Source organism: Dyella sp. 01L423 (assembly GCF_056399945.1).
In genome coordinates, this window is sequence record NZ_JBFTSI010000001.1 from 1 (window position 1) to 922746 (window position 922746).

Genomic DNA, 922746 nt, shown 5'->3' on the forward strand with positions numbered 1-922746 from the left:
GCGCTGTGGCGCGCTGTGGCCCCACCCGATCCCATCCCGAACTCGGAAGTGAAACGCAGCTGCGCCGATGGTAGTGTGAATTCTCATGCAAGAGTAGGTCACCGCCAGGGGCTTTATCCCTCAAACGCCTTCCCATCCGGGAAGGCGTTTGTCTTTGTGCGTTTTGAAAACAATTCGTGCTGAAAAGCCCATAAAAACAGCTGTTTTTTGCCCGGCGAGTCGGCTTCTTGGCAGAGGATTTGGCCGGCATCGGCATTCCGCTCCCTGCCGGTGGGCGTTCGAATGGACGTCCAAACGCTGCTGGGCAGCAGTTGGCGCGTGGATCACGCGGCCATGGCGCGATCGTCTTGCCTGCGCCTGAATGAGTACGCGAAGTGGGATGCCGCCTGGCGCACGAATTTGCGATGATCAGAGATCCCCTACCGATCATGTGACGCGTATGACGACTCCCCAGCAGAGCCGCCTTGGTCCGCTTTCCTATCTGATTTTCTCTTCCCGCTGGCTGCAGTTGCCGCTGTATCTGGGCTTGATTGCCGCCCAGGCGATCTACGTGGTGCAGTTCATACGCGAGCTGTGGCATCTCATCGACACCACGTTGCTCGGTCACGTTGCCGAAGGTGCCGGTGCGGAGAGCGCCGAGACGACCATCATGCTGACTGTGCTCGGCCTGATTGATGTGGTGATGATTTCCAACTTGCTGGTGATGGTGATCGTCGGCGGCTACGAGACCTTCGTGTCGCGCCTGAAGCTGGAAGGTCATCCCGATCAGCCGGAATGGCTTTCGCATGTGAATGCGACGGTGCTGAAAGTGAAGTTGGCGATGGCCATCATCGGCATCTCGTCGATCCACTTGCTAGCGACCTTCATCAAGGCCGATACGCTCAATGCCGAGACCATCAAGTGGCAGGTGCTGTTGCACCTGGCGTTCGTGGTGTCTGCGCTGGCCCTGGCCTTCATCGATCGCATCATGCAGCCGGGCGACAAGGCCGCCGCGCACTGACGTCGTCGCGGATCGAACTGCTACGCTTGGCCTATCAGCCAAGCGCAGCAGGGGCCGGCAGACGTGGAAAAGCGCTACATCCTTGCCCTTGATCAGGGAACGACGAGCTCGCGGGCGATCCTGTTCGATCATTCGGGATCGGTCGTCGGCGTCGCGCAGCGCGAATTCGCCCAGATCTTTCCGCAGCCGGGCTGGGTCGAGCACAACCCACGCGAGATCCTCACCAGCGTCTTGGTCACCGTGACGGAGCTGCTTGCGAATACACAGGTGGATCTCGGCGAGGTGGCCGCGATCGGCATCACCAATCAGCGCGAAACCACTGTGGTGTGGGACCGGGCGACCGGCCAGCCCATTCATAACGCGATCGTCTGGCAATCGCGCCAAAGCCTGGATATCTGCGAGCAGCTGCAACAGGCCGGGCACGAAGAACTCGTCCGCGAGCGCACAGGCCTGTTGATTGATGCCTATTTCTCGGCGACCAAGCTCCGCTGGATCCTCGATCACGTGGAGGGTGCGCAGCAGCACGCGGAAAACGGCGAGCTGCTGTTTGGCACCATCGACAGCTGGCTGATCTGGAATCTCAGTGGTGGTACCACGCACGTCACCGACGTAAGCAACGCCGCCCGCACGCTGCTGTACGACATCCATCGTCGCTGCTGGGACGACGACCTGCTCGCCATGCTCAATATCCCCCGTGCAATGTTGCCCGAGGTGCGATCGAGCAGCGAGGTCTACGCCCATACGGCGCCTGCCCAGTTCTTCGGTGCGAGCGTACCGATCGCCGGAGTAGCGGGTGACCAGCAGGCGGCGCTGTTCGGGCAAGCCTGCTTCAGTCCCGGCATGGCCAAGAACACCTATGGCACCGGCTGCTTCATGCTGATGAATACGGGTGAGCAAGCCGTATCGTCGACGCACGGTCTGCTCACCACCATTGCCTGGCAGCTGGGCGAGCGGGTGGACTATGCGCTGGAAGGCAGCATCTTCGTCGCCGGCTCGGTGATCCAGTGGCTGCGCGACGGCCTGCGCATGCTGGGCAAGGCATCCGACTCACAGGCCTATGCGGAGCGCGTAGCCTCAAGCGATGGTGTTTACATGGTGCCGGCCTTTGTGGGCCTCGGCGCGCCCTATTGGCGCAGCGACGTGCGCGGAGCGGTATTCGGCTTGAGCCGCGGCACCACCAAGGAGCACTTTGTGCGCGCCGCGCTGGAATCGATGGCCTACCAGTCGCGTGACGTGCTCACGGCGATGGAAGCGGATGCGGGCATCTTGTTGAAGGAACTGCGCGCCGACGGCGGCGCCATCTCCAACGATTTCATGGCGCAGTTCCAGAGCGACATGCTCGGCGTGCCGGTGCTGCGCCCGCGCGTGCAGGAAACCACGGCGCTCGGCGCTGCGTATCTGGCGGGCTTGGCCATCGGCTTCTGGCAGAGCTGCGAGGAGATCGCCAGCTTGTGGCAGGTGGATCGCCGCTTCGAACCGCAGATGCGCGAACCCGAACGGGACGGCCTCTATCGCGGCTGGCAGGAGGCCGTGAACGCCACCATGGGATTTCGCGTGGGCTGAAAACAGACGAGGCCTCCATGGTGGAGGCCTCGCTGTTGGTTCGCATCGGAACGACGAGCGGTCAGCCGATCGCGTAGCCGAACTGCTCTTCGAATTCCTTGGAGAACGACGCGTAGTCGAAGTGCTGATTCTGCGTGCCCGGATGCTCTACCTTCAGCGCACCCATTAGCGAAGCCATGCGGCCCACTGTCGGCCAGTCCTTGCCCTTCATGATGCCGAAGATCAGGCCGGCGCGATAAGCGTCGCCACAGCCCGTCGGATCGATTACCTGGCGTTCGCGTGCCGGCGGGATCTCGTGGATGGTGCCGTCGGTATAGATCTGCGAGCCGCGCGGACCGAGCGTGACGATATAGGCCTTCACGCGCGAGGCGATCTCCTGCGCGCTCCAGCCGGTGCGCTGCTGCAGCAGCTGCGATTCGTAATCGTTGACGATCACGTAGGTGGCTTTCTCGATCATCGCGCGGAACTCGGCGCCGTCGAACAGCGGCATGGCCTGGCCCGGGTCGAAGATGAACGGCACGCCGCGCGCGGAGAATTCGTCCACATGCTGCAGCATGGCGTCGCGGCTGTCAGGAGCCACGATGGCGAAGCTGATGTCAGGGATGTCGCGCACGTGGTTGGTGTGCGCGCTCAGCATGGCGCCTGGATGGAAGGCGGTGATCTGGTTGTTGTCCAGATCGGTGGTGATGAAGCACTGCGGCGTGAACTGGTCATCGAACACGCGCACGTAATCCATGCGGATGCCGCACTTTTCCATATGGACCTGGTACGGACCGAAATCCTGGCCCACCGTGGCCACCGGCAGCGGGTCGGCGCCCAGCAGCTTCAGGTTATAGGCGATGTTGCCCGCACAACCGCCGAATTCGCGGCGCATGCGCGGCACCAGGAACGACACGTTCAGGATGTGAACCTGATCGGGCAGGATGTGATTCTTGAACTGATCCTGGAACACCATGATGGTGTCGTAGGCAAGCGATCCACAAATGACGGCTGACATGATGCGAGGATGGTCCCTGGCAGATGAAGTGGCAGTCCGGGCGGCGCTTGCGCCTGCCTGGCTCAAAGTTCCCGATCATACCGGTAACTTGACTCAACCGCGATGTTCCTGCGCCTGACGGCGTGCTCGACCGGTTCCGTAAAGTCAGACAAAAGACACGTAAAAGTCTCATATCACAGCGTAAACAAAGGCTTTCTTAACGAGAATGTCCTTGCGGTCCTGGTGCATGCTGACTAGACTGGCCCGCTTACTTTTTAGCCACAGCCGGACTACGGCGGACCCATGTTCAAGAAGTTTCGCGGCTTTTTCTCCAACGATATTTCGATCGACCTAGGCACGGCCAACACCCTTATTTATGTAAGGGGACAGGGCATCGTCCTGAACGAACCATCGGTGGTCGCGATCCGTCAGGACCGTGGCCCGGGTGGTCCGCGCGCGGTCGCCGCAGTGGGCAGCGACGCCAAGAAGATGCTGGGCCGAACCCCAGGCAACATCGCCACGGTGCGTCCGATGAAGGATGGCGTGATCGCCAACTTCTCGATGACCGAGGCCATGCTGCAGCACTTCATCAAGCAGGTGCACAAGTCGCGCATGCTCCGTCCGAGCCCGCGCGTGCTGGTCTGCGTACCCTGCGGCTCCACCCAGGTGGAGCGCCGCGCGATCAAGGAATCGGCCGAAGGCGCCGGCGCGCGCGACGTGTTCCTGATCGAAGAACCCATGGCTGCGGCGATCGGCGCCGGTATCCCGGTGCATGAGGCGCGCGGCTCGATGGTGCTGGACATCGGTGGCGGCACCTCCGAAGTGGCGGTGATCTCGCTCAACGGCATCGTCTACTCGCAGTCCGTGCGCGTGGGCGGCGACCGTTTCGACGAGGCCATCATCAACTACGTGCGCCGCAACCACGGCACGCTGATCGGTGAGTCCACGGCCGAGCGCATCAAGCTGGAAATCGGCTGCGCGTTCCCGCAGACGCATGTGAAGGAAATCGAGATCTCGGGCCGTAACCTGGCCGAGGGCGTGCCGCGCATGTTCACCATCAACTCCAACGAGGTGCTGGAAGCGCTGCACGAGCCGCTGTCTGGCATCGTGGCGGCGGTGAAGTCGGCCCTCGAGCAGACCCCGCCGGAACTGTGCTCCGACGTGGCCGAGCGCGGCATCGTGCTCACCGGCGGTGGCGCACTGCTGCGCGACCTGGATCGCCTCATTTCCGAGGAAACCGGCCTGCACGTGCAGGTGGCCGATGAGCCGCTGACCTGTGTGGCCCGTGGCGGTGGCAAGGCGCTGGAGCTGATCGATCAGCACGGCAGCGACTTCTTCGCTCCCGAGTAACCCACACGACAGGGGCGGGTTAGGCCATGGCGCTTGCGCGCGAGGAATCCTCGCCCCTGTTTGCCGGTACCGTTGCCGGTACCCTCAGGCTCATTCTCTATTTAGCGCTGGCCATGGTGCTGATGGTGCTCGACCATCGCAACGGCTGGATCTGGCGGCTGCGCTATGCCACCTCGGTGTTGGTCGAGCCGGTGTACCGGTTGGCCAGCCTGCCGGCGTCCGGCATGCATACGCTCAGCGTGGCCTTTTCCGACCGCAAGATGCTCACCGAGCAGAACCAGCGTCTGCGCGAAGACCTGCTGCTGGCAAACGCCAAGCTCAACCGCATGGCGGCCGTGGCCGAGCAGAACGAGCGCCTCAAGCAATTGCTCGATACCCAGCACAGCCTTGACCTCAACGTGCAGCTGGCCCGCGTGATCAACGTGGACCTGGGCGCCTACCGCCATCGCATGCTGGTCAACGTGGGTTCGCATGACGACGTGAAGCCGGGCCAGGTGGTGATCGACGCTCACGGCGTGATGGGGCAGGTGGTGGAAGTGATGCCGCGCACCTCGCTGGTGATGCTGGTGACCGATCCCGATAGCGCCATTCCAGTGGTGATCGAACGCACCGGCCTGCGCACCGTGGCTTACGGCACGCGCGACGGCGACCTGTTGAGTCTGCCGAATATTTCGATGGCATCGGACGTGCATCCGGGTGACAAGCTGCTCTCGTCCGGCTTGGGCGGTCGCTTCCCGCCAGGCTTCCCGGTCGGCGAAATCCGCAGCGTGGAACCGGCCGCATCGGGCCTGTTCCTGGAAGGTCGCGCCCGTCCTGCGGCGGATCTGGATCGCAGCGACAACGTTTTGATCCTGCACGATCTTGCCGAGCCCGCCGGACCGCCGGCGCCCGCGGCAGAGGTCGGGCCGCCTGCTGACCTGGCTCCAGCACCGGCACCCGCTGCCAGTGCGGCAGCTCCGCCGCGTGCCAGCGTCACGCCGGCGCAGACTCAGCCTTCAACGACGAATCCGCCGGTGCAGCCATGAGCAAACCACGCGTCAGTCTGCTGTGGTTCGTGGGCACCCTGGTGTTCGCCGTGCTCTCCATGCTGATTCCGCTGCCGGCGCCGCTGCAGCCGTTCAAGCCGTATTGGCCGGCCTTGTTCCTGCTGTACTGGGCGCTGGAATCGGGCGACCGGGTGACGCTGGGCATGGCCTTCATCATCGGCCTGTGCGCGGATCTGCTCGACGGCGTGCTACTGGGTGAGCAGGCCATGCGCCTGTGCGCGCTGGTGTTCATTGCGCTGCGCTTCCGTTCGCGCCTGCGTTTCTTCCCCATGTGGCAGCAGACGCTGGCCGTGCTGGCCTTGCTGCTGAACGACCGCATCTTGCTGCTGATCGTGCGCACCTTCGCCGGCGATGCATTGCCGCCGATGACGTGGTGGATTTCGCCGTTTGTCGGCGCAGCGTTGTGGCCGTTCCTGTTCCTGCTCATGGACGACCTGCGCATGCGCCTGCGCATCCAGTAACGCCATGGCCATACGGCGACGCTCCATCAAGGACACGCGTGGCGAAGCCGCGCTGTTCCGCGTGCGCGCCATGGTCGGCTTTGCGCTGATTCTGATCGGCCTGGGCACGCTGGTGGCGCGCTACCAGTACCTGCAGGTGCAGCGTCACGACGAATTTGCGCTGCGTTCGGAAAACAACCGCGTGAAGCCGCGCGCGATTCCGCCGGCGCGTGGCCTGATCTTTGACCGCTCCGGCGTGCTGCTTGCCGACAACGTGCCCGCATTCCGCCTGGAAGTGGTGCCCGAGCAAGTGAAGGACCTGCCAGCGATGCTGGCCGCCGTGCGCGAGGTCGTGCCGCTGGACGATGGCGACATCGACGCGTTCAAGAAGCAGCTCAAGCAGAATCGCCGCTTCGACAGCGTGCCGTTGAAATTGCACCTCACCGAAGATGAGATTGCCCGTTTCGCCATCAATCGCTGGCGTTTCCCGGGGCTCGACGTGGTGCCGTACCTGACTCGCCGCTACCCGTACGGTCCGTTGTTCGCCCATGTGGTGGGCTACGTGAGCCGCATCGACACCGACGACATGAACCGGCTCGATGCCGATCGCTACAAGGGCACCAGCCACGTCGGACGCAGCGGGCTGGAGCGTTCGTATGAAGACATGCTGCATGGCGAGCCCGGTTACGAGCTGGTCGAAGTCAACGCCGACGGTCGCGTGCAGCGTGTGCTGGAAACCCATGCGCCCATCCCGGGCAAAAATCTTTACCTGAGCATCGACGCGCGAGTGCAGAAGGCGGCCACCGATGCGTTCCAGGGGCGGCCGGGCTCGGCCGTGGCGATCGATCCGCGCAATGGCCAGGTGTTGGCCATGGCCAGCGTGCCGAGTTTCGATCCGAACCTGTTCGTCAACGGCATCAGCAAGGCCGACTACACCGGCTACATGAACGCCGAAGACAAACCGTTGCTCAATCGCGCGCTGAAGAGTGCGTATCCGCCGGGCTCGACCGTGAAGCCGTTTCTGGCGTTGGGTGGATTGGAGCTTGGCGTTCGCCGTCCGGAAGATACGGTGCTGTCGACGGGTGAGTTCTGCATACCAGGGCAGCAGCGCTGCTATCGCGATGACACGCGTGGCGGCGATGGCACGGTGAATATGGTGCGGGCCATCGAGAAGTCGACGAACACGTATTTCTATCGACTCGCCCTGGACATGGGCATCGATCGACTGGCGAGCTGGATGGGTAGCTTGGGTTTCGGCAAGAAGACCGGCATCGATCTGCTTGGTGAATCTGAAGGTATTTTGCCGTCGCGCGAATGGAAGGCGACACGCAGCAAATTTCCATGGTTCCAAGGCGAAACCATCATCGCGGGCATTGGCCAGGGCTACTGGACTGTCACTGCGCTGCAGTTGGCGCATGCCACGGCCACGTTTGCGGGACACGGCACGCCTTACGCGCCACGTCTGGTCATGGCGACCTCCGCTGTGAAGGAGCACCCGATCCCCTTGCCGAATCCGCCGTCCGGACCCTCGCTGATCCGCAAGCCCCAGGACTGGGATGTGGTGAACCAGGGCATGGAGGCCGTCGTGTATGGCCAGGGCGGAACGGCTCAACAGGCCGGCGTATTCAAGGGATTTCCGCTCAGGGTGGCAGGCAAGAGCGGTACGGCGGAACGCTTCTCCCGTCGCAGCAACGAGTACGACACCAACAAGAACTTGGCCTATCTGGCAACGCGACATCGTGCTTGGTTCATCGCCTACACACCCACGGAAGCGCCACGAATCGCCGTCGTGGCGATGCTCGAATCCGGCGCCTGGGGCGCGGCAGACGCTGGCCCCATCGTGCGCAAGGTGATGGAGGCATGGCTTGCCTCCACCGGTGGCCCGGTGCCGCCGTCGAATACGCCAGAAGGTGGCCCAGCCTCGCCGTCGAGCGCTGCGGAACTACCTGAAGACACGCCGGTGGCAACGCCTGCCGACTTGTCCGCCATGCCCGCCGAAAGCGCCAGCTCAGCGGCACCCGACGACGGAGGCAACCCGTGATCGACGAATTGCAGGTACGCCTGGTGAACCTCGTGCGCCGTGTGATGAAGCGGCCGCGCATGGACATCCCGCTTGCCCTGGGCCTGATCACGCTGGCCTGCGTGGGTCTGGTCACGCTGTATAGCGCCAGTGGCGGCAATATGGCGATGATCGGTGGGCAGGCGGCGCGCTTTGTGATGGGTGGCGTGCTGGTGATGCTGATCTCGCGCATTCCGCCGCAGACCTTGCGCACCTGGACGCCGTGGCTGTTCGCCGGGAGCGTATTCCTGCTGCTGGTGGTCGCCGGTATCGGCGAGGTCCGCAGCGGATCCAAGCGCTGGTTGAACCTTGGCGTGATGTCGTTCCAGCCATCGGAACTGCTCAAGCTCACCATGCCGATGATGGTGGCCTGGTACCTGCATCCGCGGCAGCTGCCGCCGAGCTGGAAGGACATCGTGGTGGTCGGCATCCTGATCGCGATACCGGCCGGATTGATTGCGGAACAGCCCGATCTCGGCACTGCCTTGCTGGTCTCCGCCGCCGGTGCGTTCGCGCTGTTCCTGTCGGGCATGCGCTGGTGGAAGATCGGCAGCCTGCTCGCCGTGGTCGGCGGCATGATTCCGGTGGCCTGGCATTTCCTGCACGAATACCAGCGCAATCGTGTGCGCACGCTGCTCGATCCCGAATCCGATCCGCTGGGCAACGGCTGGCACATCATTCAGTCGCAGATTGCGGTGGGTTCGGGCGGTCTGGTCGGCAAGGGCTGGCAGCATGGCACGCAGTCGCGCCTGGACTTCCTGCCCGAGCACACCACCGACTTCATTTTCGCCGTGTTCTCCGAAGAATTCGGCCTGGCTGGCGTGATCGGCGTGATGCTGCTCTATGCCTTCATCATCGGCCGCTGCCTGTGGATTGCGATGGAAGCGCGCGATACCTATTCGCGACTGCTGGCCGGCGCCATCGGCATGAGCTTCTTCGTGTATGTGTTCGTCAACGGCGGCATGGTGGCCGGCATGTTGCCGGTGGTGGGTGTGCCGATGCCGCTGATCAGTTACGGCGGTACGTCGGCGGTGTCGCTGCTGACGGGCTTTGGCGTGCTGATGTCGATTTATGCGAATCGGAAGATTCACAGGTAGCGGCACATCCAGTCGCGCACAGGGTGCGCTCCCACAGTGTCGGCCCCCTTTGTGGGAGCGCACCCTGTGCGCGACTGGTTGTCGCGAAAACGCCTGTTTTCTCCGCATCGCATGCTAGGCTTCGCCCGTAGCCGTTTACGACAGCGAAGTCATTCATGCCCTCGATTCCCGCGTCGCTCCCGACTCGTCGCCTTATCGCCGCGCTGGGCCTATTCGTCGCCGCGGCATGCATGCCGGTCTTCGCGCAAACCCATCCCGGACAGGATCAGCTGGTCAGCGAAGTGGCCCGCGATACCGGCAAAAGCAGCGCCTCGCTCAATGCCTTGCTGGATGGCGCGAAGAAGCAGCAGAGCATCCTCGATGCGATCAGCCGTCCGGCCGAGGCCAAGCCGTGGAAAGATTACCGGCCGATCTTCCTCACCCCCCAGCGCATCAATGACGGCATCGCGTTCTATCGCGAGCATCGCGCCCTGCTGGACAGTATCGGCAAGCAGTACGGCGTGCCGCCCGAGTACATCGTGGCCATCGTCGGCGTGGAAACCTCTTATGGCCGCATCACCGGCAAGTACAAGGTGCTCGATGCGCTGGTGACGCTGGGGCTGTATTACCCGCCGCGCGCCACCTATTTCCGCCAGCAGCTGAAGGTATTGCTGGAATTGCCGGAGAACCATCTGGCCGGTCCCGTCGACACGCTTACCGGTTCGTACGCGGGCGCGCAGGGCTGGGGGCAATTCATGCCTGAAAGCATCCGCGACTTTGGCGTGGACGCCGATGGCGATGGCCGCATCGACCTGAAGAACTCGTTGCCCGATATCTTCGCCAGCGTCGCCAATTACTTTGCCAAGCACGGCTGGCAGACCGGTGGCCTGGTGGCCGCGCCTGCCCGTGCCGACAGCGCCGCCAAGCCCATTTCCGTCAAGGACTCCAAACCGCAATGGCCGCTCGAGCAGCTCGAAGCGTGGGGCTACGCGCCCGTGCAGTCGCTCAATCCCGGGCAGCCCACCAGCCTGCAGTCGCTGCAGGGCGCCGATGGCATGGAGTACTGGTACACCTTCCAGAATTTCTACGTGATCACCACGTACAACCGCAGTCCGCTCTACGCGCTGGCGGTGCACCAGCTGGCGCAGGCGATTGCCCAAGGGGCCAACGGCCAGGGGAACACCGGGATGGATACCACGCAATGACCTGGCGGCTTGCGCTGCCACTTTTGTTGATGGCGCTGCTGGCCGGTTGCAGTGGCGGCAAGACCCGTCCCTCCTCAAGTCACGCCAGTGGCTCGTCGCGCGGGCCTTACTCGTCGGGTAGCAGCGGCGGCTCGTCCTCGTCCTCGCGCGGCGGCGTCAATGACGACACCAGCCGCCCGCAGAGCAGCCGTTATCGCGACGACAACGACAGCGTGCCCGTGGGCCCGCCGCCGGAAGTCATCGCCAAGCTGCCCGAGCCGGTGCCGAAAATCGAGCCGCGCGCGCTGTACGGCAACAAGTCGCCCTACACCGTGCTGGGCCAGAGCTACAACGTGCTGGCTTCGCCCAACGGCTATGTGGAACGCGGCATTGCCTCGTTCTACGGCAATAAATTCCACGGGTACAAGACGTCCAGTCTCGAGGACTACGACATGTACCAGTTCAGCGCTGCGCACAAGACGCTGCCGATCCCCAGCTATGCGCGCGTGACCAACCTGGAAAACGGCAAGAGCGTGATCGTGCGCATCAACGATCGCGGCCCGTTCCACGAGAACCGCGTGATCGATCTGTCCTATGCCGCCGCCGTGCGCATCGGCGTATGGCCCAAGGGTACGGGGCTGGTGGAAGTGCGCGCGATCGATCCGTCGCAGCCGTTGACTGCCCAGACCCTGCCGCCGCCACCGCCGCCGCCCAAACCTGCCAGTCCCGGGCCAGGTATTTTTCTGCAGGTGGGCGCATTCTCCGACACGGTCAACGCCGAGCGCGTCGCGCAGCAACTGCGATCGGCGAATTTTGCGCCGGTACAGGTGGTGGATGCGCAAATCAACGGCCGCAGTATCCGGCGCGTGCGGGTGGGCCCGCTCGCCAGCGTCGACCAGGCCGACGATGTGACCACGCGAATCGAAGGCATGGGGCTGCCCCGGCCGCAGGTCGCGGTAGACTGATGTATTGAAATTCTTGCGGCGCCTTGGCGTCGCGATAGCCATTGGACCGAATCGAACGATGAACCTGATCCGCCGTACCCTCTCCTCGCTTGCCGTGGCCGCCCTGGTCGTCGGCACGGCCGTTGCCCAGCAGACCCCGCCCAAGCCCGTTCCGGTGCCGCGTCCGGTGACGCCCGAGGCCCCGGTGCCGCCGCCGCCGGATGTGGACGGCAAGAGCTGGGTGCTGATGGATTACGCCACCGGCCAGGTGCTCGCGTCGAAAGAACCCGATATGCGCGTGGAGCCGGCCTCGCTCACCAAGATCATGACCGACTACGTGGTCTCGGCCGAGGTGGCCAACGGCAAGATCCACATGGCCGACCCGGTCACCATCAGCGAGAACGCGTGGCGCGGCGGCGGTGCCGGCACCGACGGTTCCACCAGCTTCCTCAAGCTCAACAGCCAGGTGCCGCTGAAGGATCTGCTGTACGGCCTGATCATCCAGTCCGGCAACGACGCCGCCATTGCGCTGGCCGAGCACACCGCCGGTTCGGAGCAGGCCTTCACCGGCCTGATGAACGGTTATGCCAAGCAGCTGGGCATGACCAATTCGAATTTCCAGAATTCGTCGGGTTATCCGATCGCCAATCACTACTCGACCGCACGCGACATCGCGCTGCTGTCGCGCGCGCTGATCCACGATTTCCCCGAGGACTATGCGATCTCGGCGATCAAGGATTTCGAGTGGAACGGCATCAAGCAGCACAATCGCAACTTGCTGCTGTGGCGCGATCCCACCGTCGATGGCATCAAGACCGGCCACACGGCCGCCGCGGGTTTCTGCCTGGCTGCCTCGGCCAAGCAGGGCGATTCGCGCATGATCGCCATCGTGATGGGCTCGACCAACGAGAAGACGCGTGCGGACGCCGCCATGGCGCTGCTGAGCTACGGTTTCCGTTTCTATGAGACGCACAAGCTGTATGACGGCGGCAAGCCGCTGGCCACGCCGCGCCTGTGGAAGGGTCAGTCCAACCAGCTGCCGCTGGGCGTGAGCGACAACGTGCTGGTCACCGTCAAACGCGGCGACTACGACAAGCTGCAGGCCACGCTGGACGTCCCGGCAACGCTGGTGGCGCCGTTCACCAAGGGCCAGCAGGTCGGCACGCTGCGCGTCACGCTGGACGGCCAGCCGGTGCAGAACGTTCCGCTGGTGGCGCTGGCCGATGCGCCGCAGGCCGGCTTCTTCGGCCGCCTGTGGGACAGCATCATGCTGTGGTTCCATAGCGACAAGAAGCCTGACGAAAAGAAGTGAGGGAGGTGGCACTGATGCGCGATATCGACTCCATCGAGGCCCAAGAGGGCCAGGGCTTCCAGTTCCCCGGCGAATTCGAGATCACCGCCATGGGCAACGCCAGCGCGGATCTGCAGGCCCGCGTGCCGCAGATCCTCGAAGGCATCGGCGTGCACGTGCTGCATGAGACGGTCAAGCACCGCCATTCGCGCGAAGGCAACTTCATCTCGGTGACGGTGAGCTTCCGCGCCGAGTCGCGCGAGCAGTACGACGAGGCGCATGCCTCGCTGCGGGCCGACCCGGATATCCGCTACACGCTGTAACGCCGGTGGCGAGACGCCCAGGCCTGGCGGGCCACCGTGCCCGCCGGCCTTTCAGTGACTTCCAGCCCTTGCAAGGGTGGTCTCACGACCGCAGATAATCACTTCCGTCCCCAGGCCATTCCCCATGTCCTTGCCGCTCAAAGTTCGTCGTCTCGGTCGCCAGCCCTACGAGGCGACCTGGGAGGCGATGAGCCAATTCACCAATAACCGGGGGCCTGACACCCCGGACGAACTGTGGCTGCTGGAACACGATCCGGTGTTCACGCTCGGCCAGGCCGGCAAGACCGAACACGTGCTGGCGCCGGGCGATATCCCGGTCATCCATGTCGATCGCGGCGGCCAGGTGACCTATCACGGCCCGGGCCAGATCGTGGCTTATCCGATGATCGACTTGCGTCGCGTCGGAGTCAGCGTGCGCGAGCTGGTCAACAAGATCGAGCAGGCCATCATCGACACGATGGGCCACTGGAACATCGGCGCCGAGCGCATCGAGGGCGCCCCCGGCGTCTACGTGGCGGGCGCCAAGGTGGCGGCGTTGGGCCTGCGCGTGCGGCGGGGCTGCAGCTTCCACGGCCTGGCCTTCAACGTAAACATGGATCTCGAGCCGTATCACCGCATCAATCCGTGCGGTTACAAGGACTTGGCGGTCACGCAAGTGCTAGACTTGGGTGGTCCGTCGCGCCTTTCGGACGTCGAGGACGCCCTGGTGGAGGAGTTCTGCCACCAGTTCGGATTCGTCGCCGAGGCGGCGCCCCCCATACTCCCTGAACTACCCGCTCGCGTAGCGGTCTGAGCTGGCCTACATGAGCGAAATCTCCACTTCCAAAGTCATCCCGATCAGCGTCGTCGGCACCACCGGTGTCGAGAAGCAATTGGGCAACGACAAGATCGGGCTCAACCGAGCCGGCTTCGACACGACCGTGCCGACGCTGCGCAAGCCGAGCTGGATCCGCGTGCGCCTGCCGCAGGGCAACGCCGTGCAGCAGCTGAAATCGCGCCTGCGCGAGAACTCGCTGGTGACGGTGTGCGAGGAAGCCTCGTGCCCGAACATCCACGAGTGCTTCAGCAAGGGCACCGCCACCTTCATGATCCTCGGCGAGGTCTGCACCCGCCGTTGCTCGTTCTGCGACGTGGCCCATGGCCGCCCGGCCGCGCCCGATCCGCTGGAACCGGCGCGCCTGGCCGAGACCATCCGCGACATGCGCTTGAAGTACGTGGTGATCACCTCGGTGGATCGCGACGACCTGCGCGACGGCGGCGCCGAGCATTTCGCTGCGTGCATCCGTGCCACGCGTCATGCCGCGCCGGACATCAAGATCGAAATCCTCACGCCCGACTTCCGCGGCAAGGGCCGCATGGAGCGCGCGCTGGAAGTGTTGAAGGACTTCCCGCCGGACGTGTTCAACCACAACCTGGAAACCGTGCCGCACCTCTATCGCGAAGTGCGTCCGGGCGCCGATTACCAGTGGTCGCTGGACTTGCTCAAGCGCTTCAAGGCGCAGCATCCGGACGTGCCGACCAAGTCCGGCATCATGCTGGGCCTGGGCGAGACGATGGAGCAGGTGCTGGAGACCATGCGCGATCTGCGTGCGCACGATGTGGACATGATTACCATCGGCCAGTATCTGCAGCCCACGCCGCATCACCACCCGGTGGTCCGCTACTGGACGCCGGACGAGTTCAACGAACTGCGCGAAGCCGGCGAAGCGATGGGTTTCCATCACGTCGCGTCCGGTCCGCTGGTGCGTTCGTCCTACCACGCTGACCTGCAGGCTCACGCCGCAGGTGTCACCGAGCACGCCTGAGAGCTTCCCGAGACCCTATGAAACTGCGCCCCTCGCTTGCCCTGTTGCTTGCCCTTGCCGTCACCGGCGTCGGTGTCCACGCGCAGTCCGCTGCCGATCTCGCCGGTGACAACGCACCGCGCAAGTTCTCCACGCTGCCGCTCAAGCCCTCCGTCACGCAGGCACAGGCGGCGCAGCTTTCCGCTCGCTTCCTCACGCGCTTCCATTACGACGCGAAGCCGCTCGACGATGCGATGTCGCAGAAGATCTACAAGGCCTACGTCGACAGCCTCGACGGCGAGAAGGTGTTCTTCACGCAGGCCGACCTGGCCAAGTTCGCGCCGCTGAAGACGCAGATGGACGATGCCATCTGGAACCAGGACCTGACCGGTCCGTTCTCGATGTTCAACCTGTACATCACGCGTGCGATCGAGCGCATGACCTATGCGCGCAGCCTGCTCAAGCAGGGCTTCGATCTGAACACCAACGAGAGCTACAACTACGACCGCAAGAAGGCCGAGTGGCCCAAGGATCAGGCCGAGCTCGACACCTTGTGGCGCGAGCGCACCATGAACGACTGGCTGCGCCTGAAGCTCGCCGGCAAGACCGATGACGACATCCGCAAGACGCTGGACAAGCGCTACGCCGGCTACATCGACCGCGTGAAGCAGCTCGACGGCGAGGATGCGTTCCAGTCCTTCATGAACTCCTATGCCGAGTCCACCGATCCGCACACCGATTACCTCGGCCCCCGTGCGGCGGAAAACTTCGACATCTCGATGAAGCTGTCGCTGGAAGGCATCGGCGCGGTGCTGCAGACGCGCGACGAGTACACCGCGATCCGCGAAATCGTGCCGGCCGGCCCGGCCGCCAAGTCGGGCAAGGTGCACGTGGGCGACCGCGTGGTTGCCGTCGGCGAAGGCACCAGCGGCCCGATGGTCGACGTGATCGGCTGGCGCGTGGATGACGTGGTCAAGCGCATCCGCGGCAAGAAGGACACCACCGTTCGCCTGGAAATCCTCCCGGCCGATGCGGGCGTGGACGGCAAGCACGAGCTGGTCAGCATGGTGCGCCAGAAGGTCAGCATCGAAGAGCAGGCCGCCAAAAAGAAGGTCATCGAGATCAAGGACGCTGGCGTCACGCGCAAGATCGGCGTGATCGATCTGCCGAGCTTCTATTCCGATTTCGGCGCGCGCCGCGAAGGCGACAAGGATTTCAAGAGCGCCACCCGCGACGTGGCCAAGCTGCTCGGCGAGCTGAAGGCTGAGAACGTGGAAGGCGTGGTGATCGATCTGCGCAACAACGGCGGCGGTTCGCTGGCCGAAGCCAACGAGCTCACCGGTCTGTTCATCGACCAGGGCCCGGTGGTGCAGGTGCGCGATGCGCGCGGCGAAGTGCAGGTGCAGGGCGACGACGAGCCGGGCATGTCCTGGAGCGGTCCGATGGCTGTGCTGGTCAATCGTGGTTCGGCTTCGGCCTCGGAGATTTTTGCCGCGGCGATCCAGGACTACGGCCGTGGTCTGATCATCGGCCAGCCGACCTTCGGCAAGGGCACCGTGCAGAACCTGGTGGACCTTGACCGCTTCACCCGCAACAACAGCGAGAAGCCGCAGTACGGCGAGCTGAAGATGACCATCCAGGAATTCTTCCGCATCAATGGCGGTTCCACCCAGCTGAAGGGCGTGACGCCGGATATCCAGTTCCCCAAGAACGGCGACGAGAAGGACTTCGGCGAGTCGACGTACGACAACGCGCTGCCGTGGACGCAGATCGCGCCGGCTGACTACAAGCCGGTGGCCGACCTCAAGGCGTACTTGAACCAGCTGCAGACCAGGCACGACGCGCGCACCGCGAAGTCGCCGGGCTGGAAGCTGATGCTCGACGAGCTGGCGCAGTACCGCAAGATGCGCGACAAGACCACCATCTCGCTCAACTTCGCCCAGCGCGAAACCGAGCGCAAGGATCTGGACGCCATCCAGGCTGATTTCCGCGCCCGCCACAAGGCGATCGACGGCAATGCAGTGGACGACGATGACAACCTCGCCGTGGACGATGGCCTCAACGCCAACGAGCGCAGCCTCAAGAGCGAGCTGAAGCAGGAGAAGGACGCCAAGAAGGCGGCCGATCCGCAGCTCGACGAAACCGCGCACATCCTGTTCGACGCGGCCGGCCTGATCAAGGGCGATGCGAAGCTGGCGGCGGAAGTGCTGCCGTATGGTGGCAAGTACTCGAACATCAGCGCCAACACTGCCGCGGCGGCGCCTGAGAAGGCACAGCCGCAGAGTCCAGCGGCGCACTGACGGGGTTGGGTTTGACGAAGAAAAGGCGGCCGATGGCCGCCTTTTCTTTTTGAAGTTTCAGCAACCTCAGTCGCGCTTTTCTGTGGGAGCGCACCCTGTGCGCGACAAACCTACGGAGCGGAACATCGCGGCGTGGCCGTCGCGCACAGGGTGCGCTCCCACAGGGTTGGGCTCCGCAGGGACCTATTTCGCCGCCTTCGCCTTCTTCTCCGCCTGCTCTTTCTTCCACTGCTGGTAATCCGCAAAATGCGGCATCTCGCGCAGCAGCTTGCTGCGGGGATCAATGATCACCAGCGCCCCGGCGGGCGCCGCGATGCTGGCGTTGCCGCCATTCATGGGAACGGTCAGCAGCTTGTCGCCCACCTGCACCTCCACCGGCATCGGAAAAGGCTTGTCGTGCGGCACCTGCCAGTGCAGCGTGAGCAGGTTGCCTTCCTGGCGCGTCTCCAGTTTCGGCAGGGCGGCTTCGCGCAGATACACATCGAAGAACCAGTTGAGATCACGGCCGCTCACCTGGTTCACGATCTCGATGTAGTCGTGCGTGGTCGCGTAGTGCGGCGTGAAGTTGCCGGGCTTGGGATCGGGGCGGCCATACACCAGGCGCCGGATACTTTCGAAGAAGGCCTCGTCGCCGATCATCTGCCGCAACGTATGCAGCATCAGCGAGCCCTTGTTGTAGATGTCGTTGCCGGGGCCACGCTTGGCGTCGTAGACGTCTTCCTCGTACTGGCTGTGCCCTGCCACGATGGGATAGGCGTTCTTCACCAGGCTCCGTTCGTTCTGCAGCATCGAGAAATACGGCATGTCGCCGTAGAGATACTGGCCGTACAGCGGCTGCATATAGGTGCCGAAGCCTTCGTGCAGCCACATGTCGTCCCAGTCGGCGTTGGTCAGCTGGTTGCCGAACCACTCGTGCGAGAACTCGTGCTGCAGCAGCCAGTCGAAGCCATATTCGCCGCGCGGATAACCGTTGCCATAGGCGTTGATGGTCTGGTGTTCCATGCCCAGGTGCGGTGTTTCCACCACGCCCATCTTCTCGTCGCCAAACGGGTAGGGACCAATCTCGCGCTCGAAGAAGTCGAGCATGCGCGGGAATTCGGCGAACAGCTGCTTGGCCTGTGCCTCGTGGCCGCGCAAATACCACATCTGCATCAGGATGGTGTTGCCGTAGCGGCTGCGGTAGTCGCCCTTCAACACGTCGAACGGACCGATGTTCAGTGAGATGGCATAAGTAGTCGGGTGTTTCGCACGCCAGTGATACGTGTGCGTGTCGCCATGTTCCTTGAGGTCGACCAGCACGCCATTGCCTGGCGCTGCCAGCGTTTTGGGTACGGTGACATAGGTATCGACCAGATCGGGCTTGCCTTGCGGATGATCGATGCACGGCCAGAACAGATCGCAGCCTTCGCCTTCCACCGCCGTGGCGATCCACGGTTGGCCGTCGTCGGTGTGGCTCCATACAAAGCCGCCATCCCACGGTGCCTTCTTGGCTACATGCGGCTTGCCGCCATAGCGGATATCGACGAGGACCTTTTCGCCCTTGGCGAGTGGCTTGGGCAGTGCGATGCGCAGGCGGCCATCGGGATTGCTCCACTTGTCATTGGCCAGCGTCTTGCCGTTGATGGAGAGCTGCGAGATGGCGAGGTTCGGATCGAGATCGAGCAGCAAGGTGTCGGTTGCTTCGCGCGCGCTGAAGCTCAGGCGCGCGTCGGCATCGATGCTTTGCTGCGCGATATCCACAGTGAAATGCAACTCGGCGTGATCGAAGTTCACGCGCTGCTGTTCGGCGGGCATTTGGCCGCCGGAGCGGAGCGTTTGTTCGGTCAGTGCTGATTGTGCGGATGGCTGGGCGTCTTCAGCGTGGGTCGCGGCGCAAAGCGCGAGACAAAGGGCGAGTGTGAGTGGGCGCAGACGCGTCATGGGAAGGCCTTGTGGTGAACACGCGGAGGATGCCAGTCGATCGAAGCGCTGTCACCGAGCTGCATCAGGACGCAGGTGGCAGACCCTGCGGGAGCCCCCTGTGGGAGCGCACCCTGTGCGCGACGCGGCGGTGATGTTGTCTGTGCAGTCGGTCATCGCCCCGCAAAAATCCTGGCATGAGAGACCGATGGTGCGCCGCGTCGCGCACAGGGTGCGCTCCCACAGGGGTTTGCTACAGGGGTATCCCAGAGGGGCGCACAAAAAAGGCGACGCAGTGCGTCGCCTTCTTCATGCCGATGTCGGTAACGACTCAGCGCTTGTAACGCTGCTGCAGGAACGCAAAGAACGCCCTCAGTCCGAGCGCCTCACCACCACGCGGCCGGCCGGGGCGGTCGGCATCGTTCCACGCGTAGGTATCCAGATGCAGCCAGGGCGTGGTCTCGGGAACGAAGCGCTCCAGATAAAGTGCCGCGGTGATGGCGCCGGCGTGGCGCGACGCACCGGAGTTGGCGATGTCGGCCAGATACGATTCCAGCATCTTGCGATACGGGCGCCACAGCGGCAGGCGCCACAGCGGATCGTTTACCGCGCGGCCGGCGGCGATCACGCCGTCGGCCGCGTCATCGTTGTTGGCGAACAGCGCAGGCACGTCGGGGCCGAGCGCAATGCGCGCCGCGCCGGTGAGAGTGGCGTAGTCGATGATCAGGTCCGGCTTCTGCTCGCCTGCATAGGTGAGCGCGTCGCACAGCACCAGGCGACCTTCGGCGTCGGTGTTGTCCACTTCCACCGTGATGCCGGCGCGCGTGGTGATGACTTCTCCCGGGCGCATTGCCGCGCCCGACACCGCGTTCTCCACGGCGGGGATCAGCAGCTGCAGGCGCACCGGCAGCTTGGCCTGCATGATCAGGCCGGCCAGCGCGATCGCGTGGGCGGCGCCGCCCATGTCCTTTTTCATCCAGCGCATGCCGTCGGCGGGCTTCAGATCCAGGCCGCCGGTATCGAAGCACACGCCCTTGCCGACCACGGCGATCTTCGGATCGCTGCTCTTGCCCCAGTTCAGTTCGATCAGTCGCGGCGAGCGATGGCTGGCGCGGCCCACGGCGTGGATGGTGGGGAAGTTGGCGGAGAGCAGTTCATCGCCCACCCATTCGCGCACCTTGGCCTTGTGCGTCTTGCCCAGCTGCTTGACCGCGTCGGCGAGGTGCTTGGGGCCCATGTCCTCGGTCGGTGTGTTGACCAGGTCGCGCACCAGGGTGGTGGCCTCCGCGAGCGGCAGCAGCGTCGCGAGGTCCGCGGCGGCGATGGCGAGCTTGGCCGGCGCGCGGCGCGCCTTGCGGTAGCGGGTGAATTCGTAGGCGCCCATCGCCCAGCCCAGCGCGGCCTGCAGCTTGTCCTTCAACACGCCCTCGTCGGCGAGGTGATAGGTGGCCTCCGGCAGCGTGCGCGGCAGCGCGCCCAGCGCACTCAGTGCATCGCTGGCATCGACGCCGACCAGCACGCGCACCAGTTTGCCGCTCTCATCCGCAATCAGCGCGAACGTGCCGGGCGCGGCCTCGAACCCTGAGTCGGCTACCCAGCGGCGCTGCGCGGCGGTGAGGCGGCGTTTGGTGGCGGCTAGGTGCTGGGTGTCGGTGGTCTCGAGGGCGATGCTCTGGCGCTCGCCGGCTTTGCGTTCGATCAGGACGGACATGGAATTCCTTGCGCGGCGGCTATGCGGGCGCGGTGGGCTTTTGGTGATGCTCAATGATGCGCGCTTTTGGAGGCGGGGGCGAGACGGTATTTGGGTGGGAGCCTGGTTTCCCCGCGTGGCGCTGACCTCTGTGGGAGCGCACCCTGTGCGCGACGGCCACGCAGGGGTGTGCCGCTCCGTAGGTTTGTCGCGCACAGGGTGCGCTCCCACAGAAAAAGCGGGTCTGCGTGTTCCCTTGTAGGAGCGCACCTTGTGCACGACCGCGGGGTTGGGGTGTACCGCTCCGTAGGTTGGTCGCGCACAGAGTGCGCTCCTACAGTGGGGTCTATCAGCCCTGTGCCTCCAACCAATCCACCAGCGCACTCATATCGCGCAGGTCGAGGTCAGGGGCGGTGCCGAGGAGGCCGGGCCAGGGGTGCCCGTGGCGATTGATCCAGGCGGTGCGCAGGCCCGCATCGCGGGCGCCGACGACGTCCAGTTCCGGATCGTCGCCAACGTGGAGGATTTCTTCAGGCCGCAGCCCGAGGTGCTCGGCGGCGGCAACAAAAATGCGTGCATCGGGTTTGGCGATGCCGGTGTCGCGGGCGCAGATGTGGTGCGCGAAGTGTTCGCGGATGCCGATGCGATCGAGGTCGGCATTGCCGTTGGTGAGGCTGACCACCGGCCAGCGTCCAGCGAGGCGCTGGAGGGCGGGCAGGCTGTCGGGATAGAGCTCGACGCTGTTGCGCGCCGAGAAGTAGACCTCCCACAACGTTTCCAGCGGCGCCTCGTCGATGCCGCAGGCAGTGAAGGCCCGTTGCATGGTGATATGGCGTTGCGCGGTGAAGTCGTGGGCCAGGTCGGTGCGCTCGGCAGCGACCTCGGCACGCAGCGCGCGCATGGCCGGGATGGGCCATGCGCGCGCGACGTTCGGATAGTGCTGGCGCAGGTACGCATCCAGATCGCGGTCGGCACGCTCCAGGGCCGGCAGTACCGGCCACAAGGTGTCGTCCAGGTCGAGCGTCAGGGCGCGGATGCGCACGTGCGTTGCGATCAGTTGCCGCTGACCTTCAGCACCTGGTCGATCTTCACGTTGTCGCTGGACAGGTTGTTCCACTGCTTCAGCTGCGCCGTCGACACCGAGTACTTCTTGGCGATGACGCCGAGCGTGTCGCCCTTGGCCACGGTGTAGGTCTGGCCGGAAGCAGCGCCAGCCTTTTCAGCCGACGGGGTCGCTTCGGCAGCAGCCGTCGGTGCGGTCGGCATGGAAACCGGCGTTGCCGTCGGGATCGGATCGGCGACCACGTCCATCTTGATGCCGTTCTCGGCGAGCAGCTTCTCGCGGCGGGCCTTGTCGTTCTGGGCCAGCTGCGGTGCATCGGTGTACGGCACTAGCTGATGGGCGCGGGCCAGCGAACGCACTTCGTCGGTGTGCAGGAATTCCATGAAGGCGGTGATCTGCGCGGCCTTCGGGCTTTCCTTGTTGGTGACGAGGTACAGCGGGGTGTACAGCACGTAGCTGCCATCGGTGACGGTGGCCACGCTAGGACGCACGCCGTCCACGCTGACCATCTTCACCTTGCTGTTGCTGGCCACGCCCGACAGGGTGGTCACGCCCAGCGCGTTCGGATCGAGCGTAACCGCTTCTTCCAGCTTGGCCGTGTTGACGTACAGACGCGGTGCGGCGACCGGCTGGTTGCCGCGACCGAAGATCAGGCGACGCAGGCTGTATTCCACGCCGTCACCCGGGCTGGCCACGGCATACAGGTTGATCGGCGCGTCCTTGCCGCCGACGTCCTTCCAGTTGGTGATCTTGCCGAAGTAGATGTCGTGCAGCTGCTTGACGGTGAGGTTGCCGGTGCCGTTGGACGGATGCGTGATCATCACCAGCGCGTCGAATGCGACCGGCGTGAACACCAGGTCGGTCTCGGTGCCGCCGGCGCTGTTGCGCGCGCTGCCGGCGATGTCGGCCAGGCCGTGCGCCACGGCGTCCAGGCCCGAGGCGGTGTTGAACGGCTGGATCTCGATGCGGCCCTTGCCGCTCTTTTCCCAGGCCTTGCTCACGTCTTCCACCACGCCACGGGCGGTGGCGTAGTCGCCGCGCCACACGAGTGCCGGCGGCGGCGGGGTGGTGGGCTTCTTGGTCGACTTGGTGGTTTTGCCAGCGGCGAGAGCGCCGGTGGCTGCGCATGCGGTAAGCAGCGCAACGATGAGCAGGCGGGAAATGCGTGATGACATGGCGGTGGGGAACCTCGAATGATGATGATGGTTCGCAGGCCGCCTTAGCTGGGCGTGCGTGCAAGAAAGGTGTAACTCGGCTATTTCAGCCAGCCTGCACGCAAACCGCAAGCGAATTCATGCCCTTGCATCGTGAAAAAACGCGACGACGGACACGCATCGCAAGCCGCGTTTATCCCCCGTTCCCGCATGTCACGACAAAGCGGCCTGTCGCAGCTCGGTTGCGACATGAGCCGCCTTGTCGCGGCGGGAATGACATCAGCGGATATCCACGTAGCGCACGCCATCGTCGCCAGACACCACCAGCACCAGCTGGCGAGGATTCACACCGGCGAGCTGCTGCAACGTGCGCAGGTCGGGAATGCGCAGGTTGCCGATGCCGATCACCATGTCGTTCGCCTGCAAACCCGCCTGCGCCGCGCGACTGCCTGCACGCACGCCGCTCACGGCCACACCACCCAAGCCCTGCGAGCGCAGGTTCTGCGGAAGCTCGCTGAAGGTCACGCCGGCCAATCGCGCATCGAGTTTGGCGCCATCCACCGTGGCGAGCTTCTCGGGAACCAGCTTGGCGCTGACGTTGCGCGCGGCGCCATTGCGCTGCACCGCCAGCGTCACCGTGCTGCCCAGCGGCAGCAGGCCTTCGGCATTTCGCAGGTCCTGCGCGTTGCGCAGCGGCTTGCCGTCGAGCGCTGTGATGACGTCGCCCACCTGGATATCCGCACTGTCTGCCGCCGAGCCCGAGTTGACGCGCGTGACCACCGCGCCGTTGCTGTCCTTGAGCCCCAGCACCTTGGCGATACGCGGGGTGATGTCCTGCGTCTCCACGCCCAGATTGCCGCGATTGACCTTACCGTGGGCAATCAGCTGCTTCATCACCTCCGTGCTGAGATTGGTGGGAATGGCAAAGCCAATGCCCACGTTGCCGCCCGACGGCGAGAAGATCATGGTGTTAATGCCGACCAGTTCGCCGCGCAGATTCACCAGCGCGCCACCGGAGTTGCCTGGGTTGATCGAGGCATCGGTCTGGATGAAGTTCTGATAGCCCGTGCCGCCCAGGCCCGAACGGCCCAGCGCCGACACGATGCCCGAGGTCACCGTCTGCCCGAGCCCGAACGGATCACCCACCGCCACCACGAAGTCGCCCACGCGCAGCTGCGCGGAATCGGCCATCGGCAGCGCCTGCAGATTCGTGCCCTGGATCTGCACCACGGCCACGTCGGTATCCGGATCGGTGCCCACCAGCTTGCCCTTGAAGTCGCGGCCGTCCTGCAGCGTCACCGTGATGTCGTCGGCGCCGCCCACCACATGGTTGTTGGTGAGGATGTAGCCCTTGGCCGCATCCACGATCACGCCCGAACCCAGGCTCTGCTCCACCCGCGAACGCGGCGAACCCTGCAGGCCGAAGAACTGCCGGAACAGCGGATCGTCGAAGTACGGATCGCGCACCTGCACCCGCGTCTTGGTGGAAATGTTCACTACGGCCGGCGTCACCTTCTCCAGCATCGGCGCCAGCGAAGGCAGCGGTTGTCCATCGATCGACACGGGAAGCGCGGCGTGACTGGCGAAGGGTGTCGCGGCAATCAATACCAAAACCGCGGCGGCCAGTCGGCGGACGAAACGAAGAAACATGGGGACTCCTTGTGCGTGGGTCGAATCGTTGGTCATTCGACTCGGCGCGGCGTCGGCGGTTCCACCGTTTGGTATTGACGAATTTACTTTACAAGGCGAAAGGGCAGCAGTAACTTTCCCTCGTTCGCGACCACAACATCTTGTGTGACCAGGCCGGGCCTAAACCCAAGAGCTGGTGTCACAGGGCACTCTCAGGGGGGAGTTGCCGAAGGGTCGGGCAGGGAACGCAAGGATCGGGCGCCAAGCGCGGCTTTTGCTTTTCAGGCGCGACTCGATACGAGCGGCTTAGCCGAATAGAACAACACCAATACGGGGCCGTGAGGCCAAACCGAGAGGTCAGGAAGCCGATGAGCACCGCGCGTGCACCAGCCGTAACCCGCGATACCGTCATTCCGCTGCAGCCTGCGTCCTACGATATCTGGGACAAGAAGTACCGCCTGAAGGCGAAGTCCGGCGCGCCGGTCGATGGCAGCGTGGACGAAACCTACCAGCGCGTCGCCCGCGCCCTGTCCGATGTGGAAGCCACCCCGGAGCTGCGCGAACACTGGTTCGAGCGCTTCCTGTGGGCGCTGCGCCGTGGCGCGATCCCCGCCGGCCGCATCACCTCCAACGCCGGCGCGCTGGAACACAAGCCCGCCACGTCCACCATCAACTGCACCGTGTCCGGCACTATCCGCGACTCCATGGACGACATCCTGGAGAAGGTGCACGAGGCCGGTCTCACGCTGAAGGCCGGCTGCGGCATCGGCTACGAGTTTTCCACGCTGCGTCCGCGCGGCGCGTACGTGTCGGGCGCCGGTGCGTACACCTCCGGCCCGCTGTCCTTCATGGATATCTACGACAAGATGTGCTTCACCGTCTCCTCGGCCGGTGGCCGTCGTGGCGCGCAGATGGGCACGTTCGACGTCAGCCATCCGGACGTGAAGGAATTCATCCGCGCCAAGCGCGAAGACGGTCGCCTGCGCCAGTTCAACCTCTCGCTGCTGATCACCGACGGCTTCATGCAGGCGGTGGAGCACGATCACGACTGGCCGCTCGTCTTCCCGGTGCACGTCAAGGAAAAGGACGAAGTCGACCTCACCGACGCCGAGAAGATCGTGTGGCGCGAGTGGCCCACCCACGAGAACTATGTGGGCCGCGACGATGGCCTGGTGGCCTGCAAGGTGTACGGGCACATTCGTGCGCGCCACCTGTGGGACATGATCATGGTGTCCACCTATGACTTTGCCGAGCCGGGTTTCATCCTGATCGACAAGGTCAACGAGATGAACAACAACTGGTGGTGCGAGCACATCCGCGCCACCAACCCCTGCGGCGAGCAGCCGCTGCCGCCGTACGGCTCGTGCCTGCTGGGCTCGGTGAACCTCACCACCTTCGTGCGCGACCCGTTCGGCCCCAAGGCCCGCTTCGACTGGGACGAATACCGCGAAGTGGTGAAGATCTTCACCCGCATGCTCGACAACGTGGTGGAGATCAACGGCCTGCCGCTGGAACAGCAGCGCCACGAGATCCTCTCCAAGCGTCGCCACGGCATGGGCTTCCTCGGCCTTGGCACCACGCTCACCATGCTCAAGATGCGCTACGGCACCTCCGAGTCGGTGGCCTTCACCGAAGAAGTCTCCCGCGAGATGGCCGTCGCCGGCTGGGAAGTGGCACTGGACCTGGCCAAGGAAAAGGGCCCCGCGCCCGTGCTCACCCGTGACTACACCGTCACCGGCGAGATGCTGCGCAAGCGTCCGGAAATGGCCACCGACGGCTACAAGGTCGGCGACTCCATCCCGGGTCGCGTGCTGCACGCCAAGTACAGCCGCTACATGCAGCGCATCGCCAGCGTGGCGCCCAACCTGGTGGCCGAGCTCGCCGAAACCGGCGCGCGCTTCACCCACCACAGCTCGATCGCGCCCACCGGCACCATCTCCCTGTCGCTGGCCAACAACGCCAGCAACGGCATCGAGCCGAGCTTTGCGCACCACTATTCGCGCAACGTGATCCGCGAAGGCCGCAAGACCAAAGAGAAGGTCGAAGTCTTCAGCTACGAGCTGCTGGCCTACCGCGCGCTGATCAACGCCGATGCCTTGCCCTACTCGGAAGACGCCAAGTCCAAGCTGCCCGAGTACTTCGTTTCGGCCGACGACATCTCGCCCAAGGAGCATGTCGACATCCAGGCGGCGGCGCAGCTGTGGGTGGATTCGTCCATCTCCAAGACGGCGAACGTCCCCACCGACTACCCGTACGAAGATTTCAAAGACATCTATTTTTACGCGTATAAGCAGGGTTTGAAGGGATGCACCACGTTCCGTTTCAACCCCGCGGCGTTCCAGGGTGTGCTGGTTAAAGAAGCCGACCTTGAGAGCACCCTCTACCGCTTCGAATTGGAGGACGGTAGTGTTGTCGAACTGAAAGGCAACGAAGAAGTGGAATACGACGGCGAAATGCATACCGCCGCCAACCTGTTCGATGCCTTGAAGGAAGGGTATTACGGAAAGTTCTAAACTATCCGCGATACCTGATCTCGGGTGTCAGCCCACTGCCAAGAGCAATACCGTAAATACCTTGCGGCAAGGCTCAACATAAAGTCCAGAATCCACGTCGGAGGGGATAACACGCATGTCCATCGATACCGAGTTTGATGTGAAAGAAGTAACCGCCCAGGTCGTAGACGCGCCGGTCGAGGTTCCCGTGGTCGAAGTGACCCCGGCAGCCAAGCCCAAGAAGGCTCGCGCCAAGAAGAAGGTGGCCGCGGCCAAGAAGGCTGCTCCGGCCAAGAAGGCTGCTGCAAAGAAGGCTGTGAAGAAGGCTGCCGGCAAGAAGACCGCCAAGAAGGCAGTCAAGAAGGCCGTCAAAAAGGCAGCTGCCAAGAAGACCGTGAAGAAGGCCGTCAAGAAGGCAGCCGTCAAGAAGGTCGCCAAGAAGGCTGTGAAGAAGGCAGCTGCCAAGAAGGTCGCCAAGAAGGCGGTCAAGAAGGCAGCCGCCAAGAAGGTCGCCAAGAAGGCCGTGAAGAAGGCAGTGCGCAAGTCCGCTGCCAAGAAGGCCGTCAAGAAGGTCATCAAAAAGACGGCCAAGAAGGCCGCCGTTAAGAAGGCGGTCCGCAAGGTCGCCGGTAAGAAGGCCGCCAAGGCGGTCAAGAGGTCCACTGCCAGCAAGAAGGCGAGCGTGAAGAAGGCCGTCCGCAAGGTCGCCAAGAAAGCCGCACGCCGTAAGTAAGCCGTAACGCGACCCGGCCCGGCGTTGAACACGCCGGGCCGGATCGTTCTAAAAAGCTCGTCATTGTTTTTTAGCTCGTCATTCCAGCGAAAGCTGGAATCCAGCGCCTCCAGCGCGAAAAAACGCGACCACCTCCAAGACGCCGGTCTGTAGCACCACGAACCGCCGCGCCGCCAAAACCGTCGGAAGAACACACCATGGCGATCAAGATCGAAAAGAAGATCAAGGGCTACAACGTCGTAAAGCCCGAGGACAAGGCCGCGTCCGCCGCTGCGCCCGCCGTTGCACCGGCAGCTTCCAAGGAAACGCCCAAGGCGGAAATCATCCAGATGCACGAGAGCCTGGAGCGTCCCGAGACGCTGGTCGGCTCCACCTACAAGATCAAATCGCCGCTGTTCGAGCACGCGTTGTACGTCACCATCAACGACATCGTGCTCAACGTCGGCACCCCGTACGAACAGCGCCGCCCCTTCGAGATCTTCATCAACTCGAAGAACATGGACCACTTCCAGTGGATCGTGGCGCTCACCCGCATCCTCTCCGCCGTGTTCCGCAAAGGCGGCGACGTCACCTTCCTGGTCGAAGAAATGAAGGCCGTCTTCGACCCCCGCGGCGGCTACTTCAAGGCCGGCGGCGTCTACATGCCCTCCATCGTCGCCGAGATCGGCGCGGTCATCGAGCAGCACATGAAGATGATCGGCCTGATCCACGACCCGGAAATGGACGAATCCACCCGCAAGCTGGTCGCCGAGAAGCGCGCCGCCTATGAGGCGGTGACGAACGGCAAGAAGGCTGCCGCTGCCACCACTGAAACGGCTGCCACCGAATCCTCCACCGGCTTCCCGCCGGGCGCCACCCTTTGCGCCAAGTGCAATACGCAGGCGCTGGTGCTGATGGATGGGTGCCAGACTTGTTTGAATTGTGGGTATAGCAAGTGCGGTTAGTAAAGTTTGGCTGCTAATTGCCGTAATAGACGAAGAGGGCGGCAGCAATGCCGCCCTTTTTACTTTTAGCGGTCCGACTCAAATGGCCGGGAATATTCGGGCGAGATTTCAGCGCTGCCAGTGGTACCCGATGTCCATGGCCGATCTAGAGCGTCAGGGAGAAGACGATGATTACGTCAATTGGTCACCCGCAGTGCCACTTCTCCCGCGATGCGGCGGCGGCTATCGAAGCCGATTCCCGTCTGAGCGCCATTTTCGCCAGCCACGCCCATTGGCTGATGCCCCAGGACGGTCGCATGCGACCTCGCAGCGTCGCGTCCTGGAACGCAACGCATCCGGTGGCCCGCATGAACTACATCTATCGGCAAAGTGATTGGGCGACCATCGACACGTGGTCAACGCCGACCTTCTACTTCTTCAGGGACGGGAGACAGGTGGGCAAGCTCGTGGGGTGGGGACCCGGCGACGAAGGCGAGCGGGCGTTGCGCAAGGAGCTGGAGAAGCTGGGGCTGCAGTGACCGACAAGGTGGTTTGGCCCGTGCGTGACGCCAGGGCGTTCAAGTCGCAGAAATAAAACTAGGGGTCTGAGTGCCGTTCGCTTCCGCGGAGGATCTTATGCGTCGTTATCTGATTTTTCTGATGCTACTTATGAGTGCTGCCGTTCACGCCGGGACATCACTCCGCGTCGGCAACAAAGTGCTGTCCGTCGGCGACAGCGCTGCGCGGGTGCTTGAGTTGATGGGCGAGCCGCGGGTGCGCGCATTCAAGCAATGGCAGGGAGGGGCCATGCCAGGCAACCAGCTGGCGGTCGGCGAGGAATGGCAGTACCCGCAAGACGGAAGGACGATCGTCATCACCGTGGTGGGCGGCCGGGTCGTGAGCTTTGAGGCGGTTCACGATTGATTGCCCGGTAAGCTGGCAACGCAGGGCTTGAGCCGGCACCAAAAAAGGAAATGGGCGGCGCAAACGCGACCGCCCATCAGTCCAGCCAGTCCCGTCGCTCGACGGGCCGTTGGTGCTCCGCCAGTAGGGCGGTCGCATGCTTGGCCGGGTTGTCCTGCCAACTCGGGAGCAGTTCCAGATTAAGCGACCGATTGTTGCGCCACCATCAGAAGAGTCTTAGTAAGTCGTAAAAACACGACGCATATCGAACGAAATATCGATCGGCGTGCACTTTCAGAAGATTCGCTGTAGGTCGCAGCGCAATCGAGGGCTCCGCGCAGTTGAAACGTACGCGACGGTACGTTTCTTCGCGCATCAAAACCATTCGAATGTCTTCCGCGAGCCCTTATCCCGTTATGCCTTGCCCGCCGGCTGGCGCGCAATCGTCGGATCGACCAAATCGATCGTCCGATTGGGTGCGAACCCGAATACGGCCTCGAACTCCGCGCTGGTCAGCAACGCTGCCGCGCGCTGGAAATAGGCCTGGTTGCGCGCATTCAGGGCTTCCGCCGACGGCATGACCGCTCCTTTGAGAACGGCATCCCGCTGGGCCAGCTGCTCCTCCCGCACGCTGTCGCGCAACGCCAGCAGGGGCGCGAGCTTGTCCGACGCATTGAGCGCGGACAGCGCCCGCTGGGCGTGGATGGCGAAGTCGTCGTTGGCGTCCATGGTGGTGACCGCGCTTGGAGACGAGGGAGGAGGTGGGACAACCGCGCAGCGCGAGATATTGGCGTTCCAGTCGTGATGCAGGATGCCGTACGTCCCATAGATAAAGCTGCTGGCACGGTAGCCCCGCGCCAACGCCACCGTCAACGGCGTCGTGCTCGTGCCACCCGTGGCCCATAGCACCTGATTGGCAAGCTGATGGCAGACCCCGTCCAGGCCGTAGTAGTAAATCGTGCCGCAGGCATTGGGTCGGGTATGCGGAGGGATGCTGTCCGACTCTTTGTTGGGAAGGCACAGGCACTGCGCCAACGCAAAGTCGCCGCTGGCGCTGCCGAGATATCCCTGGGGTTGCTCTGAGCTCTCGCCCTCGCTGTGAAAATCGCCCCAGCAATACCAATAGTTCGCCTGGGCTTTTTCTACAGCCTTGATGCTTTTGTACGGATCGATCCGGTTGTCGTAATCAGTGACAAACGTGTGGTCGACCGGCGAGTCGCTCGAGAAAGCCGGCGTGGCCCAAGCGTAAAGGGTCGTCATGCCCCGTCTCCAATCAAGTGGGAATGCGGTGCGCTGGTGTGGCGCGCAACGCTAGCACCCGGTGTTGGAGGGGAACGATAGGTCCTAAGTTGTAAGTACGTTGAGGCGCGTCCACCGCCGAGAAGACATGCCGAAAGTTGTCTGGGTCATTCTCAAGAAACGGAGTGCGTTTCTCGGAAGGTGAGCTCTGGGCGCGCAGCGGAGGTAGGAAGAGATTTCGCTAGACGATAGCTAGCTCACTCATCGATGAGTATTCGGCCACCGAATCAGGTTGATTGGCTGTGCTCGCGGCCTCTGCTGCTTGGGTCAGCAACACGCTAAGCAATTGAGCACGAAAGCGCACACTCGCGAGCAGCAAGCTGCCCCAGTAGAGCGAGATCAGGGCAGAACCGAGAACGAGTTCTAGCCAAGTCGGGTGAGGTGGCCATTGGAGGTCTTTGAACTGCAGGTAGAGTGCTGCTAAGACCGGAAGGGCGCCTAGCTTCTCAAGTCCGCCAGCAATGAGCGGGTACTTGTCCTTCAGTCGCTCGTGACGCTGTGCTGCGTACTTCGCCATGGCCTCTAGCCGCTCTTTGGGGAACGTGCCTAGCCACTCAACAAGCTCCTCATGGTGGCCCTGGTCAAAGTCCAGTTGCTCCGCAAAGTCGCGCCGCTCCGAAGCGAAGGTGGGAAATCGCCAAGGTCGTCGAGGGAGAAGCGCCATAGCCAGTGCGACGACTTCGACGACCAGCATGCTCGCAGTGAAGACGACCGTCGTCATGGTACTTGGAAGCACCTTGGCGGCGACTAGGCCAATGAACCAGGCGCCGAATCCAATAACGTAACCCCAAAGTTCACGTTTTTTCGGAGCAGTTGCCAGGCTCTCGTGGCCAGGCAACGCGTCAATGCGCTCGTTCAAAGCAGAAAAAGTCAGCGTCGCCGAATCCATAGCTCCCCCTCTGGTCCCTGAAGCATATGCCACGTCCTGCATGTCGTGGAGCTACCAAAAGGCTTACGTCTGCCAGTTCTCGGCAGCCTGGTTGAGTGAGATGATGCCCTCCTGACCTTGGAAGGCACCGCCATGAACTCCTCCGACGACGATTTCGACACCACCCAGCCCTTCGACGATGACGACGACTCGCTCGACGCGCGCGTCTGGCAATTTCTCCTGTTGATCAATCCCGGCGATGACGACGCGGCGTTCCAGCAGTTCGCGGGGTATCGCGAAGCGGTGGCTGAGTTGGCGGAGGATGAGATCGACGTGGCGCAGGTGGTGGGGCAGGTGGCGGATTGGCGGGCCACGTTCCATGTGGATGAAGGCGACACGCGGGCGCTGGTGCAGGCGATTGAAGAATTGGCCGCACGCTGGAATCTGACCATCGATTGGGATGGCGATACGGATGAGGACGAGTTCCATGCCGATATCGACACTGCGGATCTGCTTGGCGTCGCTTACGACAATCTCGCGCCGCATGGTTACACGCTATGGGTGCGCGATACGGACGATGACAGCGTGGCAGGGTGGATGTCGTTGAGTCGGGATATTGAGCCGATGCGGGAGTTGGCGCCGGAGTTGGGGATTCACTTGCATCGCGGTAACGAGATCGGTTGAGGGCGGTTTGCTCGCGCGGTATTCCTGGTGGGGTGGTTGAGTCGTGACGGAGAGCGTCGCGCACAGGGTGCGCTCCCACAACGGATCGGCAGCCCCAACATGAGATATTGTGGGAGCGCACCCTGTGCGCGACTGACGTGCCTCACCCTGTACGCCCGCCTCCGTCGCAGTTCACGCCGCAAGCGCGTATCGTGCGAGGCCATCTGCATCCGGCCATCCCCATGACCCCGTCCGCCCCTTTCCCGTACGCCGCTTTCCTTGCAGACCTGCAGGGAGCCGGCGGCTCCGCCGCGCTCGCTCGCGTGCTGCCGAAGCAAGGCGATGCTGATGACCTCACGGGCGCGCTGATTGCACTCCTTCAGGGTCGCAAGGCCACGCTGCAGGCGGCATTCGATACCACGCTGGCCGCCGACGAATTGCGCCGCTATCAGAAGTACGCCAAGCCGGGGAAACCCTCGCCGCATATCGTGCAATTGCGCCAGAAGCAGGCGGCTGCGCGCCAGGCCAGCAGTCTTTCGCGCCAGTCGCTGATCAAGGCGGCGGCCGCGTTCGTGCGCGAGGCAGGTATCGAGGTCCCTGAGCGGGTAGCGCTCGATGAGTTCATCATCCACTGGATCGACGCGAACGTGCCCAAGGACAGCGGCGCCGACGCTACTCAGTCTTGAGCAACGCCAGCGCCTGATGCCGCGCCGATGCACGCAGCGACGTGCGCAACTGCGGATCATTGGTAGTGCGCGCCAACACCATGCCGCCTACGCAAAGCGAGACCATGGCGTCGGCGCGCCGGTCTGCATCGCGCACGCCGTTGAGCGCCACGCGATAGATGTGCCGCATGCCGCGGATCAGATCGGTATAAGCCTGCTGCGGCTCCAGTCCGGCGCGCGCCACGTCGGAAGGCAGCGCATAGAGCGGGCAGTGCATGTCGATGTTTTCCAGCACTTCGTCGCTCAGATAGAGATCGATCAACATCCGCGCCATCTGCTTCGGATCGTCGAGAGCTTCCGCCGATTGCGCCGTTTTCACGGCGAACGGATTGCAGGTGGTGAAGCTGGCGACGGCGGCGGCGTAGAGTTCGTCCTTGCTCTCGAAATGGTGATAGAAAGCGCCGCGGGTAAGTCCGGCGGAGGCCATCACCTGATCAATGGTGACCTGTTCGAAGCCGTGGCGATTGAACAGGCGCCGCGCGGATTCGACCACGCGTGCCCGCGTCTGCACCTTGTGTTCGGGACTGTAAGGCATGGCTGCAACCTCCGTGGGACAGGTATAGCAGGCGCTCAAATTGTGTTCTTTAACATATTTTGCGGCGGGGTAAGGTGGGCGCCGGTTAGGCAACCAAGCAGCGGAGGAAGGCATGGAGATCTACTGGATCAAGGCCCAGGCGCCACGCCGCGTGCTGGCGCTCATCAAGCATCTGGGCATCGAGGCGCAGTGCATCGAGCTCGACCTGATGGGCGGCGGGCTGAAGACGCCGGCTTATACGGCCCTCAATCCCAATCGCAAGGTGCCCACCCTGGTCGATGGCGATACGGTGTTGTGGGAGTCGTCCGCGATCATGGCGTATCTGTGCATCAAGCATGGCTCGGACATGTGGCCGGCGCACGAGCCCGCCGAACAGGTGGAGGTGCTGCGCTGGCTCTCGTGGAACGACCAGCATTGGGCGAGTGCGGTGGCGCCGTTCTATTTCGAGCATGTGGTGAAGGCGACGTTCCATATCGGCGAGCCAGACGAGACGGAGATCGCGGCGGTGATTCCCGAGCTGAAGAGGTTCGCCGCCGTGTTGGACCAGCACCTGGAGGGCCGCGAATTTGTCGCCTGCAATCGCCTCACCATCGCCGACTTCCAGCTCGCTTCGATGGCCTGCGAGTGGCGGCATTCGCAAATGCCGCTCGGTGATTATCCGAGCGTGGTGCGCTGGCTCGATGGCCTGATGCGCTTGCCAGCCTGGGCCGATCCGTGGCCCGTCTCAGCCGCGAAGAAAGTAGGCGCATTGGCGTAGTACTGAAACGCGATCTTGGCACCATCCGTCCATCACACAGGAGGCAACCATGAAACAGTTTCTCGCGGTCTATATCGGCTCGGAAGCGGCACACAAGGCATCGGGCTGGGACGAGCTCAACGAAGCGGAGCGGCAAACGCGGACGCAGCAGGGCATCCAGGCCTGGGGCGGCTGGGTGCAGGCGCATAAGGACGCCATCGTCGACGTCGGCGCGCCGCTCGGCAAAACATTGCGTGTATCCAGGGCCGGCACCGAAAGCATCCGTAATCAGATGACGGGATACACCGTGGTGCGAGCCGAATCGCAAGAGGCGGCAGCCAAGCTGTTCGAGGGCCACCCGCATTTTTCGATCTTCCCGGGCGATTCGGTGGAAATCATGGAGTGCCTGCCGCTGCCAGGCTAAGCCAGGACGGGGGTTGTCCGTTCGCTCAGCCAGTTGGCAGCCGCAGGCCGCATAATCCCCACGGGACTAACCAGTGGGGTGTGAGATGGACGAGCAGCGTAAGCCGTGTCCGGCCTGTGGCGAGATGATCATGGCCACGGCGCACAAGTGCCGGTTCTGCGGTACGGATATCGATGCCTATGTGGCGGCGCGCGAGGCAACGACGGAGCGGACGCTTTTCGAAGGGCATCCAGCCGTGGTGTATTCGGCGGGGCAGTACGTGCTGATCGTCATCACCCTCGGCATCGCCTTGCTGGTGTACTGGATCCGCAGTCTCTCCACGCGCTTCACCATCACCACCCAGCGCGTTCGCATCGAGCGCGGGTTGTTTTCCAAGATGCAGGACAACCTGGAATTGTTCCGCGTGGACCATATCGACCTGCACAAGCCGCTGGGGCAGCGCATGCTCGGCTATAGCACGGTGCACCTGCATTCGTCCGATGCGGGCATGACGTCCGTGTACTTGTATGGCATCCCGGATCTGGAAGCGATGGCCGATACGCTGCGCGACTGTTCGCTGCGCGAGCGCTCGCGGCGCCGGGTGTTGCCGGTGGAGCAGATGTAAAGACGGAACGGGCGGGCAGGCGCTGCTTGCCCTCCGATACGACCGACAATGCAGGCAGGGAGCTGGCGGATATGGGCGACGCGTGGGCCATCTTTTTTTTCGCGCTGTTCGCAATCGCGATGCCCGTGGCCGGTTACTACCTGCCCTCGCGGGGACTGGACGATGGCATGGAAGCATCCTTTGCCGAACAGATGATTCCCATCGACGAGGAGAAAGTGCCTGCCGGCAAGCTCACCGTGCTTTATCGCTCGCGCACCATTCGTGAGAAGTACGGTTGTAACGCGTCCTGGATTTGCCGCGGTCCGCACAATGCCTACTTGCTGGCGATCGTGCAGGGAGAGCGTGAGAGCGGTCGCGGACCCATGGAGTACACGTGGACATGGCGCCGCCTCACCGAGGAGCGTGCGCGCCACGCGTTGATCGTCGACAAGGCGGCCTACAAGGCGGCTTTCGGAGACTAGCTGCGTTTCGGATGTGTAACACCTAACGAATTAAATACTTGCAAGCCATGCGTAGCGTGGCTACTCTGCGCCTCCCGTCAACCCAGCCTTAGGAGGAAATAACAATGAATGTTGTCGCTGCAGCCTCTGCCGGGTCGACGCGCTTCTGATGTTTCCGCCAGCCCTCGGCTGGCATGCGCTTCATTCCTCGTTTCGCACCCCGGCACTTCGTTCGGCCCCTCTCGCGTGGCCGTCGTTTTCCTTGTCTCCAGGGTGTTTCCATGTCTTTACAGACGTTTTCGCTGCTCCAGCTCGGCTGGCGTGCTGAGTACGCACAATCCTTGACCTTGGCCGATTTCGAGGCCGGTTATCCCGCGCGTGTACTGGCGGTCCATCGCAGCGGGCTGACGGTGTTGTCTTCGCGTGGGCAAGCGTCCGTGGTGCTGCCGCACCATCTCGCAGAAAGCGATGCCGGCGTAGCGGTAGGTGATTGGGTATGGCTCGCGCAAGACGTGGATCGCGTGGTGCGGGTGCTGGATCGCCAGTCGCTGATCGAGCGTATCGCCGCCGGTGGCGATCACCAGCGCCAGTCGATCGCTGCCAATCTCGATGTGCTGTTCGTGGTGTCTTCGTGCAATGACGACTTCAACCCGTCGCGTCTGGAGCGCTATCTCACGCTCGCGCTCAATGCGGGCGTGACGCCGGTGATCGTGCTGACCAAGGCGGATATCGGCGAAGGTGTGGCTGGCTACGTGACTGAAGCGGAGCAGTTGATGCCTGGTGTGACCGTCGTTGCGGTGAATGCCCTGGACGATGCCTCGGTGTCGCAACTGGCACCGTGGTTGGCGTCGGGCAAGACGGTGGCGTTTGTTGGTTCGTCCGGCGTGGGCAAATCTACGCTCACCAACCGGGTGATCGGCGAGGCATCGCAACGCACATCCGGCATACGCGAAGACGATGCCCGCGGCCGTCATACCACTACGGCGCGGGAAATGTTCCCGACCGCATCCGCTGCTTGGGTCATCGATACGCCCGGCATGCGCGAGTTGCGTCTTGCCACCGCGCATCCGAAATTGGATGCGGTGTTCGAAGACATCGCGGCGCTTGCCTCGCAGTGTCGCTTTGGTGATTGCCATCACGATGGCGACGCGGGATGTGCGATCGAAGCGTCAATCGCCGAAGGCACGCTGGACCCGCGACGTGTCGCCAACTATCGCAAGCTGCAGCGCGAGGCGATGCGCGCCAAGCAGACCTTGCGCGAGCAGCGCGAGCAGGGGCGTCAGTTTGGCGCGATGGCCAAGCAAGTGATGAAGGCGAAGCGGGAGAGGTTGGGGCGGTGATGGATCGCCTCGGCGTTCACCGGTCTTATGTGGGAGCGCACCCTGTGCGCGACAGGCCACCTGCGGCGCACCGCAGTCGGGCACAGGGTGCCCTCCCACAAGGACTTCTCAGACTGGGTGTTTGGGGCTGCTTCCGCCGCAGGTCACCGGAAACGATCGGAAGGAAATCATCCATCGGCCGGACGATCCCCTTGTGGGAGCGCACCCTGTGCGCGACAAGCCACCTATGGCACACCGCAGTCGGGCACAGGGTGCCCTCCCATAAGGACTTCTCAGACTGGGTGGCTTGGGGGTGGTTTCGCCGCAGGTCACCGGAAACGATCGGAAGGAAATCATCCATCGGCCGGACGATCCCTTGTGGGAGCGCACCCTGTGCGCGACAAGCCACCTATGGCGCACCGCAGTCGGGCACAGGGTGCCCTCCCACAAGGACTTCTCAGACTGGTGGCTTGGGAGTAGCTCCGCCGCAGGTCACCGGAAACGATCGGAAGGAAATCATCCATCGGCCTGACGATCCCCGTGTGGGAGCGCACCCTGTGCGCGACAAGCCACCTGCGGCGCACCGCAGTCGGGCACAGGGTGTCCTCCCACAAGGTGCGAGCCACCGGCTGGCTCGAAGCTATTTCCAGCTCAAATCCGCCACCACCGGAAAATGATCCGACGGATAGCGACCATCCTTTTGCATGGTCAGGGTCGCAAAACGTGTCGGCTTGAATCCCCGCGCAAGGATGAAATCGATACGTTCTGTCGGATTGCCGGTGAAGTTATGAAAGGTCTTCTCAGGCCCTTCGACTTTGGCGGCGACAGCGCGCGTGTCTACCAACGCCTTGGTCAGCAACGCATACGTAGGGCTGCTGGCGTCGGTGTTGAGATCGCCGGTCAGAATGAAGGGCGCATTCGCCGGTAGCGCGGCCAGACGGCCAAGGATTTCCTTGGCGCCTTTGACGCGTGCCGGTTCATCCTGCTCCTGATAGGGCAGGTGGGTGTTGTAGTAGTAGAAGTTGCGATGCGTGGCTTTGTCCTCGAACAAAGCCCACGTCACCATGCGCGGATATGGGTGTCCCCAGGTGATGCTGCCGGGTACATCGGGCGTATCCGATAACCAGAAGTTTCCCGAGTCCTTCAGCACGAGCCTGTCCTTGCGATAGAACACACCCATGTGCTCGTCGCTGTGGCCGCCGTGGCGGTCGATGCCGAACCAGGTGTATTCGGGCAGTTTGGAAACGATGTAGTCGCCCTGTTCCTGATGCAATTCCTGCGTGCCGAGCACATCCGGGTGTTGCTCGCGGATGGTGCTTACCATCAGGTCGCGTCGCGCCTCCCATCGGTTGGGGCCGTCGGCCGCCACCGGTACACGCACGTTGAAGCTCATCACGCGCAGGCTTTGCGCGGCGAGCGGCAGGCTGGCGATGGTGGACAGGATGGCGAAAGTGGCAACTAGCCAGGCACGGGACGGGGACATGGAGGGGCTCCGCGGGTAGTGTGCCGACCGTAGCATGAGCCTTCGTTGGCAGGGCAGCCCGGACTCACCGGTCCGCGTATAGTGCGCGCGTCCATTTGGATATTCTTGCGCCCGCAAAGAGCCCGCCATGCTACAGCGCGTTGCCACCTGCAGTTGCCGCCAGCTGATGCTCCGGGCCACCGAAGAGCCCCTGCGTGTCTCGATCTGCCACTGCAACGCCTGCCAGCGGCGCACCGGCAGCGTGTTCGGCGTGCAGGCGCGTTTTCGTGAAAGCGCCGTGGTGATACGCGGCAACGCGACAGCGTATGTGCGGCATGGTGAAACGGGCGGTTCGGCCACGTTCTACTTCTGCCCGCAATGCGGCGCCACCGTGTACTACCGCCTGGACTCCGTCGAGGGCCTGGTCGGCGTACCGGTGGGCGCGTTTTCCAATCCCGAATTTCCTGCGCCCACCATCTCGGTGTTCGAGGAATGCATGCATCCGTGGGTCACGCTGCCGGACGGTGTCGAACACATGGCGTGACGCTAGCCTGAAATCCGCAGCGCGCTGAGTCGGCAAATGCCTACCCATCCGCGCAACAAAGCTCCCATCAAGGATGGCGCTTGCTGCGCCGATCTCCCCTACAGGGTGAGTCATCCATCGGGGAGTCGGCAGCATGCGTGTCACCATTCGTTTGAGAATCATTGCGACCATGGGCCTTGCTCTAGTGCTCGCGATCGTCGTCGGCGTGGTTGGCCTGGTTGGTGTGCGCAAGACACATGCCATGGTTGACGACATGTATCAGAACAACGTGCTGGCGATCGTCACGGTCAGTGCCATGCGCGCGGCGATCGTGGATGATCGCCAGGCGCTCAACCAATCGCTGATCGGTCCCGCGCGTCGCGACGCGGCCACGCGTATCAAGCTCGGTCGCGAGCGCCTGGCGGGTGCTTGGAAAAGCTATTACCCAGCCATGGTCTCGAGCGGCGAGGAGGCTACGGTAGCCAGGGAGTTCGCCAGCTTGATGGCGCAAGTCGGTCCCGAGGTCAGTCGCGAGGCCGAGTTGCTCGACGCGGGCAAGAGCGACGAGGCACGCCAGCTGCATCTGGCCAAGGTAGCCGACGCCATGGGCCGCGCCACGGCACTCATTGATCGCCTGCGGACCATCAACGCGAAGCAGGCGGCTGGCTCCAAGCAGGCCGCTGCGGCAAGCTTCACTAAGACCTGGCAGCTGGCGCTGGCCGTGCTGGTGATCGCCCTGGCTTTGCTGGCTACTGCGGCCATCGCGCTGATACGCGCAGTCACACGCCCACTCGAGCAGGCTCGCAAGCTGGCCAGTGCGATTGAGCAAGGCAAGCTCAATAACGCCACGGTGATCGCGGGCGGCGATGAATTCAGCGACACGCTACGCTCGCTCGACGCGATGGACCGCCAGCTCGCCAGCATCGTCACGCAAGTGCGCGATGTGGCCGAGCAGGTGACGTCCGCCGCGCGCGACCTGTCGCAGGGCAACGACGATCTGTCGCAGCGTACGCAGGAGCAGGCGAGCTCGCTGGAAGAAACCGCCGCTTCCATGGAAGAACTGTCGAGCACGGTCAAGCAGAACGCCGAAGGTGCGAGGCATGCGCGCGACATGGCCACGCGCATGCGCCAGCGTGCGAATGAGGGGCGCGAGATCGCAGGTGCTGCCGTGGATGCGATGAACGCCATTACGCAGGTGAGCAAGCAAGTGGGCGAAATCGTGGTGCTGATCGACGAGATCGCATTCCAGACCAACCTGCTGGCGCTCAACGCGGCGGTAGAGGCGGCGCGCGCGGGTGAGCAGGGGCGTGGCTTCGCGGTGGTCGCCACGGAAGTACGTACACTCGCGCAGCGCAGCGGTGCCGCGGCAAAGAACATCAAGTCGCTGATCCAGGATGTCACCGACAAGGTCGCCCAGGGCGCCCGGCTGGTACAGCACACAGGCAACGCGCTGAATGACATCGCGAGCGACGTGCGCGAGGTGAGCACGATCGTCGAGGTGATCGCCGCGGCTTCGGAAGAGCAGGCAGCCGGCATCGCGCAGGTGAACAACGCCGTGCTCGCTCTGGACGAGGTCACCCAGCAGAACGCCGCCCTGGTGGAGGAGGCCAGCGCGGCCAGCCGCAACACGCTGGACCTGTCCCAGGTGCTGATGCATCAGGTGGCTTACTTCACGCTGCAAGGTGGGGCCCCACGGGAGCCGTTGGCACGCCTGTCTGGGTCAGCGGGGGCAGGGGCAACGACGCTTTCGCGGTCCCCAAGCCCGGCGCCGGCCCTTGCCACAGCCGACCAGCGGTGGACCGAGTTCTGAACGGATCTGATCAAGGGATTCAACCCATGGATCGCTCGCGCGTTCCAAGCATCGTTCTACTTTCAGAGCGAGGCTTTCGGGGGCACGCATGCAAACCAGGGAATTCGATCGTTGGGCCAGGATCCGTGCGCAGGGACGGCTGCGCTATGTGCTCTTGAATGGGGTGCTGTCCTATGGCCTCCCCATGTTTCTGATCATGACGTTCGTGATCCCGCACCCGCGTTTGACGGTTGCGGAGTCCGCCCTGCTGTGGGGCGCGCTGGCGGGCGCCGGCTACGGCCTGGGCATGTGGATCGTGCAGGAGCGCCGCTTCCGCAAGGCGGCAGGGCGGTCCTGAGCCCCGTGGGCGCCCATTCTGGCGCCCGTATTCACGCGGTGTTTTGGATTTTTGGCGCATGGTGAGATGGACTGCGGCCATGAAAGACCTGGCTGCGGTCTTAGCGCGCCCCGGTTCTGTGAATAGACGTCCAAACCGGTGATTTCGCGCATTGGCGTCAGCTTGACGCCTGCCGTGCATACTCCTTAGGCGAATGCGCTCGCCGTCAACGCGGCGAGTGTTTGCGCACCGCTAACGAGAGGAGAACCCCATGGCAAGTACCAGCGCTCGTATCGGTCGTGGCCTGGTCGGACTGTTCGTGGTCGCGCTTTGCGGCTGCACCGGCTATGTCAAGAAAACCGACTTTGATGCCACCGTGGCAGAACTGCGCAGCAACGATCAGAAGCAACAGCAGGAGATCGATGCGATCACGCAGGAGATGCATACCAAGTTTGCGCAATACGACACCCAGATCACGGCCATGGCAGGCCGCATCAGCGTGGATACCATTGCGCACTTCGATACCAATCAGAGCACGTTGCGCGACGAGGACAAGCAACGGCTCGACGACTTTGCGAAGGTGATGCGCGATCACCACGCCAACGCGGTGATTACCGCCGAAGGCTTCGCCGACCCCGCTGGTTCTGCCGGCTACAACCAGCAGCTGGCGCTCAAGCGCGCGCAAGCCGTGCGCGACTACCTTGTACAGACCGGCGGTCTCAATGCCGACCAGGTGCGTGCGGTGAGCTACGGCAAGGCGAAAAACCGCCAGGTGGTGAAGGGCGCGACAGGCGACCAGGGCATGCCCAATCGTCGCGTGTCGTTGGTGACGGACTTTGCAGGCAGCGCGGGGGATGCGGGAAGCACGGCGGGTACGGGGAGCAGCTAAGCCACGCGCCTGTGCGTTTCGCGCACGCCAACACAACAAAGGCCGCCCTTGAGCGGCCTTTGTTTTTGCCGATTGGACGTCAGGCTGCTTATTTGCCGGGCGCTTTGTAGCTCAAGTCGGTGTTGTAGCTGTCGACATGCGAGTTCTGTTCCTGCAAGGCATCGTTGAACGACTTGCGCATGGCCTGTGCCTCGGGCTTGCCGTAGACGCTCTCGACCATGGCCCACAGCGGCGTCGCGGGTTCCTTGCCGATTTCCTCCCAGGACTTGGCGGGAATCAGCACCTGGAAGTCGGGAGCGTCGCCGCCGGCGTCGCGAATTTCGCCCATGGCATAGTAGTTCGGCCACTTCGATTTCTCTGCCGCCGCGGTGATCTTTTTCACCACGTCGAGGAAGGCTTCGCGCGCCTCGTGTCCCTGCTTCAACTTGAAGCTGATCACTTCGATATAGGGCTGGTTGATGGTCTGCCCATTGGCCATGTGACTCAGTTCCGGATGTATCTCCATGAAGGCGCTGATCTCGCTCTTCAGATGCGGATTGACGCCTGTACGGATGGCGCCGTCGCACGCCTTGCCCGCCGTGCGCATCGCGTCGAACGCGGACCACGGCAGCGGGTCGGTGACATAGGAGTAGGAGTACGTATCGCCTGTTTCATGCACCCAGGCGCCCCAGTTGTATTTGAAACCGTGCTGGCCGAGGCACTGGTTGAAGGCCTTGATGCCGGCCTCGTAGGCTTCCTGATCAGCCGGCGCCACCGTGTCGGTGTAGTCGCGCACGACCAGGGTTTTTGCGTTGTCGGCAGCGAGCGCGGCCGTGGTGCATGAAAACAGCAGCGTCAGTGCCAGCCCGAGCGTGGTGTGCTTCATCGCGTGCTCCTGTGGGGAAATCCCCGGTGGGTGTTGGGACGATCAATCGATAGACGGCACGGCCATGTCATGGCGGCATGGCGATGCGCGCGCGGGACATCCATGGGGAAGGGGAGTGACGCGGGGGAGGAGATGAGCCACGCGTGCCTTGGAGCAGGCTCCAGCTGACGTCGGGCAAGAACACATCGTTGGCCGGCTCCGCAATGTGGCCCAGCAGATTCGGGCATCGCGTGCAGCGGCTGGAGCCGGCTCTACATCACGTTGCATCTGCTTGGGTAACGCCGGGCGGCCGGTTCATGTTGGCGCGTCTGCGTGGCGCGAAAATAGGTCAAACAGCCTAGGCCGCGGTTACCCGAATGGTTTGCCGCGACCGCGGCGCCGATCGCGTGAGGGCGTTGCGCATGCCATGGATGACATGTGTCGGTGAGTACGCCGGCGACAAACCGTCACGCCTGGCCGGTTTGTCGGGATCTATTCGTGGATCGCCGCACGAGGCTTGCCCCAGCGGACGCAAGCCTCGTTGCTGTGCAACCTCGGCGCGCAGCAACGTCACCCACTGGTGTAGCGCTTCCATCGCTGCGTTGGTTTCATGTATCGGAGAGGCCGGTCTATGGCGGAATACAGTCTGCTGGTGTGGATCATCCTCGGTGCGTTGGCCGGCTGTCTCGCGAGCGTCCTGGTGAAGGGCGATGGATACGGTTTGTTCATCGACATCCTGATCGGCGTGCTGGGCGGATGCCTTGGCGGCTGGCTCGCCCGGCTCGCCGGCATCAGCGTGGGCGATGGGTACATCGCGTCGGTGGTGACCGCCATCTTGGGGGCCGTCGCCCTGCTCTTGATGCTGCGTGTATTCAAACAGTGGATGCGTTGACGGCGCCGTGCGCTGGATGCGGCGAAGTTCGCCATACGGTATGCGTGCATTCTCCACGCCCGTAAACGACAAAGGCCGCCCGAAGGCGGCCTTTGCGTAGAGCTATCGACGAGCGATCAACGCTTCATCGAATTGAAGAACTCGTCGTTGGACTTGGTGTTCTTCATCTTGTCGAGCATGAACTCCATCGCGGCCAGCTCGTCCATCGGATGCAGCAGCTTGCGCAGGATCCAGATCTTGGAAAGCATGTCCGGTTCGATCAGCAGGTCCTCGCGGCGGGTGCCGGAGCGGTTGATGTCGATGGCCGGGTACACGCGCTTCTCGGAGATGCGGCGGCTCAGGTGCACTTCCATGTTGCCGGTGCCCTTGAACTCTTCGTAGATCACCTCGTCCATCTTGCTGCCGGTGTCGGTCAGCGCGGTGGCGATGATGGTCAGGCTGCCGCCTTCTTCCACGTTGCGCGCGGCGCCGAAGAAGCGCTTGGGACGCTGCAGGGCGTTGGCGTCCACACCACCGGTGAGCACCTTGCCGGAGCTGGGCACCACGGTGTTGTAGGCACGGGCGAGACGCGTGATCGAGTCGAGCAGGATCACCACGTCCTTCTTGTGCTCGACCAGGCGCTTGGCGCGCTCGATCACCATTTCGGCCACCTGCACGTGGCGCACGGCCGGCTCGTCGAAGGTGGAGGAGATCACTTCGGCACGCACAGTGCGGGCGATTTCCGTCACTTCTTCCGGACGCTCGTCGATCAACAGCATGATCAGGTGCGCGTCGGGATGGTTGTACGTGATGGCCTGCGCGATGTTCTGCAGCATCATCGTTTTACCGGACTTGGGCTGCGAGACGATCAGGCCACGCTGGCCGCGGCCGATCGGCGCGACCAGGTCCAGGATGCGGCCGGTGATGTCCTCACTGGAACCGTTGCCGCGCTCAAGCTTGAAAGCCTTGCGCGGGAACAGCGGGGTGAGGTTCTCGAACAGCATCTTGTTCTTCGACGCCTCCGGCGGATCGCCGTTGATGTCGTCGACCTTGAGCATGGCGAAGTAACGCTCGCCTTCCTTCGGATGACGCACGCGACCGGTGATGTAGTCGCCGGTGCGCAGGTTGAAGCGGCGGATCTGGCTGGGCGACACATAGATGTCGTCCGGGCCGGCCAGGTAGGACTCGTCGGCCGAGCGCAGGAAGCCGAAGCCGTCCTGCAGGATTTCCAGCACACCCTCGGCCCAGATGCCGCCGCCGGAGCGGGCGTGCGCCTTGAGGATGTTGAACACCACGTCCTGCTTGCGAGCACGCGCCACGCCTTCCTGCACGCCGAGCGACTCGGCGAATTCCAGCAGCTGCAGCGCATTCTTGCGCTTGAGCTCGGTCAGGTTGATCAGGCGGTCGTTGCTGCCCGCATCGGCGTACTCGTCGTCCACCGGCAGGCCATTGTTGTTGCGCGCATGCTGCTGACCACCACCACCACCACCACCGCCCTGGCCGCCGGGGCCGCGCGGTTGGTTGCGCTCGTGCCGGCGGCGACGGCCACGACCGTCACGGTCGTTGCGGTCATTGCGGTTGTTGAAATTCGGGTTGCCACCCTGCTGCTGACCACCTTGCTGCTGGCCGCCCTCGCGGGCTTCCTGCGGCTGGCGCTGGCCATTGCCGTCGCTCGGCGCCGAATCGGCGGCGGGTGCGGGAGCCGGCGGGGCATAGGCTTCGACGGCTGGCGGTGCGGCTCGCTCGATCGGCGGCAGCGGCGGCATGTCCAGCTGGGCCTGCTTCTCCGCCTTTTGGGCAGCAGCAGCGGCAGCGGACTTGCGCGGTGCACGCGGACGAGGTTCGGCCACAGGCTTGGCGTCGGCGCTCTTGGCGTCGTTGGAATCTTTGCTTTCGATATCGGACACGGGCAAACCTCTGCGGGGCGCCGTTGAAAAAAGGAGGGAGGGTTGCGTCGCGCGGATGGCGCGGGGGACAGGACAGTCCCGACGAACGTGGATCGAATCTAGCACCCGGTCCGCGGCGGCGTAAAGCGCCGCGGCCGGTAAAGTTCAGAAAAGTTTTCTGAGTTGGCCTTATTGGCCTTGGACAAGCAGGCTTTAGACGGCCTTGGCAGTCGGGGCCACGATGGCCTTGTCGATCAGCTGGGTCAGCGCGCCCTTGCTGACGGCGCCGATCTGGGTGGCTTCGACCTTGCCGTTCTTGAACACCATCAGCGTCGGGATGCCGCGGACGCCGTAGTTGCGGGGCGTCTTCTGGTTGTGATCGATGTTGATCTTGGCGATGCGCAGCTTGCCTTCGTACTGTTTGGCCAGCTCGTCCAGGATCGGCGCGATCGCCTTGCACGGACCACACCATTCGGCCCAGAAGTCGAGCAGGACAGGGGTATCGGAATTGAGCACTTCCTGCTCGAAGGCATCATCGCTTACATGGGTAATCAGGTCGCTCACCGGGGTCTCCGAAGGCTGCGGGTAGGGGCTTCACGACCGCGTGCCCAGCATCGGCTACACTGGGGTGCCCATGAAGCGCGGGGTCGTACCGTAAGGAAGTCTGGTGCCGTTGCGGCAGGCCTCCATTCCAACGTAACTCGGGGCACGATTCAAGCGATTCAAGGGAGTCTGTAGGCCTGTTCGGTATGCTGAACGGGCTGTCCCCTCGCGGTGGGCAAGGATGGCTCCGTTGACATAGGTGAGAGAGATTCCTATGGCTGTCAGTGGTTTAAGCCGCTCAGCCCTCTGACCTATGGCAGCGGAGCCGTCGAATACCACCGCTCCCGACGGTGTCCAGCCAGGGATACGTGTCGCCGGCACGCGCCATCCGAACGGATCGCGCCTGTCGCCACGTCCCGGTCGCGCCGACCATCCACCTTCCTTGTTGCGTCTCACCGGCAAGGATCCAGGCGGCTGCCCCCGGGCGCTGCCTCACTCGAGCTCCCTTTACGATGTCTCAAACTGTACTCACCGATACCTTTTTCACTAATTTCGATCTCCATCCGCTGCTCCAGCAAGGCCTCGACGAGGCGGGCTTCACCCGCTGCACGCCGATCCAGGCGCTGACCCTCCCGGTCGCGCTGACGGGTCGCGATGTCGCCGGCCAGGCGCAGACGGGCACGGGCAAGACCTGCGCATTCCTGGTGGCGATGATGAATCGCCTGCTGACCACGCCGGCCGTGGCCGAGCGCAAGGACAGCGACCCGCGCGCCCTGGTGATCGCCCCGACCCGCGAGCTGGCCATCCAGATCGAGAAGGACGCCAAGTCGATCGGCCGCTACACCGGCCTGCGCACCGCGCTGATCTACGGCGGCGTGGATTACGACAAGCAGCGCCAGCAGCTCAAGGATGGCTGCGACATCATCATCGCCACGCCGGGCCGTCTGCTGGACTACTTCAAGCAGCACGTGTTCAGCCTCGACGCCGTCGAAGTGATGGTGATCGACGAGGCCGACCGCATGTTCGACCTGGGCTTCATCAAGGACGTGCGCTTCATCTTCCGCCGCCTGCCGGCGCGCGAGCAGCGCCAGGTGCTGTTGTTCTCCGCCACGCTCAGCCATCGCGTGCTGGAGCTGGCCTACGAGCACATGCACAACGCCGAAAAGCTGGAAGTGGAGACGGAAAACGTCACCGCCGACCGCGTGCGCCAGCTGGTCTACTTCCCCGCCAAGGAAGAGAAGATGCCGCTGCTGCTCAACCTGCTCGAGCGCACCAAGGCCGAGCGCAGCATCATCTTCGTCAACACCAAGGCCGCTGCCGAGAAGATCACCGATCGTCTCAAGCGCTATGGCTACCGCGTCGGCGCGCTGTCGGGCGACGTGCCCCAGCTCAAGCGCCAGAAGCTGCTGCAGCGTTTCCAGGAAGGCCAGCTCGACATCCTGGTGTGCACCGACGTCGCCGCGCGCGGCCTGCACATCCCGGCAGTCAGCCACGTCTTCAACTACGACCTGCCGCAGGACGCCGAAGACTACGTCCACCGCATCGGCCGTACCGCGCGCCTGGGCGCCGAAGGTGATGCGATCAGCTTCGCCTGCGATCTCTACGCGATGAGCCTGCCGGACATCGAAACCTATATCGGCCAGCGCATCCCGGTGGCGAACATCGAGCCGGAGCTGCTGGTGATGCCCAAGCCGCGCGAGCAGGACGCGCAGTACATGGCGGAAGTGGCTGCCGACAGCGCCGCGTTCGGCGACAAGGTTGAGCAGCGCGAGAAGGACGGTTCGCCCCGCAAGGGTTCGCGCAGCGGCGGTGGCCGCGGTAGCGATCGCCCGCGCAGCGACAAACCGCGTGAGCCGCGCAAGCCGCGCGTCGAGGCCGCCGCCGGCGAAAGCGCCGAGGTTGTGGTGACCAAGCCAGCCGCGCCGGCCCCGGCCGAGGCGGAAACGGGCGAAGCCGCCGAGCGCAAGCGTCGTCGCCGTCGTGGCGGCCGCAACCGTCGTCGCGAAGGTGACGCGGTGGCCGTCGAGGGCGGCGCCAACACAGCCGCCGAAGGCTCGCGCGCACCGCGTGGCGAGCGTCGTCCGCCGCGTGAGCGCAGCAACGGCGACAACAACCACTCGCGTCCGTCGCGCCACGTGGCCATCACGCCGAGCAAGACGGGTGATGCGCAGGAAGCGCCGAAGAAGCAGGGCTTCTTCCGCCGCCTGAGCCGCTTCTTCATCGGTCACTAAGCAGTTCGCTTGCCGAGGGCTGTCGCGGGCTGAACCCGCGACAGCATCGGCGCACAAAGCCACTGACCTTCACGCGTGCATCCCTTATCCTTGCCGCATTCGGGATTGGGGACACGCGGTGATCCGCTTCGACCAAGTCAGCAAACGCTATGAAGGCGGCCACGAGGCCTTGTCGCAGCTCTCCTTCGAGGTGGCGACAGGCGAGATGGCCTTTATCACCGGCCATTCCGGCGCCGGCAAAAGCACCTTGCTCAAATTGCTCGGCCTGATCGAGCGGCCGTCGCACGGCGTGGTCACCCTCGACGGGCAGAACCTGGCCAAGGTCGGCCGCGCCGGCATTCCCAAATTGCGCCGTCGCCTGGGCATGGTGTTCCAGGACCATCGCCTGCTGATGGATCGCACCGTCTTCGCCAATGTCGAGCTGCCGCTGATGATCGGCGGCATGGCGCCCCACGAACGCGGCAAGCGCGTGCGCGCCGCCCTGGAAAAGGTCGGCCTGCTCGCCTATGAGCGGCAGCTGCCGGCAACGCTTTCGGCGGGCGAGCAGCAGCGCGTCGGCATCGCCCGCGCCATCGTCGCCAAGCCCACCCTGCTGATCGCGGACGAACCCACCGGCAACCTCGATCCCACCCTGGCGGTGGAAATCATGGGCTTGTTCGCCGAGTTCCAGAACGTCGGCACCACCGTCGTGATCGCCAGCCACGATCTGCCGCTGATCAAGCGCATGAAGAAGCGCGTGGTCGTGCTCGACCACGGTCGCCTGGTGGCCGATGTGGCCGCACAGGAGGTGCTATGAGCAACCAGTCCGAATTTCCGATGGAAAGCCCGCTGCTTTCCGACCAGAGCCGCGGCATCCGCACCAAGGCGCGGCCGGTGGCGAGCTGGCGCGAACACCATGGCTGGAGCGCGGCGGCCAGTTTGCGTCGGCTGATGTCGCGCCCGGTTGGCACCTTGCTCACCGTCGCGGTGATGGCCATCGCGCTGGCGCTGCCGCTCACTTTCTATTTGCTGCTGGGCAACCTGCAGAAAATGGGCGATGCGCTGGGCCAGAACCAGACCATCAGCGTGTTCCTGCAGCCGGGGCAGAGCGTGTCTTCCGCTGACATGATGGCGAAGAAGCTGCGCGAGCGCAGCGAAGTCGCCGGCGTGAAGCTGAAGTCGCCCGACCAGGGCATGGATGAGTTGGCCAAGATGCAGGGCTTCTCCGGCGCGCTGCATGCGCTGGACGTCAATCCGCTGCCATTCGTGCTGGAAGTGCAGCCAAAACCGGACGTGAGCGCAGACAGCGTGGATCACCTCGTTGCCGACATGCGCGGCATGTCGGGCGTGGATCAGGTGCAGGACGGCGGCACGTGGCGGCAGCGCCTCGAAGCGCTGCTGGGCGTTGGCGAACGCATCGTGCTGATACTTGCCGGACTGCTGGCGGTGGCCGTACTGCTGGTGGTGGGCAACACGGTGCGCGTGGATATCGCCAGCCGGCACGAGGAAATCGGTGTGCTGATGCTGGTGGGCGCGAGCCGCGCCTTCGTGCGTCGTCCGTATTTGTATGCGGGCATCTGGTACGGGCTGTTCGCCGGCGTGCTGGCGGTGGGCTTCGCCGTGCTGGTGGAGTTTGCGCTCGCCGAGCCGGTGCAGCGCCTGGGTCAGGTGTATGCCGGCAAGCTGCAGGTCGACGTGCTGCCGCTGTGGCTGCTGGGCGCCGTACCGGTGGCCGCCGCCGTACTCGGCTGGCTGGGCGCCCGCCTGGTCAGCGCCTGGCAATTGCGCAAGGCGGCATGAAGCGTGCGCCGGCTCACGCCCGCAGCAATGTTGTCATGCAAGCTTGGTGAGGATGGTGCAGCATGCCCGCTCGGTGACCGGGTGCTCGGAGGAAGCACCGGTATGACGCCGGCAGACAACGCTGGCTACTACGTGGGTGATTGGGGATGAGCGGAAGTTTCAGCAGTCGAGTGGTGGGAACAGCGCCCAGGGTGCTGGTGGTCGATGGCTCCAAGGTGGTGCGCCAGCTGATCTCCCGCGTGCTCAAGACCGAACTGCCCGACAGCGACGTGGTGGGCGCCGGCAGCGGCGCCGAAGCCAAGGAGCTGCTGGAGGCCGGTGCTTTCGACTTCATCACCATCGCGTTGCGCCTGCCCGACATGGACGGGCTGGAACTCGCCCGCCACGTGCGCGAATCCGCCGCCCAGGCTTATGTGCCCATCGTGGTCGTTTCAGGCGACGTCGACGGCCGCCTGCACAGCCGCACGCTGGGCGAGCACGTCACCGATTATTTCGACAAGTCGCTGGGTTTCCAGGCGCTGGCTGAATTCATCCGTGGCTACGTGAAGCCCGTCGATTCGGCCGAAGGCGAGGTGCTGTACGTGGAAGACAGCCGCGTGGTCGCGCTGGCGACCCGCCGCATCCTCGAGAAACACGGCCTGACCGTCTACCACGTGGTCAGCGTCGAAGACGCCCTGGTGTTGCTCGACAAGGCGAAGGCGCAGGACAAGATCGGCGCGGACATCGTGCTCACCGACGTCAGCCTCAAGGGCGAACTCACCGGCGGCGACCTGCTCGAGCGTATCCGCCGCGAGTACCTCTACAGCAAGGGCAGGCTGCCCGTGCTGGTGATGACCGGCGATGAGAATCCGGCCAACCAGGCTGCGCTGCTGCGCGCCGGCGCCAACGATCTGGTCGAAAAGCCGATCGAGGAAAAACTGCTGATGACCAAGGTGTTGTTCCAGCTGCGCGTATCCCAGCACCTGCGCGAGCGGGGCGAGGCGGCGTGACGGATCACCCGGTAAGGCTGGAGCCGTCCTGGAAGGACCGCATCGGCGAGTATCTGGCGCGACCGGACATGCGCACGCTGTCCGACTTCCTGCGCACCGAAAAGCAGGCCGGCAAGGTGATCTATCCGCCGGGTCCGGAGATTTTCGCCGCCTTCGACCACACCCCGTTCGATAACGTGCGGGTGGTGATCCTGGGGCAGGACCCCTACCACGGTCCGAACCAGGCGCATGGCCTGTGCTTCTCGGTGCGGCCGGGCGTGGCCACGCCGCCGTCGCTGCTCAACATCTTCAAGGAAATCCAGCGCGACCTGGGTCTGCGGGCGCCGGACCACGGCTGCCTCACCCCCTGGGCCGACCGCGGCGTGCTGCTGCTCAATGCCACGCTTACCGTGCAGCAGGCCACCGCCGGCTCGCACCAAGGCAAGGGCTGGGAAGGCTTTACCGACGCGGCGATCGACGCGCTCAACCGCGAGCGGGAAGGGCTGGTCTTCATGCTGTGGGGCTCGCATGCCCAGAAGAAGGGACAGCTGATCGACGGCACCCGTCATTGCATTTTGCGCTCGGTGCACCCATCTCCTTTATCGGCGCATCGCGGTTTCATCGGCTGCGGGCACTTCTCGGCGGCCAACCAGTACCTGGAAAGCCGCGGCGAGCCGCCCATCGACTGGTCTTTGCCGATGCGGGCCGAACTAGCCTGAAACAGGCATTTCACGGCTGCTGAACCGCCCGATACGCATAGTGGAGCCTCCCCGGGGGTGCCTGCTGGACAGGTGCCTCAAATTCCTGTACTATTGAGTACATCAAAGGTCCCGGAACCTTTCGGGGCCTTTAGCACTCGTACTACTCGAGTGCTAAGCTGATTCCCTCACAGGAGGTTCCGTCCATGTCTCAAGCTTTGGTGACCGCCAACCTGCCGGTGCCGAGTGTCGTCGGCAGCCTGGATGCCTATATCTCGGCGGTCCATCGGATTCCGGTACTCAGCCAGGACGAGGAACAGGCGCTGTCGCGCCGTTACAACGAACAGGAAGACCTCGAGTCCGCCCGCAAACTGGTGATGTCGCACCTGCGTTTCGTGGTGCACGTGGCGCGTGGTTACAGCGGCTATGGTCTGCAGATCGCCGACCTGATCCAGGAAGGCAATATCGGCCTGATGAAGGCCGTCAAGCGCTTCGACCCGGATCAGGGCGTGCGCCTGGTGAGCTTTGCCGTGCACTGGATCCGTGCCGAAATGCACGAGTTCATCCTGCGCAACTGGCGCATCGTCAAGGTCGCCACGACCAAGGCGCAGCGCAAGCTGTTCTTCAACCTGCGCAAGAGCAAGAAGCGCCTGGGCTGGATGAACGCCGAAGAAGTGCGCACGGTGGCCAAGGATCTGGGCGTGCCCGAAGCGACGGTACGCGAGATGGAATCGCGTCTGTCAGGTCGTGACATTGGCTTCGAAGCCCCGGCGGATGCCGAGGACGATGCCAAGCCGGCACCGGAAGCGTTCCTGATCGACGATGGCGCCGACCCGTACGACAACGTGGCCGATGCCGACCAGGCCGACAACCAGCTCGACACCTTGTCGGCGGCGTTGAAGAACCTGGACGAGCGCTCGCGCGACATCATCCAGCGCCGCTGGTTGAACGAAGACAAGGCCACGCTGCAGGATCTTGCGGACGAGTACGGCGTGTCTGCCGAACGCATCCGCCAGGTCGAGGCCAATGCCATGAAGAAGATGCGCGGCCTGTTCGCTGCCTGATCCTGGCCGCAGGCGTAAGATGACCAACGGCCCCTCGCGGGGCCGTTTGGCTTTGCGAGCACACGGCTGTACTCGCTTTCCCACCACCGGATCTGAGTTTGTAGTGCCCCCATGCCCCGAGTGCTGGTCATCGAAGACGACGAAACTACCGCGCGAGAAATCATCGCGGAGTTGAGTGCGCACGGCATGTTCGCGGAATGGGTGGCCAACGGCCGCGATGGCCTGGCGAATGCGCTTCAAGGCGGCTACGACCTGATCACGCTGGACCGCATGCTGCCCGGCATGGACGGCATCGACGTGGTGGCCGAATTGCGCCGCGCCGGCAGCGATGCGCCGGTGCTGATGATCAGCGCGTTGAGCGACGTCGACGAGCGCGTGCGCGGCCTGCGCGCCGGCGGCGACGACTACCTCACCAAGCCCTTCGCGCCGGATGAAATGTCGGCGCGCGCGGAAGTACTGCTGCGCCGCCGCCAGCCGCAGTCGGTGCAGCGCCTGCGCGTGGCCGACCTGGAGCTGGATCTGGTGAGCCACGTGGCGTATCGCGCCGGCCAGCCGCTGACCCTGCTGCCCACCGAATATCGCCTGCTCGAGTTCCTCATGCGCAATTCCGGGCAGGTGCTGACCCGCACGATGATCTTCGAGACGGTGTGGGGCTTCCATTTCGATCCCGGCACCAATGTGATCGACGTGCATATCGCGCGCTTGCGGCGCAAGATCGACGGCGCCGGACAACCGGCGTTGATCCACACTGTGCGCGGCACCGGCTATATGCTCGCCGCCGCCAATGAAACTGCTCCGGTGGTGTCATGAAAGCACGTCCGAACAGCTGGCATTCGACCACCTCGAGGTTGATCCTCATCTACGGCGCTTTGTTCGTCGTGTGGGGCGCGGTGCTGGTCGGCGCAATCCAGTGGGAAACCACGCGCTATCTCAACAGCGTCATCGACCAGATGCTGCAGCAGCGCATGCATTACATCGCCTCGACCGATCCCTCGCGCCTCACCACCACGGTGGATGCGGCTGCCGCGATCGATCCGCACGGCATCATGTCGGTGGGCCTGTTCGACAAGGACCACCAGCCGATAGCAGGCAATATCGACCATCTGCCGACGTCGCTGCTGCGCGATGGGCAGGTGCATCTGCTCAAGCATGGCTTGCCGCGTTCCGACCGCGATGCGGAGCGTGTGCGCGCACGCGGCCTGGCCTCGACGCTGCCCAATGGCGACATCCTGGTCATCGCCAAGGACATCAGCACCATCGACGGCATCGGCGCGATCGTCCGCCGCGCGCTGCTGTGGGGCATCTCGCTTACCATCATTCCTGGTCTGCTCGGCGGATTCCTGTTGCGTCGCGGTCCGGAGAAGCGCATTCGCGCGCTGCAGGACGCGACCGATCCCATCCGGCAAGGCGATCTATCCAAGCGCCTGCCGATCAGTCGCCGCGGCGACGAACTCGATCAGCTGGCCGGCATCGTCAACACCATGCTGGGCGAAATCGAGCGGCTGATGAACGAAGTGAAGGGCGTGTGCGACAACATCGCGCACGACCTGCGTACGCCGCTGACGCGCTTGCGCGCACGCCTTTATCGCACGCAGCAGCAACTCGATGGCGAGCCCGAATCGGCGCTGGTGGAATCGTGCATCGTCGACATCGACGAAGTGCTGACGCGTTTCCGCGCGCTGCTGCGTGTGTCCGAACTCGAAGATCGCCATCGCGCCGCCTGCTTCGACGAAGTGGACGTGGGGCAGGTGTTGCGCCAGGTGCACGAGTTCTACGCTCCCGTCGCCGAAGATCGCGGCCAGACCTTCGACGTCGACATCCAGTCGCTGCAGCCCGTGCGCGCCGATGCGCATCTGCTGTTCGAAGCGCTGGCGAACCTGGTGGGCAATGCCATCAAGTTCACGCCGACGGGCGGCAAGGTGAGCCTGCGCGCCAGCATGGACAAGCGCGGCCCGCGCGTGGATGTGATCGACAGCGGCCCGGGTATTCCGGCCGACGAGCGCGACGCAGTGACGCGCCGCTTCTACCGCGGCGACAACAGCCGCACTACCGGCGGCTCAGGCCTGGGGCTCAGTATCGTCAGCGCCATCGTGCGCCTGCACGGCTATGCGCTCGACATCGGCGATGCCAGCAGCAACGGCGCGCGGCTGACCTTGTATTGCTACGCACTCGCGCCGGATGAAAAACTGGGCACCTGCCTGTCCCGCTCCGTGCCGGAAGCCACGCCGATGACGGTCTGAGGGCCGATCGGCAAGATGAAGATAGTTTCATCTGCGTGCGCAATGCAGGCGCCACGTAGAACATGAAATTATCTTCATCCTCCAAGCCCTATGGAGAGTTTTCGCCGCATGCGAAAATTTGTCGCGACGCATCATTTCGCGCACGGAAATCCCCCGCATGCTTGGCATCGTCCGGATCGCGCTTACGCGGCCCTATACATTCATCGTTTTCGCCCTGACCATTCTCATCTTTGGTGTGATGTCAGCGGCACGAACGCCCACCGACATCTTTCCGGAAATCAATATTCCGGTGATCGCCGTGTCCTGGCAGTTCACCGGCATGACGCCCGACCAGATGTCCGGCCGCATGAACACGCCGTTCGAACGCGTGCTCACCACGACCGTCAACGATATCGAGCACATCGAGTCGGAGTCGATCAATGGCATGGGCATCACCAAGATCTTCTTCCAGCCGGGCGTGAACATCGCCACGGCGAATGCGCAGGTCACCGCGATTGCGCAGACGATCCTGAAGCAGATGCCGGCCGGCGCCACGCCGCCGCTGATCGTGAACTACAACGCGTCCACCGTGCCGATCCTGCAGGTGGCGCTGTCGGGCAAGGGCCTCTCCGAGCAGCAGCTGGGTGACCTTGGCCTCAACCAGTTGCGTCCGCAGCTGGTGACGGTGCCGGGCGCGGCCATCCCCTATCCGTTCGGCGGCAAGACGCGCCAGGTGCAGCTGGACGTGGATCCGGCGGCGCTGCAGGCGCGCGGCCTGTCCACCCAGGACGTGGCGAACGCGCTGGCCAACCAGCAGCAGATCAGCCCGATCGGCACGCAGAAGATCGGCAAGTACGAATACGTGATGGAGCTGAACAACGCTGCCACCCACGTGGACGAACTGGAAGACCTGCCGGTCAAGATGGTCAACGGCACGACGATCTATGTGCGCGATGTCGCCCACGTGCGCGACGGCGCACCGCCGCAGACCAATATCGTGCACGTGGATGGCGTGCGCTCGACCATGCTGTCGATCCTGAAGAACGGCTCCACCTCCACCCTCGCCATCGTGGCGGGCGCGCGCCAGAAGCTGGTGGAGATGAAGGATTCGCTGCCGGACAACCTGACCATCAAGCCGATCGGCGACCAGTCGGTGTTCGTGCGCGCCTCCATCGACGGCGTGATCCGCGAAGGCATCATTGCCGCGGCGCTGACCAGCCTGATGATCCTGTTGTTCCTGGGCAGCTGGCGCTCGACGCTGATCATCACCACGTCGATCCCGCTGGCGGTGCTGGGCTCGGTGTTCACGCTGTCGGCCATCGGCCAGACGCTCAACATCATGACGCTGGGTGGCCTGGCGCTGGCGGTGGGCATCCTGGTGGACGAAGCCACGGTGACCATCGAGAACATCAACTGGCATCTGGAGCAGGGCAAGGACGTCATCACGGCCATCGTGGATGGCTCGGCGCAGATCATCGTGCCGGCGTTCGTGTCGCTGTGCTGCATCTGCATCGTGTTCGTGCCGATGTTCTTCCTGCCCGGCGTGGCGCGCTACCTGTTCGTGCCGATGGCGGAGGCGGTGATCTTTGCGATGATCTTCTCCTTCATCCTGTCGCGTACGCTCGTGCTGACCATGGCGAAGTACCTGTTGCAGGCGCATCCGGCGACGGTGGACGAGCACGGCCAGCATATCGAGCAGCCGGCGCCGAAGACGATGCTGGGCCGCTTCCAGCAGGGCTTCGTGAATCGCTTCGAGACGTTCCGCGCGGGCTATAGCGGCGTGCTGCATCTGGCGCTGGAAAACCGCAAGGTGTTCGTGATCGGCTTCCTCAGCTTCGTAGTGTTGTCGTTTGCGCTGTTGCCGGGCCTTGGCAGCAACTTCTTCCCTGATGTCGACGGCGGCCAGATCCTGGTGCACGCACGCGTCCCGGTGGGCACGCGCGTGGAGACCACGGCGGCGGAGTTTGCGGACATCCAGAAGTCCATCCGTCAGGTGATACCGCCGGACGAACTCGATGCCATGATCGACAACATCGGCCAGTATTCGAGCTCGATCAACACGATCTACAACAACACCGGCGAAGTGGGCGAGTCCGACGGCGATATCCAGATCTCGCTGAAAGAAGGTCATCACCCGAGCGCGGAATACGTGAAGATCCTGCGCGAAAGGCTGCCGCGGCTGTTCCCGGGCACGACGTTCTCGTTCCCGCCGGCAGACATCGTCAGCCAGATCCTGAACTTCGGTTCGCCCGCGCCGATCGATCTGCAGATCCGCGGCAGGAGCCTGGAGAAGGACTTCGCGTACGCCAACATCTTGCTCAACAAGCTGCGCCAGATTCCCGGCGTGGTCGATGCACGCTTGCAGCAGTCGCAGGCGCAGCCGGCCTTCCGCATCGACGTGGACCGCACGCGTGCGCAGTTGCTGGGGCTGACCGAAGGCGACGTGACCAACAGCCTGATCGCCGACCTTTCCGGTACCGCCCAGGTGGCACCGACCTATTGGTTGAACCCGGACAACAACGTCACCTATCCGATCTCCGCGCAGGTGCCGCAGTACCAGCTGGACTCGCTGGCGCAGCTGAGCAATCTGCCGATCACCGCCAAGAGCGGCGGCAATGCACAGGTGCTGGGCGCGTTGGCCGACATCACGCGCACGCATCGCAATACCATCGTGAGCCAGTACAACATCCAGTCGATGGTGGAGATTTACACCGCCATCCAGGGACGTGATCTGGGCGCCGTGGCCGGCGACATCCAAAAGGTGCTGGATGACACCAAGAAAGACCTGCCCAAGGGCGCAAACGTGGCGCTGCTCGGCCAGGTGCAGACCATGCACGATGCCTACTTTGGCCTGCTGTTCGGCCTGCTGGGTTCGGCGGTGCTGGTGTATCTGCTGATCGTGGTGAACTTCCAGTCCTGGACCGATCCGTTCGTGATCATCACCGCGCTGCCCGCAGCGCTCGCCGGCATCCTATGGATGTTGTTCGTCACGCACACCACGCTGTCGGTGCCGGCACTCACGGGCGCCATCATGTGCATGGGTGTGGCGACCGCCAACTCGGTGCTGGTGGTGAGTTTCTGCCGCGAGCGCCTGGCTATCCACGGCGACGCCACGCTGGCGGCGCGCGAGGCAGGCTTCGTACGCTTCCGTCCGGTGCTGATGACCGCGCTGGCCATGATCATCGGCATGGTGCCGATGGCCCTGGGCCTGGGCGACGGCGGTGAGCAGAACGCACCGCTGGGTCGCGCCGTGATCGGTGGCCTGTTGTTTGCCACCACCGCCACGCTGATCTTCGTTCCCGTCGTTTTCTCCATTGTGCATGCGCGTTACAAGCACGCGCCTGACGCTGATTCGGCTGACCATGCCGGAGTACCCGCCCATGTCTGAACATACCCAGCTTCCTGAGGTCCACTTGTCGCCGCGTCGTCTGCGACTGGCCGCCGTGATCGCTGCCGTCGTCTTCGGCTCGATCGTGGTGATCGGCGTCACCACCCGCATCGTGCAGGCGCGCAACCTGCACCAGTGGACTGACGAACAGGCCATTCCTACGGTCGTCATCTCCGAACCCGAATCCGCCAACGGCTCCTCGCCGCTGGAACTGCCGGCGCAGATGGATGCGTTCACCAACGCACCGATCTTCGCGCGCACCAGCGGCTACCTGAAGTCGTGGGACAAGGACATCGGCGCGCAGGTGAAGGCGGGCGATGTGCTCGGCGTCATCGATACGCCCGATCTTGACCAGCAACTGCTGCAGGGTCTGGCCGACCTGGCCAGCGCCAAGGCCAATGCCGCGCTCGCTGGCACCACGGCGAAACGCTGGCAGGTACTGCGCCAGACCGATCCCGATTCGGTCTCGCAGCAGTCGGTCGACCAGTTCAACGGCGATCTCGCCGCCAAGCAGGCACTGGCCAATTCGGCGCAGGCCAATGTCGATCGCCTGAAGGCGCTGAAGTCGTACGCCAAGCTGGTGGCTCCGTTTGATGGCCGCGTGACCGCGCGCAACACCGACGTGGGCGCGCTGATCACCGCCGACACCAGCGGTACCGGCACACCGCTGTTCACTGTCTCCGACACCAGCAAGCTGCGCGTGTATGTGCGCGTGCCGCAGGTGTATGCGCCGGCCATTCATCGCGGCGACGAAGCCACGCTGAGCGTGCCGGAGTATCCGGGCAAGTCGTTCACCGCCAAGGTGGAAGCGGACGCCCGCTCGATCACGCCGACCTCGGGCACCACCCTGGTGCAGCTGTTGGTCGACAATCCCGATGGCAAGCTGCTGCCGAGCAGCTACGCGAGCGTGAGCTTCAAGATCGGTTCGGGCGCGCTGGGCCTGCGCGTGCCGGCCGAGGCGCTGATCTTCGACGACAAGGGTCTGCATGTCGCCACGCTGGATGCGAGCGACCATGTGCACTTCAAGAAGGTGACGATCCGCCGCGACTTCGGCAAGACCATCGAAGTGGGTTCGGGCCTGGTCGGGAATGATCGCGTGATCATCAACCCGCCGGACGGCCTGGCCGATGGCGACGAAGTGCGCATTGCGAAGAACCCGCAGGCGGGCAAGCCTCATGACAAAGCGTAAGTTCGTCGCCACGAAACTCGCCGTGACGGTGGCGGCCACCTTGGCGCTGGGCGCCTGTTCGATGGCGCCGACGTACAAGACGCCGGACGCACCGGTGGCCGAGCAGTATCAGCAGCAAAGCGGACCCTGGACGCCGGCGCAGCCCGCCGACCAGTTGCCGCGCGAAGGCTGGTGGAAGCTGTACGGCGACGATCGCCTCAATGGGCTCGAGGACCAGCTGATCGCGCACAACGCCGATCTCGCCGCCGCGCTTGCCAGCTATCGGCAGTCGCGCGACGTGCTGGCCCAGGTTCGCGCTGACCTGTTCCCGCAGATTTCGGCGGGCGCGGGCGCGACCCGCAATCGCCAGTCGCTGAACTCGCCGCTGCATGGTTCGACTTCGCCTGAGTACTACAACCTGTATTCGGCCCAGCTGCAGGCCTCGTACGAAGTGGACCTGTGGGGCCGCGTACGCGACAACGTGGCAGCCGGACGTGCGGAAGTGCAGGCATCGGCAGCCGATCTCGCTTCGACACGCCTCAGCCTGGAAGCGACGCTGGCTGATACCTATCTGCAGCTGTTGGGCGCTGACCGCCAGATCGACTTGTTGCAGAGTACGGTGGACGCGTATCAACGCGCGCTGCAGCTCACCACCACGCTGCATGCCGGTGGCGCGGTGTCCGGGTTGGACGTGGACCGCGCGCAGACGCAGCTCTCGTCGACCAAATCCGCGCTCTCGCAGGCCAAGGCGCAGCGCGAAGTGTTGCAGCATGCGATAGCCGTGCTGGTTGGGCAGTCGGCTTCCACGTTTGCGATCGATGCGAAGACCGATCTGCCGGCTCTGCCGACGGTTCCGGTGGGCATACCGTCGACGCTGTTGCAGCGTCGTCCGGATATCGCCGCGGCCGAACGCCGTACGGCGGAGGCGAACTCGCAGATCGGCGTGGCGCGCTCGGCGTTCTTCCCGTCGCTGACTTTGAGCGCGGCGGGCGGCGTGTCCAGCGGCGCGTGGGGCAATCTGCTCAATGCGCCAAGCCAGATGTGGGCGTTGGGCCCGAGTCTGCTGATGAGCGTGTTCGATGGTGGCCTCCGTCGCGCCAAGGTGGCGCAGGCGCACGCGGCCTTCGACGAAGCCAGTGCGCAATATCGCGGCACCGTGCTCACCGCCTTCCAGCAGGTGGAAGACAACCAGTCGCTGATCAATAACTTTGGCAATGCCTTGGTGGATCAGAACGATGCCACCAATGCTGCGGACAAGACGCTGAAGCTTTCCACCGCGCTGTACAAGCAGGGAGCCAACAGCTATCTCGACGTGGTGACGGCGCAGGTGGATGCGCTCAATGCGCATTTGAGTTTGCTGTCGCTGCAGACTAATCAGCTGCGGGCTAGTGTGCAGTTGGTGAGGGCGTTGGGTGGTGGGTGGACGGGTGATGACATCGCGCCGGATCATCTGACGGCGGATGCGAAGGCGCAGGGCATCAAATAACTGTGGGAGCGCACCCTGTGCGCGACTCAATCGGGGCGTACGAGGCAAGATTGCGTCGCGCACAGGGTGCGCTCCCACCTAAGGTATCGAACAAAAAAGCCCCGGTTTGCGCCGGGGCTTTTTCTTATCGAAGCAGCGCGTCGATCAGCCGCCCAGTTTCTCGGCCAACAACTTCTCCAGCTTGCGCTGGTCCACGGCAAACTTGCGGATGCCGTCGGCAAGCTTGTCGGTGGCCATGGCGTCTTCGTTGTGGCCCCAGCGAAATTGCGCTTCGGTGATCGGCTTGGGAGCCGCCTGGGTCGCGCCGTTGTCGTTGAGGGCGCGCTGCAGGGGCGTGCTGTCCTGGTCGAGCTTTTCCAGCAGGTCGGGGCTGATGGTGAGGCGGTCGCAGCCGGCGAGGGCCTGGATCTGGCCGATGTTGCGGAAGCTGGCGCCCATCACCACGGTCTTGAAGCCGTGCTGCTTGTACCAGGCGTAGATGCGGCGCACCGATTGCACGCCCGGGTCTTCTTCCGGCGCGTAGGTCTTGGTGGCGGTGTTGGCGACGTACCAGTCCATGATGCGGCCGACGAAGGGCGAGATCAGGAACACGCCGGCTTCGGCGCAGGCCACCGCCTGTTCGAATGAGAACAGCAGGGTGAGGTTGCAGTTGATGCCGCGCTTTTCCAGCTGCTCCGCGGCGCGGATGCCTTCCCAGGTGGAGGCCAGCTTGATCAGGATGCGGTCGCGCTGCACGCCGTGCTCCGCGTACATGCCGACCAGGCGCTCGGCCTTGGCGATGGAGGCATCCACGTCGAACGACAGGCGCGCGTCCACTTCGGTGGAAACGCGGCCCGGCACGATATCGACAATCTTGCGACCCACGGCCACGGCGAGGTGATCGCTCGCATCCACCAGCTGCTGTTCGCGCGAATTGCTCTGGCCCTTGGCCCATGCCACCGACTCTTCGATCAGCGGTGCGAACTTCGGGTTCTCGATGGCCTTGAGCAGCAGCGACGGGTTGGTGGTGGCATCCACCGGGCGCCAGCGGGCGATGGCTTCGATATCACCGGTGTCGGCGACCACGGTGGTGTACTGGCGCAGTTGTTCGAGTTGGGAAGACACGGCGATATCCGGCTTGGAAAACGCTGATTGTCCACCCTAAGCGTCGCGCGGCAAAGTCGATTCTGAAGTGGTCCGCTCATCGATCCCGGTGACGATGCGGGCATGGCGCTGGTAGGTCCAATACGCCCAGGCCCAGTCCAGCATCACCACCAGTCGGTTGCGGAAACCGATCAGGAACGCGATGTGGGCGATCAGCCAGACCCACCAGGCCAACAGCCCGGATAGTTTCACGCGGCCAAACTGGGCCACGGCGGCCATGCGCCCGATGGTGGCGAGCGAGCCGTCGTCGCGATAGCGGAAGGGTTTGGTGGCGGTCTCGCCGCGCCAGCGGGCCTTGAGCGCGGCCGCGGCATGGTGGCCCATCTGCTTGGCGGCCGGCGCCACGCCCGGCACGGGCTTGCCGTCGGCCTGGGTCACGCTCGCCAGGTCGCCGATCACGAAGACTTCCGGATGACCTGGCAGGCTGAGATCTGCTTCCACCAGCACGCGTCCCGCGCGATCCACCGGCGCGCCCAGGCGGGCACCCAGCGGCGACGCGGCGACGCCAGCCGCCCACAGCACCGTGCGCGCGGGATACGGCGCTTCGCCGAGCATCACGCCGTGCTCGTCGATGGCGGTGACGGACGTGTTCAAGCGTACTTCGACGCCCAGTTTTTCCAGCTGGCGCCGCGCTTTTTCAGTGAGATCAGGGGCGAAGGCCGGCAACAGTTTTGGGCCGGCTTCAACGAGCAGCACGTTTGCCATGCGCGGATCGGCGCGACGAAATTCGCGCGGCAAGGTATGGCGTGCGATTTCCGCCAGCGTGCCGGCCAGTTCCACACCAGTGGCTCCGCCGCCGACCACCACGAAATTGAGCCACGCCTGTCGCTTCGCGGGATCCTCTTCGCGCTCGGCGCGTTCGAACGCGATCAGTACGCGACGGCGGATGGTGAAGGCGTCTTCCAGCGTCTTCAGTCCCGGTGCATAGCGTTCCCACTCGTCATGCCCGAAATAGGCATGCGTGGCGCCGGTGGCGACGATCAAGGCGTCATAGGGAAGCTCGCCCTGCGCGAGATGCACGATGCGGCGTTCGAGGTCGACATCGAGCGCTTCGTCCATCAGCACCGTCACGTGCTTGTCCTTCTGAAGAATCTGCCGCAGCGGCGCGGCGATCGACGGCGCGGAGAGGCCGGCCGTGGCGACCTGGTAGAGCAGCGGCTGGAAGAGATGATGATTGCGGCGGTCGATCAGAGTGACGCGAACATTGGCATCGGCCAGTTCGCGCGCGGCGGCGAGGCCGCCGAAACCGCCGCCGAGGATGACGACATGGGGGCGAGGGTCGGACGCTGCGTTGCCTTCCATCGGATGCTCCTTTCAAGGTGAGTATCGTGAAGGTCGCGCCGTCGTCGCCCGGTCAATAGAGATCGATCGGGTCCACGTCGAGCGACCAACGCACGCGACGCGCCGTAGGCAGCGTCGACAATGCGGGATACCAGGGGCGCAGCGCGCCATGCAGGGCGCCGCGCGTCTCCGCTTCGATCAGCAGCTGGCCACGATGGCGGCCGGCGCGCAGCGGCATCGGCGCGGGCATGGGGCCGGCGAGCTGGAGCGGCAGGCCGGCGAGTGCCTGCGCTGCTTCGGCGAGGAAGGCATCCACGTGCTCGCGCTGGTGCGCGTCGGCACGCAGCAGCACCTGATGCCCGTACGGTGGCAACTGCACAGTGCGCCGTTCCTCGAGCAGGCTCTGCGCCGACGCGGCATAGCCTTGCGAGAGCAGCTGGCGCAGCAGCGGGTGATCCGGGTGATGGGTTTGCAGCAGCACGCGGCCCGGCTTTTTCGCGCGGCCCGCGCGACCGGCCACTTGCACGACGAGTTGTGCGAGACGCTCGCTGGCGCGGAAGTCCACGCTGAGCAGGCCCTCGTCCACGCCGACGATGGCGACCAGGGTGAGGTTCGGCAGGTCGTGGCCCTTGGCCAGCATTTGCGTGCCGACCAGGATGGCGGGCTTGTCTTCGTGCAAGCCTTCCAGCAGTTGTTCGAACGAATCGCGGCGACGCGTGGTCTCGCGATCGATGCGCAGCACGGGCACCTCCGGGAACTGCGCCGTCAACGCTTCTTCCAGGCGTTCGGTGCCCTGGCCCTGGGGCTTGAGATCAGGCGCCGCGCATGAAGGGCATTGCGCCGGCGGTCGCGCGGTGTAATCGCAGTGATGGCAGATAAGCGCGCGACGCCCGGCGTGGAAGGTCATCGGATGTTCGCAGCGCGGACATTCCGCGTGCCAGCCGCAGCTGTAGCACAGCAGCACCGGCGCATAGCCGCGGCGATTGCGGAACACCAGCACTTGTTCGCCGCGCGCTACGGTATCGCGAACCGCGATGAGCAGGGCGGGCGAAAGACCGTGGTCGAGGCGTTGCGCGCGCATGTCCACGATCTGCACTTGCGGCGCGCGCACGGCGCCTGGTCGCGCGCGCAGATGCAGCGCGCGATAGCGGCCCGCCTGCACATTGGCCAGCGATTCGAGCGAGGGCGTGGCGGAGCCGAGCACCACCGGGATATTCAGCGCGCGCCCGCGCAATATCGCCAGATCGCGTGCGTGATAGCGAAAACCTTCCTGCTGCTTATAGGCGCTGTCGTGTTCTTCATCCACCACGATCAGACCGGCATGCGGCAACGGCGTGAAGATCGCCGAACGCGTGCCCAGGATCACCTTCGCCTCGCCCGATCGCGCGCGCAGCCACGCGCGTGCGCGATCGCCTTCGGCCAGATTGGAATGCAGCACCTGCACGGCGACGCCCAGGCGATCGCGCAGGCGGCGCACGGTCTGCGGCGCGAGGCCGATCTCCGGTACAAGCAGCAACGCCTGCTTGCCTTGCGCGATCACGTTTTCGATCAGGGCGAGATACACCTCGGTCTTGCCGCTGCCGGTGACGCCGTCGAGCAGAAAGGGCTGAAAGCGGCCAAGTGCTTCGCCGATCGTCTCCACGGCCTGCTCTTGCTCGTCGCTCAGCGAGGGCGCCTCGGTGAGCCGCGGCGGTTCGGCGGCGTGGGACTGGGTGCGTTCGATCAAGCCGGCCTGCTCGAGCCGTCGCGCGGCGTCGCGCCAGCCGGGCAGCATCTCGTGCAGCAGCTCGGCGGTCTGCGGTCCGCGTGAGAGGGCGTCGAGCAAGGCGCGACTGCCGCCGCGCCGGCTTCCCGCGTCCAGCGCGCTGCGTCCGCTCTCGGTCAGAGCCCAGGCTTCGTCATGCAGGTCGGGGAGCGCGCGATCCTCGCGCAAGGCCAGGGGCAGGGCGTTGGCATAGGCCTCGCCGGGCGCACCCAGCCAGTAGTCGGCGGCGCGGGCGAGCGTGGCCATCAATTCGGCGTCGAGCAACGGGGCGTCGTCGAGCACGCGCAGCACGCGCTTGAGCCGGCCCTGGCTCACGGCCGACTCCACGTTGGCCTCCACCACCACACCTACCGATTTGCCCTTGCCGAACGGCACCAGCACACGGCTGCCCGCGACCGCCTCACCGCTGGCCGGCGGCAGGTAGTCGAACAAGGTGGGCAGGGGTACCGGCAGGGCGACGCGGAGAACGGCGGGCATGAATACCTCTCGGCACAACAGTGTAACCGGGCCGTTTCACCCCGTGAGATATCAGCCGGATGAAACCCATTCAAAACCTGTTTGAGGGTCCGGCCGCAGCTTGCAGGTTCTTGCTGCCCCGTCATCTAGGAAAGAGAGCTAAGTGACTATTGGCAGGGGTCTTTTGAGCTTATCCACAAGGTCTGTGGATAACTCTGTGGATGGTGCGTTGAGGGAGGCCTCTAAGGCGCATGAAAACGCCCTTCCGTACGCGCTGTTCAAGTTTTAGCCAGCAACTAAAACCAATAAAAAACAGTCACTTAAAATTATCGCTACGCTGGGGTTCATCTAACTGCCACAGGCATGGGACTTGCCTTGACAGCCGTGTGACGCTGTGCAAAACCCCGCTTGAAAGCGCTTTTGGGGTGCCGCGAAACCGCGCCGCTGCGCGATTTGTGTGTGATTTGTGTCACAAAAGTTCGCGAAGCCGCGCCCTAGTTGGCGATACCCAGAACCGCGGCAAAGGTGAGCGCAAAAATGGCCATGAAGGTGTAGCACCAGCCGACGAACAGGTATTTTAGGATGGTCACGAACCAGCCCTGCCGGTAGACCCGCTTTTGCATGAGCAACAGATAGGCCAGCGCCCACGCTCCGAGCCCCCAGGCTGCCAGAACAAGAGGCGTGCCCAGCCAGTGGGCGTGAGGCACCAGCCAGGCATAGAGCAGGTATACGCCCATGCCCAGCATCAGGGTCAGGAATAGGAAGGCGTGGCTGTGCAGGGCCACGATCAAGTGCTCCATATAGAGCCGCCGCTTGAAGATATAGGTGAACTTCAGCAGCAGGGCGAACAGCGGCATCAGCACGAACAGGGTCTGCGGCAAGACGTGGAACACCGCGGCGGTGATGCGTTCCTGCGCCTCCGCGGCGCGCTCGCCGCCGGCCTGGATGTCGCGGACGTTGGCCCCGGCGCGTGCCACTGAGCGGTCGAGACTGTGGTTGAGCGCGTCAGGCAGCCAGGGGATATGGATGGGCGTGGACTCCAGAGGAATCGATTCAAACTTGCTTTCTTTTACGCCCGTATCCGTCAACGGCGACGCGCCCAGCTGGGTCAGGCGATGGTTGGCATGGTCGCGCTCGATGACGAGCGGGCGATTGTAGTTTTTGCTGTCTTTCTCGTCGGTCTGGCCGGCGGCCGCCTCGAGATCCTTGCGCACTTGCGCGTAGTGCGTGCGAACCGCCGTGGGCGTGAGATCGTGGGCAAATTGGCCGGTGCCTTCGCTCGCTTCGCTGTGCACCTGCAGGATGTCCATATTGCCCACCACCAGGTGGCACATGAAAAACGCCAGCAGCGACAGCACGAACATCAAGCGAAACGGCGCCACATAGCGCTGCCGGCGGCCGGAGAAATATTCCAGGGTGAGGAATCCCGGGCGCAGGAACAGCGGGGGCAGGGTGTGGATCACGCGACCATCCACATGCAGCACCAGGTCCAGCGTGTCTTCCACCATGTGGTGCATGGGGCGCAGCACGGTGTGGATGGACTGCCCGCATTCGTGGCAGAACTCCCCCTGCATCGGCGCACTGCAATTGGCGCAATGCACGCCCTCGAACGACACGATTTCCTTCTTCATGCGCCTCCCCCGGATGAATCAGCGGGCGATCTTGGCACAAGCAGGCAACGCAGACAGCTGCCGTGGGCTCTTATCCACTGTCGTTGCGGGAAGGCACGCGGCGGGGCTGCGCTAGAATGTGCGGCCAAGGAGTCTCTTTATGCTGTCTTTCCGCCCCGATCGCGCCAGGGTGGCGCGCGAGGTCGGCGCCACGGTGCGTCTCGCCCTTCCCCTGATCGCCGCGCAGCTTGCCGCGGTGGGTCCGAACTTCGTCGATGCCGTGCTTGCGGGGCATTTGAGTGCGCACGTGCAGGCGGCCGTCACCACGGCGGTCAGCATCTGGGCGCTGGCCCTGGTCACCGGCTTGGGGATGATGATGGCGGTGCCGCCCTCGGTGGCTCAGCTCGATGGCGCCGGCCGTCGCCACGAAGTGGGCGCGGTGTTCGTGCAGGCCATGTGGCTGGCCTGGGCGATGGGCATCGTGCTGTGGTTCCTGGTGCGCCATGCGACGCCCTTGCTCGACTGGATCGGCGTGGTGCCCACGCTGCGTGCCGACGTCATGCACTTCCTGCATGCGATCAGTTGGGCGGCGCCTGCGATGACCAGCTACTTCGCCATCCGAGGCCTGTCCGAAGGCTTGTCGATGACGCGGCCGTCGATGTATTTCGGTTTCGGCGGCCTGCTGGTGCTGGCTCCGCTGGGTTATGTGCTGATGTACGGCAAGTTCGGCCTGCCGGCGCTGGGTTCATTGGGCAGCGGCATCGCCACCGCCACGGTGCTGTGGCTGGAGATGCTTGCCTTCCTGTGGTTCGTGGTCAAACACCCCGCCTATGCCGATGCGCACCTGCGCGCCGGCCTGGCGTGGCCGAAGCCGAAAATGATCCTCGACCTGGTCAAGATCGGCGGCCCGATGGCAGTCACGCTGCTGGCCGAAGGCGGCTTGTTCGTGGCCGTGGCGCTGGCCATCGCAACCCTGGGCGAAACCGTGGTGGCCAGCCATCAGGTGGCGTTGAGCGTGGCGACCGTCGCCTTCATGGTGCCGCTGGGCCTGTCGATGGCGATCACCGTGCGCGTGGGCAATGCGGTGGGACGCGGCGATGCCAAGGGCGTGCGCTATGCCGCGCTGAGCGGCGTGGCGCTGGCGTTGTTGGTGCAGACCGTCTCTTCGTCGCTGATGCTGGGCCTGCCGCACTTCCTTGCGCGCATGTATACGCACGATGCCGGTGTCATCGCACTGGCCGCGCAACTGATGGTGCTGGCCGGCTTGTTCCAGTTTTCCGATGGCATCCAGGTCACTTCCAACGGCGCGCTGCGCGGACTCAAGGACACCCGCGTGCCGATGGTGATCACTTTGTTCGCCTACTGGGGCGTGGGCATGCCGGTGGGCTGGTGGCTGGCGTTCCGTCATGGCATGGGTGCGCGCGGCATGTGGATCGGCCTGATCGCCGGGCTCACCATGGCGGCCATCCTGTTGTTCACCCGGCTCTGCCGCAGCGCCTTCCACGATCGCTGGCAACGTCCCGCCTGAGTTCTCCGGCGGGCGTTGTCCCGCCGTTCGATGGGACGCGCCTGCGGCGCCCGCCATGTGCCGTTTGCCCCACATGACCTGCGCCCCGCGAACAGCTACGCTGTGATGGTCATCCTGAGGAACCAAGCAATGACGGAGCGCCGCCCCAACGGTTTTTGGGCCTTTCTCTGCGTCCTCGGGCGCGGCATCAACATCGTCAGGCTGACCATCCTCAACCTGGTGTTCTTTGCGCTGCTGTTGATCGTGCTGCTGATCCTGCTGGTCGGCTTTGCCGGCGCGCGCACCGAGCACTTCATCCAGAACGACAGCGTGCTGGTCATCCAGCCCAAGGGCGAACTGGTCGAGCAGTACAGCATCGAGCCGATGCAGCGCGCGCTGGCCAGCCTGTCGGGCAATCCGCCCAAGCAGATCCAGCTGCGCGACCTGATCGGCTCGATCGACGCTGCCGCCAAGGACTCGCGCATCACCCGCATCCTGCTTGAGCCGAGCGAGCTGCAGGGCGGCGGCTTTGCCGCGCTGCGCGAAGTGGGCGCCGCGCTTGATCGATTCCGCGCGGCCGGCAAGCCGGTGATCGTGTGGTCGCCGAGCCTGGACCAGGGCCAGTACTACCTCGCCGCCCATGCCGACCGTGTGCTGGTCGATCCGCAAGGTGGCGTGATGATCACGGGCCTGGCCAACTACCGGCTGTTCTACAAGGACCTGCTCGACAAGCTGGGCGTGGACGTGCACCTGTTCCGCGTCGGCCAGTTCAAGAGCGCGGCAGAGCCTTACATCCTCGACCATGCGTCGCCCGAATCGAAGGAAGCGGACAGCTTCTGGATGGGCGGTCTGTGGGATACCTACATCAACGAAGTGGCCAAGCTGCGCAAGCTCGATCCGGCCACGTTGCGCCTGGACATCGACACGCTGCCCGAGAAGATCGCCAGCGCCAAGGGTGACCTGGGCCAGCTCTCGCTCGATCAGCATCTGGTCGACGGCGTGGCTACGCCCGCCGAAGTGATCGCCATGATGCGCAAGGAAGGCGTACCCGCCGGCAAGAAGGGCGAGGGTTTCCGCCAGGTCTCGCTGCAGCGTTACGCCGACACCATTTCCGAAGACGGCTCGACCACGCCTGGCGTGTCGGTGGTGGTGGCCGAAGGCGAGATTTCAGGCGGCAAGCAGCCGCAGGGCACCGTCGGCGGCGACTCCACCGCTGCCTTGATCCGTGCCGCCCGCGAGGACAAGCGCACCAAGGCGCTGGTGTTGCGCGTGAACTCGCCAGGCGGCGAAGTCTATGCCGCCGAGCAGATTCGTCGCGAAGTGGCGTTGACGCGCGAAGCCGGCATTCCGGTCGTGGTGTCGATGGGCAACGTGGCCGCCAGCGGTGGCTACTGGATCTCGATGAATGCCGATCGCATCTACGCCGAGCCCAATACCATCACCGGCTCCATCGGCATCTTCGGCATGGTGCTCACCGTGCCCGGTACCTTGGACAAGCTGGGCGTGAAGAGCGACGGCGTGGGCACCAGTCCGCTGGCCGGCGCATTCGACATCACCCGTCCGCTGGATCCGAAAGTGGGCACGGTGATCCAGGCCACCATCGAAAAGGGCTACCGCGATTTCGTCGGCCAGGTGGCCAAGGCGCGCGGCAAACCGTATGACGCCATCGATACGATTGCGCAGGGCCGCGTGTGGACCGGTCAGCAGGCGCTGGATCGCGGCCTGATCGATCAACTCGGCGGCTTGGGCGATGCCGTTGCCGACGCACAGCAACGCGCCAAGCTCGGCAAGGGCGCGCCGGTGCGTTATGTCGAGGAACCGCTCGGAGGCTTCGAGCAGTTCGTGATCAGCCTCAATGAAAACGCGATGGTGCAGATGGTGCAGTCGTACGGCGTGCAGCTGCCGTCGTGGGTGGCGCATGTCGACGCGTTCGCACCGGAGCTCAAGCTGTTGCGCACGGCGCAGTCCGGCCGGCCGAACGTGTACGCGTATTGCTTCTGCACACCGCGCTGAGTCAATCGTTCTGATAGTCGAGCCGCCACCGGATTCCGGTGGCGGCTTTTTTATTGGCGGCGAGAATGCAGTGCGGCCTGGATATGCCCGCCTGGTAGATGGACGGCTAAACGTCTACTCGATGGCGGCGCTGAAATAGTCGCCGTGGCGTTCGACGCATACGGGCATGCCGAAGGTGTCCGAAAGCAGGGCGTCGGTGAGCACTTCGGCCTTGGTGCCCTGCTTGAGCAGGCAACCGTCGCGAAGCAGCACCACGTGCTGGATCTCGGGAAGGATTTCCTCCACGTGATGCGTCACCAGCAACAGCGTTGTGCCGTTGCGTGCGAGGCCGCGCAAGTTCTCAAGGAAGCGCCGGCGGCTTGCCATGTCCAAACCCGCGCAGGGCTCGTCGAGCAGCAGCGCCCTGGGCTGGTGCACCAAGGCACGCGCTATCAATACGCGCCGTGCTTCGCCGGTCGAAAGACTGGCCATGGCGCGGCCGAGCAGATGCGTGGCGCCGGCCTGTTCCAGTGCTTCGCCGGCGCGTTCGCGCATGGACGGCGTGACGCGATGATTCAGGCCCAATCGTTGCGCGGCGAAGAAGCTCGACAGCACCGCCTCGGACACTTCCAGCGTGGCATCGCTGGTGCAGTCGTGCTGCAGCGAGGGCGAGACGATGCCAAGCAGTCCACGCAGGTCGGAGACATGCCAGCGGTCACGTCCGAACACGCGCATGGCAGCCTGGCCGTCGCCGCGTGCAAGCGGATAGAACTCGCGTGTGATCAGGCGCACCAGGGTGGACTTGCCTGCGCCGTTCGCACCGAGGATGGCGGTGTGTTCGCCCGCACCGATGCGCAAGCTGAAACGATCGAGGATCAGCCGCTCGCCGCGCATCACGCTGGCATCATTGATCTCCAGCAGCGGCTCGGCAGAGATTTCATCATGTTGGGCTTTCATGCCGGACACCATGCACGTCCAGACGTCCATTGCCAAGTCCGGCGGCGACAGCCAGCTTATTGCTCGGCGGCATCCAGTTGTTGCTGCTGCTTCTTCGCTTGCTCGTCGACTGTTTTCTGCACATCCACGGCGCGCTGCTTGGCCTTCTCCATGTCGTCCCACGGCGTGGCCACGCGCGCGGTGCTGGCGGCGGCTGGGGCGGAGACCGGTGCCGGCGGCTTGCCAGAGCAGGCGGCCAGGGAGAGCAGGCATAGCAGGGCAGCGAGCTGTTTCATGCGGGAGCCTTGAAGATGGTCGGGGTCGGTGTCGCGCCCATGGTAGCGGGCAGCGCTTGGCGGGAAACGTGGTCGCGTTCTAAGCTCGGCCCATGAACGCACGCATCGACGCCTGGCAGTTGCAGGGACACACCGCCTTGATCACCGGCGCCAGCAAGGGCATCGGCTACGCCACCGCCCGCGAACTGGCCGCGCTGGGCGCCAACCTGCTGCTGGTGGCGCGCGACGCCGACTACCTGGAGCAGGTGCGCGTGGAGCTGGTGGACGATTTCCCCGGCATCGACGTGCTGGCCTTTGGCGCCGATCTTGGCGAACAGGAAGAGCGCCTCGCGGTGTTCGACTGGATTGCTGATCTCGGCGCACCGCTGTCCCTGCTGGTCAACAACGCTGGTGGCAATCAGCCTGCGCCGACCCTGGCCTATCGCGAGGACGACTACCGCGCGATCTTTGAGCAGAACCTGTTCTCCGCCTTCGAGATGTGCCGTCTCGCCCATCCGCAACTGGTACAGCACGCGAACGCAGCGATCGTGAACGTGGGCTCTGTTTCCGGCATAACGCATGTGCGTACTGGCTCGGCCTATGGCATGTCGAAGGCGGCGCTGCATCAGCTTACGCGCAATCTGGCGGCGGAATGGGCGGCCGATGGCATCCGCGTCAACGCGGTGGCGCCCTGGTATATCCGCACGCAGCGCTCCGAGCCTGCACTGGCGAATGACGAGTATCTGGACGAGGTGCTCGATCGCACGCCGCTGCGGCGGATTGGGGAGCCGGAGGAGGTGGCGGCGGCGATCGCCTTTCTGTGCCTTCCGGCTGCCAGTTATGTCACGGGGCAGGTGTTGGCGGTGGATGGGGGGTTTTTGAATTATGGGTTTTAGCTATTCGGTGTGGTGAGCTTGCGAGCTGCACGCTTAGACCCGCCATGCCTCTTGCTCGTCATCCCGGCGTAGGCGGGAAGCGCTCTTCAACAGGCGAAGGCTAGTCATCCAGTTTCGCCGGTCTCCGGTTGTCGCCTTATCGCGACCTGGTTCGCCTGCCGCGGGCTTTCGTGTCGCTGCCGCGGCCCGAGTTACTTTTCTTTGCTTGCCCAAAGAAAAGTAACCAAAAGAAAGGGCCCCCCGGATGACGCGCCTTGCGGGCCTTCGGCCCTTCAGGTGCGCGTGCGGGTTACGGGGTTTTTCGACAGGACATCCCTGTCCTGTCGAAAAACTGGCCGCATCCCTGCGTCCACCCTTCGGGCTTTCCTCCACCCGCCCGCCGCGTCATACGGGGACCCCAAAGGGCAAGAGCCATATCAAGAGCCAAAAGCCCGTCGCGCCGGGCCGCTCTTTGTAGGAGCGCACCCTGTGCGCGAACGCCGCCCCCAGGGCGGCCTGTTAGGCCGCGTTCGCGCACAAGGTGCGCTCCTACAAGGGGTGACGCAGGTATGGGATGGCGGATCAATCTTGCCGGTCGGCTCTTCTGTGGGAGCGCACCCTGTGCGCGACAAACCTACGGAGCAGTACACCCCAGCGTGGCTGTCGCGCACAGGGTGCGCTCCCACAGACAAGCGGCAGGCGCGGCAAAGGACGGAGCGATGCCCGAAGCCGAAGCGCAGCGAGGCTCCGCTTTAAGTCCTCAGCGATTCGGGCGCGTTGCGCAGCGCTTTGAACTACCCGCTGTGTACCCTCGGAGGTTGTCCCACAACAACGCGCCTCGAACGTTCGGGCTTATCCCAGCACAATGCTGCGGGCGTTATCAGGCCATTCTCTTTGGGTTACTTTTCTCTTGGGCCAGCAAGAGAAAAGTGACTCGAGCGGCGGCAGCCGTTCGAAACGCCCGCCGCGTAGGCGGCACGCTGGCGGAGACGCGACAATCGCAGCGCACCGCACCTGGATCCCGGCCTGCGCCGGGATGACGAGCAAAGAAGTCACGCTGCGCACCCGCGCAAACGCGCGCCGCGAAACACTCCCCAACCCTATCCACAGCCCATGTGGATCACCACCCCACAACCCTGTGGATAGATCACCCAAGCTCCCGCCACCACACAAGTTTCAGCATCCTGCGCAAACATTCACCAGCCGCGCGCCGCGTTTTCCACAGCACTTGGGGAAACCCTGGTAGCAACCCTGTGGACAACTCGCCACGCGCGTTGCGTGGCGCGCACTTGCATGACATTGCGCAAATTCTGCCCAGCGTACTCAGCAGTTCTGCAGTTGCTCGTGCAGTTCCTGGTCGCGCCGTTCCAGCGGTGGTTGATCGCTCTTGAAGGCGCGGCGCAGTTTGTCGGCGTTGTCGTCGTAGGCATCTCGCAGGGCGTGGCAGGTTTCTGCGCGCGTGAGTTCGCGGCATTGGTCCTGCACCCAGACGTAGCGATTGGCGATCAGGCCGGGTGTGATGCGTCCGCGATTGAGTTCGGGGGCGGAGGCGCCGGCGGCGTTGGGGCCGCCGTAGACCTGCGACAGCGGCAACGACCCCGCACCGAGGATGCCGTAGGGCACCTGATAGGGCTGTGGATCGCCGTGATCGCTCATGTAGGGCTTGCCATCGGTGGCGCGCACGCAACCGTACATGAGGGGAAGCGCCGCCATCGGCTGCGGCGGCGGCGGGGGCGGCGGCACGGGTTCGAAGGTGGGTGTGTCGGTCGCTGCGGGCGGCGGTGGCGTGACCGGCTGGGAGTCGTCCAACTGCAGCACTTGCTGGCGCTGATTGCCGCTGCAGGGCTTGTCCTGGAAGGTCAGCTTGCCGCTCGCGTCGGTGCATTGATACGCCGTGCCCGCCATGGCCGGCAGGCCAAGCAGCAGGAGTGAAGCGAGGATGCACAGTCGGATCACGCAAAACCTCCTGAGGCGTGGCCGCTCAGAATTCGGCGACGTGTTCCTCGGCGGCGAAGCCGAGCGTCACCGCGCCTTCGCCGACGTTGACCATGCCGGTGATGCTCATCGGTGCTTCCATCAGTTCCACGCCGCATTCCTCGCAGGCGGTGCGCAGCGCGGCATAGCCGGGCAGCTTGCCCAACTCGGACAGATCGCCGCCATAGCTTACGCACACTGCGGGCACCAACAGACCGGCATGGATGCGCTTGGCCGTGTAATTGAACAAGGTTTCCGCGCCGTGCTCGAACCCGCGCACCTTGCCGACCGGACTGGTTTCGCCGCGGTAACCACGCAGCAGCGGCTTGATGTCCAATGCCGAGCCGAGCATGGCGCTGACCAGTCCCACGCTGCGGTCGCCCTTCTTCTTGGCGCGCGCCCGCAGGTAGTACAGGTCGCGCGGCAGCATGTAGCCGTACGAGTTGTTCGCGATATAGGTGAGGCGTTCGCGAATTGCCGCGGGTACTTCGCCTGCGCCAATCAGTCGCGTAGCCTCGACGATGGCGGGGCCCGAACCGGCGAACAGCGTGCGTGTGTCGATCACGCGCATCAGGAACGGACCGGTGAGGCCGTTCTTCTCGCGCACCTCGCGGTAATGCTTGAGCACCGCGAAGCTGGCCTTGATCACGTGATCGTTGATGGCGCTGCGCGTGGCGGTGATGGTGAGGCAGAACACGCAGTCCCGCTCCAGCACCAGCTTGTCGAGGAACAGCTGCTGCACGTCTTCGACGGAGCAGGGAATGGTCTCGGCCGAGTGGCTGCGACTGCCCAGCTTGCGATCCAGGAAGCGATGCAGCTCCACCTGGTTGCGGTTATCCATGAAGATTTCATCGTCGATGCGGATGGTGATGGGCATCACTGCGATGTTGTGCTTCTGCAGAAATGCCTGCGGCAGATCGCAGGCGGCATCGATCGCTATACCCATCCGCATAATGTGACTCCCCTATGACAAGCGCGGCCAACATAGCACGCACCTTCGGATGTGCCGACCCTGACCGTTGGGACATAGGCCCGGGCGTTTCCCATTCGCTGGATCGAACGCGGCCCGCATGGTCAACGCAGCTGCCGGTAGGTTTCGGGGTCGAAGGCATCCACTTGCACGACGGCGTCGCGGGCCTCGTCGGCCTCGCTGAGCGCGTCGAACTCCGCCTGCGTGATGATGCCGGCGGCCAGCGCGTGGTGGGCGAGCTCGTCGCCGGCGGCGCGGTCCAGCGTGCCAGCGCGAATCGCGTCGCGCAGTTTGGTCTCCACCGGCAGGGCGCGCACGGCCTTGTCCAGCGCGGCTTCCAGCTGCCCTAGTCCGGGCTCCTGTGGGCCCGGCACGTGAATGTCGCCGGTGAGGTGGATGCGCGCTTCGCGATCTTCCAGGATGGCCCGCGCGGCGCGCTGGCCCAATCGATCGGACGGCGGCTGGAAGCGCGCGCCCAGTGGGAACACCAGCAGCCGGGCGACGCTGGCCGCCAGCTCGGAGGGCAGGTTGTCCAGCACGCCGCGCAATGCCTCCTGCGTGCGATACAGCGCCAAGGCCACGCCCCATCGCGCCAGGTCGTAGTGGGAGGCGAGCTTGGGTCCGTCGTGGTAGCGCTTGAGCGTGGCGGCGGCGAGGTATTGCCAGGCCAGTGCGTCGGCGAGGCGTCCGGAAATCTTCTCGCGGCGTTTGAGCGTGCCGCCCAGCGTGGCCATGCAAGTGTCCGACACCAAGGCGAACGCCGAGGCGAAACGCGTGAGGTGCTGGTACTGGCGAGCGAGTTCGCTGTCCGGCGCCTTGGCCAGACGAGATCCGCTCAAGCCGAGCAACAAGGCACGCACCCCGCGGGTAAACACAAAATTGATGTAGCCGAAGGCGCTGCTGTCGACCGCCTTGAGGTCCTTGGCGGCAATCGCATCGATCAGCTTCTGCACCCAGGGATGGCAACGAATGGCGCCCTGGCCGTAGATGATCATCGAGCGGGTGAGAATGTTGGCGCCTTCCACGGTGATGCCGATCGGCACGGACATCCACATATGCGAGAGCGCATTGCGCGGGCCGCGCTGGATCGCGGCGCCCGCGCGGATATCCATGGCGTCGCTCACCACGACGCGCATCGCATCGGTGAGATAGGCCTTGGCGATCGAACCGAGCACCGCCGGTTTTTCGCCGGCATCGAGCGCGCCGCAAGTGAGTGTGCGCGTGGCCGTCATCAGATAGGTGAGTCCGGCAATGCGCGCCAGCGGTTCTTCGATGCCTTCGAAGCGGCCGATCGGCGTGTCGAACTGCTCGCGCACCGTGGCATAGGCCCCGCAGATGCGCGTCGCCATCTGTGCGGCTCCGACGGCAAGCGCAGGCAGCGAAATGGAACGACCCGCCGCCAGACTTTCCATCAACATGCGCCAACCGTGGCCGGCTTGCGCCACGCCGCCAATGATGGCGTCAAGCGGAACGAATACGTCGTGGCCGACGATCGGGCCATTGGCGAACGGCACGCCCATCGGATCGTGATGCTGCCCGATCTCCACACCGGGCAAGTCGCGGGAGATCAGTGCGCAGGTGATGCCGCGATCCACTGCGCCGCCCAGCAGGCCATCGGGATCTTTCAGGCGGAACGCCAGGCCGATCAGTGTGGCGACGGGAGCCAGCGTGATGTATCGCTTGTTCCAGTTAAGGCGCAGGCCGATGACCTCTTCGCCATTCCACTGTCCCCGCTCCACCACGCCTTCGGACTGCGTGGCCGCCGCATCGGAACCGGCCTCCGGTCCGGTGAGCGCAAAGCAGGGCACTTCGCGGCCGTCGGCGAGGCGGGGCAGGTAGTGGCGCTTCTGTTCTTCGGTGCCGTAGTGCAGCAGCAGTTCGCCCGGGCCCAGCGAGTTGGGCACCATCACCGTCACGGCCGCCGCGACCGAGCGCGTGGCGATGCGCGTGACCACGCGGGAATGGCCGATTTCGGACATGCCAAGACCGCCATAGGTCTCGGGCAACACCATGCCGAAGAAACGCTCGCGCTTGATGAAGTCCCATACCTCGGGCGGCAGGTCGCGTTGCTGCTCGATCTGCCAGTCGTCGAGCATCGCGCATAGCTGGGTGACCGGGCCGTCCATGAACGCCTGTTCGCGTGCGCTCAGCGGCTTGCACTGGAAACGCAGCAGCGCATCCCAATCGGGCATGCCGGAGAAGATCTGCGCGTCCCACCACACCGTGCCTGCTTCAAGCGCGATGCGTTCGGTCTCGCCCAGGCGCGGCATTACCTTGCCGAGCATCGGCAGCAGGCTGCGGGCGAACAGGATGCGGCGCAGCGGCGCGAAACCGGTTACCAATGCAACTATGACGGCTGCAAATAGCAGTCCATATAAAAGGAGTGGCGATTGAACGCCGCGTACAATCCAGGTGAGGAACAGCACGGCCAGCGCCAGCACCCAGGCCAGCCATCCACGCCCCACGAATGCAAAGCCGAGGAACACGGCGAGGGCGACGATCCAACCGATCAGCAGCATGGTGTTCTCCTTGGGATGGGGCCCATCGTGGGCGGGGCCGGTTCAAGGAAATGACAACAAAGCGCCCGGCGGCGGCCGTCACCCGCTAAGATGCACGCACTGATCTGGCATCTTGCCGGCGTGGCGTCGCCGGTAACGCGCAACGGAACCTACGTTGCGCCGACCTCAAGGGGTCTCAATGAAAGACAAGCAGGAGATCGTCTCCAACTGGCTGCCGCGCTATACCGGCACGCCTTTGGAGGAGTTTGGCCAGCACATACTGCTGACCAATTTTGGCCACTACGTAGACCTCTTTGCCGAATGGCACGGCGTGGAAGTACGCGGGCGCGACCGGCCCATGCCCAATGCCACCGCCGACGGCATCACCCTGATCAACTTCGGCATGGGCAGCCCCAACGCCGCCACCGTGATGGATCTGCTCAGCGCCGTCCATCCCAAGGCTGCTTTGTTCCTGGGCAAGTGCGGCGGCCTCAAGAAGAAGAACGCCATCGGCGACCTGGTCCTACCCATCGCGGCGATCCGTGGCGAAGGCACGTCCAATGACTATCTGTTGCCGGAGGTGCCGGCCCTGCCAGCCTTCCAGCTGCAACGCGGTGTCTCCACCATGATCCGCGACCTTGGCTACGACTACTGGACCGGCACGGTGTACACCACCAACCGCCGCGTCTGGGAGCACGACGACGCCTTCAAGGATTACCTGCGTCGCACACGCTGCATGGCCATCGATATGGAGACCGCCACCATCTTCGCGGCAGGCTTCGCCAACAAGATTCCGTGCGGAGCGCTTCTGCTGGTCTCCGACCAGCCCATGATCCCCGAGGGCGTTAAGACGGAATTAAGCGACCGCAGCGTGACCACGCAATTTGTTGAACGCCACATACGCATCGGTATAGAAGCCTTGAAACTGGTGCGCCGCAAGGGACGCAGTGTCAAACACCTGCGCTTCGAGGCCGACACCGGCACGGAGTGAACCCCTGCCAAATCAGATGCCTGGCGAGGCCCATGGCGGCCTGCCAGGCTTTTTTCACCGTGGCTTCACCCCGTTGCAACGATGTTCCTCGCAGCGCAGCAACCCGTTGCAGGGCGGTTGGCGGCGCGGATTTAATGCCGAATTCGCAAAAAATTGCGATAGTTGTCACGGCACTTTGTTTTCTTGCCGTATAGATTTTATTGACTATCTGTAAGTAAAGCGTGATAAATGCCGAGCGCTGTAGACCGCACTTTTGTCGGTCTACGCCTGAATTGTTTGGGTAATCGGGCGCGGGTTTGAGGCGGGGAAAGTCTGTCAAACCCAGTCAATATAAATAACGGGAGGGTGTTCTCATGAAGTTCGGGGAAAATAAACTGTGCACGTCGGTGCGTCTGGCTTTGTCGCTGGGCATGCTCGCAGCAAGCGCCTACGGCACTACCGCTTTCGCGCAGGACGCGCAGTCCACTACGCCGGCGCCGGCCGCTGATCAGGCCAAGAGCAAGACTCTCGAAACGGTCACCGTGACCGGTTCGCTGATTCGCCGCGTAGACGTCGAGACGGCCAGTCCCGTCGTAACCATCGATCGCGCTCAGATCCAGGCCACCGGCAAGCAGACGCTTGGCGACCTGGTGCAGCAGCTGCCGGCCATGACCGGTGGCGCCGTCAACCCGCAGACCAATAACGGTGGCGGTACCGGCGTTTCGTCCATCAACCTTCGCGGCCTGGGTTCGCGCCGTACGTTGATCCTGATCGACGGTCAGCGCCTGCTGAGCAAGGATCCGAACGCCATTCCGGTTGATGCCATCGAGCGCATCGAAGTGCTGCCGACCGGTGCGTCGGCCACCTACGGTTCGGATGCGATCGGCGGCGTGGTGAACTTCATCACGCGCAAGAACTACCAGGGTGCCACCTTCACCGCGAACGTCGGCCAGTCCGATCGTAACGACGGTGAGCAGAGCGGCTACACCTTCACGTTCGGCCAGACGTCCGATAAGGGCAGCCTGATGGCCGGCATCAGCTACAACAAGCAGGATGGCGTGCTGGCTGCCAACCGCGACTTCTCCAAGAACGCGCTCAGCCTCGTCGGCAACCAGGTTCTCGTCGGCGGTTCGCCGTCCTCGGGCGTGGGCCGCATCCAGCTGCCGCCGGGCCTTGCCGCCAACTTCCCGGGCTGCGCCTCGGGCCAGGTCGCGCTGAGCGCCGGTGGCAACAGCCAGGTCGTGACCCCGGCCAACTACCACTGCTTCGGTACGTCGGACCGTTACAACTACGCCGGCATCAACCTTGACATGACCCCGCAGGAGCGCACTGGCGGCTTCCTGAATGGTGAGTACCACCTGGCTGACCACGTCACGGCCTATGTCGATGCGGTCTACCAGAAGACCTCGTCCAGCTTCCAGTTGGCACCGGCCGTGTACGGCTCTGCCTCCACTGGCGCTGTGATCACCAAGGGCAATGCGTTCAACCCGTTCGGCGTGAACTTCAGCTCGTCGGGCAACCTGTTCGCTTCGCGCCTGGTCACCAACGGTGTCCGTACTGCTTCCTCGGGTCGTACCGATGCGCAGATCAACACGGGCTTCAAGGGCGACTTCACCGTTCTGGACAAGAACTGGAACTGGGACGTCGGCTTCAACTACGGCCACCAGAGCGTCGTCACCACGACCGGCGGCCTGGTTGACCAGACCAAGCTCTACACCGGCGACTCGACCATCGGTCCGGACGGTCTGGCGACCAGCCCGAACTGCGCGAACGTCACGGCTTGCCAGTTCAACCCGTTCGACATGAACGCACCCGGTACCATCGCGGCCCTCAAGCAGGCCAACGTGGTGGCGCCGTCGAACCTGTACATCCTCGAGAAGACCTGGCACGCCGGCCTCAGCGGCGAGCTGTTCAGCCTGCCGGCAGGCGCCGTGCAGCTGGCAGGTGGCTTCGAGTGGCGTAAGGACTACGAGCACGCCATCCCGGCTCCGCAGCTGGTGATCGATCCGACCACCGGTACCTGCGACCTGGGCAGCCAGTGCCTTAGCGCCGTGCAGGGTGGCTACACCACCAAGGATCTGTACGCCGAAACGTTCATCCCGATCCTCGCCGGCCTGCCGGGCATCCAGTCGCTGAACCTGACCATTGGCGACCGTTACTCGCGCATCGGTTCCTTCGGCAGCACGAACAACTTCAAGTTCGCGCTCGAATACAAGCCGTTCGACGACCTGCTGCTCCGTGGCACGATGGAAGACGTGTTCCGCGCCCCGTCGCTGGCCGAGCTCTACAACTCGGGCTCCGATGCGCCGAACATCCACAGCGATCCTTGCACGGGCTACACCGGCGCGCCGGCTGGCTCCCCGCTGGCGCTCGCTTGCGCGAACGTGCCGACCGATGGCTCGTTCGTCAACGAGAACGTCAAGAACAACGTGCAGGCAACCACCGTGCTGCAGGGTGCGCGCGTGGCGGGCTTCCCGGTCAAGCCGGAGCACGGCAAGTCGTATGACTTCGGCTTCGTGTACAGCCCGTCGTATGTGCCGGGCCTGTCCACCACCGTCGACTTCTGGCGCGTGAACCTCAAGGACACGATCGCTTCGGTTGGCTTGCAGAGCCTGCTCGACCTGTGCGCAAACGGTTCGACGGTCTATTGCCAGTACATCCATCGCGTGGCCTCGGGCGTCAACGCAGGTCAGATCGCCGCTTCCACGGTCGAGCCGACGGGCAACCTCGGCGCGATCAACACCAGCGGTGTCGACTGGTCGGCGAACTACAAGCTGCCGCAGTTCTCGTTCGGTCAGATCAACGTTGGCGTCAACGCGACCTACCTGAAGTACTACGACCTGGAAACGGCGCCGGGTACCGAAGGCAACGTGACCTACAAGAACGCTGGTCACTTCCTGCCGTTCGGTTCGGCTGCTGCTGCAGCCTGCCCGGATAACGTGGGCGTCTGCCTGTTCCCGCGCTGGCGCGCACAGGGCTTCGTGGATTGGCAGTCGGGTGGCTGGAGTGCCCAGTGGCGCATGCGCTACATCGGTCGCTTCCAGAACGGCGCTGCCACGGGTTCGCCGCAGGACAGCTTCCCGAACGGCGAGTCGGGCACGATCCTGAAGTACGGTGCGACGGTCTACAACGACGTGTCGATCGGCTACAACCTGGCCATGATCAACACCCGTCTGGACTTCGGCGTGAACAACCTGTTCGACAAGCAGCCGCCCATGCTGTACGCGAACAACACGCTCAACGCCAACACCGATCCGAGCGACTTCGACCTGATGGGCCGCTACTGGTGGGCTCGCGTCACGGTCAAGTTCTAAGTCGTTGATATAAGCGTTAACCTTGAGGGCCGCGTGAACGTTCACGCGGCCCTTCTCTTTTGTGAAGACATGGCCACTTACGACATTTCATTTATCGCCGCAGCTATCAGCGCCGGCGAGTCGGTTCGAGCAGAGGCGTTGTGCCGCGAAGCGCTGACGCAGTCTCCAGACAACGAGGACCTGTTGCTGTTGCTGGCCATCAGCTTGCAACTCCAGCATCGATCGCAGGACGCGCTGCTGATCTACGGTCGCCTTACCCAGTTGAATCCGGGCAGCAGTGGCAACTGGAGCAATTACGCGACGGCCTTGGTGGAGCTGGGATTCCAGAAAGAGGCTGTCGCCGCCTATTCGCAGGCGATCGAACGCGATGCGCAAAATGTGCTGCCCAAGAGCCAGCTGGGACTGCTGCTGATCCAGATGCAGGACTATCTGTCGGCGCGGAGTGTGTTGCTGGATGCGGTTGAGCTGCGGCCCGATGCCATCGAATTGCGCATTGATGCCGCGCGCGCCTGCTGCCTCAGCCAGGACCAGGAAGGCGCATCGGATCTCCTGCGACACTGGCCGCGTTGGCTTCCCCTCAACGACGATAACCTTCAGCTTGAGCTGGCCCAAGTCTTGACGATAAAGGGCGATATCCCCGATGCAGCTGCATTGCTCGAGGATCTGCTGACCCGCCAGTCACGCAACTTTGATGTGCGCCTTCTTCTGGCCAATCTTTATGAACGCCTGAATAGGCTGTCGGACGCCGAGACGGTGTTGCAGCCGGTCATGCAGGTGGGCGCGGACGTGTCGGAAGTTCAACGCAAAGAGGCCAACCATGTGTTGGCGACTTTGGCGGCGCGCCGCCAGGATCTGCAAGCCGCGAGGGATCTGCTGGAATCGACGGGACCTGAAGCCCCCAACAGCTTTGGTCACTACTTTCTTCTGGGCTCGGTCTGCGACAAGTTGGGCGACACCCAAGCTGCGATGAGTGCGCTGCATGTCGCGCACGAGCTGGAGGCCAACGAACGCCGCATTGACTCGCCCGAATACTTCGTGCCCGGCGCGCCAGCCATGCCTGTGGCAGGGCCGCGCGTATCCGCCGAGCAGTACGCACGATGGCCGCGCCTGATCGCGCCGGAAATGCGCGACTCTCCCATCTTCGTGGTGGGTTTCCCGCGATCGGGAACGACGCTGCTCGAACAGATGCTGGATGCCCATCCGGGCCTGCAGTCCATGGACGAGAATCCGTTCTTCAATCGCCTTGCCGGTTTGCTGGGCAATCATGATCGGCGCATTCTCGATGACCTGAGTGTTTTGCGGCAGTACGACTGCGACGAATTGCGCAAGCGTTACCACACGATGGTCGGCCAGCGCATCCAGCGTAACTGGGACACGCGGCTGGTCGACAAGAACCCGCTGAACATGACTTGGCTGCCGGTGATCCAGCGCCTTTTCCCGGAAGCAAAGTTCATCCTCGCCGTACGCCATCCCTGCGACGTGATCCTCAGCTGCTACATGCAGAGTTTCCGCTCAAGCGGTCTTGCGGCTGCGTGCAGCACCATGGACCGCCTGGCGCGAGCCTATGTGCAGACCATGGAGCGCTGGCTGGAGGATGTAAGCATCTTCAAGCCAGACGTGATGGTGTCTCGCTACGAAGACCTGGTGGACGACTTCGCCCCGCAAGTGGAACGCATCGCGCAGTTCCTTGAACTGCAGGATGCATCGCCGATGCTGCAATTCGATCGTCACGCGCGTGGCAAGACGTTTATCGGCACGCCCAGCTATTCGCAGGTGATCGAGCCGGTCAACCGCAAGGGGCTGGGGCGCTGGCAGCGCTACCGCGACCAATTCGAGCCACTGCTGCCGATACTCGAGCCGGTGCTTAGCCATTGGGGCTATGGAGTTGCTGCCGGCTGAAGCGCTGATCCGGACATGGCGGTGATCAATGCAGGTCGATCGCCTCCAAATCCGGCAAGTGCTGTAGATAGCGCTGCCAACGTCCCGTCGAGCTGGTGTAGATCGCCTGCCGTGCCTGCCATACGCTGGCGGTGGCAATGCTGTCGTGTGTTCTTTGGAGGACAGGCACCGCATCGCCCGGCATGCCCAGCCACTGCGCGATCGTGTCCAGCGTGTCTGCTGGAGAGCTGACGAACTCCTCGTAGCTCACGGTGGTGAACGAGGCGGGGTACCGTTTGCGCCAATGCGCGGCCAGCCGCTGGCAGTCGCTGATGACCGTAGCGATGTCGCCAAGGTCGTAGGCGTAGTCGTGGGCGGGGTCGTGAAACGATTGCGACCATAGCGACAAGGCGATATCGCGTGGGTCGCGCTCGCAATAAATGATGCGCGCGTTCGGCCACAAGCTCATCGCCAGGTCAATGCGAAGCAGGTTCAGCGGCTGCTTGTCGACATACCAGCGCGCCGGCTCGTCGTCCTGAAGCAACTGCTTCGAGTACTGCGCCGCGGCCTCCTCTAGCTGTGCGCGAGTAGGAGACGTGGAAAGAAACCGCTGCTCCCAGAACTCAAGCCAGCCAAGTTCGCCACGATTCCTGACGTCCGGATAGCGGGCCAGGTGCTGCGCCAGCAACGTGGTACCCGAACGTGGGACGCCCACGATGAAGACTGGCGTCCAGTCCTGCGCTGCGGATAGCGTCACCGAAGGGACGGGGGCATCGAGGCGTGCCTTGATCGCTCGCTTCCACTGCTTGCGCGACCAGCGGCTGTCTGCATGGGCCATCGCGTTGGCTCGGCCCAAATAGTCCGCCGCTGCGGCGACGTCGCCTAGGTCATCGTGCGCCTTGCCAAGCGCGAACAGTATTCCCCGCCGCGTCTCGTTGATGAGGTCAGGGCGCTGCAGTACGGCCCGGAAAAAAGCGAAATCGGGGTGGTCGGCCTTGTCGTAGCGCTGCAGTCCTGCCAGTCCCAGCGGGATATTCCAGTTCACTGCGTCCGGCGTCAGCTCCAGCGCCCGACGGTAATGCTCGCGTGTCTGCGCAAAGTGCCCGAGCTGAATGCCAAGCATGCCGGCGTAGGCATGCAGGCGTGGATCGTCGATGCCCGAAGCGATCGCGTTTTCGCAGATCGTAAAGGCCTCTGCAGGGCGTCCATAATCGTTGAGCATTTCGACGGCTTGAAGGACCGCTTCAACATCTTGCCGGTTATGTTTGAACAACGAGAGCAGTGTGTCGCCGACGGCAGTGAGTCGCCCCTGCTCACGCAGCAGGGATGACAGCAGGAAGGACGCACCGACATCGCCCGGATGGGTGCCCAGCCACGCATGGAGCAACTGTTCTGCCTGCTCGGATTGCCCGTTTTGCCAGAGCAGCCCCGCCAGGCCGAGCAGGGCGTCCGCCGAATCGGGAAAGCGCGATGCGGCGGCCTCGAAAACGGCTAGCGCGGCGGAAATGTCCGAGCGCAGCGCGAGCGCGCGTCCTTGTGCGAGCCACGCATGTTCCGGTTGCGAGGCAAGCGCGGCGAGCAAGGCGGACGCGCTTCCAGCGGAGGTCATGGCGATGCTTGTTCGCTGTACGCCGGCAAACCCAGCGCAGTACGCAACGGATTCAGAAGGCTGCCGTATCGCTCCGCACGCGCAGTGTCGCTGCGCATCGGCTGGCGCACCTGCGTCGCGCTCGGCGAACGCACCACGCGCCGGTTTTCGTGGAAATTGAGGCAGGCCTCTTCAAAGGGCAAGCCGCAGAAGGCGAGCAAGTCGCGGATCTGTGCATCCGGGTTGGCCACCATGGCTTCGTAGCTGTGCTCGCGGATGTGGCCTGGATGAAGGGCTGCACTGCGAGACACGTTGCGGTCGAAATCGCGCCAGAAGGTTGCCAGATCTTCGAAACTCTGGCTGTAGCCACTGTTGGCCGCCAACGGCTGGCGATAGCAGGAGAAGCACGTCTCAAGGGGATCGCGTCGCACCACCACGATGCGCGCGTTTGGAAGCATGGCGCGAATGGCGCCGATGTATATCCAGTTGCTCGGCAACTTGTCGGTAAACATAGGGCGTTCGCCGCGCCAGCGCGAGGTACGGTCGAGGTAGCGCTGTCCCAGGCGCCGCCAGTCGGCGGGCGTTGCCTCGCGCGCCCACTGCGGGATCGGTTTGCCGCCCAGCCTTTGGGTTTCCTCACCGAGCACCTGCGAAAGATCCGGCAGTTCGCCGGCGCCTTCTACCATCGAATGCGAGGCGAGGATTTGTTCGACGAGTGTTGAGCCCGAGCGCGGCAGGCTCACGATAAAGATGGCTTCGCCACCCAGCGCGTCAGGGCTGCCTGCGGGCGGCGGGACAAACGCATCGGCGACGGCGGCGACACCAGAGGAAAAGCGAACGGCATCCCAAGCCTGGTGGCGACGTGCCGTTGCATTGGCGCGTGCCAGCGAGTCGAGTGATTCCGCGTAACGTCCTTCGTCGTCGAAAGCCTTGGCGAGCGCGAAGCCTATCGTGATGCGGTCCTGTTCCGTTGCATCGGGCCGTTGCAGCGCCGATTGCATTTGGGCAATGTCTTTTGCGTCGAACCGTTGGGTGCGCAAATCGGCCAATCCCCACCACGCCAGTCCAAAGGTGGGACGTACCGCGAGCAGGCGACGGTATTCGGCCGCTGCCTCGTCGACCTGCCCGCGGGTGCGCAGCAAATCAGCCAGCAAGGCGCGGGCGCCTGCATGATCGGGTGCTAGCGACACGGCGCGCTTCAGGGCGTCGGCGGCCTCTTCGTTGCGGACAGACTTGGTCAGCATGACGCCCAGGTTGTACCAGGCAATGGCAAGACCGGGTTCGAGTTCGCACGTTCGCTTCAGCGCGCGAATAGCACCTTGATAATCGCCAGCGGCGCCGAACAGGGAGCCCATGGTGTTGTGGTAGAGCGCGTCGTGGGGGCGCAGCGCCAGCGCGCGTTGCATGAGACTCACCGCGTCGTTGTGCTGGCCGCGCAGGCTGTGGATGCCCGCCTTCATGCGGAGTACTTCGGGGTGGTCCGGATAGGCCGAGAGCACGCGTTCGAGCTGGCGGTCGGCCTCGTCGGGTCGCCCGGCATCCAGCGCCTGGGCGGCGATCATCACTTGTTGGGTGGCCGTTGGTCCCAGCCCTTGCAGTCGTAAATTCATCAGTGGCCCAATCCAGGAAAGGACTACCGCGACGCAGCTTTCTGCTCACGAAAAAGCGCGTGCGGCCCGTCGAAACGCGTCTATTATGCCCATATGCACCGGGGTGGGGACTGCGGTGCTCAATTGCATTAGTGATGTCGCAAGCGGCGGGAGCAATGATGAATAGCGGAGTGGGAGTGGCAGTGCCGGCGCTGCGAGAGATGGCGCTCAACGGATTGCGGCAGGGCGATGCGGCGCTGGCCGAGCAGTATTTCGCGCGCCTGCTGGAGCAGGCGCCCGACGATGCCGAGGCGTTGCAATTCGTGGCCAGCCGGCATCTGGCGCGGGGAGACGCCAGTCGCGCGCTGGCCATGCTGGCGGCCGCCGTGAAGGCGCACCCGGAACATCCGGATCTGCTGCACCAGTTTGGCGTGGTGCAGACGGTCGCGGGCGACCTGCGAGGGGCTGCGGAAAGTCTGCGCCGGTGCGTGGACATCGCACCCAATATGTTCGTGGCGCGCCTGCGCCTGGGCATTGCCCTGGAGCAGTTGGGCGAGATGCAGCGTGCACTGCTGGCCTATTTCGGCGCGGTCAATGCGGCCCAGGCCGAGGGGCGCTGGATGAGCGACGCCTCCACGGCGCCAGGGCTGCGCCAGGCCGTGCAGCACGCGATGCGTTTCATCGACGCGGGCCGCCGCCGTACCTTTGACGCGGTGCTCGAGCCGATGCGCGCGCGCTATGGCCGCGACGCCCTGTCCCGCGTGGAGGCCTGCCTGGCGATCTACCTGGGCGAGCGTCGGGCGGAACTTCCCGACCCCCGGCAAAAACCGAAATTCCTATATTTCCCCGGCGTACCCAGCCAGGCCTACTACGCTGCCGAACGCTTCCCCTGGCAGGCCGAACTGCAGGACGCCACCGGGGTGATCCGCGAAGAACTGCAGTCCGTGCTCGCTGAAAACCGTCCGTTCGAGCCGTTCCTCGGCGAGCAGACCGAAGAATCACTCAAGGGACACCTGCGTTCATCGGGCGAGCAGCCCGCCGCATGGGATGCCTTCTTCTTCTATCGCCACGGCGATCGCTTCGACGAGAACCATGCGCGCTGCCCGCGCACCTCGGCCGTGCTCGAGCATATTCCGCTGGTGCGCATCCGCGATCACGCGCCGGAGACCCTGTTCTCCGTGCTGCGGCCGGGCACGCACATCCTGCCGCACCGTGGCGTGACCAACACGCGATTGGTCACGCATCTGCCCTTGATCGTGCCGCGCGACTGCGCGATCAACGTGGGGGGCGAACTGCACGAGTGGAAGGAAGGCCGCTGCGTCACCTTTGACGACACCTTCGAGCACGAGGCGTGGAATCGCAGCGACAGCACCCGCGTGGTGGTGATCCTCGATAGCTGGAATCCCGACCTCACCGAGGTCGAACGCATGGCCGTGACCGACCTGGTCGAGACCATCGGGGATTTCAACCGCGCCAGCGAAGTCGCCGTACCAGGGGGATAAAGGACGCGGCTTGGCTGGGCTCAGCCGACGCCGGCTGCCTGGGCGTCGTACGCCTTGCGCACGCGTGCGGCGGGACGCGCACGTACCGCCTGGCACTGCGCGCGCAGGTCCTCGTAAGAGGCGAGGCGGCCTTGCAGCCAGCGCTGCATCCTGGGGCCAAACAGGCCGTCCACCTTGGGATCGGCTTCGCGCACTTGGCCTTCGATGGCCGAGATCTTCCACGGCTCGTCGTTGAGGTTGGCGATGGATTGCTGGCAGGCGTTGTCCAGCGGAGCATCCGGCGGCAGGTCGAGGAAGGCGCACAGGCGCGCCCATTCGATATCCGGCTGACGCACCAGATCCTCGAGGAAGATGAAGTGATGGTTGGCCCGGCCGACGTGCTGGCTGTGGATGTCCATGGCCCGATTCCAGCGGCGCGCCCAGTGCACGGTGCCGCCGCCGAACGCGTCGTCGTTTTCGAAGCGCAGATAGACGTCGGCCAGCGAGGCCAGTACGTCCATGCCGCGGCGTACCACGTGGACAAAGCGCGCGTCCGGCGCCAGCGTTTCGATCTCGGGGATGTAAAGCAGGTGATTGGGCGTCTTTTCCAGCCACATCGATCGCCCGGCCATCCCGGCCGAGCGATCGAGCAGTGCAAGAAACTGCCCGGAAAGAGTGCGCCAGTGGTAGGCGGAGGGTATCGCCGGGCGCGCGCCGGCCAGCTGGACGTGCAGGGCGACAAAGGTCTCGCGGATATGCCGGCGGGTCAGGCCCAGCGATTGGCGCCAGCGGCGGCGACGCGGCTGCACGCGGGCATCGCCCCAGCGCCAGGCCAGGTCACCGTGCAGTTGTTCGAAAAACGCCGTTTCCGGCAGCGTATAGATCGCAGGGTGGCGCGCCAGCAAAGCCTGGACAATAGTGGTCCCGGAACGTGGGCAACCCACGACAAAGGTTCGCCGCATGGCGCTGTCTCCCTGAACAGTGGCCGTGACCTGCCGGCCAATGACGGTGAATAACGCGTGATTTCTCATTGCGTTGACCAAAAATACAGCTTCCCGTAAGGAAAAAGCGACTGTTTTTTCACTCTTCTCTGTTGGAGAGCTCCGTCGCAGGGCAAACTTGCCAACCACGGCCGCTTTGGATCAGGACCTCGTCCATGTACGCACTGACTTTTGATCGCTTCGGCCCCGCCCAGGTTTTGCGCTGGACCGAGCGCCCGGACCCCACGCCAGGCCCCGATCAGGTACTGGTCCGCATGCACAGCGTTGGCCTCAATTTCGCCGACGTTTACCGCCGCAACGGCAATTACCACCTCAGCGGCTCGGCGCCCTGGGTGCTGGGATACGAGGGTGCGGGCGTGGTCGAAATCCCGATGCCGGGCGATACCCAGTTCGCCGCGGGCACGCGGGTGGGCTTTGCAGACATGCCGCACTCGAACGCCGAGCTGGTGGCGGTGGATCGCGATCGCTTGATCCCTTTGCCGGACGATATCGATTTCGATACGGCCGCCGCCGTGCTGCTGCAGGGACTGACCGCGCAATACCTGGTCACGGACAGCTTTGTGGTGCGCCCCGGCGATGTGGCCGTGGTGCACGCGGCCGCCGGTGGCGTTGGCCTGCTGCTGGTGCAGATGCTCAAGGCGCTCGGCGCGGTGGTGCTGGGCATCGCGTCCAGCGAGTCCAAGCGCGACGCCGTGATCGGTGCAGGCGCCGATGTAGCCGTGGGCTACGACGATTGGGTGGATGCCACCCGTTCGCTCACCGGCGGACACGGCGCCAACGTGGTCTACGATTCGGTGGGCCGCACGCTGTCGGACAGCATGGCAGTGGCCCGCATCGGTGGCACCGTGGTGTTCTACGGCATGGCGGCGGGCGATCCGGATCCGGTCGATCCGCGCCTGTTGATGGACCGCTCGCTCACCCTGACGGGCGGCGACCTTTGGAACGTGCTGACTGGCCCGGCTGAGCGTCGCCAGCGCGCCGCGGCGCTGTTTCAACAGATCAGGCAGGGCAGCGTGAGGCCGCAGATTGCCGCACGCATCCCGCTACGCGACGGCGCCCGCGCGCATGAATTCCTGGAAAGCCGCGCCGCCATCGGCAAGGTGCTGCTGACGCTTTGAGGGTGGCTCAAAAACGATCGGTGTTCTCGTTCTCTTCCACCGGCAGCACATGGTGGAACACGCCGTAGTCGATGTGGCTGATGCCTTGATCGTCGTCGTGCACCAGGTCGATGTAGCGATGATTCCAGCGCCACTCGCGATAGCTCCACTGGTGGCGGGCAAGCATCGATTGCGCGGTGGTTTCGTCGATGCCCTCGATGCACAGCATCAGGGTGGCTTCGGTGGTCGCCAGTTCCTCCTGGCTCATGCCGTACAACGGGCTGCTCTCGTCGATCACGTGCATCAGGCTCCAGCTCAGCGTGAACACCGGGTGGCGGTCGCGCAGGAGCTTGAGGTCATGAATGCGGCGCAGGCGGAAGCCCTCGGGCGAGGTTTCGCGCAGCAGCAGATGCAGTTTCGCCGAGGCTTCGGCGATCACGTTTTGGCGTGCGTTTGCCGCACGTATCATCAACGTGCTCTGCCCATGCACCTGGCGGATCACCGGATGATCGGCGAACAGCATCTTGGCGCGCGGTCGCGAGAAGCGCGAAAACACGATACCGGTGACCAAGGCGATGCTCAACATGCCGGCAAAGATCTCCACCGTCGCCACGATGTGGGCATACATCGTTTGCGGATGCATGTCGCCGTAGCCCACCGTCGCCAGCGTTTCCACGCTGAAGAAGAACGCGCCGGCGAAGTTGCGCGGAAACTGGTTGGCGATGGCGTGATCGCCCAGCTGGTACAGCGCGGCGAACGCCGTGTTGAGCGCCAGGAATCCCGCTGCCGCCAGCGCGAAAAACGTGGGCCAGCGGATATTGAGGGCGAAATGGTAGATGTCGTCCCAGATGCGCTGGGTCAGACCTTCACTGACGAACGGCCGTCCGCCGATCTGGATCGTGCGTGGACGATTGAGCCATTGCCGAAACCAAACGAACATGGGGCCATACCTGGCGGTGAGGGGCGTGGCAATTCTATCGCGGCGTGCGCGCATCGAGCGCATCGCGCCAGGTCAGAAACAGGCGCAGGTCCAGTTCCTGCTGGTGATAGTCCGGCTGCATGTATTCGCACAGCTGGTAGAACGCCTTGTTGTGCTCGGTTTCCTTCAGGTGCGCCAGTTCGTGCACCACGATCATTTTCAGGAACTCCGGCGGCGTGTCGCGAAACAGCGAGGCAATGCGGATTTCCTTGCGCGCCTTCATGCGGCTGCCGTGCACATGCGAAATCGCCGTGTGCATGCCCAGTGCCTTGCTGATCACATCCAGCTTGCTGTCGTACCACACGCGGTCGATGCCGGGCGCGTTGCGCAGGTGTTCCTGGCGCAGGGCATTGGTATAGGCATACAGCGCCTTGTCGCTCTGCACCTCGTGGCGGCCCGGATGGCGCTGCTCCAGATACGTGCCGAGCTCATCGCGGTCGATCAGCTGGCGCACTTTGTCCAGCAGTGCCGGCGGATAGCCGCCGAGGTACTTCAGCGCCGTCATGCCGCGGGCGGTTCGTCGTCGAAGCCGGTGTAGCCTTCCGGGAACACCGGCGTGCCGTCCTCTTCCAGCGATTCGATGGCGGCAAGCGCCTTGTCGGCGGCCGCTTCTGCCAGCGCCTGTTCACGGAAACTGCGGTTCTCGCAGATGGCGAAATACACCGGAAAACCGCTGCGTTCGCGCGGCGTGACGACGATGCAGGCGGTGAAACGCGAGCCCTCGGCAACCGCCGTGGTGTGGACCGCGTAGTGGTCGAAGAGGCGTTCGGTCATGTCGGTATTCCACCAGGTAGGACGCTCATTTTAACCGGGTGGCTGTGCCACCATGCGCGCCATGTCCAAATCCGTGCCCCGACTCGTCCTCGACACCAATGTCGCGCTCGATCTATTCGTGTTCCGCGATCCCGCCTGCGAGCGCCTCAGGGCCGCGCTGGAGCAAGGTCTGGTGGCCGCGGTGGTGGATGAGCCTTGCCGCGAGGAATGGCTGGCCGTGCTGGCCTATCCGCAGTTCGGTCTCACTGAGGCGGCGCGCGAGCAGGCCGTGGCGGCGTTTGATCAGACGGTGTCGCTGCTGTCGCCGGGCGCCATGACGGCCCGTCCGGAGGTGAAGCTGCCCCGCTGCGCCGATCCGGATGACCAGAAATTCCTCGAACTGGCGCTGGCGGCCGGTGCGCAGTGGCTGCTCAGCAAGGACAAGGCCGTGCTCCAGCTTGCACGGCGCACAGCGCGCGAAGGCTGGTTCCTCATTCTGTGTCCTTCGGCATGGGAACCACCTGCGTCCTGAGCGTACGCTTCACAACCGATTGATCGCGTGTTCGCGATGCTAACTATCCAAGATGGAGTCCGGCGATGAAGATCAGGCAGAACGCAGCAGCGGCAGTGTGGGTGGCCTTGGGCCTGGTGGCCCTGACCGGCTGCGGTGTAACCAACGACCACGACAAGGTCATCAAGGACGTGGTGTCCAATCGCCAGTTCATCTACCAGTCGCCAGGCGATGGCAATGCCACGCTGCAGATCGTGCGCAGCAACGGTTACTTCGGCGGCGGCTGTTCCAGCCAGATCATGGTTGACGACAAGTTTGCCGCGCAGCTGGAAACCGGCGAGCAGGCCACTTTCTATCTGCCCAGCGGCGCCCACACCGTATCGCTGCGCAACTCCGGCGCGTGTCACAAGGCGGGCGACAATGCGCACGTCGACACCAACCTGGCCCCCGGCGAAACTGCCCTGGTGGAAGTGAACAAGTGGGGTTCGTCGCTGTCGCTGGCCAAGCGCTGAGCGATGCTTTGAACAGGGGAGTCGAGGAGGGCGCCATGCTCGATCAAGTCTTCATCCACTGCCCCTACTGCGGCGAAGCCATCGAGATTCTTGTCGATGGCTCCGTCGACAGCCAGCATTACATCGAGGACTGCCAGGTCTGCTGCCGTCCCATCAACATCAGCGTGAGCGTTGACGACGACGGCGAGCCGCATGTCAGCGTGGCCTCCGAAAACGAAGGCTAAAGCGCTCAGGCCAGCGCGGTCGAGTCGATCACATCCACGCCCATGTTCTCGAAACGCAGGCGCGTGGGGATATCCGTCTCCGGCGACACCGGTCGGGTGAGATCCCACAGCACGTGCGTGCGATAGCCCAGCTCCACGGCATCTTGCGCCGTCCATAGCACGCACACGTCGCGTGCCAGGCCGCAGACATACACCTCGTCCACCCCTTGCTCGCGCAGCCAGCCATGCAATGCGGTGGAAGGGCGCTTGCCGTGCGGCCCATGGTTTTCGCGAAAACCGCTATACGAATCCACGCGCGGATCGTCGCCCTTGCGGATCACCGTATCCACCGGCGACCAGTCGATCGACGGGTGCAGCGCCGCGCCAGGCGTTTCCTGCACGCAGTGCGGCGGCCAAAGCGTCTGCGCATGGCCATAAAGCGGAATGCGGTCGAACGGCGCGCGCCCGGGATGCGAACTGGCGAACGAGACGTGGCCCTTGGGATGCCAGTCCTGGGTGGCGACGACATGCTCGAAGACATCCCGCTTCAGCAGCTGGTCGATGCCCGGAACGATGGCGTCCCCCTCGTGGCAGGCGAGCGCGCCGCCGGGCATGAAGTCCGGTTGCACGTCGACCAGGATCAGGGCGGCGCGCCGGCTGATGGCTGGGCTCATAGGGATGGGCTCATGGTCGCGTCGAGTCTCGCAAAAGGTTGCGCCGGAAAGTCTAGTGGGCCGGAGGGGAGCATGGTGTGACGCGTTCGACGGGTGATTTGTCATCCCTAGGGTGCGTTCAGGCTGGGAACCTGCCACCCCAGACGATGGTATGGCCCCGGCCGGCCCTTCGTCGCAGGCATAATGAGCCCACGGCAACCGATAGGAACCAGAGGCATGTTTTTCGACCAGTCGTGGATGGGCTACGGAATCGTGGGTGCGCTGGAGGCCGGTGCGATTGCCTTGGTCATCGGGCTGCTCGTCTACGTTGGCTTGCATTTGTTCGGCCGCAGCCAGGGCTGGAGTCTCGGGCTCGAGGTCGGCTGGGCGAGCGTGATCGGCGTGATCCTCGCCGGTGGCAGCGATATGTGGAACCTCGTCTATTTCAACTACGGCCGCGTGCAGTCGCTGCAGCTGCTGAAAGTGCGACTGGCCGAAGTGCACGACCCGGATAATCTCGGCGCACGCGTGTTCTTCGAGTTCGTCGGCGTTGCCGTCGGTGTTTTCATTGGCTGGCTGTTGTTCGCACGTCGTCGCACGTCCGTGTAACGCGCGTACTCGGCGATTCCCCCATTGCGCCGATGACGCCGCTGTTTTCTCCCTCAAAGCAGTACTCATGAATACTCACGTTGAAGCGGGCGCCAACGGCTTGCCGCTGACCCGACGGATCGTCCAGATCGTTCTTTTCACTTTTCTGGCCTATCTGGTGATCGGCATGCAGTTGGCGGTGTTGCCGCCGTTCGTGCACACCGAGCTTGGCTTTGGCGCCGTGCTGGCCGGCCTGGTGATCAGCACGCAATACGTGGCGACCTTGCTCAGTCGCGGTTTTGCAGGACGCACTTCCGACACCGCCGGCCCCAAGCGTGCGGCACTGATCGGTCTGGTGGCGTGCGCGATCAGCGGCTTGCTGATGATCGCGGCGGCCTTGTTGCGCGCATGGCCGGTGGCGTCGGTGGGCGTGATGCTGGTCGCGCGACTGGCCTTGGGCATGGGCGAGAGCTGCGTGGCCACCGGCTGCATCATGTGGGGCATCGGCCGGGTCGGTGCGGAACACACCGCCAAAGTCATTTCCTGGAATGGCATCGCCACCTATGGCGCACTGGCGGTCGGTGCGCCGCTGGGCGTGGTGCTGACCCATGCCGCGGGCTTTGCCAGCATCGGCATCGCGGCCGTGGTGTTGATGGTGCTGGGCCTGTTGCTGGCGTGGCGTCGCCCCGCCGTGCACGTCGAGGCCGGCGAGCGCCTGCCGATGCACCACGTATTCGGCCGGGTGGCGCCTTACGGCATGGGCCTGGCGCTGGCGTCGGTGGGCTTCGGCGTGATCGCCACCTTCATCACGCTGTACTACGCGCGAGAGGGTTGGGCCGGCGCCGCGCCCACGTTGAGCGTGTTCGGTGTCTGTTTCGTGGGTGTGCGCCTGGTGCTGGGCTGGACCATCGCGTACTTCGGCGGTTATCGCACCGCGCTCGTCTCGTTGCTGGTGGAATGCGTGGGCCTGATCGTGCTGGCCATGGCGAACCATCCGGCGATGGCCATGCTCGGCGCTGCATTGAGCGGTATCGGTTTTTCGCTGATCTTTCCCGCGCTGGGCGTGGTGGCGGTGGAGCGCGTGAGCGGAAGCAATCGTGGCGCGGCGCTGGCGTCGTATTCGGTGTTTATCGATGTGGCGCTGGGCGTGACCGGTCCATTGGGTGGCTGGATCGCCTCCAGTGGACGCTACGGGCCGATGTTCGTGGTGGCCGCGATGTTGTCGCTGGCGGCAGCCGTGCTCACGGGTTGCCTCTATCTGCTTCACGGCAACAAGGCGACCGGTTGATTGCGACCGCAAGACCCCGGCGCACTTGTAGGAGCGCACTTGTGCGCGACCGCAAGGTCTCGGCGTGCCTCAAAGCACCGGATCGAACAATCGCGCCACGTGCATCGCCAGTCGCCGCAGATACGGCGCCTTTTCGTATTCCGCGGCAGTGACTTCATGCGCGTGCGCGAAGTCATCGCACAGCATGGCTTCCACTTCGGCTGCGAATTCGGCATCCACGTTCAGGGCGCCGATCTCGAAGTTGAGACGGAACGAACGGTTGTCCAGATTCATGCTGCCCACCGACGCTGTGTCGTCATCGACCAGCAGCACTTTCTCGTGCACAAAGCCCGGCTGATAGCGGAACACGCGGATACCGGCGAGCACGGCTTCGTGGGCGTACAGGCTGGTGGCGAGAAATACGGTGCGATGATCGGGGCGGCAGGGAATGAGCACGCGCACGTCCACACCGCGGAACACCGCCAACCGCAGCGCCGACATCACCGCCTGATCGGGTACGAAGTAAGGCGTGGTGATCCATAGCCGGTGACGCGCGGCATGGATCAGCGAGACAAAGAACAGCGAACAAGTTTCCTGTCGATCGGCCGGTCCGGTGGCGGCGATGAGCGTATGCGCGCTGCCGAGTCCTTGCTGCGGTTTGAGCAGCGGCGGCAGTTCACCGGTGACCCAGTGCCAATCTTCGGCGAAGCTGCGCTGCAGGTCGGCTACCGCAGGGCCTTCGATTTCCAGATGCGTATCGCGCCAAGGCGCCAGCGGCGGCTTGAGGCCGAGATATTCATCGCCCACGTTGAGGCCGCCGACATAACCGCGCACGCCGTCGACCACCACAATCTTTCGATGATTGCGGAAGTTGAGCTGGAAGCGGTTGCTGCGCCGCTGCGTGGCGAACGGATGGATGATCACGCCCGCTTCCTGCAGCGTCTCCACATATTCGTTCGGCAGCGCGTGACTGCCGATGCCGTCGTAGAGCACACAGACATCTACACCGGCGCGCACGCGATCGATCAGCGCCTGCTGCATGCGCTTGCCGAGCATGTCGTCATGGAAGATGAAGAACTGCACGAGTACGCAGCGCTTGGCCTCGTTGATGGCGGCAAAAATCGCCTCGAACGTGGCGTCGCCGTTGATCAGCAGTCGCAGCCGTTGCCCGGGATGGAAACGCGCGCCGAGCATGTGCGCGATTTCACCGTAGCGTTCGTTGACCTCGGGTGCGCTCGATCCATTGGCCAGTTGGGCATCCGCGAGCGCCTGCATCTGGTCGCGTCGTGCGCGGTGCAGGTCCACGTAGCCGTGAAAATGGCTGCGCCCCAGATACAGATACGGGATGAGCGTGGCGTAGGGCAGCAAGACCAGGCCCAGCGCCCACGCAAACGCGCCTTGCGGCGTGCGCGTATTGATCACGGCGTGCATGGCGGCCAGCACACCGGCAATGTGCAGCACCAGCAGCAGGCTGCCGACGATGGTGGTCAACATGCCATGCCACCGGCGAGATGAGTGAGGCGATCCTTATCCAGCATGGGTTCCCCGCATCAACGCATGGCGTCGCGCACAGTATCGAGCACATCGCGTTCGCGTGCCTGCAGTTCCTGCTGCAGATGGTCCACGAACAGGCGAATGCGCGCCGGCAGGTAGGCACGACTGGGGTAGATGGCGTAGGTGTGGGCGTCGGGCAGGAACACTTCGTTCTTCAGTGGCACCAGGCGACCTGCGCGCACATCGTCGGCGATGTCCCAGGCGGACTTGAACGCGATGCCGTGGCCGGCGACAGCCAGGCTGCGCATCAGGTCGCCGTTGTCGCAGGTCATCGCTGCTTCCACGCGCAATGGTCGTGGGCCATCCGGCGTCTGCACGATCCACGGCAGCACGCCATGGCCTGGACGGTGGAGCATCAGGCAGCGGTGCTGCTGCAGTTCGTCGGCATGGCGCGGATGGCCGTGCCGCTCCAGATAGTCCGGCGAGGCGCACAGCACGCGGAAGTTATTGGTCAGCAGGCGCGACACCAGTCGGGAGTCGGCCATGGTGCCGCCCCGCACGGCGACGTCCACGCCGTATTCGAACAGGTCGAGCATGGCGTCGGAATTGGTGATGCGCAGATGCAGCTGCGGATGCTGCTCGGCGAAACCGGCCGCGATGGGGCCCACGTACTGACGCCCCATATCCACCGAGGCGGAGATGTGCAGCTGCCCGCGCACCTCCAGCTGGCGCAGCCCGACAGCCGAGTTGGCGTCGTCCACGTCGGCGATGATCGCCTGGCAGCGCTCGAAATAGAGTGTGCCTTCCTCGGTGAGCACCAGCCGGCGCGAGCTGCGCTGGAGCAGCCGCACGCCCAGCGCGGTCTCCAGCCGGGTCAGCCGCTTGCTGGCGGCGGCCGGTGACAAGCCCAGTTCGCGACCGGCCGCCGACAGGCTGCCTTCGGTCACGGCGCGGACGAACAGGCGCATATCTTCGAAATCGACCATGTTCCAGAGACCTTGGCGAGCAGGCTTGTGCGGCCTGGGGACGAGCCATCTTTAACTTTCAGGAAAAGATGCCTCTCTAGTTTGCTCAATTCCCGCAAAGATCTACAAGGCGCACAGTGGCGGCCGTTTCCTTCAGGGATCCCCTCCCATGAACTCCCCACGTTCCTCCGACAAGGCCGAGGCGGCCGCAGCCGGTTCGTCGCGGCTGGCCCTGCTGGCCTTGTCGGTCGCCGCATTCGCCATCGGCACCACCGAATTCGTGATCATGGGCCTGCTGCCCGAAGTGGCCACGGACCTGCACGTGAGCATCCCTTCCGCCGGACTGCTGGTGTCTGGCTATGCGCTCGGCGTGGCGGCCGGCGCACCGCTGCTGGCCGCCCTCACGGCCCGCATGGAGCGCCGCAACGCCCTCCTGCTGTTGCTGGGCCTATTTATCCTCGGCAACGCGCTGTGCGCGGTGGCGCCCAACTACGGCGTGCTGATGGTGGCGCGCGTGGTGGCGGCGTTCTGTCATGGCTCGTTCTTCGGCATCGGTGCCGTGGTGGCCTCGCACGTGGTGCCGCGTGGCCAGGCCGCGCGCGCCATCGCCTTGATGTTCACCGGGCTGACCTTGGCCAATGTGTTGGGCGTGCCGTTCGGCACCTTCCTTGGCCAATGGGCGGGCTGGCGCTCGACCTTCATGGCCGTCACCGGCCTGGGGCTGATCGCAGCGATCGCCGTGTGGCGCCTGGTGCCGGCCTTGCCAGATCTGCCGTCGCCGAACATGAAGCGCGAGCTTGGCGTACTGCGTCAGCCGCAGGTGCTGCTGGCCTTGCTGATGACGGTGCTGGGCTTTGGTGGCGTGTTCACCGTATTCACCTATATCGCGCCGATCCTGCAACAGGTAGCGCATGTGAGTGTGGGCGCCACCGGTTGGGTGCTGATCCTGTTTGGCGTGGGCACCACCATCGGCAACATGCTTGGCGGTCGCCTTGCCGACTGGCGCCTGATGCCGTCGCTGGTGGGCGTGTTGATCGCGCTGTCGCTGATCATGCTGGCGTTCGCCTGGACCATGCACAACACCGTCGCGGCTATCGTCACTGTGTTCGTGTGGGGCATCGCTGCGTTTGCCACCGTGCCGCCACTGCAGATGCGCGTGGTGCAACAGGCGAGCGACGGTCCGCATCTGGCTTCGACGCTGAACATCGCGGCCTTCAATCTAGGCAATGCCATCGGCGCCTTCATCGGCGGTTCGATGATCGGCATGGGCCTGGGGCTGCCCTCGGTGAGCGTGGCCGGCGCGGTGGTCGCCTTGCTCGGCCTGCTGGTGACCTTGATCAGTGCGGCGCTCGAACGACGCCGCGGCGCGATCGCGGCGGCCTGCGCCGTGGGGGCCTGATCCGCCATCATCTGTTCTATCGTCGGTAGCCAAGCTTCGCGCCACTGTTTGATGACTTTCGCCGGCGCAAAATCATTCCCTGACTTTTCGTATTCGCAAGGAGAGCTGCATGAAAGCCGTCGCATACCGACAGATCCTGCCCATCACCGATCCGCACAGCCTGCTCGACGTCGAGTTGGCGAAGCCATCGCCGCAAGGGCGCGATCTGCTGGTGCAGGTCGAGGCCATCTCGGTCAATCCGGTAGATACCAAGGTGCGCCAGCGCGCCAACCCCGACGGTGCCGACAAGGTGCTGGGCTGGGATGCCTCGGGCACCGTGGTAGCGGTGGGTGCCGACGTTACGCTGTTCAAGCCCGGTGACGCGGTGTACTACGCCGGCGCGATCGATCGTTCCGGCAGCAATGCGCAGTTCCAGTTGGTGGATGAGCGCATCGTGGGACGCAAGCCAGGCACACTCGATTTCGCGCAGGCCGCGGCCATGCCGCTCACCACGATCACTGCGTGGGAACTGCTGTTCGATCGGCTCAACCTGCCGCGCGGCGCCACGGCGCGCCCTCGCGTCATCCTGGTGGTGGGTGGAGCGGGCGGCGTGGGTTCGATGGCAATCCAGTTGGCGCGCACGCTCACCAATGCCACCGTGATCGCGACGGCGTCGCGCGAAGACAGCCAGGCATGGGTGAAGGCCCTGGGCGCGCATCACGTGGTCGATCACCATGGCGATCTGGTCGCCGCGGTGAAGGCCGTGGCGCCGCAAGGCGTGGACGACGTGCTCAGCCTCACGCATACCGAGCAGCACTTTGCCAAGCTGGTGGAACTGCTCAAGCCGCAAGGCAAGCTGGCCTTGATCGATGATCCGGCCAAGCCGCTGGAGATCAACCTGCTCAAGCAGAAAAGCATCTCGCTGCACTGGGAGCTCATGTTCACGCGCTCGCTGTTCCACACCGAGGACATGCAGGCGCAGCATCGTCTGCTCAACGAAGTGGCTGACCTGGTCGACGCCGGTGTATTGCGCACGACGCTGCGCGAAAATCTGGGTGCGATCAATGCGGAGAATTTGCGCCGCGCACATCAGCAAGTGGAAAGCGCGAGCTCGATCGGCAAGCTGGTTTTAAGCGGCTGGTAATCGCTGGCACGCCAAAAAAAGGAGCGCCAAGCGCTCCTTTTTTCTTAGCCGCCCTTCAACAACCGGTCGGCGAGATTGCGCGCCTGCTGGCGTATCTCAGGCATGGCCGTGGATTCCCATAGCGTGCCGCGCAGCAGGGTGCCGATGGCGTAGAAATGCGGCCACGGCTGATTGCCGTGCGCCACGCGGCCTTCCGCGGTGGCGGTGACGCCCAGGCCGAGCGGGTCGGCGGCGACATGGCCGTTGGTCGACAGCTGGCGGATCAACGGATGATGCGTGCGCCGCACATCCGTATTGAGTCCCACCGTCTGGATGACCAGATCCGCATCCATCGTTTCGATGCCCTTGCCGTGCGGACGGCGGATTTCCAGATGCAGTTTGTCGCCGACCACATCGACCGTCTGCAGGCGACCGCGGCGACGATGCAGGCGATCGCCATCCTCGAGCGCCTTCATGGCGGTCATGACCTGCGGCGGCATGCGATGGCGCACGCGTTCCCAGGCCCAGCGAGCGTGACGCAAGAAGCGCGAGCGTTCGGCATCCGGCAGCAGCGCCCATAGCGAAGGCGTATGCGGGCGCAGGCTGTCGACCACGGTGCGCCAGTCGGCGCTTTGCGACATGGCTTCGCGCAGCAGTCGTATCCACGTACGGATATAGGGCTCGTCGCGCATCGCCTCGATCAGTTCGCCGCTGTCGTCCGCCGGCGCCGAGGCGTGCTGCAGATGAGGCTCCGGCAACAGGCCGTGGCGCGAGATGGCTTCGAAGGTGGCGTTCGGCCACAGCGCCGATAGCTCCAGCAGCACGTCGACAGCGGTGAGGCCCAGGCCGATCAGCACCACTTTGCGCGGACGTGTGTCCGGCTTGGCCTGCGCAAGAAAGCCCCAGGGTTCGGTCACGTACTGGCCGCTGTCGAGCGCGGCATCGCTGACGCCATTCAACGGCAGCGGCGGCAATGAACCGATGGCGAGCACAGCGGCATCGACACGTGCGCTGTCCTCGCCATGGATGACATTGACGCCGTCGTGCTCCGGCACGATGGCATCCACCTCGAACGGCAGCACGCGCACATCGTGGCCCGCCGCGCGTGCGCGTTCGAGCGCGCGCTCCACCTGGGCTTCGAGATAATCGCCATAGAGGCGGCGCGGCAGGAAATCGGTGCCGGCGATGGTGCTGTCGCCGCGCTGGGCGTATTCCAGGAACCCGTGCGGCCGGGCAGCAAACATGCTCATCGAGGCCGCACGAACGTTCAACAAATGCTTGTCGGACCGCGTGCCATACGCGACACCACGCGGCGAGTTACCGCCGCCGGTATACCAGTCCAGATGCAACGGCTGCGGCAGCTGGCGTTCCAGCAACTCGCTCAGCAGCGCTGCCGCTGCAGCACCGCCGCCGATGATGGCGACCCGTCGATACATGCCACTCCCTCAAAAAAAGCGTCTTCACGTGTGTGGCTTCAAGCATACAGGCGGCCGGCCAAGGCGCTGCGCTGCTGGCTTGCTGTCCACTGGCCAGCTTCGCCAGCTTCTTGGTATGTAAAGTACTGTGCCAGATCGCCACCGTACACGTGAAGCGTCAAGGCGGTGTCGTGCCGGGAGAGGTTGCGGCAACGGTGGACATGGCGGTCGTCGGCGTCGAACCAGGTGACGTCGCCGGGGCCCAGCCAGTCGCGGCCGGTCAATCGCAGGTTCTTTCCGTTCGGATCGCGGTCCCAGGATTCCACCTCGAGCGCCCCATGCAAGGCCATCTCCAGGCCCCACAGGCCATCGTGATCGTGGATCGGGGTAGCGTAGTTGGCCGGCCATGCCATCACCAGCACGCTGATATCGGGCTTGTTGCGCTGCGCCACCAGCCAGCGTTCAAAGCCGCGGTTGCGCTCGCGCAGGTCGGCCAGATCGCCGATCAAGGCCTGTTTGTTCTGATAGACCGTGCGGCTCAGTTCCCTTGCCATCGAAGCAAGGTCAGGGTGCTCGCCCACCCCATAATCAAATGCGATTTCACGCAGCGCCTTGAGGTGTTGCATGTGTTTGGCCATGCGAAGTCACTCATGGAAACCGGCGCGCAGTGGAGCATGCGTATCGTTAAAGTCCCGTAACACCGGGGCGAGATCGGCATGGCGCGGGACATGACTTTCGCGACATGCGTGACATGCCGCAAAAGCGCACGATGCTTTCCAGGCAGGCCTTGAAACTTGTATCGATTGCCACAACTGCTCGATGCGCAACGGTCGCCGGCAGTTACGCCGGGAGGAGCTACATCATGTTTGCGATAAGCGTGCTCTTGATGTTGATAGTTGGCGTTTGGCTTGGGGTCGCATTGATCGGCCTGGTGTTCAAGCTCGCCTTCGCCTTGATCGGCGGCCTTTTCAGCCTGGTCGGCGCCGTGCTCGGCCTGGTGTTCGGCGGTCTCGCCTTGTTGATCGCCGCACCCATTGTGGCGCTCGCTCTGCTGCCCTTGTGCCTGCCAATGATTGTGCTGGTGGCCATGGTGTGGGCCATCGTGCGCCTGGCGCGCGGACCGACGCCAGCGGCGCCCGTCAACGCGCACTAGAACTTCGCTTGCCGTGGAAGGGCCCGGCCTGCCACTGGATGCAGGTCGGGCCTTCCGCTTCAGATCGTTCTAAAGCGCGGTGTAGCCGCTCAAATCTCGTTCAAATTGAAGGTGACCGGCACGCGTGCCCACGCACGCACGGCCCGACCATTCACCATCGCCGGTTCGAACCTCCAACCCTTCAACACCTGCTCGCGTGCGCTGCGATCGAGCAGGCTGTAGCCGCTGCTTTGTTCGACAGCGACCTCTTGCGGAACACCGTTCTCGTCCACCAGCACCTTCAGGATCACTTGCCCCTGCAGGCGTGAATGCAGCGCCTGCGCGGGATATTTCAGCGGCGTCGCGCGATAGGCGAGGGTGGCTTCGACGGGAGCGCTGGTTACGTCCGCAGGAGGGGCGATGGTTGGCGGGGCTATCGGTGCGGCCACCGTGCCTTCGTCGGTGGTGTTCACCACCGGCGGAGCCACCGGCAGGGGATGCGTTAGCGCTTGCGGATGTGGGGCGGTCTTCGGTTGCACCAGCTTTTTGATGTCGATCGGCGGTGGCGGGGGTACCTCTTTCTCCGGGGTGATCCAGCTGATCGGCGTGGCGGCGATGCGTTGTACCTGCTCGGCCAATTGCGGCGCCATCGGACGCATGAGGGCAAGCAATGCAGCGAGGTTGAGGGTGATCGCCACGCTCATCGCGGCGATGCGGACATGGTCGGGATGGGCATGACGGGGTGCAGCCAGGCTTGCGGACGACATAGGCGACCTCCTGACGTATCGATGTGAGTTTTGACGCCTGTAGCAACAGGCGGATGGCCCGTGCACGCCGCGCGGGGACGCGGAGGGATCGTGTCGGTGCGCTTGCAGCCTAAGCCTGAAAAAAAGACTTGCGCAAGTAGCCGTATGGAAGGCTATTCTGGCGGGCGGAAGCCCGACGGCCCAAAGCGGGGTTTTTCAGTGCGCCACCAGCATCGGCACATCGCCGTGCATGAACAGGTGGCGGGTGGTGCCGCCGAGCACCATTTGCGCGAGGCGCGAGCGGCTCCAGGCACCCATCACGATCAGGTCGGCCCCCTGGCTATGCGCAGCCTCCAGCACGGCAGGCCCCGCGGCGTGACTGGGGCCGCTATCGAGTGTATCGATGCGGGCGTTGATGCCGTGGCGCTGCAGCCAGTCGGCCAGGCCCGGCGGCGGCAGCACCGGCAGCATGTCCGCGTTCATTTCGCTGCCGTCGAGCACGCGCACCAGGTCGGCCTTCTGCAGCAGCGGCACGGCCGCCGCAAGCGCGAGCGCGGATTCGCGGCTGCCGTTCCATGCCACCAGCACATTGGCGCCGACGCTGGGCACGGGTGCCACATCGGGCACCACCAATACCGGTCGTCCACTGGCGAACACACAGCGCGATACCGATCCAAAACCTACGGGTGCATCGCTGCGTTTCTGGCTGCGTTCCATCACCAGCATGTCGTAACCGGAGGCCGCCTGGCTCACCGCCTGGACGGTGTCGCCCTGGGTGACCCGCCAGCTGCCATTGAGCGCACGGGCGGCCAATGTCTGCTGCCACTGGTGGTCATGGGTCCGCGCTTCGGCCACACGGCGCTGCGTTTCTTCCAACTGCACGGGTACGGCTTCGGGAAGGCTGAAGGCGGTGGCCGGTAGATCGGCCACGTAGAGCGCATCCAGCCGCGCGCCCAGTCGTTGCGCCAAGGCCAGGGCGGCGCGCGGAGCGGCAACGCCGAGGTCGAGATGGTCCAGATGCAACAGCAGGTCGATCGCGGACATGGCGGCTCTCCTGATTCCCAATCCGATATCAGCATAGAGCCTGCCAACGGTGGCCGTGTAGCGCGCGAAGTCGCAGGACAAAAAAAGCCCCGCACAGGATGGCGGGGCGGTAAGGCCGGGCATCGGGGGAGAGAGAGGGGATGCCCGGTTATGGCATTGTTTCCCCTTGCGGCTTGCTATGGCGTACATCCTGGGTGAATGGCCTGTTCACGCCGCAGCGGACAGGCGATTGCCAGAATCGCGCGCTTGCTGCCTACTGGCGGCGCGTAACCAGGGAGAACCGCAATGAGCATGTCCAAGTGGATGGCTGCCACCGTGCTGGCCGTGGCCGGCTGGGCGGCATCGGTGCCGGCGCATGCCGGCGATATCGAATGCAAGATGAGTTTCAACCTCGCGGGCTGGTCGGTGTTCTATCAGACCGCCACCGGCAACGGCACCGTCCATTGCAACAACGGCCAGAGCATGTCGGTGCATCTGCGCGTCAAGGGTGGCGGACTCACCTTCGGCAAGAGCCAGATCACCAATGGCGTGGGCAAGTTCTCCGGTGTCGGCAGCATCGGCGAGATCAAGGGCCATTACGCCGATGCAGGCGTGCATGCCGGCGCGGCCAACTCGGCTGGTGCGCGGGTGATGACCAAGGGCAATGTCTCGCTCGCGCTCAGCGGTACGGGCAAGGGCTGGGATCTGGGCGTGGCCTTCGGCGCCTTCATCATCGAATGATCGAACCGGCATGGCGCGCCTGCGCCGTGCGGTCTTGCGTCGCGGGTATGCCTGCTGGCTGCCCGCTTCCGCTCTTGTTGAATCGGATCGGGCGTCCTAAGGTGGCGGGGCCGTACGCTCCAGTACGTTCCGTTTGAGGAATCCCCATGTCCGCCACCTCCGGCACGGCTCTCCCCCGCTATGCCTTCGGCGACGAACTCGCCAGCAGTGTGATCCACGGCATCGGCATCCTGCTGAGCATTGCCGGCCTGGTGACCCTGGTGACGTTTGCAGCGCTCTATGGCGACACCCGGGCCGTAGTGGCCAGTGCGGTATTCGGCACCACCTTGATCCTCTGCTACACCGCCTCGACGCTGTATCACTCCATTCCCGGCGCGCTGGCCAAGCGCGTGCTGCGCACGCTCGATCACATCGCGATCTTCCTGCTGATCGCCGGCACCTATACGCCGTTCACCCTGATCGCCTTGCCGGGCGCCTGGGGCTGGAGCCTGTTTGCCACGGTGTGGACGCTGGCGCTGATGGGCAGCGCGCTCGAACTGGGCCTGCTGAAGAAGTACCGCAAACTCGCGGTGCTGATGTACATCGGCATGGGCTGGGTGGGCGTGATTGCGTTCAAGCCCTTGCTGGCGCATCTGCAGACGGGCGGCATGGTGTTGCTGCTCGCCGGCGGCGTGGCTTACACGCTCGGCGTGCCGTTCTACCTGTGGCGCAAACTCCCTTATCACCACTCGGTATGGCACTTCTTCGTGCTGGCCGGCAGCGTGCTGCACTATCTCGCCGTGCTGCTCTACGTGTTGCCCGACGCGCCGATGTGAATCCCGAGATCGAGCTACTTCGTCGGGAACTGGAAGACGCCGCCACCCATCTGGGACGTCCGCACGATCTTCGCTTCAAGCCGATGTTCGGCGGACTGATGGCCTGGGTCGATGAAAAGCCGTGCGCGTGGTTGTCGACACAAGGCCTGGCGTTGCGCCTGGCTGAAGCCGACCAAGCTGATTTGCTCGCTCACGAGGGCGCGGATCGCTTTCGACATCGAGCGGACGAGCCGCCCAGTCGCGACTACATCCTGGTTCCTCCCGCGCTACGCAGCGACACGGCACGCTTTGCGCAGTGGCTGGAACGCAGCAGTCACGCGCCCGCGCCGGCAAAGAAAAGGCCGCGCCCGAAAGCGCGGCCTCGTCAGTACTAAACAGGCGCTTTTACTTCGCCTGCTTCTTCTGCGACGGAATGAACTGCGTGCGCACCGCCTCGGCGAGCTGCTCGGGCGGCAACAGGCCCTGGCCGATCACGAAGTCGTTGAAGGCCTGGCGGTTGAAGTCCTTGCCCAGCGCCAGTTCGGTGTTCAGGCGCGTCTGCTGCAAGCGCATGTAACCGTAGAAATACGCAGTGGCTTGGCCCGGGCTGTTGAAGGTGTAGCGGTCCAGTTCCTGCTGCGTCATCGCTTCGGACAGGCCCACGTCGTAACGCAGCACATCGTGCGCCCGTTCCTTGGTGATCAGGCCGAGGTTGAGCATCGGATCGAGATAGGCACGCGCCGCGCGCTGCAGGCGCGCCTGCAAGGCCACGAACTGGCCCGACGGCGGCTCGTACGGCAGCATTTCCGACTCGGCATACAGCGCCCAGCCTTCCACGTTGACGCTGTTGAAGGCGAACAGGCTGCGTGCCAGCGACACGCCGCGCTCCACCATCGCCGCAAACTGCAGCTCGTGGCCCGGGCGGCCTTCGTGCGCGGTAAGCGTCCAGGCGGCCGCCTTATAGGTGAAGTCGTCATACGAATCGGACTTGCCGCCGCTGGGGTTGCCCATGGTCAGCACGAAGGTGCCCTGTTCGCCGTGGTTGTTGATGAACGGCGGCGGGTCCATGTGCGGTGCCGGCACGGCCGCGGTTTCCGCTTCCGAGGCCAGGCGCATCTGCATCTTGCGCTGGGGCAGGGTGATGATGTGTTCGCGGCGGATGGTGTCTTCGATCTTGCCGATGATCTCGTGGTACCAGGGCACCACGTCATCCTTGCCCAGCTGCTGTTTTTTCAGCGCCTTCAGCACATCGCGATAGTCGGTGGCCTGGATGCCTTCTTCTTTCGCCACCACCGGCGCCATCATCTGCATCATCGAACGCAGCTCGGTGAACTCGAACTGTGCTTCCTTGATCAGTTGTTCCGGCGGGATATCGATGCCGACCTGCTTGAGGTTGTACGCATACAGCGGCTCGGGCAGGCGGAAATCGGTGCGCTCGCGCGGCACGATGGTGGTACGCACCCACTCGTCGTATTCCTTGAGCTGGCTGTCCAGCGCATCGAGCGCGGCCTTGCCCTGGGCGTCATCGAGCTTGTACTTGGCGAACAGCTGGCGGATGCCCTGGGTGTAGCGCGGCGTATTGCTGAGCTTCTGCTCCACTTCGTTCTTGTACGGGCCGATCAGGTCTTTCTCGCCCAGGCGCGCGGTGGTCTGCGCCTTGGCCAGCTCGACCAGCGGCGTGCAGCCTGCGGTCTTGCCCACGTAGCATTCCAGACGCTTGAGCGCGGCGGGGCGACGGTTGGCGGCCACGTCATCCTTCAGCAAGACGAACTCGCCCTGGAAGATCAGCTGGCCCACGTCCTGATACGGCAGCATGTACTTGTGATTGAGATCGATGCCTTCGATCTGCTGATCGACCGCCTTGATCATGATCTGCAGATCCTGGCGGACGTTTTCGTCCTTCTCGCTGGCCAGCATCTTTTCTAGCTTGGCCTTGGCGTCGACGAAAGCAGCGCGCGAGCGGGCGTCGACATCGGGCTTCATGTCGACGACCTTGTCGTCGAAGCCGGGCACGCCGACCTGCGATGCAAATTCCGGGTTGAACTTCGCCATCACATCGAGCAGCACCTTGGCATCGGTGTTGCTGCGTTCGATCCAGGCGGGCGACTTGGTTTCCGCTTGGGCGGAACCGACGGCGACCAGCGAAACCGCCAGTGCCAAGGCGAGACGTTTGGACATGAGCACTTCCCTGATGGTGGAGTGCCCCCGAGCCTATAGGGCGGCGCCCAGGCTGCGCCATGTGCCGAAGGTCGCGCTAGCCGAACGGCCAGCCCGGGCGCCGGGCTCAGCCGAACAGCAGGGCAAACGCGAACAAGCCGATCATCACGAAGGAAAGCACCAGCTTCACGACGGTGCCAAACAACAGGCCCAGCCAGGTGGCCACGCCCACATGGGCCGAGCGCAGCACGCTGGTGCCCGAGGTCAGCTCACCCAGAAGGGCGCCCAGGAAGGGGCCGGCGATGAGGCCGGCGAGGCCGAAGAACATGCCCACCACGGTGCCGATGCCGGCGCCCCAGATCGCCCGCCGACTGGCGCCCACCCGCTTGGCGCCCAATGAGGCCGCGACGAAGTCCAGCGCGACGCCGATGACGCCCAGGACGCCGATGACCGCCAGCCACCACGTGCCCAGGTGCCGGTACTGGTCCACCGCCGCCGCCAGCCAGATGCCGCCGAAGATCATCGGTATGCCGGGCAAGGCAGGCAGGATGTTGCCGGCCAGGCCGCCGATCATCAGCAGGGCGGCCAGCACATACAGTGCAATCTCCAGCATGAGGTTCTCCGTGTCCGAGGGAGCCAGCATATCGGCATGGCGCGATTGGGTGACAATGAAGCACGGCCACCGCACGGAGCATCTGTGGATACCCCAGGCGACACGCTGCTCAAGTCCGATGAACTGGGTCGCATCGCAGTGACTGAGCGATACGGTGTGCGCATGATCCGCCGCGACGTCGACGCCGCCTGCTGGTGGGCACGCGCGTTCGCGCGCCGCGCCGCCGCGCGCGAAGCACGTGCGCTGAGCAAGCTCGATGGCGTGGACGGGGTGCCTGCGCTGCTGGGCTGGAACGGGCGCGAACTGCTGCGCAGCTATATCGCCGGCGCACCGATGCAACAGGCGCAACCCTGCGACCGCGCGTACTACCGCGATGCACTGCGCTTGCTGGCACGCCTGCACCGGCGAGGCATCGTGCACAACGATGCCGCCAAGGAACCGAACTGGCTGGTGGGTCTGGACGGGCGCCCTGCGCTGGTGGATTTCCAGCTCGCGTGGACGCGCGGCAGGCGCGGGGCGTTGTTCCGCGCGTTGGCGCGCGAAGACCTGCGTCACCTGCTTAAGCACAAGCGCACGTATTGCGCGCAAGCGTTGACCGCACGGCAGCTGCTGATCCTGCAAACACCTGCCCCGCATGCGCTGCTATGGCGCGCCACAGGCAAGCGCCTCTACAAACTGATCGCGCGACGCGTGTTCGGTTACTGGGACAACGAAGGCCAGGGCCGCGTGCGCCAGTGATGGTGCGTCGCCCCTTGTAGGAGCGCACCCTGTGCGCGAACGGCGCATCGCGCCGGCACTGCGTGCCGGTCGCGCACAAGTGCGCTCCTACAAGGTAGCGTCGGCCCCAAATCGCTCCAACAAAAACTCAATCATGCTGCGCAACTTCGCCGTAGGCCGGCGATCCTGCGCATACAGCAGATGCATCGGGGTCGACGGCGGCGCCCACTCGGGCAGCACCGCCATCAGGCGACCTTCGGCCAGATCCTCCGCCAGCAACACCTCCGGCTGCAGCACGATGCCGGCGCCGTGCAAGGCCGCGACACGCAAGGCATCGCCATGATCGACCGATAGCCGCCCCTGCACCGGCACGTCGCACTCCGCGCCGTCGGGGCCAAGCAAACGCCACTGATCGCGGCGACGCCAGTTGGTGAGGCCCAGGCAGGTGTGCTTGGAGAGCTCCTCGGGACGCGACGGATTTCCGTGCTTGGCGAGGTAATGGGGCGACGCGGCCAGCAGCATGCGATAGGGCTGCAGCGGGCGCGCGACCAGCTGGGGATCATCGACGGCGCCAATGCGAATGCCCAGCTCGTAGCCTTCGCTGACCAGGTCAAACACGCGATTGTCCAGCGACAGCTCCACGCTGACATCGGGAAAACGTTGCAGATAGTCGGTGAGTGCCGGTGTGAGTCGCCGGCTGCCGAAACTCATCGGCGCGGTGATGCGCAGCCGGCCGCGCGGCGTGGCCTGCAATTCGTGGGCGCTGCGCTCGGCCAGTTCCACATCGGCCAGTACCAGTTTGCAGCGCTCGTAATAGAGCCGGCCCACCTCGGTGAGCTGTTGCCGGCGCGTAGTGCGATGGAGCAGGCGCGCGCCCAACCGTTGCTCGATCGCGCGGATATGTTTGCCGGCCATGGTCGGCGACACCCCGCTGGCTTCCGCGGCCGCCGCGAAACTGCCGGTATCCACCACCCGCACGAACATCGCCATGCTTGCCAAGGTATCCATGATTGAAAACCCATGGTTTGGAATGCCTCGCATCATGGCACGTTTATTGTTACCGCCGCTCAGCGGACACTGAGGGCTTGGCGACCCATGCCGGGGCGCATCCACGAGGCTTCAGATGCGAATTCTTCTAGTCGGTGCCAGCGGCATCGTCGGCCAGGCAGTGGCGGGGGCGCTGGCGCCCCATCACGAACTCATTCTTGCCGGGCGTCACTCAGGCGATGCACGTGTCGATCTCACCGACATGGCGAGCGTCGAGCGCATGTACGCCGAAGTAGGTCAGCTCGACGCCGTGGTCACTGCCGCGGGCAGCGTGCATTTTGGCGAGCTGGTCAACACCACGCCCGGGCAATTCATGTCCGGGCTGCAGGACAAGCTGATGGGGCAGGTGAATGCCGTGATCGCCGGCATCGCGCACCTGCGTGATGGTGGTTCTTTCACGCTGACCAGCGGCATCACGGCGGAAGAGCCGATCAAGTTGGGGACGAATGCGACCACGGTGAATGCAGCGATTGAAGGCTTCGTGCGTTCGGCGGCTACGGAATTGCCGCGCGGTCTGCGCATCAATGCGGTGAGCGCCACCTTGCTCACCGAGGCGCTCGAGGCCTATGGGCCGTATTTCCCGGGTTTCGAAGCCGTGCCTGGCGCGCGCGTGGGCCAGGTGTATCGACGCAGCGTGGAAGGTGTGTTGACCGGCCGCGTCTACAAGATCTGGGAATAAGCGCGGCACCCAGAGAGAAAAGAACTGTGGGAGCGCACCCTGTGTGCGACAGACGCTGCGTTGTACCTCGACGCAAGGTCCGTCGCGCACAGGGTGCGCTCCCACAACAAGAGGTTCCGCGAAAATTCGGAAACGCGCTTATTTCTCGACGAACGCCCGCTCAATCACATAATCACCCGGTTCACGCGTACGCGGCGACACCTGAAAACCGCGCGTATCAAGCAGCGCACAGGTGTCGTCGAGCATCGAGGGGCTTCCGCACAGCATTACGCGGTCAATGGCCGGGTCGAGCGGCGGCAAGCCAATCGCGTTGCTCATCGCGCCATCGACGATGTTGTCAGTGATGCGCCCCTGGTTGCGGAACGCTTCGCGCGTCACCGTGGGGTAATAGATCAATTTGTCGCGCACCAGCTCGCCGAGGTACTCGTGCTGCGGCAGCTCGTTTTCGAGATAGTCCTGGTAGGCAAGATCGTTGACGTTGCGCACGCCGTGCGCGATCACGATCTTCTCGTAGCGATCATAGGTCTCCGGATCGCGCACCAGGCTCATGAACGGCGCCAGCCCCGTGCCCGTGCCCAGCAGATACAGATGCCTGCCCGGCTTGAGGTCGTTGAGCACCAGCGTGCCGGTGGGCTTGCGGCTGACGATCAGCGGGTCGCCCGGCTTGAGGTGCTGCAGGCGCGAGGTCAGCGGGCCGTTGGCCACCTTGATGCTGAAGAACTCCAGGTGTTCCTCGTAGTTGGCGCTGGCGATCGAATACGCGCGCATCAACGGACGGCCATCCACTTCCAGGCCGATCATCACGAACTGTCCGCTGTCGAAGCGGAAGCCCGGATCGCGCGTGGTGCGAAAGCTGAAGAGACTGTCGTTCCAGTGGTGCACGTCGATCACGTGCTCCGTCGCCAATGCCACCATTGCCGGTACCGTCCTAAAAATCTTGGGGAAGCTGCAGGCAGGGCACCGGCCAGGCCGGTACCGGACTCGTATGGGGAAGGCGGAACCCGCTGCGCCTGACGAGTGCTGCCCTGGGGGTGCAGCGAAGCCCGCATTATGCCATGGAGGCTTCGCAGCCCAGGACGCCGAACGTCGTGAGACCCGGTTTATTGCGTCAACCTGCCGCAGCGAAGGGACCGCGGGGAAACCAGGCGCCCGCGACCCACCGGGCCAAGCAAGTACAATAGGCCCCATGTCAGCCCTGATTTCCCCCTTGCGGCAGCCGATCCAGAAGGACGACTGGCGCCTCACCGTCGCGCCCATGATGGACTGGACGGACCGCCACTGCCGGTATTTCCACCGGCTGCTGTCGCCGCATGCGCGCCTGTATACCGAAATGGTGACCAGCGCCGCGCTCGTGCGTGGCAAGCAGCTGCGCCTGCTCGAACACAGCCAGCAGGAACACCCCGTGGCCCTGCAGCTGGGCGGCAGCGATCCGGCCGAGCTGGCCGTCGCTGCGCGATATGGCGCGGAGGCGGGCTACGACGAGATCAACCTCAACGTGGGTTGCCCGTCGGACCGCGTGCAATCGGGCCGCTTCGGCGCCTGCCTGATGCGCGAGCCGGCCCTGGTGGGCGATTGCGTGAAGGCCATGCGCGATGCGGTCGATATCGCGGTCACGGTCAAATGCCGCATTGGCGTGGACGACCAGGACGACTACGCCGACCTGCAGCACTTCACCGAGACGATGATCGCCGCCGGCGTGGAAGTGCTGGTGGTGCATGCGCGCAAGGCCTGGCTGCAAGGCCTGAGCCCCAAGGAAAACCGCGAGATCCCGCCACTGGACTACGAGCGCGTGTATCGCCTCAAGCGTGAATTTCCCGGCCTCGTGGTGGTCATCAACGGCGGTATCACCTCGGTGGAGCAGGTGCAGGCGCACCTGCAGCAGGTCGATGGCGTGATGCTGGGGCGCGCGGCGTATCACGACCCCTACCTGCTCGCCCAGGTCGAGGCCGCGCTCTACGACGAGCCGATGCCGACCCGGGAAGACGTGCTGCTGCGCCTGCGACCCTACGTCGAGGCCGAGCTGGCCCGTGGCACGGCGCTCAAGCACATCAGCCGCCATCTGCTGGGGCTGTACCAGGGCGAGCCCGGGGCTCGCGGCTTCCGTCGCCGGCTCAGCGAAGGCGCCCATCTGCCGGGGGCCGATTGGTCGCTAATGGAGCAGGCCATCGCACAACCGCGCATCGCCGCGTGACCGTTCAGGTTCGTCCGGCCTATATTCAGCCGCGATTCCATAGTCTGAACGCCGATGGATACCGTCCCCCTGCCGTTACCCCGGGCTTGTTTAACAAAATGAAAACAATCCTGCGTCCCCTGGCATGGCTGCTGGCACTGTCGACAGGCACCGCTGCCTGGGCGGCACAGTCCAACGAGCCATCCATGTCGCTGGAGCAGGCGGTAACCCAGGTGCAGCATGAAACCGGCGGCAAAGTACTGTCCGCCAGTACCGTACGGCGGGGCCGCAGTTCCTTCGAACACCGCGTGAAAGTGTTGACGCCCACCGGGCATGTACGCGTGGTGACCGTGACCACGGAGGCCAGCAAGGCGCCGGCTTCCAGTGATTCGACCAAGAACCCGTCCAGTGACGGTGGAAGCAACAAGGAGAAACACTGATGCGCATTCTTTTGGTTGAGGACGAGGCTCCCCTGCGCGAGACCCTCGCCGCCCGCCTGAAGCGCGATGGTTTTGCCGTCGATGCGGCCCAGGACGGTGAAGAGGGCATGTATCTCGGACGCGAAGTGCCCTTCGATCTGGCCATCATCGACTTGGGCCTGCCCAAGATGTCGGGCATGGACCTGATCAAGTCGCTGCGTGAAGCCGGCCAGCGTTACCCCATCCTGATCCTCACCGCCCGTGGCGGCTGGCAGGACAAGGTCGAAGGCCTCAAGCATGGCGCCGACGACTACCTGGTCAAGCCGTTCCACGTCGAAGAGTTGCTGGCGCGCATCAACGCGCTGGTGCGCCGCGCCAGCGGCTGGTCCAAGCCCATCCTGGCCTGCGGCCCGATCAAGCTGGACACCACCGCGCAGACTGTGACGGTGGAAGGCAAACCGGTCGACCTGACCAGCTATGAATACAAGGTGCTCGAATACCTGATGCTGCACGCCGGCGAGCTGGTCTCCAAGGCCGACCTCACCGAGCACATCTACCAGCAGGATTTCGATCGCGACTCCAACGTGCTGGAGGTCTTCATCGGCCGCCTGCGCAGGAAGCTGGACCCGGAAGGCAACCTCAAGCCCATCGAGACGGTACGTGGACGCGGATACCGCTTTGCCATCCCTCGCAGCGAAAGCGAAGACGAATGATCCATCGCCGCCGCGCCGCCCGCTGTCACTGGCGGGTCGTGCGGCGTTGGCGACGGGTTTTGTGCTGGCTGCGTTCCTGGGCGTGGTCGGTCTTACGCTCACCCGTACGGCAGCCGACAGCTCGCTGAAGGGGCTGCAGGATCGCCTGCAGAATTTTGTCGTGGCTTATCTCGCGGGCACCGAAGTCGGTCGCTCCGGCAAGGTGCTGCTGCCCGATACGCCGCCCGATCCGAGTTTCTCGCGGCCGGGCTCGGGCCTTTACGCCGTTGCCATCGGCGACAACGGCTTCAAGTGGGAGTCGCCGTCGGCGATTGGCCGCGACTTCGGCTTCCTGCATCCGCTCGCGCCCGGCGAAGAGCACTTCGTGGGCCCGGTCGATACGCGCATGGGGCGCTTGTACTACTACATCTACGGCGTGGCGCTCGACACCGCCGAGAAGAAATCGGTGCACCTCACCTTCATGGTGGCGCAGACCGAGGACCAGCTCGAAGGGAGCAGCGCAGTATTCCGGCGCAGCCTCGTATTCTGGCTGGCGTCGTTAGGTGTGATGCTGATCCTGCTACAGATGTTGTTGCTGCGCTGGAGCCTCACGCCGCTGCGCAAGGTCGCCAACGAAATGTCGCGCGTGGAGCGCGGCGAACGCGAACACCTGGGCGATCAGTACCCGCTCGAACTCACCGGCTTGACCGAACGCATCAATGCCTTCATCGACAGCGAACGCGAACAACGAGTGCGCACGCGCAATACGCTGGCCGATCTTGCGCACAGCCTGAAGACGCCGCTGGCGGTGATCCGCTCCAGTCTGGAAAGCGCCATCGCCCAATCGGCGCTGCGTGATCCGGTGCTCGAGCAAGTGCGCCGCATGGATGAGCTGGTGGCTTACCAGCTTGCGCGGGCCGCTACCTCCGGGCGCCAGACTTTCGCGACCACTGCGATTCCCATCGCCGGTCACGCCGAAGATCTGGTGCAGAGTCTGGAGAAGGTCTATGCCGCCAAGAACGTGTTGTGCGAATTCGATATCGACGACAACGCGGCGTTCTACGGCGAGCAGGGCGATCTGCTCGAACTGATGGGCAACCTGCTGGAGAACGCCTTCAAGTGGGCGCGCCACCAGGTGCTGCTGGTGGTGAAGATGCGCCCCGTCGCGGGCCGCCAGCGTCCGGGCTTGTGGTTGAGCGTCGAGGACGATGGTCCGGGCATCAACGACGACAAGATCGAGGCGGTGCTGCAGCGTGGCGTGCGCGGTGATGAGCGCGTGCAGGGGCACGGGATCGGTTTGTCGATCGTGCAGGACATTATTCGCGCTTATGGCGGCGAGTTGGTGGTGGATCGCTCGCCGGAGTTCAATGGGGCGCGGTTTAGTGTGACGTTTCCGCCGGGTTGAGTTTGGTCTTGATCTGTTCGGGTTTTTTTTTATCGTCATTCCTGCGAAGGCAGGAACCCAGCGACTGTTCGCTCGGTTGTCGCGATACCGCCAGCGTGCCGCCTACACGGCGGGCGTTTCGAACGGCTGCCGCCGCTCGAGTCACTTTTCTCTTGCTGGCCCAAGAGAAAAGTAACCCAAAGAGAATGGCCTCAAGGGCTGGCAGCATTACGTTGGGATAAGCCCGAACGCCTGAGGCAGGTCGTTGCTTGGCAACCTCCGCCGCTACATAGCGGGTAGTTCAAAGCGCTTCGGAACGCGCCATGGCGCTGAGGACTTAGAGCGACGCCTCGCTGCGCATCGGCCTCAGCCAGTCCCCTCTGTCGTGACGGCGCTTGTCTGTGGGAGCGCACCCTGTGCGCGACAGCCACGCCTGGGTGTACCGCTCCGTAGGTTTGTCGCGCACAGGGTGCGCTCCCACAAATAGCGTCGCGCAATCTTCAATCCGCAATCCACGGCGAGCGTCCCCTTGTAGGGGCGCACCATGTGCGCGACCGCAGCGCTGCGATGTACCGCTCCGTAGGCTTGTCGCGCACAGGGTGCGCTCACACAGTTGCCTGCTGTGGATGGCCGCGTTTACGCAGTATCAAACCAGCGCAGGCGACGGTCCGTAATACGCCTCGAGCAATCCCGCGACGGCAGCGTCCGCGCGACGCAGCACTGAGGGTTGCGACCAATGCAGCTCACTCACCACGGCAAAAAATTCGTCGGGACTCTCTGCAGCGTACGGATCGATCAACGTGTCCCGTCCACGCGCCACATCATTCGACAACAGATCAAACGCGCGCTGGAACGCGACAATCCATTGGCGCCGAGGAATGTTGGCCGGCAGCAGCGGCACGCCATCAGGCGGCCCGTCGAGCATGTCGAGTTTGTGGGCGATCTCGTGCACGACCACGTTGTAGCCGTCCCACGGATGGGCAAGGTCGAGTTGCACGTCGGCAAGCGACAACACCAGCGGGCCGTGTTCCCACGCTTCACCGATCAGCACATCTTCGCTTTCAGTCACCACGCCGCTGCGGTCATCGTGATGGCTGCGTTTCACCCGGAACTCGCCGGGATACACCAGGATGTCGCGCCAGCCGCGCAAGTTGCGCGGGCCTTGGCGCAGCACGGGCAGGCAAGCCTGCATGGCGATCAGGGCGCAGTCGGCATTGGACAGATCGACGCCGCCCAGCGGATGGAAGCGCTTGCGTGCCAGAAACACACCTACAAGCCGACGCAGCTCGTTCTGACGGGAGTGGTCGAGACGTTGCGCCAGCGGACAACCATCCAGCGCAATGCGCCAGGGTTCGTCAGCAAGCGGGGGAGGCGTGACATAGGCGCGTAAGCGCCGCCACCAGGCAGCCGACACGGGTTGGTGTCGTTACTGGATGGAGCCCGGCAACAAGGACTGCCAGCCGATATGGTTCTGGCGGCTGCGCGGCGCGCGAGCCGGGGCCGTGGTGGGGCAGTTGTCGCTGGACGAAGAAGAGGCGGCAGGGGCGGTGTTGGCCTCGCGCGACAGACCCAGGGCATCGCCCCCGCTGCCGCTGGCGCCGTCGTGGCTGCCGGAGCCCGTGTCCACGGTGCGCTGCATGGAGCTCAGATCCTGGCCGTCCGCATCCATGGCCGATGCAGCGCTGACGCTGCCGACGCATAAAATACAGCCAAGTAAGAACTTCCCGACGCCCATGGCGGCTCAACCCCTTGATCCGCAATCGAAGAGCCCGATGCTGGCAGAAAAACCGCGGTGATACCAGTGCCTGCGTAACCCTCATGCAAGGCTTGCGAGTCCCAGAAGTCATGGAGTTCGAACGGCGCCGCGACCGGCTTCGAACTCCCTCGGCAGGCTAGAATCGTTGAATGTCACGCTCTCTGATCCTGTCCCCAGCTCGCCACGGACGCCGCCAACGCGGTCGACCGGCGCGGAATGCCGCCTGATGCAGGCGCAAGACTTGCTCGTGGCGCTGGCAAATGGCGGCATGGTGTCGGGCGCCCAACTGGCCGAACGCGCGGGCGTAACCCGTGCGGCCATCTGGAAGCAGGTCGAGGCGCTGCGCGCTCGCGGCGTACCGGTGGAATCGCGCGGCACGGCCGGCTACTGCCTGCCTTGGCCGGTACAGTTGCTGCACCTGCCCACGCTGCGCGACTTGCTGCCTGGCGCGCTCGGCAAACGCCTGGGCACGCTGGAGCTGCATTGGGAGATCGACTCGACTTCCAGTGAGATCCAGCGCCGCCAGGGCGATCTGCCCGACCTGAGCATGGTGCTGGCGGAAACCCAGACCGCGGGGCGCGGCCGTCGCGGCCGTTCGTGGCTGTCGCCGCCGGGCCTCAATGTGTACCTGTCATGCCTCAAGCGTTTCGATGGCGGCTTTGCCGCGCTGTCGGGACTGTCGCTGGCCGTCGGTGTGATCGTGATGCGCACGCTCGCTGCCTTGGGCATCGAGGGTGCCGGTTTGAAATGGCCCAACGATGTGCTGAGCGACGGCGGCAAGCTCGCTGGCATCCTGGTCGAACTCGGCGGCGAATATCAGGGACCTTGCGCAGCGATTATCGGCGTGGGTTTGAACGTCCGTCTCACCGCGGCCCTGCACGAACAGGCAGGCCAGCCGGTGAACGATCTCGCCACGCTGGCGGGCCGGGCGCCCGATCGCAATCGCGTGGCGGCTGCATTGATGGCGGCTTTGGCAGAAGGGCTCGAACAGTTCGAGCGCGACGGCTTCGCGGCCTTCGTCGATGAATACGCACGCTATGACCTGCTGCGCGGCAAACCGCTGCGCGTGCAGGGTCCACAGGCCATGCTGGAAGGCGTGGGCGCGGGCGTGGATGCGCGCGGCGCCTTGCTGCTGCAGGCTGCGGATGGCCTGCATCGCATCGACAGCGCCGACGTCACGGTGCGTCGCGCATGAGACTCCTGCTCGATCTCGGCAACACGCGTCTGAAGTGGGCGCTGCGCGAGGGCACGCAGTGGCGCGAGCAAGGCGCTGTTGCTTGGAACGAGGACGTTGCGCTGGTGCTGCATGAAGCGTGGCGGCAGCTGCCGATACCCATCGATGTGTTTGGTGCGTCGGTGGTGGATGGCACCCGCGAAGCGCAGATCGCCGCCGTGGTGTCGACCTGTTTTGCGCGAACCACTACCTGGCTGCGCACACCGGGGGAAGCCTGTGGCGTACGCAACGCCTATGCCGAACCGGGCCGTCTGGGCGTGGATCGTTTTCTCGGCATGGTGGCAGCTCGCGCCGAAGGGCTGTCCCCCTGTGTGCTGGCCGGCGTGGGCACCGCGCTCACCCTCGACGCGCTCGACGCACATGGCCGCCATCTTGGCGGCTTGATCGCACCGGGACCGCAGTTGATGCAGCAGGCGCTGCTGGGCGCGACCGCGCGCGTGCTGGTCGACCGCCCCGGCGAGGTGCTGGACGTGGCCGATAACACGCCAGATGCCGTGGCATCGGGTTGCTGGCAGGCGGCGGCGGCGCTGGTGGAACGCTTTGTCGCGCACATGTCCGCACCGCTGGGCGGTTCGCCGCAGCTGATTCTGGGCGGTGGCGATGCCGAGGCGCTGGCGCCGTTGATCGCCCATCCGGCACGACTGAGCCAGGACAGCGTGCTGCGCGGATTGTCCGTGTGGTCCGACGCACATTCACCCACCGGGCAGGCTCCCTAAAATGCCCGCTCTCCCGCCGCTTGCCTGACGGATCCCCGATGTTCCTGCGCCTGCTCTTTGTCCTGCTGATCGCGCTCAATATTGCGGTAGGCGCGTGGCTGCTGCTCGGCCAGGACGACGCGCACGGCCGCAGCGCGACCGATGCCGGCGTACCCGAACTGCACCTGCTGAGCGAGCGCCCTCCGGCCCCCTCGAGCGTACCCACGCCGGCCTCGCCTGCGACGAGCATCGGCGCAGCGGCGGCGGCTACCGCAGCAGGCCCGGCCTCCAATGCAGCGCCGGTGGCGCAGGCCGTCGCTCCCGCGCCAGTGCCGCCACCGCCACCGTCGCGACCCAACACCTATACCTGCATGGCCCTGGGTCCATTTGCCACGCAAGTCGACATGCGCAACGCGCGCAGTGCCCTGACCAGTCAGGCCGCACGCATGCGTCAGCGCCAGGAGCAGACCACGCAGACCACCGGGTGGTGGGTCTACCTGCCGGGTGGCGGTAGCCGCGACAAGGCGCTGGAGCTGGGCCGTCGTCTGGCCGCCGCCAATGTCGGCGAATACTTCGTGGTCAGCTCGGGCGATCAGTCCAACACCATTTCGCTGGGCCTGTTCAAGGATCCCGCCAACGCGCGCCGCCGCCGCGAGCAGGTGGTCGCCGCCGGCTTCCCCGCCCAGATGACCGAGCGCACCGAAAGCGTGGCCGAGTACTGGCTGGACGTGGTGATCGCCGACAACGGCCACACCGACTGGCGCAACCGTGTGCGCGGCGTGGGTTCGCATAGCACGGGCTGCTTCTGAGGCCTTTGGCGTTGCACCGTGGGGGCCTGTTAGACTTCGCTACTTCGCCGGCATAGCTCAGTTGGTAGAGCAACTGATTTGTAATCAGTAGGTCGCGGGTTCGACTCCTGCTGCCGGCACCAGATCGAGGGTTTCCCGCATGCTCAAGGCCCATCTGGCCGCATTGCTGATGCTGGCGGGCATGGGTACTGCCACGGCGGCAGATGCGCCATACGACGCCTCGCAACTGCTGCAGCGCCAGCAGGCCGGGCAGGCGCCCGTGCTGCTTGATGTGCGCGAGTCCGACGAATACCTCGACGGCCACATTGCAGGCGCCCTCAATATCCCCGTCGACCAGCTGGCGAGCCGCGCCGGCGTTCTCGGCGTGCCCCGCGACAGCGAGATCGTGGTGTATTGCGTCTCCGGAAAGCGCGCCGCCAGGGCGCAGGAAACGCTTACATCGCTGGGCTATACCCATGTGCGCCAGTTGGATGGCAGTTTGAACACATGGCGGCACCGTCGTCTGCCTCTGGCACACTAGGACGACTCGTATTCCGCTTTGACACTGCAGGTTTTCATGGTCAACAAGGCACTCTCCCTGATCGGCGTTCCCACGGACATTGGCGCGGGACATCGCGGCGCGTCCATGGGTCCGGAAGCACTGCGCGTAGCGAACCTCGCCGCTCGGCTCGCCAAGCGCGGGCTGGAGGTGGTCGATCGCGGCAACCTGCAGGGACCGCTCAATCCGTGGCAGCCGCCGGTGAACGGCTATCGCCACCTGCCCGAAGTGGTGGCGTGGAACCAGGCCGTGCATGAGGCGATCTATGCCGAACTCACCGCCGGTCGCGTGCCGGTGATGCTGGGTGGCGATCATTGTCTGGCGATCGGTTCGATCAGCGCCATCGCGCGCCATTGCCGCGAGACGGGCAAGACGCTGCGCGTGCTGTGGCTGGACGCCCACGCCGATTTCAACACGGCCGATGCCACGCCCTCGGGCAATATCCACGGCATGCCGGTGGCGTGCCTGTGCGGCAATGGGCCGAAGGAATTGGTCGAGATGGGCGGCCATGTGCCGGCTACTTCTCCGGCGGCGTTCCGCCAGATCGGCATCCGTTCGGTGGATGAAGGCGAAAAGCGCCTCGTGCGCGAGTCGCAGGTGAGCATCTTCGACATGCGCCACATCGACGAAGTGGGCATGAAGCGCACCATGGAAGAAGCCCTCGCCGGCGTGGACGAGAACACACATCTGCATGTCAGCTTCGACGTGGACTTCCTCGACCCGACCATCGCGCCGGGCGTGGGCACCACCGTGCGCGGCGGCCCGAACTATCGCGAGGCACAGCTGTGCATGGAGATGATCGCGGACAGTGGCCGCGTCAGTTCTCTGGACATCGTCGAACTCAATCCCGCCTTCGACAAGAAGAACCAGACCGCGCGCCTGGCCGTGGACCTGGTGGAATCGCTGTTCGGCAAGTCCACCCTGATCCGCTGATCGCCAACACCAAACAATACGAAGAAACCAGCACATGAAGACCCGCGTACTTACCGGCATCACCACCACCGGCACGCCACACCTGGGCAATTACGTCGGCGCGATCCGCCCGGCCGTCGCCGCGAGCAAGCGCGACGACGTGGATGCGTTCTACTTCATGGCCGACTACCACGCGCTGATCAAGAGCGACGATCCCGCGCGCATCGAACGTTCGCGGCTGGAGATTGCCGCCACGTGGCTAGCCGCCGGCCTGGATCCGCAGAAGGTCACGTTTTATCGCCAGTCCGATATTCCGGAAATCCCCGAGCTGACCTGGTTCCTCACCTGTGTCACCGCGAAGGGCTTGCTCAATCGCGCGCATGCGTACAAGGCGTCCGTGGACAAGAACACGGAAACCGGCGAGGACGCGGATGCCGGTATCACCGCGGGCCTGTACATGTATCCGGTGCTGATGGCCGCCGACATTCTCGCGTTCAACGCGAACAAAGTGCCGGTGGGTCGCGATCAGATCCAGCACATCGAGATGGCGCGCGATATCGCGCAGCGCTTCAACCATATCTACGGCCGCGAATTCTTTGCGTTGCCCGAAGTGGTGATCGAGGAACAGGTGGCGACCTTGCCTGGACTCGATGGCCGCAAGATGTCCAAGAGCTACGACAACACCATTCCGCTGTTCGCGGGTGGGCAGAAGCATCTGCGCGATTCCATCATGCGCATCGTCACCGATTCGCGCCTGCCGGGCGAAGCGAAGGATCCGGACAGCTCCTCGCTGTTCACCATCTTCCGCGCGTTCGCCAGCGAGGCCGAATCCACTGCGTTCCGCCAGGCGCTGGTGGACGGACTGGGTTGGGGCGAGGCCAAGCAGGTGTTGTTCGAGCGCCTGGAAGTGGATGTCGCGCCGATGCGCGAAAGCTACAACGCCTTGATGGCGCGCCCCGCCGTGATCGAGGAGATCCTGCAGGAAGGCGCCAAGAAGGCACGCGCGATTGCCGCGCCCAAGATTGCCGAGCTTCGCGATGCGATTGGCCTGCGTTCGGGCGCGTCGGTGGCGTCGGGCTCGGGCGATGCCAAGGCCGCCGCCGCGAAGGGCGCCAAGTCGGCGCGTTTCGCCAGCTTCCGCGATGCCGATGGCAGTTTCCGTTTCCGCCTGTTCTCCGCCGATGGCGAAGAGCTGTTGCTGTCGCGTTCGTTTGCCGATCCGAAGGCCGCCGGCGCCATGCAGAAGCGCATCAAGGAACTGGGCAGCGTATCGGCCGTACTGCAGGTGCAGCCGCAGGCCTTGGTGCTTGAGATCGACGGCGACGAGGTCGGCGCCACGCCGGCTTACGACGGCGAGCAGGCCCGCGACGAAGCGCTCGGCCGCCTGCGCGGCGCGCTCGATCAACTGGCTGCGCAGGAATAACGCGCCCCCGGCTTTCAAGGAGAGAACTGACGTATGCGTTATCTGGCCATCCTTATGCTCGCGCCCTGGTTGCTGATCTTGGGCTGGGCGTTCTGGTCCTATCCCAAGAGCCTGCCGCGCACGCGCCTGCGCCGCTACTTCGACGTGGCGGCCTTGCTGCTCGCTGCGTTCGCCGCGGTGGAGTGTGCAAGCACGGCGTTCGACACCGCCACGGTGCCCACGGTGGGCCAGTACGGGCCATCCAGCGGCGCCATCTGGCAGCAGGTGCTGCCGGCGCTCTACGGTTACGGCGCATGCGTCGTGGTATTGGTGCTGGCGCTGATCGTGCGCCAGCTCGTATGGCGCCCTCACGCGCACTGAAGCAGGAAACGACCATGCAAGACGCCGATCTCCAGCGATACCTCCTGCGCCTGTTCGAACGTCATGACGTCGAACTGGAACCGGACGAAGAGTGGCTGATGACGGACGGCGATTTTCCCGCCGTGCGCGCCAGCTGGTTTGAAGGCGCCGCTGGCGAACCCGGTCGCCTCGATATCGACGTGGTGATCAGCGAGGATCGCCATATCGAAGAGAGTTTCGCCGGCGTCGGCGGTAGCGAAGCCGGTTGCCTGGATGCCTTGCGCGCGTTCGAACACGGCGTGTTCCATGTACTGCTGGCGGCATGCTGGTATGTCACTGACGTTCGCCGCATGCAGCTGCAGAGCTGGGATTTTGGCATCCGCACATGGGATGTCTTCGTCGCGCCATGGCTGTCGAGTCAGGATGGTGTTGAACCGCCTGCCGGATTGGTAGCCCAGCTGCGCACGGCGCTGCAGAACGAGTCGTTGAATCCGGAGCTGCATTGGGTGCGGCTGTTTTATCGTCGTGGCGACGATGGCGCCGTCACTGCCGAAGCCTTGCTCGACAATGCTGCGTGGCCGGCCGGTGATCGGCTGTTGGCGTCGCTGTCGTGGCCTGCGGCGGAGAAGGGTTACAGCGTTCGCGGGTTTGTGGCGCTGGATATTCGCGATTACTGAGGCGGCATAGTTGATCTCCTGTGGGAGCGCACCCTGTGCGCGACAAGCCTACGGAGCGGTAACGACATGGCGCCGCGGTCGCGCACAGGGTGCGCTTCCACAGGTGTGGCATGGCGCTCTAGGTCGCACTAACCCCACCGATTGAGATGCGGCCCGAATTCCTCGCGCTGAGGGCGAACCACGCAGAATCGATGGCCGCTCGGCGCCTGCATCACCCACCATCGGTCGGGCACGTGATGGACGCGCGTGGCGCCGAGTTTTTCCATGCGTTGCACTTCGGCCTCGATATCGTCCGTTTCAATATCCAGATGCACGCGGCTGTCGTGCGCAACGCGTTGCAACAGGATGATGGGCTCGTCATCGGCGCTCGCGAGGCGGGCGTACTTGCCATCGCCATCCTCGTCCAGCGTGACGATGGATTTGCCCAGCGCGTGGCTCCAGAAGGTGGCGGCGTCGGCGAGGTTGTCCGTCTTGCAGTCGATCACGATCGTGCACAGTCGGCTGTGATGCATGGCGGTAGTCCCGTGATGAGCGGCCATCGATCGTAGTGCGAGGCCGGGTGCAGGGACCGTCAACGATTCGCGCATAAAAAAAGCCCCGGCATGACCGGGGCTCTTCGTACGCTTGAAGTGCCTTAGTTCGGCAGCGCCAAATCGTCCAGCAACGCCTTGAGGAAGCGCGCCGCTTCACCGCCGGTGGCGGCGCGGTGATCGAAGGTGATCGAGATCGGCATGCGGCGATGCACTTCGATGCCGCCCATCACGGCCACCACGTCGTGGCTCAGCTTGCCCGCGCCGATGATGGCGACGCACGGCGGCACCACGACCGGCGTGGCGTAGCGACCGGCGAACATGCCGAAGTTCGACAGGCTGATGGTGTAGCCCGACAGCTCCGAGGCCGGAATGCTGCGGTCTTCCACGGCGGTACGCAGACGCTTGATCGCAGCGCGCACACCGGCGCCATCGAGCACGTCGGCATTGCGCAGGGCCGGCACGAACAGGCCGTCGTCGGTGTCCACGGCGATGCCGATGTCCACGTGCGGGTGCAGCGTGCGGGTGAGGTTCTTGCCGTCGAACCAGGCGTTGAGCGCCGGCACGGTCTTGCAGGCCACCACGATGGAGCGGATCAGACGGGCGGTGATGTCCTGCTTGCCGATCCAGGCGTGCAGGTCGGCGTCGTCGACCAGCGTGGTGGGCACCACGTTGGCGTGGGCTTCGGACATCACGCGGGCCATATTGCGGCGCACGCCCTTGAGCTGTTCCGGCTGGCCGCTGGCCTGCACGCTCGGCGGCGCCGTGCGCACGGGCTTGCCGGCGAGCGAGGTAGCGGTGCGCGGGGCGTCCGGTTCCGGCAGCTGCGGGGCGAGGTGACGGCCGGCGGAAGCGGGCACGCTGCTGCGGGCCGGTGCGGCGCCGAGCGCGGCGCTGCCGTTGGCGGCTGCGTTCTTCACGTCCTGCATGGTCACCACGCCGTCGGCGCCCGAGGGCTGCACGCGGGTGAGGTCGACCTTGAGCTTCTTGGCCAGTGCACGCACCGCCGGCACGGCCTTGACGCCGCCGACGCTGCTGGCCTGTTCCACATGCACATGGCTGCCGGAGACCATCGCGCCGACCACGGTGCCTTCGTCTTCACGCTCAGACTTGCCATTGCCGCTGTCGATCTCGCCGCCTTCATCGGAGGCAACGACCTTGTGCGTGTCGGCGGTGGCGCTGCCGGTGCCTTTCTTGGGGCCGTGGTGGTGGCCGGTGGATTCGGCTTCGGCGCGCTGCTTGGCGTTCGGATCGGGCTCGAACTCGGCCAGCGCGGAGCCGGTCTCGATGATGTCGCCCGCGGCGCCGTGCAGCTTGGTGACCTTGCCGGTATACGGCGAAGGCACGTCGACGACGGCTTTTGCGGTTTCCATCGAGCACAACGGCGCGTCGAGCTTGATGGTGTCGCCTTCCTTCACGTGCCACTCGACGATGGTGGCGTCGGGCAGGCCTTCGCCGAGGTCGGGCAGGTAGAAAGTCTTGATGTCGGCCATGATGATTCTCGCGAATTTTGTTTGGTCGTCATCCCTGCGAAGGCAGGGATCCAGTGTCTTTGCTTTTAGGCGCTGGGTCCCAGCATTCGCTGGGACGACGAGCGCAGAAGGATTTTAGCTGGCAGCCAAGGCGCGCTTGGCGGCTTCCACCACGCGTTCGGCACTCGGCATGTACTTCATTTCCAGGCGGAACAGCGGGATGTGCGTGTCGTAGCCGCTGACGCGTTCGACCGGCGCGAGCAGGTCGTACATGCATTCCTCGGCCAGGCGCGCGGCGATTTCGGCGCCGAAACCCGCGGTCTTGGGGGCTTCATGCACGATGACGCAGCGGCCGGTCTTCTGCACCGATTCGGCGATGGTGTCGAAGTCGAGCGGGGTCAGGGTGGCCACGTCGATGACTTCGGCGCTGATGCCTTCCTCGGCGAGAGCATCGGCCGCTTCCAGCGCTTCCTTCACCTGCGCGCCCCACGAGACGAGGGTGACGTCGGTGCCGTCGCGCAGCACGAAGCACACGTCCAGCGGCAGCGCCTCGCCGTCATCGGGCACTTCTTCCTTGTACTGGCGGTAGATGCGCTTGGGCTCGAAGAACATCACCGGATCCGGATCGCGGATCGCAGCGAGCAGCAGGCCGTAGGCACGCGCCGGCGACGACGGCATCACCACGCGCAGGCCCGGGATATTGGTGAACAGGTGCTCGTTCGCTTCCGAGTGATGCTCCGGTGCGCGAATACCGCCGCCCCACGGGGCGCGCCACACGGCCGGCACGGTGATGCGGCCGCGCGTACGGTTGCGCATGCGCGCGGCGTGGCAGGCGATCTGCTCCATCATCGGGTAGATGAAGCCTTCGAACTGCGCTTCGGCCACCGGCTTCATGCCCTGGGCGGCGAGGCCCACGGTGACGCCGGCAATGGTGGTTTCGTCGAGCGGCGTGTCGAGCACGCGCAGCTCGCCGAATTTTTCCTGCAGGCCTTGGGTGGCGCGGAACACGCCGCCGTTCACGCCAACGTCTTCGCCCAGCACCATGACGCTCTCGTCGTGGGCCATTTCATAGGCGAGTGCCTGGGTGACGGCTTCGATAAGGGTGATCTGTGCCATGACTTAATGGGCCTTCTTGTCGAGCTGGATGGCGAGATCGCGCTGCTTGGCGAGATCGGCGGGGACTTCGGCGAAGGTGTAGTCGAACATCGCCGTGACCGGCTGGGTCTTGGTCTCGAGGTAAGCGTTCACCTCGTTGTCCATCCAGTCGTCGCACTCCGCCTTCCAGGCTTCTTCCTTGGCGTCGTCCCACACGCCCTTGGCTACCAGCCAGTTGCGCAGGCGCTTCATCGGCTCCTTCGCCCAGGCGTCCTTCACTTCCTGCTCGCCGCGGTAACGGCGCGCATCGTCGGCGGTGGTGTGATCGGACAGGCGATAGGTCACCGCCTCGATCACGCTGCCGCCCTGGCCGTTGCGTGCACGGTCCAGCGCGTCTTCCATCGCCTTGCGCACCGCGATGATGTCGTTGCCGTCCACCTGGATGGAGAACAGGCCCGCGGCGATGCCCTTCTGCGCCAGCGTCGGTGCGCCGGACTGGATCTTGCGCGGCACCGAAATGGCCCACTGGTTGTTCACGATCACCGCCACCATCGGCAGGTTCTGCGCGCCGGTGATATTGATGGCGCCGTAGAAGTCACCCTTGGACGAACCACCGTCACCGATGGTGCACACGGCCACGCGCTTTTCGTTGCGGATCTTGAACGCCAGCGCGGAACCGGCGGCGTGCAGGCACTGCGTGGCAATCGGCACCGACCAGGCGAAGTCATGGCGCGCCGGTTCTTTCTGGTAGTCGTTGCCGCGCTCGTCGCCGCCCCAGTACATGTACACCTCGCGCGGCTGCACGCCGCGGTACAGCTGCGCGCCGTATTCGCGGTAGCTGGGAGCGAGCACGTCTTCCGGCTTCATTGCGCTGCCAATGCCCACGTGCGCCGCTTCATGGCCCAGGCAGCTGGCGTAGGTGCCGAGCTTGCCGGTGCGCTGCAGGGCGACCGACTTGGCGTCGAACACGCGCGTCGACAGCATCAGCTTGTACAGCTCGACCATATGGTCGAGATCCTTGGCGAATTCAGGCAGATCGTCACGGACCTGCTTGCCTTCAGCATCGAGATACTGGAGGTATTCGATTTCAAACTTGGCGGCGATAGACACGACTCGCTCCCGGAGTGAGTAATGAGAAAGTGGGGTGCTGGGCGTCGGCGGCCCATCCAGTGGGGCCAGCAGCGGACGTAAAGCCCTGAGCAAGACCGAAATGATTACAGGCGGGCATGTTGCGCTGCAAGGCACGGTGCAGCATGCGGGGTGGTACGGGGAGGGCCCGAACACCGGTTACCATGGCGCTTTTCCGCTACTGGGAAGGCCATGACCGAGAATCAGCGCGACCTCGAGGCCGGTATCGAACTCGACCTGAATGGTCGACTGACCTACGGTGGTTACCTGCGGCTGGATACGCTGCTGTCGGCCCAGCAACCGCTGAGCCAGCCGCCGCACCACGACGAAATGCTGTTCATCGTGCAACACCAGGTGGCCGAGCTGTGGATGAAGCTGATCATCCACGAGCTGAAGGCGGCCGTGGTGCATCTGCGCCGCGATGAGATCGATCCATGCCTGAAGATCCTGGCGCGCGTGAAACAGGTGCAGCGCCAGCTGTTCGAACAATGGGGTGTGCTGGAAACGCTTACCCCCGCCGAATACCTGGAATTTCGTGGCGTGCTCGGGCCTTCCTCGGGTTTCCAGTCGCTGCAATACCGGCAGATCGAATTCCTGCTCGGCAACAAGAACGCGCAGATGCTGCAGGTCTTTGCGTACGATCCTGCGGCGCAGGCCACGCTGCGCGCCGTGCTCGAAGCGCCCAGCCTGTACGACGAATTCCTCGGCTATCTGGCGCGACGCGGCCACGACGTGCCGGGCGAGCTGACGCAACGCGACTGGTCCCAGCCTTATCAGCGGCATGACGGCTTGCTGCCCGTGCTCAAGCGCATTTATGAAAACCGTGCAACGTTCTGGCCCGAATACCACATGTGCGAACAGCTGGTGGATGTGGAGGAGAGTTTCCAGCTTTGGCGTTTCCGCCATATGAAAACGGTAGAGCGGATCATCGGACACCGGCGTGGCACCGGTGGTTCCTCCGGCGTGTCCTTCCTGAAAAAGGCGCTGGACCTGGAGTTTTTCCCGGAACTGCTGGACGTGCGCACCGAACTGGGCACTTGATCGTGCGTGTCATTTTCGAAATTCATCATTCGACAACTACTGACGGCGCGCGCAGCGCCGTTTCGCTTGCAAAGGGGCATGCATGAGCAACACCACTGAGACAGCGCACGCGTCGGCGCCTGATTTTCCGCAGACGCTGGGGCATCCGCGTCCGCTATGGATGTTGTTCATGACGGAGTTCTGGGAGCGCTTCGCGTTTTACAGCGTCAGCTGGGCCCTGGCCTTGTACATCGTGGCGCATTTTTATCACGGCGATGCGTCCGGCGAAGCGTGGGCCAGCAAAATTTACGGAGCTTATACGGCGCTGATTTACGCCTCGAGCATTTTCGGCGGCTACGTGGCGGACAAGATCATTGGCTACCAGCGCTCGATCCTGATCGGCGCGTTGGTGATGGCACTTGGTTTGTTCGTGGTGATGCTGCCCAGCAAGGAGCTGTTCCTGTTCGGCCTGGCGATGGTGGTGGTGGGCAACGGCCTGTTCAAGCCGAATATTTCCTCGATGGTCGGCCAGCTCTATGGCCCCAAGGACGAACGCCGCGATCGCGGGTTCACCCTGTTCTACATGGGCATCAACGGCGGCGCGTTGCTGGCGCCGTTGCTCACCGGCTGGCTGGCGAGCTATTTCACCGATACGCCGACGCAGGAGAACTACCGCATCGTGTTCGGCGCGGCCGGCGTGGGCATGCTGTTGAGCCTGTTCTGGTTCTGGTTCGGTCGTCGCGGCCTGCATGGCGTGGGGCGTCCGGCGCCGGAAGCGGCCAGCCGCATGCGCGTCGTGTGGGTGCTTCTGGGCATCGTGGTGGCGGTGCCGCTGGTCTACCTGCTGCTGGCCTTCGTGGGCGCCAATGGCCTGCAATGGCTGCTGGGCCTGCTGTTTATCGGCGTGGCGGCGATGTTGATCGTGGAAGCGCTGCGCCACGACCGCGTGCAGCTGCATCGCGTATTCGCGATGCTGATCATCTTTGCGTTCAACATCTTGTTCTGGATGTTCTATTTCCAGCTGGGCTCTTCGTTCAACTTCCTCGCGGCCAACATGGTGGATCGCGAAATGTTCGGCGGCTGGGTATTCCCGGTGGGCTGGTTCCAGTCGGTGAGTCCGTTGGCCATCATCGTGCTGGCGCCGCTGGTGACCCAGGTGTGGTCGTTGCTGGCGCGCCGCCACAAGGAGCCGTCGATTCCGCGCAAATTCGGCCTCGGCCTGCTGTTCAACGGCCTGGGCTTCACCGCGCTGATGTACGCGCTGACCTATTCGGTCAACAGCCATGGGCTGATCCCGTTCTGGCCGCTGACGGCCTGCTATGTGCTGCAGACCATCGGCGAGCTGTGCCTGTCGCCGATCGGCCTGTCGATGGTGACCAAGCTGGCGCCGCCGCGCCTGGTGGGCCTGGCCATGGGCGGCTGGTTCCTCTCGCTGGCGGTGGGCGGCAACTTGTCGGGCCTGCTGGCAGGGCGCATCAGCGGCGAAAGCGGTATGACGACGGCGTCCGCGCTGGCGGGCTTCACCTTCAGCTTCTGGCTGCTGGCGGGCGCTGGCGTATTCCTCTTGCTGATCTCGCCCCTGATTAATCGGCTGATGCACGGAGTGCGATAAAAGGGCGGCTCGAAGTTTAGTCTGGAGCTCCAATTTCTCTCACCGTCATTCCGGCGAAAGCCGGAATCCAGCACCTTTTTCCCCTCAGGCTCTCAAACCCAAAGGCACTGGATTCCGGCTTTCGCCGGAATGACGGTGGGGGAGACCCGAGCCTGAGGCATGGTGCAGCGCATTTGACGCACATGACGTGTCCCGGTTAGAAGTCGATGCCGCAAGAAGTTACGACGGACGACGAGCAGGACATGAGTACGACTACGACGACCGCACCGACGGTGCCGAACTACCCCCAGACCCTCGGTCATCCACGCCCGCTGTGGATGCTGTTCATGACGGAGTTCTGGGAGCGCTTCGCGTTCTATGGGATCCGCTGGGCGCTCACGCTGTACATCGTGGCGGCGTTCTTCAACGGCGATGCTGCCGGCCAGGCGTTCGCCAGCCGCACCTACGGCGCTTATCTGGCGCTGGTCTATGCCACCGCCGTATTCGGCGGCTACGTGGCGGACAAGATCATCGGCTACCAGCGTTCCATCCTGCTGGGGGCCAGCGTCATGGCGGTGGGCTTGTTCATGATCATGCTGCCAAACGAGCAGATCTTCCTGCTCGGCCTGGCCACGATCATTGTCGGCAACGGCCTGTTCAAGCCGAACATTTCCTCGATGGTCGGGCAGCTTTACGCGCAGGGCGATTCGCGGCGTGACCGCGGTTTCACGCTGTTCTACATGGGCATCAACGGCGGTGCGCTGATCGCGCCGTTGCTCACGGGCTGGCTGGCCAGTCATTTCACCGATACCCCGATGCAGCAGAACTACAAGCTGGTGTTCGGCGCCTCCGGCGTGGGCATGCTGATCAGCCTGCTGTGGTTCTGGATCGGTCGCCGTCAATTGAAGGGCGTAGGCCGTCCCTCGCCCGATCAGGCCAACCGCATGCGCGTGGTCTATGTGCTGCTCGGCATGCTGGTGGCGATCCCGGTGTTCTATCTGCTGATGGCCAAGGCCGGCGCCGTGGTGCTGCAGTGGCTGCTCACCGCGCTGTTTGTCGGCGTGGGCGTGATGCTGGTGATCGAGGCGGTGCGCAACAGCCGAGTGCAGGTGCATCGCGTGATCGCCATGCTCATCATCTTTGCCTTCAACGTGCTGTTCTGGATGTTCTTCGAACAGGCCGGCAGCTCGTTCAACTTCCTCGCGCAGAACATCGTGGATCGCAACATGTTCGGCGGCTGGGAATTCCCGGTGGGCTGGTTCCAGTCGGTCAATCCGGTGGCCATCGTGGTGCTGGCGCCGATCGTGTCGCTGGGCTGGGGCTTTCTCGATAAGCGGCGCATGGAGCCCTCGATTCCGCGCAAATTCGGCCTGGGCCTGCTCGGCAACGCGCTGGGCTTCGTGGTGCTGATGTATGCGCTGGACGAGCTGGTCAGCAGCGACGGCTTGATTCCGTTCTGGCCGCTGGCGCTTTGCTATGTGCTGCAGACCGCAGGCGAGCTATGCCTGTCGCCGATCGGCCTGTCGATGACCACCAAGCTGGCTCCGACGCGCCTGGTGGGTCTGGCGATGGGGGGATGGTTTCTCTCCACCGCCATCGGCAACAACCTCTCGGGTCTGTTCGCCGGCCATATCAGCGGCGAAAGCGGCATGACCGTCGCCTCGGCGCTCAGCGGCTTCACTTTCAGCTTCTACCTGCTCGCTGGAGCGGGCGTGCTGCTGTTTGTGATCGCGCCGTTGATCAATCGGCTGATGCATGGGGTGAAGTGAGGGCAGGGAAGCGCATCACCCTGGCTCGTCATTCCCGCGAAAGCGGGAATCCAGTGTCTTTCAACGTGCGAAAGAGCCAAGGCACTGGATTCCCGCTTTCGCGGGAATGACGGGCAAAGAATTGGGTAATTCTGATGTGCTCCGGCCCGATTTACTTCGGCTCGATCGCCTGCAGCTTGTCCAGGATGCGCACCAGCCAGCTGCGTTCCTCGTCGTCCAGCTTGGACAGCAGGTTGCGCTCGTGTTCGCGGGCCATCGGCGCCACCACTTCGTGGATGGCCCAGCCGGCCTCGCTCAGGCCCAGCACGGAACGCCGCTTGTCGCCGTCGTGGATGGCGCGGGTGACCCAGCCTGTCTCGACCAGCTTTGAGAGGGCCCGGCTCACGGCCACCTTGTCCATGAGGGTGCGTTCGGCCACCTCGCGGGCGGACAAGCCGTCGAAACGGGCCAGCACCGCCATCACGCGCCATTCCGTCATGCTCAGGTCGAAGCGGCGCTGATAGTCGTCGGCAATGGCCTGGCTGACCGCGTTGGACAGGATGGAGAGCCGGTAGGGCAGGAAATTTTCCAGCTCCAGCGGTGCGTGGTCGGGGTGATGTTCGTCGGGCACTGCTGCGGCGCTCCTTGCAAATGGTTTCATATGTAACTATAACGTAGGGCTTATGAGAATGGTCGCACGCTTGGACGTAGGCCATTGAGCAGCCATCCACCCGGAGAGCCCCATGAGCGCGCAGCCCAATCTTGGCATGCAGGTAACCACCTTCGAAAACCCCATGGGCATCGATGGGTTTGAATTCGTCGAATTCGCCGCGCCAGCCGGTCGCGGCCACGAGCTGCACACCCTGTTCAAGAAGATGGGTTTCAGCGCCGTGCTCAAGCACAAGTCGCGCCCGATCACGGTCTACCGCCAGGGCGGCGTGAACCTGCTGGTCAACGAAGACCCCGAATCCTATGCCGCCGAATTCGCCCAGGCCCATGGCCCGTGCGCGGCCGGCTTCGCCATCCGCTTCCAGAAGCCGTCTAACGACGTGCTCGGCGTCGTGCTCGGCAACGGCGGCGAAGCGGTGAACCAGAAAGCCGAAGCCACCAAGGCCGTCAACGCGCCGGCCGTGAAAGGCATTGGCGATTGCATGCTGTATCTGATCGACCGTTACGGCGACAAGGGCAGCATCTACGACGGCGACTACGAGCCGATCGCCGGCGCCGAGCAGCACCCGAAGGGTTTTGGCCTCACCTTCATCGATCACCTCACGCACAACCTCTACTTCGGCAACATGCAGAAGTGGTCCGATTACTACGAGCGCCTGTTCAACTTCCGCGAGATCCGCTACTTCGACATCAAGGGTGCCAAGACGGGCCTGGTGTCCAAGGCGATGACGGCGCCGGACGGCATCGTGCGCATTCCGCTCAATGAGTCGAGCGATCCCAAGTCGCAGATCAACGAGTACCTCGATGCCTACCACGGCGAGGGTATCCAGCACATCGCGCTGTTTACCGACAACATCTACGAGACGGTGGAAGCGATGCGCGCGACGGGCGTGGAATTCCTCGACACGCCGGACACGTATTTCGACGTGATCGACATGCGCATCCCCAACCATGGCGAAGACGTGCCGCGCCTGGCCAAGAACAAGATCCTGATCGATGCCGACGTGGAGACCAAGCAGCGCAAGCTGCTGCAGATCTTCACGCAGAACAACATCGGCCCGATCTTTTTCGAGATCATCCAGCGCAAGGGCAACGAGGGCTTCGGCGAAGGCAACTTCCAGGCGCTGTTCGAGTCGATCGAGCGCGACCAGATGAAGCGCGGCTTCCTGTGAACCTTGGTGACATGGCCGCCCAGGGAGGGCGGCCATGATGCGCCGGGTTCAGCGCCAGGAGCCGCCGTTGTGCAGCATGGCGAGGAATACGGCGCCGTAGAAGAACAAGCCAAGTACCCACAGGGCGATGCCGACGAGTATCAGCACGCCCTGGATCACGAAGTAGGTACGCAGCTTGGCAAGTGCTTCTTTCAGGGCGACGGCATCGCCGCTGAGCTGGGCGCGCTCGATGGCGCTGGCCGATTGCATCACCAGCACGCCGATCCAGATCGGCAGCCAGGCGATGATGATGCCGACGAGCGTGATGGCGGTAAGAGCACCCTGGATGATGAACACGATGCCGACGAACTTCATCCACCCCTTGCCTGAAGCAAGCGGTTGGCTGAGGTCCTGGATCGAGGGATTCCCGGTAGCTTGGCCCAGCGAGGAGTACGAGTCGGACATGCGGTTTCCTTGAGTGTCATTGCAGTGAATGAACGTCGCCTCTTCCCTAGCGCGAGGCGGTGCCAACAGTCGTAAGCCAAGAGTAATAGGATCGCGTGGGTCGTGTTGTGACCTCTCGCCTCGGCAGATTGCGGAGCTTTCATGTCAGCCAGCCACCAGCAATACCAATCAGGGTTTGCCAACGAATTCGCCACCGAGGCCTTGCCCGGCGCACTGCCCGACGGGCAGAACTCGCCGCAGAGCGCGCCCCATGGCCTTTACGCGGAACAGATTTCCGGTACGGCCTTCACGGCTCCGCGCCATAGCAATCGCCGCAGCTGGCTCTATCGCATCCGCCCCGCGGCCATGCATCACCCGTTCGGGGCGATGCCCGATGGCCGCTTCCACAACCGCTTCAACGAAGTGCCGGCGAACCCCAACCAGCTGCGCTGGAGTCCGTTCCCGTTGCCGAGCGAACCCACCGATTTCCTCGACGGCCTGTTCACCGTGGCCGGCAACGGCGGCGCGGCGGACCAGACCGGCGTGGGCATCCACGTCTATGCCGCCAATCGTTCGATGCAGGGCCGCTATTTCTACAACGCCGACGGCGAGCTGCTGATCGTGCCGCAACAAGGGCGCCTGAAACTGGCGACCGAGATGGGAGTGATCGAACTCGAGCCGCTGGAGATCGCCGTCATTCCGCGCGGCGTGCGTTTCCGCGTTGAACTGCTGGACGACACCGCGCGCGGCTACATCGCCGAGAATTTCGGCGCGATGCTGCGCCTGCCCGATCTGGGTCCGATCGGCAGCAACGGCCTGGCCAACCCGCGCGATTTCCTCACGCCGATGGCGGCGTTTGAAGATGTGGAAGGCAAGTTCGAACTCGTCGCCAAGTTCCAGGGCAAGCTGTGGAGCGCGGCGATCGATCATTCGCCGCTGGACGTGGTGGCCTGGCACGGCAACTACGCGCCGTACAAATACGATCTGCGACGCTTCAACACCATTGGCTCGATCAGCTTCGATCATCCTGACCCGAGCATCTTCCTGGTGCTGCATTCGGCCAGCGACAGCGAAGGCGTAAGCAATATGGACTTCGTGATCTTCCCGCCGCGCTGGCTGGTGGCGCAGCACACCTTCCGCCCGCCCTGGTTCCATCGCAATATCGCCAGCGAGTTCATGGGTTTGATCACCGGCGAGTACGATGCCAAGGCCGAAGGCTTTTCGCCGGGCGGCGCCTCGCTGCACAATTCCATGAGCGGGCACGGTCCCGATGCGGCCACCTACGAGAAGGCGTCGACGCGCGATCTGTCGCAGGCCGATGTCATCACGGGGACCATGGCCTTCATGTTCGAGACGCGCCGCGTGATTCATCCGACCAGGCAGGCGCTGGAATCGCCGGAACTGCAGGGCAATTACTACGAATGCTGGCAGGGCATCCAAAAGCATTTCAGCGGAGCTTGAGGCGATGACGCTGCGCCGGTTCTGTCTGTTGTGGCTATGCGTGATGCTGGCGTCGTGCCAGTCGCACGACGAGGCACCGGCACACGCTCCTGCGTCGACCGCGACGGCATCCGCTGATCGCGACACGCTGAGCCAGGCCCGCTGGCAGGGCTTCGGCGACATGCGATTTGGCATGGACGAGGCATCGTTCCGCCAAGCTTGGAGTGGCGAGTTGAAGGGTGGGGCGGAGGTGGGCTCCGATTGCGCGATGTACGCTCCGGTGTGGGCGAAGCCGCCCTTCGAACTCACCTTCATGCTCGAGCACGGTCGCTTCGTTCGTTACGATGTGCGTGGCGACAAAGAGACGGCGCCAGGCGGTGGCAAGGTCGGCATGGCAAAGGCGGACGTGACGGCGCTCTATGCGGACAAGGTCAAGCCATCGGCGAACAAGTACGACCCGGCTGCCAGCGTGTTCCGTGTAGATGGTGAGAGCGGTGCCGTGCTGATTTTCGACATCGGCGCCGACGGCAAGGTAAAGGCGTGGCGCGTGGGCATACCGCCGCAAATCGATTACGTGGAAGGGTGCAGCTGAGTGCTGCCCGTTGGAGCGATAGCATGAAATTGGGTTCATTGAAGGAAGGCGGTCGCGACGGCACCCTGATCGTCGTCAATCGCGCGCTGACCCAGGCGGTCAAGGCCACCGGCATCGCGCCGACGCTGCAGGCTGCGCTGGACGACTGGTCGAGCGCCGCGCCGCGTCTGAATGCGCTGTACGAAGCATTGAATGCAGGCAGCGCGAAGGATGCCTTTGCACTCGACATGCAGGTGCTCGCTTCGCCGCTGCCGCGTGCCTATGAATTCGTCGACGGTAGCGCCTATCTGCCCCACGTCGAGCGCGTGCGTCGCGCACGTGGCGCCGAGGTGCCCGAGTCGTTCTACACCGATCCGTTGATGTATCAGGCCACCAGCGCTGGGTTCCTCGGGCCGCGCGATCCGGTGGTGGTGCCTAGTGAGGATTACGGCATCGACCTGGAAGCGGAAGTGGTCGTGGTTACCGACGATGTGCCGATGGCGGTGACGCCTGCGCAGGCGGCAGTCCACATCCAACTTATTGGCCTGGTCAACGATGTGTCGCTGCGCGGCCTGATTCCTGGCGAACTCGCCAAGGGTTTTGGCTTCCTCCAGTCCAAGCCGCGCTCGGCTCTGTCGCCGGTATTGGTGACGCCGGACGAACTGGGCGATGCCTGGCAGGACGAAAAGCTGCACCTGCCGATGCGCACCTGGCTCAACGGCAAGTGGTTCGGCGAAGCCGAGTGCGGCGTCGACATGCAGTTCAATTTCGCGCAGCTGGTGGCTCACGCGGCCAAGACGCGTCCGCTCACCGCGGGCACCATCGTCGGCTCCGGCACCATCGCCAACGAAGACACCGGCAAGGGCGCCTCGTGCCTGGCCGAGCAGCGCACCGTGGAAACGCTGCGTGACGGCAAGCCGAGCACGCCGTTCCTGAGCTTCGGCGACACGCTGCGCATCGATGTGACCGATGCCGAGGGGGTGTCGATCTTCGGCTCGATCGAGCAAACCATCGCGCCGCTCAAGAAGTAAGCGCAGTGTCGATCCGTGGGGCTTCCTTGTGGATGCCCTGCGGGATCGAGCAGATTGTCGCAGGCTACTGACGGGCGTCAGGTCGGCGATTCGGCGGCGCGGGGATACTGCCGCGCATGCGCACGAACACCATCGTTCCGGAATTCGACCCTGCCCTGGTTGCCCGGTACGACGTACCGGGCCCGCGGTATACGAGCTATCCGACGGCCCCCCAATTTCACGCTGGCTTCGATGAGGCAGCGTTTCGCGATGTCGCTCGTGGGTCCAATGCGAGGGCCTCTTCCCGACCGCTGTCGCTCTACGTGCACGTGCCGTTCTGCTTCAGCCCCTGCTTCTACTGTGGCTGCACCCGCGTCATCACGCGCGACGTCACCCGGGCCGATCACTATCTCGATAGCCTGCGCCGAGAAATCGCACTGACCGGCGCGCTGTTCGATCGCGATCGACCGGTCCTGCAGCTGCATCTCGGCGGCGGCACGCCCAACTTCCTTGATGCGGCACGCATGGCCCTCTTGGTGGAAGCGCTGGAAGCCAACTTCTCCTATCGCCGCGACGGCGCGCGCGAGTACGGCATCGAGATCGATCCGCGCTATGCCGATGGCCGGTATGTACGCGAGCTGGCCACGATGGGCTTCAACCGCTTGTCGGTAGGCATCCAGGATTTCGATCCGGTGGTGCAGGAGGCGGTCAATCGTATCCAGAGCGTGGCGCAGACGCGCGAGGTAATGGATGCCGCGCGCGATGCACGCTATGGCTCGGTGAGCGTGGACCTGATCTATGGTCTTCCCCGCCAGACGCTTGCGGGCTTCGAGCGCACGCTTGCGCAGGTGATCGCGCTGGCGCCCGATCGCATCGCGGTCTATGGCTACGCGCACCTGCCGCATCTGTTCAAGGCGCAGCAGCAGATCGAAGCGGCCGAGCTGCCAGGCGCAGCCACGCGCCTTGCATTGTTCGGTACAGCGTTTCGCGTGTTGTGCGAGGCGGGCTACGTCTATGTCGGCATGGATCATTTCGCGCGCGCCGACGACGAGTTGGTGCGGGCGCAGCGGGCCGGTACGCTGCAACGCAATTTCCAGGGCTATTCCACCCATGGCGACTGCGACATCATCGGGCTCGGCGTCAGTTCGATCAGCCGCGTCGGCGATAGCTATAGTCAGAACGCGCGCGACCTCGTGGGCTACGAAGCTGCGCTGGCGGCCGAACGGTTGCCGGTAGTCCGGGGTATTCGCCTGACCCACGACGATACGGTGCGGCGCGCCGCCATTGGCGAACTCATGTGCCACGGCGAAATCGACACGGCACGTTTCGGCGCCCAACACGGTCTGCCATTCGAAGAGGTGTTCGCGCCCGAGCTCGATCGCCTGGTGGCATGCGCAGATGACGGGCTGGTCGAATTGGACGCCAACCTCATCCGCGTCACGCCGCGAGGGCGCCTCCTGCTGCGCAATATCGCCATGTGTTTCGACGCCTATCTCAACCAGCCTTCCGACGCGCCACGTTATTCGCGCACGATCTGATGCCGTTCGCCCATGGATGTTGCGAGCGTGGCACGTTAACGCATTTGGCCATCCGTGCCGAATCGATTGATGTTGGTCAAAGGGATGGCGCAGGCATTCTCTAGGCTGGTGTGGCCGTTACAGGGAGAGAGCCACATGTCACGCTTGTTTTCCACCTTGGCGCTGGCCGCCAGTTTGTTGCCGGGCATGCTCTGGGCTGCCGATGGCCCGGGCGCGTCGGTGCGCGTCGCCGCCGGCGCGGGTGCCACTGCGATTTCCCAGGCCTCGCGCTATCTGGGCCCGCCGCAGGGCGAGCCGATTCACGCCGTGCTTGGTATTCCACCGAACGTGCCGCCACCGCTTCATCGCAACCATCCCGCGAAGGTGATCGTCGAGCTGGAGGTGATTGAGAAGGACATGCCGATCTCCGAAGGCGTGACCTACACGTACTGGACCTTTGGCGGCACTGTGCCTGGCAGCTTCATCCGCGTGCGCCAGGGCGACACGGTTGAATTCCATCTCAAGAACGCCCCCGACAACAAGATGCCGCACAACATCGACTTGCACGGCGTGACCGGTCCGGGCGGCGGCGCCGCATCGAGCTTCACGGCACCGGGCCATGAATCGCAGTTCACCTTCAAGGCGCTCAATGCCGGGCTCTACGTCTATCACTGCGCCACCGCGCCGGTGGGCATGCATGTAGCCAATGGCATGTATGGGCTGATCCTGATCGAGCCGCCGGAGGGTTTGCCCAAAGTCGATCACGAGTACTACGTGATGCAGGGTGACTTCTACACCACCGGCAAGTATCGCGAGAAGGGGCATCAGCCGTTCGACATGGATGCGGCGATTGCCGAGCATCCCACCTATGTCCTGTTCAATGGTCGCGAGGGTTCGCTCACCGGCGATCAGGCACTGACCGCCAAGGTGGGCGAGACGGTGCGCCTGTTTGTGGGCAATGGCGGGCCGAACCTGGTGTCGAGCTTCCACGTGATCGGCGAGATCTTCGACAAGGTGTACTACGAAGGCGGCACGCACGCCCAGGAGAATGTGCAGACCACGCTCATCCCTGCCGGCGGCGCGATGATGGCTGACTTCCGGGTGGAAGTACCGGGTACCTATGTATTGGTGGATCACTCCATCTTCCGCGCGTTCAACAAGGGCGCGCTCGGCATGCTCAAGGTCGATGGTTCGCAAGACAAGTCGATCTATTCCGGCAAGGAAGTGGATTCGGTGTACCTGGGCGACCGCGCCGGCGACAACCTGCACGCGGTTTCCGTGGCGGCCAGGGCCAATGCGGCGGGCACGCTCGGCAAGGATGATCAGATCAAGGCCGGGCAGCAGTTGTTCGCCGGCACCTGCTCGGTCTGCCATCAGGCCAATGGCGAAGGCATGTCTGGCGTGTTTCCGCCTTTGGCCAAGTCCGACTATCTGGCGAAGATGGCCAAGGAAAAGCTTATCTCGATCCCCTTGCATGGTCTGTCCGGCGCGGTCACCGTCAATGGCAAGGAGTACAACTCCGTGATGCCGCCGATGTCGCAGCTCACGGACGACGAAGTGGCGAACATCCTCACCTATGTGCTGAACAGCTGGGGTAATCCAGGCGGACAGGTGAGCAAGGAAGAGGTGGGCAAGGTCCGCGCGCAGCCGGCGACAGCGGCGGACAGCCACTGAGGCCTGCATCATGCGCGCATTCCTCGTGCTTGCCGGTTTGCTTGCGAGTTTCTCCGCCGCGGGCGCGGAGTATGCCCCGCTGCCGACAGCCGTGTTCAACAGTGTGTTGCCGGCGGACGGAAAAGCCGCGCTGGCACGCATCGCGCCGTTCGCCATGCGCGTCGAGCCCGTGACGAACGGCGATTACCTGGCCTTTGTGCAAGCTCACCCTGCATGGCGCAAGGGCAACGTGCCATCCGTGCTGGCTGACGAAGGCTATTTGTCGCAGTGGGAGAGTGCATCGGCACTGGGTGATCAGGCGTTGCCGGAGCAGCCGGTGACGCGGGTGAGCTGGTTCGCCGCGACGGCCTATTGCGAAAGCGAGCGCGCACGCTTGCCGACTTGGTGCGAATGGGAATACGCCGCCGCCGCGGACGCGCAGCGTGCCGACGCGCGCTCGGATCCACAATGGCGCGAACGCGTGCTCAGCTGGTATGGACGGCCATCCAACACCGCGCTGGCCAACGTCGGCGGTGCTGCCGATGTCCATGGCATACGGGATCTCAATGGCCTCGTATGGGAATGGGTCGATGACTTCAACGCTTTGTTGGTGAGCGCGGACAGCCGCGACCAGAACGGCGCCGACACCATGAAGTTCTGCGGCGCAGGCGCCGTCACCATGCAGCAGAAGGAAAACTACGCGACGCTGATGCGTGTCGCGATGCAGTCCGCGCTTAAGGCGCCAGACACCACGCGAACGCTGGGCTTTCGCTGCGTCCGCTCACTTTGAGAGAGCTTATGAAACGACTTCTATTGGGGATGCTTTTGCTCTTGGTTGCAGGCCATGCGGTGGCTGAAGCGCCCTTGCCGGGTGCCTCGGTGTATCAGCTCGATGTCCGCCTGATCGATCAGGCGGGGCACGACTGGCACTGGGCGGACAGGCGTGGACACGTGCAGGTCGTGTCGATGTTCTACACCTCGTGCAGCATGGTCTGTCCGATGATCGTCGACACCATGAAGCTCACGGCGCAGGCAGTGCATGCGCCTGGCCGTGTCCCGTTGAATCTTATGCTGGTGAGCTTCGATTCTGCGCGCGATACGGTGCCCGTATTGCATGAGTATTCGCAGCGGCGTCAGTTGCCGGCTCCGTCATGGACCCTCGCCACGACGGACAGCCCGAGTGCTGCGCGGCAGCTCGCTGCGGTGCTTGGCCTCCAGTATCGCCAGCTTCCGGATGGCGACTTCAATCACTCCAGTGAGCTGATCCTGCTGGATGGCGAGGGGCGCATCGTGGCTCGCACCGATGTGATCGGCCGCGTGGACCCCTCATTCGTTCGCGCAATCGAGCAGACGCTCGCCGGCCATTGAGCGTCGGCTATCGTTCTTTGGGACGGCGGCATGGTTTACTTGTAGGCCCCATCCAACGAGGTGTCCCATGTCCCAAGTCACGCTCAAAGGCAATCCGGTCCAGGTCGACGGCCATTTCCCCGCGAAGGGCGAGGCTGCGCCCGCGTTCTCGCTGGTCGGCAAGGATCTGGCCGACGTCACGCTCGCCAGCTTCGAGGGCAAGCGCAAGGTCTTGAACATTTTCCCCAGTGTCGACACGCCGACCTGCGCCATGTCGGTGCGTCACTTCAACCAGGATGCCAGCCAGCTCGACAACGCGGTGGTGCTGTGCATTTCCGCCGACCTGCCGTTCGCGCAGGCGCGCTTCTGCGGTGCGGAAGGCCTGAGCAACGTGGTGACGCTGTCGACGCTGCGCGGTCATGATTTTCTGCAGAACTACGGCGTATCGATCGCATCCGGTCCTCTTGCCGGTTTGGCTGCGCGCGCCGTGGTGGTGCTCGATGCCCAGAACAAAGTCGTGCATAGCGAACTCGTCGGCGAGATCGCCCATGAGCCGAATTACGACGCAGCGCTTGCCGCGCTGGCCTGAGTCGTCGAGTCATCTGAGAAAAAGGCCGGAGATCTTCCGGCCTTTTTTTCGCCCTATTTCTGCAGGTTGAGCGTGCCCTTCATCAGTGCAGCGTGACCCGGAAACGTGCAGAAGTAAGCATAGGTTGCGCCCGCCTTGAGCTTGGACACGAGGAAGGTGGCGCTGTCCGACTCGCCGCCGCCAATCAGCTTGGTATGCGCGATGACGCGTGCATCGTCGGGCTTGATGTAGTTGTCCGCGGCACCGGCCTTCATGCCATCGGCGATGATGCCTTGCTCATCGGCAGGCGTACCTAGCGCCCAGTTATGGCCCATGGCGGCCTTGGGCAGCTTGCCAGTGTGCTTGAGCGTCACCGTGAACTGCTTGCAGGCCTTGGGGACCGTGATGTCTTTCTGGTTGTACTGCATGGCGTCGTTGCCCTCGATGGTGGCGGCGCAATCGGCGGCCCACAGGGGCGTAGCGGACAGGCCGAGCAGGGCGAGCAACAGGGCTTGGCGAATCATCGGGAATCTCCGGGCTGTAGGTAAGGAAACCCGAACGATTGCTCTGGCGCAGGCGTACCGCCTTGACCTGGATCAGGCCGGCATCGCGAATCGGCGCAGTGCGACGGCGTGTCGCGCGCGGAGGCCGGAAAAAACAAAAGCCGGGCAGAGCCCGGCTTTTGCATTCACTACGTGGCGCCAGGCTTACTTGGCAGCCATCATCGCAATCGTCATGTCGAGCATGCGGTTGGAGAAGCCCCACTCGTTGTCGTACCACGACAGCACTTTGACCAGCGTGCCTTCCATGACGCGCGTCTGGGTGGCGTCATAGGTGGACGAAGCCGGGTTGTGGTTGAAGTCGATCGACACCAGCGGCTTGGTGTTGACGGCCAGGATGCCCTTCAGCGCGCCGTTGGCGGCTTCGTTGATCACCTGGTCGATCTCTTCCTTGGTGGTCGGACGCGCCGCGTCAAACACCAGGTCGACCACCGACACGTTGATGGTCGGCACGCGGATGGCGAAACCGTCGAGCTTGCCGTTGAGCTCCGGCAGCACCAGGCCTACCGCAGCAGCGGCGCCGGTCTTGGCGGGGATCTGCGAGTGCGTGGCCGAACGGGCGCGGCGCAGGTCCGAGTGATAGACGTCCGTCAGCACCTGGTCGTTGGTGTAGGCGTGGATGGTCGTCATCAGGCCGCGCTGGATGCCGATCTTCTCGTGCAGCACCTTGGCCAGCGGAGCGAGGCAGTTGGTGGTGCACGACGCGTTGGAGATCACTTCCAGCTTGGAGGTGAGCTTGTCGTCGTTGACGCCGATGACGAAGGTGCCGTCCACGTCCTTGTCGCCCGGGGCGGAGATGATCACCTTCTTGGCGCCGGCGGCGAGATGCGCGCTGGCCTTGGCCTTGGAGGTGAACAGGCCGGTGCATTCCAGTACCACGTCGACGCCCAGGGCGCCCCACGGCAGCTTGGACGGGTCACGCTCGGCGCAGACCTTGATGCGGTCGCCGTTGACGATCAGATCGCCGCCGTCCACCGTCGCGGTGCCCGGGAACTTGCCGTGGGCGGTGTCGTACTGGGTCAGGTGCGCATTGGTCTCGGCGTCGCCGAGGTCATTGATCGCAACGATCTGGATCTCGTTGGTGCGACCCGCTTCGTACAGCGCGCGCAGGATGTTGCGGCCAATGCGACCGTAACCGTTGATGGCGACCTTAATTGCCATGGGACAGCGTCCTCCGGTGAGATGACGAAAATGGCGGCTGTGGGACCGCCGTAAAACCGTCATTTTAGCCTGAACCGGCCGGGCGGTCCCATCCGGGCCGCGGTTTCCCCCGGAAGGGGCTGTTCAGGGGAGGCCAGAAGCGCTTGAATCGGCTACTTTCGGGCAGCGGCCCGAGCAGGAGAGTGGCATGAGCGAGGCAGAACAGAGCTTTGGGATCACCCTGGAGCAGGTGTCGGACTATGAATTCCGCGTCCGTTTCGACGGCACGGCGATTCCCGACCTCATCACCGACGAAACCTCGCCGCTGGGCGGCGACGCGGGGCCCAATCCCACCCACCTGATCGCCACCGCCGTGGCTAACTGCCTGGCGGCCAGCCTGTTGTTCGCACTGCGCAAGTACAAGAACTCACCCGGCAAGATCGGCGCCAAGGCCAAGCTCACCATGGCCCGCAACGAGCACGGCCGGCTGCGCGTCACCCACATCGGCGTGGATCTGCAGCTGGCGGACAAGGCGGAAGTGCTCGCGCATCTGGACCGCGCGCTGGCGCAGTTCGAGGACTTCTGCATCGCCACGCAGAGCGTGCGCCAGGGCATCAAGGTGGACGTGAGCGTGCACGACGGAGAAGGAAAGCTGCTCCCGCTGCCGGACGCAGTCTGATCGACGCTGGCGCGGAGCTGTCACGAGGCTGTGGCAGACTTCGCTTTTTCCCCTGCCAAGACTCAACGCACCATGCCACTCCTGCGCCGAACTGCCGCTGCCGCTTTCATCTGTCTCGCCCTCACTCCCGCCGTCCACGCATGGGGTCAGCTTGGTCACAGCGTGGTGGCCGATCTGGCCCAGCGTCACCTGAGCCCGACCGCGGAAGCGGCAGTGGAGCGTCTGCTGGCGCCGGAGCACACCAAGTCGCTGGCCGATATCGCCAGCTGGCCGGACGAGATCCGCAACGACCCGACCAAGGATGCGCTGTGGAAGCAGACGCGCGCACTGCACTACGTCGACTTCACCTCCGGCGACTGCAATTACACGCCGCCGCGCGACTGCAAGGATGGCCAGTGCGTGGTCGAGGGCATCGACCATTACGTCAAGGTGCTCGGTGACAAGAGCCAGTCGGATGCGACGCGCCTGGAAGCGCTGAAGTTCGTGGTGCACTTCATCGGCGACGAGCATCAGCCGCTGCACGGCGGTTCGCGTGACGACAAGGGCGGCAACGCTTACCAGGTACAGTTCCAGGACAAAGGCACCAACCTGCACAGCGTGTGGGACTCTGGCCTGCTCAAGACCCGTGGCCTGGAATACAAAGCCTACGCGGACAAGCTGGAAGCCGAAGGCACGGTCACTCTGCCCAAGCCGATCGCGCCGTTCGACAACGCTTACGCGCAGTGGGCCGAAGAGTCGTGCACGATCTCGCGCGACATCTATCCCGATGGCCACAAGATCGACCAGGCCTACGTGGACAAGGAGCTGCCAGTGGCCGAAATGCGCCTGCGCGAAGCGGGCCGTCGCCTTGCCGAAGTGCTCAACCTGAGCCTGGCCAACGGCTAAAGCATGGGATGGCGGCTGGTCCGGCCTCATGCCGGACCGGCCGCCCCTTCATTCAATGCGTGCCGGCAACGCCCGCGCCTGTCGCACCGTCACTTGCTGCCGTCGCCGCGCTCGGGCCGATATTGCGATCCAGGAACTCCAGCAGCTTGTCGTAGGCCGCCTCGCGATGGGCGGGTACGAAGAAGCCATGACCTTCCATCGGTTCGACCAGTGCCTCGTAGTGCTTGCCGTTTTGGTCTAGCGTCTTGGTGAATTCGTCGAAGTTCTTGATCGGCACGCGCTCATCGGCGCCGCCATGCATCAGCAGGATGTCGGCCTGGATCTTGCCGACCCCGCTCAGCGGCGAACGGTTGAGCAGATCGTCGCGATCGGTGCCCAGCACCAGGTGCAGATAGGCTTCGCCTGAGTCGCTGCGCCGCGTGTCGCTCTTGTCCATTTGCACGCGCAGATCGTAGACGCCGGCATAGCCTGCGGCGCACTTGTAAAGAGCCGGCTCGCGCACGGCTCCTTCCAGTGCCGCGTAGCCACCATAGCTGGCGCCGTAGATGCAGACGCGGCTTGCGTTGGCAAAGCCCTGAGTGATGGCCCAGCGCGTCGCGTCAGTGACATCGTCCTGCATGGACAGGCCCCATTGGCGATAACCGAGTTTCTGGAACCGGGCACCGTAGCCGCCCGAGCCGCGGTAGTTCACCTGCAGCACGGCATAGCCGCGACTGGCCAGCAACTGTGCCTCATTGTCGAACGACCACTCATCGCGGACGCCGTGGGGACCGCCATGGGGCAGCACCACCAGCGGGTACGGCTTTGGACCAGTTGGCAGGGTAAGAAAGCCACGCAGCGTGAGGCCATCGCGTGCCTGGATATCCACCGGCTCCATCGGGTGCATGGCGGCGGGATTGACCCAGGGGCGTGCGTGGGCCAGCAACTGCGCGTTGCGCGTCGCCAGATCGAACAGGTAGTAGTCGCCCGGGTTGCGGTCGCTCCGAACGTGCACGATGGCTCGCTTGCCGTCGCGCGTGAAGCTTGACGCATAGGCAAATTGACCCGGGAAACTCTTCGCCAGCGCCGCATCGAGTTGGGCTTCGATACCGTCTTCGTCGAAGTAGTGCAGCCCAGGACGGCCGTCCTGCGTTTCCACCGCGTAGTAGTCCTGCTCGTCGGCGGTGCTCAGTAATTTGCCTGGATCGGCAAACTTTCCCTGGTACAGGCGCGTGCGTTGCCGCGTCTGCACGTCCATCAACTCGACAGCATCGGGCTGCGAGCCCTGCGCCACGCGCACGTAAAGCTTGCTGTTGTCGCGATTGAAGCCCACCGGGGTGATCTCGATATGCGACTGGGTCGGGTCGTTGACCAGTTCCCACGGCGAGTCATTGTCCTTGCGCAGCCACAGGCGTTCGCCCTGAAAGTCGTTGTCGGCGTAGGCGGCGCGCACCTGGCCGGTGTGGTCCACGATCATCCAGGCATTGCGCGCCGGCGAGGTGCCAACGGATGCCGTCTTGCCGGTGCGTACGTTGATGCGTTCGATGTCCACGAACCGGCCGCTGCTGGCCGATCCGAATTCGTAGACGGCGATCAGCAACTGGTCCGGCGCGATGTAGTGATAGCTGAGCGGATAGCCTGCCGCGTAACGGCGCGATGCGCCGCCGATCAGCGAGCTGCTGCCGGACGTGCCGGCGCCTCCGCGCATGCCGAATAGACTTATCTGGTGTGTGCCGTCGGGGTCGATCGCAAAGAGCTCGCCGGTGCGCGTGGGTGTATCCAGTCCATTCCAGCGCACGCCCAGCGTGGCGATGAGACGGTCGTCGTCGCCCCAGAAGTACTGGTCCACGATGGCGCCGCGTCCCGAAGGGATGGCTTGCAGAACGTGACCGGTTTTGCCGTCCAGTATCGTCAGGATATTTTCGTGCGGATCATCGAGCTTGGGCACGATGGCCGCGATGTATTTGCCATCCGGCGAAATGCTGACCTGAGAAAAATCGGTCGGGCGTACAAAATCCTTCACTGGCGGCAAGCCGGCGGCAGGCGCGAGGGCCTTGCTTGGCTCGACGCCGATGGCGCCGCCCGACAGACATGCAAAAGAAAGCGCGACCGCAACGGCCGCACGACGAAGACGTGACATACGTTCCCCCCAATCCTTGGCTATGGATCCCCCGATCCACCCATCGCGATGCTAGCGCGTTGCCAGTCGGCGGGCCACGTCTTCAAAACGCCGAGCCCGGCATGCTGCATGCAGCTGTTGGCCGTCTAATTTGCTGTGTCGCAACACGACTTGAAGTCAGTCTTGCGTGCGGCCGCAACGTGACCCACTGCAAATTTTTTGACCAGCGCGGCGAGGCCTGCGAGTGGATTCGTTTCTGCGGGGTAACCACACCAGTGGCGTATGGCATCTGATCGGACAAAACATACCACTTAGGTGTCGCGAACAGAGTGTGCTTGGTCGAGGTGCCATACCAGTGATGCCAGGTGGTCCGCATGCCAGAAGCAGTCCACTTGGTGTGTCGCAGGGACACTCAAAAACCGCTCGAAAACCCTCTGGCGCGCTCCGACAGTTCTGCTAGTTTTAAACTATGACTACCGATAATCCGCTGCGACGCACAAAAATTGTTGCCACCCTCGGTCCTGCGACCGACGCGCCTGGCATGCTCGAAAAAATCATCGCCGAAGGCGTGGATGTGGTTCGCTTGAACCTCTCCCATGGCCAGCCGGACGATCACCGCGCTCGCGCGGTAGCCGTGCGCGACGCGGCGACCAAGCTGGGCCGCGAGGTAGGCGTGCTCGCCGACCTGCAGGGTCCCAAGATCCGCGTCGAGCGTTTCGCCAACGGCCCGATCGAACTCAAAGTGGGCGACACCTTCGTACTCGATTGCAGCCCGGGCGCGCCGCTGGGTGATACCTCCCGCGTCGGCGTCAGCTATTACGACCTGCCCAAGGACGTGTCCGCTGGCGACGTGCTGTTGCTCGACGACGGCCTCGTCGCCCTCACCGTCGAGGCGGTGGTCAGCCAGGAAATCCGCTGCCGCGTACTGATCGGCGGCAAGTTGTCCGATCGCAAGGGCCTCAATCGCCAGGGCGGTGGCCTCTCGGTGACCGCACTGTCGGAGAAGGACAAGTCGGACATCAAGCTCGCCGCCGAAATCGGCTGCGACTTCCTCGCCGTGTCCTTCGTGCGTTCCGCCGACGACATGCACGAGGCACGTCGCCTGCTTGAAGAAGCCGGCGGCAAGGCCTCGCTGGTGGCCAAGATCGAACGCGCCGATGCCATTCCGGTGCTAGGCGAAATCATCGACGCCTCGGATGTGGTGATGGTGGCGCGCGGCGACCTGGGCGTGGAAATCGGCGACGCCGAGCTGCCGGGCCTGCAGAAGAAGATCATCCGCGAGTCGGTGCAGCGCAATCGCGCCGTCATCACCGCCACGCAGATGCTGCAGTCGATGGTGCGCTCGCCCATCCCGACCCGCGCCGAAGTGATGGACGTGGCCAATGCCGTCATCGACGGCACCGACGCGGTCATGCTGTCGGAGGAATCCGCCGCCGGCGCGCATCCGGACAAGGCCGTGGCCGCGCTCCGCCGCATCTGCCTGGGCGCCGAACGCCAGTTCGAGCCGAAGGAAGATCCCGCCACGCAAGGTCATCTGTTGGATCGTACCGACCAGGCCATTGCGCTCGCCGCGATGGTGCTGGCCAGCCAGCTCGGCGTGCGCGCCATCGTCGCGTTGACCGAGTCGGGCGCCACGGCGCAGTGGCTGTCGCGTTACCGCAGCGCGGTGCCGATCTATGCGCTGTCGCCGTTCGACGATGCGCGCCGCCGCATGTCCATCTTCCGCGACGTCACCGCGGTGAAGTTCACGCATATCTCGCAAACGCCGGCCGGTTCGGCGCGCGACGCGGTGCGCCAGCTGTTCGTTGCGGGCAAGCTCACCGAGGGCGATCGCGTGGTGCTGACCCATGGCGATCACATCGGCCAGGGCGGCGGCACGAACACCCTCAAGCTGCTCTCGGTGGGTGCGGAAGGCGTGGTGGAGTGCCTGCGCGACCTCTAAGCGATCGTTGAGATGCCTCGTCCGCCGACCGGGTGTGGGCCTGGTCGGCGGACGATGGCGCTCCGTCGAGAGGTCCTCTCGAATCGAATCTTCTGCTTCACGCCGTCATCGCCGAGGCCGCGCATAGTGCCAACAGGCCCTAGAATCGCCGCATCGTCCCCGACCCTGAGCAGGAGGTTTTCCATGAACACGAAGTCACGTCGCATGACCCGGGCGTTGGTGCTGGCACTGGCCATGACTGGCGCTGCGCCGCTGCTCGCGCAATCGCAGGCCCGCATGGTCGGCCCTGAGCACATCCAGGCCTACTGGCTGATGCTCAACACCAAGGTGGACGCGGATATCCCCAATAGCGGCCGCAATATGGACAAGCCCGGCTGCGTCGCGGTGAGCTTCATGATCGGCACCGACGGCGTCCCGCAGAACGTCACCGTGCGCAAAGTGGTGCCGCAGAGCGACCTCGATGCGGTGGCCAAGAGCGTGGTGACCAATCTTCGCTATGGTCCGTCGCTCAAGAACAGCACCCACGAGCCGGTCAACACCTACTACATCGTGCCGTTCAACCTGCCGGCCGACGCCGCGCAGAAGCAGGCCATCATCGACGCCTGCAAGCTGCCCAACTTCGACCAGGCCTGAGGGTCGCGCAGCCCAGCGCTGGCGCCGTTCAGGGCTTTTCCAGGCCCTGGGCGGGCTTATGACCTATAATCGCGGCCTTTCACGACCTTGCCGCCTCAGGGCGGCATCACCTTGTGCGGCCCACACCGCCTAAGTATCCGGAGTTGTCATGAGCATCGAAGATCTCGAAAGCGTTGCCCTCGCAATGGTTGCGCCCGGCAAGGGCATCATCGCCATCGATGAGTCGACCAACACCATCAAGAAGCGTTTCGAGGCCGTTGGCATCGACAACACCGAAGAGAACCGTCGTGCCTACCGCGAGCTGCTGCTCACGGCGCCAAATCTCAGCGAGCACATCTCCGGCGCGATCCTGTACGACGAAACCATCCGCCAGTCGACCAAGGACGGCGTGCCGTTCACCCAGGTGATGAAGAAGAACGGCATCATCCCGGGCATCAAGGTCGACAAGGGCCCGGTGCCGCTGGCCGGTTTCCCGGGCGACGTGATCACGGAAGGCCTCGATGGCCTGCGTGAGCGTCTCGCCGAGTACGTGAAGCTGGGTGCGCAGTTCGCCAAGTGGCGCGCCGTGATCAACATCAGCGAAGACAACCCGTCCTCCACCGCGATCGAAGCGAACTGCCACGCGCTGGCCCGTTACGCCGCGCTGTGCCAGGAAGCCGGTCTGGTGCCGATGGTCGAGCCGGAAGTGATCATGGACGGCGACCACAGCATCGAAGTCAGCTACGAAGTGCACGAAGCCGTGCTGCGCAGCCTGTTCAATGCGCTGTACGAGCAGAACGTGATGCTGGAAGGCACCATCCTGAAGGTCAGCATGGTCATTCCGGGCAAGGATTCGGACGAGCAGGCCGAAGTGGAAGAAGTCGCCGAAGCCACCGTGCGCGTGCTCAAGACCACCGTGCCGGCCACGCTGCCGGGCATCGTGTTCCTCTCGGGCGGCCAGACCGACGAGCAGTCCACCGCCCACCTCAATGCGATGAACCGCATGGGCCCGCACCCCTGGCCGCTGAGCTTCTCCTACGGCCGCGCCATGCAGCAGGCCGCGCTGAAGCTGTGGTCCAAGGACATGAAGGCGAACTACGCCGACGCGCAGAAGACGGTCCTGGCTCGCGCCAAGGACAACGGCCTGGCCGCGCTGGGTCAGTGGAACGCCAAGTAAGCGATCGCTTTTCGTCGCTGCAAAAGAAAACGGGCGCCTCGCGGCGCCCGTTTTTGTTTTGCAGTACCTGACAGATTAGAAGCGGTATTCCGCGCTGACGCTGTACAGGTTGGTCGGCAGGTGGATGTTCTTGTCGCTCTGGCTGCCGTCGTAGTAGTCCCAGTTGAGACCCACGCTGATGTTCTTGTTGATGTTGTAGCCCGCACCCAGGCCAGCGTAGTAGCGGGTGCTGTTGAAGTTGACCATCTCAGGGTTGGTCTTGTCGTTGGTCAGGCCCGAGCCCTTGGCGAAGAAGGCGCCGCCACGGACTTCGCCGTACCAGCTCGGGCTGAAGCTGTAACGCAGATTCAGGCCGGCAGTCGCGCCCTGCAGCTTGGACTTGCCGTTGTCGCCGTTGTAGTTGGCGTAGTTCTGGGTGTACTGGCCACGCGCGTCAGCGCGGCCCAGGTAGACGTAACCCACTTCCGCACCCAGCGAAGTGTCGGGGTTGAGGGCGAAGCGGTAACCACCCTTCACGCCACCGGCAAAATTGCCGTTGTCATAAGGACCCTTCTGCGTCTGGGCGTAGCCGGCATTGGCGCCAACGTACCAGCCCTGTTGGGCGTTGCCTTGAGCGGCATCCTGGGCGAAAGCCGCCGGGACGACCGCGAGACCGGCCGTAGCCAGGGCGAGAGCAAGAATGGTGTTCTTCATGGGGGACTCCTCATCATCTTATTGGGCCAGTCCGCGGCGCCGGGGGTTCGGTGGAGCGCGGCTGGGTACCTTGTGGACCCGGTACTTTTACTTAGATGGTAGGTGTGCCCATTAGTTTCAATACTGGTTAGTTCATTATTAAGGTCGAGTTAATTTTCTTAACAATTGGGCAAGCGGGCACGAGTGACGACAGGGGTAAGCAGGATCGGCGACAATAGGCACTTTTATGGCCGCCTTCCCCGGAGACCCCTAGATGACAACCCGTCGCGAACTTGCCAATGCCGTACGCGCCCTCGCCATGGACGCTGTGGAGAAGGCCAATTCCGGCCACCCGGGCATGCCCATGGGCATGGCGGATATCGCCGAAGTGCTGTGGAACGACTTCCTCCAGCACAACCCGACCAACCCGAAGTGGTTCAATCGCGACCGATTCGTGCTCTCCAACGGCCACGGCTCGATGCTGCAGTACGCGCTGCTGCACCTGACCGGCTACGACCTGCCGATGGATCAGCTCAAGCGCTTCCGCCAGCTGCATTCCAAGACTGCCGGCCATCCTGAAGCCAGCGAAACCCCGGGCGTGGAGACCACCACCGGTCCGCTCGGCCAGGGTCTGGCCAATGCGGTCGGCTTTGCGCTGGCCGAGAAGGTGCTTGCTGCGCACTTCAACCGCCCGGGCCACGAGATCGTCAACCATCACACCTATGTGTTCCTGGGCGATGGTTGCCTGATGGAAGGCATCTCGCATGAAGTCGCCTCGCTGGCCGGTACCTGGAAGCTGGGCAAGCTGGTCGCGGTGTACGACGACAACGGCATTTCCATCGACGGCGAAGTGCACGGCTGGTTTACCGACAACACCCCGGAGCGTTTCGAGGCTTACGGCTGGAACGTGATCCGCGGCGTCGACGGCCATGACGCCGATGCCATCAAGAAGGCCATTGCCGCCGCCACCAGCCAGTCGGACAAGCCGACGCTGATCTGCGCCAAGACCATCATCGGCTTCGGCGCGCCGCACAAGCAGGGCAAAGAAGAAAGCCACGGCGCCGCGCTGGGCAAGGACGAAGTAGCCGGCGCACGCGATGCGCTGGACTGGCGTTACGCGCCGTTCGAGATCCCGGCCGATATCTACGCCGGCTGGGATCACAAGACCTCGGGCGCCGAGCGTGAGCAGAAGTGGCATGACGCGGTGGCCAAGTATTCGGCCGCCTTCCCGGAGCTGGCGGCGGAATTCAATCGTCGCGTGTCGGGTGAACTGCCTTCTGATTGGGCCGCCAAGTCGCAGGCCTTCGTCGACAAGCTGCAGGCCGACGGTCCGGAGATTGCCTCGCGCAAGGCCTCGCAGATGACCATCGACGCGTTCGCGCCGCTGCTGCCCGAACTGATCGGCGGCTCGGCCGACCTGGCCGGCTCCAACCTCACCAAGTGGAAGGGCAGCGTCGATGCCGGCAACGGCTTCGACCCCAAGGGCAACTACGTGTATTACGGCGTGCGCGAGTTCGGCATGACCGCGATCGCCAACGGCCTGGCGCTGCACGGCGGCTTCATTCCGTACGACGCCACCTTCCTGGTGTTTTCCGACTATGCGCGCAATGCGGTGCGCATGAGTGCGCTGATTCCGGCGCACGCCATCCACGTCTACACGCACGACTCGATCGGCCTGGGCGAAGACGGCCCGACCCATCAGCCGGTTGAGCACCTCGCCTCGCTGCGCTACATCCCGAACAACCAGGTGTGGCGTCCGTGCGATGCGGTGGAATCGGCGATGTCGTGGAAGCTCGCGATCGAGCGCAAGGGCAACCCGGCATGCCTGGTGTTCTCGCGCCAGAACCTCAAGCACCAGCAGCGCAGCGCGCAGCAGGTGGCCGATATCGCGCGCGGCGCGTACGTGCTGTCCGATCCGCAGGACACCAAGTTCAAGGCCATCCTGATCGCCACCGGTTCGGAAGTGGAACTGGCGATGGAAGCGGCCCGCACGCTGGCGCAGCAGAATGTGCCGGTGCGCGTGGTGTCGATGCCTTGCACGGAAGTGTTCGATGCGCAGCCGCTGGAATACCGCGAAGCGATCCTGCCGGGCTGGTGCCGCGCACGTGTTGCGGTGGAAGCGGGCACCGCCGACTTCTGGCGCAAGTACGTGGGCCTGGACGGCGATGTGGTCGGCATGACCAGCTTCGGTGCCTCGGCACCGGCACCGCAGCTGTTTGAGCACTTCGGTTTCACCGTGGCCCATGTGGTCGACGCGGTGAAGCGCGTGATCGGCTGAGTCGATTGCGTTGAATGAAAAAAAGCCGCGGCATGCCGCGGCTTTTTTTATGGCATAGATCCCACGTGGGAGCGCACCCTGTGCGCGACGGCCGACCGGAGCGGAAACCTGTCAGGTTGCGGTCGCGCACAGGGTGCGCTCCCACAGGTGAGCGACCGGTTTAACTCGCCAGCAACTGCGCCAGGTGTTCCGGGTCCCGCGCCAACGCATGCGCACCGGCTTTCTCGAGCTCCTCGCGGCTGCCAAACCCCCACAGCACACCCAGACCACGAACGCGATTGGCCACGGCGCCGTCGATATCGAAATGACGGTCGCCGATCATCACGGCCTGTTCCGGCGAGGCGCCGAAATCGGCCAGCGCCGCCGCGATCATGCTCGCTTTCTCACTATGCGGGCTGGACGGATCAGGGCCGTATAGACGGCTGAATGATCCGCCAAACGGCAGGTGCTCGATGATGGGGCGCGCATGCCGCTCTGGTTTGCTGGTGACGACCGCGAGCGTATGCCCTGCCGCCTGGACGCGATTGATCATCGCCTCGATGCCGGGATAAACCGAGTGCTCCTGCCAGCCGATCACATGGAAGCGCTCGTGGTAGAACTCCACCGCTTGTTCGATGCGATCGTGGTCGTGGTCGAGCAGCGGGGCGAAGCTGTGCCGCAGCGGCGGACCGATCCAGTGGCGCATCTGTGCTGGATGCGCTACGCCCAGCTGCGTCAGCGCATGGCGGACGCAGCCCAGGATGCCAATCTCCGAATCGATCAGCGTGCCATCAAGATCAAACAGACAAAGCATTACTTGCCCGCACGCGCCTTGAGCGCGGCCACGGCCGGCAGCTCCTTGCCTTCGAGGAATTCGAGGAAGGCGCCGCCGCCGGTGGAGATGTACGACACATCTTTTTCGATGCCGTACTTGTCCACTGCAGCCAGCGTATCGCCGCCACCGGCGATCGAGAATGCCGGCGAAGCAGCCACGGCGCGGGCCAGCGTTTCGGTGCCATGGCCGAAGGCGTCGAACTCGAACACGCCGACCGGACCATTCCACACCACCGTGCCGGCCTTGGCGATCATCTCGGCATAACGGCGCGCGGTCTCCGGCCCGATGTCGAGGATCAGCTCGCCTTCCTTCACCGCGTCCACCGGCTTCACCGTGGCGGGCGCATGCGCCGAGAACTCCGGCGCAACGACCACGTCCACCGGCAGCGGCACATCGGCGTTGCGGCGCTTGGCATCGGCGATGACCTTTTTGGCTGCGCCGATGAGGTCGGGCTCATACAGCGAATTGCCCACGGAATGGCCCATGGCCGCGATAAAAGTGTTGGCGATGCCGCCACCCACGATCAGCTGATCAACTTTGCCGATGAGATTTTCCAGCAAGGTGAGTTTGGTCGAGACCTTGGAGCCGGCGACGATCGCCAGCAGCGGGCGGGCGGGGTGCTCCAGCGCCTTGCCCAGCGCATCCAGTTCGGCCGACAGCAGCGGACCGGCCGCAGCGATGGGGGCGAACTTGATCACGCCATGGGTCGAAGCCTGCGCGCGATGCGCGGTGCCGAAGGCGTCCATCACGAAGATGTCGCACAACGCAGCGTACTTCTTCGCCAGCGCGTCGTCGTCCTTGCCCTCGCCGACGTTCATGCGGCAATTCTCGAGCACCACCACTTCGCCTTCGGCGACGTCGACGCCGTCGAGATAGTCGGCGACCAGGCGCACCGGCTGGCCCAGCTTGTCGCTCAGCCACTTGGCGACCGGCGCGAGCGAGGACTCGGCGTCGAACTGGCCTTCCTTCGGGCGGCCCAGGTGCGACAGCACCATCACCTTGGCGCCAGCGTCGCGCGCGGCCTTGAGGGTCGGCAGCGCCGCATCGAGGCGCTGGGTGGAGGTAATCCGGCCGTTCTCGATCGGTACGTTCAGATCTTCGCGAATCAGCACGCGCTTGCCGCGCAGATCAAGATCGCTCATGCGGGTAACGGACACGGCGGAACTCCCTGGTTGGATTCATGAATGCGGCGCCGTTGGGCGCGAACCGCCTATTGTCCCGCCCGGTTCGCAGTGATGCAAACCGTATGGCAGGTATCCTATGAATCTCACTTTGGCCGGAGGAATAGCTATGGGGCAGGATCTGGTGCTGTACGGCTACTGGCGCTCAAGCGCCGCCTACCGCGTGCGGATCGCCTTGAACCTCAAGGGCTTGCCGTACGAGTCCGAGGCCGTGCACCTGGTCAACCATGGCGGCGAGCAGCATCTGCCGGACTTCCAGGCCTTGAACCCGCAGGAGCTGGTGCCAGCCCTGGTCGATGGCGGACGGGTCTTCACCCAGTCCATGGCCATCATGGAATACCTGGACGAGACCCGTCCCGAGCCGCCGCTGCTGCCTTCAGACCCGGTCGGGCGGGCACGCGTGCGCGCGCTGTCACAGGTGATCGCGTGCGACCTGCATCCGCTGGGCAACCTTCGGGTGCTCCAGTACCTGACCTCGCAACTCGGCGTGGACGATGCCACCAAGGGCGTATGGTCGCGCCACTGGATCAGCCTGGGCCTGCAGGCGATGGAAACGATGCTGGCGGGCAATGTGGCGACGGGCCGGTTCTGCCATGGCGATACGCCCGGCATGGCCGATGCGTGCCTGGTGCCCCAGGTCTATAACGCGGTGCGCTGGAAGCTGCCGATGGATGATTACCCGACCATCCGTCGCATCCATGCCGCTTGCGAGGAATTGCCAGCGTTCCAGCGGGCGGCACCGGAAGCACAGCCGGACGCGCCGGCGGCGGCCTGATAACCCCTCACCGTCATTCCGGCGGAAGCCGGAATCCAGTGCCTTTAGGCTTTTCACCATCCGTGCAAAGGCCCTGGATTCCGGCTTTCGCCGGAATGACGGTGAGGGAGGCCTGCTTGTGTCGAGCGGCGGGCTTTTAGAAACCCAGCCCGTACGGGTCGTTGCCGACCAGCTCAGTGCTTTCGGTATTGCCGCCGCTGTCGGACAGACGCACCTTGAGCGCCAGGCCATCGCGCGAGTCGGCCTTGTTGAGCGCTTCTTCGAGCTCGATGCGGCCTTCCTTGTAGAGGCGATACAGCGACTGGTCGAAGGTACGCATGCCTTCCTGCAGGCTGCGATCCATCGCTTCCTTCACGTCATGCACCTGGCCACGGCGAATCATGTCGCGGATCAGCGGCGTGTTGAGCAGCACTTCGGTGGCCGGCAGGCGGCGACCGTCCTTGCCGATCACCAGGCGTTGGCTGATCACCGCGCGCAGGTTGAGCGCCAGGTTCATCAGCACGTTCTTGTGCGCCGATTCCGGGAAGAAGTTGAGGATGCGCTCCAGCGTCTGGTCGGCGTTGTTGGAGTGCAGCGTGGCCAGGCACAAATGACCGGTTTCGGAGAACGCGATGGCCGCTTCCATGGTGTCGGTATCGCGGATTTCGCCGATCATGATCACGTCCGGCGCTTCGCGCATCGCGTTGCGCAGGGCCTCGTGATAGCTGTGCGTGTCCAGGCCGACTTCGCGCTGGTTGACGATGGATTTCTTGTGGCGGTGCAGGTATTCGATCGGATCCTCGATGGTGAGGATGTGGCCCGAGGAATTCTGGTTGCGGTGATCGATCATCGCCGCCAGCGTGGTCGACTTGCCCGAGCCGGTGGCGCCCACCACCAGGATCAGCCCGCGCGGCTCCATGATCAGCTCACGGAAGATGCTCGGCAGCTGCAGCTGGTCGATGCTGGGGATTTCGCTCTTGATGGCACGGATGACCATGCCCACTTCGCCGCGCTGCTTGAACACGTTGATGCGGAAGCGGCCGGCTTCTTTCACCGCCAGCGCCATGTTCAGCTCCAGGTCGCGCTCGAACTGCGGTACCTGGCCCTCATCCATCAGCGAATAGGCGATTTTCTTGACCATGCCGCTCGGCAGGCCGGTATTGCCCAGCGGGTAAAGCTTGCCCTCCACCTTGATGTTCACAGGGGCGCCCGTCGTCAGGAACATATCCGACGCGCCCTTGTCAACCATTAGCTTGAGGAAATAACCGATGTCCACTCGAATCCCCTAGTTCCGTGCGCATTGCTAAAGTGGATTATGCCCGCCCACAATACGCTGTGACACTCTGAGAGGACTGAGTGATGGTGCACATCTTTTCCCCGCCACGGCAGCGACCCCAGATCGCTCGCCTGACGGCTTCAACCCTGGCGCTGGCCATGACGCTGGCGCTGGCGGGCTGCGCGTCCGCGCCGCCGCCGGACGGGGTCATGAATCAGGCGCAGATGCAGCTGCAGGCGGCACGGGATGCCGACGCGGCGGTCTACGACCCGATTGACCTGGGCAACGCCCAGGACAAGTTCCAGCAGGCCCAGAACGCAATAGCCAAGCGCGATTACGACGTCGCCGCCCAACTGGCCGACGAGGCCAGGGCTAGCGCCGAACTGGCCCGGACCAAGGCCCGCCTGGGCGCCGCCCGGTCGCAGATCCAGAACAAGACGTCGGCGAACCAGCAGCTGCGCGAGCAGATCGAACAGTCCCTGGCCGACCAGCAACAGCAGAACCAGAGCCAGGCTTCCGGCCTGCCGCAACAGCAGCAGACCGGCGATATGCCGGCGCCGGCGAGTTCCGCGCTGGGCGAGCCTGTGCCGCAGGGGCAGGGCTTCCAGACCTACCCGCAAAATCCCAATCCCGACCAGCCGGCGCCCCCGTCGAGCACTGACCAGGGAGGCCATCTATGAAACATCTGACCCTCCGCCTTTCGACGCTGCTGCTCGCAGTGGCCGCCGTGGGCAGCGTCCATGCGGCCAAGGACGATATGGACGTCGCCCGGCTCACCAACAGCCTCGACCAGCTCTCCAGCGATCCGTCCATCGGCACCTATGCCCAGGCTGAGCAGGCGCGTGCCCGTGATGCCGTGAACCAGTTGGCCCAGGCCCGCTCGCGCGACCGCGTGCATGCGCTGTACATCGCCGAGCGCCGCGTCGATCTGGCCCGCGCCACGGCCCAGCTGCAGGATGCGCAGCTGCAGATCGGCAAGCTTGATCGCGAACACGACCAGATCCAGCTCGACGGCAGCCGCCGCGAGACGGAAATGGCGCGCCGCGAACTGGAACGCCAGCGCCTGCAATACCTGGCCGCCCAGGAAGAGTCGGCCCGCCAGCTTGCTGCGGGTGCCGAAGCCGCCGCGCAGGCCCAGGCCCAGGCCGACCAGGCCAAGAAGCTGGCCGCCGCCCAGGCCAAGGTCGCCAATGCCGCCAAGAAGCAGGCGGACCTGGCCGCGCAGGCCGCGCGCGCCATGCGCCAGCAGATGCAGGGCGACAGCACGACCAACAAGGATCAGGGCAAGTAAATCTTGCGGGGTTCGGTTGCTACGAAGGCCGGCGGGCCAACTCGCCGGCCTTTGTTTTTGTCCGCCGGTGGTTGAGACATTGCCGGTGGCGACGGGCTCTGTTCAAATTTCGCGACGCCAGCGTTCGACTTCCGCAAAAGACTGTTCTGGCAGCCTTTTTTAGGAAAGTTCCGCTATTTCTGGCGGCTCATATGACGCTTGCATGACCCCAGATCGGGGAGTAGGGTCAAGTTCCCAGGGGCATCTCCGCGCCTGGGTCACCGACGTGAGTCATGCGCCCAACCTTCCTCCTTCATCGATCTCCATGGACCGGACAACCGGCATGGATGGCGGGTGCGTGTGCGTGATTCCTCGTCAGCGGGTGCCCCCAAGGTGTCCGCCGTACTCTCAAGAGGAGGTTCCATCATGTTTGAAAACCAGCAGCGTGATGATGTCGAAGCTTTGATGAAGGCCGATGCCGAATTCCGTCGGCTTTACCAGCATCACAAAGAACTCGACAGCAAGGTGCACGACGCCGAAATCGGCGTGCTTCCCATCGATGACATGACGTTATCGGGCATGAAGAAGGAGAAACTCCACGCGAAGGAGCGACTCCAGCGCATGTGGGATAGCCGAGCGCACCACATCAACTGAATCTGCGACGTTTTCGCATGAACGCGGCCCCGGCGCCTGACGGCTCCGGGGCCGCGCTGTTTCTGGGGTCGGCGAAGGCTGAGAGCCGCTCGGTTATCATCGTCCTCCCGAGCGGTCGCCAAGAAGCAGCCGCTGCCTACAGGAAGGAGTTTTTATGTCGGTCCACAACAGTGTCCTTGAACTGATCGGACGTACCCCGATGGTACGCGCGCAGCGCCTGGACGTTGGACCGTGCGAGCTCTTCCTGAAGCTGGAAAGCGCCAATCCCGGCGGCTCGGTCAAGGACCGCATCGGCCTGTCGATGATCGAAGGCGCCGAGCGGGCCGGCCGGATCCGCCCGGGCGACACCCTGGTGGAAGGCACGGCCGGCAACACCGGCCTGGGCCTGGCCCTGGTCGCGCAGCAGAAGGGCTATCGCCTGATCCTAGTGGTGCCCGACAAGATGAGCCGCGAGAAGATCTTCAACCTCAAGGCGATGGGCGCCGAAGTGGTGCTCACGCGCTCGGACGTGGCCAAAGGCCATCCGGAGTACTACCAGGACATGGCCGAGCGCATCGCGCGCGAAACGCCAGGCGCCTACTTCATCAACCAGTTCGGCAACCCGGACAACCCGGCCGCGCATATCGCCACCACCGGCCCGGAAATCCTCGAACAGCTCGATGGCAAGGTGGATGCCATCGTGGTCGGCTGCGGCTCCTCGGGCACGCTCAGCGGCCTGTCCAAATTCTTCGCCGAGCATTCGCCGAACACCGACTTCGTGCTGGCCGATCCGGTCGGCTCCATCCTGGCGCAGTACATCAACGAAGGCGTGCTCTCGACCAAGTCGGGCAGCTGGATGGTCGAAGGCATCGGCGAGGACTTCCTGCCGAGCATCAGCGACTTCACGCGGGTGAAGAAGGCCTATGCCATCCCCGACAAGGAAAGCTTCCTGGCCGCGCGCGAGCTGCTGGCGAAGGAGGGCATCCTCGGCGGCTCGTCCACCGGCACGCTGCTGGCCGCTGCCTTGCGCTATTGCCGCGAGCAGACCAGCCCTAAGCGCGTGGTCACGCTGGTATGCGACACCGGCAACAAGTACCTGTCGAAGATGTACAACGACTACTGGATGCTCGACAACGGCTTCATCGAACGCGAGCAGCATGGCGACCTGCGCGATCTGCTGCTGCGTCCCTTTGCCCAGCGCGACACCGTGGTGATCGGCCCGAACGAGCTGTTGATGACGGCGTACACGCGCATGAAGCTGTACGACGTCTCGCAGTTGCCGGTGATGGACGGCAGCCGGCTGGTCGGCATCCTTGATGAATCGGACGTGCTGATGCACGTGCATGTGGACGAAGCCAGATTCCGCGACCCGGTGTCCACCGCCATGATCACCAGCCTGCACATGCTGGATGTGCGCTCGCCGATCGAATCCTTGCTGCCGGTGTTCGACCGCGGCCACGTGGCCATCGTGGTGGACGGCGAGCAGTTCCTGGGCCTGATCACCCGCATTGATCTGCTGAACTATCTACGCCGCAAGGTGCATTGAAGACCATGTAAGCGTGCGTCCAGCATAGGCCATCGGATCAACCGCCCATGGCCCCGAAAGTTTGCTGAAATCGGCTGCGGCCAAAGTCGCGGTTTCGCGATCGTGACTGGCCGCGTTCGTTCTAAGGAGTAACAGCTCATGTGTGGAATCGTTGCCGCCGCCGCCCAGCGTGACGTGGCCCCCTTGCTCATTGCCGGCCTCAAGGCGCTCGAATACCGCGGCTACGATTCGGCGGGCCTGGCCGTTTTGGATCGAGGCGAAGTCCAGCGCGTGCGAGCCAAGGGCAAGGTCCGCGAGATGGAAGCGCTGTACCTGGCCGATCCGTTTCCCGGCGGCACCGGCATCGCGCATACGCGCTGGGCGACGCACGGCGTGCCCAACGAGGCGAATGCGCATCCGCACATGGCCGGCAGCGTGGCACTGGTGCACAACGGCATCATCGAGAACTACGCCACGCTGCGCGCGGACTTGCAGGCGCGCGGGCATGTATTCACCTCGGAAACCGATACCGAGGTGATGGCTGCTCTGATCAACGAACACGTGCAGTCCGGCGTGAGCCTGCGCGCAGCGGTGCTTGCCACCGTGCGCGAGCTGGAGGGCGCCTATGCGATCGCCGTGATCAGCAGCACGGAGCCGGGCCGCGTGGTCGGCGCGCGCCACGGTGCGCCGCTGCTGGTAGGCGTGGGTATTGGCGAGCACTTCCTGGGTTCGGACGCGCAGGCGCTGATCCAGGTCACCAACAAGATCATCTATCTCGACGAAGACGACGTCGCCGAGATCACCCGCGACCAGGTGGAGATCTTCAATCTCGACGGCCAGCGGGTCGAGCGTTCCATGCACGAGAGCGAACTCTCGGCCGACGCGGTGGAACGCGGCGAGTATCGCCATTACATGCAGAAGGAAATCTTCGAGCAGCCCCACGCGGTGGCCGCGACGCTGGAAGCGCGCATCGGTCCGCATGGTGTGTTGCCGAATATCTTCGGCGTGGACGGCGACGAATTGCTCGCCAAGGTGCGCGGCCTGCACATCATCGCCTGCGGCACCAGCTATCACGCGGGCCTGGTGGCCAAGTACTGGATCGAGGAACACGCACGCCTGCCGGTAAGCGTGGAAGTGGCCAGCGAATATCGCTATCGCGAAGCGGTGGTGCCCGAAGGCACGCTGTTCGTGGCGATTTCGCAGTCCGGCGAAACGGCCGACACCCTGGCGGCGATGCGCGAGTCTCGTCGTCGCGGCTACCTGGGTACGCTGGCGATCTGCAACGTGCCCGAATCCTCCGTGGTGCGCGAAGCCGACCTCAAGCTGATGACGCGTGCCGGCCCTGAAATCGGCGTGGCTTCCACCAAGGCCTTCACCACGCAGCTCGCCGCGCTCGCCCTGCTGACGCTGCATCTGGCGCATCAGCGCGGCATGGACAACGCGCGCTATATCGATCTCTGCGCCCAGCTGCAGCATTTGCCGCGTGCGCTAGAAGATGCGCTCAAGCTGGAGCCGCAGGTGATCGACCTGGCCGCGCATCTGATCCATCGCCAGCATGCGCTGTTCCTGGGGCGCGGTGCGCAATACCCCGTGGCGCTGGAAGGCTCGCTCAAGCTCAAGGAGATCTCGTACATCCACGCCGAGGCGTACCCGGCAGGCGAGCTCAAGCACGGCCCGCTGGCGCTGGTTGATGAAGACATGCCCGTGATCGCCGTGGCCCCCAACGGCCCGCTGCTGGACAAACTCAAATCCAACCTGCAGGAAGTACGCGCCCGCGGCGGTGAGCTGCTGGTGTTCGCCGACGGCGAAGCCAGCCTCGAAGGCAACGGCGCCCGCGGCGTCACGCTGCGCATCAACGGCGGCGGCGATTTCATCGCCCCCGCCGTGTTCACCGTACCCCTGCAGCTGCTCGCCTATCACGTGGCCGTGCTGCGCGGTACCGACGTGGACCAGCCGCGTAATTTGGCGAAGTCGGTGACGGTGGAGTAGGGCAGTATTCTGCAACAACAAAAAAGCCGCGCTTCTGCGCGGCTTTTTTGTTTCAGGCGACTTCTGTACTCAAGATCGGCCGTAGACGTCTTCGAGTCGGACGATATCGTCTTCGCCCAGATAGCTGCCTGATTGCACCTCGATGAGTTCGAGGGCTACCTTTCCGGGATTGCGCAGGCGATGGACGCTGCCCAACGGAATATACGTGCTCTGATTCTCACTGAGCAGGAATACCCGGTCGTCGCAGGTCACCTCGGCCGTGCCGGAGACGACAATCCAGTGCTCGGCGCGGTGATGATGCTTCTGCAAACTCAGCGCGGCGCCAGGTTTGACGACGATACGTTTGACCTGGAATCGGTCGCCGGCCTCGATCGAATCGTAACTACCCCATGGGCGCCGTACCGCGCGATGTAGTGAGTGCTCGCTACGACCCGAGGCCTTCAACTCATCCACGACGCGCTTGACGTCCTGGGCTGAGTCGCGATGAGCCACGAGGGTCGCATCGGGGGTGGTTACCACGATCATGTCGTCAAGACCCACCGTGGCTACAAGGTGGCGATCATGCGAGCGAACCAGTGTATTGCGCGAATTGATGGCGATCGTATCGCCCTCGCGCAAGTTTCCTTGGGCGTCCTTGTTGCCGGCAAGCCACAGCGCCGACCAGGAGCCAATATCGCTCCACTCGCAGCTGACCGGCACCACTGCGGCCCGCTTGGTTTTCTCCATGACGGCGTAGTCGATCGAGTCGTCTGGAACGTCTGCGAACAGTTCTTTGTCGAGGCGAATGAAGTCGAGATCGCTCTTGGCCGAAGCGAAGACCGCGCGCACCGCTTCAAGCATCTTGGGCGCGTGGAGGGCGAGCTCCTCGAGATAGCGGCCGGCTTTGAACAGGAACATGCCCGAGTTCCAGTCATAGCCCCCGTCGGCTACGTACGATTCGGCCGTCTCCTGGTTGGGTTTTTCGACAAACCGTTCAATACGGTAAGCGGACGTATTGATGGACTCCGCACGGCGGATGTAGCCAAAGCCGGTCTCTGGGCGGCTGGGGCGGATGCCGAATGTCACCAGCCAACCGTCCTGGGCTGCCGGCAACGCGCTTCGTACGGCGGAGACAAAGCTCTCCGTATCTCCGATCAAATGATCGGCCGGAAGCACTAGCAATACTGCTTCGGGATCGCGAGCTGCGGCCTGCATGGCGCCCAGGGCAATGGCAGGGGCCGTATTTCGCGCGACAGGCTCCAAAATAATGGTCGCGCCGTCGACGAGGGACTCAAGCAACTGATCGGCAACCAAAAAACGATGGTCGTCACTGGCCACGACAATGGGCGCGCCCACATCGGGGAGTTGCTCGGTACGGGCTACCGTCTGCTGAAACAGCGTTCCGTCACCGCTGAGCGGAAGAAACTGCTTTGGCAGGTTTTTGCGGGATATCGGCCATAGCCGGGTGCCGCTGCCGCCGCTGAGAATAAGGGGAATCAGCATGATGGTCCGTTTGCCTCTACATAGAGCTCATTAATAACTTCATCCAGGCCAACTTGCCAATCAGGCAATGCGAAGCCAAAACGCTGGCTAAAGGCCGAATTGTCCAGTACTGACCAGGCGGGCCGCCTTGCCGGCGTCGGATAGCCGTCAGTTCCGATGGGCACGATTTTAGGCGCACATGGAAGCAATCCGGCACTTATAGCTTGATGGAAAATCAAGGTAGCGAAATCATGCCATGTCGCCATCCCGCTGGAGACGACATGATACGTTCCCACCAGGGTGTTTCGCACGGTGGGCGTAGCGCCAACCCAGTAGTCCAGCGCCGCAAGGGTTGCCTCGACAATCAGGTTTGTACTTGTTGGCGTACCAACTTGGTCGCTGACAATCGACAGTTCGGCGCGCTCGCGACCCAATCGGAGCATGCTTCTCAGAAAGTTGTGTCCGTGGGCTGCATAGACCCAGGCAGTGCGGAAGATGAAATGCCTTGCCCCGCTTGCCTGCAATGCGTGTTCGCCGGACAGCTTGCTTCGTCCGTACGCGTTGATCGGGGCGGTCGCGTCATTGACGGCATATGGTTCGCGCTTGTTGCCGTCGAACACGTAATCCGTTGAGTAGTGGACAACCAGCGCATCGTTGGCCGCCGCCCATTCGCCGATCACTCGAAGGGCACTTCCATTGATGCGCGTGGCGAGCGACTCCTCTTTTTCGGCCAGATCCACTGCGGTATAGGCCGCAGCATTGACGATCAGGCCTGGCTTGATGCGTTCCAGCAATTGCGTCAGCGCAGCGGGTTCGGAGAGGTCGGCTGCGTTGACGCTGGAGGCTGACTCACATAAGCCATCGCGTGTTGCCAGAGCAACCTCTCCAAAGCGGGCCAGTCCGCCGTTTTTCACAAACGAGCGCCCAAGCTGACCGTTGGCTCCGAGTAGCAATACTTTCACAACGAAAGAGCCGGGAGCCGATCTTTCGCAATGTCTTGCAGCAGCGGTGCCCGCAGATCCTTGGCAGATAGAACGGGCATGCTGATTGGCCAGTCGATGGCTACATCTGCGTCATTCCAGCGAATGGCACAATCTGCAAGCGGGTCATACAGGCGGCTGCATTGGTAATTGAAAGTCGCGGTCTCGGATAGAACGCAAAATCCGTGGGCGAATCCTTCAGGAATCCATAGCTGCCTATGATTTTCTGCACTCAGGATGATTCCCGCCCACTGACCGAAGGTCGGCGAGCCACTACGAATATCCACCGCAACGTCATAGACCTCACCTTCAAGTACGCCGACCAGCTTTGCCTGTGGGTTTGGCCATTGGTAGTGGAGCCCGCGGAGCACGCCGCGCGTCGAACGGGATACGTTGTTCTGTACGAAACTTACATTGATGCCTGCCTCACGAAAGCGGGCATCGTTGTAACTTTCGTAAAAGTAGCCACGCTCATCTTTGAAAACACGAGGCTCTAGAATTAACACCCCCGGAAGGGAGGTCTCGATGACCCTCATTGATCGCGTTCCTGCTCGAGCAGCGACGATAGATATTTGCCGTAGCCGGTTTTGGCCAAGGCCGCGGCTTGCTGTCTCAGCTGGTCGGCGTCAATCCAACCGTTTACAAACGCAATCTCTTCCGGGCAGCAAACTTTGAGGCCCTGCCTGTTTTCTATCGTCTGAATGTAATTGCTGGCTTCGATCAGCGAATCGTGGGTACCGGTGTCCAGCCAAGCGAATCCGCGGCCCAGCTGTTCAAGCCGTAGCGAGCCGTCTTCCAGGTAGCGGCGATTCAAGTCGGTGATTTCGAGCTCACCGCGTGCTGACGGTGCCAATCCTGCGGCGAGATCACAGACCCGGCCGTCATAGAAATACAGCCCGGTCACAGCGTATTGGGATTTGGGGGACGCCGGCTTTTCCTCGATATTGATCACCTGGCCGTTCTTGTCGAATTCGGCGACGCCATAGCGTTCCGGATCCTTGACCCAGTAGCCAAAGACAGTCGCCCCGTGCTGTTGCATTGATGCACGCTTGAGTCGCTCGGTCAGGCCGACGCCATAGAAAATGTTGTCACCCAGGACCAGGCAGCTTGGTGACCCGTCGAGGAAATCCTTGCCGATGATGAATGCCTGGGCCAGGCCATCGGGTTCGGGCTGCACTGCGTACTCAATTTTTATGCCCCATTGCGAGCCGTCCTTTAGAAGACGCTGGAACAATGACTGTTCATGGGGGGTATTGATTACCAGGACCTCACGAATACCTGCCAGCATCAGGGTGGCGAGCGGGTAATAGATCATTGGCTTGTCGTACACGGGCAGCAGCTGCTTGCTAATCGCCTGCGTGATGGGATGCAGCCGCGTACCCGCGCCACCCGCCAGAATGATGCCCTTTCGGGTAGTCATGCGCCGATCCTTTCCAGTCGGTAGCTGCCATCCAGCACATGCTGAACCCAGGTCTGATGAGACAAATACCAATCCACGGTTTTCGCGATGCCCGTCTCGAAGGTTTCAGAGGGACGCCAGCCCAATTCATTCTGTAGCTTGCTCGAGTCGATGGCATAGCGACGATCGTGACCAGGGCGATCTTTAACGTGAGTGATGAGAAGCTCTCGTTTCGTTGCATTGGGCAAAGGCGTTCGCTGGTCCAGCAGCGCACAGATGGTTCGCACGACACTTATATTTTCGCGTTCTGCATTGCCCCCGACGTTATAGGTTTCGCCTACACGCCCAGCTTCGAGAACACGGCGAATGGCCGTGCAGTGGTCCCCGACGAACAGCCAGTCCCGGACGTTCAAACCATCGCCGTAGACCGGCAATGGAGCGCCCTCAAGCGCCTTCTGAACGATCAGTGGAATGAGCTTTTCGGGGAACTGATAGGGCCCGTAATTATTTGAACAATTCGTCGTAAGAGTGGGCAGGCCATAGGTGTGGTGGAACGCCCGAACCAGATGATCGGAGGCAGCCTTCGAGGCGGAATAGGGCGAGTTGGGCGCATAGGCCGTCGCTTCAGTGAACTTGCCTTCGGCCCCAAGGGAGCCGTAGACCTCGTCAGTCGACACGTGAAGGAAGCGGAACGCCTCCCTTGGGGCGCCCTCCAGGCTGCGCCAGTAGTCGCGGGCGCATTCCAATAGGCCAAGCGTGCCAACCACATTGGTTTCGATGAAGGCGGCGGGGCCATCGATCGAGCGATCGACGTGCGATTCCGCCGCGAAATTGACAATGGCGTCCGGCTGAAATTCTCTCAGCAGCTCTGCAACCAGAGTTCGATTGCCAATGTCTCCATGGAAAAAGCGGTGGCCATCATTGCTTTGCAGAGGCTCCAGGGTCTCCATGTTCCCGGCGTATGTCAGCTTGTCGAGATTGATGACACGAAAGCCGTCAGCAACTGCGCCTAATACGAAGTTAGCCCCGATAAAGCCGGCGCCGCCGGTGACTAGCACAGTTTTTGTAAAATTTCTGTGGTGGCTCATGGATTATTGGGGATCCTATTCACGGCATGACGAGCACGGCGCGGGGCAACGGTTAGTGAAAATTATCCGCAATGATGCCTGTAGTTGATAAACCGACCAAGCCAGTCGATTCGTCTTTCCTCCTGACCCGCACTCCAGGAAGCTTTGTGAACAGGCAGTCATAGTCTGATCGGCAATTGAGCAGGCTAAGGGTAAGATGTCCGCCTTTAATAACCTTTGTAAGGCCCCGCCGGGGCCACGAGCGGACCTGATGAAAACTGGTGGAAAGCGACAGAAGTTGGGTTTGGGCACCTTGGCCATCCATGCTGGGCAGCAACCTGACCCCTCAACAGGGGCCATCATGACGCCGATCTACGCCACATCCACCTATGTCCAGGCCAGTCCCGGCAAGCACAAGGGGTTTGAATACTCGCGAACGCAAAATCCTACACGCATGGCCTATGAACGTTGCGTGGCCGAGCTGGAAGGGGGCAAGGCCGGCTTTGCCTTTGCTTCAGGCCTGGCAGCCGCGGCTACCGTTCTCGATCTGCTCGACTCGGGTAGCCATGTGATCGCGATGGATGACCTGTACGGTGGCAGTTACCGCCTGTTCGAGCGCGTCCGTCGCCGGTCTGCGGGTTTGGATTTCACCTTTATCGATCTCAATGACATGCAAGCGCTCAAGGCAGCGCTCAAGCCCAACACCCGGATGATTTGGGCAGAAACACCGACCAATCCCATGTTGAAGCTGGTCGACCTTGGCAAGATAGCGGCGTTCGCGAAGAAGCACGGGCTGATTCTGGTAGTCGACAATACGTTCTGCTCGCCCATGCTTCAGCGTCCGCTTGAGCATGGAGCGGATCTCGTGTTGCACTCGGCCACCAAGTACTTGAACGGCCATTCGGACATGGTCGGTGGCATTGTCGTCGCCGGCAGCAACGAGTTGGCCGAGCAGATGGCATTTCTGCAGAACTCAGTCGGCGCAGTCTCCGGTCCGTTCGACAGTTTCCTCGCCATGCGCGGGCTAAAGACCCTTCACCTGCGTATGAAGGCACACTGCGAAAGTGCGCTCGAGCTTGCCAAGTGGCTGGAAACGCATCCTCAGATCGAGCGCGTCATCTATCCCGGCCTCAAGAGCCATCCGCAGCACGCGCTGGCCCGCCGGCAGATGGACGGCTTCGGCGGCATCATCAGCGTTGAAGTGAAGGGCGGGCTGAAGAAGGCTCGCCGCGCGCTTGAGCGCTGCCAGTTGTTTGCGCTGGCCGAATCGCTGGGCGGTGTGGAGAGCCTGATCGAGCACCCGGCGATTATGACTCACGCTTCGGTTCCCGCGGCCAATCGCAAACGGTTGGGCATCAGCGACGGCCTGATCAGGCTGTCGGTTGGCGTTGAAGATATCCGCGACTTGCGCAACGAACTCGAATTCGCGCTCGCATAAACGCTGGGCTGTTATTGAACAAGGGGGCCGGTGCCGTGGGGGCCGGCGACGCGATCCACGGCCGTAGGCATGTGGGTCGCGTTGGGAAGGGAATTCCTTCGGTCCAATCCTGCTGTGGCGACCATTGGGTGTCGCGTTGTCAACGGAAGAACTATGACTGAGATGCTGGCTGCCATCTGGCGCTACCGGTTTTTCATCTTCTCATCGGTGAGAAACGATTTTCGCGCACGCTTCGCACGGAGCAGCCTTGGCGCGATCTGGATGATCCTCCAGCCGCTCGCGCAAGTGGCTATCTACGCGTTGGTCCTGTCCCGCGTGCTCGGCTCTCGCCTGCCCGGTACGGACAACAAATATGCGTATGTCATCTATCTGACTTCGGGAATCCTGGCCTGGTCGTTGTTCGTGGAGCTGTTGTCGCGTTGCCTTACCATCTTCGTGGACAACGGCAATCTGCTGAAGAAAGTGGTCTTTCCCCGCATCTGTCTGCCGTTGATTCTCGCCGGCTCGGCGCTGATCAACAACATGCTCCTTCTCGCGGCAACGCTGGGCGTGTTCGTATTGGTAGGTCATCCCATCGACGCTACTGCGCTTTGGCTGCTTGTGCTCGTACCGTTGACGCTGGCGTTTGCACTGGGTCTGGGGCTCGTCCTGGGAACGCTGAACGTCTTTGTCCGCGATGTGGCGCAGGTAATGAACGTCGTACTGCAATTGTGGTTCTGGCTGACTCCTGTGGTGTACATGCCCACCATCGTGCCCGATCAATTTCGCTCGGTGCTGAATGCCAACCCCATGTACTGGATCGTGAGTTCGTACCAAAACGTACTCCTGTTCCATAAGGCGCCGGATCTCCATCGCCTTGGCCTTGCGGTCATCATTTCGCTGGGCCTGCTCGCCATCGCATTGATGCTCTTCCGTCGTTCTTCAGCCGAAATGGCGGACGTGCTATGAGCGGTGATGTGTTGATTGTCAGGAACGTCGGTAAAGCGTTTCGCGAATATCCCACGCAGATCCTGCGTTTCTTGACGTGGATGGGCATCAAGGTCCGCAGCGTCAACGAGCATTGGGTATTGCGTAACGTGTCGTTTCGCCTGGGCCGCGGCGAGGCCGTTGGCATCGTGGGTCAGAACGGGGCCGGCAAGAGCACGCTTCTCAAGCTGATCACCGGAACGTTGAGACAGACTACCGGCGACATCATCGTCAATGGCCGCATCGCCGCCATTCTTGAGTTGGGAATGGGTTTTAACGCGGACTTGACCGGGCGGCAGAATGCTGTCCACACCGCTGGACTGATGGGCTTTAGCCAAGCCGATATCGCTCGCGTGATGCCCGAGATCGAAGCCTTTGCGGAAATCGGCGAATACTTTGACGAACCCGTACGCACCTACTCCAGTGGCATGCAAATGCGCGTTGCATTTAGCGTGGCCACGGCCTTCCGGCCGGAAGTGCTGATCGTCGATGAAGCGCTCTCGGTGGGCGACGCGTACTTCCAGCACAAGAGCATGGGTCGGATCCGCGAGTTCCGCAAGCAAGGCACCACGTTGCTTATCGTGTCGCACGATCGCACTGCTGTGCAGGCACTGTGTGATCGCGCCGTTTTGCTCGAGAAGGGCGAGCAGCGCATGGATGGGGATCCGCAGGCAGTAATGGACTATTACAACGCGATGATCGCCGAGAAAGAGAACAGCGCGATTACTGCAGTGCAATTGCAGTCGGGCAAGATGCAGACGATTTCGGGGACGGGCGAGGCGATCATCGAATCGATTGCCTTGTTCAACGCAGCCGGCGAGCAGGTCGAATTCATCAATGTGGGCGAAGCCGTTGACTTGCGCATACGTGTGGAGGTCAAGCGCGATCTTCCGCGCCTCGTGCTTGGCTATCTGATCAAGGATCGGCTCGGCCAGGACGTGTTTGGGACCAACACCCATCACACCGCTCAGGTCCTTCATGACGTCAAGGTCGGCGAAATCTTCGACTTCGACATTCGGTTTGAGGCGAATATGGGGGCGGGTGCATATTCAGTCTCCACGGCACTCGTCAGTACGGACACGCACCTGGTGAACAACTACGAATGGCGTGACCTTGCCTTGGTTTTCACCGTAATGAATGTGGATCGCACTTATTTTGTGGGCGCCACATGGATCCCGCCTCTGATTTCGGTCAAACAGTCATGACTATCGTTTCCTACGCACAGAATCAGGAAGACGTCATGCTTCATCGCGTACTGCGCGATGTGAGCCATGGTTTTTACATCGATGTCGGTGCCCAGCAGCCGGTAGTCGACTCGGTCACCAAGCTCTTCTACGAATTGGGCTGGCGCGGTATCAATATTGATCCGCTTCCTCAGTGGCATCGGATGCTTGAGGCTGATCGTCCGCATGATGTGAATCTTCAGCTGGCCGTGGGCGACACGGTCGGACGATTGTCGATTTTCGCGATTCCGGATACGGGCCTGTCGACGGCGGATCCGGAATTTGCCAAGCGCCATGCACAGGCAGGCTTTGACGCTGAAGAGATCGTTGTTGGCGTCCGGACGCTTGACGATATCTGTTCGCAATATGCTCCGCGCGAAGTGCATTTTCTCAAGGTCGACGTCGAGGGCGCCGAGGAAGGGGTTCTGCGCGGGTTTTCCTTTGACCGCATCCGTCCGTGGGTGGTTGTGGTCGAAGCAGTGGAGCCGGTCGCACAGAAGGAAGGAGACGGAGCGAGTGAGGCGGTGACTACGCATGAGGCGTGGGAACACCTCTTGCTGGATCGTGGCTATGAATTTGCCTATTGGGACGGGCTCAACCGTTTCTATCTTGCTGCGGAACGTTCCGAACTTCGTCCACGTTTCGACGCGCCGCCCAATCCGCTCGATGCCTTCGTGCGCTACAACGACCTGGCCAAGCACGAGCGGATTCTCCAACTGGAAGCAGAGCGTCGCGGCCTGGTAGATGCGGCGGAGATGGCATCGCTTCGCCAACGTCTGGGCGACTATCAGGGACTGGCCGAGAGTGCGCAGAACCGCCTCTACCGGATCGGAGAACTCGAACAAGAGAACGCGCGACTAATCGGCCGGATCGCTGCACATGACGAGCAGCAGGCAACGACCCAATCGATCATCGAACTGCTTCGCGAGGACATCGAGCGCGTTGGCAGATGGAGTACGGAGCGTGATCAGCTGCGCGCCGACCGCGAGCGCCTGCTCGAGGAAAACGGTCATTTGAAGGGAGAGCTGGAGCGCCGTCTGCAGGAGCTCAACCAGCGATCATCAGAGCTCGCGCAACGGACTGGCGAACTGGACGGCCTCCGCGTCGCCTTTGGCCAGAACGAAGCCAAACTCGACATTATCATTGGCAGCCGGTCATGGCGCCTGACCAAGCCTTTGCGCTGGTTGGGCCGTGCTATTCGCGGAGACAGCCGAAAGCGGTCGGCGGCGGACTCGGCTGGCCGGAGCCTGCCTAAGCGCGCTATGCGACGCCTGCTCTTCGTGGGAGCGAGGTTTCTGCGGCAAAACGAATCCGCGCGACGCATCGCGGAGAAAATGCTGGTCAATGCCCCGGGCCTGCGCGCCCACCTTGCTGCTTTTTCAAGGCACAACGCTCCCTACATCAATCCAGGAGCCGCCTCCTCAAGAATGACTCTTGCTTCCAGCTACGCATCGCCGGGCCGATCGCCTGATGTATCAGCCATTTATGCCAGGATGCGTGGCGTGACTTCATCGACAAAAGACCCTCGCCCATGATCCGGTCGATGAGGAAGTCCTTGCCATGAAGATTGTCATCGATTTGCAGGGCGCACAGAGCGAAAGCCGTCACCGAGGTATTGGTCGCCATACGGCTGCCCTCGTGAAGGCGTTTGCGCGCGAGGCGGCGGGCAAGCACGAACTCTGGATTGCTGCCAACGGGGCTTTGGGACACATCGAGGCCGTGCGGGAGGCATTCAAGGAATACGTCCCGCAGGAGCGCATCGTTTCGTTCTCCATCCCAGGCCCAGTGGCGGCAATGGATGCATCGCATGCGCCGATGACCGACGTCGCTGAACTGTTACGGGAAGATTTCCTGCGCGGACTGGAGGCAGACATCGTCTGGTGCAGCAGCCTGTTCGAAGGCTGGGTAGATGACAGTGTGACGTCCATCGGCCGTCTGCCCACCACGGCGGCGGGAGCGGTAACGCTGTACGACCTGATTCCGCTCTCGGATAAGGTCAAGCATCTCGCCAACCCGGCGGTTCGTACATGGTATTACCGCAAACTAAGCCAACTTCAGCGCGCAGATATCTTGCTGGCCATTTCGGACTATGCAAGAGAGGAGGCGATCGAACTTCTCAACATCGCGCCTGATCGTGTCCACACCATCTCGAGTGCTGCCGACGATTGCTTCCGTCGAATGACCGATGAAGAAAAGGAATGTTCAAATCGCCGCCTCGGCATCGACAAGCCGTTCGTCCTCTATATGGGCGGATACGACAGTCGCAAGAACGTCGAGCTGTTGATAAGGGCGTTTGCCGCGCTACCCAAGGAACAGCGCAGCAGCCGAACGCTCTTGCTTGCCGGCAAGATAGCAAGCGCTCAGGAAGCCGCATTGCGTGCGCTCGCTTCTCGTCTCGGAATGGGATCGAAGGATGTCGTGTTTACGCGCGATGTGACTGACGAAGACTTGGCCGCGCTCTACAACCTTTGCTCGCTCTTCGTCTTTCCCTCTTTGCAGGAGGGTTTTGGCCTGCCGGTACTGGAAGCGATGGCATGCGGTGCTCCGGTGCTTGCTGCGAACGCGACCAGCTTGCCTGAGGTCATCGGGCGCGAAGAGATGCTGTTCGACCCGGTGGATGCCACGGCGCTCGCGGGCAAGATGTCGGCGATCTTGGCAGATGAAAGTCTCGCCCAGGCTTATCGTGCCCATGGGCTGGCCCAGGCACGGAAATTCTCGTGGGAAGCCAGTGCAAAGCGCGTGCTGCAGGCCTTCGAATCTAAGATTCCCGCGCCTGCGCGACCCGCCGCTACGAGCCATGCGGCGAACGCAAAGCCCCGCCTGGCCTTCATCTCTCCTTTGCCGCCTGAGCGCACCGGCATCGCCGATTACAGCGCAGAGTTGCTACCCAGCCTCGAGCGCTACTACGACATCGAGGTCATTGTCGACCAGAGCGCTGTCGACGATCCGTGGGTTGCGGCGAACTATCCAGTTCGCGATGCCGCCTGGTTCCGAAACCATGCGCAGTCGTTCGACCGCGTGCTGTATCAGTTCGGAAATTCTACATTCCACCTTTATCAGCTGGATCTGCTCAAGGAATTTCCAGGTGTAGTCGTTCTGCATGACTCTTTCGTCGGCGCATTGAGCCAATGGCGTGCCGTACATGCCGGTGGCGATCATGAATATCTTCAACGACTGTATCGATCGCACGGTTACGGTGCGCTCGTGGCCGATCGCGACCAAGGGCGCGCATGGACGATCAAGAATTTCCCAAGCAGTTGGGAAGTGATTGAAAACGCTTCTGGTGTTCTTGTTCATTCGAAGTACGCCATCGACCAGGCACAGCACGCCTACGGAAGCGACGTGGCGCGAGAGATGCGCCGGATCGCATTTCCCAAGCATCGCAGGGCGAGTGCGCGGGAAGAGTCGCGCCGCGCGCTTGGGCTAAGTTCAGAAGATTTCGTGGTGTGTAGCTTCGGAATGGTCGCGCCAACCAAGCTCAACCATCAGCTCCTTGCCTCTTGGCTAAAGAGCACGCTGGCGAGTGACGTGCGTTGTCATCTGGTATTCGTCGGGGAAAATCACGGCGGGGACTACGGCAGCGAGCTGCTCGCCACGCTTGGTGCAAGCGGCGCGTCGGATCGAATCCGAATTACAGGTTTCGTCGATCACGCGCAATATCACGCGTGGCTGGAGGCATCGGATGTCGCCGTTCAATTACGTACCGAGTCCCGAGGCGAGACCTCCGCTGCGGTATTTGACTGCATGGCGCAAGGGCTTCCCATCATCGTCAATGCACACGCGACGTTCGCTGAGCTAGATCCTGAGGCGGTGTGGATGCTGCCCGATCTTTTCGAATGCAGCGAGTTGGTTTCTGCCCTGGAAACCTTGTATGCCGATCCGGCGCGCCGCCTGGCGCTTTCTGCGCATAGCCGCCGCGCTATCGATACACGTCACCATCCTTCTGTTGTCGCGGCTGAGTATCGCCATGCCATGGAAGAGTTCGCCTCGCGCCATTTTCTGGCGCGCGAAGGCGAGCTGTACCGGAGATTCTTGGGCGTCGCTGATTTGGGCGATAACCAACTTTGGGACGTCGCCGCAACCATGCAGGCGAATCGTCCGAAGCGCGGCAAGTCCAAGCTTTTCGTTGATGTGACTGCGGTCGCCAGAAATGATCTGAAGACCGGAATTGAAAGAGTGACGCGCAACATCGCCCGAGAGCTGCTCAATGCAGACTGCGGCGACATGCGCGTTGAGCTTGTTCGCTTTCAGGACGGCCACTACGTCTACTGTCGCGACTATGCATGCCAATTGCTTGGGCTGGCTGACCTGCGCTTGCCGGCTGAAGTGATCGATGTGTCGCCTGGCGATATTTTCTTTGGCCTCGACTGGGTAGCCGATGTGGTGCCTAGCAATCGGGCGCTATACCAAACTTGGCGAGATCGTGGGGCATCGGTTTATTTCCTTGTATATGACCTGTTGCCCGTCCTCCGTCCGGAGTTCTTTCCTGCTGGCATCGACAAGATGCATGGCGCCTGGCTGACGGGTATCGCTGCTTGCGCTGATGGCCTCATTTGCATCTCCAAAACGGTGGCCGATGAGCTGCGTAGATGGCTAGACAAGCGCGGTGTCGTACGGAGCCGTGCGCTCAGCATCGGCTATGCCTACTTGGGCGCCGACTTGGATGCTCGCGCACCCTCGTCGGCCCCTGCTCTGGCATCCGAGCAGGTGCTGGCCGTGCTCGATGGCATTCAATCAACGCCGACCGTGCTAATGGTGAGTACGATTGAGCCGCGCAAGGGGCACCGCCTTGCCCTGGAGGCCTTTGAGGAGCTGTGGGCCGATGGTCGGGACATCAACCTGATCATTGTGGGCAAGCTAGGCTGGATGATGGACGACGTCGGCAAGCAGATACGAACGCATGCTATGTATAAGCACCGGCTTCACTGGCTGGCAGGAATTACCGATCAGGAACTGCAAACGCTCTATCAGTCTGCAGAGGTGTTATTGGTGGCCTCTGAGGGCGAGGGATTTGGCCTCCCGATCATCGAGGCCGCATTGAATGGCGTGCCCGTGATAGCGCGCGACCTTCCGGTATTCCGGGAAGTTGCCGGCAATGCAGCGCATTATTTCAAAGGCGACAAAGCCAAGGACTTGGCGCAGTCGATTCTTGACTGGTTCCAATTGAAGAAGGACGACCTTGCGCCCATGCCGATGGCCATTCCGCAGCTCTCCTGGCAGGAGAGTGCGCAGAGCATGAAGGGAATGATGAGCGCAGGCGAGCATGCGAACTGGCTTTATCGGTGGCGGCCTGACGAAATGTCCACTCCGATGGTCGGGTCGTCCGGTTTCGTGCTTGATATGTCTCAAGCTTCGCCGGAACTACTGCGGCAAGGCTGGTCGGCCCCCGAGTCGTGGGGACGCTGGGCAGTGGGCAGCACGTCGGTGCTCAATGTAGACGTAGAAGCGCAAGAGCGGTCCGAACTGCAGTTGGGCATGGTGGCGCGGGCATTTGTTTCGGCCTCCCACCCGCAGCAGTCCTTCGAACTGAGGATCAACGGCACGTTCGTGGGTTCATGGGACCACGCATATGGCGAAGACTTCAAGGAGCAGTGCTGGACGCTGCCCGCGCTTCCTGCAGGGCACTCCACGCTAGAGCTCGCCTTGGTACAGAAGAATGCCGTCTCGCCCCAGGCGCTTGGCGAGTCGTCAGACACCCGCCAGCTCGGCCTGGCGGTCAAGGAAATCGCGTTCAATTGGGTAAAGAGTTAGTGCCCAAGTCTGTGATAATTTTGAGCATTGAGGCTTAATTTAGGGAATCTTTGACAAGGGCCTCGGGGAGGGCTGGACCATGATCCACCTTGCCTGCGTCGAAGATCGTGTCAGCAAATTAGAGAGTTGAAAAGCATGAAATCTGCACTGATCACCGGAATTACCGGCCAAGACGGCGCTTACCTGGCAGAGCTGCTGCTGCAGAAGGGCTACAAGGTCTACGGTACATATCGCCGCACTAGCTCGGTCAACTTCTGGCGACTCGAGGAACTGGGAGTCGCCGAGCACCCGAATCTTTCGCTGGTCGAATTTGACCTGACGGATCTGGGTTCGGCCATCCGCCTGCTCCAAACCAGCGGCGTGACCGAGATATACAATCTCGCTGCGCAGAGCTTCGTGGGCGTTTCGTTCGACCAGCCCGGCACGACAGCGCAGATCACGGGTGTCGGTGCGCTTCATCTTTTGGAAGCCATCCGCATAGTCAATCCAAGTATCCGGTTCTACCAGGCGTCGACGTCGGAGATGTTCGGCAAGGTGCAGGCCGTGCCGCAAAAGGAAGACACGCCGTTCTATCCGCGCAGTCCTTATGGCGTCGCCAAGCTGTACGCCCACTGGATCACGGTGAACTACCGCGAGTCGTACGGCATCTTCGGTTGCAGCGGCATCTTGTTCAACCACGAATCGCCGTTGCGGGGTCGTGAGTTTGTAACCCGCAAGATCACGGATACCGTAGCCAAGATCAAGCTCGGCAAGGCAGATCTGCTTGAGTTGGGCAACCTCGACGCCAAGCGTGACTGGGGTTTTGCCAAGGAATACGTCGAAGGCATGTGGCGTATGCTGCAGGCTGACGAACCAGACACCTTCGTTCTGGCGACCAATCGTACGGTGACCGTGCGCGACTTTGTCGCTTTGGCCTTCGAAGCGGCGGGCATCAAGATCCGATGGCAGGGTGAGGCCGAGCAGGAAGTGGGCATCGACGAGGCCAGCGGCAAGACGCTCGTCTGCATCAACCCCAAGTTCTATCGTCCGGCCGAAGTGGATCTGCTCATCGGCGATCCGGCTAAGGCAACCAGCAAGCTTGGTTGGAAACCGGAAACCAAGCTCGAAGATTTGTGTCGCATGATGGTTGAAGCCGATATTCGCCGGAATGAACGTGGCCAATCCTTCTGATGTGAAGAAACCGATTGCCCTGGTTACCGGTATCGATGGGTTCACCGGGCAGTACGTCCGGGCCGAGCTGATCGAGGCCGGCTTCGATGTGGTTGGCCTTTCGCACGAAGCGGGCCCAGGCGTGCACGCGGCCAATCTATGTGATCGAGAGGCCGTGGCCGCGGCAGTTCGAAAGGTGCAACCCAGTGTGGTCGTGCACCTGGCGGCTATAGCCTTCGTGGCGCATGGTGATGCGGACGCGATCTATCGCACGAATGTATCGGGTACGCGCAACCTACTCGAGGCCCTCGCCGCGTTGCCGCAAACACCGCAGGCGGTTCTGCTGGCCAGCAGCGCGAATGTCTACGGCAACAGCGAGATAGAGCTGTTGACCGAAGAAACCGCCGTGGCTCCCGCAAACGACTATGCGGTCAGCAAGTTGGCCATGGAATACATGGCCAGGCTTTGGATGGATAAGCTGCCCATCATCCTGGCCAGGCCCTTCAACTACACGGGCGTAGGGCAGAGTGAGAAGTTTCTCTTGCCTAAGATCGTCAATCACTTCCGGCGGCAGGAGCGCACCATCGAGCTGGGCAATATCCAGGTGGCACGCGACTTTCAGGATGTGCGGTTCGTGGCCAACGCCTATCGGCGCCTAATCGAGTCGCAGGCCGTCGGCGAGATCGTCAATATCTGTTCGGGCGTTGCACATTCGCTCACGGACGTTGTTCGCATGCTTGAGGATATGGCTGGTTATCGGATTGATATCCGTGTCAACCCAGCCTTCGTGCGTGCCAATGATGTTCTCAGGCTGCGCGGCTCCAATGTGAAACTGGAAAAGCTGATCGGATCGCTCGACATCATACCGCTCGATCGGACGCTTGCCTGGATGTACAGCGCCTAATGCGGCGTCCAACGAAGTCGGGAGAGCACCATCCATGACCCTTAAATGTTTCAAGGCTTACGACATCCGCGGGCGACTTCCCGACGAGCTAAACGAAGAGATGGCACAACGTATCGGCCACGCTTACGCCGAAGTTGTAGGGAAAGGTGAAGTCGTCGTCGGCTATGACGTGAGACTTAGCAGCCCTTCCTTGGCCAAGGCTTTGTCGGCGGGTTTGACTCAAGCCGGTTGTGACGTGATTGATATCGGCCTGTGCGGTACCGAGGAAGTTTATTTCCAGACGGCCAATCGCGGCGTGGCTGGCGGCATCATGGTGACGGCTAGCCATAATCCGATCGATTACAACGGCATGAAGCTGGTGCGCGAAGGTGCGCGTCCTATCAGCGGAGATACGGGGCTGAGGGATATCGAGCAGCTCGTCGAGGAAGGACGGTTTGCCAGCGCTTCCAGACTGGGCGGCATCCGGCAGGATGTGGATAAAAGTGCCTATATTGCCCATCTTTTGAGCTATGTGAACGTTTCCAGCCTTAAGCCGCTGCGTATCGTTGTCAACGCTGGAAACGGCGGCGCGGGCTTGATCGTGGATGAGTTGGCGAAGCAGCTCCCGTTTGAATTTGTTCGCATTTGCCATGAACCTGACGGTTCGTTCCCCAATGGGATTCCCAATCCGCTACTGCCCGAAAACCGACAGGCGACGACGGACGCGGTCGTGGCGGCAAGGGCTGATTTTGGCATCGCCTGGGATGGGGATTTCGATCGCTGCTTCTTCTTCGACGGCGACGGTAGTTTTATCGAGGGTTACTACCTTGTTGGCCTGCTGGCTGCGCAGCTGCTTGAGAAGCATCCTGGGGAAAAGATCATCTACGACCCGCGCCTGACATGGAACACGATCGACATGGTCCAGGGCAGCGCAGGCATCGCCATCGAAAGCAAGACCGGACATGCCTTCATCAAGGAACGCATGAGGTCGGAAGATGCGATCTATGGCGGCGAGATGAGTGCACACCACTATTTTCGCGATTTCGCCTATTGCGACTCGGGGATGATTCCTTGGTTGCTCATTGCCGAGAGAATCAGCAAGACGGGCTTGTCGTTGAAGGAGATGCTGAGCGAGCGTATCGCTGCTTTTCCCTGCAGTGGCGAAATTAATTTCCGCGTCGATGACGCGGCAGCTACCGTGGCGCGCGTGGTGGCTCACTACGCCGAGGCTGGCGCTCAGATCAGTCGCATCGATGGCGTGAGCATGGCGTTTGACCACTGGCGCTTCAATCTTCGGTCTTCAAACACTGAGCCGTTACTTCGACTCAATGTGGAATCCAAAGGCGACCTGCGCCTGATGCAGGCCAAGACAGAAGAGCTGCGTCAGTTGATCGAGACGCCATGACTGCTTCCAGGGGCCAGTCCGTAGAACTGGTCCCTGATTCGGCTCTTAGGAATCGTGGCGTATTTCAATCGGCAAGATGAAGCCTGATCCGGCATCGTGATCCACAAACCACGCGTTTTGCTCCTGCACCAACGATGCCTGGAGCAGATAGCTGCCTGGCGTCGAGGGCGATCGAATATGCATGGGTACGATCGCCGCTAATGAAGGTTGGAGATCCTCAGGTAAAGCTGTTCGGAGTCCGTCGGCGACCTCCATACGGCCCTCGGAAGATAGCCACCGATAGGACACGTTCACGGGGTTCCGCCCGGTGGAGGGCCATTGGGCAACCCCTCGATTGATAGCCCAAACCTGCAATAGTGTGTCTACTCCGGGTTTTAGCGAAGACACGGGGGCCATCGGCTGCATCGAGGCGCGGAAATCAGTCAGTGTTTCGTTGAGAGTGCCAAACGAGCCCGCGACGCCGGTGGGCGCAATCGACGCATCGGCGGTCCACGCGGAATCGGGTGTCAGGCCGGCTAAATCAACCGAGGCATCCATCATCACTCGGCCGATGAAATGCCCCACGGCGGTGCTGGGTACCTCAAGCGCGCCCGCCCGTTCCAACCAGTGATAACACCCATCAAGGTGGGTCGATCCGCGTACGAGCGCCGCATCGAGTCGGTAGTGGCCGCATCCGAGTCGATTAAGCAAGCTGAACGTCACCTCATAGCTGCCCGGCTGAACCGAATAACGCTGACCCAGCTGCAAAGAATTTGTCCCATAGACCAAACCGCCACGTTCATCTTTGATGGCGATGCCAATGTTGAGCTCATCGACGGCCTCATGAGCTAGAAAGCGTACTTTGATGGTCAAACGCTCCCCAGCCATCGCGGCGTGTGCGCCAAGCATGGCGCCGCAGGTATCGATTCCCAAAATTTCGCAGCGGCGATCACCGAATTCCAGCGGCGTGTCCGCTTCCCTGGCGGCAATCCCGGCAAATGGCGAGGGTGATGCGCATTGCTCCTTCATGGCCGTGTCGGTGGAGGCGGCGCACCCAATTGCTTGCCCCAGATACCTTCGGCGATCCTTGCGGAATCGCATAAGCGCGTACTGATAAAGATCCAGCTCAGGTTCGAGAAGTCGGCGTAGCGTATCGCGTTGCCGGGAATTGAGCTCTTCCAATGCAAGACGTTGGGATGTCGAGTTGGAGCGCGGAAGCGATTTTGGGGGCCAGCCGAATTCTGCACAGAGCATCAAGGCAAAGTCCTCGAGCTCTTCTTGGATTCCCACTGCGCTGAATTCGTCGATGGCGGTGCGGGCGGCCTGCAAGTGTTCCTCAGTCGTTGGACTGGCGGCGCGGTCCAGGCCCAACGGGCTCAACATATCCAATTGAACCAAGGCGCCTGTGCTGGCGGAATCTCTACATTGGTTCAGCACATCGTCAAAATTGGAGAGCTGCAGCGCGGTGTCAATTACACGACTGGCATTGTCGTGTTTCTTGAAGAAATGCTCCGACAAGAATCGATCGAGGGGATTGCGTAGCACGGTCACGCAATAGCGATCATTGGGCAGTCGGTCGCCTTGAAAGGCAGCGAAGTGTCCGCTGATCACCGGCATGTGCTCCCACTGCAAAAGCGCATCGCGGAGCTTCAGGCCGGTTATGGGCTTGGAGACCAGGCCCTCGCCAACTTGGGCGACAAAAAAGTGGCGAAGTGCCGTACCGCCCGTCCTTGGAAGATGGAAATGTAGGATGTCTCTCATGGTCGGCCGCAAATTCTTGCTGGGTCGCAATGACATTTCTATGAATAAAATATGACAGAAACGTAGGGAAAAAACCCACTATGGAGCGTGGCTTTCGCGTATTCGCGGAATCGACCAGCGCTTCGGCTAAATAGAGAAAAACCTGAGGCTATCCGGGTTGTGCCCTCGACGGGCGGCCGGACCCATGGGGAGGCAGGGCTCTGAGCCGAGCCACATTCACCTGAGAGGATGCGGTCCAGCCCAAGAGCAAGGCCCTAGACCGTGGAATTCGCCGTATAGAGACGGGCAGAAGCTCAAAAGGTTGACACCTTCCGCAGAAGACAAGAATCGCGCGGCCTAGAACGAGAGGGCTGTCACAATCATTTGGCTGACACAGGCACCAGTCCGAACCGCGGGAGGTCTTACGGCGCGGAAAATCTGAACGTTCGGCAGACAAGGCCCTGGCACAGCGCAGAGGCAGCCGCAGCCACTAGTGGCGGATCGGAAAGCACGGTGAGTGAGCGAACTGGCATTCGGCACGGCCGCGCGCAGCCGGGTACCGAGCGACCATTGACGAGTGACGGTGGCGCGCGCTGCCCTCTGAAGCCGATTGGGCTCTAGTCGCTATCACATCAGGGCGGCGGCCAGTTGAGGCCGGACTTCAACCTTCGGGAAGGCGATGTATCACCCTGTGCCTAGCCGCAGGCGCCAAGTCTTTGCCGGTCAACCCGCAGGACTCGATCTCGTGCGATCGCAGCGCCAGCCAACGCCCTCCTGGATCACACACAGCTCATACTTGTCGACGGCACCCTCGGAGTAGGGGAGGTTGAAGCGTATGGTCTGAGTGCTGCCAGGCTTTAACGGGATAGGAAAATCGATTCGGCCAGCATCGTTTTCAATTAGCTGAGAATCACGGTCCAATCCGTGGATTCCCAATCGTACCGGTAGGCTGCCAAAGGAACTCAGCGCAGCACTGCCTAGGTTCGTTACCGAAACTTCCTCGCTACATCCGGACTTGGCCAGACAACGGTCAAAGCGCGCTTTGGACAGGCTCACTAGGATCGATTCCTTCGGCACGCTCGAATCAACCAGCATGGCGAGCATGTCCTTGTCTCGGAGTAATTGGGCATAGATATCTTTGTCGAAGATCATCACCTGGTACTCTCCTATCCTGAGCTCCGACACATTCTTGCCAAACTGAAGCTGGATCATCTCGCGAAGCGCGGGCGTTGACTCCGAGTCTGTCAGCAGCAAAGCCGAGCGCTCGCATGCGCTCAACGCTGGTCCGCGATAACTATGATGCGGTTGGGCGCGAACGAAACCAGAAACCTCGACCGGATAGAACATCACTCCGAAGTTGCCAGCTACTGTATTGACATAAGCGCGCCAATACGAGGCAAGGGCAACACAAACGCCGTTGCTCTTGAGCGTATCGACCATCTCGATGCGCTGCTTATATGCTGCGCTCTGCACGGCTTCCACGGTTCGTCCTGGCCAAGCCCACAGGCTTGAAATCGTCAGCGCGTAGACTAGAAAGACAAATGCTGTGCTTCGAAGCACATGGAGTTGCTGCGCCAGCCGGCCGGCGGCCTCCAGGAAGAACGGAATGAAGCACAGCATTCCAATCGTTAGATAGCGCATCTCTCCGTAACCGATGAATAAATTCTGCTTCGTCACCATTGCGCTCATCGAGATCGCGCACTGAATCAGGCCAAATGCCAATATGAAGCACTTGCCGGTCGACATCTTTCGAAGTCCGAGAAGAGCCGCTAGTGGACCGATCACAAGGCCAATGGCTATGAGGCCCGCCGCATATTTGACGGCGATCTGCAAGCCAATGAACTGGCGCGAATCCACCTGTGGCTGCAAGTACTCAATCCATGCCTTGGGCATGACAAGCATTCGCCTGATCGATTCCATCGGCGACAGAGATGCCATGTTCACTGCTGAGTCAAAGTTCATGACTTTGGGAAGCAGAAAAACATAAAAAAACACACTGCCAACGATGTATCCCACCAAGACGTATGAAACCGGGCCGAGAAATAGCGTGCGAGCGACGGATTTGACCGATCTGGCTTGACCTTTGACTACCGCGGTAAAGACCCATGCAATGAGCAAGGGAAGCACGAACTGGACAAGCGTACGCTTAGGATTTGATATGGCTAATATCGCCGCCAGAACCACGCAAGAGGCAAGCGCAAGCTTGGTCACTCTCGTGAGTGTTGGTCGAGTGATCAGCAGGCTTGCCGCGAGCAACGCAAAGCCCGAGTACGTTGAATAGATCCCCTGGGCTATTGAGAATTCCAGGTTTGCGGCGGAAATGCCCGATGCTAGGAACACCGTGCTGAGTAGCGGGATCTCAGGATATTTCCACTCGACGCTGGTGCAAAACTTATAGAAACACCCGAGTAGAAATAGATAGCCAATGAAGCTCGATATCGCGTTGGCAAGAAAACTGTCTTGGACAAAATGGCTGACAATCAAGTTGACCGAGTATGGCGTTGCAAGAAATAAGTCGCCATTGGCGTACACCCAGTCCGTCACCATGAACCGATGTCTCGCGTTCGCGATCTCGACAAGGACTGATCTGATGGCGTCATCGCTGCTGAAGGCGTAGCGGAACTGGGTCACCAGATAGGTGGCAATCAGGCCGATGCAGGCGAGTAGTGCGATGAAAAGGGCGGCCCGACTAATTTTATTCATATTTTTTAGTCCCTCGATGGCTTTCACGCTCTGTCGTGGACTCTACACCTGGAACAAGCGAACCCGTTCGGTGATGCTTGAGCCGATGTTCCCCGACGGCACCTCACTCCCGGCATAGTCTTCAGGATAGGCCTAAGAATGTCGACTCCTTCTTTCGCGCCGGGCTCAACGACGCGGGCGGGCAGGCTAGGCTCGAGGGGATCCCGGGAAAGGGGGGGGGCTGAGAAGGCTAAATCGGCGAGTTGCCGGAGCAGCTTGGCTTGGGAATAGTTGACACGTCAAAGATTGTGTGTCGCGAGCTGCGCATTGAGGAGACGTGCCGGGGATGGAGCCGAGGCGGAGTACTCAGTTCTCTCCGCGAAGCCCATGAGCACGCTCAGCGATGGCCCGCCGACCACAACGGCGCGCTCTCCGAAATAGTCTCGACAGACTGGTATTTGCCAAACCCCAACTGCGAATCCAACAAGACGAACTGGAAGCCTCTTGTTCTGCCAGACACGAATTTATGTGAGGTTGACGCGTGCGCAAGAATGCGGCGCACGTCTAACTCACTCCATAAGGAAGTCGCTAACCATGCAACCGAATTTGCGTTCGTCGGTTGGCACGGTATAGAGCAAAGGCGCAGTCAAGGTGATCACTGACGTGACATCACGAGGGATGGTAACGGCTATTTTATGCCAGCCATCTTCGCTAGCGCCTTGCGTAGCGGCTTGAATCTCTATGCCGGTGATGCTCAGCTCTCCATAGGGACACCTGTAGCTGAAGATCACTCGGTTCGGATGATCCGAGCTTCCTGGCGTCGCCAAGATCAATGAAGTAGTTCCGGCCATCCATCGAAAGGGTGTCTTTCCGGCATATGCCTCGCGCGAGTACCAACCGAACATCTCCTCGACGCCGGGAGGCGGTACGGCTTCAGAGCCGCCTGAAGTCAAAGAAGCGTTGTGGCGAATGGCATCCACGTAGTTTTGGCTGTCGAAATGTTCGGGCGCCAACGCGGGATCGACGATTTCATACAGCACGACGCCGGAGTCTTCGCGCAGACGGCGTAGCGCGGGATTTGCGTTCAGCATGGCGATCACAGATATTGAAACTTTTGGCTCATACGCGGTGTTATGAGCCAATAAGTAACGTACGCCACGACGACGAAGATCGGCTAGAAAGCTGCTGGAGGCTTCGCCGTAATTCAAGGGACGCGCACCCGAATAGAATTCGGCCCAATCCGAAGGAAAGGTCGAGCTGTGGCCGTTGATCATTCGCAGGTCATTGGTCAAAGCAAAATACTGGAAAGTGGTGCCGGCGTAGTTGTCTGCCTCGCGCCGGAATGGGATGCCAAGGGCCGATTCGCTGGCGCCTTTTATGGCTGCGTAAGATTGATTATCGGTTTCAAGCGTGGTCATCGACACTGCTGAAAATTTGTAGTCAACAGCGATCAGTAAGGTCAAGAGTACCGCTAGTAGCAGGCGTCCACGCTTGCCACGAATTCGCGCGAACATTGCACTTGCAAATAATGCCGACAATACGGCCGCGCAGACCCCGACGATGGGCATAAGGCGTCCCGGAGTTCGGGACGCGTTTGCAAAAGGTACATACTTGAATAGGGCTTCGTACAGCGGGATGCCGGTGGCGCTGTCAAAGCTCAGTCCAAAGGCGAGAGCGTACGAAACGACAAACAGCCCGGCGGCGTATATGGCAGCATAGTAGATAACGGCATCAGACCGATGTTTTCGCATCCACGCTATATGGATGATGCCACCTGCCGCGAAAAGGCCCGCTAAACCGGAGTAGACGGTTTTCTCGATCCCATTCCACCGGGTGAACAAGTTGGCAAACTCGGGGCTATACAAGCGGAGTTGGTCCCATTTCTGGCCCGAGGCCAGTCCGCTGGCATGGAGTACCCCTTTGACGTGGAATACATATAGCGCCGTTAACAGGAGCGGCAGAGCAGCAGCGGCCGCCATCCCGCAGAGTTTGCGCCAATCAGGCCAAGTGAGGCGCACTACATACAGGGTACCAACCAGGAAGGACGGGCCGAATAGCAGTAGCGTCCAGTACAGCATCGCGAAGTTGGCCGTGGCCAATAGCAGGATTACGCTCGCGAATGACCCGGCGTACCACCAACTGCCTGCTCTTAACAGCCGAATGAAGAGGAAAAGCGCCAATGGCAACAATGCCATATCGGTGGCATAGAACATTTCGCCGAATAGAAATCCTACCCGAAAGGGGAGGAGGGAGATAATCGCGGCAGCGATTAATCCGGCTAGTCTTGAACCGCTTACTTCGCGTCCAAGCAAGTATCCGAACATGCCGCACAGCGCGAAACTAAGTATCGCCATGGCGTTGAAAGCCGCGATGGGACCGATGGCCAGAGCCAAGAGCGAGACTAGTGTCGCAAACGGCAGATATATCATGCCGTCCACGAAAACCTGACGCTGACTTAATGCGTATTGATAACCGGAATAGAGCAGTGGTTTGCCGCGCTCGAAATTATAAAACGGGAGCGTGTGCCGGTAATACGCCTCATACTGATCTCCAGGCGCCATATGCCCCACAATGTTTCCACCAACGCCCGCCGGTATGCCGTCGAAGAAGTGTTGCAGGAAGATTGGACCTGCATACCAAAGGCCAATGGCCATAAAGAGCAGGGCAATCCAGAACATGTCGGCCGCTGTCGTCATGCGGCTCCAGGTGACGCCCGCTGCGGCTGACGTGGTCGAATGCGGCTTCATGGAGTTCGGTCCTTCGTTCTCAAACGGAATTGCCTGGTCTTTTTTTCACGGATTATCGGCCGGGCCCATAGCGAAGCAAGCAGGGCGTGGTCCCTGACTACCGAGCGCGGGACGCTCTGTGTCACGTGTATAAGCGCGGGACCGGCGGGCGGGGCATCTGATTTGCAGGCCCGCTATGGCACGAAGCAAATGATCCAAAACCAAGTTAAGTACAGCCTAGGCAGCGCGCTCGAATTCTTGTCGCCGTCGGCATTGGAATGTTCTACTTGCTTTCGGCTTAGGAAAGCGCTTTTTCACTTACCATGACGGCTAACGAATAGGGGACTCTTAGCAGGTCATGTCGCACGCTAACTTTCTTGTCGGCGTAGCTGGCCGGTACAAGGCTGAGATAGCCATCGGCGGTACGAACATGCTGGCCACGATCGCGTCGTATCAGCTCTCGCGCAATCATCGCCTGGCCGGGCGCGAACACGGGATCAACGGTGATTACACGCCCGCCAGGTGCTAGGCGCTCATGAATTCCTGCCAGAACGCGTTTGGCGACTTCGTCGTTAAGGTGGTGCAGCACGCCGTAGGCGATCGCGTGCTCACACGGAGGCAGGTCGTCGGCAGACACTGTACTGAGGTCGGCGCATTGAAAGCTGCAATTGCCGCGTCCGGCATAGCGCCGCTTTGCCGCCGCTATATATGCCTCAGATAGGTCAAACCCGTAGTAGGTGACGGTCGCAGGCAGGTAGTGGAGCAATTCCGCAGTACCACAGCCAACATCCAGGATGGATTCGCCGTCCTTGGCGCCGATGACTTCTTCACAGATATATCGGCGAGCGCCATTTACACCCAGAAGGGACTGAAGTCCGTCGTAGATCCTCGGGTCGGAGAGTACGCGTCGCACTCCCGTGAGTACCTGATCCACACTTGCTGCCTTTGTGTTCATAGAAGCTCAGTCATTTGGGTTGCGACGATCGGTCCTTTCCTTTGCTTTGGAGCTAGCCGGCTCGCATGATCCAGCGGGAAAGGGAAAAAGTAAGAGGAATAGTGACAGCGACAGCAATGGCGTATGCGATCGATGGCGGGATATGGATCCACTGCACTGTTATACGTAGAAGGACAAAGGATATGACGAACTGAACCAGATACACGAGCGGAAACCGAATGGCCGATCGTGGGCTCATGGCCACCTGAAAGACGAAGCGCGAACTCACGAAATAAGCGAGGGCGATGCCCGCTACGTAGGACGCTACATAAGCGATCTCGTAGCTAACAATGAGTAAAAGCGCCAGATAGAGGCCATAGCTGAAGATGGCGCAGACACCTCGGGAAATCACGAAGCGCAGAAATTCGCTCTTGTGAAAACCCGGGGAGCGCCACGGAAGCCTCCGCTCCATAGCCAGGCGGCATTGCGTCCAGTTCATGCGGACAACTCACTGGACGGATCGTGCCCTGCGGGAGCTCGTGCTACCTCCAGGACTACATAGCCAGGACGTTTATAGGCCGCGTTCATTAGTTTGCCGACATATTCCCCCAGCACGCCGAGAATGATGAGCTGGATCCCGCAGGCAAACAGAACAACTGACATCAGCGATGTATAACCCGGGTTTTGAACTGCACCGGTCAATTTTCCATACACAAAGTAAATGATGGATAGGAAGCTGATGCCGGCGAGTCCCAAGCCTCCATAGGTGGCCATACGAAGCGGTATAAGCGAAAACGTGACGAAGATATTCGCCGCATGGGCCATCAACTTCTTGAAGGTATATGCACTCTCGCCGTGCTGGCGCTCACCGTGGGGGACTTCTACCGATCGTGCATTGGCAGTGACCCACGAAAGCATGCCGTCAATATAGGGTTTGCTCAAATCAAAATTGTTTAGCTGTCGCGCTATCGAATGATGGATGGCGCGGAACGAGCAGTAATTCTCGTTTAGGTCAGGGAAAGCGCGCTTTAAAGTCCAGCGCATGAGTTCAGACGACCAATTGCGGTAAGCCGCATGGGTGCGCTGGACAAAGGCTCCATAGACCAGCGGATAGTCGGCATCCCCTGCCTCGATCAGCGTCGGTATCGATTCGGGTGGGTGCTCAAGGTCATCATCCATGGTGATGATCCATTCCCCGCGCGCACGCGCGATGCCACACATGGTGGCGGCGTGCTGGCCAAAGTTTTTGCTCAGCCGAACACCGAAGACATGCGGATTGTTTCGTGCGAGGTCCCTGATGACGGGCCACGCCTCAGTTGGTCCGTTGTCATCGACGAGTATGATTTCGTAGTTGTCCTTGAGAGTTGCGCCCACTCGTTGGCAAAGTTCAGGGAGCGCCTTTGTACCTCCGTACACGGGCACGACAACGGAGACGCTTGGTGTCGTGCCACTGTTTGCTTTACTTGTGCTCAAAGCTTCACCTGAAACGATCATGATCTATCCACAGAACATCGGAAGCGCCACAGCAATGAGTGGCCGGTACGGTCATAACCTGGGCCAGCCTAAGGCTGGCCATTTGCCCGCGCCTTGATGCCGGGTGCGTAGTATTTGGAGATGACGCGCTCCAAGTACCCCTCGCCAAGGTCAATCCCCAGCCGACGGGCCGCTTCGTTTGCCAGGTCGGTATTCAATCTCAGTGGCGCTCCCTTCGGCTCAAGCGTGTAGTTTCCTTGCTTGCCGATTGCGAACTCCACAATCTTTACGATTTGCGGCATGGGTGAGGAATGGTTGGCTGCAATATTAACGATACGGGCGCTAGGCTTGGTGTGCCGCAAAAGCTCTTGTGCAATGGCAGCAACATCATCGATATCGATGATGTTGCGCTCGGCGTTTTGCCAGACGGTGAAATGCTCTCCACTCATGATCCGATCGCGCAAATAGTTGATCAAAGTGTGGTGGTTATGGCTGCTACCAACCACTTGCGGCAAGCGAAGCACGACAGAGTTTGGCGTGGCGAGTACAAGCGACTCCATTTTTCTCTTGTGACTCATATACGGAGTGTCCGCTGTGTCTCCCTCGATCAGTCCGCAGCTGCTGAAATACACTATCGTCCCGCAATCGCGATCGATGCAGGACGTCAGTAGGCTTTCCTCGCGAAGGAACTCGCTCTGCTCGCTTTCCTGTGAATTTGAAACGCCGGAAGCAAAGATTAGCCAATCTTTGTTAACTTCAAAGGCGGGCGCAAACGCCCGTGCCAGCAGGCCTCGCCCAACGATCACGACCACCCTCTCGACGCTTGAAGGGCGCCTGCATGCATCGCAAACACTCGCTCAAGTGGAGCGAACGCCCGGCTATGTCGATGACAGATGTCCCTACGCAAGTTATTCTCCCGACCCCTCAGTTAACGCAAGTTTTCAGATGTTCGCCCAACATCCTCTCGCGTCTCACAAGAGGAAGCAAGTTCATGCTGGGGCGCTAAAACATGACTTGTGAGGCTGATAGCGATTCCAGGACCAGGAAAAACCTGGTGCGGAATCCTTCGAATACCGGCAACAGCCTCAGATAAAGAGGGCGGGCCCAACTTTGTAATGGCGCCAGAGGAGCGGCTCAGGCGGCTGCACGAGTCTGCGGGCCTTTCTGGACAAATGCGCGCGCTCGCGAAGGAGCGTACGCAGATCACCGCCGGATCAGGTGGATCAGGGGCCCGCGGCCAGGTGCTTCCTGTGACCTATTTGAGTGGCGACCGGTTGACGCCATTCGGCTCAAGCTCACGGCCCTTTCGGGGCGGCGAGCGGCCTTCTCATAATGGTGATGTTGTGAAGTTTGATTTTAAGCCATATCGCGCCGGCATCGGATGCCTGGCTCAATGTGACGTTGCAACAGGTGCCACGCCTTGGTGGCACCTGTCGCAATGAGCGATTAGCGTTACAGGCTCGCTTCCAGCTCCGGAATGATCTTGAACAAATCCCCCACCAGGCCAATGTCCGCAATCTCAAAGATCGGCGCCTCGCCGTCCTTGTTGATCGCGACGATGGTGCCGGCGTCCTTGATGCCGGTAAGGTGCTGGATCGCGCCGGAGATACCGATGGCCATGTACAGCTCCGGCGCGATGATCTTGCCGGTCTGGCCTACCTGCAGGTCGCTCGGCACGTAGCCGGCGTCGACGGCGGCGCGCGAGGCACCCACGCCGGCGCCGATCTTGTCGGCGAATTTGTAGATGATGTCGAAGTTTTCCTTCGAGCCCACGCCGCGGCCGCCGGAGACCACCTTGCTGGCGCTCTGCAGGTCCGGGCGATCGCTCTTGCCCGATTGCAGTTCGACGAAGCGGGTATGCGAGGGCAGGGCGGCGTCGACGTTCAATGCCTCGACCGGTGCGCTGTTCGTGCCGCTCGCTGCCGCAGCCCACGAGGCCGTGCGAATCGTGGCGACCACGATGCTGCCCGCGTCGGCTTCCACCGTGATGATGGCGTTGCCGGCATAGATCGGGCGCTTGAAGGTGTGGCTGCTTTCCACGCTCATCACGTCGCTCACCTGGGCGACCCCGAGCAGGGCGGCGACGCGGGGCAGCACGTCCTTGCCGAAGGTCGTGGAAGGGGCAAACACGTGGCTGTAACCGGTGGCGGCCTTGGCGATCTGCGGCGCCAGCACGGCGGCGAGCGGGTGGGCGTTCTCGGCGCGGGCGATGGTGAGCACGCGACTGACGCCATCGATCTTGGCGGCCTCGGCAGCGATGGCGTCGGCGTTGTCGGCCAGCACCAGCACGTCGATGGCTTCGGGCTTGATCGCCGCAGCGGCGCTCACGGCGCGCGCGGTGGAGGAATTCAGCTTGCCGTTCAGATGTTCGGCGATGACGAGGATCTTGGACATGTGGTTATCTCCCAAGGCTGCTTAAAGCAGGCCCTTTTGCTTAAGGGCCGCGACCAGTTCGGCCGCATCCTTGACCATCACGCCCTTGCTGCGCTTGGCTGGCGCGGCGTAGTGCGTGGTCTTCAGATGATCGTTGGTTTCCACGCCGAGCGAGGCGAACTCGATGCTGTCGATCGGCTTGGACTTGGCCTTCATGATGTCCGGCAGCTTGATGAAGCGCGGCTCGTTGAGGCGCAAGTCGGTTGTGATCACAGCGGGCAGCTCCGCTTCGATCACTTCGAGGCCCGCATCCACTTCGCGGGTCACCGTGACCTTGCCATCGGCGATCTCGACCTTGCTGGCAAACGTAGCCTGCGGGCGATCCCACAGCGCGGCCAGCATCTGGCCCGTCTGGTTGGCGTCGTCGTCGATGGCCTGCTTGCCCAGGATCACCAGTCCCGGCTGTTCCTTTTCGATCAGCTTCTGGAAGATGCGGGCGGCGGTGAGCGGCTGCACGGCATCGGTCGTGACCACATGGATGGCACGGTTGGCGCCCATGGCCAGGCCGTTGCGCAGGTGGGCGGTGAGGTCGGCCGGACCGATGCCCACCACGATCACTTCTTCGGCGACGCCTTTTTCGCGCAGACGCAGCGCTTCTTCCAGCGCGATATCGTCGAAGGGGTTGGCGGAGAGCTTCACGCCATCCGTCACCACGCCCGTACCATCGGGCTTGACCTGAATGCGGACGTTGTAGTCCACGACGCGCTTGTAGCCGACCAATATCTTCATGTGCGGGTCCTTGGAGTTTCTTCCCGCCTGGGGCGGGGACAGCCGAAAGATCAATTATGCATTGTAACCAGGTTCAAACGATCGTTTGAACCCCGTCGTGCCCGGATCCCTTCAGGATGGCGGCCGCCAGCGCCGTTGCGCTTTGGCGCCAAGTGGGCCAAGACCGGGGCAGACACGGCGTGTGCGGCTCGCGGAGCCACGTGTCGAGGGCTAGGGCCAGCTCGGCGCTGTCCGCGGCGCGGAAATAACTGGCGTAGTCACCCATGGTCTCGCGGAAAACGGGCAAGTCGCGGGCAATGACGGGAAGACCGCGATGGCCGGCCTCCACCAACGGCAGGCCATAGCCCTCGCCGAAAGAGGGGGCCAGCAGCGCCGTGGACGAGCGGTAGATGCTTTCGAGCAACTGATCATCGGCGTTCTGAAACCAAAATAGGCGCCGATCCAGCTCCTCGTGTTGTTCGATACGCCGGACCAAAGCTTCAACCATCCAACCGGCGTGGCCGACGATGACGAAATTCAGCTCGCGCCCACTGGACCATAGCCGCTCAAAGGCATCCAGCGCCTGCACGTGCCCCTTGCGCGGCTCCAGCGTGCCCACCATCAGAATCGTGGCGCGCTGTAGATTGGCCTGGGCCAGCGACTGCGGTAGCGCGGAGACGGCAGTGTCCACCAAGGCTTCGGACCCGAGGGGAAAGTTGTCAACGAGAGGTTTCTGCGCAAACTGATAGGGCACGTTGCTTTGATCCAGCCAACTTGACAGTTCGCCGGCTGTGGCCGCCGAGACGCAGTGGAGGCCGTCGGCAAGGCAACTGACATGACGGAGCCAGCGGTTGAACAGGTTACGTGCAAACGGATGAAAGGCCTTGGGCAGCGTGATCGGCAGCAGGTCGTGCACGACGAAATGCATGCCTACACCGCGGCGATGCCAATCGCGCAGCAGCGATTCGGCCGAGCTCATGGCTTCGGCGGACCAGTCAAGGCCGATGTAGGTGTCATGAGCAGCGACCTGGACAAAATCGTCGTCCAGCGCGGTGTCATCCAGGCCCAGCAATCGCAAGGCATAGCGCCGGGCATAGCGGAAGCGGCCATTGACCAGGGCAATGGGCTCGATACGAACGCCAGGGGGCGGCGAGCGCAGCCATTGAGTGAGAATGGAGCGAACCACCCGCTGGATGCCGGTGCCTATATCGCGCTGAACGATCTGAGTGACGTCGACCAGCCACTGCGATGTGGCGCCTTGCGGACGCAGGGTGACCACCGCATCGCTGATTCTCGCCAAGTCGTCATCGTCCAGCGTGGCACCAACTCGACCAAGCTCATCAAGCAGCGCGGCTTCGCCACCTGCGTCGGCGGTGCCGAACCACGACTCGAGCTGGGGCGCCACCATGTTGGTCGAGCCCTCCTGCCATTCGGCCACGGCAATGCCCGAGGCGTCGATCGATGGCGGAATGGAAGAGCCGGCAGCCACCAGAATGCCCAGGCAATTCACTGGCGGGCTGCTGAGTGCGGACGTCGACTCGAAGCAGGCCGCATAGCCGCCCGATGCGTAGCGCACCGTCGGCGAGGCTGCCGGCGTGGCAGACGTGGTTGGTGGCGCCAGAAGCCACACGCCTGGCCATCGTTGGGTCAGCGCCGCTGTCTGCCACAAGTATTCGAGTGTCGTGACGTAGACGATGCGGTCAGCCGAATCGAGCAACGCAGAAAAGTCGGCCGGGGGGCGCATCGCATCAACCGGCATGGGCGTGGTTGACGTCGCATAGTGATTGCGCAGGGATTCGATCGATATGGCCTGGGCCGTGGCATCCACACAGAGCAGCAATGGTGAGCTTGGCTGCGTCGCTGCAACCAACGGCCGGCGCGTTGATCGTGCCGCGAGCGCTTCCATCGCGTGCATCGCGCGCATGGCGACGGCTTCCCACGTGAAACGCGAGGCCTGTTGCTTAGCGTGCTGACGGAGCATGTCGGACCGCTCCGGCTGGCCGAGCGCATCGGCCATGGCAGACGCGATGGCATCGGTGCGTGTCGGATCGAACGTGGCGTCGGGCCTGCCGATGACTTCCGGCAGGCTAGTCGTGTTGCTTGCCAGAACCGGCGCACCGCATGACATGGCTTCCAACGGCGGCAGCCCAAACCCTTCCAAGGTAGATGGGAAGACGAATAGAGCGCATGACGCGTATAGGTCGACCAACGCCTCATCCGAGACGAAACCCGTGAAGATCACGGAACTCGGCGCAACGTGGGCAGCGCGCATTGCCGACTTCAAGCCGGACATCTGTTCGGTCGATGTGCGCCCGACGATGACGAGCTGGTGTGTATCGCGCAGGCCGGGCGGCAATGAGGCGAAGGCCTGGATCAGGCGCGCAACGTTCTTGCGCGGATCGAAGCCGCCGTTGTACAGCACATATGGGCGCGTGATGCCATGCGCTGACTGCACACGTTGCAGCGTGGCCATCGCATCGTCGGGGGGGCGGAAGCGCGGTTCCACGCCACCGCCAATGGTGACGATGCGAGCAGGGTCTAGTCCCAGCCGCGCCAGTGCGTCATCACGCACCCATTCGGAAATGGATAGCAGCAGGTCGCATTGCGAAAGCGCTTCGATTTTTCCTTCGTACCATGCCTTTACACGGGGATGGCCGAGATACGCTTCAGGCTCGTGCAGAGGAATCAGGTCGTAGAGCGTGGCAACCGTATGAGTACCGGGGACGCCCCCTTCGGGAATGAGTGCGTCGTCCACGTAGCCTTCAATCATGCTGCTGAACCACACGACGTCCGCACGTGCCTGGGTCAAGCCATGGCGCGTCAAGAGCTCGCCGGCGCGTCGGCGCGTTTCGTTCCCGGCGTATTGGGCCGCGACGTCTCCAAGCGCAGGGATAACCAGTCGGCGATTCACGTCCGCATGTGGCTGCAGCGTGGCGATGATGCTGTCGGTTGCTTCGTCCAGTTGCGCGTTGAAGGCAAACTGCACGTCGTGCCGTTTTGCAGCCACCTGGGCAAAGGCCTTGGCCAGATCCAGGCTATAACGGCCGATGCCGCGATGGCGGCTCTGGCACTGCGCACCTTGCATGTCCAGCAGGATCTTCATGAGCGCGAGATCCGCGCCTTGAGGCGCTGCATGACGTCGCGAGCGGGCCGGGAGAGGTGAACGCTGTCCACGTCCAGGGCCGCTTCGCGGCGTTGGTGACTATGCAATAGGCCACGCAGGCGCATGTCCAGCGCCGGAAATCGATAGATGATGAGGGTGAGCTTGCGGCGCAGCTGCGGTCGGCTGGCCAGCCATTGCCTGAGTGGCGCGAACAATCGCCTCACTTCAAATACCTTCCGGCGCACTTGGCCGCGAGAACACCCGTAACAGGGTATTTCGAGCCTGTTCGATCGAGAAGTGATGGCGAACATTCTCAAGCGCGCCATCGGACAACTGCATCCATAGGTCGCGGTCGCGGCAAAGCCGAAGAATGGCCCGGGCGAAGCCATTCGCATCGTCCGCGATCAGGGCGTTGGATTCGTCTACAAGAAACATGCCTTCCGCCGCGACCGATGTGACAACCACCGGCAGTCCGTAGCTCATGGCAAGGTTGACCTTTCCCTTCACGCCGGCACCGAAACGCAGCGGCGCTACCGACACCCGGCAGCTGTGCATCAGCGGCTCGATGTCGTCAACGCGTCCGTGAATAACCAGGCCGTCTCGCGTCAACGCGCGGCGCGATGCCTCGTCGATATCGCCCACAACATGCAGCACCAACGAAGGCTCGCTTGCCCGCAGCAATGGCAGGATCTCCTGCGCGAACCATTGCATGGCGTCAGCGTTGGGTGGGTGTCCGAAGCCACCAATGAAAAGGAGGTCTCGACGCGCTTCAAAACCCTTGCCCCTGCCGTGGATCGCATGGATATTGCTCAGTAATTCCACGCGTGTGTTCGGCAGTTCACGTGCCAAGGTCAGTCGTTCCTCCTGGCTGACCACGAGTGTCGCGTCGCTGCGTGAAATAGCGTCCAGCTCGCGGCGGCGCGACTGTGCCGCGTGGCGATAAAGACGCTTATTGCCTGTTAGCGCCGCGGCGCGTTGCTCGCGCACGTAATGCAGGTCGACCGTGTCGAACACGACTTTGGCCTGCGGACTACTTTGGCGGATGACGCCCAAGTACTGGCTCGCCACAGGCAGACGGCACAGCAGCACAGCGTCGAGTTCTTGGCCTTCCTGACGCAGCCAGCGAAACGGATTTCCGTGTTGGTAACGCACGCCGATATTGGCGAGCCTTGCGATATCGGCGGGCGTGGCGAAGCCATCGGCGGCCACGAAATCGATGCGCCATCCTTGTTCGTGCAGCAACTGCATCATCTGCGTCAATCGCATTGAGCCCGAATCGCGAATGGGATCGGGCACCATGCTGTCAACGACCAATATGCGCCGAGTCCCGTTGCCGTCGTGCCCGGGCATCCGTACGTCGACCCCGGTTGCTGCGGCGGTACCCAGCATCGACCGGAAACCCACCCCCTGCTGCAGCAGGCGGTGGAACGCGCCGCGCACGCCACGCTGCGCGATACTGCCTTTGATGCGCCTGGCGAAGTACAGGAGGCGGCTGATCCGCCAAGTGAATGCGTTGTTCACAAATTCTGGTAATTCGGACCCGAACCACCTTCCGGGGTGACCCAGTTGATGATCTGGTAGGGGTCCTTGATGTCGCAGGTCTTGCAGTGGACGCAGTTGGCGGCGTTGATCTGCAGGCGTTTGCCAGCGTCGTCGCTGACGATTTCATAGACGCCCGCGGGGCAGAAGCGCGTGCACGGGTTGCCGTATTCCACCGCGCACTGGGTCACGCACACATTGGTGTCGGCGACGTGCAGGTGGATGGGCTGGTCTTCGTCGTGCTCGGTGGCGGCGAAGTAGACGCCGGCGAGGCGGTCGCGCGGCGGGAGCTCGCGCGGCTGCACGTAGTCGCGTTTGGGCTCTTCGCACTCGCCCAGCTTGTGCAGCGAGGACCAGTCCGCCTTGTTCTTGAGCGTCCACGGCGAGGCGCCGCGCAGCACGGTTTCCCATGCCGCGTTCAGCATGCCGAACCACAGGCCCTTCTTGAAGGCGGGTTTGATATTGCGGACCGATTTGAGCTCGGCCATCACGTCCGAAGCGCGCAGCTTGGCGTCAAAGCCGGCCGGGTTGAGCTGGTTGGCGACCAGGTGTTCGGCGGCGAGCATGCCGCTCTTGATCGCCTGGTGGGTGCCCTTGATCTTGGGCACGTTGAGCAGGCCGGCGGTATCGCCGATCAGCAGGGCGCCAGGCATTTCCACTTTGGGCAGCGACTGGTAGCCACCGGTGACGATGGCACGCGCGCCGGCGGAAAGAATGCTGCCGCCTTCGAGCAAGGACTTCACCGACGGATGGTTCTTCCACTGCTGGAAGGCTTCCCACGGCTGGTAGTTGGGATCGCTGTAATCGAGGCCGCTGACGTAGCCCAGCGCGATGCGATCCTTGTCCAGGTGATAGAGGAAGCTGCCGCCATAAGTGTGATTGTCGGCCGGCCAGCCAAAGCTGTGCACGATCTTGCCCGGCTGCACGCGGCCCGGAGGCAGCTGCCACAGTTCCTTGATGCCGATGGAGTAGCCCTGCGGGTCGCTGTCCTTGTCCAGCGCAAAGCGCTTGATCAGCTGCTTGGTCAGGCTGCCACGGGCGCCTTCGGCCAACACGGTGACCTTGGCCTTGATGTCGATGCCCTGCGTATAGCCGGCCTTGTGCGATCCGTCCTTGGCCACGCCCATGTCGCCGATGCGCACGCCGGAGACGGAGCCGTCGTCGTTGTGGACGGTGTCGGCCGCGGCAAAACCGGGGAATACATCCACGCCCAGCGCTTCGGCCTGCGGCGCCAGCCAGGCGCACATGGCGCCCAGCGACACGATGAAATTGCCGTGGTTGTTCATGCCCGGCGGCACCGGCAGCTTGCGGCCGCCGGTCTTGCTCAGCAGCCAGAATTCATCCTCGGTGGCCGGCACGCAGATGGGCGGCGGATTGTCGCGCCAGCCCGGCAGCAGCGCATCCAGAGGCTGCGGCTCGATCACGGCGCCGGAGAGGATCTGCGCGCCGATGGTCGAGGCCTTCTCGATCACGCACACGCTCGTTTCCGGCTGCAACTGCTTGAGACGGATGGCGAACGCGAGGCCGGACGGGCCTGCGCCAACGACGACGACGTCGTATTCCATGATTTCGCGGTCGCTCACGGCTCACTCCAGCTGATCTTGTACGGCATGCCTACCGTTCTCTGACGTACGGTACGGGTAATCCGGCATTGTCCGGGTTCGGGCCATTGGGGGCAACGGTGGCCGAATCCTTGCAAACCCTTCATGTGTGATGGCGATAATCCCCCCAAAAGCGACCCAGGGAAGAAAGTAATGAATGTGCAGCCCCCGATCAGCGAACTCGACCTGCGTCGCGCCACCATGTGCCAGCTCTTGCACTGGCTGGCGGTGGAGCGCGTGCAGCCGCAGGGGCTGGCCGAGACCTATCTGGAGGCCATCGAGCGCGTCAATCCACAGCTCAATGCCTATGTGAGTCTCAGCTCGGCCATGCTGCAGGAGCAGGCGTTGGCCGCCCAGCATCGCCGCCGCGACGGCGTGATCGGGCGGCTCGACGGTATTCCCATCGCGCTCAAGGACAATTTCGACGTCGCCGGCTGGCCCACCAGCGCCGGCCTTGCGGGGCGGCACCAGCCGGTCGCCGACGATGCCCACGTGGTGTCGCGCTTGCGCGCCTCGGGTGCGGTGTTAATCGGCAAGACCAATATGGACGAGGGTGCGCTGGGCGCGGTGACCAATAATCCGCATTTCGGTGCAACGCACAATCCGCATCGCCATGGCTACACCGCCGGGGGCTCGTCGGGCGGTGCGGCGGCGGCCGTGGCGGCGGGACTCGCGGTGGCTGCCGTGGGTTCGGACAGCCTGGGCTCGATTCGCATCCCGGCCAGCTATTGCGGCGTCTACGCGCTCAAGCCTACCCATGGTGAGATTTCGGCGCGCGGCATGGTGCCGGCGGCGCGACGCCTCGATACGGTGGGCCTGATCGCGCGCAGCGCCGATGACCTGACCGTGTTGCTGCAGGTGCTGGCCGGTTACGACGCCGACGATGCGCGTTCGCGCCGTCGACGCGTTGCCTTGTCGCCGCCGGATTGGGAGCCGGGTCGCCTGCGCGCGGGCTTTCTGCCCAATCTGAGCGCCGTCGGTGTGCACCCGGATGTGATCGAGGTGTTCGAGGCAGCGCTGGCGAAATGGCCGCGCGAGCTCGGCGAACGCCGCACGGTGGATTTCGCCGACTGGGATTTTGCCCGCACGCGTCGCGCCGGCCTGCTGCTGATGGAGGCCGAGATGCTCGGCACCTTCGCCGCCGATCTGGCCAACACGGACGAACGCGCGTCGGAGCATTTCCGTCGGCTGCTGAGTTACGCCGCCGGCAAGAGCGCCGCCGACTACGCGACCGCCGATCGCGTGCTCGATGCCGCCACCTTGAAGATGCGCCGCCTGTTTGCGCAGATCGACGTGCTGGTGCTGCCGACCACGCCGCAGGGTGCATTCCCGCTCGATGGCCCGGTGCCCGATTCGCAGGCGGACCTCACCAGCTTCGCCAGCCTGGCCGGTTGCCCGGCGGTGAACATACCGATGGGCTATCTGCCCGACGGCATGCCGATCGGCCTGCAACTGGTGGGCGCGCGCGGCTCGGACCTGCGGCTGCTGGAGCTGGCTTCCGTGTGCGCCGCGACGCTCGACGTGGAACCGGGATTCCCGGCGATTCGTTGAGGCGAGGCAGGGTGATGGCGTGAGCCTGTTCGATCAGACGACGCCCGTTGGCTGGCAACCCTTGCCGCTGCCGGGCGCTGCGCTTTCGCTGTGGCCGCAGTGGCTGGGCAGTGGCGAAGCCGAAGCGCTGTTTGCCGAACTGCAGTCCACCATTGCGTGGGAAGTTCACCGCATCCGCATCTTCGGGCGCGAAGTGGATTCGCCGCGCCTCAGCTGCTGGATCGGCGACGAAGACGCCAGTTACGTTTATTCGCGCACGCGCTTCGCGCCGCATCCGTGGACGCCGGCCTTGCGCGCCCTACGCGACCGCGTGGCCGCTGCCTGCGATGCGCGCTTCAACAGCGTGCTCGCCAATCTCTACCGCAACGGCCAGGACTCCATGGGCTGGCATAGCGACAACGAGCCGGAGCTGGGGCGCCAACCGGTGATCGCGTCCTTGAGCCTGGGCGCGGCGAGACGCTTTCGCCTGAAGCCGCGCGGCGAGGCGGCGCGTGGCGACGTGCTGGCGATCGAGCTGGAGCACGGCAGCCTGTTGCGCATGGCGGGCGATACGCAGCAACGCTATGTGCATGACCTGCCGAAGACGAGCGCGGCGGTCGGGCCGCGCATCAACCTCACTTTCCGCTGGGTGGATGCCTCGCGGCGCCAGGCCGCGTAGCCTCAGTTCGTCCGCACGTCATGGCCATCGAGTGGCTGCTGCAACGTCCAGTTCACCAGTTGCGAGGCGAGCGCGTCGCTGGCCTGTCCAAACGCTGCAACGACCTGCGGTACCGTCGTGCCGCCCACCGGTTGGGTGATGTCGAAGCGATGCGTGGCCACGATGCGCAGACCGCTGTTCTTCACCAGTCGGGCATCGAAGCGGATCACCACGACGGGCTGTCCGTTCTCATAGACGGACTGGAACGAGCGCAGGTCGCCAGCGAGCGAGTAGTCCGCCTGCAGGCTGGTCTCGTCGCTGCTCAGGCCGGCGATGCGTCCGTTGTCGCGGAAGGCATCCATGATGCGGTTGCGCAGCAAGGTCGTCGCGTTGTCAGCCCAGCGCGCGCCCTGGTACACGCTGACCACATTGCCTTGAGGCAGCACCGCGATGCGCGAGCTGTCGATCATGCGCTCGGCGTTGGGCGTATCCACCCGCAACGACCAGTTCACCGCAGACGCGCCGTCGCGTGGCAGCGGCGTGGACGGCAGTCGGTAGACATCGGGTGATTCCGCCTTGGGCAGGATCGTACAGGCGCCGAGCAGCGCGATCGCTGCACAGACACTCAGGCGCAGGTGCAACCTCATGGCACAAACTCCTTGCTACGGTCGCGGCCGAGCAGGAAGCCCGCCGGGTTTTCGTCGAGGCGGCGTGACACGCCGCGCAGCGAGCCGGCCGCATCGCGCAATTCGCGCACGGCCGGGCCCAGTTCACTGAAGCCCTGCAGGCCGCCGTTGATGGCGGCACGGTTGTCGCTGAGCAGACGGTCGATATCCGCGGCGGAATGGTCGAGCGAGGCCATGGCGTTGCGCGCGCTTTCCAGCGCGGCGCGCGCCTGGTTGTCCACCAGGCCGTTCGCATTGCGTACCAGCTGGTTGGTCTGCGCCAAGGTCTCATTGGCCTGCTTGCTCGCCTGCGCCAGCTGCTGAAGCAACTGGTGAATGTCCTCGCGCTGATCGGCGACGGTGCCGGTGATCTGGTCCAGGTGCTGCAGCGTGCGGCTGATGCGATCGGCGTTTTCCGGCGAGAGCAGCATGTTCGCCTTCGCCACCACTTCATTGATGTTGGTCACCAGGTCTTCGCCGTTGGCCAGAATCTGGCTGAGCGGGGAAGGGTCGGCCACGATCACCGGCAACTGGTCGTCCTTCGACACTAGTGGCGGGCTGTTGGGCGAACCGCCGCTGAGCTGGATGACGGACAAGCCGGTCACGCCGGTCAGGGTGAGCTTGGCATGCGTGTCCTGCTTCACCGGAACGTCGCCGCCAAGACGAATGCGCGCCAGCACTTTGCGCGGATCCTGCGGGTCCAGCTTGAGCTGGGTGACGGCGCCTACCTTGATGCCGTTGTACTGCACCGCGCTGCCCTGCGAGAGGCCGCTGACCGCTTCGTTGAACACGATCTGATAATCGGTGAACTGGCGGTCCGAACTGGACTTGGCCAGCCACAGCGCGAACAGCAGCGCGGCGGCGACCACGATCACCGTGAACAGGCCTATGAGTACGTGATGGGCACGCGTTTCCATGTCATTTCACCTCGGAATTCGAATCGCGTTCGTGCGCCTCTTCGGCGGCGCGGCCACGCGGGCCGTGGAAATAGGCTTGCACCCATGGATCGGGGTAGCGAGCAACCTCGTCGAGTGGGCCTACCACCAGCACCTTCTTCTGCGAGAGCACCGCCACGCGATCGCAGATGGTGTAGAGCGTGTCCAGATCGTGGGTGACCAGGAATACGGTGAGGCCCAATGCATCGCGCAGGGTGAGGATCAACTGATCGAACGCCGCCGCGCTGATCGGATCCAGGCCTGCCGTAGGTTCGTCCAGGAACAGGATTTCCGGATCCAACGCCAGCGCACGCGCCAGCGCCGCGCGCTTCACCATGCCACCGGAAAGCTCGGATGGAAATTTGGTTTCCGTGCCCATCGGCAGGCCGGCGAGCGCCAGTTTCACGCCGCCCAGGTGCTGCGCATCGGGGCGGGTGAGCCCGGCGTGTTCGATCAGCGGCATCGCCACGTTCTCCACGATATTGAGTGAGGAGAACAGTGCGCCATTCTGGAACAGCACCCCGAAGCGCCGCTCCACGCGGGAGCGCTGCTCGGGCGACAGGCTCAGCAGGTCCTGGCCGAACACGTGCACGTGTCCGGAGGTCGGGCGTTGCAGCCCCACGATGCTGCGCAGGAGCACGGACTTGCCCGTACCCGAGCCGCCGACTACGCCAAGGATTTCGCCGCGGCGCACATCCAGGTCCAGGTGCTCGTGCACGATCTGCGTGCCGAAGCGGTTCACCAGGTGACGAACCTCGATCACGTTCTCGGCGGTTTGCGGTTTGGCGACGGCGTTCACCAGCCCATCTCCATATAGAAGAGTGCGGCCAGCGCATCGATCAGGATCACCACGAAGATCGACTGCACCACGCTGGAGGTGGTGTGTTCGCCCACCGATTCGGCACTGCCGCTGACCTTGAAACCTTCCAGGCAACCGATCACCGCAATCAGGAAGGCGAACACCGGCGCCTTGGCGATGCCAACCAGGAAGTTCTTCACCCCGATATCCGACTTCACCAGGTTGATGAACATCACCGGCGGTATGTCGAGCACCATGGCGCAGACCAGCCCGCCGCCGATCAGGCCGGCAATCATCGCCAGAAAGGTGAGCATCGGCAGCGAGGCAAGCATGGCCAGCACCCGTGGCAGCACCAGCAGTTCCATCGGGTCGAGGCCGAGCGCGCGGATCGCGTCGATCTCCTCGTTCGCCTTCATCGAGCCGATCTGCGCGGTGAACGCGCTGGCGGTGCGACCGGCCAGCAGGATGGCAGTGAGCAGCACGGCGAACTCGCGCAGGAACGAAAACGCCACCAGATCCACGGTGTAGATGGTGGCGCCAAAGTCCGCCAGCACGGTCGACCCCAGGAAGGCCACCACCGCGCCCACCATGAAGGTGAGCAGCATCACGATGGGCACGGCATCCAGGCCGGTCTGCTCGATATGCGCCACCAGGGAGGTGACGCGCCAGCGACGCGGGCGCCAGACGGTCTGCACAAAGGTCTGCAGAGTGAGACCGATGAAGCCCAGCAGCTGCACCTGTTGGTGCCAGACGTTGTCCATCGCCGCGCCGATACGCGCCAGCAGCTCGCTCACGGTGTTGTGGCGGCGCCTGGATTTGGGCTTGACGTAGCTGGCCATCGCCTTGCCGACGGTCTGCAGCAACGCGCGCTGGGCGGCGGGCAGGGTCGGATCCTGGGTGGCCAGGTCGCCCAGCCGTTCGGCGCCCAACAGGCCGGCCAGCAGCGCGGCGCCGGCCGTATCCAGCGCACCCAGGGCGCTCAAATCGATCGGCGTGTTGTGATGGAGGTGGCGCTTGAGCGCATCGACCGCGCGCTCCAGCACGGCGTAGTGGGCCAGGGTCCAGTCGCCTGCCACACGCAGGCGTGGGGGCGTGGCCGTGGCATCGAGTTGTGCGCTTCCTGTCGCCATCGATGTACTCATGAAGCTCGATCTTAGTGGAGTGTGGCCTAGATCAGGTGACGAAACGATGGTGAGGTCATCGCCGATGGACCTGATGCGTTTTGGTACGTCCTGTCGATGCCGTGCCTGTCACGGCGCCCATTTTCCGCTAGATTCCTCCCTTGACCGCGCGCCCCCAGGCGCTATCGGACCCAGGAAACAGTGACGCCACGCATGCCTTCCATGTCCCATCTGGACGCCCTCGAAGCCGAGAGCATCCACATCTTTCGCGAAACGGCGGCCGCTTTCGAGCGCCCCGTGATGTTGTATTCGATCGGCAAGGATTCGTCCGTCCTGTTGCATCTGTTGCGCAAGGCGTTTTATCCGGCCCGGCCGCCGATGCCCTTGCTGCATGTGGATACGACCTGGAAGTTCCGCGAGATGATCGCCTTCCGTGACCAGGTGGCCGCCGAGGGTGATGTGCAGGTGCTGGTGCATATCAACCAGGACGGCGTGCGCCAGGGCATCTCGCCGCTGACCCACGGCTCGGCAGTACACACCGACGTGATGAAGACGGTCGCCCTCAAGCAGGCGCTGGATCAGTACGGCTTCGATGCCGCCATTGGCGGCGCGCGGCGCGACGAGGAAAAATCCCGCGCCAAGGAGCGCGTGTTCTCCTTCCGCAATGCGCAGCATCACTGGGACCCCAAGCATCAGCGGCCCGAGTTGTGGCACACCTTCAATACGCGCATCCACAAGGGCGAAAGCGTGCGCGTGTTCCCGCTGTCCAACTGGACCGAGATGGATGTGTGGCACTACATCCGTCGCGAGAACATTCCGGTGGTGCCGCTGTACTTCGCCAAGCCGCGCCCAGTGGTGGCCCGTGATGGCGCGCTGATCATGGTCGATGACGAGCGCTTCACCCTGCGCGATGGCGAAACGGTCGAGCTGCGCGAGGTGCGCTTCCGCACCCTGGGCTGCTATCCGCTGACCGGTGCGGTGGAGTCGTCGGCCGACACGCTGGACAAGATCATTGACGAGATGGCCGCGTCCCGCACCTCGGAACGCCAGGGCCGGGTAATCGACAACGACGGCAGCGCCTCGATGGAACGCAAGAAGCAGGAGGGGTATTTCTGATGGCTACGCTGGACGCCACCCCGACCCTCATTGAGGACACCAACCTGCTGCGCTTCATCACCTGCGGCAGCGTCGACGACGGCAAGAGCACGCTGCTCGGCCGGTTGCTCTACGACGCCGGCATGGTGCCGGACGACCAGCTCGCCGCGCTCGCCCGCGACAGCCGCAAGCTGCATGCGGAGGCTGCGGACGCGTTGGATTTTTCGCTGCTCACCGATGGCCTGGACGCCGAGCGCCAGCAGGGCATCACCATCGACGTCGCCTACCGCTACTTCCACACGCCGCGGCGCAGCTTCATCGTGGCCGACTGCCCCGGGCACGAGCAGTACACCCGCAACATGGCCACCGGCGCCTCCAACGCCCAACTGGCGGTGGTGCTGGTCGATGCGCGCAAGGGGCTGCTGCCGCAGACGCGCCGGCACAGCTATATCTGCGCCCTGATGGGCATCCGCCAGGTGGTGCTGGCGGTGAACAAGATGGACCTGGTGGATTGCCGCGAGGACATCTACGCCGCCATCGCCCATGAGTACCGCGAGCTTGCCACCCAATTGGGTATCACCACGGTGCATTGCCTGCCGGTGGTGGCGCCGGGCGGCGACAACGTGGGTCATCGCTCGACGCGCATGCCCTGGTATCAGGGTCCCAGTTTGCTCGAGCTGCTGGAGTCGGCCGACATGACCGCCACGCAGGCGCAGGACTTCCGCATGCCGGTGCAATGGGTCAATCGCCCCGATGCATCGTTCCGCGGCTATGCCGGCACGGTGTGCGGTGGTCGTCTGACCGTGGGTTCGGAGATCGTGGTGCAGCCGGCGATGCGCCGCGCACGCGTGGAACGCATCGTGACGGCCGACGGCGATCTGTCCGAAGCCGTGGCTGGCCAGGCGGTGACGCTCACGCTCGACCGCGAGGTCGATGTGAGCCGCGGCGACGTGATCGCCGACGCCGCGTGCCCCGCGCCGGTGGCCGACCAGTTCGCCGCCCACGTGCTGTGGATGGGCGACGAATCGCTGCTGCCCAACCGTGCCTATTGGATGAAGATCGGCACCCGCACGGTCAACGCGCGGGTCACCTCGATCAAGCACAAGGTGGACGTCAACACCCAGGCGGAACTTGCCGCCCGCCGCCTGGAGCTCAACGAGGTCGGTTACTGCAACATCGACCTGGACCACGCCATCGCGTTCGAGTCCTACCGGGACAACCGCACGCTGGGCAGTTTCATCCTGATCGATCGCACCACCAACGCTACGGTGGCCTGCGGCATGCTGGACTTCGCGCTGCGCCGCGCCTCCAACGTGCACTGGCAGCACACCGACCTGGACCAGGAAGCGCGCAGCCTCAGCAAGGGTCAGCAGGCGCGCTGCCTGTGGTTCACCGGTTTGTCCGGCGCGGGCAAGTCGACCGTGGCCAACCTGGTCGAGCGCCGCCTGCATGCGCTCGGTTACCACACCTATATGTTGGACGGCGACAACCTGCGCCATGGCCTCAACAAGGACCTGGGCTTCACCGCCGAGGCGCGCGTCGAAAACGTGCGCCGCGTCGCCGAGGTGGCACATCTGATGGTCGATGCCGGGCTGATCGTGCTGGTCTGCGTAATCTCGCCGTTCCAGAGCGAGCGCCGCTTCGCCCGCGGTTTGTTTGGCGAAGGTGAATTCCTCGAGGTGTTCGTCGACACCACGCTGGAAGAATGCGAGCGCCGCGATCCCAAGGGGCTCTACCGCAAGGCGCGAGCCGGCGAGATCTTCAACTTCACCGGCATCGACTCGCCGTACGAAGCCCCGGAGCATGCCGAGCTGCATCTGCTCACGGCGGGCCTGCGCGCGGAGCAGCTCGCCGAGCAGGTGGTGGAGCAGTTGCTTGCCGGGCAAGGTCACGCGCCGCGCTGAGCCAGCCGCGACATGCCAAGCTCGTCATCCCGGCGCAGGCCGGAATCCAGTTGCGACGCGATGGGTCGTCGCCGCAGCTTCCAACGCAGGCTGGCGTGAGGCGATAGCCGGACGCTCGGCAACTGGATTCCGGCCTGCGCCGGAATGACGGCTAGGAAAGGTCTCAGCACTTTGCCGTCGATCCGCCTGGATGCTGCGTCGCAAGATGTTCAGCGATACGCCCCCGCACGGCGCTCGGCTTGGAATGTATCCGTGCGCCCGGCGATAATGTTTCTTTCCCCAGAGCACGACTGCGATGACCGACAAGACCGTACTCAATGACACCCATCGTGCGCTCGGCGCGCGCATGGTCGATTTCGGCGGCTGGGACATGCCGATCAACTACGGCTCGCAGATCGAGGAACACCATGTCGTGCGCCGTGACGCCGGCATGTTCGACGTCTCCCACATGACCGTGGTCGACCTGCACGGCGCACGCACGCGCGAGTTCCTGCGCCACTTGCTGGCCAACAGCGTGGACAAGCTGAAGGTGCAGGGAAAGGCGCTGTACTCCTGCATGCTCAACGAGCAGGGCGGCGTGATCGACGACCTGATCGTCTACTTCCTGGGCGAGGAGTTCTTCCGCCTGGTGGTGAACGCGGCCACCCGTGAGAAGGATCTCGCCTGGATCGCCAAGCAGGCCAAGGCGTTCGACGTGGAGGTCAAGGAGCGTCCGGACTACGCCATGATCGCCGTGCAGGGTCCGAACGCCCGCGCCAAGGTGATCGGCCTGCTGGCCGAGGTGGATCACGAGCGCATGAAGAAGCTCGGCAAGTTCGCCGCCGCCGCTGCCCAAGGGCCGCATGGCATGCCGCTGTTCGTGGCCCGTACCGGCTACACCGGCGAAGACGGTTTCGAAATCATCGTGCCGCAGGAGCACGCCGTCGCCTTGTGGCAGGCGCTCGCCGCCGCCGGTGTCGCGCCAGCCGGCCTGGGTGCGCGCGACACGCTGCGTCTTGAGGCAGGCATGAACCTCTATGGCCAGGACATGGACGACACCGTGTCGCCGTGGGAAGCGAACCTGGGCTGGACCATCGCACTGGACGAAGGGCGAGACTTCATCGGCCGCCAGGCGCTCGAAGCGCAGAAGGCGGCAGGTGTAAAGCGCGTGATGGTCGGCCTCGTGCTCGACGACAAAGGTGTGCTGCGTCACGGTCAGGCCGTGCTCACCGCCAACGGCGCCGGCGAGATCCTGTCCGGCAGCTTTGCGCCGACGCTCAACAAGGCGGTGGCGTTTGCACGCATTCCGGTCGGCGAGCCGGGCGAGGTGCGCGTGGATATCCGCGGCCGCGAAGTGCCGGTACGCATCGTCAAATACCCCTTCGTGCGCGACGGCCAACCCTGCGAAGGCATCTGACTTCAGGCCTCAACGCGGCACGGGCGCAGCCCGTGTTGCCCATCGGGTGAAGGCGGCTAGAATTGGCGCTCCACCCACGACCCATACCAACGACTGGATCCGATCATGAGCGAGATTCCCGGCGATCTGAAATTTCTCAAGTCCCACGAATGGGCCCGCGTCGAAGACGACGGCCTGGTACGCGTGGGTATCTCCGACCACGCCCAGGGCCAGCTCGGTGACCTGGTGTACGTCGAGCTGCCGGAGATCGGCGCGAGCGTGCAGGCCGGTCACGGCGTTGCCGTGGTCGAGTCGGTCAAGGCCGCTTCCGACATCTACAGCCCGGTCTCCGGCGAGATCGTGGCGGTCAACGAAGAGCTCAACGACAAGCCTGAAACGATCAACGAAGACGCCTTCGGCAACGGCTGGATCTTCCTGGTCCGCGCCAGCGACCGCGGCGAACTCGATGAGCTGCTCGATGCCGACGCCTATGCCGAACTGGTCGAAAACGAAGACCACTAAGCCCTGACGTTCGATGCTGCACCCGATGCCGGCCGCCTCAAGCGGCCGGCTTCTTTTTGACTCGCGGACAGGTTTTTTTCGAGACGCAAAGAACCGATTCGGTAGGGTTCGGACGCATCGATTTTTACGTTGAAGTTATCGCCGTCCATGCCGATAGAAGTCCAACACGGCGATCCGGTGAGCCGGGGTCGCGTCGCGAGTCGACCCTCTTCGACGCCTCCGAGCTCGTCCAAGACGGTCCGGAACGACCCTCCGGGCCGGCCTCTGAAAAAATAAATTCAGTCGCCTTTCGTTCATCAAAAGGGGTATGCCGGGGAGGGCTCCGGCATGTCGTTGATGTGTCTCGACTTGTGAGACGCACGGCTGTTAGGCGCCTGCGCATGGAAAAGACAAAATGGCTTGTTTTAAGCGGTTTTGTCGGGGTCCAGGTAATCAAACAGGCATTAACATCTGGAGGTATGGACGTCCAAATGAAAATGCCTTCAAACCCCCGTAAGGCCTTGTCTGGCGGGGGTTTGGACCCTCCCGGGGGTAGATGAAACGGATTGATTTAATGGTTAAAATCAATTGACAGCTGAAATCTTCAGGAATAGCTTTCGCATCGGAACACGGAGAACGGGTGCCATGGCAACATCGAAATTCATCAAGCCTTATGTCGATCATGGAGAGAAGGCCGGCGCAGTACGCAAGATCACGGTCTCGATCCCATTGCACATCTTGAGGCCCTTGTCTGACGAACGCACCCGTCGTCAGGTGAACAATCTTCGGCACGCCACGAACAGCGATCTGCTGGTTGAGGCGTTCCTGCACGCTTTTACTGGGCAACCACTGCCAACTGATGAGGAGCTGAGACGAACTATGGCCACTGCCAAGAAAGCCACCGCAAAGAAGGCCGCCAAGAAGGCGTCCAAGAAGACCGCCGTGAAGAAGACCGCTGCCAAGAAGCCGGTCGCCCGCAAGCCGGCCGCCAAGAAGGCTGCCAAGAAGGTCGCCAAGAAGGCTGTTGCTAAGAAGCGCCCGGCCGCTGCCAAGAAGGCTGCCGTGAAGAAGGTCGCGACCAAGAAGGTTGCGAAGAAGGCTGTTGCTAAGAAGCGCACCGTGAAGAAGGCTGCCGCTGCCAAGGTCGTCAAGGCGACCAAGGCTGCGAAGGCCCCCAAGGCTACCAAGGCCCCCAAGGCCAAGAAGTAAGCTTTAAGCTTTACTCTTAATAACAAGCAAGAACGACTTTTCTCCCCGCGGTGCCCAGCGCGGGGAGAGTCCTTCGAAAGAGCGACTCGTCCCGGCCCTTGCCGGGACGCTTCGTTTCCGGGGTAAGAAAATCCGGGGTAAGAAAATTCAGGGTAGGAAAATTTCCTAACCGCGACGGTCAGGCGTCAGCGACGCCCGAGCCAGCCCAATACGACGCGATGTGCGGCTAGTCGCCGACACGACGAACGATTTGCCGTAGTGCTGCATTACGGTTACCTTTCACACATCCGCGCCGCGGTGGCCTGGGGAGGCTGCCGCTCCTGGATTCACAGGGGGAAAAAGCGCGGGTATCTGATGCCACTCGGTGAGAGATCATGGATACCCGAAACAAACGTCATGCGCGTCATTACGCGCGTGGGGCCATTCGGCCCGCTGCCATTGCCATTGTTGCTGTCGTTGCCGTACTTGCCGCAGCTTCATGGTTCCTCATCATCAAACCGCACCAGGACCTGGTCGACGCCGACGTCGGTGCGCATCCGTCCACGCCGGTAAAGGCGGGCGCCGAAGCACCGCCGCCGCCCGTCAACGTGGCCGCCATGAGCATGAACCAGCTGCTCTCGGAAGCCCGCAAGGCAGTCAACGAACAACGTCTGCTGGCACCGGCCGGCAACAACGCGTTCGAGTTCTATCTGAAGGTGCTGGAGAAGCAACCCGGCAACCAGGTGGCCACCGATGCGCTGCGCGAGACCTTTCCGGTGGGCGCGAGCGTGGCCGAACAGGCGATCAACCAGCGCGACTTCAACGAAGCCCAGCGACAGATCGATCTGTTGACCAAGGCCGACCCGGCGAACTACACGCTGACCATCCTGCGCTCCAAGCTCGATGCCCAGCGCAAGTTGCTCGATCGCGAGCAGCAGCTGGCCTCGGACAAGGAGAAGCAACAGCAGCTGGCCACGCAGAAGGCTGCATCGGACAAGGCCGATGCCGATCGCCTTGCCGCGGAGGCCCAGCAGAAGGCGGTAGCCGACCAGCGTGCGGCACAGGCACGCGCAGCTCAGCAGCAACAGGCGGCGGAAGCCGCTCGCCAGCAGCAGAACTCGTCCGCGACCGCCAGCACCGGCAACACGGCGTCCGCGAGCGCCGGCGGTACGCATCCGGCCGTGCTGTTGCGTAATGTGCCGCCGCGTTATCCGACCACCGCTGTTCGCGCGAACCAGGAAGGCTGGGTGGAAGTAGCCTTCACCATCACGCCGGAAGGCACGGTGGACGATGTGAAGGTGGTGGATGCCGAGCCGCGTCACGTGTTCGATCGCGCAGCTACCGAGGCGGTGAGCCGCTGGAAGTTCCAGCCGGCCACCCAGGACGGCAGTCCGGTGCCGTCGCAGGACAAACGCCGCATCGTGTTCAAGCTCAACTGACGGACGGGCCGCGCCCGCGGCCCGTACCCGCCAACGCAAAGCGCCGCATGGAAACATGCGGCGCTTTTTTTATGGACCGGTGGCTAGCGCTTGCTGCCGTGTGCCGTGGCCGCGCTCTTGCTCTTCTTGCGTGTCTTGCCCTTGGCCGTGTTGGCGGCGGGTGCGTCGCTTTCGATGCCCGCCCAGTCCACGTGCGGGAGACCGAGCAGGCTGTCGAACACCATCGGCAGCAGGCCGGCGGGCAGCGGATCGGCGGAGTTCCACATCATCACCAGGCCTACGTGCTGCCTGGGCAGGAAGCCGATCATGGTGCGATAGCCTTCGACCGCGCCGGCGTGGAAGATCATCGTTTCGCCTTCATAGTCGAACACGCGCCAACCCAGCGCATAGGAGGCATCCTCCAGCCGCGCGCGACGCCAGGGCGCCGAATGCATTTCGACCGGCGTGGACACTTCCGGTGCGTGCAGCGTCTTGAGCAGCGCCGTCGGCAGCACATCCGGGCGACCGCCCATCTGTGCGATCAACCACTGCTCCATGTCCTTCAGGCTCGCATTGACGCCCGCCGCGGGAGCCACGCGGTAATAGGCATCCTTCGGCTCGAACGGAATCCAGCCGTTGCTGCTGGGGCGATGCGGGCGCGCCCAGCTCTTGCTTGCTTCCAGTGCTTCGCGACCGTAGCTCGCGGTTTTCATGCCCAGCGGGAAGAAGATGTTCTTGTCGACTTGGCGGGTGAAGAAGTCGCCGGTCTGCGCATACACCACGTCGCCGATCAGGCTGAAGGCGATGTTTTGATAGCCATAGCACTGACCCACATCGCAGGTAAGCGAGACCTCGTCGAGCCGGCGCACCAGCTCTTCGTAGGGCACGTTGTCCTCGAGCATGCTGTCGTAGGTGTTCTTGGGCAGGCCCAGGCGTTGGCCGAGAATGTCGCGCACCGTTGCCTGCTGCGCAGCGCTGTCGCTCTTGAGCCGGAAGAACGGCAGCACATTGACGAGCTTGGTATCCCAGGACAGCTTGCCATCGCTCACCAGGACGCCCGTGAGGGCCGTGGCGAACGCCTTGGATAGCGATGCCAGCCGGAACACCGTCGCGGGCGTCACCGGCTCGCGCGTGGCGGCGTTGGCGTAGCCGATGGTGTCCTCGAATACGACTTTGTTGTCGGCCACCACCGCGGTCGCCAGGCCTGCCACGACGTTGCGCTGATCCACTTGCTCCAGCCACTGCTGATAGGCGCCCAGCGTGTCCTTCATGCGATCGGCAGGCACGCCCGGCGATGGCGCGGAAACATTGGCGTCGTTCGCCGGCGTCGCCGCGTGTGCGGCGGGCAGGGCGGCGGCCCATCCCAGGGCGGCGGCAATGAGCAGTGGAAGCGTGCGTAACGTCATGCTGTTCGAATGGCTGGGCGTCGCGTGACGCGGGTCGAAGGACAGCTCGGAGCGAGCTGGGCGTTGAGCCAGGTCGATCCATGACGGCCGCCGGAGAGTAGCGCAGGAAACGGGGAAAATCCTCTGCCCATACGGCTGATGGATCTACTGGGACAACGCCGCGGCCTGCTTGGTTTCATTCAGGATCAGCGCGCTGGCGCGCTCGGCGATCATGATCACCGGTGCGTTGGTGTTGCCGCTGGGCAGGCTGGGCATCGCCGACGCATCGACTACGCGCAGGTTCTGCACGCCACGTACACGCAGCTCGCTGTCCAGCGGTGCGTCGCTGTCGCTGCCCATGCGGCAGGTCCCTACCGGGTGATAGATGGTCTCAGCCTTGCGCCGGATGAAGTCGGTGTACTCGGCATGGCTGGCGATTGCCCGCTCCGGAAAAACTGGCGCGCCTCGAAATGGGTTGAACGCCGGCTGGGAGAGGATCTCGCGCGACAGACGGGCGCCTTCGATCATGCGCTCAAGGTCGTGCCCCTCGCCATCGCCCAGGTAATTGGCATGGATGGCGATTGGTTCGGCGGGATCTGCCGAGCGCAGGCGCAGTGTGCCGCGACTGCGCGGATGCAGGTAGCAGGCATGCACCGTATAGCCGTAACCGGGCAGTCGATGGCGGCCGTGGTCATCCAGCAGCGCCGGCACAAAATGGAACTGCAGGTCGCAGCGCTCGTCCGTGGCCAGTCGGCTGCGCACGAAGCCGCCGGCCTCGGCGATGTTGGAGGTGCCCGGCCCGTCGCGATGACGCAGGAAGCGCCAGCCCGCCGCCAGTTCGTTGAGATGGTCGTAGGTGATCTTCCGCGTGCTGCCGTCGAGCGTGCAGATGTCCAGGTGATCCTGCAGGTTCGCGCCCACGCCGGGCTGATCGGCCTGCACGGCAAGGCCGTGTTCGCGTAAATGATCGGCTGGCCCTATGCCGGAGAGCATCAGCAGCTGCGGCGTGTTCACCGCGCCGCCGGCAAGGATCACCTCGCCGCCTTCAATCAGCGCATCGCTGCCTTGCAGTTGCACCCCGACAGCGCACCCTTGGGCAATCACCACGCGCGCCACCAGGGCGCCAGTACGCACCTCGAGATTTGGGCGCTCCTTCGCCGGTCGCAGATAAGCCACTGCGGTGGAGCAGCGTGCGCCGTTGCGCTGGGTCACCTGATACAGGCCAAAGCCGTCCTGCCTCGGACCATTGAAGTCGTCGTTGCGTGCGTAGCCGGCGCTCACGGCGCTGTTGATGAATACCTCGGATAACCCATTGCGATAACGGAGGTCGCTGACGCCGAGCGGGCCGCCGCTGCCGTGCAGGCTGCTCGCACCGCGCGTGTTGTCTTCGCTGCGCAGGAACCACGGCAGCACCTGCTCCCATGACCAGCGCGCGTCACCGGTGGCCTGTGCCCAGCGATCGTAGTCACCCGGCACGCCGCGGGCATAGCACATGGCGTTGATCGAACTGGAGCCGCCCAACGTCTTGCCGCGGGGCCACCACAGCGTGCGGCCCTGCAGCTGCTCTTGCGGTTCGGTGCGGTAGTTCCAGTTTAGGCGCCGGTTGTTGGCCAGGCGCGCGATGCCTGCCGGCATATGGATGAGCGGATGCCAGTCCGAAGGCCCGGCTTCGAGCAGCAGCACGCGCTTGCTACCGTTGGCGCTCAGGCGGTTGGCCAAGACGCAACCGGCTGAGCCGGCGCCGACGATGATGATGTCGTATGTCATCCTGATCCCCCGGTCCTTGTCGGTGTTCGCTAGGCCGCATGCTAGTCTGTGACGGACCCCCGCTGGAAACGCCGGTGAATACCCCCCGACCTGCCGCAGCGAACGAAGGCCTCGCGTCGATCCTCTCGGCAGTGGCCTTCTTCTTCGTGATGACGGCTTACTACATCATCCGGCCTGTGCGCGACCAGCTCAGCGGCGCCGTCGGATCCCAATCGCTACCCCTGTTCTACGCCAGCACCTTCGGCGTGATGCTGTTGCTGACGCCGGTGTTCGGCGCGCTGGTCTCGCATTTTTCGCGCAAGCGGCTGCTCGGCTGGAGCTACAGTTTCTTCGTCGCCTGCCTGCTCGCCTTCGTGCCGGCCTTCATGGCGCAGGATCGTATCGGCGCGCGCACGCTCGGCGTGGGCTTCTTCATCTGGGTCAGCGTGTTCAACCTGTTCGTGGTGTCGCTGTTCTGGAGCTTCATGGCGGACATCTTCAAGAGCGTGCAGGCGCGGCGCGTGTTCCCGCTGATCGCGCTGGGAGGGATGGCCGGTGCGATCTTCGGGCCGCTGGTGACCAAGTTTCTGGTGCAGATCATCGGCGTGGCCTCGCTGCTGGTGGTGTCGGCGGTGGCGCTGATGATTGCGCTGACGTTGTTGGTGACCCTGTCGTCGCGACACGATTGCCGCGATGAGGCACGCAACGATGAGCCCATCGGCGGTTCGCTGTGGGCCGGCATCAAGGAATTGTGGACGCGCCCGTTCCTGCGCTACATGGCGGTGCTGATGGTGCTGGGCGATGGCATCGGCACGCTGGCTTACGCGCTGATGGCCGACTACACCAAGGCGCACCTGCCGGATCGGGTGGCGCGCACTTCGTTCTACAACGACCTGGATCTCTACGCGAACCTGCTCGGCGCGGTGCTGCAACTGACACTGACGCGCTGGCTGCTGGTGCGCAAGGGAGCGGGTCCGGGCCTGGTGCTGCCTTCGCTGGTGAATTTCGTGCTGCTGGTGCTGCTGGTGATCGTGGGTATTGGCAACGTCAGCTTGTTCGGTGCGATGGTGCCCATGCTCTCGATCATGCTGGTCGGCTCGCGCGGCTTCGCCTATGGCATGACCAAGCCGGCAGTCGACGCGCTATACACCCGTGTGCCGCGCGAGACGCGCTACAAGGGCAAGAACTTCGTGGAGACGGCGATCTGGCGATTCGGCGATGTGCTGGTCACCAGTGGCGTGAGCGTGCTGGGCACGCTGGGCATGGCAGCCACCGGCATGGCCGGCATCGGTGCGGGCGTCGCGGTAGTGGCCACCTGGGTGGCCGCGCGCGCCGGTCATTCTCCCGACCTGCTGCCGGAGCAGCGGGTCGGAGAGGACGCGGCCGCGGAGGCCGAAGCCGCCAAAGCCTGAGCAAGACTCAGCTGGTGATGTAGCGCTGCAGTTGTTCGATCTGTTCGGCCTGGGCGTCGATCACTTCCTTCACCAGGTCGCCGATGGAAATCACACCCACGACCCGTTCGCCGGTCACCACGGGCAGGTGGCGGATGCGGCTGTCGGTGCACAGGCGCATGCAGTCGAACACGTCGGTATCGGGTCCCACCGTCAGCGGCGGGCTGCTCATGATTTCCGAAACCGCGGTCTGCGCGGAGGAGCGGCCCTGCAGGATCACCTTACGCGCGTAGTCACGTTCGGAGACGATGCCTACCAGCCGGTCCTCGCGCATCACCAGCAGCGCGCCGACGCGGCGCTCGGCCATGTGCTTGATCGCTTCAAGCACGGGCGCGTCCGGTGCAATGCTGAAAATGTCGGTGCCCTTGCCTTCCAGCAAATGCTTGACTTGTCGCATGCTTGAACCTCCCAGGAGGCCGCCGATCGGCCGCATGCAGGGAGTCTAGCGCCGCCGCGTAGACGTGGTGTTGGCCCGATGTGAAGCGCGCAGCGAAAGCCGCTCAGGACTTGGGACGCGCGCCGTAGCGCTCTTCGATGAAGTACAGCGGACGCTGTTTGCTCTCGGCGTAGTTGCGCCCCAGGTACTCGCCGATCACGCCCAGTGCGAGCAGCTGCACGCCACCCATGAAGAGGATCACCACCATCAGCGACGGGTAGCCGCGCACCGGATCGCCAAGCAGCAGGGCCTTGCCGAACACCCACAGGCCGAAGCCAAAGGCGAGTAGCGAGGCGAGCACGCCTGTCCAGGTGGCCAGCCGCAGGGGCGCGGTGGAGAACGAGGTAAAGCCTTCAATGGCCAGCTGCAGCAGACGCCAATAATTCCATTTGCTGGCGCCAGCCTGGCGTGGCTCGCGCAGGTAATGGACGGCTGTCTGCCGGTAGCCGATCCAGGTGAACAACCCCTTCATGAAGCGCTGGCGTTCGTGCAGCTGGCGCAAGGCGTCCAGCGCGCGGCGCGACAGCAGGCGGAAATCGCCCGTGTCACGCGGCACCTTGATATCGGAAACCTGCTCCATGCTGCGATAGAACAGGGCCGAGGTGAAACGCTTGAAGCCGGTTTCGCCCTGGCGCGCGCTACGCTTGGCATAGACCACATCGAAACCCTCGTGCCAGCGTTCCACCAGCGAGGGAATCAGCTCCGGCGGGTCCTGCAGGTCGGCATCGATCACGATGGCGGCATCGGCATCGACCTGGTCCAGGCCGGCGGTCAGCGCCGCTTCCTTGCCGAAGTTGCGCGAGAGTTTGATCGCGCCGACGCGGGCGTCGCCGGTGGCCAGGTTGCTGATCAGTTCCCAGGTGGCGTCGGTGCTGCCGTCATCGACGTAAAGCACGTCGCATGAGAACGGCAGTTCGTCCAGCACCCGGCTCAGCCGGAGATGGAAGCTCGGCAGCACGGCCGCCTCGTTATAGGCAGGCACGACAACGGTTAGGCGTGACATGGCAGGCGCGACGATTCCCCAGAGAGTGGGCGCATGCTAGTGCACTGCCTGGTCGCGGAGCGAGCCTCAGTGTCGCCGCGTGTCGCGCGGGGCCTGTCGGCTCTGCAGGTAACCCGGGCCGCCCAGTTGCCCCATCTGCTGCTGGATCCAGTTCGCACGGCTCTGCACGTAAGGCGTGGGGCGATCCGCGTGGAAGCGGCGAGGGCTGGGCAGCACCGCGGCGAGACGGGCCGCCTGTGCCGCGCCAAGGCGCGACGGGGCCATATGGAAGTACGCGTCGCTGGCCGCGCCCACGCCGTAGATGCCATCGCCCAGCTCGGCGATGTTCATGTACACCTCGAGGATGCGCTGCTTTGGCCAGGTCAGTTCGATCAGCACGGTGAAATACGCTTCCAGCCCTTTGCGGATGAAACTGCGTCCGTTCCACAGGAACAGGTTCTTGGCCGTCTGCTGGCTGATCGTGCTGGCGCCGCGCAGGCGACGGCCTTCGTCGGCGGCATCGACGGCGGTCTGGATAGAGTCGAAATCAAAGCCGTGGTGGTAGGGGAACTTCTGGTCCTCGCCGGCCACCATCGCTAGAGGCACATACGGTGAGACCTGACTCCAAGGCACCCAGCGATGCTGCAGGCGAAAGTCTTTCTCGCCGTGGATGAGCGCGCCCAGCTGGCGCTCGATCATCACTGCCGAGGTCAGGGGCGGCACGAAGCGCAGCACCAGCACCACCAGCCAGCTCAGCGCCAGCCAGGAGATCGCAAGCAGCATCAGGGTGCGGAGCAGACGGGCGGCGAACGGGCGTCGTGGATTCATGGCGGCGCTTGGACGGAATTGGCGGCAGTATAGGAGGCGCCAGCCCCTTCCCCGACAGCCTGTTCGAAGGTCGTTGTGCCGCGATGCAGGCGCCCCCATCTAGGGGGATTGCTCTTGAGAGGTCGATCCCGTGGAAACCGTGCTAGTCGAAGATGTACTGCATCGCTTCATGCTTGAGCGCGCAGGCGTGCGCGGCGTGCTCGTCCGTCTCGGCCCGGCCTGGCGCGAAGTTGCCGGCCGCGCCCATTATCCCGCCGCACTGCGCTCGGTGCTCGGCCAGACCCTGGCCGCCAGCGCGCTGCTGACCGGCAACATCAAGCTCGATGGCGCACTCTCGGTGGAACTCAAGAGCAGCGGCCCGCTGCGCCTATTGTTCGCCGAGTGCACCGATCACGGCCGCCTGCGCGGCCTTGCGCGCTGGAACGATCCGCTGCCCGAGACGCTGGATCTGGCAGCGATGCCGGACGCCATCATGGCCATCACCATCGGCAATGCCGAGCGCGGCCAGCGCTACCAGGGCCTGGTCGACCTGCAGCATCCGGAGCTGGCCTCGGCGTTGGAGAATTATTTCAGCCAGTCCGAACAGCTGCCGGCACGCATCGTGCTGGCGGCCGATGGCGAGCATGCCGTGGGCCTGATGCTGCAGAAACTGCCGGACGAAGGCGGCCACGACGCGGTGGAAGATGAAGACGCCTGGACGCGCATCCAGCATCTCACCGCCACGCTGGGCCAGCAGGAGCTGCTGTCCACGCCGCCGGAGCAGCTGTTGTATCGCCTCTACCACGAAGAGTCCGTGCGCCTGTTCGACCCACGCCCGCTGGCCTTCGGCTGCAGCTGCACGCGCGAGCGCGTGGAAGCCGTGCTGCGCTCGCTGGGCCGCGATGAAGTGGAGGCGGCGCTGGAAGCCCGTGAAGGCGAGATCGAAGTGATCTGCGAGTTCTGCGCGCAGCGCTATACCTTCGATCGCGTGGATGCGGAGCATCTGCTTAGCGTGACGCCGGCGGCGAGTGCGCCGCATACGGCGCAGTAAATCCTGTGATGTGACAAAGGCCGGCCACCGCAAGGTGCCGGCCTTTTCTTTTGCCCGTCATTCCGGCGCAGGCCGAAATCCAGTGGCGTCGGTTCTGGGTTGTCGCGATCTGACAGCCTGCGCTGGAGGTTCGGCAACAATCCACTGCATCGCTACTGGATTCCGCCCTGCGCCGGAATGACGGTCAGGAGGAACTGAGGGACCGAAAGAAAGTGCTCTGCGCCCTACGGCAACGCGAAATGATGCTCGCGCTGCAGCCACACCTCGGCCATCTTCGGCGTGGCGAACAGGAAACCCTGGCCGAAGCGGCAGCCGATGCGCAGCAGCGCCTCGCGCTGGTCCTCTTCCTCGATGCCTTCGGCGATCACCTGCATCTGCAGCGAATTGGCCAGCGCCTGGATGGCGCGCACCACGGCAGCGCCGTGACCGCCTTCGCGCGGCAGTTCGACGATGAAGGAGCGATCGATCTTCAGTGTCTCGATCGGGTACTGGTGCAGGTAACTCAGCGACGAGTAGCCGGTGCCGAAGTCATCCAGCGCGATGCTCACGCCATGGCCGCGCAGATTGTCGAGCATGCGCTTCACCTGGACGGCGTTCTCCAGCAGCGCGCGCTCAGTCACCTCTACGCGCAGGCAGCGCGGCGGCAGGTGATGCGACTCGATCAGGTCGAGCAGGCGCTTGTCCAGGTCGAGCGAACGGAAGTGGCGGCCGGACACGTTGATGCTGACGAAGCCATCGCTGCCCGCCAGCGCTTCGGCCTGGGCGCAGACCTGCTCGAAGATCTGCCAGTCGATGGCTTCCGAGCAGCCGCTTTCTTCGGCTACGGCGAGGAAGTCGCCGGGCGTCAGCAGCCCGCGATCCGGGTGGCGCCAGCGCAGCAAGGCTTCGTAGCCCACGGTGCGGCCCGTCTGCAGTGCCACGATGGGTTGGTAGAACGGCACGAACTCGTTGCGGCTCAGCGCACGGCGCAGGTCGCCTTCCATTTCCAGCAGCGACAATGCTTCGCGGCGCAGGCGATCGTCGAATACCGCGGCGCGGTGGCGACCTTCGTCCTTGGCGCGATACATCGCGGCGTCGGCGTCGCGCAGCAATTCTTCCGGGCGCTGGTAATGCGGGCTGGGCAGGGCGATGCCTATCGATGCCGAGGTAAAGATTTCCTTGGCGCCAAGGCGGAACGGCGTCTGCAACTCATCGATGATGCGCTCGGCGATGAGCATCGCCATCTTCGGATCGGTGATGCCTTCGGCCAGCACGGCGAACTCGTCGCCGCCCAGGCGCGCCACCACGTCGCGCGTCTTGAGGCAGGCGCGGATGCGGCCGCCCACCTGGAACAACAGATCGTCGCCGACCAGGTGGCCGACGGAATCGTTGATGACCTTGAAGCGATCCAGGTCGATGAACAGCACCGCGAACAATTCCTGCGTGTCGCCGTGATAGCGCTGCAGCGCCTGCTCGAGACGCTGCAGCAGCAGCGTGCGATTGGGCAGGCCGGTCAGCGAATCGTGCAGGGTTTCGTACTTGAGGCGGCGCTCCACGCGCTCGCGCTCGGCAATCTGTTCGCGCAGGTCGCGGTTGGCCAGGGCGAGGGCGCGCGTGCGTTCGGTGACGCGGCGCTCCAGGCTCGCATAGGCCTGCTTAAGCGATTCGGTGGTGTGCTTGCGTTGCAGCGCGTTGGCGACGTGGTAGCCCACGAACGTGAGCAGCTCCTGGTCACGCACGTCGTAGGTGTGCTCCGGCGAGTAGCTCTGCACGGCCAGCACACCCATCGCGCGATCGCCCCAGACCAGCGGCACGCCAAGCCAGCACACCGAGCGCGAACCACGATGGGTGATTTCACCGCTCTGCTGCAGGCGATCGAATTCCGCCGGATCGGCCAGCAGCGGCTTGGCATGGCGCAGCACGAATTCGGTGACACCGCGGCCATGCGCACGCGGCAGGCGCACGGTGTCGAACTCGTCGACCGAGTAGGGGAAGCTGAGGGTTTTCTGCTCTTCGTCCAGCAACGCGATATAGAAGTTGCGCGCGTAGAGCAGGCCGCCGATCACGCGATGGACGGCGGCATAGAAGTTGTCGATGCTTTCGGAAGCATTGGCCAGCTCCGCGATGCGGAACAGCGCCGCCTGCAGGCGCTCGCCGCGCTGGCGCTGCAGCACTTGCTGGCGCAGCACGCGGTTGGCTTCGCGCAATGCCGCCGTACGGCTGGAGACGCGGCGTTCAAGCTCCTCATGGGCTTCGCGTCGTTCAAGCGCGGTCTGCACATGTTTGGCGACGTAGCTGAGCAGTTCGCGGTCATGCTCGCTGTAATGGGTGTCCTCGCGATAGCTCTGCATCACGATGCCGCCGACCACGCGGCCGTCGCGCAGCAGGGGCACGCCGAGCCAGTGCTCGCACACCGGGCCAAGCAGCACGAAGCGTCCCTTGAACTGTTCGGTCAACTCGGCCACCGAACCCATGATCGCCTGGCCGCCCTGCAGCAGATTCCAGGTGAGGCTGTAACGCATCTCCTGCAGCGGCACCGATTCGTCGGGCGAGGGCGGCTCCTTGTCCATCGTGTCGACGTAATACGGGAAGCGCACCGTGTCGGTGGCGGCGTCGTACAAGGAGATGTAGAAATTTTCCGCGTACATCAGGCTGCCGAGGATGGCGTGCAGCGAGTGCATCATCTCGGTCATGTTGTGCTCTGCGCCTGCCTGATCGGCAATGGCGTAGAGCGCACGCTGCAGTCGCTCGGCGAGCGCCAACCGCGAGATGGCTTCGTAAAGGCGCGAGGTTTCCGCCAGTTGGCGCAGGCGACAGGCCACCAGCCGGCCGATCCACGCGAGGTTCTCTCTCATCGGGTCCGAGATCGAACCCGTGGGCAGAGCCAGCACCAGCGAACGCAGGCCCTGCGGATCCTCCGCCAGGTCCAGCTGGGTGATCTGCTCGTTCGGCGGCTCCGTGTCGCCCAGTAGGCGCCAATGCAGGCGGCCTTCGATGCCCAGATCGCGCAGCATGACCTCGCAGATTTCCGCCACGCTCGCAGCATCAGCCGCGCGGAAGAGTCGCTCCACCGCGGCATGCATGGCTGCGACAGCGCTGTCTGCAGGCCATGTGGGGATCGTGCTGGAAGGGGCGGACGTCATCAGTCGTGGGACGATTCCGGGCATTGTCGACAGGAGACGACTATATATCGCCTCCATTCAGCTTTGTCGCCGGGTCTGTGAACCGGGAACCTATTGGGGTTCCGGATGTCAAAAATTTGTGAGTCGAGGCCATACGGACTTGGTTCACAAACTGGGAATCTAGGTGTTAGCAAAAAGTAAAATGTGGTATCGTTAGGCCTAACTCGTCTCTGGGAGGGGGCGAATCCGTTCCTGCCTATCTGTATCGCGGGGGTTTCGCGTTTCATGCGTCGTCTGTTCTTGTCATTGCCACTGCTGTTGATGCCGCTGATCGCGGCAGGACAGACTGCGGCCAATGATTCGTACAGCGCGGCCGGGCGCCTGCTCTCGCAGACGCCGGATCAGACCTCCCAGGCCGCCGCCAACGGCGTGCCGCTGTGGCGCGGCTCCGATGGCCGCTGGCTGGCGCTGCAGTCGAGCAGCGATACGCTCGGTTCCTCCCAGTTGGCCGATACGCCGCTGCAGTTCCGCGCGGTGGATTCGGCGACCGTGCAGTCCAACGAATTCCGTTATGGCATCGCTCCCAACGTGCAGGCGCACGTGGGCGTGAGCGAGCACAACTGGGCGAACAACCAGGCGCCGCGCATCATCGGCAGCGAAGTGGGCGCTACTTATAACGACGGTCGCTATACGCTCGGCCTGAGCGTGGGTACCGACAATGTGCAGGGCGCTGCCACGCTGCCGCGTCTGCTTCCCGGCGCCTTGCCGGGCGTCAACGGGCTGTCCGCCTTTGACAGCAGCACCCAGGTCAACGCGCGCGGCCGCTTCGCCCTGGATGGCAAGAGCGGCATCGATCTGGGCGCCAGCGTGGGTCGTGTCCGTCTGTTGCCGGGCAATGTGATGGGCGTGAATGCGCTCGACCAGAAAGCGGTGAGCTTCGGCGTCGATCGCGGTCCGCTGAGCGGCAGCATCGTGGGTCGTACGATGGCGCCGGAAGCGGGTGTGCCCGGTGGCGCCGGCTATAACCCGGATCGTCGCTGGAACAGCATCGACCTGGGCGTGACCTGGCGTCTGCCGTGGCAGGGCCAATTGAGCATCGGCGCGCAGAATCTGTGGTCGTCGGGCAATGCCATCAATACGCCGGCGGGCCCGGAGCCCGATCAGTCGCGCACGCCGTACGTGCAGTACCACCAGGATCTCTGATTCAAGCCGTCGACCATCGGTTGGACGCGCAAAGAAAACGCCGGGCTTGCCCGGCGTTTTTCGTTAGTGCCTGTCGAAGATCAATCCTGCCGGCGGATACGGAGGTCACCGCTGAAGGTTTCGACATTCATCTTGGCGCCGCCGGCACCCGCCGTGGCCTCCAACTCGCTGCCGGGACCGTGTTCGGGCTTCTTCACCGTGCCGAAGTCGCTGCGCAGGTCGCCGCTGAAGGTGGAGGCCTTGATGATCGCCGACAGATTGGACGGCACCTGGATCTGCACGTCGCCGCTCATGCTGTCGACGTCGTAGCTGCCATTCGGTGCGACGCCGCCGGCCAGCTGCACATCACCCGAGACGGTGCTCAGGTTGAGCTTGCGCCACGGACCTCCGCTGACATGGATGCGACCGGAGACCGTCTGCAGGTTGGCCTCGGCGCCCACGTTCGGCGCGAGGATGTCGCCGCTCACCGTCTGCAAGGCCACTTTGTCCGCGCTACCTGCCAGCTCAAGGCTGCCGCTGACGGCGTCGGCATCGACGCTGGGCGAGCGGGCATTGATGCGTGCCTTGCCGCTGACCGTGTTGACCTTGATGCTGCCGCCGTCGATGCCGTCGATATTCATCGGCGCGCTCACCACGTCGACATCGATCGAGGCGCCCTTGGGCACGCGCACGTCCAGCGTAGTCGAGCCCATCGAGCTGTCGCTGCCCCAGCTGAACAAACCGGACTTGCCCTGCGATTCGACCTTGATGCTCAGGCTGCTGTTGCTGCCTTCGATGGCCAGCGGCTTGGCGCCGTCGCCGAGACGGCCGGTGACCTGCACCTGGTTGCGATCCCAGGCGCTCACGGTCACTGCGCCCTTGACGTTGCTGATGCTCACGTGCGCGTTGGGCAACGCGTCGTGGCTGAGGTTGATGGGCGTGTCGGCCAGGGCCTGGCCGATCGACAGGCTGAGCAGGAGTGGGATGACGCGTGCGGTTTTCATGGTGAAGGCTCCGCTGGACTCAACCAGCCTGGTGTTCCATCTGTCGCAGCTGCGACTGTTGTTTCTGGGTGCGCATAAGCAGTCGCTGCAGCGCCGGCGAGTCGGGCGCCTGCTCGATGGCCTGGCGCAGTTCCATGTTGGCGGCATCCAGTTCCACCGCCGCGCCGGCAAGGCGCGGATCGTTCGGGCGCCAGCGGCTCACATCCGGCGTGCTGGCGGCCGTGGCGTTGGCCAGGGTGCGATCGCGCAAGTGCACCGCGAGACTGCCCGCAAACAGCGACAATCCGACGAAGCTGGCGGCGATCAGCCAGTTGTGCGGCTGCCGCCATGCGCGTCGCGCGATGGGCATGACCGTGCTGGTGTCGGCTGCATCCAGTGCAGCTTCGATCCCAGGCCACAGATCGCGGTGTGGCGTTACCGGTTCGCGCAGGGCGCGTGTCTGGCGCAGCCATTCAAATTCGTTCATGAGCGTTCTCCCAAAACTTTCCGCAGCAGGCCGCGTGCGCGATGCAATTGCGCCTTGGACGAACCCACTGCCATGCCGAGTTCGGCACCGATCTCCTCGTGTCGCCAACCTTCCACGTCGTGCAGCACCAGCACCGCGCGCGCCCGTGGCGGCAGTTTGCCAATCGCACGTTCCAGTTCTTCGCGTTCGGCGGCGCAGAACGGCGTTTCACCGTGATCGGGGAGGAGTTCCTCGTCCATCATGGTGACCGGGTCCGAGCCGCGCGACCTGATATCCATCAACGCGACATTGACTGCCAGGCGATACAGCCAGGTACTGAACGCACTATCGCCGCGAAAGCCGGACAGCTTCTGCCAGGCGCGGATGAAGGCCTCTTGCGTGAGATCTTCCGCGCGGGCGTGGTCGTAGCCGGCCAGGCGAAGAATGGCGCCGTAGATGCGGTCCACATGCGCCCGATAGAGCCGCTGGAAAGCCGCGCGATCGCCGCTCGCCGCCGCCTGGACGTCGTCCATGTCGTGGGGATCCGCGGCGGGCGCTGGCGGCGGCATCGTGGTTCCGGTGGCGGGGCAGGCAGCAATCATCTTGCCAGCTTGGATGCACCGGCGCGCTGCAGGGTTTAGAGCCGGCGACCGAGGAAGGAGTCAGCGGCAGGAGATCCTCGCCGGCCGCGTCGGGCCGGCGAGGGGGAGGGCGTCAGGAGGCGACGGCCGCGCGCGGCGAGACAGCCGCATCGTTGAGCGCCTTGGCGACACGCTGCTGCTCGGCATGCAGCTCGTGCGGCATGCGCTGGCCGAAGCTCTCGAGGTATTCGCCGATGGCGGCGAGCTCGGCGGTCCAGCCGGCCTGGTCCACTTCGAACAAGGTGTCGACCGTGGCGCGGTCGAGCTGCAGATCATCGAGCTTGATCTCGCCGGCCTTCGGCAGCGTGCCGATGGCCGTATGGTTGCCCGCGGCGCGGCCTTCCACGCGGTCGATCATCCACTGCAGCACGCGCAGGTTGTCGCCGAAGCCCGGCCACAGGAAGCGGCCGTCGTCGCCCTTGCGGAACCAGTTGACGTGGAAAATCTTCGGCAGCTTGGCGCCCGGCTGGTCGAACGACAGCCAGTGACGGAAGTAGTCGCCATAGTGATAGCCGGCGAACGGCTTCATGGCCATCGAGTCGCGACGCAGCACGCCCACGGCGCCGGTGGCGGCGGCGGTGGTTTCCGAGCCCATGGCGGCGCCGACGAGGACGCCGTGCTTCCAGTCCTTCGCCTCGAACACCAGCGGAATCAGCGAGGGACGGCGACCGCCGAACACGATGGCGCTGATCGGCACGCCCTGCGCATCTTCGGCGCGCGGCGACCAGGTCGGGCACTGCTTGGCGCTCACCGTGAAGCGCGAGTTTGGATGCGCGGCCGGACCGTTCGCCGGGTCATAGGGGCGACCCTGCCAGTCGGTGACCGGCGTACCCGGCAGGCCTTCCCACCACGGCTGGTTGTCGGCGGTGACGGCGACGTTGGTGAAGATGGTGTCGCGCGCAATGGTCGACAGCGCGTTCGGATTGGTGGCGTCGCTGGTACCCGGCGCCACGCCGAAATAACCGGCTTCCGGATTGATCGCGTACAGACGGCCATCCGCACCCGGGCGCATCCAGCAGATGTCGTCGCCCACTGTCCACACTTTCCAACCGTCCTGGCGGTAAGCCTCCGGCGGAATGAGCATGGCCAGGTTGGTCTTGCCGCAGGCGGACGGGAAGGCAGCGGCGATGTAATGCGTTTCGCCCTGCGGGTTCTCGATGCCCACGATCAGCATGTGTTCGGCCAGCCAGCCCTCGGACTTGGCCTGGTAGCTGGCGATGCGCAGCGCGTGGCACTTCTTGCCCAGCAGCGCGTTGCCGCCGTAGCCCGAGCCATACGACTTGATGGTCAGCTCGTCAGGGAAATGCATGATGAAGCGGCGCTCGGGGTCGAGCTCGCCGGTGGAGTGCAGGCCTTTGACGAAGGTCCCCTCGCGCTCGATGCGCGCCTGTGCGGCGGCGCCCATGCGCGTCATGGTGCGCATGTTGGCAACCACGTACGGGCTATCGGTGATCTCCACGCCGCAGCGAGCGAGCGGGGAATCAATCGGGCCCATGCAATAGGGGATCACATACATGGTGCGGCCTTCCATGCAGCCGTCGAACAGCGCATCCATCTTGGCGTGCGCTTCGGCTGGGGCCATCCAATGGTTGTTCGGGCCAGCGTCGTCCTGGGTGTCGGTGCACACGAAAGTGAGGTGCTCGACGCGCGCCACGTCGGAGGGGCTCGAGCGATGCAGGTAGCAGCCCGGATGGGTCTCCTGGTTCAACTCGATCAGGTCGCCGGTGCCCAGCATGTGCTGCACCAGCTGCTGGTACTCGGAGTCCGAGCCGTCGCACCAATGGATCTTTGCGGGACGGGTCAGCGCCGCGACCTCATCAACCCAGCGCTGCAGCGCAGCCAGCTTGCTCGACATCGTTTCCTCACTCTGGTCTTGAGCTAAAAAAGAACAGAAACGGTAACTTACGTGCACTGGCATGGCAAGGTATGGCGCAGCAAAAGCAAACTGGGCGCACCCCAATTTCGTTGCCCGACCCGATAGTTACAGGTGTAACTGCAGACCAATTCGGCAGCTGGACTACCAGTGGTTGGGGTGGTCTTGTCCATGCGACCGGCCGGCCCTGCGCCCATAAAAAAAGCCGCCCGAGGGCGGCTTTCGTGCATCGATGGTGCCTGGCCGAGGATCAGGCCGGCGTGAGGGTGCGGATCATGTGCTCCACGTAGGCATCGAACTCGTCATGGCTGATGCGCGGCAGGCCCAGTGTGAAATTGAGCTGCAGGAAGCCGACGTAGGCGGCATACGTCAGCCGCGCGCGATTGAGCGCTTCTTCCGGCACCAGGCCGGCTTCGCTGTAGATGGTGGTGAGAAATTCCATGCGGCGCTGCGAAACGCGCGCCATCACCGGCACTACTTGCGGATGGTCCAGCGCCTTCAGCAGCGCGGCATACACGCGGTGCGGGGCGATTTCGTGTGCCACGCGACGGAACAATTCGGGTAGGCGCGCGCGCGGATCGGGCATGGCCTCGATCTGGCTGATCACCTCTTTCTCGCCGTATTGCTCCCAGCGTTCCAGCGCCGCCTGCAGTAGCGCTTCGCGCGTACGGAAATGCCAGTAGAAGCTGCCCTTGGTCACGCCCAGCTGGCGGGCCAGCGCCTCAACGGCGAGTGCGCCAACGCCTTGGTCGGCGATCAGCCTGAGGGCGGCGTCTTCCCAATCCTCGGCGGAAAGGCGGGTGCGTTCGGGTTTGGCGCTTGCATTCATACGCGTATGGTAGCCCCTGCGGGCCGCTTTGCAATTGGCGTCCCGGCAAGTCGTTGAATCGGCGGAAACTCCGAGTTGCCGCAGCGCATATTGACGCAGCTCTTTGTTGCAATCCATACTCATGCGTATGGTATCGACAGCCCCTACCCAGAAATCCACCAGCTACGTCACGGCGGTCGACGGCCTGACACTGGCAAGCGAAGTCCGCCAGCCGTCCGGTCACCCGACCCTGCTGTTCGCGCACGGCTTCGGCCAGACGCGCGGTGCTTGGCGCGCTACCGCCGAGGCGCTGGCCGATGAAGGCTTCCGCTGCGTCACCTTCGATGCGCGCGGCCATGGCGAGAGCGGTCACGTGGCGGGCGGCGATTACCACATGGAGCAATTCATCGGCGACCTGCGCCTGCTGGCGCACGCTGAGCTGAGCAAGCCGATCCTGGTCGGGGCGTCGATGGGTGGTCTGCTCGGGTTGGTGATTGCAGGCGAAATCGATCCGGAGGCGTTTCGCGCGCTCGTGCTGGTCGACATCACGCCGCGTTGGGAAACCAAGGGCGTGGAGCGCATCCTGGCCTTCATGCAGGCCCATCCCGACGGCTTCGAAAACTACGCGCAGGCGGCCGACGAAATCGCCAGATACATGCCGCATCGCGCCGAACGCAAGACCGAAGACCAATTACGCCCACTCCTGCGCGAAGGCGACGACGGCCGTCTGCGCTGGCATTGGGATCCGGCCCTGCTCAACGGGCTGGTGAGCGAGAGCGAGCGTTACCAGCCGCGCCTGATGTCGGCAGCGGCGAAGGTGCGCGTGCCGGTGTTGCTGTTGTCGGGCGGACGCAGCGATGTCGTCTCGCGCGACACCGTCGACGAATTCCTGCAGTTGGTGCCGCATGCCGAGCATGTGGAGTTGCCGCGCGCCACGCATATGGTCGCCGGCGACGCCAACGACGCATTCACCCGCGAGATCGCACGATTCGTGGGCCAGCTTTCCTCTACCGACCGCAGCGATGCGGTCACGGCCTGAATCCATAGTTCCACCAAGACGTCATGCGTAACGAGGTGTTTGAATGTCCGTGATACTGACTTTGCTGGCGGCGCTGATTGCCACTGGCGCCTGTGCCTACCACCGCAGCAGTCTGCGCACGTGGGCGATCGCTACGGTAATCGCTACCGTCGTGGTCGGCCTGGTCGCCGGCGCGCCGTGGACGACTTTCATCCTGGTGGTGATCGAACTGGCGATCGCCGTGCCGCTGCTGATGGACGGTTTCCGTCGCAAGCAGATCAGCGCGCCGCTGCTGAAGATGTTCGCCAAGGTCACGCCCAAGCTTTCCGAAACCGAACAGACCGCGCTGGAAGCAGGCACGGTCGGCTTCGAAGGCGAGCTGTTCTCCGGCAAGCCCGACTGGCACGAGCTGCTCAAGCAGCCCAAGCCGGAATTGAGCGTGGAAGAGCAGGCCTATCTCGATGGCCCCGTGGAAGAACTCTGCGGCATGATCGATGACTGGCAGATCACCCACGAGCTGGCCGATCTGCCGCCGGACGTCTGGGCTTACATCAAGAAGCACAAGTTCTTCGGCATGATCATCCCCAAGCAGTACGGCGGCCTGGGCTTCTCGGCGCTGGCGCATTCGGCGGTGCTGCAGAAGCTGGCGACCATGTCGGCCACGGTGGCCTCGACGGTGGCCGTGCCCAATTCGCTGGGTCCGGCGGAACTGCTGCTGCACTACGGCAGCGACGAGCAGAAGAATCACTATCTGCCGCGCCTTGCAGTGGGTGAAGAAATTCCGTGCTTCGCGCTCACCGGTCCGTACGCCGGTTCCGATGCCACGTCGATCACCGACTTCGGCGTGGTCTGCAAGCAGGTGGTCGACGGCGTCGAAACGCTGGGCATGAAGCTCACCTTCGACAAGCGATATATCACGCTCGCGCCGATCGCCACCGTGGTGGGTTTGGCCTTCCGTCTGTACGACCCGGAGAAACTGCTGGGCGAGAAGGAAGACCTGGGCATCACGCTGGCACTCCTGCCGCGTTCCACGCCGGGTCTGGAAATCGGTCGTCGTCATTTCCCGCTGAACGTGCCGTTCCAGAATGGTCCGCTGCACGGCAAGGACGTGTTCGTGCCGATGTCGGTGCTGATCGGTGGCCCGCATATGGCCGGCCATGGCTGGCGCATGCTGGTGGAATGTCTCTCGGTGGGTCGCGCCATTTCGCTGCCGTCCAACGCCACGGGCGGCGTGCGCGCTGCCGTGGCGGCGACGGGTGCGTATGCGCGCATGCGCAAGCAGTTTGGTCTTTCGATTGCCCGCTTCGAGGGCGTGGAAGAAGCACTCGCCCGTATCGGCGGCCTGACCTACGCCACGGCCGCACTGTCGCGCGCGACGGCGGCCGCGGTGGATCGCGGCGAGAAGCCGGCGGTGCCGTCGGCCATCGCCAAGTACCACGCTACCGAGTGGGGCCGCACTATCGCGGGTGATGCGATGGACGTGCACGGCGGCAAGGCCGTGCAGCTGGGTCCGAAGAACTACGCTGGCCGCGCCTGGCAGGGTGTGCCTATCGCCATCACGGTGGAAGGCGCCAACATCATGACGCGCAGCCTGATGATCTTCGGTCAGGGCGCCATCCGCTGCCATCCTTATGTGTTGAAGGAAATGCAGGCGCTGGCGATTCCGGATTACGGCGATCGCCTCAGGGCGTTCGATCGCGCGTTGTTCGGCCATATCGGTTTTGGCATCTCCAACGCCGTACGCTCGCTCACGCTGGGTCTTACCGGTTCGCGCATTGGCGACACCGCGGGCGATGCCTATGTGCGCCGCTACTACCGCAAGCTCAACCGCTACTCGGCGGCGCTCGCGCTGTGTGCCGATACCTTCATGGGCGTGCTCGGAGGCAAGCTGAAGTTCAAGGAGAAGCTGTCCGCCCGCCTGGGCGACGTGCTGAGCTATCTCTATATCGCCAGCGCCATGCTCAAGCGCTACGAGGACACCGGCCGTCCGGAAGCCGATCGTCCGCTGCTGGCATGGGCGTTCCATGAGTGCATGTGGCGTATCCAGACCTCGCTCGACGGCGCTATCCGCAACTTCCCGGTGCGCCCGGTTTCGTGGCTGCTGCGCGCGCTGGTGTTCCCGTGGGGCCGCCGCGAAGTGCCGCCGTCTGATCGCCTGGGTCGTCGCGTTGCCGCGATCATCACGGCGCCGGGCGAAGCACGTGATCGCCTGCTCGAGTGGACCTACCTCACGCCGACCGCCAACAACACCATCGGTCGCATGAACGCGCTGTTGCCGGACGTGATCGCAGCCGAGCCGGTGGAGCGCAAGTTCGGCAAGGCGCAGAAGGCCGGCCAGTTCAAGTCGCACGACTACGTGGGTCAGCTGGTCGAAGCCATGCAGGCGGGCGTGATCAATGCCGCCGAATTCGAACTGCTCAAGCGTGTGCGCGAGGGCGTGTTCGAGTTCATTTCGGTGGATGACTTCGATCCGTCTGAACTGCGTGCCGCGGTGACGCGCGCCGATCGCAACAAGAAGCTGGCTGACGCGGCTTGATGAATAGCGGGGTTTTGTAGTCGACGAGACCTCGCTTTTCGCTGTGCGCTGAAGGCACTGGATCCCAGCCTTCGCTGGGATGACGGTGAGGGTCAACGATTCACTCTTGCTCGTCATCCCAGCGAAAGCTGGGATCCAGCGCCTTCGGCCTGACGGCGAATCGTGGCCCTACCCAAGCGCGCAACTCAAAGGAATGCCACGATGAATCAAGCGCTGTCCCTCTATCGCCGTCTTGTGTCTCTCCCCGGCGGTCGCTGGCTCTACGGCCGCCTGATCTGCTTCAAGGCGCCTTACTTCGCCACCATTTCGCCGCAGTTCCGCGCACTGGAACCTGGCCGCTGCGACGTGGCCATTCGCGATCGCCGCCGCGTGCACAACCATATCGGCACCGTGCACGCCATTGCGCTGTGCAATGCCGCCGAACTCACCGCCGGCATGATGACCGACGTTACCATCCCCTCGAGCATGCGCTGGATTCCCAAGGGCATGACGGTGGAATACCTAGCCAAGGCCACGGGCACCTTGGTGGCGCAGGCCAGGCCGGAATCGCCGGCGCGGGAGGCGACCAGCGGCTACGCGTGGCCAGTGCTGGTGAGTGTGCGCAACGAAGCCGCTGAAGAGGTATTCCGTGCGCGTATCGACATGTGGGTGTCGCCGCGCAAGGCGTGATTCAGGGCGACATCACGCAGCAGTTCTTGCCGCTGTCCTTGGCCTGATAGAGCGCGCGATCGGCGGACTGGATCAGATCCTCGTCGGCCTGGCCGTCACCTTTCCAAAGCGTCACGCCGATGCTCGCGCTGACCTGGGCTTCGAACGGGCCATGGCGTCCTTCGAGCGGGTAGGGTGCGGCCAGCGCGTTGCCGATGTCCTGACAGCGGCGCATGAGCAACTCCACGTCCGCCACGTCTTCCAGGATCAACGCGAACTCATCGCCGCCGAGGCGAGCGACCGTGTCATTGCTGCGCACCTGGTCGCTTAGTCGTTCCGCGATGGCTTTCAGCAAGGCGTCGCCTGCCGGATGGCCATGGTTGTCGTTGACGCCCTTGAAGCCATCGATATCGAGCATGGCCAGTGCGAAGCCCGGCCCATGGCGAGGCACGCGCTGCATCGCGGTCAGCAAGCGGTCGTGGAACAGCGTGCGATTGGGCAGGCCGGTGAGCGTGTCGTGGGTGGCCTGGTGCCGGATCTGTGCCTCGATGCGTCGGCGCTCGGCGATTTCCGCGTTGAGCTGATCGTTGCGCTCTTCCAGTTCGGCGAGCGTCGACTTCAGCGCGGCGCGTGCGCGGTACAGCTCGAGGAACACCCGCACCTTCGATTGCAGGATCATGTCGTTGATCGGTTTAGCGATGTAATCCACCGCACCGAAGTGATAGCCGCGCACGCGGTTGATGTCGTCGGCGTAGGCGGCCGTGACGAAGATGATCGGCGTCTCGCGCAGCCGTTCATCCTCGCCGATCAGGAAGGCCACTTCGAAGCCGTCCATCTCGGGCATGTTCACGTCGAGCAGGATCAGCGCGAATTCGTGGTCCAGGCACAGTGCCAGCGCTGCGTTGCCGTTATCGGCCTCGTACAGTTCCGCGCCGCTGTCGGCGAGCAGGTGGCGCATGGCGACGAGGTTGGCCGGGGTGTCGTCGACGACGAGAATCTTGGGGGCGGGCAGGTTCATGGCAGGCACAGACGGTTGAGCAGCGGCGCGATCGCCGCCAGTGGTAGGCAATGGTCCGCACCGGCGCGTTCGAGCGCGGCGGCGGGCATGGTCGCAACTTCGGCGTCGGTTGGATCCTGCACCACGGCAAGCCCCCCCGCTTGCCGTACATGCACGAGTCCATCGGCGCCATCGCTGTTGGCGCCGGTGAGTACGATGCCGATCAGCGTGTCGCGATACGCCTCGGCGGCCGATTCGAACAGCACATCGATGGAAGGACGCGCGAAGCTCACGCGCTGATCCACCGACAGCGAGAAGCGTCGACTGGCTTCGACCAGCAGGTGGTAGCCGCTGGGCGCCACGTGGATCACGCCGCCGCGCATGGGCGCGCGCTCGCGGGCTTCCTCCACCGGCAGGGTGGCGTGCTTGGCCAGCAACTCGCACAACAGGTCCACGGTGGGAGAGCCGGTATGGCAGCACACGGCAATCGGTTGAGGCAGGGCCGGATCGATCCTCGCAAACAGCTGCTCCAGCGCAGTGAGGCCGCCCGCCGAACAACCGATCACGATGGCCTGTGGGACGGCCATGTCATTCCTTACCTGCGCCGCGCGACCCCAGGCGGTAGATGCGGCGTGCCGCATCTACCGGCGTGAAGTCGGCGGCCGCGGGCGCGAAATCCAGGCTTTCGCGCGTGCCCAGGCAGAGGAAGCCGCCGCGCACCAGGCTGTCGCGGAACAGCGCAAGCGTCCTGTCCTGCAGCGGGTCTGAAAAGTAGATCAGCACGTTGCGGCACAGCACCAGATGCGCTTCGCAGAACACTTCGTCAGTGACCAGGTTGTGGTTGGCAAACGTCACATTGCGGCGCAGACGCTGATCCAGCTTGATCAGCTCGTAGCGTGCGCTGTAGTAGTCGGCCAGCGTGTGGCTGCCGCCGGCCGCCAGATAATTGCGCGACCACAGCTGCGCCTCTCGCGACGGGTAGATGCCTTCCTGCGCGTGCCTGAGCGCGGCCTCGTTGAAATCCGTCGCGTAGATCTGCGTGCGATCGTACAGGCCGGCTTCTTCCAGCAGGATGGCCAGTGAGTAGACTTCCTGCCCATGCGCGCAGCCAGCCTGCCAGATGTTGATCTGCGGATAGGAGGCAAGCACGGGAAACACCTGCTCGCGTAGCGCGAGGAAGACATCCGGGTCGCGGAACATCTCCGAAACCGGCACCGACAGTCCTTCTAGCACAGCGGGCAGGAAATCCTTCTCATGCAGCACGCGGGTGGTCAGCGCGCTCACCGTATCGGCGTGTTGCGCATGCGCCAGCTGGATCACGCGCCGCTTCAGCGAGGCGGGCGCGTACTGGGTGAAGTCGTAGCCATGACGCAGCTTGAGCGCCCGCACGAACAGCTCGATCTCGATGTCTTCGAGCGCTGTATCGACCACTTTCGCCTTGTCGGCCCGCTTGCTCATCGATGCAGCCACACGTGCATCATCGACGACAGTTTGTCGATGTCGATCGGCTTGGACAGGTAATCGTTGGCGCCCGCTTCGAGGCATTTCTCGCGATCGCCGCGCATGGCTTTCGCCGTGAGCGCAATGATCGGCAGCTTGGCCAGCTGCGGCTGTGCGCGGATTTCGCGGATGGTGTCATAGCCGTCCATCACCGGCATCATCACGTCCATCAGCACCAGCTCGATGTCGCTGTTGTCGGCCAAGGCCTTGAGTGCCTTCAGGCCGTCCTGCGCCATCGTCACATGCATGCCCCAGCCGCGTAGCACCTTGGACAGCGCAAACAAGTTGCGCATGTCGTCATCGACCAGCAGTACTTTGCGATGGACGAGTTCGTGGGCATCGGTTATCGAAGGCGCGGGCGATGCCGCAGTCGCCTTGGCGCCAACGGCGGCCTGGCGCGCGCGGCCGCCCTGGATGCTGTGCAGGAAGAGGCTCACTTCATCCAGCAGGCGCTCTGGCGAGCGTGCGCCCTTGATGACGATGCTGTCGGTGTACTGGCGCAGCTTGAGGCTCTCTTCGCGGCTCAGCTCGCGGCCGGAATAGACCACCACCGGCGGAATGCTGCCGGCGGCGGAGAGCTGTTCGAGAAGCTCGATGCCCGAGATGCCCGGCAGGCCCAGGTCCAGCACAATGCAGTCGTACGTCGTGCCGCGCATGCGCTCAAGCGCTTCTTCGGCGCTGCCGGCTTCCTCAATGGTGACATCGTCGTTGCGCAGCAGGGTGCGCATGGCGGCGCGCGAGTCGGCATCGTCGTCGACGATCAGCAGATGTCGCATGCGGCCTTCGGCAAAATGCAGGAGGCGATCGAACGCATCGCCGATCGCTTCGCGGCTGACCGGCTTGGTGAGGAAGCCGACGGCGCCAAGATCGCGACCGCGGTTCGCTTCATCGACAGCGGAGATGAAATGCACGGGGACATGACGCGTGGACGCGTTTTCCTTCAAGCGCTCGATCACCGTCCAGCCATCCATACCCGGCAGCATCACGTCGAGCAGGATACCGGTGGGGCTGTGCTTCGCCGCCAGTTGCAGGCCCGATTCGCCATCGGCGGCGGCCAGCACGCGATAACCCTTGCGGCGCACCATGTCGGCGAGGATGCGCGCAAACACCGGATCGTCCTCGATGATCAGGATCACGGTGTCGCCTGGTGTCACGCTGGCGCGATCGTCTTCGATCGTTTCCGGCAATAGCGCCTGCGTCATCGTGGGCCGGGTCGTGGCGGGCGCCGTGATCCCGTTGGAGGGTGCCGTGATGGGGACGCCGGAGGGGCCCGCCAGCGGCAGCAGGATGGTGAAGGTGCTGCCGTGCCCGACCTCGCTGTGCAGCACGATGTCGCCATCAAGCAGTTCGGCGATGCGCTTGGAAATGGTCAGGCCCAGGCCGGTGCCGCCGTATTGGCGGCTGGTGCTGGCGTCGACCTGTTCGAACGCCTGGAAAATCTTCTGCGCCTTGTCCGGCGGGATGCCGATGCCGGTGTCGGTCACCGCGATGGCGATCACGTCCTTGCCCTGCATGCCCGGCGGCAAACTGATCGCTGCTGAAGGGCGCCCGATATGCGCGGTCACCGAACCATGGTGGGTGAACTTGAAGGCATTGCCGATCAGGTTGTTGGCGATCTGCTCGAGTTTGGTGGCGTCGGTGCGCAGCGTGCCCGGCAGGCCGGCGTCGATCTTCACGATGAAGTCGATCTGCTTGTCCTGCGCCACATGGTTGAAGGTGCGCTTGAGTGCGCGCTCCAGGTCGGCCAGCGGGAAGTCGTCCAGCACCACGTCCATCTTGCCGGCCTCGACCTTGGACAGATCGAGGATGTCGTTGATCAGGCGCAGCAGGTTGCTGCCCGAGTCGTGGATGATGCGCGCCGACTCCACCTGTTCGCCATCGAGGTTGCCTTCGCGGTTGTCGGCGAGGCTGCGAGAGAGAATCAGCAGGCTGTTGAGCGGCGTGCGCAGCTCGTGCGACATGTTGGCGAGGAACTCGGACTTGTACTGGCTGGCGCGCGCCAGCTCTTCGGCCTTTTCCTGTGTCTCTCGCTGCAGGGTTTCCAGCACGTGTTTCTGCTGGTTGAGCGTGTCGGTCTTCTGGCGCAGTTCTTCGTTGGAGGCCTGCAGTTCTTCGGTCTGCACGCGCAGCTCTTCTTCCGAGGCGAGCAGGCGCTGGGATTGCTCCTGCAGCTCGTGGGTCTTGGCGTTGAGTTCTTCGTTGGTGACCTGAAGATCCTGCTGCTGGCGGCGCAGGGTTTCTTCCGAAACGCGCAGCTCGTCGGCCTGCTCGCTGGTGCGCTTGAGCAGATCCTGCGTGCGGATGGCGCGACCCAGGTTTTCCAGCGACAGCGAGGCAATCGGCAACAGCTCGTTCAACAGGCGTTGCTGGGGCTCGGTGAAATGGTGGAAGCTGGCCAGTTCCAGCACGCCCAGCAGCTTGTCGCGCAGGATCAGCGGCAGCACGGTGATGGTGTTCGGCGATGCTTCCCCGCTGCCAGAGTGGATACGCACGTAATCGTCCGGCACATCCTGCAGCGTGATCGGCTTGCGTTCCAGCGCGCTCTGGCCGACCAGTCCTTCACCCAGCGCGTACTCGGTGCTCAAGTGGCGACGCTGCTGGTAGCCGTAGCTGCCTTGCAGGCGCAGTCGCTGGTCCTGCTCGTCAAAGCGATAGAACACGCCGACACCGCATTCGAGCAGCGGCCCCAGCGTGCCGGTCAGCTGCTCGGCGAACTCGCGTTCGGTTTCCACTTTCTGCAAGTCGCTGGCGATCTGCGAAACCTGCGTCTTCACCCATGTCTGCGCCGCGGTTTCGATGGCCATCTGCTTGAATACCTGCAGGGCCCGGGCGATCTCGCCGATTTCGTCGCGGCGTTCCAGTTGGCGGATTTCAACACTGTGATCGTGCCCGGCCAGGCGCGTCATCAGGTCGGTCATGCGGCGAATCGGGCGCGTGATCAGGCGGAAGGTCATGTACACCACCGAGCCGCCGAGCAGCAGGCTGAGCAGCATGGTGATCCAGGTAACGGCGCGTACTTCCCTCACGTCGCGCTGTTGCGTGGCTTCGCGCTGGTCCAGCAGCGCGGCCTCGGTATCGTCCATCTGCTTGAGTACGCCGAGAATGTCGGCCACGAAGACGGTGCGGTGCGCGAGGTAACTGGTCTGCACGCGTATGCGTTCCATCGCCGATTCGGCGGCGTCGTTGGCGCGGATGGCCTGCATGGGCTCGATGCCGTTCTGCATCGCGTCCTTCTGCCATTGGTCCGCCATCGATTCGATACGGTCGATGCGGCCCTGCTGCAGCGGGTTGTCAGTCGTCAGGGCGCGCAGCTCGCTGAGGTCCCGGGCGAGCGCCGCGTCGGCTTGCTGGTGCGCCGCCAGCTCAGGACCTTGCGGGTTGAGCAGGAAGCCGCGCAACGCCATCTGGCTGGCCTGCAGATGTTCGGTGACGTCGTCGATCTTGGAGCGCACGTCGTAGGTATGCCGCGACCAGTGCGTACTGATGTCCTGCCGCGACAACGACTGCAAGCTGACCACGCTGCAGATCACGAACAGCAACACGAGGGTGCCGATCGCGACCAGGATTTTCTGCTGCATCGGCTGGTGGGCCAGCCAGGAATAGCGGTTTTTCGGGGCGGCCATACGTCTTCACAGTGGCAAGACCTGGCAATCCTGCCAGGCCGGGGCGGTTCCCCTCAGGGTATCCGCAGATTTGTGAAGACGATAGCTGGCCTCAGACCGTGTTGGCGGTTCGACGCCAGGACGGCGGCACGATGCTGCCGCGACGTACGGCCACGATCAGCAGCAGTGCCGAGCACGCCGAACACACGATCAGCGCGACCACCGAGGCCTCAGCGCCGAACACGCCGCCGCTCAGCCAGTCCGGGCCAGTGCAGTTGGATACCAGCCAGCCATGCGCGGCCGTGCCCGACACCGGTATGCCGTAGACCGTGCCCTGCATCACGTTCCACGCCGCATGCAGGCCGATGCAAGGCCACAGCGAACGGGTCACGTGATAGAGCAAGGCCAGCAGGATGCCGGCCTCGATGGCGATGGCGAGCGAGCTCCACAGCGTGGCGCCGGGATTGAAGATATGCGCCGCGCCAAAGAACAGCGCGGCGATGGCCAGCGCCCACCAGGTGCCGAGGCCTTCTTCCAGCGTGCGGAAGAGGATGCCGCGAGTAAGGATTTCCTCGAACACGCCGGCGCCGATGCCGGTCAGCAGCACGGCCGGTAGCCAATTCACTTCGGGATCCGTGCCGGTGACGTGATAGCTGCCGGCGAGCCAAAGCACGAACACGACAAGGCTGATCAGCAAGGCGCCGGCAAGCAGCCCGGCGAGGCCGAGCGTGAACATGTCGCGCAGGGCAAGTTCTCGCAGGGGGCGGCGTTCGATGGCTTTTACCAGTACGGCGTACGCCACCAACGATGAGATCAACTCCATCGCAAGAATGCCGACGGCGCGCGACAACGGCGACACGCCCGGTCCCACCAGACCCATGGCCCCAACGCCCACGGAGACGAGCTTGAACAGCACAAAGCACAATGCGCCGAAAAAGAAGATGCGGCCCATCGGCGAGAACACCATCCAGCGTTGCCAAGGCGTGGCGGTGGCGGGCGTGGTGAAGGCGAGCTGTCCTGCTGGCATGTGTGTCATCCCCCTGATGGTGGGGGGAGGGTAGCAGCCGGGCGAGTGCTTGTTACAGGGGCATGGGTTGTCGCGCACGTCTGCGCTCACACAAAAACGGTCAGCTGCAAGGAGCCGTCACCCTTGTGGGAGCGCACATATGCGCGACGGCAGTTTGAGCGGGCTGACGGGTTTCCGCTAGATTCATTCCTCTCACCGTCATTCCCGCTTTCGCGGGAATGACGATGAGGGGGAGCCGGATACCAGGAGTTCGTCAACGCGCTCTTAGAGGTCCAGCGACGTCGCGTGCTCGCGCGTCGCCGAGAAACGCACGCCCGGCGAACGCTCCTGCGCCAGTTGCAGGTTCACCCGCGACGGCGCGAGATAGACCAGTTCGCCTGCGGCATCGATGGCCAGGTTGTTGGCGTTCTTCTCGCGGAATTCCTCGAGCTTCTTGGCGTCGTCGCAGTGGATCCAGCGCGCGGTAGCCACGGTGACCTGCTCGAAGCTGGCATCCACGCCGTATTCGTCTTTGAGGCGATAAGCCACCACGTCGAACTGCAGAACGCCGACCGCGCCGAGGATCAGGTCGTTGCTCATCAGCGGGCGGAAGAACTGCGTGGCGCCTTCTTCGGACAGCTGCGCCAGGCCCTTCTGCAGCGCCTTCATCTTCAGTGGATCGCGCAGGCGAGCGCGTCGGAACAGTTCCGGCGCGAAGTTGGGGATGCCGGTGAAGCTCACCATCTCGCCCTCGGAGAAGGTGTCGCCGATGCCGATGGTGCCGTGGTTGTGCAGGCCGATCACGTCGCCGGGGTACGCACTTTCGACGATTTCGCGATCGCTCGCCATGAAGGTCAGCGCGTTGGCGATGCGCACGTCCTTGCCGGTGCGCGTCTGCATCATCTTCATGCCGGCGCTATAGGTGCCCGAGCACACGCGCATGAACGCGATGCGGTCGCGGTGCGCGGGATCCATATTGGCCTGGATCTTGAACACGAAGCCGGTGAGGGCTTCCTCTTCCGGTTTCACTTCGCGCGACAGCGTGGCGCGCGAACGCGGCGATGGCGCGTGCTCGACGAAGAAATCCAGCAGCAGCTGCACGCCGAAGTTGTTCACCGCCGAGCCGAAGAACACCGGCGTGAGTTTGCCGGCGAGGTACTGCTCGATATCGAACGGATGCGAGGCGCCCTGCACCAGTTCCAGCTCGTCGCGCAGTTCGGACAGCGCCTCGGCGCCGATCATCGCTTCGAGGCCCGGTGCATCCAGGCCCTTGAAGATGGTCGAATCCTGGCGGGTGAAGTTCTTGCCCTGCTCGAACACGTGCACTTCATCGAGCAGCAGGTGGTACACGCCCTTGAGGCGCTTGCCCATGCCGATCGGCCAGGTCAGCGGCGCGCAGGCGATGCCGAGCACCGATTCCACTTCGTCGAGCAGTTCGATCGGCGAGCGACCTTCGCGGTCGAGCTTGTTGATGAAGGTCATGATGGGCGTGTCGCGCAGGCGGCACACCTCCATCAGCTTGATCGTGCGTTCTTCCACGCCCTTGGCGCAGTCGATCACCATCAGCGCCGAGTCCACCGCGGTGAGCACGCGGTAAGTGTCTTCGGAGAAGTCCGCGTGGCCCGGGGTGTCGAGCAGGTTGACGATGCGGCCCTCGTACGGGAACTGCATCACCGACGAGGTCACCGAGATGCCGCGCTCCTTTTCCAGCGCCATCCAGTCGGAGGTGGCGTGGCGGGCAGCCTTGCGGCCCTTCACTGAGCCGGCCATCTGGATCGCGCCGCCGAACAGCAGCAGCTTTTCGGTCAGCGTGGTCTTGCCCGCGTCAGGATGGCTGACGATGGCGAAGGTGCGGCGGCGGCGGGTTTCGGCGAGGTGGGCAGACATGGAGGTGGGTCGGCAGGAAGGCTAGCCGCCAATGATAGCGTGGAACGGCCGGCCAGCCGGCCTCAGGGCTCTGGCCCGCTACCTGATAGCCGGCAGGCGCCCGCTGCCGACAAAGCTGTTCAGCTTTGCGGGACCGGCTCCAGGACCACCGTTGCAGCGACAGCGTCCGGCCGGCCCATGCGCCTCAGCCATCGATAGTGCGAGGCCAGGCCCGCGCCAAACGAGGCATTCGCGTGATACGGCACGCCGTATTCGCGGCAGGTCGCTTCGACCACCCGTGAGATGGCCGGATAGTGCACGTGGCAGATGCGGGGAAACAGGTGGTGCTCGACCTGGAAATTCAGGCCGCCGACCAGCCAGGTGACCAGCCGGTTGTCGCGCGAGAAATTCGCCGTGGTTTGCAGCTGATGGATCGCCCACGGCGTGTCCATGTGGCCCGATTCGCTGGGCTCGGGAAACGCGGCTTCTTCCACCGCATGCGCGAGCTGGAACACCAGGGCCAGCTGCAGACCCGCCACCACGGCGACCAGGCCGTAGCAAAGCAGCACGGCGCTCACCGCATGGAAGATCAGCGGCAGGCCCAGGGCAAGCGTGAAGAACACCAGCTTGCCGATGATGAAGACCGCCAGATCCTTGCCTTTGGGGCGCGGGAAGCGGCGCTTGCCGATCGTGCCCATCATCACGTCGCGAAAATCGTCATGCAGATGCCAGCTCACGACCGTCAGGCCGTACAACACCCACAGATAGATGTGCTGCCAGCGATGATGCCAGTAGTGCTTCTGTTGCGGCGCGAAGCGCGCCAGCGCACCCAGGTTGATGTCGCTGTCGTAGCCGTCGATATTGGTATGGGTGTGGTGAAAATGCGCGTGCTTCCAATGCCACACATACGAGCTGCCGCCGACCAGGTCCAGCGTCATGGCCATCCATTTGTTGACGCGGCGGTGCTCGGAAAAGGCCTGATGGCCGGCATCGTGCATGATGTTGAAGCCGATCTGCGCGGTCGCCACGCCCAGTGCGACACTGAGCAGCACGCCTTGCCACCAGGTGGCCGCGAAAAACACCAGCAACACGTATGACGCCGCGAAGGCCGCGAGAATGAGCGCTGTCTTCAGGTAAATCTTCGCGCCATCCCGCTGCGTTTGCCCGCTTTGCTTGAAATAGGCCTCGACCCGCCGCCGCAACTCGCGCTGGAACGTGTTGTCGCCGTTGAACTTGAGCCGATCCGAGGAGGCAGCCGCATGCGACGTTCGAACGGCCTCGGCCGTTCGATGGGGTGAAGCAGGGGACATGCAGGGCACTCTGGGCGGGCGGGGAGTGAGTGCATGCTAGCCGATGCACCGATAACGGTTTGTTCGGCGGCTACTCGCGGGTCAGCAGATCTTCGTAGAACGCGCCGTAGGGCTCAGTCGGGTGCGCGATCTGAATCTCCAGGATCCACAACCCGCTGGACGGTGGTTCGCCGTATTCGCCCAGATCGCCCGCCTTATGCACCGAGTGCGGGAAGTCGCTGACGCGATGACCCTTGATCTCATGGTTGAGGCGCCAGCCCATGGCCTGCGCCTGCTGCTCGGCAAACGCGTACAGCGCTTCGCCGCTGAGACCTTGGCTGCGCCATGCATCGGCGGTGACCTGGAACAACTCGCGGGCGGCGTCCGCGCAGGCCTGCAGCTCCGGCGCGTTGCCCACCACGAAGGTGTCGCCCACATCGCCCTCATGGCCTTCGAACACCAGGCCCAGATCGATGAAATAGATGTCGTTCTCACCCAGGCGCACCGGCTCGGAGCGCTCGCGGTAGGTCTTGGTGGTATTGCTGCCGATGCGGATGATCGCCGGATGCCATAGCCGCTCCATGCCCAGTGCGCGGAACACATCGGCGGCTTCGGCCTTCGCTTCATCTTCGGATATGCCCGGACGCATGCGCTCGCGGATGCCATGCAGCGCCGCCCAGGTGCGTTCGCGGGCATGCAGCATCTGTTGCGGGTCGAAGCGGTCGCCGACCGCTTCCTGAGGCACGAGTGTCATGACAGGCCGGTGATGGCGGGGAAGGAGAAAAGCATCGCACAGAGGAGTCCGCGATGCAGGTCACGCCGCACGGAAACGCTCAGGACAGCACCACCAGCACGATGCCGATCAGCGCTGGCAGGGCCTGAATCCACAGCACTTTGCGACTGGCGGTGAAGCCGCCATAGATGCCGGCCACCAGTACGCACCCCAGGAAGAACAGCGTGATCGACCGGCCGGCATCGCCCAGCCACAGGCCCCAGCCCAGGCCGGCGGCCAGGAAACCGTTGTACAGGCCCTGATTCGCTGCCAGCACCTTGGACTGCTCGGCGAACTCCTTGCTCAGGCCAAACGCGCGCCGACCGGCGGGGCGGGTCCACAGGAACATCTCCAGCACCAGGAACCACACGTGGAGCAGGGCGACGAGGGCAACGACGAGATGGGCGACGAGAGACATCGGTGTCCATGGGCAAGAAGGCGAGGGGCGCAGTGTTGCAGCCCGCGTAGGGCGTCGCAAACCCGCTGCCACTAACTCTTCCGGCCAGTGGTTGCTCCCATGGCGCCAGCGTAGGTTGACCAGGCTGGGTCTCGCAAGGAGTGGCGCCCGAAGGACAAGGACGTGGCACCTGGGGGCAAGGGGCATGGCCTGGCCATTCCACACTCCGGGGAGTCACCGCCATGAACAAGTCAGTATCGCTAGGCCTGTGCCTGCTTCTGCTGTTTCCCCTTGCCGCGATGGCCGATGGGCCGTTCGACGGCACCTGGAAGGTCGACATGAGCAAGGTGCAGATGCCCAAGAAGCCCGATGTCTTCGTGCTCAAGGACGGCATGTACGACTGCAAGACCTGCGTGCCGCCGGTGAGCATCAAGGCGGACGGACAGGATCATGCGGTCAGCGGCCATCCGTATCTCGATTCGATGGCCGTGCAGGTAGTGGATGCTCACACCATCAAGGAAACCGACAAGAAGGGCGGCAAGGTCGTTGCCACCACGACGATTACCGTGGCACCCGACGGCAAGGCCGCGCATTTCGAGTTCAGCGACAGCAGCAACAGCAGCGGAGCGCCGGTCACCGGCAACGGCGAGATGAAACAAGTGGCGGCAGGCCCGGCCGGCTCGCATGCGGTATCCGGCTCATGGGTCACGGCCAGTATCGCCAACATGTCGGAGAACGCCACCGAAATCACCTTCAAGGAAGAGGGCGGCATGCTCAACATGAGCGCGCCGACGGGCCAGTCCTATCAGGCGAAACTGGACGGCACTGAGGCGCCATACAAGGGCGATCCAGGCATCAACAGCGTGACCGTGAAGAAGACCGGCAAGATGTCGATGGTGGAAACCGACAAGCGCGATGGCAAGGTCGTGAGCGTACTTACCTCCACCGTGTCCGCCGACGGCAAGACCATGAAGGTTCAGATGGACGACAAATTGCACGATCGCAGCATGGCATTCGTTGCAGTGAAGCAGTGATGAGCGCCTCGCCCGGCCTCCACGCAGGCCGGGCGAGGCCCCGATGTGGTTGCAGCTGTAACCGTCACATCCATAAAAAACTGTCGATGGCTAGATGCATAGACGTTTAGACGTCTATTGACACAGCCTCTCATGGTCGTTAGATTCCACCTTACTCATCGAGACCGGCGGAGGGACAGGCCCTTTGAAGCCGGGGCAACCTGCGGAACTTTTCCGCGACGGTGCCAATTCCTGCGGCAGCGCTTCGGGCGCAAGCCGCGAGATGAGGGCAAGCCAGCACCACCGCGCTTCGGCCGGTCGTGCCTTGCTCTCCTCTCCGGTCCGCAGGTCGATGCCGACCGGAGAAGAGCCCCATGTCCAGCCAGCCGCAACCCATCCCGTCCGTCGCCACCGCTCCCGCCGCGGTTGCTGGCGGCATGCGGCCGGATCTGACCACCCAGCGCTGCAGCCGTCGTATCGTCATCACGCCAAAGTACGGCAGTGCGCCGTGCGAGCTGGAAGTGAGCTACCTGTGGTGCGGCGCGCCCGATGCGCCCACGGTGATCGTGCAGGGCGGCATCTCGGCCTCGCGTGATGTGGTGGCGCTGGACGGCGAGACCCCGCCGGGCTGGTGGCAGTCCCAGGTAGGCGCCGGCCAGCCGCTGGATCTGGACCGCTATCGCGTCCTCTCGATCGACTGGATCACCCCGGCCGATCTCGACAGCGCGCAGGCCGTGTCCAGCGAGGACCAGGCCGACGTGCTCGCCGCGCTGGTGGAGGAGCTTGGCATTGGCCGCGTGCACGCCTTCATTGGTTCGTCCTATGGCGCCATGGTGGCGCTGGCCTTTGCCGCGCGTCACCCGTATGCCCTGGGCCGGCTGGTGCTGCTGGCCGGTGCGCATCGTCCGCATCCGCTGGCCACGGCGCAGCGCTCGGTGCAGCGTGGCATCGTGCGGCTGGGGCTGGCCAGCGGGCAGTCCGACGAGGCCTTGTCGCTGGCGCGCCAGCTGGCCATGACCACCTATCGCGGCAGCGAAGAGTTCGCACGGCGTTTCAGCGCCGCGCCGGAGTTTCGCGATGGCCGTTTCCATTTCCCGGTCGAGGACTATCTCGAACACGCGGGCCGCCGCTTCGTCGAGCGCTTCGATGTCGAGCGCTTCCTGGCCCTGTCCGAATCCATCGACCTGCACGACGTGACGCCTGAGCAGGTGGCCGCACCGGCGACCCTGATCGGCTTCCCGTCCGATCGTCTGGTGCCTCTGGCCGACCTATGCGAGCTGCAGCGCCGCCTGCATGGCCCGGCCACGCTCGAAGTGGTCGAGTCGCCCTACGGCCACGACGCCTTCCTCAAGGAAACCGACCGCCTCGCGCCGCTGCTGCGCGACGCGCTGGCCGGTTGTTGACCCGAACTTAGAACGCATCACGCACGGAGATTCACCATGAGCGACACCCCCAGCCTGTTCACCCGCGCCGTGCGCGCCGGCATCGAGTCAGACACCCAGCACGGCGCCGTGGTGCCGCCGTTGCATCTGTCGACCAACTACGCCTTCGAAGGCTTCGGCAAGAAACGCGCCTACGACTATTCGCGCAGCGGCAATCCGACCCGCGATTTGCTGGCCGAGGCACTGGCCGAACTGGAGCAGGGCGCGGCCGCCGTGGTGACGGCCAGCGGCATGGCGGCGGTGGCGCTGGCGCTGGAACTGGTGCCTGCCGGTTCGCTGGTACTCGCTGCGCACGACTGCTACGGCGGTACCTGGCGACTGCTGGACGCCTGGGCCAAGAAGGGCCGCTTCCAGGTCCGCTTCGTCGATCTCACCAACGCACACTCGCTGGCCGAAGGTCTCGCTGCGAAGCCGTCGCTGGTGTGGGTGGAAACGCCGTCGAACCCGCTGCTGCGCATCACCGATATCCGCCACGTGGCGCAGGCGGCGCATGCCGTGGGCGCGCTGGTGGTGGTGGACAACACCTTCCTCTCGCCAGCCCTGCAGCAACCGCTGACCTTGGGTGCCGACGTGGTGGTGCATTCCACCACCAAGTACATCAACGGTCACAGCGATGTGGTGGGCGGCGCCGTGGTGGCGCGCGACGCCGCGGTTGCCGAGCAGCTGAAGTGGTGGGGCAACTGCAACGGCCTCACCGGTGCGCCGTTCGATAGCTTTCTTACCTTGCGTGGCCTGCGCACCTTGAATGTGCGTCTGCGCCAGCACCAGGAAAATGCCGTGCGCATCGCCGAGCGTCTGGACGGCCATGCGGCCGTACGCAAGACCTATTACCCCGGCCTCTCGAGCCACGTTGGCCATGCGCTCGCCGCGCGCCAGCAACAGGGCTTCGGCGCGATGCTCAGTTTTGAACTGGAGGGCGGCGAGGAGCAAGTCGCTGCGTTCGTCGAAGGCCTGCACTTCCACTCGCTGGCCGAGTCGCTGGGTGGCGTGGAAAGTCTGGTGGCGCATCCCGCCTCGATGACGCACGCCTCGATGGCGCCGGAAGCGCGCCGCGCCGCCGGCATTGCCGATACGCTGCTGCGCCTGTCGGTAGGCATCGAAGATGGCGACGATCTGCTGCGCGATCTCGACGCTGCGCTGCTGCGTGCCGAAGCGGTGAGCCAGGCCAAACGTCGGGTGATCGCGTGAGTGCGGTGCTGAGCGAGCCTGTACAGGCATCGAAAGCGCAGGTGTCGCCGGCCATCGCCGCCGTGCTGCTTGGCACCGGCGTGGTCGGCGGCGCCTTCCTGAAGTTGCTCAACACGCCAGCGGCGTCGTCGATCCGCCTGGTAGGCGCCGCCAATTCGCGCCGCCAACAGACGCAAGTGGAGCAACTGGCCGACCGCGCCCTGCGCGAAAAACTCAAGACCCACGGTGATGTGCGCAATGACGCGCTGTTGCTCGAAGCGCTTGAGACGAACGCTGCGGCGGTCAAGGTGATCATCGACGCCACCGCCTGCGGCACGCTCGCGTCGCGGCATGCCGAGTGGCTGGCGCGTGGCTATCACGTGGTGACGGCGAACAAATCGCTTGCCGGTGGCGACCTGCCGGGATGGCGCGCGCTGCAGGCCGCGCTGGCACAGGGCGGCCGCTACGGCGATTCGGCCACCGTCGGTGCGGGCTTGCCGGTCATCTCGACCTTGCGCCGACTGCGTCATTGCGGCGATGCGCTGCTCACGCTGGAAGGCGTGTTCTCCGGCTCGCTGTCCTACCTGTTCAACCAATACGACGGCAGCCAGCCGTTCTCCGCGCTGCTGCGTCGCGCTCGCGAGCTCGGATATACCGAGCCCGATCCGCGCAGCGATCTTTCCGGCGAGGACGTGGCGCGCAAGCTGCTCATCCTCGCGCGCTGTGCGGGTTTTGCCTTGCGTCCCGATGAAGTGGAAGTGGAAAGCCTGGTGCCGGAAAGCCTGCGCCAGCTCGATGTCGAGAGCTTTCTGTCGCGCCTGGAAGAACTCGACGAGCCGCTTGCCACGCGCTACACCGAAGCGAAGGCGCGTGGCGGTGCATTGCGCTTCCTGGCCCGCCTCAACCAGCGTGGCCGCGCGCGCGTCGGTTTGGTCGAAGTGCCGGCAAACCATCCTGCCACGCGCCTGTACGGCACCGACAATCAGTTCGCGCTCAGCACCACACGCTACAACTCACAGCCGCTGGTGATCCAGGGGCCTGGAGCGGGGCCGGAAGTGACGGCTCAGGCTTTGTTGGGGGACGTGCTGGCGTTGGTGTGAAGCCTGAGGGTTCGTGAGTCGCGCACAGGGTGCGCTCCCACAGAGTTTCGAGTGACCTGTGGGAGCGCACCCTGTGCGCGACTGGCCTCCGGGAACCGGTCACCCCCAAAAGAAAAACGCGCGGTGATCAGCCGCGCGTTTTTCCATGGCATACCGGTAACGATCAATCGTGCACGTGCGGATTCGCCTCAGCCTCTTCCACCGACGGCGTGCGCCAGCCGGACTTCACGCCCCACACGTAGAACACCAATCCAATGAAGGCGACGACGGCCAGGTCCCAGCCATAGCTGAGGTAGCCGATGCCGCCGAAGTCAGTGCTGCCCACGTGCGAGACCAGCGCCAGCGTCGGCAGATAGAAGATCAGCCACCAGGCGCCCTTCAGCTGGCGGCCGAAGTCGTGCCACTTCACCTTCGCCTGGTAATACAGGTAGACCGGCAGCGCCACGACCATCAGCAGGATGATCTCGCCGGTGAGCGGCCAGCGCGCCCAGTACAGCAGCTCGGTCGCCATGATGAAGGCGACGCCGGCAAGGATCGGCAAGCCAGTGATGCGCAGCGGGCGGTGCAGGTTCGGCGCGGTACGGCGCAGCGTCATCGCGCTCACCGGGCCGGTGAGATACGAAATGATCGTGGCCACCGAAATCACCGCCGCCAGCGTGCCCCAGCCGCGGAACTTGAACAGGAACAGATACGAGACGGCAAGGTTGAACCACATCGCCGGACGCGGCACGCCCCACTTGGGGTGCACACGGCCGAGCACTTTCGGCAAGGTGCCGTTGCGCTCCATGCCGTAGATCATGCGCGCCGTGGTGGCGGTATACGTCATGCCGGTGCCGCTGGGGCTGATGAACGCATCCACGTACAGCAGCATGGCCAGCCAGTGCAGGTTGACGATGATGGCGAGCTCGGCGAACGGCGAGCGGAAATCGATGCCGTGCCAGCCAGCCTTGGCCAGCATGTCCGGCGGCACCGAACCCAGGTAGGCGACCTGCAGGATGATGTAGACGACAGTGGCCAGCAGGATCGAGCCGATCACCGCGAACGGGATGCTCTTGCCCGGGTTGCGCGCTTCGCCGGCCAGATTCACCGGGCTCTGGAAGCCGTTGAAGCTGAATACGATGCCGGCCGTGGCAACTGCCGTGAGCACGGCGGCAAAGTCGATGGCATGCGCGTCGCCATTGACGCCCACCGAGAAGTTCTCGGTGTGGAAGCCGCTGGCGATCAAGGCCAGGCCGGTAGCGGCCGGCACCACCAGCTTGAACACGGTGATCAGCGTATTGGAGCGCGCGAACAGCTTGACGCTCCAGAAGTTGACCAGGAAGTAGATCAACACCAGCACCGCGGCGATATACAGGCCCGGCAGGCTCAGTTCGCCATGCCCGTCGGGCATGTGGATGTACAGATCCTGCGCCCACTTCCACGGCCAAGAGGCCATGTATTGCACCGATGCTTCGGCTTCCACCGGGATCACCGAGACGATCGCGATCCAGTTGGCCCACGCGCCGATAAAGCCGACCAGCGAACCGTGCGAATAGTGGCTGTAGCGCACCATGCCGCCGGACTCGGGGAACATCGCGCCCAGCTCCGCATAGGTCAGGGCGATGGTCATGATGATGGCGGCGCCGAGCACCCAGGCCCACACCGCGCCCGGACCGGCGAGGCCGGCCGCGCGCCAGGCGCCAAACAGCCAGCCGGAGCCGATGATCGAGCCCAGGCCGGTAAGCATCAGGGCGAACGGGCCGACATCGCGGCGCATTGAAGATTGAGACATGCAGGTCCCCAGGGACAGTGGATCGACGGGCCGCCTCCCGGGCGACACAAGGGGCCGATGATGACAGACCGGTCAGGGAACTGTCAGCCCGCTTGACGTCGCCAACCGTGGCGCAACGCAACACCCAGGTCATTGAATCGACGGCTGAAACAACTCGAAAGCCGATCGAAGGAAGCGATCCTGGAACGGATCGGGGGCCTTCTTGGCATCCCGGAAATTGGCGTAGGCGGGGCGGACGGCTAGTATCGGGACTTCCCCCTCGAGGTCGGCGAACCATGATCCGTGCGACGTGGTTGGTGGTGATGGCCGCGGCGGTTGCCGCGCTTTCGATGCCGGCGAGCGCGGGCGACGCAGCCCGCGATGCGCTGACCAAGCGCGCCCAGGCTGGCGACACCCAGGCGCAAGTCGCGCTGGGGCGCTCCCTGCAAGACGACGGGGTGGCAGCCGACAAGGCCGCCGGCACCGAGTGGTATCGCAAGGCCGCCTTGGCCGGCAGTGCGGAGGGCGCATGGATGCTTGGCTCGGCCACCATGGCTGGGGTAGGCGTCGCCCGCGATGTACCCGCCGCCATCGACTGGATGCGCAAGAGCGTCGCCATCGATCAGAACCCCGACCATATGGCTGTGCTCGCCGTGGCGCTGTTGTCCACCGGTGGCATGCCCGAAGCCCTGCAATGGGCTCAGAAGGCCGCCGACAAGGGATCGTCCAAGGGCATGGAAGTGTTGGCGATGGCGCGCCTGTCGGGCGAGATGGGCCTGCCCAAGGACATCGCGCTCGCCGAGAAACTATTGAACGCGGCGGCGCAGAAGGGCGATGTCGATGCCGAACTGTCGCTGGGCCAGTTCTATATCACCGGTCTGTTCGGTCGGCAGGACGTAGCTGCGGGCGTGCGCTGGCTGCAAGCGGCCGCCGACGCCGGCAGCGCGAAAGCCGCAGGCACGCTGGCGTACTTTCTGATCACCGGCAAGCAAGGCGTGCCCACCGATGCGGCGCGTGGCGTGGCACTGGCGCGCAAGGCGATGGCCGCCAACGAGATGCTCGGCCACTACGCGATGGGTGTGGCCTATGTCACCGGCACCGGCATTGCGGAAAATCCCGCCGAAGGCTGGTACCAGATCTCGCTGGCGCAGCGCATGGACAATCAGCAGCAGTTGAAGAGTGCGGCCGATTATCTGGCCAAGGCATCGGCCAAGCTGACGCCGGCACAGCTAGCGCAGTTGAAAGCGCGTGTGGATGCGGATGCAGGAGCTGCCAACGCACCTTCGGGTTGACGACGCATTGCAATCGTCACGATTTTCACCGTCATCCCAGCGAAAGCTGGAAGCGCTATTCAACAGCCGAATGGCTGGTCATCCAGTGACTTGCTTTGACGCACACGAAAGTCACTGGGTCCCAGCTTTCGCTGGGACGACGGGCTGATCGATGCAGGATCGTCGATCAAGCCCTAGCATCAACACTCGATAACGTTCACCGCCAAGCCGCCGCGCGAGGTTTCCTTGTACTTGTCCTTCATGTCGCGACCCGTGTCGCGCATGGTGGCGATCACCTTGTCCAGCGACACGCGATGCTTGCCGTCGCTCTTGAGCGACATGCGGCTGGCGTTGATCGCCTTGACCGAGCCCATCGCATTGCGCTCGATGCAGGGAATCTGCACCAGGCCGCCGATCGGATCGCAGGTTAGGCCAAGGTTGTGTTCCATGCCGATTTCGGCGGCGTTTTCCACCTGCAGCACGTTGCCGCCGAGTGCAGCGGTGAGGCCGCCGGCAGCCATCGAACAGGCCACGCCGACTTCACCCTGGCAGCCCACTTCGGCGCCGGAAATCGAGGCGTTCTCCTTGTAGAGAATGCCGATGGCCCCGGCGGTGAGCAGGAAATCGATGATGCCGTTCTCGTCCGCTTTCGGAATGAAGCGGTGGTAGTAGTGCAGCACGGCCGGCACGATGCCGGCGGCGCCGTTGGTCGGCGCCGTGACGACGCGGCCGCCGGCGGCGTTTTCTTCGTTGACTGCAAGCGCGTAGAGGTTGACCCAGTCGAGAATGGTCAACGGATCTTTGAGCGCCGCTTCCGGCTGGCTGCGCAATTCCTCGGCCATGGCCGGTGCGCGACGCACCACCTTCAGGCCGCCCGGCAGCACGCCGGGCGAGCGCAGGCCGCGATTGACGCAATCCTGCATGGCCTTCCAGATCACCAGCAGGCCGGCGCGGGTTTCCGCTTCGCTGCGCCACACTTTCTCGTTTTCCAGCATCAGCTGGGCAATCGTGAGCTGGTGCTTCTCGCAAAGCGCCAGCAGCTCGTCGCCGGTGGAGAACGCGTAGGGCTGCTCGGTGGTGTCGGCGACGATGCGGTCTTCGGCCGCTTCATCGTGGTTCACCACGAAACCGCCGCCCACCGAGTAGTAATCGCGCGTGGCCAGCTCGTGGCCTTCGGCGTCATAGGCGGAGAAACGCATGCCATTGGTGTGGAACGGCAGCTTCTGGCGCTTGTTGAAGACCAGGTCGCGTTTTTCTTCGAATTCGATCTCGTGCTTGCCCAGCACGCGCAGGCGATGGCTGGTGCGGATGCGCTGCAGCGTCTCGGGAATATGGTCGGGGTCGACCGTATCCGGATGCGCGCCTTCGAAGCCCAGCAGCACGGCCTTGTCCGTGCCATGGCCGCGACCGGTCATGGCCAGCGAGCCGTACAGCTCGGCGCGCACGCGCACCACGCGATCGAGCACGCCCTTTTCCTCCAGCCAGCGCTCGGCAAAGCGCGCCGCGGCACGCATCGGGCCGACGGTATGCGAAGAGGACGGACCGATGCCGATCTTGAACAGGTCAAATACGCTGACAGCCATGGAGACACGCGAAGTGGGCGGGGAGAATTACCCATTGTACGCGGGTGGCCCGGGTGGCGGTTGTCGCGGCGCAGCGTCGTGCTCGGTGCGCCGGCGTATGGGGCGCTACGGCTGACGCCGCCTGGCGCCCGTCACGCCAGCAAAGAGCGGGAATGACGGGTCAGCCGGTCATGCTCAGAACGAATACTGCACATTCACCATGTAGCTGCGTGGTGCCGCGTAGAAGCCCTGGTCCCAGTACAGGCTGGGGATGTACTTGCGGTTGGTCACGTTGTCGAGGTTGAGCGTGGTGCTCCAGTGCTGGCCGAAGTCGTAGCCCGCCATCAGTCCGAGCACGGCATAGGAACCCTGGGTCGTGAAGATCTCGCTGCCATCCAGTGCCACCGCCTGCTGGTCGCGGTAGATGCGATCCTGCCAGCGCAGCGTGCCGCCCACCTTGAAGCCGGGCAGGGCGTCGAAGCGGTAGCTGGTGGCGAGACGGAACATGCGGCGCGGCACATAGGTGCGCACGTTGTTGCCTTGCGGATCGACCAGGCCCAGCTGCGTGTAGCCGCCGCTGAGCTGCCAGTTGTCGGTGAGCTGGCCGCTCACATCGAACTCATAGCCCTTCGAGGTCGCATCAATGCCGGTGTAGTAATCCTGGTTGGTCGCCAGGTTGTGGCCGGCATACTCGGCCAGGCCGTCCTGGCGCGAGCGGAACAAGGCGAACGTCCCGTTTAGACGTCCGTCGTACCACTCGCCCTTCAAACCCACTTCCAGGTTTGCACCGGTGACCGGATCGAGCACCTTGTTGTTGATGTCGAGCGAAGTCTGCGGATTGAACAGTTGCGCATAGCTCACGTAGGCCGAGTAGTGCTGCGCGAAGTCGTAAACCAAGCCGACAAACGGCGTGGCCTGGGTCTTTTCAAAATTGCTCGGCACGCCGTAGTTGGCGCCGTATTGCTCGACGTGCACGAGGCCGGTGCCAGTGATCAACGTGACCGGATCGGCCAGGCTCCAGCGCGCAGTGGCGTACATGGTCTTGCGCTTGATGTGAAAGTCGCCATTGCCATAGGACGCATCGAACGGCGGTTGCGGATAATCGCCCGTCCACTCGTTGAGCGGCGGCAGCGGCGTGCCGATGCCTTCCCCATAGCTGGACAGCTGATGCACGTTGTCCTCGGCCCAGTTGGCGCCGAGCACCAGCTCGTGCTTGCGGCCCAACAGTTCGAACGGACCGGTGGCGTAGAGGTCGGCCACGTACTGGCGTTCCTTGCTGGTGTACGCGGACGGGTAGGAATACAGCCCCAGGCCGGTCTGCGCATCCGGCGTGCCGTACACGTAGAACAGGTTGCTGTTCTCCGCGATGCGGCGATAGTTGAGCGATCCCTTGATGCTCCAGTCGTTGCCCAGCTGCTGGGTGAGTTCGACGAAGGCGCGCGTATCGGCGACATTCCAGCGCGACCAGTCGGCCGACGTGCTGGTGCTGCGGTCGTAATCGGTCGGCGTGCCGTCAGTGTTGTACAGCGGCAGCGCGCCCCACATGCCGCCGTGGGTTTTGTTCTTCTGATAAGTGACGCCTGCAGTGAGCAGGGTGCTGCTGCTCAGGTCGGCTTCGACGATGCCGCCCAGCACTTGCTTGCGCAGGTTGTAGCGGTCCAGGTAGCTGTCGGTGTCCTGGCCGGCGGCGATCAGGCGGCCGCGCACGCTGTGCGAGTCGTTGAGCGGACCGGACAGATCCACATCCAGGCGGCGATTGTCCCAGCTGCCCACGGTCACGCCGACGCTGCCCTGGAAATCGGCCGTCGGACGCTTGCGTACGAAGTTGATCGTGGCCGACGGGTTGCCGGTGAAGGACAGCAGGCCGTTTGCGCCGCGCAGCACTTCGACACTTTGGTACAGGGCCGTATCCAGATCGCCTTCCTGCTCGCCGTTGGCGAACGGCAGGCCCACGCCGTCGACGAGGAAGTTGGTGATGTCGAAACCGCGCGCGCTGTAATAGGTGCGGTCGGTTTCCACGCGTTCCACGTTTACGCCGGTGGTGGTGTCGAGCACCGCGTTGACGTTGGTGAGGCCGAAGTCCTTCATTTGCTGCTCGGTCACCACGCTGACCGACTGCGGCGTCTCGCGCAGCGACAGCGGCAGGCGCGTGGCGCCCGAGGCCGCCTTGGTGGTGTAGGAGTCGCCGTCGCCGGTCACCGTGGCGGTGGTCTGCACGCCTTCCAGATTCTTGACCTTGGTGCTGTCGGGTGAATCGGGCACGTCTTCCGCGTGCAGCAGAGGTGCGGACAGAACTAGCGACAGCGCGAGGAACAGGGCGCGGTACGGCAACGGGCATCGCGCGGGCGAGGCGAGGGAGGGCATGGGCTGGCCTTGGGTCTTGTTGGTATCGGGAACCCGGGGCGGCGGCAACCCGGTGGGCTCGAGCGGCCCTTGGTGCAAATGATAGGCATTATCATTTACGTTTGCCAGTCTCGACCTAGGTCGAGATGACGCAGCGGCCCTGCGCTGCGGTCTGCCGGGCAAGCGGGCATCGCGAAAACGCCAGGCGCCGGTTATTGTCCCGCCCCTATGCCGATGCGATATGTGCTTTACCAGCGGGACTACTGTCACCTGTGCGATCAGGCGCTGGCCGTGATGGCCGAGGCGCGTGCGCCGGACTTCGACAGCCTATGGGTGGATGACGACGAGGCGCTGGAACAGCGCTACGGCACGCGCGTGCCGGTGTTGCGTGACAGCCACGATGGGCGGGAGCTGGATTGGCCGTTTGATGCGGCGGCGGTCAGGGCCTTCGTTGCCATGCCCGTGTTGTAGGAGCGCACCCTGTGCGCGACCGCGGCCTCTGGCGTTGCGGCATCGTGTGAGGTGGCGGTCGCGCACAGGGTGCGCTCCTACAACGGAGAGAACGGGTGTGTTGCTTATTTGGCCGTCAACGCCAGATGCGCATTGATCTTCACATCGTTCGCGATCACCGAGGTATCGGCGTAATCGCCGGTGCCCACACCGAAATCAAGACGCTTTACCGTACCGGTGACGTCCATGGTGGCGCCGGTGCCCTGCGGCTTGAACACCACGGTGAGGCTCACCGGCTTGGTCAGGCCACGCAAGGTCAGGTTGCCATCGGCAATCACCTGCGCGCCGTTCTGGCGGAAACCGGTGGTGACGAAATGCGCCTTGGGGAATTTGGCCACGTTGAAGAAATCCGATCCGGGCAGGGCGCCGTCGCGATCCTTGTCGCCCGTCTTCACGCTGGCCAGGTCCACTTCCACGTCGAACTTCGACGCGGCGAGCTTGGCCGGGTCGTAGCTGATCGCGGCGGTCCACTGGCCAAACGTGCCGTCGAACGACTGGCCCTGGAAGTTGCCGCTGAAGGCGAGCTTGCTGCCTGCGGGCTGCACGGCGTAATCGGCGGCGCTGGCCAGGCCGGGCAGGGCGAGAGCAAGCAGCAGCGGTGCGAGCTTGAGCGCGAAGCGGTTCATCAGCGTTCTCCTTGAGAGTTACGGCGCGCACGGGCAAAGGGGAGCATGCGCCGCAGGGTGTTGTCGCGATCGATCAGGTGATGCTTGAGCGCGCCGGCGATGTGCAGCACGAGCAGCAAGACCAGAAACCAGAACATGTATTCGTGCACGCCATGCCAGAAGCGTCGCGTGTCGGGATTGGCGTCGGTGAGCGAGGGCAGGTTGAACATCTTGAAATACTGCAGCGGCTTGCCGGCGATGGAGTTGAACCACCAGCCACTGAGCGGCAGCAGCGCAACCAGCGCGTAAAGCGTCGTATGCACGCCATGCGCCACATAGTGCTGCAGGCGTGAAGTCGGTTCGTCCCGCGGCGGGCGATTGGCCAGGCGCCAAAGCACGCGCAACAGGAACAGCGCCAGCACGGTCAGGCCGATCGACTTGTGCAGGGCGAGCCAATTGATTTTCTGCATGGGGCCATGGGCGAGATCCATGCAAAGGCCGAAGATGCCGTTGCCAAGGATCAGCAGCGCGATGGTCCAGTGAAAGAATTTGGCGACCGATCCCCATTGATGGTCGGTGTTGCGAAAACTCATGGTGATTCCTTGCTATGGGCCTGGTCTTCCTGGATGGCTTCCAGTTCCAGCCACACGCTCACGCCGTGGCCGATGGAATTGGGCGTCGCGGTGATGCCGTAATCGTCTCGATTGAGCATCGCCGTGCCAGAGAAGCCTGCGATCGTATGCATGCCGTAGATCGTGGTGCCGTGCCGGTTGAAGGTGAACGGAATATCCACGGTATGTGTCACGCCACGCAGGGTTAGGTTGCCATGCAGGACTCCGTGCGTGTCGTCCTTGCGCTCCACGGAAGTACTTGCGAAATGCGCATAACGGGCCTTCTCCGCATCCAGATAAGCCGGCTTGAGCACCGCCGCGTTCCATTCGGCGTCGCCCATGTCCAGGCTGGCCAGATCGATGTCCAGCTCGGTGGCCGATTGGGTCCAGTCATCGGGATCAAAACGCAACCAGCCTTTCGCTATATGCAGCCGCCCGAACGGTCGCGAAAACCCGTTGTGGTCGATGCTGAAAAGGATCTGGCTGTGCGTGGTGTCGTAGCTGTACGTGGTCGCTGCGGCCTGCACGGAGGCAAGCGGAGCGGAGGCGCACAGGAGGGCGAGCAGCAGGCGGCTGGGGAGGCGTGACCTTGGCATGCAGCGGAGTCTGGACGATCCGTCGCGGTGGCGCCAGCCGTCGCCCCGGAACGGATCGTTTCCCCACGGCAACGTCGCCCGGGCAGCGGGTCGCGTCGGCCAAAAGCCATGCTCGTTCCTGCGCGGCAGGTCTGGCAAAATCGAAAGATTCCGGGGGAAGTGCATGCTGCCGTCCTTGCTGCTTCGCGTTGTCCTGATCATGGGCGCGTCCACGCTAGTGGCCATGTGCGTGCCCGCTGCCGCGCAAACCGCGTCGGCGGCACCCTCGCCTGAGCATGTCAATGCAGCGTTGGCGACGCCGCAGTTCCGTCGTTTCGGCACCGCCGATGGCTTGCCGAGCAGCAGCGTCTATACCGTGGTGCAGGCGCCGGATGGTTCGATGTGGTTCGGCACCAAGAGCGGCATCGCGCGCTACGACGGCGTCAACTTCAAGGTGTTCCGCCATGTGGCGGGCGATAGCCAATCCTTGTTCAACAATGGCATCTCGGCGCTGATCTTCGATCGCGCGGGTGGCTTGTGGGCTGCTGGCCTGGAAGCAGGCCTCAACCGCTACGACGATCGCTCGGGCACGTTCCATCACTGGGGTCATGACGCCAACGATCCGGCAAGCCTGGGCAGCGACAAGGCCTGGTCCATCGCCCAGACCGGCGACGGCTCGATCTGGGTGGGCACCGCGCTGGGTCTGGACTGCATGCGCCGCGACGGCCGCGGCTTTGACCATGTGCTGGTGACGGGCAGTGCACCGGAAGCCTTGGGCACGGTTGGCGCACTGTTCGTTGACGGCCGCGGCCAGCTTTGGGTGGGTAGCGACAACGGCGTGTTCCGTCGCGATCCGGACGGCGAGTTTCATCCCATCGCCATGGCGTCGCCGGAGAGGTCGCTCGATGCATGGCGCATCGAGGGCGATGGCGAAGAGATCCGCGTAGCCTCCTCGCACGGCCTGTTCATCATCGGGCCCGACGATGTGGCGCGACAGGTCGGCAGCAACGAGTTGCCCGACACCAACATCCTGAGCAGTGTGCGCGACCGCAGCGGGCGACTGTGGGTGGGCACGCAGCACGGTCTTTTCCTCAAGCAGGCACGCGACGCGAGGATCGAGGCGGTCACCAATCAGCCAGTGCTCTACGGCAACCTGCCGGGCACGTGGGTGTGGCAGATCCGTCCCGACAGCGAAGGCGGTTTGTGGATCGCCTTGTTCGATGGCGGCGTGGCCTACCTGGCGCCCGGCTGGGACAGCGTCAGTCGTTTCACGCATATCCCGGATGACGACAACAGCCTGCGCGATTCCGTCGCTTACGCCGTCGCGCGCGGACGCGATGGTGCGATCTGGGTCGGTGAGCGCGGTGGCCGCGTCGATCGCCTATGGCCGTACACCGGCAAAGTCGAGCACGTGATTTCGGGCCTGCGCGGCGACGTGCTCGGTCTCACCGAAGATGCGCAGTCGCGTTTGTGGGTGACTGTGCAGGGCGCTTTGTTCCGCTACGCCAACGGCAAGCTCGATGCCGTCGATGGTTCTGCGCACGGACTCAAGCATCCGCTCGAAGTGGAAGTGGGTCCCGACGGCAAACTGTATGCGCGCAGCTTCGGCGAAGGGCTGTTCCGCGTCGACCAGGACACACTGGCCGTGACCCCGGTGCCGGTGCAACCCGCGCAGGAAAAAGCACGCTGGGGCAGCCAGCTCACCCTGAAGAACGGCACGTTCTGGTACGCCAGCGACGGCGGCATGCTGCGCCTGGATCGCAGCCACGATCATTTCGAACCGGTGCCCGGCGTCGACAATCGCCAGGCGGTGGATGCCTTCGACTTCACCGACGACGGCCTGTGGATGGCTCGCCCCGATGGCCTGGAGCATTACCACTACGACGGCGATGGCCTGGTGCTCGATCGCAAGATCGACGCCACGCGTGGATGGCCTTCGGTCAACGTGGTCGATCTGGCCGTCGACGAACACCAGCGCGTGTGGGTGTTCGGGCGCGACGGCCTGTGGCGTTTCGATCCTGCCACGGCACAGTTTCGCGAGCTCGGATTGCAGGACGGCCTGAGCAACGGCGAATTTCTCCGCGGCTTCAGCCGCATGCCCGACGGCATGATTTACTCGCCCACCCTGGGTGGCGTGATGGGCTTCAATCCCAATCGCGCGACGCGTAGCACCGAGCCGCCGCGCCTGGCGCTCACCCGCATCAGCGTGCGCCGCGAAGGCGCCGTGCGCGAGCTTCCCGTGCCGGAGTCCGGTCACCTTTCCATCGGTTGGCGCGACTCGGGCTTGATCGTGGATACGCGCGTGTTTTCCTATGTGGACCCCGCGGCGAATCGCTACCGGTTCCGCCTCGCCGGCCTCGACAACACCTGGGTAGATACTGGCGGCCATGGCGAGCGCGACCTCACCGGCTTGCCGCGCGGCGATTACACGCTGGAGGTGATGGCTGCTGGCGCGGACGGCGTTTGGACGCAGCTCGCGCAGCCGTTGCAGATCCACGTGCAGGCGCCGCCGTGGACGCGCTGGTGGGCGTGGTGTGCCTATGTGTTGCTGGCGGCGCTGTTGGCCTGGCTGGCCTTGCAGGCGTGGCGCCGTCGCCTGGCCGAGCGCCATCAGATGCAGCTGGCCGAGCAGCGCAGCCGCTTGGCCGAGCAGGCCAGCGCCGCGAAAACGCAATTCCTCGCCACGCTCAGTCACGAGATCCGCACGCCGATGACGGGGGTGATGGGCATGGCGGAGCTATTGCTGACCACCACGCTCAGTCGCACGCAGCGCGACTACGCCGAAGCCATGCAGCGTTCGGGCGGCATGCTGCTCAAGCTGGTCAATGACGCGCTCGACCTTGCACGCATCGAAGCGGGCAAGCTGGAGCTGGACAACGCACCGTTCGACCCGCGCACGCTGATCGAAGACGTGGCAAAACTGGAGCTCGGCCAGGCGCGCGCCAAGGGCCTGCGTTTCGATCTGGACATGCCCACCGACCTGCCGCCGCGCATGATTGGCGATGCGCTTCGCATCAAGCAGGTGCTGCTCAATCTCGCCAACAACGCTTTGAAGTTCACCGAGCGCGGGGGCGTGACCTTGCGCGTGCGTCGCACCGACAATGGCCTGCGCTTCAGTGTGATCGATACCGGCCCTGGCATTCCCGAGGCGAGCCAGGCGCGGTTGTTCGAGCGCTTCGAGCAGGTCATCGGTCCGCAGCGTCGCGCGGGCAGCGGCCTGGGTCTGGCCATCTGTCGCGAGTTGGTGGCGATGATGGGCGGGAGCGTGGAACTGGAATCGAAGGTCGCGTTCGGCAGCACCTTCCACGTGCGCCTGCCGCTGCTGGTGACGCAGGAACCACTCGCCGCGGCGACGCAGCGCGGCGATGGCGTCGAGGCGTCACCGCTGCGCATCCTGCTGGTGGAAGACGACGTGATCGTGGCTGCCGTGATACGCGGACTGCTTGAACGTGCCGGGCATGAAGTGCGCTATGTCGGCAATGGTTTGGCCGCGTTGGCGGAACTCGCGCAGGCACCGTGCGATGTGATCCTGCTGGATCTCGACTTGCCGGGCATCGATGGTTTCCAGATCGCCCGTCTGATCCGGCAGCGCGAAATATCAGGGCAGCGCATCCCGATCGTGGCGATCACGGCGCGTTCGGGTGGCGATGAGGAAGCGCGGGCGCGCGAGGCAGGCATGGATGGTTTCCTGCGCAAGCCGCTGACCGGCGAACAGCTGCAGGATGCGATCCATCTGCAGATGGTGGTGCACGCGTCCGTCGACGACTAAGGCAACTGCTCTTCTGTGGGAGCGCACCCTGTGCGCGACAGCCTCCGATGGTGAGGCAACGCTACGTAGCTGCCGTCGCGCACAGGGTGCGCTCCCACAGGTGAGGCCGTGGCGCGGCCTCACATATCGTGCTTGCTCACCTCAAACTGGCGCCGCTTGTATTCGCTCCAGCGCGTGCGCGAACCCTCGCGCTCGGCGGGATCGGCGGCCACTACTTCCAGCACGCGGTCGTAGCGGCCGGGGGCGCATTCTTCACGCAGGTTGATCAGCATCGGGCGATCGGGTGTTTCGATACCGGGCGGCACGATCAACACGGCGGTCGTGTGATCGTCATCGTCGCCGGCGATCTGGTGCGTGATGAAGCCGTCCGGATCGAAATCCCACAGCAACTCGTCGATCGCCTCGGCTTGCGCAAAGTCGCGCGCAAGCACCAGGGTGGGCTGCTGGGCGGCGTGCGCACGCTTGGCCAACTCGCAGACGAGTAGCAGCGGTTGCTCGCGAAAGCGCGGCTTGTCGATCAGGTAGAAGTCGGCGCGAGCCATAGCGAAGCCTTTCAAATTTCGTCATTCCGGCGCAGGCCGGAATCCAGTGACGGAAGCGTACGATTTTCGCGATGCAAAGACATACTGCGAAAACCGACTTGTGTCGCTACTGGATTCCGGCCTGCGCCGGAATGACGGCTTGGACAGGGTGCGATTTATCGTTTACGCGGCGCGATCAATCAACCACTGCACCAGCAACGACACCGGGCGGCCCGTGGCCAGACCCTTGCGGCCTTCGTCCCACGCGGTGCCGGCGATGTCCAGGTGCGCCCAGCGCTGGCCTTCGGTGAAGCGCGCCAGGAAGCAGCCCGCGGTGATCGCGCCTGCGTTCTTGCCGCCGATATTGGCGACGTCGGCAAAGCCCGATTCCAGCTGCACCTGGTAGTCGTCCCACAGCGGCAGGCGCCATGCGCGATCCAGCGTGGTTTCGCCGGCGGCGATCAGTTCGGCGGCGAGGTCGTCATGCTTGCTCATCAAACCGCTGGCGTGCTTGCCCAGCGCGATGACGCAGGCGCCGGTCAGGGTGGCGGCGTCGATCAGCACCTTGGGATGGAAGGTCTGCGCGGTATAGGTCAGCGCATCGCACAGGATCAGGCGGCCTTCGGCGTCGGTGTTGAGCACTTCGATGGTCAGGCCCGAGAGGCTGGTCAGCACGTCGCTGGGGCGGTAGCTGTCGCCATCGGGCATGTTTTCCACGGCCGGCACCACGCACACCAGGTTCACCGGCACGCCGAGCTTCACCGCAGCGACGAAGCTGCCGAGCACGCCGGCGGCGCCGCCCATGTCGAACTTCATTTCTTCCATGCCCGGGCCGGGCTTGAGGCTGATGCCGCCGGTGTCGAAGGTGATGCCCTTGCCGACGAAGGCGTACGGCTTGTCGCCTTCCACGCCGCCCTTGTATTCGAGGACGACGAGCTTGGGCTTGTTGGCCGAGCCGCGGCCCACGGCGAGCAGCGAGCCGAAGCCCAGCTCGCCCATCTTCTCGTGGTCGAGCACGTTGCAGCTCACCTTGTCGTGCTGCGCGGCGAACTGTTCGGCCTGCGCGGCGATATAGGCGGGGTTGCAGATATTGGGCGGCAGGTTGGCCAGCTCACGAGCGAAGCGCACGCCCTCAGCGATGGCCTCGGCCTGGGCCAGGCCCGGCTTGGCATCGTCGGCGCCGGCAAAGACGATGGCGGTCAGCTCGGCCTGTGCGGACTTCTCGCGTGGCTTGAACGTGGCGGTATAGCGGTAGGCGGCGTAGTCGGCGGCCAGGGCGGCCACGCGCACGCGCCAGGAGGCGTCGTGTCCGGGCACGTCCACCTCGGTGAGGTAGGACACGGCGCTGTCCAGCGGCAGGCGGCCCAGGGCGCGCGCGGCTTCGATGTTTATCTTCTGATAGCGTGCACCGTCGAAGGTCTTCTGCGTTCCCAGACCCACCACCAGCACGCGCTTGGCTGCCACGCCCTCCGGCGCGAACAGTACGGCCGTAGTGCCAGCCTTGCCGTTGATGTCCCCGCTCTCCACCTGGCGCTTGATGGCGCCGTGCGCAGCGGTGTCCACACGGGCGGCGGCACTGGTGAGCAAACCGTTCTCATAGACGCCGACCACCACGCAGGGGGTTTCGACGGATTCGGGAGCGGCGGAGCCAAGGCTGAACTGGAGAGTCATGGAAAAGTCCTACGGAAAGGTCCGGCAAGGCCCGGACAGGCTAGACTTGGGGATTGCCGCGCCCGGGGCGGGCCGGCGCCAAGCCCTTCATCTTATCGCATGTCGAGAAACTGTCCCTCCAACCCGTACACTCCGCAGTCGTTTCTCCTCCCGTGCGAGACGCGCGGGTTCGACCCTGCCTGAGGACCGGTTCTGAGCATCCTCGATCGTTATTTCCTGCGTGAGCTGGCACAAACCGTGGCCGCTACCGCCATCGTGCTGCTGGCCGTCATGGCCGGCACCTCGTTTGCGCACGTCTTGCAGCAGGTGGCGAACGGCAGCTTCCCGGCCAGCGTGATGTTCCAGGTATTGGGCCTGAACATGCTCGACGGCCTGTCGACCCTGCTGCCGCTGGCGGCCTTCCTGGGCATCCTCAACGGCCTGGGCCGCATGTATCGCGAGAGTGAGATGCATGTGCTTGCGTCGTCCGGCATGGGTCCCGACGGCTTGCTTCGTCCGGTGTCCATCCTTGCCGTGATTCTGGCCATCCTGGTGGGCATCGTGGCTTTGTGGCTGGGCCCCTGGGCCGCTCGTACGTCCGACCAACTGGTGGCAGCCGCCAACCGCTCGGTGATTGCCGCGGGCCTGGACGCCGGGCGATTCACCCCGCTGCCGGGCAAGGGCGGCATCATCTTCGTCGATGAGCTCAGCCGCGACGGCAGCACGCTGGGCAATACCTTCATCGCCACCGAGCGCATGGGCCACGACAATGTGCCGCACCTCAAGCTAGTCACCGGCAAGCACGGCCAGCTGTATCAGGAAACCGATGGCAGCGGCCGCTTCCTCGCCTTGTGGAATGGTTTCCAGTACGACATCCCGCTGGGCGCGGACAACTGGCGCAAGATGAAATACGAGCGCAACGATGCCTCGCTGGACAGCATCCAGTCCGATGAAGATGCCGAAGATCCCGCCCACTCGATGACGCTGGCGCAGTTGCTGCGCACCGACAATCCGGACACGCGCGCCGAATTCGCCTGGCGCAGCATCGCGCCGGCGATGACCCTGGTGTTGCTGGCGCTGGCCTTGCCGCTGTCGCGCCAGAGTCCGCGCGAGCCGCGTTTTGGCCGCATGTTCCTGGCCATCCTCACGTTCTACTTCTACTACCTGCTGCTGGCGATCTGTCGCGGCCAGATCATCAAGGGCCACTGGCACCACTCGTTCCCGATGTGGATGGTGACCCTGATCGTGTTTGCCGTGGCGGCGCGCATGTTCCAGAACCAATACTCGCCGCGTAAACCGCGCAAGGCAGGTGCCTGATGGCTGCATTGCGCATTCGTCGCGTCGACTGGCTGGTCGGCACGACAGTCCTGGGCGCCATGCTCACCGTGTGGCTGGTGATCACCGGTCTCGATGCGGTATTCCAGTTCCTGCGCCAGCTCGGCAACGTGGGCAAGAACGGCTATACGGTGACCAATGCCGTGGTGTACGTGCTGGTCACCTTCCCGCGCCGACTGTACGAGATGTTCGGCAACGCCGCGCTGATCGGCGGCCTGCTTGGCCTAGGTGGCCTGGCTGCCACCAACGAGCTCACCGCGTTGCGCGCCTGTGGTCTGTCCAAGCTGCGCATTGCCGCGTCTGCCGTGGGCGTGGTGGCCATCCTCGTGGTCGGCGTGGTGATCCTTGGCGAAACCGCGGCACCCTGGGGCGACCAGCAGGCGCAGGCCATGCAGTTGCGCCTGAAATCCAACAACGTGGGCCTGGGCGGTGAGTCTGGCCTGTGGGCGCGCGATGGCGATCGCATCATCAATGCCAAGGGATGGATGGCCAAACACACCGCGACGCACAGCACCGTGCAGTTGCATGACGTGCGCGTTTTCACGCTCACGCCGGACGGCCAGGTCAAGCGCTTCGACTGGGCGCAGACGGCCGAACACGACGGCCACCAGTGGGTGATGAGCAAGGTGCGCAGCACCACTCTCGATGAAGCCGGCACGCACTCCACCACGGCAGACAGCCAGACCTGGGATTCCAAGCTCAATCCGCAGGTGCTGGAGCAGTCGGTGATCCAGCCGCAATACCTGCCGATGCGCGACCTGCGCCGCAATATCACCTACCTCGAGCAGAACGGCCAGAATCCGGGCGTGTATGCCTCCGCGTTCTGGACGCGTGCGCTGTATCCGCTGAACGTGCTGGTGCTGGTCCTGCTGGCGATGCCGTTCTCATTTGGCACCTTGCGCTCGGGCGGCCTGGGCAAGCGCATGTTCATCGGCATGCTGCTCGCCATCGGCTGGTACTTCCTGCAGAAGGCGATGGTGAACTTCGGCACCGTCTACGGCGTGCCGCCGCTGGTGGCGAACGTGCTGCCCGCCTTGATCCTGGCGGTGATTGCCTGGGTGTATTTCCGAAAACACGGCTGACGTGGCGCCGCCCGGCATGGGCGGCGGATCACGCCCTGTCTTGGCTATGGCCATCACGCATGGCTAAGCGCCGGTGACCGATGAATCGTCCGGTGCATCCGGCGCGAACTGGCCTTCCTGCGCGAGGCGGGCGAATAGTCCGCCCTGGGCGATCAGCTCGGCAAAGCGTCCCTGTTCCACCAGCCGCCCCTGATCCAATACGAGGATGAGGTCGGCATTGCGTACGGTCGAGAGCCGATGCGCGATCACGAACGTGGTGCGGCCGATGGTCAGCCGATCCAGGGCGCGCTGGATGCGTGCCTCGGTGGCGTTGTCGAGCGCGCTGGTGGCTTCGTCGAGTATCAGGATCGGCGCGTCCTTCAACATCGCGCGGGCAATCGCCAGGCGCTGGCGCTCGCCGCCCGAGAGTGAGCGGCCGCGTTCGGCGACCAGCGTTTCCAGCCCCGCCGGCTTGCGCGCGATGAATGCTGCCGCTTCGGCCGCGGCAACCGCCGCGTCGATCTGGCCAGGCTCCGCGTCCGGGTTGCCCACGCGCAGATTGTCCAGGATCGAGCGATAGAACATGCCGGCATCCTGGAACACCACGCCGATGTTCTGCCGCAGCGATTCCAGCGTGACATCGCGGACATCGTTCCCGTCGACCGTCACCCGCCCGGCGCTGGGATCGTAAGCGCGATACAGCAGGCTCAACGCGGTGCTCTTGCCCGCGCCGGTCGGGCCGACCAGGGCAATGGTGCTGCCGGGCGGCGCGCGGAAATTCAGGTCATGCAGCGCCGGCTGCACCGGGTCGTAGCCAAAACTCACCTGCTCGAACACGACCTCGCCACGCACGCGTGGCAGTGCAACGGCGCCCGGGCGATCCGCAATTTCTGACTTGCGATCGAGCACGGTGAAGAAATCGCGCAGCGATTGCGACTGAAAGAACAGGTTCGACAGGAAGGTGGCGAATTGCTCCAGCCTGCCGATCAGCAGCATGGAGAAACCCACAAAACTGACGATGCCGCCCACGCTGATCTCGCCACGCGAATGCAGCGCCGCACCTACCGCAAAGATCGCCACGATGGTGAGCGTGCTTGCCGCGCGATTGAGCACGGAGAGGATCGCCCAGCCGCGCAGCACCGGATACTGCGCGTTGAGCGTGCGCGTCATCAGCTCGTGCAGTGCGCGCGATTCGGCCGCCAGACGCGTAAAACTTTGCACGACCGTTACATTGCCGAACACATCGCCGGCGCGCGTAGCGATCTCGTGGTGCAATTCCTCCACTTCACCCTGCGCCTTGTGCGTCCGCTGCACGGCGATGGCGTTGAAGATGGAGAAACACAACAGCAGCGCAATCATCAGCAGCGCCAGCTTCCAGTTGATCCACAGCGCGACGGGCACCATCACGAAGATGGACAACAACGTGGCGAGATGCTCGCGGAAAAAACTCAGCCAGAGATTGAACAGGTTGCTGACGCCAACGTTCATGATGCGCGAAAGCCGGCCCGTGTGATATTCGCCGTGGAATGACATCGGCATCGCCGCGGCGTGCTCGAAGAACAAGGCGATGGCGGCGAGGCGCCGGCGATGCGCGAGCCGGTCCGCATGCAGCGACACCCACACATTGGCCAGGACGCCGGCAAAGCCCACGCCGGCCCAAAGCGCGATCAGGCGCGGCGCATCGCCGCCATGCGTGCTGCCCAGCGCATCCACCACGCGGCCAAACAGCACCGGTTCGAGGAAGAACACGCCGGCCAGCGCCAGGTTGGCGAGCGCCAGCGTGATCGCCAGCTTCTTTTCCGGCGCCAGCAGGGCAATCACACGAAGATACAGACGCAGGAACGACATGCCGTCGCCTCGATCGGCTCGCGTCTCCACCTCATGCGGAGACCCGGTGACAAGGCTAGCCCAAGCCGCTATGGCCCGTCAGGCCCGCGGCCTTTGATTCTGCCAAAGCGAGCGTTCAAACTCGGGGTCTGATCCAGCTACCGGAAGTCCATCGTGGAACTCATCGACCTGCGCAGCGATACCGTCACCCGTCCCACCCCGGCCATGCGTGCGGCCATGCTGGACGCCGCCGTGGGCGACGACGTCTACGGCGAAGATCCCACGGTGAACGCGTTGCAGCAGCGGCTTGCGGCGGATCTCGGCTTCGAGGCGGCGCTGTTCGTGCCCACCGGTACGCAATCGAACCTGGTCGCGTTGATGTCGCATTGCGAGCGCGGCGACGAGTACCTGGTCGGTGCCGATGCGCATACCTACAAATTCGAGGGCGGTGGGGCCGCGGTGCTCGGCTCGATCCAGCCGCAACCGATTCCGCACGACGTGGATGGCAGCCTGCCGCTGGACAAACTCGCCGCAGCGATCAAGCCGGTCGATCCGCATTTCGCGCGCACGCGTCTGCTGGCGCTGGAAAATACCTGGCATGGACGCGCCTTGCCGCTGGATTACCTGAAGGCCGCGCGTGATTTTGCGCGCGAACGTGGCCTGGGCTTTCACCTGGACGGTGCCCGTTTGTTCAACGCCGCCGTTGCGAGCGGCGTTCCGGCTCGCGAGATTGCCGGTTTGTTCGACAGCGTGTCGGTCTGCTTGTCGAAGGGCCTGGGCGCGCCGGTCGGCTCAGTGCTGGTTGGCTCTGCAGCGCTGATCGACAAGGCTCGGCGGTGGAAGAAGGTGACCGGCGGCGGTTGGCGTCAGGCAGGCATGCTCGCTGCTGCTGCGCAGTACGCGTTGGACCATCACGTGGAGCGTCTCGCGGACGATCACGCTCGTGCGGTGATGTTGGCGGCGGGGCTGGGCGAGCTTCCGGGCGTGAAGCTGCTTGGCCAGCATACCAACATGGTATTCATCGATGTGCCCGCTGATCGTCTGCGTGAATTGGACGTCCATTTGCGGCAGGCGGGCATCCGCATCAGCATCGGCTATCTTCCGACGCTGCGGTTGGTGACGCATCTGGATATTGACGATGAGGGTGTGGCGCGGACGGTGGCGGCGTTCCGGCAGTTTTTTGGGTGATGCTGAGGGCACGTTTCTCTCCCTCTCCCCGGCGGGGAGAGGGTTGGGGTGAGGGGCGGGTGCTCGCGGGAACGTTCCTACTTCGTCATCCCGGCGGAGGCCGGGATCCAGAGCCTCGGTCTTCGGTTGCCGCGCTACCGCGACCTGGCTCGCCTGCCGCGGGCTTCCGTCCTCCTGCCGGAGGCCGGGCTACTTTTCTTTGCTTGCCCACGCACGCGCAGGAGCGCGTGTGAACGGCGAAGCCGGCCCGAAGGGCGGAGGGCAGGATGCCCGGAGTAAAGAAAAGTAACCAAAAGAAAGGGCCCCCGGATGACGCGCCTTCCGGGCCTTCGGCCCTCCAGGTGCGCGGGCGGGCTCCGGAGTTTTTCGACAGGACATCCCTGTCCTGTCGAAAAACTGGCCGCATCCATGCGGCCACCCTGCGGGCTTTCCTCCACCCGCCCGCCGCGTCATACGGGGACCCCGGGAGCAGAGCCAGAGCCACATCAAAAGCCGCAGAACGCCCGGCGTTGCCGGGCCCTCTTCTGTAGGAGCGCACCCTGTGCGCGAACGCCGACCGCAGGGCAGCCTGTTAGGCCGCGGTCGCGCACAAGGTGCGCTCCTACAAGGGTTTCGTACGCTCGTGGATTGCTGATCAATCTTGCTGGTCGGCTCTTTGTGGGAGCGCACCCTGTGCGCGACACCTACGGAGCGATACACCCAGGCGTGGCTGTCGCGCACAGGGTGCGCTCCCACAGACACGCAGAGCCCTCTCCCAGGTCGGGAGAGAGGCATAAAGCAGGCTTAGGCAGCCCGCTTATCAAACTTGCGAATAAACTCCCGCACCTGCGGATACACCGTCTGGCGCCAACGCCGCCCGCTGAAAATGCCGTAGTGGCCAGCGCCTTCCACCACGCGGTGCTCGCGTCGGTCGGCGGGAATTCCGCTGCACAGGTCATGCGCCGCTTCGGTCTGGCCGAGGCCGGCGATGTCGTCCAGTTCGCCTTCGACGGTGAACAGCGCGGTCTTGGTGATCGCTGCGGGCTTCACGCGTTCGCCGGAGACATCCCACAGCCCGCGCGGCAGCAGGAACTGCTGGAACACAGTGGCGATGGTGTCGAGGTAATACTCGGCCGGCATGTCGAGCACGGCGTTGTATTCGTCGTAGAACTTGCGGTGCGCTTCGGCGTCATCCTGATCGCCGCGACGCAAGTTCTCGTAGAAGTCCCAATGCGAATTGAGGTGGCGGCCCGGGTTCATCGCGATGAACCCGGCGTGCTGCAGGAAGCCGGGGTAAACCTCGCGGCCGGTGCCCGGATAGTTCGGCGGCACGGTGTGGATCAGGTTGCCGCGGAACCAGCTGAGCGGTCGCGTGGTGGCGAGGTTGTTGACGCCGGTCGGATTGCTGCGCGGCTCGATCGGGCCGCCCATCATGGTCATGCTCAGCGGCGTGGCTTCGCCGCGCGCCGCCATCAGGGAGACCGCGGCAAGCACCGGCACGGTCGGCTGGCATACCGAAATGACGTGCACGCGCTCGGCGCCGATATGCCGGATGAATTCCTCGATGTACGCCACGTAGTCGTCGAGATGGAACGGCCCTGCGCTGGTCGGCACCATGCGTGCGTCGACCCAGTCGGTGATGTACACCTTGTGGTCCTGCAGCAGGGTCTTCACCGTATCGCGCAGCAGCGTGGCGTGGTGGCCGGAGAGCGGCGCCACGACCAGCACGGTCGGGTCGTTCTTCAATTTCTCGATGGTTTCCGGATCGTCGCTGAAGCGCTTGAAGCGCTTGAGCTGGCAGAACGGCTTGTCCAGCATCACGCGCTCGATCACGGCAATTTCCTGACCGTGCGCCGTCACCTGCGGGATGTTGAACGCGGGCTTCTCGTATTCCTTGCCCAGACGGTGCAGCAGCTCGTAGCCGGCCGCCATGCGCGGCGCTCCCGGGAGGTGCGAGAACGGGCTGGTGATGTCGCTCAGCAGCTTGGCGCTGGCCTCGGCGTAGTGGCTCAGCGGGCCAAGGAAAGCGCGCTGCCACTCATGGATCTGATAAAGCATCGGGGTGGAACCGGGAAGCGTCAGAGAAAACCATCTTACCCGGTTTGGCGCAGTCGTGCTGCGCCGCCGCATTGTCTCAATCCTGGTGAATCAGGTGCTTACGCGCGGCGGCAAAGCAGCAGTAATTCGTCCACGCCGTCGCAGTCGGGCATGCCGCGCTGCCAGCGCAGCGGCTTCTGCATGCGCAGGCCCAGCGGCATGATCACGCGGTTGTACCACCACAGCGCGCGCTCGCGCTGGTGCGTGAGGTACCACTGGCCCAGGCCCAGCAAGGTTTTGGAAGTGGGCTGCATGCCGTAGATGGCGCTTTGCTCGATGGTCCAGCCGTGCGACTCGAGCTTGCGCAGGATCTGGGCCGGCTCGTAGCGACGGTAGTGGCCGACGAACTCGTCGAACTCGGTCCAGGCCGATTCGTGCAGCGGTACCGACAGCAGCATGCGGGCGTCGGGTGCTGCAACGCGGGAAAGCTCGCGCAGCGCCTTGTCGTCGTCCAGCACGTGCTCAAGGATGTCCAGCGCACAGACCAGGTCGAAGCTGGCGTCGGCGCAGGGCAGGGCGCTGATGTTGGCGCGCGCGGCGCTGGCACCGTGCGAGCGCAGTTCGCCCAGCGCGGCCGTGCTGATGTCGACGAAATAGCTGCCATCGATCGGCAGGCGCGGGCGCAGGCCCGGTGCCACTTCCAGCCGGCGCGGCAGCGCCATGGCCAGCTCGCGCACCATCGGCCAGGTATTGAAGCGGCTGGGATCGACCAGTCGCGAGCCCGACCACAGCGAGTCGTAGAACGCCTGATTGATGCGTTTTAGCTCAGTGGCGTCGCGACGGGGTAAGGCAAGCGAGGGCATGTAACAGTGTTGCCCGAAACTACTTCACTTTCATGTGAAGCTTTCCTTACCTGCGCAAAACCGTGCGCGCGATCACATCGTGGAAAGCTCGTCGACGCGGATCGAAAATAGCTACGCCAAACCACACCAACCATGCGATAGCCATTGCCCACAGTGCCGCCTTGGTGCCGATCCACGGCGCCAGCACGAGCAAGCTCATGGGCGCTGCCGCCACGAGCAAGCGAACAAGTGCCTGGGGCAGCGTGATGCCAAGACCTTGCTCGTTACTGACGCGGATACGCCACGGACGCATACCCAACGTGCGTCCGCCACGCAGCCACGACGCGATGAAATAAGCCGACACCACCAGCGCCTGCAGCGGCTGATACCACCACGCGATATGAGCGTGTCCATCGGTGCTGATCAAGGTGCCGCCGGTGACGCGCTGGCACACATAGCCCACCACCATCACGATCGCCACCACCGCCAGCAGGTCGTAGAGCAGGGCGAACAGGCGGCGCCACAGCGGGCAATAGATATCGGTGGCGGTGCTGGAAGTCATCGAAACGGCAGCCTGCATAAGGAACGCTTGCACGTGGCGAGGCGGGCAGCCAGCATCGCGTCCATGCAGCAAGAAGAACCCAGTATCGCCGAAGCCGACCGCCGCAGCATCGATGCCTTCATCGAGCGCGTGTGGTCCGAAGATGGACTGTCCGACCGCACGCTGGAGGCGTACCGCAGTGATCTGGAGAGTCTCGCGCGCTGGCTGGGCACGCAGGGCCAGAGCTTGCGCAGTGCGCAGCGTCATCACCTGTCCGCCTATCACGGCAGCCAGCCGGTGGCGGTACGTTCGCTGGCACGTCGGCAGTCGGCGTTTCGTCGCTACTACGCTCATATCGTGCGCACCGAACCGGGTTTCGACGATCCCACGCTGTTGATCGAGCGTCCCAAGATGCCGCGCAGCCTGCCCAAGGCCTTGGCCGAGCGCGAGATCGAGGGTTTGCTGGATGCGCCGGATCTGGACACGACCCTGGGTTTGCGCGATCGGGCGATGCTGGAACTGATGTATGCCTCGGGCTTGCGCGTGTCCGAACTGGTGGAGTTGCCGCTGGCTTCGCTCAACCTGCGCCAGGGCGTGGTGCGGGTGACCGGCAAGGGCGGCAAGGATCGCCTGGTGCCCATCGGTGAAGTGGCGGCGGAGCGCATCGAGGCCTACCTGGCAACGGCGCGCCCCACGCTGGCACGCGGACGCCAGCCGGTTGCGCTGTTTCTCAGCAACCGCGGCGAGGGCATGACGCGGCAGATGTTCTGGACCCTGGTGAAGCGCTACGCCGTGCAGGTGGGCATCGTCTCCAAGCGCATTTCGCCGCATGTGCTGCGGCATTCCTTCGCCACCCACCTGCTCAATCACGGCGCCGACTTGCGCGCGCTGCAGATGCTGCTGGGCCATAGCGCGCTGAGCACGACGCAGATTTATACGCTGGTCGCCAAGGAAGGTCTCAAGCGGCTGCACGCCCAGCACCATCCGCGCGGCTGACCGAGCCGCGGCAGTGCCAAACGGCCCGCATCCGCGTTCAGGCGCCTGTGCGAGAATGGCTCTCCCCCACGTTTCCCCCACGGGGAAATGCATGTCCACGAGGTCTGCGATGTTCAAGAAATGGTTGCTGGCGCTGTGCGTCGGTGGATTGGCACTCAACGCCTGCGCCGCGCCGGACGGCACGAATGGCGCGGCCGGTGCGACCACCGCTGTCGCCGCTGGATCGGATGCCGCCATCCGCCGTGCCGTGCAAGGGCTGGTGCCCAACGCGAGCATCGACTCGATTCGCCCGGCGCCGATGCAGGGCTTTTATCAGGTCATCGCCTCGGGGCATCTGGTCTATGTGTCCAGCGACGGCAAATACATGCTCAATGGCGACCTGATCGACCTGGGCAGGAAAAAGAACATCACTGAGGATGGCTGGTCCGAGTTCCGCAAGGCCGAGCTGGCCAAGGTGCCCGAGGCCGACCGCATCGTGTTCGCGCCGGAAAATCCGCGCTATCGCGTCACCGTGTTCACCGACGTCAATTGCGCTTATTGCCGCCAGCTGCATGAACACATGGCCGATTTCAACAAGGCCGGCATCGCGGTGGAGTACGTTGCCTGGCCGCGCGAAGGCGTCATCAACGAGGCAGGCCGTACCACGCCCACCTATAACGAGATGGTCTCGGTGTGGTGCGCCAGCGACCGCAAGGCCGCGTTCACCTCAGCCAAGCAGGGCAAGGCGCCCAAGGCCACCAACTGTCCGAACCCGGTGAAGGACGAGTTCGAGCTGGGCGTGAAGCTCGGCGTGTCCGGCACGCCCACCATCATTGCGGCCGATGGCTCGATGATCGGGGGCTATGTGACGCCCGAGCAGCTGCTGCAGGCGCTTAAGTCCGGCGGTTGATGTCCGGCGACCGGTGCGGCTTTACGCCCCCGGCATGCGTCAATTGGCAGTAGATTCATTGAGTTAGCATGACTGGGCGGCGTTGGAGTGCCAGCGTCGCCCGAACAGTCGCGATGCTGCGTCGCGGCAGTGTTGATGCGCGATGAGGTACAATCAGCGTTTTCGCCTACCTCCTGTCCCCGCATGATCGCACTCGACGGGCAGAGCGCCCTCTCCCCTTTTCGCCTTGAACGTCTGAACGCACGCCTGGAAGCCATTCACCGTGGCACCCGTGTGCAGGCGTCGTGGTTCATTTATTTCATCGACGCCGACCGCGCGCCAGAGGGCGAGCAGCATCGCCGCCTGCTGGAAGTGCTGGAGGCCAAGGAAGGCAAGCCCGAACACGCCTCGCTATGGGTGGTTCCGCGCCTGGGCACGATCTCGCCGTGGTCCAGCAAGGCCACCGATATCCTGCATGGCGCTGGCTTCGATGTGCGCCGCGTCGAGCGTGGCGTCGCATGGCAGGTTGCCAGTCTGCCGGCCATTGGCAGCGCGCAGTACGACGCCGTCGTTGCCGTGTTGCATGACGCCATGACGCAGTCGGTGCTGACCGATCTGAGCCAGGCGCACAGCCTGTTCCTCGGCGGCCAGCCCGGTCCGGTGGTCTACATCGAGTTGGGCGGCGAACCCAAGGCCGCGCTGGACGTGGCCAACCGGGAACTGGGCCTGGCGCTGGCCGACGACGAGATCGAATACCTGGTCGCGCGCTACGCCGAACTGGGCCGCAACCCGACTGACGCCGAACTCTTCATGTTCGCGCAGGCCAATTCCGAGCACTGCCGCCACAAGGTGTTCAACGCCAGTTGGACGCTCGATGGCGAGGCTCAGGACAAGAGCCTGTTCGGCATGATCAAGAACACCCACCAGCATTCGCCGGCTCATACGCTGTCTGCCTATAAGGACAACGCGGCGGTGATCGAAGGCTCCGAAGGCAAGCGCTTCTTCACCGATCAGGATGGTGTGTGGCGCGCGCATCCGGAACGCATCGACTACGCAATCAAGGTGGAAACGCACAACCATCCCACGGCCATTGCGCCGTGGCCGGGTGCGGCTACCGGCGCCGGCGGCGAAATCCGCGATGAAGGCGCTACCGGCCGTGGCGCCAAGCCCAAGGCTGGCCTGACCGGTTTCTCCGTCTCCGACCTGCGCATTCCCGGCTTGCCGCGACCGTGGGAAGTGGATCGCCCGCTGCCGCCGCATATGGCGACCGCCTTCGAAATCATGCGCGACGGCCCGCTGGGCGCTGCTGCATTCAACAACGAATTCGGCCGTCCGGCGCTGGGCGGTTACTTCCGCACGTACGAGCACGAAACCGGTGAAGCGGGCGTGCGTCGCGGCTACGACAAGCCGATCATGATCGCCGGCGGTCTGGCCAATATCCGAGCCGACCACGTGCAGAAGCGCGACGTGCAGCCGGGCAACAAGGTGATCGTGCTCGGTGGCCCGGCCATGCTGATCGGCCTGGGCGGCGGCGCTGCCTCGTCGGTGGCTTCGGGCACGTCGAGCAAGGAGCTGGATTTCGCTTCCGTGCAGCGCGACAACGCCGAGATGGAGCGTCGCGCGCAGCAGGTGATCGACAGCTGCTGGGCGCGTGGCGACAAGAACCCCATCGTCAGCGTGCACGACGTAGGCGCAGGCGGTCTTTCGAACGCCATTCCCGAGTTGCTCAACGACGCGGGCGTGGGCGGTCGCATCGACCTTTCCACGATTCCGTGCGACGACCCGTCGCTGTCGCCGATGCAGGTGTGGAGCAACGAGTCGCAGGAGCGCTACGTGCTCGCGATCGGGCCGGAAGATCTCGCCGAATTCGAGGCCTACTGCAAGCGCGAGCGTTGCCCCTATGCGGTGGTCGGCGATGCCACGGCTGAGCGTCGCCTGGTGGTGCACGATCCGCGCACCGACACGCTGGTGATCGACCTGCCGATGGATGTGCTGTTCGGCAAGCCGCCGCGCATGCATCGCGATGCCAAGCGTCTGAAGCCGCGCGTGGATCTGCTGCCCGATCTGGCCGGCATCAGCATGGACGAAGCGCTGATGCGCGTGCTGCGCCTGCCCACGGTGGGCAGCAAGAGCTTCCTCATCACCATTGGCGACCGCACCGTCGGTGGCCTCAATGTGCGCGATCCGATGGTCGGTCCCTGGCAGGTGCCGGTGGCCGATTGCGCGGTCACTGTCACCGATTTCGACAGCTACACCGGTGAGGCGATGGCGATGGCCGAGCGCGCACCCGTGGCGTTGCTGAGCAGCCCGGACGCCGCCCGCCTTGCCGTGGGCGAAGCGATCACCAATCTCGCCGCCGCACCGATCGCCTCGCTGGGCGAAATCCGTTTGTCGGCCAACTGGCAGGCGGCGGTGAACTTCCCCGGCGAAGATGCGGCACTGTTTGACGCGGTGAAGGCCGTGGGCATGGAATTGTGCCCGGAGCTCGACATCTCGATCCCGGTCGGCAAGGACTCGCTGTCCATGCAGACGATCTGGAAGGATGGCGACACCATGCAGTCCACCGTGTCGCCGGTGTCGCTGGTCATCACCGGCTTCGCGCGCGTCACCGACGTGCGCCGCACGCTCACGCCGCAGCTGCGGCTGGATCGCGGCGATTCCGAACTCTGGCTGCTGGATCTCGGCGCCTGCCGCGATCGCCTCGGCGGTTCCGCGCTGACCCAGGTGTTCAATCGCGGCGGCGGCGTGCCGCCGGATCTGGACGATGCCAAGCGCCTGAAGTCGTTGTTCGACCTAGTGCAGGAAGCGAACGCCAACGGCCTGTTGCTGGCCTATCACGACCGTTCCGACGGCGGCGTCATCGTGACCTTGCTGGAGATGGCGTTCGCCGGTCACTGCGGTCTGGAGATTCAGCTGGACGGCTGGGCGGAAGCGACGCTGCGCGCGCTGTTCAACGAGGAGCTGGGCGCGGTCATGCAGGTGGCCTCGGCCAATCGCGAAGCCTTCGAGGCGCTGCTGGTCAAGCATGGCCTGACCAGCATGGCGTACCGCATTGGCCGTCCTAAGGAAAAGCTCGGCATCAAGCTGTTCCACAACGGCGATACCATGTTCAAGTGGAACTGGCGCACGCTGTTCGAAGCGTGGAACGAAACCAGCTACGCCATGCAGCGCCTGCGCGACAACCCGGCTTCGGCCGATGCTGAAAACGCCTGGCGCCTGGACGACTCCGATCCGGGCATCCACCCGAAGCTGAGCTTCGAGCCGTCCGACGACATCGCTGCGCCGTACATCGCCAAGGGCGCACGCCCGCGCGTGGCCGTGCTGCGCGAGCAGGGCGTCAATGGCCAGGTCGAAATGGCGGCGGCGTTTACGCGTGCGGGCTTCGATGCGGTGGACGTCCATATGTCCGACCTTGCGAGCGGCCGCATCAAGCTGGCCGACTTCCGCGGCTTTGCGGCATGCGGCGGTTTCTCGTATGGCGACGTGCTGGGTGCGGGCCGCGGCTGGGCCACGTCCATTCTCTACAACGAATACCTGCGCGCGGAATTCAGCACGTTCTTTGCCGATACCTCGCGTTTCGCGCTCGGCGTCTGCAACGGCTGCCAGATGATGGGCCAGCTCAAGGACATCATCCCCGGTGCGCAGCACTGGCCGAAGTTCCTGCGCAACGCGTCGGAGCAGTACGAGGCTCGTCTGGCCACCGTGGAAGTGCTCGATTCGCCGAGCATCTTCTTCAAGGGCATGGCCGGCTCGCGCATCCCGGTGGCGGTGGCGCACGGCGAAGGCCGCGTGAGCTTCCCGTATAGCTGCAGTCCGTCCAAGGCCGGCGCGGCGCTGCGTTATGTGGATAACCGCGGCAAGCCGACCGAAGACTATCCGCTGAACCCGAACGGTTCGCCGGGCGGTCTCACCGGTTTCACGGCTGCCGAGGGACGCGTGACGATCATGATGCCGCATCCGGAACGCGTGTTCCGCAGCGTGCTGATGAGCTGGCATCCGGAAAAGTGGGGCGAGGATTCGCCGTGGATGCGCATGTTCCGCAACGCACGGGTGTGGTGCGGCTGATGTGTTCCGGCCGCGCTAGACCTGCGTTGAGGGTCTAGCGTGGCTGCCGTCGACCGTTGGTTGTCGAGGGTACTTCCGGGGCTCGCCTGGGCAGGCGTGATGGCGCTGTTGCCCTGGTGGTTGGGCTTGCCGCTGCTGTTGTTGTCTGTGCTCGGCGCGGTGTGGTTCGACCGGCGCGTTGCGCGCTCTGCCGAGTTGTGCCGACGTGCCTTGCGCTGGGGTTTGCCAGGCTTGTTGTTCGCGGTGCAGCGCGCCTTGGGCGGCGATCTGATGGCCTGGGGCGCGGCCCTGCTTGGCGCCCTGGTGGGCTTCTCGCTGGTGGTGCTGATGGAGTCGCTGCTCGACCATCGCGTGCAACGCACGCCGACGGCGAAGGCGTCGCCTGAGTGGAGCGAGCTGGCGATGGCGCCCGTGGGTCCGCCCGCGCACATCATCGAATTGACCCGGGCGGACTGGCAGCTGGCGGCGGCGGAATTCGTTGATGCCAGCGGCACCGTGCGATTCGAAGCGACCGGCGAGGGACGAGGGCGCTACGTGTTCGCCCAGGGCCAGGTGATCGACAAGGCGAGCCCGCGCTACTGCAGTAGTCCCGGCGGCCGCTGGTTTGCGGCCAACCTGCCGGGCGGCCGCGGCGAGATCCTGTGGGACCGGCAAAGCCAGCGCACGCACCGGCTGAGCGGCTGGCAACTGAGCGGCTGGGAGGGCGACCAGCCTTGGCTGGCCGCAGGCAGCGACGCTGCACCGGCGCCCCTGCATGAAGTGCTGGGGCAGCTGCCGCGACCGTAGTCATTCCGTTTCATCTGCCGGCCCGTCTCGACATACACTTCACAGTTGCTCCGGAGTAAGCGCGCCCACCGCGGCCTGCGTGAACCTTCGGAACACTTTCAGTCACTCAATCTAGCTCCGGACAACGCATACTTGTGACTGTGACTACCGACGCACCTTCTTCCTTGTCCTCCGTGTTGCCGGTCAGTGTGATCGTGGTGGCCGCCGACAGTGGTCCCAGCCTGCGCGATTGCGTGCGGCGCGTGCTGGCGTGCGAGTTGCCGCTGGAATTGGTGCTGGTGGACAACGCCTCCTCCGACGGCATTCCGCAGGCGATTGCGCGCGCGCACGAGAGCGATGCGCGGCTGCGCGTGGTCTACAACCATGCCAACCTGGGTTTCGGCCCGGCGGTAAACCGCGGTGCGGCGCAGTCGCACGGCAAGTCGCTGCTGGTGCTCAATCCCGATTGCCTGATCGACAACGAGACGCTGCAGCGCCTGGTCGAGATGCTGGCCTCGCATCCGCGCGCGGGCGTGATCGGCGCGGTGGTATGCGACGAAAACGGTACGCCCGATCCGGCCTCCTATCGTCGCGATCCACTGCTGCGTCGTGCGTTGAATACGCTGTTCCACCGCGCCGGCGAAGGCATCAACATCGAAGGCCCAATGCCGGATAGCCTGGTCGAGGCCGAGGCGGTATCGGGTGCGTTGATGCTGATGCCGCGGCGCGTGTTCAACTATCTCGCCGGTTTCGACGAGGCCTATTTCCTGCATTGCGAAGACCTGGACCTGTGCCGCCGCGTGCGCGATGCCGGTTATCACGTGATGCTGGCGGGCGACGTGCACGTGCTGCACGGCAAAGGCAGCTCGAGCCGTCACCGCCCGGTGTTCGTGAGCAAGTACAAGCATCGCGGCATGTGGCGCTGGTTCCGCAAGTTCGATCCGGACGCGCGCAAGCCGTGGATTGCCGGCGTGGTCTGGCTAGGCATCTGGACGCACTTCCTGCTGCAGATTCCCGGGCAGCTGTGGCGACTGGCGCGGCGCAAGCGATCGCAGGAAGCCGCGTGACGGCGCGCGCATCGCGAACCGCGACCTGGGCCACGCTGGGTCTGGTTTCAGTCACCGCCATCTGGGGTTCCACCTTTTTCCTGATCAAGGATCTGGTGGCGCGCATGCCGGTGGCCGATTTCCTGGCCGTGCGCTTTCTGATGGCGGCGCTGGCCATGGCTGCGTTGTTTCACCGCCCGTTGCTGCGGCTCAGTCGGCGCGAGTGGTGGCAGGGCAGCGCGCTCGGCGCAATCTATGGCATTGCGCAGCTATTGCAGACCTCAGGCCTCGAACACACGTCGGCGAGCATCAGCGGCTTCGTCACCGGCATGTATGTGGTGTTCACGCCCTTGCTCGGCACGGTGCTGCTGCGCCAGCGCTTGCCCTCGGTCACCTGGATTGCCGTGCTGCTTTCAGTCGGCGGTCTGGGACTGCTCGCCCTGCATGGCTTGAGCGTCGGTTACGGTGTGTGGCTCACGCTCGCTTCGGCGGCGCTGTATGGCCTGCACATCGTGGGCCTGGGAACGTGGTCGCGCCCCGGCAGCGCGTTCGCCTTGTCGACCGTGCAGATGATCGTGATTGCCCTGATCTGCCTGCTGGCGACCTTGCCCTCCGGTCCATCGCTGCCGCCCGACCTCGGTGCGTGGGCCGCTGTGGTCTACATGGCGCTGGCGGCCGGCGCGGGCGCCATGCTGGTGCAGACCTGGGCGCAGGCGCATCTCTCGCCAACGCGTGCGGCCATCGTGATGACGCTGGAACCGGTGTTTGCGGCGGGCTTTGCAGTCACCTTCGGCCATGACGCGCTGACCTGGCGGATGCTTGCTGGCGGTGCGCTGGTGCTGGCGGCGATGTACCTGGTGGAGCTGGCGCCGCGGAGCAGTGCGGTTAAGGCGGAAGGGTTGCACCACGAGGTTTGAGCGCCCTCAGTTCTGTGGGAGCGCACCCTGTGCGCGACTGCGGCGCTGGGACGTTATCGCTTCGTAGGTTTGTCGCGCACAGGGTGCGCTCCCACCGGTGTCGCCCTTTTAGTCCTTGCGCTTCGCCGGATGCGGCTGCAGCGCAAGTCGCACCAGATAGATCACGATGGCGATATTGGCGATCAGTGCACCCAGCTTGAGCCAGCCAAACTTGTGGATCGTCTCGTACAGCTCCAGTGGAATCAGCGAGCCGGTGGCGATCACCGTGAACCATTCGGCCCAGTGCTTGCGCAGCCATAGGCCGGTGCCTTCGGTGGCGAAGATGGCGGCATAGGCGAGCGCCACCAGGCCAATGGCGACAAACTTGCTCGGCCCCAGCGATTGCAGCAGCTCCACCAAGCGCCAGCGCAGGCCGTTGCTGTCAGTCAGCGACAGGTGCTCCAGCCAGTGCACCAGTTTTTCGAAGTTCTGCTCGCGATCCAGGTGAAACGCGAAAATCGCCACGAGGATCAGGCACACCGTCTTCACGCCCTTGTAGATGGCGATGATGCGCAGGCCGAGGCTGTGTTGGGCCTCGATCTCCGACGAAGGTTGCAGACGGGGGTGGTGGTGTTTGGTCATCGGGAGTCGTGCAGTGGCAAGCGGCCAGGATCTGTGCGGGATGATGAAGGCTAGGGCACCGGATGCCCAGCCCCGTTCAGAGACGAGAAAGGCCATGCCCCGGCGGGGCACGGCCTTTGGGAGGCTCCGACCGCTCTCAGCCTAGCAGCAGCGCCCGCCGGTTCCCTTGTAGCGGGCAATTTGCCGCTCCCTGAAAAACTCCTTGTAGCTGGGCACGGCGCGATCCGGGTGATGCTCGCGCAGATGCTTCACGTACACGTCGTAGTCGGGAACGCCGCAGCAGAGGCGGGCAGTTTGCACCGCCCACTTCCGGATCGCCTGCAGATCCATTTTCATGATGGCAGCCCTCAACGGCTGGGCACGGTACCCAGCGCGACGTACGGCTCTTCGTGCGCGGTGGGATGGTTGATGCCCCAGGCCCTGACCATGGCCCGGATGGTGAAGGCGACCATGGTCAGGATCAGCAGCATGAAGATGCCGGTGAGCGCGGCGTCGACATAGTTGTTGGTGACGATGCGCTGCATTTCCTCCGCCGTTTTGGCCGGCGCCAGGAGTTTGCCGTCGGTGATGGCCTGAGCGTATTTCTGCGCCGCCGCCGTGAAGCTGATCGGACCGCTGAGTTTCTCCCAACCCGCGGTGAGCGTGCACACCACCAGCCAGATCGCCGGAATGCCCGGCACCAGCACGTAGCGTTCGCGCTTGAGCTTCACCGTCACCACCGTGGCGAGCATCAATGCCACTGCCGCCAGCATCTGGTTCGCGATGCCGAACAACGGCCATAGTGTGTTGATGCCGCCCAGTGGATCGACCGCGCCCTGGTACAGAAAGTAGCCCCACAAGCCCACGCAGATGGCGGTGGCGAGCAGGTTGCCGGTCCACGATTCGGTGTGTTGCAGCGGTTTGTAGATGAGGCCGGCGATCTCCTGGATCATGAAGCGGCCCACACGCGTACCCGCATCCACGGTGGTCAGGATGAACAGCGCTTCGAACAGAATGGCGTAGTGGTACCAGAACGCCATCATGCCTTCGCCCGGGACGATGCCGTGCAGCAGCTGGGCCATGCCCACCGCCAGCGTCGGTGCTCCACCGGCGCGGCTGAGGATGGTCGTCTCGCCGATGTTCTTGGCGGTGTTGAGCAGCTCGTCCGGCGTCACCACGAAGCCCCACTGGCTGATCGCGGTGGCGGCTGACTGCGCGGTGGTGCCGATCAACGCGGCTGGCGAGTTCATCGCGAAGTACACGCCCGGATGCAGCGAAGCGGCTGCGATGAGCGCCATGATGGCCACGAAGGCCTCCATCAACATGCCGCCGTAGCCGATCATGCGCGCCTGGCCTTCATTGGCGATCAGCTTGGGCGTGGTGCCCGAGGCAATGATCGAATGCCAGCCCGACACCGCGCCGCAGGCGATGGTGATGAACAGGAACGGGAACAGGTTGCCCTGGAACACCGGGCCGGTGCCGTCGATGAACTTGGTCACGGCCGGCATCTGCAGCGTGGGCGCAGCCAGGAAGATGGCCAGCGCCAGCAGCATGATGGTGCCGATCTTGAGGAAGGTGGAGAGGTAGTCGCGCGGCGCCAGCAACAGCCACACCGGCAACACCGAGGCGCAGAAGCCGTAGGCGATCAGCAGCCAGGCCAGCGACTTGGCATCGAAATCGAACACCGCCGACCAGGTCGGCGAGGCCGCCACGTGTGCACCGAACCAGATCGAAGTCAGCAGCAGGATCAGGCCGATGATCGACACTTCGAGAATCTTGCCCGGCCGCAGCCAGCGCAGATAGATGCCCATCAGCAAGGCGATCGGAATGGTCGCCGCCACGGTAAACGTGCCCCAGGGACTGTGCGTCAGCGCCTTGACCACCACCAGCGCCAGCACCGCCAGCACGATCATCATCAGCACCAGCACGCCGAACATGGCAACTACGCCGGCAGTTGGCCCGAGTTCGTCGCGCAGCATATTGCCCAGCGAGCGGCCATCGCGTCTCACCGACAGGCCCAGGATCATGAAGTCCTGCACGGCGCCGGCGAACACCACGCCGAACAGGATCCACAGCGTGCCGGGCAAATACCCCATCTGCGCCGCCAGCACCGGGCCAACCAGTGGACCTGCGCCAGCGATCGCCGCGAAGTGGTGTCCGAACACAACCCACTTGTCGGTGGGCACATAGTCGAGGCCATCGTTGCGCAGCACGGCGGGCGTGGCCCGGCTCGGGTCCATGCGCAGCACTTTGTCGTTGATGAACTTGCTGTAGAAGCGGTAGCCGATCACGAACACGGCAATCGCCGCGGCCACCAGCCAGATGGCGTTGATCGGTTCGCCGCGGCGCAGCGCGACCACCCCCAGGCACCAGGCGCCGACGATGGCGATGGCGGCCCACAGGATCTTCCCTGCAGGACTTGGTTTGACGGCGACGGTCGACATTCGCGTTGGCTCCTGGGAAGTCCCCCGCAAGGTTCGTCCCGGGGGAGGCGGGGGTCAACAACATATTGCGTCGCCCCGCATTAGCCATTGGTCGAATGGGCGCAGGGGATCGTGGATGCGCGAGCATCCTGGCCGGCGCGTACACTGGCGGTCTGCCAGCCGCCGCGCGCGGCCTTGCTGAATTGATGACGAGGCGAGGTTTTTTCCATGATCCGCGAGATCCTGAAGATGGGCGACCCACGGCTGTTGCGGGTGGCCCCGCCGGTGCCCGACGGCATGATCGGCAGCGCGGAGCTCGATGCGCTGATCGCCGACATGTTCGACACCATGCACGATGCCGGCGGCGTGGGTCTTGCTGCACCGCAAATCGGGGTGGACCTGCAGTTGGTGATTTTCGGCTTCGACCAGTCGGAGCGCTATCCCGATGCCCCGGCGGTACCGCGCACCATCTTGCTCAATCCGGTGATCACGCCGCTGTCGCATGACATGGAGGAGGGCTGGGAGGGTTGTCTGTCGGTTCCCGGCCTGCGCGGTGCGGTGAGCCGGTATTCGTTGATCCGTTATCAAGGGATCGATCCGTACGGTGTGCAGATTGATCGCAACGCCGAAGGGTTTCATGCGCGCGTGGTGCAGCATGAGTGCGATCACCTGATCGGGCGGTTGTATCCCTCGCGGATCACGGATTTCAGCAAGTTTGGGTATACCGAGGTGTTGTTTCCGGGGATGGATCCGGGGGCGGATGAGTGAGGCCCAGCTTTTTTCTCCCTCTCCCCTGCGGTTAGAGGGTTGGGGTGAGGGGTCAGCCTAGCCTCATCGCGTGGCAGCGCCACTGTCTGTTTTTGCTCGTCATTCCTGCGAAGGCAGGAGGCGCCTTTCAACAGCCGAATGGCTGGTCATCCAGTGACTTTGCGCTGGATCGTCGCCATACGGCGACCTGGCCGCCTGCCGCGGGCTTCGTCCTCCTGCCGGCGACGCGAAGCTAGTCCCCTCTCGGGGAAGGCCGGGCCACTTTCTCTTGCTTGCCCAAGAGAAAACAACCCAAGAGCAGGGCCCCCCGGGGATCAAGAGCCACATCAAGAACTAAAGCCGAGCCTGTCCTCGCGGTCGTAATGATTCGGCGCGGAGCGGCTTTCTGTGGGAGCGCACCCTGTGCGCGACAAACCTACGGAGCGATACACCTAGCGTGGCTGTCGCGCACAGGGTGCGCTCCCACAGACAATCGGCAAGCGCGGAATCCGATGGGCCATGTGCGGCCATGGGGCGCCATGGGGTCGGCTGACGGGGCATAGGCGGCAGGGCCATTCTCTGCCCAAGGCCAGCAAAACCCATCAACCCGTTGCGTATCCCCCCAAATCCGGCAACCCTACGCGCTGACCCGCCTCCTGGCGGGCCGTCTATTCACGCCACGCCGCCTCAGGTGGCCATCAGGGGACCCATCACATGACCGGACGACTTTCGTGAGCGGCAATCTTTCCCAAACCGAAAATCGCAAAGAGCTGACCGTTCGCGGTCTCATCCTGGGCGTGATCATCACGGTGGTGTTCACTGCCGCCAACGTCTTCTTTGGCCTCAAGGCTGGCCTCACGTTCGCCACCTCGATTCCCGCGGCGGTGATTTCCATGGCCCTGTTGCGCGGGTTCAAGGATTCCACCATCCAGGAAAACAACATCGTGCAGACCATCGCTTCGGCGGCGGGCACGTTGTCTTCGATCATCTTCGTGCTCCCGGGCATGATCATGATCGGCTGGTGGACCGGCTTTCCGTTCTGGACCTCGTTCGCCGTGTGCGCCTTGGGCGGCATCCTGGGCGTGATGTATTCGATCCCGCTGCGCCGCGCGCTGGTGACGACCTCCGACCTGCCGTATCCAGAAGGCCTGGCTTGCGCCGAGGTGCTGAAGGTCGGCAGTGGCGATGATGCTGACGCCGGCAGCGTGGAAGAAGGCCGTGCGGGTCTGCTCGCCGTGCTTTGGGGCTCCATCGTTTCCGCAGTGTTTGCGGTGATCGTGGCCACGCAGGTGTTCGCCAGCGATTTCGTGCGCTATTTCCGCGTGGGCGACAAGGGTTCGGTCAGCGGCTTCGACTTCAATCTTTCCTTCGCGCTGTTCGCCATCGGCCACCTGGTGGGCCTGTCGGTGGGTATCGCGATGCTGATCGGCGCGATCATCGGCTGGGGCTGGGGTGTGCCGCATTACTCGCTGCTGGGCGACATGAGTGCGTCGGTGGCGGATCTGGCCAATGGCACCTGGAGCCACAAGGTCCGTTTCGTCGGCGCGGGCGCCATCGGCGTGTCGGCCATCTGGACGCTGGCCAAACTGGTGAAGCCGGTGATCAGCGGCCTGACCTCGGCCGTAGCCGCCTCCAAAGTGCGCAAGGCCGGCAATGCCGACTCGCTGCCGCGCACCGAGCGCGACATCCCGATCGGCATCGTGGGCCTGATCACGCTGGCCTGTTTCGTTCCGATCGCCTGGCTGCTCGGTTATTTCGGTGAGATCAGCGGCCTGGGTGCCCATGTCGGCGTGCTCGCCATCGGCGGCGTGGCCTTCGTGGTGCTGATGGGCTTCTTCGTTTCGACCGTGTGCGGCTACATGGCTGGCCTGATCGGTTCGTCCAACAGCCCGCTGTCGGGCGTGGGCATCCTGGTGGTGATCGCGGCCGCCTTGCTGCTGGTGGCGTTCGTGAAGCCATACGTGGGTCCTGAAGAGGGCAAGGCGCTGGTGGCGTTTGCGCTGTTCATCACCGCGGTGGTGTTCACCGTGGCGGCCATCGCCAACAACAACCTGCAGGATCTCAAGACCGGCCAGCTGGTGGATGCCACGCCGTGGCGCCAGCAGGTTGCGCTGGTGATCGGCGTCATTGCGGGCGCAGCGGTGATTCCGCCGGTGCTCGACATGCTCAATAAAGCTTACGGATTCGTGGGCGTGGCGGGCGTCGGTGCGCATGCGCTGCCGGCGCCGCAGGCCGGTCTTATCTCGGCCCTGGCGAACGGTGTGATCACCGGCAATATCGACTGGAGCCTGATCATCACCGGCATCTGGATCGGCGTGGCGATCATCATCGTCGACGAGATCCTGGCGCGTACCACCAAGCACATGCGCATACCGCCGCTGGCGGTGGGCCTGGGCATCTACCTTCCCACGGTCAGCACGCTGATGGTGGTGGTGGGTTCGGTGGTCGGCTGGTATTTCGACCGTCGCGCCGATCGTTCGAAGAGGCCCGAAACCACCAAGCAGCTCGGTGTGTTGCTCGCCTCCGGCCTGATCGTGGGCGAGAGCGTGATCGGCGTGGTGATCGCCTTCATCGTCGGTCTTTCGGGTAAGGGCGCGCCGCTGGCGCTGGTGGGCGAGGACTTCGGCAATGCGGCCCAGTGGATCGGCGGCATCGCCTTCGCGCTGATCGTGCTGGTGCTATACCGCTGGATCGCCCGCATGGCCAATGGGTTGGCCAGCAACAAGTCCTGAAATCACACGGTCGCGACCTGCCTGAAGCGGGCGCGACCGAATGTCATGCCTGCATGCCACGATCGAACAGAAGTGCACGTTGACCGGCTATCCTAGACGGTCGCGAATATCTTGCGCGATGGTCATGTGGAGGCGGTAAACGCGTGGTGGAGCAGACAGGGGCACAAGCCCCGATTTCCGGTGAAATGCTTGCACGCCCTGGCCTGATGGCCAGGCTGCGCAGGCTTGCCGGTCCGCTGCTTTCGGTGGCCATGCTGTGCCTGGCGCTTTGGGCGCTGCACCGCCTGGCCAGCGAGGTGAGCTACCGCGAGGTGGCACGCTACGTCCACGGACTGGAGAACTACCGCGTCGCCCTGGCCGTGCTGCTCACCGCCGGCAGCTACGGCGTGATGATTCTCTACGACTGGTTCGGGCTGAAGTACATCGGCAAGCGATTGCCGGGCCCGCAGGTCAGCCTGATCTCCTTCATCAGCTACGCCTTCAGCAATGCGCTGGGCATGGCCCTGCTGATCTCCGGTTCCATCCGCTACCGCTTCTACATCCAGGCCGGCCTTTCCACCGCCGAGGTGGCGAAGGTCGTGGTGTATTGCACGCTCAGTTTCTGGCTGGGGCTGTGCGCGCTCACCGGCGTCACCTTGCTGCTGGTGCCGATTCCACCGTCATTGCCGCTGGCCAGTTGGCGCATTCCGGTGGCCGCGGTGCTCACCCTGATCCCGTTGCTGTGGATCGTGGGCAATCGCCTGCTTGGACGTCCATTGCGTATTTGGCGATGGCGCCTGAGCCTGCCGACTACCTTGGTCGCCACGCGGCAGGTGCTGGTGGGCGCGGTGGATTGGGGTCTGGCCGCCTACGTGCTGTATCTGCTGATGCCCAATCAAGTGGACACGGGCTTCGGGCATTTCCTTGCGATCTTCGTGCTGGCGCAGATCGCCGGCCTGATCAGTCATGTGCCCGGCGGCCTGGGCGTGTTCGAGGCGGTGATGCTGGCCGGCTTCGGCGCCGAAGGAAACCAGGGCCTGGAAGCGCCCATCCTCGGCGCGCTGGCGGCGTATCGCCTTATCTATTATTTCCTGCCGCTGTTCGCGGCGACCGTGGTCGTGCTGTGGCGCGAGGCGCGTGGCCTGCGCCAAAAGACCTTGCTGGCGCCGTGGTTCACCGGCTTGCTGCCGCCGTTCTTCGCGGGTCTGACGCTGGTGTCGGGTGCGGTGTTGCTGTTCTCGGGTGCGACCTCGGCGCTGCCGACGCGCATGGCCATCTTGCGCGACGTGTTGCCGCTGGCCGTGCTGGAAGTGTCCCACTTCCTTTCCAGCGTCGTCGGCATGATGTTGCTGATTCTTGCGCGCGGTCTGCAGCGGCGTCTCGATGCGGCCTATGTGCTCACGCTGATCCTGCTGGTGCTGGGCGCGGTGCTGTCCCTGCTCAAGGGCATCGACTACGAAGAAGCCACGCTGCTGTCGGTGCTGGCGCTCGCGCTGGCGCCGGCGCATAAGTTGTTCTATCGCCGCGCGTCCATGTTCAGCGCGAGCTTCTCGTGGGGCTGGATCATCGCCATCGTGGCCGTGCTCGGCTGTGCCGGCTGGCTGGTCGGCTTCAGCTACAAGCACGTCGAATACAGCAACAACCTGTGGTGGGAATTCAGCTTCTATCACGGCGGTGCGCCGCGCGCGCTGCGCGCGCTGGTGGGTGCCACCACCGCGGGCCTGTTGTTTGCACTGGCCAACCTGATACGCCCGGTGCGGCCGGATCTGCATCTTCCCAATGAAGACGACCTGCAGCGCGCGCTGCCGCTGATCAAGAACTACAACTCCGCCCAGGCGCATCTCGCCCTCATGGCGGACAAGACCCTACTGTTCGATGCCGACAACCGCGCCTTCATCATGTACGACGTGGAAGGCCGTAGCTGGGTGGCCATGGGCGACCCGGTGGGCGAGGATGAAGAGGCACGCCGCGAACTGGTGTGGACCTTCCGCGACCAGTGCGAGCGCGCCGGCGGCTGGCCGCTGTTCTACCAGGTGCGGCAGGACGATCTGGACCTGTACCTGGAAGTGGGCATGAACTTCCTCAAGATCGGTGAAGAGGCCCGCGTCGAACTGGCCGGCTTCAACCTCGACGGCAAGTCCAAGAAGGTGCTGCGCAACACCGTCAACAAGCTCACGCGCGAGGGCATGCGCATGGAGATCGTGCCGGCCGACGCGGTGGCCGCGCTGATCCCGCAGCTTAAAAAGATCTCCGATGCGTGGATGCGCGACAAGGGCGTGCGCGAGAAGGGTTTCTCGCTGGGTACGTTCGATGCGCGCTATCTCGAGCGCACGCCGATGGCACTGGTGTGGCAGGGCGAGGAACTGGTGGCCTTTGCGAATCTATTCCTCACCGACAACAAGGAAGAGGCCTCGCTCGACCTGATGCGCCATCTACCTGACGGCACCGCCGGCATCATGGACTTCCTGTTCATCAGCCTGATGCAGTGGTCCAAGCAGGAAGGCTACCGCTGGTTCAACCTCGGCATGGCGCCGTTTTCCGGCCTGCAGAATCGCCGCAGCGCGCCGCTGTGGAGCCGCCTGGGCGCGATGCTGTTTGGTCGCGGCGAGCGCTTCTACAACTTCCGCGGTCTGCACAAGTACAAAGACAAATTCGATCCCGTGTGGGAGCCTCGTTATCTTGCGGTGCCCAACGGCATCGCCCTCCCGCTGGTGTTTGCCAATGTGGCGAGCCTCATTTCGGGTGGACTGTCAGGCATGGTGCGCCGTTGAAACGACTCTGGAAGTGGTTCGCTCTCGTTGTGTTGATTGCCGCGGGCGCAGGCCTGTGGGCCTGGCAGCCGTGGCATCACGCCAGCATGCAGGAGTCGCTGGTGCAGGTGCCCGCGCAGGCCGGCGTCACGCCGCTGGCCGGGCGCGAGGACGTGGTGGCGATCTTCTATTCCGGCGACGGCGGCTGGCGCGATCTGGACCAGTCGCTGGGCAAGATCATCGCCTCGCACGGCATCCCTGTGCAGGGGGTGAGCCTGCTGCAGTACTACTGGCGCAATCGCCCGGCGAAGGAGTCGGCCGTCGATCTGGATGCCTTGATTGCGCATGCAGTGTCGCAGCCCGGCAAGAAGCGCGTATGGCTGATCGGCTTCTCGTTCGGCGCCGACGTGCTGCCTTCGGTGATCGACCAGTTGAGCCCTGAAGGCCGCGCACGCATCGCCCAGGTGGTTTTGCTGTCGCCCAGTCACGACGTCAACTTCGAAATCGAAATGGAAGGCTATATGAAGGAGGGCTGGTGGAAGACGCACACCCAGGACTTCTTCCAGTGGCTCAATCCCGTGCAGCACTACGACGCCCTGCCGCCGCTTGAAGCATTGAATGATCACCCGCCGGTGGTTTGCTACTACGGCGTCAAGGACAAGGACGACGCGCTGTGCGCCGACCCGAAGTTGCCTAGCTGGATCAAGGTCTATGAAAAGACCGGTGACCATCACTTCGATTACAACTATGAGGGCCTGGCGCAGCAGATGATTCACGATCTGCCGGCGGCACAGTAAACGCCTCTCACCTTGTGGGAGCGCACCCTGTGCGCGACGGCTTGGCGAAGCGAAGGCGCTGCCGCGCCTTGTTCGCGCACAGGGTGCGCTCCTACAAGCAAGGGTTCGGGGTTGATGGACGCAACGACTGGCCCGCAGGTTCAACGCAATACTGGCATCGACCTGCTGCGTGGCTTCTCCATCCTGCTGGTGGTGCTGCACCACATCGGCCTGCGCATTCCGCTGCGCAAGACGGCCTTGCTCGACGTGCTGCCGAAGAAGTTGCTGACTGCGCTCAATTTCAACGGCTACGAAGCGGTCTTCATCTTCTTCGTCATCTCGGGCTTTCTCATCACCAGCAATGCGCTGCGCCGCAGTGGTTCGCTGGCCGGCATCGACCTGCGTGCATTCTATGCCCGGCGTTTTTCGCGCATCGCGCCCTGCTTGTTGTTGCTGGTGGCCGTGCTCAGCCTGCTGCATTTGGTGGGCGCTCCGGATTACGTGATCGATCGCGAAGGGCAGTCGTTGCCGCGCGCCATCGTGTCGGCGCTTGGCTTCCATCTGAATTGGTACGAAGGCATGACCGGCTATCTGCCGGGCAACTGGGACGTGCTGTGGTCACTGTCGATCGAGGAAGTCTTCTATATCGGATTTCCACTCGTCTGCCTGCTGACGCGGCGCACCTGGGTGTTGGTGCCGATGCTGATCGCACTGGCGGTGTCGCTACCATGGACACACGCCGCGTTGGCCGGCAATGAGATCTGGCAGGAGAAGGCTTATCTGCCGGGTATGGCGGCGATTGCCGCCGGCGTGCTTGGTGCGCTGATTGTGCAACGTTGGCGCAGCCTGTCGCGCGCTGCGGTCTGGATGCTGGCCATTGCGGGCGCCGTAGGTCTGTACCTGGTGATGTTCGAAGGCAGGCTGTTATGGCAGACGATGCACGACAGCTACATGCTCGTGCTCACCGGTTCCGCGTTGTGCCTGGTATTGGCCAGTGCATGGTCACGTGGTGGCGCGTGGCGCGGTTTGGGCTGGCTGCGTTCCTGGGGACGTCTGAGCTACGAGATCTACCTCACTCACATGTTCGTGGTGTACGGCGTGGTGCGGATCTACAAGGCGATGGGCGGGGCCATCGCCTATGGCTTTCTCTGGTATCTGCCGGCGCTGCCGCTGTGCTGGCTGTTGGGCAAGTGCATGGAGCGTTGGGTATCGACGCCCGCGGAGCGATGGTTGCGTGAGCGGATGTTGCCTGAGGGTGGATCGTCTGCCCTAGTGCAGGGCGCACCCTTGTAGGAGCGCACCTTGTGCGCGACCGCGGCGTCATGTCGTTCCCACTTCGTAGGCTGGTCGCGCACAGGGTGCGCTCCTACAAAAGGCAAGCGGCGTCGGTCAGCGGAAACGATTGATCGTATCGCGCAGCTCGATGGCGGCAGCGCGCGCTGCCTGGGCGAAATCCTCGCCATTGCCCGCGTAGAGAATCGCACGCGAAGAACTGATCATCAGCCCGCGGCCGTTGGCGCTGCGTCCATGCTTGAGCACGGCTTCCACATCGCCACCCTGTGCACCGATACCCGGCACCAACAGCGGCATGTCGCCCACGATGCTACGCACCTTGCCCAGCTCTTCCGGCCAGGTGGCGCCGGTGACCAGCGCGCAGTTGCCGTTGCCGTTCCAGTCGCGCGCAATGGTTTCGGCCACGCGCAGATAGAGCGGCTGGCCGCCGCAGTCGAGCGCCTGGAAATCCGCGCCACCCGGATTGGACGTACGGCACAGCAGGATCACGCCCTTGTCGGCACGATCGAGAAACGGCTGGGCGGAATCGCGGCCCATATAGGGGTTGAGCGTCACGGCGTCGGCGCGATAGCGATCGAATGCCTCGGTGGCGTAGTGCTGCGCTGTGCTGCCGATGTCGCCACGCTTGGCGTCGAGGATCACCGGTACGCCGGGGTGTTTGTCGTGGATGTGCGCGATCAGGCGCTCCAGCGCGTCTTCGGCACGCAGCGCGGCGAAGTGCGCGATCTGCGGCTTGTACGTGCAGACGAGATCCGCGGTGGCATCGATGATGTCGCGGCAGAATTCGAACACCGCGTCCGGGCGACCCTTGAGGTGCGCGGGAAATTTCGCGGGCTCGGGATCGAGGCCGACGCAGACGAGGGAGTCATGGTCCGCCCATGCCTGTTGCAGGGATTGCATGAAGTGCATCGGAATCTCCTCGCTGCAGCCTTTCACTCCCTCTCCCCTCCGGGGAGAGGGTAGGGGTGAGGGGACAATCTTGCGGTATCGCTGATTTGAAATCGGGTTCTTTTGAGGATCGTGGCAAGCCGTGGCCCCTCACCCCAACCCTCTCCCCAAAGGGGAGAGGGAGCCAAAGCTCGCTTACGCCAGCTTCTTGTACTTCACGCGATGCGGGCCGGCTGCTTCGTCGCCGAGGCGGCGCTTCTTGTCGGCTTCGTACTCGTTGTAGTTGCCGGGGAAGAACTCGACGTGCGAGTCGCCTTCGAACGCGATGATGTGCGTGGCGATACGGTCGAGGAACCAGCGGTCATGTGAGATCACCATCGCGCAGCCCGGGAATTCCAGCATCGCGTCTTCCAGTGCGCGCAGCGTTTCGACGTCCAGATCGTTCGACGGTTCGTCGAGCAGCAGCACGTTGCCGCCCTGCATCAGGGTCTTGGCCAGGTGCAGGCGACCGCGCTCACCGCCGGACAGGCTGCCGACCATCTTCTGCTGGTCGGTGCCCTTGAAGTTGAAGCGGCCGATATAGGCGCGCGACTGCAGCTCGTAGCGGCCGATGGTGATGATGTCGGCGCCGTCGGAGACTTCCTGCCACACGTTCTTGTTCGGATCGAGGCTGTCGCGCGACTGGTCCACATAGGCCAGCTGCACGGTGTGGCCAAGCTTCACTTCGCCGCTATCAGGCGTTTCCTGGCCGGTGATCAGCTTGAACAGGGTCGACTTGCCGGCGCCGTTCGGGCCGATCACGCCGACGATGGCGCCCGGCGGAATCTTCATCGACAAGTCGTCGATCAGCAGGCGATCGCCGAAGGACTTGGACACGTTCTTGAACTCGATCACTTCCTGGCCCAGGCGTTCGCCCGGCGGGATGTAGAGCTCGTTGGTTTCGTTGCGCTTCTGGTACTCGACCGAGTTCAGCTCTTCGAAGCGGTTGATACGCGCCTTGCCCTTGGACTGACGGCCCTTGGCCGCTGAACGCACCCACTCCAGCTCGCGTGCAAGCGCCTTCTGGCGACCCTTTTCGGCGGCTTCTTCGCGGGCGAGACGCTCGCTCTTCTGTTCCAGCCAATCGGTGTAGTTGCCCTTCCACGGAATGCCGCGGCCGCGATCGAGTTCGAGAATCCACTCGGCCGCGTGCTCGAGGAAGTAGCGATCATGGGTGACCGCCACCACGGTGCCCGGATAGTTCTGCAGGAACTGCTCCAGCCAATCCACCGACTCGGCGTCCAAATGGTTGGTAGGCTCGTCGAGCAGCAGCATGTCCGGCTTGGACAGCAGCAGGCGGCACAGCGCCACGCGGCGCTTCTCGCCACCGGACAGCGGCCCGATCTTGGCATCCCACGGCGGCAGGCGCAGCGCGTCGGCGGCCACTTCGAGCTGGCGCTCCAGGGCGTGCGCGTCGTTCACGGCCAGGATGTTTTCCAGCTCCTGCTGTTCCTTGGCCAGCTTGTCGAAATCTGCGCCTTCTTCGGCGTAAGCGGCGTAGACCTCGTCGAGGCGCTTCTGCGCATCGAGGATCACCGACACGCCTTCCTCGACCGCTTCGCGCACGGTCTTCTCGGGATCGAGCTGCGGTTCCTGCGCCAGATAGCCGACCTTGATACCCGGCTGTGGGCGGGCTTCGCCCTGGAAGTCCGTGTCCACGCCGGCCATGATCTTCAGCACCGTCGACTTGCCCGCGCCGTTCAAGCCCAGCAGGCCGATCTTGGCGCCGGGGAAGAAGCTGAGCGAGATGTCCTTGATGATCTGGCGCTTCGGGGGAACGATCTTGCTGACCCCGTTCATGGTGTAGATGTATTGCATGGAACCTCCGGCGACGTGCACCCAGCCGGCCGAGAGGGCAGGCAGTGCGATCAGAGTGGGTGTAAACCACTCATTATAGCGGGTTTAGAGGGCGTCTCGGTGACGGCTCCGCTGCTCCCTTTGGGTCCGGCCGGGGGCAGGGGCAGCGCCAGGCAACCGCACACCTGTGGGAGCGCACCCTGTGCGCGACGGCCACGCCGGGTGTACCGCTCCGTAGGTGTCGCGCACAGGGTGCGCTCCCACAGAAGTCTTCAGTGCACTGGTTTGGCAGCGTCAAACACCGCGCTGACCGTGCGCGTGTGCAATGAGGCCGCGTCGTAGCCCGGGGGCAGCATGCCTGCGATCTCCAGCATGACCGCGCCATGCAGTGAGGCCCAGATCTGGTGGCCGATGATGGGGGCATCGGCGTCTGCTGCAATGGTTCCCTCGGCAATCATGACGTCCACATGCGCGGCAATGGTGCCCCACATGCGCTCATGCGCCTGGCGATAGCCGGGATCGTCCCGCCGCGTCTCGGGGTACTCGAACATCAGCCGGTAGGTGGCGGTGTTCTCGCGGGCAAAGGCGATATAGGCGTCGCGCACGGCGCGGCTGCGGGTGCGGCCGTCGCCGGGCGATGCCAGTGCGCGTTCCAGTGCCTCGGAAAAACGGTTCAGGCCGCGCGCCCGCACGGCGGTGATGATTTCTTCCTTGTTGTCGAAGTAGCGATACGGCGTCATCGTGCCCACGCCCAGCTCGCCGGCCAGGCGCCGCATGGTGACCGCGGCCGGGCCTTCTTCCACGTAGATCTTCGCCGCCGCCTCGCACAGGCGTGCGCGGAAGGCCTCGGTTTCCTGCTCGCTCAGCGCCTTGGGCACGTCAGGGTGCCTTTACGTCCAAGGTCTTGCGGAAGAAGGCCAGCGCATCGGCATTGACCTGCTCATGCACCTTGACGCGGTCCACGCCGACCGGATCGGCGCACATCGGCGCGATCTCCTTGGCCAGCTCAGCGGAGCAGGGCGGCAGGAACACCCAGTGATCGGCGTGCGGCACGACCTTCACCCCCGCCAGCGTCTTGATCAGCGGCTGGATATGCCTGGCGTTGGCCTCGGGCGGCAGCACCTTGTCGTTCTGGCCGTAGTAGAGAAAGACCGGAATATGCACCTGGTCGAAGCTGTGCTCGTCGAAGATCAGGCTCATCGGGGCCATCGCAAAAGCGGCCTTCACCCGCGGATCGGCAGTATCGCCGTACTTGCCCAGCTGGCCCTGCATGTCCTCGAGCACCTGCTCCATGGTCTTGCCTTGTTTGGCGGCAGCGGCCTTGAACTCCGCGGCGTGGCCGCAGACATCCTTATCGTTCGGATAGCGCTGGCAGAAGGCCACGAAGCGAACGAAGCGCGGCTGGGCGCCGGCCAGCATCAAGGCCGTGTACCCGCCCGCGGAGAAGCCGGCCACGCCGATGCGGCTGGGATCGATCAGGGGCTTCCAGCGCGGATCAGCGAGCAGGGTGGTGATGGCGGACTTCACCTGCACCGGCCGCCCGGCCAGCACTTCGATATGGCCGACCTGGCTGGTATCGCGAAAGTAGTCGCCCAGGTGATTGAGCGTGGCGACCACGAAGCCGTGGCTGGCGAGGTAAGCGGCCAGGTCGTGATGGCCCAGGTTGCTGCCGCCATTGCCGTGGGAAAGGATCACCAGCGGCTTGGCGCCGGGGATGGCAGGCGCGTCCGGCGTGGCCGCGACATCGTAGGGCCCGATCGCCGTGGTGCCATGCGTCGGCTGCGACGAGGGATAGAAGACATAGCCTTCGGTCGGCTTGCCGCTGACCGGGTCGGGGATCTGGATGGCGGTGATGCCCACGCCGGCGATGTCGGACGCCAGGGCGGCCAGCGGCAGCAGCAGAAAGATCAGGGCGAACGCGGCGAGCTTGCGCAGCGGGTATACCGGGGCGCGGGACGGCTGGATCGGCATGGCGAGGTCCGTAGGCTGGATTGCGTGCAGCGTACGGTACGATGTACGCAACTAGACCGCAAGTGACCCCAAGGTGGCCGCAATAGCACATCACGGCTACAATTTCGCGTTCTAGCCCTGCTTGCCACCCCCACGAGGTCAGGATGTTCCCGAAGCACGAGACGATCGCCGGTTACGACAACGAACTGGCCCAGGCTATGGCCGACGAAGCCCGCCGTCAGGAGGACCACGTCGAACTGATCGCTTCGGAGAACTACGCCAGCCCCCGCGTGATGGAAGCGCAGGGCAGCGTGCTCACCAACAAGTACGCCGAGGGTTACCCGGGCAAGCGCTACTACGGCGGCTGCGAATACGTGGACGTGGCTGAACGCCTCGCCATCGATCGCCTGAAGCAGCTGTTCGGCGCCAACTACGCCAATGTGCAGCCGCATTCGGGTTCGCAGGCCAACCAGGCCGTGTACCTGGCGCTGCTCAATCCGGGCGACACCATTCTCGGCATGTCGCTGGCGCACGGTGGCCATCTCACGCACGGCGCCAAGGTGAACGTTTCGGGCAAGCTGTTCCATGCCGTGCAGTACGGCGTGAACGAGCAGGGCTTGGTTGACTACGACGAAGTCGAGCGCCTCGCTCTCGAGCACAAGCCGAAGATGATCGTGGCCGGCTTCAGTGCCTATTCGCAGGTGATGGACTGGGCGCGCTTCCGCGCCATCGCCGACAAGATCGGTGCCTATCTGTTCGTGGACATGGCGCACGTTGCCGGTCTGGTCGCCGCGGGCGTCTATCCGAACCCGCTGCCGCATGCGCACGTCGTCACCTCCACCACGCACAAGACGCTGCGCGGTCCGCGCGGCGGCATCATCGTGGCGAAGGACGCTGGCGAAGAGATCGAAAAGAAGCTGCAGTCGATCGTGTTCCCGGGCATCCAGGGCGGTCCGCTGATGCACGTGATCGCCGCCAAGGCGGTGGCCTTCAAGGAAGCGCTGGAGCCGGAGTTCAAGACCTACCAGACCCAGGTGGTGAAGAACGCCAAGGCGATGGCCAAGACCTTTATCGAGCGCGGCTACAAGATCGTTTCCGGCGGTACCGAAAACCATCTGATGCTGGTCGACTTGATCGGTCGCGACGTGACTGGCAAGGACGCCGAAGAAGCGCTGGGCAAGGCGCACATCACGGTCAACAAGAACGCCGTGCCGAACGACCCGCGCAAGCCGTTCGTGACCTCGGGCCTGCGTGTGGGTACGCCGGCCGTCACCACCCGCGGCTATCTGGAAGCGGATGTGGTCGAACTCACGCAGTGGATTTGCGACGTGCTCGATGCGCCGAACGATGACGCCGTCATTGCCAAGGTGCGCGACAAGGTCACGGCGCAGTGCCACAAGTTCCCTGTCTACGGCTGAGCCGTCACGAAGGATGAGGGCCGATAAGAAACGAGAAGTGAGCAGGGGCGCCTTTTCTCGTTTCTTCCTCCCTTCCAGGAATCGATGAACCTATGCATTGCCCTTACTGCCAGCACGAAGACACTCGCGTGATCGACTCGCGCCTCGCCGAAGACGGCGCCACCGTGCGCCGTCGTCGCGAGTGTCCCAAATGCAGTGAACGCTTCAATACCTTCGAAACAGCCGAGCTCAAGCTTCCTTCCATCGTGAAGAGCGGCGAACGCCGCGAGCCGTTCGACGAACACAAGCTGCGCGTGAGCTTCGAACGCGCCCTGCAGAAACGCCCCGTGCCTACCGATTCGGTAGACACCGCCGTGCGCGAAATCATCAACGACCTGCGCCGGTGTGGCGAACGTGAAGTGCCTTCGCGGCAGGTCGGTGAGCTGGTGATGCGTGAGCTGAAGAAGCTCGATCAAGTGGCGTATGTGCGCTTTGCTTCCGTCTATCGGAAGTTTGAGGATGTGCAGGCGTTTCGCGAGGAAATCGAGAAGTTGGAGCGCGATTTGCCGGAGCTCGAGGCGTTGCAGTTGTCGCTGCTGGGTGAGCAGGTGGCGCGCAGGAAGAAGTCCTGAAGGGACTCCATTGGGAGTCATGATGCTTCCAGGTTTTCGCTTCTAGGTTTTCGCTCCTAGCTCCTAGCTCTTATCTCTTTGCTCCTGACTCTCAGCTCGTCATCCCGGCGCAGGCCGGGATCCAGTGACTGTGCGCTCGGTTGTCGCGTCGTCGCGACCTGGCTCGCCTGCCGCGGGCTTCCGACCTCCTGCCGGCGACGCGAAGCTAGTCCCCTCTTTGGGAAGGCCGAGTTACTTTTCTTTGCTTGCCCAAAAAAAAGTAACCAAAAGAATAAGGCCCCCCGGATGACGCGCCTTCCGGGCCTTCGGCCCTCCAGGTGCGCGGACGGGCTCCGGGGTTTTTCGACAGGACATCCCTGTCCTGTCGAAAAGCTGGCCGCGTCCCTGCGGCCACCCTGCGGGCTTTCCTCCACCCGCCCGCCGCGTCATACGGGGCCCCGGGGGCGCAGAACCAGATCAAGATCAAGCGCAGGCCCGGCGCTGCCGGACCTCCCTTGTAGGAGCGCACCCCGTGCGCGATCACCTACGGAGCGGTACCCCCCAGCGCTGCGGTCGCGCACAAGGTGCGCTCCTACAAGGGTTTCGCACGCTGTAGCGCCAATTCAATCTCGCGATCGCTCTTTGTGGGAGCGCACCCTGTGCGCGACAAACCTACGGAGCGGAACACCCCAGCGTGGCTGTCGCGCACAGGGTGCGCTCCCACAGACAAGCGGGCGCGGCAGGGGATGGAGCGAGGCCCCGCTTTAAGTCCTCAGCGATTCGGCCGCGTTGCGGAGCGCTTTGAACTACCCGCTGTGTACCCTCGGAGGTTGTCCCACAACGACGCGCCTCGAGCGTTCGGGCTTATCCCAACACCACGCTGCGGGCGTTATCAGGCCATTCTCTTTGGGTACTTTTCTCTTACTCCGGGCATCCTGCCCTCCGCCCTTCGGGCCGGCTTCGCCGTTCGCATGCGCTCCTGCGCATGCGTGGGCCAGCAAAAGAAAAGTGACTCGAGCGGCGGCAGCCGTTCGAAACGCCCGCCGCGCAGGCGGCACCCTGGCCTCAAGGCGACAAGGAAACACCGAATTTCTGGATGACCTGTCATTCGACTGCCGGGGCCAAATCCCCAAAGAAAATCCCAGAGTCACAAGATCCCCCACCACTTCACCTAAACTCCCCCCACTGCACCGCGAAGCGACCCCGCATGGCCTCCCCATTCACCGCCATCGACCACCTGCACATGGCGCACGCCTTGCGTCTCGCCGAGCGGGGTCTCTACACCACCCATCCCAATCCTCGCGTCGGCTGTGTCATTGCACATGGCGAGCAGGTGGTGGGGACGGGTTATCACGTGCGGGCGGGTGAGCCTCATGCCGAGGTGCACGCGTTGCGCGAGGCGGGTGAGCAAGCGCGTGGCGCGACGGCGTACGTCACGCTGGAGCCCTGCGCCCATCATGGCCGCACGCCGCCGTGCGCGGACGCGCTGATCGCTGCCGGTGTATCGCGCGTGGTCATCGCCGCAGAAGATCCCTTTCCCCAGGTCGCCGGCCGCGGCATCGGCAAGCTGCGCGATGCAGGCATCACGGTGGCAACCGGCCTGATGCGTGAGCCGGCTCGCGAACTCAACATCGGTTTTTTCAGCCGCATCGAACGCGGACGCCCCTGGGTGCGCGTGAAGCTCGCCATGAGCCTGGATGGCCGCACGGCACTGGCCAATGGCGAATCGAAGTGGATCACCGGCGAAGCGGCGCGCGCAGACGTGCAGCGCTGGCGTGCCCGCAGCTCGGCGATACTCACCGGATCGGGCACCGTGCTGGCGGATAACCCGCGACTCACCCTGCGCCTGCCTGAAGGCGAGGCATTTACGTCTCCGTGGCGCGTAGTGCTCGACAATCGCCTGCGGACCCCGTCGAACAGCCACGTGCTCGACGGCTCGATGCCGACCTTGGTGATGCACAACGAACAATACGCGCCGGTCGATCCGCGCTTCCAGGCGACCGAGCTGGCGGTGGTGGCGGAGCAGGGCGGTGCGATGGATCTGCATGCCGTGATGGGCGAGCTCGCGCGTCGCCATATCAGCGAAGTCCACGTCGAAGCCGGCCCCAATCTGTGCGGCTCGTTGTTCGCTGCGGGACTTGTCGACGAACTATTGCTGTACATCGCACCTGTGTTGCTCGGCGACAACGCACAAGCGCTGTTGGGATTGCCGTCGCTGACCGATATGGCGTCACGCTGGAAACTGCGCACGCTTGATCGGCGCGTGCTGGGCGAGGACATGCGGTTGCTGCTGCGTCCCGTTGCGTGAGCGACGGATTCACGTTCGAGTTTGATGGCTATCACCGGCCATGCCGCAAGCGGGAGTTCAAGCACACATGACGAAGGCAGCGATACGTTGGGGCATCATCGGTTGCGGCAACGTCACCGAGGTGAAGAGCGGTCCGGGTTTCAGCAAGACGCCGAACTCCGCCTTGATAGCGGTCATGCGCCGCGATGGCGAAAAGGCCCGCGACTATGCCGAGCGCCATGGCGTGCCGCGCTGGTACGACGATGCGGCCAAGCTGATCGACGATGCCGACGTCAACGCCGTCTACGTCGCCACACCGCCATCGACGCACAAGCAATACGCCTTGATGAGCATCGCCGCCGGCAAGCCCGTCTACATCGAAAAACCGATGGCGATGGATCATGCCGAGTGCGAAGCCATCATCCATGCGGGACAGCAGGCGAAGGTGCCGGTGTTCGTTGCCTATTACCGCCGCAGCCTGCCGCGTTTCCAGAAAGTGCGTGAGCTGATCTTCGGTCAGCTGGCGATCGGCAAGCCGCGCATCGTCAATACGGTGCTGTACGAACCGCATCATCCGCGCTATCAGGACCCGAGCAATCTGCCCTGGCATGTGCGTCCGGAGATTTCCGGCGGCGGTGTGTTCATGGATCTGGGCTGCCACACGCTCGATATCCTCGACTGGCTGTTCGGCCCCATCGTTTCGGTGAGCGGGCAGGCGAGCAATCAGTTGGGCGCGTATCCGGTCGAAGACGGCGTCGCCATGTCGTTCCAGTTCGGCAACGGCATGCTTGGCACCGGCCTGTGGAATTTCGACAGCTTCAAGCGCCACGACCAGATCGAAGTGATCGGCGACAAGGGCCGTATGGCCTTCGCCACCTTCGGCGACGGGCCGATCCACGTGGAAAACATGGAAGGCTCGCACGACTACCGCGTGGCCAATCCCTTGCACATCCAGCAGCCACTGATCGAAACCATCGTGGCGGAACTGACTGGGCAGAAGGGCGCCTGTCCGTCCACCGCCGAAAGCGGCGCGCGTACCAGCTGGGTGATGGACCAGGTGCTGCGCGACTATCGCCAGGAAAACGGTCAGATCGTGAATCCGTAACCTTGCGGCCCGCGGACGGCACTCACTCCCAGGCGACACATTGTTCCCCGGTGCGGACGCTGCAGCGGCGGCCGTTCCCCGGGATGGTGTTAAACTGCGCCAGCCGGTTCGCCGGCAAACTACAAACGACGTCTTCAGGGCGGGGTGCGATTCCCCACCGGCGGTAGGTGCCGTAGGGCACGAGCCCGCGAGCGCTTCCAGGTCATCGGAAGGTCAGCAGATCCGGTCCAATGCCGGAGCCGACGGTTGGCAGCCAGCGATGGCGGCCAGAAAGTCCGGATGAGAGAAGACGGTATGGCGCATGCCTTCGCGGGCGTGCACCTGCCTGACGCCTTGGGGCGTTTTTCGCACTTTTGACGCGGGAAACGTTTCATGTCCAAGCATCGTTGCCAGTCCTTCGCCGCCTCCGTTCCGGAGGTGCGCTGATGTTCACCGGCATCATCCAGAGCCTGGGCCGCATCGCGCGGCTGGAACCACGCGGCGGCGACGTACGCCTATACGTCGACACGGCCGATCTCGACCTCTCCGATGTGCAACTGGGCGACAGCATCGCTGTGTCCGGCGTATGCCTGACCGCGGTGACGCTGGAGTCGCGCGGTTTCAGCGCGGACGTCTCCAACGAAACGCTGTCGCTCACGACGCTTGGCAAGCATCGCGCGGGCGATCCGGTGAATCTGGAAAAGGCTCTGCGCCTGGCCGATCGTCTGGGCGGCCATCTGGTGTCCGGTCATGTCGATGGCGTGGGCAAGGTGGTGTCGATCACGCCCGATGGCCGCTCACTTCGCTGGGTTTTCGAGGCGCCTGCATCGCTGTCGCGCTATATCGCCGCCAAGGGCTCGATCTGCATCGACGGCACTAGCCTTACCGTGAACGAGGTAAACGGCCATCGCTTCGGGGTCAACCTTATTCCGCATACGGTGGAACACACGGCGTTCAACGCGCGTCGCGCGGGCGATGCGGTGAATCTCGAAGTGGACGTGGTAGCGCGTTACATCGAGCGGCTGATCGCCAGTGGCGATGCGCCGAGGATCGATGAAGCGTTTCTCAAGCAGAACGGTTTTGCTTAAGGCTCGTCATCCCAGCGAAAGCTGGGATCCAGTGCCTCCTGATCTGCGCAACAAAGTCGCTGGATTCCAGCTTGACCAGCTCTTCAGCTGTTGAAGAGCGCCTCGCTGGGATGACGAGCAAAACAACAACAGCTTTCCATTGGAACCACCCCATGAGCTTCAACACCATCCCCGAAATCCTCGAAGACATCCGCGCCGGCCGCATGGTCGTGATCCTCGACGATGAAGATCGCGAGAACGAAGGCGACCTCATCATGGCCGCGCAGATGGTGCGGCCGGAGGACATCAACTTCATGGTGCGCGAGGCGCGCGGCCTGGTGTGCCTCACGCTGACCGAGCAGCGCACACGCCAGCTGGGTCTGCGGCCGATGGTGGTGGACAACACCTCGCCGTATCAGACCAACTTCACTGTCTCGATCGAGGCGGCCGAAGGCGTCACCACCGGCATTTCCGCGCACGATCGCGCGCGCACCATCCAGGTTGCCGTGAAGTCCGATGCCAAGCCGCAGGATCTGTCCCAGCCGGGTCATATCTTCCCGCTGACGGCGCAGCCGGGCGGCGTGTTGACGCGTGCGGGTCATACGGAGGCTGGCTGCGATCTGGCCGCGCTGGCAGGGCTTGAGCCCTCGGCGGTCTTGATCGAAATCCTGCATGAAGACGGCTCGATGGCACGCCGTCCGGAGCTGGAAATCTTCGCGAAGAAGCATGGCCTGAAGATCGGCTCCATCGCCGACCTGATCCGCTATCGCCTGGAAACCGAGAAGACCGTACAGCGCGTCTACGAGGGCGACGTCGATACCGAATTCGGTGCGTTCAAGCTGGTGGCTTATCGCGATGCCATTCGCCACGGCCTGCATTTCGCCCTGGTGCGTGGCCCCGTGGACGATGGCGAGCCCGTGCTCACCCGGGTGCACGTGCGCAACACGCTGTCGGACGTGCTGCATCTGCATCGCGACGACCTGGGCCTGACGGTGACCTCGGCCTTGCGCCGCATTGCCGATGATGGCCGCGGCGCGCTGCTCGTGCTGTCGGGCGAAGACACCGCCGACGCCTTGCTGCGTCGCCTCAATCGCCAGCCCTCGGCGCAGGCGCCGGAAGAAGCGCAGCAGCAGGAATGGCGACAGCTCGGCCTGGGCGCGCAGATCCTCGCGGACCTGGGCATCCGCCAGCTACGCGTGCTGGGTACGCCGCGCAAGATGGTGGGGCTGGGTGGCTTCGGGCTGGAAGTGACCGAGTACGTCTAACCCGACCGCGACCCTGTGGGAGCGCACCCTGTGCGCGACTGGCGAGTTGCGTCGTTCCGCTCCGTCAGGTTGTCGCGCACAGGGTGCGCTCCCACAGTAGGTTTTGCTCCACCTCGCCACTTCCGCGCCATATCGCTACCGGCATACTCAGGTTTTCATCACGCACCTCCGCCATGACCTCTCCGACCATCCGCCTCATCGCACCTTCCGGCTATCCGCACGACCGCGACGCCATGGCGCGCGGCATCGCGCGTCTGCAGGCAGCCGGTTGCACCGTGGATGGTTTGGACGTGCTCGATCGCGTCGAACATCGTTTTGCCGGCCCCGATGCCTCACGCGCGGCGGACCTCAACACGCTGGCGACGATGCAACAGCTGCCGGATGTCGCACTCTCCATCCGCGGCGGCTACGGCGCCACCCGCCTGCTCGAACACCTGCACTACGACGCGTTGCGCGAACGGTTGGCCGGTTCGAACACTTTGCTGGTCGGTCACAGCGATTTCACCGCCATCCAGATGGCGCTGTACGCCAAGAGCGGCCTGGTCACCTTCGGTGGCCCCATGCTGGGTCCCGATTTTGGTGCGCCCGAGCTCAACGCCCTGATGTGGGAACACTTCTGGCGCGCCGTGGGCGAGCCGCAAGCCACTGCCAGTTGGACCACCTCCAGCACCGCCGAGCTGGATGTCGAAGGCCCGCTCTGGGGCGGCAACCTGGCCATGCTGTGCAGCCTGCTGGGTACACCATATTTCCCGGTGATTGATGACGGCATCCTGTTCGTGGAGGACATCGGCGAGCCGCCGTTCCGCCTCGAGCGGCTGCTGTACCAGTTGCAGCTCGCCGGGGTGCTGGATCGCCAGCGCGCCCTGGTCCTGGGCCATTTCACGCAGTGCCGCCCGCATACCTACGACAACGGCTACGACACCGATGCCGCGTTCGAGCAACTGGCCCGGGTGGCGCGGATTCCCATCGTCCGCGACCTGCCGTTTGGCCATGAGCCGGACAAGTTCACCCTCCCATTCGGCGTGCCGGCCCGCCTGACGGTGGCGGCAGGCCAGGCCAGCCTGAGCTTTCACGGCCATCCGACCCTCGCGGGGACGGTTTCCCGCCCCGATCCGGGCACGCCGCCCTTGCATCCCGTAAAATAGACGGCCCCTCCGGGCCCGGAACCCAGGAAACGCATACCCCATGAAGACCATCGAAGGCGATTTCGCCACGCCCAAGGGCCGTTTTGCCATCGTCGCCGGCCGTTTCAACGGCTTTGTCGTCGAGCCGCTGGTGGCCGGCGCACGTGACGTGCTGGTGCGCCATGGCGTGAAGGACGACGCGATCGAGCTGATCCGCGTGCCGGGCGCCTGGGAAATCGCGCTGGCCGCCAACAAGGTCGCAAGCTCCGGCAAGTACGCCGCGGTGATCGCGCTGGGCGCGGTGATCCGCGGTTCCACGCCGCATTTCGACTTCGTCGCCGGCGAATGCGCCAAGGGCCTGGCCCAGGCGGCCTATGCCTCCGGTGTGCCGGTGGCGTTTGGCGTGCTGACCACCGACACCATCGAACAAGCCATCGAGCGTTCCGGCACCAAGGCCGGCAACAAGGGCGCCGATGCCGCCCTGGCCGCGCTCGAGATGGTCAATCTGTACGGAAAGCTGTGATGAACTCTCGCCCCGAAGGCATCGATCTGGCTGCACGCTCGCGCGCCCGTCGCCGTGCGCTGCAGGCGCTGTACGCCTGGCAGATCGGCGGCAGCCGCATGAATGCCGTGATCGAGCAGTTCCGCCACGAGCAGGACATGGAAGTGGCGGATCTCGAGTATTTCGAGGATCTGCTCAACGGTGTCGAGCGCAACGTCAAAACCATCGACGAGGCGATCAAGCCTTACGTGGACCGCGACGTGGAGCAGATCGACCCGATCGAGCGCGCCGCCCTGCGCCTGGCCACCTATGAACTCAAGTACCGCCCCGACGTGCCGTACCGCGTGATCATCAACGAGGCGATTGAAGTGACCAAGCGCTTCGGCGCGGATCACGGCCACAGCTACGTCAACGGCGTGCTCGACAAGCTCGCCGGCGTGCTGCGCACCACGGAGAAGCGTCACTGATGGACGGGGCCGCAGAGCGTTCGTCCGTGATTCCCGTGATCGAGACGGCGCGCCTGCGACTGCGTGCGCACCGCGTTGACGATCATGCCGAACGAGTGGCCTTGTGGTCCGACCCTGAGGTGACCCGCTTTATCGGCGGGCGTCCCTTCGGCGCCGAAGAAGTCTGGCGGCGCTTTTTGCAGTACATCGGGCTGTGGCACACGCTTGGTTACGGCTACTGGGCTGTCGAAGAGAAAGCCACGGGTCGCTTCATCGGCGACGTCGGGTTTGCCGACGTCAGGCGCGAGATGGAGCCATCGCTCCAGGACATGCTCGAATTCGGCTGGGCGCTGGCGCCGCACGCGCAAGGCAAAGGCTATGCGAGCGAAGCCGTCGCCGCCGCCATTGCCTGGGGCGAGAGGAGCTTCGCCGATCGCCGGCAGGTGTGCATCATCTCGCCGGACAACCTGCCTTCGATCCGCGTGGCGGAGAAGGCGGGTTTCAAGTTGTGGCAGGAATCCACCTATCACGACGCTCCCACCCTGGTCTTCAGCCGCTGACTTTCTGGCTGGACCGACTGATCAGCGCAGGTCGCAAGCCATGGAATTCCGACTGATCGACCGCATCCGCGAACGCACCGCGCAAGGCCGCGAAGACGTGAAGCTCGGCATCGGCGACGATGCTGCCGTGGTCGCGCCACCGGCAGGGCAGGAGCTTGCCATCGCGATCGACACCATGGTCGAAGGCGTGCATTTCCCGCATGGCACGGCGGCGGCGGATATCGGATGGAAATCGCTCGCGGTGAATCTTTCCGATCTCGCTGCCATGGGCGCGAGCCCTGCATGGGCTTTGCTGGCGCTGACCCTGCCGACGCAACCCGCAGAGCAGCTGAGCGCCTTCATTGATGGCTACGCCGAAGGGTTTGCCCAGTTGGCGCAGCCGCATCGGCTGGCCCTGATCGGTGGCGACACCACGCGTGGCGCCTTGACCATCAGCGTTGCCGTGCATGGCTTCGTCCCGCCCGGTAAAGCGCTGACGCGTGCAGGCGCGCGCGCAGGCGACGTGGTGCTGGTTACCGGCACGCTGGGTGACGCCGCTGCTGGTTTGCATCTGCTACAGCGCGGCGCGCGTGTGGATGAGGGCGATGGGCGCGCGGCCTATCTGATCGAACGACTGCATCGGCCCACGCCACGCCTGTCGGTTGGCCTGGCCTTGCGCGACCGGGCGAGCGCCTGCATCGATATCTCCGATGGCTTGCTGGCCGACCTTGGACATATCTGCGAGGAAAGCGCCGTGGGCGCAGAAATCGAAGCGCCGCTCCTGCCGTGCTCGCCGATGCTGATGGCCAGCTTCGACGACCTGGCCGTGCGCGACTTCGCGCTGGCAGGTGGCGACGATTACGAACTGTGTTTCACCGTGCCACCGGCGCTGGTGGCCGATGTGCAGACCGATCTGGCACGCCTTGGCTGCGGCGCCACGCGGATCGGGCGCATAATCGAAGGCGCCGGCGTGCGCGTGCGCGACGCCCAGGGACAATGGCTGGAACCCTCGCAACGCGGCTGGGACCATTTCGCATGAGCGACAAGACGATCCTCACCCCGGAACAACGACGTGTACTGCTCGCTACGCCGGCGGGCTGGCTGGCCTGTGGGTTTGGCTCGGGCCTCGCGCCAGTGGCGCAGGGCACGTTCGGCTCACTGGCGGCGTTGCTGCCGTGGCTGTTGCTGCGCAGTTTGCCGGTGCAGCTCTATGTGTTTGCGATTACGGTGGGCTTCGTCATCGGCGTGTGGGCCTGCGGGGTGGCGGGGCGCCTGATCGGTGTCGACGATCATCGCAGCATCGTGTGGGATGAGTTTGTCGGGTTGTGGATTGCGCTGATTCCGGCGGTGATGGGGCCGTGGTGGAGCGTGGTGCTCGGGTTTGCGTTGTTTCGGTTGTTTGATGTGTGGAAGCCTTGGCCGATTGGCTGGTTGGATCGTCGGCTGAAGGGTGGGGTGGGGGTAATGGTGGATGATGTGGTGGCGGGGGTGTTTGCGGCTGTTGTGCTCGCCTGTGTGATGGCGGCGCTGCGCTGACCGCTCGTCATCCCGCCGCAGGTCGGAGGAGTTCTTCGACCGCCGAATGGCTGGTCATCCAGCTTTTGACCGTCATTCCTGCGAAGGCAGGAGGCGCCTTTCAACAGCCGAAGGCTGGTCATCCAGTGACTTTACGCTGCGATCGTCGCCATAAGGCCAGCGTGCCGCCTACGCGGCGGGCGTTTCGAACGGCTGCCGCCGCTCGAGTCACTTTTCTTTTGCTGGCCCAAAAGATCCCACGGGACTAGCTTCGCGTCGAAAGTAACCCAAAGAAAATGGCCTGATGACGCCCGCAGCATTGTGTTGGGATAAGCCCGAACGTTCGAGGCGCGTCGTTATGGGACAACCTCCGAGGGTACACAGCGGGTACTGCCAAGCGCTGCGCAACGCGCCCGAATCGCTGAGGACTTAAAGCCGAGCCTCGCTGCGCATCGGCTTTAGACATCCCTTCTTCCGTCTGCCGCGCCTGCTTGTCTGTGGGAGCGCACCCTGTGCGCGACAGCCACGCCGCGGTGTACGGCTCCGTAGGGTTGTCGCGCACAGGGTGCGCTCCCACAAAGAGCCGATCGGTACAGGCCTGCGTACCCCTTGTAGGAGCGCACCTTGTGCGCGACCGCGGCGCTGGGGTGTATCGCCCCGTAGGTTTGTCGCGCACAGGGTGCGCTCCCACATGACTAGGTGGGCGCTGGGCTGAGGGTCGGGGCATTGGCATCTTTACGGAGGTGCTTCCATGCGGCAGCTGAATCGGGCCAAGCCCCGCTTTTGCCACAAACCCAACACCGCCCCGCCTGCGCACCGCGATATATTTTGCGGTCGCGATTCCGTTCGATGTGTACGCGTCGGATGCCGCAGGGATGCCAAGGGGATAGGACGTGAATCGATTGCCAGGTCTGGACCTGCTGCGCGCGATAGCGATCGTGTGGGTGATGATCTTCCACTCGTACATCATCGATGGCTGGGGGCACTTTGGCGGGATCGAGAAGAACGGCTGGATGGGCGTGGACCTGTTCTTCGTCCTCAGCGGCTTTCTGATCGGCTCGCAGGTGCTCAAGCCGCTGGCGGAGGGGCGGGGATTCTCGTTCGCGGATTTCTACCAGCGCCGCGCCTTTCGCATCCTTCCGGCGTACCTCGTGGTGGTGGCGGCGTACTTCATTTGGCCGTCCGTGCGCGAGCAGGGGGAGCTGCAGCCGCTGTGGCAGTTCCTTACCTTTACGGTGAACCTGCTGATCGATGCCAAGGATCACCTGGCCTTCTCGCACGTATGGTCGTTGTGCGTGGAGGAGCATTTCTACCTGCTGTTCCCGCTACTGGCATGGTGGCTGGCGCGGCGTCCGTCCGTGCGTCGGTTCGTGCTGGTATGCATGGCGGTGGTGCTGGCGGGGATGGCAGTGCGGGGTGTGATGTGGGCCTGGGAACTGGCGCCGTTGACCGGTCTTGACCAAAATTCCTATGGAAAAACCTTCCTGGAGCGCATTTACTATCCCACGTGGTCCCGTCTGGACGGCCTTTTGATGGGCGTGATGCTGGCTACGGCCAGGGTCTACAGGCCCATCCTCTGGTCCCGATGGGGACGCCATGCCAACGGCTTTCTGCTCGCAGGGGTAGCGGTAGTCGGCGGTGCGATCATGTTGTTCCGCGATCGGACCGGCTTCATTCCCACCGTGGTGGGGTATCCGTTGCTTTCCTTCGGCCTGGGGTTGCTGGTGTTGGCCGGCGCTCAAACGTCGGGCGTGCTTGCGCGCCTGCGCGTACCGGGTGCTGGCTGGTTGGCGGCGGTGTCCTATAGCCTGTATCTGTCGCACAAGGCGGTGTTCCATCTGGTGGAATCCGCGGCGGGGGAAAAGCTGGACGGTCATGGCCTGCTGACTTTTGCAGCTTATGCGTCAGCGGTGTTGGGGGTCGGAGCGTTGCTTCACTACGGGGTGGAGCGCCCATTCCTGAAACTGCGGATGCGGGTTTTACATCAGGCGCCGGCTGCAGCGCACGCGTCTGGCGTGATTGCCGGAGCCGGAACGGATGCGGCCTGATGTGGGTTAGGGGATTCACTCTAAGGGGAGGGTGTCATGTGCAAGCTCATGCGCATTGTGTGTTTCATGCTGTTGTTGTCGGTCGTGCCTTGTTCCGTGTTTGCCGCCACCGCGGCGCCGGCGGGCCCTTGCCGAACGATTGACCCGTCGACCTGCGCGAACGCCAACCAGCTCTCGCGGGCAAGCGGCTTCGTGACGGCGCTGGGGCATTTCGCCGGCGACAGCAAGGTCAACTATTTCCGCGGCAGTCGCTCGGTGAGCGAGCAGGCCTTGTCGGCGCTGGGCGGCTCATCGCCGTCGGTGCAGGTGCTGGCCGACAAGCGGTTCCTGTTCACGGCCTGCCCGGCGCGTGAGTGCGGCGGCAGTGCGGCTGCGGTGATCCTCAACGAGTACGGCCAGATCGAGGCGCTGGGCTTTTCCAGCTACCACTGCGATACCGCCTGCGACGATTTCCGTCACCTGGATTTCTACGTCCGCAAGGACGGCGACAAAGAGGCGCTGATCACCGAGTTGAAGGCATGGGGCCTGGGCGATCCGCTCAAGAGCACGCTGTGGCGTCCCGAGGCCGACCAGGGCATCGAGAACCGTGTAGACGTCCATACGCTGCCGTAAGCGCAGCGTTTCTCATCGACGGTCGCCGGGTCGGGCGACCGTCGATGCTGCTTCTGGCGCCTAGGCCTGGAGCACGATGCGATAGCGCGCCTTGCCCTCCTCGAGGTGCTTGAGCGCGGCATTCACGTCCGACATGGGGAACATTTCCACCTGTGGGCGGATGTCATGGCGCGTGGCGTAGTCGAGCAGGGTAGCGATATCCACCGGTGCACCGGTGGGTGAGCCGGAAACCTCCCGCTCCGTCAGGATCAACGCGAACGCCGAGACGGGAATGGGCTCAAGCACGCCGCCCACCACATGCATGCGACCGCGCGGCGCCAATGTGCCGAGCAGCGCCGCCCAGTCCAGCGAGACATTCACCGTCACCAGCAGCAGGTCCAGTGAGCCGGCGATGCCTGCAATGGCGTTGGCGTCGCGACTGGAAACGACGTTGTGCGCACCGAAGCTGCGCGCCTCGTCCGCCTTCGACGCGTTGGAGGTGAAGGCGGTGACCTCGCAACCCCAGGCGCGGGCAAACTTCACCGCCATATGCCCCAGGCCGCCGATACCCACCACGCCCACGCGGGCGGTCGGGCTGATGTTGTAAGCCAGAAACGGCTTAAGCACCGTGATGCCGCCACACAACAGCGGACCCGCGCTCGGCAGGTCGATGCCATCGGGCAGAGGAATGGCCCAGGCCCAATGGGCGCGCACCTTGTCGGCAAAGCCGCCGTGATGGCCGCCGATGGTCGGCTGCACTTCGGGACACAGATTGTGGTGCCCCGACAGGCATTGATGGCAATGCATGCAACTGCCTGCGGTCCAGCCGATGCCCACGCGCTGGCCGACCTTGAGCCCTTTGGCCTGGGCGCCAAGGGCCGTGATGCGCCCGACCACCTCATGACCGGGTACGAAGGGAAACCGCGACATGCCCCACTCGTTGCTGATCATCGAAAGATCGGAGTGGCAGACGCCGCAATAATCCACCGCCACTTCCACTTCTTCGGCGCCCAGCGGGCCGAGATCGAACTCGGTAAGCACCAGCGGCTTGCCCGCTTCCTGGACAGCCCAGCCTTGCATCGTTGACATGGCGTTGCTCCGATCGGGGAGGGTGGCGTATGGCGAAACGCGCAGTCTAGGGCGCACCGTGTCGGTGCCACGTGTAAAGCGCAACGATGGACGAATGACGCGCGCTGTTGGCATGCTGTTCCATCCCCCACAAGCGGAGCGCTCCCATGCAATACCGTCGCCTTGGCTCATCCGGCCTGCAGCTTTCTGCGCTTTCCTTCGGCGCGTGGGTCACCTTCGGCACGCAAGTGGGGCGTTCGCTGGCGCGCGATCTGCTCGCGATGGCCCACGATCACGGCATCAATTTTTTCGACAACGCCGAGGTCTACAACCACGGCGTCGCCGAGACACTGATGGGCGACGTGCTCGCCGATCTGCGCTTTCCGCGCGACAGTTATTGCGTGTCGAGCAAGGTTTATTTCGGTGCGGTCGACAATCCGCTGCCCACGCAACGCGGGCTTTCGCGCAAGCACGTGATCGAGGCCTGCCATCAGGCGCTGCAACGTTTGCGCGTCGAGCATCTCGATCTTTACTTCTGCCATCGCCCCGATCCAGACACGCCGATTGTCGAAACCGTGGCGGCGATGGATACGCTGGTGCGCCAGGGCAAGGTGCTCTATTGGGGCACCAGCGAATGGCCGGCGGAGGCCATCATCGAAGCCCATCGGGCGGCGCGCGACAACCACATGTTCGCGCCGACCATGGAACAGCCGCAGTACAACCTGTTGCATCGCGAGCGCGTGGAGCAGGAATACGCGCCGCTGTACGACACTTACGGCATGGGCACCACGATCTGGTCGCCGCTGGCCTCGGGTCTGTTGAGCGGTAAGTACAACCATGGCGTGCCATCCGAATCGCGTCTTGCGCAGCCCGGCTATGAGTGGCTGCGCGAAGCGGTGCTGGAGAACGATGGTTCGCGACTTGAGAAGGTGCGACGCCTGGCGCCGATTGCCGATGAACTGGGAGTCTCCATGGCGCAGCTTGCGATTGCCTGGTGCCTGGCCAACCCGCATGTTTCAACGGTGATGCTGGGTGCGAGCAAGCTCGAGCAGTTGGAGCAGAATCTTGGAGCGTTGGCGTTGTTGCCGAAGTTGGATGGGGATGTGTTGAAGCGCGTTGCGGCAGCGGTGGCGTGACGTGATTTTCTGTGGGAGCGCACCCTGTGCGCGACCGCCACGCTTGGGTGTATCGCTCCGTTGGTTTGTCGCGCACAGGGTGCGCTCCCACACACAGCGAATGTCCATTGCCCGCGGTTTGCCACAACTGGCCTCCGAGTCGCCCGCGCGCGGCCCGGCGCATTCGCAAAGGCGCGACATGCTGCCCCGACTTTCCATCACGGATGTTGGTCCATGAAACTTTCCCGCATCGCGTTAGGCGCATGCCTGGCGCTCGCCGCAGTGACCATCGCGCACGCCGAGAAGGCCGCCTGGTCGCAGCCGCAGCAGCCGTTTCGCATCTACGGCAACACCTACTACGTCGGCACGCACGGGCTCACCGCCATCCTCATCGCATCATCCGATGGCCTGGTGCTACTCGATGGCACGTTGCCGCAGAACGCGGCGTTAGTAGAAGCAAACATCAAGGCGTTGGGCTTTCAACTTCGTGATGTGAAGCGCATCCTCAATTCGCACGCGCATTCGGATCATGCCGGCGGCATCGCCGCGATCGCGCACGACAGCGGTGCGCGCGTGATGGCCAGCGAAGTGGGTGCGAAGGAGCTAAAGCTGGGCGGCCGCTATCCCGAGGACCCGCAATTTGGCGACGCGCCCGCGTATCCGCCGGTGAGTTCGGTGGAGGTCGTTGCGGACAATGGCGTGGTCCGAGTGGGCGACGTGGCGGTGACCGCCCACTACACGCCTGGGCACACGCCCGGCAGCACCACCTGGACGTGGCAGTCGTGCGAGGGCAAGCGCTGCCTCAACATGGTTTACGCCGATAGCATCAGCGCGCTGACGGCCGGCAGTTTCCGCTACAGCGATCCGGCCCATCCGGAGCGCGTGAGCAACTACCGGCGCGGCCTGGCCGTGATCGCCAGCTTGCCCTGCGACATCCTGATGGTGCCGCATCCCGATCAGATCGATTTCCTCGAGAAGGCGGGTCGCCGCAGCGCCGGGTCGTCCGATCCCGTGGTGGACCCCGCCGCCTGTAAGGTCTACGCGCAGATGGGAACTCGCAGCCTGGATGACAGGCTGGCCAAGGAACGCGTAGGGAAATAGAGCTACGTAAAACAGGGTGTTGACACGGTAATGAGAATTATTATCATCTGACGTGCCACCACTCTCCTGCGGAGCTCCACCATGACCACGACGGTTTTGTCCCTCCCCCAGGGTGCCGACGCCCTGGCGCGCCCGTTCCGCCTGCTCAGCCTGAAGCCATCGGCGCCCTCGCCGGACGCCGCCACGCGCCGTGTCTCCAGCCAGATGCTGCTCAAGGGCGAGCGTGAACTGGTGATCCAGCACCAGGGCAACGAGTACCACCTGCGCCTGACCCGCAACGACAAGTTGATTCTCACCAAGTGAGGTTCGCCTCGGCCCACGCTTCGGCGCGGGCCGGCGGCGGGCATGCCGTCCCCCCGAGGGAGCTTCATGGGCAAGGACGCCTTCAACCGGTCATGGCGCCGGGACACCTCTCCAAGACCATTAGCCACGCGGTTCTCCCCGAACGCCAGCCAGGTCGCTTCCTGCCAAGGAGTACTGACGATGTTTGGCTGGCTTGCACATGCCTTCGCTACGGTCCGTTCCGGTGCTGACACGGCGGCATGGACCATCAGCCGCAGCTCGGTTCGGATCGATGGCACGACGCTCGCTGCACGCCTGCCGTTGCTGGGTGGCGTGCTGTATCTGCCGGCTTGCGCCTCCTCGCGCCCTGCGCGCGAGCTCGCCCCGGGCTGGCTGGTGACGCGGCAGGATCTGGCGCCGCTGCTGCAGACGGAAGAACTGCGCGCATCAAGCATGATCGGCGCCGACGGCCCGCGCGAATGGATCGACTGCTTCGACGCGTCCGGCGCGTTCTGCGCCCGCCTGCACTTGCTGCCGGATACCGACTACCTCGCGTGGGATGCCTTGCTCGCCGGCGGCACACCGCTGCCGGCTGTACCGGTATGTCCCGGCGAAGTGGCTTGCAAGGCGGCGATGGCGGAATTGCTGTGCTTCCACACCACGCGGATCGCGTCGCTGGACGTACTCGACACGTTGCCGCTGGGGCAACTTTCCTCGCTGGGTCGGGGCATTGCCCGCGACGTGGCGAGGGCGGCAGCGGTGTCGCTGGCGCCGGCGTTCGACTAGTCGGGTGGCGCCAGCACGTCCGCGGACGCTTGTCCGCCTGTCCGTGCAGGTGTCCGCGGACAGCTGTCCGCGCCGGCGTCGCGATTTCAACTCACTGAAAAATAGCGAATAAATCGACGCTTTGGACTTGGCACGCGGATTGCTGACTAGGGTCAGGGGCCGCATTGTCAGCGGCCAGGGACCCATCGATGATTCGCGATACCTCCGCACAAGACCGACTGGTCGAGGTCAAATCCAATCCCAAGCGCCGCATGGTGCTGATCGGCATCGGCGTTGCCGTGCTGGCCTTGCTGGCCTTGTTCGGTCCGCGCATTGGCCGCCTGTTCTCGGCCGACGCCTCGGTCAGCAGCTCGCGCCTGGCGTTTGCCACGGTGGAGCGCGGTCCGTTCGTGCGCGACATCGCGGCCGAAGGCAAGGTGGTGGCAGCCGTCAGCCCGACGCTTTATGCCACCTACGGCGGCGCGGTCACGCTCAAGGTGCATGCCGGCGACGCGGTGAAGAAGGGCCAGATACTGGCCGTCATCGACAGCCCGGAACTGACCAACAAGCTTGCGCAGGAAATGAGCGCCGCCGACGCCATGCAGGTCGATTACCTGCGTGCCCAGATCGACGCGCGCAAGACGCGCGGCGAACTGCAGAAGGCGTACGACAACGCCAACATCGACGATCAGGGCGCGCAGCGCGACCTGGCGCGTTACCAGAAGGCGTTCACCCTCGGCGCCGTGCCCAGCATGGACGTGGACAAGTCCAAGGACGCGCTGCAGAAGGCGAACATCACGCTGGCGCACGCCAAGACCGATCTGGCCACCAATACCGACAGTCTCAACTTCGACATCCAGTCCAAGAAGCTCGCGCACGATCGCCAGCTGCTGATGGTGAAAGACCTGCAGCGCCAGGTGGAAGATCTCAACGTGAAGTCGCCGGTGGACGGCCAGGTCGGCCAGCTGTTCATCGCTGAGCGTGCCACGGTGGCCAAGGATGCCCAGTTGGTCAGCGTGATCGACCTCTCCGCGCTCGAAGTGGAAATGAAGGTGCCGGAAAGCTTCGCGCGTGATCTGGGCATCGGCATGACCGGCGAGATCAGCGGCAACGGCGTCACCTGGAAGGGCCTGGTCAGCGCCATTTCGCCGGAAGTCGTGAACGGCGAAGTCGCCGCCCGCCTGCGCTTCGACGGCCAGACGCCCAAGCAGCTGCGCCAGAACCAGCGCCTGTCCGTGCGCATCCTGCTGGACAAGCGCGACAACGTGCTCACCGTGCAGCGCGGCTCCTTCGTCGACGAATCGGGTGGCAGCTATGCCTACCTCGTGCGCGACGGCGTGGCGGAAAAGCATCCGATCCGCGTGGGTGCCAGCAGCATCGACAAAGTGGAAATCCTCGATGGCCTGAAGGAAGGCGACAACATCGTGATCTCCGGTACCGACAGCTTCAAGGGCGCCCAGCGCGTCGCCATCTCCAACTAACCACCACTCGAAGGACAACACCATGCTCAAGATGACTCATCTGTCCAAGGTCTACCGCACCGAAGTGGTGGAGACCTATGCGCTGCGCGACTTCAACATCAACGTGAACGAAGGCGAGTTCGTCGCCGTGACCGGTCCGTCCGGTTCGGGCAAGACCACCTTCCTCACTATTGCCGGTTTGCTGGAAACCTTCACCGGTGGCCAGTACCACCTCGACGGCGTTGAAGTGAGCAACCTCAACGACAACGAGCGCTCGCGCATCCGCAACGAGAAGATCGGTTTCATCTTCCAGGCGTTCAACCTGATCCCCGACCTCAACGTGTTCGACAACGTGGAAGTGCCGTTGCGCTATCGCGGCATGAAGGCGGCCGAACGCAAGGAGCGCATCATGGATGCGCTCGAGCGCGTGGGCCTGGCCTCGCGTGCCAAGCACTATCCGGCCGAACTCTCCGGCGGTCAGCAGCAACGTGTGGCTATTGCGCGTGCGCTCGCCGGTTCGCCGCGCCTGCTGCTGGCGGACGAACCGACCGGCAACCTCGATACGCAGATGGCGCGTGGCGTGATGGAGCTGCTGGAAGAGATCCATCGCGAAGGCGCCACCATCGTGATGGTGACGCACGATCCGGAACTGGCCGCCCGCGCGCAGCGCAATGTGCACATCATCGACGGTCAGGTGGTCGACCTGGCGGAAGATCCGCGCTTCCACCACGCCGTGCACGCCGCCCGCAACAACGCTCCGGCCTGATAACCGGCCGCCGATGCCTCCTGCTTCGGCAGGAGGCGGTTTGAAGCCCCGTAAAGGACGACCATGTTCGCCTACTACCTCCAGCTTGGCTTGCGCAGCCTCCGCAAAAACCCGCTGTTGACCCTGCTGATGGTGTTGGCGATCGGTTGCGGCGTGGCTGCGTCGATGACCACCTACTCGGTGTTCCGCGCGACCTCCAACAACCCCATCCCGCAGAAGTCCTCGCAGCTGTACGTGCCGCAGATCGACAACTGGGGGCCGGAGGCGCAGCAGGACAACAAGGGCGAGCCGCCCAACGCGATCACCTATACCGACGCCATCAACCTGATGCGCGACAAGCGGGCGACGCGGCAGACGGCCTTGTTCCCCGCGGCGGTGTCGATTGTGCCGGCGGACCCGTCCATGCTGCCGTTTCGCGAAACAAGCTACGCCTGGTATGCCGACGCGTTCCCGATGTTCGACATTCCCTTCCTCTATGGCCATGGCTGGACTGCCGACGAAGACGCGTCGCATGCGGCGGTGGCCGTGATCGGCAAGGAACTCAATGAAAAGCTGTTCAACGGCGGCAACAGCGTAGGCAAGAACATCAACCTCAATGGCCGCGATTACCGCATCGTCGGCGTGGCGGCCAAGTGGAACCCCGAGCCGGTGTTCTACGACGTGATCAACACCAATGGCTTCGATGACCCGATCGAGGTGTTCATTCCCTTCACGCGTGCCGTGGAAGTACAGACGACGACCAACGGCAACAATAACTGCAGCAAGGACCCGGGCAAGGGTTGGGATGCGTGGATCAAGTCCGAGTGCGTGTGGCTGGGCTATTGGGCAGAACTGCCGACGACGGCGCAGGCGGATGCCTATCGCCAGTACCTCAATGGTTATGCCGCCGAACAGCAGCGTTCAGGCCGCTTCCATTGGGCACCCAATACGCGCCTGCGCAATGTGACGGAATGGCTCGAATACCAAAAGGTGGTGCCGCAGGAGGCCAAGGTCTCGCTGCTGGTGTCGCTGGGCTTCCTGCTGATCTGCCTGGTGAACACGGTTGGCTTGCTGCTCGCCAAGTTCATGAAGCGTTCGTCGGAAATCGGCGTGCGCCGTGCGCTGGGCGCTACGCGCAAGGAGATTTACCTGCAATTCCTGATCGAGGCAGCCGCGATCGGCCTGGCCGGTGGTGTGGTTGGCCTGGTGCTTACGGGTCTGGGCGTGATGGGTATCTCGCTGGTGTTTGAACCGGACATCGCCAAGCTAGCCACGCTCGACGGATCGCTGGTGCTGCTCACCATGCTGCTGGCAATTCTGGCGACCGTGCTGGCGGCCTTTTATCCCACGTGGCGTGCTGCGCAGGTGCAGCCGGCGTGGCAGCTGAAATCCAACTGAGGCGACGACCATGCTGCAGATCAAGCCCATACTCGCCGCGCTCAAGCGTCACAAGGCAGGCACGGTTCTCATCGCCATGCAGATCGCCCTGACCCTGGCGATCGTCTGCAATGCGATCTTCATCATCCACCAGCGACTGGATCGCGTGCAGCGTCCCACCGGCATGGTGGAAAGCGACCTGATGGCCATCCAGACGCGGTTCGTCGGCACCGAGGAAACCAAGGCGGGTCCTCTGGTCAAGTCGGATCTGGTCGCGCTGCGCCAGCTTCCAGGCGTGCAGGACGCCGTGGCCCTGAACTCCTATCCGCTGCGCGGCGGTGGCTGGTCCACCGGTGTGCGCACCGATCCGGATGCCAAGAATTCCAAGGCGCACACCACGCAGTATTTTGGTGACGAGCACGCCTTACCCACGATGGCGCTCAAACTGATCGCGGGGCGCAACTTCCGTCCGGACGAAATCGTGGAAGCCGATCCGCAGGCCATACCCGATCCGGCCGTGATCATCGTGAGCAAGGCGTTGGCCGACAAGATGTATCCGGAAGGTTCGGCGCTGGGCAAGACCATCTACATCGGCGACTCCAAGTCGCCCAGCACCATCGTAGGCATCGTTGAGCGCCTGCAGGTGCCGTGGAATGGCACGTGGTCCGATTCGTTCTACGAGAACTCGCTGATCCAGCCGGTGCAGCTCACCAGTGCGTTCACCAACTACCTGATCCGCACCAAGCCCGGCCAGCTGGCCGATGTGCTGAAGGCCGCGCCGGCAGCGCTGGTGAAAGCCAACCGCATGCGCGTGATTCCGTCAGAGCGCGGCGTCCGCAGCTTCGCCCAGGTGCGCGAGTACGCATACAAGGGCGACCGCGGCATGGCCATCCTGATGGGCGTGGTGTGCCTGGTGCTGTTGGGCATCACGGCGGCGGGCATCGTCGGCCTGACCAGCTTCTGGGTCGGCCAGCGACGCAAGCAGATTGGCGTGCGGCGCGCACTGGGCGCGACCAAGCACGACATTCTCAGCTACTTCCTCACCGAGAACCTGCTGATCGGTATTGCCGGCGTCCTGATTGGCGCCTTGCTCGCGGTCGGCATGAACCTGTGGCTGGTGACGCAGTTCGAGATGGCGCGGTTGTCGGTGGTCTATGTGTTGGTGGGCGTGGTGACTCTGTTGCTGCTGGGGCAGGGTGCCACGCTGGCGCCGGCCATGCGCGCTTCGCGGGTGTCGCCGGTGGAAGCCACGCGCTCGGTCTGACCGGCGCGTGGTGAGGCAAGACAACGATCGCAAGACCTGTTGGGAAACATGAGGTAACGATGAGCGGCATGTTTGTACACAACTTGCGACTGGGCGCGGCAAGCCTTCGGCGCAACGTCTTGCTGACGACATTGATGATCATGTCGATCGGTTTTGGCGTGGCGGCGTCGATGGTCACCTTTGCCGTGTTCCGTGCGGTATCGGGCGATCCGATCCCGCAGAAGTCGCCGCAATTGTTCGTGCCGCTGATCGACAACCGTGGACCGCAATACAACCGCCGTGGCGAGCCGCCCTCGGCGCTCAACTATGTGGACGCCGTGGCCTTGATGCGGGCGCACAAGGCGGTGCGCCAGACCATGCTGTACCCGGTGGGTCTTTCGGTGATGCCGGATGATCCGCAGCGGATGCCGTTCAAGGCGCCAGGCTATGCCACGTATGGCGACTTCTTCAGCATGTTCGACGTGCCGTTCCTGTATGGCAGCGCCTGGAGCGATGCGGAGGACGAGGCGCGCGACCCAGTCATCGTGATCAGCCGCGACCTCAACCAGAAGCTGTTCGGCGGCAGCAACAGCGTGGGTCAGCGGCTGGTGCTTGACGACAAGCAGTACCGCATCGTCGGCGTCACCAACAAGTGGGATCCCAAGCCGCGCTTCTTCGACACCTTCAGCGGCAACGCCTATGCCGATCCGGCACAGATCTATATCCCCTTTACCTATGCCATCGCACAGCACATCGACACGCGCGGCAACAACAATTGCGGCAGCGACGGCAAGCGCGGGGATACCTGGGATAGCTGGTTGCAAGGCGAATGCGTTTGGATCAATCCCTGGGTCGAGTTGAACAATGCCGAGCAGGTGCGGGCCTATCGACAATTCCTGGACGGCTACGCGCGTCAGCAGCGTGAGGCGGGGCGCTTCAATTGGGCTCCGAACAACCGGCTGCGCAATGTGCGCGAGTGGTTGGACTACCAGCATGCCGTGCCGCCGGAAAGCCGCATCTCGATGACGCTGGCGTTCGGCTTCTTGCTGATCTGCCTGGTCAACACGATTGGTTTGCTGCTTGCTAAATTCATGCGCCGCGCCCCCGAGATCGGCGTGCGCCGTGCACTGGGTGCGTCGCGCGGCGACATCTACCGCCAGTTCCTGGCCGAGGCGGCCATGGTTGGACTGGCAGGCGGTGCGCTTGGCCTCTTGTTCACCGCGATCGGGATGCTTGGCCTGGGCATGGTGTTCGAGCCGCAGATCGCGCGGCTTGCGCACCTGGACGCATCGCTGATGCTGTTGACCTTGCTGGTGGCCATCACGGCGACCGTGGTTGCGGCGTTCTATCCCACCTGGCGGGCGGCGCAAGTGCAGCCGGCCTGGCAGCTCAAGTCCAACTGAGGGGGAGACGAGCCATGCAGATCAAACCGATACTCTCCGCGTTGCGCCGCCACAAGGCCGGTACCTTCCTGATCGCTGCGCAGATCGCGCTGACGCTTGCCATCGTGTGCAATGCGCTATTCATCATCCAGCAGCGCGTGGCGCATCTGTCCGAGCCGAGCGGCATTGATGAAGCCAACACGTTCGTGATCAAGAGCGAGTGGGTGGGTGCGCCCGGTCCTGACCAGGCCGACGCGCAGATGCGCGAGGACCTGCAAGTGCTGCGCCAGGTGCCGGGCGTGCAAAACGTGACGCCGAGCAATTCCTATCCGTTGCGCGGCGACGGCTGGGATGACGCCATCAGGCTCAAACCCGACCAGATCCAGGACACGTCCGGCGCCACCATCTATTTCGCCGACGAGAACTTCATCGATACGCTCGACCTCAAACTCATCGCCGGACGCAACTTCCGGGCTGAGGAAATTGGGCACATGGACCTGCGTTACAAGCTCGCGCCGCCGGTGGTCATCATCACCAAGGCACTGGCTGAAAAACTCTTCCCGGGCGACACCGCGGTGGGCAAGACGATCTACCTGATCGGCGGTCCGGCGACGGTGGTGGGCGAAGTGGAACTGCTGCAGGCGCAAAGCGTGGAGCATTGGGCCTCCGAATTTGCCTATCGCTCGGTGATCATTCCGGAGCGATTGAATGTGTCGCTGGGTGCGTTCTACATCGTGCGTACCCGGCCGGGGCAGCTCGATACAGCCATGCCCGCAGCGATAAAAGCGCTGTTCGCGCACAACCCGCGCCGCGTGATCAACGAGGACGACGGTGTGCTTCCTTTCAGCGAAGTGCGCTCGCGCGCCTACGAGAGCGATCGCGGCATGGCCATCCTGATGGGTGTGATCTGCGCGGTGCTGCTCGCGGTGACCGCGGCCGGCATCGTGGGCCTTACCAGTTTCTGGGTGGGCCAGCGCCGCAAGCAGATCGGCGTGCGGCGCGCATTGGGCGCGACCCGGCGCGACATACTCAATTACTTCATGACCGAGAACCTGCTGATCAGCGTGGGCGGCGTGTTGTTCGGGGCGGTGCTCGCGATTGCGATCAATTTGTGGATGGTCACGCGCTTTGAGATGCATCACCTGTCGATGGTGTATCTGATGGCAGGCGTGGCGATGCTGTTGTTGCTGGGGCAGGGTGCGGTACTGGCGCCGGCGCTTCGTGCGTCGCGCGTGCCGCCGGTGGAGGCCACGCGATCGGTGTGATCGCGTGGATAGTGCTGAGGAGAGGAAACCACATGTTCGGCTATTACCTTGACCTGGCGCTACGCAGCCTCAGGCGCAACAAGATCCTCACCGCGCTGATGGTGGTGGCCATCGCCCTGGGCATCGGGGCGAGCATGACTACGCTCACGGTGTTGCACGTGCTGTCGGGCGATCCTTTGCCCGGCACCAGCGCCACCTTGTTCTACCCGCAGGTCGACCCACGCGATATGGACGGCTATGAGGAAGGCAAGCGCCCGCCGGAACAGGTGACTTGGGTCGACGGCATGAACCTGCTGCACGCCAAGCGCGCCGACCGCCAGGCCTTGATGACGGGCGGCGCAGTGCCGGTGCAGCCGGCGCAGGCCAACATCGATCCATTTTTTAGCGACGCGCGATATACCAGCAGCGACTTCTTTCCGATGTTCAAGTTGCCGTTTCTCTACGGTCGCCCTTGGAGCGAATCCGAAGACAACGCCAAGGCGCGCGTGGTGGTGATCAGCCGCACACTCAATGAGAAGCTGTTTGGCGGCAAGAACAGCGTCGGCCAGACGCTGCGCATGAAGGACAGCGCGTTCCAGGTGGTGGGTGTCCTCGACACCTGGCGCCCGACACCGCGCTTCTACGACTTGAACATGGAAAGCTACGGCTCGGTGGAAGACGTCTTCGTGCCGCTGACCACGGCACGCGACGTCCACTTCGGACACAGCGGTTCCACCGATTGCTGGGGTACCGGCGGCGGCGACGACGAGCACGCCGAGACATCGCCGTGCGTGTGGCTGCAGTTCTGGGTGCAGATCAACGGTACGGACAAGGTCGCCGCCTATCGCGACTATCTGGTGCATTACTCGCAGGAGCAGAAAACGCTTGGTCGTTTCCAGCGCCCGCCGAATGCGCAGCTTCCCAGCCTGATGGAATGGCTGGACATCAACAAGGTCGTGCCAGGCGATGTGCGCCTGCAGACCTGGCTGGCGCTGGGCTTCTTGCTGGTGTGCCTGGTCAACACGGTGGGCCTGATGTTGGCGAAGTTCCTGCGCAAGTCCGGCGAGCTCGGTGTACGCCGCGCGCTGGGCGCATCGAAGCGCGAGGTATTTGCACAGCTGCTGATCGAGTCTGGCGTCATCGGCCTTGCCGGCGGCATGGTCGGCCTGCTGCTGGCCTTCTTCGGCCTGTGGCTGGTGCGCAAGCAGCCGTCCAGCTATGCGGCACTCGCGCATATGAGCATGGGCATGTTGTTGGTGACCTTCCTGCTGGCGGTTGGCGCCACCTTGCTGGCCGGCCTGCTGCCGGCCTGGCGCGCCTGCCAGATCACTCCCGCACTGCAACTGAAGAGCCAGTGACCATGGACATTCTTCCGATTCTCTCCACACTGCGCCGCCACAAGACCACCGCCTTCCTGGTGATCGTGGAAATCGCGTTGACTTGCGCCATCGTTTGCAACGCGGTGTTCATCATCAACCAGCGCATCGAGCGCATCCACATGCAGAGCGGTGTGGATGAGCAGCACTTGCTGCATATCGCACTCACCAACATCGGCGTGACCAAGGACGACAAAGCGCGCCGCGCGGAAGACCTGGCCGCGCTGCAGCAGGTGCCGGGCGTGGTGTCGGTGGCCTCGGTCAACCAGGTGCCGTTCGGCAATTCATCGTCCAACGGCAGCATCAAGCTCGATCCCAAGCAGCGCCTCGCAACGCTCAATGCCACCGACTATTTCGGCGAGAACGTGACCCAGACGCTGGGCACCCAACTGATTGCGGGTCGTGAGCTGCACGCCGATGACTATATGGATATGGACCAAGTGGTCAGCGCGGCGGCGGCAAAGGATGCCAAGGGCATTCCGCACGTCACGGTGATCACGCAGAAGATGGCCAATCGCCTGTGGCCGGGACAGTCGGCGCTGGGCAAACAGGTCTACATGTCCGACTACGCATTTACCGTGGTGGGCGTCGTGAAGGAGCTGATCCGGCCGTCGATCTGGGACGATTCGGCGGCTAGCTACTCGATGGTTTTGCCGATACGCGTGGCGAACAACGAGTACATCGTGCGGGTGGATGATCCGAAGAACCGCGAGCGAGTGCTGAAGGCGGCGGTGGCCAAGCTCAAGGAGATCAATCCGCATCGCATCGTGCTCAAGCAGCACCTGGTGTCGAACATGCGCGAGGATTTCTTCCAGAACGATCGTGCGATGACGGGACTGCTGGTGGCCGTGTGTACGGCGTTGCTGGTGGTGACTGCACTGGGCATCGTCGGCCTGGGCAGTTTCTGGGTGGCGCAGCGCCGTCGGCAGATTGGCGTGCGGCGTGCGCTGGGTGCCACGCGCAGGAATATCCTGCATTACTTCCAGACCGAGAACTTCCTGCTCGCCACCATTGGCATTGGCGTGGGCATGGTGCTGGCCTACGGCATCAACCTGCTCTTGATGGTGCACTACGAGCTGCCGCGACTGCCGGCGATCTATTTCCCGGTGGGCGCCTTGCTGCTGTGGACGATCGGGCAGCTGGCCGTGCTGGGGCCGGCGATGCGTGCAGCAGCGGTGCCACCGGTGGTTGCCACGCGTTCGGTCTGAGTCAGGGAGGGACAAGGGAATGTTCGGTTATTACTTCGATCTGGCGCTGCGCAGCCTTGGCCGCAACAAGGTACTTACCGCACTGATGGTGCTGGCCATCGCGGTGGGTATCGGCGCGAGCATGACGACGCTCACGGTCGTTCACCTGCTGTCCGGCGATCCGTTGCCGGGACGCAGCCAGGCGATCTTTTATCCGCAGGTGGACCCCTACCCGACGAACAAAGACAGCAGTGAACCGCTCGACATGTTGGACTACCGCTCGGCGCTTGATCTGTGGAGCGCACGGCGAGCCGATCGGCAGGCGCTGCTCGTGCAAAGCACGGTACGACTGAATACGGCGGATGCCGGTAAGCCCGCCGTGATGCTGCCGATGCTCTCGGCTACGGCGGACTTCTTCAGCATGTTCAATGTGCCGTTCCGCTACGGCGGACCCTGGAGCAAACAGGATGACGCCGCGCGTGCGCGGGTGGCCGTGATTACCGACGACCTCAACCAGAAGCTGTTCGCCGGCGAAAACAGCGTGGGGCGCTTCCTGCGCCTGCGCAACAGCGATGTGCGCATCGTTGGTGTGCTCAAGCCATGGCGGCCGTCGCCAAGGTTCTACGCCGTACACGGCGGCCGTTTCGCCGCGGGCGATACCAGCGACTTCTACGCCAAGCCGGAAGATGTGATCACGCCGTTCTTCACCGGGTTGGACGTCAACGACGGCAATTTCCAACAGTTCACCTGCTGGCAAATGCCTCCCCATCCGGGACATCTGCAGGATTCCCCCTGCGCATGGGTCGCGTTGTGGGTACAAATCAACGATGCCACCCATGTCGCCGCTTATCGACGCTTCGTGGCTGACTACGCGGCACAGCAGCAGGCGATCGGTCGATTTACGCATGCGGGCAACACGCGCCTGCGCAGCCTGATGGGTTGGCTGGATTTCAACGGTGTGCTTCCCAGCAATGTGCGCCTGCAAGCCTGGCTGGCGATGGCCTTCCTGACGATTTGCCTGGTCAACATGGTGGGTCTGCTATTGGCCAAGTTCCTGCGCCGAAGTGGTGAAATCGGTCTGCGCCGCGCATTGGGCGCCAGTCGTTCCGCGGTGTTCGCGCAGTACATGGTGGAGTCGGGTCTGATCGGCTTGATCGGCGGGGTATGCGGCTGGTTGCTGACCATGGCGGGGCTCTGGTTTATCCGGCAGCAACCAGTGGCTTATGCGGATATGGCACGCCTGGATGTGCCGATGTTCCTGCTCACCTTTGTCGCCGCGATTGGCGCCAGCCTGCTGGCCGGCGCGCTTCCGGCAGTGCGTGCGTGCCGCGTGGTGCCGGCATGGCAACTGAAGTCCCTGTGAGGCACGCCATGACGCAATTCGCTCCCATTCTTTCGTCCTTGCGCCGTCACCGTCTCGCCACGGCGCTTATCGCGCTGGAAATCGCGCTCGCCTGCGCGGTGTTGTGCAACGCCTGCTTTCTCATCGTGGGACAGTTGCGTGCGCTGCATATCGAGAGCGGTGTGACCGAATCTTCGCTGGCGGTGATCAATCTCGGTTGCGACGGATGCAAGGGCGCCGACCTCAATGCCAGGGTGACAACCGCCTTGCGCGCCGTGCCCGGCGTCCAGTCGGTCGCGGTGGTCAATGCCGTGCCGTTCGCGCAACCCGCCAACTACGCCGGTATCAGCCTGGATCGCGAACATTTCATCGCCGTGCCGCATTTCTACACGGGAGGTCCTGGCGCCGTGGAGACGCTGGGGCTGCAGCTGGTGGCGGGACGCGCTTTCCAGGCTGAGGATTTTCAGACGTCCGAACTGTGGCTGCCACAGAACCCCTCGGTGTGGGTCACGCGCGCCTTCGCCGAGCGGCTGTGGCCGGGACAGGATCCGCTGGGCAAGGAGTTTTGGTCGGACAAGATCCACTTCCGCGTGATCGGCGTGATGGCGCACCTGACGCCCCCCGACCCGGGCGGCGGCCACGGCGACAGTGCGGGCGAGTGGTCCGTGTTCGTGCCGGTGATACCCGGTGGGCCGCTCAACGGCGTTTACGCCGTGCGCGCGAATCCTGCCGATCTTCCGCGCGTGCTGCGCGACGCTCGCGATGCGGCGCAGAAAGCTGCCCCGGAGGGGGTGCTCGATTTGCAGCAAAGCCGTACGGTGCCTGAGCTGCGCTCGGAATTTTTCCGGCAGACAAGAATCATGGTCGGCACGCTGGCCGGCGTCATCGTGGCGTTGTTGCTGGTAACCGCGCTGGGCATCGTAGGCCTGGCCAGTTTCTGGGTACAGCAGCGGCGCAAACAGATCGGCATACGGCGCGCCATCGGGGCCACCCGCGGCGACATCCTGCATTACTTCCAGGCGGAGAATTTCCTGATCGTGACGGTGGGCATCGCCATCGGCATGGTGCTGACCTTCGCACTCAATCTGGTGTTGATGAAATTCTACGAAGTGCCGCGCCTGCCGGTGTACTACTTGCCCATGGGTGCGTTGGTATTGTGGGGGCTCGGGCAGTTGTCGGTGCTGGCGCCGGCATTGCGGGCGTCGCAGGTACCGCCGATGGTGGCGACGCGATCGGTGTGATGTCGTGCAGGGGCGGCATGGCCGGCGCCGCGCCGGTTGATGTCACAGGGGAGCAGCGCGCCAAGAGCGCTGCGTTCAACGGGTAAATCAGGCAACAGGGAAGCAACGGATGCGTTACAACCTGATGTTGGCGTGGCACGGACTCAAGCGATTTCCACGCAGCACGATACTCGCCGTGCTCACGGTGGCGATGGGGCTGGCCGCCACCATGACGACCCTGGCCTTGCTGCATCAGCTCACGGCCGACCCGTTGCCTGGGCGCAGTGGCCATCTGTATCTGGCGTGGGTGGATACGGTGAGGGCGAAGGCGGGCCAAACCACATCGCTCAACGGCGTGGCGATCAACGCGAACCACCGGATCAAACTGGACGATGCGAAAGAGCTGTTGCACGACCATCGAGCCCGCTGGCAGGCCGCCATGGCCAGCACCTCCGTGGAGATGACCGGCAGCGGGCACAATGCGCGCAGCAAACATGACTACGTCATGGCCACGACCAGCGAGGCGATTCCAATGTTTGGCATTGCGCTGCGCAGCGGGCGCAGCTGGACGGCTGGCGAGGACGACCAGCGCGCACGCGTTGTCGTGGTCGACAGCGAGCTTGCGCAATCGATCTACGGGACGGTCGACGTTCTGGGCCGTGAGCTGAACATCGGGAAGGGCGTGTTCCGCATTATCGGTGTAAGCGCTGTTTTCGCGCCTCAGCCGCATTTCTACGATTTATCGGCATTCGCATTCAGTGGCACGCGGCGGGACCGAGCTTTCGTTCCTGTATCTTCACTGCTTGATGCCGGCGGCGAACTGACCGGCAACGATGGTTGCGACGAAGACGCGCCCGCAAAAAAAACCACGCTCTTTGGCACCGACGTCGCGCATTGCGCCACCTTGAGCTATTGGGTGGATCTCACCTCCAAAGCCCAGGTCGATGATTTCCGTTCTTATCTTCAGCACTACGCCGAAGAGCAGAAATCACTGGCAGGTTACGGCAAGCCCGCACGCTCCGATCTCACTGGAGTGGGCGCTTGGCTGAGCCGGCAGAACGTGGTGCCGGACAACGCCCGCTTGAACGCGTGGCTGGCGGGATCGTTCTTGCTCCTATGCATGGCCAATGTCGCCGGCCTGCTCGCGGCGCGCTTCCTGCGTCGTGGCGCGGAAATCGGCATTCGTCGTGCGTTGGGTGCGCCGCGGCTTGCGATCTTCCAGCAGCACGTTTTCGAGGCTGCATTGATCTGTCTGGTCGGTGGCCTGCTGGCGCTTCCGCTGACTTTGTTCGGGCTGTGGACTTTGCGCCTGCAGGACAGCGGATTCACCGATCTGGCCCGATTGGACCCGGCGATGTTCGGGGCACTGTTGCTGCTTTCGCTGGGCGTTGGTGTGCTTACGGGGTGGTTGCCCGCCTGGCGTGCCTCACGCGTCGAGCCGGGCCTGCAGGTCAAGAGCGCATAAGGGGAGGCGCGATGTCACTTCGGATCATGCTCAAGGTTTTGCGACGCCATGCGCTGATGCCTGCGCTCGTCTTGCTGCAGGTGGCGTTGGCATGCGCCATTCTGTGCAATGTCCTGTTCCTCGTCTGGCAACGCGTGCAGCCGATGGTCGCTCCCAGCGGTCTTGCCGAGGACGAACTCGTGCTGGTCGATCAGATCGCCTCACACGTACGGCCATGGACCGCTGCCGAGGCGCGCGAAGGACAACTGGCACTGAGCCATCTCCCAGGAGTTCGTTCGGCGTCGAGTGCGTTGGGCCTGCCCATGATCGGCCAGGTGACGGTCGATTACGCGCTCAAATCGCCGGCAGGTGTGTCCGTTGGTGTGAACGGCTATTTCGGCGACGGCCTGGTCAAGACACTGGGTCTCGAGTTGGTCGAGGGTCGCGACTTCCTGCCCGGCGAGTACGGTGACATTGGCGTCAGCCAGGGCTCCAATGGCGTGCCCACGGCCAAATCAGCCCAGTCGATCATCATCACGCAGTCGCTTGAACGGCAGTTGTTCAAGGGTGGGTCTGCGGTGGGCAAGCTGCTGGCTGTGCCCGATGATCCCAGTGACCCGGGTTATCGGGTGGTGGGCGTGGTGCGCCACCTGATGCGCAACCAGGTCGATCTGGCAACAGATGGGCGCGCCGACAACACCATACTGGCGGCCCTGCGCGTCGGCGATACGGCCATCCTCAGTTACGCGGTTCGGATCGATCCGGCCATGCGCGAGGTGGCCATGCGTGGCATAGGCGACACTATCAAGCGTGAGTTTGGCCCCCTGATGGGCGGGGAATCCTTCGTGCGCATCGGCACCTATGCCGAGCGCCGCAGTGACGCCTTGAAGAGCGCTCGCGCCGCGCTATGGCTTTTCGCGGGCGTCACCGCCGCCGTGATCGTCGTCACCGCCATCGGCATCATGGGCCTCACCGGCTTCTGGGTGCAGCGCCGCACGCGCCAGATCGGCATCCAGCGTGCGCTGGGCGCGCGACGTTCGCAGGTGCTGCGCTATTTCATGCTGGAGAACCTGCTGATCGCCGGCGCTGGCGTGCTGGTCGGCATGGCGCTGGCTTATGTGGCCAATGGGCTGCTGATGCACTACTACGAACTGCCGCATCTGCCCTGGAATTACCTCCCCATCGGCGGTGCGGTGGTGCTGCTGCTGGGCCAATTGGCCGTGCTGGCACCCGCCAGGCGGGCGGCCGAGGTGCCCCCGGTGGTGGCCACGCGGGCAATCTGAACGAGTGGCCGTGCAGTTCGGCACGGGCAGCCAGGCGCGCGGTGTGCAGAATAGGCCTTATCTCAACCCGAGGATGTACCCATGAAGATTGGACCACGCATGCTCCTGGTCAGCCTGGCACTGTCTGCGGCCTGTGCCGCCTCAGTGCAGGCCGCCACGGCGGATGTCTCCACGCGCGAAAAGGCGTTGAACGATCTGCTGGCCGAGCAGTGGCAGCACAATCTGGAGAACTCGCCGGAGTTCGCCACCATCCTCGGCGATCTGCGCTACAACGACCGCTGGACCGACGCCTCGCTGGCGCACCAGCAGGCCGAAGTGGCCAAGGCCCAGGATTTCCTCAAGCGCTTCCAGGCGATCGACACCACCGGCTTCTCCGCCGATGACAAGCTCAACCAGCAGCTGATGGTTCGCCAGCTGCAGGATGCGCTCAAGTCGCATCAGCTGAAGCTCGACGAGATGCCGCTGGACCAGATGAGCGGCGCGCACCTGCAGCTCGCCGGCTTCATCAGCTCCATCCCGTTCGACAACACCAAGGAATACGACGACTACCTCGCGCGCCTGAAGGCCGTGCCGGCCCTGTTCGACCAGGTCACCGCGGTGGCGCAGCAGGGCCTGAAAGACGGCATGATGCCGCCGAAATACCTGCTCGAAAAAGTCGTCACCCAGATCGACAGCATCGGCAAGCCGGCCGGCATGGACAGCGTGTTTGCCGAGCCGCTGAAGCACTTCCCCAAGTCGGTCTCTGCCGCTGACCAGAAGCGCCTGCACGACGCCATCCTCGCCGCCATCGACCAGCAGGTGCGTCCGGCCTACCAGAAGCTCGGCGCGTTCGTGAAGAACGATTACGCCCCGCATGGCCGCAGCGAGCCGGGCGTGTGGCAGCTGCCCAACGGCGCGGCCATCTATGCGTTCCAGGTGGAGCAGATGACCACCACCAAGGAAAGCCCGGAGCGCATCCACGAAATCGGCCTGTCCGAAGTGAAGCGCATCGAAGGCGAGATGACCGAGATCGCCAAGCAGCAGGGCTTCAAGGACCTGCCGAGCTTCCGCGAATCGCTCAAGACCAACCCGAAGGTGCATGCGACCTCGCGTGAGGACATCCTCAACCGCTATCGCGGTTATCTCGCCGGCATGCAGCCGGAACTGCCCAAGCTGTTCGGCCTGCTGCCCAAGACCAAGGTGGAAGTGGTGCCGGTGGAAGCCTTCCGCGAGAAGGAAGCTGCCGCGGCTGAATATCACCAGGGCACGCCGGATGGTTCGCGTCCGGGCCAGATCTTCGTCAACACCGGCGACTACCAGAACCGCAGCGTGCTGAGCATCGAGTCGACCGCCTATCACGAAGGCATCCCGGGCCATCACATGCAGATCTCGATCGCGCAGACCCTGCCCAAGCTGCCGCCGTTCCGCCAGCAGGCGGGCTATACCGCCTATATCGAAGGCTGGGCGCTGTATGCCGAGCAGCTCGGCAAGGAAGTGGGTTTCTACAAGGATCCGCTCTCCTACTACGGTCATCTGTCCGATGAACTGCTGCGCGCCGACCGTCTCGTGCTCGATACGGGCGTGCATTACAAGCACTGGTCGCGCCAGCAGATGGTCGACTTCTTCCATGCCCATTCCAGCGAGGATGAGCCGGATGTGCAGGCCGAGACCGACCGCTACATCACCTGGCCGGGTCAGGCGCTGGCGTACAAGATGGGCCAGCTGAAGATCCTCGAGCTGCGTGCGCGCGCCAAGAAGGAGCTGGGCGACAAGTTCGACATCCGCTCGTTCCACGACGAAGTGCTGGGCGGCGGCGCGCTGCCGCTGGACGTGCTGGAATCGCGTACGGATGCCTGGATCGCCGCGGTGAAGGCGGGCAAGGCGCCGGTGCATCCGGCCAACAACTAAGCACTGAAAGTTCAGGACCGTCATTCCAGCGAAAGCTGGAATCCAGCGCCTTCAAGGCCTTGGGCAGGCACTGGATCCCAGCTTTCGCTGGGATGACGGTTAATTTAGGGGATCACCGGCGACGAATTCGACCGGACGTGTCAACCTTTTGGCGTGGAGATGCATCCACGTCTACATGTGCAAGCGACGAATGCGAACCGTACTGATCATCGACGACAACCCGGCCGTGGGTGAGGCGCTGTCCTTGGCGCTCTCCCTGCATGAGATCCGCCCGCTGATCGCGCTCACGCCGGAGCAAGGCCTGGCCATGCTCGAGACCGAGCGGGTAGACGTGGTGATCCAGGACATGAATTTCACCGCCGACACCACCTCGGGCGAGGAGGGCATCGCGCTGTTCCGCGAGCTGCGCCAGCGCCATACGGACATGCCGGTGATCCTGCTCACCGCCTGGACCCATCTGGAAACGGCGGTGGAGCTGGTCAAGGCCGGGGCGGCGGACTATCTCGCCAAGCCGTGGGACGACGCCAAGCTGCTCGCCACGGTGGAAAACCTGCTGGAGCTTTCCGAATCGACCCGTGAAGTCACCCGCGCGCGCAACGAGCGCCGCAAGCGCCGTGAAGACCTGCAGCGCCGCTACGACCTCGACGGCATCGTGTTCGCCTCCGAAGCCATGGCGCGCACGCTCGACCTGGCCTGCCAGGTGGCACGTTCGGACGTGCCTGTGTTGATCACCGGCCCCAACGGCGCCGGCAAGGAACGCATCGCTGCGATCGTGCACGCGAATTCGGCGGTCAAGCGCGGCCAGTTCATCGCCGTGAACTGCGGTGCACTGCCGGGTGAATTGATCGAAGCGGAATTATTCGGCGCGGAAGCCGGCGCTTACACCGGCGCCAACAAGGCGCGCGAAGGGCGCTTTGAAATGGCCGACGGCGGCACGCTCTTCCTCGACGAAATCGGCAACCTGTCGTTGTCCGGACAAGTAAAACTGCTGCGCGTACTGGAAACCGGCCAGTTCGAGCGCCTGGGCTCAGGCCGCACGCGCCAGGTGAAGGTGCGCGTCCTGAGCGCCACCAATGCCGATCTCAAGGCGATGATCCGCGCGGGCACGTTCCGCGAAGATTTGTATTACCGCCTCAACGTGATCGAAGTGAACCTGCCGCCGCTGGCTGATCGCGTCGATGACATCCTGCCGCTGGCCGAATTCTTCCTCGGCGGCCGCGCCGAACTGACCGATGCCGCGCGCGATTCGATGCTGAGCTATCCGTGGCCGGGCAACGTGCGCGAATTGAAGAACTCCATCGAGCGCGCCGCCCTGCTGGTGAGCGATGGCCGCATCACCCCCGAACAGCTCAATCTGCCGCAGATCGCCGTGGCGGGAGCGCGGAATCTGGATGAACCCAGCCGCGAGTCGGTCGAGGCCGCGCTGGACAAAGCTGGCGGCGTCGTCAGCCGCGCGGCCCAGACGCTGGGCCTGTCGCGGCAGGCTTTGTATCGCCGCATGGAACGCTACGGCCTGGCCCAGGCGTGATCCCGGTAGGAGCGGCAGCAAACACCGGTGGGAGCGCACCCTGTGCGCGACAGGGGGTCGCGAAAAGCTGTCGCGCACAGGGTGCGCTCCCACAGGTGCAAGACCGCTCGGCGATTGCCCACGCTCCAAAGCCCGAGGATGATGTTGACCGTGCAGAAGGAGTCCGCCATGCGACACCGCACCCTGCTACTCATCATCGGCTTGTGCTGCCTGTACCCCGGGGCCTGGGCGCAGGGCAGCGCGCCCTCCAAAACCCCCAATCTCACGCTACCCACGATGCCGCCTGCCCCGGCGAGTACCGTGGCAGACGGCTATCGCGACACCTTGAGCAGCGCGACCAACGATGCGCAACGCTTCAACTTCAGCGCCAACCCCGCCAAGGACAAGGCGCCGCCCGATCAGTCGCCGATCCGCGTGATCATCAACAACGGTCACGGGCCGAACGTAAACTGCGTACCCATGGGACCCGGTGCGGGATGCCACTGATGCCGATCTCTCACGGAGGAGACCTTTAATGCGGCTGGGCTTGCGTTCGCTCGAGTCGCGCATGGTGATGCTGCTGGGCTTTGCTGGCCTGGCGGGTGCACTCATCTATGCCGGCGTCACCCAATGGCCGCTGCCGCAGATCCTGGTGTGGATGCGGCACGATCTGGGCATCGACCTGGGCGCACCGGCGCGCTTTGGCTTCTATGGCGGCCTCGTCGTCTCGCTCGCGTTCCTGCTGCCGCTGTCGTTGTGGCTGGGCCACCGCGTGATGTCGCCGATCACCAAGCTGCTGCGCGCGCTCGAAGGCGCCGTGGCCAGTTACCGCGACGGCGACTTCAGCTTTTCCATCGCCGCCACGCGTCGCGACGAACTGGGCGAACTCATCCGCATGCACAACGCGCTGGGCCAGACCTTGCGCGAGCAGCGGCAGAACCTGGCCCAGCGTGAATTGCTGCTCGATACCGTGGTGCAGAACACGCCGGTGGCGCTGGTGCTTACGGACGCGAGCAACCGCGTCACCTACGCCAATATTGCCGCGCGCCATCTGTTCAATGAGGGCCGCACGCTGCATGGCCTGAGTTTCGCCGAGCTGATCAGCGACAGCCCCGAAGGGCTGCGGCGTGCGGTGGAGGGCGGTGAGGATGCGTTGCTCACGGTCGAAATGGATGGCGGCGAAGAAACCTTCCATCTCTCGCAACGCAGCTTCCGCCTGCATGGCAGGCCGCATCGCCTGCAACTGTTTCGCCGCATGACGCGCGAGTTGTCCCGCCAGGAAGTAGCGACGTGGAAGCGCGTGATACGCGTGATCAGCCATGAGCTCAATAATTCGCTGGCGCCGATTTCCTCGCTGGCGCATTCGGGCGCGGAACTGGCGCGTCGCGGCGACACCGCACGCCTGCCGGGCGTGTTTGCCACCATCGGCGAGCGCGCGCGCCATCTGCATGGATTTATCGCCGGCTATGCCAGCTTCGCCAAGCTGCCCGCGCCGCAGCCGGTGGCGATCGACTGGAAGCCGTTCCTCGATGGTCTGTCGCTGCACTGCAAGTTCCAGCTGCGGGGTTCGGTTCCCGAACAGGCCGGCTGGTTCGACGCCGCGCAGATCGAGCAGGTGCTGATCAACCTGGTCAAGAACGCGCACGAGTCCGGCAGTGCTGATGACGAGGTTTCGCTGTCGCTCGGAGTCATCGGTCGCGACGTGCGCATCGAAGTGGCCGACCGCGGTCCCGGCATGAGCGAAACCGTGCTGGCCCAGGCGCTGCTACCGTTTTATTCGACCAAGCGCTCAGGCACGGGCCTGGGCCTGGCCCTGGCGCGCGAGATCGCGGAAGCCCATGGCGGCCGCATCGCGCTGGCCAACCGGGAGGAGGGCGGCCTGCGAGTCAGCCTGCTCCTGCCGCTGGGGGCGCGCTGAGTCCCTGATCGCTTCTCTCCGCGCTCGCCTATACTCGGGGGCAACCTTCATGGAACGGAGATGTGGCAATGGGACAGCTGTTTGCTTTAGTGATCATCGTGGTCGCGGTCATCGTGCTCGCCAAACTGGTGCGCATCGTGCCGCAGGGTTACGAATGGACGGTGGAGCGCTTCGGCCGCTACACGCGGACACTTTCCCCCGGCCTGCATTTCCTGGCGCCCTTCATTTACAACATCGGGCGCAAGATGAACATGATGGAGCAGGTGCTCGATGTTCCTTCGCAGGACGTCATCACCAAGGACAACGCCGTAGTGCGCGTGGACGGCGTGGTGTTCTACCAGGTGCTGGATGCGTCCAAGGCCGCCTATGAAGTGGCCAATCTGGAGCAGGCCGCGCTCGCCCTGATCATGACCAATATCCGCACCGTGCTCGGTTCGATGGACCTGGACGAATCGCTCAGCCAGCGCGACGCCATCAATGCCAAGCTGCTGAAGGTGGTCGACGAAGCCACCCATCCGTGGGGCGTCAAGGTCAACCGCATCGAGATCAAGGACATTGCGCCGCCGCGCGACCTGGTCGATTCGATGGCCCGCCAGATGAAGGCCGAGCGTGAGAAGCGCGCCAATATTCTCGATGCGGAAGGCTTCCGTCAGGCGGCCATCCTCAAGGCCGAAGGTGAAAAGCAGTCGGTGATTCTGGCCGCCGAAGGCGAGAAGGAAGCCGCCTTCCGCGCTGCGGAGGCACGCGAACGTTCGGCCGAGGCCGAAGCGAAAGCGACGGCGATGGTGTCGGAGGCGATCGCCAACGGCAACGTCAACGCGCTGAACTACTTCGTCGCCACCAAGTACGTTGAAGCGCTGAAGGAAATGGCCAACTCGCCCAATCAGAAGATGCTGCTGCTGCCGATGGAGTCGACCGGCATCCTCGGTTCGCTGGCAGGTATTGCCGAGCTCGCCAAGGATTCGCTCAGCCAGCAGCAGGCCAGTACCACGGTCCGCCGCACACCGCCATCGATCAGCTGAGACCAGGGACGCGACGACGATGGAACAGATTGCCCTTCACTACCTGTGGTGGATTCTTGCGCTGGTGCTGATCGCCATCGAGGTGATCCTGCCGGGCTATTTCATGTTGTGGATCGGCATTGCCGCAGGCATCACCGGCGTGGTGGTGCTGGTGGCGCCCGACTTGTCGATGCTGGCGCAGGCGGTGGTGTTCGTGGTGCTCGCGTTTCTGTCTTGCGCGGTCTATTGGTATGGCTTGCGTCCCCGCCTGATGCGCGATGAGCCCGGCGATGCGCTACTCAATCGCCGCGGCGAACAGAAGATCGGACAGCGCTATGTGCTGGTGGAGCCGATTGTGCATGGGCGAGGCAAGGCGAAGGTGGGCGACGGCATGTGGCTGGTGAGTGGGCCGGATCTGCCGGCGGGCGCGATGGTGGAGGTGGTTGGGGTGGATGGGACGACGTTGTTGGTGAAGGTGGCGGAATAGTTTGTAGAGGGTTTGGCGGTTTTTTCCGGGCGGCATCCCAACGCAGGCTCGCCTTACTCGTCATCCCGGCGCAGGCCGGGATCCGGTGACTTTGCGCTTCGATTGTCGCGTTACCGCCAGCGTGCCGCCTACGCGGCGGCCGTTTCGACCGGCTGCCGCCGCTCGAGTCACTTTTCTCTTGCTGGCCCACGCATGCGCAGGAGCGCATGCGAACGGCAAAGCCGGCCCGAAGGGCGGAGGGCAGGATGCCCGGAGTAAGAGAAAAGTAACCCAAAGAGAATGGCCTGAAGAGCTCGCAGCATTACGTTGGGATAAGCCCGAACGCTCGAGGTGTGTCATTGCTTGGCAACCTCCGCCGCTACACAGCGGGTACCTCCAAGCGCTTCTCAACGCGCGATGGCGCTGAGGACTTAAAGCGGAGCTTCGCTGCGCATCGGCTTTTGCCCACTCCTTTCGAATTTGCTACCGCACCTGGCGCTTGTCTGTGGGAGCGCACCCTGTGCGCGACAGCCACGCCTGGGTGTACCGCTCCGTAGGTTGGTCGCGCACAGGGTGCGCTCCCACAAATAACCGAGCGGCGACTTTGATCCAGCATCCACGGGCCCGCGTCCCCCTTGTAGGAGCGCACTTGTGCGCGACCGCAGCGCTGGGGTGTACCGCTCCGCCGGCTGGTCGCGCACAACTGCGCTCCTATAAAAAGCCATCCAAATCAGTTTTACTACGGTCATGCCCATGACCCAGCCACCATCATCCGCGACCAACGTCGCCCCCACGGTCACGCGATGAACCCTCCCGCCGTGCTCACCCCGCTGGCCCTCGCGCCGCTCAATACGCGCATCGCATTCCTGCTGGAGCTGGCGCGGCGGCTGCATCAGTACGGTACGGCGGCGCCGCGTCTGGAGGGGGCGATCTGGGGTGCGGCCCAGCGGTTGGGGCTGGTGGCGGACGTGTGGTCCAGCCCCACGGCCATCATCATTTCGTTCACCGACCTGTCCCAGGGCGAGGACGAGGTGGCGCAGGTGACACAGGTGATGCGCCTGGCGCCTGGCGATGTGAACCTCGGCCGCCTGAGCGATGCCGACGCCATTGCCGACAAGGTGATCGCCGGCGACATCGAATTGCGCGAAGGTTTTCGCCTGCTGCGCGAGCTGGGCAGGCCGGATACGCGGCGTGCGCAAGCCGGCGTGATTGCCAGTTATGGCCTCGCCGCCGCGAGCGTGGTGGCGCTGCTGTTGCACAGCTCGTGGGCCGACCTGGTCACGGCCGCGTTGATCGGCCTGATCATCGGCACCATCACCGTGCTGTCGGCCACGCGTCCGCGCCTGGCGGTGGCGAGCGAGGCGATCAGTGCCCTGGTAGCGACGACCATCGCCATCGTGGTCAGCCAATTCGTGGTGCCGCTGGCAATCAAGTCGGTGATTCTGGCGGGACTGATCGTCCTCATGCCCGGCATGGCCCTTACGACGGCGGTGCGCGAGATTTCCAGCCAACATCTGGTAGCCGGCGTGGCGCGCATGGGCGGCGCAATCGCCACGCTGATCAAGCTGACCTTCGGTACGGTCGCTGCCACTCAGCTATGCAGTGCCTTTGGTGTGGAAGGGCGTGATTACGCGCTGCCGCCGCTGCCGGCTTGGACAGACTATCCGGCCTTGATCGTGGGCGCCTTTGCCTTTGCGATTTCGTTCAGGGCGGCGAGACGCGATTGGCTGGTGGTGATGGCCGCGGTCGTGCTCGGTTATTTGTCCACGCGCTGGGGCGGCGCTTTGGCCGGCCGATTGCCGGCGGCGCCTTTCGGCGTGTTCCTGGGAGGCTTGATCCTCAGCAGTGTCGCCAATTTGTATGCGCGTTTCGTGCATCGGCCGGGTGCGATGATCCGTGAGCCCGGGATCATCTTGCTGGTACCGGGTAGTGTGGGATTTCGCAGCGTGTCGTATATGTTGGAGCGCGATACGACGCTGGGCATGGACAGCACCATGCTGCTGATCACGTTGCTTATCGCGTTGGTGGCGGGGTTGCTGTTTGGCGACCTGTTGATCGCGCCGCGCCGCTCCCTTTGAAGCTTACCGGCGAAGCGTCGGTGTTCGCTGACAGGACAACCCGAAAATAGCGGGTACGTCGTGGCGTAGTATGTTTCTGACGAAGCACCATCCGGCTTTCTTTGTTTGGGCTGCGACGACCACTCTGCCGAACGGGGAAAAGATTGCAGCCGAAATCGATGGTTGAAGGGCGGCCGCGTAGCGTTCTGATTGCCGATGATCATCCGATGTTCCGGTTGGCCTTGCGCTATGTGCTGGCCGCGCGCGATGCGCACGCGAACATCGTCGAAGTGGCGAGCCAGGCGGCGCTGGAGGCGGCCGTCATGTCGGAAGCGTTCGATCTCGCCCTGCTCGATCTTGCCATGCCCGGCGTCAACGGTTTTTCCTCTTTGGTGTATCTGCGCTGCGTGCGTCCGGATATGCCAGTGATCGTGATCTCTTCCTACGATGATCCGTATACGGTGGACCGCGCCAAGCAATTTGATGCGGCCGCTTTCGTGCCGAAGTCAGCCGCGGCGAAGGACATCGGCCATGCGATCGAGATCGTGCTCGCCGGCGGCACCTGGTTCCCGGCCGGCAAAGTCGATGCTGGCAGTGCGGATGCCAGGACCCGGCGGCGCCTCACCTCCCTGACCGCGCAACAACTGCGAGTGTTGCTTTGCGTTGGCGAGGGTCGGCTCAACAAGCAGATCGCCGACGAACTGCGTTTGGCGGAAAACACCGTCAAGGTCCATGTCAGCACGATCCTTAAAAAGCTCCAGTGCAGTACGCGCACGCAGGCAGCGGTAGTGATACGCAGCCTCCTGCTTGACTCGACGCATGCACCATTGCAGGTTCGCGATGAAGGCATCAGCTGACGACGCCTCGCTATGGCGCACGCCCATGCCGGCCGGATTGATCGCCTTAGGTCCGGGCCCCGATGAGCGACCCGTGATCATCAAAGAGGTCGATGGAACGATCGAGCGTACGCCCCGTTGTGCGGGTTGCTTGAAACGGTGATCTATGCCCGTTCTTAAGACTCGGATATGGATGGCCAAATCAAATGTGCATGCCGGCGTGACATCGCTCGACCTTCGTTTATGTTGCGGTGCGTTAGTACCAATTAGCTATTTGTCGCCCCAGCATGCGTCCCTAGGATGGATGAACGCCACGCGGCTACCACGGGGAAGTCGCTTCGCGCGCAACGCGTGATCAAGCAAGGGGAGACGCAATGAGGGGCAAGGAAGGGGAATTTCCTGGCATCGATGCCATGCAGTCGCTGTCGTCCATGCAACGACTGAAGTCGATCATGGGTGGCTCGATCGGCAACCTGGTCGAGTACTACGACTGGTATGTCTATACCTCGTTCTCGCTGTACTTCGCCAAGGCGTTCTTTCCGCAAGGCGATGCCGTATCGCAAGCGCTAAACGCCGCGGCCATCTTCGCGGTCGGCTTTCTCATGCGACCCATCGGTGGCTGGTATTTCGGCCGGTACGCCGACCGCCACGGACGCCGCGCGGCGCTCATGCGTTCGATCGTACTGATGTGCGCAGGTTCGCTGCTGATTGCGCTTTGTCCGACCTATGGGACCATCGGTATCGCCGCGCCCGTGTTGCTGGTCTTTGCGCGCTTGATGCAAGGCCTGAGTCTTGGCGGCGAGTACGGCAGTTCGGCGACGTATCTGTCCGAAATGGCCGCCGGCAAACGACGGGGCTTCTGGTCCAGCTTCCTCTACGTCACGCTGATCGCAGGCCAGTTGCTGGCGCTTGGTGTGCTGATCGTTCTGCAGCAATGGGTTTTCACCGAGACGCAGCTCAAGGCCTGGGGATGGCGTGTTCCGTTCGCGATTGGCGCCGCCGTGGCTGTCGTCGCGCTGTTCCTGCGCCGGAACATGGCCGAGACCGCGGCGTTCGTAAGCAACCAGGCCAAGGCAGTGACTGTCCGCCGGGAGAGTTCGCTGGGCTTGTTGGTCAAGCACTGGCGTCCGGCGCTGATCGTGGTCGGCTTGACCATGGGCGGCACGCTGGCCTTCTACACCTATACCACCTACATGTCGAAGTTCCTGGTGCTCAGTGTCGGCCTGAGCAAGGAGACGGCTACTCTGGTAAACGCCGCCACGTTGTTGGTCTACATGGTGTTGCAGCCGCTGGTGGGTGGCCTGTCCGATGTCATCGGCAGGCGTCCGATCCTGATTTCGTTCGGCGTGCTGGGCGTGCTCTTGACGGTGCCGGTACTCAGCACGTTGCGAGGCGTCACGGGTCCCTACGAGGCCTCTGCACTGATCATGCTGATGCTGGTGGTCGTGTCGGGTTACACCTCGATCAACGCGGTCGTGAAGGCTGAGCTGTTTCCCGTCGAGATACGTGCCCTCGGCGTGGGTCTTCCCTATGCATTGGCTGTCGCGATTTTCGGCGGCAGCGCGGAGACGGTCGCGCTGTGGTTTAAGCAGAGCGGCCACGAGAGCGGGTTCTACTGGTACGTCACGGCGTGCATCGGCTGCTCGTTGCTGGTTTACCTCTTCCTCCCCGATACCAAGAAAACCTCGTTGATCGAGGACTAAGCAGCACCTTTCCCTTCCGCATCTTCCGGTCCGCGCAAGCGGGCCTTGGGAAAGTGCGGGCTTTTTTCCTGCGAAAAGTCGAGGAGCTGGTTGATGAAGAGAAGAATGCGCAATGCCTTATCGCTGGCCGCGTTGCTCAGTGCGGCCGGCGCCACGACCACGGCACAGGCTGCCGATGAACTGACCTGGCATGGCATCACCCTGTATGGAACCTACGACATCGGCATCGTGCACCAGACACACGGCGCGCCACTGAGCAAGGACTGGGGCGTTGGCGTGGCCTACCTGATTGCAAAGAACAGCGACAAGGCGCAGACGACGATAGCGCCGAACGGACTTTCGCAATCGCGCATCGGCCTCAAAGGCAAGGAGGATCTGGGCGGCGGCGTGGCCTTCGTCTTCAACTTCGAGGTTGGCTTCAATCCGCAGTCGGGTCGACTTTCCGATAGCCTTGCCTCGCTTACCTACAATAACGGTCGCGCGCTGGACACGCAGAAGTCGGCAGGCGATTCGTCGCGTGCGGGCCAGGTGTTCAACGGCCCGGCATTCGTCGGTCTGAGTTCGAAGGAGCTGGGAACGCTGACGGCCGGACGCAACAATACAGTGCTGCTCGACAATATCGGTCGCTACGATCCGATGAACGGCTCGTATGCGTTCTCGGTGATCGGCCTTCAGGGCACCACCTCGGGTGGTGGCTATACACAGGATGCGCGCGCCGACAATTCGCTCAAGTACAACGGGAAATGGGACAGCTTGCGGCTGGCCGCCTTGTACCAGGTTGACAGCGGACATGGCGGCCAGGGCACGGGCTGGCAACTCAACGCAGGCTTCGATGGGCAGGATTTCTCGATGGAAGCGGTCTACGCCAGCAAGAAGGATGGCGTGTCCGCCGCCTCGCTCAATGCCGTACAAGCCAAGACGATGCCGCACGATTCGCTTGCCGCCGTTGTTTCGGACAACACCTCGTGGACGCTAGACGGAAGCTATACACACGGCCCTTTCAAGCTGTATGCGGGCTTCGAGCGCATCGAATTCGAAAATCCTTCGCGCCCGCTCAAGCCGGGCTTCACCGGCCTCGGGGGTTACACCTTCAGCGTGGTCAACAATGAGGCATTCCCGCACACCAAGCGCCTCGGCGTATCGTGGTTTGGCGTGAAGTACGCCATCAACAAGGATTTCGACCTTACCGGCGCCTACTATCACTACAACCAGAACGCCTATGGCAAAACGATTTGTCATGAACGCAGCGCGGCCAATTGCAGCGGTCAGCTCGATGCCTATTCGGTGCGTCTGGTCTGGCACAACTTTGCCAAGGGATTTGACGCTTATACGGGTGCCATGTTCTCGCGTGTTTCGGACGGTCTCGCCGCGGGTTACCTGCACAGGTCGACGATTGATCCGATGGTGGGCGTGCGTTTTCAGTTCTAAGCGCGCCGAAAACCAACGCGAAAAAAAAAGCCGGCCAATGGCCGGCTTTCTTATCACTGCGGATTAGCGATCAGATCGCCAGATCCTTTTCTTTTTTGCCTGCCTTCAGCGCATCGTTGAACCAGCGCGGACGCTTGCCGCGGCCGGACCATACCTGTTCGGGGTCGGCGGGATTGCGATACTTGGGCGCCACCGTGCCGCCGCTGCGGCGCGTTTTGCCGCCACGAGCATTGCCGAAGATATCTTCGAAGGAATAACCCTCGGCCTTGATCAGTGCGTGGATTTTCTCGCGCAGCTTGCCGACTTTTTCCTTGCGCAACTCCTGCTGGCGAACCTGCGCTTTATTGATCAGGTCATTGAGCTGGTTATGGTTGAGACTCTTGAGATCAACTGCCATGCGTAACTCCCGGGGTGAGTGTGACTGCCTGACTTGGGTACTGCGACTTAAGCAGTACCTCTTTTGGATTATTGATTTTTACCGATTAACTGAACTGTTGCAAAGCAAATAGTACTGATTGGGGAAAAATTCTTAGCGATCGGTCGCGAAAATAATGCCAATAGGGGCCAAAGGCCGTATCGGGTTTGAGGGGGTAGAGGGACCTCGGCGCTGGCCTTGCGAGCTCCGAAGGTGCCCATGCTGCCCACAAGCGTCCAGGGGAATGGAGTGATGCGAATAAAAAAAAGCGGCCGCTAGGCGACCGCTTTTTGAGGCTTTCCGGGGCGATTAGCCCAGCAGCGCAAACAGCTCGTCCTGGCTGATGGCCCGCGCTTCGGCTTCGTTGCGCGCCCGGTATTCCAGCGTGCCGGCCGCCAGGCCGCGTTCGCTGACCACCACGCGATGCGGAATGCCGATGAGTTCCATATCCGCAAACATGGCGCCCGGACGCAGGCCGCGATCGTCCAGCACCACGTCGATGCCGCGGCCCTGCAGGGCCTGGTAGAGCGCATCGGCTGCCTGCGCGATCTCCGGCGTGTTCTTGGGATTGATCACGCACACAGCCACACGCCACGGCGCCATGGGCTCGGGCCAGATGGCGCCGGCGTCGTCATGGCGCTGTTCGATGGCGGCCGCCACGATGCGGCTGACGCCGATGCCGTAGCAGCCCATCATCATCACCTGGGCCTTGCCGTTCTCATCCAATACCGTGGCCTTGAGCGCCTCGGCGTACTTGGTGCCGAGCTGGAACACGTGGCCCACTTCGATGCCGCGGGCCATGTGCAGCGTGCCCTTGCCGTCCGGCGAGGCATCGCCAGCCACGACCTTGCGGATGTCCTCCACCCGGGTCACGCGCGCGTCGCGATCCCAGTTGGCGCCGGTGTAGTGGGTGCCGTCCTGGTTGCCGCCGCAGACGAAATCAGCGAGCACAGCGGCGTCGCGGTCGACGATGACCGGGATTTCCGCAGGCAGCTGCACCGGGCCGATGAAACCCGGGCGGGCGCCGGTGATGGCGAGGATTTCCTCTTCCGTGGCCAGCACGGATTCGCCCGGCATTTCGGCCAGCTTGCCGGCCTTCACTTCATTGACTTCGTGGTCGCCACGCACGCATAGCGCGACCAGGCCATCGGTGCCGCGCACCACGATGGTCTTCACGCATTGTTGCGGCGACACCTCGAGGAAGCTGGCGACGTCTTCGATGGTCTTCTGCGTGGGCGTAGCCACCCGCGTGAGTTCGGCGGCCGGGGCAGGGCGCGCCGTGGTGGGCGCGAGCGCTTCGGCCTTCTCGATGTTGGCTGCGTAGTCGGAAGCATCGGAGAACGCGATGGCGTCTTCGCCCGAATCGGCCAGCACCTGGAACTCGTGGCTGGCATTGCCGCCGATGGCGCCGGTATCGGCCTGCACGGCGCGGAACTTCAGGCCCAGGCGCGTGAAGATGCGCGAGTAGGCTTGGTACATCGCGTCATAGGTCTGCTGCAGCGAGTCCTGCGTGAGATGGAAGGAATAGGAGTCCTTCATCAGGAACTCGCGGGCACGCATCACGCCGAAGCGCGGGCGGATCTCGTCGCGGAATTTGGTCTGGATCTGATAGAAGTTGACCGGCAGCTGCTTATAGCTCTTGAGCTCGTTGCGCGCGTAATCGGTGATCACTTCCTCGGCGGTCGGCGCATAGCAGAACTCCTGCTCCTTGCGATCCTTGACCTTCAGCAGCTGCGGGCCGAACTTGGACCAGCGGCCGCTTTCTTCCCACAGCTCCTTGGGCTGGATGGTCGGCATCAACAGCTCGACCGCGCCGGCGCGATCCATTTCCTCGCGTACCACAGCCTCCACCTTGCGCAGCACGCGCAGGCCCAGTGGCGACCAGGTATACAGGCCGGCGGCCAGTTTGCGGATCATGCCGGCGCGCAGCATCAGGCGATGACTGGCGATTTCGGCGTCGGCAGGGACTTCCTTGACGGTGGCCAGGTGGAATTGGCTGAGGCGCATGCGAGCGGATCCGGCGGAGAAAGAGGCCGATTATAGCGGCCCGCGACGCTCAAACTCGCGGGCCGCGGCAGCTTCTTCCCGCTGAGGCAGGCTCAGTTGCCGGAGCAATACTGCTGATATTGAGCTTCGGCGGCGGCCTGTTGCTGCTTGCGCTGGTCGGTGTTCATGACCTTCTGCTGGTCGCCTTCCTGCATCACCACCGGTCCGCTGCTCTTGAGCATCTCCATGTTGTTCTTGAGATTGGCGCAGAGTTTGGTGCGGTTTTCGGGCGTATCGGCCATGGGTTGCTGGGCGGCCTGCGGCTGGTTGTGGCCGGCCGTTTCGGGATTGCTGGTTGCTTCAGGCGCAGCCAACGGCTCGACCGAGCCCGAGGTGGTGACCTTGTTGTACTTGGTGCCCTGCGGCGGCGGCGCGTCGGAGTAGTGCACGGTGCCGCCGGCATCAGTCCACTTGTAGGCCTGGGCGAGGGCCAGGGGGGCGACGAGCAGCAGCGCGGTGGCGATCAACAGTCGACGCATAGTGGGCTCCGGGACCTTGGGCTGTGTGCAGGTTTGTTAAGGAAAGCGTAGTCGTTCCGGGCGGACTTGCCGGGCCTGGCCCGGTGCGCCGGCGAGGCCGGCCGCGTCCCCCTGCGACGCCGTAGCATCCTTGCACCCCGTCCAGCCGGACTCAAGCGGGGGATGGTTTACACTGCGCGCATTCCGTCACGGATTGATTCATGAGCGACAGTACGCCCGTCCGCCCCCCGCGCCACCGGGGCATTTATCTGCTGCCGAACCTGTTTACCACCGGCGCGATGTTTGCGGGCTTCTACGCGATCGTGACGAGCATCGCCGGCGATTTCAGTTCGGCTGCCATTGCCGTGTTCGTGGCGGCGTTGCTGGACGGCATGGACGGCCGCGTGGCCCGTCTGACCAACACCCAGACCGAGTTCGGCGTGCAGTACGACTCGCTGTCGGACCTGGTCAGCTTTGGCCTGGCGCCGGCGTTGGTGATGTACACCTGGTCGCTGTCCACCTTGAAGGACTATGGCCCGACCTGGGGCAAGATCGGCTGGGCCGGCGCCTTCATCTACGCGGCCTGTGCCGCGCTGCGCCTGGCGCGCTTCAATACGCAGGTGGGCGTGGTCGACAAGCGCTATTTCCAGGGCCTGGCCAGTCCGGCAGCGGCAGCGGTCTGCATGTCGTTCGTCTGGAGCATGGACAAGTTCGGTGTGCTGGGTGCCGAGGTACCTTTTCTCACGCTGGTGATGGCGGTGCTGGTGGGTCTGCTGATGGTGAGCAATTTTCGCTACTACAGCTTCAAATCGCTGCCGATGGGCGATCGCGTGCCGTTCCTGTGGGTGTTGATCGGCGTGCTCGTGCTGGTGCCGTTCTTCATTGATCCGCCGCGCGTGTTGTTCGTGGTGTTCACCCTTTACTTGCTGTCCGGTCCGGTGATGACCCTGTGGGGACGCGCCACGCGTCGCCGTCGCCGGGGAGTGGCCTGATGACCGGACTCGCGCGGGCCACGTCCCATCGCGAGCGCGTACTGCGCGCGCTCGGCGTCACGCCCTGGGTGCGGCGCAGCGTGGTGGCGGGGCCTGTTGCGAGCGAGGCGCCGGTGGTCGATGCCTTGGCCGAGGTCGTGTCCGGCGATTGCATCGTGGTGCTGCCTGCAGGCTGCTCGCCGCGTGAGCTCGATCTGGTGGGCCGCGCCCTGATGGCCTGCGGCGCCGCCATCGCGCGCGCGCCGCGCATTGAAGTGAGCAATGGCCAGTTGCCGGCTGCACCGGTAGCCCGTGCCTATCTGGTCTTCGGCGAAGCGCAGGCGCATGCGCTGGGTCGCGAACTGCCGGCGGCGGCGCTGAGTCGCGCCCACATCGTGCTGGCCGACGAACCGGCGAGCGTGCTCGCCTCGGGTGCAGGCAAGCGTCGCCTGTGGAATGCGCTGCGCAGTCTGCGCCGCGCACTGGTCGCTACCGCGGAGTAATCCCTGCATGGTCGCCGTGGCCCGCCCTCACGCCGAAATCCGCGCCATGCGCCGCGACGACGTGCCCATGGTGGCAGCGCTGGAGGCCGCGTCGTACGACTTTCCCTGGACGGCTGGCATCTTCAGCGACTGCCTCAAGGCGGGGCATCCGTGCTGGGTGATGTGGGTGGATGGGGTGATCGCTGGCTATGGCGTGTTGTCCGTGGCCGCGGGCGAGGCGCACGTCCTCAATGTGTGTGTCGGCCCGGATTATCGTGGACTCGGCCTGGGGCGCTTCCTGTTTCGTCGGCTGCTGGATATCGCGCGATGGAATGGGGCGGGGCGGGTGTTCCTCGAGGTGCGGCCGTCCAACCCCTCGGCGCAGAATCTCTATCGTTCGCTGGGGTTTGAGGAGATCGGCCGGCGGCCGAAGTATTACCCGGCGAAGGATGGGCGGGAGGATGCGATTGTGATGGCGCTGGATTTGGTGGCGGGGTAGAGGACGCCGGACGGCTGTTTGTGTAGGAGCGCACTTGTGCGCGACCAGCCGACGGAGCGGTACACCCACGCGCTGCGGTCGCGAACAAGTGCGCTCCTACAAGGGAGCACGCAGGCCCGAGGTGGTGGATCAGGCTTGGCGGGCGGCTCTTTGTGGGAGCACACCCTGTGCGCGACAAACCTACGGAGCGGAACACCCAGGCGTGGCCGTCGCGCACAGGGGGCGCTCCCACAGACAAGCGGGCAGGCCAATAGTTGAAGAGCTAGTGCGGATGCACCTGAGACTTCGCTTTAAGGCCTCCCCGCTACGGCCCGTTGCGGCGTAGCGGGAAGACCGAAGAGGCGATCGAATCGCCTCAGCCCAGCTTTTGCGCCTGCTCGCGCAGCGCCGTCAGCTGCACACCCCAATCGGCGATGCGCTGGCGCTCCTGCGCCACCACTTCCGCCGGTGCGTTGGCGACGAAGTTGGCGTTCCCCAGTTTGCCTTCGCACTTCTTGATCTCGACTTCGATGCGGCCGATTTCCTTGGAAAGGCGAGTCTTCTCCGCGCCCAGATCTATCAGGCCGGCAAGCGGAATCAGCACGCGCATCGAACCCACCACGGCGGCTGCGGCGGCTGGTTCGTTGGCGCCCGATTCAATCCACTGCGGCGCGTCCACGCGGGCAAGGAAGCTGATCTGTGCGGCGAATTTGGCGGCGCGTGCGCGATCGCTCGCGTCGCCGTCGGCGAGCAGCAGAGGGATGGTCTTGCCGGGGGCGATATTCATTTCCGCGCGGATGCGGCGGATGCCGCTCAGCACGTTCTTGAACCATTCGACTTCTGCCGTAGCTGCATCGTCGGCGACGATGTCGCCGGCCTTCGGCCACGGGCGCTCCAGCAGGAACTTCGCGTCGAGGTCGAGCTTCGGTGCGACCGAATGCCAGATCTCCTCGCTGATGAACGGGATGATGGGATGCAGCGCGCGCAGGATGGTTTCCAGCACGACCACCAGCGTGTGGCGCGTGGACGCCGCAGCCGCGGCATCGTCGCCATTCAAAGCCGGCTTGGACAGCTCCAGGAACCAGTCGCAGAACTCGTTCCAGGTGAACTCGTACAACTCCTGAGCGAGCAGGTCGAAGCGATAGCTGGCGAAGTGCTGTTCGACGTCGGTCAGCGTCTGCTTGAGGCGCGTGAGGATCCAGCGCTCGGCCTCGGTGACCGGTGCACCGCCCGGTGCGGGCAGCTGTCCTTCAGGCAGGTTCATCAGCACGAAGCGCGCGGCGTTCCACAGCTTGTTGCAGAACGCCTTGTAGCCTTCGGCGCGCTTGATGTCGAAGTTGATCGTGCGGCTATAGCTGGCAAGCGCGGCGAAGGTGAAGCGCAGCGCGTCGGTGCCGATGGCGGGAATGCCGGTCGGGTAATCCTTGCGGATGCGCTTTTCCACCTTGTCGCGCACCTGCGGGATCAGCAGCGACTTGGTGGACTTGGCCACCAGCGGCTCCAGCTCGATGCCGTCGATCAAGTCCAGCGGATCGAGCGTATTGCCCTTGGACTTGGACATCTTCTGGCCTTCCGCATCACGCACGATGGCGTTGATGTAGACGTGGCGGAACGGCACGCGACCGGTGAAGTACTTGGTCGCCATCACCATACGCGCGACCCAGAAGAAAATGATGTCGAAGCCGGTGACCAGCACGGCGCTGGGCAGGAACACGTTGTCGTTGGCCCAATCGGCCACGACGTTGCCGTGCTCGTCCTTCACCGGGCCGTCCATCGGCCAGCCGAGCGTGGAGAACGGCCACAGCGCGGAGCTGAACCACGTGTCGAGCACGTCGTCGTCCTGGCGCAGCGCGCCCACCGGCGTCGTGCTGGCGTGCGCACGCGCGTCGGCTTCGTCTTCGCCCACGAAAATATTGCCGGCTTCGTCGTACCACGCCGGGATGCGGTGGCCCCACCACAGCTGGCGGCTGATGCACCAGTCCTGGATGTTCTCCAGCCACTGCGTGTAGGTGGTGCTCCAGTTCTCCGGCACGAACTTGATTTCGCCCCCGCGCACGGCTTCCAACGCCGGCTCGGTGATTTCCTTGCGGCCTTTCTCGCTGGTGAGGTCGAGGAACCACTGATCGGTGAGCATCGGCTCGATCACGGCATCCGAACGCTGGCTCACCGGCACCTGCAGCTTGTGCGGTTTGGTTTCGACGAGCAGGCCTTCGGCTTCCAGATCCGCGAGCACGGCCTTGCGTGCTTCGTAGCGGTCCATGCCGCGGTATTTTTCCGGCGCGTTCTCGTTGACCTTCGCGTCCAGGGTGAAGATGTTGATCGGCGCCAGCTGGTGACGCTGGCCGATGGCGTAGTCGTTGAAGTCGTGCGCGGGCGTGATCTTCACGCAGCCGGTGCCGAATTCGCGATCGACGTAATCGTCGGCGATCACCGGAATCTCGCGGCCGCTCAGCGGCAGGCGCAGCGTCTTGCCGATCAGGTGCGTGTAGCGCTCGTCTTCCGGATTCACCGCCACGGCGACGTCGCCGAGCATGGTTTCCGGACGCGTGGTGGCCACCACCACGCTGTCCTTGCCGTCGGCCGTGTTGTAGCGGATCGACCACATGTGGCCGTCGCGCTCGACGTTGTTCACTTCCAGGTCGGAGACCGCCGTACCCAGCAGCGGATCCCAGTTCACCAGGCGATTGCCGCGATAGATCAGGCCGGCGCGGAACCACTCGACGAACACCTTGCGCACGGCCTCCGAAAGGCCTTCGTCCATGGTGAAGCGTTCGCGCGACCAGTCGGCGGCGGCGCCGATGCGGCGCATCTGGTTGGTGATGGTGGAACCGGATTCTTCCTTCCACTTCCATACGCGTTCCACGAACGCTTCGCGACCCAGGTCATGGCGCGTCTTGTCGTCCAGGGCGAGCTGGTTCTCGACGATCTTCTGCGTGGCGATGCCTGCGTGATCGGTGCCCACCTGCCACAACGTGTTCATGCCGCGCATGCGCTGGTAGCGGATCAGCATGTCCATCACGGTCTGCTGGAAGGCATGGCCCATGTGCAGCGTGCCGGTGACGTTCGGCGGCGGCAGCAGGATGCAGTAGGGCTCGCCCTGGCCGGACGGCTTGAAGTCGCCGCTGGCTTCCCAGGCGGCATACCACTTCGATTCGATCTGGCCGGGCTCGAAACTCTTGTCCATCAGGGGCTCGCGATTGCGCGCCGGGGCGGGCGCGTGGGGATAGTCGGTAAAGGGTCGATTGTACGGGCGGGGCGGCTGGGGTGCCAAAAGCCCGCTTCTAGCTCCTACTCCCCTGCGGGGAGAGGGCTGGGATGAGGGGGCGGGGCTGGCCCGAACGCTTGGTTGGAATATGGGGGCTTTTTCTGTGGGGTAGGTGCGCTTCCCGCGAGCACCCGCCCCTCACCCCAGCCCTCTCCCCAAAGGGGAGAGGGGGTTAAGAGCTGCGCAGCTGGCGGCCGTACGCGTGCACCTCATCCACCAGCACCTTCACATGCTCCGGATTCACCTCCGGCGTAATGCCATGCCCCAGGTTGAACACATGGCCCGGATGGTTGCCGTAGCTGTCCATCACCCGGCGCACTTCGCGGCGAATGACCTCGGGGCTGGCCTGCAGGATCGCCGGGTCCAGGTTGCCCTGCAGGGCGACACGGCCAGCCACAGCCTGGCGGGCGTCGGCAAGATCCACGGTCCAGTCCACGCCCAGCGCGGTGCAGCCGGTGTCGGCCATGGTGGCCAGGTGCTGGCCGGCGCCCTTGGAGAACAAGGTGACGGGCAGGTCGCGGCTTGCGGGGTGGGCCTTCAGCGCCTCGACCACCTGGGCCATATGGCGCAGCGAGAACTCGCGGAACGGCGCGGGGCCAAGCAGGCCGCCCCAGGTGTCGAAGATCATCAGCGCTTGGGCGCCGGCGGCAGCCTGGGCGATCAGATAGGCCGCCACGGCCTGGGCCAGCGTGTCGAGCAACTGGTGGGCGAGCGCGGGCTCGCTCCAGCACATGGCTTTGAGGCGGGCGAAGTCGCGCGAGCCCTGGCCTTCCACCATGTAGCAGGCCAGCGTCCACGGGCTGCCGGAGAAACCGATCAGCGGCACGCGACCGTCCAGCTCTTTTCGGATCACGCGCACCGCATCCATCACGTAGCGCAGCTCGGTTTCCATATCCGGCACGCCGAGCTTTTCGATGTCGCCGCGCGTGCGCACGGGATGCGCGAATTGCGGGCCCTCGCCCTGCGCAAAGCTCAGTCCCAGCCCCATCGCATCGGGAATGGTGAGGATGTCGGAGAACAGGATGGCCGCGTCCAGCTCGAAGCGCTCCAGCGGCTGCAGTGTCACTTCGCAGGCCAGCTCAGGGCTTTGCGCCAACGCCATGAAGCTGCCGGCGCGGGCGCGGGTGGCGCGATATTCCGGCAGGTAGCGGCCGGCCTGACGCATGACCCATACGGGCGTGGTATCGGTGGCCTCCCGGCGCAGGGCGCGCAGGAAGCGGTCGTTCTTCAATGCTTGGGTCATCTTAAGGTCCGTACGGGCCATCCAGGCCTTGGCTGAACATCACGCGGAAGCCGCGCTTGATCTGCGCGTCGCGTGCTTTTTCGAAGGCGGCGAGCGCGTCGTCACGCTCGAGAAACTGCTCGCGCTTGAGGGTGGCCTTGCCACCCTGCACACCCGATTCGCGATAAAGCGTCCAGCCACCCAGCAAGTCCTGCTCCAGCGTGATCTGGGCATAGCGCGGCGCCTCGGCGGTGGCGGTCATGGCTTGCAGGTAGAGGCGCATGGAATCCGGTTCGAAGATAAGGGCGGTCAACCGCAGACCCGCATTCTAGAAGGCTTCGCCCCTGGGGGGCGAGTGCGGCGGCGTGTCGCGTTGGGGCAAATGCGAGTCTCTCGGCGTGCCGCGTCGCGCACAGGGTGCGCTCCCACAGGTGTCAGCGGCTCGTGTGGGAGCGCACCCTGTGCGCGACAACGACGAAGCCAAGCCAATCAGCGTGCCGCTTGCTCCAGCACCGCCAAAACATCCTTCTCATCCACGCCGCTGACGATTTCCGCGCGTCCAATACCCCGCCACAGGATCAGCCGCAGCGTGCCCGCCAGATTCTTCTTGTCCAGCCGCATCAGCGCGAGCAGCTGTTCGGGATCCATGCCGGAAGGAATCGTCCTCGGCAGGCCCATCGCAGCCAGCAGTCGATGCAGACGTGCAGTATCTGCCGCCTCGCTCATGCCCATGCGTTCGGACAATTGCGCGGCCAACAGCATGCCCACGGCGACACCTTCGCCATGCAGCAGCACCTGGTATTTGCCGGCGGTTTCAAGCGCGTGGCCGAAGGTGTGACCGAGGTTGAGCAGGGCGCGTTCGCCTTGTTCGGTTTCGTCGCGCGCAACCACGCCAGCCTTGTACTGCACCTTGCGTGCGATCGCTTCGATCAGCGGTGCGCTCTCGCGTGCGTTCAACGCAGCGGCGTTGTTTTCCAGCCACGCAAAGAACGCCGGGTCACCAATCGCCGCGCCTTTCACCACTTCGGCGAGACCTGCGCGGTATTCGCGTTCGGGCAACGAGGCGAGCGTGTCGGTATCGGCAATCACCGCGCGAGGCTGGTGGAAGGCGCCCACCAGGTTCTTGCCCGCGGGCAGATTCACGCCGGTCTTGCCGCCGACGGACGAATCCACCATCGACAGCAGGGTGGTCGGCATCTGGATGAAGTCGATGCCACGCATCCAGCAGGCTGCACTGAAGCCCGCCAGATCGCCCACTACGCCACCACCCAGGGCGACCACGCAGGCATCGCGCGTGGCGCCCAGCTGAGCCAGTGCTTCCAGTGCGCGACCGACGTTGGCGAATGTTTTGTGCGCCTCTCCATCGTCGAGCAGGAAGCTCGACCAGTGCAGGCCGTCCAGTCCCGCGGCCACGCGTTCCAGATAGAGCGGCGCCACCGTGGTGTTGCTGATCACCAGCGCATGGCGGCCGCGCAGGGCGCTGCGCCACCGGGCGCTATCGGCAAGCAGGCCGGGGCCGATCCACACGGGATAGCTGCGATCGCCGAGGGCAACGTCGATGGTGCGGGGCTGGGCGTGCGTGGTCGTGGTCATGCGGCTCGTTGCCAATGCTGATCGATCAGGAGAATGCTCCGTGCGCTGGCGGCATGCACGGTTTCGTGGGCGCCGGGGATCGCCAGGTCAGCCAGTTCCTCGTAGAGCGAGGTGCGACTCTTCGCCATGGCGGTAAGGCGTTCTGCGCGGTCCACCCCGGCAAGCAGCGGTCGCTGGCGATCCTGCGCCAGGCGCTCAAGCTGCTGTTCCAGCGTGGCCTGCAGCCACAGCACGTAGCCGCGCTCGGCGAGCAGGCGCCGGTTGGCTGGATCGAGCACGGCGCCGGCGCCGGTGGCCATCACCACGCCGCTGCGGAGGCTGGTTTCCTCCAGCAGCGCGCTCTCGCGCTGGCGAAAGCCGGCCTCGCCCTCGATCTCGAACACGGTGCCGACCGGCACGCCGCAAATCCGTTCGATTTCCTGGTCGATATCGATGAAGCTCAGCCCATAATGGTCAGCCAGCCGACGCCCGATGGACGTCTTGCCGGCGCCGGTAGGGCCGACGATGAACAGGTTGCACGATGGATTCATGGGTAAATGCTAGCAGGCGCGAAAGCGCGCGGTGGCGGCCAGGGCAGGAGAGCATGCCATGAGCGCGCGCGTCCTGATTGCCGGTGCGGGCGATGTCGGCCTGCGCGTGGCGCGCCTCCTGCGGGGGCGTGGTCACGAGGTCTGGGCATTGCGGCGTGGCGTTGCCGCCGACGAGCACGATATCCACTGGATACAGGGCGACCTGACCAAGCCGGAAACCATGCGCGCGCTGCCTGATGGCATCACGCATATCGTCTACCTGCCGACGCCCGATGCGCGCGACGAGACGCTGTATCGCGCGGTGTTCGTGGATGGCTTGCGACACCTGCTGGACGCCCTCGACACGCGAGCGCTGCAGCGGTTGCTGTTCGTGTCCTCCAGTGCGGTCTATGGCGAACATGGCGATGCATGGGTGGACGAAGAAACGCCACCAGCGCCGCCCGGGTTCAACGGACGCGTGTTGCTGGAAGCCGAGCACTATGCCGCGGCGCGCGCGCCCGCCGTGACATTGCGTCTGGCAGGGCTCTACGGGCCGGGGCGCATGCAGCTGATCGAACGCCTGCGCAACGGCACCGTGCGCGTGCCGCGCGCGACACCGCACTGGGCCAATCGCATCCATGTCGATGACGCCGCAGCGGCCATCGTGCATCTGCTGTTCGCACACGACCCGTTGCCGCTCTACCTTGGCGTCGACAACACGCCGCTGCCGCTGGACGCGCTCTATGACGAGCTTGCGCGACGCGTGCACGCGCCGCTTCCCGCCGAGGGCGAGGCGCCAGCGGGCGTCGGCAGCAAACGCTTGAGCAATGCACGACTGCGAGCCAGCGGCTTCGTGCCGCAATGGCCCGATGCGCGCGAGGGCTACGCTGCGTTGCTGGCCGGCGATGCTTGAGTCACGATCAGGGCCCGCCGTCGTCCAGCCAAGATCAGCTGTGATACTTCACTCACTTCGGAGAGTTCCATGCCCAGCAATGTGTCGCTCCATATGATCACCACCGGCAACGAGCTGCCGGGTTATCGCATCGTCCGCCCGATGGGCATCGTGCGCGGCATCACCGTGCGTTCGCGCAGCGTGGTGGGCAATCTCGGCGCCGCCTTGCAGACGCTGGTGGGCGGCAATATCACCATCTACACGGAACTGTGCGAAAAGGCCCGCGAAGAGGCCTTCGAGCTGATGATGCGCCATGCGGCGGAGCGTGGCGCCAATGCCGTGATCGGCATGCGCTACGACGCCAACGACGTGGCCGAAGGCGTGACCGAAGTGCTGGCCTACGGTACGGCGGTGGTGGTCGAGCCGGTCGCCTGATCAGCTGTGGTTGAGCGCGATGACGTGACGGTCATCGTCGTATTCCACCGAGGTATCGGCCTGTTCCTTCAAAGTGGCGAGCGCGTGGCGGCTCAGTCGCTCGTAGTGGGCGAGAAAGCGCAGCATCGTGTCGGCGTCCATCGCCAGCGGCGCATGGCGGGCCAATAGGTCTTCTTCCTGTTGGCTGCGCCAGCGGCGCACGATTTCCCAGTTGGGCGCCTGCAGCACGATCAAGGCATCAAGCTTGCGCCACAGCGGCTGGTAGGCGCGCAGCTGCTTGTTGACCCAGTGGCGCCAGATGCCTTCGGGGTCTTCGTCGCGTTCCAGCGAATTGACCGGTTCTTCCAGCGCTGCCTGCAACTGCGGGCGCAGGCCCAGCGCCCAGCCTTCGAGGATCACCAGCTTGGGCGGCCGGATCACCTTGGGCCATTTCGATGGTGCCACGCGCGTGTCGCGGCCCTTGTCGAAGCGCGGGTAACTCACCGGCAACTTGTCAGAAGCCTGCGGCAATGCGGCCAGCACCGACAGCAACAGCTCGATTTCGTGGGTGCCCGGCACGCCGCGGGTGCGAAGTAGCGGGTGGATCTGGTGAGCAAGGACTTCACGTTCGCTTCGCGAATAATAGAAGTCGTCCAGCGACAGCACCTCGCAAGGCCAGCCGCGGGTTTCGGCCTGGGCCTTCATTTCCCGCGCCAGGGTGCTCTTGCCGCTGCCTTGCAGGCCGGAAAGCCCCAGTACGTAAGGGCGGCGGGCGCGGGCAATGCGTCCGGCATATTGGTCGAGCAGGTGCCCGGCCAGGGTCGAATTCTGCGTGCTAGCATCTGGAGACATGCCGGCCATGATGGCGCGCGCGAGCCACGATTCAAGACCCCCATGCTGAAACCAGAAATTCTTGACACTTTCGCGCAACTGCTGGACGAGGCCACGGCAACGGGGGAACCCGAACCCACGGCCATGAGTCTGGCCACCGTCGACGCAGCCGGGCGGGTGAGTTCGCGCATCGTCTTGCTCAAGGGCGCGGACGAGCGCGGGTTCCGCTTCTACACCAACTACGAAAGCGACAAGGGCAGCCAGCTCGAGGCGCATCCCCAGGTGGCGCTGTGTTTCCACTGGAAGCAACTGCGCAATGCCGTGCAGGTGCGCGTGGAAGGCCTGGCGCGCAAAGTGCAGCCGGAAGAATCGGACGCGTACTTCGCCACGCGTGCACGCGAGAGCCAGCTCGGCGCCTGGGCGTCGCTGCAGTCGCAGACGCTGCCCGATCGCGAAACATTCGAGCAGCGCTACGCGCGCTACGAACACGAGTTCGAAGGTCGCCCGGTGACGCGTCCGCCGCATTGGGGCGGTTACGTGGTGGAGCCGGACATGGTGGAGTTCTGGTACGGCGCCGACTATCGGTTGCACGAGCGCGTGCGCTGGAGCCGCCACGGCCAGACCTGGACGAGCCGTCTGCTGTACCCCTAAACCCGACCAAGGCCATCCGCATGCGTGCAGCGCCCGCCGACCACGTCGCCCAGAATGGGTTTGTCGTACACACCCGCGGGCGCGGCTTCACTGACATCAGCGACAAGGTCGGTGATGTGGTGTCCGCCAGCGGCGTGCACACCGGCATCGCCCACGTTTTCAGCCTGCACACCAGCTCCTCGTTGCTGATCAGCGAAAACGCCGACCCGGCCGTGCGCGAGGATCTGGAACGCTGGTTTTCGCGTGCCGTGCCCGATGGCGATGCGATCTTCCAGCATGACGAGGAAGGTCCGGACGACATGCCGTCACACGTACGTGCCATTCTTACCGGCGTCAGCCTGGTGGTGCCGGTGCACGCCGGGAAACTCCAGCTGGGGACCTGGCAAGGCATTTATCTATGGGAACACCGCCGTGATCCGCACCAGCGCAAGATCACGGTGACCGTGCTGGGGCATTGAAGGCGTGACCGAAATTCGCAGCAACACCGACCACTATCCGCAGCGCATCGTCTGCCTTACCGAAGAACCCACCGAAGTGCTGTACGCACTCGGCGAGGAACATCGCATCGTCGGCATTTCCGGCTTCACCGTGCGGCCGCCGCGGGCGCGCAAGGAGAAGCCCAAAGTGTCGGCCTTCACCAGCGCGAAGATCGACGAGATCCTCAAGCTCGAGCCTGACTTCGTGGTCGGCTTTTCCGATATCCAGGCCGATATTGCGCGCGAGCTGATCAAGGCCGGCGTAGAGGTGTGGATCAGCAACCACCGCAGCGTGGATGGCATCCTTGCGTATATCCGGCGCCTGGGGGCGATGGTGGGTGCGCACGAAAAGGCGGATGCGTACGCGCGCAAGGCCGAGCAACAAATTGAACGCATCCAGGCGGCAGGGGCTCAGTTCAAGCGTCGACCGAAGGTGTATTTCGAGGAATGGGACGATCCGTTGATCACCGGCATCCAATGGGTGGCGGAGCTGGTTCGCATCGCTGGCGGTGAGGATGTGTTTCCGCAGATGTCGGGCGAGTCGCTGGCCAAGCATCGCATCCTGGCAGATCCCCTGGAGGTTGTTCGCGCGGCGCCGGACATCATCCTGGGCTCATGGTGCGGCAAGCGTTTTCGCCCGGAGAAAGTGGCGGCGCGCGAAGGCTGGGATGCGATTCCCGCTGTGCAGCACGGTGATCTTTATGAGATCAAGTCGCCGATCATTCTGCAGCCGGGTCCGGCGGCGCTGTTCGATGGGCTTGAGGCCATGCATGGGATTTTTGCGGAGTGGGACACAAAGCAAAGCAGCTGACTTGCTTTTAGCGGCACCGCCGGAAGCCGCAGAAAACACTGTGGGAGCGCACCCTGTGCGCGACAAGCCCACGGAGCGATACACCGCAGCGTGACTGTCGCGCACAGGGTGCGCTCCCACAGACGAGCGATCCCTCTTCCGCAAGGAAGAGGGATCAAAGAAGCACTTACCAGATCTTCACCCGCTGATTTTCCGGCCGCCACATCGGCTGTCCCTGCTTCACATCGAACGCCTCGTAGAAATCCGGCACATTCGACAGCGGGCCATTCACGCGCCACTTGGCGGGTGCATGCACGTCGGAGAGCAGACCGGTGCGCAGCTGTTCCTGGCGCTCCTGCGACAGCCAGCCCAACGCATAGCCCAGGAAGAATCGCTGCATCGGCGTGTAGCCGGCGATCTTCTCGCCCTTCTTGTATTGCTCGGTCTTCTTGAACGCATCGATGCCGATCATGATGCCGCCGAAGTCGGCGATGTTTTCGCCGAGGCTGGCTTCGCCGTTGATGTGCAGGCCAGGCAGCGGTTCGTAGGCATTGAACTGCTTGACCATCACGTCGGCGCGCTGCTTGAAGCGGGTGGCGTCTTCCTTGGTCCACCAGTCGACCAGGTTGCCCTTGGCGTCGTACTGGCGGCCTTCGTCGTCGAAGCCGTGGGTGATCTCGTGGCCGATGGTGGAGGCGGCGACATAGCCATACACCACCGCATCATCGATCTGGTTGTCAGCGAAGCCCGGGATCATGAACTGCGCGGCGGGCAGCACGATCTCGTTGTTGGAGGGGTTGTAGTAGGCGTTGTACGTCTGCGGGGTCATTTCCCACTCGTTGCGGTCCACCGGCTTGCCGAACTTGCTGATCATGTCTTCGGCTTGCCAGCGCGTGGCATTCATCATGTTCTGCGCGTACGAAGTGCGGCCGATGGTGAGCTTGGAGTAGTCCTTCCACTTGTCCGGGTAGCCCACCTTCTTGGTGATCGCCGCCAGCTTCTCGTGGGCCTTGGCCTTGGTGGCGGGGCTCATCCAGTCGAGCTGATCGATGCGTTCGCCGTAGGCCGTGCGGATGGCTTCCACCATCGCGTTGTAGCGCTGCTTCGAAGCCTCGGAGAAATAGTCCTTCACGTAGATGCGGCCTAGGATCATGCCGAGCGCATTGTTCTCGGCGCGCAAGGCCCGCTTCCACCGCGGCTTCTGCTGCGCTTGTCCCTTGAGCGTGCGGCCGTAGAAGTCGAAGTGCTCGTTGTCGAAATCCGCGCTGAGGTAACTGGCGTACGCGTCCACCAGGCGGGCGCGCATGTAGTCGCGCAGGACCGGCGTCGGGGTCTTGGCCAGCAATGCCTGCATGCCGCTGAAGAATTCCGGCTGGCCGACGATCACAGTACTTGCCGGCAGCTTCCAGCCCGCGAGGCGCGTGTTCCACGCAATGGCGGGCGTGTATTTGGCGGTGACGTCGGCAGGCGCCATCTTGTTGTAGTTCTTCTCCGGATCGCGCAGATCGGCGAGCGGGCGGGACACCTTGGCCAGCGCGGTTTCCAGCGCCATCACCTGCTTGGCGCTGCTGGCCGCTTCGGCGTCGCTCTTGCCCAGCATGCGGAAGGTGCGGTGCAGGTGTTCCACGTACGCGGTGCGTACCTTGGCAACGCCTTTTTCCGGGTTGAAGTAATAGTCGCGCTCCGGCAGGCCAAGACCGCCCTGCCACAAGTGCACGGCCATCACGTCGCTCTGCTTTTCATCCTGCTGCACGGAGAAGTCGAAGAACGGCCCCGCGCCCAGCAGCTGCAGCGCGAACGCTTCGTCGAGGGCGGAGTTCACATCGTGCACCGCATCGATGCGCGCCAGTTCGTCCTTCAGCGGGGTGATGCCGAGTCGGTCGGCCAGCGCCTGGTCCATCGCGATGGTCCAGAAATCACCGATTTTCTGTTCGTCGCTGCCGGGAGCCGCGCTCTTGTTGGCGGCCGCGTCCTCGCTGATCTTGCGCAGCTTGGCGTAGAGCTCGTCCTGCACCACCTGGCCGATACCCCACTGCGATTCCTCGGGCGGAATCGGATGAGCCTTGAGCCAGGCGCCGTTGGCGAATTCGAAGAAGTCATCGCCCGGCTTGACCGAAGTGTCGATGTGATCGGCGACCACGTCGGGCTTGGTCGTCGTCGGTGCCGCCGTGGTGCTGGCGGCATACGCGCTGCCGACCGAAGCGGCGGCAAGGGCCAGCACCAGCAGGCGGCGGCGCAGGGTAGGCAGAGTCGCTTTCATGCGGTGAATTCTCCAAGAGAGAGGTTTGACATGACGATGGGACGTCCAAGGCGCGCTGGCCGGCGATGCACGCCAGCAACCAGTGCGTCATGGACGTGGAAAGAATTCAGAGACCTAGCGCCAGCCGCGCGCCAAGGTCGGTCAGCGGCGACACCAGCAGCAGGCGCGCGAGGATCAGCACGATCATCACCACCCACGGCGCGAAATCCAGGCCGCCGGCGGTGAGCTTGCCGCGCAGCGGGCGCAGCAGCGGCGACACCAGGCTGCCCGCCAGTCGATAGACCGGATGGTAGGTCTCGACCTGGAACAGGCTCATCAGCGACCAGATGAAGATCAACACCACATAGAACATGGCGATGAAGTCCAGCGTGTCGGCAATCGACAGCACCAGCAGCCCCAGCACGTGCGGAAACAGGCCGAGCAAGGCAAACAGCACGATGCGCTTGACCAGCATCAGCAGCCACACGATCAGCAAGGCCGCCACATTGAGGCGGCGCCAGTTCGGCAGCAGGCGTCGGATCGGCGCCAGCACCGGGTTGGTGGTGCGGTAGACGAACTGGCTCAGCGGATTGTGGAAATCCACGCGGCTGGCTTCGGCCAGCAGCCGCAAGACGAACAGCGCCGCGGCGGCACCGAAGGCCAGCTCGACCAGGAAGGAGAGGGCGTTGACTAGGTAACTCACGATACGTTGTCCAGGGCAGCGGCCAGCTCGGCGCCACGGCGCGTGGCGGCTGCCACGGCGTGGGCGACGGTCTGGGCGAAATGATCGGCGGCGAGGCTTTCCAGGGCGGCCTGCGTGGTGCCGTTGGGCGAGGTCACCCGCTGGCGCAGCACGCCGGGGTCTTCGCCGCTCTCCACCAGCATGCGGCCGGCGCCCAGGCAGGTCTGCGCGGCCAGCGCGCGGGCGGTTTCACGCGACATGCCTTGGGCGAACGCGGCGTGTTCCAGGGCTTCCACCATCGCAAAGAAATAGGCCGGACCGGAACCGGACACCGCCGTGACGGTGTCCATCAGCGATTCGTCCTCGACCCAGCGGGTAAGGCCGACCGCATCCATGATGTGCTGCGCCTTGGCGCGTTGTTCCGGGCTGGTGCGCCGGTTGGCGAACAGCCCGGTGGCGCCCGCGCCGATCAGCGAGGGCGTGTTGGGCATGCAGCGCACGATCGCCAAGGCATGGCCGAACCAGCGTTCGAGCTGGTCGATGCGCACCCCGGCGGCGATGGAGATCAGCATCGGACGCTGGCGCACCAGGGTGTCCAGCAGTTCGGCATGGATGGCCGGCATGATCTGCGGTTTCACCGCCAGCACGAGCACGTCGGCATCCGCGGCGGCGAGGCGGTTCTCGGCATAGCTGGCAATGCCAAACTCGCGGCCCAGCTCCTGGCGCGCGTCGGCGCGGGGCTCGGCCACGGTGATCGACGAGGCGGCCACGCCGGTCTTGAGCAGGCCGCCGATCAGGCTGCGCGCCATGTTGCCGCCGCCGATGAAAGCGATACGTGTCATGCAGGGTCCTCACTAATGGGTCCGTACCTTACCGGAGCCCGGGGCCGCCCGTCCTGTGGCGGAAGTGCTCTCGGAGCCTGTTCAAAATCTCCCGGCAATCACTCCCCCTCACCGTCATCCCTGCGAAAGCAGGGATCCAGCGTCTTTGTGCACGATCAAAAGGCGCTGGATTCCCGCTTTCGCGGGAATGACGGTGAGGGGAGTGAACCTCAAGGGGAGATTTCCAGCCGCCCCCGTGGACGCCCAGTCAGACAGCAACATCCAACCTGGTCCGCAGTTTGCGGCTTACGGCCAAAGGAAAGACTGGTGGCCCGGCCCGCGCGGCGAGTAGTATCGGCCAGCAGCTTGGGAACGGGGAACGGACCTGTCGCACGGCTCGGCGCCTATGCGCCGCGTTGCCGCGTCCGGGGAAAACCGCCTCCCGCCCGGGCGTTTGCCATCCAGATGATCGGGTTCAAGGGGAAACCAGATGGATATCGCCGAACTGCTTGCCTTCTCGGTGAAGAACAAGGCCTCGGACTTGCACTTGTCCGCCGGCCTGCCGCCGATGATTCGCGTGGACGGCGACGTTCGCCGCATCAATATTCCCGCGCTCGAGCACAAGCAGGTCCACTCGCTGATCTACGACATCATGTCGGACAAGCAGCGCCGCGACTACGAAGAATTCCTCGAGGTCGACTTCTCGTTCGAGATACCCGGCCTGGCGCGCTTCCGCGTCAATGCGTTCAACCAGAATCGCGGCGCCGGCGCGGTGTTCCGTACCATTCCGTCCGAAGTGCTCACGCTGGAAGACCTGGCTGCACCCGGCGTGTTCCGTGAGTTGATCGAGCAGCCGCAGGGTTTGATCCTGGTGACCGGTCCTACCGGTTCAGGCAAGTCCACCACGCTGGCGGCGATGGTCGACCACATCAACAAGAACGAATACGGCCACATCCTCACCATCGAGGATCCGATCGAATTCGTGCATACCTCGCAAAAGTGCCTGATCAACCAGCGCGAAGTGCATCGCGACACACATGGCTTCAATGAGGCGCTGCGTTCGGCACTGCGCGAAGATCCCGACTACGTGCTGGTGGGCGAGTTGCGCGATTTGGAAACGATCCGACTGGCGCTGACCGCCGCGGAAACCGGCCACTTGGTGTTCGGCACGCTGCACACCAGTTCGGCCGCCAAGACCATCGACCGTATCATCGACGTGTTCCCCGCCGGCGAAAAGCCGATGGTGCGCTCGATGCTGTCCGAATCGCTGCGCGCGGTGATTTCGCAGTCGCTGCTGAAGAAGGTGGGCGGCGGTCGTATCGCGGCGCACGAGATCATGGTGGGCATCCCCGCGATCCGCAACCTGATCCGCGAGGACAAGGTGGCGCAGATGTACTCGTCCATCCAGACCGGTCAGCAGCACGGCATGCAGACGCTCGACCAGAACCTGCAAGACCTGGTAAAGCGCGGCCTGGTGACACGCCAGCAGGCGCTGGGTTATGCGCGTAACAAGGATATCTTCAAGGGGTAACGAGGGAAGAGGAATTAGGGAATAGTCAAAGCACGCCGGGTTATCCCGGCCTGCGCGGCTCCCGCTCTTCCCAGTGCTGTTTGCTATTCACGATTTGCGGGGGTTCCCATGAGCGACTTCGATTTCACCTCCTTCCTCAAGTTGATGGTGCACAAGAAGGCCTCCGACTTGTTCATCACGGCCGGTGTGCCGCCGTCGATGAAGGTGCAGGGACGCGTCGTGCCGATCACCCAGAGCCCGCTGTCCGCGCAGCAGTCGCGCGACATGGTGCTGAACGTGATGACGCCCTCGCAGCGCGAAGAGTTCGAAAAGACCCACGAGTGCCAGTTCGCCATTTCGGCGCAGGGCGTGGGTCGTTTCCGCGTGTCGTGCTTCTACCAGCGCAACTGCGTGGGCATGGTGCTGCGTCGCATCGAGTCGAAGATCCCGACCATCGAGGAACTCAGCCTGCCGCCGGTGATCAAGCAGCTGGCGATGACCAAGCGCGGCATCATCATCTTCGTGGGCGGTACCGGTACCGGTAAATCGACCTCGCTGGCCTCGATGATCGGCTACCGCAACGCCAACTCGACCGGCCACATCATCACCATCGAAGATCCGATCGAATACGTGCACAAGCACGAGGGCTGCATCATCACGCAGCGCGAGCTGGGCATCGATACCGACAGCTGGGACAACGCGCTGAAGAACACGCTGCGCCAGGCGCCCGACGTGATCATGATCGGCGAAGTGCGTACGCGCGAAACGATGGAACACGCGATCAACTTCTCAGAAACCGGTCACCTGTGCCTGTGCACGCTGCATGCGAACAACGCCAACCAGGCGATGGACCGCATCCTGCACTTCTTCCCGGAAGACCGCCGCTCGCAGTTGTTCATGGACTTGTCGCTCAACCTCAAGGGCGTGGTGGCGCAGCAGCTGATCCCGACTCCCGACGGCAAGGCGCGCCGCGTGGCGGTGGAAGTGCTGCTGGGTACGCCGCTGGTGCAGGATTACATCCGCCAGGGCGAGATCCACAAGCTCAAGGAAGTGATGAAGGAGTCGACCAACCTGGGCATGAAGACCTTCGACCAGAGCCTGGTCGAGCTCTATCACGCCGGCGAGATCTCCTACGAGGACGCCCTGCGTCACGCGGACAGCTCCAACGAAGTGCGCCTGCGCATCAAGCTTGCCCAGGGCGGCGATGCACACACCTTGTCGCAAGGCCTGGACGGTGTGGAGCTGGAGGAAACCAAGGACTCGCAGAACTTCGGCGGCGGCTTGCTGCACCGCTGACGCTGGCCAATCCCGAGTGAAAAAGAAGGAGCCCAAACGGGCTCCTTCTTCGTTACAGCGTCCGCTATGCGGCGCGCAGGGCTTACTTCGCGGTATCGGCGACGGTCAGGCCGCTGGCGTCGACGCTCTTCACGCCCTTCACCTTCTTGGCTACGCCTTCGACCTTGGCCTTTTCAGCCGAGCTGCTGGCCGTACCGGTGAGCGTCACCACGCCGTCCATCGTGGTCACCGAGATATCGCTGCTCTTGACGTTCTTGGTCGTCGCCAGCTCCGACTTCACCTTGGTGGTGATCCAGGTATCGGCCGTCTTGTCCGGCACCGTCTGGTTGTCCGACGACTTCTGCATGGCGTCCTGGGCGGCAACCTGTGCGACAGGCATGGCCGAGAAGGCAGCCACTAGACCGGCGGTAATCAGCGTCTTGCGGAACAGGTTGTTCATGCGCATGGGGAATCTCCTGTGATGGGGAATCGCTGTCCATAAGACAGACGGTTGCCGCTCGCCGCGGCCTCCGTGATTGCATCGAAACAGTTTCGGCATGAATCAATCATGGCTGGGAGGAGAACCCGTTCAGCACGCGATTACGCATGCCAAGGCGATGTCATGAATGTGTTGAATCCGTGTTGGCGTCACTAAGATCGTGACAGCTGTGATCTCTATCACAATGAGCTCGTGAGGAAGCGTGAGGTAGCTTTCTGCGCACTGACGCAGGCGCAAAGCTTCGCGAATCGAATGAAAAATCAGTCTGTGAACTACGTCGCCAAATCGAATATTCGCCTTGTGGAATAGACGGCTATACGGCAGATTTGCGAGGCGTAGCACACATCTGTGCTGGCTTGATTTCGGGGGGAATCATGGCCGAGTTGGAAGTTCGGGTCGTTTCCGAACGTAGGGAGGGGCTGCTGGTGGAGCTTGGCCGCGTGGTGACGGAGTACGGCCATGTGCTGCTGCGCCAGCGCCTCGTCCAGGAAGCACAAGGAGCGTGTCTCACGCTGTTGCTGCGGGGGCCGGATGACCGGCAGCTGGCACTGGAAGAGGCGCTCGGCACGCATCCACGTGTGCTCAGTTTCGAATCCCTGCGTCCGCAACTGGCACCCGTCGATGTACCCGCCTCGGCCAGCGTGACCAAACCCGCACCGATCCCGGGCATGGCCGCTGACAGTGCTGCGACGCCGGCGCCCGTGCAGGCGGCGGCGATCGCCGCCGGTGCAGACGTCGCGCGCGTAGAGCGGATGCTGCCGAATATGGCGAAGGACTATCCGCGCATTTTCCCCTGGCTGATCAACCTGGAATACGCGGTGGCGGAAGAGGCGCGCGATGCCTCGCTCTACCTCGCGGGCCGGCGTACCGGCAGCTGGGTGTTCAAGCGCGACTTCGCGCTGGGCGCCAGGTTGAGTCTGCCCGATGCGATACGCCGAATCGCGGTGCCGGCGTTGCGCGTGCTGGTGACCGTCGATCATCAGGAGCACCAGCTGCACGTGAAAGCGTGTCCGCTATGTCAGCCGGGCGGTGCGTCCGGCGGCCGTTTCTTCTGCGGTTTCATCGAGGGCCTGCTGGCCGAGTCCGTGGGCGCACGCACGGTCTTCGTGCGCGAATCCAGCTGCCACAGCCAAGGCGCGGCCATGTGCGTGTTCGATATATCCCAGTGATCCCGCCGACGGAGCATGGCGGTGATCGCAGGGCGTCCGTAGTCAACCAAGGGGAACTTCATGCAAGACATGCATCAGCATTACAACGGAGTGCTGGTCGGGTTGTCGTATGCCGTATCCGTGTTGGGATCGTTCACCGCGCTGCAGTTTGCGTTGGGCATACCGCTGGCGCAAAGCCGGCGTCAACGCTGGAGCGCCATTCTCGCTGCCGGTACGGCGATGGGTGGCGGCGCGATCTGGGCCATGCACTTCATCGCCATGATTGCCTGCAACATGGGCGTGCAGGTGGCCTACGACATTCCGTTCACGATCGCCTCGGCGCTGCTGGCGATCGTCGCGTGTTCGCTGGGCCTGGCGATCGTCGGCAGCGGCACGTTCCGCTTCATCAACCTGCTGTTTGCCGGCGTGTTGATGGGGCTGGGCGTGGCGGGCATGCACTATATCGGCATGGCGGCCATGCTCAGTTCGGCGATCGTGTCCTATGACGGGAGCATCGTGGCGCTGTCGGTGGGCATCGCCATGGTCGCGTCGATGGCGGCGCTGTGGCTGGCCTTCAACCTGCGCGGAAAACTGCAGATGCTGGGCAGCGCGCTGGTGATGGGTGTTGCCGTGTGCGGCATGCACTATACGGGCATGTCGGCGATGGAGCTGACCCAGGGTGCTACGTTGCCGGCCGGTTTCGAGCAGGGCATGCAGGGCGAACACCTGGGCCTGGTGATCTTCGTGGTGGTGGTGATCCTGCTTGCGCTGGCCCTGGGCCTGAGCATCGTGCGCCAGCAGCGTCGGGCCACGCTGTCGATCTGACTGGACTGGCGTTGCAAAAAAAAGCGGGGCGCCAGGGCGCCCCGTTTTGTCCATCGCGATGAAGCCGTTACTTCAGTTCGGTCTGGCTGGTGATGACGAGCCCACTGCTTTCCACGTGCACTTCGCCATTGAGCGACTTGATGCGTGCGGCTTGCGCCTGCATGGATTCGAACTGCGCCTTGGAGCGCTCGGCGGCCGCCTTGGCCGTCACCTGAGCTTGCGGATCATCCGATTGCGAGGCAGCCGTGATCTCGGCGATATGCTCGGCCTTCTGCGCCATCGCCTTTACCCAGGCCTGGTACATCTCGCCGCTCAGGCTGAGTCGGCCCATGCGACCGGCGTCGCCGCTGGCGGCATTGAGCAGCTCACCCAGCTTCACGTCTTCGCCCTGGCCCACGGCAATGGCGAGCGCCTTGGGACCCATCGCGGCCCACACGGGTGCGCCGAGCGGTGCCGTCAGTTCGGGCGGCAGCGCCACCGGCTTGCCGTCGGTCGTCAGCTTCACCTGCTGCAGGCCGGAAGCGGCCATCTGCGCCATGGCGAGCAGGCCAGCCGGATTGGAGGTACCGATCAGGATGCGGCCGCTGAACTTCGGCATGGCGTCGCTGCCACCGGGTTCGAAACTGTCGAGCGCCACGCGCAGGCCGAGCAGATCGCCGATCGGCGGCACCGCTGCCTGCTGCGTCATCAGGCCGATCTTGGCGAAGCCTTCGTTGAGCTCGGTCAGCGAGGGGCAGGTGAACGGCTTGGCGGCCACGGCTTCGGCCTGTGCGCCCCAGAAGCTGCGCAGCTGGACGATCGGCACGGCGAGGCTGATGTCGAACGGCGCGGTGCCGGCGGCGCCAAGGCCCGGCAGTTCCACCTTGAGGCCGCTGAAGGCCTTGGTGACGTCGTCGGCCAGAGCCACATCCCAGCGGATGTTCTGGTGCTTTTCGTCGAGCTTGGTGTAACCGAAGCTCACCGACGGCACCCGCGAGGCGATGCGCACGGCTTCGCTTTCGCAGGCCGGCGACACCTTCAGCTGATTGGACACCGGCTCGCCCGTCTTGGCCGATTCGGCCTCGGCGTGGGCCTTGATCAAGGTATTGAACAGCGGATCCTTGCCGCTGGCCGCGAGCGGCAGCAGACGGGCCAGATCAACCTGGCCGATGGCCCACGGCTGGTAGTCCTTCGCCTTGGCAAGCTTCTCGAGGCGACCGTCGTCCTGCAGATTCTTTTCCGGACGATCCAGGCCGAAGGCCAGGCGCAGCGTGGCCTCGGGCGCATCCGCCGGCAGGATCGCGGCGACCGCCTGCTTGCCGACTTCGGCCATCACGACCTGCAGGCCGCTATCGGCGGTGACATGCTTGCGATAGCTCAGGCCACCGACGGTGGCGGTGTCGAACGGCTTGCCGTAGGCCGCCTCAAGGCGAGCCACGAAGGCATCGAAAGCCTTCGGGTCGACCAGCTCGAAGCGCGCCACCGGCGAGAGGCCCAGACCGTACACGGCCGAGCGACCCTTGATGTTGAGGCCCGCATTCTGCGCGAACGCCTCGATGCTCTTGCCATCCAGCTCGGCAATCAGCGCCTTCAGCAGACGGGACAGGTCGGGGTCTTTTTCCGCCATTTCGTCCGCAGCGGAGCGCAGCTGGACCAGTTCCGACGGCAGCTGGGCATCGGCCTGGGCGAGCATCGCCTTGCGCGTGTCGTCGTCGAGCACGTCGAGGTTGGCCACCACGTACGGCGTATCGGCCGGTACGAAGGCCAGCGGGGCGTCCTTGTCCTTGTGATGGCATGCCGCCAGCAGGACACCGGCGAGGCTAAGCGCGGCTATGCGCGTCGTCGATCGCATGTCTAATCCCTTGAGTGAAGTGGTATTGCGCCGCGCATTATGCCTGTATTCGCGGCCTATCGCGGTGAGCCGGGCCGTGGCAGGGCGCCTGGTGCGGGCTTAGCGACCCAGCACCTCGGCCAGCACCGCCATGCGCACGAACACCCCGTTGCCGACCTGCTCGAGGATGCGCGACTGCGGGCCGTCGGCCACTTCCGGGGCGATCTCGATGCCGCGGTTGAGCGGGCCCGGGTGCATCACCAGGGCGGCCTTGGCGGCGCGGGCGAGGCGGCGGTTGTCCAAGCCGTAGCGGTGGAAGTAGGCCGCTTCGTCGGGCAGGTCGGTCACCGCCATGCGCTCCTTCTGCAGGCGCAGCATGATGACCACGTCGGCACCCTCGATGGCGGCATCGAAGTCGTCGGTGATCACGCAGCCCGGGAATTCAGACTCTTCCGGCATCAGTGCATTGGGCGAGCACAGGCGGATCTCTTTCACGCCCATCGCCTTGAGCGCATGGACGTCCGAACGCGCCACGCGCGAGTGCTTCACGTCGCCGCAGATCACCACGGTGAGCTGCCTGAAATCCGGCCGGTGCTGGCGGATGGTCAGGACATCGAGCAGGCCCTGGGTGGGATGCGCGCGATTGCCGTCGCCGGCGTTGATCACCGACACGCCGCTCATCGCGTGACGCACCAGTTCCTCCGGCGTACCGGAGATCTTGTGGCGCACGACGATGGCATCCAGGTGCATCGCCTCCAGCGTGTGCAGCGTGTCGAACAGCGCCTCACCCTTGCTGGTGGAAGAAAAACCGATGTCGAAGTTGATCACGTCGGCGCTGAGGCGGCGCGCGGCCAGTTCGAATGAGGTGCGCGTGCGCGTGGACGGCTCGAAGAACAGATTGAGGATGGTGCGGCCCGACAGCAGGTCGAGCTTGCGCGTGCCGTGCGCGCAGCCCTCGCGCATGGACTCGGCGCGATCGAGCAGGCGCTCGATGGTCTCGCGGGGCAGGTGTTCCAGGGTGGTGAGGTGGCGCAAGCGAGAGCTCATGGCGGGCGGAAGTCCGTTCTTAGGGTCCGGTGGTGTCGGAAGTAGCCAGCCAGCGCTCAAGGATCACGGCGGCGGCTTCGGCATCGATCGTGGCAGCATCGCGCTTTTTCTTCAGGCCCGCAGCACGGGCGCTGGCGAAGCGCTGCGCCGCTTCCTGCGAACTGTAGCGCTCATCGGTGAGTTGCACCGGCAGGTTGTAGCGTTGACCAAGCTTGTCGGCAAAGCGGCGGGCGCCCTTGCTGGCGGGCTGCTCCTCGCCATCGAGCGTGAGCGGCAGGCCGACCACCAGAGTCTCGGGCAGCCATTCCTTGCGCAGTGCGTCGAGCGCCGGCCAGTCGGGCTCGCCCTCGCGGACCGGGACGGCGGCCAGTCCACGCGCGCTTCCGGTGAATCGATTGCCGACGGCCACGCCGATCAGGCGACTGCCGTAGTCGAAACCAAACACACAGCTCATGCGTGTCCCGCGTAGCCTGGCAACTGCAGCGGGTCGACCCCGACCAGGCCTGCGGCAGCGCTCCAGCGCTCTTCGAGCGGCGTATGGAAGATCACGCGCTCGCTCGCTTCGACGGTCAGCCAGGTGTTGTCCTTCAGTTCCTGCTCCAACTGGCCCGCGCTCCAGCCGGCATAGCCCAGCGCCATCATGGCCAGGCGCGGGCCTTCGCCATGCGCCATGGCGACCAGGATGTCGCGCGAGGTCGTCACCGACCATTCGTCGTTGATGCGATAGCTCGATTCCCAATGGCCCGGTTCGCGATGCAGCACGAAGCCGCGCTCCTGCTGCACCGGTCCGCCGATCAGCACGGGCGCATCGGCGAGCTCGAGGTCGCTGCATTCGAGTTTCATCTGGGTGAGCACATCGCCCAGGCGGTATTCGGAGAGCTGGTTCACCAGCAGTCCGACCGCACCGTCTTCATCGTGCTGGCAGATGAAAGCCACGCCGCGCGAAAACGGCGGCTCAGCCAGACTGGGCATGGCGATCAGGAACTGACCGGCGAGAGACTGCGGGCTGGATAGTGGGGAAGCCATGGCCGCATTGTATGCCCTCCATGCGCCGGGCGTCCGCAGCCATGTGCGGGGCCTTGGCGTTCACCCGCTCCTCACTCAGCGGCTGTGCAGCGTGTCGTTGGGCATGAACTGCCAGGTGCGCGTGATGTTCAGCTCGTCGATGCGCTCTTTGTCCGCCGGCAGCGAGGGAAACGGCGCGGCGAGGCGCACGATGCGTTGCGCAGCGGCGTCGAGCAGCGGCTGGCCCGAGCTTTGCACGACCTCGATGCCCTTCACCGAGCCATCGCGATTGAGCGTCACCGTCAGCAGCACGTCGCCGTGCAGGCCGCGGCGGCGCGCCTCGTTGGGATAGTTGATATTGCCCACGCGCTCCACACGGTCCACCCAGCCGCGCATGTAAGCGGCGTAGGCGTATTCCTTGGTGTTGGACGAGATGAATTTCTTCTTGGGCCGCTTGGCGTATTGCTCGCTGCGGTCGCGCACTTCGGCGGCAAGCTGCGCCATTTCCTGGCGCCGCTTGATGTCGGACGGCGACTCGGGAAGGTCCTGCGGCGTCTGCTCGAGCTTGGCGCTGTTGGTGCTGACGCTGTAATGGCTATTGCCCGTGGTGGTCAGCAGTTTGTCGTCGGTCGCTTCCTGCGGGCGCGGCGCGCTCGCTTCGATCGGCTGCGGCGCCACCCCTTGCGAGGGACGGGGCAGGGCGCCGGACACCAGTTGCGACGGGCGCGCGGCCTTGTCGCTCTCGCCGCCACCGCTGTTGTTGGCCTGCGCCAGGAAGTCGGCCTTGTCGGGCGCTTCGCGATTGGCCACGTCGACCAGGGTCACGTCCAGGGTCGGCAGGCTGGGCTTGGCCTTCACATAGGTGAAGGTGATCCCCAGGATCACCACGCCGTGCAGCAATAGCGAGAAAAGCATCGTGGCGCCGAACATGTCGGCGCCGGTGCGGACAGCAGGTTGGCTCACGCGGCGCGGGTCTCGAGTCGGTTTCGCTCAATCACATCGAAGAGCTGGCCGGCAATATTAAGCCCGAATTGTGCGTCCAGTTCGCGCACACACGTCGGTGATGTGACGTTGATCTCGGTGAGGTAGTCGCCGATCACGTCCAGGCCCACGAACAGTAGGCCGCGGCGGCGCAGTTCCGGCGCCACCTGGGACACGATCCAGCGGTCGCGGTCGGACAGCGGCACGCCCACGCCGCGACCGCCGGCGGCAAGATTGCCGCGGAAGTCGCTGCCCTGCGGGATGCGCGCCAGCGCGTACGGCACCGGCTCGCCGTCGACGACCAGGATGCGCTTGTCGCCCGAGGTGATCTCGGGGATGAATTTCTGCGCCATGGTGAACTGCTTGTGCTCGCCCTTGGGGCCCGCCGCGATCAGCGTTTCCAGCATGGAGTTCAAGTTGCTGTCGCCGGCCTTCACGCGGAAGATGCCGCGCCCGCCCATGCCGTCCAGCGGCTTGAGCACGATTTCGCCGTGCTCGGCGGCGAAGGCGCGCAGCTCGGCGGCGTCGCGGGTCACCAGGGTCGGGGCCATGCACTGCGGAAAATGCATCGCAAAAAGTTTCTCGTTGCAGTCGCGCAGCGCCGGCGGGCGGTTGACCACGGTCACCCCGGCGCGCTCGGCCAGCTCGGCCACCATGGTGTCGTAGATGAACTGCGGGTCCACCGGCGGATCCTTGCGCATCAGCACCACGTCCATCTCGCGCAGGTCGCGCCACTGGGGCTCGCCGAGCATGAACCAGCCAGTCGCGTCGTCGCGCACGGACAACGGCGCCAGCCGCGCCCAGGGCTCGCCGCTGCGCGCGGCCAGGTCGCCCTGTTCCATGTAGAACAGGCTGTGGCCGCGCCGCTGGGCCTCCAGCAGCATGGCAAACGTGGTGTCCTTGGCGATCTTGATCGAGCCGATCGGGTCCATCAGCACGGCGACCTTGAGGGTCATCGTCATTCTCCGGTAGTAGTGCGTGTTCACCATTCGCGACCGGCGTGCCCGCCGGGCGAAAGCATGGCAGTGTATGTCGTCCGAGGCGGAGATTGCGTTGATCGATCCAACGATCAAGTGGTCCGCCAAAGGCGCAGGAAAGTCCGGATTGTCCCCAAAGGGAAACATTGCCGATCGGCCCCTCGATCGGCTCCCGAGGCAGGCAAACCGTTCGATTCAATGACGTAGCCCGCTTAACTTAAGAAATCAGCTTGACGTTAGGTCAGGCAGGCGGTAAACAGCTACGCACGAGTGCCTGCCGGCTGAATGGTTGCCGTACGTCCTCACGGACGTGCGGGTTTGTTTCTCAAACATGGGACCGCTAGCCCATCGGTTGGCGGTCGCAGGATTTACCTGAGCCAGGGGCGGGTCGCAGGGGGGTGTTGTGAACTTGAACATTAATGGAAATGGCTTGGCCGGCCTCAAGGTCATGGTTATCGACGACTCGAAAACCATCCGTCGAACCGCCGAAACCTTGCTCAAGAAAGAAGGTTGCGACGTGCTTACGGCGGTGGACGGCTTCGAGGCGCTTGCCAAGATCTCCGACCAGAAGCCCGCGATCATCTTCGTCGACATCATGATGCCGCGGCTTGACGGCTATCAGACGTGCGCGCTGATCAAAAACAATCCGCAGTTCCGCGGCACGCCCGTGATCATGCTCAGCTCGAAGGACGGCCTGTTCGACAAGGCCCGCGGGCGAATCGTGGGCGCGGAACAATATCTGACCAAGCCGTTCACGCGCGACGAACTGCTGGGTGCAATCCATCGACATGTCGTTACGGTTTAAGTCGGACGACTACAGGGTCTGAGGGGGGCCTGTGGCCAATATTCTCATCATCGACGATTCGCCGACCGACGTGCGCGTGTTCACCACGCTGCTCGAACGCGCCGGCTATCAGGTTGATTCCATCGGCAACGCCGAAGACGGCATCGAGCGCGTACGCGAGCAGAAGCCGGATCTGGTCATCATGGACGTCATCATGCCCGGCATGAACGGCTTCCAGGCCACCCGCACGCTCACGCGCGATCCGATGACCTCCAATATCCCGATCGTGATGATCACCACCAAGTCCATGGAGACCGACCGGGTCTGGGGGCTGCGCCAGGGTGCGCGTGCCTTCATCACCAAGCCGGTCAACGAGAAGGACCTGCTGGCATGCATCAACGATCTGCTGCCGAACGCCGCATGAGGCACGCATGAGCCAGACCGCCTCGCTCTCGCCGTTCGAAATCCTTGCCCGGTATGAGCGCCTCTCGCTGGCGCATGCCTCCGGTACGCCGGAAAGCCTGGAGGCTCCTGGTCTCTGGCGCGGCATCGGCTATCGCGCCGGCAGCCGCCTGTTCGTCAGCGGCATCGACGAGATCAGCGAACTGCTGGCGGTTCCTTCGCTGACCCCGGTGCCGGGCACGCAGCCCTGGCTGATGGGCGTGGCGAACGTGCGCGGCAACCTGGTGCCGGTGATCGATCTGGCACGTTTCCTGTTTGGCGAACGCACGCTGTCCACCGAACGCACGCGACTCCTCGTCGTGCGCCAGGGTGCGGGCAGTGTGGCGCTGATGGTGGATGAAGTCTTCGGGCAGCGCACGGTCGACGCCGAACAGCGTCGCCAGGCCGAGCAGGAGGACGATCCGCGTCTGGCACGTTTCGTGGATGATCGTGTAGGCGATTCGCGACTGGCTGTGTTCAGTATGGGCAAGCTGGTTCGTGCGCCGGACTTCCGTCAGGCTGCGGCCTGACGCGCAAGCGTTGAACCACAAGTAGGACCGGCGCTGCTCAAGGCCGGAATCAGGGCGATGATCCGACGCCTTCGCCGGCATGGGCGGCGAGGCGTAGAAGGGCGAGGTGAACGAAATGAGCACTACAGGGGGCATGGGCAAAGAGCGGGGCTATACAGGCCTCATCATTGCGCTGGTCATTGCGTTCGGTTTCACGGGTGTCGACTTCGCCATGCTTACCTTGCGTGGCCGCGAAGATACACAGGCGACGGGTCTCACCACCCAGATCCAGGTGTTGTCGCAGCAGACGGCAAAGCTTGCCCTAGAAGCCGCGGACGGTAACGTCGATTCCTTCAAGGAACTCGAAACAAACCGCAACACCATCGATGCCGCCGTGCAGCGCCTCAACAAGGGCGATGAAAAGAGCGGCATGAAGCCTTATGCCGACGGCAACGCGACGCCGGCCGGCCGTGCCGTCGGCGCCCTGACCAACGCCTGGGGCCAGCTCGACGCCGACATCGGCAAGATCCTGTCGAACAAGGCGCTGGTGGTGGACTCCTCGCAGCGCGCGCTCACCCTGGGCCGCGAACTGCCGGTGCTGAACTCCAGCATGGAGCAGGTGGTGAACATCCTGCAGCAGCGCGGCGGTAGCGCGGAGCAGACGTACACCTCCGCTCGCCAGATGCTGCTGGCCGACCGTATGACTCGCCGAGTGCAGGAAGTGCTACAGGGCGGCGACGCCTCGCAGCCCGCCGCCGACGGCCTGGCCCGCGACGGCCAGCTCTACGGCGCGGTGCTCAAGGGTCTGCTCGAAGGTAATACCGAAGTGGGTGTGCGCTCGATGGGCGACACCAACGCACGCAAGATCCTCACCGACATGCAGGCCCAATGGGACAACCTGCAGGATCCCGTCGGCAAGCTGGTCAGCGCGGCAGGCAACCTCAGCGACGTGAAGCGCGCCGGCAACCAGGCCTCGCTCGACTCGCAAAATGTACTGCTGCGCGCCAACGAGCTGGCCGATCAGATCGGCAAGCTGCCGACCCGCCGCCTGTTCCCGAACCTGTGGTGGGGCGTGCTCGGCGCCATCGGCGCGGCCGCCTTCCTGGCCGTGCTTATCGTGCAGTTGATTTCCGACCAGCGTCGCCGCTTCCAGGAGTCGACCGAACTCAACCAGCGTAACCAGGAGGCCATCATGCGCCTGCTGGACGAAATGGGTTCGCTCGCCGAAGGTGACCTGACCGTCAAGACCACCGTGACCGAAGACATCACGGGCGCGATCGCCGACTCGGTGAACTACGCCATCGACGAGCTGCGCACCCTGGTGACGACGATTAACGAAACCTCGGAGCAGGTGTCGTCCTCGGCGCAGGAAACGCAGACCACCGCGCGCCACCTGGCCGAATCGGCACAGAACCAGGCGCAGCGCATCAGCACGGCGACCACCGCGATCAACCAGATCGCCAGCCTGATGGATACGGTGTCCAAGGACTCCGCCGAATCGGCCGACGTGGCCGAACGCTCGGTGAAAATCGCTTCGCGCGGCGCCGAAGTGGTGCGCGAAACGATCTCGGGCATGGACTCAATCCGCGACCAGATCCAGGAAACCTCCAAGCGTATCAAGCGCCTGGGCGAGTCGTCGCAGGAAATCGGCTCGATCGTGGAACTGATCAACGATATTGCCGAGCAGACCAACATCCTCGCTCTGAACGCCGCCATCCAGGCAGCGTCAGCCGGTGAAGCCGGTCGCGGTTTCGCGGTGGTGGCGGACGAAGTGCAGCGCCTCGCCGAACGTTCGGCGAGCGCGACGAAGCGAATCGAAACGCTGGTGCAGACCATTCAGTCCGATACCAACGAAGCGGTGAACTCGATGGAACAGACCACCGCGGAAGTGGTGGCCGGTGCCCGACTCGCGGAAGACGCGGGTAGCGCGCTGGGTGACATCGAGCGCGTGTCGCATGACTTGTCGGCGCTGATTCAAAACATCTCCACCCAGGCGCGCCAACAGTCCACCGCGGCATCGGACATCTCGGTTTCCATGAATGCGATTCAGGAAATCACCTCGCAGACCTCGCAGGGCGCAAGCCAGACGGCCGACTCGATCGGTTACCTGGCCCAGCTGGCGAGTGACCTGCGGCGCTCGGTGGCGCACTTTAAGCTGCCGGGTTGACACAAAACGTTTTTCACGGGGGGCAACCTCGCGGTTGCGTGACAAACCGTTACGTGATCGCTGAGAGGGGCGCATGAGACTTCAAGACCATATCGATTTCACCACCCTGCAGTGGGTCAAGCCCGAGCTCGATGAGACGCTCGCCGTGGCCCGCGAGGCGTTGGAGTCCTACGTCGACAACCCGGGCAACCGGGATGCGATGCGCTCCTGTGCGGACAGCCTGCACCAAGTGCACGGCACCTTGCGCATGGTCGAGCTATACGGCGCCGCCATGGTCACCGAGGAGATGGAGACACTCGCCATCTCGCTGCTCGAAGACCATGTGGCGAACCGTGAGGAAGCCTACGCCGCGCTGATGCGTGGCCTGATGCAGCTGCCCGACTACCTTGAGCGCCTGTCCGGCGGTCATCGCGATGTGCCGGTAGTGCTGCTGCCGCTACTGAACGATCTGCGTTCCAGCCGCGGCCAGCAGGCGCTGCACGAATCGGCGCTGTTCACGCCCAATCTCGAATTCCCGCTGCCGGCCCAGGCGCCGACGCCGCCGACGGAATTGCTGGTGGAGCGTCAACGCAGCGAAGTCACTGCGCTGCGCCTGCGCTTCCAGCAGCAGCTGCTGTCGTGGTTCCGCGGCCAGGGCAACGACCAGCAGCTGGCTGGCATGATCCAGACACTGGACGCCATTACCGCGCGCTGCCACACCATCCCGGGCCGCCGCCTGTGGTGGATTGCGGCCGGCGTGCTTGAAGGCGTGCAGCAGGGTGCACTCAAGGCCCAGGCCGGCGAAGTGCGCCAATTGATCGGCAAGGTCGACCGCAGCATCCGCCAGCTGGTGGAACACGGCGAAGCGAACCTGCGCGGTGGCGACGCCGACGAGCTCGCGCGCAAGCTGCTGTACGTGGTCGGGCAAGTCCGTCAGGGCAGCCCGCGCATGGAGCTGCTGCGCCAGACTTATTCGCTCGATGCATTGCTGCCCGAAGCAAGCGAAATCGAACACGCACGCGGCTCGATGGCCGGCCACAACCGCGCGTTGCTGGACTCCGTCGCCAAGGCGCTCAAGGACGACTTGCTGCGGGTGAAGGAAGCGCTCGACCTGTTCCTGCGCCAGACCGACGCCGACCCGGCTCAGCTGTCCAGCCAGACCGAAGTGCTCGAACGCGTCGGCGACACCCTGGGCATGCTTGCCCTGGGCGTGCCGCGCCGCGTGGTGAATGAACAGCGTCGCGTGCTGGAAGAAATCGCCAGCCGCGTGCGCGCACCGGACGAAGAGCTGCTGCTCGACGTCGCCGGAGCGCTGCTCTACGTGGAAGCGTCGCTCGACGATCACATCGAAAGCCTTGGCGCCGACGGCGAAACCGCCGCCGAAATGCCGACCGCGATGTTGCCGCGCAGCGAAGCGCGCCACATCCTCGCCACGCTGATGCACGAGGCCACCGCCAACACCGGCAAGGTGAAGGACGCCATCGTCGCCTACGTCGAATCGGGCTGGCAGTCGACCCAGCTCGCCGACGTCGGCGCGCTGATGGACGAAGTCGCCGGTGCGATGCGCATGCTGTCCGCGCCGCGCCCGGCCGAACTGGCCGAGGGCATTGGCCGCTTTGTTGGCAACGAATTGCTGGCCGACCGCCGCGTGCCCAGCACCGCGCAGATGGACCACCTCGCCGACGCGCTGGCCGCACTCGAGTACTACCTCGAAGCCGCGCGCGAACATCGCGGTGGTCTCGAACACATTCTCGACGTCGCCGAGCACAGCCTCAGCAGCCTCGGTTACTGGCCGCCGCCGGCCGTCCGCGCGCCGTCGGAAGACGAACTGGACGAGCCGCCGGCAGACGTCGCACGCGCCGCGGACGCCGCGCTTGCCGCGGCACTCGCCAACCAGCCCGAACTTTCCGAAAGCGTCAGCCTGGGTCACGGTGAGGACCTGTCGGGTCTGATCGTGGGTCACAGCGACACGCCCGAGCCGGTGCCGCAGGAGATCACCGGCCTGCGCCTGGCCGATACCGTGCACGTCACGCCGCAGGAACCGGTGCAGGCCAGCGAAGACGACTGGATCGAAATCGAAGAAGAAATCGTCGAAGAAGTGACGGTTTCCGGTTACGCCGCCGTCGACGCGGGCTTCCAGTCCAGCACTGCCGGCATCGACGACGACATCCGCGACATCTTCCTGGAAGAAATGCAGGAAGAAATCGACAACCTGCATGCCGCGCGCAAGACCTGGCTGGCCGACCCGCAGCAGATCGATTCGCTCACCTCGATTCGCCGCTCCTTCCACACGCTCAAGGGTTCGGGCCGCCTGGTCGGCGCGACCATGCTGGGCGAGTTCGCGTGGAAAGTGGAAAACATGCTCAACCGCGTGCTGGATCAGTCGATCCCGCCGAGCCAGGGCGTGCAGGAAGTGGTCAGCGCCGCCATCGACGCCTTGCCGCAACTGCGTACCGCACTGACGGGCGATGGCCTGGTCACGGCACCGCTCACCGCCATCATGGAAATCTCTGAGCGTCTGTCGGCCGGTCAGGCCGATGCACGCCTGGCCGACATTGCTCCTGTTGGTGGCACCGAGACGGTGCGCCGCATCGTGCGTCGTCGCGTGCCGCGCGTGGACACCTCCGCCGAGGCCATTCCGGCGTCCAGCCTGGCCGCGATCGAAAGCTCGCCGTCCGAGCCGGTGGCGCCTGCGCACGAGTTCATCGCCGCGCCGGTGATGCCGCCGATCGATCCAGTGCTGCTGGAAATCCTGCGCAGCGAAGTGGCGCAGTACCTGGCCACCATCCGCACCGCGATCAACCGCGTCGACGGCGAACTGCGCGTGGAGGACAGCCTGTTGCGCGCCGTCCACACGCTGCATGGCGCCATCGCGATGGTCGACATCCCGGTGCTGACGCAGCTGTTGTCACCGCTGGAAAGCCTGCTCAAGCGCCTGCGCGCCGCGGGCCTGCCGCTGTCGCCGGAAGGCGTGATGCTGCTGAGCCAGAGCGCCGACGCGGTCGATCACGTCATGGGTCAGTTCGACGTGCCGTCGCCGCAGCTGCCGGACCTGGACAACCTGATCCATCGCCTGACGGAGCTGCGCGACAGCCAGCCCGAGCCGCAGGTCGCGCACGTGCTGTTCGAGACGCCAGCCGACCTCTCGGACGACGCACCGCTGCACGCCGCCGAATCCACCCACGAAGCCACGTTTGGTGCCTCGCTGGACGAGGCGCTCGCCGACGCCTCGCAGCCGGTGGAACACATCGAACTGGCCGCGCCGCCGGCAGTGTCCGAGACCGACAAGTACACCGACGAACTGCTCGCCGCCTTGGGCGAGTTCGATCTCGATGCTCACTTGCCGACGGCCGAGCAGACCGCGCATCACGCGCCGACGCACGTGCCGGCGACGGACGAAGACGAATTCAGCAAGGCTTATGCCGACCTGCTCGATGACGCCGAGACGCTCGAAATCGGTCCGGTGGCCGACGAGCCCGAAGTATCGATCGAACACATCGCTATGCCTGAAGCGGAGCTCGAGGAGACGACGCCGTTCGTCGAGATCGAATCCGCCGAGCCGGAACTCGATCAGATTGCCGAGCCGGTGATCGAGCATGTCGAGCCGGTCGAAGCGATTGTCACGGTCGACGAAACACCGATCGAAGAAATCGTGCTGGAAGCGCCGGTGCTCGATACGCCGGAAGTGCCGAGCGAAGTAGAGGCCCCGGTCGAAGCTGCTGCGGCTCCCGAAGCGGAAGTCGAAGAAGCGCCGACGCAGGCTGCGCCGGAAGAAGAAATCGACGAGAACGCACTGCTCCCCAGCCAGATCGATCCCGACCTGCTGGAAATCTTCATCGAGGAAGCGCGCGAGATCCTCGATCACTCCGACGGTGTGCTCGCTCTGTGGCGCGCCGAGCCGAGTGCGATCGAACACCTGGGCGAGATCCTGCGCGACCTGCACACGCTCAAGGGCGGTGCGCGCATCGCCGGCATGGTGCCGGTGGGTGATTTGACGCATGCCATCGAAACGGCGCTGGAACGGCCGATCCACGCCGAATCGGCACATATCGGTGAACTGATCGCCGCGCTGGAAGTGGGCTTCGACAAGCTGCACGGTCTGGTGCAGCTGGTCTCGCAAGGCCGCCCGGTGGCTTACCCGCAGGCTGTCATCGACCGCTTCCTGGCGATGGCCGGCGAAGGCGAAACGGCGGTGTCCGCCGAGGCGCCGGAAGCGCCCAACGTGGTGCCGTTCCCGGCCCGTCCGGTGGTGCTGTCCGAACCGCTGCCCGAACTCTTGCCGGAGTTGCTGCCGGAAGACCGCGAAGACGCACCGAGCACGCCGCAGGAACAGATCCGCGTCCGCGCCGAACTGCTCGACACGCTGGTGAACCATGCCGGTGAGGTGGCGATCTACCGCTCGCGCCTCGAGCAGCAGGTGGCCGGTTACCGCTTTAACCTGGTCGAACTCGACCAGACCGTGCAGCGTCTGCGCAGCCAGCTGCGCATGATGGAAATCGAAACGGAAGCGCAGATCATCGCGCGCTTCCAGCGCGAGCACCGCGAAGCGGGCATCTCCGTGTTCGATCCGCTCGAGCTGGACCGTTTCTCGCAGCTGCAGCAGTACTCGCGTGCGTTGGCCGAGTCGGTATCCGACCTTGTGTCCATTCAGGGCATGCTGGACGAACTGACCCGCCAGGCCGAAACGCTGCTGATCCAGCAGTCGCGCGTCAGCTCGGAGCTGCAGGAAGGCCTGCTGCGCACGCGCATGCTGCCGTTCGACACGATGGTGCCGAACCTGCGCCGCACGCTGCGCCAGGCCGCGCAGGAAGAAGGCAAGGGTGCCCAGCTGTACGTGGAAGGCGCCCACGGCGAAATGGATCGCAACCTGCTCGACCGCATCAAGGCGCCGTTCGAACACATGCTGCGTAACGCCGTGGCACACGGTATCGAGTCGCCCAAGGATCGTCGCAAGGCCGGCAAGCCGGAAGAAGGCGCCGTGCGCATCCGCGTGGCACGTGAAGCCACCGAAGTGGTGGTGCGCGTGACCGACGACGGCCGCGGTCTCGACCGCGACGCGATCCGCAAGCGCGGCATCGAGCGTGGCCTGATCCGCAACGACACCCGCCTGAGCGACGACCAAGTGCTCGCCCTGATCACCCAGCCTGGCTTCTCCACCGCCAGCAGCGTGACCCAGCTGGCCGGTCGCGGCGTGGGCATGGACGTGGTGGCGAACGAAATCAAGCAGCTCGGCGGTGCGCTGTCGATCGAATCGAAGGAAGGCCAAGGCACCACCTTCGTGCTGCGCTTGCCGTTCACGCTCGCCGTCACCCAGGCCATCCTGGTGCGCATCGGCGAATCCAACTACGCCATCCCGATGACCTCGGTGCAGGGCGTGGCGCGCATCAGCCCGGCGGAACTGGCCGAGCGCATGGCCGAGCCGGAGCCGACCTTCGTCTACGGCGGCGAGAGCTTCGACATCCATCACCTGTCCGAATTGCTGGGCGCGGTGACCACCCACGTGGGCGACGACGAGCAGGTTCCCTTGCTGCTGACCCGCGCGGGCGACCTGCGTGCCGCGATCCGCATCGACGCCGTGATCGGCTCGCGCGAAATCGTGGTGAAGTCGGTCGGTCCGCAGATCAGCTCGGTCCCGGGCATCCTCGGCGCGACCATCATGGGTGACGGCTCGGTGCTGATCATTCTTGATCTCGCCCCGCTGGTCCGCCACGGCATCGCCCGTCGCCTGCAGCGCCTGGACGAAGGCCTCACCGCGGTGGCAACGCCGGTGGTGGAAGAGCAGCGCGTGCGCCCGCTGGTGATGGTGGTCGACGACTCCATCACCATGCGCAAGGTCACCGGCCGCGTGCTGGAACGCCACGAGTACGAAGTGGCCACGGCAAAGGACGGCGTGGACGCGCTCGAGAAGCTGCATGAGCGCGTGCCCGACCTGATGCTGCTGGATATCGAAATGCCGCGCATGGACGGTTACGAGCTGGCTACCCAGATGAAGTCCGATCCGCGTCTGCGCGATGTGCCGATCATCATGATCACCTCGCGTACCGGCGATAAGCATCGCCAGCGCGCATTCGACATCGGCGTCGATCGCTACCTCGGCAAGCCTTATCAGGAAGCCGAATTGCTGGCGCAGATTGGCGAAGTGCTCGAGCAGCGAATCACGGAGTCGCTCAATGGCTGAAACGGCGACCGCGGTGGCGTTGTTGTTCGATGACGTGGAACTCGGCGGGCAGCTGCGTGAAGCGTTGCGGGAACGCGGGGCCAGGATCGTGCACGAAGGTGCGTTGTCCACGCTCGACAAGCAGATGCTCGCCAGCACCGGCGCCGAAGTACTGGTGGTGAACCTGGACGAAGACGCCGACGACGATCTCGATCGCCTCTACGACGTGATCGACGGCGACCGCCCGCGCGTGGTGTTCAACGATGCCGCCGCCAGTCGCTCGCTCGATGGTTGGGATCGTGCCCGTTGGGCGCGCCATCTCGCCGTGAAGGTGATGGCGCAGGGCGATCTGGATCCGCCGCGCCCGCAGGATGCGCCGGCCGTGCCTGAAGTGGCCGAGCCGGTGGTGCTGGAAAGCGTCGAGGCTGCGGCAGTCGTTGTGCCCGAGGAACCGCTGCCCGGTTTTGCCGCTGCGTTGGAACCGGTCGCGCTGGCTGAGATCACGCCTGCCGAAATCACGCCGCAGGCAGTGGAAGCCACCGAAGTGCAGTCCGAGTCGCTGGCTGCCGAGCTGGAGGCCTTCATCACTGCCGACGAGCCGGCGCTGGTCGAAGCTGAAGCTGGTTCGGAGCTGTCGTTCCACGCCGTTGAAGAACCGCTGCACCTGGATGATTTCGCTGCGCTGAAGGATGTGCCCTTCGAAGCGGAAGACGATTTCGGTTCGGGTCTGAAATTCTCGGCCGACGAACCGCTGCCGGAACTGCACGACGGCAACTTCGGTGCGCTTGACGGCGCCGCAGCGGCCGATCACGAATTTGGTTCGGGGCTGAAATTCAGCGCCGACGCCGAGCTGCCGCCGCTGCATGACGGCAGCTTCGGGCTGGATACGCTGACGACCCAGGGCCATGCGCCGATCGACGCGCCGGCGCACGATGCCGCCGCGCGAAACATGCCCTCGTTCCAGCTTGATCATCTCGCCCTGGCTCCGCTCGACGAATCATTCATGCCGTCGATCGCGGCGCCGGAGAGTCAGGACAAATCGCCCGCTTCCTTGCTGGGCGCAGCCTCTGCCTGGGCCCTGCTCGACGAAGGCGAGGCGCCCGCGCTCGCGGCGTCTGCACCGGCGCCGGCCAAGGCCACGAATTTCGGCGTCGAAAAGCTCAGTGCCGCGGATTTCCTGGCGCCGGAAGGCGGTGAGGAAACCGCCTCCATCATCGAGCCAGGCATGACGCTGGAACTGGTCTCGATCGAAGAAGCGCTGGCGCCAAAGGAATACGACGCCACTGTCACCGAAATGATGCTGGATGATCTGGACAGCGCCATCAGCCGCCTGCTCGTGCTGGGCGCCGCGGCGGACAGCCTCGAGGCGGTGTGTTCGTTCCTCTCGATGTTGCCTGCCGACCTGCGCGCAGCCGTTCTGCATGTCCAGCATCTGGGCGGCAAGTCGGTCGAGGCGTTGTCCGATACATTGAAGCGCTACAGCGAGCTGCCGGTGCGCGTTGCCGCACAGGGCATGCGTGCCCGCATCGGCGAAGTGCTGGTGGTGCCCGACGGGCAGCAGGCGCGCGTGCATCGCGACGGTCGCGTGGAATTGCAGTCGCTGGACAATAGCGACGTGCGCAGCTCGCCAATCGATGCGAGTTTCACGCTCGCGGCCAATGTGTTCGGCCGCAACGCGCAAGCCATCGTGTTCGCGGGCCAGGCCAACGATGCACTCGGCGGCTGCCAGGCGATCCACGATCGCGGCGGCCAGGTGTGGATCGAGTCGTCTGACGGCCAGTTTGCCGATATGGTGCACGGCATCGAAGCCGAGCGTCTGCACAGTTATTCGGGCACGCCTGCGGAACTCGCGGCGCGCCTGGTGGAAGAGATGTCGATGGAGGGCCGGCGATGAGCGATTTGCCACTACCGCGTGAAATTCGTTGCGTCCTGGTGCCGGTCGGCAACCTGCGCTTGCTGTTGCCCAATGCCACCGTGGCCGAAGTGATCACGATGCCGACGCCTGAAGCGGTGGAAGGGGCGCCCGCGTGGTTGCTGGGCCGCATCGCCTGGCGCGGTTGGCGCGTGCCGTTGGTCTCGTTCAACACGTTGGCGGGAGCCGGCGAGAGCGACAGCGAACAGTCCTACCGCGTCGCCGTGCTGAAGGCGCTGGGCGGTCATCCGGATCTGCCCTTCATTGCTGTGGTGACGCAGGGCTTCCCGCGCCTGACCACGCTCAATGCCGAGCTGATCATCCCAACCCACGACGGCGCACCGCTGCCGCCGGGCGTGCGGGCCCAGGTGCTGGTGCGCGACGACATCGCGGTGATTCCGGATCTGGAAGGCATGGAAGCAGAGCTGCTCGAATTGCTCGAGCCGGCGGGCTGAAGAATCCCGGTTGATCGTATGACACTCGAAAACACGTCCTGCATGGGCGTGTTTTCGTTTCAGTGTTTGGCTTCCAACCACATGATCGCCTGAGCGCCCATCTCCCTCACCGTCATTCCGGCCTGCGCCGGAATGACGAGTGGCAGGAATGGCGTTTCTGGGGTGACCGTTACACGTCGCCGTGCAGGGCCTGCAACGCCGCCAGCGCGGCAAGGCCAGCGGTCTCCGTGCGCAGGATGCGCGGCCCCAGCCGCAGCCCTTCGAAACCCGCCTCGGTCAATGCAGCCGTATCGCGGTTGCCCAGTCCACCTTCCGGGCCAACCACGAGCAGGCCGCCGGCCGGCGTGAAACGCAGCTCCCCCGCACGCCGGCTGCCTTCGGGCAGCAGGGCGAGGCGTAGCGCGCCATCCTGCGGAAGGTCGCGCAGCCAATGTTCCAGCGGGACAGCCGGCAGCACCTTCGGCAGCCGGGCGCGGCCGCTCTGTTCGCAGGCGCTGGCAACGACGGCCTGCCAGTGGGCCAGGCGTTTCTCGGCGCGGGCGGGGTCGAGCTTCACCTCCGAGCGCTCGGTCAGCAGCGGCACGATGCGCGTCACCCCCAGCTCGGTCGCTTTCTGCACGATCAGATCCATCTTTTCGCCGCGGGCCACGCCCTGGGCCAAGGTCAGCGGGAGCGGCGACTCGTTGTCGACCAGCTGGGCGGCCTCCACCCGCACCGTGACATCGCGCTTGCCCACTGCCTTGATGATCGCGGGGTAGTCCACACCATCGCCGTTGAAGAGGGTGATCGGCGAGCCGGCTGTCAGGCGCAGCACCCGAGCCACGTGCTCGCCCGCCTGGGCCGGCAGGCCCAGTTCCAGGCCCACGGCCAGCGGCAGTTCGACATGTATGCGGATGGTGCGCATGAGGCGTTATGGCAGGGACGAAACGAAAAGCATAGCGGACCGGCGAGGCACCGTCCGATGCGGCCTGCGCCCGACTAGCTGAATGGGCGAGAGATGCCGTTCTGGCGGCATTTGCCTGCCGGGCGGAGCCGGAGCAGCATGTAGGTCATCCCTCATTCCCCGGAGGTGGATCATGGTCAGCAAAACCCTACTCGTACTAGCCCTGGCGCTGGGTACGGCCCCACTTGCGATGGCACAGACCTCGGCAGTCGCGGGTGCCACGGTGCAGGCGAGCCAGCAAGGCGTGGCCGACCCGTCTGTGTCCAAGAAGCCGCCCCAGCCGGGCGACCGCAACTGCCTTCAGAGCACGGGCAGCCTGATCCCCGCCAAGCCGGGTACCTGCCTGCCGGTGGCCGGTCGCAGCTATAGCTACCAGGACATCCGCAACACAGGCCAGCCTACGCTGGGTCCGGCATTGCAGCAGCTGGATCCGAGCATCACGGTGACCGGCGGTCACTAGGCGACGGCACGCTCGATGCCGGCCACGGCGGTATCGACGAGATGATCGATCTCGTCGGTACTCACCACGTAAGGCGGCATGAAATAGATGATGTCGCCTAGCGGGCGCAGCAGCGCTTCGTGCTCGAGTCCATGCAGGTAGACGCGCAGTCCGCGTCGTTCCGATGAAGGGAACGGCGTGCGCTTGGCTTTATCCGCCACCAGTTCCACCGCGGCAATCATGCCGGTCTGGCGCACGTCGGCCACGTTCGGATGCTCGCGTAGCGGCGCCAGGCGCTTGCTCAAATGCGCGGCCAGCAGGCGGTTGCGTTCCAGGACCGGCTCGTCGTCGAAGATCCTCAGCGTTTCCAGCGCCACGCGGCACGCGAGCGGGTTGCCGGTGTAGCTGTGCGAGTGCAGGAACGCCTTGCCGGCGCTGTATTCCGCATAGAACGCCTCATAGACCCGGGGCGTCGTCAGCACTGCGGACAACGGCAGGAATCCGCCGGTAAGTCCCTTGGAAAGACACATGAAGTCCGGCGAGACGCCCGCTTGCTCGCAGGCGAACAAACTGCCCGTGCGACCGAAGCCCACGGCGATTTCATCGGCGATGAAATGCACGTTGTATTCGTCGCACAGGCGGCGCAATCCCGCCAGATAGTCCGGGTGATACATGCGCATGCCGCCAGCGCATTGCACCAGCGGCTCCACGATGACCGCACACACTTCGTGCGCGTGCCGTTCCAGCAGCTGGCGCAATTCGTCGAGACGGCGTTTGGCGACGTCGCTCGGACTCTCGCCCGGCAACGCTTCGTACGTATCGGCCGAAGGCGCGAGGATGGGCGTGAGCAGCAACGGCGCGTACGTCTTGCGATAGAGCGCCACGTCGCTGACGGACAACGCACCCAGCGTCTCGCCGTGATAGCTGCCGGTCAGCGCGATGAAACGCGTCTTCTCGCCATGCCCCTGGTTGAGCCAGTAGTGGAAGCTCATCTTCAGCGCCACTTCGATCGCGGCTGAACCGTTGTCGGCATAGAACACGCGCTCCAGGCCCGGCGGCGTCACGCGCACCAGGGCTTCGGCCAGTGCGACGGCGGGCTCGTGCGTGAAACCGGCGAAAATCACGTGCTCCAAGGTCTTGGCCTGATCGGCCAGCGCCGCCGCCAGGCGCGGATTGGCGTGGCCGAACAAGTTGGTCCACCACGAGCTGATGCCATCGAGGTACCGCCGGCCGCTGGTATCGATCAGCCACGCGCCCTCGCCGCGAGCGATCGGCACCATCGGCACCGTCTGGTGGTCGTGCATCTGCGTACAGGGGTGCCATAGCAGGCTCAGGTCCCGACGCACCAGCGCGTCGGCAGCGGGGAGAGTGTTCATCCGGCTATGATCGGCGTTTCGAGCGTGCCTGCTCAAGTCTTGCGTCCACCAGGGAGCCGATTTGAAGGTTTGGCGTATTGCACTCACGGGCCTTTTGGCCTTGCTGATCATCGTTTTTGCGCTGCTGTGGTTCCTCCCGGCACGCTGGGCCATGCCCTGGCTCGATGCCCGCCTGAATGGCGTGCGCCTGCAAGAGGTCAGCGGCCTGCTATGGGACGGCAAGGCTGGGCGGGTGGTGTCGGCACGGGGCGAGAACCTGGGCACGCTGCAATGGCAGCTGTCGCGCGCTGCGCTGCTGGGCGACAACCGCTTGCATGTGGAACTGCATGGTCCTCGTGTCGATGTCGTGGGCACGATGACCGGCAGTCGCGCCACCGAGGCCACCTGGACGGACGTCCAAATGCGCATTGACCTGGCCGTGCTCGGCGCCGGTCCGCTGGTGTTGGGCGGGATGCCGCGAGGCACGCTGAGGGCTACTGTGGGCAGCATCGAATTGCGTGGCGGCTGGCCGTGGTCGATGGAGTCGCGGGTGGAGTGGCAGGATGCTGCGTTGAGCATGCCGCGCCAGGGTGAACTTCGCCTGGGCAGTGTGCATGCCGAGCTGCGCGCAGCGAATGGCGTTATCGAAGGACCCGTGCAGGACGACGGCCATGGTCCGCTGCGCGTCGACGGTCGCCTGCAATTGAGCCCGCTGGCGCGTCGCTTCGACGCCGTCGCGGCGTCGCGTGGCAACGATCCCGCGCTACAGCGTTGGCTGGCCGCTTTTGGCGCAGTCGATGCCGATGGCGTCACGCACATCCATTACAGTGGTGGTCTGGCCGCCGCCATCCACGGGGAACAACGATGAGCGAACTGGATCTGCCCAAGGCGCTCGCCGCCGCACGCGAGGCCGCCGAAGCCGCAGCGCTGGTGCTCCGGCATTACTGGCGCAAGGGTGTGGCAGTGGAGCTCAAGAGCGACGACACGCCGGTCACCGTGGCCGATCGCGAAGCCGAACTGGCCATACGCGAGATCCTGCAGAAAGCGCTTCCGCAAGCTTCCATCTACGGCGAGGAATTTGGTCGCGACGACCACAACCCCGAACTGCTGTGGCTGGTCGATCCGCTGGATGGCACCAAGAGCTTCGTGCGTCGAACGCCGTTTTTCTCCACCCAGATCGCACTCATGCATCGCTGCGAATTGGTGCTGGGCGTATCTAGCGCACCTGTTTACGGCGAGGTCATGTGGGCCAGCGCGGGCGGCGGCAGCTGGTTCGACGGCGAGCGCGTGCAGGTCGCCGGAACGCACGAGATGGGGAAGGCGTCGCTTTCCACCGGCAACATCAAGACGCTGACCAAAGATGCACGCTGGCAGGCGCTGGGCGCCATGATTGCCGACAGCAATCGCATCCGCGGCTACGGCGATTTCTGCCATTACCACCTGTTGGCGCGAGGCGGTCTGGATCTGGTGATCGAATCCGATGTGAATATTCTCGACGTGGCCGCGCTCGCCGTCATCGTGCGCGAAGCGGGCGGCGTGTTTACCGATATCCACGGCCACGCCCTCTCGCTCGACACGACGAGCGTGCTGGCCGGTACGCCGGCGATCCACGCCCAGGCGCTCACCCGTCTCGCACTCCCGCACTGAGGAACGCTCATGGAAGGCATCGCCCCCATTTATGCATTGCTGCTGGGCAACAGCCCGATGTTCATCGCGGCCGTCATGGGCATCGCGCTGGCTGCCGTGCTGTGGCCGCTTGCGCGCACGTCGGCGCTGCTGATGCTGCTGGCCTGCGTGCTGCAGGTGCTGATCACGCTGGCCAATGCGGCGATGTATGGCTGGTATCTGCCGCACGCGACGGCGCAGGGCACGATGGCGAGCGTCCGGGGCATCCTGATGATCTGGTCGGTGTTCGGCAGCCTGCTGCATGCCATCGCGTTCGGCTTGCTGATCTGGGCCGCTTTCGAGGGCCGCAAGCGGCTTCCGGCGGCCGGTCGCTGAGCCGCGCTACAATCGCCCGATGCACAAGCCACCGATCATCCATGCCACCCGGGACGTGCACGACAGCAGTTTTCTACGCGTCGAGCAGCTTGATCTCGAATTCTCCAACGGTGAGCGCCGTACCTACGAACGCTTGAAGGGCAGCGGGCTGGGCGCCGTCATCATCGTGCCGATGATCGACGACGAGACCGTGCTGCTGATCCGCGAGTATGGTGCGGGCGTCGGTCGTTACGAATTGGGCCTGCCCAAGGGGCGCCTGGATCGCGACGAAACCGTGGAGCAGGGCGCCGATCGCGAGCTCAAGGAAGAGATCGGCTATGGCGCGCACAAGCTCAAGATCCTGCACAACCTGTCGCTGTCGCCCTCGTACATGACGCATATGGCGCACGTAGTGCTGGCGCAGGATCTTTATCCGGAACGCCTCGAGGGCGACGAGCCCGAAGAACTCGAAGTGGTGCCGTGGAAGCTGGCCGACCTGCACACGCTGGTGGCTCGCGACGATGTCACCGAAGGCCGTTCCATTGCCGCACTCTTCATGGCCCGCGAATACCTCGCCGGCCGGTTTCAGCCGACATGACCGACGCCCCGTTCTCCACCTTGCTGCAGCAGATCGCGGCGATTGCGCGTGATGCTGCCGAAGCGATTCTGGTCGTCTACGGCCAGGATTTCGAAGTCGAGCGCAAACTGGATCACTCGCCCGTGACCGCCGCCGATCTCGCCGCCCAGCGCGTGATCACCGCCGGCCTCGCCGGGCTGGACGGCGTGCTGCCGGTGATTTCCGAAGAGGCGCGGGCTGCCCCATGGTCGCAGCGGCGCGAATGGCCGCGCTACTGGCTGGTCGATCCGCTGGATGGCACGCGCGAGTTCATCAAGCGCAATGGCGAGTTCACGGTGAACATCGCGCTGATCGAAAATCACGAGCCTGTGCTCGGCGTGGTGCTGGCGCCGGTGACGGGCGAGCTATACGCCGCCGCACGCGGCGAGGGTGCGTGGCTGCAGCGCCAGGCCGGCGCCGACTGGCAGCGCATCGGCACACGCGGCCTGCCTGAGCCCGCAATGGTCGCGGGCAGCCGCTCGCACGGCGGCTCGGGCGTGGCCTTGCTGCGGCAGCTGATCGGTGACGACTACACATCGGTGTCGCTGGGTTCGTCGCTGAAGTTCTGCTTGGTGGCGCGTGGCGATGCGGACGTCTATCTGCGCCGCGGCGCCACCAGCGAGTGGGATACCGCTGCCGCGCAAAGCGTGCTGGAGGAAGCCGGCGGCGCCGTGCTCGACCTCAACGGCGAGCCGCTGCGCTACAACCGCGGCGATTCGTTGATCAACCCCGAATTCATCGCCGTGGGCGACGTGGCCATTGACTGGAAGTCGCGCCTGCAATCGGCCGATATGGAAGCCTCATGAGCGACGCCAAGCAGCACAGCATGGATGACCTGCTCGCCATCATGGCGCGCCTGCGCGACCCGCAGAACGGCTGTCCCTGGGATGTGCAGCAGGATTTCGCCACGATCGCGCCGTACACCATCGAAGAGGCGTACGAGGTCGCCGACGCGATCGATCGCGAGGATTGGCACGATCTGCGCGACGAACTCGGCGATCTGCTGCTGCAGGTGGTCTTTCACGCGCAGATGGCGCGGGAAAAGGGCTTGTTCGAATTTGCCGACGTGGCCCACGCGATCAGCGACAAGATGCTGCGTCGCCATCCGCACGTGTTCGGCGATGAAAGCTATGACGATCTCGACGCGCAGAAGCAGGGCTGGGAAGACATCAAGGCCGCCGAGCGCGCCGCCAAAGGCGAGCAGCACGACGACAGCGCGCTGGCTGGCGTGTCGCGCGGACTGCCCGAGTGGAAGCGTGCACTGAAGTTGCAGGAGCGCGCCGCCAAGGTTGGATTCGACTGGCCCGACGAGCAGCCGGTGCTGGGCAAGCTGCTGGAAGAAGTGGACGAGGTGCGCGCCGAATTCGCCAACGGCCGCGATCGTCAGCGCCTGCAGGATGAAATTGGCGACGTCTTGTTCGTGATGGTGAATCTGGCGCGCCACGCGGACGTGGATTTTTCGCAGGCACTGCGCCACGCCAATGCCAAGTTCGAACGTCGCTTCCGCACGATGGAGCAGCTGGCGCAAGATGACGGCAAGGGGCTGGCCGAGCACGATCTGGCCGCACAGGAAGCACTGTGGCAGCGCGCCAAGCGGCTGCACGACACGCCCGCCTGAAACCCTTCGGCGCTGCAAAAAAGGAGGCACGGGCTCTGGGGTTCCCGTGCCTCAGGGCATGGCGCTGCCTACCGGCAGTGCCGCTTTTCTTCTTATGCTTTAAGACTTCGGCTGATTGCGGCGCTGTTCCCACTCGCTGCGCATCTTTTCCATGTCGGCGCGCATCTTCGCTGCGTTGGCGAGGTTCTCATCGAGACTCTTGCGCAGCGTGGCAATCGCCTGATCGGGGTTGGCAGGCGCGGCCTGCAGGCGAGCCAGCTGGTGATACACGTAGGTGCGCACGCGCGGGTCCTGCGACTTGGACAGCACGTCGTTGTAGAGCGCCGGCAGCTCCTTGCCGCGGCCGCTTTCGCGGTAGAGGCGTTCCAGCGCGGCGAGATCACCGATCACCGGCGATTCCGGCCCAGCCATGCCGGGGCGGCCGAAACCGGGATGCCCAAAGCCGCCGACACCGGGGCCGCCCATGGGGCCCGGCATGGCGTCATGCGCCATCGGCGCGGTCTTGCCGGCGGGACCCTTGGCGGGCGGCGCCGACGGGGCGTCCTGGGCCACGGCCATCGAGGCCGCGCCGGCGACCATCAGAGCGAATGCGGAGGCGAGCAGTGTCGTGCGTTGCATGGCAGTGGGTCCCCACGTGGTTCGTGAAGTCTCCAGAACGCTAGTGGCCGGCACGCGTTGACGCCCAGGCTATAAACCTTTTCCCGCGGGGCGCCATCCAAGCCTTGTCCCGTCAACAAGGAGCACCTCATGCGCCGTCTCATCCTCGCCGTCCTGCTGCTGGCACCGCTGGCGTCTTATGCCGACCAGTGCCAGTACTCGGCCCCGCGTAATCTCACGCTCGACCTTGCCGGCGTACGCGAAGTGCAAGTGGAACTGCGCAGTCACGACCTTCATCTGAGCGGGAGCGACGGCGCCAAGGGCGGCACGGTCACCGGGCGCGCCTGCGCCTCGGATCCGAAGCTGCTGGACGATCTCACCGTGACGCAGCATCGCGAAGGCGATCGTCTCATCGTGGAAGTGGGCGGCCATGAGCGCAGCCACATCTCGTTCGGCTACACCTACACCGATCTGAAACTGGACATGCAGGTACCGTCACAGGTCCCGGTGGTCCTCAACGTGGGTTCGGGCGACGCATGGGTCAGCGGTCTGCAGCGCCTGAGCACCCAGGTCGGCTCCGGCGATGTGCACGTCAGCAAGATTTCCGGTCCCTTCGCCTTGAGCGTCGGCTCGGGCGACATCGATGTGAACGACGTGGGCAGCCTGGATGTGGGCTCGGTCGGCTCCGGCGATCTGAAGATCAGCGGCGTGCGCGGCGATGCGCGCGTGGGCAGCATCGGGTCGGGCGACATCGGCATCCGCGGCGTGGGCGGCAATGTGCGCGTGGATACGCTCGGTTCGGGCGACCTGGTGGTGCACGACGTGCAGGGCGACTTCTCGCTCGGCGCCAAGGGCAGCGGCGACGTGAGCCATTCCGGCATCAAGGGCAAGGTGAGCGTGCCGCGCGATCGCGACGACTGATCAAGCCGTCACTGGGCGCTGGCCAGGTCAACCCAGCCAGCGCATCACCAGATAGACCAGCGGTGCGCATATCAGCAGGAACGGTATCGACACCATGTGCAGCAGCCGCATACCGTGCGGCTGTTTCGCCAGGCGCAAGGCAATCAGGTTCGCGAGCGACCCGATCGCCACGCCAAAGCCGCCGACGTTGACCGCCACCGCCAGCGCCATGGGATCGGGTGCGTGTCGCAACAGCAGCACGGTGGCCGGCACATTGCTGATGACCTGCGATGCCAGGATGCCGCTGGCATAGAGCGTGAGTGGATTTTCCAGGTTGATGCTCGCCAGCGCGCGCTGCACCGGCGCCAGTTCGGCGAAATGCCCCAATCCCAGGAAGATCGCAGCGAACGTCACCAGCAGCAGCCAGTCGATGCGGCGCAGCGTGCCGAACTCCAGCAAGGCAAAAGGCACGATGAGCAGCAGTGCGCCGAGCGCGGCATGGTTGTGTTCCATCATCACGACCATGCTGACCAAGGCCAGCACCGAAAGGATGGCCTGGGAGCTCGACACCGGATGGCCGTCGATATCCTCAGCGTGCAGAATCACGCGGCCGCGCGGCATCCACACCAGCGTGAGCAACAGCACGAGCACAAACATCACGCCGAACGCCGGCAGCATCGCGCGCATGAACTCAAGCAAGGGCAGGTGGGTGTACTGCCACAGCAAGAGGTTCTGCGGGTTGCCGATGGGGCTGAGCGTGGAGCCTGCGTTTACCGCGAGCGCTTCCAGCACCACCGTGCGCATCACCGGCAGGTTCGAGATGCTGCCGATGGCCAGCGTCAGCGGCACCAGCAAAAACAGGCTCACGTCGTTGGTGAGCACCATCGACAGCAAGGCCGTGGTGCTCACCAGCAGCACACCCAGCCCGCGCAGCGAATGCACGCGCTCGATCAAGGCCGCCGCCGCGTGCTGCACCAGCCCGCTGTCGCGGATGCCCTGGATGCAGATCATCAGGCCGAGCAAACCGGCCAGCGTGGGCAGTTGCAGCCAGCGCTGATAGTTGGTGAGCGGACGTGGATCGATGATGGCGAGCACGATCGCCAGCAGCGCAAAGGCAACAAGCAGGCGTTCGTGCCCGAGACGTTTGATCCAGCTTGGCACTCAGCTTTCCCTTAGCAGACGCATCGGCGAGGTGCGGCTGACGCGCGCCGTACCGGCCAGGCCAAGCAGCATCACGACGATGGCCGCCACCAGTGCGGCCAGGAGCAGCGAGCCTAGCGGTGGCACGAAATGTTCGATATGGAAGATCGCGTGGCCCAGCCACATCCCGGTGCCTGCAGCGCCGAACGCGGCGGTGAGTCCGGCCACCAGGCCGAGCAGGGCAAACTCGCACGCAGCCGCCATGCGCAGCTGCGTACGGCGTGCGCCCAGCGTGCGCAGCAAGGCCGCTTCATGGCGACGCTCCTGCGCGCTCGATGCCAGCGCCGCGGCGAGCACCAGCGCACCGGCGAGCAGGCTGAAGCCCAGCACCCAGCGCACCGCGCCGCTCACCTGGTTTACGATCTCGCGCACGCGATCGAGCATCGCATCCACGTCGATCAGGCTGAGGTTGCTGTAATCACGCGAGAGTTGCGCCAGCGATTCGGCGTGGCCGCGCGGCAGGTAGTAGCTGGCGATCCAGGTATGCGGCAGCGAGGCAGCGTGCGCGGGATCGAATACCAGGAAGAAGTTCACCCGGAACGACGTCCAGTCCACTTTGCGGATGCTGCCCACGCGCGCGTCGATGCTGCCTTCGCCCACGTTGAAACGCATCATGTCACCCACCTTCAGGCCATACATGTCGCGCCACATGGTGTCGATGGACACCTCAGCCTGGGCGGGATGATCGCCATGCCACTGGCCGGCAATCACTTCGTTGCTCGGCGGCAGGTCGGCGGCCCAGGACAAGCGCAGCTGGCGGTCTGACCAGTCCTTGGCGCGCTCGTCCTTGAAATGCAGCTGGTCGATCGGCTGGCCATTGATCGCGGTGAGCTTGCCCACGGCCAGCGGCAACATGTTGAGGCGTTCGCCGCCGATGCGCGCGAGCGCCTGTTGGAAGCCCTCGCGCTGATCGTCCTGGAGATTGAGCACAAACCAATTTGGCGTATCGGCCGGCAATTCGCGACGCCAGCCTTCGAGCAGGGCCGGCGCCACGATGGCCAGCAGCAATAGTGCGACGAGTCCGAGACTGAGCGCCGTCGCCTGCAACAGGCTCATGCCGCGACGTCGGGCCAGCGCGGCCAGCCCCAACCGCAGCGCCGGATGCGCGCCTGGCGCGACCCGACGGGCAACCCACAACAGCAGCGCCGAGAGCAGGGCGGCGACGATCGCCACGCCCACCAGGCTCACCGCGAGGATGCCCGCGAGCTTGGCCGAGCCGCTCTGACTCCAGATCAGCAGCAGTGCCACCAGGGCCGGCACCAGATACAGCGCATCGAAACGCCGCACGCGGCGCGCCGCGCTTTCGCGGAACACGGCGACCGGCGGTACCTCGGCGAGACGTGCCAGCGGCGGCAGGGCAAAGCCGGCCAGCACGGCCAGACCCATCACCGCGGCGGCCACCGCAGGCCCCAACGGTAGCGTGGTGGGGATGGCGGAGAACAGCTGGCTGGCGAAACTCCAGGTGATCTGCGCCAGGCCAAGCGCGAGCAAGCCACCGACGATCACGGAAGGCACGGCGAGCAGACCCAGCGTGCCGACCAGCAAGCCAAGCACCTGTCGCCGTGGCGTGCCGAGCGCGCGCAGCAGGGCCACTTCGTTGGTCTTGCGGCGCGCATAGCGCTGTGCAGCGAGCGCGATCGCCACGCCAGCCAGCAGCGCGGACAGCAGCGCCGTGAGGCGCAGGAAGGCGCTGGCGCGGTCGAACGCGCTGCGCATGCGCTCCTGCGTCTGCTCCGGCGTGATCAGCTCCGCACCCTGAGGCAGCGTCTGTGCCTGCACCCACGAACGCCAGTCCTGCACCGGCGACGGCTGCCCGGCGACCAGCAGGCGATGACGCGCACGGCTGCCCACGGCCAGCAGGCCAGCTTGTTCGGCGTCACCGATGTTCATCAGGGCCCGCGGCGCCATGGCGACCAGTTCCCCGCCGTCGGGCAGGCGCACCAGCTCCGCGGCAATGCGCAGGTCGCGCCCACCCAACTGCACGCTGTTGCCCACCTTCAGGCCGAGCGCGACCAGGGCGCGATGATCGAGATAAACCGTGCCCGCCGCCGGCCCATGACCGACGACGGTGCCGCCGGACCCTTGCGACAGTTCCATCGTGCCGCGCAGCGGATAAGCGCTGTCGGTGGCGAGCACATCGAGCAGCTGGCTTTGCTCATGCGCAAAGGCGACGCTGGGGAAGCTGGCGCCGCGGGTGGCCTGCAGGCCGCGCTCGCGCGCCTGCTCCGCATAGTTGGCCGGCAGCGCCTGCGGTGCGCTGATGCCGACGTCGCCGCCGATCAATTCCGCTGCGCTGGCGAGTACGCCGCGTTCCATGCGCTCGGCCAGCGTGGCGACCACGCCCAGCGCAACCACAGCCAGCACCAGCGATGCACCCAGGGTGCGCAGCTCGGGCAAATGCCATTCGCGCCGCAGGCTGCGCAGGGAGAGCGTGAGCAGCCTCATGCGTACTGACTCGTCATGGCGCCACCGCCGCCGGCGCGCGCGGCGTTACCAGCACGCGGCCACTGTCCAGCGTCACCTGGCGTGAGCAGCGGGCGGCGAGCTTGGGATCGTGCGTCACCAGCACCAGGGTGGTCTGATGATCGTGGTTGAGCGAGAACAGCAGATCGCAGACGTGTTGCCCGGTGCGTTGATCGAGGTTGCCCGTGGGTTCGTCGGCAAACAACAGGCGCGGGCTGTTCACGAAAGCGCGGGCGATGGCCACGCGTTGTTGCTCGCCGCCCGAAAGCTGGGCCGGATAGTGGCGTCGGCGGGCGCTCAGCTCGACGGCCTCCAGCGCTTCGCGGGCACGGGCGCGGGCATCGTCGCGTCCTTCCAGCTCCAGCGGCAGCATCACGTTTTCTTCGGCGGTCAGCGCGGGCAGCAAGTGGAACGACTGGAACACGAAACCCACCAGCCGGCGGCGGATATCCGCGCGCGCCTCTTCATCCATGCGCTCAAGCGCATGGCCGTCGAGCGCGATCTGGCCGCTCGATGCCGTATCCAGGCCGGCCAACAGGCCGAGCAGGGTGGTCTTGCCCGAGCCCGAGGCGCCGACGATGGCGAAGCTCTCGCCTTCGCGCACTTGCAGCGACACGCCGGTGAGAATGTCGAGCCGGCCCTCGGGGCCTTGCACCGACTTGCTAACATCGATCGCGTCCAGCAGGACACCCTTGGAGTCTGTTGATGGACTCTTGGATAAAGCGGAGGCATTACCACTCATGCGTCGTTTCCTATGTTGCCTGGTCGTGCTGTGGGGTGCCGTCGTCGGCACCGCCCAGGCGGCCCCGTCGAAAACCGTACTCGTGCTGGGCGACTCGCTGTCCGCTGCACACAACATCCCGGTCGAGGCCGGCTGGGTCCATTTGCTCGGCGACCGTCTCACCAAGATGGAGCCGGGTTGGACGGTGGTCAATGCCAGCATCAGTGGCGAAACCTCGTTGAGTGGTCGAAATCGCCTGGCGGCGTTGCTGGAGAAGACGAAGCCCGCGGTGCTGGTGATCGAACTGGGCGCCAACGATGGCCTGCGCGGCCTGCCGCTGGCCCAGCTGAAGGACAACCTTGCGGCCATGATCGACGCCGGCCAACAGGCGCATGCGCGCGTCCTGCTGTTAGGGATCGAGCTGCCGGTGAACTACGGCCCGCAATACCGCGACGGCCTGCGCACCATCTACGCCGACCTGGCCAGGACCCGGAACACCGCCCTGGTGCCCTTCCTGCTGGATGGCGTGGCGCTCAAGCCCGAGCTGATGCAGGACGACGGCCTGCATCCGGTGGCTGCCGGCGAGCCGATGGTGCTCGACAACGTGTGGAAGGGACTGGCGCCACTGTTGCGTTAGCGTGAGGATAATCACAACCGCGTGTGAACCGGGGCCCTGTTCTTTCACGTGACCCTCACGACGCCGGTCGTTAGCTGTTCACCTTTGTGAAATCAGCTTCAGGAGGTACGGATGAGCTCGCGCGACGAACAGGCAGGACTAATCCTTCTGGTCGAAGACAACCGCCAGATCGCTGAAATGGTCGGCGAATTTCTCGAGCGGCGCGGCTATTCGGTGGACTATGCCGCCGATGGCGTCAGCGGTCTTCATCTGGCCGTTTCCAACAGTTACGACGTGGTCGTCCTCGACCTGATGTTGCCGGGCATGGATGGCCTGGACGTATGCCGCAAGCTTCGCCGCGATGCCAAGAAGTCCACGCCGGTGCTGATGTTGACCGCGCGCGACACGCTGGAAGACAAGCTGGTCGGTCTTGAGGCCGGCGCCGATGATTACCTGGTGAAGCCCTTCGAGGTACGCGAACTGGAAGCACGCCTGCGTGCACTCATTCGCCGCGACCGTCGCCAGGTCTCCACCGAAATCCTCACCGTGGGCGATATGACGCTCGATACGGCCACGTTGCGCCTCGTGCGCGGCGGGCAGGAGCTCACCGTCTCGCCGATTGGCTTGAAGCTGCTGGCCATCCTGATGCGCGAATCGCCGCGCGTGGTCAGCCGGCGCGATATCGAGCGCGAGATCTGGGGCGACACGTTGCCCGATTCGGACACCCTGCGTTCCCATCTCTACAACCTGCGTCGCGTGATCGACAAACCCTTCGACCGCCCCCTGCTGCACACCATCCACTCCGCCGGATATCGCCTTGCCGATCTCGAGTCGGAGGTGGCATCTGCCTCGCAGCCGGCATGATCGCGCAAGCATGAGTTGATTATGGCCAGCAGGGGTAGTGCACAGCCCGCGCGGGCGTTCCGCCGCGGGCTGTATCATCGACGCATGGCGATCATTTTTGGCTTGCAACTGCTGGCCATCGTGATCGTGTGCCTGATGGGCTTGTACAACGTCGCTCCCGTGAGCGCGGTGCTGGTGCTCATCGTGATCATCAGTGCGCTCTCCTGGTTCGCGGCACGGCGCCAGTGGGCGCCGGTGAGTCGGCTTGCCCAGGCCGTCAGCGACTGGGACGAACAACCCACCGGCCTCGATGGCTGGCGCCCGGACCAATTGCCGCGACGCACCGACGCCGACGTCGCCACGCTGGCCAGCAGCCTCTACGGATTCGCCAATCGCATTGCCGGCTACAACCAGCGCGAGCGGAATTTCACGCGCGATGCGAGCCATGAACTGCGCAGCCCGCTCACGGTGATCAAGATGTCCGCCGATATGCTCGCCGACGATGCGTCGCTGGGCGAATTCGGCCAGCGCTCGGTGCAACGCATCAAGCGTTCCACGCGCGAAATGGAAGCATTGGTGGAGGCGCTGCTGATCCTTGCCCGCGAGTCCGACAACGGACTGACCGAGGAGGATTTCGTCGTCAACGACGTGATCCGCCACGAGTTGCCCGACGTGATGGAAATGCTGGAAGGGCGCCCCATCAGCATCGAACTCGAAGAGCCGGCGCGTTTCGTGTTGCACGGTTCGCCGCGCGTATTCGCGGTGTTGTGCTGGCAACTCATCCGCAATGCCTGCCAGCAGGCGGAGGGCGGCACGGTGGTGATTGCCGTGTTGCCGGGTGTGGTGACGGTGTCGCATCGCGGCGAGGCCTTGCCGTCCCAGGGCGCGAATCGTCACGGCTTTGAATTGGCCATCGCGCAGCGCATCAGCGAGCGATTCCATTGGCCGCTGGAACTGCAGACGCGCGAAGGGCGTCGTCACATCGCGCGTATTCGTTTTCCGGAGTCCACGCCGGCGTCGGCGTAGGGCTCGTGCAGAAGTAACGCAGACCTTGCAGGTACAGTCCAGCCGCGCCTGCTTTCGTCATTCCGGCGCAGGCCGGAATCCAGTGACTTCAGTCCACAAAGTTCGTCGCTAAGCTGAGGACCGGGGCTCTGGATGACCAGCCATCCGGCTGTTGAAGAGCGCCTCCGGCCTACGCCGGAATGACGGCAGACTATCGTCGAGGCAAGTCGTGCCTTCCTTGGAAGGGAAGGCACCGAAGTAACTTACTGCTTGAGCGACGAACTCACTGCAAACTCGCAACCCGTCTTCGCCTTCACGTCATCCAGCGTGACGCCATCGTGCAGTTCGATCAGCGTGATGCCCTTGCCCTTTTCCACCGAGAACACGCACAAGTCGGTGATGATCAGGTCTACGCATTCCTTGCCGGTGATGGGCAGGTCGCACTGGTTCTTGATCTTGGGCGTGCCGTCTTTGGCGGTGTGTTCCATCAGCACGACGACGCGCTTTACACCACTGACCAAGTCCATTGCGCCGCCCGGCCCCTTGACCATCTTGCCCGGCACCATCCAGTTGGCGATGTCGCCGGTGCACGACACTTCCAGGCCGCCGAGGATCGACAGATCCACATGGCCGCCGCGGATCATCGCGAACGACTCGGCGCTGGAGAAGAAGCTCGAGCCGGGCAGGGCGGTGATGGTCTGCTTGCCGGCGTTGATCAGATCCGGGTCGACGTGCGCATCGTCCGGGAACGGGCCGATGCCGAGCAGGCCGTTTTCCGACTGCAGGGTGACGTCCATGCCCGGCGGAATGTAATTGGCCACCAGGGTCGGAATGCCGATACCCAGGTTCACGTAGAAGCCGTCCTGCAATTCCTTCGCGGCGCGCTGCGCCATCGCGGTGCGGATCGGGCTTTCCTTGCCGGTATTGGCGCCGGCGATGGTGCGGAACTCGATGCGCTTTTCGTACGACGGCCCCTGGATGACGCGGTCGACGTAGATGCCCGGCACGTGCACGTTGTTCGGATCGAGCGTGCCCACTTCCACCAGTTCTTCCACCTCGGCCACGCAGACTTTGCCGCAGGTGGCGATCATCGGATTGAAGTTGCGCGCGGTCTCGCGGAACACCAGGTTGCCCAGGCGATCGCCCTTCCAGGCCTTCACGATCGACACGTCGGCGTGGATCGCTTCCTCAAGCACGTATTCCTTGCCGTTGAACGACTTGGTTTCCTTGCCCTCGGCCAGCTTGGTGCCGAACGCGGTGCGGGTGTAGAAACCCGGGATGCCGGCACCGCCGGCGCGCAGCTTCTCGGCCAGCGTGCCTTGCGGCACCAGGTGCAGTTCCAGTTCCCCGGCCAGCACCTGGCGCTCGAATTCCTTGTTCTCGCCTACGTAAGAGGCATACACGCGCTTGACCTGGCGGGTCTTGAGCAGCGGACCCATGCCGAAATCATCCACGCCGGCGTTGTTGCCCACGATGGTGAGCCCCTTGGTGCCGGCGGCCAGCAGCGCGCCGATCAGGTTCTCGGGAATGCCGCACAAGCCGAAGCCGCCGGCGGCGATCGTCATGTCGTCGAACAGCAGGCCGTCGAGGGCTTGCGCTGCGCTTGCATAAACCTTGTCCATTGCGATGCCTTCTTGCAGGGGAGAGCCAGCTGCCAAGGATACGACGGATTGGCGACCGCTTATGCAGGGCGAACGTCGCAAGGGGTGCGGATGGCGCTGTATAGCCATTTGTCTCGTGACGGCGACGATCTCGGCCAGGGTTTCGCAGGGTGCTTGACCCATGACGATTACGCGTGTAAACATAATTGCAATTACACGCGTAAACGGTGATGTATGGCAGTGAGCGAAGCCGAGGCAATCATCATGGAGGTGCTGTGGCGCTCATCGCCGCGCAGCGCCGAGGACATCCTGGCCGAGGTCGGCCCGCAACAAGACTGGCAGGAAGGCACCGTCAAGTCCTTGCTCAATCGCCTGTTGAAGAAGAAAGCGGTGAAGGCCGAGCGCGATGGCCGCCGCTACCTCTACGCGCCGCGACTAACGCGCGAGCAATACGTGTCGCAGGAGAGCAAAGGCCTGCTTGATCGCCTGTTCGGTGGCCGGGTGGCACCGCTGGTCGCGCACTTCTCCGAGCAGCGGAAGCTGTCGAAGAAAGACATCGCGGAGTTGAAGAAGCTGCTGCAGGAGCTTGACGATGAGCAGTCCTGACTGGCTATCCCACGGCTGGCTGGCGACGCTGGCATTCACCCTCGGCCTGGGCGCGGTAGCGCTGCTGCGCCATGGGTGCCGCCGAGTGTTCGGCGCCCAACTGGCCGCGCTGCTGTGGGTGCTGCCACCGCTGGCGGTTCTCGTCGCATGCCTGCCGCATTCAGCAACGGCGCCGATGACAGATCTTCCGCCCGTAGTGGTACAGATCACGACTACGCCCACACCGTTGATCAGCGTTGCGCACACACCCGGGCAGGAGCGAGGGCTTTCCTGGCTCGTCGCCATGACATGGCTGGCTGGCACGCTTGCAGCGTCGCTGGTGGCAGTCGCCGCGCAGCGACGTTATCGACGTCGCCTGCATGGCGCATCGCCGATGCTCGGCACCACTCTGCCGTGGCCCGTGCTGCAGGCGTCGCACGCGGACATGGGACCGGCGCTGGTGGGTGCATGGCGCCCGCGCATCGTGCTTCCGCCGGATTTCGAGCATCGCTACGAACCTGCGGAACGTGCGTTGATCCTTGCGCACGAAGCGATGCATGCGCGCCGACGCGACGGTTGGTCGTGTCTTATCGGGCAAGCCGTGGCGTCGCTGTTTTGGTTCCATCCCATGGCGTGGTGGGGACTGCGCGCGCTGCGCCATGACCTGGAGCTGGCCTGCGATGCCGCCGTGCTCAAGGCCAACGATGCGCCGCGCGCGCTCTACGCCCGCGCCATGCTCAAGACACAGGCCACCGGTGCGCTGTTGCCGGTGGGCTGCAGTTGGTCGTCACGACATCCCATCACGGAGAGAATTGTCATGTTGAAGCGGATTCAACCGGGCCATGCCCGGCGTTTGGCTGGTCGAATGAGCGTGGGCCTGCTGGCCACGGCATTGTCTGCGGTGGTGTATGCGGCGACAGGGCAGGAAGCTGGCGCCTACCACCCGGGCAAGGACATCGTGACCGAAGCACTGAAGGGCGCGCGTCCGGCACAAGATGCGCTGGCGTCTTCGACCAGCCGCCCGTCGGGCAATCCCGCGGGCAATGCGGCACTGGGATTGCCGGAGCCCGACAGCGGCGCGTTCGGCGCGGCGATCAAGCGGCTCGAGATCGCCGAAGGCGGTCACGTGCTGGTCACGCTCGCCGACGCTCACGGCGCGGTGGCGGGGCACCTGGATCTTGAAATGCATCCGGTCGAGCAGATCGGCGGCGTCGGCTGGTCGTGCTATAGCACCGACATTCCCAACGTGCAGCAGCTTGCCGCGACGTGCAGCTATCTGCCCGGTTTCGCCGGCAAGAACAAAGTGGATCTGATGTCGGTGGACCGTTTCACCTTCGACCTGGCGCTTTCCATCAACGGCCAGCAGGTCGACAAGGCCAGCAAGCTCTGCCTGCGCAAGAACGAGCCCTACCGCTTCAGCCATGTGCAGGATGCCGCGCATGCACCCGTCCAGGGCACGGTGAGCGTGCAAGCCATCGAGGGCGGGCAGGTGGAAATCCAGAGCGAGCTGGCCGGCGGCGTCATCCGGGAGCCCGTCCACCCCAAGCTGCACTCGCTTCCCGGCCAGACGGCCACGATCCAGATAGGCGAGAAGATCGGTGGCGACCATCCGCAGGACCACACGGTGAAATTGGATATCACCGCGACACCCGGCTGCGCGTAAGCGGATAGCCCGCCATACGGCAGCGTCTCGTCAGGGGCGCTGGCTATACTCCCCGCCAACGAGGTGGGGAGTGTCGTCCGTGAAGTTCAGCCGTCTTATCGTCGCCATCGCGGCGCTGGGCATCGTGTCCACGAGCCAGGCGGCATCGCCGGTGTTGGTGATCCATGGCGGCGCCGGCGTCATCAGGCGCGAGATGAGCCCGGCCAAGGAAAAGGCCATACGTGCGGCGCTGACGCAGGCGCTGCAAAGCGGCTACACCCAGCTGAAGGCAGGCAAGACTGCAGTCGATACCGTATCAGCGGCTATCACGGTGCTGGAGGACGACCCCAACTTCAACGCGGGGAAGGGTTCGGTTTTCACCCACGACGGCAAGAATGAAATGGATGCCGCCATCATGAACGGCTTCACGCTCGAGGCCGGCTCCATCGCCGGCGTGCATCGGGTAAAGAACCCCATTTTGCTGGCGCGCGCGGTGATGGAGAAATCCCAGCACGTGATGATGGTGGGCGATGGCGCCGAGGAATTCGCCAAGCAGGTCGGCATCACCTTGGTTGATCCGTCCTACTTCCGCACCGAAGAACGCTGGCAGCAGTTGCAGAAGGCGCTCAAGGAAGACGCCAACGATGAGAAGCATTCGGACGTGGAGACGGCCAAACACTTCGGCACGGTCGGTGCCGTTGCGCTGGATGCGCAAGGTCATCTGGCCGCCGGGACATCCACGGGCGGCATGACGGACAAGCGCTGGGGGCGCGTCGGAGACTCGCCGATCATCGGCGCCGGCACCTATGCCAACTCCGGCTGTGCGGTGTCAGGCACGGGCTGGGGCGAGTACTACATCCGCACCGTGGCCGCGCACGAGATCTGCATGCGCGTGACGCAGATGCGCGTGCCGCTGCGTCGTGCTGCGGCCGAGGTGATCAATCAGGAAATCCCGTCGATGGGTGGCAATGGCGGCGCCATTGCGCTGGATGCGAACGGCACGGTCAGCATGCCCTTCAACACCGATGGCATGTACCGCGGCTGGATTGGCGCCGATGGTGTGCCGCACGTGGCGATCTATGGCGATGAGGCTGACGGCACGTCGGAACCGTTGCCGGCGGATGCGGCTTCTGCGTCCCAGCCCTAATGCTCCGCTCCGCAGGGCAGGATCGTTCCTGGGAGCAGGGTTTCTAGAATTTACCGCACCGTGATTTGCCCTCACCGTCATTCCGGCGAAAGCCGGAATCCAGCGACTTCATGTGAGGTTGGAAAGGCACTGGATTCCGGCTTTCGCCGGAATGACGGTGAGGGACAGGCAGCGACCGAGAAACGGTACGGCTTGGTTCTTATTCTTCGTTGTCCGGACGCTCTCGCACCGGATGCTTGCTGAGCTTGCGCTGCAGCGTGCGGCGATGCATGCCCAGGCGGCGGGCCGTTTCGGAGATATTGCCGTCGCACTCGGTGAGCACGCGCTGGATGTGTTCCCACTCCAGGCGACGCAGGGCCAGCGGCGCTTCCGGCGCGTCGATCACATCGTCTTCGCTGGCGTTGGTATCGCCGTCGAGCAGGGCGCGCACCACGGCATCGGCATCCACCGGCTTGGCCAGGTAGTCGTGCGCGCCGCGCTTGATCGCTTCCACTGCCGTGGCAATAGAGGCGTAACCGGTCAACAGCAGCACGCGGATTTCCGGCACCAATGCCTGCAATTCGGGGATCAGGCGCAGGCCGTTCTCTTCGCCCAACTTGAGGTCCAGCACGCAGTAGCGGGGCTGGTGGCGGCGGGTGAGCGCGCGGGCCTCGTCGGCGTTGCTGGCGGTGATCACTTCGAAGCCGCGGGAACTGAGCGCGCGGGCCAATACACGGGCAAACGTGGCGTCGTCATCGACAATCAGTAGTTGCTGGTCACTCATCTTGCTCTCCTCGGCGCAGTGCCGATGCGTGCATTTTCGCCGCTGCGACAAGGCATTCACATGTGGCCATCTGCCACTGTGGCTATCCGCCGCAGCCGATTATGGCGCGGCAATCACCGCGAGCGGCAGACGCAGGCGCATCTGGGCGCCATGACCGGTATTGAGCGCGATCAGCTCACCAGCCAGGCGCTCGGCGGTGGCCTCGGCCAGGGCTAGGCCGATGCCCAGTCCGCTCTGCTTGTGCGAGCGACCGAGCTCGGATAATTCGCCGGTGGGATCGGCAAAGCCCGGGCCGTGGTCGGCCACGATCAGCTCGAGCCAGCCGTCATCGCGGCGCACGGTGAGGGCGACCGCCTGGGATTGATTGATCGCCGATGCGTCTGCCGCGTTGTTCAGCAGGTTGAGCAAGGCGTGACGCAGGCCGGGTGGCGTACGCAGCACGGTGCGCGCGGCCTCCTGGTCCAGGGCCAGGGCCAGGTCGGCTTCCGGGCGCAGCAGCTGGAAGCGTTCCAGGCAGCCATGGATGAACTTGTCGACGGTGAGCTGCTCGGGCTCCTGCGACAGCTGCGCCTTGCCGAACGCCACCATCTCGCGAAGGATGGTGCGGCAGCGATCCACCTGGCCTTCGAGCAATTCGAGATCCTCGGCAAGCGCCGTGTCGCCGGCGTGCTCGCGGCGCAGTTCGGGCAACAAGGTGCGCATCGTCGACAGCGGCGTGTTGAGTTCGTGCGCGGCGCCGGCGGCCTGCGTGGCGATGGCGAGGATGCCTTCATCGCGCAGCGCGCGTTCGCGCACCTTCTGCATCTCCATTTGCTGCAGGCGTGCGGCGCGGGCCAGCCGGTTGATGAAGAAACCCAGCAGCACGGCCATGATCACGAAGTTCACGCCCATGCCCAGTACGTGCAACGAGAAGCCGCTGGTGGAATGCATCGGTACAGGCAGCGGCACGTACCAGGACAGCAGCACCGCATAAGCTGCGCCGACTAGAGCTGCGACAACCAGCACTGCGTTGACGGTCAGCGCCGCCGCGCTCAGTGCGATCGGTATCAGCAGCAGGGTGATGAACGGGTTGCTCGCGCCGCCGGTGAAATGCAGCAGGTAGCCGAGCACCAGCGTGTCCACGCCCACGTGCACGATGGTTTCCCACTGACGGATGGGCCAGGGCTGGGTGAGGCGCCAGGCAGCGAACATGGCGAACACGGCCAGCAGCCCGATGCCCACCATGAGCGGCAGCAGCGGGATATCCATATGCATCCACAGCGCACATACCAGCACGGCGGTGCTCTGGCCGGCGATGGCGCAGATGCGCAGCCAGGCGAGGCTGCGGAACAGGGTGCGGGGGCCGATGCGTTGCTGGGTGGAGGCGCGTTTCATGCCGGCGATGTTAGCCGGTTTGGGCCATCCGCCTGGCGTGGGGGCTGGTCGCTGCGTCACTTTGCGCCGGAGCAGCCGCCCATGAAAACTCGCCCCGACGAGCGGGGCGAGTGGCGTTGGATCAGACTTCTTCGCTGTGCACGGCCGGCAGCGGCGTATGCACTTCAGCGTGACTGCGCGAGAGCTTGTTCATCAGCGGCAGCATGACCACGGCGATCACCGTGCAGGCAATGCCCACGAAACCGAGCTTGTTGAACAGGCTGACGTAGATGTTGAGCGACTCGACCGGGCTGCTGATGTTCTCTGGCATCGCGGCGATATTGGCCACCACACTGCCCAGGTACTGCGAAATACCCACGGCCACGTAGTAGGCGCCCATCATGAAGCCGCCCATGCGTGCCGGCACGTAGCGGGCAATCATGGCCAGGCCCAGGCCGCTCACCAGCAGTTCGCCCAGCGAGTAGAAGCCATAACCCCAGACCATCGTCCACGACGACACCTGGCCGTCGACGGCGCTCATGGCGCCCAGGCCGTACATGAAGAAGCCCACGGCCACCGCGGCGAAGCCGAGCGCGAACTTGAACGCCACCGACGGGTCCTTGCCCACGCGGCCGAGGCCGTTGTACATCAGCACCAGCACCGGGCTCAGCAACACGATCCAGATCGCATTGAGGTTCTGGTACTGCTCGGGAATCCAGTTGAAGAGGTGGACGCCGAACACGTCGAACGAGAGGTTCACGTTCTTCTGCGCGAACAGGTTCAGCGAGGTCGCCATCTGCGCGTAGAAGATGAAGAAGAAGATCGTCTGCACGGTGAGCACCAGGGCGGCAATCAAGCCCGCACGCTCACCCTTGCCGGCGTTGCGGATCAGGTGCACGAAGATGCCCAGGATCACGATGCCGGCGAGGTAGACGCAGATCTTGGCGGCGAGCAGGCTCTGCAGGATGAAGGCCGCCACCACCACCAGCACCAGCGACGCGCCAAGCAGGGCCAGCACGCGCTTGGCCTGCACCGGCTGTTCGTCCGGCGGCGACCCGATATGGGCCAGCGTGCGATGCATCAGCGAGTAGTTGATCAGACCAAGCACCAGGCCTACGGCGCACGAGCCGAACGCGGTATGCCAGCCCATCGCATCGCCGTAATGCGCGCCCACATAGTCGCGGATCCAGGGCGTGGCCGTCATGGACACCATCGAGCCGACGTTCACCGCCATGTAGTAGATGGTGAATGCGCTATCGATACGCACGTCGTCGCCCTCGTAGATCTTGCGCACGAGGTTGCCGGCATTGGGTTTGAAGAAGCCGTTGCCGACGATGATCACGCCCAGCGACATATAGGTGAGCGTCGGGTTATTCGACGGAATCCACAGCATCGCGTAGCCCAGCGCGAGCACGACGGCGCCGGTCACCATGGTGCGACGGGTGCCGATGAGCTTGTCGCCGACCCAGCCGCCGATCGCGGGCGTGGCGTAGATCAGGGCAGCGGCCGCGCCCCACACGAGGTTGGCCTTGGTATCGATGAAGCCCAGCTTCTTCATCATGTAGGTGACCATCAACACCTGCATGCCGTAGAAGCCGAAGCGCTCCCACATCTCGATCAGGAAGACCGTATAGAACGACTTGGTCTGGGAGACCGGCGGATTCTGGATTGCCATTCAATTGTCCGTACTGCGGTTCTGACAACGGCCGCACGAGGCAGCCGGCTCGCGTAACCCCTAACGGGTCACAAAGTGGGCAAGCGTAACCCAACATTCATTCAGGCGACGTTGCGCTGCCGCATGAAGAAACCTGCGATCTGCCCGCCCGTCGGGCGATATGGCAAAATCGAGGTCTTATGCCCGTCGAGCACGGGCGCGGCCCTGCCGCAATCTCACAGAGGACGACACCATGGCCGCTACCGGCTTCCGCGGGCCCCGGCAAATCTGGAACGCCTTCAAGTGGTCCATGAAAGGACTGCAAGCGGGTTGGCGCCACGAGGCCTCGTTCCGCATGGAGGTAGGCATCGCCGTGGTCCTGGTGCCGCTGGGCCTGTGGCTGGGCAACGGCGCGCTGGAAAAGATCGCCCTGATCCTGCCGCCGGTACTGGTGCTGTCGGCCGAGCTGCTCAATTCGGCGGTGGAGGCGGTGGTGGACAAGGTCAGCCCCGAATTCCACGAGCTGGCCGGCCGCGCCAAGGACATGGGTTCGGCGGCGGTATTCCTGCTGCTGACCATGACGGCGTTGAGCTGGGGCCTGATCCTGTGGCCGCGCTGGGCCTGAGATCCCCGTTCGTATGCTCAATGCCCTGACTTGGCGTCCTTGACCTGTTCGGCAGCGCCGACCGAAACCGTGCCGGTCCACAGCGCGTCACGCGTCTTGAAGTATCGGTCGGGCTTCCAACGCCAGTCGGCGTAGAAATCACGGCTGCTGCATCCGATCACCGGCACGCCTTCGATCGTAGGCCCTGCGCACGCAGGCGCGGGGCCGCCGGCGCCGACCGTTTTGACGTCGGCGCCCAGATAGAAATCCATCGTCTCGAGGCGTGCCATGCGCAGCTCATGGACCATGCGCGGCTTGGCGGCGGGATCGCCATAGCTGGCGTACAGCGTGTCGTACGTTGCTCTGGCGCGCTCGCGTTGGGCGTCGTCCAGCTTGGCCCAGATGGCGTCGCGAGTCGCGACGAATTGGGGGTAATTTCGCTCGGCCGCGACGGCCACCCAGGCATAGGCAGTCACCGGATCCTGATCGACGCCTTCGCCGTTGAGATACATCAGGCCGATGCTGAGCTGCGAGAGCTTGTCCGCATAGCGAGCGCCCTCGAGGAACCATTTCATGGCCTTGGCGTAGCTGCCCTCGGCGTAATAGCGCATGCCGGCATACTCGCCCATCTGGTCCGGGTGGCCCCAGGTGGACGAGCGATTCATCGCGGCCAGGATGTGCCGGGACAGAGCGTCATCCATCGTGGCTTCCGCCGCGTTCGCGGTGATGCCGTACATCAGGGTCAGGGCCAGCAGGCCCCCGCGTAGCATGTGCTGCATGGCGCTCGTCTCCTGCGATGGCCTGGTGCAACGTCCCCGCGCCGAAAGCCTCCTCCGGGCGTCGGCATGGTATCCGGCCGCCGTCATCGGCAAGTGAAGACGCCATTGATTGCGCCGGTCATGGCGGGGTGTTGCAATGGGCCCTCCACCGGATTGGAGCACCCCCATGAAACTTCTTCGTGTCCTCGCTTTGCTGTTGGTCGCCGCCGGCCTCTCGGGCTGCGGATATAACGCGATCCAGCGCCAGGACGAGTCGGTGAAGGCGGCCTGGTCTGAAGTGCTCAACCAATACCAGCGTCGCGCCGATCTGGTGCCCAACCTGGTCAACACGGTGAAGGGCTACGCCCAGCACGAAGAGCGCGTGCTCACCGAAGTCACCAATGCGCGCGCCAAGGTGGGCAGCACCCAGCTGACCACCGACGATCTGAACAACCCCGAGAAGCTCAAGCAGTTCCAGGCGGCGCAGGGTGAGCTGTCCAGCGCGCTGTCACGCCTGATGGTGGTGAGCGAAAACTACCCGAACCTCAAGGCGGACGGCCTGTTCCAGAACCTGCAGGCGCAGCTGGAAGGCACCGAGAATCGCATCACCGTGGCGCGCAACCGCTACGTGAAAGAAGTGCAGGATTACAACTCGATGATCCGCACCTTCCCCAACAATCTCACCGCGAAGATGTTCGGCTATCAGGTCAAGGCGAACTTCTCGGTCGAGAACGAGAAGGCCATTTCCACGGCGCCGACGGTCGACTTCGGCAGCCCGGCGCCCGCTGGCTCGGCGCATTGACGTGACCGGGCGCATGGCGCGCCTGCTGCTCGCGCTGTCGGTGGCCTTGCTGCCGCTGGCGCTGCTGCATGCCGACGAAACCGTTCCCACGCTCACCCGGCATGTCACCGACCTCACCGGCACGCTCACGCCGCAGCAGGTCGATCAGCTCGATGCACAGCTGGTGTCGCTGGAAAAGACCAAGGGCGCCCAGCTGGTGGTGCTGATGGTGCCCACCACCCAGCCGCAGGACATCGCGGAATATTCGCTGGCGGTGGCGGAAGCCAACAAGATCGGCCGCAAGGGCACCGACGACGGACTGCTGTTGCTGGTGGCCAAGAACGATCGGCGCGTGCGCATCGAAGTGGGCTATGGGCTGGAAGGCGCCGTGCCCGATGCGGCCACGGCGCGCATCATTCGCGAATACATCGCGCCGAAATTCCGCACCAACGACTACTTTGGCGGCATCAACGACGCCATGGGCGCGCTCACCCAGCTCGTCAACGGCGAGGCGCTGCCGCCGCCGGTGGAGAGTGCCAATCACGAGCGCCGTCGTGGCATCGACTTTGGCCACGTCCTGTTGATCGGCGCGTTCGCGGCCTTTTTCCTGCGCAGCGTCTTGGGTCGCACGACCGTCTGGTTGCGCACGCCGATAGGTGCGGCGATCACCGGCGGTCTCGTGTGGTTGCTGGCCGCATCGCTGGGCGCAGGCATTTTTGGCGCGCTCATCGGTGGTGTGCTGATGCTGCTGCCAGGGGGAGGAGGGCGCTCCATCGGCGGCGGTGGTTGGGGCGGCTTCGGCGGTTTCGGTGGTGGCGGTTTTGGTGGCGGTGGTGGTTTTGGCGGCGGCAGCGGCGGAGGCGGCGGCTTCAGCGGAGGCGGCGGCAGTTTCGGCGGTGGCGGTTCATCGGGGAGCTGGTGACATGTCGCGCACACAACGTCTGCTGATGAATCTGTTCGATGGCTGGTTCCAGCTGCGCCGGCGCTTTCCCAAAAGCCTGCTCGACGAAATGGCAGGCGCGATCGCGCAAGGCGAGCGCGATCATCGCGGCGAGGTGTGCTTTGCCGTCGAATCGCGATTGACGCCTGGAGCCGTATTTGCCGGCATGACGGCCGAACACCGCGCGCGGCAAGTGTTCGCCCAGCTGCATGTGTGGGACACCCAGCACAATAGCGGCGTGCTGTTTTACGTGTTGATGGCGGAACACCGCGTGGTGATTCTCGCCGACCGCGGCGTGGCGGCCGCTGTCGCGCCATCCGAGTGGGATGCGATTCGCGATCACATGCTGGCGCGTTTCGCTCGCGGTGAGTGGCGGCCCGGTTGTCTGGATGGCATTGCAGAAGCGCATGCGTTGCTGCTTCGGCATTTTCCGGGCAACGACAAGGATGCGCCGGACGAATTGCCGGATAGGCCGGTGCTGCTGTAATTGTCGTGCGAACGGCGCAAGGCGGGTCGCGCACAAGTGCGCTCCTACAAGGTTGCTAGGCCCGTGCAGGAGCGCACTTGTGCGCGACCGCAGGGCTTCGGTCGACCACTCCCTCGCCCCTCGCCAATGCAAAAAAAAAGCGGGCCCGAAGGCCCGCCTTTTTCGAAGTACCGCACTCTTTCGAGCTTAGAACTTCTGGTTGTACGACACGTAGAAGTAACGGTCGATGTCGAACGCCGGGTTGTACGGCGCGCTGCCGGTACCCGAGGTGGTCACCGAGTAGTAGTACGGGCCCTTCTTGTTGAAGATGTTGTTCACGCCAACGGTGAACACGCCCTTCCAAGGAGCCGTGTAACGGAACTGTGCGTCGTTGAACGCGACCGAACCCTTCTGGCTCATGCCATAAGTGCCCCACCACGGATTGGTGTAATCCGGCGAGGAGCACTCGACGGTCGCGGTGTAGCAGCTGTCCTTCAGGCCGGCGTAGTAACGCACCGTCCAGCTGGCGCCGAACTGCTTATAGTCCCAATCCACCTGCAGGTTCGAACGCAGACGGTACATGCCGTCTTCGCCCGTGCCGCCGGCAGTGCCGCCCGACATGAAGCCAACCAGATCCTGCGGCGTCGCGCCCGGACCGCTGACCACTTCGTACTTGGTCAGGTAGGTGCTGTCCGAAGCGATGCGGAAGCGGCCGAACGAGGTTTCCGGCAGACGGTAGTGGATACCGACGTCATAGCCTTCGGTCTTCAACGTACCCAGGTTGGCCAGGCCTTCGTTGAGCGAGGAGATCGAGCCTGCCACGAGGTTCGAGGTCGCCGTCGGCGTGCGCTGGAAGTTGTTGCAGAAGTTCTGGTCGTTGTTGATGTAGCAATAGTCGACGATGTTCTGCGCCAGCACCGACGAGATGATGTTCTTCACGTAGATGTTGTAGTAGTCGACCGTGAAGTCCAGGCCTTCCACGTAGTGCGGGCTGTAGACCATGCCCAGCGTACGGGTGATCGAGGTTTCCGGCTTCAGGTTCGGGTTCGAACCGGAGAGGAACGCCACCGGCGTCTGGCCACCGGCGGTGCTGGCAACCTGCGCACCGGTCTGGTCGACCTGGCGATAGTTCGCCGGCACGCCAGCGGCGGCGCAGCGAGCCTTGACCTGCGAGTTGGTCGCGGCAGCGCCGTAAGCCGAGTCGCAGGGATCCAGGAACGTTTCGAAGCTCTGGCCGACGCCGCCATCCAGATCGCTGATGGTCGGTGCACGGAAGCCCTGAGCCCAGGTACCGCGAACCAGCAGGTCCGCGAACGGACGGTAGCGGAAGCTGTACTTGTTGTTGGTGGTGCTGCCGAAGTTGCTGTAGTGCGAGTAGCGGCTGGCGATGTTGAGGCCCAGCTCCTGCGCACCCGGCAGGTCACGCAGCAGCGGAACGTCGAGCTCGGCGTACGCTTCGTTCGTGTTGTACGCACCGTTGGTCGGCGCGCTGGCCAGATTGGTGGTCAGGCCGGCGGCGTCGGCGGCGTCCGGACGGAAGACGCCCTTCTCGCCACGATGCTCCACGCCCACGGCGAGGCTGACCGTGCCGGCCGGCAGGTCGAACAGGCCGCCGGACACGTTGGCAGCCCAATCGGAGGTGTAGCTGGCCTGGCGATCGGTGCTGTTGTAGTTCAGGTAGTTCCACACCGACTGCGGGGTACCGCCCGGACCGGCGAGGATGTTCCACGGCACGCAACCGGCGGCGCGATCAGCGGCGCTGGCGCAGGCGACCTGGCCGTTGATGGTGGTCGTCGGGCCGAGGGCGGCGCGAGCGTTCGGCAGGTAGATGTTGCCGCTGCCCTGGATGCGGATCTTGTTGGCGTCGTAGGTGAAGCCAGCGTCCCACGACCAATCATGGTTCAGGAACTGGAAGTAACCTTCGGCACCCAAGTCGATGTGCGCAAGATTGGACTGCACGTTGGTGACGCGGGGCATTTCCACCGTGCGGCGGAAGAACTCGACGTCCTGGCCCGGGAACGGGTTGTAGGCGTTCTGGCCGCTGATCAGGATCGGCTCATCAGCCGCACCCGACTGGAACGGGTAGCCGGCGAGCTGGCTCGAGGTGTCGCGCGAGCTGTAGCTGGCGGCCGCGCGCAGCGTGATGTTGTCGGTGAGCTTGTAGCGGTCCTGCAGGTACAGGTTCTTCAGCTTGGTGCCGGCGCGGAACGTCATGTCCTGCTGCGTGTTGTACTTGTCGGCAGTGCTGTTGGGGTCGTACAGGTGGTAGCCAGCCGGCGCACCCGCGGTGGTCGTCTGGCCACCGTGGTTGTACACGTACTGGTTGTCGGGATTGTTCGGATCGACCACGCGGCCGTACGGGCCCAGGCCCAGGCCAGCCGTCGGGTGACGCGGACCCTGCGCGTACGAAGTCTCAGGACGCTCGCTGTTCCACATCGGATCGACGTTCTGGTACGAAGCGCCGACGATGATCGAGTTCTTCTCGGTCGAGTGACCCCAGGTGAAGTCGTAGTTGGTCGTCTCGCCGTCGCCCTTGCCGTTCTGGCCGTAGTAGACGTTGGCTTCGGCGCCGTCGAACTTCTCCTTGGTGATGATGTTCACCACGCCGCCGATGGCGTCGGAGCCGTAGATGGAGGAGGCGCCATCCTTGAGGATGTCGATGCGCTCGATCATCGAGACGGGGATGGTCGACAGGTCGGTCAGGCCCGAGAGGCTGGTGCTCCAGCGACGGCCATTGACCAGCACCAGGGTGCGCTGCGAACCGAGGTTGCGGATGTTGACGTAGCGGCCGCCGACGTCAGCGCCCGAGGACAGCGTGTCCTGCGGGGTGATGTCCGGAGTACCGGCCGACGGCATGCGGGCCAGGATGTCGTTGACGTTGGTCAGGCCGGTGGCCTGGATCGCCGCGCGGTCCATGGTGAACACAGGCTGCGAGGTTTCCACGTCCACGCTGCGAATGCGCGAGCCGGTGACGGTGACGGTTTCGAGGCTCTTGGCCGAGGACTGTTCAGCCGGGGCAGGAGCGGCATCCTGTGCGGCCACCGACCACGTCTGCAGCACGAGCGCTGCGGCGATGGCAGTTGCCAGCAGGGTCTTTTGCTTCATTGTTGGAACTCCGAACAAAAAATAGCCATCAGCCAGCTCGCGAGGGCTGGACATCTGGGTATGGGGATGGCGCGAACAACCCTGGGGAAGGACTGCGCACCGTGGCATCGCCAGGCTTGGGGGACAGGCGATGTAATCCCGAAGTTAAAACAAAGTGACGGGTAGGTGCAACCCTAGTGCAACAGTCAGCTGCTAGTTGGTTCTGTGCTAGGCGCCTAAGAAATTTCTGTGCAAGCGCTGATCTGGCCGTGCGTGCGCGACCATCAACATCTGCCGGCCTACTTGAGCCGCGACCCGATGCCCTCCGACGGCGCTGCCCGCTACACTCGCGCTTTGCCGCCAGCCCGTGTGCCCATGACGCAGCCATTCACCGTCGCCTTCGACCCCGTTGCTTTCAAGCTGGGGCCGCTTCAGATCCACTGGTATGGCTTGATGTATCTGGGCGGGTTCCTGGGCGCATGGCTGCTCGCCGAATACCGTCGCCGCCACGGCCGCCTGCCGGTATCGCGCGATGCGCTAGGCGACTTGGCGTTCTACGCGATGATGGGCGTGATCGTCGGCGGCCGCATCTGGTACATGCTGTTTTACGCCGACATCCACTGGATCTGGACCGATCCGCTCGCGCTGTTTCGCGTGTGGGACGGCGGCATGAGCTTCCACGGCGGCCTGCTGGGCGTGCTGACGGCGGGCTGGTGGTGGTCGCGCCGCAACGACATCCATTTCTTCGACACGATCGATTTCGTGGCGCCGATGGTGCCGGTGGGCCTTGGGCTGGGGCGCCTCGGCAATTTCATCAACGGCGAGCTGTGGGGCAAGCCAGATACCGTTTCCTGGGCGATGATTTTCCCCAATGCCCGCACCGCCGACGTGGACTGGGCCACGGCGCATCCGCAGTGGCAGGCAGCCCTGGCCCAGTTTGGCGGGTTGCCGCGCCATCCTTCGCAGCTCTATGAAATGCTGCTCGAAGGCGTGGTGATGTTCACCGTGCTGTTCCTGGTGTCGATCAAGCCGCGGCCGCGCTATCTCATCTCGGGACTGTTCGCGCTGCTTTACGGCTGCTTCCGTTTTGGCGTGGAATTCGTGCGCGTGCCTGATCCGCAGCTTGGTTACCTGGCCTGGGGTTGGTTGACCATGGGGCAGATCCAGTCCTTGCCGCTGGTGTTGATCGGCCTGGTGCTGATTGCCATGTCGCGCAACGCGCCGACCATGCGCCCGTACAACGTTTCGCTGCCCACCAAGGAGTAAGCCGTGCGCGCCTATCTCGACCTGTTGCAGCACGTGCTCGATCACGGCACGGAAAAGGCCGATCGCACGGGCACGGGTACGCGCAGCGTGTTCGGCTGGCAGATGCGCTTTGATCTGGCCGAAGGGTTCCCGCTGGTTACCACCAAGAAGCTGCACCTCAAATCGATCATCCACGAGCTGATCTGGTTCCTGCAGGGCGACACCAATATCGCCTACCTCAAGCAGAACGGCGTCAGCATCTGGGACGAATGGGCCGATGCCGACGGCAACCTGGGCCCGGTCTACGGGCATCAGTGGCGTGCGTGGCCTACCGCCGACGGCGGCGTGGTCGACCAGATCCGCTGGGTGGTGGACGAGATCAAGCGCAATCCCGATTCCCGCCGGCTGCTGGTGAGTGCGTGGAACGTCGGCGAACTGCCGAAAATGGCGTTGATGCCGTGCCATGCGCTGTTCCAGTTCTACGTGGCGGACGGCAAGTTGAGCTGCCAGCTGTACCAGCGTTCGGGCGATATCTTCCTGGGCGTACCGTTCAACATCGCCAGTTACGCGCTGCTGACCCACATGATCGCCCAGGTATGCAACCTGGGGGTGGGTGATTTCGTACATACGTTGGGTGACGCCCATCTCTACAACAACCACGTGGAGCAGGCGCGACTGCAGTTGAGCCGTGAGCCGCGGGCGTTGCCCCGGCTGGAACTCAACCCGGAGGTTCGCTCGATTTTCGATTTCCGCTACGAGGACATCGCGATCGTGGGCTACGAACCGCATGGCGCCATCAAGGCGCCGGTGGCCGTGTAGGCCCGGCACGCTGTCACTTGCCGGGTTCGGCCCCCGGTCCTGCTAAGATCGGCGCCGCGCCACGCCCCCGGCCGGCGGCGCGGGTGGTAAACACTGTCGAGGATTCAAGGATTTCCATGGCTATTTCGCTGATTGCCGCGCTGGACGAGAACTTCGCTATTGGCCGCAAGGGCCAGTTGCCCTGGCACCTGCCGGACGACTTGCGCTGGTTCAAGGAGCTCACGCTCGGCAAGTACGTGCTGATGGGCTACAACACCGCGGTGGCGATTGGCCGGCCCTTGCCGGACCGCACCAACCTGGTGATGAGCCGCAAGCACGAAGCCCCTTTTCCTGGTCAGGTCACCGTACGCTCCCTCGCTGAAGGCACCGCCCGCGCCGGTGGCACCGGCTTGATGGTGATCGGTGGCGGCGAGATCTACCGCGAAGCCCTGCCGGCCGCCAAGCGCCTGTACCTCACCTGGGTCAATGGCGCGGTGGATGGTGCGGACACCTTCTTCCCGGGCGTGCATTTCAGCGACTGGACCGAAGTGTCCCGCGTGCACCACAAGAAGGACGGCACCCACGCGTACGACTTCGACATGGTCGAGTACATCCGCAACGACTGAGCGAAGGCGATGCCTGCTCCGACGACGGCCACCATGCATGTCATGGCTGGCGTCATGCTCGATCCGCAAGGGCGCGTACTGCTGGCGCAGCGTCCCCCGGGCAAGCATCTGGCTGGCTTGTGGGAATTTCCTGGTGGAAAGCTAGAGGCAGGCGAAACGCCGGTCGACGGTCTGGTGCGCGAATTGCGCGAAGAACTGGGCGTCGAGGCCAGCGTCGAAGGGCCGCTGATCCGCGTGCCCTGGCGCTATGGCGAACGCTCGCTGCTGCTGGACGCCCGCATCGTGCGGCGATGGCAAGGCGAGCCGGCGTCGCTGGACGGCCAGGCACTGCGCTGGGCTGTCCCGGCATCGGTCGACCTGGATCTGCTCACGCCGGCCGACCGGCACATCCTGCGCGCACTGCAGCTGCCTCCGCGCTATACGATCACCGCCGATGTTCCATCGTCGGCGTTCGACGAATGGCAGCAACGGATCCGACGCGCCATGGCGGCAGGTGAGCGCATGGTGCTGCTGCGCTTCCCGCAATGGCCAACGACACAGGTACGGGAGCTGGCGGCCAGTCTGTTGATCGAAGCGCGTGCTCTGGGCGCCCATCTACTGTTGAGTGGCGACGTCGAGGGCGCTCTGGCACTGGGAGACGGCGCCGGAGTTCAGCTCAAGGCTGCGCAACTCTCGAGCTGGCAGGAGCGTCCGTTGCCCACGGGGCAATGGGTGGGCGCGAGTTGTCATCATGCAGCCGATCTGCAGCAGGCGATGGATATCGCAGACTTCGCCACGCTCTCTCCGGTAGCCGCGACGGCCACCCATCCCGACGCGACGCCGCTGGGTTGGGAGGCGTTCGAACATTTGATCGGCAGCTCGCCCTTGCCTGTCTACGCGCTCGGCGGCATGACGCTGCAGGAGCTCGAAAGGGCTCGCCATGCGGGCGGGCAGGGCGTGGCCGGCATCCGCGGATTCTGGTGACCGCGGCTCAGGGTTTCGCTTGAGCGAGAGCCAGGTAGCGAGCGTGTAGTTCAACCACCGCACGATCCAGCGCGGATTCGTCACCGCTGTTCTCGATCACGTCGTGGGCCAGTGACAGACGCTGTTCGCGGCGCGCCTGACGCTCGATCATGCGCCGCGCCAGGGTCTCGTCGATGCCGTCGCGCCGCGTCAGGCGCTCCAGCTGCACCGACTCGGGTACATCTACTACCAAGACGCGATCCACCCAGCGGTAGTGGTCATGATTCTCGGCGAGCAACGGGATCGCCAGCATGCAATAGGGGCCGCGATCTGCCGCGACGTGTTCATGCAGCCACTGTCGGATGCGCGGATGGGTGATCGCTTCCAGCGCCCGCCGTTCCGCATCGTTGCCGAACACGCGCTGCCGCATGGCAGTGCGATCCAACTGGCCGCTGGCATCGAGTACCTCGCCGCCGAAGTGCGCGACGACAGCCGCCAGCCCCTCCGATCCCGCCGCGATCACCTCACGTGCCGCTACATCCGCATCGTAGACATGGACACCCAGCGCTTCGAATCGTCGTGATACCGCACTCTTGCCGGCGGCGATGCCGCCGGTGAGGGCGATCACATAGCTGGCGCGAGGCGCGGTCAACTCATGCCCGTAAGCTGCATGTACTGCTGAAGCAGCCATTCGCCGGCAACAAACCAAGTCCATCCCGCCGCCGCAATGAACGGGCCGAACGGCATTGGAATGTCACGCCCATGTTTGCGCAACGCGATCATGCACCCGCCCACCATGGCGCCGATGAACGAGGAAAGCAGGATCACCGGCAGCAGGGCCGTGGGACCCATCCATGCGCCCAGCGCGGCAAGCAGCTTGAAGTCGCCATAGCCCATGCCTTCCTTTCCGGTCAGCAGCTTGAACAGCCAGTACACGCTCCACAGGCTGAGATAGCCAATGGCGGCGCCGAGGATCGCAGTGCTTGGCGACACGAACATCGCCAGAAGGCTGAGCAGCAGGCCCAGCCAAAGCAGTGGGTAATTCAACTGATCGGGCAGATACTGCGTGCGGAAATCGATGCCGGCCAGTGCAATCAGCATCCAGGTGAACACCAGCCCGGCCACGGCGACCCAGCCGGGTCCGAACTTCCACACGATCACCGTACTGGCCAGGCCGCTGAGCAGTTCGACCAGCGGGTACTGGATGGAAATAGACATCTTGCAGTAACGACAGCGGCCGCCCAACAGCAGCCAGCCGAACAAGGGGATATTGTCTCGCGCCGCAAGTTGGTGCTTGCAGTGCGGACAATGTGAGGGCTCGCGCACGATTCCCGGGGGCAGGGATTTGACGTCGGGTTCCATGGCCAGTGTGTCGAACGCATCGAGTCGCCACTGCGCCATCAAGCGCTCGGGCAGGCGCAGGATCACGACATTGAGGAAGCTACCGACAAGGAGGCCGAGGATGCCGGTTGCAAGAATCCATTCCCAGAGGGGGAGCTCGAACATGGGTCAATCCGAAGGTTTGGATACGAAAAAGGCCCCCCTCCTGACAGGAGAGGGGCCTGGACGGCCAGAGCTTACACGGTGGATGCGAGCTTGAAGATAGGCAGGTAGAGCGAAACGACCATGCCACCCACGAGCACACCAAGGATGACCATGATCAGCGGTTCGAGCAGCGTTGCGAGCGTGTCCACCGCGTTGTTCACTTCTTCCTCGTAGAACTCGGCGACCTTGAACAGCATATGATCGAGCGCGCCTGATTCTTCACCGATCGCCGTCATCTGCACGACCATGTTCGGGAACACGCCTGTCTGTCGCATGGAGAGCTGCAGCTGGTGGCCAACGGCAACGTCTTCGCGCATCTGCTTGACAGCGTCGCCATAGACTACGCTGCCAGTGGCGCCCGCCACGGCATCCAGCGCTTCCACCAGAGGGACGCCTGCTCGAAAGGTTACGCCCAGTGTGCGGGCAAATCGGGCGATGGCCGATTGACGAAGAATATTTCCGATGACCGGGAGCTTGAGCATCACGCGATCAAGGAAATGCGCGAACTTTAGTGATCGCTGCTTCGCCATCACCAGTGCGACCACGCCACCGATAATTCCGAAGACAACAACCCACCAATACGCCTTCATGAATTCCGAGGCGTTGATAACCACCTGGGTCGGGGCGGGCAATTCCGCACCGGCATCCTTGAAGGTCTGCGCAAATACCGGCACCACGAACAGCAGCATGATCATGCTGACGAGCAGGGCGACTGCCAGAACCATGACCGGGTAGAACAGTGCCTTCTTGATCTTCGCCTTGATCGCCTCAGTGCGTTCCTTGTAAGTCGCCACCGTGTCGAGCACGGTATCCAGTACACCGGAGGCCTCGCCGGCATGAACCAGATTTCGATAGAGTTCGTCGAACTGCACGGGATATTTCGCCAGCGCCTCGTGCAGGGCCGAGCCGCCTTCAATGGTTTGCTTCACATCCACCAGCATGTTCTTGAAGCGGATGTTCTTCTGGCCGTCGGCGATGATTTCGAAGGACTGCACCATCGGCACGCCGGAAGACATCATGGTGGCAATCTGGCGGCTGAAGATGGCGACGTCGCGAGGCTTGACCGTGCTGCCGGTGGATCCGAACAACGGTTTGCCGCGTTCCTTCACCGTTTGGGGGTTCATGCCCTGTCGGCGAAGCTCCGCTTTGACCAGCGAAGCGTTCTTGGCCGCCATGTCCCCCTTCATGCGCTTGCCGCGCTTGTCCAGGGCGATCCAGTCGTACGTGGTCAGCTGGCTGATCTCGGCGCGTTGGGCGCCGAGGGACTTGACGTTTTTAGCGGTGGCCGCGGCCATGGCATTTCCCCCTGCTGGTACGGTCGGACCGCCTCAGGATGGCGGCCGTCTTATCAGTGCAGCTTAAGTCATTCCCCCGGACCAATTCGTGGCACCGGACGCAAGTTCGGTGCGACGGACAGCCCAACCCCGCGACCCTATCGGCCGGAATCGGGGGTCAATCCTTGGTGACGCGGTCGATCTCGGTCAGGCTGGTCATGCCCTTCTTCACCTTCAACAACGCCGAGGCACGCAAATCGTTCACCCCGGCCTTCTTGGCCGCCTCGGCGATCTGCAGGGTGTTACCGCCCTGCAGGATGATCTTCTGGATCTCCTCGAGCATCGGCATGACCTGGTAGATGCCCACGCGCCCTTTGTAACCCTCGTTGCAGCTATCGCAGCCGACCGCCTCATAGATGGTCAGCCCGCCGTCGATGTCCTCTTGCGTGAACCCGGCGTCCAGCAGGGTCTTGGGCGGCAGCTCGATGGGCCGCTTGCACTCGTGCAGGCGTCGCGCCAGGCGCTGGGCAATGACCAGCGTCACCGACGAGGTGATGTTATAGGGCGCGATGCCCATGTTCATCATGCGCGAAATGGTCTGCGGCGCGTCGTTGGTGTGCAGCGTGGACAGCACCATATGGCCGGTTTGCGCCGCCTTGATGGCAATTTCGGCCGTTTCCAGGTCGCGAATTTCGCCGACCATGATCACGTCCGGATCCTGTCGCAAGAACGAACGCAGGGCGGCCGCGAAGGTCATGCCGCGTTTGACGTTCTGCTGGACCTGGTTGATGCCCTCGACGCGGATTTCAACCGGGTCTTCCACCGTCGAGATGTTGCGCTCTGCCGTGTTGAGGATATTGAGTCCCGTGTACAGCGATACGGTCTTACCGGAGCCCGTGGGACCGGTCACCAGCACCATGCCGTAGGGCTTGTGGATGGCATCGAGATAAAGCTGCTTTTGTACTTCCTCGTAGCCCAGTACATCGATGCCGAGTTTGGCGGCGGAGCCATCAAGAATACGCAGTACGATTTTTTCGCCGAATAGCGTTGGCAGCGTGCTGACGCGGAAGTCGACCGAGCGACTCTTGGACAAATTGAGCTTGATACGTCCGTCCTGCGGCACGCGGCGCTCGGCGATATCCAGGCCCGACATCACCTTGATGCGCGAGGAAATGCGCGCGGCGAGCTTCATCGGCGGGCTGGCGACGGCGCGGAGCATGCCGTCCATGCGCAGGCGCACGCGATAATTCGTTTCGAACGGTTCGAAATGGATGTCCGAGGCGCCGCGCTTGATCGCATCGACCAGGATCTTGTTGACGAACTTGACGACCGGAGCGTCGTCGTTCGAGTTCGCATCGATACCCGTGGACTCGGCCTCTTCGTCGCCGCCTTCCAGAGTCAGCTCATCGAATTCGCTGCCGCCCATCTCGGGCATGGCGTTGCTCATGGCGTTGAGCGCGGTTTCGATGACGCGCAGCAGCTGGCTGCGATCCACCAGGATCGGCTCCACCATGCAGTTGGAGTGGAACTTGATCTCGTCCAGCGCGTGCGACTGCATCGGGTCGGCAATGCCGACGAACAAGCGCTTGCCACGCTTGAACAGCGGCAGCGCCTTGTGCTTGTTGATCAGCGCCTCGCTGATCAGGTTCAACGGCAGATTGGCGGGAACCAGGGCACTCACGTCCATCATCGGCATGCCGAACTCGTCGGAGGCGATGCGGGTGAGCCGCGCACTGTCTACAAGGTTGTTGTCCAGCAGCCAGGCCGTGAGCGATGCCTTTCCCTGGGTCGACTCGGCCACCGCCCGGCGAACATCGGTCTCCGGGAGCACATCTTCCGATACCAGTCTGCGCGCCAGGCCGGTGAGGCCTGCGAGCGACGGTTGCATTAGCGTTGACATAGCGATACGGCCCAGCCCCCTGATAAGAAGGGAATTTACCCCAGTTGGCGGGGTTGGTCATCCCATCAGCTCAGGGTTTGAAAGCCTCGGGGTGACCGGGCGCACATAACCAGCCTGAATCGGGCGCGCCATCCGGACATGCAACAGGCGTGCCTCGCCGGTTTTGTCCGTAGACCGCGCTGCGGCGTTGGGATAGAACTGCGGCCTGTCCCCACCAAGTGCGACCCGTGACACATCCTGACCCCCAGCGACCCTTTCTCGTCTTTGGCGCCCCTCAAATCGAGGAGGCTGAGATCGCCGAGGTCGAGGCCTGCCTGCGGTCAGGCTGGTTGGGGACGGGGCCGCGGGTCGCTCAATTTGAGCGCGATTTTGCCGCCTGGCGCCAGGTCCAGCCGTCTCAGGTGGCAGCGGTCAATTCCTGCACGGCAGCCCTCCACGTCAGCATGGTGGCCGCCGGCCTGGAGCCGGGCAGCGAGGTGATCACCACGCCGCTGACCTTCTGCGCCACGGTCAACGCCATTCTCCATGCGGGACTCACGCCCGTGCTCGCCGATGTCGATCCCGTCACGCAGAACATCGACCCGGATGCCATTGAGGCGGCCATTACCCCGCGAACCCGGGCCATTGTGCCGGTCCATTTCGCGGGGCGGCCATGCGCCATGGACCGCATCATGGCCATCGCCGACAAGCACGGGCTGGTGGTGATCGAAGACTGCGCCCATGCCATCGAAAGCGAGTTCCATGGCAAGCCCGTGGGTACGTTCGGGGACTTTGGCTGCTTCAGTTTCTACGTCACCAAGAACGTGGTGACGGGGGAGGGCGGCATGATCCTGGGGCGCGACGAGGAGCGCATCGCCCGCGCCCGCATCCTGGCCCTGCACGGCATGAGCAAGGACGCGTGGCATCGCTTTGGCGACCAGGGCTACCGGCACTATCAGGTGGTCGAGTGCGGTTTCAAATACAACATGATGGACTTGCAGGCGGCCATCGGCATCCACCAGCTGGCCCGGGTCGAGGACAACTGGCAACGTCGTCGGCAGCTGTGGCAGTACTACGACGAGGCCCTGGCGGACCTGCCGATCGGGCTCCCCGCCCCACCGGCGGGTGAAACCCGCCATGGCTACCACCTCTATACGGCGATGATCGATGCCGATCGCTGCGGGATCGACCGGGACAGTTTTCTCGAAGCCATGAATGCCCAGCAGATCGGCACGGGCGTCCATTACCTGTCGGTGCCCGAGCATCCGTACTACCAGCAACGCTTTGGCTGGCGCCCAGAGCAATGGCCGGTGGCGATGCGCCTGGGGCGTCAGACGGTCAGTTTGCCGCTTTCGCCGGCCATGTCTGAGGAAGATGCCGAGCGGGTAGTCGAGGCGATCAGGTCGGCCATTCACACTTGAGGCAATAACCAAATCATTCTGGGCGATGTGACGCAGCACTCGCAAACTCGCTTCGCTAGCCGCCTTCCGCTGAACGCGGCAAAGCTCAGGTTATGATGCCGCTTCACTTCCGGGGACACGCTCTTGAACCGCCTAAGCATCATCTTGCCTGCCAAAAATGAAGGGGCGGCGCTGAAAGATCTGCTGCCACGCCTGCGACTAGCCCAGCCGGAGGCGGAAATCATCGTGGTGGATGATGGTTCGACCGATGAGACGCGTGACATCTGTGCCAAGGCGGGGGTGACCTGCCTGTCCTCGCCTTACTCCATGGGCAATGGTGCCGCCATCAAGCGTGGTGCGCGTGCGGCCAGCGGCGATGTACTGGTGTTTATGGATGGCGACGGTCAGCACGACCCGGCGGACGTTGCACGGCTGCTCGAAAAACTGGGGCAGGGCTACGACATGGTGGTGGGCGCTCGCGACTGGGGCAGCCAGGCTGGCGTGGGGCGAGGCGTAGCCAACACCATCTACAACTGGTTGGCGACCCGCATGACGGGTCATGCGGTGGCGGACCTGACCTCTGGCTACCGCGCCGTGCGCGCGGACAAGTTCCGGGAATTCCTGCACCTCCTGCCGAACGGCTTTTCGTACCCCACCACTAGCACGATGGCCTTTTTTCGTAGTGCCTATCCAGTGGCCTATGTACCCATCAAGGCTGCGCAGCGCATCGGCAAGAGCCACATCAAACCGATCAAGGACGGAATCCGCTTCCTGCTGATTATCTTCAAGATCGCCACTCTGTACTCTCCGCTGAAGCTTTTCGCGCCCGCAAGCGCCGTGTTCTTTGTTCTCGGTTGTGCTAACTACCTGCGCACGTTCTTTACGTATGGACGTCTCACCAATGGCAGTACGCTCATGTGGAGCGCTGCAGTCATCGTATTCCTGATTGGCCTGGTATCAGAGCAAATTACGGCGCTTACCTATCGTCGAGACGCGTAATTTATGGCGGCGCAGCTGATTTTCGCCGTGGGAACTCGGGCCCAGCTGATCAAGGTGGCGCCGGTGGTTGCGGCCTGCGAAAAACTTGAACTTCCCGTGACGCTGTTGATGACCGGGCAGCATCAGGAGACCATGCAGGATCTCATTGACGAGTTCGGTCTACGTTCGCCCCAAGTGCAAGCAACGCAGGCATCCGAGCGGTCGACGATTCTGTCGCTCCTGCGCTGGCTGCCCGCTGCTTATCTGGGCATCAAGCGAAAACTTGGCCAACTCATGGTCGGACACGCCGATCGAGCTTATGTGCTGGTCCATGGAGACACGCTTTCCACCTTGATCGCCGCTTACGCCGCAAGGCGATGCGGTGCTCGCATCGTGCATTTGGAGAGCGGTCTCACGTCGGGACGATTGTTCGATCCTTTTCCCGAGGAAATGGTTCGCCGCCTCGTTTTTCGCATGACCGATATCGCGATGTGCCCAAACGCCGAGGCAGCGGAATTCATGCGTCGGCGAGGTCACCGCAATGTGGTCAACACGCACGGCAATTCGATCATCGATGCAGTACGTTTGACCGGTGCATCCTCGATGATTCCCGCGGGTGACGATGCCTATGTACTTGTGTCTCTGCATCGCTTCCAGAATCTCTATGATTCAAAACGGCTGCTTCAGTTGGTAGAGCTCGTGGAGAACCTGGCGCAAGCCCGGCGCGTGAATTTCGTATTGCATCCGGCGACACGAGGCAGATTGGCGCGAGAAGGATATCTAGAGAGGCTCTCTACCTTCGACCGAATCGGCCTGTTGCCGCGCATGGGCTACCGCGACTTCATTCGCCTAGCTGCAAGGGCCGGGTGTGTACTGACTGACGGTGGATCGAATCAGGAAGAGCTGGCGGCGTTGGGCATCCCTACCATCGTGATGCGAGCACGCACCGAGCGGCCGGATGGCCTTGGATCGAACGCCATCATGGAGCAGAACGCACCGGGAGGAGTTCTTCGCTATGTCTTGGACGGCGGCGTTGAAGAGTTGCGAAGAGCACCCTTGGACTTGAGCGAAAACGGCCCCTCCTACACGATGGCGCGGTATTTTGCTGAGCGTCCCAGTGCTGAAGAGCAAGTCGCGACGTGAAGGAGATGGTTGGAGGCGCAGTTCTTTTGATCGGCGGTGCAGGCCAGCGCTCGCGACTTCATCTGTCGGTGGAAGTGCCCGCGCCGGTGGCGGGCAGTGTCATTGCCACCGGATCCACCACCGTATGTTCAGCAAGGCTTGTCGTCGCCAAGATGGTGCAGCATGCAAGGCGATAACCGCAGGGAATTTTTTCCAGCCGCGATCTTGCGCGCGCTGCCGTGGCTGGGGCGCTTGCGTTTTGGAACCCTGGCCAAAAGTTCCGTTTCCGTCATGTTCTGGAGCGGTGCCAGGCTGGCCGCCCAGCTTGTCTGGGTGCTATTGCTCGCCAGAAGGCTCGGCGCATCGAGCTACGGAACATTTTCAGGCATTGCATCCCTGGCACTGGCGATGAGCGGTTTCGTCGGGCTGGGGCTGGGCTTGCGGATGTATCAGGACACGGCGCGCGATCCGACCTTATTCTCCGCACGCTGGCGGCAGGCATTGCAAGCCTTGGTGATGACCGGTGTTGGTCTGGCGGCGCTTTTCTTCGTGATGGCGCTGGGTATGTTCCAGACCACCGATTGGTCTTTGCTGTTGGCGATCGCTCTGTCGGAACTGATGCTGGCACCCGTCGTGGCGTTGATTGCCTATGGTTATGCTTCCCACGGGCAGATGGGGCATGCAGCAGCAGCGCCCGTACTGCTTTCTTTGGCAAGAATCATCGCTGTGCTTGTGTTGTACGCCCTCCCGCGAGACATCGGCATTGATGTCTATGGTTGGCTTCACGTCGTGGCTACGGCTGTCGCTTCGGCAGTGCTGCTCTGGAATTGCAAGAAAAGGCTCGATATTTCGCAAACCAGAGAAGTACTCCGCTGGGGAGATGTTTGGGCTGGGTTGGGTTTTTCGGCAGTGCAGGCTAGTGGGCTCGCGCTGAGCACTTTGGATAAGTCCTTCGCGTTGCGCTGGGGCGGCGATGCCATGGCTGGCCGCTATGTGGCGGCATACCGTTTTGTAAGCGTTGCAGCCTTACCGGTGGACTCGCTGATGATGGCTGCGATGCCCCATCTGTTCAGAGCTGGCGCAAAAAGGCGAGAGGCTAGCGTCCCCCTGCTGGTGGCCTTGGCCGCTGCAACGGGGGGGTACGGTATCGTCATGGGGATACTGGTTTGGTCGTCCGCAGATCTCGTTCCATGGCTACTAGGCGCGAGCTTTGTTGGCGCGCAAGCAGCGGTAAGAATGCTTGCAGTGTACGTGCCGCTCTATTGTGTTCGCACTTTGGGAACTAACGTCTTACTTGGATTTGGCTGGAAGCGCTGGCGTTTCGCCTTTGAACTTCTGGCGTTGGTCTGCATGCTCATTGTGGCTGCGTGGCGGATCCCTGAGTCTGGATTGAGTGGTGCCGTTGAAGCGCTTCTCACAGCTGAGATCGTACTGGCGACGCTCGCATGGGGGCGCGTACTTTGCGGGTTGATGTGGTGTAAGCGGGAGCTGGCATGAATAACGACTATCTGCACTCTTTGCGTGAATTTGAACTCAAAAGAGCCCTGCCTGAGTTCTCTCGTGTGGCCAAGGTGCCGGCCGATGTTCGAGTATTGGATATTGGCGCAGGTACGGGACATCAGGCGGCACAGCTGCAATCGCGGGGCTATCAAGTAACAGCCGTTGACTTACCTGTCAGTGACTATGCGTCGGAGCGTGTTTATCCCGTGCTCGACTACGATGGAAGCGTGTTGCCACTGGGTGATGCTTCCATCGACGTCATTTTCAGCTCGAACGTGCTGGAGCACGTTAAAGAAGTTCAGGCACTTCTGCATGAGTGTCAGCGTGTGTTAGCCAACGGAGGCGTGGCGATCCACATCTTGCCCACACCAGCCTGGAGATGGTGGACAACGATTTGCCATTATCCATGGCTAGCTCTGCGAGCAGTGCAGCTCCTGGGAGGGCGTCAGCGCAAGCATCACCATCGAAATGTCCAGCCGCTCGATGATTCCCGCTCAGCCGTGCAGTCGCTAGTCAAACCTTGGTGGACGATGCTCTGGCCGGGGCGTCATGGCGAACGTGGAATGACTTTGACGGAGCATCTCTACTATTCGGAGAGCTGGTGGTGCGCAACATTTGCAGCGGCGGGTTTCCGAGTGGAGAGCAGCTATCCGGCAGGCCTGTTCTATACTGGCTGCATGCTCCTGGCCGACCGAATACCCATATCTTGGCGGATGGTTATCGCGAGATATTTAGGTTCGGCTTGCCGAGTGTACGTGCTGACCCCTCATGCACTTGGCTAATCCGTATAGCGATGGAAGCATCGATAGTTATCGCGCGCCCATTGAAGGAGTCTAAATAATGGTTAGGCGTTGGATCCGAACGTTACGTGCGATGCGGGAATCGAATCGGCTGCCTGATATTCCTGCTTGGCAAGTGGCGATCGTCGAGCGTGTTCGTCCATTCACAATGACGGGCGTGGAGCGAATTCTCGCGACCATTGGGGCTGTTGAGTACATTGAGCGCCATGCCGTTCCTGGCGCTATCGTGGAGTGCGGCGTATGGAAAGGCGGTCAAATGATGGCCGCGGCGCTTACGTTGCGGCACTTGCAGGCCAAAAGGCAGATCTTGCTCTTCGATACGTTTGAGGGCATGACCGAACCCGAAGAGATTGATCGTGATCTGGAGGGCAAAGCTGCGCGGCCAGTGTTTGACAAGGCTTCCTTGCAAAAGGTGGGCGGGCGGTGGTGTGAGGCTCGTGTCGACGAAGTGCGGCGAAACGTCGAATCCACCGGATATCCAGTGGAGCTCGTGCAATACGTTGTTGGACCGGTGGAGGAGACCTTGCCGGATGCTTCGCCTGGATCGATTGCTTACTTGCGACTCGATACTGACTGGTACGCTTCAACTATTCATGAACTAAATCATCTATTCCCGTTGGTGTCTCGTTTGGGGGTCGTGACGATCGATGACTATGGCCACTGGGAAGGAGCCAGGAAGGCGACGGATGAGTATTTGTCAGCACATGGAATACCCGTTCTTCTCCACCGAATCGACTATTCGGGTCGCCAGTTTGTGAAGCCCTGATCGCCGGGGGAACTCGAGCTGTTTTCGCTTGCACCGCGTTGGCGAATCATTTTCCATCTGACGGATAGCTTGGCATGTGCGGCATAGCAGGAGTCTTGGGCTCAACCTGGGCCAACTCAGCACAAACGTTGCGGGCGATGGGTGATGCATTAGCGCACCGCGGCCCCGACGACGCAGGCGCATGGATTGATCCGGGTTTTGGCATAGGGCTCGCTCATCGCAGGCTCGCCATTGTCGATCTATCGACAGCCGGTTCGCAGCCGATGCACTCTCGCGACCATCGGTTTTCGATCTCGTTCAATGGTGAAATCTACAATCACGAAGCGTTGCGGAAGGAATTGGTTGCCGCTGGTTGTGATGAATGGCGTGGCCACTCCGATACGGAGGTTTTGCTTAATGCCATAGAGTTCTGGGGCATTGAGGGCGCGCTGCGGCGTAGCAACGGCATGTTCGCTGTTGCGCTGTGGGACAAGGCGCAGCGGGAGCTCGTGTTGGCACGAGATCGCACCGGAGAAAAGCCTCTATATGTAGGCTGGATCGGGGGCGATATAGCATTTGCATCGGAACTACGCGCATTGCGTTGCCACCCTAAATGGCGCCACGCGATTGAGCCATCTGCTCTGGCTCTGATGTTGCGGCTTGGTTATGTTCCCGCTCCCTGGAGCATCCACCCAGGTATTTACAAGATGCCGGCCGCAAGCTTGTTGCGGCTTCGTATTGAAGACGCTGCAACAGTACCTTCCATTGAAAGTTTTGCCGAGCGACTTCAGCACTACTGGAATTTGGAGGAATTGGTCTTAGACGCCAGGCCTTGGAGTGGTTCCGAGCAGGAAGCTTTGGACGCCTTGCAAAACTCTCTTGATGAGGCCGTTGGCTTGCGGATGGTGGCCGATGTCCCTGTTGGTGCGCTGCTTTCCGGTGGTGTCGACTCGAGCCTCGTAGTTGCCAGTATGCAAAGCCAGTCCGCCTTCCCCGTGCGAACTTTTACCGTCGGCTTTGACGACGATGAGATCGATGAATCGAGTCAAGCTCGTACTACCGCGCGTTTGCTGGGGACCGATCATCAGGAAATAAGATTGCCTTCGGCTAGTGCGTTAGATCTCGTGGCTCGGTTGCCTGACGTGTACGACGAACCTTTTGCAGACGCTGCACAATTGCCCGCACTATTGGTATGTGAGGCTGCCCGACGGCAAGTGACCGTAGCATTGACTGGCGATGGCGGAGATGAACTGTTCCATGGTTATCAGCGCTACCTAGATGCTGAGCAGAACTGGCACACGCTGGGTCGTCTTCCGCCATGGGGGCGCCGAGTGTCGGCGCTAGGTCTAGAAACGATGGCGCGCCTTGCGGGAGGGGGGCGATTTGCGCAGATGCTCCGGCGTCAGGCATCACGTGTTCCCGCCGCCAACAGCGATGACTATTACGCTCGTTTGCTGCTCTTTCCTGATGCTATTGCGGTTGATCGGGCTTCGTGGCATCGAGGTATGGCCATTGCTTGGCCGAAGGTTCCCACTGCATTGATGGAGCCAGGGCAGCGCATGCGATATCTCGACCAGCGCATGGGTCTGCCAGAGGGCATTCATACGAAGCTGGACCGGGCGAGCATGGCAGTTGCCTTGGAGTTGAGAGTGCCGATGCTTGACCCGCATCTGCTTGCCCTTGCATGGCGCATGCCCGAGAACTGGCTTGCGCACGGGGGTGTAGGCAAGCTTTTGTTGCGCCGTCTCCTTGGCCGACGATTGCCTGAAGTGTCGAAACGACGCAAACAAGGTTTCGATGTGCCCATCGCGAGCTGGCTTCGCGGCCCCCTGCGTCCTTGGGCGGCCGAGCTACTTTCGTCTGCTAGGTTGCCGGAAGAGGATTTGATCGACATGGCGGCGGTGCGAAGAATGCTTCAAGACCACGTCGCTGGTCGGGCTGACTTTGGCTACGCCTTGTGGTCGGTGCTGATGTTCCTATCTTGGAACCGTCGCTATGGCTGATCAACCTTTGCGAATTTTGGTTATCGGTAACCTTCCACCTTATGTGCTCGGAGGGGCTGAGAACCAGATCGCGCGGTTGACCACCGCCTGGTTAAGTGCGGGCGCACACGTTGAAGTCGCAGGCCACCGCATTCCCAGCGGACTGCAGGTGCTGGGAAACCATAGCGTCAGGACACATCACCTGAGGGCGTGGGCGCGTGGCGGACGCGCCGGACGCGCATTGGGCTACCTGATCTCGTTGGCCGCGCTGGTTCGGCAAAAACGCCACACAGTGGATGTCGTCTATTGCCGTGGCATGGGCGATGGCTTATTGAGTCTCGTGCTCATGAAAGCGATCAGGTGGTGCCGTTTGCCGATTGTTGCTTGTCCAATCAACGCAAGAGGACATGGTGATGCTACTTTCCTGCGCTCAGTGCCTGGATGGCGACTCTGGTGTCGTCTGATCGATCGCCATGTGCAAGCCATCAACCTGATCAATGTGGACATTGCAGCCGACCTGGCTTCACTCTTCATCACCAGGCCGCGTTTCAGTCATATCCCAAATGGCATTCCTCTGCAGCCCGAGCCAGATCGGAAGAGTGTTCTTACGGTAAGGCGATTGGTTTGGACAGGACGTCTAAACCTACAGAAGGGTGTTGATGTGTTGATCGAGGCGTTGGCGGTCTGCCGTAGGGAGGGTCGTCAATTCACCCTTGACTTGTATGGTGATGGCGAGTTGCTACGAGACCTCGTCCAATTGGTCAGGGATCGCGAGTTGGAGGATTGCGTGGCGTTTCATCCGGCCGTTGCAATAAGTGAAGTTCGCGAGCGATTGCTCGGGGCTGACGTCTTTGTCTTGCCGTCTCGTTATGAAGGCATGTCCAATTCTGCGCTCGAAGCCATGGAAGCGGGCCTGCCAGTGCTGTGTACGCGTTGCGGAGGGATCGACGTTTATCTGGAAGGTGGCATCGGCTGGATTGCCGAGCCGGAGTCCAGGGAGTCTCTTCTTGCCGCACTCAGAGCCATGTTCGATGCCGGTGACGAAGAGCTATTGAACAGAGGGCGCCGCGCACGCGCCCTGATCGAGGATCAATTTGCAATGGACCGCATTGCGGCTGCCAATTTGGAGCTTTTGCGCACGAGCGCGAAAATGGACGGTCTCTGATGAGAGTGCTGGTGCTATGCAAGCGCCAATATACGGGCAAGGATTTGCTCGATGACCGCTATGGCCGCTTGTTCGAATTGCCCGTGGCGCTTGCTTCACGCGGGCATGAAGTGACCGTGCTCGCCGCCTCCTATCGGCCGAAGGGGAATAGTTCTCGCGTAGAAGAACGGGTTGACTGGCATTCGATTGACGCTTTTCGTTCCCCGTTCGGCTACCGGCAGAAACTACGACACCTTATAGCGTGCATGCGTCCGGACGTGCTTTGGCCGAGCTCGGACGTATTGCATGTTGTTGAGGGTGGCCGCCAGGGCCGAAAAAATGACATTCCGGTGGTCGTGGATCTCTACGACGACTACGAATCTTTCAGGTTGACCTCTGCGCTGGGGCTTGTCGGACCATTTCGCCAAGCCTGCGCAAAGGCAGCTGCCTTGAGCGTGGTGAGTCAGACCCTCGCGGAAACCATCAAGGTGCGAATACCTGGCGTGGGCCCCATGGCGGTCGTCGGTAACGGTGTGCCGGAAGGCTTCTCTGTCCGCGCTCCTAAGGACGAGGCAAGACGTCAACTTGGCCTGCCGTTGGATGCGGCTCTGATAGGAACGGCCGGCGCTCTGGATGCCTCCCGCGGCATCGATGACTTGCTGCACGCGTTCGCGCTTTTGCGGCAGCGCCGTCCGAATGTCCGACTCGTGCTGGCAGGGCCGCGCGATCGCAACACCGCCGCTTTCATGGCCAGGGATGCTGGAGTTATCGACTTGGGCTTGTTGGCCCACGACCGAGTCCCATGGATCTACTCCGCATTGGATGTTGGGGTGGTATGCAACCGCGACAGCGCCTTTGGCCGGGCCTGTCACCCGCAGAAGCTGGTCGAAATGGCTGCGTGCGGGCTACCTATGGTCGCCGCCGCCGTGGGCGATGCCGCGATCATGTTGGACCAAGCCAATCTCTATGTGTCCGGGGATGCGCTCGCACTGGCTCAGCGGCTCGAGCAACAGCTCGACGCCCCGTCACGAGCACCCTCGTCAACGGCGCTTCGTTGGAGCGAACTGGCGGTTCGACTGGAAGCGATACTGCAAGAGGCAATTGAGAAATTTCAGACCGGCCCAGCGTCGGTCTGATGCTGCGATAGCAGTGTGCGAAGCTCTGCGATATGGGCGTCCAGATGGCCTCCGATATTCAACGTTTGCAAAACGTTCAATGAATCGCGCGCTTGCTCGTATTTCCCCATGGCCACCAACATGCGTATTTGCGTGATGCGATACGCTGCTTCCTTCGGATTGGACTTCAGCGCGGCCTCTATCATGCGTTCTCCGAGCGCATGGTTGCCTTGCAGATTCCAGGCGTAGTCGCTGTAGGTAGCAAGGAGTCGGCCGCTATTGTTGGGGTGGTCGAGGGCTGCTTGAAAGGCCTCAGTCATTCGATCATTGCTCAATGCGCAGCTGGCATCTTTGGCGCATTGGGTCAGTGCCACGAGCGAGCTTTCGTCTTGCACTCCAGGTGGGCGACTCTTGAGCTTGGCGACCATCGTGTCCCACCACAGGTCTTTTTGCGGAAGATGCATGCGCGAATTCATAAAGATCAGTGCCTGCTGAGGCAGGATTGAAGATTCGGGCATGGCAGCGGCACGTTCAAGTGGTGCATAGGCCAGTCTCGTGAACGGCGATGCAGGGTCATAGCGGGAATAGATAATGTAGGTGCGCCCGAGTTCGTATTGGGCTCGCGGTGAATCCGGTGCGCGATTGGCAAGTTCCTGGGCAAGTCGCAACGGGTCACCCCAGGCAATGGCGGTGTATACCGTTAGGCCAATCCAGTTGATGAACAACAGACCAAGTAGCCATCGACGGAGCGGAGCAAAAGCTGTCGCAGGCGTAGTCAGTGCAGGCACCACTGCCAATAGCAAGCCAAGGCTGCCGAAGTAGTTGCGGTGCTCGTAGACCAGCTCCAATGGCAAGACAGTCCCGGTGAGCAAGTGGCTGCTCAAGTACAGGCCGATACCCAGGGCAATCAGAGGCCGACGATGGCGCGATGAGTATGCAAGCCATGTCAGTCCCGCAAGGAGTAACAGGCTGGGCACGGTGGTCCATGGCGAGAACAGACCTCTCGATACGGCAAATTCGTCGTGATAGAACGACAAGCTGCCGGATGTGGGAAACAGGACCCACGCCATGTAATTGCAAACGGCCCGGGTCTCGCTCAAAAGGCGGGTGCCAAGTGTGAAGTTGCGTGTCGCCCACGTATCGGCGCTAAGTAGCTTCGGTCCCAGCCAGATCGCGCCACAGGCGAGTGGAACAACCAGAACGATTGCAAAGAGCATGACGATGCGACTATCCGCCTTTATGGGCGTCGGGCTCCTAAATCCGAAAATGATCCATTCGACCAACAAGGCGTACAAGGGAAGCATGACGACCGTTTCCTTGGCCAGGATGCCCAGGGCGACCGGCAGCACCAGGCTCGCCACACACTGTAGAAACGGCCAGCCCGTCGCAGAAGCCAGCATGCGTTGTCTTCCTGAGACATACGCGATGAGGCCAAGCAGTACGAATAGGTTGGCAAGACTTTCCTCACGCTGCACCACATAAAGCACGGCCGTCAGGTTGATCGGCAATAGGAGCCAAGCAGCTGCTATCAATGCAGCGATAACGCCGTAGCCGATGCCTTGGTCTTGTTTCGCCGCGCCGTTGGGTCGTGCCGCGGTAGATGTCCAGGGCCCGGCAGTCGCCCCCGGACCTTGCATGGCGAGCAGGAGGAGCTGCTTTGCCAGTATGTAGACGCCGATGCCGTTTAGCAGGTGAATAAGCAGATTGAGCAGCTTCCAACCGAACGGATTCAGTCCGCCAACAAGATAGTTGAACGCAAAGCTCAGCGAGGCTAGTGGTCGCTTGAAGTCGCTTGCCGGTGAGGAGAGTGCAACTTGCACAAGCGATGGCAGGCTTACTTCACTGGGCTGAACGCCGTGATTGTCGACGATATTTGGATAATCATCGAATAGCCATCCGCCGTACAGGCCGGGCCAATAGACCATTGCAGTGACCACTAGGGCCAGTGCCACTACACATGTGCTTGGCCGCCATCGAAAGAAGTTGTGCGCCACGGCTGGCTCATCAGGGAGGATTCGAGTGCATGAGCTTACCGCGTCGGGCGTGTGAGTTCCCGACCAGGCATCGTCGCACCGTCGACTCGCGCAAAGCTCGTGTGGTTCGGAGCGTCAGCGGGCGTATTGGCGCCGCCTGCTCAGGGCTGGGGGTGTGAGGCTGAAGCCAGCTTTGCTTTCCTTATCGCTTCGATATTCGTTGCGTCGATGTCCTTGTCGTCTACGAGTAGGCGGCGCAATAAAGGGCGCCGCGAATAGTCGACGCTTTGCAGGACTGCGATCGCTTGATCGTATAGACCGGCGCTAACGAGATACTTGGCCTTCAGGCGAGGAATGTTGGAGTCGGGATCGATGCGAAAGGTCGCGTCCAACTCGCCCAGGGTCATCGCCAGGTCGCCCTGCTTCACGGCCCAGTAGTGCTTCTGGTAGTGAAGAAAGCCGGCCGCTGCTGGCTCGCCGAAATAGGCTGGATTCTTCAAGAGGATATCTACAGCTGTTAGCCACGAGGCGGGACTTAAGGCAGGGCACTGCCCTATATCGGACAGCTCGCGCAGCGGTTCCATATTGTCGAAGCCGCCGCGATCAAACGGTGCAGTTGCCAAAATGGCATTCAGCTGCTCCATGTCGCTGCCCGTTAGGTTTCGCTGGACGCACAAGACATGGATTCGGTTTTCAGCAAGTCCGGCGTTGCTTGGGTTGATGGATGCTGCGGCATTGAGCACATCAAGCGCTGCATCCAGTTTCTTGTGCTTGAAGAGACGCTCCGCGAGGTAGACCTGTGCTCGAACAGAGTTGGGCTCGGTTCGAGCCCAGGTATAGGCCAAAGTGTCGTCCGATGCATAAATTCGACTGCTGAGGGCAGTGGTAAAACCGCAGGCCAGCAGCCAAATGCACGCGACAATGACGCACAGTGTTCGGCGACGAAGGTCGTCGACGCGCGAAATGGCTATGCCTATCGCCATCATGACGCCCATCAGCGGTACGTAGTTGCGATGCTCAAAGTAAAGCTCGAGCATGATGGTCGAGCTTTCAAGGAGCTGCCCGCCGAGATACCAGGCAACTGCCATCGCGAACAGGGGCCAGCGGCGGCGCATTCCCAGGGCGACGCCTGCTACGCTGAGCAATAAACCCAGGCAAAGCGCAGTCGTGGGCGGGGAAAGAAGCGAGCGAGATACGGCAAATCCATCGTGGTATAGGCCGTAGATACCGAATCGTGGAACGAAAATCTGACCCAAGTAGCTCGCGATAACGCGAGGCTCGGTAAGCAAGCGCTCACCCACCGTGAAGTCGCGACCGCCATGTTGTCCCCAGGACACGACGGCGGCCCACAGCAGATAGCCGACCACAAACCCCACCACCGGCCAGATCAAAAGGCGCCTTAGCCATTGGAGTGACGCAGGTAGCTGCTTGACGCGGCATCTCAGTAGTGTCGCGTCCAGCGCCAGCGCACAGACGGGCAGAAGGATGCCGTTTTCCTTGCTGAGGAATGCCAATACCGTGCAGGCGCCAAGGCCCAGGAAGACCCATATTCCACGCTGGCGCTGCGACAGCTGCGTTCCCAGCAGGCCCTTGAGATAGGCCAGTAGGCCCAACAGCACAAACATTGCCATTAACAGCGTCATGCGTTGCACGACCAGCACAACGCCCGACAGCTGGATGGGATTCACCAGCCAGCCGGTGGTGGCCAGCAATGCCGCGAGATGCGCTTGGCTGGATGGTGTCTGCGCGTCGCGCGAAGCGGCTGGCGCGGCGCGTGCAACCCTGAATACGAGCGTATAAAGAAGCGCGCCACATAGCAGGTGCAGGCCCAGGTTGACCAGTTTGAATGGAAACGGGTTGTCCGGCCAATCAGCTCGCTGCAACAGGAAGCTCAGCATGGCCACAGGACGGCCGGGCAGGCTGCGCGGCTGCGATAGATAGATGCCCAGGTCTCGCCAGCTCGACAAGTGGTCGATGCTGGTCAAGGCGTCAAGATTGGGAAAATCGTCGAAAAGAAAGGGGCCGTGGAGCGCAGGCCAATACAGGCATGCGCAGCCAGCAAGCACAGCAGCCATAAGCCACTGATAGCGATTGATCTGCATAGCGAGGGACATGGCCCGAAGTTTATGAAATGAATGGCGATCCGGGCGCCACGCGGTTGCTCTCGCCGGCTTATCGGCAAGTTTGCGGAAGGTATTTTGGATCTGCCGTGCTGGCGCAGGACCAGACAGTTTCAGTCGCCGACGCCGACGCCATCGTAAGCGTAATGGTCTTGCCGATCAGGCGCGGGGTCACCGACCCGGCACCGCGCATCGCAACATTGAGAATGCAATTGTTGTTGCCACCGCCGGTAATGTCGACGCTGGCTACATACTTTCCACCGTAGCTTGCCGAGGTCGAGGGAAAGCCCGGTGATTTTCCAAGCAGAGGGCAGGCGCCGGTCTGCAGGAAGTAGTCGCTCACGTCGGTCTTGACGCCGTCACTGACGGTGAAGGCTTCGCTCAATTGCGCTTTGGAGACCGAGTCCAGGTAGATCGACAAGGACAACGAGGCGAGAATCGCCACAATGGCCACGACGATCATAAGTTCGATCAGCGTAAAACCCCGCACTGACTTCATTGTTTGTCCCCCGTTGGTGCTGCTAATGCAGCAAATACCGCGCCATGATTTACCAGGGGATTTGATGTGGTTCTCACAAATAGAAAAACCCCTCGAAAGAGGGGTTTTTTGGCGGTACGTACAGCCTTACTGCTGGCAGGCGGTCGGCAGATACTTGTTGTCGACAGCCGGGCTCGTGGTGCACGTCCAAGAGAAGGTGCCACCGTTGTCGGTGCCCTGGAACAGCGCGACTGCACCGATGAGCGGCTTCGACACCGAGCCAGTGCCCTTGAAGGTCACCTTGATGTCGCACATCTTCGTGCCGGTGGCGGCAGTTCCTGGAGCAATGTCGGCCGAGGTGACGTACTTACCGGAGTAGCTTCCCGGAGCCTTCGGGAAGCCCGGGGTTGAGCCCAGCGTCGGGCACTGACCAGTCTGCGTGTACGACTCGGAGATGGCCGTCTTCATGCCATCAGCCACGGTCTGCGACTCGGAGAACTGCGACTTGGTGATGTAGTTCTGGTACTGCGGGATGGCGATGGCGGCCAGGATCGCGATGATCGCCACGACGATCATCAATTCGATCAGGGTAAAGCCCTTCTGCACGTTCTTCATGGTGGTTCCTCTGTTTTTGGTTAGCTAACCGGTAATGCCCCCTGAGCCCCGGTCCCGATTCCCCCTAGGCGGGAACGGACCCCCTTACTGCGGCCTGGAACGACCAGGAAGCTCGCGGCAATTGCAGCACGTTATGTGCCACTCGTGCCGTTTGGCAGGTCCCCGCTGGGTAGCGGGTATGTGGATTGTGCATAGGGTCACGAGACGCGGCAACCTGATTGGGTCAGGCTTTTTGCAGGATTGTCGAACCCGTCTCGGTGCGAAGGGGCTGGCTGCTTAGGCGGGGCACAAAGTGACGTTGCGCGTCAGTTACTTTGTGAGACGTCCGTCTCAAAGTGCTCGGGATGGTCACTTCCTTGGGGTTTTGATGCACGAAATCCGGGTCCTTTCGTCAACCTTTAGGCTGTCGGTGGGCGCGGCGAGAGTCCTTCGATTGAGCCTGGCAAAGTAAGTAGCCCGCTTGCTTGCCTTGCTGCAGCAGGTCTCCATGCCGCACCGTGCCTTGCCTCAGACCCCTGCCGACACTTACCGTCAGCGCTTTCGCAACACCCAGGAACCCCACCCATGAAACCCTTGTTTGTCGCGCTGGCGCTTGCGTTGGCCGGTACCTCTGCCGTGGCGGCTGAGGTCGAAAACCACGGTACCCACCCCTTCAATATCCGCGATCTGGTGATGATGGATCGCGTCGGCGATCCGCAGTTGTCGCCGGATGGTCGCCAGGCGCTCTATACCGTGCGTGCCACGGATTACGCAGCGAACAAGGGCATCACTTCGATTTATGTGCTTGACGTGGCCAAGGGTGGCGCGCCGGTCAAGCTGGTGGAGAAGGCATCCTCGCCGCGCTGGGCGCCCGATGGTTCGGCCATCTATTACGTGGCCGACAAAGATGGCGTCTCGCAGTTGTGGCGTCGCCCCTTGGGCGCATCGGCCACGGCGACGCAGGTGATGCACGCGCCGATCGATGTCGATAGCTACAAGCTTTCGCCCGATGGCAAGAAGGCGCTGCTGACCTTCGGCGTGTTTACCGATTGCGCGGATCTGGCCTGCACCAAGGAGCGTCTGGACGGCCGCGCCAAAGACAAGGCCTCAGGCACGGTGTACGACAAGCTCTTCGTGCGTCATTGGGACACCTGGTCCGACGGCCGTCGCGCACAGCTTTACATCGCCGATCTGGACCAGCCTGCTGCGCAACCCGTGCTGCTGACGCGTGGCATCGATGGCGATGTGCCGAGCAAGCCATTTGGTGACGACGGCGAGTTCAGCTTCTCGCCCGATGGCAAAACCGTGTATTTCGACGCGCGCATCGCGGGCAACAGCGAGCCGTGGTCGACCAATTTCGATGTCTATAGCGTGCCGGCCGATGGCTCTGCCGCACCGCGCAACCTCACGGCCGAGAACCTGGCCTGGGATGCGTTCCCGGTGCCGTCGCCGGATGGCAAGACGCTCTACTACCTCGCCATGAAGGTGCCGGTGTCCGAAGCTGATCGCTTCCGCATCATGGCGCTGGATCTGGCCAGCGGGCAGAAGCGCGAAGTGGCGCCCAACTGGGATCGTTCCGCCGGCGGCATGCAGGTGTCGGCCGATGGCAAGACGCTTTATGTCACCGCCGACGACAACGGGCAGCACCCGCTGTTTGCCGTCGACGTGGCCAGCGGCAAGACCTCCACGCTCGTCAGCAACGGCGAAGTGGGCGGCTATGCGCTTGGCAAATCGTCGCTACTCGTGCAGCGCGACGACCTGAAGCGTTCGGCGGACCTCTATGTCGCCGACCTGCAGGGCAAGGGCCTCAAGCAGGTCACGCATTACAACGCCGAGCAGCTCAAGAAGACCCAGATGGGCGAGCCGGAGTTCTTTACCTTCAAGGGTTGGAACAACGAAACGGTGCAGGGCTATGTGGTAAAGCCGGTGGGCTACAAGGCCGGCAAGAAATATCCGGTCGCCTTCATCATCCACGGTGGCCCGCAGGGCGCTATGAACAATAGCTGGAGCTATCGCTGGAATCCGCAGACGTATGCGGGCCAGGGCTTCGCCGTGGTCACCATCAACTTCCACGGTTCGACGGGCTACGGCCAGGCGTTCACCGATGCGATCTCGGGTGACTGGGGTGGCAAGCCGCTGGAAGACCTCAAGGCCGGCTGGAGCGCTGCGCTGTCCAAGTACAGCTTCCTTGATGGCGATCGCGCGTGTGCGCTCGGCGCCAGCTACGGTGGCTACATGATTTACTGGATCGCCGGCGTGTGGAACCAGCCGTGGAAGTGCCTGGTGGATCACGACGGCGTGTTCGACGCACGTGCCATGTACTACGACACCGAAGAGCTCTGGTTCGAAGAGCGCGAGAACGGCGGCACGCAGTACGACCATCCCGAAAACTACGAGAGGTTCAACCCGATCAACCACGTCAAGGATTGGCGCGTGCCGATGCTGGTCGTGCATTCGGCCAAGGATTTCCGCATTCCCGATACGCAAGGCCTGGGTGCGTTCACGGCCCTGCAGCGTCGTGGCATCCCGAGCAAGCTGCTGCACTTCCCGGACGAGAACCATTGGGTGCTCAAGCCGCAGAACAGCGTGCAGTGGCATGAGACGGTCAATGCATGGCTGAAGCAGTGGACGGCCAAGGACGCCCCGGCTTCCACCAGCAAGTGATGATCGAGTTCTAGACGTAAAAACGGCGGCCTTCGGGCCGCCGTTTGTTTTGCGCGAAACGCAGGTCGCTGGTGGCAGGCAAGTCGCGATCAGAGCCAGCGATTGCGCTTGAGGATGAAGTAGATCGTGGTCACGATGGCCAACACCAGCCCGATCATGGTGGGGTACGCCCAAGGCTTATTGAGCTCCGGCATATGCGCGAAGTTCATGCCGTACCAACTGGTGATCAGGGTGGGGGCTGCGAGCATGGCGGCGTAGCCGGCGAGGCGCTTCATCACCTCGTTCTGGCCGAACGTGACCAGCGACAAGTTCACGTTGATGGCGGCGGCGAGCATCTCGCGCATGGCGCTGATCGACTCGTTGACGCGGAACACGTGGTCGTACACGTCGCGAAAATACGCGCGCAGTTCGTCCGGAATGAGTTGCGGATGCTGTCGCACCAGCTGGCTGATGATGTCCTGCATCGGCGCCACGGCGAGCCGCAAGGTCATCAGGTCGCGCTGCATGTCGTATAGACGTCGGATCGTGCTGCGCCGGAAGGTGTCCGAAAAGATGTCCTTCTCCAGCTCCTGCAGCTCCTCGCGGAAGTCGCGCACGATCGGCAGCAGGTTGTCGACGATATAGTCGAGCACGCCATACAGGCCGTAGGCCGGCCCCAGTGCAAGCAGGTCGGGCGTGTGTTCGCAGTTGCGCCGGGCGGGAGCGTAGGAGAGCGAGGCGCCGTGGCGCACCGTCACCAGATAGCGCTGGCCCAGGAATACATGCGTCTCGCCAAAGGCAAGATGCCCGCTGACCAATTGCGCGGTCTGCACTACTACGAACAGCGAATCGCCGTAGGTCTCGATCTTGGTGCGCTGGTGTGCCGCCTGGGCGTCTTCGATCGCAAGATCATGCAGGTCGAATTCCTCCTGCAGTTTGTGCAGCAGCGATTCGTCGGGTTCGTGCAGGCCGACCCACACGAAGGTGTCCGGCTGCTTCAGTACTTCGCTGATGTCGTCGACACCGATGTCGCCGATGCGTTGCCCGTCGAAGCGATAGGCAACGCAGTTGACGACCATGGAGGCCGTAGGGGTGAGGTCAGCGGGTTTGGTAGTGGTCATATCCATGCGCAAATGATGCGCCGGCATGGAAGACAGGGCAACGACAGTGGTTCACGCCGTGGCGATGTTGGTCACCCGCTGCCGACGCATGCACCATGCCATCACCAGCCAGATCGGCAACGCAAGCAGCAACCAGGGCTGGTTCTGTTGCACTACGCTAGGCAGCAAATGCAGCAGGCAGGCGATCAGCATGGCGAGCAGCTGCAGCATGAGCACGCCAGTGGCGAAGCGCGAGGCAGCGAGGTGTTTGCGCGAACGCCACCAGGCCGGAAGCAGCAGGAAAGCCAGCGGATTGAACAGCAGCAGATTGGCGTTGGCCCACGCAGAATGGTGCGTGGTGAGCGTCCACAGGATCAGCAGCGCGACGCCGACGAAGCCGGCCAGCAGCAGATACAGCGAGCCGAGCAGGGCACCAAGGATGGGCGCAAAGCGGTAGGCGGCGATCAGCAAGACGGCAAAGACCAGTCCGGCCAGGGCCAGCGGCAGACGAAGGTCCGGCGCGGTGGCAGGCGGCGCATCAAGACGATTGGGCGACAGCACCTGTTCGCCGATCACCAGCGGCTGTGCGTGGCCGTCGGCGTTTTTCACGGTGACATGGCTGACGGCCTGCTGCAGTTCCATCGGCAGGAACGCTTCCTGCCAGGCATTGAGCGGCTGATCGGCGTAGGGGCCGAGGCCAAGGTCGAGGATCAGCATCAGCCACGCTTGCTGACTCATCAGGCGTGCGGTTTGCTGGCGATACGTCATGCCGCCCGGGCTTGCTTCGAGCTGCGGCTTCAGGATGCCACCGAGTGCCTTGTCGAGTGCGTCGCGTACGCGGGTGGCGCAGTTGCGCACGTAGTAGTCGTAGTCGTAGCGGGCGTTCTCGGGCTGCAGGTTCCACAGCAGGTAGTCGCGCATGTCGGCCGCCTGGGCCGGCGTGAATGCGAGGCGCTGGCGCGTGACTGAGCGACCGACTTCGGTGTAGTAGTGCTGGTCGACGTCGGACGGTGCCGCGTCCATCAGATAATGCATCTGGCCTTGCGCGAAATGCAGCAGGAAGCCGCTTTCGTCGAAGTCGAACACGCCGTAGTTGAAGGTCACCGCTTCGCCGCTCACGCTGTCGCGCAGCTCAATGGCGTCGTGTCCGAAGCGTTCCCAGTAGGTGTCGCCGGGACCATAAGTGATCAGCGACACTTCCAGGTTGCTGCCCGGCGCATTGGCGACGCCGGCACGCGCGTGCGATGGCCACAGCAGCAGACAGCAGAGCATAAGGCTGGCCACGCTGGCGATGAAACGACTCAGGCGCGGCGCTGCCGGCGTCCGACCACGACAATGCACGTTCAGCCTTCCTGCTGGCGGATCACGCGGAACGCCTGCACGCGGCGATCATCCGCTTCGGTGACGTGGAACAGGTAGCCGCCAATGGCGATTTCCTCGCCCACTTCCGGCAGGTGGCCGAATTCGGAGGTGCACATGCCGCCCACCGTGTCGAACTCCTCGTCGGAGAAGTTCGCGCCAGTTTGTTCATTGAAGTCGGCGATCGGGGTGAGCGCGCTGACCACCCAGCCGCCGCCCGATTGCTCGTGCATCAGCGTGGGTTCTTCCTCATCGTCGTGCTCGTCGTCGATCTCGCCGACGATTTGTTCAAGCACATCTTCGATGGTGATCAGCCCAGCGACGCCGCCGTACTCGTCCACCACCAGCGCCATGTGGTTGCGTGTGTGGCGAAACTCCGCCAGCAGCACGTTGAGGCGCATGGATTCGGGAATGAGCACGGCCGGGCGCAGCACGCTGGCGATGTCGAAATGATCGCCATTGCCTACGAAACGCAGCAGGTCCTTGGCGAGCAGGATGCCGAGGATGTCGTCCTTGTCTTCGCCGTGCACGGGGAAGCGCGAGTGGCCGGATTCGACCACGGTCTCGAGGATCTCGCGCAGCGGCGCTTCGGCCGAGAGCATCACGATCTGCGTGCGCGGAATCATGACGTCATCCACGCTGAGCTCGGTGACCTTGATCGCACCCTCGACCATGGTCAGGGTGTCGATCGACATCAGGCCGTTGGCCTGGGCGGTGCGCAGCTCGTCGATGAGCTCCTTGCGGTTGCGCGGCTCGCCGGAAAACAGATGGCCCAGTCGATCCCACCAACTACGGTTGGCCGGGCCGCTGGTACTGCCAGGGTCCTCGTTCATTACTCGTGCGGATGCAGCCCGAATCCGGGCGGAATGGTCAGTCTAGCGGAAAATTCGTGACGATTCAGGAACAAGGCGGGGGAGGGGCGGGGCGCCGAAGCAGCGAGGGCGGCCCCGCCTGAGCCTTGAAGGGCCGTCCAATTCACTGCGCGCTGGCCGTGGCCGCGGTTGGCGAGGACGCCCTGGCGACCCCGGCCATCTGCCCACGACCGCCGTTCCAGCCACCGCCAAGGGCCTTGTAGAGGTTGACCTGGTTCACCGCCTGGTCGAGTTGCAGGCCGACCAGCTTTTGCTGGGCGGCATACAGCGAACGCTGTGCGTCCTGGGTGGCGATGTAGTCGTCCATGCCTTCCTTGAAGCGGACCTGCGAGATGCCATAGACGCGTTGCGACTGGTCGACCAGCTCCTGCTGAGCCTTGAGCTCGGGCACGATGTGGTCGCGCACGGCCAGCGCGTCGGCCACTTCGCGGAAGGCCTGCTGGACGGTGCCTTCGTAGGCAGCCGTGGCACCGGTGTAGCGGGCCTTGCTGGCGGACAGCTCGCTCTTGTTCTTGCCCCAGTCCAGCAGCGGCATGGCGGCCGAAGCACCGGCGTTCCATGCCAGCGAGCCGGCCGAGAAAAGGTTGGAGAGGCCGCCGCTCAAGGCGCCGAGCGCGGCGGTGAGCGCGATGTTCGGGAAGAAGGCGGCACGGGCGCGGCCGATGTCGGCATTGGCCGCGCGCAGGCGGTCCTCGGCAGCGACGACGTCGGGACGGCGATCCAATAACGACGAGGGCAATCCGGCCGGCACGTCGGTCAACAGAGGCGCCTGCCATTGGCTCGGTGTGCCGTAGCCCGCCGGCAGCGGTTGGCCGATCAGCACCGTCATGGCGTTGATGTCCTTGGCGATGCGGGTCTGCACATCTTCGACGTCGACCTGGGCGGCGCTTACTTGGGTCTGGGATCGACGCATGTCGAACTCCGATACGCCACCGTCCCTGAAAGCGTTCTGCATCACCTGCGCGTGTTGCTGCTGTGCGGCGAGCGTCTGCTGAGCCAATTGCAGCAGGGCGCGATCGGCATTGAGCGCCAGATAGGCGTTCGCCACTTCACCGATCACGGCGATGCGGGCGGCCTGGTAATCGGCGGCGCTGGCCTCCGCCAGCTTGCCCGATTCGTGCGCAATGGCGCGCTGGCGACCGAAGAAATCGAGCTCGTAATTGGTCATGCCCGCCTGGACCTGGAAGGTGTTGAACGAGGCGGCGGTGGTGCGATTGTTCTGGATCGGGCCGAGCAGTCCGTTGCTCGGTTGTTGAGTCATGCCGGGCAGGCGCTGGCGTCCGGCGTAGCCTTGCAGATCGATTTCGGGAAACAAGTTCGCACGCGCCACCCCATAGCCTGCGCGTGCCTGGGCCATGTTGGCGGCGGCGATGCGCAGGTCGCGGTTGTTGTCCAGTGCAATCTCGATCAAGCGTTGCAGCGCCGGGTCCTTGAAGAAGTCACGCCATTCCAGTTCGGGCATGGCCGGCGCTGGTGCTGGTGCGGGCGTTGCCGCGGCCTGGGCGGACCTTGCCTGTTCGGGATAACGGTTGGGAACTGGCATGGTCGGGCGCTGATAGGTGGGCTCCATCGTGCAGGCGGCGAGCAGGCACGTCGTAAGCGACACAGCGGCAATCATGGGCTTCATGGCTATCTCCGGATTCAGCGCGGCGGAAGGGGCAGGCCGGCGAGACGTGCCAGGCGCAGGAAGGCACGCAGCGGCCGCGCCTTGATGGCAATGTTGTGCGGCGTCTGGCTGAAGATCAGCTCGATCAGTCGATGCCGCAACGCTTCATTGGTTTCAAAGTGCACGCACAGGCGACGCTTGCTGTGGCGAGCCACTCGCGCCGGCACCCAGCCCACCTCGGGAACCAGTACGCGCAGACGCTCGCCGGCTGCTGGCATGTCGGAGCTGCGGTGCAGGGCAGCGCCGCTGAGCGAAATGTCGATGAATTGGCTGCTTTCCTCGCGCGCCCCTACACGCCAGCGTGTGGCGCGGCGGAACGGAAACCGCTCTTCCTGCCGCAGTCGCGGAAGATCCACGCACGCCATGATGGCAGCCAGGTTGAGCACCAGCGCAATCAGCGTCCAGCCAAGGTTGAACACGGTGCCCGCGCTCATGTCGGCCTTCATGATGGTGTTCACCGCACCCGCCTGCAGGAACAGCATCAGCGCGATGAAGAAACCGGCAAGCCTCCAGTGCACCACGACCTTGCTGCGATCGAGCCCTTTGGCGGTCACTTTGAACGGACGTCCAAACGGGCGGATGCAGGCCGAGATGATGGTCCTGGTCACGGCATAGGCCGCCACCAGCTGCGTCACTTCGGTGAAGATGGGCAGCGTCCTGCGTTCGGTGATCCAGGGGCCGTAGAACCAGAAGCCGATCAAGGCCGGCAGGCCGTAGTACAGGAATCGCTCCGGCGTGGTGTAGAACGCGGCGATGCCGAAGTACCAGTACAGCACCGGCGCCACCAGCATCATCAGCAGAAAGGGCTTGCCGATCCAGTGCAGCATGCCGTGGATGTAGTGCAGGCGATCGATCAGCTTGTAGCCCGAGCCACGCAGGGGGCCGTCCTTGAGCAAGGCCACCTGCATGGTGCCCAGGCACCAGCGGCCGCGCTGGTTGATGTACTCCACCAGTCCCTCGGCCGACAGTCCCACCGAAAGGCGCTCGTTGAGCCATCGCGTGATATGGCCGCCTTTTCGCAGCAGATACGTGGTGTGGATGTCTTCGCACACGCTGTCGGTCGGAAAACCGCCGGCGTCGGTGATCGCCTTGCGCGAAATCACGAACGAGGTGCCCACGCAGAAGGCCGAATCCCATGCGTCGCGCGAAGGCTGGAACACATCGAAGAACACTCGCTGCTCATCCACCCAGCTATCGGTCGCGCCCAGATTGTGCTGGATCGGATCGGCGTTGTAATAGAACTGCGGCGTCTGCACCAGCGCCACCTTGGGATCGGCGAACAGGCCGAGCACGCGATAGAGGATGTTCTTCTGCGGCGCGAAATCGGCGTCCAGCACTAGGATGTAGGGTGCATTGGTGTGGCCGGCGGAGAGGCGCAGGCCGTTGTTGAGATTGCCCGCTTTCGCATGGCGGTTGTCGGGACGGCGGGTGTAGTTCACGCCCAGCTCGGCGCAGCGGTCGCGCAGCCAGTCACGGCGCGTATCGTCCAATACCCATACGGCGACATGCGGATAATCGATCGCCTTGGCGGCGACGATGGTCTTTTCCAGGATCTGCCAGTCCTCGTTATAGGTGGCGATGAAAACATCCACCGCGGGCACGTTGGCGCCGGCTGCGCGCAAGCGAATCTCACCGGCATCGGCCTGGGGGCGGTTGTCGCGTCGACGCACCATCACGGCGATGGCCGCCAACGTGTATACGATGGAGACCATTTCAAAGGCGTAGAACACGTAGGACCACACGCTGGCAACGCCGTGGGTGGGATCTGGCAGTGTGTCGGCCGTGCGCCAGAGCGCGTAGCGCAGCAGCAGCCCGCCCGACAGCAGGCCGAACAGCAGACGGTCAAACTGGCGATGCGGGTTGGCAAAGCGCGCCATCCCCGCGCCCAGCAGCAAAGTTAGACCGATCACCTCGAGCATGGACATGTCGTCGAACGGGAAGCTCATGGCGCCTGCTCCGCGTGGCGAATCGAGCGACCGATGAAGGGATTCCAACCCTTGGCCGCCAGAACTGTCCAGGCCGTCGCGCCCAGATGGGGCTGGTGGTAGTAGAAAAAGTCGGCGTAGGTAGAGGTTGGGCCGATGGCAAAGTCGGTGGCGATACGCGGTTGCGGGGTGGCGTAGAGCATGCCGCTGGCGCTGCGCTGTGCGGCAAGCAATTGCCACAGCGAATCGGCCACCGGCTTTCCGCTCGCCTGCAGCGCCGTGGCAACCTGCGCCGTTCCCTCGGTCCACACGCCATCGGGCCGGCGGCGATATCCGTAGCCGTCGCCGCTGCGATGTTGTGACTCGACCCAGGGCCACACCTGGTTCCACTCAGGCGGGTGCGAATCGAAAGCGAGCAGCGGCCACACCTGTGCATCGAGGCCGGATTTGTCGCGGGAAAGCGTCTTGCCGTCGTCGAGCGTGCCTACGAAAAAGCGGTGTTCGGTCGGGTCCCACATCGACTTCACAAAGTCGCCAGCGACCTTGGCTTGTTGCGTCAACGTGGCATCGCCTGTCTCGCGTCCAGCCCATGCCGCAGCCGCATAGACGTCCAGATTGTGTTCCGTAGCCTTCCAGTGTTGCGGACGCTGGGCGTTGTCGTAGCCGAACAATCCACCCTCGTAGGCGGCAGGCGCCGTACCCAGTGTGTGGGCCTGTATCCAGTGCAGTTGGGCCACGGCGGCATCCAGGTATCGTCGGTCATGGCTGTTGTCGTAGACGGTCAGCAGCAGCAGCGATGCCCACGCTGCATTTCCGGTAGCCGTGCCCACCTGGTAAGGGTCCTGACTCCAATAGTTGCCTTTGCTCTCCCAGTAGCCGGGCAACTCGACTTTGTCGCCTGTGATCGCACCGCCGCGATAGGCATTGCGGAGTCGGCCATCTTTGAAAGTGGGGTCATGCGACGCGGCGATCAGCAGCGCATCGGCGATGCGTTTGGCCTGCGCCGCGTCGCCACAGGCGGTAAGGGCGATGCCGGCCAGCGCGTTGTCGTAGACGAAGGCTACATTCTCCAGTGCCCTCACCGATCCGGGTTGAAGATTCGGGTAGCTGGGCAACAGCATCGGACCCTGTCCGGGAACGGCTGCGGCCGCCGAACGCAGCACGGAGCAGGTGCTGTCGGCGAGTTGCTGCTGGGTCACGCTAGTGGACAGCACGGGACTGGATGCCATCGCGGCCAGCAGCAGTCCGATGCCGGAGAAGTAAGGTCGTCGTATCAACATGCCTGCCTCCAAGGATGCGATCAGCGCAGGCTCGCCGTGACGCTGCGGCCCGGGGTGCACGCCGGCATGCCGGCATTGGCGCCGTCTTGCGTATCCCATTGCGCGAGCGCATAGACCGAGCCATCTTCGGCATAGGGGAAGGGGGCGCTGTAGCCGTTCTGCAGCGCTTCGTTCGCGGTGGGCAGGATCTGCGAGATATGCGCATCGTGCGATCGGCCTGAAGGTTCGATTTGCACGCGCAACTTCGTGCCCACGTTCAGTCGTCCAGCCATGCGGGCCGGGAACACGGCAACCACATCGGTCTTGCTGCAATCGGAGGCGCGCACCAGGGTTGCTCCTGCCGTGACCTGGGTGCCGACGGGCGCCACGATGTCCTGCGCTGCGCCGTTTCCGAACGCCTTTACTGCGTAGTCGGAGAGCGCTTGCACACGATCCTGTTCGTGGGTCACCAGGTTGTTGAGGTCGCTCATCTGTTTGTTCAGCGCATCCAACTGGGCCTGCTCGCCGGTGATGCTGCTTTGCAGGTCGGCGCGCCGCTGCGAAAGCTGGGTCAGTTGATCGTTGCTGCTTTGGCCCGCGGCAACATAGACGCCGCGTTGCGCGGCAGCGAGGCTATCGCCAACACCGCTGGCGTTCTTGTCCAGCGCATCCGCTTCGCTGCGGGCGGCGTCGGCCTCGGCGCGCGCGGCCGAGACGGTGGCCGCGCTCACCGCGCCGTCGCGCTGCAAGGTCATCGCACGCTGGTATTTGCTGTCCAGCTCTTCCAGCTTGGCCGAAGCCGCGTCCTGCTGTGCCTGCAGCGACGCATAGTTGTTCTTTAGCTGCGACACATTGGCGTTCTGATACTGGTCGTACTGGTGGTTGACGTACTCCAGCATCCGTTGATCTGCCTGGATCCGATGATCGAGGTCATCGAGTCGGCTCTGCAGATCGAGCCGCTGCGTCAGCAAGGTGGTCAGCGAATCGCGCGCCACTGTGTTGTTCTTGATGACAGCAATCGTTTGGCCGGGTTCGATGGGCTGTCCAATCTGCGCATGCAGTTCACTGACGGTGCCGCTGATGGGCGTGGTGATAAGCATGGCGGGAGCGTTGAGCACGGCACGCGTGGCGCGATTCGAAAGCCAAGGCTCGAGCAGCGTGGAAATCAACAGCCATGCGATGAATCCCAGCAGCCCATAGCCAGCCAGGCGTGGCACGATCGCGAGCGGCGACTTGCGCGTGGGTGCCAGCTCCCTGGATGGCGCAGCAGCGGTATGCGGAAAGCGTTCGGTGGGCAGAAGCTCGGTCTTCAAAACATTCGCCTTTGGCAATTGACGTCACGCAGACGCCTGCGCCCGTGCGCCGAAGCGGGGCGGAAGTAGGCACATCTCGCGGAGATGGCGGCCAGTGAATTGAAGTCCGGAGGATGGGTGGCTTACGTGCCGCGACGTCGAATGACGTTCCTCGTTGATGCAATGCGTCACTTACCGGACCCGCAAAGGAATAGTGCCTTGGCGATGAACGTCGCCTGTCTTCGGCCGGCAAAACGCTTAGGAACAGTTAGATATCAGTTCAAAAAATGAATATGCATCACTCGCGCAGGACACGCGATTGACATCAAGCTGACGCATTGCAGCAACGTATGGGATAGAGGGATGACAACGATCAACAGCTTGCGCGTTGTTTTTCGCGTGCTGGTTTTGATGAGCGCGAGTTTGTAGCGCAAAAGCATGCGAAGCGGATGGCGCAGTCAGTCGTCTACGGCGTAGGGATCATTGATGCCGAGCCCAGCCAGGATGCGCGTTTCGAGCGCTTCCATCTGTTCGGCTTCCTGGTCATCGATATGGTCGTACCCGATGAGATGGAGCACGCCATGCACGGTCATGTGCGCCCAGTGGTGGAGTGATGGTTTGCCTTGCTCCAACGCTTCGCGCGCTACCACCGGTGCGCAGATCACGAGGTCGCCAATCAGCGGAAGGTTGACGCCGGGGGGAAGTTCGACTGGAAAGGACAGGACGTTGGTCGCGTAATCCTTGCCGCGATAATCGCGGTTGAGCGTCCGTCCTTCCTTGCTGTCCACGATGCGGATCGACAGCTCGGCGGCCTTGCGCCGCTTGGCGCCGCGCAGCGCGGCTTCGGCCCACTGGCGGAAGCTTGCAGCGGCCGGCACGCCCTTGCGCGAGGCACCGTAGCCCACCGAAACCGTGACGGCGGTGCTCATCGCGGCGGCTCCTCGGACGTCTGTTCGAACGCCTCGTACGCACGCACGATCTTGGCCACCAGCGGATGGCGCACCACGTCGCGCGAGGTGAAGAAAGTAAAGCTGATGCCGTCCACACCGCGCAGCACTTCCACGGCATGGCGCAGGCCCGAGCGCACGTGGCGGGGCAAGTCCACCTGGCTCACGTCGCCCGTGATCACCGCCACCGAACCGAAGCCGATGCGCGTCAGGAACATCTTCATCTGCTCGACGGTGGTGTTCTGCGCTTCATCGAGAATCACATACGAATCGTTGAGCGTGCGGCCGCGCATATAGGCCAGCGGCGCGATCTCGATCACATTGCGCTCGATCAGCTTGGCGACTTTTTCGAAGCCCAGCATTTCGTACAGCGCGTCGTACAGCGGTCGCAGATACGGATCGACTTTCTGCGACAGATCACCGGGCAGGAAGCCGAGCTTTTCACCGGCTTCGACCGCCGGGCGCACCAGCAGCAGGCGTTGCACGCGATTGGCTTCGAGCGCTTCGACCGCGCTGGCGACGGCGAGATAAGTCTTGCCAGTACCGGCCGGGCCCACGCCGAAGCTGATGTCGTGGGAGGTGATCGCATGCAGATAGCGCGCCTGATTGGGACCGCGGCCTTTGATCACGCCGCGCTTCACGCGGATGGTGACTTCCTGCGTACCGTCGGTATCGTTGACGATGGCTTCAATGCCCGAGTCGGCCAGCTGCAGATTGATCTTCGCACCGTTTAGCGACTCGTTTTCGGTGGTGAGGTAAAGCGCGCGCAGCACTTTTTCCGCCGCTCGCGAGGCGGCTTCCTCGCCAATCACCTGGAACAGCGCGCCGCGATGATTGATCTCCACGCCCAGGCGCAATTCGATCTGGCGTAGATGTTCATCGAAGGGACCGCAAAGATTGGAGAGCCGTGCGTTGTCTTCCGGCTCGAGGGAAAAGTCGCGTTGATGGAGGCCGTTGGTCATCGGTATGCGTCAGAGTGGTCGGTGCATCACGTAGACATCGGTCGGGCCGTGTGCGGCGTGGCGGAATGCGCCCGGCACCTGCCCAACGATGCGGAAACCGTGGCGCTGCCATAGGCGCACCGCGGAGGTATTGGTCGAGACGACAAAGTTGAACTGCATCGCGGTGAAGCCCGCGTCGCGGGCCAGCGCCATGGAATGTTCGCACATCACCGAGGCGATGCCCTGGCCGCGCACGGCGGGTGAAACCATGTAGCCGGCGTTGGCCACGTGGTCGCCCAGGCCCGGCTGGTTGGCGCGGAGCATGTAGCAACCCAGCACGAGTTTTTCGCGTTCGGCGATGAAGCAGCGCGTGGGCGGCGAGGTCCACCAGTCGCGCGCCTGTTCGAAGCTCAGATCAGGCGGGTAACTATAGGTGTCGCCAGCGGCCACCACGCTGCGGAACAGCGGCCAGACCAGGGTGAACTCGTCGGCGCCGATTTCCCGGATCGAAATAGGCGCCGTCACGAGGCCAGCGCGACGTCTTCTTCGGCCAGCTTCACGCGGCCGCGCAGCGAGTTGCTCATCGCCTCGGTGATCACCACGTCCACGAACTGACCGATCATGCGGGTGCTGCCGGGGAAGTTCACGAAGCGCATGTTCTCGGTGCGACCGGTGACTTCGTTCGCGCTCTTGCGGCTGATCTTTTCCACCAGCACACGTTGCACCGTGCCGACCATCGCCTCGTTGATCTGGCGCGCGTTGTCGTTGAGCTTGGCCTGCAGGCGGGTGAGGCGCGCATGCTTCTCTTCCGCCGAGGTGTCGTCGGCAAGATTCGCGGCGGGTGTGCCAGGACGCGAGGAGAAGATGAAGGAGAAGCTCTGGTCGAAGCCGATGTCTTCGATCAGCTTCATGGTCTTTTCGAAGTCGTCGCTGGTTTCGCCGGGGAAGCCCACGATGAAGTCCGAGGAGATGCAGATGTCCGGACGCACTGCGCGCAGCTTGCGGATCTTCTGCTTGAATTCCAGCGCCGTGTAGCCGCGCTTCATCGCCGTGAGGATGCGATCCGATCCGGCTTGCACGGGCAGGTGCAGGAAGTTGCACAGCTGCGGCACGTTGGCATACGCCTCGATCAGCGAGTCGGAGAACTCCAGCGGATGCGAGGTGGTGAAGCGGATGCGGCCGATGCCTTCGATCTGCGCGATGGCGTGGATGAGCACGGCGAGGTCCGCGATGCCGCCGTCATGCGTGGGGCCGCGGTAGGCGTTGACGTTCTGGCCGAGCAGGTTCACTTCGCGCACGCCTTGCCCGGCGAGCTGGGCCACTTCCACCAGCACGTCGTCGAACGGACGGCTGATTTCCTCGCCACGGGTGTAAGGAACCACGCAGTACGAGCAGTACTTGGAGCAACCTTCCATGATCGATACGAAGGCGGTCGGGCCTTCGGCGCGCGGCTCGGGCAGGCGATCGAACTTTTCGATCTCCGGGAAGCTGATGTCCACCTGCGGCTTGCCGCTGGCGCGCTGCGCCTCGATCAACTCCGGCAGGCGGTGCAGGGTCTGCGGGCCGAACACCAGATCCACGTAGGGCGCTCGCTTGATGATGTCCTGGCCTTCCTGCGAAGCCACGCAGCCGCCCACGCCGATCAGCACGGGCTTGCCGCCTTGCTTGTGTTCCTTCCAGCGCCCCAGCTGGCTGAAGACCTTTTCCTGGGCTTTTTCGCGGATCGAACAGGTGTTGATCAGGATGACGTCCGCCTCGGCTTCATCCTGGGTCAGCTCCAGCCCGTGCGAGGCCTTGAGTACGTCGGCCATCTTGGCCGAGTCGTACTCATTCATCTGGCAGCCGTGGGTCTTGATAAAAAGCTTGCCGGTCATGGGCTTGGGTACCGTGGTCCAAAGGGCGGCGCGAGGGTTGCCGAACCGCGTAGTTTACGCGCCAAATGGCCCTGCCGCCACTGCAACGGGCGAGCCAGATCAAGCACTTGCGCGCCCATGGGGCGGCTGGAAACGGGCGCTGACGCACGATTTGGTCGCGCAGCGCTTGGCGTGGAGGGCAGCGCGGTAGCACACTGCCGCCGAACCCCGCGCCGGCTAAGCCCCGGGGAGAAGATGAAGAAAAGGGGGGAGTGATGTCGTTGCTTGACCGTGATGAGGCCGCCGCCAAGGCTGGGCGGCCCGAGGGGAGTCCGTGAGCGGGCTGCCCTTATCGCGGCTGGGCGCGGCGGCCCCTCGGCGGATCCTCGCTGGCTGCGCCTTGTTTGCAGGGCTGTTGGTGTTTTCGCTGCCGGGCCACTCTGGCGCACTCTACCGCTGCACCGGCTCGGCAGGCGAAACCGTCTTCAGCAGCAGCACGGCGGGTTATCAGGGCTGCAGCCGCATCGCCGGCGCGCCCGATCCGGTGCGCAAGAAGCCAGCTGCCCCCGCGCCTTCACTGGCGACGGTCAAGGGCTCGGCGGAAACCTCGGCCGCCAAAACGCAGCCGGTGCCTGCGCCGCAGCCGCCGTCGGTGGCCTGGGTAGAAGACTCGGTGGAAACCACGGCTCGCGTCGTAACGGCCAGGTCAGCGCCTGCGCCTGCGGGAAAGCCGGGGCAATGGAGCTATAGCGAGGCGAGCCCGGCGCGCAGCACCTCTACGCCCAGCAAGCCGGTGGCCGATGCGGATGCCGATGGCAGTCGCGTGCTGCGTGGCGCGGTCTATCGCGTGGTGCGCAAGGACGGCAGCGTGGAATACACCAACCTGCGGCCGGCCGGCGAGCGGGGGCACGACGTGACCATGCTCTTCAGTTACATCGCCACCTGCGTGGCGTGCAACCTGCATTCGAATATTCGCTGGGATTCGGTGGCGCTAAATCTTGCGGCCTATACCGATGTGATCGCGCTGGCCAGTCAGGAGTCCGGCGTCAACGAGGCTTTTCTGCGCGCCATCATTCACGCAGAAAGTGCCTTCAATCCGCGTGCGCTATCGATCAAGGGCGCACAAGGCCTGATGCAGCTGATGCCCGGCACGGCCAACGACATGGGCGTGCGCGATGCTTTCGACACCGCGCAGAACATTCGCGGCGGCGCGCGCTATCTCGGCCTCTTGCTGCGCACCTTCAATGGCAACGAACGCCTGGCGGCTGCGGCCTACAACGCCGGCCCTGGCGCCGTGCAGCGCTACAACGGCGTGCCGCCGTTTGCGGAAACGCAGGTCTATGTCGAGCGCGTGGGCACGCTGCGCAAGCGTTACGGCTTGGCCATCCATCCGGGTGGTGGTCGATCGCCCGTGGCTGCGGCGGGGTTGTCAGCTATCCAGTGACGCCGTCGGCGTGGTCGGCGGACGCTGCGCAAGAATCACTTCGGTGTGGAACGGCGCGCCATTGCGCAGCCCGGAGACTTCCACCTTGCTGCCCGGCTTGAGCGCAGCCTCGTGCCGACGCAGGTCGGAGGGATCGACGATGTCTTCCGAGCCAATCCGCAAGAGAATGTCGTGCGGCTGGATGCCGGCGGCCGCGGCCGGTCCACCTGGATAGATGTCGGTGACCTGCGCACCGCGTGGCGCTGCCGGCAGGCCGCTGTCGGCAGCGACGGGAACGAAGGTGTAATCGGCGCCCATCCAGCCGCGCACGACGTGGCCGCTGTCGATGATCTGATCGAGCACGCGCTTGGCGCTGGCCACCGGGATGGCGAAGCTGATGCCTTCGGCGTTGGCGGCCTTGCCGATCAGCAGGGTATTGATGCCGACCAGCTCACCCTCGGTGTTGACCAGGGCGCCGCCCGAGTTGCCCAGATTGATGGCCGCATCGGTCTGGATGAAGTCTTCGGGGCTGGAGCTGCTCAGTTGGCGGCCGATCGCGCTGACGATGCCCATGGTCACCGTCTGGTTGAGGCCCAGCGGATTGCCGATGGCAAGCACGACGTCGCCGGTGCGGGTGGGGCGGTGGTCGGCGATATGGATCACCGGCAGGTTGCCGGCGTCGATCCGCAGCACCGCGAGGTCGGTCTCCACATCGGCGCCCACCACCGTGGCCTTGGCCACGCGGCCGTCGTAGAGCAGTACCTGGATGTCGTCGGCGTTGGCGATCACGTGGTTGTTGGTCAGCACATAACCCTGCAGCACGATCACGCCCGAGCCCAGGCTCTGCTCGCGGCGCTTGTAGGCAGGGCCGGTCGGACGGCCGCCGAACAATCGCTGCAGCACCGGGTCGGTATACATCTGCACCGCCTGCTCGGTGACCATCTTGTTGGCGTAGATGTTTACGACCGACGGCGCTGCCTTGGCGACGGCGTCCGCGTAGGAGATGGGGCCGCCTGTGTGCGCAGGCGTCGATGAGCTACTGATCGACTCGGTGGTCGGCGTCGGCGCGACCCCGAAACGTTCCCTCAGGCGATGGCCAACATCTGGCCACGCGAGGCTGATGACGAACGCAGCCGCCAGCCCGAGCACCACGAAGCGGGCGATGAATGCGAGCGTGCCAGCGGCATGTTTCATGTCGTAATGCGTTTCACGGCAAGGCGTTAGAGAGGGGTGCGCGCATGTGTCGCAGGCGAGGCTATTTTATTGTACGAGTCATGCCCTGACGCTACACTAACGCGATTTTGCGGGAGCCTGAATCCACTGGCGCTTGCGAAGCGGGTCGTCCCGGGGTTTCCCGGTGCGCTTAGGTCCCGACAACGGAAGGCCTGTAGCTCTCGCTGCATGCTCATCGTGCTGGTGCCGCGCGTGCCTGCTGTTCTCTAAGGGGGAGTCTTAGGGGTTTTTCTCTGCACAGCAAGGTAGTCTCTTGCTGTCGGATTGATCGACGCGCTTGGCAAGCACCTGTGGAACTTCTAAGTTCCGCGTCTCAATGGCATGTAAGTACCGGAGAGCCTGATGGCGAACGAAGTCGTCGATCACGGCCGCCGCCGCTTCCTCACAGCGACCACGGCAGTGGTTGGTGGTGTGGGAGTGGTTACGGCAGTCGTGCCCTTCATCAAGTCGTGGGAACCCAGTGCGCGGGCAAAATCCGCAGGTGCGCCGGTCACGATCGACATCAGCAAGATCGAAGAGGGCCAACGGGTAACTTACCCCTGGCGCGGTCTACCGGTGTTTGTAGTCAACCGCACCAAGGCGCAGCTCGATGCGCTGCCCAGCCAGGATGCCCGCCTCGTCGACGCCAAGTCCGACAGCGGTTCGGCCGAGCAGCAGCCCAAGTACGCGCAGAACGAAGCACGCTCCATCAAGCCCGAGTGGCTGGTGCTGGTGGGCCTGTGCACGCATCTGGGTTGCGTCCCCGACTTCGTGCCGGTGATGAAGCCCGAGCCGTTCGATCCGGACTGGAAGGGCGGTTTCTACTGCCCCTGCCACAAGTCACGCTATGACATGTCCGGTCGCGTCTATCAGGGCGTGCCGGCACCGAAGAACCTGCTGGTGCCGCCGTACCATTTCATGGACGACACGCACATCCAGATTGGCGTGGATCCGAAGGAGGCCGGCTAATGGCCAACGTATTCACGCGAGTCGGCGATTGGGTCAATGAGCGGGCACCGGGCTTGATGCCGGTCTACCGCAAGCACATGACCGAGTATTACGCGCCGAAGAATTTCAACTTCTGGTACTACTTCGGCGTGCTGGCGCTGCTGGTGTTCGTCAACCAGATCGTCACCGGCATCTTCCTCACCATGAACTACAAGACGAGTGCGGCGGAAGCCTTCAACTCGGTCGAGTACATCATGCGTGACGTGGAGTGGGGCTGGCTGATCCGCTACATGCACTCCACCGGCGCCTCGCTGTTCTTCGTGGTGGTGTTCCTGCACATGTTCCGCGGCCTGATGTACGGCTCGTACCAGAAGCCGCGCGAGCTGGTGTGGCTGCTGGGCATGCTGGTGTTCCTGGCGCTGATGGCCGAGGCTTTCATGGGCTACGTGCTGCCGTGGGGGAACATGTCGTTCTGGGGCGCCAAGGTGATCATCTCGCTGTTCGGCACGGTGCCCGTGATTGGCGGCAGCCTGGTCGAATGGATCATGGGTGACTACCTGCCGGCGGACGCCACGCTCAACCGCTTTTTCGCCCTGCACGTGATCGCGCTGCCGCTGGTGCTGCTGTTGCTGGTGGTGCTGCATATCTTCGCGCTGCACGAAGTGGGTTCGAACAACCCGGACGGCGTCGATATCAAGCATGGGCCCAAGGGCAACCGCTGGGACCCGAACAAGCCGGCCGACGGCATCCCGTTCCATCCGTACTACACCGTGCACGACCTGGTGGCGGTGGGCTTCTTCGTGTTGATCGCGGCCTTCATCATCTTCTTTGCGCCGACCTTCGGTGGTTGGTTCCTGGAGCATGACAACTTCATTCCGGCGAACAACCTGGTCACCCCGACGCACATCAAGCCGTCGTGGTACTTCACCCCGTTCTACGCGATCCTGCGCATGATCCCGTCGTTCTTCGGCACGGCGTTCTGGGGCGTGCTTGGCATGTTCGGCGCGATCGCCCTGCTGTTCGTGCTGCCGTGGATCGATGCCGGCAAGGTGCGCTCCATCCGTTATCGCGGCACCGGCTTCAAGGTGGCGTTGATGACTTTCGCCGCGTCCTTCATCGGCCTGGCCCTGGTGGGTGCGGGCGTGGTCGGCGAGCTGACCACGGAGTGGGTGCCTGCGGACGCGACGTTCTGGGAGAACGCGTTCGGTCGCTTCATGACCGTCCTCTACTTCGGCTACTTCGTGTTCCTCTGGTGCTACACGCATCTCGGCTGGGAAAAGACCAAGCCGGTTCCGGAGCGGGTGGTGTTTGACCATGAATAAGCGGCAGCCCTCGATGAAGAAAATCATTTCCACGGTTGCACTCACCGTTGGCCTGCTGGTCGGCACCAATGCGGTCATGGCGCAGGAAGAGGGCGGCCTGCCTTCGGCCGGCACCAACGTGCACGACCAGGCCTCGCTGCAGCGCGGCGCCAAGTTGTTCTTCAACTACTGCGTGGGTTGCCACTCGCTGAAGTACGTGCGCTATTCGCGCATCTCCGAAGACCTGGGCCTGTCCGAAGACGAGGTAATGAAAAACCTCAACTTCACCGGCGCCAAGTTCGGCGACCCGGTGATCTCGCACATGCCGGAAGATTCGGCCCAGCAGTTCTTCGGCAAGGCACCGCCGGACCTCTCGCTGGAAGTGCGCGCCAAGACCGCCGACTGGGTCTACGGCTACCTCAACTCCTTCTACCTCGACCCGACCCGTCCGGTGGGTTGGAACAACACGGTGTTCCCCAATGCCTCCATGCCGTTCCCGCTGTGGGAATTGCAGGGCATCCAGACGGCCGTGAAGAAGGAAGGCAGCGACGACGTGGAGAAGCTTGAGCTCTCCCAGCCGGGCAAGCTCACGCCGGCGCAGTACCAGCAGGCCTCCCGCGACCTGACCAACTTCCTGGAGTACGCTGCCGAACCGGCCGCCCTCCAGCGTCAGCGCTACGGCATCTGGGTGCTGCTGTTCCTGGCGGGCTTCACTTTCCTGGCATATCTGCTAAAGAAGGAGTACTGGAAGGACGTCCACTAAGACGTCACCTTCCGGAGCCTACGGTACGGCGGCCCGCGACCCTCTGATGGGAACCGGGGCCGCCGTACTTGGATAAGCCGATGGGGAGATCGCGCATGGTCCAAAGCGCTCGTTCGCGTACCGCACTCGCCCTTTACACCACCGCAGATGGCATCCAGTGCCACCGGACGCGTCTCGTGCTCGCCGCCAAGGGCGTGAGCTACGACAGGGTGATCGTCGACCCCGCCAAGCCGCCGGAAGACCTGCTCGACCTCAACCCCTACGGCAGCACGCCGACCCTGGTTGATCGCGACCTGACCCTCTACAACACCGCGGTCGTCTGCGAATACCTGGACGAACGTTATCCCCATCCGCCCCTGATGCCGATCGACCCCTTGTCCAGGGCGCGCCTGCGCCTTGCCAATGTGCGGATCGAACTGGACTGGCTGCCCGAAGTGGACCTCATCAAGGCCGGTGGCCGTCCGGCCGATGCGGCCCGCAAACGGCTGCGGGAGCACCTGCTGTCGGCGCTGCCTCTGTTCAAGGCATCCCGGTTCTTCCTGAACCCGGAAATGAGCCTCACCGATTGCCTGGTGGCCCCGGTGGTCTGGCGCCTGCCTTGGCTGGGGGTCGACCTGGGGCGCGAAGGCAAGCCCATCCTCGACTATGGCGAGCGCCTGTTTGCCAGCCAGGGCTACGCCCGCAGCATGACCCCTGAAGAGAAGGCCATGCGTCCCTGAGGCCCCGCCGGCAGGCCTTGAAGGGCCTGCCTGGCCTCCCCGGCGGCGCTTTGGCGCTCTGGGCGGCGCCGCTGCGACAACTCGCCCCGGCTTCGCATTACACTGCCACGATCCACCTGGCGCGCCCTGGGCTTATCCCGTGAGGCTGCGCACTCCATAGGTTTTTGCATGACCGACGACAAGCTCCCGCCGATGTCCTCCAATCGTCCTTACTTGCTGAGGGCGATCTACGACTGGATCACCGACAACAATCTGACACCTTATGTTCTCGTGGATGCCGGGCGGGAAGGGGTGCGGGTGCCTCCGCAGGTCATCAAGAACGGGCAGGTCGTGCTGAACCTGGCCATGCGTGCCGTGGCCAGCCTGGATCTGGGCAACGACTGGATCAGCTTTCAGGCGCGCTTCTCCGGCGTGAGCCACAACATCCATATTCCGATTCAGGCCGTGCTGGCGCTGTACGCGCAGGAAAACGGGCAGGGCATGATGTTCCCGGCCGAAGAAGGTGGCGATCAGCCGCCGCCGTCGTCACCCGATCCGGACGACACTCCGCCGACGCCTGAAGGCGATGCTGGTGAGAAACCCAAGCGCAGCGCGCCGTTTCTGCGCGTGGTGAAGTAAGTCACGCCGTCGTCGCGCCGGCTGGTCCGGCGCGATCCGCCTCAGTGAAGCTGGTTATCCTTGCGCAAACGCGGGCGCAGCGGCACCACGTTGTCGTGCGCCGGCGGCGGCTCATGTTCGGACAGCAGGCCGGGCAGGTGGCTGTGGATCGTCGGCAAGCTGATGCCGGTCAGCGTATGGCCGATCAGCCACAACTTGCCCGGTTCGCGGTCGTTGCCGTCAATGCTCACCTCGAAGGTGTAGCAGCGCTCCCAGAGCAGTTGGCCATGCTGGCGCAGCAATCGCACGCCTCGCAGGCCCACGCTTTCATCGAGCAACTGCAAGCCATGCTGACGACATTGCTGGCTGGCTTCCTGGGTGGCCTGCTCGCGGCCGCGGGCAAGCTTGAGCCACGAGCCGATGACGGCCAGCAGCAGGACTAACAGGATCAGGTCGGAAAGCTCGCTCATGGGGCGAGAGTGTAGGCGTGGAGTGTGGCTTGCAAGGGGCGCGGCGTGAAAGTCGCTTTGAGCTCGTCATGACGAGCTAAAAAGCCGGCAAGCTCACCTCGATGAAGCTCAGTCGAGCTTCAACCGCAGCGACAAATCCACCGCCCGAACATGCTTGGTAAGCGCCCCCACGGAGATGAAATCCACGCCCGTGCCCGCGTACTCGCCAATGGTCGACAGATCCACGTTGCCGGAAATCTCCAGTTCCGCACGTCCCTTGGCCAGGGCCACGGCTTCTCGCATCAGCGGCAGGGTGAAGTTGTCGAGCATGATGCGGTCGGCACCGGCATCCAATGCCTGCTGCAGTTCATCGAGATTCTCCACCTCGATCTCCAGCAACAGCTTCGGATGCAGACGACGAGCCGCTTCGGCGGCTGCCTTGATGCTGCCCGCCGCGATGATGTGGTTTTCCTTCACCAGGATGGCGTCGTACAAACCCACGCGATGGTTATGACCGCCACCGCAGCGCACCGCGTATTTCTGCGCCAGTCGCAGGCCGGGAACGGTCTTGCGGGTGTCCAGCACGCGCACGCCGGTGCCCGCCACAGCGGCCACATGCGCGGCGGTCGAGGTGGCAGTGCCGGAGAGCAGCTGCAGGAAATTCAGGGCCGAACGCTCGGCAGTCACCAGGGCACGCGCATTGCCGCGCAGGCGGCAGATCACCGAACCCGCGGCGACCCGGTCGCCATCGCGGACGTTCCAGTCGATCTGCGCTTGCGGATCGAGTCGGAGGAAGCAGGCGTTGAACCAGGCGATGCCCGCCATGACCGCGTCGTCGCGACAGGTCAGCGTGGCGCTGGCGGTGGCTTCCGCCGGCAACAGCTCGGCGGTGGCGTCGCCGCTGCCGATATCTTCGGCGAACGCGCGCTCGACTTCCGCCTGGATCAGGTCGGACGAAGGTGGAACAAGTTGTACTGAATTCATTCGGTCGGTGCTTGGGACGTGGCCGGTTGGCTGAGGCGACCGACGATGGCATCCAGCGCGCGGTCGAACAGAGCGGTGGATTCAAGCACGCGCGCCGTACCGCTGGCGAGTGCCTGGGCCAGTTCGTGCGGCGAGTAATCGGCCACTTTGAGGCCGCGGCGGTTCACGAACAGGTAGCGGCCGCTCATCGGGCTGATCCACGAGAGCTTGGCGCGCTCGATGGTGTCCGGGCCGGTCACGAACTCCAGCCAGGTGCCGGGCTTGAGCTCGGAGACCAACAGCATCTCCGGCGTGTCGAGCACCGGCTCCTGCACGGGTTCGGTACGGTCAAGTTCCGCTTCGGACTCGGCGATCGGCTGGATGCTTTCGGGAATGGGCAGGCTGGTGGATTCCTCCACTGCATGCACCTCGGCCTCCGGCACCGCTTCGCCGAGCTGGTGACGGTAATAGGTGTGCAGCTGGGCCAGCAGGCGATCGATATCGCTTTCCTGGAACGCCACGTTGCCCAGGCCACGGCGCAGGGCGCGCTCGATGCCCGGCAGCATCTGGCGCAGCGCGCGGCGCTCGTCGAGCGTGCGGGCCGGCTTGGTGCTGTCGATGAAGTCGTTGGCAAAGCGCAGCGCGTCGCGGAACTCGCTCGATTCCTCGCCCTGGCGAAGAATCGTGAGTACCAGGTAGTTCGCCCAGGCGCGCGACAGAATCCCATGGATCAGCGGCGGAAGGTTATGGCCTTCTATACGGCTGAGGATCTCGCGGGCAGCGCGGCGGCGCGCCTGCTCGAGCTTCTCGCGGCCACGGGTGGACTCGGCCACGCGCTGCTCGGCCAGTTCGGCACGGCGGCGGCTGATGTCCTGGAATTCCTGCAGCTCGGCGCACAGGCGTTCGAAGATGGTCATGTCATCGTCGAAGTCCTGCAGCAAGCGGTCGACGATGGATTTGATCTTGTCGTGCAGGCGGTGATCGCGATCGGACTCCGCCGACCAGCCCTTGGCAGCATCGGCCAGGCTGTCGAGCAAGCGGCGCGCCGGGTGCTGGCGATGCGCGAACAGCTTGCGGTCGAGGATGGCGGCCTTCAGGTAAGGAATCTGCAGGCGTGCCAGCAACACCTGCATCTCGGTCGGCAGGTTGCGGTCTTCGAGGATGAACTCGAACAGCATGCCGACCAGATCGATGGTGTCCTCGTCGATGGTCGACACCTGGCTCGGCTTTTCGCCGCGCAGGGAGCCGATCTGGGCTAGCAGGTGTTCCTTCAGCTGCTGCACTTCGCCAGCCAGTTCCACCGCGTTGCTGGTGCTCAGCGGCATGTGCTGGTTGATGGCGGCCTGGCTCTGCAGCACGCTCAGCGCACCGATCAGCTCGTTGGCGCTGGGCAGCTGCATGGCGCCGGCGGGCATCTGCATGGCGCCCACAGCAGGCGCCGGGCGGCGTGCGCTGAACAGCGTGCGCAGCGTCTGGATCAATTCGTTGGACGCGTTACCTGTCTCGTCTTCACCGAGGAAGGTGCCTTCCGTCTGCTCAGCCGCGGCCGCGGTACCGGTGGGTGCCGCCGTACCGGCTGCGCGGGCAGCGCCGCCAGCACGCGGGATCTCGTGACGCAATTGCGGCAGCACGCCGGCACGCACGAGTTCGGCGTTGATCTCCTGGTACAGCTCGTCCAGCGAGGCCAGCACGTAGCGGTCGAACAACTTGTAGATGATCAGCTTGACGCGCATCTCGGCGCTGAGCTCGCGCATCGCCTGGCGGAACGCCTGCGACAGCGCGGCCGGCCCCACCGGATTGGTGGCGTCGTCAATCTTGATGCCGCCATAGATGACCGACAGGCGCTGGTTCACGGCGAACAGGTCGCGCGTGAGGCGCGTTTCGTTCTTGCCGATCATGCTGGTGATGGCCAGCGATTCTTCCAGTTCGTTGTCGGCCACCAGCGACAGCTCGACCGAACCGACGGGCAGCGACACGCCATTGCTGGTGCCGGCGTTGTTGCGGTAGCTCGAGGCGAAATCGGTCAGCTCGCGCGAGATCTGCGCCAGGAAGCTGCGCTCCACCATCGGACGACGCTTGCGCACTTCGCGCATGCCGTCGAAGTAGTGCATCTGGGCGGCGTTGTTCTCGGCTTTTTCGGCCAGGTCGAAGAGGGCATCGTCGACATGCTCGAACATGCCGTTGATCAAGATCTGCAGGCGACGGCCAGCAATGTCCCGGACGGTGTTCAAGAGGGCGCCTCCGCGCTCGCTGGACGGGTCCAGGCGCTGGGTCAGGCTGACGATATTGGATGATTCACTGGCGTCTTTCATCGCCTTTCACCCCCTGAAAGTGATGCCGACGTGCTCACAGCCACATACGACAATACGCCAGCCTACGATAAGGGAAGTCATGGGCCGCTGTCATTCGCCGTATCGATATATGTCGACACGTTCACAAGAAGCGGGTTCTTGCGGACATCCGGCCCAAAGTGGCCCTCAGGCGGCCGCTGGAAAGTCAGTGAGCTGCAAGGTACCGATGCCTTCCTCGGGCAGCATGACGGGGATGCCGTCCTCGACCCGGTAGATGACCTTGCGGTCCGTGGTGATCAGCCCTTCGGTGACCGGCGCGCCCACGGCGGCGCCTGCCACGGTCTGGACCTGGCTGGCCCCGATGGCCCTGTTCAGGGCGTCGAGCTCCTGGCGCTGGAGCGGGCGGACGGGAACCTTGCTGACCGGGCAGCAGAGGATATCGAGTAGGCGTTTGTCCATGGGGAGTGGGTCGTGCCGAGACGCGGAAAGTCCGTACAATAACCCTTTTGGATGGCTTGGGTCATGACCTCGACTTCCCTCCCGCCGCGCGTGGGCGTTGTGATGGGCTCCCGTTCGGACTGGGAAACCATGGAGCACGCGTCCAGCGTGCTGGCCGAGCTCGGCGTGGCGCACGAGGTGCGCGTGGTGTCGGCGCACCGTACGCCGGACCTGTTGTTCCAGTACGCCGAGGAAGCCGTCGGTCGCGGCATCCAGGTCATCGTGGCCGGTGCCGGTGGCGCCGCTCACCTGCCGGGCATGCTGGCGGCCAAGACGCGGCTCCCCGTGTTTGGCGTACCGGTGCAGTCCAAAGCGCTCAATGGCATGGATTCGCTGCTGTCGATCGCCCAGATGCCGGCAGGCATCCCGGTCGGCACGCTGGCCATCGGCCGCGCTGGTGCGGTGAATGCCGGCATCCTGGCGGCCTCGGTGCTGGCGCTGCACGACCCCGCCATCGCTGCCGCGCTCGACAGCTACCGTTCCCGCCAGACGCAGACCGTGCTGGATAACCCGGATCCTCGCTCGTGACCGCTCGTCGCCAACCGGTGCTCGGCATCCTCGGCGGCGGCCAGCTCGCCCGCATGCTGGCGCTTGCCGCCGCGCCGCTGGGCGTGAAGACCCTGGTGGTCGACAGCGCTGCCGATGCCTGCGCCGGGCAGATTGCCCCGCTGGTGGTGGCCGACTGGACTGACTACGACGCGCTCGAGCACTTCGCCCGCGAAGTCGACGTGGTCACTTTCGATTTCGAGAACGTGCCGGCCGAAACCGCGCACTGGCTCGCCAATCGCGTCGATGTGTTTCCCGCGCCGCGCGCGCTGGCCGTGGCGCAGGATCGCCTGGCCGAAAAAACCTTGTTCCTCGAGTGCGGCCTGCAGACGCCCGAGTTCAAGGCGGTCGACACGCGTGAGGATCTCGAGCGCGCGCTGGCGATCGTCGGCGCACCGGCCATCCTCAAGACCCGTCGCCTCGGTTACGACGGCAAGGGGCAGTTCCGCATCAAGACCTTGGCCGATGCCGATGCCGCCTGGGCTGCGCTCGGCGCGCAGGCGCAGGCACACGGGCTGATTCTCGAGGCCTTCGTTCCGTTCGATCGCGAGTTGTCGGTGATCGCTGTGCGCGGTCGCGACGGCGACTTCCGCACCTGGCCGCTCACGCAGAACTGGCATACCGACGGTGTGCTGTCGCTCAGCCTAGCGCCGGCTTCGGACATCGCTGCCTTGCAGGCGCGCGCTACGGGTCTGGCCCGCACGCTGGCGGAAAAGCTTGATTACGTCGGCGTGTTTGCGCTCGAGCTATTCGTGAAGAACGGCGAGCTGCTCGGCAACGAGATGGCGCCACGCGTGCACAACTCTGGCCATTGGACCATCGAGGGTGCACTCACCAGCCAGTTCGAAAATCACGTGCGCGCCGTGCTCGGCCTGCCGCTGGGCGATACCTCGGCACGTGGCCTTTCGGCAATGTTCAACTGGATCGGCGAGCTGCCCGACGCCGCGCCGGTGCTTGAAGCCATCGACGCGCATTGGCACGACTACGGCAAGCAGCCGCGTGTCGGTCGCAAGGTGGGGCATGCCACGGTGTGTGCGCCGGATGCTGCGCAGCTGATCGAACGCCTGGCGGGTATCGCCCATGCGCTGGGGCGTGATCCGCAGGCGCAGCCTGCGGTCGACAAATTGCTCGAGAACAAAAGCGCGACCTGACACTGTGGGAGCGCACCCTGTGCGCGACGGCGACCTGCGAGTTGCCGCTTCGCCGGGTTGTCGCGCACAGGGTGCGCTCCCACAAATGGCAGGCAGCGCGCAAAAAAACGGGGCCTCGCGGCCCCGTTTTCATGACTGCCTGCAGCGAAGGAATCAGGCCAGATTCTTGGCCGCAAATTCCCAGTTAGCCAGATTCCAGAACGCCTCGATGTACTTCGGACGGGCGTTGCGGTAGTCGATGTAGTACGCGTGTTCCCACACGTCGCAGGTCAGCAGCGGCTTGTCGCTGCCGGTGATCGGGGTGGCTGCGTTGGACGTGTTGACGATGCCCAGCGAGCCATCCGGACGCTGCACCAGCCAGGTCCAGCCCGAACCGAAGTTGCCCACGGCCGACTTGGTGAACTCTTCCTTGAATTTGTCGAACGAACCGAACGCCTTGTTGATGGCGTCGGCCAGCTTGCCGGTCGGCTCATTGCCGCCCTTGGGGCTCAACGAGTTCCAATAGAAGGTGTGGTTCCAGACCTGGGCAGAATTGTTGAACACGCCGCCGGACGACTTCTTGATGATGTCTTCAAGCGCGGCGTTCTCGAACTCGGTGCCCTTGATCAGGTTGTTGAGGTTGGTCACGTAGGCCTGATGATGCTTGCCATAGTGATACTCGAGCGTTTCCGCGGAAATGTGCGGCTCAAGTGCGTTCTTTTCGTAGGGCAAGGGGGGGAGTTCGATCGCCATGTTGTGGCTCCTGGGCGTTGGCTGAGGAAAGAGGTCGGGCTGGATTGGCCGAGGACCGGCGACCCGCGCACGACTGATACACTATCGATCTCATTGCATTGTAACGATGAAGCACTCGAATTATGGACGTTAACGAGCGAATCAAGGCGGTCCTGGCCGAACATGCCATCGTGCTCTTCATGAAGGGCACGCCGCAGTTCCCCATGTGCGGCTTTTCCAGCCGTGCCGTGGAGGCGCTGAAGGAGGCGGGCGCGCAGTTTCATGCCGTCAACGTGCTGGCCGATCCGGAAGTCCGTGCGGCGTTGCCGCATTACGCGAACTGGCCGACCTTCCCGCAGCTCTTCATCCAGGGCGAGCTGATCGGCGGTTGCGACATCGTCGAAGACCTCAACGCGGCCGGTGAGCTCGCGCGCATGGCAGCGGATGTGGCGGGGGCCGGTTCCTGATGGCGCTTCCCCTGGTTCGTCTGCCGGAAGGCTGGGCTGCTGAGCCTGGTTCGTTGGCCGGTCGTGTCGTGCTGGTCACTGGCGCCTATGGCGGCCTGGGTTCGGCCGTGGCTCGAGCGGCTTCGCGTGCCGGTGCGACGGTGGTGATCACCGGCCGCCGCAAGCGCCAGCTCGAACAACTTTACGATGCGATGGTCAGCGAGGGCCTGCCCGAGCCGGTGATCCATCCACTGGATATGGAAGTGGCCACGCCGCGCGACTACGAAGCGCTGGCCGATGGTCTCGAACGCGATTTCGGACGGCTCGACGGCATCGTGCATGCCGCTGTCAGCTTCAAGGAGCTGACGCCGCTGGCCGTGCACAAGCCCGACGACTGGCTGCGTGCGATGCACGTCAACGTGTCGGCGCCGTTTGCACTGACCCAGGCCTGCATGTCGCTGCTGTCGCGTGCATCCGATAGCTCGGTGGTGTTCGTGCTCGACAATCCCGAGCTCGTGCAGCGCGCGCACTGGGGCGCTTACGGCGTGTCGAAGGCGGCGCTGGAGCGGCTGGTGGAAATCCTGCATCAGGAAACCGAACAGTCGCCCCTGCGTGCGCACGCGCTGTTGCCTGCGCCGATGCGCACCACGCTGCGGCGTGCGGCGTATTTCGGTGAAGACACCATGATCCATCCGCTGCCGGATGCGGCAGCGCAGGCAGCCCTCTATCTGCTGGGCGAGCAGGGCAAGGTCGCGCGCGGCGCGACTCTCGATTTGCGTGTATCGGCATGAGCATGACGCAGGAGCTCGGCTGAGATGGAAACCCAGATGACCACGCTGGCGGCGGGAATCCTGCTGTTCCTGATCATGGACCCGCTCGGCAACATCCCGATCTTCCTGAGCCTGCTCAAAGATGTGGCGCCCAAGCGGCGGCGCAAAGTGATGATCCGCGAGCTGCTGATCGCGCTGGGCGTGTTGCTCGTTTTCCTGATCGGCGGCCAGCACATCCTCAAGCTGCTGCAGTTGCGCCAGGAATCGATCAGCATCGCCGGCGGCATCGTGCTGTTCCTGATCGGCATCCGCATGGTGTTCCCGCCCGCCGATGGCGGCGGCATCTTCGGCAAGCAGGGCGAGGGCGAGCCCTTCATCGTGCCCATGGCCATTCCGGGCGTGGCCGGTCCATCTGCGATGGCGGCTCTGTTACTGCTTACCAATACCCAGCCCGGCCGTACGGCGGATTGGGCCATCGCCTTGCTGGGCGCGTGGCTGGCGACCTCGGTGATCCTGCTGTGCTCCACCTATCTGTTCCGCTGGCTGGGCGAGAGCGTGCTTACGGCGCTTGAGCGGGTGATGGGCATGCTGCTGATTGCGCTGTCAGTGCAGATGTTCATGGGCGGCGTGGCCGCGTATCTGCATCTGGTCGTTTGAAACAGCACGAAAGTCGCACACGTGATCTTTCGGACCCATCCGCATAACCTTGCTGTCATAATCCGCTACCAGCATTTGGGGTAATTCCCAGGAGGCGGTCATGCTCAAAGTTGAACAGACCCTCACCGAACGTCTGCCATGGTTGGCGCAACACCCCCTGATCCGCCGGCCGGTGGCCGGCATGCTGGGCCGCTTGGCTGATGAGGAAGGGTTCAACCGCACACTGGTAGCCGCCGGCGAGGCCGAAGGTTTCGACTTTGTCGAGCGCACGCTGGACGTGCTTGGCGTCAGTTACTTCGTCAACCCGCGCGAGCGGGAGAACATCCCGGTTGAAGGCGGCGTCCTGATCGTCGCCAACCATCCGCTGGGCATGATCGATGCGCTGACCTTGTTGCAAATGGTTGGTTCGGTGCGCAGCGATGTGCGCATCCTCGCCAACGACTGGCTGATGTCGATCCCGCCGCTGCATAAGTTGTTGCTGCCCGTCGATGTGTTCGGCAAGGGCGCCGCCTCGCGCATGCGCGACATTTATCGTGCGCTCGACAACGGCGAGGCCTTGATCGTTTTCCCGGCGGGTGAAGTGTCGCGCGTGAGTCCGTCGGGCGTGAGCGACGGACGCTGGTCCGATGGTTTTGCGCGGCTGTCGCAGCGCAGCCGTGCGCCGGTATTGCCGATCCACGTTGCCGCGCGCAATTCCGCCATGTTCTATGGCTTGTCGATGCTGGCCAAGCCGCTCAGTACCGCGATGCTGCCGCGCGAAGCGATTTCACCCACCAGCCGCCGCATTGGTTTCAGCGTGGGCCAGCTGGTATCCGCCGACGAACTTGAGCAGCACAGCGGCGATTCGACGAAACGCGCGGCCAAGCTGATGCGTCGCCACGTGTATCGCGTGGGCCGTCATCGCGGCCTGATCTTTGGCGGCCAGGCGCCGCTGGCGCATCCGGAACCGACCGAACGCGTGGTGGCCGAGCTGCAGGCGCAGGCGGAAAAACTCGCCGACCTCAACGACGGCAAGCAGATCCTGTTGTTCAAGGGCGCGTCCGACAGTGCGGTGCTGCGCGAAATCGGTCGTCTGCGTGAGCTCACCTTCCGCAAGGTGGGCGAGGGCACGGGTGCACGCCGCGACCTCGATGCCTACGATCCGCATTACGAGCACCTGGTGCTGTGGGATCCGAAAGCACTGCGCATCGTCGGTTCCTATCGCTTCGGCCACGGTGGTCGCCTGATCGGCGAGCGCGGCATGTCGGCGCTCTATACCTCGAGCCTCTTCAGCTATTCGCCCGCGCTCGAATCGCGCCTGGCGCAGGGGCTGGAGCTGGGCCGCAGCTTTATCGCGCCCGCCTACTGGCGTTCGCGTGCGCTCGATCAGTTGTGGCAGGGCATTGGCCTCTACCTGCAGCGCCATCCGGATCTGCGTTACCTGTTCGGTCCGGTAAGCATGTCTGTCACGCTTCCGCGCGAGGCACGCGAGTGGATCGCAGCGGCGCATCAGCATTACTTTGGTGCGCCGGGTCTGGCCTCGGCACGGCAGCCGTTCGTGGTGTCGCCCGCGGTGATCGATCTGGTGCGCGATGCACTGGCGGGTCTGGACCCGGCCGCCGGGCTTGGCAAACTCAAGCATCATCTCGATGCGCTTGGCGTCAGCCTGCCGGTGCTGTATCGCCAGTACGTGGATCTGGTCGATCCGGAGGGCGTGCAGTTCCTCGCTTTCGGTGAGGATCCGGGTTTCTCCGGCTGTGTGGATGGACTGGTGATGCTCGACCTGGCGACGCTCAAGCCCGCCAAGCGTGCGCGTTACCTGGGGAAGTAGGGGCGTCGGGTTCTACCGACGCCTTCAGTCGGCTAGATATCGCCCTACTAAAGTTTCAGTGGCGGCTTATTGACCATTGATTGGGGAGAAAGCGCGGGCCTTTGTGCTCGCGTGATCCTTCGGTAAATTTCTTGTAAAATACTTATGCAAAGCTGACGTCGTTGGTCGAGGCGCAAGGGGCTAGTCGCTGCCTGGACCAACAGTCTTAATTAATTTCGTAATTTCGCCCGATTTTTACCGATCGGGCTTTTTTACGCCCGGAGGAAACGTTTAAATTTACGTTAAATGGCATGAAATTGCGTTTTTACGCAATGACTTGCGAAGCATCTTTCGATTAATCGCGAGATCTTTCTGCCGGGCGACGCTCCTCTTTCCTACTCCGTTTGCTGGCGACCTCCGGGACGGCAGCTGACTCCAAACTTTGTCAATTCTGGAATGACGATGATGAAACGAAACCACCTTTCCATGGCCATTGCTGTCGTATTTTGTATGGCAGCCGGTGTCGCCTCGGCCCAAGACACCACGGGCCAGGCCACCAACCCGCAGACCAAGGAACCGGCCCCGCGCAGCGGCCCGTCGAGCACGTCCAACACCACCACCTCCAACGACACCAAGCGTGCCCAGCAGCTGGACACGGTGACGGTGCAGGCGCAGAGCCTGTCGCTGGGTGACGGCCTGATGTCGGTGCAGACGGCTCCGAAGGCGGTTTCGACCATCTCGCGCGACGCCATCGTCAAGGCTGCGCCGGGCGGCACCTTCGTGCAGATGATCGACTCGATCCCGGGCGTGAATGCCTCGACCGACGACGTCAGCGGCCTGGCCAACGGCAACTACCAGATCCGTGGCTTCACCAGCGACGAAATCGGCACCACCGTCAACGGCGCGCCCATCAACGACAGCGGCAACTACAAGGTCTACTCGACCGAGTACGGCGACACCGAGAACATGGGTGACATCACCGTGCTGCAGGGTTACCCGGACGTCGACACGCCGATCTCCGGCGCTGCCGGCGGCGCCATTTCCTGGGTCACCATCGATCCGTCGCACACCGCCGGCCTGGACTTTGCCCAGAGCCTGGGCAACCACGACTACCGCCGCACCTTCCTGCGCTTCAACACCGGCGACCTGGGCCCGGTGCGCGCATGGTTGTCCTATTCGACCAACACCTCCGATTTCTGGCGCGGTCCGGGCGACTTGAACGTCACCAAGGTCGACGGCAAGGCGCTGTGGACGATCGACGACAACAACTACATCTCCGGTTCGGTCCAGTACAACCGCGAGCGCAACTACAGCTACGACAGCCTGACCAAGGCCCAGGTGCGTTCGGGCGGCTATTTCCAGAGCTACGACGAGCCCTACAGCCCGACCGATACCTACTACTGGAAGCTCCACACCAACCCGTTCACCAGCTGGCTGGCCAGCCTCGATGGCGAGTTCAAGCTGGCTGACAGCCTGCGCCTGTCGGTGGTGCCGTACTTCTGGTACGGCAACGGCGGCGGCGGTGGCGGCTACAAGTTCACCGAATCGACCGTGCCGCAGAACGTGATCGGCGTGGCCAACCAGGATCTCAACGGCGACGGCAAGATCGGCGGCAGCGCGGTGGCTTACGACGTCAGCCAGACCTTCACCTACCGTCCGGGTGTCATCGCCAAGTTGAACCAGGACTTTGGCATGGACGACAGCCTGGAGTACGGCTTCTGGTACGAGCGTGCTCGCCAGCAGCAGCAGGAGGTCTTCAACCCCGCCGTCGACGGCGAGCCGTCCGATTTCTGGGGCAACTCCAACTACATCCGGTACTCCAACGGCGTGATCCAGCGCCTGTACCGTGAGTACACCAACTCCGAAATCAAGAAGTTCTTCGCCACCAACACCTGGACCCCGAACGACAAGTGGACCATCACGGTCGGCGCGGCGTACCTGTGGGAAGACCGTACCGGTTACGACTACGAGAACTGGGGCAGCTACAGCACTCCCACTGCCAAGACCAACCAGTTCGGCGGCGAGGCTGAAGCGACCTATCACAAGGTCAGCCCGACCGCTGGCGTGAAGTACCAGCTCAATGACGAGAACCAGTTCTACATCGGCGCCGGCCGCACCTACCGTGCACCGATCAATGGCTCGCTGCTGCAGAACGTTGCCGTGGCGGACAACCCGAAGAACCTCGCCAACGCGGCGGCCGGCACTTATCAGTCCAAGCCGGAAGAGGCCACCACGGTCGACCTGGGCTGGCGCTTCTATGCCGATCACTTCTCGGCCAACGTCGATGCGTACGAGTCGCACCTGGTCAACAAGCAGATCTCCGGCTATGACGTGAACTCCGGCCAGACGGTGTACCTGAACCTGCCGAAGATGCACATGCGCGGTGTCACCGCCGAAGGCAGCTACAAGTTCGCCGAAGACTGGACCTTGTACGGCAACTACTCGTACCAGAAGGCTATCCTCGACGGTAACGTCAACACCTTCGGCGACGGCACCTACCCGACCGAAGGCAAGACCTTCCTCAACACGCCGAAGAACTCGGGCTTCCTGCGCCTGGGCTACGACCATGGTCCGTTCTGGGCCAGCCTGGACGCCAAGTACCGTGGTCCGATCTGGGGTGACTGGTCGAACACCGAGCAGGTGGGCGGCTACACGGTGTTCAACTTGAACGCCGGCTGGAAGTTCGACGACTTCGCCACCTGGCTGCGCAACCCGTACATCAAGCTCAACGTGTTCAACCTGACCAACAAGCGTGCGCTGACCAACGCCAACAACATCGGCGCGTTCCTGGCCAGCAATCCGGGCAACACGATCAAGGACGTCAACACGGGCGGTACGCTGTTCACCTCGGCGCCGTACTACTCGCTGCTGGAAGACCGCACCTACATGGTCACCTTCGGCATCTCGTTCTTCTAAGTCGAACGACTTACGCAGTACCCCGAAACCGGCGCCGCAAGGCGCCGGTTTTTTTGTGCCCGAGGAAATGTCCGGTCATCAGTAACTTACGCCAGGCGTAAGAAGTACCCGCAAGAAGTGTGAGTATTTCGTCAAAAAGTTACGAAATTGTAATATAATGCGGATACATTCGTCGTGATGAGTCGCGGTCGACGGCCCCTGCGGGGCGGTCCCGGACGAATCAAAATAATTTAGGGAATCAGTCACTTAAGACGGTGGCGAGGGGGCATGGGACTCCTTCGGTCTGGTCCCATGCCTTTTTTGCGACTTTCTTAAGGGGTTGAATCTCGATGAACCATTCGTTGCGTACGAAATTGCTGCCATTGGCGATTGCGGGCTTGCTCGCCACGGCTCCGGTGCTGGCCCAGGACACCTCGTCTTCCATCAGCGGCCGCATCGTTGACGGCAGCGGCCAGCCGATCGCCGGCGCTACCGTGCAGATCGTGCATGAGCCGACGGGCACCACCAAGACCACCACCACTGACGCGGCCGGCCGTTATGCGGCACAGGGCCTGCGCGTGGGCGGTCCGTTCGACGTGAAGGTGTCCAAGGACGGCACCCAGAGCGAGCAGGACAATGTGTACCTGCAGCTGGCCGAGGACACCGCGGTCAACCTGACCATGGGCGTTTCCGCCGACACGGCGAACGCACAGAACCTCAGCGGCGTGACCGTCTCGGCCAATACGCTGTCGCAGACCTTCACCCCGGACAACAAGGGCTTGTCGACCAACGTGTCGCGCCGTGAGCTCGATGCCACGCCGACCCCGGGTCGCTCGATCCAGAACGTGGTCCGTCTCGATCCCCGCGTGGTGATCACCGACCGCGCCCGTGGCGAAATCTCGGCCGTGGGCCAGAACAGCCGCTACAACAACATCACCGTCGACTCGGTCAGCGCGAACGATCCGTTCGGCCTGAATGCGAACGGCCTGCCGACGCTGGGCACGCCGATCTCGCAGGACACCATCGAGGAATACAACATCTCGACGGCCAACTACGACGTCGCCACGCGTCGCGGCATCGGCGCCAACGTCAACGCCGTGACCAAGAGCGGTACCAACGACTTCCACGGCTCGGTCTACTACGCGTTCCAGAACACCGACATGATCGGTGACAACGAGCTGGACAAGCCGTACGCCGGCTTCAATCGCCAGTGGACGGCCGGTGGCACGGTCGGCGGCCCGATCATCAAGGACAAGCTGTTCTTCTTTGCCTCGTATGAAAAAAGCGAGCAGGTCGGTTCGGGCAGCCCGTACGGTCCGCAGGACTCCGGCGCCGCGACGCCGATCAAGGGCCTGACCAACCAGCAGGTGCAGCAGGTGCGCGACATCGCCGCCAAGTACGGCTTGACCGATATCGGTTCGGTGGGCGGCGGCAACTCCAACCTGCAGGACAAGCGTTACCTCGCCAAGGTCGACTGGAACATCGCCGACAACCATCGCGCCAGCTTTACCTATAGCGAGACCAAGGAACAGAAGCCGATCATCACCGGCAGCACCACCAAGCTCGTGCTGTCCAGCGGCTGGTACAACACCAACGTCGACAACAAGAGCTACGCGCTGCACTTCTACGACGACTGGTCGGACATCTTCTCGACCGACACCACCTTGTCGTATGCCAACTTCGACCAGAACCGCGGCCCGTACAACGGCGTGGCGATGCCAGACGTCACGGTTTATCCCGTGGCATTTGGTGGTCCGGCGATCGAGTTCGGCACGGAGTACTCCAGCCAGGCAAACGTGCTGAAGGTGAAGACCCTCGACGCAGCCTGGGCCGGCACCCTGTACCTCGGCGACCACACCGTGAAGGGCGGCTTCGACTACGAAAAGGGCAAGTACTACAACCTGTTCCTGCAGAACTACTACGGCAGCTACACCTTCGAAGAGATCCCGGGTCCCAAGGGCACTACGGGTCTGGATAACTTCGCCAACGGCCTGTACTACCAGTACCGCTACAACCGTCCGGCACCCAACCTGGGTCTGGGCGACGTCGCCGCGAATTACAACCTCACCCAGTGGGGCATTTTCCTGCAGGACACCTGGCAGGTGACCAACAACCTGTCGCTGCAGTACGGCGTGCGCGTCGACGTGCCGCTGATGGACGACAAGCCGATTTACAACCCGACGTACGCCGCGGCTCCGGGCGTCAACCCGACCACCGGTGCGGCCACCGGCGGCTTTGGCCAGACCAACCAGTACACCATCAACGGTCATCGCGTGGTGCAGCCGCGCATGTCGTTCAACTACGCGTTCAATACTGAGCGCATGACGCAGCTGCGTGGTGGCGCGGGTCTGTTCGTGACCAACCAGCCGGCGGTGTGGCTGGGCAATATCTTCTCCAACTCCGGTATGACGCAGACGCAGTTCAACTGCGGTCCGACTCAGTCGCCGCCGTGCAACACCAACCTGCCGGCGTTCAGCGCCGATCCGTTCCACCAGAATCCGGGCCCGGTTGGCGCTGGCCAGATGACGGTCAACACCATCTCCAAGGACTGGAACATCCCGACCGCGTGGAAGTTCAGCCTCGGCATCGACCGCGAGCTGCCGTGGTACGGTCTGATCGCCACGGCTGACTGGGAGCACATCGACCAGCGCGACGCCATCTGGTTCCAGAACGTGAACCTGGGCGCCCCGACCGGTCAGCTGCCTGACGGCCGCAACACGTACTACAAGCTGCCGACCGATCCGGCCACCACCAAGCCGGTTCCGCGTGCGAACGCCAACCAGGCGTTCTCCGGCCAGATGATCAACCTCGCCAACACGGGCAAGGGCAGCGCCGACAGCATCGCGCTGTCGCTGAAGAAGCCGTTCTCGGAAGACTGGTCGGGCATGATCGGCTTCACCTGGAGCCGTTCGACCGAAGTGAACCCGGGCACGTCCTCGGTCGCCAACTCGAACTACAGCAACAACTACGTCTACAACTCCAACGAGAACGTGGCCAGCACCTCGAACTACTCGGTGCCGCGTCGTGTGATCGCTTCGCTCAACTGGCAGCATCGCTTCTGGGGCGACTACGCCACCAGCGCGAGCATCTTCTACGACGGTCACTCCGCGTCCCCGTATAGCTGGACGTTCGGCAATGACGCCAACGGCGACGGCTACACCAACGACCTGGTCTACATCCCGCGTCCGGGTGAAGTCGTGTTCCGTCCGGGTACCAGCCAGACGCTGATCGATCAGTTCTGGGCGAACATCCAGAACAACGATTACCTGAAGGATCACCAGGGTGAAGTGGCCAAGCGCAATGGCGACCGCGCCGGTTGGCTCAACCAGATCGACCTGAGCTTCAGCCAGGAAATCCCGGGCATCTTCAAGGGCAACAAGGGCATCATCCGCTTCGACGTCTACAACTTCACGAACCTGCTGAACAAGCATTGGGGTATCGAGAAGCGCGTGGCGTTCCCGGGTGGCCGTGCCCTGGCCGACTACGCCGGTGTCGACCCGAAGACGGGCAAGTACATCTACAACATCGATTGCGGTGGCAAGCCTTCGTGCACCACCTACAACCAGGGTGGTGGCTACCAGCCGCTGCCGATCCCGACCTACATCAACAACAACGACGACCTCGCCCAGCGCTGGTCGGTGCTGCTGACGGTGAAGTACGCCTTCTAACGCAAGTGCTCGCTGTTGAAGTAATCCAAGCCGGCGCCTGAAAGGGCGCCGGTTTTTTTTGCGACTCTTTCCATGCGAGGGGGACGAATACCCCTTTGCCGTCATTTCCCCTCACCGTCATTCCGGCGAAAGCCGGAATCCAGCGCCTTTCGAGCCTGCCGCGACCATGAAAGGCACTGGATTCCGGCTTTCGCCGGAATGACGGTGAGGGAGCCGGCGTCAACAACAACATTCCAAATGCCCGGCCGAGCTTGACCCTGCCATGCCCGGCGCGGGAAGCTACGCGGTCCGCCGCGTTTTGCACGGACGAACGAGCCGCGAGGGCGCGGCGAGGAGAATGGTTCAATGAACGAGATTCAAGCCGGAAAGTCCGGCCGACCCGCCACCGTGAGCGCGCGCATTTCGCCCGCCGGTGGCCTGGATATCCTGTCCCGCAACGAAGTGGCGCGCCTGCGCGACGCCAGCGGTTCGGGCCTGCACGCCTTGCTGCGCCGCTGCGCGCTGGCCGTGCTCACCTCGGGCAACATGAGCGACGATCCGCGCTCCATCCTCGAACAGTTCCCCGATTTCGACATCCAGGTGCTGCAGCAGGACCGCGGCATCAAGATCGAGCTCACGCACGCGCCGGCGCAGGCGTTCGTGGATGGCCAGATCATCCGCGGCATCAACGAGCTGCTGGTCGCCGTGATGCGCGACATCGTCTATGTGTCCACCCAGATGGAGCAGGGCAATTTCGATCTGGACGACAGCGTGGGCCTCACCCATGTTGTGTTCGAAATCCTGCGCAATGCACGCATTCTCAAGCCGCAGATCGACCCGAACCTGGTGGTGTGCTGGGGCGGCCATTCGATCTCGCGCGACGAGTACGAGTACACCAAGCAGGTGGGCTACCAGCTCGGCCTGCGTGGCATGGACATCTGCACGGGTTGCGGCCCGGGCGCCATGAAGGGCCCGATGAAGGGCGCCACCATTGCGCACGCCAAGCAGCGTCGACGCAGCAACCGCTATATCGGCATCACCGAGCCGGGCATCATCGCGGCCGAATCGCCGAACCCGATCGTCAATCACCTGGTGATCATGCCGGACATCGAGAAGCGTCTCGAAGCGTTCGTGCGCATGGGTCACGGCATCATCGTATTCCCGGGCGGCGTGGGCACGGCTGAAGAGATCCTCTACCTGCTCGGGATCCTGCTGCATCCGGACAACGCCGGCGTGCCGTTCCCGCTGATCCTCACCGGTCCCAAGCAGTCGGCCGCGTACTTCGAGCAGATCGACCACTTCCTGCGCCTCACCCTGGGCGAGAGCGTGACCCAGCACTACCAGATCATCGTGGACGACCCGGCCGCCGTGGCGCGCGCCATGGTTCGCGGCATCGACAAGGTGCGCAACCATCGCCTGGACACCAAGGACGCGTTCTTCTTCAACTGGTCGCTCAACATCCCGTACGCGTTCCAGCTGCCGTTCCGCCCCACCCACGAGGCCATGCGCTCGCTGGCGATCCACCGCGACCGCCCGCGCCATGAACTGGCCGCGGACCTGCGTCGCGCGTTCTCCGGCATCGTGGCCGGCAACGTGAAGGAGGAGGGTCTGCGCGCCATCGAGAAGTACGGCCCGTTCGACATCGATGGCGACGCCGACATCATGGCCTCGCTGGATGAGCTGCTGAAGGGCTTCGTGGCCCAGGACCGCATGAAACTCCCGGGCGGCACGGCCTACGTGCCCTGCTATCGGGTGCTCACTGGCGCCCGCGCAGCCTGATGGTTTTTGAGAGCCGCATGGCTTGACAGACCAGAGCTGGATATTCAAACTATCCAGCTCACCCCGCCCGAATAGCTCAGCCGGTTAGAGCACTTGACTGTTAATCAGGGGGTCGTTGGTTCGAGTCCAACTTCGGGCGCCATATTCAAGAAAACCCTGCCGTTTGGCGGGGTTTTTTTATGCCCTGGGGCAGGGCTGTCTCAATGGTTCCTGATTGCCGAACCATGGCCCTGGCAGCGTCCACATCGGTTACACGTCCTGCCGATGAAGATCGCCAGGGGTTTGCGGTTGGCCCGTGCGGGTGCTGCCCCGGCTTCGTCAGGCCGCAAGACTGGATGCACTTCGTCTTCACTCGAAGGGAGAGCTTGATGCGCAGCTGGTTGCTTGCCCTCGGCGCCATGGGCTTGGCAGGTTGCGCGAGCACCGGCGACATCACGCACAACAAGCCCACCTTCCAGGCCAGCACGAGCAAGCTCGATTCGACCTACGCGGCCTGCGTGCACTCGCGTTGGCAGACAATTTCGCCCACGGCGCACATCGTCGAAACGCCGACGACATTGCAGGTCGTTGTGGCCAATAACACCACGAGCGTGGAAGAACTGCTGGTCATCCACAGCAAAGTCCAAGGCGCGGAGGTGGTGCTGTATGAGCGCCTGCAGGTTCTGGCCATGCGTGCGTATCGCGACTCCGCCAAGGCGTGTCTCTAATTGCTTGTTGCACAAAGCGCGGCGTCGTCCGCCTTTGTGGTGGCGCTTGCTACGCGCCCAACGTTGGAGACGGTGAGGGCGAGCGCACCTTCCGCGTGACCCTTGCGGCACAGCGTGAAGGTCGCAGGGCTGCCGCCTGCGGTGCCAGTGGGCTGGAAGCGGATGGTCTTGCGGTCCGACGTGATGTGTATGGTCACGCGCTGGTAGCTTCCGCTTACGAGCATGGGCGAGCCGTCCAGCTGATCCGCGTTGCCGCTGCGATAGTTGCCGATGGCCCAGCCGCGCTCCCAACGCGTGATGCCGGCGCAGTGCCGTCCATCCAGCGAGGGACAGAACAGCTTCGGGCGTCCGCTGGTTTTCGCCAGGCTGCGGGCGTGCTGGAGCGTGGCGATGAGGTCGAGCTGGGCCGTGCTGAGTTGATATCGCGCCAGCATCCGACCCATGGCGGGCACTGCGAGCACCATCACCACCGCAGCCACGACCAACGCGATGATGGTTTCAAGCAGCGTGAAACCGGCGCTGCGCTGTGGCTGGTAGCCTTCGTGGCTGATGCCCACCGGTCGCCTCCTGCGTCTCGGAAGCGTTCAGCCTAGCTAGGGCTAGCGGGCGCTCCAGTCATCTGGCGCCAAGGGCCCGTGTCGTAGCCTGCTGACAGGCCCTGTCAGCAGGGCAATTTAAAATGTCCCGTCGCGACCGCATGTAGAGAGCCATGACTGACCGCTTCGAACTCGTCTCGCCCTACCAGCCCTCCGGTGATCAGCCCGAGGCCATCCGCAAGCTCGCCGAGGGATTCGAGGCCGGCCTCGCCGCGCAGACTCTGCTGGGCGTCACCGGCTCGGGCAAGACCTACACCATTGCCAACGTGATCCAGCAGGTGCAGCGGCCGACCATCGTGATGGCGCCGAACAAGACGCTGGCGGCGCAGCTGTACGGCGAGTTCAAGGAGTTCTTTCCGCACAACGCGGTGGAATACTTCGTCAGCTACTACGACTACTACCAGCCCGAAGCCTATGTGGTGGCGTCCGATACCTTCATCGAGAAGGACGCCTCGATCAACGACCACATCGAGCAGATGCGACTGGCGGCCACCAAGGCGCTGCTGTCGCGCAAGGATTCGATCATCGTCGCCACGGTGTCGGCGATCTACGGCCTGGGCGATCCGGAAGACTATCTCTCGCTGCGATTGATCCTGGCCAAGGGTGAGCGCATCGATCAACGTGCCTTGATTCGCCAGCTGACCGAACTGCAGTACACGCGCAATGAAATGGAGCTTCGCCGCGGTACATATCGCGTGCGCGGCGAAATCATCGATGTGTTTCCCGCCGAATCGGAAACAGAAGCGCTGCGCATCGAGCTGTTCGACGGCGAAGTGGAAAACATGTCGCTGTTCGATCCGCTCACCGGCGACACCATCCGCAAGGTGCCGCGCTATACGGTTTATCCGCGCACGCACTATGCGAGTACGCGCGAGAGCGTGTTGAACGCGATCGAGACCATCAAGGTCGAGCTGAAGGAGCGGCTGGAGCAGTTGTACAAGGACAACAAACTGGTCGAGGCGCAGCGCCTGGATCAGCGCACGCGCTTCGACATCGAAATGATGGCCGAGGTCGGCTACTGCCAGGGCATCGAGAACTACTCGCGCCATCTCACGCGTCGTGGCCCCGGCGAACCGCCGCCGACCTTGTTCGACTATCTGCCGGCGGATGCGCTGCTGGTGGTCGACGAATCCCACGTCACCATTCCGCAGCTCGGCGCCATGTACAAGGGCGACCGCTCGCGCAAGGAGACGCTGGTGGAATTTGGTTTTCGTCTGCCTTCGGCGATGGACAACCGTCCGCTGCGTTTCGAGGAGTGGGAGGCGCGCGCGCCGCGTTCGATCTACGTATCTGCCACGCCGCGCGACTACGAATTGCAGAAGTCCGGCGACGCCGTGGTGGAACTGGTGGTGCGCCCGACCGGACTGATCGATCCGGAAGTGGAAGTGCGTCCGGTGCGCACCCAGGTCGACGATCTGCTGGGCGAAGTGCACAAGCGCGTGGCGATGGGCGATCGCGTGCTGGTCACCACGCTGACCAAGCGCATGGCCGAGAACCTCACCGAATATTTGAACGAGCACAGCGTCAAAGTGCGCTACCTGCACTCGGACATCGAAACGGTGGAGCGCGTGGAAATCATCCGCGACCTGCGCCTGGGTGAGTTCGATGTGCTGGTAGGCATCAACCTGTTGCGCGAGGGCCTGGACATGCCCGAGGTGTCGCTGGTGGCGATCCTCGATGCCGACAAGGAAGGTTTCCTGCGCTCGACCGGTTCGCTGATCCAGACCATCGGTCGTGCGGCGCGCAACCTGCGTGGCAAGGCGATTCTTTACGCCGACAACATCACCCGCTCGATGCAGGCGGCGATGGACGAGACCGCCCGCCGTCGCGAAAAGCAGGAGGCCTATAACGAGGCTCATGGCATCACGCCGCAGTCGGTGGTGCGTCGGATCGCGGACATCATGGAAGGCGCCCGCAGTGAAAGTGCGTCACGTGGTCGCGGCCGCCGCGGAGACCGCCAGACCGCCGCCGTGGCGGAGCAGGGCGCCCAGTACGCCGCGCTGAGCGGCGACCAGGCCGCCGCCATGATCAAGAAGCTCGAGGCGCAGATGTACAAACACGCCGAGAACCTGGAATTCGAGGAGGCGGCCCGGCTGCGCGACCAGATCCACCAGCTGCAGGAGCGCGCGGCGCGCTGAGGCCGGATAGTTGTCCAAGCCTCCCGAAATGTGTAAACTGCGCGGCTCGCACGGCATGCCGGGCGAGAACCGGGCGGTTAGCTCAGCGGTAGAGCACTACCTTGACATGGTAGGGGTCACAAGTTCGATCCTTGTACCGCCCACCAATACCGATGAAACGGCGTGGCCTTTGGGTCGCGCCGTTTCTTTTTGCGCTGAAGGAGCCGGTCGATGACGTACCTTTGGATCAAGAGCTTTCATGTCGTGTTCGTCATTGCCTGGATGGCAACGGTGTTCTATCTGCCGCGCATCCTGGTGAATATCGCGGAGTCCGGCGACGAGCCGGCCGTGAAGGCGCGCCTGATCCTGATGGGGCGGCGGCTCAACCGGTTCGGCCACCACATGTTCGGCATCGCCTTCATGTTCGGTCTGGCCCTGTGGGAGGGCTGGCGCCTGTTTCCGCAGACGCTGCCCAACGTGGTGGCCTCGCTGCACTGGATCGACGCCAAGCTGACTCTGGTCGCGCTGATGATGGTCTATTTCGCCTGGTCGGGGCGCCTGCTCAAGCGGAGCGAGCAGGGTGGGGCGCTGCCTTCGGCGAAGACGCTGCGCATCATGAACGAGCTGCCCGTGCTGGTCTTGCTGGGCATCGTTTTCCTGGTGATTGCCAAGCCGTTCTGATCAGCCGCCCTCGGGTTTTCTGTGGGAGCGCACCCTGTGCGCGACAGGCGCCGCGGCCTGACCGAACGCCAGTCGCGCACAGGGTGCGCTCCCACAACGAGCATCGCTCATTGCTCCTGCTGGAAATATTCCCTGTACCACGCCACAAACCGCGCCACGCCCTCTTCGATCGAGGTATTCGGCGCATAGCCCACATCACGCCTCAGCGCGGAAACATCGGCCCAGGTATCGGGCACATCGCCTGGCTGCATCGGCAGCAGCCGCTTCTCCACCGTACGCCCCAGTTGGCGCTCCATCAGCTCGATGAAGTGCAGCAACTGCACCGGCTGGTCGTTGCCGATGTTGTAGACGCGATACGGCGCGCTGGACGTACCCGGACTCGGGGCTAGCGCGTCGTAGGCGGCATCGGGCAGGGCGACGTGATCGAGCGTGCGGATCACGCCTTCCACGATGTCGTCGACATAGGTGAAGTCGCGGCTGTGGTTGCCGTAGTTGTAGACGTCGATAGGCTCGCCGCGGCTGATGCGGTCGGCGAACAGCATGGGTGACATGTCCGGCCGGCCCCAGGGGCCGTACACCGTGAAAAACCGCAGGCCGGTGGTTGGCAAGTCGTATAGGTGGCTATACGTATGCGCCATCAGCTCGTTCGCTTTCTTGCTCGCCGCGTACAGGCTCACCGGATGGTCCACGGCGTCCTCGATGGCGAACGGCAGCTTGCGGTTGGCGCCGTAGACCGAGCTGGACGATGCATACACCAGATGCTCGACCTTGCCGTAGCGGCACGCTTCCAGAATGTTGACGAAGCCCACCAGGTTGCTCTGCACGTAGGCTTGCGGGTTCTTCAGCGAATAGCGCACGCCGGCCTGGGCGGCGAGGTTGACCACGCGTTGCGGGCGGAATTCGCCAAAGGCGCGGTTGACGGCAGTGGTGTCGGCCAGATCGGCACGCAGATGCGTGTAATTGGGGTGGTCGGCAAAGCGCGCAAGCCTGGCTTGCTTGAGCGTCGGGTCGTAGTAGTCGTTGTGGTTGTCGATGCCATAGACCTCGTCGCCGCGCGCCAGCAGGCGCTCGGCAAGGGCGGAGCCGATAAAACCGGCTGTGCCGGTGACGAGAATGCGCATGGGGAAAGCTCGGTGTTCGACGAGGCGGGCATTCTATCGCTGCCGATTGTGAGACGGAGTCCGCAGTGGCAGATTTGACATCGCTGGATAGGCTAAACTAGCGTTCCGACTGCACCCATCCCAGAGACAAGGTGGCCCGCGCCTCAAGCGTCGGTCTAGCGTGTGACATGGCAACTACGAGCTTCCATCGCTGACTTGAGCCACGCCTTGTTCGACAAGAAGGGCGCGTGGCGCTCTTTTTTTGTGCTCGCCGTCCGGGCGAGCGAAAGCAAGACCGGCCATCCACTTTGGACGTCTTTTTTAGGTGTCAACATGATTGAAATTACGCTACCCGACGGCAGCAAGCGGCCGTTTGAACATCCGGTGACGGTGCAGGACGTGGCAGCCTCGATTGGCGCCGGTCTGGCCAAGGCGACCCTGGCGGGCAAGGTGGACGGCAAGCTGGTGGATGCCAGTTTCCCGATCGACCATAACGCCAGCCTTGAGATCGTCACTGAGAAGAGTCCCGAGGCGCTGGACATCCTGCGGCATTCCACGGCGCATCTGCTGGCGCAGGCCGTGCAGCGCCTTTATCCGGGTGCGCAGGTCACGATCGGTCCGGTGATCGACAACGGTTTCTACTACGACTTTGCCTATGAGCGCCCGTTCACGCCCGACGATCTGGTGAAGATCGAGGCGGAGATGGAAAAGATCGTCAAGGAAGCGCTGCCGGTGACGCGCAGCGTGAAGTCGCGCGACGAGGCGGTGAGCTTCTTCCGTGGCATGGGCGAGGAGTACAAGGCCGAGATCATCCAGAGCATTCCGGCCAATGAAGAATTGTCCCTGTATTCGCAGGGCGATTTCACCGACCTCTGCCGCGGCCCGCACGTGCCCAACACGGGCAAGCTGCGCGCGTTCAAGCTGATGAAGGTCGCCGGCGCCTATTGGCGCGGCGATTCGAACAACGCGATGCTGACGCGCATCTACGGCACGGCGTGGCTCAACGACAAGGATCTGAAGGCCTACCTGCACCAGCTGGAAGAAGCCGAGAAGCGCGACCATCGCAAGATCGGCAAGGCGCTGGATCTCTTCCATCAGCAGGAAGAAGGTCCGGGCATGGTGTTCTGGCATCCCAAGGGCTGGGCCATCTGGCAGCAGGTGGAGCAGTACATGCGCCGCGTGTATCGCCAGAGCGGCTACCAGGAAGTGCGCTGCCCGCAGGTGCTGGACGTGTCGCTGTGGAAGAAGTCCGGCCACTGGGACAACTATCAGGAAAACATGTTCTTCACCGAGTCGGAGAAGCACACGTACGCGCTGAAGCCGATGAACTGCCCGGGCCACGTGCAGATCTTCAACACGTCGCTGCACAGCTACCGCGACCTGCCGGTGCGTTACGGTGAGTTCGGCGCCTGCCATCGCAACGAGCCCTCGGGCGCGCTGCACGGCATCATGCGTGTGCGTGCGTTCACGCAGGACGATGGCCACGTGTTCTGCACGGAAGCGCAGATCGAATCCGAAGTGACGGCCTTCCACCAGCAGGCCATGAAGGTCTACGGCGATTTCGGTTTCGAGGACATCGCGCTGAAGATCGCGCTGCGCCCCGACAAGCGCATCGGCAGCGATGAGGTATGGGATCGCGCCGAAGAAGCGCTGCGCGCCGCGCTGGGTGCGGCCGGCGTGCAGTGGGAAGAGCTGCCGGGCGAGGGCGCTTTCTACGGTCCGAAAATCGAGTACCACATGAAGGATTCCATCGGCCGCGCCTGGCAGGTGGGCACCATGCAGGTGGACTTCATGATGCCCGAGCGCCTGGGCGCCGAGTATGTGGACGAGAATTCACAGCGTCGTCACCCGGTGATGCTGCATCGTGCCATAGTGGGTTCGATGGAGCGTTTCATCGGCATCCTGATCGAGCATCATGCCGGTCTGCTGCCGACCTGGCTGGCGCCGGTGCAGGCCGCCGTGTTCAGTATTACCGACGCCCAGGCCGACTATGTCCGCGAAGTGACGCAAACCCTTGTCGATAAAGGTTTCCGCGTACACGCCGATTTGCGCAATGAGAAGGTCGGCTATAAAATCCGCGAACATACGATGCAGAAAGTCCCTTACCTGCTGGTGGTCGGAGATCGCGAGAAGGAATCGGGGGCAGTATCCGTGCGTACGCGTTCGGGCGAGGACCTAGGCAGCATGCCGCTGGTCGCATTGATCGAACGCCTGGAAGCCGAGACCCGTCGCTAAGCGCGCGGGCCGGCACTTTTAAGAACTCTTCTGGAGGATTGTGGTATCGCTACCACCGACACAAAGGGCAACCGCCGTAACCTTGAGATCCGCGTCCCGCGCGTACGCGTGATCGGCGCAGATTCGGAACAGCTAGGCATCCTGACCCGTGACGAGGCACTGGCCTTGGCACAAGAAGCGGGCATGGACCTGGTCGAGATCCAGCCGAACGGCGATCCGCCGGTCTGCCGCATCATGGACTACGGCAAGTTCAAGTTCGAAGCCCAGAAGAAGGCTCAGGCGGCCAAGAAGAAGCAGAAGCAGGTCGAGATCAAGGAAGTGAAGTTCCGTCCGGTCACGGACGTGGGCGACTACCAGATCAAGCTGCGCAACATGCTTCGCTTCCTCGAGGAAGGCGACAAGGTCAAGGTCACCATCCGCTTCCGCGGCCGCGAAATGTCTCACCAGGACCTGGGCCAGAACCTGGCCAAGAAGATCCAGGAAGATGTGGGCGAGAACGGCGTGGTGGAGTCCTTCCCCCGCCTGGAAGGTCGTCAGATGGTCATGATGATCGGCCCCAAGAAGAAGCAGTAATCGAAAAAAGCGGCCCGAGGGCCGCTTTTTTCTTGGGGCATCCGATGCCCCGAGGTGGAGGCGGCTTTTCCCTCTCCCCCCGGGGAGCGGGTAGGGCATTGCCACCTTTAAGGTGGTGGGGGGGGGGGCGGGTACTCGCGGTAACGCTCCCTACTCGTCATTCCTGCGAAAGCAGGAATCCAGTGCCTTTAGCCCTTCCCTGCGCCGCAAAGTCGCTGGATTCCTGCTTTCGCAGGAATGACGGTGAGGTGCTGGTGGCTGGCGCAGGAATGACGGTGAGGTGCTGGTGGCTGGCGCAGGAATGACGGTGAGGTGCTGGTGGCCGGTGAGGCCAGGCTGGTCCCGACCCCCTCCCTTTCCGCAGGATGCAGGGAGGAGTGCAGCTAGACGCCTTCCCGCTGGCAAATCCCCCCATCCCTCCGTATAATCGCCGGTTCGACCCACCAGGACGGGTCGTGAACCGATCGTGGCAGGATGGAAAGAGTGGCCTTCGGGGTCGCCGCCAGATCAGTCAGAAACCGGGGTTCAAGCCCCATCAAGGAGCATTCCCATGCCCAAGATCAAGACCAACCGGGCGGCTGCGAAGCGTTTTCGCAAGACCGCGTCGGGCAAGTTCAAGGCCGGTCACGCCTTCAAGTCGCACATCCTGACCAAGAAGTCGACCAAGCGTAAGCGCGGTCTCCGTGCCACCAACCACGTCAAGGCTTGCGACACCAAGGGTGTAGCACGCATGTTGCCGTACTTGTAAGGCGAGGAGATAAACCATGGCTCGTGTAAAGCGTGGCGTTACCGCCCGTCGTCGTCACAAGAAGATCATTGGCCGCGCGAAGGGCTATTACAACGCCCGTCGCAAAGTCTTCCGCGTTGCCAACCAGGCCGTCATCAAGGCTGGTCAGTACGCCTATATCGGCCGTAAGCAGCGCAAGCGTCAGTTCCGCGCGCTGTGGATCGTTCGTATCAATGCCGCCGCTCGTCAGTTCGGTCTGTCCTACAGCCGCCTGATCAACGGTCTGGCCAAGGCCGGCATCACCGTCGACCGCAAGGTGCTGGCAGATATCGCCGTGCACGACATCAAGGCGTTTGGCGCGATCGCTGAAAAGGCGAAGGCCAGTCTGGCGGCGTAATTTGTGCGCTCATCCTTGATCGCTAAGATCAAGAAGCGGCCATCCATGGCCGCACTCTTCAAGGGATGCGCGTGACGTTCGCGGGGAGGAGGCCAGAAGCCTCCTCCCCGTTTTCGTTTCTGACTTTCAACCCGGAATCGCATCGATGGACGATCTGGATAGCCGCGCCACACAAGCGCTGGCCGATATCGGCAACGCAGAAACGCTCGAAGCGCTCGACGCGCTGCGCGTGAGCTTGCTGGGCAAGAGCGGCATTGTCACCGCCGCATTGAAAGCGCTGGGCGCGCTGTCGCCCGACGAGCGCAAGGCGCGCGGCGCCGAGGTCAACCGCATCAAGGATCGCCTTGCCGACGCGCTGGCCGCGCGCAAGCAGGTGCTTGAGCAGGCGGAACTCGATCATCGCCTCGCTTCCGAAACCATCGACATCACGTTGCCCGGTCGCAACGGCGAGCGCGGCGGGATTCATCCGATCACGCGTGCGCTGGAGCGCATCTCCGCGATCTTCTCGCGCCTGGGTTACCAGCGCGCCGATGGTCCGGAAATCGAAGACGACTGGCACAACTTCGAGGCGCTGAATTTTCCGCCGCATCATCCGGCGCGCGCCATGCACGACACCTTCTACTTCGGCGATGGCCGCCTGCTGCGCACGCATACCTCGCCGGTGCAGGTGCGTTCGATGCAGGGCCGCCAGCCGCCGATCCGCATCATTGCGCCGGGCAAGGTCTATCGCAGCGATTCGGATCAGACGCACTCGCCGATGTTCCATCAGATCGAAGGCCTGCTGGTCGATGAGACCTCGAGCTTTGCCGATCTGAAGGGCACGCTGGCCGAATTCATCCGCGCATTCTTCGAGCGCGATTTCGAGATGCGTTTCCGCCCCAGCTATTTCCCCTTCACCGAGCCCTCGGCCGAAGTGGACATCCGCTGGGATGCCGAAGACGGCAGCACGCGCTGGCTCGAAGTGCTGGGCTGCGGCATGGTGCATCCGAACGTGCTGAAGAATTGCGGCATCGATCCGGAGCGTTACACCGGATTTGCCTTCGGCCTGGGCGTGGAACGCTTTGCGATGCTGCGCTACGGCGTTTCCGATCTGCGCGCGTTCTTCGAGAACGATCTGCGCTTCCTCAAGCAGTTCGCGTAAACGCAGCAGGAACCGATACGCATGAAATTCTCCGAGAACTGGTTGCGCGAACTGGTCGAGATCCAGGCAGACCGCGCGACGCTGTCGCACGCATTGACCATGGCCGGCCTGGAAGTGGAAGAACTCACCCCGCTGGGCGAAGGCCTGGACGGCGTGGTGGTGGCCGAAATCATCGGCGCCGAGAAGCATCCCGAAGCCGACCGCCTGCAGGTGTGCAAGGTGGATGCGGGGCAGGGCGAACCGTTGCAGATCGTCTGCGGCGCGCCGAATGCCCGCGTGGGCATCAAGGTGCCGTTGGCGATGGTGGGGGCGACCCTGCCTGGCGGCATCAACATCAAGGCAGCCAAACTGCGCGGTGTGGAATCGTCCGGCATGCTGTGCTCGGCCAAGGAACTGGGCATCGACGCCGATGGGTCGGGTCTGCTTGAGCTGCCGCTCGATGCGCCGGTTGGCAAGCCGCTGGCTGCCTATCTGGGCCTGCCCGATGCCAGCTTCGAATTGAAGCTCACCCCGAACCGTCCGGACTGCCTTGGCCTCTACGGCCTCGCACACGACGTGGCCGCCTTGTTCGGCAGCCGCGTGAAGACCGGTGAACAGGCGGCTGCGCCCGTGACCAGCGAAGCGCGTCGCGGTATCCGCCTAGAAGCGGGCCCCGATGCGCCGCGCTATCTCGGCCGCATCATCGAAGGCATCGATGCGAAGGCACGCACGCCGCTGTGGCTGGCGGAGCGCCTGCGTCGCGCGGGCCTGCGTCCCATCAGTGCCGTGGTCGACGTGACCAACTACGTGATGCTCGAACTCGGCCAGCCGTTGCACGCATTCGACAACGACACGCTGCACGGCGACATCGTCGTGCGTCACGCGCGCGATGGCGAAACTCTGAAGTTGCTCGACGGTTCCGAGGCGAAGCTCGACCAGGGTTTCGTGCTGATCGCTGACGCCACCAGCGGCCTCGCCGTGGCTGGCGTGATGGGCGGCTTCGATTCGCGCGTTACCGACGACACGCGCAACGTGTTCCTCGAATCCGCGCACTTCGCGCCGGCTGCCATCATGGGCCGTGCGCGCAAGCTGGGCATGCATACGGATGCCGCGCATCGCTTCGAGCGTGGCGTCGATCCGGCGCTGCCGCAGCGTGCGCTGGAGCGTGCGACGGAATTGCTGCTCGCCATCGCGGGCGGCAAGGCTGGCCCCGTGCTGGTCGCTGAAAATCTTGCCGATCTGCCGACCCCGGCCACCGTGGTGCTGCGCCGTGCGCGCCTCAAGCGCGTACTGGGTATCGAAGTGGCCGATGCCGAAGTAGCGCGCATCTTCACCGCGCTGGGCATGAAGGTGGTGCCGCAGGCCGATGGCTGGCAGGTCACCGCGCCCAGCAGCCGTTTCGATATCGAACGCGAAGAAGACCTGATTGAAGAGGTCGCGCGCATCCATGGCTACGACAATATCCCGACCCATACGCCGGCCGGCGCGCTGACCCTGGCGGCCGAACCGGAAGCACGCCTCAACGAACTGGCCGTGCGCGAGCAACTGGCCGCCCGCGGTTACTACGAGGCGGTGAACCTGGCCTTCATCGGCAACGACGTGCTGCAGCGCTGGGGCATGACCGAACAGCTGGTGCCGCTGGCCAACCCGCTATCGGCGGAGCTGGCCATCATGCGTCCGTCCCTGCTGCCGGGGCTGATCGTGGCGCTCTCGCACAACCGTGCCCGCCAGCAGGAGCGCGTGCGTCTGTTCGAACTGGGGCGTACCTTCCGCATCAGCGCCGAGGCCGCCGCCCGGAAGGACGCGCCGACCGAAACGCCGACCCTGTCCATCGTGGCCAGCGGCATCGCGCATGCCGAGCAGTGGGGCGAGGCCTCACGCACGCTCGACTTCCATGACCTCAAGGGCGACCTCGATGCGCTGATCGCCTGGGGTGGCGAGCCCGATCGCTGGGCTTTCCATGCCGACGGCTTGCCGGGCTGGCTGCACCCGGGCCGTGGCGCCCGCGTGACGCGCGACGGCCAGACCGTCGGTTACCTGGGTGCTCTGCATCCGCAGCTGGCTAAAGCCCTGGACCTCGGTGCCGATGTCCATGTGCTCGAACTGGAGCTGGAGCCGGTGCTGGCCCGCCGCCTGCCCAAGGCCACGGCCGTCCCGCGCTTCCCGTCCGTACGCCGAGACATTGCGATGGACGTGCCGGAAGAGGTGAGCTGGTCACAGATTGAGCAAGTGGTTCGCACGACCCTGGGCAGCCAGCTCAAGGAGCTGCGCCTGTTCGATCGCTATAGCGGCAAGGGGGTCGAACTAGGCCGAAAGAGTCTCGCTATGGGCTTGATTTTACAGGACGCTTCACGCACCCTTACTGACGACGATGCCGACCGTAACATTCGTGAAGCAGTCGGTGCGTTGGAGATGGCATGCAAGGCGAAGTTGCGAGGATAAGATGGCGCTGACCAAAGCAGAGATGGCCGAGCGCCTCTTTCTCGAGGTGGGCCTCAACAAGCGTGAGGCAAAAGAATTCGTGGACGCCTATTTCGAGGTGGTCCGCGAGGCGTTGGAAAAGGGCGAGCAGGTGAAGCTGTCGGGGTTCGGCAACTTTGACCTCCGCCAGAAGAACCAGCGACCGGGACGCAATCCCAAGACGGGCGAAGAGATTCCGATTTCCGCCCGCCGCGTGGTGACGTTCCGACCGGGTCAGAAACTCAAGGTGCGAGTCGAGGGCTATGCTGGACCAAGGGAATAACACCGAGCTGCCCGCCATTCCGGCGAAGCGCTACTTCACGATCGGTGAGGTAAGCGAACTGTGTGGCGTCAAGCCGCACGTGCTGCGGTATTGGGAACAGGAATTTCCCGCACTCAATCCGGTCAAGCGTCGCGGCAACCGCCGCTATTACCAGCGTCACGATGTGCTGATGATCCGTCAGATCCGTGGCCTGCTATATGACGAGGGCTTCACCATCACCGGCGCCCGCGCCCGGTTGGAAGGCCCGCAGGCGCGCATGGAGTCGAGCATTTCCCACCAGATCGTGCGCCAGGTGCGCATGGAGCTGGAAGAAGTCCTCGCGCTGCTGCGTCGCTGAATTTTCATCACGACTTCCGGTACTACCGGCTTAGCTGGTAGACTTGTCGTCTTGCCGATCATCGGGGCGTAGCGCAGCCTGGTAGCGCATCTGCCTGGGGGGCAGAGGGTCGTGGGTTCGAATCCCGCCGTCCCGACCAATTCGGCAATAGATATGAAAACGGTGCCCTTGGGCGCCGTTTTTGTTTGTCAGCTCGTCATTCCTGCGAAAGCAGGAGGAGCGGTTCAACAGCGAAGCTGGTCATCCAGAGCCTTTACACGCTGCCAATGGGCCGAAAGTCGCTGGATTCCTGCTTTCGCAGGAATGACGGTGAGGGGGGGCGACTGAGGTGGCCTGCTTGGTCCTCGCTCTCAATACAGCACGCGACTGCGCAGTGTCCCCGGGATGGCCGCAAGCCGATCGCGCAGCTCGCCCGACTGCTTCTCGTCGGCCGCCACGTCGATCACCACGTAACCCACTTCGCTGTCCGTCTGCAGGAACTGCGCATCAATGTTGATGTTGCCGGCGGAGAACAGCTCGTTGATGCGCGAGAGCACGCCTGGCACGTTGCGATGGATGTGCAGCAGGCGGCGGCTGCGCGGATGTTCCGGCAGCGAGACTTCGGGGAAGTTGACCGCCGACAGGGTGGAACCATTGTCGCTGTAGCGCACCAGCTTGGCCGCCACTTCGATGCCGATATTGTCCTGCGCCTCCAGCGTACTGCCGCCGATATGCGGGGTGAGGATCACGTTGTCCATGCCGACCAGGGGCGACACGAAGGCGTCGTCGTTGCCCTTGGGTTCCACCGGGAACACGTCGACGGCGGCACCGGCCAGGTGCTCCGAGCGCAGCGACGCGGCCAGCGCCTCCATATCCACCACGGTGCCGCGCGAGGCGTTGATCAGCAGCGAGCCTTTGCGCATGCGGGCCAATTCGCGGGTACCGATCATCAGCTGGGTGGCAGGGGTCTCGGGCACATGCAGGGTCACCACATCGGCGCGTTCGAGCAGGTCGTCCAGGCTGTTGGCGGCGCGGGCGTTGCCCAGCGAGAGCTTGGATTCGATGTCGTGGAAGATCACCCGCATGCCAAGGCTTTCGGCCAGCACGCCGACCTGGGTGCCGATATGGCCGTAGCCGACGATGCCCAGCACCTTGTCGCGCGCTTCGAAGCTGCCCGCCGCGGACTTGGTCCAGCCGCCGCGGTGGCATAGCGCGTTTTTCTGGGGGACGCCGCGCAGCAGCATGATGGTTTCAGCGATAACCAATTCCGCCACGCTGCGCGTATTGGAGTAGGGGGCGTTGAACACCGGCACGCCGAGGCGGCGGGCGCTGCCCAGATCCACCTGGTTGGTGCCGATGCAGAAGCAGCCCACGGCGATTAGCCGTTTAGCCTGCTGAAGCACCTCATCGGTCAGGTGGGTGCGCGAGCGGATGCCGACGATATGGGCCTCGGCAATGCGGGCCTTCAAATCGGCTTCCGGCAGGGCTTTTTCGTGGTATTCGATCTGGCTGTAGCCCGCGCGCTGAAAGCTTTCCATGGCACTGCGGCTGACGCCTTCGAGCAGGAGTACCTTGATGTCTTGTTTGGGGAACGAGGTCTTCATGGGCCGTTGCGCAATGGAGAACGTCTGCACTATGCCACGGCTTGAAGCGCTTTTGCGGCGTCGCAACACTGGACGATGCAGGCTCGCGCTGGCAGGCTTGCCGTGCACCCCGGGGACCATCGCATGACTGATGCTCGACTGGCCGCGCTTGCCGCCCGGCTTCCCAATCTTCGCCTGCTTACCGATCCGGCCGATCTGGAGCACTACGGCCGCGATTGGACGCGCCGCTGGACGCCTGCGCCACTGGCGATCGCGCTGCCTGGCGACGTGGCCGAAGTGCAGGCGGTGGTGCGCTGGGCCAATGAGCAGCAGGTGGCGATCGTCCCTTCGGGCGGCCGCACGGGTCTGTCGGGTGGCGCCGTGGCGGCGAACGGCGAGCTGGTGCTCAGCCTGGAGCGCATGAACCGCGTGCTGGCTTTCGATGCGGTGGATCGCACGCTCACCGTGCAGGCCGGCATGACGCTGCATGCCGTCCATGAGGCCGCCAGGGAACAAGGGCTGCTCTACCCGGTGGATTTTGCCGCGCGCGGCTCGTGCTCCATCGGCGGCAATGTCGCCACCAATGCCGGTGGCATTCGGGTGATCCGCTACGGCAACACGCGCGAGTGGATCGCCGGGCTCACCGTGGTGGCTGGCAACGGCGAGCTGTTGCAGCTCAATCGCGGGCTGATCAAGAACTCCAGCGGTTACGACCTGCGTCAGCTGCTGATCGGTTCGGAAGGAACGCTGGGTGTCGTGGTGGAGGCAACGTTGCGGCTCACCGATCCGCCGCCGCCGTCACAGGTCATGTTGCTGGCGCTGCCCAATATGGGAGCGCTGATGGAAGTGTTTGCGCTGTTTCGCTCGCGCCTCACGCTGCAGGCGTTCGAGTTCTTCACCGATGCAGCGCTGCGCCATGTGTTGGCGCATGGCGCGCAGCGGGCCATCGATGGCGAGCATCCATACTACGTGGTGACCGAGTTCGATACCAGCGAATCGGCACAGGATGCTGCTCTCGCCGCGTTTGAATCCGGCGTGGACCACGGTTGGATCAGCGACGGCGTGATCGCCCAAAGCGACGCGCAGGCGGCCGCGCTGTGGCGTCTGCGCGAGGGCATCACCGAGAGCCTTGCGCCGCATCGCCCGTACAAGAACGACATCTCGCTGCGCATCAGTGCGCTGCCCGCTTTCCTGCGCGAGATCCAGGCCTTGTTGAGTCGCGAGTATCCGCACTTCGACGTGGTCTGGTTTGGACACATCGGCGACGGCAACTTGCATATCAACGTGCTGCGTCCGGACGATCTGTCGGACAGCGATTTCATTGCCCAGTGCGAGCACGTCACCAAGTTGCTGGCCGAAACGCTGCAGCGGCATGGTGGCAGCATTTCCGCCGAGCACGGGATTGGCCTGGTCAAGCGCGCCTATCTGGGCAGCACCCGCAGCGAGGCGGAAATCGCCTTGATGCGTGGCGTGCGGCAGGTGTTCGATCCCAAAGGCTTGCTCAATCCGGGCAAGCTGTTTGTCTGAGGGTGTGATGGCGCCCCACGGCGTCGGCTAAGCAGGACCTAAGTCGGGGCGGGGATGCTGTGCAGACCTCATTGCTGACGGGTTTCCCCATGCGTCCTTTGCCCACCCTGCTGTTTTGTGCCCTTGCGGCGGCGTTTGCCGGCCATGCGGCGGCCGCTCCGGCGCCCGCTAATTTCCGCGTGCTCGCCCGCCTGCCCCTCGGTGGCGCCGGTGGCTGGGATTACCTCAGTTTCGATGCGCAGCGCCGCCATCTGTTCGTCACACGCGGCGACCATATCGATGTGGTGGATGTGGATCAGCACAAGCGCATCGGCGTGATCGCCGGTACGAAGGGCGTGCACGGCGTGGCGCTGGATCAGTCGGCGCATCGCGGCTATGCCAGCAACGGGCAGGCCGCGTCGGTCACGGTGTTTGACCTCGACACGTTCAATGTCGTCGCCACCATCAGCGGAACCGGCGAGAAACCCGATGCCATTGCCTACGACCCGGCGTCGAAGCACGTGTTCACGTTCAACGGCAAGGGACATTCCTTCAGCGTGATTGATCCGGCCACCAATACGGTGACGAGCACGGTGGCCTTGCCCGGCAAGCCGGAGTTCGCGGTAAGCGACGAGGCCGGTTCGATCTACGTGAATCTCGAAGACACCGCCCAGCTGGTGAAGATCGACACGACCAGCAACACCGTGGCAGCGACATGGTCGCTGGGTACCTGCGAATCGCCGACCGGCCTGGCCATCGACCGCAAGCTGCATCGCCTGTTCTCGGTCTGCGACAACAAACAGATGGCCGTGACCAATGCCGACAACGGCCAGGTCGTGGCGCGCGTGCCGATCGGCGAAGGTCCGGATGCGGTGGTCTTCGATGAGGGCGCGTCGATGGTGTACAGCTCCAACGGCGAGAGCGGTGACATCACCGCCGTACGCCAGAAGGATGCCGATCACTACAGCGTCGTCGGCGCCATCCCCACCCAGCCCAGCGCGCGTACGCTCGCGCTCGATCCCAAGCTGCACCGGCTCTACCTCTCGGCAGCCAAGTGGGCCTCGCGGCCAAAGGAGGGCGCACGCCCGGACATCGTGCCGGACAGCTTCACCGTGTTGACGGTCGGCACGCCCTGAGGCCGTCTCCGGCGCACTGAGAGGTGCGCCGGAGGTCTGCGTGAAAGAGGCGATCAGGGGCGGCGTGATAGCCTTATAGGCCGTCCCCGTTCGCTTCAGGAGCATCGAGCATGTCGCAGGAACTTCGCACCCTGTATCCCGAGATCGAGCCGTATGACACCGGCATGCTCAAGGTGTCGGACCTGCACACGCTGTACTACGAACAGAGCGGCAACCCCAACGGCAAGCCGGTAGTGTTTCTGCATGGCGGTCCGGGCGGCGGCACCAATCCGAAGTGCCGGCGCTTTTTCGATCCGGCCGTGTACCGCATCGTGCTGTTCGACCAGCGCGGCTGCGGCAAGTCCACGCCGCATGCGGAGCTGCACGAGAACACCACCTGGAACCTGGTCAACGACATCGAGCGCATCCGCGGGCATCTGGGCATCGATCGCTGGCAGGTGTTCGGCGGCTCCTGGGGTTCGACGCTCGCGCTCGCCTATGCGCAGACGCATCCGGAGCGCGTGACCGAACTGGTGCTGCGCGGCATCTTCATGCTGCGCCGCTGGGAGCTGGAGTGGTTCTACCAGAAGGGTTGCGATGCGCTGTATCCCGATGCATGGGAAACCTATCTGAAGGCGATCCCCGCGGTGGAGCACGGCGACCTGATGAGCGCCTACTACCGTCGCCTGACCAGCAGCGACCCGATCGAACGCGTGGAAGCGGCGCGTGCGTGGTCGGTGTGGGAGGGCGCCACCAGTTACCTGTGGCAGGACGAGAGCCACATCCAGTCCAGTGGTGAAGACGAATTCGCACTGGCTTTCGCCCGTATCGAATGCCACTACTTCGTGCACGGCGGCTTCTTCGAACACGACGACCAGCTGCTGCGCAATGTGGATCGCATCCGCAAGATTCCTGCCGTGATCGTGCAGGGACGCTACGATGTGGTGTGCCCCATGCGCAGCGCGTGGGATCTGCATCGCGCCTGGCCGGAAGCCGATCTGCGCATCGTGCAGGATGCCGGTCATTCGGCCTTCGAGCCGGGCAATATCTCGGAACTGATCAAGGCGACGGATCGTTTCCGCGGCTGATTGAGCGCCACTGGCGACCACGGACCCCGGCAGGCAGCTGCCGGGGTTTTCTCATGTCTGCGACATGGCCAGCCGCGGAAACACGTGCAGGCTGACGTGCGCTCGCTTGGCCTGGCGCTTGGCGCGCGCGGCGAGCATGGCGATCGATTGCGCGCGTTGCGGCAGCGGCGGCGCCAGTTCCACCGCGCCCATCACCACCGTCGTGAACGGGAAGAATTGCGGCTCGCCGCGACGATCCTTGCCCTGCAGTCCGCCGTGGAAGATCTCCATCGCATCGAACAGTTGCGGCGAGCGCGCGTTGAACGCATCGATCACGCGCTGGCAGCGCGCTTCCCAGTCGCCGCTCTGGAACAGCACCACGAAATCGTCGCCGCCGATGTGGCCGATGAAATCCAGCGCCGGGTCCACGTGCTCGCTCAGCAGTCCGGACAGCAGGCGGATCATCTCATCGCCACGCGAATAGCCGTAGTGATCGTTGAACGGCTTGAAGTCGGTGAGATCCACGTGCACGACGGTGAAACACTCGCCGCCGTCGATCAGCCGTTCCAGGTGCTCGGTGGTGGGGATATTGCCGGGCAGAAAGGTCAGCGGATTGGCGTGCCGCGCCGCTTCGATGCGCAGCTCGCTCACGCGGCGCACCAAGGCTTCGCCTGTGCCAAGGCCGAGATAGCGTCCCTTGCGCGTCACGATGAAACCGTCGGCGAGATAGCGCTGATCCTCGCCACGCAGCACGTCAGCGAGACTTTCGAGGCTGCGGTTTTCATCGCACACCAGCGGCGCGCTGTTCATCAGCGCCGTGCACGACTTTCGCGCCAGCAGTTCGCGGGCGAAGGGCTGGGCCATGCGCTCGTTGACCAGGCGGCGATTGATCAGGCCGATCGGCTGTCCGTCCTTCACCACCGCCACTGCATGCAGCTCGGGATGATCGACGAACAGCGCCATCACTTCGTCATTGGTCTGGCGCGGCTGCACGGCTGGCGCCTCGATCAACAGATGGCTGACCTGAGTGGGGCGCTGCGTGACGGGGCCGCGCGGGCGCGGCAGCACTGACACCGCCGCCGTCCGCAGTACTTGCCGGGATTCGGCGCTGGCTTCGTTGACGACGCGTTCGGCGGGGCGGCCGATCAGGAAGCCTTGCGCATAGGGAATGCCCAGGTCGCGCAATACGCGCAGGTCCGCCGGGTCTTCCACGCCTTCGCCGACCAGGTCGGTGCCCAGCGATTCGGCGACCTGGCAAAGCGATCGCACGATGGCCAGGCGTCCCGCACTGCGCGACACGCCATTGATGAGGTAACGGTCGATCTTCACTACGTCGGGGTGGATCTCGTTCCACATCTCGAAGTTGGAATGGCCGTTGCCGAAATCGTCCAGCGCGACGCGGATGCCATGCGCGCGCAGGTAGCCCAGCGCATGGGCGAGGCGGGCAGGGCTTTCCACCACATCGCGCTCGGTCACTTCGATGGTGACGCGGGCGGGGTCCAGGCCGCAGGATGACAGTGCCTGCAGCACGTCGTCCGGGCGCAAGGTGTCGTGCAGGATGGCGTGCGCGCTCAGGTTCACCAGCAGGCGGCCCGCTGCCGCCTGCGCTTCGAATGCACTGCATAGCGTGCGTGCGGCATGCAGTTCCAGTTCGGCCAGCCGGCCTTCCATGCGGGCCAGATCCAGCAGATCGAGGATCGACAGCTCACCCGGCATGAAGGCACAGCGGCTCAGGCCCTCGTGCGCCACCACTTCAAGCGTGTCGACACGCACGACCGGCTGGAAGACCGGCTGCAGGCTTCCCGCTGCGAGCGCGCGCTCAAGCATGGCTTGTGGCGTGTAATGGGGGACGGGTCTGGCCGGCATGCCCTGTTCGATGTCAGGCCGCAGCCCGAGCTGGATGCATCATGTCAGATGAGAGACCCGCCTCATGCGGCGTCCCATGACGGCCTTCCTGATGGGGAAGGCGGAAGAAGGCGACTTGCTGCATCAGGGTGTCGGCGTCGGTGGCCAGTGCGCGACCCGTGTGCTTGATGTCTTCGACCAGATCGGCATTGGCCTGGGTCATGCCGTCCATCGCCATCACCGCGCGATTGACCTGGCTGATGCCGCTGACCTGGGACAGCGTGGCACCGGAAATCTGCGAGACGCGGGTGGACACGTTGGCGATGCTGAGCACGATGCCGTCGAGCGCCTCGCCCGACCGCGTCACGCGTTCGCGCGCCGTGCCGACAGCGTCGCCGCTGCGTTCCACCAGTCGACGGATGTCCTTGCCGGCGTCCACGCAACGGCGCGCGAGCTGGCGCACTTCGGTGGCCACCACCGCGAAACCGCGGCCGCGTTCGCCAGCCTGGGCCGCTTCGATGGCGGCATTGAGCGACAGCAGGTTGGTCTGGAACGCAATGCTGTCGACCAGGTCGACGATCTCCGAAATATCGCGGCTGGCCTTTTCAATCGCGAGCATGGAGCCGATGGCTTCGTCTGCCACCTGGCGTCCGTGCTCGGCGTGCTCCAGCGCATCGCGTGCCGCCGCCGCTGCGCCGTCGGCGTGGCCTGCGCCCAGCGTGGCGGTATCCGCCATATGGGTCATGGAGGCGGTGGTCTGTTCCAGGCTGGCGGCCTGGGCTTGCGTGCGCGAGCTTAGTGCTTCGTTGTCCAGCGCAAGCCGGCGCGCGCGTTCGCCCACCGATGCGGCGCCAACGCGCACCTCGGTCAGTACCTTGGTGAGCTGGGAGTCCATCGAAGCGAGTGCGCGCAGCAGCTTGCCCAGTTCGTCGTTGGAGCCCACTTCGACCGCTTCGCCCAGCGTGCCGGCGGCGATGCGTTGGGCTACGTGAGTGGCTCGCGTGAGGCGCTGCATCAGCGAGCGCATCAGCGCACCGTCCATCAGGATGGTGACGGCGAGCGCCACGCCAAGGAGCACCAGCAAGAGCACCATGCCGTCGCGATCCGCCGCGCGCTGCATGGACACCTGCGCGTTGCCCTTGGCGAGCGCGGACTGGAACAGATTGGCGAAGTCGCTCTGCAGCGGCTCGTAGGCAGGCTGCACTTCGGTGCTGAGCTTGAGGCCGCCGATATCGAACTGGCCGGCATCAAGCAGGGCGAGGGTCTCATCGATGATGCGGTCGGCGTCGGCGCGATGCGTGGTGGTGAGCTTGAGCGTCTGCGCTTGTTCCTGCGCAAGCTCACTGCCCAGCAGCGTCTTCCAGTGGCGCTCGGCATCGATGCGGTCGGCGTGGATGCGCGTATGCGCATCTTCCACGGCGGAGGGCAACTGAGACATCACGGCATGCACCAGCACCTGCAGCGTGCTGTTGTAATCGTTCTGCACGCGGCCCACGTCGGCGACCGGGCTGAGCGAGCCGTCGACCAGGCCCTGGATGCGCGTATCGGCGCGATGCAACTGCACCACGCCGGCCACGCAGGTGATCGCCAGCAGCGACACGATGGCCAGCAGGCGCAACAGCAGACGCTGGCGCAGCGTCAATCCGGTGGTCGGCTTGGAGAACTTGAACATGGGGAAGTCCGGGGTGAGGGAACTGCAAGAGCTGTCGGCTCACCGCGCGGTAACTTTAGCCAAAAATGCAAAAAAATAATCGTAAATTCAACTGGTTATGTCTGCCTCGCGGGGTCGAGGCAAGGCGGAAATCATGGCACGGGAAGATGTCGTCTCCGTGACTTATGTGCTGCACTTCTCATGCTCCGAGCAAAGAAAAACCCCGCCTGCGAGAGCGGGGTTTTGGCAGAACGCGAGATGCCAATGCTCAGCTGGCGGGCAGTTGCTTGGTGCCGAAAATCTTGTCTCCCGCATCGCCGAGCCCGGGCAGGATGTAGCCATGTTCGTTGAGGCGCTCATCGATGGACGCGGTATAGATCTCTACATCCGGATGCGCCGCCTCGATGCGCTTGAGGCCTTCGGGTGCGGCGACCAGGAACAGTCCCTTGATGCGCTTGCAGCCGGCGGCCTTGAGCATGTCTACCGTGGCAACCAGGGTGCCGGCGGTGGCCAACATGGGATCGACGATCAGCGCGATGCGCTCGTCCATGCGGCCGGTGAGCTTTTCGTAATAGGTAATGGGCTCAAGCGTCTCCTCGTTGCGCTGCAGGCCGACCACGCTGACCTTGGCCGCGGGAATCATGTCGAGCACGCCGGGCAGCATGCCTAGGCCCGCGCGCAGGATCGGCACGATGGTGACCTTCTTGCCCTTGATCTGATGCACGGTGAGCGGACCGGCCCAGCCTTCGATGCGCTGCTCGACCGTTTCCAGATCCTTGGTGGCTTCGTAGGTCAACAGCGATGCCACTTCCGAGGCCAGCTCGCGAAATTCCTTGGTGCTGATGCCGGCGCGGCGCATAAGGCCGAGCTTGTGCTGGATCAGGGGGTGATGGACTTCGACGATTTTCATGGGCAAACCTGGCGGCAGAGTCGGTGAATTGTCACCCACGCGGCGTGACGAGGGCGAGCGGTTTGTCCCGCTGAAGTTCGCGCGCTCGCATCGTGACCTCGACCATCGAGCGTCGCATGCGTGCGTCGTGGCTTACCCGGCAAACAAAAAGGGCGCCGGCACAGGCCGACGCCCTGGTGGCTTGCGCCAATGCGATCAATGGCCCGCGTTGGGCGTACCGCTTAGGCAGGCGCTCATGAATTGCTTGCGCTCGTCGCCCTTGAGCGACTTGGCGTGCGGGTCGGCATTGCACGCCTTCATTTTTTCCTGCTGGGTCATCTTGGCCGGTGCGGCGCTTTCGCCCTTCAGGCAGCTGCTCATGAAGGTCTTGCGCTCGTCGCCGGTCTTGCCCGTCGCCTGCTTGTTGCAGTCGGTCATGCGCTGCTGCTGCGAATTCTTGGCGGGCGCGCTGCTGCTCGCCGCCTGCGGCGCGGCAAAGGCGGTGGAGGCGGCGAAGGCCAGTGCAATGCTTGCAACCATCAGACTCAAACGCGAAGACATGCGGGTACCCTCCTGGATGACATGACCGGCGAACGCCGGCGTCGCAAGTCTATGCCTGCCGGCAGTGCGCGTGGGAGGGCACGCGTGGTCGCCAAGGCATCCCGTTCAGCAAGCTGGAGGGCGACAGGCGAATCGGACTTTTCTTAGCCTGGCGGGGCGCCAAAGGAAAGGCCACGCCCGTCGCCGGGCGTGGCCTCCTAGGGATTTGAAGCGACTGCTCAGTGACCGTGGTCGTGTCCTTGGTCATCGTCGTCGTGATGGCCGTGCCCGTGGTCGTCGTCATCGTGATGACCATGGCCTTGTTCGCCAAACAATCCCGGCACGAACAGGTCGACCACGAAGCCATCGTGATCGGACACGCCGATCGCCTTGCGCACGTCGGTGGCGGTCGCGGCATCGGCCTCGGTTTGCACCGGTGCATCGAGGTCGGCGCGACCGTACTGCATCTTCAGGAAGCGCAGTCGGGCAACCTCGTTCATCAGCGCATGATCGAGCACCTGCACGGTGGGCACTTCGCGACCCGAGTTGCCGGAGCCTGCCGCTGTATAACCCTGGATCGGGCCGAATTCCTCGGTGTAGAGGAACGAGTAGCGATCGTTCTGCGGCACCGATTCGACCGCGTTCCACAGTGCCGGGCGCACGATGTTCTTGCCCAGCTTCAGCTGGTTTTCGCTGTCCTTGTACTTGCCCGACGCGAGTCCGACCACGTCGACCCAGCCATCGCTGAACTGGTAGGCGTTGAAGTCACCGACCACCATCAACGGCTGCCACGGATTGACGCCCTGCAGGTTCTGCACCTGGCGCGCCAGCGAACTGGCCTGCAGGAAGCGCTTCTGACGGTCGCGCACAGCGCTGTCGTCGTTGTCGTCGACGTTGGTGCGCGCCTTCATGTGCACCGAGATCACCTGGAAGCGCACGCCGCGCGCTTCGGCGGTAAGCAGGAGCGGCGGGTGGTCGTGCACGAACGCGGTCTGGCCGTTGTCGTTCCACGTTTCGTCGGCGGCCAGCTGCTGCACGGAGACCACGCGAACGCGGTCGCTGCGCACCAGGAAGCCCACGTTGATGCCGCTGGGATCGTGCCCGGGCACCAGGTAAGCCTGGTACTTGGCGCGATAGTCGTCGCCCAGCTGGGTGGCCAGGCCCTGCAGCAGCGGCAGGCTCTTCACTTCCTCCACCGACAGCACGTCGGGCAACTGCAGCACGCTGCCGATATAGGCGGACAGGCGTTGCGTCTTCAATGCCACTTGATCCGCCGTCGGCTCCTTGCTGTCGCCGCTGCAGGTGAAGACGGTGTTGAAGTCGGTGTCGCAGAAGCGCTCGGTGTTGAACGCACCGATACGTAGTGCATACGGTGCCGTGGGCGAAACGGAGCGTGGCATTTCCGCGACATGCTTCAAGGTGATCTTGGTCGGGATGAATGTATAGGCACCGAAGTCGTAGGAGATGATGCCTTCGGCACGGAAGGTGGTGCCCGCCACGAACGGCGTGTTGAGCGGCACGGCGCCGAAGTCCGCCGTGTTCATCTTGAACACTTCCGGGTTGCCGCTCCAGTTGGGCAGCTGCACGCCGTCAGGCACTGGCACGCTGTAGCGCACGCCGGGGAGGCGCAACGAGCGCTTGCCGTTTGCGGTGATGCTCACTTCCGCAAAGGGCTCGCCGCTGAAGCGCTTGTTGCCCGTATTGATCATGCCGTTCTCGATCACCACACGCATGCCCACGAAGCACTGGAAGTTGGTCGCGCCGCAGGACAGTTTGGCGGGATCGGACGAAGGCATCGCCTCATCAAATACGATCGCCTTCGGCAGGCGCGCGCCGTGCGACGTCACCGTCACGACGGGGCTGGTGAGCTCGGGCAACTGGTAGTAGTTGGCGACCCTGGCATCCACGTTCACCACATCGCCCACGGCCACCGTCGGCGTGCTGGAGGTAAAGACATAGATGCCGTTGGAGGTGAGCGGATCGGCATCGGCGCGCGTGTCGGGCGTCTGCATGGTGAAGCCCGCCGGGCCCACCGCGGTGACGATGTTGCCGGTGGTCTTCACCGGCTTGCCGAGCAGTGGCGAGATCTGATCGCGACCCTGGATCTGCCAGATTTCGGCGGCGACCGGAATGTCGTAGAGGATGGCGCCGATCGCCGTATCGCGCGACAGCGGAAGATTGCCGCTGGGCTGGCTCAGCTTGACCTCGAAAGCCTTGTCGTCGCTCGGCGTCGTGCGGCCATGCACGACCACGTTGAAGCTCGCCTGCATCTGCCCTTCGGCGATGCTCAGGTTGGCATCGAGCGCGTCGTAGTCGTGATTGGCGACCGTCGCCGTGCCATCAAGTGTTGCCACGTGCACCGATACGCCGCCCGTGGGCGCCGGCTGCGTAAGCGCGACGGTGAATGGCATTGGGACGTCCGCCGCACCGCGCACCGTGGCGCTGGCATCGGCGATGGACAACGCCTGGCCCAGCACGACGCAGGTGCTCGCACTGTTGTGCGGCGCCGTGGGGGAGACCACGTTGAAATCCGCCTGGTTGTCGCCCGTGTTCTGCGGCAAGCCGGCCGTGCTGGGCTTGCGGCCATAGCCCTTGTCGGCATTGGTGGTGCCCAACGATGCCAGCGGCGTGCCGGCCTTGTACGCCGAACCGGTGGAGAGGCCCACCTGATCGACCAGTTGGCCTGAGCCATCGAGGATGGCAAGGCCGCCGTCGTCGGTGACGCCCGTGCTGTACTTGAGATCGCCAACCACGCTGCCGGAATAACCGCTGCTCGCGCTATTGGTGAGCAACAGATAGCAGCCCGGCGCGATGGAGGTGCCGCTGGGTAGCGTCAGGCGCGTGCCCGTGGTGCCGCTGACGTTGGAGGCGTTGAACTTGTAGCCCGACAGATCCAGCGCCTTGCTGCCGCTGTTGAACAGCTCGACGAATTCGTCGTTGCCGCCGGCCGGGCCACGGACTCGAAACTGGCTGATGCTGAGATCTGCCGCTTGCGCAGCGGTTGCCGACAAGGCGAGCAACAGTGCGGATAAAAGGGCACGTCGAATGTGCGCTGGTTTCATTGACCACTCCCTTCCTGGGTCCGGGGCGGACCCCAACAGGGAGAGGCTAAGTAGCCATTGCGACAGTTTTGCGAAGGAAGTTGCGGCAGCGCTTCATTTTGCGAAGCGCTTTGCGTTCCGCTGTGTGACCGGCATCGTCGACGTTGCGTGAACGATGCCGGTCATATCGCTACTTCAGGCCGCTTCGGCCTTCACCGTCTTGAGCTTGCGCGGCCCCTGGAGCAGGGCCTGGCGTACGTGCGAAACCACCAGATCCACTTCCTCGCTGGTCACCAGGAAGTGCGGCGTGAAGCGCAGCGAGTTGGTACCGCCGTGGATCACGCCCACGCCGCGCTCGCGCATGAACTCTTCGATGGAGTTGGCGCCGTAGCACTTGAACTCAGGCGACAGTTCGCAGGAAAACAGCAGGCCGGTGCCTTGCACCTTGGTGATCAGGCCGCCCAGTTCGTTCTTCAAGGCGTTGAGCTTGTCGACGAATTCCTTGCCGCGCTCGCGGATGTTGTTGCGCACCTCATCGGTGAGCAGGTCGAGCGTGGCGAGCGCCACGTCGAGCGCACGCGGGTTGGCCGTCATGGTGTTGCCGTAGATGCCTTTGCGGTACAGCTCGGCGGTGCGCGCAGTGACGGCAAGCACGGACAGCGGGTACTGGCCGGCGTTGAGCGCCTTGGAGAAGGTTTCCATGTCCGGCGGCGCGAGTTTCTCGAAGCCCGGATAATCGGTGACCGACAGCACGCCATGCGCACGCAGGCCCGCCTGGATGGAGTCGACCAGCAGCAACGCACCGTGCGCTTCGGTGAGCGCACGGGCCTTCTGATAGAACTCCGGCGTCACCGCGCGACCCGGATCGCCTTCGCCCATCACCGGTTCCAGGAACATCGCCTCGATGAACCAGCCGTTCTTGTCCGCATCGGCAAACACGGCTTCGAGCTGCGCGATGTCGTACGGCTGCACGGTGAGCAGCGTGTCTTCATGGCGATAGCTGGCCAGATGCTGCAGATAGGTCTTGCGCGTGGAATCGGAGTACAGCGCCGGCTTGTCGGTGCGGCCGTGGAAGGCACCCTTCACCACCAGGCGCTTGATGGCGCGACCGGCATAACGCGCGCCCGGATCGGTCAGCAGCTTGGCATTGACGTCGGCAATGCGACAGGCCAGGCCCACGGACTCCGAACCGGAATTGAGGGCGAGGTAACGCGTATACGGATTGCTATCGCGGTTGCGGCCCAGTTCGCGATCCATCGCCTTGGCAAAGCGCATCTGCGAGATGCTCGGCGTCATCACGTTGGCCATCACCTGCGGACGCGCCAGCGCGGCGTCGATGGAGGCGTTGTTGTGGCCAAAGCCGAGCATGCCGTAGCCGCCGTTGTCGTGGATCACGGCGCCCTTGAAGCTCACCACCCACGGGCCGCGCGCAGCCGCGGGCAGGTACGGGTTGATGGCATCGTCCGGATAGAAGTTCACGAATTCCGTCTGCACCTGTGCCATCTGCTCGGCTTCGTCGAGCTTGAGGAAATCGCCGAGTTCGCCGCGCAGTTCACGATGACGCGTCACGGCATCGCTGATCGCCTGCGCCAAGTCAGGATGACTGGCCGCGTAGCGTTCGATGGTGGCGTCGTCGAGGCCGTTGGTCTGCGGTGCGCCGCCGAATTCGCGCAGTTCGCGCAGCTGATCAATCACGCCCATGGGTAACTCCTTCAAGGTCGACTTGCCTGCCGTCCCGATGGCATGCGCATCGATGTGTCTACGAATGCGTTGCGGAAACGCGAAACCGTTCAGCGTTTCTCTTGGCCCGTGAGAGCCGTGCCGCAGTGCGATCCATCACGGATGTGGCAATGCAACGACTGGCTGAGCATAGCGCGGCGGTGTCGCCGCCGGTACCCCGGGTGACGCTTGTCATGTGTGGTAGCTGACGGGGTCAACTGCCGGCAAACCCTTGCAGTGCCTAGGATGGCAGGCAACAAGGAGGAGCCATGAACCCGTCTGCCGCAGTGGTGGCCAGCCTGGCTGGTGCAGTCAAACGTTACGGTGCTTTAACGGCGCTGGATGGCCTGGACCTCATGCTGCACCGCGGCGAACTGCTCGCCTTGCTCGGCCCCAACGGCGCCGGCAAGAGCACGGCGATCAGCCTTCTGCTGGGATTGTTGCGCGCTGATGCGGGCAGGGTGGAACTGTTTGGCCAGGATCCGCAGGCGATTGACGCGCGCCGTCGTATCGGCGTGATGCTGCAGTCGGCCTTTCTGCCATCGACGCTGACTGTATCGGAACTGTTACGCCTCACCATGAGTTATTACCCCGCGCCGCGTTCGCTGGCGGAAAGCGCGGAAATGGCCGGCGTGGCGGATCTGCTCTCTCGTCGCTACGCGGCGCTTTCCGGCGGCCAGCAGCGTCGGGTGCAGTTTGCGCTGGCGCTGTGCGGCCGACCGGAGTTGCTGTTCTTGGATGAGCCCACGGTCGGCATGGATATCGATGCACGGCAAAAATTGTGGGCGGCGATTCGACGGCTCACCGCCGAAGGTTGCGCCGTGGTGCTCACCACGCATTACCTGGAAGAAGCCGAAGCGCTGGCGCACCGCGTGGTCGTACTCGGCAAGGGCCGCGTATTGAGCGAAGGAAGCGTGGATGAGTTGCGTGCGCATGTGGCGGTGACGCGCATTCGCTGCATCAGCGATCTGGACGCAGGCGCGCTCGCGCAATGGCCGCACGTATCGCACGCCGAACGCGATGGCACGCACCTGCTTTTGCATAGCGATGCGCCCGAGCACGTGCTGCGTCGCCTGCTCGATGCCGATCCCTTGCTGTCGGAACTGGAAGTGCGTCGCGCCGGCCTCGCCGAGGCGTTCACCGAATTGACCCGCGACAACGTCGCCGAAAAGGAGGCTGCGTAATGTCCGTGACCGCCATCCAACGCTCGCCGTATCAAGGCATGACGTCGCGCCGCCTGCTTGGGGCCTACGTCACGGAGGCGCGCAGCGAATGCCTGCGCTACTTCCGTTCGCCGGGCTTCCTGCTGCCGGTGACCTTGTTTCCCACCATGTTCTACCTGCTGTTCGGCATCGTGATGAATCACAACGCCGATGCGAATACCGCGCGCTATTTGCTGGCGAGCTATGGCGTGTTCGGCGTGATGAGCCCGGGTCTGTTCGGCTTCGGCGTCTCGTTGGCGATGGAGCGCGAAAACGGCCTGCTGACACTCAAGCGCGCGATGCCGATGCCGCCCGGTGCGTATCTGCTGGGCAAGATGGTGATGGCGATGCTGGCCGCGGCGATGGTGATGCTCTTGCTGCTGGCGCTGGGCGTGGGCTTTGCGCACGTGCAGCTGAGCGTCCTTCAGGCGCTCATATTCATCGTCACCGGGATGATGGGCGTGTTGCCGTTCTGTGCGTTGGGCATGCTGGTGGGCACGTTGGTGAAGGGGCAGGGTGCGCCTGGCGTCATCAACCTGATCTATCTGCCCATGTCGTTCCTTTCCGGCCTGTGGATTCCACTCTCCGCGCTGCCGCAGGCGCTGCAACGCGTCGCGCCGATCTGGCCCGGCGCCCACCTGCAGCAGCTTGCCCTGGGATCACTGGGCTTGGACCACTCACCGGCATGGCCGCATCTGCTCGTGCTGCTGGCTTATGGCGTGGGCTTCTTCCTGCTGGCGGCCCGACGCCTGCATCGGGTGGGTTGAAGTAGCATGCGCGAGGGGCGGACGGATCACGGGGAGCGGGACACGGTGCGTCAGTGGCTACGAGCTTGGTTTACGCCGGCGCCGGATTCTCTGGCGGCGATCAGCATGCACAAAGGCAAATCGCCATGGGTGGATGCGGTGCATCTGCTGTGGTCGGTCTGGGTGTTCGTGATCCCGGCGTTCGATCACTACACCTGGCAGTGGGCCTGGATCACTTTCTTCAGCTATCCGCTGTTCCTGCTGCTGTATGCGCAGGCATGCATCGCTTCCCGGCGGCGCTCGCGCTACTACGCGCTGGCCCTGGTTGCCTTGTCGATGTTGCTGCTGCGCTGGTATCCCAGCGGGCTAACGTATTTCGTCTACGGCACCATCATGCTGCGCAGCTGCCGCATGAAGCTGAGCCGCTACATGGCGCTGCTGGCCCTGCTCAACGTGATGCTCATCGTCGAGGTGCGGCTGCTCAACTATCCGTGGCAGGCGGTGATCTGGATACCGGTGACCTCGATCATCGTCGGCCTGGTGGTGCACGCCGAGCGCCTCAGTGAAGAAAAGGAAGCCGAGCTTCGCCTTTCACACGATGAAGTGCGCCGGCTGGCAGCGCTGGCCGAGCGCGAGCGCATCGGCCGCGACTTGCATGACCTGCTGGGACATACGCTGTCGCTGATTACCTTGAAGCTGGAGCTGTCGCGCAAGCTGTTCGATCGCGACACAGAAGCCGCCAAGCGCGAAATGGCCGAAGCCGAGCGTGTGGCACGGCATGCTTTGCAGGAGGTTCGCACGGCGGTGTCAGGCATACGCGCCACCGATCTGGCGGCCGAACTTGCCGCAGCGCGACTGATGCTGGAGTCGTCGGCGGTGTCGTTCGAATGCGGCGAGCTGCCGCCTTCCTTGCCGGTCGAGGTCGAGCGTGGGCTCGCACTCGTGCTGCGCGAAGCCGTGACCAATATTGCCCGGCACGCCCAAGCGAGTCGCGCGCGCGTACTTACCGAAGTGGCCAACCAGACGCTGAAACTGTGTATCCAGGACGATGGGCGCGGCGGCATCGATGTGCACGGCAATGGCCTCAAGGGCATGTGCGAACGGGTCAAAGCGCTGGGCGGCACCCTCGAAGTGTTGTCGCCGGCAGGCCAAGGCACGCGCTTGAACATCATGGTCCCGCTGCGTTCGCGCTCGGTATTTCGCGACCTGGGCCAGATCGACGGGACGCCGGATTCGCCGGGGACGGCTTGGTCACCGCAGGAGCGGCAGGCGACATGAACAACTGGTTCAAGCCGCATCCCGATTCCCTGCTCGGCAAGCTTGGCTCACCCAGTTACCTGCGCTGGGAGGCCATGGCCAATCTCGTGTGGGTCGCTGCGCTGTTGATCGGACCGATCGGCGACCCCAGGGCCGTGTGGACGCGCTGGCTCGTGCCCACGCTGATCTCGGCGCCGCTGTATCTGTATTTCCACTTCAAGGTCTATACCGCGCCTTATCGACAGCTGGCCTGGTATGCCGCGGGCATCGCTGTTCTCGGCTTGATGGTGTGGCCGTACAACGGCGTGGCGATCGGTTATGTGGTGTCGTCGGCCATGTGCTTTGCCTACCTGTCGTCGTTGCGTCGCTGGTTGACGGCACTGGCGGTCCTGGTCGTTCCTACGGCCATCGTTGCGTACGAACTGCACGTCTCGCCCTGGATCATGCTGTTGATCGTCTTCGTGTCGTTGACGTCCGGCTTCGGGCATTTCCTGCGCATGAACAACCAACGCAAGGACGTGGCGCTGCGTCTGTCGCAGGAAGAAGTGCGCCGGCTCGCCACGATGGCGGAACGCGAACGCATTGGCCGGGACCTGCACGACTTGCTCGGCCACACCTTGTCGCTGGTCGCGCTCAAATCCGAACTCGCGCGCAAACTCGCGCTGGTCGACCCCGAGCGCGCCCAGCGCGAAATGGACGAAGTCGAGCGCGTCGCGCGTCATGCGCTGGCCGAAGTGCGCACGGCGGTCACCGGCATGCGGCGCGGCGATCTGGCCGCGGAGCTGGTCTCGGCGCGTCTGATGCTGGAAGCCTCGGGCGTCGGGTTCCATGGGGCCTTTCCTTGCGAGGTCCAGCTGCCCGCCCAGGTGGAAGCACCCCTGGCTCTGGTGCTGCGCGAGGCGGTGACCAATATCCATCGTCACGCCAAGGCGAACACCGTCAGCGTCGACTTCACGATCGACAAGCACAGCTTGCGCATGCAGGTCTCGGACGATGGTTGCGGCGGCCTGAGCGTGCACGGCAATGGCGTGAGCGGCATGCGCGAACGCGTGCGTGCGCTGGGCGGCAGCTTGCAGATCGATTCGCCGCCGCGGCATGGCACGGTGCTGACCGTGCAGGTGCCCTTGGGCAAAGAGCAGATGCCGGGGGCTTCGTCCGAAGCGTCGGTCGTCATGTTGGACAACAGGAGTGCTGCATGATTCGTGTAATGCTGGCCGAAGACCAGGCGATGGTGCGCGGCGCGCTGACCGCGCTACTCAACCTCGAAAGCGACATCGAGGTGCTTGGTTCGGCCGCGGACGGCGAGGCGGCGTGGCGCGAAGTGCAGCGCGTGAAGCCCGATGTGCTCGTCACCGATATCGAGATGCCGGGCTTGACCGGGCTGGAGCTGGCCCAGCGCATCCAGCGCCATGAGCTGCCGATCAAGGTGATCATCGTGACCACCTTCGCGCGTCCCGGTTTTCTGCGTCGCGCGCTGGATGCCGGTGTGTCGGGCTACCTGTTGAAGGATGCGCCGGCCGAGAATCTTGCCGAAGCGCTGCGCATGGTTCATCGCGGCGGACGCGCCATCGATCCTCAGCTGGCCCTGGAGGCCTGGTCAGAGGCCGATCCGCTGAACGATCGCGAGCGACAAGTGCTGCGCCTGGCCGGCGAGGGACAGTCGGCCAACGATATAGCCACCCAGCTCAATCTGTCGCACGGCACCGTGCGCAATTATTTGTCCGAGGCCATAGGCAAGCTAGGCGCCGCCAACCGCATCGAGGCCTACCGCCTCGCGCGGCAGAAGGGCTGGCTGTAGCCAGCGTCCGCGCGTTCGGGTGCAATAGCGCCAGCAGGTTTTCTCGAGCGCGCCCTTGTCTCCCATCCTTGTCCGATCGATCCGCTGGCTTGCATGGCTGTTCGCAGCCGCTGCTGTGGCGTCGTGTTCCAGCAAGCCAGTGCCGCTGACCAACGATGCCTACGTGTGGCAGCGGCAGTGGACGCCGGCGCTGGTGCAGTCGATAACGGATAACGGCCCGTCCGTCCGCGCGTGGCGCGTGCTTGCGGGCGAAATGGATGGACAAGGCCAATGGCGTACGTTCACGCCCGACTGGCGCGCACTCAAGGCCAGCGGCAAACCCATCGTGGCCGTGGTGCGTATCGAGGGTCAGCTTCGGCAGTGGGATGAAGCCGTGCTGGTGGCCGACGTGCAGGCGGTCCTTGCCCAATGGCGCGCGCAGCAGATGGTTTTTGCGGGCGTTGAGATCGACCACGATTGCGCCACGTCGCGTCTACCCGGCTACGCGCATTTCCTGCAGACCTTGCATCCGTCACTGCGGGCGGACGAGCGCCTGTCGGTAACGGCGCTACCCACGTGGCTGGACAGCAGCGACATCGACGCTGTGCTTGCGCAAGCCGACGAGGCCGTGTTGCAGGTACATGCGGTGCAATCGCCTCGCGCGGGGCTATTCAACCCGGAGCGTGCCAGGGCGTGGCTGGCGGATTTTGCACGGCACACACGCAAGCCGTGGCGCGTTGCCTTGCCCGCCTACGGCACGCGAGTGAGTTGGGACGAACAGGGGCGTGTATCCGCCATCGAGAGCGAGCGTCCCAGCTTGGTGGGCAGCGACGGGGCCAGTGAACTGTTCGCCGATCCGCGCGCGATGCAGGCGTTCGTGGCGGCACTGGAAGTGGACACACCTCACGGGCTATCCGGCATCGTGTGGTTTCGCCTGCCGACCGGCGAGGACGAGCGTGCGTGGAGTGAGGCGAGCTGGCGGGCGGTGCTTGCCCGCGAGCCATTGCAAGCACGCTTGAAAGTCGTTGCTGAGCTCACCGACGATCGCCTGCGCTACGACGTGCGACTAGTCAATGCGGGAACGGCAGATGTGCTCCTGCCAGCGCTCGTGCGCGTCGATGGTGGCTGCGAGGCGGCTGATGGCATCAATGGCTACGTCTTGCAGCGCAGTGGGCGGGACCTCTATTTGCAGCGCTCCCGAGTAGGCGTGCTTCGCGCCGGACGCCAACTGGGTGTGGGCTGGTTGCGCTGTAGTGTCGCGCCCACCCTGCGCGCGCAATCCTGACGTCTTCCAAATCGGGCTTTCCGTCATACTGACGTGATGTGGGCGCGGAGCGCCCTTATCAGGTGAAACCATGTTCAAGCGCCCATGGATCGTCGCTGCAGTGGTGGCCGGCCTCGCCGGTGCCGTTGCCTGGGCCTGCGGCCCGATGTTTCCTAACCAGTTGCTCGACCAGCGTGCCAGTACGTTGAAAGCCGTGCCGCAGAACAGCTTCGCGTTCGAGGCCATGCATCTGCTGGCCGCGACCGACAAACTGGTCACCGGCCAAGCAGCGGCCGATGACGACCGTGCAAACCCCAAGGCCGATGAGGCCGAAGCGAAATCGCTGGGCGTGTCGACCGTACAGCTGGCCCGCATCCATGCACTGCGGGCGCTTGACACCGGCGATGCCGCGTACGAGCAGGGCAAGGATCTGCCGGAAGATCTGCGTGCCTATATGGCCGGTGCAGTGGATTTCGCCAAGGGTAACGACGACCGGGCCGCGGCCCGGTTCGAACAGGTGCTGGCCTTGCCGGCCGAACAGTCGACGCTGCGCTCCGTGTGGGCGGCTTACATGCTGGGTCGCATCCACGCAGCGCATGCCAAGTCGTCGGCAGCGGACGCCGCGACGTTCCAGCGCGAGCGCGCAGCGGCGGCCAAGGCATTCCAGCTGGCGCGTACACGCGCCGTGGATGGCGCCTCCGACCCGCAAGGACTGGCCGTCGACAGTTTCGGCGAAGAAGCGCGCCTGTATCTGTACAGCCACGGCAAGCAATGCAGCTGGGGCGACCTCTCCGGCGCCACCCTCGACGATGGCGGCAGCGGCGGCGACGATCATCCGGCCAGCTTCGACGCCAACTGCGGCACGGGCATCGCTGCAGGCGACCTCAAGCGTGCCATCACGCTGTATGCGGCCCAGGCCGGACATCAGTCCAACAGCGGCGTGCAATCGCTGGTGGCCATCGCCGATCTCACGATGCGCCATCCGCAGCATCTCGATGAACTGATCGACACGCCTGTTCCGCAACGATTGCTGGTCGCCTATGCACTGGCGCGCATGGACGGCCATTCGGACGACGCTCCGGTGGGTAGTGAGCGCAAGATCGATCCCAGCCTCACGGCATTGGTGCAGGCCATCGAGAAGCGCGGGCTCGACCAGGTCGCCGGCGCGGACCGTCTCGCCTCGCTCGCTTACCAGGTGGGCAACTACGGGCTGGCGGCACGGTTGGTCGAAAAGTCATCCGGTCCGCTGGCCGAGTGGGTACGCGCCAAGCTGGCCCTGCAGAAAGGAGATCTGGCTGCAGCCAGCGCCGCCTATGCCGCCGCTGCCAGGGCATTTCCAAAGGCGGGTGATGCGCAGGCGGCCATCGAGCCCTCCAACGCGAATCTGATCACCGGCGAGCACGGTGTGCTGGCACTGGCGCGTGGCGAGTATGTCGAGGCCCTGGGCCATCTCTACGATGCAGCGGTGGCCGTGGGTGGCGACGGCAATGTCTACGACTGGGACTCGGAAACGGCCTCTTACGGTTACGGCAATGACGCCATGTATGTCGCTGAGCGCGTGCTTACCGTCGATGAGCTGAAGTCCTTCGTCGATGCCCGGGCGCCGGCCACGCCACCGATGTCCAGGCGTCCGGACAACGTGGATAACTTCAGTTACCGCGCACCGATTGCCGACAGCCTGCGCTGGATGCTCGCGCGCCGCTTGATGCGCGCGGGGCGCTATGAGGATGCCTTGCCTTACTTTCCCGCGGACAACGACGCGCGTTTTGGCACGTACGGCGACGATGGAAAGCCGCAAATGCGGAGCTTCCGCTCCCCCGCGCGTAGCTATGCCAAGGCCGTGCACGATAGCGAGCAAGCCTGGACCGACATCGGCAAGGCCCAGGCGCTGTATGCCGCCGCCGTCATCGCGCGCGAGCACGGCATGGAGATCCTGGGTTACGAGCAGGGCCCCGATTACACCGATAGCGAGGGCAGCTATCAGGGCGGCAGCGGGCAGACGCCCAAGTCGCTTGAGCAGGCCTACGTGACGGAGGGTGAGCGGCAGCGCTATGCGGCCAGCGAAGCGAACCCGAACTATCGCTTTCACTATCGCTACATCGCTGCCGACCAGGCGAGCCGTGCCGCTGATCTATTGCCGCCGCGTTCGCAGGCGTTCGCAGCCGTGCTGTGCCAGGCGACTGGCTGGATGATGCAAGGTCCGCCGGACTATGAGGATCACTATCAGGGCTACCGCGAAGCCGTGCCCAGCGAGTCGCCCGAGCGCCTGCGCCGCGTCAAGGCCTACTACCAGCGCTATGTGAGGCAAGGCGCGTACGTCGAATGGGCCGGTGGCTTCGGCAGGGGTTGCGAACAGCCCGATTTCGACCGTGCGCGAGCGCTCAAGCGCAGCGAGCAGGTGGCAGCGTTGAAGCGCGCCGTGCGGCACGGCTGGCCGTTGGAACTAGGGGCCGTGGTGGTGCTGGCAGGTGGTCTGGCCGCCTGGATCGCGCTACGCCGTCGGCGCAAAACCCCGGCCTGACGGCCTGCCGTGGGTTTTGCGCGATAATGGCGTATTCGACGCCAGTATCCCGCCGTGAAGAAGACCGATTTCGATTTTGAGTTGCCGCCCGAGCTGATCGCGCAGTCGCCGTTGGCCGAGCGTTCGGCCAGCCGCCTGTTGCTGCTCGATGTGCAAGCGCAGGCGCGCGAGGACCGTATGTTCCGCGAGCTGCCGGATTTCCTGCGCGACGGCGACCTGCTGGTGTTCAACGACACGCGTGTGCTGCCTGCGCGCCTGTATGGCCGCAAGGACACCGGCGGCCAGGTGGAAATCCTGATCGAGCGCGTCACCGGCGCGCACGAGGCCACCGTGCAGCTGGGTGTGAGCAAGAAGCCGAAAGAGGGCGGCCGCATCGAGCTGGCCGACGGCAGTCATGCCGTGGTGCTGGGGCGCGACGAGTCGTTCTTCCGTCTGCACTTCGAATCGCCCGAGCCGCTGGAAAGACTGCTGTTGAAACTGGGCGAAATGCCGCTGCCGCCGTATATCGAACGCCACGCCGATGCCAGCGACATGGAGCGCTATCAGACGGTGTTCGCGCGCGAACCGGGTGCGGTGGCGGCGCCCACGGCCGGCCTGCATTTCGATGAAGCGATGCTGGCCACGCTGCGCGAACGCGGCATCCAGTTCGGCTACGTGACCTTGCACGTCGGTGCGGGAACCTTCCAGCCGATCCGCGCGGACGACATCAAGGATCACCAGATGCATCGCGAGTGGCTCAACGTGGGCGCGAGCCTGGTGGAGCAGATCCGCCGCACGCGGGCGGCCGGCGGTCGCGTGATTGCGGTGGGCACCACCGTGGTACGCGCGCTGGAGAGCGCCGTGCGCGATGGCGAAGTGCAGCCGTTCGCGGGCGAAACGCAGATCTTCATCTTCCCCGGCTACAAGTTCAGCAGCATCGACGGCCTGCTGACCAACTTCCACCTGCCGCAGTCGACCCTGCTGATGCTGGTGTCAGCGCTGGCGGGACGCGACTTCATGCTGGGCTCGTATCGGCATGCGGTGGAGCAGAGGTACCGGTTTTTCTCGTATGGCGATGCGATGTTGATCTTGCCGAAGGGCTGAACGGCAGAAACCCCCACCTGTGGCAGCGCACCCTGTGCGCGACGGCCACGCTGGGGTGTACCGCTCCGTAGGCTTGTCGCGCACAGGGTGCGCTCCCACAAGGTGGGGCATCTGCGCCCCCAAAGCACGAAATCGCCGGACAGGCGATAATTCCCCCTATGACTTCTATGACTTTCGAACTCCAGGCCACTGATGGCGCGGCCCGTCGTGGCCGTCTCACATTCGACCGCGGCACGGTGGAAACGCCCGCCTTCATGCCGGTTGGCACCTATGGCTCGGTGAAGGCGATGACGCCGCGGGACGTCCGCGAGATCGGCGCCGAGATCATCCTGGGCAATACCTTCCACCTGTATCTGCGCCCCGGTCTCGAAGTGGTGGAGCAGTTTGGCGGCCTGCACAAGTTCATCGGATGGGACAAGCCGATCCTCACCGACTCCGGCGGTTTCCAGGTGTTCTCGCTGGCGCACAAGCGCAAGATCACTGAGGAAGGCGTGGCCTTCGCCTCGCCGGTGGATGGGTCCAAGGTATTTCTGTCGCCCGAAGAGTCGATGCGCATCCAGAAGGTGCTGGATTCGGATATCGCGATGATCTTCGACGAGTGCACGCCGTATCCGGCCACGGAGAAGGTGGCGTCCACTTCGATGGAGCTCAGCTTGCGCTGGGCGGAGCGGTCGCGCCGCGCGTTCGACGATCTCAAGAATCCCAATGCGCTGTTCGGCATCGTGCAGGGCAGCGTCTACGAGAACCTGCGCCGTCGATCGGCGGAGGGCTTGGTCAACATCGGCTTCGATGGCTACGCCGTAGGCGGCCTCGCCGTGGGCGAGCCGGAGGCCGAGCGAAACCACGCGCTGGATTTCACGGTGCCTATGTTGCCGGCCGACAAGCCGCGCTACCTGATGGGCGTGGGCCGTCCGGAGGACATCGTGGAAGCGGTGCGCCGTGGCATCGACATGTTCGACTGCGTCATGCCGACCCGCAATGCGCGCAACGGCTTCCTGTTCACCGCCGAAGGCACGCTGCGGATCCGCAACGCCAAGTTCGCGCTGGACACCCGCGTGATCGAGGAAGGCTGTGACTGCTACGCCTGCGGCAGCGGCTTCAGCCGCGCCTACCTGCGGCATCTTGACCGCTGCAACGAGATCCTCGGCAGCCAGCTTGCCACCATGCACAACTTGCGGCATTACCAGCGCCTGATGGCCGGGCTGCGTGAGGCCATTGCGGCGGGGAAGCTGGAGGACTTCGTGGCGGAGTTTTATGCGCGCAGGGCGGGAGGGGTGATCTGATTGCCCCTTGTTGGCAGTCACCCACTTTCAGACTGACCCACGTGCTCGTCATCCGGGCGCAGGCCGGGATCCAGTGGCGATATTGGTGGGTTTCCGCGGTAACGCAGGGCAGGCTCGACAGAGGGGCAAAAACCAGGCCTCGCCGCCACTGGATTCCGGCCTGCGCCGGAATGACGGGGTAGGGTGTTCCGGGGAACCTTCGGCCCGCCGCCCGGGTCCAGCCCTTGCAAAGCACGCCTCCCGGCGCCAGAACCCTTCACGGGCGGGCCTTGCAGCGCATGCAGGGGCCGGGGGCGCGTGGCATAATCCACGATCTTTTATCAGGTGTTGTCAGAAAACTCTGGCAATACCGCTACTTGCGAGACGAGCCAGATGACTTTTCCGATGTCCTATGTGATTGCCCAGGCCGCTCCCGCAGCCGCTCCGGGGGGGAATCCCCTGATGAGCCTGGCCCTGCCGATCCTGCTGCTGGTGGTCATGTTCTTCGTCATGATCCGCCCGCAGATGAAGCGTCAGAAGGAACACCGCGCCATGCTGTCGGCCCTGTCCAAGGGTGACGAAGTGGTCACGAACGGCGGTATCGCCGGCAAGGTGGAAGAGATCGGTGAGAGCTTCATCACGGTCGAGATCGCCCCGAACGTGAAGATCAAGGTGCAGAAGGGCGCCGTGCAGCAGGTCCTGCCCAAGGGCTCGCTGAAGTCGTCCTGACGACTTGCCGGAGCGGAGGGGCTCCGGTCCACACGATGCATTGCTCGCCGCGGCTGCCTCAGCCGCGGCTTTTGACGGATTCAAGGCATGAGTGATTTTCCACGCTGGAAATATGCGCTGGTCGCCATCGTATTGGTGCTCGGTATTGTTTACGCGTTGCCCAATGTGTTCCTGCCGGTGCCTGCCGTGCAGATCACGGCCAACCGCAACGGGACGGTTGACCAGTCGATCGAACAGAAGGTGGTCGACGCGCTGAAGAAGGCCAACGTCGCTACGACCGGTGTCGAGCTCAATGGCGATCATCTGCTCGCCAGCTTCGCCAATGCCGACGTGCAGAAGAGCGCAGCCGATGCCATCAAGGCCTCGCTGGGCGACGACTACACGGTGGCGTTCAACCTGAAGTCGACGGTGCCGCATTGGTTGACGTCGATCGGCGCCAAGTCGATGCCGCTGGGCCTGGATCTTCAGGGCGGCGTGCACTTCCTCATGGAGGTCGATCAGAACGATGTGATCGACAAGCAGGAAACGCGTTACGCGGACGACATCCGCAGCCTGCTGCGCGAAAAGAACATCCGTTACGAGTCGGTGGTGCGCAACCCGCAGCGCGGGCAGGGCGTGTCGGTGGTGCTCAAGTCCGCCGCCGACCGCACCGCTGCCGGCAACGCCATTACGGCGGATTATCCCGATCTCGCCGTGACGGACGGCAACGCCACCGGCGATCGTTTCCCGCTGAACGCGGCGGTGCGTCCGGATAAGGCGCGTGAGCTGTCGCTCAACACCATCCGTCAGAACCTTGGCACGCTGCGCAATCGCATCAACGCGCTGGGCGTGTCCGAGCCGATCATCCAGCAGCAGGGCGACAGCCGCATCGTGGTCGAGCTGGCCGGCGTGCAGGATACGGCCGAGGCGAAGAAGCTGATCGGCGCCGTGGCGACCCTGGAATATCGCTCGGGCTACGGCACGCCGCAGCAGGCCGTGGACGCTGCCCGCACGGGCATCGTTCCGCCCGACGCGCGCCTGTACAAGGATCGCGATGGCCGTCCGTATCTGCTGAGCAAGAACATCATCGTCACCGGCGACCAGCTGGTGGATGCTTCGTCCAGCTTCGACCAGCAGAGCGGCAGCCCGGCGGTGTCGGTGACGCTCAATGCGGCCGGCGCCAAGAAGATGCTCGACTTCACCACCAGCAACGTCGGCAAGCCGATGGGCGTGGTGTACGTGGAGCGCGTGGTCGACACCAAGATGGTCGACGGCAAGGAAGTGCGCACGCCGAAGGTCACCGAAGAAGTGATCAACTACGCCACCATCAATGGCGTGTTCGGCAAGAACTTCCAGACTACCGGCCTGCGCAGCCCGAAGGACGCCTCCGATCTTGCGCTGCTGCTCAAGGGTGGTTCGCTAGCGGCGCCGGTCGATATCGTCGAAGAGCGCGTGATCGGTCCCAGCCTGGGTCAGGACAACATCCAGAAGGGTCTGCGCGCCGTGACGCTCGGCCTCGCCCTGGTGCTGCTGGCCGCTGCGTTCTACTACAAGCTGTTCGGCCTGGTGGCCGACGTGGCGCTGTTCTTCAACCTGGTGATCCTGATCGCCGTGATGTCGGCGGTCGGCGTGACGCTGACCATGCCGGGCATCGCCGGTATCGTGCTGACGCTGGGTATGGCGATCGACGCGAACGTGCTGATCTGCGAACGCATCCGTGAAGAACTGCGCAACGGCTCCTCGCCGCACGCGGCGATCCGCGCCGGTTACGACAAGGCGTGGGCCACCATTCTCGACGCCAACGTCACCCACCTTATCGCCGCGCTCGCGCTGACCACGATGGGCTCGGGCCCGATCAAGGGCTTCGGTGTCACGCTGCTGATCGGTATTTTGACCTCGATGTTCACCTCGGTCACCGTGACGCACGCGATCACCGCGCTGATCCATGGTCATCGCAAGCTCAAGACGCTGTCGGTCTGAGGAAAAGACACAGATGGAAATTTTCAATCACAACGCCAATGTGAACTTCCTCGGCATGAGGAAGTTCAGCGTCGGTCTCGCGATCTTGCTGATGGTCGCGTCGATCGTGCTCATCTCGGTGAAGCACCTGAACTATGGCCTGGATTTCACCGGTGGCGTGTCCATGGTGATGGACTACGACAGCGCGGTGCAGGTCGGCGAAGTCCGCGACGCGCTCGAAAAGGGCGGCATGGAGCATGCGCTGGTGCAGAGCCTGGGCGGCACCAAGGAAGTGTCCATTCGCTTGCAGCCGAAGGACGACCCGAACTCCGGCGTCGCCAACGGCGGCAAGGTGAACCTGGACAAGATCGCCGACGACGTCACCAAGGCCCTGCAGGCCGCGCGTCCGGATGCCAAGCTCAAGAGCCGCGACTACGTCGGCTCCGCGGTGGGCGAGGAGCTGCGCAGCGACGGCATCGTGGCTGCCATCGTGGTGGTACTGGGCATCGGCTTGTACCTGGGCATCCGCTTCGAGTGGCGCTTCGCCGTGGCGGCCATCGCCACCGAGGCCCACGATGCGCTGGTGACGGTCGGCATCTTCGCGTTGACGCAGCGCGAGTTCGACCTGACGGTGCTTGCCTCGGTGCTGGCGGTGATCGGTTACTCGATCAATGACAAGGTGGTGGTGTTCGACCGTGTGCGCGAACTGTTCCGCCTGGCGCGCAAGGCCGAGCCGGAAGAGATCCTCAACCGTTCGATCAACAACACGCTGTCGCGTACCATCATCACCGCGCTGTTCACCGGCATCACCATGGCCGCGCTGTACTTCTTCGGTGGTCCCGCGGTGCACGGCTTCGCCATCACCATGTTGATCGGCATCCTGGTGGGTACGCTCTCCTCGATCTTCGTGGCGAGCCCGATCCTGCTGTGGCTGGGCGTGTCCAAGCAGGACCTGATGCCCAGGACGAAGGAAAACCCGGAGCTGGCGCGTCGGCCCTAAGCCGGTCGCGTTGCTTCGCTGGAAAAGAAAAAGGCCCGGGATTTCCCGGGCCTTTTTCTTGGTCTGTTCGGCACCCTGGACGGGATGGCCACGTCATCCGTGTGCAGATCGTGCTCGCCGACGCTGGACCAACCGGGAGAGCCAGAACGGAAACAGCGCCTGCAAAAGTCCACATGCGGTGGCCCAGAGCAGTTGCCCTTGGGGCGAGATAGCCAACAGCAGCTTCTGCGCGGGCAGCAGACTCAAAGACAACGGCAGCGAGATGAGAAAGACGGGTATCGCACTGAATCCATCGCCAGTGCGCAAGTAGATACACCACGCCCAAACAATGGCCACGGTCACCGTCATGGCGTAAAGGGTGGCAAGTCCGCGACCGGTGTATGTCATGGGCAACGTGCTCCTGACGCTTGAGAGGGCGGTGTGCGAACTGCGGCCAAAAGTTACGCTGGTTCCACCGACTCACCGGTGGCTTCGCGAACCCCGTCGGATGTCTCGGGCGCCTGCAAGGGCTGCATCACATGATGTGCCAACCCATGCAGGTCCAACTGCTCCACCGGAATCGGCTCGTAGCTGGGGCTGAAGGCCACCTCGCCAAACTTCCAGCCCGACGGCCGGCGCACCGCGCCCCAAAAACGCTTGGCCGCGTTCCAGTGCAAGCCAACCAGGCCATGGTTGTTGTCGTCGTCCACCATCGGATCGCCCACGCCGGTGGGGCGCAGCGGTTCGTTGTAGAGCGCGGTGCCGAACAGCACGTCCCAGATCGAGAAGACCTGGCCGAAGTTGCAGTTGTGCAGGGTCGGGCGGGTAGGGTCGACCAGCATGTGGTGGAGGCGGTGGAACTTCGGTGACACGAACACGCGGTTGAACACCGGGCCGAACGCGATGCGCACATTGGCGTGCGAGAAGTTCTGCACCAGTTCGCCCATCAGCACCAGCCAGGCGAACTGCTCGGGTTCCACGCCCATCACGATGCCCACGCTGGCGAGGATCATCGACTGGATGAAGCCGTCGATCAGGCTGCCGCGGTCGTTGGTCCAGCAGCTCATCTGGCGCGTGCTGTGGTGCATGCTGTGCAGCGCCCACCACCACGGCAGCGCGTGCTGCAGGCGGTGCATCCAGTAGTACACCAGGTCGTAGATCACGTAGTAGCAGCCGAACAGCAGCCACGGATGCTGCTTCAGCCACGGCACCCAGTGCGTGATGGCGAGCGGCGAGGCGCTGGCGTCGCCGGGGCCGGTGTCGGGTCCGCCAAAGTAAGTGGCGATGGGCGTGAGGATGAGATAGCTGAAGATCGGAAAGATGCCGACCAGCATCAACACCGTGTACTGGAAGTCGACCTTGGTGAGCTTGCGGTGCTCCCATTGCTCCGCCGGCACGACGCTTTCCAGTGGCCGGAAAATCAGGCCGATCACGCACAACTGGAACGCGGCGATCAGCAGCGAGCCGGAGATGTCGATCGGATCGCCAGCGAGGCCTTCCAGATGCAGGAACTGCAGCACCGGCAGTACACCGTGGCTGGCGAACCAGCTGACCAGATGGGACCACAGTTCGGACATCGTCGACACCTTGCGAGATTACGTGTCGGTCCTGCAGGCGGGGAGCGGAGCGGGGCGCTACAGAACCGGGCAGCTCAGGATACCGCCGGCTGCCGGCCGCATCCATCCGGCAGGATTTTGCCTCCGGCCACCTTTCGCTTAGCTGCCGCGCAGATGCGCGTCCAGCTCCGCCAACTGCGCCGGGTTGCCCAGGTTGCGCCAGAAGCCGTCGTAGCGCTCGCCGCTGAGCTGGCCTGCGCGCATGGCCTGTTGATAGAGCGGCAGCAACTTGAAGCGACCGGGCGGTTGGCCGCGCAGGAACTCGGGGCGGTAGACCCCGATATTGCCGAAAGTGAGTCGCTCGCCAGGGCCGTCTTCATGAAGTTGGCCCTGGTCCAGCACGAAATCGCCCGTGGCATGCCAGTCCGGATTGGGCACCATGACCAGGTGCACCAGGCCAGCAGGCTCAAGCGGCAATGCGGCATAGTCGTAGTCGCTGTAGATATCGGCGCTGACCGCAATGAAAGGCTCCGCTCCCAGCAGTGACAATGCATTGAGCATGCCGCCGCCGGTCTCCAGCGGGGTGGGACCTTCGTACGCGTAACGGATGCGCAGACCCCAGCGCGAACCATCGCCCAGTGCCTCGGGAAATTGATCGGCCAGGTGGGAGGTGTTGATCACCACATAGCGCACGTCGATCGCGGCAAGCTTTTCGAGATGCCACTCGATCAAGCGCTTGCCGCCCACTTCCAGCAGGGGTTTCGGCGTGCGATCGGTAAGCGGTCGCATGCGCTCGCCAAGTCCGGCCGCGAAGATCAGGGCGTGACGCATCGGGCACTCCATGAGGATGCATGTCCAGCCGTCATCCCAGCGAAAGCTGGGATCCAGCGCCTTGCTTTTCGCGCTGGGGAAAGGCTCTGGATCCCAGCTTTCGCTGGGATGACGGTGAGGGAGATTGTCATGGTCATGCTGAAGCAACTCGCGTCAGGTCACGACCTTCCGCGTGCTGCTTCAGCAGCGCAACGAAATCCGCCAGTTCGGGATAGCGCTCCGCCACCGACACCACGTAGAAATACACGCGCGGCACGTCGGCTAGGTAACCCGGCTTACCATCGCGATACCACAGGCGATAGAACTGGCCGAGCACGCGGATGTGGCGATGCAGGCCGGTGAGATCGAACCAGCGCAGGAAACGTCGGCCATCGATCTTTTCATCGATCACACCGGCCTTGAGCAGTCGCTGCCGATACGATTCCGCCCAGCCTTCCACACGCTCGCGCGGCCACACGATATAGGCATCGCGCAACAGTGAAGCGAGGTCGTACGTGATTGGGCCCGACAGCGCCCCCTGGAAATCGATCACGCCGGGATTGTTGTGGTCGGCGATGAGCAGGTTGCGGCTGTGATAGTCGCGATGCACGAAACGGCGCGGCTGTTCCAGCGCATTGCGGATGATCACGCTGAACGCGGCTTCGAGCACGTCCCATTCGTGGCAGGTGGGCGTGTGTCCGAGGTGTTTGCCGAGAAACCATTCGGGCATCACTTCCAGGCCGCTCACCAGGCGCGCGTGATCGAACAGCGGCAGATCGGCGTGGTCCATGCGCGTCTGCATCCGCAGCAGCGCATCCATGGCGTCGCCATAAAGGTGATCGGCGCTGTCGTCGTTCAAGGCGGGCAGATAGAGCTGTGTGCCGAGGTCTTCGATCAGCAGGAAACCTTGCTCGAGATCGGTCGCATGCACGGCCGGCACGTGGATACCGGCCGCAGCCAGTCGTTTGCCCATGGTCAGCCAGGGACGCGGATCTTCCAGGGCGGGCGGCGAATCCATCACCACCCAGCTCTTGCCGTCATGGTGCGTGCGCCAGTAGCTGCGAAAGCTGGCGTCCGACGAGGCGGAAACGAGTTCGAGCGTATCGTCGCCAAGGGCGGAGCGGGTCCAGGCGAGACGGGCGGCGGCGCGATCGGGAACGGTGGTCATGATGGGCTGGACGTGGCGATGAGAGAAGCTTAGCGGGTATTCGCCTCATCATGCCGGGATCCGGGAAGGGCTGAAATCGACTGTGGGAAATCTAATGTGGGAGCGCACCCTGTGCGCGACAAACCTACGGAGCGGCACATCCAGGCGCCGCGTCGCGCACAGGGTGCGCTCCCACAAATGAGCGAGCCCCTCTGCCCAAAAGAAAAGAGGGGATGAGAGAGCGCACTCACGACAAGTTGTACGCCTTCTCCTCGTGCAACGAGAGATCCAGGCCAACCTGCTCCTGCTCGTCATCCACGCGCAGCCCAATAGTCCAGTCAATCAACTTCAGGATCACCAGACTCAACACGGCGCTCCACGCCACCGTAAAGCCCACGCCCTTGGCCTGTATCCACAGCTGCCCGAACAGCGATTCCACCGTGCCGAAGCCGCCGAGCTTGGGCGAGGCCAGCGGGCCGGTGAGCAGGGCACCGATGATGCCGGCGATGGCGTGCACGCCGAAGACATCGAGCGAGTCGTCATAGCCGAACTTGTGCTTGAGGCGCGTGGCACTGAAGAAACAGACGACACCCGCAATCAGGCCCAGCACCAACGCGCCGCCCGGACCGGCCGTGCCCGCGGCGGGCGTGACGGCAACAAGCCCCGCAACCGCGCCGGAAACAATGCCCAGCACGCTGGGGCGTCCATGCACGATCCACTCGATCGCGAGCCAGCCCAGTGCAGCGGCAGCCGTCGCGATCTGCGTCACCAGCATCGCCATGCCGGCGCTGCCGTTGGCGGCAACCGCGGAGCCTGCGTTGAAGCCGAACCAGCCCAGCCACAGCAGGCTGGCGCCCATCACGGTGTAGCCCAGGTTGTGCGGTGGCATCGGCACATTCGGATAGCCGCGACGCTTGCCGATCACCAGACAGGCCACCAGGCCCGCGATGCCCGCGTTGATGTGCACCACCGTACCGCCGGCGAAATCGAGCACGCCAAGGTCGCCGAGGAAGGAGCCTGGCCCGCTCCACACCATGTGCGCCACCGGCAAGTAGACGATGGTCAGCCACAGCCCGCTGAACCACAGCAGCGCACTGAACTTCATGCGCTCGGCAAAGGCGCCGATGATGAGGGCGGGCGTGATGATGGCGAAGGTCAGCTGGAACATCACGAACACGCTTTCGGGCACCGTCTGGTAGCGCGAGTCGGGCTTGAGGCCCGCAAGAAACACGCGATCGAGACCGCCGATGAACGAGTGCAGGTTGGTCACGCCGGCCTGCATGCCTTCCGTGCTGAAGGCCAGCGAGTAGCCATAGACCATCCACAGCACCGACACCATCGCGGTGATGGCGAAGCACTGCATCAACACCGACAGCAGGTTCTTCGCGCGCACCATGCCGCCGTAGAACAGCGCGAGCCCCGGCAGCGTCATCAGCAGCACCAGCGCGGTGGCGGTGAGCATCCACGCGGTGTCGCCGCTGTCGATTTGGGTGGGTGCGGCGGCGGTCTGTGCCCAGGCAGACGAGGTGGCCAGAAGACCGAGGAGAGCGAGCAGGGGGCGTGAGGTCTTCCGGTCAAAGCGCATCGACATCGACCTCCTGCGTGCGAATGCGGATGGCCTGTTCCAGCTCGCTGACAAACACCTTGCCGTCGCCGATCTTGCCGGTGCGCGCGGCGGCGATGATGGCCTCCACCGCCCGGTCGAGCTGCTCGTCGGCCACGGCCACCTCAAGTTTGAGCTTGGGCAGGAAATCCACCACGTATTCGGCCCCCCGGTACAGCTCGGTATGCCCGTGCTGGCGGCCAAATCCCTTCACCTCGGTGACGGTCATGCCTGTCACTCCCACCTCGGTCAGCGCCTGGCGGACATCGTCCAGCGTGAACGGTTTGATGATGGCCGTAATCCACTTCATCCCCAACGCTCCCCGTGCGGTCGATATGTCGCGGTGCAGCAGGATGCGTGCCATGGGCGGTGCGCGGGCGCTTACGGTTCCTCACCGTCGTTCCAGCGAAAGCTGGAATCCAGCGACTTTCAAGGGGTTGGAGGCAAGACAAAGGCGCTGGATCCCTGCTTTCGCAGGGATGAAGGTGAGGGAGGAGGGAAGGTTTCGTAAGCTGGCGGCGCGATCTTGCCCGGAAAGAGGGCGTTCTCCCCAGGACAAATCCCGCTTTTGGTGCATTGCCGCGGTTTGACCCCACGGCCATTAATCAGTACCATTTTGGTACCGATTCCCCGCAGTCTCACTGGCCGATTCCCCCATGCTCCGCGTCAGCCGACTCACCGACTACGCCACCGTGGTGATGACCTGCATCGCCGCCCATCCTGACGACGTGCTCAGCACGGCGCAGATCGCCGATGAGGCGCGCCTGGAGCTGCCCACCGTGAGCAAGCTGCTCAAGTCGCTGAGCCATGCGGGTCTGGTGGAGTCATTCCGCGGCGTCAATGGCGGCTACCGCCTGGCACGCCCGGCAGACGACATCACCCTGGCCCAGATCGTGGAAGCGCTGGAAGGCCCCATCGGCATGACCGAATGCAGTCTCGCCGAAGGTCAGTGCGAGCGTGAATCGCTCTGCGGCGTCCGCTCCAACTGGCGACACGTCAATAGCGTCGTGGATAGCGCGCTGCGTGCCGTCAGCCTGTCCGACATGCTCAAACCACCCAGTCGTCGTATCGACGCCAACCTGATCGGATGACCGCCAGGCCATCCATGACGACCGCCCACGACGACACGAAGAACACCATGACCACCGAAACCACCGAACGCAACGAGCTCTCCGCCACGACGCTACGCGACAACGCCGAAGTCGCCGAGGCGCTGGGCCGTCGCTACGAAGCCGGCTTCGTCACGGACATCGAGACCGAGTATCTGCCGGCCGGTCTGTCCGAAGACATCGTGCGTCAGCTCTCCGCGCTCAAGAAAGAACCCGAGTGGATGACCGAGTGGCGCCTCAAGGCGTATCGCCACTGGCTCACCATGCCGATGCCCGATTGGGCCAAGTTGAATTTGAAGCCGATCGATTACCAGTCGATCAGCTACTACGCCGCGCCCAAGTCGGGTCCGAAGTCGTTGGACGAGGTCGATCCGAAGCTGCTGGAAACCTACGACAAGCTGGGTGTGCCGCTGCATGAGCGCGCCAAGCTTGCCGGCGTGGCGGTGGATGCGGTGTTCGATTCGGTCTCCGTGGGCACCACCTTCCGCAAGGAACTGGCCGAAGCCGGTGTGATCTTCTGCTCGATGAGCGAAGCGATCCGCGAACATCCCGAACTGGTGCAGAAGTACCTCGGCAGCGTGGTGCCGACGGGTGACAACTTCTTCGCGGCGCTCAATTCGGCGGTGTTCTCCGATGGCTCGTTCGTGTTCATCCCCAAGGGCGTGCGTTGCCCGATGGAGCTGTCCACCTATTTCCGCATCAACGCGATCAACACCGGGCAGTTCGAGCGCACGTTGATCGTGTGCGAAGACGATGCTTACGTGTCCTACCTCGAAGGCTGCACGGCGCCGATGCGCGACGAGAACCAGCTGCACGCGGCGGTGGTTGAGCTCGTGGCGCTGGAACGCGCGCAGATCAAATATTCGACGGTGCAGAACTGGTACCCCGGTGACGAGAACGGCGTCGGCGGCATCTACAACTTCGTCACCAAGCGTGGCGACTGCCGCGGCAACGATTCGAAGATTTCGTGGACCCAGGTGGAAACCGGTTCGGCGATCACCTGGAAATACCCCAGCTGCGTGTTGCGCGGCGATCGTTCGGTGGGCGAGTTCTACTCCGTCGCGCTCACCCATCATCGCCAGCAAGCCGACACCGGCACCAAGATGATCCACATCGGCAAGGGCACCAAGTCGAAGATCGTCTCCAAGGGCATCAGCGCCGGCCGCAGCAGCAACAGCTATCGTGGCCTGGTGAAGGTGGAGAAGGGTGCAGAGGGCGCGCGCAACTACACGCAGTGCGATTCCCTGCTGATCGGCAAGAAGTGCGGCGCGCACACCTTCCCCTACATGGAAGTGAAGAATCCCACCGCCATCGTCGAACACGAAGCGACCACCTCCAAGATTTCCGACGACCAGCTGTTCTATTGCCGCAGCCGCGGCATCGGCGAGGAAGACGCGGTGTCGATGATCGTCGACGGCTTCTGCAAGCAGGTCTTCCGCGAATTGCCGATGGAGTTCGCGGTGGAAGCGAAGAAGCTGCTGGAAGTGTCGCTGGAAGGCGCGGTTGGTTGAGCCTGTTATGAATGTCCAAGCATTCCAACGGATCATCAACCATGCTCGTCATCCCTGCGAAAGCAGGGATCCAGCGTCTTTGCCCCGCTCGCTGAAAGTCACTGGATTCGTGCTTTCGCAGGAATGACGACATCTCAGTGCACTGATTTTCAGTATCCATTCCCCTTTTCACAAGTTCATATCCCGCCATGCTAAAGATCGAAAACCTGCACGCCCGCGTCGAGGGCAAGGACATCCTCAAGGGACTCACGCTGAGCGTGAACCCGGGCGAAGTGCACGCGATCATGGGACCGAACGGCGCGGGCAAGTCCACGCTCGGCAATGTGCTCTCCGGTCGCGACGGCTACGAAGTGACCGAAGGCTCGGTAACGTTCAACGGCGTCGACCTGTTGTCGCTGGAGCCGGAAGAACGCGCCGCCGCGGGTGTGTTCCTCGCGTTTCAGTACCCGGTGGAAATCCCCGGCGTCAACAACACCTACTTCCTGCGTGCCGCGCTCAACGCACAGCGCAAGCAGCGCGGCGAGAAGGAACTCGACTCCATGCAGTTCCTCAAGCTGGTGCGCGAGAAACTGAAGATCATGCAGATCTCCGACGAGCTGTTGCATCGCGCCGTGAACGAAGGTTTCTCCGGCGGCGAGAAGAAGCGCAACGAAATTTTCCAGATGGCCGTGCTGGAACCGAAGCTGGCGATCCTGGACGAAACCGATTCGGGCCTGGACATCGATGCGCTCAAGCAGGTGGCGCAGGGCGTGAACGCGTTGCGTTCGTCCGAGCGTGGCTTCCTGGTCATCACGCACTACCAGCGCCTGCTCGACTACATCGAACCCGATTTCGTGCACGTGCTGGCCGATGGCCGCATCGTCGAAAGCGGCGACAAGACGCTGGCACTGAAGCTGGAAGCGCAGGGCTATGCGTGGGTGAACGACAAGGATCCCGCGCTCACGGGAGCTTCGGCATGAGCGAGGCCCAGCGCACGCCCTTCGTCGAATCGCTGCTGGAGGCTGCCGCGCAGGCGCAGCTGCCGGGCAGCGGCATCGGCTGGCTGGATGCCGCGCGCCGCGAGAATCTCGATGCCTTCGTGGCTGGCGGTCTTCCGGACTCTCGCATGGAGGCGTGGAAGTACACCGCGCTGCGTGCGCTTGCCCAGCGGCGTTTCGCTGCGGGCGATGCGCAGGCTTCCACCCGTGAGATCGATGTCGACCGCTATGCGCTGACGGGTATCGACGGTCCGTCCCTGGTGTTCGTCAATGGCGTGTTCCGCCAGGATCTGTCTCGTGCTGACAACCTGCCGGCTGGCCTGATGCTGCAGCCGCTGTCGCAGGTGCTGCAGGGTGACGCCGAGCCGTTGCGGTTTGCCTTGTCGCGCCATTACCGCGATGGCGGCGACGTGTTCGCGCGCCTCAACGCCGTCCTCGCCGGTGACGGCGTGGTGCTGCGCGTGGCTGCTGGCGCCAAGATCGCCCAGACCGTCCGCCTGCTGTTCATCGGTGCGCCGGCGGACGCCGCGCTTGCATCGCACGTGCGCCAGGTCATCGAACTGGGCGAGGGCGCCGAGCTCTCGCTGGTCGAGCAGCACGTGGCCAGTGATACCCATCAGAACCTCGGCACTCAGGTCACCGACATCGTGCTGCGCCAGGGCGCGAAACTGCGTCACGTGACGCTGCAGGATGCCTCCGACGCCAGCACGCTGGTGCGCCATGACAGCCTCCAGCTGGATGCCGAAGCGCACGCGGCCATGTACGTGCTTGAGCTCGGTGGCTCGCTGGTTCGCCATGATCTGCACGCCGTGCTGGCAGGCGACAAGTCGCGCCTGGACACGGGAGGCGTGTTTGCGTTGCGCGGTCGCCAGCACGTGGATACGCAGATGTCGATCCGCCATCAGGCCCTCAACACGACCTCCGAGTCGGTGTGGCGCGGCGTGGCGGACGAGCGTTCGCGCGGCGTATTCCGCGGCGCCATCGTGGTGGCCGAAGGCGCCGATGGCAGCGACGCCAGCCTGAGCAGCAAGAATCTGTTGCTCTCGGCCCAGGCCGAGATCGACACCAAGCCCGAACTTGAAATCTACGCCGACGAAGTGAAGGCCGCGCACGGCGCCACCGTGGGCCAGCTCGACGAGCGCTCGCTGTTCTACCTGCGCTCGCGCGGCATCCCGTTGGTCGAAGCACGCGCCATGCTTACCGCGGCCTTTTGCCGTGCCGTGTTCGAGTCCCTGCCGGATGAGGGACTGCGCGAGCACATCAACGAACGACTGATGGCGCAATTGCCTTCCGCCTGACCGGCGGCCCGACAGCAATCAGGCGAAACGAACACGATGAACGCACAGACCAAGCCGAGCCCGACCGTTTTCGATGTGCAGCGCATCCGCGCGGATTTTCCGCTGCTGTCGCGTACCGTGCACGACAAGCCGCTGATCTACTTCGACAACGCCAATACCAGCCAGAAGCCGGAGAGCGTGATCGAGGCGGTGGATGCGCATTACCGCCATCACAACGCCAACGTGTCGCGCGCCGTGCATCTGCTGGGCGAAGAGGCGACGGCGGCTTATGAAGGATCGCGCGACAGGTTGGCGCGCTTCATCAACGCTACATCGCGCAACGAGCTGATCCTCACCTCGGGCACCACGCAGGCGATGAATCTGATCGCCTACAGCTATGCGCTGCCGCGCCTGAAGCAAGGCGACACCATCCTCACCACGGTGATGGAACACCACGCCAACATCGTGCCGTGGCAGATCGTCGCCTCGCGCACGGGCGCTACGGTGAAGGCGGCGCCGATCGACGAACGCGGCGAGCTGATCCTCGAGAAGTACATCGAGATGCTCACGCCCGACGTGAAGCTGGCCTGCGTCACGCATGTGTCGAACGTGCTGGGCACGGTCAATCCGGTGCGCGAGATTGCGCGCGAATGCCGCAAGCGCGGCATTCCGCTAGTGGTCGACGGTTCTCAGGCCGTGCCGCATCGCCCGGTCGATGTGCAGGCGCTGGGTTGTGACTTCTACGCCTTCACTGGCCACAAGATGTTGTCGCCGACGGGTACCGGCGGCCTGTGGGCGCGCAAGGAGCATCTTGAAGCGATGCCGCCGTTCTTCGGCGGCGGCGAGATGATCCGCGAAGTGAGCTTCTCGGGCACCACCTTCGCCGCGGCTCCGCACAAGTTCGAGGCGGGCACGCCGAATATCGCCGGATTCGCAGGCGTCACCGCGGCGATCGACTATTACGACTCGGTGGGCTTCGAAGCCATCCATGCGTGGGAACAGCAGTTGCTCTCGTATGCCACGGAGCGTCTGCGTGAAATCCCCGGCCTGCGCCTGTTTGGCGAGGCGAAAGAAAAGGAACCAGTGATCTCGTTCCTGATCGAGGGCGCACAGGCCACTGACCTGGCCACGCTGCTGGACCTGCAGGGGGTCGCCGTGCGCTCGGGCCACCATTGCGCGCATCCACTGATGCAGTTCTTCCAGGTGCCGGCCACGCTGCGTGCTTCGTTTGCGTTCTACAACACGCGCGAGGAAATCGACGCGTTTGTGACCGCGCTGCTGAAGGTGCGCAAGCTGCTGATGTAGTCGGCGACGACAGCGTCCCACAGCAACGAAAACGCCGCGGCATGACCGCGGCGTTTCGCTCGCTTACCTGGCGATAGGCGTTACCAGATCTTCACCTGCTTGTCGGCCGAACGCACCATTACATCGTTCGCCTTGCACTGGAACGCCTGTGCAAAGGCCGGCATGTTCGACGGTGCGCCGATGGCGCGGAACTGCGCGGGCGCATGCGGATCGGTGTTGAGCAGGGTGAGCTGCGCCTCCGGGCGGATGCTGCCGCGCCAGACGCGTCCCCAGTTGAGGAAGAAGCGCTGGTCCTGGGTGTAGCCGTCGATCTTCTTCTTTGCCTCGGCCGGGTTGCGGGCCAGCGCCATCTGCAACGCGTCGTAGGCCGCATTGAGGCCACCGAGGTCGCCGATGTTTTCGCCCATGGTCAGCTTGCCGTTGACGAACTTGCCCGGCAGCGCTTCATAGTGGTTGAACTGATCGGCGAGTCGGTCGGTGCGTGCTTCGAAGGCCTTGCGGTCTTCGTCGGTCCACCAGTTGACGTTGTTGCCCTTCGCATCGAACTTGCTGCCCTGGTCGTCGTAGCCGTGGCCCATTTCGTGGCCGATCACGGCGCCGATGCCGCCGTAGTTCAGCCCGTCATCCGCCTTGGCATCGAAGAACGGCGGCTGCAGGATGGCGGCCGGGAACACGATCTCGTTCTTCAGCGAGTTGTAGTACGCGTTCACCGTTTGCGGCGTCATGCCCCATTCGGTGCGATCGACCGGCTTGCCGATCTTGTCGACCATGTAGTCGTAGTTGAACTTGTCGGCGGCCTGCACGTTCTGGAAATAGCTGTTGCCGGCGGGGATGGTGAGGCCGGCCCAGTCGCGCCACTTGTCCGGATAGCCGATTTTCGGCGTGAAGGTGGCCCATTTCTCCAGCGCCTTCTTCTTGGTCGCCTCGCTCATCCACGGAAGGTTCTCGATGCGGTTCTTGTAGGCCGCACGCAGATCGCCCACCAGCTGTTCGGCGCGCGCCTTGGATTCCGGCGAGAAAGTCTGCGCCACGTAGAGCTGGCCCAGCGCCATGCCCATGCCGCCTTCCACGCTGTCGAGCGTGCGCTTCCAGCGCGCCTTCATTTCCTTCTGGCCATTGAGCGTCTGCGCGTTAAAGGCGAAGTCTTCCTGCTGGAAGGGCGTGGAGAGATACGGTGCCGCCGCATCGATCGCGTGGAAGCGCAGATACGCCTGCCAGTCGCTGGCGGGTACGTCGGCCAGCATCTTGTCGAACTCGGCGAAGTACTTCGGCTGCGAAAGCGAGAAGCCATCCTTCACATCCGCGCCCTGGGCCTTGAAGAACGCAGCCCACTCGAAGTGCGGCGTCGCCTTGTCGGCTTCGGCGATGCTGACGAAGTGATAGCGGTTTTCCGGCTGGCGCAATTCGGTCGGCACCAGCGAGGCGGCGGCGAGACGCGTCTCGAATGCCATCACGGCCTTGGCCTGCTTTTGCGCGTCGGCTTCGCTCACACCCACCAGCTGCAGCGTGCGCGCGATATGCGCGACGTAAGCGGTGCGGATCTTTTCGAAGTCCGGCTTGCTGTAGTAATCGGCCGTCGGTAGGCCAGGCCACCCTGGTTGGCGTAGGCGATCTGTCGGCTGGAATCCTTGAAGTCGGCGTTGCCGTAGAAGCGGAACGTCACCGGATTGCCGCGGGAGTAGCTGTCGGTGATGTAGGCGACCACATCCTTGCTGTTCTTCAGCGCGTCGATGCGCGCGAGCTCCGGCTTGATCGGGTCGTAGCCGGCCTTTTCGATGGCGGCTTCATCCATGCCCGAGGCGTAGAAGTAACCGATCTTCTGCTCGATCGAACCCGGCTGCGCGCTGGCGGCATCCTTGGCGGCCTTGTCGACGATGCTGTGCTGCACGTTGAGGCTGTCTTCGCGCAGCGCGTCGAACGAACCCCAGCGCGTACGGTCGGCGGGGATCGGATTGGCGGCCAGCCACTTCGCATTGACGAAGCCGTTGAAGTCGTTGCAGGCGCTCTTGTTGGTGTCCAGTTCCTTCACGTCGAAGGAGCCGCCGGGGGCGGCCAGCGCGCCGGTGCACAAAGCCAAGCCCACGGCCAGCGCGAGCGGTTTCACAATGCGGTTCTTCATGGAGTCTCCCTGGTGGGATGCGTGGCATGCATCCGGTCGTGGTCATACGCAGGGCGCTCGGCCCCAATCCACAGGCTAGGCAGGGGTGTCGGGGAGCCGACAGTGTCGAAGGTCATTGTGCGGTGCGATCCCGGCGGCGGGCGGTATCATGCGCGGATGATGACTGCGTCTGAACTCCTTTATCGTGCCGCCACCACCGCCGACGTGCCGGCCGTGGTGGCCCTCGTCGAATCGGCCTACCGCGGTGAATCCGGCCAACGCGGCTGGACCACCGAAAGCCATCTGCTGGACGGACAGCGCACCGATGCGCAAAGCGTGTCCGAGCTGATCGGTCGCGATGGCAGCAAGATCCTGCTGGCCGAGCGCCACGGCGTCTTGCTCGCCTGCTGTCATATCGAACGGCAGGGCGGCGCCGGTTACTTCGGCATGTTCGCGGTGAATCCCGAGCTGCAGATGGGGGGTATCGGCCGGGCCCTGCTGGCCGAAGCCGAGCGCGTGGCGCATGCGTCGTGGCAGGTGCCGACCATGAGCATGACGGTGATCGTGCAGCGCGCCGAACTCATCGCCTGGTACGAACGCCGCGGTTACCAGCTCACCGGCGAAACGCTGCCGTTCCCCTATGGCGATGAACGCTGCGGCCTGCCGCGCCGCGACGACCTGCGCTTCGTATGCCTGAGCAAGCCGCTGGGCGAGGTGTTCGCATGAATCTGGCCGACTGGATCTTCGTGGGCACGCGCAGCGAGATGTTGCCGGGCGAATTCAAGGTGGTGTGGGACGGCGACACCGCCATCGCCGTTTACAACATCGACGGCGATCTCTACGCCATCGAGGATGTCTGCAGTCACGACGGCGGCGAACTTGCCGGCGGCGAGGTGCACGGCTTCGAAGTGGAGTGCCCGCGCCACGGTGCGCGCTTTGACGTGCGCACGGGCGCCGTCACCTGTCCGCCCGCATACGAACCGATCGCCAGTTTTCCGGTGCATGAAGTGGACGGGCAGATCTGGACGCGCGACGATCGCTGAAGCGGAAGTTCCGGGCCGGCCGAGCCAGCGTCAGAAGCGGTAGACGAACGCCAGCGTGGTGGTGAGCTGGTTGGCCGAGCCGAAGCTGCGCACCAGCGGGCTATCGGCAGAATCGCCCAGCAGCCGTGCGTAATTGATGGCGACGGCGACGCCGGTGTGCACGCTGGTGGGCATGTAGGCGTCGTATTCGAGCGAGATCTGCTGACTGCCTGCACCGGGCGACCACGGCGTGATGCCCAGCTGTGTTGCCTGTTCCGGTGTCACGCCGAAGAAGCGACGCATCGCCGGCCCGTTCATCGCCTGCCATTGCAGCTGCACGCTGTGATTGAAGTAGCCGATGGCGGGCAGGTCGCAGTCTGCGTAGAGATTCAAGTACGCGCCGGCGCCCTGCGTGTCGTGTGCCAGGTTGCCGCCCACGCTGAACGCCTTGGTGGCCTGGTATTCCAGATAACCGCCGGCGTTCAGCCGCGGCGACAGTGAATCGACGATGCCGCCCAGCCTGGGGCCGAGGTCGCTGCGTTCGCGGCCCCACAGATAGTTGCCGTAGAAGCCGCCGCGCCACGGGCCGCTGTGGATGAAATCCACTGTCAGGCCATCGAGCGTGGAGAGCGTGATGTGCCAGGGCAGCTCGGCATCGATGTATGGCACGGGCTGGTTGCGATGGTCCTTCGATCCTATCCACCCCGGCATGCGCTGCACGCCGGCGCCAAGGATGACGTTGCGGTCGTCGGTGGAAGCGTCATCCGCCCGTGCGATGGAAGAAAGCGCGCAGGCGCAGAGCAGCGCAGCGGTGCGCAGCATCGCGGGAGAGGTGAAGCGCAACGACATGCCGACCGTCATCACGCGCCGGGTTTGGCGCGCGCACCCGTGTTGTCGCCAAATTGCACGATCACGCGCTGGCCGATGCGCAACGATGGCGGCGGCGTTTCATCGAATACCAGCACGCATTCGACGGTGCGGGTGTTGGCGCGGATCAGCGGATCTTCTTCCAGCGCACTGGGACCGAACACGGTGCCGATGCGCTGCACGTGCGCGCCCAGCGTCGGCACGCCGCTGCCGCTGTCGTCCACCACTTGCGCATGCATGCCTTCATGCACGGCGCTTACAAACGATTCGTTGAGCTCGGCACGCACGATGCGCGCGCCTTCCGGCAGCAGCACGAAGGCAGCACCGCCTTGCGGCGACACCGTGGCGCCGGGTTGGATGTCGCGCTCGACAATCTGTGCATCCACTGGCGCGACCAGGCTGCGCTGCGCCAGTTCGTAGCGCGCGGCTTCCAGCTTTTGTGCCGCCATGGCGGCGGTGGCGCGCGCGTTGTCGAGTTCACCCTGCAGTTGGGTGGCGGCGTCCTTGGCGTCGTCCGCGCTCTGGCCATCGCCTGCGCCGGCGGCTGCAGCGGCCTGCAGGCGCGTGGCGCGTTGCTGCGCCGCCTTCAGGCGCGCTTCCAACACGCTGCCCTGCGCCTTGGCCTGCTTCTGCTCGGCTTCGGCAGCGCTCACGGCCAGCTGCGCCGGCTTGGTGTCGAGCACGGCCAGCACCTGGCCCTTTTTCACATGGTCGCCTTCGCGGACCTTGATCTCGGCCACCACCCCTTCGCGCGGCATGCTGAGCTTGAGCAGGCCGCCTTCGATGTCGACACGGCCGCGCGCCACCGCTGCATACGTGGCAGCGGGTGCAGTGGTGGCGTTCGACTTGCCGCTGTCGTCATGGGAACAGGCAGCCAGCACGGGTGCCACCAGCACCAGGGCAAACAGGAAATGAAGCGGGCGCAAGGTCATGCAGAAGGGTCCTCGTGCCCTGACGTCAATGTCGCAGAGGGCACACGGTCGCTAAGGATACGGCCATCTTCCATGGCGAGCACGCGGTCTGCGTGGCCGACCAGTCGAGGATCGTGGCTGACGCACAACACGGTGGTGCCGTGCGTACGTGCAATGCGGTGAAGAATATCGATGACGATCTGCCCGTTCGCGGCGTCGAGCGCGCTGGTGGGCTCGTCGGCAAACAGCAGGCCGGGCTCCTTGGCGAGCGCACGGGCTATCGCCACGCGCTGCTTTTCGCCGCCGGAGAGTTCGGAGGGGCGCAGCTCCATGCGCGGGCCCATGCCGACTTCTTCCAGCGATGCCGCGGCGCGACGGCGAGCTTCGCCAGGCGCAAGACCGAGATAGCTCAGCGGCAGCTCCACCTGTTCCAGCGCATTCAACGCGGGGAAGAGATTGAAGCCCTGAAACACAAAGCCGGTGTGCAGCAGTCGGAAGCGTTCGAGCTCGCGCATGCCGAGCACGCCCAGATCCTGTCCCAGCGCCATCACATGGCCGCTGTCGGCGGCCTGCAGGCCGCTCAGGATGGCGAGCAGGGTGCTCTTGCCGCAGCCGGACGGACCGGAGATGAGAGTGAGTTCGCCAGCGTGCACGTCCAGCGTGAGGTCGTGCAGTACGGTGTGGTGAATCGGGCCCGACGAAAACGACTTGGTGACGTTGCGAGCCTGCAACGACACCGTGGGCATGGCCTGTGGCTGCGCGCTCATCGCTTACCTCAGCAAAGTGGCAGGATCGGCGCGGCGCAGGCTGCGCATGGCGGCCAGGCCGGAGACGATGGCCAGGCCCATGCCCAGTGCGAGGCATGCCAGCGTGGTCCACGGATCGAGCGCCACCGGCACGCTGCGGCTGCGCGCAATGGCCAGCGCGATCGCGCCGAGCACGGTGCTGCCGACCAGGCCAAGCGCGCCCACCCAGAACGCTTGCTCCATCACCACTCGACGCAATGCACCGACGCCCACGCCCAGTGCGTTGAGCGTGGCGTATTCGCGTACCGAGCCGATCACCGCCGCGACCAGGGTCTGGCTGGTGATCACGGCGCCGACCAGGAACACGATGCCGGCAAGGAACAACACGCCGGCGCCGGCACCCGTGTCGAACATCCAATAGAGCTGCGAGCGACGGGCGAAATCCTGCGCGGTCCACACGTCGTACTTGCCGAATGCGCCATTGCCGCGCAGGCGCGCCGCGACGTCGTCGGCAGCCGCAGGGTCGTGCAGCTTCGCCACGAAATAAGTCATGCGGTTGGCATTGGATGGATCGGTATCGAGTTCGGCCGCCGTGGCCAGCGAAGCCACCACGTTCACGCCGCCGAGCGCGCGCAAGCCGCTGCTCACGCCCACCACGCGCACGCGATGGCCATTGATGACGGCGCTATCGCCTACCTTCACGCCGAGACTGTCGAGGTCGGCGCGGTCGACGATCACTGCATCAGGCTCGTTCAAGCGCGCACGCAAGGCGAGCGGCAAGGCATGGGCGAACATCATGCCGTCCGGTCGTGCGTTGATGCCGGAGACGAACACCGACACGCCGCCCGTATCGCTGGGCCCTCGCCAGTCCGCATCGACCCAGTGGAAGGGTTCCACCGCGGTGACGGCAGGGTCCATGCGCAGTCGCATTTCCACGCCCGAGTCGATCGAGCGGCCGAGGTTCACGCTCTGCGTGCCTGGATAACCGGCCCACAAATCGGCCGACGAACCGGTGATGTACACGCTGGCGCTGCCGAAGATGCCCAGCACCAGTGCCGCCTGCAGCAGCTGCAGCAGACCGGCGAAACCCACGGCAAGGATCGCCGGCAAAAACCGGCGCCATTCGTAGATCAGGGTTTTGCGTGCCAGCGCGACCATCAGTCCGTTTCCCCTACGCCCGGCGCAGAGGTGGGGGCAGGTGGCGCAGGCATGGGCGCACCGCCCAGTGCCTTGTAGAGCGAGACATAGGCGAGGTCGCGCGCGGCGATAGCGCTTACCAGTTCGAGTTGCGCGCGCTGGTTTTCGATCAGGCCATCCTGCACATCGAGCGTGCTGCCCAGGTTGAGTTCCGCACGCTTGCGCAGCGCCGCGGTAGTGCTGTCCAGCGCCACCGCGGCGCGCTGCGAGGCGTCCTGGCGGGTGCGCAATTGCTCCAGGTCGCCCATGGCGGTTTCCGCCTCCGCCACGCCCTGCAGCACTGCCTGGCGATACGCGTAGACGGCAGCCTTCAGCTCATGGTCCTTGGCGTGTGCCGCGGCCACGCGCTGCCCCCAGTCGAACAAGGGCACATCGATGATCGGGCCGAACGAGGAAATGGCTTCGCCGGTGTGCGCGCGATAATTGGACAGAATATTGGTCGACCATTGCAGCGACGCACCCAGGCCGATATGCGGATAGATGTCCGCGCGGCTCATGCCCAGCTCGCCGGCGGCGCGCAGCACCTCGGCCTCCGCGCTGGCGATTTCAGGACGTGCACGCAGCATGTCGGCGGGCGCGGTGGTCAGCTGCCAGGCGCCCAGCTGCGGTTGCGGACCGGGCGTGAGCCAGGCCGGATCGGGCTCGGGCTGACCCACCAGCACGGCCAGTTGTTGCACGCAGGCGATGATGGTCTGTTGGGGCTCGGTGAGCGCGACCTCGGAACGGGCCAGTTCCGCCTGGGTCTTGGCGATTTCGGCGGGCGCCACCAGCTTCAGCTGAGCGCGGACCTGCTGCAGCCGCAGCTTTTCCTGCAGGGCATCACGCACCCCGCCCAGCAACTGGACTTGCTGTTGGGCCGAGCGCAATTCGATCCAGCGACGGCTGACCTCGGCGACCAGGGACACCTGGGCACCGCGCAACGCGGCGGCCGCACTATTTTCCTGCCCTTGCGCCGCGCGCTTGCTGCTCTGCCAGGCGCCGAACAGCGGAAGCTCCCACACGGCATCGAATCCGACCACGAAATACGAAGCCGTGGTATCCGGATCGATCAGGTCGTTGGTACGCCCATGCACGTTGGGCAAGTAGGGATCGTGGGCGTGGTGGTTCAGCGTACGGGCGGCGCGCAGGCGTTCGGCGGCCTGGGCCACATCCAGATTGTTCTGCAGGGCGCGGTCGACCAGGTCGTTCAGCTCGGGGTCGCCCAGCGCCTGCCACCAGCCCTTGAGGTCGGCGGAGGGCGGCGCCACGCCGGCCGGCGCATTGCGCCAGGTCTCGGGGGCCGGCGGCTTGAGCTCAGGCAGCGGAGCCACCGAACAGCCGGCCAGTACCGCAAGTCCACACGCCAGCAGGGCGTTCTTCAGTGGATGGCGATCCCGGCGAGGCGCAGCTTCCATGTTCGGCAGATCCGGGTTGTTTCGACGATGAAGCACGAAATTCCTGGGGGTTCGATCGGCGCTGCGATCTGGGAGAGTGCAAGGATACCGGACCTTCCCTACAACTGGCTTATGGGTTGCACAGGAAGTCTGTCCGAATGAAGACGTTCGCGCAGCATCTTTCGGAAAGAAAGGGGGCCGAAAGGGGTGTCTTTCTAGTCTTGTCATCACACTGCATTGGCGGAGCTTCACCGAGTGACAGGCTGGACCATCCTCTGCGATTTCGACGGCACCATCTCCGTCGAGGACGTGATCGACTCCCTGCTCGACCGTTTCGGCCGTCCCGGCTGGGAAACGCTAGAGCAGGACTGGCGTGCCGGCCGCATCGGCTCGCGCGAATGCATGACCGGGCAGGTGGGCCTGCTGGACATGACCCAGGAAGCGCTGGACAAGCATCTCTCCTCGCTGTGGATCGACCACGCGTTCCCGGCCTTCGTGGCCAAGACGCGCGAGTTGTCGACCCCGCTGCGGGTAGTCAGCGACGGCCTCGACTACGCCATCCACAAGATCCTTGGCCGTTATGGCCTGGACGATCTGCCGCTGGCCGCCAACCACCTGGCTCCGGCCACGCCGCCGCGCCAGTGGCAGCTGACCTCGCCGTTCCAGGCGGACGGTTGCCGCAGCGGCACCTGCAAGTGCGCCGTGGCGGCCCAGGCCGCCAAGACGGGCACCAAGACCTTGCTGATCGGCGACGGCGCATCGGATTTCTGCGCGGCCGACCGCGTCGATTTCGTGTTCGCCAAGCATCGCCTGATCGAGCATTGCCGCGCCGCCGGCATCCCCTACGTGCCGATCACCGGCTTCGAGGATGCGCTGGAGCTGCTGCCCCGTCTGCTCGACGGCAGCCTGCTGGCCGAACACACGCCGGGCGAGCCCGCCCTGGCCGTCACGATCCCCTGAACGGGCCTGGCCCGTTCATCCCCACTCTGATCGATTCCGGATTTCCTGATGAACGCTTACGACAAGAACGCCGCTGGCGTCGTTATTCCCGACGCGCAGCTGCTGGCCGATGAGGCCCAGTGGAGCTCCTTTGGCGACACCGTGCATTACGTCGATCCGCCGAAGATCTTCCGCCACGGCGAAGGTAGCTGGATGATCGACACCGCCGGCACGCGCTTCCTCGATCTGCAGATGTGGTACTCGGCCGTGAACTTCGGTTACGGCAACAAGCGCCTCAACGACACGCTGAAGAACCAGATCGACGTGCTGCCGCAGGTCGCTTCGCAGTACCTGCACCAGACCCGCATCGAGCTGGCCAAGACCATTGCCGTCGACGCGCAGCAGAAGTTCGGCCTGAAGGGTCGCGTGCACTTCAACGTCGGCGGCGCGCAGGCGGTGGAAGATTCGCTCAAGCTGGTGCGCAACTACACCGGCGGCAAGAGCCTGATGTTCGCCTTCGAAGGCGGCTACCACGGCCGTACGCTGGGCGCTTCGTCGATCACCTCCAGCTACCGTTACCGTCGTCGCTTCGGCCACTTCGGCGAGCGCGCGATGTTCGTGCCGTTCCCGTATCCGTTCCGCCGCCCCAAGGGCATGACGCCGGAAGAATATTCCGATGCGTGCGTGCGCCAGTTCGCCCGCCTGTTCGAAACCGAATACAACGGCGTGTGGGATCCCAAGGTCAATCAGGCTGAATACGCCGCGTTCTACGTCGAGCCGATCCAGGGCACTGGCGGATACGTGTTGCCGCCGATGAACTTCTTCAAGGATCTGAAGAAAGTGCTGGACCAGTACGGCATCCTGATGGTGGTCGACGAAATCCAGATGGGTTTCTGGCGCACCGGCAAGCTGTGGTCGATCGAGCACTTCGGCGTGACGCCGGACATCATCGTGTTCGGCAAGGCGCTGACCAACGGCCTCAACCCGCTGTCGGGCCTGTGGGCGCGCGAAGAGCTGATCAACCCGACCATCTTCCCGCCAGGCTCCACCCACTCCACGTTCAACTCCAACCCGCTCGGCACCGCGCTGGGTCTGGAAGTGATCAAGATGGGTTACGAGCTGGACTACGAGACCAGCGTGCCGAAGAAGGGCGCGCACTTCCTCGAAGGCCTGCGCGACCTGCAGAAGCGCCACAAGGAAATCGGCGACGTGGACGGCCTGGGTCTGGCCATGCGCGCTGAAATCTGCACCGACGACGGCTTCACGCCGAACAAGGCGCTGCTCGACAAGATGGTCGACATCGGCCTGGCCGGCGACCTCGAGCACAACGGCAAGAAGATCGGCCTCGTGCTCGACGTGGGTGGCTGGTACAAGAACGTCATCACCTTCGCGCCGTCGCTCGACATCACGCACGAAGAAATCGACCTGGCCATCGCGCTGCTCGACCAGCTGCTGACCAAGGCCAAGAAGGCGATGTAGTCAACACGACGCCGCGGGTGAAAACCCGCGGCGTCTGTCTATGGTTTGTCTCAAGTGGTTCCCATGCAGGGGAAGTGTGACGAACGGCGATGCTCATGCATCGCCGTATTTTTTTGGGCGGTGTTTACGCCGGCGTTGCGTGATCGGGCCGCTCTGCACGAACGGGAACTTGCGCAGCAGGACGGCATGCGCCGCGCTGGCAGTCTGTCAGGTCAAGTGAGTTATGCCACTTCAACGCGCCCACAGAAGCGACGGCGTATGCGTCGATCGCTTGTGGTGGCTCGCTGACATCGCAACCAAGTGCGATGAAAAGTCGGACAATTTTTCTCGCAGCGCGCGATGCCTGAAGTGCGTTTGAGAGCGCGCCTTATTTGTTCAATTTCAAGCGATTTCTAGCATGGCGCCGTTTTTACGTTGCTGCCTCGCGCACTGGAAAGGACTTGTCGTGAACAAAATTTATAACGTGATTTGGGATGCGCAAAGGCAGTGCTTCGTCGTCGCTTCGGAGTTGGCCAAGGGCCACAAGAAGTCAGGATCGGCCAAGCTGAGTCTGGCCATTGCGGGTGCCTTGCTGGTCGGCGGACTCTCCGCACCCGCCATGTCTGCCACGGGCTCCGGGCTCAAGGCCGGCCCGGACGCAGTGGCGAACTATTACAGCGTCAATGACGGCGGTGTGCAGGGCGGCAACTACAACAGTGACGGCGCCACTGGCGCGAACGCCTTGGCTGCCGGCGTCGGCGCCAGTGCGGCCGGCAGCTCGGGCGTGGCCATCGGCACGGACGCGAGCGCATCCGGCAATTCCGCGATCGCCGTCGGCGACAGTTCGGTCTCGACTGGCCTGATGACCACCAGCGTGGGCGCGGGCGCGCAGGCCATTGCCGATACCTCCACAGCGTTGGGGTCAACCACCAGTGCTACCGGATTCGGCAGCACCGCCGTGGGCTATGGCGCGAACGCGGCTGGCGCCAGGGCCTTGGCTTCCGGTTATGGCACCAGCGCCAGCGGCGATAATTCGACCGCCTTGGGCAATAGCGCCAAGGCCTTGGTCGCGGATGGCGTCGCCCTCGGCAGCAAGTCAGCGGCCAATACCGCGGCAGGCATCGCCGGTTATGTGCCGGCGACGGCGACGGCAGCGCAGGCTGCAGCAATCAACGCGACCAGGAGCACGCTCGGTGCCGTCAGCGTGGGCGATGCGGCGACCAATAAATTCCGCCAGATCACCAGCGTGGCCGCGGGCACGGCCGACAGCGATGCGGTGAACGTGGCTCAGCTCAAGGGCGCCACCGCCGATGCCGTGCTCTACGACACCAGTGCGCACACTAGCGTCACGCTGGGCGGTCCCGCGTATGACCCGGTCGCCAAGACCGGCGGCACCAAGATCACCAACGTTGCCAACGGCGTGGCGCCCAGCGATGCGGTGAACAAGTCGCAGCTGGATGGACTGGCCAATACGCCGCTAACTTTCACCGGCAACAGCGGCACGGTGCAGAAGAAGCTAGGCGAGACCCTGTCGATCCGGGGCGAGGGCACGACACCAGGCACGTACGCCGGCGACAACCTCAGGACTGAGGTGGATGCAAACGGCGTGTTGCAGGTGCAGATGACCGACAAGCCCGTGTTCACCAGCGTGACTGCGGGCAACACGACCATGGACACCAACGGTGTCGTGATTGCTGGTGGTCCCCGCATCACCGTCAACGGCATCGACGCCGGCGGACAGAAGATCGGAAACGTTGCCGCAGGTACGGCGGCCACGGATGCAGTCAACGTCAACCAGCTTTCCACTGCGGTGGCTGGCGCAAAGTCGCACTACTACAGCGTCAACGATGGCGCGGTGCAGGGCGGAAACTACGGCAACGATGGCGCCACCGGCGCGAACGCCTTGGCAGCGGGCGTGAGTGCCGGCGCGGCGGGCAACTCGGCGATGGCCGTGGGTAGCAACGCGAGTGCGTTGGGCACGTCGTCGGTTGCCATGGGCGACGGTTCGGTCTCGATCGGCCTGATGACGACCAGCGCGGGTGCGAACGCCCAGGCTCTTTCCGACACGGCGACTGCCTTGGGCTCGACCACCAGCGCCTCGAGTTTCGGTAGCACCGCCGTGGGGTTTGGTGCGAACGCGGCCGGCGCCAGAACACTGGCCGGCGGCTTTGGCGCCAGCGCCAGCGCCGACAGTTCGATCGCGCTGGGCAATAGTGCCAAGGCCTTGGTTGCCGACGGCGTGGCTGTCGGCAGCAAGTCGGTGGCCAATACGGCAGCGGGCGTCGCCGGTTATGTGCCGGCGACGGCGACCGCCACGCAGGCTGCGGCGATCAACGCGACCAAGGGCACGCTCAGTGCCGTCAGCGTGGGCGATGCCGCGACCAACAAGTTCCGCCAGATCACCAGCGTGGCCGCGGGCACCGCCGACAGCGATGCGGTGAACGTGGCCCAGCTCAAGGGCGCCACCGCTGACGCTGTGCTCTATGACAGCAGCGCGCATGACAGCATCACGCTGGGCGGACCGACGTATGACCCGGTGAGCAAGACCGGCGGCACCAAGATCACCAACGTCGCCAACGGCGTGGCGCCAAGCGATGCGGTGAACAAGTCGCAGCTGGACGATCTGGCCAATACGCCGCTGACCTTCGCCGGCAACTCCGGCACAGTGCAGAAGAGACTGGGCGACACCGTGTCGATCCAGGGCAAGGGCACGACGGCGGGCACCTACGTCGGCGACAACCTCAGGACCAAGGTGGATGCGAACGGTGTGCTGCAGATCGAGATGACCGACAAGCCTGAGTTCAGCAGCGTGACTACCGGCAACACCACCGTGGACACCAACGGTGTGGTGATCACCGGCGGTCCCAGCATCACGCTCAACGGGGTCGACGCTGGTGGCAAGAAGATCACCAACGTTGCGGCCGGCACCGCGCCGACCGATGCCGTGAACCTCAGTCAGCTCACCACCACGGTGAACGGCGCGAAGACGCATTACTACAGCGTCAATGACGGCGGTACGCAGGGCGGCAACTACAACAATGATGGCGCCACGGGCCGCAACGCGATGCGAAAGCCATCGGCGCGTCGTCTACCGCCATGGGCAATTACGCCCAGGCCAACAACGACAACGACGTGGCGCTGGGCGCAGGGTCCGTCACTTCCAAGAGCAATCCGATCGCCAGTGTCACCGTGGGCGGCCAGACTTACCAATTTGCCGGTGCCAATCCCACCAGCGTGGTGAGCGTGGGCAGCAAGGGCAATGAGCGTCAGATCACCAATGTGGCCGCCGGCCAGCTCTCCAGCGACAGCACGGATGCCGTGAACGGCTCGCAGCTGTATGCGACCAACCAGGCAGTGGACGTGCTCAACGGCACCATCAACAGCATCAACGGTGGCGGCGGCATCAAGTATTTCCACGCCAAATCGTCGCTGGCCGACTCGCAAGCGGTGGGCTCGAACTCGGTAGCGGTCGGTCCCCAGGCGGTCAGTGGGGGCGCCGATAGCGTCGCCATCGGCAACGGCGCGACGGCAAGCACCAACAACAGCGTGGCGCTGGGTGCGAACTCAACAACGGGACCGGTGAAGGGCAGCTCGGGCGCAACGATCGCTGGCGACAACTACACCTTTGCCGGCGCCAATCCGGCGGGCACGGTGAGTGTTGGTGCCGCCGGGCAGGAGCGCACCATCACCAACGTGGCCGCGGGTGTGCTCTCGTCCACCAGCACCGATGCGGTGAATGGCTCGCAGCTGTATGCCACCAACCAGGCGGTCGACAAGTTGGATGGCCGCGTGACCAACGTGGAGAACACGGTCAACAACATCGCCGGCGACATCAGCAACATCAGCACAGGACAGGCCGGCATGTTCCAGACCAGCACCGACCAGAAGGCGCCTGCACCCAGCCCTACCGGCAACAACTCGGCTGCCGGCGGCGCAGGTGCGGCGGCCTCGGGTGACAACAGTCTGGCGCTGGGCAATGGCTCGCAAGCGGCCGCGAACAACAGCGTGGCCCTTGGCAACAATTCGGTCGCCGATCGCGCCGGTGCTGTGTCGGTGGGCTCTGCTGGCAACGAGCGTCAGATCACCAACCTTGCTGCGGGTACGCAGGGCACGGATGCGGTAAACGTGAGCCAGTTGAAGGCGGCACAGGCAGGCGGCGTGCAGTACGACGTCAATAGCGATGGTTCCATCAACTACAACTCGGTCACCCTCAATCCTAACGGTGGCAGCACCAGCATCCACAACGTGCAGGCGGGAACGGCCACCACGGACGCGGTGAATGTGGGCCAGCTCAATGGCGCGATGATCAACACCCAGAACTGGGCAAAGAATTACACCGACCAGCAGATCAACCAGATGGGCAAGCGTGCCTATGCCGGTACGGCTTCCGCCCTGGCGACGGCCAATATTCCGCAGGCCTATCAGCCCAATCAAAGCGTCGTGGGTGTGGGCATCGGTAATTACCATGGCCAGAGCACGATTTCGGTCGGCCTGTCCACGATTACCGAAAGTGGTCGCTACATCTTCAAGGCCAGTGCGACGGGCTCGCAGCAGGACGGCTTAGGCGTGGGTGTGGGCGCGGGCATGGCCTGGTAAGGGCTGACTGTGAATATCCCTCTGTCGTTGTGACAGAAGGATCCGTGGCTCTTGTATTCATCGGTAATAAGGTTTGCAAAAAAACATGCGCATCAAATTCAAGTTCTTCACAGTCGCGCCGTTGTTGCTGGCGACGGCATTTGTACTGGCGGCCTGCGGTAACGTGAGTCGCAACGTCCACCAGGATGGTCAGGGCGCCGACTCCATCAACTGGCCGCATGTCAGCGACACCACGCCGATGCACCAGGGTGGAACCTTCCCCGACATCGACAACCTGGTCCGCGTGCACGCCGGCCTGAACAAGCAGCAGGTCAGCGACCTGATTGGTTACCCGCATTTCAGCGAGGGGGTGTGGGGCGTGCGTGAGTGGAACTACGTCTTCAACTTCCGCGAACCGGCGCAGAGCGATCATGTGGTGACTTGCCAGTTCAAAGTGCTGTTCGACAACGACAAGCTGGCGCAACGCTTTTACTGGTTGCCCGAGGAGTGTTCGCGCTTCCAGCGACCGGCGCGGGCTCCGGCGCCGCCGCCCGTGGTGATGCCGGCCGCCGGCACCGAGCGGTTTACGCTGAATTCGGATGCGTTGTTCGCATTCGATCGCGCGGGACAGTCCGATATGTCGGCCGAAGGGCGCGCCAAACTCGACCAGCTCGCCAAGGGCATCGCGCTCCACGCCGGCCAGGTGCAAAGCGTGCGGGTGGTCGGCTACACCGACCGCTTGGGCAGCGATGCCTACAATGATGCGCTTTCGCAGAAGCGCGCCGACACCGTGAAGGACTATCTGGTCTCGCGCGGCATAGATGGCCGACTGATACAGGCCGAGGGGCGCGGCAAGCGCAATCCTGTGGCCGATTGCGTCGAGACCGAACGCAGCGCCTTGATTGCCTGCCTTGGCGCGAACCGCCGCGTCGATGTGTTGGTCACGGCCTTGAAGTCCGAGCCTCGCGTCAACTGAGCTCGACGGAAATCCTGATGCCTTGAAGCCTCAGCAATGCGCCTGGCTCGATGGCCATGACGTGCCCGGCGACCTGGCCTTCGAGGATCAGGCTGCCTTCGTAGCTGAGGTCGCCCGTGATGCGGGTTCCGTTGGCAATCAGGCTGGTGGCCATGGTGCGTGCGACTTGGCTTGGGCGTTTGCGACTGAACATGCGAGCACTTGTTGTTATGCCGGTTGAGTGGTGCCGAGCGAGAGATTGAATCTCAGTGGGGGAAAGTACGTATCCTGCGGTGGCGGTGGGGTGAGCGTCCGCGGGAACAAGGCTTGCTGTAGAAGTATGCTCACGCGCGCCACGTAATGCGGCAACGGCCAGCGCGCCGGCCAGTCGCCGACAAAGCGTTCCATGGCATCGGTCCAGGTGATGGCTGACGTCGCGTCACCCGCAGCCAGGGAGCGTTCGACTTCGCAGGCCGCCGTCACGATCGCGCGGCGCAGCATGACGCGGGAGCGGACCTTGTTGAAGATCGGGTCGGAAAGGCCCAGATCCGCCGTCACTTCTCTCGTTCCCTCAAAGCGGTCGCTCTCGAGTCTTTGCTGTGCAAGCTCCCGCAAATCCTCTTCCGGACTGTAGATCGCCACATGCAGAATCAGCGCCCGATCGGTCTGCACGTGCAACAGCTGCAGGCGGGCGGCTAGCGATGGCGCTTGCTCATGGGTGCCCGCCATCAGCGAGAAATAGAGGGCGCGGGCATGCGCGCGATTCTCCGCATCGGCTTCCGTGTACGAAGCTTCCTGGGCTACCGCAAGATCGGCGCAGCGCGATAGCGCCGCACGCCGCACCGAAGCATCGGGATCGGAGAGGGCGAGTCGAGGGAGCGCGGCAAGCAATTTTTCGTCGCGACCAAACTCGGCGGCGACACGTCGAAACAGCGACGTGTTGTGATGCCAGATGGAGCGCTGTCTGGTCTTGGCCATCGCAGGGAGTCGTGGGTGGCAAGGTGCCCACGTTCCCCCTGATACGTGGCGTCTGCACAGGCAAGGAGGGACGAGTTAGGCCACGCCCGGTTCTTGCGTGAGGCCATGCATGTTCCGCGACTTCGCCCGGACAAATACATCAGATTGCTCTGAAAGGGCTTTGGCTCTCTCGCAACGCTGGCTCAGTTGACGACGCGGGAGGTGCGCGCTGGCGGAAACAGCACTTCCACGCGGAGGCCGCCGGTGGCGCCATTGAGAAAGCGCACGGTGGCGCGATGGCGCTCGGCAATGCGCTGCACAATGGCCAGACCCAGGCCCGTGCCTTCTTCCGTCATGCCCGGCACACGGAAGAAACGTTCGCCCAGGCGTTCGAGGAAGGCGGGCGGCACGCCAGGCCCGTTGTCCTCCACGCTCACGCAGGGACCTTCGCTCAATACCGATACGCCTATCGTGAGGAAGCTGCCGCGGCCCGCGTAACGCAGGCTGTTGTCGATCAGGTTGTCGAGCATTTCCTGCAGCGATAGGCGATCGGCATCGATCCACACCGGACCGGCGGGCCCTTCGTAGCCAAGGTCCACGCCCGCCGCGATGGCGTCGTGCACACGCACGCCCAGCAATTCGGGAATCACCTGCGCGAGATCCAGCAGCACGCAGGGCGCGGTTTCGTTGAGGTCCGGCGATTGTGCGCGCGTCAGCGCGAGCAGCTGGCTGGAGGTGCGGCTGGCGCGCTGCGTGAGTCGCAGTATGTGTTGCAGGGCATCGGTGACCGTCTCTTTGGTCGGATCCACCTGGGCGCGTTCGACGTGCACGCGCAGGCCGGCAAGCGGCGTTTTCAGTTGATGTGCGGCATCGGCAATGAAGCGTTCCTGCAAGGCCAGCATGCCGCGCTGGCGCGCGAACAAGCCGTCGATGGTGCGCGTGAGCGGAAGGATTTCCACCGGCACGTCGGCATCGCCGATCGGCGCAAGGTCGTGTTCGCGCGCGGCCAGTCGCGCGGTGAGCGGATCGAGCAGGCGCAAGCCCACACGCACGCCGTACAGCACCAGGAAGAACACGCTGGCGATCAGCAGTGCCTGCGCTGGAATGCTCAGCAGCAGGATTTCGCGCGCCCGCTGGTGACGATCGTGGAAGGTCTCGGCCATGGTGACCGTGAGCTGGTCGGTCGGATCCTGCAGATTGGGTATGCGCACCGTGGCTGCCCGCAGTTCGCGATACTTCTGGGTGGTGGTGACCAGGGTGGTGGTGTAGAGCGCGGGCTCCCCGTCGAAACTGGCGCCGCTCAATGGTGCCGGTTGGAGTTCGGGCGAGCCGGCCAGCAAGCCGTGCTTCTGGCTGCTGACGTTGAAATAGTTGTGGCCTTCAGGGGCGTACTCGAGCAGAAAGCGCGCCTGGGGCGAGATCTGCCCGCCCAGGTCTTCCTGGCTGAGCATCTGGGCGAGCGTCATCGCATCGTCGCCCAGGTCGCGGTCGTGCACATGGTTGGAGTAGATCAGCGCACCGCCGTACGTGATCAGGCTTTCGACCACCAGCAACATCATCAGCGGCACCAGCAGCGACGACAGCAGGCGGTGGCGCAAGCTGGGCCGGCCATCCGGTTCGATGATCCGATAAAGCCAGGAGTCGTCCTGCTTGGCCGCCGGCCGGTTCATGCCTTGGCGTCCTTGCCTTCCTTCACTTCTTCGAGCAGATAACCAAGGCCCCGGATCGTGCGCACTTGCGTGCCCGAGTCGGCCAGCTTGCGGCGCAGGCGATAGATGGCGATGTCCAGGCCGTTGTCGGTGAGTTCTTCGTCCCAGCTGCACAGGGCTTCCACGAGCTGTGCGCGGCTGGTCACTCGGTCGGGTCGTGCGGCGAGCGCTTCGAGCAGGCCGAATTCGCGCGCCGTAAGTTCCAGCGCCTTGTCGTCGATCCAGGCGCGATGGCCGGGAAGATCCAGCCGCAGTCGTCCAATGGTGAGTTCGGGGGCGCCCTGCGAGGTATAGCGGCGCAGCAGGGCGCGTACGCGCGCCTCGAACTCGGCCAGCGCGAAGGGCTTCACCAGGTAGTCGTCGGCGCCCAGATCGAGCACGCGTACGCGCTCGCGCAGGCCTTCGCGGGCAGTGATCACCAGCACCGGCAGGCCGGTGCCGCGCTTACGCAGGCGCTGGAGCACGTCGGCGCCGTCCAGGTGGGGCAGGCCCAGGTCGAGGATGAGCAGGTCGTACGGCGTGTCTCGCAGCGCAGCGTCTGCCTTGGCGCCATCGGTGACGCTATCCACCGCATGGCCGCCCTGGCGCAGCGCGGCGCTGACACCGGCGGCAATGGAGGGGTCATCCTCGGCGATCAGTATGCGCATGGGGTCATCCAGCAGGGACGGTGGGTCGGTCGGTGGGGAAGCGCGTGACCCATCATCGTTGAATTGCGAGTGATTCTCATTTGTGGCAACATTCCAGCCCTACGTCAGGAGCAGGCGGCCCGAATGGTGGGAAGCTTAGCGCCCTGGTGGATGTTGAGACAGCGGGCGCGCGACTCGGTTGCATGGCCCGTCACGCGGATTGGCGCTGATCCAAGACAGATGATCCAAAGGCTCTGAAAGGCAGGCATGGAATCAGCGGCGCGGTCGCACAACAACCGGATGGGATCGAGCCGTGCGTTCTGGCTCAAGCAGCTCCATCAATGGCACTGGATCAGCTCCGCGCTATGTCTGGTCGGCATGCTGTTGTTCGCGATCACCGGTTTCACGCTCAATCACGCCGGACAGATCGAGGCGCATCCCAACACTGTGCATCACAGCGCGTCCTTGCCTGCCGCCTTGCTCAAGGCCGTGAGCGGCGATGACGAACGCAAGGGTGCGCCGTTGCCCGCCGCGGTGGCGGACTGGGTGTCGTCTACGCTCGATGTCGACGTGAGCGGGCGCACCGGCGACTGGTCGTCCGATGAAATCTATCTCTCCATGCCGCGCCCTGGCGGCGATGCGTGGGTAAGCATCGATCGCGAAACCGGCAAGGTGGAGAGCGAGCGCAGCTCGCGCGGCGTCATTGCCTATCTCAACGATTTGCACAAAGGCCGTCATGCCGGACCTGCCTGGGGCTGGTTCATCGACGTGTTTGCGCTGGCCTGCGTGATCTTCTCGATCACCGGGCTGCTGCTGCTGAAGATGCATGCGGCCCAGCGCGGTGCCACCTGGCCGCTGGTGATCTTTGGCCTGGTGCTGCCGCTCTTGCTCGCGCTGATCTTCATCCACTGAATCCAGAAGTGAGTGAAGAGAAGTAAGGAAATAGAGAATGTATGCCTCTCTCGCTTCTCACTCCCCTTTACTATTTCCCGCTTTTACGAGGACACCATGCGCCGTCTCTCCCTGACTCTCCCCGCGATCCTGCTGGCCGCCCCGGCCGTTGCGGCCGACCTCAACGTCACCGTGCAGATTCCGCAGCTCAACGTGGCGGAATACCATCGTCCCTACACCGCCGTGTGGGTGGAGCGCGAAGACCATTCCGTCGCCGCACAGCTGGCCGTGTGGTATGCGCAGAAGGAATCGAAGGAAGGCGCCGGCACCAAGTGGCTGCCGGAGTTGCGCCAGTGGTGGCGTCGCGGCGGCCGTGATCTGCAGATGCCGGTCGACGGCGTATCCGGCGCGACGCGTCCGGCCGGCGACCAGAAGCTGAGCTTCCATGAAGGCAAGGCGCCCCTGGCTGAGCTGGCGCCGGGCAAGTACGAACTCGTGGTTGAAGCGGCCCGTGAAACCGGCGGCCGCGAAGTGGTGCGCGTGCCGTTCACCTGGCCGGCCACGGCGCCACAGCAGCTCGCCGCGCAAGGCAGCAGCGAGCTGGGTGCCGTCAAAGTCGATCTCGCCCCGTAATCGAAGGAGAACAACATCATGATCAAGCATTCGTTGAAGTGGGGCGCGCTGGCCATGGCTCTGGCACTGCCGTTCACCGCGCAGGCGCACAAGATGTGGATGGTGCCGTCGGCCACCAATGTGTCCGGCAACGATCCGTGGGTGACGGTGGATGCCGCCGTTTCCAATGACTTGTTTTATCCCGATCACATGGCGGTGCAGCTGGATCGCGTAGTCATCACCACGCCGGACGGCCAGACGGCCAAACCGGAAAACGCGCTCACCGGCGAGTACCGCAGCGTGTTCGACGTTCACCTCACCCAGCCGGGCACGTACAAGATCGCCGCGGTGAATGGCGGTCTGTTCGCCAACTACGAAGTGGATGGCCAGAAGAAACGCTGGCGCGGCGACGCAGCCGAGCTTGCCAAGGCGATTCCTGCCAACGCGAAGAATGTCGAAGTGTCCGAGTCGATCAACCGCGTGGAGACCTTCGTCACCAACGGCAAGCCTAGCGATGGCGCGCTCAAGCCCAGCGGCAAGGGGCTCGAGTTGGTGCCGGTGACGCGCTTCACCGACCTGGCCTCGGGTGAGGCGGCCACGTTCCAGTTGCTGCTGGACGGCAAACCCGCGTCGAACCTGAAGGTGATGGCGATTGCCGGCGAAACGCGCTATCGCAACGCGCCGGAGGAAATCGATGTCACCACCGACAAGGACGGCAAGTTCAGCGTCACCTGGCCGCACGCCGGCATGTATTGGGTGAACGCCAGCACGCAGGACAACAAGTCCAGCATCAAGCAGGCCAAGCTGCGTCGCCTGTCGTATGCCGCCACGCTGGAAGTGCTGCCGCAGTAATGCCACGCGTGAGTGCTGAAGCGAAGGCGTGGGTGCATCGGTGAGCGATCTGGTCGTGCAATCGGTGCAGGGCGAGACCATGGGCACGTTCTGGTCGGTGCGCGCGGTGATGCCGGCGGAGTTGTCGCTGGCATCGCGCAGCAAGGCCATCCAAGCCGTGCTCGATCTGGTCGATGGGCAGATGAGCACGTACAAGCCCAACTCGTCGTTGTCGCGTTTCAACGCGGCGCCGGCGGGCACCTGGCATGTGTTGCCGGCCGAATGCTTTGAGGTGGTGCGGCACGCGCTCGAGCTGGCGCGCACCAGCGATGGCGCGTACGACCCGACGGTGGGGCCGCTGGTGAACCTTTGGGGTTTCGGCCCCGACGCTGCGCGGCAGGCACCGCCGTCGCGCGAGGCGATCGACGTGGCGCGCGAACGCATCGGCTGGTGGCGGATCAAGCTGGACGCCGCCACTCACAGCCTCTATCAACCTGGCGGCGTCTATCTCGATCTTTCGTCGGTCGCCAAGGGCTATAGCGTCGACCTGGTCGGCCGCAGCCTTGATGCTGCCGGCATCGACGCGTGGCTGGTCGAAGTCGGCGGCGAACTGAAGGGCAAAGGCAGGAAGCCCGATGGATCACCTTGGCGCATCGGCATCGAGCGTCCCGGCGCCGCCGTCGGCGCCGTGCAGCATGGCGACCAGCTCAGCCAGGTGGTTTGTCTCACGGGCCGGGCCATCGCCACCTCCGGTGACTACCGCCGCCAATTCACGACCGATGGCGTGACGTATTCGCATCACGTCGATCCGCGCACCGGTTGGCCAGTGCCGCACACCGTCGCCTCGGTCAGCGTGCTCGCCAATGAGGCGATGCAGGCCGATCCGCTGGGCACGCTGATGACTGTGCTGGGGCCGGAACAAGGCCTGGCGTATGCCACCGAACGCGGTCTCGCGGTGATGTTCATCGTGCACGGGGCGAACGGACTGGAAGAACGCCTGTCATCCGCCTTCGAGGCTGCGCTGGCGTCATGAGCGCACCCTCCGCCATATCGACACGTCCCGCCTGGGGCAACGTGCTGCTTTGTATGTTGCTGGCGTTATTGATCGTCGGGCTGATGGCCTTGCATCGGCGCGAGTGGGAATGGCACGACCCGGGCGCACTACATTGGCTGAGCGCGCTCGTCGTGTTGTTGGCATGGCTAGGATTCACGGTGTGGCTCACTGGCCGTCGCCGGCGTGCTGCGCAACGGCAGGTGCAGCGCATGGCGCCCGCCATCGAGGCGCAGAACAACGCCATCCTTATCGCATTTGCCAGCCAGACCGGCACAGCGGAGGAGTGGGCGCTGCAGACAGCGCAAAGTCTGCAGCAGGCTGGCGCATCCGTGCGACTGACCGAGCTCGGGCAGTTGGATGTGGGCGCACTCACGCAGGAAGATCGCGTGCTGTTCGTAGTGAGCACGACAGGCGAAGGCGATGCACCCGATAGCGCAGCGCGCTTCGTCACCCAGTGCATGCGTACCCCGCAAGCGCTGTCGACGCTGCACTACGGTCTGCTCGCGCTGGGTGACAGCGACTACGACGATTTCTGCGGATTTGGCCGGGGGCTGCAGCACTGGCTGCAGCAAAGCGGCGCCAGGCCGCTGTTCGATCCGGTGGAAGTAGACAATGGCGACGCCTCGGCGCTGCGCCATTGGCAGCACCATCTGGCACTGCTTTCCGGCGCCGCCGAACTGCCGGACTGGCAGCAGCCGGACTACCAGCGCTGGCAACTGGTCGAACGCGTCTTGCTCAATCCGGCGAGTCAGGGCGACCCGTGCTTCCACCTGGCCTTGCGTCCGCATGCAGGGCAGGCGACGTGGCAGGCCGGCGACCTGGTGGAGATCGGTCCGCGACATGCGGCGGCCAACGTGGAGCAGTGGTTGGCGACATACGGACTGGACGGCGACGCTTTCGTCGAACACCAAGGGCGCCACGCATCGTTGCGCGAATGGCTGGCGGCCAGTCACTGGCCGCAAGGCAGCGAAGCACCGCACGCCAACCCGGCGCAGCTGGTGGCAGCGCTGCAGGCGCTGCCGCATCGCGAGTATTCCATTGCCTCGGTGCCCTCCGATGGCAGCGTGCACCTGCTGGTTCGTCGCATGCGACGCGAGGACGGCTCGCTTGGCATCGGTTCGGGCTGGCTCACCCAATACGCGCAGCTGGGCGACGAGATCGCCTTGCGCATTCGCGCCAACCCTGGGTTCCACGCGCCTGCAGATAACCGCCCGCTGGTGCTGATCGGCAATGGCACAGGACTGGCGGGTTTGCGCGCGTTGCTGAAGACGCGCATCGAAGCAGCACAGCGGCGCAACTGGTTGCTGTTCGGCGAGCGAGAGCCCGCTCACGACTTCTACCATCGCGACGAGATCTTGCGATGGCAACAACAGGGTTCGATCGAACGGCTCGACTTGGCGTGGTCTCGTGAGGGTATCGCTCGAGTGTATGTGCAGGATCGCTTGCGTGAATCCGCCGAGCTCTTGCGTCAGTGGGTGGAGCAGGGCGCAGCGATCTACGTGTGCGGCAGTCTCGCCGGCATGGCGCCTGGCGTTGACGCGGTGTTGCGCGAAACCTTGGGCGAGGCCACGGTCGAGCAACTGCGCGAGGCCGGACGTTACCGACGCGACGTCTATTGAGCTGCCGTGACCTTTGGCCTATAGGAGCGCCATGCGCGTATGCCGCAGGCTGGGCGTTCCTTCGGGGGAGGGTGTCATGGGAACACGGATGCAACACGCGCTGCGCCTCGGCTTGGCGCTGGCCTGTCTGGCCTTGTCGTCGATGGCCGCTGCACAGGACTCACCGCTTCCGACACCCAGCACGACGATCGCGCCAGCGTTGATCCCGCTGGCCAAGCCACACGCCGATGCACCGCGTGAGGCTAGTGCGCCCGAGGCCTGGGGTGGTGTGCGCACGGGCAAGGAGGCGACGCTGTCCGATCGCGTGGTCGCTTATCGCATCGATGCCGAGCTGGATGCGGCCAGCCATAGCATCACTGGCAGCGAACAACTGACCTGGCGCAACCGCAGCAGCCAGCCGGTCAATCGCATCTATCTGCATCTTTACCTCAATGCCTTCCAGAACGAAGGCAGCACGTTCTTCACCGAACGCAGCGTGCTCACCGCGCATGGTCATTCGCGTGGCGAGGCGGTGCCGAAGCAAGGCGAATGGGGCTGGATTGACCTCAAGACCGTGCAGCAGGGCAATGCGGCGCTGAAGTGGCGCTTCGTGCATCCCGATGACGGTCCCGCCACCGACCAGACGGTAGCCGCGATCGATCTTGCCGAGCCCGTTCCGGCCGGCGGCACGCTTACGCTGGATATCGATTTCGTCAGCCAGCTGCCGCGCGTGATCGAACGCACCGGCTGGTGGGGCAACTTCAACCTGGTGGCGCAGTGGTTTCCGAAGATCGGCGTGCTGGAGCTGCCGGGCGAGCGTGGCGCGACGCAAGTGCAGTGGAACGTGCACGAGTACCATTTCAACAGCGAGTTCTACGCCGATTTCGGCAGCTACGACGTGCGCCTTACCGTGCCCTCCGATTACACGGTGGGAGCGGTCGGTGCACAGAAGGGCGAACCTTCCGAACAAAACGGCAAGACCACCTATCACTTCGTCCAGGGCGACGTGCACGATTTCGCCTGGGTGGCCGCCAAGGTTTTTCGCACTCTCGATGGCAGCTGGCAGGGCCCGGGCAGCCCGAATGTGGCCGTGCGCGTGATGTATCCGCCCGAATACGTTGCCAGCGCGCAACCGGTGCTCAAGGCCACGCTGGATTCGTTGAGCTATTTCTCCGACACGCTGGGGCCCTACCCGTATCGCACGGTCACGGCTGTAGTCCCGCCGTTCAATGCGGAAGAAGCCGGTGGCATGGAGTACCCGACCTTCTTCACCGCCGAAGGCGACAAGACGATCGACAAAGACACCATGGACCAGTGGAACATCGACTTCGTGACCATCCACGAATTCGGCCACGGTTACTTCTACGGCCTGCTCGCCTCGAACGAGTTCGAGGAGCCGATGCTGGACGAAGGCATCAACGAGTATTGGGACGAGCACATGCTGCGCGAACGCAACCAGCGCGTGCTGACGCCCAGCTCATGGTTGCGCCGCGCCGGCATCACTCCGTCGATGGACGTCTTTACGTACGAACGACTCGATGCCGGGCTGCAGCATCCTTTCGATCCGCTGGGACAGAACAGCTGGGACCGCTACTCCAGTTCGAGCTACGGCACGGTGTATTCGCGTACCGCCACCGCCATGCACGATCTGGAACAGCGCCTGGGCAAGGACGTGATGGCTCGCGCCATGCGCGAATACTATCGGCGCTGGCACTTCCGCCATCCATCCGCGGCAGATTTGCGCGCCACCTTGATCGATGTCTCCGGCAACGCGCGTGCAGTCAACGAGATCTTCGATCAGTACGTCTATGGCACGGCGCGTATCGACGATCGCGTGACATCGATCGATATCAGCAAAGTGCTACCCGAGGCGGGCAGCTGGGTGAAGGACGGCCAGCGCACCGAGTTGACCGCCGATGATCGCGATGACGAGGTCGAGAAAAAGCGCGACGCCTGGAAGAAGTCGCACCCCAACGCCAAGAAAAACGAGGACGGCCCGTACCAGGTGCGCAGCACCGTGACAGTGGTGCGTGAAGGCGCCGTCGTACCGCAGCTGCTGCGCGTGACCTTCGTGGGCGGCACGCATGTCGACGTACCGTGGGACGACGATCGCCGCTGGAGGCGCTTCGTATTTACCGGCGACGCAGCGGTGATCTCCGCCGAGCTCGATCCCGAACACAAGATTCTGCTCGACGAGAACAAACTCAATGACAGTCGCACGGTGAAAGCCGACCCCTCGGCCTCGCGCCGCTGGACAGCCGATCTCGCGGCACTGTTGCAGTCGCTGTATGCATGCCTGGTGACGCTGTGATGGCCTACAAGAGTGCTCGTCGAGTCGATATGGGAGCGGTGGCGCTGGCGCCGTTTGCAGCGTTGCAGTGGCGTCTGCTGCTGCTGTGGCTGCTGGCGACGCTGATCGCCACGATGGTGGCGGCGCTGCCGTTGTTGCAGGCGCTCGGTGGCTTGCTCGATCGCTCCACCCATACGCATGAGTGGGCGCGCCAGTTCGATGGCCTGATGTTCAGCGATGTAGCCGTGGCCTTGTCGCGCGAGCACGCCACACTGCATGGCGCCGGACTGGCGAGTGCGTTACTCATGCTGCTGTGGTTGCCGTGGCTCAACGGCATGGTGGTCGCCAGCGGCCGGGCGGGACGCACGCTTGGATTTGCCCAGCTTTTGCAGGGGGGACTGATCGAGTACGGCCGCATGTTCCGGCTGATGCTCTGGTCGGTGCTGCCGTATGCGCTCGCCGGCCTGCTGGTGCAAATGGGTTTGGATCGCGCCGACGATCGCAGCGATCTCGCCACGCTGCAGTCGCAGGCGGATACCGCTCAGCATCTAGCCTGGTGGGCCGCGGGTGCCTTCGTCGTGCTGGCGCAGGCCTGGGTGGAATCCGCGCGCGCCTCGTTCATCGCCGACCTCGGGTTGCGATCGGCGTCCATCGCGATGCTGCGCGGCCTGCTGCAGCTGCTGCGCCGGCCGGTATCGACGCTGTTCGTCTACCTGCTGCTGAGCGCCGTCGGTTTCGCCATCGCGCTCGGCTTGGGCCTGGCCCGCATACACAGCGTGTCGGTCGGTGCCTCGGGCTTGCTCTGGGGCTTCCTGCTCAGCCAGCTCATCGTGCTGGCCCTGGGCTGGATGCGCATCGCGCGCCTGTTCGCGCTGGCCGATGTGGGGCGCTCGTTGGGCATGGGCCGGCGATCAGGGCTGTAAGCGCGACGGTCAGAGGTCGGCGAGACGAACAAGCACGATTCCGCGGATGCCTTCGATCCGTTTGAGGCTATTACGCGGGATTACGCATAGGAACCAACGCCAGACCTGAGGTGTCAACACTTCCATCGCGCCGTTCTGCGAACGGGCGAAGGGAGTGCACGGCTGATGCCGCATTGGAAGCATGCGATAAGGAAGGGCACGACGTTAGCGGTCGTTGCTTTGCTGCATCTAATGATCTTCGTGTACCTGACGATGCCTCCGGCACCCGAGTATTGGAGCAACGCAGCGAAGATGCTGGGCCGGACTGGCGCGCTACAGCTTGTGTTCCTGAAGCAACCAGCCCTCTCAGACAGCATGGTGTTGCCGCACGCCATTCCAGTGCCGGTGCTCGCTGCGCCTCGCTCTTCCCGAGCCGTTGATTCCAGGAGAACGTCTGTACTTGTGGTAGCCAATACTCAAGGGCCTGCCGAAACTCTCAACGCGAGGGACGATGTTAGTAGTAGCGACGTGGGCGTGCCCAAAGCTGCCATTCCTGCTGACTCTTCGTACGGAAATCCCTTGTTCAAGGCCTCTCAGGGCGACTCTCAAGCTCGAGAGCGTCCGCGTATTCCGGGTCACGCTGATGGGGAGTTGGTGAAGACTATTGCCGTTGGTGAGCAGCCGAGCCCGAGACAGATACTTCAAGAAGGAGCGAAGTTCTTGAACTGCAGTCAGGTTCGAATGGCCCGCTTCCTTTCCGCCAGTGAAATGGACAAACGCCACATTACGACGCACGAACTTGATCAGGCATTCACTGAATTCGGGTGCACGTGATTGCCCAGTTGCGCGCTCCGGAGAAATCCTCGGCGGAAGGTACGGCGATGACGAGTCAGATCAGCCGTTGGAAGATGGCTGCGCGCTGAGTAGATATCTGACAGCCTCTATTTCGAGAAGCCAGCAGACGAAGGCTCAGGCGGCAGGCAGACGGGCCAGCACGATCTCGCCACCGCCTTCGATGCGCACCGGGTGTCCGGGGATCGGGTCGATCCACATCATGTCGTTCGCTTCCAGCGACTGTGAGCGGTGATCGGCGATCACCTTGGCGCGGCCTGACAGCAACAGCAGGAACCAGCGCCAGCCGTTGGGCGCCAGCAGCACCATGGCGCCATTCAGCGGACGGGCCATCAGCTCGCCCTGAGCCTCGCCGCGCAGCTTGAGATTGAACGTGCGGGTCGGCGCGGTCGGCAGGCAGGCCTGCGGATCGTTGCTTTGGTCGAACTGGGCGATCTGGAAACGGGTGACGTGCTGGGTGCGGCCGTCGGGGAAGGCGATGTCCACCGGGGCGTCCAGCGGCACGAAGTGCCGACGGAGGTCAGCATGTGCTGGAAAGTCGACCTCTTGCTCCATCCCGATCAGGGTCATTTGCCACTGCCAGGCATCGTCGTCCGGCCCGCAGGCAATCGGTGTGATGACTGCCGTGCCTTTGGCGCAGGGAGCGCCATGGAGACTTTCGATGGGCAGTCGCTGCAGCTGGCTCATGCCCAGGCGCGACGCTTTTCGGTGCAGGGCGGGTAATAGGCGAACACGTGGTTGTGGGCGCCAAAGAAATCCATGTCGTCGATATGCTCGCCGCCCAGCCGTTCGGCCACGCGGTCGGATGCCTCGTTGCCGATCTTCACCAGGCTGATCACACGCGGCGAGCCCAGGGCGTGCCAGGCGAAATCCAGAATCGCGCCGCCCGCTTCGGTGGCGTAACCGTGGTGGCGGAAGTCCGGCTTGAGCATCCAGCCAAGTTCCAGGTCTGGCCAACCTTCAGGGCGCATCAGGCCGGCGCGACCGATGAATTCCCCCGTGTCCTTCAGCTCCAGCGCCCACATGCCGTAGCCGCGCAGCTGCCAGTGGCCGATCAGCATGGCCAGCGAACGCCAGGCATTGGTGCGGTCCAGCGGTTGGCCGTCGCCGATCCAGCGGGTGCTGGCGGGGTCGGCGAGCATCGCGGCGTAATCGTCGAAATGTCGTTCGGCGAGGGCGGTAAGGCGCAGGCGCGCCGTTTCAATAACAGGTATGTCGATCATGATTTTCAGCAAGCAAGTCGGGTGCCATTGAGCAGGGCCGCCAAAGCGTGAGTGCTCGTTCGCAGGCTTTCGGTCCATGACAGGCCCACAATCGGCTGCCCGGTGGCCGCGTCCGTGAAAGCCTCTTCTTCACCCGGCGGCAACAAGTGCCGGTAATCCACGGTGATCTCCGTGCCAGCAGGCAAATCGCGTGCCGCGAACACGAAGCCCAGATGCCACAGACCGGTCGGCTCGAAGCTGTGATTGAGATAGCACTCGTCCGGCCAGTCCGGCGACACCGTATAGCGGTCCTCGAACCAGCGGGCGCTCGCATACAGCTGGGCCGACAGGTCGGGCGAGCCGGTGAGTTCGTCGTAGCGGTACGTGCGGTCGATCGCGTCCGGTGCCGTGAGCACCTGACCGGCCGACACGTCCTCCAATAGGAACAACCCCTGGCCCGCGCCGGCGATGTTCGACGCGGCTATGCGGTAACGCGGAACAATCATGGCAGCCCTAACCGATGGCAAGGCGGGCGAGTGTAGGCGCATCCGGCCGGGGTTTCCATACCGGCCGAATGCGATTCGTGTACTTAAGTAGTTGACCCAGTTTGGTTATTGGCCGCCGCCCTTGGCCGTCTTGGGCGCTGCCCTGGGCGCCGTTTTGGCTGGCGCGACAGCTGCGGCGGGCTTTGCGGCCGTTTTGGCGACGGATGCTGGCGTGGGGCCGGAGCCGCTCAACAGAATGGCGCTACGGTTGCGCTCCAGCGTGGCCGGTCCCACGCCTTTGACGTTGGACAGGTCGGCGACTGTCTTGAAGGGGCCGTGTGCTTCCCGGTAGGCCACGATGGCCTTGGCCTTCGACGGGCCGATGCCGTCCAGCGAGTTGGACAGCGTGGCGGCGTCGGCCGTGTTGATATTGACGGGCGTGGCCGCGAAGGCCGGCCAGGCCAGCGCAAGAGCCAATAGTGCTGCTGCGATCTGCTTGATCATGATCACTCCTCCCTTGATGGATGCGGCCCTCTCGGGACCGCTAGAGGACTGTGCCCAGCCGATGCGCCGGTGGCTGTCGGCAGCGGTGGCATCGGTGGCCTGGCATCGCCCGTCGCGGTGCGTGGGCGCTTGTCGCTACGCCCAGCCCCTCTCGCACGTGCTGATACAATGACGGCCTTTTCCCACGCTGTAGGAGTCGTCCATGGATACCGCTCGCCTCAACCGTTACATCAGCGGACTGTGGGATGACGAGATCGTGCCTCAGCTGGTCGAATACATCCGCATTCCCAACAAGTCGCCGATGTTCGATCCCAAGTGGATGGAGCACGGCTACATGGATGCGGCGGTGAAGCTGATGGAGACGTGGGCGCGCAGCAAGCTCTCTTCGCTGCCGGGCGCCACGCTCGAAGTGGTGCGTCTGGAAGGCCGTACGCCGCTCATCTACATCGAAGTGCCGGGCACGGGCGACGACACCGTCGTGCTTTACGGCCACCTGGACAAGCAGCCGGAAATGACCGGCTGGGCCGAGGGCCTGGGTCCGTGGACGCCGGTGCTGAAGGGCGACAAGCTCTATGGCCGCGGCGGCGCCGATGACGGCTACGCCATCTTCGGTTCGCTCGCCGCCCTGCTGGCGCTGCAAGAGCAGGGCGTGCCGCATGCACGCTGCGTGGTGCTGATCGAAGCCTGCGAAGAGTCGGGCAGCTATGACCTGCCGTACTACGTCGACCATCTCGCCGATCGCATCGGCAATCCGTCGCTGGTGGTGTGTCTGGATTCGGGCTGCGGCAACTACGACCAGCTGTGGCTGACCACTTCGCTGCGCGGCATGACCGGCGGCGAGCTGACCGTGCAGGTGTTGGAAGAAGGCGTGCATTCGGGCGATGCGTCCGGCGTGGTGCCATCGAGCTTCCGCATCCTGCGCGAGCTGCTGAGCCGACTGGAAGATCCGGAAACCGGCACGATCAAGCCCAAGGAGCTGTACGTCGATATCCCGCCGCAGCGCATCGAGCAGGCCAAGAAGTCGGCCGGGGTGCTGGGTACCGCGGTGTACGACAAGTTCCCGTTTGTGGCCGGCATGCATCCGGTCACCGAAGACCTCACCGAGCTGGTGCTCAACCGCACCTGGCGTCCGCAGCTGGCGGTCACCGGCGTGGACGGCATGCCGCCGCTGGAGAGCGCGGGCAACGTGCTGCGTCCCAAAACCTCGGTGAAGCTCAGCCTGCGCGTGCCGCCGACGCTGTCCGGTGCCAAGGCGGGCCAGCTGGTCAAGCAGCTGCTGGAGAAGGATCCGCCGTACGGCGCCAAGGTCAGCTTCAAGCTGGAGAAGGACGGCAGCGGCTGGAATGCTCCGCAGCTGTCGGCATGGCTGGAAGAGGCTGTGGCCAAGGCCTCGGAAACGTATTTCGGCGCACCGGCGGCCTACATGGGCGAGGGCGGCAGCATTCCCTTCATGGGCATGCTGGGCGAGAAATTCCCCAAGGCGCAGTTCCTGATCACCGGCGTGCTGGGTCCGCACTCCAATGCGCACGGCCCGAACGAATTCCTGCACATTCCCACCGGCAAGAAGGTGTCGATGGTGGTGGCTGACGTGGTGGCTCATCACTACGCGCAGGGCGCCAAGGCCTAAACGTGAACGTCGCCCCGGCGCGATGCCGGGGCGAGGCAATCGACTGCGCAGGACGCCGGCATCGCCGGACTGAAGCCCGTGCGGTCTCTGGCAGGGTTTCCAGCGATGTCTGATTCCAGCAACGAGCTTTCCTATCTCGCCGAGAACTGGGCGTCCGTGCGTGCTCGCGTCGACGCGGCGTGCCATGCAGCAGGGCGTGATCCCGGCGAGGTGTCGATCCTGCCGGTGAGCAAGACATTCGGTCCGGAGGTGGTGCGTGCCGCCCTGGCGCTGGGCCTGCATCGCTTCGGCGAGAACAAGGTGCAGGAGATTCGCGGCAAGGCCGCAGCGCTGGCGGGCGAGCGCATCGAGTGGGTGGTGATCGGCCATCTGCAGACCAATAAGGCTAAGGATGTAGCCCGCCTGGCCAGCGAAGTGCAGTCGCTGGATCGGCTGGAGTTGGCCGAGGCGCTGCAGCGACGCCTGGAGATCGAGGACCGCGTCATCGACGTGTTGATCGAGGTGAAGACCTCGCCGGAAGACAGCAAGCAGGGTCTGCCGGCGGACCAGCTGCCCGGTTTGCTGGACGCCCTGCGCGCTTATGACCGTCTGAAGGTACGTGGCCTCATGACTTTGGCCGTGCAGTCGGACGACGCCGAGGCCGTGCGCGCCTGTTTCCGGCAGTTACGCCAGCTGCGCGCGGCCGGCCTGGACCAGGGCCATGATTTGGCTCGACTTTCGATGGGGATGAGCGGCGATTTCCCGCTCGCCATTGCCGAGGGTGCGACCGAAATCCGGCTCGGGACGGCGATTTTTGGTGTGAGACAGTTCTCAAAACATACGGTACCGAACTGAACATTTAGTTCACTAATTGGTCAATATGTAACCAATTTGACACAGCTTTCATCGAGAAATCAGTCAGTTATCACGTGACACCCCTCAAGCATAGGCCGTGCCAGGTTTCGAAACGACAGGGTACAGTTAACCCCATCCGAACAAACGATCTAGAACCCTTTGCTAAGTTCACGCCTCGATCACAGCCCGTTGACCTGACGACGGCGATTTCCACGAACTGCGAAGGGATGTGTCCCACATGCGAACAAAGCGAATTTTCGCCGCTGCTGCGCTTGCTGGTGCACTGCTTACTTCCCTCCCGCTTTTTGCTGAACCGCTGACCGCCACTCCGGCTTCCACGCCGACGTCGGCCACCGTGACACCGAATCTGATGGGCCAGCTGTCGTTGTTCTCGCCGGCCGCCATGCTCGCCCAGTCCGCCGCTCCCGCCCAAGTTGCTGCCAAGGCCTCGGCCGCCACCGCTGGCGCCCTGGGCGATGACGAAGACGCCGATGGCGACGGCATGCCGGACAGCGGCGTCAACGCTGTCGCCGCGCTCGCCAACGACACCTCCGACCTGCGCAAGACCCTGATCGGCATGGCCATGCAGCTGCGTGACATCCGTTACGTGCGCGGCGGTCATGATCCGTCCACCGGCTTTGATTGCAGCGGCTTCGTCCGCTATGTGTTCGCCCATGCCGTCGGCCTCGAGCTGCCGACCAACTCCGCTTCGCAGTTCGTGGCTGGCCTCAACGTCAACCGCGGCGACATGAAGCCGGGCGACCTGGTGTTCTTCCGCACCGCCGGCAAGCGTGGCCAGGGCCGCGTGTCGCATGTGGGCATCTATATCGCCAATGGCCAGTTCATCCATTCGCCCTCGCGCGGCAAGACTGTGCGCGTGGACAGCCTGGACCAGTCGTACTGGGCGCAGCGTTTCGCTGGCGCCAAGCGCCCGGGTGCGCTCGCTCGCAGCTAATTTGGACGTCACCGTCAGTCAAAGGCCGCCTCATGGGCGGCCTTTTTTTATGCGGCGTTTTTCGCTGGCAGCGCTTGTGTCAGCTGCCGAGTTGCTGAAGCTCATCGGATGCCACGATGCGCAGGCCGCTACCCGGGGCCTTGGCCAGCCGCCACATCGCCGTGGCGACGGTGCCGGCTTCGATGCCTCGCCAGCGTCCGGGCAGGACACGCGAGAAAGGCGCGGCAAATACTTCGCCCATGCGCGGCTTATGACGTGAGCCCAGCAGCAGCGATGGCCGCACGATGGTGAGTCGCGGCCATTCCTGTTTCTGCAAGGCCAGCTCCAACTCGCCCTTGGTGCGGTTGTAGAACAAACGCGAAGTCGGATCCGCGCCCAGCGCGCTGATCACCAGGTAGTGGCTGGCGCCGAGTGCATGCGCATGCTTGGCGAGCGACAGCGGCAGGTCGTAGTCGACCATGCGGAAGGCTTCGCGGGATCCGGCTTGGCCAATCGTGGTGCCCAGGCAACAGAACACCGTATCGGCTTGCCCATGCAGCTGCGCGATCAGGTGGCTGACCATCCCCACCGGGTTCTCGAGTTTCGGATGCGGCGGCAGCGGTCGTCGGGTGGGGGCGTAGACGTGCGCCACCGAGTCATCCGCGAGCAATAGCTCGAGCAGCTTGTGCCCGGTCAGTCCGGTGGCACCGGCAAGCAGTACATGGCGCGGCGGCGTGCTCATGGCGACATTGTATGGCGAGGATTGTTATGGCGACCGAAGGCTTGCCTGGCCGCGCTTGAACCACATGTTGGACATTCGCTTTCCCCCAGAAGAAGCCCGATGTCGCTCTCCCCCTTGCTTGCCATGCCGGGTGTCCATGCACCCGACACCGCCACCCGTGGCTATGTGTTCAACCACACCATGATCCGCGTGAAGGACCTGAGCCGTTCGCTGGACTTCTACACGCGGGTACTGGGCTTCACGCCGGTGCACCGGCAGGACTTTGCCGAGGCGGCCTTCACCATTGTGTACCTGGTACTGGCGCCTGATCCCTCGGTCATTCCCGAGGACGATGCCGCCCGCCTGCGCTGGGTGCTGGGCCAGCCGGGTGTGCTGGAGCTGACGCACAACCACGGCACCGAGCAGGACGACGCCTTTCACTACCACCACGGCAACGCCGAGCCGCGCGGTTTTGGCCACCTGTGCGTCTCCGTGCCGAATGTGGAGGAAGCCTGCGCCCGCTTCGAGGCCTTGGGCGTGACTTTCCAGAAGCGCCTTAGCGATGGACGCATGAAGCACATCGCGTTTATTCGCGATCCCGACGACTACTGGATCGAGATTCTGCAGCCGGCCGCCTTCATCGGTTGATCGAGACCGTCCTGTTGCGATCAGCAGAGGCTGCCGATCGCCTTGCCGCCCGGTCGTTAGGCCGACTGGCCGTGGCTATGCCTGGCCGCTACGGGTACGCTTGGAAATATTGCCCCGCGGATTTGCCCCGATATGCCGTTTGACCTTCCTCCCGTCACTCGCAACCTGCTGATCGCCAATGTGGCGGTCTACCTCCTGCAGCAGATCATGGGCGAAACGCTGCTGACCTACTTTGCGCTGTGGCCGTGGGGCCCGGATCAGGTCGCCCAGGGTGCGCAAGGCCTGGTCTCGGTGGGCTTCCGTCCGTGGCAGCTGGTGACCTATGCGTTCATGCATGGCAGCCTCACGCATCTGTTCTCGAACATGCTGGCGCTCTTCATGTTTGGCGGGCAGATCGAGCGGGTGTTCGGTGCGCGCAACTTCGTCGTTTATTACTTCGTCTGCCTGCTGGTGGCCGCGTTGGCGCAGCTGGTGGTGGTGAACTGGTTCACCGGCGGCTTCTATCCGACCCTGGGTGCATCGGGTGCGATCTTCGGCATCCTGCTGGCGTTCGGCATGTTGTTCCCGCACGAGAAGATGATCCTGATCTTCCTGCCGATCCCGATTTCCGCCTGGTTGTTCGTGACGCTCTACGGTCTGGCCGAGCTCTACATGGGCGTGACCGGCACGCAGGCAGGCATCGCGCACTTTGCGCACCTGGGCGGCATGCTCGGTGGCTTCGTGTTGATCCAGTACTGGCGGGGCAAGCTCCCCATCAAGCCGCAGCGCCGTCTCTACCGTTGATCGCTGCAGTCCCCGTCCTTCGGCAGTTTCCATGACCCAGCATCTCCAGCGTCGACTGACGCCGCGCCACATCACCTTCATGGCGCTCGGCATGGCCATCGGCGCAGGGCTGTTCCTCGGCTCCGCCGATGCGATCAAATTGGCCGGCCCGTCGGTGTTGTTCGCCTATCTGTTCGGCGGCGTGATGATCTACATCATCATGCGCGCGCTCGGCGAAATGACCGTGCGCGATCCGGTCGCCGGTTCGTTCAGCGTCTATGCGCAGCGTTATCTCGGTCCGTTCGCCGGTTTTGTCACGGGCTGGAATTACTGGCTGCTGATGGTCGGCGTGGGCATGGCCGAGGCCACGGCCGTGGGCGCGTACATGCACGAGTGGTTTCCCGATTGGCCACGCTGGATCTGGGTGCTGGGCAGCGTGGTGATGATCGGCGGCCTGAACCTGCTGACCGTGAAGATCTATGGCGAGATGGAGTTCTGGTTCACCCTGGTGAAAGTGATCACCGTGCTGGCGATGATCGTGGGCGGCCTGGCCATCATTTTCGTTGGCTGGGGCAATGGCGGACGGCCCACTGGTTTGTCCAACCTGTGGTCGAACGGCGGCTGGTTTCCGCATGGCCTGCTCGGCATGGTGCTGGCGCTGCCGGTGGTGGTGTTCTCGTTTGGCGGCGTGGAAACCGTGGGTATTGCCGCCGGTGAGGCGGCGCAGCCTGAACGCACGATTCCGCGTGCGGTCAACTCGGTGCTGTGGCGCATCCTGATTTTCTACGTGGGTGCGCTGTTCGTGATCATGGCCATCTATCCGTGGACGGGCCTGGGCGAACACGGCAGTCCGTTTGTCACCACCTTTGCCAAGCTCGGCATTCCGCAGGCGGCCGGCTTGATCAATTTCGTGGTGATCACCGCGGCGCTGTCCGGCTTCAACTGCACCACCTTCAGCGGCAGCCGCATGCTGTACAGCCTGGCCTGCAAGGGGCAGGCGCCGGCCGCGTTGAGCGAGGTGAACGAGCAGGGCGTGCCGGTGCGCGCGATCCTGGTGACGCTTGCGGTGTTGCTGCTCGCGGTCCTGCTGAACTATCTGCTGCCGGCCAAGGTGTTCGGCATGATGATGTCGATCCTCTCGTTCAACACCGTGTGGACCTGGACCATGGTGCTGCTGGCGCACTACAGCTTCCGTCGCCAGCTGCGCGCGCGCGGCGAGGCGCCGGCAGCGTTCCGGCTGCGCTGGTGGCCGCTGACCGGGATCGTCTGCCTCGCGTTCCTCGGCTTCGTGGTGGTGATGCTGGGCGTCAGTCCGGACACGCGCATCGCGCTTTATATCGGCGTGAGCTGGGTCGCACTGTTGGCAATCGCCTACCGTGTATTCCAGGTGGAAGTACGCATGGAGCTGGCGGCGCAAAGCTAGACTCACCGTCTGCGGGTGAACGCCCGCGACACTGGAGTCTTCACGTGCGCACCATCGGGTTGATCGGCGGCATGAGCTGGGAGTCCAGCCTGCTTTACTACCAGTGGATCAATCGCGGCATCCGCGATCGATGTGGGCCGTTGTACTCCGCCAGGCTGCTGCTCGACAGCCTGAATTTCCACGAGATCGCTACCTGGCAACGCGAGGGTGATTGGGATGCCGCAGGCGCGGCGCTGGCGGCATCGGCGCGCCGCCTGGAAGCAGGCGGTGCCGAATGCATCGTGCTGGCGACCAACACCATGCACAAGATGGCGGACGCCATCACGGCCGCGACCCGCCTGCCGTTCATCCATATCGCCGATCCCACCGGCGCCGCCATCGCCGCGCGAGGCCTGCATTCGGTCCTGCTGCTGGGCACCGAATTCACCATGTCGGACCGCTTCTACCGCGCGCGCCTGGAGGAAAAATTCAACGTGCGGTGCCTGGTGCCCTCCAGCGCGCAGCGCGCGGACGTTCATCGCATCATCTATGACGAGCTGTGTGCTGGCGTGATCAATGAGGCGTCGCGGGAGATCTATCGATCCATCATCGAGGAGGCGGCCGCCAACGGTGCGCAAGGCGTCATCCTGGGATGCACCGAGATCGGCCTGCTGCTGCGGGAGGACGATGTCTCCCTGCCGTTGTTCAATACGGCGACGCTGCACGCTGATGCAGCCGTGGCTTTTGCGTTGGGTGAAAGCAGTCCGTAGTTCATGCCGCCCGCAGCATGTCCTGCAGGGCGGCTGAAACCCAGCGACGAAATGTTCGCCGCCCTGCCTTAGCGCAAGGCGAGGAAGTCCGGACTCACCACAAAGCGCACGGCGTCGAGCCGAAGACGCGCACCCGGCAGTGCCTGCAGCAAGGCGGTGCGTTCATCCGCGACGGCGGCGATTTCCGCCTCGCTGATGGCCGGGTTCACCGAGCGCAACGCCAGCAGGCGCGAGAGTTCGGCATCGAGCGTTTCCGTGGCCAGGGCGACGGCTTCGTCCACATTCGCCTTGGCGCGCTCGGCCGCGATGGCGTCCGCCTTCTCCAGCATCGGCGGCACCAGTTTGGCGAGGAACTTGCGGTAGCGAGCGACTTCGATGCTGCGGTCTGCCGCCTTGCGCAGGCCGATGTCGCTGGGGCGGAAATCGGCTCGCTCGGTAAGGCGCGTATCGATGGTCACCACGATCGGCTGCGGCGGCAGGAAGCGTTCGGCGTCCAGCTTGCGGTCGGCAACGCATTCGATCAGGAACACGGCCTGCAGCAACGCGCTACGTGCGGGCAAGACATCGTCCACGAGGAACGCCGCATTGCCCTGCTCGTTGGATAGCGTGAGGTCGAGTGCGCCCAGCACCATCGGGTGATCCAGCCGCAGCAGCGGCAGTTCTTCGCGCGCCAGTGCCACCTCACGGGCCATCGTGACGGCCTGCGGACCTTCGGCGAAGCCGGGCAGCGCATCGGTGGACAGGTATTGCGGATCGAGCAGCAGCACCTTGCCGCCCAGTTCCTCGGCGTGAATGCCGAAGCGCTCGAGCAGACTCTGGATGAAGGCGTCGCGGCTCGGATCGTTGTCTTCGCGCGTGAACGCCTGCGCCAGTTCGTCAGCATGCAGGTCGCGGCTGGCAGCGAGTTCCAGCAGGTGATCGCGGCCATCGCGGATCAACTCCGCCATTTCCTCGTGGGCGCCGCGCGTTTCCGCCAGCAACACCTCGAGTTCCTGGTCGCGATTGTCATCGCCGCGCGCGTGCTCGCTGGCGAGACGGGCAAGCGAATCGCCAAAGCGGCGCAGGAGCTCGCGGCCATCGGCCGGGCTGGTGCGGAACGCATCCACGCCCTCGTCGTACCAGCGGGCCAGCACATGTTGTGCGCTGTCGGCGACGGCGAGCACGTGGATGCTGATGTCGTGCTTCTGTCCGATGCGATCGAGGCGGCCGATGCGTTGTTCCAGCAGGTCCGGATCCAGCGGCAGATCCCACAGCACCAGGCGATGGGCGAACTGGAAGTTGCGACCCTCCGAACCAATCTCCGAGCACAGCAGCAGGCGCGCACCGTCGGGTTGCGCGAAATACGCCGCGTTGCGATCGCGCTGCACGATGCCCAGGCCTTCGTGGAAGCGGGCCAGGCCCACGCCACTCCTGGTGCGCAGCGCTTCTTCCAGCGCAAGCACCTTGGCCTGGCTGCGGCAGATCAGCAGGAACTTGTCCTGCGGATGCGCTTCAAGCAGCGTGACCAGGGCATCGATGCGCGGATCGTTGCTGTAGTCGATCTCGATGACCGGCGAGGGTTGCTGGATGTCGGCGTGGAATTCGCCGAGCAAGGCCTGGCGCGCGTCGTCGCTCAGCGTGTCCTTGTCGATCAGGTGCCACACCGGTGCACGCTTGGGAAAGCCGCCGATGCTGGCGCGGCGATTGCGGAACATCGCACGGCCGGTGCCGTGGCGGTCGATCAGCGCAGCGAGGATCTCGCGCGCATGCTCCGGCTTGGTCGCGTCGGCCAGGCGTGCCTGCAAGGCCTCGTCGCCCGCAAAGGTTTCGCGCAGCGCAGCCAGCTGTGTTTCATCCAGCGCTTTGCCGTCTAGAAGACGGTCGGCGACTTTCGACAGGCTGTGGAACTTGTCCGACTCGGACAGATAGACGTCCAGATCGTGATAGCGCTGCGGATCGAGCAGGCGCAGGCGGGCAAAATGGCCGCTGCGGCCCAGCTGTTCCGGCGTGGCGGTGAGCAGGATCACGCCCGGCGTGGCGGCGGCGAGTTGGTCCACCAGGGTGTAGCGCGGGCTGGCGGCTTCCGGCGACCAGGCCAGGTGATGGGCCTCGTCCACCACCAGCAGGTCCCAGCGGGCTTCCAGCAACTGCTGGGCGCGCTTGGGCGACTGTTCCAAAAAGCTGAAGTCGGCGATGACGAGTTGTTCGTCATCGAAGGGATTTGACGTGTCGCCACCCTGTTCGAGCGATTCGCAACGCTCTTCGTCGTAAATGGCAAAGCTCAAGTTGAAGCGGCGCAGCAGTTCCACGAACCACTGATAGACCAAAGTGTCCGGCAGCAGGATCAGCACGCGGCCGGCGCGCCCGGTGGCCAGCTGGCGGGCAATAATCATGCCCGCTTCGATGGTCTTGCCCAGGCCTACCTCGTCTGCGAGCAGGACGCGGGGAGGGCGGCGCGCGGAGGCAATGCCCGCCACGCGCAATTGATGCGGCACCAGCCCGATGCGCGAGGCGCCCAGGCCCCATGCCGGCGAGCGGCGCGCCTCGGCACGGCGCTTGAGGCCTTCCAGGCGCAGTTCAAAATGGGCTACGGGGTCGGTACGGCCACCGATCAATCGGTCATCGGCCTGGCTGACGCTTTGTTCGTCGTCAAGCTGGCCTTCCTCCAGCTCACGGCCTTCGCCGCGATAGACCAGCAGGTCTTCACGTATTTCCACCCGTTCAACCAGAAAGGCGAGGCCCTTGCCGGCCACGCGCTGGCCGGGGCGGAATTCCGCGCGCACCAGCGGCGCCGAGTCGACCGCGTAAGGGCGCAGCACTCCCGCCTTGGCGAACAATACCTGCACCCCACGCCCTTCGACGCGCAGCACGGTGCCGAGGCCGAGCTCAGGCTCGGCGGTGGAGATCCAACGTTGACCGGGAACAAACATCAGGGGGAGAGGCCTGCCAGTTGCAAGGACCGCCGATTATCCGCCCATGGCCTGTGGATGCCTAGCGAAAGCCGCAGACCCGGCAGCTTTTCGTCACCCCGGTAAACGCAGGCCCCAGGTGCGTGTACGCCGCGGCCATGGTTGAGGCCATGGCGGGGGCGAATGTGTCCCGCGTCACTTTGGCTTTCTTGACTGGGGCCTGGGGGGCCTGAGTGCCTTCAAATCCCGGCGTGATGGCCATCACCGTTGGCAGTGGGAGTTCCGCCACTTGTCGGAAAATTCCATCCTCTTGTCGGACAAGGATGGCCCTGGATGGTTGGCAGGCCCCAGATTAAAGGCCGGGGAACCAGGGGGATTTCATGGCAGTCATGTCGCGTAAGCGTGCCAGCTCGGCGTCCGAGGCGCCGAAGGCGATCGTCGTCCACGGACGGCGGCCGGTCCGCGCACCGCGTGGGCATCGCGGTTTCACCATCATCGAGTTGATGGTCGTCGTGTCAGTGGCAGTCGTGCTGACGGCCGTCGCCGTGCCCAGCTTCAAGGTGATCATCCTGGGCAACAAGCTGACCACCACGGCCAATGATGTCATCGCCGCCATCAACGCCGCGCGCAGCGAGGCCGTGAAACTCAACACCAATACGCAGCTTTGCAGCGATTCGTCGGCAAACAACACCACCGACACGCTGGGCGCTGCCTGCACCACGGCGGGAACGGGCGCCGTCGTCGCGCTGGTCGGCACCACCACGCCGACGGTGCGCGGCGTCATTGGCGGCATCACCGCCCCGATCAAGTTGAACGGCAACATGACCGCGCTGCGCTTCGGCGGTGTGGGCCTGGCCTACACAGTCGGCAGCACGGCGCCTTATACGGGCACGGTTGCCGATATCTGCACCAGCACGCTCACGGCCAACAACCATCGCATCATCACGATGACGACGGGGTCGGCGCTTTCCACTACCACCACCACTTCGGCGACATGCCCGTGAAGACTCACTTTCCGCTCTCCCGGATGGGCGGTCGCGCGGGCAGGGCGCGACGCCAGGCTACTTCCCAACGACAGGCCGGCGTCGGCCTCATCGAGGTGCTGGTGGCCGTGCTGGTGCTTTCGATCGGCTTCCTCGGCATCGCGGCGTTGCAGGCGATGTCGTTGTCCACCAACAACAGCTCCATGGCCCGCAACATGGCCACGATCTCCACGTTCTCGATCATGGATGCCATGCGCGCGGACAAGACCCAGGCCGAAGCGCTCGCCTATAACGGCACCGTCACGGGCGATGCCTGTCCCACCGATACCAGCACGCTTGCCGGGTCGCAGTTGGCCACCTGGTGTGCGCAGTTGTCGAGCCAGTTGGGGGCCGTGAAGACCACCAGCGGCACGATCACGTGCGACGGCACCGGCAATTGCACGGTGACCGTGCAGTTCGACGATAGCCGCGCTGGCCTGGGCGGCACCAACGCTCAGCAAATCACGACCACGGGCATGCTATGAACAACGGCACGATCAATCGCCGCGGCGTCGCTCGTCGCAAGTCATCCGGCTTCACGCTGGTCGAGCTGATGGTGTCCATGCTGCTCGGCCTGGTGGTCATCGCCGGCGTCAGCAGCGTGTTCCTGTCCAACCAGAACGTCTATCGCGCCAACCAGTCGTTGAACGACGTGCAGGACGGCTCGCGCGTGGCGTTCGAAATGCTCGCGCGCAACATTCGCGAAGCAGGCCTTACCGGTTGCGACAACAGCGGCCGCATCGCCAATATCGTCAACAACAGCGCTACCACCTGGTGGGCGAATTGGAATTCCGTGCTGGTCGGCTACGACAGCACGACTGCCGATCCCAACGTTGCGGTAGGTACCGGTGTGGGCCAGCGCGTGGCTGGCAACGACTCGATCACGGTGCTGGGCGGTGGCGACGCGCCGCTGACGCTTGCCAGCGACAGCGAGCCGGCCGGCAGCATGAAGATCAATGAAACCACCTCGAACCTGGCGACAGGCGATGTGGTGATGGTGTGCGATCCCGACCACAGCGTGATGATGCAGATCTCCGCTTACAGTAATGGTTCGTTCTCGCACACCACCGCGGGTACGCCGGGCAACTGCTCCGGTGGCCTGGGTTATCCGGCGGTGTGCACGGCGAGCGGCAACACCTACCAGTACGGCCCGAACGCGCTGCTGGCGAAAGTGCAGGCCAATGACTGGTACATCGGCAACTACCAGAACGCCGATGGCACCACCGGCACTTCGCTGTACCGCCTGACATTGAACAACGTCGCCGGCGTGCCCACGGCGCAGGCGCAGGAGATGGTGCGCGACGTCACCAAGATGACGATCGCCTACCACCAGCAGGGCAATACCTCTTTTGTCCCAGCCACCACCGTGGCCGCCAACTGGGGCCAGGTGGATGCCGTGCAGGTCACGCTGACCCTGCAGGGTTCGAACAAGCGCGCGGGCATCAACTACCAGCCCATCACGCGCACCTTCGTGTCCACCTCCACAGTGCGCAACCGGGTGAACTGACATGACGCACGCACGTCTCTCGCATTCTTCGACACGCCAGCCGCTGCCGTCGCGCGGTGGCTCGGCGCCCCGGCGGCAGCGTGGCATCGCGCTGGTGGTGGCGCTGATCCTGCTGGTGGTGATCACGCTGGTCGGCATGGCCGCGGTGCGCGGCACGATCATGCAGCAGCGCATGACGGCCAACGAGTACGACCGTGAAATCGGTTTCCAGAACGCCGAGGCGGCCATGCGTGCCGCCGCCGCGCTGGTGGCAGCCAATCCGGGGCTGATCGCGCGCAACTGCCAGGCGGGTGGCGTGGTCTGCCAGTCCAACCCGTTCGAAGACAGCAACCTGCCGAGCGGCGGCATTCATGCGGTGGCGACCGGCACGTCGGCGGGGCAGTTCACGGTGAGCGGAAACTCGTCGGGACAGCCGCAGTACGTGATCGAAAACATGGGCAACTGGTACGACCCCAACACCAGCACGGGTTACAACCAGAGCGCCAACTCCGCGCAGTACGGCGCGCAGGGCACGTCGACCACGGCGGTGTACTACCGCGTCACTGCGCGCAGTGCAGACCCCAGCAGCACGACCACCAGCGATCGCGCGGTGGTGGTGCTGCAAACCATGCTCAAGCAGAACTGATTTACCGGCGTTCACAGCGGCATGGGCGTCCCCATGCGTAGCCATTCGAGATTGGAAGAGTCATGAATATCGTATCCCGTCTGTGCAGAACGGCTGGGCGCACCCTTGGGCGAATGCTTTCGCTTGGCGTCGCGGTCTGGATGATCGGCGCCGTATCGGCGCCCGCGGAGGCTGCATCCGGCGTCTCCGTATCGCAGCAACCGCTGATCGTGCAGCCTGCCTTGGCGCCCAATGTCACGCTGATGCTCGATGACTCGGGCTCGATGGCGTGGGATTTCATGCCCGATGCCAGCTACCTGACGGGCGCGACTAAAGTCAGCTACGACAGAGCCGGCGACACGTATTGGACGGTCAGTATCGACTCTTTGCGCAACGCCGCGAACAACGGTACGTACTACAACCCCACGGTGACGTACTCGCCACCGCCGCAGGCTGCACCGGATAGCAAGGGCAATACGCAGTACTACACCAAGTCGCCGGGTATCGGGACGGCGTTCGCCGATGGCTTCACCGACCAGCAGGCCGCGGACGAAGTTGACGTGACGACGTATACGTCACACCTGCTTTGCGACTACAACAACTTCAACTTGACCACGTCGGGCAATAACGCCTGTCCTTCGGCGTTGTACAGCGCGTTCCCTTACTTCACCTCGTTCACCGACAGTTACTACAACGCGAGCCTCGTGTGCTCGTCGGGTACGTTGCAGAACTCGGGTAGCCACAGTGGCATGTGCAAGACTGGTTCGGGCAGCAGCGCGACCTATAGCAATCCGACACCGACCTGTAACAGCGGCGACACGTACAACACCACCAAGGCCCAGTGCGACCAAATCACAACGACCTCGACCCCGAGCTCGAGCACGGCCAATCTGTTCACCTATACGACGACCAACGCCGACGGCACGTATGCCCAGCACTACGTTGGCAAGAGCTCCAGTGATTGCGCCTACGCACCGTCCAATACCTGCACCTACGACTCGACGGTGGCGCAGAACGTCGCCAACTGGTTCTCTTACTACCGCACGCGCATCCTGATGGCCAAGAGTGGCCTGATGACGGCGTTCACCGGCATCGATCCCACGTTCCGCATCGGCTTTGGTTCGATCGACGGCAACAACAACACCAATCTGCCGTCGTCGCAGCGATTCAGCGTTTCGAGCGCGCAGACCATTTCCGAAGTGCAGCCGTTCGGTGACGGTACCAGCTCGACGCAGAAGGCCAACTTCTGGGCATGGATTTCGGGCGTGAAGGCCAACAACGGCACGCCGCTGCGTCAAGCATTGGATACCGTGGGCCAGTACTACGAGAAAAACCAGCCCTGGCAGACTGACACCACCAGCACCGCTAGCGATGCTGAAATGCTGGCCTGCCGTTTGTCTTACACCATTCTCACGACGGACGGTTTCTGGAACGACAGCGTGTCGCCCGGCGAATATGACGGCGCCACGGGTACCACGGTGACTGGCCCCAACAACCAGACCTATACCTATAAGCCGACGGCGCCGTATACCGATTCCACGGTGGTGAAGAACGGCAAGATCCCGTCGTATCCCAATACGCTCGCCGACGTGGCGATGAAGTACTGGGAAACTGACCTGATGGGCGGCGCCACGGGGACCAAGGGCACGACGACCGGCCAGTCGGTGATCGCCAACGAAGTGCCGACCAGTACCGAAGACCCGGCATTCTGGCAGCACATGACCACCTTCACGCTGGGCCTGGGCTTTACGCCCTCGGGCATCAGCCCGTCGGGCACCACCATCGACCAGATCTTCGGCTGGGCCAACGGCGGTTCGGCCATCAGCAATTTCAGCTGGCCACAGCCGGCGTCAAACTCGATCAACAACATCGCCGACCTGGCGCACGCCGCGGTCAACGGCCATGGTGGCTTCTATTCGGCCACCTCGCCGACGAGCTTTACCAACGGCCTGGTGAGCGCGCTGAACCGCGCCGCGCAGCGCACGGGTACTGGCGCCAGCTTGTCCGCCAACTCCACGCAGCTCACCTCCGGCACCGTGGCCTACCAGGCCAACTACACCACGGTGAAGTGGACGGGCGAACTGAAGGCGCTGTCGATCGACCCCACGTCAGGCGCCATCTCCACCACGTCGAAGTGGAATGCCTCGACGCAGCTGCCAGCCTTCGGCAGTCGCTCGATCTACACCTATAACCCCACGAGCAACGCGATGGTCGCCTTCAGCGATCCGTCGGCGTTGTCGTCGGCGGAGCAGAGTGCGCTTGGCAGCGCCGCCGCGGACCAGCAGTCCGTGATCAACTATCTGCGTGGCGATTCGAGCAACGAACAGCCCAAGACCGGTGCCACCTACCGCCAACGCAGCACGCCGCTGGGCGACATCGTCAATTCGCAGCCGGTGTACTCCGGTGCGCCCAACGCGAACCAGTTCGTGGGTGCCACCTTCACCGGTTCGGACAGCTACGCCGCCTATGCCGCGACTAACAAGACCCGCACGGCGCTGATCTGGGTCGCGGCCAACGACGGCATGCTGCATGCGTTTGACGCCGGCACCGGCACCGAATCGTTTGCCTACATTCCCGCTGCAGTCATCACCAGCAATCTGAAGTCGCTGTCTGATCCTACCTATGGCCAGACCGGCACGATTCTTCCCCACCAGTTCTTCAACGATGGCCAGCTGACCATCGCCGACGCGTACTGGGGCAGTGCGTGGCACACGGTGCTGGTGGGTACCACCGGTCGCGGCCTGGCCAAGGCGGTCTACGCGTTCGATATCACCACGCCGAGCAGCCCGAAGTTTCTGTGGGAGCGTTCCGCTGGCGACAGCGTGGACACCAACAGCAAGTACATCGGCCAGATGACGAGTCAGCCGATCATCGCGCAGACCTCATCCAACCCGGGTGACACGACGGCGACCAGCCAGTGGTCGGTGCTGATCGGCAATGGCTACAACAGCGTGGCCGGCACGTCTGCGCTGCTGCAGTTCAACCTGCAGACGGGTGCGCTGACGGTGCACACCACCACCGACACCAGCACCAGCAACGGCCTCGCCGGACCCGCGGTGTGGCTGAACGCCCCGGCCAACGGCGTGAGCACGACGGCGTATGCCGGCGATCTCGACGGCAACGTGTGGTCGTTCGTGCTCAACAACGGCTCGCTTGCGAAGGACGCCACGCCGTCCAGCGCGGGTACGCTGCTGTTCACCGCCAAGGATGCCGGCAGCAAGGCGCAGCCGATCACGGCTGGCTTGCTGGCGGGCAGGGATCCGGGCAGCAGCAATCTGTGGCTGTTCTTCGGCACCGGCCAGTACCTGGACTCGCCTGACCTGAAGGACAAGTCCGTGCAGACCTGGTACGGCATCATCGTGCAGACGGCCAATACGTCGCTGCCTGCCCTGAGCGGTGGACGCAGTGCGCTCAAGCAGCGCGCGATCATTGCCGAGACCTCGGGCAACAGCACGGCGACCCCGCCGGTCCTGCCAGCGCGCGCGGTGACGGCGGCGCCGGCGAACCCGGACATGGGCAGCGTCTCCGGCTGGTACATGGATCTGGAGCAGCCCAATACGGACAGCAACGGCAACACTACGTACACCGCGCAGGGCGAGCGCATGGTCACGCCCAACCAGTTCCAGGGCGCCCTGCTGCTGGGCACCACGCGCATCCCGATAGCGAGCGACCCGTGCGACCCCTCGGGTCAGGGCTGGATCATGGCGGTCGATCCCTTCACCGGCACGAATCCGTCGTCGAACTTCTTCGACCTCAATGGTGACGGTGCGATCAACTCGTCCGACACCGTGACCGTCAACGGCAAGACCTATCCGGCGGCAGGCGTGGGCTTCTCGTCGCTGCCCAACAACCCGATCTTCGTGGGCGGCACGATGCTGGTCAGCTTCGACAACGGCACCAACAGCAGCATCGGTACGTCCGGTTCCACGGGTGCGCTGCGTCGCGTGTCCTGGCGCGAACTGATCAAACAGTGAGGATGAAACCCATGAAGCGCCTTATCGCCCAAACACCCGCGCCGATATTCAAGCGCCATCGCGTGCAGGGCCGTCGTGGCCTCAGGCAGGCGGGTGTGACTCTGCTCGAACTGCTGATCGTGGTGGCGATCGTGGCCATTCTCAGCGCGATCGCGCTGCCGAGTTATACGCGGTATATCACCAAGACCAACCGCGCCGCCGCTGCAGCCTGCCTGGCCACCGACGCCAATTACATGGAGCGGTTCTATACCAGCAACCTGCGTTACGACCAGGACACCACCAAGACCCCCATGACGTTGCCGACGCCCGACTGTGCCAGCACGGCGCAGACCGGCAACAACTACAGCTACGCGGTGAGCAACTTGACGGCGACGACCTATACGCTGACGGCCACGCCGATCAACGCCCAGCTCAAGCGCGACACGATGTGCGGAACGTTGACCCTGGATCAGACCGGCACGCGCACCGATTCCGGTTCCGGCGCCGTGGCCGACTGCTGGCAATAAGTTCGCGTTTCTGATGATCGATGAAAAAGCCCCGCCATCGCGGGGCTTTTTTTTGTGGGCCTTGTGACGTCAGCTCTCAGCCCACTGCCTGAGCAGGTTGTGATACACGCCAGTCAGTTGCAGCAGCGCCTGCGGATCGGCGTTGCTGCGTGTGAGTGCCTGGATCGAGGCATCCAATTCAAACAGCAGGCGGCGTTTGCCATCGTCGCGGATCAGGCTCTGCACCCAGAAGAACGCGGCGATGCGTGCGCCGCGCGTAACGGGTGCCACTCGGTGCAGGCTGCTGGATGGGTAGATGATGATGTCGCCGGCGGGCAGCTTTACTTCGTGCTCGCCGTAGGTGTCGCTGATGATCAGCTCTCCGCCGTCGTATTCCTCCGGTTCGGCCAGGAACAGCGTGCAGGAGATATCGCTGCGCAGCTGTTCGCCGCCAGCCAGGGACATCACCGCGCCATCGACATGGAAGCCGTATTGTCCGCCGCCTTCATAGCGGTTGAAGCGTGGCGGCAGCGTGCGTAGCGGCAGTGTGGCAGCGTGATAGAGCGGGTGTCGCGCCAGTGCATCGAGCACGGTGCGTGCCAGTTCGGCGCGTAGTGGCGAAGCATCCGGAAGTTGCAGGTTGCGTTTCACCTGCGCGCCTTGTGGACCGACGGTCTCGCGCCCGTCGGTCCACGTGGCCTGATCGAGCGCCTGCCGGATGGTACGCAGCTGCGCCTGGTCGAGGATCTCCGGGATATGCAACAGCATGGGGTGCCTCGACATGAGAAAGTGGCGTGACCGCCCCGACTGCCATCGGAACGGCCACGTTGCGCTCGATCAGCAATGTTTGATCAGAACCGGATATTGGCCGTCAGCATCGCCGAGCGCGGGGTGCCTGGCGTGTAACGGTAGCCGCTCTTGTTGACCGCCGCGACATAGTCCTTGTCGAACAAGTTGTACAGGTTGAGGCGCAGGTCGAAGTGCTTGTTGATCGGGTACGAGGCCATCGCGTCGAACACCCAATAGGCTTCCGTGTACGCCGGCGTGCCGATCGCACTGTCGGTACCGCGCTGCATCTGTCCGTTGTAGCGCGCGCCACCACCGATGGTGAGACCAAACGGCAGCAGGTAGCTGGTCCAGCTGGTGAAGGCCTTCTTCGGCGTGTAAGCCAGGTCGGACGAACCATCGGCTGCCACGGAGGAGCCGCTGAGCACGCTGGCATTCATGGTGGTAAAGCCGGCGGTCACCGCCCAGTTCTCGGTGATCTTGCCCACCGCGCTCAGCTCCACGCCTTGCACGCGCTTCTTGCCGATCTGGTAGTAGAGCAGGGTGACCGGATCCTGCACGAGGTCGTTGCTTACCGTGGTCTGGTACAGCGCGCCGGTGAGCAGGATCTTTTCATCGAGCAGCTCCCACTTCGTGCCCACTTCGTACGTACGGGCGCGTTCCGGCTGCAGGTTCGGATTGTCCAGGCTGTTGGTGGAGCTGCTGAAGGTCAGCGTATTGCCGCCGGGCGGCTCGGCCGACACGGCGTAATTCAAATAGATCGAACCGTTGGGCGCCGGCTTGTACAGCACGCCAAGCTTCCAGTTCCACAGGTTGTCGCCCGCCGTGGTGGTCAGGCCCTGCACGACCGCGCCCGTGGGCAGCGTGCCGCAGGTCGGGCCATTCTTCGCGCCGCACGCGACCATGCTGGAGTAGTCGGTGTTGTAGTGGTCCATGCGCACACCGGTATTGACCTGCCAGTGCTCGTTGAACTTCAGCGTGTCGAACACATAAGCGGAGGCGGTGTCGGTCTGGCCATCCGTATAGGCGCCGTTCTGGCCGTAGATCAGGCCCTTCACGTCCCAGTTCGGGTCGTAAAGATTGGCTGCCGGCCAGGTCGTGCCGTTGAGTGGGACGATGCCGACGGTGGTGGCTTTTTCCTGCGTCAGCTCGATGCCGGTGCTGAGATTGTGCGTGATCGCGCCGGTCTGGAAATTCCAGGTGAGGTTGGCCTGGTCGGTGATGATGCGGTTGGACTGATGCTTGAACGTCGGGTTGCTGCGCGCGATGGTCCAGGTGGACGGATCGTTCGGATTGGGCGTGAGCAGGTTGGCTGCCGTACCCATGAACGAGGTCAGCAGATAGTCCTCCGCGGTGCGTCCCCAGCGGAAGGTGTTGTGGAACACCATCTGGTCGTTGATGTCGTGCTCGATGCGCGCGGTGAACATGTCGGCTTCGACGTGGTCATGGTCAGCCGTGGTGCCGTAGAAGTTGGACGAATCCACTTCCGGCGCGTTGGTCAGGAACGGGCGCTTCGGATCCGGGCTGGAATAGCCGGGCAGGCCGATGGTGGGCACGCCGCCATCGGGCACGTTGTTCTGCTTGATATGCATGTAGTCGAGATACACGCGCGTGGCCGTGCCCAGGCCGAACGCGAAACTCGGCGCGACGCCCCAGCGGTTGTTCTCCACCTTGTCGCGGCCCGGCACGCCAAAGTCCTGGCCCATCACGTTGAGGCGAAAGGCCGAGGTGGTGCTGACCACCTGGTTCCAGTCGACGGTGGCGCGGCGCTGGTCGGCGCTGCCATAGGCCACGGTCGCGCTCACGCCGTTGCCGAGCTCCGGCTGCTTGCTGACCATGTTGATCGCGCCGGTGGGTGCGGTGCGGCCGTTGTCGGTGCTCGCCGGCCCCTTGATCACTTCCACCGACTCGGTGTTGAAGATGTCGCGCGAGATGGTGCCCAGGTCGCGCACGCCGTCGACGAAAATGCTGCCCGAGGTATCGAAGCCGCGCATATAGATCGCATCACCGGTGGAGGTGGTGCCGTTCTCGCCGACGTAGAACGTGCCCACGCCCGGGGTGTTGCGCAGTGCTTCGGTCAGCGTGGTGGCGCCCTGTTGGAGGAACAGGTCCTTGCTGATCACAGTGACCGTCTGGGTGGTATCGAGGATCGGCTGCGTGTACTTGGACGAGGAAAGGTTGTCGACCTTGTAGTCGCTGACGGCCGAAGCTTCCACCGACACGCCGGCCAGGTTCTTCGGCGAGCTCGCCGAAGCGGCAGGCGAGGTGGTGGTGCTGTTCGTGGTGGTATTGGCGACATCCACCGGCGCGTCGGCAGCCAGTGCAGGATGTGTCATCGCCAGGCCGGTCATGAGGGTGGCCGTGGCAACGCTCAGCGCGTTGCGGGTTACGGGGTGCTTGCGGCTCGTAATGTGGGCCATGGGTAGCTCGTCGAATTCAATGGGGGCGATCAGCCGAAGCTGACCGGGGTGTATCGACGAGTAGCGGCGGCGGGCGTCGATGGCGGCATAAGTCGGAAAAACTGGGGTTGGGGAACCTCATTGCCTGATCGGGTGGTCCATCACCTGCAAGAACCCGCCGGCAAATATTTCGTAAATGTTATTGGCAATGAGAATGAGTTGCAATTAATCGCAAGAATTTGCTGGTCGCGGCGAGTCAGACCAAGGTGGCAGGGAGCGGGAGACCGGGTTTGGCGTACGCTTTCCCCCTGTTGGTGAGGAGTCGAGCGATGCGGATATTGGTGATTGGCGCGGGAGCCACTGGCGGCTATTTCGGCGGGCGCCTACTGGAGAGCGGGCAGGACGTGACGTTCCTGGTGCGCGAGAAGCGCGCGGCGCAGCTGGCCGAGCACGGCTTGGTGATACGCAGCAGCTTTGGTGATGTCAGCCTGCCCAATCCGGCGACGGTGCAAGCCGGCGCGCTGCGCGAGCCGTACGATCTGATCCTGCTGAGCTGCAAGGCCTATCACTTGCCGCAGGTGATCGACGATATGGATCCGGCGGTGGGGCCGCAGACCGCGATTCTGCCGGTCCTCAACGGCATGCGGCATCTGGACCTGCTGGATGCGCGTTTTGGCGCGCAGCGGGTGCTGGGTGGCCAGTGCGTGATCGCGGCAACGCTCGATGCCGAAGGCAAGGTCCGTCATCTCAACCAGTCGCACAGCGTGACCTTCGGCGAACGCGACGGTTCACGTTCGGAGCGTGTCGAACGCATCCTTGCCTCGATGTCCAAGGCCAAATTCGAACCGCGCCTGAGCACCACCATCCTGCAGGACATGTGGGACAAATGGGTGTTTCTTGCTTCGCTTGCGGGCATCACCTGCCTGATGCGCGCGCCGGTGGGCGACATCATGGCGGCGTCCGGTGGTGAGCAGGCGATCCTGCAATTGCTGGAAGACTGCCGCAGCGTGGCCGAGCACAACGGGCGTGCGCCGGGCGACGCGGTGATGGCGCGTGCGCGTGGCGTGCTCACCGAGAAGGGCTCCGCCCTTAGTGCCTCGATGATGCGCGACCTGGAGCAGGGCGGGGCGATCGAGGCGGATCATATCGTGGGTGATTTGTTGGCGCGTTCGGATGCGAAGGCGGATGCGTCGCCGATGCTGCGGACGGCGTATGCGCATCTGAAGGCGTATGAGGCGCGGCGCGCGCGGGGCAGGTAAAGCTGCCGTCGCCTCTCCCCTGTGGGAGCGCACCCTGTGCGCGACGGCCGCATGCAACGGTATCGCTCGAAGTTGCGGTCGCGCACGAGTGCGCTCCTACAGCGGGCGGGGCGCCGGCAGATCGGCAGTCGATGTAGGAGCGCACTTGTGCGCGACAACCCCACGTGCCGATATCGGCGTGGCGCTGCGTCGCGCACAGGGTGCGCTCCCACCGGTGCTGTTTTTTGGTCATTTGAAATAGACGTCCAAAAGAAAAAAGGGCGCTGCATGATGCAGCGCCCTTTCTTGTTGCCGATGCCGAAGCGTCAGCGGTGAAGGCTTACCAGATCTTCACCTGCTTCTCGCCCGAACGCACCATGGTGTCGCCCGGCTTGCACTGGTAAGCCGTAGCGAAGGCTTCCATGTTGGACGGAGCGCCCATCGCGCGCAGCGAGGCCGGTGCATGCGGATCGGTGTTGAGACGGAGCAGGGCTTCCTTCTCACGCACGCTGCCGCGCCACACGCGAGCCCAGTTCAGGAAGAAGCGCTGGTCTTCGGTGTAACCGTCGATCTTCGCGGCGGCTTCCTGCGGGTTCTTCTTCAGCGCTTCCTGCAGGGCGTCGTACGCCACGTTCAGGCCGCCCAGGTCGGCGATGTTCTCGCCGAGGGTCAGCTGGCCGTTGACGTGCACATCCGGCTTGTCCTTGATCGGCGCGTAGTCGTTGAACTGCGCGACGAGCTTGGCGGTGCGGGCTTCGAACTTGTCCTTGTCTTCCTTGGTCCACCAGTTGGCGTTGTTGCCTTCGCCGTCGAACTGGCTGCCTTCGTCGTCGAAGCCATGGCTGGCTTCATGGCCGATCACGGCGCCGATACCGCCGTAGTTGATCGCGTCGTCGCCGTTGGCATAGAAGAACGGCGGCTGCAGGATCGCGGCCGGGAAGTTGATGGTGTTGTCGGTCGGGTTGTAATAAGCGTTGACCGTCTGCGGGGTCATGCCCCAATCCTTGCGGTCGGTCGGCTTGCCGATCTTGTTGAGGTCGTACTGGTAGTTGAACTTGGCGGCGGCCATCACGTTGCCGTAGTAGTCGCCCTGCTTCACGTCCAGGCCCGACCAGTCACGCCACTTGTCCGGGTAACCGATCTTGGGCAGGAAGGTGTTCCACTTGGCGACGGCCTTTTCCTTCGTCTCGGCGCTCATCCAGTCGAGGTTCTCGATGCGTGCCTTCAGTGCATTGCGCACGTTGGTCACCAGTTCCTCGGCGCGCTGCTTGGCTTCCGGCGTGAACACCTTGGCCACGTACAGCTGGCCCAGTGCTTCACCCATCGACTCGTTCACGCCGCCGAGCACGCGCTTCCAGCGCGGCTTCTGTTCCGGCTGGCCGGAGAGCGTCTTGCCGTAGAAGTCGAAGCGGGCGTCCTGGAAGGCCTTGCTGAGCAACGGCGAGGCATCGTCGATGGTGTGGAAGCGCAGGTAGGCCTGCCACTGGTCGGCCGGCGTGCTGGCCAGCATCTTGTCGAACTGGGCGAAGAACTTCGGCTGCGACAGCGAGAAGCCCTTGTCGACGGCTACGCCCTGAGCCTTGAAGAAATCTTCCCAGCTGAAGTGCGGGGTGATCTTGTCCGCTTCCTTCAGGGTGACGAAGTGGTACTGGTTTTCCGGGGTGCGCAGTTCCACCGGCGCCAGCGAGGCGGCGGCCAGCTGCGTTTCGAACGCGAGCACCTGGGCGGCCTGCTTCTTCGCGTCGGCTTCGGCCACGCCGGTCAGTTCCAGCATCTTGACGATGTGGTCGACGTAGGCGTCGCGGATTTCCTTGTACTTCGCGTCGGTGTAGTAGTCCTTGGTCGGCAGACCCAGGCCAGCCTGCTGGGTGAAGCCGATCTGCATCTTGGCGTCCTTGAAGTCCGCGCCGGAGCCGAACTGGAACACCTGCATGTCACCCGTGGTGAAGTTCTGGGTGAGGTAGTTGGCCACGTCCTTGCCGGACTTCAGGGCGGCGATGGCGTCGAGCTTGGGCTTGATCGGGTCGAAGCCAGCCTTTTCGATGGCGTCGTCGTCCATGCCCGAGGCGTACAGGTAGCCGATCTTCTGCTCGATCGAGCCAGCCTGCGCGCTGGCGGCGCCCTTGGCGGCGTCGTCGACGATCTGGTGCTGGGTGTTGAGGCTGTCCTCGGCCAGCTTGTCGAACGCGCCCCAACGGCTGCGGTCGTTCGGGATCGGGTTGGCGGCCACCCACTTGCTGTTGACGAAACCGTTGAAGTCCTGGCAGGCCTGGATGTTGGTGTCCAGGTCGGCGATGTCGAACACGCTCTTGGGCGCGGCGGCTGCCATGGCAGCGGTGCTGGCGGCGGCAGGCGCGGTGCTGCTGGCGGCCGGTGCCTTTTCGGCATCGTCGTGCTTGCCGCAGGCGCTGAGCGACAGCGCCAGGCTTACGGCGAGCGCAATGGGCTTCATATACGGTTTGGTCATGGAATTCCCTCTGTAAGTCGTTGGCAGCGCGGGGCGGCCGATGGTGGCAAGCGTCGCGTATAGCCTTTGGCTCCGGTCTTCGTCGTCGGAAAACAGGCTCCAAGGGCTACCCGGACGGTATCTCTGACTTTTCAGGCTAGGCCGCAAGTCACGGGCCAGACAGTGTCAAAGGTCAGGGGGTTGGGGTGCAAGCCGGGGGTGAGATTGGGTTGGGAGGGGGCAAGTGTCGTGGCGGCTGAGGGCGGTGCCCGCCCGTGCCGGGTGTCGCTTCAACGAAGCCGTCATCCCGGCGCAGGCCGGGATCCAGTAGCGGTGCGCCCGATTGCCGCGATGCCGCGACCGGGCCGCCTACGCGACGGGCGTTTCGATCGGCTGCCGCCGCTCGAGTCACTTTTCTCTTGCTCGCCCAAGAGATCCCACGGGACTAGCTTCGCGTCGAAAGTAACCCCAAGAGAATGGCCTGAAGAGCTGGCAGCGTTACGTTGAGATAAGCCCGAGCGCTTGAGGCATGTTGTTGCTTGGCAACCTCCGCCGCTACATAGCAGGTAGTTCAAAGCGCTGCGCAACGCGCCATCGCGCTGAGGACTTAAAGCGGAGCCACGCTGCGCTTCGGCTTTAGCCGCCACTCTGGCGTGTCCGTCCCCTTGTAGGAGCGCACCTTGTGCGCGATCGCGGCGCTGGGTGTACCGCTCCGTTGGCTGGTCGCGTGCAGGGGGGGGTGGTTCACGTTTTTCCTCACGATGGCCATCGCCTGGCCGCTGTTCCGTGGGCATCGTCACAACGGCGCAATCGCATGAAAATACGACGCCTGCTGTTATTCGCCTGTCACTTCGCAAGCCTATGGTCCGTGGCATCCGCGCTTGAGGGGAAGCGCATCACCGCGACTGTAGGGAGCCCTCCATGCGAAACAACCTCGCTGTTTGCATTGCCGCGTGCGTTCTTAGTCTTTCCGCTGTTTCCCTCGCTCAACTTCCCGTGCATGCCGAAGCGTTCGCCGATGCGAGCCTGCATCATGGCGGTGGCGACAAGGACGTCCATACGTCCACACCGATCAAGCATCTGGTGGTGATCTTCCAGGAGAACGTTTCCTTCGATCACTACTTCGGGACGTACCCGTACGCCGCCAACGGCAAGGGTGAGCCGACGTTTTATGCGCGCCCGTTCACGCCGCACGTGAACGGCTATGACAACAAGCTGCTCACGCATAACCCGAACCAGGCGAACAGCGCCAATGGCACCGGTGCGATCAATCCGTTCCGCCTGTCGCGCGCCCAGGCCGCGACGGCCGATCAAGATCACGCCTATGGTCCGGAACAGAAGGCGTTCGATGGCGGTGCGATGGACCTGTTCCCGAAGTTCACCGGTACCGGCGAGACGCTGCCGGGTGCGACGCCCGATGAGGAAGGCACCGGCCAGGTGATGGGCTATTACGACGGCAATACCGTCACGGCCTTGTGGAACTACGCGCAATCGTTTGCACTGAATGACAACAGCTACAACACCACGTTCGGGCCGTCCACGCCGGGCGCGATCAACCTGATCTCCGGTCAGACCAACGGCGTGACGCAGACGCTCAACGGCACCGGCAACGAAGTGGCCGACGGCCAGGGTGGCCTGACCTTGATCGGCGATGCCGATCCGATCGGCGATGTGTGTTCCTCGCCCACCGGTAACCAGGTGCAGTTCGGCGGCAAGAACGTGGGCGACCTGCTCAACCAGGCCGGCTTGACCTGGGGCTTCTTCGAAGGCGGTTTTGACCTCAGCCAGGTCAATGCAAATGGCAGCACCGGTTGCGCGCGCAAGACCACCTCGACGGTGACTCAGGCGAACGAGAGCGACTATATTCCGCATCACCAGCCGTTCCAGTACTACACCAGCACGGCCAACCCGACGCATGCGCGTCCCACGTCCGTAAAAACCATCGGCCATCAGGGCGACGCGGGCAACCACCAGTACGACATCAACGACTTCTACGCCGCCGTGCAGGCGGGCAATTTCCCGTCGGTGAGCTTCCTCAAGGCGCCGGGCTACCAGGACGGTCATGCGGGCTATTCCGATCCGCTGGACGAGCAGCAGTTCGTGGTGCACGTGATCAACTTCCTGCAGCAACAGCCCGATTGGCGCGATACCGCCGTGGTGATCGCGTATGACGACTCCGATGGCTGGTACGACCATCAGGCGGCGCCGCGCGTCAATGCCTCAAGCACCCCGTCCGATGCGATGGACGGGGCGGGCCTGTGCAAAGCGCGCGGCACGTTGCCGGGCACCAACAGCAAGGGCCAGCCGGTGCAGGGACGCTGCGGCTTCGGCCCGCGTCTGCCGCTGCTGGTGATCTCGCCGTGGGCGCGCAGCAATCATGTGGACCACACGCTGACCGACCAGTCGTCGGTGACGCGCTTCATCGAGGACAACTGGCTGCGCGGTGAGCGCCTCGGTGGCGGTTCGTTCGACGCCGTGGCGGGTTCGCTCGTGCCGATGTTCGACTTCTACCAGCCGTTCCCGGACCAGCGCCGCCTGATCCTCGACGAGCAGACCGGCCAGCCGGTGAAGCAGTCCAAGCCGTGGCCGTGGTCCAGCCTGCCGCACGGGCATGGGCACGGCTAAGCTCGATACGCTTGCATGGCACGCCCCGGACGATGGTCCGGGGCGTTTCGTTTTTCCTGCTCGGAGGCGGTGAATCTTGCATCCCTCGCGTCGTCTTTTTCTCCAGGGCATGGGTTTGCTGGCAGGCACGGGTGCGTTGCGTGCGTTCGGTGCGCCGATGCACATGGCGATGCCGGCCGCCAAAGGCAGCGTTCTTTGCAAGCATGTCGTGGCCGACCAGACCAGCGTGCCGCGATTGCTCGATCCGTCGCGGCTGACACCCTTCGTCGATACGCTGCCGCGGCCCGAAGTACTGCATCCCAAGCCGGGAGCCGCGCTGCGCATTGCCATGCGCGAGAGCGAACAGCGCTTGCACCGGGATCTGGCGCCGACGCGCCTGTGGACATATGGCAACAGCATGCCCGGCCCCACCATCGAGGCACGCAGCGGCGTCCCGGTGCGCGTGGAGTGGAGCAACAGCCTTCCGCTCAAGCACTTCCTGCCGATCGATCATCATGTCTGCGGCGCCGAGTCGGACAAGCCCGAAGTGCGCGGCGTCGTGCATGTACATGGGGCGCGCGTGCCTGCCTCGGATGACGGCTATCCCACCGATTGGATCGTGCCCGGCCAGTCACGTGGCCAGAGCTATCCCAATCGCCAGGACGCAGCCACCCTGTGGTATCACGACCACACCATGGGCATCGAGCGGCTGAACTTGTATGCCGGTTTGTTCGGCATGTATCTGCTGCGCGATGAGCATGAATTGTCGCTAGGCCTGCCCAGCGGCGATCTCGAATGGCCGCTGATACTGACCGATCGCCTGCTTACCGAAGACGGCCAACTGTATTACCCCACCTCCGGCATCAGCGATGCGCCATGGGTGCCTGAAGTATTTGGCAACGCGATGCTGGTGAATGGTGCGCTGATGCCGCGGCTCGACGTGCAGGCGCGGCGTTATCGCTTCCGAGTGCTGAACGCCGCGAATGGGCGCTTCTTCCGCTTGAGCCTGCGCGGCCAGAAGCCGTTCCTGCAGATCGGCAGCGATCAGGGTTTGCTCGCCGCGCCCGTGCAGCAGACCAGCCTGTTCCTGGCGCCGGGCGAGCGTGCCGATCTCATCGTGGATTTCGCATCCATGGATGGCACGGCGATCGAGCTGATGAACGACACGCTGCCGCTGATGCAGTTCAAGGTGGCGGCGGGCAAAGTGAGCGACAGCAGTCGTGTGCCGCCTACCTTGCGCGACGTGCCGCGCATGGCCGAGGCGAGCGCGACCCAGACCCGCGTGCTCACCATCGATGAATACCCCGATTGCGTGGCCACGCCAATGTTGATGCTGCTGGACGGCAAGCACTGGCATGAGCCGGTGAGCGAGAGGCCGCGTTTGGGCAGCACGGAAATCTGGAGCCTGGTGAACCTCACCGACGACACGCATCCGATCCATCTGCACCTGGTGCGCTTTCAGATACTGGATCGTCGTCCGTTCGACGTGGACGAATATCTGGAATCCAAGACGATACGCTACACGGGACCGGCCCAGCCGCCACCGGCGCATGAAGCCGGTTGGAAAGACACCGCGCAGGTGTATCCCGGCATGGTGACGCGCTACATCATCACGTTCGAGGGTTATGCCGGACGTTATGTCTGGCATTGCCATCTGCTGGAGCATGCGTCGAACGAGATGATGCGGCCGTTTGAGGTGGTGGCCTGAGGGTTCGGGAGTCGCGCACAGGGTGCGCTCCCACACTATTCCTGTGACGCGTCGCGGAGCGCGGCGGGCGACGCGGGCAAGGTATCGGGTGCCACGGCGCCGCCGGAAATGATGAAGGCCATCGCCTGGTCCATGGTCCAGTCGGTGGGTGTGAGTTCTTCCACCGCCACCACTTCCAGATAACCGCCGGTGGGATTGGGCGTGGTGGGGATATAGACGGCGGCCATTTCGCGACCGGTGCCTTCCTCGATCATCACGCGCGTGACAAAGCCAACTACCTTCATGCCCTTGCGCGGGAAATCGATCAGCACCACACGCTGCACGCCCGAAGGCTTTTGTTGCAGCACGGCCATCAACTTCTTGGTGCCGCCGTAGATGGTCTGCACCAGCGGGATGCGTGCGAGCAATGCGTCAAAGCCGTCGATCAGCCGCTGGCCGATCACGCGGTTGGCAAGCCAGCCCAGGATGTACAGCACGCCCAGCGTCAGCAGCAGCGCGATGATGAAGGTGATCCACGCATGGTTGAGCGCCACGCCGGCGAGCGGCGAGGTGGACGACAGCGTCGCCAGCAGGGCCGACGCCAGCGGCGTGCCGATACCGGCGAGCATGCTCAGCACAAACTTGAACACCACCCAGGTCACCCACAGCGGAATGAACGTGAGCAGGCCGGTGAACAGGTAACGCTTGATGCGCAGACGCTTCATGGAGGAATGCCGGGGAGGGGACGCGGCAATTGTCCCACGGGACTAGCGTCGCGTCGTCCCACGGGGACTGGCTTTGCGTGGAAGCGGCGTCGTCAGTCACCGCGCCCCGCTGGCCACATCGCTAGACCGGCTGCTCGCCGGTAGCCTCGCTGCGCGCCTTGGGCTTGAGTCGCACATACAACTGCTTGCGCACGCGTGCCACCACCTCGCCGCTGCGCGTAGTGACGTCTACCTCGAACCAGCGCAGCACCTTGTCGCCAGCGGCGGCAGCGGCGCGCAGTTCGTCGACCACCGACGGTTCCAGCTTGAAATGGGCGTAGACATCCTCGCGGCCCGGCGCGACGAATTCGATGGCGCCTGCCTTGTCCCAGACAAAGTAGTCGTTGCCCAGCTGATGCATCGTCAGCAGCATCCAGAACGGGTCGGTCATGGCAAACAGATTGCCGCCGAACTGGGTGCGCACGTAGTTGCGGTTCCAAGGACGCAGGCGCAGCACCACTTGCAACTCCGACCAGTCTTTGGACACCTGCTGAACGCGAATGCTGTTGAACAGGAAAGGCGGCCACAAATTCATCAGGCGGCGGAAGGTCGAAGCACGCATGGGCAAAAGGCTAGTCGGTGAAAACCAGTCGAGTATAACCTAAACATACGTAGGCGTATGGATGGTGGCCTAGTAGGGCTTCGCAGCGATTGAGCGGACTCGTCGGCCAGGCCGAGGGGGAGCGCTGGCAGCAAGAACATTCCTGCTTATACTCGCCGCATGGTGGGGCTGCATGGGGCGCCGCGCCATAGGGGAGAATGCATGGAAAAGCGTATCCAGCGCGCCGTCTTCGGCGTGCTTTGTCTGTTGTCGTATCCGCTGCTGGCGGGCACGGTGTCTTTGGCCGATCTGGCACGCCACGCGCAGTACGAGGACGTGAAGATTTCTGGCGACGGCCACTACCTCGCCGCCACCACCGTGGTGAAGGGCAAGCCGATGCTGGCCCTGATCGACCTGGTCAATCACAAGGGCACGATGCTGAAGCCGCGCGAAGGCAACCAGGTCGTCGAGTTCTGGTGGGTCAACAATCATCGCGTGCTCTACACCGAAGGCACCCAGGTGAGCGGTTGGGATCGTCCCTTTGCCACCGGCGAAATTTTTGCCGTGAATGGCGACGGTTCGGGCGGACAGATCCTGTTTGGCTATCGCGCGGGCGGAAGCGGGGTCTCGTCGCATATCCAGCAGCCGGCGCCCGAGCGTGCATCCGCCGAGATGGTGAGCACGCTGCGCAACGGCGACGGCAACCACGTGATGATCGGCGTGACGCCGTGGGACAGCGGCGCCGACGGTGCCTTCACCCAGATCTTCGTGATGGATGTGAACAACGGCAACAAGCGGCCGGTAGGGACGGCGCCGCTGCGCAACGCCGAATTCGTCGTCGACAATCATGGCGTCGCACGCTTTGCCATGGGTACCGACAACCACTACTTCCCGGTCGTTTATTACCGAGAGGGCGATGGCCAGACGTGGACGCTGCTCTTCCAGGGCGGCGCAGAACGGAACGTGCCCTGGCCGACCGCCTTTTCTGCGGACGACTCGCAGGTCTATATGACGTGCAAGGCGGCGGGTGCGGTGGGCGCGCTGTGTCCGTGGGACGTCGCCACGAAAACCATGAAGGATCCGGTGTGGACGAACGACACCGTCTCGCTCCATGGCCTCATGCGCACGCTCGACCGTCGCGACGTCGTGGGCGTGTATGCCATGCCGTCGATGCCGTCGGCCTCGGCGTTCGTGGCAGGATCGGACACCATGAAGGCGATCGGTGCACTCATGAAGAGCTTGCCCGGCGAGAGCATCCAGATCGTTTCGAGCACCGATGACGGCAGCAAGGCCGTGGCGTTGGCCTCGTCGGATATGGACCCAGGCACGTATTACCTGTGGGACAAGGCCAGCGGCAAGGCCGAGATGCTGCTGCAGCGCGCGGACTGGATCAAGCCCAACCAGATGGCCCAGATGCAGCCGATCGACTTCAAGGCGCGCGACGGGCTGACCATCCACGGTTACCTCAGCATGCCGCCGGGGCGCGAGGAGGCCAAGCATCTGCCGCTGGTGGTATTCGTGCATGGCGGTCCTTTCGGCGTCCGCGATAGCTGGGGCTTCGATCCGATCGTGCAGGCGCTGGCCACGCACGGCTACGCCGTGCTTCAGGTCAACTTCCGCGGTTCCGGCGGGTATGGCGAAGGCTTCGTGCACGCCGGTTACAGGGAGTGGGGCGGCAAGATGCAGGACGACATCACCGATGCCACGCACTGGGCCATCGACCAGGGTGTCACCAGCGCGGGACACGTCTGCATCTTCGGTGCGAGCTACGGTGGCTATGCGGCGCTCGAGGGTGCGGTGAAGGAGCCTGATCTTTATCGCTGCGCCATCGGCTACGTTGGCGTCTACGATCTGGCCAAGATGTACACCGACGGCGACATTTCCGATCGCGTCTCGGGCAAGAACTATCTGCGCAACACGCTGGGCACCGATCCGACCGTGCTGGCGGCGCGTTCGCCCATCAACCAGCTCGACCAGCTCAAGGCCAGCGTCATGCTGGTCGTGGGCGGACAGGACGAACGCGTGCCGCCGATCCAAGGCGAATCCTTGAATGCGGCGCTGACCAAACGCGGCATCGGCCACGAATGGCTATACAAGTCCGGTGAAGGCCACGGCTTCTACGACGAGAAGAACACCGCTGAGTTGTACGAGCGGGTCACGCAATTCCTCGATCGCAATATCGGCAACAATGCCGGCGGTGGCGCGACGGCAGCGGGTTCGCCCTGAAGAAACGCGAAGCCCATTCCCGCATGGGGATGGGCTTCGGATGGCACGTCAGAAGGTTGGCGAGGATCGTCGCCAACCGCGCAAGCGATTCAAAACAACAGCGACGCCATGCGGCGACGATAGCGGCCGACCAGTTCGGCGTCGTCGAGCGTGGTGAAAGCTGCGAGCAGGCGCTTCTTGGCTTGGCCGTCGTTCCAGTCGCGCGCCTTTTCCAGCGTGACCAGGAACTGATCCAGCCCCGCAGGGGCATCGCCTTCCAGCAGCAGGCGCACGCCGAGCAGGTCGCGCGCAGCCCAGTCGCCCGCATCGGCCTGCACGCGCTGCTGCAGCTCCGCCAGCGATGGCGCGCCCTTGAGCGCACGGGCCAGGTCGAGCTGGCTGCGCAGGCGAACCGCACGGGCGTCGGTGGCGAGGTTGGCGGGCAGGGAGCTCAATTCGGTTTCGGCGGCGTCCGCATTGCCGGCACGCATCAGCGCCAGGGCGAGGTCGAGCTTGAGCTCGGCGCGTTCCGGTTCGGCCGCAATCGCTTGCTGGATGCGGTTGATGGTTTCTTCGGGCGACTCCGGGGCAGCCTCGGACTCATCGTTCGCAGCACCATCGAGCGGCTGCACGTGGCGCAGCAGGAACTCGCGCAGCTGGCCCTCGGGCAGGGCGCCCTGGAAGCCGTCGAGGATCTGGCCATCTTTGACCAGCATCACGGTGGGAATGCTGCGGATGCCGAACATGCCGGCCAGCTGCTGCGACTTGTCCACATCGACCTTGGCCAGTCGGAAGGCGCCGTTGAATTCGGCGGCCAGCTTCTCGAGCATCGGGCCAAGCGTCTTGCACGGGCCGCACCAGGTCGCCCAGAAATCGACCAGGATCGGCGTGGTCAGCGAGGCCTGCAGCACCTCGGCTTCGAAGTTGTCCTCGCGCACGTCAAAAACATGCGTATCGGCGGTCGTAGCACTCACTGGGGACTCCCGTTGACGAATGCCCTTCACATCAGGGCGTCAGCCAGCATATCAAGGTCGCAGGGGCCTACGATGCCCCCGCGTGAACGCGCTGGCCCCCACCCGCAGCGGGAATCACGGATATTTGCGAAAATCCCCCCATGACCATGCCATCGCAAGGCATCAAACCCGCCATCGCGCCGCCCACCCTGTGGATATGCGAGCACTGCGACACGGTCTACCGCCGTCGCAAGCTGGCCCGTGGCGAAGTGGCGCGTTGCCTGCGCTGCGACGCCATCCTTGCCCGCCACCACAGCATCGGGGTGCGCGGCATGTTCGCCCTGGTGATCACCGCGATGATCGCTTTCGTGCAGGCCAACATCTGGCCGATCGTGACGCTAGGCCTCAATGGCCAGCTGATCAGCGCGACGCTGTGGGGCTGCATCATGATGATGTGGCGCGAGCACGCCGAGGTGGTGGCCGTGATTGCCGCCCTGACCCTGTTCTTCTTTCCCATCATCAAGATGGGCTTCCTGTTCTGGATCCTGGCCTATGCACGCCAGCGGCGCCGCGCGCCCGGGTTCCGCTGGATCATGGTGATGCTCTATCGCGTGGGTCCGTGGACCATGAGCGAAGTCTTCGTGCTGGGTGCGCTGGTGGCGATCGTGAAGGCCCACATGTATTTCGAGGTGCAGCCCAATGCCGGCATCTTTGCCTATGGCGTGCTGATGCTGATCATCACGGCGTTCTCCAGCATCGATGTGCGTCGCCTGTGGGACATCACGGAGGAAACGCCGGCATGAGCGAACTTCTCCGTGCCAGCGACATGGGCCTGATCGGCTGCCATGTCTGTCGCCTGGTCTGCAAAGATGTGAAGGCGCCCGATGCAGTCTGTCCACGCTGCGGCTGCGCGCTGCACAAGCGCAAGTCGGCCAGCTACACCCGCACCTGGGCCTTGCTGATCGCCGCATTCGTGTTCTACTTGCCCGCCAACATCCTGCCCATCATGCGTACGGTGAGCCTGGGCGATGTGGACGACAACACCATTCTCAGCGGCATTATCGAGCTGTGGAGAAAGGGGTCGCCCGACCTTGCCGTCATCGTCTTCACGGCAAGCATCGTGGTGCCGGTGTTGAAATTCTTTGCGCTGAGCCTGCTGCTGATCAGTTCGCAACGCGGCAGCCAATGGGCGCAGCGGCAACGCTCCCGGCTTTACCGGCTGGTGGAATTCATCGGTTACTGGTCGATGCTGGACGTGTTCGTGGTGGCCTTGTTGACGGCCTTGGTGCAGTTTGGCTTCTTCAGCCAGGTGGAACCCCTGCCTGGTGTGGTGTTCTTCGGGCTTACCGTGGTGATTACCATGCTCGCCTCGATGACGTTCGATCCACGATTGATCTGGGATGGCAGGGATACCGATGACTGACGATAAAAATATCGCCGACGACCTGCCCGAACCGGTAGTGCAAAAGCCGCGCGTGAATGCATCGCTGGTGTGGCTGGTGCCGGTGATCGCGGCCCTGGTCGGTCTTTCGCTGGTGATCCACGGCTGGTACGAAGCGGGCCCCAGCATCAACATCAGCTTCCAGAGCGCCGAAGGCCTGGATCCGGGCAAGACCCCGGTGAAGTACAAGAGCGTGATCATCGGCAAGGTGAGCACGGTGCGCCTCAGCGACGACCGCACCCACGTGGTGGCCAAGGTCGCGCTGGACAAGAGCGCCAAGGGCTTTGCCACCGCCGACTCGCGCTTCTGGGTGGTGCGTCCGCGCATCGGGCTCGGTGGCGTGTCCGGCATCGATACGCTGCTCTCAGGCGCATTTATCGGCGCCGACGCCGGGCAGTCGCAGGAACCCAAGGAAGACTTTGTCGGTCTGGAGACGCCGCCGACGGTCACGCATGGCGCGCCGGGCAAAACCTTCGACCTGCACACGGACGACCTGGGCTCGCTGGATATCGGCTCGCCCGTCTACTACCGCCGCATCCAGGTGGGGCGCGTGTCGTCCTACCATCTCAACAAGGACGGCAAGGGCGTCACGCTGCAGATCTTCATCGATGCGCCCAACGATCAGTTCGTCACCACCTCCTCGCGCTTCTGGAATGCCAGCGGCGTCGACGTATCGCTGGGGGCCGATGGCCTGAAGGTGAACACGCAATCGCTGGCCACGGTGCTGGCGGGTGGCCTTGCGTTCCAGGATCCGCCGGGGCCGCATGACGCCACGCCCGCACAGGAAAACGACGCCTTCACCCTGTTCAACGATCAGGCCACGGCGATGGCGCCGCCCGACGGCGAGCCTCGCTATATCCGCATGCGCTTCAATCAGTCGCTGCGTGGCCTGGCGGTCAACGCCCCGGTGGAATTTCTGGGCGTGCCGTTCGGCCGCGTGGTCTCCATCAACCTCGATTACGACGAGAAGACGCAAACCTTCCCGACCATCGTGGGTGCGGTGGTGTATCCGGCGCGCCTGGGCAAGGCGCACGACAAACTGGTGGCGATCGCCAAGTCGCAGGGCGACGACGAGCAGATGTCGACGATGATGGGCAAGCTGGTCGATCGCGGCCTGCGCGCGCAGGCCCGCACCGGCAACCTGCTCACTGGCCAGCTGTATATCGCGATGGATTTCCTGCCGAAGGCCACCAAGGTCGCCTTCGATGGGCGCACCAAGCCGCTGGAAATCCCCACGGCGCCGGGTGATTTCGACAAGATCCAGCAGCAGATCGCCGACATCGTCAACAAGATCCAGAAGGTGCCGTTCGACAGCATCGGCAACAATCTCGATCAGTCGCTGGCCGAACTGCACAAGACCTTGCTGCAGGTCAACGGCAGCGTCTTGCCGGAACTGAAGAACACGCTGCAGGGTGCGCAGAAGACGCTGGGCAATGCGGACAGCGCGCTGTCGCCCGATTCGCAGCTGCAGCAGAACCTGGGCGGCACGCTGCAGGAACTGCAACGCGCGGCGCGTTCGTTGCGCGTCATGACCGACTATCTGGGCGCGCATCCGGACGCGCTGCTGCGCGGCCGCCGTGCCGACGACAAGCTGGCACCGATGCCGCCATCGCCGGCGCCGGTGGAACCGTCACAAGGGAGCAAGCCATGAAGCGCTGGGGAACATTGAACCTGGCCGTCGCCACGCTGGCCTTGGTGCTGGGTGCCTGCGGTTCGGCACCGCCGCTGCGCTACTACACCCTGGTGCCGCCGGCCGGCGGCGATGCCACGGTGGCGCCCACGGCGCAGCCGTTCCAGTTCGAATTGCTGCCGGTCACGGTGCCGGCGCAGGTCGATCAGCCGCAGATGGTGGTGCGCGAGGGCGGGCAGGGCGTGGCGGTACTGCAAGGCCAGCGCTGGATCGCGCCGCTGGGCGACGAAGTGCGCGGCGCGCTCGCTGCCGACCTAGCACGCGATTTCCGCGCGCAGGACGTAACCGGCCTGCCGAACCAGGGCAAGTCCACCGTGCGCATCAAGCTGGATGTTCGCCGCTTCGATTCCGTGCCGGGCAGTTATGCCTATATCGACGCCGCCTGGAGCGTGCGCCCGCTGAAGGGTGGTGACCCGCTGGCCTGTACCAGCCGCTTCAGCGAAACGGTGGGCGCGGGCTACGACGCCCTCGTGCAGGGACATCAGCAGGCGATCAAGCGGCTGGCTGGGCAGATTGGTGTGGTGGCTGGTGCGATGGCCGCCGGACAGAGCGCGAGCTGCCCCGCGGGTTGATTCAGCCCCCCTGTGGGAGCGCACCCTGTGCGCGACAAGCCGACGGAGCGCAAGCCCCAACCGCCTGTCGCGCACAGGGTGCGCTCCCACAGAAATGCAAGGGCGCGCGCCCGTTTTGCCACCGTTTGGCGCTGAACAGACCCCAATTCTGCTAGTCTGCCGCGTTCCCAGCTGACCATCGGAAAGGCCGGTGGCAGCCCGCAAAACACACGGCGCCGGACACATGCAGGACATTCAGGATCAAGGTTCCCAGGACCAGGGCAACGAGCAGGGCTACCAGCCGCAGGCGCTGGAAACCGCTGCTCAAGCGTATTGGCGCGAGGAGCGCGCCTATGAGGTGAAGGAAGACCCTTCACGCCCCAAGTTCTATTGCCTTTCCATGCTCCCGTATCCGTCGGGCGCGCTGCACATGGGCCATGTGCGCAACTACACCATCGGCGATGTGATCAGCCGCTACCAGCGCATGCAGGGCAAGAACGTGCTGCAGCCGATGGGCTGGGACGCGTTCGGCCTGCCCGCCGAAAACGCCGCGATCAAGAACAAGACCGCGCCGGCCAAGTGGACCTACCAGAATATCGAACACATGCGCGGCCAGCTGCAGCGCATGGGTTTTGCCTACGACTGGACCCGCGAGTTCGCTACCTGCCGTCCTGACTACTACCGCTGGGAACAGTTGATGTTCACGCGGTTGATGAAGAAGGGCATGGCCTACCGCAAGAACGCGGTGGTGAACTGGGATCCGGTGGACCAGACCGTGCTCGCCAACGAACAGGTCGTCGACGGCCGCGGCTGGCGCTCCGGCGCGCTTGTGGAAAAGCGCGAGATTCCGCAGTGGTTCCTGAAGATCACCGACTACGCGCAGGAACTGCTCGACGGCCTGGACACGCTGCCTGGCTGGCCGGACGCCGTAAAGACCATGCAGCGCAACTGGATCGGTCGTTCCGAAGGCCTGGAAATCCATTTCGACGTGGAAGGCGAGGGCGAGCCGCTCACCGTCTTCACCACGCGTCCCGACACGTTGATGGGCGTCACCTTCGTGTCCATCGCGGGTGAACATCCGCTGGCGCTCAAGGCCGCGCAAGGCAACGAAAAGCTCGCTGCGTTCCTGGACGAGCTCAAGCACGGCGGCGTGTCCGAAGCCGAGCTGGAGACGCAGGAAAAGCGCGGCATGGATACCGGCATCGAAGTCATCCATCCGCTGACCGGTGAGAAAATTCCGGTGTTCGTGGCCAACTTCGTGCTGATGGGCTATGGCACCGGCGCCGTGATGGCCGTGCCCGGCCACGACCAGCGCGACTGGGAATTTGCCCAGCGCTACAGCCTGCCGATCAAGATGGTGGTGGTCGATCGCGCGGTGCTCGACGCCGTGGCCGAGATCAACCACGACCTGCGCAAGGGCGTTGGCGCCGACCCCATGCGCGCCGCGCTGGGCAATGGCGGCAGCATCGATGCCTACGAAACGTCGGCCGCGGTGCAGCTGATCGAATCGTTCGAGCAGAGCATCCAGGAAGACAGCGCGTTCACCGAACGCGGCTACCTGGTCAATTCCGGCGAATTCGACGGCATGGATTACGCCCAGGCGTTCGACGCCATGGCTGCGCGCTTCGAGCGTGAAAACAAGGGTATCCGCCGGGTGAACTGGCGCCTGCGCGACTGGGGCGTGAGCCGCCAACGCTACTGGGGTTGCCCGATTCCGGTGATCTATTGCCCGACCTGCGACGCCGTGCCGGTGCCGGAAGACCAGCTGCCGGTGGTGCTGCCGGAGGACGTGGCGTTCTCGGGCGTGCGCTCGCCGATCAAGGCTGATCCGGAGTGGCGCAAGACCACCTGCCCGCAGTGTGGCGGCCCGGCCGAACGCGAAACCGACACGTTCGATACCTTCATGGAATCGAGCTGGTACTACGCGCGCTACACCAGCCCGGGCGCCAGCGATCAGGTCGATGAGCGCGCCAACTACTGGCTGCCGGTGGACCAGTACATCGGCGGCATCGAACACGCGATCCTGCATCTGCTGTACTTCCGCTTCTATCACAAGCTCATGCGCGACGCGGGCCTGGTGAAGGCGGATGAGCCGGCCACCAACCTGCTATGCCAGGGCATGGTGATCGCCGAAACGTTTTATCGCGACAACGCCGATGGTTCGAAGGATTGGATCAACCCGGCCGACGTCGAGATTGAGCGCGACGACAAGGCGCGCGTGATCGGTGCGCGTTCGAAGCACGACGGCCAGCCGGTGAAGATCGGCGGCACCGAGAAGATGTCCAAGTCCAAGAACAACGGCATCGACCCGCAGGCGATGGTGGACAAGTACGGTGCCGACACCGTGCGCCTGTTCTCCATGTTTGCCGCGCCGCCGGAGCAGTCGCTGGAGTGGAGCGAGGCCGGCGTGGAAGGCATGGCCCGCTTCCTGCGCCGCTTCTGGCGCGAAGTGACCACGCATGCGTCCAACCCGGATCATCCGGTGGTCGATCCGTCCGCACTGGATGCCGGCCAGAAGACGCTGCGCCGCCAGGTGCACGAAACCATCCAGAAGGTGAGCGACGATTTCGGTCGCCGCCACTCCTTCAATACGGCGATTGCCGCGCTGATGGAACTGCTCAACGCCCTGAACAAGTTCAACGACCAGAGCGACCAGGGCCGTGCCGTGCGCCACGAGGCGCTGGAGGCGATGGTGCTGCTGCTCAACCCGGTGGTGCCGCACGCGAGCCACGCGCTGTGGCAGGTGCTAGGCCATCCGGCCTCGGTGCTGGAAGATCAGGCCTGGCCGCAGGTGGACAACGCCGCGCTGGTGCGCGACTCGCTCACGCTCGCGGTTCAGGTCAACGGCAAGTTGCGCGGTACCATCGAGGTGGCCGCCAACGCGTCGAAGGAAGAAGCCGAGGCGCTGGCCCGCGCCCACCCGCAGGTCGCCGCTTTCCTGGAAGGCCAGACCGTGCGCAAGGTGATCGTGGTGCCGGGCAAGATCGTCAACATCGTCGCAGGATGAAATCCATGAGCCGTGTGTTCCAAGCTTCGCTGCTGTTGATGTCCATCGCCCTGCTGGCGGCCTGCGGATTCCATCTGCGCCAAAGCGTGGCCTTGCCCCCGGGCATGCAGCGCGTCCACGTGACCGCCGCGAACGTCAATCTCCAGCGTGGGCTCGAGCGAGCGCTGTCGAGCTCGGGCATCACAGTGGAAGAACATGGCGGCACCGGCGTCGCGGAACTCAATGCGCCGCTGGCCCAGTTCAGCACCGATACGCTGACAGTGAGCGGTCAGGCACGCGTCACCGAGTACACCGTGCGCTATCACGTCGAGTTCGACGTGAAGGACGGCACCGGCCAGCCGATGTTGCCGCATCAGCGCATCGATATGCAGCGCGAATTCAGTTACGACGCGACCAACACGGTCGGCACCACGGCGCAGGTAGACGCGATCCAGGGCAGCCTCAACGACGACATGGTCGATGCCATCCTGTTCCGACTGCAGGCCGCTGGCCGCCATCCGGGCCAGACCGCGGCCGCCGCGGCGGCACAGGAAGCACAGCCGGCTTCGGCCAGCAGCACGCACTAAGACTCCGAGCTCTCATGCCGCTCAACGCCTTGCAATGGCAGAAATCGCTGGCCGCCGATCAGCTGCGGCCGGTCTACCTGCTGGCCGGCGAAGAACTGCTGGTGCTGGAAGCTGCCGATGCGCTGCGCGCCCAGGCGCGCAAGCTCGGATACGCTGAGCGCGAAGTGCTGGAAGTGGGCAACCATTTCGACTGGGACGACCTGGCGCGTGCGGCAGCGGGCATGTCGCTCTTTGCCACGCGCCGCCTGCTCGACCTGCGTCTTCCCACCGGTCGCCCCGGCACCGAAGGGGCCAAGGCGATCAACGAGTTCTGCGCCAATCCGCCGCCCGACGTGACCCTGCTGATCACGGCCATGGACTGGAGCAACAAGCACGAGGGCGCCTGGACCAAGAATCTCGATGCGGCCGGTGCGCTGGTGGTGTTCAATGCGCCACGCCCAAACGAATGGGCCTCGTGGATCGGTGCGCGCTTGTCGTCGCGCGGCCTGTCCGCCACACCGGATGCGGCCGCCTTGCTGGCCGAACGCGTCGAGGGCAACTTGCTCGCCGCAGCGCAGGAAATCGACAAGCTCGTTGTGCTGCACGGCCAGGGCAAGATCGACGCGCAGGAGATGGCTGATCTCGTTGCCGACAGTGCGCGTTACGACGCTTTCAAACTGACCGATGCGGCGTTTGCGGGCGAGGGCGGTCGTGCGCTTCACATACTTGCTGGCTTGCATGCCGAGGGCGAAGAGCTCATCGGCTTGATGGGCTGGCTGGTTAATCAATTGCAGCTTGCGTTGCGCCTGGCCAATGCGCGCGACTTCGCCGCGCAGGCCCGCGCCGAACGGCTATGGCCCGCCCGCGAACAGTTGTTCCGCAAGGCACTGCGTCGTGCGCCGCGCGAACACTGGCTGCAGTGTCTTGCTCGCGCGGCACGCATCGATCGCATGGCCAAAGGCCGCGAACAGGGCGATGCCTGGCTGGAAGCCGAGCGCCTGATCGCAGCCATCGCCGAACCGCGGGCCGCCGGCGCCCTGGCATGAAGCCGCTGGCGCTCTTCGGCGGCACCTTTGATCCGGTGCATCTGGGACACCTCAGTGTCGCGTGGGAGGCGTCCGAACTACTCGACGCTGAAGTCCGCCTGATGCCGGCGCATGTGCCGCCCCATCGCCATGCGCCTACCGCATCGCCTGCGCAACGCGTTGCGATGTTGAACGCTGCATTGCAAGGCCAGGATCGCCTCAGCCTGGATACGCGCGAATTGCGCCGCGCGGGACCTTCATACACGATCGATACCTTGCGCGAATTGCGCAACGAACAGGGCGAACGACCCCTGGTCTTGCTGCTGGGCGCCGACGCGTTCGCCAACCTGCCGAGCTGGCACAGCTGGCGCGAACTGTTCGACTACGCGCATATCGGCGTGCTCAATCGACCCGGCATCGATGCTGCGTGGTCAGTCGAACTGGCGGTGGAAATCCTGCCGCGCCGAGTGACCGATCCGAAGTTGTTGCAAGAGCTGCCCAGCGGCAAAGTGATCGAGCTGGCGGTGACGCCGCTGGAAATTTCCGCCACGCGCATTCGCGATCTGCTGGCGGAAGGGCGCGATCCACGTTACCTGCTGCCGTGCGGGTTGTTTGAAGATCCGTCGGTTCTGGCACCGTATCGCGCGTAGCAATTTTTTGCGCCGTTGCGGCGGCGCGACCCGCCTACGGAGCGGTACACCCCAGGGCCGCGGTCGCGCACAAGGTGCGCTCCTACAAGGGAGAATGCAGGCCTGTGGATGGCGGATCAACGCGGCGGTCAGCTCTTTGTGGGAGCGCACCCTGTGCGCGACGAACCTACGGAGCGGTACACCCCAGCGTGGCTGTCGCGCACAGGGTGCGCTCCCACAGACAAGCGGGCGTGGCGATGGCTGAAAGGCTAAAGCCGAAGCGCAGCGAGGCTCCGCTTTAAGTCCTCAGCGCCACGGCGCGTTGCGAAGCGCTTTGAACTACCCGAGCGTTCGGGTTTATCCCAGCGTAACGCTGCCAGCTCTTGAGGCCATTCTCTTTGGGTTACTTTTCTCTTGGGCCAGCAAGAGAAAAGTGACTCGAGCGGCGGCAGCCGTTCGAAACGCCCGCCGCGCAGGGGGCACGCTGGCCGTAACGCGACAATCGCCGCGTAACGAAACTGAATTACCAGCCTTCGACTCTTGAAGAGCGTTTCCAGCCTGCGACGGGATGACGGCAAAAAAGGAAATGTTCCCGCGAGCACCCGCCCCTCACCCCAGCCCTCTCCCCGGCGGGGAGAGGGAGAAACAGCGTGCCCTACGACGTCCTCGGCACAAACCTCAACGCCACCGAATTCATGCAATACCGCAACCCCGTCGGCCGCGGCCCATCATCAAACACATGCCCCAGATGGCTATCGCAACCCGCGCAACTGACCGCGATGCGCTCCCAGCCAAACGAAGAGTCGCGTATCTCGATCACATTCTGCTTGGCGATCGGCTGCCAGAAACTCGGCCAGCCCGTCCCCGAGTCAAATTGCGTCGCCGCATCGAACAAGGCCGTATCGCACGCGGGGCAGCGGTAGAGGCCCGGCACAGCGGGCTTATCGTGCGCGCCGCTGAAGGCACGCTCGGTACCTGCCCGGCGCATCACGTAATAAGCATCGTCGCTCAAGCGCTCATGCCATTGCGCATCGGTGAGCACGAGTTTGGGCACGTGGCATGGCCCCAGCTTGTGACCATCGTCCGCAAAGCAGACGAGCAGCATATCGGCGCCGGTGGCGGGCGGCGTTGCAGCCATCGCCGCACCGCTCAATGGGCCACGCTTCAACAGCGTGGGCAGTGCAAAGCCTCCGATGGCAGCAAGAGCTCCTCCTGTGAGCGCCGCGCGCAGAAAGCGGCGACGCTCCAGTTTCACGATGTCCTGGGTGCGGGACATGGCAACCTCCGTGAGGTTAGTGAGGTGAATCAGCCGAAAGTAAAGGCGTAGGCCTGCACGCCGGGATCGAGGAAGGTGATCTCGAAGGTGCGCTCACCCGTGCCGTTGGCTTGGCGAACCAATTGATAGAGACGCTGCGAACTCACCGTGCCATTGCCATCGGCATCGGTATCCATGCCGTGATCGGCGCCCGGCGTTTTGCCGTCGATAGTCACGCGGAAGCGCACCGGCTTGCCGTCATGGCCAGGGCCGAGCACCAGGTGCAAGTCGCGTCCGCGGAAGCGGTAGACGATGCCGCCATTGGCGCCGTCCAGCCGCGCACTTTCATCGCGGACCGTCCAGCGGCCATCGAGCGCCCACTGATTGGTCATCAAGGCCTTTGGTGCGTGATACGTCCACACATCGTCATGCGCAACCTGTCCACCTGCGAAATTCTCGGCGCGGGCGTAACCGACATAGGTCTCCGGCGAGCGCATCGCATCGCCCGAACCCGCCGCTTCCGCGCCCTCGGCACCCGGCTGCACATAGCCTCCCGGGAGATTCTTCTGGCCGGCTTCGGTGAGCAGCTGACGGATCACGTCTTCGCTCTGCTCGTACTCGCCTTCGCCAAAGTGATGATGGCGAATATGGCCCTGCGGATCGATGAAATAGTGCGCCGGCCAATACTCGTTGTTGAAGCCTTTCCAGATCGCATAGTTGTTGTCGAGCGCCACCGGGTAGTCGACGCCCAGGTCCTTGATGGCCTTGCTGACGTTCTGCGGATCTTTCTCGAAGGCAAACTCAGGGGCATGCACGCCGATCACCACCAGGCCGTGATCCTTGTACTTGTCGGCCCATGCGTGGACATAGGGCAGCGCACGTATGCAGTTGATGCACGAATACGTCCAGAAATCGACCAGCACCACTTTGCCGCGCAGCGACTGCGCCGTGAGCGGCGCGGTGTTGAACCATTGCGTCGCACCTTCCAGCGACGGCAGTTCGCCTTCGATCGGCAACGGCTCGCCTTGCTTGACCACGGGTTGCGGAGCGGGGGCCGGGCGGGCCGCGTCGATCAGCTTCTGCTCGATGCCACCCGTGCTGGCCAGCGCCACACGTGTGAGCACGCCGGTATCCAGGCCAAGGGCAATCACCGCCACGCCGGCAAGCACCAGCACGCCGAGTGCGCGCCGCACCCATTCGCCAGCGCCTAGCGAGCGCTTCATCAGCGAAAAGACGCGCCCACCGATCACCAGCGCCAAGGCCAGCGACGTGGCTGCGCCCGCGGCATAGGTGAGCAGCAGCAGGGAGGTTTGCAGGCTGGCGCCATTGAGCGCCGCGCCGGTCAACAAGAGCCCGAGGATGGGCCCTGCGCACGGCGCCCACAGCAAGCCGGTCGCCACGCCGAGACCGGCGGCGGACCAGATCGAATCGTTTTCATCCGAGTGCTGCGACAGCTTGTTGCCCAGCGCGACGAACGGACGGCTGATCCATTCGGCCAGCCGCGTGGAGAGCAGGGTCAGGCCGAGCACTGCCAGCACCACCATCGCGACGATGCGTCCGTACTGATTGGCCTGGATCGCCCAGCTGCCGCCCACGGCCGCCAGCGTGGCGACCAGGGCAAACGTCAGCGCCATGCCCAGCAGCATCGGCAGTCCGTTGCGCGCGAAGGGACGATCCGCCCGCGCAAACACGAACGGCAGCACCGGCAGGATGCACGGGCTGAGGATGGTCAGTACGCCGCCCAGATAGGCGAGGATCAACACGAGCATGGCGTGGTAGGTCCGAGGGGATGTCACCGGATCATTCGTCCGGGAGTTGTCTCAGGTTACATGCGCCACCGACAAAAAAGGCCCGGCGCATGGCCGGGCCTCGTGACTTGCCTCTATGCAACGATCAGAAGCTGGCGCGCGCGCCCAGGCTGACGTTTTCGGTGCCGTCGTTGTTCACGCGCACGCCGCCATGCAGCGCCCAGGTCGGGTTGAAGCTGTAGACCAGGCCGAAGTCGGCAAACACCTTGCCCAGGATGCCCGGGCCGCCATGGCTGTAGTGGCCGCCATTGCTGTAGCCGACATAGGCGTTGGCCACCAGGTTGTCGATCACGCGGCCCATCACACCGGTGTTGATGGCCCAGAGGTTGCCGTTGGTGCTGACATTGCCGCAGCTGCGATCGGAGTAGTGGGCAGAGCTGACCCAGTCGCAGTAATGGTCGCTGATGCGATCGTGCGTATAGGACACCTGGGTCACCCAGTCGGCCTGCGAGCCGATGGAAGCGGCGTAGCCCAGGCCCAGCGACCACGGGCGATCCTTGAACTTGTCACTCGAGCCGTAGGTGTAGCCCGAAGCGTAGTCGCTGCTGGAATACGTGGGCGAGCGCAGGTCGCTGTAGCGCCCGAACACGTGGAAGTTGTTGGCGAACTGATAGGAACCGCTTAGCGACGCGCCGTCCGCTTTTGCCTCGTGACCCGAACCGGTCACGTTGACGTAATCGAGCTGCACATAGGTGTAGCCGATGCCGTTGTTGTCGGTAGCCTTGACAGCTAGCGGGGCGATGAAGGCGGCCAGCGCCATCGCCGTGAGGATCTTCTTCATTGGGGCGTTCCTTGCAATTGAAAACGAGCGGTCTGCTGGGGGAGGGCAGACTCGGCGCGTATTAGGCCAGCCAAGGGATAGGCGGGCTATCGGAAGACTCCGAAAGTCCTGCGAAAATGCCATTCAGCGAGTCCTTGCAGCGATCCGCAGGCTGCGCTGATGGTGGCAAGAGGTAACTTGATGCCGGTGTGCGTCGAATGGAAGAACAGGATCCGCGACGCTCCGCCATGACCGCCACCTTGACCGCAACCCACTCAATAGGTCTAGATATCGTCCTTTCCCGCTGGGCCAGGATCGATTCAACCGTGAGCGACGCTGCTGCTCCCTTCAGCGACACGCAGGAGCGCCAGCGCGCCGCGTGGATGGCTGCGGCACAAGGCGGCGACCGGCGGGCCTACGAGCAGGTGCTGGCGGCCTCGGTGCCGCTGATCCGCGTCGCGGCCCGCCGCAAGGGCGTGGCGCCGGATCAGCTCGACGACGTAGTGCAGGAAACCCTGCTCACCGTGCATCGCGTGCGCCATACGTACGATCCTTCGCGTTCATACGATGCCTGGCTGTCCGCGCTGGCCGGCCGGCGTGCCATCGATGCGCTGCGCAGCCAGGGTCGCCGCGGCAGCCGGGAAGTGCATGACGAGCTTGCCTATGACATGCACCCTGACGTGGACGATGCGACCGCCGCGACGGAACGCGAACAAGAGGCGCAACGGCTGCACGATGCGATTGCCTCGTTGCCGCCGGGTCAGCGCGAGGCGGTCGAGCAGCTGGGCCTGAAAGAACGATCGCTGGCGGAGGCATCCGCCGAGACGGGGCGCCAGACCGGCGCGCTGAAGGTCAACCTGCATCGCGCGCTCAAGGCGCTGCGGTCGCGCTTCCACGGAGAATCCTGAGCACCATGGCCGAACCCCGACTCCCTGAGTCACTGATCCAGTCACTGGGCGACCAGCTCTCGCCGGTGCGGCGCTTGCCGCCCCCGTGGGTGCGCACGCTCGGCTGGCTGGTGGCGGTGGCGGTGATCGCGGCAGGGCTGTTGGCGCACTTTGGCGCGAGCCACATGCTTCGGCGTTTCGAAGCCGCGCCGGACATCGCCATCGCCGGCGTGGGTGCGGTGATCACGGCGGTATGCGCGGCGTGGGCAGCCTTTACGCTGGGCGTGCCGGGGCGCTCCTCGCGTTGGGCCTGGCTGCCCTTGCCCGGCCTGTTGCTGTGGGTGGGCGCGAGTGGGTTGGGCTGCATGCGCGACTGGCTGGGACCATCGGCGCATATCGCGGCCATCAATGAGGCGAGCGACTGCCTCATCTTCATCATCAGCCTTTCGGTGCCGCTGTCGGTGTTGTTGATCTGGCTGCTGCGTCGTGCCTGTCCGCTGCGCCCCGTGCTGGCGGCGATCATGATCGGATTGGCGTCCGCGGCGGCCTCGGCGGCCTTGCTCGAGATCTGCCACGCCTACGCCGTGGCGGCCACCGATCTGCTCACGCACGCGATGGCGGTGGCCATCGTGGTGCTGGCCAATGCGCTGATGGGCGGGCGTCTGCTGCAGCCTGCGCTCAAATAAATCGCCGGCCTACGCTGAATCAAACGGCCGTAGCCGGTGAGGTCAAAACAGGTGTTGCGTCGCAACACATCTGAGCCGCCACGACCCTCGTCCGGTGGCGCCCCGACGGCAGACTGGCATCCGACAACGAGGCGCTGCCGGGCAAAACCAATCGCCGCAGCGGCGCGCCGCACGCACCGCAACAATCGCAATTTATTGCTGCTGGTTTGCCCGTATTCAAACTGAATGGGGTTATCTGGGCGCCACCTGCGTTTGTCATGCATGGGTATAGGCTTCCGCTCCGGAAGGGGGCGCGGATCTAGCGATCCGTTGGCAGTGGATTGACGGGCCAGGGACGGACCGTTCGCATCGTGCAGGAATGCTGATGCGGCGTGGCCGGTGTGGATGTACTCGCAGCCGGTTTGCCGTGGTCGTTCGGGAGGGACGATGACGGTTGTTCCATGGAAGTGCGGCCCAACCGCACGGTTACCTCACCGCTTCTGGAGATACCTGACCATGAAAGTTTCCCGTTACGCCGTACTCGCCTTCGCGAGCGCCGTTGTGTTCGGTCTTGCCATGTCCCCCGTGATGGCACAGAGCACCACGCCGCAGTCGACCCAGGACGCCAGCAAGGACGCGATGAAGTCCAGCTCGGACGCCATGAAGTCCAGCAGCGACTCGATGAAGAGCGACTCGATGAAGAGCGATTCGATGAGCAGCGACTCGATGAAGAGCGATGCCAGCAGCCAGCACCACAAGAAGCAGCACAACACCAAGAAGAGCGCCGCGCCTGCCGCCGCGTCCACCGCCGGCCACTGATACCGTTGCGCTGAAAAAGATGAGGCTCTCTCCGCGGAGAGGGCCTCTTTTTTTGCCTGCGCTTGCCCCGGCGCGCCCGCTTTCGGGTCGGGAAGGAGCATCACTTTGGATGTCGCGGCAGGCTTTTCGTGCCCAGCCAATGGCAGTCAACAGTGCAAAAAAGGTGGTTTTTTGCCGTTTGGCCGCGCCTCGCGCGGGGCCGGCCTCGCAGGGAGCCCCGGCATCTGGTTTTTTCTGTTTGACATGCGCTTCAAGGTGGTCCGGTATACTGGTATTGCGCGATCCCGCGCGTCGATCCCGCATCGAGGCAAACGCACTTGAGTCAGACTGCCAAGCGCAGCACCAAATCCGCCACCACGGCGGTCGTTCGTCAGCAAGTCATCAACGCGCTGGACGAACTGAAGGCCAAGGACATTCGTGAAATCGACGTCCGCGGCAAGACCTCCATCGCCGATCTGCTGGTCATCGCCTCCGGCACCTCCGCGCGCCATGTGAAATCCATCGCCGACGAAGTCGTCAAGTTCGCCAAACAGGCGGGCGTGATGCCGCTTGGCGTGGAAGGCGAGCGCGAAGCCGAATGGGTACTGGTGGACCTGGGTGACGTGATCGTCCACGTCATGCTGCCGCGCATCCGCGAGTTCTACGGCCTGGAACGGCTGTGGACGGTGGGTGACCGCGACATGGACACCGAAGTCGCCAACGCGGGCTAATGGCCCGCCCACCGGCGGCGAGAGCCGTGCGCCGTCCAACGCGCGCGGCCTGCCGCTTATTTTTCCGATTTCTGGATCGTCAATCATGCGCGCCCGTCTGATCGCCGTCGGCGAACGCATGCCCGCCTGGGTCGCCGAAGGCTTTGCCGAATACCGCAAGCGTCTGTCGCACGACCTCCCGCTGGAATTGATCGAGCTCAAGCCCGGCATCCGCGGCAAGGGGCGCGACGGCGCGCGTGCAATCCAGGACGAAGGCGCGTCGATCCTGGCTGCGCTGCCGCGGGACATTCACGTGGTCGCGCTCGATGGGCGCGGCAAGCCTTGGTCCAGCGAAGACCTGGCGGCCCAGCTCGCCAAGTGGCGCATGTCCGGTCGCGATCTCGCGTTTCTGATTGGCGGGCCGGACGGCCACGCGCCCGAGGTGTTGGCGCGGGCTGACCAGTCGTGGTCGCTCGGGCCGCTCACGCTGCCGCACATGCTGGTGCGTCTGGTGCTGGCCGAGCAGCTCTATCGCGCCGCCACCTTGCTGGCCGGTCATCCTTACCACCGCGCGTAAGCGGACAGGGCGACATCGACCAGCCGGCCGTGTTTTCCGCGGCAAGTGGTCATAGGCGCGCCCCGACTCACCTCGCATACTGGTTGCAACGACGCGGTTCGCGGGAGTTGCGCATGTCCATCACGGTACGCCAGGCCACCATCCACGACCTCGACCTTGTGGCGCCGCTGTTCGATGCCTATCGCGTGTTCTACGGGCAGCCGACGGATCTCGAACGGGCCACGCGTTTTCTGCGCGAGCGATTCCAGCAGCATGACTCGGTGGTGATCTTCGCCTTGAACGCCGATGGTGAAGGCGCGGGATTTGTTCAGCTGTATCCGATGCACTCCTCAGTGCGCACATCGCGCAGCTATCTGCTGAACGACCTTTTTGTCGCACCGAACGCGCGTCGACGCGGCGTGGCTGCGGCACTGATGCACGAGGCGATGGACTTCGCGCGCGCCGTTGGCGCAGCCGGCATGACGCTCGCCACGGCGCATGCCAACACGCCTGCGCAGCACTTGTACGAGTCGCTGGGATGGCAGCGGGATGAGGAATTTCGCGAGTATTTCATCCGATTCTGACGCATCGACCATCGTCTAGCTTGTCGATAGTTTGACGTTACCGCGCGGTAGTATCGGGAGATTGCCGTGCAGGAGACTTCAACGTGGACAAGCGCATCCGCCATGCAGGATTGGCCGCCAAGGTCATGACGGCCGCCAAGGCTGCTGACCTGGTCGACCACGGCATGACGATCGGCATGAGCGGCTTTACCGGTGCGGGCTATCCGAAGGCAGTGCCGCAGGCGCTCGCCGCTCGCATGGTGGCGACGCATGAGCACGGCGAACCGTTCCGCGTGCGCGTGCTGACTGGCGCATCCACGGCGCCCGAACTCGATGGCGCGCTGGCGCGTGCCGACGGCATCGATCTGCGTCTGCCGTATCAATCCGATCCGGAGCTGCGCGCACGCATCAATCGCGGCGAGATGGATTATCTGGACATCCATCTCAGCCACGTCGCGCAATACGCGTGGTTCGGCTTCTTCGGCAAGATCGATCTGGCGGTGATCGAAGCTACCGCGATCATGCCCGATGGCAGCTTGCTGGCGTCCTCGTCGGTGGGCAACAACAAGACCTGGCTCGATCTCGCCGACAAGGTGATCGTCGAGGTCAATCACTGGCAGCCGCTCGAAATGGACGGCATGCACGACATCTACTACGGCACGGCGCTGCCGCCGCACCGCAAGCCGATCCCCTTGCTCAAGCCGGACGATCGCATTGGCGAAAAATATCTGCGCCTGGATCCGGGCAAAGTCATCGCCGTGGTGGAGACCCATGCGCCCGACCGCAATAGCGCGTTCGCGCCGCTGGACGATTGCTCGCGGCAGATCGCGGGCCACCTGATCGATTTCTTCCGTCACGAGATTGCCAAGGGACGGCTGCATCCGCAGCTGCTGCCGCTGCAATCGGGCGTGGGCAATATCGCCAACGCCGTGCTCGCCGGGCTGCAGGAAGGCGGCTTCAGCGGCTTGAGCGCGTTCACCGAGGTGATCCAGGACGGCATGCTCGACCTGCTTGAGAACGACGTGTTGTCGGTGGCCTCGGCCACCTCGTTCTCGCTGAGCCCGGCAGGGATCGAGCGCTTTCTCGCAAAGATCGACTTCTTCCGTCAGCGCATCATTCTGCGCACGCAGGAGATCTCCAATCATCCGGAACTGGTGCGCCGCCTGGGCTGCATCGCGATGAACGGCATGGTGGAAGCGGATATCTACGGCAATATCAATTCCACCCACGTCGCCGGCACCAGCATCATCAACGGCATTGGCGGTTCGGGCGACTTCGCGCGCAACGGCTTTCTGTCGTGCTTCCTCACGCCCAGTACCGCCAAGAACGGCGCGGTATCGTGCATCGTGCCGATGGTCAGCCACGTCGATCACACGGAGCATGATGTGTCGGTGATCGTAACGGAGCAGGGCCTGGCCGATTTGCGCGGCCTGTCGCCGCGCCAGCGCGCCAAGGTGGTGATCGAGCGCTGCGCGCATCCGGACTATCGCCCGATGTTGCAGGACTATGTCGATCGCGCGCTGCATGACAGCCGTGGCAAGCACACCCCGCATCTGTTGCAGGAGGCGCTGTCGTGGCATCAGCGTTTCCTCGACAGCGGCGATATGAGACCTTAGGCGTTACTGCCGCAACGGGATTGGTTCACATGCTCTATCTCGCCTCCCAATCACCGCGCCGTCGCCAGTTGCTCGAACAGATCGGCGTGAACTTCCGCATTGTCGACGTCGAGGTACCCGAGCAGCGGGTATTGGGCGAGTCGCCGCGCGACTACGTGAGCCGCGTGGCGCGCGAAAAAGCGCGCGCCGGATTGGCGGCGCTGGAAGAGGTCGGCGCCGCCGTGCTCGGTGCGGATACGGAAGTCGTGCTCGATGACGAAGTGTTCGGCAAGCCCGACGACGCCGAGGATGCTGCCTGCATGCTGCGCCGCCTCGCGGGCCGCGTGCACGAAGTGATCTCCACCGTATGGCTGGTGACGCGCTCAGGCGAATGGTCCGATACCAGTCTTTCGCGCGTCAGCATGCCGCCGTTGGATAACGCAACGATCGCGGCCTATATCGCCACTGGCGAACCCTTCGGCAAGGCCGGTGCCTATGGCATCCAGGGGCATGGCGCCAAGCTGATCGAACATCTGGATGGCAGCCATTCGGGCGTCATGGGCATGCCGATTTACGAGACCGCGCGGCTGCTGCGTGCGCACTCGCTGATTGCCGCCTGATCCACGCCAAGCTCAGTGGCTCATCACGAACCACGACACCACGGCCAGCAGGTTGTTCATGCCATGCGCGACCACGGCCGGCCAGATCGATCCCGACTGCACGCGCAACCAGCCGAGAATGAGGCCGAGCAGGGCCAGGTTGGGTAGCGCGTACCAGAGAAAGGAAAGATCCGGCAGGTGCACACAGGCAAACAGCAAGGATGACAGCACGATGGCCGCGCCATTGCCGGTGTAGCGCGCCACGGCCGACAGCAGTACACCGCGGAACAGCAGTTCCTCCACCAGCGGACCCAGGCTGATCACCAGCAAGGCCAGCGGCAGACGCAAGGCCATCGATGTATTGGCACCCAGTTGCTTGATGTCCTGGCTCACCTCGTGTCCGTGCGCCAGCCACTGCGTGAGCATGCCGCCGACTATGGGCATCATCACGCCGGCGGCCAGCGCCGCCACGTAGAAAGCGATATGTGGAGTAGACGTGAAACCCAGTCCCGGCGGTGCGCCTTCGGCCCATCGCTCGGGCCACCAGCGCCGCGCGAAGTGCACGATCACCGAGGCGGAAATCAGCAGCGTCACGATCACGGCCGCGGCCGTCATATCCGACTGGCCAAGCCAGTGGCGGCCCAGCGGAATAATGGCGCTGAGTCCGCCGCCGTCGCGCAACGCGCCGACCATGCCAGCCATCAGCGTGATCGCACTGCCGACGGCGAGTTGCAGGATGAAATACAGCGCGATCAGGGCGATGGCTTGGCCGGGAGTCGGCGCACGCGAGGTCGATGGGGCAGGCGAAACAGGCAAATCAGTCAGGCGGTTCGCGTCCATCGAGTCGATCCAGAGCGCACTCGCGCAGAGTAGTTGTGCCGACAGGTTTCGCCCGCAACGGCTGACACGATCACGCTAGACCCTGCTGCTGCGCGTGCCAATCCTGTCCTTTGGCACGGTCAGCGCGGGTTGGGCGCGCGCTCTACCGGTGGCTGTCATCGCGTTCACGGCAGCGCCTTGTATAGTTATGGGACGATCCAAGGAGGAAATCGGCGCTCAGGCGCCAGCCCATGTTTGCATTTGACTGGCTGTCCGACCCGACTGTCTGGGCAGGTCTACTCACCCTCGTGGTGCTGGAGATCGTGCTTGGCATCGACAATCTCGTCTTCATCGCGATCCTGGCCGACAAGCTGCAGGCCAAAGAGCGCGACAAGGCTCGCGTGCTCGGCCTCTTGCTGGCCCTGGTCATGCGACTGGCGCTGCTGGGTGCGATGTCATGGCTGGTGAAACTCACCACGCCCGTGCTCACGCTGGGCGCCGTGTCGTTCTCGTGGCGCGACATCATCTTGTTGCTTGGCGGCGCCTTCCTGTTGTTCAAGGCGACTGTGGAGCTGCACGAACGCCTGGAAGCGGCTGATCATGACGAAGCGGCGAAGCGTGCACCGGCGCGTTTCTGGCTGGTGGTCGCCCAGATCGTCGCACTCGATGCGGTGTTCTCGATCGACTCGGTGATCACGGCGGTGGGCATGGTCGATCATCTCTCGGTAATGATGATCGCCGTGGTGGTGGCCATGATCCTGATGATCAGCGCCAGCAAGCCGCTCACCAACTTCGTCAATGCGCGGCCGACGGTGGTGATCCTGTGCCTGTCGTTCCTGCTGATGATCGGTTTCAGCCTGGTCGCGGAGGCTTTCGGTTTTCATATCCCGAAGGGCTATTTGTACGCGGCGATCGGCTTCTCGATCCTGATCGAGGCGTTCAACCAGACCATGCGCCGCAATCGCCAGCGCAGCCTGCTGGGCAGCGCGCGCACACTGCGCGATCGCACCGCGCTGGCGGTGTTGAACCTGCTGGGCGCCGGCGGCGACGACGAAGATGCCGCGCCCAAAGCCACTGCGGCGAAGCCCGAGGGCAGCGTCGCCATGTTCGGCAAGGACGAACTTGCGATGGTGCAGGGTGTGCTGGATCTGGCGCATCGGCCGGTGCGCTCGATCATGACGCCGCGGCCGGAGATCAACTGGATCGACCCGCGTGAAAACGCCGAACAGTTGCGCGCGGAAGTCACTGCTTCAAGTCACGCATGGCTGCCGGTGGCGGGCGACGATCTCGACCAGTTGGTGGGCGTGGCATCGTCGCGCGACCTGCTGGCGAGCCTGCTTGAGCACGGCCATATCGACGTGGATCAGGTGGTGCGCAAGCCGCTCACCGTGCTCGAATCGCTGAGCGTGCTGCGCCTGATCGAAGAATTCCGCCGCTCGCCGCTGCAGGTGGCGCTGGTGGTGGACGAATACGGCAGCGTGCTCGGCCTGGTCACGCCCACCGACGTGCTCGAAGTGATTGCGGGCGAGTTTCCGGATGATGAAAGCGGTGATCCCGCCGCCGTGCAGGCCACCGATGGCAGCTGGCTGCTCGACGCCAGCCTCGACCTGCGCCGCGTCGAACACCTGCTCGGCTTCAAGCTCACGGGCGACGACAGCTTTTCGACCCTGGCGGGCTACGTGCTGCAGCAGTTGGGACGCCTGCCCAGCGCAGGCGACGCGTTCACCAGCGAAGGCCTGCGTTTCGAAGTGGTGGCGATGGACGGCGCACGCATCGAGCGGCTGAAGGTCAATCCGATCGAATGAGGCGAGCGTCGCGCACAGGGTGCGCTCCCACCACAACCTCGTCCTGTGGGAGCGCACCCTGTGCGCGACGCCTTTGGCCTCAACCGATCAACAATGCACGCCCCAACCCAATAACCCCCAGTACCAGCGTCACGCCCCACGCCATCGAAGACACCATAAACCCCGGCCCACGCTTGGCCGCATCCTGCAGGTAAGCCACCGCGTACCACACGCGGCCAGCCACCCAGACCAGACCCGCCACGCCAGCCCACAGCGGATAGCCGTACTGCACCGCCAGCCACAGGGTGGGCAGGAAGATTACGGTCGATTCCAGCGTGTTCATCTGCACTCGCCAGGCGCGCTCGAACGCCGGATGCCCGTCGATGGCCGGCGCCTTCACGCCGTATTTCTCGCGTGCGTGTCCGGTGGCCCAGACGGTGCCGAACTGGAGCAGGACCGTCAGCAGGACGACGACGGCGGGCAGGTGCTGGATCATGGCGGGTACTCGCGGAAAGGTCGCCCACTGTAGCCATCGCGTGCCAATGGCGGGAGGGGGCGGGAGGGGTTATCGTCTTGCCATCGTTGGATGAGCGAGGGCCTTCCTATGGATTGGCAGAAAGGCGAACGGAGTCAGAACGTCGAGGTCGACAGCGGCGGAGGCGGCGGCGGTCCCCGCTTCGGTGGGGGACGCGGACTGGGTATCGGTGGCATCGTCATCCTGGCGATCCTGGGCCTGGTGTTTTTCAAGGATCCGACCGCTCTGCTGAGCCAGGTCGACAGCGGCGGCCAGCAGGTCGCTGCACCCAGCGGGCAGCCGGCCAATGTCGATCCGCAGACCAAGGATTTCGTCAGCGCCATCCTCGGTTCCACCGAGAAGACCTGGGGCGACATCTTCACCGCGCATGGCCGGCAATACGTCGATCCCAAGCTCGACTTGTTCAGCGGCGGCGTGCGTACCGCCTGCGGTGCGGCTTCCACGGCGGTGGGGCCGTTCTATTGTCCCGGCGACCAGAAAGTCTACCTGGACGTGGCGTTCTTCCAGGAGCTGGAAAGCCGTTTCCATGCGGCCGGCGATTTCGCCCGCGCTTACGTGATTGCGCACGAGGTGGGCCACCACGTGCAGAACCTGCTCGGCGTGTTCGACCAGGTGGAGCAGGCGCGTCGTCGTGGCGCGCGGATGGAAGGCGCCGATGGTTTGTCGGTGCGCCAGGAGCTGCAGGCCGATTGCTTCGCCGGCGTGTGGGCCAACCACAGCCAGCAGCGCCTGCAGTGGCTGCAGCCGGGCGATATCGAATCGGCGCTCAACGCGGCCAGCAAGATCGGCGACGATGCGCTCCAGCAGCAGGCCCAGGGTAGGGTGGTGCCGGACTCGTTCACGCATGGCACCTCGGCGCAGCGCGTGAAATGGTTTACCGCCGGCTTCCAGAGCGGCGATATCGCCAGCTGCAATACGTTCGCGGGCGAGCCCTGAGCTCAAAGCACGTCGAAGGCCCGCCATGCGGGTCTTCGACGTTTTAGAATGGCGGCCTGCGCGCCTCGGGGTGCGTTTTAGAACCATCTGCATGTTGCATCCCTGTCTGAGTTGCGGTGCCTGTTGCGCCTATTTCCGCGTGGCCTTTCATTGGTCCGAGGCGGACGCGTCGCTGGATGGCGTGGTGCCGCCAGAACTCACCGAGACACTCGACCCTCATCGCCTGGTCATGCGCGGTACCCAGGCCTCGCGGCCGCGCTGCGTGGCGTTGCAGGGCACGGTGGGGACGGCGGCCCATTGCGGCATCTACGAGCGCCGGCCTTCGGTGTGCCGCGAGGTAGAGCCGTCGTGGGAGTTCGGCCGTCCCAGCGCGCAGTGCGACAAGGCGCGGCTAGGCCATGGCTTGCCGCCGCTCACACCGGAACACTGGCCACTGGCCGTGTCCGGCGACTGAGCTCAGCGCCCCATCAGTGGATTGGCCTCGTTCTGGAAGGCCAGCACGAACTGCTTCAGATCACCTTCGTTGACGTCCGAGACGACCACGTAGTGCATGCCGTCGCCGGTCCAGCGGATCACCGTGTAACCGTGCTCCTGGCTGACGGCCTGCACAGCTGGCCGAGTCTCGGCGGGCCACTGGAACAGGTTGATCACATGCAGGTGACGCTTGTAGATCAGCGCGGCAACACTATGGCCCTCCAGCGCATCGAGGCGGCCACCCACCAGCGGAAAGCCTTCGGCGGCCAGATCCTTCACCCGCGGCGAGAAATCCAGCTTGCCCTCGAACCATGGCTTGACCGTGTGCTGGTCGGTCGACACCACGTCCATCAGATGCTCGCCCTGCAAGGAGCGCACATGGCCGGAAATGGCCTGGGCGACGATGGCATCATCCCCGCCGCGAGTGGGCAGCCAGTGCAGCCACGCCGGCACGGAGAGCAGCACCGCCGCGGCAAAGCCCGCTGCCGCCGCGAACGCAACAGGTGTGCGTCGCCGCACCGTGATCGGTGTCACCTTTGGAGGCGCCGCAGGCGCTGCAGGCGTCGTCCATTGGGCGCGCAGTGCATCCGGTGCGCGACGATACAACGCCGGTTCGGACAAGGCCTTCTGCATGATGGCGTAGGTCTCGTAACGGGATTTGCACGCGCTGCACTCGTGCAGGTGGCGAGCCATCGCCGCACTGCTGGCAGCATCCAGTTCGTCGTCGAGATAGGCGTGCAAAAGCAGCCCAGCGTCATCGCAGATCATGACGGCGTACCTCCTTGGGCCGGCAGGTGAGTTCGGCCCGCAAGCGATCGCGGGCGCGCGCAAGACGGGACATCACCGTGCCGATCTTCTGTCCGGTGATGGTCGCGATTTCCTTGTATGAGCATTCTTCCAGTTCACGCAGTACCAGGATTTCGCGCAATGGCGACGGCAGCCGTTCCAGCGCCGCCTGCAATGCGCCGACGTCCACGGCAAGCAGGGTGAGGGTTTCGGGTGACGGGCCATCGTCGATGAGCGGATGCACCGCCTCGTCCAGTTCGTCGTGCAGCGCATCCTGCGGGGTGCGACTGCGCAACGTATAAAACGTGTTGCGCACGATCGCCAGCAGCCACACGCGCACGTCGCCACCGCGGAAGCTGTCGAAATAACGCAGTGCACGCAACATCGCTTCCTGCACCACATCCTGCGCATCGCTGGGATTGCGTGCGAGCCAGTGGGCGAGGTTGTAAGCCGCGTCCAGATACGGCACCACCTGTGCCTCGAAGCGTGCGCTTCGGGCGGCGTCGGCGGCTCTCATGCTGGCGGTCGGCTGGGATGGCATAAGTGGGTATACCCCGGTTCCGGCCACTTTATTCCAACGCGAGTTTCGCGGCACGTGCCGGGAATAGACGCGTGCATCGGTGGGTATTGGGCTTAGGGCGCGGACGAAGTGTCTGCCGCCACTAGCGGAGATCCGACGATGGACGACATTCAAGACCTCGAGGCCGGCGACCGCCGCCAGTTCCTCAAATGCATGGCGTGGGCCGGTGCCGGCACGCTATGGCTGATGCACGGCGGCGTATTGAAAGCCCAGCCGCTGAACGCCCAGGGCGCGGCCAGCGCCGCCGACTCAACCTTCAGTTTCGCGCAGATCAGCGACTCGCATATCGGCTTTAAAAAAGCGCCGAACATGGACGTCGCCGGCACGCTGCGGCAGTCGCTGGCGATGATCAACGCCCAGAAGAAAGAGCCCGACTTCGTGCTGCATACGGGCGATCTCACGCATCTGTCGCGACCGGAGGAATTCGACGCGCTGTCCGGCATCATGCAGGACGCGCGCATGGCCAAGGTGTTCTACGTGCCTGGCGAGCACGACGTGATCGGCGACAACGGCGCCGAATTCTTCCGCCGTTTCGGCGAGCGCCAACAGAGTGGCGGCTGGTACAGCTTCGACCACCACGGCGTGCATTTCGTGGGACTGATCAACGTGCTGAATCTGAAAGCCGGCGGCCTGGGCTCGCTCGGCGCCGATCAGCTGGCGTGGCTTAAGAAGGATCTCGCCGGACTTTCTGCCGACACGCCGCTGGTGGTGTTCGCACATATGCCGCTATGGCCGCTTTATCCGGACTGGGGCTGGGGCACGGACGACAGCAATGAAGCGGTGAGCTATCTGCGTCGCTTCGGTTCGGTGAGCGTGCTCAACGGCCACATCCACCAGATCCAGCAGAAGGTGGAAGGCAGCATCACGTTCTACACCGCGCGCTCCACTGCCTATCCGCAGCCGGCACCGGGCACGGCGCCGGCGCCGGGACCGATGAAGGATGTCGCGCCGAACGATCTGCACCGCTATCTGGGCATTCGCGACGTGCGCCACGTGCAGGGCAGCCACGCGCTGGCCGTGACCGAAGAGGTGATGGCATGAACGTGATGTCATGGTCGCTTTCAGTGATCACCAGCTTGGTCGTGGCCGCGGCGACAACCTCGCCGGCGCTGGCTGCCAATGCGGCGAAGAGCACGCCCGCCAAGCCCACCACGGTGGACATCAAGGATTTTGCGTTTGCTCCGAAAACCCTGACCATCACGGCGGGCACGCGCGTGGTGTGGACCAATCTTGATGAAGAGCCGCACGTGGTGGTCAGCGCGGGCAATCAGTTTGCGACGTCAAAAGCGCTGGACACCAGCGACAGCTACGCCATCACGTTCGATCACGCTGGCACGTATACCTACTACTGCGCCATCCATCCCATGATGGTAGGCACGATCATCGTGAAGTGACGGCGCTGTCGAAGCGGTAGATGTCCATCGCGAGCAGGCCGTATTCGATGCCTGCATCGATACGCTGGGCGTGCGAGTCCCCGCCCGCCGCGCCCAGCGCCACGAACAGCGGCAGCAGATGTTCGTCGGTGGGATGCGCGCGTTCGGCAAACGGCGCCTGGCGGCGATAGTCGAGCAGGGCGGGCACGTCACCCTCGGACAACTTGTGCTCGATCCACTCGATGAACGGGCGTACGTACGGCGCCTCGCGTTCCCCGCTGTAGCCGGCGCGGAAATCGTGCAGGTTGTGCGTGATGCTGCCCGAGCCGATCACCAGCACGCCGTCGTCGCGCAAAGGCGCCAGCGCGCGGCCCACCGCGTACTGATGGGCGGGCCCCAACTGCGGTTGAATGGAGAGGGGAACGACAGGGATGTTGGCGTCGGGATAGAGCAGACGCAGCGGCACCCAGGCGCCGTGATCCAGGCCCTGCGTGGGATCGAGCGTGGTCGGCAGCCCAGCCTTGTCGAGCAGCTCGGTCACATGCGCAGCGAGTGCCGGCTCGCCCTTCGCCGGATACTGGATATCGAACAGCGCCTGCGGAAATCCATGGAAATCGTGGATGGTCTCCGGCCGCGTTGCGCCACCGACGTGCGGCTGGCGCGCCAGCCAGTGCGCCGTGGCGATCACGATGGCCTTGGGCCGGGGCAGCTCGCGCGCAAGCTCGGCCAGCCGCTCGCCCACGCGACGGGGCTGGATCGCTGTCATGGGCGAGCCGTGGGAGATGTAGAGGCTGGGCAGGGTGGTCATGGTGGCGTTCCTCGTGGGGACCACCATAGGGTAGGGATTTGCCAGGGAATTGCAGCGTGCGTGGGGTGAACGATGCGTCACTGGAGGGGAACGATGGGGGATTTCGCCATGCCACTTCGTGCTCGTCGTCCTGACGCCTGCTTTCAGCCTTTCAGGTCGTCATTCCTGCGAAGGCAAGGATCCCGCCCTTGATCGTCATCCCTGCGAAGGCAGGGATCCAGTGACTTTGTGCTGCGATCGTCGCGTTGAGGCCAGCGTGCCGCCTACGCGGCGGGCGTTTCGACTGCCTGCCGGCAGCCGAGTCACTTTTCTTTTGCTGGCCCAAAAGAAAAGTAACCCAAAGAAAATGGCCTGATAACGCCCGCAGCATCGTGCTGGGATAAGCCCGAACGCTTGAGGCTGGCTGTTGTGGGACAACCTCCGAGGGTACACAGCGGGTACTGCAAAGCGCTGCGCAACGCGCCCGAATCGCTGAGTACTTAAAGCGGGGCCCCGCTGCGCATCGGCTTAGGCATCGCTCCCTCCCTCTGCCGCGCCGGCTTGTCTGTGGGAGCGCACCCTGTGCGCGACAGCCACGCCGCGGTGTACCGCTCCGTAGGTATGTCGCGCACAGGGTGCGCTCCCACAACGAGCCGAGCGGCGGCGCGCCATTCCCAGATCCGCGTAACCCTTGTAGGAGCGCACCTTGTGCGCGACCGCAGCGCTGAGGTGTACCTCTCCGTAGGCTGTTCGCGCACAGAGTGCGCTCCTACAAAAAAACGCCCGGCAGTGCCGGGCGTGATTCGGTTCTTGATGTGGCGCGCGATGTCAGGCGGACGAGGCCCCACGCTTACTTCGCGCGACGCGGCCCCTTATTGCCGCCCGCACCATGCCCCTGCGGCCGCGGCTTTCCGCCACCCGGCTTCTTGTTGAAACCACCACCCGGACGGAATCCACCTCCGGCGCGACGCGGAGCAGCATCGCCGGCGCCGCTGTCATCGCCGTCCCACGGCTTGATGCGCAGCTGCTGCTGGCTCACCCACACCTTCTGCAGGTGCTGGAACACCTCGGCCGGCATGCCGTCGGGCAGGTCGATCAGGCTGTATTCGCCGCGGATGCTCAGGCGGCCGATGTGACCGCTTTCCAGGCCGGCTTCGTTGGCGATGGCGCCGATGATGTTGCCCGGCTTGACGCCGTGCTCATGGCCCACTTCCACGCGATAGGTGCGCTTGCCCTCTTCCGTGTTGTGCGCACGTACCGGGCGCGGCGTGAAATCGCGCGGACCGGCATCGCGATCGTGCGGACGATGCTCGCGTTCGCCGCGATGTTCGCGATGCTCGCGATCGCCACGGTCACGGCCATGCTCGCGACTCTGCGGTTCGCGCGGAGTGAATTCGCGCTTGGGCGGCGGCGTCAGCAGCAACGGCTGGTTGCCCTGGGCGATACGTGCCAGCGCGGCAGCGATTTCCACGGCGGGGATATTGTGTTCCTGCTCGTACTGCTCGATCAGCTGCTGGAACAGCTGCAGTTCGCCCACGGCGATGGTGTCGCTGATGCGCTGCTTGAACTTGGCGATGCGCACGTCGTTGACCGCTTCCACGGTCGGCAGCTTCATCTCTTCGATCGGCTGACGGGTGGCGCGCTCGATCGCGCGCAGCATGCCCTTCTCGCGCGGCGTGACGAACAGGATGGCTTCGCCGCTGCGACCGGCGCGGCCGGTGCGGCCGATGCGGTGCACGTAGCTTTCGGTGTCGTACGGGATGTCGTAGTTCATCACGTGGCTGATGCGTTCCACGTCCAGACCACGCGCGGCCACGTCGGTAGCCACGAGAATGTCGAGCTTGCCTTCCTTCAACTGCTGGATCACACGCTCGCGCTGCGCCTGCGCGATGTCGCCGTTGATGGCGGCGGCGGCAAGGCCACGCGCCTGCAGCTTCTCGGCCAATTCTTCGGTGGCCGACTTGGTGCGCGCGAAGATGATCATCGCGTCGAACGGTTCGGCTTCGAGGATGCGGGTCATCGCGTCGAGCTTGTGCATGCCGCTGACGAACCAGTAGCGCTGGCGGATATTCGCCGCCGTGGTGGTGGACGACTTGATCGTCACCTCGCGCGGATCTTTCAGATGCTGCTGCGCGATCTTGCGGATCGGCGCCGGCATGGTGGCGGAGAACAGTGCCACCTGGCGTTGCGGCGGGGTCGCCTGCAGCACTTTTTCCACGTCGTCGATGAAGCCCATGCGCAGCATTTCGTCGGCTTCGTCGAGCACGAGGAACTTCAGCTCGGACAGATCGAGCGTGCCGCGATCGAGATGGTCGATCACGCGGCCGGGCGTACCCACCACGATCTGCACGCCGCGCTTGAGCGAGTGCAGCTGCGGGCCGTAGCTCTGGCCGCCGTAGATCGGCAGCACCTGCAAGCCTGGCATGTGCGTGGCGTAACGCTGGAATGCTTCAGCCACCTGGATGGCCAGTTCGCGCGTCGGTGCCAGCACCAGCGCCTGCGGCTTGCCGGGCTTCAAGTCGATGCGCGAAAGAATCGGCAGCGCGAACGCGGCGGTTTTGCCGGTGCCGGTCTGCGCCTGGCCAAGCACGTCGCGGCCTTCAAGCAGCGGCGGAATGGTGGCGGCCTGGATCGGCGAAGGCGATTCGTAGCCGACGTCGGTGAGTGCGCGCAGCAGCTCCGGATGAAGGCCAAGCGCAGCAAAGCCGACGGCTGCCGGCTGGGAATCGGAAGACGGGGAGGACATGGGGGAACCTCGACATGGCATGCACGAGGGCATGCGGGAGAATGACGCTATTGTAACAGGCTGGCCCGGTCCGCCGGGATTTTTGTGCCGCCTGATGGCTGATTAGTGAGGATTATTCATGTCTGGACGTCTTGATGGTCGTGTCGCGCTGGTCACTGGCGCCTCCTCGGGGATCGGCGAGGCCACCGCGCTCGACCTGGCCCAAGCGGGGGCCAGGGTCGCCATCGCCGCTCGCCGCCGCGACCGCCTGGAAGCGCTGGCTGCGAAGCTGCAAACGCTGGGCGCCGATCCGTTGGTGCTCGTGGCGGATCTGGCCGACGAGCACGAAGCCCAGCGCATCGTGTCCGAGACGGAGGCGCACTACGGCCGCCTGGACATCCTGGTGAACAATGCCGGCGTGATGTACCTGGAACCGGTCGAAGAGGCCGATCTCGGCCGCTGGCGCCACATGCTGGAGCTGAACGTGCTGAGCCTGATCGCCTCCACGCAGGCCGCGTTGCCCGGCATGCGCCAGCGCCGCGACGGTCACATCGTGAATATCTCGTCGACGGCCGGCCGCGTGGCCAACCCCAACGCCGCTGCCTATTCGGCGACCAAGTTCGGCGTCGTGGCGTTTTCCGAAGCGTTGCGCCGGGAGGTCTACCAGCACAATATCCGCGTCACCGTGATCGAGCCGGGCGTGGTGGAGACGGAACTGCGCGACCACATCGGTCACGTCGCCACCAAGGACAACCTCAACGCGTGGGCCGACAGCATGCGCCAGCTGCAGTCGGTCGACGTGGCGGAAGCGATCACGTTCTGCGTATCGCGGCCTGCCCACGTCAATATCAACGAAGTGCTGATGCGCCCCACTGACCAGGAGCGCTGAAGCAGGCGCACTATCATTGGCACTATCGGCTTCAGCACAAGGACTGACCATGACAGGGATAGAGACGATCTCCGAGCAACGCTGCCACGGCGGCGTGCAGGGGTTCTACCGGCATCATTCGGAGCAGTGCGGCGGGCCGATGCGCTTTGCGCTGTTCCAGCCGCCGCAAGCGGCGCAGCAGCCGTGCCCGGTGCTGTATTTCCTTGCCGGGCTCACCTGCACAGAAGAAACCGCGACGATCAAGGCCGGCGCCCAGCGGCTGGCAGCCGAGCTGGGGCTGATCCTGGTGATGCCCGATACCAGCCCGCGCCAGACGGGGTTGGACGGCGCCACCGGCGACTGGGAATTCGGCGAAGGCGCAGGCTTCTATCTCGATGCCACGCAGTCGCCGTGGTCGTCGCGATTCCGCATGCACAGCTACATCGTGGATGAACTGCCTGCGCTCATTGCAGCGCACTTTCCTGCCGATATTGCCCGCAGCGGCATCACCGGTCATTCGATGGGTGGCCATGGCGCGCTCACCATTGCGTTGCGCCATCCGGATCGATATCGCTCGGTATCGGCGTTCGCGCCCATCGTGGCGCCTAGCCAGGTGCCGTGGGGACAGAAAGCATTTCCACGTTATCTCGGCGACGATATGAAAACCTGGGCGGACTATGACGCCTGCGAGCTGGTGCGCACGCACCGTTTCGACGGCACCATCCTGATCGACCAGGGCGAGGCCGATGGCTTTCTCACCACGCAGCTCAAGCCCGAACTGTTCGACCAGGCTTGCGCTGAAGGCGGCCAGCCGTTGCTGCTGCGCCGGCATGCCGGTTACGACCACAGCTACTACTTCATCACCACCTTCATCGACGATCATCTTCGTCACCACGCCGAGGCGCTGGGGCTGTCGTGAGCGTGTTGCATCCCATCACCACGCGCCGCGCCGTGTTGCGTCTGGTCGAGGTGGCCGATGCGTGGAAGCTGCTGCGTTATCGCGAGCAGAACCGCGAGCACCTGGCGCCGTGGGAACCGCTGCGCGACGACGCTTACTACACGCTCGACCACTGTGTGCAGACGCTGGCGGAATCGCGCGAGGCGGTGCGCCTGGATCGCGCCTACCCGTTCTTTGCGGTGGATCTGTCAGGACAGGAAATCCTCGCCAGTTTCACCTTCGCCAACGTCGTGCGCGGCGCGTTCCAGGCCTGTCATCTGGGCTATAGCGTCGCCCAGCGCAGGCAGGCGCAGGGCTTGATGCAGGAGGTGTTGGAAACGGCGCTGCCGTGGGCCTTCCATCAGTTGGACATGCATCGTGTGATGGCCAACTACATGCCGCGCAACGAGCGCAGCGGTCGCTTGCTGGAGCGGCTTGGTTTTGAGCGCGAAGGCTACGCCAAACGCTACCTGCAGATAGCCGGCGTGTGGGAAGACCACGTGCTCACGTCGCGCATTCGAGAGCCGTAGCTTTGACGACAGCGCGACCGTTCAGCCCTTGGTCGTCGCTGGTGCTGCCAGTGCGGGGCGTGTGCAGCGTGCGGGCATCCATTGGGTGGCGCCGGCAATGATGTCGCAACTCCACACCAGTGGGGCGTTGCCGCCGGGCGCTGAGTTGTCCAAGGGGGTGAGAAGAAAGACGGGGTCGGGCGTCGCGCCGGTGTTTTGCGTCGCAATCGTGATGCGCCCAGTTTCGGAGACGTCGATCTTCGACGTATAGGCACTGGGCGACGATGAGGCGTTGTAAGTGAGGTCGCCCGGCTTGAGCTGGCTCAGTCCGCCTCGCACGGTGGCAGCTTCCATCACCACCAGCTTCGCCGCTTCACCGGTCTGCAGCGCTTCGTCCAGGTGTTCGGACACGCGGTGATTGCGCCAGGCGGGAATCGCGATGGTGGCAACTACGGCCACGATGGCGAGTAGTGCAAGGCCGATCATGATGGGCTTGGAACGTTCGCCGCTCATCTCGATGCTCCTTTACCGTGACGATGTCTGGACAAATCTCGTGGCAAGCGAATGTGGAGATTCGTCAAAGCTATGGGGCAGCTACGCCAAAAGGACGTGCGTACACCTTCGCATAGATCGTTGGCGGCAGGGCCAACGCCACGCGCCACGGTTCAGGAAATAGTGCGGATCACTTGCGTGGGCCCACACAGGGCCGCTTGCAACTGTCGTGAGGCCTCTGCGCCTGAGCGCGAGGCCTCACGATGGGTCGTGCTTACGCCTTGGCGGCAGGACGGCCGCCACGACGCTGGCGCTTGCGGTTGCCTTCGGCCGGACGCTCGCCGCCGCCGCCACCGAAGCCATGGCCCGAGCCATGACCGTGCGGACGATGCGAGCCCTGCGGACGACCACCCTGCGGGCGGGCAGCCGGACGCGCCTGGCGCTGGCCCTGCACCGGACGCGGTGCAGCGGCGTCGGTGCGCAGCGGATGCGACGGCTCGAATCCCGGCACGTCGCTGAACGCGATGTCCTGCTTGAGCAGCTTGCGGATGTCACGCAGCAGGCCCGACTCGTCATGGCTCACCAGCGACACGGCCATGCCCTCGGCGCCAGCACGGCCGGTGCGGCCAATGCGGTGCACGTAGTCTTCCGCGACCATCGGCAGGTCGAAGTTGATCACGATGGGCAGCTGATCGATGTCGATGCCGCGGGCCGCGATATCGGTCGCCACGAGCACAGTGACGCGGCCGGTTTTGAAGTCGCTCAGTGCGCGGGTGCGGGCATTCTGGCTCTTGTTGCCGTGGATCGCGGCGGCACGCAGGCCGGCAGCGCCCAGGAACGTCACCAGCTTGTCGGCGCCGTGCTTGGTGCGGCTGAACACCAGGGTCTGGCGGCGGCTGTCCTGCGACAGCACGTGCAGCAGCAGGTCGCGCTTCTTGCCCGCGTCCACCGGATGCACGTGATGGGTGACCGTGGTGGCAACGCTATTGGCCGGGGTCACTGACACTTCGCGCGGCTGATGCATGAACTGCATGGCCAGTGCCTTGATCGGGCCGGCAAACGTGGCCGAGAACAGCAGCGTCTGACGCTGCTTGGGCACGGCGGACAGGATGCGCTTCAACGCGGGCAGGAAGCCCATGTCGAGCATGCGGTCGGCTTCGTCCAGGATCAGCACTTCGACGCCGGACAGATCCAGCGAGCGCTGCTGCATGTGATCGATCAGGCGGCCCGGTGTGGCGATGACCACGTCCACGCCGCGACGCAGCGCCTGCATCTGCGGACCCATGCTGACGCCGCCGAAGATGGTGGTGCTGCTGACGCGCAGGTACTTGCCGTAGTCGCGCAGGTTGTCGTGCACCTGGGCCGCCAGCTCACGCGTCGGCGTGAGCACGAGGGCACGGGGGCGACGGGTCTGGGTGGCGCCGGCATTGGAGAGGTGCTGCAAGAGCGGCAGCGCGAACGCCGCGGTCTTGCCAGTGCCGGTCTGGGCAGCGGCGAGCAGGTCGCCGCCTTCCAGCACAACCGGAATGGCTGCAGCCTGGATGGGGGTAGGGATGGCGTAGCCTTGGTCGGCAAGCGCGCGCAACAACGCGGGCGCAAGGCCCAGCGATTCGAAAGTCATGGAAGCTCCAGAGCAACCCGGAGCGTTCGAATCGAACCGCGTTGCAGTATCAGTAAGGGGGAGGCACGACGGAAGGTCGTGACAGGGGAGTATAGCGCAATTCTGAATTAGCTGCTTGGTTTGCCAAACCGGGGCGCAGGGCGGGGTGTGAAGCCCTGGTTTCGGGGTGTTTAAGCCCGTGCCCGCTCTGCCACCACCAGATAGCTGTCAAACGGCATCTTGCCGTGCAGCGAGCGGATGGTGACTGAAAGCCCGGCGGCCTCAAGCAGCCCGCGCAGCTCCTCGGCACTGGGATAGTGCTGGGCGCCCACCCGCATCCAGCCACTGGCGCTCAGGAAGAACTCCGAGACGCGGGTGAGGGCATAACGCCAACTGCGTTCGCGCAGCACATTGCGGATCACCAGCAGGCCGCCCGGGGCGACATGGGTGATCGCGTTCTCCAGCAATGCGCGCTGGCCGTCGCAGGGCAGGTAGTGCAGCACGTCGAGCAGGGCCACGTGACCGCGGATGGGTTGCTCCGCTACACCGTCGGTCTGGCGCAGCTGCAACACGCCATCCAGGCCGGATTGCCGTAGCGCCCGGTTGCCAGCGTCGATTTTGCGCGAGTCGTTGTCCACGCCCAGATAGCGCGTGACGACGCCACGCGCATGCAGGTATTGGCCGAGCAGGCCGATGCCGCAGCCGATGTCCAGCAGTGGCATCGGCCGGTTCATCACCAGCGCCGCCGTCGCCGCGTACGCAGGGTCGGCCGCCAGCTTGCCCTTGACGTAGCGGCGCTGGAGCCAGTGGTCGTACGAGTTGGCGATGCGATACAGGGTGGCATCCATGAGCGACATGTCAGCCCACTCCATGGCTGCGTGATGTGAAGGCGAGCATGCATTCAAACATCGACCGGCACCACATCCGGCTTGCGCTGGGGCGGCGGTGATGGTTCGCTTGGCGCCCTGCGAGCCGCGCGGGCGGTCGTGATCCTTTATCGTGGAGCAGCACATGTCGCCGTTCGCGCCCTTTCGAGAGCTCACCTCGACCCAGCGTCATACCGTCTTTGCCAGCTTCCTGGGCTGGACGCTGGATGCTTTCGATTATTTCCTGCTGACCTTCGTGATCGTGGGCGTGGCGCAGGAATTCCATGTCGGCAATCAGGAAGTGGCGTTCGGTTTGCTGCTCACGCTGGCGGCGCGACCCATTGGCGCGCTGTTGTTCGGGCGACTGGCCGATCGCTATGGCCGGCGTCCCATCCTGATGCTCGATGTGATCCTGTTTTCCGTGTTCGAGCTGGCCACGGCGTTCTCCACCTCGCTCACCATGCTGCTGGTGTTGCGCTTCCTGTTTGGCGTGGCCATGGGCGGCGAATGGGGCATCGGCGCGTCGCTGGCGATGGAATCGATTCCACCCAAGGCGCGCGGCGTGGTGTCGGGCCTGTTGCAAAGCGGCTACCCGGTCGGGTTCTTCCTGGGCGCGTTGGTGAACTGGTTGCTGGTCGATCACATCGGCTGGCGCGGGTTGTTCATCGTGGGCGCCTTGCCGGCGCTGCTGGTGCTGTATATCCGGCGCAGCGTGCCGGAGTCGGAGGTGTGGCAGCAGGAGCGCGCGGCCAAGGACAAGAAGGGGCTGCTCGAGTCGATGCGCGGGCACTGGAAGCTCGCCCTCTACCTGATGCTGCTGATGATGGCGTTCAACATGTTCAGCCATGGCTCGCAGGACCTGTATCACACGTTCGAGGAGGAGGGCCTGCACCTGCCCACCGGCTCGGGCGCGGCGTTCATGTTGGTGGCGATGCTCAACCTGGGTGCGCTGGTAGGAGGGCTGTTCTTCGGCGCGCTGTCCGAGCGCATCGGCCGGCGCAAGGCCATCATCCTGGCGGCCTTGCTCGCCATCCCGGTGATTCCGCTATGGATGTACGGCAGCACGCTGCCGCTGCTCGCGCTGGGCGCGTTCCTGATCCAGGTGATGGTGCAGGGCGCCTGGGGCGTGGTGCCGACGCATCTCAACGAACTGGCGCCCGAAGGCATGCGCGGCACCTTGCCCGGCTTCGCCTATCAGACCGGCAACCTGCTGGCCGCGGTGACGGCCAATGCCCAATTGTGGATCGCCCGGCAACATGGCGGCCTGGCGTTCGCCATGTCGGTCTGGATGGCCGCCGTCGCCGTGCTATTGGCCTTCCTCGCCTGGGCGGGCCCGGAGGCCCGTGGCGCCCGCTTTGGCCGCTCCCCGCCGGGCACGGGCGAGTAGCCTGGCAGGCTGCTAGAATTCAGCGTTTGATCCATCACGAGACATGCAATGAAGGCTGGCAAGGACAAGGTCATCTCGCTCCACTACACGCTGACGGTGGACGGTGAAAAGGTCGAGAGCTCCCTCGACCGCAACGAACCGCTATGGGTGCTGCTCGGCCACGGCCAGCTGATCCCGGGCCTGGAGAAGGCACTGGAAGACCATGAAGCAGGCGAAAACCTGCAGGTCGAGGTAGCCGCCGCCGAGGGCTATGGCGAGCGCCAGCCGGGCATGACCCAGCGCGTGCCGAAGAAGTACTTCCAGCAGGCGGCCAAGCTGAAGCCGGGCATGACAACGGTGCTGGCGCTGAAGGAAGGCGGCCACCGCGTGGTGGTGGTGGAGAAGGTCGGCATGACCACGGTGGATGTGGATCTGAACCATCCGATGGCGGGCAAGACGCTGAATTTCGATGTGACCATCAATGAAGTGCGCGATGGGACTGAGGAAGAGATTTCTCATGGGCATGCGCATCCGCCGGGTGCGGAGGCGCACTAACTTTCTCTGTCGGCTTTCTCCTTTGGGGAGGGGCTACGGATAAAGGTAGGCCTAATAGAAGCCGCTCCAGACGGAGCGGCTTTTTTTTGCTCGTCATCCCGGCGCATGCCGGTATCCAGTGGCGATCGTCTCCGGTTGTCGCCTTGTCGCCAGCGCCGTTGCCGTTCCCTTGTAGGAGCGCACCTTGTGCGCGACCGCGGCGCGTGGGTGTACCGCTCCGTTGGTTGGTCGCGCACAGGGTACGCTCCTACAAGGTTTCGCACGCCGTGGCACGGCTCCAAGGTTGCGACCACATATTTGTGGGAGCGCACCCTGTGCGCGACGCCTACGAAGCGATACCTCCAAACCTGCCGATCGCTCACATCGCTGCTGCCGCCGTGCATCGACACAGGCCACAAACAACAACGGCACCTCGCGGTGCCGTCATCGTTTCCAACCTGGAAGGCCAGATCAGACCAGCGTGATTTCCACATCCACATTGCCGCGCGTCGCATGCGAATACGGGCAGATATCACGATGCGCGGTGTCGACCAGTTCCTGTGCCACGGCGCGATCGATACCCGGCAGATTCACTTCCAGCTTCACCGCAATGCCGAAGCCGGTCGGTTCGCGCGGACCAATGCCCACGTGCGCGGTCACCGAAGCGTCCTTCAGCGTCACGTTCTGCTGACGCGCCACGAAGCGCACGGCGCCTTCGAAGCAAGCCGCATAGCCGGCGGCAAACAACTGCTCGGGGTTGCTGCCCTGGCCACCCGGACCACCGAGGCCCTTGGGCACCACCAGCTGCAGGTCGAGCACGCCGTCGTCGCTCTTGGCGTGACCTTCGCGGCCGCCGTGGACGGTGGCGGTGGCGGTGTAGAGAATCTTGCTGATGTTCATGTTTTTAATCCTCGCTTGGGGAGTGTTGGATCTGTTGGGTGAGTCGCTTCAGTTCATCGCGCAGGGTTTGCATCTGATCGAGCGAGAGCTGCATGCATTGCGCGAGACATTCGGGAATGCCGCTGGCCTTGTCGCGTAGGGCGAAGCCGGCGTCAGTAAGATGGATATCCACCACGCGCTCGTCTTCCTTGCGGCGCTGGCGTGCCACGAGGCCGGCGGTCTGCAGGCGTTTGAGCAGGGGGGTGAGCGTTCCGGAATCGAGCTGGAGACGCTGGCCGAGTTCGCTCACGGTCAACCCGTCGCGCTCCCACAGCACCAGCATCACGAGGTACTGCGGATAGGTGAGGCCCAGCGGTTCGAGTAGCGGCCGATACAGCCCCGTCACCGAGCGCGACGCGGCATACAGCGCAAAGCACAGTTGCTGGTCGAGCAGGAGTTGGTTGGGAGTCGGTTGCCGTTTCATGGATTAAACCGTAAGTGCAAAATTAAATTGTGTACAATTCAATTTTTCAATTGGAACGATAGGCGCAGCCTAAGACGCCTTGGGAGTGCCGGGTGTGAAGCGCGCTGGGTGGCGAGCGTGGCGCGGAGCTGGCCGGGCGCGGGCCAGGCCGCAGAGCAGTCGGCTCAGTCGAGCAGTCGCTTGCCGAACTCGAAATGGTCGCGCCAGTACGGGCCGTCGATATCGTCCAGCCTCACGGTGCCGCCGCTATTGGGCGCATGCACAAAGCGGCCTTTGCCCACGTAGACGCCGACGTGGCTGATGCCGCCCGAACCGCCGAAGAAGACGAGGTCGCCGCTGATCAGGTCGGTCATCTGGCGGACCCGCTCGCCGCTCAACTGCGACATTTCTCTGGAGCTATGGGGCAGGCTCAGGCCAGCGGCATTGCGATAGATATAGTCGACCAGGCCGCTGCAATCGAAACCGCTGTCAGGCGTGTTGCCGCCCCAGCGGTAGGGTGTGCCGACCAGGGCGATGGCACGGAACAAGACATCATTGGCCGTGCCGGTAGCACCGTTGGGGGCACGGGCGGGCAAATTGGCCAGGGACGAGCGGGAGTCCTTGTAGGTGGGCTCCGGACGCCGGCTGCTGCTGGCGCAGGCCGCGAGCATCATCACGATGCCGACGACCAGCGCACGCTGAGCAATACGCCACCATGCCGAGCGCGCGCAGGCAGGTTGGGCGAATTTGGGGCGCATCTCGTCTTCCCTGGTCTTGAGACGGCTCCGAGGTTATCAAATCAATAAGTTGGAAGAAAGTTTTAAGTGATCGCTGGAAGTGGATCTCTGGCGATCATGAGCCGGGCTCGTCCACGGTAATGCGGCGCTCGCTGAGCTTCCGGCCTCCGCGATCTCTGCTGCTGATCTTGTACTCGCCGGGCCAGAGGTAAAGCGAGTTCATGACGTTGTCGGTCAACAGCACGTAGCGATCCGCTGGGATGGCGTCGTCGCTCTCGTTGGCGTAGCGGGCCTCCACGATGCAGGGGAATTGGCGTTGGCACATGTCACTGGAGATCACCCGGGTCTGCCGGGCGCCGCCCAGCTCCAGCCAGTGGGGACGGCGCTGATGGCCGGAGGGAGGGAGGATGACGTCGACGTCGTGACGATCCGGGTCCGACGCCCACACGCTGCCGTTCTGGCGACTGAGCAGGACCGACGGCTTGTCGACCGGGAAAGCGGCTGACAGCTGGTTGTACAAATCCTTCTTTGGCATCGGGCCGATGTCTCGCCAACGGGTCTGGTCGATGGACAGTGGGTCGAAGCCGGTGAGTTGCTTGAGCTGCATCGCCATCGGCTTGATGTTCTTGCCCAGGTTGCCGACGGCCTTGTCGATGTGGGCGTAACCGGCATGCACGAACAAGCGTGCCTTGGGGTCGTTCTTGAACACCTGGCGATAGAGCAGCTGCGCCTGTCCCGATTCGCGATCGGCCAAGGCATCGGCATCGAACTCATAGGCCACTACCTTGAAACCCAGCCGTATCGCCTCCCGGATGATCTGCCCGTAGATCGGTTCGTGCAGATACTCGCTGCCGCTGGTGGCAATGGGATAGCCGCGATTCATGAGCTCGGCGTCGCCGTTGGCCAGCGCTTCGGCGGCGAAATAGGTGAAGCCTTCCGCGCGCAGCTTGGGCAGCAAGGCCAGCGTGAGTTCGCGGGTATGGGCATCGTGGTGAGCTTCGTTGATCAACACGATGCGCCGGTCCGTGGTCAACTTGGCGATCTCGGTCGCCGCGTCGGCGATCACCCAGTCAGCCGGCGCGGGCAGCGTCACCGGCGTCTGCACGCGGTTGTCGAACGGAAAGTCATTGATGGCTTCATCGTAGAGGCCGAGCTCATCCTCGACGGTCGCCAGCAGCTGCTGGTCGATCAGGCGATCCTCCTTGGTGAGCTGCGGCATCACTTCGCGCAGGTACAGGTAGCGCGCAAGGTCGTTCTTGATGTGCGCGGTTTCGGTAAACAGGTCGCGACTCACGGCCGTGGCCGAGGATGCCGTGGCCGGACGCTCGGGCTGGGCGGCCGTTTGAGTCGGCGCGGGCTGCTGCCTGGCGGCCTGCGCTTGCACTGCACCCGCCGCGCAGGCCGCGAGCATCGCCGTGCAGCGCATCGCCAAACGCCACCGTACCAACATCCTGCTGGACTGCTCTGACGTTCCCATCGCGCTAATCTCTCAAGGTTAGGAGTGGGTCTTGGCGACGCTACAATAGACCGATGGATGATTCACGCAGTGATGTGCTGGTTCTCGGCGGCGGCGTCATCGGCCTGGCCTGTGCTTACTACCTGCTGAAGTCCGGGGCTACGGTGCGGATTTTGGAGCAGGGTACCCCGGGCTGCGGCAGTTCGCACGGCAATTGTGGAACGATCACCCCCAGTCACGCGGCGCCCCTGGCCATGCCGGGCATGTTTGGCGTGGCCTTGCGCTCGATGTTGCGGGCAGACGCGCCGCTCTACCTCAACCCACGCTTTGACGGCCCGCGCCTGCGCTGGCTGCTCGGCTTTGCCCGGCACTGCAACTGGCGCGATTTCGAACATGCCGCGCAAGCGCGTTCCGCCATCCTGCAACGCTCTCGTGGGCTACTGGCGAGCTTGGTACGCGACGAACGGTTCGACTGCGAGTTCGGCGAAGAAGGCGAGCTGTATGTCTATCGTTCGGCGGCGGCCTTGCAGGCTGACGAGCGTCACCATGCCCAGGTGCTCGATCGCCTGGGCGTCGCGGTGGAGCGGTTGCGCGGCGATGAAGTGGAAGCCCGCGAGCCGGCCTTGAAGCCCGGCGTCGCCGGCGGACTGTTCCACCCGGACGACGCACGCCTGCGACCGGATCGCTACGCCGCCGAACTCACGCGCCGCGTGACGGAGCTGGGTGGCATCGTCGAATCGGGCGCACGCATCGACGGCTTTGGCCTCAACGGCGATCGCATCGATCATGTGCGCACCACGCGCGGCGTGTTCCGTGGCGACCGTGTTGTGATGTCGCTCGGCGCCTGGTCGCCGCTGACTGCCATCTCGCTGGGTTTGCGGCTGCCCATGCAGCCGGGCAAGGGCTATTCGATCACCTATTCGCGTCCTGCCGTGGCGCCGCGCCATGCCCTGGTACTGCGCGAGGCCGCCGTGTGCGTCACCACCTGGGACAGCGGCTTCCGACTGGGCAGCACCATGGAGTTTTCCGGGTATGCCGAAGGCCTCAACCGCACGCGCCTGGATGCGTTGCGTCGAGGCGCCGCACAGGGGCTGCACGTGCCCGAAGGGCCTGAACTGAAGGAAGAATGGTGGGGCTGGCGACCGATGAGCGTGGATGAGGTGCCGATCATCGGACCCAGCTCTCGTTGGTCCAATCTCACCTTGGCCACGGCGCACGGGATGCTTGGTGTGAGCATGTCGGCGGCCACGGGCGAACTGGTGGCGTCGATGTTGCGCGGAGGTACACCAGCGATCGATCCCACGCCGTATGCACCGTCGCGCTTTGGCGTGTGATCTTGACGCGGCCTGCTCGCAGACTCGCTTAACTTGAATGGCGCAAACCGGAGAGCGGCATGGCGGAAACCTTTGATCTGATCGTATTGGGTGGTGGCTCGGGTGGCTTGGCGACCGCATTCCGTGCCGCGCGCCATGGTGCGCGCGTCGCATTGCTGGAACCCAACGCACTGGGCGGCACCTGCGTGAATGTCGGCTGCGTGCCCAAGAAGGCGCTCTGGTTCGCCGGCCAGCTGGCGCAGGAGCAACGGCTCGCGGTCGATTATGGTTTTGCGTCCACGCCCGGTACGCTCGACTGGGAACATTTCCGCCAGCTGCGCCAGCATTACATCGACAGCATCCGCAACCGTTACGCGATGGGCCTGGAAGAAGGCGGCATCCAGGTATTCACTGAAACGGGGCGGTTCGTGTCCGCCAACACGATAGCCACCTCCTGCGGTGAAGAATTGCGCGCTCCGCAGATCGTGATCGCCACCGGCGGTCGTCCGCGCCGCTTGGACATACCCGGCTTCGATCTGGGCATGGTGTCCGATGACATCTTCGCGCTACGCACTTTGCCCAAGCGCATCGCGGTGATTGGCGCCGGTTATATCGCCATCGAATTTGCCGGACTGCTCAACGCGCTGGGCAGCGAGGTGACGCTGCACGTGCGCAACCGCATGCTCACCAGCTTCGATGCGGAATTGGTCGATGCGCTTGAGCAGCACATGTGCGACGCAGGTATCCGCATCACGAATCAGGTGAAAGTGACGGGCCTGCATCGCGATGGCGAAAACCTCATGATCGACGATGACGTCAATGGTCCATGCGGTCCGTATGACGCCGTGTTGTGGGCGATTGGCCGCGCGCCCAACAGCGATCGGCTGGATCTCGATGCGGCCGGCGTCAACGTGGACGAAGACGGCCATATCGTCACCGACGCCTGGCAGGCCACCAATGTCGAAGGCATCTTCGCGGTCGGCGATGTCACCGAACGCCCGGAACTCACACCGGTGGCGGTGGCGGCGGGCAGGCGACTGGCCGATCGGCTGTTCGGCGGCAAACCCGACAGCCGGCTCGACTACGACAATATTCCCAGCGTCGTCTTCGCCGAGCCGCCGCTGGCGATCGTAGGCCTCACCGAAGCGCAGGCACGCGAATTCCATGGCGACCAGGTACACGTCCACCGCGCTAAATTCACGCCGATGAAATGGGCCGTGGCCGGGCGCAAACATCCGACCCTGATGAAGGTCGTCACCGAAGGCGAGGACGAGCGCGTGGTGGGCATCCACGTGCTCGGCACGGGCGCGGACGAGATGCTGCAGGGCTTTGCGGTCGCGCTGAAAATGGGCCTGCGCAAGCGGGACCTGGAAGACACCATCGCCATCCATCCGAGTTCGGCCGAAGAACTGGTGTTGATCAACTGAGCGAGCCAACGTCGGCTTTCCTCGCCTCACGGTAAACTTGACCAATGACTGCTACTTGCACGCTTCATCGCGGCACCGCGCCGCTGCTCATCAGCCTGCCGCACGACGGCAGCCATATTCCCGATGACATCGCCGCGCGCATGCAGCCCGACGCGCAGCGCTCGGTCGATACTGACTGGCATGTGGGGCGGCTCTACGAACCGCTGGCGAAGTCGCTAGGCGCCAGCGTGATCCGGCCGATGGCCTCGCGTTATGTGGTCGACCTCAATCGCCCCGCCGACGGCCACGCGTTGTATCCGGGCAAGCGCGAAACCGGCCTCGTCTCCACCATCGGCTTCGATGGCGAGCCGCTTTACGTCGATGGAGCTGAACCGACGGCGGAAGAAATACAACGCCGGGTAAACGCGTATTGGCGTCCGTACCACGATGCGCTATCGCAAGAACTTGAACGCTTGCGCGCCGAACACGGTCGCGTCGTGCTGTGGGACGGGCACTCCATCCGCAGTCGCGTGCCGATGCTATTCGAAGGCCAGCTGCCCGACTTCAACCTGGGCACGGCCGAGGGCGCCAGCTGCTCGGCCGCCTTGCAACAGAAGCTCAAGGACGTGCTGGAAACCCAGTCGCGCTATAGCTTCGTGGTCAATGGCCGCTTCAAGGGCGGCTACATCACGCGGCATTACGGCCAGCCCGACAAGGGCGTCCAGGCCGTGCAACTGGAGCTGTCGCAGATCAATTATATGGACGAAGACAGCTTCGCGTATGCGGAGGACAGCGCCGCACAGGTGCAGGAAATCATTGCCCGACTACTGGCGCAGTGCGTGGCCTAAGCGCAAAAAAATTCGACCGTTGTTAGGGTCTTGCATTGTCAAGACGCGAAGCGCGGAAATCTCGGATGTCGGCGGGAAAATGCCGGTTCCGGGAGGCTGGCAAACGTGCGATGTTTTAGCGGTCGCGATGCTGGCTATTGGCCAGGCAGACGGCACGAATATAGGCACTTCACGTCGAGGCTCATCATCATGCGCAAGTTCGCGATCGCTTCCCTGCTCGTAGCGGGTATGGCTTTCACCGGTTCCCTCCTGGCTCAGGACGCAGCCCCGCAGCCTGCGCCTGCTGCACCCGCTGCCGCCAAGCCTGCGTCGGCCACGCCGGCTCCGGCGGCCAGCTCGTCGCACAAGCACAAGAAGAACAAAGACAACAACGGCCAGCCCAAGCCCAAGGGCAGCAAGTCCGCCAAGCGTACGGCCAAGTCGACGCTGCCGCAGACTGAAGCCAGTCACTAGGCTTCGTTCACAAAAAAAGCCCCGGCATGCGAATGCCGGGGCTTTTCTTTACGTCATTCCGGCGCAGGCCGGAATCCAGTAGCGAATACGATGGATTGGCGCGAGTGCCGACTATGTTCTAAGGGACTCGCGACAATCTAACCTACAGGCCACTGGATTCCGGCCTGCGCCGGAATGACGGTGAGGGGGATGACTGGTGAGGCAAGACTTTGCACAGGCCTCTTAGAGCTTCAGTGCGGCGATGCACTTCAGTTCGATGGCGATCGGCGTGGGCAGCGCGGTAATGCCCAGCGTCGTGCGGCAGGCGTCGACGCCTGCGAAATATTCCGCGTAGAGTTTGTTGTACGCCGGAAAATCGCGCGCCATGTCGGTGAGAAACACCGTCACGTCCACCAGGTCTTCCCAGCGTGCGCCGCTCGCTTCGAGTACGGCGCGCACATTGGCGAACACCTGCCGGCATTGCGCTTCAATGTCGTAGCTCAGCAGCTTGCCTGCCGCGTCATACACATTGCCCGCAATGGTGTTGCTGCCTGGCGTGCGCGGACCGACACCGGAGAGGAACAGCAAATCGCCCAGGCGCCGCGCATGCGGATACGCGCCCACCGGCGCCGGGGCCTGATCGGTGCGGACGACGTCGCTCATCGGTTGAACTCGGGGATCGTGCCCAGGCGCTGCATGGCGTGCTCGTAGGCAGGCTTGAGGCCTTCGCGCGAACTCACATGCATGCCCAGATCGTTCACGTGCCCGTCGAACAGGCTGTAGCACCACGCGTGCACGGAGAGCTTCTGTCCGCGCTCCCAGGCATCCATCACCATGGTGGTATGGCACACGTTGACCACCTGTTCCATCGCGTTGAGTTCGCACAGGCGAGCGTTGCGCAGGTTCATCAGGTCGATCGAAGTGAGTAGTTGCTTGTGCTTTTGCGCGACGTCGCCGACATGGCGCAGCCAGTTGTCGACCAGGCCCAGGCGTCGATCATCGAGCACCGCCTGCACACCGCCGCAGCCGTAGTGGCCCACCACCAGAATGTGCTCGACCTTGAGCACGTCGACGGCGAACTGGATGGTGCTCAGGCAGTTCAGATCGGTATGCGACACCACGTTGGCGACATTGCGTTGCACGAAGATATCGCCCGGCGGCAGATCCACGATCTGGGTGGCCGGCACGCGCGAGTCGGAGCAGCCGATCCACAGATACTTCGGCGCCTGCTGCTGGGCAAGGCGTTCGAAGAAGCGCGGGTCCTGCTCGACCATGGCGGCTGACCACTGGCGGTTGCTGTCGAGCAGATTCTGCAGGGGACTTTTCACGATGGCGCCCTCAATCAATAGCGAATGCAAATGTTCTTGGGTTCGGTGAAGAAGCGCAGCGCTTCCGTGCCGCCCTCGCGACCGAGACCCGATTGTTTGGTGCCGCCAAAGGGCGTGCGCAAATCGCGCAGCAGCCAGCAATTGGTCCACACGATGCCGAAATCCAGTTGCGCGCCGAAACGGTGCGCGCGCGACAAGTCGCGAGTCCAAACCGAGGCGGCTAGGCCGTAACCCGTTCCGTTGGCGATGGCGAGCCCTTCGGCTTCGTCCTCGAACGGAATCAGCGTGACGACCGGCCCGAAGATTTCCTGCTGGTTGGTGGCGGCGTCGTTGCCCAGGCCTTCGATGACGGTCGGCGCGATAAACCAGCCTTCGGCGCAACGGCCTTCCATCTTCACCGACTCGCCGCCACAAAGGACGCGGCCGCCTTCATTGCGCGCGGTGGCGATGCAACTCATCACCTTGTCGAAGTGTTCGCTTGAGACGAGCGCGCCGAGATCGCTGGCGTCTTCATCCGGATCGCCCACGCGCAGTGCTTTCACGCGTGCGAGATAGCGCTCGCGGAAGGCATCGTAGATGGATCGCTGTACCAGTAGACGCGAACCGCAGAGACAGATCTCACCCTGGTTGGCAAAGCCGGAACGCACGATGGTGTCGAGATTGGCATCGCTCAGGTCGGCGTCTTCAAACACCACGGCGGGGTTCTTGCCGCCAAGCTCCAGCGACACTTTCTTGAACTGCGGCGCAGCGACGGCAGCAATCTGCGCGCCGGTGCGGGTGCTGCCGGTGAAGGACACGGCCTTGACCGAGCGGTGCTCCACCATCGCCTGACCCACGGTGGGGCCGCGGCCTTGCACGATGTTGAACACGCCAGGCGGGAAACCGGCCTCGATGCTCAGCTCGCCAAGCAAAGCGGCGGTGCAGGGCGTGATTTCCGAGGGCTTGGCGACGACCGTGTTGCCGGCCGCGAGCGCCGGAGCGATCTTCCAACTGAACAGGTACAGCGGCAAGTTCCACGGGCTGATGCAGCCGACCACGCCCAGCGGCTGGCGCAATGTGTAGTTGATCGCGCCAGTTTCCATGGCATGCGACTCGCTGCCCCAGCTGATGATGGCGGCCGCGAAAAAGCGCAGGTTGGAGATCGCACGGGGAATGTCGAGCTTGCGCGCCTGGCTCAGCGGCTTGCCGCTGTCGCGCGATTCCAGCGCAACGAATTCGTCCATGCGCGCTTCGATGAGATCGGCCAGCCGATGCATCAGGCTGGCGCGCTGTTCGGCGGGTGTGGCGGCCCAGTCGGGCGCGGCGCGCGCGGCGGCTGCCACGGCATCGGCAACGTCTTCGGCGGTGGAGTCGGGACAGTGCGCGAAAACCTGGCCGGTGGCCGGTTCGAACACATCCAGCCAGCGATCATGTCGCGGCGCCTGAAGGCGGCCGTCGATCAGGTTGGCGAGGCGCAGGGTAGGCATCTGCGCAAGCTTAAGGCCTGCGGGCTCCGATTGCACCGGACGGGGGCGTATGCGGGATTCAATGTGAGTGTGGGAGCGCACCCTGTGCGCGACGGCTTCGCCGTGTCGCGCACAGGGTGCGCTCCCACAGGGTTGGGCCTGGGATCAACTCAGCGAACGGGTCCGTCCGCCATCCACGGCGATGCTGACGCCATTGACGTACGCCGCAGCCGGGGTGCACAGGAAGGCGATCACGGCCGCCACTTCCGAAGCTTCACCGAAACGGCGCGCCGGCACCGTGGCGAGCATGCTCTGGGCCACTTCCTCTTCACTGTTGCCGCTGCTGCGCACGCGCCCGGCGAGTACTTCGTCCAGGCGCGCCGTACGCGTGTAGCCGGGCAGCACGTTGTTGACCGTGATGCCGTCCGCCGCCAGTTCACCAGCCAGCGTCTTGGCCCAGCCGGCCACCGCGGCACGCACGGTATTGGACACGCCCAGACCCACGATCGGTTCCTTCACCGAGGTGGAAATGACATTGACGATGCGGCCGTAGCCGCTGGCGCGCATGCCCGGCAGCAAGGCCTGCACCAGCGTCTGGCCGGCCAGCAGATGCTGGCGGAAGGCGTTCTCGAAGGCCTCGGCGCTGGCGCTGTGGGCCGGACCGCCCGGTGGGCCGCCGGTGTTGTTGATCAGGATTTCCATCGGCTGCGCAGCCACGATATCCGCCAGCGCGTCGCGCAATGGATCGGTCTGCGTCATATCCACTGCAAACCAGAGGTGCTGCTGGCCGTGCTTGCGCGGCAGCGCGTCCGTGGCTGCCTTCAGCGCATCCGCCGAGCGCGCGAGCAGGGTGACACTGGCGCCAAGTTCGGCGAGCTCCACGGCGCTGGCGCGCCCGATGCCCTGCGAGGCGCCACACACGAGAGCATGTCGTCCACTCAAATCCAGCTGCATGGCATGCTCCTTGGAAGTGACGTTTAGCGCGCTAGGTATTGCACGGCGAGGGCGGCGAACCAGCATAGCCACGCGGCCCACAGACTGTAGCGCCAGACCAGGCGCCAGCGCGTGACGCCGTTGTCTTCCAGCGCCGGCAGCACGGGCGAGCGCAGCGCGAGCTGAAGACGCATCCACGTACGCACGGCATTGGTGGGTTGGCCGTCGGCTTCGGCGATGATCTTCCACTCGTTCGGATGACGGCGGCGCAGCAGCGAGGCGATGAGGTACTGCGAGCCGAAATGCAGCAGGAAACAGATGACGCCGGCCGAGAGTAGCGAGAGATAAAGCGGAAGCATGCCGAGTCCGTGGTGGGTGATGGTGGGCCGACCCGAACTCAGCCGTTGGTCGAGTTATTGGTTGCCGACGTAGCGTCGTTGTTGCTGGAGCCGCTCGACGTCGCAGGAGCCTTGGGTGCCTCGGACTTCTTGCTGTCGTTGCCGATGCTGGGCAGCGGAAGTGCCTCGCGCAGCGTGCTCAGCACGCCGTTGCCCTGTTCGGGCTTGGCGCAGATCGCGTTGTTCACGGCGTCCTGGTAGGTCTTGTCCATCATGCCGATCCACACGGTGCCGTCCGGCCCGTGCGGCACCTTGAAGGTGCCGGCCGCGGCCATCTTTACCGGTGCTTCCGCCGAGAAGGCAGCCGGCGACTGTTCCCAGTAGGTGCTACCCGATTGCTGCTTGGCCGAGCTGTACAGCACCAGGTAGCGCGCACGTTTGTCGGTGATGTCCACGCTGCCGAACGCGCCGGTGGTGGCATCCGTCCAGCCCATGTGTTCGCACAGGCTCACGTCCTTGCTGTCGATCGGCTGGAACGCCTCATCCAGCACTACCAGCGTCGGCGCGAACAGATAGCTGGCGCGCAGCCATCGACCATTCAATTCCGACTTCACCGCCACGCGGTACGGCAGCTGCGATTCGCGCGGCAGACTGAAACTCAGGAAGTAACTGCGGTCACCGTTGAGGTTGGCCACCATGCTGCCCGGTCCCAGTGCGAACTTCTTGGGCTGCCAGGGCAGGGCGTCCTGGTAGGAGAAATCGGCAAAGGTGGTGCAGCAGGGGGTGGCCTGCTGCAGGGCCTGTTTCGCCTGATCCAGGCTGCCGTTGCCGCTCTCGGGCGGGCGCAGGTTGGGCGGCACCAGCGCTTTCACGCTGTGGCAGCCGCTCGCCAGCACGGTGAGCGCGAGCAGGGCAGTGGCAGTGATCAGTCGATAGCGCATGAGGGGACCGTCGCTCAAAATTCGGCTGTACCCGCCGCACGCGGGAAGGGAATGGCATCGCGGATATTGGACAGGCCGCACACGTACACCAGCAGGCGCTCGAAGCCGAGGCCAAAGCCGGCGTGCGGCACGGTGCCATAACGGCGCAGGTCACGGTACCAGCCGTAGGTGGCCGGATCGAGTCCAAACTGGGTCATGCGGCGGTCGAGGTAATCCAGGCGCTCTTCGCGCTGCGCACCGCCGATGATCTCGCCGATGCCCGGCGCGAGCACGTCCATCGCCGCGACGGTTTTGCCGTCATCGTTGAGGCGCATGTAGAACGCCTTGATCTGCTCGGGATAGTTCATCACCACCACCGGGCGGCCGACGTGCTTCTCGGCGAGATAGCGCTCGTGCTCGGTCTGCAGGTCGATGCCCCAGGCGACCGGGAATTCGAATTTCTGCCCCGACTTCTTGAGGATATCCACCGCCTCGGTGTAATCGATGCGCTCGAACGGTTCGGCAATAAAGGCTTCCAGACGGCTGATCGCATCGGGCTGCACGCGCTCGGCGAAGAACGCCATGTCGTCCTGACGCTCATCCAGCACGGCCTTGAAGATCGCCTTGAGGAAACCCTCGGCGCAGTCGGCGTTGGCGTTGAGGTCGGCGAACGCGATTTCCGGTTCCACCATCCAGAACTCGGCCAGGTGGCGCGGCGTGTTGGAATTCTCGGCGCGGAAGGTCGGGCCGAAGGTGTACACCTTGCTCATCGCCAGGCAGTAAGCCTCGACGTTGAGCTGGCCGGACACGGTGAGGAACGCTTCGCGGCCGAAGAAGTCCTTGCGGAAATCGATCTTGCCGTCGGGCGTGCGCGGCAGGTTGGCCAGGTCCAGCGTGGACAGGCGGAACATGTCGCCGGCACCTTCCGCATCGGAAGTGGTGATGATCGGCGTGTTGATCCAGAAGAAGCCCTGCTCGGTAAGCCAGCGGTGGATCGCCGTCATCATGGTGTGGCGCACGCGGGTCACGGCGCCGAACAGGTTGGTGCGCGGGCGCAGGTGCGCCACTTCGCGCAGGAACTCCATCGAGTGCTGCTTGGGCTGGATCGGGTAGGTTTCCGGATCGTCGACGAAACCGGTGACGATGACGTCCGTCGCCTGGATCTCGAAGCTCTGGCCCTTGCCCTGCGAGGCGACCAGCGTGCCGGTAACGATCACGCCGGCGCCGGCGGTGAGGTGCTTCACCTCAGTCTCGTAGTTGGACACCTCGCTGGTGACCACGGCCTGGATGGGGTCGAAGCAGGAGCCGTCGCTCACATTGACGAACGACAGGCCCGCTTTGGAATCGCGCCGGGTGCGGACCCAGCCGCGCACGGTCACGGTGCTGCCAGCTGCCACGCTGCCGGAAAGGGCCTGCTTCACGCTCGATAGAATCGGGCTAACCGCCGTCATTGGATTGAAACTCCTGCTGGGTGCCGGCATATCGGCACGTAAGACGAACCTTGCATGATAATCTACGCATCGTTCAGGTTCGACCCTTCACGTCTGATTTCGGACAATCTCTCCTTTCGGTAGTTGCAGCGCCCATGACCATCACCATCACGCCCGCCGCCAGCGAACGCATGCGCTCCTTCCTTGCCGGCACGCCCGATGCGGCCGGAGTGCGCTTTGGCGTGAAGAAGACCGGCTGCTCCGGCTTTGGCTATGTGGTCGACCTGGCCCAGGTGGTGGGCGAGGGCGATGAGACGGTGGAAGTGGACGGCTTGAAGCTCATCGTCGACGGCAAGAGCATGCCCCTGATCGACGGCACGGTGATCGACTTCCAGCGCCAGGGCCTCAACGCCAGCTTCGTTTTCCACAACCCCAACGCCACCGGCGAATGCGGTTGCGGCGAGAGTTTCACCGTAGGCTGAGACCGGGGTGCGGTCTCGTGCTAAATCGCCCATTTTCCTCACCGTATCCCTGCGAAAGCAGGGATCCAGCGCCTTTGTGGTGCAGTGAATAAGGCGCTGGATTCCCGCTTTCGCGGGAATGACGGTGAGGATATAGGCGGTTCCGGCGAATCCTGAAGACGGCTCATTCAACCAGGGCGCTTGATAGGGACCGTCATCCGCTTGCCCCAAACCCCTGAAATCCCTTACACTTCCGCTTCTGTCCACGCCCTCCAGGCATGGATGGAACCTTGCCTCACCGCATAGTGCGGGAGGCTGCCAGGCCTGAAAGGGCTGCATCCACAAGGAGTTACCACACGATGTCCCTGCGACATTACGAAGTCGTGTTTCTGGTCCACCCTGACCAGAGCGAGCAGGTTCCGGCGATGATCGAGCGCTACAAGGCGCTGATCGAGACCGACGGCGGCAAGATCCACCGCCTGGAAGACTGGGGCCGCCGCCAGCTGGCGTATCCCATCGTGAACCTGGCCAAGGCTCACTACGTCATGCTCAACATCGAAGTGAGCCAGAACGCGCTGAACGAGCTCGAGTCGGGCTTCCGCTTCAACGACGCCGTGCTGCGCCACCTGGTGGTTCGCCGTGACGAAGCCGATACCGAGCAGTCCTTCATCCTGAAGTCCAAGGAAAAGGATGACGCCAAGTCCTCGCGTCGCCGCGATGACGACAGCGATGGTGATGAGCGTCCGGCCCGCCGTGACCGCGACGACCGCGACAACGATCGCGACAGCGACGACTGATCAGGAGCACAGACATGTCCAAGTTCTTCCGCCGCCGCAAGTTCTGCCGCTTCACGGCCGAAAAAGTCAAAGAGATCGACTACAAGGATCTCAACACCCTGCGCCAGTACGTGACCGAGAACGGCAAGATCGTTCCGTCGCGCATCACCGGCACCAAGGCTCGCTACCAGCGTCAGCTGGCGACCGCGATCAAGCGCGCTCGCTTCCTGGCTCTGCTGCCGTACACGGATAACCACGACGTCTAAGTCGTGCTCCAGCTTCCTCTCCCCTCCGGGGAGAGGACTGAGGTGAGCCCCGAAAAGGGGGTAAAGGGCGGGTGCTCGCGACAAAGCTGCTACGAAGCTCGCTTCGATGCTGTCATGTCGCAAGATTGGCCCCTCACCCCAACCCTCTCCCCGCAAGGGAGAGGGAGCAAAATGAACCCCTTCGGACAACCGTCCAGGCTGCGCCGGGCCACACCGGTGCTAACGAAAAGGAACCATCATGGAACTGATTCTTCTCGAAAAAGTCCGCAACCTCGGCAACCTTGGCGACAAGGTCAGTGTCAAGCCGGGTTATGGCCGTAACTACCTGCTGCCGCAGGGCAAGGCCGTGCCGGTCAACGCCGCCAACCTCGAAGCTTTCGAGAAGCGCCGCGCCGAGTACGAAGCCAAGGCTGCCTCGCAGCTGTCCGGCGCCGAAGGCCGCAAGGCCAAGCTGGAAGGCGTCACGGTGACCATCGCCGCTAACGCCAGCCCGGAAGGCAAGCTGTACGGCTCGGTCGGTCCGCGCGAAATCTCCGAGGCCCTCGAGGCCGCCGGTCATGAAGTGCACAAGGGCGAAGTGATCCAGGGCGAAGGCCCGATCCGTCACACCGGCGAATTCGACGTGGTGATCGCGCTGCACGCCGACGTGCAGACCCAGGTCAAGGTGATCGTGGTCGGCGAGAAGTAAGTCGACCCATCTAGCAGTACCCAGACGGGCGCCTCCGGGCGCCCGTTTGCTTTTCTTCGGTTCGCCACGCGCTTATCCACAACTAAACACAGCTTATCCACAGAGTTATGGTCTCGTCGCCTGAGATGGCGCCGCGTATGCTCTGTACCCAGCACGCCGCCGGCAATGCAGCCAACCGCTGCGAGGAATCTCGATGTCCTTCGTTTCCGATCGTTCCGACCGCCCAGAGCGCCGCGGTCGTTCCGAGCGCAAACCTTTGTCCAGCATCGATGCGCTGCGCGTCCCGCCGAATTCGATCGACGCGGAACAAGCGGTGCTGGGCGGCCTCATGCTGTCGCCTGATTCGCTGGACAAGGTGGCCGACCGCCTCGCCGAGCAGGATTTCTACCGCAAGGACCATCGCCTGATCTGGCGCGCCATCACCGAGCTGGCGGGCAAGGGCATGCCGTGCGACGCGGTGACCCTGGGCGACTGGTTCGAGGCCAACGGTCTAGCCGATATGGTCGGCGGCGCCGCCTACCTGATCGAACTGGCCAACACCACGCCCAGCGCGGCGAATATCGCGGCCTACGCAGAAATCGTGCGCGAGAAGTCGGTGCTGCGCCAGCTGATCGACGCCGGCACCGGCATCACCGAGGACGGCTACCAGCCGGACGGCATGGGGGTGCAGGAAGTGCTGGAGCGGGCCGAGCAGGCCGTGTTCAAGATCGCCGAGTCCGGTGCGCGTGGCAAGAAAGACACCGTGTCGATGCGCGAGGCCGTCAAGGATGCCTTCCGCATCCTCTCCGAGCGCTTCGAGAACAAGGGCCAGCTCACCGGCATCTCCACCGGCTTCTCCGATCTGGACGAACTCACCTCGGGCCTGCAGCCGTCCGACTTGATCATCGTCGCGGCGCGTCCTTCGATGGGCAAGACGGCGTTCTCGGTGAATATCGCCGAAGCGGCGGCGATGCGCGGCAAGAAGGCCGTGGCCATTTTCTCGATGGAAATGTCGGCCTCGCAGTTGGCCTTCCGTATGATTTCCTCCGTCGGCCGCATCCACGCGCAGCACCTGCGCAACGGCGACCTGGCCGAGGAAGACTGGCCGCGTGTCACCAATGCCATCGCCCTGCTTTCCGAGGCGAAGATTTTCATCGATGACACGCCTGGTCTGTCGCCGGTCGAACTGCGTTCGCGTTCGCGCCGGCTGCATCGCGAGCATGGCGGCCTCGGACTGATCGTGATCGACTACCTGCAGCTGATGCAGGTGCCCGGCATGAAGGAAAACCGCGCCACCGAGATCTCTGAAATCTCGCGTTCGCTGAAAGGCCTGGCGAAGGAACTCAACTGCCCGGTGATCGCCTTGTCGCAGTTGAACCGTTCGCTGGAACAGCGTGCCGACAAACGCCCGATGATGTCCGACTTGCGCGAATCGGGCGCTATCGAGCAGGACGCGGACGTGATCATGTTCATTTACCGCGACGAGTACTACAACAAGGAATCGCCCGACCGCGGCCTGGCCGAAATCATCATCGGCAAGCAGCGTAACGGTCCTACCGATACGGTGAAGCTGACCTTCCTGGGTCACTACACCAAGTTCGAGAATTACGCGCCCGATTCGTTCGTCGGCGCGTTCGAATAACGCCGTCGCTCGACGTACAGGTCCCGTTTCGTTTTAGGAACGGCACCTGTACCGTCCCCGGCATATGCATCCAGTGCACATGAATCCCGTGCCGGATTCACATCCCGCGGCGCAACCTCGTCACCGGTTTCCCGGACGAGGCACAACACATGTCGCTTATCCTTCTACTCATCATCGTGTTGCTTCTGCTTGGCGCATTGCCGACCTGGCCGTATAGCCGCGGATGGGGTTATGGCCCGAGCGGTGGACTGGGGTTGATCGTGATCATCCTGATCGTGCTCCTTGTCCTTGGCGTGCTGTGAGGGAGATGACATGAACCGAACCATCATTCCTGCGTTTCTCGTCGCCGCGTGCCTGGCACTGGCTGGCTGTGGCAGCAGCACCCGCGTGGTGCAGAACAACGACACCTGCGGCAAGCAGATGACCGATCTGCAGGATGCGCTGGCATCCGGTGCAATGACCCAGCACGAGTACGACAAGGCACGTCGCGTCGCGGTGGAGCGTTGCCAGTCGCGCGACAATCACTGAACACCATGTTGGGTGGTGTGGCTACTGGTGAGGGTAGCCGTTGCCCGGGGATTGCCACGGGGGCGCCCCGGGAGTGCCGGACCGGCAGGCTAGGTTGGGCGCATCGGGCCGGATGGCCGGACAAGACTGGTAAGCTTCCAGCCCTGTTCAAGGCCATCCGGCCCAACTTTTCCAACTCCTCACCGTGCCCGGTCGGGCGCAAAGCCAGGCATGAGTCGCACTACCGTCGCCACCATCCATCTGGGCGCCTTGCGCCATAACCTCGCCCGCATCAAGCAGATGTCCGCGCCTGCGAAGGTCATGGCCGTGGTCAAGGCCGATGCCTATGGGCATGGCCTGGAGCGCGTCGCGCGCGCGCTCGACGGTGAGGCGGATGCATTCGCGGTAGCCGCCTTGGGCGATGGTTTGCGCCTGCGTGCAGCAGGACATCGCCAGCGCATCGTGGTGTTGTCCGGTCCGGATCACGCCAGCGACATCGCCGAGATGCAGCGTTTGAATCTCGATGCCGCCATCCATCACGAAGAACAGCTGCGCTGGTTGAAGGAAGCTTCGCCGTCGCGTGGTCCGCTGCGCGTCTGGCTGAAAGTGGACAGCGGCATGCATCGGCTGGGCTTTGCGCCGGAAACCGTCGCCTTCGTCCACGCACAGCTGGCCGCCATGCCCGGCATCGATCCGCAGATCGGCCTGCTTACCCATTTCGCTGAATCGGAAGTGTTCGACGGCAGCGAAACGCCTGCGCAGATTCGTCGATTCAACGACGCCACGCGCGGCTTGAGTGGGCCGCGCTCGTTGTCCAATTCGGCGGCGGTGCTGGGTTGGACCGAAGCGCGCGGCGACTGGGTGCGTACCGGCGGCTTGCTCTACGGCCTCTCCGTCGTGGATGGAAAAACCGGGGCCGATTTCGGCTTCCGTCCCGCCATGACGCTGAGCACGCGCCTGATCGCCATCAATCGCATCGGCAAGGGCGAACATATCGGCTACAACGGCACCTGGACTTGCCCTGAAGACATGCCCGTGGGTGTGGCCGCGGTCGGATACGGCGACGGCTATCCCCGCAGTGCGGTGGCCGGCACGCCGGTGCGGGTGGGCGATCGCGAGGTGCCCTTGATTGGTCGCGTATCGATGGACCTGATCACGCTGGATCTGCGCGACGCGGCGCACGCCAAAGTGGGCGACCGCGTGACGCTATGGGGGCCGGAGTTGCCAGTGGAAATCATTGCCGCGCAGGCGGGTACGATCTCCTATGACCTCACCTGCGGCATGACCAAGCGCGTGTTGTTCGTGGAAGACGAAGCCTGAGCGAGCGCAAGGCGCTCAAGCCACGAAGGCCCGATGTCTCGCGGTATGCGATGCAGGCCCGCTAAGCTGGGTCATTCGCCCGCACCTCCGATCAGGAATCCAAGCATGGCCAAAGCCAAGACCGCCTATGTGTGCACCGACTGCGGTGCGGAGCACTCCAAGTGGCAGGGCCAGTGCGTGGACTGCGGTGTGTGGAACACACTGAGCGAAATCGTCGTGCAGCCTGCCGTGAAATCCGCCGGCGCGGCACGCAGTACCACCGGTTATGCAGGCGCAGCAGCTGGTGCGCCCAAGGTGACGCCGCTGACGGCCGTGGCATTGGATGCGGAAATGCGCACGCTCACCGGCATCGGCGAGCTCGATCGCGTATTAGGCGGTGGCCTGGTGGATGGCTCGGTCGTGCTGATCGGCGGCGATCCGGGCATCGGCAAATCGACCTTGCTGCTGCAGATGCTGGGAACGCTGGGCGCGCGGATTCCCAGCGTCTACGTGACGGGCGAGGAGTCACTCGGTCAGGTCGCCTCGCGCGCGCAGCGACTCGATCTCCCGCTGGCTCCGCTGCATGCGCTGGCGGAAACCTGTATCGAGCGGATCATCGAGCAGGCCCTGAGCACCCGCCCGCGCGTGCTGGTGATCGACTCCATCCAGACCATCTGGACCGAACTGCTCACCGCTGCACCAGGCTCGGTCAGTCAGGTGCGCGAATCGGCGGCCAAGCTCACTCGTTTCGCCAAGGAAACCGGTACGTCGGTATTCCTGGTCGGACATGTGACGAAGGAGGGCGGCATCGCCGGCCCCCGCGTGCTCGAACACATGGTGGATGCCGTGCTTTATTTCGAAGGCGAATCCGGCAGCCGCTTCCGCGTGCTGCGCGCCTTCAAGAACCGCTTCGGTGCGGTGAACGAGCTGGGCGTGTTTGCGATGTCGGAAAAGGGCTTGCGCGAAGTGCCCAATCCTTCCGCGATTTTCCTCTCAGCCCACAGCGGCCCGACCTCGGGCAGCGCGGTGATGGTGACGCGCGAAGGCACCCGTCCCTTGCTGGTGGAAGTGCAGGCGCTGGTGGACCAATCCTCGTTGGGCAATCCGCGCCGTGTCGCGCTGGGCCTGGAGCAAAACCGACTCGCCATGTTGCTGGCGGTGCTGCATCGCCACGGTGGCGTGGCGGCCTATGACCAGGACGTCTTCGTCAACGTGGTCGGCGGTATCCGCGTGCAGGAAACCGCCGCCGATCTGCCGGTGCTGTTGGCGGTGCTCTCGTCGCTGCGCGATCGGCCGTTGCCGGAGAAGACGGTTGCCTTTGGCGAAGTGGGTTTGTCAGGCGAGATCCGGCCGGTGCCCAATGGTGAGGAGCGCTTGAAAGAGGCCGCGCATCACGGGTTTCAGAAGGCGATTGTGCCGAAGGCGAATGCGCCGAAGAAGGCGAAAGTCGGGGATATGGAAATTGTCGCTGTGGAACGCTTGTCCGAAGCAATCGACGCTTGCCGCTGAACCTGCTAACCGCACGGTTCTTTGTGGGAGCGCACCCTGTGCGCGACAGCCACGCCTGGGTATACCGGCTTCGTAGGCTTGTCGCGCACAGGGTGCGCTCCCACGGTAGATCTGCCGTTCTACACCGGCGGCAGCGCCGCAAAATCCGGATGCATTTCAGCGCGCGCCGCAAATGCCGCTAACTGCGGATAAGCCTTCGCATCGATCACATCGGCCGCCACCAATTGGGTAAAGCCCCATGCGACAGCGATGCTCACATCGGCCTGGCCCGGTGCGCTTCCAAAAATCCAGCCATCGACGCCGTGCAGTTCGCGTTCGAGCAAATCATGGGCGGCATGTAGTTGCCCTTTGACGCGTTTCAGCCAGCCTTCGTCACGCTTGTCCGCATCGCGTTTGTCTTCGTAGACGATCTGCACGGCTTTTTCGCTGGCTGCGAGGGCGATGCCGGTGAGGCGTAGTGCGCGTTGGCGGTCGGCTGCATCAGATGGCATCAGTGCCGCGCGATCGCTTTGGGCCTGGGCCCAGTCGATGATCAGCCCCGACTCGGTGAGCATGCAGCCATCGTCCAGCACCAGCGTGGGCGCTTTCACCAGCGGATTGATTTGCTGGAACTCATCGAAATGCCGAAAGACCGACATCGAGCGATGCGTGAACGGGATACCCAGCAGCCGCAGCGAAATCGCGGTGCGGCGCACGTACGGTGAATCGAGCATGCCGATCAGTTCCACGAACACCTCCGTCAGGAATGAAAGACGACTGTCTTGCTGCCGTTGAGCAGGACGCGGTCGTCCAGATACAGCCGCAGCGTGCGCGCGAGCACGCGGCGCTCGATGTCGCGGCCGATGCGGATGAGATCTTCCGGGGTGTCGGCGTGGGTAACCCGTTCGATGTCCTGCTCGATGATCGGACCTTCATCCAGCTCGGCCGTTACGAAATGCGCGGTGGCGCCGATCAGCTTGACGCCGCGGCGATAGGCCTGGTGATACGGGCGCGCACCCTTGAAGCCGGGCAGGAATGAGTGATGGATGTTGATGCAGCGGCCAGCGAGTGTCTGCACCAATTCGCGCGACAGAATCTGCATGTAGCGGGCGAGAACCACCAGGTCCGCCTGCGATTGCTTGATCAGTGCGCCTAGTGCGCCTTCCTGGTCGGCACGGCTGTCCTTGTCCACCGGCAAGTAGTGGAAGGGGATGCCGTCCAGGTCGAGATGGCGATAGGTGTCGCGCGGGTGGTTCGCAATGACGCCGGCGATGTCCATCGGCAGCTCGCCAATCCGCCAGCGATAGAGAATATCGGCCAGGCAGTGATCGAACTTGGACACCAGCAGCAGCACGCGACGGCGTTGCGCACGATTGCGCAGCATCCATTGCATGGCGAACTGCCTGGCGAATCCGTCGAAGCCCAGCTTGAGCGCGTCGAGGTCGCGTTCGGCATCTTCAAACACCAGGCGCATGAAGAAGCGGCCGGTTTCGGCATCGCCAAACTGCTGTGCCTCGATGATGTTGCCGCCCTGTGCGGCCAGGTGGTTGGCTACCCCCGCCACGATGCCAGCACGATCAGGACAGGAGAGTGTCAGGACGAACTGGCCGGGAATGATCATGGCATGCGCTTCATGGCGTGCGATGGAGGATGAGCTCCAGCACCGCCTTGGTGCCGAAGAATGCAAGCAACAGTACGCCCATGCCGACCAGGGTGAGATTGACCGCGCTGCGGCCGCGCCAGCCGTGCCGCCAGCGGCCAATCAGCAGGGTGCCAAACACGAGCCACGCGATGATCGACAGCACGGTCTTGTGGATCAGGTGCTGGCCGAACAGGTTGTCCACGAACAGGATGCCGGTGAGCAGGGTGAGCGTGAGCAACAGGAAACCAGCGCCGATCAGCCGGAACAGCAGTGTCTCGGTCAGCGTCAGCGGTGGCAGCGCACGCATCCAGGTTCCCACCTGGCGATGACGCAGCGCGCGCTCCTGCACGGCGAGCAGGATGGCCAGCACTGCAGCGATCGACAGCACGCTGAAGGCCAGCAGCGCCACGGTGACGTGCAATTTGATCTGCCATTCCAGCGGCAGCGGGGCCGTGACGGGCGCGGCAAAAGTATCCAGCGCCAGCAACAAGGCCGTGAGCGGGAACACGATGACGCCGAGCGCGGCCACCGGTCGCCAGATATTCACCACCAGCGTGAAGGCCGAAACCACGCAGGCGACCAGCGACAGGGCGGAAAAGAAATGCAGGTCGAGCGCGCCGCGATGCGCGCCAAGCAAGGTGCCGGCGTGGAGCAGCACGGCACTGCCGGCCAGCAGCAGCGCGGAGCGGTTCAGCGGTTGCCCACCCCCAAGCAGCGGCCGGGCCAAAGCCGTCGCTGCGGTGAGGTAGAGCACGATGGCGAGCAGGGCGAAAAGGACGGTGGCAGCCATAGCGGGCGAGTGTGGCATGGGGCCTTGGGGGTGGGTAGAGGGGGCGCGGCGTTGTGGCGGGACTCTGTCGGCATGGCTGCGCAGCGTGCGATGGCCACCACCCGGGCCATGTGAACGGCGGCGACCCGCTTCGCACCTGCCGCTGCCCATCCCGCTATAATCGCCGTTTTCCGCCCACCGGCCTGACCATGTTCGAGTCCCTCAGCCAACGCCTCTCCACCACCGTCAACCGCTTGCGCGGCCGTGGTCGCCTGACCGAGGAAAATATCCGCGAATCGATGCGCGAAGTGCGCATCGCGTTGCTGGAGGCCGACGTCGCCCTGCCGGTCGTGCAGGCATTGATCGAGCGCGTGAAGGTGCGTGCGGTCGGTCAGGAAGTGATGAAGAGCCTGTCGCCGGGCCAGGCCCTGGTAAAGGTGGTCAGCGACGAGCTGACGGCGGTAATGGGCACCGCCAATGCGGAGCTCAATCTCGCCCAGCAGCCGCCGGCCGTCGTGTTGATGGCGGGCCTGCAGGGTGCAGGTAAGACCACCACGGTGGCCAAGCTCGCGCGGTTCCTCACCGAGCGCAAAAAGAAGAAGGTGATGGTGGTGAGCTGCGACGTTTATCGTCCGGCCGCCATCGAGCAGTTGCGCACGCTGGCCGAGCAGGTGGGCGTGAAGTTCTTCCCGTCCGAGGCGGGCCAGAACCCGGTCGACATCGCCAAGGCCGCCATCGCTGCGGCGCGCCGCGAAGTGGTCGACGTGCTGCTGGTCGACACCGCCGGCCGCCTGCACGTAGACGAAGCGATGATGGCCGAGATCAAGGCGCTGCACGCCGCGATCACCCCCATCGAGACGCTGTTCGTGGTCGACTCCATGACCGGCCAGGACGCGGCCACCACCGCCAAGGCCTTTGCCGAAGCGCTGCCGCTTACCGGCGTTGTGCTCACCAAGACCGATGGCGACGCCCGCGGCGGTGCAGCGCTCTCGGTGCGCTATGTCACCGGCCGTCCGATCAAGTTCCTCGGCGCAGGCGAAAAGACCGATGCGCTGGAGCCGTTCCACCCCGACCGCGTCGCTCAGCGCATCCTCGGCATGGGTGACGTGCTGTCGCTGGTCGAAGAAGTGGAGCGCAAGGTCGACCAGGAAAAGGCGCAGAAGCTCGCCGAGAAGGTCATCAAGGGCAAGCGCTTCGATCTCAACGACATGCGCGACCAGCTCGAACAGATGTCCAACATGGGCGGCCTGGCTGGCCTGATGGACAAGCTGCCGGGCGTGTCGGGCCTGCCCGATAGCGTCAAATCCAAGGTCAACGACGGTGAGATCAAGCGCATGGTCGCGATCATCCAGTCGATGACCAAGAAAGAACGCCGTCATCCGGATCTGTTGAACGGCTCCCGCCGTGCCCGTGTGGCGCGCGGCTCGGGCACCCAGCCGGCTGACGTGAACCGTCTGCTCAAGCAGTACATGCAGATGGAAAAAATGATGTCCAAGCTGTCCAAGGGCGGCAGCAAGGGCCTGCTGCGCCAGATGCGCGGCGCCATGAAGGGCATGGGCGGCATGGGTGGTGGTTTGCCCCCGATGCGCTGAGGCTGAAGGGTCCGGTTAGTCCATCTGGCCGGATTTGCCTGTCAGCTCTTCCTTTTTCCCTAAAATTCATTAAAATGTCGCGTTCACCGCGCACCGCTGCGTGCGTGCTGCCGGCATCCCGGCAACTCTGGAGCTTTTACTTATGGTCAAGATTCGTCTTTCGCGCGGCGGCGCCAAGGGCCGTCCGTTCTACCACATCGTTGTCACCGATCAGCGCAACAAGCGCGACGGCCGCAGCATTGAGAACGTCGGTTTCTACAACCCTGTTGCTTCGGGCAAGGACAAGCGCCTTGAGCTGAACGTTGCCCGCGTGCAGGAGTGGGTGGGCAAGGGTGCGCAGCTGACCGACAAGGTCGCCGCCCTGGTCAAGGAAGCCGGCAAGCAGCAGGCTGCCTGAGTATGACGGCAGCCGGTCGGCGCGTCCTGGTGGGACGCATCGTCGGGCTGTACGGCGTGCAGGGCTGGCTCAAGATCGAATCCTGGACTGAGCCCCGCACGAAGATCTTCACTTACCAACCTTGGCTGCTGAGTTCGGCGCCGGGTGCGGAAACGGAGATCGCAGGAGTCAAAGGTCGTCCGCAGGGCAAAGGGCTGGTAGCCCAATTCCCTGGATTGGACGACCGGGACGCGGCAGCAGCGTTGATAGGGCAGGACATTTATGTCTCCCGCGAACTGCTGCCACCTCCTGGCAAGGATGAGTATTACTGGGTCGATCTCGAAGGTCTCGAGGTCGTCACCACGGAAGGCGTGGCACTGGGGCGAGTGAGTCATTTGTTCGCAACCGGCGCCAACGACGTCGTGGTAGTGAAGGACGGTACGCGCGAGCGGCTGGTGCCTTTCATCCAGGGATCTTATGTGCGTTCGGTGGACTTGTCCGGCGGGCGCATGGTGGTGGACTGGGATCCTGAATTCTGAGCGCGCCACGCGCTGCATCAAGGGTTGAGGATCATGCGCATCGATGTCGTCACGTTGTTTCCCGACTTCATGCGTCAGTGTGCTGCCGTTGGCGTGGTGGGGCGGGCCCAGCAGCGTGAGCTGCTGCAGGTGGAAACCTGGAACCCGCGTGATTTCGCCACCGACAATTACCGCACCGTGGACGGCCGCACCTGTGGCGGCGGACCCGGGATGGTGATGCTGATTCAGCCTCTGCGCGATGCCTTGAAGGCAGTGCGCGAGGCCGCACCGGAACCGGTGCATGTGATCTACCTCAGCCCGCAAGGCGCGAGGTTGACGCAGGGTCGGGTAGAAGCGCTGGCCAAGTTGCCGCGCATCGCCTTGCTCTGCGGGCGTTACGAAGGTGTGGACGAGCGTCTGCTGGCGCACGAAGTCGACGAAGAGCTTTCTATCGGCGATTATGTGCTGTCCGGCGGTGAGCTTGGCGCCGCGGTGATCATCGATGCCGTGGGCCGCTTGCAGGACGGTGCGTTGAATGACGCGCAGTCGGCGCAGCAGGATTCGTTTTCGGACGGACTGCTGGATTGCCCGCACTATGCAAAGCCGGTGCATGACGCACTGGGAGACGTGCCGGACGTATTGCTCTCCGGCGACCACGCGGCCATTCGTCGCTGGCGCCTGAAGCAATCGCTGGGACGGACCTGGTTGCGGCGTCCCGATCTTTTGGCGCAGCGCGCGCTGGATGCACAATCCCGAGCGCTGTTGGACGAATTCCGCCGCGAGCATGCTCAGCAGACGCGGCACGACGATACGGCCCATTAAGGGCGCAGAAATTAGACAGGTGTTGCCATGAACAAGATCATCGAACAGTTCGAAGCCGAGCAGATCACCCGCCAGCTGCCGGAATTCGGCCCTGGCGACACCGTGGTGGTCAATGTGAAGGTGAAGGAAGGTAACCGCGAGCGCGTTCAGGCGTTCGAGGGTGTCGTCATCGCCAAGCGCAGCCGCGGCCTGCATTCGGCCTTCACCGTGCGCAAGATTTCGCACGGCACCGGCGTGGAGCGCGTGTTCCAGGCGCACAGCCCGGCCATCGACTCGCTGGAAGTGAAGCGCAAGGGCAAGGTGCGTGGCGCCAAGCTGTATTACCTGCGCAACCTGGAAGGCAAGGCTGCCCGCATCAAGGAAGACGTGGCTGCTGTGTCTGCCGCCAAGGCTGCGAAGAAGAAGGCTGCCGCCGAGTAATTCGGGCGCCTCTTTCGATTCGATTCGACGAAACCCCGCGGAGCGATCCGCGGGGTTTTTGTTTGTTTGGGCTTTTGAGGTTTTGGCGATTCCGCGAGGTGGCCGCCTGCGCGGCGGGCGTTTCGATCGGCTGCCGCCGCTCGAGTCACTTTTCTCTTGCTGGCCCACGCATGCGCAGGAGCGCATGCGAACGGCGAAGCCGGCCCGAAGGGTGGAGGGCAGGATGCCCGGAGTAAGAGAAAAGTAACCCAAAGAGAACGGCCTAAAACGCCCGCAGCATCGTGCTGGGATAAGCCCGAATGCTTGAGGCGCGTCGTTGTGGGACAACCTCCGAGGGTACACAGCAGGTAGTTCAATGCGCTGCGCAACGCGCCCGAATCGCTGAGGACTTAAAGCCGGGCCTCGCTTCGCATTGGGTGCCGCGCATGGCGCTTGTCTGTGGGAGCGCACCCTGTGCGCGACAGTCACGCTGGGATGTATCGCTCTGTAGGTTTGTCGCGCACAGGGTGCGCTCCCACAAAGAGCCGAAGGGCAACTTTGATTCGCCATCCGCAAGCGTGCGAACCCCTTGTAAGAGCGCACCTTGTGCGCGACCGCAGCGCTGGGGTGTATCGCTCCGTTGGGTGATCGCGCACAGGGTGCGCTCCCACAGTTCTTCTCCCTCTCCCGTCAGGGAGAGGGGTGGGGTGAGGGGCGGGTGCTTGCTTCATCGGGCGAGCTTTTCTGAAAAAAGCCGCCCAGGGATCGAGCCCCTCAAGCCAGCCGCTGCGGCTCCTGCAGGAAGTTGCCCTGCACGAAGTCCACGCCGCAGGCGAACAGCAGCGAGGTGCTGGCGGCGTCTTCCACCCATTCGGCGATGGTCTGCTTTTTCAGCTCGCGTGCCTGGCGGCAGATGTCGGCCACTTTTTTCTGGCTTTCCTGCTGTTGCGGCAGATCGGCCATGTAGCTGCGGTCGATCTTCAGGTAATCGGCGTTGATGTGGTTGAGCAACTGGAACGAGTTGAGGCCTGAGCCGAACTGTTCGAGCGCGAACTGGCCGCCCAGCTTCTGCCACGCCTGGATGAATTCCTGCGCCGGGCGCAGGGCGGTCACCACCTTGCTCTCGGTCATCTCCAGCACGAGCTGGCCGTGCTTGAGCGCGGCCTGCCTGAGGCGTTCGCCCAGCCAGGGCAGCAGGGCCTTGTCTTCCAGCGAGCCGGAGGTGAGCTTGACGAAGAACGTGGTGGGCTGGCCCATGCGGTCGCGGGCGCGCAGGTGTTCGATCGCCTGGTTCAACACCCAGCGGTCGATCGCCGGGGTGAGGTTGTGCTTTTCGGCGATCGGCATGAAGAAGCCGGGGAGTACCTCGCCCTGCGGGCCATTGAGGCGCAACAGGATTTCGGAGAACTCGCCTTCGGCATCCTGCAGGCTGATCGTCTGCTGGTGGTACAGCACGAATTCGTTCTGAATGAGAGCCTGGTCGATCACGCCCAGCCAGTAGCGCTCGCGCTCTTCGTCGGCCTTTTCGCGGGCCGCCGGATCATGCAGGTCGCTGCGATTGCCGCCCTGGCTCTGCGCGTTGCGCAAGGCCTGGCTGGCCTGGTTGAGCAGCAGTTCGGTATTGGCGTTGCGCTCGCCCAGCAGGCTGCCGCCGATGCTCGCGGTGATGGTGATGGAGCGCGAGCCCAGGTCGAAGATGCCGCCGGCAATGGCCTGTTGCAGCCCGGCAATCCACTGCTTGATGCCTTCGTCGTTGCGGGTGTGCAGCAGCACGCCGACCGTGTGTTCCGCCAGCAGGCCGGCGGTATCCTGGGCCGTGAGCTGACCTTCCACACGATTGGCGAAGGCGGCCAGCAATTCGTCGGCCTTGGCCAGTCCGACGCCTGCCACGATGCTCTGCCAGTTGTCCGGTTCGATCAGCAGCAGCGACTGGCCCTTGGTGCCCTGGGTGGCCGCGGCCACGGCTTCGTCGATGCACTCGAGCATGCGCGAGCGGTTGAACAGGCCGGTGACCGGATCGCGCTGCAGCTGCTCGATGACGTTGGCGTCCACCTTCTGGCGGCGGAACACCACCTGCAGGCAGGGCTCGCCTTCGAAGATGGCGTGCGCGAATTCCACGCTGGCCTTGAAGCTGGTGGCGTCGGCGCGGCGCGCCTGCAGCTCGATGGCGCCGTTGACCTTCTCGCCCTTGGACAAGCCCTTGAGCGTGTTCTTGAACTCGTCGGCGTCGCTCGGGCTGATCATGTCCAGCACGGGCAGGCCGAGCAGGTCATCGAATTCGGTGTAGCCGAAGGTGTCCAGATAGGCCTGGTTGGCGCGCACGTGCATGCCTTCATGCACATAGGCGATGGCGTCGGTGGACGAATCCAGCAGCGCATCGCAGCGGCGTTCGGATTCGCGCAGCGCGGTTTCCAGGCGGCGCAACTGGCGGCGCGCGTTGAGCGCGTCGAATTCGCGCTGGATCACCGCCATCAGTTGTTTCGGCTGCGGACGCAGCGCAACGCTGCGGGCGCCGTTGACGAACAGTTCGGTGATGGTGGCGTTGTCCACCTGGCCGACGAGTGCAATCAGCGAAAGGTCGCGGCCGTGGGCATCGAGCATGCGCGACACCTCGCGCAGCTCCAGGGTGCCCACTGAAGGGTCGAACAAGACGATGTCGGGGCCCAGCTCGTCCAGCGCGGCGGTGATCTGCTCGGTGCTGGTGGCGCGTGCCGGTCGAACCGCGATGCCGCTGTTGCGCAGCAGGCTGATGATCTGTTCCGCGTCTTCGACTGACTTTTCGATGAAAAGTATCTTTATGACCTGGTCGGTTTTCATGGGCTCGTCGAGCTATCCGTTGTTCGCCGCTGCTGCTGGTACCTGCTATGACAGCAGGGCGCGTGCCATCCGTGGTTGTAACGGATTCTTCCGGTCACTGCCAGCGGAAATGTTCCGGGAGTGACGCGGCCCACAACTGTGCCGCCGTTCTGTTACAGCGGCCGCTTCGACGCTTCGCCGCCCACTTCCCGGACCAGCTTGGGAACGAGGTAACCCGGCAAGCGTAGACGGATGCCATCCACCAAGGCCAGGGCCCGGGCGTCGTCCACCTCGAAATGCGCCGCCCCCTGCACGCGATCCAGCTGGTGCAGGTAGTAAGGCAGCACGCCCGCCGCGAACAGCCGCTCGGACAAGGCGGCCAGGGTGTCGGCGTCGTCGTTGATGCCGCGCAGGAGTACCGACTGGTTGAGCACGGTGGCGCCCATGTCGCGCAGGCGGGCGCAGGCCGCATCCACGGCCGCGTCGAATTCGTTGGCGTGGTTGGCATGCAGCACCACCACTTTCTGCAGCGGCAGCTCGCTCAGCCAGCGGCCAAAGGCCTCGTCGACGCGCTCGGGCAGCACCACCGGCAGGCGCGTGTGGATGCGCAGGCGGGTCACATGAGGGATCTCGGCCAGGCCGCGGGTGAGCTCCTCCAGCTTGGCCGTGGCCAGCGACAGCGGGTCGCCGCCGGAGAGGATCAGCTCGCTGATGGAGCTGTCCTGGCGCACGTGCTCGAGCGCCTTGCGCCACTGGCCGGCGGCGGCCATCTCGTCGCCGTAGGGGAAGTGGCGGCGGAAGCAGTAGCGGCAGTTGATGGCGCAGCTGCCGCTGGCGATCAGCAGGGCGCGCCCTTCGTATTTGTGCAGCACGCCCTGGGCGGAACGGGCGGCCATGTCACCGACCGCGTCCACCCCAAACCCCGGCACCTGGTCCAGTTCGGCCAGCTGGGGCAGCACCTGCAGCAGCAGGGGGTCGAGCGGGTCGCCCTGGCCCATGCGAGCCACGAAGCCGCGCGGGACACGTACGGCGAAGCCCCCATCGTCAGCCGGCAGGCGGCTGGCGAGGTGCTCCAGGCCCACCAAGGCCAGCAATTCGCGCGGATCGGTAACGGCTTCGCGCCACAGCGTGCGCCAGTCGGGTCCGGGCACAGATAGGCGGGCGGCGTGGCTTGCGGTTATCATAATAGGTCTTGAATCGGGCCCAGTGCCCGGGAAACCACCTATTCTAGCTGCCTGTCGGCGGCGTCACATCTGGAGCGCAGCATGGCCACCGCCGGTCTCAACGACGTCAAGAAGGGGATGAAGATCCTCCACAACAATGACCCCTGGGTCATTACCGACGCCGATTTCATCAAGCCCGGCAAGGGTCAGGCGTTCACCCGCATCTTCATCCGCAACCTGAAGAACGGCCGCACCAGCGAATCGACCATGAAGTCCAGCGACAGCTTCGAAGTCGCCGACGTCGTCGATACCGATATGCAGTACCTGTATTCCGATGGCGAGTACTGGCACTTCATGCAGCAGGAAACCTTCGAGCAGCACCAGGCCAACAAGGCCGGCATGGGCGATGCCGTGAAGTGGCTGAAGGGCGAGGAAGAGTGTGTGGTGACGCTGTTCAACGGCGAAATCATCTCGGTGCAGGCGCCGAACTTCGTCGAACTGAAGATCACCGAGACCGACCCGGGCGTGCGCGGCGACACCTCGGGTGGCGGCGGCAAGCCGGCCACGCTGGAAACCGGCGCGGTGGTCCGCGTGCCGCTGTTCGTCGGCACCGATGAAATGATCAAGGTCGACACCCGCACGGGCGAATACGTCAGCCGCGTCGGCAAGTGACGAACTGGCGCGCGGGCTGCGCCCGCGCCTTTGCCAGTTCGTCATCCCGGCGCAGGCCGGGATCCAGTGAAATACGTCGTGCGTAGCACACCTTCTCGCTTTCGTGCCGCGTGAAGCAAAGCCACTGGATTCCAGCTTTCGCTGGAATGACGAGCTAAAAATCGTCATGCCGATAGTGAATCATGGGGCGGCCACCGCAAGGTGATCCGCCCCCTGTCGTATCCAACACAAGAAAAGTGAGCCACCGGATGAACCAGACCGCTCCGCAAACCGTCGACCTGTTGATCGAAGCGCGCTGGGTCGTGCCGGTGGAACCGCATGCCGTGGTGCTTGAGCATCACGCCGTGGCGGTGGACCAAGGCGCCATCGTGGCCCTGCTGCCGATCGCCGATGCGCGCGCCACCTATGCGCCGCGCGAGCGCGTGGAGCTGGGTGAGCACGTGCTGATCCCGGGTCTGATCAATACCCACACGCACAACCCGATGACGCTGCTGCGCGGCCTCGCCGACGATCTGCCGCTGATGGTCTGGCTGCAGAAGCACATCTGGCCGGTCGAAGGCCAGGTGATCGGACCGGAGTTCGTGCGCGACGGCGTGGAACTGGCGGTGGCCGAGATGATCCGCGGCGGCACCACCTGCGCCAACGAAAACTACTTTTTCCCGGACGTGATTGGCGCCACTTATCGCCGCATGGGTTTCCGTGCCGTGGTGGGCCTGCCGGTGATCGACTTTCCCACCGCGTGGGCCAAGACGCAGGACGAATATTTCGAGCGCGCCATCGAAGTGCACGACAGCTTCCTCGGCGACACGCTGGTGAGCACCTCGTTTGCGCCGCATGCACCGTACACCGTGTCGGACGAAAGCTTCGAACGGATCCGCGTGCTGGCCGACCAGCTCGACATCCAGGTGCATCTGCATACGCACGAAACCGCGCATGAAGTGGAAGAAGAGAAGGCCAAGAGCGGCCTGCGTCCTTTCCAGCGACTGCAGAAACTGGGCCTGGTCAACGATCGCCTGATCGCCGTGCACATGACCCAGCTCAACGATGCGGAAATCGAGGCTTGCGCAGCCGCGGGCGTGTCCGTCGTGCATTGCCCCGAATCCAACCTCAAGCTCGCCTCCGGTTTCTGCCCGGCGGAGAAGCTGCGCCAAGCCGGCGTAAATGTGGCGATTGGTACGGATGGCTGCGCGTCCAACAACGATCTGGACATGTTCGGCGAGATGCGTACGGCCGCGTTCCTGGCCAAGGCCGTGGCCAACGATGCGGCGGCCTTCGATGCGGCCTATGCGCTGCGTGCGGCCACCCTCAACGGCGCCCGCGCGATGGGTCTGGAAGATCGCATCGGCTCCATCGAGGCCGGCAAGCAGGCAGACCTTGCCGCGGTGCGCCTGTCCGATCTGGAAACGCAGCCGCTGTTCCACATCGCCTCGCAGCTGGCCTATGCCGTCGGCCGCCATCAGGTCACCGACGTGTGGATCAATGGCGTGCGCAAGCTGGCCGGCCGCATCCTCACCGATATCGATACCGACGCCGTGCTGGCCAAGACGCATGCGTGGCGCGAGCGCATCGCCGCGATCGATGCGGGTTGAGAGGAACGCAATGAACCGCTATCTGGTGATGATGATGCGACGGCCGCATTTCGATCAGGCCGTTGTCCAGCCGCACAAGGACTTCATTGAAGGCTTGCGCGCCGGCGGTCGCCTGGAAATGACGGGTGCTTTCGGCGACAAGTCCGGCGGCGCCTATCTGGTGCGTGCGGTCGATATGAACGAGGCCCTGGCCATCGTCCACCAGGACCCGGCCCACGCCAGTGGCGGCTGGGATATCACCGTCTACGAATGGAACGCGCGCTAAGCTCCGCGCACAGCTCTGAAGGATGCTTTCGATGCAAGCCGCAACCAATGTCAGTCCCGAGGAAATCGCCCGCTTCGGCAAACTCGCCGCGCGCTGGTGGGATCCGGATGGCGAGTCCCGTCCGCTGCACGATCTCAATCCGGTGCGTGCGGCTTACGTCGCCGATCGGCTGGATCTGCGCGGTGCGCGCGTGGCCGATGTGGGTTGTGGCGGCGGCCTGCTCAGCGAGGCGCTGGCCAAGGCCGGCGCGCGCGTCACCGGCATCGATCTGGGCGAGAAGGTGATCGAGATCGCGCGCCTGCATATGCACGAGTCGCGACTGGAAACGCCGAACCTCGATATCGACTATCGCGTGCAGTCGTCGGCCGACCTGGCCGCCGCCGAGCCGGAAAGCTTCGACGCCGTGTGCTGTATGGAGCTGATCGAGCACGTGCCTGATCCGGCCGCGCTGGTCGGCGACCTGGTACGCATGGTGAAGCCGGGCGGCGTGGTCGTGATGTCCACGCTCAATCGCACGCCGGCGGCTTTTGGCGCCGCGATTCTTGGCGCGGAATACATCATGCGCATGCTGCCGCGTGGCACGCATCATTACGCGCAGTTCCTCAAGCCGTCGGAGCTCGGACGCCTGATGCGCCATGCCGGTCTTGAAGTCGACGACGTCTCCGGCCTGGGCTACAACCCGATCAGCCGCAAGGCGTGGTTGAGCCGCCTCACGGCCGTCAATTACCTGATCAGCGCACGAAAGCCCGCATGAAGTCGTTTCCCGAAAATATCCAGGGCGTGCTGTTCGATCTCGATGGCACCTTGCTCGACAGCGCTCCCGATCTCTATGCCGCGCTGAAGGCGCAGTGCGAAGAAATGCAGGTGGCCGCACCGCCGTATGCGATGGTGCGCGAAGTCGTCTCGCGCGGCTCGCGCGCCATCCTGCGCTGTGCGTTTCCCGACATCGATGACGCCGCGCTGACGGCCTTGATGCCGCGTTATCTGGAGCTTTACCAGATGATGATGGACGAGCACTCGCGTCCGTTCGACGGCGTGGACGAGCTGTTGTCGTCGCTGGAGTCGCAGGGCATCCGCTGGGGCGTGGTCACCAACAAGCCGGGCTTTCTCACCGATGATCTGCTGGTGCGCATCGGCTGGGCGCCACGCGCGGTCGCGGTGGTATCCGGCGATACCTTGCCGGTAAAGAAGCCCGATCCCGCGCCCGTGTTGCTGGCGTGCGAGCGTGCCGGGCTCGATCCATCGCGCTGCCTGTTCGTCGGCGATGATCGCCGCGACGTCTTGGCGGGCGCGGCTGCCGGTTTGTATACCGTCGCCGTGCGCTGGGGCTATCTGGATGGTGGCGATCCGTCCGAGTGGAACGCGGACCTGGTGATCGATCATCCATCCGAGCTCACCGGCCGCCTGAAGGTGATTGCGTGAGCAGCACCGCGCTGCAGAGTTACATCGACAAGTGGCTGGCCGTGCAGCCGCAGCAGCGCATTGCGTTGGCGTTCGTCGATCAGAACAACTATCCGGGCCATATCGCGCTGGCGGCGCTCGAGCAGGAACTGCTTGCGGCGGCTTATGGCATACGCGAGCCGCACGTGGCGGCCGGCAAGCTCAACTGGTGGGCAGAGGAACTGTCCGGCGCGGCAGCGAGCGGCGGGCGTCATCCCCTGACCCAGGTGCTGTTCGACAGCGAGCGCGCGCACGAAATTTCGGCGGAGCGCTGGGTCGCCCCGGTGCTGGCGGCGATGGGTCAGCTGGAAGAGGGCACGGCAGCAGACTTCCCGGCACAGATCGCCGCCGGTTCGCTGTTGCATGGCGCCCTGGCCGATCTGGAAACCGCATGGTGGTTTGGCGACCAGGCATCCAGTGCACGCGCAACGCGGGTGGCGACACTGTCGCATCTGCTGTATTCCCTGCTGCGCCTGCAGGAGGACGCCGATCGCGACCGCCTCGCGCTGCCGATGTCGCGCCTGGCGAAATTCGGCCTGAGCCGTCATCAGTTGCGTGAAACGAGCGATCTGCGCAATGCCGCCGTGCGCGCGCAGCTGGACGATCTGGAAGCCGCCTGGCGTGACGCCGGGCGCCTGCCGGGACCGCTGAGCGCCTTCCGCGGGCTGGAATCGCGCCAGGGGAGCGCCCTGGTCGCCAAGGCCCGCAAGGCCGCCGATCCGCTCGATGTGCTGCGCAAGGGGCAGGGCAGGCAGGGGCTGGGCGTGACCTGGCAAGCCTGGCAGGCCGCGCGTGCCTGGCAGCGCGCAAAGGGTTGAGGAGGCGTTCCGGACGCAGCGTTTCCCGCGCGCCACTATTGCGAGGCGCCGATGGTGCCCCAAAATTGAGGTCTCCCAGGCGCTAAGACCGCCAGTCGGACCACACAGGATTCACCCATGTACACCGAGGAAAACACCGCCCGCCTGCTGCCCGACGTGGCAGTCCATGCCCAGCCGCATCTCGTCGGCGAGCTGGACTGGGTGGGTATGGATGGCATCGAGGTGCCGGTGCGTTTCGATGCCGGCGACGGCGACGTACAGCGCGCCAGCGCGCGCGTCGGCGCCTTCGTCAATCTGCGTCGCCCGGACAAGCGTGGCATCCACATGTCGCGTCTCTATCTGCAGGTGGAAGAGGCGCTGAGCTGCAAGACGCTCGGCACCGAGACGCTGCGCGACCTGCTGCGCGGTTTCCTGGAATCGCACAAGGATCTCTCCGATCGCGCCTGCCTCAGCATCCGCTTTGAGCACCTGGTGCGTCGTCCTGCCTTGCGCAGTGCCAACAGCGGTTGGCGCTCGTATCCGGTGACCATCGAAGCGAGCATGATCGGCGACGAATTCCTGCTGGAGTTCGGTACCGAGATTGTTTATTCGTCGACCTGTCCGGCGTCAGCGGCACTGTCGCGCCAGTTGATCCAGGACCAGTTCGCCAAGGATTTCGATGCCGGCAAGCCGGTCGATCACTCCGCCGTGCTGGCCTGGCTGGGCAGCGAAAAAGGCATCGTCGCCACGCCGCACGCGCAGCGCAGCGTCGCTCGTTTGCGCGTGCGCCCGGCCGCAGGCGCCGCCTTCAACCTGATCGACCTGATCAATGTGACCGAGCAGGCGCTGGGCACGCCGGTGCAAACCGCGGTGAAGCGCGAAGACGAGCAGGCGTTCGCGCTCGCCAATGGCGGCAACCTGATGTTCTGCGAGGACGCGGCGCGCCGCATCCAGAAGGCGCTGGACGTCGACAAGGCGCTGAGCGACTTCCACATTCGCGTGGAGCACCAGGAGAGCCTGCATCCGCACGACGCCGTCGCCTATGCCAGCAAGGGCGTGGAAGGCGGCTACGCGGGCAAGGGCTGCGCCTGAGCCGTGCTTTAACGGCGGCCTGATAGCATGGCGGGAGCCCGTCCCCGGGCCTTCCCCATGGAGATTCGCATGTCGTTCCGTCTTCCCTTGCTAGCCGTCACGCTGCTCGCGCTATCGGCCTGCTCGATGTTCTCGCACCACCACAAGGAAGACGCGCCGACGGCGACAGCCGCACCTGCGGCACCCGTGCATCAGGCGCTGATGAAGACCCTGGTCGGCGACGTGCGTTACGACTTGCCACAGGCGATTCCTGCAGACGCGGTGCTGATCGTGACATTGTCCGATGTGAGTCGCCAGGATGTTGCGGCACGCCCGGTGGCGGAAGATCGCATCCAGCCGGTCGGCGCCTCGCCGGTGGATTTCATGCTGAGCTATGACCCCGCCGAACTGAAAGACGGCGTGGACTTTGCGATTGGCGTACGCCTGCAGCAGGGCGACAAACTGCTCGCCATCAACGACACGCGCACCAGCGTGCTTGGCCGCTCGGGCGAGAACGGCCCGGTGAGCATCACGCTCAAGGCTGTGCCGTAAGCCCAGCTCGTCATTCCGGCGCAGGCCGGAATCCAGTGGCCTCTGTATCAGGTTTTCGCGAAGCCTTTCAAGAATGTGGGCTATCGCGATAACTCAACGGGTTCGCTACCGGATTCCGGCCTGCGCCGGAATGACCGTGGGGAAAATGGACGCCTGAGGAGATTAGCGGCTGAAACTCAGCCGCTGGCCGCGCACGCTCTGGTCCACGCTGCTGCCGTCCCATACGCGCTGGCCGTTCACGAACGTGGCGGCAATCGAGCTGTTGAAGGTGTAGCCCTCGAACGGCGTCCAGCCGCACTTGGACAGCACTTCCTCGCGGGTCACCGTATGCGGCTTGTTCGGATCGACCAGCACCAGGTCGGCCGCATAGCCTTCGCGCAGGTAACCGCGCTCCTTCACGTCGAACAAGGTGGCGGGGGCATGTGTCACTGCTTCAACGACACGTTCCAGCGTCAGCTTGCCTTCGAACACGCGCTGCAGCGCCGCCTGTAGCGCGTACTGCACCAGTGGCAGGCCGCTGGGGGCCTTGTCGTAGAGCTGATGCTTTTCTTCCAGCAGGTGCGGCGCATGATCCGTGGCCAGCACGTCCAGGCGACCCTCGGCCAGCGCCTTGATGATCGCCTCGCGGTCGGCCGAGGTCTTGATGGCCGGGTTGCACTTGATCAGGAAGCCCAGGCGCTCGTAGTCGCGATCATCGAAATGCAGGAAGTGCACGCAGGTTTCCGCGGTGATGCGCTTGCCCTTGAGCGGACCCGGCTCGAACAACGCCAGCTCGTCCGCGGTGGAAATGTGCAGGACGTGCAGGCGGCTGTTGTGGCGCCTGGCCAGTTCGATGGCCAGGCGGGTGGACTTGATGCAGGCCTCGCGCGAGCGGATCAGCGGGTGTTCCCAGGCTGGGATGTCGTCGCCGTACTTCGCATGCGCCTTGGCCAGGTTGGCGTCGATCATCGGCGTGTCTTCACAGTGCGTGATGATCGGCGTGGGCGCGTACTTGAAGATGCCGTCCAGCACCTCGGGGTTGTCCACCAGCATGTTGCCGGTGGAAGCGCCCATGAACACCTTGATGCCTGGCGCGGCGAGCGGGTCGAGGCTCTTGATGGCTTCCAGGTTGTCGTTGCTGGCGCCCATGTAGAAGGCGTAGTTCACGGCCGAGTTTTGCGCGCCCAGCGCGTATTTGGCCTCCAGCGTCTCGCGGTCGAGCGCGGGGGGCTTGGTGTTGGGCATCTCCATGAAGCTGGTGATGCCGCCGGCGGCGCAGGCGCGCGACTCATGGGCGATATCGGCCTTCTGGGTCAGACCGGGCTCGCGAAAGTGCACCTGGTCGTCGATCATGCCGGGAAACAGCCACAGGCCGCTGGCATCGACCACTTTTTCGCCGGGGCGGGCATCCAGATCGCCGGCTATGGCCTCGATGCGGCCTTGCTTCACGCGGACGTCGGCGTGGAAACGGCGGCCTTCATTGACCAATTCGGCGTTCTTGATCAGCCAGTCAGTGGACATGGTTATCTCCTGGGGTGCGGCAACGGCGGAAAGTAAAGTGCTCTGGCACGGGATCTTCACCGCCCTCGCACAAAGGTTGACAGCGCAATAGACGCCAGCCGGTAAGTGCGCCACCCTTGAGCGGACCGAAGCGCACAACCGCAATCCGTGCATAATCGGAACAGCTGGGATGGAAGCGGCAGCGCTGACCCAGCAGGGGGCTTAGCCAGCGCTTGTAGAAGCCAAGCAGTAAAAGTATCAGTCGGGTCACGACGGTTTGACGCTGCCGAAACAGCTTGCGGCTTGTAGTGTCGCAAGTATTCCAGAAGCACGGTTGCTGGTGTAAGCCGCATGGGCTATAACACCCGGCCGCCAAGGCTAAAATGGTGAAGGGAAATGGCGAAAACGACGCGTAGTGCTTCAGCCACCAAGCCGCAGAAGGGAAAGCCTGCCGGTAAGGTGAAAGACGCCAAGGCCGGCAAGAAGCCAGCCGCCGGGCGGAGTTCGACACCGGCCAAGGCCGTTGCGGCCAAGAAACCGGCTGCCAAGACAGCGCCGGCGAAGAAGGTTGTCGCCGCCAGTAAGCCTGCCGTCAAGAAGGCGGTCGCCAAGGCTCCGGCCAAGAGCGTCGCCAAGAAGCCCGCACCCAAGCCACAAGTCAAGAAGACGGCTCCGGTCAAAAAGCCCGTAGTCGCCAAGAAAATCGAAAAACCGGTCGCCAAGAAGGTCGCGGCGCCCGCCAAAAAGCAGCCGCCCAAGTCGGTGACCAAGCCGGTGAAGCCGGCTCCCGCACCGGCCAAGACGGCCAAGGCAGCACCCGCCAAGCCGGTTGCCAGCGCCGCCCCTGCCAAGCAGCCAGCCGCTGCCAAGCAGTCAGCGCTGGCTCCGAAGGCGGTTGCAGTGACCCACAAGGAGCCGAGCAAGCCGGCGACGTCGCCCTTCACGGGCAAAGTGGCCAGCGCAACCGCTCGTCATACCCCTATCAAAACTCAGAAAGCCCAGCAGTCCTCGATGAATAAAACCGCAACTCTCGACAATGGCATCACCCGCGAAGACGGTCGCTATGCGCTGCCTTCCACGACCCTGATCGACCTGCCCAAGGGTTATCGCCCCTCGAACAACGACAACGAGGAGTACATGAGCCCCAAGCACCTCGCGTACTTCCGCAACAAGTTGCGCGAATGGCGTGAGCAGCTCGTGGAAGAGTCGCGTCAGACGATGGAAAACCTGCGTGACGAGGTGCGTGACGTGGGCGACGAGGCCGAGCGTGCCACCCGCGAGACTGAAAACTCGCTGGAACTGCGCACGCGCGACCGCTACCGCAAGCTGATCTCCAAGATCGACAAGGCGCTGCGCCGTATCGAAGAAGGTCGATATGGCTACTGCGAGGAAACCGACGAAGAGATTGGCCTGGAGCGCCTCGACGCCCGCCCGATCGCCACCCTGTCGCTGGACGCGCAGGAACGCCGCGAACATCTGCAGAAGCAGATGGGCGACTGAGGTCGCGCGCTCGACGTTGATGTCATGGACAAAGCCCCGCTTCGTGCGGGGCTTTGTTGTTTGGCCACAGGCCGGCAAACGTCGGCAGCGCAGCGGTGCGCGCCGTACCGGCTGCTACTTGCTGTCGCCCAGGCTGGCCGCTGCGTACGCCTTGATCTTGGCCAGCATCGCGGCGAGGCCGTTGGAACGTGTGGGTGAAAGATGCTTCGCCAGGCCGATCGCTTCGATATAGCGCGGTTCGGTGGCGACGATGTCGCGTGCCGAACGGTCCGAATACACGCGCAGCACCAGGGCGATCAGGCCCGACACGATGGCCGAGTCGCTGGTGGCCTGGAAATGTAGGTTGTTCGCGTCGCCGCTGGGGACCAGCCACACCATGGACTGGCAGCCGTGCACGCGGTATTCCTCGATTTTCAGCTCTTCGGGGAAGGCGGGGAGTTGTTTGCCCAGGTCGATCAGGTATTGGTAGCGCTCGGTCCAATCACTGAAGAAGGCAAATTCGTCGACGATCTCTTGTTGCGCTTGTTGGGCGCTGGAGGGGGCAAGGGCACTCATGGGGGGATTATCGCGCTTTTGGGCGTTTTCCGCTTTTTTGCGCGTAGCTGGTCTTCCTGGCGGTACGCCGGATCTCGCTCTTGATCGTCATTCCTGCGAAAGCAGGAATCCAGTGACTTTGGGCTTGGTTGTCGCGTTACCGCGATCTGGCCGCCTGCGCGGCGGGCGTTTCGATCGGCTGCCGCCGCTCGAGTCACTTTTCTTTGCTGGCCCAAAGTAACCCAAAGAAATGGCCTGATAACGCCCGCAGCATTGTGTTGGGATAAGCCCGAGCGGTCGAGGCAGGCCGTCAGGGGACAACCTCCGAGGGTACACAGCGGGTACTGCAAAGCGCTGCGCAACGCGCCCGAGTCGCTGAGGACTTATAAAGCGGGGCCTCGCTGCGCATCGGCTTCGGCAAACACGTTGCGAGCGGCGTACCGCGCCTGGCGCTGCGCTTGTCTGTGGGAGCGCACCCTGTGCGCGACCGCCACGCCTCGGTGTGCCGCTCCGTAGGTTTGTCGCGCACAGGGTGCGCTCCCACAGTTGCGTTATGGCTGGGTTGCCGCCTAGAGAGCATCGCGGTGCAGGCCACTTCTCCCTCTCCCCGCAGGGGAGAGGGCTGGGGTGAGGGGCGGGTGCTCGCGAGAGGGTTTCTACGGAGAGGGTTTAGGGAAAAGAGCGAAGGATTGACCCTTCACCTCACCCCTTCACCACACTCCACCGCGTCCCCTGCGCACCATCTTCGATGGCAACGCCCATCGCGGTGAGCTCTTCGCGAATGGCGTCGGCGCGCTTGAAATCCTTGCTGGCGCGGGCGGTGCGGCGTTCTTCCAGCAGGGCTTCGACGCGTGCGGCGTCTACCTCGGTGGCGCCGCTGGACTGCTTGAACCAGGCCTCGGGATCCTGTTGCAGAAGGCCGAGCACGGCGCCGGCGCCGAGCAGGGCGGTCTTGGCGTTGCGGCGTTCTTCCTCGGTGCCAGCCTGGCGCGCGGCATCAGCGAGCTGGGACAGCTCGGCGAGCGCTTGCGGAGTGTTGAGGTCGTCGCACAGGGCGGCTTCCACTGTGGCGGGAATGGGAAGGGCACGGGTGTCCACGTCCACATTGACCAGATCACGCAGCACGCGATACCAGCCATCCAGCGTGCTGATGGCCTGGGTGATGGCGGTATCGGACCAGTCCAGCGGCTGGCGGTAGTGGCCGCGCAAGAGCAGCAGGCGCAGCGCCTCAGGCGCATGCTCCTTGAGCAGTTCGTGCACCAGCATCACGTTGCCCAGCGACTTGGACATCTTGCGGCCGCTGAAGGTGAGCATGCCGTTGTGCAGCCAGTAGCGCGCGAACACCTTGCCGCCGTGGGCGCAGGTGGACTGGGCGATCTCGTTCTCGTGATGCGGGAATTGCAGGTCGACGCCGCCGGCATGGATGTCGATGGTGTCGCCCAGGTGGGCTTCGCTCATCGCCGAGCATTCGATGTGCCAGCCGGGGCGGCCGCGGCCCCAGGGGCTGTCCCAGCCGGGCAGGTCGGGCGTGGAAGGCTTCCACAGCACGAAATCGCCCGGGCTGTGCTTGTACGGGGCCACCTCGACGCGGGCGCCGGCCAGCAATTCTTCCGGATCGCGGCCCGACAGCTCGCCATACTTGGCATACGAATCCACCGAGAACAGCACGTGTCCTTCGGCGGCGTAAGCATGGCCGCTGGCGATCAGGCGCTCGATCATCGCGATGATCTGCGGGATATGGTCGGTGGCGTGCGGCTCCACGTCCGGCGGCGCAATGCCGAGCGCCGCCATGTCTTCGCGATACGCCTGGGCGTAGCGGGTGGTGATGCTTTCGATGCCCACGCCCAGCTGCTGGGCGGCCGTGTTGATCTTGTCGTCGACGTCGGTGATGTTGCGGGCGTAGACCACGTTTGGATAGTGGCGCCGCAGCAGTTTCACCAACACGTCGAACACCACCGGCCCACGCGCGTTGCCGATGTGCACGTAGTTGTAGACGGTCGGTCCGCACAGATACATGGTGACCCGCTCCGGGTCGAGCGGAGTGAACGTCTCTACGCGGCGCGTCAGGCTGTTGTGGAGCGAAATCGGCATCGGTCGGGTGGTCCGGACGGTGGGAGCAGGCGCCAGGCGGGCGCAAGCCGGTCGCGCATCTTAACAAGCCGCAGAGGCCTCCGCTGGGGCCTGGGACAGCCAGGGCAGCGGTTGGCCGGGTCGGTGCCCGATGAATCCATACCGTCGATCGCATGGCGCAAGAAAAGCTCTAAGCGTCGATTCAGCGTGAATTTGCTGCAATGGATGGTATGAGGTGCAGAGATGCGCCCGAATTGCTTCCTGCGGAGGTCGTAATGACCAAGTGGTTGTTCCCTGCGCTCGTGCTGTCCGTAATGGCCACTGGCGTGTTTGCGCAGGATGCGCGGTATCAGAATCAAAATGACGACAACACCCATTACGGTTGGGCGGATGTGCTGCGCGTCGATCCCGTGTACGGCGTGGCCCGTACCGAAGTGCCGCGCCAGGAATGCTACGACCAGCAGGTAGTGCGCCAGGCGCCCAGCCAGGGCTCGGCGGCCGGCACCATTCTGGGTGCCGTGGTCGGTGGCGTGCTGGGCAGCACCGTGGGCCATGGCAATGGCCGCACGGCGGCGACGGTGGCCGGCGCGGTCGCCGGTGGCGCGGTGGGCAACAGTGCCACCCAGTCCGGTGGCGGCGAGTACGAGTCGACCGAAACCCATTGCCGCCAGGTCGCTGCGGTTAGCGAGCAGCGCCGCATCATGGGCTACGACGTGGAATACCGTTATCGGGGCGAGGTGTACCTGTCCCGGCTCAATTACGACCCCGGCGAGCGCCTGCGCGTGCGGGTGAGCGTTTCTCCCGCCGACTGAGATCCCCGTCATCGCCGCCTCCGGGCGGCGATTTGGTGCCGGGTGCCGCGATCAGAGGCATTCGTTGTTGCATGGCAGCGAAAATCCCGTCATCATCACGATTCAACCTCCCGGAACACCCATGTCCGCAGCCGTCTATACCGCCACTGTCCTCACTAGCGCCCGCATGGCCGCTGGGATGACGTCGCGTGCTCGCCGACCGCTGCGCCGCTTTATGGCCGGGTAGGCTGTCGCACGCGTTTCACGTGTATCGACGATAAAACCCGGCTAGCAGCCGGGTTTTTTTGTTTCCGGATTCCGACGATTGGACAAAGGCAACTCCCTCATGACGCTTCGCCACTTTCTGACCACCCAGGATTACAGTCGCGCTGAGATCGACGCGCTGCTCGAGCAGGCCGCCGCGTTCAAGCGCTCGCCGCGCGGACAGCAGCTGGCCGGCAAGTCGGTGGCGCTGATGTTCTTCAATCCCTCGATGCGCACGCGCACCAGCTTCGAGCTCGGCGCCTTCCATCTGGGCGGCCACGCCATCGTGCTGGCGCCGGGCAAGGACGCATGGCCGATCGAATTCGAGGTGGGCACGGTGATGGATGGCGACACCGAAGAGCACATCGCCGAAGTGGCGCGCGTGCTGTCGCGCTATGTGGACCTGATCGCCGTGCGCGCCTTCCCGAAATTCCAGGATTGGCAGGTGGATCGCCAGGACAACGTGATCAAGGCGTTCGCCAAGTACGCCACGGTGCCGGTGATCAATATGGAAACCATCACCCACCCGTGCCAGGAGCTCGCCCACGCGCTGGCGATGAAGGAACACCTGGGCAGCCTGCAGAACAAGAAGTACGTGCTTACCTGGACCTATCACCCCAAGCCGCTCAACACGGCGGTGGCCAATTCCGCGCTGCTGATCGCCACCAAGATGGGCATGGACGTGACCTTGCTGTGCCCCACGCCGGACTACGTGCTCGATGAGCGCTACATGGAGTTCGGCTATCAGAACGCCAAGGAAAACGGCGGTTCGCTCAAGGTGAGCCACAACATCGAAGAAGCCTATAGCGGCGCCGACGTGGTCTACGCCAAGAGCTGGGGCGCGCTGCCGTTCTTCGGTCGCTGGGACCAGGAAAAGCCGATCCGCGACGCGCACAAGCACTTCATCGTGGACGAGCAGAAGATGGCGTTGACCAACAACGGCCTGTTCAGCCATTGCCTGCCATTGCGCCGCAATATCAAGGCCACCGATGCCGTGATGGATTCGCCCGCATGCATTGCCATCGATGAAGCCGAAAACCGCCTGCATGTGCAGAAGGCGGTGATGGCCTCGCTGATCGGCCAGGGCTGAGCATGTACCAGCCCGCGCACTTCAAGCAGACGGACAGCGAGACGCTGCGCGCGCTGATGCGTGAGTACCCGTTCGCCACCGTGGTGGTGCAGGGTGAGGACGGCCTGGCAGCCAACCATCTGCCGATCGAACTGGTGGATGGAAAACTGCACGGCCACGTCGCGCGCGGCAATGAACTGGCGCGCATGGATGGGGCCGAGGTGCTGGTGATTTTTCGCGGTCCGGACGGCTATATCAGTCCCAACTGGTATCCCAGCAAGCAGGAAACCCATCGCGAAGTGCCCACCTGGAACTACGCCGTGGTGCACGTGCATGGTCGCCTGCGCGTGATCGACGACGCGGCCTGGCTGCGTCAGTTGCTGGAGCGCCTCACCGATCGCCATGAAGCCGGCCTTCCGGCGCCCTGGCATGTTTCCGATGCGCCGGAAGATCACATCGAGAAGATGCTGCGCGCCATCTCCGGGCTGGAGATTTCCATCGAGCGCATCGAAGGCAAGTTCAAGTTGAACCAGAACCACCCGGCGGCCAATCGCGCCGGTGTGGTGGCTGGCCTCGGGCAGCGCGCCGGTCGCGGCGATGCGGAGCTGGCCGCACTCATGTCCAAACAGGAAGAGGGAAGCTCGTGAGCCACACGCATCAACACCACTACAAGGTCGACGTGACCTGGACGGGCAATCAGGGCACCGGCACCAAGACCTACCAGGGCTATGGTCGCGGCCATGAGATCCGCATCGAAGGCAAGCCGACCGTCGAAGGCTCGTCCGACCCGATGTTTCGCGGCGATGCCAGCAAGGTCAACCCGGAAGACATGCTGGTGACGGCGCTGTCCACCTGCCACATGTTGTCGTACCTGCATCAGGCGGTATTGGTGGGCGTGGTGGTGACGGCCTACACCGATAGCGCCGAGGGCACGATGGAAACCGACACGCATGGCGGCCACTTTACGGAAGTGGTGTTGCATCCGGTGGTCACCATCACGGCCGACAGCGATCCGGTCAAGGCCGAGGCGGCGCACGACGCTGCGCACCACGGCTGCTTTATTGCTAATTCCGTGAACTTCCCGGTGCGCGTGGAACCGCGCATCGTGGTTCAATCTGTTTAGTCATTTATCCGTTTAGCCTTCCATCTCAGGATTCGCAAGTCATGAGCAAAGACATCGTTCTCGCCTTCTCCGGTGGCCTCGACACCAGCTTCTGCGTGCCTTACCTCAAGGAGCGCGGCTGGGCCGTGCATACCGTGTTCGCCGATACCGGCGGCGTGGATGCCGAGGAGCGCGCCTATATCGAACAGCGCGCCAAGGAGCTGGGCGTGGCCAGCCATGTCACCGTCGACGGCGGTCCGGCGATCTGGAACGGTTTCGTGAAGCCGTTCGTGCAGGCGGGCGAGGCTTACCAGGGCCAGTATCCGCTGCTGGTGTCCGACCGTTACCTGATCGTGGACGCGGCCATTGCGCGCGCCAAGGAACTGGGTACCAAGGCGATTGCGCATGGTTGCACCGGCATGGGCAACGATCAGGTTCGCTTTGATCTGGCCGTGAAGGCGCTGGGCGATTACCAGATCGTGGCGCCGATCCGCGAGATCCAGAAGGAACACACGCAGACGCGTGCCTACGAGCAAGCGTATCTGGAAGAGCGCGGCTTTGAAGTGCGCGCCAAGCAGAAGAGCTACACCATCAACGAGAACCTGCTCGGCGTGACGCTCTCCGGTGGCGAGATCGACCATTGGAAGACGCCGGGCGAAGGCGCCCGCGGCTGGTGCAAGCCGCGCGCCGAATGGCCGTCCGAAAAGCTCACCGTCACCCTTGGTTTCGAGAAGGGTGAGGCGGTATCGCTCAATGGCCAGAACCTGCCGGGCGACAAGCTGCTGGCCAAGCTCAACGAACTGTTCGCGCCGTACGGCGTGGGCCGCGGCATGTATACCGGCGACACCACCATCGGCCTCAAGGGTCGCATTGTGTACGAAGCGCCGGGCCTGATTTCGCTGCTCGCCGCGCACCGCGCGCTGGAAGAGGCGGTGCTGACCAAGCAGCAGAACCGCTTCAAGCCCGAGGTGGCGCGCAAGTGGGTGGAAGTGGTGTACGAGGGTTTCTTCCACGATCCGATCAAGACCGATCTGGAAGCGTTCCTTTCGTCCAGCCAGAGCCAGGTCAATGGCGAAGTGGTGCTGGAAACCTCTGGTGCCCAAGTGACGGCGGTGGAAGTGCGTTCGCCGCATATCCTCAACGCCAAGGGCGCCACCTACGCGCAGTCGGCGGACTGGGGCGTGGAGGAGGCCGAAGGCTTCATCAAGCTGTTCGGCATGAGCAGCACGCTGTGGGCTGAAATCAATCGCTGATTTTTTTCTCGTCATCCCAGCGAAGGCTGGGATCCAGTGACTTTCGCCTTTTCCAGCTAAGGCACTGGATTCCTGCTTTCGCAGGAATGACGGATGGGAAATTTCGAGGCAACCTTCACCAGACGGATCGCATGAGCGCATTACTGGACGACACTCTTCGACATCTACGCGCGCTGGTCGGCTACGACACGCGCAATCCGCCGCGCGAGATCGGCACGGGCGGCATCTTCGACTATCTGCGCGGCAACCTGCCGGGCTTCGATGTCAGCGTGACTGATTACGGCGCCGGCGCGGTGACCTTGTACGCCGTGCGCGGCAAACCGAAAGTGCTGTTCAACGTGCACTTGGATACGGTGCCCGATTCGCCGCATTGGACGGCGAGCCCGCACGAGCTGCGTTTGACCGAAGACCGTGCGATCGGCCTGGGCGCTTGCGACATCAAGGGCGCAGCCGCTGCGCTCGTCGCAGTGGCCAACGTCACCAGTGGCGACATGGCCCTGCTGTTGTCCACCGACGAAGAAGCGAACGACCCGCGTTGCATCGCCGGCTTCCTCAAGGACAAGCCAGCCTACGACGCCATCATTGTGGCCGAGCCGACCAAGGGCGAAGCCGTGCTGGCGCATCGCGGCATCCATTCCGTGCAGATGCGTTTCAAGGGCAGTGCCGGCCACGCCTCGGGCGAACAGAAGCCTAGCGACAGCGCCGTGCACCAGGCCGTGCGCTGGGGCGCTGCCGCGCTCGACTATGTGGAGAAGCAGGCGCACGAGCGCTTTGGTGGACTTACCGGCCTGCGCTTCAACATTGGTCGCGTCGATGGCGGCATCAAGGCGAACATGATTGCGCCGTCCGCCGATGTGCGTTTCGGCTTCCGTCCGTTGCCGACCATGGCGCCCGATCAACTGCTGCATACCTTCCGCACGCTGGTGGAACCCCAGCCCGTGGAATTCGAGGAACTGTTCCGCGGCGACTCGCTGCCGGCGGGCGATACGGCCACGGCCGAAGCGCGCCGCCTGGCCGCACGCGATCTGGCCGATGAGCTGAACATCCCGATCGGCAACGCCGTGGACTTCTGGACCGAAGCGGCGCTGTTCTCCGCCGCGGGCTACATCAGCTTTGTCTACGGACCTGGCGACATCGCCCAGGCGCATACCGCCGACGAGTGGGTCGCGCTCGATCAACTGCAGCACTACGCCGAAACCATCTACCGCATCATCGATAAGAGCTAAGACCCAAGTGGAAGCCCACAAGCACACCCGGAAAACCATCGTCCGCCTGCTTTCGAGCATGGGCAGCGCGAAGGAGATCCAGCAGTACCTCAAGCGTTTTTCCCAGTTGGACGCCAAGCGCTTCGCCGTGGTGAAGGTCGGTGGCGCGGTGCTGCGCGATGATCTGCCCGCGCTCACCTCGTCGCTCACCTTCCTGCAGCAGGTAGGCCTGACCCCGATCGTGCTGCACGGCGCCGGTCCGCAGCTCGACGAAGAGCTGTCGGCCGCGGGCATCGAGAAGCACACAGTGAACGGCCTGCGCGTGACCACGCCCAAGGCCTTGTCGATCGTGCGCAAGGTGTTCCAGGAACAGAATCTGCGCCTGGTGGAAGCACTGCAGACCATGGATACGCGCGCCACCTCGGTGCCGTCGGGCGTATTCACGGCCAGCTACATCGACCGCGATACCTATGGCCTGGTCGGCAAGGTCAGCCAGATCAACCTCGCGCCGATCGAGGCGAGTCTGCGTGCCGGCTCCATCCCGGTGATCGCCAGCCTTGGCGAAACCGAGGAGGGCCAGATCCTCAACGTCAACGCCGACTTCGCCGCCAATGAACTGGTGCGCGTGCTGCAGCCGTACAAGATCGTGTTCCTTACCGGCACCGGCGGCCTGCTGGACGATCAGGGCAAGATCATCGACTCGATCAACCTGAGCACGGAATTCGAACACCTGATGGCGCAGCCGTGGATCAACGGCGGCATGCGCCTGAAGATCGAACAGATCGCCGACCTGCTGAATGATTTGCCGCTGACCTCGTCGGTGTCGATCACCAAGCCGTCTGAGCTGGCCAAGGAACTGTTCACCCACAAGGGTTCGGGCACTCTGGTTCGCCGCGGCGAGAAGGTGAAGCGTTTCGAGTCGTGGGAAGGCATCGATCTGGGTCGCATGCGCGAGCTGATCGAGTCGAGCTTCGGCCGCACGCTGGTACCCGATTATTTCGAGCGCACCAAGCCGTTCCGCGTCTATGTGAGCGAAAACTATCGCACGGCGATGATCCTCACCATGGAAGACGGCTTGCCGTATCTGGACAAGTTCGCCGTGCTCGACGACGCGCAGGGCGAAGGCCTGGGGCGCGCGGTATGGCAGGTGATGCGCGACGAGAATCCGCAGCTGTTCTGGCGCTCGCGTCACGGCAACAGCGTGAACCATTTCTACTACGCCGAATCGGACGGCTGCCTCAAGCAGCCGAGCTGGAAGGTGTTCTGGTATGGCATCGACGACTTCGACACGATCGCCAGCTGCGTGGCGCATTGCGCACAACGCCTGCCGACCCTGGTGGATTGAATCATGAGCACAACTGGACATCGCATTGGCATTGTCGGCGCACGCGGTCACACCGGCGCCGAACTGATTCGCCTGGTGGCAGCGCATCCGTCGCTGGAGCTGGCCTTTGTCTCCTCGCGCGAGCTCGATGGCCAGCGCGTGGCTGATCATGTGGACGGCTACACCGGCGAGCTGCGCTACGTAAGCCTTGATGCGGAGGCCGTGGCGGCGCAGCAGGCGGATGTGGTGGTGCTGGCCTTGCCCAACGGCAAGGCAGCGCCCTATGTGGAGGCGATCGACAAGGCCAAGCCCGATACGCTGATCGTTGACCTCTCCGCCGATTATCGATTCAACGAGAAGTGGTACTACGGCTTGCCGGAACTCACCCGCCAGTTGTGGCGCGGCGAGAAGCGCATCAGCAACCCGGGTTGCTACGCCACCGCCATCCAGCTTTCCATCGCGCCGTTGAAGGACTTGCTCGCTGCGCCGCCGGTGAGTTTCGGTGTTTCCGGTTACTCCGGCGCGGGCACCACGCCTTCGGACAAGAACAATCCGGAGAAGCTGCGCGACAACCTGATGCCGTACTCGCTTACCGGCCACATGCACGAGAAGGAGGCGAGCCGCCATCTCAACGTGCCGGTGGAATTCATGCCGCACGTGGCGCCGCACTTCCGCGGCCTGACCGTCACCACCAACTTGTACCTGGCTCGCCCCGTGACGCGAGAGGACATTATCAAGCGCTTCAACGGCGCCTACGAAGGCGAGAAGCTGGTGCATGTGGTGGACGAGGCGCCCTGGGTGAGCCAGATCGCCAACAAGCATCATGTCGATATTGGCGGCTTTGCGGTGTCCAATGACGGCAAGCGCGTGGTGGTGGTGGCGACGCTGGACAACCTGTTGAAGGGTGCGGCGACGCAGGCGATGCAGAATATCAATCGCGCCATTGGCGTGGATGAGTACACGGCGATTCCGTTCTCTTGATCGTCATTCCTGCGAAGGCAGGAATCCAGTGACTCTACGCCTTAAGGTCACCGGTACGTCCCAAGGCACTGGATCCCTGCCTTCGCAGGGATGACGAGCTTAAAAGCAGGAAATTCTTCCATGACCCAGCCCCTCTGGCAAAAATCCAACATCAAGATCGACGCTCGCATCATGGCGTTTCTCGCCGGCGACGACGTGCTGCTGGATCGCGAGTTTTTCCTGCACGACATCACCGCGAGCAAGGCGCATGTCGAAGGCCTGGCCAATATCGGTGTGGTCAGCGCCGACGAGGCCGCCGCGCTCAAGCGAGAGCTGGACGCGCTTGCCGACGATTTCCGCTCCGGCGAGTTCGTGCTGGACGACCGTTATGAAGACGGCCATTCGGCTATCGAGGCGCGTCTTACCGAGCGACTGGGTGATGCCGGCCGCCGCGTGCATACCGGCCGCAGCCGCAACGACCAGATCCTGGTCGCCACGCGCCTTTGGTTGAAGGAACAGCTGGCCGCGCTGGAACAGTATTGCCGCGCAATCGCGCAGGTATGCCTCGATCGCGCCTCCCGGCCCGCGATTCCGTTGCCCGGCTATACGCATCTGCAGCGCGCGGTGGTGTCGTCCACAGGCATGTGGTTTGCCGGTTTTGCCGAAGGCTTTATCGACAACGCGCTGCGTGCAAAACAGACCGCGCTGCTGATCGACGCCAATCCGCTGGGCACCGCCGCTGGGTATGGCGTCAACCTCAAGCTGGATCGCGAACACACGACGCGCGCGCTGGGCTTTGCCCGCATGCAGGTGTCGCCGATCTATGCGCAGCTCTCCCGCGGCAAGTTCGAGATGGCTGTGCTCGAAGCGATCGCCGGTGCGCTGCTGGATGTGCGTCGCATGGCGTGGGACCTGTCGCTGTTCACCACGGCCGAATTCAACTTCGTCAAGCTGCCATCCGAGTACACCACCGGCAGCTCGATCATGCCGAACAAGCGCAATCCGGACGTAGTGGAGCTGTTGCGCGCCAGCTATGCCAGCGTCGCGGCCGCCCGCACCGAGATCGAGCAGCTGCTCTCGCTGCCATCGGGTTACCAGCGCGACCTGCAGTTCTCCAAGGGTTCGCTGTTCCACGGTTGCCGTCACGGTCTGGCCGCGCTGGAGCTGGTGCCGGACCTGCTGGCCCGCATGGAGTGGAACGAGCCGGCCATGCGTGCCGCGATCGAACCGGCCATGTATGCCACCGACGTGGCGATCGAGCAGGCCGCAGCCGGCGTGCCATTCCGCGACGCCTATCGGGCAGCGGCCGACGCCGCCGCGTCGGCCGGCGCTGGACGCACTCCCGAGGGCAGCCTGGCGGCTCGTGTGTCGCCCGGTTCCGGCAACGACCTGCGCCTGGACGAATTGCGCGCTAGACTCGGCCATCTGGACGTCTAAACGGAGAACGGCATGACCACCGTCAGTACGGGAAGTACCGAACAATGAGCGAAGGGCAGCGCAGGCCGGTTTCCCCGCAGGCGCTGCCTTCCTGGCGTCGCGCCGTGTTGAAGGTAGGCAGCAATCTGCTGGCAGCCGATGGCGGCGGCCTCACCGCGCGCTATGCCGAGACGCTGGCGGATTTCATCCAGCTGAGCCGGGAGGCTGGCCGCCAGGTGGTGCTGGTGTCGTCCGGCGCGGTGGCGGCAGGGCGGGCTCAGTTGCGGGCGCATGCGCCGAGCGGCGGCGACCTGGCGGCTCGCCAGGCGCTGGCTGCGTTGGGGCAGGCGCCGATGATTGCGCTGTGGCAATCGCTCAGCACGCGCCCGGTGGCGCAGGTGCTGCTGACCCACGACGACTTGCGCAGCCGTCGTCGCTATCTCAATGCCCGCACCACGCTGCGCGAGCTGCTCGCGCTCGATGTGCTGCCGGTGGTTAACGAGAACGACACCGTCGCGGTCGATGAGCTGAAGTTGGGCGACAACGACAACCTTGCCGCCATCGTTGCCGCCTTGGTCGATGCGGACCTGCTACTGATCGCTTCCGATATCGATGCGCTGTATACCGCCGACCCTCGCCGCGATCCCGCAGCGGAGCCCGTGCTTCGGGTGGATGCGCTGACGCCCGACGTGCTCGCGATGGCGGGCGGCAGCGGTAGTGCCGTCGGTACGGGCGGCATGCATACCAAACTTGAGGCGGCGTCCAAGGCCGGCGCTGCCGGCATCCCCACGGCGCTTTTCAGCGGCCGAAACGAGGTTGCCGTGCAGGCGCTGGCCAACGGGGAACTGCACGGTACGTTCTTTGCGGCCGGCCGCAGCCGCATGCAGGCGCGCAAGTACTGGTTGCGCCATGCGCCTTCAGCACCGGGACATATCCACGTGGACGCCGGCGCGGTGCGTGCCCTGGCCAGTGGACGTGCTTCCCTGCTGCCGGGCGGCGTGCTCGCGGTGACCGGCGAATTCCATCGTGGCGACCTGGTCGAGATCGTCGACGAACAGGGGCGTGCGGTGGGGCGTGGACTGAGCCAGTACGGCGCTGGCGAAGTAAAGCGTCTGGCAGGGCGACATAGCCGCGATATCGAAACCGTATTGGGTTACAGCTACGGCGCTGAAGTCGTGCATCGCGATGATCTCGCCACCACGACCGACATCGAGACCACCGGAGATATCGACGCATGAGCGACATCCGTGCCTTGGCGCTGGCCTGCCGCGACGCGGTGCCCGCGCTGGCCATGCTCGATACGCCCACCAAGCGCGCACTGTTGAATGATATGGCGGACGCGCTCGAACGGCGCGTCGACGATGTGCTCGTCGCGAATGCCCAAGATATGCAACATGCCGCCGGCAAAGGCGTGCAGGGCGCCATGCTGGATCGTCTGCGACTCGACCAGGCTCGCGTCGCCGGTATCGCCCAGGCCTTGCGCGACGTGGCGCAGCTGCCCGACCCGGTCGGCGTTGTCACGCGACAGGAAACCCTCGCCAACGGCGTCACGGTGGAGCGCGTGCGCATTCCGCTCGGTGTAATCGCGATGATCTACGAGGCGCGCCCCAATGTCACCGCCGATGCCGCCGCGTTGTGCCTGATGGCGGGTAATGCGGTGATCCTGCGCGGCGGCTCCGAGGCCATCCACTCCAATCGCGCCATCGCTGCCACGCTGCACGAAGCGCTGCATGCGCACGGCCTGCCAGCGGCTGCGGTGACCTTGGTGGAGGATCTCAGTCGCGAGACGATGGTGGCGCTGCTGCAGTTGAGCGATCTCGTCGATCTCGCCATTCCACGTGGCGGCGAAGGCCTGATCCGTTTCGTAACCGAACATGCACGCGTGCCGGTGATCAAGCACTACAAAGGCGTGTGTCACCTGTACGTGGATCGTTCTGCCGACCTGGCGCTGGCGCTGAATCTGCTGATCGACGGCAAGACGTCGCGTCCCGGCGTGTGCAACGCGCTGGAAACGGTGCTGGTGCATCGCGACGTGGCTGGCGCGTTCCTGCCACGCGCTGCGGCAGCGTTGCGCGAGCGGGGCGTTGACTTGCGCGGTGATGAGGCTAGCTGCGCGCTGGTTCCGGAGGCGAGTCCTGCCAGCGAGGACGATTACGCCGCCGAATTTCTCGATCTGATCATCGCAGTGCGCGTGGTGGACAGTCTTGACGAGGCAATCGTGCATATTCGGCGCTACGGCTCCGATCACACCGAGGTGATTGCCACCAGCGATGCGTCGACGGCGGAACGTTTCGTGCAGTCGCTGCGGTCGGCGGTGGTGATGGTCAATGCGTCGTCGCGTTTCTCCGATGGCGGGCAGCTGGGGCTCGGGGCGGAGATCGGCATTTCGACGACGCGCCTGCATGCGTACGGGCCGATGGGGGCGGAGTCGTTGACGATCGAGCGGTTCGTGGTGCGTGGAGAAGGTCAGGTACGGCATCTCGAAAGCCGCGTCCCGTAATTTTGTGGGAGCGCACCCTGTGCGCGACTGGGTCTTGAGGCAAGGTCAGTCGCGCACAGGGTGCGCTCCCACAGGTGAGGGGTTGTCGATCAGTTCGCGGGTGCGATGGAGTGATGGTCGTAACTCACTATGCGCGTCAGTAGCCACCGGCCGTTCTGGTACCGCCAGATATGGAAGAACTTGCCCATGCCCTCGCACTTGCCGGTGTCGAGCTGGCAAAACTTGTGCGTGCCGATCTCGATCGCGCCGTAGTCCTTGATCGGATACACCTCGATGCTGCCGACCAGTTCCCGGCGCACTTTGTGGCAGATATTGCGTCGGGTCGCATCCACGATGGCGTCGCGAGAGGTCATCAGTCCTCCCTTGTCGTGGTAGAACTCGATGTCGTCGCTGAAGAACTCGCCGAAGGTCTTCAGGTCGCAGTGGTTGTAGGCGTCGAAGACCTTGCTGTCGAGCGAAGCAATGGTGCGGGTCAGCTCGTCGCCGGACGGGATGGTGGCAGGTGTTTCGGCATAGGCCAGGCCAGCGGCCAACGGCAGGGCGATCAGACCGAACAGACGGACGAGCAGTGCGTTGCGCATGGCCATTCCTTGTCTTGGATGGGGCCATCATGGCTCAATCAGCCAACCCTCGCATCCATGCCTGATGGATGGACGTCCGTCTGCTCGTGGCGCTCAGCGTGACCGTGGCCGTCGCGACATCACCGCCTTGAGCTGCTCGAGCAGCATGGCGACCGGTGCTTCCAGGCGCGGTGGCAGGGCGCGGTGGATCAGCCAGGCAATCATGTCCAGCTGGAAGTCGGTGACGGTGACGAGCTTCAGCTGGCTGCGATAGCTGCTGGCGGCCAGCAGGTCGGGCGTGATGATGCCGATGCCTGCGCCGCGCGCGACCAGGGATAGCTGGAGATCCGCTCCAAAGGCTTCCACGCCGACGTTGCAGGGCAGCCCGCGCTCTTCCATGGCCCTGCGCAGGGTGGAGCGCATGCCGCAGCCGTTCTGGCTGAGCACCCAGGGAAACTCGGCGAGGTACTTGAGCGTGGCGCGTGCGCGCAGGCCCAGCGATGGCGCGGCGACGATGCGCAAAGGCTGGCGATCGATGGCGTGCGCCGTCATGGTTGCCGGCGGCGGCGTGTGCTCGGAGAGCACCACCGCGGCAGCATCCAGCAGGCCTGTTTCCACTTGTTCCACCAGACCGGGCGACCAGGCCGAATGAATGCGCAGCGCCAGGCCCGGATAGCGCGAGCGCAGCAGATCGATGGGCGTGGTGAGGGCGCGCTCCGCAAGGAACGGCGGCATGCCCAGCCGCAATTCGCCGGAAGGTTCGGTGTCGGTGCGCGCCAGGGCGAGCAGGTCGGCTTCGGCGTGCAGCAGGTCGCGACCCTTCTGGTAGATCTCGCGTCCTGTTGCGGTGGGACGCAACGGCTTGGTCTGGCGGTCCAGCAGTTCCACGCCCAGCAGCGCCTCCAGGCTTTGCACGCGACGCGTCACGCCAGGCTGGGTTAGGTGCAGTTGCGCCGCCGCCTGCACGATGGAGCCGGTGTCCACCACCGCAATGAAAGCCCTGACATCCCGCGTATTCATGCCGATCATCCTGCCTAGTATGCGAAATACGCATAAAAACTATGATGATTATTCACTGTCATCATGATGCTCGGGTATTTAGCATCGCAGGCCTATCGATTGGCAAGGCCTATGACATGCAATACCTCTCACGACGCCGTATCGATGCTGTGGCGAACGAGGCGCCGGCGGAGCTCACCATGCCTTTGACCCTGCTGTTCGCCTTTGCGGTGGGCGTGATCATCATCAACCTCACGGCGGCGCAGCCCCTGGCCGGACCGGTCGCGCGCGCCATGCACCTGCGTCCGTCGCTCACCGGGCTGGTGGCGATGCTGCCGCAGCTGGGTTACGCCGTGGGCATGCTGTTTGTGGTGCCATTGGCGGATCTGTTCGAGAACCGGCGCCTGACCACGATCACGCTGCTGGCATGTGCGTTGGCGCTGGGCGCAGCCGCCGTGGCGCAGCAGGCGTGGTGGTTGCTGCTGGCCGTATGCCTGGCCGGGGCCACCTCGTGCGCGATCCAGATCCTGGTCCCGCTGGCGGCAGCGATGGCCCGGCCGGAGCATCGCGGCAGTGCCGTGGGCAATGTGATGAGCGGTGTGATGCTGGGCATCCTGCTGTCGCGTCCATTTGCCAGCCTGGTGGAGGGCGCGTGGGGCTGGCGTGCGTGCTACGGGATGCTTGGCGTGTTCGATGCGTTGCTTGCGATCGCATTGTGGTTCGCCCTGCCGCCACGACAACCGCCGGTGCATACCTCGTATCGCGGACTGATCGCTTCGCTGTGGACGCTATGGCGCGATGAACCGGTGTTGCGTCGCTACGCCCTTTCGGCGGCGATCATGATGGCGGCATTCAGCGCGTTCTGGACCGGGATTGCGCTGCGCCTGGTGCAGGCGCCGTTTCTGCTCGATAGCCGCGGCCTGGCATGGTTTGCACTCGCCGGCGTGGCCGGCACAGTGGTGGCGCCGTTGGCGGGCAAAGCAGGGGATCGCGGTCACAGCGTGGTGGGCATGCCGATCTCCCACGCTGTGGCGACGGCGGGCTTCGTGCTCGCGGGGTTGGCCGGCGCGGGCTGGTTCGGTATGGATCCGGCGCAACATCCGCAACTGGCGCTAGGCCTGCTGGTGCTTGCTGCCATCGTGATCGATGCCGGTGCCGTGGGTGATCAGACGCTGGGCCGGCGTGCGATCAATATGCTCGATCCGGCCGCGCGCAGCCGACTCAACGGATTGTTCGTCGGCGTGTTCTTCATCGGTGGCGGCGGGGGCGCAGTCGTTGCTGGCAGCGCATGGGCTGCGGCGGGATGGACCGGCGTGTGCTGCGTCGCCCTGGTCCTGTGCGCACTGGCCTTTGCGCTCGATGCGGCGACATGGCGCGGCATGCGGCGCGCCGCCTGATCAGCTGCGTTGCGCCCAGCGACGCGTGGCTTCGACGAACGCCACGCAGTCGGCGTACTGGTTGTAGAGCGGCGTCGGCGAAATGCGGATGACGTCGGGCTCGCGCCAGTCGCCGATGATGCCGTGTTCCACCAGATCATCGAACAGCGCACGACCACGCGCGCGCCCACCGAGGACGCGGATGGACAGCTGCGAGCCGCGGCGCGACGGATCGCTCGGCGTCACCACCTCCAGCACATCGCTCAACTGGGATTGCACCAGCCATTCCAGATAAGCGGTAAGTCGCAACGATTTTTCGCGCAGCCGGGTCATGCCGGCGCGGCGGAAGATTTCCAGCGACACGCGCAGCGGCGCGAGCGCGAGGATCGGTGGATTGCTCAGCTGCCAGCCGTCGGCGCCATAGGTGGGCACGAATTGCGGACCCATCTGGAAACGCGAGGTTTTGTCGTGGCCCCACCAACCGGCGAAGCGCGGCAGGGTGGTGCGCGCGTGGCGGTCATGCACGAACGCGCCGCCGACCGCACCCGGGCCGCTGTTGAGGTATTTGTAGCTGCACCAGATGGCGAAGTCCGCGCCGCTGTCGTGCAGCTGCAGCGGCAGATTGCCTACCGCATGCGCCAGGTCGAAACCCACCATGCAGCCGTGGCGATTGGCCAGGCGCGTGATTGCAGCGAGGTCGAAGGCCTGGCCCGTGCGGTATTGCACGCCCGGCAGCATCACCAGCGCAATGCGCGAGCCATGTTCGGCCAGTACGCGTTCAATGGCGTCCATCGAGATCACGCCGTTGGCTTCGTCGCCCTGAAGCTCGATCAGCGAGGTGGCCGGGTCGTAGCCATGGAAACGCACCTGGGATTCCACTGCATAGCGATCGGTGGGGAACGAGCCCGCTTCGATCAGGATGGCGTGCCGCTCCGGCGTGGGGCGATAAAAGCTCACCATCATCAGGTGCAGATTCACGCCCAAGGTGTTCATCGCGACCACTTCGGACGGCTGCGCACCGACCACGCTGGCGAGGTCGTCGCGCACGAACTCGTGGTAGTCCATCCACGGCAGGTCGCCACGAAAGTGGCCTTCCACCGCCTGATCGGCCCACGAGTCGAGTTCGGCACTCAGCGCAGGACGCACGGCGCGCGGCTGCAGGCCCAGCGAATTTCCGCAGAAATAGTGGCCGTCGCGGCCCTCATGCCTGGGTATCAGGAATTCGTCGCGGAAGCCGCGCAGCGGATCGGCGGCATCCTGGGACTGCGCCCAGGCGAGGGTGGCTTCGAACGGAGGGGACATCGGGAATCTCTTGCTGAAGCGTCGTGCCCAGCGCGGGCACGACGTGGATGACGATTTACTTCATGCGTGCGGCGATGGCATCGCAGCCCTTGTCGAACGCAGCGCGCCATGCGGCACCGGCCTGGCCTTGCGCGGGACGCACGCAGCGCAGCTGGATGGCGTGGCTGTCCTTGAACCAGTAGCGCTCGCTATAGCTGTACTGCGCGCCGTTTTCCTGCGCCGTGTAGACGAAGTTGTCCGGCGTGCCGCCGCTGGCGGCTTGGTAGCCGGTAAGGGCCTTGGCCTTGCCCATGGCGCCGCTCACGTATTGCTGGAACTCGCCGGCGTTGCCCACCTGCTTCACCGTGATGGTGACGCGGGCGAGGCTGCTGCTGCCGTTGGGCGAGGGGTCGGGTACCTGGAACACGCGTACTTCCGGATCGCCCTGCGTTTCCATGATGCCCATCCACTGGTCGGGCGTGCTGAAGGTGACGCTGCCGCCGGCCATGCTGACATCAGCGGCGTGGGCGGTTCCGGCCAACACAAGCGCGCCGGCGATAACCAAAGTGCGGAACAAGCTCATGCTTTTTCCTGTGCGTGAGGGTGAGGTTCGAAACGCTGCAATGGCAGCCCCAGCCATTCCAGGGCCGTGCCGTGGAAGAGTCGCGCGCGGTCGCCATCGTCGAGTCCGAGTGACTCGATGCCGCTGCCGGGATGCTGCTCCCCCAGCGGGAAAGGATAGTCGGTCCCCAGCATCACGCGATCGACCCCGGTCACATCCAGGAGATAGCGCAGGGCGGCCGGGTCGTGCACGCAGGAGTCGAAATACAGGCGCTGCAGGTATTCGCGCGGATTGCGCGGGTTGTCCGTGGCGACCAGGTCGGGGCGCATGCGGAAACCATGCTCGATACGGCCGATGGTCCACGGGAAGCTGCCGCCGCCGTGGGCCAGCATCACGCGCAGCCGCGGCAGGCGCTCCAGCACGCCGCCGAACACCAGGCAGCAGGCCGCGCGCGACTGTTCGGCCGGCATGCCCACCAGCCAGGGCAGCCAGTACTTGGGCATGCTGGCGGCGCCCATCATGTCCCAGGGATGCACCATCACCGCGGCGCCCAGGTCGGCAGCTGCCTCGAAGAAGGGAAACAGTTCGGGTGCGTCCAAATTCCAGTCGTTGCAATGCGAACCCACTTGGACGCCTTGCAGGCCCAGTTCGTCGATGCAGCGCTCCAGCTCGCGGATGGCCAGGTCGGGCGACTGCAGCGGCACCGTGCCGATGCCGGCGTAGTGACGCGGGTAGTCGTTGCAGATGCGCGCCGTCTCGTCGTTCAGATGACGGTGCAGTTCCAGCGCCTGATAGCCTGGCGCCCAGTACGAGAACAACACAGGTACGGTGGAGACCACCTGCACGCCCACGTCGAAGCGGGCGTAGTCGTCGATGCGTTGTTGCGCATCGAACGCCGAGTCCCATACCTCTCTGAAGAACTTGCCGTCCTTGTAGATGCGATGGCGCCCGTCGTTGTGAATCATCACCGGAAAGCGCTCGTCGCCGAACTTGGCGGCGAGGTTCGGCCAGTCACGGGGGAGGATATGGGCGTGCGTGTCGATTTTGAGCATGCCGCCGAGTGTAAGTCAGGGGCGCGGTGCCGTCTCGGCGCGGTGCAGCGTAAATGCCGTACGGGGCGGCAGAGCGGCCCGACTCAACTGGGGCGAGATTCCCGCCAGCTGAACATGGGCCCGATTGCACATGCAAGCCGTCCCGGCTGGCGGCATCATGGCTGGCGCGACGACGTCCGCAGCCATCGGAGGCAACATGAAGTTTCTGGTCATGATCTATAACGACGACAGCCTGCTCGAGGCCCTGCCGCCGGGTGAGTTCGACACGATGATGCACGGCTGCTTCGTCCATGCCGACGAACTGCGCGCCGAAGGGCATCTGCTCGATTCCATGCAGCTTGAATCGCCGGCCCAGGGGAAATCCCTGCGCGTGCGCGACAACACCATGAGCGTGATGGATGGCCCGTTTGCCGAAGCCAAGGAGTACCTCGGCGGCTTCAACCTGATCGAAGCGGCCGACATGGCCGAAGCCGTGCGCATCGCCGCGGAATTTCCGTGGGCGCGCACCGGGCGCATCGAGGTGAGGCCGGTGCGGGATATCGATGCCGTGCGCCGGCGCGTCGGGGCATAAAGCGTAACCCGTGCCTCACTGTGGGAGCGCACCCTGTGCGCGACCGCGGAGCCGCGCCGCTACCTCTTCGTTGGGCCGTCGCGCACAGGGTGCGCTCCCACAAGGGGTGGCTCGCGCGTTCAGGCCGTCGCCGTCGACTTGCTGTGACTCCGCCCGGTGATATGCGCAACCGTGTTCACGTTGTCCACCAGCCGGTCGCTGATGCGCGCAAGCATCTCCGCGGCCTGGCGGTCTTCCGCCATATTGAGCAGCGCCGCCAGGGTGCGCTGCAGGCCGCGCAGATCCGGTAGCTGTTCCGGCGCGCGCTGCGTGCGCAGGGCGGAAGCGACTTCATGCAGGGCCTTGGCGCTGTGGTCGACGAACGCGCACATTTCCGCCGTCTCCGGCAGGCTGTGGTGGTCATCGATCAGCGCTTCCAGTGTCATTGCCGTGCGGGCCAGGCGATTGCCGTTGGCGAACAGCGCATTGGCCAGTTCCAGCAGGGTTGCCGGCGTGGCCGGTTCCGCGCGCATGCGGTCCAGGGATGCCTGGGCATTGCTGCGTGCCGTGCGCGCGGCTGTGCGCGTTTCGCGGCGGTGGTCGCGGCGTTCGGGATGGGCGAGCGCGTTGAGGTAATCGGCATAGGCATCGAGCATGTCCGATAGCGCCGCCCGCGCACGCGCGCGTTCCCAGGTGGGCCACAGCACATACGCGAGCAAGGCCATGCCGCTGCCGAGCGCGGTGTTGATCACGCGGTCCAGCACCGCATCGCTGGAGTTGACGCCTTCGAACGACAGCAGGATCACCACGGTGCCGGTCAACGCCGCCACCGCGATGCCGTAGTGCGCCGTGGCGAGATAGCGAAATCCCATGCACAGAACCGCCATCAACAGCAGGTGCGCCCACATGTCGTGCGGCGTGAAATGCAGCAGGGCGGTGGTGAGCAACAGGCCGAGGATGGTGCCGACCACGCGCAACAAGCCGAAGTTGAAGGTGGCGGCGAAATCCGGACGCAGCACGATGGCGGCGGTCATCGGCAGCCAATAGCCATGCGGCAGGCCGAGTTCGCGCGAGACGAACAGCGTGGCGGTGAGCGTGACAGCGGTGCGTACGGCATGGCGGAATGCCACCGAATGCGGCGTGAGATTGGCACGCAGGGTGGCGCGCGCCGAACTGCTGCGCAGTGCTGTCGGCAGTGGCGTCTCCGCCGCGGCCGCGCGTAACTCACCGCGGCTGCCTGCCCAGTTGGCGTTACGCACCGCTGCAGCAAGCTGACCGGACAATGCATGGATATGCGTGGCCAGGCCATCGGCGTCGCCGCCGTTGCTGAGCAGGGCGTTCTCGCTCGCCTGCAAGGTCCGCAGGGCGTGCTCGGCCTGGCGCGGCGATTCGGCAAGCTCCAGGGCGTCTGCGATGGCTGCGAGCACGCGCGCCGCGTCGCCCCGGAACATGGCGTGGATAGTCGCATTGGCACGCAACTCCGCCATTGCCGTGAGCTCCAGGCGTATGCGCTCGGCCAGCTCCAGCAGCACGCCGAACGCCTCCATCGCGCGGCCGCGCGCGTGGTGGCGACCCAGCAGCGTGTGCTGCAGCGTGGTCATGGCGTCGGTGAGCGCGGGGACATCGGCGTCGTCGTGTTCCTGCTGGCGCGCCAGCGTCGACAGGCCGCGATAGACCGCGGCCAGCGCGTGCCGCTCGGGGCGATAACGCTGCAGTGGCCAGGCCGCCACGGAAAACAGAGTCAGTAGCAAGCCGCCGGCAAAGATCAACGCCGACGCACCCAGCGCTTCGGCCAGGGGACGTGGCGTGGCTGCAGTTACCACCAGCAGGATCATGCTGGTCATGCCCACGCGCGCCATGTCCGGGCCAAACACCACCAGCAGGCCGCCGAAAAATCCAAACGCGGCCGTGGCGACCAGGATGGGGATCAGCTGGTCGCCGATCAGAAAGCCGATCAGCGAGGCGAGGCCCGCCGCCAGCGATGCCAGCAGCAGGCGCGTCATGCGCTGGCGATACGGTCCCGGCTGGTCCGAGAACATGGTGTCCAGCGCGCCAGCGCCGATGCCCAGGCCGATGCCCGGATGTCCGGTCAGGATGCCAATCGCCAGCGGCAGCACCACGGCGGCGGTGTTGCGCACGACCACGCGTACCGGCACGTCAGGTCGCTTGGTCGTGAGCAGGCTGTCGACGACCGTGGCGCGCAGCGAATAACCCGTCGAGGACATGACGCGACAAGACTCCTTGGCAATACGGTGATTCTGCCTCAAACAGCCTGAAGCGAACGCGACGGGCTATGGGTGGCTGGTCGGGGAGGGCGCAGAGTCTGGCTGGCTTCTCGGTGGAAGGGAGCAGCGAAGTGCATTGGAGTCGCCGGGCCTGCTGTTGTGGGAGCGCACCCTGTGCGCGACAAGCCTACGGAGCGGCACACCTGAGCGTGGCTGTCGCGCACAGGGGGCGCTCCCACAGATAAGCGCCAAGCGCGGCATCAGTGGGCCAAGGCCAATGCGCAGCGACGCCCCGCTTTAGTTCCTCGGCGATTCGGGCGCCACGACCCCATTACCACCCGCTCCAAGCTGCCGCGACAGATTGTAGAGAATGCGCAGGTCCTGCTCGTCCAGCGTGTCGCCGTCCATGCCGCGAAAGTGGTGATGGAAGGAGCGCACGGTGGAATTGCGGTCGTCCAGCGGATAGCCGATCAGCCCCAATGCTGACCAAGGATCAAACCCCGTCGGCGGATCAACCAGCGCACCGCGCGGCCAAAGTCCAAAGCCGGCTTGCGCCAGCTGCTGCCACGGGAAACGTGGGCCGGGATCGTCCTTGCGTCCGGGCGCGAGATCTTCGTGGCCGATGATCTGGGTGCGCGGAATGCGCAAGCGATCGGTGAGGTCAGCCAGCAGGCGCAGCAGGCTGTCGATCTGCACCGGGGTGAACGGCGAGTCGCCATCGTTGTCCAGCTCGATGCCGATGGAAGCGGAATTCACATCGGTAATCGTACCCCACCGTCCCGCGCCAGCGTGCCATGCGCGGTCGCTATCGGCGACCAACTGGTAGAGGCGACCGTCGTTGCCGATCAGGTAATGCGAGCTCACCGGACCGCCGCTATTGGCCGTGCGCAGCGTGTGCAGCGCCTGCTCGGCGGAATGCTCGTTGGTGAAATGAATCACGATGAGCACCGGACGGCGCGCATCGAAGTTGGGCGAAGGCACCCACTGTGCGATGGGATTGCGTACGGGCGCCGGTGCACACGCCGAAAGCGCCAGCGTCAGCAGTACCAGCGCCAGCAGGTGGCGAGCGCGAAAGAAACGACCATGCGGAGCGTGGGGACGCGACACGGCATTCATTCCTGGGCGGGAAGAGGCGAACGTGCCGCAGTCGTGCCACCGCGTCAAGCCAAACAAAAAAAAGCGCCGGGTTTCCCTGGCGCTTTCGTGACCAACCTGCAACATCGATCAGGCGCGGCCGGCGAACTCGCCCGTCAGCGTGTTCACCCACACCTTCTCATCGTTGCTGATGTACTCGGGCACCTGGATTTCGATGCCGGTGCTGAGCTTGGCCGGCTTGGTGCGCTTGGTGGCGCTCGCGCCCTTCATTTCCGGGGCGGTGTCGACCACGGTCAGCGTCACGCTGGTCGGCACCTGCAGGCCCACCGGCGCATCGTCGATCAGCTGCACGTAATAGCCTTCGACGCCCTCCACGATATAGCCGGCGTTATCGCCGACCAGTTCGGTGGAAAGCAGGTACTGGGTGAAGTCTTCGTTGTCCATGAAGACGAATGCTTCGTCGTCCATGTACGAGAAGTTCGCCTCGCGGCGCACCAGCTCCATTTCCTTCAGATCGTCATCGGCGCGCAGGCTCAGGTCGAACTTGCGGCCGCCGGGGATCGAATACATGGTGAAGCGAAACGTGACGTTGCCGCCACGCGCGGTCGGCGAGCTGCGCTCGATGTCGCGCACCTGATACACGGTGCCGTCGTGTTCGACTACGTTGCCTTTCTTGACGTCGGAAGCTTTCATGGGGTGTTTGACCGGATGGTTGATGTTCTAGTTCGTCATTCCGGCGCAGGCCGGAATCCAGTTGCGTGGCGTTTGGTTATCGCGTGGCCCACGTACAAGCCCCCCAGAATTCGCGACAACCACGCCATACCGTCACTGGATTCCGGCCTGCGCCGGAATGACGAGTTGAAGGGTTACTTGGGCTGCAAACGCACCGCGCCATCGAGGCGGATGGTTTCACCGTTGATATAACGATTGCCGAGGATAAAGGCCACCGTGCTGGCGAATTCGTCCGGCTTGCCCAGGCGCGACGGGAACGGGATCGAGGCCGACAGCGATTCCTGCACCTGCGGCGGCATGCCGTCGACCATCGGCGTCCAGAAGATGCCCGGAGCAATCGTCGCCACGCGGATGCCGAAGCGCGACAGTTCGCGAGCCATCGGCAGCGTCATGCCGACCACGCCGCCTTTGGAGGCCGAGTATGCAGCCTGGCCGATCTGACCTTCGAATGCAGCGACGGAAGCGGTGTTGATGATCACGCCGCGCTCGCCGTCTTCGCCGGTGTCGTTGTTCTGCATCAGCGAGGCGGCAGCCTTGGCGACGTTGAAGCTGCCCACCAGGTTCACCATCACCGTGGTGGCAAAGGTGTTGAGCGGCATCGGGCCATCCTTGCCGAGCATGCGGCCCGCGCCCAGGATGCCGGCGCAATTGACCAGCACGTTGAGGCCGCCCATCGCGTCACGCGCAGCGGTGACGTTGGCGGACACGCTATCCTCCGAGGTGACGTCGGTGCGGAAGAAGTGACCCTTCAGCGCCGTGGCGGCTTCCTGGCCCTTTTCCTCGTTGACGTCGAACAGGGCCACCTTGGCGCCGTTGGCGACCAGATGTTGGGCTACGGCGTGGCCGAGACCGGAGGCGCCGCCGGTGATGATCGCCTTGACCTGATTGAGCTGCATAGGGAGTCCAAAACGCGGTGGAAAACGCCAATGGTAGCGCAGCAGGCCGCATCAGACGCCACCCCGCGCTCCGCGGCGCTTCCTGGCCATGGAAAGATGCCGGGCGGGGCGTGCCGCGCAACGTTTTCGGGCGGGCGCCGCATCGCTTCGATGGTGTACCTAGTGGATTATACGTATGACCTTTGGAGCCGTGGCTTACGCCATGTTTCCAGGCGTTTTTGGCAGCGTTGTGGCGTAGAACCAGCGGAGTGAGATGACTGGCGCGTTCGCAAAGGGAGAATCGCCATGAACCATCCCGCTCGGGGATCTGTTTCAGTGGGAATGCCGGTCGCCTCGTCCCAGGTGTCGACCAGTCTTTTCGCGTGGCCAGGTGCGCGTTGGTCGAAAAGAGACTTGCGGCATGTGGCGCAGTGGCTGCTCCTCGCCACGCTGATTTGCGCCACACCAGCCACATGGGCGAAGGCCTCGGGGGAAGCCAGCGCCATTGCTGCGGCTGCTTCGTCAGTCTCGCCGCCCGCGGTGAGTTCGTCATCGTATTTCGTGGCGGCGTCTGAACTCGCGCATCCGCTGCGGCCTTTCGAACACTTGCCCAACAATGCAGCGATCAATGTGCACGCGGCCGTGGTGACCATGCCCGATCCCGTGGAGACCCGGCTTGGCCGATCCTTTGACACCGAGCTGACCGCATTGGTTGGCGCGTTCCAGGCCAAGGAATACGTGCTGGACGGTTTTGCTTTCACCTGGACGCCCCGATCGGCCGACGGCAAGTCCACTGCCAACGACACGGACGCGAGCCGCCGTACGCTGCCCAGCGTGATGCTTTTTCGCAAAGACAACTGGCGCAGCTGCAAATCCAAAACGGACACGCAAGGAGACAGCGACGGTTGCGGATCGACGTACTACGCGCTGTTTCTGGTGGGCGAGACACCGAGCTTTGGCATCCATCCTGAGTCATTCATGCGCGCCGCGCGTTGTGCGATGGCACTGGACTCGAGCAATCGCCAAGAGAAGAACTCGCTTCCCGAGGCGCTCAATCAGGTCGATTGTGATCGGATTGCGTGGAAGGCGCCGACCAAGGGCGTCACCTGGTCGTGCGACGCGAGCCTTGCGGTGATCGGCCCTTCCTTTTCCGGCGCCATGGAATCGATGGCGTCGGCGTTGAGCAAGGTGGCCACGGAAGCAAGAGGCCATGCGACGGACGCGGCCACGGACGCGGCAAAAGTAGCCAACGCCAAGGACAAGGTCGCAAGCAACACAGCCCCTGAAACGACGGGTGCTGGATGCCACGGCATCGGCCACCTGAACATCCTGCTCAGGTCGCCCTCCGCCAGCGTCGACAGCAATGACCAGATCGTGCAGAACGCTTACCTCAGCGAATTGGAGCCTTTCGTCAGCTTGACCTATACGCCGCTGGCCTACAGCGTCGGGGATCAGTTGAAACGGGTGAAGCGCTATCTGGAAAGCCTGATTCACGACGACGAAAAAGTAGTCATACTCAGCGAAGAATCCAGCTTTGGCCTGGGCGCTTCCAAGCTGGCGATGCCCTTATCATCGCCTTCGCCCCCATCATCGTCGTCGTCGTCGTCGCCATCGTCATCGTCTTCGGTGGCGAAACCCCAAGTTCAGTTCATCAGCGTGCAGTTTCCGCCGAACATCGCCGCTATTCGCTCCGAGCATGTTCAGCTCAAACAGGAAGAGAGCAAGCAACGTCGCAGCATGCTCCCCGAGCGGCTGCTCGAACTGGATCTGACCGGCGTGGAAACGGGTGTCGATCAACCGCCGACGTATCAGCCCAGCCTGAGTTCGCGCTCGGACGAGCTGATGCTTTACCAGACCTTCGATGCCCTGCAGCGCTATGCCACGCCTGCGGCGGTCGTCATCGTGGCTACCGATGTGCGCGATCGCCTGTTCCTGCTGAGCGAGATACGCAATGCGTTTCCTGGCGCGCTGCCGGTGGTGCTGGAGCAGGACAACCTGATGGTGCATCCGGACTACCGCGCCATGAGCCGCGGCAGCATTATCATGCCGGCCGGCAAGAGCCTGCTTTGCCTGAACGTTTCAGGGTTGGACTGCTTCTCCAGCGACGACAAATCCGATGCGCCGCCGCGCGAGCAGGCGGCGCATCGTTCCGCCGGCAACGCGCCAGACGTGTCGTCGAACGATTGCAGCCAGGCTGGCGATCGACGCTTTTTCTCGTTTCCGACGGATTACGCGGCCAACATGTTTCGCGCGGTCGTGGGCATGATCTGTCCAAGTGACGCCTCGCCCAACAAGCCCAACATGCTGGTGGCGACGTTGGCGGGCTTCCAGCGTGTGGACGAGTCGGATCTCGACCGGGCCGACAAAGAAAACGAGAGCAAAGGCCAGGGCGACGAAGAGACCAAGAGCAAGGTCGGAGGCAAAGAACAAACGGAGAGTAAAGCCGAGGACCGCAAGCGCAGACCTCGCGATATTCCCATCGTTGCCGATAACCGCATGCAACTGCAGCAGCCGGTCTACCTGTCGATGGGAATCGTGCTGGGTATCCTGCTCGTCACCGCGATATGGCTGGTCCGCAACGGGCGCACGCCCGAACTGGCGACGCTCCCGCTCAGCCGCCACGCCATGCGCTGGATGGACATGTTGATTACGCCAAACGGCGCACAAGCATCATCGACGCAGCCAAAGGAGCCAAGGACAAGCTGGGGCTGGCTGGTGCCATGGATCGCTTTTGCCGCGTTCGGCATCGTCATTGCCGGGTACAAGATCATCGTGATGTTTCCACCGGCGGCGCCCGGCGATACGGATCTGGCGCATGGCACGGATCGTTGGGCGTTGATCTGCCTGTGTCTTGCCTATGCGTGTTTCATGGCGTTCTGTGGCGTTCGCATGAGGGTGTGGAATGCCGCTTGTCTTACCATCGCCGAGCATGTGAACGACTCGTCGCGTCTCAAGGTCCGCCTCCGCCACCGCGCGTATTACCGCGCGTCAATCGCCACGGCGCTGCTGTTGCTCGTGCTGGTGCTTTGCGTCAACGACTACCGGCCAAGCGGGGCCCATTCGGTCTGGCTCTCCGTGTTAGCCGGCGCGTTCGTGCTGGGCAGCAGCGGCTTTTTCCTGGTGCTCTACCTGGAAGGCCTGGACCGCTGGCGCTGCATGAGCCTGGAGCTCAGCAGGACGGTGACTGCCGTGCAGAAGTGCGCTGAAGACGAGACATGGCCAACGCCCAAGCTGCTGGACGAGCGACCGCGCAGCCCATTCAACGTCGTCATGCGCATCGACAATTACAACGCGCTGCGCAGGTCTGATCTTGCCGCCTGGGTGTTGCAAACGAACGTCTTGCTAAGTGACACGGTCGATTCTCCGTTTGACAAGGCGGAGATTCGCCAGTGGCAGGCCGTCCTGGTATCTCAGATGAAACTGGCCGGTACGGCTGTCAGGTCCAGTGCGTGGTGCGCCGTGCTGGGCGCCACCGTGGCGCTGATGTTGATCCAGGTCTATCCACCGGTTTACGAACGTTTGCAGACGACGGCGGCGGCCATTTTGATGGTGCTCGGCTTTGCCGCCATCACCTACGGCGTGCTGACGCTGGAGAAGGACTATTTGCTGGGACGCATGTTCACCAACGACAAGGACCATTTGAGCTTGGGCAGCGCCTTGTCAGCCTTGTGGCCAAAGCTGCTGGCGATGGGGTCCATCCTGATCACCGTGTTTCTGCCCGATGCGTGGGATTGGCTGAACACTGCGGTGAAGGCGATCAACTCGCTGCGATGAGTGCAAGACGGGCCCGGCACTGGCCCACGGCTTATGCCGTGAAAAGAGCCTTCAGTTGCTCAGCGTCTACCGAGGGGAACGGTGTCACGGGCTGCGGCGGCGTTTGCGTTGGTTGCAATTGCTTCTGCCATACGCCCACATCCCACCACTGCTCGAGCTTGTAACCGGAGCTGCGCCAGACGCCGGCCGGCGTGAAACCCATTGATTCGTGCATGGTGACGCTGCTCTGGCCGGGCAGGGTGATCACCCCGACGGCCTGGTTGATGCCTTGCAGGCGCATCACCTCGAGCAACGTGCCGTAAAGCTTGCGCGCGATGCCGCGACGGCGTGCATCGGCGTGCACGTAGATCGAGGTCTCCGCGATCCAGTCGTAGGCGGCGCGTTCGCGGAAGCGGCTGGCATAGGCATAGGCCAGCACGCGGCCGTCCTCTTCCCAGACGATCCACGGGTAGTGGCGCAGGCGGGTGAGGAGGCGCTCGCGCATCGCGTCAATGCCAGGCAGTTCGGTCTCGAAGGTTTCCACACCGTGCAAGACCGAGGGGGTGTAGATGTCGTGGACAGCCGCCGCATCGTCGGCGTGGGCAATGCGGATCATCAGAGAACCTTCTCCATACAGATGCTGCGCGGGTTGGACTGGTGTTCGCCGAACGGCGGGCAGCGACGATAGCCGGCGCGGGCGTAGAGTTCCAGCGCTTCGGTCTGCGCCGTGCCGGTTTCCAGGCGCAGGATGCGGCCGCCGGAGCGTGCGACTTCCACTTCAAGCGCTTCGAGCAATTGTTTTCCAAGCCCCAAGCCACGGCAGGCGGGCAGCACGTACATGCGCTTCACTTCCACGTAGTCGTCGTGCGTCACGAAGGCGCCGCAGGCCACGGGCGTGCCATCCACGCGAGCGGTGAGGAAGCTGACGTTGGGTTGGCTCAGTTCCTCGGCGGTCATGTGGCGGATATTGCCCGAGGGGTAGAGCTCGGCCAGATAGCCGTCCAATTCGCGAATCAACAGCGCGACATCCGGCGATGTGGGATCGTCGATCTCAAAATGCAGTAGCGGCGCTTTCAGCATGCCTCGTACTTCCAGTTGCGCCGCTTGCCTTCGGCGAGCCACTCCAGCGTGCTCGCGATGCGTTTCTGGCGGGTGGCGTCCGTCTTCGCCTCGGTGATCCATTCGACATAGTCGCGTTGTGCGCTGGGCGGAAAGCCCTCGTAGGTCTTGCGGGCAGCGGCGTGCTTCTTCATCGCGAGCAGCACGGCGACATCCTCAGGCAATGTCGGTGCTGGTTTGGGCGCGGCCTTGGCACGCGGCACCTTCACCCCGGTTTCGTTCAAGGCCTTGGCCTTGCGGATCAGCGCGATCAGCGTCTTGTTCGCCGGCAGGTCCTTCAGTGATGTCAGCTTGCCGAACTGGCCCATGCCGTCCTGTCGATCGCTGCCCGTGACCTCCTTGTGCCGCCAGAAGCCGAACGCGCAGTGCTGCTTGAAGGCCGCCATCTGGCACATCGGCGAGCCGTTGAGACTGAAGAACGGCATGCTCCATTTGATGCCTTCCTCGACCTCCGGGCAGGCCTCGTGCACCACGTCGCGCAGATGCTCAAGGATGGGCTGGGCGAACGGCGGTGCCTTGAGGATATAGGCATCGATGCGGTGATCACGGGCCATGAGGTGCTCCTACAGATCGCGCAGATAGAACTGGTCGCAGCTGAAGTGTCCGGTGCCGCCCATCGGCGCGCAGATCGTGCGGAAGCCGTGGCGACGATACAGCGCCTGGGCCGCATCCATGCCGGTGAGCGTTTCCAGGTAGCAGCGATGAAAGCCGTGTTCGCGGGCCGCATCGAGGCAGCGCAGCATCATCGCGCTGCCGGCGCCGATGCCGCGCGCCTCGGGTAGAAAATACATCTTGCGCAGCTCGCACACATCCGCTTCGCCGCCTTCCAGCGGCGCCACGCCACCGCCGCCGATCACCTTGCCGTCGCGCTCCACCACGAAATAGGCACTGCGCGGCCGCGTATAGGCTTCGTACATGGCGCCGACTTCGGCGTCGTGAATGGCGAAGCCCGGGCCGTCGGCGCCGAACTCCGGCATCACGGTGCGGATGATGTCGGCAACAGCGGCGTTGTCGCGTGCTTCGATGGGACGGATCAGGAAGTCGGTCATGGCGTGGCTTGTGGTGTGCGGTAGAGGTTGCCGTCCTTCATCACGAAGACGGGATGCTGGAGATCGTCGATATGCGTGCTGGGATCGCCGGTGAATGCGACAAGGTCTGCACGCAGGCCTGGCGCAATACGGCCGAACTTGTCCTGCTGGCGCAGGATGCGTGCCGCGATATTGGTGGCAGCATGCAAGGCCTGCGGCGGCGTCATGCCGTCGCGCACCATATTGGCCGGCTCGCGCCAGTTGTCGCCATGGGTGAACACGCCCACATCGCTGCCGTTCCCGATGATCACGCCCATCTTGAGCGCAGTGCGGAACGCGTGCTCGGCTTCCTTCATGCGCGCGGTAGGTTCGCTCTGCCCCGGCACGTAGTGCTCGAAATACTGCGCGGTGGCTTCCACCGCGGTAAGTGTGGGTTCGTAGGCGGTGCCGTGCTGCTTGAGCAGGCGGAAGGTTGCTTCGCTGGCGCCATAGCCGTGCTCGATGCTGTCCACGCCCGCTTCCACTGCGAGGCGTATGCCTTCATCGCTGGACGCATGCGCAGCCACCGGTCGACCGGAAAGATGGGCCGTGTCCACAATGGCCTTCATTTCGGCCAGCGACAGCGTGGGCTTCGTGCTGCCATCCGCGCCCACGTCGTAGTCGGCGTAGAGCTTGATCCAGTCGGCGCCATGGCCGGCCTGTTCGCGGGTGGCGCGGATGGCCTCGTCCACGCCGCTGATTTCCTGCGCGCCGCCGGGCAGATCGATATCGGGGCGGAAGCCGCGCGGGCCGGGACCATAGCTGTCCGTCGCCACAATGGCGCGCGTGGCGACGAACATGCGCGGCCCCGGAATCATGCCCTCGTCGATGGCGCGCTTGATCGACACATCGGCAAACCCGGCGCCTTCGGTGCCGAGGTCGCGCAGCGTGGTGAAGCCGGCCATCAGGGTGGCGCGCGCATGGGCGGCGGCTTCGAGCGTGCGGTAGTCCTGCGGTTCCTTCAGGACCTGGTCATTCCACAGCGTCTCGTTGTACGGGTGCAGGAAGACATGCGAGTGCAGGTCGATCAGACCGGGCGTGAGCGTGGAACCGGGCAGGGCGATGCGTTGGGCGCCGGCCGGTGCCTTCAGGCTGTCCACCGGCCCCACGGCAGCGATGGCGCCGTCATGCACCAGCACGGCCCATCCCGCATGCGCGGCATCGCCGTCAGCGGTCCAGACGCGATCAGGTACCAGCAGCACGTCACCCTTGGGTGGCACCGCGCTCGCCGCCGTGGCGCTGGCCATGGCCATGGCCGTCAGCAGGCCGATCCAACCTTGACGCTGTTTGCACCGCATTGCCCGCTCCCGCCCATCGCTCCTGCCGATTCTAGCGAGGCTCGGCACTGGGCCGCGAGGCCACCGCTCAGAGGGCGGGGCGACCCGCGCTGGCAAGCTGCTGCGCGCAAGCCCCTTCGGCCGTCGGTGCCGAGGTGACGCAGCTGGCGAAATCGTCGGGAAGACGCGTCAACAACAACGTATCGCCCTGGCGCATGGTGAAGACGGTGATCGGCGGTTCGCAGGCGACGTGGCTGGTGCTGCACGAGCCGGGCAGCACGGTGAAGTGGCACAGGCCGCTCTGGCTACGCAGGCAGCGGAAGGTGGCCAGCTCGCCGGAGATCTGGATCTTGCTGTAGACCAGGTCGATTCCGTGGGTCAGTTCGTGGGTGACGACGGTGCGTGTGGGTTCGAAACCGGTGAAGGACAACAACAGGTAGAACAAAAGGATCAGCTTTTCCATGGTGACCTCTTGTGATGCTCGGCAGGGGAAGGTTTCCGGTACTTACATGTTTCGGAACAGCGTCATGAAGGGTTGGCTCACCACCAGTGTTTCGGGTCGCTGCTTGAGCCGAAGCGTGCCCTTGCCCGTGTCGTCACGGACGATCGAGGCGACCGCGCGCAGGTTGACGATGGTGGAGCGGTGGATCTGTTTGAACACGGCGGGGTCGAGTACCGCCGCCAGTTCGCGGATGGGTTTGCGCAGCAGTGCCTCGCCGTCGGCCGTCATGGCGATGGTGTATTTGCTGTCGGCGCGGAAATAGGCGACGTCGTCCACCATGATCAGCCGCGTTTCGCGTCCGTTGCTGGCGGTGATCCAGGTCAGCGGCTCGGCGCGCGTGCCAGGCTGCAGCATCACGTCGCGCAGCAGCTGCGATAGCGCAGCGGCATCCGTCGCGCGGGGCGCGGCGCGCGTCTGCAGGCGCTGCATGGTGGCGGTGAGTCGCGCCTCGGTGATGGGCTTGAGCAGATAGTCCACGGCGCCGCGTTCGAAGGCGTCGATCGCGTACTGGTCGTAGGCAGTGGTGAACACCACCTGCGTTTGCGGACTCGCCTCGGCCGCTGCTTCGGCGACTTCAAGTCCGCTCAGCCCCGGCATGCGGATATCAAGGAAGGCGATGTCGGGATGATGCTCGCTGATCGCTTCCAGGGCGCTGGCGCCGTCTTCGCAGTCGGCGACCACCTCAAGCTCCGGCCAGACGCGCGCGAGCAGATCGCGTAGCGCCGTGCGCAACAGGGTTTCGTCTTCGGCAAGGATGGCAGTGGTCACGACGCGGGTTCCGTGGTCTCGTTGCGCAGGGGCAGGGTGATGGTGGCGGCCACGCCTTCGGGCGCATTGCTGACCACCGAGAGCGAGGCGTCCGTGCCATAGATCAGGCGCAACCGTTCGCGCACATTCTTCAGGCCGATGCCGGTGCCGCCGCTGGCGTCGCTGAAGCCGCGGCCATCGTCGGCGACCGTGATGGATACGGTGTTGTCGTCGCGGCGTGCGAGGATCCACACGGTGCCGCCGCCGGGCTTGGGCTCCAGGCCGTGCTTGATCGCGTTTTCCACCAGGGTCTGCAGCATCATCGGCGGCATCGCAATGGCGCGCAGCGCGTCAGGCACGTCGATCTGCAGGGACAGTCGCGGCCCCATGCGCAGCCGCATGATTTCCAGATAGGCGCGGGTGCGTTCCAGCTCATCGCCCAGCAGGGACAGCGTATCGTCGCGCTGCGGCAGCGAGTGGCGCAGGTAGTGGATCAGATGCCCGAGCATGTGATCGGCCTGCAGCGGATCGGTGCGCGTGAGGTATTGCGCGCTGGCCAGCGTGTTGTAGAGAAAGTGCGGCTCCACCTGTGCATGCAGCAGGTTGAGGCGGGCCACCGTGCGTTCTTTCTCGTTCTCCGTCTGCGTAGCGCGGCGTTGTTCCTGCCGGCGCTTCTCGGCGATGCGGCGGGTGATGGCGCGGGTGATGGCCTCGGCGTTCTCCAGATTGGTGCCGTCGTCCACGCGGAACCAGTCGGTCCACGCGCCGGCTTCCGGCTCGCAGATCAGGGTGACGCTACCCGAACCCTCTCGCGGCGTGACCGTGGCGAAGATCTGGTTGCGCACATGGCCGAACCACAGCGACGGGTCGAGACGTTCGAACGGATTGGTTCCATAGGCCTTGGGGCGCTGCACCTTGGCGCGGATCTGCAGGCTGTCGCGCGCGCTTTCCACGTCTTCGCTGCGCGGCAGTTCGCGGATGGCGGCGTCGAGCAGGTCGAACGCTTCGCCGGCTTCCAGCGGTATCTCGATCTGCCGCCGCTGGCGGTTGCCCATGGTGCTGTCGTCGAGATGGCCGGCGATCAGGCGCACGCGGCGCAGATGGGTCACCGCGCTGGTCACCACCATCATCAGGATAAGGAAGATGATCAGCGCGAACGTCGGGCCGGTTTCTTTGTAGCGCAGCGGCGGGCTGTTGGCGATGAACAAGGCCAGGAACAGCAGCATGAAGAACCAGAACACGATCAGGCGGACTACGAAGAACACGCTCTTCATCACGACGTCCTTGAATGGGATGCGTCGGAGCATAACCAGCCGCTTTGCCGCTGGCGCGTGGTTTTCGACGGAACCGGCCCTGGGGCGACGAAACGGGCCCATCGCGGAACGAAAGGGGAGCGGAACAGCGCCGGCTTAGAGCCTGTTCAAGATATTTGGCCGCGCTTGATTTCCCTCCCGTCATCCCTGCGGAAGCAGGGATCCAGCGCCTTTGTGCACCCTGAGAAGGCACTGGATTCCCGCTTGACCAGCTCTTCAGCTGTTGAAGAGCGCCTCGCGGGAATGACGGTGAGGAGTACTGGATGGCCAGGAGATGTTGAGCAGGCCCTTAGGCCGCGGTGCGTGCCCGCGTCACACGGCTGGCGGTTTCCTTGTGCAGCTGGCCGGCCAGCCAGGCGCCGGTGGCCACCAGGATGTCCAGGTCGATGCCGGTCTCCATGCCCAGGCCGTGCAGCATGTAGACCACGTCCTCGCTGGCGACATTGCCGGTCGCGCCCTTGGCATACGGACAGCCGCCGGTACCCGATACCGCGCTGTCGACCACGCGCACGCCTTCTTCCAGGCAGGCGAGGATATTGGCCAGCGCCTGTCCATAGGTGTCGTGGAAATGCACGGCCAGCGCCGACATGGGCACTTCCTGCGCCACCGCCTTGAGCATGGCGCGCGCCTTGGCCGGCGTGCCGACACCGATGGTGTCGCCCAGCGAGACTTCGTAGCAGCCCACCTCATGCAGGCGACGCGCCACGCGCACCACGTCGCTCACTGGCACATCGCCCTGATACGGGCAGCCCAGCACGGTGGAGACATAGCCGCGCACTTTCACGCCGTCCTGCTTCGCGCGAGCCATCACCGGCAGGAAACGCTCGATCGATTCGTCGATCGATGCATTGATGTTCTTGCGGTTGAACGCTTCGGAAGCGGCGGTGAAGATCGCGATCTCGGCAACGCCCACGGCGCGGGCGCGCTCATAGCCCTGCTCGTTGGGCACCAGCACCGGATAGCTCACGCCGGGGACCTTGCGGATGCCCTGGAACACCTCGGCGGCGTCAGCCAGTTGCGGCACCCATTTGGGACTGACGAAGCTGGTGGCTTCAATGGTCTTGAGGCCGGTGCTGGAAAGGCGATCGATCAACGCGATCTTCACGTCGGCCGGCAGCAGCGTTTTCTCATTCTGCAGGCCGTCGCGCGCACCGACTTCGACAATACGGACATGGTTCGTGCTCATGCCGATCAGCATAGCGCGTTACTGCCAGGGCCGGCGCATTATTGCGGCAGTTGCTCAGGGTGGAATTGCTGGATAAACGGCAGATACAGCGCCTGCGCCTGCGGCGTGGTCAGGCCCGTCAGCGCGCTGCCATGATCGGTGGACTGCAGGGTGACTACGTAGCGATCGTTGAACAGCGCGATGGCCTGGGCCGGACCGACCTCCGACTGTGCCGTGACGTGGATGACAAAGGATGCCGGCGCCGACGTGTGCACCAGCACGGGCGCATAATCCGGGCCGCCCAGGGCACGAAAGGATTCGGCGTTGGTTTGCATCGGATCGGCCATGACGGTGAGCATTTCGATAGCTTGCCGCGTCACCGAGCGCTGCATGTCGCGCGTGTGGCGGTTGACGTCATCCGCACCCGCTGGAGCGCCATGGTCGGCAGGACGCGTGTCGGTCACCGAGATTTCGACCTGCTTGCTTCCGTTCTTGCCGTAGACCGCGCGGATGCTGGCAGGCGTGCAATCCCATAACCGAAACGGCAGGCCATCGATGTCGTCCTTGGGCGGTAGCGCCTGGGCGAGGGGATTGCCAGCGCATTGGGCCGTAGAGGCAGCGTCTGCCTGCGCCTGCTTCGCGGCGTCTGCCTGACTGTTGTCGGCGCCCGACGTTGCCTCGCTCCCGTGTTTGCCGCAGGCAGCCAGCAGCGGGATGGCGAGCAGGGTGAGCAACATGGACGACCGCAAGCAACGAATATGCGCGAGCATGGATTCTCCCCGTGGCCCGTGCAATGGCACGGGCGATGGGGCAAGCGTCGGGATTGTGTTGTCGACGCGGCGTCAATCCGCGCGTTCAGTCGGCGAAGCGCAGCAACACCGTATCCGCTTCGACGAAATCGCCCTGGGTTGCATGCACGCTGGCGATCCTGCCACCGCGTGGCGCCTTCAAGGCAAGCTCCATCTTCATCGCTTCCATCACCAGCAATTCCTGGCCTTCTTCGACGGTGTCGCCGGCATTGGCCTTCACCAGCACGATGCGGCCAGGCATCGGTGCGGTGATCTGATTGCCGCCGGTGGCCTCCTTTGACTCCCATGCAAAGGCGGGCGCGCGCTCGAACGCGTAGCGATAGCCGTGTGTGTCGTGCACGGTCACGCGAGTGGCGTCAGTGTGTACGGGTAGGCGCAGGGCCTCGCCATCGAAGCATGCGCTCAATGCATCCATGCCAAGACGAGCGCCTTGCACGCCGCAGGACGCATCGCCGTAGCGCAGCTGATAGTTGCCGTCATGGCCATGCGCTTCCACTTCATGGCGCTGGCCGTGCAGCGACAAGGCCACGATGCGCTTGCCAGCATGGCCCACACGCCACGCGTCGGCACGCGACCAAGGCGAATGCGGATCGTTGATGTTGGATGTGACGCTGGTTTCTTCGTGCATCAGCGCAGCCACTGCCGCGGCAAACAGCACGGTCGCCGCCGGCGCGACATCGCCTGCAAGGAATTGGTCCAGATGACGGTCGAGATAGCCGGTGTCGATGCGTCCTTGGACCACGACCGGATGACGCGAGAGCCGTTCGAGAAAGGCGATATTGGATTTCGGCCCCACGATTTCGCTGGCCATCAGCGCATCGCGCAGGCGCTGCAGGGCCTGCGGGCGATCGACGTCCCACACGATGAGCTTGGCGATCATCGGGTCGTAGAAGATGGTGACCGTGTCGCCTTCGATCACGCCGCCGTCCAGACGCACGTGGCGCGATGGCGCAGGCAAACGCAGCCTCACCAGCTTGCCGGAGCCGGGCAGGAAGTTCTGGTCGGGATCTTCCGCATATAGGCGCACTTCGATGGCATGGCCATGCGCCTTGACCTGTGCCTGCGCCAGCGGCAACGAATGGCCTGCGGCGATGAGCAACTGCCATTCCACCAGGTCCAGGCCGAGGGTTTCCTCGGTCACCGGATGCTCGACCTGCAGGCGCGTATTCATCTCCATGAAGAAGAACTCGCCGTTCTGGGCGACGATGAATTCCACCGTGCCCGCACCGACATAGTTCACCGCCTTGGCAGCGGCGACGGCGGCAGCGCCCATGGCGGCGCGGCGTGCGTCGTCGAGGAAGGGCGAGGGCGTTTCCTCCAGCACCTTCTGATAGCGACGCTGCGCCGAGCATTCGCGCTCGTTGAGATGGATGACGTTGCCTTGCGTGTCGCCGAACACCTGGAATTCGATGTGGCGCGGATGTTCCACGTAGCGCTCAAGGATCACGCGTGTGTCGCCGAACGAACTGGCCGCCTCGCGCTGCGCGGACGCCAGTGCATCGACGAACTCCGCCTCGCTGCGCACGATGCGCATGCCCTTGCCGCCGCCCCCGGACGCGGCCTTGATCATCAGCGGGAAGCCGGTACGGCGCGCTTGCTCGGCGAGCACGTCGGCGGACTGATCTTCACCGTGATAGCCAGGCACCAATGGCACCTGATGCTGTTCCATCAGCGCCTTGGCAGCAGCCTTGGAACCCATGGCGTCGATGCTTTCGGGGCGTGGGCCGATAAAGGCGATGCCGGCATCGGCACAGGCGCGCGCAAATGCGGTGTTTTCGGAAAGAAAACCGTAGCCCGGGTGGATCGCCTGTGCGCCGCTCTTGCGCGCCACGTCGAGTATGGCTTCGCCGCGCAGATAGGATTCCGTCGGGCGCGGGCCGCCGATCGGCCATGCCTCATCAGCCAGGCGGACATGCTGCGCATTGGCATCGGCCTGCGAATACACCGCGATGGTGTGGATCCCCAGGCGCCGGCAGGTGCGGATGACACGGCAGGCGATCTCGCCACGGTTGGCAATGAGTACGCGCTCGAACATGCGGCTTCCGGGGGAGACTGGGAGCCGTCAAAACTACCAGATTGGGGCGTCGGAGCCGATGCGCGGCGCAGCATGATCCTTCAACCCCTGTGGGAGCGCACCCTGTGCGCGACGGCCGAACGGTGAGGCAGCCCCGTCGCGCACAGGGTGCGCTCCCACAGGATTGAGGGGGTTATTCCTCGTCCCAGTAACCCACCTGCATATCGGCCCGCGTCACCATGCGAAATCCCTGCGGCGAACCATCAGCCGCGGGCGGGTACTCCGCCAGGATGCCGATCTTGCCGGTATCCGGGTACTCGCAGATCTCCGGCGACTCCTTGGTGCTCACCGCGAGGTAGCGCATCTCGCTGGTGCCGGTATTGATGATCTGATGCGCCTTCTCCGGACCGCCGGGCGGGCAGGCGATGACGTCGCCCGCGCGGATCGGATAGCGCTCCTCGCCGAAGCGCACTTCGCCACTGCCTTCGATGATGAAGAACATTTCCTCGTTGACGCGATGGCAGTGAAGCGGAAACGCGCGCTTGCCGGGCGGCACGGCGGTGATGTTATAGCCCAGCTTTTTTGCGCCGATCTGCGGACCGAAGCGACCCATGCGCGCTTCGAAACGTTCGGCGGTGTCGCCGGTGGGCGCCATGCCCGGCGGAAACGACTGCAGTTCGACGTCGGCGATATTGATGATGGGATGCGTCATGGCGTGGACTCCATGGAGTGATGGTTGTCTGTGCGGCGTCAGCCCGGCAGGTGGCAGACCGCTTCGATATTGTGGCCATCGGGGTCGAGCACGAAGGCGCCGTAGTAATGCTCGTGATAATGCGGACGCAGGCCTGGTGCGCCGTTGTCGGTGGCGCCGGCTTCCATGGCAGTGCGATGGAAGGCCATCACGGCGGCGCGATCGGGGGCCGTGAATGCCACGTGCACGGCACCGCTGGCGTGAACATTCTGCGAGGTGCCGATCCAGAACGTCGGGCGCCCCGCAACGCCGAATCCGGCGTGCGAACCGTCGCCGGTCTGCTCCGCGGTCACCTCCATCACCAATTCACCGCCCAGCGTGGCGAGCACTTTGCGATAGAACTCACGGCTGCGTTCGTAACCGGAAACCTGCAATCCGACATGGTCGATCATCGTGCCGCTCCCTAACCGAAGAATGGACGAAATGCCTTGCTAAAGTGCCTTCAGCCTGCCGCGCACCATGCCGCAGCGCGCTTGGCCAGGAATGCGCCCAGCCCCTCCTGGCCTTCTGCGGAGACACGCAGGCGTGCGATCAACGCAGCGTTTTCGCGGTCAATCGATTCCGCTTGCGCCGCGTCGGCACCGGCCATGCGCAATGCAAGCTGTTTGGCTTCTGCCTGCGCCACCGGCCCTGCCTTGGAAAGCAGCGCAAGCGCAGCGTCGACCGCGCTGTCCAATTGATCCGCCGGCACGCACTGATGAAGCAGACCGATCTGCAGCGCCATCGCGGCATCGAACAACTCGCCCGTGACAAACAGGCGACGCGCCTGTCGAAGGCCAATGGCATGAATGACATACGGCGAAATGACCGCCGGCACCAGGCCGAGTTTCACCTCGGTGAGGCCGAAGCGCGCGCTGTCTACGCCGATGGCGATATCGCAGCACGCCACCAGGCCCACGCCGCCGCCGTAAGCGGCGCCGTTGACGCGGGCGACGGTGGGCTTGGAAAGGTATTGCAGTGTGCGCATGAGGGTTGCGAGGCGCAGCGAATCTTCGCGATTCTCCGCTTCGCTCGCGCCGGCCATGCCACGCATCCAGTTCAGGTCCGCGCCGGCGGAAAAGCTGGCGCCTTCGCCTGTGAGCACCACGGCGCGCACGGCAGTGTCGGCGCCCGCCAGTTTGAGCGCCTCGGTAAGCTCGGCAATCAGGCCGTCGTCAAACGCGTTGTGCACCTGCGGACGATTCAATGCGATGCGACGCACGCTGCCGTGATCGGCAATCTGGATGCTGCTGGCCATGGAAAGCTCCTGCTGGGGAGCGCCATCGTAAACCGAACCATCCCCGACCATCTCGTGGGCCGGGGATGCGGGACTTAGTCCTTGGTCGGCAGCACCAGGAATTCGGCGGCTTGCCGCGCGCATCCCCTGGAGTGTTCCGCGCTCAGTTCGCGCCACCACGGTTGCACGGTTTCAAACTGCGCGGGCTCGATCGCCTCGCCCAGGCGCGGCATCACCAGGCCTTCAGGCACCCTGGCCAGGAGGACCTCGGCCGGCTCCGCCCATGGATGCATGGCCAGGTTGAAGGTGCCCCAGTGCACCGGCAGAAAACGGCCGCTGCCCAACTGGCGCCACGCGCTGATGGCATTGTCAGGACCCAGGTGCACGCTGCCCCACGAAGGGTGAAACGCGCCCACTTCGATCATCACCAGGTCGAACGGCCCGAGTCGTTCGCCGATCTCGCTGAAATGCGGCGACAGGCCGGTATCGCCGCTGAAGAACACGGCATGGCGTTCGCCACGTAGGACGAAGGACGACCACAGTGTGGCGTTGCGATCGTGCAGGCTGCGGCCAGAGAAGTGGTGCGACGGCGCGGCAGTGAGCGTGAGTCCGCACGGCAGCGTGGTGCTTTCCCACCAGTCCAGCTCGGTGATGCGTTCGGCCGGCACGCCCCAGGCTTCCAGGTGCACGCCCACGCCCAGCGAGGTGATGAAGGGCACGTCCAGCTTTGCCAGCGCGCGAATGCTCGGGTAATCGAGATGGTCGTAGTGATCGTGCGAGATCAGCACGGCATCCAGCGGCGGCAGGGCGTCGATCGCCACCGGCACGGGCTGGAAGCGTTTGGGCCCCATGAAGGTAAACGGCGAGGCGCGCTCGCCCCAGACCGGATCGGTGAGCACGCGCGCTCCGTCGATTTCCAGCAGGACCGTGGAGTGGCCGAGCCAGGTGCTGCGCAGACCGGTTTCCACCGGACGCGTCCACGCGGCGCGCGGATCGAGCGTGGGCAATGGCCGGGGCGGGGTGCGTCCTTCGCCGCGGAAAATGAAATCGACCAGCGAGGGCTTGTCGTCTGCCACGCGCGGCGTGCTGGATGGATAGGTATTGGCAAACGCCTCGCCGGCGTACTGCGAGGAAGCTTGCATGCGTTCGAGACGTAACCCGTTCGCGTGTCTGGCGAATAGAGCCATGTGGACCTCGGTATCCATGGGGTAGCGGCATCGCAGTGGCTTGCGATCCCTGCCTCACTGCTATCGGGGCGTAGGCCACCAGTTCCAAGGCGGCGTCGATGGCAACGGTTCAGTCCCATGTTCTTGCGGCTTAACGGGGTTATAGGCGGCATCCGGCCGCGCTGCAGTACCCCGGGTGGCTGATGTACAATGCGAACCATTCTTATTTAAGTTGGTGACCAGTGCGCCTGTCCGATCTTCCGAAAGGGGCTACTGCCTTGGTGGACCGAGTGGATGATGCTCATGCTTTCGACCCGATCGCGCAGCGCCTGCGCGACCTGGGGTTCGTGGCGGGCGAGCCGGTTCGCGTGGTGGCACAGGGCCCGCTGGGGGCAGATCCCTTGCTGATCCAGATCGGCTCGACGCGCTTCGCGTTGCGCCGCAAAGAGGCGGAGCGCGTGCAGGTCCAGTCGGAGCATGCTGGATGAGTGCGGGCACCCTGCGCATTGCCCTGGTCGGCAATCCCAACTGCGGCAAGACCGCATTGTTCAACCAGCTCACCGGCGGTCGCCAGAAAGTGGCGAACTATGCCGGCGTCACGGTGGAGCGCAAGGAAGGCCGCTTCACCGCACCTTCCGGCCGCGTGCTGCAGCTGCTCGATCTGCCGGGCACGTACAGCTTCGACGCCACCAGCCCCGACGAGCAGATCACGCGCGACGTGCTGGAAGGCAATTATCCGGGCGAGGCTGTGCCGGACCTGATCGTGTGCGTAGCCGATGCCACCAACCTGCGCCTGCACCTGCGCTTCGTGCTCGAAGTGAAACGCCTCGGTCGCCCCGTGGTATTGGCGCTCAACATGATGGATGCGGCGCGCCGGCGCGGCATCGTCATCGATGTGCCGGAACTGGCGCGACGCCTGGGTATCCCCGTGGTGGAAACCATTGCGGTGAAACGCGACGGCGTGAAGGCGTTGATCGCCCAGGTCGACGGCGAAATGCCGCAGGCCTCACCCGCGCAGGCAGATGACGCCGAAGGCCGCGCCGACCTGCATGCGCAGGTGCGCGAGCTGATGGCCGCCACCGTGACCATGCCGCGCGCGACCGCCGAGATCGACGACGCGCTCGACCGCTGGGCGCTGCATCCGGTGTTCGGCCTGGCCATTCTTGCCCTGGTGATGTTCCTGGTGTTCCAGGCGGTCTACGCCGCCGGCAAGCCGATGACCGATTTGATCGGCGACGGCTTCGGCTGGCTGGGCGAGCACGCCACCGCGTGGATGCCGGCCGGTCCGCTGCAGAGTCTGCTGGTCGATGGCGTGTTCGGCGGACTCGGCACGGTGATCGGCTTCCTGCCGGAAATCCTGGTGCTGTTCTTCTTCATCCTGGTGCTGGAAGAATCCGGCTACCTGCCGCGCGCGGCCTTCCTGCTCGATCGCCTGATGGTGTCGGTGGGGCTGACCGGGCGCTCCTTCATCCCGCTGCTTTCCAGCTTCGCCTGCGCCATCCCCGGCATCATGGGCACGCGCAGCATCACCGACCCGCGCGATCGTCTCTCGACCATCCTGGTGGCGCCGTTGATGACGTGTTCGGCGCGTCTTCCCGTGTATGCACTGTTGATCGGCGCCTTTATTCCCACGCGTCGTGTGCTGGGCATCTTCAACATGCAGGGCCTGGTGTTGTTCGCGCTGTACGCGGCCGGTGTGCTGGGTGCGATGCTGGTCGGCTGGGTGATGAAGAAAATGCGCCGCGATCGCAGCGAGCATGCGCTGCTGATGGAGCTGCCGTCGTATCGTTTGCCCAAGGTGCGCGACGTGGCGCTCGGTCTGTGGGAGCGCGGCACGATTTTCCTCAAGCGTCTTACCGGCGTGATCCTCGGTCTGACGGTGCTGATGTGGTTCCTCTCCACGTTCCCGTCGCCGCCGGCAGGCGCCACCGGTCCCGCCATCGATTACAGCTTTGCCGGTTACATGGGGCGCGGCCTGCAGTTCATCTTCGCGCCGCTGGGCTTCAACTGGCAGATCAGCGTGTCGCTGATTCCCGCTTTTGCCGCGCGTGAAACCGCCGTGGCCGCACTCGCCACGGTGTATGCGGTCGGCGGCGACGGTGCCGATGGCGCCGGTCTGGCGCAGGCGCTGGCGGCCAATTTCTCGCTGGCCAGCGCGTTGTCCTTGCTGGTGTGGTTTGCGTTTGCGCCGCAGTGCATGTCCACGCTGGCCGTGATTCGCCGCGAGACCAACTCGTGGCGCAATGTGGGCATCTCGTTTGGCTACATGTTCGTGGTGGCGTATATCGCCTCGTTCCTTACCTACCAGATCACCAGTTGGCTGACATGAGTACCGGGCTGCTCGTGCAATACGTGATCATCGGCGTGATCGTCCTGATCAGCGCATGGATTACCCTGCGTAAACTGGCGCCGAAGTTGACCAGCCGCTGGCTGGCGTCGCTGGCGCTGCGTCTTGACCGACAGGGCAGTGCGGCGTGGCAGCGCGCACTGGCACACCGCCTGCAGCCCAAGCAGGCCACCGGCAATTGCAGCGATGGCTGCGATACTTGCGGCGCCTGTGGACCCAAACCGCCGGCTGCTGCGCGCGACGTGCATCCCTTGGAGTTCCGTCCGCGCAGCAAGTAAGCGCTCAATGCGCCGTGTCACTCATGGCTGGCCGGATCCATCGGCGGTTTGATCTTGTGCACGGCCGGATCGTCGGCCTTCACCGGTGTGAGTATGCCCACCGTCACCGTGCCCGACAGCAGATACGAGGTGAACTTGGGATCGTACGGGTCCGTGCTCGCACGCAGCTGCTGGTAGGCGATGACGCCGTCGGTCTGGTGCACGCCGGTGATCTCACCTGCGGTAAACGCCTGCATGCCGCCAATGCCCACGTCGTAGTTGAGCGGGGACTCGTGGCTGTTCCTGCCGGTCGTACCGCCAACGACCAGATGGGGTGCGGCCGAACCGACTCTTGATCCCGTCGCCGACATCAGCACTTCGCGCCAACGCGCCTTGGCCCGCACCAGTGCCGTGGCGTCACCGTAGGTGGGCAGCAGCTCGCGCCAGATCACATTGGCTTGGTCAAACTGCTCAGGCGTCAGGTGCGCGTACAGCAACTGCTTGGCATAGACGTATTGGGTGTCGTTGCGTTCGGCCGCCAGCGCAAACCACGCCATGGCGCGCGGCAGGTCAACCGGCGATCCGTGGCCGTTGAGATACATCACGCCCAGGTTGTACTCGGCCGGCTTGTACGCCCACGAGGCCGACACCTTGTACATCGCCATCGCATGCTCGTAGTCGTGCTTCTGATTGGCCAGCGCGCCGAGATAGAAGAAGTACTCGCCCGGCCGGCCATCGTCTTCCGGCCGGTTGAATGGATCGGTGCGGCTGGTGGGGACGTCGGGGGTGGCCTTGTAGCTCACCACTTTCGGCGGCGGCGTCTGGGCATCGATGGGGATGGTGGGGAGCGCCGTATCCGTAGCGTGCAGGCCGGGGCAGAACCACAGCCCGACGCATGCCAACAGGGATAACGGAGTCTGCATCAGGTGATTTCGCACAGTCATGGCGACACCTCGCATCGTCTGCAGGGGAAGGCAGCGAAACCAAGCTACTCCCAACGCCAGCACCGGGCAATGGCACGTAAGCGCCTGAAGATGCCGCGGGAAAACGTGCTGCCCAATGGCGCCGGCCAGCTTGCCGGCATGACGCGGCTGCTGTCTCGGGCAGCGAGCGGGGAGCGTCCGCCCGACGGGTCAACGACGGCTACGGATCGTGCCTTCGTCGCTGCTCTTCTTGTTGTCCTGGTCGGTGCCGACGCGGCAGCCATCGTGGAAGTCGTAGTTCGGTGACCTCATATGGTCAGGCGCGCCACCGGCGGCGCCGACGATGGCGTGGGCGGCTGACGAACCCACGCGCGAACCGGTGGCGTCCTGCCGTGCCTCGCGCCAGCGCGCCTTGGCGCGGGGCAGGGCAGCGCCATCGCCATGAGTGGATCGCAGGTCACGTTCGCCTGGCCGTATTGCTCGGGCGTCGGATGGCTGTACACCAACTGGCGTGCGCGCACGTACTGCGCCTCGTTGGGCTCCGCCGCCAACGCCATCCACGCCAATGCATGAGGGAGATCCACCGGCACGCCTTGCCCGCTGAGGCTGTCCTGAGCCCGCTGGCCCGCGGCCGGTGGCTTGCAGCAAGTTCTTGCCCTTGTCGCGGGGCGCGCTGCCCCAGCGCAGTTGAGACCAAGCGCGGCTAGAATGCGCCGATTCCACAGGAGTCCCCTCCATGCAGCACACGCCCAACACCGAGACGGCCGTGCCCGACGGCGACCTCTCCGACGTGATCATTTCGCCGACGCACGTCCATCACCCGGCCGGGCACAACGTGGTCGACACATTGGACATCGCCGGACACGACGAAGTGGATCACGAGACCGCCTTGCGCGAGTCTTCGTTGCGCGTTCCGCGCTGACGCCGCCCTGCTTTTGAGCACGCATCGCCCGCCCTTGATCGGCAGGCGATGCAGGGTGGTTGCCTACATGCGGAACACGCCATAACGCTGCGGTTCGATCGGCGCATTGAGCGAAGCGGAGATCGCCAGCCCAAGCACTCGGCGCGTATCGGCCGGATCGATGATGCCGTCGTCCCACAGGCGCGCACTGGCGTAGTAAGGGTGGCCCTGGCGTTCGTACTGGTCGCGGATCGGCGCCTTGAATGCTTCTTCGTCCTCTGCGCTCCAGCTTTTGCCGCTCGCTTCGATACCGTCGCGGCGCACCGTGGCCAGTACCGAGGCGGCCTGCTCGCCGCCCATCACGCTGATGCGCGCGTTCGGCCACATCCAAAGGAAGCGCGCGCCATAGGCGCGGCCGCACATGGCGTAATTGCCGGCGCCGAAGCTGCCGCCGATCACCACGGTGAACTTGGGCACATGCGAGCACGCCACCGCGGTCACCATCTTGGCGCCGTCCTTGGCGATGCCGGCGTTCTCGTATTTCTTGCCGACCATGAAACCGGTGATGTTCTGCAGGAACACCAGCGGCACGTTGCGCTGGTTGCACAGTTCGATGAAGTGCGCGCCCTTGAGCGCCGACTCGGAGAACAGGATGCCGTTGTTGGCGATGATGCCCACCGGATAGCCGTGGATATGCGCGAAGCCGCACACCAGGGTCTTGCCATAGCGCGCCTTGAACTCGTGGAACTCCGAGCCGTCCACGATGCGCGCGATGACCTCGCGGATATCGAATGGACGGCGGTTGTCCTGCGGAATCACCCCGTACAGCTCCTCGGCTGCGTGCAGTGGTTCGCACGGCGCGCGCAAGGCCAGCGGCATGTCTTTCTTGCGGTTGAGGCTGGCGACGATGTCGCGCGCGATGGAAAGCGCGTGGGCATCGTTCTCGGCGTAGTGATCGGCGACACCCGAAACAGACGTATGGACATCCGCACCGCCCAGCGCCTCCGCATCGACCACTTCGCCGGTGGCGGCTTTCACCAGCGGCGGGCCGCCCAGGAAGATGGTGCCCTGCTCGCGCACGATGATGGTTTCGTCGCTCATCGCCGGCACATAGGCGCCGCCGGCGGTGCACGAGCCCATCACCACGGCGATCTGCGGAATGCCCAGGCCCGACATGCGCGCCTGGTTGTAGAAAATGCGGCCGAAATGTTCCTTGTCCGGAAACACCTCGTCCTGCAGCGGCAGGAAGGCGCCGCCGGAGTCGACCAGGTAGATGCAGGGCAGGCGGTTCTCCAGCGCGACTTCCTGCGCCCGCAGATGCTTCTTCACCGTGATCGGAAAATAGGTGCCGCCCTTGACCGTGGCGTCATTGGCGACCACCACCACTTCGAGGCCGTTGACGCGGCCAATGCCGGTGATGATGCCGGCCGCCGGCGCCGCATCGTCGTACATGCCATGGGCGGCCAGCGGCGACAGCTCGAGGAAGGGCGAGCCGGGATCGAGCAGGGCGCGGATGCGCTCGCGCGGCAGCAGCTTGCCACGGGCCGTGTGCTTGGCGCGGGCCTTCTCGCCGCCGCCTTCAGCACTGCGGGCCAGCTCATGGTGCAGGTCCTCCACCAGTCCTTTCAGCTGCGCGCTGCTTGCCTGGAAATCCGGCGAGCGGGGGTCGATCTGCGACGCGATGACACTCATGGGCTAAGACTGCCTTGGTGGGGAATGTCGATCATAGCGGCCCATGGCCGAGGGCTAAATCGGCGTCGCAGCATAGAGGGCCACGTACTTACACTTAAGCAAGAAGGCCGGTCGTCAAAGCGGCCGCTGCTTTTCATAGGTCCAAAAAAAAACCGGCCGCACAAGGCGGCCGGTTTTAGAAGTACACGAGTGTACTTAGTGACCAGCGGTCGAAGCGGCAGCCGGAGCAGCAGCGGTCGAAGCCGGGGTCGGCGCAGGCTGTTCGGCCGGAGCAGCAGCGGTCGAAGCGGGAGCTGCGGCCGGAGCCTCTGCCGGAGCAGCAGCAGCCTTCTGAGCCTGGTCAGCAGCCTGCTGAGCCTGGTCAGCCGACTTCTGAGCGTCCTGCGCGGAATCCTGCGCGCCGTTGCTGCAAGCCGCCAGCAGCGCGACGAGCGCAGAGGCGAGAAGGGTACGCGTGAACTTCATGTTGAATCTCCTTTGCCGTGGAATGCCGTTTGGCGGGCGTATTAATAGCGCTTTCGCGGAAAATCCGCCACATCTTTGTGTGAACCGGCAAAAATGGTTAACCCCGCTTTCATCGGCGGCCATTGGCCTGACCGCCAATCAAGGGCTTAGTCGAGCAGTTCCACCGCAACGGCCGTGGCTTCGCCACCACCAATGCACAGCGACGCCACGCCGCGCTTGAGGCCGCGGGTCTTCAATGCATTGAGCAGGGTGACCACCAGTCGGGCGCCGCTGGCGCCGATCGGATGGCCCAATGCGCAGGCGCCGCCGTTGACATTGATCTTGTCGCGCGGAATGTCGAGCTCGCGCATGGCGGCCATGGCCACCACGGCGAAGGCTTCGTTGACTTCGTACAGGTCGACGTCGCTGGCCTTCCAGCCGGCCTTCTCCAGCACCTTATGCAGTGCGCCGACCGGTGCGGTGGTGAACCACTCCGGCTCCTGCGAATGGGTCGCGTGGGAGACGATGCGGGCGAGGGGCTTGAGCCCACGCGTCTTGGCGTCGTCGGCTGACAACAGCACCAGCGCGGCAGCGCCATCGGAGATGCTCGAGGAGCTGGCGGCCGTGATGGTGCCATTCTCCTTGCGGAACGCCGGCTTCAGCGACGAGATCTTGCTGGTGTCCGAACGGCCCGGCTGCTCATCGGTGTCGACCGTGATGTCGCCCTTGCGGCTGGAGACGGTGACCGGAACGATTTCGTCGGCGAATGCACCATTGGCCTGGGCGGCCTTGGCGCGGTCCACCGACTCCTTCGAATAGGTGTCCTGCTCTTCGCGGGTAAAGTGGTACTTGTCGGCGCACAGCTCGCCGAACACGCCCATGGCCTTGCCGTCGTACGGGTTGGTGAGGCCGTCCCACGCCATGTGGTCGACCAGGGTGCCATCGCCGTAGCGGATGCCGGTGCGCGCATTGACCATATGCGGTGCGTTGGTCATCGATTCCATGCCACCAGCCACCACCACCGAGGCCGAACCGGCCTTGATCAGGTCATGGCCCAGCATGATGGCCTTCATGCCCGAGCCGCAGACCTTGTTGATGGTCGTACAACCGGCGGCCACCGGCAGGCCTGCGCCCAGGGAGGCCTGGCGGGCAGGGGCCTGGCCGAGGTTGGCGGGCAGCACGCAACCCATGATGACTTCGCTGACATCGGCGGGCGCCAGTCCAGACTGCTCGATCGCGGCACGGATGGCGGTGGCACCCAGGGTGGGGGTGGGTACGCCGGTGAACTGGCCTAGGAAGGAGCCAATGGCAGTGCGCTTGGCACCGACGATGACAACGCTGACGTCCGACATGGGGATCTCCGCAAGTACTTGATGGGGCGAGGCCCCGGTTTAGTCCGAGAATTATCGCAGCCCGCCAGTAACCGGGGCAAACCGGCCCAATTTGCGATGCCAGCGGGATCTTGCAGGCATTTAGTTGCGATTTCGTTGTGCAAATATGGAGGCGCGCGTGGCGGATACCAGGGAGACACGCGCGGAACTGGGGATCTTGAACGCGATTCGGCAGGCGGGGGCCTTATGAATACGGTGATGCAGGGGTTGCGGTACCGTCGTGGCGCGGTATGGGTCTGTCTGGCTCTGGGGCTCAGTGCCTGCGGGGGCGGCGGTGGCAGCACCAAACCCTCGCCGCCGGCGCCCGCGCCTGCGCCTGCACCCGCGCCGCCACCGGCTTCCACCGCGCCGCCGCCGCCGATCGATGCGCAATTGACGCTCACCAATACCAATGCCGCGCACGCGGCCGGTTATACCGGGGCGGGCGTCACCATCGGCGTGGTCGATACCGGCGTGACCTCCACCCACCCGGCCTTGGCGGGGCGCGTGATCAAAGAGCTCACTTACGTCAATCCCGCCACCAACAACCTCAAGGTGGATGACGTCAACGGCCACGGCACCTACGTGGCCGAGATCGCCGCCGGCAAGCCCTTTGGCCAGTTCGTGGGCGGCATCGCGCCGGGCGCAAACATCGTGTCGGCACGCATCATCGACGACAGCGCCCCTGACGATAACGGCTCCGCGCCACCGGCGCCGGTGACTTCGTCCGATGCGATCCCGCTGGGCCAGGTCAATGCCGATCTGATCGCCAACGGCGTCAAGGTGATGAACAACTCCTGGGGCGGCATCAGCTGGAGCGCCAGCGACACCGCCACCACCCAGGGTTTCCACGACGCGTACAACACCTTCATCAACAGCTGGGGCGGCCTGGTGGTGTTTGCCGCGGGCAATGATTCCCAGGCCAATCCCAGCACCATCGCCGCGCTGCCGAGTCTGGCGCCGGATCTGGCGAAGGGCTGGCTTACCGTGGTGGCGATCAACAGCAGCAGCCCCACCCAGCTGGACGGCTATTCCAACAAATGCGGCATCGCGATGAACTACTGCCTGGCCGCGCCCGGCGATGTGATCGTAAGCGGCAAGAGCGATACCAGCACGGCCAACGAGACCTATTGGATTGTCGAAGGCACCTCGTTGGCAGCGCCGCAGGTCTCCGGCGCCGCAGCCCTGGTCTGGCAGGCCTATCCCTATTTCAGCAACGATCTGGTGCGTCAGACCTTGCTCGGTACCGCCGATCCCTTGGGTGGCTCGCAGCCGAACGCCACGTTCGGCTACGGCGAGCTCGACGTGGGCAAGGCGGTCAATGGACCGGAGCAATTCAACTGGGGCGATGTCACCGTCAGCTTCAGCGGCAGCTCGAGCTGGAACAATCCCATCTCCGGCGCAGGCGGCCTGATCAAGCAGGGCGCTGGGACGCTGTCGCTGACGCAACCGGCTACTTATACCGGCTTGACGCAGGTGCAAGGCGGCATGCTGGTGGCTGCATCGCTGGCCTCAAGCGTGAATATCGGCGCCCAAGGCGTACTGAGCGGCACACCGTCGATAGGCGGATCGGTTGCCAATGCCGGCGTGCTGGCGGTGGCCGGTACCGATGTCAACGTGGCAGGCAACTACGCGCAACAGGCGGGCAGTCGGCTGGCGGTATCGCTGGGCTCGGCGCTGCGGGTGGGTGGCACCGCGACGCTCAGCGGCGGCGACCTCTATATCACCGGCATCAATTCGGGTTATCAAGCCAACGCGCATACGGATGTATTGACGGCCAAGGCCGGCATCTCCGGCACATTCTCCTCGCTGGACGTGGCGACTGGGGTCTTGCTCAGCGCCACGATCAACTACAACAGCACCGACGCATGGTTGAACGTGAGCCAGGTGCAGGCATCGGCGGTGACGGGCATGACGTATACGCCGGCATCGTTTGGCGCCGCGCAGCGTATCGATGGTGCGTTCAACCAGATCAACACACAGGTGGGCTCGGGGACGACCGTCACCGGCAATCCGCTGCCGACTTCTTTCATCAATGGCGCGGCGAGCTTGCAGCAGACCGCGTCGACCAGTGCGTTGCAGCAGTCGTTGAATTCGCTATCGGGCCAGCTGCACGCGGCGAGTGCGGCGATGACCTTTGATGCGATGGATGCGGGTACGCGTGCGCTATCGAAACGCTTCGACCAGCTGGGCGATGTTTATGGCGCCGGCGGCTGGACGCAGACGCTGGGCAGCTACGGCAGCATGAATCGCAGCGGTTACAACAGCGTGGGCTATGACCTCAACGGCTGGATGGCGGGCCAGGATCGCCGTGTGGGCAGCAACGGCGTCATGGGTTTTGCGGTCAGCCAAAGCCAGGACCTGGGACGCCTCGACGAATTCGCCGACCAGGGTCGCAGCCGCGCCGTGGAAGGCATGCTTTACGGCGGTTTCGTGCAGAACCAGTGGTACGCAATGGGACGACTGGGCATGGGCTCGTACCGCGAGGACATGCGTCGCCATCTGGAGCTGGGCAGCGATGTGGAAAGCGTCGCCAGCGATACCAACGGCACCTACGATATTGCCTATGGCGAGAGCGGCTATCGCATGCAGTGGGGCGGTGTGCACATCACGCCGTACGCGAATCTGCAGTACGCCAATATCCGCACCGACGGTTTCGACGAACTAGGCGGCGCTGGCTTCGGGCTGAAGGCCGCTGCGCAGACCATCGAGCGCTGGCAGGCGGGGGCCGGCCTGCGCGCAGGCCGCGACTGGTCGTTGCCGGGCGGCGGCAGCCTGAGCGTGCAGGCGCACATGCTGTGGCAACGCGCCTTCAGCATGCGCGGCGATGTGCTTGATGCGAGTTTTGCGGTGCTCAACCAATGGGCGCCGGTCGGTGGCATCGGCCTGTCCCGCTATGGCGGCGAGGCCGGACTGAGTGTGGACTGGGCTATCTCGCATCGCGCCAGCCTGTCCCTGGGGATGGATCAATACGTCGCCGAGCACGAGCACGGCAGGATGGACACGCTGGCTTATCGCCTGTCGTTCTGATCCTCCGAAAGGGGGGGCATCCGGCCCGCATCCATGCAATGCGGGCCTTTTCCATCCTGTGAACCTCTAGGAATTTTTCGCACGATGTTGTGCGAAGATTAGTCAGGGAGGTGCTGGCGGAGTCCAGTAACGGGCCGCCGCGCCATGGATGCAAGGGATGCCCTACGGGGGCGCGCAGGGGGAACAATGGAGAATGGTCTCGGCGGAATGCGTTTCCGCCAGGTTTCCGTATTGGTGTGGATGGCGCTGGGCCTGAGTGCCTGCGGTGGCGGCGGCAACGGCAATGTGAAGCCGGCCGCGCCTTATACCCCGCCTGGTCCGGGTTACTCGCCGCCCACCGGTCCTGGTTCGGGTGGAAGCACGCCACCCACCACACCTCCGACGACACCGCCCACTACGCCGCCGCTTACGCAGCCGCCGATCGACGCGCAGCTGTCGCTGACCAATACCTATGCCGCCCACAATGCCGGCTTCACCGGCACGGGCGTGACCATCGGTGTGGTCGACAGCGGCATCATGCGCAACCACCCGGCGCTGGCGGGCAAGGTCACTAAAGAAATGACCTATATCGACCCGTCGACCAACAATCTGTCGGTGGACGATGTCGTCGGCCACGGCACCTGGGTTTCGGAGATTGCCGCCGGCAGCGCCTTCGGCAAATTCGCAGGCGGCATTGCACCGGGCGCCAGCCTCGTGTCGGCACGCATCATCTCCGACAAGGCGCCGGACGATGACGGATCCACGCCTCCGTCCACCGTGTCGGGGCAGGACGCCGTGCCGTTCGGTTACATCAATCAGGACTTGATCAACGCCGGCGTCAAGGTGATGAACAACTCCTGGGGTGGCATCACCTGGGCATCGACCGACACCGCAACGACCAAGGGCTTCCACGATGCCTACGCGCCGTTCGTCAACGGCGGCGGCCTGGTGGTGTTTGCCGCAGGCAACGATTCACTGCCCAACCCCAGCACGATCGCCGCCCTGCCCAGCATGCCGGGGGCGGAAGATCTGCAGAAAGGCTGGCTGACCGTCGTCGCCCTGGACAGCAGCAATCCCACGCAACTGGCGAGTTATTCGAACAAGTGCGGCGTGGCCATGAATTACTGCCTGGCCGCACCGGGCAACGTCATCGTCAGCGGCAAGGACGACACCACCAGCAGTCAGACTTACTGGATCGTCGAAGGCACCTCGCTGTCTGCGCCTGCCGTATCCGGTGCGGCTGCGGTGGTGTGGCAGGCGTTCCCGTACTTCACCAATGACCAGGTGCGCCAGACGCTGCTGGGTACGGCTGACGATCTTGGTGCGCCGGGCGTGGACTCCACTTTCGGTTACGGCGAGCTGGACGTCGGCAAGGCCATCCTGGGTCCGGCCAAGTTCGACTGGGGCAACTTCGACGTCACGCTCAACACCAATTCCACCTGGGGCAATGCGATCAGCGGTAGCGGCGGCCTGACCAAGGAAGGCACCGGCACGCTGACGCTGACCCAGGACCCGACCTATACCGGCGATACCTTCATCGAGCACGGTGCGCTGGTCGCGCCGTCGATCGCCGGCAAGCTCTACATCGACCACGTCGACGCGATCATGAGCGGCGCGCACAGCTTTGGCTCGGACGTCCAAAACCTGGGCACGCTGGTAGTGGCTGGCGGCGACGTGCACATCAGCGGCAGCTATTACCAGGGCTTCACCGCAACGGACGGCCAAACGGGTCGGCTCGCGCTCGAACTGGGACGCACGCTCACCATCGACGGACAGGCGTGGCTCACTGGCGGCAATCTCTATGTGATTGGCGCCAAGCAAGGCTATGTGGCCAACTCGCACACCGACGTGCTCACCGCCAAAGGCGGACTCAACGGCCAGTTCACGGGGCTGGATGTGGCGACTGGCGTGCTGCTCGCAGCCACGCTCAACTACGACAGCAACAGCGCATGGCTCAACGTGACCCAGGTGCAGGCCAGTGCCGTCAATGGCATGACATACACCACGGCCTCGTACGGTGCCGCCCAGCGTGTCGACAATGCCTTCGGTGCGATCAACTCGCAGCTGGGGCAGGGCACGCCGCCTGCTGGCGGCACGCCGGTAGGCACGGACTTCATGCATGCCGCGGCCAACCTGCAGCAGACGCAGACTACCGCGGCCCTGCAGCAGTCGCTGGAAAGCCTTTCGGGCCAGCTGCATGCCGCCAGCGCGGCGATGACGTTCGAAGCGATCGATGCAGGCACACGCGCGCTGTCGGATCACTTCGACGGGCTGGTCGGCACGCGCACGACGGGCGGCTGGGCGCAGACACTCGGTTACCACGGCAGCATGAGCCGCAGCGGTTACGGCGATGTGGGCTACGACCTCAGCGGATGGATGGCCGGCCAGGACCGCAAGCTGGGCAGCAACGGCGTGTTGGGTTTTGCCGTGAGCCAGAGCCAGGGCTTGGGCCGCCTCGCGGAATTCGCGGACCAGGGCCAGAGCAACGCCGTCGAAGGCATGCTTTACGGTGGCGTCATGCAGGACAACTGGTACAGCATGGGCCGACTCGGCTACGGCACGTACCGGGAGAACATGCGTCGCCATCTCGAGCTGGGCAGCGATGTGTCAGGCGTGGCCAGCGATACCAACGGCCGCTACACCGTGGCCTATGGCGAAAGCGGCCTGCGTTCCTCGCTGGGCGGCATCCAGGTCACGCCGTACGTCAACATGCAGTACGCGCACATCCAGCGCGATGGCTTCAACGAACTGGGCGGCTACGGCTTCGGCCTGAAGAGCGGCGAGCAGGACGTGGAGCGTTGGCAGGCCGGTTTCGGCGTGCGGGCTGGCCATACCTGGTCGTTGGCTGGCGGTGGCAGTCTCGGACTTCAGGCGCGCGCGCAATGGCAGCAGGCTTTTGCGATGCATGGCGATGTGTTCGATGCGAGCTTCACCGGCGTGGACCAGTGGGCACCTGTCGGCGGCGTGGGGCTATCGCGCTACGAAGGGCAGGTGGGGCTGTCGCTGGACTGGACGATGTCGGCGCGTTCGAGTCTGCAGTTCGGGATGGATCAGTATTTTGGGCAGAACAGCCAGGGCATGATGGGGATGCTCAATTATCGGCTGAATTTCTGATCGCGCCTTTCTCCCTCTCCCCGCCGGGGAGAGGGTTGGGGTGAGGGGCGGGTGCTCACGGGGCGCTTCTATCTTGTCATCCCGTTTCGTCAGTCTTCGATCGTCGCCTCTCCGCCAGCGTGCCGCCTACGCGGCGGGCGTTTCGAACGGCTGCCGCCGCTCGAGTCACTTTTCTCTTGCTGGCCCAAGAGAAAAGTAACCCAAAGAGAATGGCCTGATAACGCCCGCAGCATCGTGCTGGGATAAGCCCGAACGCTCGAGGCGCGTTGTTGTGGGACAACCTCCGAGGGTACACAGCGGGTACCTCAATGCGCTGCGCAACGCGCCCGAATCGCTGAGGACTTAAAGCGGGGCCTCGCTGCGCGTCGACTTTAGCCCACCCTCTGGCGTGCCGTTCCCTTGTAGGAGCGCACCCTGTGCGCGAACGCCGCGCAGCGGCCTATCGCTCCGTAGGTTTGTCGCGCACAGGGTGCGCTCCCACAGAGAGCCGACCGGCACTTTGATCAGCCATCCACAGGCAAGCGACCCCTTGTAGGAGGACACCTTGTGCGCGACCGCAGCGCTGGGGTGTGCCGCGTCGTAGGTTGGTCGCGCACAGGGTGCGCTCCTACAACAGCGCGGCAATTTCTTCGTCAACGCGACCTATCACGCCTTGCCGTGAAACAACTCTCGCCCGATCAGCATGCGGCGGATTTCGTTGGTGCCTGCGCCGATCTCGTACAGCTTCGCATCGCGCAACAAACGACCTGCGGGAAACTCGTTGATGTAGCCGTTGCCGCCCAGCGTCTGGATCGCTTCCAGCGCCACCTTCACTGCATTCTCCGATGCATTGAGCAGACACGCGGCAGGATCGATGCGCGACTTCACGTTGTGGTCGAATTGCTGCGCGACCATGTACGCGAAACCACGCGAACTCTGCAGCGCGGTATACATGTCGGCGATCTTCGCCTGCATCACGCCGAACGTGCCGATGGGTGCATTGAACTGCTTACGCTCGCGCACGTAGGGCAGGGAGATGTCCAGCGCCGCCTGCATCAGGCCGATGGGACCGCCGGACAGCACCAGTCGCTCGGTGTCGAGGCCGCTCATCAGCACGCGCACGCCTTCGTTCACTTCGCCGACGATGTTCTCTTCCGGGATCTCGCAGTCCTCGAACACCAGCTCGCAGGTGTTGGAGCCGCGCATGCCGAGCTTGTCCAGCTTCTGCGCCGTGCTGAAACCCTTCATGCCTTTTTCGACGATGAAGGCCGTCATGCAGCGGCTGCCCGCCGGACGCGGCGCCGTGCGCATGTAAACCAGCAGCACGTCGGCATCGGGGCCGTTGGTGATCCACATCTTGGAGCCGTTGGCGACCCATACGTCGCCTTTCTTCTCCGCCTTGCAGCTCATCGAACCGACCACGTCGGAACCGGCGCCCGGTTCGCTCATCGCCAGCGCGCCCACGTACTCGCCCGAACAAAGCTTGGGGATGTACTTGCGGCGCTGCGCTTCGTTGCCGTTATGGAAAATGTTCTGCACGCACAGATTGGAATGCGCGCCATAGGAAAGACCGACCGAGCCGGATGCGCGCGAGATTTCCTCCATCGCCACCATGTGCGCGAGGAAGCCCATGCCGGTGCCGCCGTATTCCTCCGGGATGGTGATGCCAAGCAGGCCCATGTCGCCGAACTTGCGCCACAAGTCGGCGGGAAACAGGTTCTCGCGATCGATATGGTCGGCGCGGGGAGCGATCTCCTTCTCGGCGAACGCATGCACGCTGTCGCGCAACAGATCGATCTCTTCACCCAGTGGGAACGGACGCATGCCTTGAAACTCCACCATCACAGAAGGCCTTCATAGTACCGCGCAGGCCTTAACAAGCCGTTGCGCGACGCACAAGCCCTCGGCAGTTCAGGCGTCGGGGGTATTGAGCGTGTTGGCGAGCTCGGCAAGCCGGTCGCGTTGTACCAGCACCTGCGCAAGCTGGCCCAGCGCGAGGCGGGCGGCATCGTCGTCGGCGCTGGCAGCGAAGGGTTCCAGCCATGCGGCATCGTCCGTGGTGACCTGCGCCGTGAGACCGTTGGCCAGCGCATCGCCCAGTTGCGCCAACGCATTCACCGCGGCGGCGCCGGCGCGAACTACCCCATCGCGTGCGTTCGGCGAGGCAATCACTTCGCGATTGGCGCCAAGCGCAGACAGCTGCCCCAGCAAGGTATGCGCCGCCGATAGAAATCGCAGCAGGCTTTCCGTGCGGCGGCTGTGGCGTCCTGGTTCGCGCAGCATGTTGGCAAGGACGGCGCTCAGCGTGGCGTTGGCGTTGTGCGCGTCGCGACGGGCAATGCGATAGTCCAGGTCATTGCGGCGGCCGTTGGCGTACTGCGCGATGATTTGTTCCAGGTAGCGGGCATCGCCGCGCACCGTATCGGACAGCACTTCGTCGAAGCGACGCCCCTGCCAGTCGGGTAGCACCAGGCGCATGGCGAGCGCAGCGATGGCGGTGCCGATCAACGTGTCCAACAGGCGCGGCCACATCACATCGTAACCGCTGCCCACCTGGTTGAAGCACAGCACCACGAACAGCGTGATGGCGGCGGTCGCGGTGGTGTAGCGCCGCAGGCGTGCGGCGAAGAACATCACGCCCGAGAGCACCACCAACGGCATCTGCCACGGGCCGAATGGCAGCAGCTTGAGCGTGGCCCAGCCGAGCACGAGGCCAACGACGGTGCCCACCACGCGCTGAATCAGTCGCAACTGGGTAGCGCCATAGCTGGGCTGGCACACCAGCAGCGTGGTCAGCAGGATCCAGTAGCCATGCCGCGGATGCATCGCCTGCAGCACCGCATAACCCACCAGCAGCGCCAGCGCGAGGCGCAGCGCATGGCGAAAGCGGAACGATCGAGGCGTCAGCTGGATGCGGATGCGTTCCCACGCGTCGGCAATCGATTGCGGACCAGGGTGCTGCAGCAGTCGTTCCGAACGGTTGCCGCTGAGCCCATGCGACGCATGGCTGGCCAGCAGTTGCTGGATCGAAGCGAGATTTCGTACCAAGGCATCCACCGCGCGCAGGAGATGTGCCGGCGGCGGCGTGGCTTGTTGGCGCAAGGCGTCGAGCGCGCCATGCAGATCGTTCACCGTGGCGACGCTGTCGGCGCGGGTCGTTGCCAACGTCTTGGTGCGAAAGCGCAACGCCTCTGCACGCTGGCGACAGGTCTGTGCTTCGAGCCGCAGCAGGTGTTCGCAGCGGAACAAGACGTCGCTGTGGAACAGTGCCTCGGCCAGCGCATCGTAGGGGTAGTGCGCGGAACTGATGCGTTCGTGGAGATCCTGCGCGAGGAAGTACAGTTGCAGTCGCGCGGCCATGGCGCCGCGTGGCCGGCGTGCGCCGATGCGATCGACCAACATCGATCGGGTATCGTTGAGTGCTTCCACAGCCCGCTCGTTCTGCATGGCGAGCGCCCATTGCATCGCTTCGCGATCGACGCCGTGGACGGGTGTAAAGAGTGCTGCCTTGCCCTCCATGCAATCGGCGAGCGTATCGAACAGCCGCGCCAGCGACAGTCGTACCGCCTGCTGCGGTGCGAGCACGCTCCACAGCAACGACAGCACGCCATACCAGGAGGCGCCCGCCAGCAGCAGGGCGGGCTGATACCACCAGGGACCACTGATCGCCTGGTCGGCGCCAATCATGGTGTACACCGCCAACAACAGCGTCGCGCCCGCCACGGTGGCGTAGCGCTCGCTCGCGGCACCCAGCATCACCAGCGCGAAGGTGGATAGCGGCAAGCCGATGGCGAACAGCGCGGGATAGGGGAATAGCCATTGCACGGCCATCGCGGAGAACGCGAAGCAGGCCAGCGTCAGCAGCAAGGTGGAGAGACGGCTGCGCCAGTGGTCCTCGGTCTCGGCCAGTGCACAAGCGATGATGCCCAGCAGGACCGAGACCACCGCCTCGATGTGTCCGGTCCCGAAGCACCAGGCCACCGCACCACTCAGCGCCAGCAAGACGCGCAGGCATTCGGCGTAACGATCGGAGCCGCGCACGCGGCGCCAGCGGTAGGCGAGGGATGAGAGCATGGCGCCAGCATACGACGCCGCCTCTTTCCTGTGGGAGCGCACCCTGTGCGCGACGGGTTGCGCGAAAACCGATCCGACGAGCAGTCGCGCACAGGGTGCGCTCCCACAGGAGGTGGTCGCGGGCCAACAAAAAACGCCGGCACAAGGCCGGCGTTTTCTTCAAACCTGCCGCGAGTGCTTACTGGCCGCGCATGCGACCAGCAAAGCGCGGACCATGATGGCCCATGCTCGGCAGCTTGATCTTGCCGATCGCTTCGATGCGCTCTTCGGCCAGACGGTCGGCCGCCTTGTAGGTCGGCACGCCTTCGGTCTTGGAGATTTCGAAGATGCGGCCCAGGTTGTAGTAGATGGTGCGCATCATGCGCATCGCACGCTCGCGGTTGTAGCCGTCGATTTCCAGCGACACGTTCATCACGCCGCCGGCGTTGACGGCATAGTCGGGCGCGTACAGCACGCCGCGACGCTGCAGTTCGTCGCCGATGGCGTCGGTGGCAAGCTGGTTGTTGGCCGCGCCGCAGATGATCTTGGCCTTGATGCGGTCGATGGTCTGCTCGTTGAGCGTGCCGCCCAGCGCGCACGGCGAGTACACGTCGGCATCGACGTCGTAGATCTCGTCCAGGCCCACCGCTTCGCAACCGAGTTCATCGACGCAGCGCTGCACGGCATCCTTGTTGATGTCGGTGACGAACACCTTGGCGCCCTGCTCGCGCAGCAGCTTGATGAACTCGCTGCCCACGTGGCCGCAGCCCTGCACGGCGTAGCTGTACTTGCCCACGTCTTCGTTGCCGTGCTTGACCTGCAGCGCAGCCATCAGGCCCTGCAGCGTGCCGAACGCGGTGAACGGCGACGGGTCGCCCGAGCCGCCGTGCACCTGGTGCACGCCGGTCACGTATTCGGTTTCGCGGAACACGTATTCCATGTCGTTGACGTCGATGCCGACGTCTTCGGCCGTGATGTAGCGACCGTTGAGCGAGTTGACGAACAGGCCGAACGCGCGGAACAGCGCCTCGGACTTGTCCTTGCTCGGATCGCCGATGATCACCGCCTTGCCACCGCCCAGGTTCAGGCCGGCCACGGCGTTCTTGTAGGTCATGCCGCGCGACAGGCGCAGCACGTCGTTCACCGCGTCCTGCTCGGTCTTGTACGGCCACATGCGCAGACCGCCGAGCGCAGGGCCCAGCACCGTGTTGTGGATCGCGATGATGGCCTTCAGGCCAGCGTCCTTGTTATGGCAGAAGACGACTTCTTCGTGACCCGTTTTGGCGATGGTTTCGAAAATCATTGGAACGGAAACTCCAAGTTGTGTGCCCGGGGACGGCACGCCGGAATGGCGGCGGGTACGGTGCAGCGCGGACCCGCCAAGGCTGAAAACGCCTGAAACTCAAACGCCCCAGCAGGGCTGGGGCGATGAATCGAGTTCCCAATTCTAATACGCGGCGGGCCGGCACTGGTGCCGCGGCGCATCAAAGCGCGTCCGTATGGGCTTGCGATCCGATGGCGACCTGCTCAAAACGCGGTCGCCACGGCCGCTGCTGCTTAGCCCTGGGCCCACACACCGACGCTCAAGTGCCAGCCGTCGCCGCGCTGCACATAGTGCGGATGCACATAGTGATAGCCCGGACGTGCCGGTTCCCAATGGCCGCGCATGGCGACGTACTTGCGACCGTTCCAGTGCCAGTAGCCGCGGGCCCAGATATAGCCCGGGCGCGGCGCTGGTTCTTCTTCCACGAGCACGGTCGGCGGCGCCTGCGGGGCAATCACTTCGACATAGCCCGGCGCCGGCGCCGGTTGTTCGACGATGACGGGGCGGCGACGCGGCGCGGGTTGTTCAACCACGCAGCCGCTGGCGAGCATGATGACGGCGGCAAGTGCGGCAAAACGAATGGTCGTAGACATCGACATAGATGACGTGGCCTCTGTTTGGATGAAGAAAGCGGCGGCGCGGAACCATGACGCGCAAAGCTGTGCATCAGCTTTCGTGAGAGCGCAGAGTTTTTTCTTTACCGGCAAATACTTGCGATCGCCCCTGGCTCGATGCAGTCAGCGGGAATGAGCGGTTCGAATAGCGACGCGGGCGGCATTGCGCCGCCCGCAAGAAGCTAGAAAATCAGCGGCCCCAATAACCGTTGTGCATGCGCCAGCCGTCGCGGGCGTGTTCCCAATGCGGCTGGTGATAAACGTAACCGGGGCGGGCGCGTACCCAGGTACCGCCCATCCAGACATGGCGGCCACCATCCCATCGCCAGTAGCCCGGCGCCCAAACATAGCCCGCACGCGGCGGCGGGACGACCTCGTAACGCGGTGCCGGCGGGGCGACACCAATGCCGACTGAGACATCCACGCCAGCCGCGGCGGTCGGGGCATAGCTCATGGCGCCCGCGCTGGCGACGCCAAGAGCGGCGAGCAGGGCGAGTTTGCGGGTAATGCTCAGCATGAAGAGTCTCCTTGGTTATCGGCCGCACCCCGCGGCCTCACGACGGGGAACGGCGTATTTCCTTGCCCTGTTGACCGCCTCGGTCCGGCTCGTTCAGGTTCGCGCCGGCAATTCGCTGCGATCCATTCAGCTTCTTGACGCGAAAAGAACGAACGGTCGTGCTATTTTATCGACCATGAACGTTACGACCCCAGGCAAGCGCGCCGCCACCCGCGAACTCATCCTCGATCACGCCTACGACATGGCGCGCCGCGACGGTCTGGAAGGGCTGTCCATCGGATCGCTGGCCGCGGACGTGGGCATGTCCAAGAGCGGCCTGTTCGCCCATTTCGGATCGCGCGAAGACCTCCAACTGGCCGTACTGGAAACGGGGCAACTGCGCTTCCTGCAGAACGTGAAATGGCCGGCGCTGAAGTTGCCACGCGGGCTTGCCCGGGTGCGCGCCATTGTCACCAACTGGGTGGCATGGGCGCAGGAATACCAGAGCGGCTGCGTGCTGCTTACCGCGGCGAGTGAATACGACGGTCGCGAGGGTGCCCTGCGCAACGTGGTGATCAAGCAACAGGCAGGCTGGCGGCAGGAGATGTGCCGTGCGATCGAGCACGCCGTGACGAATGGCGAGCTGCGCGACGATACCGACCCTCCGCAGCTCGCTTTTGAGATCTACGCACTCATGCTGGGCCTGCACCACGACGCGGGCCTGTTCGGATTCGATGAAGCACGCCGACACACGCTGGCGGGTTTCGAGCGCCTCATCAACAGCAATAGCCCGCAAGCTGAGCGGAGGACCACGCCCTGAACCGCCAAACCACTCCCGCAAAGCCTCATCGTGGACCCGGGGCTTTCAAGCTGGGCGTGGTGCGCGCCGGTTTTGCGCTAGTGAGCCGCATCGCGCCGAAGCGCGCGGTCAAAGGCGCGGTCCGCATCTTCGTGACGCCGTTCGCCAGCAGTCGTGCCCGCGCGCAGGCAGCCAAGCCGGATCAGGACATGCAACGCGGCGAGCTCGACGTGCACGGCAAGCGCATCGCGACGTATGTGTGGGGTGACCCGTCGCGCCAGCCTTATGTGCTGCTGGTGCACGGCTGGTCCAGCTTCGGCCTGCGTTATCTGCCATGGGTCAAGCCGTTGCGCGACATGGGCTACGCGCTGGTGTCGTTCGATCAGCCAGCCCATGGCTTGAGCGACGGCCGCCACTGCACCTTGCCCGATTTCATCGAGACCGTGCGCGAAGTGGGCCGTCACTTCGGCAACGCCGCGCTCACCATCGCCCATTCGCTGGGCGGCGCTGCAGCGGCGATGGCCCAGGGTGAGGCATGGCATGCAAAGAAGCTGATCCTGATCGCGCCCGCCGCCGATCCGGTGGCGGCCACCCAGCGCTTCACGCAATTCGTGCGCCTGGGCCAGCATTTGAGCGGTCGCCTGCATGACGGGCTAGAGGCGATGACGGGTATCAATATTCATGACCTGCAGGTGCATCGTCATTTGCCGTCGCTGGGGCAGCCGGGCCTGATCGTGCATGACATGGACGATCACGACGTGCCGTGGGCGGAAGGCGAGCGTTATGCGCGTCATTGGCGCGGCGCCCGGCTATTCACCACCCAGGGGCTGGGGCATCACAAGGTGTTGGACGCACCCGAGGTGATCGAGGTGTCGCTGGCCTTCCTGCGAGGCGAGAACGTCGGCGAACGCGTGGTGTCTTCGCCGAACCTGCCGTTCGGAGTCGATTGAGGGGCCAGTCGCGCAAAAGGGGCGCCTGTTGTGGGAGCGCACCCTGTGCGCGACAGACCTCGCACGATACCTCGGCGCACGGTCCTCGCCGGAACCCTGAAATCCGTTGCCAATCAGTGCTCCTCCGCGCCGCAACATGTTCCAAACGCAACCATCCATTAAAATGGTGGGTCCGACGCACCCGCAGTCCCGGAGTCCCCATGAGTTCCCCCGCCCAGCACGTTTCCGCCAGCGCCGCCCATGCGGAGACCCGCCCCTTGCGCTTCGTCACCGCGGCCAGCCTGTTCGATGGCCATGACGCCGCCATCAACATCATGCGTCGCATCATCCAGGCGCAGGGCGCCGAGGTGATCCATCTGGGTCATAACCGCTCGGTGGAAGACGTGGTACGCGCCGCGCTGCAGGAAGACGCCGATGCGATTGCGCTGTCGTCCTACCAGGGCGGCCATGTCGAATACTTCAAGTACATGGTCGACATGCTGAAGGAACAGCATGCCTCGCACATCCGTGTGTTTGGCGGCGGTGGCGGCACCATCACGCCGGAAGAAATCCGCGAGCTGCAGGCGTACGGCGTCGAGCGCATCTATCACCCGAACGACGGCATGAAGCTCGGCCTGACCGAAATGATCGAAGACGTGATGCATCGCACGCGTGCCGCCGCGGTGAAGCGTGCGAAGGAAGAAGAGGCTCACACGATCACACCGATGGTCGACATCGGCAATGAGATCGCCGTGGGCCACGTGCTTTCGGCCATCGAAGAAGGCGAGTTGGCCGAAGCCGAACTGGAACACCTGCGCAAGCAGTGGAAGATGGCCGGCAAGCAGACGCCGGTGCTCGGCGTGACCGGTACCGGTGGCGCGGGCAAGTCGTCCGTCGTGGACGAACTGCTGCTGCGCTTCCTGCACTCGTTCCCCGAGATGCGCATCGCCGTGCTCGCCGTCGATCCGACCCGTCGTCGCAGCGGTGGCGCGCTGTTGGGCGACCGCATCCGCATGAACTCCCTGCGCAGCCATCGCGTGTACATGCGCTCGATGGCCACGCGACGCCAGCACGCCGCGACCAGCGCCGTGCTGCGCGACTGCATCGATTTCCTCAAGGCGCAGCCGTACGACCTCGTGATCGTCGAAACCGCCGGTATCGGCCAGAGCGATTCGGAAATCGTCGACCTGGTGGACTTCCCCACCTATGTGATGACCAGCGATTACGGCGCGGCGAGCCAGCTCGAGAAAATCGACATGCTCGATTTTGCCGAACTTATCGTGCTCAACAAATTCGACAAGCGTGGCGCGGAAGACGCACTGCGCGACGTGCGCAAGCAATGGAAGCGCAACCGCACCGCGTTCACGCTCACCGACGAGCAGGTGCCGGTGTATCCGTCGATCGCCAGCCAGTTCAATGATCCGGGTGTGACCTGGATGTTCAGCAACCTGTGCCGCCTGATGCGGGAAAAGCTCAGTCTGCCGGCGGAGAAGTGGACGCCCAAGCTCGACACCACGCTGAAGGAACCGCGCGCCACCGTGCTCATTCCGGGCAGCCGCGTGCGCTACCTCGCCGAGATCGCCGAGCAGGGCCGCGGCATCAACAAGGAAATCGAGCACGAGGCGGAATTCGCCAGCAAGGCGCAGCATTACTACGAGTCGCTGAAGGACCTTGGCGATGCGCATCTGCCGCGCGAACTGGCTCGCTATGAGTCCGAAGCGCTGCACGAAGAGGGTGCCGATCGCACGCTGCTGATCTTGCGTCAGCGCTATAACGCGGCGATCAAGGAACTCAGCCACGAAGCGATCCACCTTCTGCATGACTGGCCCAAGCGCTACAAGTCGGTGACCGACGAGGTCAACGAATACAAGGTGCGCGACAAAGTGATCCGCGTGGAGAACTACCGCGTATCGCTGAGCCACCAGAAGATCCCGAAGGTCTCGCCGCCCAAGACCAAGGACTGGGGCGACCTGCTGCGCTTCCTGATGCGCGAGAACCTGCCTGGCTATTACCCGTATACCGGCGGCGTGTATCCGTATCGCCGCACCGGTGAAGATCCCACCCGCATGTTCGCGGGCGAGGGCACGCCCGAGCGCACCAATCGCCGTTTCCACTACCTGAGCCAGGGCGGTGCGGCCACGCGCCTGTCCACCGCGTTCGACTCGGTGACGCTGTACGGCGAAGACCCGGCGCCGCGTCCGGACATCTACGGCAAGATCGGCAACTCCGGCGTCAATATCGCCACCCTCGACGACATGAAGAAGCTGTACTCCGGCTTCGATCTCAGCGCGCCGAGCAGCTCGGTGTCGATGACCATCAACGGTCCGGCGCCGATCATCCTCGCGATGTTCATGAACACCGCGATCGACCAGAACGTCGAGAAGTATCTGAAGGAAGATCCGGCGCGCTGGGCTGCGGCTGAGAAGAAGATCGCCTCGATGTTCCCGAACGGCCGTCCGCAGTATTCCGGCGAGCTGCCCAAGGGCAATGAAGGCCTGGGCCTTGGACTGCTCGGCATCACCGGCGATCAGCTGGTGGATGCGGACACCTACGCTCGCATCAAGGAAGAAACCCTGCAGAACGTGCGCGGCACGGTGCAGGCGGACATCCTGAAAGAGGATCAGGCGCAGAACACCTGTATCTTCTCCACCGAATTCGCGCTGCGCATGATGGGTGACATCCAGCAGTATTTTGTCGACCACAAGGTGCGCAACTTCTACTCGGTGTCGATCTCCGGCTATCACATCGCCGAAGCCGGCGCGAACCCGATCAGCCAGTTGGCCTTTACGCTGAGCAACGGCTTCACCATCGTCGAGTACTACCTCGCGCGCGGCATGAGCATCGACGATTTCGCGCCAAACCTGTCGTTCTTCTTCTCCAACGGCATGGATCCGGAATACACCGTGATCGGTCGTGTGGCCCGCCGCATCTGGGCGCGTGCGATGCGCGAGCGCTACGGCGCCAGCGCGCGCAGCCAGATGATGAAGTACCACATCCAGACTTCGGGCCGTTCGCTGCACGCTCAGGAAATCCAGTTCAACGACATCCGCACCACGCTGCAGGCGCTGTACGCGTTGTTCGATAACTGCAACAGCCTTCACACCAATGCGTACGATGAAGCCATCACCACGCCGACCGAAGAGAGCGTGCGTCGCGCGGTGGCGATCCAGATGATCATCAACAAGGAACTGGGCCTCAACTTCAACGAGAACCCCTGGCAGGGCAGCCATATCGTGGATGCGTTGACCGATATCGTCGAAGAGGCGGTGTACAAGGAGTTCGAGGCAATCAGCGAGCGCGGCGGCGTGCTCGGCGCGATGGACACCATGTACCAGCGCGGCAAGATCCAGGAAGAGTCGATGTACTACGAGCAGAAGAAGCACGACGGCAGCCTCCCGCTGATCGGCGTGAACACCTTCCTGCCGAAGGATCACGGCGGCGAGATCGCCACCGAGATCGAACTGATCCGCTCCACCGAAGGCGAGAAGGGCCAGCAGATCGACAACGTGCTGGCGTTCGGCAAGGCTCGTAACGGGCTGGCGCCGGAGAGCCTGAAGGTGTTGCAGGAGACGGCGCGTGATCGCCGGAATGTGTTCGAGCAGTTGATCGAGGCGGTGAAGTACAACTCGCTCGGGCAGATCAGCCACGCGTTGTATGACGTGGGTGGGGAGTATCGGCGGAATATGTAAGGAAGGGATTTGCCTTTTCCCTCTCGATTGGGGGCGGGGCAAATCGCATGAAGCCGCTCCGATGGGGGCGGCTTTTTTTTTGGCTCGTCATCGCGGTGCACGCAAGTTTCAACTCGTCGTCCCGGCGCAGGCCGGGACCCAGAGTCTCGGCGCTCAGTTGTCGCGGTACCGCGACCGGGGGGGGAACGCAGGCCTGTGGATGGCGGATCAAATTGCCGGTCGGGTCTTTGTGGGAGCGCACCCTGTGCGCGACAAACCTACGGAGCGGTACACCGCAGCGTGGCTGTCGCGCACAGGGCGCGCTCCGACAGACAAGCTCTAGTGGCCGAGCATTGGCACAGCGATTGGACGGACTACGTTCACCGCTGGCCACCGCGCTCTCCCGCACACCCAGCCATCCACCGCCATGCTAGCCTCCGGTTTTCTCCTCGCTGGCGACATCGATGCTCATCGTTCACCATCTCAACAACTCCCGTTCCCAGCGTGTGCTCTGGCTGCTGGAAGAGCTGGATGTGCCGTATGAGCTGCGCAAGTACGAGCGCGATCCCAAGACGATGCTGGCGCCGCCGGAATTGCGGGCGATTCATCCCTTGGGGAAGTCGCCGGTGATTGAGGACGACGGGCAGATCATCGCGGAGTCGGGGGCCATCATCGAATACCTGGTCGATCGCTACGACACGGGTCGCCTGGCTCCGCTGCCCGATATGCCTGAGCGCCTGCGCTTTACTTATTGGCTGCACTACGCCGAGGGTTCAGCCATGCCGCCGCTGCTGCTGAAGCTGGTGGCGTCGCGTATCGCTACCGCGCCCATGCCGTTCTTCGCCAAGCCCATCGCACGACAGATTGCCAACAAGCTGCAGTCGACCTTTGTCGACCCGCAGCTGGCGTTGCATTTGAATTACGTCAACAACGAGCTGGCGCAAACCGGCTGGTTTGTCGGCAGTGAGTTCAGCGCGGCGGACATACAGATGAGCTTTCCGATGGAAGCCGCCATCGCGCGCAGCGGACTGAAGAGCAAGCTTCCGCACATTGCCGCCTTTGTGAAACGCGTGCAGCAACGTCCGGCGTATCGACGCGCGCTGGAACGCGGCGGTCCTTACACGCTGGCTTGAGTGCGTGGTTCAAAGAGTGCGCTCTTGCATGGGCCAGCCGGGGGTCTGCGTTTGGGCGGGTTGGTGATGACCCTGCCCAAGCACACGGCTGAGCCTGCAAGAGCGCATTCCTTGCGCCACGTCGCCGGATTTCGATGCGACGAAATCAGGAAGGTTTGCAACCGGTGCCGCAGGTACATGGTTGCTGCCCGCTCACCCGACCTGCGGCCGCCCGGCTGCAAGCCTTCCTGATCTCATCGACACGCCTGGGCGCCAATCAACCGCTGGCCGTATCGAGAACGCCGATGGGACGAATCCGCTTACAGCGTGAGTTCCTGCTACCGCATCCGCCGGTTGTGTCGCGTTCGCGCGGGGGCGAACAGGCGGCGCTGGCTCAGGCATATCAGCAGATAGAGCGACGATAGGGCGAGGCCACGCCATACGGCCGCGTCGCCGCCCGGTCGCAAGATCAGTTCAACGATGGAAAGCGCGAACAGCAGCGCCGACAACACCATGCCGGCAGTTCGCCATCCGATAGCGCGGGAGCGGTTTGTGTGAATCGCCATGTCGCTATTGTCGTCAGGCGATTCGTAAAGAATCGATATCGCGCAGCCGCCGGCTGCATATAAATCGCGTAAAGATTGCGACACCGCCATTCGTCGGATCGTGCGATGCAACGCTGAGTCAGGTCGCAAGCAAGGCCCTGTCTCTTGTGGGATGGACGTCCATCTTTCGAGGCGACAGGCATGGGTTAGACAGCCGAGCTTCATGCTCGCGAAAGTCTTTTGTCAGTTACAGGCGCCTGCGGTTAAAACGCCGTGTGAAGCGACAAGTCGACGCAAGCAAGCGAAAGGTATTCGCAGCTCTCGCGGAGTAACACGAACACACCTATCCCCGTTCCTGCAGTCGAAGGCGTGTCGTGAAACTCCCCATCCTGATGTATCACAATATTGCGATGGTGCCTGAGGGCATCAACGTCTACCGCAGTCTGTATGTGTCGCCCGCTGCGTTCTCTCGACAGTTGGCCATGCTGCGAATGCTTGGTTATCGCGGCTTGTCGATGTCCGACGCCATGCCTTACCTGCGCGGCGATCGCGTCGGCAAGGTGGCCGTGCTGACCCTCGACGACGGCTACGTCGACAATCTTGACTCCGCGCTGGGCACGCTGCGTCGCTACGGTTTCACCGCGACGTGCTACGCGGTGAGCGGCTACATCGGCCAGTACAACGCCTGGGACGGCGAGAAGCTCGGGATCCGCAAGCCGCTGATGTCCGTCGAGCAGCTGCGCGCATGGCGTGCCGGTGGCATGGAGGTGGGCGCGCACTCGCGCACGCATGTGCGGCTCAGCCAGTGCACGGACCAGCAGCAGCACGACGAAATCCATGGCAGCAAGGCCGAGCTGGAAGATCGCCTCGGCTTCGGCGTGACGCAGTTCTGCTACCCGTACGGCGACTACGACGAGCGTGCGGTGCATGCCGCCCGCAACGCCGGCTACGACGCTGCGACCACGACCGATCGCGGCCGCGTGAGCACCGGCGATGCGACCGATCTGTGGCGACTTCCGCGCATCCAGGTGGCACGCCATCACCTACTGCCCCAGGTGGCAGCGAAGGTCCTCACCCGTTATGAGGACAGGCGCGCATGAAGCTGCTCTTTGTTGGCACCAATCCCGAAAACACGGGAGCCGCCACTCATTTTGTGGCATTGGCGCGTGCGCTGTCGCAGGCTGGACATCAGGTGGAAAGCATTGTGTCCCGGCAGGGCATGATCGGCGCAGGCATGCAGTCGGCGCGTATTCCCGTATTTCCCAGCTCGTTCCGCAATGCATTCGACCAGCGCGGCTATGCCGCCGTGCTTCGTCGCATTGTACCGTTCGCGCCGGACTGGCTGGTCGGCAACTTCGGCAAGGAATACTGGCCGTTGATTGCCTGCGGACGGCTGACCGGTACGCCGGTGGCCTTGTTCCGCCATCGCAATCCGCGCATGAGCAAGGTGTCCGAGTATGGCGTGCCGCGGCTGGCGCAGCGCTTCATCGCAGTGTCTGACTACGCCAGAGATGCCTATCTCGCGCGCGGCGTGCCGCCGGAACTCGTGCATATTTCGTATAACCCGGTCGACACCAGCCTCTATCGACCCGATCCGCAACGTCAGGCGCAGGTGCGTCGCGAATTTGGCATACCGGAGGACGCCATCGTGATGGGCTACGCCGGGCGCATGCATGGCGGCAAGGGTGTCGCACAGCTCATGCAGGCAGCCAACGCCGCCATGGCCATGGAGCCGCGACTGCATGTGCTGTGGGTGGGTAATGGTCCGGAAGAATACGTGCTGCATGGCATGGCCGAGCAGGGCGGCGCAGCGACGCGGCATCACTTCACCGGTTGGGTGGACAGCACGGTGCGTTATTGCCAGGCATTCTCCTTCTTGGCCTTTCCTTCGGTGGAGCCCGAGACATTCGGCCGCGTGGCCATCGAGGCGGAATCTTGCGGTGTGCCGGTGATTGGCAGCCGCATCGGCGGCATTCCGGAAACCATGGAGGATGGTGTTACCGGGTACCTGATCGAGCCAGGCGACATCGCCTCGTGGCGGGATGCGATCCTGACCATGTGCGATCCCGAGTTGGCCCGCCGCATGGGCGTTGCGGCACGGGTCCATGTGATGGAGTGTTTCAGCAATGTGGCAGTCGCACGAGATTTCGAATGGCTGCTGCGCTTTGGCGGCGCACCGGCGCGGCACCTGCATCACATCGCCACCTGAGCAGCCTCAAGAACTTACGTCCATGAGGTCATGGCAAATGCTCATATAGGCGTCCGCCTGGACTGTCATCTAGTTGTCATAAACCGTCTACACTCTGGCTTTATAGCGCCGGCAGGGTGGGCCGTGCGCGCCGGTTGGTCCTGAACGCTCATGTGGGGAGAATCATATGCGCAGCAAGCTGGCAGTTGCCCTGGCCCTCGCCGTATGCGCCACCGGCGCCCATGCCGATGGCGATAGCTTCAACGACATCTTTACCAACGGCCACGTCGATGGTGAGTTGCGTCTCTACGACTTCGACCGCCTCTACGAGACACCCACCACGCCAGACGCGCATGCGCTTTCACTGGCTGCGCTGATCAACGCACAGACGGGTGCGTTCTGGGGTGGATTCAGTGTCGGCGGTTCGTTCGTGACGGCGAATATGCTGGGCACCAAGGACGACAATCCCGCCAAGGTCGACACCTCGCTGATGGGCCCTAACAGTTCGCTGGGTGCCTGGAGTCAGGCTTACCTGCAATTCAAGCGCGACTGGTTTCTGTTCCGTGGCGGCTATCAGTATCTCAATACACCGTGGATGGGCGGTAACGATTCGCGCGTGATTCCTTCGTCGTACAACGCCGCGCTGGCGCAATTCACGCCGGTGAAAGACTGGAACATCTTTGCGATCCGCACCTTCAGCTGGAAGAGCCGCACCTCCAACGGTATGTACGACGACAACTTGTACTACCCGTCGAAGTACAGCGGCGATTCCATGTACGGCAACAACGGCGCGTTGCCGCTCACCGCGCCGGAGGCCAATGGCACCTGGGCCGCGGGCACCAACTACACCAGCGGCGGCTTCAAGGGTGAGGCCTGGTATTACGATTTCCTCCGCTTCGCGCGGATGGGCTACGTCAACGGCAGCTATACATTCACCACCGGCACGCCGTTCAATCCCTTTATCGCCGTGCAGGCGCTCGAAGAGAACAGCAGCAGCGACAACATCCTCGTGCAGACCCATACCAAGCTGGTGGGCGTGGCGGGCGACCGGGTGAAGGCCGAGGCGTGGGGCGCGGACATCGGTACGTCGATCTATGACGGCCGCATTGATTTTTCGTACAACAAGCTCGAAGGCGAATCCGGCGCGGTCGGCAATGGCGCGCTCATTTCGCCGTACACGGTGAATTACGCGACCGATCCGCTGTTCACCACGTCGATGATCCGTGGACTCGTCGAAATCGGTCCAGGGCACGCATGGAAGGGCCGCGCGCAATACAACTTCTTCGACAAGAAACTGCAGCTGGTGGCGGCCTACGCCAAGTACACCTCGCTTGAACGCGGCAATAGCCATGACGTGTACTTCGACATCATCTACAACATGGATAGCGTGCTCAAAGGTCTGCAGTTGCGCGATCGCTGGGAGCGCTCGGTGGGCGGCATCGCCAACCTCAATCCGGGCAATGAGTCGTTCACGTACAACCGCGTGATGATCTCGTACAAGTTCTGATCGACCTGCGATGGCGGCGAATGGCCGCCATCGCCATCCCACGGTCTGCATCGGCCGCGTGTTCACAAAGTCGCGACAAGAAAACGCTTGACTGTCGATTAACCAAGTGGTTAATTGACGATCATGGCCACTACCCCAGACAGCTTGTCGCTCACCTTCAGCGCGTTGGCCGATCCGACGCGACGCGCGATCCTGACACGCCTGGCCAGGAGCGACGCCACCGTCGGTGAACTGGGCGAACCCTTCGACATGTCCGCACCAGCTATTTCCAAGCACCTGCGTGTGCTGGAGGGCGCCGGCCTGATCGCAAGGGAAGTGGACGCCCGCTGGCGTATCTGCCGTCTCCGGGCGGAGCCCATGCATGACGCGCACGATTGGCTGGAGGCTTATCGCCGTCATTGGGAAGACAGCCTGGATCGACTGGTCGAGTTTGTCGAACAGACCCATCGCGCCGATGCGAAGAAGCGTGGCAAAGGCGCCCCACGAGTACCGAGGAAAAAGCCATGAGCACGCAAGCTGCAACGTTCGAGCTGGAAATGACCCGCTTCATCCGCGCGCCGCGGGAGAGAGTGTTCGACGCGTTCACCGATGAATCTGCGCTTGCCGCATGGCACTGCCCGCGCGGCCTGCATGTGGGCGAGGTGGCGACTGATGTGCGGGTGGGCGGACGCTACCGCGTCACCATGGTGAAGAAGGACGGCACCGTGCACGGCTCCAGCGGCACCTACCAAGTGATCGAGCGCCCCTCGTTCCTCGCCTATACCTGGGCCTGGGATGGCGAAGGCGACATCGCTGCGCGCGCCACGCTGATCGAGGTGACGCTGACCGAGAAGGATGGCGGCACCCAGCTGCATATGCGCCACACCGGCTTCCCCGATGCCGCCGTGCGCGACGACCACAACCAGGGTTGGACGTCCGTCTTCAACCGACTGGCGGATTACCTCGATCCGGATGGCTCGGCCGGCTCTGTGGTGTTGGTGGGCAGTCCAATCAGCCCTTACGTGCGTGCCGTGCGCATGGCGCTGGCGGAGAAGGGCGTGGCGTACTCGCTCGTGTCGGTGGCGCCGCATTCGGCCGAGGCCGATGCGATCCATCCGTTCGGCCGCATCCCGGCCATGTACGACGGCCCGCTGCAGTTTTACGAAACGCGCGCCATCCTGCGCTACATCGACGAAGCCTTCGATGGACCGGATCTGCTGCCCACCAGCGGCGTCACCTCGCGCGCCAGGGCCGAGCAGTGGTACAGCGTGTTGGATGACTATGGCTACGACGCCATCGTCACACGCTTCATCCTGCAGTACATGTTCCCATCGGGTCCCCAACCTGATCGCGCCATCATCGACGCCGCGTTGCCCGATATCGACCGCCTGTTGGCCACTTTGGATGCAGGCTACGGACAGCGCGATTTCCTGGTCGGCAACGGGCCGTGCATCGCCGACTATCTCGCCGCACCGCTGCTGTACTCGCTGGCGCAGACGCCGGAAGGTCCGGGCTTGTTGGCGAAATATCGGAACGTGCAGCGGGCCATGCAGGTGATACAGGCGCGGCCAAGTTTCGTTGCGGCGGAGGCTGCCGTCGATGCCGATCGTGCCGCCTCCAACGTCACGCCCCTGCGCCAGGCGAGCGCTGCATAACGATGGATAGTTGTGGGGTGGAAGCTACGCGCGCTGGCGGAATACATGTCATGCAGGCTCAGTTCCCACGTTCAGGTTCGGCGCCCCGATCCGCACTCCAGCGAAGATAGCGTGGTCCGGATAGGGCGATAAAACCGATCAGGCCCGCGATGCCGGCAATAAACAGAGCGACCTGCTTCAGAAGAAACGGCCAGCGTTCTGTAACACCGTTGACGGTGTAGTCGAACCCCGTGCTGCGCTTGATCATGGAGGCGCCTTGGTACAAGGCGCCTCCGTTGAACTCATCGTCAAAGGGAACGAAGTCGATGGCACTTTCTTCGTCCGGCGTGCGCACCGAATAGTGCTGTACGCAGTGATTGCGCGCAGGGCACTCAGTATGAGAGGACAGCACCACGAATTCGCCCACGAGGAAGTACATTCGTGCGCTGCGATAGCCTGCGACCAAGATCAATCCGACGCCGGCGGCCAGCAGGCAGATCAGTAGAAACTCCGGTGTGCCTGTCCACTTCTGCATTTTCACCGCACTGTCCCTGTTCGATGACGATCAGCATTCTGCGCGAATCGCCTCGCTCGCCGCCACCGCCAGCCCCGACACCACGCCCAGCGACGGATCGCCGTGCACCAGGGGAACCTCGGGAAAGCACGCCTGCACGCGTGCCTTCACCTGGGGCGAGCGCGAGGTGCCGCCGGTAAGAAAGACGCTGGCGGGCAGGGCGGCCAGGTCGTCGCGCACGATGGTGAGTGTGCGCTCCAGCTGGATGAGGAAGGGCTCGATGGCTGTATCCAGATCGCTGCGCGTGGCATCCACAGCGAGGCCGTGTTCGATGAAATCCAGCGGTGCACGATAGGTGATGTCGCCGCTCAGCATGATCTTGGTGCGTTCGGCCGTCTGATTGAGTCGCGTGGTGGCGCCCAGTTCCTGCAGGGCGCGCAGGCGCGGACCATAAGGCGCAGCGACCAGGCGGTAGTTCTGTTTGCGGAATTCGCGCTGCTTGGGCAGGTTGTGAACGCTGGCCGCTTCCACGAACTGGTGCTGCGGTATGCGCACGATGTCCTTGCCCATCAGCGGCATGAAACTGTGCAGGCTCACGCCCACGTCCAGGTCGGTGCCGCCCTTGGGTAGACCCCAGTTTCGCGCGATGAACGGCGAGGCGTCGCCGCCCAGCTCTGCATGTGTCACGTCGGTGGTGCCGCCGCCGATGTCCACGATCAATGCGTGCTGCCGGTCGCTGAGGCTCTTGTGGTAATGCATCGCTGCTGCGGCCGGCTCCTCCAGAAAGCTCACCTCGTCGAAACCCGCTGCAGCCGCCGCTTCGCGCAGAATCTCCATGGCTTGTTCGGAACCGGCTGCGCCCATCGAGCTGCGAAACTCCACCGGGCGTCCAATCACCGCGCCGCGCACGGCCTCGCCGAACTGGCGACTGGCGGTAAGACGAATGTGTTCGAGGATATGCGTAGCAATGTGCACGATCACCTTGCGCACCTGCGGGTCCAATCGATAGCCGAACATCGACTTGGGCGATTCGATGAGGTTGCCGCCGCCGCTTTCAAGATAGCCTTCCACGGCATCTTCGCCGAACAGCGCATGTTGGAAGCTGGCAACCGAGGCGGTGGCGGCGCGTGCCTGTTCTTCCATCCATTGGCGGCGCACCACGCGCAAGGCGTCGCGGCGCAGATCGGCATCCGATCTGACGACCTCGTTGCCTGCCGCCGCCAACCGGCGCAGATCGAGGCGGGCCGAGCGCATATGCGCGTCCATCTGGGCTTCCAGCTCAGGCGTGAGCTCGAAGTCGTTCGGGTCAGGCACCAGCTCGGGGAAATACACGGCCGTGCGGAACTGCTCGGCGGCGCCGAAGCGCACGAGCGTGAGTTCGCCGCCGATGATGGCCGCGGCTGCCGAATAGCTGGTGCCGAAGTCGATGCCGATGTGCATAAAGAAGCCGCGCGCTTAAGGGCAATCAACCATTATCTCAGGTCTGGCGAATACGTGCCGGTGTAGCGCGTCTCATGCTGCCTGCGAACGAGGCTGGCCCGATGGTGTAGAGACGCAGAAACGCCCGCGTCACGGCGTCGTCGTTATCTTTCGCTAACCTTAGTCTGAGGGCTGGCTTTCAGCGCCTGTGAACGGTCCGTGGATATCCCGGCAGATTCCAGGCAGTCAAAGCGGCCCGTTGTTGCGTCCTTGGGTCTATCAAAGGAGACGGCTCAGATGTCTCATTCCGATGATGCAAAACTGCGCGCCAGCCTGCGGGACTGGTTGATCGCCTCGGCTGTCCTGGTAGTTCCGCTGGTGTGGGTGGGAACCCAGGCGCTGGATGAGCCGCTGTATATGGCCAACGCATCGAGGCCATACCATGCTGTCGCGGTGGCGCAGGCTCCGGTTCGCCACCACGCGGTGAAGGAAGGCGTCCATGCCCCGCTGCTGAGCGACACCCGTGTTCTGTTTGCGCTGAAGGCTATCGACGCAGGCGCTGGCTACGAAGCGCCGTGGTTGAATGGGGCGCGTGCCAAGGCTGGCCATGACAAGGGCCATCGCGCCAATGCGATCGCCTTGGAAAACGCCAACACCCAGGCCTATCAATTAGCCGTCGCCGAGCCGCGTTGACCCTTTGACATCGGCAGCTTCAGCGCGCGAGTCAGGACGGTTGGCCTGAAGGCAATCGCGCGCCGCAGACTTTGCGGCGCGTGACATGGGCGGTACCCCGGCAGCGCCGCGGCGATCGCACATACCCAACCCCCGGGTTATAAGCATGTGCGATGTCGCGGCCGGGCGTCAGCCGCATTCCGGCGAGCTGATCGTAGAACGCGCTCATTGGCTTGACCGTCGAGGTCATCGGGTCGTCGGCCTGAGCGGGCATCTGCTGAAGCGGGGTGCACATTGCGCCCATCACGGCCGCTGCGCCATTCCCCATGTGGCACAGGACGGGTGTCGTAGGGATGGGACTACTGGCGGCTCATGATGGCTGAGTGGCTTCAATCGACAGAAGGCGAAACGGCGATACCCAAGTCCAGTCACCGCCCCAGAGCAAATCGCCCAGGGGCAGGGTGGCCACGTGGTCGGCTGAGGTCCCCGCTTGAGAACGCCGGCGCCAAACACCACATTGGATGTCAGCTGCGTTGGGGAGTTTTCGGGCGCTTGTCGCCTGGGTCGGTCATCGCGACATGGCGCCGTTGAACGGCGCACGCAAGTGCGATGCGGCTTCTCTGGTTGCCTGCATGCCGGCCCACCACGCACCACTGTCACCTATGGGAAGGACCAACACATGAGCACGAAAACCGAAACGGCGATCCTGGCTGGCGGCTGCTTCTGGGGTATGCAGGATTTGCTGCGGCGTTACCCGGGCGTGTTGTCCACGCGCGTGGGCTATTCCGGCGGCGATGTGCCCAACGCTACTTACCGCAATCACGGCACGCACGCCGAAGCCCTGGAGATCGTGTTTGATCCCAGCGTGATCAGCTATCGCCAGATCCTGGAGTTCTTCTTCCAGATCCACGACCCGAGCACCAGGAACCGCCAGGGCAACGACGTGGGCATGAGCTACCGCTCGGCCATCTTCTATCTCAGCGACGAGCAGAAGAAGGTCGCAGAAGACACCATCGCCGATGTCGACGCCTCGGGCCTGTGGCCGGGCAAGGTGGTCACCGAGGTCACGCCTGCCGGCCCGTTCTGGGAAGCCGAGCCGGAACACCAGGATTATCTGGAGCGCATTCCGAACGGCTACACCTGCCACTTTCCGCGAGCGGAGTGGAAGCTGCCCAGGCGCGCGCAGTAATTCGCGAGTAACCAGAGGGGCGGTCCATGCGGCCGCCCCTTTTTTTTGGGCCCATGCGCGGCCTGCCGCTAGGCGTGCCTGGGCCAAAGAATGGCCTGGGCAACCACCACATGTTCGCCGTTGAAGGTGGCCGCGGGCGATCCGTAGAGTTCGTAGCCCAGCGCCAGTGCTTCGGAAACGCGCTGGCAGAAGGCAGCGTCATCCTTGCCGGTGAGCAGGCGGTAGCGCGGCAGGCCATCGGGTGGCGTCTTGGACATGCGGAGGGTCCTCCAGGTTGTGAATTTGCGGCTGTCCGTCAGTGTACGCAGGGCAAGGCTCAACCTGACTGTGCACTAGGTAAAACCACGTAGGGGTCCCCCGTAGTTCTCCGCATGTACTTCCTGCGAGCCGCAAAGGACAGTACCAGTCATGTGACCGGAGACGGAGAGCGCCTTGCGATATCGACATCTCTCGTTGGCGCTTGCGCTGGTTTGCTTCGTCGCACAGGCGCAATCGGCAGCGGACGAGGCAGCGGCCAACGACTCCGCCGATCTGGCCAAGAAATTGTCGAACCCGGTGGCATCGCTGATCAGTGCGCCCTTCCAGTTCAACTACGACAGCAAGATCGGTCCCGATGAACGCGGACACCGATTGACCATGAACATCCAGCCGGTGGTGCCGATCTCCATCAGCGACGACTGGAACATGATCTCCCGCACGATTCTTCCCGTGACCAGCCAAGCCGACATCTCGCCCGGCGCCGGAAGCCAGTCGGGCATCGGCGACATCACGCAGAGCCTGTTTTTTTCGCCCAAGGCGCCGGGCGCCGGCGGCATCATCTGGGGCGCCGGCCCTGCCTTCCTGTTGCCCACGGCCACAGATGATCTCTTGGGCGCGAAGAAGTGGGGATTGGGCCCCACGCTGGTATTGCTCAAGCAATCGAAGGGTTTCACGTACGGTTTTTTGACCAACCAGATATGGTCGATTGCCAGTGTGAAAAACAATCGCGACCGCGCTCCGCTGAGCAGCCTGTTCTTCCAGCCGTTCCTGTCCTACACCACGCCCACCGCCTGGACTTATGGCGTGAATGCCGAATCCACCTATGACTGGCACGCGCATCGGGCGGCGGTGCCGCTGAATTTCACCGTGGCCAAACTGACCAAGGTGGGCAAGTTGCCGGTGAGTTTTACCGGCGGCGTGCGCTACTGGGCGGCCAGCAGCGCCACCAGTCCGCACGGTTGGGGTTATCGCGCGGTGGTGACGTTGCTGTTTCCCAAGTAAGACGGCTGACTGGCTGGACAGCGCGGTCCTCATCGGATGAAAGCGATTTAGCCGTCAGCGCTGTGCTGTGGCTGAGTACCCGATCACTCAGCGTTGTTCTTCGCCGAACACGATGCGGTGGCCATCGGGCGTCACGATGGCAAACTCGCGCATGCCCCACGGCTTGTCGTCGAGCGCATGCCAGATCGGTACGTTCTTCGACAACAGCTCTTGATAGAGAGCCGCGGCATCGCGCACATGGAGATAGGCGAACCAGGAGTGATCCTGGCATCGGGAGATCGGCTCTGCATCCGGGCAATCGCCGATGCGCAGGCGACAGGCACCGCGTTGCAGGAAAGACCAGCCATCGACGCGGAGGCTCTCTTCAAAACCAAGCTTGTCCATGTAGAAACGCCGCGATGCCTCCAGGTCGGTCACGGCCAATACGAACGTTGACGCGATGATGTCGGGCATGGCGCGCTCCTTGGCGATGGCTTAGAGATGGTCGGCGTCGATCACGGCCTTGGCGAATGCCTCGGGCGCTTCCTGCGGCAGATTGTGGCCAATCCCGCCCGTCACCAAGCGGTGCTCGTATTTGCCGGTGAACTTTTTGGCATAGGCGGCCGGTTCCGGGTGCGGCGCGCCGTTGGCATCGCCTTCCAACGTGATCGTCGGCACGCCGATCGTGGGCAGCGCGGCGAGTTTCTTTTCGATCGCCTCGTATTGTGGCTCTCCTTCGGCCAGGCCCAGGCGCCAGCGGTAGTTGTGGATGGCCACGGCCACCTGGTCGGGATTGTCGAAGGCGGTGGCCGAGCGCGCGAAGGTGGCGTCATCGAACGCCCATTGCGGCGAGGCCAGTTCCCAGATCAGTCGGGCGAAATCGTGCGTGTACTTGGCGTAGCCTGCTTCGCCGCGCTCGGTGGCGAAGTAGTACTGATACCACCACTGCAGCTCGGCCTTGGGCGGCAGCGGCGCGCGGTTGAGTTCCTGGCTGCCGATCAGATAGCCGCTGACGGACACCAGCGCCTTGCAGCGCGCCGGCCACAGCGCGGCCAGGATGTCCGCCGTGCGGGCACCCCAGTCAAAACCGGCGACGACGGCCTGGTCGATCTTGAGCGCATCCAGCAGTGCGATGGCGTCGGCAGCGAGTGCGGCCTGCTGGCCATTGCGCTTGGTATCCGCCGAAAGAAAATGCGTGTCACCGTAGCCGCGCAGGTAGGGAATGATCACGCGATAACCGGCAGCGGCAAGGATGGGCGCCACGTCGACAAAGCTGTAGATGTCATACGGCCAGCCATGCAGAAGCAGCACGGGCTTGCCGTTCGCCGGGCCGTCTTCCGCATAGGCCACGTCCAGTACACCCGCCTTCACATGCTTGAGCGGCTTGAACGACGTACCGCCGCCCGTGATGCTGTGCTTGACTGCGGCGGCTGCTGGTTTGGCCGTCTGTGCGCTGGCGAGCGACGCGAGACCGAATGGGGCGATCGCGAGCCCCATGGCCGTCGCTCCGAGGAAGGTCCGGCGCTGCTGGTTGATCTGGTCCGACATGAAGCATCTCCCTGCGGGTTGGTGTGCCCGCATAGAAGATCATGCCCCTGTGTCTGCTCTGTGTGGGGGTGCCGGGGATTTGAAAGTTCGTGTACCAGACAGGCCCGTCGATACATTGGGATACAAAACGACCCTGGCCCCTTTTGTTGCCGGCCGAGTGCCTCCATGGTGGCGCTGGGAGAGGGGCGTTCGTTCAACGCTTAGCTGGCAACAGGGAGGGGATATGGCCTGGCTGGACCCGCAGTGGTTTACACCCGCAGCACTGGCCGCCGAATGGCGGCGCAAAGACGTGCGTGGGTGCTTGATCGGCGTAGTGACGACCATCGTGGTCCTGGCCCTGTTCTGCCACCCGGAATCCGCACCCACGGCGATCTATATCGACTCGGTTGGCATCGACGTATTTCTCGCGATACTGGAAACGCAGTTGATCGTCGCACTGGTGATCTCTCGCGATCAGTTGCTGGAATTCTTTCGAACGGCCTACGTATCCGATGAACCACTGGGTACCCTGCTGCGGAAGGCAACGTCGTTCGCCCGATACTTGCGTGAAGCGCTTCGTGGCTCGTTTCGAGAGTAGACCGGCTTTATCATTCCGCAACAGTTCCGAGGCAACATGGAGAGCAGGGTGATCAAGGCGATTTTCTTCGACTACGACGGCGTGCTAACCACGGATAAAAGTGGCACGCTCACCACCGACCGCTATCTGAGCGCAGCTACCGGCATCGCGCAGTCAACCATCGGTGCCGCTTTCCAACCCTATATCGGCGACTTGATCATGGGCCGGGTGACTCATGCGCAGATCTGGAGCGAGGCTTGCCAGGCCATCGGCAAGGAGCTGGACATCGGCTTGTTGCTGGCCGCGTTCGAAAGCACGCCCGTGAATGCAGGCATGTTCGAATTGGCGCGCCGGCTGAAGGACAACCATGCGGTCGGCATCATCACCGACAACCGGCAGGAGCGCATGGACCATCTCAGGCAGCACCAGCAGCTGGATGTCATGTTCGATCCCATCGTGGTCTCTTCGGAAGTGGGTAGCGCGAAGGACACGCGGGATATCTTCGTGCATGCGCTCTCCCGCGCAGCAGTAGCACCCCAAGAAAGCATCTTCATCGACAACAGCGAGGCCAACCTGCGTGCGGCCCGTGCGTTAGGCATGCATGGGGTGTTCCATGATGACGCGAAGAACGATGTGGAGGCCCTGAGCCGCGAGCTGGCAGCATTGGGAGCCTGCATTGGTAGTGGCTGAGTCGTGCTGCCTGAGTCCACGAACGAATTTTCCACACTGATGAAAGGACGTAACGCGATGCGATGGATGGCTTCGTGTGTCGTATTCATGGTTTGCCAGGCGGCCTGGGCTGCCGACGGTTTCCGGTTCACGGCGCCCTACGGGCCTTATGACGTGGGGTTCAAGGTCGTACAGCAGTACGACATGAGCCGAAGCTACCGCCCCGGTGTCGACGCCGTGACGGGCGAGGCAGACCGAACTCCCCAGGGCCGGCCCATCGAAACCTTGATCTGGTACCCGGCCGCATCGGCGGGACGCCCCCTTTTGTATGCCGACTACGTCCATCTGGGCGGCTTCGAAGATCGCTTCGACCTGGGCCACGGCGAAAGTCAGCGCATTGCCGAGGCTTCCATGCGCGCCTACCTCTCGCGCGGCTATCTCCCCGCAGACATCTCGCGCGTCATGGCAGAACCGGTGCATGCCACGGGCGACGCCCCAGTGGCCACGGGAAAGTTTCCGCTCGTCATTTATGCACCTAGTGATAGCTCATCGGCCTACGAGAACGACAGCTTGTGCGAGTACCTGGCGAGTCACGGCTACGTGGTCATTGCCAGCCCCTCGCACGGCGCGCACGTGCGCTACATGACAGACGGCCATGTCGCCGACAACGTGGAAAACTCGCGCGCCCAGGCGGCCGATATCGGATTTCTGATCGGCTATGCGGCCTCATTGCCTCAGGTCGATACGGCCAAGGTGGGCGTGGTGGCGTACAGCTGGGGCGGCATGTCCAGCACGTTTGCCGCCGCCAACGACAGCCGCATCCGCGCACTGGTCGACCTCGACGGGTCGGTTCGCTACTTCCCCAAGGTCCTCGCCGCAGCGCCGGACATCACGCCCGATCGCATCCAAGTTCCGCTGCTCTTCTTTGCCGATCAGGAAGACCCGCTTGCTCCCGGTAAAGACTCCAAGCCCGGCAGCTTTCTCGCGCGCATCCGCCACGCGGACGTGACCGAAGTCGGCCTGCTCAAGCTGACGCATGACGACTTGTGCAGCGATAGCTCGCGGTTTCCCGGCCGATTCGGGCCGGTCCACACCACGTTCGACGAACGTAACGAGAGTTACGCCTGGGTAGCCCGCTACACACAGCAATTTCTGGACGACGTGTTGAAGGGTGATGCAAGCGCCAAGGCCTTCATGAGCGCCGCATCGGACGCGGTCGGCGTCCCCGCGGGCACGCTCACGATTCGGCACCGGGCCTCCGTGGGGCCAAGCCCTTCCGTGGCTGCCCTTGCGCAGGCGCTGCAGAGGGACGGGTTTGACCGGTCCATCGAAACCTATGCGGCTTACACCAGGCAACATCCTGCTTTTAAGGTGAACGAAGATACCTTCGGCGCCTGGTTTTCCTCTTTATCGGATCTTGCGCGAAGCAAGGACGCCCTAGGCGTCTGCAAGCTCTGGGTGCATGTCTATCCCAAGAGCGTCGATGGGTGGATGTCCCTCGCAGAAGCGTATGAGTTGGCGGATCAGCCACAGGCCGCCGTGCAAAGCTTTCGGCAGGCGTTAAAGCTCGACCCTCATAACAAGATCATCGCAGCCGCGATGAAGTTTGAGGCAACCAACACCGCGCATTGACGCGCGTGTGTTGGTTAGGCCGTTCCCGGCGCGATTCAACGCATCTGATACGGATGGAAGATGTGATCCTTCGCGGACACCTTCACGTGACACGCATGGCCGCAATCGGAGACACCGGTGGGGTCGGCTGAGAACGTGCTGGTAGTTGCGTCGAAATCAAACAGCGCGTAGCCCCATCCAGCGCTCTTGGGGAATCGTTTGCTGTCTTTCTCGATGACGAAAGCCTGGGTGAAGACGTCTGGCACGTCCACGGCGAACGGGGCTTCGGTGCTCTTCTTGAACTTCCACTGCAGCTTGGCGATCTTGGAACCCTCGGGGAAGGGTTTGCCGTTGCCGGGGATGCCCGACTTGTACGCCTGGATCATGATCGGGTTGGCGACGATCACCTTGAGCACTTCGTCGGTACGCGCGGAGGAGACCACGGACCAGTCTTCATAGCCCTTGAAATCGGCGAAGGCGACGCCGCTGGGCGACACGAGCGAATACTTGTCTTTGATGCTGACGCCGGCTTTGGCCTTGTCCTGCGCATACAGGGCCGTTCCACCCAGCACGACCAGTAGAACGGCGGCGGTCGCAATGGCGAGCTTGCTAGTGCGCTTCATGGCTACTCCTCGCATGGTTGTCGTGGACACGCGTGGTCTGTGGACGTGAGTCCATCGGCTCGATCACAAATCATCGCGATACTTAAATCCATCAGACGAAGGTGTTGATGCCGGGCCATCAAGCTGCCGCCATGTTTCATCGTCGAAACGCCCCTGCGTCTGCTCGACGCCGACCCGCGGCGACCCGGGCCCGGACATCCTGGGCGCGCCAGCGGAAGCCAGCGTGAAGGCCTCTCGTAAGACACCGCGGGAAGGAGCGTTTTCTAAACTTCCTTGGGAGCGCGCCGATAAAACGTGAGCGCGGAGTGATGGGCTCCGTATCCCGGAGCGAACATGTTGGTACTGGTCGGTGCAGTGGTGGTGCTTGTGTGCGTGCTTGGCGGCTTTGTGCTGTCGCACGGCCAGATCCTTGCCTTGTGGCAGCCGTACGAGCTGTTGATCATCGGCGGCGGTGCGCTGGGTGCGTTTCTTTCGGCCAATCCGTCCAAGGTGGTCAAGGCCGCACTGCGTGATGTGGGCGGACTGCTGAAAGGGCCCAAGTACAACAAGCAGGATTATGTGGATCTGCTGTCGATGCTCTATGAGCTGTTCAGCCTGATCCGCAAGGAAGGCTTGCTCGGCGTGGAAGAGCATATCGAAGACCCGCAAGCGAGCTCGCTGTTTTCCGCTTATCCGCGCCTGCAGCGCGAGCATCACCTGATCGAGTTCACTACCGATTGCCTGCGCCTGATGGTGGGCGGCAGCATGAATCCGCATGAACTGGAACAGTTGCTGGAGGTGGAGCTGGAAACCCATCATCACGAAGCCGTGGCGCCTGCAATGGCGGTAACCAAACTCGCCGATGCGTTGCCGGGTTTTGGCATCGTGGCGGCGGTGCTCGGCATCGTCACCACCATGGGCCAGCTCGATGGCGACACCTCGCGCATCGGCATGCATATCGCAGGCGCGCTGGTCGGCACCTTCCTGGGCATCCTGCTTTGCTACGGCTTCATCGGCCCGTTGGGTGCGGCGATGGAAAACCGGGTGCAGGAAGACGGCCGGGCCTTCGAATGCGTGAAGATCGCGCTGCTGGCCAATCTGCGCGGTTACAACCCGAAGGTGGCGGTGGAGTTTGCGCGCAAGTCGCTGGCGACCAACACCCGCCCGCGCTTCCAGGACCTGGAAGAACACCTCAAGTCGCCGCGCGCCAAGGCGGCCACGTGAGCGAGCAGGGCGAAGCACCGCTGATCGTCATTCGCCGCAAGAAGCAGCAAGGGCATGGCCATCATGGCGGCGCCTGGAAGGTCGCCTATGCGGACTTTGTCACGGCGATGATGGCGTTTTTTCTGGTCATGTGGCTGATCGGCGCGGGCACGCGCGAGCAGCGCGCGGCCATCTCCGAATACTTCAAGAACCCCAGCATGATGCAGGGCACGGCCACCATGGCACCGCCGGGGCAGATGGGGCCGGGCGGCGCCAGCACCAGCATGATCAAGGCCGGTGGTGCACTGGATCTACCCCATGGGCCCGGCAAGGACCGCCAGGGCGCAGCGGCGGCCAGCACCGATCCCAAGGAGATCGAGAAGGAAGCGCGCAAGCAGGAGCGCGCGCGGCTGGAAGAATTGATGCAACAGCTGGAGGCGGCGATCGAGAAGAGCCAGGCGTTGGCGCCGTTCAAGGATCAGCTGCTGCTCGACATCACGCCCGAAGGTCTTCGCGTGCAAATTGTAGACAAGCTCAATCGCCCGATGTTCGACCTGGGCAGCGCGCAACTGCGGCCGTACACCACGACGATCCTGCAGGAGCTTGCCGGCTTCATCAATCGCGTGCCCAATCGCATCAGTCTCTCCGGTCATACCGATGACGCGCCGTACAGCAGCGATCATCAGTACAGCAACTGGGAGCTGTCCGCCGATCGCGCCAATTCGGCGCGGCGCGCCTTGCTCTCCGGCGGCCTAACGGAAGACAAGATTGCGCGCGTGGTGGGGCTGGCCGCTTCGGTGCCGTTCGATCGCGTGAACCCGGGCGACCCGATCAACCGGCGCATCAGCATCATCGTGATGAACCGGCAGGCCGAGGCCGCCTCGCTGTCGCAGGAGAGCGCTGGCGTCGAACACGATGCGCCTGCGTTGCTGCCCGCGGTGGCGTCCATCGTGCCGGCGAAAGCCGCGATCATTGCCGTATCGGGGACGGGCGCCGACGGTGGCAACGCAGGCGCTGCTGCACAGGTTCATGTCGACTCGCCGTGAGGCGCTCTCCGCCTAATCGCTGGCCAGCCGATCGATGACCAGATCGAGCAGGGCGCGCAGACGTGCCAGTCGGCGCAGATCGCGGTGGTAGCCGATCCAGGTGTCGCGCGTGGGCGGTTCTTCTTTCATCGACAGGCGTTCGATGCCTGGCGTGGCGTCGCCCAACGGTCGCGGCAAGACGGCAAGGCCGGCGCCGCTGGCGCACAGGCGCGCGTGCACGTCGCGCGCGTTGCTGCGGAAAGCGACGCTGGCGTTGGGGAACTGCGCGTGCAACCAGCTGACGTCGGGCATCTCGCCAAACGCTTGGTCCATGGTGATCAGCGACACGCCCTTGCCATCGCCGGCTTTGGGTTTGCGTGCGCCTTTGAGCTGATAGACGCCGTAGTGCATGCGCAGCAGTTTTCGCGAGACCACGTCGGGCTCGTCGAACGGCTTGATGCGAAAGGCGAGATCCGCTTCGCGGCGCGCCAGGCTGAGCAGGCGGGTATCGGTGAGCAGTTCCACCGTGACGCGCGGATGTTGCCGCACGTATTCGGCGAGTACGGGAGCCAGTACCTGTGCGCCGAACCAGTCGGACGAGGTGATGCGAAGCAGGCCATCGAGTTCCTGCTGCTGGCCGGCCAGTCCACGCTGGAAGCTGAGCACTTCCTGTTCCATGCGTTCGGCGTGCTGGCATACCAGCACGCCTTCTTCGGTGAGTACGAATCCATCGCTGGTGCGCTGGAACAAGGTCTGGCCAATCGCCGCTTCCAGGGCACGCAAGCGGCGGCCCATGGTGGGCTGGGTTTGTCCCAGCGTGCGCGCCGCCGCACCCAACGTGCCTTCGCGGGCGATGGCGAGGAAAATGCGCAGATCGCTCCACTCCATCGCGGTGCTCCAGGCTGGTGCTAGGTGTCATGCAAATTTGCATGAATATCATGCGTTTTATTTAGTTTTCATGCAATTTGGACTGGCGTAGCTTGGACCCATCCGAACTACGAGGCCTTGGCCATGAATGCAAACCCGTCCATGCAAGCCGCCGTGCTGGAGCAGCACGGCCCTATCTTCCGTCGCACGGCCATCGCGCGGCCCAACCCCGTCGAGGGGCAGGTGCTGGTACGCATCATGGCCAGCGCCGTCAACCCGCTGGATCTGAAGATCCGCACCGGTAACGCCGAGCACGCGCGGCATCCGTTGCCGGCAATCCTTGGGATCGATATGGCCGGCGTGGTGGAGAGTGTGGGGCCGGGCGTCAGCACGTTTCGCGCCGGCGACGAGGTGTACGGCATGACGGGCGGCGTGGGCGGCGTGCAAGGTTCGCTCGCCGAATACGCCGCGGTCGATGCGCGTCTGCTGGCGCCTAAGCCGGCGCACTTCAGCATGCGCGAAGCGGCCTCCCTGCCGTTGGCATTCATCACGGCGTGGGAGGGACTGGTCGACCGTGCGCAGGTAAAGGCGGGGCAGAGCGTGCTGGTGCAGGGCGCAGGCGGCGTGGGCCATGCCGTGATCCAGCTGGCGCGCGCCTTCGGCGCCACGGTGGCCGCCGTCGACTCGGCGTCGAAGGCTGCGCAGAGTCGGGCCTGGGGCGCGATTCCCATCGAGCGCGACACGCCGGTGGAACGCTACGTGGCCGAGCATGCGAATGGCCGAGGCTTCGATCTGGTTTACGACACCGTGGGCGGTGAAGGTCTGGACGCTTCGTTCCGGGCCGTCAGGCGCTTTGGCCATGTGGTGAGCGCACTTGGTTGGGGCACGCATGCGCTGGCGCCCTTGTCGTTTCGCGCCGGCACCTACTCGGGCGTGTTCACGCTGCTGCCGCTGCTTACCGGCGAAGGCCGCGAGCATCACGGCGAGATCCTGCGCGAGATCACTCGGTTGGCGGAGGCGGGAAAGATCGCGCCGTTCGTCGATGCGCGCCACTTCAACCTCGATACCGTCGCCGACGCCCATGCCTTGATCGAGCGACGCGAGGCGCGCGGCAAAGTGGTGATCGACATCGCCAGCTGAAACAAAAACGGCCGGCGAATGCCGGCCGTTCCAGGATGAGCGGGAGAGGATTACTCCTCGCCGTCTTCCTCGTCTTCCTCTTCCTCGCCTTCGTCCTCGAAGGTTTCGAGTTCTTCGACGCGCAGGAAATTCGGCGCCGCATCGGCGAAGCTCACCTGCTTGCCGTTGGCCAGCATCGGGCGTACGTCACGCTGCGTGCTGCCGTTGCGCACCGACTCCACCAGCGCAAAACACACCAGCGCCTCGGCGCTCTCGTCGCCGTCTTCGTCGAACACGGCAACCCAACCCGTGGCGGGCATGATCTGGAGGATGTTTTCTTGTGAGGACATGACACTTCCGGTTTGGGGAAACGAAGAAGCTTGCCGGGTGCCTGGCGGGACTGCAAGCAACGGTTTGATGACCGCGAGACGGGATGCGCCCGTACCAGTGAGCCCATCACAAAACAGCTCGTTCCCAGGCAGTGCAGCGGTCTCCATGGCGCCGTCATACCTGCGAGTTAGCGTACGGAGAGCGGCATCAGCGAGACCGTACGCGCCGACTCAGCCATCTGGCGAAGGCATTGGCAAGGGTGTCGCTGCCGCCGACGACGCGACCGTTTTCCTTGCGGGCAGCTGTCGACATGTTCTCGCGAACGGCCATGGGAAGCCATTTTGCGGGCCGAGTCTGATGACGACCTGGCGTCGTTGGGGGCAGATTCTACGCTGCACCCGGTGGTCGGCCTTTTCTGTTTGTCATATGTCTCTTGGCGTGCGCAGCGTCACAGAATTGCCCTACTATCACGCGATGACAAATCCTGCGACTCAGCCCCCTATGGAAGGACACCGTGGCAGCCTGGCCTGCGTCGGCTTGGGCATGACCCTGGGCTCGCATCTGACCCCCCTGGCTCGCAGTCATATCGTGCAGGCGGACGTGGTGTTTGCCGGTCTGTCCGACGGTATCGTGGAGATGTGGCTGCAGCGCATGCATCCGGATGTGCGCAGCCTCCAGTCCTACTACCAGGAAGGCAAGTCGCGCCTGACCACGTACCGGCAGTGGGTCGACCTGATGATGGCCGAAGTGCGCGCCGGCAAGCGCGTCTGCGGCGTGTTCTACGGGCATCCCGGCATCTTCGCGTGGTCGCCCCACAAGGCCATCGACGCGGCGCGGGCCGAAGGGTATGCAGCTCATATGGAGCCGGGCATTTCTGCCGAGGACTGCCTGTACGCCGATCTGGGTATCGACCCGGGCCGTTTCGGTTGCCAGCATTTCGAAGCCAGCCAGTTGCTGCTGTTCGAACGCCGCATCGATCCCACGAGCTACCTGGTGTTGTGGCAGGTGGGCCTGGTGGGGGATCGTTCGCTGGCGCGCTTCCAGACCGGTTCGGCCTATCGGCAGGTGCTGGTGGAGCTGCTCAGCGAGCACTATCCGCTGGACCACGAAGTGATTGTCTATCGCGCAGCGACCTTGCCGATCCAGCAACCGCGCATACGGCGTGTTGCCTTGCGGGAGCTGCCTCATATCGAATTGCCGGCCGAAGAAACCGTGGTGCTGCCGCCCGCGGAAAAGCTGAAGCCAAACCTAGCCATCCAGGCGCGCCTGGCGGCATTGGACGAATTGGAAAAGGCCGGTTTGCCGGCCTGACGGGATAGAGTAGTCGCACGCCACGCGGGAAGGGCGCGGGGTGCGATGACAGGGTGCTGGCGGGTGCTGCGTGCTATGGGACGCAGAATCCGGCAGGCAATTGAAAGACCATCATCGGAAGAAAACCGGGGGAAACGTATGACTGACACGATGGATTGGCTGGAGGCCATTGGCCAGGACGCGACGCTGCGTCATGCCTCGGCCGGCGAGTTGAATAGCACGCTTGAGGCGGCGGACGCGTCCGAAGCCCTCATGGCGGCAGTGGCATCCGGCGACAGCGCGTGGCTGACCCAGGAATTTGGGCACCGCGACATGTTCGTCAACCAGGCCTCGCAAACCTTTCCCGAGGGCGACGAGCCCGCGCGTGAGGATGAGGCCGAGGAAGAACAGCAGGGCATCCCGAAACCGCAAAGCGTCCCTTCGCCCAAAGGCTAGGCGACCCGGATGCTGCACCGGCGGCGCAGAAGTTGGCCATGGCTCGCTTTAGCGGGCCTGGCCTTTTGCGCATTGATCGAGGTAGCCCATGCCTCGACGGCGATTGCCGATCCGGGGGCATTCCTGGAGCAGACCGAACGGGTGCGCACTGCCGATCATCCGCGGTTTGTCCTCATGCTGGCGCAGATGCGCGACGAGGCTCCGCAACTGTCCGCGGGACAGCAGTGGTATCTGCGCTATCTGGAAGCCTGGCAGACGGCCTTCGAGGGTGACACAGCCAAGGCCAACATGATGTTGCGCGACGTGATGAATCACTCCGGTGACATCACGCTGAAAGCGAAGGCTTCTGCCTTGCTGATGCACAACCTGGGTCTGAACAACCACTACGAAGAGGCCTTCACGCTCGCCAATCAACTGGTCTCCGAGTTGCCCGACATCACCGACAAGCTGGCGCGTTTCACCGTGCTGGCCAATTTGTCGCAGCTCATGACGGCCGCCAAGCAGAGCGACCTGGGCTTCAAATATGCGAGCCTGATGGAGGAGACCATTCCTCAGGGCGAAAGCCTATGCAATCCGCTCGCCTTGGAGATTGGCGCGCTTTACGAGAGCAAGCAGCTCACCTCGTCCAGTCCGACCCTGCAGCAAGGGATCGACACCTGCCTGTCCGCCGGACAACCGGTATTTGCCAACACCTTGAGGCTGGTCAAGGGCGATCTTTATCTTAGCGAAGGGCTGCCGGCCAAGGCGCTCGATCTGGTCAATCGCATCTTGCCCAGCATCAACGCCAACCGCTATTACGCCCACGTACGGGCCGCACAGGTGCAGCTTGCACTCGCGTCCGAAAAATTGAACGACGACAACAGTGCTCGCAAGGCGGCGCTCACCGTGCTGAACATCAGTGGCCCGGACGAAATCAGCGACGCTCTGAAAGATGCCTACGGCGTGCTCTACCGGATCGAGCGAAAGCACGGCAATATCGCCTCCACGCTCTCGTACTACGAACGTTACGTGGCTCAGGACAAGGGCTATATCGACGGCATCAGCGCCAGGACCCTGGCCTACGCCGCCGTGCAGCAGCACACGCTGGCGCAAAAGCTGGAAACGGAACGGCTGAGCAAGCAGAACAGCATTCTCCGCTTGCAGCAGGCGCTGGACACCAAGGCGGTCGAGACCAGCCGTCTATACATTACCCTGCTGCTCGTGGTGCTGGTGTCCATCGTGTTCTGGCTCCTGCGCATCAAGCGCTCGCAGCTGCGCTTCAAGATGCTTTCCTATCACGACGGCCTTACCGGCATCTTCAATCACCAGCATTTCGTGAGTGAAGCCGAACGTGTGCTGCGCGTGTTGGAGAAGCGCCATGGTGCTGCCTGCCTGATCTCCATCGATCTGGATCATTTCAAGCAGATCAACGACACCCACGGCCACGCTACCGGCGACGTGGTACTCAAGCACACCGTCGCGCTATGCCAGCGCCAGCTTCGTCCGACCGATCTGTTCGGCCGCCTGGGCGGCGAAGAGTTCGGCATCCTGTTGCCGGACTGCACGCAAGAGCAGGGTATGGCGATCGCCGATCGCATCCGCACGGCGATCGAGGCGACGCCGGTGTCCAGCGATGGCGGGCTGGTCGCCTTTTCCGCCAGCATCGGCCTGGCAGCCACCGATAGCTGCGGTTACGAACTGCAGCGCCTGCGCAAAGAGGCCGATGCGGCGCTCTATCGCGCCAAGCGCACGGGACGCAATCGCGTGATGACCGATACGGAAAGCGACGGCCTGGTCAGGGTCTGAACTAGCCGCCTGCGTTGCTAGGTGGCGTCGGCACGCTGTCGAGAAACGTCGCCGATGGCACGAAGAACAACGAACCCGTTACCGCCTTGCTGAAGTCGAGCAGGCGATCGTAGTTGCCCGGCGGCCGTCCCACGAACATATTGGTCAGCATTTGTTCGATGCGAGCAGGAGAGCGGGCGTAGCCGATGAAGTAAGTGCCGAATTCGCCTTTGCCCACCTCGCCGAACGGCATGTTGTCCCGCACGATCTCCAGCGATTGGCCGTTCTCTTCGATGCTGGTCAGCACGTTGTGCGCATAAGTCGCCTTGGCGGAATCGTCCAGCTCGATATCCGAGAGCTTCTTGCGGCCGATGATGGTTTCCTGCCGCTCGACCGGCAGCGCGTTCCAGGCCGTCATGTCATGCAGGTACTTCTGCACGATCACATAGCTGCCGCCAGTGAACGCGGGATCTTCGTCGCCGATGATGGTGGCGTCGAGCGCACCCTGGTCCACCGGGTTTTCGGTGCCGTCGACGAAGCCGAGCAAATCGCGCTCGTCGAAATATTTGAAGCCGTGCACTTCGTCCACGACCGTCGCCCCTTCGCCGATGCGGCAGATGATCTGCGTCGCCAATTCAAAGCACAGATCCATATGGGTGGCGCGGATATGAAAAAGCACGTCGCCCGGCGTGGAGACCGCATGGTGTACGCCTTTGATCTCCTGGAAAGGATGCAGATCGGCCGGCCGCGGTTGGCCGAACAGCTTGTCCCAGGCGTCGGAGCCGAAACCCATCACACAGGACAGGCGGCGGTCCGGATTGCGAAAACCGATGGCGCGCAGCAGCGAGGCCATATCGCCGCACAGTGCTCGCACGGCCTCACCGCTGCGCCCGTCGGGCTGCAGCGTCACCACGAGAAAAATGGCGGCATGAGTGAGCCGCGCAGCAACGGGTTGCGTCACGATGGAAGTCACTCTTCGCTCCTTGTCGATGTGGTCTCGAGGCTATCGCCCGGTCGGGCGGTTGCGTTCAGAGGCAAAAGCCATCGCTTCTTTCGCGTTGGCGGGAAGACGTTCGGTGATCTCGGCATGCAGAAATTCGACGAACCGCCGCACCCTCGGCGGCTGAAACACATTCGGATGATAGATCGCATGGATGGGTGCAGCCGCAGACCACGCCGGCGCGTTGACCAACTGCAGCCGGCCTGCGCGCACGTCGGCGGTCACCGCCCATAGTTGCCGATAGGCGAAACCGTGGCCGAGCACCGCCCAGCGGCGGATGACTTCGCTGTCCGTGCACTCGTGGTAGCGGCGCACCCGAACGAGATGCTCGCCAAGGCGCCACTCATGGCGCGGACCGGCCTTGGTGGTGAGCACCAGGGTGGGCAGATCGGCCAGATCGTCCGGGTGGACAGGCATGCCATGGCGTTCGATGCAGGCCGGCGCGGCGCACACCACGCGCCAGCTGTCGGCCAGATGGCGGGCGACCATGTCGCTGTTTTCCAGCGCACCGACGCGGATGGCCACATCGATATCGTCCGGCACGAAGCGCGACAGCGAATCGGAGAGGGTCAGCACGATGCGCACGTCCGGGTGCCGATCCATGAAGCGATCAAGGATATCCACCAGCAGGTTGCGCCCCAGGTCGGAAGGCGCCGAGATGCGCAGCGTTCCGCTGACGCGGTCGGTGCCGCTGCGCACCGCGCGTTCGGCGTCCTGCATGGTCTCGATGGCCATGCGGCATGAGGCGATATAGATGCGCCCTTCATCAGTGAGGCGCAATTGCCGCGTCGTGCGTTCAAACAACCGTGCGCCCAGCATGGCCTCGACCCGTTGGACGCAGGCGGAGGCGGCGGCAGGAGAAAGCCCTGCACGGCGGCCGGCGGCGGACAGGCTATGGAGGTCTGCCGCGTCGACGAGCAGTTGCATGTCGCTAAGGCGGTTCATCGATCCAGTCCTGCTGCATGACAGGGCTGATGATCTTCAAACGCCCTTTGAAGGTCAATAAAGATACGGACCCATTATCAAAATCGGGCGGGCAGGGGACGATGCGGCTCACCCACACTCACCCCAGGTGTCGCCATGTTCCACGCCAAACTTCCGCTGCTGATCGCTTGCCTCGCCGTGACCATCGCCTCGCCGTTCGGGGCCAGCGCCCAGGAAACCATGCAACAGCCCGCCGGCGCGATGACCGTTCCCAAGCAACTGATCGGCGCCTGGACGCTGGTGCGTTGCGACAACGTCTATCCGGACGGCCACCGCGTGGAACTGTACGGGCCGCATCCGGAGGGCATGTGGCTGATCGATGCGCAAGGCGATTACATGATGCAGATCGTGCGGGCCAAGCGCATGCCGTTCGCGGCGAACGACAAATCCAAGGGCACGCCGGACGAGTACCGCGCCGCGTCGATGGATAGCAATGCCCATTACGGCCACGTGAGCGCTGATGCCAACGCGATGCACAGCGCAATCGTGCATGCCTCATTCCCGAACTGGGACGGCAGGAGCGGCGACTCGAAATACACCCTCAATGGTGACGAACTCACTTACACCGTGGCCAAGCCATCCAGCGGCGCTGCCGAAGGTGCGCATGGCGAGGTGGTGTGGCGGCGCGTGCATGACTGAGCACATCGTCCTGGCATTTGGATAGTGTTTGGGGTCTACGCTCGATCGGCCGCCTTGGGCACTGCTGCCTTGCCCTGGATCAGCATCCAGGCGCTGATCGCACTCAGCAAGGCGAGTCCTGCCGAGATCAGCATCACCCAGCGGAAGCCTGCGACAAACGACACGTCCACGGCATGCTTCAGTGCCGCCGTGGTCGCTGCCGGATAGCCGTTGGGTATCTCGATGCCGGCGAGCTTCTGGCGTTGCGACACGATGGCGGACACCAGTTCGGACGGCGCCTGCAGACCTGCCAGTTGATCATTCAGGGTCGCATTGAAAACCACGGTCAGCACGAAGCCGAACAGCGCTACCGCGAGCAGGGCCGCGGTACGCGACACCGCGTTGTTGATGCCCGACGCCGTGCCCGCGCGATCCTTGCCCACCGCGTTCATCACCGTCGTGGTCAAGGGCGCCACCGTGACGCTCATGCCCAATCCGAGCACGCAGACGGCCGGGAAGAAACTCGTCCAGTAGTCGCTCTGGACAGACGGCAACGCAAACATGGCGAAACCGATGGCGGCTACGCAAGGTCCGATCACCAACGGAAGCTTGGAGCCGAACCGGTCCACCAAGGTTCCTGCCCAGCGCGACAGCAGAAACATGATCGCGATAAACGGCAGCAGGGCCGCGCCCGCCACCGTGGCGCTATAGCCCTGCACCTGGATCAGGTTCAGCGGCAGAAAGAACAGGCTGCCGCCCAAGGAGGCATACAGCAGCAGCGTAAGCAGGTTGGCGCCCGCAAAATCACGCTCGCGAAAAAGCGCCATCGGCAGCATGGGCGACGCCGAAGCTGCCTCCACGCGCTTGAACAGCAGTAGTGCGACAACCCCCATCACCAGCGCCATCCAGATCGGCGTCGCCGTCCAGCCACGCATCGGTGCCTCGATAAAGGCGAACACCAGGCCCGCCAGGCCGATCGTCACCAGGCTGGCGCCACGCACGTCGATCGGACCCACCTCCAGGCCGCCCTTGCTCTCCGGCACCTTCGCTGCGCAGATCGCCAACAGCACGACGCCCACCGGCGCATTGACCAGGAAGGCCCATACCCAGGAATAGTGATCGACCAGAAAGCCGCCGATCACCGGCCCGATCGCCGCCGTGATACCGCTGAAAGCCGACCACGTGCCGATGGCGGCACCGCGTTCGGCTTGCGGAAAGCTCGCGCTGATCAAGGCCAGGCTCCCAGGCACCAGCAGGGCCGCACCGATGCCTTGCACAGCGCGAGCGGCGATCAGGGGGCCTACTGCGCCCGACAGCGAGCAGGCCACCGAGGCCAGCGTAAACAGAGCCGTGCCGAGCATGAAGATGCGCTTGCGCCCGAAGCGATCACCCAGGACGCCGCCGACCAGCAGCAAGGCGGCGAGAAACAGCGCGTAGGACTCCATCACCCATTGCGCATCGGCCGTGGTGGCGCCGAGGTCTCGCTGGATGGCCGGTAGCGCGACATTGACCACGGTGCCGTCGATGAAGGCGAGGCTGGAACCAAGGATTGCCGCCACCAGCGTCCAGTGTCGCGATGGCGCCGAACAAGGCAGCGCCGGCGCACCGCTGAGGATGATCGCGTCGTCGCAGGGAGGCTTTCCGATCTGGCTCATGGCAACCACCGGAATTTCGATCCGACGGAGCTTACTCTGCTGCCGGTGCATGCGCGTTGGCAGCACTTGAACTGCACGCCGCGCGAGTGCACGCTGCCTGCAGCTTGAAGAGGTTCGCGTCGCGTGCCTCTCTTCACTCGGGCATCACGGCGCGATCGAGAGCCGGTGCCGCGCATGCGCAATCCCCGGAGGACGGTGATGGATACGCAGAGCATTCGGACGGCCATCGATCGACACTGGTCGGCATCGGCAGCGGGCGACATCGATGCCGAGCACGACATTTATCACGACGATGCCGTGTGCGAGTACCCGCAGTCGGGCGAGGTGATCCGCGGTCGGCGCAACCTGCAGGCACTGCGTGGCCATCACCCCGGCAAGCCATCGGGATTCAAGGTCCGGCGCATCGTGGGCGAGGGCAATCTCTGGGTGAGCGAGTACGAGATCAACTACCAGGACAAGCGGGCCTTCACGGTGAGCATCATGGAGTTTCGCGACGGCAAAGTGGCGCACGAGGTTCAGTACTTCGCCGATCCTTTCGATGCGCCGGCGTGGCGTGCGCAATGGGTGGAACCGGAGTAGTGACGGCTCGCCATCGTTGCGTGTCGATTCCTGAGACGCTCGTTCGTCATCCTTGGGAAAGCGTGCCCGCGAGCGATTTCAGGCACGTTTCCATGGATGGCCTCAAGCGATTGCCATCGGACATGGCGGTGGCCTGAAGAGGCTCTCAGTCCCCACGCAGCAGGAGCAGGCACATGCAGTTCATTCCCTATCTCGATTTCGACGGCCAGGCGCGCGAGGCGTTCGATTTTTACGCCAAGGCGTTCAATGGCAAGATCACCATGCGGATGACCTACGGCGAGTCGCCGATGGCCGCGCAGATGCCGCCGGAAACGCACGGCCGCGTGATGCATTCGCAGCTGGAGACACGTCATAGCATTCTCATGGGTGCGGATGGCCCACCGCATACCACCCGCTCGACTGGCTGCGTCAACATCAGTGTCGACGATCCCGCCGAAGCCGAACGCGTATTCCAGGCCTTGTCCGAAGGCGGCGAGGTGGGCATGCCCATCGGCGAAACCTTCTGGGCTCACCGCTTCGGCATGCTCACCGATCGCTACGGCAAGGCCTGGATGGTCAATTGCCTGAAGACGCCGGGGGAGTGAACACCGCCACGGGCCGCCAATCCAGCGGCCCGTGATTGGACCATCAGCTGCCGTAATCCAACTTGGGATACCAGTTGCCGCCGCGCCCCTCGGGCACGCAGTCGAGGATGGTCCAGATCGGCATGAGGTCAGGCGCGCCGCGCGGATCCTGGCCGGGATCGGCGGTTTCACCGCCCATTTCGCCGGCCCAGAACAGGCGGATGTGTCCGTCGCGGCGGGTGAATACGCAGAACGCGGGGATATCGCTGCCGTCGTCGGCAATGGCGCCGTAGTCGCGGCTGAAATGGCCGTTGGCATCCGTATACAACGGCAGATCCCTCCAGCCGCGTTCCTGCTTGAACGCGAGCAGGCGTTCGATCGGCGAGCGGGCGATCACGGCCAGCGCCACGCGTTGCTGGATGTCGCGGGCTTCGCCGTTCCACGCGCCCAGCAGCGAGGTGCACATGGGGCAGGGGCGCTCGCGCTGCGGGCCGAACATGTAGCTGTAGGTCACCAGGGTCTGCTTGTCACCGAACAGGCCGGCGAAATCGACTGGGCCTCGCTCGCCAACGAACTGGTAGTCGCCCTGCACCTCGGGGCCGGGCGGCAGGGCGCGGCGTAGTTCGGCGACGCGTTCGATATGACGGCGCAGCTCGATTTCTTCGGCGAGCAAGGCATCGCGGGCGTGGCGGTAGGCTGCGCTTTCACGGGCGAACGTGACGCCGTTGCGCTTGACCAGTTCGGCAACGGGGACCAGGGTGGAGACGGCAGTCATGGGAGAAAACCTCGGCGCAGGCGGTGGGAGTAGGCGCGACGCATGCTCGGCCGGCGAGGGCGAAAGCAGCGTCTATCTCCATGACGAACCAACCCTGGCCAGATCGACAACGCCCGGTTGGCCGGAGACAAAAACAGCGGCCTGATGCAAGTGGCCACTTTCACCCTGTTGTCACGTGCGCCCAGTGCCGTAGGCTGGGGGCTCGTTCAACGCTGCTGCCAGGACGTCTGCGCCATGGATCATCGGATTGTGTCGTTGCCTGCTTTCACGGTCGTCGGACTGGAGCACATCGCCCGCAGCCCGAACGGGATCGGGCCCTTGTGGGAACGCTTCCTGCCGCGGGAGCACGAGCTGGGGCTGCGCACCCAGCCCGGCGTGTCCTACGGCGTCTGCGCGCCGCTGCCCGACGGCATGCTGCGCTACGTGGCTGGCCTGCCAGTGGCCGATGACGCGGCGGTGCCCGAAGGCATGGTGAAGATCCAGGTGCCGGCGCAGAAGTACGGGGTATTCACCCATCGCGGCGTGGCCACGCGCATTGGCGAGAGTTTCCAGACCATCCATACCCGCCTGCTGCCCAAGCTGGGCCTCAAAGCGTGTGCCGGCGTGGAATTCGAACGCTACGACGAGCGCTTCGTGGCGCCGGATGATCCGGCTTCGGAGACCGACCTGTACATCCCGGTGGAATAACGCTCAGGCGGCCAGCTGGCTCCGCGGGAGCGAGGCGAACGCGTCGTTGAGCGTGACGCTGATCGAGCGAGCCAGCTCGGCGTAGTCGTTGGCGCGCGGCGTACGGGCGCGCTTGGGCGCGTCTTCCAGCAGGTCGACCCAGCCCTGGGTGGTGGCATCCGCGGCGTTGGCAAACAGGCAGGCGCGCGGTGCATCGAGGAACACGCGCATTTCCACCCGCATGCACGCCGTCAGCGGGGCCGAGCCATCGGGTTCGATCAGGATCGACAGCGAGCGGTTGCCGCGGCGGCGCAGCATGCGCAGGCACTCTTCCAGTTCGATCACCAGATGATGGCCTTCGGGCAGGTGCAGCTTCCCGTAGAACACCGCGTCCATCTCCGCAACCGCCTTGCGCACTTCATTCTCAATGCGGCCCAGGAAACCCACGCGCAGCTCATGCCGCGTGTAGTGGATGGGCATGGTGGAGACCTGCACCTCGTTCTTGCGCACCAAGGTGGAATGGTTGATGCGCGTGAAGCTCAGGCCCGCCGCCTCATAGCTTTGCTTGGCGTTGGTGCCGCTGATGCCGGCGAAGGCCGCCCAAGCGGCTTTGAGATACGGAATGTTGGGCGCGGTCTGCAGCATAGGTGTCCCGCCAAGGGAAGAAGTTGATGCCACGCCGTTGCCGGGCGACACGGTGTTTATCGGCGCCGGGGCGCCAAACTTCAGTGGCCCAGTGGTTCGCGGCGATCCGGCCCGGTTGCCGGGGAGGGGCGCCAAGCCGGTTTTCCGAGGCCTGCCCATGACCCGTCTTGGCAAGACGTGCAGCCGGGGCATGACCTTTGTCCTAGGCGGTTGTCCGCGGCCGCAAGGTATAAGTGCCATGACAGCATCGAACCTCGTCGCGGCGGGAGAGCGCCGCGTACTTATCTGTGCCACCGCTGGGGAGAGAAACGCATGACCCGTTTGACGCTACGGCCGCTGCTGACGGCCTGCCTGCTGGCCTGCATGGGTAGTGCCCTGGCCGCCGATGGCCCTGGCCACGAGGACACTGGCCTGTTGGGCTTCACCAGCGATGGCGCCGCGGCGCAGAAGAGTCTGGAGCAACGCTTCGATGCCTTGCTCGATCCGGCCGATCAGCGCGAGTGGCTCAAGCAGATGTCCTCCGCCCCCAACCAGGTGGGTTCGCCGCACGACAAGGCCAACGCGGAATTCATGCTGGCCAAGTTCAAGGAATGGGGCTGGGACGCCCACATCGAAACCTTCAACGTGCTCTATCCCACGCCCAAGAAAGTGGCGCTGGAACTGAAGGGCCCGCACCCATACACCGCCAAGCTGCACGAGCCAGCCGTGGCCGGCGATGCCACCTCCAGTATCAAGGATGGCGTGCTGCCGCCGTACAACGTGTACGGTGGCGACGGCGATGTGAGCGCGCCGCTGGTCTACGTGAACTACGGCATGCCCGACGATTACAAAGACCTCGCCCGTCGTGGCATCGACGTGCGCGGCAAGATCGTCATCGCGCGCTACGGCGCTGGCTGGCGCGGCCTCAAGCCCAAGCTGGCGCAGGAGCACGGCGCCGTTGGCTGCCTGATCTATTCCGATCCGCATGAGGACGGCTATGCGGCAGGCGACACCTATCCGCAAGGCGGCTGGCGTCCGGAAGATGGCGTGCAGCGCGGCTCCGTCGCCGACATGCAGCAGTATCCCGGCGATCCGCTCACCCCCGGCATCGGTTCCACCGACAATGCCAAGCGTCTGTCGCTGAGCGAAGCCAAGACCATCCTCAAGATTCCCGTGCTGCCGATTTCCTATGCCGACGCCACGCCGCTGCTGAAGTCGCTGAGCGGGCCGGTGGCGCCGGGCGGATGGCGCGGCTCGCTGCCGATCACCTATCACATGGGACCGAGCACGGCGCCGGTGCATCTGACCGTGCAGTCCGATTGGGGCCAGAAGCCCGTGTATGACGTCATCGCCACGCTCAAGGGTTCCACCGAACCCGATCGCTGGATCGTGCGCGGCAACCATCATGACGGCTGGGTGTTTGGCGCCTGGGATCCGCTGGCGGGCAATGTCGCCCTGTTGGCCGAAGCCAAAGCCATCGGTGCGCTCTACAAGCAGGGCTGGCGGCCGCAGCGCACCCTGGTCTATGCCAGCTGGGATGGCGAAGAAGCCGGCCTGCTCGGTTCCACCGAATGGGCTGAAACCCATGCCGACGAGTTGCAGCAGAAGGCCGTGCTGTATCTCAACTCCGATACCAATAGCCGCGGCTTTCTCGACGCAGGTGGAAGCCACTCCTACCAGCATCTGGTGAACCAGGTCGCGGCAGGCGTGACCGATCCGGAGACCAAGGGCAGCGTGCTCGAACGCATGCGCGCGCACATGATGGTCAGTGGCGCCGCCAAGGATGCCAAGCCTGAAGCCAAAGAGTTCGCCAAGCTCGCCGCGGCCGGCGGCGACGTGCCGATCAGCGCGCTTGGTTCGGGTTCCGACTACAGCGCCTTCCTCGAACATCTGGGCATTGCCTCGCTCGACCTGGGCTTCAGCGGCGAGGAGGACAACGAGGGCGTCTATCACTCGGCGTACGATTCCTTCGATCACTACGTGCGCTTTGGCGATCCCGATTTCCAATACGGCGTGGCGCTGTCCAAGGTCGCCGGTCATATCGTGCTGCGCACCGCGGACGCTACCGTGCTGCCGATGCGCTTCGACGACTTCAGCGACACGCTCAATCGCTATGTCGAGCAGTTGCATCAACTGGTCGCCGATACGCGCAAGGACACCGAGCAGCAACATCAATTGCTCGACAAGCACGCGTACGCGCTCGTGTCCGATCCCACCCGTCCGCTGCTGGCGCCCGAGCGCGATAGCGATGTCCCGGAAATCAAGCTCGCCCCGCTGGACGATGCGGCGCGCAAGCTGAGAAAGAGCGCACAGGCCTTCGAAGCCGCCTATAGCCAGCGCCAGACGGCGGGCTTCAACCTGCCCGCCGCCCAACAGCAGCAGGTCAATGCGCTGATGGGGAAGATGGAGCAGTCGCTGACCAGCGCTGCCGGTTTGCCGACGCGTCCATGGTTCCGCCACATGATCTATGCGCCGGGCATGCTCACCGGCTATGGCGTGAAAACGGTGCCGGGCGTGCGCGAGGCGATCGAGGGGCGTCGCTGGGACGAAGCCAATCAGTATGCCCAGGCTACCGCCAAGACCTTGGATGGCTACCGCGAACAGCTGGACAAGATCACCGCGATGCTAAAGAAGTCCTAACCCCATGTAGGAGCGCACCTCTGTGCGCGGCCACTCGACGAAGCGGCCACCGCCAAGGCGACGGTCGCGCACAGGGTGCGCTCCTACAACGACGGAGTGACGGTTGCGGCGCCCAGGTAGCCGATCTTTCGATGCTTGGGCAGCTGCTTGATTTCCCATTCTGCCCGCGACGCCGCCGCGCGATTTTCATAGGTACGGGAACCGATCAAGCGCAGGGGAGGGTGCGAGCGCGTATAGCGCGCACCCTTGCCGCTCACATGCGCCTGGTAGCGCGCCTCAAGATCGTTGGTGATGCCAGCGTAGTAGCTGCCGTCACGGCATTCGATCAGGTAGAGGCACCATGTGTTCGCGTCGGTTGCGTCGGGCATCTTTCGAAAAGGGCGTAAGGTCGTACTAGTGTGCCATCCCCACCCCTGTAGGAGCGCACTTGTGCGCGACCACACGCTGCCGATTTGCCGCAATAGTCACAGTCACAACCGCTCATCGCCGCGCCCGACGGAACGCAACGGTTGTTGACGATGTGATGCTTCGGTCGCGCACAAGTGCGCTCCTACAGGCGAGTCGCTTGCTCAGCCCGACAACTCACGCCGCGCGAACAACGCGATGATCCAGCCGAACAGCAGCATCGCTGCGAGGTTCGCCACGAAGCTGAAGACGCTGAAATGCGGCACCTTGTGCAAGGCGGACAACGGCACGACCACGTAATTCATCACCGCGAAGATCACCACGCCGTAAGCCACGCCCCAAACAGGCCACTGCCGCGTGGCCGCCACGCGGCGACCCACAAGCAGCACGAACACGGCCGCGATCACCAGCGACATGGCCCATTGCAGCAGCATGCCTATCGCCGCTTCCGTCGGACCGCCGGCCAGTGCACCCTTGCCGAGCAAGCCGGCGGCGATGTACTTGAGGATCACCACGGGGCTGTAGCCGCTGATGAGCGAGGCGGCGCCGATATCCAGCGTGCCGGCGACCAGGCCACCCCAGAGGATGGCGGCGAGCAGGGAATGACGCGAGCGAGTCATGGTGTTCTCCGTGGCGTCTGGCGCCGCTACTCTAAACGCATACAGGCCGGGGGGCGACATGACTCTTTGCAGGGTCGCCGGCCGCTACCCATGTGGCGAAATCGTTAGCATCGATCCATGTTGTTTTCCGACTCCAAGGCAGCACCCGCTCAAACCCTGGTGGCCGACTTGCGCGACTACCCGGAGTGGCGCCAGGGGCGCCTGCGTTACGGCGTCTGGGTGGTTCCCGTGGACGATCCCGCGCTGCTCGATTACATCCGAGCCGCTCGCGACCAGTTGGCGGACTTGCTGCATCCCAGTCCGCGTCGACAACCGCACCTGACCGTATTCGTCTGCGGCTTTCATGGCGAAGGCCAGCGGGACGACGACTTCCCGCCACGACGGCTGGAGCAGCAGGTGGCGTTGCTGGAGGCGCACGCGGGTGCCACGTGCAGCTTGCCACTCGCAAGCCTCGACAGCTTCGCCAGCGCAGCGTTTATTCCCGTGGGTGATCCGATGGGACGACTGGATCAGTGGAGGCTCGCCTTGGGAGCGTGCAGCGGCGAGATCAGGCAGGCGCCGTATGTCGCGCACATCACCCTGGGTTTGTATCGCCGCTGCGTATCCGCTGCGGAGCTGCGCGAGCGATTGGGCGATGTCGCAGCGCCACCGTCTTCGCTGCGAGCAAGCGAACTCCAGTACGTCACTTACGATGCCCGCGATCAGCTGGGGCCGTTGGATTGTGTTCGCCGTATAGCGCTGAACGCGGCAGCGGAATCAACCTTCGCGGGATAAAAAAAAGCGCGGCACGACGATCGTCGTGCCGCGCTCCATGGTGCCAGGGCGGAATCAGCTATGCGCGGTTGAAGTTGCGCCAGCCGGTGAGCTCTTGCTCGCCTTGCCGCCCTTGTGCGGACCTGCGCCCTTCGGGCCGCCGTGAGGATTGCGATACATCGCATCGGCGATCTGCTTCTGCTCGGGCGAGAGCGCGCTGTACAGATCGCTGAAGGCGGAGGACAGCTTCTTCATATTGTCCGCATGCGTCTCGGTGAGATCGGCATAGGACTTCATTGCATCGGCGGCGCTCATGGTCGGCAGCTTCTGCGCACGTTCGCGGAACGCCTGGTCGGCCTTGCGTGCGTTGTCGCGCATGGTCTGCGCAAAGGCATCCCAGGGCTTGGCTTCCTCATCGGTGATTTTCAGCTGGGCATGCAGGTCGGCAATGCGTTGTTCGACCGTATCAGAGTGTTTCTGCCCATGGTCCTGCGCACCCGGTGGCGTGGCCGTGGGTAATTTCTGCGCGGCAGGTGCGCTGGTCGGCGCGGCCTGTTGCGCCCATGCCGGAGCGGCCACCAGCGCCAAGGACACCAGCGCCGGCAGAGTCAAACTGCGAAGAATGGTTTTCATCGTCGGTTTCCCTATGCAGTGGATGGCGGCAGCGTGCTAGTAGCCGTCGTTGTAATAGACGACGCCCGGCGGCGGAGGGGGCGGCGAGGTGTAGACCACGGTCGGCGGCGGCTGCGGTGGGTTGGCGCCGGAAATGGCCACGCCCGCGGCGACGCCGAGCAGCGCGCCTGCAACCACGGCGCCGCTGTTGTCGTAGTGGTCGTGGTGATAGTCGTAGTGGTTGTCGTAATGACCGTGATAGTCGTGATAGTTGTGATGGTCATAGTGCTGCGGCGGCGGGCCATGGTGGTACTGCGCCAGTACTGGCAGCGGCAGCGCCAACCACGCCACGGCCATCGCAGCGGCGGCAAGCTTGTGATGTAGTGCGATAGACGAATGGTGTTTCATCAATGTTCCCTCCGGCCGTGCGGCGGTGGTGTCGCACGTGAGGAAGCGTAGGTCTGGCCATGTGCACGCCAGCACAATACTGCGCCGCATTTTCATGCGACTTTGGCAACGGTTTGCTTATGTCGCTGCCGCGTGACATTTGCGTTGTCACGACAGCGACGAGGACGCCGCAACGTCCTCGCCGATATTGACGCTAGCGCGTTGAAACGAAGTCGATCTGCTGCAGGCCTGCGCGTTTGGCTGCGGAGATCACGCTGGCTACGGACTGATAGGGCGCACCATCGGCGGGATCAAGCTGCAGCCGCGGCGGTTGGCCCTGGTGTGCGGCAAGCGTCAGTTGCGACGACAACATCGCGGCATCGATCGGGACATCGTTCCAAGTCATCGAGCCATCCGCACGGATCGACAACCGTACCGCTTCCGATATCACGGTGTGGTTGGTGCGGCCAGGCTGCGGCAGATCGAGTTTCAATTTATGGGTGAGTACGGGCGAGGTGATCATCGTGATCACCAGCAGCACCAGCAGAACATCCACCAGTGGCGTCACGTTGATCTGGGCGAGTGGGGCATCGGAAACACGTGCAGAGAAAGCCATACTTCCTCCTTACAGCGTGAGTGGCATCGATGTGGGACGCCGGATCTGGGGACGAGCCGGCGCGGCCAGATTACTCCCGAGGGCCGGGTGTCGCGCAAGTAGGGCGGCCGTGTGCGGTATCGTGTGCTGCTTGCCCCACGCCGTAGACGTATGAACCGCTCTTCTTCCGCCGATCGCCAGCCTGATCTGCTGGGTGGCAACACGCCGCCGCAAGTCCATCGCCTGTTCTTCGCCCTGATGCCGGGCGACGCCGTGGCTCAGCGCATCGAGGCGGCCGCCTCGCGCGTGGCCGCCGAGCAGCACCTGCAAGCGCGCATGATCCGCTCGTCGCGGTACCACGCCACGCTGCATTTTCTGGGCGATCACCCGATGTTGCGCGAGGACATCGCCAAGGCGGCGATGGCGGCCGCTGGCAAGGTGCAGGCTCGTCCCTTTGAGTTGGTGCTGGATTCGGCCGCGGCCTTCCATGGCCGCGAGCCACCCTGCGTGCTGCGTTGCTCGCAGGTACCCGAGGGCCTGCAGCGACTGTGGAATGATCTGCAGCAGACGCTGTCGCTGGCCGGACTGGGGCGACACCTCTCCCGCCAGTTCACGCCTCATGTGACCTTTGCCTATAGCCGAGGCCGCCTGCCGGAGCCAACGGCGATCGAGCCGGTCAGCTGGCGCGTGGAGGGTTTTTCCTTGGTGCACAGCGTGGTCGGCGGCGGTGATTACCGCATACTGGATGTCTGGCGATTCCAGGCGCCGTAGCCCGCAGGGCCATGGCGCGCCGCAGGATGCCGAGCGGCTGCGTAACACGACATACTCAGGGCTCCTTCCGACGCCGGTGAGACGCCCATGTTGAAACCCCTGCTCGCTACTGTGCTGACCTGCTCGGTCGCGCTTCCCGCCATGGCCGCGGCGCCGAACGCCAACCAGGCGCAGGCGCGTGACATCTTCAGTCACCTGATCGCGTTCAAGACGGAGATCGGGCAGGGGCAGGTGCCGGTGATGGCGAACTACCTTGCCGACCAGTTCCGCGCGGCCGGCTTCCCGGATTCGGACATCCATATCATTCCCCACGGCGAGACCGCGGCCATGGTGGTGCGCTATCGCGGCAACGGCACGGGCGGCAAGCCTATCGCGCTGATGGCGCATATGGACGTGGTCACCGCCAAGCCGGAAGACTGGCAGCGCGACCCGTTCAAGCTGATTGAGGAGAACGGCTACTTCTACGGGCGCGGCACCGAAGACATCAAGAGTGGCGTCACCGTGCTCGCGGCGAACTTCATCCAGCTGAAGAAAGCCGGTTTCGTGCCCACGCGCGACCTCATCATCGTCTACACCGGCGACGAAGAGACCTCGCAAGACACCATGGACGACCTGGTGAAAAACCATCGCGACCTGGTCGATGCGGAGTTCGCGCTCAATACCGATGCCGGTGGCGGCGAGCTGGGCGAGGATGGCAAGCCGCTGGTGTTCGGCCTGCAAACCGCTGAAAAAGCCTATGCGGATTTCGAACTCACCACGCGCAACGCGGGCGGTCACAGCTCGTTGCCGCGCGCCGACAATGCCATCTATGAGTTGGCGGACGCGCTGAAAAAAGTGCAAGCCTATCAGTTTCCGGTGATGTGGAACGACACCACCATCGCCTCGTTCAAGGCACTCGGCGCGACCACGCAAGGCAAAGTAGGGCAGGCGATGCGCGACTTCGCCAAGGATCCGCATGATGCCAACGCCGCAAGCGTGCTGGCGGCCGATCCCGCGGAAGTGGGCAAGACGCGCACGACCTGCATCGCCACCATGCTGCGCGGCGGTCATGCGGACAATGCACTGCCGCAATCGGCGACGGCGAATATCAACTGCCGCATCTTCCCTGGCGTTTCCATCGACACAGTGCGCAAAACGCTGGCTGATCAGGTGGGTCCCAAGGTGGAGGTCAACCTGATCGGCAAGGCGATTTCCAGCGATGCCTCACCGCTGCGTCCGGATGTAGTGGCGGCAGTGACCAAGGCGGTGCACTCGATTCGTCCCGGTGTGGCCATCACGCCGGTGCAGGAGTCGGGCGCCACCGACGGCATCTATTTCCGGGCGGCAGGCATACCCACGTATGGCGTGAACGGCATGTTCATGAAGAACAGCGATGCGTTCGCGCATGGCCTCAACGAGCGCGTGCCGGTGAAGTCGTTCTATGACGACGTGACGTACTGGCATGTGCTGCTCACCACTCTGGCGGGCCCAGCCAGCGGCAAATAGCGCGACGCAGGACCGTGCCGAAACTCCTGCTGCGGTTTATGCTGAGGGGGCGCAGAATGGCGCCCCCAACACCTAAACTGAAAACGGAGTTCGTCATGCGTCCGACCGTCCTTGCAGTGCTGGTAGCTCTGGCTTTCCCTGTCACCGCGGCGCTGGCGACCCCGCCGGCGCCAGCAGAGGTCCCCTCGTACGTCACCGCCGCGGTCAACGATCCCGCGCGCAAGGACGACACCGTCAACGATGATCGCCGCAAGATCGCCGATCTGATGGCCTTCGCCGAGGTCAAGCCGGGTCAGTCGGTAGTGGACCTCATCCCGGGCAGTGGTTACTTCACGCGTGTGTTCAGCGGCGTGGTGGGGCCCCAGGGCAAGGTTTACGCGGTGTGGCCGAACGAATACGGCAAGGAAGCACAATCGGATGTGCAAGCCTCCAAGGCGCTGGTGGCCAACCCGCATTACGCCAATGTCGGCGTGCTGATGGTGCCGGCCAACCAGTTCAAGACGCCAGGGAAGGTTGATCTCGTCTTCACGTCGCAGAACTACCACGACTATCCGGACAAGTTCATGGGCAGCGTCGATCCGGTGACGTTCGACAAGCAAGTGTTCGATTCGCTCAAGCCCGGCGGCCTGTTCGTGGTGATCGATCACGTGGCCGAAGCCGGTTCGGGCATGCGCGATACCGACACCTTGCATCGCATCGATCCGGCGATCGTGAAGAAGCAGGTCGAGTCGGTGGGCTTTGTGTTCGACGGCGAAAGCGACGTGCTGCGCAATCCCAAAGACCCGCACAACATCAAGGTATTCGACAAGTCGATCCGCGGTCATACCGACCAGTTCGTCTATCGATTCCGCAAACCCGGATAAGCGTTTGACCGATCCACAGCAAACCACGCTAGCGGAGGGCGCGGCCGCGCCCTCCGATGACCCACCGCCCACCCCGCCGCAACGCCCCGACGACGAAGACTGCTGCGGCCAGGGCTGCGTGCCCTGCATCTTCGATTTCTACGATGAAGCCATGGGCAAGTACCGCGAGGCCCTGGCCGCGTGGAAAGAGCGGCATCCGTTGCATTCGCCCGACTGATTGTCGCGGTACCGTGAGGCCGTACTGTTGTGGGAGCGCACCCTGTACGCGACTGCCTCAGTGTTGATCATTTGCCTGGCGATGATCGACGGGCGAGGGTTCTGACACGTGGCAGTCGCGCACAGGGTGCGCTCCCACAGGGGCGCGTTCTACACTTGGCGCCTGCTTTTCAGGACGATCCCATGTCTCATTTGCCGCTTCGAGCGCTTGCCTGTGGGCTTTTGCTGTTGTTCGCCTCGAACGCCTTCGCCCAGACGCCGCACACTGTGTTGCTCCAAGACCTCACCTGGACCGAGATCCGCGACCAGGTCCAGGCCGGCAAGACCACCATCATCATTCCCATCGGCGGTACCGAGCAAAGCGGTCCGTACATCGCCGTGGGCAAGCACAACGCGCGCGCGGCGTTTCTTTCGCAGAAGATCGCCGAACGGCTGGGCAATGCGCTGGTGGCGCCGGTGGTGACCTACGTGCCCGAAGGCGGTACTGCGCCGCCCAGCTCGCATATGCGCTTCCCCGGCACCATCACCATGCCTGACGCCGTGTTCGAGCAGATGCTGGAATCGGCCGCGCAAAGCTTTGCCGTGCACGGCTTCCGCAACATCGTCCTGCTGGGCGACCACGGCGGCTATCTGAAGGATCTGGACCATGTCGCGGCCAAATTGAACAAGAGCTGGGGCGGCAAGGCGCGCGTCATCGTGCCGCCGGAGTACTACGCCACCTCGTCCGAGGGCTTCAATCAGATTCTTCGCCAGCACGGCATCAGGGATGACGAGATCGGCACCCACGCCGGCCTGGCCGACACCTCGCTGCAGCTGGCCGTGGCCCCCCAGATGGTGCGCCTCGGCAAGTTGCAGGACGGCCCCAAACTGGGCGCCGCCGATGGCGTCTATGGCGGTGACCCGCGACGCTCCGCGGCTGACCTCGGTCAGCTGGGCGTGAATGCTATTGTGGTAAATACAGTGAATGCCTTGCGTCGCGACACGCAAGCGCACTGACCTCCCCGAATCACCCGACCTAAGTTGTGAGCCATGGCCATCGCTAAATCCCTGCGTACCTCCCGTCTGTTCCGCCTCGCACCGTTGGCGCTTGCCGCTGCGTGCCTGGGCGGCACCGCCCTGGCGGCTTCGTCCGTCACCACCGTTCCTGGCATGCCGCCGGTGGTGAATGCCGCCAACATGTACAGCGAGGCCGGGCTCAATCACCTGAGCGCCGCCGTGAAGAACGACCCGGCGCGCATTTACGTGCCGAACCTGCGTTCGAACGACGTCTACGTGATCGATCCGGCCACCTACAAGGTGGTGGACAAGTTCAAGGTGGGCGAGGGCCCGCAGCACGTGGTGCCGTCGTGGGATCTGCGCACGCTGTGGGTCACCAACAATGCCGAGCGCAAGAAGACCGGCAGCCTGACGCCGATCGACGCAGCCACCGGCAAGCCGGGCACGGCAGTGCCGGTGGATGATCCGTACAACATGTACTTCACGCCGGACGGCAAGGAAGCGATCGTCGTCGCCGAAGCGTTCGCGCGCCTCGATTTCCGCGATGCGCACAGCATGAAGGAGCATTCCAGCCTCAGCGCGCCGGACTGCAAGGGCATCAACCACGCCGACTTCGCCATTGACGGCAGCTATGCCATCTTCACCTGCGAGTTCACCGGCAAGCTGGTGAAGATCGACATGGTCAACCGCAAGGTGCTCGGCTACCTGGACCTGTCCAAGAAGGGCATGCCGCAGGACATCCGCTCGTCCCCGGATGGCAAGACGTTCTACGTCGCTGACATGATGGCCGACGGCGTGTACCTGATCGACGGCGCCAGCTTCAAGCAGGTGGGTTTCGTCAAGACCGGCGTGGGCACGCATGGCCTGTATCCGAGCCGCGACGGCAGCAAGCTCTACGTGGCCAACCGCGGCTCCAACAAGGTGCACGGTCCGCGCGGCGGCAAGGGCAGCGTGTCGGTGATCGACTTCGCCTCGCAGAAGGTGGTGGCCAACTGGCCGATCCCCGGTGGCGGCAGCCCGGACATGGGCAATGTGAGCGCGGACGGCAAGACGCTGTGGCTGTCGGGCCGCTTTGACGACGTGGTGTATGCGTTCGACACCACCACCGGCCAGGTGCGCAAGATCAATGTCGGCCAGGAGCCGCATGGCCTCGCCGTATGGCCGCAGCCGGGCCGTTATTCGCTCGGCCACACGGGCATCATGCGCTGAGCATGCGTGCACCGGCACCGTCGTCCAATCCCGTTGCCGTCATTTGACGGCAGCGGGAGGCGACGGACTGGACGGACGTCGATGCCGCGCTCCGCGGCTCTCCCAAGTTGTTGTTGACCGCGCCTGCCTGAAAAAAAGTCAGGCAGATGCAAGCACTTGCGTCAAACACGGCCATTTTCCAACTGTCATACCGCTGTTATCGCCTTTTCTGAATGCCACTGTTAAATTGTGACGTAGAGCACAATTTGGCATGCAGGTCAGGGAGTGGGCATGAAGGGGAAGCAGTGGCTCGAGCGGCTGATGTGCCGCGTTTTCAAGCATCAATGGGCTCGACCGGAGCCCGGCCGCCGCGAATGCAGCCGCTGTGGTCGCGTGGAGGAGCGCAACTGGCGGATGGGCTGAGACGCCGGTCCGCCTCACTGGCAATTGGGCACAGCGTCCCCACATCGGGGCTTCCCGCATGAGGAAGCCCCATGATTCCGTTCTCCGTCCTCGATCTGGCACCCGTCACCGAAGGCAGCGACACCACCCAGGCCTTCGCCAACACGCTGGATCTGGCGCGTCGCGCCGAGGCGCTTGGCTACAACCGCTACTGGCTGGCCGAACACCACAACATGCCAGGTATCGCCAGCGCGGCCACCGCCGTGCTGATCGGTCACGTGGCGGGTGGGACCTCGACCATTCGCGTTGGCGCTGGCGGCATCATGCTGCCCAATCATGCGCCGCTTCAGGTGGCCGAACAGTTCGGCACGCTGGCGTCGCTCTATCCGGGGCGCATCGATCTGGGACTGGGGCGCGCGCCCGGTACCGATCACGCCACCGCACGTGCACTGCGCCGTTACTTCGATAGCGCCGAGCAATTCCCGCAGGACGTGGCTGAACTGCTGGCGTATTTCGAGCCGGCGACACCCAGTCAACCCGTGCGCGCCGTTCCCGGTGCCGGCATACAGGTACCGGTGTGGCTGCTGGGCTCGAGCTTGTTCAGCGCTCGCCTTTCGGCTGCGATGGGTTTGCCGTTCGCCTTTGCCTCGCATTTTGCGCCGGATGCGATGGACGAAGCGCTGGCCCTGTATCGCCGCGATTTCCGTCCCTCGGCGCGCCTGTCCGCGCCGTACGCCATGCTGGGCGTCAATATCGTCGCGGCGGAAAGCGACCAGGAAGCAAAGCGCCTGTTCACCACCCAGCAGCAGAGTTTCGTCAATCTGCGCCGTGGCCGACCGGGCCTGATTCCGCCGCCCATCGACAACATCGAAGACTTCTGGACACCCACTGAAAAGTTCGGCGTCGAGCATGCGCTCGCCTGCGCCGTGATCGGCAGCGCCGAGACGGTGAAGCAGGGCATCGAGTCGTTTGTCGAACGCCATCGTCCCGACGAACTGATGATCACCGCCAACGTGTTCGAGCACGAGGCGCGTTGTCGCTCGTACGCCATCGTGGCCGACGTGCGGAAGCGTCTGCTGGGCTGACGCCGCTTGCGATCAGGCCGGCGCAAAACTCCTGCGCAGATCCTGCTGGCAACGCGCCAGCAGTTGCGCGGGAAACGCGGCCACCGGGTCCTCGCCATAACCGGCCTCGCTATCGAGCAGGCCTTGTTCGGCGAGGAGCTGGTTCATGGCCAGTCGCTGTGACACATAGAGCACGCGACTCATCGGCAGCATCAGCGCGGCGTGGCCGTGCTCGCGATGTTCCACCAGCGCTTCCTGCACCGGCGGCGGCAGGTCCCAATGCTGGCCCGCCTGCACGGTGAGTTCGGCGGCAAGCTGCACGCAGCCATCGATAAAGGCGATGGAGCTGGCGGGTAGCTCGGCGTTCTGTAACTCCTTGTCCAGCAAACGCGCCACCGCGCCCAGGCCGCTATAGCCGACCAGGGCCACCAGATAGGCTTCGAACGCGTCGCACTGGCCTTTGCTGAGATACACCGCGGCGTGCGCACAGCGTTCGGCGTGATCCCACAGACGCTGGCCCACGATCTGCCCGTTGGCACCGGCGCTGGCCATCAGGATGGGCTTCATCACATAGGACGTCACCACGTGGCGCAAGCCGATCTGGCCGAGCAGCACCACGGCGTGCTGCAGGCTGCCCACCGGATGGGCAGTGCGATAGGTGACGCTGCCGGTGACGCGCATGACTTCGCCCACCAGTACCGGGTCGCGTTTGATCAGGTCGGCCAGCTGGGCGCCGCTGAGCTTGTCGTTCTTCATCGCACGCATCAGCTGCGGCAGCACCGTGGGCATGCGCGGCAGGCTGCGGACGTCGAAGCGGCCGTTTTCGCACTGGTCCTTCAGGCGCTGGAGAATGGCCTGTTCGCGCGGCTTGTTGGCGCTCTCGCCAGCGTCGACCGGCTGGTTGAGGATGAAGCGGAAGAAACGCTCGGCGAGCTCGTCGCCCGAGACCATCCCGTGGGGCAGGGCGGATTCCACCGGGAGTTCCGGCTCGGGCGCAGCCGGACGCGTCGCCGCTGGTTCTGCCGCGCGTTCACGCCCGAATACCCGCCACCAGTTCCCCATCATCGTGCTGCCAGCTCCCCTCTGTGGCCCCCGCTACGCTGGGTGTATCGGCAGCTGGCGGAAAAAATGTAGTGCGACTGTGCCGCGCTGCGACGCTCTGCTCAGTTATCGGCAGCAGGGGGCAAATGCTTGATCCATGCCGCCGACCCGAGTCCGGCGCGCCGCCCGCTGGCGAAGCAGGCCGTGAGCAGGTAGCCGCCGGTGGGCGCCTCCCAGTCGAGCATTTCGCCGGCGCAGAAAACCCCGGGCAGGTCGGCGAGCATCAGGCTCGGGTCCAGCGCTTCCAGGCGCACCCCACCACCGCTGCTGATGGCTTCTTCGATGGGGCGGGCGCGGGTGAGTCGCAGCGGCAGGCGCTTGATGCCGCGGGCCAGCGTGTCGACGTCGTGGAACTGCTGCCGATCGAGTACCTCGTGCAGCAGCGCGGCCTTGACGCCAGTGAGCCCGGTCTGGCGGCGAAGGTGGTCGCTCATGGAGTGTTTGCCGCGCGGCTTGGCCAGATCGGCGCGCAGGCGATCGAGCGTGCGATCGGGTGCAAGATCGAGTTCGATGGTGATCGGACCATGCGCGGCGATGGCATCGCGAATCAAGGCGGAATACGCGTAGATCAGGCTGCCTTCGATGCCGCCGGCGGTGATCACGCATTCGCCCTGGCGCGCGTGCTCGCGGCCGTGCTGGTCGCGCAGATGGATCACCACCGGCTTGAGCGGAGCGCCCGCATAACGACCAGCGATATGTTCGCTCCAGCCGATGTCGAAGCCGCAGTTGGAAGGTACCAAGGGCGACACATCGACACCGCGGGCGAGCAGCGGTGCCTGCCATGCACCATCCGAACCTAGTTCCGGCCAGCTGCCTCCGCCCATGGCGAGCACTACAGCATCGGCGCGCACCGCATGTTCGCCATCGGGCGTGGCGAAGCGCAGCGAGCCGTCGTCCGTCCAGCCCAGCCATCGGTGGTGCACATGGAAGCGCACGCCATCCTCACGCAGGCGGCGTACCCAGCCACGCAGCAGAGGCGCGGCTTTGAGGTCGCTGGGAAATACGCGGCCCGAAGTGCCAACGAAGGTTTCCACTCCCAGCTGGCGTGCCCAGGCGCGCAAGTCGTCTGCATCGAAGTCCTGCAGCCATGTCCCCACTTCCTGCGCACGCTTGCCGTAGCGCTGCACGAAATCCGGCTTGGCTTCGCCATGCGTGAGGTTCATGCCGCCTTTGCCGGCGATAAGGAACTTGCGCCCCACCGAACCCTTGGCGTCGAACACATCCACCGCCACGCCCGCCGCATGCGCCGCTTCCGCTGCCATCAGGCCGGCAGGGCCTCCACCGATGACGGCGAGGCGAACGTGGGTAGGCGTGCTGGACATGGCGGCGCGGATGATGGGTGGCCGGGCATTGTACAGACACACAAGTCCCGCCCCTGTGGGAGCGCTTAGCTGTTCGGGCCCAGCAGCGGCCTCAACAGATCCAGCGGCAGCGGAAACACAATAGTCGAGGCCTTGCCGCTGTTGGACATGTCCGACATGGTCTGCATATAGCGCAGCTGCAGCGCCTGCGGTTGCTGCGAAAGCATGGCCGCGGCATCGCGCAGTTTTTCGGCGGCCTGCAATTCGCCCTCGGCGTGGATCACCTTGGCGCGGCGCTCGCGTTCCGCCTCCGCCTGGCGCGCGATTGCACGCACCATCGTCTCGTTGAGATCCACATCCTTGATCTCGACATTGCTGACCTTGATGCCCCACGGATCGGTGGCTTCGTCCAGGATCTGCTGCAGGCTGTGATTGATCGAGTCACGCTGCGAGAGGATGTCGTCCAGCTCGTGCTGGCCCAGCACCGAGCGCAGACGCGTCTGCGCCAGCTGGCTGGTGGCCTGGAAAAAATCCGCCACCTGCAGCATCGCCTTGTCCGGTTCCACCACGCGGAAATACACCACTGCGTTGACGCGCACCGAGACGTTGTCGCGGGAGATCACGTCCTGCGGCGGCACGTCCATCACGGTGACGCGCAAATCCACCCGCATCATGCGCTGGACGATGGGCACCAGGATCACCAGTCCCGGCCCCTTGGTGCCGGTGTAGCGACCCAGCGTGAGCACCACGCCGCGCTGGTATTCGGGCAGCACCTTGATCGAAAGGAACAGCAAGGCCACCACCCAGATCACGATCACGCCGACAAAGCCAAACATGAGCCTCTCCTTTGTTGCCGATGTCAGGCACGGGTGATGCGCAACAGCAAGCCGTCGCGCCCCACCACGCGAATACGTGAGCCGGCCGGCAGCGGGGCGTCGCCATGCACGCGCCATTGCTCGCCGCCGATACGCGCCCAGCCATCGCCCGCCGCGTCGAGCGGCTGGGTCAATTCGCCGGTGCTGAGCAGCATGCGTTCGTCACCGTTGAAGGCCCGCGTGCGGCGCGCCCGCGCAACGAGGCGCAGTAGCAGCGACAGCACCACCACACCCGCCAGGGCCATCCCCGCGATCACACCCATGTTCACCGCATAGCCCGGCACGCCGGCATCGAACAGCATGATCGAGCCGATCACGAAGGCGAGCACGCCGCCGATGCCGATGGCGCCCACCGATGGCATCAAGGCTTCCGCCAGCACCAGGCACACGCCCAGCAGCATCAGGGCTAGGCCGGCGTAGTTCACCGGCAACAACTGCAGGGCGTATAACCCGACCAGCAGGCAGATCGCCCCGGCGACGCCCGGCAACAATACGCCCGGGTGGAAGGCTTCGAGCACCAGACCGTAGATGCCGGCAAGCAGCAGGAGGTAGGCGATGGTGGGATGGGTGACCAGCCCCAGCAGATGCGTGCGCCAGTTCGGTGCGTAGTCGCGCAAGGGCAGGCCGGTGAGATGCAGGGTGACATCCTGGTTGTCGACACGCACGTGACGACCTTCCAGGCGGGCGAGCAACGATGAAACATCCGGCGCTACCAGATCCACTACGTGCTTCTGCAGCGCTTCGTCGGCGGTGAGCGTGGCCGCGCCTTGCACGGCCTTGGCAGCCCATTCGGCGTTGCGACCGTTGAGCTGCGCCAGCGACCGGATGAAGGCGATGGCGTCGTTGACCACCTTGTTGGATTCCGCATCGGCGCCTGTTGGCGTCGTTGTCTCCGGCGCGGATGTGGCGGGCGAGGGTAGAGGAAGCGTGCCGCTACCACCCAGCGATACCGGCGTTGCCGCACCCAGATGCGTGCCGGGCGCCATCGCGGCGATCGGGCAGGCATAGAGGATATAGGTGCCTGCCGATGCGGCGCGCGCACCGCCCGGCGCCACGTAACCAATCACCGGGAGACGGGAAGCAAGAATGCTGGCGACGATCTGCCTCATCGAATCGGACAGGCCGCCCGGCGTGTCGAGTTGAATCACCACCGCCGCGGCACCGTCGCGCATGGCGTGCTGCAGGGAGGTATCGACGTATTCCGCGGCGGCCGGGCCGATCGGTCCGCTCAGATCAATGCGTGCCACGAAACCGCCGGAGCGCGCCGAGCCACCGGCGGCATCGCCGGCAAGCGTGGTCGAGGCCAGCATCGCGGCACATAGCACACTGGCCGCTGTCTTCAGCCATGGTGTCACGCACGGTCTCCCGATTGGCGATATCACACTGCGCCAGCGGGTGTTGTCTCGGTGTGAGATAAGCGGGAGGTTTTGCTTGGCCCGCTTGGGTCAGCTGAAAACGGGCTGCCCGTCCTGGCTCAACAGGCCGTGTTCCACCAGCCACTGCCGGGCATTGGCGGCATCCTCGCCGAACCAGGCCTGGGCGGAGCCGAGCCGGAACGTATAGCCCCAGGCATTCATATCGTCCATCAGCCGCTCGCGGCCCACGCCGGGCAGTTCGTCGGCGAGCACGATTTGCAGATAGCAGGTGGCGTCTTCTTCGGCGACCGAGTCGGTGGCGTCGGTATGCACCTCGCTGCGGCGCTCCGGCGGCAGCACGATCAGGTGACCGGCTTCATGCAGCAGCGAATGCACCGGCGTGTCGTCGCGCGCGTAAACCGTCGTGCCGATGATGCCGGCTTCCTCATCGCCCCAGAAGCTGCCGGGAATAGGCGTGCCGACATCCACGCGCTGCAGGTCGAGCCCGTAACGCGCAAGCAGGCGCGCAGGCGCCTCGAAGCCGATCTCGGCTAGGCGCATCACGCTGGCTTCGTCAGGAGGAGAGGTGGGAACTGGCATGGGGAAAGAGTCGCCGTGGTTCAGCGGCGACGCACATCGCGAAGTGCGTGGCGCGGCAGTGCCGCGCCACGACTTCAGATCGACTTGGCTGGCGTGTTCTCGGGCAGCGCCACGGAGAGCTCGAGGATCTCGTGTCCGCTGTCGCGCTCGACATTGATGTTGATGGCGTCGAGGTCGACGTGGACGTATTTCTTGATCACTTCGAGCAGCTCGTTGCGCAGCAACGGCAGGTAGTCCGGAGCGCCGCGGGTGGAGCGCTCCTGAGCCACGATGATGCGAAGACGCTCCTTGGCGAGTCCAGCGGTGGGTTCCGGCTTGCGCTTCAGGAAATCAAGAATACCCATGCCGATCAGCCTCCGAATACGCGCTGGAAGAAGCCCTTCTTCGGCACCTCGAGGAAGCGCAGGGCACGTTCTTCACCAAGGATGCGGGCAACCGTGTCGCTGTATGCCTGGCCGGCAAACGAGTTGTCGTCCAGGATCACCGGCACGCCGGCGTTGGAGGCGGCCAGTACGTTTTCCGATTCGGGAATCACGCCCACCACGTTGATGCCGAGGATTTCCTCGACGTCCTTCACGCTGAGCATTTCGCCCACGGCCACGCGGGCCGGGTTGTAGCGCGTCAGCAGCAGGTGCTGCTTGATCGCACCGTCGCCGCGCTCGGCGCGGCGCGTCTTGCTGGCGAGCAGGCCCAGGATGCGATCCGAATCGCGCACCGAGGACACTTCCGGGTTCACCACCACCACCGCGTGATCGGCGAAATACATCGCCAGGTGCGCACCCTTTTCGATGCCGGCGGGCGAATCGCAAACGACGTAATCGAAGCCTTCCTTGCCCAGGTCTTCGAGCACCTTCTCGACGCCTTCCTGGGTCAGCGCGTCCTTGTCGCGCGTCTGGCTGGCGGCCAGCACGTAAAGGGTCTCGTAGCGCTTGTCCTTGATCAGCGCCTGCTTGAGCGTGGCTTCGCCGTGCACGACGTTGACGAAGTCGTACACCACGCGCCGCTCGCAGCCCATGATGAGGTCGAGGTTGCGCAGGCCGACGTCGAAATCGATCACCGCGACTTTCTTGCCGGCCATGGCGAGGCCCGTGGCAAGCGAGGCACTGGTCGTGGTTTTGCCCACGCCACCCTTGCCCGAGGTGACAACGATAATCTCAGCAGTCAAGGCTCATCTCCGCATGGTTCTTTGTAGTTGTAATGACTGATCGTCAAAGCTTGGCGATCAGCAATTTTTCCCCTTCGAGCCAGCATCGCACAGACTGGCCTTCGAGGTCCTTTGGAATTTGTTCAAACACGCGATAGTGACCGGCGATGGCCACCAATTCCGCGCGGAAGTCTGAAATGTATATGCGCGCTTTCTCATCGCCCTGTGCGCCGGCCATCGCACGGCCGCGCAAGCTGCCGTAGATATGAATGCTGCCGTCGGCAATCACCTCGGCAGCATTGGCGATGGCGCCGGTGACGACCAGATCGCGATCGCGTGCATACACCTGCTGGCCCGAACGCACCGTGCCTTCGTAATGCTGGGCACCGGCGTTGGTGAGCGGCGCAACGGGCTCGGCTTCCTGGCGCACAGGCTCGGCGCGGCGCGCGGGTTCTGCAGCGGCTGCTGGCGGTGCCGGCGGCGCGATGCTGCCGCCATCGGCGGGCTCATACGCGGCGCGGAACTTGGCGATCAACGGCAAACCCATGCGCTGCGAGAGCGCATCGACTTCGCTGGTGCCATAGGCCAGGCCCACTGGCAGCATGCCGGCGCTGCGCACCGCTTCGAGCAGCGCGTCGACCGTGCCGTCGTCGGGCAGGTTCATCAGGTGACTGAGATCCAGCACCACGGCGGCGCGGGCGAATAGCTGGGGCGCGGCACGAACGCGGCGTTCCAGCTCTTCGCAGAGCGCAGCGGCGTCCACGCGCTTGATGCGCACGTTGGCGATGCCTACCTGGCCGAAGCGCAGGTCACAGGCGTCTTGTTGATCCATCTTTGCATTCACTGGCGGCGCTCTCCCGCGAGGCGGCGCCGGGTGGTATCAGGGGAGGAGGACGGGTGCTGGCGTTCGGCCAGCCACGGCACATCGGGAAGGCCGTCGTGGTCCAGATAGGTTTCTCGCACGAAGGCGTAGCTGGGCAGGTCCTTGGCGAGCAGGCTCACCTGGGGACCGTCGCTGCCCATGCGTTGCTGGCCCACTTCCTGGAAGCCGTAGGTGCCGTGGAACAGCACCACCACGTCATCGCGGGGCTCCAGGAACACTTCGCAGGTCAACAGCGGCACGCGCACTTCCGCATAGCTGGTGACGTCGCAATAGAAAATGCGACCCAGGCCGTGGCGGCGGTAGGCGTTGGCGATGACGATGCGGTCGATATAGGCAAATTGCGGGTAGTGCTCACAGAACCAGCGGTAGTTCGGGCTGTCGTAGTCCCGACCTTCGCGGAAGGCGACCAGGAAACCGGCAAGATGGCCATCGATCTCGGCCACCCGGAAATAGTCCGCATGGTCGTAGAAATAGCGCAGCTGTGCGGTGTCCAGGGCGAGGATGGTGCGGCCGGCGGCGTTGTTGAGCGCCAGTACGGCATCCAGGTCGTGCTCTCGCACGTCGCGGATGGCAAGGGCCATTCGTTGCTCCGCTGTGTGTGGTTCGAAGAGTAAGACCGTTGGTTCGGCCCCGCGTGACGCCGGCATTATGACATGTGCCACGCGGCCGCACATAACACGGCGCACCATGTAAAACCTTTGTAAAGCGCCAACGGTCGTGCCTTCTGGCAGGGGTGGAGCAATGACTTCTCACGCATTGCACCAAGTCTGCGGGTAGCGAATGATGCGCATATGGCCTGGTCAAACATTAATCACATCCGGCTGCTCCGGTACGCTGGTCTGTTCACGTACCTGTGCGTCGCGCTGCCGCTGCTCTCCGGTCCTGGCGGGCTGGCGGAGGTCAGTGCGTGGTGGAGCAATCCCAATATCACCGGCTGGATTCTTTCCTACCTGATCTTCGGCGTGACCTATCTGCTGCTGACGCGGCGCTCGGGCATGACACGCCAGACTGGCTACCCCTCCATCGTCCAGTTGCTGGGGCTGGTGGTGCTGACCGGTTCGGCGGTGGCCATGGGCTGGTTCAGCCAGAGCGGCCTGTCGGCCATGCTGATGCTGGTGATCGCCGTGGTGCTGCCCTGGCAGCTCCCGGTGGGCGCGGGGCTGGCCTGGATGCTGCTGCAGAACCTGATGCTGATCCCGATCATCGCCAGTTACATGGGCTGGACCATCGTCACGGCGTTCCTGCAGGTGTGCATGTACCTGGGCATCTCGGCGCTGGTGTTCTTCACCTCGATGATCGCCAGCCTGCAGGCTGAGGAGCGCGAAGTGCAGCGGCGGCTCAATTCCGAGCTGCGCGCCACGCGCGCCTTGCTGGCCGAATCAACCCGCATTGCCGAGCGCATGCGCATTGCGCGCGATCTGCATGACCTGGTCGGCCATCACCTGACGGCGCTCAGCCTGAATCTGGAAGTGGCCAGCCACCTGGTCAATGCGCAGGCCGCCGAACACGTGCAGAAGGCGCAGGTGACGGCCAAGCATCTGCTGTCGGACGTGCGCGAAGTGGTGAGCGAGCTGCGCCAGGACGACGCGATCGACCTGACCGTCGCCCTGCGCAGCCTCACCGAAGGCGTGCCCGGCTTGACCGTCCACATGGAAACGCCGCCGCGTTTCAGCGTGGAAGATCCCCGCCGGGCCCAGGTGCTGCTGCGTTGCGCGCAGGAAATCATCACCAATACTGCGCGCCATGCCGGCGCGCGCAACCTGTGGCTGCGCTTTGACTACGTCAACGCCAACCTGCTGGAGCTCTACGCGCGCGACGATGGTCGCGGCGCGACGAACTTCCGCCCGGGCAACGGCTTGTCCGGCATGCGCGAGCGACTGGTCGAGTTCGAGGGCAGTGTGATGGTCGATCCGGCGCTGCTGCAGGGGTTTGCGCTCACCGTGCGCCTGCCGCTGGGCGAGCTGCCGGAACTCGCGCACACCCCGTCACGGTTCGAGCCACCCGCGCTGGGCATGCTGTAGCCTTGGGCGGAGGTCGTGTAAAAATGTGCCGCTTGGAAAGCGACATCGTTCTCTCCGTTGGCCGCGGGCATCGCACGCCGGCCACCTACGTTTCGAGGATCCGCGATGATTTCCGTCTGTCTCGTTGACGACCAGAACCTGGTACGCCAGGGTGTCCGATCACTGCTGGACCTGGCCGAGGACATCCGCGTGGTGGCCGAATGCGCCGATGGCGCGCAGGCCGTGCAAGACATCCCGCGGATCCGGCCCGACGTGGTGCTGCTGGACCTGCGCATGCCCAACATGAGCGGGCTGGAAGTGCTGCAGGCGCTGTCCGCCCGCAATGAATTGCCGCCCACCATCATCCTCACCACCTTTGACGACGATCAGCTGGTACTGCAAGGCCTCAAGGCCGGCGCCCGCGGTTATCTGCTCAAGGACGTCTCGCTGGAGCAACTGGTGGAGGCCGTTCGCACCGTCGCCGCCGGCGGCTCGCTGGTGGCGCCCATGGTCACCCAGCGCCTGCTGGCAGGCGTCGGCCGCATGCAGAACCAGTTCACCAGCCTGGAACAGCCCGACCCGCTGACCGAGCGCGAGACCGAGATCCTGCGCCTGCTGTCGGGTGGCTACAGCAACAAAGAGATCGCCAACTCGCTGAAAGTGGCGGAGGGAACGGTGAAAAACCACGTTTCCAACATTCTCTCCAAGCTGGGCGTGCGCGACCGCACGCGCGCCGTCCTCAAAGCGCTGGAGCTGGGCATCGTCTGATCCACCGCAGGGCCTTGCTGGGCGCCATTCGCGGGCGTCTGGAAGGCCCGTGTCAGGCAGTCTTTACGGCTGGATGCCGGAGCAAGTAGTATCGGGGACTTCGGCGCTGGCCGACCCCCCGTGCATGCAGCGATCCTTCGGGAATCCCCCGTGGCGGGCCGGTCTCCGGCGACTGCCCTTGTGCCGTGTAGCAGAGAGACGTGCGGAGAATCCTGGAATGATGCGTGTTCTTGAATTTATTGTTGCCCTGATCATCGTCATAGTAGTGGCGGTGGTAGTGGGCGTGGTGATGCCTGGCAGCGGCCATGTCGAGCGGTCGTTGGTCGTCGGCAAGGACATGCGTCAGGTCTATGACGTTCTGAGCAATTTCCGCCGCTTCCCGGAGTATTCCGTGCAGCGCGAGTACGACCGCAACATCAAGTACGACTTCTCGGGCAAGGCCTATGGCCCGGGCGCCGAAATCAGCTGGACCAGCGATGACGGCAAGGTCGGCAACGGCAAGTTCACCATCGCCTCCGCCGATCCGAGCTTCGACAAGGTCGACTCGACCGCCAAGAAGTCCACCATCGTGTGGAACGTCGACAACGACTGGCGCGGCAATGACAAGCACTTCACGCTTGATCTGGAGCGCAACGGCAGCCGCGGCCAGCTGACCAAGGTGACCTGGTCGTATGACGTCGACTACGGCTTCAACCTGATCAACCGCTATTCCAATCTGTACATTCACGGCGATCCGGATTCCTTCATCCAGTTCAGCCTGAACAACCTGCAGAACGTGCTGGCTGCGGTCCAGAACGTGGACTACACCAAGCTGATCCCGTACATCGAGCAGACCCAGCCCACGCCGGTGCTGATGGTGTCCTCCTCGATCGAGCGCAAGGGTGGCCTCGAAGCCCTCAATGACGCGACGGACAAGGCGATTGGCCAGATCCAGGCCGCCGCCAAGAAGTTGGGCGTGACCACCACCGGTCCGCGCATCATCTACACGACCAACTACGGCGACCAGAACTACTCGTTCGACGTGGCCATGCCGATCAGCGCGACCAGCCTGAACGTTGCCGGCCAGACCGTCGAGCTGGTGGCCGCCAAGGCACCGGACCTCAATGCCGCCGCGGCCAGCACCAGCGCCGATGCGGGCAGCACCGCCGGTGACACGGCTCCGGGTGGTCATGACCGCTTTGGCCGCCTGATCGTCGACAACGATGTGCGCGCTTATCTCGCCTTCGGTGGCCCGGCCCTCAAGGCCGTGTGGAACGGTACCGCCGCCGGCGTGCCGCAGACCCGCGACCTGATGAAGGCCTATGCCCAGACCCACGGCTACAAGTTCGACGAAGTGACCAACCGCTTCTACGACATCGAAGCCAAGCCGGAAGTGAAGCAGGGAGACCAGGTCACGCAGTACGCCGAGTTCGACGTGTACCTGCCGCTGAGCTGGGCTCCGGACCAGACCCCGGAACAGGCTGCGGGCATCAAGCCGCCGTCGCTCGACGACACCGGCAGCGACCAGGCTCCGGCCTCGTCCAGCACCGCCGCTCCGGCCAGCGCTGCCAGCGCCGGCAAGTAAGTCGCCCCGGCGGCAAGCATCGAAAGGGCCCTTCCTCGGAAGGGCCTTTTCATTTTCGGGCCCTGCGTGGATCGGGCCAGGCGAACTTTCGGTTACAGTGCGGGTCGATCCCGCAGCCATGCGCGCAGCACTGCACGCGACTGACTCCACAGGACATGATCGAAACCGAACTGCTCACTCGACGCTATGGCGCCCTCACGGCGGTGGACTCGCTGAGTTTCCGCGCCGAACCGGGCCAGGTGCTCGGGCTGCTGGGCCCCAACGGCGCCGGCAAGACCACCGCCATGCGCATGATCGCGGGCTTCCTCGAGCCCAGCTCGGGCACCGCGCGCGTGTGCGGCTACGACGTGCGCAAGGAGCCGCTCAAGGCCAAGCGCGCGCTGGGCTATCTGCCGGAGGGCGCGCCGAGCTATGGCGAGCTGACGGTGCGCGAATTTTTGTCTTTCATCATCCGCATGCGTGGTCTGCAGCGCGACGAAGGCTCGCGGCGCTTCGATCGCGTGGTCGGCGGACTGCAGCTTGAGAGCGTGCTCGACCAGTGCATCGATACCTTGTCCAAGGGCCTCAAGCGCCGCGTGGGCCTGGCCCAGGCGATCGTGCACAACCCGCAGGTGCTGATGCTCGACGAGCCCACCGATGGTCTGGATCCCAACCAGAAGCACACGGTGCGCCAGCTGATCGATCAGATGGCGCGCGACCGCACGATCCTCATCTCCACGCATTTGCTGGAAGAGGTGCACGCCTTGTGCAATCGCGTGGTGATCATCGCCAACGGGCGCCTGATGGTGGATGCCACGCCGGCCGAGCTCGAATCGCGCTCGCGCTACCACGGCGCCGTGTCCTTCAGTGCGCCAGGCAGTGGCGTATCGCAGGAAATGCTCGGACGGCTGCCGCAGGTGTCGTCGATCGAAGTTGACCCGATGGACGGGCGCATCACGGTGTTTCCGCGCCCGGGCGAACGCATCCTGGAACCAGTGGAGACGCTGCTGCGTCAGCAAGGGCTCGAGGTGTCGGAGATCCAGCTTGAACGCGGGCGCCTCGACGAAGTCTTCCGCCAGATCACCACCGGCGCGGAGAACCGCGAATGAGTCCGATCGCAGCGGTGACACGCCGTGAGCTGCGCAGTTATTTCGTGACGCCGGTGGCGTACGTCTTTCTGGTGATCTTCCTGGTGCTGTCGGGCATCCTCACGTTTTACGCGGGCGATTTCTACGAGCGCAACCAGGCTGACCTGCAGCCGTTCTTCGTGATGCATCCGTGGCTTTATCTGGTGCTGGTGCCCGCGGTATCGATGCGCATGTGGGCCGAAGAAGCCAAGGGCGGCACGCTTGAATTGCTGATGAGCCTGCCGTTGACGCTGGCCCAGGCGATGCTCGGCAAGTTTCTCGCCGCGTGGCTGTTTATCGGCTTGGCGCTGGTGCTCACCTTCCCGATCTGGATCACCGTGAACTATCTGGGCTCGCCGGACAACGGCGTGATCCTCGCCGGCTACATCGGCAGCTGGCTGATGGCCGGCGCGTTCCTCGCCATCGGCGCCTGCTTGTCCGCGGTGACGCAGAGCCAGGTAGTGGCCTTTGTGCTGACCCTGGTCGTGTGTTTTCTGCTGATCCTGGTGGGGCAGCCGCAGGTGATGGAGTTTTTCCAGGGCGCGTTGCCGCGCAAGCTGGTGAACGGCCTCGCGCACCTGAGCATGGTGCGCCACTTCGAGGCGATCTCGCGTGGCGTGCTCGACCTGCGTGATCTGTTGTATTTCGTGGCGTGCATGGCCGCCTGGCTCACGGCCGGCGTATTGACGCTCGACCTGAAGCGGACGCCATGAGCATGCGGCGCATCCATTTCAGTCGTCGCGCCGTACTGTCGGTGGCACTGGTGCTGCTGGCGATCGTGTTCGTGACGTTCGTGCTGGCCAGCAGCCGCTGGCGCATGGGCCGCATCGACCTTACCTCGGACAAGCTCTACACGCTGACGCCCGGCACGGTACATATCGTGGATGGGCTGCATGCGCCGTTGCGCCTCACGCTTTACTTCTCCAGCCATGCCACGCGCGACCTGCCGCAGCTGCGCAGCTATGAGCAGCGCGTGGCCGAAATGCTGCAGGAAATGGTGGCGCGTGCGCACGGCCGCCTGCGTTTGCAGATTGTCGATCCCGTGCCGTATTCAGACGACGAGGCCAGCGCGGAAGGCTATGGCTTGTCGCCCATCAGCGGCGGCACCAACGGCGAGCGCGTGTTCTTCGGCCTGGTGGGCAGCACGCTGCCTTCGAACGCCGATGGCGATGGCGATGGCGACGCGCACCTGCCCACCAAGGTGCAGTCGATTGCGCTGTTCGACCCGTCGCGTGAAACCTTCCTCGAATACGACATCGCCAAGCTGCTGTACGAGCTGGACCAGCCGTCCAAGCCGCATATCGGCGTGATCAGCAGCCTGCCGGTGCAGGGCAATCCGGTGATCGGCGAGGAGCCGTGGGCGGTGATGCGTCAGCTGGGCCAGCAGTTTGACGTGAAGTCGTTCGATCCGGGCAAGCTCACCCACGTCGATGCCGACATCAAGGCGTTGCTGGTGATCCATCCCAAGCACCTGCCGGCCGATGCGCTGTATGCGATCGATCAATACGTGCTCAACGGCGGTCATCTGGTGGTGTTCGTGGACCCGGTGGCCGAGATGGACAACACGCCGTTCATCGACAGCAGCGGCGTCACCGACGACCACAACTCGAATCTGTCGCGCCTGTTCGAGGCCTGGGGCGTGCAATACGATCCGCAAAAAGTCGTGCTCGATCGTTCGCGCGCGTTGCGCATCGAATTGGCTGACAACAGTTCGATGAGCCATCCGGCCATGCTCGGCCTGGGCCAGCAGGAACTCAATCACGATGACGTGACCACGGCGAGCCTGCAGCGCATCAATGTGTCCAGCGTGGGTTATTTCGACCTGGCCCCGGGTACCACCTCGCGCCTGCAGCCGCTCATGCAGTCGACGACGGATGCCGAGGTGGTGTCGAGCGAACGCGTGCGCGAGTCGCTCAACAACCCGGCCGGACTGCTCGACAACTACAAGCCCGACAACCTGCATTATGTGATCGCCGCACGCGTGCGCGGCCAGTTTCCCAGTGCGTTCCCGGAACGTGCCGGGGAGAAGGGTCACGTGCCTGGCGTAGGCAATGCGGAAGTGATCCTGGTGGCCGATACCGATCTGCTGAGCGATCGCCTGTGGGTGTCGTACGCGCAGAGCCTGCTGGGCCAGCCGCAGTTGAGCGCGATCGCCAACAACGGCGATCTGATCACCAATATCGCCGATAACCTCAGCGGTTCCTCGGCGCTGCTTTCCATCCATGGCCGGGTGAGTTCGCAGCGACCCTTCACGCGCGTGCTCGCCCTGCAGAGCGCGGCCGACCAGAAGTACCTGGCCAAGAAGCAGGAATTGCAGCGCGAGCTGGCCGTCACGCGTACGCGCCTGAGCGAATTGCAGCCGGCCAAGTCAGCAGGGCGGGGCGACACCGCCAGCCCCGAGCAGCGCGCCGAGATCGAACAGTTCCTGCAGCGTCAGCTGGCCATCAACAAGCAATTGCGCGATGTGCAGCACCAGTTCAACGCCGAGATCGACGCGCTGGGCCTACGCCTGAAGTTCATCAATATCGTGCTGATCCCGGCGCTGGTGACGGTGATCGGCCTGCTCTACGGCTGGCGCCGCTCCCGGCGCAGCAGGCGGCGTGCGTGAAGCTGGCCGGCAGTGCTGAAGTGTCGCAGCCGCTTGTCGTGGATGCGCGCGGAGCGGCGCGTATGATGGCTGGTCGCCACTGATACGGTCCGGTACGTTCGATGATGGATAGCGTGCTCAAGTGGATCGTGCCCTGGGAGTTTTCCTGGGTGTTCCTGCTCGGTTTTGTCGCCTGCTGCGTGTTGTACGTGCGCGGATGCCGCCGCTTGAAAGTGAGCTTCGGCCGCCGCCTGTCGTTCTGGACGGGCATGGCGCTGATCTATGTGTCGCTGCACACCTATCTGGATTATTTCTTCGAGCATGAGTTCTTCATGCATCGCATCCAGCAGATCCTGCTGCACCATCTGGCGCCCTTGCTGATCATTGCCTCGTATCCCGGCACGGTGCTGCACAAGGGCGTGCCCTTCGCATGGCGCTTGCGCCTGCTGCATCCCATTCGCCGTTCGGCGCCGTGGCGCATGGCGAGCGCAGTGTGGTGTAACCCGGCGGTGGCCACGGTGCTGTTCGTCGCGTTCATCCTGATCTGGCTGATCCCGTCGATGCAGACGCTCGCCATGCTGGATTGGCGCATCTACCGCTTCATGAACTGGTCGATGCTGGCCAGTGGCTTCACCTATTGGTGGCTGGTGCTCGACCATCGCCCCCGTCCCCCAGGCCGCATGACACCGGGCATCCGCGTGCTGTCGCCTGGCATCACCATGACGCCGCAGATCCTGGCCGGCGCCATCGTCACCTTCTCCAAGACCGACCTTTATCCGATCTTCGAGATCTGCGGCCGCGCTTTTACCTTCAACGTGCTCACGGCGCAGTTGGTGGGCGGCGTGATCATGTGGGTGCCGGCGGCCTTGATCGAATCCATCGGCGGGCTGCTGGCGATGCGCCAATGGTTGCGGCTCTCGCGCAGCGGGCGTATTCGGCGCAAGCCGTGGCCGTCTCGGCGATCTGCCGCAACAGCGCAGCAATAACCCTCACTGTGGGAGCGCACCCTGTGCGCGACTCGGGGCTTGCGAAGCCTCCAAGCGCTCGGCTGCCGAACCTGTCGCGCACAGGGTGCGCTCCCACAGGTGGTGCGGCGAGTTTTATCCGCCGGTGGCGTTGGCCGGCCGCGCCACGAAATCGGCATCCAGCGTGCTGCCGTCACCGAAGGTAAGCGTCACTTTGACCTTTTCGCCAATCGTTACCGGCGCAGCAGCCTTCATCAGCATCAAGTGGTAACCGCCAGGCGATAGCTCAGCCTTCCCATGCGCCGGGATGGCGAGCTCATCGACCATCGCCATGCGATTGACGCCACCGGCGCCGGAGCTCTGGTGCAGCATCGCCTCGCCATAACGCGAGCTATGCGCACCGCGCAGGCTGGCCGCCTGGTCGCCGGTATTTTCCAGCACCACGTAAGCGCCGGCAGGCAGATCGCCGGGCAGCACGCGAATCCAGGCGCCGCTGGCGCGGACGTGTTCCGCCTCGGTGGCGCCGGCACCGGTCGTCAGCATCAGGCCGGCAAGGAGCAAGGGCAGGGCGATGCGACGACTCATGATCTGGATCCCAGGCTCAGCAGCAGATGCAGGTCGTGAACCATTTCGTCCTGGGTGTTGTTGGGCGTGGACAGCAGGCGTGCCTTGCCCTGGCCATCGAACAGATAGATGGCCGAACTGTGGCTCACTTCATACTGGCCGTCGGCACGATCGGGCTCGCGGGTGAAGGCGGATCGATAGCGTTTGCTCAGCGCCTCGATCTCGCGCGGCGTGCCGGACAAGCCGATCGCGCGCGGATCGAATGCATTGACGTAGGCGTGCATGACCTCGGGCGTATCGCGCGCGGGGTCGACGCTGACGAACAGGATGCGCGCGCCATCGGCCAAGGGCCCCAGGCGCTGCATCACCACGTGCAGTTGTGCAAGCGTCAGTGGGCAGACGTCAGGACAATGCGTGTAGCCGAAATACAGCAGCACTACCTTGCCACGATAGTCCTGGCCAGAGACTTTCTTGCCATGGTCGTCGACCAGCTGAAAGTCGAGGTCCGGCATATGGCCGGTGACATTGACGAGTTGCCATTCGATGTTGTCGTCGCGATGACAGCCGGCTAGCAGCCACGTGCCGAAGGCCAGCATCAGCAGCATCAGCCACCGGCGGGTGCGACAACGCTTCGTGCGAGAATCGATAGGAATCATCCAGGCAGCATACGACACTGGCCGCCCGCCTGGACGGCGGCGAACCGAGGAGCCTTGCGCATGCGACAACCTGCCTACGCTACAGGCGTGCTGGTCGGCCTGGCCGGCGCCAGCGCCGTGATCCTGGGGGCGTTCGGCGCGCATGCGTTGCGCGATGTGCTGGATGCCCGCGGCAGCGAGCTGTGGCATACGGCGGTGAGCTATCACTTCTGGCACGCACTCGCGCTCGCCTTCGCAGTGATGGCGGCGACAGGGCGCGCACGCCGGGTCGCCGTCGCCGCCTTTGCCATCGGCATCGTGGTGTTCAGCGGCAGCCTCTACGCGCTGGCGCTGGGGGCGCCGCGCTGGTTTGGCGCGATCACGCCGCTGGGCGGCGTGGCCTTTATCGTCGGCTGGATCGCACTCGGCGTCGCGCTGGCTGCGCGATCCGGTCGCGACGCTTCCTGAGGTAGCTCAGACGCGATCCACGCGCGCCGCGTAGCAGCCGGGCCGCGCCATGTGGATGTGCAGATAGGCAACCGTCGGATCGGCAAACAAGCGCTCGATCAGCGGTTCCAGCGCTGTGCCCTGGGCCACGTCGGCATCCCGCAACATGCCTTGCTCGTCGAAGCCGCGCACCGACAGCAGCCGGCGGCGCAATTGGTCGGGCACTTCATCGATGCGGTCGTATTGCTGTTCGCCTTCGCGGATATAGATCGCGTGGGTCGAACGGAACGGCGAGTTCGCCGGTTGGTGCTCGTAGTTGAGCAGGATCAGCGGCTGCCCGGGTTCGGCATCGGTAAGGCTGATGCGGCACGGGTAACCATGGGGCTGATCAGCCACCACGCGGATGGCCTGACGCTGCGCCAGCGCTTCGTCGGACAGCGAGAACAATTCGGCAAACGGTGCGGCGGGCAGGCCGGAAAGACGGAAATGCATGACGGGGCTCCTGGGAATCGACGATTCCCAGCGTCGCGCGATCAAGCCTTTCCGGCCATCCGATTCTTGCGCCCAATGGCTTAGTCGACGCGAAACACCCGTACGCCTTCGCACTCCGGGCAACGGTAGCTTTGCAGTTCCGTGCGCTGTTCCTGCGACCACCGCTGCGCTTCGGCGGGCAGCGGATCGTAGCGTTCCATCTCCACGCTCTCGCCGGTGCTGGAGCAGGTTTCGCACAGCACCGGGCCGTCAGGCAGCAGGCGATAGGTTTGGCTCTCGGCCATGGCGGTTCTCCGGACGTCACTGAAGCAAACAAGCTAGCGCCGGTGTCGTGCAGGCTGCGTCGAAGCGGGATAAACGCCGCGGGCGCTCACGCCTCAATCGGTGTCGATGTCCTGCACGGGTTCGGCCGCCTCGCGCTTGAGGCGGCCCTGCTTGCGCAAGGCCTCGCGCAGTACGAATTCGATCTGCGCATTGACGCTGCGCAGATCGTCGTCGGCCCAGCGCTGCATGGCTTCGAGCACCGCAGCGCTTATGCGTAATGGATAGGCTTTTTTCTCAACCGCCATAGAGCGTGCCGGCATTCACCACCGGTTGCGTGGAACGATCGCCGCACAACACCACCAGCAGGTTGCTGACCATGGCGGCTTTGCGCTCTTCGTCCAGCTCCACCACGCCCTGCGACTTGAGCTTGTCCAGCGCCATCGCCACCATGCCTACGGCGCCTTCCACGATGCGTTCGCGCGCGGCCACGATGGCGTTGGCCTGCTGGCGCTGCAGCATGGCCTGGGCGATTTCCTGCGCGTAGGCGAGGTGGCTGATGCGCGCTTCAATCACGTGCACGCCGGCTTTTTCCAGGCGTGCCTGGATTTCATCGCGCAGGTGATTGTTGATCACCTCGCCGTGGCTGCGCAGCGAAGGCTTGCCATCGTCGTGCGCATCGTAGGGGTAGTTCTGGGCCATCTGGCGCAAGGCCGATTCGCTCTGGATGTTCACGAAGTTCTCGTAGTCGTCCACGCAGAACACCGCTTCGGCCGTATCGACCACTTCCCATACCACCACGGCGGCGATCTCGATGGGGTTGCCGTCGCTGTCGTTGACCTTGAGCTTGCTGCTCTCGAAGTTGCGCACGCGCAGCGAGACGCGGCGGCGGCTGCAGAACGGGTTGGTCCAGCGCAGGCCTTCCTCGCGCACGGTGCCGTGGTACTTGCCGAACAACTGCAGCACCTGGCCTTCGTTCGGGGCGACCTGGAAGAAGCCCTTGGCCATGAAACCGGCGAGCAGGTGGATGGCGATACCGAGGCCGATCGCGACGACGGCGGGTGCCTCGTGCACCAGTCCGTAGCCTTCCAGGGCCAGGCCGACGGCGCCGAGGAGTAGCACGAAGAAGACCGTGGGGATGCCGGCGGTCGAAAAGCCTTGCTGTTCGTTCATGGGGGTTCCTCCCTGGTTGGGGAAATTAGATATCAAAGTGATATCTAATTCAAGGAGGGGTTAGTCTCGGGTGGCGACCGTGCCGCTCATGGTGGCTGCGGTTTGCTCCGGCGCGGTGCCGATCTGGGCAATCCGCATCTGTCCGAACAGATTGGCGAGGTTGAAGAAGTGCCAGGGATCGCCGTCGCCGCTGTCCAGCGCGATATGGGTGCTGTCGAAGTGCCCAAGGGCGGCGTCGAAGCTCTGCCAGCGCCCATGCACCCAGGCCTGCACCCAGGCGTGCGGCACGAACACGCGTGAGCTGTCGGCGTAGCGGTCGGCATAGACCATGCCGGTCACCACGCGGGCTGGAATATGTTCGGCACGCGCCAGCGCCGCCAGCAGCACCGCGTGTTCCTTGCAGTCGCCCGCTCGCTCCCGAACCACCTCCATCGCGGAGGCGTAGCCGATATCGCGGCTGTGGGGCGGGATATAGGCGCTGACGAAATCGCGCAGCTGGATCATCTTCTGCAGGTCGTCTTCTGCCCCGATCACCGCCTGCGCCGCCAGCTTGCGGATCGGCGGCGCGTCAGACTGAACCCAGGCATTGGGCTGCGTGTCTTCGGGCACCGGCGCCGGCTGGCCACCCGCGACCGGATTGCCCACATCCACCAGCCAATTGCCATGCCCCAGCGAGGTGACGCGCTGTTCATCCGTGCTGATCAGGGGTTGGGCATCGCTGTCGGCGACGTGGATGACGTAGCGCAGGAAGCCTGCGCGCATGGACGACGAGAGCCCCTGCGGCGAATCCACCATCGAGGCGCGCAACATGTCGAGCTCCTGCACGGGCGCTTGCGCGCAGGCCTGGCTGCAGGCGAGCATGTCCAGGGGATGGCCGAGCATTTCCAGCGAACTCTTGCGGGTCTCGCCGCGTGCATTGACCCATAGGTCCATGCGTTGAACGCCGCGGGGCGTCTGCAATACTTCGCGCTGGTGGTTGAGAACCTCGGCGCCATCGGGCAGCGACACGCGCTCGTTGCCCAGCACTTCGATGTCCACGGTGGCCACGTCCTGGCTCGCCGGATCGAACAGGCTCAGCGCGTAATGCCCGGGGCGGCTGGCCGCCCCCGCCATGGCCTGCCGCTGTCCATCGCTCAGCAGGGCGCCCGTGGGCCACGCCAGCGTCGACTGGGTGGCCAGGCCGGCCACGGTGGTGGTGATGGCGTAGCGGCCGTCGGCCTGGCGCTGGCCATCGACGATGCTGTCCGAGCTGGAAAGCGTGCTGCGCGAGTAAAAGCCCAGCGGCTGGCTGTCGAGCGTCTCCATGCTGCGGGTCAGCACCGCCATGGGTACGGTGCGGCCGGCGCGATTGATCTCGATCTGCAGGTCCTGCGTGGTGGTAATGACCTTGCCGTCGCTGACGCGATCGATCCGCAGGTGGCCGATACGGCGGCCGGCCAGCATGACGGTCATCCACGTCGTGTTGCTGGTGGGCACGCTCTCCATCGCCCCGCCGGCGGCGACAGGGGGAGAGCTCAGCGCGAATGCCATCCATAGCGCGGCAAGCCAATAGCGCATAGGTCGCTCCGTGGGGACGGTGCAACTACAGTCAATGCCGGTCCGCGTCGTTCGTCAATGGAATTTGCGTGATGACGAAGCAGTCGCGCGCGATCGCCGAGGCTGCCGTCTACAATGGCGCTTTGCCACCTCTGCGGAGACACCGATGAAGCCCTTTGGCACGCCTTATTCCGATCATGCGTTGCGGGTATTGCTGCTGGGATCGGGCGAACTGGGCAAGGAAGTGGCGATCGAATTGCAGCGCTACGCGGTCGAGGTGATCGCCGTGGATCGCTATGCCAACGCGCCGGCGATGCAGGTGGCGCATCGCAGCCATGTCATCGACATGCTGGACGGCGCGGCACTGCGCGCGCTTATCGAAAAGGAAAAGCCCGATCTCGTGGTTCCGGAGATCGAAGCCATCCACACCGCCACGCTGATCGAGCTGGAAAAGGAAGGCCTGCGTGTGATTCCCACCGCGCGCGCCGCGTGGCTCACCATGGACCGCGAAGGCATCCGCCGCCTCGCCGCCGAAGAACTCAAGCTGCCGACCTCGCGCTACCGGTTTTGTGACACCGAAACGGAATACCAGGACGCGGCGGCCAGCATCGGCCTGCCGTTCGTGATCAAGCCGGTGATGAGCTCCTCCGGCAAGGGCCAGAGCGTGGTGCGCCAGGCCAGCGAGCTGCAGCACGCCTGGGATTACGCGCAATCGGGTGGCCGCGCCGGCAAGGGACGCGTGATCGTCGAGGGCTTCGTCGACTTCGACTACGAAATCACCTTGCTCACCGTGCGGCACAAGGATGGCGTGAGCTTCTGCGCGCCCATCGGCCATCGCCAGGAAGACGGCGACTATCGCGAATCCTGGCAGCCGCAGGCGATGAGCGCGGCCGCGCTGGAAGAGGCGCAGCGACAGGCGGCAGCGATTACCGGCGCACTGGGTGGCTGGGGTGTGTTCGGCGTGGAGTTTTTCGTGAAGGGCGACAGCGTCATTTTCTCGGAGGTGAGTCCGCGTCCGCACGACACCGGCTTGGTGACGCTGATATCGCAAGACCTTTCGGAGTTTGCGCTGCATGCCCGCGCCATTCTCGGACTGCCGATTCCGGCGATTCGACAGTTGGGTCCGTCGGCGTCGTGCGCGGTGCTGGTGGAAGGCGAGGGCGAGGCGCCGCAGTACCACGGCCTGGCCGAGGCCTTGCAGGAGCCAGACACGCAGCTGCGCATTTTCGGCAAGCCGGCCGTGAAGGGCCGTCGCCGCATGGCGGTGACGTTGGCGCGTGACGAAGACGTGGAGACCGCGAAGGCAAAAGCGATCCGCGCTGCCAAATGCATCCGCGTTACGTTCTGACGCCCTCGTGCGGGGCGTGAAAGGAATACGCTTGTATCGTTGATCGAGTGGCGGATGCCTGGGGAATCGTCCCCAGCCCCGCATGGATGCCCGGCTAGGCGCCGAACATAGGGAGACATTGATGCAACCGACAGGCTTCGCCCATTGGCTGGTGGTAATGGTGGAAACCTTCGCCGCGCTGTTTCTCGTGCTGCTGGCGCTGCTGGTTGTGGTCATCGCAGTGGTCTGGCTGGTCGACCGCAACCAGACCAGCAACTCCGTACTGCGCAACTTCCCGGTGATCGGCCACTTCCGTTACTGGTTTCTGCATCTGGGCGAGTTTTTCCGCCAGTACCTGTATTCCAGCGATCGCGAAGAACTGCCGTTCAACCGTGCGCAGCGCACCTGGGTGTATCGCGCGGCCAAGAACGTGGACAACACCAACAGCTTCGGTTCCACCCGCGACCTGCGCGGCGAGGGCGTGCCGTTTTTCGTCAATGCGCCATTTCCCGCACTGGGCGAAAAACACGTCGATCCGCTGCCGGTGACGCTGGGCCCTTATTCGCGCGAACCGTATTCGCATGCCGCGTTCTTCAACATCTCGGCGATGAGTTTCGGCGCGTTGTCCGCCCCGGCGGTGCGTGCGCTGTCGCGCGGCGCAAAGAAAGCCGGCATCTGGATGGACACGGGCGAGGGCGGTCTTGCGCCCTACCACCTGGAAGGCGGCTGCGACATCATCTTCGAGATCGGCACGGCCAAATACGGCGTGCGCACGCCCGACGGCAAACTCGACGACAAGAAGCTGTTGGACATCTGCGCTCACCCGCAGGTGAAGATGGTCAGCATCAAGCTCGGCCAGGGCGCCAAGCCTGGCATGGGCGGTTTGCTGCCGGCCGCGAAGGTGACGCCGGAAATCGCCGCGATTCGCGGCATTCCCGTGGGACAGGATTCGCAGAGCCCCAACCGTCACCTCGACATCGGCAACGTGCAGGAGCTGATGGATGCGATACACCACATCCGCGAACTCACTGGCAAGCCGGTGGGCTTCAAGGCGGTGTTTGGCGGCGTGGAATGGATTGCCGATCTGTGCGATGAGATCGGCAAGCGCGGCATCGAACACGCACCGGACTTCATCATCGTCGACGGTTCGGAAGGCGGCACCGGCGCCGCGCCGCAAACCTTGATGGAAGGCGTGGGCCTGCCCTTGCACGAGGCCTTGCCCGCGCTGGTCGACTTGCTGGTGGTGCGAGGCGTGCGCGAACGCATCAAGGTGATCTGTTCGGGCAAGTGCATCACCGCGTACGACGTGGCGTGGGCTTTGTCGATGGGCGCGGACTTCGTCAACTCGGCGCGTGGTTTCATGCTGTCGCTGGGGTGCATCCAGTCGCTGCAGTGCAACCGCAACACTTGTCCTACCGGCATCACGACGCAGAACCCCAAGTTGCAGCGTGGCCTGGTGGTTGCCGACAAGAGCGAGCGCGTGGCGAACTACGCCACCAACCTGATGCACGAGGTTGGGATCATTGCGCACAGTTGCGGTGTGGACGAGCCGCGTCAGCTCAACCGCACACATTGCCGTGTGGTGGGAGATGACGGTATTTCGGTGCCGCTGGTGAAGCTGTATCCGTATCCGGTGGTGCCGCACGGAGCGGCACGGGCCTAATCGCGACTGACTTCACCTGTGGGAGCGCACCCTGTGCGCGACGGCCACGCTGCGGTGCATCGCTCCGTCAGGTTGTCGCGCACAGGGTGCGCTCCCACAGGGTTTGCGAAAGGCAACGCCGGCCTCAGCCTTCCGCCATCTCCGTCCAGCCTTCACTGGTGCGTATCTGCATCGGGCGGAACTTGCGCTTGTAGTCCATCTTCGGATGGCCGGCGATCCAGAAGCCCAGATAAATCCACGGCAGGCCGCGACGCTTGGCCAGCGCAACCTGCTGCAGGATCGCGAAGGTGCCCAGGCCACGCGCCGTTTCTTCCGGTTCGTAGAACGTGTAGACGGCGGAAAGCCCTTGCTGGCAAACGTCCGTCACCGCCACGCCGAGCAGGCGGGAGCCCTGGCGGAATTCCAGGAACATGGTCGGACTCCACGGCGCGGTGAGGAAGCGGCGGAAATCGCTGGCGTCCGCTTCGTCCATGCCGCCGCCGGGATGACGCTGGCGCAGGTAGCGCTCGTAGAGCGCGTGGCGTTCCGCGTTGTAGCCGGCCATCGATTCGACGACCTGCAGATCCTCGTTGCGCTTGAGGCAGCGGCGCTGGCTGCGGTCCGGCGTGAAGCGTTCCACGTCGATGCGGCAGGGCGTGCAGGCGCGGCAACTGGTGCAGTACGGGTAGTAGAGGTGTCCGCCTGCGCGACGGAAGCCGCGCTCCAGCGCCGGACCATAGAGCTGGTCCAGCTGCGGCGCGGCCGGATCGATCACAAGGTTCTGTGCCGTGCGCTCGGCAAAGTAGCCGCAGGCGTGCGGCAGGGTTTGGAAGAGGCGGACACGGTCAGAGCGCATGGCCTGATTCTATGTCCGGTCCACGTCACTGTGTCAGTAGGGGAAATCTGATATGGCGATTGGCTGAGCCAGATCGGGGTCAGATGACACCCATGTAACGCAGCATCAGGACCACAAAGGCCCCCGCCACGGCCAACATGACAATGCGGCGTACCCGGTTGGCCATGCCCTGGCGCTTCATGTCCGGCGTGGCGTTGCGGGCCAGCGCCAGTTCCTCGCCGTGGCGGATCACCGGCTCGATGCCCAGCTCCTTCAACAGGGCACGGGCGCGGGTGTAGTCGTCCGCCCGGGTCACCCAGACCTGGGCCCAGTTGTCCCGGTTCTCCTGGCGCTGGGTATAGCTGAAGCGCTGGTAGGTCCCGCGGTTGTAGTTCGAGCGGTTCTCGATGGTGCACTCGATGCCTTGCTCCTTGAGGAGTTTGGCAACCCGATCGATGTTTTCCTGGCGGGGCGAGGTATAGAGCTGACGCATAAGGAAACCTTGGTTCGCCGGGCGGGCAGGTACGGGAAAGGCTGGCCGCGGGGATCGGCCAGACCCATATTACTACGGTGACTCGGTCGCTCAGCCGCGCAGGCGGATCAGGCCTTCCTGGGCGGTCGAGGCGACCAGTTCGCCCTCGCGGGTGAAAATCTGGCCCCGGGCGAGGCCGCGGGCGCCCTGGGCGGTCGGGCTGTCGAACGAGTACAGCAGCCACTCGTCCACCCGGAACGGGCGATGGAACCACAGCGCATGGTCCAGGCTCGCCATCTGCACATTGTGTGTGTAGTACGAGATGCCGTGCGGCAGGGTGGCCGTGCCGATCAGGTTGAAGTCCGAGGCGTAGGCCAGCAACGAGCGTTGCAGCATCGGCGAATCGCTGACCGGCGCGGTCAGGCGGAACCAGATGTGCTGGATCGGCGGCCGCTTGGTCGGATGCAGCTTGTCCTGCGGCCAGACATGGCGGAATTCGAAGGGCGCATCCACGCCCAGCCAGCGCTGCAGCTTCTCCGGCAGCTTGGTCAGCTGCTCCGGGGGCACCGCCTGCATCGGCTCGATGTCCTCGGGCATGGGCACTTCGGGCATCGAGGACTGATGCTCGAAGCCGGTTTCCGGCACCTGGAAGGAAATCGAGCCGTTGAGGATGGGCTGGCCGTGCTGGATCGCCACCACCCGGCGGGAGGAGAACGTGCCGCCGTCGCGCGTGCGCTCCACGTTGTAGACGATGGGCGCCTTGATGTCCCCCGCGCGCAGGAAATAGGCGTGCAGCGAATGGGCTTCGCGATCCGCATCCACGGTGCGCTGGGCGGCGGACAGCGCCTGGCCCAGCACCTGGCCGCCGAAGACGAAATGCGTACCGATGTCCCGGCTCTGGCCGCGGAACAGGTTGTCCTCCAGACGCTCCAGTTCGAGCAGGTCGACGAGTTCGCGGACGTGGTTTTCCGTCATGGAGAGCAGGCTCGGTGTAGGTGGCCGGGAATTATAGCGACGCGCCGACCGTCGCGGTCGGGATGGGCCGGCAGACGGGCGCTTGGCGCCGACGGTATTCATCGCTCCACGACCAAGGGGGAGCGGTTATGGAGCAGTTTTCAGAGTGGGAGCGGCAGCGCTTGCTGGACTCGCCCGGGGTCGGTCTCATCGTCATCTTCCGCCTGGAGCAGATCGGCATCTGTACGCTCGACCAGCTGGCCAGCGCCGAGGTGGACGATGTGCTCCTGCAGATCAGTACCCTGCTGGGCGCCACCTCCTGGCGCAACAGCCCGCAGGCACGCGTCGCGGTGATGCTGGCGGTAGCGCTGGCGCGTCACGCCCATACCGATGCCGCCTAGGCGTTAGCCGGCGTCCATCGGGTCAGCCCGCTGTCTTCCAGCACCTCCGACCAGGGAAACAGCGGACCCGGGTCGAGCTTGCGCGGCACGTCAAGCGTCGGATCGTCAGTGGCCGGCAGGCGGGCCGTGTCCAGTTGCTCGTGGCCGGCAATCAGCTGCAAGCGGGGGAAGTCCTGCCTCAGCTCTGCCAGCAGGGAGCGCAGCGCGGCGAGCTGGGCTGGCGGGTAGGGCTCGGTCATGGTCTGGCGGCGGGAATCCCACCACTCCGGGTAGCGCCCCAGGTTGACCAGCTCGATGCCGATGGAATGGGGATTGTGGCCGCGCACGTGGTTGGCCACGCGGGTGCCCGGCACATACCGGTAAATGCTGCCGTCCCGGTCGATGTAGTAGTGCCCGCTGGCGCCCGCGCCGCTTTCATAGATAACCCGCTCGCCATACTCGCGGGCGATGGCCAGGTCCGGCAGCTCGGTGCAGTGGATGACCACCATCTCCACCGCATCGGCAGAGCGTTCGGGCAGAAGAGGGACGTACGGGAGGGGCTGATCAATGATGGTCAGAGGCATGCCGGCAGTCTAGCGACGGTGGGCTGGGACGTCGCCTGTTACGATGCGCGGCCTGATAAATGCAGTTTTGGAGACCGCGATGCGCGGCCAGATCATTCTTTCGCACGGTTCGGATTCCGGTCCGGACGCCACCAAGGTCAGCGTGCTGGCCGCCTTTGCCGAGTCCCTGGGCTGGAAAACCCAGCGCCCGGACTATCGCAGCGACGACCTGCCGGGATACGCCGGCTCGGTCGCGCCGCGCGTGGAGCGTCTGATTGCTGCCATCGACACGCTGGACGCGCCGCCGATCCTGGTCGGTTCCAGCATGGGGTCCTTCGTTTCCGGCCTGGCCTCGCTGCAGCGCCCGGTGGCTGGCCTGTTCCTGCTGGCCACGCCCAGCGAGATCCCTGGCTACCGCCAGGCGTTTGACCTGGCCGAGGGCGTACCCACGTTGCTCTACCACGGCTGGCGCGATGACGTATGTCCGCCGGAAGGGGTGATCAGTTTCTCCGCCCGCCGCCGCCTGCCTCTGATCGTGGTCGACGACGACCACCGCCTGAGCGATAGCGTCGATCGTATCGTCGACCAGTTCGGCCTGTTCCTTACTTCATTGGCGGCCGCATGAGCGCTTTCTTTGCCACGTGCCCCAAGGGCCTCGAATACCTGCTGCGCGACGAACTGGTGGCGCTGGGCGCCGAAGACGTACGCGAGGCGCTGGCCGGCGTGCATTTCGCCGGCACGCTGGAGACCGCCTACCGGGCCTGCCTGTGGTCGCGCCTGGCCAGCCGTGTGCTGTTGCCGCTGGCCGACTTCGATGCCGCCACGGACGATGCACTCTACGCGGGCGTCCAGGCGATCGACTGGTCGCAGCACCTTGCCTCGCACGCCACCCTGGCAGTCGACGCCAATTCGGCGCAGAGCAAACTCACCCATAGCCAGTTCATCGCCCAGCGCGTGAAAGACGCCGTGGTCGATCAGTTCCGTCAGCGTGATGGTTCGCGTCCCGCCGTGGATACGGACGAGCCGGACGTGCGCATCAACCTGCGCCTGCGCCGTGACCGCGCGACGCTGTCGCTCGACCTGGCCGGCTCGCCGCTGCATCGCCGCGGCTGGCGCGAAGTGCAGGGCGAAGCGCCGCTGAAGGAAAACCTGGCCGCCGCGATGCTGTTGCGTGCGCGTTGGCCGGAGATCTATGCCGAAGGCGGCGCGCTGCTCGATCCCATGTGCGGTTCGGGCACGCTGCTGGTCGAAGGCGCCTGGATGGCCGCTGACGTGGCGCCAGGCCTGCACCGCGAGTACTACGGTTTCCTGGGTTGGGCTCAGCACGACATCGCCGCATGGCGCAGCCTGCTCGATGACGCGCGCCAGCGCGCCGAGGCCGGCCTGCGTGCGCTGCGTGGCTGCTTTTTCGGCAGCGACGCGGATTCGCGCATGGTGCAGACGGCCAAGCGCAATGCGCAGGAAGCAGGCGTCGCCGGCTTCCTCACGTTGGACAAGCACGACGCCACCCACGTGTCGCCGCCGCCGGGCTATACGCGCGGACTGGTGATCACCAACCCGCCGTACGGCGAGCGCCTGGGCGACCGCGTGGAGATGCCGCGCCTTTACCGCGCCCTGGGCGAGACCCTGCGCGAACGCTTTGCCGGCTGGCGCGCCGCCGTGCTGGCGGGCGATGCGGAACTGGGCCAGGCGATCCCGCTGCGCGCCGAAAAGAAATACACGCTCTTCAACGGCGCCCTGGAAACGCAGCTGCTGGTGTTCGAACTGCACGCGCGCAGCGAGACCCCGCGCGAGGTGAAGCCGCTTTCCGAAGGCGCGCAGATGCTGCGCAATCGCCTCGAGAAGAACCTGCGCAATCTGCGCAAGCGCCTTGACCGCGAAGACATCCATTGCTGGCGCGCTTACGACCAGGATCTGCCCGAATACGCGGCGGCCATCGACGTCTATGGCAGGGAAGGCGCGGAACCCTGGCTGCACATCCAGGAGTACCGCGCACCGGCCGAGATCCCCGTCGAAACGGCACGCCATCGCCTGCGCGAGATCGTGCGCGTGGCCGGCGAAGTGCTGGGCGTCCCGCGCGACCGCATCGCGCTGAAGACGCGCGAGCGCGGCAAGGGCGGCTCCAAGTACGGCCAGTTCGACCAGCGTGGCGAATTCATCGAGGTGGCCGAAGGCGGTCTGCGTTTCCTGGCGAACCTCACCGACTACCTGGACACCGGCCTGTTCATCGACCACCGGCTGGTGCGCGGCAAGATCCGCGAACTGGCCCCAGGCCGGCGCTTCCTCAACCTGTTCGCCTATACCGCCACGGCCAGCGTTTACGCGGCGGCAGGCGAGGCGCGCGATACCACCAGCGTGGACTTGTCAGCCACTTATCTGGACTGGGCGTCGCGAAATCTTGCGCTCAATGGATACACCGGCGGCAAGCATCGCCTGATGCAGGCGGACGCGATGAGCTTCCTCAAGCAGGACAAGGAACGCTACGGGCTGATCTATGTCGACCCGCCGACTTTCTCCAACTCCAAGCGGGCGGAAGACTTCGACGTCCAGCGCGATCATGCCGAGCTCCTGCTGGCGTGCGCGGAACGTCTTTCCAGCGACGGCGTGATCGTGTTTTCGAACAACTTCCGCCGCTTCAAGCTGAACCAGGAGGCGCTGGCTGAACGGTTCATCATCGAGGACTGGAGTGCGCCCAGCATCCCGTTTGATTTCACCCGCCGGTCCGATATCCACGGCTGCTGGCTGCTGCGCCTGCATCCACAGGAATCGCCCTGGGGCGAGAGTGTGAACCACGTCAGGAACAAGGCCAGGCGTTAAGCGATTTCACGGTTTCTACTCAGTCCGGATTCAGCGCAAAAGTCACAGCATTGATCCCGGCAAAGAGCGATAGAAGGCAACGTCCAATCCTTCTGTCGGAATCAAGCCTCCCTTGGGAGACAAACTCATGAATAAGACGAAGATTTCCACCATCAAGCGCGTTGCGATGGCCGCGGCCATGATCGTTGGCTGTGCCGCCGTTGCCCCGGCGTTCGCAGGCCACGTCAGCTTGAACGTGGGCATCGGTCTGCCGGCCGTGGGCGTGGGTTACTACGCTCCGGCCCCGGTGGTGTACGCACCGCCTCCGCCGGTGTATTACGCGCCGGCTCCGGTCGTCTATGGCGGTCCCGTTTATGGTGGCCCGGTGGTTTACCCGGCCGTTGGCGCTGCAGTGGTGGTGGGTGGCCATGGCGGCTACTACCATCACGGTGGTTACTACAACCGCGGCTACTACAATCGCGGCGGCTACCGTTACTACGGTCACTGATCGCGCAGGCGTTCGTTGATACGGAAGAAACCCGGCCTAGTGCCGGGTTTCTTTTTTGTTGCAACGGCGATACCAAAGGACCATCGCGAGTGCGCACTTTTCAACGTTTCGCCATCTTCACATCACACCGTTTGAACGTTCTGTCCGGCATCGTTTGCGTATGTTACGGCGCAATGATCGCGGTATGAGTCTCCATAAAATCTCTGGCATGTCCGACGGCCCCGTGACCGCCTCCCGGAGGCCCCGATGACCTTGGCGCATTCGGCCGCGCAAGCCGAGGCGCTGACGCTGCGATTCCGGAGAATCCGCTCCCGCAGCATGGCCTTGTGCGCGACGCTCACTCCCGAAGACATGATGGTGCAGTCGATGCCGGACGCCAGCCCGGCCAAGTGGCATCTTGCGCACACCACCTGGTTCTTCGAACGCTTCGTGCTTGAGCGCGATCCGGCTTACCGGTCGCCGCATCCGGAGTGGAACTACCTGTTCAACTCCTACTACCAGAGCGTGGGCCCGATGCACGCCCGCCCGCGCCGTGGCCTTCTCTCGCGCCCGGGCGTTGCCCAGATCCGCGACTACCGCGAGCGGGTGGACGAGTCGATCAGCGACTGGCTGTCGCGCGATATCGACGCCACCACGATGGGCATCATCGAACTGGGGCTGGAGCACGAACAGCAGCACCAGGAGTTGTTGCTCACCGATATCAAGCATGCGTTCTTCATCAATCCGCTGCTGCCGGCCTATACCGCGCCGCTCAGTTCGTCCTCGGCGCCGACCGCCGTGCCCATGAGCTTCATCGCGGGCAAGGAGGGCATCGTGGAGATCGGCCATCAGAGTGGCGGGTTTGCGTTCGACAACGAATCGCCGCGGCACCGCAGCCTGTTGCAGCCGCACGCGCTGGCGAACCGACCGGTGACCAATGCCGAGTACGCGGCCTTCGTGCATGACGGCGGTTATGGCGAGCCCTCGCTGTGGTTGTCCGAAGGATGGGACACCATCAACCGTGAACAATGGCAGCGTCCGTTCTACTGGCAGGAGGACCTTGCCAGCGAATTCACCCTGGCCGGCGTAAGGCCGATCGATCCGAATGCGCCGGTGAGCCATATCAGCTACTTCGAAGCCGACGCCTTTGCGCGCTGGGCCGGCATGCGTCTGCCGACCGAAGCGGAATGGGAAAGTGCGGCCGCCAGCTTGCCGGTGCAGGGCAACCTACTTGATTCCAAGTCGTTCCATCCCCAAGCAGCGAAGGGCGGGGAAGGCCTGCTCCAGATGTTTGGCGACGTCTGGGAATGGACCGCCTCGCCCTACGTCAGCTATCCCGGCTTCCGGCCGTTGGCCGGCGCGCTGGGCGAGTACAACGGCAAATTCATGAACGGACAGTGGGTGCTGCGCGGCGGCTCGTGCGCGACACCTCGCGAACATCTACGTGCGACGTACCGGAATTTCTTTCCTCCCCATGCCCGTTGGCAGTTCATGGGGATACGCTTGGGACAGGACCGATGAGTGTGCAAGCCTTCGATATCCGCGACGACGACCGCCGCCCACCCGTCGACGACCTGCTCGGCATCGTGCAGCGCGGTCTGCGCGCACGGCCCAAGCGATTGCCGTCCTGGTTGTTCTATGACGAACGTGGCTCGCAGCTGTTCGAAGAGATCTGCGAGCAACCCGAGTACTACCTGACGCGCGCGGAGATCGCGCTGATGGATGCGCATGCGGGCGATATCGCCGATGTGCTGGGCGAAGACGTGCGCCTGGTCGAATACGGCAGCGGCAACGCGATCAAGACGCGCATGCTGCTCGAACATCTGCACGCGCCGGTGTCCTATGTGCCGGTGGAGATTTCCGCCGAGCCGCTGCGCAACAGTACCCAGGCCTTGAACGAGCGCTTTCCGGGCGTGCCGGTGCAGGCCTTGCATGCGGACTTTACGCGTCCGCTGCGGCTGCCGATTCCGCCGCGTGCGCCGCGCCGCACGGTGATCTACTTCCCCGGTTCCACCATCGGCAATTTCGAGGCGCGCGACGCCGCCGAATTGCTGCGCAAGATGCGCGGCGAGATGGGCGACAACGGCGGCATCCTGATTGGCGCCGACCTGAAGAAAGACACCGCCACCATCGAGGCGGCGTACAACGACAAGGCGGGCGTCACCGCGGAATTCACGCTCAACCTGCTGATGCGTTTGAACCGTGAGTTGGGCAGCGATTTCGACCTGTCGGCGTTCCGTCATCGCGCGCACTACAACGCCATGGCCGGGCGCATCGAAACCTTCATCGTCAGCAGCAAGGACCAGAAGGTGCGCGTGGGCAAGCAGCAGGTGGGTTTCACTGCGGAGGAGGCGATGCAGGTGGAATACAGCTGCAAGTACTCGCCCGAGGATTTCGCCGCACTGGCGGGCAAGGCGGGACTCGCCATTGCCCATGAATGGACCGATCCGCAGGGCATGTTCGCCGTCTACTACCTGGTGCGTGCCGGCGCCCGCGTGGCCTGAGTAATTGATAGAGCGCGCTTGCGTAGAAGCGCGCTCACACTTTCAAGGGCTGAATACCAGCACCAGGAACACCACAAACATCGACAGGTGCACCGCACCTTCAAGCATGGTGGTGCGCCAGCCCGAGAAGGTCAGCGTGCTCAGCACCAGGGTGGAAGCGAGCACCACCATGCTGGCCGGCGGCAGGCCGAGCACCACCGGCTTGCCCGTGAACAACCCGATGGCGAGCACGGCCGGCACGGTGAGGCCGACCGTCGATGCGGCGCCGCCCAGGCACAGGTTGATCGCCCGAGTGAGTTGATCGCGGCGAATCGCAATGAGCGCCGAAATGCCTTCGGGCGTGAAAACCAACATGGCGATGATCACGCCGCCCAGCGCATGCGGCGCGCCGGTTGCCGCGATGCCGTAATCGAGCACCTTGGCGAGGCTCTTGGAGAGAATCACGATGGGCAGGATGTTGACCAGCAGCATGATCAGATGCAGCGCCATCTCGCCCTTGCGCGCGCGGCGCGGCGGCGCTGGCGGTTCTTCTGGCACGTTCGCGTCGGTGTCAGAGCGTGGCGCCACGAAGTAGCCCTGGTGGCGTCCCGTCTGCAGCCACAGGAACAAACCGTAGAGGCCGATGGTGAGGATGGAGAAGCTCACCGCCTGCACCGGCGTCAGCGAGCCGTCCGGGGTCGAGGCGGTGAAGCTGGGCAGCACCAGCGCGATCATCGCCAGCGGAATGATCACCGCCAGGAAGGCCGAAGCGCCATGCAGGTTGTACGCCTGCTCGTGATGGCGCATGCCGCCGATCAGCAAGCCTATCCCCACCACGCCGTTCAACACGATCATCAGTACCGCGTACATGGTGTCGCGCGCAAGCGTGGCCGTATCGCCGGCGCCGAGCATCACCGCGGAGATCAGCACCACTTCGATCAAGACGATGGATAAGGTGAGCACCAGCGTGCCCACCGGCTCGCCGAGCAGGCCGGCCAGTTCCTCCGCTTCGTGCACGACGCCGAACGAGCCCCATACGATCACCACGAACAGCCACGCGAACAACGAAAGGCCGATGGCGTGGTTGCTGAGGTGCTGCATCCAGTCCGAGCCAAAGATCAGAAACATGGCTACGGTTGCCCACGCAATGGCGGGGCGCAGGAACATCTTCGGCTGCAACAGCGGCTGCTCTTCGGTGAGAGTCGAGTCGAGTGTCATGATTGCTCCGGCTCAGTGGGTATCGCTCAGTATGCCGCCATAGCTGGCAGGGTCGACATCGGCGATCGATTGCGAGAACGTCCAGCGATGCTTGCCGATATCCTCGATCGAATATTGGCGCTCGCCATAAGGGTAGTCGGTAGGCGGCCGCAGCACACGCGCACCGTTGGCGGTGGCTTGGGCGTAGTGCTGGTCGACATTCGCCACGTGGACCATCACGCCATGCGCATGATCGGCTGCCTGGCTGCCATCGGCCAGTTCGGTGACGACGATGCAGGTGCCCTCATAAATCAATTGCACGCGGTGATCGCCGATGCGCAAGCGCTCACGAAAGCCGAGTGCACGGCACAACCAGGCCGAGGCCGCCAGGACATCCGGGTAGGCCAGCTCGGGAATGATGACGCCCGGTGGCATGGAGCGGTTGATGATCATGGAAACCTTCCTGGTCGCTATGCACGAACAAGCTTGCCACGATGCGTTACACGACGTGCTCAGCCGGTGATCTCGACCCCACGAACGAGTCGCTTGGCCAGGCGCGGCTGGCGCAGTTGCTCCAGCCACCACGACAGGGCGCGGCCCTCCTGGTCGCCGCGCCAGGCGACGTAGAGCACATTGGGCTCGCGCGGATCGGCCATGCGTTTCTCCACCAGCTCGCCACGCTTGAGCATGCCGGCGACGCGTTGGCGCGGCAGCCAGCCCACGCCAAGGCCTTCTTTTTGAGCGTGGATTTTCGCCGCCATGCTTGGCACCGCCAGCGTGGCCTGCCCACCGATCAGGCCATAAGCGCGACCGCCGGAACTGCGCGATGAATCGGCCACCACCACGCTACGGTGGCGCGTGACAACTTCGCGTTCCAGCGGCTCGGCAGCCTTGGCCAGCGGATGCCTCGGCGAGACGGCGAACACCCAATCCATCACGCCCAACTCGAACCAGCGCAACTTGGGAATGACCGGCGGCTCGTTGGTGGCGCCTACGATAAGGTCGGCACGGCCATCGCGTAGCGCCTCCCATGTGCCGCCTAGCACCTCATGCGTCATGCGCAGGGCGACGCCCGATTGCAGTGCATCGAAGCTGCGGATGACGGGTGAGAAAAGTTCGAACTCGATGATTTCGTCGGTGACGATCCATAGCCGATCTTCCCAGCCACTGGCGATTTGTTTTACGCGGCGGCTGAGGCGCGACACGTCCTGCATGAGTCGCGCAGCTTCCAGTGCGAGTAGCTGGCCGGCGGGGGTCAGTTGGAGGCGGTAGCGGCGGCGGTCGAAAAGGAGCGCGTCGAAGCGGGTTTCCAGCTGGCGGGCGGCGTGCGAAATGGTGGAGGGGGCTTTGCCCAGTCGCGCGGCGGCGCGGGACAGGCTGCCGCTTTCGCGAATGGCTTCCAGCAGGGCCAGTTCGTCTTCGGACAACATGTTCGGGCCTTTCGAACGAGTGTGAGGGGATGGTACGACAAGCCCGGGGCGCTCGGTTGTCCAGATGCCACGATTTGGGGCGCCGAGAGTCAATAAGCCGCCATATGTAGGAGCGCACCCTGTGCGCGACTAGCCTACGGAGCGGTACATCCCAGCGCTGCGGTCGCGCACAAGGTGCGCTCCTACAAGGGAGCAGGCACGTTGTTGAATGGTGCATCAAAGTTGCCGTCGGCAATTTGTGGGAGCGCACCCTGTGCGCGACAAACCTACGGAGCGGTACACCCATGCGTGGCGGTCGCGCACAGGGTGCGCTCCCACAGGCAATCGCGAGTCGCTGCGCCCTAATAATTGAGGGTTGCGAGAAAAGCGCGCCGGCCGTTCACCCCGGCCTGCGCGCTCCCAATTGCACCAACACCTCATGCGCCGAGCGAATCCGCTCCGTCGCCCCAGGCAGTTCCAGGTTCACCTTCAACTTGTCCTGGCCGTCGAGCTTGTAGACGCGCGGCAGACCCTGGATCAGGCGGATGATGGCCATCGGATCGACTTCCGGCTTGTCGCGGAAAACGATGCGTCCGCCATTGGCGCCGAAGTCCAGTTTGCGGATGCCGAGCGGCGTTGCCATCAGCTTGAGCTGGGCGATGGCGAACAGCTGCTTGGCCGGGTCGGGCAGCAGGCCGAAGCGGTCGATCATTTCCACTTGCAGATCGCGCAGGTGGTCGTCGTTGCGGGCGCTGGCGATGCGCTTGTAGAGCGTCAGGCGCGTGTGCACATCAGGCAGATAGTCATCCGGAATCAGCGCGGGCAGATGCAGCTCGACTTCCGTTTCGTGCTCGCTGCTGAGATCGAAGTCGGGCACCTTGCCGGACTTCAGCGCGCGCACGGCGCGTTCGAGCAACTCGGTGTACAGACCGAAACCGATTTCCTGGATCTGGCCCGACTGCTCGTCGCCCAGCAGCTCACCAGCGCCGCGGATTTCGAGGTCGTGCGTGGCGAGCGTGAAGCCTGCGCCCAGTTCTTCCAGCGAGGCGATCGCTTCCAGGCGCTTTTCGGCATCGGCGGTCATCGCCTTGCGATCGGGCACCACCAGATAGGCATACGCGCGGTGATGCGAGCGGCCCACGCGCCCACGCAGCTGATGCAGCTGCGCAAGACCGAAGCGGTCGGCGCGATTGATGATGATGGTGTTGGCGGTGGGAATGTCGATGCCGGTTTCGATGATCGTGGTGCACACCAGCACGTTGAAACGCTGGCGGTGGAAGTCCGCCATCACCCGTTCGAGATCGCGTTCGGGCATCTGTCCGTGGGCGACGCCGATGCGCGCTTCGGGAATCAGCTCCTGCACTTCGCGCGCGGCACGCTCGATGGTGTCCACCTCGTTGTGCAGGAAATACACCTGGCCGCCGCGTTGCAGTTCGCGCTGGAAGGCTTCGCGCGCCAGCGCCGGTTCCCACTGCGCGATGAAGGTGCGCACGGCCATGCGATGGGCCGGCGGCGTGGCGATCAGCGACAGGTCGCGCAGGCCGGCCATCGCCATGTTGAGGGTGCGCGGGATCGGCGTTGCCGTCATGGTGAGCAGGTCGACTTCGGCGCGCAGCTTTTTCAGCTGCTCCTTCTGGCGCACGCCAAAGCGCTGTTCCTCGTCGACGATGACCAGGCCCAGGTTCTTGAACTTGATCTCCGGCGCGAGCAGCTTGTGCGTGCCCACGATCACGTCGATCTGGCCGTCCGCGAGGCGCTTGAGGGCGTCGTTGACTTCCTTGGTCGACTTGAAGCGCGACAGCACGTCGACCTTCACCGGCCAGTCGGCGAAACGGTCGGCGAAGTTGCGGTAGTGCTGTTGCGCGAGCAGGGTGGTCGGCACGAGCACGGCGACCTGGCGACCGGCCGTGGCGGCGGCGAACGCGGCGCGCAGCGCCACCTCGGTCTTGCCAAAGCCCACGTCGCCGCAGATCACGCGATCCATCGCGCGAGGCGCGGCCAGATCGTGCAGCACGGAGTCGATCGCCTGCTGCTGGTCGGGCGTTTCCTCGAACGGGAAGGTGGCGCCGAACTCTTCCACCATCTGGCGATCGATCGGCATCGATTCGCCGCCGCGCGCTTCACGCTGCGCGTAGATGCCGAGCAGTTCGGCCGCCACGTCGCGGACTTTCTCCGCGGCCTTCTTGCGCGCGCGCTCCCAGGCGTCGCCGCCGAGCGAATGCAGCGGCGCCAGTTCCGGCGCGGTACCGGTATAGCGGCTGACCAGGCCCAGCTGCGCCACCGGTACGTAGAGCTTGTCGCCCTTGGCGTATTCGATGGTGAGGAACTCGCCGTCCATGCCGCCCAGTTCCATCGATACCAACCCCTGGTAGCGACCCACGCCGTGATCGACGTGGACGATGGGCGCGCCGATGGTCAGCTCGGTGAGATCGCGGATGATGCTTTCCGGATCGCGCGCGGCGCCGCGGCGTCGCTTGCGTTCCGTGCGCACGCGCTCGCCGAACAGCTCGCGCTCGGTGAGTACGGTGAGAGCCGGATCGTTGAGCGCGAAGCCTTGTTCCAGTCCTGCCGTGGTGATGGCAAGACGCAACTTGTCGTTGCTCAGGAACGCTGGCCAGCCATCGAGTGTCTCGGGCTTGAGACCCGCGCCGGCCAGTTGCTCGATCAGTGCTTCGCGACGACCCGCCGAATCGGCGGTGATCAGCACGCGTCCCGGATAATGGGACAGGAAGTGGCGCAGCGAGGTGCCCGGTTCCTCGCCCTTGCGGTTGAGCGGCAGTTCCGGCGCGGGCTGCGTGCCGGTGGGCAGGGCGTGCTCGTGACCGCTTTCCACCACTTCGATGCGCAGGCGCTTGTTGAGCTGTTCGCGCAGCAGTTCGGTCGGCAGGTATAGCTCGGCGGGCGGCAGCACGGGACGTTCGATGTCGTGCGCGCGCTGGTCGTAGCGCTCGCCAGTCTGGGTCCAGAACTGCTCGGCCGATTCCAGCGCGCCTTCGCCAAGCAAGAACACCGCGTTGTCGGCGAGATAGTCGAACAAGGTGGCGGTCTGCTCGAAGAACATCGGCAGGTAGTACTCGATGCCGCCCGGCGTCACGCCTTCCTTCATGTCCTGATAGAGCGGGCAGCGGCGCACGTCGATCGGGAAGCGTTCGCGCAGGCGCGTGCGGAAATCCTTGGCGGCGTTCTCGGTGAGCGGGAATTCGCGTGCCGGCAGCAGCTCGATGGTTTCCACCTGCTGCTGCGAGCGCTGTGTTTCCGGATCGAAGCTGCGGATCGATTCCACTTCGTCGTCGAACAGCTCGATGCGGTAGGGCTGGGCGGCACCCATCGGGAAGATGTCGATCAGCGCGCCGCGTACGGCGAAATCGCCGGGCTCGCCCACTTGCGGCACGTTGCGGTAGCCGGCCGCTTCCAGCCGGCGCTGTTCGGCGGCCAGATCCAGTTTCTGGTTCTTCTTCATCACCAGGCCGGCGCCGGTGATATGGCTGCGCGGAGCGATGCGCTGCATCAGCGTGGCAATGGGCACCACCAGCACGCCGCGCTGCACGGTGGGCAACTGGTAGAGCGTAGCGATGCGTTGCGAGACGATGTCCGGGTGCGGACTGAACACGTCGTAGGGCAGCGTTTCCCAGTCCGGGAAATGCAGCACCGGCAGGTTGCCCGCAAACACGCGCAGCTCATCCTCCAGCGCGCTCGCCCGCTGGGTGTCGCGCGTGACGGCGACGAGCAGGCCCTGGTGGGTGCGCGCGGCCTCGGCGACCAGCAGGGCGCGCGAGGAGCCGTGCGGCGACGTCCAGAAGCGGCGCTGCTTGGGGCTGGTGGGCAGGGAAGGGTGGGGAATCGACTTGGTCATGCGAACCCGACAATCAGAGGCGCGGCGGCAAGCCGTACCGGAAAGCGCGCAAGTGTAACGCGACCGCCCCGGGCAAGCCGGGGCGGATGGACATCCCTATATGGGAACGCGCGCGCTGCGCGACAAGCCCAGGCGGCGGCTGCCTCAGAGCTGCAGCGAGATCTGTGCAGTGCCTGGTTCGTCCGGCGTCAGGCGGCGCACGAAGCCCAGCTCCTTGCACAGCTGGAGCATGGGGCGGTTTTCCAGCAGCACGTAGCCCCAGATCTCGCTCAGGCCACGCTTGCGGCAATCGTCGACCAGGCGCTGCATGAGCAGGGCGCCCAGGCCCTGGCGGGCCCAGTCATGCTCGACCAGCACGGAAAACTCGGCGCTGTTGGCGGACTCGTCCACAAAGATGCGGCCGACGCCGCGCAGCTCGGCCGGCTGCACCGTTTCGTCCATCAGCACGAAGGCCGTTTCCAACTCGGGATCGATATTCGTCAGGCGCAGTGCCATCGAATCGGGCAGCTCGCCCATCGAATGCAGGAAGCGGCGGCGGATGTCTTCCGGCGACAGGCGCGAGAACTGGCGCTTGAGCGCGGCCACGTCGCCCGGCTCGATGCCGCGCAGGAACAGCTCGCGGCCATCATGCGTCTGCACCCGTTCGCCCTTGGACTTGGGCGGCTCCACCAGGCGCGGGCGTGCAAAGCGCTCGGGGCTGCGCAGGGGCACCAAGGCGCGGCTGTTGGAGTAGTAGTCGATGGCGGGAGGCATGCCCATACTTTACCGTACTGTGTGCAGTGCAACATGAACAAAAGGGCCTCCATACGGCGATTCTTCGCGACTCTATGTCGCACCGCATGGTTGTGCGCCCGCGGAATTCTGCGCGAGCCGGCCGGACCCGGGCAGAATGCGCCAGCACGCCTGTGACGGCGTTGAGGGAGAGTGAAATCCATGGCGACTGCGTCCAAAGGCATCACCTCGGCACAACTGGAGAAGCTCTGCGCGGGCTGGCCCGGCGTGACCAAGGACATCAAGTGGGGCGCGGACCTGGTGTTCAGCGTGGGCGGCAAGATGTTCGCGGTCATGCCGACCGATGGCGGGCGGCTGTCCTTCAAGGTGGAGGACGAGCGCTTTCTGGAACTCAGCGACCAGCCGGGTATGATCGCCGCCCCCTATCTCGCCCGGGCGCGCTGGATTTCGGTGGTGGAGCCTAAGCGTTTCAGCACCAAGGAATTGTCGGAGCTGATTGGCACGGCGTACGGGCTGATCCGCGCCAAGCTCACCAAGAAGCTGCAAGCCGAGTTGGGCGAGTGGCCGCCATCCAAGGAACCCAAGAAGTGAAGCAATACATCGGCAGCATCGCCCTCGTTGTGGCGGACTACGACGAAGCGATCGACTGGTACACGCGCGTGCTTGGCTTCACGCTGATCGACGACACCGACATGGGCGGCGGCAAGCGCTGGGTGGTGGTGGCACCGCTAGGTGCTACGGAAACGCGTGTGCTGTTGGCGAAGGCAACGTCGCCGGAACAGTCAGCGCGCGTGGGCGACCAGACTGGTGGCCGCGTGTTCCTGTTGCTGCACACCGATGATTTCTGGCGCGACTATCGGCGGATGGAAGCGGCGGGCGCGACGTTCTGCGAAACGCCGCGCGAAGAAGCCTATGGCACTGTAGTGGTGTTCCAGGATTTGTACGGAAACAAGTGGGATTTGTTGCAGCTCAAGTCCGCGTAACCCGGACGGGTTCCTGTGGGGGCGCACCCTGTGCGCGACAAGCCGACGGAGCGATACACCCAGGCGTGGCGTCGCGCACAGGGTGCGCTCCCACAGGTCAGTCGGCGATATCGGGCTCGAAAAAGCTCCAGCGGATATCCGGGAACTGCAGCTTCATCGCACGCTCCACGTTGTTGATCGCTTCGACCAGCGCCGTCTGATCGGGCGCGGGCGACATGCGCGCCTTCACCGCGACCATCACGTCCGGGCCCATCTGCAAGGTGAGCAGGTTGAGCACGACGTCCACTTCAGGACGTGCGTTGATGAAGGCCACCAGCTCCTCGCGCCGCCTGGGCTCAACGCCCTGGCCGATCAGCAGGTCCTTCACCTTGTTGGCGATCACCACGGCCACCAGCATCAGCAGTGCGCCGATGGCGATGGTGCCCGCCGCGTCGTAGAGCAGGTCGCCGGTGATCATGGTGGCCAGCACGGCGAGCAGCGCAATGGTGAGACCGAGCAGGGCGGCGAGATCCTCGCCGAAGATCACCAGCAGTTCGCTCGAGCGGGTTTCGCGAAACCAGCGCCACAAGCTGCGGCCTTCCCGTGCCTTGTTCACCTCGACGAGGCAGCCGTGCATCGAAAAGGATTCCGCGACCACGCCGAACGTGAGCACGCCGATCGCCAGCCACGCCCATTTCAGCGGCTCCGGGTGGCTGAGCTTATGGATGCCTTCGTAGATGGAAAACATGCCGCCTACGCTGAATAGCAGGATGGCGACCAGGAACGACCAGAAATACAGCGCGCGGCCCCAGCCGAGCGGGTACTCATCCGAGGGCGGACGGTCGGCTTGGCGCATGCCCAGCAGCAACAGGCCCTGGTTGCCGCAGTCGGCCAGCGAGTGCACGGCCTCGGCCAGCATGGCGCCCGAGCCGGTGATGAACGCGGCCACGAGCTTGCTGATGAAAATGGCGAAGTTGGCGCCAAGGGCGAGCAGGATCGCCCTGAGTGAATTTGCCTGGCCGGACATCGTGCCTTCCTTTGGACGAAGGCACTAAGTTTAGCCGGCTATGCGTGGTCTCAGTGTATGACGCCGCCCACGCCGATGCCGAAGCTCACGTTCGACTTGCCGGCTTCCATTTCGGAGGCGGTCCAGACGTGCGACTGCGCCACGCTGACCGTCGGGAAGACGTAGCTGGCCTGGCCGACATTGCCGGGGCGCGTGCCGGTGATGCGGCCGGCCAGCGTGATCAGCGAGCCGGTCGGATAGTTGAACGGTTCCACGAAGCCCGGCATTACCGCGACGAAACGACCCCAGCCGCCGTTGTTGTCCAGCTTGGGACGCTGCGAGCTGTCCAGCGGATAGCCCACCACTTCCACTTCGCTACGGTCGGGGAAGTTGCGAACTTCGACCACAGTGCCGCCCCAGATCACATCGGCATTGGCATAACGGTCCGGCGATTGCGCCACGTTGTTGGGCGTGGTGGCTACGGTGTTGGCCGACGGCTTGTAGATGGGAGCCGGCGCGCAGGCGGCAAGCCCCAGCATGGCGAGGGCGGCGGCACTGCGCAGGAGGTTGCTGGTGGCGTGGGTCATGGCCGTATTCCGCGTGAGTTGGTTCGAGCTTAACGGGCTCCTCGCGCGGAAGGTATACGGCAAGTGGAAACCAGGTCACGCGTTCAGCTGGCGCTGTCCTGGGCCAGCCAGTCGAGCCGCCACTGGGCAGGACGTTCCTGCGACAACATGGGCGCCATCGCGCGCAGCGAGTCGCGCAGGGCGTCGTCCAATTTCCACGGGGCGTTGAGGATCACCATGCCCGAGCCGTTGAGGCGCAGCGGCGAATCGTCCGGATGCACCAGCAGCTCCGCACGCAGCACGCGCCGCGCGCCGCAGTGCTGCAACCAGCGATGGAAGGGCTGCACCTGGCTGCGCAGCTTGATCGGATACCACACCGCGTACACGCCGGTGGGCCAGCGCTCCATCGCCGCCTTGAGCGCCTTCTCGATCACGCGATATTCGCTGTCCTGCGCTTCATAGGGCGGATCGATCAGCACCAGGCCGCGCTTTTCCTTGGGCGGCAGCAGCGCCTTGAGTGCCTCGTAGCCGTTGCGCTGATGCACGTGCACGCGGTGGTCGCGGTGGAACAGGTCGCGCAGGCGCGTGGCTTCCTCCGGATGCAGTTCGCATAGCTGCGCGCTGTCGATATCGCGCATCGCGTTGGCCACCTGCAGTGGCGAGCCGGGGTAGAGCTTCAGCCCGTGATCGTTGCCCGGCAGGCGCAGGATGGCGTCGAGCCAGCGGCGCAGCAGCGGCGGCAGCGCCTGGGCTTTGCTGTTGTTCGGAGACAGGTCCGGATACAGCAGGCGCGAAATGCCGTCCTTGTATTCGCCCGTCTTGCCTGCCTCCACGCCGTCCAAGGCATAGCAGCCACTGCCGGCGTGCGTCTCGATGAAGGCAAACGGGGTCGGCTTCGCCTGCATGGCTTCGATCAGCGCGAAGAGCACGCTGTGCTTGAGGACATCGGCGAAGTTGCCGGCGTGGTAGGCGTGGCGATAGTTCATGGGGGTGGGCGTTGGGTGGTTGGACAGTATAGGGGAGGGGGGGGCTGCCGCGCTTTTAGCCCTCTACCCGGAGGGGAGAGGGTTGGGTGAGGGGCGGGTGCTCGCGGGAACGTTTCTATTCGCCATCGCGGCGTCGGCCGGAGGCGCTTTTCAACAGCCGAAGGCTGGCCATCCAGTGGCGTCGGTCTCCGCTTGTTGCCGTGTCGCGATCTGGCTCGCCTGCCGCGGGCTTCCGACCTCCTGCCGGAGGCCGGGTCACTTTTCTTTGCTTGCCCAAAGAAAAGTAACCAAAAGAAAGGGCCCCCCGGATGACGCGCCTTCCGGGCCTATGGCCCGGAAGGTGCGCGTGCGGGTTACGGGGTTTTTCGACAGGACATCCCTGTCCTGTCGAAAAACTGGCCGCGTCCATGCGGCCACCCTTCGGGCTTTCCTCCACCCGCCCGCCGCGTCATACGGGGACCCCACGGGCAAGAGCTACATCACGAGCCAAACCACGCCCGGCGTTGCCGGGCCCCTCTTTTGTAGGAGCGCACCCTGTGCGCGAACGCCGCCCCAGGGCGGCCTTTTAGGCCGCGTTCGCGCACAAGGTGCGCTCCTACAAGGGTGCGCATGCTGTAAGTCGCGATGGCGGACGCCCTTTGTGGGAGCGCACCCTGTGCGCGACAAACCTACGGAGCGGTGCACCCAAGTGTGGCAGTCGCGCACAGGGTGCGCTCCCACAGACGAGCAGGCGCGACGGAGATGGGTGGCGAAAGCCGGCGCGAGGCAGAAATTGAGAACCAGGCATTCGGTGCCATCAATAACGCCAATCGCCCCCCCAACCCAACAAGACCCACCTCCAGAGTTGAGCCCCTACCCACCGCATCGCTATCCTCCACCCATGACCCGCCTCGCGCTCCGCCACCTCCGTCGCTGCCGCACCTTGCTGGTGCTGGCCATGTGCGCGTGGCTGGCGCTGTCCAGCGTGGCCTGGGCGATGCCGCGGCATGACGATTGTTGTCCCGCGTCGACGGCGGCCATGGGCATGATGGCGATGCAGCACGCGTCGCTGGATCACGCGGCGACGCACGCCTCGAACGCCATGTCCGACAGCTGCTGCAGCCACGCTCCCGCGAGTGTGCCGCTATCGATGGTGCCGCACGTGCTGCATGTGCAGGCCGATGGTTCGTCGTGGCAGTCGCATCGCGAGGCGGCGCCGCAACCTGTCTACGATCCGCCGTTGAGGCCACCGGTCGCCTGATTCTCCGTTGAAGGCAACTGGCCGGCACGCGTCGGCCGATTCGATGCGTCTGCAGGCGGACGCGCGACACGGAGCAATGCAATGAACAAGCAGGAACCGCGCGGTTTTCAGCTGCCGCGCCGGCGTTTTGTACAAGGTCTGGCACTGGGCGGCGTTGCAGCCGGGCTGGGCCTTTGGCGCGGCAATGCGATGGCGCAGATGGCGACACCGCGGGCGGAGTTGCGCGGCAACCATTTCGAACTGGAGATCGATGAGCTGCCGGTGGATTTCACCGGTCGCAAGCGCGTCGCCACCGTGGTGAATGGTCAGCTGCCGGCGCCGCTGCTGCGCTGGCGGCAGGGCGAAACGGTGACGCTGCGGGTGCGCAATCGCCTCAAGGTCAGCAGTTCCATCCACTGGCATGGCATCGTGTTGCCGGCGGATATGGATGGCGTGCCGGGCCTGAGTTTCGACGGCATTCCTGCCGGTGGCGAGTACACCTATCGATTCACGGTGAACCAGTCGGGCACGTACTGGTACCACAGCCATTCGCGCTTTCAGGAGCAGACCGGTCTGTACGGTCCCATCGTGGTCGAGCCGCGCGATGGCGAGCGCCATCCGGCCGACCGCGACTACGTGGTGATGCTCAACGACTGGACCGATCTCGATCCGGAAACCATTTACGCGAACCTCAAGAAGCAGAGCGACTACTACAACATCGGCAAGCGCACCGTGGGCGACTTCATCCACGACGCCAGTAGCGCAGGTATCGCCAAGGCTTTGGATGACCGCCGCATGTGGAACCAGATGCGGATGGACCCCAGCGATCTGGCTGACGTTTCCTCCGTCGCCTATACCTATCTGACCAACGGCTGCACGCCGGCCGGCAACTGGACTGGTTTGTTCAACGCGGGCGAGAAAGTGCGCCTGCGTTTCATCAATGGTTCGTCGATGACGTTTTTCGACGTGCGCATTCCGGGTCTGAGGATGACCGTGGTCGCTGCGGACGGGCAGGCCGTCGAGCCGGTGAGCGTGGATGAATTCCGCATCGGCACCGCCGAGACCTATGACGTGATCGTGCAGCCGTCGGCCGATCGCGCGTGGACGATTTTCGCGCAGAGCACGGACCGTACCGGCTATGCGCGGGCCACGCTGGCACCGCGTGCAGGGATGGCGGCTGAAGTGCCTTCGCTCGACGCCCGTCCCTTGCTCGCCATGGGCGACATGATGGGCACGATGGATCACGGCGCGATGGGACATGACATGCCAGGCATGGACATGGGCGGCATGCCGGGGATGGCGATGCCGCATGGCCATGAGGGAGCCGAGCCGTTGAAGTCGGGGCCCGAGGTGGATGCGCGCGTGACCACGCCACGCAGCAATCTCGACGACCCGGGCGTGGGCTTGCGCGACAACGGTCGCCGCGTGCTCAGCTACGCCGATCTGCACGCCGTCGATACGCCCATTGCTCCGCGAGTTGATCGTGAGATGACGCTGCGCCTGACCGGCAACATGGAGCGCTACCTGTGGTCGTTCGACGGCAAGCGCTATTCCGGCGCGGAGCCATTGCGACTGCACTACGGCGAGCAGGTGCGCATCGTGCTGGTGAACGACACGATGATGACGCATCCCATCCACCTGCATGGCATGTGGAGCGAAATCGAGTCGCCGGACGGCAATTTCCAAGTGCGCAAGCACACCGTGATGGTGCAGCCGGCGCAGCGCATCGCCTATCGCGTCAATGCGGATGCCTTGGGCCGCTGGGCCTATCACTGCCATCTGCTGTACCACATGGAAGCGGGCATGTTCCGCGAAGTGGTGGTGACATGAGCCGCTCAACTACGCGATGGATCATGGCGTGTCTTGGCGCGCTGCCGATGAGCGTGCTGGCGCAAAGCATGGATATGCAAGACATGCCGGGCATGGCCATGCCCATGCCCCAAGACAGCGCCACACCATCACACGCGACCCAGCAAACGCCGTCGCCGCATGACGACATGCAGCACGGCAGCCATGACATGACGAAGATGGCGGACGCCACTGCCTTGCCGGCAAACGATCACGTAGCGCCGCCACCGCCGCAATACGTGCTGCACGAGATGTCGCCGTCGCAGATGAACGCGATGATGCAGATGGACGACAACGAGTCGATCGGCATGCTGCTGGTCGACCGGCTCGAACGCAGTCGCAGCACTTCTGGCGACTACGCGACCAACTGGGAAGCCGAAGGCTGGTACGGCAATCCCATCAACCGCCTGTGGCTGAAGACCGAAGGCGAGCGCGGCAGCGATGGCACGCAGGATGCGCGCGTTGAAGCGCTCTGGAGTCATGCCTGGACCAGCTTCTGGGATGGGCAGCTGGGTGTGCGCCAGGACTTCGGCCAGGGACCTAACCGCACCTGGGTGGCGATGGGTGTGGAAGGCCTGGCGCCGTACTGGTTCGAAACGCAGGCCACGTTCTACGTGGGTGAAGAAGGCCGCACCGCGCTACGCGTGGAAACCAGTTACGACATGCGCTTTACGCAGAAACTGATTCTCACGCCAAAGATCGAGCTCAATCTCTACGGCAAGGACGATCCGCAACGCGGGATCTCATCCGGACTCTCCGAGGTCGAGGCGGGTTTGCGTCTGCGCTATGAAGTCAGTCGCAAGTTTGCGCCGTATATCGGCGTGGATTGGGCGCGACGGTTCGGCGATATTCAGAGCGAGCCCGGCGTGCCGCCCGTGCATGCGCGCGAGACAACCTGGGTGGCAGGCGTGCGCTTGTGGTTTTGAACGTGAGCCGCGGGATGCCGACACTCGTCGGCATCCCGAACCTTCCGTAATGACCGCAAGCCCGCACCTCAGTAGCCGACTGTGATTCGCTGACGACGCGCATCGTTCTTCTCGACGCGGTCCAGCAGCGCCACCGCAAAGTCCGGCACGCTGATATGACTCTTGCCGTTGGCGTCCACCAGCAACTGGTCGCTGCCGACGCGATACTTGCCGGTGCGCGGGCCATCTTCGAGCAGCGCAGAGGGACTGATATACGTCCATTCCACCGCGTTCTTGTCGTGGCGGAAGACTTCCAGCGCCTTGATCTGACCTTGGGCCTCGTCCTTCCACGCCGCAGGGAAGTGCGCATCATCGATCACGCGCACGCCGGGCGAAGTCTCCAGCGAGGCAGCGCCGCCTACCCATACCAGGCGCTTCACGCCGGCCTTGGGCAGGTAGTCGAGCACGGTCGCGGCGATGGCCGGAACGGCATCGTTGGAGCCATCGCGACGGGCTGAAATGCTCACAATAAGTACGTCGGAGGCACGAACGGCATCCAGCCAGCTTTGCGGATCGGCGATATCACCGGTGACGACGTTGACGCGGTCGTCCCGGGCGGTCAGGCGCGACGGATCACGCACGATGGCGGTGACATCGGCACCGCGTGCCAACGCTTCGTCGAGGATGGCGTGGCCGACATGGCCGGTAGCGCCGAACAAGGCGATCTTCATGGGTAGTGCTCTCCAGCGGGGATAGGGGAGTGCGGGGGACGATGACGGGGCTGCCGTGAAAAAACTGCCAGCGCCACCAGCAACGCCCAGCATGCGCTTGCGACAGGTGCAGATAAACGCATCAAGTGAGAATTCACTGTAAAGTTTGAGTTGACAGTACGGAGGACGGCATGACCGAGGTCAATCTCAATCGCTTGTCCGTATTCACGGCGCTGGTGCGCGCTGGCTCATTCACCGCGGCGGCCGACGTGCTCGGCATGACCAAGGCCATGGTGAGCCAGCACATTGCCCGACTTGAGAGTGAGCTGGGCGTATCGCTGTTGTCGCGCAGCACTCGGCGCATGACCTTGACCGAGGCAGGGAGCACTTTCCACGCCGCGTGTTTGAGCATTCTTGCCGAGGCCCAGGCAGCGATCGCCCAGGTCGGGCGCAGTCAGGAGCAACCCAGCGGCACGTTGAGGCTCACTGCCACCGGCGATTACGGCACGGCCGTGGTCGCGCCGGCGCTGGCGCAATTCCTGCGCGCCCATCCTTCGTTGCAGGCGGATCTGGTGCTCAACGATCACATGAGCGACCTGATCGCCGAACGCTTCGACCTGGCGATTCGCATGGGCTGGCTGCGCGATTCCAATCTGCGTTCCACCCGCCTGAGCACGTTTCGCCAGTTGATGGTCGCTGCGCCTGAGTATCTCGCGCGCTGCGGGCAGCCGCGTGTGATCACCGATCTCGCATCGCACGACTGGGTCGCGCTCACCCTGCTGGCCACGCCGCTGCGATGGACGTTCACCGCGCCCGACGGCACACGCCGCACCGTGCGCATGCGCCAGCGCGTGCAGGCCAACAACGTGACCGCCGCGCATGCGTTGGTGTGCCACGGCGCGGGTGTCAGCGTGCTGCCGGATTATCTGGTCACGGAAGATATCCGCCGGGGCAGGCTGGTTGTGCTGATGGCGCAATACAGCTTGCCGGTCTGCGGCATCTACGCGGTGTATCCCGGACGCCAGCCGCCAGCGAAAGTGCGCGCCTTTATCGACCACCTGCGCGCGACGCTCGCCGCCTCGGGCTGATGGCCTCAGGCCTGGAACATGTAGAACAGGTAGGCAACGAACAGGATCAGGTGCACGGCGCCTTGCAGCACGTTGGTGTGGCCGCTGGAAAACGTCACCAGGCTCACTGTCAGCGTGAGCAGGAACAACACCAGGTCGGTGTGCTGCAGGCCCAGTTCGATGGGATGCGCGGTGAGCTGGCTGATGACGAGGATGGCTGGAATGGTGAGGCCAATCGTCGACAGTACCGAGCCAAGGAAGATGTTTACCGAGCGCTGCATATGATTGTGGCGCGCGGCACGCACGGCGCCGATGCCTTCCGGTGTGGCCACCAGCACGGCCATCACCAGTCCGGCCAGCGCCGCCGGTTTGCCTAGCGTTTCCACGACGTAATCGATCGGGTGGGCGAGCTTCTCGGCCAGATACACCACGGGAACCATATAGGCCAGCAGGAGCAGTGCGTGGAAGGAGGTGGTGCGCGCCACGCTGCCTTGGATCTCGGATGGGCTCTCGTCGTCGTCCTCCACGGCCGCGAAATAGGCGCGGTGCCGACGGGTCTGCAAGCCGATGAACGCGATGTACAACCCGGCGCAGATCACCGCGAGGAAGACCTCTTGCGCCAAGGTGAGAGTCTTGTGCGGGTCGATGGTGTAGTTGGGCATCACCAGCGCCAGGATGCCCAAAGGAATGACCACGGCCAGATAGGCGTTCGCGCCCTGCAGGTTGTACTGCTGCTCGCGATGCCGCCAGCCACCGACCAGCAGCGACAGGCCCACCATGCCGTTGAGCACGATCATGGTGACGGCGAACAAGGTGTCGCGCGCCAGCGTGGGGTTGTTGGCCCCGTGCAACATGATGGCGGTGATGCTGATCACTTCGATGGTGGTGATCGACAGCGTCAGCACCAGGGTGCCATAGGGTTCGCCCAGCTGTTCGCCGAGGCGTTCCGCGTGTCGCACTACGGCCAGGGCGGAACCCAGGATCACGGCGAACAGCCATGCAAAAATGACGGCGAGCCACAGCGGATGATCGAGCCCGTCCAGCAGTCGCGGACCAAAGAGCAGGAAGGCGAGGGCGGTGGCCACGCTGATGGCGAGGAACCACTCGCGCCGCACGATTCTTGGGAATCCGACCCGCGTCATCGCAAGCACCTCCCCGCAGTCGTGATCGACGCTGGGCGTCGTGCACGTTCACCCGGTGGCGTGAGTCACCGTGGCGACGGCGGCCTATTCAACCACATTGTGGCTTTCGGCCGTGCCCAGCAATTCCGGCTGGGTGGTCGCCGTCTGCTTGCGCGTCAACAGCGGGTGAATAAACACGGCAGCCAGGATCACCGCCACGCCGACATAGAACCAGCCATCCAGTTGGCGCTGCTCGCCCAGCAGCAGTATCGCCAGCACGATGGCGTAGACCGGCTCCAGATTGGTCACCATCTGCGTGCCGAAGGCGCTCATGTGGCGCAAGGCCACCAGCGCCAGGGCGAATGGCAGCAGCGTGCAGCCGAACGAGAGCACCGTCAGCAGGGCGGCGTCATGCAGGCTGGGCAACACGAAGGCGGGCCCTGTGTGCGGTAGCAGCGGTGCCAGCAAGGTGAGGAACAACGTACCCGTGCCCAGCTCGATGCAGGTGACGGTGAGCGGGTCGCCGTGTTCCACCATGCGCTTGTTGAAGGCACTGAACAGTGCCACCAGCAGCGCCGAGAGGGCGCCCACGACGATGCCCATGCGCATGTCCATCGGCACGCCGCCAACGACCATCGCCACGCCAGGCACCACGGCCACGCCGATCAGCAGCTCGCGCGGATCGAACTTGCGGCGGGCGATCCACGGTTCCACCAGCGAAAGAAACACCGGCCCCAGCGCGATGCAGGTGGCACCCACCGAGGCATTGGCGAGCTTGATGGCCGCGTAGAAGGTCAGCCAGTGCAGCGACACCAGCACGCCGATACCGGCGTAGGCCCAGCGCAGTTTCGCCGGCATGTCCCTAAGGCCACGCCACACCCGTGGCACCAGCAGCAATGCGCCTGACACCAGCAGCATGCGCCACCACACCAGTTGCATGGCCGGCAGGGTGATCAGCTTGCCCAGGATGGCGGTGAAGCCCCAGAGCAGCACGCAGAAATGGATCTGCCAGCGGGCCTTGTTGACCGGTTGCATGCACGAATGTCGACGAAGAGGGAGTCCGGCATTCTAGCCGTGCGGCGCGTCTCTTAGTGCGTTCTGGCGGCCTTGGCCTTGTCTGGGAGCGGCGCGGCGCGCGCCTTGGATGCACCGCGCATCTGCTCGAGCACGGTGGCGCAGGTGTTGTCCTGCTCGCCCTTGCTGGTGGCGACCAGCGGCAGCAGCGCGGCGACCGGTGCGGCAAACACGGCCAGCGCCACGGCACCGCCGCCGCGCAAGATCAGCGGCCCCGGCTGCACGCCCACATCGGGATCCTTGAGCGTGCCCTTCACGTAGAGCGGCGATCGCAAGGAGAGGAAGCGCACGCCCTTCGATTCCGGCCGCACGTCGAGGTCCAGCTTTTCGTTGGCGAAGTTGACGGTGCCGTTCACGCGGATGGTGGCGTCCTCCGTGTCGAACACAAACAACTGGGTCTGATACAAGCCGTTGGTGGCCGACAGGTCCGATGCGGCGCAGTTGATCTTCACCGTCTTGTCGCCGAACAGCTTGACGATCACGATGTTCGCCACATTGAGGCCGGCCGTCTCCAGCAGCGCCTTGCTGATCGCGCCGTCGTTCATCAGCAGCTTCAGCTCGCCGGTGGAGGTGCCCATCAGTTCGCTCACCGAATTGCCGCGGGCATTGAGCGCGGCGTCGCCATTGATCTCGCCGAAGCTGGTTTGCATCGGAGCGAATTTCGGGAACAGCTCCTTGAGCTTGAGATGGCGCGCCTTGAGCTTGATGTCGCCCTTCATCGGCGTCGTGCTGCCGTCGAGACGCAGGTTGCTGTCGATCTTGCCGCTGGCGAAATCGAAGCTGAGCGGACTGAGCGTAAGCACGCCGTTGTCCATCAGGACGTGGGTCTGCAACGCATCAATCGGCAGGGCCGTGTCGCGCACAATCTTGGCCGCGCTGAAGGCGACATCGGCATCCATCGCCCGCCATCGGTCGGTGCGGAACGGCTCCACCGGCAGCACCTTGTCGCTGGGTTGCGGCGTAGCGTCGCCTCGTTGATCCTTCTGCGCGTTGGAGTCCGCGCCGATCAGGGGAGCAAGGTCGGAGAAGCGGAGCAACTGCGACTTCACTGCGCCGGTCAATTTTGGACGCGCACCGCCGGTGTCGAAGGCGAGATCGCCCGCCAGGTCGCTGCCGCCCACGCGTCCGCGGAAATGATCGTAGGAGAAATGGCTGGCGCCCTTTTTCAGGGTCGCGCGCAGATGGCCTTCGGTCGCATACGGCGGCGTGTCGGGCAGGGTGACGCCGATCAAGGGGTACAGCTTGGCCATGCTGCTGCCCGAGAACCACAGGCGGATATTGAGCGCGGCCAGGTGCAGCGGGTCGGTGAGCGTGCCCACCATGGCGATATGCGTATCGCCCACATGCATGTCGGCCTGCAACGGGAACGGCTGGTCGGTCTCCTGTAGCGCGAGCACGCCGCCAGTCTTGCCGTTGCCGTCGACCGCGGCACCCTGGTACTTGCCTTGTGCCTGGAAGGCGAACTGGTAGGTGGCACTGGTGTGGCCGGGTTGGTTCTCCTGCGTGCCCGCATCCTTCTCCAGCGTGGTCTTCGCATTGGCGCCGACGGTCTTGCTGGCCTGCTCGCGTGCATCGGCCGATTGCTGCGAGACAACGTCGCCATAGGGGATGGCGCGCTGCAGCGCTTCCATGGTGATCTGCAGTTCCGCCTTGCTGACCGCATCGTTGAGCACGATATGGCCGCGATCAAAACCGATTGCGTGCAGATCGAGTTTCCACGCCGAGGGTGTGGTGCTGTTGGTGAACGCGAACTCCCAGTTCGCCTGGCCTTGCGCGTTGCGCTCCAGGTCAATCGTGGGCTGGGTGAGATACAGCACCGGAATTTCCACGCGATGCACGATCAGCGGCAGCGGCGAAATGCGGAAGCGCAAGGCATCGAGCTGGGCAAAGTGCGGCTGGCTGGTCCAGTCGGGGTTGCCGATGCTGATGCTCTGCGCGATGAACTCCGGCCATGGCACCCAGCTTTCGATGCCGCTGGCGCGCTCCTCACGTCGCCAGCGCACGCTCAGATCGCCATTGATGGCAAACGGCCGCCCCAGCGTTTCGCTGGCGCGTGCGTTGATGGTGGGCTTGAGCCGGTTCCAGTCGAACGTGGCGATGACGATCAACAACACCACGATCAGCGCCAGGCAGACGCCGATGATCCATGACACTATTTTCCAACCCCGCCGCATGCATGGCTCCCGACGCCCTATGGCGCCGCCATCCTGCCAACGCGGCGGGTGAAGGGGGTGTCGTTGTGCAGTGAGGACCGCGGGCGCGGGTTCACTTAGATCAATGCGATGTCTTGGCCTCGCGCACCGGAATGCTCACGCTGCACAAATCCACCTTGTGCACGGGCAGGCGATAGAAATCGTCCAGTCGGTTGCGCTTGGCGTCCACCAGGGCAGCGAAGGTGGCGCTGTCGGTACGCAGCACTTCCACGTGGGGACGCTGGTCGGCGGGCAGGTCGGCGGCGAGGCGTACGGAAGGGATCGCCACGCGCTGCTCGGGCTTTTCATAGAAACCCAGTGGACCCGTGCCGCGCGGCAAGCCGGAGAGGTATTCCATGCCTTGCAGCACGCGACCGACCACGGCGATGTTGCGATCGAGCGCGCGCGGCGACTGGCCGATCACGGCATACAGCTCGCTGCCGCTGCCGGTTTCGGGATCGATGTCGCGGCCCACGCCGACCATGCCGTAGCAATGGGTCAGCCACTCCTGCTGGCTGGCCTTGTCGCGCGCCACCGGGAAGCCTTCGGAAAAGCCGACTTCCGCAGCGTAGAAATCGCCGTCCTGCAAAACCGTGAACGGGAGCTTGGCGTCATAGGGGCGGGTGTATTCCGGCGGCAACTTGTCCTTGGCTGAGCCCAACGACTTGAGCTTGCTCTTGTCGCCCTGGTCGTCGCTGGCCGGGTCGCCCCACTGGGTGACGAAGTTGTCGTGCACGCGAACGATGGCAAGTCCGTCGTAGTAGTGCTCGTGCGCCATGGTGCGGATATTGGCGGCATGCAGCGGCGCAAAATCGGGCGCCAGCTCGATCAGCACGCGCCCCTGGGGCAGCTGCATGACCAGCAGGTTCTGCGGGTCGGGCGTGCGCCATTCCTGCGGCTGGGATTTGGCCAGCAGTTCCTTCGGCGAGGGCGTATGGGCAGGCTTCGCTTCGTCGGCCGCCGCGGTGGCGGACAACGCGACAGCAAGTGCAACGGCAAGGCAATGGCGCAGCAGCATGGAATCCCCCTCGTTGGAAAGCCAGCAAGGTAGCAGAGCCATCCCGGCCTCCGCATGTCTCCCCAGTGGGAGCGCACCCTGTGCGCGACGGCCTCGCCGCAGCCTGTGCACGTTCCGCCGCCCCGCGCAAGCCGCGAAACAAGCGCCCAGGTTCTCTACAATGCCGCCCCTTTGCCCGCTGCAGCACGCTCCCATGGACATCGTCGTCAACGAAGAACTCAAGGCCTATATCGACCCGCTCACCCCGGACGAATATGAGGCGCTGGAACGCAGCCTGCTTGCGGAAGGTTGCCGCGATTCGCTGGTGCTGTGGGGCGACGTCCTGGTGGACGGCCACAACCGCTACGGCATCTGCAAGAAGCACGACCTGCCGTTCAACACGGTGCAGAACACGCGCTTCCAGTCGATGGAAGACGTGCATTTGTGGATGATCGAGCAACACTTGGGCCGTCGCAGCGTGTCCGATTTCCAGCGCGGCGTGCTGGCGCTGCGCAAGCGCGAGATCCTGCAGGAACGTCGCTCGCGCGCCAAGCCGGCGGAACAGGACGCCGCGCCCGCTGACCATATCGTGCCGCCATCCCCAGCCGCCGACGCGGCCGAAGCGCCCGCCAAGTCCGAGCCGCTGCCGAGCCGCCAGTCCATCGCACGCGAGGCGCGCTTGAGCAACAACCAAGTGGTGATGATCGAGAAGATCCAGAAGCAGGCCGCGCCGGAAGTGGTGGCCGCGGTGAAGTCCGGCGTGCTGTCGATCAATGCGGCGGCGGCGGTGGCGACCTTGCCTGAGGACGAGCAGCGCGCCGCTGCCAGCGCGGGCGACGACGAACTCAAGCAGGCAGCGAAACGCGTGCGCGAAGCCAAGCGCAAACCCAAGCCGGTGGTCGAAGCAGGCGAGGGCGAGGACTTGCCGACCCTGCAGCGTCGCGTTGCCGAGCTCACGGCCGAAGTGGCGGAGCTCAAGGCCGACAACGACGCCCTGCGCGAACAGCTCGCTCGCTGGGAGCGCTCCGCCGTCGAGTGACGATTTTGCGGACCTCGTTCGCAATGAATACGTATGCAGCCGCTGGTTGCTGCACTGCGATGCTTTCTAGGATGCAACGCACTGCCGCCCGAAAGGCGGTCGCGCGTGGGGAGTGCGCGCGACCGCGCTGAAGTTGCGAACGACAGTGGTGTTCGCTTGTGCGCCCGCCGCGGCAGGGATGCGCTCCGTGGCGTCGATGCTGTTCGACCTGATCGTCAACGAAGCAGGATGGAGGCTCACCCATGAAGTGCTCGAAAATCCTCGCCGCGCTGCTGGCCTGCGCGGCGCTCGCCGGCGTGCCCGCAACACCGACCCACGCGGCCATCAACAGCATGAGTCTTGGCGCCAGTTACAACGCGCCCAAGACCAGCATCACCTTTCGCGTCTACTCGTCCAGCGCCACGCGCATCGTGTTGTACCTGTATGCGAGCGGCTACGGGGCGCAGGAATCGGCGACCTACGCGTTGAGCTCCGTCGGCAGCGGCGTATGGGCGGTGACGGTACCGGTCTCATCGATCCAGGCAGCGGGCATTACCGGTTCGGTCTACTACGGTTACCGCGCGTGGGGACCGAACTGGCCGTATAGCAGCAGCTGGGGCAAGGGCTCGCAGGCGGGTTTTGTTTCCGACGTCGACGCCGGCGGCAACCGCTTCAATCCCAACAAGCTGCTGCTCGATCCCTATGCGCAGGAAGTAAGTCAGGATCCGTTGAACCCGTCCAATCAGAACGGCAACGTGTTCGCATCCGGGGCTAGCTATCGCACGATGGATAGCGGCATCTACGCGCCCAAGGGCGTCGTGTTGGCGCCGAGCACGCAGAGCACCGGTACCAAGCCGACGCGGGCGCAAAAGGACGATGTGATCTACGAGGTGCACGTGCGCGGCTTCACCGAGCAGGACACGTCGATTCCCGCGCAATATCGCGGCACGTATTACGGGGCAGGACTGAAGGCGAGTTATCTGGCCAGCCTCGGCGTCACCGCGGTGGAATTCCTGCCCGTGCAGGAGACCCAGAACGACGCGAACGATGTCGTGCCCAACTCGGATGCCAACCAGAACTACTGGGGCTATATGACCGAGAACTATTTTTCGCCGGATCGTCGCTACGCCTACAACAAGGCACCCGGCGGCCCCACGGCGGAATTTCAGGCGATGGTGCAGGCGTTCCACATCGCCGGCATCAAGGTGTACATGGATGTGGTCTACAACCATACCGCCGAGGGCGGCACCTGGACCAGCAACGATCCCACCACGGCAACGATCGAATCGTGGCGCGGCCTGGATAACGCCACGTATTACGAGCTGACCTCCGGCAACCAATACTTCTACGACAACACCGGCATCGGCGCCAACTACAACACCTACAACACGGTGGCGCAGAACCTGATCGTCGATTCGCTGGCCTATTGGGCGAACACCATGGGCGTGGACGGGTTCCGCTTCGATCTCGCCTCCGTGCTCGGCAATAGTTGCCTCAACGGTGCGTATACCTCGGCGGCGCCCAATTGCCCGAGCGGCGGCTACAACTTCGACGCCGCCGATTCCAATGTGGCGATCAACCGTATCCTGCGCGAATTCAGCGTGCGCCCGGCCACGGGTGGCAGCGGCCTGGATCTGTTTGCCGAACCATGGGCCATCGGTGGCAATTCGTACCAGCTTGGCGGCTTTCCGCAAGGATGGTCCGAGTGGAATGGCGTGTTCCGCGACAGCCTGCGCCAGGCGCAGAACGAACTGGGCAGCATGACCATCCATATCACCCAGGATGCGAACGACTTCTCCGGTTCGTCCAACCTGTTCCAGGCCAATGGACGTTCGCCGTGGAACTCGGTGAACTTCATCGACGTGCATGACGGCATGACGCTGAAAGACGTCTATTCCTGCAATGGCGCCAGCAACAGCCAGGCTTGGCCTTACGGCCCATCCGACGGCGGCACCAGCACGAACTACAGCTGGGACCAGGGCATGTCCGCAGGTACCGGCACGGCAGTGGACCAGCGTCGCGCCGCGCGCACCGGCATGGCTTTCGAAATGCTATCGGCGGGCACGCCGCTGATGCAGGGTGGGGATGAATACCTGCGCACGCTCCAGTGCAACAACAACGCCTATAACCTGGACTCTAGCGCGAACTGGCTCACCAACAGCTGGACCACGGATCAGAACAACTTCTACACCTTTGCACAGCGCCTGATCGCGTTCCGCAAGGCCCATCCCGCCTTGCGCCCGGCTAGCTGGTATTCCGCCAGCCAAGTCGTGTGGTACCAGCCCAGCGGTGCGGCGGCAGATACCAACTACTGGAACAACACCAGCAACTACGCGCTTGCGTACACCATCAACGGTCCAGCGCTCGGCGACAGCAACTCCATGTATATCGCCTACAACGGCTGGTCGGGCAGCGTCACCTTTATGCTGCCGGCTCCGCCCTCAGGCACGCAGTGGTATCGCGTCACCGACACGTGCAACTGGAACGATGGCGCCAACACCTTCGTGTCACCCGGCAACGAAACCTTGATTGGCGGGGCAGGAACAACCTATGGCCAGTGCGGACAGTCGCTGTTGTTGTTGATCTCCAAGTAACTCGCAAACACGCATCCGCATGGCCCGTACGGGTCGTGCGGATGCGCAAGGGGATCGGCAGGCTGACGCGGCAATCACGAACTCGACGCGATACTCGTTGGAAACGTGGCGCCGTGCAGGCGCGCATCTTCCTTCGAAGGGGTCGGGTCATGGCACGTACGAAAGTCGCGGATGTCGTCACGGAAACGCTGCATGTCGCCGGGGTGCGCCGCATTTATGGCGTCGTGGGCGACAGCCTCAACGGCATCACCGAATCCTTGCGACAGCGCGGCGACATCGACTGGATCCATATGCGGCACGAAGAGGCCGCGGCTTTCGCTGCCGGGGCGGAGGCGCATCTGACGGGAGATCTTGCGGTATGCGCAGGCAGTTGCGGTCCCGGCAACCTGCATCTGATCAACGGTCTCTTCGATTGCCATCGCTCGCGTGTGCCGGTGCTGGCGATTGCAGCGCAGATCCCCAGCGCGGAAATCGGTCGCGGCTATTTCCAGGAAACCCATCCGGAATCGCTGTTTCGCGAGTGCAGCCATTACTGCGAACTGGTGTCCACGCCCGAGCAATTGCCAGCCGTGCTGGAAAGCGCGATGCGTGCGGCGATCGGCATGCGTGGCGTGGCGGTAGTTGTCATTCCCGGCGACGTGGCGTTGCTTGAACTGGAGGCCAAACCGTCGGCCGGCTCATCGATCGCGCTGCGTCCACCCGTGGTGCGTCCGGCGCAAGAAGACATCGACGCACTGGCGCAACTGCTCAACAGCGGCAAGGACATCACTTTGCTGTGCGGTCGCGGCTGCGCAGGCGCGCATGACGCCGTGGTAAAGCTGGCAGAGACTCTGCAGTCACCCATCGTGCATGCGTTTGGCGGCAAGGAATACCTGGAATACGACAACCCGTACGACGTGGGAATGACCGGCCTGATCGGTTTCAGTTCCGGCTATTACGCCATGTTGAACTGCGACACCTTGCTGATGCTGGGCACCGGATTTCCGTATCGGCAGTTCTATCCCACCGATGCAAAAATCGCGCAGGTGGATCTGCGCCCGGACAGTCTTGGCCAGCACGCGCGTCTGGACCTGGGCATGGTGGGCGATGTGGCGGCCACCATCGAGGCCTTGCTACCGCAACTGAAGCCGAAGCAGGACAAAGCGCATCTCAACGCCAGCGTGGCGCACTATCGCAAGGCGCGCGAGGGACTCGACGAACTCGCCACCGGCAAGCCGGGTCGCAAGCCGATCCATCCGCAATACCTCGCCAAGCTGCTGAGCGAGGCTGCGACGGACGATGCGGTGTTCACCTTTGATGTGGGCACGCCTTCGATCTGGGCGGCCCGCTATCTGAAGATGAATGGTCGGCGCCGGCTGATCGGTTCGCTCGTGCATGGCTCGATGGCGAACGCGATGCCGCAGGCCATCGGCGCGCAGGCCGCCTATCCGGGCAGGCAGGTGATCAGCCTTTCCGGCGACGGTGGCTTCTCCATGCTGATGGGCGATTTCCTTACCCTAGTGCAGCAGAAGCTGCCGGTGAAAATCGTGGTGTTCAACAACCACACGCTGGGCTTCGTGGCGCTGGAGATGAAGGCGGGCGGTTACCTGGAGACCGGTACGTCGCTGGTCAATCCCGACTTTGCCGCGATGGCTCGTGCCATCGGCGTGCATGGCATCCGCGTGGAGGATCCCGGCGATCTGCCTGCCGCGGTGAAGGACATCCTCGCGCACGACGGCCCGGCTCTGCTCGATGTGGTGACCAATACGCAGGAGCTCGCCATGCCGCCCAGCATCAAGCTGGAGCAGGCCAAGGGCTTTGGCTTGTGGGCCTTGCGCACGGTCATCAATGGACGCGGCGACGAGCTGATCGAACTGGCCAAGACCAATCTGTTCCGTTAAGCGGATTCAACGCCCCTGGTAGCCGCGATCGCGCCGCACGCGATAGAGCTGGTTGTCTGCGCTGGCCAGTGCGGCATCCAGCGGCATGCCGCCGATGCGTATGGCGTACCCCATGGTGAAGCGGTTGGGCGCACTGGCGCGCGCCGCTTCCAGTCGCCGCACGATGGCCAGCGTTTCCTGTTCGCCAGCGTGCGGGAGCAACACCAGGAATTCATCGCCGCCGGAGCGGATCACGATATCGTCCGGTCGCACATGCATGGTGAGGAAGTGGCCCATCGCCACCAGCACTTCGTCGCCGCGTTGGTGTCCATGCGTATCGTTGACCGTCTTGAATCCCTCCAGATCGATCACGATGCAGCCCCAGCGATCGTTGTGGCCAAGCTGCTCGGAAACCTGGCCCAGGTAGCGTCGATTGAACAAGCCGGTCAGCGAATCGCGCACGCTCCATTCGCGCAGCTGGCTTTCATGGCGCATGCGTTCGGTCACGTCCAGCGCGTGGCCGAGCACATAGGGTTCCTCGTCCTCCGTATCCAGCGAATTGTGGAACTGCCAGACCAGGTTGCGCCCGTCCTTGGACTTGATCTGCAACAGGCCGTGCGCGACGCCTTCGCTGGTGACGCGGCGCAAGTACGCGTCGAAGCTGCCATGCAGCGAAGGTTCCATCAGGTCCTTGAACTGGCGTCCCAACAGCTCGCCGATCGAATAGCCCAGCGATTGCGCGGCGGCCGGATTCACCGAAAGAATGGTGCCGTGCAGGTCATGCGTACAGATCAGGCCCAGGCTTTCCTCGAACAGTTTGCGGAAGCGGCGTTCGCTGCGCTGCACCGATTCCACCGCCTGCTTGCGCGCCGTGATGTCCTGGATCGCGCCGATCAGCAAGCAAGGTCTGCCATGCTCGAATTCGACCGCGCCGGCGGCGCGCACCCAGATGTGGCGTCCCTTCGCCGTGATCATCGGCAGTTCCAGATCCCAGCCTTTGCCATCTTCGGCGCCCCTGGCCACGGCCTGTTGAATCTGCTCGCGTGCCTCGGGAGCGTAGTAGTGGATCGCTTCGCCGAGCGTGGGGATATGGCCTGCGGGAAGATCGTGGATGGCGCAGGTCTGGTCCGACCAGGTGAGCTGATGGGTGGCCAGGTCGAGCTGCCAGCCGCCCACGCCGGCGACGCGTCCCGAACGATCGAGGAAGGCTTCGCTTTCATGCAACCGGCGCTCCATGCGCTTGCGCTCGGAAACGTCGACCAGCGTTCCGTAAATCCATAGCGCCTTGCCGTCGTCGGTGCGGCTGATCACGCGTCCGCGCAGCAGGCCCCACAACCAGTGCCCATCCTTATGGCGCAGACGTGCTTCGCTTTCGAACAGCGAGCGCTCGCCGCGCAGATGTTCCTGCAGGCACTGGTCCATCTGCGGCAAATCGTCGGGATGGGTGAGGCGGCGCTGCGCACCCTGGATGATGCCGCCTTCGTCTGCTCGTACATCCCGCCAGACGCTGGAGGAGAGCAGATCAAGATCTTCCAGCGCGTAGCCGAGAATGCTGGCCCACTGTTCGTTGAAGCGCATCTCGCCGGTCTGTACGTTCCATTCCCAGGTGCCCGCCTGCGATGCATCGAGGATGGCTGCCAGCCGCGTGCGGTCCTCCATCAACAGCCGATGCAGCAAGGCTTCGCGATGCAGCGATTCGCTGCGTTCGAGCGCGGCCTTGCGCTGTTCCAAGGCTTCGGCGGCGGCGGTCGCCAGCTCGCGCAGGATCTCGGCGTGTTCGCTTGACAGGCGTCTTGGCTGGCGATCGATCACGCATAGCGCACCCATGCGCAGGCCGTCGTTGAGCGTGATTGGTGCGCCGGCGTAGAAACGGATATGCGGGTCACCGGTGACCAGGGGATTGTCGGCGAAGCGCGGGTCTTCCGTCGCATCGGGCACGACGAAGGGCTGGTCGCCAAGAATGGTGTACGAACAGAAAGCCACGGCACGCGAGGTTTCGCGCGTGTTCTCCAGTCCCACGTTGGACTTGAACCACTGCCGCTGATCGTCGACCAGGGTCATCAGTGCGATGGGGGCGCCGGTGAGCAGGGAGGCGGCCTTGGTCAAGGCATCGAATAAGGGTTCCGCTTCCGTATCGAGAATGCCGAGCGAAAGCAGGCGCTCGAGCCGTCGTCCTTCATCGGTGGATAGCGGAGCCGACACTGCCATAAAACCCCCGGGCATTCGTGCGCCAGACTATCCGCCGGTATTTGTGAGTGCGTTGTGGTTGCGGTCACAGGGCGTGCCGCGGGCGATCCTTGAGCGGCGGTGAAGGCAGCCCCCGCGCCTGACGCAGGGGCTGCGGGGTACATCAGCTCTTGAAGAACTCGAGCAGGTCCTTGTTGATCACGTCGTGATGGATGGTGAATGCGCCGTGCGGGTAGCCCGGATAAATCTTCAGGGTGGCGTTCTTGAGCAGCTTGGACGAAAGCAAAGCCGCATCCTTGTACGGCACGACTTGATCGTCGTCACCGTGCAAGACCAGGGCGGGCTTGTCGATTTTCTTCAGGTCTTCGGTGAAATCCGTTTCGGAGAAGGCCTTGATGCAGTCGTAGTGGGCCTTGGTGCCGCCCATCATGCCCTGGCGCCACCAGTTGTCGATGGTGCCCTGCACGGGCTTGGCGCCCGGACGGTTGAAACCGTAGAACGGCCCGGAGGCGACATCCACGTAGAACTGCGCGCGGTTGGCCGCGAGTGCCTCGCGAAAACCGTCGAACACTTCCAGCGGCAAGCCGTCGGGGTTGTCCTTGGTCTTGAGCATGAGCGGGGGCACGGCGCTGATCAGCACGATCTTGGCCGTGCGCTTCAGGCCGTAGTTGGCCACGTAGTGCACCACTTCGCCACCGCCCGTGGAGTGACCCACGTGGATGGCATCGTGCAGGTCCAGTTTCTCGGTGAGCGCGGCCAGATCGGCAGCGTAGTGGTCCATGTCGTTGCCGTCTTCGGTCTGCGTGGAACGACCATGGCCGCGACGGTCATGCGCGATGACGCGATAGCCGTGACTGAGGAAGAACAACATCTGTGCATCCCAGTCGTCGGCCGACAGCGGCCAGCCATGGCTGAAAACAATGGGCTGGCCCTTGCCCCAATCCTTGTAGTAAATCTCGACGCCGTCTTTGGTGGTGATCGTACTGCTGCCCATGTGCTTGCACCTGTTGGTTGAGTTGCGCGGGACACAGACCTGGCGTCGATGACGCCAGTTGAGGAGTGGAGCGATAGAACGGTGATGGCGAGTGGCAGCCGCGCGCGACGACGTGGAAACGTGACCGTCTCCCGTACTCGTTGATCCCTGTGGCTGGCGTGGCGTCCGAACCGGGCGCGAGGAACAGCCATCGCCGGGCAGGTGATTGGCTGCGAATCCCAGCGTTGCGAGACAGCGCCGGACGTACGACACGCCCAAAAAGAGTCCACTTTTGCGAGTGAAGTGGACGTCAAGCGGGCGGCTCGCCGCTGGCAGTCGCAGCGCTCTTCGCGAGCGCTGCGAAATGGACGAGAAAGGGACCGGTGCAACCGTATCCCCTTTCGATCATGGGTCCAAGAACGTGCGTTACTCCAAAGAGCAATGGGCAACGATGTTTGCCGCGCTGGATGAGGAACTCAACGGATTGGCCAGGCGCGATGCGCCGGAAGAGGACTTGTGGGCAGCCTTCGAGCAGCTGGTCCAGGTGCCGTCATCGTCGATCGACCGCGCGGACAGTCGCTGGTGGTGGGAGCAGGTCTACGCCACGATGGAGCGGCACGGACTTACCGAGCTGAGTCGGCAAGCCTCCGCCGCGGGCTGAAGCCCTCGATGACGCAGTGGCGGACGTCGAGATGCCGCGCGTGAAGGCCATTGGCGGCCACTGGGCCCTCAGGCGCAGTGCTCGCGATAGTCGAGCCCCGGGGTGTCCCCGGGGCTAGGTATCGGCGCGGATATCGCTGATGGAGCCGTTCGAGCTTGCGAAGGCAAACGACGCGGTGCGCACGCGAGCGACTCAACCGGCCGGCTGTGCCGTCGTGGCAACCGGCGCCGCACTGGCGACGGCGGCGTTGGTGTAAACCGGAGCGGCAATCATCGCACCCAGGGTCAGCACGCAGACCAGCATGCAGGCGGCGAACAGGCTGTGCAGCATCAGGTTCTCGAATTTCATGGTCGTACTCCTTCACGGGGGTTGTTGGGTGGCTCTTACTGGGCCTTTCACTGGATATATGGCAAGCCCCGTGCCAACCTCTCGCACCGCTGGAAACCCGCATTCCCAAGCCATTTCCGCGCTTCCTCGTGTTCAGGCGGCAGTGTCCGCGGACGGTGTCCGGACAAGCGCGACGGTCCGCGGACACGTGCGTCGGACGTGTTAAACGTGCAGACCATGTGAATGCCGGTCGTTTCTGCGCAGCGATGAGACGAAAATCCTTGTGCTAGCGTGCGCCATCCGTTTGCCGCCGCCGAGCACTTCAGTGACTAGCGGCCACAGGCTCTGCTGCATCAAGGAATACGCGTTGTGCCGCCGATTGCTTCACTGATCTCCCGCGAGCTGTTCGATATGCCACCGACGGTGCAGTGGTTCTCGCACTGCAAGGATGGCCCCTTGCCCCGCGCCTCGGCCGACGCGGTACGCGCGCTGATGGCATCGGAGTTGCGCCCCTGGGAAGTGCGCTGGAACGAGGACTTCCTCGACGTGCAGCGCTCGCTGCGCGAGGTCGGCGCGACCTTGCTGGGCGTCAATGCACAGGACATCAGTCTGGTTACCTGCACCTCCACCGGCCTTGAAGCGGTGGCGCTGGGTTATGCATGGCAGGCGGGCGACGAAGTGGTGCTTCCCGCCGGCGAGTTCCCCAGCAATCGGCTGCCGTGGCTGGCGCTTGCCGGCAAGGGCGTGACCTGCACGGAAGTGGAGCTGTGGACGGGGCAGCTCGCGCAGCCTTCCGTGGCGCCGGATGCGCAGATCGAACCCGAACAACGTTTGCTGGATGCGATCACGCCGAGCACGCGCGTGATGGCGGTTTCGTGGGTGCGTTATCAGGACGGCATTCGCCTGGACCTGGAAAAACTCGGACGCGGTTGCCGCGCTCGCGGCGTGCATCTGGTGGTCGATGGCATCCAGGGCGCGGGCACCGTGGCGACCTCGTTGGAGGGTGTCAGTGCGTTTGCCAGCGGCGGGCACAAGGGTTTGCTCGGCATGCAGGGGCAGGGGCTGCTGTGGACCGAGCGCAGCTTCCGTCAACAACTCATACCCCTCGGGACCTGGCTTTCGGCACCGGATGACTTTTCGCAGAGTGGCACGCAGGCGCCAAGCGACGCGCTGTGGGCCACCGACGGACGACGCCTGGAAGCGGGCAGCCCATCGATCGTGTCATGCGCCGCGCTGGCGTCTTCCATTCGCCTGCTGGTGGATAGCGGCGGCGCGGCCAGGCTGCAGTCCCATATCGTCGGCCTGCAGCGCGCCTTGCTGGCTGCTTTGGCGCCAAACCCGGCATGGGCTGCCGAAGCGCAGCGACTGGATGGACTCCTCAGTGCGGGCAGGCTTGGATCCATCTTGTCGTTCGCTGTACCGGCGGAGCGCTGCGAACGCTTGCTGCGTGCCGCCGACGTGCAAGGCATCAGCGCCAGCACGCGCGAGGGCTATCTGCGCATTGCCCTGCATGGCTGGCATGACGCGAGCGATATCGAGCGCTGTTCGCAATGGTTGTTGGCTGCGCGTTGAGGCTCGCGATTTTCCGTTGCTTGAGTCGCGGCTGTTCTTTCAAGGCCATGCCCTCCATGCCGCCAGGCATATGCACCTGATGTAGCCAACGCAGCGGGCCGGCAGCGGACAGGCTAAGCTTCCCGGCGACCGATGCGTCCTGCGGAGCCGAAGCTATGAATGAATGGCAATCGGCCTACTCGACCATGGCGGAAGTTGCTGCCACGTTGAGCGGGCTGCTGTTTGTTTCGCTATCCATGAAGTTGAATGCCGCCACCGGCGAGCACCGCGGGTGGATGTTGCTGGTCGCCAAGCGCAGCTTTTTCGACTTCCTGGCAGTGCTTGGGATCGCGCTACTTCTCCTAGTCCCCGGGGGCTCGCTGGTTTTCGTCGGTTGGACCGCTTTGTTGATCGCGACGGCCCGCGTCGTCTGGCATGTCCAGCATGTGCGCAGCTATCGCAGGGGCGAGGCCTTCAAGACCTCGCTCACCGACTACTTCGTGCCCATGCTGTCCACGCTCATGCTTGGCGTGGCAGGCGTGGCCTTGCTGCTTTCCTCCACCATGTCGCCCAAGCTCATCTACGCCGCTGCCATTGCGCTGCTTTACGGGGCGTGCCAGAACGCGTGGCGTTTCCTTATTCAATAGCTGCGCCGGTTCTAGCCGCGGCGTTCGGTTGGGAGTGAGCCCTGTGGGAGCAGCGCCCATGCTGCTCCCAGTGATTGCCCCGCGTCGTCAGCCGTCCGTGGAACGGGTGACGGTTTCCCATCGGTTGATTTCCTCGCCGAGCAACGACAACTTCTGTCGCACCAGCTCGAGGGCGTCGCTTCCCAGCAACAGGTGTGCGGGAGGCGAGTCATGGGCAATCAGCTCAAGCATCGCTCGCGCTGCTTTGACGGGATCCCCGAGCTGATGCCCGCTTTTTTGTTGGCGAGCCTCGCGGATAGGGTCGAACAGCCCGTCGTAGTCGGCAATGGAGCGGGGCGTGCGGACCATCGAACGTCCTGCCCAATCCGTGCGAAACGAACCGGGGGCTACTGCCGTGACGGCAATGCCGAGAGGCTTCACTTCTTTGCCGACGGATTCGGAAATGCCTTCAAGGGCAAACTTGCTGCCGCAGTAATAGGAGATGCCCGGCAGCGTGATATGGCCGCCCATCGAGGTGATGTTGAGGATGTGTCCCCTGCGGCGCATGCGCATATAGGGCAGCACGGCCTTCATCATGGCCACGGCCCCAAAGACGTTCACATCGAACTGTCGCCGCATATCGGCCAGAGGCGACTCTTCCAGAACGCCTTCATGGCCATACCCCGCGTTGTTGACCAGCACGTCCACCGGTCCCACAGTCTTCTCGATGTCCGCCACGACGCCATCGATGGCATCGAAGTCAGTGACATCGAGCAGGCGCCCCACGGCATTGCCGCCGGCAAGCGCTTCGAATTCCTGGCGTGCTTGCTCGTTTCGCACGGTACCCACCACGCGATGACCCATGGCCAGGGCCTCCTGGGCCAGGGCCCTGCCGAAGCCGCTGCTGACTCCGGTAATCAACAAAGTTTTGCTTGCCGACATGGCGACTGCACCTCGGGTTTGAAATTGGTGCTTGCACAATAGACAACGCATGGAGGATATTTTACGCCTGATGCTCTGTATTTCTTGCCCATTTCTATGAATCGTCGTATCTCGTCTAACCGCCAAGAGGTGCCAGTCGAAAGTCCATCGATGGGCAGCCTGGCTCGACAGCTGGCGCCGCAGGAGGGGTACAACCTCACTGCTTTGCCAGGGGTGCGGATACTGCGTTCCGACCGTGCCTTGCAGCGAACCCCGGTCTTGTACGACCCCGGCATCGTGATCGTGTGCCAAGGATGCAAGCGTGGCTATTTTGGCGACCAGGTCTATGTCTACGACGAGCAGCATTATCTGGCGGTCGGCGTACCTGTTCCGTTTACGATGGAATCGGATGGAACGCCGGAGCGTCCGCTTTTAGCCATCTATATGCATCTCGATTTCCAGGTCGCCGCCGACCTGATGCTGCAGATCGCCCAGCATCCGTCGCTCCCCGAGCAGGACGCGCCAAGCAGCATGGTGTCCAGCCCGATGGATCCCGCGTTGCGCACGTCGGTGATGCGCTTTCTGGAGGTATTGAGCGAGCCATTGGATGCAGCGGTGCTCGGGCCGGGTCTCGTGCGGGAAATTTATTACCGCGTACTCACCGGGGCACAGGGCGCAGCGCTGCGCTCGACCCTGGAAATGCAGGGGCCGTTCGGCAAGATCGGAAAGGCGCTGCGCCATATCCATCTGGCTTACGCCCAGCCGATCCGCCTGGCGCAATTGGCCAGCGAAGCCGACATGAGCGTGCCCACGTTCCACAGCCATTTCAGGTCGGTGACACGGACATCGCCGATGCAGTACCTGAAGTCGACGCGGCTGCATCAGGCGCGACTGCTCATGGTTCGGCGGGGCATGACGGCCGAGGCAGCGGCCTATGCCGTGGGATATGCCAGCGCATCGCAGTTCAATCGGGAGTTCAAACGCCTCTTCGGGCGCACGCCGGTGGCCGAAGTGCGGCGCATGCGCAATGACTTTGCGGTGCCTCCCGCGCAGGCGGCATCGGAATTCGTTTCATCGCATTGAGGCTGCTGCGTCGACGGACGCCCGCATGACCGGGCGTCCGTCGAACTTGCCGATCAGGCGATCGAGCGCACCACGCCGCCGTCCACGCGCACCGCCGCGCCGTTGGTGGCCGAGGCTTGTTCCGAGGCGAGATAGACCGAGAGATTGGCGACTTCCTCCACCGTGGCTAGGCGCTTGATCAGCGACGAGGGGCGATGGGTCTGGATGAAGTCGCGCTCCACCTGATCCTGCGTGATGCCTTGGTCGCTGGCGATCTTGGCGAAGAAATCGCCGACGCCTTCGGAACGCGTCGGGCCGGGCAGGATCGCATTGACGGTCACGCCGGTACCGGCGAGCGATTCGGCAAGGCCACGCGACACGGCCAGCTGCGCCGTCTTGGTGGTGCCGTAGTGGACCATCTCGGCGGGAATCTGCAGGCCCGATTCGCTGGAGATGAACTGGATGCGGCCCCAGCCGCGCTTGGCCATGCCTTGCGCATAGTGGCGCGACAGGCGCACGCCGCTGAGCACGTTTATTTCGAAGAAGCGCGTCCAGTCTTCGTCGGGAATATCGAAGAAGGCCTTGGGCTCGAAGATGCCGAGGTTATTGACCAGGATATCCGCCTCGGGCACTTGTCCGATCAGCTGGCGCGCGCCTTCCGCGCTGCCCAGGTCGCCCGCCACGCCGGTGAGCCTGGCATTGGGCACGGTGCTCTTGATGGCGGCGATGGCCTCGTCGACGCGTGCCTGCGTGCGGCCCGTGACGACCACGTGAGCGCCCGTGCCGGCCAGGCCGGTGGCGATGGCCAGGCCAATGCCGGCGGTGGAACCCGTGACGATGGCCGTGCGGCCCGTGAGATCGATATGCATGCGTTTGACTCCGGAGATGGGGGTGGAACGTGTGGTCGGGCTGAGCTACCCGAGTCAGGTTGAGGCTGGCGGCGTCAAGCGCAAGTCCATGCCAGGTCCTGTTCGATGAAGTCGAACATGTTCATCGACGAGGTCGGACGTGTTGGCAGCGGGGGCAACCGATCATGCATGACTCCTCCAAGCCTTTCGATCCAGAGCGTGATCCCCATGAACGAGACGATTGCCTTCATCGTGCGGCTGCCCGCCAAGCACGCCCACCGACGCGAACTCGAGCGAGGCTTGCTCGGCGTACTCGACGCCATGGCGAGCGAACCGGACTTCGTCAGCACCTATCTGCATCAGCCGCCCGACGATCCGGACACCTTCGTGTTGTACGAAGTGTGGGCCTGCAGCAGGGAGCATTTCATGCAGCATCACCTGGGCAGGCCGTATCGTCAGGCGTATGAGGCGCAGCTGCCGCAGTGGCTACGGGCAGAACGCAGCATCGATTTCCTCGATCTCAAGCGCAGCTATCACGCGGCGCCAGCGATAGCCGCGTGATCGACGCTGCGGTGGCAGCGTGCCAGCCGCAAACGCGGACAGGTGGTGGCTGCTATTCGATGGTGAAGCCGACCTTCAGCGTCACCTGCCAATAGGCGACCTGGCCCTCGTCCACATGCCCGCGTGTTTCGATCACGTGGAACCAGCGGATATTGCGGATCGTCTTGGATGCATGCGCGATGGCGGTGCGGATGGCGTCATCGCAGCTGGTCTTGGAGGAGCCGGTCAGCTCGATGGACTTGTAGACGTGGTCGGACATGCGCGTGGTCTCCGATGGAGCCTGCCCAGTCGCAGGCGTCCACCCAGTGCATACCCACGTTCGCCAACGAGATGTGAAGAGCGGCGCTGCCACCCCCGGCACGAATGGCCCTGCTTATCGACGCTTGCTGGCGTAGGCCACGGCGTCGTGCGCGTGGAGGCTTTCCTGGTGTTCCAGGCGCACATGGAAATCGGCGAGACGATCGTCGGCGTCCAGTACGCGCTGGATGCGGCGCGCGGCATCCTCGCAAAACATCAGGTTGCCGCCGTTGGCGAGCGCGAAGGCTTGCTCGTCCTCGCGCTTGACGGCGGTCTGCACGGGTGTGCCCAGCGCCGTTTCCACCTGATCGACCAGGCCGATCACATCCAGGGGCGCGCCTTGGGCGAGTCGTGCCGATACATGCGCCACGCTGCGTTGGGCATGCGGTGTCGCCACGATGCCTTGCTCCCTGCCCAGCCACGCGAACACGTCGGCATGCTGCAGAGGCTCATGCGCCGAGAAATCCTGCGCAAAGCGCTGCTGGATCAGCTGGCGCGACAAGGCCGCCGAAGCAGGGCAGGTGGAGGAGTAGGTGATGTCGGTAGCCAACGTCAGCTCGAAACCCTCATGGCCAAGGGTGGCTTCGAGCGTGACCGGGTAGCTGCGCCAGCCGTAGTAATCGCTGCGAAGCGCTTTGCGCGGCACCAGCTGATCGAAGCGCAAGCGGATGCGCGCGCGGTCGGCGAGCTCATGATGCGAATGCAGGAAGGCGCGCAGCAGGCGTTCCAGCGTGAACGGACTGAGCGCCGCGGCGCCCAGGTGTTCGTCGATCAACAGATACAGGCGCGACATGTGGATGCCGCGGCGATCGGTACGTACCAGGTTGACGAAGGCGTCCAGTCGGGCATGTACCTGTTGGATGTCTCCATCGCCTGCGTCGATGCGCACGGGGGCGTCGATACCTTCCATGCCGACCCAGTCGAGTGGGCCACCCAGATAGGGCTGGGCGGCGACGTCAGGCATGCAGGAGGGGGCTTCGGCAATCTGCTTCACGGTGGGGATCCGCGATAAGGGAAAGAAATGGGTGTGGCGTCAGCGCCGCGAGGAACTGAGGTTCTTGTTCAACGCGGTGACTGCGGCGGCGGCATCCACCTGGCGCATGCCGCCCACCAGCTTGCTGCTGCTCAGCAGCAGCTCGCGGATGCTGTTTGGATCCAGGTTCGGCGATATCGACAGCAATAACGCAACAATGCCGCTCACGTGAGCGGCAGCCATGGACGAGCCGGAGGTGAAGTCGTAGCCTCCGCCGGGTTGCGTGGTCAGGATGTCGCTTCCTGGCGCGCTCAACACCTCGGGAGGCGCGGGCGTGGGCCCGCTCACGCGCACCACCAGCACGCCGGGCGCGCTATCGGGAAAGCCCCGCGTGCTGCCATTGGGTGGCAGGGCGGCGACCACGATGCGCCGCTCCTCCAGCAGCTGCATCAACAGCTTGTTGAGCAACGGATCGGACGGTCCGCCCAGGCTGAGATTGATCACGCGCGCATCGGTATCGAGGATGGCGGCGAGCGCCTTGGCCAGGGTGAAAGAGTTGCAACGTGCGCCGGCTTCCAGCGTGGTGGGATACCAGCATGCCTTGTAGCTGCTGATGATGGATTTGGGCGCCATGCCCACGATGCCCAGATGGTTGTCGCCGATGGCGCCGATGATGCCGGCGACTTCGGTGCCGTGCGCGTCGCGCTTGAAAGCGGCATCGTCGCCATCCACTTCGTTGCTGGCGTCGTGGATACGGCCTTGCAGATCCGGATGCGAGGTGTCGATGCCGGTGTCGACGATGGCGATCTCCACGTGATCGCCCTGGCTGGTGGTGTGCGCGAGCGCGGCATCGGTTTCGACGAAACCGCGTTGCAGGTCGGCATACGGATCGTTGTACTTGTGTGCGCCGTCGGTGTTCTGCGCGGAATACACGGTGTAATCCTGCAGCGGCTGGGCCAGCGCCACGCGTTCGTCCTTGGCCAGGGCGGCGAGCAGGTCATCGCGGCTCATGCCTGCCGGCGGTTCGAGCACGATGCAGTAGAGACTCAGCGATTTGATCGGCCAGCCGGCGACTTCATGCCAGCCATAGTGTTCGCGCATGCTGTCGAGCATGGAAATGGCGCGCTGACCCTTGCCGTAATTGGACGGCGGCGCGTAGCCGAGCATGCTGGAGCCCGCATGGGTCGATGGCGGCTCCTGCGGGTTGGCTACCGCGAGCACGATATCCCGTGAGCTGTTCATGCTGGCCACGTGGTCGCTGCCCGATGTGTCGGGGCTGACCGTCGCGCCCGGCAACGAAGAAGGACGCGCGGCAGTGCACGCGCCCAGCACCGTCATGGCCAGCAGTAGCAGCAGCGCGCGGATCTTCATGGGCAAGTGGTCACGGACTCGTAGTGGCCGGTTCGGCAAGCCGGATGCCGTGCATCGCGCGCAACTGCTGCAAGGTGTCCTGCTGGGCCGTCGCATGCTCCGGCACCACCGTGTACGCCCCTACGTCGTTGGGGCCGCCCACCACCTGCAGCTGCAGCGAATGCAGCAGGCTGTCCCAGTCGGCCAGCTTCATGTTGGCGTCCGGTACCACATGGATGGCGCCCGGCATCGCCGTCTGCGATGGCTGGCTGAGGGTGCGATACGGTTGTGCGGCATCTTCGGACCACAGCTTTACGCCAAGTACGCCAATGCCCAGCGCCTGCACCAGCACGGCGGCTACCAGCGCACGCGTGAACCAGGTGCTGCTGCGCACATGCGCGGTGGTTTCCTGGACCTGGTCGTCGATGCGGGTCATCAGGCGCTTGAGGCCGACCTCCGGATCGAGCTGTACGTCCGTGGGCAGCGCAAGTGCAAGCCGCAACTGGCTCTGCTGCGAGAATTCCTCGCGGCAGGCCTCACATTGCGCAAGGTGCTCGGTGAGCCAGGCGCTCTGCTCCTGCGGGGCGCTGTCCTGCAGCACCCACGGCATCGCTTCCCAGGCTCGGGAACAGTCCCTGTCGGTATCCTTCGTCAACTTCATGGCACGCTCTCTTTCTGCGTGAGCTGGTCACCAGCCAAGGCTGGCAGTACGTTTCGTAATTTCACTCGGGCGTGGAACAGGCGCGCCTTCACCGTGCCCACCGGGCATTGCATGATCGTGGCCACGTCATCCAGCGTGTGGCCCACGCCATAAACCAGTTCCACCACCACGCGCTGATCGGCCGAAAGCCGCTCCATGCCCTTGCCCAGCCAGTCGCGCAGTTCGCGGTCCTCGCCGGGGTCGTGGGAGGGCATGCGGTCTTCGGGCATGCCTTCGTCGTCCACCGGTTCGTCGCCACGCTGGCGCAGCGCCTTCAGGCCGCAGCGGTAGGCGATGCCGATGATCCAGGTGGACACCCGCGACTCGCCTTTGAAACTTCCGGCCTTCTGCCAGACGATCCAGAAGCAGTCGTTGATGACCTCTTCGATCAGGTCGGCCCGCCGCGTCAGCCGCGACAGGAACCGGCACAAACGTCCGTGGTAGCTGCGATAAAGCGTCGCCAGCGCGGCGCGGTCGCCCGCCACCATGCGTTGAAGCAGCAGGCGGTCTGTCTCATCAGCGTCGATATCGGCGTCTTTCATGGCTAGAACTACCCATGGGGGTTACCACGTAAGTGCCCGCCCAGGCCGAAATGGTTGCGTCATCAAAAAGTGAAGGAAATCGTCGCCACCCAGGGCGAAGCGGCCAGGTTTTCCACCCGCATGGCGTGGTCGACCAGCATGCGATCGACCTCCACGCGCCACGGGCCCTGGCCCCAGATCAGACCAAGATGCCCGTAGCCGTAAGAGTTTACGCGGTTGCCGCCGTGATAGCCGTAACTGCTGTGGCCGTCGGCGTAGGTGTAGTAATAGGGCACCTGGGCCTGGGCGTAGCCGGCGCCGGCGGAAAAGGAGAACTGCCAGGGCAACGGCCAGTGAAAGCCCACGTCGGCGGCCCCGCGCAGCTTGTGGCTGCTGCTGCCGGTGGGCTGGATGGCGGAAACGCCCAGGGTGAGCACGTCGCGGTAGATCCAGTTGGTCGTGGCTTCCACGCGATTGAACGTACCGCCGCCGCGGTTGGGATAGTCGTAGTAGATCAGTCCGGCCTGGAATTGCCAGTCCGGCGTGAGGCGCCAGTAATGGGACGCCTGCACAAATGCTTCGGCCAGCGGCGAGAGATCGCGCACCTCTCCGCTCGCCGAGGCGCCGAAGACCCAGCCCGAGGGCAGGCTGACCGAGGCGGCAGCCTGCACGATGGCGGTGTCGGGCGTGATCGCCAGGCCACGGTCGACCAGTTGGGAACTGAGCGCCACCGTGCCGTTGAAGGTGGCGGTCTGCGCTTGCACCGCCGTCCACGGCAATCCGGCGCCCGTGGCCAAGGCCGCGAGCGCAATGCGATGGTGAACCCGTCGCGGTATCACCATGTCAGGCACCCAAACCCGAGCGCCGCAGCAGCGGACTGGCCACGGGAACAGATGCCTGGTAATCACTGGCTAAAAAATCGACCTGCAACATCGGTCCTTTGAACGAGCCGCGTCGGCGCCCTCCAAGGTTAGTAGGAGGAAGGCCTTTGTGCACACACCAGACGCGGGAGCCTCAATGGTTCGATTGCAGGTAAGAGATCAGATCGTCGAGCTGCTTGGCGTCGTTGAGACCCGAATATTTCATCTTGGTACCGGGATTGGCCTGTTTTGCTGGCTGTGACAGGTACCAGTGCAGCTTGTCCTCGGTCCATACCCATTTGGCGTTTTTCAGTGCGTCCGAGTAGTTGTAGTCCGAAATGCTGCCCGCATTGCGGCCCACGATGCCGAACAGGCTGGGTCCCTTTTTGTTCTTGCCTTCCTTGGGGCTGTGGCATTCGGAGCATTCCTGCTTGAACACATCTTTGCCGGCATCGGCATCGCCGGCCAGCGCGGGCAGGGCGCCCGCGCCATAGAACAACATGCCGGTCATCAAGGCGCAGCGCGCCGCTCTTGCAAGCCTTGCTTTGGTCACGTCCAGGCTCCTAGGGGTTCAGAACGCAACGCTTGCGCTCAAGGTGAAGGCATCGAGATCTTTTGCATTGGTGATGAGCAACGCGCCAGGCGGTGCGCCGAAAATGTTGTCGCTGGCGCCGTTGAAGCGCGTGTAGCGATACCAGGTGGCGGCGAGCTTCAGGTTGGCAAGCGAAGTGAACGAGTCGTCCTTGCCAAACGGCGTCCAGTACAAGGTGATCATGTTGGCGGTGCTGTCGGGTTTGCCAAAGGGCGGATAGCGCGCCGGGTCCTGGCTGCCCGTGCTGATCAGATGCGCCACCTGCAGCGCATAGCTCTGCTTGAAGGTGTAGGTCACGCTCAGCGTCTGGTCGCGCGCATTGCCGTTGGGTTTGGCCACGACGCCGTTGACCACGGGCGTGCTGCCATAGTCCCGTTGTTCCAGGATGTTGACGTAGCTTGCCTGGATGATGTTGTCGCGATTGCCGAGGAACTGGTAGGTAAGGTCGTAGCCCAGATCGGTGATGTCGTCGCTCGGTCCGTTGCGCGGCAACGCGCGCTTGGTGGTGAGCGCCACCACGCCGGCAGAGAAGAACTGCCGCTTCATGTCTTTCATATAAGCGAAGCGGAAATAGCCGGTATCGCTGATATGGCCCGGATCAGCGGCGGGGTTGAAGCCCAGGTGATCCTGCACCGAGGTCGGCATGGTGTTGTAGGTGCCGACTTCGCCGTACCAGTCGTTGTTGTAGAGGGCATACACGCTGCCGCCGATCACTTTGTTGTAAAGCGAGTGCGCGCTGGACAGGTTGAGCAGGGTGCCGGACACGGCCGGCGGGCCCAGGCCCGACGCATACGGCAGTGAGGAGATCGGGTCGTCGAAGCCCGGGCTGTTGTTGACGCTCACGCCGACGATGGTGTCCTTGCCGGCTACTTTCAGATCCTTCGCCACAAAGCGCAGGTCCAGATTGCTCAGCTTGGTGTTGTAGTGATCGTTGCCGGTATTGTCCGTTTCCACCTTGACGAAGCCGCCCAGGTGATCGCTGATGCGGCCGGCGAGATAGACGTCTACTTCGCTGAGCTGGGTGGTGTTGTCGCCGCGCGCGGGCACGTTATGCGCGCCGGTGATCTGCGCAGCCACCGGAATCTTGGTGCCCTGGCCATCGGTATCGGTGTAGCCGCCAAGCTTGAAGCGCATGCCATAAGGCGTGAGTGCCGGGCCGTAGGCGCCCGCGTGGCAGTCGGCGCAGGCGTTACCGGTCTGGCGGGCGTAGGCCGGGACGGCATGGGCGCGGTTGCTGGTCAGCATCAGGCATGCAATCAGCAGGATCCACGGCGCAGACGCGGCCCGGCGCAGGATTCGGGTCAGAGAGGGCGACATGAAAGCTCCTTGTCTCGGGTGGTGCGGCGGTAGGGGCAGGCTCCGACGCTCATCAGGGACGACGCTTCGGCAACATCATGCGTAGCGTTCGGTCACGCAGTACAAAGTGATGCCACAGCGCGGCGCCCGCGTGCAGCGTGATGAAGGCAAGCAGCACCCAGGCGACATCCTGGTGCCACGTGGTCAGCGTGTCGGCGAGGTCTTCGTCGCTGGCCACCAGCGCCGGCAGGGTGATGCCGAGAAAATGCACCGGCTTGTCTTCGGCGTTGCTGAGCGCCCAGCCCAACAGCGGCTGGACCAGCAGCAAGACGTACAGCGCCACATGCGTCGACCCCGCTGCGAGGCGGAGCAGGGCGGAGGTGTTGCCCTCGCTGGGCAGCCTGCCCACGCGGAAGCGATAGGCGATGCGGGCCACAAAGAGCAACAGAATGAACAGGCCGAAATGACGGTGGCCTTCCAGCAGCCATACCCGCAGGCTGCGGCCGTCCACTTGGTCGCGCCACAGGATGAGGGTGGCGGCAATCAGCAGAACGAGCACCGTCAGCCAATGCATGATGACCAGGGCGCGCGGTCGCTTTGGCACATCCTCCTGCAGGCGAGGGCCAGTGCCGGGCGTCGCGTCGGCATGCGTTGCTGGCGGCGTGTCTTTCTGCCATTCCATGTCCAGACCTCTGCATCTCAATCGGGGGCATCCACCTCGCACGCGTCCTCCGGGAACGACCTGGGGACAGGGAAGACGCGTGGAATGAAACTCGCTTTGTGCGGGTAAGTGCTAGGTAGGGGCGGAAAGGTTGTCAGGGATCTGACGGCCCGCGCGTGACGCAACCTTTCGCGATGAGGCTGGCACTCAGTTGCGTGGGTCGTCGTCGACGGCCCCTGAGCCCCGGCCGAGAACATGGAAATCGAACGCGTCCAGTTGCAGCAACATGGCGATCACGGCGGCATGCTCATTGCCCTTGAGCAAGACCGCAACGTGCCCTTCGAAATTCGTCGCGTGTATTACATCTTCGCGACCCAGCACGATGTGCACCGCGGCAAGCATGCGCACCGCCATCTGCATCAACTCGCCGTGGCCGTGCGCGGCTCGGTCACGTTCCTGCTCGATGACGGTACCGGGCCGCTGGAGGTGGTGCTCAACGATCCCTCGCAGGGCTTGTTGCTCGGCCGCATGGTATGGCGCGAGCTATACGACTTCAGCGACGACTGCGTGCTGATGGTGCTGGCCGACCATCATTACGACCCCGCCGACTACATCACCGATTACGACGAGTTCCTGCGTGAGGTGCGCGGCGTCGTGTTTGCCACGGAACTGGTCGCATGCCAAAGCGCCTAGTCCTGATCGGGGCGGGCGAGATGGCGCAGATCGCCTGCGAATACTTCGAGCACGACAGTGACTACGAAGTCGCCGGTTTCAGTGTCGAAAGGCAATACCTAACCGAACCCACGCTGGCCGACCGGCCGGTGGTGCCTTATGAAGAGCTGGAAACGCATTACCCGCCGGCGGAATTCGATGCGTTCGTGGCCATACCCGCCAGCCAGCTCAATCGCCTGCGCACGCGTTTCTATCTCGACGCCAAGCGGCGCGGCTACCGTTTCGCCACCTATGTGAGTTCGCGCGCCTTCGTGTGGCGCAACGCCGAGATCGGCGAGAACAGTTTTATCTTCGAGAACAATGTGATCCAGCCCTTCGTTCGCATCGGCAACAACTGCATCCTGTGGAGCGGCAACCATGTGGGTCACCGCACGGTGGTGCGCGATCACGTGTTTGTTGCCTCGCATGCCGTCATTTCCGGCTTTTGCGAGATCGGCGAGAGCAGCTTCATCGGGGTCAACACCACGTTCAACGACCACATCAAGGTGGCCGCGGACAACGTTATCGGTTCCGGCGCCCTAGTGCATCGGGACACCGAGCAAGGGCGCATCTACGTCGGCTCGCCTGCCAAGGCGGTGCCGGACCGATCCAGCTTTGACGTGAGGCTCTGACGCCCATGGCGGCGTGGCGCAAGCAAGGGCTGGTATTCGATACCGCGCGGCAGGGCGTGGGCGGGTGGATGCGTCATTCCGCCTTGACGCCCACACCGTGGCGGCTGGACGAAGAAACCATCCGCGTCTATGCGGGCTTTCGCGACGAGGACGGGGTCAGCCGCATCGGCTATGTCGACGTGCGCGCAAGCAATCCATCCGAAGTGCTGCGCGTCAGTGCGGATCCGGTGCTCGATATCGGCCGCGGCGGCTGCTTCGACGACAACGGCATGATCCTGGGCGACATCGTGCAGGCGCCTGGTGGACTGCATATGTTCTACGTGGGCTTCCAGCGCGTGGCACGCGCGAAGTTCCTCGCTTTCACCGGCCTGGCCGTATCCACCGATGGTGGCGAGCATTTCGAGCGCGTGCAGGAAACCCCTATCCTCGACCGCGCGCCGGGTCGCAGCACCATAGCGGCCGTGCACTCGGCCATGTTTGAGGGCGGGGAATGGCGCCTGTGGTATGCCGTGGGTGACGACTGGGAAGTCATCGACGGGCGTCCATTCCCCCGCTATCACATTCGTTGCGTGAGCACCGGAGACCTCTCGCGCATACCGCGTGAGGACCACGTCTGCCTGCAACCTCGCGGCAGCGAGTACCGCATCGGGCGACCGCGCGTGTACCGCATGAACGGCCGGTACGCGATGTATTTCACCCGCGGCAACGTCGGCGGCGACTACTTCCCGGGCCTGGCCTTCAGCGACGACGGCATCCACTGGGAACGCCGCGACGAGGCGCTGGGCATGGCCTTGTCCGAGAGCGGCTGGGATTCGCGCACGCTCTGCTACCCGGCGCTGATCGCACGCGGCGACGACGTCTTGATGTTCTACAACGGCAACGACATGGGAATGGATGGCTTTGGGGTGGCCGTGGCACGCGAGCCGCTGGCGGGGATGGCGCATGTTTAGCGTGCGTCCTTATCGCGCCCAGGACGCCGCCGCGTGGGATGCCGTGGTGGGCCGTTCGCGCAACGGCAACTTTCTGCATCGACGCGGCTACATGGACTATCACGCCGATCGCTTCGTCGACAGTTCGCTGGTGGTGGAACGCGGCACGGAGATCGTTGCCGTCTTTCCGGCCAGCCGACGCGACAATGTGGTCACCAGCCACGGCGGCCTGACCTATGCCGGCCTGATCACCACCCACGACCTGCGCGCCGACTCCACTTTGTCGGTGTTCGAGATGATGGGCGAGCACTACCAGCAAGCAGCCGTGGACAGCCTGATCTACAAGGCCGTGCCGCATATCTTCCACGCGTATCCGTCGGAAGAGGATCTCTACGCCCTGCAACGCGTGGGCGCCAACCTGAAGCGGCGCGACATCTCTTCGGTGGTGCCGCTGCAGCATGCCGTCGGGTTCTCCGAGGCGCGGCGGCGGGCGATCCGGCGTGCGCGCGCGATGGGCGTGGAAGTTCGCCGCAGTGACGATCTGGCCGGCTATCACGCGCTGTTGGGTGAAGTGCTGCGCCGCCATGATGCCGTGCCTACGCACAGCCTGTCCGAGCTTGAACTCCTGTGCTCTCGTTTTCCCGGACAAATCACCTTGCACGAAGCGCGGCAAGGCGACGCGCTGCTTGCCGGTGCGTTGGTCTACGACTTTGGCCGCACGGTGCACACGCAGTACCTCGCCGCGTCGGAGGAGGGCAGGCGTGTCGATGCGCTGAGTCTGCTGCTGGGCAGCCTGGTCACTGACGCTTATGCAGACCGCGCCTTTTTGAGTTTCGGCATCTCCACCGAACACGAAGGCACGGTGCTCAACAGCGGCCTGATCGCGCAGAAGGAATCGTTCGGTGCGCGCGGCGTGGTGCACGATATCTACGAGTGGGTGCTGTGATGGACGTGCCGTTCCTTTCCCTGCGCGAGGTCAACGCCCGCTACGCGGACGAGCTGAAGGCGGCGGCGTCGCGTGTGATCGACTCGGGCTGGTACGTGATGGGCGAGGAACTGGCCGCGTTCGAGCGCGAGTTTGCGGCGTACTGCGGCGTGGCCCATGCCGTGGGCGTGGGCAATGGACTGGATGCACTATCGCTGATCCTGCGCGGCTACAAGGAACTCGGTGCGCTGCGCGACGGCGACGAAGTGATCGTTCCCGCCAACACCTTCATCGCCACCTTGCTGGCGATCACCGCCAATCAGCTGGTGCCGGTGCTGGCTGAGCCGGATCCGGCGACCTTCAATCTCGATCCTCTGCGCGTGGAAGCCGCGCTTGGCCGGCGCACGCGCGCCATCATGCCAGTGCACCTGTACGGCCAGCTGGCGGATATGGCTGCGCTATCGGACATTGCCCGTAAGCACGGCCTGCTGCTGATCGAGGACGCTGCCCAGGCGCACGGTGCCAGCAGCGAAGGCCGGCGCGCGGGCGCGCTCGGCGACGCGGCGGGCTTCAGCTTCTTCCCGGCCAAGAACCTGGGTGCGCTGGGCGATGGCGGCGCCATCGTCACGAACAACGACGAACTCGCGGCGCGTGTGAAAGCACTGCGCAACTACGGCTCGGAAGTGAAGTACCAGCATCTGTACCAAGGCGCCAATTCCCGTCTGGATGAAATTCAGGCCGCCATGTTGCGGGTAAAGCTGGCGTATCTGGATGAAGAGGTGGCATTGCGCCGGCAGGTGGCGGGCCGCTATAGCGAAGGCATTCGTCATCCGCACATCGTGTTGCCGCGCGCCGAGAGCAGCGAGCGTCACGCCTGGCATCTGTTTGTGGTGCGCTGCGGCCAGCGCGATGCGCTGCGCCGGCATCTGGAAGCCCAGGGTGTGCATAGCCAGGTGCACTATCCGGTGCCGCCGCATCGGCAGCCGGCGTACTCGGCGCTGCACGCGCTGAGCCTTCCCATCACGGAGCAACTGCACGATGAAGTGCTGAGCTTGCCGATGGGGCCGACCATGAATGACGAAACGATCGCGCGTGTGATCGCCGCTTGCAACGCGTTCGAGCGTGCGCCATGAACATCCTGCGCGCCGGCTTCTATGCCTCCTTCGCCACCGCGGCAAAACTGCTCGCGGGCCTGGTGATACTCAAGCTGGTGGCGTGGATGGCCGGGCCCGAGGGCGTGGGGCGGCTGGGCCAGTTCATGAGCCTGATGTCGATGCTGGCGGTCCTGGCCGGCGGCGGGATCAGTGCCGGTGTGGTCAAGTACGTCGCCGAGTATCGGGATCATCCCGAGCGCCTGTCGCGTCTGCTGTCGGCTGCGCTGTGGTATGCGCTGTGCGCGTCCTGCCTGATCGGCTGTCTCGGCCTGCTGCTCAGCCGGCAACTGGCGAGTTGGCTGCTGGGCGATATCCGTTATCAGGGTCTGATCGCCGTGCTGGCGGCGGCGCAACTGGGCATTGCGCTGATCAACTACATCCTTGCCGTGATCAATGGCTTCATGGACGTCAAGCGCCTGGCCTTTGTGCAGGCGCTGGGTTCGCTGCTCAGCATCGTGGTGGCCTTGCTGCTGGCGCGGTGGCTGCAGCTTTACGGCGCGCTGCTGGCCCTGGTGATCGGCCAGCTGCTGGTGCTCGCCGTGGGCTTGCCGGCGTGGTGGCGCAGTCCGTATTTCCACCGCGGCATGTTGCGCATCCGCTTCGATCGCGACATGACGCTGCGGCTGGCGACCTTTTCGGTGATGACGCTGACCTCCGCGCTGGTGCCGCCGCTGGTCAATATCGCCGTGCGCGATCATCTGGCCGCGCAGTTCGGCTGGGGACAGGTGGGCTATTGGCAGGCGGTGAGCAAGGTATCGGATGCCTACCTGTTGTTCCTCACCACGGCCATCAACGTCTATTACCTGCCGAAGCTGGCCTCGACCCACGAGCGCGCGCCGCTGCTGGCGGAACTGCGCCTGGCCTATCGCTACATCATGCCGGCCGTGCTGCTGCTGGCGGTGGGCATCTATGTCTGCCGCGGTTGGGTGACGGCGCTGCTGTTCAGTGCGGATTTCTCGGCCGCCAACAGCTTGTACGCGCCGCAGCTGATCGGCGACGTGGTGAAGATCGCCTCGTTCGTACTTTCGTACGTGATGCTCGCCAAGGCCATGACGCGGCTGTTCGTGGCCTCGGAGTTCGCCTTCGCGATCAGCTACGTGGCGCTGGTTTATTTCTTCACCGCGCGCTTCGGGCTGGTCGGGGCGATGTACGCCTTCACGGTGAATTACGCGCTGTACCTGGTCTTCAACGTGATCGTGGTTCGCCGCTATCTGAGGGAGCTATGACGATGAACGACGCCATGTCGACGGAATCGCGGATGCCGCTGGTCTCCATCCTGGTGCCCGCCTTCAACCACGAGCGATTCGTGGAACGCTGCCTGGACAGCGTGTTGGAAGATCCATACCCGTGCAAGGAAATCGTGATCATCGATGACGGTTCCACCGACGACACGGGCCGCCGCATTGCCGCGTGGATCGCCCGGCATGGCAACGAGGTGCCGGTGGAATACGTCCGTCGCCCCAACAAAGGGGTGGCGGCCACGCTCAACGAGCTGGCCGCACGGGCGCGTGGCGAATTCCTGCGCTTGGGCGCGAGCGACGATTATCTGTTGCCGGGCGGGCTCGACGCGCAAGTGGACTATCTGTTGGCGCATCCCGACAAATGGGCGGTGATCGGCGATTCGGAAGTGGTCGACCAGGATGGGCACCGCCTGCACGGCAGCGGCATGCGCGACTTGCACCATGCCGACAAGTCGCTGTATCGCAGTGACGACGGCATCCGCCGCGCGGTGATCACGCAGTGGGCGATCGGCGGGCCGGTGACCCTGGTGCGCCGTCGCGCGCTGGAGACCGTGGCCGGCTGGAGCGAAACCCTGCGTATCGACGACTGGGATTTTTTCCTGCGCCTGGCCGCGCATGATGCGATCGGGTTCATCGATCGCAACGTGTGCGCCTATCGCATCCATGGCGGCAACCTGAGCCGCACGCGCGACGTGCGCACGCGCATCCACAACCTCATGGAGGCGCGCGACGTGGCGATCCGCCGCTCGGCCATGTTCGAGGAACCGTACCGCACCCTGCTGCTGGCGCAGTCGCACCACATGGGCGCCAAGATCGCCTTCCTCGAGCGGCGCGTGTGGGCGGTCGGCGTGCACATGGCGGGTTACGCCTTGCTGGTGCTGATGTCGCGCACGCGCAGTCGTTGGCCGCACCACCAGCTGGAGCGGGCATGAAACAGCTGCTGCGCCTGCCGTCGTTCTATCTGAGCTTTCCGCTGCTGCTGACCTGCGGGGTGACCCTGCTCAGCTACGATCTGCCACCGGATTATCTGGTGGGCATCCTGCTGCTGGCGGTGATGGCCATCGCCATCTTTGCGTTCGATGCCGTGGCCGGCATACGGCTGCCGCGCAGCACGGTATTCCGCCACCGCGATTATGTCGGCACCCGCGACGGCCTGGTGGCGCTGCTGTTTGCCGGCTTGATCCTGGTGTTCTGCCTGCTCGATCTGACCTTGTTTCCGATCCCGCTGTTTTCCACGCCGTCGTCCTACGCCAACATGGAAGGCGGCCGCGATCACATCCGCCACGTGTCGGATATGTGCTGGGTGCTGCCGCCGATCGGCTTGCTGTGTGCGCGCAGCAAGTGGCTGCGCAATGCGCTGGTGGTGGCGGGCTTGCTGTTTCCGGTGCTGGTGATCGATCGCAACCGCATCTTTGCCGCGTTGTTCTCCATGGCCTTGGTGATCCTGTTCCGTCGCGACGACGCGCGCCCCTTGCCGTGGAAGACCGTCACCGTACTGGCGGTGGGCGGGGCAGTGGTGTTCTCGGTGCTGGGCATTCTGCGTTCGGGCACGCTCGACTACGTGACGCTTCCCTTCAGCGACCTGTACAAGGCCTCGCCGCAGGGCGTGAAGTGGTTGTTGCTGTACGCCAGCGCGGGGCCGTACAACTTCGGCTCCATTCTCGCCAAGCACTACACGGACAGTCATTTCCTGATCAATCAGCTGGTGCCGATGTCGGGCTCGATTGCCACGGCTGGCACGGGCATCCCGCTGGATGCGGCGAACATCAACGTGGGTACGGAGTTCTTTCCGTTCCTGATGGCGTTCGGTCCCGTCGGCGCGGTGGGATCGATCATTGCGCTTTACGTGCTGCTGCTGTGGAGCGTGCGCCGGTTGCAGCCCACCGTGCCGCTGTTTGGCTGGCTGATCTTCCTGCGCGTGTCCTATACCTGCCTGATGGCGCCGTTCGCGCCGCAAGCCTTCACCTGGACCAATGCCGGTTTCATCTTGCTGTGCCTGCTGATGCAGCTGATCGCCGCGCTGCTGCCGAACCGTCGGCAGGCCCGTCCTCAACACCCCTATGCCCACGCGCTGCCGAGCGGCGTGGTCCCACCCTCTCTTCCATGAGTCACGCCATCATGCAAAACGACGAAGTCTACGTATTGGATCTATGGCACATCCTTGCTCGCGAGTGGGCGTGGTTCCTGGCCGGCCTGCTGGTGGTGCTGCTTGCGGTGTTCGCGTATGCGCACACGGCGCGGCGGCAGTGGGAAGCCACCGCGTTCATCCAGATCGGGCAGGTGCCGGCGATTCAAGGCACCGATCCCAAGGTGGAGCCTCTGGCGCGCGTGCTTGAACGCCTTCAGCTGGTGCCGTTCCAGAATCACGTGCTGGCCAATCTGGGCATCAAGGAAGACGCGCCCGAAGCGAAGCTGTATCGCAGGAGCGTGAAACTGGATCCCTTGCCCTACGCAGGACCCCTGATCAAATTCAGCGTGCGCGGCTGGTCACCGGAGCAGGCGCGCCAGTTCGCCGAGGCGACGGTGGCAGAGCTGCAGGTGGTGCATAAGGCCTTGATGGCCAAGCCGTTGGCGTTGACCCAGGCGCGCCTGGATCAAGTGAGTACGGACGTGAAGGCGGCCGAGGCCGAACGCAGCCAGTTGTTGCAGGCGGCAACGCCGACGGGCCATGACAAGGACGCGCAGGGGGCGGGCGTAGCCTCAATGCTGTTGACGGCCACCGATGCGCAGATCCGCGAGCTGCGCCAGACCCAGGGCGAGCTCAGCATTCGCCTGGCCCATAACTACACCTACGAGACCTCGCTGATGTGGCCGGTCTACGTGCCGCAGGGGCCGGCCTCCCCGAATCTCACGTTGATCTGGGGCATCGGCGTGCTGTTTGGCCTGTCGCTGGGCGCTTTCGCGGCGATTGTGCGCAATGCCCTGCGCCGCGCGCATGTCGCCACGGTCTCATTCAACCAAACACACGCCTGACGGCACCTACAACGGACCGCTTGCGCGGCCATATCGATCAATCTGCAATCACTGTTGGAACAAGCCATGGAACAAGCGAGCCGGCGCCCCCTGGAAGCCACCTTGAACGAGGCGCAACTGCTCGACACGCAGCGCGCGTTCGACAGTGTGGCCGCCGACTACGACGGCCCGCGCGGCAACAATGAGCTGATCCAGCGCATGCGCGTCACGCTGTGGAATACCGTCTGCCATGAGGTTCCGGCCAACGGCCAGCTGCTCGACATCGGCTGCGGCACCGGCATCGACGCGCTGGAATTCGCCAGTCGCGGCTATCAGGTGGTGGCCACCGACTGGTCGCCGGCCATGGTGGGTCGCACGCGTTCGCGCGCCGCCGTGGCGGGGCTGGAATCGCATGTGGAAGCGAAGCATCTTGGCGTGCAGCAGCTGGACCAGTTGCAGGAAGAGTTCGACGGCATCTACTCCAACTTCGGTCCGCTCAATTGCGCGCCCGACCTGCACGCGGTGGCCGAGCAGTGCGCGCGGTTGCTCAAGCCCGGCGGCAAACTGATCTTCTCGGTGATCGGCCGCATCTGTCCGTGGGAAATGGGGCACTACGCGATGCGTGGACGCTTCCGCCGTGCCAGCGTGCGCGGCACCCGCGGTCCCGCCGCCGTGGGCATGAACAAGCACACGATCTGGACCTATTACTACCTGCCACGCGAGTTCTATCGTGCGTTCGCCGATCTGTTCACGCTGGACGACTATCGCGCGCTCAGCCTGTTCATGCCGCCGCCTTATCTGGTGGACTACTACCGTCGCCGCAAGCCTTGGTATGAAAAGCTGGGCCGACTCGACGATCGCCTGGGCGCGCTGCCCTTGCTGCGCGACATGGGCGATCACTTTCTGATCGTGATGCGCAAGCGCTGACGCCATGGACGCCTGGTTCGCTCGAACCCATGCCAGTCTCTGCGGAGCGGCATGCGTCGTGCCTGAGGGCACCGCGCGCGGGCCATTGCGGATACGCGGCAGCCGCATCGATGCCTCGGTGCCGGCCTGGGCGCACCGCATCGACTTGCGCGATCACCTGATCTTTCCAGGCCTGATCAACGCGCACGACCACCTGCAGGTGAATGCGGTGCCGCCGTTGGCGGGCACGCAGGTGTTTCCCAACAGCTATGCGTGGATCGAGGCGTTCCAGTCGCACTTCAGCGATGCAGCGGTGTTGGCCGCGCTGCGCGTGCCCAAGGCGCTGCGGCTGCGCCACGGCGCACTGAAAAACCTGTTGGCCGGTACTACCTGTGTGGCGCACCACGATCCCTGGCACGAGGCGCTGGATGCCGCGGATTTTCCGGTGGCGCTGTTGCGCGATTACGGCTGGAGCTACGCGCTGGGCTGGAGCTCGTATGGCCCGCCGGTGCAACAGAGCTTTGCGCAGACGCCGGTCGACCGACCCTGGATGATCCATCTCGCCGAAGGCAGCGATGCCACGGCGCAGGAAGAACTGGCGGTGCTGGATGAGCTGGGCTGCCTGGCGGCGCACAGCGTGCTTATACACGGCGTGGGCATGCGCGAGCAGGATATCGATCGCGTGATCGAACGCGGCGCCGGCGTGGTGTGGTGCCCCGCCAGCAATCAACGCCTGCTCGGCTGCACGCTGGACCCGCGTCGGCTGGCCGAGGCGGGACGTCTTGCGCTGGGTACGGATTCGCGCCTCAGCGGTTCGCGCGACCTACTGGAAGAATTGCACAGCGCATCAATGCATAGTGACCTGAGTCCGCAACAACTGCTTGGCCTGGTCTCCACCGATGCCTCTCGACTGCTGCGCCTGCCGTGGCACGGCAGCCTGCAGGCCGGCGCGCAGGCCGATCTGCTGATCGTGGAAGACCGCGGCGGCGACCCGCAGGCGGCCCTGCTCGGCCTGGAGCGCAGCGATATCCGCGCCGTGGTCCGCGACGGTCTGCCGCGTATCGCCGATGCCGATTTTGCCGACTGGTTTGCGGTGGCGGGCGTGGAGACGGTATCGGTGCTGCTCGACGGTCGTCCCAAGTTGCTGGCCAAGGCGCTGGCCGATGCAGAGTTGCTGGCGCTGGAGCCGGGGCTCGAACTTGCCGCCGTGCGCCACGCGCCGATCAACGCCCTAACCGTCGAGGCGCGCTGCTGATGCTGCACCAGACTCCCATCCTCGATCCGTCCGACGCCTATGCGCTTTGGGCGTCCAGTTACCCGGCGCGGGCGCACAACCCGGTGATGCTGGCCGAGGAACGCGCCATGCTCAGCCTGCTGCCGCAGGATTTCAGCGGACGCAATGTGCTCGATGCCGGCTGCGGCACCGGCCGCTATATGCGGCATGCGGTGCAGCGCGGCGCCGCCCGCGTGGTAGGCGTGGATCTGTCGCCCGACATGTTGATGCGCGCGCACGATGAACTCGTCAACGTTCGGCGACGCGCCTCGATCGAGCTGATGCAGGGCAGCCTGGAACAGATGCCGGTCACCGATGCGTGGGCAGACCTGACGATCTGCGGACTGGCGGTTGGCCATGTCGAGCAACTGGAGCCGGTGCTCGCCGAGCTGTGTCGCGTCACCCAGCCGGGCGGCATGGTGTTGTGCAGCGACGTGCATCCGATCGGCCATGCGCTGGGCTGGTTGCGCGACTTCAAGGCCGAGGGCCGTCGCTATGCCGTGCGTCACACGGCGCATCTGTACAGCCACTGGCATGCCGCCTGCGCCAGGCTGGGCCTGGACATCGGCTGCGTGCTCGAACCCATGCTCGACCCCACCGATATTCCGCCCGGCGCACATTTCGACCGCGCCGCGCTGGAGGTGCCGGTCGCCCTTATTTTCCAGTTGTGGCGCAAGCCATGATCAACGCTACGACACGTCCGCCCATGAACCCTGCGCCGCACACGCTGCTGATCAACCCGACCATCACGTCGCGATCCAGCGCGCGATTTCCGTTGTCGTTGCTGCATCTGTCGACCGCGCTCGATCGCGCGGGCAGCAGTCGCATCATCGATGGCAATATGGATCGCGACTTCGTGCAGAAGACGCTGCACGCGCTCGATGAAGGCCACTGCACGGCGGTCGGCATCAGCGTGATGGGCGGCCCGCAGATTGAGCCGGCCATCGAGGTGTCGCGCGCCATCCGCGACCATCGACCCGACGTACCCATCGTGTGGGGCGGCTACTTTCCCACGTTGTATACCGAGACGGCGCTCCGGGCGCCGTACGTGGATTACGCGATACGCGGGCAGGGAGAAGACAGCCTGCCGGAACTGGTCGCCGCCTTGCACGCGGGCGAGGCGGACAAGCTTTCCACCATCAACGGCTTGTCGTGGCTGAAGGACGGCGAGCTGGTGAACAACACGAGCCGTCCGTTCTCGCGCAATGGACCACCCTCGGTGCTCCCGTACGAGAAACTGGGCGATCCCAGCCGCTATCTGGCGCGTACCTTCCTCGGCCGTCGCACCGCCGCGCATCAGGCGTCGGTGGGTTGCCGGTTCCGCTGCACATTCTGCGGCGTGGCGGCGATGTTTGGCGGCGCCACCGCGCTGCCGCCGCTGGCGCGGCTGGAACGCGACCTGAAGTATCTGAAGTACGAATTGGGCGCTGATTCCATCCAGTACTTCGACCACAATTTCTTCGACCGCGAGCAAGACATGATTCCGCTGCTGGAGATCATGGCGCGCTATGAGCTGCCCTGGTGGTGCTATGCGCGCGCGGATGCCTTGCTCAATCTCTCCGACAGCACCTGGAAGCTGGTGCGCAAGAGCCGCCTGCGCATGGCCTACATTGGCGCGGAATCGGCGAGCCCCACCATGCTGAAGGAAATCCGCAAGGGCACGCGTCCGGACCAGACGCTGGCCGTGGCCGAGCTGTGCCGGCGGCACGGGGTGATCCCCGAACTGTCCTTCATGGTCGCGCCGCCGGAGAACTCCGAAGAGGAGACCGAGCATACGTTCGAGTTCATCCGTGAGCTCAAGCGTGTCAATCCGCAATCGGAGATCATCGTCTACATCTACACGCCGCTGCCGGAAAGCAGCAAGCATGAGAAGGATCGCGGCAAGCGTGCTTCGACGCCGCTGCTCGATCTCAACGGCGAGCCCCTGGTATTTCCCTCGACCCCGGAGGAATGGACGCAGAAGCAATGGGTGGACTACGCCTGCCATGCGGACGCGCCTTGGGTAAGCGACAAGCTGCGTCAGCGCATCCATGATTTTGTGACTGTGCTGCGCTGCCGCTATCCGACCGTGCAGGATCTGCGTTCGCCGACCTGGGCCAAGCGCACGCTGTCCGCGGCGGCTTCGTGGCGCTACCGGATGCGTCGCTACGACCGGCCGTGGGAGTTGAATCTCGCCAACCGCCTGGTGCGCCTGCGCATGCCTCAGGTTTCGGGGCTCTGACCCGTGCCCTTGCATGTCGCGCAGATCAACTTTTTTCCAGCACCGGTGGACCTTATGCCGGCCGACATCCTCCAAACATGGCCTTCGCTGGTGGACATTGCCGAGATCGCCGCGAGTGCAGGCACGCGGGTAAGCGTGGTCCAACTGGCGGCGCATGCGCAGAGCCTGCAGCGCAACGGCGTGGACTATCACTTTATCGCCAGCCATAACGGCAATGCTACCGATCGCATAAGGCGCGTGGCCCAGTTGCTGGGCAAGCTGCAGGTCGACGTGGCGCACATACACAGCCTGGGCGCTGCCGGCGATGCCTATGCGCTGTCGCGCGAGCTGCCGCAACTGCCGATCCTGCTGCAGGACCACGCGGACCGCATGCCCCCACGCTGGCGTCGACTGCGCTGGCGCCGCTGGTATGCGGCGGCCGCCGGCGTCGCCTTCACCGCACCGGAACTTGCGCGCCCCTACGTGACGGCCGGTCTGCTGGACGTGTCGACGCGCCTGTTCGTGATACCCGAATCCACCAGCCGCTTTACCCCGGGCAGTTGCGAACAGGCGCGGGCCGAGACCGGTTTGCACGGCGATCCCTGCGTGGTCTGGGTCGGGCATCTGCAATCGGGCAAAGATCCGCTGACCGTGCTGGATGGTATCGCCGAGGCATCCACGCATCTGCCCGGCCTGCAACTGTGGTGCGCCTTCGGCAGCGCGCCGCTACTGGCGCAGGTGCAGCAGCGCATCGACGGCGACGCGCGCCTGGCCGGGCGCGTGCATCTGCTGGGCAAGGTTCCCCACGATCAGGTGCAATCGCTGATGCGCGCCGCCGATATCTTCGTGTCAGGCAGTCATGCGGAAAGTTGCGGCTACGCGTTGCTGGAGGCCATGGCCTGCGGCGTGACGCCGGTAGTGACCAATATTCCTTCGTTTCGCGCCTTGGTCGGCGAGGTAGGCGAGCTATGGCCGCGCGGCGACGCCAAGGCGCTGACCAGCGCCTTGTTGCGCAGCGCGACGCGTCGCCCGTCGGCGGCCGAGGTGCGCCGTTATTTTGACCGCTGTCTGTCGCTGCAGGCGGTGGGGCGTCGCTGGGCGGAGGCCTATGCGCAGCTGCACGCCGGTCGACGGGGAGTCACCGCATGAAACTGGCGCTGGTGGTTCCCGGCGGCGTCGATCGCAGCGGCGAGTTCCGCGTGATCCCCGTGTTGCTGGCCTTGATTCGCCGCCTCGCCTGCGAGCACGAGGTGCACGTGTTCGCCTTGCGCCAGGAAGCGTCGGCCGACTGCTGGCATCTGGCCGGCGCGCACATCCACAACATCGGCGATGGCTGGTCGCGCCTGCGCGCCATCCAGGCGATACGCAACGAGCATCGACGCGCACCGTTCGATCTGGTGCAGGCGATTTTCTCCGGCTCCTGCAGTTTCGTGGCGGTGGCCGCAGCGATGCTGCTTCGCCTGCCCAGTTTCGTGCACATCGCCGGCGGCGAGCTGGTGGCCTTGCACGACATCGGCTATGGCGGACGCCAGCGCTTGAAAGGGCGGATACGCGAAGCGCTGGTGCTGCGCAGTGCGGACGCCGTGACCGCGGCGAGCGTGCCGATCATCGACTCGCTGCAGGCGCTGGGGTTGAGCGCCCGTCGCGTGCCGCTCGGCGTGGATCTGCGCGCCTGGCCGCCGTTGCCGCCGCGCTGCCGGCGCAACGGTCGCGCGCGACTGATCCATGTGGCAAGTCTCAACCGCGTGAAGGATCAATCGACCTTGTTGCGCGCGCTGACCGTGCTGGCCGAATCCGGCGTGGACTTCGAGATGGACATCGTGGGCGTGGATACGCTCGACGGCGAGATCCAGCGCCTTGCCCGCGAACTGCGGCTCAACGGCCGCGTGCACTTTCATGGCTTCAAGACGCAACGCGAGCTGCGGCCGATGATGGAGGCCGCCGACGTATTGGTGATGTCCTCGCGCCACGAGGCCGGACCGCTGGTGTTGCTCGAAGCGGCAGTGATGGGTTTGCCGACCGTGGGCACCGCCGTGGGCCATCTGGCGGAATGGTCGCCGAGTGCGGCGTTGGCGGTGCCGGTGGGTGATTGGGCGGCGCTGGCGGAGTCGATTCGCCAGGTGCTGGCTGATGACGAGCTGCGCTTGCGCCTGGCGGTGGCGGCGCAGCGGCGTGCCATCACCGAAGACGCGGACTATACCGCCCGCGCGTTCGAAGCACTTTATCTACAGGTGCTGACGGTCGGTTCCGGGCGCTGAGCCCAGGTCGTGGTGGTTTGCGCCAGCGCGGCGCGCACCACGTACATGGTGTCCATGCGCGGCACCGAACGGGTCAACAGGGTGACGATGCGGCTCAGTTGGCGCGACTTCACCCAGGGCGAGCCCTGCAGCCAGAGCTGCGTGCGGATCATGTCGTCGCGTTCCTGCTTCGCCTCCTTGGAGGGGCGTAGGCGGTTCAACACGTAGTGGCCCGCCTCGCGCACCGAGCGCACCCATTCCAGGCCCGGCCAGGCATGCAGCCACAGTTCCGAACAAGACACCTGGGTAAGCGTGTGATGACGCGAGACGCTGCGCAACAGCGCATGGCAGTCGAATTCCAGTTCGTAGAGCAAAGCGGCCGGCACGGCGCCCTGGTAGTAGCGCGACACCAGCTGCAGCGGCGGCAGGGCCCACCACGGTGCCTCGCCCGTGTCGTGGTCCCACAAGACATGCCAGTCATTGCGCAGCATGCGCGAGGCCAGCAGCGAGATGTCGTTGAGATGGATCAGGCGCAATGTGCGACTGCAGACATTGCCGGCGGCATGCAGCAACAGATGGCACATCAAGGCGCCAAGCGAAGGATAGGGCTGGATGCCCGGCACCGGGTGGCGCGGATAAATGCGCTCAGTGATATCGACGGTCGTCACCGGCAGCCGTTCCTGGATACGCGTATGCAGCTCGATATTGATCGGCGTGTCGCGATGCTCGCCCAGTCCTGCCGTCGGCTGACCATCTACCGGCTTGTAGACGCGGTGCTTCCAGCACGCGAACGACTGCACGTAACCCAGCGCTTCCAGCAAAGCGCCGGCGCGTTCGGCGTCGGCATCGCTCACCAGCAGATCGATATCGGCCATCGGCCGTTCGCCGGGCGAGTACACCCCGAGCGCATGCAGCGCCGAGCCCTTCAGCGCGACCAGCGCAATACCCGCCAGTCGCGCGTCGGTATCGATGCGTTTGAGCAGGGAGGCGATGCGTTGATGGCGCAGCGCCACGTGTTCGTACTGGTTGTCGATGAAACGGGTCCATCCCGGGTTCTGCCAGCGCGGTTGCAGAGAGAACAACGGCGCCACTCCGTGCGCAGCGGCTACTGCCGTGGCCAGCTGCCATTCGAGTTCGGTCCAGCCCGGCGTCTCGCCGCTGGGGCGGGCCAGCTCGGCAGCCAGCAGCTCGGTGGTGTGCTGCAGGCCGGATTTGATGATGTCCAGCGGTGGTATCGAGGCGGCCATGGCGAAGGCATCACACATGGCAGCTGGTTCGCGGCCGCAGCACGATCTCCGCGGCGCCGGTGCGGTGCACGGCCTCCGTGGCGATCAGCGCGTCCCAGCGCGCGTCCAGCGCATGCGCCGCCGTGCGATGGCGATCGGTCTGGCCCACCACTTTCCACTGCTGCACGATCGCCTGTTCGTGCAGCAGGTCGCGCACGTGGCGATAGAACTCCGAATCGTAAGCGCCCTGGAACATCATGGCGAGGTCATCGCTGTCCTGCCAATGCGTCTTCTCGCCGAGCTGCGCCTTCACCTGTTCGTAGAAGCGCGTGCCGGGCAGGGGATAGGACACGCTCACACCGATGTCGTCGGGCGCGGCGCGGGTAATCAGATCGCGCGTCGCCATCAGGTCTTCGAGCTGCTCGCCCAGATAGCCCAGCTGGATGAAAAAGCCCACCCGAATGCCTGCCGCGCCGAGCCGCTCGCGCGCCGTGATCAGTTCTTCGACCTTGGTGCCCTTGTTCATGTGATCGAGCACGCGCTGGCTGCCGCTTTCGGCGCCGATCCATGCTTCCTTGCAACCGGCGTGGCTCAGCGCGGCGGCCATGCGCTCGCTCATCAGGTCGGCGCGCGTCTGGATGGTGAAGGGAATCGAACCATTCGACGCATTCACATGCGCAGCAAATGCCTCCACCCAATCCACATGGAAGCCAAAGATGTCGTCGGCCAGCCAGATGTGGTCGGCCTGGAAGGTGTGCTTGAGGTAACTCATCTCCGCCGCCACGTCTTCAGCGGTGCGGCGGTTGTAGTGATTGCCCCAGATCGGCTTGGCGCACCAGTTGCAGCGGAACGGACAGCCGCGCGAAGCCGCCATGTTGAGGCTGAAATAGCCGTGGCGTTCTTTCCACAGCGTGCGGTAGCGCTCGATGTCGACGAGGTCCCAGGCAGGCTGGCCGACGATGCGCGGATCGGGCGGCACGGCGCCGATTCGCGTCAGCTGCAACTGTCCGGCGCTGCGCCAGGCAACCCCGGGAAGGTTGGCCACCCACTCCTGCGTGCTGATCGTCGGATTCTTGTCGAGCCGTCCCATCAGTTCGATCAGCGGCGCGACGCCTTCGCCGATCAACACCGCATCGGCGCCTGCCGCGAGGAAAGCCTCCGGCTGATCGGACGCATCGGAACCGGCCACGATCACGCGTGCGCCGTTGGCGCGCGCCATGGCGATCATCTCGCATGCCGCGTCGCGCATGCGGCCAAGACACATCTTGGTGAGATAGTTGAAGTTGTCTTCATAGATGACAACGACCTTGGGCGAGGCGGCGCGCAGGGACGTGTCGAATTCGTCCACGCCTTCGGCGAGCATGGAATCGAACAGCGAAACCTCGTGGCCCATGCGTCGCAACAAGGCGGCAACATGCAGGGTCGCGAGCGGCGGATACGGCTTGCCACGCTCCCATTGCTTGCGGTCAAACCGCAGGAAGTAGGAGTGGCCGACCTGAATCGTTAGCATCTTGGAAGTGCCTCAATAGGTGAGCCAGTCCCATGGCAGACCGAGGGGAGGGTCTCCATGCGTTCAAAGCTCGTCGCAGGTGAGTGCCGGGCTGGGACGCAGGGGTTGCGGGCTGTTTCGAAAATATTTCGATGTCGCCGCGTGAAGGCTTGTGCTATCACAGCGCCGCAACCTATTGAATGAAGCCGATGGCCGCGACCTTGGACCTACAAACGGGCGATCTCAGCCCCGATCCTTTCCTTGAACGGATGCCTGAACGGTATTCGATGGACGTCCATGTGCTGGGCGGCCATTTCCATTTCACCAGCGACAGCGACGCGCTGCTGGACGTCGCGGCGATGGCCTATGCCGGCCTGCCGGCGCATGCGCTGCCGGTGGCGTCGCCGAGTTTCCACGTCGAGCTGAGGCTCGCGCCCGGCGCTGCTGAGCCAACGGCTGGGGATCCCCCGCTGCCGCGCATGCAGTCGGGCGCCGGTATCCTGTGCAGCGTGATGGATGCAAGCAACTACGCGGTGCTGTTTCCCGAGCAACGCCGCGCACTGGTGGTGGCCTCGGCGGATCGGCTGGTGCACCCGTATCACCTGCGTTATGAGCTGATCGAATTCGCCGTGTTCACGCTGGCCACGCGCGCGCTGGCACTGGCGCCGCTGCACGGTGCCTGCGTGGGCTGGCATGGGCGGGCGGCACTGGTGATGGGCGCCAGCGGTGCCGGCAAGTCCACGCTGGCCCTGCATAGCCTGCTGCGGGGGTTGGAGTTCGTTTCCGAGGACGCGGTGTTCGTGCATCCCCAAAGCGGGAAGGTCACCGGTGTGGCCAACTATCTGCACGTGCAGTCGGACGCCCTGCGTTTCGTCGACGAGCGGCGTTTGCGCGACTGGATCGAGCACTCGCCCGTCATCCGCCGCCGCAGCGGCGTGGAAAAGTACGAAGTGGACCTGCGCTATGGCCACGGCCGGCTGGCTCCAGAACCCTTGGAACTGGCCTGCGTCGTGTTCGCTACGCCTCGGCCGGCCGACCATCCTGAGGCGTTGGTGCATGCCATTCCCGATCACGAGATCGAGGGCCGCCTGCGCGCGGAGCAGCCTTACGCCGCGTCGCAGCCGGGGTGGGACGATTTTGTCAGCGCGATCCAGCGGCGTGGCGCTTACGAGCTGCGGCGTGGCCGTCACCCCGCCGACTCGGTGGACGCACTGCTGCGGCTTCTCGGCTGAATCGCCCGCGGCGGCATGCAACCTTCGGCGCTCGGCTGCGCACCCATGGGCATGGGAGCTGAAGCGGATCGAGAGGTTTTTCTGCACTGTCATCAGGTGCCACCTGTGCCGCGACGGGCGCGTGTAAGAAGTCGTGTGGTTCGGTAGTCATGCAGAACGCAACCGCACGATCGCATCAGCAGTTACGTGGCCTGTCGCGGCCTTTTTTTGCCACGCTCGCCAGCCTCGGGGCTGGCGGCATTGCGTGGTATGTCGCGCTGTCGCTGGGCAGCGCGCTGATCGGCAATCTCGCTGCGATTTGCCTGGTGCCCCTGGTGGAACCAGGCCAGCCCATGCCCTCAGGTTTTGGCTGGCTGGTGCGCGGATCGGCCGATACCCAAGCCGTCGCCTTCCTGGTGGCCTCCGCGTTGTTCGCCTTGCTGCGTTGGCAGGCCGCGCGCGTCGGTGCGCGCCTGAGCGGGCGCTATGCGATGACGCTGAGGCAGACAGTGCACGCCCACCTGATCGATGCGCGACTGTCGTCGTTGTCGGATGCCACCTCGGCCGAGGTGGCCAATGTGCTGACCTACAATATCGAGGTCGTCACCCAGGGCTTCAACGCGCTCCTGCAGTTGCTGGTAGCCGGTATGACTGCGGCCGTGACGCTGGCCATGGCGTTGTGGTTGTCGCCGCCGCTGTTGCTGGCGGTGCCGTTCGTGCTGGCTTTCGGCTTGATCGCTGCGCGCATCAGCAGTCGCGAACAGGTAGCGGTGAGCCGGCAATACGTGGCCGACCTCACGCGCCTGTTCTGGTTGAGCGAGGATTTCCCGCGGCGCTGGCGCCATATCCGCTCCTTTGGCCGGGAAGATGCCGAGAAGGCCCATTACGCCGATATCGCGCAGCGGCTTGGCCGCGGCTATCGACGGCAGCAGGAGTTGATCGCGTCGGGTCGGCTCGCGCTGGAAATGTTGGCGGCGATCGGTATCGCATCGATTTTCCTGATCGCCAATCGATGGCACGGTGTGGACCGTGCCGCCTTGATTGCGGTATGCCTGTTGCTGGGGCGCTTGCTGCCTTATCTCGTCTCCACCCGGCAAGGTTTCCAGCAGGTTCGTTCTTCCATCCCGGCGTTCGAACTGTGGCTGCGCCACGTGGGTATGGCTGCGGACAAGCCACCGCAGGCGGCCTCATCGGCACGCTTGAACGAGATCCTGCATATCCACCAGCTTCGGCTTGAGACGCCCACGGCGCTGGACTTGCGCGAACTCACCTTGGTGCCCGGCGAACTGACCCTGGTCTGCGGCGATTCGGGCATCGGCAAGAGCAGCCTGGTCGATGTGCTCGCCGGCATGGTGACGCCCGCCATGTTTCGCGCGAGGGTCGGTGGCAAATCCATCGACTTCGCCAGTTACGCCGCACTCGTGCGCAAGTCGGCTTATGTGAGCCAGAGCGTGCGGCCGTGGCAAATCACGGTGCGCGAATGCCTGCTGTGGGCTGCACCGGAGGCCACCGAGGCAATGATGCTGCAGGCGCTGGTCGACGTTGGCCTGGGCAAGCGCCTGGCCGATGCCTCCACCGCGCTGGATACGACCTTGAACAGCTCATCCAGCCGCCTGTCCGGCGGCGAACTGCAGCGCTTGCTGCTGGCGCAGGTGCTGCTGCACGGACCGGCGATCGCGCTGCTGGACGAGGCCACCAGCGCGCTGGATGCGGAGTCAGAACTGGCCGTGCTGTCGGTGCTGAAACGCCGCTTGGCGCAAACCGTGCTGATCGTGGTATCCCATCGCGCCGGTGTCGCCGCGATAGCCGATCAATGCCTGGCGATAGCCGAGGGCAACGCCACAGTGACAGTGGTGGAAGCCATCGACGCGGCCGCCTCCTAGGCATCGCCCAACGCATTGGGGTTGGGCGGCAGCGGGCCGAGAAACATCGCGCGCAGCCGTTCCACGCCGATCACCCGCGCCAGTTCGGCAAACACGCAGTAGTTGAAGATCAGCACCAGCAGCAGGATCTGGATCGCCCAGAAGTGCGCCCAGTTCATGCTGGTGAACAGCTCGTGATTGGCGGCGGAGAGATCGTGCGTATCCTTCCAGAATTCGTGCAGGCGTTCGAGGTAGTGGATGAATGTGGCGACTACGGTGTAGATCACGGTTTTCCATGCCGCGTTCCAGATCAGCGGTTTTTCCGGGAAGCGGTTGATGAAGGGCAGCATATTGGCGAGCAGCACGGCTTTGCCCAGGATCAGGGAGGAGATCAGCACCGTGGCAAAGGTGGGCAGCGACAGGCCGGTTCCCCGCGTCAGCAGCGCGCGCACCAGCAACACGAGATTGAGCATGACGAAGAAGAAGACGGTGGGTGGCACCATCTTCAACATTTCGTGCTTGATTTTCGCCATCGTTCCCATGCTGTTCTCCGCCGATCTCGCCAGGCCGTGTGGGGAACGGGGATGACCTGCGCTGGAGGTATCCCGCGATGCATCGACCGTCGCAACGGCGGCCATGCAGCGGCTATTTCATACGCTCGGATACTGTGGGGCTAGCGAATATCTACCTGTCGACGCTTAAGTAATTTCCCCTAAGTAAGCGTTGCCAGCCGAGCGGTGAGCGGTGGGCGTACGCGTGGTTTTCACACCGCTTGCGCGCTCATGGCGTTTGCCAAGCCAACGGCTGTCGCCCCGGGTACCGGCGCCACCTCCGGCGGGATTGCCAGCAGGCATGGCGGCGACCGCCGCGACTCACGCGCACACGGTGGGAGGGAGCGTCCAGATGGGTGCGACAGGCGTCAACGACAGGCCCACCGTGCTGGTGGTGGACGATGCCCCCGACAACCGGATGATCTTGTCCGAGCTGCTGGCGCCGATCTATGGCGTCATCGAAGCGGCGGATGGAGCGAGCGCCTTGCGCATGGCGGCGACCCGCCAGCCCGACATCGTGCTACTCGACGTAGTGATGCCCGACATGTCCGGCTTTGACGTCTGCCGTCAGCTGAAGGCGAGTGGCGCGACCCGCGACATCCCGGTGATCTTTCTTACCTCGCTCAATTCGCCCGAAGACGAAACGCACGGCCTGGTGCTGGGCGCCGTCGATTACATCACCAAGCCGGTCAATCCGCCCGTGGTGATGGCGCGCGTGGCCAGTCAACTGCGCCTGCGCGCGACGGCGGAATTCCTGCGCGACAAGAACGCGTTTCTGGAACAGGAAATCTCGCGCCGCACGCGCGAAGTGACGGCGATCCAGGAGGCCACCGTGGTCGCGCTTACCTCGTTGGCGGAGACTCGCGACAATGAGACGGGCAATCACATCCGGCGCACGCAGCATTATGTGAGGGCGCTGGCCGAGCAGTTGAAGGACCATCCGCGCTTTGCCGCCGTACTGGACGAACCCACGCGGCAGCTGTTGTTCCAGTCGGCCCCCCTGCACGATATCGGCAAGATCGGCATCCCCGATCGCATCCTGCTCAAGCCCGGCCGGTTGACGCCCGAAGAGTTCGAGATCATGAAGACCCATACCACGCTGGGTCGCGATGCCTTGCAGCGAGCCGAGGACAGGCTCACCACGCCGGTGTCGTTTCTGCATTTCGCCAAGGAAATGGCGTACAGCCACCAGGAACGCTGGAACGGCAGCGGCTATCCCGAAGGCAGGCAAGGCGACGCCATTCCGGTTTCCGCGCGACTGATGGCGGTGGCCGACGTTTACGACGCGCTGATCAGCCAGCGCGTCTACAAAAAAGGCATGGCGCACGAGGCAGCCGCGGCGGCGATTGCCGCCAAGCGAGGCATCGATTTCGATCCCGACGTGGTGGATGCGTTTCTCGCCACCCAGGATGTGTTTCGCCAGATCGCCGATCAATTTGCCGATGACGAGTCGATGCGGGGCCGCGATTCGGCGCACCACCTGGCCACCTGATCGCACGCTCATGAGCGCCTTGTCCGAACGCCTGGAACGCCTGCCGTTGCGACGGCGCCTGCAACTGGGGTTTGGCGGCATCCTGTTGCTCATGGTGTTGCTTGGCGTCTACATCCTGGCCATACAGCATCGGCAGAAGGAGCAGATCGACCGGCTCTACCAGCAGGACATCCAGGGCCTGTTGCATACCGAGGCGGCGCGCGCCGCGCTGTCGGATATGGGACAACACTTGAGCCAGGCCGTGTTGGCGCGCCAGCTTCCGGCCCGCGCGGAGGCGCTGAGCCGACTCGGCGAGGCGCGCGCGCTGGTGCGCCGGGAGATGGAGTTGGCCAAGCTGCGCATCTACCGCAGCGCCAACCAACGCCATGTCGCCGAATTCGAGCTCGCCTTTGCCGACTACGGTCACCGGGTGGATGGCGTCACGGCGCTGCTGCGCGGTACGGAAGACGAGGCCGGCGCCGCCTCGGCGGTGCTGGCCTCGGCCGAGTTCCAGCAGGCCGGCGAAGCCGCCGAGGAGTCGCTTGACCAGATCGTGCGCATCAAGCGGGACGGTGCCGATGAAGAGGCCCGGCAGGTCGAGGCACGGTTCCAGTTCGGCGACCAGCTGACCATCGTGCTGCTGCTGTTGGGGCTGATCGTGGGTGTGCTGTTTGGCAGCCTGACCAGCCGTGCGGTTCGACGGCCCACCGATGCGCTGCGGCGCGCGCTCGAATCGCTGAGCGCTGGCAAGCTCGAAACCGAAGTGCCTTATACGGAGTATTCGAACGAAGCCGGTGAGCTGGCGCGCGCCGTCGTCATGTTGCGGGACGAAGCAAGACAGCTGGCAGCCAGACGCTGGTTGAAGACGCACGTCGCGGCGATTGCCGGCGAGCTGCAATCGCTGGCCGATATCCAATCGCTGGCCAATCGCTTCCTGTCGGCACTGGCGCCTTTGCTTTCGATCAGCCATGGCGCGCTTTATGTCCTCGAACCCGACGGCGAGCGGCTGCGCCTGGCGGGAAGCTATGCCGCCACCGATCCGCACGAGTCCTTTTTGCTGGGCGAGGGGCTGGTCGGCCAATGCGCGCTGGAAGGCAAGACCCTCGCCGTGCGTGACCTCCCGGCGGACCCCCTCAAGATCGCCGCCGGCCCGGGTGACACGGCACCGGCAAATATCGTGGCCACGCCGATCATGCGCAACGATCGACCGCTGGGCGTGGTGGAGCTCGCCAGCGTGACGTCGTTCAACCCGATGCAGCAGGAGTTGCTCGACGAGTTGATGCCGCTGCTGGCGATGAATATGGATCTGCTCGAACAGGCCGCCGATTTGCGCGGCTTGCTGGCAAAGAGCCGCGAGGATGCTGACCTTGCAGCGCGACAGGCGACAACGCTTTCGGAGAAAACCAAAGAGCTCGAGGCCACCCAGCGCACCATCGAGGCCGCCCGTGCCTGGTATCGCGGCATCATCGAATCGGCGCCGGACGGCATGATGATCGTTGGTCAGGACGGCCGCATCCTGCTGGCCAACCCGCGCCTGGAGGCCATCTTCGGCTACACCGACGGCGAACTGGATGGTGTGCTGGTGGAGCAGCTGGTGCCTGACGGGATGGACAGGAAACATCTGGGGCTGCGCGGAGCATTCTTTGCCGAGGGCATCAGTCGAAAGATGGGGCGCGGCAATATCGATCTGCGCGGCCGGCGCAAAGATGGCAGCGAGCTGTCCGTGGAGATCAGCTTGTCGTTCCTGCCCGAGCTGGACGGGCAGGGACGTTGCGTCTGCGCCGCCGTGCGTGACGTGAGCGAGCGCCGCATGATGGAGATGGCGCTCATACAGAGCCAGGAGCGGCTGCAGAGCATCCTCGACAACTCGCCCATCAGCATTGCCGTGTCCACCCAGGGACGCATCTGCTTTGCCAATCCGAAATTCGTGGAGACATTCGGAGCCGGCCTGGGCGACAGCACGGCGCCGATCTACGTGGAGACTGCGGCGCGCGCGCATATCTGGGCAACGCTGGAGCGGGAAGGCTCGGTGTCCAATCAGGAGATCCGCATGCACGACGTGCAGCGTCGCGAGCGCGACATCGTGGCGACCTTCCTGCCGATCGACTTCGACGGCGAAGCCGGCGTGCTTGCCTGGCTGCTGGATGTCACCGAAGCCAGGGCGGCCAGAGCGGCGATCCTCCACGCCAAAGAAGTGGCCGAGGAGGCAACGCGGGCGAAGAGCGCTTTTCTCGCCAACATGAGCCATGAGATCCGCACGCCGATGAACGCCATCATCGGCATGAGTCATCTCGCCCTGGCATCGGCGCAGGACGCCAGGCAGCGCGGCTACCTGGAGAACATCCATCTGTCCGCGGAAAATCTGCTGCGCATCATCAACGACATCCTCGACTTCTCCCGCATCGAGGCCGGTGGCATGCGCCTGGAACGCGTGGCCTTCAACCTGGACGACGTGATTGGCCAGGTCGCCGGCATCATCGGCCTCAAGGCGCAGGAAAAAGGGCTGGACTTGTTGTTCGAATACGGCGTCGATCTGCCCATGCACTGGATGGGCGATCCGCTGCGGCTGGGCCAGATACTGATCAACCTTGGCAACAATGCGGTGAAGTTCACTGAACACGGCGCCATTGTGGTGGGCATGGAGAAGGCGGGCGTGGACGGCGATGAGGTCATCTTGCGCGCCCGTGTTCAGGACACCGGCATCGGCATGACCGAGGATCAGTGCCTGCGCATTTTCCATTCCTTCGCACAGGCCGATTCCTCCACCACGCGAAAATACGGCGGCTCGGGACTCGGGTTGACGATTTCCAAAACGCTGGCGGAAATGATGGGCGGCACGATCTGGGTCGACAGCGCGCCGGCACGAGGATCCACTTTTCATGTCGAAGTGCGCGTGGGCGTGGCGCCAGACGGAGCAGACAAGACGCCGTGGCGGGTGCAGGAAGGTACACGCCTGCTTATCGCCGAAGCTGGCGAGGTGGCGCGCACCGTGGTTGCCGGCATGGCGCGCAGACTCGGCTTTGAAGTGCAGGCGGTGGCGAGCGGCGAGCAGGCCCGGCAACAGCTGGCGGACGCACGGGCGGCGGCACGACCGTACAGCGTCGTGCTGATCGATGCCCGCTTGCCTGGCTTCCTGGCAGTCATGGACGGGCTGAAGCAACCCGCGCACGCCTCGGGACTGGAGCAACTGGTGGTGATGGCGTTTGTCCAGGGCGACGACGCCGCCATTGCCAACGCGATGGAAGCAGACGCCCGTCTTGATGTGCTGACCAAGCCGATCACACCGAAGGGTTTGCGCGATGCCTTGCGGAACGCGCTTTCGCCGGCCTTGGCCGTTTCAGCCGAAGTGACGGCCCACCCGTCGCAACCCGATGCTGTCTCGCTCGCCGGTAGTCGCGTGCTCTTGGTGGAGGACAATGAACTCAATCGCGAGTTGGCCACCGAGTTGCTGCGACGCGCAGGCATCGAGGTGGTCACGGCCGGCAACGGGCGCGAAGCGCTTGAGCGCCTGACGGAAGATGCCCATGTCGATGGCGTGCTGATGGACTGCCAGATGCCGGTGATGGATGGTTACGCCGCTGCGCGCGCGATCCGCGATCAATTGCAGCTCGCCACGCTGCCCATTATCGCCATGACGGCCGACGCGCTGGCGGCCGATCGCGAGAAGGCGATCGCGGCGGGCATGAACGATCACATCACCAAGCCGCTGCACATCCAGAGCATGTTCGCCACCATGGCGCGATGGATCAAGCCGCGTCGCGGGGAGCCCCAATCGCCTGCGCCGAAGCAAGCCGCGTCGGTGGAGATGGCCTCGCTTCCCGGCATCGACCACGCCGCTGGCTTGCGCACCTGTGGCGGCAACGCATCGCTGTATCGGCGGCTGCTGCATCTGTTTCTTCAGAGCAATGCGCATTTCGAGCCTTCGTTTCGGCAGGCGGCGCAAGGGGGCGACCCATCCGCGGCCTATCGCATGGCGCACACGTTGCGTGGATCGGCGGCCAATATCGGCGCGACGGACGTGGCCGCCGCTGCCGGCGAGCTGCAGCAGGCTTGCAAGGAAGGCGCCCCGCCCGTGGAGGTCGATTGCCTGCTGGGCAAAGTGACGAAGGCCCTGGCTCCCGTGCTCGAAGGTTTATCCAGGGACGACGCACCACCAGCTAAGTGAATCAATGCAGGCGCGGCTTGCCTTGCTGCGAGGCGAAGATCGCACGATCCACGTCGGACTGACTGCCCATGGCCTGTTCGGGCCACAGCGATGCATCCTCTTCCTGTAGCGCCTGGCCGGGCAGCACATGCACGTCGATGGCATGCAGCCCACGCAGGATATCCGTGACTTCCTCGATCTGGCCGTCGTCGTCGATTTCGACCGTGAGCACGGCGAAGCCGATCTCGACTGCCGGCGGCAAGCTGGCGGGTTCGCGCAGGTGATGCTGCTTGCCTTCGCGCCGGCCGAGATGGCTGACGCGCGAGACCACGCTAGTCGGCGCACTGGCGCTTGCCGCGCAGCCACCCACGCTTTCATCGCACTGGACCACGCCTTTGCCACGGGGAAGACCGCGCGACATCAATTTGTCGAACGCGGACGCCGCGCCGAACTGATTGCTGAACTTGGCAACGATTAGGGCGCTCATGGCTCTCTCCCGCAGGGATGGCTCGGCTAGCAAAGCCTTGCATGACAGGTGTTAACAGGGCGCTGGCACGGTGTGACCGGGAGCGCATCAGCATGAGTGTCCACTGAATGTTTTCCCTTGTTGCGCAAAAGGATGACGCCAGCTCCACATTCTGTGGCTTAGACGTTGAGACACACTCGAACGGGAGTCCACCCCATGCCCGAGGCAAAAACGCGCAAGGCCGTTGCGCGCGATAAACGGCAAGGCAAATCGGCCAGTACACAGGCTGGCGAGTTCGTGCGCGAGGAGATGGAGCACGTGCGCAAAGGCAAGCACGGTGCTCGCTCCGCCAAACAGGCCATCGCCATTGGGTTGTCCAAGGCGCGCCGGGCCGGTGTGAAGGCGCCGGTGAGCAAGACGGCCAGCAAGGCCACTCGCAAGAAAGCCGCGCAGGACGAAACCGCATCCAAGCATCGCCGCAAGACCTCCACCACGCGTTCTCGCGCCACCAGCGGCGCCTTGGAGAAGGAAGGTCATGCGGCCGCATCCCACACTGCCTTGTCCAAGCAGGCCAAGAGCAGTGCGCGCAAACGGACCAGCGCATCGCGATCGGCGGCAGCCAAAAAGGCCGCGCGTACCAAAGGTGCAGCAGGCCGTTCCGCCGCCGCCAAAAAAGCTGCCCGTACCCGCAAAGCGCGTGCGTGAATCGATGCGCATCGCGTCCATCTCAGTTGACCCAACGCCCATGGAGGTAAGACATGGTTTTCTCGACCCGCAAGGTCTGTGCGCCGCTGGTGCTCGCATTGCTAGCCGTTGCCGGCTGCAGTCACCAGGGTGACGACAACGCCTCGACGCCGCCGCCCGCACCCGCCAGTTCGGCCGCGCCATCGCCGGCGTCGCCCGCCACGACGCCATCGTCCAGCAGCAGCGCGATGACGCCGAGCCCGGCGTATCCGCAGAGCTCGCCAGCACCGGCTGCGTCGACGCACTGACGGCGCCAACGCCAAAACCACGCGATCCCGGAAAACGGGATCGCGTGGTTCGCTGTTGCCGCGTGACAGCTCAGGGAGTACTCAGCGGCTGCTCCGGCGACAGCTTCTGCGCCATCTGCAGGTGATGCTTGAGCGTGGGCAGTGTCGTGCTTGCAAAAGCGGCGACATCCGGATCGCTGCTGTGCGCAGCGGAGTCGAACAGCGCAATGGCCTTTTGATGACCGCCCACCATGGCCGACGCATAGGCTTTGTCGAAATCGCTGCCGCTCAATGACTGCAGCTTGTCCATCACGTCGGAGGGCTGCGGTTGCAGCACGACGTTGGCGTGCTTGCGATCGGCCAGGGCTGCCAGTTGCCTGTTGGCGGCGGTGTGATCCTTCACCAGCTGTTGTGCCAAGTCCCTGGTCTGCGGGGACGACGCTTTGTGCACGGCCAATTGGCCCATCTGCACTTCGGCAGCCCCATCGCTCGATGCCTTGGTGAAGAACTCCTGGTCCGAGACCGGACTCTTGGCCGAGGGCGACGCTGCCGTGGCGGCGGCCTGTGCCCACAGGTCGTTGCACACGGGCACCGAGATCAACAACGCCGCGGCGACAATGAGAGACGTTTGTTTCATGACGGCCACCTTGTTTCGCATAGGAGTGCCATCGAACGTAATGCCAGCGCACTCCCGGACGTGTGACACCGGTGTGTGCATCGCCTTGTCGCGCGCATACCGTTGGCGAAACGCTGGATTCACAGCGGATGGACATGCTGGGCGCCGCGGTGAACATATCGAAACGGCAACGCCTTGCTGACGTGGCCGTGACCTATGCGTCGATGGCGAAGCCTACGCTAACGCTTTCTTCCACCGGAGCCTGCACATGCCGACCGGTTTCCAATGCGCCTATCCACCGTGCCAGTGCTACGTGGAGAAGCGGGGCGAATTCTGCAGCCCTCACTGCCGCCAGGCACAAGCGTCCGGCCATCTGGAGAGCCAATGCCATTGCGGGCATCCCGCCTGCATGGGCCGATCCGAAGAAGACCAGGACGGCTCGGCCATGTGAAAGGGCAAGGCCGCGATGCAGGTCGCGGCCTTGCCAGGGCGTTACGCCGCCTTCGGGAAGTCAAGCACCGTGTCGTTGACGCGGTTGACCATATTGGTGAACAGGATCGCGCTGATGGCGAGGATCGCTTCGAGGATCTGTCGATCGCTGTAACCGGCGTTCTTGACGCTGTCGACAGCTTCGGCGGACAGCGTGTTGCTGCTGGTGACCAGGGTCAGCGCGAACTTCGCCAGCGCATCGATCTTGGCGTTGCCTTCCAGTCCACCTTTGCGCAGCTGCATGATTTGCTCCGCGGTGTACCCAGCCATCTTGCTGGTCATGGTGTGCGCCGCCAGACAGTAATCACACTGCGATGCTTCGCTCACGGCCAGGTTGATCGCTTCCAGTTCCAGCGCGGACAGCTCGCCTTGCTTCAGCACGGCATTGGTCTGCAGCAAGTGCGCCAGCACGTTCGGCGCGCTGCTGCCGATGGTGGCATAGGCATTGGGGACTTTGCCCACGGCCTTCTTGATGCCCGCGAACAGTGCGGCAGAGGCTTCGGGGGCGTCGGCAAGGTTGTCGATCATGGTGAGACGGTTCATGACATGTACTCCTGGATAAGGTGGTGAAACCGGTGTGGGAGAAGCTTGACCGTGTGAAAATGATAGGAACGACGGCCCGTTCGGTCCGCACACGCGCGTCTCAACCTCTTGCTCCGGAGTCTCACCCCGATGGATGGTCTCGATCGCCTGGTCCATGCCATTGCACCCACCGGCTCGGTGGAGCTGCAATGCCACTTTGCTGGGGAGTGGACGCTCGATCACCCGCCATTGCCGCCGAACCATTTGCCCTACCACGTAATCCTGGATGGCCGCGCCGAACTGGAGATCGACGGCAAGACCACGGCGCTGGCGCCGGGCGACGTGCTGCTTTTTCCCTATGGCGACGCACACATCCTGCGCAGCGCCTTGGCTGGCGCCGATGGTAGTCGGCCTGAGCTGGAAAACCGCCGCCGTCCGCAGGGACGCGTCACCTTGATCGAACATGGCGGCGAGGGCCCTGCGCTGGACATGTTGTGCGGCCAGTTCGAGCTGTCCGGTGCGACGGACGCCTTATGGACAGGCCTGCCCAAGGTGCTGCATGTGCGCACCGACCGTCGCGATGCGCTGCTGGCTCTGATTCAGGTCTTGCGCGATGAAGCAGGGCGCCCGCTGCCGGGCGGCAGCGCCGTGATCGAGATGGTCACCGGTGCGATGTTTACGCTGATCCTGCGCAGCATGACGGCGAGTGGACAACTGCAGCTGGGCATACTCGGCTTGCTGACCCATCCGCGGCTGGCCAACGTGGTGGACGCGGTGCTGAAGGATCCGGCGCAGGCGTGGACACTGCAGAGCCTGGCGGCGCTGGCCCACGTCTCGCGCGCCAGCTTTGCGCGGCACTTCAGCGAGATCAGCGGCATGACGCCGATGGACTGGATCAACGGCGTGCGGCTTGCGGTGGCCGCGCAATCGCTGCGTGCCGGCACCTTGTCGGCGGGCAGGGCGGCGGAGCTGGCGGGTTATGCGTCGGAAGCGGCATTCACCCGGGCATTCAAGACGCGCTATGGCGCACCGCCCGGGGCTTACGGCCGCATGCACGCACGCGACCATAGCCGCGCTACCTAGGCCGTCGTCAGCTCATCGAGTTCTTGCGGCGCTGCCTGTCGTCGGATCGCCTGTGGCGGCTGGCCAAACGCGCGCAGAAACGCGCGGCGCATGCGTTCGCGATCGGCGAAGCCCACTTCACGCGCCACCACTTCGACTGGATGGCGCGTCTGCTCCATCATCAATCGCGCCGCTTCGAGGCGCAGATGCTCCACCGCCTTCGCCGGCGATTGCCCGGTTTCCGCGCGAAACGCGCGGCTGAACTGGCGGGCGCTGAGGTTGGCCGCCGCCGCGAGTTCGTCCACGGAGAGTGCCGATTGCAGATGGCTTTTGGCGTAAGTCAGTGCGCTCTGGATGCGGTCGGACTTGGGTTCCAGCTCCAGCAGGGTGGAGAACTGCGACTGCCCGCCTGCGCGCCGGTGATACAGCACCAGTTTGCGCGCGACCTGGCGCGCCACCTCGGCGCCCAGATCTTTCTCCACCATGGCCAACGCCAGGTCGATGCCGGCGCTCATGCCGGCCGAGGTCCAGATCGGCCCGTCGATGATGAAGATGCGGTCTTCTTCCACCTGCACCTTGGGAAAGCGTTCCGTCAGGTCGCGCGCGAGCAGCCAATGCGTGGTGGCGCGGCGTCCGTCCAGCAGGCCGGTTTCGGCCAGCAGAAATGCTCCCGTGCAGATCGCAGCGATGCGCCGGGTGCGGGCGGGCGCCTCACGGATGAAGTCCAGCAGGGCGGGCGTGGATTCGGGCACGCCCACGCCGCCGCAGATCAGCAAGGTATCCATCGGCTGCGCTGAAAACGGCTCGCTATGCGTGGTCATGCCGAACGAACTGCGGATGGTCGCGCCGGTTTCGGACAGGAAGCGCACGTCATAAACCGTCTCGCCCAACTCGATATTGGCGAATTCGAAGGCTGAAGCCGCCGCCAGGCTCATCGCCTGGAACTGAGGAAACATCACAAAACCAATAACTTGCATGGCTCGGCCTCGCTATGGCCTAAAAGGTGGCATATACGACATTTAAGTCTTATGACGGTGAGCATACAACGTTCTCCAGACGCCGGCATTCCGCCGGACGCTGTGGAGTATCGATATGACGACGCAAACCAAGGGCACGGCCCTGATCACCGGCGCTTCCTCGGGCATTGGTGCCATTTACGCGGAGCGCCTCGCACGCCGCGGCCATGACCTGATCCTGGTGGCGCGCAATCGCGAGCGCCTCACCGAGCTGGCACGCCGCCTCACCGACGCGACTGGCCGCTCCGTGCAGGTCTTCCCGGCCGACCTCAGCGAGCCGGCCGATCTGGCCAAGGTGGAAGACTTGCTGCGCACCGATCGCAGCATCACCGTGCTGGTCAACAACGCCGGCTTCGGCGCCGCCACGCCGCTGCTGCAGTCGGATGTGGCGCGCATGTCCGAGATGATTTCGCTCAACGTCAACGCGCTTACGCGCCTGACCTATGCGGCGGTGCCGGGCCTGGTGGAACGCGGCAATGGCACGGTGATCAACATCGCCTCGATCGTGGCAGTGGCACCGGAACTGCTTAACGGCGTGTACGGCGGCAGCAAGGCCTATGTGCTTGCCTTCACCCGCTCCCTGCAGCACGAGCTGGCGGACAAGGGCGTGCGTGTGCAGGCCGTGTTGCCGGGCGCGACCGCGACGGAGTTCTGGGACGTGCTCGGCCATCCGGTCAGCAATCTGCCGCCGGCATGGGTGATGTCGGCTGCCGATATGGTGGACGCGGCGCTGGCGGGCCTCGACCAGGGTGAAGTGTTCACTGTGCCGGCCTTGCCCGATGCAGGTGACTGGGGCGCCTATGAAGACGCACGACAGAAGCTGATGCCCAACCTGTCGCATTCGCAGCCCGCGTCGCGCTACGGCGTGGCCAAGGCCTGAAGCGGCGCGCGGCGATTCTTCCGCACGATGGAAGACTGACTGCCGGCTCTGATGGTTTCGAGGTGATGGGCGGGGCGCGTAAAGTCGCATGTGTCCCCAAAGAGCCTGGAGTGGCCCGTCATGGCGAATGCCGCGTCTTCATCATTGCTCCGTGCGATCGGCATCAGCGTGCCTATCATCCAGGCCCCCATGGCCGGCATATCGTCGCCGGCCATGGCGGCAGCGGTGAGCGAGAGCGGCGGCCTGGGTTCGCTGGGCGTGGGCGCCATGACGGCAAGCAAGGCGCGCGAAGCAATTCACGCGTTTCGCCAATTGAGCAAGGGCCCACTCAATGTGAACCTGTTCGTGCATCGGCCGGCGCATGCGGACGCCGCGAAGCAGTCGGCGTGGATTGCGCGGCTCGCGCCGGAGTTCCAGCGCTTCGGAGCGACGCCGCCATCATCGCTGGGCGAAATCTACACATCCTTCCTGGTCGATAACGACATGCTCGCCATGCTGGTGGAGGAACGACCGGCCGTGGTGAGCTTTCATTTTGGTCTGCCCACGGCGGAGCAGATCAAGGCGCTGCGCGGCGCGGGCATTTATTTGATGGCCTCCGCCACCGATGTACGCGAAGCCAAAGCCATCGAAGCCGCCGGCATCGATGCGGTGATTGCGCAAGGTTATGAAGCAGGCGGCCATCGCGGGATGTTCGATCCCGATGGTGAAGACAGCCAGCTGGGCATATTGGCCCTGACCCGCTTGCTGGTGGAAAACGTGCGCATTCCCGTGATTGCCGCCGGAGGCATCATGGATGGCGCGGGCATCGCCGCTGTGCTCAAGCTGGGCGCCGCCGCGGCGCAACTGGGTACCGCGTTTGTCTCCACCGACGAATCCCTCGCCGATGCCGGCTATCGCAAGGCGCTGGCCAGCGATGCCGCCTACGCCACCGTGATGACGCGCGCCGTCTCCGGTCGGCCGGCGCGCAGCCTGGCGAGCCTGTTCACCCGGCTGGGCGCGAGCGTGCCCAACGCCGACGTACCCGACTATCCGATCGCCTATGACGCAGGCAAGGCGATCAATGCTGCAGGCCGCGCCGCCGGTGAGGCGGGCTATGGCGCGCACTGGGCCGGGCAGGGGGCGCCATTGGCGCGCGCGATGTCCACGCGCTCGCTGATGCAGGTCTTGATCGGCGAATGGCGGCAAGCCACGGGTTGAGTTGAATGGTTCGATGCGTGAGCCGAGCATTTGTAGGACACTTTCCCGACCCCGGTTTTCGCGCTGACAGGCAAGGCTCGTCCTATGGATCGTATCGATGCCATGAAGGTTTTCGTCGCCGCGCTGGACGAGGGCAGCCTCGCCGGTGCGAGCCGCAAGACCGGCCGCTCGGCGGCTGCCGTGAGTCGCGCCATCGCGTTTCTCGAAGACCACGTGGGCGTGCCCTTGCTGCACCGGACCACGCGCTCAATCAAATTGAGCGAAGCGGGCGAGCGCTACGCCATCGCCTGCCGCAAGCTGCTGGCGGATCTTGAGGAAGCCGATCGCAATGCAGCCGGCGAACGCTCGGTGCCGCGCGGCACGCTGACGATTTCCGCCACGGTCTTTTCGGGCGTGGAGATCCTGCGCCCCATCGTCGATGCCTTCATGGATGAATTCCCCACCGTGAATGTGCGCCTCCATCTGCTCGAGCGACCGGTCAACCTGGTGGAGGAAGGCATGGACCTGGCCCTGCGCATCACCCATCTGTCCGACTCCACCCTGGTGGCGCATCCCATCGGCGAGGTGCGTCGCGTGATCGTGGCGTCGCCGCGCTATCTGGCCACGCATCCTCGCATTGCGGGCATCGCCGATCTGGGCAAGCAACAGATCATCGCGATGGAAAACATGGGCATGGATTCGTGGAGTTTTCCGCCGCTGGAGGGCTCGTCCGTGTCCCGTTCGGTGTCGTTCACGGCGCGGCTGGTGGTCAACAATATCCGCGCGGCGGTTGAATCGGCGGTCGATGGCTACGGCGTCACGCGCTTGTTGTCGTACCACGTGGCGCCCGAAATCAAGCAGGGCAAATTGCAGGTGCTGCTGGCCGATGAGGAGCCGGCGCCGTTTCCGGTCAACATCGTGTCGCCGTATGGGCGCCTTGCCGTACCCAAGGTGAGGGCCTTCGTCGACTTTGCCCTGCCGCGCCTGCGCGCACGCTTCGCCTGCCTGGCCAAGGACGCGGCGTCCCCGCCGGAAGCGCCGATTCAACCGCCACGCGGAAGAGTGTCTGCCGAGTAGCAGGAATTCTCCAACGCACGTCGGACTCCTAAATTGTGGATGTCGGCAAACGCAGCCGATCAGTCTTGAACTGAAATCCCCATCCCCTTTTTTGGAGTCAAATCTCATGAGCAATCAGCAGAAAGTCGCCGTCATCACTGGTGCGTCGCAGGGCATCGGCGCAGGCCTGGTCAAGGCGTTCCGCGATCGCAACTATCGCGTGGTCGCCAACTCGCGTTCGATCAAGCCGTCCAGCGATCCGGACGTGATCACGGTGGCCGGCGATATCGGCGACCGCGCCGTGGCCAAGCGCGTCGTTGAGGAGGCGATCAAGCATTTCGGTCGCATCGACACGCTGGTCAACAACGCCGGCATCTTCACCGCCAAGCCCTTCACCGCGTTCACCGAGCAAGACTACGCCGACAATATCTCGGTCAATCTCAACGGCTTCTTCCACATCACGCAGTTCGCCATTGCGGAGATGGAGAAGCAGCGCAGCGGCCACATCGTCAGCATCACCACCAGCCTGGTCGATCACGCCATCGACGGCGTGCCGTCGGTGCTCGCTTCGCTCACCAAGGGTGGTTTGAACGCCGCCACGCGTTCGCTGGCCATTGAGTACGCCAAGCGCGGCATCCGCGTGAACGCGGTGGCGCCGGGCGTGATCAAGACCCCGATGCACGGCGTGGAAACGCATGGCGCGCTGGCGGGCCTGCACCCGGTGGGCCGCATGGGCGAGATCTCCGATATCACCGACGCGGTGATCTACCTCGACAACGCCGGCTTCGTCACTGGCGAGATCCTGCACGTCGACGGTGGCCAGGCTGCCGGTCACTAAGTCGTCACGAGGGGTGGGCAAACGTCCACCCCTGCTGTTGTGGCGGGGTGGAACTGGCTCCACCCCGCATTACTTCAAGGAGAAGACCATGCCTATCGTGAACATCAAGGTGACCCGCGAGGGCTCTGCGCCGGGTCGCAGCGCAGTGACCGCCGAAGAGAAGGCGCTGCTGATCAAAGGTGTCAGCCAGCTGCTGCTCGATGTGCTGCACAAGCCGCTGGATTCGACCTTCGTCGTCATCGATGAAGTCGAGATGGAAAACTGGGGCTGGGGTGGATTGCCCGCCGCCGAGTTCCGCGCGCAACGCGCCGCGGAAAAGAAATAACTGTCGCGATGGCGCGAGCGATCGCGCCATCGCGGAACGTCTGCGCCCCGTCGCCGAAGCCACGAAAGTCGAAGTGAACGCATGTCTGCCCAGATCGTTGCATCCCCGCCTTCCGTCGAATTGAACCGCGCTACCACCAGCTACGCCCAACGCAATGAGCTGTTCTGGAAGCGCAACCTTGCCATTGCGGTGTTTGGGTCGTTCACCACCCTGGTGAGCCTGAGCATGTTGTTGCCGTTCCTGCCGCTGTACGTGGAGCAGCTGGGCGCCCGCACGCCGTCCGAGATCGTGCAATGGTCGGGCATCGCCTTTGGCGCGACATTTCTGGGCACCGCGCTGACCGCGCCGCTATGGGGCCACCTGGCGGATCGCTACGGCCGCAAGCCCATGCTGGTACGTGCGGCGATCGGCATGGCGGTGGTCATGTCGCTGATCGGCACGGCGCATACGGTCATGCAACTTGTGCTGTTGCGTCTGGTGGCGGGTCTGGTGGGCGGCTACGCGTCGGCGGCCACCGTGATGGTAGGCACGCAGGCGCCGCGCGAGCGTTCGGGTTGGGCGCTGGGCGTGCTGTCGATTGGTGCGCTTTCCGGCAGCCTGATCGGACCGCTGGTTGGCGGCTTCCTGCCGGATCTCGTCGGTATTCGCGGCACGTTCTTCGTGGGTGGCGGCGTGATCGGCGTGGCGGCCTTGGCCACGATCTTTTTCGTGCGGGAAGATTTCGACCACGAACGGGATACCCGCGCACCGCTCGGCAACAGCGACGACGCCACGGGCATGGCGCACAAGGGGCTGATCGTGACGCTGTTGGTGACCGCCATGATGGTGTTGCTCGCCAATATGTCGATCGAGCCCATCATCACGGTCTATATCGCTCAGCTCGGCGTGCCGCACGATCATCTCGCGCGCATGGCCGGCATCGTGATGGCCTCATCCGCTTTCGGCAGCATGCTCACCTCGGCGCGGCTAGGCGCCATCGCCGATCGTGTCGGCAGCAACAAGGTCATCATCGGATGTCTGCTGGTCACGGCCTTGCTGATGGTGCCGCAAGCCTTTGTGACGCAGTGGTGGCAGCTGGCCGTGCTGCGCGGCTTGATGGGCATGTCGATGGCCGGCATGCTGCCCGCGGTGGCCAAGGGTGTGCGCGCCCTGGTCGAAGACCGCAAGACCGGCAAGACGCTGGGCTATCTGCAGTCCGCGCAATTCGCGGGTCAAGTGATCGGGCCGCTGATCGGCGGTCAGATCGGTGCGTGGGTAGGATTGCGCGACGTGTTCTTCGTCACTGCCGTACTACTGGTGCTGTGCGCCTGGTTGAACCGCTGGGCGAATCGGCAGGATACGAGCCTTGTTTCACCGCACCGGGCAGGGTGACGACCAAGCCTCTCATTGAGTGCGTGGCGTGGCCTTGATACTCGCAATCAGTCGTGCCGCTGAGTCGCGGTCGCTGTTGGGACCCGCTTCAAGCTCGGCCAATAGCGTCGTCGCCTCGGCGCTTCGCTGCTCACTCGCGACGTGCTGATTCAGCGAGTCATCGACACGGGCCAGATGCGCATCGATCAAAGCGATCAGTGCCGTTGCCCGCGGCGTGATGGCCTGGGCGGCATCCAGCGACTTGCCCAGTTGCGCGGCGGCTTCGTGATTGCGGCCCAGCGCATGCAGGGTATCGCCGAGCAGCAGGCTCGCGCGTATGGACTTTTCCGAATGCCGGTCGTCCAGCTTGGCATACATGGCAGCCGCTTCTTCCGCTACTACAGCCGCGCGCTCTTGAGCACCTTGCGCCGCCATCAGTTCGGCTTCGACGGTAAGCGCGAACGCGATGTCGGGGTGTGCATCACGATGTCGTTGCCGCGCTTCCAACAGCGCGCTGTCGATGGTGAGCTGGGCCTCGTCCAGGCGCTTGCGCGCAATCAGCACCTGCGCGAGGCCGGCCCTGTCATAGCTGCGGCCGTTATCGGCATAGTCCGCACCCAGCAATACTTGTTTGCGGTTGATCGACTCCCTGAGCCCGGTTTCGGCCGCGGCATACGCGCCCTGCGCAAATTGCAGCCTTGCCAGATTGCCGATGCTGATTGCTTCGTTGAGGGCACCCGCCGGTGCCAGTGCCTGATCGATCGCCAATGACTTGGCGTAGAACACGCCGGCCTGGTCGAATTTGCCCTCGTAGGCCAGCACATTGGCCAGGTCGTTGAGGTGCCAGGCCGTGTGTGCATTGGCGTGCGTATAGGCGTGGGCGTCGATGTCGAGCGCGTCGCGCATCACCTGTTCACCCTCGGCATAGCGACCTTGCTTGACCAGATCCGAGGTCAGGATGGCCATCGCATCGGCCACTTCGGCGTGGCCGGCACCAAGATGGCTGCGTTTGCGGGCCAGCGCTTCGCGCAGCAGAGGCGCAGCACTGTCGGCACGGCCGGCGTCCATCTGGATCCAGCCCAGATTCATCACCGCCTCGGTCAAGGCATTGCTGTCGACGGGAAGCGTGCGGCGTGCCAGGACAAGTGCCTTGTCGCCCACCGCGATGGCCTTGGCGGATTCGCCGATGCGCTCATCCAGGCCGGCCAGCCACGCCAGTGCGAGCACTTCTTCGGTGGAATCGCGATGGGAGCCTTGCTCGAACGCATCGATGGCATGCTGCAGTCTTGCCGTGGCGTCGCGCACCCGTCCCAGTTCGTCAGCTTCCTTGGCCAGCAGGTATTCGACATGCAACGTGCGCGGATCGGTGGGGCCAAACTGCATGTTGGCGAGAGCAGCCGCCTCCTGCAGCGGCAGCCAGGCGCGCTCCGGATGGCCGCTGCGGCGTTCGAGATCGCCGACCAGGGCGATGATCTCCGCGCGCAAGGCCGGCTGCATGGCAAAGTCGCGATCGGCGCGCTCGCGTCCGCGTGCCAGCAGTTCCTGTGCGGTCTCGTTCGCCTCGGTGCCATGCGACGAGCTGTCGAACAGACCTTCCAGAAACGATTTGAGTGCGCCTGCACGCTGCGCTTCGCTCTCGGCGGCCATCGCCTGCGCGCGCGCTGCATGGGCAGCGCGACTTGCCACGCCTGCTTCATACACGCCGACAGCCGTGGCCGTGGCGAGCAGCACGGCAATCACCGCACTGAGCGACACGGCCAGGGTGTGCCGGCGGGTGAACATGACGAAGCGATAGCTCAGCGTATCCGCACGCGCCTGCAGCGGCTTGCCGTCCAGGTAGCGCTGGATATCGTCGCTGAGGGCCGCCACGCTTGCGTAGCGCCTCGTGGGGTCGGGGCGCGTCGCCTGCAGCACGATGGCATGCAGGTCGATGCCCAGCGTTCGACGCCTAGTCTCATCGTCGATGCCTTGCTCGCCGGCCCTGCGTGGCGCTTGCCCGGCGAGCAACTCGGCAAGCAGGATGCCCAGCGCGTAGACGTCAATCGCCGTGGTGGCCACATCGCCGGCAAACTGCTCGGGCGCCGCATAGGAACGCGTAAGACGCCGTGCCTCCGTGCGCGTGCGCTCACCGTCGCCGGTGAGCAGCTTGGCGATGCCGAAATCGACCAGCTTGATGCCGCCATCCACGCCCACCAGCACGTTGCTGGGTTTCAGGTCGCGGTGCACGATCAGGGCGCGGTGCGCATGTTCCACCGCAGCACAGACATCGATAAACAGCGCGAGGCGCTCGCGCCGCGACAAGCGCATGCGTTCGGCATGGGCGACCAGGTTGTCGCCAGCCACGTATTCGAGGGCGAGGAAGGGCGTGCCCGTGGGTGAAAATCCCGCATCGAGCAATTGAGCAATATGCGGATGTTGCAGCCGGGCCAGGATGCGCTGCTCGCGCAGGAATCGGCGCCGCTCGTCGGCATCATGCACATCGATGCGCAACAGCTTGAGGGCGACCCGCTGCGGGCCGCCGGGCAGTTCGCGTTCGGCTTCGAACACGCTGGCCATGCCGCCGGCGCCCACAAAGCGAAGCACGCGATAGCCGGCGATGGCCGGCAGCGCCTGCGCGGCCTCGTCGACCAGCGCGGGCAGCCATTGCGACATGCCGCGCTCCAGTGCCTCGATACCCGATGCATTGTCCAGCGCCTGCACAACCAACACCCGCAGCGTGTCGTCCGCGCAATGCTGATGCAGCCATTGGGTGCGTTCGGCGACGGGTACGTCGAACAGCCGGTCGATCAGCGGTTCGATCTCGTGCCAGCGTTGGGAAAAGGCGGAAATCATCGGCAGCGTATGTTCCGGTTCGGCAACCTACCTCTATAGCGTATTTACCTCGCGAGTACCGACATCAGCTCGGCCCGTGCATCAGACAGGCGCTGAGGAAGGTCCGTGCCTTCAGCCAATCCCGTTCGATGGTGCGCGTGTTGACGCCCAGTACCTCGGCGATGTCAGGGCTGGACAGGTCGGCGAACAAGCGCAGCTCCGCCACGCGAGCCAGCCGCTCATCGGTCGCTGCCAGCCGGGTCAGTGCTTCGTCGATGGCCAGTACGTCGATGATGTCCGGCGAGTCCTGGCCCGCGGTCATATCGGGCGCTTGCCGCTTCTGCGCCTTCTTGCGCCGCGCATGGTCGATCAGGATATGGCGCATCACCTGACTCATGTACGCATACAGATGCGCGCGGTCGGTGAACGTAACGGCATCCTGGGTAACCAGCTTCAGATAGGCCTCGTGGACCAGCGCCGTGGTTTCCAGCGTGTGCGCCGCTTCGCGTGCGCGCTGGTGGCGGGCGAGGCGATGCAGCGTGGCGTAGATCTTGGGAATCAGCGTGTCGAGTGCGCCCGCGTCACCGTGGGCGGCGCGCGCGAGCACTTCGGTGATGGGCGACTCGGTGGTCATGCGCAGGGGAGAACCGAAGCGATGGGCCGGCGTGTCGCAAACCGCTCCCGTTTTGCGCTGTAAGGAGAGATGGCGTGATTCGGAACGGCTGCACACCCTGGGAAGGCCATCGCCCGTCGCACCCTACAGAGGAATGAAATCATGTGGAATCATCGCTCTACGCACGGCGTTCTCACAAGGGCCGCTGGCCTGCTGGCAATTGCCTTGGCCGGTTTCTCCACCGCCGCGATGGCGGATGCCCATGCTGCCGCAGCGTCGTCCAACAACCAGCCCGTGACCTACAGCTATCAAACGCTGGATGTACCGGGCTCGTCATTGACGATCTTCTGGGGCATCAACGATTTCGGCGAACTGGCCGGGCAATACGCCGTCAATGGCGGCACCTCGCACGCCATGGCCTATCGCCACGGCCATTTCGAGCCGCTGGACCCATCGTTGATGGGCACCTACTTCAGTGCCGCCGGCGGTCCCACCGATCTTGGCTCCCCGTTTGGCGGTTACACGGATGCAGCGGGGCGCCAGCACGGTTTTGTGATCCTCGGCAACCGCACGGTCACGGTCGATTTTCCCGGTCATCTCAATTCGAACGTGGACGGCCTCAATGAATTCGGCGCCATCGCAGGAGTGTACTGGGATGCCGACGGCATTTATCACGGCATCCTGCGCCGCGGTTTTGGCTGGGATACGCCGATCGACGTCCCCGGCGCGCGCGACACCTATCCGCTGGGCATCAATGGCAGCGGCGAGATCGTCGGCTACTGGGACAACGATCCGGCAGTGACGCACGGCTACTACCGCAGCGCGAACGGAAAGATTTCCAACGTCGATGTGCCGGGCGCAGCGAGCACGGTGGCGTTCGGCATCACCGACAACGGTGTGATCGCGGGCTACTACACCGAGTCCACGGGCGCGATCCACGGCTTCGTGGAAACCAAGGGCAAGTTCCAGACACTCGACCTGCCCGGCGCGGCAGCGACGATCGTCACGGCGATCAATAATTTCGGCGTAGTCGCGGGTGAGTACTTCGATACCGCGGGCAAGCGTCACGGCTTCATCGCGACGCCCAAGGTGTCCAATCACCGGAATTGAGCACGGCGTGGCTCCGCAGCGATGCGGAGCCATCCGGTCCGTGCCGTGGCGGCTTTAGGCAAGTTTCACTTGCCGGTTCACTGCGTGCGGACGGCGCCATCGCCGATGCCCAGGCAGAGGCGGAACGCCGCCAGGCTGCGTTGTCCGAAGCTTGGGGTCGCTGGTTGCTCTGTCTCGCCAGACTTGGCGGAGCTTTCCTCGGCCTCGGCAGCGGGCGTCGGCAATGGTTCAACGATATGGCCATGCAGAAAAAGCAGGTCACGCCATGGCCAGCGCATGCGAGCCTCCGGTGGTTGAATCAGCGTTTGGCGCGGCGTCGACCGTGTCGCCCGCGAAGAGGGTGGCCAGCATCGATGGACGTTCGCTGATGCGTTCGTACCACGCTGCCAGCCGCGGCCGTCCGTCCCGGAAGGCAAGGATCTGGCGGAACTCGATCCAACTGAGTGCCGTCGCCAGCGCGATATCACCGATATCGACGGCGTGCCCGTGGCCGATGTGGGCTTCGAGGAAATCGACGGCGGCTTCGATTTTTTGCAGATGACCGTCCCGCAGCGGCGCCCAGCGGTAGGCTTCAGGCCGGCGCGTCGTTTCCCAGCGCACTGCGATGCCGGCGTCGGCGATACCCATTGCCATGGCCTGATGGCGCAGCGCCATGAAGCGTAGCCGTGGCTCCGCAGGAAAAAGTCTGCGGCCTTCGTGCAGGCCATCCAGGTATTCGCAGATCACACTGGAATCGAACAGCACGGTGTCGTCGTCGCAGATCAGCACGGGGACCTTGCCCAGCGGATTGAGTGCAAACACCTCGCTGTTGCGCAAGGTCGGGCTGGTTTCGTGATGGATCACTTCGAGACGGCCGGCAAGGCCGATCTCGTGAGCGGCAACCAGCACTTTTCGCGCGTAGGGCGAGTGGGATTGATACAGGAGCCTCATGGGGCGAACGCACTCTGCGTGGTGGACGGTGCGAGCTATGCTAGGGTTCGCTCGCGCGGCCAGACCGCGATTGTGCAAGGCAAGGCAGGATTTTTCCCCGCTTTACGGAGGTTTCGCGCCCATGGCCACGCCGCTGGACAAGATCGACCGACGCATCCTGGCGATTGTGCAAAAGGACGCGCGCCGCCCGGCCGAATTGATCGGCGCGGATGTCGGACTGTCGGCTTCGGCCGTACAGCGCCGCATGGCGCGCATGCGCGACGAGCGCATCATCACGGCGGAAGTGGCGGTGGTCGATCCGATGAGTGTCGGCCATCCATTGACCATGATCGTCGACGTGGAAGTGGAGCGCGAACGTCCGGAATTGCTGGCGAGCCTCAAGCAGTGGATCACCGCCCAGTCGTTCATCCAGGAGGCGTGGTACGTCACGGGCGCGGGAGACTACGTGCTGATCGTGATCGCGCGCGACGTGGATGACTTCGAGGCGTCGATGCAACGACTGATTGCCGAGAACGCGAACGTGCGCCGCTTCCATACGCGCGTTGCACTGAGCACGCTAAAGCGGGGACTGCTGGTGCCGATGGCCGTCATGGACGACTAGCCGGAGACGGTCAGGGAAGCGGGTGCGCTAGCCGCCGTGGATGGCCTGCAGCACCTGGCTGGTGAAGCGTGTGTCGCCCAGCTGCAGATCGGCGGACAAGCGCGCGGTGATCTCCTGCAACAGCCAGCTGTTGCCATCGGGATCCTTGAACGAGGCGAAGCTGGCGTAGCTTTGTCGCGTCGGGTTGAGGCCACGGACCACGCATTGATCGTCCGCATGGTGAAACACGCCGCCGGCATCATGGAAAGGTTGGCTCACTTCTACACCGCGGCGTATCAATGCCTCGCGTGCCAGCTTGAGGTCGGCCACGATGAGGTAATGGTCCCGCGCTGAGCCCGGCGCCGCCGTCGTGACGTTTTTGCCGAAGATGATCGAGCACCCTGAGCCCGGCGGCGTGAACTGGATCACCCGATAGTCGTCGCCCTTGCGGAAGTCCAGGTCGAGCCGCCAGCCCAGCGCGCCGTAGAAGCGTTTCGCGTGGTCCACATCCGAGACCGGGATGACCACGATCTCGATCTTCATGTCGAAGGGGAGCGGGCTGGGTGCTTCGGTGGCGGCTTGGTTGTGCTCCTGCGCCAGGCTCATGCATGACTCCTTGGCGGCGCCGCGCGCCGCGCTTCTTGTCGGAGCGCACCCTACGTGCGCTCGCGCAGCGCTTCGATCTACCACAGTCCTGGACGTCCTCGCGAAAGGCTGTCGCGTACAGGGTGCGCTCCCACAGAATCGCCGCTTGATGCGCTGTGAGGCGATGCCAGGCAGACAACCGGTTTCACCCGGACCTTGTAGGAGCGCACCTTGTGCGCGACCGCAGCGTTGCGCTGTACCACGGTCCCGGATGCCCTCGCGAAAGGCTGTCGCGCACAAGTGCGCTCCTACAAAAAAGCACAGCGATCGATGCATCTAGAAGCGATGCTAGGCAGACAACCGGGTGCATGCCATTGCACCAAGGTGTCGTTCAACGTGTATTGGCCCATCGCAAAGAAACGCGGTGCATTCCATACCGTGGTCGTGCCGATACCAAAGTGTGGTGGTCTGTCGCCATAGCTGGCGTGACACTGGCAGCCCCCTTCGCCAATGCCCGCGACAGGAGCCGCCATGAACGACAGCAAGCCTTCCGCGCAACTTCGCATCACGCGGCGTACGCCTGCCTATTGGCGCGTCACCATCGATAATCCGCCGATCAATGTCATGGGCCCGCCCATGGTGCGCGACTTTCAACAGGCCATCGCGGCCATCGAAGGCGATGAGCAAGTGCGGGTCGTGGTATTCGACAGTGCCGTAGACGGCTATTTCCTCAACCACTCCGATTTCAACGCTCGTTTCGAGGACCTGACCAGCATGCCGAACGGCCCCACCGGGTTGCCGCCATGGCCGGATGTGCTGGTACGCCTCACGCACGCACCCGTGGCGTCGATTGCCCTCATACGCGGTCGCGCGACGGGCAACGGCAGCGAACTCACGCTCGCCTGCGATATGAGTTTTGCCAGTCGCGAAAAGACCGTCATCTCGCAGTGGGAGGCGGGCGTGGGTCTGGTGGCGGGCGGTGGGCCGATGGCGCGCTTGCCGCAACTGATCGGACGCAATCGCGCATTGGAGGTGTTGCTGAGCTCGGAAGACCTCGGCGGCGATCAGGCGGCCGCGTACGGCTATGTCAATCGCGCCTTGCCCGATGCCGAACTCGACGATTTCGTGGAAGCGCTCGCCCTGCGTATCTCGCGCTTTGACAAGTGGGCGCTGGCCAACACCAAGCGCCTGGTCAATACCCAGCTGCCGCCGGAGGTGGAGATTGGCGCCGGGTGGGACGCATGCATGGCCTCGATTGGCCGCGAGCGCGCGCAGCAGAGCATCAAGGCGCTGATGGCGAAGGGCTTCCACAAGCCTGGCGATGTGGAAGAACGCCTTGCTTATTACATCGGCCAGCTCGGCCAATGACTGTTTTCGAACGGAGCGACTCATGGATTTGCTTGCGAAAGCCAAGGCCCTGGCGGAACGCGTGGAAGCGGAGGCGGCGCGGGCCAAGGTGCCGGTGGCGGTGTCCGTGATGGATGTGCATGGCAACTTGATTCTTCAGCATCGCATGAATGATGCGCCGCTTTTCTCGGTCGAGATTTCCGAACGCAAAGCGTATACCTCGGCGCTCATCAAGGTGCGCACCGTCGATCTTCTCCCGCTGGTGCAGCCGGGACAGGATCTTTTTCCGCTGCTTACGCTGGCCGGTGGACGCTTTACTGCGATGGGCGGAGGCGTGCCGATCACCGAGAACGGGCAAGTGATCGCCGGCCTGGGCGTCAGCGGCGGCGCCACCACGCAAGAGGATATGGCGATCGTCGATGCGGCCATGAAATAGCAGGCGTCCAGCCAACAAGCTA

The 922746-nt window shown here is 64.1% G+C and carries 831 protein-coding genes, 4 tRNA genes, 1 rRNA gene, 5 pseudogenes and 2 riboswitches; of the genes and pseudogenes, 487 read left to right on the forward strand and 354 right to left on the reverse strand.

The window, feature by feature from the left end; all coding sequences use genetic code 11:
- The first annotated feature begins 1 nt into the window (after position 1).
- The 3 genes from rrf (at position 2) to glpK (ending at position 2563) form a co-directional block, all read left to right on the forward strand.
- Positions 2–110 (forward strand): 5S ribosomal RNA (rrf, locus tag AC1DMY_RS00005).
- Between the two features lie 329 nt (positions 111–439).
- A complete protein-coding gene (locus AC1DMY_RS00010) occupies positions 440–1000 on the forward strand; it encodes a TIGR00645 family protein (RefSeq protein ID WP_477163017.1) in 561 nt (186 codons plus the stop codon).
- A gap of 63 nt (positions 1001–1063) precedes the next feature.
- Positions 1064–2563 carry a glycerol kinase GlpK gene (gene glpK, locus AC1DMY_RS00015; protein WP_477163018.1) on the forward strand — a complete coding sequence of 500 codons (1500 nt, stop codon included), beginning with the start codon at positions 1064–1066 and terminating at the stop codon, positions 2561–2563.
- Positions 2564–2624: 61 nt separating this feature from the next.
- On the opposite strand, the gene AC1DMY_RS00020 is transcribed toward glpK, so the two are convergent.
- Positions 2625–3560 carry a carbohydrate kinase family protein gene (locus AC1DMY_RS00020; protein ID WP_441605055.1) on the reverse strand — a complete coding sequence of 312 codons (936 nt, stop codon included), beginning with the start codon at positions 3558–3560 and terminating at the stop codon, positions 2625–2627.
- A 282-nt stretch (positions 3561–3842) separates the two neighbouring features.
- On the opposite strand from AC1DMY_RS00020, the gene AC1DMY_RS00025 reads away from it, so the two are divergent.
- The 12 genes from AC1DMY_RS00025 to AC1DMY_RS00080 all read left to right on the forward strand — a co-directional run bounded on the left by AC1DMY_RS00025 (position 3843) and on the right by AC1DMY_RS00080 (position 17336).
- Positions 3843–4889 carry a rod shape-determining protein gene (locus AC1DMY_RS00025; RefSeq protein ID WP_046971370.1) on the forward strand — a complete coding sequence of 349 codons (1047 nt, stop codon included), beginning with the start codon at positions 3843–3845 and terminating at the stop codon, positions 4887–4889.
- Positions 4890–4915: 26 nt separating this feature from the next.
- Positions 4916–5914, forward strand: coding sequence for a rod shape-determining protein MreC (mreC, locus tag AC1DMY_RS00030; RefSeq protein ID WP_477163019.1), 999 nt, complete (start codon positions 4916–4918; stop codon positions 5912–5914).
- Positions 5911–6396 carry a rod shape-determining protein MreD gene (gene mreD, locus AC1DMY_RS00035; protein WP_046971368.1) on the forward strand — a complete coding sequence of 162 codons (486 nt, stop codon included), beginning with the start codon at positions 5911–5913 and terminating at the stop codon, positions 6394–6396. Before mreC ends, mreD begins: the two co-directional genes overlap by 4 nt.
- Positions 6397–6400: 4 nt before the next feature.
- Entirely contained in the window at positions 6401–8416 is a 2016-nt protein-coding gene (mrdA, locus tag AC1DMY_RS00040; RefSeq protein ID WP_477163020.1) for a penicillin-binding protein 2, read from the forward strand.
- A 44-nt stretch (positions 8417–8460) separates the two neighbouring features.
- Positions 8461–9531, forward strand: a complete 1071-nt coding sequence (rodA, locus tag AC1DMY_RS00045) for a rod shape-determining protein RodA (protein WP_477164161.1) — start codon at positions 8461–8463, stop codon at positions 9529–9531.
- Between the two features lie 155 nt (positions 9532–9686).
- Positions 9687–10715, forward strand: coding sequence for a lytic murein transglycosylase B (gene mltB, locus AC1DMY_RS00050; protein ID WP_477163021.1), 1029 nt, complete (start codon positions 9687–9689; stop codon positions 10713–10715).
- Complete coding sequence (locus tag AC1DMY_RS00055) at positions 10712–11659, forward strand: septal ring lytic transglycosylase RlpA family protein (protein ID WP_477163022.1); 948 nt, start codon at positions 10712–10714, stop codon at positions 11657–11659. The genes mltB and AC1DMY_RS00055 overlap by 4 nt, the downstream gene beginning before the upstream one ends.
- A gap of 58 nt (positions 11660–11717) precedes the next feature.
- Positions 11718–12950 (forward strand): D-alanyl-D-alanine carboxypeptidase family protein, encoded by a 1233-nt coding sequence (locus AC1DMY_RS00060; RefSeq protein ID WP_477163023.1) that lies wholly within the window; start codon positions 11718–11720, stop codon positions 12948–12950.
- A gap of 14 nt (positions 12951–12964) precedes the next feature.
- On the forward strand, positions 12965–13252 hold the full coding sequence (locus tag AC1DMY_RS00065) for a YbeD family protein (RefSeq protein WP_046971362.1): 288 nt from the start codon (positions 12965–12967) through the stop codon (positions 13250–13252).
- Between the two features lie 124 nt (positions 13253–13376).
- Complete coding sequence (gene lipB, locus AC1DMY_RS00070; protein WP_477163024.1) at positions 13377–14045, forward strand: lipoyl(octanoyl) transferase LipB; 669 nt, start codon at positions 13377–13379, stop codon at positions 14043–14045.
- Positions 14046–14055: 10 nt separating this feature from the next.
- Complete coding sequence (gene lipA / locus AC1DMY_RS00075) at positions 14056–15057, forward strand: lipoyl synthase (RefSeq protein ID WP_477163025.1); 1002 nt, start codon at positions 14056–14058, stop codon at positions 15055–15057.
- A 17-nt stretch (positions 15058–15074) separates the two neighbouring features.
- Entirely contained in the window at positions 15075–17336 is a 2262-nt protein-coding gene (locus AC1DMY_RS00080) for a carboxy terminal-processing peptidase (RefSeq protein ID WP_477163026.1), read from the forward strand.
- 183 nt (positions 17337–17519) lie between these two features.
- Here the strand turns inward: AC1DMY_RS00080 and AC1DMY_RS00085 are convergent, their stop codons facing one another.
- From AC1DMY_RS00085 to AC1DMY_RS00105, 5 genes are all read right to left on the reverse strand, one after another.
- Positions 17520–19256, reverse strand: coding sequence for a M1 family metallopeptidase (locus AC1DMY_RS00085; RefSeq protein ID WP_477163027.1), 1737 nt, complete (start codon positions 19254–19256; stop codon positions 17520–17522).
- 310 nt (positions 19257–19566) lie between these two features.
- Positions 19567–20946 carry a leucyl aminopeptidase family protein gene (locus tag AC1DMY_RS00090; RefSeq protein WP_477163028.1) on the reverse strand — a complete coding sequence of 460 codons (1380 nt, stop codon included), beginning with the start codon at positions 20944–20946 and terminating at the stop codon, positions 19567–19569.
- 328 nt (positions 20947–21274) lie between these two features.
- The gene (locus AC1DMY_RS00095) at positions 21275–21967 is read right to left on the reverse strand and encodes an HAD family hydrolase (protein WP_477163029.1); all 693 of its coding nucleotides are present in this window, start codon (positions 21965–21967) and stop codon (positions 21275–21277) included.
- Positions 21968–21978: 11 nt separating this feature from the next.
- Positions 21979–23163: a substrate-binding domain-containing protein gene (locus AC1DMY_RS00100; RefSeq protein ID WP_477163030.1), complete on the reverse strand. Its 1185-nt coding sequence runs from the start codon at positions 23161–23163 to the stop codon at positions 21979–21981.
- Between the two features lie 258 nt (positions 23164–23421).
- Positions 23422–24792 (reverse strand): Do family serine endopeptidase, encoded by a 1371-nt coding sequence (locus AC1DMY_RS00105; protein ID WP_477163031.1) that lies wholly within the window; start codon positions 24790–24792, stop codon positions 23422–23424.
- 347 nt (positions 24793–25139) lie between these two features.
- On the opposite strand from AC1DMY_RS00105, the gene AC1DMY_RS00110 reads away from it, so the two are divergent.
- The 5 genes from AC1DMY_RS00110 (at position 25140) to AC1DMY_RS00130 (ending at position 29843) form a co-directional block, all read left to right on the forward strand.
- Entirely contained in the window at positions 25140–27284 is a 2145-nt protein-coding gene (locus AC1DMY_RS00110; RefSeq protein ID WP_477163032.1) for an adenosylcobalamin-dependent ribonucleoside-diphosphate reductase, read from the forward strand.
- A gap of 115 nt (positions 27285–27399) precedes the next feature.
- Positions 27400–27996, forward strand: a complete 597-nt coding sequence (locus AC1DMY_RS00115) for a histidine biosynthesis protein HisIE (RefSeq protein WP_199728188.1) — start codon at positions 27400–27402, stop codon at positions 27994–27996.
- Positions 27997–28193: 197 nt separating this feature from the next.
- The gene (locus AC1DMY_RS00120; RefSeq protein WP_477163033.1) at positions 28194–28940 is read left to right on the forward strand and encodes a TSCPD domain-containing protein; all 747 of its coding nucleotides are present in this window, start codon (positions 28194–28196) and stop codon (positions 28938–28940) included.
- Positions 28941–29107: 167 nt separating this feature from the next.
- Entirely contained in the window at positions 29108–29458 is a 351-nt protein-coding gene (locus tag AC1DMY_RS00125) for a hypothetical protein (RefSeq protein WP_477163034.1), read from the forward strand.
- Between the two features lie 97 nt (positions 29459–29555).
- Positions 29556–29843 carry a DUF2845 domain-containing protein gene (locus AC1DMY_RS00130; protein ID WP_477163035.1) on the forward strand — a complete coding sequence of 96 codons (288 nt, stop codon included), beginning with the start codon at positions 29556–29558 and terminating at the stop codon, positions 29841–29843.
- Between the two features lie 393 nt (positions 29844–30236).
- Here the strand turns inward: AC1DMY_RS00130 and AC1DMY_RS00135 are convergent, their stop codons facing one another.
- Positions 30237–31082 (reverse strand): hypothetical protein, encoded by an 846-nt coding sequence (locus tag AC1DMY_RS00135; RefSeq protein ID WP_477163036.1) that lies wholly within the window; start codon positions 31080–31082, stop codon positions 30237–30239.
- A 220-nt stretch (positions 31083–31302) separates the two neighbouring features.
- Positions 31303–32010, reverse strand: coding sequence for a hypothetical protein (locus AC1DMY_RS00140; RefSeq protein WP_477163037.1), 708 nt, complete (start codon positions 32008–32010; stop codon positions 31303–31305).
- A 132-nt stretch (positions 32011–32142) separates the two neighbouring features.
- Here AC1DMY_RS00140 and AC1DMY_RS00145 point away from each other — a divergent pair, with 132 nt between their 5' ends.
- Both AC1DMY_RS00145 and AC1DMY_RS00150 read left to right on the forward strand, forming a co-directional pair.
- Complete coding sequence (locus AC1DMY_RS00145) at positions 32143–32673, forward strand: DUF6630 family protein (protein ID WP_477163038.1); 531 nt, start codon at positions 32143–32145, stop codon at positions 32671–32673.
- Between the two features lie 221 nt (positions 32674–32894).
- Positions 32895–33338, forward strand: coding sequence for a hypothetical protein (locus AC1DMY_RS00150; protein ID WP_477163039.1), 444 nt, complete (start codon positions 32895–32897; stop codon positions 33336–33338).
- Here AC1DMY_RS00150 and AC1DMY_RS00155 read toward each other — a convergent pair.
- Positions 33325–33912, reverse strand: a complete 588-nt coding sequence (locus tag AC1DMY_RS00155; protein ID WP_477163040.1) for a TetR/AcrR family transcriptional regulator — start codon at positions 33910–33912, stop codon at positions 33325–33327. The two genes, AC1DMY_RS00150 and AC1DMY_RS00155, sit on opposite strands and share 14 nt — an antisense overlap.
- A 112-nt stretch (positions 33913–34024) precedes the next feature.
- On the opposite strand from AC1DMY_RS00155, the gene AC1DMY_RS00160 reads away from it, so the two are divergent.
- From AC1DMY_RS00160 to rsgA, 5 genes are all read left to right on the forward strand, one after another.
- Positions 34025–34669, forward strand: coding sequence for a glutathione S-transferase family protein (locus AC1DMY_RS00160; RefSeq protein WP_477163041.1), 645 nt, complete (start codon positions 34025–34027; stop codon positions 34667–34669).
- 49 nt (positions 34670–34718) lie between these two features.
- A complete protein-coding gene (locus tag AC1DMY_RS00165) occupies positions 34719–35072 on the forward strand; it encodes a YciI family protein (RefSeq protein WP_477163042.1) in 354 nt (117 codons plus the stop codon).
- Between the two features lie 85 nt (positions 35073–35157).
- Positions 35158–35676 carry a PH domain-containing protein gene (locus AC1DMY_RS00170; RefSeq protein WP_441605016.1) on the forward strand — a complete coding sequence of 173 codons (519 nt, stop codon included), beginning with the start codon at positions 35158–35160 and terminating at the stop codon, positions 35674–35676.
- A gap of 26 nt (positions 35677–35702) precedes the next feature.
- On the forward strand, positions 35703–36137 hold the full coding sequence (locus AC1DMY_RS00175) for a hypothetical protein (protein ID WP_477163043.1): 435 nt from the start codon (positions 35703–35705) through the stop codon (positions 36135–36137).
- A 260-nt stretch (positions 36138–36397) separates the two neighbouring features.
- On the forward strand, positions 36398–37456 hold the full coding sequence (gene rsgA / locus AC1DMY_RS00180) for a ribosome small subunit-dependent GTPase A (RefSeq protein ID WP_477163044.1): 1059 nt from the start codon (positions 36398–36400) through the stop codon (positions 37454–37456).
- A gap of 619 nt (positions 37457–38075) precedes the next feature.
- Here the strand turns inward: rsgA and AC1DMY_RS00185 are convergent.
- Entirely contained in the window at positions 38076–38918 is an 843-nt protein-coding gene (locus tag AC1DMY_RS00185) for an endonuclease/exonuclease/phosphatase family protein (protein ID WP_477163045.1), read from the reverse strand.
- 127 nt (positions 38919–39045) lie between these two features.
- Between AC1DMY_RS00185 and AC1DMY_RS00190 the strand changes: the two genes are divergently transcribed.
- The 4 genes from AC1DMY_RS00190 to AC1DMY_RS00205 all read left to right on the forward strand — a co-directional run bounded on the left by AC1DMY_RS00190 (position 39046) and on the right by AC1DMY_RS00205 (position 42435).
- On the forward strand, positions 39046–39441 hold the full coding sequence (locus AC1DMY_RS00190) for a GFA family protein (RefSeq protein WP_477163046.1): 396 nt from the start codon (positions 39046–39048) through the stop codon (positions 39439–39441).
- A gap of 133 nt (positions 39442–39574) precedes the next feature.
- Entirely contained in the window at positions 39575–41230 is a 1656-nt protein-coding gene (locus tag AC1DMY_RS00195; protein WP_477163047.1) for a methyl-accepting chemotaxis protein, read from the forward strand.
- Between the two features lie 88 nt (positions 41231–41318).
- Positions 41319–41567: a hypothetical protein gene (locus AC1DMY_RS00200; RefSeq protein WP_477163048.1), complete on the forward strand. Its 249-nt coding sequence runs from the start codon at positions 41319–41321 to the stop codon at positions 41565–41567.
- A gap of 250 nt (positions 41568–41817) precedes the next feature.
- On the forward strand, positions 41818–42435 hold the full coding sequence (locus tag AC1DMY_RS00205; RefSeq protein WP_477163049.1) for an OmpA family protein: 618 nt from the start codon (positions 41818–41820) through the stop codon (positions 42433–42435).
- 88 nt (positions 42436–42523) lie between these two features.
- Here AC1DMY_RS00205 and AC1DMY_RS00210 read toward each other — a convergent pair whose 3' ends face one another.
- Positions 42524–43300: a hypothetical protein gene (locus AC1DMY_RS00210; RefSeq protein WP_477163050.1), complete on the reverse strand. Its 777-nt coding sequence runs from the start codon at positions 43298–43300 to the stop codon at positions 42524–42526.
- A gap of 610 nt (positions 43301–43910) precedes the next feature.
- On the opposite strand from AC1DMY_RS00210, the gene AC1DMY_RS00215 reads away from it, so the two are divergent.
- On the forward strand, positions 43911–44171 hold the full coding sequence (locus AC1DMY_RS00215; protein WP_477163051.1) for a GlsB/YeaQ/YmgE family stress response membrane protein: 261 nt from the start codon (positions 43911–43913) through the stop codon (positions 44169–44171).
- 116 nt (positions 44172–44287) lie between these two features.
- Here the strand turns inward: AC1DMY_RS00215 and rho are convergent, their stop codons facing one another.
- Together rho and trxA (AC1DMY_RS00225) are read right to left on the reverse strand one after the other, a co-directional pair.
- Complete coding sequence (gene rho / locus AC1DMY_RS00220; RefSeq protein ID WP_477163052.1) at positions 44288–46057, reverse strand: transcription termination factor Rho; 1770 nt, start codon at positions 46055–46057, stop codon at positions 44288–44290.
- 192 nt (positions 46058–46249) lie between these two features.
- The gene (gene trxA, locus AC1DMY_RS00225; protein WP_121883921.1) at positions 46250–46600 is read right to left on the reverse strand and encodes a thioredoxin TrxA; all 351 of its coding nucleotides are present in this window, start codon (positions 46598–46600) and stop codon (positions 46250–46252) included.
- Positions 46601–47091: 491 nt separating this feature from the next.
- On the opposite strand from trxA (AC1DMY_RS00225), the gene rhlB reads away from it, so the two are divergent.
- The 11 genes from rhlB (at position 47092) to AC1DMY_RS00280 (ending at position 61580) form a co-directional block, all read left to right on the forward strand.
- The gene (rhlB, locus tag AC1DMY_RS00230; protein ID WP_477163053.1) at positions 47092–48810 is read left to right on the forward strand and encodes an ATP-dependent RNA helicase RhlB; all 1719 of its coding nucleotides are present in this window, start codon (positions 47092–47094) and stop codon (positions 48808–48810) included.
- Between the two features lie 118 nt (positions 48811–48928).
- The gene (gene ftsE, locus AC1DMY_RS00235; protein WP_441605005.1) at positions 48929–49606 is read left to right on the forward strand and encodes a cell division ATP-binding protein FtsE; all 678 of its coding nucleotides are present in this window, start codon (positions 48929–48931) and stop codon (positions 49604–49606) included.
- Positions 49603–50589 carry a permease-like cell division protein FtsX gene (gene ftsX, locus AC1DMY_RS00240; protein WP_477163054.1) on the forward strand — a complete coding sequence of 329 codons (987 nt, stop codon included), beginning with the start codon at positions 49603–49605 and terminating at the stop codon, positions 50587–50589. Before ftsE ends, ftsX begins: the two co-directional genes overlap by 4 nt.
- A 146-nt stretch (positions 50590–50735) precedes the next feature.
- Positions 50736–51578 carry a response regulator gene (locus tag AC1DMY_RS00245; protein ID WP_477163055.1) on the forward strand — a complete coding sequence of 281 codons (843 nt, stop codon included), beginning with the start codon at positions 50736–50738 and terminating at the stop codon, positions 51576–51578.
- Positions 51575–52276 (forward strand): uracil-DNA glycosylase, encoded by a 702-nt coding sequence (gene ung / locus AC1DMY_RS00250; protein ID WP_477163056.1) that lies wholly within the window; start codon positions 51575–51577, stop codon positions 52274–52276. Before AC1DMY_RS00245 ends, ung begins: the two co-directional genes overlap by 4 nt.
- A gap of 185 nt (positions 52277–52461) precedes the next feature.
- Positions 52462–53319 (forward strand): RNA polymerase sigma factor RpoH, encoded by an 858-nt coding sequence (gene rpoH, locus AC1DMY_RS00255; protein ID WP_046971328.1) that lies wholly within the window; start codon positions 52462–52464, stop codon positions 53317–53319.
- A 111-nt stretch (positions 53320–53430) separates the two neighbouring features.
- On the forward strand, positions 53431–54129 hold the full coding sequence (locus AC1DMY_RS00260; protein WP_477163057.1) for a response regulator transcription factor: 699 nt from the start codon (positions 53431–53433) through the stop codon (positions 54127–54129).
- A complete protein-coding gene (locus AC1DMY_RS00265) occupies positions 54126–55559 on the forward strand; it encodes a sensor histidine kinase (RefSeq protein ID WP_477163058.1) in 1434 nt (477 codons plus the stop codon). Before AC1DMY_RS00260 ends, AC1DMY_RS00265 begins: the two co-directional genes overlap by 4 nt.
- Before the next feature lie 157 nt (positions 55560–55716).
- Positions 55717–58926, forward strand: coding sequence for an efflux RND transporter permease subunit (locus tag AC1DMY_RS00270; protein ID WP_477163059.1), 3210 nt, complete (start codon positions 55717–55719; stop codon positions 58924–58926).
- Entirely contained in the window at positions 58919–60115 is a 1197-nt protein-coding gene (locus tag AC1DMY_RS00275) for an efflux RND transporter periplasmic adaptor subunit (RefSeq protein ID WP_477163060.1), read from the forward strand. The genes AC1DMY_RS00270 and AC1DMY_RS00275 overlap by 8 nt, the downstream gene beginning before the upstream one ends.
- A complete protein-coding gene (locus AC1DMY_RS00280) occupies positions 60102–61580 on the forward strand; it encodes an efflux transporter outer membrane subunit (RefSeq protein WP_477163061.1) in 1479 nt (492 codons plus the stop codon). The genes AC1DMY_RS00275 and AC1DMY_RS00280 overlap by 14 nt, the downstream gene beginning before the upstream one ends.
- A gap of 144 nt (positions 61581–61724) precedes the next feature.
- Here AC1DMY_RS00280 and tal read toward each other — a convergent pair whose 3' ends face one another.
- The 4 genes from tal to AC1DMY_RS00300 form a co-directional block, all read right to left on the reverse strand.
- Entirely contained in the window at positions 61725–62690 is a 966-nt protein-coding gene (tal, locus tag AC1DMY_RS00285; protein ID WP_477164162.1) for a transaldolase, read from the reverse strand.
- A 30-nt stretch (positions 62691–62720) separates the two neighbouring features.
- Positions 62721–64025, reverse strand: a complete 1305-nt coding sequence (locus AC1DMY_RS00290; RefSeq protein ID WP_477163062.1) for an NAD(P)/FAD-dependent oxidoreductase — start codon at positions 64023–64025, stop codon at positions 62721–62723.
- 52 nt (positions 64026–64077) lie between these two features.
- The gene (locus tag AC1DMY_RS00295) at positions 64078–66246 is read right to left on the reverse strand and encodes a primosomal protein N' (RefSeq protein ID WP_477163063.1); all 2169 of its coding nucleotides are present in this window, start codon (positions 66244–66246) and stop codon (positions 64078–64080) included.
- A gap of 473 nt (positions 66247–66719) precedes the next feature.
- Entirely contained in the window at positions 66720–67856 is a 1137-nt protein-coding gene (locus AC1DMY_RS00300) for a DUF3667 domain-containing protein (RefSeq protein WP_477163064.1), read from the reverse strand.
- Between the two features lie 139 nt (positions 67857–67995).
- Here AC1DMY_RS00300 and AC1DMY_RS00305 point away from each other — a divergent pair, with 139 nt between their 5' ends.
- Together AC1DMY_RS00305 and sppA are read left to right on the forward strand one after the other, a co-directional pair.
- A complete protein-coding gene (locus AC1DMY_RS00305; protein WP_477163065.1) occupies positions 67996–69363 on the forward strand; it encodes an MATE family efflux transporter in 1368 nt (455 codons plus the stop codon).
- A 129-nt stretch (positions 69364–69492) separates the two neighbouring features.
- Positions 69493–71355 (forward strand): signal peptide peptidase SppA, encoded by a 1863-nt coding sequence (gene sppA / locus AC1DMY_RS00310; RefSeq protein WP_477163066.1) that lies wholly within the window; start codon positions 69493–69495, stop codon positions 71353–71355.
- A 114-nt stretch (positions 71356–71469) separates the two neighbouring features.
- On the opposite strand, the gene AC1DMY_RS00315 is transcribed toward sppA, so the two are convergent.
- Positions 71470–72291 carry an ABC transporter ATP-binding protein gene (locus AC1DMY_RS00315; protein WP_477163067.1) on the reverse strand — a complete coding sequence of 274 codons (822 nt, stop codon included), beginning with the start codon at positions 72289–72291 and terminating at the stop codon, positions 71470–71472.
- Positions 72292–72347: 56 nt separating this feature from the next.
- Positions 72348–72566: a hypothetical protein gene (locus AC1DMY_RS00320; protein WP_477163068.1), complete on the reverse strand. Its 219-nt coding sequence runs from the start codon at positions 72564–72566 to the stop codon at positions 72348–72350.
- 92 nt (positions 72567–72658) lie between these two features.
- Between AC1DMY_RS00320 and AC1DMY_RS00325 the strand changes: the two genes are divergently transcribed.
- Positions 72659–73441, forward strand: coding sequence for an SDR family oxidoreductase (locus AC1DMY_RS00325; protein WP_441604754.1), 783 nt, complete (start codon positions 72659–72661; stop codon positions 73439–73441).
- 1302 nt (positions 73442–74743) lie between these two features.
- Here the strand turns inward: AC1DMY_RS00325 and AC1DMY_RS00330 are convergent.
- The 3 genes from AC1DMY_RS00330 to AC1DMY_RS00340 form a co-directional block, all read right to left on the reverse strand.
- Entirely contained in the window at positions 74744–75376 is a 633-nt protein-coding gene (locus AC1DMY_RS00330) for a DUF4124 domain-containing protein (protein ID WP_477163069.1), read from the reverse strand.
- Positions 75377–75401: 25 nt separating this feature from the next.
- Positions 75402–76346 (reverse strand): DegV family protein, encoded by a 945-nt coding sequence (locus AC1DMY_RS00335; RefSeq protein ID WP_477163070.1) that lies wholly within the window; start codon positions 76344–76346, stop codon positions 75402–75404.
- 122 nt (positions 76347–76468) lie between these two features.
- On the reverse strand, positions 76469–78883 hold the full coding sequence (locus AC1DMY_RS00340; RefSeq protein WP_477163071.1) for an acyl-CoA dehydrogenase: 2415 nt from the start codon (positions 78881–78883) through the stop codon (positions 76469–76471).
- 178 nt (positions 78884–79061) lie between these two features.
- Here AC1DMY_RS00340 and AC1DMY_RS00345 point away from each other — a divergent pair, with 178 nt between their 5' ends.
- The 3 genes from AC1DMY_RS00345 to AC1DMY_RS00355 all read left to right on the forward strand — a co-directional run bounded on the left by AC1DMY_RS00345 (position 79062) and on the right by AC1DMY_RS00355 (position 85045).
- Entirely contained in the window at positions 79062–79853 is a 792-nt protein-coding gene (locus tag AC1DMY_RS00345) for an AMP nucleosidase (RefSeq protein WP_441604750.1), read from the forward strand.
- A 353-nt stretch (positions 79854–80206) separates the two neighbouring features.
- Positions 80207–83146, forward strand: coding sequence for a TonB-dependent receptor domain-containing protein (locus tag AC1DMY_RS00350; protein WP_477163072.1), 2940 nt, complete (start codon positions 80207–80209; stop codon positions 83144–83146).
- A gap of 69 nt (positions 83147–83215) precedes the next feature.
- Positions 83216–85045, forward strand: coding sequence for a tetratricopeptide repeat-containing sulfotransferase family protein (locus AC1DMY_RS00355; RefSeq protein WP_477163073.1), 1830 nt, complete (start codon positions 83216–83218; stop codon positions 85043–85045).
- 25 nt (positions 85046–85070) lie between these two features.
- Here the strand turns inward: AC1DMY_RS00355 and AC1DMY_RS00360 are convergent, their stop codons facing one another.
- Together AC1DMY_RS00360 and AC1DMY_RS00365 are read right to left on the reverse strand one after the other, a co-directional pair.
- A complete protein-coding gene (locus AC1DMY_RS00360; protein ID WP_477163074.1) occupies positions 85071–86633 on the reverse strand; it encodes a sulfotransferase family protein in 1563 nt (520 codons plus the stop codon).
- Positions 86630–88222: a tetratricopeptide repeat-containing sulfotransferase family protein gene (locus tag AC1DMY_RS00365; protein WP_477163075.1), complete on the reverse strand. Its 1593-nt coding sequence runs from the start codon at positions 88220–88222 to the stop codon at positions 86630–86632. Before AC1DMY_RS00365 ends, AC1DMY_RS00360 begins: the two co-directional genes overlap by 4 nt.
- A 200-nt stretch (positions 88223–88422) precedes the next feature.
- Between AC1DMY_RS00365 and AC1DMY_RS00370 the strand changes: the two genes are divergently transcribed.
- Positions 88423–89703, forward strand: a complete 1281-nt coding sequence (locus AC1DMY_RS00370; protein WP_477164163.1) for an aspartyl/asparaginyl beta-hydroxylase domain-containing protein — start codon at positions 88423–88425, stop codon at positions 89701–89703.
- A gap of 20 nt (positions 89704–89723) precedes the next feature.
- Here the strand turns inward: AC1DMY_RS00370 and AC1DMY_RS00375 are convergent, their stop codons facing one another.
- A complete protein-coding gene (locus tag AC1DMY_RS00375) occupies positions 89724–90644 on the reverse strand; it encodes a sulfotransferase family protein (protein ID WP_477163076.1) in 921 nt (306 codons plus the stop codon).
- Positions 90645–90838: 194 nt separating this feature from the next.
- Here AC1DMY_RS00375 and AC1DMY_RS00380 point away from each other — a divergent pair, with 194 nt between their 5' ends.
- Positions 90839–91801 (forward strand): quinone oxidoreductase family protein, encoded by a 963-nt coding sequence (locus AC1DMY_RS00380; RefSeq protein ID WP_477163077.1) that lies wholly within the window; start codon positions 90839–90841, stop codon positions 91799–91801.
- Between the two features lie 7 nt (positions 91802–91808).
- Here the strand turns inward: AC1DMY_RS00380 and AC1DMY_RS00385 are convergent, their stop codons facing one another.
- Genes AC1DMY_RS00385 through AC1DMY_RS00395 form a run of 3 tightly spaced genes read right to left on the reverse strand, consistent with a single transcriptional unit; the run spans position 91809 to position 93533 of the window.
- Positions 91809–92720 carry an ion channel gene (locus tag AC1DMY_RS00385; protein WP_477163078.1) on the reverse strand — a complete coding sequence of 304 codons (912 nt, stop codon included), beginning with the start codon at positions 92718–92720 and terminating at the stop codon, positions 91809–91811.
- Between the two features lie 34 nt (positions 92721–92754).
- The gene (locus AC1DMY_RS00390; RefSeq protein WP_477163079.1) at positions 92755–93264 is read right to left on the reverse strand and encodes a M48 metallopeptidase family protein; all 510 of its coding nucleotides are present in this window, start codon (positions 93262–93264) and stop codon (positions 92755–92757) included.
- Complete coding sequence (locus AC1DMY_RS00395; RefSeq protein ID WP_477163080.1) at positions 93261–93533, reverse strand: hypothetical protein; 273 nt, start codon at positions 93531–93533, stop codon at positions 93261–93263. The genes AC1DMY_RS00390 and AC1DMY_RS00395 overlap by 4 nt, the downstream gene beginning before the upstream one ends.
- A gap of 73 nt (positions 93534–93606) precedes the next feature.
- Here AC1DMY_RS00395 and AC1DMY_RS00400 point away from each other — a divergent pair, with 73 nt between their 5' ends.
- The 3 genes from AC1DMY_RS00400 to AC1DMY_RS00410 all read left to right on the forward strand — a co-directional run bounded on the left by AC1DMY_RS00400 (position 93607) and on the right by AC1DMY_RS00410 (position 94759).
- A complete protein-coding gene (locus tag AC1DMY_RS00400; protein WP_477163081.1) occupies positions 93607–94044 on the forward strand; it encodes a putative toxin-antitoxin system toxin component, PIN family in 438 nt (145 codons plus the stop codon).
- 65 nt (positions 94045–94109) lie between these two features.
- Positions 94110–94535, forward strand: a complete 426-nt coding sequence (locus AC1DMY_RS00405) for a hypothetical protein (RefSeq protein WP_477163082.1) — start codon at positions 94110–94112, stop codon at positions 94533–94535.
- A 35-nt stretch (positions 94536–94570) separates the two neighbouring features.
- Entirely contained in the window at positions 94571–94759 is a 189-nt protein-coding gene (locus tag AC1DMY_RS00410) for a CPXCG motif-containing cysteine-rich protein (RefSeq protein ID WP_477163083.1), read from the forward strand.
- Positions 94760–94764: 5 nt separating this feature from the next.
- Here the strand turns inward: AC1DMY_RS00410 and pncA are convergent, their stop codons facing one another.
- On the reverse strand, positions 94765–95412 hold the full coding sequence (gene pncA / locus AC1DMY_RS00415) for a bifunctional nicotinamidase/pyrazinamidase (RefSeq protein ID WP_477163084.1): 648 nt from the start codon (positions 95410–95412) through the stop codon (positions 94765–94767).
- Positions 95413–95628: 216 nt separating this feature from the next.
- On the opposite strand from pncA, the gene AC1DMY_RS00420 reads away from it, so the two are divergent.
- Entirely contained in the window at positions 95629–96000 is a 372-nt protein-coding gene (locus tag AC1DMY_RS00420; RefSeq protein WP_477163085.1) for a hypothetical protein, read from the forward strand.
- Between the two features lie 67 nt (positions 96001–96067).
- Positions 96068–97267, forward strand: coding sequence for an MFS transporter (locus AC1DMY_RS00425; RefSeq protein WP_477163086.1), 1200 nt, complete (start codon positions 96068–96070; stop codon positions 97265–97267).
- Between the two features lie 69 nt (positions 97268–97336).
- Here AC1DMY_RS00425 and cls read toward each other — a convergent pair whose 3' ends face one another.
- Together cls and AC1DMY_RS00435 are read right to left on the reverse strand one after the other, a co-directional pair.
- Positions 97337–98740, reverse strand: a complete 1404-nt coding sequence (cls, locus tag AC1DMY_RS00430) for a cardiolipin synthase (protein ID WP_477163087.1) — start codon at positions 98738–98740, stop codon at positions 97337–97339.
- A gap of 56 nt (positions 98741–98796) precedes the next feature.
- Positions 98797–99726, reverse strand: a complete 930-nt coding sequence (locus AC1DMY_RS00435) for a LysR family transcriptional regulator (RefSeq protein ID WP_477163088.1) — start codon at positions 99724–99726, stop codon at positions 98797–98799.
- Between the two features lie 148 nt (positions 99727–99874).
- Here AC1DMY_RS00435 and AC1DMY_RS00440 point away from each other — a divergent pair, with 148 nt between their 5' ends.
- A complete protein-coding gene (locus AC1DMY_RS00440; protein ID WP_477163089.1) occupies positions 99875–101104 on the forward strand; it encodes an MFS transporter in 1230 nt (409 codons plus the stop codon).
- 109 nt (positions 101105–101213) lie between these two features.
- A complete protein-coding gene (locus AC1DMY_RS00445; RefSeq protein ID WP_477163090.1) occupies positions 101214–102227 on the forward strand; it encodes a zinc-binding alcohol dehydrogenase family protein in 1014 nt (337 codons plus the stop codon).
- A 44-nt stretch (positions 102228–102271) separates the two neighbouring features.
- Here AC1DMY_RS00445 and AC1DMY_RS00450 read toward each other — a convergent pair whose 3' ends face one another.
- Entirely contained in the window at positions 102272–103642 is a 1371-nt protein-coding gene (locus AC1DMY_RS00450) for an FAD/NAD(P)-binding protein (protein ID WP_477163091.1), read from the reverse strand.
- Positions 103643–103680: 38 nt separating this feature from the next.
- A complete protein-coding gene (locus AC1DMY_RS00455; protein ID WP_477163092.1) occupies positions 103681–104259 on the reverse strand; it encodes a cysteine dioxygenase in 579 nt (192 codons plus the stop codon).
- Positions 104260–104483: 224 nt separating this feature from the next.
- On the opposite strand from AC1DMY_RS00455, the gene AC1DMY_RS00460 reads away from it, so the two are divergent.
- Entirely contained in the window at positions 104484–104774 is a 291-nt protein-coding gene (locus tag AC1DMY_RS00460) for a hypothetical protein (protein WP_477163093.1), read from the forward strand.
- An 89-nt stretch (positions 104775–104863) separates the two neighbouring features.
- Here the strand turns inward: AC1DMY_RS00460 and AC1DMY_RS00465 are convergent, their stop codons facing one another.
- Together AC1DMY_RS00465 and AC1DMY_RS00470 are read right to left on the reverse strand one after the other, a co-directional pair.
- A complete protein-coding gene (locus AC1DMY_RS00465; protein ID WP_477163094.1) occupies positions 104864–105520 on the reverse strand; it encodes an energy transducer TonB in 657 nt (218 codons plus the stop codon).
- Positions 105521–105715: 195 nt separating this feature from the next.
- Positions 105716–106543 carry a universal stress protein gene (locus AC1DMY_RS00470; protein ID WP_477163095.1) on the reverse strand — a complete coding sequence of 276 codons (828 nt, stop codon included), beginning with the start codon at positions 106541–106543 and terminating at the stop codon, positions 105716–105718.
- A 291-nt stretch (positions 106544–106834) separates the two neighbouring features.
- Between AC1DMY_RS00470 and AC1DMY_RS00475 the strand changes: the two genes are divergently transcribed.
- From AC1DMY_RS00475 to AC1DMY_RS00485, 3 genes are all read left to right on the forward strand, one after another.
- A complete protein-coding gene (locus AC1DMY_RS00475; protein ID WP_477164164.1) occupies positions 106835–107263 on the forward strand; it encodes a hypothetical protein in 429 nt (142 codons plus the stop codon).
- A 146-nt stretch (positions 107264–107409) separates the two neighbouring features.
- Positions 107410–108078 (forward strand): PAQR family membrane homeostasis protein TrhA, encoded by a 669-nt coding sequence (gene trhA / locus AC1DMY_RS00480; RefSeq protein WP_477163096.1) that lies wholly within the window; start codon positions 107410–107412, stop codon positions 108076–108078.
- Positions 108075–108452, forward strand: a complete 378-nt coding sequence (locus tag AC1DMY_RS00485) for a TfoX/Sxy family protein (RefSeq protein ID WP_477163097.1) — start codon at positions 108075–108077, stop codon at positions 108450–108452. The genes trhA and AC1DMY_RS00485 overlap by 4 nt, the downstream gene beginning before the upstream one ends.
- A 10-nt stretch (positions 108453–108462) precedes the next feature.
- On the opposite strand, the gene AC1DMY_RS00490 is transcribed toward AC1DMY_RS00485, so the two are convergent.
- Positions 108463–110235 carry a DUF885 domain-containing protein gene (locus AC1DMY_RS00490; RefSeq protein WP_477163098.1) on the reverse strand — a complete coding sequence of 591 codons (1773 nt, stop codon included), beginning with the start codon at positions 110233–110235 and terminating at the stop codon, positions 108463–108465.
- A gap of 106 nt (positions 110236–110341) precedes the next feature.
- A complete protein-coding gene (locus AC1DMY_RS00495) occupies positions 110342–110824 on the reverse strand; it encodes a DUF456 domain-containing protein (protein ID WP_477164165.1) in 483 nt (160 codons plus the stop codon).
- A 39-nt stretch (positions 110825–110863) separates the two neighbouring features.
- On the opposite strand from AC1DMY_RS00495, the gene AC1DMY_RS00500 reads away from it, so the two are divergent.
- The gene (locus tag AC1DMY_RS00500; RefSeq protein ID WP_477163099.1) at positions 110864–111565 is read left to right on the forward strand and encodes a protein kinase family protein; all 702 of its coding nucleotides are present in this window, start codon (positions 110864–110866) and stop codon (positions 111563–111565) included.
- An 87-nt stretch (positions 111566–111652) separates the two neighbouring features.
- Here the strand turns inward: AC1DMY_RS00500 and AC1DMY_RS00505 are convergent, their stop codons facing one another.
- Positions 111653–112552 (reverse strand): LysR family transcriptional regulator, encoded by a 900-nt coding sequence (locus AC1DMY_RS00505; RefSeq protein WP_477163100.1) that lies wholly within the window; start codon positions 112550–112552, stop codon positions 111653–111655.
- 115 nt (positions 112553–112667) lie between these two features.
- Here AC1DMY_RS00505 and AC1DMY_RS00510 point away from each other — a divergent pair, with 115 nt between their 5' ends.
- Positions 112668–113270 (forward strand): short chain dehydrogenase, encoded by a 603-nt coding sequence (locus tag AC1DMY_RS00510; RefSeq protein ID WP_477163101.1) that lies wholly within the window; start codon positions 112668–112670, stop codon positions 113268–113270.
- Between the two features lie 138 nt (positions 113271–113408).
- On the opposite strand, the gene AC1DMY_RS00515 is transcribed toward AC1DMY_RS00510, so the two are convergent.
- A complete protein-coding gene (locus tag AC1DMY_RS00515) occupies positions 113409–114185 on the reverse strand; it encodes a ferredoxin--NADP reductase (protein ID WP_477163102.1) in 777 nt (258 codons plus the stop codon).
- A 271-nt stretch (positions 114186–114456) separates the two neighbouring features.
- On the opposite strand from AC1DMY_RS00515, the gene dusA reads away from it, so the two are divergent.
- From dusA to AC1DMY_RS00535, 4 genes are all read left to right on the forward strand, one after another.
- Positions 114457–115461, forward strand: coding sequence for a tRNA dihydrouridine(20/20a) synthase DusA (gene dusA, locus AC1DMY_RS00520; RefSeq protein WP_477163103.1), 1005 nt, complete (start codon positions 114457–114459; stop codon positions 115459–115461).
- Positions 115462–115559: 98 nt separating this feature from the next.
- Complete coding sequence (locus AC1DMY_RS00525) at positions 115560–115880, forward strand: PepSY domain-containing protein (RefSeq protein WP_477163104.1); 321 nt, start codon at positions 115560–115562, stop codon at positions 115878–115880.
- Positions 115880–116572, forward strand: a complete 693-nt coding sequence (locus AC1DMY_RS00530; RefSeq protein WP_046971280.1) for a response regulator transcription factor — start codon at positions 115880–115882, stop codon at positions 116570–116572. Before AC1DMY_RS00525 ends, AC1DMY_RS00530 begins: the two co-directional genes overlap by 1 nt.
- Positions 116538–117956: an ATP-binding protein gene (locus AC1DMY_RS00535; RefSeq protein WP_477163105.1), complete on the forward strand. Its 1419-nt coding sequence runs from the start codon at positions 116538–116540 to the stop codon at positions 117954–117956. The genes AC1DMY_RS00530 and AC1DMY_RS00535 overlap by 35 nt, the downstream gene beginning before the upstream one ends.
- Positions 117957–118581: 625 nt before the next feature.
- Here AC1DMY_RS00535 and AC1DMY_RS00540 read toward each other — a convergent pair.
- Together AC1DMY_RS00540 and AC1DMY_RS00545 are read right to left on the reverse strand one after the other, a co-directional pair.
- Complete coding sequence (locus AC1DMY_RS00540) at positions 118582–119349, reverse strand: M90 family metallopeptidase (RefSeq protein ID WP_477163106.1); 768 nt, start codon at positions 119347–119349, stop codon at positions 118582–118584.
- A 12-nt stretch (positions 119350–119361) separates the two neighbouring features.
- Complete coding sequence (locus AC1DMY_RS00545; protein WP_477163107.1) at positions 119362–119574, reverse strand: hypothetical protein; 213 nt, start codon at positions 119572–119574, stop codon at positions 119362–119364.
- A gap of 343 nt (positions 119575–119917) precedes the next feature.
- Here AC1DMY_RS00545 and AC1DMY_RS00550 point away from each other — a divergent pair, with 343 nt between their 5' ends.
- From AC1DMY_RS00550 to AC1DMY_RS00590, 9 genes are all read left to right on the forward strand, one after another.
- The gene (locus AC1DMY_RS00550; protein WP_477163108.1) at positions 119918–120886 is read left to right on the forward strand and encodes a biotin--[acetyl-CoA-carboxylase] ligase; all 969 of its coding nucleotides are present in this window, start codon (positions 119918–119920) and stop codon (positions 120884–120886) included.
- Positions 120883–121641 (forward strand): type III pantothenate kinase, encoded by a 759-nt coding sequence (locus tag AC1DMY_RS00555; RefSeq protein ID WP_477163109.1) that lies wholly within the window; start codon positions 120883–120885, stop codon positions 121639–121641. Before AC1DMY_RS00550 ends, AC1DMY_RS00555 begins: the two co-directional genes overlap by 4 nt.
- Before the next feature lie 38 nt (positions 121642–121679).
- Positions 121680–122429, forward strand: a complete 750-nt coding sequence (locus AC1DMY_RS00560) for an SPOR domain-containing protein (RefSeq protein WP_477163110.1) — start codon at positions 121680–121682, stop codon at positions 122427–122429.
- A 46-nt stretch (positions 122430–122475) separates the two neighbouring features.
- Positions 122476–122551, forward strand: a tRNA-Thr gene (locus tag AC1DMY_RS00565).
- Positions 122552–122568: 17 nt separating this feature from the next.
- Positions 122569–122949 carry a rhodanese-like domain-containing protein gene (locus AC1DMY_RS00570; protein WP_477163111.1) on the forward strand — a complete coding sequence of 127 codons (381 nt, stop codon included), beginning with the start codon at positions 122569–122571 and terminating at the stop codon, positions 122947–122949.
- Positions 122950–122985: 36 nt separating this feature from the next.
- Positions 122986–123900, forward strand: coding sequence for an arginase (rocF, locus tag AC1DMY_RS00575; RefSeq protein ID WP_477163112.1), 915 nt, complete (start codon positions 122986–122988; stop codon positions 123898–123900).
- A gap of 34 nt (positions 123901–123934) precedes the next feature.
- Positions 123935–125302 carry a tryptophan--tRNA ligase gene (locus AC1DMY_RS00580; RefSeq protein ID WP_477163113.1) on the forward strand — a complete coding sequence of 456 codons (1368 nt, stop codon included), beginning with the start codon at positions 123935–123937 and terminating at the stop codon, positions 125300–125302.
- Positions 125303–125335: 33 nt separating this feature from the next.
- On the forward strand, positions 125336–125662 hold the full coding sequence (locus AC1DMY_RS00585) for a hypothetical protein (protein ID WP_121877849.1): 327 nt from the start codon (positions 125336–125338) through the stop codon (positions 125660–125662).
- 14 nt (positions 125663–125676) lie between these two features.
- Entirely contained in the window at positions 125677–126318 is a 642-nt protein-coding gene (locus AC1DMY_RS00590; protein ID WP_477163114.1) for a DUF6348 family protein, read from the forward strand.
- Positions 126319–126446: 128 nt separating this feature from the next.
- Here the strand turns inward: AC1DMY_RS00590 and AC1DMY_RS00595 are convergent, their stop codons facing one another.
- From AC1DMY_RS00595 to pdhA, 4 genes are all read right to left on the reverse strand, one after another.
- Positions 126447–126830 (reverse strand): VOC family protein, encoded by a 384-nt coding sequence (locus AC1DMY_RS00595; RefSeq protein WP_477163115.1) that lies wholly within the window; start codon positions 126828–126830, stop codon positions 126447–126449.
- 122 nt (positions 126831–126952) lie between these two features.
- The gene (locus AC1DMY_RS00600; RefSeq protein WP_477163116.1) at positions 126953–128341 is read right to left on the reverse strand and encodes a dihydrolipoamide acetyltransferase family protein; all 1389 of its coding nucleotides are present in this window, start codon (positions 128339–128341) and stop codon (positions 126953–126955) included.
- A gap of 114 nt (positions 128342–128455) precedes the next feature.
- Entirely contained in the window at positions 128456–129436 is a 981-nt protein-coding gene (locus AC1DMY_RS00605) for an alpha-ketoacid dehydrogenase subunit beta (RefSeq protein WP_441604702.1), read from the reverse strand.
- A gap of 3 nt (positions 129437–129439) precedes the next feature.
- Entirely contained in the window at positions 129440–130525 is a 1086-nt protein-coding gene (gene pdhA / locus AC1DMY_RS00610) for a pyruvate dehydrogenase (acetyl-transferring) E1 component subunit alpha (RefSeq protein ID WP_204636063.1), read from the reverse strand.
- A 210-nt stretch (positions 130526–130735) separates the two neighbouring features.
- Between pdhA and AC1DMY_RS00615 the strand changes: the two genes are divergently transcribed.
- The 3 genes from AC1DMY_RS00615 to AC1DMY_RS00625 all read left to right on the forward strand — a co-directional run bounded on the left by AC1DMY_RS00615 (position 130736) and on the right by AC1DMY_RS00625 (position 134923).
- A complete protein-coding gene (locus AC1DMY_RS00615; RefSeq protein WP_477163117.1) occupies positions 130736–131584 on the forward strand; it encodes a tryptophan 2,3-dioxygenase in 849 nt (282 codons plus the stop codon).
- A gap of 82 nt (positions 131585–131666) precedes the next feature.
- On the forward strand, positions 131667–133175 hold the full coding sequence (locus tag AC1DMY_RS00620) for a peptide MFS transporter (RefSeq protein ID WP_477163118.1): 1509 nt from the start codon (positions 131667–131669) through the stop codon (positions 133173–133175).
- A 242-nt stretch (positions 133176–133417) separates the two neighbouring features.
- Positions 133418–134923 (forward strand): peptide MFS transporter, encoded by a 1506-nt coding sequence (locus AC1DMY_RS00625; protein WP_477163119.1) that lies wholly within the window; start codon positions 133418–133420, stop codon positions 134921–134923.
- 151 nt (positions 134924–135074) lie between these two features.
- On the opposite strand, the gene AC1DMY_RS00630 is transcribed toward AC1DMY_RS00625, so the two are convergent.
- Complete coding sequence (locus AC1DMY_RS00630; protein ID WP_477163120.1) at positions 135075–135563, reverse strand: MarR family winged helix-turn-helix transcriptional regulator; 489 nt, start codon at positions 135561–135563, stop codon at positions 135075–135077.
- Between the two features lie 82 nt (positions 135564–135645).
- On the opposite strand from AC1DMY_RS00630, the gene hppD reads away from it, so the two are divergent.
- A complete protein-coding gene (gene hppD, locus AC1DMY_RS00635) occupies positions 135646–136743 on the forward strand; it encodes a 4-hydroxyphenylpyruvate dioxygenase (RefSeq protein ID WP_477163121.1) in 1098 nt (365 codons plus the stop codon).
- Between the two features lie 48 nt (positions 136744–136791).
- On the opposite strand, the gene AC1DMY_RS00640 is transcribed toward hppD, so the two are convergent.
- Positions 136792–137187, reverse strand: coding sequence for a DUF5362 domain-containing protein (locus AC1DMY_RS00640; RefSeq protein ID WP_477163122.1), 396 nt, complete (start codon positions 137185–137187; stop codon positions 136792–136794).
- A gap of 141 nt (positions 137188–137328) precedes the next feature.
- On the opposite strand from AC1DMY_RS00640, the gene hmgA reads away from it, so the two are divergent.
- The 8 genes from hmgA to tpx all read left to right on the forward strand — a co-directional run bounded on the left by hmgA (position 137329) and on the right by tpx (position 145293).
- Positions 137329–138627 carry a homogentisate 1,2-dioxygenase gene (gene hmgA, locus AC1DMY_RS00645; protein ID WP_477163123.1) on the forward strand — a complete coding sequence of 433 codons (1299 nt, stop codon included), beginning with the start codon at positions 137329–137331 and terminating at the stop codon, positions 138625–138627.
- A 4-nt stretch (positions 138628–138631) separates the two neighbouring features.
- Positions 138632–139198 (forward strand): lectin, encoded by a 567-nt coding sequence (locus AC1DMY_RS00650; RefSeq protein ID WP_477163124.1) that lies wholly within the window; start codon positions 138632–138634, stop codon positions 139196–139198.
- 23 nt (positions 139199–139221) lie between these two features.
- Positions 139222–140208: a fumarylacetoacetate hydrolase family protein gene (locus AC1DMY_RS00655; protein ID WP_477163125.1), complete on the forward strand. Its 987-nt coding sequence runs from the start codon at positions 139222–139224 to the stop codon at positions 140206–140208.
- Positions 140209–140324: 116 nt separating this feature from the next.
- Positions 140325–141725, forward strand: coding sequence for an oxygen-independent coproporphyrinogen III oxidase (hemN, locus tag AC1DMY_RS00660; RefSeq protein ID WP_477163126.1), 1401 nt, complete (start codon positions 140325–140327; stop codon positions 141723–141725).
- Positions 141726–141860: 135 nt separating this feature from the next.
- Positions 141861–143378: a copper-containing nitrite reductase gene (gene nirK / locus AC1DMY_RS00665; RefSeq protein ID WP_477163127.1), complete on the forward strand. Its 1518-nt coding sequence runs from the start codon at positions 141861–141863 to the stop codon at positions 143376–143378.
- Positions 143379–143388: 10 nt separating this feature from the next.
- Complete coding sequence (locus AC1DMY_RS00670; protein WP_477163128.1) at positions 143389–144147, forward strand: formylglycine-generating enzyme family protein; 759 nt, start codon at positions 143389–143391, stop codon at positions 144145–144147.
- Between the two features lie 8 nt (positions 144148–144155).
- Positions 144156–144725: an SCO family protein gene (locus AC1DMY_RS00675; RefSeq protein ID WP_477163129.1), complete on the forward strand. Its 570-nt coding sequence runs from the start codon at positions 144156–144158 to the stop codon at positions 144723–144725.
- A gap of 67 nt (positions 144726–144792) precedes the next feature.
- Positions 144793–145293 carry a thiol peroxidase gene (gene tpx / locus AC1DMY_RS00680; RefSeq protein ID WP_477163130.1) on the forward strand — a complete coding sequence of 167 codons (501 nt, stop codon included), beginning with the start codon at positions 144793–144795 and terminating at the stop codon, positions 145291–145293.
- Positions 145294–145346: 53 nt separating this feature from the next.
- Here the strand turns inward: tpx and azu are convergent, their stop codons facing one another.
- A complete protein-coding gene (azu, locus tag AC1DMY_RS00685; RefSeq protein ID WP_477163131.1) occupies positions 145347–145796 on the reverse strand; it encodes an azurin in 450 nt (149 codons plus the stop codon).
- A gap of 183 nt (positions 145797–145979) precedes the next feature.
- A complete protein-coding gene (gene gap, locus AC1DMY_RS00690; protein ID WP_477163132.1) occupies positions 145980–146993 on the reverse strand; it encodes a type I glyceraldehyde-3-phosphate dehydrogenase in 1014 nt (337 codons plus the stop codon).
- Positions 146994–147180: 187 nt separating this feature from the next.
- Between gap and AC1DMY_RS00695 the strand changes: the two genes are divergently transcribed.
- Positions 147181–147651, forward strand: coding sequence for an OsmC family protein (locus tag AC1DMY_RS00695; protein ID WP_477163133.1), 471 nt, complete (start codon positions 147181–147183; stop codon positions 147649–147651).
- Positions 147652–147723: 72 nt separating this feature from the next.
- Entirely contained in the window at positions 147724–148536 is an 813-nt protein-coding gene (locus AC1DMY_RS00700; RefSeq protein ID WP_477163134.1) for a S1/P1 nuclease, read from the forward strand.
- A gap of 52 nt (positions 148537–148588) precedes the next feature.
- Here the strand turns inward: AC1DMY_RS00700 and AC1DMY_RS00705 are convergent, their stop codons facing one another.
- On the reverse strand, positions 148589–150655 hold the full coding sequence (locus AC1DMY_RS00705; protein ID WP_477163135.1) for an alpha/beta hydrolase family protein: 2067 nt from the start codon (positions 150653–150655) through the stop codon (positions 148589–148591).
- Between the two features lie 448 nt (positions 150656–151103).
- On the opposite strand from AC1DMY_RS00705, the gene pyk reads away from it, so the two are divergent.
- The 3 genes from pyk to AC1DMY_RS00720 all read left to right on the forward strand — a co-directional run bounded on the left by pyk (position 151104) and on the right by AC1DMY_RS00720 (position 154365).
- A complete protein-coding gene (gene pyk / locus AC1DMY_RS00710; protein WP_477163136.1) occupies positions 151104–152576 on the forward strand; it encodes a pyruvate kinase in 1473 nt (490 codons plus the stop codon).
- Between the two features lie 183 nt (positions 152577–152759).
- Positions 152760–153209 (forward strand): energy transducer TonB, encoded by a 450-nt coding sequence (locus tag AC1DMY_RS00715; protein ID WP_477163137.1) that lies wholly within the window; start codon positions 152760–152762, stop codon positions 153207–153209.
- Between the two features lie 148 nt (positions 153210–153357).
- Positions 153358–154365: a class I fructose-bisphosphate aldolase gene (locus AC1DMY_RS00720; protein ID WP_477163138.1), complete on the forward strand. Its 1008-nt coding sequence runs from the start codon at positions 153358–153360 to the stop codon at positions 154363–154365.
- A 75-nt stretch (positions 154366–154440) separates the two neighbouring features.
- On the opposite strand, the gene AC1DMY_RS00725 is transcribed toward AC1DMY_RS00720, so the two are convergent.
- Positions 154441–155058 (reverse strand): outer membrane beta-barrel protein, encoded by a 618-nt coding sequence (locus AC1DMY_RS00725; protein WP_477163139.1) that lies wholly within the window; start codon positions 155056–155058, stop codon positions 154441–154443.
- 253 nt (positions 155059–155311) lie between these two features.
- Between AC1DMY_RS00725 and tkt the strand changes: the two genes are divergently transcribed.
- Positions 155312–157315, forward strand: coding sequence for a transketolase (gene tkt, locus AC1DMY_RS00730; protein WP_477163140.1), 2004 nt, complete (start codon positions 155312–155314; stop codon positions 157313–157315).
- A 160-nt stretch (positions 157316–157475) separates the two neighbouring features.
- Here the strand turns inward: tkt and AC1DMY_RS00735 are convergent, their stop codons facing one another.
- The gene (locus AC1DMY_RS00735) at positions 157476–158108 is read right to left on the reverse strand and encodes an HAD hydrolase-like protein (protein WP_477163141.1); all 633 of its coding nucleotides are present in this window, start codon (positions 158106–158108) and stop codon (positions 157476–157478) included.
- Complete coding sequence (locus AC1DMY_RS00740; RefSeq protein ID WP_477163142.1) at positions 158108–159286, reverse strand: phosphoglycerate kinase; 1179 nt, start codon at positions 159284–159286, stop codon at positions 158108–158110. The genes AC1DMY_RS00735 and AC1DMY_RS00740 overlap by 1 nt, the downstream gene beginning before the upstream one ends.
- A gap of 133 nt (positions 159287–159419) precedes the next feature.
- Between AC1DMY_RS00740 and maiA the strand changes: the two genes are divergently transcribed.
- Positions 159420–160085: a maleylacetoacetate isomerase gene (maiA, locus tag AC1DMY_RS00745; RefSeq protein WP_477163143.1), complete on the forward strand. Its 666-nt coding sequence runs from the start codon at positions 159420–159422 to the stop codon at positions 160083–160085.
- A gap of 136 nt (positions 160086–160221) precedes the next feature.
- On the opposite strand, the gene AC1DMY_RS00750 is transcribed toward maiA, so the two are convergent.
- Positions 160222–161340, reverse strand: coding sequence for a PilT/PilU family type 4a pilus ATPase (locus tag AC1DMY_RS00750; RefSeq protein ID WP_477163144.1), 1119 nt, complete (start codon positions 161338–161340; stop codon positions 160222–160224).
- A gap of 83 nt (positions 161341–161423) precedes the next feature.
- On the opposite strand from AC1DMY_RS00750, the gene AC1DMY_RS00755 reads away from it, so the two are divergent.
- The 5 genes from AC1DMY_RS00755 (at position 161424) to glmS (ending at position 166757) form a co-directional block, all read left to right on the forward strand.
- Positions 161424–162020, forward strand: coding sequence for a DUF4398 domain-containing protein (locus tag AC1DMY_RS00755; protein ID WP_477163145.1), 597 nt, complete (start codon positions 161424–161426; stop codon positions 162018–162020).
- The gene (locus AC1DMY_RS00760) at positions 162017–162631 is read left to right on the forward strand and encodes a hypothetical protein (RefSeq protein WP_477163146.1); all 615 of its coding nucleotides are present in this window, start codon (positions 162017–162019) and stop codon (positions 162629–162631) included. The genes AC1DMY_RS00755 and AC1DMY_RS00760 overlap by 4 nt, the downstream gene beginning before the upstream one ends.
- A gap of 405 nt (positions 162632–163036) precedes the next feature.
- On the forward strand, positions 163037–163264 hold the full coding sequence (locus tag AC1DMY_RS00765; protein ID WP_046972765.1) for an HP1242/YdcH family protein: 228 nt from the start codon (positions 163037–163039) through the stop codon (positions 163262–163264).
- A 154-nt stretch (positions 163265–163418) separates the two neighbouring features.
- On the forward strand, positions 163419–164789 hold the full coding sequence (locus tag AC1DMY_RS00770; RefSeq protein WP_477163147.1) for a pyridoxal-phosphate dependent enzyme: 1371 nt from the start codon (positions 163419–163421) through the stop codon (positions 164787–164789).
- A gap of 138 nt (positions 164790–164927) precedes the next feature.
- Positions 164928–166757 (forward strand): glutamine--fructose-6-phosphate transaminase (isomerizing), encoded by a 1830-nt coding sequence (gene glmS, locus AC1DMY_RS00775; protein WP_477163148.1) that lies wholly within the window; start codon positions 164928–164930, stop codon positions 166755–166757.
- Between the two features lie 69 nt (positions 166758–166826).
- Here the strand turns inward: glmS and AC1DMY_RS00780 are convergent, their stop codons facing one another.
- The 5 genes from AC1DMY_RS00780 to rfbB are packed head-to-tail and all read right to left on the reverse strand — an operon-like array spanning position 166827 to position 171685.
- Entirely contained in the window at positions 166827–168239 is a 1413-nt protein-coding gene (locus tag AC1DMY_RS00780; protein WP_477163149.1) for a mannose-1-phosphate guanylyltransferase/mannose-6-phosphate isomerase, read from the reverse strand.
- Positions 168233–169180: a dTDP-4-dehydrorhamnose reductase gene (rfbD, locus tag AC1DMY_RS00785; protein ID WP_477163150.1), complete on the reverse strand. Its 948-nt coding sequence runs from the start codon at positions 169178–169180 to the stop codon at positions 168233–168235. The genes AC1DMY_RS00780 and rfbD overlap by 7 nt, the downstream gene beginning before the upstream one ends.
- Positions 169177–169734 (reverse strand): dTDP-4-dehydrorhamnose 3,5-epimerase, encoded by a 558-nt coding sequence (rfbC, locus tag AC1DMY_RS00790; protein ID WP_477163151.1) that lies wholly within the window; start codon positions 169732–169734, stop codon positions 169177–169179. The genes rfbD and rfbC overlap by 4 nt, the downstream gene beginning before the upstream one ends.
- Positions 169731–170618: a glucose-1-phosphate thymidylyltransferase RfbA gene (gene rfbA, locus AC1DMY_RS00795; RefSeq protein ID WP_477163152.1), complete on the reverse strand. Its 888-nt coding sequence runs from the start codon at positions 170616–170618 to the stop codon at positions 169731–169733. The genes rfbC and rfbA overlap by 4 nt, the downstream gene beginning before the upstream one ends.
- The gene (rfbB, locus tag AC1DMY_RS00800; protein ID WP_477163153.1) at positions 170615–171685 is read right to left on the reverse strand and encodes a dTDP-glucose 4,6-dehydratase; all 1071 of its coding nucleotides are present in this window, start codon (positions 171683–171685) and stop codon (positions 170615–170617) included. The genes rfbA and rfbB overlap by 4 nt, the downstream gene beginning before the upstream one ends.
- A gap of 250 nt (positions 171686–171935) precedes the next feature.
- Between rfbB and AC1DMY_RS00805 the strand changes: the two genes are divergently transcribed.
- From AC1DMY_RS00805 to AC1DMY_RS00840, 8 genes are all read left to right on the forward strand, one after another.
- The gene (locus AC1DMY_RS00805) at positions 171936–173102 is read left to right on the forward strand and encodes a trans-sulfuration enzyme family protein (RefSeq protein ID WP_477163154.1); all 1167 of its coding nucleotides are present in this window, start codon (positions 171936–171938) and stop codon (positions 173100–173102) included.
- 153 nt (positions 173103–173255) lie between these two features.
- Positions 173256–174050, forward strand: coding sequence for an ABC transporter permease (locus AC1DMY_RS00810; protein ID WP_477163155.1), 795 nt, complete (start codon positions 173256–173258; stop codon positions 174048–174050).
- Positions 174047–175273, forward strand: coding sequence for an ABC transporter ATP-binding protein (locus AC1DMY_RS00815; RefSeq protein ID WP_477163156.1), 1227 nt, complete (start codon positions 174047–174049; stop codon positions 175271–175273). Before AC1DMY_RS00810 ends, AC1DMY_RS00815 begins: the two co-directional genes overlap by 4 nt.
- A complete protein-coding gene (locus AC1DMY_RS00820) occupies positions 175270–176826 on the forward strand; it encodes an FkbM family methyltransferase (protein WP_477163157.1) in 1557 nt (518 codons plus the stop codon). Before AC1DMY_RS00815 ends, AC1DMY_RS00820 begins: the two co-directional genes overlap by 4 nt.
- A gap of 25 nt (positions 176827–176851) precedes the next feature.
- Positions 176852–181042 (forward strand): glycosyltransferase, encoded by a 4191-nt coding sequence (locus tag AC1DMY_RS00825; protein ID WP_477163158.1) that lies wholly within the window; start codon positions 176852–176854, stop codon positions 181040–181042.
- Positions 181043–181177: 135 nt separating this feature from the next.
- Complete coding sequence (gene gmd, locus AC1DMY_RS00830; RefSeq protein ID WP_477163159.1) at positions 181178–182212, forward strand: GDP-mannose 4,6-dehydratase; 1035 nt, start codon at positions 181178–181180, stop codon at positions 182210–182212.
- Entirely contained in the window at positions 182190–183095 is a 906-nt protein-coding gene (locus tag AC1DMY_RS00835; protein WP_477163160.1) for a GDP-mannose 4,6-dehydratase, read from the forward strand. Before gmd ends, AC1DMY_RS00835 begins: the two co-directional genes overlap by 23 nt.
- A 34-nt stretch (positions 183096–183129) precedes the next feature.
- Entirely contained in the window at positions 183130–184479 is a 1350-nt protein-coding gene (locus AC1DMY_RS00840) for a phosphohexomutase domain-containing protein (protein ID WP_477163161.1), read from the forward strand.
- Positions 184480–184524: 45 nt separating this feature from the next.
- On the opposite strand, the gene AC1DMY_RS00845 is transcribed toward AC1DMY_RS00840, so the two are convergent.
- The 13 genes from AC1DMY_RS00845 to AC1DMY_RS00905 form a co-directional block, all read right to left on the reverse strand.
- A complete protein-coding gene (locus AC1DMY_RS00845) occupies positions 184525–186219 on the reverse strand; it encodes a Wzt carbohydrate-binding domain-containing protein (protein WP_477163162.1) in 1695 nt (564 codons plus the stop codon).
- 702 nt (positions 186220–186921) lie between these two features.
- Positions 186922–188928, reverse strand: coding sequence for a DUF1304 family protein (locus tag AC1DMY_RS00850; RefSeq protein WP_477163163.1), 2007 nt, complete (start codon positions 188926–188928; stop codon positions 186922–186924).
- A gap of 521 nt (positions 188929–189449) precedes the next feature.
- On the reverse strand, positions 189450–191627 hold the full coding sequence (locus AC1DMY_RS00855; RefSeq protein WP_477163164.1) for a hypothetical protein: 2178 nt from the start codon (positions 191625–191627) through the stop codon (positions 189450–189452).
- A gap of 277 nt (positions 191628–191904) precedes the next feature.
- Entirely contained in the window at positions 191905–192540 is a 636-nt protein-coding gene (locus tag AC1DMY_RS00860) for a class I SAM-dependent methyltransferase (RefSeq protein ID WP_477163165.1), read from the reverse strand.
- A 73-nt stretch (positions 192541–192613) separates the two neighbouring features.
- Positions 192614–193039 carry a GtrA family protein gene (locus AC1DMY_RS00865; RefSeq protein ID WP_477163166.1) on the reverse strand — a complete coding sequence of 142 codons (426 nt, stop codon included), beginning with the start codon at positions 193037–193039 and terminating at the stop codon, positions 192614–192616.
- Positions 193036–194034, reverse strand: a complete 999-nt coding sequence (locus tag AC1DMY_RS00870; RefSeq protein WP_477163167.1) for a glycosyltransferase family 2 protein — start codon at positions 194032–194034, stop codon at positions 193036–193038. The genes AC1DMY_RS00865 and AC1DMY_RS00870 overlap by 4 nt, the downstream gene beginning before the upstream one ends.
- Before the next feature lie 68 nt (positions 194035–194102).
- The gene (locus AC1DMY_RS00875) at positions 194103–194825 is read right to left on the reverse strand and encodes an NAD-dependent epimerase/dehydratase family protein (protein WP_477163168.1); all 723 of its coding nucleotides are present in this window, start codon (positions 194823–194825) and stop codon (positions 194103–194105) included.
- Positions 194826–195465: 640 nt separating this feature from the next.
- A complete protein-coding gene (locus AC1DMY_RS00880) occupies positions 195466–196407 on the reverse strand; it encodes an electron transfer flavoprotein subunit alpha/FixB family protein (protein ID WP_477163169.1) in 942 nt (313 codons plus the stop codon).
- 21 nt (positions 196408–196428) lie between these two features.
- On the reverse strand, positions 196429–197175 hold the full coding sequence (locus AC1DMY_RS00885; RefSeq protein ID WP_477163170.1) for an electron transfer flavoprotein subunit beta/FixA family protein: 747 nt from the start codon (positions 197173–197175) through the stop codon (positions 196429–196431).
- Positions 197176–197248: 73 nt separating this feature from the next.
- Complete coding sequence (locus AC1DMY_RS00890) at positions 197249–200257, reverse strand: glycosyltransferase family 4 protein (RefSeq protein ID WP_477163171.1); 3009 nt, start codon at positions 200255–200257, stop codon at positions 197249–197251.
- Positions 200254–200481, reverse strand: coding sequence for a hypothetical protein (locus AC1DMY_RS00895; RefSeq protein WP_477163172.1), 228 nt, complete (start codon positions 200479–200481; stop codon positions 200254–200256). The genes AC1DMY_RS00890 and AC1DMY_RS00895 overlap by 4 nt, the downstream gene beginning before the upstream one ends.
- A gap of 1 nt (position 200482) precedes the next feature.
- Entirely contained in the window at positions 200483–201778 is a 1296-nt protein-coding gene (locus tag AC1DMY_RS00900) for a glycosyltransferase (RefSeq protein WP_477163173.1), read from the reverse strand.
- Complete coding sequence (locus AC1DMY_RS00905) at positions 201775–203379, reverse strand: electron transfer flavoprotein-ubiquinone oxidoreductase (RefSeq protein WP_477163174.1); 1605 nt, start codon at positions 203377–203379, stop codon at positions 201775–201777. Before AC1DMY_RS00905 ends, AC1DMY_RS00900 begins: the two co-directional genes overlap by 4 nt.
- A gap of 171 nt (positions 203380–203550) precedes the next feature.
- On the opposite strand from AC1DMY_RS00905, the gene AC1DMY_RS00910 reads away from it, so the two are divergent.
- Together AC1DMY_RS00910 and AC1DMY_RS00915 are read left to right on the forward strand one after the other, a co-directional pair.
- The gene (locus AC1DMY_RS00910) at positions 203551–204948 is read left to right on the forward strand and encodes an amidase (RefSeq protein ID WP_477163175.1); all 1398 of its coding nucleotides are present in this window, start codon (positions 203551–203553) and stop codon (positions 204946–204948) included.
- Positions 204949–204967: 19 nt separating this feature from the next.
- Positions 204968–205606: an alpha-ketoglutarate-dependent dioxygenase AlkB family protein gene (locus tag AC1DMY_RS00915; protein WP_477163176.1), complete on the forward strand. Its 639-nt coding sequence runs from the start codon at positions 204968–204970 to the stop codon at positions 205604–205606.
- A 2-nt stretch (positions 205607–205608) separates the two neighbouring features.
- Here AC1DMY_RS00915 and AC1DMY_RS00920 read toward each other — a convergent pair whose 3' ends face one another.
- Genes AC1DMY_RS00920 through AC1DMY_RS00935 form a run of 4 tightly spaced genes read right to left on the reverse strand, consistent with a single transcriptional unit; the run spans position 205609 to position 209126 of the window.
- Positions 205609–206232, reverse strand: a complete 624-nt coding sequence (locus AC1DMY_RS00920; RefSeq protein WP_477163177.1) for an ABC-type transport auxiliary lipoprotein family protein — start codon at positions 206230–206232, stop codon at positions 205609–205611.
- A complete protein-coding gene (locus AC1DMY_RS00925; RefSeq protein WP_477163178.1) occupies positions 206229–207167 on the reverse strand; it encodes an MlaD family protein in 939 nt (312 codons plus the stop codon). The genes AC1DMY_RS00920 and AC1DMY_RS00925 overlap by 4 nt, the downstream gene beginning before the upstream one ends.
- A 1-nt stretch (position 207168) precedes the next feature.
- The gene (locus AC1DMY_RS00930; RefSeq protein ID WP_477163179.1) at positions 207169–207984 is read right to left on the reverse strand and encodes an ABC transporter ATP-binding protein; all 816 of its coding nucleotides are present in this window, start codon (positions 207982–207984) and stop codon (positions 207169–207171) included.
- Entirely contained in the window at positions 207981–209126 is a 1146-nt protein-coding gene (locus AC1DMY_RS00935; RefSeq protein WP_477163180.1) for an MlaE family ABC transporter permease, read from the reverse strand. Before AC1DMY_RS00935 ends, AC1DMY_RS00930 begins: the two co-directional genes overlap by 4 nt.
- 192 nt (positions 209127–209318) lie before the next feature.
- Between AC1DMY_RS00935 and cysD the strand changes: the two genes are divergently transcribed.
- The 6 genes from cysD (at position 209319) to AC1DMY_RS00965 (ending at position 216607) form a co-directional block, all read left to right on the forward strand.
- Positions 209319–210221, forward strand: coding sequence for a sulfate adenylyltransferase subunit CysD (cysD, locus tag AC1DMY_RS00940; RefSeq protein WP_477163181.1), 903 nt, complete (start codon positions 209319–209321; stop codon positions 210219–210221).
- The gene (gene cysN, locus AC1DMY_RS00945; RefSeq protein ID WP_477163182.1) at positions 210221–212104 is read left to right on the forward strand and encodes a sulfate adenylyltransferase subunit CysN; all 1884 of its coding nucleotides are present in this window, start codon (positions 210221–210223) and stop codon (positions 212102–212104) included. The genes cysD and cysN overlap by 1 nt, the downstream gene beginning before the upstream one ends.
- A 295-nt stretch (positions 212105–212399) precedes the next feature.
- Positions 212400–213500, forward strand: a complete 1101-nt coding sequence (gene gcvT, locus AC1DMY_RS00950) for a glycine cleavage system aminomethyltransferase GcvT (RefSeq protein WP_477163183.1) — start codon at positions 212400–212402, stop codon at positions 213498–213500.
- A 105-nt stretch (positions 213501–213605) separates the two neighbouring features.
- Positions 213606–214001, forward strand: coding sequence for a glycine cleavage system protein GcvH (gene gcvH / locus AC1DMY_RS00955; RefSeq protein WP_046972737.1), 396 nt, complete (start codon positions 213606–213608; stop codon positions 213999–214001).
- A 624-nt stretch (positions 214002–214625) separates the two neighbouring features.
- On the forward strand, positions 214626–215189 hold the full coding sequence (metJ, locus tag AC1DMY_RS00960) for a met regulon transcriptional regulator MetJ (protein ID WP_477163184.1): 564 nt from the start codon (positions 214626–214628) through the stop codon (positions 215187–215189).
- A 374-nt stretch (positions 215190–215563) separates the two neighbouring features.
- A complete protein-coding gene (locus AC1DMY_RS00965) occupies positions 215564–216607 on the forward strand; it encodes an energy transducer TonB (RefSeq protein WP_477163185.1) in 1044 nt (347 codons plus the stop codon).
- 83 nt (positions 216608–216690) lie between these two features.
- Here AC1DMY_RS00965 and AC1DMY_RS00970 read toward each other — a convergent pair whose 3' ends face one another.
- Together AC1DMY_RS00970 and AC1DMY_RS00975 are read right to left on the reverse strand one after the other, a co-directional pair.
- Positions 216691–217992 (reverse strand): serine hydrolase domain-containing protein, encoded by a 1302-nt coding sequence (locus AC1DMY_RS00970; RefSeq protein ID WP_477163186.1) that lies wholly within the window; start codon positions 217990–217992, stop codon positions 216691–216693.
- Between the two features lie 144 nt (positions 217993–218136).
- Positions 218137–219738 carry a GMC family oxidoreductase gene (locus AC1DMY_RS00975; protein ID WP_477163187.1) on the reverse strand — a complete coding sequence of 534 codons (1602 nt, stop codon included), beginning with the start codon at positions 219736–219738 and terminating at the stop codon, positions 218137–218139.
- Positions 219739–219812: 74 nt separating this feature from the next.
- Between AC1DMY_RS00975 and AC1DMY_RS00980 the strand changes: the two genes are divergently transcribed.
- Positions 219813–221129 (forward strand): NTP/NDP exchange transporter, encoded by a 1317-nt coding sequence (locus AC1DMY_RS00980; protein ID WP_477163188.1) that lies wholly within the window; start codon positions 219813–219815, stop codon positions 221127–221129.
- A gap of 7 nt (positions 221130–221136) precedes the next feature.
- Here the strand turns inward: AC1DMY_RS00980 and AC1DMY_RS00985 are convergent, their stop codons facing one another.
- The 3 genes from AC1DMY_RS00985 to mtgA all read right to left on the reverse strand — a co-directional run bounded on the left by AC1DMY_RS00985 (position 221137) and on the right by mtgA (position 223414).
- On the reverse strand, positions 221137–221565 hold the full coding sequence (locus AC1DMY_RS00985; RefSeq protein WP_121877911.1) for a CBS domain-containing protein: 429 nt from the start codon (positions 221563–221565) through the stop codon (positions 221137–221139).
- Between the two features lie 103 nt (positions 221566–221668).
- On the reverse strand, positions 221669–222607 hold the full coding sequence (locus AC1DMY_RS00990) for a glycosyltransferase family 2 protein (RefSeq protein ID WP_477163189.1): 939 nt from the start codon (positions 222605–222607) through the stop codon (positions 221669–221671).
- A gap of 66 nt (positions 222608–222673) precedes the next feature.
- Positions 222674–223414: a monofunctional biosynthetic peptidoglycan transglycosylase gene (gene mtgA / locus AC1DMY_RS00995; RefSeq protein ID WP_477163190.1), complete on the reverse strand. Its 741-nt coding sequence runs from the start codon at positions 223412–223414 to the stop codon at positions 222674–222676.
- A gap of 130 nt (positions 223415–223544) precedes the next feature.
- Between mtgA and hslO the strand changes: the two genes are divergently transcribed.
- On the forward strand, positions 223545–224444 hold the full coding sequence (hslO, locus tag AC1DMY_RS01000; RefSeq protein WP_477163191.1) for an Hsp33 family molecular chaperone HslO: 900 nt from the start codon (positions 223545–223547) through the stop codon (positions 224442–224444).
- A gap of 224 nt (positions 224445–224668) precedes the next feature.
- Here hslO and AC1DMY_RS01005 read toward each other — a convergent pair whose 3' ends face one another.
- On the reverse strand, positions 224669–227506 hold the full coding sequence (locus tag AC1DMY_RS01005; protein ID WP_477163192.1) for a bifunctional diguanylate cyclase/phosphodiesterase: 2838 nt from the start codon (positions 227504–227506) through the stop codon (positions 224669–224671).
- A gap of 324 nt (positions 227507–227830) precedes the next feature.
- Here AC1DMY_RS01005 and AC1DMY_RS01010 point away from each other — a divergent pair, with 324 nt between their 5' ends.
- Positions 227831–228748: a hypothetical protein gene (locus AC1DMY_RS01010; protein ID WP_477163193.1), complete on the forward strand. Its 918-nt coding sequence runs from the start codon at positions 227831–227833 to the stop codon at positions 228746–228748.
- Positions 228749–228828: 80 nt separating this feature from the next.
- Here AC1DMY_RS01010 and AC1DMY_RS01015 read toward each other — a convergent pair whose 3' ends face one another.
- The 5 genes from AC1DMY_RS01015 to AC1DMY_RS01035 form a co-directional block, all read right to left on the reverse strand.
- Positions 228829–229731 carry a DUF4097 family beta strand repeat-containing protein gene (locus tag AC1DMY_RS01015; RefSeq protein ID WP_477163194.1) on the reverse strand — a complete coding sequence of 301 codons (903 nt, stop codon included), beginning with the start codon at positions 229729–229731 and terminating at the stop codon, positions 228829–228831.
- Positions 229732–229750: 19 nt separating this feature from the next.
- Positions 229751–230197, reverse strand: a complete 447-nt coding sequence (locus AC1DMY_RS01020; RefSeq protein ID WP_477163195.1) for a hypothetical protein — start codon at positions 230195–230197, stop codon at positions 229751–229753.
- On the reverse strand, positions 230194–230745 hold the full coding sequence (locus tag AC1DMY_RS01025; protein WP_477163196.1) for an RNA polymerase sigma factor: 552 nt from the start codon (positions 230743–230745) through the stop codon (positions 230194–230196). Before AC1DMY_RS01025 ends, AC1DMY_RS01020 begins: the two co-directional genes overlap by 4 nt.
- Before the next feature lie 145 nt (positions 230746–230890).
- Complete coding sequence (locus AC1DMY_RS01030; RefSeq protein ID WP_477163197.1) at positions 230891–232735, reverse strand: phosphoenolpyruvate carboxykinase (GTP); 1845 nt, start codon at positions 232733–232735, stop codon at positions 230891–230893.
- A gap of 205 nt (positions 232736–232940) precedes the next feature.
- Positions 232941–233519: a TetR/AcrR family transcriptional regulator gene (locus AC1DMY_RS01035; RefSeq protein WP_441604965.1), complete on the reverse strand. Its 579-nt coding sequence runs from the start codon at positions 233517–233519 to the stop codon at positions 232941–232943.
- Positions 233520–233646: 127 nt separating this feature from the next.
- Here AC1DMY_RS01035 and AC1DMY_RS01040 point away from each other — a divergent pair, with 127 nt between their 5' ends.
- The 3 genes from AC1DMY_RS01040 (at position 233647) to AC1DMY_RS01050 (ending at position 237721) form a co-directional block, all read left to right on the forward strand.
- On the forward strand, positions 233647–234537 hold the full coding sequence (locus tag AC1DMY_RS01040; RefSeq protein WP_477164166.1) for an alpha/beta fold hydrolase: 891 nt from the start codon (positions 233647–233649) through the stop codon (positions 234535–234537).
- 43 nt (positions 234538–234580) lie between these two features.
- A complete protein-coding gene (locus AC1DMY_RS01045; RefSeq protein ID WP_477163198.1) occupies positions 234581–237052 on the forward strand; it encodes an acyl-CoA dehydrogenase in 2472 nt (823 codons plus the stop codon).
- A 201-nt stretch (positions 237053–237253) separates the two neighbouring features.
- A complete protein-coding gene (locus AC1DMY_RS01050) occupies positions 237254–237721 on the forward strand; it encodes a hotdog fold domain-containing protein (RefSeq protein WP_477163199.1) in 468 nt (155 codons plus the stop codon).
- 1 nt (position 237722) lies between these two features.
- Here AC1DMY_RS01050 and AC1DMY_RS01055 read toward each other — a convergent pair whose 3' ends face one another.
- From AC1DMY_RS01055 to AC1DMY_RS01095, 9 genes are all read right to left on the reverse strand, one after another.
- Positions 237723–238718 (reverse strand): diguanylate cyclase domain-containing protein, encoded by a 996-nt coding sequence (locus AC1DMY_RS01055; RefSeq protein ID WP_477163200.1) that lies wholly within the window; start codon positions 238716–238718, stop codon positions 237723–237725.
- A complete protein-coding gene (locus AC1DMY_RS01060; protein WP_477163201.1) occupies positions 238715–239284 on the reverse strand; it encodes a chemotaxis protein CheB in 570 nt (189 codons plus the stop codon). The genes AC1DMY_RS01055 and AC1DMY_RS01060 overlap by 4 nt, the downstream gene beginning before the upstream one ends.
- A gap of 1 nt (position 239285) precedes the next feature.
- A complete protein-coding gene (locus AC1DMY_RS01065) occupies positions 239286–240155 on the reverse strand; it encodes a CheR family methyltransferase (RefSeq protein ID WP_477163202.1) in 870 nt (289 codons plus the stop codon).
- Positions 240152–243820: a response regulator gene (locus tag AC1DMY_RS01070; protein WP_477163203.1), complete on the reverse strand. Its 3669-nt coding sequence runs from the start codon at positions 243818–243820 to the stop codon at positions 240152–240154. The genes AC1DMY_RS01065 and AC1DMY_RS01070 overlap by 4 nt, the downstream gene beginning before the upstream one ends.
- Before the next feature lie 91 nt (positions 243821–243911).
- Positions 243912–244826, reverse strand: coding sequence for a lysostaphin resistance A-like protein (locus AC1DMY_RS01075; RefSeq protein ID WP_477163204.1), 915 nt, complete (start codon positions 244824–244826; stop codon positions 243912–243914).
- 264 nt (positions 244827–245090) lie between these two features.
- Positions 245091–246692: a peptide chain release factor 3 gene (locus tag AC1DMY_RS01080; RefSeq protein ID WP_477163205.1), complete on the reverse strand. Its 1602-nt coding sequence runs from the start codon at positions 246690–246692 to the stop codon at positions 245091–245093.
- A 119-nt stretch (positions 246693–246811) separates the two neighbouring features.
- Positions 246812–247981, reverse strand: a complete 1170-nt coding sequence (locus tag AC1DMY_RS01085; protein ID WP_477163206.1) for a fatty acid desaturase family protein — start codon at positions 247979–247981, stop codon at positions 246812–246814.
- Between the two features lie 70 nt (positions 247982–248051).
- A complete protein-coding gene (locus tag AC1DMY_RS01090; protein WP_477163207.1) occupies positions 248052–248714 on the reverse strand; it encodes a M24 family metallopeptidase in 663 nt (220 codons plus the stop codon).
- Positions 248715–248793: 79 nt separating this feature from the next.
- Positions 248794–249150: a DUF1304 domain-containing protein gene (locus tag AC1DMY_RS01095; RefSeq protein ID WP_477163208.1), complete on the reverse strand. Its 357-nt coding sequence runs from the start codon at positions 249148–249150 to the stop codon at positions 248794–248796.
- Positions 249151–249371: 221 nt separating this feature from the next.
- On the opposite strand from AC1DMY_RS01095, the gene AC1DMY_RS01100 reads away from it, so the two are divergent.
- From AC1DMY_RS01100 to AC1DMY_RS01115, 4 genes are all read left to right on the forward strand, one after another.
- Positions 249372–250163, forward strand: a complete 792-nt coding sequence (locus tag AC1DMY_RS01100; protein WP_477163209.1) for a hypothetical protein — start codon at positions 249372–249374, stop codon at positions 250161–250163.
- Positions 250164–250315: 152 nt separating this feature from the next.
- Positions 250316–250432: riboswitch (SAM riboswitch) on the forward strand.
- Between the two features lie 84 nt (positions 250433–250516).
- Positions 250517–251545: a homoserine O-succinyltransferase MetX gene (gene metX / locus AC1DMY_RS01105; RefSeq protein WP_477163210.1), complete on the forward strand. Its 1029-nt coding sequence runs from the start codon at positions 250517–250519 to the stop codon at positions 251543–251545.
- 36 nt (positions 251546–251581) lie between these two features.
- Positions 251582–252772: a cystathionine gamma-synthase gene (metB, locus tag AC1DMY_RS01110; RefSeq protein WP_477163211.1), complete on the forward strand. Its 1191-nt coding sequence runs from the start codon at positions 251582–251584 to the stop codon at positions 252770–252772.
- Positions 252769–253851: a homoserine dehydrogenase family protein gene (locus tag AC1DMY_RS01115; protein ID WP_477163212.1), complete on the forward strand. Its 1083-nt coding sequence runs from the start codon at positions 252769–252771 to the stop codon at positions 253849–253851. The genes metB and AC1DMY_RS01115 overlap by 4 nt, the downstream gene beginning before the upstream one ends.
- A 163-nt stretch (positions 253852–254014) precedes the next feature.
- On the opposite strand, the gene AC1DMY_RS01120 is transcribed toward AC1DMY_RS01115, so the two are convergent.
- The gene (locus tag AC1DMY_RS01120) at positions 254015–255622 is read right to left on the reverse strand and encodes an APC family permease (RefSeq protein WP_477163213.1); all 1608 of its coding nucleotides are present in this window, start codon (positions 255620–255622) and stop codon (positions 254015–254017) included.
- 275 nt (positions 255623–255897) lie between these two features.
- On the opposite strand from AC1DMY_RS01120, the gene AC1DMY_RS01125 reads away from it, so the two are divergent.
- Positions 255898–256893 carry a tetratricopeptide repeat protein gene (locus tag AC1DMY_RS01125; protein WP_477163214.1) on the forward strand — a complete coding sequence of 332 codons (996 nt, stop codon included), beginning with the start codon at positions 255898–255900 and terminating at the stop codon, positions 256891–256893.
- Positions 256894–257072: 179 nt separating this feature from the next.
- Here AC1DMY_RS01125 and AC1DMY_RS01130 read toward each other — a convergent pair whose 3' ends face one another.
- Positions 257073–258455 (reverse strand): L-serine ammonia-lyase, encoded by a 1383-nt coding sequence (locus AC1DMY_RS01130; protein ID WP_477163215.1) that lies wholly within the window; start codon positions 258453–258455, stop codon positions 257073–257075.
- A 174-nt stretch (positions 258456–258629) separates the two neighbouring features.
- Positions 258630–260798, reverse strand: coding sequence for a TonB-dependent siderophore receptor (locus AC1DMY_RS01135; protein WP_477163216.1), 2169 nt, complete (start codon positions 260796–260798; stop codon positions 258630–258632).
- A gap of 213 nt (positions 260799–261011) precedes the next feature.
- Here AC1DMY_RS01135 and AC1DMY_RS01140 point away from each other — a divergent pair, with 213 nt between their 5' ends.
- Positions 261012–261248: a glutaredoxin family protein gene (locus AC1DMY_RS01140; protein WP_477164167.1), complete on the forward strand. Its 237-nt coding sequence runs from the start codon at positions 261012–261014 to the stop codon at positions 261246–261248.
- Between the two features lie 104 nt (positions 261249–261352).
- Here AC1DMY_RS01140 and AC1DMY_RS01145 read toward each other — a convergent pair whose 3' ends face one another.
- From AC1DMY_RS01145 to AC1DMY_RS01155, 3 genes are read right to left on the reverse strand one after another with little or no spacing between them, the layout of a single operon-like run.
- Complete coding sequence (locus tag AC1DMY_RS01145; protein ID WP_477163217.1) at positions 261353–261913, reverse strand: YceI family protein; 561 nt, start codon at positions 261911–261913, stop codon at positions 261353–261355.
- Positions 261913–262485 (reverse strand): cytochrome b, encoded by a 573-nt coding sequence (locus AC1DMY_RS01150; protein WP_477163218.1) that lies wholly within the window; start codon positions 262483–262485, stop codon positions 261913–261915. Before AC1DMY_RS01150 ends, AC1DMY_RS01145 begins: the two co-directional genes overlap by 1 nt.
- Positions 262482–263099, reverse strand: a complete 618-nt coding sequence (locus tag AC1DMY_RS01155; protein ID WP_477163219.1) for a YceI family protein — start codon at positions 263097–263099, stop codon at positions 262482–262484. Before AC1DMY_RS01155 ends, AC1DMY_RS01150 begins: the two co-directional genes overlap by 4 nt.
- Positions 263100–263262: 163 nt before the next feature.
- Here AC1DMY_RS01155 and AC1DMY_RS01160 point away from each other — a divergent pair, with 163 nt between their 5' ends.
- Positions 263263–266847: a hybrid sensor histidine kinase/response regulator gene (locus tag AC1DMY_RS01160; protein WP_477163220.1), complete on the forward strand. Its 3585-nt coding sequence runs from the start codon at positions 263263–263265 to the stop codon at positions 266845–266847.
- A 119-nt stretch (positions 266848–266966) separates the two neighbouring features.
- On the opposite strand, the gene AC1DMY_RS01165 is transcribed toward AC1DMY_RS01160, so the two are convergent.
- Both AC1DMY_RS01165 and AC1DMY_RS01170 read right to left on the reverse strand, forming a co-directional pair.
- Complete coding sequence (locus AC1DMY_RS01165) at positions 266967–267389, reverse strand: DNA polymerase III subunit chi (protein ID WP_477163221.1); 423 nt, start codon at positions 267387–267389, stop codon at positions 266967–266969.
- Between the two features lie 162 nt (positions 267390–267551).
- A complete protein-coding gene (locus AC1DMY_RS01170) occupies positions 267552–269039 on the reverse strand; it encodes a leucyl aminopeptidase (protein ID WP_477163222.1) in 1488 nt (495 codons plus the stop codon).
- Positions 269040–269237: 198 nt separating this feature from the next.
- On the opposite strand from AC1DMY_RS01170, the gene lptF reads away from it, so the two are divergent.
- Both lptF and lptG read left to right on the forward strand, forming a co-directional pair.
- Positions 269238–270335 (forward strand): LPS export ABC transporter permease LptF, encoded by a 1098-nt coding sequence (gene lptF, locus AC1DMY_RS01175; protein ID WP_477164168.1) that lies wholly within the window; start codon positions 269238–269240, stop codon positions 270333–270335.
- Positions 270335–271435 carry an LPS export ABC transporter permease LptG gene (gene lptG / locus AC1DMY_RS01180; RefSeq protein WP_477163223.1) on the forward strand — a complete coding sequence of 367 codons (1101 nt, stop codon included), beginning with the start codon at positions 270335–270337 and terminating at the stop codon, positions 271433–271435. Before lptF ends, lptG begins: the two co-directional genes overlap by 1 nt.
- 63 nt (positions 271436–271498) lie before the next feature.
- Here lptG and AC1DMY_RS01185 read toward each other — a convergent pair whose 3' ends face one another.
- Entirely contained in the window at positions 271499–273262 is a 1764-nt protein-coding gene (locus AC1DMY_RS01185; RefSeq protein WP_477163224.1) for a glucan ABC transporter ATP-binding protein/ permease, read from the reverse strand.
- Positions 273263–273415: 153 nt separating this feature from the next.
- Between AC1DMY_RS01185 and ltaE the strand changes: the two genes are divergently transcribed.
- Entirely contained in the window at positions 273416–274429 is a 1014-nt protein-coding gene (ltaE, locus tag AC1DMY_RS01190; RefSeq protein ID WP_477163225.1) for a low-specificity L-threonine aldolase, read from the forward strand.
- 783 nt (positions 274430–275212) lie between these two features.
- On the opposite strand, the gene AC1DMY_RS01195 is transcribed toward ltaE, so the two are convergent.
- The 3 genes from AC1DMY_RS01195 to AC1DMY_RS01205 all read right to left on the reverse strand — a co-directional run bounded on the left by AC1DMY_RS01195 (position 275213) and on the right by AC1DMY_RS01205 (position 277849).
- Positions 275213–276466, reverse strand: coding sequence for a polyhydroxyalkanoate depolymerase (locus AC1DMY_RS01195; protein WP_477163226.1), 1254 nt, complete (start codon positions 276464–276466; stop codon positions 275213–275215).
- A 98-nt stretch (positions 276467–276564) separates the two neighbouring features.
- Positions 276565–277308: a class I SAM-dependent methyltransferase gene (locus AC1DMY_RS01200; RefSeq protein ID WP_477163227.1), complete on the reverse strand. Its 744-nt coding sequence runs from the start codon at positions 277306–277308 to the stop codon at positions 276565–276567.
- Positions 277309–277354: 46 nt separating this feature from the next.
- Entirely contained in the window at positions 277355–277849 is a 495-nt protein-coding gene (locus AC1DMY_RS01205; RefSeq protein WP_477163228.1) for an RDD family protein, read from the reverse strand.
- A 63-nt stretch (positions 277850–277912) separates the two neighbouring features.
- Here AC1DMY_RS01205 and xerD point away from each other — a divergent pair, with 63 nt between their 5' ends.
- The 6 genes from xerD (at position 277913) to AC1DMY_RS01235 (ending at position 286485) form a co-directional block, all read left to right on the forward strand.
- Positions 277913–278824 (forward strand): site-specific tyrosine recombinase XerD, encoded by a 912-nt coding sequence (xerD, locus tag AC1DMY_RS01210; RefSeq protein WP_477163229.1) that lies wholly within the window; start codon positions 277913–277915, stop codon positions 278822–278824.
- A 109-nt stretch (positions 278825–278933) separates the two neighbouring features.
- Positions 278934–279713, forward strand: coding sequence for a DsbC family protein (locus AC1DMY_RS01215; protein WP_477164169.1), 780 nt, complete (start codon positions 278934–278936; stop codon positions 279711–279713).
- A gap of 183 nt (positions 279714–279896) precedes the next feature.
- On the forward strand, positions 279897–283757 hold the full coding sequence (gene purL, locus AC1DMY_RS01220) for a phosphoribosylformylglycinamidine synthase (protein WP_477163230.1): 3861 nt from the start codon (positions 279897–279899) through the stop codon (positions 283755–283757).
- A gap of 39 nt (positions 283758–283796) precedes the next feature.
- Positions 283797–284543, forward strand: coding sequence for a hypothetical protein (locus tag AC1DMY_RS01225; RefSeq protein ID WP_477163231.1), 747 nt, complete (start codon positions 283797–283799; stop codon positions 284541–284543).
- A 140-nt stretch (positions 284544–284683) separates the two neighbouring features.
- On the forward strand, positions 284684–285589 hold the full coding sequence (locus AC1DMY_RS01230) for a glycosyltransferase family 2 protein (RefSeq protein WP_477164170.1): 906 nt from the start codon (positions 284684–284686) through the stop codon (positions 285587–285589).
- Complete coding sequence (locus AC1DMY_RS01235) at positions 285586–286485, forward strand: DMT family transporter (RefSeq protein ID WP_477163232.1); 900 nt, start codon at positions 285586–285588, stop codon at positions 286483–286485. The genes AC1DMY_RS01230 and AC1DMY_RS01235 overlap by 4 nt, the downstream gene beginning before the upstream one ends.
- A 108-nt stretch (positions 286486–286593) precedes the next feature.
- On the opposite strand, the gene AC1DMY_RS01240 is transcribed toward AC1DMY_RS01235, so the two are convergent.
- The 3 genes from AC1DMY_RS01240 to AC1DMY_RS01250 form a co-directional block, all read right to left on the reverse strand.
- Complete coding sequence (locus AC1DMY_RS01240; protein ID WP_477163233.1) at positions 286594–287106, reverse strand: DUF2127 domain-containing protein; 513 nt, start codon at positions 287104–287106, stop codon at positions 286594–286596.
- A gap of 141 nt (positions 287107–287247) precedes the next feature.
- A complete protein-coding gene (locus AC1DMY_RS01245) occupies positions 287248–287442 on the reverse strand; it encodes a YbdD/YjiX family protein (RefSeq protein ID WP_477163234.1) in 195 nt (64 codons plus the stop codon).
- An 11-nt stretch (positions 287443–287453) separates the two neighbouring features.
- Positions 287454–289529: a carbon starvation CstA family protein gene (locus AC1DMY_RS01250; protein ID WP_477163235.1), complete on the reverse strand. Its 2076-nt coding sequence runs from the start codon at positions 289527–289529 to the stop codon at positions 287454–287456.
- A gap of 207 nt (positions 289530–289736) precedes the next feature.
- Here AC1DMY_RS01250 and def point away from each other — a divergent pair, with 207 nt between their 5' ends.
- The 5 genes from def (at position 289737) to AC1DMY_RS01275 (ending at position 297785) form a co-directional block, all read left to right on the forward strand.
- Complete coding sequence (gene def, locus AC1DMY_RS01255; protein WP_477163236.1) at positions 289737–290276, forward strand: peptide deformylase; 540 nt, start codon at positions 289737–289739, stop codon at positions 290274–290276.
- A gap of 710 nt (positions 290277–290986) precedes the next feature.
- Entirely contained in the window at positions 290987–292987 is a 2001-nt protein-coding gene (locus tag AC1DMY_RS01260; protein WP_477163237.1) for an OPT family oligopeptide transporter, read from the forward strand.
- A 185-nt stretch (positions 292988–293172) separates the two neighbouring features.
- Entirely contained in the window at positions 293173–295737 is a 2565-nt protein-coding gene (gene mprF / locus AC1DMY_RS01265) for a bifunctional lysylphosphatidylglycerol flippase/synthetase MprF (protein ID WP_477163238.1), read from the forward strand.
- Complete coding sequence (locus AC1DMY_RS01270; RefSeq protein WP_477163239.1) at positions 295734–296513, forward strand: AcvB/VirJ family lysyl-phosphatidylglycerol hydrolase; 780 nt, start codon at positions 295734–295736, stop codon at positions 296511–296513. The genes mprF and AC1DMY_RS01270 overlap by 4 nt, the downstream gene beginning before the upstream one ends.
- A gap of 114 nt (positions 296514–296627) precedes the next feature.
- The gene (locus AC1DMY_RS01275; RefSeq protein ID WP_477163240.1) at positions 296628–297785 is read left to right on the forward strand and encodes an acyltransferase family protein; all 1158 of its coding nucleotides are present in this window, start codon (positions 296628–296630) and stop codon (positions 297783–297785) included.
- A gap of 96 nt (positions 297786–297881) precedes the next feature.
- Here AC1DMY_RS01275 and pyrF read toward each other — a convergent pair whose 3' ends face one another.
- The 4 genes from pyrF to AC1DMY_RS01295 form a co-directional block, all read right to left on the reverse strand.
- Entirely contained in the window at positions 297882–298694 is an 813-nt protein-coding gene (gene pyrF / locus AC1DMY_RS01280; RefSeq protein WP_477163241.1) for an orotidine-5'-phosphate decarboxylase, read from the reverse strand.
- 174 nt (positions 298695–298868) lie between these two features.
- Complete coding sequence (gene ettA / locus AC1DMY_RS01285) at positions 298869–300530, reverse strand: energy-dependent translational throttle protein EttA (protein ID WP_441605630.1); 1662 nt, start codon at positions 300528–300530, stop codon at positions 298869–298871.
- Positions 300531–300781: 251 nt separating this feature from the next.
- A complete protein-coding gene (locus tag AC1DMY_RS01290; RefSeq protein WP_477163242.1) occupies positions 300782–301387 on the reverse strand; it encodes a TetR/AcrR family transcriptional regulator in 606 nt (201 codons plus the stop codon).
- Position 301388: 1 nt separating this feature from the next.
- Positions 301389–302480, reverse strand: coding sequence for an alpha/beta hydrolase family protein (locus tag AC1DMY_RS01295; RefSeq protein ID WP_477163243.1), 1092 nt, complete (start codon positions 302478–302480; stop codon positions 301389–301391).
- Positions 302481–302623: 143 nt separating this feature from the next.
- On the opposite strand from AC1DMY_RS01295, the gene glyA reads away from it, so the two are divergent.
- The 14 genes from glyA to AC1DMY_RS01365 all read left to right on the forward strand — a co-directional run bounded on the left by glyA (position 302624) and on the right by AC1DMY_RS01365 (position 316956).
- A complete protein-coding gene (gene glyA, locus AC1DMY_RS01300) occupies positions 302624–303877 on the forward strand; it encodes a serine hydroxymethyltransferase (RefSeq protein ID WP_477163244.1) in 1254 nt (417 codons plus the stop codon).
- 92 nt (positions 303878–303969) lie between these two features.
- Entirely contained in the window at positions 303970–304488 is a 519-nt protein-coding gene (gene nrdR / locus AC1DMY_RS01305; RefSeq protein ID WP_441605626.1) for a transcriptional regulator NrdR, read from the forward strand.
- Between the two features lie 1222 nt (positions 304489–305710).
- Positions 305711–306775, forward strand: a complete 1065-nt coding sequence (ribD, locus tag AC1DMY_RS01310) for a bifunctional diaminohydroxyphosphoribosylaminopyrimidine deaminase/5-amino-6-(5-phosphoribosylamino)uracil reductase RibD (RefSeq protein WP_477164171.1) — start codon at positions 305711–305713, stop codon at positions 306773–306775.
- 67 nt (positions 306776–306842) lie between these two features.
- Entirely contained in the window at positions 306843–307859 is a 1017-nt protein-coding gene (locus tag AC1DMY_RS01315; RefSeq protein ID WP_477163245.1) for a Gfo/Idh/MocA family protein, read from the forward strand.
- 126 nt (positions 307860–307985) lie between these two features.
- Positions 307986–308154, forward strand: a riboswitch (FMN riboswitch).
- A gap of 130 nt (positions 308155–308284) precedes the next feature.
- A complete protein-coding gene (locus AC1DMY_RS01320; RefSeq protein WP_477163246.1) occupies positions 308285–308926 on the forward strand; it encodes a riboflavin synthase in 642 nt (213 codons plus the stop codon).
- 152 nt (positions 308927–309078) lie between these two features.
- Positions 309079–310170, forward strand: a complete 1092-nt coding sequence (ribBA, locus tag AC1DMY_RS01325; protein ID WP_477163247.1) for a bifunctional 3,4-dihydroxy-2-butanone-4-phosphate synthase/GTP cyclohydrolase II — start codon at positions 309079–309081, stop codon at positions 310168–310170.
- A gap of 173 nt (positions 310171–310343) precedes the next feature.
- A complete protein-coding gene (gene ldcA / locus AC1DMY_RS01330) occupies positions 310344–311315 on the forward strand; it encodes a muramoyltetrapeptide carboxypeptidase (RefSeq protein ID WP_477163248.1) in 972 nt (323 codons plus the stop codon).
- A gap of 40 nt (positions 311316–311355) precedes the next feature.
- Complete coding sequence (gene ribH / locus AC1DMY_RS01335) at positions 311356–311817, forward strand: 6,7-dimethyl-8-ribityllumazine synthase (RefSeq protein WP_046970675.1); 462 nt, start codon at positions 311356–311358, stop codon at positions 311815–311817.
- Positions 311817–312263, forward strand: a complete 447-nt coding sequence (gene nusB, locus AC1DMY_RS01340; RefSeq protein WP_046970674.1) for a transcription antitermination factor NusB — start codon at positions 311817–311819, stop codon at positions 312261–312263. The genes ribH and nusB overlap by 1 nt, the downstream gene beginning before the upstream one ends.
- Positions 312263–312802: a GNAT family N-acetyltransferase gene (locus tag AC1DMY_RS01345; RefSeq protein ID WP_477163249.1), complete on the forward strand. Its 540-nt coding sequence runs from the start codon at positions 312263–312265 to the stop codon at positions 312800–312802. Before nusB ends, AC1DMY_RS01345 begins: the two co-directional genes overlap by 1 nt.
- Before the next feature lie 40 nt (positions 312803–312842).
- Positions 312843–313820, forward strand: a complete 978-nt coding sequence (thiL, locus tag AC1DMY_RS01350; RefSeq protein ID WP_477163250.1) for a thiamine-phosphate kinase — start codon at positions 312843–312845, stop codon at positions 313818–313820.
- On the forward strand, positions 313817–314317 hold the full coding sequence (locus tag AC1DMY_RS01355; protein WP_477163251.1) for a phosphatidylglycerophosphatase A family protein: 501 nt from the start codon (positions 313817–313819) through the stop codon (positions 314315–314317). Before thiL ends, AC1DMY_RS01355 begins: the two co-directional genes overlap by 4 nt.
- A gap of 872 nt (positions 314318–315189) precedes the next feature.
- The gene (locus tag AC1DMY_RS01360) at positions 315190–316344 is read left to right on the forward strand and encodes an acyltransferase family protein (RefSeq protein WP_477163252.1); all 1155 of its coding nucleotides are present in this window, start codon (positions 315190–315192) and stop codon (positions 316342–316344) included.
- Positions 316345–316380: 36 nt separating this feature from the next.
- Positions 316381–316956 carry a hypothetical protein gene (locus AC1DMY_RS01365; protein ID WP_477163253.1) on the forward strand — a complete coding sequence of 192 codons (576 nt, stop codon included), beginning with the start codon at positions 316381–316383 and terminating at the stop codon, positions 316954–316956.
- 60 nt (positions 316957–317016) lie between these two features.
- Here the strand turns inward: AC1DMY_RS01365 and ahr are convergent, their stop codons facing one another.
- Positions 317017–318024 carry an NADPH-dependent aldehyde reductase Ahr gene (gene ahr / locus AC1DMY_RS01370; protein WP_477163254.1) on the reverse strand — a complete coding sequence of 336 codons (1008 nt, stop codon included), beginning with the start codon at positions 318022–318024 and terminating at the stop codon, positions 317017–317019.
- Between the two features lie 146 nt (positions 318025–318170).
- Here ahr and AC1DMY_RS01375 point away from each other — a divergent pair, with 146 nt between their 5' ends.
- From AC1DMY_RS01375 to AC1DMY_RS01500, 26 genes are all read left to right on the forward strand, one after another.
- Entirely contained in the window at positions 318171–319139 is a 969-nt protein-coding gene (locus AC1DMY_RS01375; protein WP_477163255.1) for a potassium channel beta subunit family protein, read from the forward strand.
- Between the two features lie 213 nt (positions 319140–319352).
- Positions 319353–320219: a subclass B3 metallo-beta-lactamase gene (gene bla, locus AC1DMY_RS01380; protein WP_477163256.1), complete on the forward strand. Its 867-nt coding sequence runs from the start codon at positions 319353–319355 to the stop codon at positions 320217–320219.
- 81 nt (positions 320220–320300) lie between these two features.
- The gene (gene hemP, locus AC1DMY_RS01385; RefSeq protein ID WP_477163257.1) at positions 320301–320522 is read left to right on the forward strand and encodes a hemin uptake protein HemP; all 222 of its coding nucleotides are present in this window, start codon (positions 320301–320303) and stop codon (positions 320520–320522) included.
- A 180-nt stretch (positions 320523–320702) separates the two neighbouring features.
- On the forward strand, positions 320703–321287 hold the full coding sequence (locus AC1DMY_RS01390) for a hypothetical protein (protein ID WP_477163258.1): 585 nt from the start codon (positions 320703–320705) through the stop codon (positions 321285–321287).
- Positions 321288–321475: 188 nt separating this feature from the next.
- On the forward strand, positions 321476–322747 hold the full coding sequence (locus AC1DMY_RS01395; protein ID WP_477163259.1) for an efflux RND transporter periplasmic adaptor subunit: 1272 nt from the start codon (positions 321476–321478) through the stop codon (positions 322745–322747).
- 22 nt (positions 322748–322769) lie between these two features.
- Positions 322770–323492: an ABC transporter ATP-binding protein gene (locus tag AC1DMY_RS01400; RefSeq protein WP_046970517.1), complete on the forward strand. Its 723-nt coding sequence runs from the start codon at positions 322770–322772 to the stop codon at positions 323490–323492.
- Between the two features lie 63 nt (positions 323493–323555).
- On the forward strand, positions 323556–324869 hold the full coding sequence (locus AC1DMY_RS01405) for an ABC transporter permease (RefSeq protein ID WP_477163260.1): 1314 nt from the start codon (positions 323556–323558) through the stop codon (positions 324867–324869).
- Positions 324870–324879: 10 nt separating this feature from the next.
- Complete coding sequence (locus AC1DMY_RS01410; protein ID WP_477163261.1) at positions 324880–326112, forward strand: ABC transporter permease; 1233 nt, start codon at positions 324880–324882, stop codon at positions 326110–326112.
- Positions 326113–326180: 68 nt separating this feature from the next.
- A complete protein-coding gene (locus tag AC1DMY_RS01415; protein ID WP_477163262.1) occupies positions 326181–327494 on the forward strand; it encodes an ABC transporter permease in 1314 nt (437 codons plus the stop codon).
- A 14-nt stretch (positions 327495–327508) separates the two neighbouring features.
- Positions 327509–328738, forward strand: coding sequence for an ABC transporter permease (locus tag AC1DMY_RS01420; protein ID WP_477163263.1), 1230 nt, complete (start codon positions 327509–327511; stop codon positions 328736–328738).
- Between the two features lie 32 nt (positions 328739–328770).
- Positions 328771–330075: an ABC transporter permease gene (locus AC1DMY_RS01425; RefSeq protein ID WP_477163264.1), complete on the forward strand. Its 1305-nt coding sequence runs from the start codon at positions 328771–328773 to the stop codon at positions 330073–330075.
- 2 nt (positions 330076–330077) lie between these two features.
- Complete coding sequence (locus AC1DMY_RS01430) at positions 330078–331301, forward strand: ABC transporter permease (protein ID WP_477163265.1); 1224 nt, start codon at positions 330078–330080, stop codon at positions 331299–331301.
- Positions 331302–331320: 19 nt separating this feature from the next.
- Positions 331321–332643 carry an ABC transporter permease gene (locus tag AC1DMY_RS01435; RefSeq protein WP_477163266.1) on the forward strand — a complete coding sequence of 441 codons (1323 nt, stop codon included), beginning with the start codon at positions 331321–331323 and terminating at the stop codon, positions 332641–332643.
- Between the two features lie 8 nt (positions 332644–332651).
- Complete coding sequence (locus tag AC1DMY_RS01440) at positions 332652–333863, forward strand: ABC transporter permease (RefSeq protein WP_477163267.1); 1212 nt, start codon at positions 332652–332654, stop codon at positions 333861–333863.
- Between the two features lie 109 nt (positions 333864–333972).
- Complete coding sequence (locus AC1DMY_RS01445) at positions 333973–335307, forward strand: ABC transporter permease (protein ID WP_477163268.1); 1335 nt, start codon at positions 333973–333975, stop codon at positions 335305–335307.
- 11 nt (positions 335308–335318) lie between these two features.
- Positions 335319–336569 (forward strand): ABC transporter permease, encoded by a 1251-nt coding sequence (locus AC1DMY_RS01450; protein ID WP_477163269.1) that lies wholly within the window; start codon positions 335319–335321, stop codon positions 336567–336569.
- Positions 336570–336650: 81 nt separating this feature from the next.
- Positions 336651–338456 carry a DUF885 domain-containing protein gene (locus AC1DMY_RS01455; protein ID WP_477163270.1) on the forward strand — a complete coding sequence of 602 codons (1806 nt, stop codon included), beginning with the start codon at positions 336651–336653 and terminating at the stop codon, positions 338454–338456.
- A 190-nt stretch (positions 338457–338646) separates the two neighbouring features.
- Complete coding sequence (locus AC1DMY_RS01460; protein ID WP_441602478.1) at positions 338647–339984, forward strand: sigma-54-dependent transcriptional regulator; 1338 nt, start codon at positions 338647–338649, stop codon at positions 339982–339984.
- 168 nt (positions 339985–340152) lie between these two features.
- Positions 340153–340470: a hypothetical protein gene (locus AC1DMY_RS01465; RefSeq protein ID WP_477163271.1), complete on the forward strand. Its 318-nt coding sequence runs from the start codon at positions 340153–340155 to the stop codon at positions 340468–340470.
- A gap of 28 nt (positions 340471–340498) precedes the next feature.
- Complete coding sequence (locus AC1DMY_RS01470; protein WP_477163272.1) at positions 340499–341881, forward strand: sensor histidine kinase; 1383 nt, start codon at positions 340499–340501, stop codon at positions 341879–341881.
- 68 nt (positions 341882–341949) lie between these two features.
- Positions 341950–342903, forward strand: a complete 954-nt coding sequence (locus AC1DMY_RS01475; RefSeq protein ID WP_046970504.1) for an SPFH domain-containing protein — start codon at positions 341950–341952, stop codon at positions 342901–342903.
- A 19-nt stretch (positions 342904–342922) separates the two neighbouring features.
- Positions 342923–343369: an NfeD family protein gene (locus AC1DMY_RS01480; RefSeq protein WP_477163273.1), complete on the forward strand. Its 447-nt coding sequence runs from the start codon at positions 342923–342925 to the stop codon at positions 343367–343369.
- A 782-nt stretch (positions 343370–344151) separates the two neighbouring features.
- Complete coding sequence (locus tag AC1DMY_RS01485) at positions 344152–345426, forward strand: threonine/serine exporter family protein (protein ID WP_477163274.1); 1275 nt, start codon at positions 344152–344154, stop codon at positions 345424–345426.
- Between the two features lie 158 nt (positions 345427–345584).
- Positions 345585–346262: a response regulator transcription factor gene (locus AC1DMY_RS01490; protein WP_477163275.1), complete on the forward strand. Its 678-nt coding sequence runs from the start codon at positions 345585–345587 to the stop codon at positions 346260–346262.
- A gap of 353 nt (positions 346263–346615) precedes the next feature.
- Complete coding sequence (locus AC1DMY_RS01495; protein WP_477163276.1) at positions 346616–347944, forward strand: MFS transporter; 1329 nt, start codon at positions 346616–346618, stop codon at positions 347942–347944.
- A gap of 93 nt (positions 347945–348037) precedes the next feature.
- Positions 348038–349372, forward strand: a complete 1335-nt coding sequence (locus tag AC1DMY_RS01500; RefSeq protein ID WP_477163277.1) for a porin — start codon at positions 348038–348040, stop codon at positions 349370–349372.
- A 70-nt stretch (positions 349373–349442) separates the two neighbouring features.
- Here the strand turns inward: AC1DMY_RS01500 and AC1DMY_RS01505 are convergent, their stop codons facing one another.
- The 3 genes from AC1DMY_RS01505 to AC1DMY_RS01515 form a co-directional block, all read right to left on the reverse strand.
- Complete coding sequence (locus tag AC1DMY_RS01505; protein WP_477163278.1) at positions 349443–349769, reverse strand: H-NS histone family protein; 327 nt, start codon at positions 349767–349769, stop codon at positions 349443–349445.
- Positions 349770–350096: 327 nt separating this feature from the next.
- Complete coding sequence (locus AC1DMY_RS01510) at positions 350097–351794, reverse strand: proline--tRNA ligase (RefSeq protein ID WP_477163279.1); 1698 nt, start codon at positions 351792–351794, stop codon at positions 350097–350099.
- A gap of 92 nt (positions 351795–351886) precedes the next feature.
- Positions 351887–352312, reverse strand: a complete 426-nt coding sequence (locus tag AC1DMY_RS01515; protein ID WP_477163280.1) for a DUF4124 domain-containing protein — start codon at positions 352310–352312, stop codon at positions 351887–351889.
- Between the two features lie 200 nt (positions 352313–352512).
- Here AC1DMY_RS01515 and pssA point away from each other — a divergent pair, with 200 nt between their 5' ends.
- The 3 genes from pssA to rimI are packed head-to-tail and all read left to right on the forward strand — an operon-like array spanning position 352513 to position 354243.
- Entirely contained in the window at positions 352513–353283 is a 771-nt protein-coding gene (gene pssA, locus AC1DMY_RS01520; RefSeq protein WP_477163281.1) for a CDP-diacylglycerol--serine O-phosphatidyltransferase, read from the forward strand.
- Positions 353283–353765 carry a hypothetical protein gene (locus AC1DMY_RS01525; RefSeq protein WP_477163282.1) on the forward strand — a complete coding sequence of 161 codons (483 nt, stop codon included), beginning with the start codon at positions 353283–353285 and terminating at the stop codon, positions 353763–353765. The genes pssA and AC1DMY_RS01525 overlap by 1 nt, the downstream gene beginning before the upstream one ends.
- A 7-nt stretch (positions 353766–353772) precedes the next feature.
- Positions 353773–354243, forward strand: a complete 471-nt coding sequence (gene rimI / locus AC1DMY_RS01530; protein WP_477163283.1) for a ribosomal protein S18-alanine N-acetyltransferase — start codon at positions 353773–353775, stop codon at positions 354241–354243.
- Positions 354244–354598: 355 nt separating this feature from the next.
- On the opposite strand, the gene AC1DMY_RS01535 is transcribed toward rimI, so the two are convergent.
- The 5 genes from AC1DMY_RS01535 to AC1DMY_RS01555 all read right to left on the reverse strand — a co-directional run bounded on the left by AC1DMY_RS01535 (position 354599) and on the right by AC1DMY_RS01555 (position 360832).
- The gene (locus AC1DMY_RS01535) at positions 354599–357406 is read right to left on the reverse strand and encodes a valine--tRNA ligase (RefSeq protein ID WP_477163284.1); all 2808 of its coding nucleotides are present in this window, start codon (positions 357404–357406) and stop codon (positions 354599–354601) included.
- A gap of 253 nt (positions 357407–357659) precedes the next feature.
- The gene (gene hemE / locus AC1DMY_RS01540; RefSeq protein ID WP_477163285.1) at positions 357660–358730 is read right to left on the reverse strand and encodes a uroporphyrinogen decarboxylase; all 1071 of its coding nucleotides are present in this window, start codon (positions 358728–358730) and stop codon (positions 357660–357662) included.
- Between the two features lies 1 nt (position 358731).
- Positions 358732–358992, reverse strand: a complete 261-nt coding sequence (locus AC1DMY_RS01545; RefSeq protein WP_046970406.1) for a WGR domain-containing protein — start codon at positions 358990–358992, stop codon at positions 358732–358734.
- A gap of 206 nt (positions 358993–359198) precedes the next feature.
- On the reverse strand, positions 359199–360302 hold the full coding sequence (aroB, locus tag AC1DMY_RS01550) for a 3-dehydroquinate synthase (RefSeq protein WP_477163286.1): 1104 nt from the start codon (positions 360300–360302) through the stop codon (positions 359199–359201).
- Positions 360299–360832 carry a shikimate kinase gene (locus AC1DMY_RS01555; protein ID WP_477163287.1) on the reverse strand — a complete coding sequence of 178 codons (534 nt, stop codon included), beginning with the start codon at positions 360830–360832 and terminating at the stop codon, positions 360299–360301. The genes aroB and AC1DMY_RS01555 overlap by 4 nt, the downstream gene beginning before the upstream one ends.
- Positions 360833–360890: 58 nt before the next feature.
- On the opposite strand from AC1DMY_RS01555, the gene AC1DMY_RS01560 reads away from it, so the two are divergent.
- Positions 360891–361724 (forward strand): NAD-dependent epimerase/dehydratase family protein, encoded by an 834-nt coding sequence (locus AC1DMY_RS01560; RefSeq protein WP_477163288.1) that lies wholly within the window; start codon positions 360891–360893, stop codon positions 361722–361724.
- Between the two features lie 69 nt (positions 361725–361793).
- Positions 361794–362138, forward strand: a complete 345-nt coding sequence (locus tag AC1DMY_RS01565; RefSeq protein WP_046970402.1) for a YbjQ family protein — start codon at positions 361794–361796, stop codon at positions 362136–362138.
- Here the strand turns inward: AC1DMY_RS01565 and AC1DMY_RS01570 are convergent, their stop codons facing one another.
- On the reverse strand, positions 362139–362969 hold the full coding sequence (locus tag AC1DMY_RS01570) for a kinase (RefSeq protein ID WP_477163289.1): 831 nt from the start codon (positions 362967–362969) through the stop codon (positions 362139–362141).
- A gap of 42 nt (positions 362970–363011) precedes the next feature.
- Between AC1DMY_RS01570 and pdxH the strand changes: the two genes are divergently transcribed.
- The 3 genes from pdxH to AC1DMY_RS01585 are packed head-to-tail and all read left to right on the forward strand — an operon-like array spanning position 363012 to position 364886.
- Positions 363012–363599 (forward strand): pyridoxamine 5'-phosphate oxidase, encoded by a 588-nt coding sequence (gene pdxH, locus AC1DMY_RS01575; RefSeq protein WP_477163290.1) that lies wholly within the window; start codon positions 363012–363014, stop codon positions 363597–363599.
- A 20-nt stretch (positions 363600–363619) separates the two neighbouring features.
- Positions 363620–364057: a secondary thiamine-phosphate synthase enzyme YjbQ gene (locus AC1DMY_RS01580; protein ID WP_046970399.1), complete on the forward strand. Its 438-nt coding sequence runs from the start codon at positions 363620–363622 to the stop codon at positions 364055–364057.
- Between the two features lie 4 nt (positions 364058–364061).
- Complete coding sequence (locus AC1DMY_RS01585; RefSeq protein WP_477163291.1) at positions 364062–364886, forward strand: cobalamin-binding protein; 825 nt, start codon at positions 364062–364064, stop codon at positions 364884–364886.
- A gap of 166 nt (positions 364887–365052) precedes the next feature.
- On the opposite strand, the gene AC1DMY_RS01590 is transcribed toward AC1DMY_RS01585, so the two are convergent.
- The 3 genes from AC1DMY_RS01590 to proC all read right to left on the reverse strand — a co-directional run bounded on the left by AC1DMY_RS01590 (position 365053) and on the right by proC (position 368628).
- Positions 365053–367125 carry a M13 family metallopeptidase gene (locus AC1DMY_RS01590; RefSeq protein WP_477163292.1) on the reverse strand — a complete coding sequence of 691 codons (2073 nt, stop codon included), beginning with the start codon at positions 367123–367125 and terminating at the stop codon, positions 365053–365055.
- A gap of 106 nt (positions 367126–367231) precedes the next feature.
- On the reverse strand, positions 367232–367807 hold the full coding sequence (locus tag AC1DMY_RS01595) for a YggT family protein (protein WP_477163293.1): 576 nt from the start codon (positions 367805–367807) through the stop codon (positions 367232–367234).
- Entirely contained in the window at positions 367804–368628 is an 825-nt protein-coding gene (proC, locus tag AC1DMY_RS01600; protein ID WP_477163294.1) for a pyrroline-5-carboxylate reductase, read from the reverse strand. Before proC ends, AC1DMY_RS01595 begins: the two co-directional genes overlap by 4 nt.
- 469 nt (positions 368629–369097) lie before the next feature.
- Between proC and AC1DMY_RS01605 the strand changes: the two genes are divergently transcribed.
- Both AC1DMY_RS01605 and AC1DMY_RS01610 read left to right on the forward strand, forming a co-directional pair.
- Positions 369098–370138 (forward strand): type IV pilus twitching motility protein PilT, encoded by a 1041-nt coding sequence (locus tag AC1DMY_RS01605; RefSeq protein ID WP_477163295.1) that lies wholly within the window; start codon positions 369098–369100, stop codon positions 370136–370138.
- A 108-nt stretch (positions 370139–370246) separates the two neighbouring features.
- On the forward strand, positions 370247–371413 hold the full coding sequence (locus AC1DMY_RS01610; protein ID WP_046970393.1) for a PilT/PilU family type 4a pilus ATPase: 1167 nt from the start codon (positions 370247–370249) through the stop codon (positions 371411–371413).
- 82 nt (positions 371414–371495) lie between these two features.
- On the opposite strand, the gene AC1DMY_RS01615 is transcribed toward AC1DMY_RS01610, so the two are convergent.
- Entirely contained in the window at positions 371496–371858 is a 363-nt protein-coding gene (locus AC1DMY_RS01615) for a BON domain-containing protein (protein WP_477163296.1), read from the reverse strand.
- Positions 371859–372265: 407 nt separating this feature from the next.
- Between AC1DMY_RS01615 and AC1DMY_RS01620 the strand changes: the two genes are divergently transcribed.
- Positions 372266–373060 (forward strand): hypothetical protein, encoded by a 795-nt coding sequence (locus tag AC1DMY_RS01620; protein ID WP_477163297.1) that lies wholly within the window; start codon positions 372266–372268, stop codon positions 373058–373060.
- A gap of 60 nt (positions 373061–373120) precedes the next feature.
- Positions 373121–373864 carry an MHYT domain-containing protein gene (locus AC1DMY_RS01625; protein WP_477163298.1) on the forward strand — a complete coding sequence of 248 codons (744 nt, stop codon included), beginning with the start codon at positions 373121–373123 and terminating at the stop codon, positions 373862–373864.
- A gap of 67 nt (positions 373865–373931) precedes the next feature.
- Here AC1DMY_RS01625 and AC1DMY_RS01630 read toward each other — a convergent pair whose 3' ends face one another.
- The 6 genes from AC1DMY_RS01630 to gshB all read right to left on the reverse strand — a co-directional run bounded on the left by AC1DMY_RS01630 (position 373932) and on the right by gshB (position 379663).
- The gene (locus tag AC1DMY_RS01630; protein WP_477163299.1) at positions 373932–375695 is read right to left on the reverse strand and encodes a hypothetical protein; all 1764 of its coding nucleotides are present in this window, start codon (positions 375693–375695) and stop codon (positions 373932–373934) included.
- Between the two features lie 99 nt (positions 375696–375794).
- Positions 375795–376721, reverse strand: a complete 927-nt coding sequence (locus tag AC1DMY_RS01635; RefSeq protein WP_477163300.1) for an aspartate carbamoyltransferase catalytic subunit — start codon at positions 376719–376721, stop codon at positions 375795–375797.
- Positions 376722–376740: 19 nt separating this feature from the next.
- Positions 376741–377175, reverse strand: a complete 435-nt coding sequence (ruvX, locus tag AC1DMY_RS01640; RefSeq protein WP_477163301.1) for a Holliday junction resolvase RuvX — start codon at positions 377173–377175, stop codon at positions 376741–376743.
- The gene (locus AC1DMY_RS01645; protein ID WP_046970387.1) at positions 377172–377747 is read right to left on the reverse strand and encodes a YqgE/AlgH family protein; all 576 of its coding nucleotides are present in this window, start codon (positions 377745–377747) and stop codon (positions 377172–377174) included. Before AC1DMY_RS01645 ends, ruvX begins: the two co-directional genes overlap by 4 nt.
- Before the next feature lie 75 nt (positions 377748–377822).
- Positions 377823–378689: an energy transducer TonB gene (locus AC1DMY_RS01650; protein WP_441602512.1), complete on the reverse strand. Its 867-nt coding sequence runs from the start codon at positions 378687–378689 to the stop codon at positions 377823–377825.
- On the reverse strand, positions 378686–379663 hold the full coding sequence (gene gshB, locus AC1DMY_RS01655) for a glutathione synthase (RefSeq protein ID WP_477163302.1): 978 nt from the start codon (positions 379661–379663) through the stop codon (positions 378686–378688). The genes AC1DMY_RS01650 and gshB overlap by 4 nt, the downstream gene beginning before the upstream one ends.
- A 469-nt stretch (positions 379664–380132) precedes the next feature.
- Here gshB and AC1DMY_RS01660 point away from each other — a divergent pair, with 469 nt between their 5' ends.
- The 7 genes from AC1DMY_RS01660 (at position 380133) to AC1DMY_RS01690 (ending at position 392088) form a co-directional block, all read left to right on the forward strand.
- Positions 380133–380489 (forward strand): response regulator, encoded by a 357-nt coding sequence (locus AC1DMY_RS01660; protein WP_019464684.1) that lies wholly within the window; start codon positions 380133–380135, stop codon positions 380487–380489.
- Positions 380490–380520: 31 nt separating this feature from the next.
- Positions 380521–380892 (forward strand): response regulator, encoded by a 372-nt coding sequence (locus AC1DMY_RS01665; protein WP_046970385.1) that lies wholly within the window; start codon positions 380521–380523, stop codon positions 380890–380892.
- Between the two features lie 7 nt (positions 380893–380899).
- Positions 380900–381439 (forward strand): chemotaxis protein CheW, encoded by a 540-nt coding sequence (locus tag AC1DMY_RS01670; protein WP_477163303.1) that lies wholly within the window; start codon positions 380900–380902, stop codon positions 381437–381439.
- 115 nt (positions 381440–381554) lie between these two features.
- Entirely contained in the window at positions 381555–383585 is a 2031-nt protein-coding gene (locus AC1DMY_RS01675) for a methyl-accepting chemotaxis protein (RefSeq protein ID WP_477163304.1), read from the forward strand.
- Positions 383586–383658: 73 nt separating this feature from the next.
- Complete coding sequence (locus AC1DMY_RS01680; protein ID WP_477163305.1) at positions 383659–389742, forward strand: Hpt domain-containing protein; 6084 nt, start codon at positions 383659–383661, stop codon at positions 389740–389742.
- Positions 389735–391615, forward strand: coding sequence for a chemotaxis protein CheB (locus AC1DMY_RS01685; RefSeq protein WP_477163306.1), 1881 nt, complete (start codon positions 389735–389737; stop codon positions 391613–391615). The genes AC1DMY_RS01680 and AC1DMY_RS01685 overlap by 8 nt, the downstream gene beginning before the upstream one ends.
- Complete coding sequence (locus AC1DMY_RS01690; RefSeq protein WP_477163307.1) at positions 391612–392088, forward strand: chemotaxis protein CheW; 477 nt, start codon at positions 391612–391614, stop codon at positions 392086–392088. The genes AC1DMY_RS01685 and AC1DMY_RS01690 overlap by 4 nt, the downstream gene beginning before the upstream one ends.
- Before the next feature lie 169 nt (positions 392089–392257).
- Here the strand turns inward: AC1DMY_RS01690 and AC1DMY_RS01695 are convergent, their stop codons facing one another.
- Entirely contained in the window at positions 392258–392992 is a 735-nt protein-coding gene (locus AC1DMY_RS01695; RefSeq protein ID WP_477163308.1) for a 16S rRNA (uracil(1498)-N(3))-methyltransferase, read from the reverse strand.
- Between the two features lie 172 nt (positions 392993–393164).
- On the opposite strand from AC1DMY_RS01695, the gene AC1DMY_RS01700 reads away from it, so the two are divergent.
- Positions 393165–393491, forward strand: a complete 327-nt coding sequence (locus tag AC1DMY_RS01700; RefSeq protein ID WP_477163309.1) for a hypothetical protein — start codon at positions 393165–393167, stop codon at positions 393489–393491.
- Here AC1DMY_RS01700 and AC1DMY_RS01705 read toward each other — a convergent pair.
- The gene (locus AC1DMY_RS01705; RefSeq protein WP_477163310.1) at positions 393488–394846 is read right to left on the reverse strand and encodes an adenosylmethionine--8-amino-7-oxononanoate transaminase; all 1359 of its coding nucleotides are present in this window, start codon (positions 394844–394846) and stop codon (positions 393488–393490) included. The genes AC1DMY_RS01700 and AC1DMY_RS01705 overlap by 4 nt on opposite strands.
- Positions 394847–394907: 61 nt before the next feature.
- Between AC1DMY_RS01705 and AC1DMY_RS01710 the strand changes: the two genes are divergently transcribed.
- The 6 genes from AC1DMY_RS01710 to mazG are packed head-to-tail and all read left to right on the forward strand — an operon-like array spanning position 394908 to position 399039.
- The gene (locus AC1DMY_RS01710) at positions 394908–395693 is read left to right on the forward strand and encodes a type II secretion system protein N (protein WP_477163311.1); all 786 of its coding nucleotides are present in this window, start codon (positions 394908–394910) and stop codon (positions 395691–395693) included.
- Positions 395690–396472 (forward strand): inositol monophosphatase family protein, encoded by a 783-nt coding sequence (locus AC1DMY_RS01715; RefSeq protein ID WP_477163312.1) that lies wholly within the window; start codon positions 395690–395692, stop codon positions 396470–396472. The genes AC1DMY_RS01710 and AC1DMY_RS01715 overlap by 4 nt, the downstream gene beginning before the upstream one ends.
- 9 nt (positions 396473–396481) lie before the next feature.
- Positions 396482–396826 (forward strand): hypothetical protein, encoded by a 345-nt coding sequence (locus AC1DMY_RS01720; RefSeq protein WP_477163313.1) that lies wholly within the window; start codon positions 396482–396484, stop codon positions 396824–396826.
- 19 nt (positions 396827–396845) lie between these two features.
- Positions 396846–397403: an ADP compounds hydrolase NudE gene (gene nudE / locus AC1DMY_RS01725; RefSeq protein WP_121878143.1), complete on the forward strand. Its 558-nt coding sequence runs from the start codon at positions 396846–396848 to the stop codon at positions 397401–397403.
- Positions 397400–398227, forward strand: coding sequence for a 3'(2'),5'-bisphosphate nucleotidase CysQ (gene cysQ, locus AC1DMY_RS01730; RefSeq protein WP_477163314.1), 828 nt, complete (start codon positions 397400–397402; stop codon positions 398225–398227). Before nudE ends, cysQ begins: the two co-directional genes overlap by 4 nt.
- The gene (gene mazG / locus AC1DMY_RS01735) at positions 398224–399039 is read left to right on the forward strand and encodes a nucleoside triphosphate pyrophosphohydrolase (RefSeq protein WP_477163315.1); all 816 of its coding nucleotides are present in this window, start codon (positions 398224–398226) and stop codon (positions 399037–399039) included. The genes cysQ and mazG overlap by 4 nt, the downstream gene beginning before the upstream one ends.
- Before the next feature lie 99 nt (positions 399040–399138).
- Here the strand turns inward: mazG and AC1DMY_RS01740 are convergent, their stop codons facing one another.
- Positions 399139–399657, reverse strand: a complete 519-nt coding sequence (locus AC1DMY_RS01740) for a hypothetical protein (protein ID WP_477163316.1) — start codon at positions 399655–399657, stop codon at positions 399139–399141.
- Positions 399658–399786: 129 nt separating this feature from the next.
- On the opposite strand from AC1DMY_RS01740, the gene AC1DMY_RS01745 reads away from it, so the two are divergent.
- Entirely contained in the window at positions 399787–400557 is a 771-nt protein-coding gene (locus AC1DMY_RS01745; protein WP_477163317.1) for a DUF4097 family beta strand repeat-containing protein, read from the forward strand.
- Between the two features lie 27 nt (positions 400558–400584).
- Here AC1DMY_RS01745 and AC1DMY_RS01750 read toward each other — a convergent pair whose 3' ends face one another.
- The 3 genes from AC1DMY_RS01750 to AC1DMY_RS01760 are packed head-to-tail and all read right to left on the reverse strand — an operon-like array spanning position 400585 to position 404941.
- Positions 400585–401697, reverse strand: a complete 1113-nt coding sequence (locus AC1DMY_RS01750) for an SLC13 family permease (protein WP_477163318.1) — start codon at positions 401695–401697, stop codon at positions 400585–400587.
- A complete protein-coding gene (locus AC1DMY_RS01755; RefSeq protein ID WP_477163319.1) occupies positions 401698–404181 on the reverse strand; it encodes an ABC transporter permease in 2484 nt (827 codons plus the stop codon).
- Positions 404182–404194: 13 nt separating this feature from the next.
- On the reverse strand, positions 404195–404941 hold the full coding sequence (locus AC1DMY_RS01760) for an ABC transporter ATP-binding protein (protein WP_477163320.1): 747 nt from the start codon (positions 404939–404941) through the stop codon (positions 404195–404197).
- Here AC1DMY_RS01760 and AC1DMY_RS01765 point away from each other — a divergent pair.
- The 3 genes from AC1DMY_RS01765 (at position 404940) to AC1DMY_RS01775 (ending at position 407405) form a co-directional block, all read left to right on the forward strand.
- Positions 404940–405557, forward strand: a complete 618-nt coding sequence (locus tag AC1DMY_RS01765; protein WP_477163321.1) for an arylesterase — start codon at positions 404940–404942, stop codon at positions 405555–405557. The genes AC1DMY_RS01760 and AC1DMY_RS01765 overlap by 2 nt on opposite strands.
- A gap of 111 nt (positions 405558–405668) precedes the next feature.
- Positions 405669–406400, forward strand: a complete 732-nt coding sequence (locus AC1DMY_RS01770) for a response regulator transcription factor (protein ID WP_046970365.1) — start codon at positions 405669–405671, stop codon at positions 406398–406400.
- Between the two features lie 84 nt (positions 406401–406484).
- Positions 406485–407405 carry a sensor histidine kinase gene (locus AC1DMY_RS01775; RefSeq protein ID WP_477163322.1) on the forward strand — a complete coding sequence of 307 codons (921 nt, stop codon included), beginning with the start codon at positions 406485–406487 and terminating at the stop codon, positions 407403–407405.
- 242 nt (positions 407406–407647) lie between these two features.
- On the opposite strand, the gene AC1DMY_RS01780 is transcribed toward AC1DMY_RS01775, so the two are convergent.
- Both AC1DMY_RS01780 and AC1DMY_RS01785 read right to left on the reverse strand, forming a co-directional pair.
- Positions 407648–408277, reverse strand: a complete 630-nt coding sequence (locus AC1DMY_RS01780; RefSeq protein ID WP_477164172.1) for a 3-oxoacid CoA-transferase subunit B — start codon at positions 408275–408277, stop codon at positions 407648–407650.
- 93 nt (positions 408278–408370) lie between these two features.
- Positions 408371–409189, reverse strand: a pseudogene (locus AC1DMY_RS01785) (CoA transferase subunit A); the annotation flags it as partial.
- A 30-nt stretch (positions 409190–409219) separates the two neighbouring features.
- Between AC1DMY_RS01785 and AC1DMY_RS01790 the strand changes: the two are divergent.
- The 3 genes from AC1DMY_RS01790 to AC1DMY_RS01800 all read left to right on the forward strand — a co-directional run bounded on the left by AC1DMY_RS01790 (position 409220) and on the right by AC1DMY_RS01800 (position 412359).
- Entirely contained in the window at positions 409220–409591 is a 372-nt protein-coding gene (locus AC1DMY_RS01790) for a BlaI/MecI/CopY family transcriptional regulator (RefSeq protein WP_477163323.1), read from the forward strand.
- The gene (locus AC1DMY_RS01795; protein ID WP_477163324.1) at positions 409578–411233 is read left to right on the forward strand and encodes a M56 family metallopeptidase; all 1656 of its coding nucleotides are present in this window, start codon (positions 409578–409580) and stop codon (positions 411231–411233) included. Before AC1DMY_RS01790 ends, AC1DMY_RS01795 begins: the two co-directional genes overlap by 14 nt.
- Before the next feature lie 79 nt (positions 411234–411312).
- Entirely contained in the window at positions 411313–412359 is a 1047-nt protein-coding gene (locus tag AC1DMY_RS01800) for an isoaspartyl peptidase/L-asparaginase family protein (RefSeq protein WP_477163325.1), read from the forward strand.
- A 199-nt stretch (positions 412360–412558) separates the two neighbouring features.
- Here the strand turns inward: AC1DMY_RS01800 and AC1DMY_RS01805 are convergent, their stop codons facing one another.
- The 3 genes from AC1DMY_RS01805 to AC1DMY_RS01815 all read right to left on the reverse strand — a co-directional run bounded on the left by AC1DMY_RS01805 (position 412559) and on the right by AC1DMY_RS01815 (position 416150).
- Complete coding sequence (locus tag AC1DMY_RS01805) at positions 412559–413122, reverse strand: response regulator transcription factor (RefSeq protein ID WP_477163326.1); 564 nt, start codon at positions 413120–413122, stop codon at positions 412559–412561.
- Positions 413123–413221: 99 nt separating this feature from the next.
- Positions 413222–414496 (reverse strand): ATP-binding protein, encoded by a 1275-nt coding sequence (locus AC1DMY_RS01810; protein ID WP_441602536.1) that lies wholly within the window; start codon positions 414494–414496, stop codon positions 413222–413224.
- 121 nt (positions 414497–414617) lie between these two features.
- A complete protein-coding gene (locus AC1DMY_RS01815; RefSeq protein WP_477163327.1) occupies positions 414618–416150 on the reverse strand; it encodes a peptide MFS transporter in 1533 nt (510 codons plus the stop codon).
- Between the two features lie 232 nt (positions 416151–416382).
- Between AC1DMY_RS01815 and AC1DMY_RS01820 the strand changes: the two genes are divergently transcribed.
- Positions 416383–416754: a diacylglycerol kinase gene (locus tag AC1DMY_RS01820; RefSeq protein WP_477163328.1), complete on the forward strand. Its 372-nt coding sequence runs from the start codon at positions 416383–416385 to the stop codon at positions 416752–416754.
- A 17-nt stretch (positions 416755–416771) separates the two neighbouring features.
- Here the strand turns inward: AC1DMY_RS01820 and AC1DMY_RS01825 are convergent, their stop codons facing one another.
- Positions 416772–417512 carry an SEL1-like repeat protein gene (locus tag AC1DMY_RS01825; protein WP_477163329.1) on the reverse strand — a complete coding sequence of 247 codons (741 nt, stop codon included), beginning with the start codon at positions 417510–417512 and terminating at the stop codon, positions 416772–416774.
- Positions 417513–417678: 166 nt separating this feature from the next.
- Between AC1DMY_RS01825 and AC1DMY_RS01830 the strand changes: the two genes are divergently transcribed.
- From AC1DMY_RS01830 to AC1DMY_RS01840, 3 genes are read left to right on the forward strand one after another with little or no spacing between them, the layout of a single operon-like run.
- Positions 417679–418293: a LemA family protein gene (locus AC1DMY_RS01830; protein ID WP_441602538.1), complete on the forward strand. Its 615-nt coding sequence runs from the start codon at positions 417679–417681 to the stop codon at positions 418291–418293.
- Between the two features lie 13 nt (positions 418294–418306).
- Positions 418307–419194: a TPM domain-containing protein gene (locus AC1DMY_RS01835; RefSeq protein ID WP_477163330.1), complete on the forward strand. Its 888-nt coding sequence runs from the start codon at positions 418307–418309 to the stop codon at positions 419192–419194.
- A gap of 1 nt (position 419195) precedes the next feature.
- Entirely contained in the window at positions 419196–419699 is a 504-nt protein-coding gene (locus AC1DMY_RS01840; protein WP_477163331.1) for a TPM domain-containing protein, read from the forward strand.
- Positions 419700–419885: 186 nt separating this feature from the next.
- Here the strand turns inward: AC1DMY_RS01840 and AC1DMY_RS01845 are convergent, their stop codons facing one another.
- Positions 419886–422783, reverse strand: coding sequence for a TonB-dependent receptor plug domain-containing protein (locus AC1DMY_RS01845; protein WP_477163332.1), 2898 nt, complete (start codon positions 422781–422783; stop codon positions 419886–419888).
- A 354-nt stretch (positions 422784–423137) separates the two neighbouring features.
- Between AC1DMY_RS01845 and lgt the strand changes: the two genes are divergently transcribed.
- The 4 genes from lgt to AC1DMY_RS01865 all read left to right on the forward strand — a co-directional run bounded on the left by lgt (position 423138) and on the right by AC1DMY_RS01865 (position 426394).
- Positions 423138–424028 (forward strand): prolipoprotein diacylglyceryl transferase, encoded by an 891-nt coding sequence (lgt, locus tag AC1DMY_RS01850; protein WP_477163333.1) that lies wholly within the window; start codon positions 423138–423140, stop codon positions 424026–424028.
- Positions 424029–424031: 3 nt separating this feature from the next.
- On the forward strand, positions 424032–424826 hold the full coding sequence (locus AC1DMY_RS01855; protein ID WP_477163334.1) for a thymidylate synthase: 795 nt from the start codon (positions 424032–424034) through the stop codon (positions 424824–424826).
- 116 nt (positions 424827–424942) lie between these two features.
- The gene (locus AC1DMY_RS01860; protein WP_441602544.1) at positions 424943–425431 is read left to right on the forward strand and encodes a dihydrofolate reductase; all 489 of its coding nucleotides are present in this window, start codon (positions 424943–424945) and stop codon (positions 425429–425431) included.
- A gap of 9 nt (positions 425432–425440) precedes the next feature.
- Entirely contained in the window at positions 425441–426394 is a 954-nt protein-coding gene (locus AC1DMY_RS01865) for a Nudix family hydrolase (RefSeq protein WP_477163335.1), read from the forward strand.
- 7 nt (positions 426395–426401) lie between these two features.
- Here AC1DMY_RS01865 and coaE read toward each other — a convergent pair whose 3' ends face one another.
- From coaE to pilB, 4 genes are all read right to left on the reverse strand, one after another.
- Positions 426402–427025 carry a dephospho-CoA kinase gene (gene coaE, locus AC1DMY_RS01870; RefSeq protein ID WP_477163336.1) on the reverse strand — a complete coding sequence of 208 codons (624 nt, stop codon included), beginning with the start codon at positions 427023–427025 and terminating at the stop codon, positions 426402–426404.
- Complete coding sequence (locus tag AC1DMY_RS01875) at positions 427022–427879, reverse strand: prepilin peptidase (RefSeq protein WP_477163337.1); 858 nt, start codon at positions 427877–427879, stop codon at positions 427022–427024. Before AC1DMY_RS01875 ends, coaE begins: the two co-directional genes overlap by 4 nt.
- A 71-nt stretch (positions 427880–427950) precedes the next feature.
- Complete coding sequence (locus AC1DMY_RS01880) at positions 427951–429213, reverse strand: type II secretion system F family protein (RefSeq protein WP_477163338.1); 1263 nt, start codon at positions 429211–429213, stop codon at positions 427951–427953.
- 157 nt (positions 429214–429370) lie between these two features.
- A complete protein-coding gene (gene pilB / locus AC1DMY_RS01885; RefSeq protein WP_477163339.1) occupies positions 429371–431092 on the reverse strand; it encodes a type IV-A pilus assembly ATPase PilB in 1722 nt (573 codons plus the stop codon).
- 227 nt (positions 431093–431319) lie between these two features.
- Between pilB and AC1DMY_RS01890 the strand changes: the two genes are divergently transcribed.
- From AC1DMY_RS01890 to AC1DMY_RS01930, 9 genes are all read left to right on the forward strand, one after another.
- Entirely contained in the window at positions 431320–432492 is a 1173-nt protein-coding gene (locus AC1DMY_RS01890; protein WP_477163340.1) for a DegT/DnrJ/EryC1/StrS family aminotransferase, read from the forward strand.
- Positions 432493–432615: 123 nt separating this feature from the next.
- Positions 432616–433470 (forward strand): glycosyltransferase family 2 protein, encoded by an 855-nt coding sequence (locus AC1DMY_RS01895; protein ID WP_477163341.1) that lies wholly within the window; start codon positions 432616–432618, stop codon positions 433468–433470.
- 3 nt (positions 433471–433473) lie between these two features.
- Entirely contained in the window at positions 433474–434592 is a 1119-nt protein-coding gene (locus AC1DMY_RS01900) for a UDP-N-acetylglucosamine 2-epimerase (protein WP_477163342.1), read from the forward strand.
- Positions 434593–434754: 162 nt separating this feature from the next.
- Positions 434755–436068: a lipopolysaccharide biosynthesis protein gene (locus tag AC1DMY_RS01905; protein ID WP_477163343.1), complete on the forward strand. Its 1314-nt coding sequence runs from the start codon at positions 434755–434757 to the stop codon at positions 436066–436068.
- Positions 436065–436853, forward strand: coding sequence for a class I SAM-dependent methyltransferase (locus tag AC1DMY_RS01910; protein WP_477163344.1), 789 nt, complete (start codon positions 436065–436067; stop codon positions 436851–436853). The genes AC1DMY_RS01905 and AC1DMY_RS01910 overlap by 4 nt, the downstream gene beginning before the upstream one ends.
- Positions 436854–436944: 91 nt before the next feature.
- On the forward strand, positions 436945–437637 hold the full coding sequence (locus AC1DMY_RS01915) for a TylF/MycF/NovP-related O-methyltransferase (RefSeq protein WP_477163345.1): 693 nt from the start codon (positions 436945–436947) through the stop codon (positions 437635–437637).
- Positions 437638–437711: 74 nt separating this feature from the next.
- Positions 437712–439619 (forward strand): asparagine synthase (glutamine-hydrolyzing), encoded by a 1908-nt coding sequence (asnB, locus tag AC1DMY_RS01920; RefSeq protein WP_477163346.1) that lies wholly within the window; start codon positions 437712–437714, stop codon positions 439617–439619.
- Complete coding sequence (locus tag AC1DMY_RS01925) at positions 439612–440763, forward strand: glycosyltransferase family 4 protein (RefSeq protein WP_477163347.1); 1152 nt, start codon at positions 439612–439614, stop codon at positions 440761–440763. Before asnB ends, AC1DMY_RS01925 begins: the two co-directional genes overlap by 8 nt.
- Positions 440763–441878, forward strand: coding sequence for a glycosyltransferase family 4 protein (locus AC1DMY_RS01930; protein WP_477163348.1), 1116 nt, complete (start codon positions 440763–440765; stop codon positions 441876–441878). Before AC1DMY_RS01925 ends, AC1DMY_RS01930 begins: the two co-directional genes overlap by 1 nt.
- On the opposite strand, the gene AC1DMY_RS01935 is transcribed toward AC1DMY_RS01930, so the two are convergent.
- The 4 genes from AC1DMY_RS01935 to AC1DMY_RS01950 all read right to left on the reverse strand — a co-directional run bounded on the left by AC1DMY_RS01935 (position 441854) and on the right by AC1DMY_RS01950 (position 447043).
- Positions 441854–443809: a tetratricopeptide repeat protein gene (locus AC1DMY_RS01935; RefSeq protein ID WP_477163349.1), complete on the reverse strand. Its 1956-nt coding sequence runs from the start codon at positions 443807–443809 to the stop codon at positions 441854–441856. The two genes, AC1DMY_RS01930 and AC1DMY_RS01935, sit on opposite strands and share 25 nt — an antisense overlap.
- A 182-nt stretch (positions 443810–443991) precedes the next feature.
- A complete protein-coding gene (locus AC1DMY_RS01940; protein WP_477163350.1) occupies positions 443992–445932 on the reverse strand; it encodes a tetratricopeptide repeat protein in 1941 nt (646 codons plus the stop codon).
- 70 nt (positions 445933–446002) lie between these two features.
- Positions 446003–446449, reverse strand: a complete 447-nt coding sequence (locus AC1DMY_RS01945) for a pilin (RefSeq protein ID WP_477163351.1) — start codon at positions 446447–446449, stop codon at positions 446003–446005.
- A 126-nt stretch (positions 446450–446575) separates the two neighbouring features.
- Positions 446576–447043: a pilin gene (locus tag AC1DMY_RS01950; protein WP_477163352.1), complete on the reverse strand. Its 468-nt coding sequence runs from the start codon at positions 447041–447043 to the stop codon at positions 446576–446578.
- Between the two features lie 564 nt (positions 447044–447607).
- Here AC1DMY_RS01950 and AC1DMY_RS01955 point away from each other — a divergent pair.
- Positions 447608–449686, forward strand: a complete 2079-nt coding sequence (locus AC1DMY_RS01955) for a dipeptidyl-peptidase 5 (RefSeq protein ID WP_477163353.1) — start codon at positions 447608–447610, stop codon at positions 449684–449686.
- A gap of 89 nt (positions 449687–449775) precedes the next feature.
- Here the strand turns inward: AC1DMY_RS01955 and corA are convergent, their stop codons facing one another.
- The 11 genes from corA to miaB all read right to left on the reverse strand — a co-directional run bounded on the left by corA (position 449776) and on the right by miaB (position 462900).
- Positions 449776–450792 carry a magnesium/cobalt transporter CorA gene (gene corA / locus AC1DMY_RS01960; RefSeq protein WP_477163354.1) on the reverse strand — a complete coding sequence of 339 codons (1017 nt, stop codon included), beginning with the start codon at positions 450790–450792 and terminating at the stop codon, positions 449776–449778.
- Between the two features lie 45 nt (positions 450793–450837).
- On the reverse strand, positions 450838–452037 hold the full coding sequence (locus AC1DMY_RS01965; RefSeq protein WP_477164173.1) for a lipoprotein N-acyltransferase Lnb domain-containing protein: 1200 nt from the start codon (positions 452035–452037) through the stop codon (positions 450838–450840).
- A gap of 71 nt (positions 452038–452108) precedes the next feature.
- Positions 452109–452957, reverse strand: coding sequence for an HlyC/CorC family transporter (locus AC1DMY_RS01970; protein WP_477163355.1), 849 nt, complete (start codon positions 452955–452957; stop codon positions 452109–452111).
- 142 nt (positions 452958–453099) lie between these two features.
- Complete coding sequence (locus tag AC1DMY_RS01975) at positions 453100–454623, reverse strand: efflux transporter outer membrane subunit (RefSeq protein WP_477163356.1); 1524 nt, start codon at positions 454621–454623, stop codon at positions 453100–453102.
- A gap of 14 nt (positions 454624–454637) precedes the next feature.
- The gene (locus AC1DMY_RS01980) at positions 454638–456608 is read right to left on the reverse strand and encodes a glycosyltransferase (RefSeq protein ID WP_477163357.1); all 1971 of its coding nucleotides are present in this window, start codon (positions 456606–456608) and stop codon (positions 454638–454640) included.
- On the reverse strand, positions 456605–457867 hold the full coding sequence (locus AC1DMY_RS01985) for a hypothetical protein (RefSeq protein WP_477163358.1): 1263 nt from the start codon (positions 457865–457867) through the stop codon (positions 456605–456607). Before AC1DMY_RS01985 ends, AC1DMY_RS01980 begins: the two co-directional genes overlap by 4 nt.
- A 20-nt stretch (positions 457868–457887) precedes the next feature.
- Positions 457888–459159, reverse strand: a complete 1272-nt coding sequence (locus AC1DMY_RS01990; RefSeq protein ID WP_477163359.1) for an HlyD family secretion protein — start codon at positions 459157–459159, stop codon at positions 457888–457890.
- A gap of 437 nt (positions 459160–459596) precedes the next feature.
- Positions 459597–460067: an rRNA maturation RNase YbeY gene (ybeY, locus tag AC1DMY_RS01995; RefSeq protein WP_477163360.1), complete on the reverse strand. Its 471-nt coding sequence runs from the start codon at positions 460065–460067 to the stop codon at positions 459597–459599.
- Positions 460064–461047 (reverse strand): PhoH family protein, encoded by a 984-nt coding sequence (locus tag AC1DMY_RS02000; RefSeq protein WP_477163361.1) that lies wholly within the window; start codon positions 461045–461047, stop codon positions 460064–460066. Before AC1DMY_RS02000 ends, ybeY begins: the two co-directional genes overlap by 4 nt.
- Positions 461048–461056: 9 nt before the next feature.
- Complete coding sequence (locus AC1DMY_RS02005) at positions 461057–461551, reverse strand: GNAT family N-acetyltransferase (protein ID WP_121878238.1); 495 nt, start codon at positions 461549–461551, stop codon at positions 461057–461059.
- Positions 461548–462900 (reverse strand): tRNA (N6-isopentenyl adenosine(37)-C2)-methylthiotransferase MiaB, encoded by a 1353-nt coding sequence (gene miaB, locus AC1DMY_RS02010; protein WP_477163362.1) that lies wholly within the window; start codon positions 462898–462900, stop codon positions 461548–461550. The genes AC1DMY_RS02005 and miaB overlap by 4 nt, the downstream gene beginning before the upstream one ends.
- 313 nt (positions 462901–463213) lie before the next feature.
- Here miaB and AC1DMY_RS02015 point away from each other — a divergent pair, with 313 nt between their 5' ends.
- The gene (locus AC1DMY_RS02015) at positions 463214–464323 is read left to right on the forward strand and encodes a lytic transglycosylase domain-containing protein (protein ID WP_477163363.1); all 1110 of its coding nucleotides are present in this window, start codon (positions 463214–463216) and stop codon (positions 464321–464323) included.
- On the opposite strand, the gene AC1DMY_RS02020 is transcribed toward AC1DMY_RS02015, so the two are convergent.
- Positions 464309–465496, reverse strand: coding sequence for a S1C family serine protease (locus AC1DMY_RS02020; protein ID WP_477163364.1), 1188 nt, complete (start codon positions 465494–465496; stop codon positions 464309–464311). The genes AC1DMY_RS02015 and AC1DMY_RS02020 overlap by 15 nt on opposite strands.
- 381 nt (positions 465497–465877) lie before the next feature.
- Between AC1DMY_RS02020 and petA the strand changes: the two genes are divergently transcribed.
- The 5 genes from petA (at position 465878) to AC1DMY_RS02045 (ending at position 469863) form a co-directional block, all read left to right on the forward strand.
- Positions 465878–466483 (forward strand): ubiquinol-cytochrome c reductase iron-sulfur subunit, encoded by a 606-nt coding sequence (gene petA / locus AC1DMY_RS02025; protein WP_477163365.1) that lies wholly within the window; start codon positions 465878–465880, stop codon positions 466481–466483.
- Positions 466483–467784, forward strand: a complete 1302-nt coding sequence (locus AC1DMY_RS02030; protein WP_477163366.1) for a cytochrome b — start codon at positions 466483–466485, stop codon at positions 467782–467784. Before petA ends, AC1DMY_RS02030 begins: the two co-directional genes overlap by 1 nt.
- Positions 467785–467797: 13 nt before the next feature.
- On the forward strand, positions 467798–468526 hold the full coding sequence (locus AC1DMY_RS02035) for a cytochrome c1 (protein ID WP_477164174.1): 729 nt from the start codon (positions 467798–467800) through the stop codon (positions 468524–468526).
- Between the two features lie 95 nt (positions 468527–468621).
- Positions 468622–469245, forward strand: a complete 624-nt coding sequence (locus AC1DMY_RS02040; protein WP_477163367.1) for a glutathione S-transferase N-terminal domain-containing protein — start codon at positions 468622–468624, stop codon at positions 469243–469245.
- 168 nt (positions 469246–469413) lie between these two features.
- Complete coding sequence (locus tag AC1DMY_RS02045; protein ID WP_477163368.1) at positions 469414–469863, forward strand: ClpXP protease specificity-enhancing factor; 450 nt, start codon at positions 469414–469416, stop codon at positions 469861–469863.
- A 41-nt stretch (positions 469864–469904) separates the two neighbouring features.
- Here AC1DMY_RS02045 and AC1DMY_RS02050 read toward each other — a convergent pair whose 3' ends face one another.
- From AC1DMY_RS02050 to AC1DMY_RS02065, 4 genes are all read right to left on the reverse strand, one after another.
- Positions 469905–470312, reverse strand: coding sequence for a DUF3301 domain-containing protein (locus AC1DMY_RS02050; protein WP_477163369.1), 408 nt, complete (start codon positions 470310–470312; stop codon positions 469905–469907).
- A 108-nt stretch (positions 470313–470420) separates the two neighbouring features.
- Positions 470421–471275 carry a carboxylating nicotinate-nucleotide diphosphorylase gene (gene nadC / locus AC1DMY_RS02055; protein ID WP_477163370.1) on the reverse strand — a complete coding sequence of 285 codons (855 nt, stop codon included), beginning with the start codon at positions 471273–471275 and terminating at the stop codon, positions 470421–470423.
- Positions 471272–473566 carry a DUF1631 domain-containing protein gene (locus AC1DMY_RS02060; protein ID WP_477163371.1) on the reverse strand — a complete coding sequence of 765 codons (2295 nt, stop codon included), beginning with the start codon at positions 473564–473566 and terminating at the stop codon, positions 471272–471274. Before AC1DMY_RS02060 ends, nadC begins: the two co-directional genes overlap by 4 nt.
- Before the next feature lie 165 nt (positions 473567–473731).
- Positions 473732–474004, reverse strand: coding sequence for a Trm112 family protein (locus tag AC1DMY_RS02065; RefSeq protein ID WP_477163372.1), 273 nt, complete (start codon positions 474002–474004; stop codon positions 473732–473734).
- A 63-nt stretch (positions 474005–474067) separates the two neighbouring features.
- On the opposite strand from AC1DMY_RS02065, the gene purE reads away from it, so the two are divergent.
- Entirely contained in the window at positions 474068–474571 is a 504-nt protein-coding gene (gene purE, locus AC1DMY_RS02070; RefSeq protein WP_121878260.1) for a 5-(carboxyamino)imidazole ribonucleotide mutase, read from the forward strand.
- Positions 474568–475740: a 5-(carboxyamino)imidazole ribonucleotide synthase gene (locus AC1DMY_RS02075; RefSeq protein WP_477163373.1), complete on the forward strand. Its 1173-nt coding sequence runs from the start codon at positions 474568–474570 to the stop codon at positions 475738–475740. The genes purE and AC1DMY_RS02075 overlap by 4 nt, the downstream gene beginning before the upstream one ends.
- A 153-nt stretch (positions 475741–475893) precedes the next feature.
- Here AC1DMY_RS02075 and sodB read toward each other — a convergent pair whose 3' ends face one another.
- Positions 475894–476472, reverse strand: coding sequence for a superoxide dismutase [Fe] (gene sodB, locus AC1DMY_RS02080; RefSeq protein ID WP_477163374.1), 579 nt, complete (start codon positions 476470–476472; stop codon positions 475894–475896).
- Positions 476473–476594: 122 nt separating this feature from the next.
- On the opposite strand from sodB, the gene grxD reads away from it, so the two are divergent.
- From grxD to AC1DMY_RS02125, 9 genes are all read left to right on the forward strand, one after another.
- Positions 476595–476918 carry a Grx4 family monothiol glutaredoxin gene (gene grxD, locus AC1DMY_RS02085; RefSeq protein WP_477163375.1) on the forward strand — a complete coding sequence of 108 codons (324 nt, stop codon included), beginning with the start codon at positions 476595–476597 and terminating at the stop codon, positions 476916–476918.
- Positions 476918–477688 (forward strand): SDR family NAD(P)-dependent oxidoreductase, encoded by a 771-nt coding sequence (locus AC1DMY_RS02090; protein WP_477163376.1) that lies wholly within the window; start codon positions 476918–476920, stop codon positions 477686–477688. The genes grxD and AC1DMY_RS02090 overlap by 1 nt, the downstream gene beginning before the upstream one ends.
- A gap of 36 nt (positions 477689–477724) precedes the next feature.
- Positions 477725–478324: a YhgN family NAAT transporter gene (locus AC1DMY_RS02095; protein ID WP_477164175.1), complete on the forward strand. Its 600-nt coding sequence runs from the start codon at positions 477725–477727 to the stop codon at positions 478322–478324.
- A 100-nt stretch (positions 478325–478424) separates the two neighbouring features.
- Positions 478425–480134: a bifunctional ornithine lipid synthase OlsF gene (gene olsF, locus AC1DMY_RS02100; RefSeq protein ID WP_477163377.1), complete on the forward strand. Its 1710-nt coding sequence runs from the start codon at positions 478425–478427 to the stop codon at positions 480132–480134.
- Between the two features lie 465 nt (positions 480135–480599).
- Positions 480600–483029 carry a TonB-dependent receptor gene (locus tag AC1DMY_RS02105; RefSeq protein ID WP_477163378.1) on the forward strand — a complete coding sequence of 810 codons (2430 nt, stop codon included), beginning with the start codon at positions 480600–480602 and terminating at the stop codon, positions 483027–483029.
- A 329-nt stretch (positions 483030–483358) separates the two neighbouring features.
- Positions 483359–486676, forward strand: a complete 3318-nt coding sequence (locus AC1DMY_RS02110; protein ID WP_477163379.1) for a TonB-dependent receptor — start codon at positions 483359–483361, stop codon at positions 486674–486676.
- 345 nt (positions 486677–487021) lie between these two features.
- A complete protein-coding gene (gene ppnN / locus AC1DMY_RS02115) occupies positions 487022–488434 on the forward strand; it encodes a nucleotide 5'-monophosphate nucleosidase PpnN (RefSeq protein WP_477163380.1) in 1413 nt (470 codons plus the stop codon).
- A gap of 65 nt (positions 488435–488499) precedes the next feature.
- Positions 488500–488576: transfer RNA gene (locus tag AC1DMY_RS02120), tRNA-Asn, on the forward strand.
- Positions 488577–488802: 226 nt separating this feature from the next.
- The gene (locus tag AC1DMY_RS02125; protein ID WP_477163381.1) at positions 488803–489141 is read left to right on the forward strand and encodes a hypothetical protein; all 339 of its coding nucleotides are present in this window, start codon (positions 488803–488805) and stop codon (positions 489139–489141) included.
- Here AC1DMY_RS02125 and AC1DMY_RS02130 read toward each other — a convergent pair.
- The gene (locus tag AC1DMY_RS02130) at positions 489138–489698 is read right to left on the reverse strand and encodes a GspH/FimT family pseudopilin (protein WP_477163382.1); all 561 of its coding nucleotides are present in this window, start codon (positions 489696–489698) and stop codon (positions 489138–489140) included. The two genes, AC1DMY_RS02125 and AC1DMY_RS02130, sit on opposite strands and share 4 nt — an antisense overlap.
- Positions 489699–489850: 152 nt before the next feature.
- On the opposite strand from AC1DMY_RS02130, the gene uvrB reads away from it, so the two are divergent.
- From uvrB to AC1DMY_RS02145, 3 genes are all read left to right on the forward strand, one after another.
- Positions 489851–491875: an excinuclease ABC subunit UvrB gene (gene uvrB / locus AC1DMY_RS02135; protein ID WP_477163383.1), complete on the forward strand. Its 2025-nt coding sequence runs from the start codon at positions 489851–489853 to the stop codon at positions 491873–491875.
- A 71-nt stretch (positions 491876–491946) separates the two neighbouring features.
- Positions 491947–492021 (forward strand) — tRNA-Val (locus AC1DMY_RS02140).
- A 64-nt stretch (positions 492022–492085) separates the two neighbouring features.
- Positions 492086–492535 carry a CopD family protein gene (locus AC1DMY_RS02145; protein ID WP_477163384.1) on the forward strand — a complete coding sequence of 150 codons (450 nt, stop codon included), beginning with the start codon at positions 492086–492088 and terminating at the stop codon, positions 492533–492535.
- A gap of 107 nt (positions 492536–492642) precedes the next feature.
- On the opposite strand, the gene AC1DMY_RS02150 is transcribed toward AC1DMY_RS02145, so the two are convergent.
- Positions 492643–493656: an NAD-dependent epimerase gene (locus AC1DMY_RS02150; protein WP_477163385.1), complete on the reverse strand. Its 1014-nt coding sequence runs from the start codon at positions 493654–493656 to the stop codon at positions 492643–492645.
- A gap of 312 nt (positions 493657–493968) precedes the next feature.
- Here AC1DMY_RS02150 and thrS point away from each other — a divergent pair, with 312 nt between their 5' ends.
- From thrS to AC1DMY_RS02195, 9 genes are all read left to right on the forward strand, one after another.
- Positions 493969–495870: a threonine--tRNA ligase gene (gene thrS, locus AC1DMY_RS02155; protein WP_477163386.1), complete on the forward strand. Its 1902-nt coding sequence runs from the start codon at positions 493969–493971 to the stop codon at positions 495868–495870.
- A 45-nt stretch (positions 495871–495915) separates the two neighbouring features.
- Positions 495916–496443: a translation initiation factor IF-3 gene (gene infC, locus AC1DMY_RS02160; protein ID WP_338069387.1), complete on the forward strand. Its 528-nt coding sequence runs from the start codon at positions 495916–495918 to the stop codon at positions 496441–496443.
- A gap of 550 nt (positions 496444–496993) precedes the next feature.
- Positions 496994–497191, forward strand: coding sequence for a 50S ribosomal protein L35 (gene rpmI, locus AC1DMY_RS02165; protein ID WP_038615747.1), 198 nt, complete (start codon positions 496994–496996; stop codon positions 497189–497191).
- Positions 497192–497207: 16 nt separating this feature from the next.
- A complete protein-coding gene (gene rplT / locus AC1DMY_RS02170) occupies positions 497208–497567 on the forward strand; it encodes a 50S ribosomal protein L20 (protein ID WP_017463630.1) in 360 nt (119 codons plus the stop codon).
- A gap of 145 nt (positions 497568–497712) precedes the next feature.
- On the forward strand, positions 497713–498708 hold the full coding sequence (pheS, locus tag AC1DMY_RS02175) for a phenylalanine--tRNA ligase subunit alpha (RefSeq protein ID WP_477163387.1): 996 nt from the start codon (positions 497713–497715) through the stop codon (positions 498706–498708).
- A gap of 21 nt (positions 498709–498729) precedes the next feature.
- Positions 498730–501129: a phenylalanine--tRNA ligase subunit beta gene (gene pheT / locus AC1DMY_RS02180; RefSeq protein WP_477163388.1), complete on the forward strand. Its 2400-nt coding sequence runs from the start codon at positions 498730–498732 to the stop codon at positions 501127–501129.
- A gap of 1 nt (position 501130) precedes the next feature.
- On the forward strand, positions 501131–501430 hold the full coding sequence (gene ihfA, locus AC1DMY_RS02185; RefSeq protein ID WP_019467382.1) for an integration host factor subunit alpha: 300 nt from the start codon (positions 501131–501133) through the stop codon (positions 501428–501430).
- Positions 501411–501767: a MerR family transcriptional regulator gene (locus AC1DMY_RS02190; protein WP_019467383.1), complete on the forward strand. Its 357-nt coding sequence runs from the start codon at positions 501411–501413 to the stop codon at positions 501765–501767. Before ihfA ends, AC1DMY_RS02190 begins: the two co-directional genes overlap by 20 nt.
- A gap of 62 nt (positions 501768–501829) precedes the next feature.
- Positions 501830–501906 (forward strand) — tRNA-Pro (locus tag AC1DMY_RS02195).
- A gap of 211 nt (positions 501907–502117) precedes the next feature.
- On the opposite strand, the gene serA is transcribed toward AC1DMY_RS02195, so the two are convergent.
- On the reverse strand, positions 502118–503350 hold the full coding sequence (gene serA / locus AC1DMY_RS02200) for a phosphoglycerate dehydrogenase (RefSeq protein ID WP_477163389.1): 1233 nt from the start codon (positions 503348–503350) through the stop codon (positions 502118–502120).
- Between the two features lie 123 nt (positions 503351–503473).
- On the opposite strand from serA, the gene AC1DMY_RS02205 reads away from it, so the two are divergent.
- From AC1DMY_RS02205 to pip, 3 genes are all read left to right on the forward strand, one after another.
- Entirely contained in the window at positions 503474–504856 is a 1383-nt protein-coding gene (locus tag AC1DMY_RS02205; protein ID WP_477163390.1) for an FAD-binding oxidoreductase, read from the forward strand.
- An 89-nt stretch (positions 504857–504945) separates the two neighbouring features.
- Complete coding sequence (locus AC1DMY_RS02210) at positions 504946–505971, forward strand: YncE family protein (protein ID WP_477163391.1); 1026 nt, start codon at positions 504946–504948, stop codon at positions 505969–505971.
- A 110-nt stretch (positions 505972–506081) separates the two neighbouring features.
- The gene (gene pip / locus AC1DMY_RS02215) at positions 506082–507038 is read left to right on the forward strand and encodes a prolyl aminopeptidase (RefSeq protein WP_477163392.1); all 957 of its coding nucleotides are present in this window, start codon (positions 506082–506084) and stop codon (positions 507036–507038) included.
- 51 nt (positions 507039–507089) lie between these two features.
- Here the strand turns inward: pip and AC1DMY_RS02220 are convergent, their stop codons facing one another.
- The 6 genes from AC1DMY_RS02220 to AC1DMY_RS02245 form a co-directional block, all read right to left on the reverse strand.
- Entirely contained in the window at positions 507090–508883 is a 1794-nt protein-coding gene (locus tag AC1DMY_RS02220) for an EAL domain-containing protein (protein WP_477163393.1), read from the reverse strand.
- 13 nt (positions 508884–508896) lie between these two features.
- Positions 508897–510534 (reverse strand): methyl-accepting chemotaxis protein, encoded by a 1638-nt coding sequence (locus tag AC1DMY_RS02225; protein WP_477163394.1) that lies wholly within the window; start codon positions 510532–510534, stop codon positions 508897–508899.
- Between the two features lie 247 nt (positions 510535–510781).
- Positions 510782–511423, reverse strand: a complete 642-nt coding sequence (upp, locus tag AC1DMY_RS02230) for a uracil phosphoribosyltransferase (RefSeq protein WP_477163395.1) — start codon at positions 511421–511423, stop codon at positions 510782–510784.
- A 195-nt stretch (positions 511424–511618) separates the two neighbouring features.
- Positions 511619–511963 carry a PsiF family protein gene (locus tag AC1DMY_RS02235; protein ID WP_477163396.1) on the reverse strand — a complete coding sequence of 115 codons (345 nt, stop codon included), beginning with the start codon at positions 511961–511963 and terminating at the stop codon, positions 511619–511621.
- Positions 511964–512181: 218 nt separating this feature from the next.
- Entirely contained in the window at positions 512182–515004 is a 2823-nt protein-coding gene (locus tag AC1DMY_RS02240) for a lamin tail domain-containing protein (RefSeq protein WP_477163397.1), read from the reverse strand.
- Positions 515005–515178: 174 nt separating this feature from the next.
- Complete coding sequence (locus AC1DMY_RS02245; protein WP_477163398.1) at positions 515179–516684, reverse strand: aminotransferase class III-fold pyridoxal phosphate-dependent enzyme; 1506 nt, start codon at positions 516682–516684, stop codon at positions 515179–515181.
- Positions 516685–516971: 287 nt separating this feature from the next.
- On the opposite strand from AC1DMY_RS02245, the gene AC1DMY_RS02250 reads away from it, so the two are divergent.
- The 12 genes from AC1DMY_RS02250 (at position 516972) to secF (ending at position 531481) form a co-directional block, all read left to right on the forward strand.
- Complete coding sequence (locus AC1DMY_RS02250) at positions 516972–517886, forward strand: ABC transporter ATP-binding protein (protein ID WP_477163399.1); 915 nt, start codon at positions 516972–516974, stop codon at positions 517884–517886.
- On the forward strand, positions 517886–518671 hold the full coding sequence (locus AC1DMY_RS02255; protein ID WP_477163400.1) for an ABC transporter permease: 786 nt from the start codon (positions 517886–517888) through the stop codon (positions 518669–518671). The genes AC1DMY_RS02250 and AC1DMY_RS02255 overlap by 1 nt, the downstream gene beginning before the upstream one ends.
- Before the next feature lie 105 nt (positions 518672–518776).
- A complete protein-coding gene (locus tag AC1DMY_RS02260; protein ID WP_477163401.1) occupies positions 518777–519928 on the forward strand; it encodes a sensor histidine kinase in 1152 nt (383 codons plus the stop codon).
- A complete protein-coding gene (locus AC1DMY_RS02265; protein WP_477163402.1) occupies positions 519925–521106 on the forward strand; it encodes a sensor histidine kinase in 1182 nt (393 codons plus the stop codon). The genes AC1DMY_RS02260 and AC1DMY_RS02265 overlap by 4 nt, the downstream gene beginning before the upstream one ends.
- A complete protein-coding gene (locus AC1DMY_RS02270) occupies positions 521103–521705 on the forward strand; it encodes a response regulator transcription factor (protein WP_477163403.1) in 603 nt (200 codons plus the stop codon). The genes AC1DMY_RS02265 and AC1DMY_RS02270 overlap by 4 nt, the downstream gene beginning before the upstream one ends.
- Before the next feature lie 55 nt (positions 521706–521760).
- The gene (locus tag AC1DMY_RS02275; RefSeq protein ID WP_477163404.1) at positions 521761–522969 is read left to right on the forward strand and encodes a DUF3142 domain-containing protein; all 1209 of its coding nucleotides are present in this window, start codon (positions 521761–521763) and stop codon (positions 522967–522969) included.
- A gap of 70 nt (positions 522970–523039) precedes the next feature.
- Entirely contained in the window at positions 523040–525469 is a 2430-nt protein-coding gene (locus AC1DMY_RS02280) for a hypothetical protein (RefSeq protein WP_477163405.1), read from the forward strand.
- 54 nt (positions 525470–525523) lie between these two features.
- Positions 525524–526552: a tRNA preQ1(34) S-adenosylmethionine ribosyltransferase-isomerase QueA gene (gene queA / locus AC1DMY_RS02285; protein WP_477163406.1), complete on the forward strand. Its 1029-nt coding sequence runs from the start codon at positions 525524–525526 to the stop codon at positions 526550–526552.
- Positions 526553–526710: 158 nt separating this feature from the next.
- Entirely contained in the window at positions 526711–527835 is a 1125-nt protein-coding gene (gene tgt, locus AC1DMY_RS02290; protein ID WP_477163407.1) for a tRNA guanosine(34) transglycosylase Tgt, read from the forward strand.
- A 372-nt stretch (positions 527836–528207) separates the two neighbouring features.
- Positions 528208–528543 carry a preprotein translocase subunit YajC gene (gene yajC / locus AC1DMY_RS02295; RefSeq protein WP_046970017.1) on the forward strand — a complete coding sequence of 112 codons (336 nt, stop codon included), beginning with the start codon at positions 528208–528210 and terminating at the stop codon, positions 528541–528543.
- An 87-nt stretch (positions 528544–528630) separates the two neighbouring features.
- Positions 528631–530502 (forward strand): protein translocase subunit SecD, encoded by a 1872-nt coding sequence (gene secD, locus AC1DMY_RS02300; RefSeq protein ID WP_477163408.1) that lies wholly within the window; start codon positions 528631–528633, stop codon positions 530500–530502.
- 13 nt (positions 530503–530515) lie between these two features.
- Entirely contained in the window at positions 530516–531481 is a 966-nt protein-coding gene (secF, locus tag AC1DMY_RS02305) for a protein translocase subunit SecF (protein WP_477163409.1), read from the forward strand.
- 93 nt (positions 531482–531574) lie between these two features.
- On the opposite strand, the gene AC1DMY_RS02310 is transcribed toward secF, so the two are convergent.
- The 6 genes from AC1DMY_RS02310 to AC1DMY_RS02335 all read right to left on the reverse strand — a co-directional run bounded on the left by AC1DMY_RS02310 (position 531575) and on the right by AC1DMY_RS02335 (position 536886).
- The gene (locus AC1DMY_RS02310; protein WP_477163410.1) at positions 531575–531868 is read right to left on the reverse strand and encodes an SCO4225 family membrane protein; all 294 of its coding nucleotides are present in this window, start codon (positions 531866–531868) and stop codon (positions 531575–531577) included.
- Between the two features lie 53 nt (positions 531869–531921).
- On the reverse strand, positions 531922–533037 hold the full coding sequence (locus AC1DMY_RS02315; RefSeq protein ID WP_477163411.1) for a sterol desaturase family protein: 1116 nt from the start codon (positions 533035–533037) through the stop codon (positions 531922–531924).
- Positions 533038–533175: 138 nt separating this feature from the next.
- Positions 533176–533847 (reverse strand): N-acetylmuramate alpha-1-phosphate uridylyltransferase MurU, encoded by a 672-nt coding sequence (gene murU / locus AC1DMY_RS02320; protein WP_477163412.1) that lies wholly within the window; start codon positions 533845–533847, stop codon positions 533176–533178.
- Positions 533848–533980: 133 nt separating this feature from the next.
- On the reverse strand, positions 533981–534994 hold the full coding sequence (locus AC1DMY_RS02325; protein ID WP_477163413.1) for an aminoglycoside phosphotransferase family protein: 1014 nt from the start codon (positions 534992–534994) through the stop codon (positions 533981–533983).
- Positions 534995–535220: 226 nt separating this feature from the next.
- A complete protein-coding gene (locus AC1DMY_RS02330) occupies positions 535221–536558 on the reverse strand; it encodes an ammonium transporter (RefSeq protein WP_477164176.1) in 1338 nt (445 codons plus the stop codon).
- Positions 536548–536886, reverse strand: a complete 339-nt coding sequence (locus AC1DMY_RS02335) for a P-II family nitrogen regulator (RefSeq protein WP_477164177.1) — start codon at positions 536884–536886, stop codon at positions 536548–536550. The genes AC1DMY_RS02330 and AC1DMY_RS02335 overlap by 11 nt, the downstream gene beginning before the upstream one ends.
- Positions 536887–537232: 346 nt before the next feature.
- Between AC1DMY_RS02335 and AC1DMY_RS02340 the strand changes: the two genes are divergently transcribed.
- From AC1DMY_RS02340 to AC1DMY_RS02360, 5 genes are all read left to right on the forward strand, one after another.
- Positions 537233–537667, forward strand: coding sequence for an SUF system Fe-S cluster assembly regulator (locus AC1DMY_RS02340; RefSeq protein WP_477163414.1), 435 nt, complete (start codon positions 537233–537235; stop codon positions 537665–537667).
- 47 nt (positions 537668–537714) lie between these two features.
- Positions 537715–539196, forward strand: coding sequence for a Fe-S cluster assembly protein SufB (gene sufB, locus AC1DMY_RS02345; protein WP_477164178.1), 1482 nt, complete (start codon positions 537715–537717; stop codon positions 539194–539196).
- A gap of 188 nt (positions 539197–539384) precedes the next feature.
- Positions 539385–540155 carry a Fe-S cluster assembly ATPase SufC gene (sufC, locus tag AC1DMY_RS02350; RefSeq protein ID WP_477163415.1) on the forward strand — a complete coding sequence of 257 codons (771 nt, stop codon included), beginning with the start codon at positions 539385–539387 and terminating at the stop codon, positions 540153–540155.
- Complete coding sequence (gene sufD / locus AC1DMY_RS02355; RefSeq protein WP_477163416.1) at positions 540152–541471, forward strand: Fe-S cluster assembly protein SufD; 1320 nt, start codon at positions 540152–540154, stop codon at positions 541469–541471. The genes sufC and sufD overlap by 4 nt, the downstream gene beginning before the upstream one ends.
- A gap of 36 nt (positions 541472–541507) precedes the next feature.
- A complete protein-coding gene (locus AC1DMY_RS02360; protein ID WP_477163417.1) occupies positions 541508–542755 on the forward strand; it encodes an aminotransferase class V-fold PLP-dependent enzyme in 1248 nt (415 codons plus the stop codon).
- Between the two features lie 80 nt (positions 542756–542835).
- On the opposite strand, the pseudogene AC1DMY_RS02365 reads toward AC1DMY_RS02360, so the two are convergent.
- Positions 542836–544874, reverse strand: a pseudogene (locus tag AC1DMY_RS02365) (M13 family metallopeptidase).
- Between the two features lie 156 nt (positions 544875–545030).
- Between AC1DMY_RS02365 and AC1DMY_RS02370 the strand changes: the two are divergent.
- Together AC1DMY_RS02370 and AC1DMY_RS02375 are read left to right on the forward strand one after the other, a co-directional pair.
- Positions 545031–545579 (forward strand): GNAT family N-acetyltransferase, encoded by a 549-nt coding sequence (locus tag AC1DMY_RS02370; protein ID WP_477163418.1) that lies wholly within the window; start codon positions 545031–545033, stop codon positions 545577–545579.
- Positions 545576–545896, forward strand: coding sequence for a non-heme iron oxygenase ferredoxin subunit (locus AC1DMY_RS02375; RefSeq protein WP_477163419.1), 321 nt, complete (start codon positions 545576–545578; stop codon positions 545894–545896). The genes AC1DMY_RS02370 and AC1DMY_RS02375 overlap by 4 nt, the downstream gene beginning before the upstream one ends.
- A 30-nt stretch (positions 545897–545926) precedes the next feature.
- Here the strand turns inward: AC1DMY_RS02375 and AC1DMY_RS02380 are convergent, their stop codons facing one another.
- From AC1DMY_RS02380 to AC1DMY_RS02400, 5 genes are read right to left on the reverse strand one after another with little or no spacing between them, the layout of a single operon-like run.
- Entirely contained in the window at positions 545927–546724 is a 798-nt protein-coding gene (locus AC1DMY_RS02380; protein ID WP_477163420.1) for a MipA/OmpV family protein, read from the reverse strand.
- Positions 546725–546735: 11 nt separating this feature from the next.
- The gene (locus tag AC1DMY_RS02385; protein WP_477163421.1) at positions 546736–547674 is read right to left on the reverse strand and encodes an efflux RND transporter periplasmic adaptor subunit; all 939 of its coding nucleotides are present in this window, start codon (positions 547672–547674) and stop codon (positions 546736–546738) included.
- Positions 547671–548420 (reverse strand): ABC transporter ATP-binding protein, encoded by a 750-nt coding sequence (locus tag AC1DMY_RS02390; protein ID WP_477163422.1) that lies wholly within the window; start codon positions 548418–548420, stop codon positions 547671–547673. Before AC1DMY_RS02390 ends, AC1DMY_RS02385 begins: the two co-directional genes overlap by 4 nt.
- Before the next feature lie 3 nt (positions 548421–548423).
- Positions 548424–549557, reverse strand: coding sequence for an ABC transporter permease (locus tag AC1DMY_RS02395; RefSeq protein ID WP_477163423.1), 1134 nt, complete (start codon positions 549555–549557; stop codon positions 548424–548426).
- Positions 549557–551026: a TolC family protein gene (locus AC1DMY_RS02400; RefSeq protein WP_477163424.1), complete on the reverse strand. Its 1470-nt coding sequence runs from the start codon at positions 551024–551026 to the stop codon at positions 549557–549559. Before AC1DMY_RS02400 ends, AC1DMY_RS02395 begins: the two co-directional genes overlap by 1 nt.
- 198 nt (positions 551027–551224) lie before the next feature.
- Here AC1DMY_RS02400 and AC1DMY_RS02405 point away from each other — a divergent pair, with 198 nt between their 5' ends.
- From AC1DMY_RS02405 to AC1DMY_RS02430, 6 genes and pseudogenes are all read left to right on the forward strand, one after another.
- Positions 551225–551929 (forward strand): MtnX-like HAD-IB family phosphatase, encoded by a 705-nt coding sequence (locus tag AC1DMY_RS02405; protein ID WP_204635130.1) that lies wholly within the window; start codon positions 551225–551227, stop codon positions 551927–551929.
- 48 nt (positions 551930–551977) lie between these two features.
- Positions 551978–553387: an aspartate aminotransferase family protein gene (locus AC1DMY_RS02410; protein ID WP_121878372.1), complete on the forward strand. Its 1410-nt coding sequence runs from the start codon at positions 551978–551980 to the stop codon at positions 553385–553387.
- Positions 553388–553784: 397 nt separating this feature from the next.
- Positions 553785–556346: pseudogene (locus tag AC1DMY_RS02415) on the forward strand (ESPR-type extended signal peptide-containing protein); the annotation flags it as partial.
- Between the two features lie 290 nt (positions 556347–556636).
- Positions 556637–556715, forward strand: a pseudogene (locus tag AC1DMY_RS02420) (hypothetical protein); the annotation flags it as partial.
- 98 nt (positions 556716–556813) lie between these two features.
- Positions 556814–557962, forward strand: coding sequence for a YadA family autotransporter adhesin (locus tag AC1DMY_RS02425; protein ID WP_477164179.1), 1149 nt, complete (start codon positions 556814–556816; stop codon positions 557960–557962).
- Positions 557963–558047: 85 nt separating this feature from the next.
- Positions 558048–558917 carry an OmpA family protein gene (locus tag AC1DMY_RS02430; RefSeq protein WP_477163425.1) on the forward strand — a complete coding sequence of 290 codons (870 nt, stop codon included), beginning with the start codon at positions 558048–558050 and terminating at the stop codon, positions 558915–558917.
- On the opposite strand, the gene AC1DMY_RS02435 is transcribed toward AC1DMY_RS02430, so the two are convergent.
- The 4 genes from AC1DMY_RS02435 to AC1DMY_RS02450 form a co-directional block, all read right to left on the reverse strand.
- Complete coding sequence (locus tag AC1DMY_RS02435; protein ID WP_477163426.1) at positions 558910–559071, reverse strand: hypothetical protein; 162 nt, start codon at positions 559069–559071, stop codon at positions 558910–558912. The genes AC1DMY_RS02430 and AC1DMY_RS02435 overlap by 8 nt on opposite strands.
- Positions 559072–559124: 53 nt before the next feature.
- A complete protein-coding gene (locus AC1DMY_RS02440) occupies positions 559125–559874 on the reverse strand; it encodes a hypothetical protein (protein ID WP_477163427.1) in 750 nt (249 codons plus the stop codon).
- A 182-nt stretch (positions 559875–560056) separates the two neighbouring features.
- Positions 560057–561523 (reverse strand): ATP-binding protein, encoded by a 1467-nt coding sequence (locus tag AC1DMY_RS02445; RefSeq protein WP_477163428.1) that lies wholly within the window; start codon positions 561521–561523, stop codon positions 560057–560059.
- On the reverse strand, positions 561520–562209 hold the full coding sequence (locus AC1DMY_RS02450) for a response regulator (RefSeq protein WP_046969994.1): 690 nt from the start codon (positions 562207–562209) through the stop codon (positions 561520–561522). The genes AC1DMY_RS02445 and AC1DMY_RS02450 overlap by 4 nt, the downstream gene beginning before the upstream one ends.
- A gap of 246 nt (positions 562210–562455) precedes the next feature.
- On the opposite strand from AC1DMY_RS02450, the gene AC1DMY_RS02455 reads away from it, so the two are divergent.
- From AC1DMY_RS02455 to AC1DMY_RS02490, 8 genes are all read left to right on the forward strand, one after another.
- Positions 562456–563100 (forward strand): PepSY-associated TM helix domain-containing protein, encoded by a 645-nt coding sequence (locus tag AC1DMY_RS02455; RefSeq protein ID WP_477163429.1) that lies wholly within the window; start codon positions 562456–562458, stop codon positions 563098–563100.
- A 96-nt stretch (positions 563101–563196) separates the two neighbouring features.
- Positions 563197–563712, forward strand: a complete 516-nt coding sequence (locus AC1DMY_RS02460) for a DUF2271 domain-containing protein (protein WP_477163430.1) — start codon at positions 563197–563199, stop codon at positions 563710–563712.
- An 18-nt stretch (positions 563713–563730) separates the two neighbouring features.
- On the forward strand, positions 563731–564543 hold the full coding sequence (locus tag AC1DMY_RS02465) for a DUF4198 domain-containing protein (protein ID WP_477163431.1): 813 nt from the start codon (positions 563731–563733) through the stop codon (positions 564541–564543).
- 28 nt (positions 564544–564571) lie between these two features.
- Positions 564572–565555: an FAD:protein FMN transferase gene (locus tag AC1DMY_RS02470; protein ID WP_477163432.1), complete on the forward strand. Its 984-nt coding sequence runs from the start codon at positions 564572–564574 to the stop codon at positions 565553–565555.
- The gene (locus tag AC1DMY_RS02475; protein WP_477163433.1) at positions 565552–567195 is read left to right on the forward strand and encodes a sulfite reductase subunit alpha; all 1644 of its coding nucleotides are present in this window, start codon (positions 565552–565554) and stop codon (positions 567193–567195) included. Before AC1DMY_RS02470 ends, AC1DMY_RS02475 begins: the two co-directional genes overlap by 4 nt.
- Positions 567196–567271: 76 nt before the next feature.
- Positions 567272–569485 carry a M1 family metallopeptidase gene (locus AC1DMY_RS02480; RefSeq protein ID WP_477163434.1) on the forward strand — a complete coding sequence of 738 codons (2214 nt, stop codon included), beginning with the start codon at positions 567272–567274 and terminating at the stop codon, positions 569483–569485.
- The gene (locus tag AC1DMY_RS02485) at positions 569467–570387 is read left to right on the forward strand and encodes a hypothetical protein (RefSeq protein WP_477163435.1); all 921 of its coding nucleotides are present in this window, start codon (positions 569467–569469) and stop codon (positions 570385–570387) included. The genes AC1DMY_RS02480 and AC1DMY_RS02485 overlap by 19 nt, the downstream gene beginning before the upstream one ends.
- Positions 570388–570552: 165 nt before the next feature.
- The gene (locus AC1DMY_RS02490; RefSeq protein ID WP_477163436.1) at positions 570553–571200 is read left to right on the forward strand and encodes a hypothetical protein; all 648 of its coding nucleotides are present in this window, start codon (positions 570553–570555) and stop codon (positions 571198–571200) included.
- Positions 571201–571335: 135 nt separating this feature from the next.
- Here AC1DMY_RS02490 and AC1DMY_RS02495 read toward each other — a convergent pair whose 3' ends face one another.
- From AC1DMY_RS02495 to AC1DMY_RS02510, 4 genes are all read right to left on the reverse strand, one after another.
- Entirely contained in the window at positions 571336–571905 is a 570-nt protein-coding gene (locus AC1DMY_RS02495) for a HutD family protein (RefSeq protein ID WP_477163437.1), read from the reverse strand.
- Positions 571902–572441: a GNAT family N-acetyltransferase gene (locus AC1DMY_RS02500; protein ID WP_477163438.1), complete on the reverse strand. Its 540-nt coding sequence runs from the start codon at positions 572439–572441 to the stop codon at positions 571902–571904. The genes AC1DMY_RS02495 and AC1DMY_RS02500 overlap by 4 nt, the downstream gene beginning before the upstream one ends.
- Positions 572442–572446: 5 nt before the next feature.
- Positions 572447–572926 carry an SET domain-containing protein gene (locus tag AC1DMY_RS02505; RefSeq protein WP_477163439.1) on the reverse strand — a complete coding sequence of 160 codons (480 nt, stop codon included), beginning with the start codon at positions 572924–572926 and terminating at the stop codon, positions 572447–572449.
- 105 nt (positions 572927–573031) lie between these two features.
- Positions 573032–573409, reverse strand: a complete 378-nt coding sequence (locus tag AC1DMY_RS02510; protein ID WP_477163440.1) for a ComEA family DNA-binding protein — start codon at positions 573407–573409, stop codon at positions 573032–573034.
- Between the two features lie 202 nt (positions 573410–573611).
- Between AC1DMY_RS02510 and AC1DMY_RS02515 the strand changes: the two genes are divergently transcribed.
- The 3 genes from AC1DMY_RS02515 (at position 573612) to AC1DMY_RS02525 (ending at position 576825) form a co-directional block, all read left to right on the forward strand.
- Positions 573612–575036, forward strand: coding sequence for a M20 family metallopeptidase (locus AC1DMY_RS02515; RefSeq protein WP_477163441.1), 1425 nt, complete (start codon positions 573612–573614; stop codon positions 575034–575036).
- Between the two features lie 105 nt (positions 575037–575141).
- Positions 575142–575870: a YggS family pyridoxal phosphate-dependent enzyme gene (locus AC1DMY_RS02520; protein WP_477163442.1), complete on the forward strand. Its 729-nt coding sequence runs from the start codon at positions 575142–575144 to the stop codon at positions 575868–575870.
- Positions 575871–576108: 238 nt separating this feature from the next.
- Positions 576109–576825 carry a C40 family peptidase gene (locus tag AC1DMY_RS02525; protein ID WP_477163443.1) on the forward strand — a complete coding sequence of 239 codons (717 nt, stop codon included), beginning with the start codon at positions 576109–576111 and terminating at the stop codon, positions 576823–576825.
- Positions 576826–576904: 79 nt separating this feature from the next.
- Here the strand turns inward: AC1DMY_RS02525 and AC1DMY_RS02530 are convergent, their stop codons facing one another.
- Positions 576905–577546 carry an NAD(P)H-binding protein gene (locus AC1DMY_RS02530; RefSeq protein ID WP_477163444.1) on the reverse strand — a complete coding sequence of 214 codons (642 nt, stop codon included), beginning with the start codon at positions 577544–577546 and terminating at the stop codon, positions 576905–576907.
- Positions 577547–577645: 99 nt separating this feature from the next.
- On the opposite strand from AC1DMY_RS02530, the gene gloA reads away from it, so the two are divergent.
- The 4 genes from gloA to AC1DMY_RS02550 all read left to right on the forward strand — a co-directional run bounded on the left by gloA (position 577646) and on the right by AC1DMY_RS02550 (position 581107).
- The gene (gloA, locus tag AC1DMY_RS02535) at positions 577646–578173 is read left to right on the forward strand and encodes a lactoylglutathione lyase (RefSeq protein WP_477163445.1); all 528 of its coding nucleotides are present in this window, start codon (positions 577646–577648) and stop codon (positions 578171–578173) included.
- Between the two features lie 132 nt (positions 578174–578305).
- Positions 578306–578956 carry a rhomboid family intramembrane serine protease gene (locus AC1DMY_RS02540; RefSeq protein ID WP_477163446.1) on the forward strand — a complete coding sequence of 217 codons (651 nt, stop codon included), beginning with the start codon at positions 578306–578308 and terminating at the stop codon, positions 578954–578956.
- A gap of 31 nt (positions 578957–578987) precedes the next feature.
- Entirely contained in the window at positions 578988–580358 is a 1371-nt protein-coding gene (locus AC1DMY_RS02545; protein ID WP_477163447.1) for an amino acid permease, read from the forward strand.
- Between the two features lie 44 nt (positions 580359–580402).
- Positions 580403–581107, forward strand: a complete 705-nt coding sequence (locus AC1DMY_RS02550) for an aspartate/glutamate racemase family protein (protein WP_477163448.1) — start codon at positions 580403–580405, stop codon at positions 581105–581107.
- A 68-nt stretch (positions 581108–581175) separates the two neighbouring features.
- Here the strand turns inward: AC1DMY_RS02550 and rapA are convergent, their stop codons facing one another.
- Entirely contained in the window at positions 581176–584016 is a 2841-nt protein-coding gene (gene rapA / locus AC1DMY_RS02555; RefSeq protein WP_477163449.1) for an RNA polymerase-associated protein RapA, read from the reverse strand.
- A gap of 368 nt (positions 584017–584384) precedes the next feature.
- On the opposite strand from rapA, the gene AC1DMY_RS02560 reads away from it, so the two are divergent.
- From AC1DMY_RS02560 to AC1DMY_RS02585, 6 genes are all read left to right on the forward strand, one after another.
- Positions 584385–584999 (forward strand): GspH/FimT family pseudopilin, encoded by a 615-nt coding sequence (locus tag AC1DMY_RS02560; protein WP_477163450.1) that lies wholly within the window; start codon positions 584385–584387, stop codon positions 584997–584999.
- A complete protein-coding gene (pilV, locus tag AC1DMY_RS02565) occupies positions 584996–585502 on the forward strand; it encodes a type IV pilus modification protein PilV (protein WP_477163451.1) in 507 nt (168 codons plus the stop codon). Before AC1DMY_RS02560 ends, pilV begins: the two co-directional genes overlap by 4 nt.
- Positions 585499–586524: a PilW family protein gene (locus AC1DMY_RS02570; RefSeq protein WP_477163452.1), complete on the forward strand. Its 1026-nt coding sequence runs from the start codon at positions 585499–585501 to the stop codon at positions 586522–586524. Before pilV ends, AC1DMY_RS02570 begins: the two co-directional genes overlap by 4 nt.
- Position 586525: 1 nt before the next feature.
- The gene (locus tag AC1DMY_RS02575; RefSeq protein ID WP_477163453.1) at positions 586526–587149 is read left to right on the forward strand and encodes a pilus assembly PilX family protein; all 624 of its coding nucleotides are present in this window, start codon (positions 586526–586528) and stop codon (positions 587147–587149) included.
- A 62-nt stretch (positions 587150–587211) separates the two neighbouring features.
- Positions 587212–591102 carry a pilus assembly protein gene (locus AC1DMY_RS02580; protein ID WP_477163454.1) on the forward strand — a complete coding sequence of 1297 codons (3891 nt, stop codon included), beginning with the start codon at positions 587212–587214 and terminating at the stop codon, positions 591100–591102.
- Positions 591103–591113: 11 nt separating this feature from the next.
- Positions 591114–591608 (forward strand): type IV pilin protein, encoded by a 495-nt coding sequence (locus AC1DMY_RS02585; protein WP_477163455.1) that lies wholly within the window; start codon positions 591114–591116, stop codon positions 591606–591608.
- A 69-nt stretch (positions 591609–591677) separates the two neighbouring features.
- Here AC1DMY_RS02585 and AC1DMY_RS02590 read toward each other — a convergent pair whose 3' ends face one another.
- Both AC1DMY_RS02590 and AC1DMY_RS02595 read right to left on the reverse strand, forming a co-directional pair.
- A complete protein-coding gene (locus tag AC1DMY_RS02590; RefSeq protein ID WP_477163456.1) occupies positions 591678–592355 on the reverse strand; it encodes a Fe2+-dependent dioxygenase in 678 nt (225 codons plus the stop codon).
- An 83-nt stretch (positions 592356–592438) separates the two neighbouring features.
- Positions 592439–594793 carry a catecholate siderophore receptor Fiu gene (locus AC1DMY_RS02595; RefSeq protein WP_477163457.1) on the reverse strand — a complete coding sequence of 785 codons (2355 nt, stop codon included), beginning with the start codon at positions 594791–594793 and terminating at the stop codon, positions 592439–592441.
- 308 nt (positions 594794–595101) lie between these two features.
- Here AC1DMY_RS02595 and panE point away from each other — a divergent pair, with 308 nt between their 5' ends.
- Positions 595102–596031 carry a 2-dehydropantoate 2-reductase gene (gene panE, locus AC1DMY_RS02600; protein ID WP_477163458.1) on the forward strand — a complete coding sequence of 310 codons (930 nt, stop codon included), beginning with the start codon at positions 595102–595104 and terminating at the stop codon, positions 596029–596031.
- A 319-nt stretch (positions 596032–596350) separates the two neighbouring features.
- Here the strand turns inward: panE and AC1DMY_RS02605 are convergent, their stop codons facing one another.
- On the reverse strand, positions 596351–598477 hold the full coding sequence (locus AC1DMY_RS02605) for a M13 family metallopeptidase (protein ID WP_477163459.1): 2127 nt from the start codon (positions 598475–598477) through the stop codon (positions 596351–596353).
- 975 nt (positions 598478–599452) lie between these two features.
- Here AC1DMY_RS02605 and AC1DMY_RS02610 point away from each other — a divergent pair.
- Both AC1DMY_RS02610 and AC1DMY_RS02615 read left to right on the forward strand, forming a co-directional pair.
- The gene (locus AC1DMY_RS02610) at positions 599453–601081 is read left to right on the forward strand and encodes a phospholipase C (protein ID WP_477163460.1); all 1629 of its coding nucleotides are present in this window, start codon (positions 599453–599455) and stop codon (positions 601079–601081) included.
- A gap of 76 nt (positions 601082–601157) precedes the next feature.
- Positions 601158–602768 carry a multicopper oxidase family protein gene (locus AC1DMY_RS02615; RefSeq protein WP_477163461.1) on the forward strand — a complete coding sequence of 537 codons (1611 nt, stop codon included), beginning with the start codon at positions 601158–601160 and terminating at the stop codon, positions 602766–602768.
- A gap of 35 nt (positions 602769–602803) precedes the next feature.
- On the opposite strand, the gene AC1DMY_RS02620 is transcribed toward AC1DMY_RS02615, so the two are convergent.
- Positions 602804–603472: a DUF502 domain-containing protein gene (locus AC1DMY_RS02620; protein WP_477163462.1), complete on the reverse strand. Its 669-nt coding sequence runs from the start codon at positions 603470–603472 to the stop codon at positions 602804–602806.
- A 121-nt stretch (positions 603473–603593) separates the two neighbouring features.
- Positions 603594–604073: a DUF4442 domain-containing protein gene (locus AC1DMY_RS02625; RefSeq protein WP_477163463.1), complete on the reverse strand. Its 480-nt coding sequence runs from the start codon at positions 604071–604073 to the stop codon at positions 603594–603596.
- Between the two features lie 201 nt (positions 604074–604274).
- On the opposite strand from AC1DMY_RS02625, the gene AC1DMY_RS02630 reads away from it, so the two are divergent.
- Positions 604275–606278, forward strand: coding sequence for an alpha/beta hydrolase family protein (locus AC1DMY_RS02630; RefSeq protein ID WP_477163464.1), 2004 nt, complete (start codon positions 604275–604277; stop codon positions 606276–606278).
- Positions 606279–606367: 89 nt separating this feature from the next.
- Here AC1DMY_RS02630 and trxA (AC1DMY_RS02635) read toward each other — a convergent pair whose 3' ends face one another.
- Positions 606368–607231, reverse strand: coding sequence for a thioredoxin (gene trxA, locus AC1DMY_RS02635; RefSeq protein WP_477163465.1), 864 nt, complete (start codon positions 607229–607231; stop codon positions 606368–606370).
- A 140-nt stretch (positions 607232–607371) separates the two neighbouring features.
- On the opposite strand from trxA (AC1DMY_RS02635), the gene AC1DMY_RS02640 reads away from it, so the two are divergent.
- From AC1DMY_RS02640 to nadD, 8 genes are all read left to right on the forward strand, one after another.
- Entirely contained in the window at positions 607372–608013 is a 642-nt protein-coding gene (locus tag AC1DMY_RS02640) for a paraquat-inducible protein A (protein ID WP_477163466.1), read from the forward strand.
- Positions 608010–608633: a paraquat-inducible protein A gene (locus AC1DMY_RS02645; protein ID WP_477163467.1), complete on the forward strand. Its 624-nt coding sequence runs from the start codon at positions 608010–608012 to the stop codon at positions 608631–608633. Before AC1DMY_RS02640 ends, AC1DMY_RS02645 begins: the two co-directional genes overlap by 4 nt.
- Positions 608626–610302: a PqiB family protein gene (locus tag AC1DMY_RS02650; RefSeq protein WP_477163468.1), complete on the forward strand. Its 1677-nt coding sequence runs from the start codon at positions 608626–608628 to the stop codon at positions 610300–610302. The genes AC1DMY_RS02645 and AC1DMY_RS02650 overlap by 8 nt, the downstream gene beginning before the upstream one ends.
- Positions 610299–610913, forward strand: coding sequence for a PqiC family protein (locus AC1DMY_RS02655; protein ID WP_477163469.1), 615 nt, complete (start codon positions 610299–610301; stop codon positions 610911–610913). Before AC1DMY_RS02650 ends, AC1DMY_RS02655 begins: the two co-directional genes overlap by 4 nt.
- Before the next feature lie 223 nt (positions 610914–611136).
- Positions 611137–613899 (forward strand): leucine--tRNA ligase, encoded by a 2763-nt coding sequence (gene leuS / locus AC1DMY_RS02660; RefSeq protein WP_477163470.1) that lies wholly within the window; start codon positions 611137–611139, stop codon positions 613897–613899.
- A gap of 5 nt (positions 613900–613904) precedes the next feature.
- Positions 613905–614465, forward strand: a complete 561-nt coding sequence (locus AC1DMY_RS02665; RefSeq protein WP_477163471.1) for an LPS-assembly lipoprotein LptE — start codon at positions 613905–613907, stop codon at positions 614463–614465.
- A gap of 14 nt (positions 614466–614479) precedes the next feature.
- On the forward strand, positions 614480–615490 hold the full coding sequence (gene holA / locus AC1DMY_RS02670) for a DNA polymerase III subunit delta (protein WP_477163472.1): 1011 nt from the start codon (positions 614480–614482) through the stop codon (positions 615488–615490).
- A complete protein-coding gene (nadD, locus tag AC1DMY_RS02675) occupies positions 615487–616119 on the forward strand; it encodes a nicotinate-nucleotide adenylyltransferase (RefSeq protein ID WP_477163473.1) in 633 nt (210 codons plus the stop codon). Before holA ends, nadD begins: the two co-directional genes overlap by 4 nt.
- Positions 616120–616753: 634 nt before the next feature.
- Here nadD and msrB read toward each other — a convergent pair.
- The 3 genes from msrB to AC1DMY_RS02690 form a co-directional block, all read right to left on the reverse strand.
- Positions 616754–617374, reverse strand: coding sequence for a peptide-methionine (R)-S-oxide reductase MsrB (gene msrB, locus AC1DMY_RS02680; RefSeq protein WP_477163474.1), 621 nt, complete (start codon positions 617372–617374; stop codon positions 616754–616756).
- Between the two features lie 29 nt (positions 617375–617403).
- Positions 617404–619122, reverse strand: a complete 1719-nt coding sequence (locus AC1DMY_RS02685; protein WP_477163475.1) for a cytochrome c biogenesis protein DipZ — start codon at positions 619120–619122, stop codon at positions 617404–617406.
- A 124-nt stretch (positions 619123–619246) separates the two neighbouring features.
- The gene (locus tag AC1DMY_RS02690) at positions 619247–619942 is read right to left on the reverse strand and encodes a hypothetical protein (RefSeq protein WP_477163476.1); all 696 of its coding nucleotides are present in this window, start codon (positions 619940–619942) and stop codon (positions 619247–619249) included.
- Positions 619943–620304: 362 nt separating this feature from the next.
- Here AC1DMY_RS02690 and AC1DMY_RS02695 point away from each other — a divergent pair, with 362 nt between their 5' ends.
- The 8 genes from AC1DMY_RS02695 to AC1DMY_RS02730 all read left to right on the forward strand — a co-directional run bounded on the left by AC1DMY_RS02695 (position 620305) and on the right by AC1DMY_RS02730 (position 626315).
- Complete coding sequence (locus AC1DMY_RS02695; RefSeq protein ID WP_477164180.1) at positions 620305–620829, forward strand: RNA polymerase sigma factor; 525 nt, start codon at positions 620305–620307, stop codon at positions 620827–620829.
- 5 nt (positions 620830–620834) lie between these two features.
- Complete coding sequence (locus tag AC1DMY_RS02700) at positions 620835–621494, forward strand: NrsF family protein (protein WP_477163477.1); 660 nt, start codon at positions 620835–620837, stop codon at positions 621492–621494.
- Between the two features lie 495 nt (positions 621495–621989).
- Complete coding sequence (locus tag AC1DMY_RS02705; protein ID WP_477163478.1) at positions 621990–622292, forward strand: hypothetical protein; 303 nt, start codon at positions 621990–621992, stop codon at positions 622290–622292.
- Between the two features lie 317 nt (positions 622293–622609).
- Positions 622610–623002: a ribosome silencing factor gene (gene rsfS, locus AC1DMY_RS02710; RefSeq protein WP_121878472.1), complete on the forward strand. Its 393-nt coding sequence runs from the start codon at positions 622610–622612 to the stop codon at positions 623000–623002.
- 85 nt (positions 623003–623087) lie between these two features.
- Positions 623088–623558, forward strand: coding sequence for a 23S rRNA (pseudouridine(1915)-N(3))-methyltransferase RlmH (gene rlmH, locus AC1DMY_RS02715; protein ID WP_477163479.1), 471 nt, complete (start codon positions 623088–623090; stop codon positions 623556–623558).
- Positions 623559–623671: 113 nt separating this feature from the next.
- Positions 623672–624121 carry an N-acetyltransferase family protein gene (locus tag AC1DMY_RS02720; protein ID WP_477163480.1) on the forward strand — a complete coding sequence of 150 codons (450 nt, stop codon included), beginning with the start codon at positions 623672–623674 and terminating at the stop codon, positions 624119–624121.
- 83 nt (positions 624122–624204) lie between these two features.
- Positions 624205–625716 (forward strand): acetyl-CoA hydrolase/transferase family protein, encoded by a 1512-nt coding sequence (locus AC1DMY_RS02725; RefSeq protein ID WP_477163481.1) that lies wholly within the window; start codon positions 624205–624207, stop codon positions 625714–625716.
- 29 nt (positions 625717–625745) lie between these two features.
- Positions 625746–626315 carry a Maf family protein gene (locus tag AC1DMY_RS02730; RefSeq protein ID WP_477163482.1) on the forward strand — a complete coding sequence of 190 codons (570 nt, stop codon included), beginning with the start codon at positions 625746–625748 and terminating at the stop codon, positions 626313–626315.
- Positions 626316–626327: 12 nt separating this feature from the next.
- Here AC1DMY_RS02730 and AC1DMY_RS02735 read toward each other — a convergent pair whose 3' ends face one another.
- Positions 626328–627134, reverse strand: a complete 807-nt coding sequence (locus AC1DMY_RS02735; protein ID WP_477163483.1) for a lysostaphin resistance A-like protein — start codon at positions 627132–627134, stop codon at positions 626328–626330.
- A gap of 230 nt (positions 627135–627364) precedes the next feature.
- Between AC1DMY_RS02735 and AC1DMY_RS02740 the strand changes: the two genes are divergently transcribed.
- Positions 627365–628918: a hemolysin family protein gene (locus AC1DMY_RS02740; protein ID WP_477163484.1), complete on the forward strand. Its 1554-nt coding sequence runs from the start codon at positions 627365–627367 to the stop codon at positions 628916–628918.
- Positions 628919–628997: 79 nt separating this feature from the next.
- Here the strand turns inward: AC1DMY_RS02740 and AC1DMY_RS02745 are convergent, their stop codons facing one another.
- Complete coding sequence (locus tag AC1DMY_RS02745) at positions 628998–629393, reverse strand: MAPEG family protein (protein WP_425479421.1); 396 nt, start codon at positions 629391–629393, stop codon at positions 628998–629000.
- Positions 629394–629501: 108 nt separating this feature from the next.
- Here AC1DMY_RS02745 and ypfJ point away from each other — a divergent pair, with 108 nt between their 5' ends.
- Together ypfJ and AC1DMY_RS02755 are read left to right on the forward strand one after the other, a co-directional pair.
- The gene (gene ypfJ, locus AC1DMY_RS02750) at positions 629502–630368 is read left to right on the forward strand and encodes a KPN_02809 family neutral zinc metallopeptidase (protein WP_477163485.1); all 867 of its coding nucleotides are present in this window, start codon (positions 629502–629504) and stop codon (positions 630366–630368) included.
- 91 nt (positions 630369–630459) lie between these two features.
- On the forward strand, positions 630460–630822 hold the full coding sequence (locus tag AC1DMY_RS02755) for a YkgJ family cysteine cluster protein (RefSeq protein ID WP_046971396.1): 363 nt from the start codon (positions 630460–630462) through the stop codon (positions 630820–630822).
- A gap of 2 nt (positions 630823–630824) precedes the next feature.
- On the opposite strand, the gene AC1DMY_RS02760 is transcribed toward AC1DMY_RS02755, so the two are convergent.
- Together AC1DMY_RS02760 and AC1DMY_RS02765 are read right to left on the reverse strand one after the other, a co-directional pair.
- Positions 630825–631610 (reverse strand): anti-sigma factor family protein, encoded by a 786-nt coding sequence (locus AC1DMY_RS02760; protein ID WP_477163486.1) that lies wholly within the window; start codon positions 631608–631610, stop codon positions 630825–630827.
- Positions 631597–632145 carry a sigma-70 family RNA polymerase sigma factor gene (locus AC1DMY_RS02765; protein WP_441604358.1) on the reverse strand — a complete coding sequence of 183 codons (549 nt, stop codon included), beginning with the start codon at positions 632143–632145 and terminating at the stop codon, positions 631597–631599. Before AC1DMY_RS02765 ends, AC1DMY_RS02760 begins: the two co-directional genes overlap by 14 nt.
- Before the next feature lie 162 nt (positions 632146–632307).
- Between AC1DMY_RS02765 and AC1DMY_RS02770 the strand changes: the two genes are divergently transcribed.
- Complete coding sequence (locus AC1DMY_RS02770; RefSeq protein ID WP_477163487.1) at positions 632308–633249, forward strand: metallophosphoesterase family protein; 942 nt, start codon at positions 632308–632310, stop codon at positions 633247–633249.
- Positions 633246–633602, forward strand: coding sequence for a cupredoxin domain-containing protein (locus AC1DMY_RS02775; protein WP_477163488.1), 357 nt, complete (start codon positions 633246–633248; stop codon positions 633600–633602). Before AC1DMY_RS02770 ends, AC1DMY_RS02775 begins: the two co-directional genes overlap by 4 nt.
- On the opposite strand, the gene AC1DMY_RS02780 is transcribed toward AC1DMY_RS02775, so the two are convergent.
- Positions 633589–634389, reverse strand: coding sequence for a dioxygenase family protein (locus AC1DMY_RS02780; protein WP_477163489.1), 801 nt, complete (start codon positions 634387–634389; stop codon positions 633589–633591). The genes AC1DMY_RS02775 and AC1DMY_RS02780 overlap by 14 nt on opposite strands.
- An 829-nt stretch (positions 634390–635218) precedes the next feature.
- Entirely contained in the window at positions 635219–637114 is a 1896-nt protein-coding gene (locus tag AC1DMY_RS02785; protein WP_477163490.1) for a DEAD/DEAH box helicase, read from the reverse strand.
- A gap of 118 nt (positions 637115–637232) precedes the next feature.
- Here AC1DMY_RS02785 and AC1DMY_RS02790 point away from each other — a divergent pair, with 118 nt between their 5' ends.
- Genes AC1DMY_RS02790 through rimJ form a run of 3 tightly spaced genes read left to right on the forward strand, consistent with a single transcriptional unit; the run spans position 637233 to position 639428 of the window.
- The gene (locus tag AC1DMY_RS02790) at positions 637233–637982 is read left to right on the forward strand and encodes an SDR family NAD(P)-dependent oxidoreductase (RefSeq protein WP_477163491.1); all 750 of its coding nucleotides are present in this window, start codon (positions 637233–637235) and stop codon (positions 637980–637982) included.
- A 49-nt stretch (positions 637983–638031) separates the two neighbouring features.
- Entirely contained in the window at positions 638032–638880 is an 849-nt protein-coding gene (gene fghA / locus AC1DMY_RS02795; RefSeq protein ID WP_477163492.1) for an S-formylglutathione hydrolase, read from the forward strand.
- A complete protein-coding gene (gene rimJ, locus AC1DMY_RS02800) occupies positions 638877–639428 on the forward strand; it encodes a ribosomal protein S5-alanine N-acetyltransferase (protein ID WP_477163493.1) in 552 nt (183 codons plus the stop codon). The genes fghA and rimJ overlap by 4 nt, the downstream gene beginning before the upstream one ends.
- A gap of 21 nt (positions 639429–639449) precedes the next feature.
- Here the strand turns inward: rimJ and AC1DMY_RS02805 are convergent, their stop codons facing one another.
- From AC1DMY_RS02805 to AC1DMY_RS02815, 3 genes are all read right to left on the reverse strand, one after another.
- Positions 639450–639920, reverse strand: a complete 471-nt coding sequence (locus AC1DMY_RS02805; RefSeq protein WP_477163494.1) for a pilin — start codon at positions 639918–639920, stop codon at positions 639450–639452.
- A 253-nt stretch (positions 639921–640173) separates the two neighbouring features.
- Complete coding sequence (locus tag AC1DMY_RS02810) at positions 640174–641520, reverse strand: DEAD/DEAH box helicase (protein WP_477163495.1); 1347 nt, start codon at positions 641518–641520, stop codon at positions 640174–640176.
- Positions 641521–641690: 170 nt separating this feature from the next.
- Positions 641691–642356: a methyltransferase domain-containing protein gene (locus tag AC1DMY_RS02815; protein WP_477163496.1), complete on the reverse strand. Its 666-nt coding sequence runs from the start codon at positions 642354–642356 to the stop codon at positions 641691–641693.
- Positions 642357–642510: 154 nt separating this feature from the next.
- Between AC1DMY_RS02815 and AC1DMY_RS02820 the strand changes: the two genes are divergently transcribed.
- Positions 642511–643752 carry an MFS transporter gene (locus tag AC1DMY_RS02820; protein WP_477163497.1) on the forward strand — a complete coding sequence of 414 codons (1242 nt, stop codon included), beginning with the start codon at positions 642511–642513 and terminating at the stop codon, positions 643750–643752.
- A 48-nt stretch (positions 643753–643800) separates the two neighbouring features.
- Complete coding sequence (locus AC1DMY_RS02825; RefSeq protein WP_477163498.1) at positions 643801–644286, forward strand: FKBP-type peptidyl-prolyl cis-trans isomerase; 486 nt, start codon at positions 643801–643803, stop codon at positions 644284–644286.
- A gap of 450 nt (positions 644287–644736) precedes the next feature.
- Here AC1DMY_RS02825 and AC1DMY_RS02830 read toward each other — a convergent pair whose 3' ends face one another.
- From AC1DMY_RS02830 to AC1DMY_RS02845, 4 genes are all read right to left on the reverse strand, one after another.
- Positions 644737–645165 (reverse strand): organic hydroperoxide resistance protein, encoded by a 429-nt coding sequence (locus AC1DMY_RS02830; RefSeq protein WP_046972943.1) that lies wholly within the window; start codon positions 645163–645165, stop codon positions 644737–644739.
- 4 nt (positions 645166–645169) lie between these two features.
- Entirely contained in the window at positions 645170–645628 is a 459-nt protein-coding gene (locus AC1DMY_RS02835) for a MarR family winged helix-turn-helix transcriptional regulator (protein WP_477163499.1), read from the reverse strand.
- Between the two features lie 164 nt (positions 645629–645792).
- The gene (locus tag AC1DMY_RS02840) at positions 645793–646365 is read right to left on the reverse strand and encodes a C40 family peptidase (RefSeq protein WP_477163500.1); all 573 of its coding nucleotides are present in this window, start codon (positions 646363–646365) and stop codon (positions 645793–645795) included.
- Positions 646366–646459: 94 nt separating this feature from the next.
- Positions 646460–647794, reverse strand: a complete 1335-nt coding sequence (locus AC1DMY_RS02845) for a hypothetical protein (protein ID WP_477163501.1) — start codon at positions 647792–647794, stop codon at positions 646460–646462.
- Positions 647795–647874: 80 nt separating this feature from the next.
- Between AC1DMY_RS02845 and AC1DMY_RS02850 the strand changes: the two genes are divergently transcribed.
- The 4 genes from AC1DMY_RS02850 to AC1DMY_RS02865 all read left to right on the forward strand — a co-directional run bounded on the left by AC1DMY_RS02850 (position 647875) and on the right by AC1DMY_RS02865 (position 651820).
- A complete protein-coding gene (locus AC1DMY_RS02850; RefSeq protein ID WP_477163502.1) occupies positions 647875–649134 on the forward strand; it encodes an NAD(P)/FAD-dependent oxidoreductase in 1260 nt (419 codons plus the stop codon).
- A gap of 59 nt (positions 649135–649193) precedes the next feature.
- Positions 649194–650540: a glutathione-disulfide reductase gene (gene gorA, locus AC1DMY_RS02855; protein WP_477163503.1), complete on the forward strand. Its 1347-nt coding sequence runs from the start codon at positions 649194–649196 to the stop codon at positions 650538–650540.
- 44 nt (positions 650541–650584) lie between these two features.
- The gene (gene hutG, locus AC1DMY_RS02860; protein WP_477163504.1) at positions 650585–651367 is read left to right on the forward strand and encodes an N-formylglutamate deformylase; all 783 of its coding nucleotides are present in this window, start codon (positions 650585–650587) and stop codon (positions 651365–651367) included.
- A 189-nt stretch (positions 651368–651556) separates the two neighbouring features.
- The gene (locus AC1DMY_RS02865) at positions 651557–651820 is read left to right on the forward strand and encodes a hypothetical protein (protein ID WP_204635210.1); all 264 of its coding nucleotides are present in this window, start codon (positions 651557–651559) and stop codon (positions 651818–651820) included.
- A 222-nt stretch (positions 651821–652042) separates the two neighbouring features.
- Here the strand turns inward: AC1DMY_RS02865 and AC1DMY_RS02870 are convergent, their stop codons facing one another.
- From AC1DMY_RS02870 to asnS, 7 genes are all read right to left on the reverse strand, one after another.
- Positions 652043–652462, reverse strand: coding sequence for a RidA family protein (locus AC1DMY_RS02870; RefSeq protein ID WP_477163505.1), 420 nt, complete (start codon positions 652460–652462; stop codon positions 652043–652045).
- Positions 652459–653073: a carbonate dehydratase gene (gene can, locus AC1DMY_RS02875; RefSeq protein ID WP_239535539.1), complete on the reverse strand. Its 615-nt coding sequence runs from the start codon at positions 653071–653073 to the stop codon at positions 652459–652461. Before can ends, AC1DMY_RS02870 begins: the two co-directional genes overlap by 4 nt.
- 68 nt (positions 653074–653141) lie before the next feature.
- Positions 653142–654593: an aldehyde dehydrogenase gene (locus AC1DMY_RS02880; protein WP_477163506.1), complete on the reverse strand. Its 1452-nt coding sequence runs from the start codon at positions 654591–654593 to the stop codon at positions 653142–653144.
- A gap of 144 nt (positions 654594–654737) precedes the next feature.
- Positions 654738–655526, reverse strand: coding sequence for an SDR family oxidoreductase (locus AC1DMY_RS02885; RefSeq protein WP_477163507.1), 789 nt, complete (start codon positions 655524–655526; stop codon positions 654738–654740).
- 23 nt (positions 655527–655549) lie between these two features.
- The gene (locus tag AC1DMY_RS02890; protein WP_477163508.1) at positions 655550–655864 is read right to left on the reverse strand and encodes a hypothetical protein; all 315 of its coding nucleotides are present in this window, start codon (positions 655862–655864) and stop codon (positions 655550–655552) included.
- A 38-nt stretch (positions 655865–655902) separates the two neighbouring features.
- On the reverse strand, positions 655903–656784 hold the full coding sequence (locus tag AC1DMY_RS02895) for a MalM family protein (RefSeq protein ID WP_477163509.1): 882 nt from the start codon (positions 656782–656784) through the stop codon (positions 655903–655905).
- 14 nt (positions 656785–656798) lie between these two features.
- Positions 656799–658214 carry an asparagine--tRNA ligase gene (asnS, locus tag AC1DMY_RS02900; protein ID WP_477163510.1) on the reverse strand — a complete coding sequence of 472 codons (1416 nt, stop codon included), beginning with the start codon at positions 658212–658214 and terminating at the stop codon, positions 656799–656801.
- 134 nt (positions 658215–658348) lie between these two features.
- On the opposite strand from asnS, the gene AC1DMY_RS02905 reads away from it, so the two are divergent.
- From AC1DMY_RS02905 to radA, 9 genes are all read left to right on the forward strand, one after another.
- On the forward strand, positions 658349–658675 hold the full coding sequence (locus AC1DMY_RS02905; RefSeq protein WP_477163511.1) for a HesB/IscA family protein: 327 nt from the start codon (positions 658349–658351) through the stop codon (positions 658673–658675).
- A gap of 338 nt (positions 658676–659013) precedes the next feature.
- A complete protein-coding gene (rpsF, locus tag AC1DMY_RS02910; protein ID WP_121878540.1) occupies positions 659014–659451 on the forward strand; it encodes a 30S ribosomal protein S6 in 438 nt (145 codons plus the stop codon).
- A 14-nt stretch (positions 659452–659465) separates the two neighbouring features.
- Entirely contained in the window at positions 659466–659696 is a 231-nt protein-coding gene (gene rpsR, locus AC1DMY_RS02915) for a 30S ribosomal protein S18 (RefSeq protein WP_017462785.1), read from the forward strand.
- Between the two features lie 238 nt (positions 659697–659934).
- The gene (gene rplI / locus AC1DMY_RS02920; protein ID WP_477163512.1) at positions 659935–660384 is read left to right on the forward strand and encodes a 50S ribosomal protein L9; all 450 of its coding nucleotides are present in this window, start codon (positions 659935–659937) and stop codon (positions 660382–660384) included.
- 193 nt (positions 660385–660577) lie between these two features.
- The gene (locus AC1DMY_RS02925) at positions 660578–662005 is read left to right on the forward strand and encodes a replicative DNA helicase (RefSeq protein ID WP_441604329.1); all 1428 of its coding nucleotides are present in this window, start codon (positions 660578–660580) and stop codon (positions 662003–662005) included.
- A 149-nt stretch (positions 662006–662154) separates the two neighbouring features.
- Positions 662155–662307: a DUF3309 family protein gene (locus AC1DMY_RS02930; RefSeq protein ID WP_477163513.1), complete on the forward strand. Its 153-nt coding sequence runs from the start codon at positions 662155–662157 to the stop codon at positions 662305–662307.
- Between the two features lie 10 nt (positions 662308–662317).
- Positions 662318–662533: a YgdI/YgdR family lipoprotein gene (locus tag AC1DMY_RS02935; RefSeq protein ID WP_477163514.1), complete on the forward strand. Its 216-nt coding sequence runs from the start codon at positions 662318–662320 to the stop codon at positions 662531–662533.
- A 210-nt stretch (positions 662534–662743) separates the two neighbouring features.
- Positions 662744–663832 (forward strand): alanine racemase, encoded by a 1089-nt coding sequence (gene alr / locus AC1DMY_RS02940; protein WP_477163515.1) that lies wholly within the window; start codon positions 662744–662746, stop codon positions 663830–663832.
- A 105-nt stretch (positions 663833–663937) separates the two neighbouring features.
- The gene (gene radA, locus AC1DMY_RS02945) at positions 663938–665320 is read left to right on the forward strand and encodes a DNA repair protein RadA (RefSeq protein ID WP_477163516.1); all 1383 of its coding nucleotides are present in this window, start codon (positions 663938–663940) and stop codon (positions 665318–665320) included.
- A gap of 119 nt (positions 665321–665439) precedes the next feature.
- Here radA and AC1DMY_RS02950 read toward each other — a convergent pair whose 3' ends face one another.
- From AC1DMY_RS02950 to AC1DMY_RS02960, 3 genes are read right to left on the reverse strand one after another with little or no spacing between them, the layout of a single operon-like run.
- A complete protein-coding gene (locus AC1DMY_RS02950) occupies positions 665440–666048 on the reverse strand; it encodes a glutathione S-transferase family protein (protein ID WP_477163517.1) in 609 nt (202 codons plus the stop codon).
- An 11-nt stretch (positions 666049–666059) separates the two neighbouring features.
- Positions 666060–666920, reverse strand: a complete 861-nt coding sequence (gene purU / locus AC1DMY_RS02955; RefSeq protein WP_477163518.1) for a formyltetrahydrofolate deformylase — start codon at positions 666918–666920, stop codon at positions 666060–666062.
- Positions 666921–666930: 10 nt separating this feature from the next.
- Positions 666931–667731 (reverse strand): cytochrome C assembly family protein, encoded by an 801-nt coding sequence (locus AC1DMY_RS02960; protein WP_477163519.1) that lies wholly within the window; start codon positions 667729–667731, stop codon positions 666931–666933.
- 188 nt (positions 667732–667919) lie between these two features.
- Here AC1DMY_RS02960 and ffh point away from each other — a divergent pair, with 188 nt between their 5' ends.
- The 5 genes from ffh (at position 667920) to rplS (ending at position 671438) form a co-directional block, all read left to right on the forward strand.
- Positions 667920–669302, forward strand: coding sequence for a signal recognition particle protein (gene ffh, locus AC1DMY_RS02965; RefSeq protein WP_477163520.1), 1383 nt, complete (start codon positions 667920–667922; stop codon positions 669300–669302).
- Between the two features lie 142 nt (positions 669303–669444).
- Entirely contained in the window at positions 669445–669699 is a 255-nt protein-coding gene (gene rpsP, locus AC1DMY_RS02970; RefSeq protein ID WP_109125566.1) for a 30S ribosomal protein S16, read from the forward strand.
- Between the two features lie 2 nt (positions 669700–669701).
- Positions 669702–670217: a ribosome maturation factor RimM gene (gene rimM, locus AC1DMY_RS02975; protein ID WP_477163521.1), complete on the forward strand. Its 516-nt coding sequence runs from the start codon at positions 669702–669704 to the stop codon at positions 670215–670217.
- Positions 670218–670250: 33 nt separating this feature from the next.
- On the forward strand, positions 670251–671018 hold the full coding sequence (trmD, locus tag AC1DMY_RS02980; RefSeq protein WP_426271161.1) for a tRNA (guanosine(37)-N1)-methyltransferase TrmD: 768 nt from the start codon (positions 670251–670253) through the stop codon (positions 671016–671018).
- A 27-nt stretch (positions 671019–671045) separates the two neighbouring features.
- On the forward strand, positions 671046–671438 hold the full coding sequence (gene rplS, locus AC1DMY_RS02985) for a 50S ribosomal protein L19 (RefSeq protein ID WP_204635229.1): 393 nt from the start codon (positions 671046–671048) through the stop codon (positions 671436–671438).
- Between the two features lie 753 nt (positions 671439–672191).
- Here the strand turns inward: rplS and AC1DMY_RS02990 are convergent.
- Positions 672192–674234 carry an EAL domain-containing response regulator gene (locus tag AC1DMY_RS02990; protein ID WP_477163522.1) on the reverse strand — a complete coding sequence of 681 codons (2043 nt, stop codon included), beginning with the start codon at positions 674232–674234 and terminating at the stop codon, positions 672192–672194.
- Positions 674235–674386: 152 nt separating this feature from the next.
- Positions 674387–675397, reverse strand: coding sequence for an EF-P beta-lysylation protein EpmB (epmB, locus tag AC1DMY_RS02995; protein ID WP_477163523.1), 1011 nt, complete (start codon positions 675395–675397; stop codon positions 674387–674389).
- Between the two features lie 81 nt (positions 675398–675478).
- Between epmB and efp the strand changes: the two genes are divergently transcribed.
- The 8 genes from efp (at position 675479) to AC1DMY_RS03035 (ending at position 681762) form a co-directional block, all read left to right on the forward strand.
- Positions 675479–676048, forward strand: a complete 570-nt coding sequence (efp, locus tag AC1DMY_RS03000; protein WP_441604319.1) for an elongation factor P — start codon at positions 675479–675481, stop codon at positions 676046–676048.
- 248 nt (positions 676049–676296) lie between these two features.
- Positions 676297–677637: a TRZ/ATZ family hydrolase gene (locus AC1DMY_RS03005; RefSeq protein ID WP_477163524.1), complete on the forward strand. Its 1341-nt coding sequence runs from the start codon at positions 676297–676299 to the stop codon at positions 677635–677637.
- Positions 677638–677647: 10 nt separating this feature from the next.
- The gene (locus AC1DMY_RS03010) at positions 677648–677902 is read left to right on the forward strand and encodes a YciI family protein (protein WP_477163525.1); all 255 of its coding nucleotides are present in this window, start codon (positions 677648–677650) and stop codon (positions 677900–677902) included.
- 31 nt (positions 677903–677933) lie between these two features.
- Complete coding sequence (gene ubiG / locus AC1DMY_RS03015; RefSeq protein ID WP_477163526.1) at positions 677934–678656, forward strand: bifunctional 2-polyprenyl-6-hydroxyphenol methylase/3-demethylubiquinol 3-O-methyltransferase UbiG; 723 nt, start codon at positions 677934–677936, stop codon at positions 678654–678656.
- Positions 678653–679324 (forward strand): phosphoglycolate phosphatase, encoded by a 672-nt coding sequence (gph, locus tag AC1DMY_RS03020; protein WP_477163527.1) that lies wholly within the window; start codon positions 678653–678655, stop codon positions 679322–679324. The genes ubiG and gph overlap by 4 nt, the downstream gene beginning before the upstream one ends.
- Positions 679321–680160: a squalene/phytoene synthase family protein gene (locus AC1DMY_RS03025; protein WP_477163528.1), complete on the forward strand. Its 840-nt coding sequence runs from the start codon at positions 679321–679323 to the stop codon at positions 680158–680160. The genes gph and AC1DMY_RS03025 overlap by 4 nt, the downstream gene beginning before the upstream one ends.
- 117 nt (positions 680161–680277) lie before the next feature.
- Positions 680278–681231 (forward strand): GTP cyclohydrolase FolE2, encoded by a 954-nt coding sequence (folE2, locus tag AC1DMY_RS03030; RefSeq protein ID WP_477163529.1) that lies wholly within the window; start codon positions 680278–680280, stop codon positions 681229–681231.
- A 69-nt stretch (positions 681232–681300) separates the two neighbouring features.
- Positions 681301–681762 carry a YbaY family lipoprotein gene (locus tag AC1DMY_RS03035; RefSeq protein ID WP_477163530.1) on the forward strand — a complete coding sequence of 154 codons (462 nt, stop codon included), beginning with the start codon at positions 681301–681303 and terminating at the stop codon, positions 681760–681762.
- Between the two features lie 162 nt (positions 681763–681924).
- On the opposite strand, the gene AC1DMY_RS03040 is transcribed toward AC1DMY_RS03035, so the two are convergent.
- Both AC1DMY_RS03040 and yidD read right to left on the reverse strand, forming a co-directional pair.
- Positions 681925–683262, reverse strand: coding sequence for a dihydroorotase (locus tag AC1DMY_RS03040; protein ID WP_477163531.1), 1338 nt, complete (start codon positions 683260–683262; stop codon positions 681925–681927).
- A complete protein-coding gene (gene yidD, locus AC1DMY_RS03045; RefSeq protein WP_121878590.1) occupies positions 683252–683512 on the reverse strand; it encodes a membrane protein insertion efficiency factor YidD in 261 nt (86 codons plus the stop codon). The genes AC1DMY_RS03040 and yidD overlap by 11 nt, the downstream gene beginning before the upstream one ends.
- A gap of 125 nt (positions 683513–683637) precedes the next feature.
- Between yidD and dksA the strand changes: the two genes are divergently transcribed.
- On the forward strand, positions 683638–684741 hold the full coding sequence (dksA, locus tag AC1DMY_RS03050; protein WP_477163532.1) for an RNA polymerase-binding protein DksA: 1104 nt from the start codon (positions 683638–683640) through the stop codon (positions 684739–684741).
- Positions 684742–684855: 114 nt separating this feature from the next.
- Here the strand turns inward: dksA and AC1DMY_RS03055 are convergent, their stop codons facing one another.
- Both AC1DMY_RS03055 and cysS read right to left on the reverse strand, forming a co-directional pair.
- Positions 684856–685296 (reverse strand): SufE family protein, encoded by a 441-nt coding sequence (locus tag AC1DMY_RS03055; protein WP_477163533.1) that lies wholly within the window; start codon positions 685294–685296, stop codon positions 684856–684858.
- A gap of 681 nt (positions 685297–685977) precedes the next feature.
- Positions 685978–687366, reverse strand: coding sequence for a cysteine--tRNA ligase (gene cysS, locus AC1DMY_RS03060; RefSeq protein WP_477163534.1), 1389 nt, complete (start codon positions 687364–687366; stop codon positions 685978–685980).
- 254 nt (positions 687367–687620) lie between these two features.
- Here cysS and AC1DMY_RS03065 point away from each other — a divergent pair, with 254 nt between their 5' ends.
- From AC1DMY_RS03065 to AC1DMY_RS03115, 11 genes are all read left to right on the forward strand, one after another.
- On the forward strand, positions 687621–688157 hold the full coding sequence (locus AC1DMY_RS03065; protein WP_121878596.1) for a glycine zipper 2TM domain-containing protein: 537 nt from the start codon (positions 687621–687623) through the stop codon (positions 688155–688157).
- A 325-nt stretch (positions 688158–688482) separates the two neighbouring features.
- A complete protein-coding gene (locus tag AC1DMY_RS03070) occupies positions 688483–689490 on the forward strand; it encodes an N-acetylornithine carbamoyltransferase (RefSeq protein WP_477163535.1) in 1008 nt (335 codons plus the stop codon).
- Positions 689491–689492: 2 nt separating this feature from the next.
- On the forward strand, positions 689493–690116 hold the full coding sequence (locus tag AC1DMY_RS03075) for an FMN-binding negative transcriptional regulator (protein ID WP_477163536.1): 624 nt from the start codon (positions 689493–689495) through the stop codon (positions 690114–690116).
- Positions 690113–690592 (forward strand): OsmC family protein, encoded by a 480-nt coding sequence (locus AC1DMY_RS03080; protein WP_477163537.1) that lies wholly within the window; start codon positions 690113–690115, stop codon positions 690590–690592. The genes AC1DMY_RS03075 and AC1DMY_RS03080 overlap by 4 nt, the downstream gene beginning before the upstream one ends.
- A gap of 41 nt (positions 690593–690633) precedes the next feature.
- Complete coding sequence (locus AC1DMY_RS03085) at positions 690634–691824, forward strand: argininosuccinate synthase (RefSeq protein WP_477163538.1); 1191 nt, start codon at positions 690634–690636, stop codon at positions 691822–691824.
- A gap of 131 nt (positions 691825–691955) precedes the next feature.
- Complete coding sequence (locus AC1DMY_RS03090) at positions 691956–693050, forward strand: acetylornithine deacetylase (protein WP_477163539.1); 1095 nt, start codon at positions 691956–691958, stop codon at positions 693048–693050.
- Positions 693051–693057: 7 nt separating this feature from the next.
- On the forward strand, positions 693058–694374 hold the full coding sequence (locus AC1DMY_RS03095; RefSeq protein ID WP_477163540.1) for an acetylglutamate kinase: 1317 nt from the start codon (positions 693058–693060) through the stop codon (positions 694372–694374).
- Between the two features lie 3 nt (positions 694375–694377).
- The gene (argC, locus tag AC1DMY_RS03100; RefSeq protein WP_477163541.1) at positions 694378–695334 is read left to right on the forward strand and encodes an N-acetyl-gamma-glutamyl-phosphate reductase; all 957 of its coding nucleotides are present in this window, start codon (positions 694378–694380) and stop codon (positions 695332–695334) included.
- 120 nt (positions 695335–695454) lie between these two features.
- Positions 695455–696750: an argininosuccinate lyase gene (locus AC1DMY_RS03105; protein ID WP_477163542.1), complete on the forward strand. Its 1296-nt coding sequence runs from the start codon at positions 695455–695457 to the stop codon at positions 696748–696750.
- Positions 696751–696794: 44 nt separating this feature from the next.
- Positions 696795–697967, forward strand: a complete 1173-nt coding sequence (gene proB / locus AC1DMY_RS03110) for a glutamate 5-kinase (RefSeq protein ID WP_477163543.1) — start codon at positions 696795–696797, stop codon at positions 697965–697967.
- On the forward strand, positions 697964–699229 hold the full coding sequence (locus AC1DMY_RS03115) for a glutamate-5-semialdehyde dehydrogenase (protein ID WP_477163544.1): 1266 nt from the start codon (positions 697964–697966) through the stop codon (positions 699227–699229). Before proB ends, AC1DMY_RS03115 begins: the two co-directional genes overlap by 4 nt.
- 89 nt (positions 699230–699318) lie before the next feature.
- Here the strand turns inward: AC1DMY_RS03115 and AC1DMY_RS03120 are convergent, their stop codons facing one another.
- Both AC1DMY_RS03120 and AC1DMY_RS03125 read right to left on the reverse strand, forming a co-directional pair.
- Positions 699319–699810 (reverse strand): nuclear transport factor 2 family protein, encoded by a 492-nt coding sequence (locus tag AC1DMY_RS03120; protein WP_477163545.1) that lies wholly within the window; start codon positions 699808–699810, stop codon positions 699319–699321.
- Positions 699811–699903: 93 nt separating this feature from the next.
- A complete protein-coding gene (locus tag AC1DMY_RS03125) occupies positions 699904–700809 on the reverse strand; it encodes a LysR family transcriptional regulator (RefSeq protein WP_477163546.1) in 906 nt (301 codons plus the stop codon).
- Between the two features lie 116 nt (positions 700810–700925).
- Between AC1DMY_RS03125 and AC1DMY_RS03130 the strand changes: the two genes are divergently transcribed.
- Positions 700926–702185, forward strand: a complete 1260-nt coding sequence (locus AC1DMY_RS03130) for an MFS transporter (RefSeq protein ID WP_477163547.1) — start codon at positions 700926–700928, stop codon at positions 702183–702185.
- On the opposite strand, the gene kynU is transcribed toward AC1DMY_RS03130, so the two are convergent.
- The 3 genes from kynU to AC1DMY_RS03145 are packed head-to-tail and all read right to left on the reverse strand — an operon-like array spanning position 702186 to position 705059.
- On the reverse strand, positions 702186–703466 hold the full coding sequence (gene kynU, locus AC1DMY_RS03135; RefSeq protein WP_477163548.1) for a kynureninase: 1281 nt from the start codon (positions 703464–703466) through the stop codon (positions 702186–702188).
- A gap of 55 nt (positions 703467–703521) precedes the next feature.
- On the reverse strand, positions 703522–704028 hold the full coding sequence (locus AC1DMY_RS03140) for a hypothetical protein (protein WP_477163549.1): 507 nt from the start codon (positions 704026–704028) through the stop codon (positions 703522–703524).
- Entirely contained in the window at positions 704025–705059 is a 1035-nt protein-coding gene (locus AC1DMY_RS03145) for an amidohydrolase family protein (RefSeq protein ID WP_477163550.1), read from the reverse strand. The genes AC1DMY_RS03140 and AC1DMY_RS03145 overlap by 4 nt, the downstream gene beginning before the upstream one ends.
- 196 nt (positions 705060–705255) lie before the next feature.
- Here AC1DMY_RS03145 and AC1DMY_RS03150 point away from each other — a divergent pair, with 196 nt between their 5' ends.
- The gene (locus AC1DMY_RS03150; RefSeq protein WP_477163551.1) at positions 705256–705630 is read left to right on the forward strand and encodes a YciI family protein; all 375 of its coding nucleotides are present in this window, start codon (positions 705256–705258) and stop codon (positions 705628–705630) included.
- A gap of 119 nt (positions 705631–705749) precedes the next feature.
- Here AC1DMY_RS03150 and AC1DMY_RS03155 read toward each other — a convergent pair whose 3' ends face one another.
- The 4 genes from AC1DMY_RS03155 to AC1DMY_RS03170 all read right to left on the reverse strand — a co-directional run bounded on the left by AC1DMY_RS03155 (position 705750) and on the right by AC1DMY_RS03170 (position 710557).
- On the reverse strand, positions 705750–707834 hold the full coding sequence (locus AC1DMY_RS03155; protein WP_477163552.1) for an FUSC family protein: 2085 nt from the start codon (positions 707832–707834) through the stop codon (positions 705750–705752).
- 297 nt (positions 707835–708131) lie between these two features.
- Positions 708132–708941 carry an N-acetylmuramoyl-L-alanine amidase gene (locus tag AC1DMY_RS03160; RefSeq protein WP_477163553.1) on the reverse strand — a complete coding sequence of 270 codons (810 nt, stop codon included), beginning with the start codon at positions 708939–708941 and terminating at the stop codon, positions 708132–708134.
- A 117-nt stretch (positions 708942–709058) separates the two neighbouring features.
- Positions 709059–709622: an elongation factor P-like protein EfpL gene (gene efpL / locus AC1DMY_RS03165; RefSeq protein WP_477163554.1), complete on the reverse strand. Its 564-nt coding sequence runs from the start codon at positions 709620–709622 to the stop codon at positions 709059–709061.
- Positions 709623–709795: 173 nt separating this feature from the next.
- Positions 709796–710557, reverse strand: coding sequence for an SDR family NAD(P)-dependent oxidoreductase (locus tag AC1DMY_RS03170; protein ID WP_477163555.1), 762 nt, complete (start codon positions 710555–710557; stop codon positions 709796–709798).
- A gap of 519 nt (positions 710558–711076) precedes the next feature.
- Between AC1DMY_RS03170 and AC1DMY_RS03175 the strand changes: the two genes are divergently transcribed.
- Positions 711077–714310 (forward strand): hypothetical protein, encoded by a 3234-nt coding sequence (locus tag AC1DMY_RS03175; RefSeq protein WP_477163556.1) that lies wholly within the window; start codon positions 711077–711079, stop codon positions 714308–714310.
- A 31-nt stretch (positions 714311–714341) separates the two neighbouring features.
- On the opposite strand, the gene AC1DMY_RS03180 is transcribed toward AC1DMY_RS03175, so the two are convergent.
- The 15 genes from AC1DMY_RS03180 to AC1DMY_RS03250 form a co-directional block, all read right to left on the reverse strand.
- Positions 714342–714905, reverse strand: a complete 564-nt coding sequence (locus tag AC1DMY_RS03180; RefSeq protein WP_477163557.1) for an N-acetyltransferase family protein — start codon at positions 714903–714905, stop codon at positions 714342–714344.
- Positions 714905–715369 carry a GNAT family N-acetyltransferase gene (locus AC1DMY_RS03185; RefSeq protein WP_477163558.1) on the reverse strand — a complete coding sequence of 155 codons (465 nt, stop codon included), beginning with the start codon at positions 715367–715369 and terminating at the stop codon, positions 714905–714907. Before AC1DMY_RS03185 ends, AC1DMY_RS03180 begins: the two co-directional genes overlap by 1 nt.
- On the reverse strand, positions 715363–715962 hold the full coding sequence (locus AC1DMY_RS03190; protein ID WP_477163559.1) for a YdeI/OmpD-associated family protein: 600 nt from the start codon (positions 715960–715962) through the stop codon (positions 715363–715365). The genes AC1DMY_RS03185 and AC1DMY_RS03190 overlap by 7 nt, the downstream gene beginning before the upstream one ends.
- Before the next feature lie 9 nt (positions 715963–715971).
- Positions 715972–716457 (reverse strand): GNAT family N-acetyltransferase, encoded by a 486-nt coding sequence (locus AC1DMY_RS03195; RefSeq protein WP_477163560.1) that lies wholly within the window; start codon positions 716455–716457, stop codon positions 715972–715974.
- Positions 716454–717728: a metal-dependent hydrolase family protein gene (locus tag AC1DMY_RS03200; RefSeq protein ID WP_477164181.1), complete on the reverse strand. Its 1275-nt coding sequence runs from the start codon at positions 717726–717728 to the stop codon at positions 716454–716456. Before AC1DMY_RS03200 ends, AC1DMY_RS03195 begins: the two co-directional genes overlap by 4 nt.
- A 112-nt stretch (positions 717729–717840) precedes the next feature.
- The gene (locus AC1DMY_RS03205) at positions 717841–718215 is read right to left on the reverse strand and encodes a hypothetical protein (protein ID WP_477163561.1); all 375 of its coding nucleotides are present in this window, start codon (positions 718213–718215) and stop codon (positions 717841–717843) included.
- 42 nt (positions 718216–718257) lie between these two features.
- Entirely contained in the window at positions 718258–719022 is a 765-nt protein-coding gene (locus AC1DMY_RS03210) for a LytR/AlgR family response regulator transcription factor (RefSeq protein ID WP_477163562.1), read from the reverse strand.
- Complete coding sequence (locus AC1DMY_RS03215) at positions 719019–720308, reverse strand: sensor histidine kinase (protein ID WP_477163563.1); 1290 nt, start codon at positions 720306–720308, stop codon at positions 719019–719021. Before AC1DMY_RS03215 ends, AC1DMY_RS03210 begins: the two co-directional genes overlap by 4 nt.
- Positions 720309–720603: 295 nt before the next feature.
- On the reverse strand, positions 720604–721500 hold the full coding sequence (locus tag AC1DMY_RS03220) for a hydroxymethylglutaryl-CoA lyase (protein WP_477163564.1): 897 nt from the start codon (positions 721498–721500) through the stop codon (positions 720604–720606).
- A 38-nt stretch (positions 721501–721538) separates the two neighbouring features.
- Positions 721539–722249, reverse strand: a complete 711-nt coding sequence (locus AC1DMY_RS03225; protein WP_477163565.1) for a hypothetical protein — start codon at positions 722247–722249, stop codon at positions 721539–721541.
- A gap of 85 nt (positions 722250–722334) precedes the next feature.
- Positions 722335–724323 carry an acetyl/propionyl/methylcrotonyl-CoA carboxylase subunit alpha gene (locus AC1DMY_RS03230; protein WP_477163566.1) on the reverse strand — a complete coding sequence of 663 codons (1989 nt, stop codon included), beginning with the start codon at positions 724321–724323 and terminating at the stop codon, positions 722335–722337.
- A gap of 172 nt (positions 724324–724495) precedes the next feature.
- Positions 724496–725014: a cupin domain-containing protein gene (locus AC1DMY_RS03235; protein WP_477163567.1), complete on the reverse strand. Its 519-nt coding sequence runs from the start codon at positions 725012–725014 to the stop codon at positions 724496–724498.
- Positions 725015–725052: 38 nt separating this feature from the next.
- A complete protein-coding gene (locus tag AC1DMY_RS03240) occupies positions 725053–725445 on the reverse strand; it encodes a VOC family protein (RefSeq protein WP_477163568.1) in 393 nt (130 codons plus the stop codon).
- A gap of 50 nt (positions 725446–725495) precedes the next feature.
- Positions 725496–726290 (reverse strand): enoyl-CoA hydratase-related protein, encoded by a 795-nt coding sequence (locus AC1DMY_RS03245; protein ID WP_477163569.1) that lies wholly within the window; start codon positions 726288–726290, stop codon positions 725496–725498.
- 74 nt (positions 726291–726364) lie between these two features.
- Entirely contained in the window at positions 726365–727411 is a 1047-nt protein-coding gene (locus AC1DMY_RS03250) for an MBL fold metallo-hydrolase (RefSeq protein ID WP_477163570.1), read from the reverse strand.
- Between the two features lie 266 nt (positions 727412–727677).
- Between AC1DMY_RS03250 and AC1DMY_RS03255 the strand changes: the two genes are divergently transcribed.
- The 3 genes from AC1DMY_RS03255 to AC1DMY_RS03265 are packed head-to-tail and all read left to right on the forward strand — an operon-like array spanning position 727678 to position 730060.
- Positions 727678–727923, forward strand: coding sequence for a FeoA family protein (locus AC1DMY_RS03255; protein WP_477163571.1), 246 nt, complete (start codon positions 727678–727680; stop codon positions 727921–727923).
- Positions 727920–729764 carry a ferrous iron transporter B gene (feoB, locus tag AC1DMY_RS03260; RefSeq protein WP_477163572.1) on the forward strand — a complete coding sequence of 615 codons (1845 nt, stop codon included), beginning with the start codon at positions 727920–727922 and terminating at the stop codon, positions 729762–729764. The genes AC1DMY_RS03255 and feoB overlap by 4 nt, the downstream gene beginning before the upstream one ends.
- Positions 729761–730060, forward strand: coding sequence for a DUF6587 family protein (locus AC1DMY_RS03265; RefSeq protein ID WP_477163573.1), 300 nt, complete (start codon positions 729761–729763; stop codon positions 730058–730060). Before feoB ends, AC1DMY_RS03265 begins: the two co-directional genes overlap by 4 nt.
- Positions 730061–730077: 17 nt before the next feature.
- Here the strand turns inward: AC1DMY_RS03265 and AC1DMY_RS03270 are convergent, their stop codons facing one another.
- Both AC1DMY_RS03270 and AC1DMY_RS03275 read right to left on the reverse strand, forming a co-directional pair.
- Entirely contained in the window at positions 730078–730983 is a 906-nt protein-coding gene (locus tag AC1DMY_RS03270; RefSeq protein ID WP_477163574.1) for a tetratricopeptide repeat protein, read from the reverse strand.
- 189 nt (positions 730984–731172) lie between these two features.
- Positions 731173–731331, reverse strand: coding sequence for a hypothetical protein (locus tag AC1DMY_RS03275; protein WP_477163575.1), 159 nt, complete (start codon positions 731329–731331; stop codon positions 731173–731175).
- A 72-nt stretch (positions 731332–731403) separates the two neighbouring features.
- Here AC1DMY_RS03275 and AC1DMY_RS03280 point away from each other — a divergent pair, with 72 nt between their 5' ends.
- Together AC1DMY_RS03280 and AC1DMY_RS03285 are read left to right on the forward strand one after the other, a co-directional pair.
- Positions 731404–731535, forward strand: coding sequence for a hypothetical protein (locus tag AC1DMY_RS03280; RefSeq protein ID WP_477163576.1), 132 nt, complete (start codon positions 731404–731406; stop codon positions 731533–731535).
- A gap of 163 nt (positions 731536–731698) precedes the next feature.
- Positions 731699–731884: a hypothetical protein gene (locus AC1DMY_RS03285; RefSeq protein WP_441604264.1), complete on the forward strand. Its 186-nt coding sequence runs from the start codon at positions 731699–731701 to the stop codon at positions 731882–731884.
- 63 nt (positions 731885–731947) lie between these two features.
- On the opposite strand, the gene AC1DMY_RS03290 is transcribed toward AC1DMY_RS03285, so the two are convergent.
- The 3 genes and pseudogenes from AC1DMY_RS03290 to AC1DMY_RS03300 form a co-directional block, all read right to left on the reverse strand.
- On the reverse strand, positions 731948–733555 hold the full coding sequence (locus tag AC1DMY_RS03290; RefSeq protein ID WP_477163577.1) for a carboxyl transferase domain-containing protein: 1608 nt from the start codon (positions 733553–733555) through the stop codon (positions 731948–731950).
- Between the two features lie 204 nt (positions 733556–733759).
- Positions 733760–734020: pseudogene (locus AC1DMY_RS03295) on the reverse strand (hypothetical protein); the annotation flags it as partial.
- 146 nt (positions 734021–734166) lie between these two features.
- Complete coding sequence (locus tag AC1DMY_RS03300; RefSeq protein ID WP_477163578.1) at positions 734167–735351, reverse strand: acetyl-CoA C-acyltransferase; 1185 nt, start codon at positions 735349–735351, stop codon at positions 734167–734169.
- Positions 735352–735576: 225 nt separating this feature from the next.
- Here AC1DMY_RS03300 and AC1DMY_RS03305 point away from each other — a divergent pair, with 225 nt between their 5' ends.
- Positions 735577–738399: a S8 family serine peptidase gene (locus AC1DMY_RS03305; protein WP_477163579.1), complete on the forward strand. Its 2823-nt coding sequence runs from the start codon at positions 735577–735579 to the stop codon at positions 738397–738399.
- Positions 738400–738606: 207 nt separating this feature from the next.
- Positions 738607–741492 (forward strand): S8 family serine peptidase, encoded by a 2886-nt coding sequence (locus AC1DMY_RS03310; RefSeq protein ID WP_477163580.1) that lies wholly within the window; start codon positions 738607–738609, stop codon positions 741490–741492.
- 645 nt (positions 741493–742137) lie between these two features.
- On the opposite strand, the gene AC1DMY_RS03315 is transcribed toward AC1DMY_RS03310, so the two are convergent.
- From AC1DMY_RS03315 to AC1DMY_RS03335, 5 genes are all read right to left on the reverse strand, one after another.
- Positions 742138–743295 carry an isovaleryl-CoA dehydrogenase gene (locus AC1DMY_RS03315; protein ID WP_477163581.1) on the reverse strand — a complete coding sequence of 386 codons (1158 nt, stop codon included), beginning with the start codon at positions 743293–743295 and terminating at the stop codon, positions 742138–742140.
- 87 nt (positions 743296–743382) lie between these two features.
- On the reverse strand, positions 743383–745545 hold the full coding sequence (gene yccS / locus AC1DMY_RS03320) for a YccS family putative transporter (protein ID WP_477163582.1): 2163 nt from the start codon (positions 745543–745545) through the stop codon (positions 743383–743385).
- Positions 745546–745723: 178 nt separating this feature from the next.
- Entirely contained in the window at positions 745724–746827 is a 1104-nt protein-coding gene (locus AC1DMY_RS03325) for a Glu/Leu/Phe/Val dehydrogenase dimerization domain-containing protein (RefSeq protein WP_477163583.1), read from the reverse strand.
- Between the two features lie 254 nt (positions 746828–747081).
- Entirely contained in the window at positions 747082–747441 is a 360-nt protein-coding gene (locus AC1DMY_RS03330) for a YXWGXW repeat-containing protein (protein WP_477163584.1), read from the reverse strand.
- Between the two features lie 211 nt (positions 747442–747652).
- Complete coding sequence (locus AC1DMY_RS03335) at positions 747653–747979, reverse strand: YXWGXW repeat-containing protein (protein WP_477163585.1); 327 nt, start codon at positions 747977–747979, stop codon at positions 747653–747655.
- On the opposite strand from AC1DMY_RS03335, the gene AC1DMY_RS03340 reads away from it, so the two are divergent.
- The 4 genes from AC1DMY_RS03340 to AC1DMY_RS03355 all read left to right on the forward strand — a co-directional run bounded on the left by AC1DMY_RS03340 (position 747969) and on the right by AC1DMY_RS03355 (position 754487).
- Positions 747969–748778: a TetR/AcrR family transcriptional regulator gene (locus AC1DMY_RS03340; RefSeq protein ID WP_477163586.1), complete on the forward strand. Its 810-nt coding sequence runs from the start codon at positions 747969–747971 to the stop codon at positions 748776–748778. The two genes, AC1DMY_RS03335 and AC1DMY_RS03340, sit on opposite strands and share 11 nt — an antisense overlap.
- Positions 748775–749707, forward strand: coding sequence for an alpha/beta fold hydrolase (locus AC1DMY_RS03345; protein ID WP_477164182.1), 933 nt, complete (start codon positions 748775–748777; stop codon positions 749705–749707). Before AC1DMY_RS03340 ends, AC1DMY_RS03345 begins: the two co-directional genes overlap by 4 nt.
- A 200-nt stretch (positions 749708–749907) precedes the next feature.
- Positions 749908–753375 carry a methylmalonyl-CoA mutase family protein gene (locus AC1DMY_RS03350; protein ID WP_477163587.1) on the forward strand — a complete coding sequence of 1156 codons (3468 nt, stop codon included), beginning with the start codon at positions 749908–749910 and terminating at the stop codon, positions 753373–753375.
- A 443-nt stretch (positions 753376–753818) separates the two neighbouring features.
- Positions 753819–754487 carry a glutathione S-transferase family protein gene (locus tag AC1DMY_RS03355; RefSeq protein ID WP_477163588.1) on the forward strand — a complete coding sequence of 223 codons (669 nt, stop codon included), beginning with the start codon at positions 753819–753821 and terminating at the stop codon, positions 754485–754487.
- Between the two features lie 317 nt (positions 754488–754804).
- On the opposite strand, the gene AC1DMY_RS03360 is transcribed toward AC1DMY_RS03355, so the two are convergent.
- Positions 754805–755122 (reverse strand): hypothetical protein, encoded by a 318-nt coding sequence (locus tag AC1DMY_RS03360; protein ID WP_477163589.1) that lies wholly within the window; start codon positions 755120–755122, stop codon positions 754805–754807.
- 281 nt (positions 755123–755403) lie between these two features.
- Here AC1DMY_RS03360 and AC1DMY_RS03365 point away from each other — a divergent pair, with 281 nt between their 5' ends.
- The 5 genes from AC1DMY_RS03365 (at position 755404) to AC1DMY_RS03385 (ending at position 760340) form a co-directional block, all read left to right on the forward strand.
- Positions 755404–756111, forward strand: coding sequence for a polysaccharide deacetylase family protein (locus tag AC1DMY_RS03365; protein ID WP_477164183.1), 708 nt, complete (start codon positions 755404–755406; stop codon positions 756109–756111).
- Complete coding sequence (locus tag AC1DMY_RS03370; RefSeq protein WP_477163590.1) at positions 756108–757220, forward strand: glycosyltransferase family 4 protein; 1113 nt, start codon at positions 756108–756110, stop codon at positions 757218–757220. The genes AC1DMY_RS03365 and AC1DMY_RS03370 overlap by 4 nt, the downstream gene beginning before the upstream one ends.
- A 166-nt stretch (positions 757221–757386) precedes the next feature.
- On the forward strand, positions 757387–758706 hold the full coding sequence (locus tag AC1DMY_RS03375) for a hypothetical protein (protein WP_477163591.1): 1320 nt from the start codon (positions 757387–757389) through the stop codon (positions 758704–758706).
- Positions 758707–758829: 123 nt separating this feature from the next.
- Positions 758830–759213 (forward strand): ArsR/SmtB family transcription factor, encoded by a 384-nt coding sequence (locus AC1DMY_RS03380; protein ID WP_477163592.1) that lies wholly within the window; start codon positions 758830–758832, stop codon positions 759211–759213.
- The gene (locus AC1DMY_RS03385) at positions 759210–760340 is read left to right on the forward strand and encodes an SRPBCC domain-containing protein (protein ID WP_477163593.1); all 1131 of its coding nucleotides are present in this window, start codon (positions 759210–759212) and stop codon (positions 760338–760340) included. The genes AC1DMY_RS03380 and AC1DMY_RS03385 overlap by 4 nt, the downstream gene beginning before the upstream one ends.
- Before the next feature lie 58 nt (positions 760341–760398).
- Here AC1DMY_RS03385 and AC1DMY_RS03390 read toward each other — a convergent pair whose 3' ends face one another.
- Entirely contained in the window at positions 760399–760860 is a 462-nt protein-coding gene (locus AC1DMY_RS03390) for a hypothetical protein (RefSeq protein ID WP_477163594.1), read from the reverse strand.
- 24 nt (positions 760861–760884) lie between these two features.
- Positions 760885–762273 carry an Hsp70 family protein gene (locus AC1DMY_RS03395; protein ID WP_477163595.1) on the reverse strand — a complete coding sequence of 463 codons (1389 nt, stop codon included), beginning with the start codon at positions 762271–762273 and terminating at the stop codon, positions 760885–760887.
- A 276-nt stretch (positions 762274–762549) separates the two neighbouring features.
- Here AC1DMY_RS03395 and AC1DMY_RS03400 point away from each other — a divergent pair, with 276 nt between their 5' ends.
- Both AC1DMY_RS03400 and msrA read left to right on the forward strand, forming a co-directional pair.
- Positions 762550–762945, forward strand: a complete 396-nt coding sequence (locus tag AC1DMY_RS03400; protein WP_477163596.1) for a hypothetical protein — start codon at positions 762550–762552, stop codon at positions 762943–762945.
- Positions 762946–763603: 658 nt separating this feature from the next.
- Positions 763604–764113 carry a peptide-methionine (S)-S-oxide reductase MsrA gene (gene msrA / locus AC1DMY_RS03405; protein WP_477163597.1) on the forward strand — a complete coding sequence of 170 codons (510 nt, stop codon included), beginning with the start codon at positions 763604–763606 and terminating at the stop codon, positions 764111–764113.
- 68 nt (positions 764114–764181) lie between these two features.
- Here msrA and AC1DMY_RS03410 read toward each other — a convergent pair whose 3' ends face one another.
- Positions 764182–764370 carry a DUF1737 domain-containing protein gene (locus tag AC1DMY_RS03410; RefSeq protein ID WP_477163598.1) on the reverse strand — a complete coding sequence of 63 codons (189 nt, stop codon included), beginning with the start codon at positions 764368–764370 and terminating at the stop codon, positions 764182–764184.
- Between the two features lie 175 nt (positions 764371–764545).
- Between AC1DMY_RS03410 and AC1DMY_RS03415 the strand changes: the two genes are divergently transcribed.
- On the forward strand, positions 764546–765373 hold the full coding sequence (locus AC1DMY_RS03415; protein WP_477163599.1) for a transporter: 828 nt from the start codon (positions 764546–764548) through the stop codon (positions 765371–765373).
- Between the two features lie 87 nt (positions 765374–765460).
- Here the strand turns inward: AC1DMY_RS03415 and AC1DMY_RS03420 are convergent, their stop codons facing one another.
- Together AC1DMY_RS03420 and AC1DMY_RS03425 are read right to left on the reverse strand one after the other, a co-directional pair.
- The gene (locus tag AC1DMY_RS03420) at positions 765461–765826 is read right to left on the reverse strand and encodes a bleomycin resistance protein (RefSeq protein ID WP_477163600.1); all 366 of its coding nucleotides are present in this window, start codon (positions 765824–765826) and stop codon (positions 765461–765463) included.
- 21 nt (positions 765827–765847) lie between these two features.
- Positions 765848–766900 carry an alpha/beta fold hydrolase gene (locus AC1DMY_RS03425; protein WP_477163601.1) on the reverse strand — a complete coding sequence of 351 codons (1053 nt, stop codon included), beginning with the start codon at positions 766898–766900 and terminating at the stop codon, positions 765848–765850.
- A gap of 223 nt (positions 766901–767123) precedes the next feature.
- On the opposite strand from AC1DMY_RS03425, the gene AC1DMY_RS03430 reads away from it, so the two are divergent.
- From AC1DMY_RS03430 to AC1DMY_RS03440, 3 genes are read left to right on the forward strand one after another with little or no spacing between them, the layout of a single operon-like run.
- On the forward strand, positions 767124–767477 hold the full coding sequence (locus AC1DMY_RS03430; RefSeq protein ID WP_477163602.1) for a hypothetical protein: 354 nt from the start codon (positions 767124–767126) through the stop codon (positions 767475–767477).
- Positions 767478–767525: 48 nt separating this feature from the next.
- Positions 767526–768146 (forward strand): HAD-IA family hydrolase, encoded by a 621-nt coding sequence (locus tag AC1DMY_RS03435; protein WP_477163603.1) that lies wholly within the window; start codon positions 767526–767528, stop codon positions 768144–768146.
- A gap of 39 nt (positions 768147–768185) precedes the next feature.
- Entirely contained in the window at positions 768186–769757 is a 1572-nt protein-coding gene (locus tag AC1DMY_RS03440) for a dienelactone hydrolase family protein (RefSeq protein ID WP_477163604.1), read from the forward strand.
- Positions 769758–769792: 35 nt separating this feature from the next.
- On the opposite strand, the gene AC1DMY_RS03445 is transcribed toward AC1DMY_RS03440, so the two are convergent.
- Entirely contained in the window at positions 769793–770359 is a 567-nt protein-coding gene (locus AC1DMY_RS03445; RefSeq protein ID WP_477163605.1) for a cytochrome P460 family protein, read from the reverse strand.
- Between the two features lie 333 nt (positions 770360–770692).
- Between AC1DMY_RS03445 and motA the strand changes: the two genes are divergently transcribed.
- Both motA and motB read left to right on the forward strand, forming a co-directional pair.
- Entirely contained in the window at positions 770693–771562 is an 870-nt protein-coding gene (motA, locus tag AC1DMY_RS03450) for a flagellar motor stator protein MotA (protein ID WP_477163606.1), read from the forward strand.
- Positions 771559–772587, forward strand: coding sequence for a flagellar motor protein MotB (gene motB / locus AC1DMY_RS03455; protein WP_477163607.1), 1029 nt, complete (start codon positions 771559–771561; stop codon positions 772585–772587). Before motA ends, motB begins: the two co-directional genes overlap by 4 nt.
- Positions 772588–772599: 12 nt before the next feature.
- On the opposite strand, the gene AC1DMY_RS03460 is transcribed toward motB, so the two are convergent.
- Complete coding sequence (locus tag AC1DMY_RS03460) at positions 772600–773454, reverse strand: LysR family transcriptional regulator (RefSeq protein ID WP_477163608.1); 855 nt, start codon at positions 773452–773454, stop codon at positions 772600–772602.
- A 123-nt stretch (positions 773455–773577) separates the two neighbouring features.
- Between AC1DMY_RS03460 and AC1DMY_RS03465 the strand changes: the two genes are divergently transcribed.
- Positions 773578–774573: a zinc-dependent alcohol dehydrogenase family protein gene (locus tag AC1DMY_RS03465; RefSeq protein ID WP_477163609.1), complete on the forward strand. Its 996-nt coding sequence runs from the start codon at positions 773578–773580 to the stop codon at positions 774571–774573.
- Positions 774574–774623: 50 nt separating this feature from the next.
- Here the strand turns inward: AC1DMY_RS03465 and AC1DMY_RS03470 are convergent, their stop codons facing one another.
- A complete protein-coding gene (locus tag AC1DMY_RS03470; RefSeq protein WP_121878735.1) occupies positions 774624–774902 on the reverse strand; it encodes a hypothetical protein in 279 nt (92 codons plus the stop codon).
- A gap of 481 nt (positions 774903–775383) precedes the next feature.
- Between AC1DMY_RS03470 and AC1DMY_RS03475 the strand changes: the two genes are divergently transcribed.
- From AC1DMY_RS03475 to AC1DMY_RS03485, 3 genes are all read left to right on the forward strand, one after another.
- A complete protein-coding gene (locus AC1DMY_RS03475) occupies positions 775384–776193 on the forward strand; it encodes an SAM-dependent methyltransferase (RefSeq protein ID WP_477163610.1) in 810 nt (269 codons plus the stop codon).
- A 150-nt stretch (positions 776194–776343) separates the two neighbouring features.
- Complete coding sequence (locus AC1DMY_RS03480) at positions 776344–776628, forward strand: hypothetical protein (RefSeq protein ID WP_477163611.1); 285 nt, start codon at positions 776344–776346, stop codon at positions 776626–776628.
- A gap of 72 nt (positions 776629–776700) precedes the next feature.
- On the forward strand, positions 776701–778413 hold the full coding sequence (locus AC1DMY_RS03485) for a tetratricopeptide repeat-containing diguanylate cyclase (RefSeq protein WP_477163612.1): 1713 nt from the start codon (positions 776701–776703) through the stop codon (positions 778411–778413).
- A gap of 1 nt (position 778414) precedes the next feature.
- Here AC1DMY_RS03485 and AC1DMY_RS03490 read toward each other — a convergent pair whose 3' ends face one another.
- Together AC1DMY_RS03490 and AC1DMY_RS03495 are read right to left on the reverse strand one after the other, a co-directional pair.
- Entirely contained in the window at positions 778415–779365 is a 951-nt protein-coding gene (locus tag AC1DMY_RS03490; RefSeq protein ID WP_477163613.1) for a Dyp-type peroxidase, read from the reverse strand.
- A 30-nt stretch (positions 779366–779395) separates the two neighbouring features.
- Positions 779396–780337 carry a LysR family transcriptional regulator gene (locus AC1DMY_RS03495; protein ID WP_477163614.1) on the reverse strand — a complete coding sequence of 314 codons (942 nt, stop codon included), beginning with the start codon at positions 780335–780337 and terminating at the stop codon, positions 779396–779398.
- 135 nt (positions 780338–780472) lie between these two features.
- Between AC1DMY_RS03495 and AC1DMY_RS03500 the strand changes: the two genes are divergently transcribed.
- On the forward strand, positions 780473–781015 hold the full coding sequence (locus AC1DMY_RS03500; protein ID WP_477163615.1) for a lipocalin-like domain-containing protein: 543 nt from the start codon (positions 780473–780475) through the stop codon (positions 781013–781015).
- Positions 781016–781050: 35 nt separating this feature from the next.
- On the opposite strand, the gene AC1DMY_RS03505 is transcribed toward AC1DMY_RS03500, so the two are convergent.
- Positions 781051–782649, reverse strand: a complete 1599-nt coding sequence (locus AC1DMY_RS03505) for an MFS transporter (protein ID WP_477163616.1) — start codon at positions 782647–782649, stop codon at positions 781051–781053.
- 198 nt (positions 782650–782847) lie between these two features.
- Here AC1DMY_RS03505 and AC1DMY_RS03510 point away from each other — a divergent pair, with 198 nt between their 5' ends.
- Positions 782848–783228 (forward strand): nuclear transport factor 2 family protein, encoded by a 381-nt coding sequence (locus AC1DMY_RS03510; RefSeq protein ID WP_477163617.1) that lies wholly within the window; start codon positions 782848–782850, stop codon positions 783226–783228.
- 173 nt (positions 783229–783401) lie between these two features.
- Positions 783402–783812 (forward strand): VOC family protein, encoded by a 411-nt coding sequence (locus AC1DMY_RS03515; protein ID WP_477163618.1) that lies wholly within the window; start codon positions 783402–783404, stop codon positions 783810–783812.
- Positions 783813–783855: 43 nt separating this feature from the next.
- Here the strand turns inward: AC1DMY_RS03515 and AC1DMY_RS03520 are convergent, their stop codons facing one another.
- Positions 783856–784566 (reverse strand): DUF899 family protein, encoded by a 711-nt coding sequence (locus AC1DMY_RS03520; RefSeq protein ID WP_477163619.1) that lies wholly within the window; start codon positions 784564–784566, stop codon positions 783856–783858.
- 234 nt (positions 784567–784800) lie between these two features.
- On the opposite strand from AC1DMY_RS03520, the gene AC1DMY_RS03525 reads away from it, so the two are divergent.
- Positions 784801–785253, forward strand: coding sequence for a GyrI-like domain-containing protein (locus AC1DMY_RS03525; protein ID WP_477163620.1), 453 nt, complete (start codon positions 784801–784803; stop codon positions 785251–785253).
- Between the two features lie 3 nt (positions 785254–785256).
- Here AC1DMY_RS03525 and AC1DMY_RS03530 read toward each other — a convergent pair whose 3' ends face one another.
- Positions 785257–785877: a hypothetical protein gene (locus AC1DMY_RS03530; RefSeq protein WP_477163621.1), complete on the reverse strand. Its 621-nt coding sequence runs from the start codon at positions 785875–785877 to the stop codon at positions 785257–785259.
- Between the two features lie 312 nt (positions 785878–786189).
- Here AC1DMY_RS03530 and AC1DMY_RS03535 point away from each other — a divergent pair, with 312 nt between their 5' ends.
- Entirely contained in the window at positions 786190–788496 is a 2307-nt protein-coding gene (locus AC1DMY_RS03535; protein WP_477163622.1) for a transferrin receptor-like dimerization domain-containing protein, read from the forward strand.
- Positions 788497–788579: 83 nt separating this feature from the next.
- Here AC1DMY_RS03535 and AC1DMY_RS03540 read toward each other — a convergent pair whose 3' ends face one another.
- Both AC1DMY_RS03540 and AC1DMY_RS03545 read right to left on the reverse strand, forming a co-directional pair.
- Positions 788580–788864 (reverse strand): GIY-YIG nuclease family protein, encoded by a 285-nt coding sequence (locus tag AC1DMY_RS03540; protein WP_477163623.1) that lies wholly within the window; start codon positions 788862–788864, stop codon positions 788580–788582.
- Positions 788865–789065: 201 nt separating this feature from the next.
- Positions 789066–789521: a hypothetical protein gene (locus AC1DMY_RS03545; RefSeq protein WP_477163624.1), complete on the reverse strand. Its 456-nt coding sequence runs from the start codon at positions 789519–789521 to the stop codon at positions 789066–789068.
- Between the two features lie 117 nt (positions 789522–789638).
- Here AC1DMY_RS03545 and AC1DMY_RS03550 point away from each other — a divergent pair, with 117 nt between their 5' ends.
- Positions 789639–790295: a 2'-5' RNA ligase family protein gene (locus AC1DMY_RS03550; RefSeq protein ID WP_477163625.1), complete on the forward strand. Its 657-nt coding sequence runs from the start codon at positions 789639–789641 to the stop codon at positions 790293–790295.
- Positions 790296–790349: 54 nt separating this feature from the next.
- Here AC1DMY_RS03550 and AC1DMY_RS03555 read toward each other — a convergent pair whose 3' ends face one another.
- The 3 genes from AC1DMY_RS03555 to AC1DMY_RS03565 form a co-directional block, all read right to left on the reverse strand.
- A complete protein-coding gene (locus AC1DMY_RS03555; RefSeq protein WP_477163626.1) occupies positions 790350–790907 on the reverse strand; it encodes a Spy/CpxP family protein refolding chaperone in 558 nt (185 codons plus the stop codon).
- 36 nt (positions 790908–790943) lie between these two features.
- Complete coding sequence (locus tag AC1DMY_RS03560; protein ID WP_477163627.1) at positions 790944–791294, reverse strand: hypothetical protein; 351 nt, start codon at positions 791292–791294, stop codon at positions 790944–790946.
- Positions 791295–791487: 193 nt separating this feature from the next.
- Positions 791488–791889, reverse strand: a complete 402-nt coding sequence (locus AC1DMY_RS03565; protein ID WP_477163628.1) for an ExbD/TolR family protein — start codon at positions 791887–791889, stop codon at positions 791488–791490.
- A 150-nt stretch (positions 791890–792039) separates the two neighbouring features.
- Here AC1DMY_RS03565 and thpR point away from each other — a divergent pair, with 150 nt between their 5' ends.
- The 7 genes from thpR (at position 792040) to AC1DMY_RS03600 (ending at position 798874) form a co-directional block, all read left to right on the forward strand.
- Positions 792040–792639, forward strand: coding sequence for an RNA 2',3'-cyclic phosphodiesterase (thpR, locus tag AC1DMY_RS03570; RefSeq protein ID WP_477163629.1), 600 nt, complete (start codon positions 792040–792042; stop codon positions 792637–792639).
- An 87-nt stretch (positions 792640–792726) separates the two neighbouring features.
- On the forward strand, positions 792727–794124 hold the full coding sequence (locus AC1DMY_RS03575) for a M20/M25/M40 family metallo-hydrolase (RefSeq protein WP_477163630.1): 1398 nt from the start codon (positions 792727–792729) through the stop codon (positions 794122–794124).
- A 95-nt stretch (positions 794125–794219) separates the two neighbouring features.
- The gene (locus AC1DMY_RS03580; RefSeq protein WP_477163631.1) at positions 794220–794987 is read left to right on the forward strand and encodes a class I SAM-dependent methyltransferase; all 768 of its coding nucleotides are present in this window, start codon (positions 794220–794222) and stop codon (positions 794985–794987) included.
- Positions 794988–794991: 4 nt separating this feature from the next.
- Entirely contained in the window at positions 794992–795204 is a 213-nt protein-coding gene (locus AC1DMY_RS03585; protein ID WP_477163632.1) for an oxidoreductase-like domain-containing protein, read from the forward strand.
- A gap of 182 nt (positions 795205–795386) precedes the next feature.
- The gene (locus AC1DMY_RS03590) at positions 795387–796199 is read left to right on the forward strand and encodes a creatininase family protein (RefSeq protein ID WP_477163633.1); all 813 of its coding nucleotides are present in this window, start codon (positions 795387–795389) and stop codon (positions 796197–796199) included.
- A gap of 33 nt (positions 796200–796232) precedes the next feature.
- A complete protein-coding gene (locus AC1DMY_RS03595; RefSeq protein WP_477163634.1) occupies positions 796233–797408 on the forward strand; it encodes a YVTN family beta-propeller repeat protein in 1176 nt (391 codons plus the stop codon).
- A 473-nt stretch (positions 797409–797881) separates the two neighbouring features.
- On the forward strand, positions 797882–798874 hold the full coding sequence (locus AC1DMY_RS03600; protein ID WP_477163635.1) for an LLM class flavin-dependent oxidoreductase: 993 nt from the start codon (positions 797882–797884) through the stop codon (positions 798872–798874).
- 12 nt (positions 798875–798886) lie between these two features.
- On the opposite strand, the gene AC1DMY_RS03605 is transcribed toward AC1DMY_RS03600, so the two are convergent.
- The 9 genes from AC1DMY_RS03605 to AC1DMY_RS03645 all read right to left on the reverse strand — a co-directional run bounded on the left by AC1DMY_RS03605 (position 798887) and on the right by AC1DMY_RS03645 (position 806693).
- Positions 798887–799828 carry an HDOD domain-containing protein gene (locus AC1DMY_RS03605; protein ID WP_477163636.1) on the reverse strand — a complete coding sequence of 314 codons (942 nt, stop codon included), beginning with the start codon at positions 799826–799828 and terminating at the stop codon, positions 798887–798889.
- A gap of 188 nt (positions 799829–800016) precedes the next feature.
- Positions 800017–801276, reverse strand: a complete 1260-nt coding sequence (locus tag AC1DMY_RS03610; RefSeq protein WP_477163637.1) for a TIGR03862 family flavoprotein — start codon at positions 801274–801276, stop codon at positions 800017–800019.
- A gap of 65 nt (positions 801277–801341) precedes the next feature.
- Positions 801342–802091, reverse strand: coding sequence for a slipin family protein (locus AC1DMY_RS03615; RefSeq protein ID WP_477163638.1), 750 nt, complete (start codon positions 802089–802091; stop codon positions 801342–801344).
- A gap of 23 nt (positions 802092–802114) precedes the next feature.
- Complete coding sequence (locus tag AC1DMY_RS03620; RefSeq protein WP_477163639.1) at positions 802115–803485, reverse strand: NfeD family protein; 1371 nt, start codon at positions 803483–803485, stop codon at positions 802115–802117.
- Between the two features lie 90 nt (positions 803486–803575).
- Positions 803576–804085, reverse strand: a complete 510-nt coding sequence (locus AC1DMY_RS03625; RefSeq protein WP_477163640.1) for a hypothetical protein — start codon at positions 804083–804085, stop codon at positions 803576–803578.
- Between the two features lie 74 nt (positions 804086–804159).
- A complete protein-coding gene (gene minE, locus AC1DMY_RS03630) occupies positions 804160–804429 on the reverse strand; it encodes a cell division topological specificity factor MinE (protein WP_441604201.1) in 270 nt (89 codons plus the stop codon).
- 5 nt (positions 804430–804434) lie between these two features.
- Positions 804435–805250, reverse strand: coding sequence for a septum site-determining protein MinD (minD, locus tag AC1DMY_RS03635; RefSeq protein WP_046970574.1), 816 nt, complete (start codon positions 805248–805250; stop codon positions 804435–804437).
- Between the two features lie 43 nt (positions 805251–805293).
- Positions 805294–806061, reverse strand: a complete 768-nt coding sequence (minC, locus tag AC1DMY_RS03640; RefSeq protein WP_477163641.1) for a septum site-determining protein MinC — start codon at positions 806059–806061, stop codon at positions 805294–805296.
- Between the two features lie 8 nt (positions 806062–806069).
- On the reverse strand, positions 806070–806693 hold the full coding sequence (locus AC1DMY_RS03645; protein WP_121878804.1) for a GNAT family N-acetyltransferase: 624 nt from the start codon (positions 806691–806693) through the stop codon (positions 806070–806072).
- A 210-nt stretch (positions 806694–806903) separates the two neighbouring features.
- Between AC1DMY_RS03645 and AC1DMY_RS03650 the strand changes: the two genes are divergently transcribed.
- From AC1DMY_RS03650 to AC1DMY_RS03680, 7 genes are all read left to right on the forward strand, one after another.
- Positions 806904–808133, forward strand: coding sequence for a sensor histidine kinase (locus tag AC1DMY_RS03650; RefSeq protein ID WP_477163642.1), 1230 nt, complete (start codon positions 806904–806906; stop codon positions 808131–808133).
- 105 nt (positions 808134–808238) lie between these two features.
- Positions 808239–808880, forward strand: coding sequence for a response regulator (locus AC1DMY_RS03655; RefSeq protein WP_046970578.1), 642 nt, complete (start codon positions 808239–808241; stop codon positions 808878–808880).
- Between the two features lie 217 nt (positions 808881–809097).
- The gene (locus tag AC1DMY_RS03660) at positions 809098–810444 is read left to right on the forward strand and encodes an SRPBCC family protein (RefSeq protein ID WP_477163643.1); all 1347 of its coding nucleotides are present in this window, start codon (positions 809098–809100) and stop codon (positions 810442–810444) included.
- A gap of 155 nt (positions 810445–810599) precedes the next feature.
- On the forward strand, positions 810600–811532 hold the full coding sequence (locus AC1DMY_RS03665; protein ID WP_046970580.1) for an ABC transporter ATP-binding protein: 933 nt from the start codon (positions 810600–810602) through the stop codon (positions 811530–811532).
- The gene (locus AC1DMY_RS03670; protein WP_477163644.1) at positions 811529–812263 is read left to right on the forward strand and encodes an ABC transporter permease subunit; all 735 of its coding nucleotides are present in this window, start codon (positions 811529–811531) and stop codon (positions 812261–812263) included. The genes AC1DMY_RS03665 and AC1DMY_RS03670 overlap by 4 nt, the downstream gene beginning before the upstream one ends.
- Positions 812260–814158, forward strand: coding sequence for a GldG family protein (locus AC1DMY_RS03675; protein ID WP_477163645.1), 1899 nt, complete (start codon positions 812260–812262; stop codon positions 814156–814158). The genes AC1DMY_RS03670 and AC1DMY_RS03675 overlap by 4 nt, the downstream gene beginning before the upstream one ends.
- A 101-nt stretch (positions 814159–814259) precedes the next feature.
- Positions 814260–815123 (forward strand): cytochrome c oxidase assembly protein, encoded by an 864-nt coding sequence (locus AC1DMY_RS03680; protein WP_477163646.1) that lies wholly within the window; start codon positions 814260–814262, stop codon positions 815121–815123.
- Between the two features lie 114 nt (positions 815124–815237).
- Here AC1DMY_RS03680 and AC1DMY_RS03685 read toward each other — a convergent pair whose 3' ends face one another.
- Positions 815238–815687, reverse strand: coding sequence for a copper chaperone PCu(A)C (locus AC1DMY_RS03685; protein WP_477163647.1), 450 nt, complete (start codon positions 815685–815687; stop codon positions 815238–815240).
- On the reverse strand, positions 815684–816271 hold the full coding sequence (locus AC1DMY_RS03690) for an SCO family protein (protein WP_477163648.1): 588 nt from the start codon (positions 816269–816271) through the stop codon (positions 815684–815686). Before AC1DMY_RS03690 ends, AC1DMY_RS03685 begins: the two co-directional genes overlap by 4 nt.
- Before the next feature lie 111 nt (positions 816272–816382).
- Here AC1DMY_RS03690 and AC1DMY_RS03695 point away from each other — a divergent pair, with 111 nt between their 5' ends.
- On the forward strand, positions 816383–816769 hold the full coding sequence (locus AC1DMY_RS03695; protein ID WP_477163649.1) for a DUF423 domain-containing protein: 387 nt from the start codon (positions 816383–816385) through the stop codon (positions 816767–816769).
- Positions 816770–816775: 6 nt separating this feature from the next.
- On the opposite strand, the gene AC1DMY_RS03700 is transcribed toward AC1DMY_RS03695, so the two are convergent.
- The 5 genes from AC1DMY_RS03700 to AC1DMY_RS03720 form a co-directional block, all read right to left on the reverse strand.
- Positions 816776–817240 carry a DUF1203 domain-containing protein gene (locus AC1DMY_RS03700; RefSeq protein ID WP_477163650.1) on the reverse strand — a complete coding sequence of 155 codons (465 nt, stop codon included), beginning with the start codon at positions 817238–817240 and terminating at the stop codon, positions 816776–816778.
- An 80-nt stretch (positions 817241–817320) separates the two neighbouring features.
- The gene (locus AC1DMY_RS03705; RefSeq protein WP_477163651.1) at positions 817321–817524 is read right to left on the reverse strand and encodes a hypothetical protein; all 204 of its coding nucleotides are present in this window, start codon (positions 817522–817524) and stop codon (positions 817321–817323) included.
- Positions 817525–817617: 93 nt separating this feature from the next.
- Positions 817618–817809, reverse strand: coding sequence for a type II toxin-antitoxin system antitoxin (locus tag AC1DMY_RS03710; RefSeq protein WP_477163652.1), 192 nt, complete (start codon positions 817807–817809; stop codon positions 817618–817620).
- Positions 817799–818674 carry an SPFH domain-containing protein gene (locus AC1DMY_RS03715; RefSeq protein ID WP_477163653.1) on the reverse strand — a complete coding sequence of 292 codons (876 nt, stop codon included), beginning with the start codon at positions 818672–818674 and terminating at the stop codon, positions 817799–817801. The genes AC1DMY_RS03710 and AC1DMY_RS03715 overlap by 11 nt, the downstream gene beginning before the upstream one ends.
- Before the next feature lie 60 nt (positions 818675–818734).
- Positions 818735–820231: a transglutaminase-like domain-containing protein gene (locus AC1DMY_RS03720; RefSeq protein ID WP_477163654.1), complete on the reverse strand. Its 1497-nt coding sequence runs from the start codon at positions 820229–820231 to the stop codon at positions 818735–818737.
- A 145-nt stretch (positions 820232–820376) separates the two neighbouring features.
- Between AC1DMY_RS03720 and purT the strand changes: the two genes are divergently transcribed.
- Both purT and AC1DMY_RS03730 read left to right on the forward strand, forming a co-directional pair.
- Positions 820377–821558 carry a formate-dependent phosphoribosylglycinamide formyltransferase gene (purT, locus tag AC1DMY_RS03725; RefSeq protein ID WP_477163655.1) on the forward strand — a complete coding sequence of 394 codons (1182 nt, stop codon included), beginning with the start codon at positions 820377–820379 and terminating at the stop codon, positions 821556–821558.
- Positions 821559–821679: 121 nt separating this feature from the next.
- Positions 821680–823200 (forward strand): FMN-binding glutamate synthase family protein, encoded by a 1521-nt coding sequence (locus tag AC1DMY_RS03730; RefSeq protein ID WP_477163656.1) that lies wholly within the window; start codon positions 821680–821682, stop codon positions 823198–823200.
- Positions 823201–823324: 124 nt separating this feature from the next.
- Here AC1DMY_RS03730 and AC1DMY_RS03735 read toward each other — a convergent pair whose 3' ends face one another.
- The 3 genes from AC1DMY_RS03735 to tesB form a co-directional block, all read right to left on the reverse strand.
- Positions 823325–824035 carry an arginyltransferase gene (locus tag AC1DMY_RS03735; protein ID WP_477163657.1) on the reverse strand — a complete coding sequence of 237 codons (711 nt, stop codon included), beginning with the start codon at positions 824033–824035 and terminating at the stop codon, positions 823325–823327.
- A 79-nt stretch (positions 824036–824114) separates the two neighbouring features.
- Positions 824115–824507, reverse strand: coding sequence for a putative signal transducing protein (locus AC1DMY_RS03740; RefSeq protein ID WP_204634286.1), 393 nt, complete (start codon positions 824505–824507; stop codon positions 824115–824117).
- A gap of 90 nt (positions 824508–824597) precedes the next feature.
- On the reverse strand, positions 824598–825461 hold the full coding sequence (gene tesB / locus AC1DMY_RS03745) for an acyl-CoA thioesterase II (RefSeq protein WP_477163658.1): 864 nt from the start codon (positions 825459–825461) through the stop codon (positions 824598–824600).
- 128 nt (positions 825462–825589) lie between these two features.
- On the opposite strand from tesB, the gene AC1DMY_RS03750 reads away from it, so the two are divergent.
- Positions 825590–825841, forward strand: a complete 252-nt coding sequence (locus tag AC1DMY_RS03750) for a helix-hairpin-helix domain-containing protein (RefSeq protein ID WP_477163659.1) — start codon at positions 825590–825592, stop codon at positions 825839–825841.
- On the opposite strand, the gene AC1DMY_RS03755 is transcribed toward AC1DMY_RS03750, so the two are convergent.
- Positions 825838–826404 (reverse strand): N-acetylmuramoyl-L-alanine amidase, encoded by a 567-nt coding sequence (locus tag AC1DMY_RS03755; protein ID WP_477163660.1) that lies wholly within the window; start codon positions 826402–826404, stop codon positions 825838–825840. The two genes, AC1DMY_RS03750 and AC1DMY_RS03755, sit on opposite strands and share 4 nt — an antisense overlap.
- Before the next feature lie 79 nt (positions 826405–826483).
- Between AC1DMY_RS03755 and AC1DMY_RS03760 the strand changes: the two genes are divergently transcribed.
- The 5 genes from AC1DMY_RS03760 (at position 826484) to egtD (ending at position 832170) form a co-directional block, all read left to right on the forward strand.
- Entirely contained in the window at positions 826484–827008 is a 525-nt protein-coding gene (locus AC1DMY_RS03760; RefSeq protein WP_477163661.1) for an alpha/beta hydrolase, read from the forward strand.
- Positions 827005–829200: a bifunctional 23S rRNA (guanine(2069)-N(7))-methyltransferase RlmK/23S rRNA (guanine(2445)-N(2))-methyltransferase RlmL gene (gene rlmKL / locus AC1DMY_RS03765; RefSeq protein WP_477163662.1), complete on the forward strand. Its 2196-nt coding sequence runs from the start codon at positions 827005–827007 to the stop codon at positions 829198–829200. The genes AC1DMY_RS03760 and rlmKL overlap by 4 nt, the downstream gene beginning before the upstream one ends.
- A 127-nt stretch (positions 829201–829327) precedes the next feature.
- Positions 829328–829687, forward strand: coding sequence for a hypothetical protein (locus tag AC1DMY_RS03770; RefSeq protein ID WP_477163663.1), 360 nt, complete (start codon positions 829328–829330; stop codon positions 829685–829687).
- 246 nt (positions 829688–829933) lie between these two features.
- Positions 829934–831187 carry an ergothioneine biosynthesis protein EgtB gene (egtB, locus tag AC1DMY_RS03775; protein ID WP_477163664.1) on the forward strand — a complete coding sequence of 418 codons (1254 nt, stop codon included), beginning with the start codon at positions 829934–829936 and terminating at the stop codon, positions 831185–831187.
- Positions 831184–832170 (forward strand): L-histidine N(alpha)-methyltransferase, encoded by a 987-nt coding sequence (egtD, locus tag AC1DMY_RS03780; protein WP_477163665.1) that lies wholly within the window; start codon positions 831184–831186, stop codon positions 832168–832170. Before egtB ends, egtD begins: the two co-directional genes overlap by 4 nt.
- Positions 832171–832212: 42 nt before the next feature.
- Here egtD and AC1DMY_RS03785 read toward each other — a convergent pair whose 3' ends face one another.
- From AC1DMY_RS03785 to AC1DMY_RS03805, 5 genes are all read right to left on the reverse strand, one after another.
- Positions 832213–833367, reverse strand: a complete 1155-nt coding sequence (locus AC1DMY_RS03785) for a calcium:cation antiporter (protein WP_477163666.1) — start codon at positions 833365–833367, stop codon at positions 832213–832215.
- A 12-nt stretch (positions 833368–833379) separates the two neighbouring features.
- A complete protein-coding gene (locus AC1DMY_RS03790; RefSeq protein ID WP_477163667.1) occupies positions 833380–833799 on the reverse strand; it encodes a VOC family protein in 420 nt (139 codons plus the stop codon).
- A gap of 59 nt (positions 833800–833858) precedes the next feature.
- Positions 833859–834776: a LysR family transcriptional regulator gene (locus AC1DMY_RS03795; RefSeq protein WP_477163668.1), complete on the reverse strand. Its 918-nt coding sequence runs from the start codon at positions 834774–834776 to the stop codon at positions 833859–833861.
- A 379-nt stretch (positions 834777–835155) separates the two neighbouring features.
- Complete coding sequence (mfd, locus tag AC1DMY_RS03800) at positions 835156–838608, reverse strand: transcription-repair coupling factor (protein WP_477163669.1); 3453 nt, start codon at positions 838606–838608, stop codon at positions 835156–835158.
- A gap of 144 nt (positions 838609–838752) precedes the next feature.
- Positions 838753–839361 (reverse strand): N-acetyltransferase family protein, encoded by a 609-nt coding sequence (locus tag AC1DMY_RS03805; protein ID WP_477163670.1) that lies wholly within the window; start codon positions 839359–839361, stop codon positions 838753–838755.
- Positions 839362–839541: 180 nt separating this feature from the next.
- On the opposite strand from AC1DMY_RS03805, the gene AC1DMY_RS03810 reads away from it, so the two are divergent.
- Entirely contained in the window at positions 839542–839931 is a 390-nt protein-coding gene (locus tag AC1DMY_RS03810) for an MmcQ/YjbR family DNA-binding protein (RefSeq protein WP_477163671.1), read from the forward strand.
- The gene (locus AC1DMY_RS03815) at positions 839928–840323 is read left to right on the forward strand and encodes a VOC family protein (protein WP_477163672.1); all 396 of its coding nucleotides are present in this window, start codon (positions 839928–839930) and stop codon (positions 840321–840323) included. The genes AC1DMY_RS03810 and AC1DMY_RS03815 overlap by 4 nt, the downstream gene beginning before the upstream one ends.
- A 97-nt stretch (positions 840324–840420) precedes the next feature.
- Here AC1DMY_RS03815 and AC1DMY_RS03820 read toward each other — a convergent pair whose 3' ends face one another.
- The 3 genes from AC1DMY_RS03820 to AC1DMY_RS03830 all read right to left on the reverse strand — a co-directional run bounded on the left by AC1DMY_RS03820 (position 840421) and on the right by AC1DMY_RS03830 (position 842860).
- The gene (locus tag AC1DMY_RS03820; protein WP_477163673.1) at positions 840421–841329 is read right to left on the reverse strand and encodes a cation diffusion facilitator family transporter; all 909 of its coding nucleotides are present in this window, start codon (positions 841327–841329) and stop codon (positions 840421–840423) included.
- Between the two features lie 50 nt (positions 841330–841379).
- On the reverse strand, positions 841380–841895 hold the full coding sequence (locus tag AC1DMY_RS03825; protein WP_477163674.1) for a Slp family lipoprotein: 516 nt from the start codon (positions 841893–841895) through the stop codon (positions 841380–841382).
- Between the two features lie 83 nt (positions 841896–841978).
- On the reverse strand, positions 841979–842860 hold the full coding sequence (locus AC1DMY_RS03830) for a 23S rRNA (adenine(2030)-N(6))-methyltransferase RlmJ (RefSeq protein WP_477163675.1): 882 nt from the start codon (positions 842858–842860) through the stop codon (positions 841979–841981).
- Positions 842861–843740: 880 nt separating this feature from the next.
- On the opposite strand from AC1DMY_RS03830, the gene AC1DMY_RS03835 reads away from it, so the two are divergent.
- The 3 genes from AC1DMY_RS03835 to AC1DMY_RS03845 all read left to right on the forward strand — a co-directional run bounded on the left by AC1DMY_RS03835 (position 843741) and on the right by AC1DMY_RS03845 (position 846853).
- Positions 843741–844100: a hypothetical protein gene (locus AC1DMY_RS03835; protein ID WP_477163676.1), complete on the forward strand. Its 360-nt coding sequence runs from the start codon at positions 843741–843743 to the stop codon at positions 844098–844100.
- Positions 844101–844181: 81 nt separating this feature from the next.
- A complete protein-coding gene (locus AC1DMY_RS03840; RefSeq protein WP_477163677.1) occupies positions 844182–845909 on the forward strand; it encodes a copper resistance system multicopper oxidase in 1728 nt (575 codons plus the stop codon).
- Positions 845906–846853 (forward strand): copper resistance protein B, encoded by a 948-nt coding sequence (locus AC1DMY_RS03845; RefSeq protein WP_477163678.1) that lies wholly within the window; start codon positions 845906–845908, stop codon positions 846851–846853. The genes AC1DMY_RS03840 and AC1DMY_RS03845 overlap by 4 nt, the downstream gene beginning before the upstream one ends.
- Before the next feature lie 68 nt (positions 846854–846921).
- On the opposite strand, the gene AC1DMY_RS03850 is transcribed toward AC1DMY_RS03845, so the two are convergent.
- Entirely contained in the window at positions 846922–847563 is a 642-nt protein-coding gene (locus AC1DMY_RS03850; RefSeq protein WP_477163679.1) for an NAD(P)-dependent oxidoreductase, read from the reverse strand.
- A gap of 170 nt (positions 847564–847733) precedes the next feature.
- Between AC1DMY_RS03850 and AC1DMY_RS03855 the strand changes: the two genes are divergently transcribed.
- Positions 847734–848630, forward strand: coding sequence for a LysR family transcriptional regulator (locus AC1DMY_RS03855; RefSeq protein ID WP_477163680.1), 897 nt, complete (start codon positions 847734–847736; stop codon positions 848628–848630).
- 5 nt (positions 848631–848635) lie between these two features.
- Here AC1DMY_RS03855 and AC1DMY_RS03860 read toward each other — a convergent pair whose 3' ends face one another.
- From AC1DMY_RS03860 to AC1DMY_RS03875, 4 genes are all read right to left on the reverse strand, one after another.
- On the reverse strand, positions 848636–849751 hold the full coding sequence (locus AC1DMY_RS03860; protein WP_477163681.1) for a calcium:cation antiporter: 1116 nt from the start codon (positions 849749–849751) through the stop codon (positions 848636–848638).
- Positions 849752–849835: 84 nt separating this feature from the next.
- A complete protein-coding gene (locus AC1DMY_RS03865) occupies positions 849836–850765 on the reverse strand; it encodes a DMT family transporter (protein WP_477163682.1) in 930 nt (309 codons plus the stop codon).
- Between the two features lie 53 nt (positions 850766–850818).
- Positions 850819–852978: an AsmA family protein gene (locus tag AC1DMY_RS03870; protein ID WP_477163683.1), complete on the reverse strand. Its 2160-nt coding sequence runs from the start codon at positions 852976–852978 to the stop codon at positions 850819–850821.
- A 100-nt stretch (positions 852979–853078) separates the two neighbouring features.
- The gene (locus AC1DMY_RS03875) at positions 853079–854014 is read right to left on the reverse strand and encodes a peptidylprolyl isomerase (protein WP_477163684.1); all 936 of its coding nucleotides are present in this window, start codon (positions 854012–854014) and stop codon (positions 853079–853081) included.
- 193 nt (positions 854015–854207) lie between these two features.
- On the opposite strand from AC1DMY_RS03875, the gene AC1DMY_RS03880 reads away from it, so the two are divergent.
- The 3 genes from AC1DMY_RS03880 to poxB all read left to right on the forward strand — a co-directional run bounded on the left by AC1DMY_RS03880 (position 854208) and on the right by poxB (position 859485).
- The gene (locus AC1DMY_RS03880) at positions 854208–855032 is read left to right on the forward strand and encodes a ParB N-terminal domain-containing protein (RefSeq protein WP_477163685.1); all 825 of its coding nucleotides are present in this window, start codon (positions 854208–854210) and stop codon (positions 855030–855032) included.
- Positions 855033–855274: 242 nt separating this feature from the next.
- The gene (locus AC1DMY_RS03885; protein WP_477163686.1) at positions 855275–857605 is read left to right on the forward strand and encodes an alpha-amylase family glycosyl hydrolase; all 2331 of its coding nucleotides are present in this window, start codon (positions 855275–855277) and stop codon (positions 857603–857605) included.
- Positions 857606–857754: 149 nt separating this feature from the next.
- Positions 857755–859485: a ubiquinone-dependent pyruvate dehydrogenase gene (gene poxB, locus AC1DMY_RS03890; protein ID WP_477163687.1), complete on the forward strand. Its 1731-nt coding sequence runs from the start codon at positions 857755–857757 to the stop codon at positions 859483–859485.
- A gap of 6 nt (positions 859486–859491) precedes the next feature.
- Here the strand turns inward: poxB and AC1DMY_RS03895 are convergent, their stop codons facing one another.
- Positions 859492–861672, reverse strand: a complete 2181-nt coding sequence (locus AC1DMY_RS03895) for a PAS domain S-box protein (RefSeq protein ID WP_477163688.1) — start codon at positions 861670–861672, stop codon at positions 859492–859494.
- 142 nt (positions 861673–861814) lie between these two features.
- Positions 861815–862645, reverse strand: coding sequence for an alpha/beta fold hydrolase (locus AC1DMY_RS03900; protein WP_477163689.1), 831 nt, complete (start codon positions 862643–862645; stop codon positions 861815–861817).
- A gap of 400 nt (positions 862646–863045) precedes the next feature.
- On the opposite strand from AC1DMY_RS03900, the gene AC1DMY_RS03905 reads away from it, so the two are divergent.
- Positions 863046–863285 (forward strand): hypothetical protein, encoded by a 240-nt coding sequence (locus tag AC1DMY_RS03905; protein WP_477163690.1) that lies wholly within the window; start codon positions 863046–863048, stop codon positions 863283–863285.
- Positions 863286–863477: 192 nt separating this feature from the next.
- Here the strand turns inward: AC1DMY_RS03905 and AC1DMY_RS03910 are convergent, their stop codons facing one another.
- A complete protein-coding gene (locus AC1DMY_RS03910) occupies positions 863478–863633 on the reverse strand; it encodes a hypothetical protein (protein ID WP_477163691.1) in 156 nt (51 codons plus the stop codon).
- Positions 863634–863981: 348 nt separating this feature from the next.
- Between AC1DMY_RS03910 and AC1DMY_RS03915 the strand changes: the two genes are divergently transcribed.
- Entirely contained in the window at positions 863982–865184 is a 1203-nt protein-coding gene (locus tag AC1DMY_RS03915; RefSeq protein WP_477163692.1) for an aminotransferase class V-fold PLP-dependent enzyme, read from the forward strand.
- A 155-nt stretch (positions 865185–865339) separates the two neighbouring features.
- Entirely contained in the window at positions 865340–865810 is a 471-nt protein-coding gene (locus AC1DMY_RS03920) for a hypothetical protein (protein WP_477163693.1), read from the forward strand.
- A gap of 87 nt (positions 865811–865897) precedes the next feature.
- Here AC1DMY_RS03920 and AC1DMY_RS03925 read toward each other — a convergent pair whose 3' ends face one another.
- Positions 865898–866731 carry an oxidoreductase gene (locus tag AC1DMY_RS03925; RefSeq protein WP_477163694.1) on the reverse strand — a complete coding sequence of 278 codons (834 nt, stop codon included), beginning with the start codon at positions 866729–866731 and terminating at the stop codon, positions 865898–865900.
- A gap of 96 nt (positions 866732–866827) precedes the next feature.
- Here AC1DMY_RS03925 and AC1DMY_RS03930 point away from each other — a divergent pair, with 96 nt between their 5' ends.
- The gene (locus AC1DMY_RS03930) at positions 866828–867793 is read left to right on the forward strand and encodes an AraC family transcriptional regulator (protein ID WP_477163695.1); all 966 of its coding nucleotides are present in this window, start codon (positions 866828–866830) and stop codon (positions 867791–867793) included.
- A 53-nt stretch (positions 867794–867846) separates the two neighbouring features.
- On the opposite strand, the gene AC1DMY_RS03935 is transcribed toward AC1DMY_RS03930, so the two are convergent.
- Positions 867847–868641 carry an SDR family NAD(P)-dependent oxidoreductase gene (locus AC1DMY_RS03935; RefSeq protein WP_477163696.1) on the reverse strand — a complete coding sequence of 265 codons (795 nt, stop codon included), beginning with the start codon at positions 868639–868641 and terminating at the stop codon, positions 867847–867849.
- Between the two features lie 168 nt (positions 868642–868809).
- Between AC1DMY_RS03935 and AC1DMY_RS03940 the strand changes: the two genes are divergently transcribed.
- Positions 868810–869181, forward strand: coding sequence for a putative quinol monooxygenase (locus AC1DMY_RS03940; RefSeq protein ID WP_477163697.1), 372 nt, complete (start codon positions 868810–868812; stop codon positions 869179–869181).
- Positions 869182–869233: 52 nt separating this feature from the next.
- Here AC1DMY_RS03940 and AC1DMY_RS03945 read toward each other — a convergent pair whose 3' ends face one another.
- From AC1DMY_RS03945 to AC1DMY_RS03985, 9 genes are all read right to left on the reverse strand, one after another.
- Positions 869234–869440 carry a dodecin gene (locus AC1DMY_RS03945; protein WP_441604541.1) on the reverse strand — a complete coding sequence of 69 codons (207 nt, stop codon included), beginning with the start codon at positions 869438–869440 and terminating at the stop codon, positions 869234–869236.
- Positions 869441–869554: 114 nt separating this feature from the next.
- Positions 869555–870442, reverse strand: a complete 888-nt coding sequence (gene folE2, locus AC1DMY_RS03950) for a GTP cyclohydrolase FolE2 (RefSeq protein ID WP_477164184.1) — start codon at positions 870440–870442, stop codon at positions 869555–869557.
- A gap of 69 nt (positions 870443–870511) precedes the next feature.
- Positions 870512–871822 (reverse strand): S8 family serine peptidase, encoded by a 1311-nt coding sequence (locus tag AC1DMY_RS03955; protein ID WP_477163698.1) that lies wholly within the window; start codon positions 871820–871822, stop codon positions 870512–870514.
- A 10-nt stretch (positions 871823–871832) separates the two neighbouring features.
- Positions 871833–872462: an anti-sigma factor gene (locus tag AC1DMY_RS03960; protein WP_477163699.1), complete on the reverse strand. Its 630-nt coding sequence runs from the start codon at positions 872460–872462 to the stop codon at positions 871833–871835.
- Positions 872459–873043 carry a sigma-70 family RNA polymerase sigma factor gene (locus tag AC1DMY_RS03965; protein WP_441604544.1) on the reverse strand — a complete coding sequence of 195 codons (585 nt, stop codon included), beginning with the start codon at positions 873041–873043 and terminating at the stop codon, positions 872459–872461. The genes AC1DMY_RS03960 and AC1DMY_RS03965 overlap by 4 nt, the downstream gene beginning before the upstream one ends.
- Before the next feature lie 62 nt (positions 873044–873105).
- Positions 873106–873864 carry a TorF family putative porin gene (locus AC1DMY_RS03970; RefSeq protein WP_477163700.1) on the reverse strand — a complete coding sequence of 253 codons (759 nt, stop codon included), beginning with the start codon at positions 873862–873864 and terminating at the stop codon, positions 873106–873108.
- 172 nt (positions 873865–874036) lie between these two features.
- The gene (locus AC1DMY_RS03975; protein ID WP_477164185.1) at positions 874037–874393 is read right to left on the reverse strand and encodes a c-type cytochrome; all 357 of its coding nucleotides are present in this window, start codon (positions 874391–874393) and stop codon (positions 874037–874039) included.
- Positions 874394–874453: 60 nt separating this feature from the next.
- On the reverse strand, positions 874454–875830 hold the full coding sequence (locus AC1DMY_RS03980; protein ID WP_477164186.1) for a cytochrome C: 1377 nt from the start codon (positions 875828–875830) through the stop codon (positions 874454–874456).
- A 13-nt stretch (positions 875831–875843) separates the two neighbouring features.
- Positions 875844–876452, reverse strand: coding sequence for a cytochrome b (locus tag AC1DMY_RS03985; RefSeq protein WP_477163701.1), 609 nt, complete (start codon positions 876450–876452; stop codon positions 875844–875846).
- Positions 876453–876686: 234 nt separating this feature from the next.
- On the opposite strand from AC1DMY_RS03985, the gene AC1DMY_RS03990 reads away from it, so the two are divergent.
- The 15 genes from AC1DMY_RS03990 (at position 876687) to AC1DMY_RS04060 (ending at position 891612) form a co-directional block, all read left to right on the forward strand.
- Positions 876687–877124, forward strand: a complete 438-nt coding sequence (locus tag AC1DMY_RS03990; protein WP_477163702.1) for a sugar 3,4-ketoisomerase — start codon at positions 876687–876689, stop codon at positions 877122–877124.
- Positions 877109–877774 (forward strand): acetyltransferase, encoded by a 666-nt coding sequence (locus AC1DMY_RS03995; RefSeq protein WP_477163703.1) that lies wholly within the window; start codon positions 877109–877111, stop codon positions 877772–877774. The genes AC1DMY_RS03990 and AC1DMY_RS03995 overlap by 16 nt, the downstream gene beginning before the upstream one ends.
- Positions 877775–877779: 5 nt before the next feature.
- The gene (locus tag AC1DMY_RS04000) at positions 877780–878724 is read left to right on the forward strand and encodes a hypothetical protein (protein WP_477163704.1); all 945 of its coding nucleotides are present in this window, start codon (positions 877780–877782) and stop codon (positions 878722–878724) included.
- The gene (locus AC1DMY_RS04005) at positions 878717–879649 is read left to right on the forward strand and encodes a GNAT family N-acetyltransferase (protein ID WP_477163705.1); all 933 of its coding nucleotides are present in this window, start codon (positions 878717–878719) and stop codon (positions 879647–879649) included. Before AC1DMY_RS04000 ends, AC1DMY_RS04005 begins: the two co-directional genes overlap by 8 nt.
- Positions 879649–880761 carry a DegT/DnrJ/EryC1/StrS family aminotransferase gene (locus AC1DMY_RS04010; protein ID WP_477163706.1) on the forward strand — a complete coding sequence of 371 codons (1113 nt, stop codon included), beginning with the start codon at positions 879649–879651 and terminating at the stop codon, positions 880759–880761. The genes AC1DMY_RS04005 and AC1DMY_RS04010 overlap by 1 nt, the downstream gene beginning before the upstream one ends.
- Positions 880758–882008: an O-antigen translocase gene (locus AC1DMY_RS04015; RefSeq protein ID WP_477163707.1), complete on the forward strand. Its 1251-nt coding sequence runs from the start codon at positions 880758–880760 to the stop codon at positions 882006–882008. The genes AC1DMY_RS04010 and AC1DMY_RS04015 overlap by 4 nt, the downstream gene beginning before the upstream one ends.
- 2 nt (positions 882009–882010) lie before the next feature.
- A complete protein-coding gene (locus AC1DMY_RS04020) occupies positions 882011–882955 on the forward strand; it encodes a glycosyltransferase (RefSeq protein WP_477163708.1) in 945 nt (314 codons plus the stop codon).
- The gene (locus AC1DMY_RS04025; RefSeq protein ID WP_477163709.1) at positions 882952–884130 is read left to right on the forward strand and encodes a hypothetical protein; all 1179 of its coding nucleotides are present in this window, start codon (positions 882952–882954) and stop codon (positions 884128–884130) included. The genes AC1DMY_RS04020 and AC1DMY_RS04025 overlap by 4 nt, the downstream gene beginning before the upstream one ends.
- Positions 884131–884141: 11 nt before the next feature.
- Positions 884142–884996, forward strand: a complete 855-nt coding sequence (locus tag AC1DMY_RS04030) for a Wzz/FepE/Etk N-terminal domain-containing protein (RefSeq protein ID WP_477163710.1) — start codon at positions 884142–884144, stop codon at positions 884994–884996.
- Between the two features lie 66 nt (positions 884997–885062).
- Complete coding sequence (locus AC1DMY_RS04035) at positions 885063–885902, forward strand: class I SAM-dependent methyltransferase (protein WP_477163711.1); 840 nt, start codon at positions 885063–885065, stop codon at positions 885900–885902.
- 4 nt (positions 885903–885906) lie between these two features.
- Positions 885907–887136, forward strand: a complete 1230-nt coding sequence (locus tag AC1DMY_RS04040) for an amidohydrolase family protein (protein ID WP_477163712.1) — start codon at positions 885907–885909, stop codon at positions 887134–887136.
- Positions 887136–887837 carry a class I SAM-dependent methyltransferase gene (locus AC1DMY_RS04045; RefSeq protein ID WP_477163713.1) on the forward strand — a complete coding sequence of 234 codons (702 nt, stop codon included), beginning with the start codon at positions 887136–887138 and terminating at the stop codon, positions 887835–887837. The genes AC1DMY_RS04040 and AC1DMY_RS04045 overlap by 1 nt, the downstream gene beginning before the upstream one ends.
- A gap of 23 nt (positions 887838–887860) precedes the next feature.
- Positions 887861–889375, forward strand: a complete 1515-nt coding sequence (locus AC1DMY_RS04050; protein ID WP_477163714.1) for a B12-binding domain-containing radical SAM protein — start codon at positions 887861–887863, stop codon at positions 889373–889375.
- 3 nt (positions 889376–889378) lie between these two features.
- On the forward strand, positions 889379–890503 hold the full coding sequence (locus AC1DMY_RS04055) for a glycosyltransferase family 4 protein (protein ID WP_477163715.1): 1125 nt from the start codon (positions 889379–889381) through the stop codon (positions 890501–890503).
- Positions 890500–891612, forward strand: coding sequence for a glycosyltransferase family 4 protein (locus AC1DMY_RS04060; RefSeq protein WP_477163716.1), 1113 nt, complete (start codon positions 890500–890502; stop codon positions 891610–891612). Before AC1DMY_RS04055 ends, AC1DMY_RS04060 begins: the two co-directional genes overlap by 4 nt.
- Here AC1DMY_RS04060 and AC1DMY_RS04065 read toward each other — a convergent pair.
- Both AC1DMY_RS04065 and AC1DMY_RS04070 read right to left on the reverse strand, forming a co-directional pair.
- Positions 891576–892826 carry a nucleotidyltransferase family protein gene (locus AC1DMY_RS04065; protein WP_477164187.1) on the reverse strand — a complete coding sequence of 417 codons (1251 nt, stop codon included), beginning with the start codon at positions 892824–892826 and terminating at the stop codon, positions 891576–891578. The genes AC1DMY_RS04060 and AC1DMY_RS04065 overlap by 37 nt on opposite strands.
- A gap of 22 nt (positions 892827–892848) precedes the next feature.
- A complete protein-coding gene (locus AC1DMY_RS04070; RefSeq protein WP_477163717.1) occupies positions 892849–894327 on the reverse strand; it encodes a B12-binding domain-containing radical SAM protein in 1479 nt (492 codons plus the stop codon).
- A gap of 266 nt (positions 894328–894593) precedes the next feature.
- Between AC1DMY_RS04070 and AC1DMY_RS04075 the strand changes: the two genes are divergently transcribed.
- On the forward strand, positions 894594–895538 hold the full coding sequence (locus AC1DMY_RS04075; protein ID WP_477163718.1) for a phosphoenolpyruvate carboxykinase (ATP): 945 nt from the start codon (positions 894594–894596) through the stop codon (positions 895536–895538).
- A 149-nt stretch (positions 895539–895687) separates the two neighbouring features.
- Positions 895688–897400: an ATP-binding cassette domain-containing protein gene (locus AC1DMY_RS04080; RefSeq protein ID WP_477163719.1), complete on the forward strand. Its 1713-nt coding sequence runs from the start codon at positions 895688–895690 to the stop codon at positions 897398–897400.
- Here the strand turns inward: AC1DMY_RS04080 and AC1DMY_RS04085 are convergent.
- Entirely contained in the window at positions 897397–897921 is a 525-nt protein-coding gene (locus AC1DMY_RS04085) for a hypothetical protein (protein WP_477163720.1), read from the reverse strand. The two genes, AC1DMY_RS04080 and AC1DMY_RS04085, sit on opposite strands and share 4 nt — an antisense overlap.
- Positions 897922–898282: 361 nt before the next feature.
- Between AC1DMY_RS04085 and AC1DMY_RS04090 the strand changes: the two genes are divergently transcribed.
- Positions 898283–899422 carry a response regulator gene (locus tag AC1DMY_RS04090; protein ID WP_477163721.1) on the forward strand — a complete coding sequence of 380 codons (1140 nt, stop codon included), beginning with the start codon at positions 898283–898285 and terminating at the stop codon, positions 899420–899422.
- A gap of 10 nt (positions 899423–899432) precedes the next feature.
- Entirely contained in the window at positions 899433–903566 is a 4134-nt protein-coding gene (locus AC1DMY_RS04095) for a response regulator (RefSeq protein WP_477163722.1), read from the forward strand.
- A gap of 1 nt (position 903567) precedes the next feature.
- Here AC1DMY_RS04095 and AC1DMY_RS04100 read toward each other — a convergent pair whose 3' ends face one another.
- Positions 903568–904032, reverse strand: a complete 465-nt coding sequence (locus tag AC1DMY_RS04100; RefSeq protein ID WP_477163723.1) for a hypothetical protein — start codon at positions 904030–904032, stop codon at positions 903568–903570.
- 195 nt (positions 904033–904227) lie between these two features.
- Here AC1DMY_RS04100 and AC1DMY_RS04105 point away from each other — a divergent pair, with 195 nt between their 5' ends.
- Both AC1DMY_RS04105 and AC1DMY_RS04110 read left to right on the forward strand, forming a co-directional pair.
- Positions 904228–904716 (forward strand): DUF6496 domain-containing protein, encoded by a 489-nt coding sequence (locus AC1DMY_RS04105; RefSeq protein WP_477163724.1) that lies wholly within the window; start codon positions 904228–904230, stop codon positions 904714–904716.
- A 53-nt stretch (positions 904717–904769) separates the two neighbouring features.
- Complete coding sequence (locus AC1DMY_RS04110) at positions 904770–905003, forward strand: hypothetical protein (RefSeq protein ID WP_477163725.1); 234 nt, start codon at positions 904770–904772, stop codon at positions 905001–905003.
- A 70-nt stretch (positions 905004–905073) separates the two neighbouring features.
- On the opposite strand, the gene AC1DMY_RS04115 is transcribed toward AC1DMY_RS04110, so the two are convergent.
- Together AC1DMY_RS04115 and AC1DMY_RS04120 are read right to left on the reverse strand one after the other, a co-directional pair.
- Positions 905074–905619 carry a DUF4142 domain-containing protein gene (locus AC1DMY_RS04115; RefSeq protein ID WP_477163726.1) on the reverse strand — a complete coding sequence of 182 codons (546 nt, stop codon included), beginning with the start codon at positions 905617–905619 and terminating at the stop codon, positions 905074–905076.
- Between the two features lie 471 nt (positions 905620–906090).
- Positions 906091–906630, reverse strand: a complete 540-nt coding sequence (locus tag AC1DMY_RS04120) for a carboxymuconolactone decarboxylase family protein (RefSeq protein ID WP_477163727.1) — start codon at positions 906628–906630, stop codon at positions 906091–906093.
- A gap of 129 nt (positions 906631–906759) precedes the next feature.
- Between AC1DMY_RS04120 and AC1DMY_RS04125 the strand changes: the two genes are divergently transcribed.
- The gene (locus tag AC1DMY_RS04125; protein WP_477163728.1) at positions 906760–907692 is read left to right on the forward strand and encodes an AraC family transcriptional regulator; all 933 of its coding nucleotides are present in this window, start codon (positions 906760–906762) and stop codon (positions 907690–907692) included.
- Here the strand turns inward: AC1DMY_RS04125 and AC1DMY_RS04130 are convergent.
- The gene (locus AC1DMY_RS04130) at positions 907689–908648 is read right to left on the reverse strand and encodes a GlxA family transcriptional regulator (protein WP_477163729.1); all 960 of its coding nucleotides are present in this window, start codon (positions 908646–908648) and stop codon (positions 907689–907691) included. The genes AC1DMY_RS04125 and AC1DMY_RS04130 overlap by 4 nt on opposite strands.
- Positions 908649–908763: 115 nt before the next feature.
- Between AC1DMY_RS04130 and AC1DMY_RS04135 the strand changes: the two genes are divergently transcribed.
- The 6 genes from AC1DMY_RS04135 (at position 908764) to AC1DMY_RS04160 (ending at position 914333) form a co-directional block, all read left to right on the forward strand.
- Positions 908764–909567, forward strand: coding sequence for an SDR family NAD(P)-dependent oxidoreductase (locus AC1DMY_RS04135; protein ID WP_477163730.1), 804 nt, complete (start codon positions 908764–908766; stop codon positions 909565–909567).
- A 120-nt stretch (positions 909568–909687) separates the two neighbouring features.
- Entirely contained in the window at positions 909688–910764 is a 1077-nt protein-coding gene (locus AC1DMY_RS04140) for an NAD(P)H-dependent flavin oxidoreductase (protein WP_477163731.1), read from the forward strand.
- Positions 910765–910848: 84 nt separating this feature from the next.
- Positions 910849–911820: a LysR family transcriptional regulator gene (locus AC1DMY_RS04145; protein ID WP_477163732.1), complete on the forward strand. Its 972-nt coding sequence runs from the start codon at positions 910849–910851 to the stop codon at positions 911818–911820.
- 106 nt (positions 911821–911926) lie between these two features.
- The gene (locus tag AC1DMY_RS04150; RefSeq protein WP_121878977.1) at positions 911927–912637 is read left to right on the forward strand and encodes an SDR family oxidoreductase; all 711 of its coding nucleotides are present in this window, start codon (positions 911927–911929) and stop codon (positions 912635–912637) included.
- An 88-nt stretch (positions 912638–912725) separates the two neighbouring features.
- Positions 912726–912962, forward strand: coding sequence for a tautomerase family protein (locus AC1DMY_RS04155; RefSeq protein WP_046972535.1), 237 nt, complete (start codon positions 912726–912728; stop codon positions 912960–912962).
- An 81-nt stretch (positions 912963–913043) separates the two neighbouring features.
- Positions 913044–914333, forward strand: coding sequence for an MFS transporter (locus AC1DMY_RS04160; RefSeq protein WP_477163733.1), 1290 nt, complete (start codon positions 913044–913046; stop codon positions 914331–914333).
- A 12-nt stretch (positions 914334–914345) separates the two neighbouring features.
- Here AC1DMY_RS04160 and AC1DMY_RS04165 read toward each other — a convergent pair whose 3' ends face one another.
- Both AC1DMY_RS04165 and AC1DMY_RS04170 read right to left on the reverse strand, forming a co-directional pair.
- Positions 914346–917144, reverse strand: coding sequence for a protein kinase domain-containing protein (locus AC1DMY_RS04165; protein ID WP_477163734.1), 2799 nt, complete (start codon positions 917142–917144; stop codon positions 914346–914348).
- A gap of 64 nt (positions 917145–917208) precedes the next feature.
- Positions 917209–917757: an ECF-type sigma factor gene (locus AC1DMY_RS04170; protein WP_477163735.1), complete on the reverse strand. Its 549-nt coding sequence runs from the start codon at positions 917755–917757 to the stop codon at positions 917209–917211.
- Between the two features lie 141 nt (positions 917758–917898).
- On the opposite strand from AC1DMY_RS04170, the gene AC1DMY_RS04175 reads away from it, so the two are divergent.
- The gene (locus AC1DMY_RS04175) at positions 917899–918846 is read left to right on the forward strand and encodes a hypothetical protein (protein ID WP_477163736.1); all 948 of its coding nucleotides are present in this window, start codon (positions 917899–917901) and stop codon (positions 918844–918846) included.
- Positions 918847–918923: 77 nt separating this feature from the next.
- Here AC1DMY_RS04175 and AC1DMY_RS04180 read toward each other — a convergent pair whose 3' ends face one another.
- On the reverse strand, positions 918924–919124 hold the full coding sequence (locus tag AC1DMY_RS04180; protein WP_477163737.1) for a hypothetical protein: 201 nt from the start codon (positions 919122–919124) through the stop codon (positions 918924–918926).
- The gene (locus tag AC1DMY_RS04185; RefSeq protein WP_477164188.1) at positions 919105–919776 is read right to left on the reverse strand and encodes a glutathione S-transferase family protein; all 672 of its coding nucleotides are present in this window, start codon (positions 919774–919776) and stop codon (positions 919105–919107) included. The genes AC1DMY_RS04180 and AC1DMY_RS04185 overlap by 20 nt, the downstream gene beginning before the upstream one ends.
- A 121-nt stretch (positions 919777–919897) precedes the next feature.
- On the opposite strand from AC1DMY_RS04185, the gene AC1DMY_RS04190 reads away from it, so the two are divergent.
- On the forward strand, positions 919898–920377 hold the full coding sequence (locus AC1DMY_RS04190; protein WP_477163738.1) for an Lrp/AsnC family transcriptional regulator: 480 nt from the start codon (positions 919898–919900) through the stop codon (positions 920375–920377).
- Positions 920378–920404: 27 nt separating this feature from the next.
- Here AC1DMY_RS04190 and AC1DMY_RS04195 read toward each other — a convergent pair whose 3' ends face one another.
- Positions 920405–920962 carry a VOC family protein gene (locus tag AC1DMY_RS04195; RefSeq protein ID WP_477163739.1) on the reverse strand — a complete coding sequence of 186 codons (558 nt, stop codon included), beginning with the start codon at positions 920960–920962 and terminating at the stop codon, positions 920405–920407.
- A 510-nt stretch (positions 920963–921472) separates the two neighbouring features.
- Between AC1DMY_RS04195 and AC1DMY_RS04200 the strand changes: the two genes are divergently transcribed.
- On the forward strand, positions 921473–922309 hold the full coding sequence (locus AC1DMY_RS04200) for an enoyl-CoA hydratase/isomerase family protein (protein WP_477163740.1): 837 nt from the start codon (positions 921473–921475) through the stop codon (positions 922307–922309).
- A 22-nt stretch (positions 922310–922331) separates the two neighbouring features.
- Positions 922332–922724 (forward strand): GlcG/HbpS family heme-binding protein, encoded by a 393-nt coding sequence (locus tag AC1DMY_RS04205; protein WP_477163741.1) that lies wholly within the window; start codon positions 922332–922334, stop codon positions 922722–922724.
- The last annotated feature ends 22 nt before the right edge of the window (positions 922725–922746 follow it).

Coding starts and splice junctions, on each gene's coding strand:
- AC1DMY_RS00010 (WP_477163017.1), top strand. CDS start 440: ATGACGACTCCCCAGCAGAGCCGCCTTGGTCCGCTTTCCTATCTGATT.
- AC1DMY_RS00020 (WP_441605055.1), bottom strand. CDS start 3,560: ATGTCAGCCGTCATTTGTGGATCGCTTGCCTACGACACCATCATGGTG.
- AC1DMY_RS00025 (WP_046971370.1), top strand. CDS start 3,843: ATGTTCAAGAAGTTTCGCGGCTTTTTCTCCAACGATATTTCGATCGAC.
- mreC (WP_477163019.1), top strand. CDS start 4,916: ATGGCGCTTGCGCGCGAGGAATCCTCGCCCCTGTTTGCCGGTACCGTT.
- mreD (WP_046971368.1), top strand. CDS start 5,911: ATGAGCAAACCACGCGTCAGTCTGCTGTGGTTCGTGGGCACCCTGGTG.
- mrdA (WP_477163020.1), top strand. CDS start 6,401: ATGGCCATACGGCGACGCTCCATCAAGGACACGCGTGGCGAAGCCGCG.
- rodA (WP_477164161.1), top strand. CDS start 8,461: ATGAAGCGGCCGCGCATGGACATCCCGCTTGCCCTGGGCCTGATCACG.
- mltB (WP_477163021.1), top strand. CDS start 9,687: ATGCCCTCGATTCCCGCGTCGCTCCCGACTCGTCGCCTTATCGCCGCG.
- AC1DMY_RS00055 (WP_477163022.1), top strand. CDS start 10,712: ATGACCTGGCGGCTTGCGCTGCCACTTTTGTTGATGGCGCTGCTGGCC.
- AC1DMY_RS00060 (WP_477163023.1), top strand. CDS start 11,718: ATGAACCTGATCCGCCGTACCCTCTCCTCGCTTGCCGTGGCCGCCCTG.
- AC1DMY_RS00065 (WP_046971362.1), top strand. CDS start 12,965: ATGCGCGATATCGACTCCATCGAGGCCCAAGAGGGCCAGGGCTTCCAG.
- lipB (WP_477163024.1), top strand. CDS start 13,377: ATGTCCTTGCCGCTCAAAGTTCGTCGTCTCGGTCGCCAGCCCTACGAG.
- lipA (WP_477163025.1), top strand. CDS start 14,056: ATGAGCGAAATCTCCACTTCCAAAGTCATCCCGATCAGCGTCGTCGGC.
- AC1DMY_RS00080 (WP_477163026.1), top strand. CDS start 15,075: ATGAAACTGCGCCCCTCGCTTGCCCTGTTGCTTGCCCTTGCCGTCACC.
- AC1DMY_RS00085 (WP_477163027.1), bottom strand. CDS start 19,256: ATGACGCGTCTGCGCCCACTCACACTCGCCCTTTGTCTCGCGCTTTGC.
- AC1DMY_RS00090 (WP_477163028.1), bottom strand. CDS start 20,946: ATGTCCGTCCTGATCGAACGCAAAGCCGGCGAGCGCCAGAGCATCGCC.
- AC1DMY_RS00100 (WP_477163030.1), bottom strand. CDS start 23,163: ATGTCATCACGCATTTCCCGCCTGCTCATCGTTGCGCTGCTTACCGCA.
- AC1DMY_RS00105 (WP_477163031.1), bottom strand. CDS start 24,792: ATGTTTCTTCGTTTCGTCCGCCGACTGGCCGCCGCGGTTTTGGTATTG.
- AC1DMY_RS00110 (WP_477163032.1), top strand. CDS start 25,140: ATGAGCACCGCGCGTGCACCAGCCGTAACCCGCGATACCGTCATTCCG.
- AC1DMY_RS00115 (WP_199728188.1), top strand. CDS start 27,400: ATGTCCATCGATACCGAGTTTGATGTGAAAGAAGTAACCGCCCAGGTC.
- AC1DMY_RS00120 (WP_477163033.1), top strand. CDS start 28,194: ATGGCGATCAAGATCGAAAAGAAGATCAAGGGCTACAACGTCGTAAAG.
- AC1DMY_RS00125 (WP_477163034.1), top strand. CDS start 29,108: ATGATTACGTCAATTGGTCACCCGCAGTGCCACTTCTCCCGCGATGCG.
- AC1DMY_RS00130 (WP_477163035.1), top strand. CDS start 29,556: ATGCGTCGTTATCTGATTTTTCTGATGCTACTTATGAGTGCTGCCGTT.
- AC1DMY_RS00135 (WP_477163036.1), bottom strand. CDS start 31,082: ATGACGACCCTTTACGCTTGGGCCACGCCGGCTTTCTCGAGCGACTCG.
- AC1DMY_RS00140 (WP_477163037.1), bottom strand. CDS start 32,010: ATGGATTCGGCGACGCTGACTTTTTCTGCTTTGAACGAGCGCATTGAC.
- AC1DMY_RS00145 (WP_477163038.1), top strand. CDS start 32,143: ATGAACTCCTCCGACGACGATTTCGACACCACCCAGCCCTTCGACGAT.
- AC1DMY_RS00150 (WP_477163039.1), top strand. CDS start 32,895: ATGACCCCGTCCGCCCCTTTCCCGTACGCCGCTTTCCTTGCAGACCTG.
- AC1DMY_RS00155 (WP_477163040.1), bottom strand. CDS start 33,912: ATGCCTTACAGTCCCGAACACAAGGTGCAGACGCGGGCACGCGTGGTC.
- AC1DMY_RS00160 (WP_477163041.1), top strand. CDS start 34,025: ATGGAGATCTACTGGATCAAGGCCCAGGCGCCACGCCGCGTGCTGGCG.
- AC1DMY_RS00165 (WP_477163042.1), top strand. CDS start 34,719: ATGAAACAGTTTCTCGCGGTCTATATCGGCTCGGAAGCGGCACACAAG.
- AC1DMY_RS00170 (WP_441605016.1), top strand. CDS start 35,158: ATGGACGAGCAGCGTAAGCCGTGTCCGGCCTGTGGCGAGATGATCATG.
- rsgA (WP_477163044.1), top strand. CDS start 36,398: ATGTCTTTACAGACGTTTTCGCTGCTCCAGCTCGGCTGGCGTGCTGAG.
- AC1DMY_RS00185 (WP_477163045.1), bottom strand. CDS start 38,918: ATGTCCCCGTCCCGTGCCTGGCTAGTTGCCACTTTCGCCATCCTGTCC.
- AC1DMY_RS00190 (WP_477163046.1), top strand. CDS start 39,046: ATGCTACAGCGCGTTGCCACCTGCAGTTGCCGCCAGCTGATGCTCCGG.
- AC1DMY_RS00195 (WP_477163047.1), top strand. CDS start 39,575: ATGCGTGTCACCATTCGTTTGAGAATCATTGCGACCATGGGCCTTGCT.
- AC1DMY_RS00200 (WP_477163048.1), top strand. CDS start 41,319: ATGCAAACCAGGGAATTCGATCGTTGGGCCAGGATCCGTGCGCAGGGA.
- AC1DMY_RS00205 (WP_477163049.1), top strand. CDS start 41,818: ATGGCAAGTACCAGCGCTCGTATCGGTCGTGGCCTGGTCGGACTGTTC.
- AC1DMY_RS00210 (WP_477163050.1), bottom strand. CDS start 43,300: ATGAAGCACACCACGCTCGGGCTGGCACTGACGCTGCTGTTTTCATGC.
- AC1DMY_RS00215 (WP_477163051.1), top strand. CDS start 43,911: ATGGCGGAATACAGTCTGCTGGTGTGGATCATCCTCGGTGCGTTGGCC.
- rhlB (WP_477163053.1), top strand. CDS start 47,092: ATGTCTCAAACTGTACTCACCGATACCTTTTTCACTAATTTCGATCTC.
- ftsX (WP_477163054.1), top strand. CDS start 49,603: ATGAGCAACCAGTCCGAATTTCCGATGGAAAGCCCGCTGCTTTCCGAC.
- AC1DMY_RS00245 (WP_477163055.1), top strand. CDS start 50,736: ATGAGCGGAAGTTTCAGCAGTCGAGTGGTGGGAACAGCGCCCAGGGTG.
- rpoH (WP_046971328.1), top strand. CDS start 52,462: ATGTCTCAAGCTTTGGTGACCGCCAACCTGCCGGTGCCGAGTGTCGTC.
- AC1DMY_RS00260 (WP_477163057.1), top strand. CDS start 53,431: ATGCCCCGAGTGCTGGTCATCGAAGACGACGAAACTACCGCGCGAGAA.
- AC1DMY_RS00265 (WP_477163058.1), top strand. CDS start 54,126: ATGAAAGCACGTCCGAACAGCTGGCATTCGACCACCTCGAGGTTGATC.
- AC1DMY_RS00270 (WP_477163059.1), top strand. CDS start 55,717: ATGCTTGGCATCGTCCGGATCGCGCTTACGCGGCCCTATACATTCATC.
- AC1DMY_RS00275 (WP_477163060.1), top strand. CDS start 58,919: ATGTCTGAACATACCCAGCTTCCTGAGGTCCACTTGTCGCCGCGTCGT.
- AC1DMY_RS00280 (WP_477163061.1), top strand. CDS start 60,102: ATGACAAAGCGTAAGTTCGTCGCCACGAAACTCGCCGTGACGGTGGCG.
- AC1DMY_RS00290 (WP_477163062.1), bottom strand. CDS start 64,025: ATGGAAGGCAACGCAGCGTCCGACCCTCGCCCCCATGTCGTCATCCTC.
- AC1DMY_RS00295 (WP_477163063.1), bottom strand. CDS start 66,246: ATGCCCGCCGTTCTCCGCGTCGCCCTGCCGGTACCCCTGCCCACCTTG.
- AC1DMY_RS00300 (WP_477163064.1), bottom strand. CDS start 67,856: ATGAAGAAGGAAATCGTGTCGTTCGAGGGCGTGCATTGCGCCAATTGC.
- AC1DMY_RS00305 (WP_477163065.1), top strand. CDS start 67,996: ATGCTGTCTTTCCGCCCCGATCGCGCCAGGGTGGCGCGCGAGGTCGGC.
- sppA (WP_477163066.1), top strand. CDS start 69,493: ATGACGGAGCGCCGCCCCAACGGTTTTTGGGCCTTTCTCTGCGTCCTC.
- AC1DMY_RS00315 (WP_477163067.1), bottom strand. CDS start 72,291: ATGAAAGCCCAACATGATGAAATCTCTGCCGAGCCGCTGCTGGAGATC.
- AC1DMY_RS00320 (WP_477163068.1), bottom strand. CDS start 72,566: ATGAAACAGCTCGCTGCCCTGCTATGCCTGCTCTCCCTGGCCGCCTGC.
- AC1DMY_RS00325 (WP_441604754.1), top strand. CDS start 72,659: ATGAACGCACGCATCGACGCCTGGCAGTTGCAGGGACACACCGCCTTG.
- AC1DMY_RS00335 (WP_477163070.1), bottom strand. CDS start 76,346: ATGCGGATGGGTATAGCGATCGATGCCGCCTGCGATCTGCCGCAGGCA.
- AC1DMY_RS00340 (WP_477163071.1), bottom strand. CDS start 78,883: ATGCTGCTGATCGGTTGGATCGTCGCCCTCGCCGTGTTCCTCGGCTTT.
- AC1DMY_RS00345 (WP_441604750.1), top strand. CDS start 79,062: ATGAAAGACAAGCAGGAGATCGTCTCCAACTGGCTGCCGCGCTATACC.
- AC1DMY_RS00350 (WP_477163072.1), top strand. CDS start 80,207: ATGAAGTTCGGGGAAAATAAACTGTGCACGTCGGTGCGTCTGGCTTTG.
- AC1DMY_RS00355 (WP_477163073.1), top strand. CDS start 83,216: ATGGCCACTTACGACATTTCATTTATCGCCGCAGCTATCAGCGCCGGC.
- AC1DMY_RS00360 (WP_477163074.1), bottom strand. CDS start 86,633: ATGACCTCCGCTGGAAGCGCGTCCGCCTTGCTCGCCGCGCTTGCCTCG.
- AC1DMY_RS00365 (WP_477163075.1), bottom strand. CDS start 88,222: ATGAATTTACGACTGCAAGGGCTGGGACCAACGGCCACCCAACAAGTG.
- AC1DMY_RS00370 (WP_477164163.1), top strand. CDS start 88,423: ATGGCGCTCAACGGATTGCGGCAGGGCGATGCGGCGCTGGCCGAGCAG.
- AC1DMY_RS00375 (WP_477163076.1), bottom strand. CDS start 90,644: ATGCGGCGAACCTTTGTCGTGGGTTGCCCACGTTCCGGGACCACTATT.
- AC1DMY_RS00380 (WP_477163077.1), top strand. CDS start 90,839: ATGTACGCACTGACTTTTGATCGCTTCGGCCCCGCCCAGGTTTTGCGC.
- AC1DMY_RS00385 (WP_477163078.1), bottom strand. CDS start 92,720: ATGTTCGTTTGGTTTCGGCAATGGCTCAATCGTCCACGCACGATCCAG.
- AC1DMY_RS00390 (WP_477163079.1), bottom strand. CDS start 93,264: ATGACGGCGCTGAAGTACCTCGGCGGCTATCCGCCGGCACTGCTGGAC.
- AC1DMY_RS00395 (WP_477163080.1), bottom strand. CDS start 93,533: ATGACCGAACGCCTCTTCGACCACTACGCGGTCCACACCACGGCGGTT.
- AC1DMY_RS00405 (WP_477163082.1), top strand. CDS start 94,110: ATGAAGATCAGGCAGAACGCAGCAGCGGCAGTGTGGGTGGCCTTGGGC.
- AC1DMY_RS00410 (WP_477163083.1), top strand. CDS start 94,571: ATGCTCGATCAAGTCTTCATCCACTGCCCCTACTGCGGCGAAGCCATC.
- pncA (WP_477163084.1), bottom strand. CDS start 95,412: ATGAGCCCAGCCATCAGCCGGCGCGCCGCCCTGATCCTGGTCGACGTG.
- AC1DMY_RS00420 (WP_477163085.1), top strand. CDS start 95,629: ATGTTTTTCGACCAGTCGTGGATGGGCTACGGAATCGTGGGTGCGCTG.
- AC1DMY_RS00425 (WP_477163086.1), top strand. CDS start 96,068: ATGAATACTCACGTTGAAGCGGGCGCCAACGGCTTGCCGCTGACCCGA.
- cls (WP_477163087.1), bottom strand. CDS start 98,740: ATGTTGACCACCATCGTCGGCAGCCTGCTGCTGGTGCTGCACATTGCC.
- AC1DMY_RS00435 (WP_477163088.1), bottom strand. CDS start 99,726: ATGGTCGATTTCGAAGATATGCGCCTGTTCGTCCGCGCCGTGACCGAA.
- AC1DMY_RS00440 (WP_477163089.1), top strand. CDS start 99,875: ATGAACTCCCCACGTTCCTCCGACAAGGCCGAGGCGGCCGCAGCCGGT.
- AC1DMY_RS00445 (WP_477163090.1), top strand. CDS start 101,214: ATGAAAGCCGTCGCATACCGACAGATCCTGCCCATCACCGATCCGCAC.
- AC1DMY_RS00450 (WP_477163091.1), bottom strand. CDS start 103,642: ATGTATCGACGGGTCGCCATCATCGGCGGCGGTGCTGCAGCGGCAGCG.
- AC1DMY_RS00455 (WP_477163092.1), bottom strand. CDS start 104,259: ATGGCCAAACACATGCAACACCTCAAGGCGCTGCGTGAAATCGCATTT.
- AC1DMY_RS00460 (WP_477163093.1), top strand. CDS start 104,484: ATGTTTGCGATAAGCGTGCTCTTGATGTTGATAGTTGGCGTTTGGCTT.
- AC1DMY_RS00465 (WP_477163094.1), bottom strand. CDS start 105,520: ATGTCGTCCGCAAGCCTGGCTGCACCCCGTCATGCCCATCCCGACCAT.
- AC1DMY_RS00470 (WP_477163095.1), bottom strand. CDS start 106,543: ATGTCCGCGATCGACCTGCTGTTGCATCTGGACCATCTCGACCTCGGC.
- AC1DMY_RS00475 (WP_477164164.1), top strand. CDS start 106,835: ATGTCCAAGTGGATGGCTGCCACCGTGCTGGCCGTGGCCGGCTGGGCG.
- trhA (WP_477163096.1), top strand. CDS start 107,410: ATGTCCGCCACCTCCGGCACGGCTCTCCCCCGCTATGCCTTCGGCGAC.
- AC1DMY_RS00490 (WP_477163098.1), bottom strand. CDS start 110,235: ATGTCCAAACGTCTCGCCTTGGCACTGGCGGTTTCGCTGGTCGCCGTC.
- AC1DMY_RS00500 (WP_477163099.1), top strand. CDS start 110,864: ATGGCGCGATTGGGTGACAATGAAGCACGGCCACCGCACGGAGCATCT.
- AC1DMY_RS00505 (WP_477163100.1), bottom strand. CDS start 112,552: ATGGATACCTTGGCAAGCATGGCGATGTTCGTGCGGGTGGTGGATACC.
- AC1DMY_RS00510 (WP_477163101.1), top strand. CDS start 112,668: ATGCGAATTCTTCTAGTCGGTGCCAGCGGCATCGTCGGCCAGGCAGTG.
- AC1DMY_RS00515 (WP_477163102.1), bottom strand. CDS start 114,185: ATGGTGGCATTGGCGACGGAGCACGTGATCGACGTGCACCACTGGAAC.
- dusA (WP_477163103.1), top strand. CDS start 114,457: ATGTCAGCCCTGATTTCCCCCTTGCGGCAGCCGATCCAGAAGGACGAC.
- AC1DMY_RS00525 (WP_477163104.1), top strand. CDS start 115,560: ATGAAAACAATCCTGCGTCCCCTGGCATGGCTGCTGGCACTGTCGACA.
- AC1DMY_RS00530 (WP_046971280.1), top strand. CDS start 115,880: ATGCGCATTCTTTTGGTTGAGGACGAGGCTCCCCTGCGCGAGACCCTC.
- AC1DMY_RS00545 (WP_477163107.1), bottom strand. CDS start 119,574: ATGCAGCGCACCGTGGACACGGGCTCCGGCAGCCACGACGGCGCCAGC.
- AC1DMY_RS00550 (WP_477163108.1), top strand. CDS start 119,918: ATGCAGGCGCAAGACTTGCTCGTGGCGCTGGCAAATGGCGGCATGGTG.
- AC1DMY_RS00555 (WP_477163109.1), top strand. CDS start 120,883: ATGAGACTCCTGCTCGATCTCGGCAACACGCGTCTGAAGTGGGCGCTG.
- AC1DMY_RS00560 (WP_477163110.1), top strand. CDS start 121,680: ATGTTCCTGCGCCTGCTCTTTGTCCTGCTGATCGCGCTCAATATTGCG.
- AC1DMY_RS00570 (WP_477163111.1), top strand. CDS start 122,569: ATGCTCAAGGCCCATCTGGCCGCATTGCTGATGCTGGCGGGCATGGGT.
- rocF (WP_477163112.1), top strand. CDS start 122,986: ATGGTCAACAAGGCACTCTCCCTGATCGGCGTTCCCACGGACATTGGC.
- AC1DMY_RS00580 (WP_477163113.1), top strand. CDS start 123,935: ATGAAGACCCGCGTACTTACCGGCATCACCACCACCGGCACGCCACAC.
- AC1DMY_RS00585 (WP_121877849.1), top strand. CDS start 125,336: ATGCGTTATCTGGCCATCCTTATGCTCGCGCCCTGGTTGCTGATCTTG.
- AC1DMY_RS00590 (WP_477163114.1), top strand. CDS start 125,677: ATGCAAGACGCCGATCTCCAGCGATACCTCCTGCGCCTGTTCGAACGT.
- AC1DMY_RS00595 (WP_477163115.1), bottom strand. CDS start 126,830: ATGCATCACAGCCGACTGTGCACGATCGTGATCGACTGCAAGACGGAC.
- AC1DMY_RS00600 (WP_477163116.1), bottom strand. CDS start 128,341: ATGGCCGACATCAAGACTTTCTACCTGCCCGACCTCGGCGAAGGCCTG.
- AC1DMY_RS00605 (WP_441604702.1), bottom strand. CDS start 129,436: ATGGCACAGATCACCCTTATCGAAGCCGTCACCCAGGCACTCGCCTAT.
- AC1DMY_RS00615 (WP_477163117.1), top strand. CDS start 130,736: ATGACCGAGAATCAGCGCGACCTCGAGGCCGGTATCGAACTCGACCTG.
- AC1DMY_RS00620 (WP_477163118.1), top strand. CDS start 131,667: ATGAGCAACACCACTGAGACAGCGCACGCGTCGGCGCCTGATTTTCCG.
- AC1DMY_RS00625 (WP_477163119.1), top strand. CDS start 133,418: ATGAGTACGACTACGACGACCGCACCGACGGTGCCGAACTACCCCCAG.
- AC1DMY_RS00630 (WP_477163120.1), bottom strand. CDS start 135,563: ATGAAACCATTTGCAAGGAGCGCCGCAGCAGTGCCCGACGAACATCAC.
- hppD (WP_477163121.1), top strand. CDS start 135,646: ATGAGCGCGCAGCCCAATCTTGGCATGCAGGTAACCACCTTCGAAAAC.
- AC1DMY_RS00640 (WP_477163122.1), bottom strand. CDS start 137,187: ATGTCCGACTCGTACTCCTCGCTGGGCCAAGCTACCGGGAATCCCTCG.
- hmgA (WP_477163123.1), top strand. CDS start 137,329: ATGTCAGCCAGCCACCAGCAATACCAATCAGGGTTTGCCAACGAATTC.
- AC1DMY_RS00650 (WP_477163124.1), top strand. CDS start 138,632: ATGACGCTGCGCCGGTTCTGTCTGTTGTGGCTATGCGTGATGCTGGCG.
- AC1DMY_RS00655 (WP_477163125.1), top strand. CDS start 139,222: ATGAAATTGGGTTCATTGAAGGAAGGCGGTCGCGACGGCACCCTGATC.
- hemN (WP_477163126.1), top strand. CDS start 140,325: ATGCGCACGAACACCATCGTTCCGGAATTCGACCCTGCCCTGGTTGCC.
- nirK (WP_477163127.1), top strand. CDS start 141,861: ATGTCACGCTTGTTTTCCACCTTGGCGCTGGCCGCCAGTTTGTTGCCG.
- AC1DMY_RS00670 (WP_477163128.1), top strand. CDS start 143,389: ATGCGCGCATTCCTCGTGCTTGCCGGTTTGCTTGCGAGTTTCTCCGCC.
- AC1DMY_RS00675 (WP_477163129.1), top strand. CDS start 144,156: ATGAAACGACTTCTATTGGGGATGCTTTTGCTCTTGGTTGCAGGCCAT.
- tpx (WP_477163130.1), top strand. CDS start 144,793: ATGTCCCAAGTCACGCTCAAAGGCAATCCGGTCCAGGTCGACGGCCAT.
- azu (WP_477163131.1), bottom strand. CDS start 145,796: ATGATTCGCCAAGCCCTGTTGCTCGCCCTGCTCGGCCTGTCCGCTACG.
- gap (WP_477163132.1), bottom strand. CDS start 146,993: ATGGCAATTAAGGTCGCCATCAACGGTTACGGTCGCATTGGCCGCAAC.
- AC1DMY_RS00695 (WP_477163133.1), top strand. CDS start 147,181: ATGAGCGAGGCAGAACAGAGCTTTGGGATCACCCTGGAGCAGGTGTCG.
- AC1DMY_RS00700 (WP_477163134.1), top strand. CDS start 147,724: ATGCCACTCCTGCGCCGAACTGCCGCTGCCGCTTTCATCTGTCTCGCC.
- AC1DMY_RS00705 (WP_477163135.1), bottom strand. CDS start 150,655: ATGTCACGTCTTCGTCGTGCGGCCGTTGCGGTCGCGCTTTCTTTTGCA.
- pyk (WP_477163136.1), top strand. CDS start 151,104: ATGACTACCGATAATCCGCTGCGACGCACAAAAATTGTTGCCACCCTC.
- AC1DMY_RS00715 (WP_477163137.1), top strand. CDS start 152,760: ATGAACACGAAGTCACGTCGCATGACCCGGGCGTTGGTGCTGGCACTG.
- AC1DMY_RS00720 (WP_477163138.1), top strand. CDS start 153,358: ATGAGCATCGAAGATCTCGAAAGCGTTGCCCTCGCAATGGTTGCGCCC.
- AC1DMY_RS00725 (WP_477163139.1), bottom strand. CDS start 155,058: ATGAAGAACACCATTCTTGCTCTCGCCCTGGCTACGGCCGGTCTCGCG.
- tkt (WP_477163140.1), top strand. CDS start 155,312: ATGACAACCCGTCGCGAACTTGCCAATGCCGTACGCGCCCTCGCCATG.
- AC1DMY_RS00735 (WP_477163141.1), bottom strand. CDS start 158,108: ATGCTTTGTCTGTTTGATCTTGATGGCACGCTGATCGATTCGGAGATT.
- maiA (WP_477163143.1), top strand. CDS start 159,420: ATGGGGCAGGATCTGGTGCTGTACGGCTACTGGCGCTCAAGCGCCGCC.
- AC1DMY_RS00755 (WP_477163145.1), top strand. CDS start 161,424: ATGGTGCACATCTTTTCCCCGCCACGGCAGCGACCCCAGATCGCTCGC.
- AC1DMY_RS00760 (WP_477163146.1), top strand. CDS start 162,017: ATGAAACATCTGACCCTCCGCCTTTCGACGCTGCTGCTCGCAGTGGCC.
- AC1DMY_RS00765 (WP_046972765.1), top strand. CDS start 163,037: ATGTTTGAAAACCAGCAGCGTGATGATGTCGAAGCTTTGATGAAGGCC.
- AC1DMY_RS00770 (WP_477163147.1), top strand. CDS start 163,419: ATGTCGGTCCACAACAGTGTCCTTGAACTGATCGGACGTACCCCGATG.
- glmS (WP_477163148.1), top strand. CDS start 164,928: ATGTGTGGAATCGTTGCCGCCGCCGCCCAGCGTGACGTGGCCCCCTTG.
- AC1DMY_RS00780 (WP_477163149.1), bottom strand. CDS start 168,239: ATGCTGATTCCCCTTATTCTCAGCGGCGGCAGCGGCACCCGGCTATGG.
- rfbC (WP_477163151.1), bottom strand. CDS start 169,734: ATGAGGGTCATCGAGACCTCCCTTCCGGGGGTGTTAATTCTAGAGCCT.
- rfbA (WP_477163152.1), bottom strand. CDS start 170,618: ATGACTACCCGAAAGGGCATCATTCTGGCGGGTGGCGCGGGTACGCGG.
- rfbB (WP_477163153.1), bottom strand. CDS start 171,685: ATGAGCCACCACAGAAATTTTACAAAAACTGTGCTAGTCACCGGCGGC.
- AC1DMY_RS00805 (WP_477163154.1), top strand. CDS start 171,936: ATGAAAACTGGTGGAAAGCGACAGAAGTTGGGTTTGGGCACCTTGGCC.
- AC1DMY_RS00810 (WP_477163155.1), top strand. CDS start 173,256: ATGACTGAGATGCTGGCTGCCATCTGGCGCTACCGGTTTTTCATCTTC.
- AC1DMY_RS00815 (WP_477163156.1), top strand. CDS start 174,047: ATGAGCGGTGATGTGTTGATTGTCAGGAACGTCGGTAAAGCGTTTCGC.
- AC1DMY_RS00820 (WP_477163157.1), top strand. CDS start 175,270: ATGACTATCGTTTCCTACGCACAGAATCAGGAAGACGTCATGCTTCAT.
- AC1DMY_RS00825 (WP_477163158.1), top strand. CDS start 176,852: ATGAAGATTGTCATCGATTTGCAGGGCGCACAGAGCGAAAGCCGTCAC.
- gmd (WP_477163159.1), top strand. CDS start 181,178: ATGAAATCTGCACTGATCACCGGAATTACCGGCCAAGACGGCGCTTAC.
- AC1DMY_RS00835 (WP_477163160.1), top strand. CDS start 182,190: ATGAACGTGGCCAATCCTTCTGATGTGAAGAAACCGATTGCCCTGGTT.
- AC1DMY_RS00840 (WP_477163161.1), top strand. CDS start 183,130: ATGACCCTTAAATGTTTCAAGGCTTACGACATCCGCGGGCGACTTCCC.
- AC1DMY_RS00845 (WP_477163162.1), bottom strand. CDS start 186,219: ATGAGAGACATCCTACATTTCCATCTTCCAAGGACGGGCGGTACGGCA.
- AC1DMY_RS00855 (WP_477163164.1), bottom strand. CDS start 191,627: ATGAAGCCGCATTCGACCACGTCAGCCGCAGCGGGCGTCACCTGGAGC.
- AC1DMY_RS00865 (WP_477163166.1), bottom strand. CDS start 193,039: ATGAACTGGACGCAATGCCGCCTGGCTATGGAGCGGAGGCTTCCGTGG.
- AC1DMY_RS00870 (WP_477163167.1), bottom strand. CDS start 194,034: ATGATCGTTTCAGGTGAAGCTTTGAGCACAAGTAAAGCAAACAGTGGC.
- AC1DMY_RS00880 (WP_477163169.1), bottom strand. CDS start 196,407: ATGTCCAAGATCCTCGTCATCGCCGAACATCTGAACGGCAAGCTGAAT.
- AC1DMY_RS00885 (WP_477163170.1), bottom strand. CDS start 197,175: ATGAAGATATTGGTCGGCTACAAGCGCGTCGTGGACTACAACGTCCGC.
- AC1DMY_RS00890 (WP_477163171.1), bottom strand. CDS start 200,257: ATGAAGATCCTGCTGGACATGCAAGGTGCGCAGTGCCAGAGCCGCCAT.
- AC1DMY_RS00910 (WP_477163175.1), top strand. CDS start 203,551: ATGAATGTGCAGCCCCCGATCAGCGAACTCGACCTGCGTCGCGCCACC.
- AC1DMY_RS00920 (WP_477163177.1), bottom strand. CDS start 206,232: ATGAGGTTGCACCTGCGCCTGAGTGTCTGTGCAGCGATCGCGCTGCTC.
- AC1DMY_RS00925 (WP_477163178.1), bottom strand. CDS start 207,167: ATGGAAACGCGTGCCCATCACGTACTCATAGGCCTGTTCACGGTGATC.
- AC1DMY_RS00935 (WP_477163180.1), bottom strand. CDS start 209,126: ATGAGTACATCGATGGCGACAGGAAGCGCACAACTCGATGCCACGGCC.
- cysD (WP_477163181.1), top strand. CDS start 209,319: ATGCCTTCCATGTCCCATCTGGACGCCCTCGAAGCCGAGAGCATCCAC.
- cysN (WP_477163182.1), top strand. CDS start 210,221: ATGGCTACGCTGGACGCCACCCCGACCCTCATTGAGGACACCAACCTG.
- gcvT (WP_477163183.1), top strand. CDS start 212,400: ATGACCGACAAGACCGTACTCAATGACACCCATCGTGCGCTCGGCGCG.
- gcvH (WP_046972737.1), top strand. CDS start 213,606: ATGAGCGAGATTCCCGGCGATCTGAAATTTCTCAAGTCCCACGAATGG.
- metJ (WP_477163184.1), top strand. CDS start 214,626: ATGGCAACATCGAAATTCATCAAGCCTTATGTCGATCATGGAGAGAAG.
- AC1DMY_RS00965 (WP_477163185.1), top strand. CDS start 215,564: ATGGATACCCGAAACAAACGTCATGCGCGTCATTACGCGCGTGGGGCC.
- AC1DMY_RS00970 (WP_477163186.1), bottom strand. CDS start 217,992: ATGACGTTACGCACGCTTCCACTGCTCATTGCCGCCGCCCTGGGATGG.
- AC1DMY_RS00975 (WP_477163187.1), bottom strand. CDS start 219,738: ATGACATACGACATCATCATCGTCGGCGCCGGCTCAGCCGGTTGCGTC.
- AC1DMY_RS00985 (WP_121877911.1), bottom strand. CDS start 221,565: ATGCGACAAGTCAAGCATTTGCTGGAAGGCAAGGGCACCGACATTTTC.
- AC1DMY_RS00990 (WP_477163189.1), bottom strand. CDS start 222,607: ATGTCACGCCTAACCGTTGTCGTGCCTGCCTATAACGAGGCGGCCGTG.
- mtgA (WP_477163190.1), bottom strand. CDS start 223,414: ATGAATCCACGACGCCCGTTCGCCGCCCGTCTGCTCCGCACCCTGATG.
- AC1DMY_RS01005 (WP_477163192.1), bottom strand. CDS start 227,506: ATGCATGCCGCGGTGGAGCGACTCTTCCGCGCGGCTGATGCTGCGAGC.
- AC1DMY_RS01010 (WP_477163193.1), top strand. CDS start 227,831: ATGCGTCGTCTGTTCTTGTCATTGCCACTGCTGTTGATGCCGCTGATC.
- AC1DMY_RS01015 (WP_477163194.1), bottom strand. CDS start 229,731: ATGAAAACCGCACGCGTCATCCCACTCCTGCTCAGCCTGTCGATCGGC.
- AC1DMY_RS01020 (WP_477163195.1), bottom strand. CDS start 230,197: ATGAACGAATTTGAATGGCTGCGCCAGACACGCGCCCTGCGCGAACCG.
- AC1DMY_RS01025 (WP_477163196.1), bottom strand. CDS start 230,745: ATGCCGCCGCCAGCGCCCGCCGCGGATCCCCACGACATGGACGACGTC.
- AC1DMY_RS01030 (WP_477163197.1), bottom strand. CDS start 232,735: ATGCCAGTGCACGTAAGTTACCGTTTCTGTTCTTTTTTAGCTCAAGAC.
- AC1DMY_RS01035 (WP_441604965.1), bottom strand. CDS start 233,519: ATGAATGCAAGCGCCAAACCCGAACGCACCCGCCTTTCCGCCGAGGAT.
- AC1DMY_RS01040 (WP_477164166.1), top strand. CDS start 233,647: ATGGTATCGACAGCCCCTACCCAGAAATCCACCAGCTACGTCACGGCG.
- AC1DMY_RS01045 (WP_477163198.1), top strand. CDS start 234,581: ATGTCCGTGATACTGACTTTGCTGGCGGCGCTGATTGCCACTGGCGCC.
- AC1DMY_RS01050 (WP_477163199.1), top strand. CDS start 237,254: ATGAATCAAGCGCTGTCCCTCTATCGCCGTCTTGTGTCTCTCCCCGGC.
- AC1DMY_RS01055 (WP_477163200.1), bottom strand. CDS start 238,718: ATGAACCTGCCCGCCCCCAAGATTCTCGTCGTCGACGACACCCCGGCC.
- AC1DMY_RS01060 (WP_477163201.1), bottom strand. CDS start 239,284: ATGGCCGTCCCACAGGCCATCGTGATCGGTTGTTCGGCGGGCGGCCTC.
- AC1DMY_RS01065 (WP_477163202.1), bottom strand. CDS start 240,155: ATGAGCAAGCGGGCCGACAAGGCGAAAGTGGTCGATACAGCGCTCGAA.
- AC1DMY_RS01070 (WP_477163203.1), bottom strand. CDS start 243,820: ATGGCCGCCCCGAAAAACCGCTATTCCTGGCTGGCCCACCAGCCGATG.
- AC1DMY_RS01075 (WP_477163204.1), bottom strand. CDS start 244,826: ATGCCAGCAGGACAGCTCGCCTTCACCACGCCCGCCACCGCCACGCCT.
- AC1DMY_RS01080 (WP_477163205.1), bottom strand. CDS start 246,692: ATGTCTGCCCACCTCGCCGAAACCCGCCGCCGCCGCACCTTCGCCATC.
- AC1DMY_RS01085 (WP_477163206.1), bottom strand. CDS start 247,981: ATGTCCCCTGCTTCACCCCATCGAACGGCCGAGGCCGTTCGAACGTCG.
- AC1DMY_RS01090 (WP_477163207.1), bottom strand. CDS start 248,714: ATGACACTCGTGCCTCAGGAAGCGGTCGGCGACCGCTTCGACCCGCAA.
- AC1DMY_RS01095 (WP_477163208.1), bottom strand. CDS start 249,150: ATGTCTCTCGTCGCCCATCTCGTCGTTGCCCTCGTCGCCCTGCTCCAC.
- AC1DMY_RS01100 (WP_477163209.1), top strand. CDS start 249,372: ATGAACAAGTCAGTATCGCTAGGCCTGTGCCTGCTTCTGCTGTTTCCC.
- metX (WP_477163210.1), top strand. CDS start 250,517: ATGTCCAGCCAGCCGCAACCCATCCCGTCCGTCGCCACCGCTCCCGCC.
- metB (WP_477163211.1), top strand. CDS start 251,582: ATGAGCGACACCCCCAGCCTGTTCACCCGCGCCGTGCGCGCCGGCATC.
- AC1DMY_RS01120 (WP_477163213.1), bottom strand. CDS start 255,622: ATGTCTCAATCTTCAATGCGCCGCGATGTCGGCCCGTTCGCCCTGATG.
- AC1DMY_RS01125 (WP_477163214.1), top strand. CDS start 255,898: ATGATCCGTGCGACGTGGTTGGTGGTGATGGCCGCGGCGGTTGCCGCG.
- AC1DMY_RS01130 (WP_477163215.1), bottom strand. CDS start 258,455: ATGGCTGTCAGCGTATTTGACCTGTTCAAGATCGGCATCGGTCCGTCC.
- AC1DMY_RS01135 (WP_477163216.1), bottom strand. CDS start 260,798: ATGCCCTCCCTCGCCTCGCCCGCGCGATGCCCGTTGCCGTACCGCGCC.
- AC1DMY_RS01140 (WP_477164167.1), top strand. CDS start 261,012: ATGCGATATGTGCTTTACCAGCGGGACTACTGTCACCTGTGCGATCAG.
- AC1DMY_RS01145 (WP_477163217.1), bottom strand. CDS start 261,913: ATGAACCGCTTCGCGCTCAAGCTCGCACCGCTGCTGCTTGCTCTCGCC.
- AC1DMY_RS01150 (WP_477163218.1), bottom strand. CDS start 262,485: ATGAGTTTTCGCAACACCGACCATCAATGGGGATCGGTCGCCAAATTC.
- AC1DMY_RS01155 (WP_477163219.1), bottom strand. CDS start 263,099: ATGCCAAGGTCACGCCTCCCCAGCCGCCTGCTGCTCGCCCTCCTGTGC.
- AC1DMY_RS01160 (WP_477163220.1), top strand. CDS start 263,263: ATGCTGCCGTCCTTGCTGCTTCGCGTTGTCCTGATCATGGGCGCGTCC.
- AC1DMY_RS01165 (WP_477163221.1), bottom strand. CDS start 267,389: ATGGCTCGCGCCGACTTCTACCTGATCGACAAGCCGCGCTTTCGCGAG.
- AC1DMY_RS01170 (WP_477163222.1), bottom strand. CDS start 269,039: ATGACTCTCCAGTTCAGCCTTGGCTCCGCCGCTCCCGAATCCGTCGAA.
- lptG (WP_477163223.1), top strand. CDS start 270,335: ATGGCTGCATTGCGCATTCGTCGCGTCGACTGGCTGGTCGGCACGACA.
- AC1DMY_RS01185 (WP_477163224.1), bottom strand. CDS start 273,262: ATGTCGTTCCTGCGTCTGTATCTTCGTGTGATTGCCCTGCTGGCGCCG.
- AC1DMY_RS01195 (WP_477163226.1), bottom strand. CDS start 276,466: ATGCTTTATCAGATCCATGAGTGGCAGCGCGCTTTCCTTGGCCCGCTG.
- AC1DMY_RS01200 (WP_477163227.1), bottom strand. CDS start 277,308: ATGCCCTCGCTTGCCTTACCCCGTCGCGACGCCACTGAGCTAAAACGC.
- AC1DMY_RS01205 (WP_477163228.1), bottom strand. CDS start 277,849: ATGACTTCCAGCACCGCCACCGATATCTATTGCCCGCTGTGGCGCCGC.
- xerD (WP_477163229.1), top strand. CDS start 277,913: ATGCAGCAAGAAGAACCCAGTATCGCCGAAGCCGACCGCCGCAGCATC.
- AC1DMY_RS01215 (WP_477164169.1), top strand. CDS start 278,934: ATGTTCAAGAAATGGTTGCTGGCGCTGTGCGTCGGTGGATTGGCACTC.
- purL (WP_477163230.1), top strand. CDS start 279,897: ATGATCGCACTCGACGGGCAGAGCGCCCTCTCCCCTTTTCGCCTTGAA.
- AC1DMY_RS01240 (WP_477163233.1), bottom strand. CDS start 287,106: ATGACCAAACACCACCACCCCCGTCTGCAACCTTCGTCGGAGATCGAG.
- AC1DMY_RS01245 (WP_477163234.1), bottom strand. CDS start 287,442: ATGAAAATGGATCTGCAGGCGATCCGGAAGTGGGCGGTGCAAACTGCC.
- AC1DMY_RS01250 (WP_477163235.1), bottom strand. CDS start 289,529: ATGTCGACCGTCGCCGTCAAACCAAGTCCTGCAGGGAAGATCCTGTGG.
- def (WP_477163236.1), top strand. CDS start 289,737: ATGATCCGCGAGATCCTGAAGATGGGCGACCCACGGCTGTTGCGGGTG.
- mprF (WP_477163238.1), top strand. CDS start 293,173: ATGCTTGCACGCCCTGGCCTGATGGCCAGGCTGCGCAGGCTTGCCGGT.
- AC1DMY_RS01275 (WP_477163240.1), top strand. CDS start 296,628: ATGGACGCAACGACTGGCCCGCAGGTTCAACGCAATACTGGCATCGAC.
- pyrF (WP_477163241.1), bottom strand. CDS start 298,694: ATGCACTTCATGCAATCCCTGCAACAGGCATGGGCGGACCATGACTCC.
- ettA (WP_441605630.1), bottom strand. CDS start 300,530: ATGCAATACATCTACACCATGAACGGGGTCAGCAAGATCGTTCCCCCG.
- AC1DMY_RS01295 (WP_477163243.1), bottom strand. CDS start 302,480: ATGCCGATCCAGCCGTCCCGCGCCCCGGTATACCCGCTGCGCAAGCTC.
- glyA (WP_477163244.1), top strand. CDS start 302,624: ATGTTCCCGAAGCACGAGACGATCGCCGGTTACGACAACGAACTGGCC.
- nrdR (WP_441605626.1), top strand. CDS start 303,970: ATGCATTGCCCTTACTGCCAGCACGAAGACACTCGCGTGATCGACTCG.
- ribD (WP_477164171.1), top strand. CDS start 305,711: ATGGCGCACGCCTTGCGTCTCGCCGAGCGGGGTCTCTACACCACCCAT.
- AC1DMY_RS01315 (WP_477163245.1), top strand. CDS start 306,843: ATGACGAAGGCAGCGATACGTTGGGGCATCATCGGTTGCGGCAACGTC.
- AC1DMY_RS01320 (WP_477163246.1), top strand. CDS start 308,285: ATGTTCACCGGCATCATCCAGAGCCTGGGCCGCATCGCGCGGCTGGAA.
- ribBA (WP_477163247.1), top strand. CDS start 309,079: ATGAGCTTCAACACCATCCCCGAAATCCTCGAAGACATCCGCGCCGGC.
- ldcA (WP_477163248.1), top strand. CDS start 310,344: ATGACCTCTCCGACCATCCGCCTCATCGCACCTTCCGGCTATCCGCAC.
- ribH (WP_046970675.1), top strand. CDS start 311,356: ATGAAGACCATCGAAGGCGATTTCGCCACGCCCAAGGGCCGTTTTGCC.
- nusB (WP_046970674.1), top strand. CDS start 311,817: ATGAACTCTCGCCCCGAAGGCATCGATCTGGCTGCACGCTCGCGCGCC.
- AC1DMY_RS01345 (WP_477163249.1), top strand. CDS start 312,263: ATGGACGGGGCCGCAGAGCGTTCGTCCGTGATTCCCGTGATCGAGACG.
- thiL (WP_477163250.1), top strand. CDS start 312,843: ATGGAATTCCGACTGATCGACCGCATCCGCGAACGCACCGCGCAAGGC.
- AC1DMY_RS01355 (WP_477163251.1), top strand. CDS start 313,817: ATGAGCGACAAGACGATCCTCACCCCGGAACAACGACGTGTACTGCTC.
- AC1DMY_RS01365 (WP_477163253.1), top strand. CDS start 316,381: ATGTGCAAGCTCATGCGCATTGTGTGTTTCATGCTGTTGTTGTCGGTC.
- ahr (WP_477163254.1), bottom strand. CDS start 318,024: ATGTCAACGATGCAAGGCTGGGCTGTCCAGGAAGCGGGCAAGCCGCTG.
- AC1DMY_RS01375 (WP_477163255.1), top strand. CDS start 318,171: ATGCAATACCGTCGCCTTGGCTCATCCGGCCTGCAGCTTTCTGCGCTT.
- bla (WP_477163256.1), top strand. CDS start 319,353: ATGAAACTTTCCCGCATCGCGTTAGGCGCATGCCTGGCGCTCGCCGCA.
- hemP (WP_477163257.1), top strand. CDS start 320,301: ATGACCACGACGGTTTTGTCCCTCCCCCAGGGTGCCGACGCCCTGGCG.
- AC1DMY_RS01390 (WP_477163258.1), top strand. CDS start 320,703: ATGTTTGGCTGGCTTGCACATGCCTTCGCTACGGTCCGTTCCGGTGCT.
- AC1DMY_RS01395 (WP_477163259.1), top strand. CDS start 321,476: ATGATTCGCGATACCTCCGCACAAGACCGACTGGTCGAGGTCAAATCC.
- AC1DMY_RS01400 (WP_046970517.1), top strand. CDS start 322,770: ATGCTCAAGATGACTCATCTGTCCAAGGTCTACCGCACCGAAGTGGTG.
- AC1DMY_RS01405 (WP_477163260.1), top strand. CDS start 323,556: ATGTTCGCCTACTACCTCCAGCTTGGCTTGCGCAGCCTCCGCAAAAAC.
- AC1DMY_RS01410 (WP_477163261.1), top strand. CDS start 324,880: ATGCTGCAGATCAAGCCCATACTCGCCGCGCTCAAGCGTCACAAGGCA.
- AC1DMY_RS01415 (WP_477163262.1), top strand. CDS start 326,181: ATGTTTGTACACAACTTGCGACTGGGCGCGGCAAGCCTTCGGCGCAAC.
- AC1DMY_RS01420 (WP_477163263.1), top strand. CDS start 327,509: ATGCAGATCAAACCGATACTCTCCGCGTTGCGCCGCCACAAGGCCGGT.
- AC1DMY_RS01425 (WP_477163264.1), top strand. CDS start 328,771: ATGTTCGGCTATTACCTTGACCTGGCGCTACGCAGCCTCAGGCGCAAC.
- AC1DMY_RS01430 (WP_477163265.1), top strand. CDS start 330,078: ATGGACATTCTTCCGATTCTCTCCACACTGCGCCGCCACAAGACCACC.
- AC1DMY_RS01435 (WP_477163266.1), top strand. CDS start 331,321: ATGTTCGGTTATTACTTCGATCTGGCGCTGCGCAGCCTTGGCCGCAAC.
- AC1DMY_RS01440 (WP_477163267.1), top strand. CDS start 332,652: ATGACGCAATTCGCTCCCATTCTTTCGTCCTTGCGCCGTCACCGTCTC.
- AC1DMY_RS01445 (WP_477163268.1), top strand. CDS start 333,973: ATGCGTTACAACCTGATGTTGGCGTGGCACGGACTCAAGCGATTTCCA.
- AC1DMY_RS01450 (WP_477163269.1), top strand. CDS start 335,319: ATGTCACTTCGGATCATGCTCAAGGTTTTGCGACGCCATGCGCTGATG.
- AC1DMY_RS01455 (WP_477163270.1), top strand. CDS start 336,651: ATGAAGATTGGACCACGCATGCTCCTGGTCAGCCTGGCACTGTCTGCG.
- AC1DMY_RS01460 (WP_441602478.1), top strand. CDS start 338,647: ATGCGAACCGTACTGATCATCGACGACAACCCGGCCGTGGGTGAGGCG.
- AC1DMY_RS01465 (WP_477163271.1), top strand. CDS start 340,153: ATGCGACACCGCACCCTGCTACTCATCATCGGCTTGTGCTGCCTGTAC.
- AC1DMY_RS01470 (WP_477163272.1), top strand. CDS start 340,499: ATGCGGCTGGGCTTGCGTTCGCTCGAGTCGCGCATGGTGATGCTGCTG.
- AC1DMY_RS01475 (WP_046970504.1), top strand. CDS start 341,950: ATGGGACAGCTGTTTGCTTTAGTGATCATCGTGGTCGCGGTCATCGTG.
- AC1DMY_RS01480 (WP_477163273.1), top strand. CDS start 342,923: ATGGAACAGATTGCCCTTCACTACCTGTGGTGGATTCTTGCGCTGGTG.
- AC1DMY_RS01485 (WP_477163274.1), top strand. CDS start 344,152: ATGAACCCTCCCGCCGTGCTCACCCCGCTGGCCCTCGCGCCGCTCAAT.
- AC1DMY_RS01490 (WP_477163275.1), top strand. CDS start 345,585: ATGGTTGAAGGGCGGCCGCGTAGCGTTCTGATTGCCGATGATCATCCG.
- AC1DMY_RS01495 (WP_477163276.1), top strand. CDS start 346,616: ATGAGGGGCAAGGAAGGGGAATTTCCTGGCATCGATGCCATGCAGTCG.
- AC1DMY_RS01500 (WP_477163277.1), top strand. CDS start 348,038: ATGAAGAGAAGAATGCGCAATGCCTTATCGCTGGCCGCGTTGCTCAGT.
- AC1DMY_RS01505 (WP_477163278.1), bottom strand. CDS start 349,769: ATGGCAGTTGATCTCAAGAGTCTCAACCATAACCAGCTCAATGACCTG.
- AC1DMY_RS01510 (WP_477163279.1), bottom strand. CDS start 351,794: ATGCGCCTCAGCCAATTCCACCTGGCCACCGTCAAGGAAGTCCCTGCC.
- AC1DMY_RS01515 (WP_477163280.1), bottom strand. CDS start 352,312: ATGCGTCGACTGTTGATCGCCACCGCGCTGCTGCTCGTCGCCCCCCTG.
- pssA (WP_477163281.1), top strand. CDS start 352,513: ATGAGCGACAGTACGCCCGTCCGCCCCCCGCGCCACCGGGGCATTTAT.
- AC1DMY_RS01525 (WP_477163282.1), top strand. CDS start 353,283: ATGACCGGACTCGCGCGGGCCACGTCCCATCGCGAGCGCGTACTGCGC.
- rimI (WP_477163283.1), top strand. CDS start 353,773: ATGGTCGCCGTGGCCCGCCCTCACGCCGAAATCCGCGCCATGCGCCGC.
- AC1DMY_RS01535 (WP_477163284.1), bottom strand. CDS start 357,406: ATGGACAAGAGTTTCGAGCCCGGCCAGATCGAATCGAAGTGGTATGCC.
- hemE (WP_477163285.1), bottom strand. CDS start 358,730: ATGACCCAAGCATTGAAGAACGACCGCTTCCTGCGCGCCCTGCGCCGG.
- AC1DMY_RS01545 (WP_046970406.1), bottom strand. CDS start 358,992: ATGCGCCTCTACCTGCAAGCCATGACCGCCACCGCCGAGGCGCCGCGC.
- aroB (WP_477163286.1), bottom strand. CDS start 360,302: ATGACCACGACCACGCACGCCCAGCCCCGCACCATCGACGTTGCCCTC.
- AC1DMY_RS01555 (WP_477163287.1), bottom strand. CDS start 360,832: ATGAATCCATCGTGCAACCTGTTCATCGTCGGCCCTACCGGCGCCGGC.
- AC1DMY_RS01560 (WP_477163288.1), top strand. CDS start 360,891: ATGAGCGCGCGCGTCCTGATTGCCGGTGCGGGCGATGTCGGCCTGCGC.
- AC1DMY_RS01565 (WP_046970402.1), top strand. CDS start 361,794: ATGCCCAGCAATGTGTCGCTCCATATGATCACCACCGGCAACGAGCTG.
- AC1DMY_RS01570 (WP_477163289.1), bottom strand. CDS start 362,969: ATGTCTCCAGATGCTAGCACGCAGAATTCGACCCTGGCCGGGCACCTG.
- pdxH (WP_477163290.1), top strand. CDS start 363,012: ATGCTGAAACCAGAAATTCTTGACACTTTCGCGCAACTGCTGGACGAG.
- AC1DMY_RS01580 (WP_046970399.1), top strand. CDS start 363,620: ATGCGTGCAGCGCCCGCCGACCACGTCGCCCAGAATGGGTTTGTCGTA.
- AC1DMY_RS01590 (WP_477163292.1), bottom strand. CDS start 367,125: ATGAAAGCGACTCTGCCTACCCTGCGCCGCCGCCTGCTGGTGCTGGCC.
- proC (WP_477163294.1), bottom strand. CDS start 368,628: ATGACACGTATCGCTTTCATCGGCGGCGGCAACATGGCGCGCAGCCTG.
- AC1DMY_RS01605 (WP_477163295.1), top strand. CDS start 369,098: ATGGATATCGCCGAACTGCTTGCCTTCTCGGTGAAGAACAAGGCCTCG.
- AC1DMY_RS01610 (WP_046970393.1), top strand. CDS start 370,247: ATGAGCGACTTCGATTTCACCTCCTTCCTCAAGTTGATGGTGCACAAG.
- AC1DMY_RS01615 (WP_477163296.1), bottom strand. CDS start 371,858: ATGCGCATGAACAACCTGTTCCGCAAGACGCTGATTACCGCCGGTCTA.
- AC1DMY_RS01620 (WP_477163297.1), top strand. CDS start 372,266: ATGGCCGAGTTGGAAGTTCGGGTCGTTTCCGAACGTAGGGAGGGGCTG.
- AC1DMY_RS01625 (WP_477163298.1), top strand. CDS start 373,121: ATGCAAGACATGCATCAGCATTACAACGGAGTGCTGGTCGGGTTGTCG.
- AC1DMY_RS01630 (WP_477163299.1), bottom strand. CDS start 375,695: ATGCGATCGACGACGCGCATAGCCGCGCTTAGCCTCGCCGGTGTCCTG.
- AC1DMY_RS01635 (WP_477163300.1), bottom strand. CDS start 376,721: ATGAGCTCTCGCTTGCGCCACCTCACCACCCTGGAACACCTGCCCCGC.
- ruvX (WP_477163301.1), bottom strand. CDS start 377,175: ATGAGCTGTGTGTTTGGTTTCGACTACGGCAGTCGCCTGATCGGCGTG.
- AC1DMY_RS01645 (WP_046970387.1), bottom strand. CDS start 377,747: ATGGCTTCCCCACTATCCAGCCCGCAGTCTCTCGCCGGTCAGTTCCTG.
- gshB (WP_477163302.1), bottom strand. CDS start 379,663: ATGACCCTCAAGGTCGCCGTGCTGATGGACCCGATCGGCTCGATCAAG.
- AC1DMY_RS01660 (WP_019464684.1), top strand. CDS start 380,133: ATGGTTATCGACGACTCGAAAACCATCCGTCGAACCGCCGAAACCTTG.
- AC1DMY_RS01670 (WP_477163303.1), top strand. CDS start 380,900: ATGAGCCAGACCGCCTCGCTCTCGCCGTTCGAAATCCTTGCCCGGTAT.
- AC1DMY_RS01675 (WP_477163304.1), top strand. CDS start 381,555: ATGAGCACTACAGGGGGCATGGGCAAAGAGCGGGGCTATACAGGCCTC.
- AC1DMY_RS01680 (WP_477163305.1), top strand. CDS start 383,659: ATGAGACTTCAAGACCATATCGATTTCACCACCCTGCAGTGGGTCAAG.
- AC1DMY_RS01685 (WP_477163306.1), top strand. CDS start 389,735: ATGGCTGAAACGGCGACCGCGGTGGCGTTGTTGTTCGATGACGTGGAA.
- AC1DMY_RS01690 (WP_477163307.1), top strand. CDS start 391,612: ATGAGCGATTTGCCACTACCGCGTGAAATTCGTTGCGTCCTGGTGCCG.
- AC1DMY_RS01695 (WP_477163308.1), bottom strand. CDS start 392,992: ATGCGCACCATCCGCATACATGTCGAACTGCCGCTGGCCGTGGGCCTG.
- AC1DMY_RS01700 (WP_477163309.1), top strand. CDS start 393,165: ATGGTCAGCAAAACCCTACTCGTACTAGCCCTGGCGCTGGGTACGGCC.
- AC1DMY_RS01705 (WP_477163310.1), bottom strand. CDS start 394,846: ATGAACACTCTCCCCGCTGCCGACGCGCTGGTGCGTCGGGACCTGAGC.
- AC1DMY_RS01715 (WP_477163312.1), top strand. CDS start 395,690: ATGAGCGAACTGGATCTGCCCAAGGCGCTCGCCGCCGCACGCGAGGCC.
- AC1DMY_RS01720 (WP_477163313.1), top strand. CDS start 396,482: ATGGAAGGCATCGCCCCCATTTATGCATTGCTGCTGGGCAACAGCCCG.
- nudE (WP_121878143.1), top strand. CDS start 396,846: ATGCACAAGCCACCGATCATCCATGCCACCCGGGACGTGCACGACAGC.
- cysQ (WP_477163314.1), top strand. CDS start 397,400: ATGACCGACGCCCCGTTCTCCACCTTGCTGCAGCAGATCGCGGCGATT.
- mazG (WP_477163315.1), top strand. CDS start 398,224: ATGAGCGACGCCAAGCAGCACAGCATGGATGACCTGCTCGCCATCATG.
- AC1DMY_RS01740 (WP_477163316.1), bottom strand. CDS start 399,657: ATGCAACGCACGACACTGCTCGCCTCCGCATTCGCTCTGATGGTCGCC.
- AC1DMY_RS01745 (WP_477163317.1), top strand. CDS start 399,787: ATGCGCCGTCTCATCCTCGCCGTCCTGCTGCTGGCACCGCTGGCGTCT.
- AC1DMY_RS01755 (WP_477163319.1), bottom strand. CDS start 404,181: ATGAGGCTGCTCACGCTCTCCCTGCGCAGCCTGCGGCGCGAATGGCAT.
- AC1DMY_RS01765 (WP_477163321.1), top strand. CDS start 404,940: ATGCGTCGTTTCCTATGTTGCCTGGTCGTGCTGTGGGGTGCCGTCGTC.
- AC1DMY_RS01760 (WP_477163320.1), bottom strand. CDS start 404,941: ATGAGTGGTAATGCCTCCGCTTTATCCAAGAGTCCATCAACAGACTCC.
- AC1DMY_RS01770 (WP_046970365.1), top strand. CDS start 405,669: ATGAGCTCGCGCGACGAACAGGCAGGACTAATCCTTCTGGTCGAAGAC.
- AC1DMY_RS01775 (WP_477163322.1), top strand. CDS start 406,485: ATGGCGATCATTTTTGGCTTGCAACTGCTGGCCATCGTGATCGTGTGC.
- AC1DMY_RS01780 (WP_477164172.1), bottom strand. CDS start 408,277: ATGGCGCAGCGCGCCGCGAAGGAATTGCAGGACGGCTTCTACGTGAAC.
- AC1DMY_RS01790 (WP_477163323.1), top strand. CDS start 409,220: ATGGCAGTGAGCGAAGCCGAGGCAATCATCATGGAGGTGCTGTGGCGC.
- AC1DMY_RS01795 (WP_477163324.1), top strand. CDS start 409,578: ATGAGCAGTCCTGACTGGCTATCCCACGGCTGGCTGGCGACGCTGGCA.
- AC1DMY_RS01805 (WP_477163326.1), bottom strand. CDS start 413,122: ATGAGTGACCAGCAACTACTGATTGTCGATGACGACGCCACGTTTGCC.
- AC1DMY_RS01810 (WP_441602536.1), bottom strand. CDS start 414,496: ATGAAACGCGCCTCCACCCAGCAACGCATCGGCCCCCGCACCCTGTTC.
- AC1DMY_RS01815 (WP_477163327.1), bottom strand. CDS start 416,150: ATGGCAATCCAGAATCCGCCGGTCTCCCAGACCAAGTCGTTCTATACG.
- AC1DMY_RS01820 (WP_477163328.1), top strand. CDS start 416,383: ATGGCCGCTACCGGCTTCCGCGGGCCCCGGCAAATCTGGAACGCCTTC.
- AC1DMY_RS01825 (WP_477163329.1), bottom strand. CDS start 417,512: ATGCAGCACATGCTACGCGGGGGCCTGCTGGCCCTGACCCTGATGTAC.
- AC1DMY_RS01830 (WP_441602538.1), top strand. CDS start 417,679: ATGAAACTTCTTCGTGTCCTCGCTTTGCTGTTGGTCGCCGCCGGCCTC.
- AC1DMY_RS01835 (WP_477163330.1), top strand. CDS start 418,307: ATGGCGCGCCTGCTGCTCGCGCTGTCGGTGGCCTTGCTGCCGCTGGCG.
- AC1DMY_RS01840 (WP_477163331.1), top strand. CDS start 419,196: ATGTCGCGCACACAACGTCTGCTGATGAATCTGTTCGATGGCTGGTTC.
- AC1DMY_RS01845 (WP_477163332.1), bottom strand. CDS start 422,783: ATGAAGCAAAAGACCCTGCTGGCAACTGCCATCGCCGCAGCGCTCGTG.
- lgt (WP_477163333.1), top strand. CDS start 423,138: ATGACGCAGCCATTCACCGTCGCCTTCGACCCCGTTGCTTTCAAGCTG.
- AC1DMY_RS01860 (WP_441602544.1), top strand. CDS start 424,943: ATGGCTATTTCGCTGATTGCCGCGCTGGACGAGAACTTCGCTATTGGC.
- AC1DMY_RS01865 (WP_477163335.1), top strand. CDS start 425,441: ATGCCTGCTCCGACGACGGCCACCATGCATGTCATGGCTGGCGTCATG.
- AC1DMY_RS01875 (WP_477163337.1), bottom strand. CDS start 427,879: ATGTTCGAGCTCCCCCTCTGGGAATGGATTCTTGCAACCGGCATCCTC.
- AC1DMY_RS01880 (WP_477163338.1), bottom strand. CDS start 429,213: ATGGCCGCGGCCACCGCTAAAAACGTCAAGTCCCTCGGCGCCCAACGC.
- pilB (WP_477163339.1), bottom strand. CDS start 431,092: ATGTCAACGCTAATGCAACCGTCGCTCGCAGGCCTCACCGGCCTGGCG.
- AC1DMY_RS01900 (WP_477163342.1), top strand. CDS start 433,474: ATGGCGGCGCAGCTGATTTTCGCCGTGGGAACTCGGGCCCAGCTGATC.
- AC1DMY_RS01905 (WP_477163343.1), top strand. CDS start 434,755: ATGCAAGGCGATAACCGCAGGGAATTTTTTCCAGCCGCGATCTTGCGC.
- AC1DMY_RS01910 (WP_477163344.1), top strand. CDS start 436,065: ATGAATAACGACTATCTGCACTCTTTGCGTGAATTTGAACTCAAAAGA.
- AC1DMY_RS01915 (WP_477163345.1), top strand. CDS start 436,945: ATGCGGGAATCGAATCGGCTGCCTGATATTCCTGCTTGGCAAGTGGCG.
- asnB (WP_477163346.1), top strand. CDS start 437,712: ATGTGCGGCATAGCAGGAGTCTTGGGCTCAACCTGGGCCAACTCAGCA.
- AC1DMY_RS01925 (WP_477163347.1), top strand. CDS start 439,612: ATGGCTGATCAACCTTTGCGAATTTTGGTTATCGGTAACCTTCCACCT.
- AC1DMY_RS01930 (WP_477163348.1), top strand. CDS start 440,763: ATGAGAGTGCTGGTGCTATGCAAGCGCCAATATACGGGCAAGGATTTG.
- AC1DMY_RS01940 (WP_477163350.1), bottom strand. CDS start 445,932: ATGCAGATCAATCGCTATCAGTGGCTTATGGCTGCTGTGCTTGCTGGC.
- AC1DMY_RS01945 (WP_477163351.1), bottom strand. CDS start 446,449: ATGAAGTCAGTGCGGGGTTTTACGCTGATCGAACTTATGATCGTCGTG.
- AC1DMY_RS01950 (WP_477163352.1), bottom strand. CDS start 447,043: ATGAAGAACGTGCAGAAGGGCTTTACCCTGATCGAATTGATGATCGTC.
- AC1DMY_RS01955 (WP_477163353.1), top strand. CDS start 447,608: ATGAAACCCTTGTTTGTCGCGCTGGCGCTTGCGTTGGCCGGTACCTCT.
- corA (WP_477163354.1), bottom strand. CDS start 450,792: ATGGATATGACCACTACCAAACCCGCTGACCTCACCCCTACGGCCTCC.
- AC1DMY_RS01965 (WP_477164173.1), bottom strand. CDS start 452,037: ATGCTCTGCTGTCTGCTGCTGTGGCCATCGCACGCGCGTGCCGGCGTC.
- AC1DMY_RS01970 (WP_477163355.1), bottom strand. CDS start 452,957: ATGAACGAGGACCCTGGCAGTACCAGCGGCCCGGCCAACCGTAGTTGG.
- AC1DMY_RS01975 (WP_477163356.1), bottom strand. CDS start 454,623: ATGAAGCCCATGATTGCCGCTGTGTCGCTTACGACGTGCCTGCTCGCC.
- AC1DMY_RS01980 (WP_477163357.1), bottom strand. CDS start 456,608: ATGAGCTTCCCGTTCGACGACATGTCCATGCTCGAGGTGATCGGTCTA.
- AC1DMY_RS01985 (WP_477163358.1), bottom strand. CDS start 457,867: ATGTTGATACGACGACCTTACTTCTCCGGCATCGGACTGCTGCTGGCC.
- ybeY (WP_477163360.1), bottom strand. CDS start 460,067: ATGAGCACCGCCGTCACGGTTTCGGTGGGCTACGGTGCCTCGCGCAAG.
- AC1DMY_RS02000 (WP_477163361.1), bottom strand. CDS start 461,047: ATGACCAACGGCCTCCATCAACGCGACTTTTCCCTCGAGCCGGAAGAC.
- miaB (WP_477163362.1), bottom strand. CDS start 462,900: ATGACCGGCAAGCTTTTTATCAAGACCCACGGCTGCCAGATGAATGAG.
- AC1DMY_RS02020 (WP_477163364.1), bottom strand. CDS start 465,496: ATGAAACATGCCGCTGGCACGCTCGCATTCATCGCCCGCTTCGTGGTG.
- petA (WP_477163365.1), top strand. CDS start 465,878: ATGGCGAACGAAGTCGTCGATCACGGCCGCCGCCGCTTCCTCACAGCG.
- AC1DMY_RS02030 (WP_477163366.1), top strand. CDS start 466,483: ATGGCCAACGTATTCACGCGAGTCGGCGATTGGGTCAATGAGCGGGCA.
- AC1DMY_RS02035 (WP_477164174.1), top strand. CDS start 467,798: ATGAAGAAAATCATTTCCACGGTTGCACTCACCGTTGGCCTGCTGGTC.
- AC1DMY_RS02040 (WP_477163367.1), top strand. CDS start 468,622: ATGGTCCAAAGCGCTCGTTCGCGTACCGCACTCGCCCTTTACACCACC.
- AC1DMY_RS02045 (WP_477163368.1), top strand. CDS start 469,414: ATGACCGACGACAAGCTCCCGCCGATGTCCTCCAATCGTCCTTACTTG.
- AC1DMY_RS02050 (WP_477163369.1), bottom strand. CDS start 470,312: ATGAGCGAGCTTTCCGACCTGATCCTGTTAGTCCTGCTGCTGGCCGTC.
- nadC (WP_477163370.1), bottom strand. CDS start 471,275: ATGAATTCAGTACAACTTGTTCCACCTTCGTCCGACCTGATCCAGGCG.
- AC1DMY_RS02060 (WP_477163371.1), bottom strand. CDS start 473,566: ATGAAAGACGCCAGTGAATCATCCAATATCGTCAGCCTGACCCAGCGC.
- AC1DMY_RS02065 (WP_477163372.1), bottom strand. CDS start 474,004: ATGGACAAACGCCTACTCGATATCCTCTGCTGCCCGGTCAGCAAGGTT.
- purE (WP_121878260.1), top strand. CDS start 474,068: ATGACCTCGACTTCCCTCCCGCCGCGCGTGGGCGTTGTGATGGGCTCC.
- sodB (WP_477163374.1), bottom strand. CDS start 476,472: ATGGCGATCGAACTCCCCCCCTTGCCCTACGAAAAGAACGCACTTGAG.
- grxD (WP_477163375.1), top strand. CDS start 476,595: ATGGACGTTAACGAGCGAATCAAGGCGGTCCTGGCCGAACATGCCATC.
- AC1DMY_RS02090 (WP_477163376.1), top strand. CDS start 476,918: ATGGCGCTTCCCCTGGTTCGTCTGCCGGAAGGCTGGGCTGCTGAGCCT.
- AC1DMY_RS02095 (WP_477164175.1), top strand. CDS start 477,725: ATGACCACGCTGGCGGCGGGAATCCTGCTGTTCCTGATCATGGACCCG.
- olsF (WP_477163377.1), top strand. CDS start 478,425: ATGCTCAAAGTTGAACAGACCCTCACCGAACGTCTGCCATGGTTGGCG.
- AC1DMY_RS02105 (WP_477163378.1), top strand. CDS start 480,600: ATGGCCATTGCTGTCGTATTTTGTATGGCAGCCGGTGTCGCCTCGGCC.
- AC1DMY_RS02110 (WP_477163379.1), top strand. CDS start 483,359: ATGAACCATTCGTTGCGTACGAAATTGCTGCCATTGGCGATTGCGGGC.
- ppnN (WP_477163380.1), top strand. CDS start 487,022: ATGAACGAGATTCAAGCCGGAAAGTCCGGCCGACCCGCCACCGTGAGC.
- AC1DMY_RS02125 (WP_477163381.1), top strand. CDS start 488,803: ATGCGCAGCTGGTTGCTTGCCCTCGGCGCCATGGGCTTGGCAGGTTGC.
- uvrB (WP_477163383.1), top strand. CDS start 489,851: ATGACTGACCGCTTCGAACTCGTCTCGCCCTACCAGCCCTCCGGTGAT.
- AC1DMY_RS02145 (WP_477163384.1), top strand. CDS start 492,086: ATGACGTACCTTTGGATCAAGAGCTTTCATGTCGTGTTCGTCATTGCC.
- AC1DMY_RS02150 (WP_477163385.1), bottom strand. CDS start 493,656: ATGCGCATTCTCGTCACCGGCACAGCCGGTTTTATCGGCTCCGCCCTT.
- thrS (WP_477163386.1), top strand. CDS start 493,969: ATGATTGAAATTACGCTACCCGACGGCAGCAAGCGGCCGTTTGAACAT.
- rpmI (WP_038615747.1), top strand. CDS start 496,994: ATGCCCAAGATCAAGACCAACCGGGCGGCTGCGAAGCGTTTTCGCAAG.
- rplT (WP_017463630.1), top strand. CDS start 497,208: ATGGCTCGTGTAAAGCGTGGCGTTACCGCCCGTCGTCGTCACAAGAAG.
- pheS (WP_477163387.1), top strand. CDS start 497,713: ATGGACGATCTGGATAGCCGCGCCACACAAGCGCTGGCCGATATCGGC.
- pheT (WP_477163388.1), top strand. CDS start 498,730: ATGAAATTCTCCGAGAACTGGTTGCGCGAACTGGTCGAGATCCAGGCA.
- ihfA (WP_019467382.1), top strand. CDS start 501,131: ATGGCGCTGACCAAAGCAGAGATGGCCGAGCGCCTCTTTCTCGAGGTG.
- AC1DMY_RS02190 (WP_019467383.1), top strand. CDS start 501,411: ATGCTGGACCAAGGGAATAACACCGAGCTGCCCGCCATTCCGGCGAAG.
- serA (WP_477163389.1), bottom strand. CDS start 503,350: ATGAAGACCTCGTTCCCCAAACAAGACATCAAGGTACTCCTGCTCGAA.
- AC1DMY_RS02205 (WP_477163390.1), top strand. CDS start 503,474: ATGACTGATGCTCGACTGGCCGCGCTTGCCGCCCGGCTTCCCAATCTT.
- AC1DMY_RS02210 (WP_477163391.1), top strand. CDS start 504,946: ATGCGTCCTTTGCCCACCCTGCTGTTTTGTGCCCTTGCGGCGGCGTTT.
- pip (WP_477163392.1), top strand. CDS start 506,082: ATGTCGCAGGAACTTCGCACCCTGTATCCCGAGATCGAGCCGTATGAC.
- AC1DMY_RS02220 (WP_477163393.1), bottom strand. CDS start 508,883: ATGCCGGCCAGACCCGTCCCCCATTACACGCCACAAGCCATGCTTGAG.
- AC1DMY_RS02225 (WP_477163394.1), bottom strand. CDS start 510,534: ATGTTCAAGTTCTCCAAGCCGACCACCGGATTGACGCTGCGCCAGCGT.
- upp (WP_477163395.1), bottom strand. CDS start 511,423: ATGAAAATCGTCGAAGTCCATCACCCCCTGATCCAGCACAAGCTCGGC.
- AC1DMY_RS02235 (WP_477163396.1), bottom strand. CDS start 511,963: ATGTCTTCGCGTTTGAGTCTGATGGTTGCAAGCATTGCACTGGCCTTC.
- AC1DMY_RS02240 (WP_477163397.1), bottom strand. CDS start 515,004: ATGAAACCAGCGCACATTCGACGTGCCCTTTTATCCGCACTGTTGCTC.
- AC1DMY_RS02245 (WP_477163398.1), bottom strand. CDS start 516,684: ATGGGCGTGATTGATCAGCTGCGCGAACTGCGCGAATTCGGCGGCGCA.
- AC1DMY_RS02250 (WP_477163399.1), top strand. CDS start 516,972: ATGAACCCGTCTGCCGCAGTGGTGGCCAGCCTGGCTGGTGCAGTCAAA.
- AC1DMY_RS02255 (WP_477163400.1), top strand. CDS start 517,886: ATGTCCGTGACCGCCATCCAACGCTCGCCGTATCAAGGCATGACGTCG.
- AC1DMY_RS02260 (WP_477163401.1), top strand. CDS start 518,777: ATGCACAAAGGCAAATCGCCATGGGTGGATGCGGTGCATCTGCTGTGG.
- AC1DMY_RS02265 (WP_477163402.1), top strand. CDS start 519,925: ATGAACAACTGGTTCAAGCCGCATCCCGATTCCCTGCTCGGCAAGCTT.
- AC1DMY_RS02270 (WP_477163403.1), top strand. CDS start 521,103: ATGATTCGTGTAATGCTGGCCGAAGACCAGGCGATGGTGCGCGGCGCG.
- AC1DMY_RS02280 (WP_477163405.1), top strand. CDS start 523,040: ATGTTCAAGCGCCCATGGATCGTCGCTGCAGTGGTGGCCGGCCTCGCC.
- tgt (WP_477163407.1), top strand. CDS start 526,711: ATGACTTCTATGACTTTCGAACTCCAGGCCACTGATGGCGCGGCCCGT.
- yajC (WP_046970017.1), top strand. CDS start 528,208: ATGACTTTTCCGATGTCCTATGTGATTGCCCAGGCCGCTCCCGCAGCC.
- secD (WP_477163408.1), top strand. CDS start 528,631: ATGAGTGATTTTCCACGCTGGAAATATGCGCTGGTCGCCATCGTATTG.
- secF (WP_477163409.1), top strand. CDS start 530,516: ATGGAAATTTTCAATCACAACGCCAATGTGAACTTCCTCGGCATGAGG.
- AC1DMY_RS02310 (WP_477163410.1), bottom strand. CDS start 531,868: ATGACATACACCGGTCGCGGACTTGCCACCCTTTACGCCATGACGGTG.
- AC1DMY_RS02315 (WP_477163411.1), bottom strand. CDS start 533,037: ATGTCCGAACTGTGGTCCCATCTGGTCAGCTGGTTCGCCAGCCACGGT.
- murU (WP_477163412.1), bottom strand. CDS start 533,847: ATGCGTCACGCCCTGATCTTCGCGGCCGGACTTGGCGAGCGCATGCGA.
- AC1DMY_RS02325 (WP_477163413.1), bottom strand. CDS start 534,994: ATGACCACCGTTCCCGATCGCGCCGCCGCCCGTCTCGCCTGGACCCGC.
- AC1DMY_RS02330 (WP_477164176.1), bottom strand. CDS start 536,558: ATGCGCTTTGACCGGAAGACCTCACGCCCCCTGCTCGCTCTCCTCGGT.
- AC1DMY_RS02335 (WP_477164177.1), bottom strand. CDS start 536,886: ATGAAGTGGATTACGGCCATCATCAAACCGTTCACGCTGGACGATGTC.
- AC1DMY_RS02340 (WP_477163414.1), top strand. CDS start 537,233: ATGCTCCGCGTCAGCCGACTCACCGACTACGCCACCGTGGTGATGACC.
- sufB (WP_477164178.1), top strand. CDS start 537,715: ATGACCACCGAAACCACCGAACGCAACGAGCTCTCCGCCACGACGCTA.
- sufC (WP_477163415.1), top strand. CDS start 539,385: ATGCTAAAGATCGAAAACCTGCACGCCCGCGTCGAGGGCAAGGACATC.
- sufD (WP_477163416.1), top strand. CDS start 540,152: ATGAGCGAGGCCCAGCGCACGCCCTTCGTCGAATCGCTGCTGGAGGCT.
- AC1DMY_RS02360 (WP_477163417.1), top strand. CDS start 541,508: ATGAACGCACAGACCAAGCCGAGCCCGACCGTTTTCGATGTGCAGCGC.
- AC1DMY_RS02370 (WP_477163418.1), top strand. CDS start 545,031: ATGATGACTGCGTCTGAACTCCTTTATCGTGCCGCCACCACCGCCGAC.
- AC1DMY_RS02375 (WP_477163419.1), top strand. CDS start 545,576: ATGAATCTGGCCGACTGGATCTTCGTGGGCACGCGCAGCGAGATGTTG.
- AC1DMY_RS02380 (WP_477163420.1), bottom strand. CDS start 546,724: ATGTCGTTGCGCTTCACCTCTCCCGCGATGCTGCGCACCGCTGCGCTG.
- AC1DMY_RS02385 (WP_477163421.1), bottom strand. CDS start 547,674: ATGACCTTGCGCCCGCTTCATTTCCTGTTTGCCCTGGTGCTGGTGGCA.
- AC1DMY_RS02390 (WP_477163422.1), bottom strand. CDS start 548,420: ATGAGCGCGCAGCCACAGGCCATGCCCACGGTGTCGTTGCAGGCTCGC.
- AC1DMY_RS02395 (WP_477163423.1), bottom strand. CDS start 549,557: ATGGTCGCGCTGGCACGCAAAACCCTGATCTACGAATGGCGCCGGTTT.
- AC1DMY_RS02410 (WP_121878372.1), top strand. CDS start 551,978: ATGAACGCTTACGACAAGAACGCCGCTGGCGTCGTTATTCCCGACGCG.
- AC1DMY_RS02430 (WP_477163425.1), top strand. CDS start 558,048: ATGCGCATCAAATTCAAGTTCTTCACAGTCGCGCCGTTGTTGCTGGCG.
- AC1DMY_RS02435 (WP_477163426.1), bottom strand. CDS start 559,071: ATGGCCACCAGCCTGATTGCCAACGGAACCCGCATCACGGGCGACCTC.
- AC1DMY_RS02440 (WP_477163427.1), bottom strand. CDS start 559,874: ATGGCCAAGACCAGACAGCGCTCCATCTGGCATCACAACACGTCGCTG.
- AC1DMY_RS02445 (WP_477163428.1), bottom strand. CDS start 561,523: ATGAACCGGCCGGCGGCCAAGCAGGACGACTCCTGGCTTTATCGGATC.
- AC1DMY_RS02450 (WP_046969994.1), bottom strand. CDS start 562,209: ATGCGCATACTGATCGCCGAGGATGACCCCTCCATTGCCGCCGGTGTC.
- AC1DMY_RS02455 (WP_477163429.1), top strand. CDS start 562,456: ATGGAATCAGCGGCGCGGTCGCACAACAACCGGATGGGATCGAGCCGT.
- AC1DMY_RS02460 (WP_477163430.1), top strand. CDS start 563,197: ATGCGCCGTCTCTCCCTGACTCTCCCCGCGATCCTGCTGGCCGCCCCG.
- AC1DMY_RS02465 (WP_477163431.1), top strand. CDS start 563,731: ATGATCAAGCATTCGTTGAAGTGGGGCGCGCTGGCCATGGCTCTGGCA.
- AC1DMY_RS02475 (WP_477163433.1), top strand. CDS start 565,552: ATGAGCGCACCCTCCGCCATATCGACACGTCCCGCCTGGGGCAACGTG.
- AC1DMY_RS02480 (WP_477163434.1), top strand. CDS start 567,272: ATGGGAACACGGATGCAACACGCGCTGCGCCTCGGCTTGGCGCTGGCC.
- AC1DMY_RS02485 (WP_477163435.1), top strand. CDS start 569,467: ATGCCTGGTGACGCTGTGATGGCCTACAAGAGTGCTCGTCGAGTCGAT.
- AC1DMY_RS02490 (WP_477163436.1), top strand. CDS start 570,553: ATGCCGCATTGGAAGCATGCGATAAGGAAGGGCACGACGTTAGCGGTC.
- AC1DMY_RS02495 (WP_477163437.1), bottom strand. CDS start 571,905: ATGAGCCAGCTGCAGCGACTGCCCATCGAAAGTCTCCATGGCGCTCCC.
- AC1DMY_RS02500 (WP_477163438.1), bottom strand. CDS start 572,441: ATGATCGACATACCTGTTATTGAAACGGCGCGCCTGCGCCTTACCGCC.
- AC1DMY_RS02505 (WP_477163439.1), bottom strand. CDS start 572,926: ATGATTGTTCCGCGTTACCGCATAGCCGCGTCGAACATCGCCGGCGCG.
- AC1DMY_RS02510 (WP_477163440.1), bottom strand. CDS start 573,409: ATGATCAAGCAGATCGCAGCAGCACTATTGGCTCTTGCGCTGGCCTGG.
- AC1DMY_RS02515 (WP_477163441.1), top strand. CDS start 573,612: ATGGATACCGCTCGCCTCAACCGTTACATCAGCGGACTGTGGGATGAC.
- AC1DMY_RS02520 (WP_477163442.1), top strand. CDS start 575,142: ATGTCTGATTCCAGCAACGAGCTTTCCTATCTCGCCGAGAACTGGGCG.
- AC1DMY_RS02525 (WP_477163443.1), top strand. CDS start 576,109: ATGCGAACAAAGCGAATTTTCGCCGCTGCTGCGCTTGCTGGTGCACTG.
- AC1DMY_RS02530 (WP_477163444.1), bottom strand. CDS start 577,546: ATGAGCACGCCGCCGCGCCATGTACTGCTTGCCGGTGCCACCGGACTG.
- gloA (WP_477163445.1), top strand. CDS start 577,646: ATGTCGCTCTCCCCCTTGCTTGCCATGCCGGGTGTCCATGCACCCGAC.
- AC1DMY_RS02540 (WP_477163446.1), top strand. CDS start 578,306: ATGCCGTTTGACCTTCCTCCCGTCACTCGCAACCTGCTGATCGCCAAT.
- AC1DMY_RS02545 (WP_477163447.1), top strand. CDS start 578,988: ATGACCCAGCATCTCCAGCGTCGACTGACGCCGCGCCACATCACCTTC.
- rapA (WP_477163449.1), bottom strand. CDS start 584,016: ATGTTTGTTCCCGGTCAACGTTGGATCTCCACCGCCGAGCCTGAGCTC.
- AC1DMY_RS02560 (WP_477163450.1), top strand. CDS start 584,385: ATGTCGCGTAAGCGTGCCAGCTCGGCGTCCGAGGCGCCGAAGGCGATC.
- AC1DMY_RS02570 (WP_477163452.1), top strand. CDS start 585,499: ATGAACAACGGCACGATCAATCGCCGCGGCGTCGCTCGTCGCAAGTCA.
- AC1DMY_RS02575 (WP_477163453.1), top strand. CDS start 586,526: ATGACGCACGCACGTCTCTCGCATTCTTCGACACGCCAGCCGCTGCCG.
- AC1DMY_RS02580 (WP_477163454.1), top strand. CDS start 587,212: ATGAATATCGTATCCCGTCTGTGCAGAACGGCTGGGCGCACCCTTGGG.
- AC1DMY_RS02585 (WP_477163455.1), top strand. CDS start 591,114: ATGAAGCGCCTTATCGCCCAAACACCCGCGCCGATATTCAAGCGCCAT.
- AC1DMY_RS02590 (WP_477163456.1), bottom strand. CDS start 592,355: ATGCTGTTGCATATCCCGGAGATCCTCGACCAGGCGCAGCTGCGTACC.
- AC1DMY_RS02595 (WP_477163457.1), bottom strand. CDS start 594,793: ATGGCCCACATTACGAGCCGCAAGCACCCCGTAACCCGCAACGCGCTG.
- panE (WP_477163458.1), top strand. CDS start 595,102: ATGCGGATATTGGTGATTGGCGCGGGAGCCACTGGCGGCTATTTCGGC.
- AC1DMY_RS02605 (WP_477163459.1), bottom strand. CDS start 598,477: ATGACCAAACCGTATATGAAGCCCATTGCGCTCGCCGTAAGCCTGGCG.
- AC1DMY_RS02620 (WP_477163462.1), bottom strand. CDS start 603,472: ATGAAGCGTCTGCGCATCAAGCGTTACCTGTTCACCGGCCTGCTCACG.
- AC1DMY_RS02625 (WP_477163463.1), bottom strand. CDS start 604,073: ATGCGTGCTTCGACCTTCCGCCGCCTGATGAATTTGTGGCCGCCTTTC.
- AC1DMY_RS02630 (WP_477163464.1), top strand. CDS start 604,275: ATGGAAAAGCGTATCCAGCGCGCCGTCTTCGGCGTGCTTTGTCTGTTG.
- AC1DMY_RS02640 (WP_477163466.1), top strand. CDS start 607,372: ATGACCATGCCATCGCAAGGCATCAAACCCGCCATCGCGCCGCCCACC.
- AC1DMY_RS02645 (WP_477163467.1), top strand. CDS start 608,010: ATGAGCGAACTTCTCCGTGCCAGCGACATGGGCCTGATCGGCTGCCAT.
- AC1DMY_RS02650 (WP_477163468.1), top strand. CDS start 608,626: ATGACTGACGATAAAAATATCGCCGACGACCTGCCCGAACCGGTAGTG.
- AC1DMY_RS02655 (WP_477163469.1), top strand. CDS start 610,299: ATGAAGCGCTGGGGAACATTGAACCTGGCCGTCGCCACGCTGGCCTTG.
- leuS (WP_477163470.1), top strand. CDS start 611,137: ATGCAGGACATTCAGGATCAAGGTTCCCAGGACCAGGGCAACGAGCAG.
- AC1DMY_RS02665 (WP_477163471.1), top strand. CDS start 613,905: ATGAGCCGTGTGTTCCAAGCTTCGCTGCTGTTGATGTCCATCGCCCTG.
- holA (WP_477163472.1), top strand. CDS start 614,480: ATGCCGCTCAACGCCTTGCAATGGCAGAAATCGCTGGCCGCCGATCAG.
- nadD (WP_477163473.1), top strand. CDS start 615,487: ATGAAGCCGCTGGCGCTCTTCGGCGGCACCTTTGATCCGGTGCATCTG.
- msrB (WP_477163474.1), bottom strand. CDS start 617,374: ATGTCCCGCACCCAGGACATCGTGAAACTGGAGCGTCGCCGCTTTCTG.
- AC1DMY_RS02685 (WP_477163475.1), bottom strand. CDS start 619,122: ATGCTCGTGTTGATCCTCGCCTATCTGGGCGGCGTACTGACCATCCTC.
- AC1DMY_RS02690 (WP_477163476.1), bottom strand. CDS start 619,942: ATGAAGAAGATCCTCACGGCGATGGCGCTGGCCGCCTTCATCGCCCCG.
- AC1DMY_RS02695 (WP_477164180.1), top strand. CDS start 620,305: ATGGCTGCGGCACAAGGCGGCGACCGGCGGGCCTACGAGCAGGTGCTG.
- AC1DMY_RS02700 (WP_477163477.1), top strand. CDS start 620,835: ATGGCCGAACCCCGACTCCCTGAGTCACTGATCCAGTCACTGGGCGAC.
- AC1DMY_RS02705 (WP_477163478.1), top strand. CDS start 621,990: ATGAAAGTTTCCCGTTACGCCGTACTCGCCTTCGCGAGCGCCGTTGTG.
- rlmH (WP_477163479.1), top strand. CDS start 623,088: ATGCGCGCCCGTCTGATCGCCGTCGGCGAACGCATGCCCGCCTGGGTC.
- AC1DMY_RS02720 (WP_477163480.1), top strand. CDS start 623,672: ATGTCCATCACGGTACGCCAGGCCACCATCCACGACCTCGACCTTGTG.
- AC1DMY_RS02730 (WP_477163482.1), top strand. CDS start 625,746: ATGCTCTATCTCGCCTCCCAATCACCGCGCCGTCGCCAGTTGCTCGAA.
- AC1DMY_RS02735 (WP_477163483.1), bottom strand. CDS start 627,134: ATGGACGCGAACCGCCTGACTGATTTGCCTGTTTCGCCTGCCCCATCG.
- AC1DMY_RS02740 (WP_477163484.1), top strand. CDS start 627,365: ATGTTTGCATTTGACTGGCTGTCCGACCCGACTGTCTGGGCAGGTCTA.
- AC1DMY_RS02745 (WP_425479421.1), bottom strand. CDS start 629,393: ATGATCCAGCACCTGCCCGCCGTCGTCGTCCTGCTGACGGTCCTGCTC.
- ypfJ (WP_477163485.1), top strand. CDS start 629,502: ATGGATTGGCAGAAAGGCGAACGGAGTCAGAACGTCGAGGTCGACAGC.
- AC1DMY_RS02755 (WP_046971396.1), top strand. CDS start 630,460: ATGTTGCATCCCTGTCTGAGTTGCGGTGCCTGTTGCGCCTATTTCCGC.
- AC1DMY_RS02760 (WP_477163486.1), bottom strand. CDS start 631,610: ATGATCTGCGATGACGCTGGGCTGCTTTTGCACGCCTATCTCGACGAC.
- AC1DMY_RS02765 (WP_441604358.1), bottom strand. CDS start 632,145: ATGAGAGCCGCCGACGCCGCCCGAAGCGCACGCTTCGAGGCACAGGTG.
- AC1DMY_RS02770 (WP_477163487.1), top strand. CDS start 632,308: ATGGACGACATTCAAGACCTCGAGGCCGGCGACCGCCGCCAGTTCCTC.
- AC1DMY_RS02775 (WP_477163488.1), top strand. CDS start 633,246: ATGAACGTGATGTCATGGTCGCTTTCAGTGATCACCAGCTTGGTCGTG.
- AC1DMY_RS02780 (WP_477163489.1), bottom strand. CDS start 634,389: ATGACCACCCTGCCCAGCCTCTACATCTCCCACGGCTCGCCCATGACA.
- AC1DMY_RS02785 (WP_477163490.1), bottom strand. CDS start 637,114: ATGTCCTCCCCGTCTTCCGATTCCCAGCCGGCAGCCGTCGGCTTTGCT.
- AC1DMY_RS02790 (WP_477163491.1), top strand. CDS start 637,233: ATGTCTGGACGTCTTGATGGTCGTGTCGCGCTGGTCACTGGCGCCTCC.
- fghA (WP_477163492.1), top strand. CDS start 638,032: ATGACAGGGATAGAGACGATCTCCGAGCAACGCTGCCACGGCGGCGTG.
- AC1DMY_RS02805 (WP_477163494.1), bottom strand. CDS start 639,920: ATGAGCGGCGAACGTTCCAAGCCCATCATGATCGGCCTTGCACTACTC.
- AC1DMY_RS02810 (WP_477163495.1), bottom strand. CDS start 641,520: ATGACTTTCGAATCGCTGGGCCTTGCGCCCGCGTTGTTGCGCGCGCTT.
- AC1DMY_RS02815 (WP_477163496.1), bottom strand. CDS start 642,356: ATGTCGCTCATGGATGCCACCCTGTATCGCATCGCCAACTCGTACGAC.
- AC1DMY_RS02820 (WP_477163497.1), top strand. CDS start 642,511: ATGTCGCCGTTCGCGCCCTTTCGAGAGCTCACCTCGACCCAGCGTCAT.
- AC1DMY_RS02825 (WP_477163498.1), top strand. CDS start 643,801: ATGAAGGCTGGCAAGGACAAGGTCATCTCGCTCCACTACACGCTGACG.
- AC1DMY_RS02830 (WP_046972943.1), bottom strand. CDS start 645,165: ATGAACATCAGCAAGATTCTCTACACCGCCACCGCCACCGTCCACGGC.
- AC1DMY_RS02835 (WP_477163499.1), bottom strand. CDS start 645,628: ATGAAACGGCAACCGACTCCCAACCAACTCCTGCTCGACCAGCAACTG.
- AC1DMY_RS02840 (WP_477163500.1), bottom strand. CDS start 646,365: ATGCGCCCCAAATTCGCCCAACCTGCCTGCGCGCGCTCGGCATGGTGG.
- AC1DMY_RS02845 (WP_477163501.1), bottom strand. CDS start 647,794: ATGTTGGTACGGTGGCGTTTGGCGATGCGCTGCACGGCGATGCTCGCG.
- AC1DMY_RS02850 (WP_477163502.1), top strand. CDS start 647,875: ATGGATGATTCACGCAGTGATGTGCTGGTTCTCGGCGGCGGCGTCATC.
- gorA (WP_477163503.1), top strand. CDS start 649,194: ATGGCGGAAACCTTTGATCTGATCGTATTGGGTGGTGGCTCGGGTGGC.
- hutG (WP_477163504.1), top strand. CDS start 650,585: ATGACTGCTACTTGCACGCTTCATCGCGGCACCGCGCCGCTGCTCATC.
- AC1DMY_RS02865 (WP_204635210.1), top strand. CDS start 651,557: ATGCGCAAGTTCGCGATCGCTTCCCTGCTCGTAGCGGGTATGGCTTTC.
- AC1DMY_RS02870 (WP_477163505.1), bottom strand. CDS start 652,462: ATGAGCGACGTCGTCCGCACCGATCAGGCCCCGGCGCCGGTGGGCGCG.
- can (WP_239535539.1), bottom strand. CDS start 653,073: ATGGTCGAGCAGGACCCGCGCTTCTTCGAACGCCTTGCCCAGCAGCAG.
- AC1DMY_RS02880 (WP_477163506.1), bottom strand. CDS start 654,593: ATGCCTACCCTGCGCCTCGCCAACCTGATCGACGGCCGCCTTCAGGCG.
- AC1DMY_RS02885 (WP_477163507.1), bottom strand. CDS start 655,526: ATGCAGCTGGATTTGAGTGGACGACATGCTCTCGTGTGTGGCGCCTCG.
- AC1DMY_RS02890 (WP_477163508.1), bottom strand. CDS start 655,864: ATGCTTCCGCTTTATCTCTCGCTACTCTCGGCCGGCGTCATCTGTTTC.
- AC1DMY_RS02895 (WP_477163509.1), bottom strand. CDS start 656,784: ATGCGCTATCGACTGATCACTGCCACTGCCCTGCTCGCGCTCACCGTG.
- asnS (WP_477163510.1), bottom strand. CDS start 658,214: ATGACGGCGGTTAGCCCGATTCTATCGAGCGTGAAGCAGGCCCTTTCC.
- AC1DMY_RS02905 (WP_477163511.1), top strand. CDS start 658,349: ATGACCATCACCATCACGCCCGCCGCCAGCGAACGCATGCGCTCCTTC.
- rpsF (WP_121878540.1), top strand. CDS start 659,014: ATGTCCCTGCGACATTACGAAGTCGTGTTTCTGGTCCACCCTGACCAG.
- rpsR (WP_017462785.1), top strand. CDS start 659,466: ATGTCCAAGTTCTTCCGCCGCCGCAAGTTCTGCCGCTTCACGGCCGAA.
- rplI (WP_477163512.1), top strand. CDS start 659,935: ATGGAACTGATTCTTCTCGAAAAAGTCCGCAACCTCGGCAACCTTGGC.
- AC1DMY_RS02925 (WP_441604329.1), top strand. CDS start 660,578: ATGTCCTTCGTTTCCGATCGTTCCGACCGCCCAGAGCGCCGCGGTCGT.
- AC1DMY_RS02930 (WP_477163513.1), top strand. CDS start 662,155: ATGTCGCTTATCCTTCTACTCATCATCGTGTTGCTTCTGCTTGGCGCA.
- AC1DMY_RS02935 (WP_477163514.1), top strand. CDS start 662,318: ATGAACCGAACCATCATTCCTGCGTTTCTCGTCGCCGCGTGCCTGGCA.
- alr (WP_477163515.1), top strand. CDS start 662,744: ATGAGTCGCACTACCGTCGCCACCATCCATCTGGGCGCCTTGCGCCAT.
- radA (WP_477163516.1), top strand. CDS start 663,938: ATGGCCAAAGCCAAGACCGCCTATGTGTGCACCGACTGCGGTGCGGAG.
- purU (WP_477163518.1), bottom strand. CDS start 666,920: ATGATCATTCCCGGCCAGTTCGTCCTGACACTCTCCTGTCCTGATCGT.
- AC1DMY_RS02960 (WP_477163519.1), bottom strand. CDS start 667,731: ATGGCTGCCACCGTCCTTTTCGCCCTGCTCGCCATCGTGCTCTACCTC.
- ffh (WP_477163520.1), top strand. CDS start 667,920: ATGTTCGAGTCCCTCAGCCAACGCCTCTCCACCACCGTCAACCGCTTG.
- rpsP (WP_109125566.1), top strand. CDS start 669,445: ATGGTCAAGATTCGTCTTTCGCGCGGCGGCGCCAAGGGCCGTCCGTTC.
- rimM (WP_477163521.1), top strand. CDS start 669,702: ATGACGGCAGCCGGTCGGCGCGTCCTGGTGGGACGCATCGTCGGGCTG.
- trmD (WP_426271161.1), top strand. CDS start 670,251: ATGCGCATCGATGTCGTCACGTTGTTTCCCGACTTCATGCGTCAGTGT.
- rplS (WP_204635229.1), top strand. CDS start 671,046: ATGAACAAGATCATCGAACAGTTCGAAGCCGAGCAGATCACCCGCCAG.
- AC1DMY_RS02990 (WP_477163522.1), bottom strand. CDS start 674,234: ATGAAAACCGACCAGGTCATAAAGATACTTTTCATCGAAAAGTCAGTC.
- epmB (WP_477163523.1), bottom strand. CDS start 675,397: ATGATAACCGCAAGCCACGCCGCCCGCCTATCTGTGCCCGGACCCGAC.
- efp (WP_441604319.1), top strand. CDS start 675,479: ATGGCCACCGCCGGTCTCAACGACGTCAAGAAGGGGATGAAGATCCTC.
- AC1DMY_RS03005 (WP_477163524.1), top strand. CDS start 676,297: ATGAACCAGACCGCTCCGCAAACCGTCGACCTGTTGATCGAAGCGCGC.
- AC1DMY_RS03010 (WP_477163525.1), top strand. CDS start 677,648: ATGAACCGCTATCTGGTGATGATGATGCGACGGCCGCATTTCGATCAG.
- ubiG (WP_477163526.1), top strand. CDS start 677,934: ATGCAAGCCGCAACCAATGTCAGTCCCGAGGAAATCGCCCGCTTCGGC.
- gph (WP_477163527.1), top strand. CDS start 678,653: ATGAAGTCGTTTCCCGAAAATATCCAGGGCGTGCTGTTCGATCTCGAT.
- folE2 (WP_477163529.1), top strand. CDS start 680,278: ATGTACACCGAGGAAAACACCGCCCGCCTGCTGCCCGACGTGGCAGTC.
- AC1DMY_RS03035 (WP_477163530.1), top strand. CDS start 681,301: ATGTCGTTCCGTCTTCCCTTGCTAGCCGTCACGCTGCTCGCGCTATCG.
- AC1DMY_RS03040 (WP_477163531.1), bottom strand. CDS start 683,262: ATGTCCACTGACTGGCTGATCAAGAACGCCGAATTGGTCAATGAAGGC.
- dksA (WP_477163532.1), top strand. CDS start 683,638: ATGGCGAAAACGACGCGTAGTGCTTCAGCCACCAAGCCGCAGAAGGGA.
- AC1DMY_RS03055 (WP_477163533.1), bottom strand. CDS start 685,296: ATGAGTGCCCTTGCCCCCTCCAGCGCCCAACAAGCGCAACAAGAGATC.
- cysS (WP_477163534.1), bottom strand. CDS start 687,366: ATGCCGATTTCGCTCCACAACAGCCTGACGCGCCGCGTAGAGACGTTC.
- AC1DMY_RS03065 (WP_121878596.1), top strand. CDS start 687,621: ATGACCAAGTGGTTGTTCCCTGCGCTCGTGCTGTCCGTAATGGCCACT.
- AC1DMY_RS03070 (WP_477163535.1), top strand. CDS start 688,483: ATGACGCTTCGCCACTTTCTGACCACCCAGGATTACAGTCGCGCTGAG.
- AC1DMY_RS03075 (WP_477163536.1), top strand. CDS start 689,493: ATGTACCAGCCCGCGCACTTCAAGCAGACGGACAGCGAGACGCTGCGC.
- AC1DMY_RS03085 (WP_477163538.1), top strand. CDS start 690,634: ATGAGCAAAGACATCGTTCTCGCCTTCTCCGGTGGCCTCGACACCAGC.
- AC1DMY_RS03090 (WP_477163539.1), top strand. CDS start 691,956: ATGAGCGCATTACTGGACGACACTCTTCGACATCTACGCGCGCTGGTC.
- argC (WP_477163541.1), top strand. CDS start 694,378: ATGAGCACAACTGGACATCGCATTGGCATTGTCGGCGCACGCGGTCAC.
- AC1DMY_RS03105 (WP_477163542.1), top strand. CDS start 695,455: ATGACCCAGCCCCTCTGGCAAAAATCCAACATCAAGATCGACGCTCGC.
- proB (WP_477163543.1), top strand. CDS start 696,795: ATGAGCGAAGGGCAGCGCAGGCCGGTTTCCCCGCAGGCGCTGCCTTCC.
- AC1DMY_RS03115 (WP_477163544.1), top strand. CDS start 697,964: ATGAGCGACATCCGTGCCTTGGCGCTGGCCTGCCGCGACGCGGTGCCC.
- AC1DMY_RS03120 (WP_477163545.1), bottom strand. CDS start 699,810: ATGCGCAACGCACTGCTCGTCCGTCTGTTCGGTCTGATCGCCCTGCCG.
- AC1DMY_RS03125 (WP_477163546.1), bottom strand. CDS start 700,809: ATGAATACGCGGGATGTCAGGGCTTTCATTGCGGTGGTGGACACCGGC.
- AC1DMY_RS03130 (WP_477163547.1), top strand. CDS start 700,926: ATGCAATACCTCTCACGACGCCGTATCGATGCTGTGGCGAACGAGGCG.
- kynU (WP_477163548.1), bottom strand. CDS start 703,466: ATGTCCCCTCCGTTCGAAGCCACCCTCGCCTGGGCGCAGTCCCAGGAT.
- AC1DMY_RS03140 (WP_477163549.1), bottom strand. CDS start 704,028: ATGAGCTTGTTCCGCACTTTGGTTATCGCCGGCGCGCTTGTGTTGGCC.
- AC1DMY_RS03145 (WP_477163550.1), bottom strand. CDS start 705,059: ATGCTCAAAATCGACACGCACGCCCATATCCTCCCCCGTGACTGGCCG.
- AC1DMY_RS03150 (WP_477163551.1), top strand. CDS start 705,256: ATGAAGTTTCTGGTCATGATCTATAACGACGACAGCCTGCTCGAGGCC.
- AC1DMY_RS03155 (WP_477163552.1), bottom strand. CDS start 707,834: ATGTCCTCGACGGGTTATTCGCTGCGCGCCACGGTCGTCGACAGCCTG.
- efpL (WP_477163554.1), bottom strand. CDS start 709,622: ATGAAAGCTTCCGACGTCAAGAAAGGCAACGTAGTCGAACACGACGGC.
- AC1DMY_RS03170 (WP_477163555.1), bottom strand. CDS start 710,557: ATGCAGCTCAATCAGGTCAAGGCGATCATCACCGGCGGCGCCTCCGGT.
- AC1DMY_RS03180 (WP_477163557.1), bottom strand. CDS start 714,905: ATGATCCGCATTGCCCACGCCGACGATGCGGCGGCTGTCCACGACATC.
- AC1DMY_RS03185 (WP_477163558.1), bottom strand. CDS start 715,369: ATGCTGAAAGCGCCGCTACTGCATTTTGAGATCGACGATCCCACATCG.
- AC1DMY_RS03190 (WP_477163559.1), bottom strand. CDS start 715,962: ATGGCCCGTGATCACCGCATCGATGCCTATATCCTCAAGGCACCGCCG.
- AC1DMY_RS03195 (WP_477163560.1), bottom strand. CDS start 716,457: ATGACCGACTTCCTGATCCGTCCCATCGAAGCACGCGACAACGCCGCT.
- AC1DMY_RS03200 (WP_477164181.1), bottom strand. CDS start 717,728: ATGGCCATGGCCAGCGCCACGGCGGCGAGCGCGGTGCCACCCAAGGGT.
- AC1DMY_RS03205 (WP_477163561.1), bottom strand. CDS start 718,215: ATGGAAAAGCTGATCCTTTTGTTCTACCTGTTGTTGTCCTTCACCGGT.
- AC1DMY_RS03215 (WP_477163563.1), bottom strand. CDS start 720,308: ATGCTCCGACGCATCCCATTCAAGGACGTCGTGATGAAGAGCGTGTTC.
- AC1DMY_RS03220 (WP_477163564.1), bottom strand. CDS start 721,500: ATGAGCACGAACCATGTCCGTATTGTCGAAGTCGGTGCGCGCGACGGC.
- AC1DMY_RS03225 (WP_477163565.1), bottom strand. CDS start 722,249: ATGCTCGCGCATATTCGTTGCTTGCGGTCGTCCATGTTGCTCACCCTG.
- AC1DMY_RS03230 (WP_477163566.1), bottom strand. CDS start 724,323: ATGTTCGAGCGCGTACTCATTGCCAACCGTGGCGAGATCGCCTGCCGT.
- AC1DMY_RS03235 (WP_477163567.1), bottom strand. CDS start 725,014: ATGACGCATCCCATCATCAATATCGCCGACGTCGAACTGCAGTCGTTT.
- AC1DMY_RS03240 (WP_477163568.1), bottom strand. CDS start 725,445: ATGATCGACCATGTCGGATTGCAGGTTTCCGGTTACGAACGCAGCCGT.
- AC1DMY_RS03245 (WP_477163569.1), bottom strand. CDS start 726,290: ATGGCCAGCAGCATCCAGATTGCCGATCACGGCAGCGTGCGTCGCATC.
- AC1DMY_RS03250 (WP_477163570.1), bottom strand. CDS start 727,411: ATGCAAGCTTCCTCGCAGTACGCCGGCGAGGCGTTTGCCAATACCTAT.
- feoB (WP_477163572.1), top strand. CDS start 727,920: ATGAGTGCGGGCACCCTGCGCATTGCCCTGGTCGGCAATCCCAACTGC.
- AC1DMY_RS03265 (WP_477163573.1), top strand. CDS start 729,761: ATGAGTACCGGGCTGCTCGTGCAATACGTGATCATCGGCGTGATCGTC.
- AC1DMY_RS03270 (WP_477163574.1), bottom strand. CDS start 730,983: ATGACTGTGCGAAATCACCTGATGCAGACTCCGTTATCCCTGTTGGCA.
- AC1DMY_RS03280 (WP_477163576.1), top strand. CDS start 731,404: ATGAGTGGATCGCAGGTCACGTTCGCCTGGCCGTATTGCTCGGGCGTC.
- AC1DMY_RS03285 (WP_441604264.1), top strand. CDS start 731,699: ATGCAGCACACGCCCAACACCGAGACGGCCGTGCCCGACGGCGACCTC.
- AC1DMY_RS03290 (WP_477163577.1), bottom strand. CDS start 733,555: ATGAGTGTCATCGCGTCGCAGATCGACCCCCGCTCGCCGGATTTCCAG.
- AC1DMY_RS03300 (WP_477163578.1), bottom strand. CDS start 735,351: ATGTCGGACGTCAGCGTTGTCATCGTCGGTGCCAAGCGCACTGCCATT.
- AC1DMY_RS03305 (WP_477163579.1), top strand. CDS start 735,577: ATGAATACGGTGATGCAGGGGTTGCGGTACCGTCGTGGCGCGGTATGG.
- AC1DMY_RS03310 (WP_477163580.1), top strand. CDS start 738,607: ATGCGTTTCCGCCAGGTTTCCGTATTGGTGTGGATGGCGCTGGGCCTG.
- AC1DMY_RS03315 (WP_477163581.1), bottom strand. CDS start 743,295: ATGCGTCCGTTCCCACTGGGTGAAGAGATCGATCTGTTGCGCGACAGC.
- yccS (WP_477163582.1), bottom strand. CDS start 745,545: ATGCTCTCATCCCTCGCCTACCGCTGGCGCCGCGTGCGCGGCTCCGAT.
- AC1DMY_RS03325 (WP_477163583.1), bottom strand. CDS start 746,827: ATGATTTTCGAAACCATCGCCAAAACGGGTCACGAAGAAGTCGTCTTC.
- AC1DMY_RS03330 (WP_477163584.1), bottom strand. CDS start 747,441: ATGTCTACGACCATTCGTTTTGCCGCACTTGCCGCCGTCATCATGCTC.
- AC1DMY_RS03340 (WP_477163586.1), top strand. CDS start 747,969: ATGCTCAGCATGAAGAGTCTCCTTGGTTATCGGCCGCACCCCGCGGCC.
- AC1DMY_RS03335 (WP_477163585.1), bottom strand. CDS start 747,979: ATGCTGAGCATTACCCGCAAACTCGCCCTGCTCGCCGCTCTTGGCGTC.
- AC1DMY_RS03350 (WP_477163587.1), top strand. CDS start 749,908: ATGAGTTCCCCCGCCCAGCACGTTTCCGCCAGCGCCGCCCATGCGGAG.
- AC1DMY_RS03355 (WP_477163588.1), top strand. CDS start 753,819: ATGCTCATCGTTCACCATCTCAACAACTCCCGTTCCCAGCGTGTGCTC.
- AC1DMY_RS03360 (WP_477163589.1), bottom strand. CDS start 755,122: ATGGCGGTGTCGCAATCTTTACGCGATTTATATGCAGCCGGCGGCTGC.
- AC1DMY_RS03365 (WP_477164183.1), top strand. CDS start 755,404: ATGTATCACAATATTGCGATGGTGCCTGAGGGCATCAACGTCTACCGC.
- AC1DMY_RS03370 (WP_477163590.1), top strand. CDS start 756,108: ATGAAGCTGCTCTTTGTTGGCACCAATCCCGAAAACACGGGAGCCGCC.
- AC1DMY_RS03375 (WP_477163591.1), top strand. CDS start 757,387: ATGCGCAGCAAGCTGGCAGTTGCCCTGGCCCTCGCCGTATGCGCCACC.
- AC1DMY_RS03380 (WP_477163592.1), top strand. CDS start 758,830: ATGGCCACTACCCCAGACAGCTTGTCGCTCACCTTCAGCGCGTTGGCC.
- AC1DMY_RS03385 (WP_477163593.1), top strand. CDS start 759,210: ATGAGCACGCAAGCTGCAACGTTCGAGCTGGAAATGACCCGCTTCATC.
- AC1DMY_RS03395 (WP_477163595.1), bottom strand. CDS start 762,273: ATGCACATCGGCATCGACTTCGGCACCAGCTATTCGGCAGCCGCGGCC.
- AC1DMY_RS03400 (WP_477163596.1), top strand. CDS start 762,550: ATGTCTCATTCCGATGATGCAAAACTGCGCGCCAGCCTGCGGGACTGG.
- msrA (WP_477163597.1), top strand. CDS start 763,604: ATGAGCACGAAAACCGAAACGGCGATCCTGGCTGGCGGCTGCTTCTGG.
- AC1DMY_RS03410 (WP_477163598.1), bottom strand. CDS start 764,370: ATGTCCAAGACGCCACCCGATGGCCTGCCGCGCTACCGCCTGCTCACC.
- AC1DMY_RS03420 (WP_477163600.1), bottom strand. CDS start 765,826: ATGCCCGACATCATCGCGTCAACGTTCGTATTGGCCGTGACCGACCTG.
- AC1DMY_RS03425 (WP_477163601.1), bottom strand. CDS start 766,900: ATGTCGGACCAGATCAACCAGCAGCGCCGGACCTTCCTCGGAGCGACG.
- AC1DMY_RS03430 (WP_477163602.1), top strand. CDS start 767,124: ATGGCCTGGCTGGACCCGCAGTGGTTTACACCCGCAGCACTGGCCGCC.
- AC1DMY_RS03440 (WP_477163604.1), top strand. CDS start 768,186: ATGAAAGGACGTAACGCGATGCGATGGATGGCTTCGTGTGTCGTATTC.
- AC1DMY_RS03445 (WP_477163605.1), bottom strand. CDS start 770,359: ATGAAGCGCACTAGCAAGCTCGCCATTGCGACCGCCGCCGTTCTACTG.
- motA (WP_477163606.1), top strand. CDS start 770,693: ATGTTGGTACTGGTCGGTGCAGTGGTGGTGCTTGTGTGCGTGCTTGGC.
- AC1DMY_RS03460 (WP_477163608.1), bottom strand. CDS start 773,454: ATGGAGTGGAGCGATCTGCGCATTTTCCTCGCCATCGCCCGCGAAGGC.
- AC1DMY_RS03465 (WP_477163609.1), top strand. CDS start 773,578: ATGAATGCAAACCCGTCCATGCAAGCCGCCGTGCTGGAGCAGCACGGC.
- AC1DMY_RS03470 (WP_121878735.1), bottom strand. CDS start 774,902: ATGTCCTCACAAGAAAACATCCTCCAGATCATGCCCGCCACGGGTTGG.
- AC1DMY_RS03475 (WP_477163610.1), top strand. CDS start 775,384: ATGGAAGGACACCGTGGCAGCCTGGCCTGCGTCGGCTTGGGCATGACC.
- AC1DMY_RS03480 (WP_477163611.1), top strand. CDS start 776,344: ATGGATTGGCTGGAGGCCATTGGCCAGGACGCGACGCTGCGTCATGCC.
- AC1DMY_RS03495 (WP_477163614.1), bottom strand. CDS start 780,337: ATGAACCGCCTTAGCGACATGCAACTGCTCGTCGACGCGGCAGACCTC.
- AC1DMY_RS03500 (WP_477163615.1), top strand. CDS start 780,473: ATGTTCCACGCCAAACTTCCGCTGCTGATCGCTTGCCTCGCCGTGACC.
- AC1DMY_RS03505 (WP_477163616.1), bottom strand. CDS start 782,649: ATGAGCCAGATCGGAAAGCCTCCCTGCGACGACGCGATCATCCTCAGC.
- AC1DMY_RS03510 (WP_477163617.1), top strand. CDS start 782,848: ATGGATACGCAGAGCATTCGGACGGCCATCGATCGACACTGGTCGGCA.
- AC1DMY_RS03515 (WP_477163618.1), top strand. CDS start 783,402: ATGCAGTTCATTCCCTATCTCGATTTCGACGGCCAGGCGCGCGAGGCG.
- AC1DMY_RS03520 (WP_477163619.1), bottom strand. CDS start 784,566: ATGACTGCCGTCTCCACCCTGGTCCCCGTTGCCGAACTGGTCAAGCGC.
- AC1DMY_RS03525 (WP_477163620.1), top strand. CDS start 784,801: ATGGATCATCGGATTGTGTCGTTGCCTGCTTTCACGGTCGTCGGACTG.
- AC1DMY_RS03530 (WP_477163621.1), bottom strand. CDS start 785,877: ATGCTGCAGACCGCGCCCAACATTCCGTATCTCAAAGCCGCTTGGGCG.
- AC1DMY_RS03535 (WP_477163622.1), top strand. CDS start 786,190: ATGACCCGTTTGACGCTACGGCCGCTGCTGACGGCCTGCCTGCTGGCC.
- AC1DMY_RS03540 (WP_477163623.1), bottom strand. CDS start 788,864: ATGCCCGACGCAACCGACGCGAACACATGGTGCCTCTACCTGATCGAA.
- AC1DMY_RS03545 (WP_477163624.1), bottom strand. CDS start 789,521: ATGACTCGCTCGCGTCATTCCCTGCTCGCCGCCATCCTCTGGGGTGGC.
- AC1DMY_RS03550 (WP_477163625.1), top strand. CDS start 789,639: ATGTTGTTTTCCGACTCCAAGGCAGCACCCGCTCAAACCCTGGTGGCC.
- AC1DMY_RS03555 (WP_477163626.1), bottom strand. CDS start 790,907: ATGAAAACCATTCTTCGCAGTTTGACTCTGCCGGCGCTGGTGTCCTTG.
- AC1DMY_RS03560 (WP_477163627.1), bottom strand. CDS start 791,294: ATGAAACACCATTCGTCTATCGCACTACATCACAAGCTTGCCGCCGCT.
- AC1DMY_RS03565 (WP_477163628.1), bottom strand. CDS start 791,889: ATGGCTTTCTCTGCACGTGTTTCCGATGCCCCACTCGCCCAGATCAAC.
- thpR (WP_477163629.1), top strand. CDS start 792,040: ATGAACCGCTCTTCTTCCGCCGATCGCCAGCCTGATCTGCTGGGTGGC.
- AC1DMY_RS03575 (WP_477163630.1), top strand. CDS start 792,727: ATGTTGAAACCCCTGCTCGCTACTGTGCTGACCTGCTCGGTCGCGCTT.
- AC1DMY_RS03580 (WP_477163631.1), top strand. CDS start 794,220: ATGCGTCCGACCGTCCTTGCAGTGCTGGTAGCTCTGGCTTTCCCTGTC.
- AC1DMY_RS03590 (WP_477163633.1), top strand. CDS start 795,387: ATGTCTCATTTGCCGCTTCGAGCGCTTGCCTGTGGGCTTTTGCTGTTG.
- AC1DMY_RS03595 (WP_477163634.1), top strand. CDS start 796,233: ATGGCCATCGCTAAATCCCTGCGTACCTCCCGTCTGTTCCGCCTCGCA.
- AC1DMY_RS03600 (WP_477163635.1), top strand. CDS start 797,882: ATGATTCCGTTCTCCGTCCTCGATCTGGCACCCGTCACCGAAGGCAGC.
- AC1DMY_RS03610 (WP_477163637.1), bottom strand. CDS start 801,276: ATGTCCAGCACGCCTACCCACGTTCGCCTCGCCGTCATCGGTGGAGGC.
- AC1DMY_RS03615 (WP_477163638.1), bottom strand. CDS start 802,091: ATGTTTGGCTTTGTCGGCGTGATCGTGATCTGGGTGGTGGCCTTGCTG.
- AC1DMY_RS03625 (WP_477163640.1), bottom strand. CDS start 804,085: ATGCCAGTTCCCACCTCTCCTCCTGACGAAGCCAGCGTGATGCGCCTA.
- minE (WP_441604201.1), bottom strand. CDS start 804,429: ATGGGTATTCTTGATTTCCTGAAGCGCAAGCCGGAACCCACCGCTGGA.
- minC (WP_477163641.1), bottom strand. CDS start 806,061: ATGGATCAACAAGACGCCTGTGACCTGCGCTTCGGCCAGGTAGGCATC.
- AC1DMY_RS03645 (WP_121878804.1), bottom strand. CDS start 806,693: ATGGCCCTTGCCATCCGCGACGTGCGAGAGCACGACCTGGATGCCGTA.
- AC1DMY_RS03650 (WP_477163642.1), top strand. CDS start 806,904: ATGGCCTGGTCAAACATTAATCACATCCGGCTGCTCCGGTACGCTGGT.
- AC1DMY_RS03655 (WP_046970578.1), top strand. CDS start 808,239: ATGATTTCCGTCTGTCTCGTTGACGACCAGAACCTGGTACGCCAGGGT.
- AC1DMY_RS03660 (WP_477163643.1), top strand. CDS start 809,098: ATGATGCGTGTTCTTGAATTTATTGTTGCCCTGATCATCGTCATAGTA.
- AC1DMY_RS03665 (WP_046970580.1), top strand. CDS start 810,600: ATGATCGAAACCGAACTGCTCACTCGACGCTATGGCGCCCTCACGGCG.
- AC1DMY_RS03670 (WP_477163644.1), top strand. CDS start 811,529: ATGAGTCCGATCGCAGCGGTGACACGCCGTGAGCTGCGCAGTTATTTC.
- AC1DMY_RS03675 (WP_477163645.1), top strand. CDS start 812,260: ATGAGCATGCGGCGCATCCATTTCAGTCGTCGCGCCGTACTGTCGGTG.
- AC1DMY_RS03680 (WP_477163646.1), top strand. CDS start 814,260: ATGATGGATAGCGTGCTCAAGTGGATCGTGCCCTGGGAGTTTTCCTGG.
- AC1DMY_RS03685 (WP_477163647.1), bottom strand. CDS start 815,687: ATGAGTCGTCGCATCGCCCTGCCCTTGCTCCTTGCCGGCCTGATGCTG.
- AC1DMY_RS03690 (WP_477163648.1), bottom strand. CDS start 816,271: ATGCTGCTGATGCTGGCCTTCGGCACGTGGCTGCTAGCCGGCTGTCAT.
- AC1DMY_RS03695 (WP_477163649.1), top strand. CDS start 816,383: ATGCGACAACCTGCCTACGCTACAGGCGTGCTGGTCGGCCTGGCCGGC.
- AC1DMY_RS03700 (WP_477163650.1), bottom strand. CDS start 817,240: ATGCATTTCCGTCTTTCCGGCCTGCCCGCCGCACCGTTTGCCGAATTG.
- AC1DMY_RS03705 (WP_477163651.1), bottom strand. CDS start 817,524: ATGGCCGAGAGCCAAACCTATCGCCTGCTGCCTGACGGCCCGGTGCTG.
- AC1DMY_RS03710 (WP_477163652.1), bottom strand. CDS start 817,809: ATGGCGGTTGAGAAAAAAGCCTATCCATTACGCATAAGCGCTGCGGTG.
- AC1DMY_RS03715 (WP_477163653.1), bottom strand. CDS start 818,674: ATGAACGAACAGCAAGGCTTTTCGACCGCCGGCATCCCCACGGTCTTC.
- AC1DMY_RS03720 (WP_477163654.1), bottom strand. CDS start 820,231: ATGCGCTATTGGCTTGCCGCGCTATGGATGGCATTCGCGCTGAGCTCT.
- purT (WP_477163655.1), top strand. CDS start 820,377: ATGAAGCCCTTTGGCACGCCTTATTCCGATCATGCGTTGCGGGTATTG.
- AC1DMY_RS03730 (WP_477163656.1), top strand. CDS start 821,680: ATGCAACCGACAGGCTTCGCCCATTGGCTGGTGGTAATGGTGGAAACC.
- AC1DMY_RS03735 (WP_477163657.1), bottom strand. CDS start 824,035: ATGCGCTCTGACCGTGTCCGCCTCTTCCAAACCCTGCCGCACGCCTGC.
- AC1DMY_RS03740 (WP_204634286.1), bottom strand. CDS start 824,507: ATGCGTCAGCTCTATACCTCGCCCCGCCAGGAAAACATCGATCGGGTT.
- tesB (WP_477163658.1), bottom strand. CDS start 825,461: ATGACGGAAAACCACGTCCGCGAACTCGTCGACCTGCTCGAACTGGAG.
- AC1DMY_RS03750 (WP_477163659.1), top strand. CDS start 825,590: ATGGAGCAGTTTTCAGAGTGGGAGCGGCAGCGCTTGCTGGACTCGCCC.
- AC1DMY_RS03755 (WP_477163660.1), bottom strand. CDS start 826,404: ATGCCTCTGACCATCATTGATCAGCCCCTCCCGTACGTCCCTCTTCTG.
- AC1DMY_RS03760 (WP_477163661.1), top strand. CDS start 826,484: ATGCGCGGCCAGATCATTCTTTCGCACGGTTCGGATTCCGGTCCGGAC.
- rlmKL (WP_477163662.1), top strand. CDS start 827,005: ATGAGCGCTTTCTTTGCCACGTGCCCCAAGGGCCTCGAATACCTGCTG.
- AC1DMY_RS03770 (WP_477163663.1), top strand. CDS start 829,328: ATGAATAAGACGAAGATTTCCACCATCAAGCGCGTTGCGATGGCCGCG.
- egtB (WP_477163664.1), top strand. CDS start 829,934: ATGACCTTGGCGCATTCGGCCGCGCAAGCCGAGGCGCTGACGCTGCGA.
- egtD (WP_477163665.1), top strand. CDS start 831,184: ATGAGTGTGCAAGCCTTCGATATCCGCGACGACGACCGCCGCCCACCC.
- AC1DMY_RS03785 (WP_477163666.1), bottom strand. CDS start 833,367: ATGACACTCGACTCGACTCTCACCGAAGAGCAGCCGCTGTTGCAGCCG.
- AC1DMY_RS03790 (WP_477163667.1), bottom strand. CDS start 833,799: ATGATCATCAACCGCTCCATGCCACCGGGCGTCATCATTCCCGAGCTG.
- AC1DMY_RS03795 (WP_477163668.1), bottom strand. CDS start 834,776: ATGTTGTCCGAAGACGAACTGGCCCTGCTGGAAGCCATTCGCGAAAGC.
- mfd (WP_477163669.1), bottom strand. CDS start 838,608: ATGACCAAGTCGATTCCCCACCCTTCCCTGCCCACCAGCCCCAAGCAG.
- AC1DMY_RS03805 (WP_477163670.1), bottom strand. CDS start 839,361: ATGCCTCCCGCCATCGACTACTACTCCAACAGCCGCGCCTTGGTGCCC.
- AC1DMY_RS03810 (WP_477163671.1), top strand. CDS start 839,542: ATGGCGACTGCGTCCAAAGGCATCACCTCGGCACAACTGGAGAAGCTC.
- AC1DMY_RS03820 (WP_477163673.1), bottom strand. CDS start 841,329: ATGTCCGGCCAGGCAAATTCACTCAGGGCGATCCTGCTCGCCCTTGGC.
- AC1DMY_RS03825 (WP_477163674.1), bottom strand. CDS start 841,895: ATGACCCACGCCACCAGCAACCTCCTGCGCAGTGCCGCCGCCCTCGCC.
- AC1DMY_RS03830 (WP_477163675.1), bottom strand. CDS start 842,860: ATGAACTATCGCCACGCCTACCACGCCGGCAACTTCGCCGATGTCCTC.
- AC1DMY_RS03835 (WP_477163676.1), top strand. CDS start 843,741: ATGACCCGCCTCGCGCTCCGCCACCTCCGTCGCTGCCGCACCTTGCTG.
- AC1DMY_RS03840 (WP_477163677.1), top strand. CDS start 844,182: ATGAACAAGCAGGAACCGCGCGGTTTTCAGCTGCCGCGCCGGCGTTTT.
- AC1DMY_RS03845 (WP_477163678.1), top strand. CDS start 845,906: ATGAGCCGCTCAACTACGCGATGGATCATGGCGTGTCTTGGCGCGCTG.
- AC1DMY_RS03850 (WP_477163679.1), bottom strand. CDS start 847,563: ATGAAGATCGCCTTGTTCGGCGCTACCGGCCATGTCGGCCACGCCATC.
- AC1DMY_RS03855 (WP_477163680.1), top strand. CDS start 847,734: ATGACCGAGGTCAATCTCAATCGCTTGTCCGTATTCACGGCGCTGGTG.
- AC1DMY_RS03860 (WP_477163681.1), bottom strand. CDS start 849,751: ATGACGCGGGTCGGATTCCCAAGAATCGTGCGGCGCGAGTGGTTCCTC.
- AC1DMY_RS03865 (WP_477163682.1), bottom strand. CDS start 850,765: ATGCAACCGGTCAACAAGGCCCGCTGGCAGATCCATTTCTGCGTGCTG.
- AC1DMY_RS03870 (WP_477163683.1), bottom strand. CDS start 852,978: ATGCGGCGGGGTTGGAAAATAGTGTCATGGATCATCGGCGTCTGCCTG.
- AC1DMY_RS03875 (WP_477163684.1), bottom strand. CDS start 854,014: ATGCTGCTGCGCCATTGCCTTGCCGTTGCACTTGCTGTCGCGTTGTCC.
- AC1DMY_RS03880 (WP_477163685.1), top strand. CDS start 854,208: ATGGACATCGTCGTCAACGAAGAACTCAAGGCCTATATCGACCCGCTC.
- AC1DMY_RS03885 (WP_477163686.1), top strand. CDS start 855,275: ATGAAGTGCTCGAAAATCCTCGCCGCGCTGCTGGCCTGCGCGGCGCTC.
- poxB (WP_477163687.1), top strand. CDS start 857,755: ATGGCACGTACGAAAGTCGCGGATGTCGTCACGGAAACGCTGCATGTC.
- AC1DMY_RS03895 (WP_477163688.1), bottom strand. CDS start 861,672: ATGGCAGTGTCGGCTCCGCTATCCACCGATGAAGGACGACGGCTCGAG.
- AC1DMY_RS03900 (WP_477163689.1), bottom strand. CDS start 862,645: ATGGGCAGCAGTACGATCACCACCAAAGACGGCGTCGAGATTTACTAC.
- AC1DMY_RS03910 (WP_477163691.1), bottom strand. CDS start 863,633: ATGAAATTCGAGAACCTGATGCTGCACAGCCTGTTCGCCGCCTGCATG.
- AC1DMY_RS03920 (WP_477163693.1), top strand. CDS start 865,340: ATGAATGAATGGCAATCGGCCTACTCGACCATGGCGGAAGTTGCTGCC.
- AC1DMY_RS03925 (WP_477163694.1), bottom strand. CDS start 866,731: ATGTCGGCAAGCAAAACTTTGTTGATTACCGGAGTCAGCAGCGGCTTC.
- AC1DMY_RS03930 (WP_477163695.1), top strand. CDS start 866,828: ATGAATCGTCGTATCTCGTCTAACCGCCAAGAGGTGCCAGTCGAAAGT.
- AC1DMY_RS03935 (WP_477163696.1), bottom strand. CDS start 868,641: ATGCATATCGATCTCACGGGCCGCACGGCCATCGTCACGGGTTCCACC.
- AC1DMY_RS03940 (WP_477163697.1), top strand. CDS start 868,810: ATGACTCCTCCAAGCCTTTCGATCCAGAGCGTGATCCCCATGAACGAG.
- AC1DMY_RS03945 (WP_441604541.1), bottom strand. CDS start 869,440: ATGTCCGACCACGTCTACAAGTCCATCGAGCTGACCGGCTCCTCCAAG.
- folE2 (WP_477164184.1), bottom strand. CDS start 870,442: ATGCCTGACGTCGCCGCCCAGCCCTATCTGGGTGGCCCACTCGACTGG.
- AC1DMY_RS03955 (WP_477163698.1), bottom strand. CDS start 871,822: ATGAAGATCCGCGCGCTGCTGCTACTGCTGGCCATGACGGTGCTGGGC.
- AC1DMY_RS03960 (WP_477163699.1), bottom strand. CDS start 872,462: ATGAAGTTGACGAAGGATACCGACAGGGACTGTTCCCGAGCCTGGGAA.
- AC1DMY_RS03965 (WP_441604544.1), bottom strand. CDS start 873,043: ATGAAAGACGCCGATATCGACGCTGATGAGACAGACCGCCTGCTGCTT.
- AC1DMY_RS03970 (WP_477163700.1), bottom strand. CDS start 873,864: ATGGTGATACCGCGACGGGTTCACCATCGCATTGCGCTCGCGGCCTTG.
- AC1DMY_RS03975 (WP_477164185.1), bottom strand. CDS start 874,393: ATGACCGGCATGTTGTTCTATGGCGCGGGCGCCCTGCCCGCGCTGGCC.
- AC1DMY_RS03985 (WP_477163701.1), bottom strand. CDS start 876,452: ATGGAATGGCAGAAAGACACGCCGCCAGCAACGCATGCCGACGCGACG.
- AC1DMY_RS03990 (WP_477163702.1), top strand. CDS start 876,687: ATGGAAATCGAACGCGTCCAGTTGCAGCAACATGGCGATCACGGCGGC.
- AC1DMY_RS03995 (WP_477163703.1), top strand. CDS start 877,109: ATGCCAAAGCGCCTAGTCCTGATCGGGGCGGGCGAGATGGCGCAGATC.
- AC1DMY_RS04000 (WP_477163704.1), top strand. CDS start 877,780: ATGGCGGCGTGGCGCAAGCAAGGGCTGGTATTCGATACCGCGCGGCAG.
- AC1DMY_RS04005 (WP_477163705.1), top strand. CDS start 878,717: ATGTTTAGCGTGCGTCCTTATCGCGCCCAGGACGCCGCCGCGTGGGAT.
- AC1DMY_RS04010 (WP_477163706.1), top strand. CDS start 879,649: ATGGACGTGCCGTTCCTTTCCCTGCGCGAGGTCAACGCCCGCTACGCG.
- AC1DMY_RS04015 (WP_477163707.1), top strand. CDS start 880,758: ATGAACATCCTGCGCGCCGGCTTCTATGCCTCCTTCGCCACCGCGGCA.
- AC1DMY_RS04020 (WP_477163708.1), top strand. CDS start 882,011: ATGAACGACGCCATGTCGACGGAATCGCGGATGCCGCTGGTCTCCATC.
- AC1DMY_RS04025 (WP_477163709.1), top strand. CDS start 882,952: ATGAAACAGCTGCTGCGCCTGCCGTCGTTCTATCTGAGCTTTCCGCTG.
- AC1DMY_RS04030 (WP_477163710.1), top strand. CDS start 884,142: ATGCAAAACGACGAAGTCTACGTATTGGATCTATGGCACATCCTTGCT.
- AC1DMY_RS04035 (WP_477163711.1), top strand. CDS start 885,063: ATGGAACAAGCGAGCCGGCGCCCCCTGGAAGCCACCTTGAACGAGGCG.
- AC1DMY_RS04040 (WP_477163712.1), top strand. CDS start 885,907: ATGGACGCCTGGTTCGCTCGAACCCATGCCAGTCTCTGCGGAGCGGCA.
- AC1DMY_RS04045 (WP_477163713.1), top strand. CDS start 887,136: ATGCTGCACCAGACTCCCATCCTCGATCCGTCCGACGCCTATGCGCTT.
- AC1DMY_RS04050 (WP_477163714.1), top strand. CDS start 887,861: ATGAACCCTGCGCCGCACACGCTGCTGATCAACCCGACCATCACGTCG.
- AC1DMY_RS04060 (WP_477163716.1), top strand. CDS start 890,500: ATGAAACTGGCGCTGGTGGTTCCCGGCGGCGTCGATCGCAGCGGCGAG.
- AC1DMY_RS04070 (WP_477163717.1), bottom strand. CDS start 894,327: ATGCTAACGATTCAGGTCGGCCACTCCTACTTCCTGCGGTTTGACCGC.
- AC1DMY_RS04075 (WP_477163718.1), top strand. CDS start 894,594: ATGGACGTCCATGTGCTGGGCGGCCATTTCCATTTCACCAGCGACAGC.
- AC1DMY_RS04080 (WP_477163719.1), top strand. CDS start 895,688: ATGCAGAACGCAACCGCACGATCGCATCAGCAGTTACGTGGCCTGTCG.
- AC1DMY_RS04085 (WP_477163720.1), bottom strand. CDS start 897,921: ATGGGAACGATGGCGAAAATCAAGCACGAAATGTTGAAGATGGTGCCA.
- AC1DMY_RS04090 (WP_477163721.1), top strand. CDS start 898,283: ATGGGTGCGACAGGCGTCAACGACAGGCCCACCGTGCTGGTGGTGGAC.
- AC1DMY_RS04095 (WP_477163722.1), top strand. CDS start 899,433: ATGAGCGCCTTGTCCGAACGCCTGGAACGCCTGCCGTTGCGACGGCGC.
- AC1DMY_RS04100 (WP_477163723.1), bottom strand. CDS start 904,032: ATGAGCGCCCTAATCGTTGCCAAGTTCAGCAATCAGTTCGGCGCGGCG.
- AC1DMY_RS04105 (WP_477163724.1), top strand. CDS start 904,228: ATGCCCGAGGCAAAAACGCGCAAGGCCGTTGCGCGCGATAAACGGCAA.
- AC1DMY_RS04110 (WP_477163725.1), top strand. CDS start 904,770: ATGGTTTTCTCGACCCGCAAGGTCTGTGCGCCGCTGGTGCTCGCATTG.
- AC1DMY_RS04115 (WP_477163726.1), bottom strand. CDS start 905,619: ATGAAACAAACGTCTCTCATTGTCGCCGCGGCGTTGTTGATCTCGGTG.
- AC1DMY_RS04120 (WP_477163727.1), bottom strand. CDS start 906,630: ATGAACCGTCTCACCATGATCGACAACCTTGCCGACGCCCCCGAAGCC.
- AC1DMY_RS04125 (WP_477163728.1), top strand. CDS start 906,760: ATGGATGGTCTCGATCGCCTGGTCCATGCCATTGCACCCACCGGCTCG.
- AC1DMY_RS04130 (WP_477163729.1), bottom strand. CDS start 908,648: ATGCAAGTTATTGGTTTTGTGATGTTTCCTCAGTTCCAGGCGATGAGC.
- AC1DMY_RS04135 (WP_477163730.1), top strand. CDS start 908,764: ATGACGACGCAAACCAAGGGCACGGCCCTGATCACCGGCGCTTCCTCG.
- AC1DMY_RS04140 (WP_477163731.1), top strand. CDS start 909,688: ATGGCGAATGCCGCGTCTTCATCATTGCTCCGTGCGATCGGCATCAGC.
- AC1DMY_RS04145 (WP_477163732.1), top strand. CDS start 910,849: ATGGATCGTATCGATGCCATGAAGGTTTTCGTCGCCGCGCTGGACGAG.
- AC1DMY_RS04150 (WP_121878977.1), top strand. CDS start 911,927: ATGAGCAATCAGCAGAAAGTCGCCGTCATCACTGGTGCGTCGCAGGGC.
- AC1DMY_RS04155 (WP_046972535.1), top strand. CDS start 912,726: ATGCCTATCGTGAACATCAAGGTGACCCGCGAGGGCTCTGCGCCGGGT.
- AC1DMY_RS04160 (WP_477163733.1), top strand. CDS start 913,044: ATGTCTGCCCAGATCGTTGCATCCCCGCCTTCCGTCGAATTGAACCGC.
- AC1DMY_RS04165 (WP_477163734.1), bottom strand. CDS start 917,144: ATGATTTCCGCCTTTTCCCAACGCTGGCACGAGATCGAACCGCTGATC.
- AC1DMY_RS04170 (WP_477163735.1), bottom strand. CDS start 917,757: ATGACCACCGAGTCGCCCATCACCGAAGTGCTCGCGCGCGCCGCCCAC.
- AC1DMY_RS04175 (WP_477163736.1), top strand. CDS start 917,899: ATGTGGAATCATCGCTCTACGCACGGCGTTCTCACAAGGGCCGCTGGC.
- AC1DMY_RS04180 (WP_477163737.1), bottom strand. CDS start 919,124: ATGCGCTGGCCATGGCGTGACCTGCTTTTTCTGCATGGCCATATCGTT.
- AC1DMY_RS04185 (WP_477164188.1), bottom strand. CDS start 919,776: ATGAGGCTCCTGTATCAATCCCACTCGCCCTACGCGCGAAAAGTGCTG.
- AC1DMY_RS04190 (WP_477163738.1), top strand. CDS start 919,898: ATGGCCACGCCGCTGGACAAGATCGACCGACGCATCCTGGCGATTGTG.
- AC1DMY_RS04195 (WP_477163739.1), bottom strand. CDS start 920,962: ATGAGCCTGGCGCAGGAGCACAACCAAGCCGCCACCGAAGCACCCAGC.
- AC1DMY_RS04200 (WP_477163740.1), top strand. CDS start 921,473: ATGAACGACAGCAAGCCTTCCGCGCAACTTCGCATCACGCGGCGTACG.
- AC1DMY_RS04205 (WP_477163741.1), top strand. CDS start 922,332: ATGGATTTGCTTGCGAAAGCCAAGGCCCTGGCGGAACGCGTGGAAGCG.